This is a genomic window from Saliniradius amylolyticus, from assembly GCF_003143555.1.
GTDB lineage: Bacteria > Pseudomonadota > Gammaproteobacteria > Enterobacterales > Alteromonadaceae > Saliniradius > Saliniradius amylolyticus.
Genome location: NZ_CP029347.1, coordinates 2469221 through 3214946, shown reverse-complemented (window position 1 = coordinate 3214946; position 745726 = coordinate 2469221). Strand labels below are relative to the sequence as shown.

The 745726-nt window shown below is 52.4% G+C and carries 683 protein-coding genes, 4 tRNA genes, 1 other RNA gene, 2 pseudogenes and 1 riboswitch; of the genes and pseudogenes, 386 read left to right on the top strand and 304 right to left on the bottom strand.

All coding sequences use genetic code 11. The annotated features are described in order from the left end of the window. Positions 1-444 precede the first annotated feature (444 nt). From rpmH to mnmE, 5 genes are all read left to right on the top strand, one after another. Positions 445-579: a 50S ribosomal protein L34 gene (gene rpmH / locus HMF8227_RS14975; RefSeq protein WP_109340958.1), complete on the top strand. Its 135-nt coding sequence runs from the start codon at positions 445-447 to the stop codon at positions 577-579. 12 nt (positions 580-591) lie between these two features. Continuing rightward, positions 592-945 (top strand): ribonuclease P protein component, encoded by a 354-nt coding sequence (gene rnpA / locus HMF8227_RS14970; RefSeq protein ID WP_109340957.1) that lies wholly within the window; start codon positions 592-594, stop codon positions 943-945. Further along, on the top strand, positions 915-1166 hold the full coding sequence (gene yidD / locus HMF8227_RS14965; RefSeq protein ID WP_109340956.1) for a membrane protein insertion efficiency factor YidD: 252 nt from the start codon (positions 915-917) through the stop codon (positions 1164-1166). Before rnpA ends, yidD begins: the two co-directional genes overlap by 31 nt. A 6-nt stretch (positions 1167-1172) precedes the next feature. Beyond that, the gene (gene yidC, locus HMF8227_RS14960) at positions 1173-2807 is read left to right on the top strand and encodes a membrane protein insertase YidC (protein WP_109340955.1); all 1635 of its coding nucleotides are present in this window, start codon (positions 1173-1175) and stop codon (positions 2805-2807) included. Between the two features lie 106 nt (positions 2808-2913). Then, positions 2914-4278 (top strand): tRNA uridine-5-carboxymethylaminomethyl(34) synthesis GTPase MnmE, encoded by a 1365-nt coding sequence (gene mnmE, locus HMF8227_RS14955; protein ID WP_109340954.1) that lies wholly within the window; start codon positions 2914-2916, stop codon positions 4276-4278. An 18-nt stretch (positions 4279-4296) separates the two neighbouring features. Here mnmE and HMF8227_RS14950 read toward each other — a convergent pair whose 3' ends face one another. The 3 genes from HMF8227_RS14950 to HMF8227_RS14940 are packed head-to-tail and all read right to left on the bottom strand — an operon-like array spanning position 4297 to position 7082. Beyond that, entirely contained in the window at positions 4297-4806 is a 510-nt protein-coding gene (locus HMF8227_RS14950; protein WP_109340953.1) for an STAS domain-containing protein, read from the bottom strand. A gap of 1 nt (position 4807) precedes the next feature. Next, positions 4808-6133: a PP2C family protein-serine/threonine phosphatase gene (locus tag HMF8227_RS14945; protein ID WP_109340952.1), complete on the bottom strand. Its 1326-nt coding sequence runs from the start codon at positions 6131-6133 to the stop codon at positions 4808-4810. A 31-nt stretch (positions 6134-6164) separates the two neighbouring features. Then, positions 6165-7082 carry a LysR family transcriptional regulator gene (locus HMF8227_RS14940; RefSeq protein ID WP_109340951.1) on the bottom strand — a complete coding sequence of 306 codons (918 nt, stop codon included), beginning with the start codon at positions 7080-7082 and terminating at the stop codon, positions 6165-6167. A gap of 99 nt (positions 7083-7181) precedes the next feature. On the opposite strand from HMF8227_RS14940, the gene HMF8227_RS14935 reads away from it, so the two are divergent. From HMF8227_RS14935 to HMF8227_RS14830, 22 genes are all read left to right on the top strand, one after another. Continuing rightward, entirely contained in the window at positions 7182-8747 is a 1566-nt protein-coding gene (locus tag HMF8227_RS14935; protein ID WP_162558625.1) for an NADH-quinone oxidoreductase subunit L, read from the top strand. Next, positions 8748-11180: a YbcC family protein gene (locus HMF8227_RS14930; protein ID WP_109340949.1), complete on the top strand. Its 2433-nt coding sequence runs from the start codon at positions 8748-8750 to the stop codon at positions 11178-11180. Continuing rightward, the gene (cysD, locus tag HMF8227_RS14925) at positions 11177-12106 is read left to right on the top strand and encodes a sulfate adenylyltransferase subunit CysD (RefSeq protein WP_109340948.1); all 930 of its coding nucleotides are present in this window, start codon (positions 11177-11179) and stop codon (positions 12104-12106) included. The genes HMF8227_RS14930 and cysD overlap by 4 nt, the downstream gene beginning before the upstream one ends. Then, on the top strand, positions 12106-12936 hold the full coding sequence (locus HMF8227_RS14920; RefSeq protein ID WP_109340947.1) for a DUF6671 family protein: 831 nt from the start codon (positions 12106-12108) through the stop codon (positions 12934-12936). The genes cysD and HMF8227_RS14920 overlap by 1 nt, the downstream gene beginning before the upstream one ends. Before the next feature lie 15 nt (positions 12937-12951). Next, a complete protein-coding gene (locus HMF8227_RS14915) occupies positions 12952-13263 on the top strand; it encodes a hypothetical protein (RefSeq protein WP_109340946.1) in 312 nt (103 codons plus the stop codon). A 47-nt stretch (positions 13264-13310) separates the two neighbouring features. Next, complete coding sequence (locus HMF8227_RS14910) at positions 13311-13787, top strand: flavodoxin domain-containing protein (RefSeq protein WP_109340945.1); 477 nt, start codon at positions 13311-13313, stop codon at positions 13785-13787. Then, positions 13784-14431: a DnaT-like ssDNA-binding domain-containing protein gene (locus HMF8227_RS14905; protein WP_109340944.1), complete on the top strand. Its 648-nt coding sequence runs from the start codon at positions 13784-13786 to the stop codon at positions 14429-14431. The genes HMF8227_RS14910 and HMF8227_RS14905 overlap by 4 nt, the downstream gene beginning before the upstream one ends. Next, positions 14406-15227 (top strand): ATP-binding protein, encoded by an 822-nt coding sequence (locus HMF8227_RS14900; RefSeq protein WP_109340943.1) that lies wholly within the window; start codon positions 14406-14408, stop codon positions 15225-15227. Before HMF8227_RS14905 ends, HMF8227_RS14900 begins: the two co-directional genes overlap by 26 nt. A 507-nt stretch (positions 15228-15734) precedes the next feature. Continuing rightward, the gene (gene mnmG / locus HMF8227_RS14895) at positions 15735-17636 is read left to right on the top strand and encodes a tRNA uridine-5-carboxymethylaminomethyl(34) synthesis enzyme MnmG (protein WP_109340942.1); all 1902 of its coding nucleotides are present in this window, start codon (positions 15735-15737) and stop codon (positions 17634-17636) included. Then, a complete protein-coding gene (gene rsmG / locus HMF8227_RS14890; RefSeq protein WP_109340941.1) occupies positions 17636-18274 on the top strand; it encodes a 16S rRNA (guanine(527)-N(7))-methyltransferase RsmG in 639 nt (212 codons plus the stop codon). Before mnmG ends, rsmG begins: the two co-directional genes overlap by 1 nt. Before the next feature lie 13 nt (positions 18275-18287). Further along, positions 18288-19085, top strand: coding sequence for a ParA family protein (locus tag HMF8227_RS14885; protein WP_109341130.1), 798 nt, complete (start codon positions 18288-18290; stop codon positions 19083-19085). A gap of 91 nt (positions 19086-19176) precedes the next feature. Next, positions 19177-20061: a ParB/RepB/Spo0J family partition protein gene (locus tag HMF8227_RS14880; RefSeq protein ID WP_109340940.1), complete on the top strand. Its 885-nt coding sequence runs from the start codon at positions 19177-19179 to the stop codon at positions 20059-20061. Between the two features lie 144 nt (positions 20062-20205). Beyond that, a complete protein-coding gene (locus HMF8227_RS14875) occupies positions 20206-20592 on the top strand; it encodes an ATP synthase subunit I (RefSeq protein WP_109340939.1) in 387 nt (128 codons plus the stop codon). Between the two features lie 13 nt (positions 20593-20605). After that, positions 20606-21472: a F0F1 ATP synthase subunit A gene (gene atpB, locus HMF8227_RS14870; protein ID WP_109340938.1), complete on the top strand. Its 867-nt coding sequence runs from the start codon at positions 20606-20608 to the stop codon at positions 21470-21472. Between the two features lie 47 nt (positions 21473-21519). After that, a complete protein-coding gene (gene atpE, locus HMF8227_RS14865) occupies positions 21520-21753 on the top strand; it encodes a F0F1 ATP synthase subunit C (protein WP_010376881.1) in 234 nt (77 codons plus the stop codon). A 46-nt stretch (positions 21754-21799) separates the two neighbouring features. Then, positions 21800-22270 (top strand): F0F1 ATP synthase subunit B, encoded by a 471-nt coding sequence (gene atpF / locus HMF8227_RS14860; RefSeq protein ID WP_109340937.1) that lies wholly within the window; start codon positions 21800-21802, stop codon positions 22268-22270. Positions 22271-22285: 15 nt separating this feature from the next. After that, the gene (atpH, locus tag HMF8227_RS14855) at positions 22286-22819 is read left to right on the top strand and encodes a F0F1 ATP synthase subunit delta (RefSeq protein WP_109340936.1); all 534 of its coding nucleotides are present in this window, start codon (positions 22286-22288) and stop codon (positions 22817-22819) included. A gap of 14 nt (positions 22820-22833) precedes the next feature. Next, positions 22834-24375, top strand: a complete 1542-nt coding sequence (gene atpA, locus HMF8227_RS14850; RefSeq protein ID WP_109340935.1) for a F0F1 ATP synthase subunit alpha — start codon at positions 22834-22836, stop codon at positions 24373-24375. Between the two features lie 54 nt (positions 24376-24429). After that, on the top strand, positions 24430-25287 hold the full coding sequence (atpG, locus tag HMF8227_RS14845) for a F0F1 ATP synthase subunit gamma (protein ID WP_109340934.1): 858 nt from the start codon (positions 24430-24432) through the stop codon (positions 25285-25287). Between the two features lie 29 nt (positions 25288-25316). Further along, the gene (gene atpD / locus HMF8227_RS14840; protein WP_109340933.1) at positions 25317-26705 is read left to right on the top strand and encodes a F0F1 ATP synthase subunit beta; all 1389 of its coding nucleotides are present in this window, start codon (positions 25317-25319) and stop codon (positions 26703-26705) included. A 51-nt stretch (positions 26706-26756) separates the two neighbouring features. Then, positions 26757-27173: a F0F1 ATP synthase subunit epsilon gene (locus HMF8227_RS14835; RefSeq protein WP_109340932.1), complete on the top strand. Its 417-nt coding sequence runs from the start codon at positions 26757-26759 to the stop codon at positions 27171-27173. Positions 27174-27239: 66 nt separating this feature from the next. After that, entirely contained in the window at positions 27240-27578 is a 339-nt protein-coding gene (locus tag HMF8227_RS14830) for an MGMT family protein (protein WP_109340931.1), read from the top strand. A 59-nt stretch (positions 27579-27637) separates the two neighbouring features. Here HMF8227_RS14830 and HMF8227_RS15100 read toward each other — a convergent pair whose 3' ends face one another. Then, positions 27638-27814, bottom strand: a complete 177-nt coding sequence (locus HMF8227_RS15100; RefSeq protein WP_162558624.1) for a hypothetical protein — start codon at positions 27812-27814, stop codon at positions 27638-27640. Positions 27815-28024: 210 nt separating this feature from the next. On the opposite strand from HMF8227_RS15100, the gene HMF8227_RS14825 reads away from it, so the two are divergent. Next, positions 28025-28459 (top strand): nuclear transport factor 2 family protein, encoded by a 435-nt coding sequence (locus tag HMF8227_RS14825; RefSeq protein WP_109340930.1) that lies wholly within the window; start codon positions 28025-28027, stop codon positions 28457-28459. On the opposite strand, the gene HMF8227_RS14820 is transcribed toward HMF8227_RS14825, so the two are convergent. The 3 genes from HMF8227_RS14820 to HMF8227_RS14805 all read right to left on the bottom strand — a co-directional run bounded on the left by HMF8227_RS14820 (position 28456) and on the right by HMF8227_RS14805 (position 30918). Continuing rightward, positions 28456-29118, bottom strand: coding sequence for a choice-of-anchor H family protein (locus HMF8227_RS14820; RefSeq protein WP_109340929.1), 663 nt, complete (start codon positions 29116-29118; stop codon positions 28456-28458). The two genes, HMF8227_RS14825 and HMF8227_RS14820, sit on opposite strands and share 4 nt — an antisense overlap. Before the next feature lie 131 nt (positions 29119-29249). Further along, positions 29250-29567, bottom strand: a complete 318-nt coding sequence (locus HMF8227_RS15290) for a helix-turn-helix transcriptional regulator (RefSeq protein ID WP_109340928.1) — start codon at positions 29565-29567, stop codon at positions 29250-29252. Positions 29568-30054: 487 nt separating this feature from the next. After that, complete coding sequence (locus HMF8227_RS14805; RefSeq protein WP_109340926.1) at positions 30055-30918, bottom strand: YicC/YloC family endoribonuclease; 864 nt, start codon at positions 30916-30918, stop codon at positions 30055-30057. A gap of 125 nt (positions 30919-31043) precedes the next feature. On the opposite strand from HMF8227_RS14805, the gene rph reads away from it, so the two are divergent. From rph to tusA, 3 genes are read left to right on the top strand one after another with little or no spacing between them, the layout of a single operon-like run. Continuing rightward, positions 31044-31757, top strand: coding sequence for a ribonuclease PH (rph, locus tag HMF8227_RS14800; RefSeq protein WP_109340925.1), 714 nt, complete (start codon positions 31044-31046; stop codon positions 31755-31757). A gap of 9 nt (positions 31758-31766) precedes the next feature. Then, positions 31767-32408 carry an orotate phosphoribosyltransferase gene (gene pyrE / locus HMF8227_RS14795; RefSeq protein WP_109340924.1) on the top strand — a complete coding sequence of 214 codons (642 nt, stop codon included), beginning with the start codon at positions 31767-31769 and terminating at the stop codon, positions 32406-32408. Beyond that, positions 32398-32649 carry a sulfurtransferase TusA gene (gene tusA, locus HMF8227_RS14790; protein WP_109340923.1) on the top strand — a complete coding sequence of 84 codons (252 nt, stop codon included), beginning with the start codon at positions 32398-32400 and terminating at the stop codon, positions 32647-32649. The genes pyrE and tusA overlap by 11 nt, the downstream gene beginning before the upstream one ends. Before the next feature lie 332 nt (positions 32650-32981). On the opposite strand, the gene HMF8227_RS14785 is transcribed toward tusA, so the two are convergent. From HMF8227_RS14785 to HMF8227_RS14765, 5 genes are all read right to left on the bottom strand, one after another. Continuing rightward, positions 32982-33170: a hypothetical protein gene (locus HMF8227_RS14785; protein ID WP_109340922.1), complete on the bottom strand. Its 189-nt coding sequence runs from the start codon at positions 33168-33170 to the stop codon at positions 32982-32984. Between the two features lie 9 nt (positions 33171-33179). Beyond that, the gene (locus tag HMF8227_RS14780; RefSeq protein ID WP_109340921.1) at positions 33180-33572 is read right to left on the bottom strand and encodes a hypothetical protein; all 393 of its coding nucleotides are present in this window, start codon (positions 33570-33572) and stop codon (positions 33180-33182) included. A 138-nt stretch (positions 33573-33710) separates the two neighbouring features. Continuing rightward, positions 33711-34178, bottom strand: coding sequence for a Dps family protein (locus HMF8227_RS14775; RefSeq protein WP_109340920.1), 468 nt, complete (start codon positions 34176-34178; stop codon positions 33711-33713). A 156-nt stretch (positions 34179-34334) separates the two neighbouring features. Continuing rightward, a complete protein-coding gene (locus HMF8227_RS14770; RefSeq protein WP_239421328.1) occupies positions 34335-34472 on the bottom strand; it encodes an entericidin A/B family lipoprotein in 138 nt (45 codons plus the stop codon). A 20-nt stretch (positions 34473-34492) separates the two neighbouring features. Next, complete coding sequence (locus HMF8227_RS14765) at positions 34493-35770, bottom strand: metal-dependent hydrolase family protein (RefSeq protein WP_109340919.1); 1278 nt, start codon at positions 35768-35770, stop codon at positions 34493-34495. 102 nt (positions 35771-35872) lie between these two features. Between HMF8227_RS14765 and hemN the strand changes: the two genes are divergently transcribed. Then, positions 35873-37231 carry an oxygen-independent coproporphyrinogen III oxidase gene (gene hemN / locus HMF8227_RS14760; RefSeq protein ID WP_109340918.1) on the top strand — a complete coding sequence of 453 codons (1359 nt, stop codon included), beginning with the start codon at positions 35873-35875 and terminating at the stop codon, positions 37229-37231. Positions 37232-37307: 76 nt separating this feature from the next. Beyond that, positions 37308-38855 (top strand): methyl-accepting chemotaxis protein, encoded by a 1548-nt coding sequence (locus tag HMF8227_RS14755; protein ID WP_109340917.1) that lies wholly within the window; start codon positions 37308-37310, stop codon positions 38853-38855. Positions 38856-38871: 16 nt separating this feature from the next. Here HMF8227_RS14755 and HMF8227_RS14750 read toward each other — a convergent pair whose 3' ends face one another. Next, positions 38872-39414: a DUF1285 domain-containing protein gene (locus HMF8227_RS14750; RefSeq protein ID WP_109340916.1), complete on the bottom strand. Its 543-nt coding sequence runs from the start codon at positions 39412-39414 to the stop codon at positions 38872-38874. Then, positions 39401-40264, bottom strand: coding sequence for a DUF3014 domain-containing protein (locus HMF8227_RS14745; RefSeq protein ID WP_109340915.1), 864 nt, complete (start codon positions 40262-40264; stop codon positions 39401-39403). The genes HMF8227_RS14750 and HMF8227_RS14745 overlap by 14 nt, the downstream gene beginning before the upstream one ends. Positions 40265-40430: 166 nt before the next feature. Between HMF8227_RS14745 and HMF8227_RS14740 the strand changes: the two genes are divergently transcribed. The 4 genes from HMF8227_RS14740 (at position 40431) to can (ending at position 44045) form a co-directional block, all read left to right on the top strand. Next, on the top strand, positions 40431-40733 hold the full coding sequence (locus tag HMF8227_RS14740) for a DUF6482 family protein (protein ID WP_109340914.1): 303 nt from the start codon (positions 40431-40433) through the stop codon (positions 40731-40733). Positions 40734-40847: 114 nt separating this feature from the next. Continuing rightward, positions 40848-41945 carry a glutamate 5-kinase gene (gene proB, locus HMF8227_RS14735; RefSeq protein ID WP_109340913.1) on the top strand — a complete coding sequence of 366 codons (1098 nt, stop codon included), beginning with the start codon at positions 40848-40850 and terminating at the stop codon, positions 41943-41945. A 72-nt stretch (positions 41946-42017) separates the two neighbouring features. Continuing rightward, positions 42018-43268: a glutamate-5-semialdehyde dehydrogenase gene (locus HMF8227_RS14730; protein WP_109340912.1), complete on the top strand. Its 1251-nt coding sequence runs from the start codon at positions 42018-42020 to the stop codon at positions 43266-43268. Positions 43269-43385: 117 nt separating this feature from the next. Beyond that, complete coding sequence (can, locus tag HMF8227_RS14725; RefSeq protein WP_109340911.1) at positions 43386-44045, top strand: carbonate dehydratase; 660 nt, start codon at positions 43386-43388, stop codon at positions 44043-44045. A gap of 400 nt (positions 44046-44445) precedes the next feature. Here the strand turns inward: can and ilvC are convergent, their stop codons facing one another. After that, complete coding sequence (gene ilvC / locus HMF8227_RS14720; RefSeq protein WP_109340910.1) at positions 44446-45930, bottom strand: ketol-acid reductoisomerase; 1485 nt, start codon at positions 45928-45930, stop codon at positions 44446-44448. A gap of 124 nt (positions 45931-46054) precedes the next feature. Here ilvC and ilvY point away from each other — a divergent pair, with 124 nt between their 5' ends. Then, positions 46055-46912 (top strand): HTH-type transcriptional activator IlvY, encoded by an 858-nt coding sequence (gene ilvY / locus HMF8227_RS14715; RefSeq protein ID WP_109341128.1) that lies wholly within the window; start codon positions 46055-46057, stop codon positions 46910-46912. 69 nt (positions 46913-46981) lie between these two features. On the opposite strand, the gene HMF8227_RS14710 is transcribed toward ilvY, so the two are convergent. The 3 genes from HMF8227_RS14710 to HMF8227_RS14700 form a co-directional block, all read right to left on the bottom strand. Next, complete coding sequence (locus HMF8227_RS14710; RefSeq protein WP_109340909.1) at positions 46982-48862, bottom strand: formylglycine-generating enzyme family protein; 1881 nt, start codon at positions 48860-48862, stop codon at positions 46982-46984. Between the two features lie 196 nt (positions 48863-49058). After that, positions 49059-50573 (bottom strand): YifB family Mg chelatase-like AAA ATPase, encoded by a 1515-nt coding sequence (locus HMF8227_RS14705; protein ID WP_109340908.1) that lies wholly within the window; start codon positions 50571-50573, stop codon positions 49059-49061. A gap of 56 nt (positions 50574-50629) precedes the next feature. Then, the gene (locus tag HMF8227_RS14700; protein WP_109340907.1) at positions 50630-51244 is read right to left on the bottom strand and encodes a trimeric intracellular cation channel family protein; all 615 of its coding nucleotides are present in this window, start codon (positions 51242-51244) and stop codon (positions 50630-50632) included. A gap of 237 nt (positions 51245-51481) precedes the next feature. On the opposite strand from HMF8227_RS14700, the gene ilvD reads away from it, so the two are divergent. Beyond that, a complete protein-coding gene (gene ilvD / locus HMF8227_RS14695; protein WP_109340906.1) occupies positions 51482-53329 on the top strand; it encodes a dihydroxy-acid dehydratase in 1848 nt (615 codons plus the stop codon). Between the two features lies 1 nt (position 53330). Then, on the top strand, positions 53331-54878 hold the full coding sequence (ilvA, locus tag HMF8227_RS14690; RefSeq protein ID WP_109340905.1) for a threonine ammonia-lyase, biosynthetic: 1548 nt from the start codon (positions 53331-53333) through the stop codon (positions 54876-54878). Here ilvA and HMF8227_RS14685 read toward each other — a convergent pair. The 3 genes from HMF8227_RS14685 to HMF8227_RS14675 form a co-directional block, all read right to left on the bottom strand. Continuing rightward, positions 54842-56062 carry a cation:proton antiporter gene (locus tag HMF8227_RS14685; RefSeq protein ID WP_109340904.1) on the bottom strand — a complete coding sequence of 407 codons (1221 nt, stop codon included), beginning with the start codon at positions 56060-56062 and terminating at the stop codon, positions 54842-54844. The two genes, ilvA and HMF8227_RS14685, sit on opposite strands and share 37 nt — an antisense overlap. A gap of 30 nt (positions 56063-56092) precedes the next feature. After that, positions 56093-56521 carry a universal stress protein gene (locus tag HMF8227_RS14680; RefSeq protein WP_109340903.1) on the bottom strand — a complete coding sequence of 143 codons (429 nt, stop codon included), beginning with the start codon at positions 56519-56521 and terminating at the stop codon, positions 56093-56095. Between the two features lie 77 nt (positions 56522-56598). Then, positions 56599-56778: a hypothetical protein gene (locus tag HMF8227_RS14675; protein ID WP_109340902.1), complete on the bottom strand. Its 180-nt coding sequence runs from the start codon at positions 56776-56778 to the stop codon at positions 56599-56601. 101 nt (positions 56779-56879) lie between these two features. Here HMF8227_RS14675 and HMF8227_RS14670 point away from each other — a divergent pair, with 101 nt between their 5' ends. Continuing rightward, positions 56880-57899 carry a GlxA family transcriptional regulator gene (locus tag HMF8227_RS14670; RefSeq protein ID WP_109340901.1) on the top strand — a complete coding sequence of 340 codons (1020 nt, stop codon included), beginning with the start codon at positions 56880-56882 and terminating at the stop codon, positions 57897-57899. 26 nt (positions 57900-57925) lie between these two features. On the opposite strand, the gene ubiK is transcribed toward HMF8227_RS14670, so the two are convergent. From ubiK to HMF8227_RS14650, 4 genes are read right to left on the bottom strand one after another with little or no spacing between them, the layout of a single operon-like run. Continuing rightward, complete coding sequence (gene ubiK / locus HMF8227_RS14665) at positions 57926-58189, bottom strand: ubiquinone biosynthesis accessory factor UbiK (protein WP_109340900.1); 264 nt, start codon at positions 58187-58189, stop codon at positions 57926-57928. Positions 58190-58243: 54 nt separating this feature from the next. After that, on the bottom strand, positions 58244-58612 hold the full coding sequence (locus HMF8227_RS14660; protein ID WP_109340899.1) for a DUF2750 domain-containing protein: 369 nt from the start codon (positions 58610-58612) through the stop codon (positions 58244-58246). A 10-nt stretch (positions 58613-58622) separates the two neighbouring features. Continuing rightward, positions 58623-58859: a TIGR02647 family protein gene (locus tag HMF8227_RS14655; protein WP_109340898.1), complete on the bottom strand. Its 237-nt coding sequence runs from the start codon at positions 58857-58859 to the stop codon at positions 58623-58625. A 9-nt stretch (positions 58860-58868) separates the two neighbouring features. Further along, positions 58869-59360 carry a hypothetical protein gene (locus tag HMF8227_RS14650; RefSeq protein ID WP_109340897.1) on the bottom strand — a complete coding sequence of 164 codons (492 nt, stop codon included), beginning with the start codon at positions 59358-59360 and terminating at the stop codon, positions 58869-58871. A 48-nt stretch (positions 59361-59408) separates the two neighbouring features. On the opposite strand from HMF8227_RS14650, the gene ubiD reads away from it, so the two are divergent. The 4 genes from ubiD to HMF8227_RS14630 all read left to right on the top strand — a co-directional run bounded on the left by ubiD (position 59409) and on the right by HMF8227_RS14630 (position 64230). Then, the gene (ubiD, locus tag HMF8227_RS14645; protein WP_109341127.1) at positions 59409-60908 is read left to right on the top strand and encodes a 4-hydroxy-3-polyprenylbenzoate decarboxylase; all 1500 of its coding nucleotides are present in this window, start codon (positions 59409-59411) and stop codon (positions 60906-60908) included. Next, a complete protein-coding gene (fre, locus tag HMF8227_RS14640) occupies positions 60895-61593 on the top strand; it encodes an NAD(P)H-flavin reductase (RefSeq protein ID WP_109340896.1) in 699 nt (232 codons plus the stop codon). Before ubiD ends, fre begins: the two co-directional genes overlap by 14 nt. A 100-nt stretch (positions 61594-61693) precedes the next feature. Then, positions 61694-62245, top strand: a complete 552-nt coding sequence (locus tag HMF8227_RS14635; RefSeq protein WP_162558622.1) for an ECF-type sigma factor — start codon at positions 61694-61696, stop codon at positions 62243-62245. A 44-nt stretch (positions 62246-62289) separates the two neighbouring features. Then, the gene (locus tag HMF8227_RS14630) at positions 62290-64230 is read left to right on the top strand and encodes a serine/threonine-protein kinase (RefSeq protein ID WP_109340894.1); all 1941 of its coding nucleotides are present in this window, start codon (positions 62290-62292) and stop codon (positions 64228-64230) included. Positions 64231-64299: 69 nt separating this feature from the next. Here the strand turns inward: HMF8227_RS14630 and HMF8227_RS14625 are convergent, their stop codons facing one another. The 3 genes from HMF8227_RS14625 to HMF8227_RS14615 all read right to left on the bottom strand — a co-directional run bounded on the left by HMF8227_RS14625 (position 64300) and on the right by HMF8227_RS14615 (position 68899). Beyond that, positions 64300-66000, bottom strand: a complete 1701-nt coding sequence (locus HMF8227_RS14625) for a hypothetical protein (protein WP_109340893.1) — start codon at positions 65998-66000, stop codon at positions 64300-64302. Between the two features lie 293 nt (positions 66001-66293). After that, positions 66294-66917, bottom strand: coding sequence for a thiol:disulfide interchange protein DsbA/DsbL (locus HMF8227_RS14620; RefSeq protein ID WP_109341126.1), 624 nt, complete (start codon positions 66915-66917; stop codon positions 66294-66296). Positions 66918-67030: 113 nt separating this feature from the next. Further along, positions 67031-68899 carry a TonB-dependent receptor plug domain-containing protein gene (locus HMF8227_RS14615; protein WP_109340892.1) on the bottom strand — a complete coding sequence of 623 codons (1869 nt, stop codon included), beginning with the start codon at positions 68897-68899 and terminating at the stop codon, positions 67031-67033. A 62-nt stretch (positions 68900-68961) separates the two neighbouring features. Continuing rightward, positions 68962-69151, bottom strand: a riboswitch (cobalamin riboswitch). A 132-nt stretch (positions 69152-69283) separates the two neighbouring features. Between HMF8227_RS14615 and HMF8227_RS14610 the strand changes: the two genes are divergently transcribed. Continuing rightward, complete coding sequence (locus HMF8227_RS14610) at positions 69284-72229, top strand: TonB-dependent receptor (protein ID WP_109340891.1); 2946 nt, start codon at positions 69284-69286, stop codon at positions 72227-72229. A gap of 76 nt (positions 72230-72305) precedes the next feature. Here HMF8227_RS14610 and HMF8227_RS14605 read toward each other — a convergent pair whose 3' ends face one another. Together HMF8227_RS14605 and ccoG are read right to left on the bottom strand one after the other, a co-directional pair. Continuing rightward, positions 72306-73283, bottom strand: a complete 978-nt coding sequence (locus HMF8227_RS14605) for a serine/threonine protein kinase (RefSeq protein WP_109340890.1) — start codon at positions 73281-73283, stop codon at positions 72306-72308. Further along, the gene (gene ccoG / locus HMF8227_RS14600; RefSeq protein WP_109340889.1) at positions 73283-74707 is read right to left on the bottom strand and encodes a cytochrome c oxidase accessory protein CcoG; all 1425 of its coding nucleotides are present in this window, start codon (positions 74705-74707) and stop codon (positions 73283-73285) included. Before ccoG ends, HMF8227_RS14605 begins: the two co-directional genes overlap by 1 nt. 178 nt (positions 74708-74885) lie before the next feature. Between ccoG and HMF8227_RS14595 the strand changes: the two genes are divergently transcribed. Next, positions 74886-75251 carry a hypothetical protein gene (locus HMF8227_RS14595; protein ID WP_109340888.1) on the top strand — a complete coding sequence of 122 codons (366 nt, stop codon included), beginning with the start codon at positions 74886-74888 and terminating at the stop codon, positions 75249-75251. Here HMF8227_RS14595 and HMF8227_RS14590 read toward each other — a convergent pair. Next, positions 75235-75849, bottom strand: a complete 615-nt coding sequence (locus tag HMF8227_RS14590; protein WP_109340887.1) for a TetR/AcrR family transcriptional regulator — start codon at positions 75847-75849, stop codon at positions 75235-75237. The genes HMF8227_RS14595 and HMF8227_RS14590 overlap by 17 nt on opposite strands. A 165-nt stretch (positions 75850-76014) precedes the next feature. On the opposite strand from HMF8227_RS14590, the gene HMF8227_RS14585 reads away from it, so the two are divergent. Further along, on the top strand, positions 76015-77202 hold the full coding sequence (locus tag HMF8227_RS14585) for an efflux RND transporter periplasmic adaptor subunit (RefSeq protein WP_239421326.1): 1188 nt from the start codon (positions 76015-76017) through the stop codon (positions 77200-77202). 3 nt (positions 77203-77205) lie between these two features. Next, complete coding sequence (locus HMF8227_RS14580) at positions 77206-80379, top strand: efflux RND transporter permease subunit (protein ID WP_109340885.1); 3174 nt, start codon at positions 77206-77208, stop codon at positions 80377-80379. Positions 80380-80686: 307 nt separating this feature from the next. Here the strand turns inward: HMF8227_RS14580 and HMF8227_RS14575 are convergent, their stop codons facing one another. The 5 genes from HMF8227_RS14575 to glmU all read right to left on the bottom strand — a co-directional run bounded on the left by HMF8227_RS14575 (position 80687) and on the right by glmU (position 87763). After that, on the bottom strand, positions 80687-81121 hold the full coding sequence (locus HMF8227_RS14575; protein ID WP_109340884.1) for a CBS domain-containing protein: 435 nt from the start codon (positions 81119-81121) through the stop codon (positions 80687-80689). Positions 81122-81140: 19 nt separating this feature from the next. Then, complete coding sequence (locus HMF8227_RS14570) at positions 81141-83261, bottom strand: methyl-accepting chemotaxis protein (RefSeq protein ID WP_109340883.1); 2121 nt, start codon at positions 83259-83261, stop codon at positions 81141-81143. A 259-nt stretch (positions 83262-83520) separates the two neighbouring features. Beyond that, complete coding sequence (glmS, locus tag HMF8227_RS14565) at positions 83521-85353, bottom strand: glutamine--fructose-6-phosphate transaminase (isomerizing) (protein WP_109340882.1); 1833 nt, start codon at positions 85351-85353, stop codon at positions 83521-83523. A gap of 10 nt (positions 85354-85363) precedes the next feature. Continuing rightward, positions 85364-86143, bottom strand: coding sequence for a DeoR/GlpR family DNA-binding transcription regulator (locus tag HMF8227_RS14560; protein WP_109340881.1), 780 nt, complete (start codon positions 86141-86143; stop codon positions 85364-85366). A gap of 261 nt (positions 86144-86404) precedes the next feature. Continuing rightward, a complete protein-coding gene (gene glmU / locus HMF8227_RS14555; protein WP_109340880.1) occupies positions 86405-87763 on the bottom strand; it encodes a bifunctional UDP-N-acetylglucosamine diphosphorylase/glucosamine-1-phosphate N-acetyltransferase GlmU in 1359 nt (452 codons plus the stop codon). Positions 87764-87883: 120 nt separating this feature from the next. Here glmU and HMF8227_RS14550 point away from each other — a divergent pair, with 120 nt between their 5' ends. Both HMF8227_RS14550 and HMF8227_RS14545 read left to right on the top strand, forming a co-directional pair. Then, positions 87884-89302, top strand: a complete 1419-nt coding sequence (locus tag HMF8227_RS14550) for a sensor domain-containing diguanylate cyclase (protein ID WP_109340879.1) — start codon at positions 87884-87886, stop codon at positions 89300-89302. 113 nt (positions 89303-89415) lie between these two features. After that, on the top strand, positions 89416-90546 hold the full coding sequence (locus HMF8227_RS14545) for a serine hydrolase domain-containing protein (RefSeq protein WP_239421324.1): 1131 nt from the start codon (positions 89416-89418) through the stop codon (positions 90544-90546). 190 nt (positions 90547-90736) lie between these two features. Here the strand turns inward: HMF8227_RS14545 and speA are convergent, their stop codons facing one another. Together speA and speB are read right to left on the bottom strand one after the other, a co-directional pair. Continuing rightward, positions 90737-92647 (bottom strand): biosynthetic arginine decarboxylase, encoded by a 1911-nt coding sequence (gene speA, locus HMF8227_RS14540; protein WP_109340877.1) that lies wholly within the window; start codon positions 92645-92647, stop codon positions 90737-90739. 11 nt (positions 92648-92658) lie between these two features. Beyond that, positions 92659-93582 carry an agmatinase gene (gene speB, locus HMF8227_RS14535; RefSeq protein WP_109340876.1) on the bottom strand — a complete coding sequence of 308 codons (924 nt, stop codon included), beginning with the start codon at positions 93580-93582 and terminating at the stop codon, positions 92659-92661. A gap of 173 nt (positions 93583-93755) precedes the next feature. Here speB and lptM point away from each other — a divergent pair, with 173 nt between their 5' ends. The 6 genes from lptM to HMF8227_RS14505 are packed head-to-tail and all read left to right on the top strand — an operon-like array spanning position 93756 to position 98347. Continuing rightward, on the top strand, positions 93756-93923 hold the full coding sequence (lptM, locus tag HMF8227_RS14530) for an LPS translocon maturation chaperone LptM (protein WP_239421323.1): 168 nt from the start codon (positions 93756-93758) through the stop codon (positions 93921-93923). A 1-nt stretch (position 93924) separates the two neighbouring features. Then, positions 93925-95178, top strand: a complete 1254-nt coding sequence (gene lysA, locus HMF8227_RS14525) for a diaminopimelate decarboxylase (protein WP_109340874.1) — start codon at positions 93925-93927, stop codon at positions 95176-95178. A 32-nt stretch (positions 95179-95210) separates the two neighbouring features. Then, the gene (dapF, locus tag HMF8227_RS14520; RefSeq protein WP_109340873.1) at positions 95211-96041 is read left to right on the top strand and encodes a diaminopimelate epimerase; all 831 of its coding nucleotides are present in this window, start codon (positions 95211-95213) and stop codon (positions 96039-96041) included. Next, entirely contained in the window at positions 96038-96712 is a 675-nt protein-coding gene (locus tag HMF8227_RS14515; RefSeq protein ID WP_109340872.1) for a DUF484 family protein, read from the top strand. Before dapF ends, HMF8227_RS14515 begins: the two co-directional genes overlap by 4 nt. 1 nt (position 96713) lies before the next feature. Beyond that, positions 96714-97625, top strand: a complete 912-nt coding sequence (xerC, locus tag HMF8227_RS14510; protein WP_109340871.1) for a tyrosine recombinase XerC — start codon at positions 96714-96716, stop codon at positions 97623-97625. Next, positions 97625-98347: an HAD-IA family hydrolase gene (locus HMF8227_RS14505; protein ID WP_109340870.1), complete on the top strand. Its 723-nt coding sequence runs from the start codon at positions 97625-97627 to the stop codon at positions 98345-98347. Before xerC ends, HMF8227_RS14505 begins: the two co-directional genes overlap by 1 nt. Before the next feature lie 114 nt (positions 98348-98461). Here HMF8227_RS14505 and HMF8227_RS14500 read toward each other — a convergent pair whose 3' ends face one another. Beyond that, the gene (locus tag HMF8227_RS14500) at positions 98462-99067 is read right to left on the bottom strand and encodes a YkgJ family cysteine cluster protein (protein ID WP_109340869.1); all 606 of its coding nucleotides are present in this window, start codon (positions 99065-99067) and stop codon (positions 98462-98464) included. A gap of 208 nt (positions 99068-99275) precedes the next feature. Between HMF8227_RS14500 and uvrD the strand changes: the two genes are divergently transcribed. Then, on the top strand, positions 99276-101447 hold the full coding sequence (uvrD, locus tag HMF8227_RS14495) for a DNA helicase II (protein WP_109340868.1): 2172 nt from the start codon (positions 99276-99278) through the stop codon (positions 101445-101447). Between the two features lie 158 nt (positions 101448-101605). Next, on the top strand, positions 101606-102142 hold the full coding sequence (locus tag HMF8227_RS14490) for an HdeD family acid-resistance protein (RefSeq protein WP_109340867.1): 537 nt from the start codon (positions 101606-101608) through the stop codon (positions 102140-102142). 14 nt (positions 102143-102156) lie between these two features. Here HMF8227_RS14490 and rarD read toward each other — a convergent pair whose 3' ends face one another. Next, a complete protein-coding gene (gene rarD, locus HMF8227_RS14485; protein ID WP_109340866.1) occupies positions 102157-103086 on the bottom strand; it encodes an EamA family transporter RarD in 930 nt (309 codons plus the stop codon). Positions 103087-103356: 270 nt separating this feature from the next. Further along, a complete protein-coding gene (locus HMF8227_RS14480) occupies positions 103357-103830 on the bottom strand; it encodes a thioesterase family protein (RefSeq protein ID WP_109340865.1) in 474 nt (157 codons plus the stop codon). A gap of 105 nt (positions 103831-103935) precedes the next feature. Between HMF8227_RS14480 and recQ the strand changes: the two genes are divergently transcribed. Next, positions 103936-105750 carry a DNA helicase RecQ gene (gene recQ / locus HMF8227_RS14475; RefSeq protein ID WP_109340864.1) on the top strand — a complete coding sequence of 605 codons (1815 nt, stop codon included), beginning with the start codon at positions 103936-103938 and terminating at the stop codon, positions 105748-105750. A 3-nt stretch (positions 105751-105753) separates the two neighbouring features. Here the strand turns inward: recQ and HMF8227_RS14470 are convergent, their stop codons facing one another. Beyond that, positions 105754-106059 carry a c-type cytochrome gene (locus HMF8227_RS14470; RefSeq protein ID WP_109340863.1) on the bottom strand — a complete coding sequence of 102 codons (306 nt, stop codon included), beginning with the start codon at positions 106057-106059 and terminating at the stop codon, positions 105754-105756. Positions 106060-106300: 241 nt separating this feature from the next. Here HMF8227_RS14470 and HMF8227_RS14465 point away from each other — a divergent pair, with 241 nt between their 5' ends. The 4 genes from HMF8227_RS14465 to HMF8227_RS14450 all read left to right on the top strand — a co-directional run bounded on the left by HMF8227_RS14465 (position 106301) and on the right by HMF8227_RS14450 (position 110768). Further along, complete coding sequence (locus tag HMF8227_RS14465; RefSeq protein ID WP_109340862.1) at positions 106301-106600, top strand: DUF3630 family protein; 300 nt, start codon at positions 106301-106303, stop codon at positions 106598-106600. After that, on the top strand, positions 106600-109458 hold the full coding sequence (locus HMF8227_RS14460; RefSeq protein WP_109340861.1) for an EAL domain-containing protein: 2859 nt from the start codon (positions 106600-106602) through the stop codon (positions 109456-109458). Before HMF8227_RS14465 ends, HMF8227_RS14460 begins: the two co-directional genes overlap by 1 nt. Positions 109459-109560: 102 nt before the next feature. Continuing rightward, the gene (gene ribA, locus HMF8227_RS14455) at positions 109561-110178 is read left to right on the top strand and encodes a GTP cyclohydrolase II (RefSeq protein WP_109340860.1); all 618 of its coding nucleotides are present in this window, start codon (positions 109561-109563) and stop codon (positions 110176-110178) included. A 74-nt stretch (positions 110179-110252) separates the two neighbouring features. After that, complete coding sequence (locus HMF8227_RS14450) at positions 110253-110768, top strand: GAF domain-containing protein (RefSeq protein WP_162558620.1); 516 nt, start codon at positions 110253-110255, stop codon at positions 110766-110768. On the opposite strand, the gene HMF8227_RS14445 is transcribed toward HMF8227_RS14450, so the two are convergent. The 3 genes from HMF8227_RS14445 to HMF8227_RS14435 all read right to left on the bottom strand — a co-directional run bounded on the left by HMF8227_RS14445 (position 110737) and on the right by HMF8227_RS14435 (position 114083). Further along, positions 110737-111237, bottom strand: a complete 501-nt coding sequence (locus HMF8227_RS14445; protein WP_109340858.1) for a DUF1543 domain-containing protein — start codon at positions 111235-111237, stop codon at positions 110737-110739. The two genes, HMF8227_RS14450 and HMF8227_RS14445, sit on opposite strands and share 32 nt — an antisense overlap. Positions 111238-111371: 134 nt before the next feature. After that, positions 111372-112832, bottom strand: a complete 1461-nt coding sequence (locus HMF8227_RS14440; protein ID WP_109340857.1) for a diguanylate cyclase domain-containing protein — start codon at positions 112830-112832, stop codon at positions 111372-111374. A 69-nt stretch (positions 112833-112901) separates the two neighbouring features. After that, on the bottom strand, positions 112902-114083 hold the full coding sequence (locus HMF8227_RS14435) for a BaiN/RdsA family NAD(P)/FAD-dependent oxidoreductase (RefSeq protein WP_109340856.1): 1182 nt from the start codon (positions 114081-114083) through the stop codon (positions 112902-112904). Positions 114084-114202: 119 nt separating this feature from the next. Between HMF8227_RS14435 and HMF8227_RS14430 the strand changes: the two genes are divergently transcribed. Next, positions 114203-114604, top strand: coding sequence for a DUF3718 domain-containing protein (locus HMF8227_RS14430; RefSeq protein ID WP_162558619.1), 402 nt, complete (start codon positions 114203-114205; stop codon positions 114602-114604). Between the two features lie 60 nt (positions 114605-114664). On the opposite strand, the gene HMF8227_RS14425 is transcribed toward HMF8227_RS14430, so the two are convergent. The 9 genes from HMF8227_RS14425 to gmk form a co-directional block, all read right to left on the bottom strand. Then, the gene (locus HMF8227_RS14425; RefSeq protein WP_109340854.1) at positions 114665-115144 is read right to left on the bottom strand and encodes a peroxiredoxin; all 480 of its coding nucleotides are present in this window, start codon (positions 115142-115144) and stop codon (positions 114665-114667) included. A gap of 70 nt (positions 115145-115214) precedes the next feature. After that, positions 115215-115976, bottom strand: coding sequence for a class I SAM-dependent methyltransferase (locus HMF8227_RS14420; protein WP_204101066.1), 762 nt, complete (start codon positions 115974-115976; stop codon positions 115215-115217). Further along, positions 115976-118054, bottom strand: coding sequence for an ATP-dependent DNA helicase RecG (recG, locus tag HMF8227_RS14415; RefSeq protein ID WP_109340852.1), 2079 nt, complete (start codon positions 118052-118054; stop codon positions 115976-115978). Before recG ends, HMF8227_RS14420 begins: the two co-directional genes overlap by 1 nt. Positions 118055-118057: 3 nt before the next feature. After that, positions 118058-118699, bottom strand: coding sequence for a peroxiredoxin-like family protein (locus HMF8227_RS14410; RefSeq protein WP_109340851.1), 642 nt, complete (start codon positions 118697-118699; stop codon positions 118058-118060). 58 nt (positions 118700-118757) lie between these two features. Continuing rightward, the gene (trmH, locus tag HMF8227_RS14405; protein ID WP_109340850.1) at positions 118758-119438 is read right to left on the bottom strand and encodes a tRNA (guanosine(18)-2'-O)-methyltransferase TrmH; all 681 of its coding nucleotides are present in this window, start codon (positions 119436-119438) and stop codon (positions 118758-118760) included. A gap of 4 nt (positions 119439-119442) precedes the next feature. Then, positions 119443-119829 carry a RidA family protein gene (locus tag HMF8227_RS14400; protein ID WP_109340849.1) on the bottom strand — a complete coding sequence of 129 codons (387 nt, stop codon included), beginning with the start codon at positions 119827-119829 and terminating at the stop codon, positions 119443-119445. Positions 119830-119842: 13 nt separating this feature from the next. After that, positions 119843-121966, bottom strand: a complete 2124-nt coding sequence (gene spoT, locus HMF8227_RS14395; protein ID WP_109340848.1) for a bifunctional GTP diphosphokinase/guanosine-3',5'-bis pyrophosphate 3'-pyrophosphohydrolase — start codon at positions 121964-121966, stop codon at positions 119843-119845. Positions 121967-122052: 86 nt separating this feature from the next. Beyond that, positions 122053-122328, bottom strand: a complete 276-nt coding sequence (gene rpoZ / locus HMF8227_RS14390) for a DNA-directed RNA polymerase subunit omega (RefSeq protein WP_109340847.1) — start codon at positions 122326-122328, stop codon at positions 122053-122055. Positions 122329-122414: 86 nt separating this feature from the next. Beyond that, positions 122415-123044 (bottom strand): guanylate kinase, encoded by a 630-nt coding sequence (gene gmk / locus HMF8227_RS14385; RefSeq protein WP_109340846.1) that lies wholly within the window; start codon positions 123042-123044, stop codon positions 122415-122417. Positions 123045-123138: 94 nt separating this feature from the next. Between gmk and HMF8227_RS14380 the strand changes: the two genes are divergently transcribed. The 8 genes from HMF8227_RS14380 to HMF8227_RS14345 all read left to right on the top strand — a co-directional run bounded on the left by HMF8227_RS14380 (position 123139) and on the right by HMF8227_RS14345 (position 130902). Beyond that, the gene (locus HMF8227_RS14380; RefSeq protein WP_109340845.1) at positions 123139-123807 is read left to right on the top strand and encodes an alpha/beta hydrolase; all 669 of its coding nucleotides are present in this window, start codon (positions 123139-123141) and stop codon (positions 123805-123807) included. Positions 123808-123858: 51 nt separating this feature from the next. Then, complete coding sequence (gene hemC, locus HMF8227_RS14375; protein ID WP_109340844.1) at positions 123859-124785, top strand: hydroxymethylbilane synthase; 927 nt, start codon at positions 123859-123861, stop codon at positions 124783-124785. Next, entirely contained in the window at positions 124778-126667 is a 1890-nt protein-coding gene (locus HMF8227_RS14370) for a uroporphyrinogen-III C-methyltransferase (protein WP_109340843.1), read from the top strand. Before hemC ends, HMF8227_RS14370 begins: the two co-directional genes overlap by 8 nt. Further along, the gene (locus HMF8227_RS14365) at positions 126664-127824 is read left to right on the top strand and encodes a heme biosynthesis HemY N-terminal domain-containing protein (RefSeq protein ID WP_109340842.1); all 1161 of its coding nucleotides are present in this window, start codon (positions 126664-126666) and stop codon (positions 127822-127824) included. Before HMF8227_RS14370 ends, HMF8227_RS14365 begins: the two co-directional genes overlap by 4 nt. Positions 127825-128026: 202 nt before the next feature. Beyond that, positions 128027-128494 (top strand): TlpA family protein disulfide reductase, encoded by a 468-nt coding sequence (locus HMF8227_RS14360; RefSeq protein WP_109340841.1) that lies wholly within the window; start codon positions 128027-128029, stop codon positions 128492-128494. 2 nt (positions 128495-128496) lie between these two features. Further along, on the top strand, positions 128497-128727 hold the full coding sequence (locus tag HMF8227_RS14355; protein ID WP_109340840.1) for a DUF4266 domain-containing protein: 231 nt from the start codon (positions 128497-128499) through the stop codon (positions 128725-128727). Then, complete coding sequence (locus tag HMF8227_RS14350; RefSeq protein ID WP_109340839.1) at positions 128718-130001, top strand: DUF3570 domain-containing protein; 1284 nt, start codon at positions 128718-128720, stop codon at positions 129999-130001. The genes HMF8227_RS14355 and HMF8227_RS14350 overlap by 10 nt, the downstream gene beginning before the upstream one ends. 7 nt (positions 130002-130008) lie before the next feature. Beyond that, positions 130009-130902 (top strand): FAD:protein FMN transferase, encoded by an 894-nt coding sequence (locus HMF8227_RS14345; RefSeq protein ID WP_239421322.1) that lies wholly within the window; start codon positions 130009-130011, stop codon positions 130900-130902. Positions 130903-130917: 15 nt separating this feature from the next. Here HMF8227_RS14345 and HMF8227_RS14340 read toward each other — a convergent pair whose 3' ends face one another. From HMF8227_RS14340 to HMF8227_RS14305, 8 genes are all read right to left on the bottom strand, one after another. Beyond that, positions 130918-131622 carry a hypothetical protein gene (locus HMF8227_RS14340; RefSeq protein WP_109340838.1) on the bottom strand — a complete coding sequence of 235 codons (705 nt, stop codon included), beginning with the start codon at positions 131620-131622 and terminating at the stop codon, positions 130918-130920. A 2-nt stretch (positions 131623-131624) separates the two neighbouring features. Further along, on the bottom strand, positions 131625-132383 hold the full coding sequence (locus tag HMF8227_RS14335) for a hypothetical protein (RefSeq protein ID WP_109340837.1): 759 nt from the start codon (positions 132381-132383) through the stop codon (positions 131625-131627). After that, positions 132373-132717 carry a cupredoxin domain-containing protein gene (locus tag HMF8227_RS14330; RefSeq protein ID WP_109340836.1) on the bottom strand — a complete coding sequence of 115 codons (345 nt, stop codon included), beginning with the start codon at positions 132715-132717 and terminating at the stop codon, positions 132373-132375. The genes HMF8227_RS14335 and HMF8227_RS14330 overlap by 11 nt, the downstream gene beginning before the upstream one ends. A gap of 3 nt (positions 132718-132720) precedes the next feature. After that, on the bottom strand, positions 132721-134022 hold the full coding sequence (locus HMF8227_RS14325) for an ATP-binding protein (RefSeq protein ID WP_109340835.1): 1302 nt from the start codon (positions 134020-134022) through the stop codon (positions 132721-132723). After that, a complete protein-coding gene (locus HMF8227_RS14320; protein WP_109340834.1) occupies positions 134019-134678 on the bottom strand; it encodes a response regulator in 660 nt (219 codons plus the stop codon). The genes HMF8227_RS14325 and HMF8227_RS14320 overlap by 4 nt, the downstream gene beginning before the upstream one ends. 266 nt (positions 134679-134944) lie before the next feature. Further along, positions 134945-135484, bottom strand: coding sequence for a manganese efflux pump MntP (locus tag HMF8227_RS14315; protein ID WP_109340833.1), 540 nt, complete (start codon positions 135482-135484; stop codon positions 134945-134947). Positions 135485-135523: 39 nt separating this feature from the next. Next, positions 135524-136030 (bottom strand): cytochrome b, encoded by a 507-nt coding sequence (locus tag HMF8227_RS14310; RefSeq protein WP_109340832.1) that lies wholly within the window; start codon positions 136028-136030, stop codon positions 135524-135526. 193 nt (positions 136031-136223) lie between these two features. Next, complete coding sequence (locus HMF8227_RS14305) at positions 136224-136469, bottom strand: HP1242/YdcH family protein (protein WP_109340831.1); 246 nt, start codon at positions 136467-136469, stop codon at positions 136224-136226. A 563-nt stretch (positions 136470-137032) separates the two neighbouring features. Here HMF8227_RS14305 and HMF8227_RS15285 point away from each other — a divergent pair. After that, positions 137033-137158, top strand: a complete 126-nt coding sequence (locus tag HMF8227_RS15285) for a hypothetical protein (protein WP_275425510.1) — start codon at positions 137033-137035, stop codon at positions 137156-137158. On the opposite strand, the gene HMF8227_RS14300 is transcribed toward HMF8227_RS15285, so the two are convergent. Beyond that, positions 137152-137550: an Arm DNA-binding domain-containing protein gene (locus tag HMF8227_RS14300; RefSeq protein WP_109340830.1), complete on the bottom strand. Its 399-nt coding sequence runs from the start codon at positions 137548-137550 to the stop codon at positions 137152-137154. The two genes, HMF8227_RS15285 and HMF8227_RS14300, sit on opposite strands and share 7 nt — an antisense overlap. Further along, positions 137543-137782, bottom strand: coding sequence for a hypothetical protein (locus HMF8227_RS14295; RefSeq protein ID WP_109340829.1), 240 nt, complete (start codon positions 137780-137782; stop codon positions 137543-137545). Before HMF8227_RS14295 ends, HMF8227_RS14300 begins: the two co-directional genes overlap by 8 nt. A 154-nt stretch (positions 137783-137936) precedes the next feature. Between HMF8227_RS14295 and HMF8227_RS14290 the strand changes: the two genes are divergently transcribed. The 8 genes from HMF8227_RS14290 (at position 137937) to mads8 (ending at position 155086) form a co-directional block, all read left to right on the top strand. Beyond that, positions 137937-138146: a helix-turn-helix domain-containing protein gene (locus tag HMF8227_RS14290; protein ID WP_109340828.1), complete on the top strand. Its 210-nt coding sequence runs from the start codon at positions 137937-137939 to the stop codon at positions 138144-138146. A gap of 236 nt (positions 138147-138382) precedes the next feature. Continuing rightward, the gene (gene mads2, locus HMF8227_RS14285; protein WP_109340827.1) at positions 138383-140434 is read left to right on the top strand and encodes a methylation-associated defense system DNA methyltransferase MAD2; all 2052 of its coding nucleotides are present in this window, start codon (positions 138383-138385) and stop codon (positions 140432-140434) included. After that, on the top strand, positions 140431-141726 hold the full coding sequence (gene mads3 / locus HMF8227_RS14280; RefSeq protein ID WP_109340826.1) for a methylation-associated defense system AAA family ATPase MAD3: 1296 nt from the start codon (positions 140431-140433) through the stop codon (positions 141724-141726). The genes mads2 and mads3 overlap by 4 nt, the downstream gene beginning before the upstream one ends. 2 nt (positions 141727-141728) lie before the next feature. Beyond that, positions 141729-142391 (top strand): methylation-associated defense system protein MAD4, encoded by a 663-nt coding sequence (gene mads4, locus HMF8227_RS14275; RefSeq protein ID WP_109340825.1) that lies wholly within the window; start codon positions 141729-141731, stop codon positions 142389-142391. Next, positions 142388-143797, top strand: a complete 1410-nt coding sequence (mads5, locus tag HMF8227_RS14270; RefSeq protein WP_109340824.1) for a methylation-associated defense system restriction endonuclease subunit S MAD5 — start codon at positions 142388-142390, stop codon at positions 143795-143797. The genes mads4 and mads5 overlap by 4 nt, the downstream gene beginning before the upstream one ends. Before the next feature lie 8 nt (positions 143798-143805). Next, positions 143806-147939 (top strand): methylation-associated defense system protein kinase MAD6, encoded by a 4134-nt coding sequence (gene mads6, locus HMF8227_RS14265; protein WP_109340823.1) that lies wholly within the window; start codon positions 143806-143808, stop codon positions 147937-147939. Next, positions 147936-149582, top strand: a complete 1647-nt coding sequence (gene mads7 / locus HMF8227_RS14260) for a methylation-associated defense system protein MAD7 (protein ID WP_109340822.1) — start codon at positions 147936-147938, stop codon at positions 149580-149582. The genes mads6 and mads7 overlap by 4 nt, the downstream gene beginning before the upstream one ends. Continuing rightward, a complete protein-coding gene (gene mads8 / locus HMF8227_RS14255; protein ID WP_109340821.1) occupies positions 149579-155086 on the top strand; it encodes a methylation-associated defense system ATP-binding protein MAD8 in 5508 nt (1835 codons plus the stop codon). The genes mads7 and mads8 overlap by 4 nt, the downstream gene beginning before the upstream one ends. A 190-nt stretch (positions 155087-155276) precedes the next feature. Here the strand turns inward: mads8 and HMF8227_RS14250 are convergent. Then, a tRNA-Arg gene (locus tag HMF8227_RS14250) sits at positions 155277-155351 on the bottom strand. 253 nt (positions 155352-155604) lie between these two features. Between HMF8227_RS14250 and HMF8227_RS14245 the strand changes: the two genes are divergently transcribed. Further along, a complete protein-coding gene (locus tag HMF8227_RS14245; protein ID WP_239421321.1) occupies positions 155605-156006 on the top strand; it encodes a c-type cytochrome in 402 nt (133 codons plus the stop codon). A gap of 115 nt (positions 156007-156121) precedes the next feature. Then, a complete protein-coding gene (locus HMF8227_RS14240) occupies positions 156122-158758 on the top strand; it encodes a sensor domain-containing phosphodiesterase (protein ID WP_109340820.1) in 2637 nt (878 codons plus the stop codon). A 3-nt stretch (positions 158759-158761) separates the two neighbouring features. On the opposite strand, the gene rep is transcribed toward HMF8227_RS14240, so the two are convergent. From rep to efp, 3 genes are all read right to left on the bottom strand, one after another. Then, on the bottom strand, positions 158762-160777 hold the full coding sequence (rep, locus tag HMF8227_RS14235) for a DNA helicase Rep (protein WP_109340819.1): 2016 nt from the start codon (positions 160775-160777) through the stop codon (positions 158762-158764). Beyond that, positions 160774-161748, bottom strand: coding sequence for an elongation factor P--(R)-beta-lysine ligase (gene epmA / locus HMF8227_RS14230; protein ID WP_109340818.1), 975 nt, complete (start codon positions 161746-161748; stop codon positions 160774-160776). Before epmA ends, rep begins: the two co-directional genes overlap by 4 nt. 80 nt (positions 161749-161828) lie before the next feature. Beyond that, a complete protein-coding gene (gene efp, locus HMF8227_RS14225) occupies positions 161829-162398 on the bottom strand; it encodes an elongation factor P (protein ID WP_109340817.1) in 570 nt (189 codons plus the stop codon). Positions 162399-162428: 30 nt separating this feature from the next. On the opposite strand from efp, the gene epmB reads away from it, so the two are divergent. Beyond that, the gene (gene epmB, locus HMF8227_RS14220; protein WP_109340816.1) at positions 162429-163454 is read left to right on the top strand and encodes an EF-P beta-lysylation protein EpmB; all 1026 of its coding nucleotides are present in this window, start codon (positions 162429-162431) and stop codon (positions 163452-163454) included. Between the two features lie 31 nt (positions 163455-163485). Here the strand turns inward: epmB and HMF8227_RS14215 are convergent, their stop codons facing one another. Then, positions 163486-163680: a hypothetical protein gene (locus HMF8227_RS14215; protein WP_109340815.1), complete on the bottom strand. Its 195-nt coding sequence runs from the start codon at positions 163678-163680 to the stop codon at positions 163486-163488. A 108-nt stretch (positions 163681-163788) separates the two neighbouring features. Between HMF8227_RS14215 and HMF8227_RS14210 the strand changes: the two genes are divergently transcribed. Together HMF8227_RS14210 and HMF8227_RS14205 are read left to right on the top strand one after the other, a co-directional pair. Beyond that, positions 163789-164100: a hypothetical protein gene (locus HMF8227_RS14210; RefSeq protein ID WP_109340814.1), complete on the top strand. Its 312-nt coding sequence runs from the start codon at positions 163789-163791 to the stop codon at positions 164098-164100. Positions 164101-164203: 103 nt separating this feature from the next. Further along, positions 164204-164527, top strand: a complete 324-nt coding sequence (locus tag HMF8227_RS14205) for a hypothetical protein (RefSeq protein ID WP_109340813.1) — start codon at positions 164204-164206, stop codon at positions 164525-164527. Between the two features lie 52 nt (positions 164528-164579). Here HMF8227_RS14205 and HMF8227_RS14200 read toward each other — a convergent pair whose 3' ends face one another. From HMF8227_RS14200 to prmA, 7 genes are all read right to left on the bottom strand, one after another. Then, on the bottom strand, positions 164580-165122 hold the full coding sequence (locus tag HMF8227_RS14200; protein WP_109340812.1) for a DUF3016 domain-containing protein: 543 nt from the start codon (positions 165120-165122) through the stop codon (positions 164580-164582). A gap of 126 nt (positions 165123-165248) precedes the next feature. Continuing rightward, positions 165249-166283: a branched-chain amino acid aminotransferase gene (locus HMF8227_RS14195; RefSeq protein WP_275425519.1), complete on the bottom strand. Its 1035-nt coding sequence runs from the start codon at positions 166281-166283 to the stop codon at positions 165249-165251. Between the two features lie 253 nt (positions 166284-166536). Continuing rightward, positions 166537-167823, bottom strand: a complete 1287-nt coding sequence (gene purD / locus HMF8227_RS14190; RefSeq protein ID WP_109340810.1) for a phosphoribosylamine--glycine ligase — start codon at positions 167821-167823, stop codon at positions 166537-166539. A gap of 15 nt (positions 167824-167838) precedes the next feature. Further along, a complete protein-coding gene (gene purH, locus HMF8227_RS14185; protein WP_109340809.1) occupies positions 167839-169437 on the bottom strand; it encodes a bifunctional phosphoribosylaminoimidazolecarboxamide formyltransferase/IMP cyclohydrolase in 1599 nt (532 codons plus the stop codon). A gap of 91 nt (positions 169438-169528) precedes the next feature. Further along, positions 169529-169822: a DNA-binding transcriptional regulator Fis gene (fis, locus tag HMF8227_RS14180; protein WP_109340808.1), complete on the bottom strand. Its 294-nt coding sequence runs from the start codon at positions 169820-169822 to the stop codon at positions 169529-169531. Positions 169823-169869: 47 nt separating this feature from the next. Further along, positions 169870-170847 carry a tRNA dihydrouridine synthase DusB gene (dusB, locus tag HMF8227_RS14175; RefSeq protein WP_109340807.1) on the bottom strand — a complete coding sequence of 326 codons (978 nt, stop codon included), beginning with the start codon at positions 170845-170847 and terminating at the stop codon, positions 169870-169872. A gap of 186 nt (positions 170848-171033) precedes the next feature. Further along, on the bottom strand, positions 171034-171912 hold the full coding sequence (gene prmA, locus HMF8227_RS14170) for a 50S ribosomal protein L11 methyltransferase (protein WP_109340806.1): 879 nt from the start codon (positions 171910-171912) through the stop codon (positions 171034-171036). 108 nt (positions 171913-172020) lie between these two features. On the opposite strand from prmA, the gene HMF8227_RS14165 reads away from it, so the two are divergent. After that, positions 172021-172797: a substrate-binding periplasmic protein gene (locus tag HMF8227_RS14165; RefSeq protein ID WP_162558618.1), complete on the top strand. Its 777-nt coding sequence runs from the start codon at positions 172021-172023 to the stop codon at positions 172795-172797. Here the strand turns inward: HMF8227_RS14165 and HMF8227_RS14160 are convergent. The 7 genes from HMF8227_RS14160 to cutA form a co-directional block, all read right to left on the bottom strand. Continuing rightward, positions 172794-174287: a S10 family peptidase gene (locus HMF8227_RS14160; RefSeq protein WP_109340804.1), complete on the bottom strand. Its 1494-nt coding sequence runs from the start codon at positions 174285-174287 to the stop codon at positions 172794-172796. The genes HMF8227_RS14165 and HMF8227_RS14160 overlap by 4 nt on opposite strands. 27 nt (positions 174288-174314) lie before the next feature. Further along, positions 174315-175502, bottom strand: a complete 1188-nt coding sequence (locus HMF8227_RS14155) for a methyltransferase (protein ID WP_162558617.1) — start codon at positions 175500-175502, stop codon at positions 174315-174317. A gap of 201 nt (positions 175503-175703) precedes the next feature. Then, positions 175704-177047 (bottom strand): acetyl-CoA carboxylase biotin carboxylase subunit, encoded by a 1344-nt coding sequence (gene accC, locus HMF8227_RS14150; RefSeq protein ID WP_109340802.1) that lies wholly within the window; start codon positions 177045-177047, stop codon positions 175704-175706. Positions 177048-177059: 12 nt separating this feature from the next. Further along, entirely contained in the window at positions 177060-177527 is a 468-nt protein-coding gene (gene accB / locus HMF8227_RS14145; RefSeq protein ID WP_109340801.1) for an acetyl-CoA carboxylase biotin carboxyl carrier protein, read from the bottom strand. 22 nt (positions 177528-177549) lie between these two features. Beyond that, on the bottom strand, positions 177550-177993 hold the full coding sequence (gene aroQ, locus HMF8227_RS14140; protein ID WP_109340800.1) for a type II 3-dehydroquinate dehydratase: 444 nt from the start codon (positions 177991-177993) through the stop codon (positions 177550-177552). A gap of 214 nt (positions 177994-178207) precedes the next feature. Further along, positions 178208-179974, bottom strand: a complete 1767-nt coding sequence (locus HMF8227_RS14135) for a protein-disulfide reductase DsbD (protein WP_109340799.1) — start codon at positions 179972-179974, stop codon at positions 178208-178210. Beyond that, positions 179974-180297 (bottom strand): divalent-cation tolerance protein CutA, encoded by a 324-nt coding sequence (cutA, locus tag HMF8227_RS14130; protein WP_109340798.1) that lies wholly within the window; start codon positions 180295-180297, stop codon positions 179974-179976. The genes HMF8227_RS14135 and cutA overlap by 1 nt, the downstream gene beginning before the upstream one ends. 170 nt (positions 180298-180467) lie before the next feature. Here cutA and HMF8227_RS14125 point away from each other — a divergent pair, with 170 nt between their 5' ends. Next, positions 180468-180968: an FxsA family protein gene (locus HMF8227_RS14125; RefSeq protein ID WP_109340797.1), complete on the top strand. Its 501-nt coding sequence runs from the start codon at positions 180468-180470 to the stop codon at positions 180966-180968. Positions 180969-181041: 73 nt separating this feature from the next. On the opposite strand, the gene HMF8227_RS14120 is transcribed toward HMF8227_RS14125, so the two are convergent. Then, positions 181042-182976: a lytic transglycosylase domain-containing protein gene (locus tag HMF8227_RS14120; protein WP_239421320.1), complete on the bottom strand. Its 1935-nt coding sequence runs from the start codon at positions 182974-182976 to the stop codon at positions 181042-181044. A gap of 279 nt (positions 182977-183255) precedes the next feature. Between HMF8227_RS14120 and fadB the strand changes: the two genes are divergently transcribed. The 3 genes from fadB (at position 183256) to HMF8227_RS14105 (ending at position 187184) form a co-directional block, all read left to right on the top strand. Next, positions 183256-185400, top strand: coding sequence for a fatty acid oxidation complex subunit alpha FadB (gene fadB, locus HMF8227_RS14115; RefSeq protein ID WP_109340796.1), 2145 nt, complete (start codon positions 183256-183258; stop codon positions 185398-185400). Positions 185401-185412: 12 nt separating this feature from the next. After that, positions 185413-186573, top strand: coding sequence for an acetyl-CoA C-acyltransferase FadA (gene fadA / locus HMF8227_RS14110; protein WP_109340795.1), 1161 nt, complete (start codon positions 185413-185415; stop codon positions 186571-186573). 188 nt (positions 186574-186761) lie between these two features. Continuing rightward, positions 186762-187184, top strand: a complete 423-nt coding sequence (locus HMF8227_RS14105; RefSeq protein ID WP_109340794.1) for an Hsp20/alpha crystallin family protein — start codon at positions 186762-186764, stop codon at positions 187182-187184. A gap of 142 nt (positions 187185-187326) precedes the next feature. On the opposite strand, the gene bfr (HMF8227_RS14100) is transcribed toward HMF8227_RS14105, so the two are convergent. Further along, a complete protein-coding gene (gene bfr / locus HMF8227_RS14100; protein ID WP_109340793.1) occupies positions 187327-187794 on the bottom strand; it encodes a bacterioferritin in 468 nt (155 codons plus the stop codon). A gap of 10 nt (positions 187795-187804) precedes the next feature. After that, complete coding sequence (gene bfr, locus HMF8227_RS14095; RefSeq protein WP_109340792.1) at positions 187805-188269, bottom strand: bacterioferritin; 465 nt, start codon at positions 188267-188269, stop codon at positions 187805-187807. Between the two features lie 306 nt (positions 188270-188575). On the opposite strand from bfr (HMF8227_RS14095), the gene HMF8227_RS14090 reads away from it, so the two are divergent. Next, entirely contained in the window at positions 188576-191311 is a 2736-nt protein-coding gene (locus tag HMF8227_RS14090; RefSeq protein ID WP_109340791.1) for a M16 family metallopeptidase, read from the top strand. A gap of 149 nt (positions 191312-191460) precedes the next feature. Here the strand turns inward: HMF8227_RS14090 and HMF8227_RS14085 are convergent, their stop codons facing one another. From HMF8227_RS14085 to HMF8227_RS14020, 14 genes are all read right to left on the bottom strand, one after another. Further along, positions 191461-191883 (bottom strand): VOC family protein, encoded by a 423-nt coding sequence (locus HMF8227_RS14085; RefSeq protein ID WP_109340790.1) that lies wholly within the window; start codon positions 191881-191883, stop codon positions 191461-191463. 8 nt (positions 191884-191891) lie between these two features. Continuing rightward, the gene (locus tag HMF8227_RS14080) at positions 191892-193265 is read right to left on the bottom strand and encodes an aldehyde dehydrogenase family protein (RefSeq protein WP_109340789.1); all 1374 of its coding nucleotides are present in this window, start codon (positions 193263-193265) and stop codon (positions 191892-191894) included. A gap of 97 nt (positions 193266-193362) precedes the next feature. After that, positions 193363-194661 (bottom strand): adenylosuccinate synthase, encoded by a 1299-nt coding sequence (locus HMF8227_RS14075; RefSeq protein WP_109340788.1) that lies wholly within the window; start codon positions 194659-194661, stop codon positions 193363-193365. 150 nt (positions 194662-194811) lie between these two features. Next, positions 194812-194997: a DUF2065 domain-containing protein gene (locus HMF8227_RS14070; RefSeq protein ID WP_109340787.1), complete on the bottom strand. Its 186-nt coding sequence runs from the start codon at positions 194995-194997 to the stop codon at positions 194812-194814. Then, positions 194990-196156: an aminotransferase class V-fold PLP-dependent enzyme gene (locus tag HMF8227_RS14065; protein WP_109340786.1), complete on the bottom strand. Its 1167-nt coding sequence runs from the start codon at positions 196154-196156 to the stop codon at positions 194990-194992. Before HMF8227_RS14065 ends, HMF8227_RS14070 begins: the two co-directional genes overlap by 8 nt. Positions 196157-196284: 128 nt before the next feature. Next, on the bottom strand, positions 196285-197169 hold the full coding sequence (gene hflC, locus HMF8227_RS14060; RefSeq protein WP_109340785.1) for a protease modulator HflC: 885 nt from the start codon (positions 197167-197169) through the stop codon (positions 196285-196287). 3 nt (positions 197170-197172) lie between these two features. Then, complete coding sequence (gene hflK / locus HMF8227_RS14055) at positions 197173-198318, bottom strand: FtsH protease activity modulator HflK (protein WP_109340784.1); 1146 nt, start codon at positions 198316-198318, stop codon at positions 197173-197175. 21 nt (positions 198319-198339) lie between these two features. Continuing rightward, positions 198340-199632: a ribosome rescue GTPase HflX gene (gene hflX, locus HMF8227_RS14050; protein WP_109340783.1), complete on the bottom strand. Its 1293-nt coding sequence runs from the start codon at positions 199630-199632 to the stop codon at positions 198340-198342. Between the two features lie 23 nt (positions 199633-199655). Continuing rightward, positions 199656-199907 carry an RNA chaperone Hfq gene (gene hfq / locus HMF8227_RS14045; RefSeq protein WP_109340782.1) on the bottom strand — a complete coding sequence of 84 codons (252 nt, stop codon included), beginning with the start codon at positions 199905-199907 and terminating at the stop codon, positions 199656-199658. Between the two features lie 83 nt (positions 199908-199990). Further along, a complete protein-coding gene (gene miaA, locus HMF8227_RS14040; RefSeq protein ID WP_109340781.1) occupies positions 199991-200917 on the bottom strand; it encodes a tRNA (adenosine(37)-N6)-dimethylallyltransferase MiaA in 927 nt (308 codons plus the stop codon). Next, on the bottom strand, positions 200910-202601 hold the full coding sequence (mutL, locus tag HMF8227_RS14035) for a DNA mismatch repair endonuclease MutL (protein WP_109340780.1): 1692 nt from the start codon (positions 202599-202601) through the stop codon (positions 200910-200912). Before mutL ends, miaA begins: the two co-directional genes overlap by 8 nt. 3 nt (positions 202602-202604) lie before the next feature. Further along, entirely contained in the window at positions 202605-203936 is a 1332-nt protein-coding gene (locus HMF8227_RS14030) for an N-acetylmuramoyl-L-alanine amidase (RefSeq protein ID WP_420820540.1), read from the bottom strand. Continuing rightward, entirely contained in the window at positions 203914-204399 is a 486-nt protein-coding gene (gene tsaE, locus HMF8227_RS14025) for a tRNA (adenosine(37)-N6)-threonylcarbamoyltransferase complex ATPase subunit type 1 TsaE (protein ID WP_109340778.1), read from the bottom strand. Before tsaE ends, HMF8227_RS14030 begins: the two co-directional genes overlap by 23 nt. Next, positions 204399-205910, bottom strand: coding sequence for an NAD(P)H-hydrate dehydratase (locus HMF8227_RS14020; RefSeq protein ID WP_239421319.1), 1512 nt, complete (start codon positions 205908-205910; stop codon positions 204399-204401). Before HMF8227_RS14020 ends, tsaE begins: the two co-directional genes overlap by 1 nt. Between HMF8227_RS14020 and queG the strand changes: the two genes are divergently transcribed. Beyond that, positions 205910-207052, top strand: coding sequence for a tRNA epoxyqueuosine(34) reductase QueG (queG, locus tag HMF8227_RS14015; RefSeq protein WP_109340777.1), 1143 nt, complete (start codon positions 205910-205912; stop codon positions 207050-207052). The two genes, HMF8227_RS14020 and queG, sit on opposite strands and share 1 nt — an antisense overlap. Here the strand turns inward: queG and hemE are convergent. Next, a complete protein-coding gene (hemE, locus tag HMF8227_RS14010; RefSeq protein WP_109340776.1) occupies positions 207049-208119 on the bottom strand; it encodes a uroporphyrinogen decarboxylase in 1071 nt (356 codons plus the stop codon). The two genes, queG and hemE, sit on opposite strands and share 4 nt — an antisense overlap. Positions 208120-209434: 1315 nt before the next feature. Then, on the bottom strand, positions 209435-210244 hold the full coding sequence (gene nudC, locus HMF8227_RS14005; protein WP_109340775.1) for an NAD(+) diphosphatase: 810 nt from the start codon (positions 210242-210244) through the stop codon (positions 209435-209437). A gap of 130 nt (positions 210245-210374) precedes the next feature. On the opposite strand from nudC, the gene rsd reads away from it, so the two are divergent. Further along, positions 210375-210836 (top strand): sigma D regulator, encoded by a 462-nt coding sequence (gene rsd, locus HMF8227_RS14000; protein ID WP_109340774.1) that lies wholly within the window; start codon positions 210375-210377, stop codon positions 210834-210836. 94 nt (positions 210837-210930) lie between these two features. On the opposite strand, the gene rho is transcribed toward rsd, so the two are convergent. Together rho and trxA are read right to left on the bottom strand one after the other, a co-directional pair. Beyond that, complete coding sequence (gene rho / locus HMF8227_RS13995) at positions 210931-212196, bottom strand: transcription termination factor Rho (RefSeq protein ID WP_109340772.1); 1266 nt, start codon at positions 212194-212196, stop codon at positions 210931-210933. Between the two features lie 266 nt (positions 212197-212462). Beyond that, on the bottom strand, positions 212463-212789 hold the full coding sequence (gene trxA / locus HMF8227_RS13990; RefSeq protein WP_109340771.1) for a thioredoxin TrxA: 327 nt from the start codon (positions 212787-212789) through the stop codon (positions 212463-212465). Between the two features lie 99 nt (positions 212790-212888). Here trxA and rhlB point away from each other — a divergent pair, with 99 nt between their 5' ends. Together rhlB and HMF8227_RS13980 are read left to right on the top strand one after the other, a co-directional pair. Further along, the gene (gene rhlB, locus HMF8227_RS13985; protein ID WP_109340770.1) at positions 212889-214151 is read left to right on the top strand and encodes an ATP-dependent RNA helicase RhlB; all 1263 of its coding nucleotides are present in this window, start codon (positions 212889-212891) and stop codon (positions 214149-214151) included. Further along, positions 214148-215668 (top strand): Ppx/GppA phosphatase family protein, encoded by a 1521-nt coding sequence (locus HMF8227_RS13980; protein ID WP_109340769.1) that lies wholly within the window; start codon positions 214148-214150, stop codon positions 215666-215668. The genes rhlB and HMF8227_RS13980 overlap by 4 nt, the downstream gene beginning before the upstream one ends. Here the strand turns inward: HMF8227_RS13980 and hemB are convergent. Genes hemB through tatA form a run of 7 tightly spaced genes read right to left on the bottom strand, consistent with a single transcriptional unit; the run spans position 215665 to position 221130 of the window. Then, positions 215665-216711 carry a porphobilinogen synthase gene (hemB, locus tag HMF8227_RS13975; RefSeq protein ID WP_109340768.1) on the bottom strand — a complete coding sequence of 349 codons (1047 nt, stop codon included), beginning with the start codon at positions 216709-216711 and terminating at the stop codon, positions 215665-215667. The two genes, HMF8227_RS13980 and hemB, sit on opposite strands and share 4 nt — an antisense overlap. Continuing rightward, positions 216653-218542 carry a sensor domain-containing diguanylate cyclase gene (locus HMF8227_RS13970; protein ID WP_109340767.1) on the bottom strand — a complete coding sequence of 630 codons (1890 nt, stop codon included), beginning with the start codon at positions 218540-218542 and terminating at the stop codon, positions 216653-216655. Before HMF8227_RS13970 ends, hemB begins: the two co-directional genes overlap by 59 nt. Beyond that, positions 218539-219318: a TatD family hydrolase gene (locus HMF8227_RS13965; protein ID WP_109340766.1), complete on the bottom strand. Its 780-nt coding sequence runs from the start codon at positions 219316-219318 to the stop codon at positions 218539-218541. The genes HMF8227_RS13970 and HMF8227_RS13965 overlap by 4 nt, the downstream gene beginning before the upstream one ends. Before the next feature lies 1 nt (position 219319). Beyond that, entirely contained in the window at positions 219320-219832 is a 513-nt protein-coding gene (locus HMF8227_RS13960) for a type VI secretion system-associated protein TagO (RefSeq protein WP_109340765.1), read from the bottom strand. Continuing rightward, positions 219829-220575 carry a twin-arginine translocase subunit TatC gene (gene tatC / locus HMF8227_RS13955; RefSeq protein WP_109340764.1) on the bottom strand — a complete coding sequence of 249 codons (747 nt, stop codon included), beginning with the start codon at positions 220573-220575 and terminating at the stop codon, positions 219829-219831. The genes HMF8227_RS13960 and tatC overlap by 4 nt, the downstream gene beginning before the upstream one ends. Next, positions 220568-220870 carry a Sec-independent protein translocase protein TatB gene (gene tatB, locus HMF8227_RS13950; protein ID WP_109340763.1) on the bottom strand — a complete coding sequence of 101 codons (303 nt, stop codon included), beginning with the start codon at positions 220868-220870 and terminating at the stop codon, positions 220568-220570. Before tatB ends, tatC begins: the two co-directional genes overlap by 8 nt. A gap of 2 nt (positions 220871-220872) precedes the next feature. Further along, positions 220873-221130 (bottom strand): Sec-independent protein translocase subunit TatA, encoded by a 258-nt coding sequence (gene tatA / locus HMF8227_RS13945; protein WP_109340762.1) that lies wholly within the window; start codon positions 221128-221130, stop codon positions 220873-220875. A 127-nt stretch (positions 221131-221257) separates the two neighbouring features. Between tatA and HMF8227_RS13940 the strand changes: the two genes are divergently transcribed. Then, positions 221258-222178, top strand: coding sequence for a hypothetical protein (locus tag HMF8227_RS13940; protein WP_162558616.1), 921 nt, complete (start codon positions 221258-221260; stop codon positions 222176-222178). A gap of 86 nt (positions 222179-222264) precedes the next feature. Here HMF8227_RS13940 and ubiB read toward each other — a convergent pair whose 3' ends face one another. The 5 genes from ubiB to prlC form a co-directional block, all read right to left on the bottom strand. Continuing rightward, positions 222265-223887 (bottom strand): ubiquinone biosynthesis regulatory protein kinase UbiB, encoded by a 1623-nt coding sequence (gene ubiB / locus HMF8227_RS13935; RefSeq protein WP_109340760.1) that lies wholly within the window; start codon positions 223885-223887, stop codon positions 222265-222267. Further along, positions 223888-224499, bottom strand: coding sequence for a ubiquinone biosynthesis accessory factor UbiJ (locus tag HMF8227_RS13930; RefSeq protein ID WP_109340759.1), 612 nt, complete (start codon positions 224497-224499; stop codon positions 223888-223890). It lies immediately after the preceding gene. Further along, entirely contained in the window at positions 224499-225257 is a 759-nt protein-coding gene (gene ubiE, locus HMF8227_RS13925) for a bifunctional demethylmenaquinone methyltransferase/2-methoxy-6-polyprenyl-1,4-benzoquinol methylase UbiE (RefSeq protein ID WP_109340758.1), read from the bottom strand. The genes HMF8227_RS13930 and ubiE overlap by 1 nt, the downstream gene beginning before the upstream one ends. Positions 225258-225349: 92 nt before the next feature. Further along, on the bottom strand, positions 225350-226042 hold the full coding sequence (locus HMF8227_RS13920) for a DNA-3-methyladenine glycosylase I (RefSeq protein WP_109340757.1): 693 nt from the start codon (positions 226040-226042) through the stop codon (positions 225350-225352). 30 nt (positions 226043-226072) lie between these two features. Next, complete coding sequence (prlC, locus tag HMF8227_RS13915; RefSeq protein WP_109340756.1) at positions 226073-228112, bottom strand: oligopeptidase A; 2040 nt, start codon at positions 228110-228112, stop codon at positions 226073-226075. A gap of 154 nt (positions 228113-228266) precedes the next feature. On the opposite strand from prlC, the gene gorA reads away from it, so the two are divergent. Next, on the top strand, positions 228267-229616 hold the full coding sequence (gene gorA, locus HMF8227_RS13910; RefSeq protein WP_109340755.1) for a glutathione-disulfide reductase: 1350 nt from the start codon (positions 228267-228269) through the stop codon (positions 229614-229616). Positions 229617-229658: 42 nt separating this feature from the next. Here the strand turns inward: gorA and HMF8227_RS13905 are convergent, their stop codons facing one another. Further along, positions 229659-230459 carry a hypothetical protein gene (locus tag HMF8227_RS13905; RefSeq protein ID WP_109340754.1) on the bottom strand — a complete coding sequence of 267 codons (801 nt, stop codon included), beginning with the start codon at positions 230457-230459 and terminating at the stop codon, positions 229659-229661. A gap of 79 nt (positions 230460-230538) precedes the next feature. Here HMF8227_RS13905 and HMF8227_RS13900 point away from each other — a divergent pair, with 79 nt between their 5' ends. After that, positions 230539-231195: a Fe2+-dependent dioxygenase gene (locus HMF8227_RS13900; RefSeq protein WP_109340753.1), complete on the top strand. Its 657-nt coding sequence runs from the start codon at positions 230539-230541 to the stop codon at positions 231193-231195. On the opposite strand, the gene HMF8227_RS13895 is transcribed toward HMF8227_RS13900, so the two are convergent. From HMF8227_RS13895 to HMF8227_RS15095, 5 genes are all read right to left on the bottom strand, one after another. Beyond that, positions 231192-232130, bottom strand: coding sequence for a GGDEF domain-containing response regulator (locus HMF8227_RS13895; protein WP_109340752.1), 939 nt, complete (start codon positions 232128-232130; stop codon positions 231192-231194). The two genes, HMF8227_RS13900 and HMF8227_RS13895, sit on opposite strands and share 4 nt — an antisense overlap. 122 nt (positions 232131-232252) lie before the next feature. After that, the gene (locus HMF8227_RS13890) at positions 232253-233422 is read right to left on the bottom strand and encodes a methyl-accepting chemotaxis protein (protein WP_109340751.1); all 1170 of its coding nucleotides are present in this window, start codon (positions 233420-233422) and stop codon (positions 232253-232255) included. Positions 233423-233663: 241 nt separating this feature from the next. Beyond that, positions 233664-235550, bottom strand: a complete 1887-nt coding sequence (locus HMF8227_RS13885; protein ID WP_109340750.1) for an alkaline phosphatase D family protein — start codon at positions 235548-235550, stop codon at positions 233664-233666. Continuing rightward, positions 235551-235673 (bottom strand): hypothetical protein, encoded by a 123-nt coding sequence (locus HMF8227_RS15280; protein ID WP_275425508.1) that lies wholly within the window; start codon positions 235671-235673, stop codon positions 235551-235553. A 110-nt stretch (positions 235674-235783) separates the two neighbouring features. Continuing rightward, the gene (locus HMF8227_RS15095; RefSeq protein WP_162558615.1) at positions 235784-235996 is read right to left on the bottom strand and encodes a hypothetical protein; all 213 of its coding nucleotides are present in this window, start codon (positions 235994-235996) and stop codon (positions 235784-235786) included. A 387-nt stretch (positions 235997-236383) separates the two neighbouring features. Here HMF8227_RS15095 and HMF8227_RS13880 point away from each other — a divergent pair, with 387 nt between their 5' ends. Then, positions 236384-238522 (top strand): methyl-accepting chemotaxis protein, encoded by a 2139-nt coding sequence (locus HMF8227_RS13880; RefSeq protein WP_109341122.1) that lies wholly within the window; start codon positions 236384-236386, stop codon positions 238520-238522. A 112-nt stretch (positions 238523-238634) separates the two neighbouring features. Here HMF8227_RS13880 and ilvN read toward each other — a convergent pair whose 3' ends face one another. The 10 genes from ilvN to orn all read right to left on the bottom strand — a co-directional run bounded on the left by ilvN (position 238635) and on the right by orn (position 249559). Next, a complete protein-coding gene (ilvN, locus tag HMF8227_RS13875) occupies positions 238635-239135 on the bottom strand; it encodes an acetolactate synthase small subunit (RefSeq protein ID WP_109340749.1) in 501 nt (166 codons plus the stop codon). Next, positions 239135-240853: an acetolactate synthase 3 large subunit gene (locus HMF8227_RS13870; protein ID WP_109340748.1), complete on the bottom strand. Its 1719-nt coding sequence runs from the start codon at positions 240851-240853 to the stop codon at positions 239135-239137. The genes ilvN and HMF8227_RS13870 overlap by 1 nt, the downstream gene beginning before the upstream one ends. A gap of 207 nt (positions 240854-241060) precedes the next feature. Beyond that, positions 241061-241429, bottom strand: a complete 369-nt coding sequence (locus HMF8227_RS13865; protein WP_109340747.1) for a MaoP family protein — start codon at positions 241427-241429, stop codon at positions 241061-241063. A gap of 145 nt (positions 241430-241574) precedes the next feature. Then, a complete protein-coding gene (gene nhaD, locus HMF8227_RS13860; protein WP_109340746.1) occupies positions 241575-242828 on the bottom strand; it encodes a sodium:proton antiporter NhaD in 1254 nt (417 codons plus the stop codon). 106 nt (positions 242829-242934) lie between these two features. Continuing rightward, positions 242935-243426 (bottom strand): DUF4442 domain-containing protein, encoded by a 492-nt coding sequence (locus HMF8227_RS13855; protein ID WP_109340745.1) that lies wholly within the window; start codon positions 243424-243426, stop codon positions 242935-242937. 48 nt (positions 243427-243474) lie between these two features. Next, positions 243475-245043 carry a tetratricopeptide repeat-containing sulfotransferase family protein gene (locus tag HMF8227_RS13850; protein ID WP_109340744.1) on the bottom strand — a complete coding sequence of 523 codons (1569 nt, stop codon included), beginning with the start codon at positions 245041-245043 and terminating at the stop codon, positions 243475-243477. Positions 245044-245103: 60 nt separating this feature from the next. Continuing rightward, positions 245104-247575, bottom strand: a complete 2472-nt coding sequence (locus tag HMF8227_RS13845) for a TonB-dependent receptor (protein WP_109340743.1) — start codon at positions 247573-247575, stop codon at positions 245104-245106. A gap of 786 nt (positions 247576-248361) precedes the next feature. Next, a tRNA-Gly gene (locus tag HMF8227_RS13840) sits at positions 248362-248437 on the bottom strand. 237 nt (positions 248438-248674) lie between these two features. Next, positions 248675-248750, bottom strand: a tRNA-Gly gene (locus tag HMF8227_RS13835). A gap of 263 nt (positions 248751-249013) precedes the next feature. Next, the gene (gene orn / locus HMF8227_RS13830) at positions 249014-249559 is read right to left on the bottom strand and encodes an oligoribonuclease (RefSeq protein WP_109340742.1); all 546 of its coding nucleotides are present in this window, start codon (positions 249557-249559) and stop codon (positions 249014-249016) included. Between the two features lie 106 nt (positions 249560-249665). On the opposite strand from orn, the gene rsgA reads away from it, so the two are divergent. The 4 genes from rsgA (at position 249666) to HMF8227_RS13810 (ending at position 253310) form a co-directional block, all read left to right on the top strand. Beyond that, a complete protein-coding gene (gene rsgA / locus HMF8227_RS13825; protein WP_109340741.1) occupies positions 249666-250700 on the top strand; it encodes a small ribosomal subunit biogenesis GTPase RsgA in 1035 nt (344 codons plus the stop codon). Positions 250701-250815: 115 nt separating this feature from the next. Further along, positions 250816-251682, top strand: a complete 867-nt coding sequence (asd, locus tag HMF8227_RS13820) for an archaetidylserine decarboxylase (protein ID WP_109340740.1) — start codon at positions 250816-250818, stop codon at positions 251680-251682. Further along, on the top strand, positions 251679-252551 hold the full coding sequence (locus HMF8227_RS13815) for a DMT family transporter (RefSeq protein WP_109340739.1): 873 nt from the start codon (positions 251679-251681) through the stop codon (positions 252549-252551). The genes asd and HMF8227_RS13815 overlap by 4 nt, the downstream gene beginning before the upstream one ends. Then, positions 252552-253310 carry a glycerophosphodiester phosphodiesterase gene (locus HMF8227_RS13810; protein ID WP_109340738.1) on the top strand — a complete coding sequence of 253 codons (759 nt, stop codon included), beginning with the start codon at positions 252552-252554 and terminating at the stop codon, positions 253308-253310. On the opposite strand, the gene HMF8227_RS13805 is transcribed toward HMF8227_RS13810, so the two are convergent. From HMF8227_RS13805 to gpmM, 3 genes are read right to left on the bottom strand one after another with little or no spacing between them, the layout of a single operon-like run. Then, a complete protein-coding gene (locus HMF8227_RS13805) occupies positions 253292-254062 on the bottom strand; it encodes a divergent polysaccharide deacetylase family protein (protein WP_109340737.1) in 771 nt (256 codons plus the stop codon). The two genes, HMF8227_RS13810 and HMF8227_RS13805, sit on opposite strands and share 19 nt — an antisense overlap. Positions 254063-254115: 53 nt before the next feature. After that, positions 254116-255261, bottom strand: a complete 1146-nt coding sequence (locus HMF8227_RS13800; RefSeq protein WP_109340736.1) for a murein hydrolase activator EnvC family protein — start codon at positions 255259-255261, stop codon at positions 254116-254118. A 1-nt stretch (position 255262) separates the two neighbouring features. Then, positions 255263-256792 (bottom strand): 2,3-bisphosphoglycerate-independent phosphoglycerate mutase, encoded by a 1530-nt coding sequence (gene gpmM / locus HMF8227_RS13795; protein WP_109340735.1) that lies wholly within the window; start codon positions 256790-256792, stop codon positions 255263-255265. Positions 256793-257011: 219 nt separating this feature from the next. Here gpmM and HMF8227_RS13790 point away from each other — a divergent pair, with 219 nt between their 5' ends. From HMF8227_RS13790 to gpsA, 4 genes are read left to right on the top strand one after another with little or no spacing between them, the layout of a single operon-like run. After that, positions 257012-257437, top strand: a complete 426-nt coding sequence (locus HMF8227_RS13790) for a rhodanese-like domain-containing protein (protein ID WP_109340734.1) — start codon at positions 257012-257014, stop codon at positions 257435-257437. A 19-nt stretch (positions 257438-257456) separates the two neighbouring features. Further along, the gene (gene grxC, locus HMF8227_RS13785; RefSeq protein ID WP_109340733.1) at positions 257457-257714 is read left to right on the top strand and encodes a glutaredoxin 3; all 258 of its coding nucleotides are present in this window, start codon (positions 257457-257459) and stop codon (positions 257712-257714) included. A 25-nt stretch (positions 257715-257739) separates the two neighbouring features. Then, a complete protein-coding gene (gene secB / locus HMF8227_RS13780) occupies positions 257740-258261 on the top strand; it encodes a protein-export chaperone SecB (protein ID WP_109340732.1) in 522 nt (173 codons plus the stop codon). After that, on the top strand, positions 258261-259265 hold the full coding sequence (gene gpsA / locus HMF8227_RS13775; RefSeq protein WP_109340731.1) for an NAD(P)H-dependent glycerol-3-phosphate dehydrogenase: 1005 nt from the start codon (positions 258261-258263) through the stop codon (positions 259263-259265). Before secB ends, gpsA begins: the two co-directional genes overlap by 1 nt. A 16-nt stretch (positions 259266-259281) precedes the next feature. Here gpsA and HMF8227_RS13770 read toward each other — a convergent pair whose 3' ends face one another. From HMF8227_RS13770 to trmL, 3 genes are all read right to left on the bottom strand, one after another. Continuing rightward, complete coding sequence (locus tag HMF8227_RS13770) at positions 259282-259692, bottom strand: hypothetical protein (RefSeq protein WP_109340730.1); 411 nt, start codon at positions 259690-259692, stop codon at positions 259282-259284. Between the two features lie 136 nt (positions 259693-259828). Continuing rightward, positions 259829-260170, bottom strand: coding sequence for a gamma-glutamylcyclotransferase family protein (locus HMF8227_RS13765; RefSeq protein WP_109340729.1), 342 nt, complete (start codon positions 260168-260170; stop codon positions 259829-259831). 10 nt (positions 260171-260180) lie between these two features. After that, entirely contained in the window at positions 260181-260645 is a 465-nt protein-coding gene (gene trmL / locus HMF8227_RS13760; RefSeq protein WP_109341121.1) for a tRNA (uridine(34)/cytosine(34)/5-carboxymethylaminomethyluridine(34)-2'-O)-methyltransferase TrmL, read from the bottom strand. 101 nt (positions 260646-260746) lie between these two features. Between trmL and HMF8227_RS13755 the strand changes: the two genes are divergently transcribed. Then, positions 260747-261658 carry a cation diffusion facilitator family transporter gene (locus HMF8227_RS13755; RefSeq protein ID WP_239421318.1) on the top strand — a complete coding sequence of 304 codons (912 nt, stop codon included), beginning with the start codon at positions 260747-260749 and terminating at the stop codon, positions 261656-261658. Here the strand turns inward: HMF8227_RS13755 and HMF8227_RS13750 are convergent. From HMF8227_RS13750 to argE, 4 genes are read right to left on the bottom strand one after another with little or no spacing between them, the layout of a single operon-like run. Next, positions 261624-262682, bottom strand: a complete 1059-nt coding sequence (locus HMF8227_RS13750; protein ID WP_109340727.1) for an alpha/beta fold hydrolase — start codon at positions 262680-262682, stop codon at positions 261624-261626. The two genes, HMF8227_RS13755 and HMF8227_RS13750, sit on opposite strands and share 35 nt — an antisense overlap. Before the next feature lie 3 nt (positions 262683-262685). After that, positions 262686-263096, bottom strand: coding sequence for a methylglyoxal synthase (locus HMF8227_RS13745; protein WP_109340726.1), 411 nt, complete (start codon positions 263094-263096; stop codon positions 262686-262688). Between the two features lies 1 nt (position 263097). Next, the gene (locus HMF8227_RS13740; RefSeq protein ID WP_109340725.1) at positions 263098-263793 is read right to left on the bottom strand and encodes an HAD family hydrolase; all 696 of its coding nucleotides are present in this window, start codon (positions 263791-263793) and stop codon (positions 263098-263100) included. A gap of 40 nt (positions 263794-263833) precedes the next feature. Continuing rightward, positions 263834-264985: an acetylornithine deacetylase gene (gene argE / locus HMF8227_RS13735; RefSeq protein ID WP_109341120.1), complete on the bottom strand. Its 1152-nt coding sequence runs from the start codon at positions 264983-264985 to the stop codon at positions 263834-263836. A gap of 235 nt (positions 264986-265220) precedes the next feature. On the opposite strand from argE, the gene argC reads away from it, so the two are divergent. Genes argC through argH form a run of 5 tightly spaced genes read left to right on the top strand, consistent with a single transcriptional unit; the run spans position 265221 to position 271134 of the window. Beyond that, the gene (gene argC / locus HMF8227_RS13730) at positions 265221-266240 is read left to right on the top strand and encodes an N-acetyl-gamma-glutamyl-phosphate reductase (RefSeq protein WP_109340724.1); all 1020 of its coding nucleotides are present in this window, start codon (positions 265221-265223) and stop codon (positions 266238-266240) included. Continuing rightward, positions 266237-267028 (top strand): acetylglutamate kinase, encoded by a 792-nt coding sequence (gene argB, locus HMF8227_RS13725; RefSeq protein WP_109340723.1) that lies wholly within the window; start codon positions 266237-266239, stop codon positions 267026-267028. The genes argC and argB overlap by 4 nt, the downstream gene beginning before the upstream one ends. Next, on the top strand, positions 267025-267936 hold the full coding sequence (locus HMF8227_RS13720) for an ornithine carbamoyltransferase (RefSeq protein WP_109340722.1): 912 nt from the start codon (positions 267025-267027) through the stop codon (positions 267934-267936). Before argB ends, HMF8227_RS13720 begins: the two co-directional genes overlap by 4 nt. Positions 267937-267953: 17 nt before the next feature. Continuing rightward, on the top strand, positions 267954-269171 hold the full coding sequence (locus HMF8227_RS13715) for an argininosuccinate synthase (protein WP_109340721.1): 1218 nt from the start codon (positions 267954-267956) through the stop codon (positions 269169-269171). 1 nt (position 269172) lies between these two features. Further along, the gene (gene argH / locus HMF8227_RS13710; RefSeq protein WP_109340720.1) at positions 269173-271134 is read left to right on the top strand and encodes an argininosuccinate lyase; all 1962 of its coding nucleotides are present in this window, start codon (positions 269173-269175) and stop codon (positions 271132-271134) included. A 41-nt stretch (positions 271135-271175) separates the two neighbouring features. Here argH and HMF8227_RS13705 read toward each other — a convergent pair whose 3' ends face one another. Then, the gene (locus tag HMF8227_RS13705) at positions 271176-273824 is read right to left on the bottom strand and encodes a penicillin-binding protein 1A (protein WP_420820539.1); all 2649 of its coding nucleotides are present in this window, start codon (positions 273822-273824) and stop codon (positions 271176-271178) included. 379 nt (positions 273825-274203) lie between these two features. Between HMF8227_RS13705 and pilM the strand changes: the two genes are divergently transcribed. The 9 genes from pilM to HMF8227_RS13660 all read left to right on the top strand — a co-directional run bounded on the left by pilM (position 274204) and on the right by HMF8227_RS13660 (position 282821). Then, entirely contained in the window at positions 274204-275265 is a 1062-nt protein-coding gene (gene pilM / locus HMF8227_RS13700) for a type IV pilus biogenesis protein PilM (RefSeq protein WP_239421317.1), read from the top strand. After that, entirely contained in the window at positions 275253-275834 is a 582-nt protein-coding gene (locus tag HMF8227_RS13695; protein WP_109340717.1) for a PilN domain-containing protein, read from the top strand. The genes pilM and HMF8227_RS13695 overlap by 13 nt, the downstream gene beginning before the upstream one ends. Continuing rightward, positions 275831-276439: a type IV pilus inner membrane component PilO gene (locus HMF8227_RS13690; protein WP_109340716.1), complete on the top strand. Its 609-nt coding sequence runs from the start codon at positions 275831-275833 to the stop codon at positions 276437-276439. The genes HMF8227_RS13695 and HMF8227_RS13690 overlap by 4 nt, the downstream gene beginning before the upstream one ends. Then, a complete protein-coding gene (locus HMF8227_RS13685) occupies positions 276436-276960 on the top strand; it encodes a pilus assembly protein PilP (RefSeq protein ID WP_109340715.1) in 525 nt (174 codons plus the stop codon). The genes HMF8227_RS13690 and HMF8227_RS13685 overlap by 4 nt, the downstream gene beginning before the upstream one ends. 3 nt (positions 276961-276963) lie before the next feature. Further along, positions 276964-278727 carry a type IV pilus secretin PilQ gene (locus tag HMF8227_RS13680; RefSeq protein ID WP_109340714.1) on the top strand — a complete coding sequence of 588 codons (1764 nt, stop codon included), beginning with the start codon at positions 276964-276966 and terminating at the stop codon, positions 278725-278727. 158 nt (positions 278728-278885) lie between these two features. Then, a complete protein-coding gene (gene aroK / locus HMF8227_RS13675) occupies positions 278886-279401 on the top strand; it encodes a shikimate kinase AroK (protein ID WP_109340713.1) in 516 nt (171 codons plus the stop codon). Between the two features lie 28 nt (positions 279402-279429). Continuing rightward, positions 279430-280509, top strand: a complete 1080-nt coding sequence (gene aroB, locus HMF8227_RS13670) for a 3-dehydroquinate synthase (protein ID WP_109340712.1) — start codon at positions 279430-279432, stop codon at positions 280507-280509. A gap of 2 nt (positions 280510-280511) precedes the next feature. Next, positions 280512-281855, top strand: a complete 1344-nt coding sequence (locus HMF8227_RS13665; protein ID WP_109340711.1) for an SPOR domain-containing protein — start codon at positions 280512-280514, stop codon at positions 281853-281855. 66 nt (positions 281856-281921) lie between these two features. Continuing rightward, positions 281922-282821, top strand: coding sequence for a Dam family site-specific DNA-(adenine-N6)-methyltransferase (locus HMF8227_RS13660; RefSeq protein ID WP_109340710.1), 900 nt, complete (start codon positions 281922-281924; stop codon positions 282819-282821). On the opposite strand, the gene HMF8227_RS13655 is transcribed toward HMF8227_RS13660, so the two are convergent. From HMF8227_RS13655 to HMF8227_RS13645, 3 genes are all read right to left on the bottom strand, one after another. Further along, the gene (locus HMF8227_RS13655) at positions 282737-282937 is read right to left on the bottom strand and encodes a DUF2970 domain-containing protein (protein ID WP_109340709.1); all 201 of its coding nucleotides are present in this window, start codon (positions 282935-282937) and stop codon (positions 282737-282739) included. The two genes, HMF8227_RS13660 and HMF8227_RS13655, sit on opposite strands and share 85 nt — an antisense overlap. Further along, positions 282934-283236 carry a hypothetical protein gene (locus HMF8227_RS13650; protein ID WP_109340708.1) on the bottom strand — a complete coding sequence of 101 codons (303 nt, stop codon included), beginning with the start codon at positions 283234-283236 and terminating at the stop codon, positions 282934-282936. Before HMF8227_RS13650 ends, HMF8227_RS13655 begins: the two co-directional genes overlap by 4 nt. Before the next feature lie 145 nt (positions 283237-283381). Further along, positions 283382-284059, bottom strand: a complete 678-nt coding sequence (locus tag HMF8227_RS13645) for a TorF family putative porin (protein ID WP_109340707.1) — start codon at positions 284057-284059, stop codon at positions 283382-283384. Positions 284060-284375: 316 nt separating this feature from the next. Here HMF8227_RS13645 and rpe point away from each other — a divergent pair, with 316 nt between their 5' ends. Further along, positions 284376-285053 carry a ribulose-phosphate 3-epimerase gene (gene rpe / locus HMF8227_RS13640; protein ID WP_109340706.1) on the top strand — a complete coding sequence of 226 codons (678 nt, stop codon included), beginning with the start codon at positions 284376-284378 and terminating at the stop codon, positions 285051-285053. A gap of 13 nt (positions 285054-285066) precedes the next feature. Continuing rightward, positions 285067-286071, top strand: a complete 1005-nt coding sequence (gene trpS / locus HMF8227_RS13635; protein ID WP_109340705.1) for a tryptophan--tRNA ligase — start codon at positions 285067-285069, stop codon at positions 286069-286071. On the opposite strand, the gene HMF8227_RS13630 is transcribed toward trpS, so the two are convergent. Next, on the bottom strand, positions 286068-287009 hold the full coding sequence (locus HMF8227_RS13630; protein WP_109340704.1) for a LysR family transcriptional regulator: 942 nt from the start codon (positions 287007-287009) through the stop codon (positions 286068-286070). The genes trpS and HMF8227_RS13630 overlap by 4 nt on opposite strands. Positions 287010-287295: 286 nt before the next feature. Here HMF8227_RS13630 and HMF8227_RS13625 point away from each other — a divergent pair, with 286 nt between their 5' ends. The 7 genes from HMF8227_RS13625 to HMF8227_RS13595 are packed head-to-tail and all read left to right on the top strand — an operon-like array spanning position 287296 to position 294073. After that, a complete protein-coding gene (locus tag HMF8227_RS13625) occupies positions 287296-288756 on the top strand; it encodes a 2-hydroxymuconic semialdehyde dehydrogenase (RefSeq protein ID WP_109340703.1) in 1461 nt (486 codons plus the stop codon). Between the two features lie 10 nt (positions 288757-288766). Continuing rightward, positions 288767-289564 carry a 2-keto-4-pentenoate hydratase gene (gene mhpD, locus HMF8227_RS13620; RefSeq protein ID WP_204101064.1) on the top strand — a complete coding sequence of 266 codons (798 nt, stop codon included), beginning with the start codon at positions 288767-288769 and terminating at the stop codon, positions 289562-289564. After that, a complete protein-coding gene (locus HMF8227_RS13615; protein WP_239421316.1) occupies positions 289561-290352 on the top strand; it encodes a 2-keto-4-pentenoate hydratase in 792 nt (263 codons plus the stop codon). The genes mhpD and HMF8227_RS13615 overlap by 4 nt, the downstream gene beginning before the upstream one ends. Beyond that, entirely contained in the window at positions 290345-290770 is a 426-nt protein-coding gene (locus HMF8227_RS13610) for a RidA family protein (protein ID WP_109340701.1), read from the top strand. Before HMF8227_RS13615 ends, HMF8227_RS13610 begins: the two co-directional genes overlap by 8 nt. Positions 290771-290779: 9 nt before the next feature. Beyond that, positions 290780-291295, top strand: coding sequence for a 3-hydroxyanthranilate 3,4-dioxygenase (locus tag HMF8227_RS13605; RefSeq protein ID WP_109340700.1), 516 nt, complete (start codon positions 290780-290782; stop codon positions 291293-291295). A 9-nt stretch (positions 291296-291304) separates the two neighbouring features. Then, positions 291305-292300 carry an amidohydrolase family protein gene (locus HMF8227_RS13600; RefSeq protein ID WP_109340699.1) on the top strand — a complete coding sequence of 332 codons (996 nt, stop codon included), beginning with the start codon at positions 291305-291307 and terminating at the stop codon, positions 292298-292300. Between the two features lie 42 nt (positions 292301-292342). Beyond that, positions 292343-294073 carry an LVIVD repeat-containing protein gene (locus tag HMF8227_RS13595; protein ID WP_109340698.1) on the top strand — a complete coding sequence of 577 codons (1731 nt, stop codon included), beginning with the start codon at positions 292343-292345 and terminating at the stop codon, positions 294071-294073. Between the two features lie 355 nt (positions 294074-294428). Here the strand turns inward: HMF8227_RS13595 and dmpG are convergent, their stop codons facing one another. From dmpG to kynU, 4 genes are read right to left on the bottom strand one after another with little or no spacing between them, the layout of a single operon-like run. Then, positions 294429-295448, bottom strand: a complete 1020-nt coding sequence (dmpG, locus tag HMF8227_RS13590) for a 4-hydroxy-2-oxovalerate aldolase (RefSeq protein ID WP_109340697.1) — start codon at positions 295446-295448, stop codon at positions 294429-294431. 11 nt (positions 295449-295459) lie between these two features. Continuing rightward, complete coding sequence (locus tag HMF8227_RS13585) at positions 295460-296344, bottom strand: acetaldehyde dehydrogenase (acetylating) (RefSeq protein WP_109340696.1); 885 nt, start codon at positions 296342-296344, stop codon at positions 295460-295462. Between the two features lie 23 nt (positions 296345-296367). After that, positions 296368-297738, bottom strand: coding sequence for a sodium-dependent transporter (locus HMF8227_RS13580; RefSeq protein WP_109340695.1), 1371 nt, complete (start codon positions 297736-297738; stop codon positions 296368-296370). Positions 297739-297760: 22 nt separating this feature from the next. Next, the gene (kynU, locus tag HMF8227_RS13575) at positions 297761-298999 is read right to left on the bottom strand and encodes a kynureninase (protein WP_109340694.1); all 1239 of its coding nucleotides are present in this window, start codon (positions 298997-298999) and stop codon (positions 297761-297763) included. Between the two features lie 416 nt (positions 299000-299415). Between kynU and HMF8227_RS13570 the strand changes: the two genes are divergently transcribed. Continuing rightward, positions 299416-301707, top strand: a complete 2292-nt coding sequence (locus HMF8227_RS13570; protein ID WP_162558614.1) for a TonB-dependent receptor — start codon at positions 299416-299418, stop codon at positions 301705-301707. A 214-nt stretch (positions 301708-301921) separates the two neighbouring features. Then, positions 301922-302977, top strand: coding sequence for an alginate export family protein (locus HMF8227_RS13565; RefSeq protein ID WP_162558613.1), 1056 nt, complete (start codon positions 301922-301924; stop codon positions 302975-302977). A gap of 154 nt (positions 302978-303131) precedes the next feature. Here HMF8227_RS13565 and HMF8227_RS13560 read toward each other — a convergent pair whose 3' ends face one another. Then, on the bottom strand, positions 303132-304052 hold the full coding sequence (locus tag HMF8227_RS13560) for an alpha-E domain-containing protein (RefSeq protein WP_109340691.1): 921 nt from the start codon (positions 304050-304052) through the stop codon (positions 303132-303134). 5 nt (positions 304053-304057) lie between these two features. Beyond that, the gene (locus tag HMF8227_RS13555; protein ID WP_109340690.1) at positions 304058-305509 is read right to left on the bottom strand and encodes a circularly permuted type 2 ATP-grasp protein; all 1452 of its coding nucleotides are present in this window, start codon (positions 305507-305509) and stop codon (positions 304058-304060) included. 142 nt (positions 305510-305651) lie between these two features. On the opposite strand from HMF8227_RS13555, the gene HMF8227_RS13550 reads away from it, so the two are divergent. After that, positions 305652-306383: a proteasome-type protease gene (locus tag HMF8227_RS13550; protein ID WP_109340689.1), complete on the top strand. Its 732-nt coding sequence runs from the start codon at positions 305652-305654 to the stop codon at positions 306381-306383. Positions 306384-306399: 16 nt separating this feature from the next. Here HMF8227_RS13550 and HMF8227_RS13545 read toward each other — a convergent pair whose 3' ends face one another. Next, positions 306400-307473, bottom strand: coding sequence for a zinc-binding metallopeptidase family protein (locus HMF8227_RS13545; RefSeq protein ID WP_109340688.1), 1074 nt, complete (start codon positions 307471-307473; stop codon positions 306400-306402). Between the two features lie 195 nt (positions 307474-307668). Here HMF8227_RS13545 and HMF8227_RS13540 point away from each other — a divergent pair, with 195 nt between their 5' ends. The 5 genes from HMF8227_RS13540 to HMF8227_RS13520 all read left to right on the top strand — a co-directional run bounded on the left by HMF8227_RS13540 (position 307669) and on the right by HMF8227_RS13520 (position 313258). Beyond that, the gene (locus HMF8227_RS13540) at positions 307669-308250 is read left to right on the top strand and encodes an anthranilate synthase component II (protein ID WP_109340687.1); all 582 of its coding nucleotides are present in this window, start codon (positions 307669-307671) and stop codon (positions 308248-308250) included. A gap of 305 nt (positions 308251-308555) precedes the next feature. Continuing rightward, complete coding sequence (locus tag HMF8227_RS13535) at positions 308556-309761, top strand: aspartate aminotransferase family protein (protein ID WP_109340686.1); 1206 nt, start codon at positions 308556-308558, stop codon at positions 309759-309761. 27 nt (positions 309762-309788) lie between these two features. Next, entirely contained in the window at positions 309789-310817 is a 1029-nt protein-coding gene (gene astA, locus HMF8227_RS13530) for an arginine N-succinyltransferase (protein ID WP_109340685.1), read from the top strand. Beyond that, entirely contained in the window at positions 310817-312289 is a 1473-nt protein-coding gene (gene astD / locus HMF8227_RS13525) for a succinylglutamate-semialdehyde dehydrogenase (RefSeq protein ID WP_204101102.1), read from the top strand. The genes astA and astD overlap by 1 nt, the downstream gene beginning before the upstream one ends. Before the next feature lie 171 nt (positions 312290-312460). Then, positions 312461-313258 (top strand): DUF1338 domain-containing protein, encoded by a 798-nt coding sequence (locus HMF8227_RS13520; protein ID WP_109340684.1) that lies wholly within the window; start codon positions 312461-312463, stop codon positions 313256-313258. A gap of 80 nt (positions 313259-313338) precedes the next feature. Here HMF8227_RS13520 and HMF8227_RS13515 read toward each other — a convergent pair whose 3' ends face one another. Further along, positions 313339-314694, bottom strand: a complete 1356-nt coding sequence (locus tag HMF8227_RS13515; RefSeq protein WP_109340683.1) for a dicarboxylate/amino acid:cation symporter — start codon at positions 314692-314694, stop codon at positions 313339-313341. Between the two features lie 156 nt (positions 314695-314850). Then, complete coding sequence (locus HMF8227_RS13510; protein ID WP_109340682.1) at positions 314851-317121, bottom strand: TonB-dependent receptor; 2271 nt, start codon at positions 317119-317121, stop codon at positions 314851-314853. Between the two features lie 179 nt (positions 317122-317300). On the opposite strand from HMF8227_RS13510, the gene HMF8227_RS13505 reads away from it, so the two are divergent. Further along, positions 317301-318149, top strand: a complete 849-nt coding sequence (locus HMF8227_RS13505; RefSeq protein WP_204101063.1) for a kinase — start codon at positions 317301-317303, stop codon at positions 318147-318149. Continuing rightward, entirely contained in the window at positions 318146-318784 is a 639-nt protein-coding gene (locus HMF8227_RS13500) for a UPF0149 family protein (RefSeq protein ID WP_109340681.1), read from the top strand. Before HMF8227_RS13505 ends, HMF8227_RS13500 begins: the two co-directional genes overlap by 4 nt. Positions 318785-318812: 28 nt before the next feature. Here HMF8227_RS13500 and folE read toward each other — a convergent pair whose 3' ends face one another. Beyond that, the gene (gene folE / locus HMF8227_RS13495; RefSeq protein ID WP_109340680.1) at positions 318813-319367 is read right to left on the bottom strand and encodes a GTP cyclohydrolase I FolE; all 555 of its coding nucleotides are present in this window, start codon (positions 319365-319367) and stop codon (positions 318813-318815) included. 198 nt (positions 319368-319565) lie between these two features. Here folE and HMF8227_RS13490 point away from each other — a divergent pair, with 198 nt between their 5' ends. Continuing rightward, positions 319566-320327: a DUF2982 domain-containing protein gene (locus tag HMF8227_RS13490; protein WP_239421314.1), complete on the top strand. Its 762-nt coding sequence runs from the start codon at positions 319566-319568 to the stop codon at positions 320325-320327. Here HMF8227_RS13490 and HMF8227_RS13485 read toward each other — a convergent pair. Further along, complete coding sequence (locus tag HMF8227_RS13485) at positions 320324-323302, bottom strand: hybrid sensor histidine kinase/response regulator (RefSeq protein WP_162558612.1); 2979 nt, start codon at positions 323300-323302, stop codon at positions 320324-320326. The two genes, HMF8227_RS13490 and HMF8227_RS13485, sit on opposite strands and share 4 nt — an antisense overlap. Positions 323303-323622: 320 nt before the next feature. Between HMF8227_RS13485 and parC the strand changes: the two genes are divergently transcribed. Further along, positions 323623-325929, top strand: coding sequence for a DNA topoisomerase IV subunit A (gene parC, locus HMF8227_RS13480; RefSeq protein WP_109340678.1), 2307 nt, complete (start codon positions 323623-323625; stop codon positions 325927-325929). Positions 325930-325945: 16 nt separating this feature from the next. Here the strand turns inward: parC and HMF8227_RS13475 are convergent, their stop codons facing one another. After that, on the bottom strand, positions 325946-326440 hold the full coding sequence (locus tag HMF8227_RS13475; protein WP_109340677.1) for a porin family protein: 495 nt from the start codon (positions 326438-326440) through the stop codon (positions 325946-325948). 152 nt (positions 326441-326592) lie between these two features. Between HMF8227_RS13475 and HMF8227_RS13470 the strand changes: the two genes are divergently transcribed. Next, positions 326593-328536 (top strand): CASTOR/POLLUX-related putative ion channel, encoded by a 1944-nt coding sequence (locus HMF8227_RS13470; protein WP_109340676.1) that lies wholly within the window; start codon positions 326593-326595, stop codon positions 328534-328536. On the opposite strand, the gene HMF8227_RS13465 is transcribed toward HMF8227_RS13470, so the two are convergent. After that, positions 328533-329681, bottom strand: coding sequence for an HD domain-containing phosphohydrolase (locus HMF8227_RS13465; RefSeq protein WP_109340675.1), 1149 nt, complete (start codon positions 329679-329681; stop codon positions 328533-328535). The genes HMF8227_RS13470 and HMF8227_RS13465 overlap by 4 nt on opposite strands. Positions 329682-329794: 113 nt before the next feature. On the opposite strand from HMF8227_RS13465, the gene HMF8227_RS13460 reads away from it, so the two are divergent. After that, positions 329795-330520, top strand: a complete 726-nt coding sequence (locus HMF8227_RS13460; protein WP_109340674.1) for a 1-acylglycerol-3-phosphate O-acyltransferase — start codon at positions 329795-329797, stop codon at positions 330518-330520. 36 nt (positions 330521-330556) lie between these two features. Further along, positions 330557-330910, top strand: coding sequence for a ribonuclease E inhibitor RraB (gene rraB, locus HMF8227_RS13455; RefSeq protein WP_109340673.1), 354 nt, complete (start codon positions 330557-330559; stop codon positions 330908-330910). On the opposite strand, the gene HMF8227_RS13450 is transcribed toward rraB, so the two are convergent. The 4 genes from HMF8227_RS13450 to pepA all read right to left on the bottom strand — a co-directional run bounded on the left by HMF8227_RS13450 (position 330907) and on the right by pepA (position 337115). Next, complete coding sequence (locus HMF8227_RS13450) at positions 330907-332286, bottom strand: diguanylate cyclase (protein WP_109340672.1); 1380 nt, start codon at positions 332284-332286, stop codon at positions 330907-330909. The two genes, rraB and HMF8227_RS13450, sit on opposite strands and share 4 nt — an antisense overlap. A 97-nt stretch (positions 332287-332383) precedes the next feature. Continuing rightward, the gene (locus HMF8227_RS13445) at positions 332384-335149 is read right to left on the bottom strand and encodes a valine--tRNA ligase (protein WP_109340671.1); all 2766 of its coding nucleotides are present in this window, start codon (positions 335147-335149) and stop codon (positions 332384-332386) included. A gap of 5 nt (positions 335150-335154) precedes the next feature. Next, complete coding sequence (locus HMF8227_RS13440; protein WP_109340670.1) at positions 335155-335604, bottom strand: DNA polymerase III subunit chi; 450 nt, start codon at positions 335602-335604, stop codon at positions 335155-335157. Positions 335605-335609: 5 nt separating this feature from the next. Further along, the gene (pepA, locus tag HMF8227_RS13435) at positions 335610-337115 is read right to left on the bottom strand and encodes a leucyl aminopeptidase (RefSeq protein ID WP_109340669.1); all 1506 of its coding nucleotides are present in this window, start codon (positions 337113-337115) and stop codon (positions 335610-335612) included. 202 nt (positions 337116-337317) lie between these two features. Between pepA and lptF the strand changes: the two genes are divergently transcribed. Both lptF and lptG read left to right on the top strand, forming a co-directional pair. Further along, positions 337318-338427, top strand: coding sequence for an LPS export ABC transporter permease LptF (gene lptF / locus HMF8227_RS13430; protein WP_109340668.1), 1110 nt, complete (start codon positions 337318-337320; stop codon positions 338425-338427). After that, complete coding sequence (lptG, locus tag HMF8227_RS13425) at positions 338420-339481, top strand: LPS export ABC transporter permease LptG (RefSeq protein WP_109340667.1); 1062 nt, start codon at positions 338420-338422, stop codon at positions 339479-339481. Before lptF ends, lptG begins: the two co-directional genes overlap by 8 nt. A gap of 5 nt (positions 339482-339486) precedes the next feature. On the opposite strand, the gene HMF8227_RS13420 is transcribed toward lptG, so the two are convergent. Together HMF8227_RS13420 and HMF8227_RS13415 are read right to left on the bottom strand one after the other, a co-directional pair. Beyond that, positions 339487-339942, bottom strand: coding sequence for a c-type cytochrome (locus HMF8227_RS13420; RefSeq protein ID WP_109340666.1), 456 nt, complete (start codon positions 339940-339942; stop codon positions 339487-339489). A gap of 74 nt (positions 339943-340016) precedes the next feature. Continuing rightward, entirely contained in the window at positions 340017-340526 is a 510-nt protein-coding gene (locus HMF8227_RS13415) for an RDD family protein (RefSeq protein ID WP_109340665.1), read from the bottom strand. Between the two features lie 229 nt (positions 340527-340755). Between HMF8227_RS13415 and HMF8227_RS13410 the strand changes: the two genes are divergently transcribed. The 6 genes from HMF8227_RS13410 (at position 340756) to HMF8227_RS13385 (ending at position 346633) form a co-directional block, all read left to right on the top strand. Beyond that, positions 340756-340842, top strand: a tRNA-Leu gene (locus HMF8227_RS13410). A gap of 110 nt (positions 340843-340952) precedes the next feature. After that, positions 340953-341315 (top strand): hypothetical protein, encoded by a 363-nt coding sequence (locus HMF8227_RS13405; protein WP_109340664.1) that lies wholly within the window; start codon positions 340953-340955, stop codon positions 341313-341315. Positions 341316-341394: 79 nt separating this feature from the next. Then, on the top strand, positions 341395-341979 hold the full coding sequence (locus tag HMF8227_RS13400) for a hypothetical protein (protein WP_109340663.1): 585 nt from the start codon (positions 341395-341397) through the stop codon (positions 341977-341979). Further along, the gene (locus HMF8227_RS13395; RefSeq protein WP_109340662.1) at positions 341976-343088 is read left to right on the top strand and encodes an efflux RND transporter periplasmic adaptor subunit; all 1113 of its coding nucleotides are present in this window, start codon (positions 341976-341978) and stop codon (positions 343086-343088) included. Before HMF8227_RS13400 ends, HMF8227_RS13395 begins: the two co-directional genes overlap by 4 nt. 8 nt (positions 343089-343096) lie before the next feature. Next, on the top strand, positions 343097-346204 hold the full coding sequence (locus HMF8227_RS13390; protein ID WP_109340661.1) for an efflux RND transporter permease subunit: 3108 nt from the start codon (positions 343097-343099) through the stop codon (positions 346202-346204). A gap of 54 nt (positions 346205-346258) precedes the next feature. Continuing rightward, positions 346259-346633, top strand: a complete 375-nt coding sequence (locus tag HMF8227_RS13385; RefSeq protein ID WP_109340660.1) for a hypothetical protein — start codon at positions 346259-346261, stop codon at positions 346631-346633. Between the two features lie 152 nt (positions 346634-346785). Here the strand turns inward: HMF8227_RS13385 and HMF8227_RS13380 are convergent, their stop codons facing one another. Continuing rightward, a complete protein-coding gene (locus tag HMF8227_RS13380) occupies positions 346786-347385 on the bottom strand; it encodes a TetR/AcrR family transcriptional regulator (RefSeq protein WP_109340659.1) in 600 nt (199 codons plus the stop codon). Positions 347386-347472: 87 nt separating this feature from the next. On the opposite strand from HMF8227_RS13380, the gene HMF8227_RS13375 reads away from it, so the two are divergent. The 3 genes from HMF8227_RS13375 to HMF8227_RS13365 all read left to right on the top strand — a co-directional run bounded on the left by HMF8227_RS13375 (position 347473) and on the right by HMF8227_RS13365 (position 353502). Further along, on the top strand, positions 347473-348594 hold the full coding sequence (locus HMF8227_RS13375) for an efflux RND transporter periplasmic adaptor subunit (RefSeq protein ID WP_109340658.1): 1122 nt from the start codon (positions 347473-347475) through the stop codon (positions 348592-348594). After that, positions 348591-351644 carry an efflux RND transporter permease subunit gene (locus HMF8227_RS13370; protein WP_109340657.1) on the top strand — a complete coding sequence of 1018 codons (3054 nt, stop codon included), beginning with the start codon at positions 348591-348593 and terminating at the stop codon, positions 351642-351644. The genes HMF8227_RS13375 and HMF8227_RS13370 overlap by 4 nt, the downstream gene beginning before the upstream one ends. Before the next feature lie 226 nt (positions 351645-351870). After that, complete coding sequence (locus HMF8227_RS13365) at positions 351871-353502, top strand: methyl-accepting chemotaxis protein (protein WP_109340656.1); 1632 nt, start codon at positions 351871-351873, stop codon at positions 353500-353502. Positions 353503-353599: 97 nt separating this feature from the next. Here HMF8227_RS13365 and HMF8227_RS13360 read toward each other — a convergent pair whose 3' ends face one another. Continuing rightward, the gene (locus HMF8227_RS13360) at positions 353600-354829 is read right to left on the bottom strand and encodes a permease (RefSeq protein ID WP_109340655.1); all 1230 of its coding nucleotides are present in this window, start codon (positions 354827-354829) and stop codon (positions 353600-353602) included. A gap of 333 nt (positions 354830-355162) precedes the next feature. On the opposite strand from HMF8227_RS13360, the gene HMF8227_RS13355 reads away from it, so the two are divergent. Both HMF8227_RS13355 and HMF8227_RS13350 read left to right on the top strand, forming a co-directional pair. After that, positions 355163-355618 (top strand): host attachment protein, encoded by a 456-nt coding sequence (locus tag HMF8227_RS13355; protein WP_109340654.1) that lies wholly within the window; start codon positions 355163-355165, stop codon positions 355616-355618. A gap of 143 nt (positions 355619-355761) precedes the next feature. Next, positions 355762-358092, top strand: a complete 2331-nt coding sequence (locus HMF8227_RS13350; RefSeq protein WP_109340653.1) for a helicase-related protein — start codon at positions 355762-355764, stop codon at positions 358090-358092. Between the two features lie 58 nt (positions 358093-358150). On the opposite strand, the gene HMF8227_RS13345 is transcribed toward HMF8227_RS13350, so the two are convergent. Together HMF8227_RS13345 and HMF8227_RS13340 are read right to left on the bottom strand one after the other, a co-directional pair. After that, on the bottom strand, positions 358151-358630 hold the full coding sequence (locus HMF8227_RS13345; protein ID WP_109340652.1) for an aminoacyl-tRNA deacylase: 480 nt from the start codon (positions 358628-358630) through the stop codon (positions 358151-358153). Positions 358631-358772: 142 nt separating this feature from the next. Then, positions 358773-361445: a M14 family zinc carboxypeptidase gene (locus HMF8227_RS13340; RefSeq protein WP_109340651.1), complete on the bottom strand. Its 2673-nt coding sequence runs from the start codon at positions 361443-361445 to the stop codon at positions 358773-358775. A 182-nt stretch (positions 361446-361627) separates the two neighbouring features. On the opposite strand from HMF8227_RS13340, the gene HMF8227_RS13335 reads away from it, so the two are divergent. The 4 genes from HMF8227_RS13335 (at position 361628) to HMF8227_RS15275 (ending at position 367686) form a co-directional block, all read left to right on the top strand. Then, the gene (locus HMF8227_RS13335; RefSeq protein ID WP_109340650.1) at positions 361628-363280 is read left to right on the top strand and encodes a response regulator; all 1653 of its coding nucleotides are present in this window, start codon (positions 361628-361630) and stop codon (positions 363278-363280) included. Between the two features lie 71 nt (positions 363281-363351). Next, complete coding sequence (locus HMF8227_RS13330) at positions 363352-365028, top strand: acyl-CoA dehydrogenase family protein (protein ID WP_109340649.1); 1677 nt, start codon at positions 363352-363354, stop codon at positions 365026-365028. A gap of 136 nt (positions 365029-365164) precedes the next feature. Then, positions 365165-367336, top strand: a complete 2172-nt coding sequence (locus tag HMF8227_RS13325; protein ID WP_275425507.1) for a penicillin acylase family protein — start codon at positions 365165-365167, stop codon at positions 367334-367336. Then, positions 367333-367686, top strand: a complete 354-nt coding sequence (locus HMF8227_RS15275) for a penicillin acylase family protein (RefSeq protein WP_275425506.1) — start codon at positions 367333-367335, stop codon at positions 367684-367686. Before HMF8227_RS13325 ends, HMF8227_RS15275 begins: the two co-directional genes overlap by 4 nt. Positions 367687-367766: 80 nt before the next feature. Here the strand turns inward: HMF8227_RS15275 and HMF8227_RS13320 are convergent, their stop codons facing one another. Continuing rightward, positions 367767-368423: a PilZ domain-containing protein gene (locus HMF8227_RS13320; protein WP_109340648.1), complete on the bottom strand. Its 657-nt coding sequence runs from the start codon at positions 368421-368423 to the stop codon at positions 367767-367769. A 515-nt stretch (positions 368424-368938) separates the two neighbouring features. Between HMF8227_RS13320 and HMF8227_RS15210 the strand changes: the two genes are divergently transcribed. The 10 genes from HMF8227_RS15210 to HMF8227_RS13270 are packed head-to-tail and all read left to right on the top strand — an operon-like array spanning position 368939 to position 378905. Next, the gene (locus tag HMF8227_RS15210) at positions 368939-370159 is read left to right on the top strand and encodes a methyl-accepting chemotaxis protein (protein WP_109340647.1); all 1221 of its coding nucleotides are present in this window, start codon (positions 368939-368941) and stop codon (positions 370157-370159) included. A 35-nt stretch (positions 370160-370194) separates the two neighbouring features. After that, positions 370195-370563 carry a response regulator gene (locus HMF8227_RS13310; RefSeq protein WP_109340646.1) on the top strand — a complete coding sequence of 123 codons (369 nt, stop codon included), beginning with the start codon at positions 370195-370197 and terminating at the stop codon, positions 370561-370563. An 8-nt stretch (positions 370564-370571) separates the two neighbouring features. Next, on the top strand, positions 370572-370898 hold the full coding sequence (locus tag HMF8227_RS13305; protein WP_109340645.1) for an STAS domain-containing protein: 327 nt from the start codon (positions 370572-370574) through the stop codon (positions 370896-370898). A 9-nt stretch (positions 370899-370907) separates the two neighbouring features. Continuing rightward, positions 370908-373094: a chemotaxis protein CheA gene (locus tag HMF8227_RS13300; RefSeq protein WP_109340644.1), complete on the top strand. Its 2187-nt coding sequence runs from the start codon at positions 370908-370910 to the stop codon at positions 373092-373094. Next, positions 373091-373606 carry a chemotaxis protein CheW gene (locus tag HMF8227_RS13295; RefSeq protein ID WP_109340643.1) on the top strand — a complete coding sequence of 172 codons (516 nt, stop codon included), beginning with the start codon at positions 373091-373093 and terminating at the stop codon, positions 373604-373606. Before HMF8227_RS13300 ends, HMF8227_RS13295 begins: the two co-directional genes overlap by 4 nt. Before the next feature lie 18 nt (positions 373607-373624). Beyond that, positions 373625-375295 carry a methyl-accepting chemotaxis protein gene (locus HMF8227_RS13290; protein ID WP_109340642.1) on the top strand — a complete coding sequence of 557 codons (1671 nt, stop codon included), beginning with the start codon at positions 373625-373627 and terminating at the stop codon, positions 375293-375295. Positions 375296-375327: 32 nt separating this feature from the next. Then, the gene (locus HMF8227_RS13285) at positions 375328-376140 is read left to right on the top strand and encodes a CheR family methyltransferase (RefSeq protein ID WP_109340641.1); all 813 of its coding nucleotides are present in this window, start codon (positions 375328-375330) and stop codon (positions 376138-376140) included. Positions 376141-376146: 6 nt separating this feature from the next. After that, a complete protein-coding gene (locus HMF8227_RS13280; RefSeq protein WP_109340640.1) occupies positions 376147-376629 on the top strand; it encodes a chemotaxis protein CheD in 483 nt (160 codons plus the stop codon). Continuing rightward, entirely contained in the window at positions 376626-377693 is a 1068-nt protein-coding gene (locus HMF8227_RS13275; protein ID WP_109340639.1) for a protein-glutamate methylesterase/protein-glutamine glutaminase, read from the top strand. Before HMF8227_RS13280 ends, HMF8227_RS13275 begins: the two co-directional genes overlap by 4 nt. Before the next feature lie 9 nt (positions 377694-377702). Next, on the top strand, positions 377703-378905 hold the full coding sequence (locus HMF8227_RS13270; RefSeq protein ID WP_109340638.1) for an EAL domain-containing response regulator: 1203 nt from the start codon (positions 377703-377705) through the stop codon (positions 378903-378905). A 54-nt stretch (positions 378906-378959) separates the two neighbouring features. On the opposite strand, the gene HMF8227_RS13265 is transcribed toward HMF8227_RS13270, so the two are convergent. Further along, positions 378960-380903: a methyl-accepting chemotaxis protein gene (locus HMF8227_RS13265; RefSeq protein WP_109340637.1), complete on the bottom strand. Its 1944-nt coding sequence runs from the start codon at positions 380901-380903 to the stop codon at positions 378960-378962. A gap of 112 nt (positions 380904-381015) precedes the next feature. On the opposite strand from HMF8227_RS13265, the gene HMF8227_RS13260 reads away from it, so the two are divergent. After that, complete coding sequence (locus HMF8227_RS13260) at positions 381016-383379, top strand: DNA polymerase II (RefSeq protein WP_109340636.1); 2364 nt, start codon at positions 381016-381018, stop codon at positions 383377-383379. Here HMF8227_RS13260 and HMF8227_RS13255 read toward each other — a convergent pair. The 7 genes from HMF8227_RS13255 to HMF8227_RS13225 are packed head-to-tail and all read right to left on the bottom strand — an operon-like array spanning position 383361 to position 390487. Then, positions 383361-384227 carry a glutamate cyclase domain-containing protein gene (locus HMF8227_RS13255; RefSeq protein WP_109340635.1) on the bottom strand — a complete coding sequence of 289 codons (867 nt, stop codon included), beginning with the start codon at positions 384225-384227 and terminating at the stop codon, positions 383361-383363. The two genes, HMF8227_RS13260 and HMF8227_RS13255, sit on opposite strands and share 19 nt — an antisense overlap. After that, positions 384220-385173 (bottom strand): 5-oxoprolinase subunit C family protein, encoded by a 954-nt coding sequence (locus HMF8227_RS13250; RefSeq protein ID WP_109340634.1) that lies wholly within the window; start codon positions 385171-385173, stop codon positions 384220-384222. Before HMF8227_RS13250 ends, HMF8227_RS13255 begins: the two co-directional genes overlap by 8 nt. After that, on the bottom strand, positions 385170-385859 hold the full coding sequence (pxpB, locus tag HMF8227_RS13245; protein WP_109340633.1) for a 5-oxoprolinase subunit PxpB: 690 nt from the start codon (positions 385857-385859) through the stop codon (positions 385170-385172). Before pxpB ends, HMF8227_RS13250 begins: the two co-directional genes overlap by 4 nt. After that, positions 385856-386587: a 5-oxoprolinase subunit PxpA gene (locus HMF8227_RS13240; RefSeq protein ID WP_109340632.1), complete on the bottom strand. Its 732-nt coding sequence runs from the start codon at positions 386585-386587 to the stop codon at positions 385856-385858. Before HMF8227_RS13240 ends, pxpB begins: the two co-directional genes overlap by 4 nt. Positions 386588-386594: 7 nt before the next feature. Further along, a complete protein-coding gene (locus HMF8227_RS13235) occupies positions 386595-387380 on the bottom strand; it encodes a putative hydro-lyase (protein WP_109340631.1) in 786 nt (261 codons plus the stop codon). Next, a complete protein-coding gene (locus HMF8227_RS13230) occupies positions 387381-388577 on the bottom strand; it encodes an acyltransferase family protein (protein WP_109340630.1) in 1197 nt (398 codons plus the stop codon). After that, positions 388577-390487: a glycoside hydrolase family 3 protein gene (locus HMF8227_RS13225; RefSeq protein WP_239421312.1), complete on the bottom strand. Its 1911-nt coding sequence runs from the start codon at positions 390485-390487 to the stop codon at positions 388577-388579. The genes HMF8227_RS13230 and HMF8227_RS13225 overlap by 1 nt, the downstream gene beginning before the upstream one ends. Before the next feature lie 151 nt (positions 390488-390638). On the opposite strand from HMF8227_RS13225, the gene HMF8227_RS13220 reads away from it, so the two are divergent. The 3 genes from HMF8227_RS13220 to HMF8227_RS13210 are packed head-to-tail and all read left to right on the top strand — an operon-like array spanning position 390639 to position 394428. After that, positions 390639-392237 (top strand): sodium:solute symporter, encoded by a 1599-nt coding sequence (locus HMF8227_RS13220; RefSeq protein WP_109340629.1) that lies wholly within the window; start codon positions 390639-390641, stop codon positions 392235-392237. A gap of 23 nt (positions 392238-392260) precedes the next feature. Further along, positions 392261-393217, top strand: a complete 957-nt coding sequence (gene murQ, locus HMF8227_RS13215) for an N-acetylmuramic acid 6-phosphate etherase (protein ID WP_109340628.1) — start codon at positions 392261-392263, stop codon at positions 393215-393217. Further along, complete coding sequence (locus HMF8227_RS13210; RefSeq protein ID WP_109340627.1) at positions 393217-394428, top strand: exo-beta-N-acetylmuramidase NamZ family protein; 1212 nt, start codon at positions 393217-393219, stop codon at positions 394426-394428. The genes murQ and HMF8227_RS13210 overlap by 1 nt, the downstream gene beginning before the upstream one ends. Here HMF8227_RS13210 and HMF8227_RS13205 read toward each other — a convergent pair. Then, complete coding sequence (locus HMF8227_RS13205) at positions 394425-395279, bottom strand: MurR/RpiR family transcriptional regulator (protein ID WP_109340626.1); 855 nt, start codon at positions 395277-395279, stop codon at positions 394425-394427. The genes HMF8227_RS13210 and HMF8227_RS13205 overlap by 4 nt on opposite strands. 104 nt (positions 395280-395383) lie before the next feature. Here HMF8227_RS13205 and HMF8227_RS13200 point away from each other — a divergent pair, with 104 nt between their 5' ends. The 9 genes from HMF8227_RS13200 to HMF8227_RS13160 all read left to right on the top strand — a co-directional run bounded on the left by HMF8227_RS13200 (position 395384) and on the right by HMF8227_RS13160 (position 406548). Then, the gene (locus HMF8227_RS13200) at positions 395384-398194 is read left to right on the top strand and encodes an FAD-binding and (Fe-S)-binding domain-containing protein (protein WP_109340625.1); all 2811 of its coding nucleotides are present in this window, start codon (positions 395384-395386) and stop codon (positions 398192-398194) included. A gap of 27 nt (positions 398195-398221) precedes the next feature. Continuing rightward, entirely contained in the window at positions 398222-399025 is an 804-nt protein-coding gene (locus HMF8227_RS13195) for a TIGR02285 family protein (RefSeq protein WP_162558611.1), read from the top strand. 188 nt (positions 399026-399213) lie between these two features. Further along, positions 399214-401637, top strand: a complete 2424-nt coding sequence (locus tag HMF8227_RS13190; protein ID WP_420820558.1) for a M1 family metallopeptidase — start codon at positions 399214-399216, stop codon at positions 401635-401637. After that, positions 401634-402137 (top strand): DUF6702 family protein, encoded by a 504-nt coding sequence (locus HMF8227_RS13185; RefSeq protein ID WP_109340622.1) that lies wholly within the window; start codon positions 401634-401636, stop codon positions 402135-402137. Before HMF8227_RS13190 ends, HMF8227_RS13185 begins: the two co-directional genes overlap by 4 nt. Positions 402138-402302: 165 nt before the next feature. After that, on the top strand, positions 402303-403649 hold the full coding sequence (lysC, locus tag HMF8227_RS13180) for a lysine-sensitive aspartokinase 3 (protein ID WP_109340621.1): 1347 nt from the start codon (positions 402303-402305) through the stop codon (positions 403647-403649). 108 nt (positions 403650-403757) lie between these two features. Continuing rightward, a complete protein-coding gene (locus HMF8227_RS13175; RefSeq protein WP_109340620.1) occupies positions 403758-404708 on the top strand; it encodes a phosphodiester glycosidase family protein in 951 nt (316 codons plus the stop codon). A gap of 127 nt (positions 404709-404835) precedes the next feature. Next, on the top strand, positions 404836-405465 hold the full coding sequence (locus tag HMF8227_RS13170) for a YiaD family glycine zipper/OmpA-like lipoprotein (RefSeq protein ID WP_109340619.1): 630 nt from the start codon (positions 404836-404838) through the stop codon (positions 405463-405465). Further along, entirely contained in the window at positions 405465-406334 is an 870-nt protein-coding gene (locus HMF8227_RS13165) for a type 2 periplasmic-binding domain-containing protein (protein ID WP_109340618.1), read from the top strand. The genes HMF8227_RS13170 and HMF8227_RS13165 overlap by 1 nt, the downstream gene beginning before the upstream one ends. A 52-nt stretch (positions 406335-406386) precedes the next feature. Beyond that, the gene (locus HMF8227_RS13160; protein WP_109340617.1) at positions 406387-406548 is read left to right on the top strand and encodes a YqaE/Pmp3 family membrane protein; all 162 of its coding nucleotides are present in this window, start codon (positions 406387-406389) and stop codon (positions 406546-406548) included. 84 nt (positions 406549-406632) lie between these two features. Here HMF8227_RS13160 and nspC read toward each other — a convergent pair whose 3' ends face one another. The 5 genes from nspC to HMF8227_RS13135 all read right to left on the bottom strand — a co-directional run bounded on the left by nspC (position 406633) and on the right by HMF8227_RS13135 (position 411280). Next, positions 406633-407769 (bottom strand): carboxynorspermidine decarboxylase, encoded by a 1137-nt coding sequence (gene nspC, locus HMF8227_RS13155; protein ID WP_109340616.1) that lies wholly within the window; start codon positions 407767-407769, stop codon positions 406633-406635. A 48-nt stretch (positions 407770-407817) separates the two neighbouring features. Beyond that, complete coding sequence (locus HMF8227_RS13150) at positions 407818-409020, bottom strand: saccharopine dehydrogenase family protein (RefSeq protein WP_109340615.1); 1203 nt, start codon at positions 409018-409020, stop codon at positions 407818-407820. A 158-nt stretch (positions 409021-409178) separates the two neighbouring features. Then, complete coding sequence (locus tag HMF8227_RS13145; protein ID WP_109340614.1) at positions 409179-409403, bottom strand: helix-turn-helix transcriptional regulator; 225 nt, start codon at positions 409401-409403, stop codon at positions 409179-409181. Position 409404: 1 nt separating this feature from the next. Continuing rightward, positions 409405-409869 carry a hypothetical protein gene (locus tag HMF8227_RS13140; protein WP_109340613.1) on the bottom strand — a complete coding sequence of 155 codons (465 nt, stop codon included), beginning with the start codon at positions 409867-409869 and terminating at the stop codon, positions 409405-409407. A gap of 67 nt (positions 409870-409936) precedes the next feature. Then, complete coding sequence (locus HMF8227_RS13135; protein WP_109340612.1) at positions 409937-411280, bottom strand: MATE family efflux transporter; 1344 nt, start codon at positions 411278-411280, stop codon at positions 409937-409939. Positions 411281-411427: 147 nt separating this feature from the next. On the opposite strand from HMF8227_RS13135, the gene HMF8227_RS13130 reads away from it, so the two are divergent. From HMF8227_RS13130 to HMF8227_RS13120, 3 genes are read left to right on the top strand one after another with little or no spacing between them, the layout of a single operon-like run. Further along, positions 411428-412573, top strand: a complete 1146-nt coding sequence (locus tag HMF8227_RS13130; RefSeq protein WP_109340611.1) for an AGE family epimerase/isomerase — start codon at positions 411428-411430, stop codon at positions 412571-412573. Between the two features lie 13 nt (positions 412574-412586). Beyond that, positions 412587-413684, top strand: a complete 1098-nt coding sequence (gene hemH, locus HMF8227_RS13125; protein WP_109340610.1) for a ferrochelatase — start codon at positions 412587-412589, stop codon at positions 413682-413684. Between the two features lie 22 nt (positions 413685-413706). Beyond that, complete coding sequence (locus HMF8227_RS13120; protein WP_109340609.1) at positions 413707-414489, top strand: substrate-binding periplasmic protein; 783 nt, start codon at positions 413707-413709, stop codon at positions 414487-414489. 178 nt (positions 414490-414667) lie between these two features. Here HMF8227_RS13120 and HMF8227_RS13115 read toward each other — a convergent pair whose 3' ends face one another. From HMF8227_RS13115 to HMF8227_RS13105, 3 genes are read right to left on the bottom strand one after another with little or no spacing between them, the layout of a single operon-like run. After that, positions 414668-416161, bottom strand: a complete 1494-nt coding sequence (locus HMF8227_RS13115; RefSeq protein ID WP_109340608.1) for a methyl-accepting chemotaxis protein — start codon at positions 416159-416161, stop codon at positions 414668-414670. 33 nt (positions 416162-416194) lie between these two features. Continuing rightward, complete coding sequence (locus HMF8227_RS13110) at positions 416195-416920, bottom strand: substrate-binding periplasmic protein (protein WP_109340607.1); 726 nt, start codon at positions 416918-416920, stop codon at positions 416195-416197. Between the two features lie 14 nt (positions 416921-416934). Further along, complete coding sequence (locus tag HMF8227_RS13105) at positions 416935-417615, bottom strand: TorF family putative porin (RefSeq protein WP_109340606.1); 681 nt, start codon at positions 417613-417615, stop codon at positions 416935-416937. A gap of 202 nt (positions 417616-417817) precedes the next feature. Here HMF8227_RS13105 and HMF8227_RS13100 point away from each other — a divergent pair, with 202 nt between their 5' ends. Further along, the gene (locus HMF8227_RS13100; RefSeq protein WP_109340605.1) at positions 417818-418573 is read left to right on the top strand and encodes a substrate-binding periplasmic protein; all 756 of its coding nucleotides are present in this window, start codon (positions 417818-417820) and stop codon (positions 418571-418573) included. A 178-nt stretch (positions 418574-418751) separates the two neighbouring features. Here HMF8227_RS13100 and HMF8227_RS13095 read toward each other — a convergent pair whose 3' ends face one another. Further along, the gene (locus HMF8227_RS13095; RefSeq protein ID WP_109340604.1) at positions 418752-419672 is read right to left on the bottom strand and encodes an alpha/beta hydrolase; all 921 of its coding nucleotides are present in this window, start codon (positions 419670-419672) and stop codon (positions 418752-418754) included. Positions 419673-419826: 154 nt separating this feature from the next. Beyond that, complete coding sequence (gene metE, locus HMF8227_RS13090) at positions 419827-422091, bottom strand: 5-methyltetrahydropteroyltriglutamate--homocysteine S-methyltransferase (protein WP_109340603.1); 2265 nt, start codon at positions 422089-422091, stop codon at positions 419827-419829. Between the two features lie 104 nt (positions 422092-422195). Between metE and HMF8227_RS13085 the strand changes: the two genes are divergently transcribed. Beyond that, positions 422196-423131 carry a LysR substrate-binding domain-containing protein gene (locus HMF8227_RS13085; RefSeq protein WP_109340602.1) on the top strand — a complete coding sequence of 312 codons (936 nt, stop codon included), beginning with the start codon at positions 422196-422198 and terminating at the stop codon, positions 423129-423131. Here the strand turns inward: HMF8227_RS13085 and HMF8227_RS13080 are convergent. Together HMF8227_RS13080 and HMF8227_RS13075 are read right to left on the bottom strand one after the other, a co-directional pair. Continuing rightward, entirely contained in the window at positions 423049-424197 is a 1149-nt protein-coding gene (locus HMF8227_RS13080; protein WP_109340601.1) for a PepSY-associated TM helix domain-containing protein, read from the bottom strand. The genes HMF8227_RS13085 and HMF8227_RS13080 overlap by 83 nt on opposite strands. Positions 424198-424269: 72 nt before the next feature. Next, positions 424270-426423: a TonB-dependent siderophore receptor gene (locus HMF8227_RS13075; protein ID WP_109340600.1), complete on the bottom strand. Its 2154-nt coding sequence runs from the start codon at positions 426421-426423 to the stop codon at positions 424270-424272. A gap of 280 nt (positions 426424-426703) precedes the next feature. Here HMF8227_RS13075 and HMF8227_RS13070 point away from each other — a divergent pair, with 280 nt between their 5' ends. From HMF8227_RS13070 to HMF8227_RS13050, 5 genes are all read left to right on the top strand, one after another. Further along, a complete protein-coding gene (locus tag HMF8227_RS13070) occupies positions 426704-427678 on the top strand; it encodes a DUF4382 domain-containing protein (RefSeq protein WP_109340599.1) in 975 nt (324 codons plus the stop codon). A 474-nt stretch (positions 427679-428152) separates the two neighbouring features. Further along, the gene (locus HMF8227_RS13065; protein WP_109340598.1) at positions 428153-428491 is read left to right on the top strand and encodes a Fis family transcriptional regulator; all 339 of its coding nucleotides are present in this window, start codon (positions 428153-428155) and stop codon (positions 428489-428491) included. 73 nt (positions 428492-428564) lie between these two features. Next, positions 428565-429110 carry a lipocalin family protein gene (locus HMF8227_RS13060; RefSeq protein ID WP_109340597.1) on the top strand — a complete coding sequence of 182 codons (546 nt, stop codon included), beginning with the start codon at positions 428565-428567 and terminating at the stop codon, positions 429108-429110. A 40-nt stretch (positions 429111-429150) separates the two neighbouring features. Next, on the top strand, positions 429151-430182 hold the full coding sequence (gene pyrC / locus HMF8227_RS13055; RefSeq protein ID WP_109340596.1) for a dihydroorotase: 1032 nt from the start codon (positions 429151-429153) through the stop codon (positions 430180-430182). Between the two features lie 2 nt (positions 430183-430184). Further along, positions 430185-431036 carry a substrate-binding periplasmic protein gene (locus HMF8227_RS13050; protein ID WP_109340595.1) on the top strand — a complete coding sequence of 284 codons (852 nt, stop codon included), beginning with the start codon at positions 430185-430187 and terminating at the stop codon, positions 431034-431036. On the opposite strand, the gene HMF8227_RS13045 is transcribed toward HMF8227_RS13050, so the two are convergent. Next, entirely contained in the window at positions 430966-431835 is an 870-nt protein-coding gene (locus HMF8227_RS13045; protein WP_239421311.1) for an ion transporter, read from the bottom strand. The genes HMF8227_RS13050 and HMF8227_RS13045 overlap by 71 nt on opposite strands. A 101-nt stretch (positions 431836-431936) precedes the next feature. Between HMF8227_RS13045 and dbpA the strand changes: the two genes are divergently transcribed. The 6 genes from dbpA (at position 431937) to HMF8227_RS13015 (ending at position 437807) form a co-directional block, all read left to right on the top strand. Further along, complete coding sequence (gene dbpA, locus HMF8227_RS13040; protein ID WP_109340594.1) at positions 431937-433316, top strand: ATP-dependent RNA helicase DbpA; 1380 nt, start codon at positions 431937-431939, stop codon at positions 433314-433316. 8 nt (positions 433317-433324) lie between these two features. Beyond that, the gene (locus HMF8227_RS13035) at positions 433325-435154 is read left to right on the top strand and encodes an ABC transporter ATP-binding protein (protein WP_109340593.1); all 1830 of its coding nucleotides are present in this window, start codon (positions 433325-433327) and stop codon (positions 435152-435154) included. A gap of 36 nt (positions 435155-435190) precedes the next feature. After that, complete coding sequence (locus HMF8227_RS13030) at positions 435191-435598, top strand: hypothetical protein (RefSeq protein WP_109340592.1); 408 nt, start codon at positions 435191-435193, stop codon at positions 435596-435598. A gap of 117 nt (positions 435599-435715) precedes the next feature. After that, positions 435716-436876: a tetratricopeptide repeat protein gene (locus HMF8227_RS13025; protein WP_109340591.1), complete on the top strand. Its 1161-nt coding sequence runs from the start codon at positions 435716-435718 to the stop codon at positions 436874-436876. Further along, positions 436873-437190, top strand: a complete 318-nt coding sequence (locus HMF8227_RS13020; RefSeq protein WP_162558610.1) for a zinc-binding metallopeptidase family protein — start codon at positions 436873-436875, stop codon at positions 437188-437190. Before HMF8227_RS13025 ends, HMF8227_RS13020 begins: the two co-directional genes overlap by 4 nt. Then, entirely contained in the window at positions 437187-437807 is a 621-nt protein-coding gene (locus tag HMF8227_RS13015) for a M28 family peptidase (protein WP_162558609.1), read from the top strand. The genes HMF8227_RS13020 and HMF8227_RS13015 overlap by 4 nt, the downstream gene beginning before the upstream one ends. On the opposite strand, the gene HMF8227_RS13010 is transcribed toward HMF8227_RS13015, so the two are convergent. After that, positions 437793-438746, bottom strand: a complete 954-nt coding sequence (locus HMF8227_RS13010) for a phospholipase A (RefSeq protein WP_239421310.1) — start codon at positions 438744-438746, stop codon at positions 437793-437795. The two genes, HMF8227_RS13015 and HMF8227_RS13010, sit on opposite strands and share 15 nt — an antisense overlap. Before the next feature lie 227 nt (positions 438747-438973). Here HMF8227_RS13010 and glnK point away from each other — a divergent pair, with 227 nt between their 5' ends. From glnK to HMF8227_RS12995, 3 genes are all read left to right on the top strand, one after another. Then, on the top strand, positions 438974-439312 hold the full coding sequence (gene glnK, locus HMF8227_RS13005; protein WP_109340587.1) for a P-II family nitrogen regulator: 339 nt from the start codon (positions 438974-438976) through the stop codon (positions 439310-439312). Between the two features lie 15 nt (positions 439313-439327). Beyond that, entirely contained in the window at positions 439328-440596 is a 1269-nt protein-coding gene (locus tag HMF8227_RS13000) for an ammonium transporter (RefSeq protein ID WP_109340586.1), read from the top strand. A 501-nt stretch (positions 440597-441097) separates the two neighbouring features. Further along, the gene (locus tag HMF8227_RS12995) at positions 441098-441559 is read left to right on the top strand and encodes a phosphate-starvation-inducible PsiE family protein (protein ID WP_109340585.1); all 462 of its coding nucleotides are present in this window, start codon (positions 441098-441100) and stop codon (positions 441557-441559) included. 51 nt (positions 441560-441610) lie between these two features. Here the strand turns inward: HMF8227_RS12995 and HMF8227_RS12990 are convergent, their stop codons facing one another. After that, positions 441611-443368: an alpha-amylase domain-containing protein gene (locus tag HMF8227_RS12990; protein WP_109340584.1), complete on the bottom strand. Its 1758-nt coding sequence runs from the start codon at positions 443366-443368 to the stop codon at positions 441611-441613. Between the two features lie 331 nt (positions 443369-443699). Between HMF8227_RS12990 and ggt the strand changes: the two genes are divergently transcribed. Together ggt and HMF8227_RS12980 are read left to right on the top strand one after the other, a co-directional pair. Further along, the gene (ggt, locus tag HMF8227_RS12985) at positions 443700-445385 is read left to right on the top strand and encodes a gamma-glutamyltransferase (RefSeq protein ID WP_109340583.1); all 1686 of its coding nucleotides are present in this window, start codon (positions 443700-443702) and stop codon (positions 445383-445385) included. A gap of 40 nt (positions 445386-445425) precedes the next feature. Next, a complete protein-coding gene (locus HMF8227_RS12980) occupies positions 445426-446349 on the top strand; it encodes a Dyp-type peroxidase (RefSeq protein ID WP_109340582.1) in 924 nt (307 codons plus the stop codon). A 6-nt stretch (positions 446350-446355) separates the two neighbouring features. On the opposite strand, the gene HMF8227_RS12975 is transcribed toward HMF8227_RS12980, so the two are convergent. From HMF8227_RS12975 to HMF8227_RS12955, 5 genes are all read right to left on the bottom strand, one after another. Continuing rightward, positions 446356-447195, bottom strand: coding sequence for a 2OG-Fe(II) oxygenase family protein (locus HMF8227_RS12975; protein WP_109340581.1), 840 nt, complete (start codon positions 447193-447195; stop codon positions 446356-446358). A gap of 18 nt (positions 447196-447213) precedes the next feature. Then, a complete protein-coding gene (locus tag HMF8227_RS12970) occupies positions 447214-448422 on the bottom strand; it encodes a NupC/NupG family nucleoside CNT transporter (protein ID WP_109340580.1) in 1209 nt (402 codons plus the stop codon). 9 nt (positions 448423-448431) lie between these two features. Further along, the gene (udk, locus tag HMF8227_RS12965; protein WP_109340579.1) at positions 448432-449058 is read right to left on the bottom strand and encodes a uridine kinase; all 627 of its coding nucleotides are present in this window, start codon (positions 449056-449058) and stop codon (positions 448432-448434) included. An 86-nt stretch (positions 449059-449144) separates the two neighbouring features. Beyond that, positions 449145-450089: a hypothetical protein gene (locus HMF8227_RS12960; RefSeq protein WP_109340578.1), complete on the bottom strand. Its 945-nt coding sequence runs from the start codon at positions 450087-450089 to the stop codon at positions 449145-449147. Continuing rightward, positions 450076-450930 carry a PhnD/SsuA/transferrin family substrate-binding protein gene (locus tag HMF8227_RS12955; protein ID WP_239421309.1) on the bottom strand — a complete coding sequence of 285 codons (855 nt, stop codon included), beginning with the start codon at positions 450928-450930 and terminating at the stop codon, positions 450076-450078. Before HMF8227_RS12955 ends, HMF8227_RS12960 begins: the two co-directional genes overlap by 14 nt. A 266-nt stretch (positions 450931-451196) precedes the next feature. On the opposite strand from HMF8227_RS12955, the gene HMF8227_RS12950 reads away from it, so the two are divergent. After that, complete coding sequence (locus HMF8227_RS12950; RefSeq protein ID WP_476707505.1) at positions 451197-454409, top strand: TonB-dependent receptor; 3213 nt, start codon at positions 451197-451199, stop codon at positions 454407-454409. A gap of 96 nt (positions 454410-454505) precedes the next feature. Here the strand turns inward: HMF8227_RS12950 and argR are convergent, their stop codons facing one another. Continuing rightward, on the bottom strand, positions 454506-454970 hold the full coding sequence (gene argR / locus HMF8227_RS12945) for a transcriptional regulator ArgR (protein WP_109340577.1): 465 nt from the start codon (positions 454968-454970) through the stop codon (positions 454506-454508). A gap of 158 nt (positions 454971-455128) precedes the next feature. Here argR and mdh point away from each other — a divergent pair, with 158 nt between their 5' ends. Continuing rightward, positions 455129-456064 carry a malate dehydrogenase gene (gene mdh / locus HMF8227_RS12940; protein WP_109340576.1) on the top strand — a complete coding sequence of 312 codons (936 nt, stop codon included), beginning with the start codon at positions 455129-455131 and terminating at the stop codon, positions 456062-456064. Positions 456065-456399: 335 nt separating this feature from the next. Beyond that, positions 456400-457458 carry an aldo/keto reductase gene (locus HMF8227_RS12930; protein ID WP_109340574.1) on the top strand — a complete coding sequence of 353 codons (1059 nt, stop codon included), beginning with the start codon at positions 456400-456402 and terminating at the stop codon, positions 457456-457458. Between the two features lie 48 nt (positions 457459-457506). Here HMF8227_RS12930 and HMF8227_RS12925 read toward each other — a convergent pair whose 3' ends face one another. The 3 genes from HMF8227_RS12925 to HMF8227_RS12915 form a co-directional block, all read right to left on the bottom strand. Then, entirely contained in the window at positions 457507-458163 is a 657-nt protein-coding gene (locus HMF8227_RS12925) for a hypothetical protein (RefSeq protein WP_109340573.1), read from the bottom strand. Between the two features lie 172 nt (positions 458164-458335). Continuing rightward, on the bottom strand, positions 458336-460420 hold the full coding sequence (gene fusA / locus HMF8227_RS12920; protein ID WP_109340572.1) for an elongation factor G: 2085 nt from the start codon (positions 460418-460420) through the stop codon (positions 458336-458338). A gap of 259 nt (positions 460421-460679) precedes the next feature. Continuing rightward, positions 460680-461423 (bottom strand): FadR/GntR family transcriptional regulator, encoded by a 744-nt coding sequence (locus HMF8227_RS12915; protein ID WP_162558608.1) that lies wholly within the window; start codon positions 461421-461423, stop codon positions 460680-460682. Between the two features lie 167 nt (positions 461424-461590). Between HMF8227_RS12915 and HMF8227_RS12910 the strand changes: the two genes are divergently transcribed. The 4 genes from HMF8227_RS12910 to HMF8227_RS12895 are packed head-to-tail and all read left to right on the top strand — an operon-like array spanning position 461591 to position 465270. Further along, on the top strand, positions 461591-462526 hold the full coding sequence (locus HMF8227_RS12910) for a sugar kinase (protein ID WP_109340570.1): 936 nt from the start codon (positions 461591-461593) through the stop codon (positions 462524-462526). 43 nt (positions 462527-462569) lie between these two features. Then, positions 462570-463823: a DUF4861 family protein gene (locus HMF8227_RS12905; protein WP_109340569.1), complete on the top strand. Its 1254-nt coding sequence runs from the start codon at positions 462570-462572 to the stop codon at positions 463821-463823. Positions 463824-463833: 10 nt separating this feature from the next. After that, on the top strand, positions 463834-465063 hold the full coding sequence (locus HMF8227_RS12900; protein WP_109340568.1) for a DUF2264 domain-containing protein: 1230 nt from the start codon (positions 463834-463836) through the stop codon (positions 465061-465063). 42 nt (positions 465064-465105) lie between these two features. Further along, positions 465106-465270, top strand: coding sequence for a hypothetical protein (locus HMF8227_RS12895; protein ID WP_162558607.1), 165 nt, complete (start codon positions 465106-465108; stop codon positions 465268-465270). Positions 465271-465458: 188 nt separating this feature from the next. Here HMF8227_RS12895 and HMF8227_RS12890 read toward each other — a convergent pair whose 3' ends face one another. Next, complete coding sequence (locus HMF8227_RS12890; RefSeq protein WP_162558606.1) at positions 465459-468473, bottom strand: polysaccharide lyase family 8 super-sandwich domain-containing protein; 3015 nt, start codon at positions 468471-468473, stop codon at positions 465459-465461. Between the two features lie 363 nt (positions 468474-468836). On the opposite strand from HMF8227_RS12890, the gene HMF8227_RS12885 reads away from it, so the two are divergent. From HMF8227_RS12885 to HMF8227_RS12820, 14 genes are all read left to right on the top strand, one after another. After that, entirely contained in the window at positions 468837-470135 is a 1299-nt protein-coding gene (locus tag HMF8227_RS12885) for a glycoside hydrolase family 88/105 protein (protein ID WP_109340565.1), read from the top strand. Then, positions 470128-473277, top strand: coding sequence for a beta-galactosidase, LacZ type (gene lacZ / locus HMF8227_RS12880; protein ID WP_109340564.1), 3150 nt, complete (start codon positions 470128-470130; stop codon positions 473275-473277). Before HMF8227_RS12885 ends, lacZ begins: the two co-directional genes overlap by 8 nt. Before the next feature lie 120 nt (positions 473278-473397). After that, complete coding sequence (locus HMF8227_RS12875) at positions 473398-474957, top strand: sodium/sugar symporter (protein WP_109340563.1); 1560 nt, start codon at positions 473398-473400, stop codon at positions 474955-474957. Positions 474958-474959: 2 nt separating this feature from the next. After that, a complete protein-coding gene (galE, locus tag HMF8227_RS12870; protein ID WP_109340562.1) occupies positions 474960-475985 on the top strand; it encodes a UDP-glucose 4-epimerase GalE in 1026 nt (341 codons plus the stop codon). Positions 475986-475993: 8 nt separating this feature from the next. Further along, positions 475994-477034 carry a UDP-glucose--hexose-1-phosphate uridylyltransferase gene (locus tag HMF8227_RS12865; protein ID WP_109340561.1) on the top strand — a complete coding sequence of 347 codons (1041 nt, stop codon included), beginning with the start codon at positions 475994-475996 and terminating at the stop codon, positions 477032-477034. A gap of 1 nt (position 477035) precedes the next feature. Next, positions 477036-478181, top strand: a complete 1146-nt coding sequence (gene galK / locus HMF8227_RS12860) for a galactokinase (protein WP_109340560.1) — start codon at positions 477036-477038, stop codon at positions 478179-478181. A gap of 110 nt (positions 478182-478291) precedes the next feature. Then, the gene (gene kduD / locus HMF8227_RS12855; protein ID WP_109340559.1) at positions 478292-479062 is read left to right on the top strand and encodes a 2-dehydro-3-deoxy-D-gluconate 5-dehydrogenase KduD; all 771 of its coding nucleotides are present in this window, start codon (positions 478292-478294) and stop codon (positions 479060-479062) included. Between the two features lie 22 nt (positions 479063-479084). Further along, positions 479085-479924: a 5-dehydro-4-deoxy-D-glucuronate isomerase gene (gene kduI / locus HMF8227_RS12850; protein WP_109340558.1), complete on the top strand. Its 840-nt coding sequence runs from the start codon at positions 479085-479087 to the stop codon at positions 479922-479924. 38 nt (positions 479925-479962) lie between these two features. Further along, entirely contained in the window at positions 479963-480946 is a 984-nt protein-coding gene (locus HMF8227_RS12845) for a TRAP transporter substrate-binding protein (protein WP_109340557.1), read from the top strand. Next, complete coding sequence (locus HMF8227_RS12840) at positions 480943-481416, top strand: TRAP transporter small permease (protein ID WP_109340556.1); 474 nt, start codon at positions 480943-480945, stop codon at positions 481414-481416. The genes HMF8227_RS12845 and HMF8227_RS12840 overlap by 4 nt, the downstream gene beginning before the upstream one ends. Positions 481417-481418: 2 nt before the next feature. After that, complete coding sequence (locus HMF8227_RS12835; RefSeq protein ID WP_109340555.1) at positions 481419-482720, top strand: TRAP transporter large permease; 1302 nt, start codon at positions 481419-481421, stop codon at positions 482718-482720. A 9-nt stretch (positions 482721-482729) separates the two neighbouring features. After that, positions 482730-484325 (top strand): glycoside hydrolase family 88 protein, encoded by a 1596-nt coding sequence (locus HMF8227_RS12830; RefSeq protein WP_109340554.1) that lies wholly within the window; start codon positions 482730-482732, stop codon positions 484323-484325. A 219-nt stretch (positions 484326-484544) separates the two neighbouring features. After that, a complete protein-coding gene (locus HMF8227_RS12825; RefSeq protein WP_109340553.1) occupies positions 484545-487295 on the top strand; it encodes a TonB-dependent receptor in 2751 nt (916 codons plus the stop codon). A gap of 237 nt (positions 487296-487532) precedes the next feature. Continuing rightward, positions 487533-488471 (top strand): aldose epimerase family protein, encoded by a 939-nt coding sequence (locus tag HMF8227_RS12820; RefSeq protein WP_162558605.1) that lies wholly within the window; start codon positions 487533-487535, stop codon positions 488469-488471. Here the strand turns inward: HMF8227_RS12820 and HMF8227_RS12815 are convergent. Continuing rightward, entirely contained in the window at positions 488455-490608 is a 2154-nt protein-coding gene (locus tag HMF8227_RS12815) for a GspE/PulE family protein (RefSeq protein WP_239421355.1), read from the bottom strand. The genes HMF8227_RS12820 and HMF8227_RS12815 overlap by 17 nt on opposite strands. Positions 490609-490990: 382 nt before the next feature. On the opposite strand from HMF8227_RS12815, the gene rpsJ reads away from it, so the two are divergent. The 11 genes from rpsJ to rpsQ are packed head-to-tail and all read left to right on the top strand — an operon-like array spanning position 490991 to position 495934. After that, positions 490991-491302 (top strand): 30S ribosomal protein S10, encoded by a 312-nt coding sequence (rpsJ, locus tag HMF8227_RS12810; RefSeq protein ID WP_010179497.1) that lies wholly within the window; start codon positions 490991-490993, stop codon positions 491300-491302. Positions 491303-491320: 18 nt separating this feature from the next. Continuing rightward, entirely contained in the window at positions 491321-491959 is a 639-nt protein-coding gene (rplC, locus tag HMF8227_RS12805; protein WP_109340550.1) for a 50S ribosomal protein L3, read from the top strand. Positions 491960-491976: 17 nt separating this feature from the next. Beyond that, positions 491977-492582, top strand: coding sequence for a 50S ribosomal protein L4 (rplD, locus tag HMF8227_RS12800; RefSeq protein WP_109340549.1), 606 nt, complete (start codon positions 491977-491979; stop codon positions 492580-492582). Next, the gene (gene rplW / locus HMF8227_RS12795) at positions 492579-492881 is read left to right on the top strand and encodes a 50S ribosomal protein L23 (protein WP_109340548.1); all 303 of its coding nucleotides are present in this window, start codon (positions 492579-492581) and stop codon (positions 492879-492881) included. Before rplD ends, rplW begins: the two co-directional genes overlap by 4 nt. Before the next feature lie 15 nt (positions 492882-492896). Next, positions 492897-493721, top strand: coding sequence for a 50S ribosomal protein L2 (rplB, locus tag HMF8227_RS12790; protein ID WP_109340547.1), 825 nt, complete (start codon positions 492897-492899; stop codon positions 493719-493721). A 15-nt stretch (positions 493722-493736) separates the two neighbouring features. After that, positions 493737-494012 (top strand): 30S ribosomal protein S19, encoded by a 276-nt coding sequence (gene rpsS / locus HMF8227_RS12785; protein WP_109340546.1) that lies wholly within the window; start codon positions 493737-493739, stop codon positions 494010-494012. A 10-nt stretch (positions 494013-494022) separates the two neighbouring features. Further along, the gene (gene rplV / locus HMF8227_RS12780) at positions 494023-494355 is read left to right on the top strand and encodes a 50S ribosomal protein L22 (RefSeq protein ID WP_109340545.1); all 333 of its coding nucleotides are present in this window, start codon (positions 494023-494025) and stop codon (positions 494353-494355) included. Between the two features lie 9 nt (positions 494356-494364). Further along, complete coding sequence (gene rpsC / locus HMF8227_RS12775) at positions 494365-495066, top strand: 30S ribosomal protein S3 (protein ID WP_109340544.1); 702 nt, start codon at positions 494365-494367, stop codon at positions 495064-495066. A gap of 3 nt (positions 495067-495069) precedes the next feature. Beyond that, positions 495070-495483, top strand: coding sequence for a 50S ribosomal protein L16 (gene rplP, locus HMF8227_RS12770; protein ID WP_109340543.1), 414 nt, complete (start codon positions 495070-495072; stop codon positions 495481-495483). Then, positions 495483-495674, top strand: a complete 192-nt coding sequence (gene rpmC / locus HMF8227_RS12765; protein WP_109340542.1) for a 50S ribosomal protein L29 — start codon at positions 495483-495485, stop codon at positions 495672-495674. The genes rplP and rpmC overlap by 1 nt, the downstream gene beginning before the upstream one ends. After that, positions 495674-495934, top strand: a complete 261-nt coding sequence (gene rpsQ, locus HMF8227_RS12760; protein ID WP_109340541.1) for a 30S ribosomal protein S17 — start codon at positions 495674-495676, stop codon at positions 495932-495934. The genes rpmC and rpsQ overlap by 1 nt, the downstream gene beginning before the upstream one ends. Positions 495935-496010: 76 nt before the next feature. Here rpsQ and HMF8227_RS12755 read toward each other — a convergent pair whose 3' ends face one another. Next, a complete protein-coding gene (locus tag HMF8227_RS12755) occupies positions 496011-496802 on the bottom strand; it encodes an FRG domain-containing protein (RefSeq protein WP_109340540.1) in 792 nt (263 codons plus the stop codon). Between the two features lie 95 nt (positions 496803-496897). Between HMF8227_RS12755 and HMF8227_RS12750 the strand changes: the two genes are divergently transcribed. The 3 genes from HMF8227_RS12750 (at position 496898) to HMF8227_RS12740 (ending at position 500258) form a co-directional block, all read left to right on the top strand. Next, the gene (locus tag HMF8227_RS12750; RefSeq protein ID WP_109340539.1) at positions 496898-497152 is read left to right on the top strand and encodes a hypothetical protein; all 255 of its coding nucleotides are present in this window, start codon (positions 496898-496900) and stop codon (positions 497150-497152) included. An 81-nt stretch (positions 497153-497233) separates the two neighbouring features. Then, on the top strand, positions 497234-499441 hold the full coding sequence (locus HMF8227_RS12745) for a S9 family peptidase (protein WP_109340538.1): 2208 nt from the start codon (positions 497234-497236) through the stop codon (positions 499439-499441). A gap of 133 nt (positions 499442-499574) precedes the next feature. Further along, positions 499575-500258, top strand: a complete 684-nt coding sequence (locus HMF8227_RS12740) for a hypothetical protein (protein ID WP_109340537.1) — start codon at positions 499575-499577, stop codon at positions 500256-500258. 92 nt (positions 500259-500350) lie between these two features. Here HMF8227_RS12740 and HMF8227_RS12735 read toward each other — a convergent pair whose 3' ends face one another. Both HMF8227_RS12735 and HMF8227_RS12730 read right to left on the bottom strand, forming a co-directional pair. Continuing rightward, positions 500351-500878 (bottom strand): DsrE family protein, encoded by a 528-nt coding sequence (locus tag HMF8227_RS12735; RefSeq protein WP_109340536.1) that lies wholly within the window; start codon positions 500876-500878, stop codon positions 500351-500353. A 62-nt stretch (positions 500879-500940) separates the two neighbouring features. Then, positions 500941-501654 carry a DUF1499 domain-containing protein gene (locus HMF8227_RS12730; protein ID WP_109340535.1) on the bottom strand — a complete coding sequence of 238 codons (714 nt, stop codon included), beginning with the start codon at positions 501652-501654 and terminating at the stop codon, positions 500941-500943. 96 nt (positions 501655-501750) lie between these two features. Between HMF8227_RS12730 and HMF8227_RS12725 the strand changes: the two genes are divergently transcribed. Further along, positions 501751-502539, top strand: a complete 789-nt coding sequence (locus HMF8227_RS12725) for a sterol desaturase family protein (protein ID WP_109340534.1) — start codon at positions 501751-501753, stop codon at positions 502537-502539. On the opposite strand, the gene HMF8227_RS12720 is transcribed toward HMF8227_RS12725, so the two are convergent. The 6 genes from HMF8227_RS12720 to HMF8227_RS12695 all read right to left on the bottom strand — a co-directional run bounded on the left by HMF8227_RS12720 (position 502513) and on the right by HMF8227_RS12695 (position 511237). Beyond that, positions 502513-503145 carry a CDP-alcohol phosphatidyltransferase family protein gene (locus HMF8227_RS12720; RefSeq protein WP_109340533.1) on the bottom strand — a complete coding sequence of 211 codons (633 nt, stop codon included), beginning with the start codon at positions 503143-503145 and terminating at the stop codon, positions 502513-502515. The two genes, HMF8227_RS12725 and HMF8227_RS12720, sit on opposite strands and share 27 nt — an antisense overlap. Beyond that, positions 503142-503792, bottom strand: a complete 651-nt coding sequence (locus HMF8227_RS12715) for an ATP-binding cassette domain-containing protein (RefSeq protein WP_109340532.1) — start codon at positions 503790-503792, stop codon at positions 503142-503144. The genes HMF8227_RS12720 and HMF8227_RS12715 overlap by 4 nt, the downstream gene beginning before the upstream one ends. Beyond that, positions 503779-505380, bottom strand: a complete 1602-nt coding sequence (locus HMF8227_RS12710; RefSeq protein WP_109340531.1) for an ABC transporter permease family protein — start codon at positions 505378-505380, stop codon at positions 503779-503781. The genes HMF8227_RS12715 and HMF8227_RS12710 overlap by 14 nt, the downstream gene beginning before the upstream one ends. Further along, on the bottom strand, positions 505356-506462 hold the full coding sequence (locus HMF8227_RS12705) for an ABC transporter substrate-binding protein (protein WP_239421308.1): 1107 nt from the start codon (positions 506460-506462) through the stop codon (positions 505356-505358). The genes HMF8227_RS12710 and HMF8227_RS12705 overlap by 25 nt, the downstream gene beginning before the upstream one ends. 284 nt (positions 506463-506746) lie before the next feature. After that, positions 506747-508885, bottom strand: a complete 2139-nt coding sequence (locus HMF8227_RS12700; protein ID WP_109340529.1) for an FAD-dependent oxidoreductase — start codon at positions 508883-508885, stop codon at positions 506747-506749. A gap of 9 nt (positions 508886-508894) precedes the next feature. Beyond that, positions 508895-511237, bottom strand: a complete 2343-nt coding sequence (locus HMF8227_RS12695) for a TonB-dependent receptor (RefSeq protein WP_109340528.1) — start codon at positions 511235-511237, stop codon at positions 508895-508897. Between the two features lie 303 nt (positions 511238-511540). Between HMF8227_RS12695 and HMF8227_RS12690 the strand changes: the two genes are divergently transcribed. From HMF8227_RS12690 to HMF8227_RS12680, 3 genes are all read left to right on the top strand, one after another. Continuing rightward, a complete protein-coding gene (locus HMF8227_RS12690; protein WP_109340527.1) occupies positions 511541-512833 on the top strand; it encodes a DEAD/DEAH box helicase in 1293 nt (430 codons plus the stop codon). A 261-nt stretch (positions 512834-513094) separates the two neighbouring features. After that, positions 513095-513859, top strand: coding sequence for a methyltransferase family protein (locus HMF8227_RS12685; RefSeq protein ID WP_109340526.1), 765 nt, complete (start codon positions 513095-513097; stop codon positions 513857-513859). Beyond that, the gene (locus HMF8227_RS12680; protein WP_109340525.1) at positions 513856-514809 is read left to right on the top strand and encodes a CE1 family esterase; all 954 of its coding nucleotides are present in this window, start codon (positions 513856-513858) and stop codon (positions 514807-514809) included. The genes HMF8227_RS12685 and HMF8227_RS12680 overlap by 4 nt, the downstream gene beginning before the upstream one ends. Positions 514810-514862: 53 nt before the next feature. Here HMF8227_RS12680 and HMF8227_RS12675 read toward each other — a convergent pair whose 3' ends face one another. The 6 genes from HMF8227_RS12675 to HMF8227_RS12650 form a co-directional block, all read right to left on the bottom strand. After that, positions 514863-515318, bottom strand: coding sequence for a GNAT family N-acetyltransferase (locus HMF8227_RS12675; RefSeq protein WP_109340524.1), 456 nt, complete (start codon positions 515316-515318; stop codon positions 514863-514865). A gap of 71 nt (positions 515319-515389) precedes the next feature. Then, on the bottom strand, positions 515390-515731 hold the full coding sequence (locus HMF8227_RS12670; protein WP_109340523.1) for a cupin domain-containing protein: 342 nt from the start codon (positions 515729-515731) through the stop codon (positions 515390-515392). Positions 515732-515765: 34 nt separating this feature from the next. Continuing rightward, positions 515766-516497, bottom strand: a complete 732-nt coding sequence (locus HMF8227_RS12665; protein ID WP_109340522.1) for a class I SAM-dependent methyltransferase — start codon at positions 516495-516497, stop codon at positions 515766-515768. 18 nt (positions 516498-516515) lie between these two features. Then, the gene (locus HMF8227_RS12660) at positions 516516-517217 is read right to left on the bottom strand and encodes a hypothetical protein (RefSeq protein WP_162558604.1); all 702 of its coding nucleotides are present in this window, start codon (positions 517215-517217) and stop codon (positions 516516-516518) included. 484 nt (positions 517218-517701) lie between these two features. Further along, on the bottom strand, positions 517702-518166 hold the full coding sequence (locus HMF8227_RS12655; RefSeq protein ID WP_109340520.1) for a hypothetical protein: 465 nt from the start codon (positions 518164-518166) through the stop codon (positions 517702-517704). Then, positions 518159-518467, bottom strand: coding sequence for a DUF1330 domain-containing protein (locus tag HMF8227_RS12650; protein WP_109340519.1), 309 nt, complete (start codon positions 518465-518467; stop codon positions 518159-518161). Before HMF8227_RS12650 ends, HMF8227_RS12655 begins: the two co-directional genes overlap by 8 nt. 425 nt (positions 518468-518892) lie before the next feature. Here HMF8227_RS12650 and HMF8227_RS12645 point away from each other — a divergent pair, with 425 nt between their 5' ends. Next, positions 518893-520344, top strand: a complete 1452-nt coding sequence (locus HMF8227_RS12645; RefSeq protein ID WP_162558603.1) for a bifunctional AfsR/SARP family transcriptional regulator/alpha/beta hydrolase — start codon at positions 518893-518895, stop codon at positions 520342-520344. Here HMF8227_RS12645 and HMF8227_RS15315 read toward each other — a convergent pair. Beyond that, the gene (locus tag HMF8227_RS15315) at positions 520341-520775 is read right to left on the bottom strand and encodes a DUF4442 domain-containing protein (RefSeq protein ID WP_204101062.1); all 435 of its coding nucleotides are present in this window, start codon (positions 520773-520775) and stop codon (positions 520341-520343) included. The two genes, HMF8227_RS12645 and HMF8227_RS15315, sit on opposite strands and share 4 nt — an antisense overlap. A gap of 100 nt (positions 520776-520875) precedes the next feature. Beyond that, entirely contained in the window at positions 520876-521955 is a 1080-nt protein-coding gene (locus HMF8227_RS12635) for a class I SAM-dependent methyltransferase (RefSeq protein ID WP_109340516.1), read from the bottom strand. A gap of 425 nt (positions 521956-522380) precedes the next feature. Between HMF8227_RS12635 and HMF8227_RS15270 the strand changes: the two are divergent. After that, positions 522381-522611: pseudogene (locus HMF8227_RS15270) on the top strand (helicase-related protein); the annotation flags it as partial. A gap of 731 nt (positions 522612-523342) precedes the next feature. Then, positions 523343-523504 (top strand): hypothetical protein, encoded by a 162-nt coding sequence (locus HMF8227_RS15090; RefSeq protein ID WP_162558602.1) that lies wholly within the window; start codon positions 523343-523345, stop codon positions 523502-523504. Positions 523505-523561: 57 nt separating this feature from the next. Here the strand turns inward: HMF8227_RS15090 and HMF8227_RS12620 are convergent, their stop codons facing one another. From HMF8227_RS12620 to HMF8227_RS12570, 11 genes are all read right to left on the bottom strand, one after another. Continuing rightward, positions 523562-524770 carry an NAD(P)/FAD-dependent oxidoreductase gene (locus HMF8227_RS12620; RefSeq protein ID WP_162558601.1) on the bottom strand — a complete coding sequence of 403 codons (1209 nt, stop codon included), beginning with the start codon at positions 524768-524770 and terminating at the stop codon, positions 523562-523564. Between the two features lie 127 nt (positions 524771-524897). Further along, the gene (locus HMF8227_RS12615) at positions 524898-525470 is read right to left on the bottom strand and encodes a GNAT family N-acetyltransferase (RefSeq protein ID WP_109340513.1); all 573 of its coding nucleotides are present in this window, start codon (positions 525468-525470) and stop codon (positions 524898-524900) included. Next, on the bottom strand, positions 525467-525859 hold the full coding sequence (locus HMF8227_RS12610) for a DUF2721 domain-containing protein (RefSeq protein WP_109340512.1): 393 nt from the start codon (positions 525857-525859) through the stop codon (positions 525467-525469). The genes HMF8227_RS12615 and HMF8227_RS12610 overlap by 4 nt, the downstream gene beginning before the upstream one ends. Then, positions 525856-526278 carry a hypothetical protein gene (locus HMF8227_RS12605; RefSeq protein WP_109340511.1) on the bottom strand — a complete coding sequence of 141 codons (423 nt, stop codon included), beginning with the start codon at positions 526276-526278 and terminating at the stop codon, positions 525856-525858. Before HMF8227_RS12605 ends, HMF8227_RS12610 begins: the two co-directional genes overlap by 4 nt. Beyond that, complete coding sequence (locus HMF8227_RS12600) at positions 526259-526645, bottom strand: rhodanese-like domain-containing protein (RefSeq protein ID WP_109340510.1); 387 nt, start codon at positions 526643-526645, stop codon at positions 526259-526261. Before HMF8227_RS12600 ends, HMF8227_RS12605 begins: the two co-directional genes overlap by 20 nt. Positions 526646-526659: 14 nt before the next feature. Next, positions 526660-527661, bottom strand: coding sequence for an adenosine kinase (locus HMF8227_RS12595; protein ID WP_109341112.1), 1002 nt, complete (start codon positions 527659-527661; stop codon positions 526660-526662). A gap of 75 nt (positions 527662-527736) precedes the next feature. Continuing rightward, positions 527737-528567: a cobalamin-binding protein gene (locus HMF8227_RS12590; RefSeq protein ID WP_109340509.1), complete on the bottom strand. Its 831-nt coding sequence runs from the start codon at positions 528565-528567 to the stop codon at positions 527737-527739. After that, on the bottom strand, positions 528564-529529 hold the full coding sequence (locus HMF8227_RS12585) for a cobalamin biosynthesis protein CobD/CbiB (RefSeq protein WP_109340508.1): 966 nt from the start codon (positions 529527-529529) through the stop codon (positions 528564-528566). The genes HMF8227_RS12590 and HMF8227_RS12585 overlap by 4 nt, the downstream gene beginning before the upstream one ends. Continuing rightward, a complete protein-coding gene (locus tag HMF8227_RS12580; RefSeq protein WP_109340507.1) occupies positions 529526-530227 on the bottom strand; it encodes a 5'-methylthioadenosine/adenosylhomocysteine nucleosidase in 702 nt (233 codons plus the stop codon). The genes HMF8227_RS12585 and HMF8227_RS12580 overlap by 4 nt, the downstream gene beginning before the upstream one ends. 74 nt (positions 530228-530301) lie before the next feature. Next, complete coding sequence (locus HMF8227_RS12575; RefSeq protein ID WP_109340506.1) at positions 530302-530856, bottom strand: DUF2726 domain-containing protein; 555 nt, start codon at positions 530854-530856, stop codon at positions 530302-530304. Between the two features lie 67 nt (positions 530857-530923). Further along, positions 530924-531298, bottom strand: coding sequence for a hypothetical protein (locus HMF8227_RS12570; RefSeq protein WP_109340505.1), 375 nt, complete (start codon positions 531296-531298; stop codon positions 530924-530926). A 246-nt stretch (positions 531299-531544) separates the two neighbouring features. Here HMF8227_RS12570 and HMF8227_RS12565 point away from each other — a divergent pair, with 246 nt between their 5' ends. Then, entirely contained in the window at positions 531545-533332 is a 1788-nt protein-coding gene (locus HMF8227_RS12565) for a PAS domain S-box protein (RefSeq protein ID WP_239421307.1), read from the top strand. Between the two features lie 50 nt (positions 533333-533382). Here the strand turns inward: HMF8227_RS12565 and HMF8227_RS12560 are convergent, their stop codons facing one another. Further along, entirely contained in the window at positions 533383-533757 is a 375-nt protein-coding gene (locus HMF8227_RS12560; RefSeq protein ID WP_109340504.1) for a winged helix-turn-helix domain-containing protein, read from the bottom strand. Positions 533758-533999: 242 nt separating this feature from the next. On the opposite strand from HMF8227_RS12560, the gene HMF8227_RS12555 reads away from it, so the two are divergent. Continuing rightward, positions 534000-534401: a DUF3718 domain-containing protein gene (locus tag HMF8227_RS12555; protein ID WP_109340503.1), complete on the top strand. Its 402-nt coding sequence runs from the start codon at positions 534000-534002 to the stop codon at positions 534399-534401. Between the two features lie 69 nt (positions 534402-534470). Here HMF8227_RS12555 and HMF8227_RS12550 read toward each other — a convergent pair whose 3' ends face one another. Both HMF8227_RS12550 and gltB read right to left on the bottom strand, forming a co-directional pair. Then, a complete protein-coding gene (locus HMF8227_RS12550; RefSeq protein WP_109340502.1) occupies positions 534471-535886 on the bottom strand; it encodes an FAD-dependent oxidoreductase in 1416 nt (471 codons plus the stop codon). 9 nt (positions 535887-535895) lie between these two features. After that, a complete protein-coding gene (gene gltB, locus HMF8227_RS12545; protein WP_109340501.1) occupies positions 535896-540362 on the bottom strand; it encodes a glutamate synthase large subunit in 4467 nt (1488 codons plus the stop codon). 473 nt (positions 540363-540835) lie between these two features. Here gltB and arcB point away from each other — a divergent pair, with 473 nt between their 5' ends. The 3 genes from arcB to HMF8227_RS12530 all read left to right on the top strand — a co-directional run bounded on the left by arcB (position 540836) and on the right by HMF8227_RS12530 (position 546985). Then, positions 540836-543187 (top strand): aerobic respiration two-component sensor histidine kinase ArcB, encoded by a 2352-nt coding sequence (gene arcB / locus HMF8227_RS12540; protein WP_109340500.1) that lies wholly within the window; start codon positions 540836-540838, stop codon positions 543185-543187. Between the two features lie 368 nt (positions 543188-543555). Beyond that, a complete protein-coding gene (locus HMF8227_RS12535; RefSeq protein WP_109340499.1) occupies positions 543556-545820 on the top strand; it encodes a TonB-dependent receptor in 2265 nt (754 codons plus the stop codon). A 139-nt stretch (positions 545821-545959) separates the two neighbouring features. Beyond that, the gene (locus HMF8227_RS12530; RefSeq protein ID WP_109340498.1) at positions 545960-546985 is read left to right on the top strand and encodes a LacI family DNA-binding transcriptional regulator; all 1026 of its coding nucleotides are present in this window, start codon (positions 545960-545962) and stop codon (positions 546983-546985) included. Here HMF8227_RS12530 and pgmB read toward each other — a convergent pair. Next, positions 546973-547629 carry a beta-phosphoglucomutase gene (pgmB, locus tag HMF8227_RS12525; RefSeq protein WP_109340497.1) on the bottom strand — a complete coding sequence of 219 codons (657 nt, stop codon included), beginning with the start codon at positions 547627-547629 and terminating at the stop codon, positions 546973-546975. The genes HMF8227_RS12530 and pgmB overlap by 13 nt on opposite strands. A gap of 9 nt (positions 547630-547638) precedes the next feature. Then, positions 547639-549954, bottom strand: a complete 2316-nt coding sequence (locus HMF8227_RS12520; RefSeq protein WP_109340496.1) for a glycoside hydrolase family 65 protein — start codon at positions 549952-549954, stop codon at positions 547639-547641. 119 nt (positions 549955-550073) lie between these two features. Here HMF8227_RS12520 and HMF8227_RS12515 point away from each other — a divergent pair, with 119 nt between their 5' ends. Then, positions 550074-551321, top strand: a complete 1248-nt coding sequence (locus HMF8227_RS12515) for an MFS transporter (RefSeq protein ID WP_109340495.1) — start codon at positions 550074-550076, stop codon at positions 551319-551321. An 18-nt stretch (positions 551322-551339) separates the two neighbouring features. Here HMF8227_RS12515 and mgtE read toward each other — a convergent pair whose 3' ends face one another. From mgtE to kdsC, 10 genes are all read right to left on the bottom strand, one after another. After that, positions 551340-552698, bottom strand: a complete 1359-nt coding sequence (gene mgtE, locus HMF8227_RS12510; protein WP_109340494.1) for a magnesium transporter — start codon at positions 552696-552698, stop codon at positions 551340-551342. A gap of 77 nt (positions 552699-552775) precedes the next feature. Further along, entirely contained in the window at positions 552776-553048 is a 273-nt protein-coding gene (locus tag HMF8227_RS12505) for an HPr family phosphocarrier protein (protein ID WP_109340493.1), read from the bottom strand. Next, a complete protein-coding gene (gene rapZ / locus HMF8227_RS12500; protein ID WP_109340492.1) occupies positions 553038-553901 on the bottom strand; it encodes an RNase adapter RapZ in 864 nt (287 codons plus the stop codon). Before rapZ ends, HMF8227_RS12505 begins: the two co-directional genes overlap by 11 nt. Then, positions 553898-554341, bottom strand: coding sequence for a PTS IIA-like nitrogen regulatory protein PtsN (gene ptsN, locus HMF8227_RS12495; RefSeq protein WP_109340491.1), 444 nt, complete (start codon positions 554339-554341; stop codon positions 553898-553900). The genes rapZ and ptsN overlap by 4 nt, the downstream gene beginning before the upstream one ends. Before the next feature lie 20 nt (positions 554342-554361). Next, a complete protein-coding gene (gene hpf, locus HMF8227_RS12490) occupies positions 554362-554649 on the bottom strand; it encodes a ribosome hibernation promoting factor (RefSeq protein ID WP_109340490.1) in 288 nt (95 codons plus the stop codon). Between the two features lie 29 nt (positions 554650-554678). Next, a complete protein-coding gene (locus tag HMF8227_RS12485; protein WP_109340489.1) occupies positions 554679-556124 on the bottom strand; it encodes an RNA polymerase factor sigma-54 in 1446 nt (481 codons plus the stop codon). A gap of 66 nt (positions 556125-556190) precedes the next feature. Beyond that, positions 556191-556916 (bottom strand): LPS export ABC transporter ATP-binding protein, encoded by a 726-nt coding sequence (gene lptB, locus HMF8227_RS12480; protein WP_109340488.1) that lies wholly within the window; start codon positions 556914-556916, stop codon positions 556191-556193. Positions 556917-556920: 4 nt separating this feature from the next. After that, positions 556921-557475, bottom strand: a complete 555-nt coding sequence (gene lptA, locus HMF8227_RS12475; protein WP_109340487.1) for a lipopolysaccharide transport periplasmic protein LptA — start codon at positions 557473-557475, stop codon at positions 556921-556923. After that, positions 557444-558007 (bottom strand): LPS export ABC transporter periplasmic protein LptC, encoded by a 564-nt coding sequence (gene lptC / locus HMF8227_RS12470; RefSeq protein WP_109340486.1) that lies wholly within the window; start codon positions 558005-558007, stop codon positions 557444-557446. The genes lptA and lptC overlap by 32 nt, the downstream gene beginning before the upstream one ends. After that, positions 558004-558558 (bottom strand): 3-deoxy-manno-octulosonate-8-phosphatase KdsC, encoded by a 555-nt coding sequence (gene kdsC / locus HMF8227_RS12465; protein ID WP_109340485.1) that lies wholly within the window; start codon positions 558556-558558, stop codon positions 558004-558006. The genes lptC and kdsC overlap by 4 nt, the downstream gene beginning before the upstream one ends. 272 nt (positions 558559-558830) lie before the next feature. On the opposite strand from kdsC, the gene HMF8227_RS12460 reads away from it, so the two are divergent. The 7 genes from HMF8227_RS12460 to murA are packed head-to-tail and all read left to right on the top strand — an operon-like array spanning position 558831 to position 563415. Then, positions 558831-559628 carry an ATP-binding cassette domain-containing protein gene (locus HMF8227_RS12460; RefSeq protein WP_109340484.1) on the top strand — a complete coding sequence of 266 codons (798 nt, stop codon included), beginning with the start codon at positions 558831-558833 and terminating at the stop codon, positions 559626-559628. Then, the gene (mlaE, locus tag HMF8227_RS12455; protein ID WP_109341110.1) at positions 559628-560407 is read left to right on the top strand and encodes a lipid asymmetry maintenance ABC transporter permease subunit MlaE; all 780 of its coding nucleotides are present in this window, start codon (positions 559628-559630) and stop codon (positions 560405-560407) included. Before HMF8227_RS12460 ends, mlaE begins: the two co-directional genes overlap by 1 nt. Before the next feature lie 15 nt (positions 560408-560422). Further along, on the top strand, positions 560423-560893 hold the full coding sequence (gene mlaD, locus HMF8227_RS12450) for an outer membrane lipid asymmetry maintenance protein MlaD (protein ID WP_109340483.1): 471 nt from the start codon (positions 560423-560425) through the stop codon (positions 560891-560893). 18 nt (positions 560894-560911) lie between these two features. After that, positions 560912-561568 carry an MlaC/ttg2D family ABC transporter substrate-binding protein gene (locus HMF8227_RS12445; protein WP_109340482.1) on the top strand — a complete coding sequence of 219 codons (657 nt, stop codon included), beginning with the start codon at positions 560912-560914 and terminating at the stop codon, positions 561566-561568. Beyond that, positions 561565-561861, top strand: coding sequence for an STAS domain-containing protein (locus HMF8227_RS12440; protein WP_109340481.1), 297 nt, complete (start codon positions 561565-561567; stop codon positions 561859-561861). Before HMF8227_RS12445 ends, HMF8227_RS12440 begins: the two co-directional genes overlap by 4 nt. A 33-nt stretch (positions 561862-561894) precedes the next feature. Beyond that, positions 561895-562149 carry a BolA family protein gene (locus HMF8227_RS12435; RefSeq protein WP_109340480.1) on the top strand — a complete coding sequence of 85 codons (255 nt, stop codon included), beginning with the start codon at positions 561895-561897 and terminating at the stop codon, positions 562147-562149. Between the two features lie 6 nt (positions 562150-562155). Further along, positions 562156-563415, top strand: a complete 1260-nt coding sequence (murA, locus tag HMF8227_RS12430) for a UDP-N-acetylglucosamine 1-carboxyvinyltransferase (RefSeq protein WP_109340479.1) — start codon at positions 562156-562158, stop codon at positions 563413-563415. A gap of 61 nt (positions 563416-563476) precedes the next feature. On the opposite strand, the gene HMF8227_RS12425 is transcribed toward murA, so the two are convergent. From HMF8227_RS12425 to HMF8227_RS12415, 3 genes are all read right to left on the bottom strand, one after another. Further along, entirely contained in the window at positions 563477-564559 is a 1083-nt protein-coding gene (locus HMF8227_RS12425) for a trypsin-like peptidase domain-containing protein (RefSeq protein WP_109340478.1), read from the bottom strand. A gap of 92 nt (positions 564560-564651) precedes the next feature. After that, on the bottom strand, positions 564652-566025 hold the full coding sequence (locus HMF8227_RS12420; protein WP_109340477.1) for a DegQ family serine endoprotease: 1374 nt from the start codon (positions 566023-566025) through the stop codon (positions 564652-564654). A gap of 85 nt (positions 566026-566110) precedes the next feature. Next, on the bottom strand, positions 566111-566542 hold the full coding sequence (locus tag HMF8227_RS12415; RefSeq protein WP_109340476.1) for a ZapG family protein: 432 nt from the start codon (positions 566540-566542) through the stop codon (positions 566111-566113). A 189-nt stretch (positions 566543-566731) separates the two neighbouring features. Here HMF8227_RS12415 and zapE point away from each other — a divergent pair, with 189 nt between their 5' ends. From zapE to HMF8227_RS12375, 8 genes are all read left to right on the top strand, one after another. After that, positions 566732-567826, top strand: a complete 1095-nt coding sequence (zapE, locus tag HMF8227_RS12410; protein WP_204101099.1) for a cell division protein ZapE — start codon at positions 566732-566734, stop codon at positions 567824-567826. Between the two features lie 193 nt (positions 567827-568019). After that, positions 568020-568448 carry a 50S ribosomal protein L13 gene (rplM, locus tag HMF8227_RS12405; RefSeq protein ID WP_109340475.1) on the top strand — a complete coding sequence of 143 codons (429 nt, stop codon included), beginning with the start codon at positions 568020-568022 and terminating at the stop codon, positions 568446-568448. A gap of 13 nt (positions 568449-568461) precedes the next feature. Next, positions 568462-568854 carry a 30S ribosomal protein S9 gene (gene rpsI / locus HMF8227_RS12400; protein ID WP_109340474.1) on the top strand — a complete coding sequence of 131 codons (393 nt, stop codon included), beginning with the start codon at positions 568462-568464 and terminating at the stop codon, positions 568852-568854. 216 nt (positions 568855-569070) lie between these two features. Beyond that, a complete protein-coding gene (gene petA, locus HMF8227_RS12395) occupies positions 569071-569664 on the top strand; it encodes a ubiquinol-cytochrome c reductase iron-sulfur subunit (protein WP_109340473.1) in 594 nt (197 codons plus the stop codon). Beyond that, a complete protein-coding gene (locus tag HMF8227_RS12390) occupies positions 569664-570932 on the top strand; it encodes a cytochrome b (RefSeq protein WP_109340472.1) in 1269 nt (422 codons plus the stop codon). The genes petA and HMF8227_RS12390 overlap by 1 nt, the downstream gene beginning before the upstream one ends. Then, positions 570929-571663: a cytochrome c1 gene (locus HMF8227_RS12385; RefSeq protein WP_109340471.1), complete on the top strand. Its 735-nt coding sequence runs from the start codon at positions 570929-570931 to the stop codon at positions 571661-571663. The genes HMF8227_RS12390 and HMF8227_RS12385 overlap by 4 nt, the downstream gene beginning before the upstream one ends. Before the next feature lie 134 nt (positions 571664-571797). After that, positions 571798-572430 carry a stringent starvation protein SspA gene (gene sspA / locus HMF8227_RS12380; protein WP_109340470.1) on the top strand — a complete coding sequence of 211 codons (633 nt, stop codon included), beginning with the start codon at positions 571798-571800 and terminating at the stop codon, positions 572428-572430. Positions 572431-572438: 8 nt separating this feature from the next. Beyond that, positions 572439-572837, top strand: coding sequence for a ClpXP protease specificity-enhancing factor (locus HMF8227_RS12375; RefSeq protein ID WP_109341108.1), 399 nt, complete (start codon positions 572439-572441; stop codon positions 572835-572837). Between the two features lie 63 nt (positions 572838-572900). Here HMF8227_RS12375 and HMF8227_RS12370 read toward each other — a convergent pair whose 3' ends face one another. The 6 genes from HMF8227_RS12370 to HMF8227_RS12345 form a co-directional block, all read right to left on the bottom strand. Next, the gene (locus HMF8227_RS12370) at positions 572901-574799 is read right to left on the bottom strand and encodes an alpha/beta hydrolase family protein (protein ID WP_109340469.1); all 1899 of its coding nucleotides are present in this window, start codon (positions 574797-574799) and stop codon (positions 572901-572903) included. Between the two features lie 82 nt (positions 574800-574881). Then, positions 574882-578079 carry a TonB-dependent receptor domain-containing protein gene (locus HMF8227_RS12365; RefSeq protein WP_109340468.1) on the bottom strand — a complete coding sequence of 1066 codons (3198 nt, stop codon included), beginning with the start codon at positions 578077-578079 and terminating at the stop codon, positions 574882-574884. A 246-nt stretch (positions 578080-578325) separates the two neighbouring features. Beyond that, positions 578326-578889 (bottom strand): division/outer membrane stress-associated lipid-binding lipoprotein, encoded by a 564-nt coding sequence (gene dolP / locus HMF8227_RS12360; RefSeq protein ID WP_109340467.1) that lies wholly within the window; start codon positions 578887-578889, stop codon positions 578326-578328. Beyond that, positions 578886-579485, bottom strand: coding sequence for a D-sedoheptulose-7-phosphate isomerase (locus HMF8227_RS12355; protein WP_109340466.1), 600 nt, complete (start codon positions 579483-579485; stop codon positions 578886-578888). Before HMF8227_RS12355 ends, dolP begins: the two co-directional genes overlap by 4 nt. Next, positions 579482-579838 carry a YraN family protein gene (locus tag HMF8227_RS12350; protein ID WP_109340465.1) on the bottom strand — a complete coding sequence of 119 codons (357 nt, stop codon included), beginning with the start codon at positions 579836-579838 and terminating at the stop codon, positions 579482-579484. The genes HMF8227_RS12355 and HMF8227_RS12350 overlap by 4 nt, the downstream gene beginning before the upstream one ends. Next, complete coding sequence (locus HMF8227_RS12345; protein WP_109340464.1) at positions 579828-581627, bottom strand: penicillin-binding protein activator; 1800 nt, start codon at positions 581625-581627, stop codon at positions 579828-579830. The genes HMF8227_RS12350 and HMF8227_RS12345 overlap by 11 nt, the downstream gene beginning before the upstream one ends. Positions 581628-581705: 78 nt before the next feature. Here HMF8227_RS12345 and rsmI point away from each other — a divergent pair, with 78 nt between their 5' ends. Continuing rightward, complete coding sequence (gene rsmI, locus HMF8227_RS12340) at positions 581706-582545, top strand: 16S rRNA (cytidine(1402)-2'-O)-methyltransferase (protein WP_109340463.1); 840 nt, start codon at positions 581706-581708, stop codon at positions 582543-582545. Between the two features lie 92 nt (positions 582546-582637). Beyond that, an RNA gene (gene rnpB, locus HMF8227_RS12335) (RNase P RNA component class A) lies at positions 582638-583023 on the top strand. Between the two features lie 6 nt (positions 583024-583029). Here the strand turns inward: rnpB and HMF8227_RS12330 are convergent. After that, positions 583030-584079 carry a PLP-dependent cysteine synthase family protein gene (locus HMF8227_RS12330; RefSeq protein ID WP_109340462.1) on the bottom strand — a complete coding sequence of 350 codons (1050 nt, stop codon included), beginning with the start codon at positions 584077-584079 and terminating at the stop codon, positions 583030-583032. Positions 584080-584321: 242 nt separating this feature from the next. Between HMF8227_RS12330 and HMF8227_RS12325 the strand changes: the two genes are divergently transcribed. From HMF8227_RS12325 to mutT, 20 genes are all read left to right on the top strand, one after another. After that, positions 584322-585098, top strand: coding sequence for a SapC family protein (locus tag HMF8227_RS12325; protein ID WP_109340461.1), 777 nt, complete (start codon positions 584322-584324; stop codon positions 585096-585098). A 301-nt stretch (positions 585099-585399) separates the two neighbouring features. Next, positions 585400-585858, top strand: coding sequence for a division/cell wall cluster transcriptional repressor MraZ (gene mraZ / locus HMF8227_RS12320; protein WP_109340460.1), 459 nt, complete (start codon positions 585400-585402; stop codon positions 585856-585858). Then, a complete protein-coding gene (rsmH, locus tag HMF8227_RS12315) occupies positions 585855-586790 on the top strand; it encodes a 16S rRNA (cytosine(1402)-N(4))-methyltransferase RsmH (protein ID WP_109340459.1) in 936 nt (311 codons plus the stop codon). Before mraZ ends, rsmH begins: the two co-directional genes overlap by 4 nt. Beyond that, complete coding sequence (ftsL, locus tag HMF8227_RS12310; protein ID WP_109340458.1) at positions 586787-587107, top strand: cell division protein FtsL; 321 nt, start codon at positions 586787-586789, stop codon at positions 587105-587107. The genes rsmH and ftsL overlap by 4 nt, the downstream gene beginning before the upstream one ends. After that, entirely contained in the window at positions 587104-588855 is a 1752-nt protein-coding gene (locus HMF8227_RS12305) for a penicillin-binding transpeptidase domain-containing protein (protein ID WP_109340457.1), read from the top strand. Before ftsL ends, HMF8227_RS12305 begins: the two co-directional genes overlap by 4 nt. Beyond that, on the top strand, positions 588845-590350 hold the full coding sequence (murE, locus tag HMF8227_RS12300; RefSeq protein ID WP_109340456.1) for a UDP-N-acetylmuramoyl-L-alanyl-D-glutamate--2,6-diaminopimelate ligase: 1506 nt from the start codon (positions 588845-588847) through the stop codon (positions 590348-590350). Before HMF8227_RS12305 ends, murE begins: the two co-directional genes overlap by 11 nt. Then, the gene (gene murF / locus HMF8227_RS12295; protein ID WP_109340455.1) at positions 590347-591741 is read left to right on the top strand and encodes a UDP-N-acetylmuramoyl-tripeptide--D-alanyl-D-alanine ligase; all 1395 of its coding nucleotides are present in this window, start codon (positions 590347-590349) and stop codon (positions 591739-591741) included. Before murE ends, murF begins: the two co-directional genes overlap by 4 nt. Then, positions 591735-592817: a phospho-N-acetylmuramoyl-pentapeptide-transferase gene (gene mraY, locus HMF8227_RS12290; RefSeq protein ID WP_109340454.1), complete on the top strand. Its 1083-nt coding sequence runs from the start codon at positions 591735-591737 to the stop codon at positions 592815-592817. The genes murF and mraY overlap by 7 nt, the downstream gene beginning before the upstream one ends. Beyond that, complete coding sequence (gene murD / locus HMF8227_RS12285; protein ID WP_109340453.1) at positions 592817-594118, top strand: UDP-N-acetylmuramoyl-L-alanine--D-glutamate ligase; 1302 nt, start codon at positions 592817-592819, stop codon at positions 594116-594118. The genes mraY and murD overlap by 1 nt, the downstream gene beginning before the upstream one ends. Next, positions 594115-595329, top strand: a complete 1215-nt coding sequence (ftsW, locus tag HMF8227_RS12280; RefSeq protein ID WP_109340452.1) for a cell division protein FtsW — start codon at positions 594115-594117, stop codon at positions 595327-595329. Before murD ends, ftsW begins: the two co-directional genes overlap by 4 nt. After that, positions 595322-596389, top strand: a complete 1068-nt coding sequence (gene murG / locus HMF8227_RS12275; protein ID WP_109340451.1) for an undecaprenyldiphospho-muramoylpentapeptide beta-N-acetylglucosaminyltransferase — start codon at positions 595322-595324, stop codon at positions 596387-596389. Before ftsW ends, murG begins: the two co-directional genes overlap by 8 nt. After that, positions 596386-597837 (top strand): UDP-N-acetylmuramate--L-alanine ligase, encoded by a 1452-nt coding sequence (gene murC, locus HMF8227_RS12270; RefSeq protein WP_109340450.1) that lies wholly within the window; start codon positions 596386-596388, stop codon positions 597835-597837. The genes murG and murC overlap by 4 nt, the downstream gene beginning before the upstream one ends. Continuing rightward, positions 597837-598766 (top strand): D-alanine--D-alanine ligase, encoded by a 930-nt coding sequence (locus tag HMF8227_RS12265; protein ID WP_109340449.1) that lies wholly within the window; start codon positions 597837-597839, stop codon positions 598764-598766. Before murC ends, HMF8227_RS12265 begins: the two co-directional genes overlap by 1 nt. 2 nt (positions 598767-598768) lie before the next feature. Then, entirely contained in the window at positions 598769-599515 is a 747-nt protein-coding gene (locus HMF8227_RS12260) for a cell division protein FtsQ/DivIB (protein ID WP_239421306.1), read from the top strand. 33 nt (positions 599516-599548) lie between these two features. Beyond that, positions 599549-600778, top strand: coding sequence for a cell division protein FtsA (gene ftsA, locus HMF8227_RS12255; protein ID WP_109340447.1), 1230 nt, complete (start codon positions 599549-599551; stop codon positions 600776-600778). 61 nt (positions 600779-600839) lie between these two features. Continuing rightward, the gene (gene ftsZ, locus HMF8227_RS12250; protein WP_109341107.1) at positions 600840-602018 is read left to right on the top strand and encodes a cell division protein FtsZ; all 1179 of its coding nucleotides are present in this window, start codon (positions 600840-600842) and stop codon (positions 602016-602018) included. Between the two features lie 118 nt (positions 602019-602136). Continuing rightward, entirely contained in the window at positions 602137-603051 is a 915-nt protein-coding gene (gene lpxC, locus HMF8227_RS12245; RefSeq protein WP_109340446.1) for a UDP-3-O-acyl-N-acetylglucosamine deacetylase, read from the top strand. 128 nt (positions 603052-603179) lie between these two features. Continuing rightward, complete coding sequence (locus HMF8227_RS12240) at positions 603180-604100, top strand: M23 family metallopeptidase (RefSeq protein WP_109340445.1); 921 nt, start codon at positions 603180-603182, stop codon at positions 604098-604100. A 150-nt stretch (positions 604101-604250) separates the two neighbouring features. Beyond that, a complete protein-coding gene (secA, locus tag HMF8227_RS12235; RefSeq protein WP_109340444.1) occupies positions 604251-606944 on the top strand; it encodes a preprotein translocase subunit SecA in 2694 nt (897 codons plus the stop codon). After that, positions 606944-607342 (top strand): 8-oxo-dGTP diphosphatase MutT, encoded by a 399-nt coding sequence (gene mutT / locus HMF8227_RS12230; RefSeq protein WP_109340443.1) that lies wholly within the window; start codon positions 606944-606946, stop codon positions 607340-607342. The genes secA and mutT overlap by 1 nt, the downstream gene beginning before the upstream one ends. Here the strand turns inward: mutT and yacG are convergent. From yacG to HMF8227_RS12190, 8 genes are all read right to left on the bottom strand, one after another. Beyond that, complete coding sequence (gene yacG / locus HMF8227_RS12225; protein ID WP_109340442.1) at positions 607332-607559, bottom strand: DNA gyrase inhibitor YacG; 228 nt, start codon at positions 607557-607559, stop codon at positions 607332-607334. The genes mutT and yacG overlap by 11 nt on opposite strands. 4 nt (positions 607560-607563) lie before the next feature. Then, complete coding sequence (gene zapD / locus HMF8227_RS12220; protein ID WP_109340441.1) at positions 607564-608316, bottom strand: cell division protein ZapD; 753 nt, start codon at positions 608314-608316, stop codon at positions 607564-607566. 102 nt (positions 608317-608418) lie between these two features. Beyond that, positions 608419-609018, bottom strand: coding sequence for a dephospho-CoA kinase (gene coaE, locus HMF8227_RS12215; RefSeq protein WP_109340440.1), 600 nt, complete (start codon positions 609016-609018; stop codon positions 608419-608421). After that, positions 609015-609896, bottom strand: coding sequence for a prepilin peptidase (locus HMF8227_RS12210; RefSeq protein ID WP_109340439.1), 882 nt, complete (start codon positions 609894-609896; stop codon positions 609015-609017). Before HMF8227_RS12210 ends, coaE begins: the two co-directional genes overlap by 4 nt. 52 nt (positions 609897-609948) lie before the next feature. Then, entirely contained in the window at positions 609949-611166 is a 1218-nt protein-coding gene (locus HMF8227_RS12205) for a type II secretion system F family protein (RefSeq protein WP_109340438.1), read from the bottom strand. 71 nt (positions 611167-611237) lie between these two features. Continuing rightward, positions 611238-611669, bottom strand: coding sequence for a pilin (locus HMF8227_RS12200; protein ID WP_162558600.1), 432 nt, complete (start codon positions 611667-611669; stop codon positions 611238-611240). Between the two features lie 194 nt (positions 611670-611863). Then, on the bottom strand, positions 611864-612712 hold the full coding sequence (gene nadC, locus HMF8227_RS12195; RefSeq protein ID WP_109340437.1) for a carboxylating nicotinate-nucleotide diphosphorylase: 849 nt from the start codon (positions 612710-612712) through the stop codon (positions 611864-611866). 3 nt (positions 612713-612715) lie between these two features. Then, on the bottom strand, positions 612716-613189 hold the full coding sequence (locus HMF8227_RS12190; RefSeq protein WP_109341105.1) for a retropepsin-like aspartic protease family protein: 474 nt from the start codon (positions 613187-613189) through the stop codon (positions 612716-612718). Between the two features lie 203 nt (positions 613190-613392). Here HMF8227_RS12190 and ampE point away from each other — a divergent pair, with 203 nt between their 5' ends. The 6 genes from ampE (at position 613393) to HMF8227_RS12160 (ending at position 622239) form a co-directional block, all read left to right on the top strand. Continuing rightward, a complete protein-coding gene (gene ampE / locus HMF8227_RS12185; protein WP_162558599.1) occupies positions 613393-614217 on the top strand; it encodes a beta-lactamase regulator AmpE in 825 nt (274 codons plus the stop codon). A gap of 181 nt (positions 614218-614398) precedes the next feature. Then, the gene (pdhR, locus tag HMF8227_RS12180) at positions 614399-615154 is read left to right on the top strand and encodes a pyruvate dehydrogenase complex transcriptional repressor PdhR (protein WP_109340435.1); all 756 of its coding nucleotides are present in this window, start codon (positions 614399-614401) and stop codon (positions 615152-615154) included. A gap of 61 nt (positions 615155-615215) precedes the next feature. Then, positions 615216-617888, top strand: a complete 2673-nt coding sequence (gene aceE / locus HMF8227_RS12175) for a pyruvate dehydrogenase (acetyl-transferring), homodimeric type (RefSeq protein ID WP_109340434.1) — start codon at positions 615216-615218, stop codon at positions 617886-617888. A 21-nt stretch (positions 617889-617909) separates the two neighbouring features. Beyond that, a complete protein-coding gene (gene aceF / locus HMF8227_RS12170; RefSeq protein ID WP_109340433.1) occupies positions 617910-619904 on the top strand; it encodes a pyruvate dehydrogenase complex dihydrolipoyllysine-residue acetyltransferase in 1995 nt (664 codons plus the stop codon). 140 nt (positions 619905-620044) lie between these two features. Next, positions 620045-621472: a dihydrolipoyl dehydrogenase gene (gene lpdA / locus HMF8227_RS12165; RefSeq protein WP_109340432.1), complete on the top strand. Its 1428-nt coding sequence runs from the start codon at positions 620045-620047 to the stop codon at positions 621470-621472. 143 nt (positions 621473-621615) lie between these two features. Further along, positions 621616-622239: a hypothetical protein gene (locus tag HMF8227_RS12160; RefSeq protein WP_162558598.1), complete on the top strand. Its 624-nt coding sequence runs from the start codon at positions 621616-621618 to the stop codon at positions 622237-622239. Positions 622240-622294: 55 nt separating this feature from the next. Here HMF8227_RS12160 and HMF8227_RS12155 read toward each other — a convergent pair whose 3' ends face one another. Next, entirely contained in the window at positions 622295-622702 is a 408-nt protein-coding gene (locus tag HMF8227_RS12155) for an ExbD/TolR family protein (protein WP_109340430.1), read from the bottom strand. A gap of 220 nt (positions 622703-622922) precedes the next feature. Between HMF8227_RS12155 and HMF8227_RS12150 the strand changes: the two genes are divergently transcribed. The 7 genes from HMF8227_RS12150 to HMF8227_RS12120 all read left to right on the top strand — a co-directional run bounded on the left by HMF8227_RS12150 (position 622923) and on the right by HMF8227_RS12120 (position 633706). Continuing rightward, on the top strand, positions 622923-624998 hold the full coding sequence (locus HMF8227_RS12150) for a M13 family metallopeptidase (RefSeq protein WP_109340429.1): 2076 nt from the start codon (positions 622923-622925) through the stop codon (positions 624996-624998). 122 nt (positions 624999-625120) lie between these two features. Next, a complete protein-coding gene (locus HMF8227_RS12145; RefSeq protein ID WP_109340428.1) occupies positions 625121-627496 on the top strand; it encodes a heavy metal translocating P-type ATPase in 2376 nt (791 codons plus the stop codon). 271 nt (positions 627497-627767) lie between these two features. After that, the gene (locus HMF8227_RS12140) at positions 627768-628028 is read left to right on the top strand and encodes a DUF1289 domain-containing protein (protein WP_109340427.1); all 261 of its coding nucleotides are present in this window, start codon (positions 627768-627770) and stop codon (positions 628026-628028) included. Further along, positions 628025-628876, top strand: a complete 852-nt coding sequence (locus HMF8227_RS12135) for an HDOD domain-containing protein (RefSeq protein WP_109340426.1) — start codon at positions 628025-628027, stop codon at positions 628874-628876. Before HMF8227_RS12140 ends, HMF8227_RS12135 begins: the two co-directional genes overlap by 4 nt. 238 nt (positions 628877-629114) lie before the next feature. Continuing rightward, positions 629115-631727: a bifunctional aconitate hydratase 2/2-methylisocitrate dehydratase gene (acnB, locus tag HMF8227_RS12130; RefSeq protein WP_109341104.1), complete on the top strand. Its 2613-nt coding sequence runs from the start codon at positions 629115-629117 to the stop codon at positions 631725-631727. A gap of 138 nt (positions 631728-631865) precedes the next feature. Beyond that, positions 631866-632297, top strand: coding sequence for a DUF192 domain-containing protein (locus HMF8227_RS12125; RefSeq protein WP_239421304.1), 432 nt, complete (start codon positions 631866-631868; stop codon positions 632295-632297). A gap of 314 nt (positions 632298-632611) precedes the next feature. Continuing rightward, the gene (locus HMF8227_RS12120) at positions 632612-633706 is read left to right on the top strand and encodes a cyanophycinase (protein ID WP_109340425.1); all 1095 of its coding nucleotides are present in this window, start codon (positions 632612-632614) and stop codon (positions 633704-633706) included. Between the two features lie 66 nt (positions 633707-633772). Here HMF8227_RS12120 and HMF8227_RS12115 read toward each other — a convergent pair whose 3' ends face one another. Further along, positions 633773-634687 carry a 1-aminocyclopropane-1-carboxylate deaminase/D-cysteine desulfhydrase gene (locus HMF8227_RS12115; RefSeq protein ID WP_239421302.1) on the bottom strand — a complete coding sequence of 305 codons (915 nt, stop codon included), beginning with the start codon at positions 634685-634687 and terminating at the stop codon, positions 633773-633775. Further along, on the bottom strand, positions 634677-636419 hold the full coding sequence (gene aceK / locus HMF8227_RS12110) for a bifunctional isocitrate dehydrogenase kinase/phosphatase (RefSeq protein WP_109340423.1): 1743 nt from the start codon (positions 636417-636419) through the stop codon (positions 634677-634679). Before aceK ends, HMF8227_RS12115 begins: the two co-directional genes overlap by 11 nt. Positions 636420-636777: 358 nt before the next feature. On the opposite strand from aceK, the gene thrA reads away from it, so the two are divergent. From thrA to ung, 4 genes are read left to right on the top strand one after another with little or no spacing between them, the layout of a single operon-like run. Continuing rightward, on the top strand, positions 636778-639237 hold the full coding sequence (thrA, locus tag HMF8227_RS12105; protein ID WP_109340422.1) for a bifunctional aspartate kinase/homoserine dehydrogenase I: 2460 nt from the start codon (positions 636778-636780) through the stop codon (positions 639235-639237). 2 nt (positions 639238-639239) lie between these two features. Then, positions 639240-640202 (top strand): homoserine kinase, encoded by a 963-nt coding sequence (thrB, locus tag HMF8227_RS12100; protein ID WP_204101060.1) that lies wholly within the window; start codon positions 639240-639242, stop codon positions 640200-640202. Beyond that, a complete protein-coding gene (gene thrC, locus HMF8227_RS12095) occupies positions 640199-641479 on the top strand; it encodes a threonine synthase (protein WP_109340420.1) in 1281 nt (426 codons plus the stop codon). Before thrB ends, thrC begins: the two co-directional genes overlap by 4 nt. A gap of 9 nt (positions 641480-641488) precedes the next feature. Further along, positions 641489-642160, top strand: coding sequence for a uracil-DNA glycosylase (ung, locus tag HMF8227_RS12090; protein WP_109340419.1), 672 nt, complete (start codon positions 641489-641491; stop codon positions 642158-642160). 48 nt (positions 642161-642208) lie between these two features. Here ung and HMF8227_RS12085 read toward each other — a convergent pair whose 3' ends face one another. From HMF8227_RS12085 to tal, 3 genes are all read right to left on the bottom strand, one after another. Then, on the bottom strand, positions 642209-642388 hold the full coding sequence (locus tag HMF8227_RS12085; RefSeq protein WP_109340418.1) for a DUF3545 family protein: 180 nt from the start codon (positions 642386-642388) through the stop codon (positions 642209-642211). Positions 642389-642561: 173 nt separating this feature from the next. Beyond that, the gene (pgi, locus tag HMF8227_RS12080) at positions 642562-644202 is read right to left on the bottom strand and encodes a glucose-6-phosphate isomerase (RefSeq protein ID WP_109340417.1); all 1641 of its coding nucleotides are present in this window, start codon (positions 644200-644202) and stop codon (positions 642562-642564) included. Positions 644203-644245: 43 nt separating this feature from the next. After that, positions 644246-645199: a transaldolase gene (gene tal, locus HMF8227_RS12075; RefSeq protein ID WP_109340416.1), complete on the bottom strand. Its 954-nt coding sequence runs from the start codon at positions 645197-645199 to the stop codon at positions 644246-644248. 243 nt (positions 645200-645442) lie between these two features. On the opposite strand from tal, the gene HMF8227_RS12070 reads away from it, so the two are divergent. Beyond that, the gene (locus HMF8227_RS12070) at positions 645443-645964 is read left to right on the top strand and encodes an O-acetyl-ADP-ribose deacetylase (RefSeq protein ID WP_109340415.1); all 522 of its coding nucleotides are present in this window, start codon (positions 645443-645445) and stop codon (positions 645962-645964) included. A 30-nt stretch (positions 645965-645994) separates the two neighbouring features. After that, complete coding sequence (yaaA, locus tag HMF8227_RS12065; RefSeq protein ID WP_109340414.1) at positions 645995-646774, top strand: peroxide stress protein YaaA; 780 nt, start codon at positions 645995-645997, stop codon at positions 646772-646774. A gap of 64 nt (positions 646775-646838) precedes the next feature. Here the strand turns inward: yaaA and HMF8227_RS12060 are convergent, their stop codons facing one another. The 5 genes from HMF8227_RS12060 to HMF8227_RS12040 all read right to left on the bottom strand — a co-directional run bounded on the left by HMF8227_RS12060 (position 646839) and on the right by HMF8227_RS12040 (position 650393). Continuing rightward, positions 646839-647630 (bottom strand): substrate-binding periplasmic protein, encoded by a 792-nt coding sequence (locus tag HMF8227_RS12060; protein WP_338056574.1) that lies wholly within the window; start codon positions 647628-647630, stop codon positions 646839-646841. 73 nt (positions 647631-647703) lie between these two features. Beyond that, entirely contained in the window at positions 647704-648129 is a 426-nt protein-coding gene (locus HMF8227_RS12055; protein WP_109340412.1) for a DUF4426 domain-containing protein, read from the bottom strand. A gap of 169 nt (positions 648130-648298) precedes the next feature. Further along, positions 648299-648844: a YggT family protein gene (locus tag HMF8227_RS12050; protein WP_109340411.1), complete on the bottom strand. Its 546-nt coding sequence runs from the start codon at positions 648842-648844 to the stop codon at positions 648299-648301. Positions 648845-648847: 3 nt separating this feature from the next. After that, entirely contained in the window at positions 648848-649696 is an 849-nt protein-coding gene (gene proC, locus HMF8227_RS12045; RefSeq protein WP_275425516.1) for a pyrroline-5-carboxylate reductase, read from the bottom strand. Positions 649697-649706: 10 nt separating this feature from the next. Continuing rightward, entirely contained in the window at positions 649707-650393 is a 687-nt protein-coding gene (locus HMF8227_RS12040; protein ID WP_109340409.1) for a YggS family pyridoxal phosphate-dependent enzyme, read from the bottom strand. 110 nt (positions 650394-650503) lie between these two features. Here HMF8227_RS12040 and HMF8227_RS12035 point away from each other — a divergent pair, with 110 nt between their 5' ends. Genes HMF8227_RS12035 through HMF8227_RS12025 form a run of 3 tightly spaced genes read left to right on the top strand, consistent with a single transcriptional unit; the run spans position 650504 to position 653016 of the window. After that, positions 650504-651541 (top strand): type IV pilus twitching motility protein PilT, encoded by a 1038-nt coding sequence (locus HMF8227_RS12035; protein ID WP_109340408.1) that lies wholly within the window; start codon positions 650504-650506, stop codon positions 651539-651541. 41 nt (positions 651542-651582) lie between these two features. Further along, entirely contained in the window at positions 651583-652695 is a 1113-nt protein-coding gene (locus tag HMF8227_RS12030) for a PilT/PilU family type 4a pilus ATPase (protein ID WP_109340407.1), read from the top strand. Continuing rightward, positions 652696-653016, top strand: a complete 321-nt coding sequence (locus HMF8227_RS12025) for a putative signal transducing protein (protein ID WP_239421301.1) — start codon at positions 652696-652698, stop codon at positions 653014-653016. It begins immediately after the preceding gene. On the opposite strand, the gene HMF8227_RS12020 is transcribed toward HMF8227_RS12025, so the two are convergent. The 6 genes from HMF8227_RS12020 to HMF8227_RS11995 all read right to left on the bottom strand — a co-directional run bounded on the left by HMF8227_RS12020 (position 652961) and on the right by HMF8227_RS11995 (position 657696). Continuing rightward, positions 652961-653716, bottom strand: coding sequence for a substrate-binding periplasmic protein (locus HMF8227_RS12020; protein WP_109340406.1), 756 nt, complete (start codon positions 653714-653716; stop codon positions 652961-652963). The genes HMF8227_RS12025 and HMF8227_RS12020 overlap by 56 nt on opposite strands. A gap of 35 nt (positions 653717-653751) precedes the next feature. Then, positions 653752-654168, bottom strand: coding sequence for a Holliday junction resolvase RuvX (gene ruvX / locus HMF8227_RS12015; protein ID WP_109340405.1), 417 nt, complete (start codon positions 654166-654168; stop codon positions 653752-653754). Positions 654169-654171: 3 nt separating this feature from the next. Next, positions 654172-654729 carry a YqgE/AlgH family protein gene (locus tag HMF8227_RS12010; RefSeq protein ID WP_109340404.1) on the bottom strand — a complete coding sequence of 186 codons (558 nt, stop codon included), beginning with the start codon at positions 654727-654729 and terminating at the stop codon, positions 654172-654174. Positions 654730-654748: 19 nt separating this feature from the next. Then, positions 654749-655702: a glutathione synthase gene (gene gshB, locus HMF8227_RS12005; protein ID WP_109340403.1), complete on the bottom strand. Its 954-nt coding sequence runs from the start codon at positions 655700-655702 to the stop codon at positions 654749-654751. Between the two features lie 89 nt (positions 655703-655791). Further along, complete coding sequence (locus tag HMF8227_RS12000) at positions 655792-656871, bottom strand: hypothetical protein (protein ID WP_109340402.1); 1080 nt, start codon at positions 656869-656871, stop codon at positions 655792-655794. A gap of 84 nt (positions 656872-656955) precedes the next feature. Beyond that, the gene (locus HMF8227_RS11995; RefSeq protein WP_109340401.1) at positions 656956-657696 is read right to left on the bottom strand and encodes a hypothetical protein; all 741 of its coding nucleotides are present in this window, start codon (positions 657694-657696) and stop codon (positions 656956-656958) included. Between the two features lie 152 nt (positions 657697-657848). Here HMF8227_RS11995 and HMF8227_RS11990 point away from each other — a divergent pair, with 152 nt between their 5' ends. From HMF8227_RS11990 to HMF8227_RS11975, 4 genes and pseudogenes are all read left to right on the top strand, one after another. Continuing rightward, entirely contained in the window at positions 657849-658982 is a 1134-nt protein-coding gene (locus HMF8227_RS11990) for a sensor histidine kinase (protein ID WP_109340400.1), read from the top strand. After that, the gene (locus tag HMF8227_RS11985) at positions 658979-659623 is read left to right on the top strand and encodes a response regulator transcription factor (RefSeq protein ID WP_109340399.1); all 645 of its coding nucleotides are present in this window, start codon (positions 658979-658981) and stop codon (positions 659621-659623) included. Before HMF8227_RS11990 ends, HMF8227_RS11985 begins: the two co-directional genes overlap by 4 nt. Positions 659624-659865: 242 nt before the next feature. Then, entirely contained in the window at positions 659866-661179 is a 1314-nt protein-coding gene (gene trhP, locus HMF8227_RS11980) for a prephenate-dependent tRNA uridine(34) hydroxylase TrhP (protein WP_109340398.1), read from the top strand. Then, positions 661176-661358 (top strand): annotated as a pseudogene (locus HMF8227_RS11975) (YfhL family 4Fe-4S dicluster ferredoxin); the annotation flags it as partial. The gene trhP and the pseudogene HMF8227_RS11975, both read left to right, overlap by 4 nt. An 8-nt stretch (positions 661359-661366) precedes the next feature. Here the strand turns inward: HMF8227_RS11975 and HMF8227_RS11970 are convergent. The 3 genes from HMF8227_RS11970 to HMF8227_RS11960 are packed head-to-tail and all read right to left on the bottom strand — an operon-like array spanning position 661367 to position 667653. Further along, positions 661367-662098 carry a 16S rRNA (uracil(1498)-N(3))-methyltransferase gene (locus HMF8227_RS11970; protein ID WP_109340396.1) on the bottom strand — a complete coding sequence of 244 codons (732 nt, stop codon included), beginning with the start codon at positions 662096-662098 and terminating at the stop codon, positions 661367-661369. A gap of 36 nt (positions 662099-662134) precedes the next feature. After that, on the bottom strand, positions 662135-665905 hold the full coding sequence (locus tag HMF8227_RS11965) for a translocation/assembly module TamB domain-containing protein (RefSeq protein WP_162558596.1): 3771 nt from the start codon (positions 665903-665905) through the stop codon (positions 662135-662137). Next, positions 665905-667653: an autotransporter assembly complex protein TamA gene (locus HMF8227_RS11960; RefSeq protein ID WP_109340394.1), complete on the bottom strand. Its 1749-nt coding sequence runs from the start codon at positions 667651-667653 to the stop codon at positions 665905-665907. The genes HMF8227_RS11965 and HMF8227_RS11960 overlap by 1 nt, the downstream gene beginning before the upstream one ends. A 427-nt stretch (positions 667654-668080) precedes the next feature. Between HMF8227_RS11960 and HMF8227_RS11955 the strand changes: the two genes are divergently transcribed. Further along, positions 668081-668908: a mechanosensitive ion channel family protein gene (locus HMF8227_RS11955; RefSeq protein ID WP_109340393.1), complete on the top strand. Its 828-nt coding sequence runs from the start codon at positions 668081-668083 to the stop codon at positions 668906-668908. A gap of 71 nt (positions 668909-668979) precedes the next feature. Here the strand turns inward: HMF8227_RS11955 and HMF8227_RS11950 are convergent, their stop codons facing one another. Beyond that, positions 668980-671874, bottom strand: a complete 2895-nt coding sequence (locus tag HMF8227_RS11950) for a glycosyl hydrolase family 18 protein (RefSeq protein ID WP_109340392.1) — start codon at positions 671872-671874, stop codon at positions 668980-668982. A 281-nt stretch (positions 671875-672155) separates the two neighbouring features. On the opposite strand from HMF8227_RS11950, the gene HMF8227_RS11945 reads away from it, so the two are divergent. Next, positions 672156-672764: an outer membrane protein gene (locus HMF8227_RS11945; RefSeq protein ID WP_109340391.1), complete on the top strand. Its 609-nt coding sequence runs from the start codon at positions 672156-672158 to the stop codon at positions 672762-672764. Position 672765: 1 nt separating this feature from the next. Here HMF8227_RS11945 and HMF8227_RS11940 read toward each other — a convergent pair whose 3' ends face one another. The 3 genes from HMF8227_RS11940 to HMF8227_RS11930 are packed head-to-tail and all read right to left on the bottom strand — an operon-like array spanning position 672766 to position 677038. Next, complete coding sequence (locus HMF8227_RS11940) at positions 672766-673992, bottom strand: DASH family cryptochrome (RefSeq protein WP_109340390.1); 1227 nt, start codon at positions 673990-673992, stop codon at positions 672766-672768. Continuing rightward, complete coding sequence (locus HMF8227_RS11935) at positions 673992-675479, bottom strand: FAD-binding domain-containing protein (protein WP_109340389.1); 1488 nt, start codon at positions 675477-675479, stop codon at positions 673992-673994. Before HMF8227_RS11935 ends, HMF8227_RS11940 begins: the two co-directional genes overlap by 1 nt. Then, positions 675476-677038 carry a cryptochrome/photolyase family protein gene (locus HMF8227_RS11930; RefSeq protein ID WP_239421300.1) on the bottom strand — a complete coding sequence of 521 codons (1563 nt, stop codon included), beginning with the start codon at positions 677036-677038 and terminating at the stop codon, positions 675476-675478. The genes HMF8227_RS11935 and HMF8227_RS11930 overlap by 4 nt, the downstream gene beginning before the upstream one ends. 194 nt (positions 677039-677232) lie before the next feature. Here HMF8227_RS11930 and HMF8227_RS11925 point away from each other — a divergent pair, with 194 nt between their 5' ends. Next, entirely contained in the window at positions 677233-677493 is a 261-nt protein-coding gene (locus HMF8227_RS11925; protein WP_109340388.1) for a DUF3081 family protein, read from the top strand. 31 nt (positions 677494-677524) lie between these two features. On the opposite strand, the gene trhA is transcribed toward HMF8227_RS11925, so the two are convergent. Next, entirely contained in the window at positions 677525-678160 is a 636-nt protein-coding gene (trhA, locus tag HMF8227_RS11920; protein ID WP_109340387.1) for a PAQR family membrane homeostasis protein TrhA, read from the bottom strand. A 117-nt stretch (positions 678161-678277) separates the two neighbouring features. Here trhA and HMF8227_RS11915 point away from each other — a divergent pair, with 117 nt between their 5' ends. After that, positions 678278-678544: a GIY-YIG nuclease family protein gene (locus tag HMF8227_RS11915; protein ID WP_109340386.1), complete on the top strand. Its 267-nt coding sequence runs from the start codon at positions 678278-678280 to the stop codon at positions 678542-678544. Here the strand turns inward: HMF8227_RS11915 and HMF8227_RS11910 are convergent. Continuing rightward, complete coding sequence (locus HMF8227_RS11910) at positions 678529-679299, bottom strand: potassium channel family protein (RefSeq protein WP_109340385.1); 771 nt, start codon at positions 679297-679299, stop codon at positions 678529-678531. The two genes, HMF8227_RS11915 and HMF8227_RS11910, sit on opposite strands and share 16 nt — an antisense overlap. Beyond that, complete coding sequence (locus tag HMF8227_RS11905) at positions 679296-680198, bottom strand: DUF350 domain-containing protein (protein ID WP_109340384.1); 903 nt, start codon at positions 680196-680198, stop codon at positions 679296-679298. The genes HMF8227_RS11910 and HMF8227_RS11905 overlap by 4 nt, the downstream gene beginning before the upstream one ends. Before the next feature lie 141 nt (positions 680199-680339). Between HMF8227_RS11905 and glnE the strand changes: the two genes are divergently transcribed. Then, complete coding sequence (gene glnE, locus HMF8227_RS11900; RefSeq protein ID WP_109340383.1) at positions 680340-683204, top strand: bifunctional [glutamate--ammonia ligase]-adenylyl-L-tyrosine phosphorylase/[glutamate--ammonia-ligase] adenylyltransferase; 2865 nt, start codon at positions 680340-680342, stop codon at positions 683202-683204. On the opposite strand, the gene HMF8227_RS11895 is transcribed toward glnE, so the two are convergent. Both HMF8227_RS11895 and lpxL read right to left on the bottom strand, forming a co-directional pair. Beyond that, positions 683201-683809: a toxin co-regulated pilus biosynthesis Q family protein gene (locus tag HMF8227_RS11895; RefSeq protein ID WP_109340382.1), complete on the bottom strand. Its 609-nt coding sequence runs from the start codon at positions 683807-683809 to the stop codon at positions 683201-683203. The two genes, glnE and HMF8227_RS11895, sit on opposite strands and share 4 nt — an antisense overlap. Positions 683810-683827: 18 nt before the next feature. Then, a complete protein-coding gene (gene lpxL, locus HMF8227_RS11890; RefSeq protein WP_420820531.1) occupies positions 683828-684751 on the bottom strand; it encodes an LpxL/LpxP family Kdo(2)-lipid IV(A) lauroyl/palmitoleoyl acyltransferase in 924 nt (307 codons plus the stop codon). Between the two features lie 159 nt (positions 684752-684910). Between lpxL and hldE the strand changes: the two genes are divergently transcribed. From hldE to HMF8227_RS11875, 3 genes are all read left to right on the top strand, one after another. Beyond that, a complete protein-coding gene (hldE, locus tag HMF8227_RS11885) occupies positions 684911-686341 on the top strand; it encodes a bifunctional D-glycero-beta-D-manno-heptose-7-phosphate kinase/D-glycero-beta-D-manno-heptose 1-phosphate adenylyltransferase HldE (protein ID WP_109340381.1) in 1431 nt (476 codons plus the stop codon). A 109-nt stretch (positions 686342-686450) separates the two neighbouring features. Beyond that, on the top strand, positions 686451-687836 hold the full coding sequence (locus HMF8227_RS11880) for a Na+/H+ antiporter NhaC family protein (protein ID WP_109340380.1): 1386 nt from the start codon (positions 686451-686453) through the stop codon (positions 687834-687836). Positions 687837-687874: 38 nt separating this feature from the next. Further along, complete coding sequence (locus HMF8227_RS11875; protein ID WP_109340379.1) at positions 687875-688549, top strand: M15 family metallopeptidase; 675 nt, start codon at positions 687875-687877, stop codon at positions 688547-688549. Between the two features lie 165 nt (positions 688550-688714). On the opposite strand, the gene HMF8227_RS11870 is transcribed toward HMF8227_RS11875, so the two are convergent. Next, on the bottom strand, positions 688715-689812 hold the full coding sequence (locus tag HMF8227_RS11870) for a dipeptide epimerase (RefSeq protein ID WP_109340378.1): 1098 nt from the start codon (positions 689810-689812) through the stop codon (positions 688715-688717). A gap of 8 nt (positions 689813-689820) precedes the next feature. Continuing rightward, positions 689821-691212 (bottom strand): NlpC/P60 family protein, encoded by a 1392-nt coding sequence (locus HMF8227_RS11865; RefSeq protein ID WP_109340377.1) that lies wholly within the window; start codon positions 691210-691212, stop codon positions 689821-689823. 276 nt (positions 691213-691488) lie between these two features. On the opposite strand from HMF8227_RS11865, the gene HMF8227_RS11860 reads away from it, so the two are divergent. From HMF8227_RS11860 to HMF8227_RS11840, 5 genes are all read left to right on the top strand, one after another. Further along, positions 691489-694428: a TonB-dependent receptor gene (locus HMF8227_RS11860; RefSeq protein ID WP_109340376.1), complete on the top strand. Its 2940-nt coding sequence runs from the start codon at positions 691489-691491 to the stop codon at positions 694426-694428. A gap of 253 nt (positions 694429-694681) precedes the next feature. After that, complete coding sequence (locus tag HMF8227_RS11855) at positions 694682-697594, top strand: TonB-dependent receptor domain-containing protein (protein WP_109340375.1); 2913 nt, start codon at positions 694682-694684, stop codon at positions 697592-697594. An 82-nt stretch (positions 697595-697676) separates the two neighbouring features. Next, on the top strand, positions 697677-699185 hold the full coding sequence (locus HMF8227_RS11850) for a tryptophan halogenase family protein (protein ID WP_239421299.1): 1509 nt from the start codon (positions 697677-697679) through the stop codon (positions 699183-699185). Then, entirely contained in the window at positions 699186-701717 is a 2532-nt protein-coding gene (pbp4b, locus tag HMF8227_RS11845; protein WP_239421298.1) for a penicillin binding protein PBP4B, read from the top strand. Between the two features lie 24 nt (positions 701718-701741). After that, positions 701742-702518 carry a MurR/RpiR family transcriptional regulator gene (locus HMF8227_RS11840; RefSeq protein ID WP_109340373.1) on the top strand — a complete coding sequence of 259 codons (777 nt, stop codon included), beginning with the start codon at positions 701742-701744 and terminating at the stop codon, positions 702516-702518. Here HMF8227_RS11840 and alr read toward each other — a convergent pair whose 3' ends face one another. After that, complete coding sequence (gene alr / locus HMF8227_RS11835; protein ID WP_109340372.1) at positions 702519-703589, bottom strand: alanine racemase; 1071 nt, start codon at positions 703587-703589, stop codon at positions 702519-702521. 103 nt (positions 703590-703692) lie between these two features. Here alr and HMF8227_RS11830 point away from each other — a divergent pair, with 103 nt between their 5' ends. Further along, positions 703693-704439, top strand: a complete 747-nt coding sequence (locus HMF8227_RS11830) for a L,D-transpeptidase family protein (RefSeq protein ID WP_109340371.1) — start codon at positions 703693-703695, stop codon at positions 704437-704439. Here the strand turns inward: HMF8227_RS11830 and HMF8227_RS11825 are convergent. After that, positions 704436-705377, bottom strand: a complete 942-nt coding sequence (locus HMF8227_RS11825) for a glutaminase (protein ID WP_109340370.1) — start codon at positions 705375-705377, stop codon at positions 704436-704438. The two genes, HMF8227_RS11830 and HMF8227_RS11825, sit on opposite strands and share 4 nt — an antisense overlap. A 481-nt stretch (positions 705378-705858) precedes the next feature. Here HMF8227_RS11825 and HMF8227_RS11820 point away from each other — a divergent pair, with 481 nt between their 5' ends. Further along, positions 705859-706560 carry a type 2 periplasmic-binding domain-containing protein gene (locus HMF8227_RS11820; protein ID WP_204101059.1) on the top strand — a complete coding sequence of 234 codons (702 nt, stop codon included), beginning with the start codon at positions 705859-705861 and terminating at the stop codon, positions 706558-706560. On the opposite strand, the gene HMF8227_RS11815 is transcribed toward HMF8227_RS11820, so the two are convergent. Beyond that, complete coding sequence (locus HMF8227_RS11815; protein WP_109340368.1) at positions 706541-707296, bottom strand: substrate-binding periplasmic protein; 756 nt, start codon at positions 707294-707296, stop codon at positions 706541-706543. The two genes, HMF8227_RS11820 and HMF8227_RS11815, sit on opposite strands and share 20 nt — an antisense overlap. A gap of 268 nt (positions 707297-707564) precedes the next feature. Between HMF8227_RS11815 and HMF8227_RS11810 the strand changes: the two genes are divergently transcribed. From HMF8227_RS11810 to HMF8227_RS15130, 9 genes are all read left to right on the top strand, one after another. Beyond that, positions 707565-708554 (top strand): hypothetical protein, encoded by a 990-nt coding sequence (locus tag HMF8227_RS11810; RefSeq protein ID WP_109340367.1) that lies wholly within the window; start codon positions 707565-707567, stop codon positions 708552-708554. Then, entirely contained in the window at positions 708535-710127 is a 1593-nt protein-coding gene (locus HMF8227_RS11805; RefSeq protein WP_109340366.1) for a hypothetical protein, read from the top strand. Before HMF8227_RS11810 ends, HMF8227_RS11805 begins: the two co-directional genes overlap by 20 nt. Beyond that, positions 710124-711485, top strand: a complete 1362-nt coding sequence (locus HMF8227_RS11800) for a hypothetical protein (RefSeq protein ID WP_109340365.1) — start codon at positions 710124-710126, stop codon at positions 711483-711485. Before HMF8227_RS11805 ends, HMF8227_RS11800 begins: the two co-directional genes overlap by 4 nt. Continuing rightward, positions 711482-713266: a hypothetical protein gene (locus HMF8227_RS11795; RefSeq protein ID WP_109340364.1), complete on the top strand. Its 1785-nt coding sequence runs from the start codon at positions 711482-711484 to the stop codon at positions 713264-713266. Before HMF8227_RS11800 ends, HMF8227_RS11795 begins: the two co-directional genes overlap by 4 nt. Continuing rightward, a complete protein-coding gene (locus HMF8227_RS15085) occupies positions 713253-713408 on the top strand; it encodes a hypothetical protein (RefSeq protein ID WP_162558595.1) in 156 nt (51 codons plus the stop codon). Before HMF8227_RS11795 ends, HMF8227_RS15085 begins: the two co-directional genes overlap by 14 nt. 66 nt (positions 713409-713474) lie before the next feature. Further along, positions 713475-713663 (top strand): hypothetical protein, encoded by a 189-nt coding sequence (locus HMF8227_RS11790; RefSeq protein ID WP_109340363.1) that lies wholly within the window; start codon positions 713475-713477, stop codon positions 713661-713663. Between the two features lie 2 nt (positions 713664-713665). Next, the gene (locus HMF8227_RS11785) at positions 713666-713944 is read left to right on the top strand and encodes a helix-turn-helix transcriptional regulator (protein WP_109340362.1); all 279 of its coding nucleotides are present in this window, start codon (positions 713666-713668) and stop codon (positions 713942-713944) included. Positions 713945-714112: 168 nt separating this feature from the next. Continuing rightward, complete coding sequence (locus HMF8227_RS15080) at positions 714113-714283, top strand: hypothetical protein (RefSeq protein ID WP_162558594.1); 171 nt, start codon at positions 714113-714115, stop codon at positions 714281-714283. A 69-nt stretch (positions 714284-714352) separates the two neighbouring features. Beyond that, a complete protein-coding gene (locus tag HMF8227_RS15130) occupies positions 714353-714928 on the top strand; it encodes a hypothetical protein (RefSeq protein ID WP_204101058.1) in 576 nt (191 codons plus the stop codon). On the opposite strand, the gene HMF8227_RS11775 is transcribed toward HMF8227_RS15130, so the two are convergent. Next, on the bottom strand, positions 714925-715191 hold the full coding sequence (locus HMF8227_RS11775; protein WP_109340361.1) for a type II toxin-antitoxin system HicB family antitoxin: 267 nt from the start codon (positions 715189-715191) through the stop codon (positions 714925-714927). The two genes, HMF8227_RS15130 and HMF8227_RS11775, sit on opposite strands and share 4 nt — an antisense overlap. A gap of 113 nt (positions 715192-715304) precedes the next feature. Here HMF8227_RS11775 and HMF8227_RS11770 point away from each other — a divergent pair, with 113 nt between their 5' ends. From HMF8227_RS11770 to HMF8227_RS11645, 26 genes are all read left to right on the top strand, one after another. Beyond that, positions 715305-717950, top strand: a complete 2646-nt coding sequence (locus tag HMF8227_RS11770) for a hypothetical protein (RefSeq protein WP_204101057.1) — start codon at positions 715305-715307, stop codon at positions 717948-717950. A gap of 58 nt (positions 717951-718008) precedes the next feature. Beyond that, a complete protein-coding gene (locus tag HMF8227_RS11765) occupies positions 718009-718596 on the top strand; it encodes an ABC transporter ATPase (protein WP_109340360.1) in 588 nt (195 codons plus the stop codon). Continuing rightward, positions 718596-719210: a hypothetical protein gene (locus HMF8227_RS11760; protein ID WP_239421297.1), complete on the top strand. Its 615-nt coding sequence runs from the start codon at positions 718596-718598 to the stop codon at positions 719208-719210. The genes HMF8227_RS11765 and HMF8227_RS11760 overlap by 1 nt, the downstream gene beginning before the upstream one ends. Then, the gene (locus HMF8227_RS11755; RefSeq protein WP_109340359.1) at positions 719207-719695 is read left to right on the top strand and encodes a hypothetical protein; all 489 of its coding nucleotides are present in this window, start codon (positions 719207-719209) and stop codon (positions 719693-719695) included. Before HMF8227_RS11760 ends, HMF8227_RS11755 begins: the two co-directional genes overlap by 4 nt. Before the next feature lie 5 nt (positions 719696-719700). Continuing rightward, on the top strand, positions 719701-719976 hold the full coding sequence (locus HMF8227_RS11750; RefSeq protein WP_109340358.1) for a hypothetical protein: 276 nt from the start codon (positions 719701-719703) through the stop codon (positions 719974-719976). Continuing rightward, complete coding sequence (locus HMF8227_RS11745) at positions 719925-720587, top strand: hypothetical protein (RefSeq protein WP_162558593.1); 663 nt, start codon at positions 719925-719927, stop codon at positions 720585-720587. Before HMF8227_RS11750 ends, HMF8227_RS11745 begins: the two co-directional genes overlap by 52 nt. Then, a complete protein-coding gene (locus HMF8227_RS11740) occupies positions 720580-721074 on the top strand; it encodes a hypothetical protein (RefSeq protein WP_109340356.1) in 495 nt (164 codons plus the stop codon). Before HMF8227_RS11745 ends, HMF8227_RS11740 begins: the two co-directional genes overlap by 8 nt. Beyond that, positions 721071-721589, top strand: a complete 519-nt coding sequence (locus tag HMF8227_RS11735; protein ID WP_109340355.1) for a hypothetical protein — start codon at positions 721071-721073, stop codon at positions 721587-721589. The genes HMF8227_RS11740 and HMF8227_RS11735 overlap by 4 nt, the downstream gene beginning before the upstream one ends. Then, positions 721586-722164, top strand: coding sequence for a phage baseplate assembly protein V (locus HMF8227_RS11730; RefSeq protein ID WP_109340354.1), 579 nt, complete (start codon positions 721586-721588; stop codon positions 722162-722164). The genes HMF8227_RS11735 and HMF8227_RS11730 overlap by 4 nt, the downstream gene beginning before the upstream one ends. An 11-nt stretch (positions 722165-722175) precedes the next feature. Further along, positions 722176-722517, top strand: coding sequence for a GPW/gp25 family protein (locus HMF8227_RS11725; RefSeq protein ID WP_162558592.1), 342 nt, complete (start codon positions 722176-722178; stop codon positions 722515-722517). Next, entirely contained in the window at positions 722508-723338 is an 831-nt protein-coding gene (locus HMF8227_RS11720) for a baseplate assembly protein (protein WP_109340352.1), read from the top strand. The genes HMF8227_RS11725 and HMF8227_RS11720 overlap by 10 nt, the downstream gene beginning before the upstream one ends. Further along, complete coding sequence (locus tag HMF8227_RS11715) at positions 723331-723993, top strand: phage tail protein I (RefSeq protein WP_109340351.1); 663 nt, start codon at positions 723331-723333, stop codon at positions 723991-723993. The genes HMF8227_RS11720 and HMF8227_RS11715 overlap by 8 nt, the downstream gene beginning before the upstream one ends. Next, positions 723974-724507 (top strand): phage tail-collar fiber domain-containing protein, encoded by a 534-nt coding sequence (locus HMF8227_RS11710; protein ID WP_109340350.1) that lies wholly within the window; start codon positions 723974-723976, stop codon positions 724505-724507. The genes HMF8227_RS11715 and HMF8227_RS11710 overlap by 20 nt, the downstream gene beginning before the upstream one ends. Before the next feature lie 10 nt (positions 724508-724517). Further along, the gene (locus tag HMF8227_RS11705; RefSeq protein ID WP_109340349.1) at positions 724518-725732 is read left to right on the top strand and encodes an SUMF1/EgtB/PvdO family nonheme iron enzyme; all 1215 of its coding nucleotides are present in this window, start codon (positions 724518-724520) and stop codon (positions 725730-725732) included. A gap of 27 nt (positions 725733-725759) precedes the next feature. Beyond that, positions 725760-726290, top strand: coding sequence for a hypothetical protein (locus HMF8227_RS11700; RefSeq protein ID WP_109340348.1), 531 nt, complete (start codon positions 725760-725762; stop codon positions 726288-726290). 1 nt (position 726291) lies between these two features. Then, the gene (locus HMF8227_RS11695; RefSeq protein ID WP_109340347.1) at positions 726292-726741 is read left to right on the top strand and encodes a YiiX/YebB-like N1pC/P60 family cysteine hydrolase; all 450 of its coding nucleotides are present in this window, start codon (positions 726292-726294) and stop codon (positions 726739-726741) included. A gap of 69 nt (positions 726742-726810) precedes the next feature. Continuing rightward, entirely contained in the window at positions 726811-727974 is a 1164-nt protein-coding gene (locus tag HMF8227_RS11690; protein ID WP_109340346.1) for a phage tail sheath C-terminal domain-containing protein, read from the top strand. A gap of 10 nt (positions 727975-727984) precedes the next feature. After that, positions 727985-728500 (top strand): phage major tail tube protein, encoded by a 516-nt coding sequence (locus HMF8227_RS11685; protein WP_109340345.1) that lies wholly within the window; start codon positions 727985-727987, stop codon positions 728498-728500. 39 nt (positions 728501-728539) lie between these two features. Continuing rightward, a complete protein-coding gene (locus HMF8227_RS11680) occupies positions 728540-728884 on the top strand; it encodes a phage tail assembly protein (RefSeq protein ID WP_109340344.1) in 345 nt (114 codons plus the stop codon). A 45-nt stretch (positions 728885-728929) separates the two neighbouring features. Beyond that, positions 728930-731452, top strand: a complete 2523-nt coding sequence (locus HMF8227_RS11675) for a phage tail tape measure protein (protein ID WP_109340343.1) — start codon at positions 728930-728932, stop codon at positions 731450-731452. After that, positions 731452-731850 (top strand): phage tail protein, encoded by a 399-nt coding sequence (locus HMF8227_RS11670; RefSeq protein ID WP_204101056.1) that lies wholly within the window; start codon positions 731452-731454, stop codon positions 731848-731850. Before HMF8227_RS11675 ends, HMF8227_RS11670 begins: the two co-directional genes overlap by 1 nt. Next, positions 731837-732055, top strand: coding sequence for a tail protein X (locus tag HMF8227_RS11665; RefSeq protein WP_109340342.1), 219 nt, complete (start codon positions 731837-731839; stop codon positions 732053-732055). Before HMF8227_RS11670 ends, HMF8227_RS11665 begins: the two co-directional genes overlap by 14 nt. 6 nt (positions 732056-732061) lie before the next feature. Beyond that, the gene (locus tag HMF8227_RS11660; RefSeq protein WP_109340341.1) at positions 732062-733072 is read left to right on the top strand and encodes a phage late control D family protein; all 1011 of its coding nucleotides are present in this window, start codon (positions 732062-732064) and stop codon (positions 733070-733072) included. Positions 733073-733159: 87 nt separating this feature from the next. Then, the gene (locus HMF8227_RS11655; RefSeq protein WP_109340340.1) at positions 733160-733354 is read left to right on the top strand and encodes a hypothetical protein; all 195 of its coding nucleotides are present in this window, start codon (positions 733160-733162) and stop codon (positions 733352-733354) included. Beyond that, complete coding sequence (locus HMF8227_RS11650) at positions 733354-733839, top strand: hypothetical protein (RefSeq protein WP_109340339.1); 486 nt, start codon at positions 733354-733356, stop codon at positions 733837-733839. The genes HMF8227_RS11655 and HMF8227_RS11650 overlap by 1 nt, the downstream gene beginning before the upstream one ends. Next, the gene (locus HMF8227_RS11645) at positions 733829-734272 is read left to right on the top strand and encodes a hypothetical protein (protein WP_162558591.1); all 444 of its coding nucleotides are present in this window, start codon (positions 733829-733831) and stop codon (positions 734270-734272) included. Before HMF8227_RS11650 ends, HMF8227_RS11645 begins: the two co-directional genes overlap by 11 nt. Here HMF8227_RS11645 and HMF8227_RS11640 read toward each other — a convergent pair. After that, on the bottom strand, positions 734269-735105 hold the full coding sequence (locus HMF8227_RS11640) for a hypothetical protein (protein ID WP_109340337.1): 837 nt from the start codon (positions 735103-735105) through the stop codon (positions 734269-734271). The genes HMF8227_RS11645 and HMF8227_RS11640 overlap by 4 nt on opposite strands. Before the next feature lie 119 nt (positions 735106-735224). Between HMF8227_RS11640 and HMF8227_RS11635 the strand changes: the two genes are divergently transcribed. The 14 genes from HMF8227_RS11635 (at position 735225) to HMF8227_RS11565 (ending at position 743825) form a co-directional block, all read left to right on the top strand. Then, the gene (locus tag HMF8227_RS11635) at positions 735225-735437 is read left to right on the top strand and encodes a hypothetical protein (protein ID WP_109340336.1); all 213 of its coding nucleotides are present in this window, start codon (positions 735225-735227) and stop codon (positions 735435-735437) included. A 157-nt stretch (positions 735438-735594) separates the two neighbouring features. Then, on the top strand, positions 735595-736080 hold the full coding sequence (locus HMF8227_RS11630; RefSeq protein WP_109340335.1) for a phage regulatory CII family protein: 486 nt from the start codon (positions 735595-735597) through the stop codon (positions 736078-736080). Continuing rightward, positions 736073-736264: a hypothetical protein gene (locus tag HMF8227_RS11625; RefSeq protein ID WP_109340334.1), complete on the top strand. Its 192-nt coding sequence runs from the start codon at positions 736073-736075 to the stop codon at positions 736262-736264. The genes HMF8227_RS11630 and HMF8227_RS11625 overlap by 8 nt, the downstream gene beginning before the upstream one ends. Further along, complete coding sequence (locus HMF8227_RS11620; RefSeq protein WP_204101055.1) at positions 736261-736929, top strand: tyrosine-type recombinase/integrase; 669 nt, start codon at positions 736261-736263, stop codon at positions 736927-736929. The genes HMF8227_RS11625 and HMF8227_RS11620 overlap by 4 nt, the downstream gene beginning before the upstream one ends. Then, positions 736917-737186 (top strand): hypothetical protein, encoded by a 270-nt coding sequence (locus tag HMF8227_RS11615; RefSeq protein ID WP_109340332.1) that lies wholly within the window; start codon positions 736917-736919, stop codon positions 737184-737186. The genes HMF8227_RS11620 and HMF8227_RS11615 overlap by 13 nt, the downstream gene beginning before the upstream one ends. Next, the gene (locus HMF8227_RS11610) at positions 737146-739908 is read left to right on the top strand and encodes a toprim domain-containing protein (RefSeq protein WP_204101054.1); all 2763 of its coding nucleotides are present in this window, start codon (positions 737146-737148) and stop codon (positions 739906-739908) included. The genes HMF8227_RS11615 and HMF8227_RS11610 overlap by 41 nt, the downstream gene beginning before the upstream one ends. A gap of 14 nt (positions 739909-739922) precedes the next feature. After that, positions 739923-740180, top strand: a complete 258-nt coding sequence (locus HMF8227_RS11605; RefSeq protein WP_109340330.1) for a hypothetical protein — start codon at positions 739923-739925, stop codon at positions 740178-740180. A gap of 73 nt (positions 740181-740253) precedes the next feature. Continuing rightward, positions 740254-740823, top strand: a complete 570-nt coding sequence (locus tag HMF8227_RS11600) for a YfbR-like 5'-deoxynucleotidase (RefSeq protein ID WP_109340329.1) — start codon at positions 740254-740256, stop codon at positions 740821-740823. After that, entirely contained in the window at positions 740820-741359 is a 540-nt protein-coding gene (locus HMF8227_RS11595) for a phiTE_072 family protein (protein WP_109340328.1), read from the top strand. Before HMF8227_RS11600 ends, HMF8227_RS11595 begins: the two co-directional genes overlap by 4 nt. Beyond that, on the top strand, positions 741352-741930 hold the full coding sequence (locus tag HMF8227_RS11590) for a 3'-5' exonuclease (protein ID WP_109340327.1): 579 nt from the start codon (positions 741352-741354) through the stop codon (positions 741928-741930). Before HMF8227_RS11595 ends, HMF8227_RS11590 begins: the two co-directional genes overlap by 8 nt. Further along, positions 741917-742504: a hypothetical protein gene (locus HMF8227_RS11585; protein ID WP_109340326.1), complete on the top strand. Its 588-nt coding sequence runs from the start codon at positions 741917-741919 to the stop codon at positions 742502-742504. The genes HMF8227_RS11590 and HMF8227_RS11585 overlap by 14 nt, the downstream gene beginning before the upstream one ends. A 360-nt stretch (positions 742505-742864) precedes the next feature. Further along, complete coding sequence (locus HMF8227_RS11575) at positions 742865-743122, top strand: hypothetical protein (RefSeq protein ID WP_109340324.1); 258 nt, start codon at positions 742865-742867, stop codon at positions 743120-743122. Further along, positions 743115-743387: an HU family DNA-binding protein gene (locus HMF8227_RS11570; protein ID WP_109340323.1), complete on the top strand. Its 273-nt coding sequence runs from the start codon at positions 743115-743117 to the stop codon at positions 743385-743387. The genes HMF8227_RS11575 and HMF8227_RS11570 overlap by 8 nt, the downstream gene beginning before the upstream one ends. 72 nt (positions 743388-743459) lie before the next feature. Further along, positions 743460-743825, top strand: a complete 366-nt coding sequence (locus tag HMF8227_RS11565; RefSeq protein ID WP_109340322.1) for a hypothetical protein — start codon at positions 743460-743462, stop codon at positions 743823-743825. Between the two features lie 3 nt (positions 743826-743828). On the opposite strand, the gene HMF8227_RS11560 is transcribed toward HMF8227_RS11565, so the two are convergent. After that, positions 743829-744197 (bottom strand): hypothetical protein, encoded by a 369-nt coding sequence (locus HMF8227_RS11560; RefSeq protein ID WP_109340321.1) that lies wholly within the window; start codon positions 744195-744197, stop codon positions 743829-743831. A gap of 275 nt (positions 744198-744472) precedes the next feature. On the opposite strand from HMF8227_RS11560, the gene HMF8227_RS11555 reads away from it, so the two are divergent. Then, positions 744473-744697 carry a hypothetical protein gene (locus tag HMF8227_RS11555; protein WP_109340320.1) on the top strand — a complete coding sequence of 75 codons (225 nt, stop codon included), beginning with the start codon at positions 744473-744475 and terminating at the stop codon, positions 744695-744697. After that, complete coding sequence (locus HMF8227_RS11550) at positions 744690-745229, top strand: BRO family protein (RefSeq protein WP_109340319.1); 540 nt, start codon at positions 744690-744692, stop codon at positions 745227-745229. The genes HMF8227_RS11555 and HMF8227_RS11550 overlap by 8 nt, the downstream gene beginning before the upstream one ends. Positions 745230-745726 lie beyond the last annotated feature (497 nt).

The following is a 745726-nucleotide window of genomic DNA, read 5'->3' as shown; positions in this document are numbered from 1 at the left end:
GCTCTGAATCTCCCGCCTGATTAGAATTATTGTTGGTTGTGACTACCCTATTGGGCTGTGCATAGTGCCGCCAATTATCCACAACTTCAATATTGATCTTTCTGTGAAATATGCAGTGACCGGGATCCAGGCCTATATCATTGTTTTATATACGTATAAAATTTATTTTCTAATAAATACAGAGATAAAACTTTGAGTTATTTGGGCCGGGAAAAGCCCGTTTTTAGTGCAATATATCGATTTTATCTCGGTTATTGTGGATAACCAAGGAGAACAAGCTAAATTATCAACATTTTCGCACAACCCCGACTTAGCAGCTGTACTCAGAGATCCTCCACAGATCGTTGACAGCGGGTGAAGAGATCTCTACAATTCAGCGTCCTTTTTCTGGCACATTAGTGTCAGTAGGGTTTATACATTTTATCAACAGCGGCGGACTAGGTTATGAAAAGAACATTTCAACCAAGTAATATTAAGCGTAAGCGTTCTCACGGTTTTCGCGCCCGTATGGCGACAAAGAATGGCCGCAAGGTTCTGAAAAGTCGTCGTGCTAAAGGCCGTGCGCGTTTAGCAGCTTAAAGCATAATCGAAGTGGGTGAAAATCAGTTTTCGCGGGAGTTACGATTACTAACTCCCACCCATTTCGAGTATGTTTTCCAACAAGCCACTCCTGCGGTTTCTCCGCAACTTACTCTACTCGCTCGACATAATCAGCTAAAGCATCCAAGATTAGGCATCACCCTGTCCAAGAAAAGGGTGAAAACAGCTTGCCAGCGTAATCGTATTAAACGCATCCTTCGGGAAAGTTTTCGCCATCGCCAGCATCAACTGCCCTCAATCGATATTGTGGTAGTAGGAAAATCCGGGCTGGATCAACTGACCAATCAGCAAATTTTCGACTTATTGGAGCGGCAATGGAAAAAACTCAGTCACCGCTGCAAGTAGGCGCCATTGCGCTGATTCGAGGCTATCAACGCCTGATTTCTCCGCTGTTAGGGCCGCATTGCCGCTTCACACCCAGTTGTTCCCAGTACGCCATAGAGGCAATAAAAGTGCATGGATTACTGCGCGGGAGTTGGTTAAGTGTCAAACGCATATTAAAATGCCACCCTTTACACCCGGGGGGACAGGATCCCGTCCCATCACGTCAACAACCGAAAAAGTAGTCAGCTATGGAATCCCAACGCAGTTTTCTTCTCATCGGACTGGCTCTGGTCAGCTTCTTGCTATGGCAACAATGGCAGCAAGATTACGGCCCTAAGCCCGTCCAGTCTAACGACACTTCCGCTGCCGCTCCGTCGGCACAAAACGCCGGTAATAACGACGTTCCGGAGGGTCAGCAAAGTGAACCTAATGTTCCGGCAACCGCCAGCACCGGCCAACAAATCCATGTGCTGACCGATGGCCTGGATGTGATCATCGACACTCGCGGGGGAGACATTGTTTCGGCCCGCCTGCCCGATTATCCGGCCGAGCAAGGCTCCGATGAGCCCTTCACTCTGCTAAACAATAAGCCTAATTCACTGTATGTGGCGCAAAGTGGTTTGATCGGCCGCCATGGTCCGGATGCCCGCCAACAGGAAGGTCGCCCCGTCTACAGCAGTGAACAAACCGAATATCAGCTGGAGGGTGACCGCCTGACCGTACCTCTGGTGTGGGAAAATGACCAAATGCGTGTCACCAAAGCCTTTGTGTTTAAGGCCGGTGAGCACTCGGTAGAGGTCCAATACCAGATCCAGAACAAGAGTGATCAAACCCAACAGTTTCAACAGTACGGACAGCTAAAACGCACCATGCAGCAACCGGAAGGCAGCATGTTCATGCCTACCTACCGGGGCGCCGCATTCTCCACCAAGGAAGATCGTTACGAGAAATACGATTTTGACGAAATCACCGACGATAACCTGAAAAAAACCACCGAAGGTGGCTGGGTTGGAATGCTGCAACACTACTTTGTGTCAGCTTGGATTCCGCCTCAGGAGCAGCGCAATCACCTGTACAGTCGTCATCTGTCTGGCGATTTTGCCGCCATAGGTTTCACGGGAAACACCGTTACGGTACCCGCAGGTGAAAGCGCCGTTTTAAATGCCACTCTCTACACCGGCCCCAAGGACCAGGACGACCTAGCCAAGCTCGCCGAAGGCCTGGATCTGACCGTGGACTATGGCTTCTTGTGGTGGCTGTCTCAGCCACTATTTACCCTGCTTAAATGGATCCACAGCCTGGTGGGTAACTGGGGTCTGGCGATTGTCGCCATCACCGTATTGGTCAAGGGCCTGATGTACCCACTGACCAAGGCACAGTACGAATCCATGGCCAAGTTAAGAGCCCTGCAACCGAAGATGGCTCAGCTCAAAGAGCGCTACGGAGACGACCGCCAGAAGATGTCTCAGGCCATGATGGAGATGTACAAGAAAGAGAAGGTCAACCCTATGGGTGGTTGCTTCCCCTTGTTGTTGCAAATGCCCATCTTCCTCGCACTTTACTGGGTATTACTGGAAAGTGTGGAGCTGCGTCATGCCGACTTTATCCTTTGGATCACCGATCTCTCGGTGAAAGACCCCTACTTTGTGCTGCCTATTCTGACCGGTGCCACTATGTACCTTATCCAGAAGCTGCAGCCGATGACCATTCAGGACCCCATGCAGCAGAAGATCATGCAGTTTATGCCTGTTGCCATGAGCGTGTTCTTCCTCTGGTTCCCGGCCGGCTTGGTATTGTACTGGTTCATCAGTAACGTCATCACCCTGATTCAGGCCAAGATGATTTACGCCAGCATGGAAAAACGAGGCATTAAGGCCAAATAAGGTTATTGCCAACTCGTTTTACTAAGGCCCGTTCTGCGGGCCTTTTTATTTTGCTTTTTAATATCAGCGGATACAATTGAGCTACTAATCACTAAGGCGTTTATCTATGCAGGACCAAATCACCATCGTGGCTCAGGCCACCGCGCCCGGTCGGGGCTCTGTGGGTATTGTTCGGGTATCCGGCCCGAAGTCCAGGGATGTGGCTCAGGTCTTGTTAGGCAAGTGCCCAAGCCCCAGAATGGCCGAATACCTCCCCTTCTTTGATGATCAGGGCCATCATATCGACCAGGGTATCGCGTTGTTTTTTAAAGGCCCAAATTCCTTTACCGGCGAAGATATCCTAGAACTGCATGGTCATGGTGGCCAGGTAGTGATGGACTTGCTTATCCGCCAGATCGTTCAGCTTGGCGATATCCGCATGGCGCGACCTGGCGAATTCAGCGAACGAGCATTCTTAAATGACAAGATGGATCTGGCCCAGGCGGAAGCCATTGCTGATCTGATCGACGCCAGTTCAGAGCAGGCAGCACGCTCGGCCATTCGCTCCCTTCAGGGAGAGTTTTCTCAGCATATCCAGTCACTGGTGGATAAGGTTATTCACCTACGTATGTACGTGGAAGCGGCCATCGACTTTCCCGATGAAGAGATCGACTTTCTCAGCGACGGCAAAGTGCTTGGTGACCTGAACGCCATCATCGAGCAATTGGAGCAGGTACGCCGCCAGGCCAAACAAGGCAGCATCCTGCGCGAAGGCATGCAAGTGGTAATCGCCGGACGTCCCAATGCGGGCAAGTCCAGTCTGCTGAATCAGCTAGCCGGTCGGGATGCGGCCATCGTTACCGAGATTGCCGGTACCACCCGGGACGTGCTAAGAGAACACATTCATATCGACGGTATGCCCCTGCATATCATTGACACCGCAGGCTTAAGAGATAACGCCGACACGGTAGAAAAAATCGGTATCGAGAGGGCCTGGCAGGAAATTCGTCAGGCCGATCGGGTTCTTCTGGTACAGGACAGTACTGCCTCAGACATCAGTGACCCAAGACAAGTCTGGCCGGAGTTTTTGCAACAACTACCGAAAGACATGGGCGTAACTCTGATCCGCAACAAGGCCGATCTCAGTGGCGAAGCCATAGGGATTACCACCACCCATGATTATCCGGTCATCCACCTGAGCGCGACCACTGGACAAGGCATACCGCTACTGGCAGAACACCTAAAAGACTGCATGGGCTTTAATGCTACCGGAGAAGGCCAGTTCAGCGCCAGGCGCCGCCATCTGGACGCCATCGACCGCGCTGCCGAACATCTGTATCAGGGTTATGACCAGTTGGTGTCGAGCCAGGCTGGCGAGTTATTAGCGGAGGAACTACGGCTGACTCAACAGCATCTGAATGAGATTACCGGCGAATTCAGCTCCGATGACCTCTTAGGCAAAATTTTCAGCTCGTTCTGTATTGGCAAGTAATCTAGGGCAAGGTATGAATCAGGACTCCAATTCCTGTTTCATTAATTCAACCACCGGCTGAAAGGTCGCCTTATTTGATTCGCTGAGGTTCATCAAAGACCGGTGAGCCTCAAGGATCACCCTAGCCCGGGCTTTCTCGTCGCTGGTTAGGCTGTCCACAGACTGATACTCGACCCCGGTCTCCGCTTGATCCAAGGCGCCTATCAGAATAAACACCTGATCCAGACACATGCTGTTTAAAATCGCCAATACATCTTGATTGGTGCATAACAAACTGGCCTTATGGCCGAGCTTCTTAATGCTCAGGCGGGCAATCATCGCCAGTAGTCCTAAAATAGTGCTATCCATGTAGCGACTTTCGCTTAGGTCCACCAGCACCTCTTGAACGGCTGGCTTTTCGCAGGACACAAACACCTCCTGAATCAGGGAATCCAGCCCCAGACTGTCGGTGTGGCGAAGCTCTCCCACCAGTTTAAATACCACCATCTTTTGCTGGCGGGCAAAGAGAATATGGTTAGAAGTACTCACGCTATTCCCCCTTAAACTCTCCGGTACTGGTAATCATTAACAGCGTCAGATCATCCGGCAAACTTTGTCTTTCTTTGACTCCTAGCGCCTCCGCTAATGCATCGGGCGAATCTGGATGAGTCGCCAGTGCCTTTTGTAATACCTGCTGCTGTTGTTCCAAATTATCACCAGGCAAGACTTCCAGAATGCCATCGGAAAACAGGTACAAATGAAACTCATCGGGCAGTGATTCCGACTGAGTCTCATATTCAGCAAAGTCAAACAAACCGGCGGGCGGAGTTTTCTGGGCCAGTGCCTCCACACAGTCGTCGCTATTTAACTGTGGCCAAGGATATATGCCGGCGTTAGTGTAGCTCAGAGTCAGAGAATCCTGTTCTATCACTCCGTAAAATAGCGCTATATGTTTGCCCATGTCCTCTTGCAGCAAGGCCTTGTTCAATTCCTCCAATACCCGCTGTGGTTGCAGAATACAGGGGTCACCATCGGAACGATAATGAGACAATAAGTCACTGATAAAGCGTTTTAAATACACCGTAACAAAGGCTGAGGACACACCGTGCCCGGACACATCCGCCATATAGAAACCAAGGTAGTTGTCATCAATGGCAAAATAGTCCACAAAGTCACCGCTCATGGTCTCCGAGGGACGCAACGCGTGGCTAAAGCACAAAGACTGAATCTGCTTGGGTGTATCGGGCAACAGCTTAAACTGAATGTGGCGGGCTGCCTCTTCACCTTCTTCGAGAAGGCTCAAAGACCGACTTAATCTGTCGTTGGCCTGCTGCAACTGCGCAGTCCTTTCAGCCACTTTTTGCTCAAGTTGCTGGTTGAGTTGTACGACTTGATCGATATAACCGTAGGTTCTTAAGGCGGCAATCACTGCGGTAACCAGCTTCTGAGATGTCAGTTCGGTTTTTTCTTTATAGTCATTAATATCATAATCAACGATAACGCTTCTTTCCGGTGCCTGACCAGGCTGCCCAGTACGCAAGATAATACGGATGGGAGCATTATTCAGCTCGCGACGAATGTAGTGGACCAAATCCAACCCGGCATTATCCGACTCCATTACCACATCCAACAGCACCAACACGATGTCGCTGCGGGACTCTAAGCAACGTTTGGCTTCGGCGGCACTGTGAGCACTGATCAATTGCAGGGGACGCTGTTCATACTGCAAATCCTGCAGCACGATACGAGTGAGGTCATGCACCTCAGGATCATCATCTACTACTAAAACCGGCCATGGCTGAAGGGATTCTCCGGACTCAGACTCTGTGTCATCGTCGGCAAAAACCAGTGTATCGTCGAGGTCGACTTCCGGCATCACGGCCCCTTATAACTGACTCATATTGTTACTATAGCCTTATCCCTGTGTACTGCGAGCTTTTTAAAATAGCATCAATATCGTGGGTCATCAGGTCACGGATCACCGGGTGTTCAAACTGCCTGCGAATGGAAATCGCGTAAAAGTTTTCTATCGCATTAGGCAACACATCCAGCTCCACTAACTCCCCCCGAGCGATCTCATCTTTGACTACAACCGCCGGCATAATCGCCAATGCCTGGCTATCTCTCGCTACCAGCCGTAACATGGCCATGTCGTCCACTTCAGCCTTAATCTGAGGGCGAATCCCCCATTGTTCACATTGAAGCTCAAACCCGGTGCGAACATCGCTTGATGGGCCGGGAACCAACACCGGATAACGAGCCAGGTCGCGATAGTCTCCGTAATGCTTTTCCAGTTCGGCATGGCCGATTATACTGGCGGCCTGTTGAGCGATGCGCTGACAACGCCAGGGCAGTTTCTGCTCGGCATTAACCGGTACGTTAGACAGCACCATATCCAGTTGATGTTCTGCTAATTCATTGAGTAATCCATCGAGTCCCCCAGAGCGCAAGCTCAATGCAACGTCGGTGCGCCTGAGCAAAGGGCCTATCAATCCATCGACAAAGTTACGGGACAAGGTGGCCACCACCCCAATGCGAAGAGTTTGCCACGGCGCCGCCTGATTATCGCGCATCAACGCACTGAGTTCTTCACCCTTTTCAAAGATTTGTTCCGCGTAGCTAAGGGCGATATGCCCGGATTCGGTCAGGTGCAGCTTTCGCCCCCGTCGTTCAAATAAGGTTTGCTGCAGCGATTCTTCTAATTGCTTGATTTGCATCGACAACGCCGACTGAGACACGTGCAATTCAGAGGCGACCCGAGTCAGGTTGCCGCCCTTGGCCACTCGCCAGAAATAATAAAGATGATGATAATTCAGTCGCGGCATAGTTAATAAAAACAGAACGTTTTATGTATTTATATATATTTTACTTAAATTAGCACTGAGCTCACACTTTGCCAAACTTAAGCAACCGAAAAAGATATTGTGTTAGCGACTCTGGCAAACTTGGTTCTCTGTATCCCGCTGGCCTACCTCCTTTGGGGATGGGCCGTAACGCATTCGGTGATTCCCACACTCGCCCACCGCTGGAGAATAACCCTGATCATCGCCGCTGGCGGCCTACTAATCGGGGCTTGTTCAGTGGGTATAGCCAACTGGGGTGTAAAATCATCAACCTGGGTACTGCTGGATGCGCTCAGCCTGAGTATGCTGTTGCTCATCACCTTTATCGGTTTGATGATCTTAGGCTTCTCGCGGCATTATCTTGACGGCGAACAACGCCAGGATTTTTTTCAACGCTGGTTCTTACTAACACTGACCAGCATCAGTACCCTGGTGATCAGTAATCATCTGGTTGTCAGCTTTGTGGCTTGGGTACTAACCAGCCTGTGTTTGCATAAATTGCTGCTGTTTTATCCTGAGCGCCCTAAAGCACAGTTGGCGGCCCATAAGCGTTTTATCCTCAGTCGCTTTGCCGATATTAGCTTGTTCATCGCCTTTGTATTGATTTATCTGGACACCCAAAGCTTTAAAATTGACGCAATATTAACCACTTATGTTTCCCGTGAAACATTGTCCATCAGCGCCGAGAGCGCCATGGTCCTGATGGTCTTTGCAGCCATCTTAAAATGTGCCCAACTGCCTTTTCATGGTTGGTTGCTGCAGGTGATGGAAGCGCCGACCCCCGTTTCTGCCTTATTGCACGCTGGCATCGTAAATATCGGTGGTTTTCTAATGATGCGCTTTGCTGATGGCTTTGCCATGGCACCTGCGGCTCAGTGGCTGTTGTTGGTGGTGGGCACATTAACCGCATTAACCGCAAGCCTTATCATGATGACACGCATTAGCATCAAGGTCATGCTGGCCTGGTCTACCTGCGCCCAGATGGGATTTATGCTGATGGAAGTGGCGCTCGGACTTTACGAGTTGGCCTTACTACACCTAATCGCCCACTCCTGTTACAAGGCTTATAACTTCCTCAATGCCGGTGAAACAGTCAACACCCAAATAGCCTATGAGTTACGCTCTCCAAGGCGTCAGTATCGCGCCTTGTTGTGGCTGTTGGTTCCCGTCGCCGTAGTTGGTCTCAGTTTGACTCTGGCCTACCTCTGGTTGCCTTTGTCATTCAAGCTGATATTGGTCACCATTATTGTTGCTTTCGCCATTAGCGTGTTTCTGGCTGAAGCCCAGCGGTTTATCTCCCTAACCACCTTACTGCCGGCCCTGTTGATGGGCGCTTTAACCATGGCCGTGTACGCCCTGTGGCACAACCTGTTTGCCGTCACTACCGCTAACCTGTTCCCGTTGCATGAAAACGGCATACTCGAAACTGGCTTTGTGCTGGTGGCTTTCGCGCTGTTTTACGGACTGTTTGCCTCACTGCGGCTTTGGCCGGATGCCTTGCTCAGTCGAAAACTCTATCCCCCGCTGTATGCCGGTTTGTACCTCGATGAATGGTTTACCCGACAAACCCTTAAATGGTGGCCGATTAAGTTTACTGACGGAACGACCTCCACCGTGACTACTGACCCAAAAAAGGAGTGTTGCTAGATGACCACCATAACCTCCGCCAAGGAGACCAGTCCGATATTGATCGCTGCACAGCAAGCCTGTGATCTGATCGCCCCGGTGTGGCCGTTGGACCAATTCATTGCCGTTAATCCGTGGTGGTCGCACAGTGATCAGCCGTTAGAAGACTGTATCGCCACCCTGACGGCAAGGGGTCGAGTGTCTGGCTTAATGCCACCGGATTATTACAGCCAGCTATGGCGACAAGGCCATATAAAGCGCCCCCATCTGCAACACGTGATTAACCAATCGCCGGACGCTGATTTTACTCCAGAAACATTACTTGAAGCGCTGGAGCAACAGCCAAAGACGTACAAAACCCCGCTGATGACCGATACCATCGACCAGCACCGGAACCTGGTTCGGCTAATGCCCTGGCAGGAGGAAGTCACCCATCAGATCAGTCAGTTCTGCGGCGCTTTTTTCGATCGTGGTCAAGCCAGTTGGAAACCGCATCAAAACGAATCCCTATATGCTGCCTGGCGTCACACCCTGATCGGCGATAAAGGCATCGGTCTGTTGATGGCAGAACCGGATATCTATCACACTTTCAGGACCTTACCTGAATCGCCGATAGCGTTATTGGAGACGGCACTCGAAGAGCTGGCCGTTCCCGAAGCCGATTGGCTGGTTTACTGCCATAGTCTGCTGCTAAGTGTTAAAGGCTGGGCCGCCTGGTGTTCTTACCTTGGCTGGCAGGCAGATTTGAAAGGCGACCAAGACGACCACAGCCTGCAACTACTGTGCATCCGTCTGGCCTGGGAGCTCATCTTATTCAGGCATTATGATGACAAGCAGGCAAGACAACGCTTCCTGCAGCACCTGGCTAAGGACCAGTGGCGTCAACAGAGCGCCCGTCAGCAGCAGCAGGCTCTGTGGCTTTGGCAAGAGGCCATGGAATACGCATTTCAGAGCCAGTTAATCGCAAAGCTTAACAATACGCCTGAAAAAAAACCTGCTCCTGCTCCCAAGTTACAGGCAGCCTTCTGTATTGATGTGCGATCAGAGGTCTACCGGCGTCATCTCGAGGCTCAGAATGATGACATTCAGACCATCGGCTTCGCGGGTTTTTTCGGACTGCCGGTCAATTATAAACCCAATGAAACCCCCTATGTCCGCCCTCAACTGCCTGGCTTACTAGCGCCTCAGTACACCGTCGGTCACCGTGAAATGCGCTCCGATGAACACAAGCAGCGACTGTTGCAGAGTTGGCGTCAATTTAAGAAGGGTGCTCCATCGGCGTTTACTTTTGTCGAGAGCGCCGGATTGTTCTATGCCTACAAGCTACTGAAGAAAACGTTGTTCCCCGGTCACGGAGACAATCATCCCATTAACGGCTGTACCCAGGTTTCACCACCTCAGTTATTGCATCGCTGCAATAGCGACCAAACCATTGAGTTGAGTGAAAAAGTCCAACTGGCTGAAAGCATACTGACCGGCCTGGGATTGTTGGAAAACTTTGCGCCCGTGGTGTTGTTGGTCGGTCACGGCAGTCAGAGTCACAATAACCCCCATGCCGCAGCATTGGACTGCGGTGCCTGTTGCGGCCAGACCGGAGAAGTTAACAGCCGGGCTCTGGCTCACTTACTCAATGATAGTCAGGTCCGTGATGAGTTAAGCAACAAAGGCTGGGCGATTCCGGATACAACTTGCTTTGTTCCTGCACTGCATAACACCACCACGGACGAAGTCAGCCTGTTTGATCAACAGCATTATCCACAACTGGATCACAAGTTGATCACCGAGATCCGATCTTGGCTGGATCGGGCTTCAGCAGGCTGTCGCCTTGAACGTATGCACAGTTTTGATCACAAAGTTACCCACAGTGATAAACAAGTCCGGGCGCTGATAAAACGTAGCTATGACTGGTCTCAGGTGCGCCCTGAATGGGGACTGGCGAATAACGCCTGCTTTATTATCGCGCCGCGCTCGCGAACGGCAGCCATCAACCTTGAGGGTCGCAGCTTTTTGCACGATTACAACGCCGCCAAAGATCCGGATTTTTCATTACTGGAACTGATCCTCACGGCCCCCATGCTGGTGACGCATTGGATCAACTTTCAGTACTATGCGTCAGTGGTAGATAACCCCAACTACGGCAGTGGCAATAAGGTGCTGCATAACGTCGTGGGGGGTAACATCGGCGTGTTCGAAGGCAATGGCGGGGATCTGCGCACCGGCCTGTCCCTGCAATCACTGCACGACGGTAACCAGTGGATGCACCAACCGCTTAGACTGAGTGTGTTTGTCCAGGCTCCACAAGACGCCATCGACAGGATCCTGGAAAAACATCCCCATGTGCGCCAACTGGTCGACAACCAATGGCTCTACCTGTTTAGCCTGGGCGAACAAATAGAACAGCGCACCAAGGCTGGCTGGCAAGCCATGCCTTCACCAGAACAGGACAACGCATGAGCCTGAATCAGCGTCTGTCTCACTTACAACAACTGGAAGCCGAAGCCATACATATTATTCGAGAAATGGCGGCCAGTTTTGACAACCCGTGCATGTTTTACTCGATCGGTAAGGATTCAACGGTAATGCTGCACCTGGCACGCAAAGCCTTCTCCCCCGGGCCTGTGCCGTTTCCTCTACTGCATATCGATACCACCTGGGAATTTGCCGAAATGGCAATATTTCGCGATAAACTCGCGACCCGGTATGGATTGGATGTTCGTGTCTATACCAACCAATCCGCTCTGAACCGAGGCGTTCATCCCATAACCTCAGGCTCCGTTATTTACAACGACCAGATGAAAACCCAAGCATTAAAACAAGCCTTGGACCAGCATCAGTTTGATGCTGCTCTTGGCGGGGCCCGTAGAGATGAAGAAAAGTCCCGTGCCAAAGAACGGGTATTTTCGATCCGTAATCAATTTCATCAGTGGGATCCAAAGAAGCAACGTCCTGAACTTTGGAACGTCTACAACAGCCGCATCAATCAGGGCGAGTCGGTGCGTATTTTCCCCCTGTCCAACTGGACCGAGCTGGACATATGGCTGTATATCATGCGCGAAAACATCGACATTGTTCCGCTCTATTTCGCAGCAGAGCGACTCTGCTGGAAAGATGATACCAGCGGTACCTTACTAGCACTGGATGATGAGCGTATGCGCCCTCACCTTAGCCCGTCTGAACACGCCTCCCTAGGCTATCGCTGGATCCGTTTTCGAACGCTCGGCTGTTACCCCCAAACCGGCGCGGTTGAGAGTCAGGCTACCAGTGTTAAAAGCATTGTGCAGGAAATGATAGTCAGCCGAACCAGCGAGCGTGAGGGACGTATGCTTGATAAGGACCAGGCCGCATCAATGGAAAAGAAAAAGCGCGAAGGCTATTTCTGATGCTAAGTTACCAAGGCGTCAATGCCACCTTGCTGACAAAACACGAAAAAGCATCTGCATTGCAGCCTGCGCTCAGGGATTCCCTGGATATCACTCTGGAAGAATACTCACAGTTTGACACCGATCGACTGGGTACCTTCACTGGTAGCGTTAGCAGACTCAGTGATCAGATCGGTACCGCCCAGTATAAAGCCGAACTGGCGACTAAATTAGGTAATCACCCCATCGGCTTAGGCAGTGAAGGCAGTTTCAATAGCGATAGTGGACTGGGCATTCTCAATACCGAAGTACTGGTCTGGTTCGACAGTAACCGATCTCTAACCATTACTGCCATCGCGAATCAATGGTTAATGGCCGAAGCCAATATCCTCTGCCAGTGGAGGCAAATGCGTGAATACGCGGAACGTTGCGATTTTCCTGAACAGGGACTGATTCTGCGCCCTAACCATGGTCAGGCAGAGTCTGTTTACCTGGATGCCAGTGACCTGGCTCAGTTAGAGCAACAGTTTCGACACTGTTTATCGATCAGTCAACAAAGCAAAGTTTGGGTCGAGTTCGATTTTCGCGCCCATCGGTGCCCCAAAAGGCAAAGCACCTTGTCGCTGGCCGCAGAAGACCTGTGCCGGCGGCTGAGTCAGTCCTGTCCGACGTGTTATTTGCCGGGGTTTGGGCTCTATAAGGCCGAGCCGGGCAGAGCCTGTTCCAATTGTGGCAGCCCGACTACCCAAGTGGGCGTTCGTATCTATCAATGTCCTCACTGCGATTACCAACAACAGCAATCCATCGAGCAATATGCCGACCCTTTTTACTGTGGATACTGCAACCCATAAAGCCAAAGGTGAATTATGAACCCCACTATGATTTTGGAAAACATTCATCTGTCGCAAGCCTCGCAACTAAAAGACAAGGTTGCAGAACTAACTGATCTCCGGACGTTAAAAGTACTGTCCCTGACTCCGCGACGATTCGCAGTGAACGAGCATATCTACTGGCATGTGATGCCCCTTACCCCTGTAGCCTATATTGATGAGTTAGCCTCTGTGCTTGAAAATCGCTCACCTCATCAGCATTTATTAATAGAGCTACCGCCCCCAACCAAGCAGTGGCAACCGGCCCACAATCTGTTACAACATTTCACCGAGGTCACTGACGCCTGACGGGTTTGGCGGTATACTGGTCAGTAATACAACGACGTTATCGCACTATGACAACACGATTTGAAATTATCGTCGGCTCCATGTTGGGAGCCACCGAGTATGTAGCCGACGCCATCGAAGAAAAACTGGCGGCTATCGGCTATCAGTCCGCTATCCATCTGACACCCAATTTGAATGACTTAGAACACGACGCCATTTGGCTGGTATGCACGTCGACCCACGGTGCCGGCGACCTGCCCGACAATATTCAGGCCTTCGCCGAACAGCTCCCTGACGCCGAACTGGATCAGCAGCCTTATCTGGTAATCGGTTTAGGCGACAGCAGCTACGACACCTTCTGCGAAGGCGGTAAGCAAATGCACCAGTTGCTGCACCAGGCGGGGGGTCAGCCATTGGCGGATCCTCACTATGTCGATGTTCTGGCTCATCCGATCCCGGAAGAAGAAGCTTTATCCTGGTTTGAGCACAGTCTGCAGCAACCGAAAGTCAGGGCCAGGCTGTCAGGCCCCGGAGTACTCGTTTGAACGGCAATGAGCTGACGGCCCTGCAAAGTGCATTAAGCAATGAAGCCCGAGTGTTATATATGTTGTGTTTAAGGCCCGGCGCCAATACCCACTCCGGGAAAACCAAGGCTATCAACTATCGCGCCTGTATGGATCGCCTCAATGCCCACACTCAGGTGTTTGAACGGGGACGCCAGATCAATCAGTTACTCAGAGAATTGGCCGATGCGGGTCTTGTGGCCACGGATAAGGATCTGCATCACAGCATCAATGGCGAATCGGTAATATTGCCGCTTCTGGCCACCGCCAATGACGACTATGCTCATTTGCACCAACAATGGGTCAAAATGCACACTCGCTGGCAGCCGGACCCCGCACTATTTAACGAACTGGCCACCATGGTAGGTCTGGCCGATAAACAATTTCAGCAAGATCAATTGGGCGAATTTGTGGCCTATTGGATGGGACGGCCAGAAACCGTGCTAACGCCGTTTCAATGGACCCAAAAATTCGTGCTGCAATTAAAACGCCATCAACGACCCGCTGACAAAAAGACTGCAGAGAGTCCAGCCTCACTGACCAACAACACCCCAGGCGTCGCCGTCGATGACAATGCCAGAAAACTGGTGGAGAAATACCATGGACAAACTCGAAGACAAGATTAATGAACTGGCCCGTAAGTTAGGTAAAAGACCACTTCAGGGCCCTCACAGCGATTACCAGGAGTTGCGCCGCTTGTATGAAGCCCAGGCCAACCGGGAAGTGGCTCAGCAGCAAAAAGACGCACGCAAGCAGCGTATTGAAGCGATCCACGGTAAATCGGATCTCAACCCCAAGTGGACCTTCGATAATCTGATACAGGACAGCCAGGACGTGCAAGAAGCGGTCAGCATTGCCCAATCCTTCATAGTGGCCCACGATGATCCCAGCTGGCGACAAAGCGGTGCCCATATGATGATTTTCTACGGCGATTATGGCCGGGGTAAATCTCATATTGCCGGTGCGATCGCCCACGAGCTTATCGAGCAGTACGAAATCTCTGTGCTCTACCGCCAACTCTCCAGCCTCCTGGAAATGCGCTTTTTCTCCTACGATTTTAGCGCCAAAGATGATGTGGGCCAGAAGTTTCGGGAGATCAATCAGGAACTCCTGAATGTGGACCTGCTGATCCTCGACGAGGTTTGCGTCAACGAAACCGCTTTGAAAAAGAACGCCCAGAGCTGGCTTGGCACCCTGCTTAGGCAGCGTCAAAGCCATAACAAAAACTGCATCCTAATCACCAATCACAGTTTGAGTCAGTTAGAGCAAGCATTAGGCAGCTATTGCTTCGAGTCCATAAAGGAATACGACACCTATAAGGTTCATTTCTCCGGACCCAGTCGTCGCAAATCCGTGGCCGACGATGTAGCGGTCAGCCCTTCTGCTCACCCTTCGGGCTATACACCTAATCAGGTGCGTTGATCCGATCACAATCCTGCGGCCAATTGGATCCCGTTGTGGGATCCGGGCCCAATCCGCCGCTGCTATAGGATCCTCTTAAAAGTGACGGGATCCTTATCCCGATCTCATACTGATGTTATACACAATAAAACAACAATTTATGATCCTGTGTGGATAAGATCCTAGATAACCCTGTGATCATACCTTGGTTTTCCAAAGAACAACTTTGTTCATCGATCCCAATGTGGATAAAGTGCCTACTTAATCATAGGTTTTACCCTTTAGATCAATGCTTGTTCACAGGATCCGATCCTCATTATCCTATTGTTTTTTATTATTATTTTTCACTTATCCAGAGGATCTGGCTTCCTTAAAAGTAATAAAAATAAACATATAAGATCAGATCAGATCTAATATTGGGCTTCGAGGATCGCTGTGATCCCTGAGTATTTTGAGCGAATTTTAACCATTCCCCTCAGCCGTGAAAATCTATAGAATATGCGCCCCCGATCAGAGCCAGAGGTAATAATGTTCTACACAGAAGAATTTGACGTCATTGTCGTTGGAGGCGGTCATGCAGGTACAGAAGCTGCTTTGGCTTCAGCACGCATGGGCGTTAAGACATTATTGCTGACCCACAACATAGACACCCTGGGACAAATGTCCTGCAATCCGGCCATCGGGGGTATTGGTAAGGGTCACCTAGTCAAAGAGATTGATGCCCTTGGTGGTGCCATGGCACAAGCCGCAGATCGCGGTGGGATCCAATTTCGTACTCTGAACTCCAGCAAGGGTCCCGCAGTGCGTGCTACCCGGGCTCAGGCCGATCGAAGCCTTTACCGTATGGCCATTCGGAAGGTATTAGAAAACCAGCCCAATCTGACCCTTTTCCAGCAATCCTGCGACGATCTGATCGTTGAACAGGAGCGGGTTACCGGGGTTGTGACTCAGATGGGGTTAAAGTTCCGTGCTAAGACGGTTGTTATGACCGTCGGTACCTTCCTGGGCGGTGTAATCCATATCGGCATGGAAAACTTCCAGGGGGGTCGTGCCGGCGATCCTCCAGCCAACAAATTATCTGAGCGATTACGCGCTCTTCCGTTTCGAGTTGATCGTCTGAAGACCGGGACACCAGCGCGTCTGGATGCTCGTACGCTTAACTTTGATGTGATGCAGGCCCAGCCCGGTGATGATCCGGCGCCGGTCTTTTCCTATTTAGGATCCCGGGATGATCACCCCCGTCAGATCCCTTGTTACATCACTCATACCAATGAAAAAACCCATGAGGTCATTCGCGACAATCTGCACAAGTCGCCCATGTATGCGGGTGTCATCGATGGCGTCGGCCCCCGTTACTGTCCGTCCATCGAAGATAAGATCGTGCGCTTTGCCGATAAAACATCGCACCAGATCTTCGTCGAACCAGAAGGACTCAGCAGCTGTGAAGTATATCCCAACGGTATTTCCACCAGTTTACCGTTCGAGGTGCAGTGGCAGTTGATTCGCTCCATCAAAGGCTTTGAAAACGCTCATATTATTCGCCCTGGCTACGCCATCGAGTATGACTTTTTTGATCCCCGGGATCTGAAGCAGTCTTTGGAAACCAAATTTATTCAGGGTCTGTTCTTTGCCGGACAGATCAACGGCACTACCGGTTATGAAGAAGCTGGTGCCCAAGGACTGATCGCAGGCCTAAACGCGGCCTTGCAGGTTCAGGACAAAGACGCCTGGACACCAAGGCGGGACGAGGCCTATACCGGCGTATTGATCGACGATCTCAGTACTATGGGGACTCAGGAACCCTATCGCATGTTTACCAGTCGTGCCGAATATCGTCTGCTGCTTCGCGAAGACAATGCCGACATTCGACTGACCGAAAAAGGTCGGGAACTGGGGTTGGTGGATGATGAACGCTGGCAGAAATTCAATGAAAAACTGGAAGCCATCGAGCAGGAAAAGCGGCGTATGGCCTCCCATTGGATCCATCGGGATCATGCCGCTGTTCCAGCGCTTAATGAGTTGCTTAAAAACCCGGTGGTGCGTGAGCATTCCTATGAAGAGCTGATCCGTCGGCCAGAAATGACTTACGACAAGCTGATGACCGTTGAAGGCATTGGCCCGGGCCTGAGTGACCCTCAGGCCGCCGAACAGGTGGAGATACAAATTAAATACGCCGGTTACATCCAGCGTCAGAAAGACGAGATTGAGCGCGCCCAGCGCAATGAAAATACCTTACTGCCGGCGGACTTTGATTATAGCCAGATTTCAGGATTATCCAACGAAGTCATTGGTAAACTGAACGATGCGCGTCCGGAAACCATTGGTAAGGCCTCTCGCATATCCGGTATTACCCCGGCGGCCATCTCCTTGCTGTTGGTGCATTTGAAAAAGCAGGGCCTGCTGCGTAAAGAAGCGAGAAAAAGCGCCTGATGATAAATGTAGATAGCCAGCTACTGGATCGTCTGGATCCCTTGATCGCGCAAACGGATTTGGCGGTCAGCGCAGCCCAGCGCGAGCAACTGACTCGCCTAGTGCAGTTAATGGATAAGTGGAACAAGGCCTACAACCTTACCTCGGTGCGTAACCCCGAGGATATGCTGGTGCGCCATATCATGGATTCGATCGTGGTTGCCCCTCATGTGAAAGGGCGGCGTGTGATCGATGTGGGGACTGGTCCGGGATTGCCCGGTTTACCGCTGGCTATTATGTTGCCTGAGGTAGAATTTGTATTGCTCGACAGTCTTGGAAAACGCATTCGATTTATTCGTCAGACTGCCTACGAACTCGGCCTGAAAAATATCACCCCGGTACAAAGTCGCGTAGAGCAGTACCAGCCTGAGTTGCCATTGGATGCAGTACTTAGCCGTGCCTTTGCCTCGCTAAAAGATATGTTGCACTGGTGTCAGCATCTGGTAGATTCAAAAGGCGTTTTTCTGGCGCTGAAGGGGCTGTATCCCGAAGAGGAAGTGGCTCAGTTGCCAACCGGTTTCACCGTCCATAAGGCGCAGGCCTTATCGGTGCCCGGCCTGGATGCCCAACGGCATCTGCTTGAGATTCATAAAACATAAACTGGGTGCAATTGTGGGAAAAGTCATTGCCATCGCGAATCAAAAAGGCGGCGTGGGGAAAACCACCACGGCCGTGAATGTGGCTGCATCGATGGCGGCCACCCGTCGCAAGGTCCTGCTGATCGATCTTGACCCTCAGGGCAACGCGACCATGGGCAGTGGCATCGATAAATTTGATGTGGATGCCACCAGTTATGAGTTGCTGATCGAAGAACAGCCTGCCGATAAGGTTATCGTCACCGAGACGACCGGCAAATATCATCTGATTCCGGCCAATGGCGATGTGACCGCCGCCGAGATCAAGCTAATGGAGCTGTTTGCCCGCGAAACCCGCTTGCGCAATGCCTTAGCGCCGATCCGCGATTACTACGATTATATCTTTATCGATTGCCCGCCTTCACTGAACCAGCTAACGGTAAACGCCCTAGGCGCGGCGGATTCGGTGCTGGTCCCCATGCAATGCGAATACTATGCTCTGGAAGGCTTGACGGCCTTGATGGATACCATTCGAAAGTTAGCTTCGGTGGTGAACCCGGAGCTTAAGATCGAAGGTGTGCTGCGCACCATGTACGATCCCAGAAACCGGTTGGCCAACGATGTGTCTGAACAGCTGAAACGGCATTTCGGAGAGCAGGTATACCGCACCGTGATCCCGCGCAATGTGCGTCTTGCCGAGGCCCCCAGCTTCGGTGCGCCAGCCATGTATTACGAAAAATCCTCAACTGGATCCAAGGCCTACCTGGCTCTGGCCGGTGAAATCCTGCGCCGTCGGGATAAAGAGCAGCAAAGCGTTGCTCAGGCTGCCAGTTAATTAGTATTAGACGGGTAAGAATAACAATAATGACTTGCGGCGCCGGGCAGTCTAGAATTCGCGCCGCTTTTAAAGAACACTGAGGATTCTCATGTCGAGTAAAAAACGTGGACTAGGCCGAGGACTCGATGCCCTGCTGGCGACCAGCCAGAGTCAGGCCGCGTCTCAGGATGCTGACGCCAGTGGCGACAATAAGGGCGAGCTGCGTAAACTTCCCATCGAATTTTTATGTCCAGGCAAATACCAGCCCCGTAAGGATATGTCTCCGGAAGCGCTGGAAGATCTGGCCTCTTCTATTCGTTCACAGGGCGTGATTCAGCCCATTGTGGTGCGACCTTTGGATGAGCAGGACCGTTTCGAGATCATTGCCGGTGAGCGCCGCTGGCGTGCTGCGCAGCTAGCCGAACTGGATGTGGTACCCTGCCTTATCAAAGAGGTGCCTGACGAAGCGGCGGTGGCCATCGCGCTTATCGAAAACATTCAGCGTGAAGATTTAAACGCCATGGAAGAAGCTATGGCTTTGCAGCGCTTAATCAACGAATTCGAATTGACCCACCAACAGGTGGCGGACTCTGTGGGTAAGTCCCGCACCAGTGTTACTAATATTTTACGCCTGAATCACCTTAATGAAGACGTGAAGAAATTACTCGAATACGGTGATATCGAAATGGGCCATGCCCGCGCGTTATTAGCGCTGGAAGGCGATGCTCAGACCGATGCGGCACGTACGGTAGCCGGTAAAGGGATGACCGTTCGCGACGCCGAAAAATTAGTGCGTAAGATGCTGGATCCCGAGCCTGCCAAGGCGGAAAAGCCGGTCGATCCCGATATCCAAAGGCTGGAGAACGAATTAACCGATAATATTGGTGCGGCGGTGTCCATCAAGCATAACCCGAAAGGCAGAGGCAAGATGACCATCAATTACACCAGTCTGGATGAACTGGACGGCATCATAAGTCGTTTACAAAAACACTGAATGGCAATGCGCCAAAAGCCCATAAATATGCCGCTTTCAGGCCGATAGGCCCGGTTCTGTTGAGGTTGCAAAACCAGGGTAAACCAGTATACTTCGGCAAGTTTTTTTAACCGCCAATAGTGTTTGACGTCGGGGAAAGCGATCATGGCAACGGCCTTAGGGCAGAAAAGTAAACGATCCGCTTACCTGTTGCTGTTGTGTCAAACACTGGTTGCTGTTTTAATCGCCTTTGTTGTTTGGTTAGGTTCTGAACAAAGCGCGGCGATTTCCGTCTTAAAAGGCGGTCTGGTGGTACTGATAACGAATTTTCTGTTTGTCCGGCTGGCGTTTCGGTTTACCGGCGCTCGCAATGCCGAAAAAATTTATTCGGCCTTTATGCTCGGGCAAGTGTTAAAAATTATGCTGACGGCGGGCCTGTGTGCCTTTGTACTGCAACAGCCTCAAACTCAGGCTGGGTGGTTTTTCCTAGGGTTTGTATTAACCCTCCTGGCTCAGTGGTCGGCACCGGTTTTCTTTAAACTTAAAACTTAACTTGGAATAAAACATGGCTGCAGGTGAAGAGTTAACACTATCTAGCCATATTCAGCACCACCTTACTAATGCTAAGGCGTGTGCGGCACCGGACGGTGGCGTTGCGTTTAATAAGGCATGTAGTGAGGCCGGGTTCTGGACATGGCACGTCGATTCCCTCGCGTGGTCCATCGGTTTAGGCATTCTGTTTTTAATGCTGTTCCGTTCGGCTGCGAAGAAAACCAACACTACTGGTGTACCCGGTAAATTCCAGTGCTTTGTGGAAATGATCGTCGAGTTCGTTGGTGACAACGTCAAAGACACCTTCCACGGCCGCAGTAAACTGATTGCGCCACTGGCTCTGACTATTTTCGTCTGGGTGTTCCTGATGAACCTGATGGATTTGGTACCAGTGGATGTACTGCCCTGGATCGCACAGCAAACCGGCGCGGCGGCATTTGGTATGGATCCACATGATGTGTACATGAAGATTGTACCTACCACGGATCTGAACGTACCTGTAGCGCTGGCATTAGGGGTATTTGCCCTGATGATCATCTACTCCATCCGCATCAAGGGCGTGATGGGCTTTATCAAGGAATTAACCCTGCACCCGTTCTCGACCAAGAACGTACCCATGCAGATTGTATTGATTCCGTTCAACCTGATTCTGGAGACCATTGCACTGGTAGCGAAACCGTTCTCATTGGCCTTGCGTCTGTTCGGTAACCTCTATGCCGGTGAAATGATCTTTATCCTTATTGGCGCCGTGGGGCTGGCTCAATTGCCACTGCACTTCGCCTGGGCGGTATTCCACATTCTGGTAATCGTATTGCAGGCATTCGTATTTATGATGCTGACCATCGTTTACCTGAGTATGGCAAGTTCTGATAATCACTAAGTTTCATTAACCTTTAAACTTTAACTTTCAATCTACTGGAGAAAACAATGGAAATCGCAGTTGCTATTAAACTTATCGCTGTTGCACTGTTAATCGGTTTTGGTGCCATCGGTACGGCACTGGGCTTTGGTAACATGGGTGGTAAGTTCCTGGAAGCTTGCGCTCGTCAACCTGAGCTGGCGCCATCTCTGCAAGTTAAGATGTTCATCCTTGCTGGCCTGATCGACGCCGTAGCTATGATCGGTGTAGGTATCGCCATGTACATGTTGTTCGCTCTTTAATCCAGAGGCTTTGATTCGAACAACTGTTAATTAAGGAGGAGCGGCCGTGAATATTAACGCCACTCTTATCGGAGAACTCATCGCATTTGCTGTGTTCGTGCTGTTCTGCATGAAATATGTATGGCCGCCGATCATGTCAGCAATCGAAGAGCGTCAAAAGAAAATCGCCGATGGTCTTGCGGCCTCTGAGCGCGCTGAAAAAGACTTACACCTGGCACAGGAAAAAATCTCTGAGCAGCTTAAAGAAGCCAAGCAACAGGCGTCTGAGATTATCGAGCAGGCGAAAAAGCGTGCGGCGAAAATCGTCGAAGACGAGACCGAACGTGCCCGTGAAGAGCGTGACAAGATTGTTGCGTCTGGCCACGCCGAAGTCGAAGCCGAGCGTAATCGCATGAAAGAAGAACTGCGCCAGCAGGTATCAGTTCTGGCGGTTGCCGGTGCTGAGAAAATCTTGGCGCGTGAAATCGATGCGAAAGCGCAAAGCGACATCATCGAAAAACTGGTCGCTGAGCTATAAGGGGATTATGAGCTTATGTCTGAACTGACAAACCTTGCTCGTCCCTATGCCAAAGCTGCTTTCGACTTTGCCGTCGAGCACAAGGCCATGGATAAATGGCAGCAAATGATCGCATTTGCTGCTGCCGTGGCCGATAACGAGCAGGTCAATGACCTGCTAAGCAGCGCCACTGCCTCAGACAAACTGGCTGAGGTTTTTGTGCATTTGTGCGCTGACGAACTCGACGAACATGGTCAGAACCTGATTAAGGTGATGGCCGAGAACAGACGCTTAAAGGCGCTGCCCGCAGTGCTGGATAAATTTAATGAGCTTAAGTCGGAATACGACAAAGAAGTGGATGTGGATATCACCTCAGCTTCTGAATTAAGCCAGGAACAGCAATCCAGCCTGGTCGCGTCTCTTGAAAAACGTCTTGCACGTAAAGTTAAGCTGAATTGTAACGTGGATCCTGATTTGGTTGCCGGCGTGGTCATAAAAGCCGGTGATACTGTCATCGATGGTTCCGTAAGAAGTCATTTGAACCGTCTGTCCGACGCGTTGCAAGCATAACGGGGATAAAGAGCATGCAACTGAATTCCACTGAAATTGCAGAACTGATCAAACAAAGAATTGAGAAGTTCGATGTAGTAAGTGAAGCACGAAACGAAGGCACCATTGTAGGTGTTACCGATGGTATCATCCGTATCCACGGCCTGGCCGATGTGATGCAGGGTGAGATGGTCGAGCTTCCTGGCAATCGCTATGCTATCGCATTGAACCTGGAGCGAGACTCCGTCGGTGCGGTAGTCATGGGCCCTTACGCCGACCTGAAAGAAGGCGACAAGGTACAATCCACGGGGCGTATCCTTGAAGTTCCTGTGGGTCGTAAGCTATTGGGCCGTGTTGTTAATACTCTGGGTGCACCCATCGACGGTAAAGGCGCCATCGATGCCGATGGTTACGAAGCCATCGAGAAGATCGCTCCCGGTGTAATCGAACGTCAATCCGTTGATGAGCCGGTACAAACCGGTTACAAGTCAATCGACGCCATGATTCCTGTGGGTCGTGGTCAGCGTGAGCTGATCATCGGTGACCGTCAGACCGGTAAAACAGCTCTGGCCGTCGATGCGATCATCAACCAGAAAGGCACTGGCATTAAGTGTGTGTACGTGGCCATTGGCCAGAAAGCGTCCACCATTGCCAACGTCGTACGTAAGCTGGAGGAGCACGGCGCTCTGGAGCATACCATTGTGGTTGCTGCTTCAGCGTCTGAATCTGCCGCCCTGCAATACCTGGCGCCTTACGCCGGTTGTACCATGGGTGAATTCTTCCGAGACCGCGGCGAAGACGCGCTGATCATTTATGATGACCTGTCCAAGCAGGCCGTGGCCTATCGTCAGGTCTCCTTGCTGCTGCGCCGTCCTCCAGGTCGTGAAGCCTACCCGGGTGACGTATTCTACCTTCACTCCCGCCTGCTTGAGCGTGCGGCACGGGTGAACGCAGACTATGTTGAAAACTTCACCAAGGGTGAGGTGAAAGGCAAAACCGGTTCCTTAACCGCACTGCCTATCATCGAAACTCAGGCCGGTGACGTTTCGGCGTTCGTACCGACTAACGTTATCTCCATCACCGATGGTCAGATCTTCCTGGAAACCGACCTGTTTAACGCGGGCATCCGTCCGGCCGTGAACGCCGGTATCTCGGTATCTCGTGTGGGTGGTTCTGCTCAGACTAAGATCGTTAAGAAGCTGGGTGGCGGTATCCGTCTTGCTCTGGCTCAGTATCGTGAACTGGCGGCGTTCTCACAGTTTGCGTCCGACCTGGACGAAGCGACTCGTGAGCAGCTTGAGCACGGTGAGCGTGTTACCGAGCTGATGAAGCAAAAGCAATACGCGCCCATGTCAGTAGCCGAAATGGCTATCTCTCTGTTTGCGGTAGAGAAAGGCTTTTTGAAGGACATCGACCTGAACAAGGTGCTGGACTTTGAAGCGTCTCTGCAGTCTTACATGAAGAGCGAACACGCCGAGCTGCTGGACACCATTAACAAAACAGGTAACTACAACGACGAAATCGAAGCGTCTCTGAAAGAAGCGCTGACCAAGTTCAAAGAAACACAGACTTGGTAATTTGAGTGATGCGCCCTCGCGGCGCATCGGTCGTTGAGTAATCGGGAGAGTGTCATGGCCGGTGGTAAAGAAATAAAATCGAAGATCGGGAGTATCAAGAATACTCAGAAGATCACTAGTGCTATGGAAATGGTGGCCGCGTCTAAGATGAAAAAGGCGCAAGAGCGTATGCACGCCACCCGACCCTATGCACAAAATATGCGTAAAGTGATCGGTCATCTTGCCAACGCCAGCCTTGAATATCGTCACCCCTACTTAGAAGAGCGTGACGTCAAAAACGTTGGGTACATCGTGATTTCCACAGACCGTGGATTGTGCGGTGGCCTGAACGGTAATGAGTTTAAGGCACTAATGAAAGATGCCCAGACCTGGCAAGACAAAGGAGCAAACGTACAGTTTGCAGCCCTGGGTTCCAAGTCGGCGGCGTTTTTAAACAAGTTTGGCGATAAGCTTCAGGCAGCCGAATCCGGACTGGGTGATACGCCCGGCGTATCCGACATTGTCGGTCCGGTAAGAGTCATGCTTGATGCGTATGATAAAGGCGAGATCGATAGGCTTTATCTGGTGTACAACCAGTTTGTTAACACCATGAGTCAAGAGCCGAAGATCGATCAGTTATTACCTTTGCCCAAATCTGAAGATGACAGAGAGCATAGCTGGGATTATCTGTATGAGCCGGATCCAAAGCCTATTTTGGACGTGCTGTTAACCAGATACATCGAATCACAAGTGTACCAAGGGGTGGTCGAAAACGGCGCCTCCGAACAGGCTGCACGGATGGTTGCCATGAAGGCGGCAACTGACAATGCCGGCAACCTGATCGACGATTTGCAGTTGGTATACAACAAAGCTCGACAAGCGGCGATCACACAAGAAATCAGTGAGATCGTCAGCGGCGCCGCAGCTATCTAGGCAAAGGTTTTAAATTAAGAGGACAAATTATGAGTCAAGGTAAGGTCGTCCAGATTATCGGTGCCGTTGTGGACATTGAGTTTCCACAGGATCAGGTACCAAGAGTCAACGACGCACTGAAAGTCACCTCCGACAAGCTGGAAGGGTTAACCCTGGAAGTTCAGCAGCAGTTGGGCGGCGGCGTTGTGCGCGCTATCGCAATGGGTACTACTGACGGTCTGCGTCGTGGTGTCGCCGTTGAAAATACCGGTAAGTCCATCGAAGTACCTGTGGGAACTGAAACCCTAGGTCGTATCATGGACGTATTGGGTAACCCCATCGACGAAGCGGGTCCTATTGGTGAGAAAGAAAAATGGTCTATCCACCGTGAAGCACCCAGCTACGAAGATCAGTCTAATCAGGTAGAGGTACTGGAAACCGGTATCAAGGTTATCGACCTGATTTGCCCCTTCGCTAAAGGTGGTAAAGTGGGTCTGTTCGGTGGTGCCGGTGTGGGTAAAACCGTTAACATGATGGAGCTGATTCGTAACATCGCTATTGAGCACAGCGGCTACTCTGTATTTGCCGGTGTGGGTGAGCGTACTCGTGAAGGTAACGATTTCTATCACGAGATGAACGACTCCAACGTACTGGATAAAGTATCTCTGGTTTACGGTCAGATGAACGAGCCACCAGGTAACCGTCTGCGCGTGGCCCTGACCGGTCTGACCATCGCGGAAAAATTCCGTGACGAAGGTCGTGACGTACTGTTCTTCGTGGACAACATCTATCGTTATACCCTGGCCGGTACTGAGGTATCAGCCCTGTTGGGTCGTATGCCATCGGCGGTAGGTTATCAGCCAACGCTGGCCGAAGAAATGGGTGTGCTGCAGGAGCGTATCGCTTCAACTAAGACTGGATCCATCACGTCAATCCAGGCCGTATACGTGCCTGCGGATGACTTGACTGACCCATCGCCAGCCACCACCTTCGCCCACTTGGATGCGACCGTGGTACTGAGTCGTGACATTGCGTCTCTGGGTATCTATCCGGCGGTTGACCCACTGGACTCCACCTCTCGTCAGCTAGACCCGCAAATCATCGGTCAGGAGCATTACGACGTGGCCCGTGGCGTTCAGACTGTTCTGCAGCGCTATAAAGAGCTGAAAGACATCATCGCGATCCTGGGTATGGACGAGCTGTCTGAGGAAGACAAGCGCACCGTAAACCGTGCTCGTAAGATCCAGCGTTTCTTGTCCCAGCCATTCTTCGTTGCTGAAGTATTTACCGGTGCCCCTGGTAAATACGTGCCTGTTAAAGACACCATCAGCAGCTTTAAAGGCATTTTGAACGGCGATTATGATGAACTACCAGAACAAGCGTTCTACATGGTAGGTACTATCGAAGAAGCTGTAGAAAAAGCCAATAAGGGCAAATAAGGGGGAGTCGCCGGTTTTCCGGTGACTCTTGATTAACCGTTAGGAGGTGAAATGGCAGCAATGACTGTACATCTCGACGTGGTAAGTGCCGAGGAGAAGATTTTCTCCGGAAGGGTGGAAACCCTTCAGGTCACCGGCAGCGAAGGCGAGCTGGGTATCTACCCAGGTCACGCACCTCTGCTGACAAACCTTAAGCCCGGAATGGTACGTCTGGTCAAACAGCACGGTCACGAAGAGTTTATCTATATTGCCGGTGGTGTACTGGAAGTGCAGCCTGGTAATGTGACGGTATTGGCCGATGTGGCGGTACGCGCCAAGGATCTGGATGAGCAAGCGGCGCTGGAAGCTAAGCGCCATGCTGAAGAGCATATTGCTAACCCAGCCAGCGACCTGTCATTTGCGGAAGCGGCATCCGAACTGGCCGCTGCCTTGGCTCAGCTGAAGCTGATCAAGAAGGTGCGCAAGTAAGCGCCGCCAATATCGCAAAGTGAATCTTAAAACCCCGCCTAAGCGGGGTTTTTTATAGGTGCCGTTATGAGCTCATATTACCCGCCCATCTGGGACGTAGTCAGTTATATTCCTTCGGGTAAGGTGGCGACCTATGGTCAGGTGGCCGATTTAGCCGGGCTGCCCGGACGGGCAAGGCTCGTTAGTAAGGCATTAAGAGCCGCTCCGGAGAAGCTTGTATTGCCTTGGCACAGAGTGCTGAGGGCCGATGGCCGTATCGCCTTTGCAGCGGGATCTAAAGAAGCTGACGAGCAGCGTCAGCGGCTGCTAGAGGAAGGCGTTCAGCTAACGGGTCTTGGGGTGCAACTAAAGGCAAATCAGTGGCAACCAGACCTACAAGAACTGCTGTTCTCATTAAAGTATTAACCTCACAACCTACCAGTACCCAAATCAAACCGGCAAAGGCTAATCTTTAGGCAAGCAGACTAGCGTCTGGATTGCCGAACCAGTTCACTGAGCTGATCGGTGGTGACTGTCGAGGGGCAAAGCCCTCGCTTAACCAGGTTAGATTTCAGTCTGCTACCGGATACGGTAAGTAATTCCGGGTGATCGGCCAGATAGATCTGGAGTTGCTTATACAGCTGACGGGTAAGACAGGCCATAATGAACCTCCCCTCGTTGACTTCTCATCTTCTGTATCGGCGCGGTCTTGGCCATTTACAGAAATTTATGTGTTACCTATAGCGTTAATGTGAATAACAGTATTACAAGCTATTCAGCGGGCATTGTGTTTCCCAAACTTATGTTAGGCTGAACGGCAATGCTTATTATTAATCTGCTTAAACCATGCCAATAAATAGGGAGTTTTGATTATGCGACTGCTAGCTCTTGTTTTTATACTAGTTTTTAGTCCTCTTTTAATAGCAGGAGAAAAAACTGAAACTGAGATACAAAGACAGTTGGAAGATTTTTTGACAGGGGCTTCTATCCATTCCGCAAAGGCGCATAACAAATTCTGGCATCCCGACTTGATCTACACAAGCTCTGGTGGTGAGCGCTTCGGCAAGTCCAGCATCATTAACGCACTACAAGACCCGGATACCGACGATATCAACCCGGACGATTTGCCTCAGTATTCAGCTCAGGATATTCAGGTTAAGCCTCTATCTGAATCTGTCGCCGTACTGACCTTTAAGCTGGTATCCACAGACAAAAAAGGCAAGAGTTACTACTACAATAGCGGTGTGTTTGTTAAAGAAGGCAGTCAATGGCAAGCCATTAACTGGCAGGCTACTAAGATTCCTTAGTGTTTTTTATGGTATCGCCTAAATAGACGGACCCCAGCCACAACAGCGATAAAGGCGAGGCCCATACTGCCACCATGGGCCTCGATACTGACAGTACTTTGGCCTTTGTCATACTCCCTGCTCTCAAGTGGAACATAGAGAAGGTCGCTGTCGTCATCGCTGTCATATACCTCTAACAGGCGATGAGTGTTGGCGTCATAAAGCTCTATTGCAAACGAATAATCCGATGGTGGAAAATCGGCAGCAAGCTCAGTTTCCACACTGAACACGTCTGAAGTAGAGTCTCCCTCGACTCTTATATCCGAGCTGACATGATAGGTTTGGTAATGGTACAGGTCGTCACTAATACTCAGCTTCACATAGACCCAACGAGAAGAATAATAGCTATCGATATCCATGGATAAGGTAAAGCTGGAGGCATAGCCGTCATAATCCTGGTCGCGCTCAATGCTGACCCAGGCATCATAAATATAGCTGTGCTCACCGTAATGGTGCTGTGTGTTGCTCTCTTGCCCGGCCTCAGTTTCTTCATCGGGCGTCTTATTCTTAGTCCTGGTTTCAGCCTGGGTGATTTCCGTGTTGATGATCTTTGATTCGGCGTAGGCCACTGTCGCCGTGACCAGACTGCTCAATATAAAAAGTGAAGTGATTGTGTTCATGCTCAATATCTCCAGAGGGGGGTTGATATCAGCATGGCCTAGCGAGATGAATGAAGCATTAACCAAAAACAACAACGTTAGTAAGTACACACATTAAAGTTTGTAGGTGTTTACTTTTTAATCTTTATGAACTAATCTTGCGTATGTTGGTGTTGAATCAGCTGATGCATGAGATCGTCGTCTTTGGCAACCAGGTTGTATTTCAGGCCAAAAGGTTTAAAGGCGGCATTGAGGATCTGTAAGGTGGGACTGGCTTTATCCTGCTCCAGTGCGATGAGTGTTCGACGACTGATACCCACTTGTTCGGCAAAAGCCAATTGCGACAGACCCATTAGCTCTTTCCTGAGGGTCTTAAGCAGTTCACCGGATGTTAGGTCCCCAGAATAAAGTAAACTGAGTAGTTCCAAAATAAGTGTATTATTTTGCTCATTATGATTAAGCTTGGTCATTGGTAATTGCACTCCAAAGCAGTAAAGTGACGGATACTATTTAATTTTCTTTTCAACCTCAGATAAAAAGTAAACTCAGAATTGTTTAATACTCCGTTGATTATAAAGATATTTATATCATAGTGTATTTTTTTACACACAAAATCACAAAGCTCTAGCCCTTCTACCGTCATCATTGTTATCAAGCGGGTTTTCAAAAGATCATTTTCGTGCACTTCTGCACGCGTGAAGACGAGCGCTGTTAACGTGCCAGGAAAAAAAATTGTGAGCCGCTGAGCTGCGAACAGCAGCAATCTGTGGGGAAGTATTGCAGGAAATTCGCTGAGTTTAATTGAACTGGGGATTTGCTAGGACACAACGGTTATGCCGGTATCGGTGTGTCTATATTGAGTTTCCAGCCTGGTAGAATCGGCCAAGAGAGTCTGCAAAAACTGATTGAGAGAGCAACGAGTCTTCTATGAGATAAGCGGCTCGTTGCCCCTGGTTGTTACTCAATATTCTGGATCTGCTCGCGCATCTGCTCGATTAGCACTTTAAGCTCCACCGCCGATTGAGTGATATCGGCGTTGATGGATTTGGAGCCCAATGTGTTCGACTCCCGGTTAAACTCCTGCATCATAAAGTCCAGCCGTCGCCCGCAGGGGCCGCCTTTTTTAAGGATCTTACGGGTTTCACCCACATGGGAATCGAGTCGATCCAGTTCTTCGGCCACGTCCACTCGTTGGGCCAGGATCACTAATTCCTGCTCGATGCGCCCGTCATCGGCGTCTACCTTGGCATCCTCAAATTTCTTCTGCAGTCGTTCCCGTTGCCATTGCAAAATATCTGGCATTTGCTGACGTACCTTAGCCGCTTCCGTTTCGATACTGTCGAGCCGATCTTCGATTAGCGTCTGCATATTGCTGCCTTCGTCGGCTCGTGACTGAATCAAGTCTTTAAGGGTGGCATCAAATTCCCCCAGAGTTTGAGAATGAATGGTTTCCATATCCTGTTCTTCGGCACTAATGACACCGGGCCAGCGCAACACGTCGAAAGGATTTACGCCCGAGGACTGGCCATGGGACTGGATCCAATCGGCAGCATCCAAGAGCTGCTTGGCCAACGCTTTGTTCATGGACAGGTCAGCCTCGTTGCCCTCATTGGGAGAGAACCTAAGGGTACACTCGATCTTGCCGCGGTTGAGTTTCTGCCGGAACCGCTCCCGCAGGGCGGGTTCCAGAGCTCGGAACTGTTCTGGCAGGCGAAAGTGGGTTTCCAGATAACGCTGGTTCACCGAGCGAATTTCCCAAACCACATTGCCCCAGTCCGCTTTCAGTTCGCGACGGGCGAAGGCTGTCATACTGTAGATCATAACCGCTGTCCTTAAATCATTGTTGGCGCAAGTATAACGAATTCTGCCAGGATTTGATGCAGAACACAGGGCCAGGATGTTGTATAATCCGCGCTAATTTTACACTCGCAATCCAAGGAGTCGTCATGCGTCCCAGCGGCAGAACCGTCAGTCAAATCCGTCCCGTGACCATCACCCGCAATTTCACCTGTCATGCCGAGGGTTCGGTGTTAATCGAGTTTGGCAATACCAAGGTGCTGTGCAATGCCACGGTGGAAGAAGGTGTTCCTCGCTTTATGAAAGGCCAAGGGAAGGGCTGGGTGACCGCCGAATACAGCATGCTGCCCCGCTCTACTCATACTCGAAGCCAAAGGGAAGCGGCCCGAGGTAAGCAAGGCGGACGCACTCTGGAGATTCAGCGTTTAATCGCCCGTTCGTTGCGAGCGGCGGTGGACCTGAAGCTACTCGGCGAAAACACCATCATTCTGGACTGTGATGTAATTCAGGCCGATGGCGGCACCCGCACCGCATCCATCACAGGCGCCTGTGTGGCCTTGGTGGATGCCATTAATCATATGCGTGGTAAGGGCTTAATTAAGACCAACCCATTGAAACACATGATCGCGGCCATTTCCGTGGGGATCTATCAGGGCACGCCGGTGGCAGATCTGGAGTATCTGGAAGACTCGGAAGCCGAAACCGATATGAACATTGTGATGGCCGAAGACGGCCGACTGATCGAGGTACAGGGCACGGCCGAAGAAGCGCCTTTCAGCTTCGACGAGATGCAGGAGATGCTGGAATTGTCCAAGCATGCCCTGCGAGAGCTGTTCGACGCGCAAAAAGCTGCGCTGAACTAGGAGGCAGCGATGCAAGACTACCAAAAAGCCTTTATCGATTTTGCCCTGGAGCGAGGGGTACTCAAATTTGGAGAGTTTACTCTTAAGTCCGGAAGAGTAAGCCCTTACTTTTTTAATGCCGGCCTGTTCAATACCGGTCGTGATCTGGCCAAGCTGGGTCAGTTCTATGCGGCTGCCTTGCAGGATGCTGGTGTCGATTACGATGTGCTTTTCGGTCCGGCCTACAAAGGCATTCCCATCGCCACGACAACGGCGGTGGCCTTGGCCGACAAGTACAATGTAGACAAGCCTTATTGTTTTAACCGTAAAGAGAAAAAAGACCACGGTGAAGGCGGCAATCTGGTGGGCAGTCCGTTGGAAGGCCGGGTGATGTTAGTGGATGACGTGATCACCGCTGGTACCGCCATTCGTGAGGCCATGGATATTCTTAACGCCAATAACGCCAACCTGGCTGGGGTATTGATCGCCTTAGACCGTCAGGAGAAAGGCAAAGGGGAGCTGTCTGCGATTCAGGAAGTGGAGCGTGACTTCCAGACACAGGTGGTGTCCATCGTCAGCCTGTCCGATCTGGTTGGCTATCTGGAGCAACAGCCGGAGATGGCCGAGCATCTGGCGAATATCAAGGCCTATCGTGAGCAGTATGGCATCTGAGTCGAATGCTGATCGCCAGCTCGACACCCTTGGGCTACGCTGTCCTGAGCCGGTGATGATGGTACGTAAGACCATTCGCACCATGGAGGATGGCGAGCTACTGCTTGTGATCGCCGATGACCCGGCCACGACCCGGGATATTCCGGGTTTTTGCCAGTTTATGGACCATCAGTTGGTGAGCAGTGATACCGAGCAGGCGCCCTATAGGTATTGGATCCGTAAGGGGCTGCCAGAGGGTTAACCTCTATTGGTGACCGCTTGCTGCATTGCTTTCGAGAGGCTTCCCTGCTGGATGTGACTCGTCGTCCGCGGCGAGCCAGCCCCTTTTAAAAAGACTTAAAAGGGGCGAAAAGGTCTTTGTCGCTCCTGACTTTTCGGGAACCTTGCCGCATCAAGGCTCTGACAGCATCGAACCGGTTCAAGGTAGCATCCTGCAAGGCTATCACCTCGCGAAATCATCCAGGATTTCGCGTTCAATTGAGCCTCGCTCTGCCAAGGAAAAGTCAAAGCGACGACTTAAACACCTACCGATGATATGTATGGTTAAGAGTGAATCTTTTTTTACTCTCCAGCTTAATTCCCCAAGCGGCGGCCTGCGGCTTCCAGCAACAGAGAGCGTAACGTCTTGCTACCGGCCGGGGAATTAGGTCGCACCTCCTCCAACACCAGTTGGTGCTCGTTTAATAGTCTTGCCAGTGTGGCGCGGCTGATCTGGACTGACACCATTTCGTTTTGGGCACAAGTAGAACCAGTGAATCTCATACCCTTCTCCTATTCCATTAACTCGTGCAATGCCTGCGCGACGGAGCTCTGGCAGCGCTGTATCAGACGGCGGCGACGAGCCTGGTGATTTCGCTGATATGTCAAATGTCGGGCTAATTGGCGGTATAACTCTATGGCCTGTTCAGTAAGGCCGTGTTGGTGATAACAGTGTCCCAGCATCAGAGCGCAACTGGTGGTTTGCAGCAGACTGTACTCAGGGGCCAGTCTCGACAGCAGTCGACTGTGATCGTAGGCCGTCTGATAACACACCACAGCGGCGAACACGCTCCCCCCTTGCCGGTACTGGTACGCGTGGCTTAACTGATTGCAGATAAATTTTTGAGTGCGACACAGGTATTGCTGATGTCGAACCTGAAGATGAAACCCACTCTCTTGCATCATAATGGCAACCTCCTGAAACCAAGTTAATCTAAATGATAATTATTATCAAGTGAGTTTTTGGTATCAGAGGTAGTTCGAATGAGTACAAAAAAGCCCGCCGGAAAGCGGGCTACAAACAGGGGATGGGAAGAGCCCTTTTTATTGCATGGAACGCAACATCCAGGCCGTTTTCTCGTGAATGGCCATTCGATCTGACACCAGTGCAGCGGTCGACTCATCATCGGCTTTCTGGGCTGTGGCCAACACTTCTCTGGCAGTACGAACGACCTGCTCGTGGCTCTTCGTGAGGATAACTACCATTTCGGCGGCGGCCGGTACCTCTTCGGTTTCCTCGATGGCCGTTAGCTTGGAAAAGGCTTTATAAGTGCCTGGGGATTCAACGCCCAGAGTACGAATTCGCTCGGCGATATCATCTACTGCTTCGGCCAATTCGGTATAGTGCTCCTCAAACATCAGATGCAACTCACGAAATTGTGGTCCGGTTACGTTCCAATGAAAATTGTGGGTCTGCAGATACAGAGTGTAACTGTCTGCCAGCAGACGTTTCAGACCATCGGCTACCGCGTTTCTGTCTTCAGAGTTGATACCAATATCAATATTGCTCATGCACTACACTCCTTCTTTCTGAATGTAAGGTTAGTATTGCACTAGATTGGTATTCTCTCTAATAAAACAAGTCGATACTGGCAATCGGGGTTGTTCATTAAGAGTCACACCGATGCGGGAAGGGGCCTGCACCTGAGCAAGTGCAGGCATAAGTGATTAAGACTCGGAGGCTTCCTGAATTTCCTCTCCCGCCTTTTCCAAATCCTTGCCGATGCCTTCCATGGTGGCACAGCCGCCCGCTAATAGTAGGGCTAAGGCACTGCACAGGGCGATAAGGGGTTTCATTTTTTGCATTACGGTGTTCCTTTGGTGAGTTACTTATCTTTATAAACTTTACCGCCTTTCATTACAAAAGACACTTGCTGCATTAACTCAATGTCTTCAAGTGGATTACCAGGGACTGCCACCAAATCCGCCAACTTTCCCGGCTCCACAGTGCCCAGTTTATCATTGATACGCAGCAGTTTAGCCGTGTGGTAAGTGGCTGAGCGAATGGCTTCAATGGCGGGCATTCCTGCCTCTACCATAAGTGCAAATTCTTTACCGTTGTCCCCGTGAGCAGATACGCCGGAATCGGTGCCAAAGGCAATCTTTACACCAGCTTTATAGGCTCTGGCAAAGGTTTGTTGGATCAGCGGACCGATCTCAGCCGCCTTAGGGCGCACAAGCTCAGGGAAGAAGCCTTCAACTTCGGCTTTCTCCGCCACCCAGTCGCCTGCCATAATGGTGGGCACATAATAGGTGCCATGCTCTTTCATCAGCGCCATGGTTTCCTCATCCATATAGGTGCCATGTTCGATGGAGGTGACACCGGCCTTGATCGCGCGCTCCATGCCCTCCTTGCCATGGGCATGAACCGCAACGGTCATCTCATAGTCATTGGCGGTTTCGACGATGGCTGCGACTTCATCATTCATGAACTGAGGGTTCTGGCCGCTCTTTGCTACCGACAATACCCCGCCGGTGGCGGTGATTTTAATCAGATCGGCACCGTCCTTATATCGCTGACGCACCGCTTTACGGGCATCGGCAATACCGTTCATCACGCCCTCTTTCGGACCGGGATCGCCTTCAAAAATATCCGCAGTGCCATTCGTGGGATCGGCATGTCCGCCGGTGGTGGCGATGGATTTGGCCGCTGTAAAGATACGGGGTCCTTCGACCAGACCCTTGTTTATGGCGTCGCGCAATGCCACCGTTTCATTATACGCATCACCCAGATTACGCACCGTCGTAAAGCCTGCATCCAGTGTCTTGCCAGCGTAATACACGCCTTTTAGCGCATAGTCGGCTTCATTCTGAGTAAAGCCTTCCATGTAGGATCGGGGGCCAAACTGGGAGCTGATATGGGTGTGCATATCCATCAGTCCCGGCATCAGGGTGCTGTTTTTAAGATCCACCAGAGTGTCATCATCATCCGGGGTACGATAGCCGGAATGGATGGCTTTTATCCGGTTGCCAGCCACGACCACAGTCATATCACTGAGTAACTGGTCGTCTTGGGCGGTGATCAAGTGACCGGCATGAATATAGGTGTCGGCCATTACCGAGGTGCTCAGCAGCGCACTGAGGCACAAAAGCGTGTATTTCATTCTGTCGTCTCCGATGGGCTTGGTTATTATTGTGCCAGATCAACATAGAAGGATTCGCCCGCCTCTACAATAGCACTCATCGATAAACCAAGGTCATTGAACATGAATCAGTCCGGGACCAGGCCGTTGAATAAGTATGAGATCAACGGACCCAGATATACCTCCTATCCGACCGCATTGCAGTTAGGGCAATTCAATCGTGATACCATGCTGGATAGCTATCGCTCCAGCAACAACCCGGGGCTGTCGCTGTATTTGCATATTCCTTTTTGCCACTCCCCTTGCTACTACTGTGGCTGTAATAAGCTGATTACCCGAAACTCCAATAAGGCCAGCCGCTATCTGGATTATCTGTGTCGGGAAATTGCTACTCAGGGGTTGTTATTTGCCGATAAACCGGTGCATCAGATCCATTTCGGAGGCGGCACACCCACGTTTCTCAGCGATGAGCAGCTTCACCACATATTAACTACCTTAACTGAACAGTTTCGTGTGGATGAGGATGCCGAGATCAGCCTGGAGATCGACCCCAGAACGGTTGAAGTATCAAGACTTGATATTCTTAAATCTATGGGGATTAACCGCCTCAGCATTGGTGTACAGGACTTTCACCCACAAGTGCAGAAGGCCATCAACCGAGAGCAAGATGAACAACAGATCAGGGCCTTGATAGTGCGGGCTTATCAACTGGATTTTGCGTCTGTTAGTCTGGACCTGATTTATGGCCTGCCTCACCAGACGCCGCAAAGTTTTGCCGAGACCATCGATAAAGTTATCGAACTATCGCCGGATCGGTTGTCGGTCTTTCATTATGCCCACCTTCCAGAGCGTTTTGCGGCCCAGCGTAAAATCGATGAGACGGCGCTCCCTGACAGCGCTACACGGAAAAAGATCTTTGCCATCGCCAAACAAAAGTTGGTGGATGCCGGCTATCTGTGTATCGGCATGGATCATTTTGCCAAAGCCGACGACAGTCTTGCCATTGCCCAGCAAAACGGGCGTCTGCATCGCAACTTCCAGGGTTATACCACCCACGGTGATTGTGATTTATTGGGAATGGGCGTGTCGGCTATCAGTCAGGTCAACGATGTGATTGTTCAGAATGATAAAAGGCTCAAGGGCTACTACAACAGGCTGGACGACTTCGGCTTCGCTTTAGATAAAGGCTATCAGCTGAGTCAGGATGACCTGATACGGGCTGCGGTGATTCGTCAGTTAATTTGCCATTTTGATCTGACCTTTGCTGATATAGGCAACGCCTACGATATCGACTTTAGTCTGTATTTCGCCGAGGAATTAAGGCAGTTGGCCGTAATGCAGGAAGACGGGTTACTGTCTTTGGATGACCACAAAGTCTGTGTCAGTCCTCATGGGCGGGCATATATCCGCGCGATTTGTATGGTTTTCGACAAATATTTGGAGCGAAAGACAAGAAGACAATCCTTCTCCCGTATAATTTAGTCTTTTCTAAATTATATTGCCAAGGCCGGAGGCTTTACCATACACTCTGTCGAAAACGGCAGAGGGAAGGACAGCTATGGCCCGCGATAAATCTTTAATCAATGAAGAAGTCTCCTACGGTGAAAACCAGGAGTTGGTGTCCACCACCGACTTACGCGGTGTAATTACCTACGCAAATCCAGTGTTTTGTGAGGTGGCCGGCTACTCCTATGACGAATTGGTGGGCAAGAATCACAATATTGTTCGTCACCCGGACATGCCTAAGGTAGCTTTCAAAGACTTATGGTCGCATCTCGAGAAGCATCAGTCCTGGCGAGGCATGGTGAAAAATCGTTGTAAGGATGGGCGCTACTATTGGGTGGATGCTTATGTCACGCCCATTTACGAAAATGGCCAAAAGGTGGGTTATCAGTCGGTGCGGGTAAAACCCAGTCGCGAACTGGTAGACCGTGCTGAGCATATTTACCGACAGGTCAACCAGGGCAAATTCAATAGCCGTGAAATCAGCGTTAACCAGAAACTGACTTTTTCAGGCCTTCTGGCGCTGGTGGCTGTGTTACTCAATGGAGGCCTGGGCGGTCTTTGGGCGGGCTTAATCACAGCGGTCGGTGTGGGAGCCAGCTTGGCCGTATTCTGGCGTGAATTGGTGGTTATCCCGCGTTTGTCCCATCGATTGGGCAGCGAATACGACAGCATCAGCCGGTTTGTTTATGCTGGCAAAGGTGTCACCAGTCATGTGGAGTTTCATCTCGGCATGTTGAAAGCCAAACTCAGAACTGTGATCGGCCGGATGCTGGATGCGACACACAGCCTTGAGGCGATTGCTAAAGAGAACGATGATTCTGCAAGAATGACCGCCGAAGGACTGAATAACCAACGCTCGGAAGTGGAGCAGATCGCCACAGCCATCACTGAAATGGCGTCCACTAGCCAGGAAATCGCTCGTAATACCTCAGACACCAATAGCAAAGTGGGCGAAGCCAGTAACTTCTCACGTCAGGCCCAGCAACGGGTCCAACAGAGCAAGTCTAAGGTTACCGAACTATCCCGGGTCGTCTCCGATGCTGCCGACTCGGCGGAGCAACTGGTACAGGAAGCGGATAAGGTTAGCAATGTGATGGGGGAAATCGAGGCCATCGCCGAGCAGACCAATTTATTGGCATTGAATGCCGCTATTGAATCGGCGCGGGCCGGCGAGAGTGGTCGTGGTTTTAGTGTGGTGGCCGATGAAGTGCGCGCGTTGTCCAAACGTACCCAAACCTCCACAGCCAATATTCATTCCAGCCTGGATGAGATGCGCCAAACCCTCAGTCGCTGGGTGGATACCATGGAAAACAGTAAAAATCAGGCTTTGGAATGTGAAGACGATGCCAACCAGACCACTGAGGCGATCGAAGAAATTAACCGAATGATGGCGGAGATTTCCGATTTCTCCACTCAGATCGCCACCGCCTCTGAGCAGCAGGAGCAGGTGTGTGAGGAGGTATCTCGTAACACTAATAACATCACCAACATCGCAGACGAGAATGCGCAGGTGGCACAGAGTATGGAGCAGGGAGCAAGTGAGTTACGCAATAGTATTGAGCGTTTAATGTCTATGGCTAAGACCTTTAGCGGACATTAGAGAAAAGGGTTTGGGGCTACTCCGTTAGCCCCAGGCTGCAGCTGTACGGGCCGCTGTGGAGCATTAATTGCTGGCCTGTATCGCCATCCTCCAGGCTGGCTTCGTGCACCAACTGATACAATACATTCTGATGTAACCTTGCCCAAAGGTTTCGGCGCACACGGGCATAGGGAAGTATGGCTGACGAAGTCTTATCCGAAAAAAGCGCAATGGGGTGGTCATCGCCGAGCACAAAGCGGTCACCGACGTTAGTGGTGAAGTTCAGGTAGCCGTCATCGGTGCGTTGCCACTGGGTTGCCACAAAGGGACTATCTTCTACCCGAATTCCGAGTTTTTCCACCGGGGTTACCAGAAAATAGTTTTCGCCTTCTCGTTTTAGCACGCTGGCAAACAGTTTAACCAGTGATTGCCGTCCAATGGGGCTGCCGTGGTATTGCCAACTACCATCATGCTTGATGACCAGGTCCATATCACCGCAAAACGGAGGGTCCCATTGGTCGACCGGCGGCAAAGCCTGTTGTTCGTCCGCCAGCTGCTGCTGGAGTTTATTGAGGTCCATTTTTGTTGATCAAGGCCTGCTTTAACTCTCTCAGCTTGGCCTTGATGATGCGCATGTTCTCAGGGCCAGTGCGCAGCAGTTGTTTTTGCAGGGCCGATAGTGATTCGAGGTGTGGGTCGGCGTATTGATACATAACGCTCTCGGTCTTGACTTCTACTGGCATCGGCACCTCAGGAGTATCTAACAGGTGGTCGATGGCATCCATCAATACATAATCGAATTCACCACCCCGACCTATTTCGCCATAGATTTCCTGTATTACGGGCTTGTAGTCATCATACAGGCTAAGTAGCGTCTCAGTCTCCATGGAGTCCAGCGCTTCCGCATAGGGCGTATAGCGTTTGTAGCTGGCGGCGTCGATCCATTCCTTACCCGCCTGTTGATAGGTTTTAAAGGACTGCTCCGGTGGCTTAACCAAGCCATGCCGAGGGGCCAGTTCTTCATCGGCGGCATTAACGGAAAACACTACAAAGCGGCGCAATAAATCTTCATCAACCAGCAGACGAGCGACAGCTTCATAAGCGCCCGCTTCGGACAAAGCTGTTTTGATGGCACTGTCTGATATATCGGGTAACTCTGGTTCGGGCGCGGGGTCTGGCTCGGGCTCCGTTACAGGGTCTGGTCGTTCCACCGGCTCGGGTGCGGATGGTTCTTGAGGCTCAGGCTCCGCCTGTTGAGATTGGGACTCGGTGACGGGTTGGAGCGGTGTTTCGGTCACCGGCTTGGGCTGTTCAGTTGCGGGCTCAGAAGAGCGCCAGAAATAAATACCCAGCACCACAGCCAGAATCACGATTGCAATCAAGATATAGGGCACTAAGGAACGTGAAGTTTGGGTATCTTGCTCTGTCATAAGGGCCTCATCGCAACAAATCTATTTACCAGTTTAGACCTAAAACTACCACAATGTGGTGGCAGATGTGTGCCTGTGGCCGCTTTTTGTTTGCGTCGCAAGCAGTGAACTTTCTACCACTGACCAGGGTAAAAGAGGATGTTGATCTTATCGTGGAGGTAGCGGTGTGGAAATTCAATATGCCCGACTGAATAAAGGCAAGCCCCTAGAGCAGCTTTATGTTCGCGCACTGGAAATGGGCATCTACCTGGTGGAGGTGGATCAGGGGCAAGGGCTGGCGTTGTTATATAATGGTGATCGGCCAATGCGCTTTCACAGCCTGACCTTGGTGAAGAAGGCCTTCGTCGATTTTACGGTAAAACAGGCTAAGCTTTGTCATGAATCGCCGTATGATGAAATGATCGGCAATGGACCCGTATCGGCGGAGTCCATGGAACTGCCCCTGAACATGAAACTGGGGGCGGTTTAGGAATGACGTCTTATACGTCTGTAAAGCTATGCGCGGATAGCTTATAACTAAATCGCCTTGTTTATCATATTTAGATCGGTATCCTATTATAAGGATTTTACTAGTGGAGGATAAATGACTGAATTTAACTGGCAACGAGCAGTCATCAAAGTTGGCAGTGCGTTGATTTCACCCGATGGACATAAATGCAGCGCTAAATATTTGCTCGCGATTGCCAGATTCATTACCGAAAGTCGAGAGCAAGGCAAGCAGGTGGTGATTGTGTCGTCAGGTGGTGTCGCTGCCGGTCGCAGTACGATTTCCCACACCGCTCACCCGTCTATTGCAGAAAAGCAGGCCATGGCCGCAGTCGGTCAGATGCAGATGATGGAAAACTGGTCACGTTTTTTCGATTTCCCCTGTGCCCAGGTTCTTTTGACCTATGATGACTTCCACGACAGAAGTCGCTACGTCAATATCAAGAATACCATCCGAGAACTATTGAATAATAATGTGCTGCCCATCGTTAATGAGAACGATACGGTAGCCGTCGACGCCTTGAAGGTGGGTGATAACGATAACCTTGCTGCGTATGCGGCGATGGTGGCGGAAGCGGATACGATGATTATATGCTCCGACATCGATGGTCTGTACGACGCTGATCCCCGCATTAATCCGGACGCCAAGCTGATTCCGGAAGTCGAGCAAATCACCAGCGAGATCTATGAACTGGCGGGCGGTCCGGGCACCAAAGTCGGAACCGGCGGTATGCGTACCAAGATCGAAGCGGCCGACAAATGTGCCGAAAGTGGTATGCAGACCCTGATCGTGAACGGCAGCAAGGGTGAAGTTTTTGATGCCCTGCTGGATGGTCGCATCCCGGGCACGCGTTTCCTGCCAACCAAAACGCCAGATACTGCCAAAGAGCAGTGGTTGAAACATGCGTTAATAGCCACAGGTCGTATTGACGTGGATAAAGGTGCCAAGAAGGCGCTGATCAAAGAGGGTGCTTCCCTGCTTCCCATTGGCATCACCCATGTTGAAGGCGACTTTATGCCGGGCGATGCTGTAGAGGTGTGCTACGACGGCGTGCCCTTTGCCAAAGGCGTTGCCTTGTACAGTGCCGCCGACTTGCACGCCATTAAAGGGTTGCAGAGTGCGGACTTTGAAGATGCTATCGGCTACACCTCGGGTGAGGCAGCCGTGCATCGTGACGACCTGGCGCTGCTGTAGTAAGAAAGCAGCCATCGGGCTGCTTTTTTGTATTTGTTACAGCGAATTCACCGAATATTAGTAGGAGAACATATGAGCTTTTCAATTAAAGAAATGGCTAAGAAAGCCCGCATCGCCTCGCGTCAGCTGGCTAAAGTAACCTCACAGAAGAAAAATGCCGTGCTGCACAGCATTGCAGACAATATGGAACAGCAAACGCCTCAGATCCTGAAAGCGAATGAAAAGGATTTGGAAAACGGCCAGCAAAATGGTCTGTCCGATGCCATGATGGATCGTCTGAAGCTGACCGAATCCAGCATCCGCGACATCGCCAATGCGGTGCGCGACATTGCTGCTCAGGCTGATCCGGTTGGTAGCATTAGCAACATTCACCGTGAAGAAAGCGGCATTGAAGTGGGCAAGATGCGCATCCCTCTGGGGGTGATTGCCATGATTTACGAGTCGCGCCCCAACGTCACTATTGATGCCGCAGCGCTGTGTTTGAAAGCCGGTAACGGTGTCGTATTGCGAGGCGGTAAGGAAGCCTTGCATTCCAATCTGGCGTTGGCTGAGTGCATTTACACGGCACTGGAATCCAACGATCTGGATCGTAACTGTGTGGTCGTGGTACCGGACCCTGATCGCGCTATCATGAACGAGCTGATGACGTTGAACGAGGACATTGATCTGATCATCCCTCGGGGCGGTGAAGGTCTGATTCGCTTCGTGTCGGAAAACAGCCGCATTCCTGTGATTCAGCATTACAAAGGTGTTTGTCACCTGTACGTAGATGATAAAGCCGACGAAGCCAAGGCATTAAGCCTGCTGCAAAATGGTAAGACTCAGCGCACTGGCGTATGTAATGCACTGGAGACCTTGCTGGTACATAAAGATATCGCTGCCAGCTTCCTGCCAATGGCGGCGGCCATGCTGGCCGAGCATAAGGTGAAGGTCCATGCCTGTGAAAACAGTATCGGTTACTTCGATGGCGCCATTCCGGCGACCGAAGAAGACTGGGACGAGGAGTACCTGGCGTTAGAAATTGCCGTGCGTGTGGTGGATAGCTTCGATCACGCCATCGAACACCTGGAAGCTTATAGCTCGGGCCACACCGAGGTGATCGCGACTCAGGATTATTCCAACGCCCAGAAGTTCATCCGCTCGGTGAATTCTGCGGTAGTGATGGCGAATGCTTCTTCGCGTTTCTCTGACGGCGGTCAACTGGGCTTGGGGGCTGAAATTGGTATCTCCACCAGTAAACTGCACGCTTATGGGCCCATGGGGGTAGAGTCACTGACCACTGAGAAATTTGTGGTGTTGGGTGACGGTCATATTCGCCAGTAAGCCCATGACGGATAATGCCGCCAAGGCATGACCTAAGCGGTAGATAGACTATAATCGCAAGCCGACATTCGCCAATCTGCGGATGTCGGCTTTGTTATATCCGGCCTTTGGTCTGATATGTCACCGGGGAAAAACGCTTTACACTTAAGGGATGCCGCCGATTTTCAGGTGGCGAATGCCAGCGAGCGAGGAACTGTGAGTATTCAGGATTTATTCGAGAAAAATCGACAATGGGCTCAGCGTACCGACACCGCTGACCCAGAGTTTTTTAATAAGCTGGCAAAACAGCAAAGCCCCGAGTACCTGTGGATCGGCTGTTCGGACAGCCGCGTGCCTGCCAATCAGATCGTCGATTTACTGCCCGGAGATATCTTCGTGCATCGCAATGTGGCCAATCAGGTCATCCATACCGATCTCAACTGCCTGTCGGTGCTGCAATTCGCCGTTGACGTGCTTAAGGTCAAGCATATTATCGTCTGTGGTCATTATGGATGCGGCGGTGTAGCGGCGTCTATCGATGGTAAGCAGCACGGTCTTATCGACAACTGGCTGCACCATATCGAAGATGTGGCACACAAGCATGAAGCTGAACTGTCGGGCTTGTCTCAGGAGGATAAGGTGAGCCGCCTGTGTGAGTTGAATGTGCTGGAGCAGGCTAAAAATGTTGCTCGAACGTCTATTGTGAAAGATGCCCTTGCCCGAGGCCAGGATATTGAGATCCACAGCTGGATATACAGCCTGAAGAATGGCCGCTTGAAGGATCTGGAACAGCAATAACTATCAAGGATCTTAGGCTCGTCCGTATCCCGAACCCAAGCCAGTAATTACTCCTGCCTCCAGAACAAGTCCAGCTCGGCCTTCCATTGCCCTCCCGCTCACTACTCTATTGGCTACGAGCTTTCGCCAACAGCGGGCGTGGTTCGCCCACGGTCTCGCGCTCCTCGCTCCTCGCTCTTAAGCATCCATGCGTCTGCGGCATACGTCGGCTAAAGAAGGCTTAAGTGCAAGTTTTCAGGCGAAAACCAGTCCGTCCGGTCAATCGAAGTCAATCGAAAGAATCCCTCGAATTGCTCCTGCATTCGAGGGATTCCATATGTCCCTAGATATAAAAAAGCCCGACCAGAGGGTCGGGCAAAAGGGCTTGGTTAAAGCACCTAACGACAGAAACCAAGGGAGTTTATTGGGCCTCGACGATGGCCTTCATATCCGTCATATAACCGCGTAGCTCTTTACCCACCTTTTCTACTGGGTGGTTGCGAATAGCGTCATTCACTTCAGTGAGCGTCTTGTTAAGCACACTGTTGGACTTAACGTTCAGCCCCTTACCGATCACATCGGTCTTGATGCTGGGCATAAAACGTTCTGCCAACAGAGGCACGGCGGCATTGGCAAACAGATAGTTACCGTATTCGGCCGTATCGGAAATTACCACATTCATCTCATACAAGCGCTTACGGGCGATGGTATTGGAGATCAATGGGGTCTCATGCAGCGACTCATAGTAGGCTGATTCGGGCAGGATGCCGGCTTCAACCATCACATCGAAAGCCAGTTCGACACCGCATTTGATCATGGCCACCAGCAGGATGCCGTTATCAAAGAACTCTTGTTCTTCAATCTCACCCTGATACTGAGGCGCTTGCTCGAAACCACTCTGGCCAGTTTCTTCCCGCCACTTAAACAGGTTGGCATCGCCGTTGGCCCAGTCTTCCATCATGGTCTTGGAAAACTCACCGCTGATGATGTCGTCCTGATGTTTTTCAAACAGGGGGCGAAGCAAGTCAGTTAACTCTTCGGAAAGTTCATTGGCCTTGATTTTGGCCGGATTGGACAGGCGATCCATCATATTGGATACGCCGCCGATCTTCAGCGCTTCGGTGATGGCCTCCAATCCATACTGAATCAGAGCCGCAGCGTAACCGGCATCAATGCCTTCCTGGACCATCTTCTCGTAGCACAGGATGGCGGCGGTTTGTTGCATACCACACAGGATAGTCTGCTCACCCATAAGGTCCGATTTTACTTCGGCCACAAAAGACGACTCCAGTACCCCGGCACGGTCGCCGCCGGTAGCGGAAGCCAGTGCCTTGGCGATAGTCAGACCTTCGCCTTGTGGATCGTTTTCAGGATGCACGGCGATCAGGGTTGGAACACCGAATCCGCGCTTGTATTCTTCGCGTACCTCGGTGCCCGGACATTTTGGTGCGCACATGACCACGGTAATATCGGAGCGAATCTGTTGGCCTTCCTCAACGATATTGAAGCCGTGAGAGTAACCTAGTGCCGAGCCTTGCTTCATCAAAGGCATCACAGCTTCTATAACACTGGCATGCTGCTTATCCGGGGTCAGGTTATACACCAGATCCGCTTCAGGAATCAGTTCCTGGTACGTACCCACGGTGAAGCCGTTGCTGGTGGCTCGCTCATAGGAAGCGCGCTTCTCATCGATAGCGGCTTGGCGCAGAGCGTAAGCCACATCCAAGCCGGAATCGCGCATGTTCAGGCCCTGGTTAAGACCCTGAGCACCGCAACCGACAATGACAATTTTCTTGCCTTTTAAGAAGTCACAGCCCTGGGCAAACTCGCTGCGGCTCATAAAGCGGCAACGACCCAATTGATCTAACTGTTTTCTTAACGGCAGTGAGTTAAAGTAATTCGCCATAAATCCTTCTCTATTCTCTTCTTACAAGCCAGTGACGTACTTGCATTGGGTGACACTGTAGTGGCTTTCTTATGTTGAATAAAATGATATATTTAAAAGATAGTATTTCATTTTGTGAAACATGATGGATCTCCGTACCCTGCAACTGTTCGAGCATCTGGCCACCAGCCTGCACTTCGGTAAAACCGCAGAAGCTTTATTTGTCAGTCCGCCAACGCTGAGTCGGGCGATCAAACGGCTGGAAGAGGAGGTAGGCGCGCCGTTGCTGGTCAGAGACAACCGATCCGTTAAGCTGACTGCTGCCGGGGAGCAGATGCAGCGCTTCGCCCAGGAAACCCTGCAGCAATGGCAAAATACTAAGCTTGGCATTCACCAGCAGGCTCAGCAGCTAGCCGGTGAATTGAGCCTGTTTTGCTCTGTGACAGCCAGTTACAGCCACCTTCCAGCGATACTGGATAGCTTCCGACATCGCCATCCTCAGGCTGAGATCCGCCTGACCACCGGCGACCCTGCCCTTTCGATCGAAAAGGTAGTGCAGGAACAGGCGGATATGGCTATCGCGGTGCACTCGCCGGATATGCCCAAGCATTTGTATTTCCAGCCGTTGGATACCTTACCCTTGGTAATGATTTGCCCGGTCGGATATCGGGTGGGGAGGTTAGAGCAGATAGACTGGCGCACGATGCCTATGGTGATGCCCGATAGTGGCCCGTCCAAGCGCATAGTGCATCACTGGCTGGCGGAAAAAGGTATTCGGCCAAAGATTTATGCGTCGGTCAGCGGTCATGAAGCTATTGTTAGCATGGTGGCCTTAGGTTGTGGCATCGGCATAGTACCGCGACCTGTAGTGGAGAACTCAGTGGTGCTCGATAAGGTATCCGTGATCGCGCTAGACCACATTGAATCTTTCAGACTTGGGCTGTGCTGCTTGCAGCAACGAGTGGCTGAGCCTTTGATAAACGCGTTACTGGAACAAGCTTGATGTTAATAAAGGGCTTCAAAACAAAAGCGCCCGGCTTGGGCCGGGCGCAAGAAAGTTGTTACGGAGTGATTACTGCTCGCGAACCACGCGCAGGCCAATATAATTAGCCCGGAAGCTGGGCTCTAACTCCATACGAGTTGACACTCGGGCCAGGCGAGGCGCAAAACTCCAGGCGCCGCCGCGGACGATAGCGCCACTTTTAGCTTCTTCGCTGGTGGTCCACTCCCACACGTTGCCTACCGTATCGAAAAGGCCATAGCCATTTTCGTCAAAAGTGGCCACGGGGGCTGCGCTTTGATTGGACCACTCACTGCCGCACCAGCCACAGTTAGCATTATTGGTTCCAATACTATCACCCCACCAGAAGTCACTCTCGGTACCGGCACGGGCCGCGTATTCCCACTCCACTTCTGATGGCAGACGATAAGTGGTGCCACTGGTTTTGCTCAGCCAGTCAACATAGGCCTTGGCATCTCGTTGACTGATACACACCACGGGGTGTTTATCGGTATTGTTGTATCCGGGCTGGCGCCAGTTCAGCTTGTCATTCCACACAGGTTTGCCACCCTCATAGTAGGCGCACCCCTTGCCCTTTTCGGCGTCGGTAACATAGCTAGTGGCTTTGGCAAAGTGGCGAAAATCGGCCACGGTAATTTCGGTCTCAGTGAGACCGAATGATTCATCAATCTGACGCGTCTCTACAGGGCGCTCATTGCTTAGACCATTCCCGTTAATGTCCCCCATCTTAAAGCTACCAGCCGGAATGACGACCAGCGTTGGGCCCTGGATGTCATCCACCAGAATGTCCTGAATTTTTTCGCCCTTATTAAAGGCAAATTGGGCTTTATCCAGCTCCACCCGCATGGTCGTGCTTTCCCTAAGATCGATTTTACGGGTAATCGGCTGGTAACCCCGTTTAACGACCTCAATGGTGTGAGGGCCTGCGGGCAGCATCACCTGTAACTTGGTGGAACCGTAGCTTTCACCATCAATGAACACTTCGTCATCATAAACGTTAGAGCGTAGGGTCAGTTCGTACATCTTGGATTCATCGGAACCCTGCGCTGCCATCATTTCTTGTGGCGTTTCAGTGACGACTTCAGCCTGCTCGGGACGATTCAGACAGTAGCGACGGTCCAGCGCCAGCAAGTCGCAGGCTTCGGCGCGATTCATGCTGCCTTTCAATTTAGCGTTGATGCTGACCTGATAGTTGGCGTTGCCGCTAAAGCCGTCATCCACGATGTCGCTGTGCATCACCTGTACATAGGCATCGGAATATGGACGCTGCTTGCTAGCCAGCTCAGATTCGGTCAGGCCGTTGTAGAGCTCGTCAAGGAAGCGTTTGGAGGCTTTTTGCTTGGCCAGGAATTTACCGCGATTGCTGCATTTGGCGATGGTTTCTTCGCGGTCACACTGAATGCTGTGCTGCACGCTGATGGTATCGGTACGGTTAAACTCATTATAGAGGCGATCCACCCGAGCGTTGTTCAGCTCTTCTTTCAGGTTTTCGATCTTATTAAGCAGGCCATGTTTGGAAATACGCAATTGCTCAACATCCGCCAACTTAGCCTGCCAGGCGTTGTATTTGTCGGTGATGGCGTCTTTGTTCTGTTTATGGGCACGAACGGCTTCCAGATAGGACTGGCGATATTGCTCAATATCGACGCTGGGATCTTCGATGATTTTCTCATACTGCTGATTCATCTGATTAAGGCGTTGCTGGCGCTGCTCTTCCAGCTCTTTGTTCTTCTGCCTTAAGTCCGCCAGTTCAGACTCCAGTTGATTGGCCTGGGCCTGTTCTTTTTGCAGCGTCTGATGATAGCTGTCGTATTCACTCTGGTTGGTTTGAATTTGTTGTCGGATATCTTCAACGGAGTCAGACTGTTGAGCGATCAACCCCGTTGAGTATGTCAGGGCTATCGCCAGAGCCAAGTGTGCTATTCGATTCATTATTCCATTCCCAACGGGTCGCCAGCTTATTAACTGTTATTGTTGTTCGTGCTTAACGGCTGATAATAACATTACCGGCAGTATATTAAAGCTGCTATCTCGCGTAACAAACTCCTATGCTATTGAGTTGTCAATAAAAGCGCAAGTATTGGAAGCGACTCGGGACAATGAATAAAATTTAGGCAGATTCGGACCGCTAATTACTGCTCAAAATGGCAATCAGTCGATCCAGTGCTCGATATTGCAGTGCCTCGGTCAGGTGATGACGGCGAATGTTTGCTTTGCCTTCCAAATCGGCCAGGGTGCGCCCGATTTTGAGGAGCCGGTGAAAGCTGCGGATCGAGAGGCCGAGTTGTTCGGCGGCCTGCTCCAGAAATTGCCGGTCTGCCTGGGAAAGGGAGCAATGCTGATCGACTTCCCGGGCACTGAGGTGGGCGTTGAGCTTGTCGGTTCTATGCCACTGGCGCTGACGAGCCTGCAGCACACGCTGACGCACCAAGGCGGTAGGCTCACCGCGGTCTTGGATGCGTTGGGCAAACTGTCCCGAGGGCAGCTTAGGCACTTCTACCTGCAAATCGATGCGCTCTAAGAAGGGACCGGACAGGCGATTCAGGTAACGCAATGTTTGCTCTGTGGTGGCTCTTCGGTCCTGGGCCGAACCTGTGGGCGACGGATTCATAGCGGCCACTAACTGAAATCGGGCCGGAAATTCCGCCTGACGGGCGGCACGGGAGATAGAAACCTTCCCGGCCTCCAACGGCTCGCGCAGGACTTCCAATACTTTGCGATCAAACTCCGGCAACTCGTCTAAAAACAGCACCCCATTATGGGCCAAAGATATCTCCCCTGGTCTTGGCTGACTGCCTCCGCCTACCAGTGCTACTGCCGAACTTGTGTGATGGGGGGATCGAAATGGACGCTGACGCCAACTGTCGGGAGTTAAGGGCTTCCCAGTCACCGAGTGAATAGCGGCGGTTTCCAGTGCTTCATGTTCGCTCATTTCTGGTAATAGCCCAGGCAGGCGATTGGCCAGCATTGTCTTGCCGGTGCCCGGTGGACCGGTAAGAAGCAGGTTATGACCACCGGCAGCGGCGATCTCAAGTGCCCGCTTGGCAGGTCCCTGCCCGACCACATCTTGCAAATCAAGTGTAGAGTCTGGTGCCTGTTCTGGTATCTGCGATTGGTAGACGGGCAGCTGTTCTTGGCCGTTCAGATGATGAAAGACTTCCAGGAGCTGGCAAGCCGGGTACAAGTCGGCCTGGCGGATTAGTGCCGCTTCACCGGCATTGTCGCGGGGGAACACCAGCTGATGACCGGCCTGATGGCAGGCATAGGCGCTGGGCAAAACACCACTGATGGGGCGCAGCTCTCCTGACAAGGCAAGTTCGCCAACAAATTCTGAGACCTGCAAACGTTCTTTAGGTAGGTCATGACAGGCAGCGATAATGCCGATGGCAATCGGTAAATCAAAGCGACTGCCGTCTTTAGGAAGATCTGCCGGAGCGAGATTAACGGTAATGCGTTTGGGTGGGAATTCGAATCCAGAGTTGGTCAGCGCCGAGCGCACCCGATCCCGGGACTCTCTCACCGACGCCTCGGGCAAGCCGACAATATTAAAGGCCGGAAGGCCGTTAGACAGATGAACCTCCACCGATACCTTGGGGGCTTCGATGCCCAAACACGCCCGGGTCTGCACGATTGCCAGTGACATCCTTGTGTCTCCCTATACTCATCTGAACTAAGCCTAGTCAGATTAACAGGGTTTTTCTAATGCAGCCCTTGGAATAATGGCAGCTGCCAGTGGCGGTAAATGGCCGTCACGCGCAGGCTAAGAGTGCCTATGACAGCGCCCAACATGGCGAGAGAACTGTTGTCCCATCCCCAGAATATGGCCAGATAAACCAGACTGCCGAAAATACAGGTGGTAGCGTAAAGCTCACCTTTGAGCACTAAAGGAATATCGCGACAGATGACATCCCGAATCAGGCCGCCAAAAGCACCGGTCATGGTGCCCATGACTATCGCAATGAGGGGATCAGCACCGTAGTTCAGAGCTTTTTGCAGACCCATGACATTAAAAAACGCCAATCCCATGGCATCGGCGATAAGCAGGGTTTGATAGGGAAACTTATGAGTGACTCTTAACCAAATGATGGTGATCACCGCTGCCGCCAGTATGGTGTAAAGAAAATCGGTGCTGTGCACCCAGAATACAGGTAAGTCGAGGATCATATCCCGCAAAGTGCCGCCACCAATAGCGGTGACTGAAGCCAGTACGATTACGCCGAAACCGTCCATGTGTTTGCGAAATGCCATCAGAGTGCCAGAGACAGCAAACACTGCTACGCCCATCAAATCGATCCAATGTAGCCATTGCGTCATTGTTGTGCCTTAATCCGAACTTCAGATAGTTTGAAACGGTATAACAAATAAGCGCCGGGCTGAACGAATTTCCTTGATCCGGTTTTGTTCATCATGCTATTAATTCGCTTAGTGACGTACGCCCTTCGGGGTTCTTTTCAAAAATTTTTCTATTCTTCTTACTAAGCCGGTAGTTATCAGACAAGCGGGTTATGCTGGTCTGAATCTTTTTTGTGATCCGATAAGAGGAATAGGTCAATGCCAAAATTACGCTCCGCCACTACCACTCAAGGCCGCAATATGGCTGGTGCCCGTGCGCTCTGGCGCGCCACCGGCATGAAAGACGGCGATTTTGGTAAGCCCATTATCGCGGTTGCGAATTCCTTCACTCAGTTTGTGCCTGGCCATGTGCACCTTAAAGACATGGGCCAGCTTGTCGCCCGCAGCATCGAAGAGGCTGGCGGTGTTGCCAAGGAGTTTAACACCATCGCTGTGGACGACGGTATCGCCATGGGCCATGGCGGCATGCTTTATAGCTTGCCGTCGCGGGAGCTGATCGCCGACTCGGTGGAATACATGGTTAATGCTCACTGTGCAGATGCGCTGGTGTGCATCTCCAACTGCGACAAGATCACCCCCGGCATGTTGATGGCGGCGATGCGCCTGAATATTCCGGTGGTGTTTGTTTCCGGGGGCCCAATGGAAGCGGGTAAAACCAAGCTGTCCGATCAGATCATCGCGCTGGATTTGGTAGATGCGATGGTAGCGGCCGCCGACGATAAGGTCAGCGACGAAGACTCTCAGGAGATCGAGCGTTCCGCCTGCCCCACCTGTGGCTCCTGCTCAGGCATGTTTACTGCGAACTCCATGAACTGCTTAACCGAGGCCTTGGGACTGTCTTTGCCCGGCAATGGCTCTATGTTAGCCACTCACGCCGATCGCGAAGCTCTGTTTAAAAATGCCGGTAAGCAGGTGGTGGAACTGTGTAAACGTTATTACGGCGACGACGATGCAACCGCCCTGCCCCGCTCCATAGCCAATCGTAAAGCGTTTGAGAATGCCATGAGCCTGGATATCGCCATGGGCGGCTCTACCAATACCATCTTGCACTTGCTGGCCGCGGCGCAGGAAGGCGAGATCGATTTTACCATGACCGACATCGATCAACTGTCCCGTAAGGTGCCTCACCTGTGCAAAGTGGCACCGGCCACCCAGAAATACCATATGGAAGATGTGCATCGCGCTGGCGGCGTAATGGGCATTTTGGCGGAACTGAACCGAGGTGGCTTGTTGCATGGCGATAATCCCCATGTGCTGGGTGGCACCATGGCCGAGGTGCTGGCCAAATGGGACGTGGTAGACAGTGCCAATGAACAGGCCCAGACCTTTTATCGAGCCGGTCCTGCTGGCATCCGTACCACTCAGGCCTTTAGTCAGGATTGCCGCTATCCGGATGTGGACAATGACCGCGAAAACGGCTGTATCCGAACCGTTGAACATGCCTACAGTCAGGATGGCGGTTTGGCGGTGCTGTTCGGCAACCTGGCCGAGAATGGCTGTATTGTGAAAACCGCCGGGGTGGATGAGTCCATCTTAACGTTCAGTGGCCCTGCGCGGATCTTCGAAAGTCAGGATGCCGCAGTGGCGGGGATCCTGAACGACGAGGTGCAAGCAGGTGAGGTGGTGATCATTCGTTACGAGGGGCCGAAAGGGGGGCCTGGTATGCAGGAAATGCTCTATCCCACGTCTTATCTCAAGTCCAAGGGCCTGGGTAAGGCCTGTGCCCTGATCACCGATGGGCGTTTTTCCGGCGGTACGTCGGGGCTGTCCATTGGCCATGTGTCTCCCGAGGCGGCCAGTGGCGGTACCATCGCGCTGGTGGAAGAAGGCGATACCATCGAAATTGATATACCCAATCGGCGCATTGAGCTTAAGGTCAGCGATGCCGAGCTTGCTCATCGCCGGGAGGCGATGGACCAGAAACCCAATGCCTGGCTGCCCGAAGCTCGTGAGCGAGCGGTTTCTTATGCCTTGCGGACTTATGCCCTTCTGGCCACCAGTGCGGATAAAGGGGCGGTGCGTGACAAGTCCAAGTTGGAGTACTGAGATGACGGTCAGCGAAGCGGAGTATCTACGTAAAGTCCTGCTCTCTCCGGTTTACGATGTGGCGGTGAAAAGCGATTTGGTGCGCATGAACCGGTTGTCTGGCGAACTCAACTCGGATATCTGGTTAAAGCGTGAGGACCAGCAGCCGGTGAAGTCCTTTAAGCTTCGCGGGGCCTACAACCGAATGAGCCAGCTTTCCGAGGCGCAGAAGCAAGCCGGGGTGATTGCGGCTTCCGCGGGCAATCATGCCCAAGGACTGGCCTATTCGGCTCGCATTAAAGGCATAAAGGCAGTGATCGTGATGCCGGAAACTACCCCGGATATCAAGGTAGAAGCCGTACGTCGCTTTGGCGGCGATGCCGCCGAGGTGGTATTGCACGGTACCAGCTTCGATGCTGCCAAGGACGAAGCACAGCGTCTGGCAAAAGAGAATGGCTATACTTTTATTCCACCGTTCGATGATCCTGATGTGATCGCCGGTCAGGGCACCATTGGCCGTGAACTGTTGGAGCAAAACCCCAAACTGGATACCCTGTTTATCGCGGTCGGAGGTGGTGGTTTAGCCGCGGGTATTGCTGTATATCTTAAGCAGCTAAAGCCAGACCTGAAAATCATCGCCGTGGAGTCTGATGAGTCGGCCTGCCTAAAGGCAGCCCTGGAGGCGGGCAAACCAGTGACCCTGCCATCGGTAGGGATTTTTGCCGATGGGGTCGCGGTTAAGACCATCGGTACCGAAACCTTCCGTTTGTGTCAGCAATACGTGGACGAGGTGGTAACGGTTAGTAGCGACGAGATCTGTGGTGCTATCAAGGATATCTTCGACGATACCAGGGTCATCGCCGAACCTGCGGGAGCCATGTCGGTGGCAGCAATCCGGAAATACGCCAAGAACCATGATCTCAGTCAGGCTCATGTGGGTGGCATATTATGTGGTGCCAATATTAACTTTCATACCCTGCGCTACGTGTCTGAGCGCTGCGAGCTGGGTGAGCAGAAAGAGGCGGTTTTCGCCGCCACCATTCCAGAGCGGCCCGGCGCCTTTAAGCGTTTCTGCGAGTTATTGGGCGGGCGCGGCATTACCGAATTTAATTACCGCTATGCCCGTGAGGACGAGGCTCATATCTTTGTGGGGCTCAAATTGCGGCAGGGGCAGGCGGAATTTGAGCAGATTCGTCAGACGCTGCATGACGAAGGGTATCGGATTTTCAATCTATCCGACAATGAGATGGCCAAACTCCATGTGCGTTACATGGTTGGGGGGCGGCCGGTGGATTTGCCTAACGAGCATATTTTTTCCTTCGAGTTCCCGGAGCATCCGGGCGCACTAAAAAAGTTTCTCGATACCTTAGGCGATCGCTGGAACATTACCTTATTCCACTATCGCAATCATGGGGCCGCAGAAGGGTTGGTGCTGGCAGGCTTCGATATACCGACTGATTCGCGGCGGGACTTTGATCGGCATCTGAGCCAGCTGGGTTACCATTATCAGGAGCAAACAGATAATCCGGCCTATCAGTTTTTCCTATCGGATTTAACGGCACCGGCCTGATCGGATTCACAAGCCCGGCTGATAGCCAGCCGGGCGAATACCGGTCCCAGGACCTCAAACAGCACGGTGGTGCTAACCACTAAGGTCAACAGGGTTTGCTGGTACTCGGGAAACCGGTTACCCGCCACCAGCGCCATACCGATGGGCACCCCGGCCTGAGGTAACATGGCCAGGCCCAGCCAGTTACGATAGGCAGGCGTTAAACGGCCAAACACCCCGCCTACAAAGGCGCCCAGGTATTTGCCAGCTATGCGGCAAAATACAAATACCACGCCTACCCAACCGAGATTCGCTAAAGCGTCCAGCTCTAATGAAGCGCCCGCTACCACAAAGAAGATCACCATAAACAAGGACTCAACACCTTCAATGGCATGAAACGGGTAGTCATGGTGTTTGGCGAGATTGGCAATTAAGGCGCCGACGCTCATTACCGCGATCAGATAGGACACCTCCAGCCACATGGCCAGACCACCGGTCAGAAACACTACTCCCAGTGCCTCTGTCAGCATAGGCTGACCGTCTTTCAGGCGGCCGGTCAGGTAAGCCGATGGCAGACCAACGGCCGCGCCCAGTAACAAGGCTCCGCCAATATCCTGAATGGAATGAAGCACGATGCCGCCATCCATGCCGCTGCCGTTGAGGCCGCTGACCGTTGCCAGTGCCAGACCAAACAGCAGCAGTGCCCATACATCATCCACGGCCACCACGGAGAGTAACAGCTGGCCGAATCTGGAGTTTCCGCCCGATTCATGCACCACATCTAATATGGCAGCCGGTGCGGTAGCAGCGGCGATGGCACCTAAAATAATCGCAATGGGAGGGCTAAGCCCGACCCAGATTAACCCTAAAGTGACAACCACCATCGTCACCAGAGCGCCAGACAGTGACACCCAGAGGATGGACTTCGCTGAGCGGTGTAGAGATGCATGAGTGAGCTTACCGCCGATTAAAAAGCCCACCATTAGTAATGTCATATCGGAGATCAGGCTGAACCGGTCAGTAAAGACCTCGGGGATCACCCCCAGCCCCTGATCGCCAATGGCAATGCCAAATAGCAGTAACAGTGTCACTCTGGGGAGTGGTGTGGATTTGGATAAGAAGGACGTGGCAAGGCCCAGCAATAAAATCCCACCAAGCGCCATCAGGAAAGCATCTGGCGCCTGGTCTGGTTGGGGACTTACCATTATCGAGTCAGGTGAGTTGTGGTTCGAGGGTTAGTCTTTAATCCGAACGGCTAACACATCACATTTGGCATGATGCAGAACGCTGTTAGCCGTTGAACCCAGCAGCAGCCGAATGCCGTGACGGCCATGACTGCCTAACACGATGAGATCGGCATTTCGTTCTTCCGCGGTATCCACAATCAAATCCGAGGCATGACCACTTTGAATGCTAAAGTCATCTTCCCCGAGTCCATAGGGTTCTATCAATGACTTAACACTCTTTCTGGCAGTATCCAGTACCGACTCCATATCGAAGGCGAAATCGTAACCTGCATAGTCACCCATGCCGGGGCTGGGCAACTCGGTGGCGTGAAATATATGCAGTTTAGAACCCTTGATGGACTCATTGGCGAACACCGCATCCAGTACCTGCTTAGCTTCTACTGAAGTATCGATTGCCACTAACACATTGTTGTACATCCCAATCTCCTTCTAAAACTTTATTGTCACTACAAAGATAGACGGAGACCAGCGGTCTTGCATTGAGACAGATCAGCTTATTCATTACTGCTATTTAGCGCCAGCCCAGCCAGCGTCAGAGCCAATATCAACAGCAGCGGCACCGCAATCAGATGGATCGACGCATCGAACTCACCACTCCACTGAATCCAGAAGGTGGTGGCTAAGGTGGCGATAAGAGTCATGATCACCAGGCTATTTTTGTGGATGCAACGCATGATTCTCTCCTTAAATAAAAACCCGACTGCAAGCTTAGAGGCTTGTCATTGATCGCGTTAGTGGCAATAATGATAAAAATAGTGCGTAAAGTGACATTAAGATGCTGCATATAGCTTTGCTTGTAACCCCCAACGCGATCGCCAGTGATGTGATGAGCGTGATCGATTTTTTCGATATGGCTAACTCGTATTGGCGGTTCCAGCATCCAGAGCAGCCAGAACCCTTCAGCACCGCCGTGTATTCTGCTTCAGGCGCCCCGGTCAGGTGCTCCAATGGCATCAGTTTTTCCACCTTGCCTCTGACGGCATTGGACCGTCCCTCTGCGTTAGTCGTTGTGCCTGCATACGCGGACACACCAGTCAGACTTGATGATTACCTTCGGGAAGGACAGGCCCTGCTGCCCGTATTACGAGAGTGCGCTAAGGGTTCCACGTTGCTCGTCAGCCATTGTGTAGGCAGTTTCATTCTGGCCGAGGCCGGGTTGCTGGATGGCTTTCGTGCGACCACCACCTGGTGGCTTAAACAGGTCTTTAGTGACCGTTACCCAAAGGTGGAGCTCACCATGGAGTCCCTGGTACTTAACAGTAACAATCGCATTACCGGCGGAGCCACAACTGCCTCCATCAATGTGTGTATGGTAATTCTGGAGACGTTGATGGGACACGGCTTTGCCGCGTCATTGTCAAAGCTCCTGTTATTGGATCGCCAAAGGCTGTCTCAGCAAACCTTTATCGATCCCCGGTTGGTGGTCAGCCATAAAGACAGTCTGGTTAGAAAGGTGCAGGATTGGATGCAGAACCATTATGCCGAAGAGGTGAGCCTTAAGCGCCTCAGCGAAGAGTTTGCAGTAACGTCACGGACCTTGATTCGCCGCTTTAAAGCGGCGACGGGGGAGACGCCCATGGCTTACTTACAGCAGTTACGCATTGAGCATGCCAAGGAACTATTGGCGGCAACCGATATGCCGGTCGACTGGGTCGTTGAGCGGGTTGGGTATAAAGACGCCGCATCATTCCGGCGCCTGTTTCAAAATCAGACGCAATTATCCCCGAGTCGCTACCGACAGCGTTTTGATCAACGCGGAAATGGGACGGTTGTTCACGAACAGAGCATAACCTGATCTGCCTGAGGCAGATCAGGCAAGTCTCAGGAGGAAGGTGAGTCGGGTTCCGGTTTTTGTTCCAGCTTTTCCAGCCGAGTTTCCAATTGAGCCAGTTTTTCCCGGGTGCGCAGCAGCACCTGAGTTTGTACCTCAAACTCTTCTCGGGTCACCATATCCAGCTTACCCAACTGACTTTGTAGCACCTGTTTGACCCGGCCTTCCATATCTTCGGCCATGGTTTTGACACCAGGGGGAATAGCGTCGGTGACTTGTTTGGCAATTTGTTCCAGTTTTTTAGGATCGATCATAACTTTTGTTTGTCTGGTCTTTAACTAGGATTAGACCGCGAGTGCTCGCCTGAATCAAGCCGCAGCCTGATTTAGCTCCCACGGTTCGAATATCAGCCCTGACTCATGAGTCACCGGAAACACCACTACGCTGACGCCGTCCTCCTCCAGACCCGGTAGCCATTTATCGTACCAGTCCTGCAGGCTGATGGCGTATGGTCGGCAGTGCTGCCAGTCATCATTGATCCAGTCTTTGACAAAGGCCTCATCGGGCCACACAGGAATGCAGTCTTCATCCTCGGTCACCAGCAACATGGCACCATGGTCGTCGACAATGGTCCACACCTGCTGAGCCTGTCGACTTTTCTGATGAAAGAATTCGGCTCGCTTGTGAGCAGGCTGACTCTCCCATTGGTATTTTTGCATCTGGCTAAGCTGAGTCATGGTGGTCTCCTTAGGCACTTTTTAACGCAGTAATCAGAATCTGAGCATGCTCCGCTAAGTCATGACCCAAATCGGTCAGGTAGCCCCCATCGGGCTGATCGATAGCGCCAATCTGGTGCAGCCGCTTAGCGGCATCGATAAGCTCAGGGTCGGCATCGCGGTGCAGTTTAATGCCCTGATGCAGGGTGTCGGTGGGGAACTTCATCAGAAGATCGATGCACGCGATCATGGAAGGATTAAAGGCCATAGCGCCTCCTTATTCAGATTGTGAGCCCATCGGGCGGTAATCACCGTCAAAGACGGTTTGCCATTGATGCTCATTGCTCGAGCGAATTTGCCAGTGTTGTCTGACTGTGTCATCGGCCAGCGGTGTCCAACTAATCTTATGTTCAATCTCCTGGCCTGTCTTATCCAGGCCATGACCTTTAAGAACCATTGTTCCTGACTCATATTGACCATCAAGTTGCAGTAACAGGCCGGTGTTATCGGTCCAGGTCTGGTGCCAGCGTTCAGTCTTTGCATCATAAATGTTCAAACTTCGGCCTTCATAACCTGATTCGGTTCGATAATGCTCCCGAATGACACAATTGTCCAAGTCTTCTGTAATCGAATTCAGCCCCGCAAGTTTGCCTTGGTAATAGACCTGCCACTGACCTAGCCAAAAATCGAACTGGTCGTGTTGGGGGAGGTTGCAGGCTGCGTAACTGGACAGGGGCACACACAGGCAAAGGCTTGGCAAGATTCTCATGCGGTTCTCAGTTATACTGGGTGGCATTGATAACTATAGCCCATGCAGATGAAATACAAAGACTTACGGGACTTTATCGACAAGCTGGAAGCCCAAGGTGAACTAAAGCGCGTCACCCTGGAAGTGGATCCAGAACTGGAGATGACCGAGATCGCCGATCGTACCCTCAGAGCAGAGGGTCCGGCGATTTTGTTTGAAAACCCCAAGGGCTACGATATGCCGGTGTTGGTCAACCTGTTTGGTACACCAAAGCGGGTCGCCCTGGGCATGGGGCAAGACTCAGTCACAGCTCTGCGCGATGTGGGTAAGCTGCTGGCTTACTTAAAAGAACCAGAGCCTCCCAAGGGCTTTCGGGATTTAATGGATAAACTGCCGGTATTCCGTCAGGTGCTGAATATGCCCGCCAAGGAACTGAAAAAAGCTCCCTGTCAGCAGCAGGTGTTTAGCGGCGATGAAGTGGATCTGGAGTCCATCCCGGTGCAAACCTGTTGGCCGGGCGATGCCGGACCACTGATAACCTGGGGGCTTACCGTCACCCGCGGTCCCCATAAGAAGCGCCAGAATCTGGGCATCTATCGTCAACAGCGTTTGGGCAAGAACAAGCTGATTATGCGCTGGTTATCCCATCGTGGCGGGGCGCTGGATTTTCAGGAGTGGTGCCAGGCTCATCCAGGCGAGAAATTCCCGGTGTCGGTGGCCTTAGGGGCCGACCCCGCTACCATCTTAGGGGCGGTAACACCGGTACCGGACAGTCTATCTGAATACGCCTTTGCTGGATTGTTGCGCGGCGATAAGACCGAGGTGGTCAAATGTATCAGCAATGATCTCCAGGTGCCCGCCAGTGCCGAAATCGTTCTGGAAGGCTACATCGACCCTGATGAAACGGCACCGGAAGGGCCCTATGGTGATCACACCGGTTACTATAATGAGGTAGAAGAATTTCCAGTCTTTACTGTGACGCATGTGACTCAGCGAAAAGACCCCATCTATCATTCGACTCACACCGGCAGGCCACCGGATGAACCGGCGATTTTGGGTGTGGCGCTGAACGAAGTCTTTGTGCCTATCTTACAAAAGCAATTTCCGGAGATTGTGGATTTTTATCTACCGCCAGAAGGCTGCTCCTATCGAATGGCGGTGGTGACGATGAAAAAACAATACCCCGGCCATGCCAAGCGGGTGATGATGGGCGTTTGGTCCTTCCTGCGCCAGTTTATGTACACCAAGTTTGTTATCGTCTGTGACGATGATGTGAATGCCCGCGACTGGAAAGATGTGATCTGGGCCATCACCACGCGGATGGATCCGGCCCGGGACACCACGCTGGTGGAGAATACCCCCATCGATTACCTGGATTTCGCCTCACCAGTATCCGGCTTAGGCTCCAAGATGGGGATGGATGCCACTAATAAATGGCCCGGGGAAACGGACCGGGAATGGGGCACGCCGATCACCATGACTGAATCCATTAAGCATAAGGTCGACCAGATATGGGACGAACTGGCCTTATTCGACAACCAGAAAGACGAGTCTTATGGCAGAGATTAATTGTAAAGTAGCGCGTATCGACACGCTCACGCCCACCGTATACCGCATAGAACTGAAACCAGAACAGCCGTTGGAATTTAAGGCTGGCCAGTATGTGCTGGTGGTGATGGAAGACGATGATAAGCGGCCGTTCTCTATCGCCAATGCGCCCAGCAGTGACGGTATCATTGAGCTGCATATCGGTGCTTCGGAGCATAACCCGTGGGCCATGGAAGTGGTAGATCGGATGCAGAACCATGAGGTGATCCAGATCGACGCGCCCCATGGTGAGGCTTACCTCAGAGAGGCCGAGCAGACTCCTCGTATCCTGATCGCCGGTGGCACCGGTTTTTCCTATACCCGCAGCATCGCCCTGCATCTTTTAGAATCGGATCTGACCGCGCCTGTGACCCTGTATTGGGGCGTAAGAATGGAAGCGGATATGTATGATTACGATGAACTCATTGAGTTTGAAAAGCAGCATCCGGAGTTTCACTTTGTACCTGTGGTGCAAGAGCCGGGTAAGGATTGGCAGGGACGCACTGGGCTCGTTCACGAGGCGGTGGCCGAGGATTTTGCCGATATGAGCCAGCACCAGGTGTACATCGCCGGACGTTTCGAGATGGCCAAGGTGGCTCGGGATGAATTTGAGGATCACGGCCTCAAGCTCACCAATCTGTTTGGCGATGCCTATTCGTTTATTTAAAAAAGAGCTGGGGTGAGCTTTTGGCGAGTTCACCCGCTGTTATCTAATAAGGGAAAGAGTGTAAAAGATCATGTCGCAGAGGGATGGCCGTGTAGACCTTTTGAAGTTGATTAAGGAGTGGGGAAACGGTTGCGAACGCAGCAGCAATACTCTTAAAACTCTCCTTTACTATCACCTAAAGCAGGTTTGTCAGGCGCATTTAGAGCGTAGCCGAGAAGAGATCGACGTTACCAGTATATTGAATCATCTCCCCCATACCACCTCCTTACTTCATCAGGCGCTTATTGAGCTAGTTCCTCCTGGAATGGACATTGAAGAAGAAAGACAGCTTAATAATTATCTCAGCCTGTTTATACGTAACCTCCTAAAAGATGAGATACGCAAGCTCTCCGCTAAGAAGCGTACTCCAAAAGATATCGTGAATGAGCAACTATGTGACTTGGATGCCCAAGAGCGATTTATGGCGTTAGATAGCGCAATGGTGATTTTGGAGTCTGAGCGACCTAGAGCAGCAGAGGCGTTCTCTTTAAGGTATTTCCTTGGCTACGATGTAGAAGAAATCGCAAGGTTTATAGAAAGCTCTTTGGCTACGGCCTACCGAGAGCTGTCTATCGCTCAAGCTTTTTTAAGAGCAAAAATTGAAGAAATATGATCATCATGAAGATGATCTAATAAAAAAATAAGGAAACTGAAACAGTGGAATTTTCATCGTCCTATGATGTTTTTCAATACCTCCAAGAAAAAGATGAACTGAATATGCTCCAGAACCTCGATGAGGTTCTGGCGGTTGATCATCCTCTCTACAGCGAAACAAAAAAGCTGATCATTGCCCACCATCGAAATCAAGAAGAAACGCTTTTTCTTCAAACCATCAATAACAGCGCCAAAAGCCTCACAAACGATGACATCACGCGTTCGTTGAAGGGAGAACAAGTTGACGTCTATCGAGTCGAAGAGCTTATTGGTCTCGGCGGGATGGGTGCGGTTTATTCAGCCAGACGTAATGATGGCAAGCTGCAGCAAAAGGTCGCTATAAAGTTCATTTACCCGTCTGTGACCAGCCTCGTTGGAGAGGAGGTGATTCACAGTGAGGCGCAGCATCTCATCAACATCAGCCATCCATACGTTGCTCGCTTTCTCAGCATAGGCACCTGTGCGAACAATTCGTTGCAATACATTGTCATGGAGTATGTTGAAGGGGAACCCATTGATGAATACTGCTCGAACCACAGGCTATCAGAAAAGCAAACTCTCAAGTTGGTTTTGAAGCTGCTCTCGGCGATCAATGAGGTGCACTCTAATATGGTGGTGCATGCCGACATTAAGCCTTCGAATATCCTTGTGGATACTAAAGGCGAGCCGAAGTTGATGGATTTCGGTATTGCAAGAAGGGTTGAACAACAAAAGTCTAACAATAAGGTGGCGCCAAGAGGTGCAAGTCGGGATTATGCGTCTCCTGAGCAGTTACAGAAAAATAATCTAACTGCAGCCAGTGACATTTATTCTATCGGTAAACTCTTACACAAACTCGACCTGTCTCGCGGGTTGAACCTCATTGCGAAAAAGGCATGCGCTGATTGTCCAGAGGCTCGTTATGCTTCGGTGGGACAACTGCAAGAGGATATTGAAAGATACATCGAAAACCGTCCGACTCGGGCTGAGTCGCTTGGCTTTATCGGACGAACGCTACGAGCGGCGCAGCGTAATTATGCGTTAGTCATCGTTACATCTGTCATCTTGGTTAGTGTGACAGGTACTTCATTGTGGTTAAAAAATAAGAATGAAGAGCTGAAGACGACTATCGAGAGAGAGCAGGCAACCGGTCGCTTCATGCAATCTATTTTCAAATACGCCAACGCCAAACGTACTGAAAAGGTTGGAGGGTACACCGTAGAAGAAGTTCTGGCGGACTTGGCTGAACGAGCAATCACAGAATTAGAAGATTACCCGCTAGCACGCTTTGCAATCCTATTCGAATTGGCGAAAAGTTATCAAGAGTCGGGGAAGTATGAAAAAGCCTTGAAGGTTCTAGACAGCGTACCCGACAAGAAAGAGGTGTTATCCGAGCCCTATATAGAAATGCACTACCATGTGTCGCGAGCCTACAACCATAACGGTTTAAAGCAACGCCAAGCGTCACTTAGTGAGCTGGACAAAGCGTGGCGTATTGGTGAGAAGATTGAAAGCCCCAGTCTCGACGAACAGAAAGCCTTGGCCGTTACTTTGATAGCAAAAGCGTTTTTTAATTACTATCAAGAGGATTACAACGCAAGCAAAGACGCGGCCCGACAAGTCATAGAGCGCTATTCTGACATTTTACCTGAGCAACAGGTGGCGACCATATACAACACACTCGCGGCGAGTCAGCGCAATTTGGGTGATTACAGTGCTGCGCAGGCAGCGTTTCAAAAGTCGATTGATATACTGGTTGAGAAATTCGGCTCCATTGAGCATCCATCGCTGTTCTATAAGCGCTATAACCTTTATGTCACCTACCGGCAGTTAGATAGAGAGCAGGAGGCGTTGGAAGGGCTTAAGGTATTGAGGCAACAAGTGTTAGAGGTTTACGACGACGACTTCCCACTTTTGAAAGACATTACCGATCAGTTAGATAGTTCTTCTGAGCCAAAAGTCTGAAGTCGTTCTATTCCAAGCTGTACCGAAAATGCCTAAAGCCCATAAAGAGGGCTTTAGGCATACCAGAAGTTATTCGTTGCCAACTTCAAACTGTATTTCAGTAGAGGTGCCAGCGGTATTGGGGGCAGTGAATGTAAAGATGAATTCCACGTCGCCCGGCGAGGCAAAAGAGTGGAACTGCCAGTTCACAATGTTGCTTCCCTTAACAGCTTCATAAGGCATGTAGAGCGCCTCTCCTGGCAGCACGATGTCCCGCTCCACTAGATCCTGGTGCTGCTCAGAGGAGATATTGAGAATCATAGAGGTCTCGGTGTGCCGGCCAGTCTCAGCGTCGCCGAGTGCATCACCAAACGCCGTGTTTTGGTGACAAAACGTTTTCAATGCCACCTCGGCAGTACCGGAAACCGAGGGAAACATGCTGGCCATTTCGGTGGTGTAGACACAGTGAATGGGGTTGATGTTGCCAAACTCATCACGGTACTGAGTGGGATACAAGCTAACAAGCGTTGCCGGAAAAGAGGCTTGCTCATCCAGTGCTTCGAAATGAGCGGATAGAGAATCTACAACCCCGGCGGAAACGTCTTCTGGGAAAAGGGTGATATCTCGGTTTAGACCAGTCTCTCGAACCGTGAAGACATCGCTTCCTGATAGAATCACTTCGTGTCCATTCATGTCAACGGATGCTTTAACAGCGATTCGATACACACCAGGGATAGTGTCGACATTAAAGGCGAGTCTGTTGACTTCGCCCTCAGCTAGGTTGGTGGCGTTGGCAATCTCACCAGACTCAAGTGTATCGAATTGGTTGTTTTCAAAACTCCATGTTTCCAAAGAGTAATTGAGGGTATCAACTAATACTCTGGGTAAATGAGGCTCGCTATTTGGCCCAAAATCTATGATGCTCTTCTTGATGGCTTCGATTTCATAAGCGGCATCAGTGGTGATAGGAATATGGTTGTAATAGCTGGCGATGTTAAGCGTAGCAAAGAGATTCGCGCTGCGATCAAAGGATAACTCTAGAGACTGTTTAACATCTTGCTGGTTACCGCTGACACTGACCGAATCAAAAGAATTGCTGGTAACACGACCAACTTGTTGAACACTAAGGTTATTGCTAGCCGAAAAAGAGACCGTCGCATGTGATGTGGCGGGAAAGCTGGCGGTACCATTTTCTACGGGATAAATGCCCTCGCTGGTCTCGACTTTTGCGGAAACAACAGGGTCTAAAGTGAAGTTAACGCCATTTACAGGCGTATCGGCATAAAGTGTACCCGAACAACCTTCCTCACCACACTCCAGGCTGGGTAAATCAAGAGTTGCATTGGCGTCAGGCACAATAAAACTAACATCCGCAGTAGCCTCTGAGGAATAGGTGTCTCCGTCAACGGTAAAGTCCATGATCTCAAAAGTTAAGCTCTCACCTGTTGAGTGGGTAACAAAGAGCTTGAAGGATGAGCTAGCCGTAAAACTCACTGTACCATCTTCCGAAATATCTACCCGCTCACCGTTGACTTCAACCTCTGCCGAATCAACATTAGCTAATTTAAAAGTGGCACCAGAAGCGTTTTGGCTGCTCTCAGCGCTCAGTACCAGGCAGTCTTGCCCTACATCACAAGCTTCGTTTTCTTGTGTTATGGATAGAGTGGGATCGGGAGTTTGTTGATTGCCTGAGTTTGTCGACTGGGAAGTGCTCTCGCCGCCTCCACCGCCACAAGCGACCAGTGCGGTCATACACAGACAGAGTAAAACTGGAAGACGGGCTTTGTTCATTGTTATTCTCCTTGAGACATTACGGACTTGCAGACAGGTAAGGTGCCCTGTAACTGCTCATTAATAGGGAGAGAGAATAGACGGTGAAGTCCATCTCTCGATCTTAATGGGTTCGATAATGGGGAGACGAGAGAGTGAATAAGAGATACGAAAAATAAGTAGATTTTTCTCAGAAGGCCCGAATAACTTAAGTAACTATGTTTTTTTCAGAGAAGCGGTAGCGGCCGTCATCATAGAATACAAAAAGGGCGTGCTACCGAAGTAGCACGCCCTTTTTGTATTTGGCGGTTTAGTTATTTTTGTTGGCTTAGCCAGACGATCAGGTCGATCATATCGTCGGGTGTCATATCCCGGGTAAAGGTAGGGCGGAACTTACCGTTGACGATAAAAGTCGGTACGCTGCGCACATGCTGGCGATACTGGGCGATCAGCTTGTTGTTCTTGGAGAACAGGCTGTTCACGCCGAAGCTTTTAACCATCTTGTCGAACTCGGCCTTTTCAACACCATTGATGGCAAAGATGTTTTTCAGATCATCCATGCTGGTCAGCGGTGAGCGCTGCTTATGGATGTATTCAAACACGGCCTTATTCAGCTTGTCGCTTTTCTTCAGGGCCCGGCCTACCATCATGGCACGGGTAGCGGCATCCTGCGTCTCTTTATCGGCAAAGCCCATAAAATTGACGTGAACCTTGTTAAACTTCACATCCTCGCCCAACTGGCTTTTCACCTGCTCAACCAGAGGTTCAAAGTTATAACAATGAGGGCACCAGAAAGAGAAAAATTCCAGTACCTGCTTCTCTTCGGTGGCCTGGTCATTGATCACCTCATAGTGAGTGCCTTCCTGCCACTGCTCTACCGCACAGGCTTGTAACGGAAGAAACAAAGCGACAGCCAATATCGAGAAGAGTTTTTTCATCATGGTTCTTATCCTGTAATTAACGACCCGCCAAGCCTACCACAGCCAAGTTTAAATGGTAAAAATTGGTAGCTGGCATACCTGGAAGCCAAGTATGCCATGCCAATATGAATCTAGAGTGAATAATCCAGACCCAGCCAGAGGCGGCGCCGTTGACCTCGATAACCCAGTACGTCCTCGTAATCCTCATCCAGTGCATTGTCTGCGCGCAGCGTCAGCGCTAACTTGTCCGTGAGCCGATATTCGCCGCCTACAGACAACAGACTATAGGCAGGGAGTCTGACTCGCTGGAAACTGAGGAAATTGGTATCCAGGCGCGTGCCCTGATAGCTGCCGCTGATAAACACACTGATTTTATCCGAGGGTTGATAATCCAGCGTCAACCCACCTGTGTGTCGGGCTCGGCGCTGTTCCGGCTGCAACTGACCGCGGAAGTTCGGCTGGCGCGCATCGATGTAGGCATAATCCAGGGTCAGACCCAGCTTCTGCCACTGTCCGGCGAGTTTTAACTCACCACCGCGACGTTCCGACTCACCGGAGGCATTGATGGAGCTGGTAAAGTCGGCGCTGGGCGTGATTTCATCGTCCAGAGTAGCGTCATAGATAGACAGATCCAGTTGCCATTGTTTTGGCAGTGCAAATTGGCCGCCCACTTCCAGGGTTTGTGACTTCTCCGCTTCCAAATCCGGATTGCCGATGAAAAAGTCAGGGAAGTAACCAAACAGTTCGGTGAAGGTGGGGTTTTTCACCGCCTGACCGGCGCTGGCGTAAAGCTTATGACCGCCTGTCAGCTGGTAGCTCAGCCCCGCTCGATAGCTGTGTGAATCTTCAAAGAAGTCGTTGTCGTCGTACCTCAGACTCACCGAGGCCGACAGAGCGGCGGTGACCTGATGAAGCCAGTCGCCTACCAGTGCATAACGAGTGTTGTCGCGAGTCTGATTGACATCGGCGTTGACGCCCGCCTGCTGGAAGCGCTCCTTAATAGCTTCCACTGCTAAGGTCAGACGACTGTTGGTGTCATAGTGTACACTGCTTTGCCAGAACAGACGTTGTTTGCTGGAGTCGTTGTCATTGCGGTAGTCGTTGTTGGCAAAGGTGATGTTTTCATTGCGACTGAAGCGATACCCTAGCTGATGCTGCCACGACGCATCTGACGGCGTGAAATGCCATTCCAGCTTAGCTTGCTGCTGAGTGGTGTCGGTCACGCGATCGGCGTCTTCTGGCAGGCCGGTGGTCATATAGTTGGGAGCATCAAATTCGGCCGAGGCATCGGTGTGTCGGTAGCTGGCCTTTAAGATCGATTGCTCGGACAACTGCCAGTTCAGCTGGCCGCCGAACAACTGGTTGTCGTAATTGTCGTTTTCATCCCCTTGACGGGCAATGTTATGACCGCGCACGTCCAGTCGGTTGACGTTCACGCCGTAACTCACCGGTCCGCTGGTATTACTGATGGCAGCACTGAGATTGTGACTGCTGTGGTCGGCCAGCTTGGCGCTCAAACTCGCTCTTGGATCTCTGGCCTGCTGGGTGATGATATTGATCACACCGCCTATGGCGCCACTGCCCCAAAGGGCGCTTTGAGGGCCACGGAGAATTTCAATTCTTGCAATATTGGCCAGCTGAAGATGGCTAAAATCCACCAGACCGCCACTGCCCAGATCGTTTATTTCGACACCGTCGACCAGCACCAGTGTATGATTGCTCTCGCTGCCGCGCAGCCGGATTTCGGCCACCGCGCCGCGACCACCAGACTGACTGATGTTGATGCCGGCCTGTGTTCTGAGCAGATCCAATACGCTCAGTGCCTGTGACCGCTCGATGGTGTCCTGGTCGATCACCGTCAGCGCTGAGGCTAACTGTTGTTGGTTGATGGGGAGGCGTGACCCTGTGACGCTGATGGTTTCGATATTGTCAGCCAGAGAAGAGCTGGATAAGACGGCGCATAGCAAGGCCGCCGAAAAACGGGTATTCGGAGTTGGCATATAATGTTATTCCTTTGGCGCTCCGCCCGAGCGCAAATGGACTCTGCCGAACCGGGCAGGTTCGACCCCTTTTGCTTAAGGCCGGTATCCGGGCTTGTCAGGGCCTTGCGGCTCTCACTTAGCCTTCCCATAAGCTGAGCTTACAGTGGCGAATAAAGTGAGTCATACTGACTTACCGTTGCGGGGGCAGCGTTGGGCTTACACCAACTTCCCGTTTACCTCCTGGGGAGCACCCTAAGCGCGGGCTATGCTAACAGAATAGGCGCAGGAGGGTAGGGGAAAATATAATGAACTTATATTCTTAAGTTATTGGTCGATACAACAGACCATGTTATCAGACGTTATTAATAATAAACGTGAATACCGTGACAAAGAGCACACACTATGCGACTGATCTCTAAAATATTTGCCATTATTCTGGCTGTGGTTTCGCCGGAAGCACTAACTGCGGATACGGGGGGCCTGATTCTCCAGGTCACAGACCCCCAGGGGCAGCCGTTGCCGAACACTCAGGTACGCATTCAGGCGCCCGATGTTCCCACCGGGGCTAATCGAAAAACCGATGCGCAAGGTAAGGTGCGCTTAGCCGGACTGGCGTCCTCTCGGTACTATCAGTTGCAGATTCAGAGTCAAGGCTTTAGCGAGTTGTTGGTCAACCCGGTGCGAGTGATAGCGGGCAAGACTTTTGAACTGAGCTATTCGCTGAAGTCAGACAGGCTGGAGACCATCGAAGTCAGCGGACGGCATCTGGCGCTGCTGGACACAACCTCGGCCATCACGGGGATGGCGATCACTCTGGATATGACCGAGTCCCTGCCTACCGAACGAAGCTACCAGGATTATTTGCAACTGGTGGCGGGCACCAAGCCGTCGGTGGACGGCAACCCGGCGTCTAAGTCCGGCGTTAATTACAATTATCCTGGTGGCCGTATCGGAGTTTCCACCGACAATATCTACTACTTGGATGGAGTCAATGTCACGGACCATCAAACCGGCACCTTTGGTGCCAGTATCAATTCGGAGATCATTCAGGAACAGCAGGTATTTACTGGTGGCATCCCGGCCGAATACGCCGGTGGTCCGGGTCTGGTCAGCCGGGTGCTTACCAAGTCCGGCGGCAATGACTGGCACGGCTCGCTGAATTATTACTGGCAGAGCGATGCATTGGTCTCTGACCATAAGTACCTGTCTCAAAATGGCTTTTCTACTTTCGATACGGCTCTTACCCTGGGCGGTCCGCTGATTGACGATCAGCTGTGGTTTTTTGGTTCCTACCAGCGTAAGGAGCGGGAAGAAAGTCTTACCGACCCTGTGACCGACAGCTGGCTCCGGCAGATCAACCAGCATCAGGACTTAGGCTTTTTAAAGCTGTCATGGCAGCCCGGCGAAGAGGACTACTGGGAACTGAGCTGGTTTAATGACCCTCAGTCCATCGGTGGTTCAAACGATCCCGCTGTTCCCAATAACCGTGACCGCCGCCGTGAAACCGGGGGCGATAATTACCGTCTGGAATACCGCCGTCAGGGCGACAATAGCTTGATGACTTTGCGCGCCTCCCGCCATGAGAGCGAAGACTCGGTGTTGGCGGCGGACAACAGCACCCGCAACGATGTCAGCTACTTAGCAAGTAGCGCTGTGCAGCCGACTAATGCGGACCTCAACAAAGGCGGTCTTGGCAGTGACAGAACCAACTTCCGCAATAAAACCGAGTATCTGGCGAAGCTAGAATACTTTCTCGACCAGGGGCAATATGGCAGTCATGTTATTAAGGCCGGACTGCTGCATACCGAGAATGACAATAAGCGGGACTGGCGTTTTACCGGTGAAGGGGCGCAGTATCACTCCATCGGTGTCAGCCAGTCTGGTGCGACACTGAATGACTACCTGAGTGCTAACTGGGTCGGCGGTGTCAGTCTGTCGACGCAGGACCTGACGCGGGTGATCGATGCTATTGATAACAGCGAGGATGTTGAGCTCTATCATGCCCGCTATGACGACGATAACAACGGCCAGATCAGCCATGAAGAGCTTGGGAACCTGATCTTCGACAGCAGCGCCGGGAATCCCCACGGGGATATTAATCTGTACCGGCATGCCATGGTACAAACGGCGCCCATTAGCCTGGAAAGTAAGGGCACCACGGTGTTTGTGCAAGACAGCTGGACACTGGACCCCTGGACGCTGAATTTGGGAATCAGGGCCGAGAACTGGCGCCACTTCTCTTCCAGTGGCGACAAGATCGCCGATTTTGACTGGGAATTAGCTCCCCGATTCAGTCTGGTGTACGACCTGGGTGATGACAGCAAGGTCTGGGGATTTATGGGCCGCTACTACGACCCGTTGCGCACCAATACCACTAACTTTGCCGGTAATCTCACCGGGCCTGTACGTCATGAGCAGCTGTATTTGGACGACCGCTGGCTGACCTACCGGGTTCGTGGTGGCGACAGAGTGCCTAATGCTGTGTTTGCGCCTAATACCCAAACGCCGTATACCGATGAGTGGCTTTTGGGCTATGCCACTCAGCTCAGCGAAGCACTCAGTCTTGAGGTGACATACACCGACAGAGTCACCAGGGACATTATGGAAGATTATGATCTGAGTGTTTACAGCGATGGGTTGCGAGGCACCGACTTCTTTTTGCCGCTGTCTTACTTTGGCTTCGATCGTCAGCCCAATGCCAACTACGTGATCGCGTCTATGCCCGATGGCCGCCGGGATTATCAGGGTGTGCAGCTGGATCTGACCCGCCAGCGTATCGACAATTGGTTTTTCAATGCTTCATGGACTTATAACCGAGCGACCAGTAACACCTACTCCGACAGCGAGGCTCACTTTCAGGGGGACGTGGTGTGGATGGATCCTAAAGCGCCCAATGTAGCCGGTCCTCAGCCAGGTAATATTCGCCATCTGGTTAAGCTTTACGGCAGCTACAGATTCGATAATGGTGTGGAAGTCGGCGCGGTTTATCACTGGAATTCGGGCACAGTCTACAGTAAGACCTGGTCGATTTTAGGACGTCACTTACCGGTGAGAGTAGAACAGCCTTATGCCTTTGGCGGTGTTGAAGATACGCATTGGATAGCGGAAGGAGCTGTCGGCTCCCGGCGCTCGCCCTCCTACGGCACCCTGGATTTTCGGGTGAAATACCGTCATGAGTTCGACCACTATCAGGCCGAGTTTTTTCTGGATGTCTTTAACCTGTTCAACCATCAGGCGGTGCGCCGGGAACAGGATCTGGCGGCCGGTGACGGCGTGTTCGCCTTTGGCGAAGCCATGGACTGGGTGGAGCCCAGAAGGTTATACCTGGGCGCCAGAGTGTCGTTTTAAATCCGAACCGGTGCTTGGTACTGGATGCCTGTTCGGTGGCAGGCATGACGGCTGACCATGGTCAGAGAAGGTGGCTTTAGGGCATTAACTTAAGCGGCGGTTCCTGAAGGGTGGCGAGCTGCTCTTTTAAGGCCAGAATCTGGTTCTCCCAGTAGCGCTCTTCAGCGAACCAGGGAAATGCCTGAGGAAAGGCCGGGTCTTGCCAGCGACGACTCAGCCAGCCCATATAGTGGATCATGCGCATGGCGCGCAAAGGCTCCATCAGCGCCAGTTGACGATGATCGAAGTCGGCAAACTCCTCATAGGCGCACACCAGAGTATCCATCTGTAATAACTGTTGTTGGTGGTCACCGGACAACATCATCCAGAGGTCCTGTACCGCTGGCCCCATGCGGCAATCGTCCAGATCCACAAAAGTGGGACCGAGCTCATCATGCCAGAGAATATTGCCTGGATGACAGTCGCCGTGCAGACGCTGGAGGACCGTTGGAGTGTAAAGCCGCTGGGCTTGCTCGATCACCTGATCGGCGATGGTAAAGAAAGCGGTTTTTAAGGTATCTGGTAATAAGGTGCTGTGTTCGAGTTCTGCTCTGGGCTGGGACAGGAAGCCGTTTGTATCGATGGCTGGCCTATGCTCAAAGGGCCGGGCTTTGGCCACGGCGTGAATGCGACCAATAAAGCGGCCCATCCACTCCAACTGATCCAGATTATCTACCTCAAACTGGCGACCGCCCACCGAGGGGAAGAGGGTAAACCAGAATCCTTCATAGGGATGCAGCGTTGCCTGGTTAATCACCAGTGGCGCGGCAATGGGCACTTCATTGTCGACCAGCTCCAGGGCAAAGTCATGCTCCTCCTGAATCTGCTCCCGGCTCCAGCGTTCGGGGCGGTAAAACTTCGCCACCAAACGTCGTCCCGATTCATCCTTAAACTGATAAACCCTGTTTTCATAGCTGTTCAGAGCCAGTAGGCCGGAGTCCACCCGGATGCCGGTACTTTCGATGGCATCCAGGATTAGGTCCGGGGTCAGTGAGGTAAAATGAAATTCTGACATCAGCGGTAGATGAATCTTGTGGGCGAGTGGGCAACAATATCGGGGTCGCCGACAGCCTCAACCCTAATCTGAATATCGGTAATGGTCTCACTTAGGTTGTAGGGGTCGACCGCCACGCTGATGGGCTCCACCCAAACCTCGCCACCGGACACGGTGACTTGATGGTCGCCGATATAGCGATGTTCCTCGAGCCCCTGAACGCTGATACGATACTGCATGGTATCCTGCGATTTATTGAGAATTTTCAGGGTATAAACGTTCTCTACCAAGCCATCGGCGGTTTCCCGATACAATTGATTGCGATCGCGAATGACATCCACATCCAGCGGCACCCGGCTCATCAGTTCAAATATCAGCAAGCCGGTCATCACCATGAGCACCACCATATAACCCACTAGCTTGGGCCGCAGGATATGCGCCTTATTGCCTTCAAGCTCCGCTTCAGAGGTGTACCGAATTAGCCCTTTGGGATAACCCATCTTGTCCATCACTCCGTTACAGGCATCCACGCAGGCACCGCAGTTGATGCACTCGTACTGTAGCCCGTTACGGATATCGATGCCGGTAGGACAAACTTGCACACAAAGGTGACAGTCGATGCAGTCCCCCAACCCCTTGGCGGCGTTCTCTTCCCGGGTAGCCTTACGGGGTCTCGGACCGCGCTGTTCTCCGCGATGGGGATCGTAGGTTACGGTGAGGGTATCTTTGTCGAACATCACCGACTGAAAACGAGCATAGGGGCAGATGTGGGTACACATGATCTCGCGCATCCAGCCCGCGTTGCCATAGGTGCAAAAAGCAAAGAAGATGACCGAGAATCCGGCCCAGAATCCGGCCTCAAACGTGAATAAGTCGATAAACAGCTCGCGGATGGGGGTGAAATAGCCCACAAATAGCAGCGCCGTGAGCAGGGCGATGACAATCCAGATCAGATGCTTGGCGGTCTTGCGCCAGAACTTGTCGGCGTCCATGGGCCGCTGGTCCAGCTTGATGCGCTTATTGCGGCTGCCCTCCAGTTTTTGTTCGACCCATACGTACATGTAGGTCCAGGTGGTTTGGGGACACATAAAGCCACACCACACCCGTCCGGCAAAGGTGGTGACGAAAAACAGGGCAAAAGCGGCAACGATAAACAGCCAGGCGAGCAGGGTCAGGTCCTGAGGCCAGAGCGTCAGGCCAAAGATATTGAAGCGTTGTTCACCGATGTCCAACAGGATGGCCTGCTGGCCGTTAAACTGCAGCCATGGAAGCCCGGCAAACAGCGCCAGGAAAATAAAGCCCCAATAGCGGCGGAAGGTTTCCAGAGGGCCGGAAACTTCTCGCACATAGATACCGCCTGGTCCTTTCTTCACGGCCTTGGTATTGCTGTCAGGCTGATGCACTTTGACCGGGGAAACGTCTTTGACGGGAATTTGTTCGCTCATTCTTTCGCCTCAGCAATTAATGCGGCTTCAGTATAACAGCTGCCGCGGAGGGTTTCTGTTGTGGAATTGTTAACAACTGGCATCGGTATTTGGTTATTTTTTTATATAACTTTAACTGTGTCAGTCCGCTGGTAACTAGGCTACACTAACGCCATTATCGCTGTCTTGATGTGAAGCAATGAAACGCGCCATTATTATTGCCATCGAAATTGCCCTGCTGATTGCGGTGTTGCGCTCGCCCTTTGCTCATTACCTGTTGGGTGATGTCCGAGCTACCGTGTCAGACTGGATAGAGGCTGTCGCCACAATGGGTGAGCGGGAGATACTGCGCGACTTTCGAGAGCGAATTGAACCTACCGTTTCCAGGTTGAAACCCTATCAGCAGGATTATGTGCGTGATATGACCAGCAGCATCGCCGGGATACGCCACTTTAAACGTTATTACTGTGATCGGCAGGATAAGAACCCTTATGTCTATGGTCAGACCCGGGTTTACTTATGTCATGAAATACGTAACCTGTCACTGATCAATCCGAAAGACTGACCTCTCGCCCCAGACCAGCACAGAAAAACTGACAGAAATTTTCCAGCTTCTGCTGGGTTTCCTGCTTGTTCATCGGTGGTTTCCAACGCACGGCGCGATCCCAGAAGGCCAGCTTCTTAATGGTACCGTAGAATAGCTCTGAAGCGGTTTCGGCATTAAAGTGGCCTAAAGCACCGGCCTGCTCGGCCTGTTTAAACCAATCGTTCATGCCGGCTTCGCAAGAGGCGAATTTTTCGTTCAAGCGGCCGGCTTCCCGCTCTGAACGGACTGATTCTAAAATCACAATACGGGCGAGGCGCAAATAGTCCTCATCGGTAAATAGATCCACGGCCAGTTGGGCCAATTCTTGTACTTGCTCCAGAAAGGGGCGTTCAGGGGCAAAGCTGACGTCTTTGAGTGGCTCGATACGCTGCATGAGCAAATCCACGACCGCGTCCATCAGATCGACCTTACAGGGATAGTGCTTGTAAAGGGTCCGTTTTGAAACATGGCCCCGCTGAGCGATGGCCTCCATGGTGGTGGCCATCATGCCCTTTTCGCTGAACTCGCTAATGGCGGCACATAAAATATCGTTTTGCTTGTCGTCGCTGCGGCCCACGGCCTTCCCCTAATTACTACTATCAACATAAGTTTAACAATCTTCCTCTGGAAAAAGTATACGCTATCGTGTACTTTTGTGTAGCATAAAAGGTAAGCAATCTCTTTTGCTGCCATCCAGACTATTTTTGTTTTGCCTGCAGGTAATACCACTATGAAAAGAGCAATGTCAGATTATCTTAGTTTCATGCTCGCCGGAGCCGCACTCCTGGCTTTGGCTGGCTGTCAGCCCAGTGACGATAAGGCAGCCTCTCAAGATCAGGGAATGCGTCCTGCGTCAGTAAGCATTCAGGTGATGCGGAGAGAGACCGTGCCCTTTGCCATTGAATTGCCGGCTACGCTATCCGGTTTTAAGGAAGTGGAAATACGCGCCCGGGTGGCCGGTATTCTGGAGTCCCGTAACTTTGGTGAAGGCGCCAAGGTGAACGCCGGTGAGTCTTTGTTTACCCTTGATATGAAGCCCTTTGAAGTCGCAGTATCGGCGGCTGAGGCTGACCTGCAGGCAGCCGAGGCACGCCTTGCGCAGGCAGAGCGGGAAGTGTCGCGACTGCGTCCCCTCAGAGACAAAAACTCAGTGTCTCAGCGTGAACTGGATGATGCTATTTCCGCTCAGGAGGTGGCGCAGGCCGATCTCGAATCGGCCAAGGCCGGGCTTGACCAGGCCCGCCTAGAGCGGGAGTACGCTCAGGTGAAATCGCCGGTGACCGGTATCGCCGGACGAGAGCTGGCCTCAGAAGGGACCTATGTGTCCGGTCCGGATTTGCTCCTGACTAACGTGACTCAGTTGGACCCGATCCGGGTGCGGTTTGGCCTGTCTGAGCGCTTGCAGCTGCAAATGCGCCAGGACGCTGCTGCTGGTAAGTTGACCCTGCCACAAGACAATCACTGGCAAACCCGCGTTAAATTGCCCGATGGCACCTTCCATGACCAGATTGGTGAAGTGAACTTCTCCGATGTGCGCATCAATCCTAATACAGGCACCAGCGAATTACAGGCGTTGGTGCCAAATGGTGATTTTGCCCTGCGCCCGGGGCAGTTTGTGCGTGTGGTGCTGGAAGGCGCCGAGCGTCACGACGCCTATGTGGTGCCGCAACGGGCCGTGATGGACAGTGGTACGGGCAAGTTTGTGTATGTGGCCGCTAAGAATGAGCAGGGTATGACGGTGGCCAGGCCAGCCCCGATAGAAGTGGGCGAATGGGTGCGCCGCGAGAGCGACGCTGGTGTGCAAAATGGCTGGGTGATTCGTTCGGGTCTTAATGATGGTGACCGGGTGGTGATCGACGGCATGGCCCGTATCTTCTTCCCCGGCATGCCTATACAAGTGACCAACGGCTCTGCAGCGGGTCAGGAGTAAACCATGTTTTCCCGATTTTTTATCGACAGGCCCATATTCGCCTTTGTTATCTCCATATTTATCGTGCTGGCGGGCATTGCCGCCATGCGCAGTTTGCCGGTGGCTCAGTATCCGGAAATCGCGCCGCCTGTGGTACAGGTGACGGCAGTTTATCCGGGGGCCTCGGCCGAGGTGCTGGAAAAAACCGTGGCCACGCCCATTGAAAACGCCATCAACGGCGTAGAGGGCATGATGTATATGTCTTCCACCTCGACCAGTTCCGGTGTGACCACTATCTCGGTAACCTTTGAGATCGGCACCGACCCGGACGACGCGGCGGTGGATGTGAACAACCGCGTTAAGCAGGTGGAGGCTCGCCTACCCGAGGAGACCCGTCGTCAGGGTGTGGTGGTACAAAAAGGCTCGTCCAGCTTCCTGCAGGTCCACGCGTTTTACTCTCCTGACGGCAGTCGCGATGCCCTTTGGACATCCAACTATGTGACGTTAAATGTACTGGATCGCATCAAGCGTATTCCCGGGACCACCAATGTGCAGATCTTTGGTGCTAAGGATTACGCCATGCGCATCTGGCTGCGCCCGGATGTCATGAGTCAGCTGGGAGTGACCGTTGAGGAAGTGGCTGCCGCCGTACGCGAGCAAAACTCCCAGTACGCGGCCGGTAAGATCGGCGCGGCCCCCACTCACACCGACGACCAGTCGCTGGTTTACAGTGTGACAGCCAAGGGGCGGCTGTCTGATGCCGATGAGTTTCGCAATATCATCGTCCGCTCCAACCCGGACGGCAGCAACCTGCGCCTGAAAGACATTGCCCGCGTGGAGTTGGGCTCCAAGGATTACGACTTTATCGGTCAGTTTAACAGTAAAAACGCGGTGCTGATGGGGATCTTCCTGCAACCCGGGGCGAATGCCCTGGAAGTGGCGGAGGAAGTGGAAGCGACAGTGGCGCAGATTAAAGCTGATTTCCCCACCGGGTTGGCCCATACCATCTCCTACGACACCACCCGATTTGTGGAAGTGTCGATTCGCGAGGTGTTGAAGACACTGGGCGAGGCCATGGTGCTGGTATTCCTGGTGGTGTTTGTGTTCCTGCAAAACTGGCGAGCCACCATGATTCCAGTGCTGGCGGTGCCTGTGTCCCTGCTCGGTACCTTTGCCGGAATGCATATGCTGGGGTATTCCATCAATACCCTGACTCTTTTTGGCATGGTGCTGTCCATCGGTATTGTGGTGGATGATGCCATCGTGGTGCTGGAAAACGTCGAGCGTATTATGCACGAGGAGAAACTCTCGGCGCGGGAAGCAGCCATCAAGGCAATGCGTGAGGTGTCCGGTCCGGTGGTAGCCATCGTGCTGGTGCTGTGCTCGGTGTTTGTGCCCATCGCCTTTTTGGGCGGATTAACCGGCGAATTATTCCGCCAGTTTGCCATTACCATTTCAATATCGGTCAGCCTGTCGGGCGTGGTGGCACTGACCATGACGCCGGCCTTGTGTGTGCTGATTCTCAAACATGAGGATAAGAAAGACAGCGGCGTCTTCCGCTGGTTTAACGACTTTTTCCACCGCCTGACCGGAAAATACGTGGGCGGGGTCAGCTTCTTCTTACGCCGTGGTCTTCTGAGCCTGATTCTGGTATCGGGCATGGTGGCGCTCACCGGTTGGATGTGGTCCGCCACGCCGGGCTCTCTGGTGCCGGACGAAGATCAGGGGTATTACATCTCGGCGGTGTATTTGCCCGATGGCGCCTCCTTGCAGCGCACCAAAGACGTGGTGGACGAAGTAGTCGCGGCCGTACAGTCCAACCCGGCTAATGAAAATGTGGTGGCCTTTACCGGCTTCGACTTTATCGGTAATGGCTATAAAAATAATGCCGCCACCTTATTTGTAACCCAGAAGCACTGGGATGACCGAGAGGTCAGTACACCGGAGCTGGTGGGCGAACTGTTTGCTAAGACAGCCGGTATTAACGAGGCTCTGGTGCTTGCCTTTAACCCGCCGCCGATCTTCGGTCTGGGCAATACCGGTGGTTTCGAGTTTTACCTGCAGAATAAAGGCACCGGAGGTCCGCAGGCACTGAATCAGGCGTTGCAGAAGCTGCAGGGTGCCGCACAGCAGAGCCCGATTCTGGCTAATGTGCAAACCCAGTGGCGGCCTAATACGCCCAAGCTGGAAGTGGATGTGGATCGCGAGCATGCGCGTGCCATGGGCGTGCCTATCAACTCGGCCTTTAATGCGCTGGCGGGCACTCTGGGCACCTACTATGTGAACGACTTTAATAAGTTTGGCCGTGCCTGGCAGGTATTAATGTCGGCTGCTCCCGAATTTCGGATGTCGCCGCAGGATATCGGTAATATCTATGTCCGCAGCAACAGTGGCGAGATGATCCCGGTATCGGCTTTTGCCGATGTTAAGCACACCACCGGCCCCGAGAGCCTGGACAGGTATAACAACCTGCCCGCGGTGAAGGTGATGGGCAATGCGGCGCCCGGTTACAGCTCCGGTCAGGCCATTGCCGAGATCGAACGTCTGGCAGCGGAGGTATTGCCGCCGGATATCACCTATGAATGGACCGGCACCGCCTATCAGGAAAAGCAAAGTTCCGGCACAACAGGCTTAGCGCTGGGTATGGCGGTAGTGATGGTGTTTTTGATTCTAGCGGCCCTTTACGAGCGCTGGTCACTGCCCTTTTCGGTGCTACTGGCTCTGCCGTTTGGTACTTTTGGCGCACTGATATCCATCTGGATCGCCGGACTGACCAACGATGTATATTTCCAGATTGGCCTGGTGACCCTGCTGGGCCTGGCGGGCAAAAACGCTATCCTGATCGTCGAGTATGCCCTGATGAAGCACCAGCAAGGTTGGAGTGCAGGCACGGCTGCACTGGAAGCAGCACGGCTCAGATTCCGACCTATTATTATGACCTCCATGGCCTTTATCTTAGGCGTGGTGCCACTGGCATTCAGCTCGGGTGCAGGTGCCGGAGCGCGCCACAGCGTGGGAACCGGGGTCATGGGCGGCATGATGGCGGCTACCTTCCTGGCGGTATTCTTTGTGCCACTGTTTTTCTTCTGGCTAAACGAGCGGCGCATCAGGGAGTCACGCAGCAGCAAGGAGTTGTCTGATGAGATTGCCCGCCATCATAAGGAAGAGCATGTAGAAACCGATGAGGGACTGGCCTAGCGATCAGTCCGCTGTAAGCCTGAATTGCCACTGGCACAACGCGACGATGGCTTTTTCGACAAAAGGGATTGAAAAAGTATTCAGTTTGGGTGACTATATATTCGTTGTGTGTTTTAGGTAAGTCGCAAGGCTTACTAGTATACCTTTAGTTGAGGTTACTCTGTGGTGTAGGCCAGCTCGTTGGAGCTGGCCTATTTTTTTGCTTATCACTCTGCCCCTTGCCCAGCTCTCTTCGTCGTCCTGACCACTCATCACAGTCGTTCCTGCCTCCGAGCAGGAGCCCATAAATAGGGTACGCACCTAAGGCCTAATAGCCTTTGGTATCCAACTGCTTAAGTAAATCCAACGACAGGCGCACAAAGTCTGACGAGGTCACGATCCCTACCAGCTTGTCCCTTTCCATCACTGGTAAACAGCCGTGCTTATGACTCAAGAAGTATTCACCCGCCTCGCTAAGTTCCTGCTCTGGTGATAAGGTTTGGAAGTGCTCACTGACAACCTGAGTGATGGGCACCTGCATTTCTTTGGTTTCCAGTTTTTCAGTGCCCACCTGACCCACCAGTTTCATCACATGACCGAGCAGCGCTTTTTGGGTGACAATGCCGACCAGCCTGCCGCTGGCCTTGGCGATCACCGGAATATGACGAATGCCCTTATTGCTGGTGAGCTGATGGGCGTCAAACAGGGTGTGCTGATCCGTCAGGCTCAGTACCTTTGGGGTCATAATGTCTTTGACTTGCATCGACTTCTCCTTATTAACACTATCGCTCCAACTTAAACTGACCCACCAGATTCTTCAGACTCTCGCTGTCGGCGGTCAACTGCTGCATGGTATCGCCCGATTGCTGCATCACCTCGATGACCTGATTCAGCTGTTCGCCCAGACTGGTGATATCCGCCGCAATTTGTTCCGCCACGCGAGTTTGTTCGCTGGCGGTGGTGCGTACCGAGCCGCTCATGGTATTCACTTTGCTCATTTCCGCTTTGATGTCGGTCATGGTTTGACGGGTTTTCTCGGCTAGCTCCTGCGCCTGGTCGGTCAGCTTCTGGCCACCACTCATGGTCGACACCGCCTGTGATGAGCTGCCATGAATACGTTCAATCAGTGACTGGGTCTGCTCTACGGCCTGCTGAGTGTTTTGTGCCAGTGTACGCACTTCGTCGGCCACTACAGCAAATCCGCGGCCCTGCTCGCCGGCACGGGCCGCTTCGATAGCGGCATTTAATGCCAACAAGTTGGTTTGATCGGCAATGCCCTGAATGGACGACAGAATCTCATTAATCTGATTGATCTCGCCGTCCAGCTCCGTGATCACCGCCGCCGAAGCTTTCACCTGCTCGCCGAGTTGGTTCATGGTGTCGGACAGGGTGGTCATCATCTGGTGGCCGGTACTTAGGTGTTCATCTGTTTGTTCCACTGCACCTGAAGCCTGCTCCACATTGTTGGAGACCTCCTGAGCCGTTGCAGCCATCTCTTCGGCGCTTACCACCATCTGGTTGATCTTATCCTGCCGCTCAATTAACTGCTGGCCCGATTGACCAAAGCTGTGTTTGACCTGATTGCTGTCGTCACTAACGCGCTCGGAAACTTGATCCACTTGCCTGAGCATATCGCCTAGGTTGTCGATAAATCGGTTGATCCAGTTGGCCAGTTCGCCGGTTTCATCCCGGCTGGACACATTGATGCGTTTGGTCAGATCGCCCTCGCCGCGGGCAATATCCCGCATGATATGGGTGACCTGATGGATCGGCCGGGTCAGGCGATCGCCAATCCAGTTGATGATCACCAGTGACAATACAATGCTCACCACCGCGACCACCACAAAAATCAGCAGCAGCTCAGTAGTTGTGGTCGCCAGTTGCTGGTTGATGCGTTCACCATCGGCCGTGATCACCGACTCGGGCATAGACACCAGCAAATACCATTGCTTATCCAGTCCCTCTACCGAAGTGGGAGCAGCCAGCAGCACCTTACCGTCTTGCTGCTTAAGTACCAGTTCATCACCGGATTTGGCTTGGTTAAAGACAGGTGCCAGGTCACTGGAGATACTGCTGAGGGGGTCGCCGGTGGATTCGGCGGCTTCACTGTAACCGATGATATTGCCATCGCCACTGACGATAAAGACCTCACCCTGCCCGTTATATAGTTGCTGGTCGCTGGTGCGGGCCATATCGGCTACAAAGTTGGCGGAAAAGTCCACCGCTACCACGCCATAGAACTGGCTTTGATAGTAGATGGGGTAGCTGACGGTAGTGAGCAGATATTGCTGCTCGTCCAGCTCGACCTGGGCTGGGTCGATCAGGCAGGGGGCGCGACGGTCACGGGGACAGCGATAATAATGGTTGCGGTTATCGTCCACCACGGAGCTGACCCGATCCAGGATATACTGGCCTCCTTCCCGATACCAATACGGCACTAAGCGTCCAGAGGGTATGTAACCCCTTACATACTCAGACTCAGTATGAGCAAAGTTGGCGTCTGCACCCAGCACATCCGGCTCGAGCGGCATCATAATTCCGAGATAATCGGGGTATGAGGCGAGCAAGTGTTTAAGTTGCTGGGTCACATAATCTCGCTGCCGCTCGGGACTGGCCTGATCAATCAAGTCCTGCCCCAGTAAATAACCGGTATCGGCGGCTGCCGTTCGGGTAATGTGCAGCGCGTTATCCAGCACCTTGTTGATTTGAGCCAGTCGCTTGCCCGCCATCTCCTGCATCAGTGACAGGCCGTTTTGGCGCAAGCTCTGAGTGGAAATATCCGTGGCCTGCTGACGAGCCCCGCTGAGGGAGGTGATCGCCGTAATGGTTAGGGCAATGACCAGAAACAGGCTAAGCGCCAAAAACAGCGCCATCATCTTTTGTTTTATTGTGAGTGTTTTCATAGTGGTACAGCGTTGTTGTGTGTTTTGAGCTGTCCTTGGCAACAATCTCCAAGGGTGCGGCTATGCACCCGTTATGACATTAGCATGACACAGGGTAAGAAATGAACGAAATGTTGAAAAAGCACCGCTTGAGATTGGTAATAAGGCAGATAATGGCGCAGTGAAAAATGGGTTAGCGTCTGGTTACAGCAGGATAGGGAGACCATTTTTAAACATGAAGGGCTGCAAAGCAGCCCCTTATCGTTAACTTAACCTGCGCTTATTCCACCGTTACCGACTTTGCCAGGTTTCTAGGCTGATCGACGTCGGTGCCTTTGATAATGGCCACATAGTAGCTCAACAATTGTAGTGGCAGGGTGTAGACGATGGGCGCGATCACGGGATCGACATGGGGCAGGTTGATCACGCGCATGGTCTCGTCGCTTTCAAACTGAGCATTTTTGTCAGCAAACACGTACATGATCCCACCTCGGGCGCGGACCTCTTCCACATTGGATTTGAGCTTTTCCAACAGTTCGTTGTTGGGGGCCACCACGATGACCGGCATACTCTCGTCGATCAGTGCCAGCGGGCCGTGTTTAAGCTCGCCGGAGGCATAAGCTTCGGCGTGGATATAGGAAATCTCCTTGAGCTTCAGTGCCCCCTCCATGGCGATGGGGTACTGGTCACCACGGCCTAAGAACAGACTGTGCTCCTTGTCGGCAAACTCCTCGGCCAGATCTTCGATGCCTTGTGACAGGGCCAGGGTTTCTTCCAGTTTGGCGGGCAGGCTTTGCAGACCGGCGATTAATCGCTGGCGTTGCTCGGATGACAGGCCGTGATACTGGCCGATAGCCAGTGTCAGCATCATCAGGCCGGTGAGCTGGGTGGTAAAGGCCTTGGTGGAGGCCACACCAATCTCCGCCCCGGCGCGGGTCATAAAGGCCAGATCCGATTCGCGTACCAGCGAAGAGCCAGGCACATTACAGATGGTCAGGCTGGCCGTGTAGCCTGAGTCTTTCGCCAGACGCAGGGCGGCCAGGGTGTCGGCGGTTTCGCCGGACTGGGAGATGGTTACCAGCAGGCTATTGGGATGCACATAGGACTTGCGGTAGCGAAACTCTGAGGCGATTTCCACACCGCAGGACACGTTGGCGTATTCTTCCAGCCAGTATTTGGCGGTCAGGCCAGAGTGATAACTGGTGCCACAGGCGACGATTTGCACATGGCGAACCTGACTGAGTAACTCTTCGGCATTGGCGCCGAAAACGTTGGCATCCACGCCCTCCTCGGTCAGGCGCTGTTGCAGTGTGTTTCTGACTACGATGGGCTGTTCGTGGATTTCCTTAAGCATATAGTGGCGGTAGCCACCCTTGTCACCGGCGTCGTGTTCGATATCCGAATCATGAACTGGCCGTTCTACAGCCTGGCCGTTTTGGTTGAACACTTCTACCGAGGTGCGGGTAATGCGGGCCACATCGCCTTCTTCCAGAAAGATAAAGCGGCGGGTCACCGGCAGCAGCGCCAGTTGGTCAGAGGCGATGAAGTTTTCGTCGATGCCTAAGCCGATCACCAGTGGGCTTCCGGAACGGGCGACGACCATTTGATCGGGATGATGCTGGTCCATCACCACTGTGCCGTAGGCGCCGCTGAATTTATTCACTGCCTTCTGTACGGCCTGCAGCAGGTCGTTAGTGTGTTGCAGCTCGGCATCAATTTGATGAGCAATGGTTTCGGTGTCGGTATCCGAGTCGAACCGGTAGCCCTGTTCGGAGAGCTGTTCACGCAGAGAGCGGTAGTTTTCAATAATGCCGTTATGCACCACGGCCACTCGCTCGCTGGAAAAGTGAGGGTGGGCGTTAGACTCGGTGACCCCGCCATGAGTGGCCCAACGAGTGTGGGCGATTCCGAGGTGAGCCTTGACCGGGTTCGCCTCAATGGCGTCAGCCAGTTCCTGTACCTTGCCGGTGCGGCGCACTCGGGTCAGTTGTTGCTCTTTATCCAGCAAAGCCATACCGGCCGAGTCGTAGCCGCGGTACTCGAGGCGCTTAAGACCCTCCAGCAGGATATTCACCACATTCCGTTCTGCGATTGCGCCGACAATGCCACACATAATTCACTCCTTAAGATTCATTGGCGGGTGACGAGGCACAAATCACCTCAACCCCGTGTTGTTCGATTGTCTTCTTGGCCTCGGCGGGCAACTGGTCATCGGTGACCAGGGTGGAAATAGCCTGCCAAGGCAGTTCAACATTGGGGATCTTGCGACCCAGCTTGTCCGATTCGGCCATGACGATCACATCCCGGGCGACTTCTGCCATCACCTTGCTGAGCTGGGTGAGCTCATTGAAGGTGGTGGAGCCCCGTTCAAGATCGAGCCCGGCAGCTCCCAGAAATGCCTGATCAAAGTTATAGGCTCTGAGCATTTGTTCTGCCATCTTGCCCTGAAATGAGTGGGACTGACGGTCCCAGGTGCCGCCGGTCAGCAGTACGGTGGGTTCGTTTTCCAGTTCCAGCAGAGTGTTAGCCACATGCAGGGCATTGGTCATCACCACGAGTCCCAGCTTATTGTTTAACTCCGGCAGCATGGCGCCGGTGGTACTGCCACTGTCGATAACGATGCGGTTGTGATCCTGAATCAGGGCGCTGGCGGCTTTGGCGATGGTTTTCTTTCGTTTCGAAACCTCTTTGCTGGTCAGTTCAGGGGCATCTTTAGGCAATAACACTGCTCCGCCATATTTTCTCAGCAGCAGTCCGTTGTTTTCCAGCTCGGTCAGGTCTTTTCTAATAGTGACTTCCGAGGTGGAAAAGGCATTCTTCAGCTCCTCGACGCTCACTTCACCCTGTTCGGTGAGTCGCTCGACAATGGCTCGACGACGCTGTTGGGTATTTCTTTTGTTCATAAGCGAAAGGAATAAGTTTCAAAACGAAATTAATTTTAGCGGGTTTTATGGTCAGAGCAAGGAGTTTTTGTTGTTGAGTATGGTGAGGCGTCACTCCGACGGCGGTCAGGGTGACGAGGTGTGCGTCATGCCTGCCACCGAGCAGGCATCCAGAATCAAGGGGGATGTCAGAATGGATACCTGCTTGCGCAGGTATGACACAGAGTTTAACGGCTGTCTTCGCGAGGCTCTGAGACAAGCTCTGGACGACAGAGGGTGTTTTTACTTTTTAGCGGGGCGCTCCCAGCCCTGGATATTGCGCTGCTTGCCGCGGGCGACGGCCAACTCTTCGTCTTCCACGTCTTTGGTGACGGTAGAACCGGCGCCGACGGTGGCGTTCTGACCTACCGTCACCGGGGCGACTAACGAGGTGTTGGAGCCAATAAAGGCGCCGTCTTTGATCACGGTGCGGAACTTGTTCACGCCGTCATAGTTACAGGTGATAGTGCCTGCGCCCACGTTTACGCCCGCGCCGATGTCGGCATCGCCGATATAAGTCAGGTGATTGACCTTAGCGCCCTCGCCCACTATGGCTTTTTTCACCTCTACAAAATTGCCCACCTTGGCCTTGTGTTTTAATTCGGCATTAGGACGCAGACGGGCGAAGGGGCCGACCTGGCACTCCGGGCCGACCTGAGCCTGCTCTAAGATACTATTTGCTTCGATGATGGCGCCATCTTCAATACGACAGTCTTTCAACACACAGTTAGGCCCGATGCTGACGTTGTTACCCAGACTGACATTACCCTCGATGACGACATTCACATCGATATTTACATCCTGACCTGTGGTCAACTGGCCGCGCAGGTCAAAGCGCGTCGGATCGGCCAGACTCACCCCCTGCATCATCAGAGTGTCAGCCTGGCGCTGTTGAAAGGCGCGCTCCAGCCGGGCCAACTGTACTCGATTGTTCACCCCTTCTACTTCGACTGGGGTTTCCGGATGAGCGGCCTGAATGGTTTTGCCTTCCGCGGCGGCCATGGCGATGACATCGGTCAGGTAGTATTCGCCCTGAGCATTGTCATTACTGAGATTCCCCAGCCAGCGTTTTAGATCCGCACCATTCATCATCATAATGCCGGTGTTAATTTCGGTGATCTGACGCTGCGCCTCCGTGGCGTCCTTATGTTCGACGATAGCCGTGATGTTATTGCCATCGCGAATGATTCGGCCCATGCCGGTGGGATCGTCCAGGTGCACGGTAAGCAAGGCAAGGTCTGACGAGGCCTTGACGGCCTTCAGCGCCTCTAATGTCTGCGGGCGGATCAGGGGGGCGTCACCTACCAGAATCAGTACGTCTTCCTGATCCCGGATATGATCAACGGCTTGTTGAGCGGCATGTCCGGTACCGAGTTGCTCGGCTTGTTCGCACCAGTTGAGGTTGTTCCCGCCTAAGTGAGCCCTGAGCTGGTCGCCGCCATGACCATACACCAGATGGATGTTTTCTGCCCCGAGGCCGGTCACTGTATCAATAATATGCTGCACCATGGGCTTGCCCGCGATGGCATGCAATACCTTGGGTAAGTTGGACTTCATGCGGGTTCCCTTACCCGCCGCAAGAATAATAACTGAGAATGACATAGACTATCCAAGAGGCAAATTTGCTTGATATTCTAACTGAGCATAAAAGAACTGCCATCCTTGTATTTGCAATCTTGGCTTATGAAGGTGGTTGGAGCTTAATATTCAGGAGCTTTTTCGTTGAGATCGATAAGCCAATTTCGTCGCAATTTTACCCTGCTGTTTTTGTTGCTCTCGCTGATTGTGAGTGCCCTTGCCTACTTTGCGATCAGCAGCATGGTGGGTACTCAAAGCCGCCAGCAGCAAAAGGCTATCGCCCCAGTATTTAATTTGATCGATCATAAGTTACTCAGGCCCCTGCATATTACTCACGCTCTTTCTGAGTCGAACGTATTTCTACCCTATCTCGATTCGGCCAAGCCTGATGAGGCCGCAATTCAGCGAGAGTTACAGCGGCTGCAGACCTCATTAAAGGTGAATGTGTTTATCGCCAGCGACAAAGCCATGCGTCAGTATTTTGCCAATGATGAAGAGAACCGTGCGCTAACCGAGCAGACAACGGCCTGGTATTTTCGGTTTAAAGAAAGTGAAGCGGACGTGCAAGTGGTATTGGGTAATCAAGAGAGACTGAGCCTTTATCTGGATTATAAGGAGTATAACCATAAGGGCGAGTTTGTTGGTGTGTCAGGTGCCGCTCTGAGTCTGGAAAGCTTTATGCAGGAATTTGAGCGTTATCAGCAGCAGTATGGTTACGATTTTTACTTTATTGATGAGCAAAACAATGTTCTGTTGACATCGGACAGTGGTTCTCAGCCTAAACTGGCCGAGCGCACCGGCCTGGATCAGTTAACATGGTATCGGCAGTTATCATCCGCTCCCCTGATAAAAGGGGTGTACAGCAACCTGGTGGATTATAAAGGTAAGGAGCATCTTGTATTAGAGCTGCCCCTGCCTCAGCTCAAGTGGCGAGTCTTTATTCTGCTGCCCTTTGATGAGCAGGCCCGGTCCAGCGCGGTAAATTTATGGCGCTTGGGCATATTGATTTTTCTGGTGGTCGTGGTGTTGTGTTTGGTCATCCTGTTCTTTACCGAGCGCTATTCGAGCCACTATGAGAAGCGTTTGTTTACCGACGGCATGACCGGCATCGCCAATCGCCGCTATATTGAGAGGCTGACCCAGGATCTGATTGAGCAGAAAATACCGGTGAGCCTGATCCTGGTGGATATTGATCACTTTAAGTCCGTCAATGACAACTACGGGCACAATGCGGGTGACAAGGTCATCAAGACACTGGGCGGCGTGCTCAAAGACGCCATGCGCGATCAGGATGTGGCCGCGCGCTGGGGGGGCGAGGAGTTTGTGTTGCTGCTGCCCAAAACCTCGTATGCGCAAAGCATGAAGGTGGCGGAGCGGCTGCGCAAGCAGGTGGCTGAGACGGAATTCAATATTGCCGATGGTCAGAGCGTCAGAGTGACGGCCAGCTTTGGGGTGACTCAGGCCGATTATTATGAATCCCTGGCTGATCTGGTTCATTTGGCGGACCGGGCACTTTACAGCGCTAAACACAAAGGCCGTAACCGGGTAGAGGGACACTGTTAAAGGCCCGAACATACGGCCTGAGATACCAAGAATATTAGTTCTTATTGGCCCTTGTCATGCATTCATCGCGGTAAATGATACAATACCGCAGATCCTGGCAACTCCCCGATAATATGAACTGGTTGATCAGCTTACTGTTTTTACTACTGTGCTTTACTGCTCACGGGCAGGAGAATTGGCTGGGCCAGTTTGCTCGTCAGGTGGAGCAGGAGGCCCGCCGACATAATCTGCCCGGGTATGGGTTTGCCGTGGTCGAACTGGGCCAGTCTCCGCAGATCTTCACTTATGGCAAGACCCAGAAAAATGGTCAGCCTATCAATGCCGATACTCTGTTTCGACTGGCGTCGGTCTCCAAGACATTTACTGGTGCCTTAACGGCCAAGCTGGTGCAACAGGGTAAGCTGGACTGGGATATGCCTCTGGATCAACTGGCCCCGCAGTATGAATTTGACCCTCAACAGGAACTAAAGCTGGGTCACATCCTAAGCCAGTCCAGTGGCTACATGCCGAATGCCTACGACAACCTGATCGAGGCGAACTATTCGGTGCAACGGGTGCTCAACCAATTGGCCGGACTGGAGCCTATCTGCGAGCCGGGGCAATGTTATACCTATCAGAATGCCTTGTTCGGAGTGTTGTCGGAGGGCATACGTTATCGACTGGACAGCAACTACGCCGAGCTGTTGCAGGACAATATCCTCAGTCCTCTGGCTATGCACCGGGTGAGTGTGGGACGCGACAGACTGGTTAGTGACTCAAACTGGGCTCGTCCTCACGCGTTGGTGGCAAGAGGACAGTGGTACAAGACACAGGTTCGTGCCGACTACTACCGTTTTGCGCCGGCGGCAGGCATTAACGCCAGCCTTAATGATATGGTGATCTGGCTGGAAGCCATGTTGGAGCAATACCCCCATGTACTCTCCGGCCATACTATTGAGCAATTGTTAACACCGCGAATCCGTACCAAGCGGGAGCTTTATCGCCGCCACTGGCGGGCCTACCTTAAAGACGCTCATTATGGTTTGGGCTGGCGAGTGTATGACTTCGACGGTGAAAAACTGGCTTATCACAGTGGCTGGGTGAAGGGATATCGCGCCGACGTGGGGATTGCGCCGGATTATGGTGTGGGGCTTGTGTTTTTGATGAATGCCGAGTCTAACCTGATGAATGAGATCAGCGTGAATTTCTGGGCCCGGTTGTTCGAAGAAAAGAAAATGGCCACCTCTATGGCCAGTCAGCCATAATCCCGTCAGTCCTGATGCTGAAACGAGTTCAGCATGACAGTCTCAGAGCCTTTTAACGACAGTCGTGAAACCCTGTGTCATACCTGCAAAAGCCGGTATCCACTCTGAATATTCCCTTTGGCCCTGGACGCCTGCTCGGTGGCAGGCATGACGTACATTCTGTTGTTAAAAACGGTACTCAGAGCCCTTGCTAGCGTTTTAAGTAGGTATAGCCCGCTAAGCAGTCTTCGTAGAAGTCGATCCATTTGACCCCTTCACGCGGGCGGATATCGCCGGCGGCGATGAGCTTATCGATCACCCGCTTAACATCGGTGGCCATTGAATCGGGGTTGTACTGCATAATCGATAACACATCGCTGACCGACGAACCACGCACCACTTCTTCGATGTAGAAGTCTTTCGGGTCGTCATCGTCGGTAAAGATATGCACCTCGTTGAGGCGCCCGAACAGGTTGTGCATATCGCCCATCACGTCCTGATAGGCTCCGGTCAGAAACAGGCCGATATAATATTCTTCGCCGTCTTTGAGCGGATGCAGTGGCAGGGTATCGGTCAGTCCCTCATTACCCACAAACTGGTCGATCTTACCGTCGCTGTCACAGGTAATATCCACCAGGGAGCAATTCACCGTGGGTCTCTCGTTCATGCGCGTAAGCGGTACCACCGGCAGCACCTGATCGATGGCCCAGGTATCGGCGGCAGACTGGAATACGGAGAGGTTGCACAGATACTGGGAAGACAGACCCACCTCCAATTCGCGCAACTCTTCGGGAATAAAGTCTAACTCCTTCAAACGGGCGGATATTTGTCGGCAACTACGCCAATACAGGGTTTCGATCTTGGCCAGTTCTTCCATCGAGATGACTCTGAGCTTAAAGGCATCCAGGGCCTGCTCCTTATATTGGGACACATCGTTGAAGATTTCCTGCAGGTTGTCGGCGCTGGGCAGCAGTTCTACCTGCTCTCTCATCTGGCCCAGCAGCCAATGTTCGCCCTCGCGATAAGTAGTATCAAAGTCCATGCCGCTGGCGGTGACCTCGCCCATAATGGGGGTGATCACACAGCTGTGGTGTGCGGTCATGGCGCGTCCGCTCTCGCTCACCAGATTCGGGTGGGGAACGCCCTCCAGATCGCACACATCACGAATCCCATAGACCACATCAGCCACATATTCATCCATGCTGTAGTTGCGGGACGAATCGCTGGTGGACTGGCTACCGTCATAGTCCACGCCCAGACCGCCTCCCACATCCACGTACTCCATTTCCACGCCCATATGGCGCAGCTCAGCGTAGATGCGTCCGCCTTCGGCTACCGCCTCCTTGACCGAGCGAATGTCGGTAAGCTGACTGCCAATATGAAAGTGCAGCAATTTCAGGCAGTGACCCATGTTATGCTGTTCCAGATAGCGCGCGGCATTGATGATTTCGGCATTGGTAAGACCAAATTTGGCCCGGTCGCCGCCAGAGCTCTCCCACTTGCCACGACCTTTCACGGTCATCTTGGAGCGCACGCCGATGATAGGGTCGATATTCAGCTCCTGGGCGCTTTTCACCAGCTGCAGTAGTTCCGAGTACTTCTCCACCACTACGATCACTTTTCGACCCATCTTGCGACCCAACAGGGCCAGCTTCATAAATTCTTCGTCTTTATAGCCATTGAGGATAGTGAGTGCGTCGGCATGGGTGTTGTAAGCCAGGACGGTCAGCAGCTCGGCCTTTGAGCCGGCCTCCAGACCATAGCTGTATGGCTGACCGGCATCGGCGATCTCCTCCACCACTTCGCGCATCTGGTTCACCTTAACTGGGTATACGCCCAGATACTGGCCCTGATACTCGGCTTCCTGAATATGCTGGCGGAAGGCGTCGTTTAACAGGGCCACCTGAGAGCGCAGGATATCGTGAAACCGCACCACTACCGGGAACTGCACCCCTTCTTCCTTGATCTCCTCGAGCACCGAGTTGAAGTCGATGCGCACATTGGGGTTCTTCAGGTGAGGAGTGACCTGCAGATTCCCATTGCTACCAATTTCAAAATAACCGCCTCCCCAGCGTTTAACCCGGTAGAGTTGCTCGGCATCGTTGATGGTCCATTTAGCCATGGTGGGGCTCCTTATTCCTGAAATCGGGGCTGATTGGCGGTCAGACACAGCAATAGTTCGCGCACCACCTTGGTGGCAAATACATTGCTGTTACCGGAACTGTCTATCTCCGGCGACAGCTCTACCACATCACAGCCGACAAAGTGCTTATCACGCAGAATTTTTATCAGCTGGATAAAAGAATGAAAGTCCTCGCCGCCGGGTTCGGGAGTGCCGGTACCGGGCAGAAAGCTGGGGTCGAAGTAATCCAGATCCAGAGTCAGATAAATCGGCCTATCATCAGCAATTTGTCGCACCGCTTCCAGAAAATCGTGCCGTGAGGTGCGGATGGTCTGGTGCTCGCGCATCCACTGGTATTCTTCGCGGGTGCCGGAACGAATGCCGTATTGGATCAACTGATGATCAGGACCAAAGTGATCCAGCGCCCGTCGAATGATCGAGGCGTGGGAATAGTGGTAGCCTTCGTAACCATCGCGTAGGTCGGCGTGGGCATCCAGATGCAACAGCACCAGGTTGGGGTACTGTTTTAAATAGGTCTTGATGGGGGCATAGGAGATCGAATGCTCGCCGCCTAAGGTCATCACCTGGATGTTGTCACCACTTAAGTCGGCATTGCCAAAGATGGTCTCGAAATCGTCGCTGCCCTTTTGCCACTGGCGCTCCACATCATCGCTGTCACCCAGATTCAGGTTTCCCAGATCGAAAAAACGTTTCTGCTCCAGATCGTCGTCCAGATACGGTGAATAACTCTCGATGTCTTCCGAGACGTTTCTCAGGCCGTCCGGGCCATTTCTGGTTCCCTTACGAAAACAGGCGGTGCCATCGAAGCCAAAGCCGATCAGATAAGCACTGTTCGGGGTCAGCGAGGTTGCCGAATCCGCCATATGGTAAGGCATACTAGGTTTATCCAGAGTTAGGTCGAAGCTGTTTGCCATAGAGGTTGTCTCATACCCGAAAGTCGAATGTGGTGGATTATAATCAAGCCTTGGATGCGATGCTCGCAATTTCAAGGCTATAAACAAAGTCTTTATCGACTATGACGGACACTTTGCTTTTCACGGCGCTAATGCCATCATAGCGCCACCTACCCTAATTAAGAGAGCTGCGTGTGAAACGGCTTAGACGACTTAATTTTCTATGGCTTTTACTGCTGACCGCCTGCGGTCAGAAAGGCCCCCTGTTCCTGCCGGAGGACGCCGAATCCAATCAGGCTGAGCCGACAGAAGCTGCGTCGCCTGCTCCTGCACAGCAATCGAAACCCGAAGAAGACAACTAGTATGGATTATTTCCAATATCAGCAGCAGCGTCTTTACGCTGAAAACGTGCCCGTGACCGACATTACCGATCAATATGGCACACCTTGTTATATTTACTCCCGTTCGACCATCGAGCGGCACTGGAAGGCCTTCGATGAAGCTTTAGGTGAGCAACCTCATCTAGTCTGCTACGCGGTGAAAGCCAATTCTAACCTGGGCGTGCTAAGCGTCATGGCCAAGTTAGGTTCAGGCTTCGATATTGTTTCGGGCGGTGAGCTGGCCCGGGTCATTGAAGCCGGTGGAGACCCGGCCAGGGTCGTGTTCTCGGGCGTGGCTAAGACCGAGGCGGAAATCGCTTTTGCGCTGGAGCAAGGCATCAAGTGTTTTAATGTGGAATCGCCTTCGGAGCTTAAACGTATTAATCGGGTTGCCGGCAGCATGAGCGTGACGGCACCGATCTCCATCCGTGTTAACCCGGACGTGGACGCCAAGACTCACCCCTATATTTCTACCGGGCTGAAGGCCAATAAATTCGGTATCGACTGGGAGCAGTCACTGGACATTTATCGTCAGGCGGCGGGTATGGCGCACTTGACGGTGGTGGGTATGGATTGTCACATCGGCTCGCAGTTAACCGATGTCGCGCCTTTTGTGGATGCGCTGGAGCGTCTGTTGGGCCTGATCGACCAGCTCAAAGCCGAAGGCATCGAGATCGACCATTTGGATGTGGGTGGCGGTCTGGGGGTGACCTATCAGGATGAAAAGCCGCCACTACCGGCTGACTATGTGAAGGCAGTGGTCGAGCGACTGCAAAAGGATCACGCGTATCTGTCGCTGATCATGGAACCGGGGCGGGCGATTATGGCCAATGCCGGCATCATGGCGACTAAGGTGGAGTTTATCAAACAGGGCTCGGAGAAGAACTTTGCCCTGGTCGACGCAGGCATGAACGATATGCTGCGCCCCTCGCTGTATTCGGCCTGGATGGACATCGTCGAGGTGGATCGTTCACTCGAGCGCGAGACCCGCATGTACGATGTGGTGGGGCCGGTGTGTGAAACCGGTGATTTTATCGGTAAGGACCGTAGCCTGAGTATCGACGAAGGGGATCTCCTGGTTCAGCGTAGCGCCGGAGCTTATGGCTTTACCATGGCATCAAATTACAATAGCCGCTGCCGCCCAGCCGAGATAATGGTGGATAAAGACCAGGTTTATTTGGTGCGGGAGCGTGAAAGTCTGCCTGACCTCTGGAAAGGCGAGCACAAACTGCCTTAAGCTAGGACGCAAAGCGCGCAACGGTAATAAGAATGCTTATTCACTTTTCTAAAATGCACGGCCTGGGTAATGACTTTATGGTGATCGATAACGTCACCCAGAATGTGTTTTTCAGCCCGGATAAGATCCGCCAACTGGCGGATCGCAACATGGGTATCGGCTTCGATCAGCTGTTAATGGTGGAGCCGCCCTATGATCCCGAGCAGGACTTTCATTACCGGATCTTCAATGCCGATGGCAGCGAGGTGGCTCAGTGCGGCAATGGTGCGCGTTGCTTTGCCAGCTTTGTGCGTAAGAAGGGACTGATTAATCGCAATAAGATCAAGGTAGGCACGCGGGCCGGCAACATGGTGCTGTATCTGGAGAAGGACGGTCAGGTAACGGTGAACATGGGTAAGCCGTTGTTGGAGCCCCAGCAGGTGCCGTTTAAAGCCAACAAAGAGGAAGCCACCTATATACTGCGGGCCGGTGAACACACGGCATTTTGCGGTGTGGTTTCCATGGGCAACCCCCATTGTGTGATGGAGGTGGACGACGTTGACACGGCTCCGGTAGAAGAATTGGGACCGATTCTGGAAAGTCATGAGCGTTTCCCCGAAGGCGCCAATATTGGCTTTATGCAGATCCTCAATCCCGGCCATATTAAGCTCAGAGTATTTGAGCGCGGTGCGGGCGAAACCCTGGCCTGTGGCAGCGGTGCCTGCGCGGCGGCTGTGGTTGGTCGCCTGTGGGAAAAACTGGATAAGGACGTACGAGTGGATTTGCCCGGCGGAAGCCTGAAAATTCGCTGGCCGGGGCTGGATAAGTCGGTCAAGATGACCGGTCCGGTGGAACACGTTTTCGATGGGAACCTACATTTATGAGTGATCAACCCCTGAACGCTTCGACCAATGCGGCTGAAGCGGTGAGCGCGGCGCAGGTAAAACGCTATCTGCAAAGCCATCCGGACTTCTTCGCTCAGCACCCTGAGTTGCTGGAGGGGCTGCGTATTCCCCATCAGCAAAAAGGCGCGGTGTCGCTTGTGGAATTGCAATCGGAGCAATTGCGCAGCCGCTTAAATCAGTTGCAGCACCAGATCAACGAACTGATGAGTGTGGCTAAGCATAACGAGCGTATCTATCGAATCTACGCCGATTTGAACCTGCGCTTGTTCCAGTGCCAGACACAGGCACAAATTCGCAGTCTGCTGGAAGACGTACTGCTGGAACAATTGGATCTGCAGGACATCACCCTGATGCGTTTCGATCGCGAGCCCGAGCTATCGGCCGAGGCTAAGAAGCAATTGGAGGAAAAGCGCTTCCGTCAGGATATGTATTACTTCGGGCGCCTGAGTCAGCAAGAACGTGCCTGGCTGTTTGGCGAAGACAGCCAGGTGGCTTCGGTCGCTATGATGCTGATCGGCGAGCAGGGCGAATTGGGTCTTTTGGTGATTGGCAGCAGTGAGGATCATCACTTCCACCCAGGAATGGATACCTTACTTATCAATCAGCTACAAAAATTTATGACCCTGGTGCTGTCCCAGTTGGAGCAATAGCATGACGGAACCGGCCGAAGCGATTGCTCAAGGGCTGGAGACGTTTTTGGCGCATCTGAAGTATGAGCGCAATCTGTCCCCCCGGACGCTGGAAAATTACCGGCGCCAGCTGAATGCGGCCGCTCAGGTGCTGCAACTGGATGACTGGCAAGCTCTGACGCGTGACGGGGTGCGAAGGGTTCTGGCTGAGGCCAAACGCCAACAATTAAAACCCCGTTCCATCGCCTTGCGTTTATCGGCGCTCCGGGCATTGGGCGATTATCTGGTGTTACAGGGAAAACTCAGTGCCAACCCCGCTGCCGGGGTCCAGGCTCCCAAACAAGGCCGCCCTCTGCCGAAGCAACTGCCAGTGGATGAGATGAGTCAGCTATTGGCGTTTGAGCCGGGCAATGACCCTCTGGCGATTCGGGATAAGGCGATCATGGAGCTGGCCTACGGTTGTGGCCTGCGACTGGCAGAGCTTGAGACCCTGAGCCTGCCTCAGATCAGCCCGGATAAAACTCAGATCAGAGTCTGGGGTAAGGGGCGTAAGGAGCGCCAGTTGCCTATTGGTAAAACCGCTGCCCAGTGTCTGAAACAGTGGTTAAAAGTGCGAGGTCAGCTTTCGGCGGCTGGAGAGATGGCTGTGTTTGTAAGTAAAAACGGACAACGACTGGGCCGGCGACAGATTGCCAAACGCATGGAACACTGGGCAAAACATCAGGGCTTGAATCAGCCGGTACATCCGCATAAATTACGCCATTCTTTTGCGACCCATGTATTAGAGTCCAGTGGTGACTTACGAGCGGTGCAAGAATTACTGGGCCATGCCAACCTGTCCACGACACAGGTGTATACCCATTTGGATTTTCAGCATCTGGCCCAGGTGTACGACAAGGCGCACCCCAGAGCGAGAAAGAATAAAGGTTCTTAATGATTATTTTCCGTCCCCTAGACCAGGTCCGCGCGGTAAGCTTCGACCTGGATGACACCTTATACGACAACGGCCCCATTCTGCGCCGGGCCGAGGATGCGCTGCTGGAGTTTATTCATACAGAATTTCCTCAGCTTAAAGATTCGAACGAGGTCTTCTGGCAGCGTATCAAGGCCAAGTGCCTGAAGGAACGCCCCGAGTTGACTCACGATATGGGCGCATGGCGCCAACACACCCTGCGCACCGGTTTATTAGAGCTAGGTATGGCTTTTACCGAGGTGTCGGAAGCCACCGACCGGGCCTTCGAGTATTTTTACTATGAACGCAGCCGCTTTAAGGTGGATGAGACTATTTGTTCTTTATTGGCGCGCATCGCCGATAAGCTGCCTATGGTGGCGATCACCAATGGTAATGTGGATCTGGACGCCATTGGTATCGGACAATACTTTGAACAGTCTTTCCACGCCAATCTTGAGCAGCCCAAAAAGCCGGACCCGGCAATGTTTGAGCTCGCCTCCCGCCATCTTGCGATGCCCAATGAGCGCATTTTGCATGTGGGCGATGGTTTGATTAACGATATCGCCGGAGCCCACGAGGCAGGCTTTCAAACAGCCTGGTATGCGGGTAACCGGCATATGGGCATCGGCTATGAGCCAGCCCGGCACCTGCCCAACGTGCAACTGGCGAATCTGGATGAGTTGGCCCTGCTGTTAGACCTTTAAGACACAGGTTGGCATCGCTAGCAGGCTGACACCACACGCAAACACGCCGTAAATCCATCCATGGAGGCTCCTGCGCTACTTAGTGGTAATCAGCCTGCCTGGGTTTCGGCGAGATCACGCCGCCTGAGTGCCATCATTGTCCGGATCGTCGTAGTAAGCGGCGGTCAGCACCTTTTCCAACGCCCAGGACAGGGCCTGGTTGATGGGCAGGGTCTGGCGTCCCCAGAGGGGATCCAGATTGACCAGTTGTTGTCTGCCGTCGGCAATCATCGGCGGTGGGGTCACCTCCAATGCGCTCAGGGTTTGGTGATAGGCATCGGCTCGGGCGGTTTTAATCGGTTGGCATACCGACAGACGGGCCTGACCATCCTTGCCCCTCACACCAGCGGCACCAAACATACGGCAAATGCCAGGCCGGTGGGCGTAAATCCCGCACTGGTCTCTCGCGCCATCCAGCGAAAGGCGCTGATAATGCAGGCAGTGAAAGCCTGAGGCCGCTCGCAGCTTGTCTAAGGTGACTTCTGCCTGACCCTGATCGAACAGGTTAAGCGCCAGGGGCAACATTTCCAGGGGCGAGGCTTCTACATCCGGGTTGGTGCAGCAGCGGCCACAACCGCTGATACAGGAAAGACCTTGCTGCTGTTGATAATCGGAAAAACGCAGGTTGAGCTGTTGATAGACTGTTTCTATCCGCTGTGCCAGAGCTCGTAAATATTGCATGTTCAAACATCCGTAATGAATTCATCCACACAAGGCCCGCCGAACGGGCGGCGCGGATTCTAGCCACTTTTGATGCTCTACGGTAATAACTTTTTGTGTAATAAGGTCGACTTGTTATATCCAAGGGGTGGGTTCCTATTAGGCCAAGTGTATAAAAATACAGTGTGGCTGGTATACTGGCGGCATCATTGCTAAGCCCGATATCGCTATGGATGTATCCGAACTGCTCGACTCCTTAAATGACAAACAGCGCGACGCCGTTGCTGCCCCGCCCTCCGACATGCTGGTACTGGCAGGAGCCGGTAGTGGTAAGACCCGGGTACTGGTACACCGGCTGGCGTGGCTGATGGATGTACAGGGGATTTCGCCCTTTGGCGTGCTGGCGGTGACCTTTACCAACAAAGCCGCCCGCGAGATGCGCAGCCGGGTCGAAGCTCTGATGGGCATGTCGTTGCAGGGTATGTGGATCGGCACCTTCCACGGGTTGGCGCATCGCCTGCTGCGCACCCACTATCAGGAGGCGCGGCTGCCGGAAAATTTTCAGATCCTGGATGCTGACGATCAGCAGCGCTTGCTCAAGCGCATTATCAAGGGCATGAACCTGGACGAAAAGCACTACCCGCCCAAGCAGGCCATGTGGTTTATTAACGGCCATAAAGACGAAGGCCTGCGTCCCCAGCATATCGAGACTCAGGGCGATGTGATGCGCACTCAGATGCGTGAAATCTACAAGGTCTATCAGGAAACCTGCGACCGCTCGGGGTTGGTGGACTTCGCCGAGCTGCTTTTGAGAGCCCATGAGTTATGGCTGAATCACCCGCAGATTTTGGCTCATTATCAGAAGCGTTTTCGCGCCGTGCTGGTGGATGAGTTCCAGGACACCAACAACATCCAATACGCCTGGTTGCGAATGCTCACCAGCGAGCATAACAATATGATGATCGTCGGCGACGACGATCAGTCCATCTACGGCTGGCGTGGCGCCAACGTGGATAATATCCAGCACTTTTTGCGGGACTTTCCCGACGCCAAGACCATTCGGCTGGAGCAGAATTACCGCTCCACCGCCACCATCCTTAAAGCCGCCAACCGGGTGATCGAAAACAACTCCAGTCGTTTGGGTAAGGATCTGTGGACTGAGGGCAATGAAGGGGAACCTATTTCCCTGTATGCCGGTTTTAATGAGCTGGATGAGGCACGTTTTATCGTCGGTCAGATCAAACAGTGGCGGGATCAGGGCGGCGCGCTCAGCGACACGGCCATTCTGTATCGCAGTAACGCCCAGTCGCGGGTGTTGGAGGAAGCGCTGTTACAGGAAGCCATCCCCTACCGGATTTACGGTGGCCTGCGCTTCTTCGAGCGTCAGGAGGTTAAAGATGCGCTGGGTTATCTGCGCATGATCAATCAGCCACTGGACGATGCCGCCTTCGAGCGGGTGATTAATACGCCTGCCCGAGGCATTGGCGAGCGTACCGTGGCGCAGATCCGGGATATGGCGCGCAGCTCCGAATCTTCAATGTGGCAGGCGGCCCTGACCATGTTGCAGGAAAAGCGTCTCTCCGGCCGGGCTTCCAAGGCGGTGCAGGGGTTTGTGGAGCTGGTCTTAAAACTGCAGGAAACCACCGGCGAGCTGCCTCTGGAAGAGCAGGCCGACACCGCCATTAAACAATCCGGCTTGATGGCCATGTATCAGGCCGAAAAGGGCGAAAAGGCCCAGGCCCGGGTGGATAACCTGGAAGAACTGGTGACCGCCTGTAAGCAGTTTGAGGTGCCGGACGATGCCGAGGATATGACCCCGCTGGCGGCCTTTTTAACCCATGCTTCATTAGAAGCCGGTGAAACTCAGGCCGATCAGCATCAGGATGCGGTGCAGATGATGACCATGCACAGCGCCAAGGGGCTGGAATTCCCTATGGTCACCATCGCCGGAGTGGAAGAAGGTTTATTCCCCAGCCAGCAAAGCCATGAAGAGCCAGGCCGTTTAGAGGAAGAACGCCGTCTGTGCTATGTGGGCATGACCCGGGCCATGGAAAAGCTTATCCTGACTTACGCCGAGAGTCGTCGCATCTATGGTCAGGACAAGTACCATACGCCGTCGCGTTTTATTCGCGAGATCCCGGCCGAGTGCATTCAGGAGATTCGCCTGCGCAATACGGTCAGCAAGCCAGTGTCGACCAGTCGCTTCCAACCGGCGACTTCCCACTCGGCCTTCGACTCTACCGGCTTTAGTCTGGGCCAGCGGGTTACCCATCCCAAGTTTGGCGAGGGTACGGTGCTCAATTACGAAGGCAGCGGCGAACACGCCCGGGTGCAGGTGAACTTCGACGAGGTGGGTAGCAAATGGCTGGTACTCAATTTTGCCAAGCTGGCGGCTGTATAGGGCTCTTCTAGACGGGCATGTTGCCGGTTAGCTTACTTTAACTAGGTGCGCTCAGTCCTTGAAATTGATTGCTCCGAATTCATCTGCTTTGCTGTAGGTAGAATAGAAATGCATTCGCTTTAGTCATTTTAAAGCGCTACCGGTAAGGAGAGCAGGCGATGAGCGATTACTTTCAAAGCTACAGCAGGACACTAAAGACTGAGGGTATTGTAATGCTGCTCCTCGGTATACTCGCAATAGTATTGCCCCAGGCGTTTACATTGGGTATCGAGTTGTTAGTCGGGGCGCTATTTCTGATCGGAGGCGCACTATCGGTTGTTAGGGGCTTTCAGCTTAAAGGATTGTCAGGGCGCTCTGTCACCATCGTAATGGGCATCTTAACGGCCATGGTTGGCTTGGTCCTGTTGGCGTTTCCCACTTCCGGAACCATTACATTGACGTTGTTAGTTGGGGCGTTATTTTTGATTCAAGGTGTCGCAGAAGTGGTTGCAGCCCTGCAGCATAAGAGATGGCGCACCTGGGGATGGATTCTTATCAGCGGTATCGCATCGCTTATCATTGGTATTTTATTGATTAGCGGCTTACCAGGAACCGCTTCCTGGGCTATTGGCCTGCTGATCGGTATCAATTTGCTTTTCACCGGGGTTTGGTTGCTGACCTTTGCTAAAGCACTGGACGCAGAAGTGTCTTCCTAGCAACCGTGAGGGGTCTACACCCCTTCATTAGGCTGGCGGGAGAGTATCTCCCGCTGCTGCTTCTTGGTTTTGCGATAGAAGCGGTAAGAGTCAAAGCTAAACAGCGCCAGTGCGGTCCATACAAACAGGAAGGTCACCAGCCGGTCCGACTGCAGCGGCTCATCGTATAAGAACACTGCCAGTACAAACATGATGCTGGGGCCGATGTACTGAAAAAAGCCCAGGGTGGAGTACATGATGCGCTTGGCCGCAGCGGTAAAGCACAGCAAGGGCGCGGTGGTGACGATACCGGCGCAGATCAGGGTCACATTAAGCGCCGTGTCATTGGCCAGCATATTGCTGTCCGGGCCGGCCAGCCAGACCCAGTAGCCGATGGCAAAGGGCAGCATCAGTAAGGTTTCCAGTAGCAGGCCGGGGAAGGAGTCCACCGCCACCTGCTTGCGCATCAGGCCGTAGACGCCAAAGCTCCCGGCCAGACCCAGTGCAACCCAGGGCACTTCGCCGTAGGATATCACCACAATGCCCACACCTACTAAGGCCAGCCCCACCGCCAGTTGCTGCAGGCGACGCAGCTTCTCGGCTAAAAACACCCGGCCCAGAAACACATTCAGCAGTGGGTTGATGTAGTAACCCAGGCTCGCTTCCAGCATCTGGTTGCTGTTAATGGCCCAGATAAAAAGCAGCCAGTTGCCGCCCAGAAGTACGCCGGTGATAAGCAGAATTTTTAATACTTTGGGGTTACGTAAGGCGTGCATGACCTTGTGCCATTGGCCGAGAGCCAGCACCAGAGCGCCCAGAATCAGGCTGGACCAGAGGATTCTATGCATCAGGATCTCGGTGGCCGGTACGCCTTGCAGCAGCTTAAAGTACATGGGGGCAAAGCCCCACAAGGTATAAGCGGCGATGGCGAGTAAGACTCCGGCTTTGGCGTGGTTATCCTGCATGCGTATTCCTGACGGCGGCGAAGGCGCCCACTATGGGTTAAGCCGTCGGCAAAGACAACCGAAAGCTTTTTGCCAATTGATTAGAAAAAGTAATCGAAAGTTGGCATCGAAAGCATCTTTCTCCTTATGCCGGTGGGATAAGGGGCGGGAAGGTATAGCCGCTGAATACAAATTGTTGTTATGCCCGTCCCTCCGAGCAGGTATCCATGTCCAAGGTTCGACAGGAATAAGGAGATAACCGATTAAAGTCAGGCGGTTATCCTGCAACGATTAACCGATCATGTAGGTACCAGTGCCGAAGGCGATATGTTCGCCTTTATCGTTGTGCAGCTCCATGCGGCAGACCGCTACGCGACTTCCCTTGCGGATTACCGAAGCACTGGCGATAAACTCCTTGCCTTTGCCGGGACGCAGGTAGTCCACGCGCATATCGATGGTCCCCATCTTGCCGAGCTTTTTCTGAAAGGCCTCCAGTGTGATGTCGTTCATATCCCGAACCACCTGAAGGATGGCCATCAAGCCGCCCACGGTGTCCAACATAGAGGCGGTTACGCCGCCGTGGAGGATTTTCTGTACCGGGTTGCCCATCAGGCCGTCGTGCCAGGGCAGGCGTACCTCCACTCCTTCACCGTCAAACTGACTGACCTGCATACCGATTAACTGGTTAAAAGGCATCTGGTCCCGAAAGACACTGGCAACAAAATCACCGAGTTCCTGACTGTTGAGTAAAGTTGTTGGATCCACCTTGTTACTCCTTTTCAAACAAGCGTTTAAGTTACGCCTTTGCTTTGGCTCTGGCAAGTAGGCATATGCATCAGTAAAATGGCCGCGTTCTGAAGTGAGGTTCTCTTGTCTGATTCTGTTGTCGCGTCACATCCTAAAGCTATAACACCAGTCACGGTGCTGCGTGATTATTTCGGTTATTCCGAATTCCGCCGCGGCCAGCAGGAGGTGATCGACGCCGCTCTGCAAGGCCGTGACAGTCTGGTGCTGATGCCGACGGGTGGCGGTAAATCCCTGTGTTATCAGGTTCCGGCCCTGCTATTGGAGGGACTAACGGTGGTGGTGTCCCCTTTGATTTCCCTGATGAAGGATCAGGTGGATGCGCTCAGGGCGGCGGGCATACCGGCTGCGTACCTGACCAGCAGTCTGGATCGGCAGCAGCAACTTCAGGTCTTGGCCGGGGTTCAGGATGGCAAATACCGTCTGCTGTATGTGGCCCCTGAGCGGCTTTTACAACCGGAGTTTATCCAGCGTTTGCAAGGGCTTACTATCAGTCTGTTTGCCGTAGATGAAGCTCACTGTGTGTCCCATTGGGGCCATGACTTTCGACAGGACTACTGTCGACTGGGACAACTGAAAAACTTCTTTCCCTCGGTGCCGGTGATGGGGCTGACCGCCACCGCCGATCCGGCTACGCGCCACGATATTTTGCAGCAGCTTAGGCTGGAGCAGCCTTTTGTCTATCAGGGCAGTTTCGACCGGCCCAATATCCGCTATACCCAGGTGCAGAAATATCAGCCGCTGGATCTGATCGAGCGTTTTATTCGCCAGCAGGATGGCCCCGGAATTATCTACTGTAACAGCCGTAAGAAGGTGGATGATCTGGCCTTTAAGCTGGCTAACCGAGGCCTCAATTGCGCCGGTTACCACGCCGGGTTAGAGGGGCCGATACGGGAAAAAATCCAACGGGATTTTATTCAGGATAATATCGATGTGATGGTGGCCACCGTGGCCTTTGGCATGGGCATCAACAAGGCGAATGTGCGCTTTGTGGTGCATTACGACCTGCCACGCACTATCGAAGGCTATTATCAGGAAACCGGCCGGGCCGGTCGGGACGGTATGCCCGCCGAGGCATTGTTGCTATTCGATGAGAAGGACGTAAGTCGCATTAGGGACTGGATCGGCCAGACCGAAAACGAACAGCGTAAGGCCATTGAACTGCAGCGCTTCAATGCCATGGAGTCTTTTGCCGAGGCTCAGACCTGTCGCCGTCAGGTGTTGCTGAACTACTTTGGCGAATACAACGCCAATGCCTGCGGTAACTGCGATATTTGTCTGGACCCGCCTAAACGCTTCGAGGGCACCACGGCGGCCCAGAAAGTGTTATCTTGTATATACAGGCTAAATCAAGGGTTTAGCAGCCAATATGTGATCGATGTGCTCAGAGGTAAGAAGCTAAAACGCATTCAGGACAATGGGCACGATGCGTTGAGCACTTATGGCATTGGTAAGGACGAGCCTGATGCCTGGTGGCATAACATTATTAACCAGTTGATTCATCAGGGGTTGGTGCGGGTGGATATTACCCGTCATTCCATCCTGCAGCTGAATCAGGCCGCAGCCCAGGTGTTGAAAGGCGACAGTGCCCTGGAGTTAGCCGTACCGCGGTTGGATCTGAATTTGGGCCGCAAGCGTAAGCTGGATGAACGCAGCTATGACCGCAAGTTGTTCGCTATACTCAAACACCTGCGCAAGCGCATCGCCGAGCGTGACGAGGTGCCACCCTATGTGGTATTCAGCGATATGACCTTATCCCATATGGCCGAAGTGATGCCCCAGTCGCAACGGGAGATGCTGGGGATCAGCGGCGTGGGTCAGACTAAGCTGACTCGTTATGGCGATGAGTTCATTAACGCCATCAGAAATTATCTGAGTTAGACGTTACTGATCGCAGGGCGACAGGCTGGCATAATAGGCCGCCAAATTTTTCATGTCTTCTTCGCTTAATGGCTGGACCATCGGAGACATCACCATATTTTTGCGGCTGCCTTCCTTAAAAGCTTTAAGCTGCTGCAACAGGTACTGCTCTTTTTGACCGGCCAGATTGGGGTACATGGGAATCTGGGCGATGCCATTTTGGCCATGGCAAGCAACACAGGTCACTGATTTTTCCTTACCCGCTGCAATGTCACCCGCCCAACTGGGAGTGCTTAGCAATATTGCCATCACTAATAATGACTTTTTCATCCTGGTCTCCTGCTATTGATGTTTTTCTTGTTAGAGTATGCCTAAACCCTTCTGCTATGGATATGCAAATTGAGCCTGAGCGATGTCACGCTTTAACGCCACCGGAGGGTCAGTCTCTGAGTGTCATTCAGAACCAATGGCGGTGGCTATTAAAAGTGCGTTAAAACCCCTATGATGAACAACCTGATTCTGAAGATAAGGTCCGCTCTGCCTGGCAGTGGAGCAAAGGGCTAGCCAAACCATGCGGCAAATAAAAGTAAAGCACTGTGATACTCAGGCTCTGGAACTGGCGCTGCCCCAAGGTTTCGGTTCGGGCTGGCAAGAGGCCGTTCAGCGCTTGCTCAGCGACTTAGGGGCGGAAATAATGAGTTTTGACTGTGGTGTCGACCGTTGGCAATGGCAGTTTCGCTGGCAGGACACCGATTACGTATTGTTCGCCGAGCAGTTGGTAGAGGCGATCTGGATAGAAGCGGGTCGGGTGGTGACCGCCCCTGAGGATCTGGCAATGCTGCAGCAGGCTATACGGAGAATAAGACAGTGATGGGACGACTCGTAGGAGTAATTTTGTTGTTGCTGATGGTCAGCCCAGTGCTGGCCGGTCATGGCGTTGAGCCATTGGTCATCGAGTCCGGATTAGAGGGCGATGAAGTGCAACAGCATGTGCAATACCTGCGAGCCCATCGTTCAGCCCGACTGTCGGATGTGCGGCATAGTCAGCAGTGGCAGAAAGAATTGGACATCGCCCCCCTGACTCCTCAAGAGGCGTTATGGGGCCGTGTGGTGGTGCAGCGGTTAGGAGGCTCAGAGTCGCACTTCGCCTTTATGTTCGCGAATCCAACGGTGGATGAACTGGATTTATTGCTGCTCGATGAACAGCAGCGCATATTGCAAAATGTGGTTACCGGCGCCGAACGTCGTTTCGACAGCCGTGGGATCAGCCACCGGTTTTACATTCTGGCTCTGGATTTAGAGCCGGGAGACAAGCGAAGCCTGTATTTTCGCATTAAGGACGATGGCCCCCTGGTAGTGCCTCTGCGGCTGATCAGTTACTCAGACATGCTCACCCAAGGTCAGTTAAATTTAGCGCTAATCGGCCTTATCGGCGGTGCGCTCTTTATCATGACCTGTTACTTCCTGCTTAGCTATGTGGCGGTGCGCAGCTCGGTGCGTTTCTGGTTTTCGCTGTCTTCACTGAGCTTCTTGCTGCTGTTTCTGAATATTGAAGGGATACTGTCTCAACTGACCGGGGTTTCAACGTTTGTCGAGGATGTCAGTTTGCTGTTGGTGGCGGGAGCGTTATTCTCGTCGGCGAAAGTGGCCCATCTGATGCTAAAACAGGTTCCCCAGTACTGGCGCTTTATCTCGTACCTGATGGCCATCCTGTTGGTGGTCAATACTCTGCTGTTTAACGAATACTGGCAGTTGGTGTTTGCCATTGGTCTGGCTGGTGCGGCCATTGTTGTGCAATGGGGTGTAGCACTGGCGTATAGCAACCGTGAGGATGGTCGCCCCAATCTGTTTTATGCCATCGGCTGGTCGATGATCACCTTGATGGGCCTGGCGCAGACTTCTTTGTATGTCACTGGGCTGGCGTTAGAGCCACAAACCAGTCTTTACCTGACCTTGTTGTTGCTGTTGGGCTTATTGCTGATCGCTTTTGCAGTGGAAGAGCACGAGCGTGCTCAGCAACGCAGTCGTCATCAACAGCAGTCTGATACGATTCGGGATCTTCGGCGCTTTTACAACTTGTTTCGAAACTCGGCCGAAGGCCTCTATACATCGACGCTAAGCGGTAAGTTGGTCACTACTAACCCTGCTATGTGTAAGGTGTTTGGTTATGAAAATGAGCAGCAGATGCTGGCCGAATGTCAGACGACGGCGCAGTTTTACGCGCATGAGAAAGATCGTCTGGCGCTGGTGGAAGAGCTGCGGCAATCCGGCGTGGTGCTGGGCAAGGAAATCGAGGGTGTACGTCGGGATGGTTCCCATTTTTGGTTTTCGATTTCGGTACAATTGCGCCACGAGCACAATGAAGATTACCTGTTCGGCACGGTCTTCGACATCACCGAACGTAAGGAAACCAATCTCAGTCTGGAGTACATGGCGACCCATGACCCTCTGACGGGCGTCTTTAACCGCCGCGAGTTTGAGCGGCGGTTGCGCAGCGACCTGGATGAAGCGCGGGGTAAAGGCATGCCGCTGACGCTCATCTATATGGATTTGGACCAGTTTAAGGTCGTGAATGATACCTGCGGCCATAAAGCCGGAGACATCCTGATTAAGCAACTGTCCAACCAGCTCAACGATGTGGTGGAAGGGCATGGTCTGCTGGCGCGCCTGGGTGGCGATGAGTTTGGTGTCTTATTGGTGGGGGATGAAGCATCCGAAGATAGTGCTTACATACTGGCAAATCGTTTAATGACTGTGGTTCAGGAGTTTCGCTTCGTTTGGGAAGGGCGTATCTTCACCCTCGGAATCAGCCTTGGACTGGTGCCACACCATGAACAGATTCATACACCCGAACAATTATTGAGCATGGCCGACTCGGCGTGTTACATGGCTAAGGAGCAGGGGCGTAACCAGATCCACACCTACTCTCGCGAAGATGAGCAGATTCAGCGCTATGAGACCGAACTGCACTGGGTGTCCTTAATTAACGAGGCCCTTGAGGACGATAACTTCGAGCTTTTCTATCAGCATTATCATCCCTTAAATGACCTGGCGCATGGTCATTACTATGAGATCCTGCTGCGTATGAATACCAAAGAAGGGTTAGGTTCTCCAGCCAGCTTCCTGCCAGCAGCAGAGCGCTATAATCTTACGGCTCAGGTGGACCGCTGGGTCATTGAGCACTTCTTCCGTTGGTTGTCCGACAATCCTCAACATCTGGCTCATCTGGAGCGCGCCAATATTAATCTGAGCGGTCAGTCTCTGGGGGATAAAGAGCTGCGGTTGTTTGTGCTCAATGCCTTTGAAAAATATGGCATTCCTTATCGTAAGATATGCTTCGAGATCACCGAGAGCATGGCCATCATCAAGATGGACGAAACCCTGCAATTCATACGAACCTTCCGGAAGCTGGGCTGCACCTTTGCTCTGGATGATTTCGGCAGCGGTTTTTCCTCTTACGGTTATTTGAAAAACCTGCCGGTCAATTACGTTAAAATCGATGGTAGCTTCGTGAAGGATATGCTCACCGATAAAGTGGATATGGCGATGGTGCGCTCCATACAGGAGGTGGCTAAGGCGATGGATATGGAAACGGTGGCGGAGTTTGTTGAGACCAAGGACATCATGGCCGAACTGGGCAAGATGGGAGTGGATTATGCTCAGGGCTATGGCGTGGCTAAGCCCCGCTCTTTAAAGCAATTTGAGCCTCTGATTTATCCTAAGCAGTAAAAGTTACTGCAAAACGATCCATTTAACGGGATAATGGCGGCACTCTTGCGTCAGGTTCGCAGGAGCCTCATTATCCGCAACGACCTTTGTAATACGAGAACCATGACCGACGCCGATACCGCCTTTGATTATGTCAGCTCCGCCAAATTACCCACAAGGTTCGGAGAGTTCCGAATCCACGGATTTGTGGAAGAAGACAGTGGCCAGGAGCATGTGGCCCTGTCCTATGGTAACTGGACTGTTGATGACGAAGTCCTGATTCGCATTCATTCCGAGTGTTTGACCGGCGATGCGCTGTTCAGCACACGTTGTGACTGTGGTTTTCAGCTGGAAAAGGCGCTGCAGAATATCGTCGAGCATGGCTCGGGAGTATTGCTGTATCTTCGTCAGGAGGGCCGGGGGATTGGCCTGCTGAACAAGGTCCGGGCCTATCATCTGCAAGATAACGGCATGGACACGGTGGAAGCCAACGAACATCTGGGATTCGATGCCGATATGCGGGATTACCGTATTTGCCGGTTTATGTTGGAAACGCTGGGTGTTAAGCGGGTGTCGCTGATGACCAATAATCCGAGAAAGCGTCAGGCCCTGACCGATCTGGGTATTGATGTGGTCAAGCGCATTCCCATCGATCATGGTGTCACCGAGCATAATAAGGGCTATTTGCGCACTAAAACCGAAAAGTTAGGCCATGACTTTGACCCTCATTTGCTAAAATGATAAGTGTTACCTCAGGTTAACACCCTAGCCTGAGGAATGGGTGAAGGGATTCTCTGATGCAATGAGGAATGCCAATGCTCGAATTTGCCAAAGCCAATGTGTCCCTGCTCACTAAGGACCAACTCCTTAAAATCATCGAAGTTCAGTCGAGCATTATTGGCCAGCACCTTTCCAGCGACGATAGCCTGAACGCGATTACCCGGTTGGCCGAACAGCTGACTTTCGCCACCGGCGCCGTGGTTGAACTGGTTGACGGTGATGAGATGGTGTATCGCGCCGCCACCGGTATGGCCGCCAAAAATGTAGGGCTGCGCCTAAAGCGAGAGACCAGTCTCTCCGGACTCTGTGTGAAAGAGAATAAAGTACTCAACTGTGGCGATGCGATGAACGACCCCCGGGTGGACAAGGCCGCTTGTGAGAAAGTCGGCTTAAAGTCCATGTTGGTGGTGCCTATGGCACACCAAGACCAACTGCTGGGCGTGTTGAAAGTCTTCTCTAGTAAGACGAATGCCTTCGATGAAGTGGATATCCAGGTTCTGACGTTAGCCACAAAGATTATCAGCGCCGTTCTGGTGCAGAGCTCAGAATAATATAGTCATTGCCTGTGCGTACCCCCTGGTGAGCGTGCCCTTGCTCTAAGTGCACAAACAGATTGCCGACTGCTTCGATGGGGATACAATCATCAATATCCACTATTGCATCGGTGTGGGGTTTGTCCCATTCCTTTAACAGATGCTGTTTGCCCTTTGTCTTAGCGGCTTTAGCGTCCGTTGCTGGCATCAATAAAAACCGATGCTCTTCGCCGAAAATACCATCGCGATAACCGCCTAGATTAATAAAATACAGTTTAGGTTGTCCGGGGCCGGGCATGGCCGGACCTAAACTCACCTTATACTCATCTATACCGTCCACCGCCATCCAGGAGTCTATGTGGCAATGCTCAGGATCGCCAAACCACTGCTGGTGCAGCTGAGAGTAGGTGTCGGATAGAGTATCGCCGACGGCAAATACTACATCATGGACTTCGATCTTGGCTCTGGGGTGTTTACCGCCCAGCATGACAATAATAGCACGGATACTCAGGTTGATGGCTGAAAGAAGCGGGATTATAACAGCGCGTGACGATCAGCCTCCAGTGCTCCCCGCTTTGCCCGTCCACAGAGCCTGGGAACCGTAGGATAAGGCTCAGAGCGTTATCCAGAAGGATCATAAAAGCTGATGCAGTTCCCGTGCTTTTGTTTGGATAAATACATGGCCTGGTCTGCATGCCTTAAAATCGCCTCATGATCCGGGGTTTGATGGTTGAAGAGGCTTACACCTATGCTTGTGCTGACGGTGTATGGCTGATCGCCAAGTAAGAAAGGGCGGCTAAAGCAGTCGACCACCTTATTGGCCACCTCTTGCGCAATATTCTGCATCGTGCCGCGCTGAGAATGGTATGTGTCCAATAAAATAATGAACTCATCGCCGCCCATCCGGGCTATTGTGTCCGTCTCTCTCACGATGGCGGTTAATCTCTCCGCGAGCTGTTGAAGAAAGCTATCGCCAGCAGAGTGACCAAAAATATCGTTGATGGGTTTGAAGTCATCGACGTCCAGATAGAGCAGTCCGCAGTATTTCTTCAGGCGGCGGGCTTTTCGCATTGCTTGTGTTAATCGATCCAGTAATAGACGACGATTAGGTAACTGGCTGAGCTCATCATGATAAGCCAGTCGCTGAATCTCTTTTTTTATGTCTGTCTGATTCGTGATATCTATCGCCATCCAGACCACATGAGGACGGTCGGGATCCTCCTTAAGGTAAGCATTGATTGGCGCTGCCCGGCCTTCAAAGTGCTTAAGGCCATCGCGTGTCGGCAAGGTATACTCCAGATGCTGAGGCAGTCCTGAACTGATGGTACGCTCAATCACGCTCAAGATGGGTTTGCTAAGCTCATCGGGTAATACATCGGACAGCTTTTGCCCGATGACAGTATTGGGATCGGCTCCTTCATAAATCTTGTCGATGTTGCCAAACACATCAACGCAGTGTCCCTGTTTATCAAACACAAAGGCGATTTCCGTCATCACCTGTGAAAAAGCATGGAAGCGGTTATTGGCTTCCTGAATATGAGCCAGTAACTGCTGCTCCCTGCGCGATGTTTGGGAGCGCTCTATTGCAACACTGGCGATGGCATTGAACCGCTGTATGAGTTCTAGCTGACTATCATCTGGACCCCTTATGTCATCGTAATAAACAGCGAAACTGCCAAGAACGTGTTCAGAGGAAGATAGGATCGGCATCGACCAGCAAGATCGTAAACCGAATTGTAGAGCGATGTGCCGGTAGTCACGCCATAGAGGGTCGCTAACTATGTCTTTGACGAAAACTGGCTGTCTGCGATAGCAGGCTGTACCACAGGAGCCGGCAGCGGGACCGATTTGGGCGCCATCAATAGCATCGCAGTACGCCTTCGGGAGACTGGGCGCGCCACCTGTCCTGAGGCGGTCGCCGTCCAGTAACAATATCGAAGCCCTGGCCGAAGGAACCGGTAACAAAGACTCGATTAAACGGCAGAGGTCATTCAGAGTGTTGGGGAGTGCTTGGTTAAAGGCTATGGCTTCAAGCGCTTGTTGCTGAGCATCGAGAATTTGCTTGCAAAACTGGGCATCCATATTACAACTCTGGCTTTAAGTCTAACCTATTCCTATAGTCCTAAATCCGCTATTTAACAACTGCCAGGGTTATACAACCTGGCCAGCCACCCAGCCACTGCTCCACGCCCACTGAAAATTGTAGCCGCCCAACCAGCCAGTCACATCCATCACCTCACCAATAAAGTAAAGCCCCTTCTGTCTTCGGGCTTCCATGGTTTTGGAAGAGAGCTCATGGGTATCAACACCGCCTAAGGTGACTTCGGCAGTGCGATAGCCCTCGGTACCGTTGGGCGTAATGGACCAGTGCTCAAATTGCTCGGCAATTTGTGTCAGTGCGTTACCCTGGTACTGCTTGATAGGCTTGTTGTCGATGGCGAAATAAGTCAGCGCTGTCTGCACAAAGCGCTTAGGGTAGAGTTTTGCCAAAAGGGTACTGAGCTGGGCATCGGGCTGTTGTTGCCGTTGTTGTTCGAGAAACTCGGTCAGGCTATGTTCGGGACTGAGATTGAAGGTGACGGCTTGCCCCGGTTGCCAGTATGAGGACACCTGCAACACCGCCGGACCACTTAAGCCACGGTGGGTGAAGAGTAGATTCTCCCTGAAACCGGTGTGATTGGCTTCGGCGGTGCAATCCAGGCTGACACCACTGAGTTCGGCCAATGCCTGTTTGTCTTTCTCATGGAGGGTAAAGGGCACAAGGCCCGCACGAGTGGGAAGGACACTGAGCCCAAACTGCTCGGCGATCTGATAGCCCAGAGGTGTGGCACCGAGTTTCGGGATAGACAACCCTCCACTGGCGATCACCAGTGACTCGGCGCTAAACCGCCCCTGATTGGTTTCAATCTGATAACGATCATTGTCATAGCGCACTTGTTCAATACTGCACCGCTGGCGAAGCTCTACTCCTGACTTATCGCACTCGCTGAGCAACATGTTCAGGATATCTTTAGCGGAATTATCGCAGAAGAGCTGGCCGAGGGTCTTTTCGTGGTATGGGATTCCATAATCATTGACCAGACCGATGAAATCCCACTGTGTATACCGGCTCAAGGCCGATTTACAGAAGTGTGGATTGGCAGAAAGGTAATTTTCCGGGCTGGCGAACATATTGGTAAAGTTGCAGCGTCCGCCGCCAGACATCAGGATCTTACCGCCGATACGCTTGGCATGATCCAGTAAGGTCACCCGCCGCCCACGCTTGGCTGCCTCGGCGGCACAGAACAATCCGGCGGCTCCGGCGCCAATAATAATTACGTCTTTTGCTATCACATCAGCCTCATGGCGGCGTTAAAAACGGGCATTATATCAAATAACGATCACATCGGACTTGCCATCTGTTGAGTATGAACTATTATAACGCCCGAATTCACCGAATAAGGGTCACTATCATGGGTAAAAAATTAGGATTTGCGGCTGCGGCACTGTTGGCTGCTTCCGTTGCTATGCCAGCTTCAGCTGCTATTGAGGACGACCTGCAGAACATTTGTCTGATCGTTAAGAATAACGACAAATCCGAGCTTCGTAAGAAGATGCGTAACATCCGTCGCGAGTACAGCCTGCGAATGGGTGACTATTACACTGGCATCAAATGCTCAGACATGAGCCTGTTGCGTTATGCCATGACCAACGCCTCTCACGATGTGGGCGAGTACATTATTAAGGCAATGTCGCGCAGTGATTTGCAACAAAAAGAAGCCGATGGCCTGACTATCGAGCAGTGGGCAGACCAAAACGGTCACCTGAAAACGCCCATCGGTGTAGCGCTGATCGACCGTCTGAATACAGACTAAGTTTCATCGAAGCGATATGAAAAAAGGCGCTAAATCAGCGCCTTTTTTTGTGTCTATCCACTACTCACTGAGTAATTTAAGCATGGTGTCGGCATCACTGACCTCAAATTTGCCCGGTGCCTCCACGTTCAGGTGTTTCACCTCACCGTTCTCCACCAGCATGGAATAGCGCTGTGAGCGCACGCCACCAAAAGAACCGGTGTCCATATCCAGACCCAGTGCTTTGGTAAAGCTGGCATCACCATCGGCGGCCATGGTAATAGCGTCGGCGTTTTGCTGCTCGCCCCAGGCATTCAAGACAAAGATGTCGTTGGTGGAGACGCAAATAATGTCATCCACACCTTTAGCCTTAATGTCATCGGCTTTGACCACATAGCCGGGTAAGTGGGTGTTGGAGCAGGTGGGTGTAAAGGCACCTGGCACCGCAAAAAGCACCACTTTCTTATTGGAGAACAGCTGTTCTGTTTTTAGCGTCTGATTGTCATCATTACGACGCACGGTCAGCTCGGCGGCGGGAATCTTATCACCTTGTTTAATCATGTTTACTCCTTGGTCCGTTGTATCAACGTTAAGATAACATCTCTGTCTACTAGGATAGTGGCTATCTGGGTCAATTACGATTGGCAATAAGATAAATATCAAACCGATTGGCCTTACCCTTCATTTCCACATCCGGCTTCTCACCGGCCAGATAAGGCGCCCCGGTGGGCCGCTTGACCACGACTCGTTGGCTGGCCAGCTGCAAGGCGGGATGGAGCAAGGCATCGGCGTCCTCGTCCGGACCTAACAGTTGTTGGAACAGGCGCATTTCTTTTTTCACCAGCGCCGACTTCTTGCGATGGGGAAACATGGGGTCCAGATAGACAACGTCGAAGGCCCGTTTCGTCTTTTGGAAAATCTCGAACGCACTCGTTGGAATTAATGTCAGTCGTCCTGGCAGCCAGGTGGCTAATTCGGGTTGTTCGCAGGCGCGCTTCAGGCCATCATCCAATAAGGCCGCCACCTCAGGGGTGCGTTCCAGCATGGTGACGGTGCAGCCTAAGGAAGCCAGTAGAAAACCATCCCGGCCAAGGCCTGCGGTGGCATCCAGTACGCTGGGCCGGGCGTTGCCCTTCAGACCTACTGCCCGGGCCAGGCTCTCTTTTTTGCCACCGCCATGCTGGCGTCGCCATTGCATCTGTTCGCTGGCAAAGTTCACCCGTACAGCGCCCATTTTAGCGTCATCCAGTGTTTTCAACGCCAGACCTTGCGCATCCAGCCACAGTACCAAACCAGAATCTGCATTCTTATTAACAGGAAGACTCCATCGCTCGGCGAGCTGTGTCGCCTGTTGAGTGAGCGCGGGGTCCAGATAACACAATGGTATGGTCATCAGGCGTGTCCGTAGTTTTCGCGATAGGGCAGCCAGCGGTTGATCATGGCCTGGGCATGGGCCGGGTGGGATTGCCATAGCCGTTGTGCCAACTCTTGCACCTGGGGAATCAAATGGGCGTCGCGTACCAAGTCGGCGATCTTCAAATTGGCCAGCCCGGTTTGGCGCGTTCCCAGGAGCTCTCCCGGGCCGCGGATTTCCAAGTCCTGCTGGGCGATGTAAAAACCATCGTTGCTTTGGCGCAGCACGCCCAGCCGCATACTGGCGGTCTTGGACAGCGGCGCCTGATACATCAACACGCAGTGGCTCTCTACAGCGCCTCGCCCCACCCGGCCTCGTAACTGATGCAGCTGAGCCAGCCCCAGACGCTCCGGATTTTCAATCACCATCAAGCTGGCATTGGGCACATCCACCCCAACTTCTATGACCGTCGTGGCCACCAATAAATCCAGCTCATTATCCTTAAAGGCCTGCATAATCTGTTGTTTTTCAGCGGCTTTCAGGCGGCCATGAACTAATCCTACCGACAACTCTGGCAACGCCTGTTTTAGGATCTCGGCGGTGTCCTCGGCGGCCTGACACTGAAGCACATCGGACTCTTCAATCAGGGTACAAACCCAATACACCTGTCGCCGCTCATTCTGGCAGGCCTGGCGAACCCGCTCGATCACTTCTTCGCGGCGGGTATCGGGTATGGCGACGGTCTTCACCGGTGTACGCCCTGGAGGCAACTCGTCAATGATCGAGATGTCGAGATCCGCATAGGCGGTCATTGCCAGAGTTCGGGGAATGGGTGTGGCGGTCATAATCAGCTGATGAGGCGCGGATTGGCTGTTCTGGCCCTTTTCTCTTAGCGCCAGACGCTGGTGGACTCCAAAGCGGTGCTGCTCGTCGATGATCACCAGCGCCAGCTTGCTAAAGGCCACGTCATCCTGAAACAAGGCATGGGTGCCAACAACAAACTGACACTCGCCACCGGCGAGTTGTTCGAGGAGTTTCTGCCTGGCTTTGCCTTTAAGCTTACCGCCCAGCCAGCCCACGGTGATCCCCAGGGGCGTCAGCCACTGGGCGAAGTTATTGGCGTGTTGTTCGGCCAACAGCTCCGTGGGGGCCATCATGGCCACCTGATAACCATTGCCAATGGCGCTGAGCGCTGCCATGGCCGCTACCAGGGTTTTACCGGAGCCGACATCACCCTGCACCAATCGCATCATGGGATGAGGCTTGGCAAAGTCGGCCTGGATCTCCTGATACACCCGCTGCTGTGCGCCAGTCGGGGAAAACGGCAAGCGAGTGAGGAGTTCACTCAGGAGACTGGGAGACTCAGTCAGCGAATAGGCATCGAACTGTCCCGTGGTCTGACGCAGCTTTAACACGCTCAGATGATGGGCCAGCAACTCTTCCAGAATCAAGCGCTTTTGCGCCGGGTGTAGGCCATTTTCCAATTGTTCCAGGCTGACATCGGCCCCGGGCCGGTGCACCAGATGCAGTGCCTGGGCCAGAGTCATCTGTTGATCATAAAAGCCGTCAGGAAGTAGCTCCGCTAAGGCCCCCTTATCCAGCATCTTCAGCGCCTGCTCGCTTAGGTTGCGAAGGCTGATTTGTTTCAGGCCCTCTGTGGTGGGATAAACGGGGGTATAGCTGTCATCCAGTGCGGCAGTGTCGTTGTCCGTCAGCATCCGGTATTCCGGGTGGGCCATTTCCAGCCCGTGCCGTCCCCGGCGCACTTCGCCGAAGCAGCGCAGACGTGCGCCGGGCACAAAACTGTTTTTTTGCGCTGCGCCAAAATGGAAGAAGCGTAAGGTTAGGGTGCCACTGCCGTCGGAGACCCGTACTACCAACATCCGGCGGCGGCCAAACTGAATGTCGGCCTGCATGACCTCGGCTTCCACACTGGCATGAATGCCGGGCAGCAAGTCAGATACCGGGTAGATACGGGTTCGGTCTTCGTAGCGCAGCGGCAGGTGGAACAGCACATCCTGCACCGTCGCTAGCCCCAGCTTGGCCAGCTTTTCTGCTACCTTACTGCCCACGCCTTTTAACGCGGTTACCGGGGTTTGCGCCAGTGCTTGCTGCATTCCTTAGTCTTGCTCGAGTGCCTCTTTGGCCGCATGATACATCAATTGCGGTGAAACCCGCACTTTGTAGTTGGGATTGACGTACTGGAATCGGATAAGACCCTGTGTATCGATGATATAGGCCGCAGGGACCGGTAATACGATGCGGTTATCGCTCGGAAGTGTGGCAAATACATTGCCCTTAGCCTCGCGATAGCGCTGGGCAGTTTTATCGTCCAGGAAGAACGCCAGTCCGAAGGCGCGGATCACATCCAGGTCGTGATCGGACAGCAGGGTGGCACCGTACCCGGTGTCAAAGGACTGCTGTCTGAGCCGCTCGGGCGTTTCTGGCGATACGGCCAGGATTTGATAACCCAGATCGGCGATTTGCTGTTCCACCTTGGCAAACTCGGCCAGTTGGGCATTACAGTAAGGGCACCATCCACCGCGATAAAAAAGTATTACCGTAGGTTTTTGTTGCACAACGTCGCGCAGGCTGACTTCCGCTCCGGTCAGGGTTGTGAGGTTGGCATCGGGGACGGTCTGGCCGTTAAGCAGCGGCGAAACGTGCTCCGGGGCTACAGCAACCTGACTCCGGTCAAAGGAAAAACTATGAGAGCTGAACGCCAGGGTGGCACAAAAGAGTACTGATATGATTAAACGCATGGTGGTTCCTTAGTTATGAGTGCCTGCTTCAGACCGGGACGCTGCCTCAGTTATTTCATCACCCGGGGGATTGCATCCTTTGCCACCACTGGGTGTCGGCTTCCACATCGCCTTGTTCGTTGATGGCCGGATAAGGCAGACCTTTCTGGCGGCAGCGTTCGGTAAGCTGAGGGTGACCGCCTTCAAATAAGATCCGCTGGCATTCGGTTTCATCCAGGCGGGGATGATCATAGAGACCGGCCTTCTCCCGCTGACGTTGCGCTTCGTAGAGGATGAGAGCAGAGGCTACCGAGACATTCAGTGATTGCACCATGCCCAGCATCGGAATCACGATTTCCTGGTCGGCCAGGGCGATGGCCTGTTCGGTCGCGCCGTATTTTTCCTGCCCAAAGATAATGCCGGTGGGGCGGGTGTAGTCGATTTCGCGAAAATCGCAGGCCTCGTCGGACAGATGGGTTACCAGAACCTGCATATCCTGAGCGCGCATGGCATTGACGGCATCGTCTATCCGCTCATGGCCTTGCACTCTTACCCAGTTTTGCGCTCCCACCGAGGTACCCCGACGTATGCGTTCATTGCGGGGCCAGACTACGTGAGCGTAGTGCACGCCGACAGCATCACAATTGCGGATCATGGCCGATAGGTTATGGGTTTTATGCACCTCTTCCAGGCAGATGGTGAGATCTGGCTGTCGCTTAGCCAGCATCTCACGCATGCGCTGGTAACGCTGTGGGGTCATAGCGTTATTCCGGCAACTCCATCATACCGTCGATTTCAATTTGGGCGCCTTTGGGCAATTCCTTAACGCCAATAGCCGCCCGGGCTGGGAAAGGCTGTTTAAAATACTGGACCATAATGTCGTTAACGGTGGCGAAATTGCCCAGATCGGTCATATAGATGTTGACCTTGGTAAGGTCGTCCGTCGTGCCGCCTGCCGCTTCACAAACGGCCTGGACATTACGAAACACCTGTTGGGCCTGTTCGGTGAAATCCTCGGAAACCATTTCCATGGTCTCGGGGACCAGAGGGATCTGACCGGACAGATAAACCGTGGTGCCGGCCTTCACCGCCTGGCTATAGGGACCAATAGCGGCAGGTGCCTTGTCAGTATGGATAACAGACTTAGACATAAGAGCTTATTCCTTACACATGTTGTTTGGATTGACTGTGACGAGAGACCTTGTGCACCTCTGGCATGGCGCGAATGCGTCGCATGATGTTGGCCAGATGGATGCGGTCAGTAGTGGTCAATTCCAGGTCGATAAAATAAAGGCTGCCTTCTTTTTCTTCGGTTTGTAAGCCGACGATGTCGGATTCGCTGGCAGCAATGGTGCTGGTGAGTTTCGCCAGGGTGCCCTGACGGTTCATCAGTTCGATACGCAGTGAGGCCTTAAATTCACCCTGCACTTCGTCCTGCCAGTGCATGGGCAGGACGCGGTGTGGTTCTTCTCTGCTGAGCTTGCGAATATTACGACAACCGCCCTGGTGAATGGTCATGCCCTTACCCGGGCTGAGAACCGCGATGATCTCGTCGCCAGGAATGGGGTGACAGCAGCGGCCGTAGCCAACCAACAAGCCTTCGGTACCCTTGATAGCTACTTGCTTACGGGATGCTTCGGTGGCTTTGGACTCGGTGTCGCCGAGCAGACGACGCGCGACAATGGCACTCAATTCATTGCCAAGGCCAATATCGGCCAGTAATTCTGAGAAGTCGTCGTGCTTAGTTTCCGCCACTACGCGGTCAATGTCGGCCTGAGGAATTTCATCGAGTTTAACGTGACCCAGAGCATGACGCAGCAGGCGGTTGCCCATGTTAATGGCTTCCTGAGAGCGCTGTTTTTTCAGGTATTGGCGAATATAGGAACGGGCCTTGGCGCTGACAACAAAGTTGAGCCAGCTGGCGTTAGGTTTGGCTCGCGGAGAGGTAATGATTTCTACCGACTGGCCGTTTTCCAGCGGCTTGTTGAGCGAGTAAGTGCGTCGGTCTACCCGAACCCCCACGCAGGCGTTGCCCACATCGGAATGTACCGCATAGGCAAAATCCACCGGTGTTGCCCCCATCGGCAGCTCAATAATACGTCCATCGGGGGTAAAAACGTAGATTTCGTCCGGGAACAGGTCGGTTTTGACGTTTTCAATAAACTCCACCGAGGTGCTGGCGCTTTGTTGCAGCTCCAGCAGTGACTGCATCCATTTTCTGGCCCGGACCTGGGCTGTGTTGCCCTTACTGTCGTCCGGTTGTTTATACAACCAGTGAGCGGCTACGCCTTTATCGGCCATCTGGTCCATTTCGTCGGTGCGGATCTGGATCTCCACCGGGATACCGTGCATGCCTACCAGTGAGGTATGCAGGGACTGGTAACCATTGGTACGCGGGATCGCCACATAGTCTTTGAAGCGGCCCTCGATAGGCTTATACAGGCCGTGCATGGCCCCCAGGGCCCGGTAACAGGCGTCCACATCTTTAACGATCAGGCGAAAGGCATAGATGTCCATCACTTCGTTGAACATCAGCTCTTTATTGCGCATCTTGCGGTAGATGGAATAGAGGTGTTTCTCCCGGCCCAGGACTTCCGCCACAATGCCGTTATCCTGCAGGCGGTTCTCGATTTCCTGGCGGGTGTTTTCGATCACTTCCTTACGATTGCCCCGGGCCTGCCGCACGGCGGACTTCAGTGCCCGGTAGCGCATCGGATACATGGCCTGAAAGCCGAGATCTTCCAGCTCGTTTTTAATGTCATGTATACCCAGGCGGTGGGCGATGGGGGCATAGATCTCAAGGGTTTCGCGGGCGATACGGCGACGCTTATCGGGCCTCAATGCGCCCAGAGTTCGCATATTGTGGGTGCGGTCGGCCAGCTTAATCAGGATCACGCGAATGTCCTGAGTCATGGCCATGACCATCTTGCGAAAGTTTTCCGCCTGGGCTTCTTTCTTGCTGCGAAACTGGATCTTATCCAGTTTGCTGACCCCTTCCACCAAATCGGCTACTGTGTCGCCGAACTTATCGGCCAGATCCGGCTTATCCAGCTCGGTGTCTTCGATAACATCGTGCAGCAGTGCTGCCATCAGGGTTTCATGGTCCAGCCGCATATCGGCCAGAATGCCGGCCACGGCCACAGGGTGGGTAATGTATGGGTCGCCACTGGAGCGCATCTGTCCGTCGTGTGCATCCCGCGCCACCACAAAGGCCTGTTGGACCTCAGCGACCTGGTCCTGCGGAAGAAATGCGCTGACTTTCTGTTTCAGACCTTCGAATAGATACACAAACGGCTTAAAACTTAATGGTATTTACCACCTAGAATAAGGCGAAATGGGGGCGTTGCCAACGGCTGGCGTGCCAGCCGCCGTGTTTATTCCTGATCGGACACGATATTGGCGATGGACTGGTACTCAGCCTGTTCCTGTTGCTCTTTCTCACGAGCCGCTTCGGCGTCCATGGTTTCGGCGGTGACCAGCTCTTGCTCCAGCTCGCGCAGGGCGATGACTGTGGGCTTGTCATTTTCGGTTTCTACCAGTGGGTCTTTGCCTTCGATGGCGATCTGTCGCGCACGACGTGCCGCAACCAGAACCAAATCGAAACGGTTGCCAACTTTATCTACTGCATCTTCAACGGTTACGCGAGCCATACACAATCTCCATGGGCGTGGTTATCAAAAAAGGGCACATAGTTTAATCAGTTTTACCGGCTTTGGGAAGATCTGGCGAGGATCTTTCAGCCGCCTAACAAGGCTTCAAACAGGGTGCGGTGACGCTGACGCTGTTGATGACCGCGCAGCCGCTGACCAAAGACAATATGTTCGATATCTTTTAAAGCGGTGTCGAAGTCGTCATTGACGACGATATAATCGAACTCGTCGTAGTGGGAAATTTCGGCTTTGGCTTTGGTCATGCGCTGTTCGATGACCTCATCAGAGTCTTGCTGTCGGTTCTTAAGGCGCTCACGCAATGCCTCAGCTGATGGCGGCGCAATAAAAATGGTGGCAGTATCCGGTCGCTGAGCTTTTACCTGTCTGGCGCCCTGCCAGTCGATATCTAAAAGTACATCTTTGCCCTGCTCAAGCGTCTGATCAATGGCGGCTTTGGACGTGCCATAATAATTATCAAACACCTTTGCCCACTCGAAGAAGTCTCCGCGTTCGATCATGGCTTCAAATTCGGCCTTGCTGACAAAGTGATAGTGTTCGCCGTCTACCTCGCCGGGCCGGGGGGCACGAGTGGTGTGACTGACCGATGGGCACAAGTCGCCGTGGTGATGCTTGGTTAGCAAAGCGCGAATCAAACTGGATTTTCCGGCCCCCGAGGGTGCCGCAAGGATAAATAGGTTGCCGGTGATCTGCGTCATGGTTTTTACGTGTAGCCCCAAAGCCGCAATGTTAGCATAATTGGCAGAATGATTTTCAAGTACGGCTTATGGCCGCAACAGAACTGAGGTACTCATGCAGGAACTGCTTCCTTATGTGGATGTAAATCCCGATAAACCCCACGATGCGGTGGTGGTATGGCTTCATGGTTTGGGCGATTCGGGCAACGGCTTTGCTCCCATCGTCCCTGAACTCAAGCTGCCTACGTCGATGTCGGTGCGCTTTGTGTTTCCTCATGCGCCGGTGCGCCCGGTGACCATTAATAATGGTATGCCCATGCGAGCCTGGTATGACATCAAGTCTCTGGACTTTAATCAGCGCGCTGACAGTCAGGGTGTACGCGAATCGGCGCAGCAGGTGAAACAGCTGATCGAGACCGAAATCGAGCAAGGCATCGACTCCAAACGGGTCATTCTGGCCGGCTTCTCTCAGGGCGGCGTCATTGCCTACCATCTGGGACTGCGGTTTGACCAGCCTTTAGGCGGTATATTGGCATTATCGACTTATCTCACCGAAGTTCCGACTCTCGACGATGAAGCCAGCGAAGCCAATAAAAGCACGCCGATCTTCACCGCCCATGGGCTCTATGATGAAGTGATTCCCTGTGCGTTAGGTAAGACTGGGGCTGACAAGCTCAGCGAACTTGGCTATGCCGTGCAGTGGCAGGACTACCCCATGCAGCACAATGTTTGCGCTGATGAAATTCAGGCCATCTCGGCCTGGCTTCAGCAGCGACTGGCCTGATGGGCCTGTGTTATATTGACCAGAGATTAAGAGCTTACCAACGGACGTATCATGACCGATAGAACTATCCGCATCGCTACCCGCAAAAGTGCCCTGGCCCTTTGGCAGGCCGAATACGTACAGCAAGCCTTAGAGCGGGCCCACCCGGGACTTAATGTGGAACTCGTGCCGATGAGTACTCAGGGCGATCGGATTCTGGATACGCCCCTGGCCAAGATCGGTGGTAAGGGCTTATTTATCAAAGAGCTGGAGGTCGCCATGCTCGAAGGTCGGGCCGATATTGCGGTGCATTCGATGAAGGACGTACCGGTGGCCTTCCCGGACGAATTTGGTCTGCATGCGATCTGTGAGCGCGAAGACCCGCGCGATGCCTTTGTATCCAATGATTTTGCCTGTTTGAACGATCTCCCTGCGGGCAGCGTGGTGGGGACGTCTAGCTTAAGGCGACAGTGCCAGTTGAAGGCGCACTTTCCCGAATTGATCGTTAAAGATTTGCGCGGCAATGTGAATACCCGGCTGGCTAAACTGGATGAGGGCCAGTACCACGCCATTATCCTGGCCTCGGCGGGCCTTATCCGGTTAGGCATGGCGGATCGCATTCGCGACTTTATCGCGCCGGAAGATTCCCTGCCCGCGGTGGGACAGGGCGCGGTGGGCATTGAGTGTCGTAATGACGACAGTGAACTGATTGAACTGCTCAAACCCCTTAACCACCACGATACAGCGACGCGGGTGCGGGCTGAAAGAGCCATGAACCAGCGACTGGAAGGAGGATGCCAGGTGCCTATTGGCAGTTTTGCCCTGTTGGAGGGAGAGGAACTGTGGCTGCGGGGGCTTGTGGGTGAGCCGGATGGCAGTCAGATGCTGACAGCCGAGCGACGCGGCCCACGCCAACAAGCGGCCCGGCTGGGCGTTGAGGTGGCCGAGGACCTGCTTAATCAGGGTGCTGGCGCAATTCTAGAGCGGCTTTATGAGTAAGTTACCGGAATTTTTGCTGCTGCGCCCTGAGGCCAAGTGCCAGCGCAGTGTCGAAGCTATGAAGTCGGCAGGTCTGAACGTCGTGGGCTTACCGCTGATCACGACTGAACCGGCAGACGAGCAGTTGCAGGCGTTGTCATCCTGTATGAACACGCTGGAATCGCCGGTGATCCTGATCCTGACCAGTACCGAGGCGGTGCGATACGCCGAATCCCTGTTGGCAGACCGGGACTGGAATCAGGATGTGGTGCTGGCGGTAGGCCAGAGCACGGCCAAGGCGCTGCAAGACCTGGGCATTGACGCTACCCATCCCGAGCCGCAAACCTCGGAAGGCTTACTGGCTCTGCCGGAGTTGAGCCAGTTGGAGGGCAAGCCGGTGCTGTTGTTAAAAGGCGAAGGCGGCCGACAATTGCTGGCTGAGACCCTTGAGCAACGAGGCGCTGAGCTAACCAGCTTTGATCTCTATCGGCGTAAGCCGAATCCCGAAGCAGAGCCAAGCGATAAGTGGCAAAAAGACCAGATTCGATGCATTATTGCTACCAGTGGCGAACTGATCGATGCTGCTTTTGAGCGTTTCGACGCATCCTGGCTGGCCAGGCTGCACTGGATTGTGGTCAGCGAGCGGTTAGCCAATCAATTACAACAGCGTGGTGTTAATTCTGTAACCGTCAGTGACAACGCCACCGACGATGCCCTGACAGGCGCGGCAACAGCATATTTGGAGTCTGAGTTCATGGCCGAAGAACACACCTCAACCCCTGAGACCCAACCCGAACAGACTCAGCCTGTGGCTGAACCGTTTCACCGCGAGGAACCCACCACCAAAAGCAGCAGCTTGGGTGGCTGGCTGCTGGGCATACTGAATATTGTACTGCTTGGGGCTCTGGGAGCGGCCGCATTCTTTGGCTGGCAGTTCTGGCAACAGTGGCAGGATGAAAAGGCACAGCTGCTGTCTCAGGTAGAAAAGCAGGTAACGCGACAGCAGCAACAGCAAGGGCGCCTGGTGAATCAGCAGGTAGAGCAGCTAAAACAGCGTCTGGATAACCAGGGGCAAGACTGGCAGCAGCAAGCCGGTGAGGTTGAAGAGCAGCTTGAGCAACTGAAGTCTTCGGTGCAGACCCATGACCGCTATTTAGAAGAAGTGGTCGGCCGCCGCCCCAATGACTGGATTCTGGCCGAGGCCGATTACCTGGTAAACATTGCCGGGCGTAAATTATGGCTGGAGCATGATGTAAAAACGGCCGTCACCATGCTGGCCGCCGCAGATCAACGTTTGGCACAGCTGGATGATGCCAGCCTGATCCCCATTCGTGAGAAGCTGGCCGAAGATATTCAGCAGCTGCAACAGCTTAACAACCAGTCTCTGACCGAGGTGGCCTTAAAGCTGGGCGCCTTGGTGAAATCGGTGCAGGATTTACCCTTGGATCAGGTGGTATTGCCGGACCCGGTCGATACTTCCGTTCAGGCCGAGGTAACCAGCTCGATCAGCGATTGGCGGGATAATCTGGCCAAAAGCTGGCACGCCTTTGTGGACGACTTTATTACCGTGCGCCGTCGTACCGAGCAGGTCAAACCCTTGCTGGATAATCAGCAGCAGTGGCTGGTGCGGGAACAACTGCGCCTGGTGCTGTTAAAGGCCCAGCAGGCGGCACTACAGGAGCAACAGGCCCTGTACCATCAGGCGCTGGCCGATGGTCGCCAGTTGGTGGAAGAGAATTTTGCCATGCAGGCACCGGCTGTCGACGGGTTCTTAACCCAGTTGATTGAATTGCAGCAAGTATCGCTGGAACGCCGCTACCCGGAATCTCTCAAGGCCGATAAGCCCCTGACCGAGTTATTGGAGCAGCGGGTTAAGCGAGTCTTTAAGGGGCTGGAATCATGATCCGGGCGTTATTACTGGGCGCATTATTACTGGCCGGACTGGTGGTGGGTCCGGCGCTTTTAGGGCATCAAGGGTATGTCCTGATAGCGCTGGAACACTGGACAGTGGAGATGAGCGTAATCGCGCTGAGCATCATACTGATCGGCGGCATCATCGGCTTTTTATTACTGGAATGGCTGGTGCACCGACTGCTGTGGCTGGTAACCGGCTCCAAACGTTGGCTGGGAGGGCTGTCCAGTCGCCGCCGTAAGAAGGCGTTCACCCTTGGGCTGGTGGCGATGGACGAAGCCAATTTCGCCGAGGCAGAAAAGCAGTTGGCTAAGGCGCAAAGCGACCAGTTCAGTGGCGTTAACCTGCTCGCCGAGGCTCAGGTGGCTGTGCGTCGTGGGGACTGGGACAAAGCCGAGTCGTTGTGGCAGCAAGCCTGTGAGTATAAGGCCTCAGAGCTGGCGGCCAGGCTACATTTGGTCGAGCGGCAATTGCAGCTGAAAAAGCCCGATACGGCTCTGGAGCAGTTGCAACAGTTGCCGGAAAAGCACCATTCACACCCCAAGGTAGCCAGACTCTGGTGTCAGGCGCTGGCCGAGGCCGGGCGCTGGCAGGAGTTAGAGCAGCAGCTTAGATCCTGGAAGAAGCAACTGGGTTTGCAGGAATATCAGTCCTGGGCTCAACTGGCGGCCGAAGGGATGTTTGCCGAGCTGGCCAGCAAAGAAGGCGCACACTCGCTGCAACAACGCTGGCAAGCCTTGTCGCGTGCTAAGCGCCAGGATGTGGCCTTTCAGGCGGCGTACATTGACCAGCTGATGGCTCAGGGCTTGCACCAACAGGCAGAGCAGCTATTGGTGGAGTTCCAGAAGAAAGGCCCTCAACCGGCCCTATTGCCGTTGTACCGGCAACTGCGTCTGAGCAATCCGGTCAACGCATTAAAGCAACTGGAAAGCTGGCTCAAACAGGACGACAGCAATGCTGAGTTGCTCTCGGTGCTGGGCGGCGTAGCCATGCGCTCCGGCGATCTGGCGCTGGCTGACCGGGCCTTGGGTAAGGCGTTAACCTTGCGTGATGATCCGCAGGATATGCGGTTATTGGCCGAGGTGAAAGAGCGTCTGCAGCAACCTCAACAAGCGCTCGAACTGTATAAAGCCAGTCTCGACGGTTAAGTCGCAGCCCCAATACCCCGGGGCTGCCTGATTGCCTTGCTCACTCTCATAAAAGTGCTGCTCCCTCCCTACAGGCAAAGCCTGACCGGGGGCAGGCCGCCAATATTTTTTTAAAACACCCCATCCCGACTAAATTCTTAAGTCTGTGTTAAGAGACGCGAGGCATAGTTTCTAACAACATCCGTTAGAAGAGCCTGTTTGTATGCGCCTTTACCTTCTATTGCTATGGCTGTGTGTGCCAGCGACGTTTGCTCAGCCCGCGCCTGACTTTACTCTGCCTTCACAGGGGTTACCCCAACACCTTACCGACCTAAAGGGCAAGGTGGTTTATGTGGATTTCTGGGCGTCCTGGTGTCCTCCCTGTCTTCGCTCCTTTCCGTGGATGAATCAAATGCAGGACGAATTCGGCGATCAACTGGTGATTGTTGCGATTAACGTGGATGCCGATCAGGCTAAGAAGCAAGCCTTTCTCGACGCAAATCCTGCCAACTTCGTTTTAGTTGATGACCCCAATGGAGAGATTGCCGCTCAGTACGACATCCTGGGGATGCCCAGCAGCTTTCTGGTCGACAAGTCCGGCGAGATCCGATTCGCCCATCAGGGCTTTTTCAATGCCAAAACCGAGCAGTACGAACAACAGATCCAGTCACTTATCAACGAGGCACTATAACCATGAGAATCAACCCCTTAGTGAGCAAATTACTGTTAGCAGCATTGGCGTTGCAGTTGAGTGCCTGTGCGTCTCTGGGGGTCGAACCCTGGGAGCGAGACCAACTGGCCCGCCAGGAAATGGCGCTGGATAACGAAGCCGTCGATCTGGCGCTGGACGATCATATTTATTTCAGTAAAGAAGGTTCCAGTGGTGGCCGGGCCTTTGCCGGAGGAGGCTGCGGATGCAACTAAATAAACCCATTAATCAGGCTTTGGCGGCGGCTACTTGTGCGCTGCTCGGCACATCGGTACATGCGACAGAACAAGATTCAGACTGGCAGTTTGATACGGCCCTGCTCTACTATGGTGAAACTGACCGGGTCACTGCGGTTGAAGGCGTATTCAACGCCAGCAAAGACTTTGGCGATCAGCGCATCTTTAACGGTAAGCTGGTGATCGACGGTTTAACCGGAGCCTCTGCTAATGGCGCCATCGCCCAGCCCAATGTACAAACGTTTACTCGACCGTCCGGTAATGGCCAATACGACGTCCAGTCTGGTGAAACACCGCTGGATGATACCTTTCGCGACACGCGTGTGCAGTTGAACGCTCAATGGTCTCAACCGCTATGGCGAGACTATCAGGGCAGCGTAGGTGTGCATCTTTCCAACGAGTACGACTATCGCTCTGTGGCGCTTAATGGCTCACTGGCACGAGATTTTAATCGTAAAAACACCACGGTCAGTCTCGGGTTGTCCTATGCCTTTGATCAGATTGACCCTGAAGGCGGACGACCTGTTGCGCTGTCTTCCATGGTGCTCCGGGGCAACTTCGATAGTGACCAGGCCTACCAGAGCGCGTTTGATGCCACTCGCTTAGACGGTACGGACGATAAAACCACCGTCGATATCATGGCTGGGGTTACCCAGGTCATTAATCGGCGCATGCTGATGCAGCTTAACTATGGCGTATCGCTGGTGGATGGTTACACCACCGACCCCTTTAAAGTGTTGTCGGTGGTTAACGATCAGGGGCGCCCCCAAGATCTGGTCTACGAGAATCGACCGGATACGCGAACACGACATAATATTTACTGGCGAACAAAGTACGCCCTTGATTATGGTATGGCCGATGTGTCTTACCGCTTTGCCACCGATGACTGGGACGTACAGTCACACACCATTGACTCGCGTTTTCGCTGGAACCTGTCCGGAACCAGTTATCTGCAGCCCCATGTGCGCTTTTATCAACAAAGCGCCGCCGAGTTCTATCAGCCTTACTTGTCAGACAATGCGATGCTGCCGCAGTTTGCAAGTGCTGACTATCGTATTGGTGATATGACCGCCTATACCCTGGGACTGGAATACGGCCAAACACTGAATAATGGGCATCAGTGGCGCTTTCGGCTGGAATACTATCAGCAAAACCCGGAAAACCCGGGTGTGACTTTGCCAGGTGGTCTCACAGACGATGACATCTTCCCCAGTGTGGATGCCGTTATCGCTCAGATCAGTTATCGGTTTTAGGTGGAAAATGGGGCCTTTATTCAAGCTCTCTGCCCGAAGTGACCACTTCTGTGGCCGCTTCGAGGCCATGGCCAGCCCCTGTGAGCTCTTGATAGAAACGGATAACGTCGATCGCGCCCGCTTGTTGATGCAAAAGGCGGTAAAGGAAACCCGTCGTATCGAGCATAAGTTCAGTCGTTACCGACAGGATAACCTCTGGTACCGAGTGAACCAGAGTCGGGGGAAACCGGTGGCCATCGACGAGGAAACCTACCAGCTGTTGCAGTTTGCCAATACCTGCTACCGGCTCAGCGAGGGGTTGTTTGATATTACCTCTGGCGTATTGCGTCGGGCCTGGCGGTTTGATGGCTCGGATCATCTGCCGTCTGCGCAACACATTGAAGCGCTAATGCCGCTCATCGGCTGGCGTCGTATCCAGTTTGATACCGAATCGATCATCGTACCTGAGGGAATGGAGTTGGATCTGGGCGGTATTGGTAAAGAGTACGCCGTGGATCGGGTTGCGGCCCTATGTCTCAAGCAAGCGCCCGGATTGTCGGTGGTGGTAAATTTTGGAGGGGATGTTCAGGTCACCTGCCCCCGTAAAACTGGTCAGCCCTGGCATATCGGGATTGAGAGCCCGGATCGGGAGAATGAAGCGCATGCCGTATTGCAGATTCAACATGGCGGCCTGGCAACCAGTGGCGATGCACGAAAGTACTTGTTGAAAGACGGAATCAGGTACGGCCACATCCTGAATCCCTTAACGGGGTATCCGGTTGAGGGCGCGCCGCGTTCCATCACTGTTGCCACGGCACACTGTACACAAGCCGGCTTGCTGGCCACACTGGCGATGCTTCAAGGCCTGCAGGCGGAAACGTTTTTAAAACAGCAGCAGGTTTCGTTTTGGGTTTCTCGGTAGGCTTTAATCGAACCGCTAAAACTCCCACTCAAGAGCAAAGCGCAGGGTGTGGTCTTTGCCCACGCCACTGTGACTGACTTCGGTAATAAAGCCTAATTCGTATTTAAGTTGCTTCTGCCCTTGGTAGCGCCATAGCCCCATCAAGCTAGGCCCAATACCAACGAAATCATCGCCGGTATAAATCTCAATGGCTGGTTGCAGTGCTGGTATCCAGCGGCAGCGATACTGAGCGCGAAACTCGGTTTTCAGCTCTTTATCTGCAATATCGCCCCAGGGATAGGCCAAAAATAGATTCAGGGTCAGGCTGTTCTTACCCAGCTCTTTTTCCATCAACAGGCCAGAAGCGGCACGCCACTCATTGTCTCGATGGCTGCGCTCCAGCTCGAACAGCATACCCCAGTCAGCCCAGTACTGGCCCTGTTCGGTAAGCATCCAACGACCTTCAAGCTCATAGGCATCGATACTAAAATCATCGTGCTCATCCCGGTTGCCAATGGCATAAAGCTCTACTGCAAAGTCATCGCTGATGGCTTTTCCAAAGCCCAGTTGCTGATTGAGCACATTGCCTTCATCCCACTGTCTGGAGGTAAAGCGCCACTCCACTTCCATTTCATTGGCCAGAACATAAGGGTGATAGACTTTATCCACGGCAAAGCCGTCGGCCCTGGCCAGAGAAGCAACGCATCCCAGAGAGAACAGTAATAGCGGAGCATAACGCATGATCAGGGTTGACCTCTTCGCTTGAGAATAAACAGGCCGCTCAGGCCGAGAGCCAGCGCGACAATATAAACCAGCACCTGAATGGCAAGCGGTGAGGATTGATAGCCTACCAGCACATTCAGCAGGTAGCCCAGCTCAGTCTCATCGGCGAGCAGAGATTGAAACTGCCATAGTGGAGGAGAGGCAGGAAGCAGGTCCGCTTGCATTAATAAGGGCAGAGCGTCGGTGAGCCGGCCGGTGCCGTAGAGCATTACCGGAATCCATACCAGCGCTCTGTCGGGCTGTTGTAATAGTAGGGTCATCATCAGGTGCACCAGTGTGGCCACCGCCAGACAGACGGTAATACCCAAAATTGTGCCAAGCAGCACGACAACCGGAGCCTGCTGCCAATAGGCCACAAAGTACAGGGCAGAGTCATGCAGTTCCATTACTGCGGTAATAACGGCCAGCACGAACGCGGCGTATTGCCATAACCGGGCCCGGCGAAACCACCAGCCAATCAGCATCAGGTAGAGCAAGCCAAACTGACAGGCTCGCAGAGCGAGTAGCAACACTTCCAGCCCCTGGCCATGAAACCACTGAGCCACCCGCGAGCTTGCCTGTATAAACAGGTACAGAAGCAGCAGGGCAATGACTGCAGCCGAAAACCAGCGCCGTACCTGACGCTCTTGCTGGTGTTGCAGCATTGCCACAATAAAAGCGAGCAGCACAAATACGGGCAGCGCATCACGCAGAAACAGAATAATACTGCTACTGAGCATCAGGCACCTCCTTGTCAGGGAGTGCAATAATTATTCCCTGAGCCTGGTTGGGGTTAAACTCGCCAAAAAAGTGATACTCACCGGGGTATAGAGGGCCGATGTAGATGGTAGTGCTGCTATTAGGAAACAGGACTTTTTCCCGGTTCAGGTCAAAGCTATCAAACTCCTCGGTGGTGGCATCCTGGTTATGCACCCTAAGCTTGATCTTTTGTCCGGCCGGGACCTTCAGCAGTGAGGGGTAAAACAAATGATCTTTTAACCGCAGCTCCACCTGCGGTAACTCGGCCAGTGCCGAGGCTGTGAATAAAAAAGTAAGTACCAACCAACATCGCATGGTTCAGTCTCGCCGTGCCGGTAAATAAACGTCTACCCGTAAACCACCCAGCGAGAGCGAACGCGAGAAACGCAACTGGCCCTGATATAACTCCAGAATATGCCCCACAATCGCAAGCCCCAGACCACAACCGGGTTCACCGGAGGGGTGGCGGTCACCTCCGACACGATAAAAGCGTTCAAACACCTGCTTATATTGCGCTTCTGGTATGCCCGGGCCGGAGTCCTCAATAGAAATAAGTACGTGTTCGCCCTGTTGTTTTGCCTGAATATGTATCGTGCCTTGGGCAGGAGTATATTTAAAAGCATTGCCAATCAGGTTATCCAGCAGCAGCTTGAGAGAGAATTCATCGCCGGTGACGGAAAAATCATCGGCCAGCAGTTGAAGGTGTTGCTGTTTGTGCTGATAAAGCCTTTGGCAGCGGGCGATGGATGCCTCCAGCAGTGGCCTTGCGACCAGGTCTTTTAGCTCGGCAGTGAAGTGCTCAGGATTGGTTCGATTGAGTAGCAATATTTGCTCGATCAAATGACTCATGCGATCAATGCCTTGCTCCATCGATGTGAGTGTTGATACATCCTCCACCTGCTGTTTGAGGTTATACAGCTCGACCTTAAGCACCGTCAGCGGCGTGCGCAGCTCATGGGCGGCATCAGAAGCGAAGCGTCGCTCCCGCTCCAATGCCTGTTGCAATCTTGCCATCAGGCTATTTAACGTCTCTATAACGGGTTTTAGCTCGGCGGGTTGGTGGGCTGCAGGCAAAGGGGTCAGGTCGCCGGGTTCCTGCTGTGCCAAAGCCCGGGATAATTGTTTTAACGGCCTGAGGCCATATCCCACCGCCAGGAAAATAGCGATGGCCAGCACAAACAGCATCACCACCAGAGGAATCAGAGCTTCTAACATTAACTCCTCGGCGAGCTCGTAGCGGTAATTCATAGGCTGAGCCACAAACACCTTGCGCTGCCCATTATGGGTGGCAAACACACGCCAGCGCTGCAGGGCAAAGTTGGCCTGGGAGTAGCCGGTTTGTTCGGTGAAGGGAACATCCGGTGTATTATCGGTGTGCAACACGAGATTGCCGTCTTGCCAGACCTGAAAGGCAATACCCTGAGCAACGGAGCCAGTGGTTCGATGTTCGGAGATCGGGGGAAGCCGCAGCAGGCTTTGGGCCAGCGTTTTGAGTTGTTTGTCCATTTGCTGCTCGGCGCGAGCCGCCACACTGCGGTAGCTTTGCATCGCGGCAAAGAATACCGCAATGGTCATAATGGATAGCAGCAGGCCCAGTAAGAAACGGCGAATCGAGATCATGCCGGTTGGATGCAGTAGCCCATGCCGCGAGTATTCTGGATAAAGTCTACCGGCAGCTTTTTGCGTAATTTATGAATGTGCACTTCCACCGCATTACTGGCTACTTCCTCGCCCCATTCATAAAGTTTGGTTTCCAGCTTCTCACGTGAGTAGAAGCGTCCGGCGTTTTCCATCAGGATTTTCAGTAACATATATTCTTTTTTTGACAGCCGGATGGGGGTTTCCTGAAGCGTAACCTGTTGTGCGGTGGTATCCAGCGTTACCGGGCCAATCTGCACAATTCCGGTGCTTGCCGTGCCGAGCCGCCGCTCGATAACCCGCAGACGAGCAAACAACTCTTCCATCTCGAAGGGCTTAACGAGGTAATCATCGGCTCCGGCATCCAGTCCACTGACTCTGTCGTCCAGCCGGTCTCGCGCTGTCAGCACCAGTACCGGAATGGGAGATTTCTTCTGGCGCAGGCTCTTAAGTACATCCACTCCATCCATGTCCGGCAAACCCAGATCCAGTATGGCTGCGTCCACATCGCCGTCCTGTAAGGCCATCAGAGCCTGTTTGCCTGAGGTCAGGTGATCGACGGCGAACCCTTGCCCTTTAAGCGCGGTTTTAATCCCCTGTGCCAGCGGGTAGTCATCCTCTACCAATAAGATTCGCATCGTTTTGGTTCCTTTGACGGTTTGCTATTGGAAGCGACGTGCTGTGCTGCTTGTGCTAACCAGTATGACCGCACAAGCTTAAGTTTGCCTTAAGCTTGTACAAGATTTCCTGTTTATGACGACAAAAACGTAAGTCCCGTAAGCTTATTGAGAGTAAACCTTTGGTACTTTGAGCGTCATTTTCTGGTGAGAGTGGGGCTCAACCCAGGCGGAACGAGCCGCTTTGAGTCGCTGCTCAGACAACGCTTGCGCAACGTTTTAAGGCTTTAAATCAATAAAATCCGAACGCCAATCAGCACCAGTACTACACCGCCCAGTAATTCGGCTTTGTGCTCCAGCCATACGCCGCTTCGGGCCCCCACGTACACACCCGCCCAACTCATCACAAAGGTGGTGACGCCAATCAGCAAACAGGCCACCACGGCGCTCACGCTCAATAACGTCAGGCTAAAGCCCGCGGCCATGGCATCAATGCTGGTGGCGATGGCCAGGATAAACAGCACTCGGTGGGTGACTTGTGCGATGTCGTCGCCAATGTCTTCCGAAAAGGACTCAGCAATCATCTTGCCGCCAATCAGCACCAGCAGCCCGCATGCGACCCAGGGCGCGTAGTCGGCAAACCAGCCAACTACCCCTCGGCCCAACAAGTACCCGATCAACGGCATTAGACCTTGAAACACACCAAAATAGACCGCGCACAGCATGGCAAGCGTACGCTTACGCTGCGGATATTTTGCCCCCAGGCCAATAGATACGGCAAAGGCATCCATGCTCAGCGCAAAGGCCAGTAAAAAAACTTCAATCACAGCCAATCCTCAAATTGAGAGAGAGAATAACGGTGCCGATCAGTTGCGATGGACAAAGTAATGGCGAATGGCGCCCAGCAAGTGCAGCCCAATGAGGACAGGCAGAATATACAAGCCCGTTACCACGTGAATGGTCTCCATCAATTCATGGACGGACGACAGGCTCTCCAAGGGCAAGCAGATGGCAAACCAGCCAAACACGTCCACACACTCATTCTCAGTAAATAAATACATGGGGCCTGTGATCACCTGAACAGTCAGCAGAACCAAAATGGCAAGATGAGTGACTTTCGCCATCAGCCGGATGGGCTTGGGGTCTGGGTTAGCTGGCGGAAACCCTTCCACCAGTCGAATGCCAATACGCCACACCACAATCAAAAAGACAAAGAAGCCGAGGGAGATATGAATATCTTGAACGTAATCTTCAATGGCGTCGGTGGGCGCGGCGGCCATCATAAAGCCCAGCGTCATCATCACGAAAATGAGTACAGCAACGCCCCAATGGAGTACCACGGAAAGTGGCGAATAACGGCGAGTGTCAGACATAGCGACTCCCTGCAGAATCAATTCGATATGGCGCCAGTTTAACACGGAGGACGGCGGTGGGGATTGATCGAGGTCCAAACAATGCCGATTCACCGCCGCGTTTTAAGTGACAAGGTCATATCACTCGCTGACCGTGTCGTAGAGCGTTAAGCAAAAGGCCTCCCTGCGGTGAGCAATTCCTAATGAGATGACACTAGTTTGCGTGTTTTTGCAGTAGTTGAAATAGCTCGTCTTTCAGTTTGACGCGTTCGAGCTTGAGCTCTTCAACGCGGGCATCGTCAGCCGCCATGCTCTTGTTCTCCAGGTCAAACACCTCTTCATCAAGCTGGCTGTATTTTTTCATCAGGCGGGAAAAGTTATCGTCAGAGCCGTCAAGCTTGTCGATAAGCGCTTCATGCCCGGGGAACTCTTTTTTCAGTGGGTGTTTTTCTAGTGGCATTGATGTCCTCCAAGTGATTGGATAGAAATGTTCACCTTTCAGAGTAGACGCTATACGCCGTAACGTCTTGGCTATGATGCTGTGAATGGTCAAAGATTCCTCAAGCGAATCGGGCGTTTATAACCGTCATACCGGACATGGTTCAGTATTCGGCTATGCGCGAGCAAATATAAGTGGCGCTATATACGCAGTTGCGTAGATAAATAAGAGACTTGTAGTTTATGTTGCTGGCCAACCTCAGAGTCACGCCAGCTTGTGGGTAACTATTTGGGTCATGGTAAGGATACGAGCATGACGTCGACTCAAAACCGCGTATCGCCGCCTGCGCATAAACTAAAATGAGTCTCAGCATAACCCTCTCAAAGCGCTATATAAGTACAGCATGGATAACAGTGGCACCCGTTAGTTAATGGTCTCTCTCGGTAAAACGATGTTATGGTTGTGGTGACCAACGCACTGCGTGTTAAAAACGCCAAACTGGGTCCATATGAATAGCAAAGTGATATGTGATTACACCGTTAAAATAGACTGCCCAATGCAATGGGACAGCATGACTCCCGTTGATGAAACAGACCGTGCCAGACTCTGCGGTCAGTGCTCAAGACAGGTACGTTGGTGTGACACAGAGTCTGATTTACGACAAGCCATGGCAGATCGTCAATGTGTTGCCGCCAAAAGCATGCTATTGAAGAGGCTTAATGTCATTTCGGAAGGTCAAGACTATGTCACGTATGTTGGTGAGATTGAGCAACATTATGAGGTCGCGCCTAACAGTAAGTCTGGCAGATAAGGTACAGCACAAAAACGTTTGATGTGTGGCCCGAACGCCGCCACTTTGGTCGCTTCTCAGCGCGCCCTCAACGGACTCGATCTTCTTCAGCATGGTGCTGTTGGGAAAGAAAGTGGCATAGTCAAAAGTGCCGAGCAGAATCTCTGCCTCAATCCGATCGACCAGGCCCTTTAATTTTCTGCGGTTGGAGGGGGTGTCTGTCAGGTCGGCTTGCTCTCGGCATCGCACATTGCGATACCGAAAGTCGATAAACAGCTTGCCTGTTTCTTTACGTACATTGATCTTAGCCATGACTCACCCCGCCGTTCGTCATAGGGATAGCCATGGCTTGCTGCGAGAACTTACGCATGTCTTGCTGAATGGCGCTCCAGTCGTAAAGAATCTTGCGGCCACCGAAAGGCCGAATATAGTGCCGACCTTCAATCAGTACCGAGTCCTTCAGACGCTCACGAATGGTTCGGGCGTCGTACTTCATCAGTTTTGCGAGCTCACCGGTGGTGACGTATTGTGTTACTTGTTTCATCGATTCCTCCTAAAAAGGGTGTTAACCTAGAAAGCAAAGAGTCATTGAACTAAACAATTTGCCATCCTAAATGACATTATGCGTGCCAAAATGCATTTGTCAATGGCTTTTTGCCATTCTGGATGACATAAGGTCATTTTAGAGGTTAATCGGCATGATTCGGTGTCACCTAGCTAGGCTAATGGGCGAGCGAAAAATGAAGATCATGGATGTGGCAAGAGAAACCGGCTTAAACCGCAACACGGTCACGCTGCTGTATAAAGAAACCGCCCAACGAGTGGATTTAGAGGCGATCGACAAGTTATGTGACTTGTTTGATTGTGAAGTGGGTGAGTTGCTGGAGAAGGTGGCTGATGATACATGATTGCTAAAACCACAGAGTTAAGAGTATCACTACAAAAGCTACTATTGGTGAATGGAAGCGACATTGGTAGATGTGGTGGATTTAAAATCGACTGGTGATGATATCGAGTCACTATAAGTCCGCACGAATTCGAACATGAATTTGTGTCGCCTTGAGATGTTAAGTTTAATTTGGACATAAAGATGTCTGGTTTCTCAATATTTTTACAGATAATAACCAATAATTTTTGAGAAAATATGATAGTTAGTACTGGAAAAGAAATAGAAATAACAACAATTGAAGACGGCATGATGCTGGATTACCTAACCAATAATCCAATAAAAGAAACGCCGAAAGAGCTGGTTCGACAGAAAACTTTACGCGCTTTGTTCCACGAATACGGAATAAGCGCCGACGACATGGAACTTGATGTAAAAGTTAAAATTGGTGGTAAGCAGAAAAAAATAGATATCGCCATTTTTGAGCACGGCGCAGAACATGATATAAAGAATATTCGTCGAATCGTTATCTGTGATAAAGAGCCCAAAAAGGGAAAAAAATCTGCAGTAAAAATGCGTGACCACGACCAAGCGCAAAAAGATCTTCAATTAATGGAAGATATGATGCGTGAACAGGTTGGTGATAAATACCTTTTAGAAAAGTGTCATTGGGGACTATGGACAAATGGTATTGAGTTTTTCTTCGTCGAAAAGGAAGAATCGCGTTTTGATACAATATTCAATGCAGTAGGTGACTGGCCGCTAGCTGACGAGACTGTGGCCAGTAGAGATGTTGCCTCTCATGCAAAACTAAGAACAGCTGATCGAGAGATGCTGCTCACTGCATTCCGCCGTTGTCATAACTTTATTCACGGTAACGAAGGAATGCCAAAAGATGCGGCATTCTGGCAGTTCTTGTATCTCATTTTCTCCAAAATGTACGATGAACGAATTGATAATAGAGAGCGCGAATTTTGGGCCTCGGCTACTGAACAGTTTGACGATGCAGGCCGCAAGAAGATTAGGGAGCGAATTGCTCCATTGTTTGAAAAAGTAAAGACCGCCTATCCTGAAATTTTCAGTGGTAATGAAGAGATTACTTTGTCTGATCGAGCGCTGGCATTCATGGTGTCAGAACTCGCTAAATACGACTTTACCCGCACTGAAATGGATGCCAAAGGCGCTGCTTATCAAGAAGTGGTTGGTGATAACTTGCGTGGCGACCGAGGCCAGTACTTTACACCTCGTGGCGCAATCAAACTAATTGTCGAAATGATGGCACCACAACCACATGAGAAAGTGCTGGACCCATCATGTGGTACGGGGGGCTTCCTCGAGCAGACTTTGAGCTTCATCAATAACCAATTACACGAAGAAGAAAAAGTAAAATTGGGTGCTGAAACCACAGAAGAATTCATTTCTATTCAGCAACAAATTAAAGAGTTTGCCGAAAACAATCTGTTTGGTTGTGACTTTGACCCCTTCCTGTGCCGTGCATCGCAAATGAACGTGGTAATGGCAAGTAATGCCATGGCTAACATCTACCACATGAACTCATTGGAATACCCGCACGGACATTTAAAAGGCGTAGACCCCGCCAAAAAAACGATTCCTGTCGGTGATTCCAGCGGTAAAGACGGCAGTGTTGATGTGATCTTAACTAACCCACCGTTTGGTTCCGACATCCCAGTGACCGACAAGCAAATTCTAGAGCAATACGACCTTGCCTATGTGTGGGAGCGCACTGAAAACGGCGGCTTTAGAAAAACAGAACGCCGTAAAGATGCAGTTTCGCCCGAAATTTTGTTCATTGAGCGTTGCGTGCAGTGGCTCAAGCAAGGCGGACGTATGGGGATCGTGTTGCCTGACGGCATTCTGGGTAACCCAGGTGACGAATATATACGCTGGTGGCTTATGCAAGAGTGTTGGGTGCTGGGGTGCGTCGACTTACCGGTTGAGTCATTTATCGTTGAAGCTAACGTAAATATCTTAACGAGCTTATTGTTCTTGAAAAAGAAAACCGATACTGAAAAAGATGCAATCGCCATCGGTGGAGAGCCCGAATACCCGGTATTTATGGCGGTAGCTGAAAAGGTAGGCTTCGATCGTCGTGGTAATACGCTTTATGAGCGTCACCCAGACGGCGAAGAGAAAGTTATCGAAGAAGAAGTTGAAGAGCGTATTCGCATTAACGGTCAAAATGTGGTGCGTAAGCTGAAGCGCCGAAGCAAAATTTTAGATGACGATCTGCCAAAGATTGCCAAAGCCTGGAGAGAGTTTCGCGCTAACAATCTGGAACCATCGATATGATCTCAAGGATAGAGGCCTATAAATACCGCTGCTTTAACACCTTGGATCTCGCTCTTGAGCAGCAGCATGTATTTACAGGCTCTAATGGTTCAGGTAAAACAACGTTACTTGATATCCCAGCTTTGTTTGGTGATTTACTGAAGGTGTCGGATATAAACGATGCGTTCTTTAAACCCACCAATGGCAGAGAACGTGCTCGCGCAGACACAGCCAAAGAAGTTGTTCATCAACTTCGAGGCGAGTACTTTATCTTGGCACTGGAAGTGCGCTTGCCTCCTTCAGTTATTGAGGAACTGTTAAGAGGTGCTAGCGATGCCTGGCAGAGTAAGTTTCAGAAAATAGAATTAAGACCCGATACCGCGCGATATGAAATATCGTTCAGAATCAACCAGGATAAATTTCAAGTTACAGAAGAACACTTAACGCTTTTTCCAAATAATGAGTTGCGCCCTGAGCATGGCATGGGTCTTATTGGCGTAGATGATTTCAGGCGCAGTGCGCCTTGGTTTAAGGTGTTATCGCGCAGTTTAGGTACCAAAGTTAAATACCAGGCAGAGTATCAAGCTGGAAAATCATCCATCCTTGAATTTGGCCTACGAGATAGCCAATTGGCTTTGGCCGCGCTACCTGCTGACCATGATTTATACCCCGCAGCGCTATGGCTTCAAGAGTTTCTTATACAAGGCTCACATTGCTACGAGCCACAATGGCCTGCAATGCGATTAGCTGCATCGCCAAGAGATAAGCACGCCTTTAAAGCGGACGGGAGTAGTTTACCTTGGCAAGTACATGCCTTGCAGCAGCGCGACCCTGAAGGCTTAAACGAATGGCTAGAGTTGGTGCAAATGGCGCTGCCCTCTATTGCCAAAATTGAAGCCAAGCAGCGTATCGATGATAGCTTTTGTTACCTAGAAGTAACCTATAGCAACTGTATGGTAGTGCCTTCGAGCGGCTTGTCGCACGGTACTCTGCATATATTAGCGTTGACCATTATTCCTTATTTGCAAAATGCACCTAAGATCATCACCTTGGAGGAGCCTGAGAACGGAATTCATCCTAAGGCAATCGATGCGGTGTTAGAAGCGTTAAAGCTCACCTCTGATACGCAACTGTGGCTATCAACTCACTCGCCAGTGGTACTCGCCAATACCGAAGTAGAGCAAATCATTACCATGCGCTTTAACCAAGACGGCGCAACAGAAGTATTAAAAGGCCATGAACACCCCCGCCTAAAAACATGGAAGGGCGAAGTGGATTTAGGAACCCTATTTGCGGCCGGAGTGTTGGAATAACCATGAGAGATATTGTTTTTTTAGTGGCCGACGGTGAAATGCAATCGACCGTAGAAGGCTTTTTCGAAAATCCAGCGTTTGATACGCGATTACAATGTGCCAGATTTGAATTCGATACCAAGCAAGATTTAATCAAACACCCAAGAAAAGATCCGGGTGTTTATCAGGATGGTCATAACCTGCTGAAAAGCTATGTTGATACCCATAACTACGCGGTTGTTATGGTTGACTTTGCGTTTAATGACAACCTACAAACAATGAATTATCAGCAGTTTTGTGAAACGATTAAAGCCAATATGCGTGCAGCAGGTTGGCCAGATGATCGCTTTTTTGTCATGGCAATTAACCCTGAACTAGAGGTGTTGATGTGGCAAGCTGATACCAGCCGCATCGAGCATATTTTTGATTACCCAAGAGATAGAGGCGCAGGCACCTTAAGAGATTGGTTGCAAGCTAAAAACCTTTGGGATGCAGGCGCACTTAAACCTACCGATCCTAAAGCAGCAATTGATGCGGTAAGAGGTCAAAACTGGGGGCGGAAAAAGACCCACTCACAGTTATTTAAGCGCATTGCCAAAGAGGTGTCTTTACGTCGTTGTGAAGATGAGTCGTTTAATGGCTTATTGCAACAAATTCAGGCTTGGTATCCGAGGGGTTACGCATGATAGTAAAAAAAATCCCAAATTCATGGTTAAAAAATGAAGGTAATAGACTTGATTGCGGCCCGTTTGTAAGTGGTTCGGTTGAGGCTAGGTACAAACTTAAAGCTTTGTCTGGAAAAACAACTGAATTGAGCAAATTGACTTTACCGGGCGGTGTATTAAATGGACCAGTATTCAAAAGACACTATGTCAATGATGAGGCGTACGGTATTCCGTTTTTAGGCAGCTCAGACATGATTAATTCTCGTTTCGAGAAGTTGCCACTGTTCTCAAGAGTTGAGGCTAACAAAACAAAGCTTAAGCCTTTAATACTTAAAGAAGGTTCATCACTAATTTCATGCTCCGGCACTATTGGAAAAATGGCTTACGTTACCAGTGAAATGGCAGGGTTCTTATCATCACAACATTTGATTAAAGTGATTCCTGATGAAACGAAGGTCAACTGGGGGTATTTATATGCTTTTCTATCCAGTGTTTATGCAAACTCAATGATAAAATCAGGAACGTATGGTGCGATAATTACTCATATCGAACCGCATCATATTTCTGATTTGCCCGTTCCAAGGTTTGATTTCGAACTAGAAAATGAAATAGGAAACAAAGTCAAAACGGCTTCTACGAAACGCGCGGCTGCAAATAGCTTTTTTCGAATAGCTGGTGAAAAAGTTAACGAGTATTTCGCTTTTCCTCCTAAGTTGGCCTCTCCTCATAGGGTATTTAATACAGCCGTTGCCAGTTCAAGTTTTGTTCAAAAACGTATGGATGCAACTTATCACGATCGAGTTGCCCAAATGAGTGATGACTTGGTTGAACAGGCTGGTGCAGAAAAAACTTTGGCTGAGTTAGGTGTGATCACCGGTGAATCTGGGAGAATGAAACTGATATTTACCGAGAGTGATCATGGGGTTCCATTTTCGACGAGTGGTGAAATTTTCCGTGCTCGTTACGAGCCAAAACGATTTTTAGCAAAATCAAAGTTGGGTGATGTTGCAGATTGGGGAGTGCGTCAAGAAGACATTTTATTGGCTCGTAGTGGGCAAGTAGGTGGCATTATTGGTACAGGTGTTTGGGCTGATTCTCGCTTCGAAAACGCAGCTGTGTCTGTCGACGTGATAAGAATAAAAGCTCAAGACTCAGAGGTTTTACCTGGTTATCTGTATGCCTATCTGATGTGTACAGATGTCGGTTACAGACAGCTTATTAGGTCAGCTGCTGGAAGCTCAATCCCACACTTATCTTCCGACGATGTTTTGAAACTAAAGCTGCCTCGTATGGGGGCTATGGAAGAAAAAGCAGTGCATGAGCTAGTTCAAAAAGCTGGTGAGCTGGCTGCAGAAGCACAGAAGCTCGAAGATGAAGCGGTAAAAATGGTCGAAGAGGCAATAGAAGCTGCAGCACCAAAGCATTAGGAGAGGTTATGGCACAGGTATTTGCAATTGGTGATGTGGTTAACGATGAAGAGCGCAAAGCCATCGCTTGGTTAAAAGAAAAGTTACCCGACGATTACTTTATTATTCATAGCTTTGAAGTTGAGCAGTATGACCAGCTATTTGAAGTGGATATCTGTGTTGTTGCGCCTCATGCTATTTATTTAGTGGATGCCAAGGGCATCCACGGCCAAGTAGAGGTAGATGGCACTACTTGGCACACCTCCCATAACAGTTATCGCTCGCCATTGCCAAAATTACGCGGCAATGCGAAGTCTTTATCGGGCCTTATTTGTAAGCAAAATCGCACAAATAGGGATTTGAAAAACATCTATGTAGACACTGCGGTGGTGCTCACCATAGATGATTGCGAGTTCAAGGACCCGGAAGATCGCGAGCGCGGCCATGTAGTGGCACTTAAAAACAGCACCCGTTTCTTTACCGATAGTGCCCGTATTCCGGAGCGCTTTGAGCGCAACGTGACTAAGTACATCCAGATTATCGCAGAGGCCTTGGGTAAATCGGCCAAAAAGCGCAGCCATGGTGAGCGCTTTGGCAACTGGGAAGTGGCTGAAACCTTGGCCGATAATCAGTACTTTACGGAATACCGAGTATTTAACATTACCGCTGGTCGCAAAGGCGGTACGGTGCTGGCTAAAGCTTATAAAGCCGACCCTTACTTGCCTGAAGAAGAACGCAACAAACAAAAACGCCTGATTGAAAACGCTTATCGTGCGATTGCAAAAATGCCCTCGCATTCCGCCATTATTGGCGTGAAAGACTTCTTTGTTACCGAGGCGCAAGATAAATACTTGCTATTAACCGACGATATTCCTGGTGAAAGACTTAGCAAAAAGCTCAAGGACACAAGCTCACTCCTTACACTGGATCAGAAGAAGCGCATCGTTAATGATCTGCTATTGGCGTTAGCGCACTTATGTCGAAATGGCGTGGTACACCGCAACATTACCCCTGAGCATATCTTGATGGGGGCCGATGGTCAGCCAAGGCTGATTGATTTTGACTACGCTCGTATAGGGGCTGAAAACACCACCACGATTGCCGACGAAGTAGAGCAGCGGATCTCAAACCGTTATAAAGCCCCCGAACTGTGGGCTGATAGCCATGCAGCGAGCTGCGCCTCGGATATGTACAGTTTAGGGCTGGTTATTTTTGAGCTGTTTAGTGGTGATGCGGCCTTTGATTCAGTCACTCAAGCGATCGAGAAATCGTGTGTGCTCGGTACAAAGTTGAGTGACCGACATAAACAGCTACCAGAAGAGTTTGATAATTGGCTTCAAACCTTATGTCACAAAGAGGCGCGGCAACGGCCAAGCCCTGAAGATGCGCTGGCGCAATTTAATGCACTCTGGCAACCCAAAGCAGCAGTAGAAACTTCTGAGCCTATTAAACCCGAACAACAGAGTGTTAAAGCGCCGAATAACCATGAGCCTTCAGTTAATTACAAGCGTTTACCGAGTGGCTACCAGCTAACCAATAAATACGTCGTGCAGCAACCGCTGGGTAAACCTGGCGGTTTTGGTATTGTATATAAGGTAACGGATACCTTTGGTGATGTTTCGCGCGCCGTAAAGCTGATTTTAAACGATAGAGAATCGGTATTAGAGCGTTTAAAGCAGGAATACCGCACCTTGGTAAAGTTGCCAGAGCATCCCTATGTGGTAAAGGTTTTCGATGCGGATGTATTACCTAACCAGGGCCCACCTTATATTGTTTTTGAGTACCTTGAGGGGCTAGATGTCAGCGAGCTGATCCAACAACGCTCATTAACGGCACACGAAGTGTGGACCATGGCTAAGCAGATAGCGCAAGGTTTACAGCATTTACACGAGCACAATATTTTCCACTGTGACATCAAGCCACAAAACCTGATTTGGAAAGACGGTAAAGTTCGTATAATCGATTTTAATGTATCGGTAGATGCTGAAGATCTAACCTTAGGGGGCGGTTCACGGAAGTATTTACCACCAGATTTAAGCATTACCGAAACACCGCAAGCCTCTGATTTGGTTGACAGGGACTTATATGCCTTGGGCATTACCCTGTATCGAGCCATGACCGGTGAATACCCATGGGCCAACGTGCAGTGCCCACCTATGGACGAGTTAGCACGTCACCCTAGTGAGTTTACCCAGAGCTTTAATTTAACCGATGATGTTTCGGCAGTTCTGCTAAAACTGATCGCCCCTAAACGAGTTGACCGTTTTGAATCTGCAGAGCAATTGCTGAAAGCATTGAATAAAGTTCAGCAATTGAAAAGGGCGCAAACTTTATCTGAAGAAAGTACTTCGCAATTTCATTTGCCGCCACTTGCCGACGGCTCTAACCCAAGTAAATCTGCGTTTCATGATTTTATGCTGACGCTCTACAGCCAAAGTCGTCACTCAAATGCGGGCACCCGTGGCTTAGATGATTACGCAAAGTTAATTTACGTAGAAACCGCCTTGGATACCGAGCTTGCTCCTGCAATTCTGGCTGGGCAACTGCGCTTAGTGCTAATTACCGGTAATGCCGGTGATGGTAAAACCGCATTTTTGCAGCAATTGGAGTCTCAGGTTGAAGCGCAAGGAACGATCGTTCACTTAAATGCACAAGGGAATGGCTGCTGTTTTGAAATAAATGGCCATAAGTACCTAACTAACTACGATGGCAGTCAAGACGAAGGTAGCAAAGATAATGATGCGGTACTCGAAGAGTTCTTTAGCGTCTATCAAGGTGACGATTCAAATACATGGCCACACCACGAGACACGGTTAATTGCCATTAACGAAGGTCGGCTAGTCGACTTTTTAACCCAACATTCAGAAAGGTTTTCTGCTCTAAAAGCCGTAGTTGAACAAAGTTTAAAATATGGCTCAGTGCAAAATGACGTGGCGGTAGTTAACCTGAATATGCGCGATGTGCTGGCTTCGACGCAAAATCAACCTGAGTCTATTTTTGAGCGCCTTATCGGAAAAATTACGTCGCCCAAAGTTTGGCAAGGTTGTGATTATTGTGCGCTACAGGACAAATGCTACGTCAAACACAATATTGCTACCTTTCAAGACGAGCAAACCGGCCCTAAAGTCATTGAACGTTTGAAGTATATCTACAAACTGACCAGTTTACGCAATCAGCTACATATCACTATGCGTGATTTGCGTTCTGCACTGAGTTATACCCTGGTCGGTGAATACTCCTGTAGCGAAATTAAAGAAATCTATGCCAATGGCGAAGCCGACAAAATTCTTCATGGTTATTACTTTAACGCTTGGTGCGGTAACGACAGTACGCAAGATAGATTGCTAAAGCTGCTAAGGGAAACCGATATCGCTCAAGGGTCTGACGTGCGCTTAGATCGTGGACTGGACTTTTTAGGTTTAGATGCTGTTGATTGGTTGCAGTTTGAGCAGCGCAGTGAACATGAAACCCAACTTCTGGCCAATGCTCACCAGAGCTTACCCAATGGCACAGCATTAAGTGAGAGTACGGAACGTTACCTCTCTCATCGTAATTTGGTCGGGATGTTACGCAGAAAGGCCTACTTTGAGCGCCGTGGAGAAAATTGGCAAACACTACTGCCTTATCGTTCAGCGAAGTTATTAGTACGTTACCTTGAAGACAGTGCATTGCTGAATGAAGCAAAGTCGCTTGCCATTAATGCAATTAACCGTGGTGAAGGTTTGCATAACCCGATGTATTTTAATGGCCAACTGGCGATGCAAGTGCGTAAGGTGCATTTAGGCACAATCAGAAGTTATCGCTTGTTCCCATCGGATGTATTTTCCATTGAAGTGAAAGACTCAGCGATGAACTCGTCATTTGTGGAGCATAGCCCGCAGTCACTATTGCTGAAATACCAAGATGCAAACGGTCTCACGGCAGAGTTGGAATTGGATTTGGATTTGTTTGAAATGCTGCATCGCCTTGACCAGGGCTATGTACCTTCAGCGCAGGCGGCGCAAAGTTTTTATTTAAGTTTGACGGTTTTCAAGAACGTACTAGCTTCAGCACCTTATCAAGAGGTTTTGCTAACTACCAACGGCCAACAGTATGAAAAAATAACCCGCGACGAAGGTGGTGTTTTGCAGTTAGAGCAATTGGTCGCGGAGGCTCAGCCATGAAGTTAGGTAAAAAAGATAAGGCTTTTCGCACCAATAAAGTGAGCTATCTTGATTACAAAATTGTCGAAATGGACAGGGTCTTAACTCACCTATTCGCTAGGCTAAAGCACAATGGCGCTTCCAGTAAACTAAGTGCTAAAGGTATGACAGTTGAGTTGTTTAAGGACGAGTTTTTAGACTCTCGTAACGGAAAGCATTTTAAAAACTTTTTGCAAGCCCCTATCACTATTGAAAAGTGGATTGAAACCCATTTGGTGGACTTGATTAATCGTGGCAAGGCTAACGAAGCGGTTGCTGCACCGAGACCACTTCACGGTAATACTTATTTATTTCGAAATCCTAAAAATTGCCGGGATTATGGTGCCTCTAAGCAAGTATATGAGTTGTTATACCATGCCAATAATGGTCAGACTGCGATTAACCGACTCAAACAGTTTTTCTTTGCTGGTGTCGATTCTACGACAGGTCAGTATGATAGTTCGTCGCAAGTAGATGTTGAAACACAGGCAATATTAAGGCTGTCTGATCAAGTAAAGTCAGATGCGCCTGATCATGCTGACTTACAAGAACGTTTTGCGCCACTTAATCAACAAGCCGCGGATATTCTAGCTGAAGATATCATTAAGCTACTGACATATCGCCAGTATATTCCTCGCTCAGTGATGGTTGAGTACATAAAGATATTGTTAGCCTTTCATCTGGCGCTACATCAATTGAAACTGTTCAAGTTGCTACCTGCTTTGGCTAAGAGTAAGGGCCGTAATCTCCAAGAGAGCAATAAGCAAAAGACGGCGCTCTATGTGGACATGACAAATGGTGCTAATGGCTTGAGTGAATTGATGGCTGAGCAAAGTGCGACGTTACACTATAAACGTATTCCTGCTTTTATTAAAGCCTATTTCGGCGTTAAAAAACTCGATGAGTTTGCAGAGTATCTATCGAAAAAAGGTAAATTATCGGGATCAAAATCGATAAAACAAATGTCAGTGCCCGATCTGTTTGCTCTGCTGGAGTCACCGTTAGAGCAAGAGCGCGATCAGTTTTTTGGTCAGCGTAATGCTGGAATTTTAGATGCGTCAATGTCATCTACTCATGAATCAGAAGAAATTCCACCGGAGATTCATGCTATTACCCAACTTGGCTTAACTGAGTATGAAACCTACATAGAAATCTTGTTGTTTGTGCAAGGTAATGCGATCCGTTCTGGCTTAGTCAAAAACCTAGATAGTTTTATGCTCAAAAATAAACCTGGCGCTTTGTTAGAACAACAAAGTGGTAGCACTGGTGGGCGTCGATTTAGCGTTGATGGACGTCTTTTAGAGGTGTTGTTACAGCTAGCCGTACTTAACAAAGGTGGCGATTTAGGATTTCATACTAAAGAGTTGAGAGTTGATGAGTTGTTAACTTTCTTAAAAGAACGATATGGCATTTGTATTGATTCATTACCTGACACTGATGCTTTCTGTGAGCCATCAATTGATGTGAATAAAGCGCTTAGAGATAACTTATCTGGTTTTAAGCGCCGGTTACGAGAAATTGGTTTTTATCGCGATCTTTCTGATGCGTACGTAACACAAACGGTTACCCCCAGATATCAGATAAATAGTAAGCAAAATGAGAGTATGAAAGGACGTAGCGCATGATTAAGGGAATTAGAACCGTTGTTAATTCAGATATTGACGGCAGCTTAATCAGTGTCCTCGCACCGAAGTTTAAGACGTTACTAGAAACTCGCGGTGCGGGCCACTGCATGAAGGTATCTGATTTAGAAACTGAGCTTATGTATCAGCTTAGTGAAGTCGTATCAGGTGCGGTTGAGTATGCCCAGGTTGCCGTATTGGCAATGAAAGCGACGCGTAACTTCTCGGTAACCAGCACCAAGCTTGTTGAACTGCGAAACCCTGATGAACACGGCCAGATTCGTCAGCCATTACTGATTTTTGTACCAAATGAATTAAAAACGTCCTCTGAAGATTCTTTTGGTGCAGCGACCTTTGAACAAATTGATATTTCAGATGCTTATTGGCTGGCGTTTAACCAAGTAAAGGCTGAGTCTCCTGATCCGATTAAGCGGTTATTAGACGAAGTTTACTTCATTCTTCAAGAAAAGGCGGCGCTAAAACTCAGTGCCTATCAATGGTTGCGATACGCGCTAACAATTAAGGTTAATGGTTTTGATCCAAGTGTTGCTGGTGCTGCTCTGTACGAGCTGGGGCTGATTCCTGATCTTGAGTTGCATCAAGATCATTCCATGTTGGTACGCAAATTAGTTAAAAATCGAGAGTGTGTCCAGATTATAAACCGCTCTGAGAAATCAGCGATTTCGACCGTTTATGACCTGCAGCTAGAAGGTGAAGATTTTAATAAGAGATTAGCGCTCTTTTTAAATGATCAGGAAAATCTACTCGACAGCAGTTGGCGCAAGCAATTAGTGGTGGATAGCAGCAACTGGGCACTCACTTTTGATAAATGGCGCTTTCAGTATGAGGAAGATGCCACCGATGCGGTTTGTCTAACTGTGACCGAAGTTGGCTTGCCTCTCATTCCTGACGAAGAAACAGACCCAAACTTGCAGCAGCTTATTGGTCAACAAGTGTTAACTACTGGCCAAGGTGGTTTGAAAAAGTTTTCTGTGACTTTTTCTGTTTCACCAAAACCAAGTCAAGTTAATGGCTTAGCGAAATATAAAGCGCAGGTGTTTACTCAACAAGGTGATTTTGTTGGGTTAATTAAAGTAGGTAAAGCTACATCAAAGTCCACAGTCACTATCACGTTTAACAAGTTGACCGGAATTGAATGGGAAGAAGGTTGGCATTACATTCGAATTCAAGCATTTGATGAAAACGATGAATTATTACCTCTGGTTGATGATAAGCAGTGCCCAATACCTTGGGGGACGTCTAGTGCGGAAAAAACGGGTTCACGAATTAATGAAAGTGATCTCTTTTATGTATTGCCAGCGGCAGATGCTGAGGTTGATCTGATTGAGACGCGAAAAATCAGAGAGGCGTCATTGGCGCATGCAAAGATTAAAGCTGAATTTGCAAACCTCATCGAAACTGAGACATTTAGCAATGTCGAAGTAATGGAGACGACTTGGCAGAATAGTAAGAGTAAGGCTGAGTCGATTGTCAATGTAAAATTCAAGAAAGAAAGTGGTATTCAAATTCCCGTTACCACTTACTTAAAAAACTTTGAGCAAAAAATTCTAGCAAATCCAATGGCGGCTTTAACTTGGCGTGTAGAAATTCGCAATCAAGAAGCAAGTGAGCCTGGTGCCGATACTGTAGATTGGCCAATAAAGGGTGTAGAAAGCCAGTTTGAAAAGTTTAAACTCGCTCGTAAAAAATACTTTCAAAGTATACATCAAGATGAGAAGGAGCTTGTTTCTGTCGCTCATGATCTTGTGTCTTCATCACATGAAGCCTACCTGTATTCCAGCAGCTATCTAGAATATCTAGCAGCAGTATTTCAGGAAACTGAAAATGGACATGACTATTCGACTGAATTAGCCGCGTTACTTCGCTTGGATTCACTTTTAATCGTGATATGGAATTATGACGGAAGCTATAAAAAGGCCATTTTACTGGGGCCTACACATCCACTAAGGGCTTTATGGCTAGGTGGGTGGGCTTCTCTTGCAGAAGCTTGGGCAAGACAGAGTGAGAAGGTTGGTAAGGAAATCGCGGTCGGGACTAAGAACAGTTTATTAGAGGAACTAGCGTTAACCAATTTTCCTTACGTACTGCCAGACTCTCAGGACCAGTTGATGGTCGCACTTGATAGTATTCATCCATTTTGGAGTATTTTGTCGTCTGCACAAGAAAAAGAGCCACAAGCACTCATTGATAAAATTAAAACTGCATTTGGTATTAAAAACGATTACCAGCAAGTTGGTAAGCAAAACAGTGCCTTTCTCGCCACAAAAGTCGAAAGATATCTGATACAACATCCCTACGTGAACTGTTTATCAATCAATGTGTTTAACGCGGGGTCTGCGGCAGCCGTAGCGGGTATGTTGTTGGCTTTGAGAAAAAAGGCGGAGCTAAAGCATATTAGTTTTGATATTCGTCTATTCGTAGCCGACCCATATGCGACAGAAGTAGGAGCTGATTTATTTCAGCTAATAAATGGTAGCGAAGATAGTGAGGATGAAAGCCAGCTATTTCATTCAGCTGAAAACCACTTGCAACCGAAATTAAGTATTTCACTCAGAGCGAGCTCTGAGTTTGAGCAGTCGCCTGATGAGTTTCAGTCTCATCTAAGCATGCTATTCGATGTGTTCCCTGCGCAAGAGTTATCGGTAGTCAAACCGCAGGCAGACGAACAAGCTGCGCCTATATATGGGTTGTATCAGGACTATTGCATTGATTACTTCGATGAAAATGGGGTTGTTGCTTGGGATCGCCACACGAGACATGGTGCTGCAAGAATGCTTTTTAGCGGCCAGGTATCGGAGGCTTTAGCAAAATTGCCTAAAATGATGTCTGCAATTACCGCTTCATTAGCGACGGGAGATTTTTCTTTAGAACAGGTTCCAGTAGTCAGGTTGGCTCTTGATAGCGCTGAAAGAGCTTTGTTGAATCAATTACACGAAGTCAGTGATTGGGTATTCACTGTGGATAGAAATCTGGGCATTGAATTTTTTGATCACGGTGGTAAAGATGGCCGCCCTGATTATTTGATCGATCATAGCCCTGAAATGGCCTCTTCAAACACGCACAATTTTGTTATCACTTCGCGTTCTACTACAGAAATAGAAGCTTTATTGAGAGGAACATTAGAACAGCATCAAATTGCTCCTGATGTAGATAAGGCAACGCGGGTTTTAGATTCGCTCAGAGCGTTGTCAGGAAGGTTAGCGCTAAAACTGGCCTCAAATAGTTCTTCAAAGTCGGAAGCCTTAGGTTTGGCCCTATCCAAACTTTATCTTGAGTACCAAGGAGTGTTTAAGGACCAGATCATAGTTCCTTTAGATGCTCATCTGGAGCTCTATTCTGAACTACAAAAGGCTGATGGTGAACTGGGTTCGAATGTTAGCTTTAAAAGAACAGATTTAGCATTATTCGATTTGGATGCTTCATCGCGCACAATTCGTTGTAATTTAGTCGAAGTTAAGTGTTACTCAGAAGTCGGTGATTTGACGAAGTATGAAAGTTTAAAAAAGCGCATTGCTGAGCAAATTTCAGAATCTGAGCGTGTGATTCAGCGTCATTTTGATTTAACGCGTACAACACCGGATAGACCTGATCGCTTAGTTGAAACACAAAAGCTTTGCGTTCTTCTTGAGCATTACCTTAAACGGTCTGAGCGTTTTGGTTTGTTGACTTCTGAGATTGTTGAGGAAGCAAAATTTTTGCTTAGAACATTAGAGCAAGGTTACAACCTTTCAATCACCCGAAGTGCTGTTATTTTCGATTTTGGACAGAATAGCTCCGGCGTTGAAAAAGAAGTCGGTATCGAGTTTCATCGTGTTGGGCGAAACCATATTGACGAATTGCTATCCGCTAGAGTGACTGAGGATGATGAACAAAGTGAAGGGACGCTGGATTCACTTGAACTAACGCTGCCTAAGTTGACTTCAGCCGAATTCTTACATAAAGAGAGAGATAGAACTGTATCTTGGGCTGAATTGGCATCGCAGGCTGCGCTCTCTTTACCAGAAAGAACGAATCCTCCAACAGATGACAAGAACGAAGGGCTGCCATTTGATGATAGTGAATCAGACCCTATTTCACCATCAAACGAACATGTCATAGAAGAAACAAAACCAGTAGGTAATCCTGACCGAGTAGTAGCTAATCCTGCAGAGCCAGAGCCAGAGCCAGAGCCAGAGCCAGAGCCAGAGCCAGAGCCAGAGCCAGAGCCAGAGCCAGAGCCAGAGCCAGAGCCAGCTGTTTTAACTGATAGGGCAAAAGCCGCAAAAAATGTTGATACTGAAATTGTCCCTCATGACATTGTATTAGGCGTTAATGATGACTCAGCTCAGTTTGGTTTACTGGGAGAGGTGCATGGAAGGAAAGTCGCTTTAGATTTAAACCATACCCACACATTGAGTTTATTTGGCGTACAAGGCGGAGGAAAAAGTTATACCTTGGGTTCAGTCGTTGAAATGGCAACTAAAGCGATACCTGGGATAAATACATTGCATAAAGAGCTGGCGAGTGTGATTTTTCATTACAGTCAGACGCAGGAATATAAGCCAGAATTTACTTCAATGATTGCCTCAAATGACGACGAATCTCAAATAGCGAGGCTGAAAGAGGTATATGGTGCGGAACCTACCTCTCTAGATGATGTGGTCTTGTTAACTCCTGAAGATAAATTGGAAGTGCGGCGATCTGAGTACCCTGGAATTGAAGTACATCCGTTGAAGTTTTGCTCTTCTGAGTTGCAGGCCGGACACTGGAAATTTTTGATGGGGGCTATCGGCAACCAAGCTACGTATATTCGCCAACTGGGCAATATTATGCGGAAAAACCGGAATAACCTGTCGATTAAGGCAATTAGAGATGGGATACAAAAATCCAATCTATCTGACTCTCTCAAAGACCTAGCAGATATGCGTTTGGATTTTGCTGAGCAGTACATTGATGACCAATTAAACGTTGGCTCACTCATTCGTCCCGGCAGGATGATCGTTGTTGATGTGCGAGATGAGTTTATTGAAAAAGATGAAGCCTTAGGTTTGTTTGTTGTGCTCCTGCAAATATTCTCGGAAGCCAAGTACCAAGGTCAATCTTTTAATAAACTAATTGTTTTTGATGAATGTCACAAATATATCGATAGTCCTGACCTAGTAAAAGGTCTAGTGGAAACGGTTCGTGAAATGCGTCATAAGGGCACTAGTGTGATGATTGCGAGCCAAGATCCACCGTCTGTACCTGTCGAACTTATTCAGCTCTCTTCACAGATTATTCTGCATAAGTTTAACGCGCCAGATTGGTTAAAGCATATTCAGAAGGCATGTATTGGCTTAAGGCCTTTAACACCGGAGAAGCTTGGAGCGTTAAAACCAGGAGAGGCATATATTTGGTCTAGCAAAGCCAGTGATAACGCATTTGTCAGCGGCGCAATCAAGATTCAGTGCCGCCCAAGAGTGACTAAGCATGGTGGGGATACTTTGACAGCGATTCATAATGTTTAAGGAGAATCGGACAACATGAGTTGATGGTGCAAAAGTAGTCATTAAACTGCATGTATAAAGCAGCAAGATGCTGTAGGAAAACTGGTCAACCACAGGGCCACGTCAGCTTGTGGACAACTATTTTGGTCACGGTGAGGACACGGAAACGGGGTGTGTTAGTAGCTGCTAATCCATCAGGGCTTGGGAAAGATGGCGCTCTCGCTAGGGATCGAACCTAGAACTTGGCCTCCGGAGGGCCACGTGATATCCATTTCACCACGAGAGCGAGGTGGCGTAATATGCCGTAAAACCCGCATAAGATCAATTGCGGATAGCTCACCGATTGGTCATTTGGTCCTTATAGGGCTGCCGAGCGTAATTCATGGTAAAGCGGTATAACCCGCCGATTGCCACAGTGTTATTGGGGATTTTCAGGCCCGGGGGCGGATTTGTAGTTGTTCACCAAGGAATTGCCGTTATAATCGGAACCAGAAAATTGCCGAATAAAGTTCAGTCCCAACGAGGTGCAGGAGTCACTTGTGAGAGTATTTCGAGTTTTAGCATTGATTATTGCAGGTTTTGCCAGCGTTGCCGTTGCTCAGCAATCCGATATGTCCAATGAAGCCATTGCCGATCGTATCAAGGCCATTGGCAAGGTAAATGTCGCGGGCGCTGAAGCAGCATCCGCAGCAGCATCCGGTCCTCGTTCTGGTGAAGAGGTGTATAACGCGGCCTGTATGGCTTGTCACGCCACCGGCGCGTTGAATGCCCCTAAGCCTGGTGATGCAGCGGCATGGGAGCCTCGTATTGCTCAGGGTATGGATGTGTTAATGGATCATGCCATTAATGGTTTTAATGCCATGCCCCCTCGTGGTACCTGTGGCAATTGCTCCGATGATGAGATTAAGGCCGCCATCGACTACATGATTGAAGGCATTTAATTTTTCTCACTGGATTCAAACAGAAAAGCCACCCTAGGGTGGCTTTTTTATGTTAGCTGATGTAACTTTGGTCGATTAAAATAACAACAATTTATTCACACTCCAAAGGGTGTTAATGCGCGACAAGGACATCAATGCTGCCGACCTGAGCATCGACGAGCTCAGGGAGTTAATCCCTCAGCTGCAGCAGCTTACGGAAAAATACAAACAGTCAGAGGCCATACAGAAGGCACTGTTTGATATATCAGAACTTGCCAACTCGGTGAGTGACTTGCCGCGCCTGTATCCCGCCATTCATGACATCATCAGCCGTATGATGCCTGCCCGGAACTTCTTTGTTGCCATGTATGAGGCCAGCGCCGAGATGGTCGAGTTTGTCTATTTTGTGGATGAATTTGACGAATTAACGGTGCGGGAGATGCCCTCTTCCGGTTTGATGAAAGGCTTCACCGGCCATGTGTTGAGAACCGCCGAGCCGCTGTTCCTGACCAAAGAAAACTATGAGCAGAAGCGGGCCGAGATTGCCGGGAGCATGGAGCTGGGAGCACATCCGGTCGATTGGATAGGCGTGCCGTTAAAGCGTGGTTCTCAGGTGATGGGCGCGATGGTGGTGCAAAGCTATGATGAGTCGGTCCGTTATAGTGAGCAGGATCTTGAGTTACTGGTGTTTGTCTCCCAGCATATCGTCAATGCCGTGGATCGGGTTAAAAGCCGGGAGCTAACGGAGAAGACCATTCGCCAGCGCACCCGTCAGTTGCGGGAAATGAACGAAGAGTTGCAGGAAGAGATCAACGAGCGTCAGAAGATCGAGTCGCTGCAGCAGGCTTTGTTCGAGATTTCCGAGCTTTCAGCCGGTATCGACGGCGAAATGAGTAAGTTTTACGGCAATATTCACGATATCCTGGCGCGACTAATCAGTGCCCCTAACTGTTACATCGCCATCCACGATAAAGACAACAACTCCTTGCGCTTCCCCTATTTTAACGACGAAAAAGAGCTCAATATTCCTCCACGGGAAGTGGGTGATGGCCTAACCGAATTTGTGTTGCGTTCGGGTAATGCGGCGTTGATCGATGCCTCTTACGCCCGGAGTCTCGCAGAACAAGGCGAATTATCCGAGTCTGTGGCGAGCAATATGTCTCAAACCGGTAACTGCTGGCTCGGCTCACCGCTCATTGTTGAGGGGGAAATCTCTGGAGTGATTGCGGTGCAGACCTATGACGAAACTCAGGCTTATGACCTTAAAGATCTGGAGCTGCTGAAGTTCGTTTCCCACCATATCGCTACCGCTATGGAGCGCAAGCAGGCCGCTGAAGCGATTCAGGAATACAACCAGCAGCTGTCGCAGAAGGTCAAAGAGCGCACCGAAGAGCTGCGTCACACCAATGACCACCTCAAGCAGCAAATTGAAGAACGTAAGGAGATTGAGCTTAAGCTCATCCACGACGCCCACCACGACTCACTAACCGACTTGCCCAACCGGGTGATGTTCGTTAACCGTCTGGAACTGGCGGTGGCGAATAAGAAGCGCCACCCCGAGAACCACTTTGCAGTGCTGTTTATCGATCTGGATCGTTTCAAGCTGATTAATGACACCATCGGGCACCACGCGGGCGATATGTTCCTGGTGGAAGTGGCCAATCGCATCGGCCAGTGTATTCGTGGTCACGACTTGCTGGCGCGGTTAGGGGGCGACGAGTTCGTTATCCTGCTAGACAGTCTGGAGTCGGAAGAGAAGGCTGAGCAGGTGGCGGGGCGTATTATCAAGGCCCTGAGCCAACCTTATGTGTTAGAAGGTCAGGAGATGTACTCGGGTGCCAGTATCGGGATCGCTATTATTCATCGTTCCTATAACAGTGCCGACGAGGTAGTACGAGACGCGGATGCGGCGATGTATCAAGCCAAGTTCAGCGGACGTGGACGTTATATTACCTTCGACAAGAGCATGCGCGAGAAGCTGCTGGAAGAGGTGGAACTGGAAAACGAATTCCGTCACCTTTTGCGCGAAGAAAAGTTTGAATGTTACTGCCAACCAACGGTTGGACTATACGAGCGCCAATGGCAATACATCGAGTGTTATGTGCGCTGGCACCACCCGACACTGGGTCGAATTAAGCGTGAGCGTTTCTGGCAGGTAGCTGAGCACAGTGGCCAGGCCATTGAGCTGGATAACTTCATGCTGAGTCAGTTGCCAGCGCTGTTCGAGGCCCTGGATAAAGATCCAGAGCGGGAAGAGGCTCGGGTCGCTATTAACTTATCCGTTAACCACTTATTGCAGGAACGTCTGGTGCGCCAATTGCTCAAATATATAGAGCAGTTGGGATTAAATCCCAAACGGCTGATCTTTGAGTTGGATGAGCAGGGTTTGAGTGGCACCAGTCAGCATATCCTGCCTGCGCTGAAGCGCCTGCAGCGGGCCGGTATTACCTTGGTGCTGGATAACTTCGGCAGTGGCCTGGCCTCGCTCAGTTATTTGTACTCTTACCCCTTTGATTATGTGAAGGTAGACCACCGGTTTATCAAAACCATCCCCGCCTCAAAGAAGAACCTGAAAATGGTGCAATCGGTATTGAGCATGTCAGAGCATCTGGGCTTCACACTGATCGCGGAAGGCGTGAAAAACAAGGACCAGTACGAAGCGCTGTTTAATATCGGTTGCAGCTATGGCCAGGGAGCTTACCTGGGCGAGACTCAGCCTCTGAACCAATTGCTTGCGGCAGCCCCCAAAGACACCAAGGTAAAAAACACCTAGGGTCTAGTCTTTTTTCAGCATGGCTTTTAAGTTAGCCAGGCCCTGCTGGTTCTTCTGTTGCCGCTCTTCCTTGGATAACTGTTTTTTCTGATGTTCCCAGCTGAGATCGGCCTCAGGCAATTCATACAGGAATCGGCTGGGCTCGGGCTGGATGATTTCACCAAACTGGCGTCGCTCGCGGGTCAGGGTAAAAATCAGGTTACGTTGAGCCCGGGTGATCCCTACATAAGCCAGTCGGCGTTCTTCTTCGATATTATCCTCATCGATGCTGCTCTGGTGGGGCAACAAGCCTTCTTCCATACCCACCATAAACACATAGGGAAACTCCAGACCCTTGGAAGCATGTAAGGTCATCAGCTGTACCTGATTGGCTTCCTCGTCGTCTTCACCTTTTTCCATCATATCCCTGAGAATCAGGCGGTTAACCACTTCGGGCAGGGTCATGGGGGGATCCAGCTCATTGCCTTCCAACATACCGGTGATCCAGCCAAACAGGGTGCTGACGTTCTTCATCGCCATTTCAGCGGCCTTGGGGCTGGGACTGGTTTCGTACAGATATTCCTCGTAATGGCTGGCCTTGATGAGCTCACGTATGGCATCGCCGGTATCACCTCTGACCGCCCGGTCAGACAGCTCAACAATCCAACGGCTGAAGCCTTGCACGGCGGCCAGTGCCTTGCCGCTCATCACAGAGTGAAGCTGACTGTGGCAGGCTGCTTCAAACAGCGATACATGCAATTCATTGGCGAAATTGCCCAGCTTCTCCAACGTGGCGCGGCCAATGCCGCGGGTGGGAGTATTGATGATGCGCAGCAATGCATTGTCGTCGTCCTGATTCACCAGCAGCCTCAGATAGGCCATGACATCCTTTACTTCGGCACGGTCGAAAAACGAGGTGCCACCACTGATTTTGTAAGGGATACGGTTCTTCATCAGCACATTTTCAAACAGGCGCGACTGATGATTACCGCGATAGAGGATGGCATAGTCCTTGTACTGGGTGCGGTTCATAAATTTATGCGCCATTAACTCGGCCACCACCCGCTCGGCCTCGTGCTCTTCATTCTTGGCAAACAGCACCCGCAGTGGCTCACCGTACTCTAAATCCGAGAACAAAGATTTCTCAAATACATGGGGGTTATTCTGGATCAGAATATTGGCGCTATGCAGGATACGTCCTGAAGAACGATAGTTCTGTTCGAGCTTCACCACCTTCAGGCTGGGGTAATGCTCGCTCAACAGCACCAGATTTTGTGGCTTAGCCCCCCGCCAGGAATAGATGGACTGATCATCATCGCCCACCACGGTAAAACGGGCGCGCTCACCTACAAGCAACCGCACCAACTCATACTGACTGGTATTGGTATCCTGATACTCATCCACCAGCAGATAGCGGATGCGGCTCTGCCATTTCTGGCGGATCGTCTCGTTTTGCTTAAGCAACAGGGTGGGCAGCAGAATAAGGTCGTCGAAATCGAGCGCATTGTAGGCGCGCAAATGCTGTTGATAACGCAGATATACCTGGGCAAATTCCTGCTCACCGGTGGAACTGGCCTGCCTGACCAGCTGCTCCGGACGGATCAGGTCATTTTTCCAGTTCGAAATACAATTTTGTAGTAAGAATAGCTGTTCTTTATCCCCGTCCAGCGTGTCTTCGGTCAGATCCTTGAGCAGGTTAAAGCTGTCCTTGCTATCGAACAGGGAAAAGCCCGGCTTCAGGCCAATCGTCTTGTATTCAGATTTAATAATCTTCAAACCTAGGGTGTGAAAGGTGGAGACCTTCAGACCGCGGGCTTCTTTCTTTCCTAAGGTTTGAGCGACCCGTTCCTTCATCTCCCGGGCTGCCTTATTGGTGAAGGTTACCGCGGCGATATAGCGGGCCGGCATGTCGCACTCACGTACCAGATAGGCGATCTTATTGGTGATCACTCGGGTCTTACCGCTACCCGCACCCGCCAGTACCAGGCAGGGGCCGCTGATGTATTTTACCGCTTGATCCTGAGCCGGGTTGAGTTTCATGCGCGGCCCACCTCGAAGCTAATAACCTCTGTCAGGCTCCGGGCGTTCAGGGCTAGCATCACTAAACGATCGACGCCTAAGGCGACCCCTGAGCAATCCGGTAAACCCTGTGCCAGAGCCGCGAGGAAACGCTCATCGATGGGTTGTTCTGACTTGCCCAGTTGCTGGCGTAATGCATTGTCCTGCTCGAAGCGCCGGCGCTGTTCGTCGGCGTCGGTCAGTTCATGAAAACCGTTGGCCAGCTCGATACCTCGGTAATACACCTCGAAGCGCTCAGCCACCCTGTTGTCCTGAGAGTTCAAGCGGGCCAGGGCGGCCTGGCTGGCGGGAAACAGCTCCACCATGCAGGGCCGCTGGCGACCGATCTGTGGCTCGATCACGAAGCTGAATAAAAGCTGCAGCAGGGTATCTCTATGGTTTTCATCTTCGGCCGCATCGGCCAGGTTGTGCTCACGGGCCAACTGCTGCAACTCGTCGATGGTGGCACTAAGCGGGTCGCAGTCGAGATGGATTAAAAAAACCTGTTGATAACTGAGTACCTCTGCCGGTTTGGTATTCAACGATATCTGCAGCAACTCATCCACTTCGCTCATTAGTTGGCGGCGGTTAAAGCCCGGCCGGTACCATTCCAGTAACGTAAACTCCGGGTTGTGGTGACGGCCGACTTCCTCATTGCGAAACGCTTTACCCAACTGGTAAATAGGGCCACTACCGGCGGCCAATAGGCGCTTCATGGCAAACTCGGGGGAGGTCTGTAAATACAGCTGCTGACCGTCCGCTGCGCCGGGCCCGACAAAACGGGTGGCGAAGTTATCCAGGTGTGGGTCGGTGACAGTCCCCTGTGATAACAGCGGCGTTTCCACTTCCAGCACCTGGCGATCGGCAAAAAAGGCCCTAAGGGTCGCCATCAGGCTGGCGCGTGCTTTCAGAGTGTCTAAGCTGGCATTGGGCTGCCATTGGTTGTGGGTCATGGATGGTCGCTGGTTAGAGTCCGGAGCCAAAAACGCCCACCGAAGTGGGCGCCGTTCGTTGTGGAGGATCAGGCTACGCCTTATTTCTGAATCCGGCCCACGTATTCGCCGCTGCGGGTATCGACCTTGATCACCTCACCAATTTGCACAAATAAGGGCACACGTACTACCGCACCTGTTGTCAGGGTCGCGGGCTTACCACCGGTGCCCGCCGTGTCGCCCTTCAGGCCAGGATCGGTCTCGGTGATTTCCAGCTCGACAAAGTTTGGTGGTGTGACAGTGATCGGCGCGCCATTCCAAAGCGTCAGAGTACATACATCGTTTTCTACCAACCATTTAGCGGCATCACCAACGGCTTTTTCGTCGGCCTGGATTTGCTCAAAGGTCTCGTTATCCATAAAATGCCAAAACTCGCCGTCGCTGTAGAGATAGGCTAGGTCCATATCGACTACATCGGCGGCTTCGACGGTTTCACCGGACTTAAAGGTTTTTTCCAGGACTTTGCCGGAGATTAGCTTGCGTAGCTTCACCCGGTTAAACGCCTGGCCTTTGCCGGGTTTTACGTATTCGTTTTCCATGATGCTGCAGGGTTCCCCGTCCATCATGAACTTTAAACCGCCTTTAAATTCGTTGGTGCTGTATGTTGCCATGTTTTCCTCATAAAAATTAAGGCCACACAATTGGCGCAAATCATACCGAAAATTATCGATCCTGTAGAGAGGCACTGGCAAAAAGAATTGGCCAATTGCCTGACCGATCCGCTGGAGTTAGTGCGCTTGTTAGATTTGCCCGACAGCGACTTTACGGCTGACGCCTGCGCCCGAAAGCTATTTCCCCTGCGCGTGCCACGCCCTTTTGTGGCACGGATGAGAAAAGGCGATCCTGATGATCCCTTACTCAGACAGGTTCTGACTCTGCGTCAGGAGTTCGATGAGGTGCCTGGTTTTACGCAGGACCCATTGGATGAGCAGGATCCGGCCGCCCCGGGGTTGCTGCACAAATACCAAAGCCGGGTACTGATGATCGTGCGCGGTGGTTGTGCGGTAAATTGCCGCTACTGCTTTCGGCGTCATTTCCCCTACTCCGACAATACGCCGAATAAGGCTGGTTGGCAGCCTGCGCTGGATTATATCGCCGCGCGCCCGGCGATTGATGAGGTGATCTACTCGGGTGGTGATCCGCTGATGGCCAAAGACGACTTTCTGGCCTGGCTGACCCAGCGTATCGAGGCGATACCCCATGTCCGGCGCTTGCGCATTCACAGTCGTCTGCCGGTGGTCATTCCACAGAGGGTCAACGATGACATGCTCCACTGGTTTACCCAAACCCGTTTGACGCCGGTGATGGTGCTGCACATTAATCATGCTAATGAAGTCGATGAGGCTGTTAGTGCAGCGGTGCAGAGGCTGCGTCAGACGGGAGTGACAGTGCTCAACCAGGCGGTGTTACTAAAGGGAGTCAGCGACAGCGTCGAGTCTCAAGTCGCGTTGAACCGACGTTTGTTCGATACCGGTGTGATGCCCTATTACCTGCACGTACTGGATAAGGTAAAAGGGGCGGCGCATTTTGATGTGTCGGAGGCAGAGGCGAAGACTGTGATGGCCGGGGTGATCGCGAAACTACCGGGCTATATGGTGCCAAAACTGGTTAGAGAAATAGGCGACCAGCCCGGTAAAACGCCAGTGGATCTGGCGTTAATGCCTTAGGGTGTTTCATAGATATAAAACAGGCCCTGTATCAGGCGAAGGTGTCGATATTGCCACCAATAGATGCATTCGCAGAGCTGGGGGCGGGTTGAACCGCGGCAGCCTCAAGCAGTTGCAGGGCTTGTTGCCCCTCTTGCTCCTGCATGTCCTTGGCGAGTTTGGCCGAGCGTACTTCGCTAGAGAAGTCGGCAGAGGCCATTCCCGTGGTTGGGCTTTGTATCTGCATAGTGGCTCCTACACTTAGTTGTTACAATACACCAAAGCAGGCAGAATGCCCGCTTTCACTAAGGTATCGGCAAGGCTTTAAATAACTTTAGGCATAATGGCAAAAAATATGGAAACACTGATCGAGAAAATCCGGGAAAACATGCAAGTCATCTATCGTCGCGCGCTGGATGCCGACGATAAGCTGGCACAGCTGAATAAGCAGGGTAAAGGAAAATTCCAGCAGGTATTTGCCGATGACGCCGGTTTTGAGGCCAAAAGTAAGCGTTTTATGCCCTATGTGGAAGAGCTGGGTAAGGATGTGTTGGCACTGGAGCAGGTTGAAGATCAGCAACAGGCTGAGCAGCAACTGGCCAAGGTGGTCAGTAAAATGGAGCAGTTGTTCTCGACCTTGTCTCACTTTCAGGAAAGCCTCAAGTAATCCCCTGGCCTGTTGCTCTGCTACAGGCTGACTTTGGAAGGCTGGAACTTGAGTTTCTCACCGGCTGGCCCATACTTAACCTTAGTATCTTTGAGGTGAGATCATGGATATTCGGGTCAGTAATCAGCCTTCAACGCCAGTGGTTGAAGGTCAGCCAACCAGCAATAGCAGCCGGGCCCAGCAAATCAATCGGGTAACCGGTGGTGATAACGTTCAATTATCCTCCCAGGGATTGTCTTTGCAGCGTCAGGATGGTCGCGCCGATTTAGTGCGCGACACACAGAGCGCCGCGCCTGAAAGTGAGTCCCCGGCCGTGGGCAGCGCCTCGGTGAGGGTGTCGACCTCCGAAGGCCAAGCCACTCAGGCGAATAATCTCAGTGCCGATAAAGCCACCGAGCTGTATCAGTCGATTAAGCGAATGTTATAAAAAAGGCAAAGCCTAGGCTTTGCCTTCGAATCGCGTTGTATTGTGCTTCGCTTTAGCGGGTTCGTACGTCGTCTTTCAGGTGTTCGGCAAAGGTCTTATTAAACCAGCGGCGCAGCATGTTCTTTTCATATTTGAAATTATCGCTATCAAACAGCGGGTTTACCCTATCCTGAAAGCTCATGTCTTTAAGCTCTACACCCTGTTCTTCCATGACGACTTTGCCTTCAGCGTCTTTAAGCTGGTAATCGAAATCCATCCGCGGAATATCGATGCGCTTGATCATGCGTACGTCCGAGCTAGTATCCAACCCCACAAAGTGACCGGGCCACACCTGACCGGCCAAGTCCAGGTCGGTAATGGTCATTGACCAGTGGTAGCCTTCCGGCAAGTGAGCGGCCAGCGTTTCGGTCATATAATCTTCGAGCTGTTTCATCACCCGTTCGCGGAAGCGTTTGCGCGACTCATTAGCCGGGCGTATGTCGGTGAAGTCTTCCGGCTTGACCCAGTTAATTTCGGTTTTTGCCTGGGCAAAGGCTGCCCCGCTCAGTGTTATGGAAGCGGCGATTAAGCTGCTGAGTAATAGTCTGTTGTTCATGTTTCATACCCCCAAAGGTGGACTCTGTAGGTTTAAGTCTAATGGAGGCAACTGAATTGAGGCTGAATCTGAAGTGACAGAAAGAAAAGAGAGACGAGGCCGTCGACTGGCCTCGTCAACGGAGAGTTATTTCAACCAGGCGAACTGGTCTTCGGCTTTGCCGGACTGAATGGCCAGCAAGGCCTCACGGAGTTTCTGTGTATTTGGGCCGACTTCGCCGTTGCCCACTGGGTGGGTTTCGCCATGCAGGATAAACTGGCCTACACCGGACAGCATAGCAGCGGTGCCGGACAGAGCGGCTTCGCCGTGTTGGATCCACTCCAATAGTTCGTCTACGGTAAAATCTTTCTCGATGATCTCATAGCCCATGGAACGAGCCAGGTTGATAATGGAGTCGCGTGTAACGCCGTGCAGGAAGGAGGCATCCAATGGTTTGGTCATGATGCGGTTATCGTCGATCAAAAAGAAATTCGCCGCGCCGGTTTCCTGTACATCGCCGCCCGGGCAGAACAATACCTGATCGGCCTGGTTTTCTTTCTTAGCGCGCATGACATGACGCAGCGCGGAGGCGTAGTTACCACCGGTCTTGGCCTTACCGAACCCTGGGGTGCTCCGCATTTCCTGATCTTCAATGGCAATGGTCAGCCCCTTGGTGCTGCCACTGAAGTAGTCGCCCACTGGGGACACCAGTACATAGAATAGAGCTTCGCCCGATGGCGCACCCGCTGCGCCAATATTGGCTTCGGTGCCGATCAGGGTGGGTCTCAAATAAAGCGCGCCCGGCGGTTCTGGGATATCGGCCTTATTGGTTTCCACCACCTCCCGAATCATGCTTTCCAGCTCTTGCGGCGAGGGAATCGGCAGGTGCAACAGGGAAGCGCTTTGCGCCATGCGGGCAATATGACGGTCCAGACGGAAAATCTTCACCTCACCGTTGGCCATCTTAAATGCTTTCATACCCTCGAAGCAGGTGCTGGCGTAGTGCAGCACATGGGCCGCGGGATGCAGTTGCAATGGCGCCACATCGGTAATCTTTCCCGGGCTCCACTGACCGTCCTTGTACTCGGCAACAATCATCTTATCGCTAAAAACACTGCCAAAGGCGGCTTTTTTACTGGGGGTGGCTGAATTGCTCATATCAGGCCTCTGCTTCTTATTAATAATAGGGTTGGGTTCAGAGAATGCTCTATTCTACAAAAAAACCATGCCATAGGTGAGGCTTGATGCTTAAAAATAGCGCGAATCTGTGAAAAAGGGCACAACTCAGAGGAGTCGGTTATGGATACTGAGGTAAAGTCGGGGCACTCGCGTGAAGACGCGCGATTAGCCCCTCTGCGGGGCATTGTGCCACTTCCTTATAGCACATGGTTTGCTTTAAGAGCGCCCCGGTATTACCAAACCTGGTAAGCAGTGCTTATTCTGCTTCCCGCTGAATCGCACGCCAGGCAATATCCTTGCGGTAGAACACATCGTCCCACTGGATCTGGCTGGTCAACTCGTAGGCTGCTTTCTGGGCCTGAGTGACGCTTTGGCCCAGAGCCGTAGCGCATAATACCCGACCACCGCTTGTAAGCACTTGCTCACCTTCCAATTTAGTCCCTGCATGGAAGACTTTACGATCATCCAGAGTGTTGGTATCCAGTCCGCTAACGGCATCGCCCTTACGGTAGCTGCCCGGATAGCCGCCAGCAGCCAGCACAACGCCCACGGCGGCACGCTGATCAAATTCGATAGTCGTTTGATCCAGCTTGCCAGCAAGAGCTTGCTGACACAGTTCGACTAAGTCCGACTGCAGACGCATCATAATTGGCTGGGTTTCGGGATCGCCGAAACGGCAGTTATATTCGATCACCTTCGGTGTGCCGTCGGGCATAATCATCAGCCCGGCATATAAGAAGCCCACATACGGGTGATCTTCTTCGGCCATACCGTTCACCGTAGGCATGATCACTTCATCCATAATGCGCTGGTGTACATCGGCGGTCACAACAGGTGCGGGTGAGTATGCGCCCATACCTCCGGTGTTGGGGCCTTGGTCGCCGTCGTGAGCGCGCTTATGATCCTGGCTGGTGGCGAAGGGTAAGACGTTCTTACCGTCTACCATCACTATAAAGCTGGCTTCTTCGCCATCCAGGAATTCTTCAATGACGACTCGGCTGCCAGCGTCGCCGAAGGCATTGCCTGCCAGCATGTCGCGAATGGCGTCTTCGGCCTGAGCCAGTTCGGTGGCGACGATAACGCCTTTACCGGCGGCCAGACCATCGGCCTTGATCACAATAGGTGCGCCTTTCTCTCGCACATAGGCGATGGCGGGGTCGATCTCGGTAAAGGTCTGATACTCGGCGGTCGGGATCTGGTGGCGGGCCAGGAAGTCCTTGGTAAAGGCCTTGGAGCCTTCCAACTGAGCCGCCCCCTTTGAAGGCCCGAAAATCGCCAGATCTTCAGCCTGAAAACGGTCTACTACGCCTTCAACCAGCGGTGCTTCCGGGCCGACGATGGTCAGCTCGATAGCATTATCCCTGGCAAAGGCTAAGAGACCCTCGATATCTTCGGCGCCAATGGCGACGTTCTCAAGCTTAGGCTCGATGGCCGTACCGGCGTTGCCCGGTGCCACAAAAACCGTTTCCACATTGGCTGACTGAGCGGCCTTCCAGGCCAGTGCATGTTCGCGGCCACCGCCGCCGATCACTAATACCTTCATTTTCGTCTCCTGTGATTAGTGGCGGAAATGACGCATACCGGTGAAGACCATGGTCATGCCATGCTCGTCGGCGGCCTTGATGACTTCTTCGTCTCGCATGGAGCCGCCCGGCTGAATCACAGCTTTGATGCCTGCCTCGGCGGCGGCGTCGATACCATCGCGGAATGGGAAGAAGGCGTCGGAGGCCATCACAGAACCTGCCACTTCCAGGTTCTCGTCGTCGGCCTTAATACCCGCAATTTTTGCCGAATAGACCCGGCTCATCTGACCGGCGCCGATGCCGATGGTCATGCCGTCCTTTCCGTAAACAATCGCATTGGACTTGACGTACTTAGCTACCTTCCAGGTAAAAAGCAGATCGCGCAGCTCTTCTTCTGTGGGCTGGCGCTTGGAGACCACTTTGAGGTCATCCAGTTCCACCATGCCAAAGTCGCGGTCCTGAACCAGCAGGCCGCCATTGACGCGCTTGTAGTCATAGCCTTCGGTTAACTGACCCTGCCAGTAGCCGCACTCTAGCAGTCGTACATTCTTCTTGGCTTCTACCGCCTGCCTGGCTTCGTCGGATACCTCAGGGGCGATGATCACTTCCACAAACTGACGATCGACAATGGCCTGAGCGGTTTTGCCGTCCAGCATTTGGTTAAAGGCAATGATGCCACCAAAGGCCGAGGTGGGGTCGGTTTTAAAGGCCCGGTCATAGGCATCGAGAATGGTGTTGCCAGTAGCGACACCACACGGGTTGGCGTGTTTGACGATGACACAGGCCGGTTCGTCAAACTCTTTGACGCATTCCAGCGCCGCATCGGTATCGGCGATGTTATTAAAGCTCAGCGCCTTGCCTTGTAACTGTTTGGCGGTGGCGACGGACGCCTCCTGAATGTCGTTTTCTACGTAGAACGCCGCCGATTGATGGCTGTTCTCACCGTAACGCAGATCTTGCTTCTTAATAAACTGATTGTTCAGGGTACGAGGGAAAGCAGATTCGTCTGCCTGCTCGTCAGACTGGTCGCCGTAATCTGTTGCCATGATTCCGAAGTGATTAGCGATCATGCCATCGTACTGGGCTGTATGCTCGAAAGCGGCGATGGCGAGATCGAAGCGCGTTTCATAGCTTAAGTGGCCGCCGCGTTGCTGTAGTTCATCCAGAATGCGGGCGTAATCCGCGGCATTGACCACAATGGTGACATCCTTGTGGTTCTTAGCTGCGGCGCGAACCATGGTCGGGCCACCAATGTCGATGTTTTCAATGGCATCTTCTAAGGTGCAGTCTTCTTTAGCCACGGTGTTGGCGAAGGGATAGAGATTCACCACCACCATATCGATGGGCTGAATCTGGTGTTTTTCCATTACCTCATCGTCCTGACCGCGACGACCCAGGATACCGCCATGAACCTTAGGGTGCAGAGTTTTGACCCGGCCGTCCATGATCTCGGGGTGACCGGTGTAGTCAGACACCTCAGTGACGTTCAGGCCGTTTTCGGCCAGAAGCTTGGCTGTGCCGCCGGTGGACAGAAGTTCAACATCCATGGCTGCCAGGGCCTGGGCGAATTCAACGATGCCGGTTTTATCGGAAACGCTTAACAGAGCGCGACGAATGGGTTGTGCTGGTTCCATCTGTGGTCCTCAGAAATGGGAAATCGTGCTTACATATGGGTGTTGTAACAAAAAGAGCACCCGCAGGTGCTCTTTAACATAGTCTATCGGCTTAGTTCATGCCGTATTGCTTGAGCTTCTTGCGCAGCGTACCGCGGTTGATGCCCATCATCAGGGAAGCGCGGGTCTGGTTACCGCGGGTAAAAGTCATGATCTCTTCCAACAGTGGCGCTTCCACTTCAGCCAGTACCATCTCATAAAGATTGTCGATATTGGTGTCCTCCAACTGCTTCAGGTACTTGTTGACCGCCTGCTTGACGGAGTCACGCAGCGGCTTTTGAGCCTGAGTTTGTGCAGAAGTGGTTACCGTGGTTGTAAATGGAGAAGTCACGTTTTGATCGAACATAATTCTTGCTTGCTCTTTAGTTAGTGATACTCGGCAACTGTTGCAGCTTAGGCCGCTGCCACAGTCAGCTTGTCAAAATAACGATTCAGGGCATCCAGCTGCTCACTGGCGTCCTCAATCCCGTTAAATTCTCGGCGGAAATGACGCTCATCGTCATGCTCTGCCAGATACCAGCCCACATGTTTACGGGCAATGCGGGCGCCCAGATAGGCGCCGTAAAACTGATGGACGTTGACCACATGTTCCAATAATGTCTGGCGTACCTCATCCAGTGACGGTGGCGCTAACTGTTCACCGTGCATCAGATAATGTTGGATCTCGCGAAAAATCCATGGGCGCCCTTGAGCGCCGCGGCCCACCATCAAGGCGTCGGCGCCGGTATAATCCAGAACCGCCTTGGCCTTCTCAGGTGAGGTAATATCGCCATTAGCCACTACCGGAATGGACACCGCGGCCTTGATAGCCTTTATGGTGTCGTACTCGGCCTCGCCCTTGTACATACAAGCGCGGGTCCGGCCATGTACCGCCAGAGATTGAATGCCGTTTTGCTCGGCGATGCGAGCAATCGTCACCCCATTGCGGTTGTCCGGATCCCAGCCTGTTCGGATCTTTAAGGTGACGGGAACGTCCACGGCCCGCACCACAGCGCAGATAATGTCCTCAACCAGCTCCGGGAATTGCAGCAGAGCCGAACCGGCCAGCTTTTTATTCACCTTCTTCGCCGGGCAGCCCATATTAATATCGATAATCTGGGCGCCGTTCTGAACATTGAACTCGGCCGCTTGGGCCATCAAATCCGGGTCGGCACCGGCGATTTGTACCGAGCGTAAACCGGATTCTCCACTGTGATCCATTCGCTGACGCGATTTGTCGCTGCGCCAGACTTTTGGGTTGGATGACAACATCTCCGACACCACCAATCCAGCACCCATGCGTTTGCAGAGCTGCCGAAAGGGACGGTCGGTCACGCCTGCCATCGGTGCCAGCATCAAATTGTTATCAAGTTGATAGGGACCGATCTGCATAGCGTTGTTGTGCAAAAATTACTCAACCCGTTCAAAAGGGCGCTAAGTTTACGGTTTTTTGTCGGCCTTGAAAAGGCTAGAAATTAAACAAAAATGGGGTTTTTTTTGCTCTTTAGGCTTGACAGCGGCCTTTGAGGCCGCCGTTGACAGAAGGTGTCATAAAAATGTAAACAGCCTGTTGAAAGGCTACTTCTTAAAGCCTGATACCATCGCCCAGTCACCCTCTGTTTGCACGGGCTCAAGAATAAAGTCCCGGGCATACAGTTGTTCGATTTCTTCGGCCTGTTCCACCAGAATCCCCGATAATGCAAGCACGCCGACCGGATGGCAGTAGTCGGTGATCACCGACTGTAACTCTCTCAGGGGGCCGGCCAGTATGTTGGCCACTACTACATCGGCTTCAAACTGTGGTTGGTTTTCGGGCAAATAAAGCTCAATCTGGTCACCGACACCATTGCGCTCGGCATTGGCCTGGCTGGCTTCCAGAGCTTGAGGGTCGATATCGATGCCAATAACCCGCTTAGCCCCCAGCTTTAAGGCGGCTATGCCTAAGATGCCGGAGCCACAGCCAAAATCCACCACGGTCTTGTCCGTGAGATCCAGGCTATCCAGCCAACGCAGGCACAGTGCGGTTGTCGGGTGAGTTCCAGTACCGAAAGCGACCCCAGGGTCGAGCATAACGTTGACCGCATCCGGATCGGGGATGTCTCGCCAACTGGGACAAATCCACAGGCGTTTACCAAACTGGATGGGATGAAAGTTATCCATCCACTCCCGTTCCCAGTCTTTGTCTTCCAGGGGGTTGAGTGTGTAGGCTAAAGGCTGCTGTTGGCCAAAATCATTTTGCAGCGCAGCGATGACGATATCGGTGTCGTCTTCGGCGTCGAATAAGCCGATTACCTCGGTATTGGGCCAGTAATGCACCTCGCCCGGTTTAGGCTCGTAAACCGGGGTGTCTTTGGCGTCCACAAAGGTGACGGCCTGTGCTCCCAACTCAGACAGACTGTCGCCGATGGCTTCGGCCCGGTCTTGTTCGGTACGGATGGTCAGTTGAATCCAGGACATAGTATTTACAGACAAATAATTGATAAATGCGAGTATAGGGGCTGGATTTCTGAATTCACAGCCCGAATAATGGTGGATACGAATATTGACGCTGAATTGGGGAAGCACATGCTGAGATGGGCATTTTTGATGATGGCTGTGTGTGTCACTAATAAAGCTCATGCTCAAATAGAGCTATTGCTCGCGGTGGGCTGGACTAAGCCGCCTTATGTCATCCAGCACAATGGTAGTGGCTTTGAAATGGACTTTATTAAAGCGGTTATGGCCGATGCGGGCTATAGCGTCAAACCTGTGTACGTGCCCTTCGGACGTTCTTCGCAAATTCTGTTCGACGGTGAAGTGGATGGCGCATTTACTCAGAGTCATAACATCGCCAGTGTCGCTCCCTTGCTGTCCGAACCCTATATTAGTTATCAGAATGTGGCTATCACCTTGTCTGACGCAGATATTGAGCTGGGCTCTGTGGATGAGCTTCGCGAGTATTCGGTGGTGGCCTTCCAACGGGCGGAGGATATTCTGGGGGAGGCCTACGCTGACGCCATTAACCAGAGCCCGGTTTATACTGAGCTGGCCAATCAGGAGCAACAGGTGCAGATGCTGTTAGAGGGGCGCATGGACGTGGCCATCATGGACGTGAATATTTTCAATTACCTGGCTAAGAAGTGGTTATTGAAGCCGCTTAACGAGGTGGACGTGCATTATCTGTTTCCGGCGACGTCTTACGCCATGGGACTGAAAGATGGAAAGGTGCGTGAGGCGTTCAACCGGGCGTTAGAGAGATTTAAGGCTTCGGAGCGTTATCGACAGCTCATTCAGCAGTATCAGTTTATCCAACCTGGTGGCCCACAGCCCAAACAAAACAGGCTGTGGGACTTCGGACTCTAGTCAATAAAGGCGCGAATGTCTTTCACCAGGGCTTCAAGAGAAGGCTGGTGGATGTACATCATATGGCCGGCCTCATAGTACTTCATGGTCACCCGGTCTAAGTCGATACCATAGTGGTTCATGGAGTGTTCGGTGGCAAAGAAGGGCGTGGCCAGGTCATAGTAGCCATTGGCGACGAATACCCGAAAGTCTTTGTTCTGACGCATGCCGGTAGCAATAAAAGGGGCTACATTGATAAAGCCTTGCGCACGCGGGCTGTTGCCGTATAGCCAGTTCCAGTTGGAAAAAACTTCGCCGCTGAGAATTTGGTATTCCTGTTCGCGCTCAACATTCAACGTGGTGCCCATATACTGATTGATGGCAGCCGTATAGGCGCCATCGATGGCGTAAGACGAAGGATCCGCTTCAAAGCGGGTAGAGACTTTGTCAGCATCTTCGCCTAAGTAGCGGCTGTCCAAACGACCAACCACCTTACCCTGATCACGCAGCAACTCTTTCATAAAGTAGAATTCGTTAATGCGCAGGTCAGCCTGTTCAATATATTGCTTGTCCAGACCGGTGTATTGATGCAACTTTTCCAGCACTTGCTTCGTCTCCTGGTCCGAGGCCAGCGAACCTTTCATCAGAACACTGGTGTACTGGCTCAGGGCGAAGTCTCTGACATCCGTTAGGAAGGCTTCCATAGACGACCACTGGTCCTTATTGGGCACCTTGTCGTGATACCAGGCTGTGGCGGCGTAGGTAGGCAGGAAAGTGACGAAGGGCACATCATTACCTGGAGTGAAGTCACCGGCCTGAAAATCCAGTATCGAAGAGATCAGCAGTACACCGTTGAGATCCACCGAACCCCAGCCTTCCTGAAGTTCCTTGACCAAGGCCCCTGCACGGGTGGTGCCGTAGCTCTCACCGGCCAGATACTTGGGTGAGTTCCAGCGGTTATGCTGACTGATGTAGCGTTTGATGAACTGCGCGAGAGACTCAGCATCCTCTTTAACGCCCCAGAACTCCTTGCCTTTATGCTCACCAAGCGGGCGTGAGAAACCGGTGCCAACAGGGTCGATAAACACCATATCGGTCTGATCCAGCAGGCTCAGCGGATTTTCCACCATTTGCCAGGGGGCAGCACCGACGCGTTCGGCGTCGCTGGGCAACTTAACCCGCTTGGGGCCGAAGATGCCCATATGCAGCCATACCGACGAGGAACCGGGACCGCCATTAAAAACGAACATCAGCGGTCGGTTCGAATCCTCGGTGTCGGTGCGGGTATAGGCGATGCTGAAGATACTGGCGGTGGGTTTGCCTTGATCGTCTTTTAAATAGGTGTCTCCTGCGGCCACCTGATAACGAATATCCTCGTCGTGAAATTCGCCTCGATGCTCGGTAATTGACATCTGAGGCTCGGGGATGGGAGTGGCGGGCTTCTGGTCTTCGGCCCATACCGGTTGACTGAAGGCCAACATTAGCACGGGCAACAGGCGTTTCAGTTGCATAGCGTGTTCCTTAATTATTATCTGTCGTTAAGCCTTTGACAGGGTAGCAGTTATCAGCAGATTGCGGGGGGTTACTTGCCGCTCACAAAAGGCACTTAACGCAACCTCATAACCGGATTCCACCAGGAACTGACAGCGGTCCAGCACCAGGTAATATTCCAGCGCACGGCGGTATAGGTGCTGTACCAACTCCATGCGCTCTAGCTGGAGGTAACGTTCCCGGACAGTCTGGGCCAACATTTCAAGCTCCTTCTCATTCGGCGAGGGGAGCGACTTTTTCTCCGCAGCCCACTGGCAAAAACCTAATGACCCCTTCTTGATAATGGCGTCAGGAGCTGAAGGCACCGGCAAATAGGAGTCTGCACCGCGGGTCTGACGCTGCCAGAGATCGAACAGGATACGGCTGAACTTTTCCTGTTCCCGCTTTCGGCTCTCCCGGGCGCCGGCGGTGACGGTTTCCTGGACGGCCAGCCTAAGGTCGGCGCGACCAAGCGGGAATGGGCGTTGCTTTGCCAGCTGACTCAGAGTCTGGTACTGATGCTGCGAGATAAGATGGTAGCAGCAGGGACTCAGGCTGATGGCCGGAATCTGCGCACCGGCCCCCTGATGCAGCAAGGTGATATGTAAGTCGCCACAAGCATGCAATGCAACGGCATGGGTCTTTCGAGTAAGAAAAGGAGCGGTGTTATCCTTTAAGACATTACAATGGATAAAGTGCTGATCGATGGAATCCCGTTGCGCCTGCTGCTGACCTGACTGACACAATCTGGCCTGCCATTCCACCGATCGCACCGGACGCTGGTGTTGCCAGCCGAGAAGGCGACCCAGGTGACCCTTGCCCGCGCACCACTCTAGAAACTCACTTCCACCCGGGGTGACTTGCTGTGAAAAGGCGACAACCTGTTGCCATTTCCGGCCCTTAACACCGGTACTGAGCCAAAACGGATAATCCTGACTTGGCTGACGGGGCTTGGTGAGAAGATGCTCAGGGAGTTCGGGCAGCGGCGGCAGCAATGGAGCCAGAGTGTCCTGAGCCTCTTGGGGCTTGGCTTTAAGCTCCTGAAGCTGGGATTCATTCAGGGCGTTCAGGGCTTCAGTCAGTTCGGGATTATCGGCCCACCACGGAAACGCGTTCTGTTCAAAGGGCACAAACTGCCAGTAGCCGCGGCTATCGGCGAGATCCTGTTGAAGCTGTTGCAGAGGCTGAGAGAACATTATTGCCAGTGTGAATAAAAGGGCTAGCTTAGCAGGCGTCGGGGGGAAAGAACCAGAGGACATAAGGGACCTGAAATACCATTAAGCAGACCCTGTGCGGCAGGGATGCCCCCAGGAACGGGTTGTCGACGTGTCTGCGTATGGTCTTTCAGGTGCCTCAAGAATAACTAGCACCCCTTTTTTGCAGAGGTGCTCAGGCTATCAGTTAATCCCTAACTTTTTCTCCAGATAGTGGATATTGGTCCCACCGTTTCTGAAGTTTTCATCGGCCATAATGGACTTCTGCAATGGCACATTGGTTTTGATGCCATCAATGACGATCTCATCCAGTGCATTGCGCATCCGGGCAATAGCCACATCCCGGGTTTCGCCATAGGTGATCAGCTTGCCGATCATGGAGTCGTAATTCGGCGGTACCGAATAACCCGAGTAGATGTGCGAATCCCAGCGCACTCCCAAGCCACCCGGAGGATGGAACATGGTAATTTTGCCCGGCGAAGGCACGAAGCGTTCGGGATCTTCGGCGTTAATACGACATTCAATGGCATGGCCGCGGATTTGAATATCCGATTGCTCAATGCCCAACGGCTGACCGGCGGCGATACGCAACTGTTCCTTGATCAGATCCACACCGGTAATCATCTCTGATACCGGATGTTCGACCTGAATCCGGGTATTCATCTCGATAAAGTAGAAGTCGCCATTCTCGTACAGGAACTCAAAGGTGCCCGCGCCGCGATACCCAATTTCGATACAGGCTCGGCGGCAGCGTTCACCAATCTTATCACGCAGATCCTGAGTAATCCCTGGTGCGGGTGCTTCTTCCACCACCTTCTGATGACGACGTTGCATTGAGCAGTCGCGCTCGCCCAGATGAATGGCATTACCCTGGCCGTCGGCCAGTACCTGGATTTCTACATGGCGAGGGTTCTCCAGAAACTTCTCCATGTAGACCATATCGTTACCGAACGCTGCCCCAGCCTCATTTTTGGTCATGGCAACGGCGTTCGCCAGCTCGGCCTCGCTACGTACCACTCGCATGCCTCGGCCACCACCACCACCGGCGGCTTTGACGATAATAGGGTAGCCTATACGCTTGGCGATGGCCTTATTACGTTCGCTATCGTCGGTCAAAGGGCCGTCAGAACCGGGTACACAAGGTACCCCTGCCTTCTTCATGGCGGTGATAGCAGAAACCTTGTCCCCCATCAAACGGATGGTGTCCGCCTTCGGACCGATAAACTCGAAGCCGCTTTTTTCTACTTGTTCGGCGAAGTCGGCATTTTCGGACAAGAAGCCGTATCCGGGATGAATGGCGACTGAGTTGGTCACTTCAGCTGCCGCAATAATGGCCGGAATGTTCAGGTAGCTTTCTGTGGCCGGGGCGCGACCAATACAAATGGATTCATCCGCTAACAATACGTGTTTTAAATCTTTGTCCGCAGTGGAGTGTACGGCCACGGTCTTGATGCCTAATTCTTTACAGGCACGCAAAACACGTAGTGCGATCTCCCCACGGTTGGCAATCAGTACTTTATCCAACATAGACAGGCTCGCTTACTCAATCACAAATAGCGGCTGGTCAAACTCTACCGGCTCTTCATTTTCCACCAGAATCTGCTTCACCACACCGGCTTTATCGGCCTCGATTTGGTTCATCATCTTCATGGCTTCCACGATGCACAATGTGTCACCTACATTGACCTTAGACCCCACCTCGACAAAAGCGGCGGCGGAGGGAGAAGAGGCTCGGTAGAAGGTGCCGACCATGGGCGAGCGAACCAAGTGTCCGGCAATCTCATCCTTAGCCGCTTCGGTGGGAACGTCCGCCGCAGGAGCTGGAGCAGCAGGTGCCGGTGCTGGTGCGGGCATCTGAGGTGGCAGCGAATAATGCATGGGGGCGGCCGCTTGATTCTGGCTGTTGCGGTTAATACGAACCGACTCTTCACCTTCGGTGATTTCCAGCTCCGCGATGCCGGACTCTTCCACCAGTTCGATCAGCTTCTTAATTTTGCGAATATCCATGGTCTGTCTCTCTATTGTATTTTTAGTTGTCAGGTTGCTGGCAGTCTTCAATGGCTGCCTGTAACGCAAATGAATAACCTTTGGCTCCGAAGCCACATACGACACCCTGAGCAATATCCGATAAATAGGAATGCTGCCGGAAAGGTTCCCGTGCATGGATGTTGGACAGGTGCACCTCATAAAAAGGAATAGCGACACTGAGCAGGGCGTCTCTGAGTGCTACGCTGGTATGAGTAAAAGCTCCGGGATTGAATATGATGCGGTCTACCTGGCCTGCGGCCTGATGAATCGCCTCTATTAATTCGTGTTCGGCGTTCGACTGTTTAGCCGTCAGGTTGACACCGTCCCGAGTCGCCTGCTGTTGCAACTCGGTGACAATCTGATCCAGCGTTTTGTGGCCGTATATGCCGGGCTCTCGTTGTCCCAGCATATTCAGGTTAGGTCCATTTAATAGTAAAAAATTCACGAAAAAGCGTCTATCTGTAGGGAAAACTAATTTAATGGCTATTTATAGCATCTTCTCTGGCTGATGCCAGTCAATGATGGTGAAAAAATAGCCAGTCGCCGAAAATCAGCCACCATTATAGAGAGAATGAGGAAAATCGCAGCAAATTACTGGTCTAATCACCGACGTTATCGACAAAGATAACCGGGTATGAAAAAAAAGTAAGCCGTTACCGCTATTGCAGCGGTAACTGACTCAGATGCTCGGCAAAGGGCTCGGCCCGCATGAAGCCGGTGATCCGGCCGGTGGTGACCTCCTGACCCTCGGCGGTGAAGAACAATATGGTGGGCAGACCCAGCACGGCAAAGTGCTCCTGAAACTGGATGTTTTCGGGGCTGTTGTCGGTCAGATCGATCTGCATCAATACCGTATTGCTAAGCCTTTGCTGTACCTTCGGGTCAGGGAAGGTGTATTTTTCAAACTCTTTGCAGGCGACACACCAGTCGGCATAGAGATCCAACATCACCGACTTGCCGTCGGCATTGGCCGCCTTCAGTTTATGCTCAAAGTCGCTAAGGTTTTCCACTGGCACAAATTGCACCGGATGACTGGCCTGTGTGGTGGATGTATCCGGTTGCCCGCCTGATAGCTGGGTTTGGGTGAGCTGCTGATATCCATACAAGGCACTGGTAAACAGGCCGAGGAAGACTAGCAGGCTGCGCACGCCCTTCCAGAACGTTGCTGTGGTGGTTTGGTTAATCACCTGCCAGTAGCTAAAGGCGGTCAAACCGAGAATGGACCAGCCCAGTGCGGTCCATTGATTATCCCATAACCGTTCGATGAATATCATGGCCACCGCCAGCATCATAAAGCCAAAGCTGACCTTAATGACATTCATCCAGGCTCCGGCTTTTGGCAGTAATTTACCACCGGTAAGACCAAACAGTATTAGCGGAATACCCATACCCATACTCAGGGCATAGAGAGCGCTGAAGCCCAATACCAGATCACCGCTTTGGGCCACAAACAGTAAAATACCGGTAAGGGGTGCGGTGGTGCAGGGCGAGGCGATCAGGCCGGACAGGGCACCCATTACGAAGACACCCCAGCTCTTACCGCCCTCCTGGCGCTGACTTAACTGAGAGAGTTTGGCCTGCCAGCTTGCGGGCAATTGTAAATTCCAGCTGCCGAACATGGCCAGACCCAGGGCCACAAAGAGAGTGGTGAAAGTAATGAGTATGGCCGGGTGTTGTAGGGCTGCCTGAAATTGCATTCCCGCCGAGGCCACCACTAAACCCAGCAGTGAGTAGGTAATGGCCATGCCCTGCACATAGATAAAACTGAGCTGAAAGGCTTTAGCACTGCGCATCACCTTACCCTGGCCGAGAATGATACCGGACAATATGGGGTACATCGGAAACACGCAGGGAGTAAAGGCGAGACCAATGCCAAGGACAACAAAAAGGGCCAGCGTCAAAGCCAGATTTTGATCGCCGGACAACAGGTCAGCCAGCTCAAACTGGCTGGATACCGGACTGTCTCCGGTCTGACCTTTCTGATTCGCCAGACCGGTGACTTCATCCAGATACAGGGTCTTGGTGGTGGGGGGGTAGCACAATCCCGCATCAGCACAGCCCTGATAGCGAATCTTGACTTGTGCTTCGGCGTCCGCCTGTTTTATTGGGTAATCCAGACTTACCGCTTGATAGAACACTTCGGAAACACCGAAATACTCGTCTTCAATCGTTTCCGCCGGAGGAAACTGAGGCTCACCGAATTTAGCCCCATCGGCGGCGATGGCGAAGCGCTTCTTATACAGGTAATAGCCTTCGGCAATCTGCCAGCTGACGGTGAGACGATCGCCCTGCTGCTCAAAGTCGAACTGGAAGGCCTGGTCGACCGGCAGAAATTCTTGCTGTTGTTGACCAAGGATTTTATCAATACCAGCCTGACCATAAGCCGCCAAGCTGGCAGTCAGCAGTAATAACAGGCTGATGCGCATTAGAATTTTTGAGTACAACGTTTTATCCACTCCAAATAGCTGTCACTGCCACCGGCAGCGTCCAATATCAACCACTCTGGTTCATCATAAGGGTGTAAGCTGATCACAAGCTTAAAAAGCTCATCCAATGATGTCCGACTGGTTTTCAGTACCATCTGAACTTCGCTGTCGTTTTGTACCTCACCGTCCCAGAAGTACAGGGATTCCAGTCCCGGGATGATATTAACGCAGGCGGCATGGCCTTGCTTGACCGCTTCACCGGCAATAAGGCGAGCCGAGTCTTTATCGGGACAGGTGCACAGGACAACACAAATATCAGACATGGGCTAGAGACCTCTATAACATGGTTTTGCTTTCACCATCAGTGAGATATGGCAATGAGCATGTTGATTCGCCATAGTTTGTAACATGGTTACACTTGCAAATGCCATGACTCACCCCAAACTGTGACACTTTAGATTATTAACGGCCTCATGCGTCGCAGGAGTAAATCTTGGGTAAGTTATTTTTATTGTTCGCCATTATGCCGATCATCGAAATTGCCGTCTTGATCGAAGTGGGCGAGCAGATCGGGGGCTGGAATACGGTAGGGCTGGTGATTCTGAGTGCTATTGTCGGTGCCTATCTGGTGCGGCAACAGGGCATGATGACCGCCCTTCAGGCGCGCCAGAAGATGCAGTTGGGTCAGCTACCCGGCCAGGAAATGGTTGAAGGTCTGATGCTGGTGGTGGCGGGTGTTTTATTGGTGACTCCCGGCTTCGTCACCGACATCTTTGGTCTGGCCTTAACGTTGCCCATGATCCGGCCCACTATTGCCAAGGCCGTGTTAAAGCACATGCAGGTGCATGTGGTCAATCAGGCTCAAAATGGTGGCTTTTCGGCCCATTATCATTATCAGCGACGTGACCAGCATCAGAACAATGATGTGTTTGAAGGCGATTATGAGGTCAAGTCCGAGGATAAGGACGATGACCGGCCCAGACTGGACCGGTAAATCCACCCGATAAAGACGGTTACTGAGCGTTTGAACAACTTACCGGGCGCAAGCTCAGTATCCCGCAGCAGGGTTACAAAGTAGGCTTATCGGCCGAGATTTGCATTTCGCTTAAATCCTGAAACAGGTTTTGTGACTGACCCAGGCGCCGTTTGTAAATCTGCCGGTAGGCCAGCACGGCTTTGACATAATTGCGGGTTTCCCGATAGGGGATGGTCTCGATCCACACGTCCAGCGGCACATCGTCTTCGGGCAGCCACTGTTTTACCCGACTCCAGCCGGCGTTATACGCCGCCGTAGCCAGCACAGGGTTGTTCTGCATCTTGTCCATTAAGTAGCGAAGGTAACGAGCGCCAAAGTCTGCATTACTCACTGGATCGTACAGGGTGCGGCCCGATATCCGCTGTTTCGCGAGGTATCGGGCGGTGCTGGGCAACAATTGCATCAAGCCCCGTGCCCCTGCCCCTGAGTGGGCATCGGGCATAAAGGAGCTCTCCCTGCGAGCGATGGCAAAAGCCCAGGCCGGGTCCACCTGATATTTAGTGGCACTGGCAACCAGTTCGCCTTCATATGCTAGTGGGAAGCGTCGTTGCACATCGTCCAGGTAGCCTAAACGGGAAAAGGCAAATATGGCCTGGTCGTGCCAACCCCAGCGGTCCGCTAACACTGCTGCAGTGAGCGCCTGCTCCCGGGTCAGCTTTTGTTGCAATGACCACCATTCGCGACGGGCTTCGGTATAACGTTCCAGCTCCAGCCACTCTCTGGCTCGCTCGGCTTCCGGGAGACTGGCGATCATTGCGACCTGTTGCTCGCTGACCGCCAGAGGTACGTTGGCCAGTGATGGAGAGCGGGCAATTTTGCCGCTGGCCATAAAACCGTAGTAATGGCGCACACTGGATAGGGTATCGAACTGTTCAAACGCACTTTTTTTGTCATTCAGGTGCTCCAGACTGCGGCCAAGCCAATACTGGCTGGAGTAGTCTTGCTCCAACTGTCGCGGCGCGGTTGAGATTACATTCACCACTTCCTGCCAATGATTGTCACGTAGCACTTCGGTCAGGTGCCAGCGGAATACGTCCGGGTCATATTGCTCTCGGTTGGCGTGCTCCAGCCAAAACCGGGCCTTCGGATGATTTTCTACCGCCAGCGCCAAGGCAAAATTACGCGAAACCTCGCGCAGCTGCCCGGGACTGAAGTTAAACCGTTCGCGGGCACGCGCCCAGCTGCGCAGGGCCAAATCGGGCTGACGCCATATGAGGCGGCGGTGCCCATAGGTGATAATGTCACTGGCCTGCTCGCTCGGCAGTCGCTGAAAGTGGTCGAGGCGGGTGACATGGGCTGGGTCCCGACGGGTATGCTGCCATGCATCGGCTAGCGGGAAGTAACTCTTGGGCAACAGGGAGCGCAAGTAAGGAATAAGCGTGTGGTCGCCGCCATCAGCGGCCATTACTAAGCGTTGATAGACCAGTGTATCGCTGCGGTGACCATCCTGTTGCCAGCGTTTAAACACCGGGTCGCAGGACTCCGGTTGGGACTCGCCGTGCAGCCAGAGTTCATCCACTTGCTGATACCAGTCCGGCGACAGCGCTTCCCTGCTCTGCGCCACGAAATGCAGGAAATGGCATTGCAGTTCGGTCTGCCCCAGAGCCCGATAAAAACGGCGAAATGCACGGTTGTGTCCGTGTTTGGCCAGATAGTAAAGCCATTTTTCCCGCAATGGGTCGGCCAGGGGGGTGTTATCAAAGCGGGCCAGAAACTGCTGGATCTCGTCGGTTTTATCCAGCGACAGGTTTGCCATTAAGGCCCGTTGCTGCAGATAGGGCCTGAGCGGATATCCTTCAAGCTTGTGATAAAGCGACTGAAATTCGTCGCTGTTGGGGTAATACACCCAGGGCTCAGCGTCTTCAAACCATTGCCGCTGTTGCTCAAGCGTGCCGGATTGGGCCGAGACGCAGCAGACGCTTAGCATTGCAGTAAACAGCAGTGTGAGAGCTCGGGTGCGATCCATACAACGAATACTGAATCAGGGGGTCAGAATATTACCTTAATGCATCGTACCGTGGTTGCAAGCGTGGGTTGTGGGTTTTCCTTATACGAGCGCATTAAAAATAATCATACAAAAACTTTAAACGATTGTTTGAATTTGTATTGAAATTTTACATCTGATCTACAAGAATTGACTCAGCTTAAATAGGTCTCACTCCTCGGATGAGTTTCCACGTTCTTATTCGAAGCGGTTTAGAGGAGTGTTCTGTATCCATCCTGGCGATAGCCGAAGGAGAACAACATGATATATGAAGGCAAAAGCCTGTCCGCCTCCCTGCTGGACGGCGGCATTGCAGACGTCGTCTTTAACGCCGGCGGCTCAGTAAATAAATTTGATCAGCAAACGGTGTCAGAGTTGAACGAGCTGTGTGCTGCGCTGGAGAGCGCCGATGGCGTCAAGGGCGCAGTGGTGCGCTCGGAAAAGGGGGCCTTTATCGTTGGTGCCGACATCACCGAATTCAACGATGTTTTCTCACAGCCTGAAGATAAGATCTTAGACTGGGTAGGTAAGACCTCCCGGGTGTTTGATCGTTTCGAAGACTTGCCTTTCCCCACTATCGCGGCCGTTAACGGCTTCGCGTTGGGCGGCGGATGTGAAATGACCCTGGCCTGTGATCTGCGTGTGGCTGATGAAACAGCACGTATTGGTCTGCCAGAGGTTAAACTGGGTTTGATGCCTGGTTTCGGCGGCACAGTGCGTCTGCCGCGTCTTATCGGTGCCGATAATGCGCTGGAGTGGATGACCACGGGTAAAGACCAAAAGCCGCAAGCGGCATTAAATGTGGGCGCCGTCGACGCCGTTGTCGCACCTGAGAAACTAAAAGATGCTGCTCTGGCTATGTTGCAGGATGCTATCGACGGAAAACTGGACTGGCAGGCACGTCGGGCGCAGAAAAATGCGCCACTGTCCCTGAATCAGAATGAAGCGATGATGAGTTTCTCCACCGCCCAGGCCATGGTGGCCGCCAAAGCGGGCAAACACTATCCGGCGCCTCACCTGATGGTAGAAACAGTTCAAAAGGCCGCTGGTTTGGACCGTGACGGCGCGCTCAAGCTGGAAAATGAAGGCTTTGTTAAACTGGCGCTGACGGACGCTGCTACCGCGCAGATTGGCATCTTTATGGCCGATCAACTGGTTAAGAGTAAGGGTAAGAAGCAGGCCAAAGCGGCCAGCAAAGACATCAAGCAGGCCGCGGTTCTGGGCGCGGGTATTATGGGTGGAGGTATCGCCTATCAGTCGGCCGTGAAAGGCACTCATACCATTATGAAGGACATCAACCAGGATGCCTTGGATCTGGGGCTTAATGAGGCCGCTAAGATCCTGAACAAAGGGATGGAGAAGGGTAAGGTTGATGCCAAGACCATGGCTGCCACGTTAAATCATATCTTGCCGACGCTGGACTATAACGCCATCAAGGATGCGGACATCGTGGTGGAAGCCGTGGTGGAAAATCCCAAGGTTAAGGCTTCGGTACTGAAAGAGACCGAGCAAGTAGTGAGTGACGACACCATCATTACCTCCAACACCTCCACTATCTCTATTAACCAGCTGGCTGAGAGTCTGGATAAACCTGAGCGTTTCTGTGGTATGCACTTTTTTAACCCTGTGCACCGCATGCCGCTGGTGGAAATCATTCGTGGTGAGAAAACCTCCGATGACACAGTTAATGCCGTGGTGGCTTATGCCCTGAAGATGGGCAAGACGCCGATTGTGGTCAATGATTGTGCTGGCTTCCTGGTTAATCGTGTGCTGTTCCCGTATTTCGGTGGCTTCAGTAAGCTACTGCTGGACGGTGCTGATTTTACCGCCGTCGATAAAGTCATGGAGAAAGTGTTTGGTTGGCCGATGGGACCGGCCTACCTGTTGGACGTGGTGGGTATCGATACGGCCGACCATGCCGCTGAGGTGATGGCAGAAGGCTTCCCAGAACGCATGGCGAGAATTGCGAACGATCCGGTACAAAGCATGTATAAAGCCGAACGCTTCGGTCAGAAAAACGGTAAAGGTTTTTATAACTACGGTACCGACAAGCGTGGTCGGCCTACCAAAGAAGCCGCTGAGGAGGCCTATCAACTTCTTGGAGCCGACACGAAAGAGTTCGATACCGACGAGATTATTGCGCGTCTGATGATCCCGATGGCCAATGAAGCCATCCGTTGTCTTGAAGAAGACATTGTGGGAACCGCTGCCGAAGCCGACATGGCTCTGTTATACGGTCTGGGCTTCCCACCATTCCGTGGCGGTGTCTTCCGTTACATTGAAACTCTGGGTCTGGAGAACTTTGTCAAACTGGCTGACAAATACGCCCACCTTGGGCCCATGTATCAAGTTACAGAAGGCGTACGCGAAATGGCCGCCGCCGGTAAATCTTACTTCGCAAGCTAACGGGAGAGACTCATGAAAGACGTAGTTATTGTAGATTGCATTCGTACGCCCATGGGGCGCTCCAAAGGTGGCATGTTTCGTAATGTGCGCGCCGAAACGTTGTCGGCGCATCTGATGACTCAGTTGCTGAAACGCAATGAGGCACTGGATCCGGCCGAGATCGATGACATCATCTGGGGCTGTGTACAGCAGACCAAAGAGCAGGGCTTTAATATCGCCCGTAACGCCCAGTTACTGACCGGAATTCCACGCACAACGTCAGCGGTGACGGTGAACCGTCTGTGTGGCTCATCAATGCAGGCGCTGCACGATGCGGCTTGTGGGATCATGGTCGGTAAAGGCGAAGTCTATATGATCGGCGGGGTGGAGCATATGGGCCACGTACCTATGACCTTTAACGTAGATTTCCACCCCGGTTTGGCTAAGTATACGGCCAAGGCGTCGGGCAATATGGGCATGACGGCTGAGCTGCTGGGCCGCCAAAACGGTATTAGTCGTGAGATGCAGGACCAGTTCGGTGCCCGCTCGCACCAGCGTGCCGCTAAGGCGGCTCAGGAAGGCCGCTGGAATGAAATCGTCGCCACCGAAGGTCATGATGCCGATGGGGTACTGAAGATGATCGATCAGGACGAGGTCATTCGTCCCGATACCACAACCGAAACACTGGCGGGGCTGCGTCCGGTATTCGATCCAGTGAATGGTTCGGTGACTGCGGGTACTTCCTCGGCTATTTCCGATGGCGCCTCGGCAATGCTGGTAATGTCGGCCGACAAGGCCAAAGCACTGGGCTTAACGCCGCGAGCTAAGATCCGCTCGATGGGCGTGGCAGGTTGCGATGCCGCGATCATGGGTTATGGTCCTGTACCTGCGACCCAGAAGGCACTGAAAGCCGCAGGCATGACCATGGACGATATTGAGATTGCCGAGTTTAACGAGGCCTTTGCCGCTCAGGCGTTGTCTTGTATTAAACAACTGGGCTGGCTGGATGTGTATGATGAAAAGGTAAACCTGAACGGAGGGGCCATTGCACTGGGTCATCCGCTGGGTTGTTCCGGCGCGCGCATCTCTACCACCCTGTTAAACCTGATGGAATCGGAGAATAAATCCGTGGGGCTGGCCACCATGTGCATTGGCTTGGGCCAGGGCATTGCCACGGTGTTTGAACGGGTCTAACCCTGATTCAAAGCTTTTGAGAAAGCGCCTTCGGGCGCTTTTTTTATACCCGTGTTAAGGAAGTTGATGTAGCTCAAAAATCATCCAGTTTATTTGTATAAAGCCTCTTGAAGTCGATGTTGCTGGCTATATTTTAATCAATGCCAAAAAGGCAGAAACCCAATAGCAGTAACAATCAGGAGGTGGCTATGAACTTACTACCCAGAAACAGTATCGATTTTGATCGCTTCTTCGATAACTTCTTTGCGCCCAGCACCCTAGGCGGTGATCGAAGCAGCTTTTTTACCCCCAAGGTGGATATTCACGACAACAAAGACCATTACACCATAGTGGCCGAGTTGCCCGGGGTGAAGAAAGAGGACATTAACATCCAGCTTCAGGATGGGGTGCTCACGCTGGAAGCCCAGGCTCACCAAGAGAATAAGGAAGAGGCCGAAGGTAAGGTTATTCGCCAGGAACGTAGTTATGGCAAGCTGACCCGGAGCTTTAATTTGGGCAGCAATGTGCAGCAGGGGGACATCAGCGCCAACTTTAAGGACGGTTTGTTGACCATTAAGGCGCCTAAGGTAGAGCAGTCCGAGCCGGAAGCCAAGCGGATCCCTATTGGCTGATGGCATAAGAGATTAGTGTAGGCAAAAGGAACCGCATTCTCAGACTCGCCGTGAACCCCTCCGTGGGGGCTCCTATGCGGCTTCCTTGTCGCACAGGGTCTGGGAATGTGGTTTCCTTTCCCTGGCGGAAAGGCGTTGTTATCTACATCTGCGATTGCAGGTAGTTGGCTTTGCCGATGGTCTTAATCAGGCGTAGCTGCTGTTCCAGCCAGTAGGCGTGGTCTTCCTCGGTGTCGGCCAGTAACTCTTCCAGTACTTCCCGGGTTTGGTAGTCGCGCTCCTGTTCACATAACTGGATGGCGTCGCGCAGGGCGGTGCCGACCTCGTATTCCAGTTCCAGATCGAAACGCAGCATTTCCTCTACATCCTTACCGATGCGCACCGGGGTGCGACTCTTAATGTCTGGGGTGCCTTCCAGAAACAGGATACGCTCGATCAGCTTCTTGGCGTGCCCTTTTTCATCATCAAACTCATGGGAAATACGTTCAAACAGTTTGCTCAGGCCCCAGTCAGCATACATTTCCGAATGCAGAAAGTACTGGTCCATGGCCGCGAGCTCGGCGGCCAACAGGCCGTTCATGGCATCGATGATTTTCTGTTTACCTTTCATTTTTACCTCCTTACACCTGAGACTGAAGATAGTTTTCCGTGCCCAACTCACCGAGCAGGTGCTGTTGGGTTTCCAACCAGTCCAGGTAGTCTTCTTCCTGCCCCAGAATTTCCTCAAGCAGGTCGCGGGATACATAGTCCCTTTCGGTTTCACACAGAGCGATGGCTTTGCGCATTTGAGTCAGCTGGTCATGTTGGGCGTCCATATCGCATTGCAACATTTCGGCGGTGTCTTCGCCGATACGCAGCCGGCCCAACTGCTGCAGGTTCGGCAACCCTTCCAGAAACAAGATACGCTCGATCAGTTTGTCGGCTTGCTTCATATCCAAAATGGACTTCTTGTATTCCGCCTCATTCAGTTTGTCCAATCCCCAATTCTTGAAGATTCTGGCATGAAGAAAATACTGATTGATGCTGGTCAATTCGTAAGTGAGCACTTGATTCAGGGTGTCCACCACCTGTTTATTACCTTGCATAGCGGCTCCTCGCCTTTGACGATGATGCTAAGCAGTCTAGTTGCAACCTAGGATTAATTCAAATTTTATTTTAATTTCAATGGGTTAGGATTGATAATGACACTGGTTCTCAATCGCCTTTGGCGTCTAGGAAAATTTACGTTATCCCCTTCTGAATTTGGTATACGTTGCTGTTATCGGAAATACGGGGCAGTCATACTACAAGCCGGCGCGGCCCTGATTTGGTCTTAATTCGACGTGATCGTTTTTGCACTATATTTGAGCTGCCAGTTGAAATATGGCGAATACATGGAAAAGGAGAAAACAATGTTAAATGGTGTGCGACTCATTGTTGTTGCACTTGGGTTGTTAATGGCTATGAGCTCTGCCTCGGCGTTTGAGGTCGATAAGGTAGCCATCGATTACCACAAGTTTACGTTAGATAATGGATTAACCGTGGTGGTACACGAGGATCATAAGGCGCCGATTGTCGCCGTATCAGTTTGGTACCATGTGGGTTCTAAGAACGAACAACCGGGCAAAACCGGCTTCGCCCACTTATTCGAACACTTGATGTTTAATGGTTCGGAAAATTACGACGGTGAGTATTTTAAGCCCTTTAATGAAATCGGCGCTACGGCCATGAATGGTACGACCTGGTTTGATCGTACCAACTATTTTCAGAATGTCCCCTCCACGGCATTAGATCTGGCCTTATGGATGGAGTCTGATCGCATGGGGCATTTGTTGGGGGCGGTCACCCAGGAAAAGCTGGATAATCAGCGGGGCGTGGTTCAGAACGAGAAGCGACAAGGTGACAATCGACCTTATGGGAAGGTGGAATATCGGGTTCTTGAGGGCCTGTTACCGGAAGGTCACCCGTATCGCTGGTCTACCATAGGCTCAATGGAGGACCTCAATAACGCCTCTCTGGATGATGTACACAGTTGGTTTAAGCGGTTTTATGGAGCGGCTAACACGGTATTGGTTTTGGCCGGCGATGTAACGCTGGAGCAAGCAAAGCAGAAAGCGCAGCAATATTTTGGCGACATTCCAGCCGGCCCTCCGCTGCACAAACTTCAAGCCTGGGTGCCGGAGAAAACCACCAATACCTATGAAATGATGCACGATGATGTGCCCCAACAGCGCCTCTATCGTAACTGGGCCGTTCCCGGGCGCACTACTGAGGAAGCCGCACTGTTGACTCTGGCTGCGGAAATTCTGGGAAGCGGCAAGAACTCGCGTCTTTACCAAGCCTTGGTGCTGAAACGTCAGCTTGCCACTGATGTCAGTGTGACATTGCAGCCTCATGAATTAATGAGCTTTTTTGAAGTTACTGTGACTTTGGCACCCGGAGCCGATAAAACGGAAGCCATGCAAGTGGTCGATGCCACTCTGGCCCGTTTTCTTGAGCGGGGACCTCAGAAGGAAGAGTTAAAGCGCACTAAGAGTCGTATTTACGCCTCGCAGGTCAGGGCCTTGGAGGAAGTTGGTGGCTTTAGTGGTAAGGCAGCGACCCTGGCTAAAGGTGAGCTTTACGCCGATGATCCTGGCTTCTACCTGAAGCAACTGGATTGGTACAACAAAGCCAGTGCCCAAAAAGTGCAGGCGGCAGCCCAGCTTTGGTTGTCCAAAGGCTACTATCAACTGGATGTCCAGCCGTTTCCGAGTTACACCGCTGCCGAGTCCGGAGCGGATCGCTCCCAGTTGCCGCAAGTCACTCAAATGCCGGAACTGGACTTCCCCGAAGTAGAGAGCTTTGTATTGGATAACGGCATTAAGGTTAATCTGGCCGAGCGTACCAGCATACCCGAGGTCGATATTGCTCTGACCTTCGATGCAGGCTATGCCGCAGACTCGACCGGTCATAAGCTGGGGACATCCAGCTTTACCATGGATATGTTGAATGAGGGTACCGAGGAGCTGGATGTACTGGAGCTTGAGGCTGAACTAGACATGTTGGGTGCCAGGTTGAGTGCCGGATCTAATTTGGATCGCTCCTCTGTCTTCTTGGGCGCTCTGACGGACAAGCTGGATGCCTCGGTTGCTTTGATGGCTGATGTGGTGCGTGAGCCGAGATTCTCGGAGCAGGACTTAAAGCGCATTCAGCGTCAGCGACTGGCCCGTATTGAGCAGGAAAAGTCTCGTCCGGTACAGCGTGCTCTTCGCACTCTGCCGCCTCTGATGTATGGCAGTGAGCATGCTTATGGGATTCCTTTTACCGGTAGTGGTACCCGTGAGTCTGTGCAGTCTATGACGACGGACGACCTGAAGCAGTTTCATCAAACCTGGTTACGGCCTTCAAAAGGTGAGTTTTTTGTCGTGGGGGATGTAAACAAGGCTCGTCTGCAGGCTGTACTTAATGAGCATTTTGGTGATTGGCAGGAACCGGATAGACCGTTAGTACAGAAGAACATTGCCCAGGTGCCCAAGCCCGAGCAACCTACAATCTATTTAGTGGATAAACCGGGCGCGCCTCAAAGCTTGATTTTGGCCGGTCACCTGACGCCCTCTTCCGGTGACAGCGATAATCTGTTGCTGGATACCACCAATGACATCTTCGGCGGTCAGTTTACTGCGCGTTTGAATATGAACTTGCGGGAAGACAAGGGATGGGCGTATGGCGCATACAGCTTCTTTATTGATGCGCAAGGTCAAAAGCCTTGGTTGATTTATGCGCCTGTGCAAACGGATAAGACCCTGGAGTCTGTACAGGAAATCCTTAATGAACTTAGCCAGTTCAAAGGCGAGCAGCCAGCGTCACAGGAAGAGTTGCAAGAAGTTGTTAACAGCAATACACGCAGCCTGCCTGGTAAATTTGAAACGGCGAGTGCCGTGTTGGGTGCGTTTTTGGATAGTGAACGCTTCGACCGGCCTCTGGATTATCCGGAAACTCTGAAGACTCAGTATCAGGCTATGACCACTCAGGATATTCAGGAAAAAGCGCGTCAGGCGTTTTCTGCAGACGCTCTGACCTGGGTTGTCGTGGGCGACCTGGAGCAGATACGTGAGCCTATAGAGGCCGCTGGCCTGGCTGAGGTAAAAGTGCTGAGTGACGATTAACAGAGTTTGTCACTCACTAAAGCCGCCCAACAGAGGCGGCTTTTTTATGTCCAGGGACGGACGGTATGCAGCGAGCACATGGAAGCGCAGGATCGGCTATGTACGGACAAACGACTGCTCCTCCAGTGTGGGTATTTAAGCGCCTCTCCTTAGCGGGCAAACAGACGTTCGGGGTTTTGGAAGGCCTTAAACTCTAGGGCATTGCCGGCCGGGTCACGTAAAAACAAAGTGGCCTGCTCCCCGGGTTGGCCTTTAAAACGGATATAGGGCTCGATCACAAAGGTTACGCCGGCGGTTTTCAGACGTTCAGCCAGATCATGCCAGTCGTTCCAGGCCAATACGGCACCAAAGTGAGGCACCGGAACCTTGTTGTTGTCCACCTCGTTATCATCGGGGGAGGAAGGCATGGAGTCCACCAGGTGGGTGACTAACTGGTGGCCAAAAAAGTTCCAGTCGATCCAGGTTCCTGAGGTACGACCCTGTTCGCAGTCGAGCAATCCGCCATAGAAGGCCTGAGCCTCGTCGAGATTGGTCACCGGAATGGCAAGGTGGAACGGCGGTATCAGCTTCATGGTAACTCCTATTGGAATAGCTTTAACATCAGTAGCTTAAATTTATTGAATGGCGGATAGCGCCAGTTGATATCAAACCAGGTCCCGCGACGCATGACGGACTTTAAATGGCTAAAGGTATCAAAGCCCCACTGTCCGTGGTACCGACCTATACCACTGTTGCCGACGCCGCCGAAGGGCAGCTTCATGTTGGCCATAAACATCATGCCATCGTTGATGCAGACGCTACCAGCACTGGTTTTATTGAGCAGTTGCTGTTCGAAAGCACGGTTTTTGGTGTAGAGGTATAAAGCCAGTGGTTTCGGACGGCGGTTAATAAATGTCAGGCTGTCGTCGAGGCTATCCATTGTGATGATGGGTAAGATGGGGCCGAAGATCTCTTCGGTCATCAGAGTGCTCGACGGATCCGGATCCAGTACCAGGGTCGGCTCGATATAACGGCTGTCGGCATCGGTTTGACCGCCGTGGACAATATTCTGTCCCTTGAGAAGCTCAACAAGGCGATAAAAGTGATTGTCATTAATAATGCACCCATAATCGGCGCTCTGACGGGCGTCTTTACCGTAAAAGCGCTGTAGGCTCTTAGTGAGAGCCCCGGTAAGGGTCTCGGCAAAGCGGCGTTCCACCAGAATGTAGTCTGGGGCCACACAGGTCTGGCCTGCGTTCATCCACTTACTCCAGACGATGCGGTCGGCGGTGACCTTAAGCTCACAGTCGTCGGCGACGATGCAGGGGCTCTTGCCTCCCAATTCCAGAGTGACCGGACTGAGGTGTTTGGCTGCTGCCGTCATTACAATCTTACCAACCCGCTCGCCGCCGGTATAGAACACATGGTCCCAAGGCTGTTTGAGTAGCTCGGTAGAGACCTCGACGCCGCCTTCGACCACCTGTACCGCCCGCTCATCCAGGTATTGGGGAATTAACTCGGCGAGTAAGGTCGAGGTATTTGGGGCCAGCTCAGACGGCTTCAGGACTGCGCAGTTCCCTGCAGCAATGGCCGAGATAAGTGGTGCCAGACTGAGTTGCAAAGGATAATTCCAGGCGCCCATAACCAACACCGTTCCCAGCGGTTCAGGCTGAATAAAGCTATGACCGGGTTGGGCGATAACAGGGGTGCTGACGCGACGAGGCTTAGTCCACTTTTTCAGGTGCTTCAGGTGGTGCTCAATATCGCCGATCAGATAGCCTGTCTCGGTCATCCAGCTTTCCTGATTGCACTTGCCCAAATCCTGCTTAAGTGCTTCTGCGATGGCCTTGTGGTTGCGGGTAATCAGCTTCTTCAGCTTGCCGAGTTGCTCTCGCCGAAAGGCCAAGGGGCGTGTCAGATCGGACTGAAAATGGTCCTGTAACTTGTCGAACTGGCGGGCAATTTCGCTGTCCATTGGCATCACCTGAGCATCATCGGTCAGGCTAGGCTATAAAGTTTTACGCCAATAAACAATAAAAAAGCCGCTTGAAGCGGCTTTTATCATTTTAGTCTTACGCCTCGTAAGGGTGGCGCTTGACGATGGTTTCTACCCGATCCGGGCCAGTGGAGATTATATCCACCGGCACGCCGGTTAGTTCCTCAATGCGCTGGATATAGTCGAGTGCCGCCTGAGGCAGTTCCTCGATGGTTTTCACGCCAAAGGTGTTGTCCTGCCAGCCGGGCATTTCCTCATACACAGGCACCACTTTTTCATAGCCATCGGCGGCCATGGGGGGAACATCGCGTACATTTCCTTCGGCGTCTTTATAGCCGATGCAGATTTTCAGGGTTTCCAGACCATCCAGTACATCCAGCTTGGTCAGACAGAATCCGGTGATGGAGTTAATCTGTACGGCGCGCTTCATGGCTACCGCATCGAACCAGCCGGTACGGCGCTTACGACCAGTGGTGGCGCCAAACTCATTGCCTTTCACGCCCAGATGCTGACCCACTTCACAATCCAGCTCGGTAGGGAAAGGCCCTGAGCCAACACGGGTGGTATAGGCTTTCACAATACCCAATACATAATCCAGGTTCAGCGGGCCGAAACCTGCACCAGTTGCTACACCGCCGACGGTAGTGTTTGAGGAGGTAACATAGGGGTAGGTGCCGTGATCGATATCCAGCAAGGTGCCCTGTGCGCCTTCAAACATGATGGCATCGCCACGACGGCGCGCTTTATCCAGCATATCCGGCACATCGGCGACCATGGCTTTCAGCATATCGGCCACGGCCATAGCCTGGTCGTAGACCTCGTCGTAGCTGACAGGGTCGGTCTTATAGTATTCAGTCAGGGCGAAATTATGGTATTCCACCAATTCTTTCAGACGCTCGGCAAAGGTGTCTTTACAGAACAGGTCACCTACACGCAGACCTCGGCGAGCGACCTTGTCTTCGTAGGCCGGGCCGATGCCACGACCCGTGGTACCGATGGGGTTCTTGCCCCGGGCTTTCTCACGGGCCAGATCCAGCTGCACGTGGTAAGGCAGAATTAAAGGACAGGCTTCGCTGATCACCAGGCGGTCCTTAACGGGGACGCCGCGCTCTTCCAGCATGGTCATCTCTTTCAGCAGGGCTTCGGTACTCAGTACCACGCCGTTGCCGATGACACAGGTGACATTGTCACGCAGAATGCCCGAGGGGATTAAGTGCAAAACGGTTTTTTCACCGTCGATAACCAGGGTATGGCCAGCGTTGTGCCCACCTTGATAACGCACCACATAAGCGGCTTTATCGGTGAGCAGATCCACCACCTTACCTTTACCCTCATCACCCCACTGGGTGCCGAGCACGACTACATTTTTTGCCATGAATTTGAAACTGTCTGAAAATTAGGCGGGGATTCTACCAAATTTCTGAGTGGGAAATCATCTGTTTTACCCATAAATGGCTAGAGCGAGTTTATCTTTGATATTCAGACTGCTCAGGTATGGTGATTTTTTGATGTCGTTGTGGGCGTTTTAATGCATAAACCAGAGTATTACCACGCCCAAAACCACCATAATGCCTCCCATGGCCTGAAGCTGATTTGCCGGTTGTTCAGCTAACTTGCGCACATAACCTTGCCACTTGTTGGGAAACAGCATGGGGCCTAAGCCTTCGATAATCAGGAAAAAGCCGATACCCAGCCAGAACGCATCAAGCATTGGAATGCTCCAGACAGCTTAAATCATAGTCCTGTGGATTATGGTAGAGGGCAAAGCCAAAGCGCAAGCGATCGCCCCGGGCATCGGTAATAATACCGTGCTGGCGCAGGTGTTCGGCCAGGGCCTGGACTTTTTCGGCGCTGGATAGCTTAAAGGTCAGGAAGTGGCCGTGATGATCTAAATCCCGCGACAGCAGTTGGTCTCGGTTCAACTCCGGGTGGCTCAGATTATCCAGAATGGCTAAGAACTGCTGCTGGCACTGCTGCACATAGCCGTGGATTTTATCTACCGGCAGCCCTTCACGTTCGAACAACTCCAGCACGGCGTGTAAGCGATACACTGGAGCCATGTCCATGGTGGCGCCGCCAAAGCGCATGCCGTTGTCGGCATAAAACACTTTGTCACTCTGTGCCTGACTCAGCTCACCAAAACCGGCAAACCAGCCGGTATAGGCCGGTCTCAAGGTGCAGCCCGATGGAATGTGGGCAAAGCAGGCCCCTTCGCCGCCCTGAGCGTATTTGTAGCTGCCCGCTAGGTAGAAGATACGATCCTTTATGGCGTTAAGATCGGTGGGCAGGGCCATAAAGCCATGGTAACCATCGATCACGACGATGGTGTCGCTATGGCGAACGGCGTTGACGATGGCCTCTGGGTTTTGCAGCGCGATGCCAGAGTTAAAAAATACCTGACTGAGAAACACCAGGTCATAGCGTTTTTCGTTGAGAGCCTGGGTAAAGCGCGCCTCAAAATCCTCGGCGGGCAAGGTGGCTACCTGTGTTAGGTTTAGGTTATCCGACTCGTCGAGGCGCTTAACCTGGCGGCTAAAGCTGTGAAATTCGCTGTCGGTGGTCAATATGTTCACAGGCTGACACCAGTCCAAACAGCTTAGAATGCGATACACCAGCTCATGGGTATTAGGCGCAAACACAATCTGTTCTGGCTCATTGGTGTTCAGAATGCGGGCAATGTGTTGCTGTACCAGCGGCAGTTTAGTGGTAAACAGATAATCCCATTTATCATCCACCAGGCGGGCCGAGTCATCCCAGTAGTCCAGCATGGCCTCGCGGGTTACATCCGGCCAGTAATGGTGACTGTGGCAGGCAAAGTGCTGCTTGCCCTGATTGGCATTGAGAAAACGCTGATAGAGATACTGGTACATAGGGCCTCGGCTAGGCAGGTATCTGGGGGCAGTTATAAAGCAGGCCTACGGCATGGACGGGTAACGGCAAGCCTGCGGTTAAGGCCCCTTGATACTCAGCTCGTATTCAAGGGGCTTATTGGGTAGGGCTATTTAGTGCCCTGAATATCTTTCATATAGCGGAAGAAATCGCTGTCCGGGCCTAACACCATTATGTCGTCTTTGTTCTTAAAGCTGCCCTGGTAGGCGTCCATACTGCGCAAGAAGGCATAGAACTCGGGGTTCTGGCTGTAGGCTTCGGCATAGATCTTGGCGGCCTGGGCATCACCTTCACCGCGCAGTTTACGGGCGTTACGCTCGGCGTCGGCCAGCATGACGGTGACTTCGCGGTCGATGTTGGCGCGGATGATCTCGGCCTGCTCCTTACCCTTGGAACGGTGCTCCTTGGCCACCGCAGCCCGCTCGGCACGCATACGCTGGAAGATGGAGTTACTGATTTCGGTGGGTAGGTTAATCTGCTTAACCCGCACATCCACAATATCAATGCCCAGATCTTCGGCGCTTTCCGACGATTGCACCATAGCCTGATTCATCAGCTCGGAGCGCTCACCGGAGACGATATCGGCGATGGTACGGGTACCAAACTCGGAGCGCAGACCATTGTTTACCTTCTGGCGTAACAGGGTTTCTGCCTGAATCTTCAGACCACCGGTAGACAGATAGTAGGTGGCAAAATCATTGATGCGCCACTTCACATAAGAATCTACGATCAGGTCCTTTTTCTCAGCAGTAACGAAGCGGTTGGCACCGTCATCCAGCGTCTGGATGCGGGCGTTGAGCTTCTTGACTGTGTCGATAAAGGGCAGTTTAAAGTGCAGACCCGGCTCGTAGACAACGGTCTCGCCGGTGGCTTCATCCCGGCGCACCTTACCAAACTGGATGACAATGCCTTTGTAGCCTTCTTCGACCACAAACACTGAGCCAAAGCCCAAAACGGCTAAAATGACGATAAGCGCGATTGCTAGATTTTTCATGGCTTAATTCCTCCCACTGTCGAAGCGGCCACTGCGTTGGTTAGCACTGGTGCTGTTGCCAGTACGAGACTCTTGGGTATTGATGCGCTGCAGTCCTTCCAGTGTATTACCGGACGAGCCATTCTGAGTTCGATTCTGACGCTCTAACAGCTTATCCAGCGGCAGGTACATCATGTTGTTGCTGCCTTCACCATCCACCAGGATCTTGCTGGTGTTGGAGTAGACTTCCTGCATGCCTTCCAGATACAGACGCTGGCGGGTCACCTCAGGCGCGGCTTCGTACTGCGGCAGCAGTTCCTCGAAGCGAGCCACTTCACCCTGAGCTTCCAGTGTTACGCGCTGTTTGTACGCCTGAGCTTCCTGAGTCATACGGTTGACCTGACCGCGAGCACGAGGCTCGATTTCGCGCGCATAGGCTTCCGCTTCACGAATAAAGCGTTGTTCATCCTCTTGGGCGGCGATGGCGTCATCGAAGGCGTCTTTGACTTGTTCTGGCGGACGAGCGTCTTTAAAGTTCACTTCCAGAATACTCACGCCCATGTCATAGGGCTCGATGATGCTGCTCAACTCTTCCCAGACTTCCTGACGGGTTTGCTCCCGTCCGCTAGTCAGTACCTGATCCATTTCCGAGTGGCCCACCACATAGCGAATGGCGCTATCCAGTGCGTGGCTCAGGCTGGCGTCGGGGTCGACCACCGCAAAGATGTACTTGAACGGATCACTAACCCGATACTGGATTTCCATTTCCACCCGAACCACGTTCTCGTCTTCGGTCAGCATAAATCCAGAGGCTGGCATGGTACGGACTTCCTGAACGTTAACCGGGTGAACTTTGTCCACAAAGGTTGGCTTCCAGCGTAGGCCGGGGTCTTCGAACCGGTTAAACTCGCCAAAACGCAGTACTACGCCGCGCTCAGCTTCGTTCAGGGTATAAAAACCACTGATAAACCAGATGATCACCAGAATACCGGCGATCACGCCGGCGCCGATGCCACCAAAGCCTTTACCCGAAGGTTTACCACCTCCGCCACCGGTAAATTTGCCGAAAAACTTCTTAAATACCTCGTCGAGATCCGGCGGACCCTGATCACGACCCCCGCGGTTTTTCCACGGGTCATTATTGTTGCCACCAGGCTCATTCCAGGCCATGTTGTTCTCCGTTAAGTAAAGTTAAGATTGTTGCGTCACGTACGAAGGGAGACGTTCGTCCGTGCGTTTGGTCATCTGATTCCAGTCACTGACGGGCATGCGCACATTCACCAACCAGTTGCCCTCAGCATCGTAATTCTCATTTGAGGTACACTGCATACGTAGCAGTTCGCTGCGCAGTTTACCTTCGCTAGGCGGTATTCGCAGCCGGTACTCTACCATACTCTTACTCAGACGCTCAGTGAGCGCCTCGAATAACAGGTCGATACCCCGATTCTGTTGGGCCGACAGCCAGACTCTGACGGGCTGGCCCTGTTCGTCGCGATCGATGCGTGGCTCGGTATCTTCCAAACGATCAATTTTGTTGCATACCACCAACTGTGGTACTTCGCCGGCGTCAATCTCTTCGAGCACTTCGTTTACTGAATCGATATTGTCGCGAAAATGCTCGTCGGAATAGTCCACCACGTGTAAGAGTAGCTCAGCTTCCTGAGTTTCCTGCAAGGTGGCCTTAAACGCCGCCACCAGATCATGGGGCAAGTGGCGAATAAATCCAACCGTATCGGCCAAAATTGCCGGGCCTACATCCTGCAACTGGATCTTACGTAAGGTCGGGTCCAGGGTGGCAAACAATTGGTCCGCTGCATAAACCTGCGATTCAGTCATGGTATTGAACAGGGTCGACTTTCCGGCGTTCGTGTATCCCACCAGCGACAGGGTCGGAATTTCCCGACGGCTCCGGGCGCGGCGCCCTTGCTCTCGCTGCTTTTGTACTTTCTGCAGCCGCTTCAGGATATTGTTAATGCGGCCTCTTAGCAGACGACGGTCGGTTTCAAGCTGGGTTTCACCCGGGCCGCGCAGACCGATACCACCCTTTTGCCGTTCCAAGTGCGTCCAGCCGCGTACCAGCCGGGTGGAAATATGCCTTAACTGGGCCAGCTCTACCTGCAACTTACCCTCGTGAGTACGGGCACGCTGGGCAAAAATATCCAGAATCAGTCCAGTGCGATCCAGTACACGGCATTGGCAGAGCTTTTCCAGGTTGCGCTCCTGAGAGGGACTCAGGCTGTGGTTAAACAAGACCAGCTTGGCGCCGTGATGTTTTACCGCCTGGGCGATTTCTTCGGCCTTGCCACTGCCAACAAAGTATTTAGGGTTCGGTGTGGAACGGGAGCCGGTGACCACATCTAAGGTCTCAACACCGGCCGACGACGCCAGCATCAGCAACTCTTCCAGATCTTCTTTGCTGCCGTCGTCAGGGAAATCTATATGAACCAGTACCGCCTGTTCACCTGCTTCATAACGGTCAAACAAGCATTTGTCTCCTGTTAAGCGAGTTAGTCCTCGTCATTATCAGGATTTGACTGGGTATGCGCAACCGATGGGATGGGACGAGCGGGAACCACAGTGGAAATAGCGTGCTTATAAACCATCTGACTGACGGTATTTTTCAGCAAAATGACAAACTGATCGAACGATTCCACCTGACCCTGAAGCTTAATGCCATTGACCAGATAGATCGACACCGGGATACGCTCTTTGCGCAACGCGTTTAAGAAGGGGTCTTGTAATGATTGGCCCTTAGCCATGGTGGTATCCTTTTGTTTTTATTATCGAGTGTGCGTTTTTTATTATCGGCTAAAAAGCGGCTTTAACCAAGGAGTTACGCCGCTCATCTAAGACCTTCTAATAATGACAGCACAGTGTCAAGGTTATTTGTAGCAAAGCTGTCCAGCCATTGCACATCAGACCAGCTACGCAGCCAGGTGAATTGACGCTTTGCCAGTTGGCGGGTAGCCACAATGCCCTTAAAGCGCATCTGCTCATGGTCTTGCTTGCCGTCCAGGTAATCCCACATCTGTCGGTAGCCCACGCAGCGGATGGACGGCAGGTCCGGATGCAGATCCGGCCGCTGATAAAGCCTGGCAACCTCCTGTTCAAAGCCCTGCTCCAACATTAAATCGAAGCGCTGCTCTATGCGCTGATGCAGCACCGCCCGCTCCTCGGGAGCTATGGCCAGTTGCAGCGTTGGATAGGATAAAGCAGGTAGCTTCTGACGAGTGAGCTCGGTCATAGACTGACCACTGATACGATAGACCTCAATGGCTCGCATGAGCCGTTGAGGGTCATTAGGATGAATGCGCTCGGCGGAGGTTGGATCGATGACTCTGAGCTCGTCATGGAGCGCCTGCCAGCCCTGCTGTTCTGCCTGACGCTCGATTTGTTGCCGGATAGCAGGATTGGCTTCGGGCAGCGGCGACATGCCCTCTATCAGTGCCTTAAAGTACATCATGGTGCCACCCACCAATAGCGGGATACGGCCCTGCGCAATGATGTCCTCAATATGAGCCAGTGCATCGCGGCGAAATTCAGCTACCGAATAGGTTTCGGCTGGATCTTTGATATCGATCAGCCGGTGGGGCGCGAGGGATAATTCTTCGGCGCTGGGTTTGGCGGTGCCGATGTCCATGCCCTTATAAATCAGTGCCGAGTCCACGCTGATGATGTCGCAGGGTAGGTGGCGCACCAATTCCAGGGCCAGCGCGGTTTTTCCAGAGGCGGTGGGCCCCATCAAGCTGATCACGACAGGTTTATTCATTGATAAGGCTTTCCACGGATAGACGCCGGGCTCCGGATAGAGAAGCCGGTTCCTGTTCACTCTGAGTCCAGCAACGTACCAGGTGTTCTAGTTGACCGTCGTCTAAGGGCGCGCGCTGGCGGGCGATAATGTCACTCAGTGTCGCGACTTCGCCGTCCCAGGGGTTATCCATCAGCGTTGTCAGGGTGCTGGCCCAGTCCAGTTGCCTCAGGCCCGCTGGCACTTGCTTGATTAATACCCGCCCAGGTAGACGCTGTATGTGGATGCCCAGGGTTTCTAAGCGAGTTTCAAAATCCATCGCTAAGTTTTCTTTGAGGACAACAGAGATCGGCATCAGCAAGGGTTGGGAGACCGGTTGTTGCTGCAGCTGCTGTTGTAGGTAATGGCTGTCCAGTGTCTGGGTGGGGATTAGCCAGAGCTGCTCGTCCTGACGCAGCAGGATATGCTTTGAGTCCAGCGGCATCCAGTGGGACATGGTAACCTCATGCGGATGCTTCTCTACCGTCATCAGTCGCTGATAGTTTTGGCTGGCGCCCGACGAGGGCGGGCGGCTCTGTGATGCGTACCTGCCGCTGGCTTCGGCGACCCGAGGTTGCAGCGGGCGAATATAGTTATGTTCGGGCTCGACTCTGGGCAGTTCACTGACGGAGGCCGCTTGTTGCGGGCGCTGAAGTGACTCTGAACCTGTAGTTAGGGTCTGGTTTAAAACATCGGCCAAGGCCCGATAAATAAAATCATGTACCAGCCGGGCCTGATGAAAGCGCACCTCGTGTTTGGCCGGGTGTACATTCACATCCACCTGCTTGGGGTCCAGCTCCAGGTAGAGGACAAAGCCAGGGTAGTCTTCGCCGGGATGAACTTCATTAAACACCTGTCGAATAGCGTGATTAATCAGCTTGTCGCGCATCATGCGACCATTCACATAAACAAACTGATGCTCGGGCTGGTGGCGACGTTCCAGGCTCAGCCATCCATGTAGCCGCAGGCCGTCGTACTGACTGTCGAGGGTCAGGGCTTGCTGCATAAAACTCTCGCCACAGACCCGGGCAATGCGCTTTTCCCGGGCGGCGGCATTCTTAGCAGCCGGATAATGGCGTACCCGTTTGCCATTGTGTTTGAGGGTGAAGCCCACCTCAAATTGGCTTAGGGCAATACGCCTAATCAGCTCGTCGATATGGCTGAACTCGGTTTTTTCAGTGCGCAGGAACTTACGGCGCGCCGGCGTATTGAAAAACAGATCCTGAATATCCACACTGGTGCCGTCCGGATGGGCCACCGGTTGCACCTTTACCGCCAATTCGGCGCCTTCGGCGAAGGCCTGCCAGGCCGCTTCCTGTGACTGGGGCTTTGAGCTGATGGTCAGCCGGGCCACCGAACTGATGGACGCCAGCGCCTCGCCACGAAAGCCCAGGCTGGCGATCTGCTCTAAGTCGTCCAAACAATGGATCTTGCTGGTGGCATGGCGGCTCAGGGCCAGTTCAAGCTCGCTTTTGGCGATGCCTTTACCGTTGTCACGCACCAGAATGCGCTTATGGCCTCCCTTGTCGATATCGATTTCAATGCGATCGGCGCCCGCATCCAGACTGTTTTCCACCAGCTCTTTGACCACCGACGAGGGGCGTTCCACTACTTCACCGGCGGCGATCTGATTGGCCAGTATCGGAGGTAATATCTGAATTGACATGACTTAGCGAGGGATGGTCAGCACCTGGCCGACCTTGACCATATCGGAGCTGAGATTATTGGCTGACTTAATTCGTGATACCGACACATTGTAGCGTTGGGCGAGCAGTGACAGAGATTCCCCCCGGGCGACCTTGTGGTGACGATTTTCCCGTTTGTGTCTGGCCCACAGGGTGCCGTCGGGAGGCATACGGCGGAAATAACGGGTAATGGCACTGTGCATGGCGCTGGCGAGATTCTGGCGGAACTTAAGCCAGTTTAGGTTCTTCTCTTCCCTGGGGTTGGAAATAAAACCGGTCTCTACCAGGATCGAAGGAATGTCGGGCGAGGTGAGCACCGCTAAACTGGCAGCCTGAGGCTTGTGTTTGTGCATGTGGGTGATTTCGTCCAGGTCCTTGATCAACTCCCGGCTTATTTCATAACTGGTGGACAGCGAGTGGTCCATGGACATATCCAGCAGCGCCTGGGTCAGGTAGCGTTCGCTGGCGGTGTCTTCGATCACCTGAGCGGCACCGCCCAGTAACGCCGAGTGTTTCTCGGTGCTTTCCAGCCAGCGGCCCAGCTCGGAGTTGGCCCGTCGCATGGACAATACCCATACTGAGGCCCCGCTGGGCCCAGGGGTGCGAAAGGCATCGGCGTGCACGGACACCAGCAGGTCGGCCTTGTGCTTACGCGCCAGTTCGGTGCGTTTATTCAGGCCCACGTAGTAATCACCGGTGCGGATCAAAATGGCGCGCATGCCCTCTGTGTCATTGATCTTGTCGGCCAGTAGCTTGGCGATACTCAGCACCACGTTTTTCTCATAACTGCCTGCCGCGCCAATAGAGCCGGGATCCTCACCACCGTGACCGGCATCCACCGCCACGATGATATCCCGTTCGCCGGAGTCTTTGCGGCTTTTGACCACCCGTTCGCCCTGGTCTCCTTTGCGCTCCAAGTCGATAACCAAGCGATCCTGATAGGGCTTGGTGGGCGGCAGGGCAAAGATTTCCGTGTTTACGTCCTCGTTGAGCTCCAGCACAAGGCGGACGCCTGAGGCATTCTTGGGGCTGGAGTAACGTAACTTGCCCAACACATCGCTATCATTACTGATCTGGCTTAAGTTGAGGGTTTTTTCTGTATTAGCCAGATCAATCACCAAGCGACGCGGGTTGTTCAGGTTGAAGTAAGTGAAATCGGGTTTTGACTGCATATCCAGCACCACCCGGGTACTGGTAGGAGAAGGCCAGATGCGTACACCATCGATTTTGTTGCTGGCGCCCAAAACAGAGCCGCTGACCAGTAACATCAGTCCGGCTGTCACAAACAGTAATTTAGTAAGACATTTTGCTGTCATGGGTTGTGGTGCGTAATTGTTGTAATAAGAGGTCGCCCTTTTCAGACTGGCTTTCCAGCTTCAGAGTTCGTCCGTCGCCGGTAAAATTTATATTAATCTGCAGATCGGCCGCTGCCAAGAGGCCGGCACCTTTTTCCGGCCACTCGATCAGACTGATGCAGTCTTCGGCAAAATAATCACGAATACCGATAAACTCCAGCTCTTCAGGATCGGCCAGGCGATAGAGGTCAAAGTGAAACAGCCGCCAGCCTCGGACTTCATAGGGTTCTACCAGAGTATAGGTGGGGCTTTTGACCCTACCGGAATACCCCCTGGCCTGAATAAAGGCACGACAAAAGCTGGTTTTACCGGCACCTAAATCGCCATTAAGGTAGACCACCATGGCGTGTTGGCAATGTTTGGCTAACTGTTGCGCCAACGCTTGGGTAGCTTGTTCATCGGCACAATAAAACTCGAGCTGCATCAGTGATTCACCAGTTCCCGGATTCGGTGGATAACGTCGCTGGCGATCATACCACGTTGCCCTTGATTTGCAGCATCCAGATCGGCCGCACGGCTATGCAGACAAGTGCCTAGCAAAGCCGCCTCGGCGGGAGGGATGCCCTGTGCCAGCAGACCGCCTAAGACCCCGCTGAGCACATCGCCCATGCCGGGGGTGGCCATGCCCGGATTGCCGTCCTGGCAGACGGCAGTTCGCTTGTCATCAGCAATCAGGCTGCCAGCACCTTTCAGGATTACGGTTGTGTGGCTGACCTCCTGTAATTGCCTGGCAGCGGTAAACCGATCCTGCTCAATGTCTTTGCCTTGATTATCCAGAATGCGGGCGGCTTCTCCGGGGTGAGGCGTGATGATGGTGGATTCAGGCAGGCTAAGTTCCTGATGTGAAGCCCACAGGTTTAGTCCGTCGGCATCCAATACCAAGGACTTAGGAGTGCGGCTTAATATGTTCATGGTGCGCAGAAACAGGCTGGTGCCCCAGTCATCGGTGCCTAAGCCCGGGCCCAGTACGACGGTGGTGGCCCATTGTAGTAGGGTGTCGAGTTGGCTGGCATCGCCACTGACCATAAGCTCGGGGCGGCCCTGGCTAACGGTGGCTACGGAGTCTCTGTGACATAGGACTTTTACCGGACCCGAGCCGGCACGCAAGGCTGCCTCTCCTGTTAATCGTATAGCCCCGGCCATACCCACATTACCGCCAATGCAGAGCAGTCGCCCGCAGCTGTTCTTATGGGCTGTTGCTACTCTGGCGGGCAAGGGAGCCAACTGCTTAAAGCCAACATGCAAGGCGGAATGTGTGGCACGGGCGTCGAAAATATCGCCAATGCCGAGTGGGTTAAAGTGCAGTTCACCACAATGGGCTTTGCCCTGACCGGTGACCAGTCCGGGCTTAATAGCCACCAGGGTTACCGTATGATTGGCCTGGATTGCTTCTCCCCCGGTAAATCCCGTATCGGCGGGCACGCCAGAGGGGATATCGATACTCAGTACTTCGGTGGAGGAACCATTGACTGCCTCGATGATCTCTTTGTACGGCGATTTAACCGCGCCCTTAACGCCGGTACCTAAGATTCCGTCTATGATGAGATCAAAGTCGCCGAGTGTTACCGGCCAGGCCTGGTCCACACCACCGATCTCCTGCCACAGATGGCTGGCGCGGCGAGTATCGTCCGAATACTTATCGGCGTTGCCTAAGGCACACAGGGTCACATCCAGTCCTTGCTGACGGGCCAGGCGTGCTACCACGTAGCCATCGCCGCCGTTATTGCCATGACCGACTAGCACCAGCAGGCGGCGGGCACTGGGATAGCTCTCTTGTAAGCGACGGAACACCGCCATACCAGCGCGTTCCATCAGGGTATACATGTCCAGGCCAGCTTGCTGGGCGGCCTGGGGCTCTTGCCTGCGAACCTCATCGGCAGTATACAGCTTCTGTGATAGACTCAGGGGTCTTTCAAGGGCGTTATAGTGTTTCAATGGCACACCTCACTGACGAGCAATTACAAAGCTTATCTGAAAATATCAAGGCCTGGGGCAAAGCGCTAGGTTTCCAGGCTGTGGGGATCAGCGATGTGGATCTCAGTCAGCACGAAGCTCACCTACAAGCCTGGCTGGACAGGCAGATGCACGGTGAGATGGATTATATGGCCGCACACGGCATGAAACGCGCCCGTCCGGCCGAGCTGGAGCCGGGAACAGTGCGGGTGGTGAGTGTGCGTATGAACTATCTACCCCCCGACGCCAGCTTTGCAAGGACCTTAAAGGATCCGCAGAAAGGCTATGTGAGTCGTTATGCGGTGGGGCGGGATTATCATAAGCTGTTAAGGAAGCGTCTTAAGCAGCTGGGGCAGAAAATCCAGCAGCACTGTGAAGCATTAAACTTTCGGCCGTTCGTTGATTCGGCGCCGGTCTTGGAACATGCCATTGCCGAGAAGGCCGGGATCGGCTGGACCGGTAAGCACTCACTGACACTCAGTAAAGACGCCGGTTCCTGGTTTTTTCTGGGTGAACTGTTTATTAGTTTGCCCTTGCCGGTAGATCAGCCTGTCGAAGAAGCCTGCGGTAATTGTACCGCTTGTCTGACAGCCTGCCCGACTGGGGCCATTGTCGAACCCTATGTGGTAGATGCCAGAAAATGCATTTCCTATCTGACTATCGAACTTAAGGGCGCAATTCCTGAGCAGTACCGGCCCTTATTGGGGAATCGTATCTACGGCTGTGATGATTGCCAGCTTATCTGCCCCTGGAATCGCTATGGGCAGCTTACCGATGAGGGCGATTTTCATCCCCGGCAGAATTTACATCAGCAGGAACTCTTGGACTTGTTTGCGTGGGATGAAGAGACCTTTCTGAGCAAGACTCAGGGCTCGCCTATTCGGCGTATCGGCCATGAGTCCTGGCAGCGCAATATCGCGGTGGCATTGGGGAATGCCTCTTATTCTATAGACATTACTGAAGCCCTGGAACAGGCTCGGCCCCGATCCAGTGAGCTCGTGAGAGAGCACATTGACTGGGCATTGGCGCAGCAGGAACGTCGTCGTTATCAGGCGACTCCGGTCAGCCGTCAGCAGCAGCGACTGATCCGGAGTATTGAGAAGGGCTTACCCAGAGACGCTTAGCCTTTCTGGTGGTAAGGGCGACTAAATTTGTGCACCGCGTCCACAAAAGTTTTGGCGTTTTCCGGTGGCACGTCGGGGTGAATACCATGACCCAGGTTAAACACGTGGCCCTCGCCCTCACCGAAGCCAGCCAGAATGGTTTTCACTTCATGTTCGATGCGTGTGGGCGTTGCGTAAAGCATGGAAGGGTCCATATTGCCCTGCAAAGTGACCAGATGACCGACTCGCGCTTTGGCGTCGGCAATATTGGTGGTCCAGTCCAGGCCGATGCCATCACAACCAGTGGCGGCGATGCTTTCCAGCCACTGACCGCCGTTTTTGGTAAACAGCGTTACCGGGATGCGCAGTCCCTCGTACTCACGGTGCAGACCCTGCACAATCTTATGCATATACTGCAGTGAGAAGTCTTTATAGTCTCTGGGCGACAGCACCCCGCCCCAAGTATCGAATACCATCACCGATTGAGCGCCCGCCTCGATCTGGGCGTTAAGATAGTCGATCACCGCGTCGGCCAGTTTATCCAACAGCAGATGTAAGGCTTTGGGCTCGGCAAAGGCCATCTTCTTAATCTTGGTAAACGCCTTACTGGAGCCTCCCTCGATCATATAGGTCGCCAGGGTCCAGGGGCTGCCGGAAAAACCGATAAGCGGCACTTCGCCTTTGAGGTTTTTGCGGATGGTGGACACTGCATTCATCACATATTGCAGTTCCTGGTTTGGGTCCACCTTAGGCAGCGCCTCAATCTCAGCCATCGAAGTCAAGGGCCGTTCGAATTTAGGACCTTCGCCTTTTTCGAAATACAGTCCCAGACCCATGGCATCGGGAATGGTCAGAATATCGGAAAACAGGATGGCGGCATCCAGATCGAAACGGCGCAGCGGCTGAAGAGTCACTTCACAGGCCAGTTCGGCGTTGCGGCACAGGCTCATAAAGTCGCCAGCCTGACCGCGCACCTCGCGATATTCAGGCAAATAACGCCCGGCCTGACGCATCATCCACACCGGGGTGACATCCACCGGTTGTTTTGACAGGGCGCGCAGATAACGATCGTTTTTAAGAGACGACATAAACTTCCTAAAAGTGGGACACTAGACGCAGCGCATTTTATCAGTAAACAGGCAGGATGTGATGATATGACGCAAATGTTTCAATTTTTTTATACCAATTCGTGCGGGCTTTTGGTCTCTCAGAGCGGGTCAGAAGGTCTTAGTTCAAGGCGGGGTTTCGCGGACATAGTGGAGCTACGTCAAGAAGCGCCAACACAGAGATAAGGCCTTCTGGCCGCTCCCTTTGGGCAAGCCTAAAAGGCACTCTGACTGTGTTAAGGCACCTCGATTTAGCCCCACTAAACCATCGATACCTTGCCTTGCCAGGGCCCCTTTTAATCTTGCTGAATGAAAAAAAGCCCGCACGAATTGGTATTATAACTTGCGCAATTTGTAACCCCTCTGCTATAAAACTGTTGCGCTAGTGAAAATCCAAACAAAAAGAAGCCCGATAACACGGGACCTCCACGCTAACGTCATTACGGCCTTACTCCCCGGAGTAAGGCTTTTTTATATGCAGGACGTATGGTATCCCTCGAATGCAGGAGCAATTGGAGGGAGATGTTCAGGAATGAGCCGACAGAAAACCGCTCCTGCGTTTTCTGCATTTCCGACATCCATGGCGGTCCGGTGCGCTTTGCGCACGAGGGGTGACTTAACGTCACGCCGAGAGCGGCGAACGCGAGGCCTTGGGCGAACCGCGCGTGTCATTGGCGAGGGCGCGCAGCCAATGAAGCGGTGAGCGGGAGGGCAATGGATGCCCGACCTGGGCTTTTGCTGGAGGCAGGACGCTGTAAGCAAAAGGCCGAGCTGGCATATCGCCCCATGGAAGGGTGACAGTGTTAGCGTACGGTGATGTCCGTGATTGAACGGGCAAATGTCAGGATTAGCCTCCCTGCTTAATACGATACGCCATCCGTGGCGCACCGCCCCATTTTTCAGCTCACACCCGCTTTTTGGAAAAGCGGTGAACATCGGAGCAAAGCGACGATGGCCCGTAGGGCGAGTATCAGGACGATACGAGTAAAAATGGGGGAAAAGACCAAGGTGGCCCGTGGACCCCCTAAGCGTGTCGGTCAGGCTTGCAAAAAGCGGGTCGCTCACACTCACATCCCTGTTCGTCTTCGCTTAATTCTCGTCAGTGATAATTAACCCACTTTTTCCGGCGCCTGTCCGCCACAGGGTGTTTTAACGGACCATGGGTGCAAAGCCTGGACTTTTGTGCTTAAAGTTGGATTCCCTTAAATGGAAGGCAGGGTGACGGGACTGGCAGACATGGAGGTCTATGTTGGTCTCCAACAGATCCTGATTCTGGCCCACGGCCATTGGTAAATTGCTAAGTCCCTGTTTGAACATTCCTATTCACCACATGCTCGATCAGCCGTCCGGCAATCGACAATTTCGGTGGCGTGTTGGGTAGGTCATCCATGTCGTACCAGTCGGCGTGCAGGATTTCCTCGCCATCAACTCTTATCTCACCACCGGCATGTTCGGCGGTAAAACCCATCATTAATGAATGAGGGAACGGCCAGGGTTGGCTGTGAAAATAGTTCAGGTTTGTTATCTCGATGCCTACTTCTTCCATGACTTCTCGGTGGACAGCTTGTTCCAGACTCTCGCCGCTTTCCACAAAACCGGCCAGAACCGACATCATTCCGTCTTTGTGGCGGCCTCCCTGGGCTAACAGTAGTTGCTCACCCTTAGTAATGGCGACGATCACGCAGGGGGATACTCTGGGGTAGCAGCGGTGCTGGCATTGGTGACAATGCATGGCGTACTCCCAATTAACCGGTGTCATGGCTTGACCGCACTGGCCGCAGTAGCGATGTGTTCGGTAAAAGTGAGTCAATTGCCAGGCGCGGGCCATAACGCCGAACGCTTCTTTGGGTTCGGCCATTAGGGCTTGCCGGAGGCTGACTGATTCCAACAAGTCCTGGTCAGGTTGTTCAAGGCCCATATCCACGATGTAGCACGGAGTATCTTGGTGGGGCTCCAGTGGCAATACCCGGTCTGCGTAATGATGCAGAAAGGTCAGTTCCTGCCATTGAGCCTGCAACATACCGGGCTGATGGCGAAGCTGCAACAGGGTTTTACCGCTGAAAATAAACCAGAAGGCGTCTTGATTCGGTTCAGGAAGCTGGAACATAGGGTCAATATTGTAAAGGGCTCTGACCAGAGCCTAACCCGAGTCGAACCTGTTTTGCCAGCGGCTAACTTTGGTATACTGGTTTTTCGATAGAGTCTCTGGCGTAAGTCAGGGCAAGTAAGGAATTCGTATGCTAACCAAGAACGAACAAGCCAAGCAGAAGTGGGGTGGTGCCAACCAGGCCATCGATAACTGGCTGAACGAGCGTCAGGAGTTGCTGGTCAGATATTGTCACCTCGCCGGTTTGCCGCCCTTTGAGCGCGATGCGCAGGCGTTGCCGGATGCACAAAGCATCGAAGACTTCTGCTCATTATTGATGGATTATGTCTCAGCGGGCCACTTTGAGGTTTATGACAAAGTAGTGGAAAACAGTAAGGATCAGGAGAAAGGCAAGGCCTTGGCCGACGAGCTCTATCCAGCTATTAGTGCGACCACCGATAAGGCGCTCAGCTTCAACGATAGCTACGCTGCGATCAGTGATGAGCAGAATCTCAATGGTTTTGATAAACACCTCTCCGCTCTCGGAGAAGCCATAGAGACTCGCCTGGAGCTGGAAGATCAACTGATAAACCGCCTGTATAAACAGCTTTAGCACCGGTCCTTGTTGCCGGCATACACCGGAGAACAAAGGACTTGGAAACAAAAACGCCCGCTGTCAGCGGGCGTTTGTCGTCTGGAATCGGCGATTAGCTCTTTTGCCGCCGCATGGCGTCGAAGAACTCATCATTGGTCTTGGTCATGGACAGTTTATCGATCAAAAACTCAATGGCGTCGATTTCTGACATGTCATGCACAATTTTGCGCAAGATCCACATCTTCTGCAGCTCTTCCTGCGAGGTCAGCAACTCTTCGCGACGGGTGCCGGAACGGTTGAAGTCGATAGCCGGGAACACGCGTTTTTCGGCGATCTTACGATGCAGATGCAGCTCCATGTTACCGGTGCCTTTAAACTCTTCGTAGATAACCTCGTCCATCTTAGAGCCTGTGTCGATCAAGGCTGTGGCAATAATGGTCAGGCTGCCGCCTTCTTCCACATTCCGTGCTGCACCAAAGAAACGCTTGGGTTTATGCAGAGCATTGGCATCCACACCACCGGTTAATACCTTACCAGATGAAGGAATGACGGTGTTGTAGGCGCGGGCCAGACGAGTAATCGAGTCCAGCAGGATGACGACGTCTTTCTTATGCTCCACCAGGCGCTTGGCTTTTTCAATCACCATCTCGGCCACTTGTACGTGGCGGTTAGCAGGCTCATCGAAGGTTGAAGCTACGACTTCGCCCTGAACCAGGCGTTGCATCTCAGTCACTTCCTCGGGACGCTCGTCAATCAACAGCACCATCAGGGTGCATTCGGGATAATTGGCGGCGATGGACTGGGCGATGTTCTGTAGCAGAAGGGTCTTACCGGCTTTCGGCGGTGCCACAATCAGGCCACGCTGGCCGCGGCCAAAGGGGGAAGCCAGATCCAGAACCCGGGCAGTGATATCTTCGGTACTGCCGTTACCACGTTCCATTCTCAGACGCTCGGTGGCATGCAGCGGCGTCAGGTTTTCGAACAGGATCTTGCTGCGAGAGTTTTCCGGCTTATTGAAGTTAACTTCGTTGATCTTCAACAGGGCAAAGTAACGCTCACTGTCTTTGGGCGGGCGGATTTTGCCGGAAATGGTATCGCCGGTGCGCAGGTTAAAGCGGCGGATCTGGCTGGGAGACACATAAATATCATCGGGGCCAGCTAAGTAAGACGAGTCCGCCGAACGCAGGAAGCCAAAGCCATCCTGCAGAATTTCTAATACGCCGTTGCCGAAAATGTCTTCGCCGCTTTTGGCGTGAGCCTTTAAGATGGCAAAGATGATATCTTGTTTACGGGCGCGGGCCATATTTTCGAGGCCCATGTTTTGTGCCAACTCAACGAGTTCGTTGATCGGCTTAGTTTTTAGTTCCGTTAGGTTCATATCGGTGGGTCTTAGTGGTTGAAAATGTGCTCGTTATGCTACTCACGCAAGATGTTGTTATTGCTTTTTTGCGTTATGCGATTTATTAACAGAATGCGTCGGAAAACGCGTAGGACTTGTGTTCAGGGCGATAAGCGTCTGAGAACACCGCTTAAATTAGCACCAATTCAGGTTAGCGTCTAGATTTTTATCAAAAACCTTAAGTAGCGGCGAAATTACGGGTCTAAAGGGAAAAACAAGCCCGGCACTGGGCCGGGCTGTGTCGCTTACAGGTTCTCGTTTAAGAACTCGGTCAGTTGAGCCTTAGACAGGGCTCCTACTTTAGTGGCTGCGACACTACCGTCTTTAAACAGCAGCAGTGTTGGGATGCCGCGGATGCCGTATTTCGGTGGCGTGTCGGTATTTTGATCGACATTCAGCTTACCAACTGTTAATTTGCCTTCGAATTCGTTCGCCACATCCTCTAGAATGGGGGCGATCATTTTACAGGGGCCACACCATTCAGCCCAGAAATCTACCAGCACAGGGGTGCTTGAGTTGATAACGTCGGCTTCAAAACTGTCGTCAGATAACTGGATTATTTTGTCGCTCATTGAATATTCTCCAAAATTTTTGCTGCCCATTGGTCGGCAGGAACGGGAATTTGTACTCGAAAACGTAAACCTAGTGCAAGCACAGATAAGCTATTAGCTATGCAAACAACTTATTTAACTGACACTCACTTCTCCGAATTGGCTCTGCATCCTGATGTGGTCAAGGCCCTCAGTGAGAGTAACTTCCAACATTGCACGCCGATTCAGGCCCTCAGCATTCCTACCATGGTGGAAGGACGAGATGTGGCCGGACAGGCACAAACCGGAACCGGTAAAACTATCGCATTTCTTGCCGGGACATTCCACCACCTTCTGAAAGCTGAAAATCCATCGGGCAATCAACCCAGAGCTATTATCATGGCTCCTACGCGCGAGCTGGCGGTTCAGATCTTCAATGATGCCGAGATGTTGAGCCAGCACACTGGTTTATCGCTTGGCCTTATATATGGTGGTGAGGGCTATCAAAGTCAACGGGAAGTGCTGGAAAAAGGGGTAGATATCATCATCGGCACGACCGGCCGTATCATCGATTACTATAAGCAGGGCTTGTTCTCACTGGAACATATTCAGGTGGCGGTGCTGGACGAAGCGGATCGCATGTTTGATTTGGGCTTCATTAAAGACATCCGCTATTTATTCCGTCGCATGCCTGAGGCTACGAAACGATTGAGTATGTTGTTCTCGGCGACCCTGTCGATGAGGGTGCAGGAACTGGCTTATGAACACATGAACGATCCTGTTCACTTGCAAATAGAGCCTCAGCAGATGACCGCCAGCCGCGTGCAGGAAGAGCTGTTCTATCCTTCCAACGAAGACAAGATGTTGTTGTTGCTAACACTGTTGGAAGAGGAATGGCCGGACAAGGCTATCGTTTTTGCCAATACGAAACACGCCTGTGAAAAGCTTTATGACTGGCTGAAAGCAGACAAGCACCGTGTGGGCTTGCTCAGTGGTGATGTGCCGCAGAAAAAGCGCCTCAGCATTATGGATCAGTTTAGTAAAGGGAAGTTGGACATCCTGGTGGCCACAGATGTGGCGGCCCGGGGCCTGCATATTGAAAAAGTGACTCATGTGTTTAACTACGATCTGCCCGATGACGCAGAAGACTACGTGCATCGCATCGGGCGGACTGGTCGTGCGGGGAAGAGTGGACATGCCATCAGCTTTGCCTGTGAAAAATACGCACTGAACCTGCCGGCAATTGAGGAGTACATCCGCCATCCCATCCCTGTGAGTGATTACGATGCCTCGGCGTTGCTGGACGACTTGACACCGCCCAAGCCCCACTATAAAAAGCGTATGCAAAGTGGTAAAAACTACAATAAAGGGCGTTCACGGAATCCAAAAAAGAGCAATCGATGAGTACGGACTCGCTGATCACTGACATTCGGCCGGAGCAGTATTATGCGGCGGTCGATTTAGGCTCCAACAGCTTTCACTTGTTGATTGTCAGGGTCAGCCATGGTCATGTACACATTGTTGGCAAGGTTAAACAGAAAGTACGCCTGGCGGCGGGTCTGAACGACAACAATGAGTTGGACGAACTGGCCATGGAGCGGGGCTGGAAATGCCTCGAAACCTTCGCCGAGCGCCTGAAAGATATTCCCCAGCAACACATCCAGGTGGTGGCTACAGCGACTCTGAGACTGGCTACCAATGCCGAAGTTTTTGTGCGCAAGGCCAATGAGATCCTGGGACACAAGATCCGTGTGATCTCCGGTGAGGAAGAGGCTCGTCAAATCTACCTCGGTGTGGCCTATACATCGGCCAACCAGGGGCGGACTCTGGTGATTGACATTGGCGGTGCCAGCACCGAGGTGATTCTCGGACAGGAGCAAACGCCAGAGCAGTTGGTGAGCCTGGAGCTGGGTTGTGTGACCTATTTGTCCCGCTACTTCCCCGAAGGCGTATTGACCAGAGCCAACTTCGACGCGGCGATGAAAGCAGCCAAGATGGTTATCGAGCCGGTCGCTGAACGCTTCACCCAATCACAGTGGCAACAATGCCTGGGGGCCTCGGGAACACCGCAGGCGGTGACTGAAATTCTGGTATCCCAAGGCATCAATGACGCCATTCGTTTGCACCATCTGCATGAATTTATCGATAAGGCCATCGACTGTGGCAGCCTGGAACAATTAACCATCGATGGCTTGGCAGAGAGCCGTCGTCCGGTATTCCCCAGCGGTCTGGCCATACTCACGGCCTTGTTTGAGGTGCTGGGGATTGAGCAAATGCAGATAGCCGGAGGAGCGCTGCGTGAGGGGCTTATCTACGGCATGCTGGAGAATATACAACACGATAACGTCAGAGAACAGACGCTGGGTAACCTGATGCGCCAGTTCCATATCGATACACATCAGGCCATGCGGGTGGCGCAAACAGCAGAGAACCTCTGGCAGCAGCTCGGACAAAATGGATGCGAAGTAGGCGCACTGGGCACCGATGTCAGTGAATTGCTGTGGGCGGCCTCATGCCTGCACGAAATCGGCTTGCACATTGGCTATAAGCACAGTCACCGTCACGGAGGCTACATTCTTAATCACGTGCCGATGCCAGGGTTTAACAAGCTGCAACAGGAGTGCATCCGTGACCTGGTCGCTAATCACCGTCAGGAAATTGATCTGGGTCTGTTTGATAATTACCAACAGCAGACGGCGGATAAGCTAAAGCTGATGTGTCGTATGTTGCGGCTGGCTCATGTGCTGTCGGTGCGACGTAAGGACGATTTGTTGCCGGAGATTAAAATTACGCTGGATGGTCAAAAACTTGAGCTGCGGTTTCCCCCCCAGTGGCTTAAAGAGCATCCTTTGTTGGATGCGGAGCTGGCCAATGAATGCTGGCTCCAGCACAAAGCGGGCTGGAGCCTGACGGTGCATTAATTGTCGGCCAGTAGCTCGGCGGCGTCCTTGGCGAAATAGGTGAGAATGCCATCGGCACCGGCACGCTTAAAGGCCAGCAGTGACTCTAATATGACGGCGTCTTTCTCCAGCCAACCGTTGGCAAAAGCGGCGTGATGCATGGCGTATTCACCACTGACCTGATAGGCAAAAGTCGGCACCCCAAACTCGGCTTTGCAGCGTTGAACCACATCCAGATAAGGCATCCCAGGCTTGACCATCACCATATCTGCCCCTTCGTCGATGTCCATGGCAATCTCTCGCAGGGCTTCTTCGCTGTTGGCCGGGTCCATCTGGTAACTGCGTTTATTGCCCCCTTTGAGGTTATTAGCGGAGCCAACAGCATCCCGGAAGGGACCATAATAGCTGGAAGCATATTTGGCGGCATAAGACATTATGCAGGTGTTGTGATGTCCCTCAGTCTCTAAGGTTTCCCGTAATACACCGATGCGGCCATCCATCATGTCGGATGGGCCCAGAATATCTGCTCCCGCCTGAGCGTGGCTCAGGGCTTGCCTTTCCAACACCTCGATGGTGGCGTCATTGAGGACATAACCATCATCGTCGATAAGTCCATCCTGACCATGGGAGGTAAAGGGATCCAGCGCTACATCAGACATCACCCCCAATTCAGGAAATGTTTCTTTGAGCGCGCGAATGGTCTTCTGAGCCAGGCCGTCATTGTTGTAGGCTTCGGACGCAGCGTCGTTCTTGAGGTCTGACGGAATGACGGGAAACAGGGCGATGCTGGGTATTCCCAGAGCCAGGAGTTGCTCGGCCTGCCTGAGTAATAAGTCGATGGAAAGTCGTTCTACTCCCGGCATGGATGGTACTGACTCTGAGCGATTCTTTCCTTCGAGCACAAACATGGGGTAAATCAGATCGGCTGGGGTCAGTTGCGATTCGGCCACCATGCGGCGGAAAAACTCGGTGCGGCGCAAGCGGCGTGGGCGGCTGTAGGGATAACTAGACACTCTGACTCTCCTGTAAGTTAGACTCGTGAACTTCGACTCTGTTGCGGCCATTCTGTTTCGCCCGATACAAGGCTTGGTCGGCCCATTCCAGTAATTGTTCGTCCGGTTGATTCAATTCACACACGGCACAGCTGACGCCAGCGCTAATGGTCATCGCTAATGTGTCTTGCTGAACCTTAAATGGGGTTTCGGCAATGCTCTGGCGGACGCTTTCAAGCAATTGCCTGGCACCGTCGAGGTCGGTGTCTGGCAATACCATGGCAAACTCTTCGCCACCGTACCGGCAGACCTCGTCGCCGGGGCGGTTCAGCGCCCGTGCCAGCATTTGCGCTACCTGCTTTAAACATTCATCGCCGACCCTGTGCCCATGCTTATCATTGACAGATTTAAAGTGATCGATGTCGACCATCACAATGCTCAAAGGAAACCGCTGACGCCGACTGCGGCGTACTTCGGCCAGGTATTTCTTGTCAAAATGCCGACGGTTACGAATACCGGTTAATGCATCCTTGGTGGTGTATTCTTCCAGCTCGCGATTTTTCTCCGACAGCTCCCTAAGTGCAACCTCCAGCTCCAGCGTGCGCTCCTCAACTTTATACTCGAGCGCTTCGTGGGCTTGCTTTTCTGCCGCCAGACGCTGCTGTTCCAGTCGCATAGCTCTGTGTTTGGCTTGAGTGACTTCCAGTAGTTTCTGGCGATAACTCATGGCCAGACTCAGGGACAGCAAGATGACTTCCAATGTGACACCGAGCATAAGCAAATGCAGGCTGCGAAATGAGGTTTCAATCAAGGCCATGTTGTCGGCCAGGGCGAGTAAGGCGCAGAACAGCATAATAAACCAGCCCATGGTATATAACCGGGTGGCTGGAAGCGGTGTTTTCAACCAGAAGCTAATGCCAGTAATTAAAATTGTCGTCACTGCGGTTATCATCAGCAATATAAAGATTTGTAATACCCAGGGGTAAGGTAGCCAAAAGCTGACAAGCACACTGACCAGGAACAGTATGACCAAGCCTTTCAGGCCCTTATCTAGCCGGGGGCGGTAGGTCTTTACTTGTAATAGTTCGCGGCTGAATAAAACGCCAAAAACTAAAGCCAGGTTAGCGAACACCATTGATGCATGTTTCTGCCACCAGACACTCTCCGGCCATAGATATTTATACCCAATACCCAGTATTGTTATCAGTGTTAATAACACAAACAGTAGATAGCCACAGTACGTGAAGAAACCAATATTGCCCGTGGTCACAAACATAAATAAATGGCTGATTAAGATAGCGACGATGAAGCCGAAGAAAATGCCTAAAAGCCAGCTTTTCTCAGCTTTAAAACTAATGAATTCATGCGATTGCCACAGTTTTGTGGGTAGCCGAATCGCCCCCTGGTTATCGGCACGAATGATGACCTCTACCGGATTGGCATTGGGCGGGATAGGAAATAAAAAGTTCACACTATTAATCGGACGTTCGGCGAAGGGCTTTTGATCGCCCGTTTGGTAATGGGCTATCAGGCGCTTGTTGTCGAATAACCATACATCCAGCTCATCGGTCAGGGCGTAATCTACTTCCAGTATCCGTTCTTGTGATGCATAGGGAAGCTCAAAACGGAACCAGTAGGGGGTCGCACTGATACCAAAAGACAACCATGTGGAGGAATGGTTTTGCCATTGCTGTTGAGGTAGTTGGCGGATGTCTTCCAGTGATAGCTCTTGTGATGGCTCTTTCAGAACCTGGACGCCCTGTCCTATGATTTTGCCTTGTGCGCCTCCCGAGAGGGTGTGACTGAACTGCCAGGTGGCGACGATAAAAAACAGGATAAAGGTACTGCCAGTCAGCCCCAGCCAGAGCCGTGAGAACTGTCGGTCATTCAGGTTGAGGATCACAATGAGGCGCCCCCGAACAAGGTGGTAGCGTTTTGCCAGGCGGCCTCTTGCACCAGGCTTAGCTCTTGCTGCCTGAGCCTGGCTACCTCCTGTGCGATGACGGGCATGTACTGGGGTTCATTTCGGCGGATTCGGGGACGGACGGTTTTTGGGGCCAGATAAGGTGCGTCAGTTTCAAGCAACAGGCGGGAAAGTGGCAAATGGGCAACGGCTTCCCGTAGTGTCTGGCCCCGTTTATCGTCGCACAACCAGCCGGTAATACCGATATAGAGGCCTAAGTCCAGATAGGCCTCCATCTGAGCCCGGCTACCGGTAAAACAGTGGGCCACACCCCCCACCAGTCTGGAATTGTAGGCCTTTAATAGTCTCAACTGATCGTCGAAAGCATCCCGTTCGTGTAGAAATACCGGCAATTGGAGCTCCACGGCCAACTCCAGTTGCTGCTCAAATACGGTTTTCTGCAGCTCGCGGGGAGAAAAGTCGCGATTAAAGTCCAGTCCACACTCGCCGATGGCTCTGACCCTGGGCAGGTGGGCCAACCGGGCGAGATGCTGAATATAGTTTGTGGACACTGAGGCTGCGTTATGGGGATGAACGCCTGCGGTACTGAACAGCTCATAACGGCCGGCCATATCGGCGGCGAGCTGGCTTTCCTGCTCGTCGGTGCCGGTAATCAGCATCTGGTTGACGCCTTGTTCTAAGGCCCGCTCAACGACACTTTCACAGTCGGAGTCAAAGCGGTGACTGGTCAGGTTCACCCCGATATCGAAATACATACTACTGCAGTCGCTTAACCTTAATCATTCGGTTTGTAGTTTCGGCGCTCAGGTAGTAGGTGCCAAATGCGCCTTCCTCAATGTAAACGGCGCCATTACGGGGAAAAGGAAAATATTCGCCATCATTTTGTTTCCATATTTGCCCATTATCTAGGGTAATCAACCATTTACCTCTGGGGCCTTTTTCCCGCTTGGTGACAACCGCCTCAATGCGATCCACCTTGGGTTTATCCTTTTGCTTTTGTGCCTCAGTCAGGCCAAACTCGGCCTTAGCCTTAGCTTTCTCATTTTGTACTTTTGCTACGACAGGTTTGGAGGCGTTTGGCTTGGGCTTTTTATTTTCCAGGGTTGAACTGCCCGGTACGGCCATTTTGCGGGCCAGCTGGTCATAGCAGTCTAACCGCTTAAGGGCGCTGTCGATCTGCTGACAGCGTTGTAGCCGTTCTGGCAAACTCTGGGCCAGACCGTAGCCGCTTAATAATAACGGGATTAGAGCAAGTATGCTTATTTTCATTCTGGTTCCTTATTATTGTTGTTGGTTGTCTTTTTACCGGTGTAGAGACCGCCTGCCAGGATGCCCAGCTCATACAATAGCCACATGGGCAGGGCCAACAAAGTTTGCGAGATCACATCGGGTGGCGTGAGCAACATGCCGATAATAAAGACCCCAACGATCACATAGGGGCGTTTTTGCCTCAAATTAGCCGGGGTAGTCGCGCCGCTCCAGCACAACAGGAGGATGGCAACCGGGATCTGAAAGGAGACACCGAAAGCAAAGAACAGCTTAAGTACAAAGTTCAGATAGCTGCTGATATCGGTGTTGATGGCAACGCCTTCGGGGGCCACTCCGGTGAAAAAGGCAAACGCTAAAGGGAATACGACAAAGTAAGCAAAGGCAATACCGGCGTAGAACAGTAATGTGCTGGCTAGCAGCAGGGGCGCGACCAGGCGTTTTTCATTGGCGTACAGCCCCGGCGCGATGAACCCCCAAACCTGATGCAATACTATAGGAATAGCAATAAAAAACGACAGTACCAGGGTTAGCTTAAAAGGGGCGAAAAACGGTGAGGCCACATCCGTGGCGATCATCTGACCATTTTCCGGCAACACCGCCATCAGCGGCTGAGCCAGATAATGGTAGAGATCCTGGGCAAAATAAACCAGACACAGAAACACCAGTAACACCGCCAGCAATGCCCTCAGGATGCGGCTACGCAATTCAACAAGGTGACTGAACAGGGAGGAGGAGTCAGACATCGGAATCATAGGGTTTACGCACCGACTCGGCGGCTTTTTTCAGCTGGTCCACGCTTTGTTTGACCTCGGGTGACAGGTTTTTCATATCACCCTGCTCGGCTTGTCTCAGGTGCTCATGCAATTCCTGAGCATTGAGCTGTTGTTCCATCTCATTGCGGAAATTGGTGGCTACCGCTTTAATACCGCGAATGGTGCGACTGGTGCTGCGCACAGCAGCAGGCAAACGCTCTGGTCCAAGAACCAGCAGCGCGATAACGCCAATTACTAATAATTCCCAGAAGCCGATATCGAACATAGTTAGTCGTTGCGCTGTCGCTCTTTATCGGGCTGGTTCTGCTCACTCTTCGATGGGGTCTCGCTGCTATTCTCCACCTGCTTAGGGTCGAAGTCGGCGTCATTCTCAGCAGAGGACTTGTCTTCATCACTGACCGCTTTTTTAAAGCCTTTCACGGCAGAGCCGAGATCGCTGCCCATATTGCGCAGCTTTTTGGTGCCGAACAGCAACACTATAATGGCAAACACGATCAGCAACTGCCAGATACTGATTCCACCCATGTTGATCTCCTAAAATCAAAAAGTAGTTTATTATAACGACAACAGCCTATAAGTCATTGGTTTTACCCAGTCTGACAACATGCTATCAATGGTATTACGCTATTCGTATTGCGTTTAAGGATAGATCGTGAGGTATTGGAACTCCGCGTTGCTGCTTGGATTGCTCATTGCTTTTCAGGTGCAGGCACAACAAGAGCAAGAACACTGGCTGGATCAGATGCAGCTCGAGGTGTCCGAGTCTTTGGACGCAACTGCCCGATGGTTTGATGGCTTTTTTGCTGAGGAAGGGATCTTAACAAAGCGTAAGGCGGGGTCGGAGGCAAGAATTATGTTCGGTTGGGAGCCCCGCAGCCGAGACTTTGCCGAGTTTGACAGCCGCTTCAGGGTAAAGGTGGACTTGCCTCACCTGGAGCAGCAGCTGGATTTAATTTTGTCCGACTATGACGAGCAGGACGATAATACTTCGGTAAAGGCGGCCCGTAACGACGCGATAGACAATCGTAATCGCTTCAGCCTAGCTTTGCGCTGGACGCCAAAGGAAGAAACGGATTTCCGAGTCTCTCACCGCCTGGGCGTCGGGCGAAAGCTACAGCCCTACGCGAAATCCACGCTACAGAAAACTTACGCTATCAGTGCCGATGACAAGATAAAGCTCGAAGGCTCGGTGTATTACTACACTCAGGATCGCTTTGGCAGTCACCTGATGGCCGAATATGAGCGCCAGACCGGTGACAATGCCTTGCTTCGTTTTGCAAACCATTACTACTTTCGTGATGAGACCGATGACTGGCTGTGGCAGCACAGCCTGAGACATTTTATCCAAACGGACGAGAGTACCGCGCTGATCTGCAGTTTGTATGCCGAGGGGGTCAATCAACCCAATTATCGGGCCACCGAGTACCTGACCAGTGTGCGCTGGCGGCACAATGCAGTGCGTAAGTGGCTGTTTTTTGAGGTGGAGCCTTTTGTACTTTGGTCCCGGGAAGAAGACTTTAAGCCCTCTTACGGGTTGGCCCTGCGGGTAGAGGGTTTTTTTGGCGAACCATAGGGTGTGCTGAGCTGGTCCCGCCAGGCTTGCAGCCCTGCGGAAAGCCTTGGCGTTGAACAACATTGATACCGGAAAAGTCGCCCAAGCTACTGAAACCAGGCTTTCAGCCAGAGACTGATGCCGACGGTTCCGGTGAGCACCGGGGCGGGCCAGGGTAGTGGGTAGAGTGGCATCAACGCTGCGCCGATTAGCGCTACGGCGCCTAATAGCCCGAGCAGCTGACGCTGAGTCTGGGTGTGATGATGGAGCTGCCATTGACTGAGCAACCGACGTTGATGTTCAGGTGCATCCTTAACCTGTCTCAGACTGTCGTAGATAAGGTCTGGCATGTCGGGAAGCTTCTCTGACCAATAGGGCAGGTTGGCTCTAACTTTCTTCCACACGGCTTTTACCCCGATTTGTTCCTGCATCCAGTTTTCCAGGAATGGTTTGGCGGTTTTCCAAAGATCGAGCTGGGGATATAACTGTCGACCCAGACCTTCGATATAGAGCAGGGTTTTTTGCAGCAGTACCAGTTGTGGCTGGACCGTCATATTAAAGCGGCGGGCGGTATTAAACAGTTGCAGCAAAACAACGCCGAAGCTGATATCCGCCAGAGGTTTTTGGAAGATCGGCTCGCAGACGGTGCGCACCGCCATCTCAAACTCGTCGATATTGGTATCGGCCGGAACCCAGCCTGAGTCCACGTGCAGCTCGGCTACCTTGCGATAATCGCGGTTAAAGAAGGCTACGAAGTTCTCGGCCAGGTAGCGCTTATCTTCGCTGTTAAGAGTGCCAACGATGCCATAATCAATGCCAATGTATTTGGGGTCTTGCGGATTTGTGGTATCGACAAAAATATTGCCCGGATGCATATCGGCATGAAAGAAGCTGTCGCGGAATACCTGAGTGAAGAACACCTCTACGCCACGCTCAGCCAGCTTTTTCATATCGGTGTGCTGGGCTTTCAAGGCCTCGATATTGGACACCGGAATGCCGTAGATTCGCTCCATTACCAGCACATTCTTACGGCAATAATCGCTGTAGACCTTGGGTACATAGAGAGCGTCGGAGTTAGTGAAGTTCTGGCGTAACTGGATGCCATTGGCGGCCTCACGCAGCAGATCCAACTCATCCAGAATGGTTTTACGGTATTCGGCCACCACTTCCACCGGGCGCAACCGTTTTCCGTCGGGCAGCCAGCGCTCCATCACCTGGGCCAGCGTTTCCAGTAGTTCCATGTCGGCATGGATAGTGCGCTCGATATCCGGCCTCAGCACCTTGATGACGATCTCCTGGCCGGAAGTCTTAAATTTTGCGGTATGCACTTGTGCGATGGAGGCCGATGCCAAAGGCACGGGGTCGAACTGTTCGAAGAGTTCATCGATACTTCTCAGTTCTAAGGCCTGCTCCACCATTTTACGGGCGTGATGACCGTCGAAGGGTGGCACCTTGTCCTGCAGCAACGCCAGTTCGTTGGCAATATCCGGTGGCAGCAGATCACGCCGGGTTGAGAGCATCTGGCCAAACTTGATAAATACCGGGCCCAGGCTTTGTAATGCCAATCTGGCTTGTCTGCCTCTGGGCTGTTCGGGGTGGCGGTTACGCAACCAGAAAATACATCGCCTTGCTAATCGGGCATACCAAGGCATCCAGCGCTTGGGGATCAGCGTATCCAGTCCGTGCTGTAACAGGGTTTTATTGATGGTGTATAAACGCAGCAGACGCACTTATTGGCCTCGTTGTTCCAGTTGTTTAAGTCTTGCTTCCAGCCGGTCAGCGTCGGCTCGCAACTCGCTGACTCTGTCGCAAAAATCCGTCACCGCCAGCCTGTGAACGGCAATAGGCTTCTCGGTCAAAGCCGCATCGGCGGCCAGTTCAGTAAAAGTCTGCCAGCGTGTCTTGAGCTGCTTACGAGCTTGGCGTGCCGACTGACTCAGCCGGTAGGCTGGCACATCACCAATGTAGCGGGACAGGATCTCTTCGAGATCGATGTTCAGCTCACTAATAAGCTGGCTGAAAAGCTGAGCGGTGCGCACATCGCCGTTGAGTATAAGGGCCTGCTGATGGATAAGCTGACTCAGCTGGGCGCTATCCTGCAACTTGGGCAAGGTGGACAGTGACAATGCCAGGTGACAGTCGGCTTGGTTATCGGCATCGACCAGTACATCCACCCGGTCGCTGAACGCAAAGGTGAGAGTCCAGGGTAACTCATGGAGCTTTACCGACAGACTCTGTCCTGCGAGTGGACGCATGCGCTCGACGCTGGCCTCATCCAACGCCAAGAGTCGGTTAAATGCGGTCTCGATTAAGGCTGCCAGCCCCTGTGCCGCCGGGATCATTAGAACTTGAACCCTCGATGCAGGGCGACAATGCCGCCGGTAAGATTGTGGTAGCTGGTTTGTTCAAATCCGGCCTGTTCCATCATGTTTTTAAGGGTTTCCTGGTCCGGGTGCATGCGGATAGACTCGGCTAGGTATTGGTAGCTGTCGGCATCGCCGGCTACCAGTTGCCCCATTTTCGGTAAAATATGGAAGGAATAGACGTCGTAGACTTTATTTAGGCCTTCGTGTACCGGCTTGGAAAACTCCAGTACCAGTAGTCGGCCACCGGGCTTGAGCACTCGGTACATGGAGTGCAACGCCTTGTCTTTGTCGGTGACGTTGCGCAGGCCAAAGGCAATGGTGATGACATCGATGCTGTTGTCGGGAAAGGGCAGTTCTTCGGCGTTGGCCTGCACGTAATCCACATTACCGACGATGCCGTTGTCACGCAGTTTATCCCGGCCAACTTTGAGCATGGCGTTATTGATATCGGCCAGAATTACCTTGCCCTCAGGGCCCACCATACGGGAGAACTTGGCGGTCAGATCGCCGGTGCCGCCGGCGAGATCCAATACGGTCTGGCCGCGACGCACACCGCTACAGTCGATGGTAAAGCGTTTCCACAGCCGATGAATGCCCATGGACATCAGATCGTTCATCACATCGTATTTGGCCGCCACTGAGTGAAACACATCGGCCACCATTGATGCCTTTTGCTTCTTATCGACGGTCTTATAGCCAAAATGGGTTTGGTCGGACTGGGATTGCTCGCTCATGGGCGCTCCTGTTTGCCGTATCGGCGATCAAAATAGAGTATCGGCGCTAGTGTACTGTATTGGCGTAATACGGACCAGTGTCCCGGTGGGATCTAACGGTGGTTGTCACCCACGCTAAAGGCCAGAAGCTGACTTAAGGCTTGCAGTGACCAGTCACTTTGTTGCTGAAGACGGTTAAAGGCCTGCTGAATGGTTTTCAGGCTGCGTTTGGAAATGGCAGAGCCGGAGATAATCTCCCGCTGGCTAAAATAGCCGATCACATCCTGGGTCAACAAAAAGGTGTCCTTACCCAGCGCCCGCAATGCGAAGGGGCCGGTGTTGCCGCCCAGACGCTGACCGCGCTTTTTCAGCTCGGCCCACAACCCGACGATATCCTCGCTGGGCCAATCGGCAATAAAGTGGCCAAAACCACCGTGTTTTTGGCTGAGTTCGCGGATCATCAAGGCATTATCGCGAATGGTTTTGACCTTGCGGAAGTTACGGATAATGGCCGGGTCTGAGGCTTTACGCTCCAACATATCGTCGGGCATCATTAATACCTTGTCGATATCGAAGCCGAAGAAGGTCTCCTCAAATCCCGGCCATTTGTTTTCCACCACTTTCCATACAAACCCGGATTGGAAGATCTTCTTGGTAAAAGCGGCGAGGTACCGATCATCGCCCAGCGCGCTTAAGGCCTCCTTTGAAGCCGGCGCCCCCAACAAGGCTTTCAGCCCATTCGCACCGCCCTTACGCTCGCTGGCGCGAGCGTAGATGGCATCGAAGTCTTCCAGATAGTCCAGCATGCTATTTTCTGTCTGAGTAGAGAAGCAACGTTAAGCCGCGTCACCGATTCCGGAGTGGCGTAACAAGGCATCCACCTCAGGCTCACGGCCGCGGAAGGCCTTAAACAGCTCCATGGGCTCGTGACTGCCACCTTTTTCCAGAATGTTTTCCATGAAACTGCGACCGGTATCCGGGTTGAAGATGCCTTCCTCTTCAAAGCGGGAGAAGGCGTCGGCGGACAATACCTCTGCCCACTTGTAGCTGTAGTAGCCTGCCGCGTAGCCCCCGGCGAAGATATGGCCGAAGCTGTGCTGGAAACGATTAAACTCGGGTGGCTTGACCACTGCTACTCGCTCACGCACCTGATCCAGAATGCTCTGGATTAGATTCGTCGAACCGTTGTATTCCATATGCAGCCGGAGGTCGAACAGGCTGAATTCCAGCTGGCGCACCATCTGCATGGCGGACTGATAGTTCTTGGCCGCCAGCATTTTCTCCAGCAAGTCATGGGGCAAAGGTTGGCCGGTTTCATAATGGCCAGAGATAAAGCCTAAGGCCTCTTCTTCCCAGCACCAGTTCTCAAGAAACTGGCTGGGCAGTTCCACCGCATCCCACGCCACACCATTGATGCCCGCCACATCTGTGGCTTCTACTTTAGTCAGCATATGATGCAAGCCATGACCAAACTCATGGAACAAGGTAACGACTTCATCGTGCGTAAACAGGGCCGGCTTATCCCCTACCGGACCGTTAAAGTTACAGGTCAGGTAAGCCACCGGGCGTTGTAAATCGCCATCGGTCAAACGGCGGCGATCCCGGCAGACATCCATCCAGGCGCCGCCTTGTTTTTTGGGGCGGGCGTAGAGGTCCATATAGAAGTTACCGCGAATATCACCACTTTGGTCGATAATTTCATAGAAGGTGACGTCTTTATGCCAGGTATCTACGCCATTGACTGGCTTGATGGTCAGCCCATACAGGCGGCGAACCACCTCGAAAAGACCCTGAATCACCTTAGGCTCGGGGAAATAAGGGCGTAATTGCTCGTCAGAGATGGCGTATTTCGCTTGCTTGAGCTTTTCGCTGTAATAGGCCAGATCCCAGGCATTTAACTCGGTCACACCATGTTCTTTGGCCGCAAAGTCTTTCACCGCCTGGAGGTCTTGTTCGGCCTGGGGCTTTGAGCGCTTAGCCAAATCGTCCAGGAAGCCCATCACCTGTTCGGTGGATTCCGCCATCTTGGTCGCCAGCGATAGTGCTGCATAGTTGTTAAAGCCGAGCAGTTCGGCTTGCTCCTGCCGAAGGTTCAGGATTTCGTCCATTATAGCGCTGTTATCCCACTTGCCAGCATTGGGACCCTTGTCGGAAGCTTTGGTGGTAAAGGCTACGTACATCTCCTCACGCAGCTTGGCGTTGTCGGCGTAAAGCATCACAGGCAGGTAGCTCGGGATATCCAAAGTAAACACCCAACCGTCCAGCTCTTTTTGTTCGGCGGTCTGGGCGGCGGCGTCCAGCGCAGACTCGGGCAGACCAGCCAGTTCGGTTTTATCGGTCACCTGCTTAAACCAACCAAAGGTAGCATCCATCAGGTTGTTGCTGAACTGGGAAGACAAGTCAGACAGTCGGCTCTGAATCTCGGCATAGCGCTTTTTCTTTTCTTCAGGCAGAGCCACACCGGACAGCTCGAAGTCACGGATGGCATTGGTAACTACCTTCTGCTGGGCCTTGCTCAGGTTGGCAAATTCAGTGCTCTCGCGCAGGCTCTTGTAAGCGCTGTACAGACCTTCATGTTGACCCACATAGGTGCTGTATTCGGACAGTAATGGCAGACAGGCATCGTGGGCTTCACGCAGTTCGTCGGTGCTTACTACCGAATTCATATGTGAGATGGGCGAGAAGACCTTACCCAGATGGTCGTCGGCTTCTTCCAGCGCCTCGAAGGAGTGCCAGGAAATCTCAGTTTGCTCAGCCAACTTCTCGATCTCTTCCTTACAACGCGAGATAGCACGCTCAATGGCAGGTTTTACCTGTTCTGGCGTGATGTCGGAAAAAGCCGGTAACTTATGGGTTTGCTCTAGCACTGTGGTCATACAAATCCTGTCTATTGGTATCAATCTGTTTACTAGATAAGGGTCAAAAGGCGTAATCTCAACCTGCTGTGTTATGGGCTTTGTATTTTTCTCCGTAAGCCAATAGCATGAAAGCCGTTCTTATCCCTTTTCAGTATTCAGAGCGAGAGGCTGCATGAAAAAGTTCGATTATATCTGTATCGGTGCCGGCAGTGGAGGTATTGCCTCGGCCAATAGAGCGGCCAGGCATGGTGCCAAGGTGGCCCTGATCGAGGGCAAGGCGGTGGGCGGTACCTGCGTCAATGTAGGCTGCGTGCCCAAAAAAGCTATGTGGTTTGGCGCTCAGGTGGCCGAGGCCATCCATAAGTATTCGCCGGATTACGGCTTCGATGTGGCAGTCAATGATTTTAGTTGGAAGAAACTGGTAGAAAGCCGTGAGGCCTATATCGGTCGTATTCATCAGTCCTACGACCGGATGCTGGGTAATAACGGTGTGGAGCTCATTAAGGGGTATGCCAGGTTTGTCGATACCAATACCGTCGAGGTGGCCGGTGAACACTATCAGGCCGACCATATCCTGATTGCCACCGGTGGCCAGGCGGTATTCCCTGACGTGCCCGGGGCTGAGTATGGCATCGACTCGGATGGTTTCTTCGCCCTGACCGAGATGCCCAAACGTACCCTGGTGGTGGGCGCGGGCTATATAGCGGTGGAGCTGGCCGGGGTGCTGAAGGCCTTTGGCAGTGAGACCCATCTGGCAATTCGTAAAGACAAGCCGCTGCGCAGCTTTGATCCCATGCTCAGTGAAACTCTGCTGGAGCTGATGAAGCAAGAGGGGCTAGAGGTTCATACCCAAACTCAGGTGGAGAAGGTCGACAAGAATGCCGATGGCAGCCTTGCGGTAACCTTTAATGATGGTCAGAACCTGGAAGTGGACTGTCTGATCTGGGCTATCGGACGCAAGCCTAATACCGATAACCTGAATCTGGACGCCACTGGGGTTAAGCGGGACGATAAGGGCCGCATTCAGGTGGACGAATACCAAAATACCAGTGCCGAAAATATTTATGCGGTGGGCGATATTATTGGCCAGGCCGAACTGACGCCGGTGGCGATCAAAGCCGGGCGCTTGCTGTCCGAGCGGCTGTTTAACGGCCAGTCTCATGCCAAGATGGATTATTCACTGATCCCGACGGTGGTGTTCAGCCATCCAGTGATCGGCACGGTCGGCCTGACTGAACCTGAAGCCATAGAGCATTATGGTAAAGATAACGTGAAGGTCTACACCTCCAACTTTGCTGCCATGTATACGGCCGTCACCCGGCACCGCCAAGCCACACGCATGAAGCTGGTGTGTGTGGGGCCAGAGGAGAAAGTGGTGGGCTTACACGGCATCGGAATGGGCATGGATGAAATTCTTCAAGGCTTTGCGGTGGCCATCAAAATGGGCGCCACCAAAGCCCAGTTTGACAGCACTGTGGCCATTCATCCCACCAGTGCCGAAGAATTTGTGACCATGAACTGATAAGTCGCAGATGCCGGTTGGCATCTGCGGTTTGGCTTGTAGTTACAGGTTCATGCCAATCAACTCGACCCGGGCGGCTGTAGCGTAGATGCGGCTGATATCGCCGTCGAGTTCGCCTTCGGGGGTAATATCAGGCCAGAAGTCGGATAAGTCGTCGATAAGGGCGCGCACTTGCTGTAAGTCGCCGGCGTAATCGGATTTTTGAACTTCATTCATGGCATTTAAACGCGCCAGCGCCACGGTTTTAAACCCGAGCGCATCCTGATATTCGTGAGCGTTAACCAGCTCGCCCTGCTCAACGCCGATGGCGTATTCGTCGGCCGAGGTGCGCAGCATCTTGGCAATACTGATTAACACGGTTTCGGCGTCGTACTGATCCACTTGCTCGTTCTGGCTGATGGCTTGCTGTAAGGCCTGGTAGTTTATCTCGACCTGCTCTGGATCGGCCTCCTGCATCACGCTTTGGCTAAGTGCCGTCAGCTCCTCGGCGAAGCCGGGCAGGTTTCTGGCCTTAAACGCCGGGACCAGAGCGGAATACAATTCATCCTTGGGATGTTTCATATGGGTCTTGGCCATGTCCGTATGACCGTTTTGGTACAGCTGCATACCGATCCAAAGGTGGCCGCGGACCAGTCCCAATCGGGCCAGAAACTCGCCGTGGTCGCTACGTAGATCCACACTGCCACCTTCGCCCTCACCTTCTCCTTCGCCTTCCCAGAAGGAATAGATAGCCGATTCCTGCTTCAGAATGGGATTGTCCTGAGACATGGCGGTGTTGGAAGTCGCCACTGTGCCTAACAAGGCGGCGCTGACGCCAGCCCAGACCCTACGTTTTTCTACCATTATCCTTCCTCTGTGCAATATGATGAGATTGCCGTATAGTGGCACTATTGATAGTGATTCTCAATACCATTTGGATTTTATGATCATACAGCTAAAAAATGTGGTCGATGCAGGCACCCTCGAAGCGGTGCGCGACAGCATAAAAGAAGAGGATTTCTTATCTGGTACACACAGTGCCGGGCGGGCCGCCAGAGAGGTTAAAAACAATCAGCAAATCCGCTATAAAGACAGCCAGCACAGCGCCATTAAATTACTGCTCAGCGCGCTCCAGCGCCATCCAGTAGTGGCTCAGGCTGCCCAGCCCAAGGTCATCATTAATCCCATGTTAAATCGTTATACGCCGGGGCAGGCTTATGGCTGGCATACGGACGATGCCATTATGGATGGTCAACGGACCGATATTTCCTTTACTTTAGGACTCACGCCGCTCGACGACTATGAAGGTGGTGAGTTGGTGTTGCAGGACCACAGCGGCGACCGGGCCTGGCGCCTGGGAGCAGGGGAATTATTGCTGTATCCCAGCCACTACCTGCATCAGGTCACTGAAGTCACCCAGGGCCAGCGTCTGGCGCTGGTAGGTTGGATGCAAAGCCGTCTGCGAGAAAGCTGGCAACGAGAAATATGCTTTGATCTCGCTCTGGCCGGACGCACTGAGTATGACCAGAATGGTAAATCGGCGCAGTTTGATCGCCTGAGCAATGCGTTACAAAACCTGCTGCGCCACTGGGTGGATTAGCGTTCTGACCCGGCTGAACTTAACGTCACCCGGTTACGGCCGTTGTGCTTAGACCGATATAACGCGATGTCGGCTTGCTTATAGAGTTGAGAGAAATCTTCTCGCTGAGAGTCACCCAGGAGGCAGGCACCAACACTTGTGGTGACCTGGATGGTGTCGCCGTTTTCTAATGGAATAGACTGACTGGCGATGATCTCCCGGTAACGTTCAAGCACGGGGATGATGGATGAATGATCACACTCTGTAATCAACAGACCGAATTCTTCGCCTCCCAGACGTGCGAAGAGATCACCGCTTCGAAGCGCGGCCCGGACTGCACTGCCGACGGTGATCAATGTCTTGTCGCCCGCATCGTGCCCATAACCATCATTAATACTTTTAAAGTGGTCCAAATCCAGAATCGCCAGGCAGAGATTTCTTCCGTGGCGGTAAGCTTTGCGGATCTCCTCATGAGCGATGCGTTCAAAATGTCTCCTGTTGTATAAACCTGTCAGTGGATCGACGGAGGCGAGGGCTTTTAACTCAGAGTTGGCCTGAATTAAGCGCTGACGCATTTTAATAATACGTTCCATTGCAAGCATCTTTGCCGATAGCACGCGCTGGCTGACCGGCTTTACCAGGTAATCGTCTCCCCCCGAGGCGATGCTGGCTTCGAGGTCGGCCTCGTCAGTGCTGGCGCTGAGAAAAATAACCGGTGTCCACTCAATATCAGCGGTCTGTTGAATGGTTCGAATTGATTCTACCGCTTCGATGCCATTGACCACCGGCATCTCAACATCCATCAGGATGAGATCGAGGGCGTTGCCTTGTTGTTGAAAGACATCAAGGGCTTGTTGGCCATCGGTCACCGCTGTTACCTCATGCCCCAACTGATCAAGGTAAGCTTTCAGCAGGAGTCGATAACTTTTACTATCTTCAGCGATTAAGACATTCATCCGTCACGGTTTAGCAAAAAAATATGCGGATTGCCATTTAGTGACGCCGTGGTCTCGATAAGAAACCATCCGCTCATCCCCCCCAGACGGCGTTGACCGGTGATGAAGTCGAACCTTGGCCGTTAATCGTCGCCATCAAGATCATCGACCTGCTCCATAAGCTGATTGCTGATATTGACCAGTTCAGAGGCGTTTTCGTGTAAATCTTGTGATTGTTCAGCAGAGTCGTCGCAGAGCTCGCTGAGCGATTGCAGGCTCTCGCTCAGGGACTCAACGGCGCTGCTTTGTTGCTGCGCGGTCACGCTGGCCGCTTCCATTCCCGAAGCAATCTGACCCACCTCATTGAGTACCGAGACCACCTGTTCGCTGGTAGAGTTGGCGAGAGATTCGGACTCATTGGCAAGTTCGAGGGAAAGCTCACTTTCCTTTGCAGACTGCTTGATAAGATTACGCAGATCGGACGTCATAGAGGTAATGTCCGAGGTGGACTCTTGAGTCTTTTTAGCCAGACTGCGAACTTCGTCGGCCACCACTGCAAAGCCCCGTCCCTGTTCACCGGCCCTTGCCGCCTCAATCGCAGCGTTTAAAGCCAGTAAGTTGGTTTGATCGGCGATGCCCTCAATAATCTCCACAAAGCTGTCGATTTTTTTGGCACTGTTCTCAACTTCTTCGAAATTTTGATCGAAGACGGTAACCGAATGCTTAAGCGTGCCAAGCTTTTCTACCAGAGCCTGAAGTGAGCTCCCTGCCGATGTCGCCCCGTCATTCGCTTGATCGGTCTGCTGAGCAATGTTTTGAAAGGTTTCCGCGACCTGATTGATACTGACCGCAATTTCTTCCGTGGTAGAGGATATTTGCGACGATTGCTTATTAAGTTTGTCATTCGACGATCTCGCGCGGGCCGAGACTTTGGTTGTGCGCTCGGCCAGTTGGTTGAGTCTTTCAACAGCCTTATCAATACGAGTCATCGCCCTGGAAAACTGCTTCAGACCTTTATTCAGCTGACGGGCAATCTGCCCAAATTCATTGCCGCTGTCCAAATCCGCCCTGACACCGAAGTTACCGTTAGCAATAGCCCCGGTCATCTTCTTTAGTTCCTGAAGCCCTGTTAATACCGCTTCGCGACTCGCCCAAAAAACCAAAATACTGGCGGCAAAAAACAGCAGGCCAAGTATTAGCCAGACTACAGAGTTCTGCTTGAACAGGTGGCTCACTACAACGAGCGCTGCCAAGGCACCAGAGAAACCTAAATTAGCGATAAAAAGATGATTGAGCGAGAGTTTCTTTAACATGTGCAGTTTCCCAGATACCAAGGTCGTTGAGTGTTATTTCGTTCGAACTTACGTTAGAAAAATAAACGCAATTACGGCCAGATCAACCTCAAAGATCATCAATATGGTCTCGAAAAGCAACCAAAGTCGCTTTTTACGATTGTAAGGGTGTAAATGTATTGATAAGGGCGATTCGGTCAGGCCGCACAAAACACACGGATGGTGAGTGGGCAGTAAAATGGCGAAAATATCGCCGGCGAGGTTACTTAAATTCCACTACTTCACCGTCTGAGGTATGCACCCTGACCTGGGTCTCTTCAATGTTTTGGGCCAGTTCTACCTCGCCTATGGCAGCATGATTGAACAGCACTTCGGGGCCGCCGTTGGGGGTGCGTCGCTTAATCTTCATGCGCCGACGTTTGGTAAAGACATTGAGGGGAGAGCGGCTTCCGTACAGCCAGCGATTGATGCGGTCAAACCAGCGCAACAGCCTGTCGGGGAACGCATTTTTAATACCGCTTGCGGTGATTTGCAGAATCTGCGGACTGTTCTGACGAAAGCGCAGCGTTACATCGTAGGCAAAGGAGTAATGCACATCGCCGGACAGAATGATAAAGCGTGGCGGTGTTTTCTGATGGCGGAAGATGTTCAGGATCACATTGGCGGCGCCGGGGTGGGCCATCCAGTTTTCCGCATCCACCACCAGGGGCTTGCCGAAGAAGGTAAAAACACGCTGTATGGTTTCGATCAGCTTAACGCCGAACACCGGGGCTGGGGAGACCATAATCACCGACTCCTGGCCGATCAGCTCTTGCTGCAATTCGCTCAGAGTCTCCCAGTCCATTAGTCCCGAAGGCTTGCCGGGGCTACTTTCGGAACGCCAGCGATGGGTGCGGGTATCCAACACGACCAGCTTAGGGGAGGTATTGAGGTGGTAATGCCAGTGCTTCCAGTTCAATACCGCATCGATCAGATTATCGTGTTCTTCAATACCGCTGTCGGTGAAGCAGGGTAATACTTGCTCGGCGAGGTGCTGGTAGTTGTCTGGCTGATTGCCCCAGCCCTGACAAAGCCAGTATCCGACTAATGCGTTTCCGATGATGCGCCTCGAAAACGGATTGCCATAGGCGGCTTCTTCCCAGCCTCGGGTGAGATTCCAGTCGTCGGTCACATCGTGATCGTCGAAGATCATGTACACGGGAATATGGGCCATAGCTCGGCGGGCGTGTTTAACACCATCGGCAAAGTCATCGATGGTGGCGCACTCGCGCTCGTAGCGCGCCTTGTAAGAATCCCCGATCCAGGCCTCGCCGATGTCCAAATCTACCCACTGCCAGGGAGTATCGGACCAGGCCAACAGATACATGGCGATTACCTCGCTCAAAGCCACTAAATGGTTATGGGCGCCGGCCGACGTGAAAATGGGCTTGCGAGCCCCTTCAAAGAAGGACTCCATCAGCGCCTGGTTGGCTTTGTCGTCCGGCAACAGGCCTTCCCGCCCATAGTAACAATCGGTCAGCTGACGCAATTCGGCCAGTGTCTGGCAGTCCGCACCCTGCCAGTTTTCATCAAACAAGCCGAGCTTATCGATAACCTGGTGCACGGCCACCAACATGGGGCCCGCTACGTCGTCCACGTAGACCTGATCGCCGCTAAACAATAATAAGTCAGGCCGCTGCTCCGCTTTAGTGAGAGTCCGATGCAGTTTGTTATCCACCGTTATCATGGCGTCGCTTTGATAATGATGGGGCTTACGACAGGAGCCGTGAAGTAAACGCGATAGCTTACCGTCTTTGGGAAGCTGAAAAACCGGTCTTGGCTGGCCAGGATACAACAGACCTGGTGCCAGTTCGGTGAGGCCTTGGCGTCCTTCGTCGGTATCCAGCTGGAGCTCGTAACTTAGTAGGGTATTGCCGGGCAGCGGCTCGCTGGCCTGGACCCGGAGCAGGTGGATAAAACAGTGTTGACCGACTTGCACCGAGTTGAGTTCGGCCGTTTCCAAAGGCTGCTCAAGAAGGCAGTGGCCATTGTTATCGAAGGTTTGAAAAGCTCCCCGTGCAGGGGAGCTGGTAACAAACCACAAGGTGAGTTGCTGCTGATGACAATGTCGCAGAACGGGGCCGGCCAGTAACGGGGGGAAGCCGGCCATTCACTGCCACCCACTGACAAAACAGCAGGTGGCCATCGTGCGGTGTTTATCCGGGCCACCACCCGGCACCGTACCATCCACGCGTTGTCGCTCTTGTTGCAAATTTCCGGCTCTGGCGGTCATAACAGGCTCCTTTTTGCTCTGCATGACTAACATACCCTGTGCGGGGCGCTAAACAAACCCCATATGTATTGCAAAAATCAACAGGCAGAGAAGTTGCCTGGCTCCTCTGCTTAGGCCAGGCGTGTCAATACGCCTTCTAACGTGGCGGCGCGAAGTTCAGCGTCGCATCCCAGATCTGTGCCCAATGGCGAGCGGGTTGCCGGAGAGCTTCCCTGAGATGAGAATCGGGCGACGCCGTGCTTATCACGACGATGAGTAAGGTCGCCCTGCGACATCATTGCCAACGATACCAGTACTTGGTTACACCAGATTGTCAGTTTCATGGTTACCTCCCATGTCTGCGACGGCCTAATGCCGACATGCCGATATTAGGACAGGCTCACCGGAAGTGTTGTTATAAAAATGTGTATATAATTTAACCTCTGTGTAAGCCGAGGCGGCGTTAGTGTCTGTTTGGCTCAAAAAGGGCTGGATGTGGGCAGCCGAAGTAAGGAGTAGAAATATAAATTCCATTTTTTATCTCTTATTGGTATAAAAATAAGAGCCGGGTAACCGATAGAAATGACGGACCCAGAGCGTTTTAACCTTCTATTAACCCATATTGCTGCACTCTCGCGGTAAAATTTCGGCTAATCAAGCATCTGGAGTCTGGTTTTTAGCTTATAGTTAGGACAGATATTCTTTGAATCGTGTCAATGTGGGAAGCCGCCATGCCAGTTCGTGAACGCAGCCTTGCTGTAAAGTTACTCTTTGTCGTGGGCGGCCTTCTGGCCGCCGTCAGCATTATTTTCCTGGGTTACACCTACTGGTCACTCAACTCCACCGAACAGCGCATAAAGAACGGGGTCACTGACACCGTCGAATCTCAAGTCATCGAAAAGCTGAATGCTCAGGCTAAAGCCAGTGGCGAAGGCATCGCCACCATGCTGGAGTCCAAGCTCCAATACCCTTTGGCCGTAGCGTCCCAATTGGCAAAAACGATTGAGCGTGACGATGCACAGTCCCTGTCTCGTGATCAGGTGCATGATTTGGTGATCGATACGCTCGCTGCCAGTGGCACATCCTCGATGTATGCACAACTGGAAGCCAATCAGTTTCACGATAATGATAGTGATTACCTGAACGAGCCGAAGCATTCTGTTCCCGGCCATGGCTCGATGGAAATCTATATCGTGCGTAACCCAGACGGCAGCATTGTTTCTGAGGGCGTGGAAGATGCGCAGGAAAAATTCGATACCACCCGGGATGAGTTTGGGTTTCGTGCGGCGGAGTGGTTCTTGTGCCCGAAAGAGAAGGCTGCCCCCTGTGTCTCCAACCCTTATAACTATGAGATACGTGAAGGCTATGAGGAACTGATGACATCACTGACGGTGCCGGTCATCGCCGAGGGGCGCTTCAGGGGTGTCGTTGGTGTGGATGTAAACCTGCCTATTTTGCAGCAAAATGCCAAGGCATTAGCCGACTCACTGTATCAGGGTAAGTCTCAGGTTTATGTGGTGAGTCAGGATGGCTTCCTGGCGGCGGCGAGTGATCCTGATGCAGTATTAGCAAGGCCTCTGTCGGAGGCGATGCCAGAATCGCTGGCTAACAATCTGCTAAGTGACACGGCACAAACCAGCCGGGCGTTACGTGATCAGGAGTACCTGTACGTCAGTCAACCAATAAGCCTGCCCAGCGCGAAGACTCAGTGGTATATGCTTATCGGCGTCGATTATGACGTGGCCATGTCCTCGGTGAATTCGGTCTCAGACGCCATCGAGTCCGAGGTTGCAGAGCTGGTGGGCGGATTGTTAGTCATCACCCTAATTCTGGTGGTGGTAAGTCTGTTATTAGTGAGCGTCTTTACACGCTCTATTGTCAGTCCACTGAGTATGGTGGCGAACAAAATGCGTGAACTGGCAGGCCAGGGCGGCGACCTGACCCAGACGCTGAATGTCGAGACTCATGCCGAACTCATTTCATTGGCGGAAAGCTTTAATCAGTTTCAGAGCAAAGTGTGTGAGCTATTGAATCAGGCAAAGTCCTCCAGCCGCAGCGCGTCAGAAGGCGCTAAAGAGATGGCCCATTATTCAGAACAAACGGATACCCAGATTCAAAGCCAGCAGCAGGAAATCGACAGTGTCGTAACGGCTATCACCGAAATGTCGGAAACGGCGCGAGGAGTGGCACAGCATGCGGCCGAGGCGGCCGACAGTGCGACTATAGCCAATGACTCGGTCAAATCCACAGAGCACGATCTCTCCCAGTCGGTAGACAATGTTCGGCAATTATCGGAAGACATGTCCAGTGCCTCTCAGGCCGTCTCCAAGGTATCCGAGCAGAGTGACAATATTCGCAAGATCTTAGATGTGATTGACGCTATTGCCGATCAGACCAACTTGCTGGCGCTGAATGCGGCGATTGAGGCAGCGAGGGCGGGGGAACATGGTAGAGGCTTTAGTGTGGTCGCCGATGAGGTCAGGGCTTTGGCATCGAAAACGGCCGAGTCCGTCGGTGAAATTAGCTCGGTGATCGACGGCTTGCAGTCCGAGGTGCGCTCGACGGTCGGTATTATAGAACAAGGCAATAATCGCGCCCAACAAGCGGCCGATTTATCTAAAGGGTCCTATGAAAAAATGCGTGATGTGGTCAGTGAGATTTCCCAGATCAACGAACGTATCCTGCAGATGGCCACTGCCGCAGAAGAGCAAAGTCAGGTCAGCGAGGAGCTGAACAAGAATATGGTGGCCATCGGCGATGTCACTAAAGAGGTGGCTGATTTGGCCAGCCAGTCTCGCGTCAGCGCGGAAGCTATTCAGCAAAGCGTGACTGATCTGGTGACTCAGTTAGACAAGTTGCGCACAGCCTAGCCCAGGGAATCTGGGCTCCCATCTTTCAACACAGAGACCTGTAACAGAGAAACAAAACCGATAAAAAAGGATACCCGAAGGTATCCTTTTTTGCTCTGTGTGCGCTCTTGACTTAGTTGGTGCGCATGGCCTTATCACCTCTGGCTAAACCACAGACGCCGGTGCGTGACAGCTCCAGAATTTCTGCGGTTTGCGACATGGTGCTGACAAAGGCATCCAGTTTATCGCTGGTGCCGGTCATCTCAAGGGTATAACACTTAGGTGTCACATCCAGCACCTTACCACGGAAGATATCGATGGAGCGTTTAACTTCTGCCCTCACCGCCTCGCTGCGGGTCCCAACCTTGATTAGCATCAACTCGCGTTCCACGTGCTGACCTTCGGTGAGGTCCTGTACCTTGAGCACATCAATCAGTTTGTTCACCTGCTTTAGGATCTGCTCGATAATGCGGTCATCGCCCTGGGTAGTGATGGTCAGCCGCGACAGGCTGGAGTCATCGATCGGTGCTACACACAGGGAGTCCACGTTATACCCGCGCTGGGAGAACAGGCCCATGATGCGAGACAAAGAGCCGGGTTCGTTTTCCATCAACACTGAAATAATACGTCTCATCAGGTGCGCTCCGTTTTACTTAATCTCATATCGTCCATCGCGCCATGCTTGATCTGCATGGGGTACACGTGTTCATTCTGGTCCACGGCAATGTCCATAAATACTAAGCGTTCTTTTTCGGCAAAGCAGCGAGCCATGGCCTCTTCCAATTCCTCCGGTTTATTGACCTTAATGCCGACATGGCCATAAGCCTCAGTAAGCTTCACAAAATCCGGCAGCGACTCCATATAAGAGTGAGAGTAACGGCCTTTATAAATCATATCCTGCCACTGGCGGACCATACCCAGGGCACGGTTATTCAGTGAGATGATCTTCACCGGCAAGCCGTATTGCAGGCAGGTAGACAGCTCCTGAATGTTCATCTGAATGCTGCCGTCACCGGTGACGCAGGCGACCACGGCGTCAGGATGAGCCACCTGCACGCCCATGGCGGCAGGCAAGCCAAAGCCCATGGTGCCCAGGCCACCGGAGTTGATCCAACGGCGAGGCTTATCGAATGGGTAATACAACGCTGCAAACATCTGATGCTGACCCACGTCGGAGGTCACGTAGGCATCGCCATTGGTGTGGCGATAGAGCGACTCAATTACCTGTTGGGGCTTTATTTGCTGCTCGTCCTTTGCGAAGTCGAGACACTTCTGGCCCCGCCACTGTTCTATCTGTTGCCACCAGTCGGCCATCTGCTCCTGGCGTTCGTTGTCGTCGATCTCATGCATCTGCTCAAAAAACTGAGTCAGCACGGTTTTGACCGAGCCCACGACAGGAATATGGGCGTTAATGGTTTTGGAAATGGACGCCGGATCGATATCCACATGAATAATATCCGCATGAGGACAAAACTTCGCCACATTGTTAGTTACGCGATCATCAAAACGTGCCCCCAGGGCCAGGATGCAATCGGCATTGTGCATGGTCTTATTGGCTTCCAGCGTCCCATGCATCCCCAGCATACCCACAAACTGCTTATGGGTGCCCGGGAAAGAGCCCAGACCCATCAGGGTATTGGTGACCGGGATATGCAGTTTCTCCGCTAACTCAGTCAATAAAGAACTGGCCTCGGCGGCAATGGCACCGCCGCCGGCGTAAATAACCGGCCGCTTGGCGTTTAGCAATACCTTTAGCGCCTTTTTAACCTGGCCAATATGGCCTTTGATGGTGGGGTTGTAGGAGCGCATCTTCACTGTATCTGGGAAGTGGTAAGGGTGCGACTCCTGAATATTGACAATGTCTTTAGGCAGATCTACCACGACCGGGCCAGGACGGCCTGAGTTGGCAATATAATAAGCCTTGGCGATGGCATCGGGGATATCCACGGCGCGTTTGACCAGAAAACTGTGCTTTACGATAGGACGTGAGCAGCCCACCATGTCGGTTTCCTGGAAGGCGTCTTCGCCAATATGCGTTGATGGAACCTGACCGGACAATACGACCATAGGGATAGAGTCCATATAGGCGGTGGCGATACCGGTAATGGTATTGGTGGCGCCTGGACCTGAAGTGACCAGCACGGTGCCGGTCTGCCCGGTCGCCCGGGCATAGCCATCTGCCATATGTGCGGCGGACTGCTCGTGGCGGACCAGAATATGTTGGACATCATCTTGCGCATAAAGCGCATCGTAAATATCCAGAACGGCCCCGCCCGGATAACCAAAAACATGTTTTACGCCAACATCTTTAAGCGCCCTGACCACCATGGCGGCGCCTGACATCTTCTCCACCGCTATCTCCTGTAATTACTGCTGATTAGTTGAATTCGACCGGGTTTTATCACCCAGAGCCCGACTATACGTGAGCCAGCGCAGAGGTTAAACAGGAAAACGCATAAAAATGAGATAAATATCCCCATATAAGGATATTTTAGGATGATTCTTTCGTTGCGTCTTGGGCTGACCCGCCTGTAACAGGATGGTCAGCCTTTTTAGACGTCAGCTGATATCCAGCTCCAACGGTTCATCATCATCGATAATGTCACTACCATCTGAATCGGTACGGGTCTTGGAGCCGTAGATACTGCCATAGCGAGGCCGGTGGATACGTTGTTGGTACTTAAACCATACTTTCTCTACCGGTGTGCAGGGGGCCTGTTCGCCCCGGGCGACGGCAAGCAGTTGCTGGTCTTCTTCGGTTTCTGCGGTCACCTGACCGGTTAACAGCGCGGAGATCAGGCAACCGTAGTCGCTCAGGAGTTGGCTTTCCTTGATAGAAAAGTCGCCAGAGCGAGAGAAGCCATAAGGGTAATAGGTTGGATCGGCGTATTTGCGTTGCAGCATTTGGTCTTTCGTGATTGTAGCCATAGTGGGCATCCCCAAAAAAAGTGAACATCAGGAATGGCTGGCTTGGCTGGCCTGTAAACAGGCCGGTTGCGCCCTTTCGCCACCGACTATTTAGGTCCGATCGGGCACAGTGTCAACAAAATTATGGTACTTAGACGAAAAAAATTTAAGAGGTGGCAATAACCAGAGAGGTCAGGACATAAACAAGACCATAGCCGATGCTGTAGCACATAAGCAGCGCCAGACTGAATTTGGCATAACGGGCAAAGGTGAGAGCGCGAATCTTACTCATGGTCACAATGCCCGCTGCCGAGCCGATCACCAGCAGAGACCCCCCAACACCTACCGCGTAGGTAAGCATCAGCCAATCGGCCTGGCTCATGGTGATATTGGCTTTAAGTAATGCGGCGGTGAGCGGCACGTTATCCACCAGTGACGATAAGATGCCGAACAGGAAATTCGCTGCATTCACAGGTAACACCTGGTAGAGATAGAGCAGCGAGTCCAGTGCACTTATTTCTTTTAACATACCCACCAGTAGCAATATGCCTAAGAAGAACAGAAGGGTGTCGAACTCAATATAACGAATGTAGTCGAGTATCGGGTTTTGGTCGTCGTTCTCACCGTTAAAGTGGGCCACCAAAAACATCACCGATAAGCCGCAGAGAAAGGTCAGTACCGGCGGCAGGTGATACAGAATATTGCCCAGCATGGTCATTAATATGGTGAACAGAAAGATCGCCGCGATCTGCACATCTACCCGGCGAACCTTGATCTTGTTACGGTTAAAGGTCACCTTGCCGTTTAAACCGATGGATAACAGTGCGGCCAAAGCAATAACGGATATCAGTGAAGGCAGTGATAGCCACAACAAGTCGGGAATAGCGGTCTTGCCAGCCAGAAAAATCATCAAAGTGGTGACATCGCCGGTAATCAGCGCGACCCCCCCGGAGTTCACGGCAAACACGACCATGACGGCGTAACGAAGTAATTTGTTCACTGGCAAGTTAAGTGGAATCAGCATGGCTACCGACACCAGAGTGGCGGTGATGTTGTCGGCCAGCGAGGAAAAGATAAAGCTGAACCCACCGGTCATAAACATTAACTGACGCTCGCTGAGGTGGCTGGGCAGCAGTACGTTCATCATGCCTTCGATCAGGCGCTTTTTATTGAGGTAGGCGACGAAGGTCATGGCCGCCACGAGAAACAGCCACAGGTTGGCGATTTCGGCGATATTCTCATGCAGGCTTTGCTCGACAGTGGCAGTGTCGGGGGCGTGATAAATAAACAGTAATATCCAGCTCAGGGTGCCGAAAAACAAGGTAATTTTGGCCTTGCTGATATGAGTAACCTCTTCCAGCATTACGCCCAGCAGAGCCACAATCGCCAGCCCGATTAAGACAACCTCTAACCCGCCCATAGTTCCTCCTGTGTGTGCGGCGGCTATTGTAGCGGGTTTTAGCGGTAGCCTGTATCAGAAGATGGTCTAATTTAGAGCAAATTAGGTCTTTGTTTAAAGTTAGTGCTTACTTCTTTTTAGGGATCCAGGCCCAGAGCATCTCACATTCTACCGGCTGGTTGCCGGCTTCATCAGTGACCGTAACTGCCACGGTAATTTCTCCTTTGTCCTGGTTTTCCATCTGCTGTACCTGTTCATCGGTAAGCCAGGCTTTGGCAGTCAGATCGCCCTCGGCGCGTTTCACATAGTTGATGTTCATGCGCTTCATCAGCGGGAGCTTATCGCCCGGCAGGTTAATGCCCACAATAAACCCGGTGGCCGATTCTGCGAGCAATGACATGGCTGCCGCATGCACGCCACCGATATGATTTTGTACCTTACGGCGGTTGGTAATGGCGAAGGTAACACTTTGACCGTCGGTATCCAGAATATCCAGTCCGGCCGTGCCAGCGAATTTGACCTTCATACGGAACATGCGGGTCAGGTACATCCGCCGCAGCCAATCGGGGTGTCCGGCGATGCTATCGACAAATTTGCGTAATGGATTCTTTTTCATGATGTTATTTCGTGGTTGGACCAGTTGTACTGTGCCAGAGCGACGACCTCATCACAAGTCATAAGCAATACCTTGCTCGGTGAAGAAACGCTCCAGGGGCTCGGTATGCGGCTGATAACGTTTCCAGCGACCAATGGATTTAGTATTTATCGGCTCGCGCACCTGTACCTTGCTGGCGGTGGAGACCGGTGCGGTATTTTGCTCCACATTCAGGCAAGCGTCCTGCCAGGGAAGGTCGCAAAATTCGATAATGTCACGGATATGGGGTTCGGGGTCGCGCGCCAGTGCCTCGTAATTGACCAGCCGGAAGTTATTGTGGCCTTGCTGCTCGAAGTGGTGCACCCACCGATAGAACTGAGCGTAGAGTTGGCCTGTGTTCATCAAATCTAGTGAATAGTGGTAATAGGGGCTGTTAAGTGAAAAGAGCTGCCGGAAGTTACCGATACAGGTATCCATAGGGTCTCGTATCAGGCAGAGAACCTTTGCGTTAGGCAGTGCCCGTAGAATCAAATCGAGGTAGAAAAAGTTGAAAGGTAGCTTATCAATAAATCTTGAAGAGCCCGCCGTTACTGAACGCGTTCTATCCAGGTAGCGTTGCCCAATGGCTTTGGGGTCACATTGATAAGCTGCTTGCAGGGTTTGTGCGTCAAGTACATGATTCGAGGGGGTTGTTGTCAGCTCCTTTATCGCCATACCAAAATCCTGGAGTTCGCCAGCTGACATAACTTGAGAATGGCTGCAGAGAATCCTGTCCACGAGAGTGGTTCCCGAACGAGGCATTCCCAATACAAAAATAGGCTCATCGGATTCGCAGCCACTGGGTATCTGAGGTGCTGACATAAGCTCATAACAGCACTCAAACAATGCTTTTTGTGACTGAGCGGAATCTCCGGTTTGGGCTAATTTTTGGCTCTTGGCAGATTGAAGGACTTTAAAGGCATCGTCGTAACGACCGCATGCTTCATACTCTTTCGCCAGACCATGGGCTAACTGTAATCTGGCATTCGGATCGCTGACACCAGACCAGAGAGCCTCCATGCGTGGGATGTGATTGTGATGGTTATCAACATCGCCAAGGTCTGCGAGTGCATAATGGGCCTGAACATAATCCGGCTTGAGATTGATCGCTTTTTCAAAGCCTTGACGTGCGGCCTCAAAATCGCCCAGGAATTTGGCCGACACGGCGTAATTGTAGTGGTAGCTGGCGTTTTCTGGGGCTTTGCTAATTGCATTTTCAAAGTAGGTCAGTGCTCTGTTGTGCAGACCTATTTTGCTCAGAGCCACACCAAACGTATCGGCGGTTAGCGCTGAATCCGCGGTTGTCGGAGCGTTGGCATCACAGACCTTTCGGGCCGCGACCAGGTCTCCATTGATGGCAAATGCTTTGGCCAGATGGGCTTGATATTCCACTTTAGGATCGCGTTTTACCGCCTCAATCATCAACGCAATGGACTTTTTTATCTGCCCCAACTCATAGTTAATCACACCCATGAGAAAGTGTGCGTCCGCATGCCCGGGATCATGTTGAATGATATCCCGACATACAGCGTGGGCCTGCTTAAGACGTCCCTGGTTGATAAAATCTAGTGCTGCTTTGTGAAGTTGCTCAATATTCGTCATAGGTTCACCCGAAAAAAAAGGCGCCAACAGGAGGCGCCTTTTGGATACCCCAGGGGATGCTTACATTTCGAAATTATACTTGAAACGTACACCCATTGTGCGTGGCGTGATCAGGTAGTGACCATAGTTACGCTGCAAAGAGGTTCCGTTGGTATTCATCTCAGGGAATCGAGCCAAACCAATATCACCTCTGTCCCGGCGAGTCGCAGAGAAGGCATACTTATCGAACATATTATCGATATAGAAGGTTACGGCCCAGTCCACATCAGAAATCTTCGCAGACAGGTTGCTCAATGCGTAGCCCGGCAAGCGCTCACCATCGGCACGTTGACCAACCTTAGTGATGACATCGCTTTGGTAGGTCAAGCCATAGTTGACGTCGAGCAGGAGATCATCGAACACTTCGGTGGTGTAGGTGGCACCGAAAGAGAACTGGGTCTCAGGGGAGCCAGGCAGGCGGTCACCGTCTTTACCGTCGTAGAAGTCCTGAATGGCAGAACCTGGGTCGCCAACGATATCAAACAGGAAAGGCGCGTCTTCTGTTAGTTCCGCCTTCGTGTAGGCGTAAGTTGCATAGGCTGTCAGGCTATCTGACAAAACGGCACGAGTTGAAATCTCAACCCCTTTCGAGTTTGCGCCGCCAGCATTAGCGGTAATAGGCTGTTGACCATTAACCGTCGCGCCACCTACCTGAGCATCTTCCCAATCGACATTGAATAGCGCTGCATTAAAGTGGAACTTATTACGCATCCAGGACGACTTAAACCCTAACTCATAGTTAGTCGTGGTGTCCGCTACGTAATTCACCTCGTTAGGCAGGGCACAGACAATCTGGTTGGGCAGTTGGTCAACATTGTCAGGACAAGCCGCAACACCGTTTGAACCACCGATACGGAAGCCTTCGCTGACCGTTAGGTAACCCATCACATCATCACTGAATTTATAGTTGGTATTGAACTTGAGCAAATTCCCGTCATCTTCAGCGGTGTTGACTTCGTAATCCAGTACGAGTGAATCCGGAGCCCGACCTGTGAAAACCGTATAGAAAAGTGGGAGGTCGACAGCGGAACGGTCATAGACTTCATATTCGTAAAAACGGGTACCAACAGTAAACTCCAGTTGGTCGGTCGCTTGCCACGTTAATTCACCAAATAGGGCTTTTTCAGTGACTTCGGTTTGGCCAACGCTGTAGTATTCCAGAGAGTCAGGCCGTAAATTACCGCCTACGCCCCACACATTGATGGCATACTCGTCAAAGCCAGGCGTAAATTCACTGCTGGAAGTGTCCGACTCATCTTTGTTGTAGTAGCCGCCAACGATCCATGACCAGTTAGAGTCAATCTGGGATACTAAGCGTACTTCCTGTGTGAATATATCCTGATCACCGTCTTCACGAGTGAAGGCAGTAAACGCAGGGAACTCTTCGTAGCTATAATCGAGGCGAATCAACAAGTCGGTTTGGTCTCGTTGTCCTAAACGCTCCCACTTGGAGTAACCTGTTGCAGAAACGAGCTCGGCCCAGCCCAGATCGGCTGTGACCTCCAGACTGTACAGGTCATCAGTACGTTCAAAGGGTTCTTCGACGCGATACGCGGACTCATACTCACCAATAACATCACTCAGTGGGTTTGAGTCGGCCAGTGACTGGGCATGAACAATTGAGCGGCCTTCCGCTTCTTGATCCTGACGGAAGTAATTTAACGTCGCATCCAACCAGTCGGTTGGCTTCCAGCGCAATGCAACACGGGTGGTCAGTGTTTCCTCACCATTTGCATCGGCAACTTGTTTGAGATTCTGGTTAACCGCTGATTGATCAGACCAGTCTGGATCCGGTAACGATGTTCCCGGTTCTCTGACAACGTAGTTATAGTCAATGAAGCCTGAGTCGTTCAGATAGTTCAGTGACACTCGAAGAGCCAGTTCGTCCTGGATTAAGGGCGTATTAAACACGAAACCACCCTCGCCACTCATGTCATCACTCTCACTAATAGAGTAGACATCGCCGAAGACTTCACCGGTAGTAAAGTCTAACTCAGGTGCCTTGGGCAGATAGCGAATGGCGCCGCCCAAAGTGCCCGCACCATACAAAGTGCCTTGAGGACCGATGAGTACTTCCACTCGCTCAACGTCAACCAGCTTCATGTTGACATACAGAGGGATTTCACCCACGTAAGTGGCAACCGTACCGCCGTCGCTGCCTGGGCCAGAATCATTGGTGTTTAAGCCCCGAACAATAAGAGCGGCATCGCTTCTTGCACCTTGCTCAGGGACCGACAAACCAGGCACCCAGCGTGAGATATCAGACACATCACTAATATTTTGTTGTTGAATTACATCGTCGTTCAACGCTGTGATATTCAGAGGTACGTCCTGGACAGTGCCGCTACGACGCGTTGCGGTGACCTGAATTTTCTCAATCGATTTCTCTACGGCTTGCCCTTGTTGCTCCTGTGCTGCAGCACCGTAGGAAGACAGGACCGAGGCGATAGCCATAGAAACCATGGTTGGTTTCAATAGTGTGTTTTTGCTCATTATGTTGCCCTTAGTTGCAAATGTTGCTTTTGTTTAAATGGACTCTTCTTGCTGTGTCACTAAGCCGTGTTATCCGGCTTACTCTGTCGGTGTTTGGTCGATTTGGCGTTGCTCGGGGCAAGCCAGCCTTTATTATTCCTTTATATCGTGTTCGCGCCATGAAAGCCCGTTGTAGGTGACCCTCAGCACGATTCATTGACACCAGCTTTAAATATAAACACATCTCCCTCAAGCCCACAACGGCCTTTTTTTATCGTTTTTGAATTTTAATGCAGTATTGACGGTTTAGTATTCAAGCCGCTGTAGTTGTGGGGTATGGGTTATGTCGGTGAACTGGTGAGTTGGGATTTTTCTTTGATTTCCAACAACAATTCAGGGAATAGTTATTCAGTCGTTAAAAAATTAACTTTTTATTAAAAGCGTTGACTGTTTTACAGAGCCGTTAGGTATTTGAAGTAGGCCAGTAGTGGGTAACGGGTTAATAACTTAGACAAATTCAGGCTGAGCCCAGGGATAAAAACAGGAAGTCTTTTGTCAACCAAGTGTAATCTCGTTTTCCCAAGAAGGAGGCTCCAAAGGGAACAGGGGTTTACATTAAGAGAAAGAATGGAATTAAGAAATTGGAGCGGGACAAATGCGCAGGAGCATGCATTTGAACAGCCGTAGGCTGGCCCGAAGGGCAAAAAAAGGACGTTTTTTGTCAACCAAGTGTAATCTCGTTTTCCCAAGAAGGAGGCTCCAAAGGGAGCGGGGTTTACATTAAGAGAAAGAATGGAGTTAAGAAATTGGAGCGGGAAACGAGATTCGAACTCGCGACCCCAACCTTGGCAAGGTTGTGCTCTACCAGCTGAGCTATTCCCGCGTATCTGATTATTGCTTAGCTCTTTGCCCGACTGTGGGGCTGAGCTATTACAAAGTGCGTCCTGCACTTTGCCCTTCGGGCCGTCGTCGCTGGGCTCCGACGTTCAAAATGGTTCCAGACCATTTTGTCCCGCGTATCTGATTGTTGTTTAGCTCTTTGCCTGATTCTAGGTCTGAGCTATTACAAAGTACATTCTGTACTCTGACGGTTAGCGCACGATAACGTTAACCGAAAATTTGGAGCGGGAAACGAGATTCGAACTCGCGACCCCAACCTTGGCAAGGTTGTGCTCTACCAGCTGAGCTATTCCCGCATATCTGGTTGTTATTTAGCTCTTTGCCTGACTGTGAGGCTGAGCTATTACAAAGCACGTCCTGTACCTTGCCCTGTGGGCCGTCGTCGCGTGGCTCCGACGTTCAAAATGGTTCCAGACCATTTTGTCCCGCAAATTGTGTTTATCACACTGCTTGGCGACCCAAGCGGAGGCGCATTTTACAAAATTCCGGCAAGGACGCAAGCCTATTTTTGTTTAAATGGTGCGCCTGGCGCTTTTTTGGCCAGAAACCGTTGTTAGCGTTAAATCGAAAATACATGTTCTCGATAGTAAGCCATCTCGGCGATGGACTCGCGAATATCATCCAGCGCCAGGTGCACGCCCTTTTTCTTAAAGCCGTCCAACACCTCGGGTTTCCAGCGCTTTACCAGTTCTTTGACGGTGCTGACATCCACATTACGATAATGAAAGTAGGCCTCCAGCTCTGGCATATGGCCTACCATAAAGCGTCGGTCCTGACCGATAGAGTTGCCACAAAGTGGCGCCTTGCCTTCTGGTACCCATTGCTTTAGAAATTCCAGGGTGGCCTGTGCCGCCTGTTGCTCGCTAATCTGGCTGTCTCGGCAACGTTGTGTCAGACCTGTCTCGCCATGCACCTTCACGCACCATTCGTTCATGTTGTCCAGCACATCATCGGGCTGATGTATCGCCAGCACGGGGCCCTCGGCAAGGATGTTTAGCTGCGCGTCAGTAATGATGGTGGCGATCTCCAGCACTTTGTCGGTGTCAGGATCCAGGCCGGTCATTTCCATGTCGACCCAAACCAGATTGTTGGCGTTTTGTGTCATAGCGATCATCCTGTCTGAATAGGTGTGCTGCGCGATAGGCGTGTTCATCGGCGCACAGGCAAGGTAAACTGTAGCTTTAGCTTACTATAAATCACAACGGAGCGACGTGGCAAAACGCAATAAACTGACCCAGCGGCAAAAACGGCGGGTGTCTAAGAATCAGCAAAAGCGTTTGCAACAAGAAGCAATCGTCGACGATGCCAATCTGGGTGAGGCCCAGCAGGGGCTGGTGATCGGTCGGTTTGGCCAGCATGCCGACATTGAGGATGCACAGGGTCACATCCAACGTTGCCATATTCGCCGCAACATTGACTCAGTGGTGTGTGGTGATCGGGTGCGCTTTCGACCCGGTCTGGAACAGCACGACCGTGTTAGCGGGGTGTTGGAGGCGGTAGCAGAACGAGACTCTCTGCTAACCCGCCCGGACTATTACGATGGTGTAAAGCCGATTGCCGCGAACATCGACCAGATTATCATCGTCAGTGCCATCTTGCCCTCGCTGTCTCTGAATATTATCGACCGTTATCTGGTGGCCTCCGAGGACGTGGCGATTCCGCCTGTGATTCTGCTCAACAAAGTGGACATGCTCGATGACGCCGAGCGTCAGCAAGTCGAGCGGCAACTGGCTCTCTACCGTGAGATTGGCTATCCGGTCCTCATGGTCAGCAGTAAAACCGGCGAGGGTATGGAGAGTCTGTCCGAGCAGCTTAAGGGCCATATTAGCGTGTTTGTGGGGCAGTCAGGGGTGGGAAAATCCAGTTTGATCAATACATTAATGCCTGAGGTGGACGAAGACGTCGGCGATGTCTCAGATAACTCGGGGCTGGGGCAGCACACTACGACTGCGGCCAAGCTATTGCATTTCCCGCAAGGAGGGGACTTGATCGACTCGCCCGGTGTACGAGAGTTTGCGCTCTGGCACCTGCCAGCGGAACGCATTACCTCTGGTTTTGTGGAGTTCCGTGATTATCTGGGCGGCTGTAAGTTCCGCGACTGCAAACATGGCGACGACCCGGGCTGCCTAATCCGTCAGGCGGTAGAGGAAGGCAAGATCAGCCCGGCACGCTATCAGAGCTACCATAAGATTCTATCCAGCATGGAAGAAAGTCGTCCCAGCCGTTCAAAGGCTCCGGGGCGTTGAGTCGCAGCGTTTACCTGCTTAGTCCAGAATGGGATAATGCCCATCAATTTACTATTTCCATCGCAGAGCGCCGATAACCTAGACTCTGCGCCAACAGGATTCAGGAACCAAACACGTGCTACCCATTAAAGTTGCGCTGCAATATATCTACCCCAAACATCTTATCTCTCGCCTCGTGGGTAAGTTGGCCGCCGCCGAGCTGGGGCCGATCACCACGGCCTTTATTCGTTTGTTTATCCGACATTTCGATGTGGATATGAGCGAGGCTCAGGAAGCAGACCCCAAGGCTTATAAATCTTTTAACGCCTTCTTTACCCGGTTGCTGAAGGACGATGCGCGCGCCATCACTCAGGAGGTTAATGAGCTGGCCTGCCCGGTGGATGGCACCGTTAGCCAGAGTGGTGATATCGATGAAGGGCGAATCTTTCAGGCCAAAGGCCATGACTACTCTCTGGAAACCTTGCTAGGGAACGACAAAGCGTTAGCCGAATCTTTTCAGGATGGGGACTTCGCCACTATTTATCTGTCGCCCAAGGACTACCACCGCATTCATATGCCGCTGGATGGGGTCCTGACCGATATGATCTACGTGCCGGGGGAGCTGTTTTCGGTTAACCCCCTGACGACTGCCCATGTGCCGGGTCTGTTTGCCCGCAATGAACGAGTGGTCACCGTATTCGAGACGCCCAAGGGCAAGATGGCGTTGGTCTTAGTGGGCGCAACCATTGTCGCCAGCATCGAAACCATCTGGGCTGGAACCGTGACGCCTCCCACAGGCAAGCAGGTTCATCATTGGACTTATCCTAATGAGGGCCCTGAGCAGATAACCCTGAAAAAAGGAGAGGAGATGGGCCTGTTTAAGCTTGGTTCCACCGTGGTAGCGGTGTTTGAGAAGGATATGATAGAACTGGATGACAGCATGGACGCCGGCGAGATCACTCGTTTGGGGCAGGTCATGGGTAGGCTCAAGGAGCGCGATTGAATTCTGTTAAGCGCAGCCTGATTTCGCTGCATTTGGCGGTGGTGCTGCTTGGGGCCACGGCCTTGTTTTCCCGTCTCATCCCCCTGTCAGCACTGGATATTACACTGGGGCGTTCGGTGATCGCCTTTGTAGTGTTGGCGGCCATCGTGTTGCTCAGTGGCGGCAGCTTTCGTTTCCAGCGTCCTCGGGATATGGGGATTGGCTTACTGCTGGGCGTGCTTATGGCGGCACACTGGGTTACCTACTTTGCCGCCATGCAGTATTCGTCGGTGTCAGTAGGGATGATCGCCTTGTTTACCTTTCCGGTGCTGACGGTGCTTTTGGAGCCTTTCTTCGAGCGTCACCGTTTGGTCTGGCAGGATGTGGCCAGCGCACTGGTTGTTTTTAGCGGTATCTGGTTGATTGTGCCGGAAACCTCTTTAGGCAATGAGGTAACCCTGGGGATTATTGTTGGGGTTATTTCGGCTATCCTGTACTCGTTTCGCAATCTGATACACCGTAAGTATTTTTCGCACTATGGTGGTGCTCAGGCCATGGGGTATCAGACACTGGTGATCAGCCTCTGTTTAGTGGCATTCGGCTCCGACAGCCTCTATCAGGCAGAGGCATTCACCTACTGGCAGCTGTTGCTGTTGGGTACTGTCTGTACAGCGGCTCCTCATGCCATTATCGCCTATACTCTCACCCATTTACGAGCCAAAACCTTTTCTCTGGTGGCCTGTATGCAGCCCTTGTATGGTGTCTTGATGGCGATGCTGGTGCTTAATGAACAGCCGAACTGGCAAACGCTGTTGGGCGGCGCCCTGGTAATCAGTGCTGCTGTTTACGAAACCTTAAATGCGCAACGATTGCATTCGCGGGAGTCTTAAATGCTGATTATTGCTCATCGTGGTGCCAGCAAGCTGGCTCCGGAAAATACCCTAGCTGCCATTGAGCAGGCGGTAAGACTTGGGGTGGACGCCATTGAAGTGGATGTACACCATAGCGAGCATGAACTGGTGGTGATCCACGACCGTTGGTTACACCGAACCACCAATGGTCAGGGACGAATTCAGGATCATAGCTTCGTCAAGTTAAGGGAGCTGGACGCCGGTAGTGGTGAGAGAATCCCCACGCTCTGGGAAGTAATGACGGCCATCCATGGACGCTGCGACCTGAATATTGAATTGAAAGGCATCCAGGATGTTATCCCGGTATTGACTCTGGTGGATAAAGCGGTCGCGGAGCTGGATTTCCGACCTGAGCAGTTTCTGCTGTCCGCGTTTAATCATCACCTGTTATTCGAAACTAAACGCATCCGTCCGGAGATGCAGGTCGGGGCTCTGACCGCTTCCTGTCCGCTGGACTACGCCAACTTTGGTTCGGTACTGGGAGCTTATTCGGTGCATATTTGCATGGATGCGGTGACCCAGCCTTTTGTGGAAGATGCTCATAGCCGTGGTTTAGCGGTCTATGTATACACAGTGGATGAGCCGGAAGATATGCATATTCTTATCGACTGGGGTGTGGATGGTATCTTCACCAATCGGCCGGATACAGCGATGAATGTGGTCGCTAAGCACTCACACCCGGAGGGTGTGACTCCTGCTGTTATACAAGTGTCAGAAGATCACTCCTCGGCGAACTGAGCCGACCTGGCTATTTCTGGGCGGTAGTAGCGGCTGAGCAGCTCGCTGGCTGGCAAGAGTCGAATCCCGCGTGCCTGTAGCTCCTCCAGGTGTTCACTGAGAAACTCCAGGGTTACCGGATAGGGATGGGCAATGCCGATGGCACGTTGGTGTTTCTTGGCGATACGGATCAGGCGTTCAAACTGAAAGCGGATCTGGCGTTTATCCTGATAGTGATCCAGAAAAACATGTCGCCGGGCGCTGGCGAGACCGGTTTGCTGCGCGATGGTTTCGGCTCGGCTATAGCGGGTCGTTCGGCTGTCGATAAAAAACATCTGCTGCTGGCGCAAGAATTCCATGGTGGCGGTCATTGGCCGGGTCATCTGGGTCAGGCGGCTGCCCATGTGGTTGTTTAAGCCGACCGCATTAGGGACTGACGCCAAAGCGTGATTCAGGGTTTGTTGAATGGCCGGTGACGTTAACTCAGTGGTCAGGGCCCCGGGCCCCAATTTATTGCCTGCCAGAGCCTCCATGGGCATGTGTAGCATCACTTCTCTGCCCTGCTGCGCAGCGCGATGGGCAAATTCGGTTGAATAGGGCGTATGGGGCAGAATAGAAAAGGTCACCTCGGAAGGTAACTGAAAGGCGGCGGCATCGGTTTGGCGATAACCAATATCATCGATGATAAGGGCTACGTCGGCGCTGTTGGCACTGAGACTAAACAGCGCGATAAGCACTACTGCCCCTTGTTTTAAGGCGTTTATTATTGTCATTATTGCCCGTCTTGTTGTTGTTCGCGCTTCCCTGAAACAGCCCTGTTACGGTGTTATTTTAACCATTGTGATGGGTTCACCGGTTTGCCTTTATGCCGAATCTCGAAATACAGCCCGGGCCTCGACTGGCCGCCACTTTGACCGACCAGGGCGATACGCTCACCCGCGGCGACCACCTCACCCACATCTCTGAGCAGCGCCTGGTTGTAACCGTAGAGGCTCATATAACCATCTCCATGGTCCAATACAGTAACCAATCCAAAGCCTTTGAGCCAGTCCGAAAATAATACCTGACCATCGTGAATAGCACGCACCGCCATGCCGCTGTCGGCGTTGAAAATGGCGCCTTTCCAGCGAATCTGGCCTTGACGACGTTTGTAAAACAGGTTTCGCATATGGCCATCAGTAGGGGCGCGCAACTGACCCTTCAGGCTGCTCAGGCCATTGAGATCGCCGGGCTGTCGTTGTGCCCGGGCGGTCGCCCGCTCGATGGCTTGCACCAAGTTCTGCTCGCTGGCCTGTAGCTGTTCGAGTTTAGCGGCTTCGGTGTTGATACGTTTCTCGAGGGCCGCCAGGGTTTCCTGACGATCCTGCTGTTCCGATTGCATGAGCTGCCGCTGGCCAGATTGCACCTTGAGCAGCTGAGCCAGTTCGGTTTCATTGTTCACCAATTGAGTTTCTACCTGCTCCAATTCCCGAGCGGTATCCATAAACCGGTTAATCTGTTTCTTTCTGGCTTTATTGAAGTAGCCATAGTAAGTGAGCAGTCGCTCGAGCTTGGCGGCATTTTCCTGATTCAGCAACATCTTGGAAAAGTCGTGTTGGCCGGTCATATAGGCACTGCGGAACAAATCGCCCAAGGCGGTTTGCTGTTGGTCGATTTGTTGCTGTAATTGCGATTGTCGCTGACGCAGCTGCTCTTGCTGCTGGCGGTTCTGACTCAGTTGCTGACGGGTTTGATCCAGCTCCCTGGCCAGGCGACTGATTTCCAGTTCGGCCTTTTTGAGTGTCTGCTCCAGCTCTTCGGCGCTGGCGACCCTCAGGTTCAGTTGCTTCTGGCGTTGTTCGATCTGTTGCTGAATGGCCTTGAGCTTTTCTTCCGGGCTGTTCTGAGCCGTGGCATAGGACGTCAGCAGACACAAAAAGGCCGCCACTCCTGTCACGGAGAGACGGCGCTGCAATTTGTGAGGCCAGTGCATATTAGTCCAGTGTCACAATGGGCTTACCGGTCATTTCCTCTGGCTGTTCCATGCCCATAAGGTGGAGCATGGTGGGAGCCACGTCGCTTAGCGTACCGCCATTGCGGGTGCTGGCTTTTCTGCCTACGTAAATGAAGGGCACCAGTTCGCTGGTGTGGGCCGTATGAGGCTGACCGGTTTTGGGATCCTTCATCTGGTCGGCGTTGCCGTGATCGGCGGTGATCAAACATTCGCCACCTACTTTATCCAGGGCTTCCACTACCCGGCCGATACAGCTGTCTACTGCTTCGCAGGCCTTTACGGCGGCGTCGAAGTTGCCGCTGTGACCAACCATATCGCCATTCGGGTAGTTACAGATGATCACGTCGAAATCACCCGAGTCGATGGCTTCAACCAGTTTATCGGTAAGCTCGGTGGAACTCATCTCAGGTTGTAAGTCATAGGTGGCTACCTTGGGGGAGGGGATCAGCACCCGCTTTTCACCGTCAAACTCCTGCTCGCGGCCGCCGCTGTAGAAGAAGGTTACATGGGCATATTTTTCCGTTTCGGATATGCGCAGCTGGGTCTTGTCGTGCTTGGCCAACCACTCACCCATGACGTTGTTCAGTTCGGTGGGCGGGAAGGCACAAGGCGTGTCGATATCGGCGGCGTATTGGGTCAGCATGACCATGGCAGACAGCTCGGGACGATGCTGGCGGGTGAATCCATCGAAGTCATCGTCGACAAAACTGCGGGTGATTTCGCGGGCCCGGTCGGCGCGGAAATTCATAAAGATCAGGCTGTCGCCGTCTTCCATCTTCACCGGTTCCCCGATACAGGTGGCTTTGACGAATTCGTCGTTTTCATCCCGCTCATAAGCCGCTTCTAACCCTGCTACAGCGGATTCCGCGTTGTAGTCCGCCTGGCCTAAGGTCAGTAGATTGTAAGCCGATTCCACTCGCTCCCAGCGGTTGTCTCTGTCCATGGCATAATAGCGGCCTACCAGGCTGGCGGTTTTGCCGACCCCCAATTCTTTAAACAGGGCGTCAGCTTTTTCCAACGAGGCTTTGGCACTGCGTGGTGGCGTGTCGCGACCATCCAGGAAGGCGTGCAGATAGATGCGTTTGGCACCCTGGGCGGCGGCCATCTTGATCATGGCAAAGATGTGCTCTTCGTGGCTGTGCACACCGCCGGGCGACATCAGCCCCATAATGTGCACGGCCTTTTCTTTATTGACCGCTTCGGTCACGGCCTGGCTCAATGCCGGATTGTCGTTAAAGCTGCCGTCATCAATGGCCTTGGTAATGCGGGTGAATTCCTGGTACACCACCCGGCCGGCCCCCAGGTTTACGTGCCCCACCTCGGAGTTGCCCATCTGACCGTCGGGCAGGCCGACATCCATACCTGAACCAGAAATCAATGTGTTGGCGTAGCGTTGAGTCAGGCCATCCAGTACTGGGGTATTGGCATGGGCAATGGCATTATCCTGTTTCTCTTCACGGTGGCCCCAACCATCCAGAATTAATAAAACCAGGGGTTTCTTCTGACTCATTTAATCGACTCCAACTGCTTGCTATGACGGTATTCTACTGTGGAGCAAGGTAGCAATTCCAATGAATAAAACCAATCACCAATAGGGATAATTTAGAATCGATGCCACTGAATAGGATTGCAAAGCGTTATCTGGACGTCGCACCTCTGGTTTCTGCTGTGGGATTCTATATACTTTGCACTCTTTTATTTTGGGCAAGCAGTAATAAGGCAGTCGGCCATGCAACAACTCATCGAATTTGCCATGAACCACCCTATTCTTAGCGGTATCTGGGTGGTGTTGGTGCTTATGCTGGTGTACAGCTTTATCAGTGGCGCCTTGTCGCCGGTGAAAGAGTTGGGTACCAATGAATTGACCCAGAAGGTCAACAAGGAAGACGGTGTTATCGTCGACATCCGGTCTCAGGGAGACTTCAACAAGGGACATATTGTCGGCTCAGTGCACCTGCCTCAGGACAAGGCTCTCAAAGGCGAGTTAGGCGCTATTGAAAAGCACAAGAACAAGCCCATAGTTGTAGTCTGTGCCATGGGCATGAACGCCAAGCGCGTTGCCGCTCAACTGCTGAAAAATGGCTTTGAGCAGGTGTTTGTGCTTAAGGGTGGCTTTAACAGCTGGACCAGTGCTGGCCTGCCTGTAAAGAAATAATTGTAGTGAGAGGCCCGAAATGGCAAAAGTAGAAATTTATACCAAGGGTTATTGCCCTTTTTGTGTGCGCGCCAAACAGTTGCTGGACAGCAAGTCGGTGACCTACACCGAGTATAGCCTGGAGACTCAGCCCAAGTTGCGCAGCGAGATGATCGAGCGCACCGGCGGCCCCTCCACCGTGCCGCAAATTTTTATCGGCGATCACTACGTAGGTGGTTGCGACGAGTTAATGGCTGCTGAATCTCAGGGCCAGTTGGATCAATTGCTGGCTCGCTAGGCCAGCTTGTTTATTAGGAACTATTATGTCAGAAGAAAATCAAGCTAACGGCGCCGCTGCGCCAGAGCAGCAAAATACTCAGCAAGCTCAGCAATTCGCGGTACAGCGTATCTACGCGAAAGACATCTCATTTGAGAGCCCCAACTCGCCTGTCATCTTCCAGAAAGAATGGAAGCCGGAAGTGCAGTTGGATCTGGACACGCGCAGCAATAAGCTGGAAGAGAACCTGTTCGAAGTGGTGCTGTCGGTCACTGTCACCGCAAAAGTGGGCGAAGAGACGGCCTTCTTAGTGGAAGTTCAGCAAGCCGGTATCTTCACCATTGGTGGTGAACTTTCCGACCAACAAAAAGCGCATATGCTGGGCTCTTTCTGCCCTAACACTCTGTTCCCTTACGCACGTGAGTGTGTGTCGAACCTGGTCAACCGTGGTACCTTCCCGGCACTGAATCTGGCACCGGTAAACTTCGACGCCATCTTTGCGGCTTACATGCAGAAGCGCGCTCAGGAAGCGCAACAGGGCGAACAAAAACAAAATCTGGATGCCTGATGAGTAACTCAGGGACTTTGTCGGTTCTTGGCGCGGGCTCCTACGGTACGGCGCTGGCGCTATGTTTCGCTCGAAATGGCGTACAGACCCGCCTGTGGGGACGTGACCCGGCAAAAATCGAACAGATGGCCGCCGACGGTGAGAACCGACAGTACCTGCCTGGGGCAAAGTTCCCCGAGACCCTAATCCCAGATGCCGATTTGGAAGCCGTGGTTTCACATAGCCATAATATTATGGTGGTGGTGCCCAGTCATGGCTTCGCGGATATGCTTAAGCGCATTCAGCCTTTGTTGACCAATGCCCATCGTGTTGCCTGGGCAACGAAAGGACTGGAACCGGAAACCGGCTGTCTACTGCAGGATGTGGCTCGTCGGGTATTGGGCGAGGATATATCATTGGCGGTGCTATCTGGCCCTACCTTTGCCAAAGAAATGGCTCAGGGCCTGCCTACGGCCATTTCCTTGTCCTCCACTGACCAGCAGTTCATCGACGAGTTGGCGGAAATGCTGCACTGTGGCAAATCGTTCCGGGTTTATAAAAATAACGACTTTATTGGTATTCAACTCGGCGGCGCGGTTAAAAATGTGATTGCTATCGGTGCAGGTCTGGCCGACGGTATTGGTTTTGGTGCCAATGCCCGCACGGCCCTGATAACTCGAGGTTTGGTAGAGTTAAGTCGACTTGGAGAAGCCTTAGGTGCCGAACCCCAGACGTTTATGGGGATGGCGGGTTTGGGCGATCTGGTGTTGACCTGCACCGACAATCAGTCCCGTAACCGCCGATTTGGCTTAGCCTTGGGCGAGGGTAAGAGCGTCGAACAAGCCATCAAGGATATCGGTCAGGTGGTTGAAGGCTATCGCAATACGAAAGAAGTGCATGAACTGGCCAAACGCCATAATGTGGAAATGCCTATTACCGAAGAGATTTATCAGGTGCTATACAAAGGCAAAGAGCCAAAAGACGCGGCCCGGGCGTTGTTGGGCCGTGAGCAGAAGTTTGAGTAACACAGGCTTATCAGCATCAGCTAGATTGAGTGTTTGAGCAAGCCGATTCAAGCTGTTGACGGAGCCAGATTCTGGCTGATTCCCGGTTAGTGAAAAATGCAACGTTTTGCCGCTGGAGGGCTGGAGTATTATGAAGGATGATGGCCTTCTTCGCGGTATTGTCGATCACAAAGGCTTTAGCCACTATGGCTTGTTCGCTCATCCACTGATTGTATTTCTCTAGCTCCTGATAGGCTTCTGGTGTCCCGCCTTCGACGTCCAGATCATCCACTAATACTGCAAACTGACGACCTTTTAATTCGCCAACGGCGTCTTTAACCGCCTGGGCGTAGGCACTTATACCATCGCGATTAAAGCTTCCGATAAGTCGGGTAAGGATAAGGTCTTCTTCTGCCCTTACAGAAAAGTTGCCATGAATATTGGCCACGTTCGTTCTCCAGTAAGCTGTATTGCCCTAGTCTAGCTCGCTCAAGTGGGGGCCATCTTGCGCTGGCTCAACCTGTTGGTCGTCACAAGCAGCAGATGCCTAGCGTAAACAGCAAGAAGCTTACCCCTAAAAATAGTCACTGTGTAGCACAATAAATCCAAGCCGAGATTCCGGATTCCATCACGGCCAATACTCGCTGGTAGTCTTCCACTTCATAGTCATCGGACAAAGCCAGCTCCTCTTCAGTCAGTTCGAATACTGTACCTGCAACTCTGTCTTCCGGGATGCCGGTATGAGTTAGGATTGGATGTATGTTCTTGCCACTGGCCTTAATTACCCTCTGGTCGGTGATCTCAATGCTATCAATCTTGTAGCCTTGCAGCACATCGGGCTGACCGTGAAGCAATCGGTTAAAGGTAGCTTCCTGCACATCGCTTTGTTGCAGGGTTCCATAGGAGAAAACCAGGTGTCTGAGCATGTTTGGCTCCTCAAACTGCGCCGTCAAAATCCAGTTGCCGCCAGGCCTCATAGACAAATACGGATACGGCATTGGACAGGTTCATACTGCGGCTGTCGGGCAGCATGGGAATCCGCAGGCGCTGCTCGCCGGGCAAACTCTGAATCAGTTCATCGGGAAGGCCGCGGGTTTCGGGTCCAAACAGCAGAGTATCACCCGGCTGGAATTGGATGTTGGTGTAGTGCTGGCTGCCTTTGGTGGTGCAGGCGAACAAGCGCTTGGGGTTAATCTCCGCCAGGAAAGCATCCAGATTAGGGTGACGCCTGACTTGAGTGAACTCATGGTAATCCAGTCCGGCGCGGCGCAAGCGTTTATCATCCCAGCTGAATCCCAGAGGTTCGATCAAGTGCAGGCGAAAACCGGTGTTGGCGCAAAGGCGGATAATGTTACCGGTATTGGGTGGAATTTCGGGTTCGAAAAGGGCGATATCCAGCATGGGGTGGTACTTGGTAAACTGACGGAGGGGGAGCATAGCAAAGCCTGAGCCGGAAGCCTATCTGGGGTATAATCAGGGTAATGGCGTTAGAGGAGTGTTTTGTGCAACAAAGCGATTACAGTTACTGGGTTAAACTGGCCAGCAGTTTTGCCGTATTTGCGGCCTTTAGCATGATAGTGGTCAAGATCTGGGCCTGGTATGTCACCAACTCCGCTGCCATGTTGGCATCCACCACTGACTCGGTGTTTGATGTGGCCGCGTCAATCATTAACTTCTTTGTACTGCGTTACGCGTTAACCCCTGCCGATGATGATCATCGCTTTGGTCACGGTAAGGCCGAGGCCTTAGCGGGCCTGGCTCAGGCGGCTTTTATCTGTGGCTCTGGTCTGCTGTTGGTATTTCATGCTGTCGACCGGCTTAAGGACCCGGTGCCATTGAATCGCCCGGAATTAGCGATTTACGCGACCCTGTTTGCTGTCGTCATGACGTTTGTTCTGGTGCTGGTTCAAAAAATGGCCATCAGGCGGACCAACTCGGTGGCCATTCAGGCTGACTCGCTGCACTATCAATCGGACTTGCTCATGAATCTGGCCGTGCTGGCCTCATTGGGGCTCAGCACCATGGGTTATTTAGCGGTGGATGGTTGGTTTGCCATCGGCATTGCTCTTTATCTGATATGGGGCGCGCGGGAGATCGCCATGCATGCCGGACGCACCTTGATGGACAAGGAAATGCCACCGGAATTTGGTGAGAAGGTCGAGGCTATCGCTAACGCCCATCCCAAGGTGCATGGTATTCACGATCTGCGCACCCGACAGTCGGGACGTACCGTGTTTGTGCAGTTCCATATCGAGCTGGATGATGATCTTAAGTTGGTAGACGCTCACGCCATTGCCGACAAGGTAGAGGCTGAATTAAATGAGGCCATCCCGGAAGCAGAGGTGCTGATTCACCAGGACCCGCTATCGGTGGTGGACACTAAGTCTGATGGAAAAAATCCAGAATCCGCTTAATGGCTGGCTTGCGGTATTCATCAGATTCCATTAGCAGTTCATGGCGGGCGCCATCGATGCTCTCAAAGCGACAAGCCTCCACGGTGCTGCAAATCCTCTGTTGGCGCTCGTTATTGACGACCTTATCGTTACCCGCCTGTAAAACCAGAAGCGAGCGTTCCAGAGTCGGCAGCTGGGTTTCTATCCTGTCCATGGCTTCAATGGAGGCCTTTAGCCAACCAAAGGTGACTCCACCCAATTGCAATTCCGGAGTTTGCTTATATTCACGCCGAAAGATTCGATAGCGTACCTCACTGTGGGTCAGTAGGTTCTTGGTAAAGGGCAGTGGGTGATAATTGGTTTGCCCCGGAAAGTACCAGGGCAGCTCGCTCAGCCATTGGTTCAGACGGGTCCCTGCTGATACCAGCTTCCGGGATATCCCATCAGGCAGTGGCGAATTAATCCCGAACATGGGCGCGGTCATGGCTGCGCGGGAAAAATCTTGCGGGTATTGCAGCAGATAGAGGACGCCGATAGCGCCGCCCATAGAGTGGCCTAATAAGAGTGGCAGGTGATGGCTGTTGGGCTCGACGACCTGTTTGTAAAAGGTTTTCATATCGGCCACATAGTTGGCGTAATCCCTCACATAGCCTTTATGGGGGTTGGCTGTCATACGACCTGACAGGCCCTGACCGCGGTGATCGTGGATAAACACCGAATAGCCGTTATTAAACAGTTCGTAAATGACTTCTTTGTATTTGAGATAGCCTTCGATACGGCCACTGGAAATAACGATGCTGCCGACAGGCTCCGGGTGCACAGCGGTGGCGTAGGCGATAGGCACCTGATCCTGGCCATTGAACCGGCCTTGTTTAACCTGCTGTTGCCAGAAGGCCTGAATAGAATGGTTGTAATGCTGCTCCAGCTCGGTTTCACTGGAATAAAAATACGGCTCGGCTTGGCTCACGGCAGAGATGGTCGTTAGGCTGACAAATAAAGCGCTGAGGATACCTGCAAAGGCGGTTACAGTAAAACGCCCGGGCATGGCTCAATGCTTCGGCATCTGGCGCTGAAACTGGCCGTCGTCAAATCGGGCCGAGCTGATGAGGAGATCGGCGGTGGCGACGTTACAGGCGACGGGGAGATTCCATACCGAACACAGCCGCAACAACGCTTTGACGTCCGGGTCGTGAGGGGCTGGGTTGAGTGGATCCCAGAAAAATACCAGCAGATCCAGTTTTCCCTCGGCGATCAGGGCGCCGATTTGCTGGTCACCGCCTAAGGGCCCGCTCTTAAACCGGTGTACCTCCAGGCCCAGCTTGTCTGCAATCAGGCCACCGGTCGTGCCTGTGGCAACCAGCGTGTGTTGTTTTAGAACCTCAAGATGCTGCTGTCCCCAGTCCAGCAGTTCCTGCTTCTTGTGATCATGGGCGACCAGAGCAATGGTTTTTACAGTCATATTAAGCCAGTAAGGTTGGTTGGGTGTCGTTGAGAAAGGGTGCCATAGATAGCAGGGTTCGCAAGTCTTTTACCACCAGGCTGGCCGCGCTGAAGTCCTGCTGAAAGCCAATCCCCTGCTCGGGCACGGCTACCGTGTAGAGGTTGGCGGCGCGGGCGGCTTCGACACCGCGGACCGAATCTTCAAACGCGATGCACTTTTCAGTCGGTAAACGCAGGGCGGACAAAGCTCGCAGGTAAACGTCCGGAGCGGGTTTGCCCGCCTTTTCGTTGGCGGCGGAAAAATAGCTGCTGATGTAGTTGTGCAGCTCTAACCGTTCGATGACCGCGCGGATTAACTCCATAGATGAACCCGAGGCAATGACCATGGTCATGCCCAGTTCCCGGCAACGCTCAAGTAATGGGTAGACACCTGGCATGGCGCGTGCTTCGGATTGAATTAAGCCAAGGGCCTGTTGACGCAGTTGGTGGGCGATCTCGTCCACTTCGATTTGGCGGTCTTCCTGGGTCGACCAAAGAGTGCGTTGCAGCCAGTAACGTACGGTGTCTTCCGTACCTAACCCAGTGGTCTGGCGACAGAGCTCGTCGTTGAGCTGAATGCCAAGCTCACCAAACACCTTTTGTTCGGCGCGGCGCCACAGCGGTTCGGAGTCCACCAGTAACCCGTCCATATCAAAAATAGCCGCTTGCCAATGCATATCACCTCCTTTTCAAGTGTCACCGGGCTGCCTTGCCGTTTTATTGTACCAGACAGCTTTGAACGATCATCTCGCGTAATACACCTATAGTTGGCTTCACATAACTAAGATCGATGAACTCGTCCGGCTGGTGTGCCTGTTCGATACTGCCTGGACCCATGACGATAGTGTCGCAGCCCAGTTGGTTAATAAAGGGAGCTTCGGTGCAATAATTGGCGGAGGTGGGTTCAAAGCCTGTCAGTGATTGGGCCAGTTCAACCAGGCGTGTTTCTCTGCCACAGGCAAAGGCCGGGATGGAGTCGTACATAGGGGCGAGGCTCAAACGATCCGGGTAGCGCTTTTTCAGCGGCGCTAACGCCTCGTCGATCTGCCGTATGGCTTCGGCATCGGGTAGGTCCGGTGTCGCCCTTAGATCGAAATTTAAATGGCAGTGACCGCAGATACGGTTTTCACCATCGCCGCCGTGAATATGGCCCAGATTCAGTGTGGCTTCCGGCACGCTGAACCGTTCGTCTCGATACCTGCGGGCCAGTTGATCCCTGAACTGCATCAGCTCGTTAATGGCGGCGTTCATAATCTCGATGGCATTGACCCCCTTGGCTGGATCGCTGGAATGACCGGCCTCGCCTCTAATCGATAAGGTATGCGCCATGTGACCTTTGTGCTGAATAATGGGCTTAAGCTCGGTTGGTTCACCGATAATCGCCATATCGGGCGTGATTAATTGCTGCTCGGCAAAGAAACGGGCCCCGGCCATCGAGGTTTCCTCATCGGCGGTGGCCAATATATACAGCGGCTTTTGCAGCTTACTCAGATCCAGTTCGTTCAAGGCTTCCAGAATAAAGGCAAAGAAACCTTTCATATCACAGGTGCCCAGCCCATAAAGCTTGCCGTCTTTTTCGGTGAGTGTGAAGGGGTCACTGTTCCAGCGGTCCTCGTCAAAGGGCACGGTGTCCGAGTGCCCGGCCAGTAGTAGTCCGCCCTCGCCAGTGCCCAGACGGGCCAACAGATTATACTTGTTGCGACTCTTAGGGACTTTTTGAATAGTTATGTGAAATCCTTTGTCCTCCAACCAGTTGCCGAGCTGCTCGATAAGGCCCCGGTTAGATTGGTCTATTTTCTCTTCAAAGGCACTAATGGTAGGGGTTTTGATGATCGCCTTGTAGAGTTCAATCAGAGATAAGTTCTTCATAAATAAATATGCTAAAAAGTTGAATAAGTATTTTGTTTGTGTCAGAGTTTGCCATAACCGATAGGCAAATGCACTGATTAACCAATAGCACAGATATGCAGACACACTATTTGCTCAACTCGTTCTCCCCGGACGTCGTCTTAACTCTACGACGACACTAGCGCTCTTAGGCGGGCCTGAGTGGCCCGCCCCATTTTTCTTATTATTTTCGTTTCTTTAACTCAGTAGCAAAACCATGATGAAAAGTTTTATTTTCGGCGCCAGTGGCTATTCCGGTGCTCAGTTGGCGGCATTGATTCAGCACCACCCCAATTTTGAGTTGGCGGGATTGGGCGTTTCTCAGCACAGTCAGGATGCTCATAAGCCCCTAAGCGACCTCTACGGTCAGTTGAAAGGACAGGTCGATGCAATCTTACAGCCCATAAATGAGTCGAACCTGAGTGCTCTGAAGAACGAGATGGACCTGATCTTTCTGGCCACTCCACACGAGGTGAGTCAGCAGTGGGTGCCCATTCTCGCTGGTGGTAAAGCCAAAATACTGGATCTGTCCGGCGCATTTCGTCTCAGTGACAGCCAGCAGGTACGGGCGTTTTATGATTTTAGTCACAGTGACCAGGCGTTGGCGGAAAGTGCCGTCTACGGACTGGTGGACTGGTATGCCGATACTATCGCCGGAGCTGATCTGGTGGCGGTACCGGGGTGTTACCCCACCGCCTCACTATTGGCATTAAAACCACTGCAGCAGGCGGGTTTACTGAACGAGGCTGCTAAACCGGTGGTCAATGCGGTCAGTGGTGTCAGTGGCGCAGGCCGCAAGGCAGCCCTGAAAACCAGTTTTTGCGAGGTAAGCCTGCAGGCCTATGGTGTTCTGGGTCACCGGCATCAGCCGGAAATTGCTCAGGAGCTCGGCGCACCGGTGATCTTTACGCCTCACCTGGGCAATTTTAAGCGTGGCATTCTGGCCACCATCACTGCGCAACTCAAGCCGGGTGTGGATGATGGGGCTGTTTGGGAAGCCTTTCATAAAGCCTATAAACACAGCCCTCTGATCAGGCTAATCCCGGGCTTTCCGAAACTGGATGATGTAGTGGGCAGCGCCTACTGTGATATCGGCTGGAAATGCCAGGGGCAGGATATCGTGATTGGCTCGGCCATCGACAACCTGTTAAAGGGAGCGGCGGCACAAGCCTTACAGTGTGCCAACCTAGTCGCGGACTTACCGATGAATACTGGCTTAAATGGAGGTAAACCATGACCCCGTTAGTGATTAAAGTCGGCGGCGCTTTATTGGATGCCTATGAACAGGGCCAGGCTCTGTTTTCGGCGATTAAAAAGCTCAAGGCTGAACGGCCGGTGGTGCTGGTGCATGGTGGTGGCAATCTGACCAATGACTGGCTTGCCCGTCTGGGATTCGAGTCTCAGAAAATCGATGGCCTGAGAGTCACTCCGCCCGATCAACTGCCGTTTGTTGTAGGGGCGCTTGCAGGAACCGCTAATAAACTACTGGTCAGCATGGCCCATCAGCAGGGGATCAATGCGGTCGGTCTGTCACTGGCTGATGGCAAGATGGTTAATGCCTGTTTACTGAATGCGCAACTCGGTGCCGTAGGTCAGGCGAGTGCCGGTGACCCTAAGGTTTTGCATGCTCTATTGGGGGCCGATGTAGTGCCAGTGGTCAGCTCTATCGGCCTCACTGAACAAGGTGAGCTATGTAATATCAACGCCGACGATGGGGCCGTGGCTCTGGCGCAAACCCTGGGCGCCGAGTTAGTGCTGCTCAGCGATGTGCCAGGTGTGCTGGACGGCGATGGCCAGCTTCTGGTGCAGCTCACCGCTACAGAGATTAGCGCCCTGATTGAACAGCGGGTGATCCATGGTGGCATGAGCGTCAAGGTCAAAGCCGCACTTGCCGCCGCCAACAGTATTGGCCAGAGGGTGTATATCGCCGGTTGGCAACAGCCTCAATTGCTCACCACTCTGGCTGACGAGGCGAGTGTGGGTACCTGTATTGTTCCCGATTTTGTTATGGAGAACCAACCATGAGTCAGTCCTTACTTACTTTTTCCGATTGGTCGGCGTCGAGTATTCAGTCGCTATTGCAACTGGCTTTGGAAGTGAAACAACAGCCGCAACGCTTTCGTCAGGCACTGACTGGCAAGTCAGTAGTAGCGCTATTTGAGAAACCGTCACTGCGTACCCGGGTGTCTTTCGATATTGGTGTGAATAAATTAGGGGGGCACCTGGTTTATCTCGACAGCCAGGCCAATAACTTGGCCGGGCGCGAGGCGTCGCAGGACATGGGGGCTAACCTGTCCTGTTGGGCCGATGCCATAGTGGCCCGGGTGTTCAGCCATCAGACTCTGGAGCAACTGGTGGCCGCCTCGAAGGTACCGGTGATCAATGCCCTGTGTGACCTTTACCACCCCTGTCAGGCGCTGGCCGATTATCTGAGCTTAGCCGAGGTGCTGCCCGGTAAGACGCCGAGTTTAGGGTATGTGGGTGATGCCAATAATGTCAGCAACTCGCTGATGTTACTCGGTGCCAAGCTGGGGGCCGATGTACGGATTGTCACGCCCGGGGGGCATCAGCCCGCCACCAATATGATTGCTCAGAGCCAGGATATTGCTGCCGAAACCGGCGGTAACATTACCGTCAGTACCGAACTGGCTGCATTGGAGGGCGTGGATGCGCTTTACACCGATACCTGGTTATCCATGGGAGACGAAACCCCGCTGGAAGCCATCAAAGATACATTTGCCCCCTATCAGTTAAACACGGCCCTGATGCGACAAACCGGGGCCCAATATGTCATGCATTGTCAGCCCGCGCATCGGGATCTGGAGATCAGCAGCGAGCTAATCGACGGTGACGCCTCGCTATTGATGCGTCAGGCCGAAAACCGGATGCACGGGCAAAACGCCATTTTAATCAGCTTGCTTGAGCGTAAATAAGTTTCTAGGAGAACACTATGTCAGAGACATCCATCAACAAAGTATTACTGGCCTACTCCGGTGGCCTGGATACCTCGGCCATTATCCCCTGGCTGAAGGAGAACTACGGTTGTGAGGTGGTAGCCTTTGCCGCCGATGTGGGGCAGGGCGATGAAGAACTGGAAGGGCTGGAAGAAAAGGCACTGTATTCCGGGGCCAGCGAATGCTACATCGTCGACCTGAAAGAAGAGCTGGTTAAAGACTATATCTACCCCACGGTGATGACCGGTGCAGTCTACGAGGGCCAATACCTGCTTGGCACTTCCATGGCGCGGCCGATCATTGCCAAAGCCCAGGTGGAAGTGGCCCGGCAGGTGGGGGCCGATGCCCTGTGTCATGGCTGTACCGGTAAGGGTAACGATCAGGTGCGTTTTGAGAGTGCCTTTGCGGCACTGGCACCCGATCTGAAAGTCATTGCCCCTTGGCGTGAGTGGGACATGAGTAGCCGGGAAGATCTCCTCAGTTACCTGGCCGAACGTAATATCAAAACTACTGCCTCGGCCACCAAGATCTACAGCCGCGATGCCAATGCCTGGCATATTTCCCATGAAGGGGGCGAGTTGGAAGACCCATGGTGCGAGCCCACCGAAAAGGTCTGGACCATGACGGTCTCTCCCGAGCAAGCCCCGGATACCCCGGAGCGGATCAGCCTGAATTTTGAAAAAGGCCGGTTAACTAAGGTTAATGGCGAGCTCCTTAGCCCGTACAAGGCCTTGTGTAAGCTCAATGAGCTCGCGGGAGCTCATGGTGTCGGACGGCTGGATATCGTTGAGAACCGGCTAGTGGGCATGAAATCCCGTGGTTGTTACGAAACGCCTGGAGGTACCGTTTTGATGGCGGCTTACAAAGCCCTGGAGCACCTGGTACTGGATAAATCGGCGCTTAAATTCCGCGAGCAGTTGGGGTTGGAGTTTGCCCATGTGGTGTATGATGGTCGCTGGTTTACTCAAATCACACCGCCGATTCTGGCGGCGGCAGAATCCATGGCACAGTCCATGACCGGCGAGGTGGTAGTGAAGCTTTATAAGGGCCAGGCCACAGTGGTGCAGCGTCAGTCGCCTTATTCATTGTATTCAGAGGATTTTGCCACCTTTGGTGCCGACGATGTCTACGATCAATCCCATGCCGAAGGCTTTATTCGGTTATTCAGCCTGTCCAGTCGGATCAAGGCGCTGACTTCCGTCAAAGGAGACTAATATGGCGTTATGGGGAGGCCGGTTTAAGCAGGCGGCCAGTGCACAGTTTCAGGCTTTTAACGATTCGCTGCCGGTGGACTACCGGCTGGCGGAGCAGGATATTATCGGCTCGGTGGCCTGGTCTAAGGGGCTGCTCAAAGTTGGGGTGTTGTCTGTAGAAGAGCAGCAGCGGTTAGAATCCGCCTTGCAGGAATTACTCGCCGAAGTACGAGATAACCCCCAACAGGTCGCCGATGGCGGTGAGGAAGACATTCACAGCTATGTGGAGTCTAAGCTGATCGACAAGCTGGGCGATTTAGGTAAGAAACTGCACACCGGCCGAAGCCGTAACGATCAGGTGGCCACCGATCTTAAGCTCTGGTGTAAGGACAAAGGCGGCGAGTTGTTGTTGTCGCTGGTGAACTTCCAGCAGGCGTTGATGGACCTGGCTCGTCGCGAGAGCGATACGGTGCTGCCCGGTTATACCCACCTGCAACGTGCGCAGCCGGTAACCTTCGGACATTGGTGCCTGGCCTATGTGGAAATGTTTAACCGCGATATTGGCCGTTTGAATGATGCCCTGTATCGTGCCGATACCTGTCCGTTGGGATCTGGTGCATTGGCGGGTACGGCCTACCCCATCGACCGTGACATGCTGGCCGAGGAACTGGGGTTTCGCCGGCCCACCATGAACAGCCTGGATGCGGTATCGGACCGGGATCATGTTCTGGAATTATTATCGGCCGCCAGTATCTCCATGATGCATATCTCACGGCTGGCTGAGGATCTGATCTTCTATAACTCGGGCGAGGCGGGCTTTATTGAGCTGAGTGACGACGTCACCTCGGGTTCATCGCTGATGCCGCAGAAGAAAAACCCCGATGCGTTGGAGCTGATGCGGGGCAAGGCCGGGCGGGTCTATGGCGCCATGAGTGCCATGATGATGACCATGAAAGCCCTGCCGCTGGCTTATAACAAAGACATGCAAGAAGATAAGGAAGGACTGTTCGATGCGCTGGACACCTGGCAGCAATGCCTTGAAATTGGCGTGCTGGTGGCCGATGGCTTAAGTGTCAACTCGGGCCGCACTCTGGCGGCGGCACAACAGGGCTATGCCAACGCCACCGAGCTGGCCGATTATCTGGTCAGCAAGGATGTACCATTTCGGGAGGCCCACCATATCGTAGGGCAGGTGGTGTTGGATGCCATCGAACAGGAAAAGCCGTTGGAAGATTTCTCTCTGTCCCAGTTGCAGGCTTACAGTGACAAGATCGGCGATGATGTATACAAGCACCTGTCTATAGAGTCTTGTCTGGACAAGCGCGAGGCGCTGGGCGGCACGTCCAAGGCGCAGGTGGAGAGGACCATGCTGTCATTGGAGTCGGAGCAGCAGCACAGTCTGAAAACCCATGTGTTGGGAGGTACCGGCAGCGAACAAATCCAGTTAGCCCTCAAACAGGTGCAACAACGGCTCAATGCTCAACGGGCCGAGGCTATGTCGGTGCGCCGTGCCAAAATGACCGATGTGGACGAGATTTTGCGGATCGTGGCGTATTGGTCCGATAAGGGCGAGACACTGCCCCGCAGTCGCGACAATATCATTCATGATATCCAAAACTTCGTGGTGGCGGAGATCGACGGCAAGGTAGTGGGTTGTGCCTGCCTGTATATCTATCAAACAGGATTGGCGGAAATTCGCTCGGTGGGTGTGGATACGGTTCAGCAAGGTGGTGGTCAGGGTAAGGCCATGGTGCAATATTTATTGGAGCAGGCTCGACATATTGAGCTATCGCGAGTCATTGTACTGACCCGGGTTCCGGACTTTTTCGCCAAGATGGGGTTTACCCCCACACTGATGGACTCGTTGCCGGAGAAGGTCATCAAGGACTGCGATATCTGCCCCAAGAAACACGCCTGTGATGAAATTGCCATGGAGTACCGGGTGAAACTCGGCGGCGAGATCCCGGTTAAGGCGGTGGAATAAATTCAATTTCCAGATAGCGCCCTGAATGAGCTTTCAGGGCGCTAAAAGATACTGCCGTTGTCTGTTTCTTGTTGCTGTTCAGTCTGCTGGAAAGGATCCACAAACTCATCGCGCTCAACGTATTGGTCAGGCGCCGTTCCCTTTATAAAGTATTCAAACCGGGCGGTATGATCGGAACGCTGGGTCAGCTTGCCTGTCAGGCGATCAATGCGAACCGAGATAATATCGTCCGGCACCGAAGACTGAGCCTCAGGCACGTCCTCTAGTGCCTGTTGCATAAACCGGATCCAGGCAGGCTGCGCCACCCTGGCACCATCTTCGCCCCCTACCATGGCATTACCCAGCCAGTTGTATTTCTTGGGGTTTTTATTGATGAGGTATTGGTTACGGCTGGTACGACCCAGCGAGCGGCTCATATCATCAAAGCCCACCCAGCTGGTGGCCACCAATCCCGGGGCGATACCGCTGAACCAGGTGTCTTTCGCGTCATTGGTGGTACCCGTTTTACCGGCCAGGTCGTCCCGACGCAGGATATTATTGGCACGCCAGCCAGTACCTTGCCAGTAGGTGCCCTTATTCCAACTGCCACCGCCATAGATGGCCGTTTGCATCATCTGCTTGACCAGAAAGGCATTTGCTTCTGAGATGACCTGAGGTGCCAATTCGGGCATGGCCTCGCTGCTTTCAGGAACGATAGTTGCACCGGCATCCATAGAATCCTGGCTTTGCTCCGGGTTGGGTTGATGCAGCTCTATCCAGCGGCTTAGCGCTGCCTCAGACAGCTTAGGGTTAGCCTGCCAGACGATTTCGCCTTGCTCATCTTCGATACGGTCAATCACGTAGGGCTCTACGGCATAGCCGCCGTTGGCGATAATAGCAAAGCCGCTGGCCACTTCCAGAGGAGTCAGGGAGGCGGATCCAAGGGCGAGAGATTCGTTGCGCGGCAGCTCTTCTGGGTTAAAACCAAATTTGGCCAGATGCTCGATAAGATTATCCAGACCTACTGCCCTAAGGAGCCGCACCGAGACTACGTTTTTCGAACGGCCCAGAGCCTTGCGCAGGCGAATGGGGCCGTCGTAGACCTCCGGCGAGTTTTTAGGGCGCCATGCTAATCCTGAGCTGCGATCCCACTGGTTAATGGGCGCGTCGTTGACAATAGAGGCCAGCGTGTAACCTTCCTCCAAAGCCGCCGAGTAGATAAAAGGCTTGATGTTAGAGCCGACCTGGCGCTCGGCCTGAGTGGCCCGGTTAAACTGGCTGTGGTAAAAGCTGTAGCCACCTACTACGGCTTCCACGGCACCGGTATCTGGATTCAGGGCGATAAACGCGCCGCTGACCTCAGGCAACTGAGCCAGTTGCCATTGTTCTAGCTCATCATTGAAACGGATAAAGATGTGCGCACCCTGGGTGACAATGTCCGTGGCAACTTCTGGTTCCGGCTCCTGTTCGGTATCTGAGATAAAGGACCTTGCCCAGGCCAGCCCATCCCACGAAATCACATGGATGTCGCCGGAGGCTCGCATCACGGTAATCTGTCGCTCTTGGGTAGACACCACTACGGCCGGCTCTAACGGGCCATAACCGGGTTGTTGCTGTAGATAGTCGGTGATGGCCTGCCGAGTCCAGGAAGTGCTTGCTGTCTGTGCAGAAGAACCAGAGGTAGCCTCTTGCTCTGACGTTTTCTCTGAACTGTCGCCGGCCATCACAGGTTGACCCCAGAGCTGCTTTACTGGGCCGCGATAGCCGTGGCGCTCATCATAGTCGTGCAAGTTGCGCAGCACCGCTTTTTGCGCGGCGCGCTGATGTTCGGCGTTAACGCTGGCATATACACGGTAGCCCTTGGTTTCCGCATCCTCTTTTCCATAACGTTCCAGCATCTGGCTATAAATCCAGTCTGCCAAGTAAGGTGCGTCTAACTGGATCTCCGCCCCGTGTTTGGCAGCGGAGACTTCGGCATTAGCGGCCTGTTGGAACTGTGCGTCAGTGATAAACCCAGTGGTCAGCATGCGTCCCAACACCACACGGCGGCGCTCTTTGGAGGCGGCAGGGTTACTGATTGGGTTCAGCGCCGAAGGTGCCTTGGGTAAGCCTGCGATGGTAGCAATCTGAGCCAGACTAAGATCATTCAGGTTCTTACCATAATAAACCTGAGCGGCGGCGCCGACCCCGAAGGCTCGGTGACCGAGTTCGATCTTGTTCAGATAAAGTTCGAGAATTTCGTCTTTGGTTAGCAGTTGTTCGATATGCCAGGCGATAAACATCTCTTTTATTTTTCGCATCCAGGCTTTTTCCCGGCTGAGGAAGAAGTTTCTGGCTAACTGCATGGTAATGGTACTGGCGCCCTGGCTTTTCTCACCGGTGACCAAAAGGTTCACCGCTGCCCGGAATACGCCAATAATGTCGATGCCGGGATGATCGTAAAAGCGGGAGTCTTCGGTGGCAAGAATGGCTTGGATCATCTCCTGTGGCATCTGTTCCAATGTGACTGGAATACGTCGCTTGACACCAAACTGAGAAATCAGTTGGCCGTCCTGAGTATAGATCTTCATCGGGGTCTGCAGGCGAACTTCCTTGAGAACTTCTACGCTTGGCAGGTCGGGCTTTATGTACTGATAAAGCCCAGCGATGATGCCTACAGCCAAAAGGGTGCCGGTCAGCAGGAGGACAGTAAGGGTTTTGATGTATTTCACAAGCGTCTGTTTCCGTTTCGTGCCAGTCTGAGAGCGCGATAGAACAATGATCATACAATGGCCGGCATTGAAGACGCCAGCCCTTTCTTTATAAGCCTTCTACACTAAGGACATTGGTATTGCAGCTTGTTTTGATATTAAAGTAGGCCTTTTGATCACTTGAGTATGAATAAAAATACTAAGCGGCTGACATAAGTTGTTACACTGCTAGTCGGTAGCTCGCTTTAATTACTGACTATTACAACAACTTAGCTATAGTTAGTGGGCGAGGTGCTTTGCGGGGGCCAGGTTTATACGTATGAGTTACTGCGTAGCCCCGTTTCAGGATGAAGTGAATCATAATGAAGGATGGTCCATATTTAAGGTAAGGTATTGAGAAGTGAGTCATTTTTTCGGTAGTCATGGGCATGCAATGGTGGGGCTGGATATTGGCACTCGCAGCGTTAAGGGTGTGCTATTGACCGGTAAGGCCGAGGATGTCCGTCTCAATGCCTGCGCATGCGAATACATACAAGGCAATGCGTTTAAAGAGCGGGACATCGACGACTACGACGCCATCAGCACGGCCATTCGAAAAGTTCAGCGACAGCTCAGTACCAAGGTAAAGGAGGCGGCCATTGCGGTGTCCGGTTCTTCGGTGATCACGAAAGTGATTCATATGGACCCCGGGTTGAGTGACTTTGAGTTGGAAAGTCAGATCGAAGTAGAAGCGGACAGCTTAATCCCGTATCCCCTGGATGAAGTCTATGTGGACTTTGAGGAACTGGGGGAAAGCCGTTTCTATCAGGGTAAGGTGGATGTACTTCTCAGTGCTGCACACCGAGATATGGTGGATAAACGGGTAACGTTGCTTCGCGAACTGGAGTTGGAGCCAAAAGTGGTGGATGTAGATGGCTATGCCCTCGGTACCGCATTACTGGATTTTGGCCCTGAGCTGGCAGACGATGAGGTGCTGTGTTGCCTGAACTTGGGCGCCAGTCAATTGTTGGTAACCGCTGTCCAAAATGGCAAGGTGATCTACAGTAAAGAGCACAATTTTGGTTTCGATAATCTGGTCCGCGATATCGCTATGATGACGGGGGCCGAGCCCTTTGAAGTGCAGGCTCAACTCGTCGGTGAGGGGATGGACCCACATTGGCGCGAGCAAACCTGGCCTATGTTCCTGTCAAATCTCCAGCAACAGGTTAACCGAGCATTACAGATGTTCAGTGCGTCGGCCAGCGTGGCGATGCCCTCGTCCTTACTCATCTGTGGTGGCGGTGCTAACTTGCCCGGCCTTGCCGGGGAGTTAAGCGAGGATCTGAACATGGATGTTAAGGTGTTTAACCCTCTGGCCAGTCTGGCCGATAAAGACGATAAACAAGACACGCCTCTTGAGGGACCTCAAATGACTATCGCCCTAGGGCTGGCAAGTCGGAGCTTTAAACCATGGCACATATAAACTTACTGCCTTGGCGAGAGGCAAAACGTCAACAACAGAAACAACAGTATCTATTGGTCTTGCTGCTGGTCGTGATGGTGACCTTCGCCCTATTTTGGCTGATTGGCAGTGGGGTGGATCAGTTGATTCAGAACCAGACAGAACGTAATCGGTACCTGGAACAGGAAATTGCTGTTCTGGACAGCAGGATTGCGCAAATTAAGAGCATCCGTGAACAGAAACGTCAGGTAGAGCAACGCATGGCGCTGATTGAGCAATTACAAACCAGTCGCAATATTGCTCCTCATGTGTTGGATGAGTTGGCCAGTATTGTGCCTCCGGGGATCGCTTTCCGGCGTTTGAATCGCAGTGGGCGCACTTTGGAAGTCAGTGGGATCAGTGAATCGAATAACCGACTGTCGGAGTTTATGCGGCAGTTAGAGGTTTCCGAGGTGTTTATCGACGAAGACCTGGCATCCATTGTGGCCAATACCGATACCTCGGATGCTGTCAGCGAGTTTAAGCTCACGTTCGCGCTAAGCCAGAGCGTGGCACCTGAGATAGAGCAGGCTGAGGAGACACAGCCATGAAGTTTGATTTTAGCAAACTCAAGGAAATGAATGAGCTCGACTTTGAGCAGGTGGCCGTTTGGCCGTTCGAAATCAAAACCGTGGTGGCTCTGGTGCTGGCAATACTAACCGGCGTGTTGGGCTATTACCTGTTGATCAGTGATAAGTTGCCAACCTTAGAGACACTGGAGAAAAAAGAGCAGGAGCTTAAAGGTACCTATCGAGCCAAGTACGGCATCGCTGTTAACCTGGAAGCCTATCAGCAGCAGCTGGCGGAGGTGAAACAGGACTTTAAATCCATGTTGAAGTCACTGCCTACCAGCAACGAGACGCCGGGACTTCTGGATGACATCACCCTTGTCGGCACCTCGGCCGGACTGAAATTTAAGCTCATCAACTGGCAACAGGAAGTGCCCAAAGAGTTTTATACTGAATTGCCCATTCGAATGGAAGTCAGTGGCGACTATCACCAATTTGGTGAGTTTCTGTCTCAGGTGGCCGCCTTGCCAAGGATAGTTACCGTACATGACTTTGCTATGGAAGACGCTGGCGAACAATTAACACTGAGCTTGCAGGCCAAGACCTATCGCACCTCTACGGCAGGGGTTGAGGAGACCTCGCCATGAAGTGGTTAGTCATTCCTCTGATGCTACTCTTAACCGGTTGTCAGGCAGAAAAGGCCGACCTTAAGCAATTTGTCGCTGAGGTAAAGCAGACAACCCGCGTCAGCATTGAGCCTTACCCTGAGTTCTCACGTATGCCGGCGTTTGAATACGATGCCTACGAGCAGCGCAATCCTTTTACCCGCCCGGGAAATCAAGGCGCGGCTCAGATAAAAGCGACCAAGGCCAATTGCCGTCAGCCAGATTTTTCTCGCTCCAAAGGGCCTTTGGAGCAATACGGTACCGATGCGCTTAATGTGAAAGGCTTTTTCACAAATCCAGAAGGGACCTGGGCCTTGATACAGGCTAATGATGGCTCTTTGCATAAGGCCACAGTGGGAGATCGTTTGGGGCTGTTCTTTGGCCGCATTACCGATATCGCCAATGGGCAAATTACTATTATCGAAATGCTTCCGGATGGCACCGGCTGCTGGCAGGAAAAAACCAGCACTCTGGCCATTGGCGACGGAAGAGGGGAAAAATAAACCATGTCCGAACGCTATATTTTCAATAAAAAACTCAATCGTCGCCATGCTATGTGGCCTTGGCTATTGCTGATGTTGACCTGTGGACTCACGGCTCGAATGGTATATGCCGAGCAAGAAGTGCGCCTGGTGGACCCCAACGCCACAAACGTCGCTGTCCAGCAGCATCAACTCACGGATATTGAGTTTCACCGCTCGGCGGATGGTGCGGCTAAAGTCATGGTATCGTTCGATAAATCGGGCGTGGATGCGGCCGTGGTTCAGGGTGAACAACAGGTTGAAGTATTATTGCCGGGCACTGAACTGGCAAAAGACCAACTGTATAAGCTAGATGTGACGGACTTTGCGACACCAGTGACTCAGTTGGAAACCTTTCAGAGTGAGGAACAAAGCCGCATTCTGTTTAGCTTAAGTGAGCCGGTGACGGTGCGCCAGCAAAATAACGGCTCAGTGATGACACTGGAGCTGGTGCCCAAGCCAAAAGAGGCGCAGCAGCAGGGTAAGGTGTCTTCTGGCTTTGAGGGGGCACCCATCTCACTGGATTTTCAGGATGTGCCTGTACGCGAAGTGCTGCAGATAATTGCCCAGGTGAACGGCTTTAATCTGGTCACCACGGACACCGTAACCGGTAATGTTACCGTAAGCTTGTCTAATGTCCCTTGGGATCAAGCCTTGGCCATGATTCTGAAAATTAAGGGGTTAGGCAAACGCGAAGAAGGTAATATCTTGCTGATTGCACCGGCTGAGGAGTTGGCCCAGCGAGAAACGCAGCGACTTGAGTCTGAGCGCCAGGTTCAGGAACTGGCTCCGCTACGTTCTAAGACCATTCAAATTAATTACGCCAAGGCCAGTGACATCGCCACGATTCTCAAATCAGAAGAGGGCGGCATCTTAAGCGAGCGTGGTTCGGTGACGGTGGATGACCGCACCAACTCGGTGCTGGTCAGAGATACTGCCGAGTCTATTCGCGAGGCGGAGGTCATGGTCAAACAACTTGATATTCCGGTCAAGCAGGTGTTGATAGAGTCTCGTATGGTCACAGTTCGGGATAATGTCACCGAAGAGCTGGGGATTCGCTGGGGATTCAGTGATCAGCAGGACAGCGATGGCGTGTCCGGCTCACTGGAAGGTGCTGAAGCTATCGCCGGTGGGTCTATCCCCTCTTTGAATAATCGCTTGAATGTGAATCTGCCGGCGGCCAGTGGCAATGCAGCCAAAATTGGATTCCATATTGCCAAGTTGGCTGACGGGACGATTTTGGATTTGGAGTTGTCCGCACTGGAGCAGGAAAACAAAGGCGAAATCATCGCCAGCCCCCGCATTACTGTGGCTAATCAGCACGAGGCCTACATTGAGCAAGGTACTGAAATCCCCTATGTTCAGTCCACGTCCAGTGGCGCCACCTCGGTGGAGTTTAAAAAAGCCGTATTGAGTCTTAAGGTCACGCCCCACATCACGCCGGACAAACGAATCATTCTGGATTTAGTCGTGACTCAGGATACCCGTGGCGATACGGTGTCTACCTCCACTGGCCCGGCGGTGGCCATCGATACTCAGGAAATCGCCACTCAGGTACTGGTGGAAAATGGGGAGACCGTGGTGCTGGGGGGGATCTTCCAGCAGAACAAGACCAATGCCATCAACAAGGTACCGTTGTTTGGTGATTTACCCGTGGTGGGGGGGCTGTTCCGTAACAAACAGGATCTGGCGGAAAAACGCGAATTGTTGATTTTTGTCACCCCAAAAGTGATGACCGACGCCCTCTGAGACGCTCTAAAGGGAGAAAATCGCGAGTTGAAGGCCTTCAACTCGCATCAATACTTGCATCTAGGCGGATGAAGCTGAGATAATCCCCGCTTCCGAAATTCGACCGGGGGGTTGAGTTTAGTCCTTTTTAACCAGTTTAGTTGTGTGACAGAGCGAAAATGGCCGAAAAACGTAATATTTTCTTAGTTGGGCCGATGGGCGCGGGTAAGAGTACCATTGGCAAACACCTTGCAGACGAATTGCACCTCGACTTTTACGACTCCGACCAAGAGATTGAGCGCCGTACAGGGGCCGATATCAGCTGGGTGTTCGACATTGAAGGCGAAGAGGGTTTTCGCAAGCGTGAAGAAGATGTCATTAACGATTTAACTGAGTTGCAAGGTATTGTACTGGCAACCGGGGGTGGCTCGGTGGTCAGCAAGACTATCCGCAATCGCCTCGCGGCTCGTGGCATCGTTGTCTACCTGCAGACCACTATCGATAAGCAGGTGGCCCGCACGCAGCGCGACAAACGTCGCCCGTTGCTGCAAAACGGCAACCCCGAAAAGGTGCTGCGGGACTTGGCGGAAGAGCGCAACCCCATGTACGAAGAAGTCGCAGACTATGTCGTACAAACCGATGATCAAAGTGCCCGTGCCGTGGCCAACCAAATCATCGAAAAAATCAATCAATAAGCTTTCCTGATCGATGAGGGCTACGCTCATGAAGCCATTAAATGTTGAATTGGGTGAGCGTAGCTACCCTATTTATATTCAGAACAACCTGCTACGTCAGGGAGAACAGCTGCGCCAGGCCATAAAAGGCCCAAAAGCGGTTATCATCACCAATGAGGTTGTTGAAACCCTTTATGGAGCCACATTCAGAGCCGCACTGAATGATCTGGACCTGGACACGATCGTGCTGCCTGATGGCGAGCAGTTCAAGTCCCTGCAGAGTTTTGAGTCGGTGATGACAGCGCTGTTGGAGCAAAACGCCGCCCGGGATACTACCCTGATTGCGCTGGGGGGCGGTGTTATCGGTGATCTGACCGGCTTTGTGGCTGCCTGTTATCAGCGTGGCATCCCTTTTATTCAGGTGCCGACCACGCTGTTGTCACAGGTAGACTCCTCCGTGGGCGGGAAAACAGCGGTTAATCACCCTCTGGGCAAGAATATGATCGGGGCCTTCTACCAGCCCAAGGCCGTATTTATCGACACCATGACACTCTCCAGCCTGCCGGCACGGGAATTTGCCGCTGGCATGGCCGAAGTCGTCAAGTACGGAATAATCTACGATGCTGACTTCTTCCGGTGGCTGGAAGAACACCGAGAGGCGATTCAGGCTAAATCCCCGGATGTTTTGGCGCAGATGATCCGCCGCTGCTGTGAGATCAAGGCAGAAGTGGTAGCCAAGGACGAACGAGAGCAAGGCCTGAGGGCATTGCTGAATCTGGGTCATACCTTTGGCCATGCCATTGAGGCTGAGCAGGGCTACGGCAACTGGCTGCATGGTGAGGCCGTGTCGGTAGGCATTGTTCTTGCTTCTGATGTGGCGGTGGCCATGAACTGGCAGCAAGCGTCGGAAAATCAACGTATTCGGGAATTGCTGGCGGGCTTTGATTTGCCACTGACACCGCCCGAGAGAATGAATTATCGCAGTTTCATGGCTCACATGCGGCATGATAAAAAGGTACAGGACAGTCGGATCCGCTATGTCATTCCTCAGGGTATTGGCAAGGCTGTGGTGACGGCCGAGGTGGAGGACAGCCTGTTGGTAAAACTCTTAGGTGATGATAAACGGTAATCGTGCGTAAGGCTTTTGGTGATCTGCATAAACGCTTGATTCACCTGACCAACTATGTGTCGGGTATGGTGATTATTGGTGGCAATCAAGCCGCAGCCCAGAGCCGCTTTATGCGCGACTTCATCAGTGAACAGAGTGATGCCGTCAATCTTGCCTATCTGCATGGCAAAACTCAGACCACAGAAGCTCAGTATCGTCAGCAGTTGCTGACCCAGCTTCTGGGTCGGGCGGAGGATGATCACAGTTCCCTTACCCATCAACTGGGTAGCTTACTCGGGCAGCAACAACAGGTGTTAATTGCCATCTCCGGTGCTGATCACCTTTCCAATAAGCTGGTAAAAGAACTCTGGCACCTCGCGCGCAATGCCGAATCCATCGAAGACGGTCACTTGGCGATTATCCTTGCCGGCGAGCAGGAGTGGGCCGATGCGGTGCGGCATCATTTGGATGGCAGTCACCTGCCGGTTTTCGTTCCTTATGATTTCAGCGAAGGAAGCGAAGCGGAGGCACCAGAGCCGTCCCAGTTAGACCGACTGATTGCCGACAAACGCCGCGCCTTCAGTGAACGCCTTCGGCAACGACAGGATCAAACCCAGAACACAAAGAGCACCAAAAGTAACAAGCCCATATTGATGATGGTGGCGGCGCTCGTATTTATGGGGTGTTTCGGTGGGTTGCTATTATGGCTTTATCCGGAGTTACTGACCAACGTGGGTGAGGTACCTGAGGAAAGCCGAGTCCGGGTTCAAAGCGATGCTGAGCCATCACTGCCTGCCGACACCATTGAGAAGGAACCCGAGCAGGCAGGTAGTGACGAGCCTCCATTAGTCGCTGAGCCAGAAAGTGATAAGGTCGTCACAGACTGGCAAACCGCGGTGAAGGAGATTACGCCGGTCGAAGATGTGGAACAACCACAGCAGGAAGAGTCGACGGAGCCTGAACCACCGGCCGATAGACAGCAGAATGAACCCAGTCCAGCGGACACATCGTCGCAAACCCAGCCAGCAGTTGCAGAGTTACCGCAGTATGCCTGGAACGAAGCGCAGATACTGACTTTGCCTAAGTCTCATTATGTGTTGCAGCTATCGGCGGCCAGCCAAAGTGAGGTGCTCAGTGACTTTCGCCAACGCCATGACCTCTCCGATGCGCTGCGCTATCGCACCAATCGATACGGCGGTCATTGGCATGTACTGGTCAGTTCAGACAGTTATGCGTCGTTGGACGAGGCCAGACAAGCTTTGGCAGCATTGCCTCAGCCTCTGCAGCAGGAAGGGGCTTTTGCCAAGCGCGTGGCACAGGTACACAAAGAGATCCAACAAGGGTATGCTGAACAAACCGATGAGTAACTTTCAGCAGATTTACACTGGGCTTTTCAGTACAATCGTTACCTTTGCCCCAAGCTATCAGAGTGCATGAAGAATACTAAATGCCGGGCCTTCCTGAAGTGGGCCGGTGGCAAATACAGTCTGATCGAGTCAATCCGGCAGTCCCTGCCTGAGGGGAGGCGGCTTGTGGAGCCTTTTGTTGGGGCGGGGTCGGTGTTTTTGAATACTGATTTTCAGCATTACTGGCTCAATGATATTAACCCGGATCTGATCGCACTCTATCGAATCCTGCAGCAGCAACCCGAAGAGTATGTTCGTGACGCCAGAGCTTTTTTTAATAGTGATACGAATCAGAAAGAGCGCTATTACGCCCTGCGTGAAGAATTTAACCTGACTCAGGATAGCTACCACCGTAGCCTGCTGTTCTTGTATCTCAACCGTCATGGCTACAACGGCCTTTGTCGCTATAATCTATCCGGTAAGTTTAATGTGCCCTTCGGGCGCTATAAGAAGCCTTATTTCCCGGAGCGGGAGCTGTACCATTTTGCCGAGAAAGCTCAACAAGCGACTTTCACCTGTTTGCCCTTTACGGAAGTTTTTGAGCAATTGGGAAGACAGGATGTGGTCTATTGTGATCCGCCCTATGCGCCCATCAGTCAAACAGCTAATTTCACCAGCTACGCTACAAAAGGGTTTTCTATGGCGCAACAGCAGGAGTTGGCCGAGCAGGCACATAGAGCTGCTAAAGAATCACGGGTGCCCGTGCTGATCAGCAATCATGACACCGAGCAAACCCGCACCATTTACCAGCAGGCCAGTCGATTAACGCGGAGACTGAAGGTGAGTCGCTATATTAGCCAGAAGGGGCATAAGCGGTCCAAAGTGGATGAATTGTTCGCGTTTTATGAGCCGGCCAGGATCAACTTAACCACAAACACCAGTACTAATACGAACGCTGTGACAAAGACAACCCCAGTGATTAAGTAGGGCCAAAACGAACGGCTACGGAAATCCTGTTGACGATTGGCCTCAGTCTGAACCCCAAAGGCACTGGCAGCAACACTCTTAAAGACTTGCCACCAGGAAGGGTTGGAATGAATCATGGATTAGGCGTGGATGTAGATTGAGAGTCGCTGGTCAGACGGCTTAGTAATTCCAGTAAGTCCAGATAGTGAAACTGACCGGCACCGGAATGGCCGCCCAGCCAAGACCACCAGTTGACCTGTTGTTGCTGGGTAGCACAGCGATTCACAGGGTGGCTCATGGGCAAGCGCTTATCCAACTTCACCTGAGCCTGACACTGACACGCCGACGTTTCTTCCTGTTGGGCTAATCCATTATTGGCCAACCAAAAGGCTCCAGTCAGTACGGCCAGCCCTAAGAATTTATTGAGCAAAGACATAATCCATCATCGATCTATTGATATGCCGCTATTATACGCCAGTTGATTATTTGAACAACCGTCTTTGCGACAATGGTTAAAAAATAGACGGTGAGTGGTTGGCCGGGTCACCTGAGGGTGTCCCGGCATTTGTGAGACAGGATGATTAGAAAGTGGTACCCCAACTGACGACCAGCTTCAGATCATCGTCACCAGACTCGTCATCGGCCTTAGAAACGGTAAACATAAAGTCGCCTTTAGTGATGTCTACCTGAATGTGACCATAATCGTTATCGCCATACAGGGTTTCGTCCTCATCGAAGGCGTAGTAGCCATAGGTTAGGCCCAGACCGTAATCATCGGCCAAATCCACACCATAGCCGACATGGTAATAGAGATCGCCCTGACCAAAGGGTGAGTCGTCGGGCAGATCGCTATTGGGTGTGTAGGCCAGGCCAAAACTAAAGGCATTGAATGAACCATTGAAATACAGTTCACCAAAGTTAGAGTCGTCTAAATCGGTGTACGCATAGTAGGTGTAGCCCACATCGTAGCCGAAACCATTATCCAGCTCACCCGCGTAGCCAAGATAGAAATCCGATTCGGCACCTTCAAATTCCCCGCCAAAATCCACTGAACCGATCCAGGTTCCGGCATAGAAGCCGCTGTCGTTGCTGTAATCCAAGCCTCCAGAAACCGATGGGTTATCGGCGCTCTGCGTCACCCCACGCCAGAGATAATTACTGGTAACACCAAAGTTAGCACTGACTTCAGCTAGTGCCGCTGGTGCAACGAGGATTGCGCTTAAGCTGGTTGCAATAAGACTGGTTTTTAATTTTGACATCTGTGTCTCCTGATTTGAGTGTGTGATCAAGTAGTTGATTGCGTCTCTCTGAGGTGTTGCAAGCTTAATGCCCAAATGCCAGGGTAAGCATGAACCCAGGCTGGCCGAGATAATAGACTGATATATATAGGTTTATTATTTCGTTGGCCATGAGCAATGGAAAGCGTAATTAACAGTATGGTGCAGAAATGGCGCAAAGTGCACTGTTTTGATGCAAAGTTTTTCCAGGCTCAGAGGGAAGTTTGGCTACGGGAAAGACTTTTTCAGACTGGGGAAATCCGGTACAGTTAGCGGCTTCAATGATATCGGAGTCACTATGCAGCCTTATTTTATCGCCCCTTCTATCTTGTCGGCGGATTTTGCTCGCCTTGGCGAAGAAGTCGATGCGGTACTGGCCGCCGGCGCCGATGTGATTCATTTTGATGTGATGGATAACCACTACGTGCCTAACCTGACCTTCGGGCCCCAGGTATGTCAGTCTCTCAGAGACTATGGGATCACCGCTGATATCGACGTCCACCTGATGGTCAAGCCCGTTGACAGTCTCATTCAGATGTTTGCCGAAGCGGGCGCTTCCATGATCAGTTTTCATCCTGAAGCATCGGAGCACGTGGACCGCTCTATTCAGCTTATCCAGAGTCATGGCTGCAAAGCCGGGTTGGTGCTGAACCCGGCAACACCGCTAACGTATTTGGATTACACCTTAGACAAACTGGATTATGTGCTGGTGATGTCAGTGAATCCCGGTTTTGGTGGGCAACAGTTTATTCCTTCTACCCTGGACAAGTTAAAACAGGTCCGGCAACGCATTGAGGCCAGTGGCCGGGATATTCGGTTGGAAGTCGACGGCGGCATTAAAGTGGACAATATTCGCGCCGCCGCCGAAGCGGGGGCCGATATGTTTGTGGCCGGCTCGGCCATCTTCAATCAAACCGATTATGCGCAGGTGATCAGCCAGATGCGTACCGAGTTAAACAAAACAAGCCTTTGTTAAGCAGGAATTCTCTATGAGCAAACCCATTGTATTGAGTGGATGCCAGCCGTCCGGACAATTAACCATCGGTAATTACATGGGGGCGCTGCGTCAGTGGGTAGCTATGCAGTCCGATCACGACTGTCTTTACATGTTGGTGGATTTACATGCCATCACCGTGCGCCAGGATCCACTGGCCCTGCATGAAGCGACTCTGGACGGCCTGGCGTTATATCTGGCCTGTGGCATCGACCCCGCCAAGAGCACCTTGTTTGTGCAGTCCCATGTGCCTGAGCATGCCCAACTTGCCTGGGTACTGAATTGCTATACCCAGATGGGTGAGCTGAATCGTATGACCCAGTTCAAGGACAAGTCCAGTCGTCATACCAATAACATCAATGTGGGCCTGTATAGTTATCCGGTGTTACAGGCGGCAGATATCCTGCTGTATCAGGCGGATCAGGTACCCGTTGGCGAGGATCAGAAACAGCATCTGGAACTCACGCGTAATGTGGCCATCCGATTCAATAACCTGTACGGAGAGGTATTTAAGATACCTGAGCCGAACATTCCACAGTCCGGGGCGCGGATTATGAGCCTGCAGGACCCTACCAAGAAGATGTCCAAGTCCGACGACAACCAGAATAACTTTGTTGGTTTGTTGGAAGATCCTAAGAAAATCACCAAGAAGATTAAACGTGCAGTCACCGACTCCGACGAGCAGGCCAGAATCTATTTCGATCAGGAACAAAAATCCGGAGTGTCCAACCTGCTGACGTTACTGTCTGGTGCCACCGGTCGTAGCATCGACGACTTGGTACCGGACTATGAAGACAAGATGTACGGCCACTTAAAAGGCGATGTGGCTGATGCTGTGGTATCTCTGGTGGAACCCATCCAGCAGAAATATCATGAGCTACGTCAGGACAAAGCTGAGCTGGAACGAGTGATGCGTGAGGGCGCGGAAAAAGCGGGTGCCCAGGCCTCGCAGACGCTCAAGGCGGCATACGAGGCCCTGGGTTTTGTGGCGAGACCTTAAATCAGTTCTTCACTCACCAGCTGTAAGTCCTCCATCAAAGAGTGAGCTGCCGGGGTTAAGTTATCTTTGGAGCGCATTGTGATGCCTACCGGCCCAAGCTGCTGTAAGTGTGGCACGGGAAGTCGGCATAACTCCCCGGCTTTTTCATACTGGTGAAATACTTGTCCCGGCATCACGGCTATCATGTCGGTTTCTGTCAGTAGCGTTCGATTGGTTAACACGGAGACTGACTCCACCACTGGCTGCGGTGATGGCAGGCCTTGATCGCGGAAACTCTGATCAAGTTCTCGTCGCAGATAAGTCTGGGGGGATGGCAAAATCCAGGACTCGTTGACGATATCCGCCAGCTCCAGAGTGCCACGATTACTCAGAGGGTGGCCTGAGCGGGCAACGATGTAGGCAGGCTCTTCGTATAGCTGGATCGTGGTGAGCCCGTCGTAGTCCTGGTGCTCGGGCAAACGACCCACAACCATATCCAGGTCACCTTGCACCAGTGATGGAAGAAGTCGGTCCTGTGTCCCCTCTACCACTGTGATATAAACATTGGGCCGCTCGGCCCTCAGTCTTACCAGTGCTTTGGGAAGCAGAGTCAGGCTGGCCGTTATCAGCGTCCCCACAGTTACATGGCCGGACAGTCCGCTTTGTAATGAGGTGAGTTCTTCACTCACATGCTTGATTTGAGACAGCACCAGCTTTGCGTGCCGGATTAATACCTCTCCATAGAGCGTCGGAATCACCCCCCGAGAGGTCCGGTTAAACAACTGCAACTCATACGTGTTTTCGATGTCTCTGATGATCTTGGTGGCGGCTGGTTGTGCCATGTTCATCAATTGGGCGGCTTTGAATATATTGCATTGCTCGCCGACGGTCACCAGCAATTTCAGGTGTTTGAGCTTCATTCGGGCGATCATATCCCGCTGTAATTTTTCCGGTGCCATGGTGCCCCCTGCTTGTTCAGACCTGACTCAGTATAGCCTCAAAGATATAGCAAATGTCCCCTATATCATATTAAAGTTATACTTCAACCCTCAACGTGGTCAACAAGTTTCAGATGTCGAAGGTAGCGCCTCGCCTCAGTGGTGGTACTTTCACTCACGCTTAGATATCGATATGTCTTTTTATGTATATCAAAGCGTGCAAAAGATATTTTTATATTATGTGATGCCTATGTACAGTCATTCATAAGCGAACAGTTATGGCCTCTGAGCCAGTGCGAGAGTGAGAATGACCGACAAAGTAATAAAGAATTATGTTGGCGGAGCGTTTGTCGATAGTGGCACCTATTTCGACAATATTGATCCGGTGAACGGAAATGTCCTTGCCAAGGTGTCCGAAGCCAACCGGGCAATGGTAAAACAGGCGGTTGCAGCATCTCGAAAGGCGTTAAATGGTCCCTGGGGACGGATGAGCGTGCAACAACGAACGGCTCTGCTGCACAAGGTTGCCGATGGCATTGAAGCGCGCTTTGATGAGTTCGTTGAAGCTGAAATGGCCGACACCGGTAAATCCTATCAGCAAGCATCGACGATCGACATCCCCCGAGGTGCGGCTAATTTTCGTATTTTTGCTGACATGGTGAAGACCGCTTCCAATGAAAGCTTTCATACCGATACCAATGACGGTGCTGGGGCGCTTAACTACAGTGTGAGACGCCCTCTCGGTGTTGTAGCTGTCGTTGCCCCATGGAACCTACCCCTGTTATTACTGACGTGGAAATTGGCACCGGCTCTGGCTTGTGGCAACTGTATTGTCGCCAAACCCTCTGAAGAAACACCATCCAGCGCAACACTGCTGGCAGAGGTGATGGATGAAGCGGGAGTGCCAGCGGGGGTCTTTAACCTTGTGCATGGCTTTGGACCAAACTCTGCAGGCGAGTTCCTGACGTCCGACCCGGGCATTAATGCCATTACTTTCACCGGCGAATCGCGAACCGGCAGCGCCATCATGCGAGCTGCGGCTGAGACAGTGAAGCCCTTGTCGTTTGAACTTGGCGGTAAAAATGCGGCGATTGTTTTTGACGATGCCGATTTCGATAAGGCGCTGGAAGGCACGGTACGTTCTGTATTTACCAATGGCGGCCAAGTGTGTCTGTGCACCGAGCGGGTGTATGTTCAGCGCGGTCTGTTCGACAAGTTCGTTGAGGGCATGAAGCAAAAAGCAGAGGCCCTGAAAATTGGTTGGCCCACCGAGAAAGATACGGATATGGGACCCCTGATCTCATTTGAGCACAGAGATAAAGTGCTGTCATATTATCGCCTGGCAGAGAAAGAGGGAGCTCAGTTTGTCACTGGCGGTGGGGTCCCAGTATTTGGCGACCAAAGAGATAAAGGCGCCTGGGTCGAACCAACGATCATCACCGGGTTATCGGAAGACGCTCGTTGCGTTAAAGAAGAAATCTTTGGTCCTGTCTGCCACATCACCCCCTTTGATACAGAGGAAGAAGCCATTTCGATGGCAAACAACAGCCAATACGGACTGGCGGCCGCTATTTGGACCCGGAATATCAGTCGAGGCCACAGAGTAGCTCAACAAATGGAAGCCGGAATGGTCTGGGTGAACACCTGGTATTTGCGCGACCTGCGCACCCCTTTTGGCGGTGTCAAATTATCCGGCATTGGTCGCGAGGGAGGGAGTCACTCTCTGAACTTCTACGCCGAACCTAGCAATATTTGTATCAAGTTATAAAGGGGGAATAATGAGTTATACCCAAAACGAACAGCGGGCTGCAGAAGCTTTGCGCTACTCTCAACAGCAGAGACAGGCCTGTGAGCCCGTACGTGAATTGTTGGCAGGTGGCGGAATTGATGCTGCCTATCGAGTGCAGCAAATTAATACTGACTATGCTCAGCAACAAGGGTGCCGTCTGGTTGGTCGCAAGATTGGACTGACATCAAAAGTGGTGCAAACCCAGCTGGGAGTGGATCAACCCGACTTTGGTGCACTGTTCGCGGACATGGCCGTGTGTGAAGGCGAGGAGATCGCCATGTCGCGCCTTATGCAGCCCAAAATTGAAGGAGAAGTGGCGCTTGTGCTGGAGAGTGATCTGGCAATGGATAATCCAACCATCGCGGATGTTATTAGTGCTTCAGCCTATGTGTTACCAGCATTGGAAATTGTCGATAGCCGAGTCGCTAACTGGGATATTCGTATAGAAGACACCGTGGCTGATAATGCTTCCAGTGGACTATTCGTCCTTGGCGGAACGCCCAAGTTGCTGAATCAGGTTGATTTGAAAGCCTGTGGAATGTCGTTATTCCGACGCGGAGAGCCAGTATCTACCGGTGCCGGACAGGCATGTCTCGGTCATCCTCTCAGTGCAGCGGTTTGGCTGGCAAAAACCATGAGCCGCTTGGAGCAGCCATTGCGTACTGGCGACATCATATTAACAGGTGCATTAGGACCTATGGTCCCTGTTCAGGCGGGAGACGTTTTTGATTGTGAGATCTCCGGCTTAGGCTCGGTTCGCGCCAGCTTTGCTAAGGAGGGTGTATGACCAATCAGCAAGCTCAGACTATGAAACTGGCCGAAGTGGTCGACTCGGCCGCTTCGTCCGCGCAGGCTATTCCGCAGCTTAGTCATGATTATCCCCAATTAAACGTTGCCCAAGCCTATCAGATTCAAACCGCCAGTCTTGAGCACCGTTTAGCCCGGGGTGAAAAGCTGGTGGGTATTAAGATGGGTTTTACCAGCCGTGCAAAAATGGTGCAGATGGGGGTCGACGACCTTATTTGGGGACGCCTGACCGATAAAATGCAACTGGTAGAAGGCGGAACTACCTCTATGTCGCGCTTCATTCATCCGCGCATTGAGCCGGAGATCGCTTTCCGTCTGAAAAAAAACATCAAGGGCTATATCAACCTCTCTCAGGCAATGGAAGCGGTTGACGGAATTGCCCCCGCAATGGAAATCATTGATTCACGCTACACCAACTTTAACTTCTCGCTGCCGGATGTGATTGCGGACAACTCTTCTTCATCGGGTTTTGTGCTGGGCCAATGGCATTCTCCCAATGTGGACATTAGTAATCAGGCCATGATCATGGAATTTAATGGTCGCGCAGTGCAGATCGGATCATCTTCGGCCATTCTGGGAAATCCATATCGCTCACTGGTCGAGGCCGCTCGTCTGGCTGCCGAGTCGGGGCTGTGTCTGGAAGCGGGCCATACGGTTCTGGCTGGTGCAGCAACGGCTGCTCATCCTCTGGCAGCCGGAGATCATGTTTGCTTGCACACCGGCACCCTAGGAAAGGTAGAAATCACCTTGGAGGCAGACAATGACTAATCAATCGACCTTAGTGAAAGGCAAAGCCACTCCCAGGGGTAAGTTTCCACATATTAAACGAGCGGGAGACTTTCTGTTTGTCTCGGGCACCAGCTCGCGCCTGCCAGATAATACCATTGTGGGTGCTGAGGTGGATGCGATGGGCACCACGAATTTAGATATTCAGGCCCAAACCAAGGCGGTAATAGAGAATATCCGTGACATTCTGGCTGCCGAAGGGGCTGGGCTGGAAGATGTGGTCGAGATCTCCACCTTCTTAGTCAATATGAACGACTTTGGCGGATACAACCGGGTCTACTCCGAGTACTTTGATACCGAGGGTCCTACCCGAACCACTGTCGCAGTGCACCAGTTGCCACATCCTCACCTACTCATTGAAATAAAGGCCGTGGCTTTCAAGCCCGTCTCACAGTCCTAAGGAGCCAATATGAACTCGTTAAAAGCTTTTAACTTTCAAAAGTGGTTGGAAGATAACGCTGAAAAACTCAAACCGCCGGTTAATAACGCCCTGATCTGGGAAGATGCCGATATGATGTGCACTGTGGTAGGCGGGCCGAATGAACGGTATGACTATCACGTCGATCCAGTCGAAGAGTTTTTCTACCAATTTAAAGGGAATGCTTACCTTAATATTATGGGCGAAGATGGCCCCTACAAGCTGGAACTCAAGGAGGGAGATGTTTTCCTATTACCCCCTTATATCCCTCACTCCCCTCAGCGTCCAGAGGCAGACAGCCTTTGTCTGGTCATTGAGCCTAAGCGCCCTAAAGGGAAAAAAGATGCCTTTCGCTGGTATTGCTTAGAGTGTAACCACCTGTTGCATGAAGTGGAGGTGGAGTTGCAGTCCATCGTTGATGATTTGCCACCTTTGTTTAAGGCATTCCAGCAAGACGAAACGGTACGTACTTGCGATGCCTGTGGTGCATTGCATCCAGGGAAGTAGGATAATTTCATGAATAAAGTGATTGATATGCACGCCCACTTCTTTCCCGAAGAAGTGCCGGACTTTGCGGCCGAGTTTGGTTCCAGTGGCTGGCCTTCAGTTGAACATGTTAGCTCGGAAAGCGCCAATATTATGATCGATGGTAAGCTATTTCGCCCCATCACTTATGCATGCTGGAACAGCCGCAAGCGTCTCAGAGATATGGACGAGCTGGGGATAGATATCCAGATTATCTGTGCGACTCCAGTGTTATTTGCCTATCACCGCCCGGTGGAGCAAGCTTTGACGCTGGCGAAGTGGCTTAACGACAAAGCCATTGAAATTTGTCAGCCCGAACCTGCGCGCTTAAAAGCCCTCTGTCAGGTGCCCCTGCAAGATATTGGCGCGGCATGTGAAGAGGTGAGTCGTTGTATGCAAAACGGCCATGTCGGGGTACAGATTGGTAACCATGTGGGGCTGAAGAATCTTGACGACGAGGGGATCGAACGCTTTCTCCACCATTGTGCGGACATTGGTGCGCCAGTTCTGGTCCACCCCTGGGACATGATGGCCCCCGAGCGTATGCCCAATTATATGCTGCCCTGGTTGGTGGCAATGCCCGCCGAGACGCAGCTGTCTATATTGTCACTGATTCTATCCGGGGGTTTTGAGCGTTTACCCCGTAGCCTGAAAATCTGTTTTGCTCATGGCGGCGGCAGCTTCCCGTATCTGCTGGGCCGTGTCGATAATGCCTGGAAGCATCGGGATATTGTGCGCAAGGACTGTCCGCATTTGCCCTCGAGCTATGTCGATCGTTTCTATGTGGACTCGGCGGTATTCCACTCCGATGCGTTGTCGCTTTTGGTCAAAACTATGGGATCAGAGCGGGTGATGCTTGGCTCGGATTACCCGTTCCCGCTCGGCGAACAAGTGATAGGTGAACTAGTGAAGACCCATCCAGAACTCAGCGAGCCGGTAAAATCTCGCATTCTGGCGAATAATGCCGCTGAATTCTTCAATCTATAACTTCTTAAAAACGGTCAACTGGCAAGTTGTTAGGAGTCATTTATGAAATCAATAAAACGAGCAAGTCTTGCTTTGGGAGTGGCAATGAGTCTGCAAGGGCTTGCTCATGCCAGTCCTTGGGATATCAGTAAAGACACCCCGGTGAATATTAAAGACCCAATGGTTAAGGCGCAGGCAGCGATGGCGAATGATCGCACGCCTAACCCTCCTGCCTCGGGGAGCTATGGTATGCAGCCAGATGGCAGCTTTAAGCATCCTACAGCTACGCCTGAGTCGCACGACAAACACCCCTTTGAAGGGCAGTTAGACTATTGGGATACAGAAACTTATATCCATAACATGAAAGTGGAAGCTTATTACCCGATAACGGTAGAGCCGTTCCATACCTGGCAGAACATGGTTGACTTTGATGGCAGGCGTTATCTCTATCAATATGTGCGCGGGGATATGAAAGTATTCGATATTACAGACCCCAAGAATGTCGAGCTATTGCACACCAAGGGGCACACTTGGGGGGCAGAGGGCCCCGGTGAGGAAGTTAACCCTTATCCGGAAGATGAAATGATGGGAGCAGCTTCTATTCAATGGAGTGAATCACGACAGCATTATGTGATGGTTCAGGCCTATGAGGTCCGTCGTTTTGGCTTGTTAAGAGATAAATATCGCCAACCTGACAAGGTGGAAGCCATTCGCAATAGCCCGCACTTAAAAGGGTTTAAAGTTTATGAAATGAAGGGCCCACTGCCAGATCAATGGACCTTACTGGCCGAACGCACAACGGATGTGTTACATCCCGATGCACCAGTGGGTGAGCAACAAGGCTCGGGCGTCAGAGATATACCCGCTTACTATGGTGATGGCATTATGTACGTGGCTGCCGCGCCGGACGAGCGCTACGGCCTGACCGAGTATCCAAATGACCTCTACAGCGCCGGATACCAAGCTTGGGATATGACAGATCCCGCCAACCCTCGCTTTTTGGATATGCTGTCGGTGCCTGGCCAAATCATCGGGGATCCTGAGCATGAGGCGGTGTTCAAGGCCGATGCTCGGGCAGGAAACCGTACTTCCTGGATGGGGGCGCGTATGCCCTTATTCCTGCCAGGCAAAGATTCCCGCTACGGTTATGCAGCCATGGGCGGCTTGGGCTTTCACGTGGTGGACATCAGCGACCCCACGGACATGCGTGTAGTGGGAAGCTTAAAATTTCCTCCTAATATTGCCGGCACTGAGGGCGACTTCATTGATGTATCTCAGGTAGAAGAGACGGGGCTGGTTTACTTCAGTGGCTATCCGCTGAATGAAGATTGCTACGAGCCCTATAAGGATATTCACATCATTGATGTGAGTAACCCGACTAATCCCGTGGAAAAAGGCGTGATGCCGCGTCCTCAGCCTCCAGAGGGTGCAGCATTCACAGACTTTTGTCAGCGCCGGGGCAGTTTTGGACCTAAGCGCACAGGTGCGTACCACCAACCGGGCACGGCTAAGCAGGGAATTTTACCGTTTAATTTCTACAATGCTGGTTTACAGGTCTATGACGTGTCTAATCCAGACAAGCCGGAAATTGCGGCCTACTTTGTGCCACCCTTTGAGCCGGACAAGGTAGTCGATTACGCCATGGGCAATCTCTCCCATGCAGTGCATGTGGAATACGATCGAAATCTGTTCTGGTTATTCACAAATCATGGTTTCTATGCCTTGTCTAGCCCGCTGCTAGGGACTCCGCACTTGGCAGCACCTGAATCGGCGTGGCCACCGCGACCTGAGTAGCTCGGATCCGTCAACTTAACTATTAGCCGGTTGTAGAACCGGCTTTTTTATTGTTCCCGAATGCCTAGGCCAACACTGCCTGCTAATCGTCTTTCCTTTCACCTTTTGGCTTATTTCATAGAGATGCGTGCCTATAACGACGTGGCCACCACCTTAATGGGGAGTCGTGTCGTGAGTTTGCAGTGTGGTGCAAGTGAAAGGGCTTGCCAGTTTGATGTGACTCTGTGGGGCGGCGTTGTTTATGGCGCTTGGCGTCTGTCTGGTTTAGGTAAATATGGAAGGAGGAGGGGGGGTGAAGCGAGAGCCGCTGACAGGTCGGCCGATGCTAACCTGTCAGGGCTATGAAACTTTGGGACTAACGAGCTTTAGCCATATCCAGAGCGAGGTCTTCGATCATATCTTCCTGACCGCCGACTGTCCCTCGCTTACCCAGCTCGACCAGTATATCTCGGGCACTCACGCCATACTTTGCTTCCGCGCGTTTGGCAAACAGCAGGAACGAGGAGTAAACACCGGCGTAACCGAGAGTCAAGGAATCACGATCGACTCGAATGGGTTGGTCCATCATGGGAGTGATCAAATCTTCGGCGACATCCATAATTTTATAGAGGTCGATGCCATGAATGGCCCCCATGCGTTCCAGAACGGCAACTAGTACTTCCAGCGGTGTATTGCCGGCTCCCGCTCCCAGTCCTGCGGCGGAACCATCAATGCGGGCCGCGCCAGCCTCAATAGCGGCCAGTGAGTTAGCAACACCCATTGCAAGGTTATGATGTCCGTGAAAGCCAATCTGAGTCTCAGGTTTGAGGTGCTGGCGCATCAAGTCAATCTTGGCGGTAACCTCATCGGGCAACATGTAGCCTGCTGAATCGGTACAGTAGATGCAATTTGCTCCGTACGACTCCATGAGCTTGGCTTGCTCCACCAGTGTTTCTGCACTGACCATATGAGCCATCATCAGAAATCCGACAGTGTCCAGTCCGAGTTCTGCTGACAAGCCAATGTGTTGCTGAGAGACATCCGCCTCGGTGCAGTGGGTGGCCACCCGGATAGTGCTGACGCCAAAGTCATGAGCCATCCTCAGATGATCAACGGTACCGATGCCCGGTAACAGAAGAGCAGATACTTTCGCCTGCTTCAGTTCGGGTATCACGGCACTCAAATAGGCCTCATCACTATGAGCCGCAAAGCCATAGTTCAAAGAATTACCGCCCAAACCGTCACCGTGAGTGACCTCGATCAAGGGCATGCCTGCTTCGTCGAGGCCTTTAGCAATACTGACCATTTGCTCAAGACTGATTTGATGGCGCTTGGCATGCATGCCATCGCGCAGACTCATATCGTGCAAGGTAACTGGGATATTGTTTAACTTCATAGTCTGTCTCCTTAAGCCAGGGCTTGCTGGGCGATGAGTTCTGCGGTGTGCAGGGCGGCCGCGGTCATAATGTCCAGGTTTCCGGCGTAATGAGGTAAGAAATCGCCCTGGCCCTCAACCTCCAGATAGATAGAAACCTTATTGCCGTCAAAAACCGGACCATTTTTTAACCGGTATCCGGGCACATAGGCTTGCACTTTACTCAGCATGGCATGAACCGACTCTGTAATAGCCTGTTGGTCGGGTGCACCGGTACATAAGCAATGAACCGTGTCGCGCATAATCAGAGGTGGCTCGGCAGGGTTGATGATAATAATCGCCTTGCCTTTGTTGGCCTTACCGACAGACTCTATGGCGGATGCAGTGGTGCGCGTAAACTCATCAATATTCTGGCGGGTTCCCGGTCCGACCGAACGGCTGGATACAGTGGCAATAATCTCAGCATAATCCACGTTCTGTATCTGGCTAACGGCCGCGACCATGGGGATTGTGGCTTGTCCACCACAGGTGACCATATTCACGTTATCACACTGGGCCGGGTCCAATTCCTGTAGATTTACAGATGGAACACAGAAGGGGCCCATCGCTGCTGGGGTCAGATCGACGGCCTTTATCCCCAGTTCCGCCAGTAGTTTTGCGTTGCCTCTGTGGGCGTAGGCTGAGGTCGCATCGAAGGCGATTTTTACATTCAGTGCCTGTAACTGTTGGGTTGCTTCCGCCAATCCATTGGTGGCAACCTCCAGTCCCAGTTTTTTGGCTCGCTTTAGGCCTTCAGAACTGGCATCCACGCCTACCATTAGCACTGGGTTTATGTGTTGACTGCGAAGTGCCTTGTAAAGCAGATCGGTGCCGATGTTACCCGGACCGATGATGACAGCGTTGATTTTTTGTTGCATAAAAACCTCGTCTATTGGCTCGCTTAAAGTCTGGAGATAAACACCCAGGCCAGAGCCACAGGTGCAATTACACGGGAAGTCCACAGCCATAATTGGAAACCCAAGGTATGTTCCGAAATGCACAGTTCCTCACTGGAGTATTCGGTTTTCATCGCCCAGCCGACAAACATGACCACCAGGATTCCCCCCAGAGGCATGGCAATATTGGCGGTGAGATAGTCAAACAACGCAAAAAAAGTCATATCGGCAAACAGAGGGATGATGGTCAATGGGTATACATCGCTGAGGAGGTTGAACGATAGCGCCGATAGAATACCGAGGGCCCAGGCAACGACGCCAGCCAGAAAGCTGGCTTGCCTGCGAGATAAACGCGTATGGTTTTGTAGCCAGGATGTGGGCACTTCGAGCATACAAATGGCCGAGGTCAGCGCGGCAAAGAACAGCAGCAGGAAAAAAATCGCTCCCAAAATGTTGCCAGCATCCATTTGTGCAAAGGCAACCGGCAAGGAGACAAACACTAAGCCAGGGCCGGCATTGGGGTCTAAGCCAAATGCAAAAATAATCGGGAATATGGCAAGGCCCGCCAGCAAAGCTACGATGGTGTCGGCGGTTACAATGACAGCCGCTGAGCGCGGTATATGAGTTTTACGCTGCATGTACGCGCCATACACCATAAGGTTAGTGAGGCCGACGCTGATAGAGAAAAACGCTTGACCTATTGCTTCAAGGGTTACGGCGGGGGTTATTTTGGAAAAGTCGGGTGTAAACAGAAAGTCCAACGCGGCAGAGAAATCACCAATGTTGGCGGCGTAGATCACCAGTAACACCAGCATGACAAACAAGAGCGGCATCACTAGTTTGACCAATCGCTCAACTCCCGATGCCAAACCGGCACAGGAGATAAACACCACCAATACCAGGAAGGCAATATGCCAAGTCAGAACAGTAGTGGCCGATGCCTGTAAAGCATCGAAGCTATCACTAACCATTTGTGCTGAGGCTCCGGCCAATTCACCAGAGAGCAATTTAGGCACATACGCCATCGTCCAACCGCCGACAATGGCATAGAATGACAACACCAGTAGTGCACCCACGACCCCCATATTGCCCATGTGTCGCCAGAGCCCAGAGGCTTTTGACTCATTGGCTACGCTTGAAATGGCTTGCGGTGGACTCTGTTTACCGCGACGTCCTACCATTAACTCGGCGATCAGCACTGGCATGGCTATGGCAAAGGCTGCGCCAATGTAAATTAGGACGAAGGCTCCACCACCATTGGTTCCCGTGGTATAGGGAAAGCGCCATATGTTGGCCAGACCCACGGCCGTGCCAATGGAGGCCATGAGGAAGGCAAACTGAGAGGACCACTGGGGTGCGTTGCTGTTGGCAGACATAAAGACTCCGCTGAGAAAAGGTTTAGGTCACGGCGTGACGTTGATTAAACTCAGGCTGCTGCCAGCGCTGGCTCTGCATAATGTCTTTGAAGCGCTGCACAGCATGCCAGACATCCTCGTAACTGTTGTAGAGAGGCGCAAAACCAAATCGCAGTATGTCCGGTGCGCGAAAGTCGCCCACAACACCTGCTGCGATTAAGGCCTGTACAATCGGATAACCATGTTCATGGGCGAAGGCCACCTGACTGCCTCGCAGCTCAGGGTCTCTTGGGCTAACGAGCGAAAAACCATAGCCAGCGCATTCTTGCTCGACCAAGTCAATAAACAGTTGGGTTAACTTTTGCGATTTGGCTCTGAGTTGTTGCATATCGACCTGGCACATCAGATCGACACCGACCTCTGCAACCGCCAGACTCAGGATTCCCTGAGTACCGGTCAGTAACTGATTGATGCCTTGTCCGGCCTGATAGTCGCGTTTGAAATCGAAAGGAGCCTGGTGGCCCCACCAGCCGCTCAGAGGTTGCTCGACCTTGTTGTGGTGGCGTTTGGCCATAAAGATAAAGGCAGGGCTGCCTGGGCCACCATTGAGGTATTTATATGTGCAACCTACGGCAAGATCCGCATTAGCCTGGTTGAGATTGACCGGTAGGGCCCCGGCACTGTGGCACAGGTCCCAAATGACTATACAACCTTTACTCTGTGCGTGACGGGTTATGGCATCCATGTCTAGCTTCCGACCACTCTTATAATGCACTTGCGTCAAGCAAACAACCGCCACCGATTCATCAATGTTGTCATCAAACTCATGGTCTTCAGCAAAGCGTACTTCATAGTCATCCCCGAGTTGTTTCACCAGCCCTTGCACGATGTAATTGTTAGTAGGAAAGTTACTGCCCTCCAATAAAACGACTTTGCGGGATGGGTTGAGTTTGAGACCGCAGGCCACAGCTTTGTATAAGTTGATGCCCGTGGCGTCGGTACAAACAACCTCGCCCTGGCCAGCGCCGATTAGGCTGGCTATCTTGTCACCAATGCGCTGAGGCAGCGAGAACCATTGATGCTTGTTCCAACTTTGGATCAAGCTCTTGCCCCACTCATTTTCTACGACCTCGGCCGCTCGTTTCACGGCGGCTTTGGGCATTGCTCCGAGGGAGTTGCCGTCGAGATAGATTTCGCCGGTGTTTAAGGCGAACTTATCGCGCATATTGGCTAGGGGGTCCCATGTATCCAGTTTTCGCGCATGTTCAAGAGTTAGCGTCATAATCTCTACCTTTAGTTATTCCAGGGTGCCTGAGCACGATGGAGACATGTTAGAAATTTGTAAGAAGAGAAGAAAATAACAATAAAGCTAAGTGATATATAATTAAATATATATCGTGTCTGGCTAGGTATCTTATGAGTTGAATAGTAGGTGGGATAAATTAGGCCTTTAACGCTCTCGTGCCGTCATTAATGATGGGTGTCCTGAGTCAGAACGACGGTAGAAATCCGGTCATTGATGTACTGTGGGGGAGGTTGTCTGTGATGGTATGTTAATTTTATTATAGCAAAGCGTTAACAAACTATTTCTATTATATGATGGGCTCGCATAGGGTTGGTTGTACAACAAGTGTACAGGCTTGTTTAAACACAGGCCGCAGCATAAAAATCTCAACCCTAGCAGGGGAAGGAGCAATAATGAAACGCATCTCACCATCATTTAATCCAACTACACTAGCTTTGAGCTTGGCGGTGGCATTGTCCACTGGTGCTTATGCACAGCAAGCTGACACGAACCAGGAAGGCCAGGCAAAAGCGGTTGAAACCATCGAGGTTACCGCTCGCCACAAAGTCGAAAGTTTGCAAGAAACGCCCATTGCCATCTCGGCGTTTAGTGGAAGTGATTTGGAAGCCGCTAAAATTGATCAGCTCAGCGGTATTGCTGAACGGGTACCTGGCTTTCAGATGAATGTATACAATGCTGCTGAACCTGAATTGTTTATGCGCGGGATTGGTAGCGATATTGAGAGTGCGGGTGCTGGTGCGGCGGTAGGGGTCTATGTGGACGGTGTCTACATCTCCCGAGGAGTGGCTGCAGCGACTGACTTGTTTGATTTAGCCAGCATTGAAGTATTGCGTGGCCCGCAAGGAACACTCTACGGTAAAAATGTGGTTGGTGGTGCGATTAACTTCATTACCAAGAAACCTTCATTAGGACCTGCTGAAGGGCGTTTGCAAGCAACTGTGGGCAATTATGGGCTGATAGAAGCCAAAGGTTATGTCAATGGCAGTGTTGCGGATGATGTGGGCGGTAAGTTGGCCTTTAGCATGGTTGACCGTGATGGCTTCGGTAAGAATGTTTACACCGGTAATGACGCCGACACCTTGCAGCGTTACAGTGCCCGAGGACAGTTGTTGTTTACCCCTTCTGACGATCTAGAAGTGCTACTCAGCGCGGATATTTCGAAGTCTGACTCAGTGCCGACCGTGCGTCATATTAGCTATAGTGCCGGCCGTAACCAGCCCTTTATCAGTCCGGATCCGCGTCATGCAAACAACCAGTTTGATGGTTACGAGGATGCTGATGTAGCAGGACTGAGTGCTAAAGTTGACTATGATCTGGGGAATGTGGTTCTAACCTCCATCACCGCTTACCGTGCCAATGAATTCAGTTTCTTTGAAAACGCGGCCGCGGGCTTTGTGGATACCAGTGTCTTTTTCGACCCGTGGGGCGATCCGGCCAATAACACTGTTGAAGACGACGATGCTGTCGCTGCATTGCAGGTCGATGACATGTGGTATCAGAACAAAAATGAAGAATCGTCACAGTTCAGTCAGGAGTTAAGATTAGCCGGTCAAGGTGAGCAATATGACTGGCAAGTAGGCGCCTACTACATGCGACAAGATATTGAGCGTGACGAGACCGTGGATTACTGGTTTCATACGCCCTGGGGTACGACAACGGGGCAACTCTATAACGAAACTGAGAGTGTGAACGACAGTTACGCTGTGTTTGGTCAGTTCAGTTACAACTTCAACGAACAATGGCGAATGACCGCCGGTCTGCGCTGGAGCGAAGATCGCAAGGATTTCCGCTCATTTGCCACAGGGCGCCGTTTCGACAACTGGGATAATATGCATGCGGACCTCGCCGGCAACCGAGTGGACAGTTATGATGTGACGGTAGATAACTCCTGGGACGCCTGGACCCCGAGCCTCGTCGTCGATTACAAAGCCGCGGATGACCTCTTCTTTTACTACAGTATCGCCAAAGGCTATAAAGCGGGCGGCTTTAATGGTGAAGGGCCGGAAAGTGCCCAAGAAGCTATCCTGCCATTCGCGCCTGAGTTTGCCCTAAATAACGAGTTGGGTGTCAAGTCTCAGTTTTGGGATGACAGGGTGCGTTTGAACGCCGCACTGTTTTTTACTCAATATACTGATTTGCAGACCCCTGTTTGGGTAGAAACTGGCGCAAATACTCCGGATGACCTGGAAGTGCGCAATGGTAGCGGTGAGGCAAACGGCTTTGAGGTGGAGTTTACCGCTTTATTGACCGATAACCTGACTCTGTCGGGGAGTTATGGCTTCATTGATGCTGAATTTACCGAGTCCTTCCAGGTGGACGGCAATGACCTGAACGGCAATCGTATGCGCCGCACGCCGGAGAATACCTTCAATATTGTTGCTCAATATGACTGGGAAACAGACGTCGGCTACTGGTCAGCGCGCGCGGATTATCAATACCAGGACGAGTATTTCTTTGATAACGACAATAACCCGCTAACTAAAGTGGACTCCGAAAAAACGTTCAACGCCAGCATTAATTTCACCACCTCTGATGATGTCTGGAGTGTGCAGCTATGGGCTAAAAACCTGACTGACGAGGAAAATATTGCCTCAACCACAGTCTACGCCGCTTGGGATGATACGGTTTTTTCATCGCTCAAGGCCCCACGTACCTATGGTGTGACCGCTTCTTATCGTTTCTAGGCAAGAAAACGTAGTTTAAAAAAGTCGGTTCGCCGGCTTTTTTTATTCTTTGTGAGCAGACGTGACTGTGGGGTGAAGGTAGTTGCGGATTATTTGGTTAGTTTCATTGGCTTTTGGGCTGATAAGCAACACAGAAGTTCAAGCTCAAGTTCATTGGCTTCCATGGGATGCGAGAAGTTCGATCAATCAGCACTGGTCGTACGGTGGGGAGGTGGTGCATCAGCTGCTTCACCGAAATATTGATAGTGAGCATCGGCAAGGGAGCTATAAGGAACTCAAATTCGGCTTGGCTTATCAGTATCCAGATTCACGCTTCTTAAGTCATACCAGTTTGCGTTGGAATCAGCGAGACAGTGATGACAACCCGGTAAAAGATCGCTTTTTGGGCTTGGAGCGGGGCTACCTCGCTTACACGGATGAACAAGGTCGCCCTTTGATTCAAGTGGGACGCGAGTATTATGAAGATGATCGAGGGTTTGTGTTTCACGATGGGATAGACGGCATCCATGTAAATCAGTATTGGCAAACGTCATGGGGGCAGTGGCATTGGCGGACGATTATCGGACAGCAGTGGCACTGGACACCTAACTGGTTAGAGGTGACATCCGGGCAGGATAGTCAGCTGGCCTATACCGGCCTGAAGCTCGTTCAGGATAACAGAGAATGGCAGATCTATGGGCTGCACCGGGAGAGTGAGCAGCAGCGGATCAGCGTAGGACTCCGAAGCAGCGGAAATCTGGCGAGTACGACGAGTTACTATTGGCTGGAAGCTGTTCTTCAGTCTGGTCGAGACAGGCAGTCCCGAACCGTATTTGCCTGGGGGTTCGACTTTGGCCTTGTCCAGCCTGTCACTCCACGGTTATTTGCGATTGGCGGATACGCCGTGGGTTCGGGCGGTGAAGACGACGAGCAACAGCGAACTTTTGAGCAGTCTGGCTTGAATATTAATACTGGATGGTTGGGGGAGGGGGGGGCCAAGCTTAAGTATTATGGCGAGATTTTAAAGCCCCAACTGAGTAATATTCGTATTGCCACTCTGGGTGGGCGCTACCAACTCCATCGAAAGGCAACGGCTGAACTCCTATGGCATAAGTATCGCAGTTACACCGGAGCCGCTGATAGCCCCGATATTGGGGAGGCATGGGATATGATCATCAATTACGAGCCCTTTGATGGTCTTAAGCTGGAGTTTAATCTGGCTCGCTATCAACCCGCGAGAACCGGTGCGGCTCAACATCTGGCTTATACGGAACTGCGCTATCATTTTTAACCTCCAGGTGTAATCGCCTTTCTTCAATGGGCGTCCCCGGGAACCGTTTTATTCATTCAGGCAGGCGGACAGAGTTCGACCCGTGGCGCTGAAAATCCATCTGTAACCTTGCACAGATGGAATTTTCATCCGCAACGGCAGGCGAGCTAATCCTCTAAAAATAACTGGCCTGGATATGACCGCCAACTTCGCCCAGGCCCAGTTGCATATCGTCGATAAATTCGTGCAGCTTGGTTTGTTTCAGTGCCTGAGGTTTTGCGTCTAATAAGCGGCTTTGCAAAGACGCGACGCTCTCGACAGACTCCTCATGGGCCGGCAGGGTTTGCAATAACAGCTCGATCTGTTCCAGCGAATGATTCAGCGAGCGCGGGAATCTGGGTTCCAAAAGCAGGAAGCGAAGCACATCCGCACGGGTAATCCGTATGCGCATCTCACGGCGATACATTTGGTAGGCCGACAGTGACTTCAGGACTCCCATCCATTGGATGTTCTCAAACGCTGATGCGGAATGACTGACTTCTTGAAGCAAGTTAGCGGAACGCACATCGATGATGCGAGTGGTCATATCGGCACGCTCCAGATTGCGGCCTAAACTCAGAAAGGCGTAGCCCTCGTCGTGGGTCATGGTGCCAGAAAGCATACCGGTAATGGTTTGATTCCCCCGGATGATACGGATCAGCGATTCATAACGGTGCCGGTGAGTCAGTACTGACTGACAATGCTCTTTGGCACTCAGGTAGAGGTCGTTAATTTGCTCCCAGGACTCACGGGGCATGACTTCGCGAATGGTGCGGGCGTTTTCTCGCGCCATGGTCAGCGACTGCATAATGGAGCCGGGGTTACGGTTATCCGTAACCATGTATTTGACCACACTGCGCTCGTCCGCCTGGTCATAAAACTGGTAGAAGTGATCCGGAGCAGACAGAATATCGATGATCGGCTCCCAGCCCAGTTTGACCGTTTTGGGCAAATCTAACAGTAAATGTGAATTCACGTTGACGACGCGAGCGGTATTTTCGGCGCGTTCCAGATAACGCGCCATCCAGAATAGATTGTTGGCAACTCTTGATAACATAACGATTAAGACTCCCGTTCCACGATCCAGGTATCCTTACTGCCTCCCCCCTGGGATGAATTCACCACGATAGAGCCCTTGCGCAGCGCAACGCGAGTCAGGCCGCCCATGGTCACCTGCACATCGCGACCACTGAGGATAAAGGGACGCAGATCCAGGTGGCGGGGCTCGGCTTTATTACCAATTAGCGTGGGCGCCGTGGACAGGTTCAGCATCGGCTGGGCAATGTAATTGCGAGGGTCGCGCTTCAACAGGCGGCGGAACTTGTCGCATTCTTCCTGACTGGCATGCGGGCCAATCAACATGCCGTATCCGCCAGACTCATTGGCGGGTTTTACTACCAGTTTCTCAATATTCTCCAGTACATAATCCCGATCTTCTTTCACAAAACACTTGTAGGTGGGCACATTGTCGATGCCGGGCTCTTCATTCAGGTAGTAGCGGATGATCTCGGGCACAAAGGCGTACACCACCTTATCGTCAGCCACTCCTGAGCCCGGGGCATTGGCCAGTGCAACCTTGCCGGCCTTCCAGGCGCGCATCAGTCCGGGGACACCGAGTAATGACTCAGGGTTAAAGGCTTCCGGGTCCATAAAATGGTCGTCAATACGCCGGTAGATCACATCCACGCGGGCGGGCCCCTCGATGGTGCGCATATAGACCACATCGTCGTTATCCACGAACAGGTCCGAACCTTCCACTAGCTCGGCGCCCATCTGCTGAGCCAGGTAGGCATGTTCGAAGTAGGCCGAGTTATAAATGCCCGGCGTCAGTACCACGATTTCCGGCTGTTCGATATCGCGCGGTGATAATTGGGACAGGGTGTCGTAAAGCTGGGAGGGGTAATCATCCACCGGCAGAATATTGTACTGCTCGAACATCTGTGGAAATACCCGTTTCATCACATGCCGGTTTTCCAGCATGTAAGAGACCCCAGAGGGCACGCGCAGATTATCTTCCAGTACATAGACCTTACCCTCGCCATCACGGACCAGATCCGAGCCACAGATATGGGCCCAGATGCCCAGAGGCGGCCGCACATTGCGGCACTGAGGCAGGAAATTTTTGGATTTTTCCAGCAGATCGGCGGGGAAGACGCCATCCTTGATGATGTTCTGCTCGTTATAGAGATCGTCGATAAAGGCGTTCAATGCCTTGACCCGCTGTTTCAGACCGCGTTCAACCTGCTGCCATTCGAGGCTGTCAATAACGCGCGGAATGATGTCAAAAGGCCAGGCCCGGTCGATGGAGCCTTCTTCTTCATGGTAGACACGAAAGCTGATGCCCATCACATGGATAGCCGACTCGGCCGCCGCCTTAAACTCCTCCAGGTCTTTATCCTGTAAACCGCGCAGATAGTCGCACAGTGTGTTGGCTGCGGGCCTTGGTTTACCGGCGGCGCGTATCAACTCGTCGTACAATCCAGTGACCTTGTAGCTGCCCCAACGTATTGCCATGAATCGGTGCTCCTTATGTTTTTAGTCATACTAAGGATTGGCAACAGTCGTGGATAATGCAAAAAAGATTGTGTTTTCAGTACGGTTGTACCCACAATGGAATACAGAATCAGTGTTTAATGGATAGGAGTGGAGAGTAGCGATGAGCTATTGTCTGGCTATTAATGTGAACCGGGGGCTGGTGTTTGCGTCGGACTCGCGCACCAATGCCGGGGTGGACTATGTTGCAACCTACAGCAAGATGCACCGCTTTGTCTGGCCGGGGGAGCGGGTCTGTGTGATCCTTACCGCTGGCAGCCTGGCGACCTCCCAAGCCGTATTGCACGCCATCCAGTCGGATCTGGAGAATCCTGACGCTGAGTTTGATTTGCGAGCGGGTGAGCATTTACATCAGGTTGCCAGCTACATTGGGCGGCTGAGTCAGGCTGAGCAGCAGCTCCATGCGCCGGCCCTGGAAAGAAGTCAGTCCAGTGCTGAGGCAAGTTTTATTCTGGGCGGGCAGACCGCAGACGGGCCCTGTGAGCTCTATATGATCTATCCGCAGGGCAATTACATCAGTGCCTCTGAAGATACGCCTTATCTGCAAATCGGCGAGAACAAATACGGTAAACCCATTCTGGATCGCATCATTACCCCCACTACGAGCCTGGAAGATGCGGGCCGGTGTGCTCTGGTGTCTCTGGATTCGACCATTCGTAGTAACATCAGTGTCGGTCCGCCAGTGGAGCTGGCGATGTATCAGGAAGGGGCGCTGGAGGCCCCTTATCATACTAAACTGACGCCCTTCAGTCCGATGTATAAGTCGACCCAGAAACAGTGGAACGAGGGACTGCGTCAGACCTTTTCGCATTTACCCCGGTTTGACTGGGAGTAATCGGGAGATCATTCCCTCAGGACTGACCGATCACCTCGTGGACAAATTTCAGTTTTTCTATGGCTAATGAAGACAGAGTAAAGGGGTAAGCGTCTTCCAGACCCATGCTGCGATTAAGGGCATTGAGTCCGGTGGTGAGTCTTAGCCAGTCGGACATAAGCCGCTCAAAGTGCTTGTCACTGGCCTTATCATTACGTTGAGGGTAGCGGTGCAGGGGGTTAGTCAGGCTCTTTTGCGAGACGCTGAAGTTGTAATCACTGGCGGTCTCCAGCGTATCGACCATATGCAGGTAATGAGCCCAGGTCTCCGCCCAGTCTTCCCATGGGTGCATACTGGCGTAGGCGCTGACCCACACGTTCTGCCAGTTTGTTGCGGGCCCGTTGTCATAATAGGATTGAAGAGACTGGCGGTAATCGAGTCGTTCATCGCCAAAGTGGTCCCGGAAGCCTTGCAGACAGTCTCGGTTCGCAACCAAACGATCCCAGTAGTAATGGCCAGACTCATGACGTAAATGGCCCAGCAGGGTGCGGTAATTTTCATTCATCTCCTCCCGCATGGCCATTCGTGAGCTGTGCTTGGCCTCTTTCAAATTCAGCGTAATAATACCGCCGCTGTGGCCCGTAGTTACCAGGTTCTTTACGGTTAACTCATTACCAAAAATATCCTGAGTCTCATCCTCCAGAAACTCGAAAGCGAGCCCGTTTTGGGGATCTTCCTGACGGGAATAGATTGGCAAATCCAGTTTTGAAAGCGTATACAGCAGGCGCCGCTTAGCCTGCTCCATGCGAAACCAGAGGGTTAGATTTTCTGAGCGGTTCAGGTTCGGAATGGTCGTCGTCAGGCGGCATGAAGCACAGTAAGCACTTGGGTCCGTGTCTGGGATCATCCAGTTGCATATGTCATATTGAGTATCGTTTAGGCAGCGCCGGTAAGGCCTTCCATTGCTTGCAGTGTAGGTATTACCTTCCGATTCGTTTAAGGACGAGACGACCTGGTCGTCCGGTAAATACCCTAATCGTCGCCAGCAACGTACGCATTGGGTATTGGCGAAATGCAATTTGTTACCACATTCACAAAGAAAGGTTTGCATAGGCGTTTTAGGGAGATCCTTATAGTTAGCGACTTTTTCATCATGTTGTAATCCAGTGTAGAAGGCAATCAACCCTTTGTAATTTTACCCAGGACAAACGTTGCGACGTGAAAGCACGAGTTTCAGTTATGGCTCTGCCCGAAACTCGGGTAGTATGTCTGGCTTTCGATATCCGGTTTCTGACTCATCGTCTCTATGATGTTATTGATTGATAACTATGACTCTTTTACCTTCAACCTGGCGAGATACTTTCGAGAGTTAGGGGAAGACGTTCAGGTTGTGCGCAATGACGCGATTACATTACCTGAGATAGCCCATCTGCAACCCGACCGCCTGGTCATCTCCCCCGGCCCTTGTTCCCCCGATGAGGCCGGCATCAGCCTGTCAGCCATTGAACATTTTGCCGGTCGCCTGCCAATCCTCGGTGTCTGTCTGGGTTATCAAGCCATGGGGCAGGTGTTTGGTGCTAAAGTGGTGCGGGCCCGGCAGGTGATGCACGGCAAAACTTCTGAGGTGTTTCATCAGGCTAATCCTCTGTTTGAAGGCATCGCTTCACCCTTTACCGCTACCCGGTATCACTCGCTGGTTCTGGCGCCAGACTCTTTACCGGACGAGATAGAGGTTCTGGCTTGGACCCAAAACGAGGAAGCGCTGGATGAAATCATGGCGATTCGTCATCGTCAGCTGCCAATGTTTGGGGTTCAGTTTCATCCAGAGTCCGTTCTGACTCAGTCGGGCCATCAGATCCTAAAAAACTTCCTGACATTGACCACCTGAAGGACGATAAATCGGTTCCGACCTGGCATTTGTCAGTAAAAAGTAAAATTTTTTTTTAAATATTCATGCAGTCGTGGGTGCAACTCGGCGCGTCCTGGTTAACAATACAGCGGTCTGGGTGGGCAAGGGTCCGCCTAAAGACACTCCTTAATAGTTATTCAGTATTCCTGCAAAGCTAGCCTCAGGCCTTGAAAATCAAGGCCTTCGTCGCTTCCGTGAGGGAGACAAAGGGGGCAGATTTTGGGATAATACCGTCCATTTTCCGCCGCTCGGTGCGGCAAAAAGCATAGATCGAGGTAAGACAAATGAAGGTGACCCGCGAATTATTTAGTGACGTAATGGTACCCAACTACAACCCGGCCAAGATGATCCCTGTGAAGGGCAAAGGCTCTCGGGTTTGGGATCAGGATGACAACGAATATGTAGATTTTGCTGGCGGTATCGCCGTGAATGTATTGGGTCATTGCCACCCTGAGTTGGTGGGCGCGCTGAAAGAACAAGGTGAGAAACTGTGGCATCTGAGTAATGTCTGGACCAATGAGCCGGCACTGCGCCTGGCCAAAAAGCTTACCGACCTGACCTTTGCCGATCGGGTTTACTATGCTAACTCCGGCGCCGAGGCCAACGAAGCGGCCCTGAAGCTGGCTCGACGCTGGGCACTGGATCATCATGGTGAGCAAAAGAACCAGATTATTTCGTTCAAGAAAGGCTTCCACGGCCGTACCTTCTTCACCGTAACTGTGGGTGGCCAGGAAGCCTACTCAGAAGGCTTTGGACCTAAGCCAGGTGCAGTAGAGCACGCCGAATATAATGATTTAGAGAGCCTGAAAGCGCTGATGTCCGATAACACGTGTGCGGTAATGATGGAGCCCCTGCAAGGTGAAGGCGGCATCATCGAGCCCACCGATGAGTTTGTTAAGGGCGTGCGCGAGCTGTGTGACCAGCACAATGCGCTATTAATCTTTGACGAAGTGCAATCTGGCGTAGGCCGTACCGGCAAGCTGTACGCCTACATGAATCTGGGTGTGACCCCAGACATTCTGACCACGGCCAAATCTCTGGGCGGCGGTTTCCCAGTGGGCGCCATGCTGACCAAGGCTGATATTGCCGAAAGCCTGAAGCCCGGGACCCACGGCAGCACCTATGGCGGTAATCCGCTGGCCTGTGCTATTGCTGAAAAGGTGCTGGATGTGGTGAACACTCCTGAGGTGCTGGACGGTGTTAAACAAAAAGAGCAGTTATTCCGCGACGGTATCAAGGCCATTAATGACAAATACAATGTGTTCTCTGAAGTTCGTGGTCAGGGCATGTTGCTGGGCTGCGCTTTAAATGATGAGTATCAGGGGCGTGCCCGCGACTTCCTGATGGCGTCAAACGATCAGCAACTGATGGTGCTGGTGGCCGGTGCCAACGTGGTGCGCTTTGCGCCATCGTTGATCATTCCGGATGAAGACATTCGCGAAGGTCTGGCTCGCTTTGAGCGCGCTGTCGCTGCCGTTGTTAACGGCTAATCCATTGTTAACGGGGAGCAAGCTACCATGATGGTCATTCGTCCGATCCGTTCCAGTGATTATGAATCTCTGCACAATATCGCGGTAGAGTCCGGCATAGGGTTCACCTCCTTGCCGGTCAATGAGGAGTTATTGCGCAACAAGATCGCCGGCTCAGAAGAGGCGTTTAACAGTGATGTGAATGGGCCGGGTGACGAAAGCTATCTGTTTGTCATGGAAGACACCCGCAATGGCGATGTAGTGGGCACCAGCGGTATCCAGGCTGCGGTGGGGCTGGACGATGCCTTCTACCACTACCATGTGGGCAAGGTGGCACATGCTTCCCGTGAACTGAATATCTACAATTTGGTGGATATTCTGACCTTCTGTAACGATTACACCGGAGTGACCGAGGTCTGCACCCTGTTTTTGAGTGAACGGGCCCGTTTTGCCAGCAATGGTCGTTTTCTTTCCAAGTTCCGTTTCCTGTTCATTAAGGAGCATGCGGAGCGTTTTTCGGATACAGTGATCGCCGAGATGCGTGGTGTTTCCGATGAAAACGGTAATTCACCATTCTGGGAGTGGCTGGAGGAGCACTTTTTCTCCATGGACTTCCCTACGGCGGATTATCTGACCGGTATCGGACAGAAGGTGTTTATCGCCGAGTTGATGCCCAAGTATCCGATCTATGTCAGCCTGCTAAGCAAAGAGGCTCAGGCGGTGATCGGTAAGGTGCACGACAAAACGCGTCCGGCACTGCGACTACTGGAGTCTGAAGGCTTCCGCAGTCGTGGTTATGTGGATATATTCGACGCGGGCCCCACGGTGGAGGCCAATGTTGAGCATATTAAGAGTGCCCGTAACAGCCTGAAACTGCCGGTTAAAGTCGGTCAGCCTGATGACAAGGCGGAAAAACAGATGGTGATCAACACCAGCATTAGCGACATGCGCGGAGTGGTTACTCAAGTGCAGGTGGATGAAGAGGTTGCCGTGATCAGTGGTGAAGCGGCCGAGGCTTTGGGTATCGGTGAGGGCGACTCAATTCGCTTTGCGCCCATAACGAATAAGGGTAAATGATTATGACACAAGCACATTTTATTGACGGCACTTGGCATGAAGGCCAGGGCCACGATGTTAAGTCGGTGGATCCGGCGAAAAACGAAGTCATTTGGCAGGCCAGATCGGCCACGCCGGAACAGGTGGATGCAGCAGTAAAGGCTGCGCGTAACGCTTTCTTAGAGTGGAGCGATAAGAGCTTTGAAGACCGCCTGGCGGTATGTAAGCGTTTCGCGGATCTGCTCAGTGAAAACAAAGACGCTCTGGCACTGACCATGGCTCGTGAAACCGGCAAGCCGCTCTGGGAAACGGCCACTGAAGTCGCGGCCATGATCGGTAAGGTGGGTATTTCTGAGCGCGCTTTCCATGAGCGCACTGGCACGGTGGAAAACCCTATGCCAGCGGGTAAGGCCTTTGTGCGCCACAAGCCGCACGGTGTAGTGGCCGTTTTCGGCCCCTATAACTTCCCCGGCCACCTGCCCAATGGTCACATTGTACCGGCTTTGTTGGCTGGCAATACGGTGATCTTCAAGCCTAGCGAATTAACGCCCAAGGTAGCAGAGCACACGTTGCAGTTGTGGGAGCAGGCAGGTTTGCCCAAAGGCGTGCTGAATATGGTTCAGGGTGAAGTGGAAACCGGTAAGGCTCTGGCCGGGCATCAGGACATCGATGGCCTGTTCTTTACCGGCAGTTCGCGCACCGGCAAGCTGTTACATGAGCAGTTTGGCGGCCACCCCGGCAAAATTCTGGCGCTGGAAATGGGCGGTAACAATCCACTGATCGTCAAAGATGCTGCTGAGGTGGATGCTGTCGTTCACGACATCGTGCAGTCGGCCTACCTGACCTCTGGTCAGCGTTGCACCTGCGCACGCCGTCTGTTTATCGAAGAGGGCGAGAAGGGCGATGCTATTCTGGCGCGTCTGGTTGAGGTGACGAAGAATATTTTGGTGGATGCCTACGATGCCGACCCTCAACCCTTTATGGGGTCCATGATCTCTGCTCAGGCGGCAGCCGGCATGGTTAAAGCTCAGCAACAATTACAGCAGCTGGGCGCTGAATCGTTGGTTGAGATGGAGCAGAAAGACCCAGAATTAGGTTTTGTAACCCCCGGTATCATCGATGTAACGTCAATTTTGGATAAGATGCCCGATGAGGAACACTTCGGTCCTCTGCTGAAGGTGATCCGTTACAGCGACTTCGATAAGGCCATTGATGAGGCGAACAACACCGCTTACGGACTGTCGGCTGGTCTGATCTGTGATGATGAAGCGACCTACCGTCACTTCTTTAAACGCATCCGCGCCGGCATTGTAAATTGGAACCGCAACATCACTGGCGCCAGCAGTGCGGCACCCTTTGGTGGCATCGGTGATAGCGGCAACCACCGCCCCAGCGCTTATTTTGCCGCGGATTACTGTTCTTACCCGGTGGCTTCCGTGGAACTGGAGAAGCCCACGTTACCGGATAATTTTCAGCCCGGCCTGAAATTTTGATGTAAGTCAAAACACGGGTTAGAAACGGCGACTTAGGTCGCCGTTTTTTTATGGGCACCTATAAATTCCCTTTGGCTGTCTTATAATGGCGTCTTCCCAGGGGCTTTACCCATATGATTAGCGAGCCACCTGGTGTAAATTCTTTCCCTAAAGCAAACAACGAGAGCCAAGATGCATACCAACATTGATACCCTATTTGAAAATCTGTGGCAGGATTATGTGGCCATTACTCCATCCGCTAAAAAAGTCCATGAACTTCTGGGTGGTGGCGAAGAACTGATCAACGACCATGTTGCCTTCCGTACCTTCAATATTGAGAAGGTGAACCTGGAAAAACTGGCGGCGCACTTCCGTGCACTGGGCTATGAAGAAAAAGGCCAGTACGACTTTGAGCAGAAGAAGCTCAAGGCTAAGCATTTTGAGCACCCGAACGACGATCAACCCAAGGTATTTATCAGCGAGTTGCTGGTGGAAGAGTTCTCCGATGAGGTGCAAGCCATCATCCGCAAGATGGTGGATGAAGTGCCAGATGGTGCCACCGACGCTGATAACTTCCTATACTCCGGTACCTACTGGAGCGTGACGACTGAAGAATATGAGCGTTTGTTGGAAGAGTCGGAGTACGCCGCCTGGATGTCAGCCTGGGGCTATCGCGCCAATCATTTCACTGTCAGTGTGGATAAACTGAAAGGCTACGAGGATCTGGCGGCAGTGAATGAAGCACTGAAACAAGCCGGCTTTACTCTGAATACCTCCGGCGGCGAGATCAAAGGTGGCCCAGAAGTTTATCTGGCTCAGTCTTCTACCATGGCGGATAAGTTTAAGGTCAGCTTTAAAGATGCTGACAAGGAAATCCCCAGCTGTTTCTATGAGTTTGCTCAGCGTTATACTCTGCCTAACGGTAAGACTTACACAGGCTTTGTAGCGGCTTCAGCGGACAAGATTTTCGAAAGCACCAACGCCAAGTAAATCCAGAGCGTTTACTCCCAATAACGAGAACGCCTGTTGTCACCTAGTGGCAACAGGCGTTTTTTTAAGTTATGCCGCATTCAGTCTTCCCCAGCCTGTGATTCCAGCCTGGCGATGGGGACACGCCTTGAACGGTTAACGAACTCTACCGTCGTGCAGGAAACGATGTCGCCCAAAACATTGACCGCGGTACGGCACATATCCAAAATCCGATCCACGCCCAGAATCAGAGCAACACCAGCGGCGGGAATGCCCACCCCTTCCAATACCATACTTAGAATGATGATCCCGGCACCCGGCGTGGCGGGAGAGCCAATGGAGGCGGCCACGGCCATGGTGACAATAAACAGGTAGCTTGTGAGGCTGAGCTCAACGCCAAAGACCTGGGCCAGAAACACCGTGGCGATGCCCTGGTACAGCGCCGTGCCGGTCATATTGATGGTGGCGCCTAAGGGAATCAGGAAGCGGGCGATCTCCGGCTGCACACGAAGCTTGTTCTCGGCCACATCCAGGCTAATGGGCATGACGGCGGCGGAGCTGCTGGTAGAAAAGGCCAGTAGGAGCAGCTCTCTCACATGAGCTAAGAATTGTCTGACCGGGCCTTGCCAGGTGAACTTGGCGACCACGATATACAGACAGCCCAGCAGAAGGATACCTAGTAAGACGGTTAGCACATAGACCAGCATTCCTCCGAGGACCTCAATTCCCAGATTCGCAACCAGCTTGGTAATAAGGCCAAACACAGCCAAGGGAGCCAGTAACATGGCCCAGGATACGATACGAAGACTGACCTCCTGCAAGGCCCCTAAAAGCTCAAACAGGGGCTTGGACTGTTGGGCAGGGATGGATAACAGTGCAGCCCCCAGTACGGCGGCAAACAGAATCACCTGTAACATCTCCCCTGATGCCATGGAGGCTAAGGGGTTTTTCGGGATTAATGCGGATACCTTATCCGGTAAATCGGCTAAGCCGGGGAAACTGCTTGCGGAACTCGTTAACGGGGCAATGTCTGTATTGACCAGCAGCTCGGCATTGATGTAGTGACCCGGCTGGATATTTAATGCCAGGATAATCCCCAGTGCGGCGGCCAGAGCAGTAGACAAAAAAATAAAACCGATGGCGATGACGCCATTTTTCTTCAGGGCTTCGGGGTTATTGTTGGCGGCAAGACCTCGCACCACGGACGCCAGTACTAATGGCACTACGATCATCTGAATGATGGCCAAAAATAACTGGCCGGGCAGAGCCAGCCAGGCAGTAATGATGGAAACCGTACCTGAGGGAACCCAGCCCAAATCCGGTCCTAAAGCAATTCCAAGAACAACGCCCAATAACAAGGCCAACAAGACCTTAAGCCACAGTCGACCTTTAATAAGTCGATCGAATTGCTGGGTCAGTTCGACCAGCGGTTGTAAAAACAGTGGCAGCCGGCGCATCATCACTCCTTTTTGAACGAGTCAGCGCCAGTGTAGTTAAGGGTTGGTCAGGTTACCAAGCTAATCCCTACCGACTTGATCCATCTCATCTCGATAAAGCGTGGTTGCTTTGCGAGGCATACCGGGGCATGGAAGGCCCCGGTGACAGGCAATGTCTTAGAAGCTGGCCCGGACACCCAGGCTGATTGAGCGGCCAGGCCTTGGAGCCACATCCTTGATAAAGGAATTGTGGACCCGGGCCTCTTCATCGGTCAGGTTGTCCCCTTTGATGAAGAAGGTCATATCGGCAAAATCATTTTGCAGGTAATAGTTCACACTGGCCGATACCAGCGTGTAGCCATCAGTATGAGTCTCGAAGGGGGCGACTCTATCCTGCTTGCTGTAGCGCACCGCGCCTAGTTCTCCATGCCAGCTGCCGTACTCAAAGTGTGCCGTGGCACCTAGGCGTAGCGGCGGGATCCTGGGGACATTGTCGCCACTATCCAGCTCGGCGCGCGTATAATCGCTGAAGAAGTCCATGCGCCAGTGTGCGTTTAGGTGCCAGTCCAGCTCAGCCTCAAAGCCATAGAGATCCGCATCCTGCTGGGCGTAGAGGAACACAGGCAGGTCGGCACCGTGATCAATATGTCCCTCTTCACCGTCGTGTTCATCGGCGTGCTCGCCCTCATGCTCATCATCGCCGTGTAATTCACCGTCCGAGATAAACAGCCCAGTATCCTGCTGGAAGATATAGTCATCCACCTGGTTATAGAACAAGCTGATGGCGGCAGTGAAGTGGTCGCCTCGATGTCGGTAGGTCAGGTCTAGGTTGCTCGCGGTTTCCTTGTTCATCTCCGTTTCGGACTGCTCAAGGTGATATTCTTTCCCTTCCTGATGAATCTCAAAACCGCCACCAATTTCAAAGGTGCCGGTGCCAATATGAGGGCCGTTTGAGAAAATTTCTGCAGCTGAAGGCGCTCGCTCGGAACGGGCGAAATTGGCCGACAGACTGCGATTATCATCCAGTTGCCAGACCGCACCCACAGAAAAGCTGCTGACGGTGTAATCGGCCTGCTCGAAGTGAACGTTGCCGTGTTCTTCTTCAGCGTGGCCCTCTTCGTGGTCATGGTGGTCCATCGAAAAAAAGGCATTATCAGGCTGATGGCTGACTTGCTCCACGCGCGCGCCAAGTTGCCACAGAAGACTGCCTACGGCTTTTTCTTCTAATACAAACAGAGCCTGTGTTTCGGTGTCGGTTGCCGGGGTAAAGGCTTCTTCACCAACGGCCGCGAAATCACTCTGTTTATAATGCAGGCCCCAGGCGCCTTGCCAGCCTGCAATGGCCTTATGCTCCAGCCACAGACGTGACTCTAGGGTGTCGTTCTCGAAAGTAGTGCCGACGGCACCGTTTTCGATCTCGCTGTGCTGGTAATCGGTATAGCCGTTATGCCAGTGCACTGAGTCGATAAACTCACCAAGCTGATACCAATCGCCTACGGCCTGGATGCGGTCTTGCTTCATGCGCGCAAACACCGATTCTTCTTCCCCATGGTCGTCGTCGTTATTAAGTTCTTCGTCGGCGTGAGCTTCTTCTTCATGGGCATGACTGTGGCCAGGGATACCATAATCGTTTTCCAGTCGGCCATAAGAAAAGGCCAGTCGCTGCTCGTCGTTAATCCAGCCAGCACCCAGTGTCACGCCCTGGGCATCAATGAAGGAGTTCTCCAACCGACCATTAAAAGTCTCTTGCTCACTAGGCGTCTCGTCATGGCCGGCCTCGTCATGGTGTGTGCCTTCGTCTTCCGCGGGCACCGGGATCTTATAATCATTGGTCTGGCGGTCAAAAGCATCGGCGTGCCAGACAAACTCACCGGCCCCGCCGTTAATATCGGCAGAGACGGTCCTCTCGTTGGAGACATCGTCGTATAAAGCAGTCATCTCACCGTTTAGACCGGATTGTTGTTGCTGAGGCAGGCGATTGTCCACCACATTCACTACCCCGCCGATGGCGCCGCTGCCATAAAGCAAGGTTGCCGGGCCGCGCAGCACTTCAACCTGAGTAGCCGTGGAGGCTTCGGTTGCTACCGCGTGATCCGGGCCAACGCGCGAGGCGTCGGAGGCATCCAGACCGTTTTGCACCACCTTAATGCGAGGGCCGTCCAGACCCCGAATCACCGGGCTACTGGATACCGGGCCAAAGTAGGAGCTATGCACGCCGGGTGTGGTATTCAGGGTTTCCCCCAGGGTGGCGGCGAGGTTTTGATCCAGCTCTTCACCACTTAATACGGACACCGGGGTAGCGGTTTCCAGAGCTGTGCGTTTGAGCGGTGTGGCCTTGATGATAAGGGTTTCCACATTATGCTCATCACGTTGAGTGGGCTTGTCCTGGGCTATGCTGTATGAGCTGGCCAGGGCCAACATGATGGGTGACAGTTGTTTAAAAGTCATGGTGGTTCGCTATCGCTATGAGTTAATGCATAAATGTTATTGTGATAATATAACATATCTAACTCGTTGAGCGTCAATATCGTCCGAAAGAAAAAATTCTGCGATAAGCGGTAGTCGGATTACCCACAGCATTCAGACTGGTATCATAGTGCTATGAATGTACGCACTGGAAAACAATCGTGGTCGATGGACATCTGGTCTCACTGAAACAGCAACTGCAGCAGCATCTCGGGTGTGAGGCCGGCCAACTCGAGCACAACCTGAAGTGGTGGTTGCCGCTTGCCGAGCGCGTGGCCGGACAGACAGGGCCTGTGACCCTGGCTATTGGCGGAGCGCAGGGCAGCGGGAAGTCGACCCTGGCGCAGGTGCTAACCCTGATTTTGAGTCAATACTGTGGTTTACAGGTGGCCACGTTGTCATTGGATGATCTTTATTTTCCTCGCCGTCATCGGCGTTGGCTGGCTGAAAAGGTACATCCTTTATTAGCCACCCGCGGGGTTCCGGGAACTCATGATGTGGCGCTGGGATTGGAGTTAATCCGGCGCTTTCGTAACGGCAGGGATTTGTCTTTACCCCGGTTTGACAAAACCCGTGACGAGCGTTGGCTGAATCGCGAATATGTGCAAGGCCCGGCGCAGGTGTTGATCCTGGAAGGCTGGTGCCTGGGGGCTCAGTCACAAGCCGGGACTGAGTTGGCCGCTCCCGTTAATGAACTGGAGCAACATGAGGATGCCGATGGTCGTTGGCGGTGTTATGTAAATCAGCGGCTAACCAATGAGTACCAGCGATTGTTTGCCCAGTTGGATGAGTTAATCTACTTGCAAGCGCCTGACTGGCAGCAGGTCTGCCAGTGGCGATGGGAGCAGGAGCAACGTCATCAAAATGGAGAGATGAGCCAGCCACAGTTCCAGCGCTTTATGGCCCATTACGAACGCCTGACCCGGTATATGCTGAGTAATCCGCCCAGTCAGGCCAGAGAAATCTGGGAACTGGATCAAAACAGACATATTAAAGGGAGCCTGGGATGAGTGAGAATCAGGAGTCACTAGAACAGTTTTGCCAGCGCCATCCTCAGTGGCTTTGGCCCTATTACCAGCTACAGGGCGGTCTGTTCGCTGCGGCGGCCTGCCCGGAAATTCCGTCGCCTGAGCGCTGGATGGGGGCAGTGGTAACCGCCCCAGACCCCCTGTCGCAGCAGCAAACCGATACCATGGCCGACCATCTGATGGCCGCCTTTAAGACTCAGTTGTTGGCGATGCGCGATGAACGTGTGGATTTCCCAGAGGCCTGTGTTTACAGCTCGGATATAACCTCCGAAAGTCCATTAAGCCAATGGTTACAGGGGTGTTTACATATGCACCAGCAGCTGGAGCCGGTGTGGCAGCACGCCTGGCATAAAATGCACAGCCTGGCGCCTGAGCAGGCTCCGTTGGCCGGTAAAAACCTGCGCCATGTGCTTAATCTGTTTGCCACCTTTGCCGATTTACCGCGTGCTAAACAGGAGGCTGAGCAAAGGGGCAATGCGGCGCTGTTAGAGCAACTGGATGGCGTGGCCGGTGGTTTGACACCGGCGTTACAGAGTTACGTAGCGCTGGCAGGACAGCTTGCCAGTTTTCTGCCGAATCAGTTTGAGACGTATCAGGCCCAACCGGGCAAGGAGTAAGAGGAGAGAGTTGTCCTCCCTTTCAATCCTATTTACCAATGAGGCGTAAGAACTCATCGCGCGTGGCCTGTGAGCTTCTCATGGAACCCAGCATCACTGAGGTAACCATAGATGAGTTCTGTTTTTGCACTCCCCGCATCATCATGCACATATGCTTGCCTTCCATGACGACGCCCACACCTTTAGCGCCAGTGATCTCCTGGACCGCATTGGCGATCTGTTTGGTCAGGCCTTCCTGGATCTGCAGACGGCGAGCATACATATCCACGATCCGGGCAAACTTTGACAGGCCTAATACGGTGCCCTGGGGCAGGTAGGCGATATGGCAACGGCCAATAAACGGCAGCATGTGATGTTCGCACAGGGAGTAAAACTCAATATCCTGTACCACCACCATTTCGTCCATGTCCGATTCAAATACGGCCCCGTTGACCACCTCATCCAGTGATTTCTGATAACCATCGGTTAGATACTCCATTGCCCTGGCCGCCCGTTTAGGGGTATCCAGCAGCCCGCCTCGCTTAGGATCTTCTCCAAGCTTTTCAATAATGGCATGGTAATGGTTGGCTAATTCGTCAGACATGGTCCTATCTCGTTTACAGATTGATAACGGCTGCTTTTACGCACCTTGGCCGGTTTTGGATTGCCAGGCCGGGAAAAATCCAGCTATGGTAGCATAAAATCCTCCCCGCGTAGCGGGCGAAATGTACTCTGTTTGGAATCCTGTATCAATGACAAGGTCTAAATTTAACCGACGCTGGCGTCAATGGTGGCACACCGAATGTGTGCGTTGTCGAAGGCTTCGGGCTGCCTTGCTGTGGGCATTCTTGATGATGATATTGTTATGGGGGCTGGATTGGTGGAATTAGATGGCATTTATATAAAGGCCCATGCCAAGCGCAATGGTTTTACCCTGTGCCTGGTGGGTATATGCGGCGTCGTGTTGTCATCCCTGTGGCTGACTTTTCTGCCTGAAGTTATGCAATTGGCGGGCTTTTTCTTAACCTGCGCTTCCCTTGTGGCGATTCTAATCGGCTGGTTCAAAGTGCGAGAGCCGGTGCATAGTTTTTCCCTGCACCGAGACAGGCTCAGTTACGTGAATCGATTCGGTGGCTGGCAGCTCGACTGGGACAACATTCAGAGAGTCGATGTACCCCGCATCTTGCAAGGACTGGAGCAGAAGCCATTAGAACTGGTAGGCATCCGGGTGAAACACTATGAGCCTCTGTTGGATTGTATTTCGCTGCGCCTGGCCAGCAATATCCTAATGCAGCAACGGGCGTTGTTGTTACAGGCGGACAGTGAACAATGCCAGACCGGACGCTGCTACAGCGCCAATCTCCTGGAGCAGGATCGCTATAAGTCTGCCTCAGGCAAACGTTATACTGGCATGAAAGCGATGTTCGCCCATCGCATGGCGCGAATGCGCGAGGTTCTGGGGTATGACCTGTTTGTCTATCAGTCCGACCTGGACCGGCCAGCAGAGGACTTTGTGCGTCTGCTCAGAGAGTGCCAGCAACAGACCGTCTTAAACCAGGACTAAGCGGTCGGTTCTAGCCATGCCTGGCTGTCTTGTTGAACCTGATCACACAGCTGCCATAAGGACTCGAGACGACCATGGACCTGTTCAAACTGGTTCTGTTTGGCAAGGGTTTCCATCTCTTCACACAGACTGCGCAGCTGAGGTACACCGGTATAGCAGCAGGCACCGTGCAACTTATGTAACAGGCGAGCCAGCTCCTCATTGTCGTCCTGCTCCGCTGCCTGTTGCATGGCCCCGGTGATTTCGGGCAGTTGCGCCACAAAGGCGGCCAACAGCTGACGGGCGATCGCTTCATCATTATCGGCTTGTTGCAGGGCCTGAAGCCAGTCAACATTGCTGCTGTCAGGTTCTTCGCCAGCGCACCACTGCTTGAGCAGACCAAATAACTGATCCCGGGAGATGGGTTTGGACAGGAAGTCATCCATGCCCGACGCCAGCAGCTGTTGCTGCTCTTCACGAAATGCATGAGCGGTGACGGCAATCACCGGTGTACCCTGATTCAATCTGGTTTTGCGGATGGCTCTGGTGGCAGTGATGCCGTCCATGCCGGGCATCTGTACATCCATCAGAATAAGGTCAAACTCCTGCTGCTCACAGAGCTCGACGGCGTCGCTGCCCGTATAGCTCAAAGTCAGCTCGACGGCCGTGGTTGCCAGCCAGGTCTCGATTAAGCGCAGGTTCATCGGCATATCGTCTACCGCCAGGACACGAGCTTTTGGTAAGCCCGGCTCGTCCGCTACCACAGGAGATGTGAGGGGCACAGGATCTCGCAAGGCTTCCAGGCGTTCGGTGGTTAATGGCTTTTGCAGTGCTCGAAAACCCAGAGGTTGATAGAGATCCGCCTGTCGCGCATCGTTAACCATGATCAGCTTATTGTCGGGAATATGGGGAAAGTCGGCCAGATGTTGGCGCAGCTCACCGAGACTGAGATTCCCGTACGGATTAATCAGAAGATAGTCAGCATGATGCTGATGTCGCGCAAATTGCCAAGAGTCGGCGCTGGTGACCCTGCCCCCCAGACTCTTGAGCAAAGCGGCAGTGGCCCGTCGGGAGGGCGGATAAGGGTCGTAAAGCAAGAAGTGTTGCAGCTGCCAGTAGTCGTGATCGGGCTGGGACAGATGATGGCTCATCAGATTCAGTGTCAGGCTGATACTAAAGGTACTGCCACCGTGCAATTGGCTGTCAAAGTCGATACGGCCTTTCATCAGGCGCACCAGTTCCTGACAGATAGACAGACCTAAACCCGTGCCCTGATAGTGCCGGTCTCGTGAAGACTCAAGTTGTGAGAAGGCTTTAAAGAGCTTCTCTTGTTCGTTTTCCCCGATACCGATACCGGTGTCTTCAACGATAAAGTCCATGCGGTAGCGCGTTTCGTCGATTTGCTGACCACTGGCGGCAAGGCGCACATGCCCCTGATGGGTAAATTTAATTGCATTACCCACCAAATTAATCAGGATCTGGCGAATGCGTATTTCATCGCCTAGCAGTTTTTCCGGCAAGGCCTGCCAGTCGCAGATAAAGGTCAGATTTTTATTAAACGCCGACTGTGCCATCAGCCGGGCCACGTCTTCCAGCATCTGGGTTGGCTGGAATATTGTTTGCTGCAGTTCCAGCTTGCCCGCCTCAATCTTGGAGAAATCCAAGACATCGTTAATGATATTGACCAGATTCTGCGCCGAGGTCTTGATGATAGTGACATGCTCTTTTTGTTCCCGGGTCAGGGGAGACTGATCTAGCTCATCGGTGAATCCCAGGATGGCGTTTAACGGGGTGCGGATCTCATGGCTCATATTGGCCAAAAACTGAGATTTTACAGCGCTGGCCTGAATGGCCTCTCGCCGCGCAATGTCCAGGTGAGCATTTTTCTCCTCAATGATTTCCAGGTTATTCTGTAAATCATCGGTGGCATCCTGAACCAGGTTGCTCATCCGGGTGTTTAACTTATCCATCAGGGCGAAGGAAAACAGGCCGGCTTCGATAAAAACGCCTACCTGAAAGCAGTAGGTTGTGGTGGCGTTGGAGGGCAGCAGGCCCAAGAGGCTGAACACGCCCACCAAAGCTGCGGTCAGCAGGATACTCCAGGCCACGATAAAGTATTTTGCCGGGTTAAAGCGATCCACATAGCTTACGTAGCCGGCATACAAAAAGGCGATGATGCCGGCGGTGCCTAAGGCCAGAGATATACCACTGCGTAAGTCTGGTGGAATGAAGTCGGTGGAGGACAGCAAAATATGCACCAGGCTAAGAGTGACAAGGGTATAAATAATACGAGCCACTTGCGTTGCCCGTTCCCCTAAGTCCAGGAATGTAAGCGTAAAAAAAGCCGCTGTGATGGTCATCAGCGATGAGAGGATATCTGTGTGTTGCAATAGCCATTGGATATTGGGTCCGCTTGCAAACAGCTGTAAATGGCCTCCCCACAGTAGCTGCCAGCAGATCACAGAAATCAGATACAGGCAGTAGGCCAACAGGCTGAGGTCTCTGGTCTTGGCAAGTAAGCTGGTGTTGTATAACAGCAAGATCAGCAGAGCCCCGTAAAAGCCCCCCCACAGCAGGTTGTCGATAGTCGTAGCTCTGTGGTGCTGCTGTTCTGACATCAGGGTGACGGGCACGATCCTGGCCTCGCCAATAGAGCGCACCCGAAGGTAAATATCCAACGGAACGGCTCTGGGCAGCCGTGCCTCAAGAGTGGGTAGGCGGTACAGCTGAAGGCCCTGACTCTTGCCCTGATGACTCTCGGCGATGATCTCACCGTCTTTGACCACATAAAGATCCACTTCGTCGTTCTGGGCATAATTGACATCCAGCACCCATTGCTCGGTACTGCTGGCATTGGTGACTTGTGCATACAGCCACAAGGTTTCGTTGCCAAAGCCGTAATTAGGGTTGGTGGTCGGTGGCCAGTCGAAATCCCCTTTGCGAGTGATGGCATCCTCAATGGTTAACTGGTCCTTGGGGGCGGGCAGAATCTTCACCCTATCGTCCAGCGAAAACAGATCCTCCCGGTCAAATAGCTGAAGCGGGTTAGCTTGCGCCTTCGCGTTGGGGGAGGGTACCGATAACAGAATCAGGCAAAGGAGCCCAGCGATTAAGGACCTATTTGCGTGCCAAACGGCTGTGAGATGACCAGACCCCAATGCAGGTAACTCCTTTTAAAATGATTATTATGGCGTCGATGCTACTGAGCACTTTAGCATATTATCATTCGGCGTTTTATGAACAGCGTTGATCGGGTTTTGAGCCTGACGGCGAATCAGGTAATCTAACCGCACTTCTTGTCAGTCAGAGTCAGTCTATGAGTCAGGAAATCAGCATTAGTGAAGATGGGGTGGAGCAACTGCCTCTGCGGCGCTTCACCGAAGATGCCTATTTGAATTATTCCATGTATGTGATCATGGACCGGGCCTTGCCCAATATAGCCGACGGCCTGAAACCGGTGCAACGGCGTATTATTTATGCCATGTCTGATTTGGGCCTGACCGCCACGGCCAAGTATAAAAAGTCGGCCCGGACCGTAGGGGATGTGCTGGGTAAGTTCCACCCGCACGGTGACTCCGCCTGTTATGAGGCCATGGTGCTCATGGCTCAGCCTTTTACCTACCGGTATCCACTGGTGGATGGTCAGGGAAACTGGGGGGCGCCGGACGATCCTAAATCATTCGCCGCGATGCGTTACACCGAGGCTCGCCTGTCCAAGTTCAGTGAGGTGTTACTGGGTGAACTTGGGCAGGGGACGGCTGATTGGATCCCGAATTTTGACGGTACCCTCAACGAGCCTAAAACGCTGCCAGCTCGCTTACCGCATATCCTGCTTAATGGCATTACTGGTATTGCGGTAGGCATGGCCACCGATATTCCGCCCCATAATGTCAGAGAACTGGCGGAGGCCTGCGCCCATATTCTGACCCACAAAAACACCACCGTTGACGATCTGGCCGAGTTTGTTCCCGGACCGGACTACCCGACAGAAGCGGAAATCATCACACCTAAGGCCGATCTCGCCAAGATTTATCAGACTGGCCGCGGCTCTATCAAGGCGCGGGCAGTGTACGGTGAGGAAAATGGCGAAATTGTGATCACGGCCCTGCCCCACCAGGCCTCGGGCGCCAAAGTATTAGAGCAGATAGCCGCCCAGATGCAGGCCAAGAAGCTGCCCATGGTCAGTGACTTGCGGGACGAATCAGATCACGAGAGCCCGACCCGGCTGGTAATTACCCCGCGTTCCAATCGCGTGGACACTGAACAGTTGATGCAGCACCTGTTTGCGTCCACCGATTTGGAGAAAAACTATCGGGTTAACCTGAATATGATCGGCCTCGATGGTCGTCCTCAGGTGAAAAACCTATTGGAGATCCTCAAGGAATGGTTGGTATTCCGCAAAGACACCGTTACACGACGGTTGCAGTACCGACTGGATAAGGTGTTGGCGAGGCTGCATATTCTGGAAGGTCTTTTGGTGGCCTATCTGAATATTGACGAGGTGATTGAGATCATCCGCAGCGAGGACAAGCCCAAGCCGGTACTGATGGAGCGTTTCGGACTGAGTGACAAGCAAGCCGAAGCCATCCTTGAATTAAAGCTGCGTCATCTGGCCAAGCTTGAAGAGATGAAAATTCGCGGTGAACAGGACGAACTAGAACAGGAGCGGGATAAGCTGCAAGGTATTCTGGGTTCGGAAACCAAGTTGCGAAATTTGATCAAAAAAGAAATCCTGGCCGATGCCGAGACCTACGGTGATGAGCGCCGCTCACCCATCGTTCAGCGCGCCGAAGCCCGCGCCCTGTCGGAAAAAGAACTGGTGCCTTCTGAACCGGTGACCGTGATTATTTCGGAAAAAGGTTGGGCTCGCTGCGCCAAGGGCCACGATGTCGATGCCCCGAATATGAACTACAAGGCCGGGGATAACTATCTGGCCAGCGCCAGGGGGCGTTCCAATCAACCGGCGGTGTTCCTGGATTCTTCCGGGAGGGCTTTTGCCTGTGATGCCCATACGTTACCTTCGGCCCGAAGTCAGGGCGAGCCGCTAACCGGTCGTTTTAGTCTGGTTGCCGGAGAAACTTTCGAGCATGTGGTGATGGGGGCCGATGACGATGCCTACCTTATCGCCTCTGATGCCGGCTACGGCTTTGTCGGGCGGTTTGCCGATATGGTCAGTAAGAATAAAAACGGTAAGGCTTATTTAACCCTGCCGACCGCCGCCAAGGTACTGCCGCCCATAAGGGTCACTAACCCCGACAGTGACTGGGTGCTGGCGATCTCCAACGAAGGACGGATGCTGATGTTCCCGCTCAAGGAACTGCCCACTCTGGGTAAGGGTAAAGGCAATAAGGTGATCAATATCTCCGGCGCCAGGGCTAAATCCAGAGAGGAGTACGTGAAGCTGCTTTCCATTGTGCCCGAGGGAGCCAGCGTTAAGGTTTACGCCGGTAAGCGCGGCATGACCCTGAGCGCCTCAGATTTGGAGCACTTCCAGGGGGAACGGGGCCGTCGCGGTCACAAGCTTCCACGTGGCCTGCAACGCGTGGATGACGTGGAAGTAATGGTGGCGGACACAGGGGCTCAGGCTGAGCCGAGCGTTGCCGAGGACTCAGAGGGGCAGTAAGTCTGCCCCTTATCGTCTAAAACTGGTAGCGGACACTGACGGTAAGAAGATCATTGTCGTCCAGTTGCTCTATGCTGCCCTCAAGTTGAATACGCTGGGAGACTTGCCAGCCACCGCCAATGGCCCAGCCAAACTCTTCTGTATCCAGAGTTAGGCCGCTTCCTTCGTTTCTGGCTTCAAGGCGACCGAACTGAGGGGCGGCATAAACAAATCCTTGACCAAAATGATACTGCACTTTTAACGACAAAATGGAGATATGTTCCAACTCCGCTTCGACAAGGAGTGATGTCATTTCTTTATCTACGCCAAAGCCATAGCGAAACTCAGGGGTCAACATCCACTGCGTGTTCTCAATTTGCATAGGATGGCTGACGCTGAGCATCACGACCTCAAAATCGGTTTGAGCTTGAGAGACCTGGCCGTAGACGCCTCCCAGCGACCAATCATCGGCGGCAGCAGTGTTAAGACTAACGCTAATGAGTAATAAGACGGAAAGAATAGAGCGGCGCATTTGATTCTCCCTGTTGATGTCTGGGCTTCCGTTTGGTTGCGGATTGGCGCATAGGAGACGTAGGCATGCAAACGTAATGGCATTGCTGCGAGTCGTGCTATGCTTGGCTGAAAGGCGATACAAGGCCGTATAACAAGAACAGGAGCAGCTGTGTGTTTCGCTTACGCGCGGTAGACAGAATTACCTTTATTATCGAACGCCAACTGGTCAAAGGGGCAGGCTATCAGTTAGCTGTGGTGGCCGCTGCCATCGGCCTGGTGTCCTTGCTGGGTGGTTTATTGGTTCAGCCGGTGAATCCGGACAGTAATATGGCGGAGAATGTCTGGTGGGCATTTTTACGGCTGACCGACCCGGGTTATCTGGGTGATGACGTGGGGGGGTGGCGACGGGTGGTATCCACCCTTCTGACCATCAGCGGCTACGTGCTGTTTATGGGTACGCTGGTGGCGATCTTAACCCGCTGGCTGATCGGGGCCATGACCAACCTGGAGCGAGGTCTGACCCCGGTCTCTGCAAGACGTCACGTGGTGATTCTGGGGCTGGATAACCGCACCGCTTCGATGATCCGACAGTTAATGGATGGCGAGCGGGGCAAGCGGCATTTCGAACAGCTGTACAACATCAAGAAGATGCTTCTGGTGGTTTTGGCCGAGGAAGTGGATGCCACGGTATCTCAACGTCTGAAAGTGGACGCGCAGCTGAGTACCGTTCATGGGCGTGATGTGATTCTGCGCTCCGGCAGCGCGATGCAGCCGGAGGCGCTGCATCGGGTGGCGAGTCTGGATGCGGAGGTGATTTTACTGCCCCGGCAGCAGGATCAGAGCGAAACCGGCGTGGGGGCCGATATTGAAACCATCAAGGTGTTGATGTCGTTAAGTGCCCAGGGCGAGCTTTCTCATCGTTCATTGCCGCGCATCGTGGTGGAGATGGGCGACGGCAATCGCAACTCGGTGGCCCAGCGGGCCTATAAGGGGCCCATGGAAATCGTCACCACCGACAAGATCATCGGCCGTATGTTGGCGCAGTGTCTGTTGTGTCCCGGTTTTTCCGAGCTGGGAATGGAGGTGCTTTCCAACGATGAAGGCAGCGAATTCTATATGCGCTCCGCCGAACCCTTTAGGGGGCAGACCCTGGCCCAGGCCAGTCAGTACTTCAGTCAGAGTATCTTGTGTGGCTATCGCCGCTCGGACAGCGAGGCGGCGACAATCGGTCTTTCTGCCAATGCTGATGCTGTCCTGGAAGCGGAGGATAGTCTGATTCTGTTGGCGCGGGACTATTCACAGTCACAGGCGGATACCTCAGCCAGCCGTCCGGCAACGGTTCCCGTAGCCGATCCCAAACCTCTGGTTGAAAGCGTTGTGCCTCTGCGCCACCGACGCATTCTGGTGTTGGGGTGGAACGATCATCTCCCCATGCTGGTGGAGGAGCTCACCGCCTATCAAGGCCATGAGTTTGAGCTTACGGTTATCTCTACCATACCGACGGTGGAGCGCCAGCGAGTCATGGAACAGAGGCTGGGTGAGATTAACGACAGGGTCAGGGTGACCCATGTTGAGAAGGATTATACCCTTGAGGGTGCCATCCGGCGGCTCAAGCCGGGCAGTTATGATCATATTCTGCTGTTGTACAGCGATCGGCTGTTATCCAGTGAAGAGGCGGATGCCCGGGTTCTGCTAGGTTTGATGTTGTTAGAGGAAATCGTGCCACCGGCACCTGAAGGGCCGCACATCCTGGTGGAGCTCAGTGATCCGGCCAACGAAAGCTTCCTGGAGCGCCATAACGGCGATGTATTGATCAGCCCCATGATCATCAGTCACCTGATGGCACTGATTGCCATTCGCCCGCAATTAAATGGTGTGATTGAGAGTCTGTTTAGCGCCAGGGGCGGCTCTCTGGCCTATCGGGAAGGCAGCCACTATGGATTGGAGGGGCAACACAGTTTCGCTCAACTACAGCAGGCCGCCAATGAATTTGGCGAAACTCTGTTGGGTTACTACAGGGATAAAGCCTCTGGTTTGCAACTCAACCCCAAAGCAGACCAGCCCATTGACCTTGATGCGGGCAATCGACTGGTAGTGATTACGGCTGCGAACTAGCTGGCCTCGGCTTTGGTCAGCAAAGAGTGCATGACTTTGTTAAAGGCCTTCATCCACTGGGGACAGAACTGGCTTTCGGCGATACGGTTAATCTCCACCACGGCGCGTTTTTTGGGGCGCTTGGTGTGAGTATCGTGGGCGCGGGAATGGGTCAGTGCGTCGAAGGTATCCACGATGCCCAGTAGCTTGGCTCCCTCACAAATGTCATCGCCTTTGAGGGCCAGGGGGTAGCCTTTGCCGTCCATGCGCTCATGATGTTGCAGTACGATCTTTCTCGCTTCATTCCATTGGTCCAGATGCTCCAGCAACCGGGCGCTCTTATACACATGGGAGCGCATCAGGTTAAATTCGGCTTCTTTGAGCGGCCCGGTCTTGTGCAATAACTCCAGTGGCATAAAGGCCATACCAAAGTCATGAACATAACAGGCCACCGCCAGCTGGCTCGGGTCTACCGGATTGCCGCGAATCTTGTTGATAAACAGTGCCAGCCGGGCAATGCGATCGCTGCGTCCCTGCCAGTATCGGGAGCGTCGCTCGATCGGCTCCATTAGCTCCCGGAAGAACAGGATATCCTGCTGGATACTGTCCTGGTGGGCTTCCAGGCCGATATTATCCAGAGTTTCGCGCTCTGAGGCGCGTGCCTGTTCCGGCGTCGGCGTATCGGCATCCCGGGCATCGAGCGTCGGGTCCAGTAGCAGCACACATTCGGCCAGCAGCTTTTCGTGCTCAGTACTATTGTCTGGAGTAATTCGGGCGATGTGGCGTACCAGGTGCCCATGCAGTTCATCGTCGTAGTCGGCTTTGCCGCTTTCTTTACAGCTCTCGACAAACAGTTTAACCCTGTCCATGGTGAGCAAAACAAGGTCGCTCATGGTGCTGGTATAGGCGATTTTCCCCTGACGCAGATAGTCGAGCAGATCTTCCACATGCTGGAGCAAGGGGATCAAGGGTGTGAAGTTTACCAGTCCCAGATCGCCTTTGATGGTGTGGATGGAGCGAAACAGTGCACGCTGTAATTCGTTATCCTCCGGGGATACTTCCAGTTCGATCAGTGTCTGCTCGCTCGTTTCGTAAAGTTCGTTAATCTCTTCGAGCAGGTCGTTAAGAATGTCGTCGTCCAGATCGTCCAGTGTGAAAGTTTGCATCGAAAAGGGTTGCCTCTTTGTGTCTTGGCCAAGCAAGGAAATGACTGATCAGAGATGATACAGACATAAAAACCGGTATACTCGGCCGCAATTAGAAAACTGCGGAGTTCTGAGTGCTTATACTAATTCGCCTGCCGGTAATTTTCACCTACTTCATACTGATCAATCTGGTCTTTTTGTTGATTTGTGTGGTGCGCCCCTTTCACAAGAATAATGTGATGCTGGGCTCAAAGATGTACGCTTCTATGGCCCCTTTGTTTGGCGTCAGGGTCAAACTGAGGGTATCGGATAAGGTGAAAAAGGGCGGCCCTTATGTGTATATCGGCAATCACCAGAACAGCTACGACATCGTGACCATCTGTAAGGCCACCCAGCCGGGCACGGTGACGGTAGGCAAAAAGAGCCTGGTATGGATCCCGGTGATGGGCTGGATGTACTGGTTGTCGGGGAATATTCTGATCGACCGTAAGAACAGTACCAAAGCCCGGGGTACTATTGCCCAGACGGTGGCGAAGATCCGCCGCAGAGGCATCTCGGTATGGCTCTTTCCTGAAGGCACGCGCAGTTATGGTCGCGGCCTGTTGCCCTTTAAAACCGGTGCCTTTCGTATTGCTAAGGAAACCAAGGAACCGGTGGTGCCTATTTGTGCCAGCAGCTTGCACGACAAGATTCGTCTCAATCGTTGGAACAATGGCACCGTGCTGGTCAGTGTGGGCGAGCCCGAAGTGGTGGATGACAGTCGTACTCTGAAGGAATGGGCAACACACTTTCATGGCCAGATGGCCCATGAGATTCAATTGCTCGATAAAGAGGTCGAAGCACTCGATAAAGGCCGCTAAAATAGCGGCCTATCCAAATGCCAAGGAGCACACAGCATGTCAGACAAGCAAGAGTGGTATGAGTTTAATCGCGAAACCATTGAAGCGTTAACGGAGGATGGCTCCGATCTCAGCCAGCCCCACACTATTGAATACCATCTTGCCAGCACCGATTTCGACAAGCTGGAAAAAGCCGCCGTGGATGCCTTTAAAGCCGGTTTTGAGGTTACTGACGCCGAAGAGCTGGAACTTGACGACGGCGCACTGGTGCTGTGCTTCGATGCGGTGGTAGAACGTGAATTGACGCTGGCCACCCTTAACGCCGATACCGACAAGCTGCTTGCCATCGCCGACAAACACGGGGTGGAATACGATGGCTGGGGCACCTATTTCGTCGAGCCCAAAAGTTAATCGCGAGTGTTGGTTTGAGTCGTTGTCAGCGGAATGACCTTCGAATGACGCTTATCGGTGTACATGTGCTGGTCCGCTTGCGCCATCAGCTCCTTAATACTGGTGTCCTGGCCCTGGTAAATGGCATACCCCATACTGATTGAAGGTCGTATTGTCTTTGAGTGCCAGTTCAGCTCGTTGGCTTCCACATGCTGTTTCAGTTTAGCCAGAACGCGGTTAACCTTTTCTGGTTCGGCAAGCCGGTTGAGAATCAATACAAATTCATCCCCCCCAATGCGGGTGACAAAGTCTGACGAACGTAGTCCGCCTTTAAAAGACTGGGCCACCAGTTTGAGTAGCTCATCGCCGGCTTCATGGCCAAAGGTGTCGTTGACGACTTTAAACCCATTCAGGTCCAGATTCACCAGAGTAAATCGGGACGAATGAGACTTACCTTTGACCATTTCTTCCAGTCGTGACATCAGGAATCGGCGATTGGGCAGACCAGTGAGTTCGTCGTGCAAGGATACCTTGTGGGCTGCGTTGTATGCGCGGACGAACAGTATGGAAGACAACAGTACCAGCACGGCAATCAGACTGCCGAGCAATCGCACCCGATCTCTGGCGGTGGCAATTGCGGCAACGTTTGACAGTTGGTAGTTAACGGCCATTTGCCAAGTCCCGCTTGGCAGCTGTATGGTGAATGTTGCCTCGGGCTTCTGAAACAAGGCTGGATCGCCGTAAAACACCTCTCCCTGGGCGCCCATGCCGTCTTTCCCCCTCAGGGCAACGCTGGCTCCTTCGATACCCTCAAAATCAGCCAGCGCCATCAACTTATCAAAGTTCAGAACGACACTAACGGTACCCCAATAGTTTTGATTCTCCGGGTAGTCCTCGAAAATAGGAAAACGAGCAATAAGCGCGACACCGCCTTGCACCAGCTCTAATGGACCGGCGATAAAGACGTCTCCGCTGGTGCGTGCCGCCATAACGGTTTTGTATTGTTCAGGACGAGTCCGGAAGTCCAGGCCGATGGCCTTTTCGTTGCCCTCTAAAGGGTAAACATTGGAGATAACATCATCGGGCGCAATACCGACATTACGGGCCAGCTGGCCCTTGCGAACGAGTTTATCGGCAATGGCAAACCAGTTCTCAACCGCGGCATCCGGATCGATGGTTATCACGGTTGAGAGACTGTCGGCCAGATACGTATCGCGGAATAAAGCGGCCTCAAGTTCGGATTTGGCAGCGAGTAACTGATTACGCACCAGAGATTGTTGTTGCTGTCGTTCTTCACCGGCGTAAAGGGAGGCCAGCTTTTCGACAGTATAAAACGAGGCGTAAAGGTAGCAGGCGACAAGTGCTACGTAGAACCAAGATGTTTTAGTTGATTTCATGGCTTACACCTCCAATATAACAACACTTATAGATCAATAACGTCGGTTTGGATTGTTCTGTTGATAAAAAAAGAGCGCCTTGCAGGCGCTCTGAGAATTACAGTGATTCGATGGTGTGTTTCTGCTCCCTGAGCTTATCCATCTGCAACTGGAACTCTTCCAGCTTGGCTTTTTCCTTTTCGATTACCGCCTCGGGCGCCTTGCTGACAAAGTTGTCATTGCTAAGCTTACCCTGAGTGCGTTGGTAATCCTTATCGAGTTTATCCAGTGCTTTGTTAATACGGGCCAGCTCTGCCTCTTTGTCGATAAGCCCCGCCATGGGGATCAGTACTTCCATTTCGCCCACCAGGGCAGAGGCCGACGGCGGTCCTTTATCATCATCGGCCAGCAGGGTGATGTCCTCTAACCGGGCCAGTTTGCTGAGCAACACCTGAGTATCGTTCAGTCGACGTTTGTCTTCGCTTGAGGCATTGCGCAGCAGTACCGACAGTGGCTTATTGGGTGAGATGTCCATCTCGCCACGAATATTACGCACGCCTACGATCACCTGTTTGACCCACTCAAGGTCGGCTTTGGCAGCGTCGTTTTGTTTGGCCGGGTCTACTTCTGGGAAAGGCTGGATCATAATGCTGTCGCCTTCAACACCGGCTAATGGTGCCACACGCTGCCAGATTTCATCGGTGATATAAGGCATAAAGGGATGCATCAGACGCAGCAGGCTTTCCAGCACGTTCACCAGGGTGTGGCGGGTGCCACGCTTTTGCGCCTCGCTGCTGGCCTCGGAGTTCAGAATTGGTTTTGACAGCTCCAGGTACCAGTCGCAGAACTGGTTCCAGGTGAACTCGTAAACGGCCTGTGCGGCTAAATCGAAGCGATAGCTTGCAATGGCTTTCTCGAACGTTTGCACCGTGTCCTGGAAGCGACTCCAGATCCACTGATCCGGCAAGCTCAACGACAGTTCGCCGCCGTTGGCGCCGGTATCCTGTTCCTCGGTATTCATCAGCACAAAGCGCGAGGCGTTCCACAACTTGTTGCAGAAGTTACGGTAGCCTTCCACCCGGCCCATATCAAAGTTGATGTCCCGGCTGGTGGAGGCCATGGCCGCAAAGGTAAAGCGCAGTGCGTCGGTGCCATAGGCTTCGATGCCGTCCGGGAACTGCTTACGGGTGCGCTTGGCAATCTGCTCGGCTTTTTTCGGCTGCATCAGGCCTTTGGTGCGTTTTTCCACCAGGGCTTCCACATCGATGCCGTCAATCAGGTCGATGGGGTCCAACACGTTGCCCTTGGACTTGGACATCTTGTTGCCCTGCTCATCCCGGATCAGGCCGGTGATGTAGATCTCCTTAAAGGGGATTTGACCGGTAAATTTCTTGGTCATCATGATCATCCGGGCGACCCAGAAGAAGATGATGTCAAAGCCGGTCACCAGTACCGATGTGGGAAGGAAGGTTTCCAGTTCCGGGGTTTTCTCCGGCCAGCCCAAGGTAGCAAAGGGCCACAGCGCCGAGGAGAACCAGGTATCTAGTACGTCGTCGTCCTGAGTCAGAGTGACATCATCGCCCAAGGAGTGCTTGTTGCGTACCTCGGCTTCGTCACGACCCACATAGACCTTGCCGTGATCGTCGTACCAGGCCGGAATACGGTGACCCCACCAAAGCTGACGGGAGATACACCAATCCTGAATGTTGTACATCCACTGATAGTAAGTCTTGTCCCAGTTCTCTGGCACAAACTTGATCTCTCCGGATTCCACCGCCTCGATGGCCGGCTTTGCCAGCGACTCTACCGCTACATACCACTGGTCGGTCAGGTAGGGTTCGATGACCGCATTGGTGCGATCGCCCCGGGGCACCTTAAGTTTATGGTCTTCCACTTTCACCAAAAAGCCCTGAGCCTCCAGATCGCTGACCACTTTTTCCCGTGCATCGAAGCGGTCCAGCCCGCGATAGGCGTCTGGCACCTGGTCATTCATCTTGGCGTCTGGCGTGAGCAGGTTGATCATCTCAAGGTTGTGACGCTTGCCGATCTCGTAGTCATTAAAATCGTGCGCAGGGGTGATTTTCACGCAACCGGTGCCGAACTCCATGTCTACATAGTCATCGGCGACGATCTTGATCAACCGGTCGGTAAGCGGCAGTTTGACTTCCTTTCCGATCAAGTCCTGATAACGCTCATCATCCGGATGCACGGCCACGGCAGTGTCGCCCAGCATGGTCTCGGGGCGGGTGGTGGCCACGACCAATTCACCACTGCCATCGGCCAGTGGATAGCGCATATGCCACAGGTGGCCCTTTTCTTCTTCATTGAGCACTTCCAGATCGGATACGGCGGTGTGCAATACCGGGTCCCAGTTTACCAGCCGCTTGCCGCGATAGATCAGACCTTCGTCATACAGCTGGACAAAGACCTCCTTGACCGCATTGGACAGGTCGTCGTTCATGGTAAAGGCTTCGCGCTCCCAGTCCGGGCTGGTGCCCATGCGACGCATCTGTGAGGTGATGGTGCCGCCAGAGTGCTCCTTCCACTCCCAGATCTTGTCAACAAAGGCTTCCCGACCCAGGTCGTGGCGGGTTTTGCCTTCGGCATTCAGTTGGCGCTCCACCACCATCTGGGTGGCGATACCCGCGTGGTCGGTACCCGCCTGCCATAAGGTATTGTCGCCCTTCATGCGGTGATAGCGGGTTAGCGCATCCATGATGGTGTGTTGAAAGGCGTGTCCCATGTGCAGGGAGCCGGTCACATTCGGCGGGGGCAACAAAATACAGTAGGGGTCGCCCTTGCCGCTGGCGCGGAAATAGTGGTTCTGCTCCCATTGTTGGTAGCGCTGTTGTTCGATATTTTGTGGATTAAATGTCTTATCCATAGTGATTACTCGCTTAAACTGCTGGCCGGCTGGGTGTCCAGTTGGCACCCGGCGCTACGATAGGCTTTGTAGCGCTCCCGGGCCCGCTGTTTTAATTCGTCTTCGACCGGCACAAAATCGTAGATCTGCCGGAATCGGTTCAGGTTGTCGGGGATGGACGAGCTGAGGTTGATCAGCACAGGCTGACGCGGTGACTCCGCTAACTGCCAGGTAATCTCCACCGGTGTCCCTTTTTTTGGCCCTTCTCCCTGTAAGTTATGAGGGATAAAGCGTTCCGCCGGGCGCTGCCATAGCAACTCGTCCAGTATTTCTGCCTGCGCCTGTGTGGCACATAGGATCAGACACGGCTGGCGTTGACTGTAACTGCGCGCCGCTAAATGACAAGCCAGCGCATAAGACGCTGGCTCATCCTTTTGGCCCTGCTCATCCAGCAGGTAAAAACAGACTCTGGGCATGACGCTTAGTCTTCCGTCTCCACACCGGCCCGGTTCATCAGAAACTGGGTCAGCATGGGAACGGGACGGCCGGTGGCGCCTTTGTCTTTACCGGTTTTCCAGGCGGTACCGGCGATGTCCAGATGGGCCCAGTTATACTTACGGGCGAATCGGGACAGGAAGCACGCAGCGGTGATGGTACCGGCTGGACGACCACCGATGTTCGCCATATCGGCGAAGGGGCTTTCCAGCATTTCCTGATAGTCGTCCCACAGTGGCAAGCGCCAGGCCCGGTCACTGCTTTGCTCAGAGGCGTTAATCAGCTCATGAGCCAGTGGATTATGGGTGCTGAGCATGGCCGAGGCATGCGCGCCCAGGGCGATCACGCAGGCACCGGTTAGGGTGGCCACATCCACCACCGTATCCGGGTTAAAGCGCTCCACGTAAGTCAGGGCGTCGCACAGCACCAGTCGGCCCTCGGCGTCTGTGTTCAGCACTTCCACCGTCTGGCCGGACATCGTGGTTAATACGTCGCCCGGGCGATAGGCATTGGCGTCAGGCATGTTTTCACAGCCTGCCAGGACGCCGATAACATTGATGGGCAGATTCAGCTCGGCAATGGCCTTCATGGTGCCTAAAACACCGGCCGCACCGCCCATATCGTATTTCATCTCATCCATACCCGCGCCCGGCTTTAAGGAGATGCCGCCGGAATCGAAGGTCAGGCCTTTACCTACCAGTACAATCGGCGCCTGAGAATCCGGACCGCCTTTGTGGTGGATGATGGTCATGATGGACTCATTTTCAGAGCCGCGGCCCACCGCCAGGTAGGAGTTCATGCCCAGGTCGGCCATCTGCTTTTCATTTACCGACTCGATGCTCACCGAGTTATGCTCTTCAGCCAGCTTATTGCCTTGCTCCAGTAGATAGGCTGGATTGCAGATGTTGGGGGGCATATTAGCCACATCCCGGGTCAGTTGCACGCCCTTGGCGATAGCTAAACCGTGCTGGACTGCCCGCTCACCGACGTGCAGTTCGCGACGGGTGGGCACATTAAAGACAATCTTACGCAGAGGTCGACGGGGTTCGTCTTTTTTGGTTTTTAACTGAGTGAAGCTGTACAGCGACTCGTTGGTGGTTTCCACCGCCTGACGCACTTTCCAGTATGTGTCGCGACCCTTAACGTGCAGCTCGGTTAAAAAGCAGACCGCTTCCATGGAACCGGTTTCGTTGAGTGTGCTGATGGTCTTGGCGATAATTTGCTTGTACTGGCGTTCATCCAGTTCGCGTTCTTTGCCACAGCCAACTAATAGGACGCGCTCTCCCAGTACGTTAGGTACATGGTGTAGCAGCAACATCTGGCCTGTCTTACCTTCCAGATCGCCCCGACGCAACAGGTTGCTGATGTAGCCGCCGCTGATTTCATCCAGCTGTTCGGCCACGGCTGTCAGACGACGCGGCTCGAACACGCCGACGACGATGCAGGCGCTACGTTGCTTCTCCGGGCTACCACTCTTAACACTGAATTCCATGGAATACCTCGTTAACCGGTGTATGTTTGACACTCATCGTTTTATAATCAGGCCAGCGCTCACAGGGTAAAACTGTGAAAATAACAACTGGGTGCATGCAGTAAAAATGGTGATAAGTGCAAATTAAACTTGTTAAAACGCTAAGTTTACTTAAAAATTTACAGCATGCCACTAAAAAGGCGACTTTTCCTCTGGATCCGATGTGCTGATTTTCCGATATTTATTGAGAGAGACCCTGAAGTCCTCCACCGCCGTTTTCCTGGTTTTAATGGCGATTTTCATCCTGCAAAAGTTTGTGCGGGTACTGGCTGAGGCTTCCAGTGGTGATATTCCCGCCGGGCTGGTGCTGGGTTTTCTGGCGCTGAACATTCCGGTGCTGGCCTCGTTGATCTTACCGTTGGGCTTGTTTCTGGGCATCATGCTGGCGCACGGGCGCCTGTATGTGGACAACGAGATGGCGGTGATGCAGGCCTGCGGTATCAGTGAGTGGTATGTCACCCGTGTGATGCTGGTGCTGTCACTAATTCTGGCGGCACTCTCGGCTGGGTTGACCCTGTGGCTGGCGCCTCATGCGCTGGATGTCGAATATCAACTCGAGGAGCAACTTAGCGCCGAGTCAGGGTTGACCAGCTTGATTCCAGGGCGGTTCCAGGAAACCGGCAACCAAAAGGCGGTGCTGTTTGTGCATGAGGTGAGTGGCGAAGAAGGCCAACTGCAAAGGGTATTTCTGGCTCAGCAGCAGTCTCCCGAATCTGATCAACCCATGCGTATTATCTATGCTGATACCGGCGAGGTCGAAAAGCAGGCCGACGGCTCAGAGCAACTGATCCTCAAACAAGGGCGTCAGTACGAGGGCCAGCAACAGGCACTGGATTATCGCATCATTGAGTTTGACCGCTATCAGGTTCAAATTACCGAGCAGTCTCCTCAGCAACAAACCCGCAAACTCGCAGCCTATTCCACCCCCCAGCTATTGCAACAAGACACGCTGGAAGCCACAGCCGAATGGCAGTGGCGTCTGGCGATCCCGCTGAGCTTACCCTTGCTGGTGCTGATCGCGGTGCCGCTCAGTGCGGTCAATCCAAGGCAGGGGCGTTTTGGCAAGTTGTTTCCCGGCCTGCTGCTCTATCTGGGGTATTTTATGCTGCTGATGGCCGGGCGTAAGGTATTGGAGAACGGTAAAGTACCGGAAGTCATCGGCTTATGGTGGGTGCATGGCGTTGTGCTTGTGATTGGGGTGGTGCTGGTGATGAAAGGCCGGACTACTGGGGTGCGATTGCGGGCGCGGATGAAAGGAGGTCAGCGTGTTTAGAACCATCGATCTCTATCTGGGGCGGACGCTGCTGAGCACCACCTTTATCACTCTGTTTGTGTTGGTAGGCTTGTCGAGCCTGATTAAGTTTGTCGAGCAGCTTAAATATCTGGATCGGGGCAACTACGATATGACCACCGCAGGCATCTATGTGCTGTTGTCGGTGCCCAGGGAGTTGGAGCAGTTTTTCCCTATGGCGGCGTTGATTGGTGGCCTGGTGGGAATGGGCATGCTGGCCAGCCACTCCGAATTGGTGGTTATGCAGGCCGCCGGACAAAGCCGCCTGAACCTGGTGGGCTCGGCGATGAAGTCGGCCGCTCTGATGGCCTTGTGCGTGATGGCCATTGGTGAGTGGGTTGCTCCCCCCAGCGAAGCTAAGGCTAAGGAAATCCGCACTCAGGCGATTTCCGGTGGTAGCCTGTTTTCTTCCGAACGACTGGTTTGGGCCAAAGACGGTGACGACTTTGTCAGCCTCGGTGAGGTAGCGAATAAGGATGAGCTCAGGGATGTGAGTATTTACCGTTTTGATGAGCAACTGCAACTCGCTTCCATCGAACGTGCCGAGCGGGCGATCTTTGTGGAGGACCACTGGCAGTTGGAGAATGTCTATCGCACCCGATTCACGGAACAGAAGATTACTCAGACCTTCGATACCCAGCTGCACTGGCAGTCGGGGCTGACGCCGGATAAGCTGGGCGTGGTGAAGGTCAAGCCCGAAGCGCTGTCCATCGCCGGCCTCAGCGATTACCTCAATTATCTGCAAGCCAATAGTCAGGATGCCCGGCGCTATCAGTTGGCCTTTTGGCGCAAGGTGTTGCAACCTGTCACCGTGGCGGTGATGTTGCTGGTGGCCTTGTCCTTTATCTTCGGTCCTCTGCGTAGCGTGACCATGGGGGCAAGGATCATCATGGGCGTTTTAACCGGCTTTGGCTTCTTTGTGGCTAACGAAGTTTTCGGTCCGCTGAGTATGGTCTATCAGATGCCCGCCGTCGTGGGAGCCATAGCACCCAGCCTGCTGTTTGCTGGCATGGCGGTGTATTTGATTCGTCGCTAGGTCTGCTAAGGCAAGTAAGTGGGATAGGGGGTGCGCTTAAACGGTTGTAGCTCATACTTGGGCTGCAAAAAGGCCACCAAATCCACCAACTCGCTGACGGTCATGACATCATTATAATTTCGCATTAGTGATTGCCCACTTTCATCGAGAATGCTGTCTTTGCGATAGCCGCGGGCGATTTTATGGGATGGATTAATTACCGAAGTTAATAGCTCTGCATAGGTCTTGACCCGGTCGGTGTTGCCGCCTAAGCGGACCTTCCTTTCTAACGAAGAGTCGTATTGGCTGTCGTCATAGCCGTCCAGTTTATGACAGGCCAGACACTGGTACTTAATAAAGACTTGCTCACCTCGCTCGGCACTACCTTCTGGCAGACTAAATCCTCTTGGACTGTCGGGACCGGGCGTGCAGGCGTTGAAGAGGGTTGTGCTGAGAATAATAATCAAGCTCTGTCGGATCATGGTTTTTGTCCATAGTCTTTTCTATCACAAAGATAGTTAACCATCGCTGTCCCCGCCATTGAGCTGGATCAAGTTCAGAGCTGCTTCCAGGCGCGATGGTGATTGGCTTCCTTGGTCAGCACTAAGACCTCTGTGCCGCTAAGACGATCCTGCAGTGCCAGTTTGTTTTTAAAGTCCAGCAAGATCAGCAAGGTGCCCAAACCCAGTAGCGAGGTGATGGCTCTTAGTAAGGCGCGGCCATAGCCCATGGGTTTATCGGTGGTGCTGAAGATGCGCAGTCGCCAGGCGCGCATGCCGATGGTTTGACCGCCATTGCGCCAGAACCAGACAAAAAACAGCAATATCCAACCGCCGCACCAGAAACGTAGAATGTTGGTATACAAGGGGGACTGTTGAATCACATCTTTGCTGTGCTCGAAGCCGTGTTTGTCCAGCACGCCGTTTTCCAGCAGCACGATAAGTACCGTCAAGGCGATAAGGCCTGACACTACGCCAATGGCCACAGCCATCAGTGAGTCATAGACTATGGCCGCCAGTCGGCGCAGAAAGCTGGCACGGGGGAAAGGCGAAGTCGTCGAAGTCATAGCAAGGCTCGTCGGGGATTAAGGAGGCTTGATTGTAAATAAGCTCTGACCGGAGAGCCAGTAAAGTCCGGGTGATGTTAGTGTTTAACGTCTCCCTTAAAGCCCCAAAGGATAATATTTAATCAGTCACGAAGCTCGCAGAGACAAAAAACTTGCAAGCCCTAGTTGGCTGGTTATAATGCCAGCCCTCTGATACCAATGCCTTTATGGCAGTTCAGCTTCCCTCTATGCCCGGGTGGCGAAATTGGTAGACGCAGTGGATTCAAAATCCACCGGTAGCAATACCGTGCCGGTTCAAGTCCGGCCCCGGGCACCACTATTCTCTGACACACAACTCATAGACGATGCGTCTTAAGCTTTGAATTCATCTCCCAATTGTAAGCGAGCTGTGGGGATGCTAGCCTTTCGACATTCAGTCGTAAGGACATGAAGCAGGTGTTGAGTAAATTGTCAGTGATAGTGTTGGTGTTCAGCCTGAGCGTTCAGTCGCTGGGGTGGTCGATGCCGTCTGACAGCCATCACTCTGTTTCCGACCAGGCCCATCAGTGGCTTCATCATCTGGGACAGTCCCATACTCATGATGAGCATGATCAAACCCAATTTGAGATCAGCTACTCTGAGGCTGGTTTTGACCACAGTAACCCCCACCAGGATACCGGCACAGTCGCTATTATTGATTTGGTGGCGCTTCGCACCATAGAAAGGTCGCCGGGCCCTGCTATCGAAAGCATTGTGCCTAATTGGGCGCCCCCTGACCTCGAGTACCTGTCCCCGCCCCCAAAAGCTTAATTGCAGTCTGCAACTTAATGAGAGTGTAGGCATCTTCGTGCCTGCATGAAGGCGTCCTTCTTGTAACTGGATTAAAACAATGTGGTATTGGAATTTTTTTATCGGGCGACAACGCGACTTTGTCATTTGCTGCGTCTGTGTTTTGGGGCTGTTGTCTGCTTTCAGCGCCCTGTCTGCGCCCGGGGCTCATGGGCCGGATGGTGAACACCTGAACACGCAATCCCGTCCCATGCAGGCAAGCAACCCGAAATTTGAGGCTTTTACCGAAAGCTTCGAACTGCTCGGTGAAGTTGTCGGTGAGCAGGTGATTGTGTATCTCCATGACTTCAAAACAAATCGGCCAGTTTCTGATGCCTCTATTGAGCTGGAAAGCGGTCAACACGCCGCGCAAGCGACATTTGATAATACCGCCGGTCGCTATGTGATAGAGAAGGCAGACTTGGTGAATAAGCTGAACCGGCCGGGTGAGCATGACGTTATTGCCACCATTCTCACAGAGACCAGCGGCGACTTACTGGCGACCAGATTGATTACCCCGGATGCCACAGGCTCTGAAGAGCATGACCACCACTCGCATTTCCCATGGCGGACCATTGCTGTGGGGATTGGGCTATTCGTTGCCGGTTTTGCAGCGGGGCGACTACGGCGAGGAGGTCAGGCATGAGAACCTTGACCGTTTTGGTGATTTCAATGCTTCTTGTGGGCACTGCCGCGGCAGCGCCGGGGGCGCATGGCCCCAACGGAGAGCATATCCGTCCTGATGACAAACCGGTTGGAGGCACGGGTCGTCAGGCAGACGGTTCGGTAATACTGCCAATGCCGGATCAGGCAAAACTGGGTATCTCTACCGCCTTTGTTCAGCCCCAGACGGTATCAAAGACAGTACGTCTTCCGGCCGTGGTGAGGCCCCATCCGCAAGGCCATGCCGTTATACAGTCAAGCAGTGACGGACGCTTCGAAGCGCCGGGCTCTGTTGTTCTCAGTACTGGCAGCTGGGTGTCTGCCGGGCAGCGCCTGGGTTATGTTCACTATCAGGATACGGCCTATGAACTGGCGAGTCAGAACAGTGAGCTTAAAGTGGTACGCAATCAGATAGCGCAAACCCGTCGCGACGTGGCGAGGCTAAAGGCTCTGGGTGAGCTTGCCTCACAACAAGAGCTGGACCAGTTACAAACCCGCCTGAAAAATTTAAGCGAACAAGAGGCCGCACTTCAGCAGGGGCTGGAAAAGCCGGAGGTATTAACGGCGCCGATCAGCGGTATTGTGGTCAATCAGCAGGTGCGCAGTGGTCAGTGGGTCGAGGCGGGCACCGCGCTGTTCGAGATTGTGTCACCTGAACGCCGCCGGGTTGAAGCAATGGCCAGTGATACCAATCGATTGAATCAGTACACTTCAGCGCGGCTGCTGGCGCACGATTTACCCGAACTGACTTACACCGGATATTCGCCAAAGATGCATGGCGGCACGGCCAAAGTGTTCTTTGACTATCAGCGTCAAAACCCGGGCGAGCCGCCCTTATTGCTGGACCAGCCGGTCACCTTGCTGGCCAAATTGGATGAGTCCGTGACCGGTATTGTTGTCCCGTCCCGGGCTGTGGTTCGCGACCAGGCCAATCTGCCGATCGTCTGGATTAAAGTCTCGGCCGAACGTTTTCTGCCACAGCAGATTCAGTATCAGGCTCTGGGGCCAGACCGGGTGGTGATTACTCAAGGGCTGGGTGCGGATAACCGCGTGGTGGTGAACGGCACCTCCTTGCTGAACCAGGTCCGCTAGGAGGCGTTATGTTTAATTGGCTGGTACGCAACAGTTTGCGCCAACGTTTGCTGGTGTTAGTGGTCGCCCTTGTCACCCTGCTTTACGGGTTCTGGCAAGGGCGGGAACTGCCCGTGGATGTGTTCCCGGATCTGAATAAGCCGGTGGTGACCATACTGACTGAAGCCGGGGGCGTGGCCCCTGAGGAAGTGGAACAACTGGTCACCTTTCCGCTGGAGAACATGCTCAATGGCGTCAGCGGGGTCACACGTATCCGGTCGACTTCCGGCATTGGTTTGTCGATTGTTTATGTCGAGTTTGACTGGGATACGGACGTTTACCGTAACCGTCAACTGGTGGCGGAGCGACTGGACCAGGCGGCGTCCCAACTGCCCAATGATGTCACGCCGGTGATGGGGCCGGTCTCCTCGATTATGGGCGAGATCATGTTGATCGCCCTGCCGCTGGAGCAAGCCTCGGGCAGTGAACCCATGCAGGCACGGGAATACGCCGATTTTGTGTTGCGTCCAAGGCTGCTGTCTATTCCCGGTATTTCTCAGGTGATCCCCATCGGCGGTGAGGTGCGTCAGATCCGGGTGACTCCGGATACCGAGCGAATGCAGGCACTGGGTGTGACGCTCAGGCAGGTGCAGTCCGCGCTGGACGGTTTTGCCACCAACAGAGGTGGCGGCTTTGTGGATCTGAATCATCGTGAATACCTGATTCGCCATCAGGGCCGCACCTTGCAGCTGGATGATTTGCGTCAGTTAGCCGTGGATTGGCATGACGGCGTCTCGACGCGGCTGGAGCAGGTCGCAAAAGTGTCGTTTGCTCCGGCGGTCAAGCGTGGGGATGGTGGCTACAACGGTCAACCGGCGGTGGTTGTTAATGTGCAAAAGCAGCCGGGGGCTGACACCGTCGAGCTTACTGAGCGAATCGAATCGGCCCTGGCGGAGCTTAAGTCCGGTTTGCCAGAAGGGATTGCCGAGCCGGAAGTGCTGTTCCGTCAGGCCGACTTTATTGAGGCCTCGGTAAATAATGTGACCGAAGCACTCAGGGATGGTGCCATCCTGGTGGTGATCGTGTTGTTTGTGTTTTTGCTCTCGGCGCGCACCACACTGATTTCATTGCTGGCAATTCCATTGTCGCTGACCATTACCGTGCTCATCTTTAAGTGGCTGGGGCAAACCATCAATGTGATGACATTAGGGGGACTGGCCATCGCTATTGGTGAACTCGTGGATGATTCGGTGGTGGACGTGGAGAACATCCTGCGTCGTCTGAAGCAAAACGGCCGAAAAGCGACCCCTGACTCGGTATTCGAGGTGGTCTGGCGTGCCAGCGTGGAGGTGCGTTCTGGGATCGTCTACGCCAGCATGATCGTGGTGTTGGTATTCATTCCCCTGTTTGCCCTGCCCGGTATTGAAGGGCGTTTGTTTTCGCCGTTGGGAGTGGCGTACATCATTGCCATTCTGGCCTCGCTACTGGTGTCGATGACCGTCACGCCCGTACTGTGTTACTACCTGCTGCCGGGGATGAAGCAGTTGCATCAGGGGGATAGCACCCTGGTGAGCAAACTTAAGCGATGGCAGGCTAACTGGCTGAACTGGGCGTTACCGCGTCGGCGCGCGATTCTGGCAACAGCTGGAATTGTGGCGTTCATCAGTGCCGCCTCGGTGACGGCATTTCCCCGAGCATTTTTGCCGGCTTTCAACGAAGGGTCACTGGTGATTGGGGTTATCTTTGAGCCCGGCACCTCGCTGGAGGAATCCAATGAAATGGGACGACTGGCGGAAGAACTCCTTTTGTCGGTGCCGGAGGTTACCGGAGTGGGGCGACGCACCGGGCGGGCCCGTCTGGATGAACACGCACAAGGGGTGCATTCTTCTGAAATTGACGTGGATTTGAGTCGTTCAGAGCGCCCCCGAGAGACCGTGGTTGAGGAAATACGTGATAAGCTCAACACCCTGCCGGCTCAGGTTGCCGTGGGCCAGCCGATTTCTCACCGGCTGGATCATCTTTTGTCCGGGGTGCGGGCACAGCTGGCAATTAAGGTCTTTGGTAACCATCTCGATGGTATGCGCTCGACGGCCGACACCATTCGCAAAAAGCTGGAGGCCATCCCCGGGCTGGTGGATATCAATGTGGAGAAACAGGTGCTGATCCCCCAGCTGAGTGTCCGGCTCAGGCAGGAAGAACTGGCTCAGTACGGGCTGACCCCGGGTCAAGCCATCGAGCGGCTGGCATTACTGACTGACGGCGTGCAGGTCGAAGAGGTGGTGGACGGTGTAAAACGCTACGCTTTGGTGCTGCGTCTGGATGATGAAGCCCGTACGCCCGAAGCGCTGGCCGATACGCTGCTCAGCTCGCCGGCCGGGCCAGTACCCGTATCTGCCATTGCTCATGTCCAGATTGATGACGGCCCTAATCAGGTGCTGAGAGAGAATGGCCGCCGCCGGCTGGTGGTTTACGCCAATAGCGAAAATGTGGATGTGGAACCATTGCTGGGTCAGATTCGTTCGGCCATGGACGAGATAGAGTCGGGACCGGAGAGTTTCATTAGTATCGAGGGGCAGTTTCTGGCGCAGGAGCAGGCCATGCAGCTGTTGGTGATACTGTCGGCGTTATCTTTTTCGATGATCTTTCTGGTGCTTTATCTGCGCTATCAGTCAGTGGTCTTGGCTGGCATCATCATGTGCAGCTTGCCGATGGCTTTGGTGGGCGCGGTGACCGCCATGTGGCTCACGCAGACGCCTCTGTCCGTGGCATCGGTAGTAGGGTTTATCACGCTGACGGGGATTGCTTCACGTAACGGTATTCTGAAAGTGAGCCATTATCTAAACCTGCTGGCCTTTGAGGGGGAGAAGTTTAATCAGGCGTTGATTGTGCGTGGCGCTCAAGAGCGATTGTCGCCGGTAATGATGACCTCGATGGTGACCGCCTTTGCCCTGATCCCGATTCTCATGGCGGCCGATGAGCCCGGTAAGGAGATACTGCATCCGGTGGCGGTGGTGATCTTTTCAGGTTTGGTTAGTTCCACCTTGCTCGACATCTTACTGACGCCGCTGCTTTATCGAGCCTGGGGGGAAAGCGCCAGTTTGCGCTGGCAGCAGCGACAGTCAAAAGAACTCGTTTAGAGGTATAACGCCGCAACACCTGATGAAAGCTTGCGGCAAATCAGGAGAATAATTATGAAACACTTTACGTTAGCGACTCTGGGGCTTGCTCTCAGTTTAATCATTATCACTCCCGTCGCCTTAAGTCATGGGAGTACGGAGCCGGAGCACGGTGGTGTGGTTCAAATTGAACATGAACTGGCCTTTGAGCTGGTCCGGCATGCCGACAGCATCAGCCTTTACATCAAGGATCATGGAGAAGCTTATAACACCGATTCCTTAACAGGCTCTGTGATGGTGTTAGCGGCGGGCAAAAAACAGGAAGCCGAACTCAAGCCAGCGGGTGGCAATCAGATGCAAGCGCCCATCAGCATTCCTGATGACGCGAAAGCCTTGGTGAAAGTGAAATCCGGTGATCATCACCCGGTATTGGTTCGCTACAGCTTCTGAGCGAATACAGGTGAGGCCCTGTGACAAGGGCTTTTCTTGCTTGATGCGTTACAGGGAGTGACGAGGAACTGGCACTCACAAGGTATAAGCCGACACCGCCACCTCGTTGTCACCTTTATACGACTTATCATCGCGTAACCACCAGGCAATTTTTACTGATAATGCTTGCGTAAAAAATCGATAGCTAAATCCACCTGGTCTTCGATCTCCTGTTGACGGATGGGCTGGTCAGGGCATAGGAGGGCCCGGAGATGGAGATCGCCGCGCATCACTTCGATCAATTGTTTTGCCATTTTCTGACAGTCCTTAATGTCTAACTTGCCATCGTCCACCTGCTTCTGAAGGTAACCGGCGAGCAGAGCAAGTACCCGTTTGGGGCCGGATTGGTAAAGGTCTTCGCCTAAGCTCGGCATGCTCGGAGTATGAGCAATGACCTCCCGAAATAGTGCCAGAGTTTTGCGGCTAGTGAGTGCGCTGATAAGCCCTATTCCCAATTGCCGCAGAACAGTTTCAGGATCACCCTGATCCCAGTTTTCTGGATAGGCCGATGTAAAAATATCTTTTTGCGCTTGTTGCACTGCGGCCTTGAACAGCCCTGCCTTATTGCCAAACGCAGAGTATACATTGCGTCGGGAGCCCCCTGCCCGTTGAATCACCTGCTCCAAAGATGTTTTTTGATAGCCTTGCTCAATAAACAATTGTGTCGCCACTTTTAACAAGGTGGCTTGGCGCGTTTCCGATTGGGTACCCATAAATTTTTAGATCGATCTAGTTTCGATTGGTACTGAATGGTACCATAATCAGAAATGGTACTGGTCAGTACCGTCTGGGAGGCGTGAATGATGAATCAATTGGGTACTGTGATAACGGTCTTATCACTTTGTCTTTTGACTGGCTGTGAACCTCAGCCACCAGAGAATGTAAGAGAGGGGGAGGATGCCCGGCCGGTGGTTTGGTTTCATCCCACCTCGGTCGATGCCGGTTATCAGCGCGTATTGACCGGCGTTACCCGGGCTGCCACACAGGCTCAGCTGAGTTTTGAAGTTCCCGGTAGGGTCGAGCATGTGGCGGTGGATGTAGGAGACAGGGTAGAACAAGGCCAACTTCTGGTTCGCCTGGATGACACCGATGCCCGGCTATCCCTGAACCAAAGGCAAAGTGAGCTTAGCGAAGCCAAAGCGCACCTGGCAGAAATCACACACGATTATAAGCGTCAGCAGTCTCTGTTCCAAAGTGGCGTCATCGGTCAGGCCAGGTTGGATAATGTCATCGCCCGCAAAGCCTCAGCGGAGAGTCGCTTGACGCTCTCGCAGGCCAGAGTCGAGCAGGCCAAAAAATACCTGCGGGATACCCAACTCCATGCGCCTTACGATGGTGTCATTGCACAGCGGTGGATTGAGCCTCAACAACAGGTGGCACCGCGTCAAACGGTGCTGCAGATCCAGAGCTCCGAAGGGTCTTATGAGGTGTCAGCCCGCTTACCTGAGAGCATTGTTTCAGAGTTGGACACAGGAAGCCTGCATACCGTCAGTATCCCCAGTCTGGATTTAGAGCGGGTGCCTGCCACGTTAAGTGAAATCAGCGCACAGAGTGATGCAACCAATAGTTTTCAGATGACATTAAAGCTCGACGGCACTGAGCGCTTCATTCGCAGTGGTTTGAGTGCGCAAGTGCATCTTACTTACGGGCAGTCTGACACCTCAGCGGGCGCGAGCTGGTTTCTGCCTAACGGTAGTTTCGTCAGCCGTGGTGAAAATGAAATTTGGGTATTCCGTTTTCAGTCTGACAAGGCCAGTGTTGAAGCGGTCACCATGACCGTGAAATCACTGCAGGATAGCGGAGTAATAGCCTCAGGAGAATTACATGCCGATGATCAGTTAGTAGGCAAGGGAGTGGCCTTCCTGACACCGGGACAGGCTGTCACCCTATTGCCAGAGAAGCCCAAGAGGTTCAATCCATGAAGAGCTTGTCTACTCATGCGGCGCGGTTTAAACCACTGGTTTTTACCCTGGTTGCCCTGCTGATGTTGTTAGGAGGGTACAACTACTTTACTTTACCCGCTCAGGAAGATCCGAAAATTACCATCAGGGAAGCGGTCATAACGACCCACTTCCCCGGTATGTCGGCGGAAAAGGTCGAATTGCTGATCACCAAGCCGATAGAACTGGCCATTCGTCAGGTGCCAGAACTTGAGGAAGTGCGTTCCACAAGCCGTCCGGGTACCTCGATTATTCATGCCAAGACCTATGACCACCTTTTCGAGCTTGAACAGATATGGGACGACTTAAGACAGAAAGTTCGACAGGCGGAGTCACAACTCCCGGACGGGACGCAAACACCACAGATCAATGACGACTTTGGCGATGTTGCTGTGGTCACGGCGGCCTTGACCGGTGACGACTTCAGCGCGGGTGAAATACGCCACTATGCTCAGCATATTCGCGATCAGCTCTATAGTGTAACGGGAACCAAGAAGGTCCAGCTCCATGGTATTCAGCCGGAGCGAGTGTATATCGAAACCTCTCAAGTGAAACTTAATGAGGTCGGTTACACCCGCGCCCAGTTCATTCAGATTCTGAGATCACAAAACGTTTTGAGCGCCGGGGGCGAAGTAGAGCTACCCAGTGGCAGTCTGTTGATCGATCCAAGCGGACAATTCAATACGTTGGACGACATGCGCAACCTGCTGCTCCCGGCGCCTCAAGGCGGAACCATCGCTCTGCGAGACTTGGCACAGGTTCGTATCGGTCCTGTTGAGCCCGCCAGTCGTAAGGTGTTCTTTAACGGTCAGCGGGCCGTCATCTTTGCCGTATCTATGCTTGAGGGGCAGCGTGTTCTGGAGTACGCCCCGAGGCTGAAAAACAAACTCGAAGAGATTGAGTCCAGCTTACCCATCGGCCTCAATCTGGACATTGTGACCTACCAGGCCGAGCAAGTCGGTAATGCCGTGTTCGGTGTGACACAGAGTGTCCTGCAAACGCTGGTTATTGTGCTCGTGGTCGTGGTGATATTTTTAGGTGTGCGCACAGGCTTGATCGTTGGAACCATCGTACCCGGTGTGATGTTGATCACTCTGGCCGTGATGGGGTTTGCCGATATTCCATTGGAGCGCATGAGTTTAGCGACGTTAGTGATTGCCTTAGGGCTACTGGTCGATAACGGGATTGTCATTGCAGAGGATTACAAGCGCCGCCTGGAAGAAGGGGTCAGTCGGGATGATGCCCTGAATCAATGCGGCCGCGAGCTTTGCTTGCCTCTGTTGGCATCGACACTGACCACTATTCTAGTCTTTATTCCTCTCATGATGGCCCAGCACCCTGCTGGCGAATACACTCGCTCAATCTCATTGGTCATACTCATCTCGCTTCTTACGTCATGGCTGCTGGCGATGACAGTCACACCGGTGTTATGCCGGTATTTTATGACGATGCCTACGCCTTCCTCAAAAACGCCCGAGAAGGGAGCCTTTCATCGGTTAGAGCTCAGGTACGCCTCGCTTCTGAGAGCCGTGCTCGCTCACAAGGCAGTTTTTTTAGTCTCTATTCTGGTCTTATTTGGACTCGGTGTGGCCGGTATTATTATCGCCCCTAAGCAGTTTTTCCCTGGCAGTGATCGTGCTCAGGTTCTTATCACACTGAACTTACCCGCCGGCAGCAATCTGAATCAGACCTCCACTACTCTGAAGCAATTGTTCCCTGTTTTGTCGGACGATGATGCCTTTGAGTACATTGATGATTACGCCGCTTACGCCGGGTATGGTGGGCCACGGTTTGTATTGTCCTTAACGCCGCTGGATCCTGCCACAAACAAGGCCTTTGTGGTGGCGAACTTAAATAGTTATGACGCCATGCCGCAAGCAATCAAAGAGTTGCGAAGCATGTTTAAAAGGCAATTCCCCGGGGTGAATGCCAGCGTTAGAGGCATGTTCCTGGGACCGTCCGATCCAAATATTGTGCATCTGCAGGTTAAAGGGCCTGATAAGTCGGTGGTATACGAATACGGCCAGAAGCTGGCCTCAGAAGTAAAGCAGATACCCGGAATGATTGATGTCTGGCATGACTGGGAGAACCCGATATCGCGGCTCTACATTAGTGTGAACCAGCAGCAGGCTCGCCGTGCCGGAGTGAGCAGTGCCGATATCACCGAGGCTCTCACTCACTATTACTCGGGTGGTGTAATATCTCAGTTTGTTCAGGGTGATGAGTTGTTACCGATTGCCATACGTGGTGAGCCCGAAGAGCGTCGGCAGCTGTCAAAGCTGTATTCACTTAATGTGAATTCCAAAGGCGGGCACTCGGTGCCCTTGATGCAAGTTGCTGATGTGCAGGTCCATCCTGCCGCAGGCGCGATTCAGCGGGAGGATATGACCCGAACGCTCACCGTTGAAGGGCGCCCTTTGTATCGTTCACCGGAGGACATGGCTCCCCGTCTTCAGTCGATAATGGACAGGCTCAGTGAAGATTTGCCCCCCGGGCACTATATGGAGTTCGATGGCATTATCACCGACTCGGCGGCTGGCAAGGCGGCCCTGAGTGCAAACATGCCACTGTCTTTTGGGGTGATCCTGTTATTGCTGGTGGCTCAATTTAACAGCTTCAAACGTCCATTGATGATTGTCGCTACCATTCCTCTTTTGGTATCGGGGGCCGCACTCGGTCTGACGGTGATGGGGTCGAGCTTTGGTTTTATGGAAATTCTGGGCTTGTTGTCACTCGCTGGCATCATTATTAACAATGCTCTGGTTCTTATTGATCGCATTGATATCGAACGAGCCTCAGGCCACGATATGGACGAGGCAATTATTACTGCTGCCAGCCGCCGTTTGCGCCCGATTATTATGACCACAGTAACAACGGTGTTCGGACTGATGCCGCTTATCATCGCCGTTGATGCGCTGTTTTATGGTATGGCCAGTGTCATTGCATTTGGCTTGGTCATCGGAACATTACTGACGCTTGGTGTTACGCCGGTACTTTACCAGCTCATGGCGCCACGGGGTGTTGATAACTAATAGCCTTTAAATCGTATTTGATGAGCAAGCAACCGGGAACGCACCGCGGCGTTGCTGATGGTATGAGCGTGCGTTGTAAAACAAGCTCTGTTGCGTAAGTAAGAATGGCGTGTAAAAGCACTTATGATTGAGCTAATCGATTTATTTGTCTATCTATTGTTCCTAAAGCCTATTACAGTCGTATCCCTTACCGTAAATACAAATTAAAGTTCCTCTGGAGTCAATAATGACCATAGCTAACCGCCTGTATGCAGGGTTTGCATTTCTTATCCTGCTGCTTGTCATCACCACACTGATAGGCACTTTCCAGGTCGATGAGATTAATACTACCCTGACACGCGTTAACGAGGTGGGCAGTGAAAAACAGCGCTACGCAATAAATTTTCGTGGCTCGGTGCATGACCGTGCTATCGCACTGCGTGACTTGGTGCTCACCGAGCGACAGTCTGAGCGACAAGAATTCAGAGCGCTGGTTAAAGACCTGAAAGCCAACTATGCCGATGCTGAAAAAGGCATGCTGCGAGTGTTTAGTAATCCCAATTACGTCAATGATGAAGAGAAGCGCTTATTCGCCCGGATTGAGGAGATTCAGAAGCAGGCCCTGGCAACCACCACGGAAGTAGAGCGCCTGCTGGCCTCCGGCCAACGCCAGCGTGCGCAAGACTATGTATTAACCGATCTGTCCCCGGCATACGCCGAATGGCTCAATCGAATCAATGACTTCATTGATTATGAGGAAGCACGGATAGCGACCGGGGTTGACTCAGTGTTGGAACGCAGTAACAACTTCACGGCTCTGATGTGGGCCGTGACAGTATTGGCGATTCTGGCGGGAGCCGCTGTCAGCTATCTTATCGTGCGTCGTTTGACCCGCACGCTGGGTGGTGAGCCAGAGGATGTCGTTGCCGTGATTGAACAGGTGGCTGACGGCGACCTGACTGTGTCCACGCAAAGCAAGTATGAGGGGTCAATGATGGACCAGGTGGGCAGAATGGTGCGACAGTTACAGCGAGTGGTTAAAGATGTCTCAGACTCTTCTGAAACCTTGCTGAGTGCGTCGGGTGAACTGTCCGATACGGCAGGCAATAACTCCAGACTGGTCAGTGAGCAGCAGGAGCAGACGACGCAAGGCGCTACCGCCATTGAGCAGATGTCTCACAGTGTTGCCGAGGTAGCCCGAAACACCAATGAGGCGGCACAGTTGGCCGATGAAACTGACAGAGAAACTCAAAACGGCAGTGCTGAAGTCGAATCCACCATACGTTCTATTGAAGCATTGGCGAAAGAAGTTGAGCAGGCCTCAGGCGTTATATCGCAACTAAGTTCCAATGCCGAAGAGATCACTAACGTTCTGGAAGTCATTGAAGGCATTGCTGACCAAACCAATCTTCTCGCTCTGAACGCGGCCATTGAAGCGGCCCGTGCCGGTGAGCATGGTCGTGGGTTCTCGGTGGTTGCCGATGAAGTTCGCGCGTTGGCAAACCGGACACAAGAGTCGACCAAGAGCATACAGTCGGTGATCACTACCATGCGCGCCAGCGCCGGAGAGGCCGTATCAGTCATGGAGAGAGGCCATCATCAGGCGACGGAAAGCGTTGAGCAAGCGCGTCGGGCCGGAGATTCGCTGAATACCGTCAATGCGGCGGTGAAGAGAATGACCGATATGAACGCTCAAATAGCCACGGCCACGGAGGAGCAGAGCTCGGTGGCGGACGAAATTAACCAAAACTTCCACAGCATTACCCAGGCTACGGAACAGTCCGCCGCCGGTTCAACACAGGTGAGTGAGGCCAGTCGTGAGCTTAACGAGTTGGCCAAGCACCTGAGCCAGCGAGTGAGCCGGTTCCGGGTAGCCTAAGAAGGCAGGACCAGCGATGCGCAAGTAATACGCGGTCTTTGGTCTTGCTGTACGGCCAGACTATCAGGGAGCCTGTTTCGTTGGCTCCCTTTTTCATTCAGACCGGTATCACTGGCACGAACAAGCCTCCCACAAGCCAGAGCACCGCGATTACAACCAGCACAGAAAGTATCTTATCTGACAAGGAGGCTGTGCCATGGTCATGATCCGAGTCCTCTTTACCCCTCCACCAGAGTATCATCAAGCCTGCATTTAAAATCAGCAAGATGACGTTGAGAACCAGTTGATAATTCACCTGGAAAAAGTCGCGTTGACCCGGCGCCGCCAGTGATGAGAAGTCAGGCAGCATCCCCAGGTATGCCAAAGCATAATGCATTGCCAGTGCGGCGATGATGATCGCGCTCAGCATGATGGCAAGCAGGTAAAGCGCCATTTTCCAGCCATAGTAGCGAGCATTAATACGTAGCACCGGTAACACAACCAGATCCGAGAAAATAAACGCCATGACACCGGCAAAGGTCACTCCCTGACCAAACAACACTGCCGCCAGCGGGATATTACCCATGGAGCCGATAAAGGTAAAAAACGCGGCCACAGGGCCTACGATGACCTGTGCAAGCACGCTGGTAAAATCTGGGTTAGCGGCATCAGCACTGCCAGCGCCGACAAACAGAGTCTGAAAGAAGCTGGCGGGGACCATGGCCGAAATAATGCCGGCGACGGTAAACCCAATCAACACGTCTTTCCATACCATTTGCCACTCCATGACATAGGTCTGGCCGATCCGCTGCCAACTCTCGCGACTGGTGAGCTTAGTTTTCCAGTTTTGCTCAGAGTCACCACCGCTATGATCATGCTCATGACTGTCGGCTTGGTGTTCACGCGCCTGTGCTTCCAGGCGGCGGGGGCGAGTAATCTTAATGAGCAACCAGGTCACCAGAATCAGGATGATGCCGCCGACATATTCACCGACAACAAACTGCCAGCCCAGGAATACCGCGATCACCATACCAAGCTCAATGACCAGATTTGTGGAAGCCAGCATAAAGGCCATGGAGGGTGCCAGGCCAGCTCCTTTTTTAAACAGGGCGCGGGTCGTGGATAGCGCTGAAAAGCTACAGGAGCTTGATATAAAGCCAAAGAAAGTCCCCAACATCATGCTCTTGGGACCATCTTTCCCCATCGCTTTCTGCATCCGACCACGAGTGACTAATACCTGAATCAGACTACTGACAATATAACCTAGGATAAACGCCCACAGGGCCATCCAGAAAAAGCCTATGCTGGTGAGCGCAGCCTGATGCCAAAGGTTGGTAAAGTGTTCCATTAATTCCTCCCAGTCTTATTAAAACCTAACAGAGGCTAAGCGAAGCTAAAACTAGCGGTTCTTATCGTTTCCTGTGGCTGGCAAGATTGCAATCCAAGCTATCTCGCTTGTGTCGTGGGATGAGAAACACACTCGAGAGGTCCACCACCGTTGCTATGAATAAAACCACCTTGAAAAATTAGTTTTGGTGCACAGCCTTGGTACTGGGTGGCCGCTTTCAGTGATTCGGACTCACTGGAGTTATGTCGTGAACGACTATACTTGAACGTAGCTGCTTTTATCGGCAGTTGCAGGTTTTATGAGGTTTACATTTATTCTCAACGAGGAGGCACTATGACCACTTGGGTTGTCGCAGCCGACGCCAGCCGCGCGCGTATTTTTTCACGCGAACGTCCAGGGGACGAATTAATCGAATTGGAAGCAATGACTAATCCTGAAGCGAGACTCTCCGAACAAGGGTTGGTCACCGACAGAGGAGGCGCCGCCACGAACGGCACTCAGGGAGGAATGCACGGCGTGGATGGAGAGCATGAGTTCAAGGAACATGAGATGGAAAAGTTTGCGAAACACGTTGCAGAGCGGCTCTACAAAGCGCGCATGGAAAAGCACTATCACAAGTTATATGTGATGGCCGCACCGTCCTTTTTAGGCCTGCTGCGCAAAAACTATCACAGCGAGGTGAGTCATGTTCTTGCGGCTGAGGTGGATAAAAACCTGACTCTTCACTCAGAAGCAGATATCCGTAAACACCTGCCTGGCAACAACGTACCAGAGGTGGCAGGCTTCTGATTCACCGCATATCAGGGAATCGCCGGTAGGTGTCGTTTCTTACCGGCGGTCTGTCGTTATAGTCGTATTACTTGCTTGTGTGACAGCTTCGGCCGGGCAGGTTACCATCTTGCCCTTTCGTTCTAACCGTCACATTCCGCATTATGCCTTCACTGCCCATTGATGAGCTTGCCTCACAGTTTCGTCAACAACTACGAACACACGATCTGGTGGTGACCGCCGAGACGGGCTCAGGTAAATCGACCCGCTTACCTCTGTGGGCCAGTGAACAGGGCAAAGTCTTGGTGGTCGAGCCCAGACGTATCGCCTGCGTGGCTCTGGCCCGTTACCTGGCCAGGCAGCGTGATGAACAGCCCGGTGAGTCTGTCGGCTATGCCATTCGGTTTGAGTCCCGGGTCAGTAAAGCTTCTCAGGTTGTTTTTGTAACGCCCGGGGTGGCTTTGCGCTGGTTGAGTGAAGATGGCCTGGCCGGTTATGCGGTGGTGATGCTGGATGAATTCCACGAGCGGCGCTGGGATACGGACCTGTTGTTGGCGCTGCTGAAGAAACGCCAGCAGCATCGATTGCTGCTCACGTCGGCCACGATTGAATCGGAGAAAATAGCCCGGTTTGTTGGTGGCCAGACGCTGCACGCCGAAGGGCGCACTTATCCGGTGACGATTCGCCATCAGTCCGGTGACCTGCGGCAGATGCCTACGACTCGTCAGTTGAGTCAGCGGGTTAAAGGGGTCATAGAGCAGGCGTTGAATGAGAGTGATAAGGATATCCTGGTGTTTTTGCCGGGCAAGAAGGAGATCCGCGAGGCCATGGAGGCCTGTCAGACATTACCGGTTTTGTGTCTGGGACTGCATGCCGGCAGCGATGAGCAGACTCAGTCACAGGCTCTGAATAAACAGCCAAGGCAGAGGGTGATCTTTACCACCAATGTGGCGGAAACCTCCCTGACTATTCCCAACGTAGGAGTCGTGATCGACTCAGGACTGGAGAGACGCACTCACCTAAGAGGTGGGCGTATGGTGCTGGGATTGGACCCCATCGCGATGGATGCCGCCGCTCAGCGGGCCGGACGGGCCGGGCGCACCAGTGCCGGGCTCTGCATTCGCCTTTATGGCCAGCATGCCCCGTTAAATGCCACCACGCCGGTGCAGCTGCAGCGCGAGTCATTGGAAGACTTTGTGTTATCCGCAGCGTGCTGCGGTGAGGATGTAACGGTGTTGCCACTGTTATCCCCACCCGACGAAAAGGCGCTGCAACGGGCACTGACTCTATTGCAAGAACTGGACGCTATCGACCAGCAGCGAGTGGTAACGGCGCATGGACGGGCACTGCATCCGTTACCGGTGGCAATGACTCTTAGCCACCTGTTGGTCAGGATGCCTACCAGCGCCCTTAAGCAAGCGATGGCCGATATTGCGGCGGTAATTGCCGCTGGTGGCAAGACGTATTCGGTGCCTATGGGAGCCGATTGGGAGAAACTGACTGAACAGGTGAACCCCCTGTGTGATGCCAGTTTGCTGGTACGCTGGCTGCGTGAGCCTCAATCCTTGCCGCTAACCTACGATCAAGCCCAGTGGCGGGAAGCAAGGCGATACAGTCAGGCGTTGAGAAGCATCTTTGGCTTGCCGTCACTGGAGGAAAGCGAAACATTTGACCGCTCTGAGTTAGTGGCCACGACTCTTAAGGCGAGCCCAACGTCGGGCTTTGTGAAGCGGCGTAACCGTCGCGGTGCTTTTGGTAATGGCGATATCGAGGTGGTTCTGGGGGATGCGTCCATAGTGGATGAGCAGAGCGAAGCCATTGTGGTGCTGGATAGCTTTTCATTAGCTGGCAGGGCGGTAAAAGACAGCAAGACCTTTGCCACCGTGGCGATGCCGGTTGGGCATCAGGAGCTGGCGCGGGTCGGACTGGGAGAGCGAGAGTATCGGGAGCCGCGCATTCAGGGTCAGAAGATTGTTCAGCTTGAGGTGCAAAACTATGCCGGCGTCGAAATTATGCGGCGCGAGGTGACGGCCAGTGGGAAAACCCTGTTGGCCGCCTTAACCGAACTGATTGGCCGACAGGCGTTGTTTGCCGGTGTCTATCCACAGTTGGACGAACACATCAATGCTTACGGGCTCTATTGTCAGCTTAAGGGCGAGAAGGCTGTTATTCCGACGCCCAGTGAGCACATCCATAAACGATTAGTGACTCTGGGGGTGGAAAGTCTCGACGATTTGGCACTTATCGAAGCGCATGATCTTGCCTTCGACGGTATCCCGGAGTGGGAATTGGCAGACTTTCTGGACACCTACCCTCAGCAAGTGACCTTGCCATCACTGTTGATGACGGTGGACTATCAGCCCGGAGCCAAGCGTCTGACCTTACATTATCACAGTGGGCAGCGCAAAGATCCGCCCAAGCGCTGGGAACTGCCGGCCTGGTCTGGTTGGCGCATTCGTTACCAAAAAGCCAGTAAGGTGGTGGATATTAAGTAAGGCACCATCGGTTGGATAAGAAAACGGGGGCCGAGCCCCCGTTTTAATTACCACTGGGCTAGTGCATATATTCGTAACTGAAGCTGGCGTGATGAGCGCCTTCCATCAGTTGCCGGAAGCTGTCACGATCCATCTTGATCAGCGTTTCATGGTCGCCGGCTTCCAGATAGATCTCATCCTGGTCCATCAGTGCATCGTCGTAGATGCAGTCCATGTTATAGGCCTGAGCTATGGGCGGAATCGCACCCAGATCACAGTCCCGAAACAGCTTGTACACATCCTGCTCGTGCAGCAGGTGGAAGTCCCTGTGTAACTCATCTCTGAGCCGGGCTATGTTAATCTTGCGGTTGGTAGGCAGCACTGCCATGAGTTTACGGCCCTCATGATCTTCCAGTACCACGGCCTTAGCGACCTGAGTAAAGTCGATTTCTGCCGTAATCGCTGTGCCCACCGAACTGTGGCTGTGTTGGTGTGAGCGGGTCTGATAAGCAATATGATGCTCGTTCAGGTATTCGTTAATGCGTGGGGTCATAGACATAAAACGCCTCCCGGTTGGACGCGTGGATTCGCTCAATAATTATAGTTGAATTTTTGCAAACCAGTGCCTTAAAGCACCGAGCGAAAAGGTTTTGCAAGATGGGTGACGGCCTGTTCTCACAGAATGGGAACAGGCCTTTTTGCTACTGTGTCACAGCCGGGGCCAGAAACAGGGCATTCATCAGCAATACATTCAGCCCATCCACCTGGGCGCGGTAGGTGGGCACCTGGGTAAAACTGATGATCATCCCGTCGCCCGCAGGTTGCCATACCAGCAGGGGTTTGTAGGGCAGTTGTTGTTTGGACTCGTCCCATAAAAAGCCGCTGGCGATCAAGTTCTCTTTACCGGAAAACCAGGCGATATTGCGGCCTTTATCGATGTCGATAGGGGCCAAAATGGTGTTGCCGTTAAACACGCTGGTGACCTGAGACTTAACACCGGCGCTCAGCCAGTGACCCGGGTCCACCTCGGCATTCACCAGCGCGCCAGACACCCATGAAGGATCGGCGTGATGCGCACGGATCTCCTCCAGCATGGCGCGTTTGGAGTCGATGGCAATGCCGTTTACGACGTTTTCCTCGGCTGGCTTTTCAACGCCCTCTTCAGGAATGGCACGTTCTATCTTGGTGTCCAACAGTCCGGCTTTTGCTGCCCAGCCCGAGGCATTGCCCAGAGTTAATAACACACCGCCGCCTTTAACCCAGCGCTGAATTTTTTCGACAACTTTCTCGTCAAAGACCTCGTCGTAGCTACCGCGAGTCTCGGGTAAAATCAGCACATCCAGTCCATCCAGCTTGTCGCTGACCAGGTGTTGGGTGCGGATGGCCATCACCGGGTAGCCCATCTGCCGCTCGATGACAAAGCGCGTATTACCGGCGTTATATTGCGCCACAGGCTGATCCCAGGCCATGGCAATAGTAGGCGCATACAATGAATGGACCCTCGGTGACCCGAAGCTGGGACCTTCAACGACCCAACTACTGTTAACCCCGTGAAGGGTCGCACCGGTTTGCTGCACCAGTGTCTGTAATCTGTCTAACAGATCCTCCCGAGGATTATCGGCCAGGGTCAGAATCAGTGAGCCGCCGGCGAACTTACCGGCTTTATCGTGGCGGAAGGCCTCCTCGCTCTGCTTAACCGAAAGCCCCTGGCGCAATGCGGCTGTCAGGAAGCGTCCGGCGTTCATATCGCCCCAACGCACCAAAAAGGCCACCGAAGCGTTGGGATTGATGATTTTGCCAGGCTGAATACGACCTTCGGTGACTGTCTGGCGAGCCATATCCGGGGCATCATCACAGTAATCCATTTGCAGATTAAACATCTGTGGCAGTGACCAACCGGTGACATCGTAAATCTGATCCGGCAGGTTGTTGTGGCGGCGCTGACGTTGTTTGTCCAGAAAGTCATCGGCCATGTCGATCTGCTTATCGGTCAGGGTGCGAATCAGTCGGTGGGTCGGCTGGGCCAAATCGATGACATAGGCTCCCTCGGCGTAGTCCTCGCCACAAAACTCGAACTCCTGAGTAGCTTGCTCTACCTCAATGCCCTGTTCTACCAACAGAGAGGCCAGTTTGCGGGCCGCAGCTGGATCATCCTGGGCAGGTAAAATCAGGCTGCGCTGGTCGCTGTCCTCACCTGCCTCAATAGACTGCTGTCGATATTGCCAGAACTTTTCCAGCAGCGGTGTGCGCTTTTGTGACACGGTCTCGATGGTGGATAGTGAGGCAATAAAGTGACGTTCGACACCGTCGGCGTAGGTCAGCAGATCGCCGTCTTTTTGTCTGAATTGATGACCCCGGGCCGAAGCCATTTCGTAGGTCATGGCAACCGAGCCATGGTACAACGGCCAGCTGGCTCCATAGCCGGGGTAGAAGGCGTCGTAAATCTCGCGGGTGAAGAAGTCAAAGCCCTTGGCGTCGAACCACTTGCCGTTATTGCGGCCAATCCAGTCCAGGGTTTCGCGCTGAGGATCGGCAATCAGGGGGTTATAGGGCCGGGCCTCGGGAGTGAAGTAGTAGCTGGAGTCACCACTCATCTCATGCAGGTCTACAAACACCAGCGGATAATAGTCAAGGAACGCTCTGGCCTGAGAGCGGATCTCCGGTTGAGTCAGGGAAATCCAGTCACGGTTCAAATCAAACAGATAGTGGTTGGTGCGCCCTTTGGGCCAGGGTTCGTTATGCTCGGCGCTGCGACGGTCGGCAGAATGCTCCAGCCCTGTGGTCATATAATAGCGACTGACAAAACGGGCCCGGCCGTCGGGGTTCTGACTGGGGACGATAAAAACTAGGGTATTGTCCAGCCATTGCTGTGTTTTATCGCTTGTATCGCCCAGCAGATGGTAAGCCGTCATCATCGCCGCCTCCGGCGAAGATATTTCATTGCCGTGCACGCCGTAGGATAGCCAGACGCTGGCAGGCAGTTCTTTCATTAGCCGTCTGGCTTCAGATTCAGACGTCTGACGCGGGTCCGCCAGCGCCTGCATGCCTGTTTTATAGTCATCGAGCTTTGCCAGATTCTCCGCACTGGATAGCACAGCCACATACAGTGGTCGTCCTTCCCAGCTTTGGCCGTATTGGATCAGTTGAATGCGCTCAGGGTGAGCGGCTTGCAATGCCTGGAAATATTGGTGTACCTGCTCCGGTGAGGAGATTCGACTGCCGATAGGGTATCCAAGCTTCGTTTCAACCCTGGGGGTTTCTGGCTGATAGTGACCTTCTGGGGAGATACGCTCTACTCCGGAGGGGGCGCCATGGCTCAGGGCACTGATGCCCAGTAATGAGAGCGTCAATAAACTGCGTTTGATCGCCTGCATACGATGATCCTGTATTATCTTACTGTTGAAGTACTTTAGTGAAAAATGGCCCACAAAAGATAGTCACTTAGTCTTGTTTTATGGATAACGCGCCGAATATTTAGACGATATAATATGGTATTCAGGTTAAAGGACTCTTGCTGCGTTGCTGTTGCCAAGACTTGTAGTAAACTTAAAGCCCTATGTTCGAAATTCCCAAGCCTAAGTCCGTCGACCAGCTCAGTGCCATCATTATTGATCAGCAGGCGCTGGTGCGTGACTCATTAAAAAACACCTTGTATCGAATCGGCGTGCCCTATATTCGGGGGGCAGATCGCGCCCACCAGGCGATCTCTGAGTTTCGTCAGCGGGATTTCGAATTGGTATTGATTTCGTTCGACCTGAATGCCGACAAGGATGGCTTTCATCTGTTGGAAGAGTTGAAATTTAAAGGCTTTGTGAAAAAGTCCACCTGCGTAATATTCCTCAGCGCCGACACGGACAATACGTTGGTACACAGCGTAGTAGAGATGCAGCCTGATGACTTTTGGTCGAAACCGCTGGATTTGCGCAAGATAGAAAAACGCCTGGGACGTATTTTAAACACCCGACGAAAGCTTTTTAACCCCTTTTATTGCTCCGATAAGGGCGAGTATTCGCGAGCCATCTACTACGCTGAGCGCTACCTTAAAGACGAGCAGTTTAAGGCCTATCAGGCAAAGCTAAATCGTCTGATCGGCGATTGCTTATGTCAGCTGGGGGAATACAAGGACGCCGAGGCTTATTATCGAACACTTTTGAAGTCGGTAAATTTTGGTTGGGTGCATATTGGTCTCACGCATTGTTTATTGAAGCAGGGCAAGATCGAAGAGGCCGAAGCAAACGTCGCCGCGCTGAAGAAACGTAAAGATACCTGCTGCAGTGTGCACGACCTTCTGGCTAACTATTATGTGGATGAGGGCGACTACCCGCGCGCTTATGAAGAAATTCAGGCCGCGGTAAAGCTGTCACCTCGCAACATCGAACGTAACCGGCGGGCCTGGGACCTGGCCAGGCTGAATCACGATCGTGAGGGCCAGTATGTAGCTACCACACACATGGCCAGGTTTGCTAAAAACTCCATCCATGATTCGCCCCAGTTGACCCTGAATATGCTGCGTTCAGGGATTGATTTGTCCGGAGCCAGTGACGAAGAACAAAGCCATCAACTGAACCGAACGGCCGAGCGCCACCTTTATCAATTGCAAAAGAGTTACCCAGGCGAAGAGTTTATCAACCAACTGCTGGTGTTAGAGGCGAGACTAATGGTAAGCCGGGGCGATAAGAAAGGTGCAGAGAAAAAACTGGAGCAGATTCATCGGCCAGAGTCCAATACCGCCTTTGAGGAAAACCTGGATCTGGCTAAGCTTTGGCATGAAACCGGGCACCGGGAAAAGGCGGTGGCGTTGCTCAGGGAGATGCAAAAACATGTGACCGACGACACTTTCTCCGGCCATATTATTCAGCGTTACCTCGAACAGGAACTCGATGAACGCCAGGCAATCCATTTCTCGCCCAAAGAACTCTCCGATATGGCCTCCACTTACTATAAACAGGATCGTCTGGAGCAGGCTCTGTCGTCTCTGCAAAAGGCGTTAACGCTGTCTCCAAGCAGTACCCAAATAGCCCTGAGCACCCTTAAAGTATTGGCAAAAATGGCAGAGCGAGGCGATGACCTGTCCGAACAGCTTGAATTAATGCAATCCTGCGACAAACTCCTGGCTGACGCTAAACTGTCTTCTACTCAGGCCCAGGAACTGGCAGAGTACCGGCAGCAGTTGAATCAGCAGAATATGGAGCCCGTCGAATCAGACTGAGTGAGCTTCTGGTCTAACCTCTCGGCTTTCTGCTAGATTGGTGGTATCGGTTCCGGAAAGTGAATACCCCCATGTCTGAACAGTTCGCCGATGTTACGGCACAAACTCATGAGGTCATCAACCAGCCCTCGCCCTTAGAAAATTATAATGCTTATACCACCGACACTCTGCTGCGCTACTGGGTGACACAATTTGGTGGCCAGTGGGGCGAAGAGCACTTATCCCGTTTTGGTCATCAGGTCGGTCATGAACTGCTTGCCGCCGGGTTTGAGGCCAATAAGCACCTGCCCGAGTTTCAATCCCATGATCGTTTTGGTCAGCGTATCGACAGGGTTGATTATCATCCGGCCTATCACCAGTTAATGAGCCATGCCATTGAGCAGGGGCACTGTGCTTTGCCTTGGACCGATAAGCGCCCGGGCGCCCATGTGGTTCGCGGGGCCATGGCGTACCTGCATACTCAGGCCGATCCCGGCTCCGGCTGTCCGTTAACCATGACGTTTGCCAGTATCCCGGCGATTTCAGTGCAGCCTGATGTGGCAGAGCGCTGGGTGCCTAAGATCCTCACCAAGGCCTACGACGGCAGTAACCGGCCCTGGTTTGACAAATCTGGTCTGACTATCGGTATGGCGATGACGGAGAAACAAGGGGGCTCTGACGTGCGAGCCAACACCACGCGAGCTGTGCCCGTTGACCAGTCCGGGCCGGGTAATCTCTACAGCTTAGTGGGGCATAAATGGTTCTGCTCGGCGCCCATGTGTGATGGCTTCTTAGTGCTCGCTCAAGTGAATGACAAGCTGTCCTGCTTCCTGGTGCCTCGCTGGCGGGAGGATGGCAATAAGAATCCTATGCATATTCAAAGGCTGAAAAGTAAGTTGGGTAACCAGTCTAACGCCAGCTCCGAGGTGGAGTTTCGCGGGGCGCACGGTTGGTTGTTAGGTGAAGAGGGTCGCGGAGTGGCCACCATTATTCAGATGGTGGCGCTGACCCGTTACGACTGTATGCTTGGCTCTACCGCTTTAATGGCTCAGGCCGCCAAGGAGGCCATCTGGCATACCGCCGGCCGCAACGTTTTCGGCAAGAATCTGCATCAGCATCCATTGATGGTCAATGTGTTGGCCGATTTGGCCTTGGAGTGGGAAGCCGCGTTAGCCATTAGCCTGCGCATGTCCCATGCTCTGGATAACCGGGACAACCCGGCTGAAGCGGCGCTGGTGCGCAGCGCGACGAGTATTGGCAAGTACTGGATTTGTAAGCGGGCCATTCAACACACCTATGAAGCCATGGAGTGCATCGGAGGAGTCGGCTATGTAGATGAGAATGTCACCGCCCGGTTGTATCGTGAGGCGCCGGTCAATTCGATTTGGGAAGGATCGGGGAATGTGCAGTGTCTGGATTTACTGAGAATACTGACTCGTGAACCGGACACGTTAAATGCGTTGCTGGCTGAACTGGAAAAGGGCTGTGGTGAGTACACCTCATTTGACCGGGCGTTAGAGAAACTGAAACAACAGCTGGCCGAGCAGCAGGGTATTGAAGCCCGCGCCCGTCAGTTAATGGAGCAGTTGGCCCTGTTGTGGCAAGCGCAGACTTTAATAAGTTATGGTGAAGGTTTTATCGCCGAAGCCTTTGTGTCCGCGCGGCTGACCTCCGACCGCTATCATCAATATGGAACCCTGCCCAGCGCTATCGACGCCGGGGCGATTGTGGAACGGGCCATGCCAGAGCTTAATAGCGACGCCGATTAACGATCGGTTGAGAAGTCAGTGACTGGTTTATTTGGGACCAAATGACACTTTGGAATTGCAGGACCGACCAGTAGTGGGCAATACTGAGTGATTGTTATAAAAATGTTGATAAAGAACCCTAACCAAGGATACGCCAATGGAATATCGCAATCCCGTGTTTCGCCTTAGCCTGATGGCAGCGGCCATAGTGGGCTTATCGGCCTGTTTCGACAGTGACTCAAAGCTGGCAGTAGAAGTGCCAGAACCGCCAGCTACTGAGCAACCCGAGTCCCTGCCACCTCAGCCAGAGCTTGCTACCTTCGCGCCTGAAGGACAGGCACTGACCGCTCAGATCAACTGGACCGATTATGGCGTACCCTATGTTAAGGCCGATAACTTAGAAAGCCTGGGCTTTGGAGTGGGGTATGCCTTTGCCAACGACAACATCTGTATTCTCGCCGACCAGATTGTAAGGTTTAATTCAAAACGTTCTTTATATTTTGGGCCCCACACACCGGGAACAACTGATAACGCCAATCTGGTCAATGACTTTGGTTATCTGGCGCTGGGCATTCGCGATAACGCCGAGCAGCACTTCGAGGACCTGAGTGACGAAGCTAAGGCCTTACTGAATGGTTATGCCGAGGGCTATAACGAATATCTGGCTCGCACCGGCAGTGCTAATATCGACCCTGGTTGTGCGGGGCAGCCTTGGGTACAACCCATTACCCCCATGGATCTGCTGACTTTCTCTCAGGGGGTTGCCTTATTACCGGGGGCGGCTAACTTTGTTCAGACCATGTTTATTGCCGCACCTCCGGGCCAAAGTTTCGAGCCTATGCCCGTCGCGGGGGCGGTTGCTGAACCGGTGAAAACCAATATTTCGGTACGAGGGATTCCCGATCCTAATCCCACTGAGGCGGGGTCAAACGGCTGGGCGATAGGTAAAGACAAGAGCGCCTCTGGCAAAGGGATGTTGTTAGCAAATCCGCACTTCCCTCATACGGGTAATCAGCGTTTCTGGCAGTTTGGTATTGAAGTTCCCGGTTCATTGAAAGTCGTGGGCGGTTCTTTATCGGGTATGCCCGGAATCGTTAACATCGGCTTTAATGAAAATGTGGGCTGGACCCATACGTTTTCTACCGCTGAGCACTTTGTCTTACACCGCCTGAAGCTGAACCCGGACGATACTGCGGGTACCAGCTATATGGTGGACGGCGAGCCGGTGGCAATGACTACTAAGACCCACCAAATTCAGGTGGCTACAGGCCCAGGTAGCTTCGTGACATTGGAGAAAACCAGCTATCACACTCAATTTGGCCCGGTTATTGTGGTACCGGGACAACTGCCCTGGGGGACAGACTTTACCGGCGATGCGGTGGCATACACCATTAACGACGCGAACCTGCCTAACTTCGATATCTTCGATCATTGGCTGGGGCTAAACCGGGCCCGCAATATGGACGAGTATAAGGCGGTATTCGAGCAGGAGACAGGCATCGTATTTAATAACGCCATGGCGGTGGACAAAGACGGCAATGCGTTCTATACCGATGGTTCCTCGGTGCCCAATCTGTCACCAGACGCAGTGGAGGCCTGGCAGAATGACCTTTTCCATCAGCGTTTGAGTGATGCGGCGGGGCTGCCCATTGTGCCGGGTGACTCGGCCCTGTTTATGACTGACGGTAAAATCCCTTTCGAACGGGCACCACAACTGGAACGCACCGATTTCGTGCAAAACTCTAATAACAGTTACTGGCTGAGTAATCCGGCAGCGCCACTTGAACTGTCGCCCTTGTTCGGCCCCACTGGAGTTGAACAAAGCTACCGCTCTCGGATGGGACAGAAGCTATTGGCAGAAAAAGAGACGCTGGCGAAAGATGATCTGGTGGCGGCGTTGACGGACAATCGTAACTTCCTGGGAGAAGAGTTATTAGAGCCTTTGTTGGCGGCTTGCACCGCCCAGGGTGTCCAGCCGGTGCTGGTGGGCGATGAGCTTGTCAGTATTAAGCCTGCCTGTGATGCTCTGGTGCTATGGGATGGTACGATGAATAAGGCAAGTGCCGGCGGCATGATGTTCCGTGAGTTTGCTATTGAGTTTGGAAAAGACCCGCAATGGCAGGTGGCTTTTAACCCAGCGGATCCCACAAATACCCCACGAGAGTTGGATGCGAACAGCATTGTCATGCGTCAGCTAGCCGTAGCACAGCAGCGTATTGTGGAAGCGGGGCTGGATCCGGCTGCGACGTTGGCAGACGTTCAGTTTGTGGAACGTTCTCTGCCTGATGGATCGCCATCGGGTAATCGTTTGCCCTGGGGGGCGCCATGAACTACGAGGGTGGCTTTAACGTCTATCGGGCGAACATGGGCAATGATGGCACCCTGCTTCCGCGCCATACCTATGAGAAAATGGAAGGCTCAGAGTTAAGTGATGAAGCGGGCGGCTATCATATTACTTATGGTTCTAGCTGGAAGTTTGCCCTTGAGTTTACCGACGAGGGGCCTGACGCGGATGGCATTCTGACTTACTCTCAGTCGCGAGACATTCAGTCCGATCATTACCTGGATCAGACGGAGCTATACTCACAGCAGCCACAGCTACGCCCGATCTATTTCAGTAATGAGGACATTGAAGCCAACACCATTAAGTCAATGACCCTGACGGAGTCTGAAAACTGAGCGCAGACAATCCTGGGCAAGACGCCCATTCACATAAAAAAGCCTGCTGAACGCAGGCTTTTTTATGTGAGAAGGAAGCATCAGATGCTTGCCAGTACCGTTTCTGGTGGCGCACTTTCAAATTCAATTCCCACTGACAGCAGGCCGTCCTCGGTTCGCTTTGAGTTGCGGATAATGCCATCCACACTGCAGGGTTCTGCCTGATGCTCAAACACGACCTGAATCGGAAGGTGTTTTACCGTTTTGCTGCTGGTTGGCTCTTCAAAAATGAACCGACAGCCGCCTTCGGAGATGTCGCTGATGCGGCCCTGGATGAGCGGTGAGCTGCGGCTGTGCTTTTTTCGGACTGTGATCTGAGCAGGCATATCCGTAGTGCGCCGTTTTGTCTCCCGAATCGGCCGATGCTGGATTTCATCGGGAAAGCCGATAAAAAATGTACTGTACGGATATTTCAGCGTGTGTGTCACTTCGGACTTAAAGGCATAACAGGCGCCCACTTCGCCCTCGATCATAAAGCGGCCGATCACCACCATGCCGGTAAGCGCGACCGATGAAGGAAGAAGGGAAGAGTCAAACTGAAACACCATAAATTCGCCGCTGTGGTGGCCGACTAACGAACTGAAAAATCGAGTTCGGGAGTGATCCAATAATTGGATATCAAACTTATGTCCGGGCTTGATATGCTCCTTCCAGGCCTTGCTGGTAAGCATCTGATGACGAGACAGGGTGTCGTTCATCGACTCCTCCTTGTAGCGCTATTCACTTAAAATATTCTTTGGGCATAAACAGCCTCTTTGGCTCATTTTGCTTTAAGTCTGTTGTCTATATTCATCCTGATTGACGGGTTTCTGGTGAGTAATTCCCCAAAGCACACCATCGGCATATAAGGCTACAATTTGATACAGATCAAATGTCGTTTTTCGGTATTCTGCTAGGTGTCTCTAAGTGTGCTATTAAACATACTAAAGATTGACAGCTAGGGCACTCTCTGCGGCCATGAAAATCTTTATCGCCCAGCCTTCATATGCGCTTGTCAGGCAAACGCTTCGAGTCTATCAGTTATTAAATAATATAACACTGTTCGCTGTCTTTCCCTTAACTCTTAGGTTTATTAGTCAAAATTTCATCAACTCCTGTATGACATGCTATAGATTATATGGAATACTAAAATCTAATGGAAAGATGCCGTTACAGCAGTCGCTGGGTTTTTTTGCCTCTTGGAAGGGGCTTTATTTAGTGGAAGAAGAGCTTAATGAATCATGCGCAACAACCCTCGGGAAACGGGTATTTCCAGCGACCTTCACTCTGGTTAACCCTAATGGCCATAGTGCTCCCCGCACTGGCGTTACTGGTGTTACAAGGTATGACTCTGGTCACAAGCTTATTAGTGATTTTAAGTCTAGGCTTGTTAGTAACAGCCCTGTTTACAGACTACTCCCAATGGCAAACCTATCAGCAAGCGCTGGCCCAACAGGTGGAAAAACCGGATTCAGAAGCTTCTCAGGCCGAGGCTCTGGTACAAAATTATCAGGAATTATTTCTGGCTCTGGTGCCTTTGTGGAAGGGCCTGCAAGAGTTGGTCAGTGATCAGGTCGAAACCAATATTAACGACCTGGTGCAGAACTTCACTCAGATTAACGATCGCCTCCAGGCCTCGGTAAAAGCTTCCCACTCCTCTACTCAGGGGATGGACGGACAGCAGGGACTCAGTCAGGTGATTAATGCGGCCGAGCAGGATCTCAAGCAGATCACCGAGGTGTTGCGTCATGCGATGGTCAATCGAGACGAGTTATTAAAAGAGATCGGTGAACTGGCGGCGATTACGGATGAATTAATGGAAATGGGTGCTGAGGTCGCTGGTATTGCTTCGCAAACCAATCTTTTGGCGTTAAATGCTGCCATTGAGGCTGCCCGAGCGGGTGAGCAAGGTCGAGGGTTTGCGGTGGTGGCTGATGAAGTGCGCACACTCTCTACCCGGTCAGGTGAAACCGGGGCTCGCATTACCAAACGTATTGAGCAGGCCAACAGTACCTTACAAAAAACTCTCTCCCGCACCAATGAACTGGCTGGGGAAGATGAAAAGCATCTGGCAGATGCAGAAGAAAAAGTCTCTGGGGTAATCCAACGGTTTCATCAGGTTGGTGAGAGCATCATTCAGTCGGCACAGGATTTGGAGAGTACCAACGAGTCTGTGCAACAGGATATTAATGCTGTTCTGGTGGGTCTTCAGTTCCAGGATCGGGTATCCCAGATTATGGGGCATGTTGAGCAGGATATGAGCCGGTTGACGGAACGTTTGGAAGACCATCGGGACGCCTATCAGCGTGGGCAGGATGTGACGCTGGTGAATGTGAACGAATGGCTGGGTGAGCTTAAGAGCACCTATACCACCATGGAACAGGCAGCACTGCATGATGGAGGAAGCCATCAAAACCAGAGGGCTCAGAAGGAAGATGAGATCACCTTCTTTTAACCTAAGAACTACGAAAACTAGGAGACAACGTCTTTATGGCTAAAACCATACTGATCGTCGACGATTCTGTCAGCATTCGACAGGTTGTTGGTATTGCCCTGAAGGGCGCGGGCTTTGATGTGATCGAAGCCGTCGACGGTAAGGATGCTCTTTCCAAGCTGGATGGTAAGAAAATTCATCTGGTGATATCCGACGTCAATATGCCCAATATGGATGGTATTACCTTTGTCAGCGAGATGAAAAAGCTGCCAGCCTATAAATTCACGCCAGTGATCATGCTGACAACGGAAGGTGCTGAGGAGAAAAAAGCCGCCGGTAAGGCAGCGGGGGCCAGAGCCTGGGTGGTCAAGCCCTTTAAAGCAGATCAGATGTTGGCGGCGGTCAATAAGTTGATTCTTCCCTAGGGGGGTGTATGGCATTTACCTGTTCGCAGAAAGCCGACTTTAGCGTGATAGAAGCGGATCAAGAGCTGACCATATTCAATGTGGCGGAATGCGCTGAGGCGACAAAGCCGGTACTGGCAGCCAAGACAGACAAAGTGCTGTTGGACCTAACTGCCGTGCAGGACTTTGATTCGGCAGGACTGCAATTGGTGCTTTGGCTACTGCAGCAGATGATCAAGGCGGACAGGGAGTTTTCACTAATTCTGGGTGACAACGATGTCATTACTCAGGTATTTAATTTGTATCAGATACCTGAGGATTTCGCCGACCATTCTGGATCGCAGGCAGAACACTAGGAGTCGCTTATGGATATGGATCAGGCCCAGCAACTGTTCATCAATGAAGCGGAAGAACTGCTTGAGACCATGGAAAGTTGCCTGCTCGAGATAGAGAGCGGAGAGGTCAGTGTCGAAGAGCATATTGACGCCATTTTCAGGGCGGCCCATACCATTAAAGGCTCTGCGGGGTTATTCGGTTACGACAATATTGTTGCTTTCACACACAGTGTGGAAAACGCACTGGATAAGGTGCGTGCCGGCCAGCTAGAACTGGATGAAAGCCTGCTGGAATTAATGCTGGACTGCCACCGGCATATGCAGGGATTGATTCAGTCATTATCGGAACCTGAGCAAGAGCCGCCGAGAGCCGAGGGCGAAGCCTTGCTCACTAAACTGGCAAGGGTATTAGAAGGCCAGGGCGCGAGTGATGAAGCCAGCGAGCTGGAGGCCGCGGATGACCATGAGGTTGAACAGCCAGGCGAGAAGCCTGAAGGGTATGACAGCTTCTGGCATATCCGCATTGAGTATGGCGAGGATGTGTTTCGCGATGGCATGGATCCCTGTTCTCAGTTGCGTTTTCTGCAAACACTGGGCTGCATTGCCGACGTAAAGCTTAAGACTCGCTTTCCGGAATCGGTGGATGAGTTCGATCCGGAGTCCTGCTATCTGAGTGTCGAGATTGAACTGGAGTCCGATGCCAGCAAGCAGGACATCGAAGAGGTGTTCGAGTTTATTCAGGAGAACAGCGTTGTTCGTATCGGGGCCCCCAATACCTATCTGGAGAAAGTATCCAGTTATGAAGGAGATGATGAGCGGGTTGGTGAGGTTTTGGTGAATGCCGGCGCGGTGACCCGAAGAGAATTGCAGCAGGCGCTGAATACGCAGCGCGAGTCCTTGCAGCAAAGTAACGAGGCCGAGCCTCTGGGAGAAACTCTGGTCAAACAGGGGGCCGTCAATAAGGAAATGGTGGAGTCGGCTTTAAGTAAGCAGAAATCAGCCTCGCATAAGCGGCCGGTGAAGATGCAGTTTTTGAAGGTGGACTCAAGAAAGCTGGATCACCTGATCGGCCTGATTGGTGAGCTGGTGACTTCAGGGGCGGCCAACGAGATCCTGGTCAAGCAGCAAGAAGACGAAAAGTTGTCCGAATCCTTCGGCAGTATGTTTTATCTGATCGAACAAATTCGCGATGGCGCCCTTAGTTTGCGGATGGTTCAGGTGGGCGAGTCCTTTGGTCGTTTAAAACGTATTGTCCGTGACGTATCCAAAGAACTGGGTAAAGAAATAGAGCTGCATATTTCTGGTTCCGAAACTGAGCTGGACAAGACGATGGTCGAGAAGCTGTCCGACCCTCTTATGCATATTGTCCGCAATGCCATCGACCATGGCATTGAACCCCGGGAGTTGCGTCAGTATCGGGGTAAGCCTGCAGCAGGGAACCTGCATTTAAAAGCCTACCATGAAGCCGGCGCGGTAGTAATTGAAATCATTGATGATGGCGCTGGCCTGGATCCGGAAAAGTTGCGTGCCAGAGCCATTGAGCGTGAGGTGATCAGTCCGGATGCCAGTTTAACCGAAGAGGAAACTTACAAACTCATCTTCGAACCCGGTTTTTCCACAGCCGAGGCAGTAACAAACTTATCGGGTCGTGGTGTGGGGATGGACGTGGTTAAACGAAATATTGAAGAGCTCCGCGGTCAGGTGTCGATAGAGTCTAAGTTGGAAAAGGGAACGACCTTCCGTATACGGGTGCCGCTGACCCTGGCCATCATTGATGGGTTCCAGGTGTCGGTGGGCGACAAGCCTTTCGTGATACCGGTCAATATGATTCAGGAATGCCTGGAATTTACCGCTGAGCAGCTGTCAGAGGACCGCAATTATCTGAACTTGCGCAACGAAGTTTTACCTTTCGTGAAGCTGAGAGAAATTCTTGAGCTGCCAGCCGGTAAGGTCGACCGGGAACACATAGTGGTTGTGCACTTTGGCGAGCAGAAAGCCGGTATTGTGGTGGATGAGCTGCATGGTGAGTTACAGGCGGTGATCAAGCCCATGAGTGAGATGTTTCGGGCGATCAAGGGAATTGGGGGGACCACCATCCTGGGCTCGGGAGATATTGGCTTTATTGTGGATGTGCCGCAATTGATCGAGCTGGCCTCCAGTCGCGAGAGTCATCGTTACGCAACAACTGTCACCAAGGTGACTAAAGGTGAAGCATGAGTGAACTTAATCAGCTAAGTGAACTTGAAACGGAGGGGAGTCACTTGCATCAGTATTTGACCTTTGTGCTCAAAGGAGAGCACTACGGCATCAATATTAACTCGGTGAAGGAAATCATCGAGTACAGCAATGTTACGGGGATTCCTCTGATGCCTGACTTTGTTAAAGGAGTACTGAACCTGCGCGGTGATGTGGTACCGGTGATCGACCTGTCATTACGTTTCGGTAAGGATGCCACCGAAATTCAACATCGTAGCTGCATCGTGATTCTGGAAGTGCCTCATGAAGACACCAGAGTGACGATGGGAGTGGTGGTGGATGCGGTAAACGAAGTATTGGAGATTGAGCCTTCGCAAATCGAGCCTCCGCCAACATTCGGAGCCAAGATCCGAGCTCAGTTTATTCAGGGAGTGGTTAATGTGGGTGAACAGTTTGTCATTCTGCTGCATGGGGACAAGGTGCTATCGGTAGAAGAAATGGCCGCCATTATCGACAACGTGGTTTCAGAATAGGGTAAGACTGGGGGATATATGTTTAAGAATATGAAAGTTGCGGTTCGTCTTGCCTTGATGGCAAGTGTGTTAACTGCTCTGCTGATCATTGCCGGTTTGATGGGCATTATCGGTATGAAGGGCGAGCACGATGCAATGACTACGGTGTATAAAGACCGAGTCGTGCCGTTGAGAGACCTGAAGACCATCGCCGATATGTATGCGGTAAATATTGTCGACACCGCCCATAAAGTTCGTAACGGCGGCATGTCGTGGGATAAGGGCGCCGATAACGTCGAACAGGCCAGAGACGTTATCCAGCAACGCTGGAGTGCCTACCTGGCGACACAACTTGTTTCTGAGGAACAGCGCCTGGTCAATGAAATAAAGCCGTTACTCAGAGACGCCGATGATGCGGTTAATGACCTGCTGCGCATGTTCGAGAACCGCAATGAGATAGCGTTAGAGAGCTTTGTGCTGAACCGTCTTTATCCGGTAATTGAACCGGTTTCTGATCGTTTTTCCGCCCTGGTAGAAGTGCAGTTGAAAGTGGCCGAGCAGGAATACAACGATTCAGCGGCAAGTTATACGACCTCTATGACCATCAACATCATACTCATCGCGGTGAGTATTATTGTCAGTATTGTGCTGAGTGTGATCATTACCCGCAGTCTGGTCAAACAATTGGGGGGTGAACCTGCTTACGCTGAGCGGGTAGTAAACGCCGTAGCAAATGGGGATCTGACGGTTAAAATCGATCTTAATCCCGGCGATAACTCAAGCATGTTGGCGGCTATTAACCGCATGGTTGAGAAGCTGAGCGATATTATCGCCCAGGTACGTGCGTCAGCAGACAACCTTTCCTCAGCCTCAGAGCAAATGAGCGCAACCTCTCAGTCCATCAGTCAGGCGGCCTCTGAGCAAGCCTCCAGCGTAGAAGAAACATCGGCGTCCATGGAAGAGATGAGTGCGTCCATCAACCAGAATAATGAGAATTCTAAGGTAACGGATGGTATAGCCAACAAGAGTGCACAGGACGCCATCAAAGGCGGCGAAGCGGTTAAGGAAACGGTTTCTGCCATGCGCCAGATCGCGGATAAGATCAGCATTATCGACGATATTGCCTATCAGACTAACTTGCTGGCGTTAAACGCCGCCATTGAGGCCGGTCGCGCTGGTGAACATGGCCGAGGCTTTGCTGTTGTGGCGGCTGAAGTGCGTAAGCTTGCGGCACGCAGTCAAACCGCAGCTCAGGAGATCGGTGAAGTGGCTACCAGCTCTGTGGGCTTAGCTGAAGACGCTGGCAAGCTGCTGGAAGAAATTGTTCCGTCGATTCAGAAAACCGCCGAATTGGTTCAGGAAATCGCCGCAGCCAGCAGTGAGCAGGCCACCGGGGCAGAGGAAATTAATTCTGCTATAGGCCAGATCACCAATGCTACGCAGCAAAACGCAGCATCTTCCGAAGAGCTGTCGTCCACGTCTGAGGAACTGACTGGCCAGGCTGTAGAATTACAGGAAATGATGGAGTTTTTTCAGGTAGACAGTAACAAGCTGAATACCCGGAGTCGTTCATCCTCCTATGTGAAACGACCATCCGCGGGCAAGTCGAGTAGAACGGAAGACAAGGCGGCTGGTTCTAACCAGAATCAGAGTGCTGGCAAGCAAACGCAGGCATCGAAAGACGATGACTTTGACTTTGAGAACTTCTGATTCTGGATTGATGACATAGAGGAATCGCACGAGTGGATTCAGTTGTTCTGTCAGACCGTGACTTTGGCGTTATCCGGGATTGGTTATATCGCAAGGCCGGTATTCATCTCGGTGACATAAAAAAAACCTTGGTCAGTGGGCGTTTGCAAAAACGCTTGCGCCAGTTATCACTAACTGACTTTCGAGCTTATATTGAGCTGTTAGAGTCGGCAGAAAACGGGGTGGAGCACCAGGTGGCGATCAATCTGTTGACCACCAACGAAACCTATTTTTTCCGGGAAAAGCCTCACTATGACTTTTTAGAGCAGCGCATCTTACCGGATACCGACCCACGAAAACCATTTAAAGTCTGGAGTGCCGCATCCTCTACCGGAGAGGAAGCGTATACCACGGCGTTTATTCTTAGTCGCTATTTCGGCAAGCATGGCCAGTGGGAAATAGAGGGAACTGACATCAATACCGAGGTAGTAGAGGATGCAAAGCGGGGCATTTATCCCTTATCCGCGGCAAAAAAAATCCCGCTGGAATATTTAAAGGAGAGTTGTGTAAAGGGGAAAGGCAAGGATGCGGGACTGTTCCGGATTCGGAATGAGCTTCGCAGTAAAGTGAATTTCGGTACCCTGAACTTGATCAATCCCGAACGTCGTTTGGGGCCCTTTGATGTGGTCTTCTTACGTAACGTATTGATTTACTTTTCTTTACCGGACAAGCAAAAGATAGTGCAGAACGTCATCAAAAACCTGAAGCCTAATGGTTGGTTACTGGTGGGGCACTCGGAAAGTATCAGTGGATATGACGAGCGTTTAAAGCAGGTAAAAGCCGGATGCTATCACTACAAGCCATAGGAACTCATGAATAAGAAAGTGTATCTCGCCCCAGGCGAGTTTGTTATCGGTAATGCCAGTCAGCGCCTTTATTCAACGGTATTGGGGTCCTGCGTATCGGTGATCATGTTTGATCCGGCTAAGCGTTTTTATGCCATGTGCCACTACTTGATGGTGGGCGAAACCTCACGTCCCAGTCCTGAACTGGTAGGGCGTTATGGCAGCTTTATCTTGCCGAGCTTTCATAAACACGTTCTGAGACGCGGGATAGACCCTGCTGAACTTGAAGTGAGTTTGATTGGAGGCGCGACAAGCGCCAACGCTCAGGGACTGTCAGCCCATTACCGGGTTGGTGAGCGTAATGTCGACTACGGTTTTCGTTTCCTTGAGCATTATGGCTACTCCATATCCCTACAGGATGTGGGGGGCATCAATGGCCGCCGGGTTAAGTTCAATGCCGACAGTGGTGAAGTTAATGTAGAGACCTTCAGTGGGGTTAAGACGGCATGAGTAAAGACAAGATTCGTGTATTAGTGGTCGACGACTCGGCGGTTGTCCGTCAGATGCTGACCAGTATTCTGGATGAGCAGCCGGATATCGAGGTGATCGGTGCGGCGGCGGACCCGTATTTTGCCGTGGATAAAATGCGTGGCAACTGGCCAGATGTCATTACTCTGGATGTGGAAATGCCACGCATGGACGGCATTACCTTCCTGCGAAAGATTATGGCCTCGCGGCCCACGCCTGTGGTGATCTGTTCCTCGCTGACCGAGGAAGGTGCCGAAACCACTCTGGAGGCCATGAGTGCGGGTGCCGTGTCGATTTTTACTAAGCCCCAGGTTGGTGTTAAGGGCTTCCTGCAGAGCACCAAGGCTCAGCTGGTGGAGGCGGTGCGTACCGCCGCCCAGGCTAAGCCTAAGAATGCTAAGGTGGGTAGTGGTAACGACCGCGAGCATAGAACGCCCGTTGTCAAACGTACCTCGATGGCCAAGACTACCGAGAGCGTCATGTGCATTGGTACCTCTACCGGAGGCACCTCGGCATTGGAGCAGATTCTCACACGTTTGCCGGTGACTGCACCAGGCATGGTGATTGTCCAGCACATGCCGGAGAAATTTACCGCCGCCTTCGCCAGTCGTTTAGATAAGCTCTGTCAGATTCAGGTAAAGGAAGCGCAAGACGGCGACCGTGTCCGCCCGGGGCTTGCTCTGATTGCCCCTGGAGCGCAACACATGAGCCTTAAACGCAGCGGCGCCTTTTACTATGTTGGGGTTAAGCCCGGGCCTGCAGTGAATCGACACTGTCCCTCAGTGGATGTGCTATTTAAAAGCGCCGCCAAGGTAGCGGGCAAAAATGCCGTTGGTTTTATTCTTACCGGTATGGGCGATGATGGTGCCAGGGGGCTACTGGAAATGCGTGAGGCCGGCGCGATGACCTATGCTCAGGATGAGGCCACCAGTGTGGTATTCGGTATGCCTAAAGAAGCTATCAAGCGTCAGGCTGTTCCCGAGGGTAATGTGATTCCTCTGGACAGTGTGGCAGAACTTATTGTCCAGTACAGTCAGACAAAGTAGGTTGAATCGATGGGACAATTGTCAGTATTAGTCGTTGAAGACAGTGCCGCGCAGCGGCAATTTACAATGGATCTGTGCTGTGCGGTCGGCGCCACTGAAGTTGAAGGGGCTGAAAACGGCCGTGTCGCGTTGGATATGATCGATGAGCGCGAGCACGACTACGATATTTTAATATGCGACCTGGAGATGCCGGATCTCAATGGTATAGAAATGATTAACTTGTTGGCGAGTCGTCAGACGCATTCGGCGCTGATTATCGTCAGTGGTCGCGAACAGAGTCTGATCTCCGCCGTAGAATTAATGGCGCGAACAGCGGGCCTGTGGGTGTTGGGAGGAGTGCAAAAACCGCTCACAGAGGCATTGCTAAAACAGCAGATGGAGGATTATTTTCGTCAGGCCAGTCAAAGCATCAGTACCGATACGACGAAAAATTCAAAATCAGTGCCTCTGGAAGAACTGGAACAGGCGCTGGATGAAGGGAATTTCGTATTACACTACCAGCCTAAAATGAGTATGCAAACCGGCAAACTCAGTGGAGTGGAAGCCTTGGTGCGTCTTAGGCGAGGCGAGCGAGACATCATCTTCCCTGGGGATTTTATCCCTCAATGTGAGCAAAATGGCCTGATTGACCGGCTTAGCTATGAAGTGGTGCAACTGGCGGCGACGCAGCAACAGCGTTGGATGGAGTTAGGCCTGGATACTAAGGTCTCAGTCAATCTGTCGGCGGTGTCTTTTGATAATGATCAGTTCTCGCAGGACGTCTTAGATCTAATACAACAGTCCAAGATTGATACCGAGCACATGATTTTTGAGGTCACCGAGTCTGAAGTGATTACGGATATGGCAAAGGCGCTATCCATTCTAACGCGTTTGCGCTTGTCCGGTTGCGGTCTGTCCATTGACGACTTTGGTACCGGCCATTCGTCGGTCAAGCAATTGACCCAGATCCCCTTCACCGAGCTTAAAGTCGACCGCAGTCTTATAGAAGGTATCGCCAGCAAAAAGCACTTACAGGTCATTTTCGAAAGTACCCTGTCTATGTGCAATAAACTTGGGCTTAGTATTGTTGCCGAAGGCATCGAAAAGAAAGAAGACTGGGATTACCTAAAGCGCAACGGCTGCCATGTCGGTCAGGGCTATTATTACGCACCGCCCATGCCTGAGTCTGACTTGCTTGGCTGGTGGCAGGCGGGTATGCCGGCCCTGACCTGACTAAACAAGGCTTCGCGGGGCGCTTGCTGCCCCGCTTAAACAGTGCTCCGAGGTCTAGACCTTAAACTGCCTGACCACCGCTTGCATGTGCAGTGCTTGTTCTTTAAGCCGCTTGATCTCGGCCAGGTCCGTTTCGGCGTTGTCATAGATGCTGGACGCGGTATCGGCGATAATTTGGGCCGATTCGTTGATATGTTCGACCACGGAGGCTTGCTGCTCGGTTGCTGATGCCACCTGGTGGTTGCCATCATTAATTTGTTCAAATTTCGCTTTGACGGCCGACAAGGAGTCGGTGCAGCTCTGGGCCTGTTGTGACAAATCGGCACTTTGCTCGGCTCCCTGGACAATCGCTTGCTTCGACTGTATCGCCGAAGACTGCAACTGCTCAATCTGATCGCGGATTTCGGCAGTAGAGTCCTGAGTTCTGCTGGCCAGTGTCCGTACTTCGTCAGCGACTACGGCGAAGCCACGGCCCTGCTCGCCTGCTCTGGCCGCTTCAATAGCTGCATTCAGAGCCAACAGATTAGTCTGTTCTGAAATACCACTGATCACATCCACCACAGAGTTAATCGATTCAGCCTGATTCGCCAATTCGCTCATGATCTGCTCGGTACTCTGCATGGCCGTCGCCAGGTTATGCATGGTTGTGGCAACATCGAGCATGGTGGTATTGGTTTGATTTACCTCTGACACCGCCTGCTCCGTATCGGTGGCCGTTTTGTGTGCCACCGAAGACACTTCACTGATCGTCTGCCCCATTTGGTTCATGGCGGTGGCTACCTGCTCGGTCTGTGCCTTCTGTGAGCTGGAATCTGACACGGTCTGGTTAGCCCCCTGTTCAAGCTTTTCCATTCCCTGAGTGATGACCTGCTCCGAGCTCTGTATCTCGCTGACCAAATCGGCAAGTTTGGCCAAAATAGCGTTAAAACCTGCGGCCAGTTGGCCCAGTTCATTGTCGGCACTGTCGTCCAGTCTTTGAGTGAGGTCGCCACCATCACCGGACATGCGCTTTAAGCTGTCGGCCACCGATTGCACAGAAGCACTGACCTTGCGGGCAAATACGAAGGCCAAGCCAATAAACAGTGCGGCGATAACCAACGTAATGGCGGTGGATAAGCCGATGATACCGTTTACCTGTCCGCTGACTTCCGAGCGCGGCAATAAGGTGACGATCTTCCAGCCCTGTTGCTCTAACTCTGTAACGGCAATGTACTGTTCAATATCGCCCACATCCCGTTGAAAAACTCTGAATTCGCCGCTGCTCCGAAGTATCTCGGAATGGATGTTTCGATACTGCGAGACGGCTTTTACTGACTTGCCAATCAGAGCATTATTTCGGTGTGCGGCGATAGTGCCTTGCTCATCCAACAGGAACATGTAGCCGTTCTCACCTACCTGAGTTTGATTCACTAACTTGGAGATGTCGGACACATCGAACCCCAGGCCCGCGGCACCAATGTCTCCATTGCTGCGACTGGTCACCCTGGCATTAATGAAAACGATTAAGTCGCCTGTACTTTCTGATACGTCCAGGGCCAACTCGGTCCTTTTTCCCGACGCCATAAAGTCGTAAAACCACTGGTCGCGCTCTGCCGTTCGGGATACCTGCTTAAACAAGCCATCCTGGTTGTAATAATTTCCTGTTGGCATAGAGACCCAGAACGCTGCTACTGCATTGTAATCGCGAACAAAATCATTAAGGAACTCAATCAACTCACCTCTTTGGGCATCGGGCTCGCCCTGGGCTACCCAGCGGTGTACATAGGTATTATTGGCGATGGCCTCAGACAGTGCGATGGGTTGTTGCAGGCGCTCCAGTATCTGAGCTTTCGCTCGCCCCACCAGGTTGGGCAAATGCTCTTGTTCGGTGACGTCATAGAACATACTGGAAAACTGACTGATATTAATCAGGGTGGACAGTGCTGTGGTCGACAGTAAGGCAATAACCATAGCACCTGCGACCGCATTTTTGATGGTTAACTGTTGAATGATCGACATTGGGGAGACTATTCCTGGCGCATATTCACATGTTATTAGACTAGAGGGATTTTCAGGGAATTGGCAATAATGTGGGCGGTTTCCTGATAAAATCCTCGCCCGAGGAGGAAAGATGCCCCAGTCCACTACCATCAGCGGTTTTATTCTAAGCCGGCACCTGCTGTCAACGCCTGAGGGCGTCGCCGTGGGCCTCTGGCTTTTAACTGATGAGGGGCCTGCCTATGTTCAGAGCGCGCCGCAAAAGCTGAGCTTTTTTATTGTCTCCAGCCAACAGAATCAGGCCGAAGAGACCTTGAATCGGGCTGGCCTGAAGGCGGGTTGTCGGGCGCTGGAGCTGACGACCTTTGAGCAGCAGCCCGTCTCTGCCTGTTATTTTGACTCGCCGCGTAGCTTTTATCAGGCCAGAAAACTGCTCCAGAGTCAGGGGCTGGTGCTTTATGAGGCGGATATCCGGCCGGTGGATCGCATCCTGATGGAGCGTTTTATCTATGGTGCGGTAACGGCGAGCGGAAGGCCCGACGAGTCGGGACCTTATCCTATGCTTCTCGATGCAAAGCTCAGTCCGGCGAAGACCATCCCGGCTTTTAAGGTTTTGTCTCTGGATGTGGAATGCAGCGCCCAGGGAGAGCTCTATTGTATCGGTCTGGTCGGCGCCCAGTTTAGTCGGGTGCTGATGATTGGTGAGCCCGAGAGTACGCGTCAGGATATTGTCTGGCTGGATCACGAAGCCGACTTACTACAAGCATTTGTCAGTCAAATCCACCAATTAGACCCGGACATTATCACTGGCTGGAATGTGGTTAATTTCGACTTCCGCCTGCTGCTAAAGCGGGCCCGGAGGTATGGCATTCCATTGACATTGGGACGAGACAACAGTGAGCCTGAGTGGCGTGAAACTCAAGGTGACAGTGAGCTGGGTTTTATTGGCATTGCCGGTCGCGTGGTGGTGGATGGCATCGATGCCCTGAAAACGGCCACCTATCAATTTGATTCCTTTAGCCTGGAATCGGTGGCACGGGCACTGCTGGGTAAAGGTAAGGCGGTAGACAATGTGCAGGACCGTCTGAGTGAGATCGAGCACAACTTTCATCACAACAAACGTCAACTGGCCAAGTACAATCGTCAGGATTGCCAGCTGGTGTTAGATATAATGCGTAAGACCCGGCTGCTACCGTTTCTAGCGCTGCGCAGCCGGCTGACGGGGTTGGAGCTGGATCGCTCCGGCGGCTCGGTGGCGGCCTTTACCAACTTGTATTTACCCAAGTTACATCGCGCCGGTTACGTGGCCCCTAACCTGCCTGCCGATGGAGGTTTGGCCAGCCCCGGGGGCTACGTGATGAGCTCCAGACCTGGCCTCTATGACCATGTGCTGGTGTTGGACTATAAGAGTCTGTATCCCTCAATTATCCGTACCTTTAAGATCGACCCCCTTGGTCTGGTGGAAGGGTTGAAACAACCAGAAACGGCAATTCCAGGCTTTAAGGGCGCGGCCTTCTCCCGCGAGCAACACTTTCTGCCTGCCATCATCCAGCGCCTGTGGCAGCAGCGGGATGAGGCCAAAAAGGCCGGTGACCAGGCCCGTTCTCAAGCTATCAAGATTTTAATGAACTCATTTTATGGCGTGCTGGGTTCGGGGGGGTGTCGGTTTTATGATACCCGCCTTGCCAGTTCTATTACCCTGCGCGGTCATGAAATCATGCAGACCACTGCCGATTGGATCCGTGAGCAGGGCTATGAGGTGATCTATGGCGACACCGACTCGACCTTTGTGTGGTTAAACCAGGCAGTGACCGACAAAGAGGCCAGGCAAATCGGTCGACGCCTGGCGCAAGAGATCAATCAGCGTTGGCGCAGCAAGTTGGCCGAAGAACTGGCGCTGGAGTCCGATCTGGAAATGGAATTCGAGACCCACTTTCGACGCTTTTTAATGCCCACCATTCGGGGCTCTGAGCAGGGTAGTAAGAAACGATACGCAGGGTTAAAGGTAACACCGGATGGTCAGACTGAGCTGGTGTTTAAGGGCCTGGAGTCGGTTCGATCCGACTGGACCGAATTGGCCCGCCAGTTTCAGCATGAGCTGTACAGGCGTGTATTCGAACAACAACCGGTGGGGGATTATATCCGTACACTGGTGGCACGGGTGCGCGCAGGGGAATGTGACGAGCAACTGGTTTATCGAAAGCGCCTGCGGCGTAAGTTGGATGATTATAAGCGCAATATTCCGCCCCATGTTCGGGCCGCACGTTTAGCCGACCGTCTGAATCAGCAGCAAGGTAAGCCCAGGCAATATCAGCGCAAGGGGTGGATCCGGTACTTCATCACTGTGAGTGGCCCCGAGCCACTGGAGTATCACAGTAGCGCCATTGACTACGAACATTATATTGAGCGGCAGATTCGGCCAGTGGCCGATGCGGTTTTGCCGTTCATCGGCGAGGACTTTGAGCGTATCACCGCCGCTCAGTTGGGACTGTTCTGATCCTGGAAGGTCGCCACAGTCTGACGTATGTCAGCGATTAACGCCTCGCCCGCACTAAAACACAGGCTGTCTTCCGTCAGGGTGTTCTCACGAGTGACACCGTCGACACTGCCTCTTTCAGACAGGTACTCCAGGATAGCCTTAGGCGTTATATCCTCAAGCAGATCCCGAGCCAGTAGTTGACCCAACATGGCCAGAATGCCGTAGGGCGCCCAGTTGGACACATCGGCCACCACCAGCTCGTCGCAGCCGGTGGCGCAGGGAATAATATTTAGCTTTCGTAGCGCATCGTACTGGTTGCCCATACCGATTTCATTGCCGCCATCGCCGATGGCAATGGTGGGGCACTCAGCGTCCAGCACAAAGTAATCGAAACAGGCGCAGCGTTCGGAAATATCCTCTCCGCGCATATTGGTGTAGCGGTTATCCGCCGATAAGCCGGGGCGCTCAATGGACAGCACCACTGAGGGCTTTAGTGTGGCCAGGTGCGCATGGGTTTCGGCCCGGGCTCTATCCAGCTGGTTAACCTTAAGCTGCAGGCAGCGATAGTCGTTCTGGATGGCAGTAAACAAGGGATCGCCGCAGGCCAGAACGGGTGTATAACCCACTTTTTGCAATGCCTGATACAGGGCAATGGCCCCGACAGGCCCATCAGTTTCAAATGTTGTAGTGACCGGGAAACCGGTGCCGATAATAATGGTCCCTACATTCTCGGCCAGTATCCGGGCAGCCCTAAGCAGGTAACCAGGCCGCATCTGGGCCTGCAATTGTTGCATCCCCCTGAGGTTACGCTGTACCAGCAGGGCCTCCAGCCTGTGGCTCAAGGCTCCCAGGTTGTCCTCACTCATCCACCGGCTCCAGTTTATTAAGAATATTGGCCAGTTTGACCTTTTGCAGATGCAACAGACTCTGTGCCTCGTTGACGCTGATGGCCTCGAAGCGGACCCTGGCACCGGGCCGGCATTGGGCTAAGCGCGCGCAATCCAGTGACAACACCGAGCCAATCTTGGGGTAGCCACCGATGGTCTGGCGATCGCAGAGCAGCACAATGGGTTGACCGTCGCCGGGTACCTGCACCGCCCCGGGGGCAATACCCTCGGAGTACATCTCGGTCAGGTCACAGGGAATGGCCGGGCCTGACAAACGATAGCCCATGCGGTCAGCCTGATCGCTGACCTTATAGCTACTGGTATAAAAAATCTGACGATTCACCGGCGAGAAGTAATCCACCTGATAGCTTGGCACGATGCGTAAGGTTAGCTCGTCCGGATACTCGGGACGCCAGCACTCGGGTAATCGCCTCAGTGGCGTGTCTGTGGTGGCTGTGGCGGGAAAGCTGAGTGTATCGCCGGGCTGAAGTGGTCCGCCATTCAGACCGCCAATACCTTCCCGAATAACGGTGGCGGTACTGCCAAACTGCTCGGTCACGTCAAAGCCACCTTTTATGGCCACATAGCTGCGAACGCCACTCTGACAGTAGTCCAGAGCGACCCTGTCGCCCTGCTTCAATTGCAGGGTCTGCCATAAGGGGGCGGGCTCGTCATTGATGGTCAGCGGCATCGGAGCGCCCGTAACGCAGATTATAGTGTCGGCGTCGATGGTGAACTCCAGGCCCCCCATGGTGACTTCGATGGCGGTGGCGTTGGCATCATTGCCAAGCAGCGCGTTGGCCATATCGAAGGCCGGACGATCGGCCGGACCTCCGGCACTGAGCCCGATATGGGCCTGGGCAAAACGGCCACCGTCAGTAACAAAAGCCATAATCCCCGGAGTGTGTATCTGCAAGGTATTCATAATTGTCCTCCCTTGGCCAGGAAGGTCTCTTTATTGATGGCGTAAAAACGCACCCGGTCGCCCACGCTGACCGGCACCGGACGGGTGGCGGTTTTATCGAACATGGGGGTCGGACAACGGCCGATGATATTCCAGCCGCCCGGAGACGCCTTGGGGTAGATAGCGGTCTGGCGATCGGCGATGCCCACTGCTCCCTGAGGAACTTTCTTGCGGGGGGTCTCCAGCCGGGCCGAGGCAATGCGACCATCTACTTCACCCATATAGGCAAAGCCCGGCGAGAAGCCAATGGCGTAAACCCGATATTCCTGTTGCTGGTGCAGTTCAATAATGTCATCAATAGGGATGCGGGTTCGGTCGGAGATCCGCTCCAGATCCCAGCCCACCTCTTTACCATAATACACTGGCAGCTCGACCAGTTTACCATCCTTGTGTTCATGCTCACCCAATTCGGTAAGGACGTCACGGATTTCCCGATGGATATAATAATGGTCTCGCACCAATGGCCGGTAGATGATCAGAATTGAGGTGAACGAGGGAATTAAGTCCACCAGACAGTCGCCCAGGTGCTCACGCAGCCTTGGAAGCATGGCCGCGATCTGATCGGAGACTTCGGTACAAGGGTTCTTGGCCAGATAGACGATAACGGCATCTTCTCCGGCATCGAAAATCTTAGGGTAGGCGCTCATAGTGATGACAGCAGCTCCCGAATTCGTTTCACCATAGCAACCGCGTGCGGATTGTCACCATGCACGCACAGGGTATCGGCGTTAAGGGGTAACTCGCTACCATCGGCCGCCACCACGACACCTTTGCTGAACAGGCTCTGGACTTGCTCCAGGGTTTGCTCGTCGTCTAAAACAGCGCCTTCTTCACTGCGAGGGGTCAGATAGCCGTGTTCGGTATAACGGCGATCGGCAAAGGCTTCCAGATACAGTTCGATGCCGTACTGTTCTGCTTTGTTGCGGTAGTGAGTAGCATCGCCGGTAGCCAGCATCATCAGAGTCAGTGGCTGTGGGTAGCAGGCTAAAGCGGCAAACACGGCATCACAGATGGCGTCATCTTTTATCATGTCATTGTACAGGGCACCATGCGGCTTGACGTAGCTAAGCCTGGCGCCCTGCGCCGCAGCCAAGGCCCCGAGAGCGCCTACCTGATAATGCAGACAATGGATAATTTGATCGGTAGTCATAGGAATAGACCGACGGCCGAAGCCTTGCATATCCGGATAGCCTGGATGGGCGCCAATCTCGACGCCATGCTCCACAGCCATCGCCAGGGTATGGGCCATCACATCGGGATCACCGGCGTGAAAACCGCAGGCAATATTGGCTTGGTCAATATAGGGCATGACCTGATCGTCCAGACCCATCTTCCAGCTGCCAAAACCTTCGCCAAGATCACAATTGAGTTTCATGATTCTCCTATAACATCGATAATTGACTGTTGCGCAAGTCGGTAATCAGCATACAGCCCGGGCTGTGGGTGATACAGACGGGAGGCTTGGCGTTTTGGATCGCTAACTGGGGTGTGACACCGCAGGCCCAGAATACCGGCAACTCGTCGTCGCCAATGGTTACCGCATCACCATAATCCGGTTGCTGTAGATCATTAATGCCAATCAAGGTTGGGTCGCCTAAGTGCACCGGCGCGCCGTGAACCTGGGGAAACCGGCTGCAAATCTGTATGGCACGAATGGCATCAGCGGCTTTCATCGGCCGCATACTGACGACCATATTACCATGGAACGGCCCCGCTGACTGACAGGGAAGGTTGGTTTTATACATGGGCACATTCACGCCTTCGGTGATGTTGCGCACCTCTAGCTGATTATCCAGCAGTGCCTCTTCAAAGGAAAAAGAACAGCCCAGTAAGAAGCTGACCCAGTCCTGCCTCCATAGCGCGGTTAAATCGGTGATCTGCTGCTGATGCCGGCCATGTTCGAACACCTCGTAGGCGGGGAAGTCGGTACGGATATCGATGCCTTCCCCGGCATCGGTGACGGCAAAGTCGCCGGGCTTATCGGCCATGGCGATGAGCGGGCAAGGCTTGGGGTTACGCTGACAGAAGCGCAGAAAATCATTGGCGTAATCGGCCGGCAGCACCACCAGGTTGCACTGTACAAAGCCAGGTGCCAGGCCAGATGTGTTACCGGTAATCTCGCCCCGTCGAATTTGCTCGCGCACCTGCGCGGCCGAAGTTTGTGTCATCTATACCTTCCAGAACCAGTGATTGCGATACATCCAATACATTAAAATGTACGATACCAAAAGAAACAGTATCCCATACGCCAAAGACCCAATGTAATTCCCTAAATGGGGGGCAAGCAGGGTTTGATAAAACGCGCCTTTGAGGCTCTGCTCGCCCCAAGGCAACATTATGACGAGGCGACCTGCAACGCCGGCAAACATAAAGAAAGCGATGGCATTGGCACCAAACACGATAAAAGGTGCGCACCAGCGGCGATAGCCCCGGTCGTCGATAAGCCACAGACACAGCGCCAGGCTGACGCAGGCCCAGCCGCTTGATAATACCACAAAACTGGGGGTCCATAAGGCTTTGTTGATGGGCATTACGGCCGACAAGCTTTGTCCCGCGATAACCAGAATCGCTCCTAAGCCTAACAGGTAGCGGATCTTGTCAGTGAGTGAATGCTGACCTTGCATATACTGTCCGATAAGCACCCCGCTCAGACAGGTCGCGATGGCAGGCAGGGTACTCAACAGGCCTTCAGGATCGAAGCTAAAGGGCTGGGCGTCGCTGTAATACACATGACCCGGCCCCAAGAGTTGGTGATCTACCCAGGCGGCCAGACTGTTGCCAAACTGATACAGCCCTTGGAAGGTATTGCCATGGTTATCGGCGTAAGGTACCCAGGTCATCAGAACCCAATAGCCTAATAACAAGCCCAGACACCAAATAAGCTGACCACGCCAGCGCCAGTTGAGCACAATCAGTACTGTAGCCAGATAGACCAGTCCAATGCGCTGTAAAACCCCGGGTAGTCGTATGCTGAGCAGTTGATCCTCGAGCCAACTAAAATTCGGGTCGTTAACCCGATAGTAAAACAGCGCCAGAAACCAGCCCAGTAACAGTAGCTTAATGGTGCGTACCAAGGCTTGTTTAAGCAACTGAGCTGAGTTTTTGCCCTTAGCCCGCTGCGCGCTGAAAGAAAGGGTTATGGCAATGCCGACAATAAAGATAAAAAACGGAAAGATAAGATCGGTCGGCGTCCAGCCATGCCAGTCGGCGTGTTTCAGTGGCCAATACATATAGGACCAACTGCCAGGGTTATTCACCAATATCATTGCAGTAATAGTGATACCCCGCAATGCATCGACAGCCAGTAACCGGTTCCCCGGCGTGGCTGCAAGGATCCCCTCCAAGTGACGGTACAGCCAGGCCATCAGTGATTACCCAGTGTGACGGGCAGTTGCCCCTGGGGCTCTAATTGCCCCAACAATGTCCGGGCCAGGGCATCGAAAATCGGGCTCATGGCCAGCAGTCGACCCTGCTGATCCTGTTTGAAGTAGACGTTGTAGGCGAAGCTCGCTAATACAGCATCGGCCTGGTCGGCGATGCGCTCAATGTCATAAGGCGCGCGCAGGCTGATAAAGGTGACTGGTTTACCTTTGTCTTTGGCGATCTGAATAAGCTCTGGGAGTATCTTTTGCTGGTCGTTATAGTTCAGGGCCTGCAAGCGAGTTTGCGTTAAATTGTCCATACCACCGCGTTCAACAGCACTCTGCCGGGGGCTGATATTGGCCATCACCACTGAGTCGGCCAGGCGGATCGCGCGAATAGCATCGGTGGCGTTGTAACTGCGCAGGCTGGTGCAGGTAACGGCATTATTACTGTAAGTTTGTAGGTGCTGACTGAGTGCTACGCACTTGGCCTTATCGGGCATTATCAGGTGAATCTGGTGGGCGCTGTCAGGCAGTGGCAAGGCATTGTTCTGATTGCGTACCTGAGTAATGGCGGCATCGGCCAGAGCTTGCTCTGTCTGCCGGTGTTTGGCGGAGGCAAGTACAGCCTCAGCTTGGGCAACCTTTACCGATAATGGCTGACGAGCCTGCTCTGCAAGCTGGTATTGCTGTTTAGTTTGAACAATCCGTTTTGCTGAGGCGAGCACTTCCTGCCGATCCAACTCGCCGCGATGCACAGCATTCACAACGGCATCGATCAGGGTTTCGACTTTATGAAGCTCACCCGGATGGCGAATCTTCACTGGCATTAGTGCCAGATCGGCTCCGGCCTTAAAGGTCTCGATCACCGCCTGAGTCGGCTCGAAAAAATGCGAGATGCCAGCCATATCCATAGCGTCGGTGGCAATCAGGCCCTTAAAACCCATCTTTTCTCTGAGCAGATCGGTGAGTATGGCGCGAGATAAAGTAGCAGGACGGATGACCTCGGAACCGTCTTTGGTGGTCAAAGTGGAGTCGTCCAGCTGCGGGTACTGAATATGCGCGGTCATCACCATAGCGGGAGAGCCTTGTTCAATCGCATGAGCGAAGGGCTTCAGGTCCACTTGTTCGATGGTGTCGCGATCGTGCTCCACTCTGGGCAAGCCAGTATGGCTGTCGACGGAGGTATCACCATGGCCGGGAAAGTGTTTAAGAGTAGCCAGTACCCCTTCAGATTGCAGTCCGTTCATCTGCGCTAAGCCGAGCTTGGCAACCGTGTTGGCATCCTCGCCAAAGGCACGCACGTTAATCACTGGGTTGTCGGGGTTCACATTCACATCTACATCGGGCGCGTGGTTAATATTAAAGCCCATCGCCTTCACCTCTTTACCCAGCAGGATGCCGGTTTGGGTAGCAAACTCAGTCCCATGCCGGGCATAGGTGGCGCCGATGGCCATATTACCGCTCAGTGTGGTGGCCATCTCGGGTGGTGTGCGCACCACCCGGCCGCCTTCCTGATCCACGCTGATAAACAGAGGATGTCCAGCATTGGAGCTTAATCCGGCTTGCTGTAGTTCATGATTAAGCCGCACGATCTGAGATTTGGACTGGATATTCTCGGCAAATAAAATGATGCCACCTAAACCAGTATCACTCACTACTTTTGCTAATTCTTCTGGCAGCTGGGTTACGCCCTGCTCGCAAGGCTCCTCAGGAGCCGGGGCCGATTCGCAAAAGTAGCGGATATCGATCATAATCTTCTGGGCCACTGCCTGGCGAAGCTCGCTGTCGACCTGCACTGTGCTGGCCTTATGGCTGCAGGCGCTGAGTCCTCCCATCATCAGTAAGGCAGTGACTTTCAGGCTGGCACGTCGCCAGTTAACAGGGATGGTACATAGCAGCGACCTTGTCATAGCGTTTTCCTCGTCTTATCCCGCATGTAAACAGAAAGTTAGTAGAATAATAAAATATTTATTATAATTCCACTTATAATGGAATTAAATATTTGGTATAAAGGTATTCAGGATACATAAGCCATCATACTGTGGCGATGTTGAGGTGACTATGCAGGTGCAATTTTTCTGGCAAGACTGGCTGGTTTTTTTAGGCTATTTCGCCGTTATGGCATTTACCGGTTGGTATTTCAGTCGTAAGCAGTCGGCCACCACTCAGGATTACTTTCTCGGTGGCAACAGCATGCCTATCTGGATGGTGGCAGTGTCGGTACTGGCGACCTCTCAGTCTGCAGCCACCTTTTTAGGTGGCCCGGATCAGGGCTATCAGGGGGACTTTAGCTACCTGGCCACAAACATTGGCGCTGCATTGGCTGCCGTCGGCGTGGCCTGGTTTCTGATTCCCAAGTTTTATCAGCTTAGGGTCACGACGGTGTATGAGCTGCTGGAAGAGCGCTTCGGGCAGCGGGCTAAGAAACAGGCGGGTCTGATGTACTTGTTTGGGCGCGTATTTGCCAGTGGTGCCCGGCTGTATATGGCGGCGATAGCCGTGTCCATGATCCTGTTTGCTAATATTGAGGCCACCAACGTAATCAGCTCGGTGTTAATCCTGGCGGTGGTGGGGCTTGCCTACTCCTTTGTAGGTGGGATTCGCTCAGTGATCTATTCGGACGTGATTCAAACCGTGGTCTATGTTGGGGCCGCCATCTTTGTGATTGCTTACTTACTGTCGGCCATTCCGGCAGATTTCGGTGAGATCATCCACGCCTTACAAAATCCGCCAGAGCGCGAGCTATCTAAGTTAACACTGTTGGATTTCCGGCTCGATTTTACCTCCTCGGGCGTGTTCACTTTTTGGTCGGCGGTGACCGGTTTTCTGCTGTTGAATATCGCGGCCTTCGGGCTGGATCAGGATATGAGTCAGCGCATGTTGAGTTGTAAGAACGCCAAAGAAGGGGCCAAGGCCCTGATCTGGTCGGTGGTAATGGTGATCCCTGTAATGGCCTTATTTATCGCCATTGGCCTGCTGTTATACATCTATTACCAGCGACCGGAACTGATGACTGGTGGCGGCGTGTTAGAGGCGGCGCCGAGCTTCAACGGCGAGGATGTCACCATCTTTATGTACTATGTGCTTAACGAGATCCCGCCGGGTATCCGTGGTCTGGTAACCGTCGGCGTGATTGCTGCGGCGCTGTCTACGTTGAACTCGGGACTAAACGCTATGTCGTCAGTATTGGTGCAGGATCTCTACCGCCCCTGGGTGGAAAAGCACCATCCGGGTAAAGAAGAAAAACACTTTGTTTTTGCAGGACAGATGGGCATGGTGGTGGCCGCCGCTGCTCTGGGCGGCATGGCTATCCTGTGTTATTTCTGGCAGCAATACTCGGAAATGCCACTGTTAGCCTTTGCCTTGAGTGTGATGGTGTTTTCCTATTGTGGGTTGCTGGGCGTGTACTTCACGACATTGTTCACTCGCCGTGGTAGTGCCTCGTCTGTGACTGCCGCACTGTTGGTGGGCTTTATGGTGCCATTGTTGATGCAGCCCTATATTCAGACACTGTACCTGCCACAGTCTCTCTACTTTAATCTTGGTTTCACGTACCAGCTTTGCCTCGGCAGTCTGATCGCCTTTCTTGTTTGTTTTGCCGGGCGTCAACAAGCGGATGTTCTGGTCAATGAGACCGCAGGCAGTGAGTTGACTCGCTAATCACCTTTTAACGGAGTATTACCATGACTCAATCAACAACGGACTCACATCAGCGTCAGTCACAGCTGATTAAACAGCTGGATACGATGGTCTCTGAGGGGCGTAACCCCGAAACCATGGACATTGATACCCTGCCGACACTGGAGGTGCTTAAAAGACTCAATGACGAGGATCAGAAGGTGGCTCCGGCAGTCAGGCAGGTTTTGCCTCAGATTGCCCAGGCGGTTGAGAAGGTTATTGCTGCTTTTGCCGATGGTGGGCGGCTGATCTACATCGGTGCCGGGACCAGTGGCCGTTTGGGCATTCTGGATGCGGTAGAATGCCCGCCGACATTCAGCGTCAGCGACCAGCTGGTGCAGGGCATCATCGCCGGGGGCGATAATGCGATTTATAAAGCCGTGGAAGGGGCCGAAGACGATCCTGAGCTGGCGGTGGACGATCTTCAAGAGGCAGGACTGAATCGAAAGGATGTACTGGTTGGCCTTGCGGCCAGCGGGCGCACGCCCTATGTCATCGCGGCGCTGAAGTATGCTAAATCCCTGGGAGCGACGGCAGTCGGAGTGACCTGCAATCCTGGCTCCCCGGTGACGGAAGAGGCACAGATCCCAATTTGTGTGGCTGTGGGACCCGAGGCATTAACCGGTTCCACCCGTCTGAAGTCAGGCAGCGCTCAGAAAATGGTGCTGAATATGCTAAGTACGGCGGCCATGATTGGTTCGGGTAAGAGTTATCAGAATCTGATGGTGGATGTAAACGCCAGCAACGAAAAGCTCTACGCCCGCGCTATTCGAATCGTTATGCAGGCCACAGACTGTGCTGAACAGGAGGCTCGTCAGGCGCTGATTGACTGTGACTATAAGGCCAAGCTGGCGATTCTGCATATTCTGACCGGTGCCGATAAAGCCGCCTCAGAGGCATTACTGAGTCAACATCGGGGTTTCTTGCGTAAGGCCGTACAAGCTCACGGAGGGGAAGCGTGATGAACTATGCCGGTCTCTTTATCGCTTTGCTAGTGACAACGGTGCTAAGTGCCTGCGGACAAAATGGTCAAACGCCAGCCAAATCAGGAGCACCCGAGCAGCCCGAGCCGATAGTGGTCGGCGCCGAGCGGACGCAAAGCTACCTGCCTCAGTTGCAAGGCAAGCGAGTGGGAATGGTGGTCAATCAAACCTCCATGGTGGGCCAGCAGCATCTGGTGGATAAGTTATTAGCCGAGGGGGTTGAGGTCAGACGCATCTTCGCCCCTGAGCACGGCTTCCGTGGTGATCACGATGCCGGGGCAAAGGTCGAGAGTGGGGTGGATCATAAGACGGGCATCGAACTGTATTCCATCTATGGTAAGACTCGCAAACCCGAGCCCGAGGCATTGGTCGATCTGGATGTGATCCTGTTCGATATTCAGGATGTGGGCGTGCGGTTTTACACCTATATCAGTTCCATGCACTATGTGATGGAAGCTGCTGCAGAGGCGGGCGTTGCCTTTATGGTGTTGGATCGTCCTAACCCTAATGGTGATTATGTCGACGGGCCGGTTCTGGAGCCAGAGTATCAATCCTTTGTGGGTATGCATCCTATTCCGCTGGTTCACGGGATGACTGTGGCCGAGCTGGCACAGATGATCCAGGGCGAAGGTTGGCTGGATACGGATAAGTCGCTCGATCTTACGGTGGTCCCCGTGGCTAATTACCAACGGGAGATGGAATATCCCTTGCCGGTTAAACCCAGCCCCAATCTCCCCAATTACAGCTCCATACGTCTCTATCCCACGTTGGGCTTTTTCGAAGCCACACCGGTTAGCATTGGCCGGGGAACAGACTTCCCCTTCCAGGTTATTGGCCATGACAAGCATTATGTCACCGACGCAGAACCTGCTTTCGCTTTTACGCCTCGCTCTATCCCCGGTGTGTCGACTCACCCTAAACTGGAAGGGGTGAAAGCGCTGGGTATGGATCTGCGCGGTCACAAGCCAGGTAGTATCCGTCTGGACATCCTGCTTAGCTGGTATCAGGCCTTTGAGCAAGCGGAGGAAACCTTTTTCACTCGCAAGGCATGGATGGACAAGCTGTCCGGGACCGATAAGTTACGGCTGGCCATTGTGAATGGTAAGACCGAACAGGAGATCCGTACACAATGGGCTGAGGGGTTAACGCGCTTTAAGCGTCAGCGTCAGCCTTACCTGTTGTATCCCTAACGGTTACGGTATTGCCGCACGACGTCGTTGGATAGTTCCAGTAACTGACGACCTCGCTCGGAGGTCTGGGTCAGCAGTATGAACAGCGTATCAAGTACAAAAGATTGGGCGGTATGAGCCAAAATGGACGATAGCCGGGCCGAGTCTTCTTCGGCCACGGTGTATAACTTACAATCGGCTTTCTTAGCGATACTGTTGTTGGCGAAGCGGGTCAGACTGATCACCGGAACCTGGTTGTCTCGGGCGATGTTAGTGACCGCTACCTCTTCCCGGGTTTCTCCTGATTCGCTGATCACAAACAGCAGATCTTCGGAGCCGTAGTTGGCCACATTCGCCATTTGCACGTGTGAGTCGCTCTCGGCCACGGCGGCCATGCCCAGCTTCTGTAACTTAAAGCTGAGATCCTGAGCCACCAGGGCCGAGCTGCCGATGCCGCAGATGAGAATTCGCTTGGCATCGAGTAGCAGTTGGCTGGCTTTTTCGTAAGCCCATTGCTCATTGGCTGCCTTTGTCTGAGTGAGTACCTTAATCTCACTGGACAGCAGCTTTTCTGACATTTCTTCGAAGGAATCGCTGAGTGAGATTTGACCGTGTAATGGTGCCGCTTGTCCTTGCTCATTCTGGCGATGCAGGCTGTCGTTGAGAGCGAACTTAAAATCCGGATAGCCCTTATAGCCCAGTTTCTGAGAGAACTTGACCACGCTGGACTGACTGACGCCGACGGTTTGTGCCAGCTTCTGGGAGGACAAATTACGGATCGATTCGGGATGCGCCAATACATAGTCGGCCAGCTTGTTCTCGTTGGCAGAGAGGCTATCGCGGATGGCTTTGATCTTAATCAGACTGGACATAGTGATGACAACTAATAAGTTATTCTTCTTTTTAGGATTATATAGTGAATAGGCCTGCCATGGTCAATGGTAACCAAAATGACTCAGAGGAGCCACAGTAACTTATGAGTGTGACAATTTCTCCCAAAATGCAGCAATTTAAGCGAAATTTACTGCAAAAACTTGGCGAATCTGCGGTTATATCGGATCTTCCCCGGCGCTTAGCATACAGCACCGACGCCAGTTTCTATCATTTGCTTCCGCAGCTAGTGGTGACTTTGAGCAACGTAGAACAGGTTCAGTGGTTAATTGAACAGGCGGCCAAGGCCGAAATTGCGCTGACCTTCCGGGCCGCCGGCACCAGCTTATCCGGTCAGGCGGTGACCGATTCGGTGCTGGTAATGTTAGACAGACACTGGCGGCAGTGGGAAATACTGGAATCCGGCAGCAAAATCCGGCTACAACCCGGAGTGATTGGTGCGCAGGCAAACCGAGCACTGGCACCACTGGGCCGTAAAATCGGTCCGGATCCGGCTTCCATCAACGCCTGCAAGGTGGGGGGTATTGCGGCGAATAATGCCTCGGGCATGTGTTGTGGGGTTAAGCAAAATAGCTATCACACTCTGTCAGACATGACAGTGGTACTGGCTGACGGTACGGTTCTGGATACCAGTAATGCTGAGAGTCTGGCCGGGTTCCGCCAATCCCATCGGACGATGCTTTCTGAGCTTTCTGCCTTACGTGAGCGCTTGTTGGCAGACCCTGAATTGACAGAGCGGGTCAGGTATAAGTATCGGCTGAAAAACACCACAGGCTATGGCATCAATGCCCTTTTGGACTACGAAGATCCTGTCGATATTCTGGCTCACCTGATGATCGGCTCTGAAGGCACTCTGGGGTTTATTGCCGACATAACTTACCACACCGTCGAACAGCCCCAGCACAGGGCGACGGGGTTATTTGTGTTTGCGGATATTCAGTCTTGTTGTGAACGGGTGACTCAACTTGCCGGGTTGTCGGTCAATGCTGTTGAACTATTGGATGCGCGGGCGCTGCGGTCGGTGTCCGATAAGCCGGGCATGCCAGACATTCAGGCCTTGACTGACCGAGGGGCCGCCCTATTGATTGAAGTGGGCGGTGCCGATGAGTCAACTTTACTAGAGCGTCAGCAACAGGTGCAGCAGTGTTTATCCCAGGCCGAGGACATGATCGCCGAGGTGAGCTTTAGTCGTGATGCTGAGGTCGCCGAGCAGCTCTGGGCGATCCGCAAGGGAACATTCCCGGCAGTCGGCGCGGTCAGGGAGGTTGGCACCACGGTAATCATTGAGGATGTGGCTTTCGATGTGGCCCGGCTGGCCGAAGGGGTGGCGGCACTGCATGAGCTGTTTGATCAATTCGGCTATCACGAGGCGATTATTTTCGGGCATGCACTGGAAGGCAATCTGCACTTTGTTTTTACTCAGGCCTTTGACACCCAGACTCAGGTCGAGCAGTACCGAGACTTTATGCAGGCGGTAAGCGAGCTGGTGGTGGGGCGTTTTGATGGTTCCCTCAAGGCCGAGCACGGCACGGGGCGCAACATGGCGCCCTTTGTACGCCATGAATGGGGTGACAAGGCTTATCAGTTAATGCAGCAAATCAAGGCATTACTCGATCCCAAAGGCATTTTAAACCCCGGAGTGGTACTCAATGATGATCCCGAGGCGCACTTAAAGCATTTAAAATCCATGCCAGAGACAGACGGACTGATCGACCATTGCATTGAATGTGGCTTCTGTGAGCCGGTATGTCCGTCTAAAGACCTGACGCTGACCCCGCGCCAGCGCATTGCCTTAAAGCGACGGTCAAAGAGCTACTCGGGCGAAGACCGGCAAATCCTGGAACAGGCTTACCAATATTTGGGGGTGGATACCTGTGCCGCCACCGGGCTTTGCGCCGAACGTTGCCCGGTGGATATCAATACCGGTGATTACATCAAGGCATTGCGAGCAAAAACCACGTCGAGCAAGGCTCGGCCTCTGGCACGCTGGGCGGCCGGTCACTTAAAGGAAACCACTGCCATCGCCCGTTTTGGCTTAAATACCCTGGGGTGGGTGCGGGATCGTATAGGGGACAATAACACCGACAAGGTGTTCAATGCTGTTAGTCGGCCATTGGGTGGGCCAACATGGTCTCCCGCCTGGCCCAAGGGGGCTAAGCGGGTATCGTCGGTTAACGCAGGTTCCACACAAACGTCGAAGGCTATCTATATTCCCAGCTGCCCAAATCGTATTTTTGGTGCGGCACCCGGGGGGCCGGATGAGCGCTCGTTGCCCGAGGTGGTTCAGTCACTTTTCGATAAGGCAGGTTGGCAAGTCATCATTCCAAACAACGTCGATCAACTGTGTTGCGGTATGCCGTTTGCCAGTAAGGGCCAGCCGGCATTAGCCCGACAAAAAAAACAAGAACTGCTCGCTGCGCTGGGTGAAGGCGCGGATATCCCTGTGTTGATCGACGCTTCTCCCTGCGCACTCCAATTACAGGATGTGGATGCTCCACGTCGGATCTATGAAACGGCCGAGTTTATGGTGCGTTTTCTCTTGCCTCACCTGACTTTGACTCCGGTGGAAGAGACCGTAGCCTTGCATGTAACCTGCAGCAGTCAAAGGCTTCACAATGGTCATTACCTCGAGCAGCTGGCCCGGGCCTGCGCCAAGGAAGTGGTGATACCTGAAGATATCCACTGCTGTGGCTTTGCCGGGGACAAAGGGTTTTTCACTCCAGAATTAAACGCCAGTGCGTTAACAGGATTGAAGGCACAGTTGCCAACCTCGGCCAGCTATGGCATTTCGAACAGTCGTACTTGTGAGATTGGCTTGCAACAGCATGGCGCGCTGCCCTACCAGTCTGTTCTATACTTGCTGGACCGGGTCTGTCATCCCAGAACGTCGGGATGAGCGCGAAGAGTTGTCATAGGAGACGGTTTGATAAAGCTAAAACCAGAATGGCTTATTTTGCTGTGGTTTGGTGGCTTAGCCTGGGGCCAGGAGTCGCTGACCTGGGCGGTCAATGATGCTCCGCCCTTTCATATCTACGAGGGGCCCTATGCCGGGAAGGGCTTTTGTGACCTCCTGATTCAGGACTTACGGCAGCGGATGCCAGAGTATCAGCACGAAGTACGACGTGTCCCCCAAGCGCGAATCACCAAGTTGCGCCAGCAGGGAGCCCCGGTGTGCTTCCCTTGTATGATTAAAAAGCCCGACACCGATACTACTCTATACTCGGATGCAACCAACAGCTACAAACCGCACCAGATCATTACCAATCCTGAAAACTATCAGAAATTGGCTGACAAATACGGCGAGCCCATAAGTTTAGAGGCGCTGTTACAGGATGCGGTTTTTACCTTTGGTTATCCGCTGGGGCGTAAATATGGTGAACGGCTGCAGCCCTTGATAGAGCAACACAGCTTGCCCAGAGAAGACCATTTGGCGCTGACCGCCGGTGAAGTAACGCGCAGCGTATTAAGACTGGTGCAGGTAGGGCGGCTCGATTACAACATCGATTACCGGGCGGTGGGTCGTTACTTCGAACTGTTGGAACAGCAACCACTTCGCTACCTGCCAATTGCAGAGAATCAGGACCGAGAGATTATTGGTGCTGTAGGCTGCAGCAATACGGGGTGGGGGCGTCGGGTCATTAAAGACATTAACAGAGTGCTCCCAGAGTTAGAGTCTGACTCGGCGTATCGCCAGAGTCTGAGGTTTTGGTTTGGTTCAGCGAGCTAACCTCCATTAAACGGATTCTATTGAGGTGATTGGTCGCAGGAAGTTGGTCACTTAACCAGCACCCTTTCTATCCCTTGATGTTATAAGGTATTCTTGCGCCTTTGTCGGGCGTGGAGAGTCTTGCGCCCCTGCGTTAACCCAAGGGAAGATGTATGTTTAAAAGAGCTATAGCCCTCAGTGCGCTGTTGATGACGGGACTGGCCGACCCGGCCGCCGCCAGCGCCATTCGCCAGACCAAAGGCGACTTTGAAGATAAGTTCCGTCAACTGGATGAGAGCCTACCTACCCCGAATGTTTACCGGAATGCCGCCGGCGCCCCCGGTCACCAGTACTGGCAGCAGCAGGTCGACTACGATATCGACGCTACGCTGGACGAAGACAAACGCCGTCTGGAGGCTAAGATCCAGATCCGTTACCAGAATAATTCGCCGGACACATTGCGTTATTTGTGGCTACAGTTGGAGCAGAATAAATACCTGAAAGACTCCATCGCCGAGGCGGGCAGTGCCTTTGCCGGAATCGGACGCCGTGGCCCGGCCACTCAGGCCGGTGATGGTGATACTCCGGCGCGCCTGAGTCTGGGTGAGTTGCGTCGTCAGCAGTTTATGGAAGACAACCAACTGGGCTATGACATCGATCAGTTGGTGGATGGTAATGGCGAGCCGCTGCACCATGTGATTGTCGGTACCAACATGCGCGTGGACCTGAACCAGCCGTTAAAGCCTGGCGAAAGCGTGCGTTTCTCGATGAATTACGCCTATAACATTGTCGAGGAAGATGCGGTTTCGGCCCGTGCAGGCTATGAGCACTTCCCCGATGATGAGCGCGAAGGCGGCAATGACATTTTTCTGTTTGCTCAATGGTTCCCGCGTCTGCACGCCTACACCGATTACGAGGCCTGGACCAACAAGCCGTTTATTGGTCGCGGTGAGTTTACTCTGGAATTCGGCGACTATGATGTGGAAATGACGGTCCCTGCCGACCATATTGTCTCTTCTACAGGTACGCTGCAAAACGCTGACGACGTGCTGACGGACACTCAACGTGAGCGTCTGGAAGAGGCGGCTAATGCCGAGCGCCCGGTCTTTGTGGTTACCGAAGAAGAGGCTTTGGAAAACGAGAAGGAAGGCACCGACGAGCTGAAGACCTGGCACTTTGCTGCCGACAACGTGCGTGACTTTGCCTGGGCCACATCCCGCAAGTTTATGTGGGACGCCAGAGGTTATCATCAGGGTGGTGATGAACAACCGCTGGTCATGGCGATGTCTTTTTATCCGAAGGAAGGGGGTGACCTGTGGAAGAAGTATTCCACCGAATCGGTTATCCATACTATGGAAGTCTATTCGCGCTTCTCTTTCGACTATCCTTACCCCACCGCTCAGTCGGTGAATGGCCCGGTAGGTGGCATGGAATATCCCATGATTACCTTTAATGGTCCGCGCACGACTTTGCAGGACGATGGCAGCCGCACCTACTCACAGGCCGAGAAGCGCTTTCTCATTGGCGTGGTGATCCACGAAATTGGTCATATCTATTTCCCCATGATCGTGAACTCCGACGAGCGCCAGTGGACCTGGATGGACGAAGGGCTGAACAGCTTCCTGGATGGCGTTGCCGGTCGCGAATGGGATCCAAGCATTCCCTGGGGCGTAGAACCTCGTGATATCACCGGTTATATGGAGTCTGAGACGCAGGTACCGATCATGACTCAGTCGGACAGTGTGCTGCGTCTAGGCCCTAATGCTTACACCAAGCCAGCCGCAGCGCTGAACATTCTGAGAGAGACTATCCTGGGCCGTGAATTGTTTGACTTCGCTTTCCGTGAGTATGCGCAGCGTTGGAAGTATAAACGTCCTACTCCGGCCGATTTCTTCCGTACCATGGAAGAAGCCAGTGGCGTGGATCTGGATTGGTTCTGGCGCGGCTGGTTCTACAGCACCGACCACGTGGATATCTCCATCGAGCGGGTTTACAAGATGCGTCTGGATACTGAGGACCCGGACATCGATTTCGCTCGCCAGCGTCAGCACGAACAAGACAAGCCGCTGTCGTTAACCGTAGAACGCAACCGCGAAGAAGGTCGTCAGCTGTGGATCGAGAAAAACCCGGATATCAGCGACTTCTATGACAAGAACGACCGCTTTACCGTCACAAACAAGGAGCGCAATGAGTATCGGGAGTGGTTGCATGGTCTGGAAGACTGGGAACGTCGCGTATTCGAGCGGGCAGTAGAGGAAGACAAAAACTACTATGTGATGGAGTTCTCCAACAAAGGCGGTCTGGTGATGCCCATTATTCTGGAACTGTCCTTTGAAGATGGCAGCACCGAGATGCGCCGCATCCCGGCTGAGATATGGCGTCGTACACCTAAGGCAGTGAAAAAGCTGATTGTCACTGAGAAAGATCAGGAACTGGTCAGTGTCACCGTGGATCCCCGTTGGGAAACTGCTGATGTGGATGTGGAGAATAACCATTATCCGCGCCGCATCATTCCTTCTCGCGTCGAGGCGTATAAGGCGAAAGAGCGTTCCGGTAAGGTCTATCGCGATATTATGCAGGACAGCAAGACTGAACTGAAAGACCCGGAAGACGAGGAGAATAACGACGGATGAGGTCGATGATTCTGGCCCTGATGCTGGTGGCAGGCGCATTTGCGCCTGCCCTGGCCCATCAGCAAAAGGCGGCTATTACCAAGGTCTTGTTTAATCCCCGAACCGAACATATTGAGGTGATGCACCGCTTTTATCTGCACGATGCGGAACACGCGGTACGTCAGATATTCGGCAGTGACGCAGATATTATCGCCGACAAGCAGACCCAGCAGCGCTTTGCGGCTTATGTGGCCAAGCGTTTCACTCTGCTGCGTGATAAAAAAGCGCTGACCTTGAACGCAGTGGGCTTTGAATCGGATGGTAAGTTTTTCTGGGTGTATCAGGAAACGCCGATTCCGGTCAATCTTGAAGGCCTTGCGGTAAGACACCATGCTTTAAGGGATATCTGGACCGAGCAGACCAATATGGTCAACATTGAAACCCTCGATGGTGATATTAAAACCCTGCACTTTGATGGTAACGACGAAATTCTCAGTGTCGAATTTGGGCATCAGCATTAGGGACATCTTTAAGCAGAAACAGATAGACAGCAAACTATTCATTAGGGGGCACTAAAAGTGTGCCCCCTGTTTATAATCTGCATATATATTCATCTCACGCCTATTTCTTTTCTGACCAAAGTTGCTAAGTTACGCTTTTCCCTTTGAGCTAGGAGAACGTCATCGATGGCAGTCAATATCGCGAAATTCGGCGGCACCAGTGTGGCCAACCTGAACGCAATGCGCTCTTGCGCCCGGATTGTGTTGGATAACGCAGACACTCGGGTCGTTGTAGTCAGCGCCGCGGCGGGCGTTACTAATCACCTGGTGACGCTGGCTAACGAAGAGCTGACAGATGAACAACGTTCTAAAGTTATCACCGATATTGAAACCATCGAAAGACGCATCCTGAATGACCTGGGGCAACCTGAGGAAGCGGCGACCAAGCTCGACGAGTTGCTGGGTTTGTTAAGGGAACAGGCCCGCCATGAAGAATTATTGTTCCGTCCCGATCTTAAAGATGCCTTGTTATCTTTAGGCGAGCGGATGTCGTCACTGTTGTTTGCGGAACTCATTAACCAGATGGGGGGGCAGGCGACAAATTTCGATGCACGCCGGGTGATCAAGACCGACAGTGATTATGGTCAGGCATTGCCGGACATCCAGCTTATTGCCGAGCAAGCCGAAACGTTACTTAAGCCTCAGTTAGACAAGCTGGTTACCGTTACACAGGGGTTTATCGGCTGCGACGAGTTTGATAATACCACCACCCTTGGCCGGGGAGGTTCCGATTACACGGCCGCATTACTGGCAGAAGCTTTGGGGGCTGAAACCTGTGAAATCTGGACGGATGTGACGGGCGTTTACACTACGGATCCGCGTATTACCGAAAAGGCACGCCCGCTACCAGAGTTAAGTTTTGAAGAGGCCGCCGAGATGGCGACCTTTGGAGCCAAGGTATTACACCCGGCGACGATGGTTCCCGCTGTACGTCGCGATATCGCCGTCTTTGTCGGCTCCAGCCGAGAGCCTGAAAAAGGGGGCACATGGATCAAGCGAGACTGTGAGCACGAACCTCATTATCGAGCCATCACCCGGCGTCGAGATCAGGTGCTGGTGACCGTCAAAACGCCGGATATGCTCTATGCGTCGGGCTTTCTGGAGCAGGTATTTGGCATTCTGGCCCAGCATGGCCTGAGTGTGGATTTGGTCACGACCTCAGAGATTTCCGTGTCTTTAACTATCGATAATCCACCGAACAGTGTGCGCGCCCGCATCAATCGTGACTGTATCGAAGACTTGAGACAGATCTCGGAGGTGAGTGTGGAAGAAGGCTTCGATCTGGTCACCGTGGTGGGCAACAACATGCACAGCGCTGCCGGCGTATCGGCGCCTATTTTTGACGCCATCAGCGCTGTGAATCTGCGGCTCATCTGCTATGGCGCTAATCCCCATAATATCTCTGTGCTAGTGCACTCGGGAGACAGTGAGTCTGTGGTGCAGAAGTTACACGGCCGCCTGTTTGAGGTGTAAGCGCTATATGGCACGCTCACTGAGCGACTCACAAGACCGGTGAATGTTTTAAAAACAGTGCGTTGCAGGAGCCATCCTGGGCGCAGGCAGCTCTGCAGCCCGAACCCCATGCCAAAGTTCCTGAGCGCAGTGGCACTCAGTTTGTTGCTGATATCTCCCTTGCAAGCGCAAGCAGGGCTAACCCTGGAGTGGCAAGAGGATACAGCGGTTAATGCACAGTTACCGACACCGATTCGCCTGTATAAGGGGGCAGGACGGCTACCGAATGGCTCGCCCGTTAAGGCGCACTACAGCATAACAGAGCTCGCATCAGACCAGGTCCAGCTTACGGCGGCGATGTCGGAAACGGGTTTTCGGAAGCCCTCAGAGCTTGCAGCGGCAAACCCGGAAAGGGTTTTTGTTTGCATCAATGGCGGCTTTTTTACACAGACAGGCTCAGTAAGCCTCCTGATCCGGGAGGGGGAAATACTTGCCAGGAACATTCACGCGCTGCAGCGCTCGAATCGCACATACTACCCCACCCGGGGCGCGTTTGGTGTCGATAAGCAGCGGCAGGGGAGCATTGACTGGGTTTATCACCTGGAGCAGACCGTTTATCGTTACCCTCGCGTGTCCGCTAACAGCCTGAGCGCTGCGCCACTGCCGCAACCCAGCAAGACCTATCCGTACAAAGGGACAATATGGAACAAGGAGCATGCGGTAGGTGGCGGTCCAATTTTGATTCGCAATGGGGTGCGCGTTGATAATCTGGGTCATGAGCTGTTCCCCAAGGATATCGTGGCGTCTGTCGCACCCCGAACCGCCATTGGGCTGACTGACGATAATAGGCTGATCATGTTGGTGGTGGATGGCCGTCAGCCAGAATTCAGCGTCGGGGTCAGTCTTGAACAATTAACGGACCTACTGTTGCAGCTGGGCAGTGTTGACGCCATGAACCTGGATGGGGGCGGGTCCTCGGTGATGCTGGTCCGTGGAGAGGTTGTCAACCGACCCTCAGATGGCCGTGAGCGTGCGGTAAAAACGGCGTTGATGATTACTGAACGTGCTGCTATCAAATAAGGCACTCCTGCAGTCTTTGTATAACCTGTTAGCCGTGTTCATACTCTAATTTTTAAGCTATTCAGGCATGATTAAGACTTTGGGATCAATACTTTCAAAATACGCTTTTAACGAAAAAGGCAAAACCATGCAAAAGACACTTCTGGCTGTAACCCTGGCAGCGCTTAGTCTAACTGGCTGTCAGTCAATGAATAATACCCAACGAGGCGCGGCCATCGGCGCCGTTACCGGAGCGGTAATCGGTAAGGGCACCGGCGATCATGATAAGAGTCGTTACTTATGGGGAGCCGTGGTAGGGGCTATTGCGGGCAGCGCCATCGGCTCATATATGGATAAGCAGGAACAAGAGTTTCGTGAGGAGCTGGCCGGGAGCGGCGTCAGGGTGATCCGTGAAGGTGACCGCCTGCGCCTGGAATTGCCCAGTAATGTCACCTTTGCCACAGACAGTGCCACCATATCCTCGGGCTTTTATCCGGTACTCAATGATGTGGCTAAGGTGTTGAATAAATATCAGAAAACCTACTTGCTGGTGGAGGGGCATACCGATAGCACGGGTTCGGCGGAGCACAATCAGCGCCTGTCCGAAAACCGGGCGAATGCGGTGCGCAATTACCTGGTGGGCCAGAGTGTGGATCAGCGTCGCTTAACGACTCAGGGCATGGGGGAAAGTCAGCCTGTGGCCGATAACAGCACCGAGTCCGGGCGCCAGCTAAACCGGCGGGTCGAGTTGCAGATTATTCCCAATCGCGCTGAGTAATGATGCTTGGTACCCATCGTCGTCTGATCGGTTTTATCGGCGTCAGCCTGATGCTTGTCATTGGGCCTGAGGCATACAGTCGTGAGACATTACTGTGGGTCGCGGAATATAAGCCGAATGTGGCTAACCGGATCTTACTGGATGAAGAGCTGCGAGGCTGGCTGCACAAGGACTTAAACTGGCCCATCGAAACGGTGTATGCCAACACGCAACGTGCGATGAGAATGGTGCAAGAGCAAGATAATGTGTGTGTCGACGATAAACTGATCACCAGCGAGCGTCAGCAGTTTGCGCACATAACCGATTTACCCCAAGTCGTCGTGCCTGGGAAAAGGCTGTATATGCGAGCCGATTCTGACTATGCAGCCCAGCTCGGCGCTGAAAACAGCCATGTCGGTTTTCAGTCCCTGATGGCGTCTTTTCCTGAGTTACGTCTGGGTGTGATGGCTGGGCGGCGATATGGAAACCAGCTTGATGAGATATTGCAGCGCGAAAAAAGACAAGCACGTATATGGCGACGAGCCAGCTCGTACAGCAGCGAAGAGTTGTTACAGATGCTGGTGAAGGGACGTATTGATGCGACCATTGAGTACCCAATGGTCGTAGCAAACTGGGGTGAGAATAACGGTGATTTAATCAGTTTTCGCCTCAAGGAAGCAAAAGACTATTCACTGGGTTACATTATGTGCTCTCGCTCACCGTCCGGGGAAGTCATTATTGGCCGGGTTAACCAGTGGCTGGCGGAGCATACCCAGAGCCGGCGCTACCTTGAACTGCATCTAAAATGGATGGAGGCATCCATCCACAAAGACTTCATCGAAGACTACAATCAGGTTTTCAACACGGAATTTAAACTCAGCGAGCCATAAAAAGTGCCGTGGAGAGAGCCACTGTTTTTTCCGGCGAGGTAGTGAGACGACTATGAATCAACTATTAATGATTATCTTGGCAATTTTGCTGCCGCCGGTAGCGGTATTTATTAAATATGGTGCCGGTAAGGACCTGGTCATCAACATTTTGTTGTGCCTGCTGGCCTTTATTCCTGGTGTGATCCACGCGCTTTGGCTAGTCACACAGAAATAGCTCTGTAAATGACAGCGTTAAAAATGCAGTGCAGTTGTGCAGCGTTGTAGGGGGCATTGTTCACCTTTAGCAGACCAGGGCAATCTATGACAGTCGGCTCTTAAAGTCTTCGTAGCCAAACTGGCGAACCAAGTCGAACTGACCGTTTTTGCGCAGGATGCCGATAGATGGGTGTTCGACACCGTTAAAGAACGTGGTTTTAACCATGGTGTAGTGGATCATATCCTCAAAGATAATCCGTTCACCGATCTGCACCGGATTATCGAAGCTGTAGCTGTCGATGATATCCCCTGCCAGGCAGGAGTTGCCACCAATACGGTAAGTATAAGGCTTTTCGCCCAATTCACCGGCGCCGCGGATAGCGGGGCGGTAGGGCATTTCCAGTACGTCGGGCATATGGGCGGTAGCGGAGATGTCCAGAATCAGCACCGGTCCGTCGTTTTCCACAATATCCACCACTTCGCTGACCAGGGGGCCCGTCTGCCAGGCCACTGCCGAACCGGGCTCCAGAATAATCTGTAGATCGTATTTCTGGCGGAAGTCTCTGAGTATATGGATAAGGTGTTCTACATCATAGCCTTCACGGGTCATCAGGTGGCCGCCACCCAGATTTAGCCATTTTAACTGCGGTAGCCACTGTCCGAATTTTTGTTCCACGGCCTTAAGAGTGCGCTCGGCGGCATGGGAGTCGCATTCACAAAGGTTGTGCACATGAAAGCCTTCTATACCCTCCAGATCCACATCTTCCAGCTCGGCAGCACGCACGCCCAGGCGCGAGCCCGGAGCACTGGGGTCGTACAATTCGGTTTCAGCTTCGCGGTGCTCGGGATTGATCCTGAGTCCAGTGGACACCCCCGCCTCGACAACCTGCTGACGGTAACGTTGCCATTGTCCCAGGCTGTTAAAGGAGATGTGATTCACCAGCTTAACCAACTCGTCTATATCTGCCGGCTTATAAGCGGGTGAATAGGCGTGTACCTCTTTACCCATTTCCTCTTTAGCCAGTCTGGCCTCCCATACTGAACTGGCGGTGCAGCCTTTCAGGTATTGACTCACCAAAGGAAAAGCCGACCACATGGCAAAGCCTTTCAGTGCCAGAATAATATCCACTCCAGCCTCGCGCTGGACACGTTCCATCAGCTGCAGGTTGGCTTCGAGCTTGGCCTCTTCCAACACGTAACAGGGCGAGGGAATAGCGGGACTTTGCATAGGGTCGGTCACTGCGATCTCCTTAAACGGGGGAAGCCAGGGAGGCTTCCCAGTATTTCACTACTTGGTAAAGGGGCTCTTATCGCACTCCAGTACATGCCACGGCAGACCGTGTTGGTTTAACTGCTCCATAAAGGGATCAGGGTCGAACTGTTCCATGTTCCATACGCCGGGCTTTTTCCAGGTCCCGTTAAGCATCAGCATGGCACCAATCATAGCCGGTACGCCGGTGGTGTAGGAAACAGCCTGAGCACCGGTCTCTTCGTGCGTCTTGGCGTGATCGCAGTTATTGTAGATAAAGATGGTTTTTTCTTGGCCATCTTTCATGCCGGTTATGTAAGTCCCGATACAGGTCATGCCGGTGTAGCCTTCCGACAGTGACCCCGGGTTTGGCAGCACCGCCTTTAGAAACTCCAGAGGCACGATCTTCTGACCCTGGAAGTCGATGGGTTCGATACTGGTCATGCCAATACCTTCTAACACCCGAAGGTGGTTCAGGTAGGCATCGCCAAAGGTCATCCAGAAACGTGCGCGCTTGATGGTCGGGAAGTGCTTCACCAGCGATTCCAGTTCTTCGTGATACATCAGGTAGGACGGACGCTCACCGATGTTCTGGTAGTAAAGATCCTCGCGCACGCTTAGCGGGTCGGTGTCTTTCCATTGACCATCTTCCCAGAATTTACCGCGTTGAGTGATCTCGCGGATATTGATCTCGGGATTGAAGTTGGTAGCGAACGCCTTGCCGTGATCGCCACCGTTACAATCCACGATATCCAGGTAATGGATCTCATCGAAGTAATGCTTGGCCGCATAGGCGGTAAATACATTAGTCACACCCGGATCGAAGCCGCTGCCCAGCAGGGCCATCAGGCCCTCTTTTTCAAACTTATCCTGATACGCCCACTGCCAGGAATACTCGAATTTGGCTTCGTCTTTCGGCTCATAATTGGCGGTATCCAGATAGTCCACCCCAGTTTCCAGGCAGGCGTCCATAATCGGCAGATCCTGATATGGCAAAGCCAGATTAATCACCAACTTGGGCTGCACTTTATTGATCAGCTCTACCACCTGTTGGCTGTCATCGGCATCCACCGCGAATACGCCTTTGACGCGATCGGCGCCCACTTCCTGTTGCAGGGCTTCGCACTTGCTCAGAGTGCGACTGGCCAGATAAATTTCATCAAAGTGTTGTGGCAGACGGGCACATTTTTTAACGGTAACGGTGCTGACGCCGCCAGCGCCGATTATTAACACGCGAGACATAGGCTAGTCCTCTTAAAAATGGTTATCCAAAGTGTCTGGCAGTTACTTGATTTGCCGAGCCTTGGTTATTCGGGCGGCATCCTACCAGTAAAAGTTTTTGCCGCAACAAAATGTTGTCAGTGTAGAGACCTACAGTGCCGGAAGACAAGGTTTGACTGTCATAAAGTGGGTTCATCCGGCCGGTACTCAAAAACGTCATCGATCGGCCTTTGCAATACCTGAGCGATACGAAACGCCAATTCCAGTGATGGTGAGTAGCGCCCGGCTTCCAGAGAGATAATGGTTTGGCGGCTAACGCCCGCTCGCTTAGCCAACTCCGCCTGTGTCATCTTACCGTTGACCTGACGCAGTGCACGGATGCGATTGGTTAAGCCCTTCACCATTTCAGTGGCGCCGATACAAAATCAACTGGGTAACGGAGCGCAGCATGGATGAGGCGATCAGCGCGAGTAACAATAGATGAGCGTATTGCATAGATGGGTTGTCGAATAAGGGCTGCAGGTCGGCGGCGAAGATTTCAGCCACGGCTGTATGGCCGATGATGATCACCAGGCTCAAACTCAACACCCCGTAGGCCACCTTAGTGGCCTGGGCATCAACCCAGTAATCACGCTCGTCTTTAGGGTCGTGCTGAGTAAAAAAGTGCACTCCGCTGAACAGGATAATGGCCAGCACGATGGCGATAATCATCACCTGCATTAATACTCGTGCCATTTCCACGCTGGTCAGTGTCACGTCGGCCGGTAAGCTTAATACTTTAGTGAAGTAGAAAGCGGTAATCAGGGCATCGAAAATGAGGGTGGTCCAGATGGACACCTGTTTATGAGAATAATGAGTTAAAGAAAGCATGCTGTATCAGGAACGAGAACTGGAATGCCTGAAATTAGTTTAGACCGCACAAAAAGTAAAACATTTTTTACTTTTTTGCCTGTATATGGCTACGCCGCCAGTAACCCTGTTGCCAACGCCGATAGAAAATCACAGCCCGGCCAGACTCATCCAGCAAGGCGCAGGCCAGCAGGCCCAGTAGTCCCCAGTTTAAGACAAACGCCATGACATACCCGAGAGGCAGCGCGACCAGCCAGGTAAAAGCGAGCCCTCTGTAAGCGATATACCAACCGTCGCCAACGGCGCGCAGGTTCTGACCACACATAATATTGGTCGTGCGGCCCGGCTCGGTCAGTGTGGAGAGTGCAAACCACCAGAGTGCCCCTCCGAGCAGCTGCTGGTCATCGGTGAACAGATCCATAACCGGATGATGAAGAGCCAGCAAAATCAAGGCTACGGCACCCGTACCCAATAGCGCCACCCTGAGCGAGTATTTGAGCTGACGGTCAGCCTGATCAAGCTTTCCGGCGCCGATAAACTGAGTCACCAGTATTTGTGTGGCGGTGGTCAGGGCAGCAGAGATAATGACACCCGTCATATAGATGTTGAAGGTATACACCTTGGCCGCTAACGCCACCGTACCCAGCTTTGCCGCCAGGGTATTGAGAACCACCATGTTGATGTCGAATGAAATGGGTTCGATGCTGCTGGGGGCAGCAACCTTGAACAAGTGGCGACTGACATCCTCAAAGTGCAGAGTGAGCCGACGCCATTGGCAGCGAAGGTTCAGTTTCTGGCGAATGACGAAGATACTCAGGATAACGCCACTGCTGGATGCGATCACCGAGGCCCAGGCAATGCCGCCGATACTGGGCTCAGGTAAGCCGAACCATTGGAAAACCACAGCACTGTTGGCGAGCAGGTTAGCAGTAAAATAAATGCCATTGGCAACCAGGTTCCACTGTGGCAAGCCAAACATATTGAGAACCGACTGACACAATGCTTTAGCGGCCCAAACCACGCTTAGCAGGCAGGCAATTTTCATATAATTCTGGGCATTTATTGCTACCTCTCCGCCCAATCCCATCAACCGGATAAGCCCGGGGCTGGTGAAATAGAGTATCAGCGCAAAAAGGCTGGCCAGCAATAAAACCCAACCGGCTGCGATCCAAATACTGACCACCGCTCTATTAACCTTACCGGCACCGAGGCGTTGATTGGCGATGCTGGCTCCGGCGAAGACGGTGACCCAAAGAATATTGCCACTGAGGAACAACACTGGCGCTAATGCACCCGCAGCCGACGCAGCGGCATCGGCAACCAGGCTGAGAAACAGAGTGTCCAGCATAGGTACGCTAAACTGTAGCGCCTGCTCCATGAGTAGAGGTTTGCTCAGTCCCCAAAAGCCTTTTTGTTGTGCCTGAGTGGTCATTAGTCATCAGTGGGCAGTGACGGAAAGCATCATGGTGACCAAAATAATTGTCGCTGTCACTGTGCATAAGTTGTCATTGGCCTGATTGCGCTTGCAGGCCGATATTCAGCCGGTATTATCGAAAGCCGATAACCCAGAGGAGAATTCATGGTTAGTGCGTTAGAGGAGCTTTCCCAGCAGTTTTGTGACTGGATGCAGCATCATGCCCTGCCACTATGGGCGGGCCAGGGAATTGAATCAGAGTCTGGCTGTAGCTATGAAGCCATGTTGGCTCATGGTGTCGCTGATCTTTATGCCGAGCGGCGCACCCGGGTACAGGCACGACAGATGTTTGTGTTTGCCAGTGCTTATCAGCAAGGATGGCTGGATGAGGGTAAGGCGCTGAGCTTTGCCATTCAGGACTATTTGGATCGGTTCGCGAGTCATCCCACCTACTCAGGCGCTTACACCTTTAAGCTAGATCGTTTTCATCAGGTGGTGGATGGCAAACTGGATACCTATGACTGTGCCTTTTTTCTGCTAGCCTGGGCTTATCATTACGAGTTGGGCGACCCAAAGGCACAGGAGCGCGCCTGTCAATTAATGCAGCTCTTGAATCATCACTTTAAAGGGGCAGGTGGCGGCTGGCTGGAAGGCAGCGAGCCTGTCGAATATCGTCGTCAGAATCCGCATATGCATTTGTTTGAGGCGTTTCTGGCTTGGTTTAAAGTTACCGGCGATCGCCAATGGCTCGATTATGCCCATGAAGTGTTCGATCTGTTCGCGCGTTTTTTCTACGATGCCCGCCACGGCGTATTGTACGAACATTTTGGTGTGGATTTGGAACGACTGACCAATCTCGATGGCCAGACGGTGGAACCCGGCCATCTGGCAGAGTGGATTTGGCTGCTTAACGAATATCAGGTCGCCAGCGGCAAGGATATGAGCACCTATTGCCAGGCGCTTTATAAGAGTTTGCAACTCAAAGGCAGTGAGCCTGAGACCGGACTGCTATACGATGAAATCGACGCCGCCGGCAAAGTGCGTAAAGCCAGCAAGCGCCTGTGGACGCAAACGGAGCTTATCAAAGCCCATATTGCCATGGCCGAGCGAGGTGATCCGGATGCGGAGAAACAAGCTGGTGAGGCTATCGCGGGGTTATTTGATCATTTCCTGAATAATGACACGCTGGGTTTTGCGACAGAACGGCTGGATGCCAGCAATCAGTCAGTCAACCAGGCTGCTCCTGCCACCTCAATGTACCATTTGATGATGGCGTGCCTGGAAGCGCACCGATATCAAAACTCTCAATAAGATTTTACTGATTATGAAATACCAGAATCCAAGCTCGTTCTCGCACCGTCAGGCCGATAAAATCGGAGTGCTTATCACCAACCTGGGTACCCCGGACGCACCCACCAAACCGGCACTGAAACGCTATTTAAAGGAGTTCTTATCGGATCCAAGAGTGGTTGAAGTACCGCGTCTCTTATGGTGGCTGGTACTTAATCTTGTCATTCTGAATATTCGGCCCAAGCGCTCAGCGGAGGCCTACGCCAGTGTCTGGTCCGAACAGGGATCGCCGCTTCTGGTACACACCCGGAATCAGGCCAAGGCGTTGGCCGAGTCTCTGAGAGCCGAGCATGGAGAGCAGCTGGTGGTGGATTTTGCTATGCGTTATGGCAATCCCTCTATTGAGTCGAGAGTGGATACCATGCTGGCCCAGGGAGTGCGTAAGCTTTTGGTGATGCCGCTCTATCCTCAATACTGCGCCTCGACGACCGCTTCAACGTTCGACAAATTATCTGAGGTATTGCAGCGTCGCCGCTGGATGCCGGAGCTTCGATTTGTTACTCAGTATCATGACGATCCAGGCTACATTGATGCTCTGGTCAATAAGGTTCGCCAGTTCCGTGAACAATATGGGAATGCACAGAAGCTTATCTTCTCCTATCACGGTATCCCCAAACGTTATTTGATGCAGGGCGATCCGTATCACTGCCAGTGTTACAAGACGACCCGTCTGGTTGCTAAAAAACTCGGGCTCTCGGAGGATGAGTATTTGACCACCTTTCAGTCCCGTTTTGGGCGAGAAGAATGGTTGAAACCTTACACCGATGAAACCCTGAAAAAACTGGCGGCTGATGGCGTTGAGTCGGTACAGGTCGTTTGCCCGGGGTTCTCGGCCGATTGCCTGGAAACCATTGAGGAAATCGGTGAAGAGAATCGCGATTACTTTCTGCAAGGCGGTGGCCGCTCCTATGCTTATATTCCAGCGCTCAACGATGACCCTGAGCATATTCAGGCTCTGGAAGCCCTTATCAGACAGAACCTGCAAGGCTGGTCATTGAACCGGAACGCAGAGCAATCAGAATCTCTGGCAAAAGAGTTGTCTCTCCAGAAATCCGGTTATACGCTTAACTAATCATTAGCGGGTGGGAGCACCTGTGAAAATTGCCAAGAAGTTATCTGTTCTGCTCTTGAGCGTTCTGCTGTTGGTGGGCTGGTTGGGCTTTGGTCGTATTCAAGCCAGTGAAACGCTGACTATCTATGCCCATGAGATGCGACCTTATCATTATATGGAACAGGGGCATTGGCGTGGCATTAATCTGGAGCTGGTAAAGCGGGCGTTGGAAGCGGAAGCAATTCCTTTCCGGATTAAAATGCTTAATTGGGCGCGAGCCGCCAAGCTGGTGCAAAGTACCGAACAGACTGGGCTGTTAACCGTGGAACGCACCTCGGAGCGAGAGCATCTTTACCAGTGGGTTGGACCCTTAGTTTCCAGTCCAACAACGTTGATAGGTTTAAAAAGCCGAGCCATCAGAGTGGATAATATTGAGCACTTATCCACTCTGACCATTGGTGTGTTGAGGGAGGGAGCGACCCATCAGTACTTGCGCCAGCAGGGGCTGGCTGATGGAGTGCAACTGGTACCTCTGGTGAGTGTTACCGATACCTATCAGATGCTTAAGAAAGGGCGGGTGGATTTGATTCCGGCCTCGGCCGTGACCCTGGCGTTGAACGCGAAAAGAGCCGGAGTCAATCCGGAGTTATTGAACCCTCTGTATACGCTCCCGATTAAAAATGGGCAGAATTACCTCGCGTTGAGCCCTACGGCCCCCGCAGACTGGGTTCACTCACTCAATGAGCGTTTAAAGCAGCTGCGTCAGCAGGGGGTGTTTGAGCAAGTAACTCAGCACTACCTTGCACCAGTGGCCTTAAGTCAGTGAGGTGTGAGAGCGAATCACTAGAGCCTGTTTCAGGGAGCCGCGTTGAGAGGTAGTCAAAACGCGGGGTTCGAGGGGAAAGCCGCTGCCATGGGCAAGCCCCCAAATTCCCAATGCCCTGTGGCGGCAACAAGGTTGCTTGATTCAGCCTCACTCAATCTTCACAACCTTGCCGTTGATCTTAAGCCTTAAACTGATTCGCTAACTGGGCCAGTTTTTCTGCCGTTTTGCGCATGCTCTCGGCAGAATCTGTCATTGATTCAAGCTGGTTCATGCTGTCCTGTCCGGCGCTGACGATGCGGTTAACATTGTGACTGAGTTCTTCAGCCACCGTGCTTTGCTGTTCGACGGCGGTGGCGATTTGCGAGGCCATGCCGGTAATTTCATGAGTGGAATCAAGAATTCCTGAAATAGACTCACTGGAGCTGGAAGCATGCTCGACCGACTCCTGACTCTGTTTCTGGCTTTGTTCCATTACGTTTACCGCAGATTTGGCGCTGGACTGTAATTTATCGATGGTGGACTGAATCTGGGCGGTGCTTTCCTGAGTGCGGCTCGCTAAGGCACGCACTTCGTCGGCGACGACCGCAAAACCGCGACCCTGCTCTCCGGCACGGGCGGCTTCGATGGCCGCATTCAGAGCCAGTAAGTTGGTTTGCTCGGCAATGCTGCCGATTACCTCAAGCACGCTCACAATGCCTTCCACATCGTTTTCCAGCGATGCCACTACTTCGGTGGCCTGATTGAGTTGCTCTGACAGGCCATTAATGGAACTCACTGAATTCTCAATGATCTCGGAAACTCGCTGGGCATCTTTGCTGACCTGATCGGCCGAGTCGGCGGTGTTTTGCACATTCTGAGCGATTTCCTTGGAGGCTGAGGACATCTCAGTAATGGCCGCGGCTACCTGATCGGTTTCCGACTGTTGTTTTTCAATATGGCTGCGTCCCGTGACAGTACCAGATTGAACCGACTGAGCATTGGATACCGCCTCACTGACGGAGTCCTGGATTGCTAACACCAAAGACTGAATCTTTTCCACAAACTCATTGAACGACAACGCTACCTTACCGATTTCGTCATCTTTGGTGACACTCAGGCGCTGGGTGAGATCCCCTTCCCCTCGAGAGATATTCTCAAGGGCATTGGCCACCTCCGAGAGCGGCGAGAGCACAATACGTTCAACAAGAAAATACAGGGCCAGTAAGAGCAAAATGGCCAGAATAATACCTTTGACGATGGTCGATAAAGCGAGACTTGAAAGGGTTTCATCAATGGTGGTGTAGTCCACAAATAAGACAACCTTACCGAGGGGGATTTTCTCCTCACCGTCCTGGTAATGAAGCCTGATTTGTCTCTGGTCGTCGGTTTGAGAGCCGGGCGACTTAGCGGTGAGCTCTCCTGAATCATTGTATAGCTCTAGCCTGGCTACGCTGTCAGACTTTTGCTCGGCATCCAGAATCCGTTGGATTTGTTGTTCTTCAAAATTCCACATGGCGCCGGGCAAGTTCAGTTGTAGTCTGGATTCTAGGAGTTTGAGCTGGCTGTCTAAGCGCTGCTCTAGCCGCTGGCTTTGACTCGTGTAGTCATAGATGCCAGAGGCACAGACCACCAACACTACCACCGCCAACACGGCGATGATCAGGCGAAACGAAATAGAGTGTGTGAACTTCATAGATTAACGCAACCCTTCAAGTAAATGCTTTTGTCACTGCATGTGCTCGTTCATGATGCTCTCAACATCAATCTTCTGCAGCCCTTGGTTAAATATTTCACGCCAGCGGTTTCCCTCGTCCGTATTTTTGAACGCCACAAACAGCTTCTTCTCTGTTAACAGTCTGGCGTTCATTTGTAACTTATCGGCGAGCGATGATAATTGTTGATCATTATTTACCAAGTAATTGAATACGTTAGCGTCAATGACCGCAGTGTCGATACGACCAGCGACAAGCTTGCGCAGGTTCTTGTCGTCGGAGGTCACAGCTTGTGCATCAATGTCTCCGGCCGCAATACGCTTGTCCAACTCTTCTGTATTCACGTAGTCTTGTACAACACCGACTGTATACTTAGTAAGATCGTTTATTTTCGACCATGTTATCGGGTTACCTTTCGCCTCAACCAAACCTAATGGGCCTTTACCAATTGGATCAGAGAAACTGAAAGTATCACTTTCATAGTAGTATTCAGGAAAATACCCCATGTAGCCACTGCCTTGTTTCTCGGCGAGTTTGACCGCACGAGTCCAGGGGAAAAAGTCTACCTGAAGCTCATGACCCATGGCGTTAAAAGCGGCCTTGGCAACAGCAATGGAAGCCCCCTGCTCTGGAAGATCTGCGCCCGAGTAAGGGGGCCATTCGAGAGAAGTTAACTTCACCGTTTCTGCCAGGACTGTGGATGTCAACAATAAGGCAAATAGGAAGGAACCGAATCTCATAACACTTGAACTCCTTAAAAGTTAAACGTTCTGCTTGCTGTGGCCAGAAGACGAGTGTCACCATAGGTATCCAGGTCGGTGCCCTCGACACCCAGCGTAAAGTCAAAGCCTGACCAACTGTAACTCGCGGTTGTCTGCCAATGAATGTAGTCATCATCATTGGTTTCCCATACGAACTTTTCCTCGTCCATGCTGACTGAGCGGTCTACGCCGACCAGAATGGAGAAGTTGTCGTTGATCGGAAAGGTGTGATTTATCTTAGTGATATAGTGAGCGGCGTCAGTGCCAAAGTAATCCCAGGCGTACCAAAGCGTTATTGCTGTATTGCCGATACCCCATGTGGCGTAAGCTTCTGCATAGTTTCCATCACTGCTGTTATCGCCACCATGGTAGGTGTATTGAGCGAGCCCTATGTCCAGGCTCATATTGTCGCCTAACTCCTGCCAATAGCCTGCATAGAAGTCCCACTCGAGATTCGTATCGTCGCCGAAGTCGACATTGGAAGCCCAGGTTCCGGCATACCAGCCGGTATCACCGGCCCAGTCGATGCTGCCCTGTAGTGCAGGGTCCTCACCGGTCTGAGAGACACCGTTAAAGAGATAGTCACTCGCGATAGTTGCGGTACCGGACCAGTCGGCCAAGGCCGGAAATGCGATAAGTAGAGAGGAAAATAAGGTGTATTTGATTGATTTCATTTGTGTGCCCCATTCTGGTCATGCTTTTTTAGTATAGACAACCCCTTAGAATGACCAAATAAACCCTCGCGACTACCGGTTTTCTGTGTGTCCGGTTGTTTTGGCAAATTATGTACTTGGGTCTAGAGTTAAGATGAAACCACGGAATTAGGTCAGAACTAAAGGCGCAGGATGCTAGTGTGAATATTAACCGAGACCAATTATGACAAAACTAACGATTGTATCTGCGTGTGTCGGCCTGGGACTGAGTAGTCTGGCAATGTCGGACACCATTACCATACGCGCCGACGAATGGTTTCCTGTTAATGGCGAGCCCGGTGCTGATAAGCCCGGTTATATGATCGAACTGGCTAAGGCAGTATTTGAGCCTGCCGGGCACACGGTGGACTATCAGTTAATGCCATGGGAGAGAGCACTAGACTCAGTGCGTAAAGGCCGCCATGACTGTGTCGTTGGGGCGTATAAAGAAGATGCGCCGGACTTTGTTTTCCCAGACACGCCCTGGGGGTTGGACAGCACCGGATTTTTTGTGCAGGACAGTAGCAACTGGAGCTTCAGTGGGTATGACTCTCTAATGGATATGAAGGTTGGCGTTATTAATGGTTATGCTTATGGCGAGGAGTTTGACCAGTTAATTGCCAGTAACCCTAGTGTCTTTCGGGGCCTTGGCGGCAACGAAGCTTTGGATAAAAATATCAAGAAACTCGAAACAGGTCGCATTGATGTGGTGGTGGAGTCACCCAATGTGATGCGCGCTAAACTCAAGGAAATGGGAGTCTCAGGGATCAAACAGGCGGGAACGTTGGGACAACCTTCAGAGATGTATATTGCCTGTAGTCCGGCCACTGGTAAGAGTGATACTTACATTAAACTGGTGGAAGACGGCACCGCTGAGCTCAGAGCGTCTGGCAAGCTGGATGAGATTATGGGTCGCTATGGCATGAGTGATTGGCAATAGGCAACCACAAAACCTAGGTTGTCATTCGGCACTGAGCAGAAAAAACGCTTGGTCGACGTTGTCGATTATAACATTAAGGACGTGCTAAACAGAGACAAGCCGTGAACACATTGGTGAGAGCATCGATGCGGCTCTCCGGTGCTTTATAGCGCGTTCTTAATGCTCGCCAGGTAAACAATTAGTTGCCCAGTAAAAACAGTAGAGGGTGATGCAAACGCTTAGCCCAATCATTCTCGGTGTGGGCGGCACCCTCAAATTTTCTCGTTTGCCACAGCCTTTCCGTATACCCAAGGTCACTCATTAAGTTATCCACCCTGGCTTGCAGCGGAGGGTACATGGCATCTAAAGTTTCGGTGCCAAAATCAAAATAGAGCCGGTGTTCTTCAGGTTCGGGCAAACGGTCATGCATATAGGCCAGGAACCGCTCTGGAATAGGATTGTTGTCGGCCTCAAAGGAACCGGGCCAGTGAGTCGAAAGACAGGCCGCTCCTCCGAACACGCGCGGGTATTCGGCCAGCGCGTACCAGGAGATCAGTCCGCCCATGCTGGAACCCATAATAAAAGTATGTGCCGGACCTGTACGCACGGAGTAATGGGCGTCGATATAAGGCTTAAGCTCTTCAACCAAAAAACGTAGATAGCGGTCTGAATACACCTCTTGGTTAAACAGTTTCTGAGATTCTGAGCGCCTCAGGGTGTATTGGTGCTGACGCTGAGTCTTTGATAGAGCTTGGAAGGGCCTCTGTGGAAAGTACTCGCTATGCCGGTTAGCACCACCATTATGGACCCCGACTACAATAAAGGGCTGAACCTTGCCTGTCGTAATCAGGCGTGACGCCACCTCGTCCACCTGCCATTCCTGGTTATTCCATGTCGTGCTGCCGTCGAACAGCATTTGACCGTCGTGCATATAGAGCACAGCGTAGCTTTGTTCTTGTGAATAGTCCGGCGGTAACCAGATGTCTACATGACGGGCTGGCACATGTTCGGAGGGAAAGTCAGCCAGTCGAACCAACTTGCCGGCGCTGACCTTGGGAGTTTCTGCCTGCGCGGTCAGGGCCAGACACAGGGTTAACGTGACAATAATAAAACGCAGCATGAGAAGCCCTGTATTTAGACTTTTTGACATCATACATAAAAAAGCCGGGCAGACCATGGAGAATCTGCCCGGCGAGGACTCCGGGAAAAGACCAGTAAACCCGGATATGTAGTGCAGAGTTAAAATATCATTAAATGAAAATGATTATCAATAACTATTTGGCGTTTTGCACTAATTTGTGTCGCTGTCTTTTTGCTGCCTGCACCATGGCGCCCAGTGCCGCCTTGGTCTCTGGCCAGTTGCGGGTCTTTAAACCACAGTCCGGGTTGACCCATAGTCGCTCCGGTGGAAGCACCTCTAATGCGCGGGTTAGCAAGGTGTCCAGCCAGTTGTCATCAGGAACATTGGGTGAGTGGATGTCGTACACACCAGGGCCAAGATCATTGGAGTAGGCCTGTTGTTTAAACACATCCAGCAGCGCCATTTGCGAGCGGGACGTTTCCAGTGTCAGTACGTCGGCATCCAGCGCTTCAATAGCGGGCAGAATGTCTTCAAACTGGGCGTAGCACATATGGCTGTGGATCTGCACCTGAGCCGGAGCTCTGGCTGAAGCCAGTTTAAAGGCCGAGACCGCCCACACCAGATAATCCTCCCAGTCACGGCGTTTTAAGGGGAGGCCTTCACGCAAGGCCGGTTCGTCGATCTGAATAATGCGGATGCCGCTTTGGATCAGATCTTCCACTTCATCGCTAACCGCCAGAGCAATTTGCTCGGCCACCTGAGAGCGCGGCAGGTCATCGCGCACAAAGGACCACTGTAAGATAGTCACCGGCCCGGTGAGCATCCCTTTAACCGGCTTGTCAGTCAGTGACTGAGCGTACTGTAGCCACTGTACTGTCATTGGTTTGGTCCGTTGTATATCTCCGTATATCAATGGCGGCTTAACACAGCGACTGCCATAGCTTTGCACCCAACCAAAGTCAGTGGTGGCCACGCCCTCGAGATAGTCGGCAAAGTATTCCACCATATCGTTGCGTTCCGGTTCACCGTGCACCAATACATCCAGGCCCAGGGCTTCTTGCTGTTTGATACAATCGCCAATATAGGCTTGCATCTGTTGCTGATACTGCTCATCGCCGATATCCCCTTTACGCCATCGGGCCCGGGTTTGACGAATATCCTGAGTTTGCGGGAAGGAGCCGATGGTGGTGGTAGGCAAGGGCGGCAGGCCCAGACGTTGGTTCTGTTGCTGCTTTCTTTGTGCGTAGGGCTCGGTCCGCTCGCGCTGACTGAGTCTGGCCTGACGATCTCGCACCTTGGGGTGAGTGATACGAGGGGAGCTGGACTTGTTCACCACAGGTTCGGAATAATGTTCAATCGCGCGGGTGTCACCGCTGGTCAGCGCATCTCTGAGCAAAGCCAGCTCCTGGCATTTCTGCTTGGCGAAGGCCAGCCAACTGTATAACTCCCGATCCAGACGCTGCTCTTTGTTCAGATCCACCGGACAGTGAAGCAGGGAACAGCTGGGCGCGAGCCATAGTCGCCCGTTGAGCTGTTCGTAAAGTGGTTGCAGCTGGTCATGCAACTCATTGAGATCAGTGCGCCAGACGTCGCGGCCGCTGATTACGCCAAGTGAGACAGACCAATATTCTGGCAGAGCGTTGATAACGGGAACTACTGAATCCAAGTCATGGCTGCAGTCTAGATGAATGCCTTTGATGGGAAGCTCTCCCAGCCAGTGAGTTTGGTGAGTGATATCGCCGAAGTAGGTGGCGAGCATGGGTTTGATGGGGCCGAATTTCAGTTGGTTATAGGCGCTAATAAAGGCGTGTTGCCAAGGTTTATCCAGTTCGGTGACCAGAATGGGTTCATCAATCTGCAGCCAGTCCACTTTCTCGGATGCCAGAGCGTCGAGCAGCTTCTGATAGCCAGCCAGTAAGGTTGGCAGCAGGGTTAAAGGGTCGTCGTCATATTGACTGAGCCATAGGTAAGTCAGTGGGCCGACGAGTACAGGTTTAGGTGTGAAGCCTTGTTGACGGGCTTCACGGATCTCTGTGATAAGTCGCTCCGGCTGCACGTCCAGGGTTAGCTCTGATGGTAGTTCGGGCACGATATAGTGATAGTTGGTATTGAACCATTTGGTCATGTCGCTGGCGTTGCAGCCACATCCCTGCTGGCTGCGACCCCGGGCGAGCAGAAACTCGGTATCCAGGGGAGTAAGATCAGGCTGGCGGGCACGGTCAGGAATAATACCCAGCATCAAGCTGGTGTTAAGTACATGATCGTAAAGGGCAAAATCGCCCACAGGAATAAAGTCGATGCCTGCCTGAAACTGAGTTTGCCAGTTCTGTCTGCGAATATTTTGTGCTGTGGTGAGCAGTTGCTCGGCCGACAGTTCGCCGCGCCAGTAGTCTTCCAGGGCAAATTTCAGTTCACGGTCTTGACCGATGCGGGGAAACCCCAGATTATGGATACGCATTAGTGCCTCCTATAGCCGTCCAGATGTGTGGACGGGTATAGTCAGTCACCAACCTCATTGCCTCAAGCGCATTGTCTTCAACCACAACTTGAGAAATTTTCACCATGCTGGAAGTTAAGCACCTCAAAACCCTGTTGGCACTGGAACAGTGCGGCACCTTGAATGCTGCCGCCGAGCGACTATTTTTGAGCCAATCGGCGTTGTCGCACCAGATGCGTGAGTTGGAAGGACGGCTGGGTACCCGCCTGTTTGAGCGCAAGACTTCGCCGGTACGCTTTACGCCTCAGGGACAGCAATTACTGGCTCTGGCCCATGAAGTGATTCCGCGTATTCGCGAAGTGGAGCAACGTCTGTTAAATCATGATGACCACGTCAACCACCTACGCATCGGCATTGAGTGCCATGCCTGCTTCCAGTGGCTGGTACCGGCGATGGAACAGTACAAGACCCGCTTTCCTGGTGTCAGTGTGGATCTGAACGTGGATAACCTGTTCGATGGCGTGACTGAATTACAGCAGCAACGACTGGAGCTGCTATTCACCGATGATGAAGTCAAGCAGCCAGGACTGACCTACAGCCATATTGGCGACTTTTCCCTGGTGTTGGCGTTAAGCCCGAACCATCCTTTGGCCAGCAAGGCGTTTATAGAAGCTAATGATATCGAGGGTGAGTGCTTGCTTACTTATCCGGTCAGTACCGATAAGTTGGATGTATTCAGGTTGTTCTTGCAACCTGCCGGTGTCCGTCCTAAAGAGGTTAAGGCAGTGTCTAATTCCAGCGTGATGTTGCAGATGGTATCTGCAGGGATGGGGGTGGCAGCGGTACCAGACTGGCTGATTCGCGACCTGGATCGCCATCAACTTCTGGTGTCCCGCCCCTTAGGGCCAGCCGGAATAGCCAAATCCCTCAGCGCCGCTTATCTGCCGGGATCCAGCCAACCGGCAGATAGCTTTTTACCTATTGTGAAACAGACTTTTGCCGAAATGCAGACCCAGTGCGGCGCTGACGCCGGCGCCCGTGACGCTTCTGGCGTCGTTTAAACCACAAGTAGGTGCCGGTGCCGCCCAGTAGCAAAGGTGCCAGCCCCATTACACACCAGATGAGCTTACTGGTTATGCCAGCAAAGGTGCCAAAGTGCAGACGGCGGAAACTGTCGATGATTTTGGCGCCAATGCCTTGCTGGCGGATGTCGTAGCTGAGCTGATGGTCACCGGTTGTTCCGTCAAAGTTAATCACACTGGCATAGTTACTCAACAGCGGATTGCCGCTGGGCACACGACCATAGAGGGTGATGGGTAAGTCAGGCTCGAAGGGCATCACGATATAGGTGAGCTCAAAACCCTCAATGTATTGGTCGGCCTGGGTAAAAAGCTGCTGAAAATCGAGCTGATCGTTATACAGCCGCTCGGTGATTTTATGGTGCTCGGCCCCGTCGGCATGCTCCAGTGTCTCATGCACGTACATGCTGATGGTGTAATAGCCGCCAGTAATGCCAAGAATCAGTAAAATGGGCGAGGCGAGGGTGCCCACCATTTTATGCAGATCACTAAACACCACTAACAGACGCTGGTTCCAGCGCAGGGTGAACAGTCGCTTCCAGAATTTGCGATAAATGATGAGTCCCGAGATACCTAAGAAGATCAGGAAAATGGCAAAGGTACTGGTAATAAGCAGCCCCAGGTGCTCGTCCAGACCGTCGATGTCGTTGAGTAGCAGGGTGTAATGCAGATCCAGCAGCCAGTCGGTTAGGTAGTGCCCGCCTGCAGTAGGCTCACTGAGTAACTCGCCGGTGTATGGATTTAAATGAGCCTTGTGCCAGATATCGGTGCCCTGCTTGATCACATAGAGTCGGTCGGCCTCCGTGCTATTGTTGAACACCTCCCAGCTACCGAGCTCATAATCGGTCAGTTGCAGGTTAATACGCTCAATTAAGACGTTGTAGTCCAGTCGTTTCTGGCCGGGAGTGATTTCGGCCACTTCGGGCATAAGCAGGCCGTCGAGTTCCTGCTTAAACACCAACAGGCTGCCGGTCAGGCAGATGAGTAAAAAGGGCAGCAGGGAGATCAGCCCCAGCCAGCCGTGCAGTTTAAAGAGTTGCTTGCGCATAGTGAATTCCGGTCTTTTATCGGGCGCGGTGTCAGGCCGCGCCCGATTCATCCTGATTTAGAGCAGACGTTGTTAAAGCGTCCAGCTCAGTGATACCGAGTAGTGACGCGGCGCGCCATAGTACCCCTGAGCCCAATAAAGACTGTTCAGGTATTTCTCGTCGGTGATATTGTTGGCATTGGCGCTGAGGGTCAGCGATTCATTAATATCGTAACTGGCCATCAGGTTCACCAGGTTATAGGCATCCTGGCGGGTGATAATAGCCTCGTCCGCATTCGGGTATGCCGCCGATACCGTCCCTTGCTCGCGGTAGATATCATCCTGCCACTGAGCGCTGACGCCAAATTTCAAGGCCTCCAGCTGGGGCACTCGATAGCTTAACGCCATATCCAGGGTTTTCTCCGGGGTATAGGCCTCGACCACCTCGTCACCGTCGATATCGAACTGGGTATAACCGATGGAGGCTTGCAGGCCCTGGGTAATCTCGCCGGCCAGCTCGAACTCAAATCCCTGGCTATTAATGCCTTTTGAACCTTTGTACACTTGCTCAGGCACACCAGTGTCCGGGTTGACTACTTCACCATCGCTGACGGCCAGATTCGCTTGTTCGACATCGAAGTAAGCCAGGCTCACTAAGGCACGGCCATTAAATACATTGGCTTTAACACCGACCTCTTTGCTCTTGCCGGTTAATGGCGCTAACAACTCCAAGTTGCGATCACGCTCGGTTTGAGACACAAAGGTTTCGGTGTAGCTTGCGTAGGTAGTGATATCTTCGGTGATACCGTAGGTCAGGCCAAAGTAAGGGATTACTTCGCTGTCGTCGCGGTATTCATCCTCACCATATGAAGTGCCGGAGGTCTCCCATTGGTTCAGGCGCGCACCCGTTAAGAGATACAAACGATCGGCCAGGTTAAAACGTGCCGAGGCGTAGAGGGCTCTTTGGTTATTGTCGATGTCACTGCCTGTCAGACCGTCCGAAAAAGTGGGGTAAGGAGTGTCGCCATCCCAGTTTTCCATGGCCGGCATGACTGGAAAGCCATGGCCTGTGGTGAAGTCGTATAGGGATGTATCGGCGTAATCCAGCCTTGCCCAGTTTGCACCTACGACCAGGTCGTGCTGGCGGCCAAAAGCGTCAAACTGGCCACTGATGTAGATGTCCAGCATATCCTGCTTATCATCCAGGTCGTATTCACTGCCATAGCCTATCAGGCCCAGGCCGGTTTCTGGATTAAGGCCCACAGCCGGATCAGCCAAATAGGTATAAAACAGCTCTGAGTCTTCATCTGTTCTTACCCGGTTATAGGCGGCGCGCAAGACCCAGTCTTCGCCGAGCTGCTGACTGAAATCGACAAAGCTGCGACTTTCATCCACATTCCAGTAAGACCATTTGGCGGCGGTATTCGTAGAAGCGTCGAAGTTGGTGGGGGTGCCGTTACCATAATACAAGGTGAGTGCGCCCCAAAGGTTGCCATCGGCGTCGTTACGGCTCTCGCTGTGACCGACGGTTAGCAGGCTGTCGCCTGATAAAGCAAAATCCATGACCGCATAGGCCAGAGTCTTATCCGTCTTATAGCGATTCAAATAGGACGCTTTGTCCTCTTTCATCAGTACAGCTCTACCACGAATGTTGTCAGCCAAAGGGGCAGACACATCGGCCTGAATGCGGTTTTTATCCCATGAGCCCAGAGTGCCGGTCACATTAGCGTACAGCTTATCGTTGGGCTTCTTTCGCACCAGATTGATGGTGGCCGATGGATTACCCACGCCCGTCATTAGTCCATTGGCGCCGCGGACGATCTCAACCCGCTCATACAGCGCAGTGTCGATAGAGCCATGGGCGTTATCGTTGATCAGCGGCAGGCCCAGACCGTCCAACTGGAAGTTATTGATCTTGAAGCCGCGGGCGGTGAAATAGGTGCGGTCGGTTTCCACCTGCTCCACATTGATGGCGTTGGTGTTTTCGAGTACCTGGTTTAAGTCATTAAGGGCAAAGTCATCCATCTGTTCCCGACTGAAGACGGTAATGGATTGTGGTGTTTCCAGAATGGACAAGTCCATCTTGCTGGCCACAGAGCTGGATTCCGACAAGTATGAATCCTGTTGTGTGCCTTCAACGGTCAAGCGCTCTACGTTGTCCCAGTCGGCTTCGGCGGCCATCACGGTAGCGGGTAAAAGGGTAGTGATGACGGCGGCACCGATCACAGAGAGTCGATAATGATTCATATTGTTCCTTTAACGAATGGGAGTAAATAAAATGCGGATACTACTGATAATGAGAATGATTATCAATGCATATAAAGGGGGTGTGTTAAGATAATAAACGGAACTTTGCTCTATCGCTCTGTCGGTATTCAGCGACAGATTGGATGCAAGTGAGCCAGTATCCGGAATCATAATAGGGCTTGGACGCCCATAACCATCAGGCTTTCAGCGGAAGCTATACTTATTGGCACTGATTTTGTTAGCACGGAGGCTGACAACACATTACGACATAGAGGTAATTATGAAAAAATTAGTTTTGGTCGGTTTGACTGGTCTGCTTGTTGCCTGTGGTGGCGGCTCCGATAGTGTTGATGACTCCAGTGGAGGAACTGAACCGCAGCCTGATACCGCCACCTTTTCGTTGGGAGTCTCCGACGCCCCTGTTGATAATGCCAGCGAGGTTGTTGTGTATTTTGATGGTGTGGAGTTGGTGCCTGGCGAAGATGCCGATGGCGACCCCATTGAGTTTGATGTGACCGATGACAACGGCGATCCAAGGATGATCGATCTGCTGACCCTACAAGGTCAAAGTTTCGAAACTATTGTTTCAGAGGAAGAAATCCCCGCCGGTACTTATGGTCAGTTACGACTCCAGGTCACCAGTGATTCCTATATTGTTATGGATCAGGGAACCTTTCCACTGCAAGTCCCCAGCAATGAGTTAAAGCTGGATGGTTTCGAGGCTCAGGCCGGTGTCACTGCAGCTTTTACTGTGGAGTTTGACTTGCGTAAGTCATTGGTGAAACCAGGCAATAACTTCGATCATATTAAACTCAAGCCACGCGGTGTTCGCTTGGTTGGTAATGACAGTGTTGGCGCACTGGAAGGCACAGTGGCTGAGGCCCTAATTCTGGACGACTCCTGCTCCAACAAAGACGACCCTATGCTGGGCAATGTGGTGTATCTGTATGAAGGGGCTGACCTGGCCCTGTCTGTTTTAGGCGACGATGCCGATGAGCCCGCCGATGCTGAGGAAGTGAGTCCCTTTACAACGGCCGAAGTCAGCTTCGATGAAGAAGGTCAAAGTTATAACTACGAAGTGGGTTTTGTCCCTGCCGGTGATTACACAGTGGCTTTCACCTGTCAGGCTCAGTTGGACGAGCCTGAGAGTGATGAAAATGCCGAAGACGGCTTTGAGTTCCTTACCAGCCAAACGGTGACCATTACAGCAGAGGAAACCGCCGAAGCTAACTTCGAAGCAGAGACAAGCCAATAACTTTTTGTCCCTCTCCCTGAGAGTTTTTGGCCCCGCCTCGCGGGGCTTTTTTATGTCCAGGGATGGACGGTATCCCTCGAATGCAGGAGCAATTCGAGGGATATGTCAGAACATATGTTTTGAACGCCAGGAGCAATTCGAGGGATATGTCGGGGCGTATGTCACAAATACAGGAGCGGCGATGTCCAAGCTGGAATATCGTCTCATGGAGGGGTGACAATGCAAATATCGAGGGATATGTCAGAACATATGTCTGAATGCAGGTACCCACTCTGCCAATATTTCCCTGGTCATGGATGCCTGCTCGTTGGCAGGCATGACGGTCATAATGTCTAATTACACGACTCGCCTACCTTGCGACTGTCGCCTGTTGGCGACAGCCCTGATTCCTTGATGTTGCATGCGAATAACTTGAGTTACAGCTGTAAATACGCGACCTTGGCCTTTTGAATCACAGCGAGAGCACATATTGCTATGCGCAAAACCGATAAGAAGCGCAATAACGCCATACGTAAGGCGTTGACTCAGGCATGTGAAAGCGCCCTCGATAGTGTCGAGGGATTTCAGTGGCTGACCCATAAAGTGAATTACCAGAATTTCCCCGATAGCCTGGTTGTGATCTGTGTATTCAGCACCGATCAGCACTTAGAAGACTCACAGGCGTTGTCGCAGCTGCATACCTTGGTCGTCGGGGTTTTAAAGGACATAGATATCCGGCTGCCTCAGCCAGATAAACAGATTCAGTGGGACAGTGAACAGGCTTGTGAACGTGAACAGGGTGGAAACTGGAGTCGTCGCCTGGCCGGACACTGAATCAGGTAGTGCTTTGTGATCCGTTTTCCCCTAACGGCGGAATCTTGTTGGCGGCAATACAAAGGAGAGGGCTATGAAAAATATTATCGCGTTGGTACTGGCTGTGCTGGTAACTGGTTGCACCTCGGTGCCTGAAGGCGTCAAGCCGGTCACCGGTTTTGAGCTGAGTCGCTATCTGGGCAAATGGTACGAAGTCGCCCGCCTCCCTCATTCTTTTGAAGAAGATCTGCAACAGGTCACGGCCGATTATCGTCTTAAAGACGATGGGGGAGTTAGGGTACTTAACCGAGGCTTTAATGTACAAACAGAGCAATGGGAACAAGCCGAAGGCAAAGCCTACTTTGTTCAGTCGCCGGATGTCGGCCATTTGAAGGTGTCCTTCTTCGGGCCGTTTTATGGGGCGTATGTGATCGTCGAACTGGATAAGGACCATTATCGCTATGCGCTGGTCAGCGGGCCGGATCGCGAATATTTATGGATACTGGCCCGCGAGCCACAGTTAGACGATGGCATCAAGCAGTCTCTGGTTAGTAAGGCCCGTCAACTTGGCTATGCCACCGAGCAACTTATCTGGGTTCAGCATTCTAACGACGCTACTGCGGCTAAGACCAATCCCTGATAAAATAAGAACAGACTGATTTTGTTTGATTGAGGATTTCATGGACCAACTGACCTTGCGTACTCCCGATGACTGGCACCTGCATTTTCGCGATGGTGACATGCTGCCTGAGACCGTGCCGGCCACGGCACGCTGCTTCCAGCGAGCCATTGTGATGCCTAACCTGATCCCACCGGTCACCAGTACGCAGATGGTCAATGAGTACCGGGAGCAGATCCTGACGGCGCGTCCTGAGGGCAGCACCTTCGAACCGTTAATGACGTTGTATCTGACCAACAACACCACCGCTGAGGATATCCGAGAAGCCAAGCAAAACGGCGTTGTGGCTGCAAAGCTTTATCCCGCTGGCGCCACGACCAACTCGGATGCGGCGGTGTCTGCGCTCGATGAGCTGTACCCCGTGTTTGAGGTTATGGCCGACGAGGGTATGTTGCTGTTGATTCATGGTGAGGTCACCAGTGCCGACATCGACATCTTCGATCGGGAAAAAGCCTTTATCGACACTCACCTCAAGCGTATCGTCGATAGTATTGCCAATCTGAAGGTGGTGTTTGAACACATTACCACCAAAGATGCGGTGGAGTTTGTGGCCAGCGCACCGGAGCGCGTGGCGGCCACCATTACCCCGCAGCATCTGTTGTTAAACCGTAATGACCTGCTGGTGGGTGGGATTCGTCCCCACAACTATTGCTTGCCGGTGTTAAAACGCAATACTCATCAGCAAGCACTGCGCGAAATGGTGGCCACGGGGAATAGCAAGTTCTTCTTAGGCACCGACTCGGCTCCTCACGCCAAACATCGTAAAGAATCGGACTGTGGCTGCGCTGGTTGCTACAGTGCCTGGTCGGCGTTGGAGTTGTATGCTCAGGTGTTCGAAGAGCTCAATGCCCTGGATAAGCTGGAGGGCTTTGCCAGCGAACACGGCGCCGATTTCTACGGCCTGCCCCGTAATGAGGGCAGCGTAACTCTGGTGCGCGAGCCCTGGCAGGTGCCTGATGAGATCACCCTGCCCAATGGTGAACCCATTGTGCCTTTCTTTGCCGGTCAGACGGTGAACTGGCAGCTGAAATAATCATGAAGCTCCGGCGGCTGGCGTTATTGTTGCTGGCGCTTACCACGGTGAGCGCCGCAGCCGACGTGAGTATAGTGACCGGCGAAGAGCCGCCCTTTACCTACTATAACGCACAAGGGGAGCTGGATGGTTATCTGGTGCAGCTTACCCGTGCGCTGCAAGAGCGGTTAGGTAACCAGTCTGATATCGAGATTAACCCCTGGGCCCGGGTTTACTATCGGGCCGCACACGATAAAGACATTCTGGCGTTTTCCGTGGTACGCACCGACGAGCGTGAAGACGACTTTTTCTGGATTACACCGCTTAGCCGAAATGTTCACGGCGTCTATCAATTGACCCCGCCCGAGAAAACGTTCTCACGGCTTGAAGAACTTCAGGCTGAGGCTTTAATTGGTGTAGAGCGCAGCGACTTTCGCGAGCAGCTACTGATTGAGGCCGGGCTGGATAACATCGTTTCTTATACCCACTGGGCCCAGGCGGTAGAGGCCCTGGTATTAGGACGAGTCGAGCGCTTGTTCTTCTCACCGGCGGGGATTGCCCACTTTTGCCGAGCCAGGCAGTTAGCCTGCGGTGCCATGCACTCCGTCTACCAACACCAAACCGTCACCAGTTATATGGCCATGCCAAAACACGGTGTCGACGCCAGAGTGGCTCAGCGCTGGCAGCAGGCGGCCAGAGTTTATAAAAACAGTACTCATTACCGTAAGATGGCCCAGCGCTGGGAAACGATCTATCAGAACCAATACGGCATGAAGCTGCACATGGATCTGACCGAGGGGATTATCAATCTCTGGTCCCAGGCTTCGACGCCGCTTGACCGCTATCAGCCTCCAGTAGGCGACGCAGTTCAATAAGCTGCTGTTGCAGCGCGACCATATCTTCTTTGCTGGCGGGTTGGGTTTCCGGGTGTTCGGCCTTTTCTTCATCCTGCATTACCTGCATGGCATCCACGATGATACCGATAAACAGGTTTAATACCGCAAAACTGGTCACGATGATAAAGGGCACAAAGAACAGCCAAGAGTATGGGAACAACTCCATGGTGGGGCGGACAATGCCCATGGACCAGCTCTCCAGTGTCATAATCTGGAACAGGGTATAGGCTGAGGCTCCTATGGTACCGAACCACTCCTGCATGTTTGGGTCCGGGTGTTGGCCGAAAAGTTTAGTCACCAACACCGCAGAGACATAAAACAGTATCCCCAGCACGCTTAAAATCGAACCGATGCCGGGCAGGGAATGCCCCAGTGCGCCGATAACCTTGCGCATTTGCGGTACCACGGAGAATAAACGCAAAACCCGGAAAATCCGGAATGCACGTAACACCGCCAAGGGGCCACTGGCGGGCAGCCAAGAGGCTCCAACGATAATGAAATCAAACCAGTTCCAGCCTGAGGAAAAAAAGCGCTGCCGGTAAGCCACTAATTTCAGTGCAACTTCGATGGTAAATACGCTGAGAAAGGCTTTATCCAGCCAGTAGAGCATCGAGCCCCATGTCGGGTGATAAGCCAGCTCGGTTTCAAGGCCCAGCGTGACCGCGTTGATGATGATCAGAGCCATAATTAAGCGGTTGAACCAGCGGCTTTCCACCAGGCGAATGAGAGGCGTGCGTGAAGCAGGGACTCCGGCTATATCGGCATGTTGAGACGTCACAGAGGTTTTCCACAAGAGAGTTCTGACTGGCGTGTTAGAATATGGGCTTTGCCCGAATTTGCAAGCGCGTCATTAGGGCGTGTTCTTTAGGAAATACTCTTATGTCGCAGTTATTTTCTCAGTTGCCATTAAAACCTGAGCTCAAAAGCAGTCTGGAGAGGCTGGAATATCAACGAATGACCCCTATTCAGCAGCAAAGCTTACCGGCGATGCTGGAGGGGCACGATATGTTGGCTCAGGCACAAACGGGCAGCGGTAAGACCGCCGCCTTTGGCCTCGCCCTGCTTAACGCTATTCATATAGAGCCGCGCGAGGTGCAGGCTCTGGTGCTCTGTCCCACCCGTGAGCTTGCCGAGCAAGTGTCCGAAGAGCTGCGGCGTCTGGGACGCTCTCTGGCTAATTTAAGAGTATTAGCGGTGTACGGTGGTGAGGCCATCGGCCCTCAGATCAAATCGCTGCAAAGCGGGGCGCACATCGTTGTGGGCACTCCCGGGCGGGTTCAGGATCTGCTCAGTAAGCGCAAGCTGGACCTGTCCTTATGCCACCAGTTTGTGCTGGATGAGGCCGACCGGATGCTGGATATGGGCTTTCGGGATGAGATTATTGCCGTCAGTGAGCACTTACCTGTCCAGCATCAGACATTGCTGTTCTCAGCCACTTATCCGCAGGATATTGAGAAGATATCGGCCCGGTTGCAGCACCAGCCCAAGCGGGTGCGCCTGGAACCTGTACATCAGGAACACAAGATTCAGCAGTGGTGCTACAAAATTGAGCCTGAGTTTCGCTGGCAGGCGGTGATCAACCTGTTAACTCATTTCACCCCAGACTCGGCCATGGTGTTTTGCAATACCAAGAAGGATTGTGCCGAACTGGCTGACGAGTTGGCTCAGCAAGGCTTCTCGGTGGCAGAGCTTCAGGGAGATATGGAGCAGCATCAACGTCAGGCCGCACTGGTGCGGTTTTCCAATGGCAGTGCAACGGTGCTGGTGGCTACGGATGTTGCAGCCAGAGGCCTTGATATCAGTGGAGTTGGTCTTGTCGTGAACGCGCAGATGAGCGCCAATGCCGATACCCATATTCACCGTATTGGCCGTACCGGGCGGGCCGAAGCAACGGGAATGGCCATCAGCTTATTTGACGAATCCGAGCGGCGCCTGCTGGAGGTGATTGAGGATCATTTGGATCAAACGCTTCCCGAGAAGCGTATTACGCAGGTGCGCTTCAATCGCCGTAATATCCTGCCTGCGCCCTATGTGACCTTGCAGCTTAACGCCGGTAAGAAAAGCAAGATCCGGCCCGGCGACATCGTCGGCACCCTGACTCAGCAGGCGGACATTCCCGCCGAAGATCTGGGTGATATCAAAGTCGCCGCCAACCATGCATATGTGGCGGTGAAGCAACGCAGTGTGAAACGCGCTCTGGCCCAGTTTCGTGAAGGTAAGGTCAAAGGCAAGCGCGTTAAAGCGACCAAACTCAAATAGGAGCCTGCATGTTTTCGTGGTTTGAACGCCGCATCGATCCCTTCCCGGAATCGGCGCCTGAGGCGCCGCCAAAAAACCTCTTGGCCTTTTGTTGGCATTATGCCAAAGGCTCCCGTCGCGCCTTGTTCGGTTTATCGATACTAAGTGCCATTGTGGCGGTGCTGGAAGTCAGTTTGGTGAGCTACCTGGGCCAGTTAGTGGACTGGTTCGCTACCCGGGATCCCCAGACCTTTATTCAGGAGGAAAAAAACAGCCTGATCTGGATGGGCGCAGTGGTGCTGGTATTCCTGCCATTGGCCATTATGTTGCACTCGTTGATTAATCATCAGACGGTGATGGCTAATTTCCCCATGCGTATTCGCTGGCAGGCGCATAGATACTTGCTGGGGCAGAGTCTGGCATTCTTCCATGAAGAATACGCTGGTCGTATTGCCACCAAGGTGATGCAAACGGCGTTGTCGGTGCGGGAAACCGTGCGCAAGATGTTGGACCTGATGGTCTATATGGCGGTGTACTTTATCAGCATCATGGTCACTATCGTCGCCATCGATTGGCGCCTGAGCCTGCCACTGGTGATTTGGCTGGTGGTCTATGGTTTGATCTTAAGAGTACTTTTACCACGTCTTAAGAAAGTGTCCCAGACACAGGCCGACGCACGTTCCATGATGACCGGACGGGTGGTGGACAGCTATACCAATATCTCCACCGTCAAGTTGTTCGCGCATACCCGAACCGAGCAAAGCTATGCGCAGCAAGGCATGGACGAGTTTCTGCACACTGTCTACCCACAGATGCGTCTGGTGACGGTGCTGAACGTGTGCGTCTGGTTGAGCAATGCGCTGTTGATCTTCAGTACCAGTGCGTTGGCGGTCTCGCTGTGGCTTGAAGGTATCGCCAGCCCCGGCAATATTGCTGTGGCAGTGAGCCTGGTGCTGCGCATCAACGGCATGTCTCAGTGGGTGATGTGGGAGGTCTCGGCTCTGTTTGAAAATATCGGCACAGTGCAAGATGGTATGAACACTCTGGCCAAGCCGGTTTCGGTAACCGACAAGCCAGGCGCCCGCGAACTGGACGTCTCTCAAGGTGAAATCCGTTTTCAGGATGTGTGTTTTAATTACGATGCCCGCAATCCGGTGTTTGAAAACCTTAACCTCACCATCAGGCCCGGTGAGCGCATCGGTATTGTGGGGCGCTCCGGGGCCGGTAAGTCCACGTTGGTGAATCTGCTGCTGCGTTTTTATGACCTGGATTCGGGCCGTATTCTTATCGACGGACAGGATATCAGTCAGGTGTCACAGGAGAGTCTGCGAGCCAATATCAGTATGGTGACCCAGGATACCTCTTTATTGCACCGTTCGGTGAAAGAGAACATTCGTTACGGGCGACTGGATAGCACCGACGAGGAAGTGATTCAGGCCTCCAGTCGGGCCGAAGCCCATGGTTTCATTCAGCATCTGTCCGATCTCTATGGTCGGACCGGTTACGACTCCCATGTAGGCGAGCGCGGGGTTAAACTGTCCGGTGGTCAGCGCCAGCGCATCGCTATCGCCCGAGTGATGCTAAAAGATGCGCCTATACTGGTATTGGATGAAGCAACCTCGGCATTGGACTCAGAGGTGGAAGCGGCGATCCAGGATGGGCTGAAGAAGGTGATGGATGATAAAACGGTGCTGGCCATCGCGCATCGCCTGTCGACGATTGCCAAGATGGATCGTCTGGTGGTTCTGGATCAAGGGCGGATTGTGGAGTCCGGCACCCATCAGGAGTTATTGGCCCGTAAGGGCATCTATGCGCGGCTCTGGGCGCATCAGACCGGAGGTTTCCTGGGGCTCGAGTAAGAGCAATGTGGATAAAATCCGTAAAGGAGAAGTAGGATGAAGTTTCAGGCCCATGGACGAGTGCAGGTCCGTGCAGAACCGGAGCTGTTGGTGATCGACGCCGACGGGCCCGGTAATGCTGAGTTGTTGCAAGAATATCAGCTACAGGTGGCCGCTTATCGCGAACAACTATCAGGTCAACCCTGGGGGCTATTAATGAACTTCAATGGTGATGTGCTGTTGACGGCCGATGCCCTGGATTTGTTGCAGGAGTCTATCGCCCGCTCCAAGGCCGCCGGGATGTGTGCGGTGGCTATCCGCATTTTGGACTGTAGCTGCCCGTCATTGGTGAAAGGCATATGGGATAAGGTCTATGAGCAGGCCAAACTGCCCAACGCCTATTTTGACGACGAATCCTCTGCCAGACAATGGTTGGGGCAGCAGCTCATGGCTGTGACCGAATAAGGAATTAAATCACTCCTCGGGCGGTCCAATCTTCTGTGTCTTTGAGTTTCGCTAACGCGGGTCTTCGTCAGCTTAGCGTTGTTTCACTATACTCAATAGGCAAGACAGAGGAGAATAATGATGACGCATCCTATGATTGTAGGGGTGCTGCTGGTTTTTTTACTGGGATGTGAGACCACCAACACTCACCGCTATGCTGAGATGGACGCTGGCTTTCAGGATCGGTTTTTTGAGGGCTATCAAGAGGTGGCTATCGAAACTGAAGAGCAGGTCTTCGCCATTTCACCGTCCATGGTTCGGTTTATTGAGCAACGCCGACGTTACGCTGAGTCACCGAAAGAGCAGGTTCAGGAGCTGGTAAAAGGCATTTTTGGCCGCGCCAATATGAACTTGGTCTATAACTCCACTGCCAATAACACTGCCTCGCAGACCTTTGCTCAAGGCCAGGCTAACTGCTTGTCTATGACCATAATGACCTATGCCCTGGCTGATTACGCCGGTATGCAGGTGCATTTCCAGCAGGTGGAAGTGCCGGAGTTTTGGGAACGGCGCGATGGCGTCAGTTTGCTAAACGGCCATGTGAATCTGCGCATTTATCCGGGCGATGATAGTCGTTATATGTACTTTAGCCGTCCGGGACTGGAGGTAGATTTTGACCCCTCGGAGTATCGTGATGTTTTTGAAAGCGAGAAAATCTCCAAACAAAGGGTATTGGCCATGTTTTACAACAACAAGGCTGCCGATGCGCTGGTGAAAGATGATTATGTGACGGCCTATGCCTATTTAAAGCGGGCCCTGATGACCGATCCTGAGTTACCGGAGGGCTGGGTAAACCTAGGGGTACTGTATCGATATAATCATCTTCTGGGTGAGGCAGAAGCCGCTTATCACCAAGCGTTGAATTTGGCACCAAATCACACAGCACTGGAAAACCTGGCTCTGCTTTATCAGATGACCGGCCGCGATGAGCAGGCCGAAGTTATGTTGGCACGGATTGAGCGGCAACGGCAGGATAATCCTTATTATCACTTCTTGTTGGGTGAGATCGCGCTGGATGAAAGCCATCCCAAGGAAGCTATTGACCATTATCGTGATGCATTAAAGCTGGATCGCAATAAGCATGTCTTTTACTTCGGCCTGGCTCGGGCTTTTGCCGAATTGGGTAATATGGATGCCACTCGTCGCTATTTGAAAAAAGCGCGGCAATACGCGGATTACCAGGACGAAGAGCGTCGCTACGATAATAAGCTTAATCTGTTAAGTCGGGTCTCGCTGTGAGGTTGTGGCCTCAGGTGTTACTGTTTTCGGCTTTGTTACTGTGGCGCCCGGCGATGGTGCACGCCAATGAGCCAACCTGGCAACATATGCAGGCTCTGACGGCTCCCGAGATGGCAGGTCGAAAAAGTGGCAGCGACGGGGCCAGGAAGGCTCGGGATTATATCCACCGGCAGTTTGAGTTAATGGCGTTGACCCCTTTTCATGATGGCTACTTCCAGCCTTTTCGCCATGAGCACCTTATCGGTACTACCGAGGGGGTCAATGTGGCGGGGTGGCTTAAGGGGGGGAGCGGCCGGAAGCCTTTATTGTCGTGACGGCTCATTATGATCATCTCGGGCGTCACGGGGGGCGGGTGCATCCCGGTGCCGATGATAATGCCAGTGGTGTCTCGACACTATTAACGCTTGCCGATTTTATGCGTAAGGTGAAATCGTGCCACTCCATTGCCTTTGTAGCCACCGATGCCGAGGAGAAAGGCTTATACGGGGCTAAGGCGTTCTTATACCAAGGGCCTGTAGCGAAAGAGCACATCAAAGCCAATTTGAACCTCGATATGCTGGGCCACAGTGGCCGTCGGGATGTTCTTTACTTGGGGGGACCGCGTCACTACCCGGAGCTGAATCAGGCCAAGCGCTTGGTTCTTGGGCGTTTTTCGAGCTTTGTGAAGGAAGGTCGTGATGGTCGTGGCTTTAATTATGATCGCAGCCGGCGTATCGACTACCGCAATGCCAGCGACCATGCGGTTTTCGATAGGGCAGGGATTCCTTTCATCTTCCTAAATGGTGCTGACCATAAGTATTACCATTCGCCACGAGATACGCTTGCGCGGATCGACCGGGACTATTTTTTCCGAGCCGTGGACGTCGCTAAGACAACGCTTATGAGCTTGGATCAGACCCTCTCTGGTTGTCCTGGCTCAAAAGAAAGCTAACTGCACACCGATGCTAAAACGTTGTTGGTGGCGGTTGTAATCAATCAATGAGTCGCCGTAGCCGTTAAAGTATTTCAATACCAGATCGTAGCGCTCTGAAATGGGATAGCCGAGAGTGAGGTCCAGGCTACCCTTGTTATCGCTGGTTTTCAGGTTGTTACGAACCAAAGCCAGAATGTTAAATGCGCCCAGCTTGGTGCCGTAGCCAAACTCAAAATGGCCCAGATAATGAGTAATGTCCGGGTTGTCATCACCGTCAGGGTCCAGTGGCGAGTCTTTTGCGTCTTCAGGCAGTCGATACCAGGCTTTCAGGTAATAGGCCGAATCTTCATCACTGAACAGGATGGAGCCAAATAGGCGATTCCAACTGCGTGAACGCAGTTGATCCTGCCCATTAGACTGATGGTTAAAGCCAAGCTGAGCGGTATTAAACGTAAAGCCAAACAGGTCCAGGTCGGTGTGGAAGATATAAAACAGTTCCGGCTCATAGTTGGTTTCGCGAAAAGGCTTAGAGACTTCTGAGTTATACACTTGCCAGTTGGACATGGCGCTAAAGCCAAAATACAGACCTTCTAAATCCTTCCCAGGGCTGTCCAGAAAAATAGGCATTTTAACGCTGACCTGAAAGCGCGATTCTAAGTGGTCCACCCGGCCCTGAGTAAAATCATCGCTGCCAATCTGATTGGGGTTTGTCTGATAACTCACCGGCAACAAATAATTCTGACGATGCTGACTGATGGCGTAAGGGTTGTTCAAAGCTTGCTGGTCAGAGAGCAGGCGTTTATCCATGATTGACCAGGCAGGCCCGGTATAGATGTCCTCTGGCAGTTGTATCTTGTTGGCCAGACTGGTCGCTTCTTTTTTACCGGTGGCCGAAGTCTGCTGGCCTGATACGTTAGTTGCAACCAATAGCAACACTAGTAATAACCCTGTTTTCATCGTTTCTGTTTCCTTGCTCATTCACGCCCCCAGTGTATACCACTGAGAGTCAGATAAGGAAAACGCCCCAATAAAGTGCAATAGGGTGGCTGGGCACTCTTATGGTGCGAATAAGGGAGCGAAACTGTTCAGTAAAATATTTAACTTATTGAATTAATTGGATTAAATTTTCTGGCATAACTCTTGATAGCGAAGAGCGAGAGGAACAATCAATCAGGAGCAATGCTATGAAACTAGTCAGTGCCATCGTTAAGCCCTTTAAGCTTGATGATGTTCGCGAAGCCATCTCCGAGATCGGCATCGACGGTCTGACCGTGACTGAAGTAAAAGGGTTTGGTCGCCAGAAAGGTCATACTGAGTTGTATCGCGGTGCGGAATATCAGGTGGATTTCTTACCCAAGATAAAACTGGAAATCGCCGTTCAGGATGATCATGTAGAGCGTTTGGTGGAAGCCATCGTCGAGGCTGCCAAGACCGGCAAGATCGGCGACGGTAAGGTTTTTGTGTTTGATCTGCAAAGTGCGGTGCGCATTCGTACCGGCGAGACAGACGGCGACGCCATTTAAACTGAGGAGATCGTTATGGAACAAGCATTTCATTTGCAGTACGCCATCGACACCTTTTACTTTTTGGTGTGCGGGGCGTTAGTGATGTGGATGGCCGCCGGCTTTTCAATGCTGGAGGCGGGCCTGGTTCGGGCTAAGAATACCACCGAGATATTAACAAAGAACGTAGCGCTGTTTGCCATCTCTTGCACCATGTATCTGGTGTGCGGTTACGCCATTATGTACGGTGGCGGGATCTTCTTAAGCGGGATCGAGAATGTCGATGTTGCCTCAACACTTGGCGACTTTGCCGCTCGTGAAGATGGCTTTGAAGGGGGCGCTATCTACTCGGGAGCGTCGGACTTCTTCTTCCAGGTGGTATTTGTGGCCACTGCCATGTCGATTGTCTCAGGTGCCGTGGCTGAGCGTATGAAACTGTGGGCATTTTTAGCCTTCACCGTGGTTATGACTGGCTTTATTTATCCTTTAGAAGGCAGCTGGACCTGGGGTGGTGCCGACGTGTTCGGTGCTTACAACCTCGGCGACCTGGGCTTTTCCGATTTTGCAGGCTCTGGAATCGTGCATATGGCTGGTGCTGCTGCCGCTTTAGCCGGAGTATTGCTATTGGGCCCCCGTAAAGGTAAATACACTAAGGACGGCAAGATCAACGCCATTCCGGGTGCCAACCTGCCTTTGGCAACACTGGGAACCTTTATTCTGTGGATGGGCTGGTTTGGCTTTAATGGTGGCTCGGTATTAAAACTGGGTGACATCGCTAATGCCAATGCGGTTGCCATGGTCTTTCTGAACACCAATGCGGCAGCGGCAGGCGGTGCGATTGCAGCACTGGTGCTGGCAAAGATTCTGTTCAAGAAAGCGGATCTGACAATGGCGCTAAACGGCGCACTGGCTGGCCTGGTGGCAATCACTGCAGAACCCTCCACCCCGACCGCGTTGCAGGCTACTATCTTTGGCGCCATTGGCGGCGTAATTGTGGTGCTGTCCATCGTGGCTCTGGATAAGGCCAAAATTGATGACCCTGTAGGTGCTATTTCTGTGCATGGGGTAGTGGGTTTGTTCGGTCTGCTGATCGTGCCTTTGACCAACTCTGGCGCCAGCTTCTTCGGTCAGATCATTGGCGCGTTAACCATTTTCGTCTGGGTGTTTGTTGCCAGTCTGGTTGTCTGGGGCATCCTGAAAGCGGTGATGGGTATTCGAGTCAGTGAAGAAGATGAATACGAAGGACTGGATACGGTAGATTGCGGTTTGGAAGCCTACCCAGATTTCACCGGATCGCGCAAGTAAGCGCTAACGAACTGTCGGGTCTGTCAATCCAATAACAATCATAAGGCATTCCCGACCTCCTCGTTCTCTAAAGAGAACAGGGGCTGCGAGGCCCCACCATCAACTGTGTGAATACCATGCAGTCTGATCTTTCGCTGTGTCCTTTAGCCCCGCTTTGCGGGGCTTTTTTATGTTCAGGGATGAACGGTATCCCACGAATGCAGGGAGCAATTCGTGGGATATGTCAGCGGATACGTCACGAATGCAGGGAGCAATTCGTGGGATATGTCAGCGGATACGTCACGAATGCAGGGAGCAATTCGTGGGATATGTTAGCGGATACGTCACGAATGCAGGAGCGGCGATGTCCAGGGTGACTCGGCAGAAAACCGCTCCTGCGTTTTCTGCATTTCCGCCATCCATGGCGGTCCGGTGCGAATGCGCTCATCGCTTACGGAAGGATGACAGAGGTTATTAAAAGTCGCTATAGTCTCCGGACAACACAGCACCGGAACTATATCTATGCACGGAGATCATCAAGAAAAAGACAATCACCTGAGCGAGCACTCAGATGACAAGTTGATATCCGGCCTGAATCGGCTTATCCGTTTGGCAATCCGAATTCTGGCCGTGCTGATGGTCGGAGTCATCTTTTGGTGTATTGCCGATGTGGTGCTGGTGCTGTTTAGCAAGCTCAGTAAGCCGCCGCACTTTTTGCTGGAGCTGAATGATATTTTCGTCGTGTTTGCTGCTTTCCTGGCGGTATTAATCGCGGTGGAGATCTTTGCCAATATCACTCTCTACCTGCGAGATGATGTGATTCACGTCAAGCTGGTGGTGGCAACGGCTCTGATGGCCATCGCGCGGAAAGTTATCGTGCTTGACTTCAGCATTATCAAGCCCGAGTACCTGTATGGCGTTGCCGCGGTGGTCCTGGCGTTAGGAGTGACCTACTATTTGGTCTCCCGGACAGCCAGAACTTAGTCACGACGCTGTATAATAGAAGCATCCCCTGCCAACGGCAGGGGAGTTGGCTCAGAAGCCGCCGTTAAATAATGGGTGTAAGTTAGTGTGATCGTGATTGGCGCCCGATTCCCATTGCTCTCCGGTGCTGCCGGTGGCGCCCTTGCGAACTTTCCACTCAAACTGCCCCGGATCCTGGATTGTTACCTTCCAGACATTGCCCTCCGTCCAGGTGCCTTCCACACCCCCACCCCAATTGGTTAACTCGGAGGTGTTGCCAGTGAAATACAGTGAGTTGCCCATGCCCACATCCTTGGTCATTTTTAAGGTGATGGTGTTTTGAGTGCTCAGTTGTGGCACCCAAATTGACCAGCCGTCCGCTTCGGATACACTCACCGGAAACTGGCCCATACCATTAGCATCAGTGGTGACGGTACCGTCTACATTGCCGGTGTAATCGTAAAAAGTGGTATTGGGCTGACGGGAATTAATACTAAAGCTTTGCTGAGTACCCCAGTCACGACCAGAAATAAGCATGACCAGACCGGTACCCTTTACATTGGGCAGGCCTTCCCGAACGTAGGCATAGATCGCTTCGGTGTTGCCGGAGAACTCATGACCGGGGCCATAGGCAAAGTAGCGTCTGGCTTCGATCAGGGGGGTCAGTGTGGGTGCCATGCCGAACTCGTCATAGTCCCGGGCAAACACCGTGGGGGTGCCTTTTTCCCGCATTAAAATATAGGCATAGGCCTGGTTCTTAAAATTAGTGACTTGCGGTTTGTTATACGGGTTCCCCTCACGGCTGGTGTCGTGATTATCGACAAAGGTCACTGCCTGGTCGGCATAGGCGGAGTTAATCAGGCCTCCCCACCAACGCATATCCTTACTGCCACTGCTCAAAGCGACAAAGTCATCGCGTAAGCCAAAATCAAACGCATTCAGGTGCTCTGAACCCACTTGATCCAGATAGCCACCGATATTGCCGACCCAGGACTCGGCCACGAAGAAGAGGTCCTCAGCCGTGTTGGCCTGCATATGCTCGACCCATTCATGGGTAAAGTCAGTGTCGATATGGGCAGTGGCATCCATGCGAAAGCCGTTAAAGCCTACAGTATCGATGACCCACTGGCCCCAGGCCTTCATTTCGTCACGAGTATCCTGGCGGCCCCAGTCCACATCCTCGCCCATCAGATAGTCATAAGAGTAGGTATAATCCCAGCCTTTATCGGGAAACAGGTTACCCCCGGAAGCATCAAAGGCCTGCCAGTTCCAGTCAAAGTCGTGCCACAGTACGCCCCAACGGCTATTGGTGTAATGAGTCTGGCGACCTTGTAATTGATACTCGGTCCAGGCATCTCCCCAACCGGGTACGGCTTCCTGTGCATCGGCGCCCATACGGTGGTTAAACACCACATCGAAATACGCATCGATGCCCAGTGCGTCCAGTTTCGACAGTGCTTGCTCAAGCTCCATCCGAGTGCCGTAACGAGTCGGGATGGTGCCTTTTTGATTAAACTCACCCAGATCCCAGAAGTCGTATACATCATAACCGACACTGTTGGTTCCATTCATGGCCTTCGCCGCCGGAGGCAACCACATGGCGGTGATACCCGCGTCGGCCAGAGGCCGAGCCATGGTACCCAGCTCCGTCCAAAGCCCAGGGTAGGCATCCCAATAAAAGGCCTGGTACAGGGTGTCGTTAACCTCAGACTCGGGAATCTGTGGCAGCTCCTGCGCGCCAAGTGTCAAACTGCTTAACAGCGTGGCAGACCCCAATAAGGCAGCGTTTATCTTTTTGTATAGTATTCGGGTTAAATGTGATGGATGCATGGTGTCCTCTTTCGGTTGAATTGCAGCTCCGTCCCAATTCGATGCCATTCAGAGGGGCGTACAGGTCTTTCATCAGAATTGATGGAAGAGAGCCCTCCGTGTCCATTTTAATTTGACGGAGTCGCTGGTGTTCATTGTTAATATTTTGTAACTGACTCGGTTGCGATGTTTAACATTTGCACAATGCCAGGGAAAATGAATACGTATGTAACTCCAACACTCCATCGACAATGGTCGTCGATTTGGCTAACTTTGACGTAGGACACTTCTTAATCTGGTCTGCCTCTGCTAGCTTGAAGCACTTAAGCCATTTACATTTTTAGGATTTTTTATGATTCGAACTCTGACCTTGCTGTTGGCTCTGTCGACCTGCCTGCCGACGTTCGCCTTTGATCGTGTGACTGGAAAGATGTTTGCCAGTCGCTCCGAGGTAATCGCTCAAAATGGTATGGCGGCCACCAGTCAGCCTCTGGCTACCCAGGTGGCTCTGGATATCCTCAAGCAAGGCGGCAACGCCGTAGATGCTGCCATCGCGGCCAACGCTATGCTGGGGTTGGTGGAGCCCACTGGCAATGGCATTGGCGGCGATCTCTTTGCCATTGTCTGGAATGCTGAAGAGCAGAAACTCTATGGTTTGAATGCCTCGGGTCGCTCGCCTAAGAGCCTGACTTTGGAGTATTTCCGCGAGCAGGGCATGAGTAAGATCCCTGCGTACGGGCCTCTGCCGGTATCCGTACCGGGCACGGTGGACGGTTGGTTTGAACTGCACGATAAGTTTGGCGGCCTGCCCATGACCGAGATTCTGGCTCCCACCATCGAGTACGCTAAACAGGGCTTTCCTGTCTCGGAGCTCATCGCCTATTACATTCAGCGCAGTGTGCCCAGGCTGTCTAAATACGAAGGCTTTAAAGAGACATATATGCCGGATGGCCGCGCGCCTCGTAAGGGCGAGATCTTTAAAAACCCGGATCTGGCAGCAACTCTGGAGAAGATTGCCACCGGTGGCCGGGATGCCTTCTACAAAGGCGATATCGCCCGCATTATTGCCGATTACATGGAGCAGCAAGGGGGCTTTTTAAGCTATGAGGATCTGGCCTCCCATACGTCTGAATGGGTCGAGCCGGTTTCCTCTAACTACCGTGGTTACGATGTCTGGGAACTGCCGCCTAATGGTCAGGGCATCGCCGCGCTGCAAATCCTCAATATCATGGAAGGCTTCGATGTGGCCGGGATGGGATTTGGTTCGGCCGACTATGTGCATGCCTTTGTGGAAGCCAAGAAGCTGGCTTTCGAAGACAGGGCTAAGTTCTACGCCGACCCGGACTTTAACGATATTCCGGTGGATTGGCTGATTTCTAAAGACTACGCCGAAAAGCGCCGTCAGTTGATTGATCGCGGCAAGGCCGCTAAACGCTATGATGCTGGTATTCAGCATGGCGATACCATCTATCTGACCACGGCCGATAAGCACGGCAATATGGTATCGCTGATCCAGAGTAACTATCGAGGCATGGGCTCGGGCATGACACCGACGGGTCTGGGCTTTATTTTGCAGGATCGCGGCGAACTGTTCTCATTGGAGGAGGGGCACTTTAATCAGTATGAACCCGGTAAACGCCCGTTCCATACCATTATTCCAGCCTTTGTGACCCGTAATGGTAAGCCCTGGCTCAGCTTTGGGGTAATGGGCGGAGCGGCCCAGCCGCAAATGCACGCTCAGGTGCTGATGAATATCATCGATTTTGGCATGAATCTGCAAGAAGCGGGTGATGCGCCGCGTATTTTGCATACCGGCTCCAGTCAGCCTACCGGTGAAGTGATGGCCGATGGCGGAGTGATCAGCCTGGAAAACGGCTTCGGGCCTGAAGTAAGGCGCAAGCTGATGAAGATGGGTCACACTCTGCAGGATACCACTGGCGCTTTCGGGGGCTATCAGGCTATTATGCGCGATCATAAGAACAATACGTTTATTGGTGCGTCTGAAAGCCGCAAGGATGGACAGGCCGCCGGTTATTAGAGCGTGTCCGCTATCGTAGGCACGCACCAGAGGGGATGGCATGTCGCAACCGCAAAAAGGGATCTGTGCTGAGGCCAATCTGCACGGACTGTTTTTGTTATTCAATGTAGTGGAAGACGACCCGGCGTTGATCCGTCGTCAACTGGCCCGGATACTGGGGCTGTTTGACCACTATGATGAAGAGCATTACGAAGCCATGGTTTCCGGCGTAGTGGCGGTGGGCAGCAACTATTGGCTGGAGTTGTACCCCGGCCTGATTCCCATCGAACTGGCACCCTTCCCCGATATGCACTGTGGCGACCGTCATGCCCCGGCGGTGCCTTGCGATCTTTATATTCAAATTCGCGCCGATCGGGCCGATGTCTGCTTTGGCCTCGGTATGGCTGTGTATGAGCTGTTGAAGCCCTATGTCGAGTTGGTGGAGCAGGTGAAAGGCTTTCGTTATCTGGATGGTCGTGACCTGAATGGGTTTCGCGATGACAACGGCAACCCCAGAGGCCTGCGCAAGATGGATGTGGCGATTGTGGGTGACAATGATCCCGACTTCGCCGGTGGCAGTTATCTGCATATCCAGCGCTATCGACATAATATGGATAGGTGGGAGCAACTGTCTGAAGCCGAACAGGAAGTGGTGATGGGCCGTACCAAGGCCGACGGTGTACCGCTGCCAGAAAGTCTGCTCGACAGCGGCTCTCACTTTCAACGGACTTCACAGGCACAGGACGGTCAGCCACAGGAAATATTGCGCCAGAGTATGCCCTATGGTGATATGCAGGAACAGGGGCTGTTTTTTGTGTCCTGTGCGGCCAGCCCCAAGCCTTTCACTCGCATGCTGGAATCCATGATCTACGGCGATGACGAGGGCACCTACGATAAGCTGCTGGATTACACCAGCGCAGAAACCGGTGCCGCTTTCTTTGCGCCCTCGGTGAGCTTCATCAAACGTCAGGCGCGGGGCTCATAAAAACGGCTAGAGTACGCCCAGCTCCCGTAAGCGCTCATTTAAATAGCTGTCGGCGGTATGACGTTCGGACAGCACTACATCCGGTCTGGGGTGCAAAAACAACGGCAGAGAAATCCGTGACCGAGTGCGGCGTCCCCCGTCCGGGTTGATGACCCGGTGAGTGGTAGACGGGAAGTAACCACCAGAAGCTTCTTGCAGCATATCGCCGATATTGACGATCAGGTTGCCAAAATCACAAGGCACATCCAGCCAGTTTCCGTCTTTGGCCTTCACTTGTAGTCCCGGCTCATTGGCCGCTGGCAGGACGGTGAGCAAATTAATGTCTTCATGGGCGGCGGCGCGAATGGCACCCGGCTCTTCCTCGCCGGTAATGGGCGGGTAGTGCAGCACCCGTAGCAAGGTCTTCTGGCTGTCGCGGATCATTTCAGACAGTGGCTGACTAAAGCCGCTTTTAACATCGGCTGGTGAATGGGCTTCTACCCAGCCGAGTAACGTCGCGGCGAACTGATTGGCGTTTGTGTAGTAGTCTGCCAACTCGGCTTTGAGTTCTTCCGGGCACTGACCCCAGGGGTAGTAATGGAAGTACTCCTTAATATCCTTGACCTGATTGCCCTTGGCCACTTCCGACACCGTGGGGGGGAAGTAACCGTCCTGGGTCTCAACTTTATATTCGAAGTCGTGTTTACGCTCGCTGCCGAAAAAGTCCAGCCAGTGTTGGTAGATGCTGTCTACCTGCTGTTGTTGAATCGGATGGTTTTTTAATACGCCAAAGCCGGTCTCGCGCAGAGACTGAACAAAGTGCTCTGCTGCGTCAGGGGCATTAAAGTCAACAGCTTGCAGTTGCATATGATCCTCGTTAGGCAATTACAGATACAGGAAAAAGCCCGCCAGTGCGGCGCTCATCAGGTTCGATAAGGTGGCAGCCAGTACGGCGCGAAGGCCAAGCCGGGCGATATCCTGACGCCGGTTGGGTGCCATGGCACCCAACCCGCCCATCAGAATAGCGATGGACGAGAAGTTGGCAAAGCCACACAGGGCGAAGGTAATAATAGCCTGACTGCTCTCGGTCAGTTGTTGTCTGTGATCAATAAAGTCCAGGTAAGCGACAAACTCGTTCACCACCATTTTCTGACCAATGAAGCTGCCCGCTAAATGGGCGTTTTCCCATGGAATACCCAAGGCCCAGGCTAATGGCTGGAAAATGTAGCCCAGGATCATCTGGAAGGTGAGCGCTTCGTAACCGAGCAGGCCACCAATCCAGCCAATCAAGCCGTTAAGCAGCGCGATCAGCGCGATAAAGGCCAGCAACATGGCTCCGACATTGACCGCGATTTGCAGGCCTGCGGCCGCGCCCGACGCTGCAGCATCGAAGATATTGACGTATTTTTCGCCCGGGTCTTCCAGCTCTTCAATATCATTGCGGGGTTTATCGCTTTCCGGGTAGATGAGCTTTGCCATCATCAGACCACCGGGAGCAGCCATAAAGCTGGCCGCGATAAGGTATTTAAGCTCAATACCCAGAGCCGCATAACCGGCCATTACCGAGCCAGCGATACTGGCAAGCCCTCCTACCATCACCGCGAATAACTCGGAACTAGTCATCTGGCGGATAAAGGGCCTGACCACAAGCGGGGCTTCGCTCTGGCCGATGAAAATATTTGCGGCCGCCGACATAGACTCCGGTCGGCTGGTCTTAAGTACTTTTTGTAAGAAGCCACCAATCAAACGAATGATCCACGACATAATACTGAGGTGGTAAAGCACGCTGATCAAAGACGAGAAAAAGATGATCACCGGCAGTACGTTAAAGGCAAAGATAAAGCCCAGTGATTTGTCACCCACCTTACCAAACAGAAACTCAATGCCAGTGTCGCTGTAACTCAGAACATGACCCACCGCTTCTGATATGGATAACAGCGCACGCTTTCCTGCGGGCACATAAAGAATCAGCAAGCCAATACCAGCCTGAATAATAAAAGCGCCGAGTACCGTGCGCCAGTTGATGGCACGGCGTTGCTTCGACAGTAGCAGCGCAAGGCCAAACAGCAGCAAAATGCCGATTAAACTCATCATGATAGTAACCTACTGATTTAATAGCTGCTGGATGTGGGACTTAAGAATATCCAGCGCGATACGGTTCTCACCGCCCTGCGTAACGACTACATCAGCCTTAAAGCGACTGGGCTCCACAAACTGATGATACATAGGCTTGACGGTGGCTTCGTATTGCTCGGTGATGGAGTCCAGACTGCGTCCGCGCTCCTGCATATCACGCTTGATTCGACGGATCAGACAAATATCCGGTGGGGTATCCATAAAGACCTTGATATCGAAAAGCGGCAGCAGTTCCGGACTGGCCAGCAGCATGATGCCTTCCACCAGTATGATCTGGGCTGGCTCAACGGCGTGTGTTTTCGGTTTCCGGGTATGAGTGTTAAAGCAATACTGAGGATAGTCGATGGACTCACCGGCCTTGAGTTGGTGCAGATGCTGTTCGAGCAACTCGTGCTCGAAAGCTTGCGGATGGTCATAATTGGTCTGCTGTCGCTGAGCCATGCTCAGGTGGGATTGGTCCCGATAGTAGTGGTCCTCGCACAGAGTACGAACATCCAGACCATCACCCAAGGCTTCCTGAATCAGGGTTTGGGTAAACAGCGACTTGCCTGAGCCGGACGCTCCGGCGATAGCAATGACACAAGACACAGACATGACAAAACAAGGCGGTGAATTAGGGCGGCAAGCTTACCAGTGTGGTTAAAAAATGCCAGCACCGGGCATAAGTTTGCTTTACGTAATTACTTACCTATCACCTCATAGCGCGTGTCATCCAGTGCTGGCAGTGCATAGCTGTGTAATTTGGAACGAGAGCCTTCGCCGCGCGCCTTGGGGGGATAAAAGCTCGCTTTCAATTCGGGCGTATCGAAAAACACTTCATCGAGAGCCGCACGGATCTCGCTTAGCATCTTATCCAGGTTGGCGTTAAAGTCTGGGCGTTTACGAATGGTATGGCCCAGTTCTATCAGTCGCTGAAAGTATTTATTCGCCAGCTCCACCAATTCCTCCGGTACCTGCTTGTGGTGGTGCAGACGTTGCTCCGGGTTTTTCTGACAGTATTCCAGCAGAGCCAGATAAAAGCAGTATGGTTTATTGGGCAACTGCACATCGTGGCCATTAATACGGTTAACAATGCTGCGTTGGTTAAGATCAATGGTTAGGTATAAGGTGTCTTCTGAGGATGTATCCGGGGTTTCGGCTTCCTGCTCGTTTTTTAGCATGGTGCTGGCGCTCACTAGCCAGCTTAGAAACGCAGCAACAAGCACTGTAAGCGCAGAGAGGGATTGCCAAAGAGGTTTCGGATAAGAGGCAATAACAACGGGAACCGGACCCTGAGACAGCATCAGCTGGTGCTCGGTTCGCAGACTAGAGTGAATGGGAAGGGCTACATCGGCACCCTGTATCGACAACACGCGCAATGGCCACTGCTCTTTTTGCAGCTGCTTGTTGAGTTGGTGAATATAACGCTGCAGTAATGAATCATCTACGGAGATACTCAGTCGTGGATCGGTTAGCTTGAGCTGAGGCAGATCGAGTGCCAGTCTCTGCTTTATCAGTGTTTCCGCATTTTGCATTGTATTTGTGTTGGCATAGTGCCAGCTGGTGCTATAACCAAACTGAAGTATCAGGTAGATGGCCATAAAGCACAGCACAGGCAGACGTGGTTTTAGCTTACTCAGCTGCATTGCAGTCTCCCTCCAGCTCAAGCTGCTGGTAGTAAGAGCTTGAAGCTTCGGCTGCTTGCTGGCTGAGGGCATCCTGTATGGCGCAGCGCAGATTAATATTGTTTTGTGGTAATTTCAGATACCAGTGACTGCCACTGATAGTGTCACCAATGGCAGTGGCATAGTTTAGTGAAAAACGCTGCTCATCACTTTGCTTCCAGTAGCTGGAAATAATGTCCACCTCCCCGCGGCTCAGCAGTTCCCGGAGCTCATCATGGCTGCTGGCGTAAGTCAGCTGCATGTTTTCAGGAGGAAGATCCAGTGAATTGAGGAGACTCAGTGGCAGAATATAGCCTGAACGGCTTGTCGGGGAATCCACCAACCCCATTGACTTATCCATTAGGTAACCCTTACTTAACTCGGGCTTTTCTTTAAGAGCAATGAAAAAAGCCCGGTAATCCGGATAGCTGGCGATACGTTGGTAGTTGTAGGTTTCTGAAGCCTGAGTTACGGCCATGAGATGCTTTTTCACTAGTGCTAAATTGGCCTGTCCTTTACCCACATACTGCATGATTTCAGCGTCGTCGTTCAGCCACAGGGCTTCTACCCGCCCAAACTGTTTAATGACGTCTTGTGCCTGGCAGAGCCTGGATGGTAAATGCCGGGCTTGTTCAGGCTGAGAGGTGATGAGAGTAAATACTTGCTGAGAATCGTTCCCGGTAGAACACTCGTAATGACGCTGCAGTACCGGAGCGAGAGGAAGGTAACTCTGATAGGCCTGCCGGTAAGCGACGACCATTAACACAATAGCGAGGGCTGAGGTAACTAAGGCTATCAGCCAGGGCTTTCGAAGTACGGGCATCAATTCTAGTTCTGGGCGGACCAAGATAGCCGTATTTCACCAGTAAAGCTTACTTATCGCAATAAGTAAGCTTACTTTATGGCTGTAACTTGTTGATTACAGGACTATATGAACAACTGATTATGAATGGCTTTAAGTGCTTTTTTTCTGGCATAAAGTGCTCAGAATATGGCCGGTATTTTAAGTACGGCTGATGCCACAGCAGAAAACCAATTTGGTGCGGGGCAGCCGATGACCATACATTATTTTAAAAGCTAGGAACAAGAATGTTGTCGAGTAACAAGCTTAACAAGATCGCACTTGGAGTCGCGCTTTCTGTTGGACTTTCAACAGCCACAGTCGCACAAGAGACCTCATCGTCTATGCGGGGGGTGATCAAAGGACCCGAAGGTAATCCTGCGGGTAATACGAAAATAACCGTGTTACACCAGCCCTCTGGCACGGTCAGTGAGTTCGTGACCAATGAATCGGGTACTTTTATCGCCAAAGGTCTGCGTGTCGGCGGCCCGTACACTGTTGTAATCGATTCAGACCAGTTTCGTGATGCCATGGTCGAAGGTGTTTACCTGAATTTGGGGGAAACTTATCGGTTACAACGCCAGTTAGAGAGCCAAGACGTGGAAACCGTTGTTGTGACCGGCCGGGCAATGATGATGGATACTGGCGGCGCAAACAGCGTATTCGGTGAAGACGTTATTGACAATGTTCCCAGCTTGAATCGTGATCTGAAAGATGTCGCTCGCCTTAACCCTCTCGCGAGTATTAATGGCAGTGGCGAATTGAGCATTGCTGGCGGTAACCCGCGGACTAACAGCATTACTGTGGATGGTATCGGCCAAAATGATGACTTTGGTCTCAACTATGGTGGTTACCCCACTGAGCAGCCTCCGGTATCATTAGATGCGATTGAGCAGGTTTCTGTATCAGCGGCGCCATTTTCAGCCAAGAAAGGGGATTTTTCTGGCGGTACCATTAACGCTGTTACCAAATCGGGCACCAACGAATTCAAGGGCTCCGTTTTTTATGAGTTCATCACCCCGGAAATGCAAGGTGATGTAGAGCGCATCGTTCGCCTGATTGACGAGGGGGGTAAGGCTACTGACGAGAATGGCTTCCGGGTGTTTGATACGGAACAAGTCGAGCCGATTGAAAAAGAGAGTCGATTCGGTCTGACCCTGGGCGGACCTATCATTGAAGATGAGTTGTTTTTCTTTACCAACTACGAAGAGTGGAAGCGTGAGTTGGAAATGGACTATGGGTTTTTAGGCAGTGATGCGACTCATCGCTACAATACCTCCCGAGAGAATTTTGACCGCTTCCTGAGTATTCTTGAAGACACGTATGGCTTTGAGGACTCCCTGGGCGGCAACCCGGAAGATAATGATCGCAAATGGCTGACCAAACTGAGTTGGAATGCCAGTGATAGTCATCGTCTTGATATTACCTATCAGTGGCAGGATAACAAAGACGAGCGCGAATTTGGCACGGGGGGCGATGACGTTATGCTCGAGTCTCGTCGTTACGTCTATCACACGCGCATGAATAACATCTCTGCGCGTTTATACAGCGACTGGTCACCCAGCTTTGTGACTGAGATGGGCGTGAGTTATAAAGATGTTGAATCTCAGTCGCTGACTCGCGTTGGCTTTGGTTCTGTCACTGTGGATGAGTATTACCGAGGCCCTTCATATGAATTTGGTCGTGATGTTTATCGTCATGCGAATGCCTCCGATAACCAAAATTTAAAGTTCAATTTAGATGCGACATGGTTATTGGGTGAGCATGAGATCAAATTCGGGGCCGAATTCGAACGCCTTCGCTTGTATAACATGTTCGTCGAAAACTCGCTTGGCTCATGGGAATTCGACAGTCTGGACGGGTTTGAAGAAAGAGAGGTAGGTAACTTCAGAGGCAACTATGATTTCTCATATGCCAATGCCTACACTAATGATCCCACCGATGCCGCGTACGATGCCGTTCGCCACACGATGGCGTTTTACGCCGAGGATACGTTCTACGCCTCGAACTATCTGGAGCTAACAGCTGGTCTACGCTACGAACGTCTGTCTTCAGATGACGAGCCTTCGTTGAACCAGAGCTTTGTCGATACCTACGGGTTCAGCAATCAGGAGAACCTGGACGGGCTGGATATCCTCATGCCCCGTGTAGGCTTCCGCTACTATGCCTCTGATGATATTACTGTTCGTGGTGGTATTGGCCGGTTCTACGGTGGTGTACCAAACGTTTGGTACAACAACCCCTTTACAAAGGACGGTATCACCCTTGTATCAGCGCCTGAGAGTGTGGTGAACGACTATTTCGCCAACACCAGCGCACCTGCCGATTTCACGCAAGTGCCTCAGACGATCCGGGACTCTCTGATGAGAGGTGCGGGTAGTACCAATTACACCGATCCAAATTTTGACTTGCCATCGGACTGGCGAGCTCAAATTGGTGTTGATTACAGCTTCGATATTGCCGGCATAGGCAACAACTTCCAGCTCAGCTCTGAATTGCTCTACATGATCAAAAAGGATGAGCCAGTGTGGTTAAACACGGCGATTGAACCTGTAGGCACTATGACTGACGGTGAGCGCCTGATTCAAGACAGTATTTACGAAGGTGACCTGGCAGAGAACTTCGATATCATGATGACCAATGCCGAAGAAGATGGTAAGAGCATTATCTTCACGGCCAAGCTGGCTAAAGAGTGGGACAACGGGCTGCATTTCACTGCCAGCTATGCCAATCAAAATATTGAAGAAAACACACCGGGCTCCTCCTCCAGAGCTCAAAGCAACTATAAACATTACATCGTTAAAAACCGTAACCACCCGTTTGCGGGGCGCGGACATTACGAAGTTGAACATATGTTTAAGTTAAACCTGGGTTACGAAAAGGAATTTTTCAGCGGGTATGAAACCAGCATCAATCTGTTCTTTGAGCGTAGATCTGGCCGCCCATTCAGCTACACCATGGGAATGTATCAAGACCGCGACCTGGGGGATACAGAAGACTTTTACAGCAACGGCGCGTATCTGCCTTATATTCCTACAGGGCCGAACGATCCTAATGTCGACTGGGAAAACTCCATCAGCTGGGACGAGCTGTCTACACTTCTGGCGCAAGCTGGTATAGAGCCTGGTGGCTACATTTTAGGCCGCAATACGGAAACGCAGCCATGGGTTACCGAGCTGGACTTGAGCGTGAAACAAGAGATCCCCGGATTTGTTGAAGGTCACAAGGGCACATTGTTCGTCACAATAGACAACTTGGCGAACCTTCTTAATGACGACTGGGGGCAGGAGCGCCGTTTAGGGTTCTGGAACCAGAACTTGTACGACTTTGGTGGCGTATCGGACGATGGCCGTTATCAAATCGATGCCCGATTCGATGGTTACGATGTGCGTAACTATGATCAGATAGATCTGAACAGTTCAAGTTGGAGCATTAAGCTGGGTGTTCGTTATAGCTTTTAATTAATGGACTGTCCGTCAGGGAGGACGACGCTTAATAAAAACCCGGCTTCAAATGCCGGGTTTTTTATTAACTTGCCGATAGGCTGGAAATAGTTTCTAGCTCACGTTTTCAAACATATCCTGAACGTGATCACAGATCTTATCGATGCGATTCACATCGCTGGGAGCGATAAAGATGGTGTCGTCACCGGCGATGGTGCCGAGCACGCCGTCAGCCAGGCTGAGCGAGTCTAATAAGCGGGCAATCAACTGAGCGGCGCCCGGACTGGTCCTGATAATGATCATCACATTGTTATGGGTGATATCCAGCACCAACTGTTTCAGCGGGCTCTTGGCAGTGGGAACGCCGAGCTCCGGAGGCAGACAGTAAACCATTTCGCCACGCGCGTTGCGGGTTCTGACCGCACCAAACTTGCTGAGCATCCGTGAAACCTTGGATTGGCTAATGTTGTCAAAGCCTTGCTGCTTAAGTGCATCCACAATCTCGCCCTGAGAGCCAAAGTTCTCCGCCCTTAGAATCTCACGAAAATATTTAACCAGCTCGTCTTGTTTGGTGGCCATAATCCTCCGCCTTAAAATGCATAATTATCTAAGTTGGACATGATACTTGATCTGGCGCTAGGGGGTAAGTGTTTCTTGGCCTGAGTTCTTGCTATAAGGGGCGTCAGCCATTAGTATTTGCTCGCGTATTTATTCACATAATCCCACAGGAGACGAATATGAAAGTAGCCGTTTTGGGCGCGGCCGGGGGTATCGGTCAGGCCTTGTCACTTTTGCTGAAAACTCAGCTTCCCGCAGGCTCTGAGCTGTCACTGTACGATGTAGCCCCAGTGGTTCCTGGCGTTGCTGTAGATTTGAGTCACATTCCTACCGACGTAAAGGTAGAGGGATTTGGTAAAGACGATCTGGCCTCGGCACTGAGTGGCGCTGATATTGTTCTTATCCCTGCGGGCGTGCCTCGTAAGCCTGGCATGGATCGTTCCGATCTGTTTAATACGAACGCCGGTATCGTTAAGAACCTGGTAGAAGCCTGTGCGGATAACTGCCCCAAGGCCTGCATTGGTGTTATCACAAACCCGGTTAACACCACAGTAGCGATTGCCGCCGAGGCGTTGAAGGCCAAAGGCGTTTACGACAAGAGCAAGCTGTTCGGTGTCACCACGCTGGATGTGATTCGTTCCGAAACCTTTGTGGCTGAGCTGAAAGGGCTGTCCACCTCTAATGTACACGTGCCGGTTATCGGTGGTCACTCAGGTACCACTATCCTGCCGCTGTTGTCTCAGGTGAAAGGCGTTGACTTCAGTGACGACGAGATAGAGAAGCTGACGCATCGCATTCAGAATGCTGGTACCGAAGTTGTCGAAGCCAAAGCGGGTGGCGGCTCGGCTACTCTGTCTATGGGTCAGGCGGCAGCACGCTTCTGTCTGTCTCTGGTATCAGCCATGAAAGGTGAAAATGTGGTTGAATACACTTATGTAGAAACCAACAGCGACGATGCGCGCTTCTTCTCGCACCCGGTTCGCTTAGGTCCAAACGGTGTGGAAGAAATTCTGCCTTATGGTGAACTGAGCGACTTCGAGCAGAAAGCCAAGGCGGATATGCTTGAAGGCCTGCGCGGTGATATCAAGCTTGGCGAAGACTTCGTTAACGGTTAATCCGTTATTACGTTACCCAGGCTCATAGAAGGCTGCCCCCGGGCAGCCTTTTTTATGTTCAGGACGAACGGTATGCCGCGAGCGCATGGAAGCGCAGGAGCGGCGATGTCCAGGGACGTATGGTATCCCTCGAATGCAGGGAGCAATTCGAGGGATATGTCGGAGCATATTAGACGAATGCAGGGAGCAATTCGTGGGATATGTCGTACCTGCGAAAGCAGGTACCCCGGGGGTAGAACAATGAGAGTGACTTTCAGTGCCTGGAACTCAGCCTGTCTTTTCCTGCCTACCACTATGGTTTACTCTTCTAAACACCACTCAATATTGGAGTTGTTATGCACTATAGCCGACTAGGTAGTAGCGGCCTCAAGGTTTCAAGAGTCTGTCTGGGCACCATGACCTGGGGCAAGCAAAATGACCAGGCTGATGCCGATCAGCAATTGGGCTATGCGCTTGAGCGTGGGGTGAATTTTATCGACACCGCCGAGCTTTATGCCATCCCCCCAACTCAGGACACCTATGGGGCCACCGAGCGTATTATCGGCAACTGGCTAGAGCGTCATGGCAGCGCGCGCGATAAAGTGATTATCGCCTCAAAGATCGCCGGTAATGGCCTAAAGTACATCCGTGGTGGCAGTGATATCAGCGCCAAGACCGTTGGTGAAGCTATCGACGGCTCGCTGGCGCGCCTTAACACCGACTATATCGATCTGTATCAGCTCCACTGGCCCAATCGCACCTCGCCCCATTTTGGCAAGCAATGGCCTGGGATGCTGGCACTTTCTGGCGTCGATGCTCAGCAGCAGACGGAGCAGATGTTAGGTATTCTTGAATCTCTGGAGGGGGCCATTAAGGCCGGTAAGATCCGGCACTGGGGTTTATCCGACGATACTCCCTGGGGCATTCAACAATATCTCAGCTTGGCCGAACAGCACGGGTTTACTAAGCCAGTGTCGATCCAAAATGAATTTAATCTCTTGCACTGGAAAGACTGGCCTTATCTGATCGAGCAGTGTGTTCACTCAGACATTGCCTACCTGCCTTGGTCGCCATTGGCGTCGGGGGCACTGACCGGTAAGTATCTGGATGGCAAAATGCCGGAAGGCTCCCGCTGGACGCTGATGGCGAATCACCGCAATGGCTTATTCAGGGATACTCAGGCATCGAGAGACGCAATAAGGGCGTTGGTAGAGCTGTCGGGAGAGTTTGACATCACCCCGGCTCAGCTTGCGTTGGCCTGGTGTAACCAGGTGGATGGGGTTGTTTCGACCATCATTGGTGCTACTGATATGACGCAATTAAAAGAGGATATGGATGCCTTCGAGCTCACCCTTTCTCAAGAGCAGCTCGATGCTATTGGTAAAATTCTGCATCAATACCCCATGCCGTATTAAGGCAATAAAAAACCCGGCAGTTGCCGGGTTTTTTATCAGTTGTGAAGCTTAGCCGTTAGAGCCAGTGCCTTTGGCTTTTGCCTGCCCCTGCATCTGTGATTGCATCATCTGCTGCATCATGGCCTGATATTGTTGTTGAGCCTGATTTAACTGAGTGATCAGCTGCTTCGTTTTGGGGTTTTGCTCTTTCATGGCTTCTACCAGCGCGTCACCGTAGCTGGTGCGTGCATCCTGCACGTCGGTATCTTGCATAGCTTGTTGTTGCGCCTGGCTCAGCTTCTGGCTTTTCTGCTGATACTCTTTGCGCAGACTTTGCTGTTCTTCCTGACTGGCTTCACCGCTTTGTACCTTTTCGACGATGGTATTCAAACGGTCGCGCGTGGCGGCAGCTTCAAAGCCGTTGCCTTTCATGGTGTCGTCCAGAAGCGTTTGATAATCATCGCGCTGGGCCTGTAAATCTTCGTTGTTGGCCAGCGTGTTTTGCTGAATTTCCTGCAGCTCACTGTTCAGATTCTGGATCTTCTGACGAACCTGAGACAGCTGCATGGCGGGTGCGGCTTGTGCTGCCATCTGGCCTTGTTTTTGTGCCTGGCTCTGAGCCTGCCCCAGTTGCTGTGCCTGAACGCTACTGGCGGAAAAGGTGAAAGTGGCTGCCAGAACTGCTGTGATAATTGCCTGACTGGCGGTAGCCGAAAATAAGGACATAGAAACTCCTGTCGGAAATCAGATAAATTCAAAGGTTACATAAGCACGGTAACAGACCGGCGGGGGGGACTGTCAAATGGCGGGCCCTGCGAACGAGGGAAGTGGCTGATCTATGGGCAATAAAAAACCCGGCACGAGGCCGGGTTTTATTAGATGGCTTAACGCGAGGGCATTACTGAGCCGCTTTACGCGCCTTAACCGCTTCGATCACTTCTTCTGCCACATTGTTAGGGCAAGGAGCGTAGTGTGAGAACTCCATAGAGAACTGACCACGGCCTGAAGTGATGGTACGCAGATGACCGATGTAGCCGAACATCTCAGACAGAGGTACGTCAGCCTTGATGCGAACGCCAGTAGCGTTAGGCTCTTGGTCTTTGATCATACCGCGACGACGGTTCAGGTCACCGATCACATCACCCACGTTGTCCTCAGGTGAGAACACGTCAACCTTCATCACTGGCTCAAGCAATTGAGGACCGGCTTTCGGAATTGACTGACGGAAAGCGCCACGAGCGGCGATTTCGAAGGCAACGGCCGAGGAGTCAACCGCGTGGAAGGCACCGTCGTACAGTTCGATCTCAACGTCCAGTACTGGGAAGCCAGCCAGAACACCTTCTGCCATCATCTTCTTGAAGCCGCTTTCGATAGCAGGCCAGAATTCTTTAGGTACGTTACCGCCAACAACGGTCGACGAGAAGGTAAAGCCGCTGCCAGTTTCACCTGGCTTGATGCGGTAATCGATCTTACCGAACTGACCGGAACCACCAGACTGCTTCTTGTGAGTGTAGGAATCTTCAACTTCCTGAGTGATGGTTTCACGGTAAGCAACCTGAGGTTGACCGACTTCAAGCTCAACACCGAAGGTACGCTTCAGGATGTCTACCTTAACGTCCAGGTGCAGCTCACCCATACCTTTCAGGATGGTTTCGCCAGAGTCTTCATCGGTCTCAACCTGGAATGAAGGATCTTCAGCGATCATCTTACCCAGTGCGTTACCCAGCTTCTCGGACGCGCCTTTGTCTTTTGGCGTTACCGCGATAGAGATTACTGGATCAGGGAATACCATGGGCTCCAGAGTACAAGGGTTTTTCTGATCGCACAGAGTATGACCGGTTTGTACGTTCTTCATGCCCACGATGGCCAGGATGTCACCCGCCTGAGCTGAGCTCAGCTCGGTACGGTCATTAGCGTGCATCTCAACCATACGGCCGATACGCTCGGTCTTGCCGGTGGCAGCGTTCAAAATCGTTTCGCCTTTGTTCAGTTTACCTGAGTAAACACGAACGAAAGTCAGGGCGCCGAAACGGTCGTCCATGATTTTGAATGCCAGGGCACGGAAAGGCTCGTCAACAGAAACGGTGGCGACTTCGCCAGTTTCGTTGCCTTCTTCGTCAGTCAGCGGCTGAGGCTTAACTTCGGTTGGGCTAGGCAGGTAATCGTTAACGGCGTTCAGTACCAGCTGGATACCTTTGTTCTTAAAGGCTGAACCACAGAAAGTGGGGAAGAAATCCAGGTTGATAGTTCCTTTACGGATACAACGCTTCAGGTCTTCAATAGACGGCTCTTCACCATCCATGTACGCCATCATCAGGTCGTCGTCTTGCTCAACGGCAGTTTCAACCAGCTGCTCGTGATACTTTTCAACGTCATCGACCATGTCGGCAGGGATCTCTACTTCTTCGTAGTTTTCTGGCAGACCCGTGTCATCCCATACGTAAGCCTTCTTCTCCAGTACGTCTACCACACCTGAGAACTGGTCTTCACGACCGATTGGCAGAGTCATAATCAATGGGTTAGCGGCCAATACTTTCTTAACCTGATCGACAACGCGATAGAAGTCAGCACCGACACGGTCCAGCTTGTTAACGAAGATTAGACGAGATACGCCCGATTCGTTCGCATAGCGCCAGTTGGTTTCTGACTGAGGCTCAACACCGCCAGAACCACAGAATACACCGATACCGCCGTCCAGAACCTTCAGTGAACGGTATACTTCAACGGTGAAGTCAACGTGTCCGGGAGTGTCGATGATGTTCAGGCGGTGGTCTTTCCAGAAGCAAGTGGTTGCTGCTGACTGGATAGTAATACCACGCTCGGCTTCCTGTTCCATAAAGTCGGTGGTTGCCGCGCCATCGTGTACCTCACCGGTTTTGTGAATTTTACCGGTGAGTTTCAAAATTCGTTCTGTCGTGGTGGTTTTGCCCGCGTCAACGTGGGCAAAAATACCAATGTTTCTGTAAAGAGATAAATCTGACATAGTTTCCTTCACAAAGTCGGTCTAAAAAATCGCGCGCAAGTATACAAGAAAAAACGCTTAAATACTCGCCTTAAGTCGCGAAATTAATCAGAGCTTTAGCTGGGGTGGTTAAAAAGCGGGCGATTCTAACCCAATAAGGGGGGCAATTGCCAACCCCTTTTTCAGGTTTCCTCTAACAGAGGTGTTGAAATACAGCACAAGGACAGAAACCAGTTTTGGTAAGGCTCCGCTAGTGCCATAGTCTGCTGTCCTTGGCGCTTTATTGGGCGATGGCTTTTCTGGCAAGGGCTTTGTGACGTTTCAGGCTATTGCCCAGGTGTTGTCGTACGGCCTCTCTTGCTGCTTCCTCGTCCTTATCCTCAATTGCCTGAGCCAACTGACGATGTTCTTCATGCAGTTGTTGTAAATACTCCGGCTTATTGGACTTTTCATCGTATTTGCTGATTAAGTCTCTAGAGGGAATGGCGCCCGAGCCGATGTACTTGATAAAGCGTGCAAAATAAGGGTTGCCGGATGCGTCTGCTATGGCCAGATGAATCGCCAAATCCTCTTTCACGGCATCTTCGCCCTGATTTTTCTTGGTTTCAAATTCGCTGATGCATTTCCAAAGGCGCTTTAAATGGGACTTCTTGCGGTGGCGTGCCGCCATGGCTGACATTTCCAGCTCGACAGCCATACGTAACTCCAGGATTTGGATCGCGTCCTCGATAGAGGCAAACTCATTGGTATCGATCTCAAAGGGGCGACTGTTGGCACCCGCGGCCACAAACACCCCAATGCCCTGACGGCTGACAATCAGCTTTTCGGCCTTGAGCGCGGCGATGGCTTCTCTGACAACGCTACGGCTGACTCCAGCCTGCTCTTCTATTTCCTTCGCCGTAGGCAGTTTAGTTCCGGGAGGTAAATTGCCATCCAGAATCTTCTGTCGTAATGAGTTGGTCAGGTCGTTCGAAAGACTCCTTGAACTCTGTAACTGTGAAAGGCTGAAAGTACTGTTTTCCACGTTATGACTCTCTCTGTCATCTGATCTGAAGATAATACTATAGCTGATACACAGTCGGAACAAGGTAGCGAACGAGTTGTGACCAGCAACCGAAAGTTTACATATTTGATATTACCCTAAAACATAGGTAATGTCATATGTTGTATGAAGACATATGAGTAGTGGTGATGAAAATCCTGTTTATTGGTGAATGTATGGCTGAATTTCGTCAGGGGGAAGCCGGCGTGTGGCATCAAGCCTTTGCAGGTGATGTTTTCAATACTGCGGTTTACATGAAGCGAATATCAGAAGAGTGTGAGGTGGCTTTCGCGTCGGTATTGGGCCGCGATATGTTCAGTCAGGACTTACGTCACTACTGCGAACAGTCGCGTCTGGATACGCGTTGGCTGAAGTCGCACGAAAGTCGATCTTGCGGTGTGTATTTTATTCAGACTGATACTGCGGGTGAGCGCCAATTTACCTATTACCGCGAGAACTCTGCGGCCCGCACTTTGCTCGATACTTTTAGTGACAACGACTTTTCCGCCATCGCCGAACAGGTGGACTGGGTGTTTCTTTCTGGTATCTCGTTAGCAATTTTATCCGCCAATGACCGAAGCCGCTTGTTAGAAAAGCTGACTGATCTGCGTCGTCAAGGCGTAAAGTTAGTGTTTGATACTAACTTCAGACCTGTGCTTTGGGAAAGCAGAGACAAAGCGAAGACAGATATCTACGCCTTTATGGAGTCTTGTGACCTGGTATTTGCAGGTCGTGAGGATATGGCGAGCCTGTTGGGGCGTGAAGATATCACCTCTCAAGAAGTGGCCGACCTTTTGGCTCCTCTTTGTATTCCTGAGTTGGTGATCAAAGCGGGGGCTGACCATGTGATGCGGCTGACTCAAAGCGAGCGCCAGCACTTCCCGGTTGAACCTGTGGGCTCGGTGGTGGACACCACGGCTGCGGGGGATTCATTTAATGCGGGGTACCTGTCTGCCTTGCTTGCCGGGCAGCCCCCAGAACAGAGGGTCGCAAAGGGTCAGACGTTAGCTGCGAGCGTTATCCAACATCCCGGGGCTATCATTCCCGTCAACGTCACGCCTGCAGTGTCGTCAGTTCATACTTAGCCCGGCTATCGGCTAAAACTCATAACCCAGGAGAACACAAATAATGAAGTCTAGTTTTCAAACCCGTTGGACGTTTTGCGCCGCTTCTCTTCTATTGAGTGCGGTGGTCACAGGGTGTCAGCCCTCAGTCGAGTCGGCCCCCCAGATTACTATCTCAAATCCATCACCAACAGAAAGACGGGATGAAATTGTCCGGGTTTCTGTAACCGAACTGGGCGAACCAGGACAGCCCCTTCGAGGGGCCGCCGTGGTCCTGGACAACGGGCGGAAAATAGTACCGGGGCAGTGGCTGGATGAGGATCTGGATAGTCAACCGGATACGCTGTTATTCAGTGTGTCGCTGGAAGCCAATGGGAAGGCGAGCTACCGACTGCGAGAAGCGGATAAAATCAGTCTTCAGACGCGTACTTATGCGGAGCTGGGCAAGCGTTATGACGCTCAGCGGCAAGATGGGGTGTATACCGGTGGCAGTTTTAAGGCAGTGGAAGCAATGACGTTACCGGAGCAGCACGAAATTGGCGACGGCTTATTTAAATATGAAGGACCAGGATGGGAATCGGACAAGGTGGCGTACCGACTCTATTTTGATAAGCGTAATGTGATCGATATCTTCGGCAAGCGCCAACCGGAGCTCACCCTGCCACAGGTCGGTAACGTCGATGCGCCCTCTTATCACGAGTTACAGCCATGGGGCATGGATATCCTGAAAACAGGCCCATCTATTGGTTTGGGCAGCCTGGCTGTGTATCAGGACAAGCGGGCAAGACGTATTGATAACAGCGAACAAATGACCGTGAGCATCCGCCACAGCACTCCCCTGTACAGTGAAGTTGAGGTGTCTCATCAAGGCTTTGTCGGAGAAACCGGACAAGCCGATATTGATGCTCGTTACGGTATTGAGGCCGGCAGTGCGTTAACACAGGTAACAGTCTCGGCAGAAGGTGAACTACCACAGTGGGTTACCGGCATAGTCAAACATGAGTCTCAGCTAATGCAGTCAGGGGATCATCAAGCCGGGCCATGGCGCTATATAGCGACCTATGGCGACCAAAGCTATATCAATGATGGTTTGGGAATGGTGGTGTTTTATCGTCAAACGGATGTTCAGACCCTTACTCAAGACGAGCACAATCATTTGGTGGTGATGAAGCCTTCATTGCAGACCTTGGAATACTACTTCGGGGGTTACTGGCAGCAAGGCCCCGATGCTATTGGCAGTAAAGCGCAATTTCAGGACATGCTCGAGCACGAGCTGATTAAGCTTAACCAGCCGCTACTCGTGCAAGTAGAACATTAGGGAAATAGACATGTTAGATAGTGGGAAACTGATACTAACTCTCGTGCTTTGGTTGGCTATAGCCGTAAATTCAGTCGCTGATGATAATGTTCGTCAACAATGGGTTGGGCATTTGACAGCTATGGCGGATCCGGTGCTGCGTAATCTTGCCGATGAAACGCTCCGTACTAACCTCCCCAACAAGCAAGGAGAGTTTGAAGCAGAGTATGGCCAGCGTATTAAATATGCACCTTTAGAGTCTCTGGGGCGGCTGATGGCTGGCATGGCGCCATGGCTAGAGTTGGGACCATCAGACACTGAGGAAGGTAAACTCAGGGCTGAGTATATCCAATTGGCCCGTCAAGCCATTGCCAATGGTGTGAACCCTGAATCTCCAGACTATTTGAATTTTAATAATGGTCATCAGCCACTGGTTGATGTGGCTTACCTGGCCCAGGCTTTTATTCGGGCACCGAAGCAGCTTTGGTACGGCTTGTCTGATGGGGTAAAGGAAGACGTGCTGGCTGCCTTTGAAAAAACGCGCCACATTGCCGACATCCCCTACAGCAATTGGCTTATGTTTCCGGCGACACTGGAGGCGTTTTACTTAAAGTTTGATTACCCCACCAATATGCCGCGCATTGAGTTTGGGTTGCATAAACATAAGGACTGGTATGTAGGAGATGGGGTGTATTCCGACGGCGAGCCCTATCATTGGGACTATTACAACTCATACGTTATCCAGCCCATGCTGGTGGATGTGCACCGGGTTCTGAAGGCCAAAACAGGCCATCGTCTGAACGCATTGCAAGACAAGGTCATGGCCCGTTCCCAGCGCTATGCAGCGATATTAGAACGGCAAATCTCGCCAGAGGGAACCTATCCTATCGTCGGGCGTTCCGCTATTTACCGCTTTGGTGCCTTTCAGACGTTAGCCCAAATGGCCTTAATGGAGCGTTTGCCGAAGGGACTTAACGAGGGGCAGGTGCGTTCGGCAATGACCGCTGTCATGAAGCGACTGCTCAGTGGTGAGAGTTATGATGATGAAGGTTGGTTAAAAATCGGCGTCGTCGGTGAGCAAACAGGCCTGGCAGAACCCTATATCTCCACAGGCAGTTTGTATATGGCCTCACTGGGGTTCCTGCCCCTCGGGTTACCTGAGCAGCATTCATTCTGGACCAGCCCGGCAGAACCCTGGACTGCGAAGAAAGTCTGGGGAGGGGATAGTGATGTGCGCAGAGATACGTCGTTAAAAGATTAACCCGGGCATGTCCATAACAGCCTCCCTAGCGGAGGCTTTTTTATGTCCAGGGATGGACGGTATGCCGAGAGTGCAGGAGCGACTCGAGGCGATGTCAGGGATGGACGGTATGCCGAGAGTGCAGGAGCGACTCGAGGCGATGTCAGGGATGAACGCGAGGCCGTGGGCGAAGCACGCCAGCTATTGGCGAGCGTGCGCAGCCAATAGAGTGGTGAGCGAGAGGACAGAGGATGCCCGACCTGGATTTTGCTGAAGACAGGACGCCGAAAGCAATAAGGCCGAGCTGGAATATCGCCCTATGGAAGGGTAACAGTACAAATATGTAAAGCGGTGCGCGGAGCGTTTAGCAAATAAAAAAGCCCCGGTTTGCCCGGGGCTTTTTCTAACAACGCCTCTTAGAGGTTAATCGTAATATAGGGACGGTTATTGTCTTCCTTGCTATCAATGGCGGTATAAACTTCAGCACTGCTACCTTCGATAATAAAGCTGAGTTGTTTATCACCACTGAGCTCAGCGTTGACAAAATCGGTGATATCCACGCTTATCCACTGGTTGTTGCCCGAAACGCTTGGCTCGGCAAACATCCATCCGTTGGCCGGGGCAGTATTCCAGGTCACGCTCTGTTCACTCCAGTTATCACCACTTTTATAGAGCTTAAGACTGGTTGTTGCGTCCGTGTTTCGAACATGCAGTTTAAGCATGGCCTCGCTGACGCTGTCGCTACTGATATCACTCAGATCCCACTTCAGCAGGGCCTTACGGTAGTAACTATTACTGCTTTGCTTCACAGCCAGGTAAGACCAGGACCCGTAGTTTGTATCGGCATAACTGCCGTTTCGCACCATGGCGTCATCGCTCGGTAGCAAAGCCAGGGGGCTCAATACAAGTTTCGGGGCGCTGATGTGTTCTTTACTGTCGATGGCGGTATAGGCCTCAGCCGTCGCGCCCTGAAGCATAAGACTGAGCCGTTGGTCGGTGCCAAGTTGGGCATTGACATAGTTGGTCAGGTCGAGGCTGAGCCACTGGTCGTCCCCGCTAATATTAGCTTGCGCCACCAGGCTTCCGGGGCTGGGTGCGAGGTTGTGCGTCAATGACTGCTCGTCCCAATTGTCAGCCGTTTGATATAGCCCGATGGTCGTGGGGTCGCTGTTGCGCACATGCAGCTTAAGCTCTGCTGATTGCACAGCGGCGCTTGCCAGTTGGCTGAGGTCCCACTGTAAGAAGCCTGACCGTTGATAACCAGGGGCACTGTCTTTAATGGCAAGATACGAGTAACTGCCATAGTTGGTGTCGGCGTAGGCGCCGTTTCGCGTATAGGCATCGTGTTCCGGCAATAACGCGGGGGTCGGCGTGCAATCACCTGTGGTGCCATCCAGGGTCACCGTATGACTCCGACCGAGATCGGCAGCATCACCGGATATAGTGACCGTGCTCTTTTGGGTGATGCCACTGGTATCGGTCCAGCATACTCCCATGTCCATGCCACCACTTCCCGGTGTTGCTATGGTGATCGACGGCGTCGCCTGGCTCTGATCGATCAGAACGGCGCTGGAATGGGTCACGCTGATGATTTCCCCCCCTGACAGTGTCAGGCTGCCTGGCTGATAAAAGACTATAGCGGTCGTTTGGCTACTTGAGTGGTAAACCGCCTGCTGGGTATCACTATTGGTCAGAATGCTGACATTAGACGACTGGGCTGCAGCTTGAGTGTCAGCAGCAGAGGCCTTCGGCAGAATCAGATAGGCATAGTCCGCGCCCGAAGGTTGATTACCGTGGTCTATGGTTAGTTTAAACACGTCCTCACTGATTAAGGTGTCAGACTTACTCTCGTTAATACGCTTCCAACTGCCGCTCTGGGCTTGCAGACTTACCGTACCAGACCAACTCTGTGGGAAAATATACCCCACATCGTTATGGTGCACCCAACCGGCGTTAACCAGAGCATGGCTGCCTGAAGTCAGTGCATTGCCGTCCACCGTTACATTGCCGCTAAGCAGGTTTTGTTCAACGGTCGTAAAGACATCATTGGTATGCGACGACGTGATGCCGCTGCCCAGTGCAACAACAAGGTCATCAAAGTGGAACCAGGATTTATTCGCCTGAGTAGAGAGGACGTCCAGTTTCATGGTGCTGATGCCAGCGCTACCGTTACTGACTCCGCCAACGAATGTGGTGTTTTGTAGTGATGGTCCTCCCCATGTGCGGCTCGGGCCTTCGTAGTCCGGGCCTGTGACTCCTGGTAGCCGGGTCCAGTCCCAGACCGGAAAAATATCCCGGTATTCTTGACCGCTCTGGTACAAAAAGGTGTTGCCCAGACCCAGCCAGAAGCCGAGTAAGTTCTCGCCATTACCTGTTTCACTGGAAAGAATCCGGTTGGAGCTCATATGGACGGTGAAAAGGTAATCAGGACGCGCATTGACACCATAGTCGGAACGCCAGTAATGCTTATGCTGGTCCAAACCCGATGATGCGCCGTTAACATGGTTGCGAAAAGCCTGAGTGTCACTGGCTCGGGCAGGCACTAACGCTTCGGTATAATCGATGCGCTTAAGCATGGTCTCGTTGCTGAGTACCGCGGGACCGGGGCGTGCAATCGAGCGGCCGCCTGTGCTGTAATCCATGCGGCCATGGCGAGTCATCCAGCGATCCCCATCCAGAAAATAGTCGGTGATAATGTCAATTTTAGCCTGGGAGTAAGCCCACTGAAGATCGCGCACCTGATAAGCCCAGTAGAGCGAGCTTCCCAGTAACACCTTGCCATAGGAACCGTTATGCAGCAGGGGGCCGTGTTGATGATAGGAGTTATCGGCCTGAATGCCTTCCCCAGTCGTTTGAATGATGCTGTCGCCTATGCCGTCGATGCCGGCTTGCACACGAGCTTCATCATTGTCCAGCAGGCCGCCATAGATCACTGATTGTGAGATATCGGTGCGGTTGGCTCCTGTCATAGAGGGCGTTGAGGGGAAATCGCCAAGGATGTTAGTGACCTGAGCAGGCTGAAGCTGATCTTCCAGAATCAAGCTGATAGCCCCAAGATATTTTTGTTTGCCAATATCATTCCACCACCAGTTATTACTCGTGGGGTTGACCTGATACCAATAGTCGATGCCATCAGAGAGCTGATTCATTTTTGCCGCTGTTGGGGTCTGGTAGTAGTCGACCGACATGGTTCTGAGCCTGGACAGGTGTTCTGAGGGGGCCCAGTCGGAGCGGGACGTGTCGTTGTAGTTGATGTCATTCCAACTGCCGTTAGCTTGCTGGTTGTTGAAGTAACTGGTCGCCAGAGCATTGACGGTCGTGTTGTCCTCTTGGGCTCGCTGCTGTTCATCACTAACAAAGTCGGGTATTAAGCGAGCTTTAAGGGTGTCAACTTCATTGGCTTGCGCCTGGGCTGGCTGGCTGCTGATCATGAGTACAAGCCCAATTATAGAAAGTAATGTCAACTGCAGAGACATTCGTCTGCAGGTCGACGAGTTGTTTTTAAAGATCATCGTATGTCGCTCCATTGTTATTGGGGGAGCAATAGGGCGTCCAGCGTTATTGTTCCGAGAATGTTACTTTTTGGTGAGCTCATGCAAAGCCTTTAAATTGTTAGCACGAGGTTAAAAATCATTCAACTTCACATAACATATATGAAGACTGATATTTCTTATCTTGTTGATATAAAATGTTTTTAATTTTTAACCTGTCATTTTTCCTGCCTTGGCTATTGTTAATCAAATCGTTTTTATCTATAGTTGTATGAAGACTGATAAGTATCGTTGAGGAATAAAATGAGCACAGCAGTATCCCGGCTTTATGCTTCATTCCGAAGAGGCGGCGCTGGTGCCGGTTTGGTGTTTCTTTTGGCTTTTGCTGCAGGCCTGATACCCGTGCAGGCACAGTCCGTGAGTCAGAAACAGGTGTTAAAGACGATGGAGGCGGTATCAGACTGGCAGTGGCAGCAGTTTGATGATGACTCCAACCTGTTTACCGGTTATGACGCCTCAGCTCATATGTCGCCGTCATCCGGTGACAGTCATCCACAGGGTTGGGTCTACGCCGCGTTCTACGTTGGTATGGCTCGCTATGCTCAGTTGGCCGAGGAACTCGGCAATGATGAACATCTAAAGCGCCTTAAGGCTATCGCTCAAGACAGTCGCTACCTTTTTGCCCCCCGGATCTACAATGCCGATGACTATGCTATCGGTCAGTTGTACCTGGATCTCTATGAGGAGTATCAGGAGCCCGGGATGATTACGCCCTTGCGAGTCATTTTTGATCAGATTCTTAATTCGCCCCCCTCGGTCGATCTCCGCTTTGAGCGGGTAATGCAAAAGTCTCAGTTTACCGGTGAACTGATGGCGGATTACTTTGAGGGACGGGACTTTAGTTATGTGCCTTGTAAGAATCGTTGGTGCTGGGCCGATGCGCTTTTTATGGGGCCGCCGGTATGGTTTCATCTGGCTAACGTAACCGGCGATGAACGTTATCGTGAATACGCCAATCAGGAATTTTGGCACACCGTGGATTTACTCTGGGACGAGGAAGATCATCTCTTTTTCCGCGATACCCGATTTTTCGACAAACGCGAGCCGAATGGTGAAAAGGTTATCTGGGCCCGCGGTGTGGGTTGGGTTGCGGCAGGCCTGGCAAGAATTCTGGAGCAGCTTCCCGCTGACTATGCGGAACGCCCACGCTACGAGGACATCTTTCGTAAGTTGATGGCCCGTCTGGCGGGTGCGCAACAGTCAGATGGTTTTTGGCGTCCCTCTGTTCTGGCCCCCGAAACCCAGCCTTATAAAGAAACCAGTGGCACGGCGTTGATGGCGTTTGCCTACGCCTCCGGGATTCACCAGGGCGTATTGGACAAGGCGACCTATATGCCAGTGCTTTTGTCCGCCTGGGAAGGACTAACTGGGGCGATTCATTCTAGTGGCAAGCTGGGCTGGGTTCAGCAGATTGCGGCATCACCAGACTCGGTGGATGAAGATGATTCTCAAATTTATGCCGTGGGGGCGCTGTTACTCACCGGTACCCAGTTATATCAGCTGTTAGAAGAGGAAAAAGGGCAGGAGGTTTCCAATGATTAAACTCGCTCGTTGGGCCCTGGCCGGGCTTGGAATGACCACCAGTGTTTTGGTTTTTGCGGGCGAAGGCCCGGACCCGGCTCATTGGCAGGATCAGAACCTGATTTCGATTAATAAGCTAGAGCCAAGGGCGAACTTTTTCCCTTATGCCAACGAGGCGGACGCAAAAAATGCACCCGAACAGGCGTCTAACTATCAGAGTTTGAATGGTCGCTGGCAATTTAAATGGCTGGAAAGGCCTTCGATGACCGCGGCGTTACAGCAAGGCAATACGTCGTTTTTTGCGCCTGAGTATGATGACAGTCAGTGGGACAGTATTCCGGTGCCGTCGAACTGGGAGGTAGAGGGGTATGGTGTTCCCATTTATCTCAATATCCCTATGCCTTTCGAGAAAAATCCGCCACTCATTCAGGAGCATCATAATCCGGTGGGGCTTTATCGACGCGGATTTCATATAGAGGAAGGCTGGCAGGACAAAGAGGTGTTCTTGCATTTTGGGGCTGTAAAGTCGGCCTTTTATGTCTGGGTCAATGGTCAGAGAGTTGGTTACAGCCAGGGGAGTAAGACGCCAGCCGAATTTCATGTCACGCCCTACCTGAATACGGGCAGCAACCAGATCACATTGCAAGTGCTGCGCTGGAGCGATGGCAGCTACCTTGAAGATCAGGACTTCTGGCGTTTGTCGGGAATTACCCGTGACGTGTACCTGTACGCCACACCTGAGCAGCGAATTCAGGACTACTTTGCCAAGTCTGGATTGAGCAAGGATTATCAGGATGGTCAGCTCGAACTTTCTGTGACTTTAGAAAATCACAGTGATAACAGGGTTAAGGGACGGCTCCAGGCGAGTTTGACAGACACTCAAGGGGGGGCATTGTGGAAGTCGTCGCAGGCCTATGCGTTTGAGGGCAGTGATCACCAGCTTACATTTCAGGCCGTGCTGGAGGATGTGCGCTCCTGGAGTGCCGAAACACCCCATCTCTATCAACTGGAAATGCGCTTACTGGATGAGCAGGGAGAACTGCAACAGCTGGTCCGGCGGGACCTGGGCTTTCGTGATGTGAAGGTGGAAAACGAACAGCTGTTGGTCAACGGCAAGCCGGTATTGATCAAAGGGGTCAACCGCCATGAACATGATCCGGATACGGGGCAGGTTGTTAGCCGCGAGAGCATGCTCAAAGACATTCAGTTATTTAAGCAGTTTAACATTAACGCAGTCAGGCTGGCTCACTATCCCAATGACCCTTACTTCTACGAATTGTGTGACCGCTACGGCATCTATGTCATTGATGAGGCCAATATCGAGTCTCACGCCTTTTACTATGGCTTGGATCGCGGAGAGAGCTTAGGCAACAATCCCGCGTGGAAAAAGGCCCATTTGGCGCGCATTGAAGCCATGGTAGAGCGGGATAAGAACCATCCCTCTGTGATTGTCTGGTCTTTGGGGAATGAAGGCGGTAACGGCTATAACTTTTTCCATGCGTATGACTGGGTGGATGAGCGCGATCCGACACGGCCTATTCAGTATGAGCGCGCCATTAACCAGTGGAATACGGATATGTATGTGCCCCAATATCCGAAACCGGATGATCTGAAAGCGTTCGCAGAAAGCGGCGATGGACGACCTATGATCATGAGTGAGTACGCTCATGCCATGGGGAACAGTGTGGGTAACTTCCGCGACTTTTGGGTCTACATCCGTGAGTATCCCATGTTGCAGGGCGGCTACATCTGGGACTGGGTGGACCAGGGACTGCGTAAAACCAATGACAAGGGCCAATCCTTCTTTGCTTACGGCGGTGACTACGGCCCACCGGGCACGCCTTCTGATGGTAACTTCCTGTTAAATGGGCTGGTTAACCCCGATCGAGAGCCACACCCGTCTTTGTTCGAGGTGAAGAAAGTACATCAGAATATTCAGTTTACGGCCAAAGACTTAAAAGACGGTGAAATTGAGGTCTTCAATGAGTACTTTTTCAAAGACCTCAGTGACTACCAGTTAATTTGGCAGGTAGAAGCCGATGGTAAGGTGATGGAATCCGGCCGTATTGATGAACTGGCGCTAGGTCCACAACAGAGACGCACGTTGGATTTGGGCTACGACATCGAGGATGATGATCATCGTGAGTGGTTCTTAAACCTGAGTGTCGTTACCAAGCGCCCGTTGCCCTTGCTTGAACAAGGTCATGAGGTCGCTAAAGAACAGTTTCCGTTGCCGGTTGAATATCAGCCAGAGTCGGAGCTGGCAAAAGGCGGAGCGCCGCTCCAGCTTTATGATACTGAGCGGGTGGCCACCATTGTGGGCGAAGGATTCGAGCTGCGCTTTTCTAAGTTACGCGGACAACTCGCTGGTTGGCGATATCAAGGGCAAGAGCTGCTCAAACAGGCACCAAAGCTCAACTTCTGGCGTGCACCCAACGACAATGACTTCGGTGCGGGTAGCCAGGATGTGCTGCGCGTCTGGAAGCTTGCCTCTGAGCGACATACTTTGACTGAAGCCACTATAGTGCGTCATGACAATGGTGATATTGGCTTTAAGACCCGCTTTGATGTTCCTGATGTAGAGGGCAAGGTTGCCATCGATTACCGGGTAGATCGCGCTGGACGTGTAGAGGTCGATTACGCCCTGAATGTGGGTATGGAAAACATGCCCATGATTCCCAGAGTCGGTCTGAATTTGGAGTTGTTCGATGATTTTAACCAACTGAGCTTCTATGGCCGCGGTCCTCACGAAAATTATCAGGATCGTCGTTACAGCGCTCATGTTGGGGTTTATCACAGCTCAGTAGCGGAGCAGTACCATCCCTATATCCGTCCGCAGGAAAGTGGTTACAAAACACAGGTTCGCTGGGCTCAGCTCCTTAACAGTGAGGGAGTAGGGCTGGAAATTGAAGGACAGCCGACCTTTGATTTCAGTGCGCTGCATTATCGAATCGGTGACCTTGATCCCGGAATGGTGCGCAAAAACCACCACTCCGGAGAATTAGTCCCCCGAGACTTAGTCAGTGTGAACATCGACTTCGGTCAGATGGGGGTGGGCGGTGTTGACAGTTGGCAGACGCCAGTTCTCTCCCGTTATGCGCTGACCGACAACCAGTATCGCTATCATTTCACCTTGCAGGGTGTGCAACAGAGTTCTCCCTAGTGCAATTCTCTCTGGACTGGGTTTCGCCCCACCTATCAGTGGGGCGCTTTTTAATAACATAAGTCATCATATGAGATGATGTCATTATACTATCAGTGTCATGATATGGAGTGAGCAAGCATGCAGTTAACCGCTTTCGATATGACCGTCTTTTTTGCCTATGTCATTGGCCTGATAGGCCTTGCTTTATGGGTTTCACGAGAAAAAGCAGGTCATGATAAAGACACGAATGATTATTTTCTTGCCGGTAAATCACTGCCCTGGTGGGCGATTGGCGCCTCTCTTATAGCGGCGAATATCTCAGCAGAGCAAATCATCGGTATGTCAGGTTCCGGATATCAAATCGGTCTGGCCATTGCGTCCTATGAATGGATGGCCGCAGTAACCCTGATTATCGTTGCCAAGTTCTTCCTGCCTATTTTTCTCAAACGCCGTATCTACACCATGCCGCAATTTTTGGAACAACGCTTTGATCATCGGGTGAGAACCTTGATGGCTATCTTCTGGCTAGGCGTTTATGTCTTTGTCAATTTGACTGCAATCCTGTGGTTGGGAGCGCTGGCTATCTACACCATTACCGGGGTCAATATGGTTGCGGCGATGGTGTTTCTGGCGTTGTTCTCGGTCGCTTACTCATTGTATGGCGGCCTTAAAGCGGTGGCGCTTACGGATATTATTCAGGTGGTGTTGCTGGTAGCCGGCGGGCTGTTCCTGACGTATACCGCGCTGAATATGATTGGTGATGGGCAAGGGGCTCTGACCGGGTTCGGTGTGCTCACCGAACAGCTACCCTCTAAGTTTGATATGATTTTGTCCGAAGAAAGCCCCCACTACGCTGATTTACCGGGCCTGTCGGTACTGCTGGGCGGCTTATGGGTGATGAATCTGTCCTACTGGGGCTTCAACCAGTACATCATTCAACGCACGCTTGGAGCACGCAGCCTGAGAGAAGGCCAAAAAGGCATTGTTTTCGCGGCGTTTTTGAAAATTCTGATGCCCGTTATCGTGGTCTTGCCCGGAGTGGCTGCGGTGCTTCTGGCTCCTGGCCTGGACCGACCTGATCAGGCCTATCCTCAGCTGATGACACTGATGCCTGAAGGACTAAAAGGGCTGGTATTCGCCGCTCTGGTCGCCGCTATCGTGTCATCGGTGGCGTCCATGAGTAACAGCATTGCCACCATCTTCACCATGGACATCTATCAGCATCGGGTAAAGGACCGATCTCAGCACCACTATGTGAAGGTTGGGCGAATCGTCAGCTTAGTCGGCCTGTCACTGGCGTTAATTACCGCCAAACCTCTCTTGGGTCAGTTTGATCAAGCCTTCCAGTACATTCAGGAATTCACCGGCTTCTTCACCCCCGGCATCGTAGTGCTGTTTTTATTAGGCATGTTTTGGCAACGAGCGACGGCCATTGGCGCCTTAGTGGCGGCACTGGGCTCTGCACTATTGTCATTAGCATTCAAGCTGCTTTGGCCTGAGCTCCCCTTTATGGATCGGGTGGGGCTGGTGTTTGTACTTTGTCTGATACTGGGCGTTGTGATGTCGTTACTGGACTCCTCTGAAAGCAAGGTCAGCGAGCCCTCTGCACCGGTCAGTTTTCATACACACTTTGGATTTAACCTGAGCTCACTGGCGGTATGTCTTATCGTTGGGGTGTTTTATCTGGCGTGGTGGTAAAGATGAATAACATAACGTCACCGAATGTTTTGGTCACCGGCGGGCTGGGGTATGTAGGCAGTCATACCTGTGTTGCCCTTCACCAGGCCGGTTATACGCCCATTATCTACGACAATCTCAGTAATTCCAGCGCCGCCGTCGCAGAGCAGCTGGCACGTATCTGTGGCAGGCGGTTTGACTTAATTCAGGCCGAAGTGGGCGATGCCCAGGCGCTGAAACAATGCTTTGCCGACTACCCGATCGAAGCTGTATTGCATTTTGCCGCCTTAAAAGCCGTAGGAGAATCAACGGCACAGCCGCTGATGTATTATCAAAATAATGTTTGCGACAGCGCCATCCTGATGAAGCAGATGCACGAAGCGGGCATTAAACGGCTGGTATTCAGTTCATCGGCAACCGTATACGGCGATCCGCAATACCTGCCAATTGATGAAGACCACTCAAAGGCGCCCACCAACCCCTATGGCTGGAGTAAGTTGATGGTCGAGCAGATGATGCGCGATCAATGCCAGGCGCACTCAGACGACTTGAGCATTGCGCTGCGTTATTTCAATCCGGTGGGCGCTCATGAAAGCGGCCTGTTGGGGGAAAACCCTACCGGGATCCCGAACAACCTGGTCCCTTATGTGACCCAAACCGCGGTTGGTCAGCGCGAGAAACTGCACATTTATGGTAACGATTATGACACGCCCGATGGCACCGGGATTCGGGATTACGTGCATGTGATGGACCTGGCCGAGGGGCATGTGCAGGCTCTGGGGCAGCTTTACTCCAGCAATGGCTTTCACGCGTTTAACCTGGGAACCGGAACGGGCGCGTCAGTGCTTGATGTGGTGAACACCTTTGAAGCGGTTTCTGGTCGGGCTGTTCCTTATTCGATCGCCGAGCGTCGTCCCGGAGATGTGGCGACGACGATTGCGGCTCCTACTTTGGCAAAAGCTCGCCTGAATTGGCAGGCCTCGCGAGATCTTAAGCAGATGCTGGCAGACAGCTGGCACTGGCAGTCTAAATATCCACAAGGCATTTAGGAGTGGTTATGCAGCCTATGGAATTTCCTCACCGACGCCGAAACCCCCTCAACGGACAATGGGTACTGGTGTCACCTCATCGCAATAACCGGCCCTGGCATGGTGCGACCGAAGCAGCCTTTGAGCCAGACCTACCGGCATTTAAGGCAGATTGTCCGTTATGCCCCGCTGTGGAACGTGCCAATGGTGACAGTAATCCTGATTACTCAGAGACCTTCGTTTTTACCAATGACTTTGCGGCGCTGTTGGAAGACTCGCCGGAGGTGAGCAGCGCGTCCGATGAGTTGATGCAGGTTGAGACAGCGCAAGGCTGTGCCCGGGTGATGTGTTTCTCCCCTGAACACGACAAGACCCTGGCAGAGATGACCGTGCCGCAGCTTACACAGGTAGTTAATACTTGGCAGAGTCAATATCAGGAGCTCAGCCAAAGCTACGCCTGTATTCAGATTTTTGAGAATAAAGGCGAGATAATGGGATGCTCACAGCCCCATCCTCATGGTCAAATCTGGGCTCATCATCACCTTTCCTCCGAGGTGTCAGCTGAAGACAGGCATCAGGCCGGATATTACCTGCAACACGACCGTCCATTGTTGGCTGATTATGTTGAGCGGGAGCTGAATGAGCAAACACGGATCGTGGAGCAGAATGATGACTGGTTAGCGGTCGTCCCGTTCTGGGCCGCCTGGCCGTTTGAAATATTGTTGGTGGCACGCGCCGATATCCGGGATTTCGGTGATCTCGACAAGGCCCAGAAGACATCGCTGGCCTCTATCCTGAAGAATATTACGACCCGTTACGACAATCTGTTCCAGTGTCGCTTTCCTTATTCAATGGGCTGGCACAATGCCCCCGCCAATGGTCAGGATAACTGCCATTGGCGACTGCACGCCCACTTTTACCCGCCTTTGCTTCGATCCGCGACCATAAAAAAACATATGGTGGGCTATGAAATGTTAGCAGAGAGCCAGCGGGATCTTACCCCTGAGAAGGCAGCGGGTGCATTGCGACAGACGTCGTTGACTCACTACAAGGAGACGAGCAGTGACTGATATGTATCAAGCGTTTCGTCAGCATTTCCAGTCTGATCTTCAGGGTATCGCCAGTGCCCCGGGGCGAGTCAATCTGATTGGTGAGTTTACTGACTTCAATGGAGGTTTTGTTTACCCCGCCGCACTGCAGTTCCGCACTCAGGTGGCATTCCGTTTGCGGAATGATGACCAGGTTTTCGTCTACTCACAGAACTACCCCCAGGAGTCAGACCAGTTTTCTGTGCAGAATCAGTTAGCGCCGGGGCCTTGTCAGTGGGGCAACTACGTACGTGCTGTGTTTGCTGTTTTTCAGCAAAGAGAGTATGCCTTGAAGGGGATGGAGCTGGTGATTGCCAGTGATGTGCCGCAGGGGGCGGGGCTGTCCTCATCGGCCGCGTTAGAGGTCGCTGTCGCCGGAGCCATCAATGCAGCACTGTCGTTGACGCTCTCTCCGCAGCAGTTGGCCGTTATCGGTCAACAGGCTGAAAATGACTTCATGGACTGTCAGTGTGGCATCATGGATCAGCTCGTTTCGGCCACAGGCCAGGCCGGGCATGCGGTGTTAATTGACTGCGAATCTCTGGAGCGACGTTTTACGCCAATTCCCAAGTGTCTTTCCTTATTAATTATTAACTCGAACTACCCTCGCAAACTGGTGGATAGTGCTTATAACCAAAGGCGTCGGGACTGTGAGCAGGCTGCGGCAGCGATGGGGTTAAGCTCCCTGAGAGAGGCCACCTTGCCGATGCTTGAGCAGTGCCGGGCTTCAATGACGGCCGACCAATACCGCCGCGCGCGGCACGTGATTACCGAAAACGCACGAGTGTTTGCGTTTGAGGAGGCACTTGGCGCCTCAGACATCAATGCGATGAGCAACCTGATGCGAGCCTCTCACCAGTCATTAAAACACGATTTTGAGGTGACCGTACCGGCGACCGACGGCCTTGTGGCCATTTGTGATGACTTGTTAGGACAAGCCGGCGCCGCACGTATGACCGGCGGAGGATTCGGTGGCGCCATTGTGTGCCTGTGTCCCCATGATCGGGTCGAAACGCTGAATCGACGTATAAAACGGGAATATCCCCAACAGTTTGGACTGGAAGCAGACATTTACCAGGCCGACATTGGGGACGGATTAACCCTGAAAATCCATCCATGTAGCCACTGAGTTCACCAGAAATCGTTAACGAATTATTGACACTAACTTAGCAGGTGTTATGTTGTATGAAGACTTACAACATAAGTCATAACAATTAACCAGAAAGAGGCTTTGAGAAGATGAGCCAAGAATACAATGTGTTTTCTTTAGCAGGCAAAACGGCCCTTGTAACCGGCGCCAGTCGCGGGTTAGGACAGGCCATGGCTATTGGTCTGGCAAAGGCCGGTGCCGTGGTGGTGTGCAGCAGTTCGCGAGAAGGGGGCTGCGATGCGACCAGAGCATCCATTGCTGAGTTTGATGGGGAAAGCTACGAGCTTGTCGCCGACTTGAGTCAACCCGATCAGGTCAGGGCAATGGCTGAGCAGGCCTTGGGCGTCACGGGTCAGGTCGATGTACTGGTTAACAATGGCGGCACCATTGCCCGCAGTCCGGCCGTTGACTATCCGTTTGAGGACTGGAAGCGGGTGATGGATGTGAACATTGATGCGCCCTTTTTGTTAAGCCAGATCATTGGTAAACACATGGTTCAGCGCGGCCAGGGCAAGATCATTAACATTGCCTCAATGCTGTCTTACACCGGAGGGATTACCGTTCCGGCCTATGCCGCCAGTAAGCACGCTATCGTGGGTCTGACCAAGGCCCTGGCGAATGAATGGGCCAGTGCCAATGTTCAGGTGAATGCCATCGCACCAGGTTATTTCCGTACCGATAACACCGCCGCACTGCAAGCCGACCCTGAGCGCAACAAAGAAATTGAAAAGCGCATCCCTGCCGGACGATGGGGAGAGCCAGAGCAGCTTAGTGGGGCCGCTGTATTTTTAGCCTCTCAGGGCAGTGACTACATCAATGGCCACGTGTTAGCCGTCGACGGCGGCTGGCTGGCTCGATAAACCCTAATAGGAGAATTCCATCATGGTAGATTACGAAGTTAAGTACGCCGTTGGCCATAATGAGTTTAAAGGTTTTGGTACCGACGCGATTCGTGAACACTTTCAGCTTACTGACCTCTTTGTCGAAGATAAGATAAAGCTGGTTTATACCCACTATGACCGCTTTATCGTCGGTGCAGCTGTGCCGGTTAAGGGAGCGCTGGAGCTGGAGAGCATCGATCCCTTAAAAGCACCCTACTTTTTGGCACGTCGGGAATTAGGTGCCATCAATGTCGGCGGTGCAGGGCGCGTCACGGTTGATGGCGAGGTATATGAAGTGGGCCATAAAGAGGCGCTCTATATCGGAGCGGGTAATGAAAAAGTTGTTTTCGAGAGCGCCGATGAGACCCGTCCGGCAGAGTTCTATCTGAATTCCGCTCCCGCTCATGCTCAATACCCAGTGAAAAAGGTGGGGCGAGATCAGGCCAAAGTATTGGAGCTAGGCTCTAAAGAAACCTGTAATGAGCGCGTCATCAATCAGATGATCATCAACGGCATCGTGGATACCTGTCAATTGCAGATGGGCATGACCTGCCTGCAGCCCGGTAGTATCTGGAATACAATGCCGGTACATCAGCACGATCGTCGAATGGAGACGTATCTCTATATTGATGTGCCAGAGGATCAGGCTGTTTGCCATTTTATGGGTGAACCCAAGGAAACCCGGCATGTCTGGATGGCAAATAAGCAGGCGGTGATCTCTCCTGCCTGGTCAATCCATAGTGGAGCTGGGACGGCTAACTATACCTTCATCTGGGGGATGGCCGGTGAAAACCTGGATTATGACGATATGGACAAATATGGTCCTGCCGAGATACGTTAACAGATTGTTATCGGTGAGTGCCTATTAGCGGGGCTGTGATGTATCGACACTCTTCTCTTTTGATCGCAATAATGGTGGTGGCTTTATCGGCCTGTCAGACCGAAGGTCCCCATCGGGTTCTGCGGGTAGGCCATACTCTGGATACTAATCACTCTGTGCATCAAGCTCTGCAGCATATGGCAGAGCGGTTGGTCATCTACTCCAATGGGCAGCTGCAGCTGAAGCTTTATCCCAATGGCCAACTTGGTTCAGAGCGGGATATGGTGGAGCTTCTCCAAATTGGCAGCCTGGCGATGACCAAAGTTTCCGCCGCTTCTCTGGAAGGCTTTGTGTCTGAAATGCGGGTCTTTGGTGTGCCCTACCTGTTTCGTTCCGATGAGCATCGTTGGCGCGTTCTGGAGTCGGCCATTGGCGAGGAGATTTTACGGGCCACCCGACCCGCCAGATTCACCGGCCTGGCTTACATGGACGCAGGCAGTCGCAGCTTCTACATGACCGAATCAATGGTGTCCGTTCCAGAAGACGTTCAGGGTAAGAAAGTGCGGGTGATGAACAGTCCTATGGCAGTGCAGCTGATTGATACGATGCAGGGCGCCGCCACGCCCATGGCCTGGGGTGAGCTGTACGCCGCCTTGCAACAGGGGGTAGTGGATGGGGCTGAGAACAATCCGCCCAGTTATTATTCGTCGCGCCATTACGAGATCGCGAAGCATTATTCATTGAACGAACACGCTTCGATTCCTGACGTCATCATTATCAGTAATCATGTTCTGAATAGCCTGAATTCCAAAGAGCGCCGGTGGCTGGAGCGTGCTATGGACGATGCGGTACGGAAGCAGCGTCAACTTTGGGAACAGGCGGAACAACAGGCGTTAGCCAGATTGGCCGAGGCAGGAGTGACCATCACTCGTCCGGATAAAGCGCCGTTCTATAAGGCTGTTGAGCCGCTGCATCAGCGTCTCAGTGATTCCGCCGTCGGGCCGCTAATGCAGCGCATTAAGTCGATGGGAGTATCACAATGAGGCTATCTCTAGCCTGGCTGGATAAGGGCCTGAGCCGGTTGTTGGTGGCTTTGACAGCAGCGATTGTTGTCTGTGTCTGCTGGCAAGTCCTGTCCCGCTATGTCACACAAACCCCCAGTGCTTACAGTGAAGAGATCGCTCGTTTCTTGTTGATCTGGCTCGGAATCTTAGGGGCATCCTATGCCTACCGGACCGGGGCACATTTGGGTCTGGACTTGCTGGTGAATCAATTGTCACAGCTATGGCAGCGGCGTGTGACGGTATTGGTACATGGCGTCGTTTTGAGTTTTGCTCTGTCTGTCATGGTGTTAGGTGGCATTCAACTGATGGCGTTAGCCATTGACCCAGGCCAGCAATCCTCTGCGCTGCAACTCAATATGGCCTGGGTCTACGCCGTGCTGCCGATATCCGGTGTCGTTATATCCGTTTATGCGTGTTCTGCGCTGATTTCTGTTTTGAGGGAGTCCTAGTCATGGAGTTTGGTGGGCTGGTGCTGCTGGTGGTGTTCCTGGTGTTGCTGGTATTGCGTGTACCGATTTCCTTTAGCATCGGATTTGCGACTCTGGTAACCATGCTGCTCAGTATGGATGCCATGCCGGCGGTCACTACGTTGGCGCAGCGGATGGCGAATGGCCTCAATAGCTTTGCGCTATTGGCGATCCCGTTTTTTGTCTTGTCTGGCGTCATTATGGGACAAGGGGGGATAGCCCGGCGTTTGATAGATTTTGCGATGGCGTATATCGGCATGTTGCCGGGTGGACTGGCACTGGTTAACGTCGTTTCCTGTGCGCTGTTTGGCGGAATCTCTGGATCAGCGGTAGCGACGACCAGTGCCATTGGCAGCTTTATGATTCCAGAGATGGAAAGGAAAGGTTATGACAGGAATTTTTCTACCGCTGTGACGACTGCCGCGGCGACGACGGGGATGGTCATTCCGCCCAGTAATATATTGATTGTATTCGCTATTGCCAGTGGTGGTGTATCGATATCGGCGTTGTTTGTGGCGGGCTATTTACCCGGGCTATTGGTGGCCTTTTCCCTCATGCTGGTGTGTGCCACCTTTGCTAAAGTGCGCGGCTATCCGGTTATGGCGGCATTGCCGTTTAAGGAAGTTATCAGGCGCACGGGGGCAGCAATGCCTGCTCTGTTTATGGTGGTCCTGGTCATGGGGGGGATTATCTCAGGGCTGTTTACCGCCACAGAAGCCGGTGCTATAGCGGTAGTCTATTCGTTGGCACTTGCTATGGGCGTATACCGGCAGATTCGTTGGTCAGAACTGTCGGCCGTGTTACTCAAGACCGCCGAGGTAACGGCGATCGTGATGATGCTGATCGCCGTGTCTTCAGCCATGTCCTGGATACTGGCTTATGAGAACATTCCTCAGTTGATCACTCAGGCGTTATTGGGGATCAGTGATAATCCCATTATCCTGCTGCTGATCATTAACCTGATGTTGTTGTTCATTGGCGCCTTTATGGACACGACGCCAGCGGTACTGATTTTTACCCCGATATTACTGCCGGTGGCCGAGAGTCTGGGCATGAGTCCTTTGCATTTTGGCATTATGCTGGTCATGAACCTGTCCATTGGGTTGTGCTCACCGCCGGTCGGCTCGGTGCTGTTTGTGGGCTGCTCGGTGGGTAAGGCGAGTATTGCCAGGGTGATTCCACCACTATTACCCCTTTATATGGCAATGTTTGTGGCACTAATGATTGTCACCTACGTGCCTGCCGTCAGTGAATGGCTGCCTACCATAACTGGGTTGTATCAATAGGGAAGCATCATGGGTTGGCGTTTCTATTTACTGGGGATTTGCTTGTTATCGGGCGCCAGTCAGGCTGAAGTCTTTACGCCCAGTCAGGCCAAAGCCAATCTCAACTTTGCCCTGACGCAATACACTAAAATGATGCAGCAGGTAGAGGCTCGTCAGCACCTGCAATTGCCTGTTTTGTGTCAGGAATCACTTCATCTGTGCACTCCCAGAGCACTGCACGGCGACGACATTCAAATGGCGGTCCCGGGTAAATGGACGAATGGTTTCTACCCAGGGGCTTTCTGGAAATTGTTGTCCGTGTCCAAGGCATTGAATGAATCGGATACGGTATTACGGCGGCGCTTGCAAAACCACGCTGTGGCTTATCAGCAGCGAATATATCCAGAGGTCTGGCGCACCGATACCCATGATCTCGGCTTCATTGCGTATGATTCGTTTGCTGAAGCATTGGACTATCCTGACCTGCCCGCTCCGCTAAAACATCGCTACACCAGAGCATTGAATCAGGCCCGCGAAAGCTTGTATCAACGGTATCGTCCTGAGTATGGAGTCGTACAGTCGTGGGATTGGTTACCTGCCATTAAGTTTCCCGTGCGTGGTGCTCAAGGCATTGAACCGATGGCCTTTGACATTGCTCAACCCTGGCAGCTGCCCGTGATCATCGATAATATGATGAACTTAGAGTTGTTACTCACCAGTTCACAGAGCGAGCATCAGCAGGCCGCAATCAGTCATGGTCAGCGAACCATAGACAAACATTATTTTACCCTTGAAAGAGAGCCGGGCTTACCACTCACCATTGCCTATCATCTGTACGATCATCAGCTCGATTTACCCGGAAACTGGCAAGGTTTAGGCAATCATAGTGCCTGGTCGCGAGGGCAGGGCTGGTCGCTCTATGGGTTCGCAACACTATTAGCCTACCCGGAAGCGTTTAACCATAATAGGCAGCGTTCTCACTTTATGACTCATACGCAGTCTTTAGTGTCCACACTGGAGTCTTTACTCGTCTCGCACCCGGTGCCGGATTGGGACTTTTTTGCTGCGGATGAAGACGCGAACAACCTGGTGATTGATGACCGGGGACTGACCTATTCACCAATGCAGGATTTGTGTCCACGACAACTTGATGAACATATCCTCCCGTATAAGGGCTATCAGCCGTTGGCGTTGTCGACGGCAATGCTGACGGTTTCTGCCAGAGAACGTCTGATGCTGTGGGAGACGCCGGAAGGCAAGCCCCTGTCAGAGGGCGATCTTTTTTACCCATGCGGCCGGGAGAGTATTAAGCACGCGAGGGATCGTGCTATTCCTAAAGACACTTCTGCGGCAGCTCTGATTGCGGCTGGGCTGTATCGTTTGGCCTTAAACCCGGATTGGCCTGAAAAGCAGCAAGTCACTGCGTTGGCTGATAGGGTGATGGCTGCGTTAACCAAAAATTATCTGAGTCACAGAGCGCCAGAATCCAGTGCTTATCAACGGGGCTTTTTGCTGATGGAAGCAACCGGCAATATGCCAGCCGCGGGTGAGATCGACACTGGCATTATCTACGCTGACTTTTATTTTATTGAAGCCAATCAATTAAAGCTTCGCCTCTCGAAGTAACTCCCTTTTCCAGTTCAGTTGAATGGCTGACCAGGGCTGAGCCCTCAGTCTTCTGCAGTTCAGATACTCATTTCATCTTTGTTAAAAAAAAATTACGGCAATGTTGATCATCTGAATATATGTTTGTAAGATGTATGAAGACTGATTACTAACGTGTCAGCTATTAGAGAGCAGTCAGTAGCTTGCACACCACATTGAGAGCACAAGTAAGGTACGATTATGAAATTCAATAAGAGTCTGATTACGGCTGCGGTTGCGGCATCACTGAGCTTGACGGTTCAGGCCAATGAACAGGAAAAAGACGTTGAGGTCATCCAGGTATCCGGCATTAAGGGCAGCCTGGTGAAGTCAATGAACAACAAGCGTTTTGCTTACAATGTGGTGGATACCATTTCAGCCGAAGACATTGGTAAGTTTCCTGATTCAAACTTAGCCGAGTCGTTGCAACGTATAACCGGTGTGTCTATCGACCGCAGTGGTGGTGAAGGCCGCTTTGTGAGCATCCGAGGAATGGGCCCGGACTTCAGCAGTGTAACCCTGAATGGCCGTGAGATCGCAAGTGAGAGCCAGAGTCGTGCATTTGGGTTCGATACGCTGGCCTCTGAGCTTGTCAGTAATATCAATGTGAACAAAACGTCGACAGCGGAAATGCTGGAAGGCGGCATTGGCGGCAATATCGATATTCGTACTGCTCAACCTTTTGACTTCGAAGGGTTTCATGCCGCAGGCAGCATCGAGGGTGTGCGTGAGCAAAACCGGGGAGGCATTACGCCTCAGGCATCGTTCCTGGTAACAGACCGCTTCTTGAATGACCGTCTTGGTTTGCTGGCGTCATTTACCTATCAGAACCGTGAAGCTCAGAGCTATGAAGTGAATAATGATGGGATAATCCAGCGGGATCTCGACTTGTACGCTCATCGTCGTGATGTCGGCCCTGATGATGGTTGGCGTAAGGTTCTCGGTGTGGCCGAGGGGCTTTATTCTCATCAGGCGATAGGTCGCGGTGTGACCCAAGAGGACCGTCAGCGGGTCGGCGGCAATCTGGCGGTGCAGTTTCAGGCCTCCGATGATCTGATTCTGTCCGGGGATTATCTTTACTCCAAACTGGATGTGGACAGTGTTAACAACCAGGCTTATAACTGGTTCTGGGCTACCCACTCTATTGATGAGGTGGATGCAAACAATACGGTTGTGCGTCAGACTCACGCTGATGGTTACTCTGGCTACGCTCATTTACGCTTCGAAGAGCATCGTCCGTCGACCACAGAAGTGTTAGGTTTGAATGCGGACTGGATTATTAATGATCGACTCAGTCTTAATGCTGACTTCGCGTGGTCGAAGGCAGAAAATGACAATAAGGGTCTAGATTCACGCCAGACGTTAGAGGCATTGAATCAGCCAGGGATTATCTTGGATTATACGACGGGACAGGTGCCGTCCATGATTCACGTAGATCCATCGGTTACGCTGCCTGAAAATGCGGAACTGTCCGATTTGCAAATGCGTCATATGGAGCGTTATGGCAACTACACAGAGGCAGAGAATCAGCAGCTTCGCCTAGACTTCTCCTATCTTGTGGACGGTGAGTACTTCAATAAGGTGGAGTTTGGTGCGCATTATCTGTCAAAATCTAAGCAGAATGTTGCCTATCAAACTCCTCAAGAGTTGATAAAAATGTACCAGAATAGTGGCTCACGGCCTGTGGCGACCAGTGCTCATGCCACGGTGCGTAATTATGGCAATGTGTTCCCGGCCGCCGATCTGGCCGCACAATTCTTTGAGTTGAATGAATCGGCCATGTGGGATTTGGCCAACGACCCTGCGTCTCTAGAGCTCTTAACTCAAAGCCCTGACATTAAAGACGCATTAATTGCGCTGCACAGTTCAAATGGCGGCTTTACTGCCCGAGCAACCAATGATGCCTATGAGATTGAAGAGGATGTCACTTCATTCTATGCCGACACCTACTTCAATGGGGATTGGGGGGACATGACATGGAGCCTTGTTGCCGGACTGCGTTACTCTAAGACAGACCAGACCTCCAATGGCACAATTCAGAGCTTAGCAGGCCTCGAAAAGCCAGTTGAGCAGTCGGTGAACCTTGTCCCTCGCTATGAAGGTTATCAAGCTGTAGCTATTGAGAACGACTATGACAACTGGCTGCCTTCGATTAGCGGTAACCTTAATATTACCGACGAACTCGTTTTGAGAGCCGGTGTCTCAAAAACTATTACACGACCAACGCTGACCGATCTGGCGCCTTCCTTGAGTGTCACTTCCACAACAACGGATCTGCGCACTGCCAAAGGCAGCAACCCTATGCTGAGTCCCTTTGAGTCGACAAACTTCGACTTATCGCTGGAGTACTATTACGACGAGGCAAGCATGGCGTCACTGGCTTACTTTAAAAAGTCAGTGGACAACTTCATTGTCCGGACTAACAGCGTGGAAAACTTTGACCTGGATTTCGGTGGACAATGGTCTGACTTTGATGTCAACCGCCCTACCAATGGTGAAAGCGCCACCGTGGACGGTATTGAAGCCAACTGGATCCACACTCTGGACAGCGGATTCGGCTTACAGCTGAATGCCACCTTTGTGGACAGCAACGCCGAACTGGATAATACCAACCCGGACCAGGTATTCGCTCTGGAAGGTCTCAGTGATACCGCTAACGCCGTTGTGTTTTATGAGAAAGGGCCCTATCAGGTGCGTCTGGCGTACAACATGCGCGGCGAGTTCCTGGAAACCCAAATCAATCCTTATGCAGGTGAGCCCATCTACGTCGATGACTACGATCAGGTCGATGTCAGTGGTAGCTATGAAATCAATGACAACATGAGTGTGTATTTCGAAGGCATCAACATCACCGAATCAACGGTCGATAAACATGGCCGCTTCGATAATCACTTTATTTATTACGGAGATTTCGGAGCGCGCTATGCCTTGGGAGTGCGCGGTAGCTTTTAGAGCTGACGGTTAAAAAAGTGAGCTCTGGCGGTCGAGTGCCCTCTCGCACCGCCTTTTTTATGTCCATGGAAGGACTGTATGCCGCGGGCGCAAGGAAGCGCAGGAGCGGCGATGTTCAGGAACGGACAAGTTTTCGCTCCTGAAAAACTTGCACTTAGACCATTCCTGGTCGGCGCATGGAAGCGGTCACTCTCTTTCAACCTATCAGCCAGATAATCAACGATGAAATGTGATGAATTGATAAACCCGCATGGTATGCGAGTGACGCTGTGCCCTTACGGCGCGAGGATAACCGGTATCAGCGTTCCTTTTGCTCGTGATAATCGTCAGATGGTACTTGGGTATCCTGAAGCGGAGGCCTACGAAGACGATGTCTACTATATGGGGGCAACGGTGGGCCGGGTCGCTAACCGTATTAGAAATGGTCGATTCGAGCTTAATGGTCGTACTCATAAACTGAGTGTGAACGAGGGCAATCATTGCTTGCACGGCGGCACGCATGGAATCTCTCAGCGAAATTGGCAACGCGGGGAGGCAACGACTTCTGAGGTCAATTACCATTATACCTCGCCCGCAGGAGAAGGTGGCTTTCCGGGGTGTGCCCATATTCAGGTTAAGTATCAACTGACCCAGAATAATGCACTGATCGTGACCTTAATGGCTAGGGTATCCGAGGCTTGTCCTGTCAGCCTGACCAATCACAGTTATTTCAATCTTGGCTGTGAGTCTGTAAGGCAGCTAAGCCTCCGGGTGGCCGGTAACGAATATCTGGTGGTTGATAAAGATAATGTCGCGAACGGAAAAACAGATTGCCTGAGTAACCTGGGTCAGGTTCATAGCGTTAACGCTACTCAGTTGGCATTAGTGAACGAAGGTAATGGGCTGGACCATTGTATATTGTTACCCCAAGAAGACTCTACAGAATGGCTGCCCTGGGCTGCGACGCTAGAGGCCGCCACTAATGGCGTGGCCATGCATGTATATACAGACCAGCCAGCATTGCAGGTCTACTCTTCGGCGGGGCTGGGCCATCCATTCACGCCGTTTTCAGCGGTGTGTCTTGAAGCCCAGGGGATTAATAATAGCATTAACCTGTCCGGTTTCTGTAGCACTATCGTCCAACCGGACAGGCCCTATAAGCGACAAATCGCATTTGCCTTTAATCACTGCCGCTGACAATTTGTACCTGGGCAATATCGGTGTCGCCCTTCAATACTTTATAGAGTGCGTCCTGAGTCAGGGTGCGCATGCCATCTTTCATTGCCTGTGTTTTCATTTCGGCGGCAGAGGCTTCCTTATAAACGAGAGCCCGCAGTTCTGAGGTCATGCTCAAAAGCTCATGAATGCCGGTACGACCTTTATAGCCGGTATCGCCGCATTGGTCACAACCTTTGGCGCGATAGAGCGTTAAAGGCTCCTCGTAGCCATCCAGTTCATCGAGATACTGTTCGCCGTACTGGCGGCGGATAAAGCCTATATCCGCCTCTGTGGCGGGGTAGGCTTCCTTGCAGTTGCTGCACAGCGTCCGAATCAGTCGCTGAGCCAAGATCCCCACACAGGCGTCGGAGAAGTTGACCGGGTCCAGTCCCAAATCCAGCAAACGAGTAATGGTCTCGGGAGCTGAGTTGGTGTGTAGGGTGGATAATACCAGGTGACCGGTCAGTGACGCTTCGATACCGGCATGCGCGGTTTCCTTGTCCCGCATCTCACCGATCAGGATGATATCTGGGTCGGCACGCAAGAAAGCCCGCAGGGCATTGGCGAAGGTAAAGCCAATCTTGGGGCTGACCTGTACCTGCTGGAGGCCGGACTGGGTGATCTCTACCGGGTCTTCGGCGGTCCAGATTTTCTTCTCCGGGGTATTCAGTTCACCCAACACGGCGTGCAGGGTGGTCGTTTTCCCCGAGCCTGTGGGGCCCACCACCAGAATAATGCCGTGCGGTTTTTTGATCATGGTACGCAGTGTTTTATCCACCTGAGGGGCAAGATTGAGCTTGTCCATCGGCATGGCCCCGCCAGAAGCCAGAATCCGCATGACCACGCCTTCACCGGCAACGGTGGGAATGGTCGCTACCCGCACCTCAACCATCCGACCGCCCATCTTGGCAGCCAGTTTACCGTCCTGAGGAACCCGCTTTTCGGCGATGTTCAGATGGGACATGATTTTAATCCGCGCGATCACTGCATTGTGATGGGAGGCGGGGATCTGGGTGATCTCCCGACAGACACCGTCCACCCGCATCCGTACCTTGGTCGGGCCGCGTTTTTCCGGATCGATATGAATATCCGAGGCGTTCAGCCGCTTGGCATCGTGCAAAATACGACTCACCAAACGAACCACTGCGGGGGCATCGTCGCTGGGCTCTTCCATTGACTCTTCGTCTTCGTCCGAGCCACTACTGATCTCATCTAAGATCTCGTCCATGTCTCCCGGGCCACTCCCCCCGACGCTCTCACCCAGATATTGCAGCACTGTATTAGGCAGGGCCACATTAATGTCGTAACTGTTGATGCCCAGGGCACTCTCGATTTCCATCAATAAGGCGGCATTATTGGGTTCGGCCATCAGGATAATGGGGTTTTCCCGTACGTCGGCGACCACGGCCACATAATTGCGTTTCAGATAAGACAGATTGAGCCGGGCATCACTCTGATAGAGATGATATTTTTCTGGGTCATAACCAATAAAGGGCACCTGAAAGTGCACCGATAGAGCATGGCCCAGCTCTTTTTCTTCGATGCGAAATTCGCTGCTGAGTTTTTGCACCAACTCTTTGGGATCTCTGGCCTTCTGCAGCAGTTCGTCCAGTTGCTTCTCGCCGATAAGCCCGCGATGTACCAGATATTGGAACGGCTTATTGGTGCCGCCCAGCTCGAACCGGAAAGCGTCACCCAGGCGCTCCGCCAACTCCTGTGCCGTTTGTAAGTCTTCATTATTAAAGTCGCCATGGCGTTTATTAATGATCTGCAATACTCCTAGCAGTACTCCGGCGTTGAGAATCGGTACACAGATAATATTGCGAGTAATAAAGGAAGAGCTTTTATCAAACTTACCCTGGAACCTGAGCCTTGGGTGTATCTCGGTTAACGCCTGGCTGTCATAGGGATCGTCGATCACCAGCGGTAACTGACTCATGGCCACATACCCGGCGATAGACTGCGGGGTGATGGGAACCTTAATCTCCTTAACTTCGGAGCCGGTCTTAAATCGTGCTACCAGATCCTGATGTTGACGCCGACGCTGGAAGATACTCATACGTTCGGCGTCGAACAGGTCCAGTATCAGGGGTTCCAGCTGGCCGTAGACGGCCATCAATTCTTGCTCTTGATCGAGTAGCTGATAAATGGCGGTCAGTTGTCGCGCGGAGTTGGTGATCATCGTCGGTTTATAACAGCTCAGAATTCAATAATGTATCTTCCTACTATAGAACAGCGCCATTCGGATGAATACCGTGGATAGGTATGTCGTTTGATGTTGGCTATTGTTTAGAGAAAAACAGTTGCATAAAAAAGCAACATGGGTATAATTCGCGCCCACTTGCCCCTCGTTGGGCAGAGATCGATGGCCTAAACCGGCATCGATGAAGAAACAGGACCCCGATTTGGGGTCAGCGGTTTATGCGCGCATCCTCCCTCTACCAAGAATTGTAGAAGGCGGGATGATTTTTTTTGTTCTTTTGATTGGAGCTTGGTTCATGCCAAATCAAAGAATTCGTATTCGTTTGAAAGCGTTCGATCACAAATTGATCGATCAGTCTACGGCTGAAATCGTCGAGACTGCCAAACGCACAGGTGCTCAGGTGAGTGGCCCAATTCCTCTGCCTACCCGCAAGGAACGCTACACTGTGTTGATTTCTCCCCACGTGAACAAAGATGCACGTGACCAGTACGAGATCCGCACTCATAAGCGTTTGGTGGATATCATCGAGCCAACTGATAAGACAGTTGACGCTCTGATGAGATTGGACTTGGCTGCCGGCGTTGATGTTCAAATCAGCCTGGGCTAACGAGAGAGGGTTTTAACAATGGCGATTGGTCTAGTCGGTCGTAAAGTAGGTATGACCCGTATCTTCACCGAAGATGGCGTGTCGATTCCTGTGACTGTTATTGAAGCAACGCCTAACCGTGTGACTCAGTTACGCACTGAAGAAAACGACGGTTACAAAGCGTTGCAAGTAACCACAGGCACGAAGAAAGCAAATCGCATCAACAAAGCTCAGGCAGGTCACTTTGCCAAAGCTGGTGTAGAAGCAGGTCGTGGTCTGTGGGAATTCCGCATCGACGGTGAAGACGGTGAAGGCATCGAAGTTGGCAGTGAAATCACTGTTGAGATCTTTGCTGATACCAAGAAAGTTGACGTCAGCGGTACATCCAAAGGTAAAGGTTTTGCCGGTGCCATCAAGCGTTGGAACTTCAGTTCACAGCGTATGACGCACGGTAACTCTTTGTCACACCGCGCGCCGGGTTCGATTGGTCAAAACCAATCACCGGGTAAAGTATTCAAAGGTAAGAAGATGGCCGGTCACTTGGGTGACGAAGCGGTTACGATTCAGTCTTTGGAAGTAGTGCGCGTTGATACCGAAAACAACCTTTTATTAGTAAAAGGTGCGGTACCTGGTGCAACAGGCGGCGACGTTGTCGTTAAGCCTGCGGTTAAAGCGTAACGTCTGGGAGATTAGTGATGGAATTAGTATTGAAAGACGCGAACAGCGCTCTTGAAGTATCCGAAGCTACCTTTGGACGTGAGTTTAACGAAGCTCTGGTACACCAGGTAGTTGTGGCTTTCGGTGCGGGTGCTCGTCAGGGTACTAAAGCACAGAAAACCCGTTCAGAAGTGCGCGGTGGTGGTAAGAAACCATGGCGTCAAAAAGGCACAGGCCGTGCGCGTGCCGGTACCATCCGCAGCCCGATTTGGGTTGGTGGTGGCCGTACGTTCGCTGCTAAGCCTCAGGATCACGAACAGAAAGTTAACAAGAAGATGTACCGTGGTGCGATCAAAAGCATCCTGTCTGAACTTGTTCGCCAAGAGCGTCTGATTGTGGTTGAAAACTTTGGTGTTGAAGCACCAAAGACCAAAGAATTGGTTTCCAAGCTGAAAGAGCTGGAATTGAACGATGTATTGGTTGTGACTCCCGAAGTGGACGAGAACCTGTTTTTGGCTTCACGCAACCTGTACAAGGTTGACGTCCGTGATGTTCAAGGCATCGATCCAGTAAGCTTGATTGCATTTGAAAAAGTGTTGATGACTGCTGATGCAGTGAAACAACTTGAGGAGGCGTTGGCATGATGAACGAAGAACGTCTACTGAAAGTGGTAATTGCACCACATATCTCAGAGAAATCGACTCTGGCTGCTGAAAGCAACAACACTGTTGTCTTCAAAGTTGTAAAAGATGCAACCAAGACCGAAATCAAAGCAGCAGTTGAAAAACTGTTCGAGGTGGAAGTCGATGCAGTTCGCACTGTGAACGTGAAGGGTAAAACCAAGCGTCACGGTATGACTTTCGGTAAGCGTAGTGACTGGAAAAAAGCCTACGTAGTACTGAAAGAAGGCCAAGACATCGACTTTGTCGGTGGCGGTGAATAATAGGAGGGTTTAGACATGGCATTAATGAAAGCTAATCCAACTTCTCCGGGTCGTCGCCACGTCATCAAAGTGGTTAACCCAGAGTTGCACAAAGGCGCGCCTTACGCTCCTTTGTTGGAAAAGAAAAGCAAGTCTGGTGGTCGTAACAACAATGGTCGGATTACAACCCGTCACATTGGCGGTGGTCACAAGCATCACTACCGCATCATCGACTTCAAACGTAATAAAGATGGTGTACCTGCGACAGTTGAGCGTCTGGAATATGATCCAAACCGTTCTTCTAATATCGCTCTGGTACTTTACGCCGACGGTGAGCGTCGCTACATTCTGGCCCCGAAAGGCCTGAAAGCGGGTGACAAGATCGTATCCGGCTCTAACGCGCCCATTAAAGCGGGTAACGCGTTGCCATTGAATAACATTCCGGTGGGTACTACGGTACACGCCATCGAAATGAAGCCTGGTAAAGGCGCGCAAATCGCACGTAGTGCGGGTGCTTACGCACAGATTCTGGCTCGTGACGGCGCGTATGTAACGCTGCGTCTACGTTCTGGCGAAGTTCGTAAAGTATTGGCCGAAGGCCGCGCCACAGTAGGCGAAGTTGGTAACTCTGAGCACATGCTGCGCTCATTGGGTAAAGCGGGTGCCACCCGTTGGCAGGGCAAACGTCCTACCGTACGTGGTGTTGCCATGAACCCAATTGATCACCCACACGGTGGTGGTGAAGGTCGTACCTCTGGTGGCCGTCATCCTGTATCGCCTTGGGGTCAGCCAACGAAGGGTAAGAAAACCCGTTCTAACAAGCGTACCGATAAGCTCATCGTACGCCGTCGTAATAAATAATAGCGAGGATTCACCATGCCACGTTCTCTCAAGAAAGGTCCATTTATTGACCTGCACTTGCTGAAGAAGGTAGAGACTGCGGTGGAAAATAACGATCGTAAACCAATTAAAACCTGGTCACGTCGTTCTATGATCATCCCAAATATGATTGGGTTGACCATTGCAGTCCATAACGGTCGCCAGCACGTTCCAGTTTTGATTTCTGACGAAATGGTCGGCCACAAATTGGGCGAATTTGCGCCAACGCGTACTTATCGCGGTCACATCGCCGATAAGAAAGCCAAGAGATAAGGGGTAGATAATGGAAGCATTAGCTAAACACCGTTTTGCCCGCACCTCGGCTCAAAAAGCACGCTTGGTAGCGGACCAAATTCGCGGAATGCACGTTGAGAAAGCGCTTGAGCTTCTGACTTACAGCCCGAAAAAATCAGCTGAGCTGATCAAAAAGGTGCTGGAGTCCGCCATTGCCAACGCTGAGCACAACGAGGGCGCAGATATCGATGAGCTGACCGTAGCTAAGATCTTCGTTGACGAAGGTCCTACCATGAAGCGCATTAAGCCCCGTGCCAAAGGTCGTGCGGATCGTATTTTCAAGCGTAGCAGTCACATCACTGTGGTTGTGGCTGATAACTAGGAGTAGATAATGGGACAGAAGGTACATCCTACAGGTATTCGCCTGGGTATCAGTAAACCATGGAACTCTACCTGGTACGCTAATACTAAAGAATATGCAGATAACCTGTACAATGATCATCAGGTACGTCAGTTCCTGACCAAGAAGCTGAAAAACGCTTCGGTATCGCGCATCGTTATCGAGCGCCCTGCCAAGAGCCTGCGTGTGACCATTCACACTGCTCGTCCTGGCGTGGTTATCGGTAAGAAAGGTGAAGACGTCGAGAAGCTGCGTAAGCACGTGTCGAAACTGTCTGGCGTGCCAGCACAGATCAACATCGCTGAAGTACGTAAGCCTGAGCTGGACGCGCAACTTGTTGGCGACAACATCGCCAGCCAGCTGGAGCGTCGGGTTATGTTCCGTCGCGCCATGAAGCGTGCGGTACAAAACGCTATGCGTCTGGGTGCCAAGGGTATCAAAGTAGAAGTCAGCGGCCGTTTGGGCGGTGCAGAAATTGCCCGTACTGAATGGTATCGCGAAGGTCGTGTTCCACTGCACACTTTCCGTGCGGACATCGACTATGCGACCTCTTCAGCTGAAACCACTTACGGTATCATCGGCGTTAAAGTCTGGATCTTCAAAGGTGAAATCCTGGGCGGTTTGCCAGCGGCAAACGAGCAACAGCCTCAGGCACCTAAGAAGAAAGGCCGCAGTGCGAAGCAAGGGGGCTAAAAGATGTTACAACCAAAACGTACGAAATTCCGTAAGCAGCATAAAGGGCGTAACCGTGGTATGGCCATCGCCGGCGGCAAGGTGAGCTTCGGCACTTATGGTTTGAAAGCGGTTGGCCGTGGTCGTATGACCGCGCGTCAAATCGAAGCCGGCCGTCGTGCACTGACTCGTCACGTTAAGCGTCAGGGTAAAATCTGGATCCGCGTGTTCCCCGACAAGCCAATTACTGAGAAGCCTCTTGAGGTTCGTCAAGGTAAAGGTAAGGGTAACGTTGAGTACTGGGTATGCCAGATTCAGCCAGGCCGTGTGCTGTATGAAATGGAAGGTGTGCCAGAAGAGTTGGCTCGTGAAGCATTGGCTCTTGCGGCATCTAAACTGCCATTTAAGACAACCTTTGTAACTCGGACGGTGATGTAATGAAAGCCACTGAACTGAAAGACAAAAGCGTAGAAGAGCTGAACGCAGAGCTGTTGAATCTGCTGCGCGAACAGTTCAACCTGCGTATGCAACACAGCACAGGTCAGCTGGAACAAACTCACCAGTTGAAGACAGTGCGTCGCAGCATTGCGCGTGTTAAAACCATTCTGACTCAGAAGGCAGGTGCGTAATGACAGAGAAAACTGTTCGTACATTGCAGGGTCGTGTAATCAGCGACAAGATGGAAAAATCCATCACCGTTGCTATCGAGCGTCGTGTTAAGCACCCGGTGTATAACAAATACATCAGCCGCACGACCAAGCTGCACGTCCACGATGAAAACAACCAAGCGAAGCAAGGCGATTGGGTAAGCATCAGCGAATGCCGTCCTATCTCCAAGACCAAAGCTTGGAATCTGGTTGAAGTACTGGTTGAAGCGAAAACCGTTTAATCCAGTCTTACGACACAGATAAGCAAAAGGCGCTCCCGTTACGGCAGCGCCTTTTTTGTATCTGGCTGCTGGCAAGTCACTCAGGCGTTCTGGGGCTGTAATGGCGTTTCAGCCAATGACTTAAGCCTTCCAGACCGGGGAATAACACCCGTTCGGTGATATTGGCCTGGTCCAGTTTATCCCGTACTTCCCATTTGATCCCGGCCGGGATGATAATCCGCTCGCAGTCGGTCTGGGTTTTATCCAACAAGTTATCAACCGCGACGGTAGGATTGGAAGCGACCGAGAACAGGGCGTGTTGGTTAATAATGCGTCCATCCACCGAGGGCGGTTCGAAAAACAGAAAATAATCCTCGTCTTCCATTTGTTCGAAGGCATCTAAATCCTGTACCAGGTCAGTAAGCAGGTCTACCGTAAATACATTGCCGCCCTCGGCTTCCAAACGACGCTTCATATCCGATGGCAGTTGTTTGCAGGAGTCATGATAATTGACCTTCCAAATCACGCCGTCTTTTTCACTCTGCCCAATATCGGCGGTAGCAAAATGCATCCCCACAAAGGGAGAGTAGGTCCAGTCCAACAGGCGGGTGGGCAGGCCGTGGTGCTGAGCAATCGTCAACCAGTGCCAGACTGAGTCGGTGGGCTCGAAGTTGTCGTGACCGTATTTCTTAAAGTTACGCAGCAGGTGGTGTTCGAGCTGGGGATACTGGCCGCCCAGACGCATCAGCGAGGTCTTTAAGTCAAACTGGTCGTCGGACAGCCCGCGAAACACGTAGGGCGAGCGGTAGCGGCCGATATCGGCATTCCAGGAGCCGGCAAACAACAGTTCCTGCAGGTGGTCCCAGGATTGAGCGGTGAAAGTCTGCAAGCCTTATTACCTCTTTCTACTCTCGTGTTATAAAGATAGCGTTTTTCCGGTCTGGTGTTAGCCAGAAAAGAAAGCCTAAAGTGTAGAGGTGAAATATGTCCAGCCAATGTCAGCTCACCGACCAACTGGAATTATTGGTCATTCAGGTGGAACCGGTGCGGGTTAGCTGGGATGAGTCGAACGGCTCGCATATTGAGGAGGGAGTCTTAGTGGGGCTCGATGCCAGCCAGGGGCAGGAGTGGTTAACCCTAAAAAGTACTGAGCAGCACTATCGTATTGCACTATCGGAGGTAATACAGCTTACCCGCCTGCGTGACAATGGTCAGGTTATCCCATTTAAGGACGATTGATCCCGCTACCCTGGGGGGTAGATTGTTTCTGTCAGTGCCAGCGGCTAGAATCGCTCTGGCATTAACGACAGGAACAGAATAATGAAAAAACTGATGACGGCATTGGCGGCAGTTGGACTGGTAAGCACCCCTGCTTCTGCCAATAGCATTGATATCGAGCAGATTTTCCAATCGCCCTCGCTGGAGGGCAGCGCCCCCAAGATGCTGAAAGTCTCCCCCGACGGTCAGCGAGTCACCTTTCTTAAAGGCAAAGAAGACGACTACGAGCGTTACGATCTATGGGAGTACCACGTTGAATCCGGTGAAACCCGGATGCTGGTCAACTCCGACGATCTGCACCAGGGCCCGGAAGAACTGTCCGACGAAGAAAAAGCTCGTCGCGAACGGATGCGAGTGCATGGGTCGGGTATTATGAGCTATCACTGGTCTGACGATGGCAAGGCCTTACTCTTCCCATTGGCAGGGGATGCCTATTACTATCGTCTGGGCGATGACAATGCTCGCCAGTTATTGGATACGGAAGCCTTTGAGACCGACATCCGCTTCTCGCCCAGAGCCAAGTATATCTCCTATGTGCGCGAGCAGAATCTCTATGTAATGGACATCGACTCCGGTAAGGAAGTGGCCATTACCACCGAAGGCGGTGGCCCGATTAAATTCGGTATGGCCGAGTTTGTGGCCCAGGAAGAAATGAGCCGTATGACAGGCTACTGGTGGGCCCCGGACGAGAGTCAAATCGCCTTTACCCGGGTAGATGAATCGCCGGTGGAAGAAGTCACCCGCAGCGAAATCTACGCCGATTCCATCAAGATGATCACCCAGCGTTACCCCAGCACGGGTACCGACAACGTTAAAATCGACCTGGGCGTAAAAGCAATCGGCCAGGATGACACCCAATGGGTGGATTTGGGCGATAACGAGGATATTTATCTGGCCCGCGTAAACTGGCTGAACGACAGTCGTCATCTGTCCTACCAATGGCAAAGTCGCGATCAGCAGCGTCTGGAGCTGCGTAAGTACGACACACGTACCGCAGAGCAGAGCAACCTGCTCACGGAAACCTCGGACACCTGGATAAACCTGCACTTCGATCTGCACTTCTTAAAAGACTCAGAGCAGTTTATCTGGGCCTCGGAGCGCGACGGTTTTAAGCATCTGTATCTGTACAACAATGATGGTGAGCTGGTGCGTCAGCTGACCCAGGGTGAATGGGTGGTGGATAAGATCGAAGCCATCGACGAAGCCAGCAAGGCGGTGTATTTCACTGGCCGCGCCGATACGCCCATCGAGCGACACCTGTACCGTGTATCTCTGGAAGGGGGCGATATCGAGCGGGTCAGCCAGCGTAGCGGCTTTCATGGCATCAGCTTTAGTAAGGACGCCAGCATCTATGTGGATCGTTTCTCCACCGTCAATACCCCGCCTCAGGTAAGCCTGCATAAGGCCGGCGGCGAGCAACTCACCTGGCTGGAACAAAACGCCGTTCAAGGCGGGCATCCGCTGGCGGATTATCAGGACAGCTGGGTTAAGCCCGAGTTTGGCACCTTTAACACCGAGGATGGCACTACCATCCACTACCGCCTGTACAAGCCCAAGCAGGTTAACGGCAAACATCCGGCCATTGTCTATCACTATGGCGGTCCTCATGCTCAGGTGGTAACTAACAGTTGGGGCGGCAACCGTGGCCTGCTGATGCAGCACTGGGTCAGCAAAGGCTATGTGGTGTTTTCCATCGACAACCGCGGTTCTTATAAGCGCGGTAAGGCCTTTGAAGACGCCATCTACAAGAATATGGGCGATATCGAAGTTAAGGATCAGGTTGAGGGCGTGAAGTTCTTAACCAGCAAGCCCTATGTGGATGAGAAGCGAGTGGGTGTCTATGGTCACAGCTATGGCGGTTATATGACCCTGATGAGCATGTTTAAGGCCGGTGATGTTTATGCCGCCGGTGTGTCTGGTGCGCCGGTGACCGACTGGCTATTGTACGACACCCACTACACCGAGCGATATATGGGGCATCCTGATGAGAACGCAGAAGGCTATACCAACTCGTCGGTGTTCCCCTATGTGGATGGCCTAAAAGGTAAGTTACTGATTTACCACGGCATGGCCGACGATAATGTGCTGTTTAAACACAGCACCAAGTTGTACAAAACCCTGCAGGATAAGGCGTTGCTCTTTGAGATGATGGATTATCCCGGCAAGAAGCACAGCCTCCGCGGCAAGCAAACCGGGATTCATCTGTACAACACCATTACTCACTTCTTTGATCGCAATTTAATGCGTTAAGAAGGCATTCTCGTTAAAGTCAAAAAGGCCGCTCAGTGAGCGGCCTTTTTGACTTTAACGGTTGCTGAGCGGCAAGGTTAGGGTGATTATATACGTTAATAATGGCCTCCCTTCAAACAACAAGGAAAGAGTGATGAAGAAGTTATTTATGTTATCTATGCTGGTTCTGATTCTCGCGACCGTGATTATCATGACTTTAGTAGGGGCCGATGAGAAGGCTGTTAATGATGAGGTGGAAAAAGAGTTAACGTCTTCCGGCGAGAAAAATAGTCCTGAGCCTGCCTTAATTGCTCAAGATGGATACAGCAATATGTCAGTAGGTGACAACGGACCAGTTTCCGAGGATCCGTCTGAGCCTGAGCATTCCAGAGTCGATAATCAAAAAGCGCTGTCCCCCAGTTTCATTCAGACGATTGTTAACCCTGATTTTAGCAGTGTTAATAAAGAAAAGGCTGGGCAAGTGTTGAGTGCTGACAACTTTACTGAACTGTTGGAGGAGATCAGAGATGATCAGAATGTGAGCCTGGCGACAGAAAAATACCAGCAAGGAGTTATGGACTATTTTAACTTAAATGGTGCGGCTAATTACAGCAGTGATTACCGATTAAACTGTAATGATCAGCTTTGTTTGACCTATTTCTCGGCGGACCGGCAAGAAGATGTGGATAAGGTAATACAACTTATCAATAGTGAAAATGTACCCATGCATTCATCCGGGTTTCAGGTACTTTATATTGCTCAGGAGGACGGGGGAAGGCAGTCGGTTCGCGCGGTATTTAATGCCGATCCGGCTATAGACTCAATTCGAGCCTTCTAGGGCGGTGAGTTTTCAGTAGAACGGGTTAAATAGTTAACCACAGTCAAATTTACACCCTGTAAAAAGGCCGCTCAGTGAGCGGCCTTTTTTAGCTAAAACGGATTCAGCGTATAACCCTGTTGTTGCAGCAGGGCATGCTGGGTCATGGCCGACAGGCTGATCTGCACCCCATCGATCAGTTTATCCTGAGTCACGCCGTAGTGGTTTGCGGATTGTCCGCACACATAGACCTGGGTGTTGTTGTTCAATAAGGCCTGAATCAGTGCCTCGCTGCCATTGTCGGTGCCAAACTCTTGTTGGTAGTGGGCATTGGTAAGCAGGTCTTTAGTGGCTTTGCCATGTACCACCAGCGCCAGCTGGATATTATCCCGCGCTACCCCATGGCGCACATGCATGTTTAAGAATCGGGCCAGAGAGTGAATATTGTAGTTAAGCTTGCCTGGCTCGGCGCCGTCGCCCACATCGAAGGCGACTTTAAACTGAGTGTCGGCGGGCAGTGGCTGATTGGTTTCCACCCAGTAGTTGCCGCCAAATTCGGCCAGGACGGGAAACTCCGGCGGGGGTTCGGCACCAGCCATTGGACTTAAAACGAGTGCGGCTACAAAAAATCGTTTGAACATAAAAAAGCTTGATGGAGGTAAGTCCATCAAGCCTATGATTTTATTAGGTGTTTTACCAGTCGTTAAGACAGGTTCAGGTTCAGCTTTTTAATAAAGGCGCGGATGCGCTCGGCGTTTTTGCCCAGGTCGCTACGACCCACGCGGGATTTACTGCGAATATCCAGCTTGCTGCCATCGGACTGAGGCAGTACGCGGATCACCACATCATCCTTAAAGCCCCACCAGAACGTGGTGTCGGTGGCCTCAATAGCGCCGACCTTGTCGTTGGCAAAGTGAATCTGCCAGCCCATGTCTTTCGACGCCTTGAGGGCGGCGGTAAAGACCGTCTCGGTCCCCTTATCGAACGTCAGAGTCTGCAGGTCGGGGTAGGCTTCTTTTTGCTGCTTAGCCACTTCCTCACCCTGGTAGGCCACTGGATTGGGCGCATCGGCACGCAAATCGGCAATCTTTGCAAACACCGGCGGGTCCTGGGTATCGGTAGTGATATCATGGATCGCCGGCACGGACTGGGCTTTTTGCATCAGGGACACCGGCATGGCAACCGCGACGGCAGATAACACCACCGCGACGGCCAGTCTCGGGGTGGACCAACCCATCTTCTTACGCAGAATGGCATGCAGGATCACCAGCACAATGCCCGCCCCGCCGACATAAACGCTCCAGCGCATCACGGTAAAGGCCGGTCCCAGATCCACCACGCCCAGTTGATATAGCGGGCCAGGTAAGGCGACCATTAGCGCGGCAAGCACTCCGATAAATAAAGTAATCGCAGTCATAAGTATCCTTTTTGTTGTTGTCGGACGTACAATAATCCGGTGTCTTTAAATGGTAACTTTAGGGTTACGCGAGTTAACTGATTCTAGATTGTTTTTATGCAAGACGGCAGCCTGATACGACTGAGTGTGTTTGTAAGCATACTGGCTCTGATGACATTGTGGCAAACTCTGGCACCCGCCCGCAGTACTTCGGTAGCGCCCCGTCAGCGCTGGCTGAGTAATTTCGGCCTGATGGTGATGGGGGCGCTGCTGGCGCGCCTGGCGGTGCCAGCGGGGCTGGCCGGCCTGGCTTTCAACCTGCAACAACAGCACTGGGGACTGTTCAATCTCACTCAGTGGCCTTTGTGGCTGGAAGTGATAGTAGGGCTACTAATTCTGGATTGTGCCATCTATTGGCAGCACCGCTTATTCCATGTGGTGCCATTTCTGTGGCGTTTTCATCGGGTGCATCATGCCGACCCCCATGTGGATGTTTCTACCGGGGTACGTTTTCACCCGTTGGAGATCCTGTTGAGTTTGTTGATCAAGATGGCCGTGGTGGCGTTGTTTGGCATTGCTCCGCTGACCATATTGATGTTTGAAGTTATCCTCAACGCCACCTCCTTGTTCAATCACACCAATGTGCGTTTGCCAGGCTGGCTGGAACGGCCATTGCGTTGGTTGATTGTGACTCAGGCCATGCACCGCATTCATCATAGCCAGCGGCCGGTAGAGACCAACAGCAATTATGGCTTTAATTTATCGGTATGGGACCGGCTGTTTGGCAGCTATACCCATAGGGCCCGGTTAGGCGATAGCGGGGTACAGCTGGGTTTGAGGCAATACCCTAAAACGGAGAACAACACCTCGCTTAAGGCATTACTGCTGATGCCCTTTCGCCGGTAAGGCTTTCAGCGTCTGGTAACCTGTGATAATCCGCACGGCCGCGGTGACCCAGCATATTAGGGCGAACACCACCGCGATCAGTACAAAGTGTTGCGGAAACAGGCACAGCAGACACAAGGTCAGGATGGTTTCAAAGCCCTCCGCCAGCCCGCTCATGTAATGCAGACTCTTATTGGGGTAATCGGGGTTGTCGATACGGTGCTTGCCCGCCATTACCGCAAAGGCCAGAAAGCTGCCGCCGGTGCCCATAAACGACAGCATCAGGAAAGCGCCAGCCAGTCCATAGTCCGCCGGGCTATGGGCGATAAAGGCAAACACTACCGCCGAATAGAAGATAAAATCCAGCACGATATCCAGAAAACCACCGGCGTCGGAGGTGTGGGTTTGTCGTGCCACCGCGCCATCTAACCCATCGGCCAGACGGTTAAGTAGAATAAAGAGCAGCGCCAGGCTGTAATGCTCGAAATAAATCGCAGGTAGCGCTGCCATGCCGAGCACAAATCCACCAATAGTGATCTGGTCGGCACTCAGTTTCAGACGAACCAGGAGCCTTGCTATCACAGCCAGTGGTGGGCCAACGGCTCTATTTAACAGTGGGTCTATCATTGCGCGTCCCCGGGTTGGTAATGCTGATTCAAATCCAGGTGCAGTGCTTCCGCGGGACGGTCCTCGGGGTCATGACTGACCATCACCGTTGGTATTTTAGCTTGTCGAAGTTGTTGATAGCTCCATTGGCGGATCGTGGCACGGGTGGCGGGATCCAGCGCCGAGAAGGGTTCATCCAACAACATCGCCTTAGGCTGATTCGCTAAGGCCCGCACCAGGCCCACCCGGGAGCGCTCGCCGCCGCTGAGCTGCTCCGGGTAGCGGTGTACCACCCCCTCTAATCCGATACTACGCAGTTGCTCCAGCGCCTGCCGTCGGCGTAATTTGCGACCTTTTATGGCCGGTGGCAAGGCAAAGGCAATGTTATCCAGTACGCTGAGATGAGGGAATAACCCGACCTCCTGCATCAACAATCCCATGTGTCGTTGCTCAATAGGCAGGCGAGTGATGTTCTCGCCATTCAGTATGCATCGACCAAAGCATTGTGCGTAGGCCGGAGTATCCCCTAACAGCCAATGCAATATGCTGGATTTACCAATGCCGCTGGCACCGGTGATGACCAGCAGTTCACCGGCATCAACTTGAGTATCCGGTATGGTAAGCGTACCGCCGGGTAATTTCAGGACCATGCCCTCAATGCTCAGCATTGAAAACTCCTCGGGTTCGTTGCCCTATTAGCAGGGCCAGTGAGAAAACCAATAAGGGTAATAACGCCTGTAGCAACATATAGATCGCGACCTGAGCCTGATCATTGCCCGATGCCAGCGCCACCGCCTCGGTGGTGATGGTAGGCACTCGTCCAGCGCCTATCATTAGGGTGGGAATATACAGTGCCACGCTAACCGAAAATGCCAGGGCCAGGCTGGTCATCAGACTCGGCACCAGCAGGCGCAAACGCACGCGCCACCATCGTTGCCACGGCCCATACCCAAAGCTGGCCGCTATGGTTTCGTAATGGGGCGACAAGCGACGGTAAGGAGCTTTTAGCACCAGATAGGCATAGGCGAAAGTAAAAGGCAGGTGGGCGAGTACGACCCAGGCCACTGAATAATCGCCACGCAGCCAGCTATGACCCATTTGCCATCCGTAGACCAGGCTCAGTTGAGGCAATAAGATGGCCGACAGCCAAATGCCGTCAAACCAATAACGACCGCGCAGATGCTGAAAATGTAACGCCACTAAAGCCAGACAAAGGCCACCCACCGCGCTTAGAACTGCCAAGGCCAGAGTGTGATAGAGCGGAAGCTGCAGAAACAGCCATTCCTCCTGCCATAACCGGACGGAGAGCACGGCGTCCTGTACCCCCTGAAACGACTGCAGCAAGAAGGTGAATAGGACGAGCGCATTGACAATGATAAGTGCAGGCGCGATCAGTCTCAGGGGGGCTAACCAGCGTACCGGTTCAAGTGTACTGCGAGCCCCCGCTGCCAGTCGCAGCAGAGCACGCATCAGGCGCTCCTGGCCATAGATAAAAGCGACCATGACAACCATGAGCAGGATTAATAACCCATTTCCCCAGAAAGCCAGTGTTTGCTTGTGGTCGGTAAAACCGCTTTGCCATTGATACAGTTTTACCGCAAACAGCTCGGGCACATTGGGCCCGACCACCATCGCCACATCCACCACCGACAGGGTATAAATGCAGGCGGCCAGGAAAGCCAGCCGGATATGAGGCAAAACAGAAGGCAACACGATCAAAAACCAGATTTGGCCATGATTATAGCCCAGGGCTTGTCCTTGTTGACGCCACTGACGCAGAGGTAGTGACCGCCGCACTGCGCCCAGCACAAGTAGGAAAAAAGGGATCTCTTTCAGGGTAATGGCAACAATAAGTGTTGCCAGGCTTTTTTGGGGCAGCCCCAAAGATATGAGCTCTGCCAAGAGACTCTGGCTCCCAAGCAAATAGACAAGCCCCAAGGCCAGGGCCAGGTGAGGCAAAGATAAAATAGGCGCAAGCTGGCGCTCCAGCTTTTGCCACCATAATGACAAGCCATAGTGGCTGTAGATGATAAAAGCCAGGTAGAAGGCCGCGAAGCTGGAAAGCAGTGCTGCCAGAACACTTTGCCATACTGAGCTGCTAAGTCCGGGGGAAGCAACGAATTGTGCCAAGCCTTCTGTACTCAGGCCCTGCTGAGGCCATAGGCCTGCGAGCAACCCGGCAAACGGCAACAGCGTTACAAGGGCCAGCAGCAGGTAACTGCTGTATTTTACTAACTGCCGTAGCGTTGCTGCCATTGCTGCTCCAGAACCGATTGCCAACTGCTGTGCAGCTCACGGGCTGCGGGTAATAAGTGAGTTTGTTCGGTTAGCGGGGTAACTACCGGTGGATCGCCCCAGTTGCCTTGTGCCTTTTTCCTTTGAGCCTCCTGGCTTAATAGAAACTCAATGACCACCATAGCGCCCTGCCAGTTTGGTGCTGTGGCGGGGATCGCCAGATAATGGCTGTTCGTGATGGCTCCGGTCGTGAAATAATGTTGCTGGCTGTGCCGGGGCAATTTGCCAAGACGGCGTTGCTTCTGCCACTGGCCCGGGTTGAAGCTGACTGTCATGGCCAGTTCGCCTTGGGTTAACAGACGCGTCTGCTCTGCGGCACCGCTGGGGAAGGCCTGGCCCTGCTGCCAAAGCAGCGGATGCAACTGGTCGAGATAGGCCCAAAGGATCGGCAACAGGGCCCGTTGAGATTCGGCTGTGGCGGGTTGGTGCAGTCTGGTGTCATTGTCCGTTAAGCCGACCAGCAACTGCTTGATAAAGGTGGTGCCGTGAAACTCCGGGGGCTTAGGGTAGCTGAGCTGATTAGGGTGCGTTTTTGCCACAGCCATTAAGCTTTCAGGTGTCATGGACTGGCCTTTAAACAGGCCTTGTCTGGCGATGATATTAAATTGGCCCAGTCCCCAGGGAACTTCAAGCCCGTCCACCGGCTCGCCAAAGTCATTCTCCAAGGGCAGTCGTTCAGTATCCAAATGGCGGGCATTGGGGATGCGCTGCCAAAGTTCGGGTTTGAGCAAACCCGCTTGTTTCAGGAAGTGAAAATTCTCGCCGTTAACCCACATCAGGTCGATGGCACTGCTGCGACCCCCCTCGGCTTTGAGTCGTGCCAGAGCCTGGCTGATATCCGCCACCTTAACGTGTCTGAGGCGTACATCTTGTTTTGCCAGTTCTCGGCTGGCCCAGCGTAAGTAGTTATTGACCGCATCCGAACCGCCCCAGGCGTAAAAATACACCGTCTGGCCTCTGGCCTGCTGTTGTATCTGAGCCCAGTCTGGTGTGGCCCATAAGGCGTTGCTAACCAGACTGAGTATTAACAGTAAAAACTTCATTAAAAACGATATCATTCCATTGCTAAGGAAAAGCCGTTTGATGCGCAGGCTGTTGTGGTCTGAAAGACAGCTTATCCCCTTAGCATAGCCCTGCCAACAGGAACGGCCACCGAAGTAGCGTAGATATGGGGCCGGGAGTTCTGTCTGGCCTCGCTGGTCCTCGAGTCTCATAGTTCAGGTTTTCTGAGTCAGTGAGCAATTGCTATCATGGCTTTTTTATTAATGGCGGTGCCGGCCCAGCAAAAGCAAGCCTTGTCAGCGTCGGCGCTCTGGCATGGCCTGTGTTATCGCCGCCACCGGTGAAACTTCTCCAGCCAGTTCAATACGTTTTGTGGGGCATGGGCTCGCTTCCAGTTCCCAGCGGCAAACTTATTGGCTTCGCTCATGGTCGGGTAAATATGAATGGTGCCGAGGATCTTATTCAGGCCGATATTGTGCTTCATCGCCAGCACAAACTCGGCTATCAATTCTCCTGCCTGAGCCCCGACAATGGTGGCACCGAGGATCTTGTCCTTACCCGGTACGGTTAATACCTTCACGAAGCCGCTGGCATGATCGTCGGCCAGCGCCCGGTCCAGTTCGCCAATATCGTAACGGGTCACCTCGTAGTCGATGTCCTGCTGTTGGGCGGCAGTTTCGTTCAGGCCTACGGTAGCCACCTCAGGCTCGGTAAAGGTGGCCCAGGGGATCACCGAATAATCCACCTTAAAGGTTTTCAGTGGCTGAAACAGCGCGTTTACGGCCGCATACCACGCCTGATGACTGGCGGTATGGGTAAACTGATAGGGCCCGGCCACATCGCCCACGGCAAAGATATTGGGGTACTGGGTTTGCAGTAGCTCATTAGTCAAAATGGTGCGTTCGGTCTTGATGTCTAGCCGCTCCAGACCATAGCCGCTGAGATTGGCCTGACGGCCTACGGCAATCAGCAGCTTGTCGAAGGCAATGCTCTGGCGCTCACCGTCTTGCTCTACCACCAAAGCCGACTGGCCCTGAGCGTCGGTGATCATCTCCATTGCCTTGGCGGCGGTGCGCACCTCGACGCCATCTTTGTTGAGCTGGCTTTGCATGATCTGTGAGGCATCGGGGTCTTCTTTAACGAGCAACCGCTCGGCCATCTCCACCTGAGTGACGTTCGAGCCAAGGCGGGCAAAAGCCTGTGACAGCTCACAGCCAATGGGGCCACCGCCCAGCACCACCAGTTTTTCGGGTAATTCATCGAGCTGCCAGAGGTTGTCGCTGGTCAGGTAATCCACCTTATCCAGCCCTGGCAGATCAGGTACAAATGGCCTGGCACCGGTGGCGATGATGATATTGCGTGTGGTCAGGCTCTGAATGCCGTCATCGGTGTGAATGTCCACCTGCCAGGGCGTTTTGATGTCGGCCTTGCCCTGCACCACATCCACGCCCAGTTGGGTATAGCGCTCCACCGAATCATGGGGCTCGATGGTCTTAATCACTTGGTGCACCCGGTTCATCACCGCGGCAAAGTCTACTTTGGGTTTGTCGTAATGCACGCCGCTGGCGGCGGCTTTTTCATGTAGTGCCGCCATCTTGCTGGCATGCAGCAAAGCTTTGGAGGGCACGCAGCCAGTATTCAAACAATCGCCGCCCATTTTGTGTTTCTCCACCAGAGTGACCCTGGCCTTAACCGCGGCGGCAATATAGGCCGACACCAGGCCAGCGGAGCCGCCGCCGATCACAATCAGATTACGGTTAAAGGACTTGGGCTTTTGCCAGCCTTTATACGCCTTGCGGCGCTTGAGTAAATCCAGCAGCCATTTGGCGATCAGCGGGAACAGGCCTAGTAGCACAAATGAGAGAATCAGATCGCCAGAGACGATGTCACCCAGCTTTTCAATTTGGCCGAGTTGGGTACCGGCGTTTACATACACCACAGTGCCCGCCAACATGCCCACCTGACTGACCCAGTAATAGGTCCACAGGCGGATGCTGGTGACGCCCATGACTAAGTTGATGACGAAGAACGGGAATAGGGGAACCAGTCGCAGGCTCAGCAGGTAAAAGGCCCCGTCCCGTGCCATGCCTTTGTTAATGGCCTTAAGCTTGCTGCTGAACTTACGGTTGACCCAGTCGTGCAATAAAAAGCGCGAGGTTAAAAAGGCCAGCGTGGCACCAAGGGTGGAGGCGAAAGACGCCAGCAGCAGGCCCCAGCCCAGGCCGAACAGGGCGCCCGCGCCCAGAGTCAGCACCGCAGCGCCGGGCAGGCTTAATGCGGTGACGACGACATAGAGAATAAAGTAGGCCACAAAGGCGGTAATAAAGTTTGCCTCAATAAAGCCAGCCAGTTCTTGCTGGTGGCTCTTTAGTGCCGACAGAGTCAGGTATTGCTGTAAGTCGAAAGCGAAGAAGCCAACGACAGCGGCGGCAATCAGCGCCACCAGAAATACGCGTTTAAACATTCTCGGCTCCTAGAGCTGGTAGGTCAGGGTCAGTTCGGCGCGACGGGGCAACTGCGGCATCACCAGGGTGGAGCCAAAGTAGCCGCCCTCAAACACCGGTTGCCAGTTGTCTTCATCGGTGGCATTTAACACCGCCAGTTTAAGGCTGAGTCTGTCACTCAGCTCGTAATGGGTATTAAGATCCAGCTGGATTTGATCGCGAATCATCACGGTTTGCAGATAGTCCAGCGGGTAGGACTTAGTGTATCTGGCATTGGCGGACAGGTTCCAATGCGGAGTTAACCAATAGCCCATACCGGCGGTGACCATCTGTTCGGGCAGTCCGTGCAGTTGCTGGTCGGACGGAGGGAAGGCGGCAAAGTTCGGCGCTCCCACCCCCGTGCCCTGAATAATATCCGGGCGGGAGTTGTCGAAGGCATCGTGCACCTGACGGGAGTCCTGAAAGGCCGCCGAGTTGTCGAACTCGGCATCCAGATAGCTATAACCCATATTGGCCCACAGGCTGTCGGTCTGATAAAACAGCTCGACTTCAAAGCCTTTGGTGGTCACGCCCGAATTACTGCCATCGCGATTGCGTAAGCTGCGGGTCTGGTCAAAAACCGCCAGCGCTGCATACCAGGGACTCTGCTGGGGCGTATACTTAATGCCCATCTCGGCCAGTTTGTTTTCCGTGGCAAAGTTAAGCGGGCTGATTTTATTGCCCGCGCCCAACACGGTGCCGCCCGCCATGCTGTTGGAGGTCGCCTCACTGTAATCATAGGCGGCATAGGCGACCCAGTCCTGACTTAAATGATAGCGGGTACTCACAGACCAGGAATACAGCCATGCGCCTAAACTGTCTCTGGCGCGTTCGGTAACGCCTGCCGGCGGCAGGGCATCCTGAGCGGTCACATCATAATAATCAGCTCTCAGGCCCAGTGTGGTGTGCCACTTTTCGGTCCATCGGCTAATGTGTTGGGCGAACAGTCCGGTCTGCCAACCGATGGAGTCGGTGGTGTCCGACAGGTTAAAGTCACCGTTGCCATCGCCGTTGAGATCGTACTGGGCACCCGGAGAGACAAAAACCCCGGGTTCCAATTCGACCAGCCGCGCCTTTTGCGCATCCGTTAACGGGATTTCCCGGTTGGAAACGGGGCCGGTGAGGTCGATGGGGAGATCCGCCTCGGTGGTAAACTGGCTGAATCCGCGCACCCGGTTATAACGTAGGTTGAGCCCCCAGCTGGTGCTTTGTCCGTCACTCCACTGGGAATGGATCTCGGTGCGGTTTTCCAGTGTTCTGGCACCATCGATGATCTCTACAAAGCTGTTTTGGGCTACCTCATAGCGGTCAAGATGCTGAACATAGCTGCGGTTAATCAGCCGGTGTGTGTCGTTAATGGTCCAATCGAGGGTGCTGTGCAACAGCCAGGTATCCATGCGGTTTTGGTCGCCTGGGTGGGTCAGTACCCGGCTTCTGGGAATGTTGACTTCGCCGGTGGGTGAGACAATGGCAAAAGCGCCGGGTACCGCACTGCCATTGGGCTGCACGCCTTGCCCTGTGACGTATAAGCCATGGTCGATTAAGTCCTGAGTCGGCCGGTTCAAGCCTGCGTTATCGGTGTAATCCACATCATAGTATTCCAGGCTCAGATCCCAACGCAGTCCGTCTTCGGGCTGCCAGGCGTAGGTCAGATACAGATCCTCGCTGTTAAAATGGGCAAAGTCGTAGAAACTGCCATTGTCGATCACCTCCACACTGGTGCGCAGCGCCTGGTGGCCCTGATCTATGAGCCAGTTAGTATCTACTTGTCCCCGGTAGTGGTTATAAGACCCGGCACCGCCCTGCAACTGAGTATGCCCCTGCTTCAGAGATGCCGTTTTATTGTGCAGATTCACAAAGCCGCCGTTTCGTTGAGTGGTGCCCAGTATCACCGGCGGGGCCCCTTTGACGACATCCATCTGCTCAATGGCATTAAAGGATAAGGGAATGCCAAAACCATTATTGCCGCCCTGACGGCGAAGACCATTTTGAAACACTTCGCCCAACTGACCGCGAATGGTCGGCAGGCTGGGGTTGCCAAAGCCGCTGGCGGCAAAGGTGTTGGGTACCAGGTTCACCACATCGTGCAGATCATCAATATTAAAGTTGTCCATCATGGCTTGTGATAAAGGAGTTACCGAACGGGCAATATCACTTAGCGTCTGGTTGGGGCCAAAGGGGCCGTCAATTAGCGCATCCTTGGGAGAAAAGAACTGCTGCTCAATGGCTGAGCCGGTCACTTCCACGACTTCCAGATCATCGTGTTCTTGTTGTTGGGCGAATGCAAAGCCGGACAAAACCAGAGGGAGAACGGTGAGACAAGGATATTTCATTACACTCTCTTATTCGGGCGCATAAAAAGGGTTACGATTCAGTGGCCTAATGGACCAGTTAAGTCGCTAAATTATTACACACTCAAGGAAAACCTGCTTAAGTGTTTGAAATTATTGAGAAGTGAATAGGGTTAAATGCATGGACCGCTGATCCATAAGCTGATATTATGGCCGCTCATTTTTTGGGCGCCCTTCGGTCGGCCCCTGTCTTACGAATCATTCCTCAAGACGCATTAATTTTCTGCTTTGGACCGTATCACTGCCACATGGCAGCGAATCAGGCAGGTCAAGGACTTATACTCTATGTTATTTAACCAGCTCGGCCTGTCGGCCGAATTGCAGCGTGCTGTTGCCGAACAAGGCTATAGCGAACCCACCCCGATTCAGGCTAAGGCCATCCCTGAAGTGCTGAAAGGCGCCGACGTACTCGCAGGCGCGCAAACCGGCACTGGTAAAACCGCGGGTTTTACCTTGCCCTTACTACACCGGCTGAGTCAGAACGCGCCGAAAGGTGGCAAGCGTCCTGTACGGGCGTTGGTGCTCACGCCTACCCGCGAGCTGGCGGCACAGGTCAGCGACAGTGTGAAAACCTATGGTAAGAATTTGCCATTGAAAAGTGCCGTGATCTTCGGTGGCGTCAGCATCAATCCGCAGATTGCCGCCCTTAAACGTGGTGTGGATATTCTGGTAGCGACACCGGGACGCTTACTGGACCACGTGGGCCAGGGCAATCTGGATTTGTCTGAGGTGGAAACTCTAGTGCTGGATGAAGCCGATCGCATGCTGGATATGGGCTTTATTCACGACATTCGCAAAGTGCTGCGTCTGTTGCCGGATCAGCGTCAGAACTTGCTGTTCTCGGCCACCTTCTCCGATGAAATCAAGCGTCTCGCCGACGGCTTTATGCATAACCCCGTGCTGGTGGAAGTAGCGCGTCGTAACACCGCCTCAGAAACGGTCGAGCAGATAATCCACCCGGTGGATAAGGGCAACAAACGCAAGCTGCTGTCCTACCTGATTGGCTCGCAAAACTGGCAGCAGGTATTGGTGTTTACCCGCACCAAGCACGGTGCCAACCGTTTAGCCAAACAGTTAGACAAAGACGGCCTGACCTCGGCAGCCATTCATGGCAACAAGAGTCAGGGCGCCCGCACCAAGGCGCTGGCCGACTTTAAATCCGGCAAGGTCCGGGTGCTGGTGGCCACGGATATTGCCGCCCGAGGGCTGGATATCGACCAGCTGCCTCATGTGGTGAATTTCGAGCTGCCCAATGTGCCGGAAGACTATGTGCACCGCATCGGTCGCACAGGCCGTGCCGGTAATGAAGGGCGCGCTGTATCACTGCTGAGTGTGGATGAGAACAAGCAGATTCGGGACATTGAACGGCTGATTAAGCGTCAGCTGCCTCGTGAGATCATCGAAGGTTTCGAGCCAGATCCCAACGCCAAGCCTGAGGTTAAAGAAGACAAGCCGCGTAACAACCAGCGCCGTCGCAGGCCGCGTCGCGGAAATAATGCCGGTAACGGCAATAATGGCAATGCTAACGGCGGCTCTGGCCGTCATCGCTCGCGCCAGGAGCGCAGCGTCAGCGCTTAGAGCTTAATTGCCAATCTAAGACCCGGAAAAGGGGAAATTCCCTTTTCCGGTAGAATGCGTTAGCGAGCCGATTCGTCCTTTGGGCTCTTCTCTTAGTTCTCCTCCCTTCCCCTCTCAACCTCTTTCTCCAATCTTGTCACACTGTTGTCACGGTTATCGTGACAATGCTGTTTATGACGCAGAGTGGGCTAAATAGCACTGAGTATTATGTATATGAGTCTACGTGCCTCGTCTTTGTAATTAAAAGTAGAGGAAAAGCATATGCTAAAGCGGTTACTTATTCTGGTTTATGCACTGGGTGGATATTTAGTGGGAGTGCTAAGCCTTATATATTTGATGGGCTTTATTATCAATGTCGCTGTACCTAAAGGCATCAACGATGGGGAGCCAGGTAACGTATGGATATCGCTGTTTGTGAATGCTGCCTTGATCAGTCTTTTCGGGCTGCATCACTCTCTGACCGCTCGTACTAAATTTAAGCACTGGTTGAAACGCTATCATCCAGTTCCTGTACAACGAGCGACCTATCTGTACTTTACTGCTCTAATGACTGCAGTATTGGTTATTTTCTGGCAACCGATCGACATCATTATCTGGCAGGTTAATCACCCTGAGGTTGTAACCCTGATCCTTGGTCTTTATTTTTTCTTCTGGGCGCTGATGGTGATGAGCTCCTTCCCGATAGGACACTTTCATCTGTTGGGTCTGGCTCAGGCTTGGAATCATTTCCTTAAGAAGCAAAGCATGGATCCGCCCTTCTCAACAAAATTTCTGTATGGCGTAGTTAGGCATCCGATATCCAGCTGTTGGGTTTTGATTGCATGGTGTACTCCGGTCATGACTCTGGGGCATCTGGTATTTGCTGTTGGGGTTTTGGTTTACATTCTCCTGGCTACGCCTCACGAAGAGAAGGACTTGGTTCAGGATATTGGCCCAGATTACTTAAAGTACAAGGAAGAAGTTCCGCCCTTCATACCCCTCATATTTAGTAGCAATAAGCAACTGAGAAAAGGGAAAAACGGATGAAGTACTCAATATCCAGATTAATTTTGATAATACTGGTTTTTCTTGCAGAGGTAAAAAGTCCCGATGCAGTAGAAAGGCAACCTGATCTTGAGTCGTATGCGTATTCTAAATTTATGGCTATCAATGAGACGTTGACGATACATGTTTCGGGTGAGCCGCGCCGTTATCATTTATCGGTGCCGGAAGGTATGGGCTTTCCTGAGGCTATTCTATTCGACTTTCATGGCTCTGGTAGTGATCCGAGACAACACTTGAAGATCAGTAACATGCAGCAGGTTGCTGTTAGTTTAAATGCTTTACTGGTTGTACCCGAAGCGGCTCGCCCCTTCTTAAGCGGAGGGTACACATGGAATGTGCCATCTAGCCCCAAATATAGCGATGATGTACAAATGGTTCAGCAGATCATTGCCCAATTGAATAGCCGATACCGACTACCCGAATTACCTATTTTTGCGACTGGTTTTTCAGGTGGAGCAAGGATGGCTTCAATGCTTGCATGTAAGATGTCTGAACAGATTGCCGCAGTTGCTTTAGTTGCTGGTATCCGACAGCCGGAATTGGATGGTGATTCATGTGATGCTTTAGGAACCCCTTCCATACTGTCATTTCATAGCTTAGACGACCCCATTAACCCCTACACACTGGATGCGAAAGCCAAAACGCCCCCGTATTGGCAATATGGAGTCAAAGAAGCGGTGAAAGCTTGGGTAAAGCGGTACGAATGTGTAGCTAAACCCAGAGTCAAGAACTTCGCTGAGTCAGTTAAGGTACTTACTTATAACGACTGCAGGAATCAAACCGCAGTTATATCCTATTTGCTATCTGAAGGTGGTCATACTTGGCCTGGTAGTCAATTTCCTTTCCCGCATTACCTCGGCAAAGTGAATACGGACATTGATGGTTCCAAGTTGATCGAGACATTCTTCCGAGAGAGACTAGTTTTGCTCTAATTAACATTGAAAGGGTCCTTATAGGGGAATCCAGAGTCTGCAAATTAGTCCAATTACAGTGAAAGCTTGAATCCTTCGTGGCTCGCTCTGAATCCTAATTTCTCATAGAACCGAATGGCATCAGGACGCTGTTTGTCACTGGTGAGCTGAACTATTTTACAACCTTTGTCTTTGGCCAACGAAATGGCGTGCTTAAACATCTGCTCACCAAAGCCTTGGCCACGGCTACTTTCGTGAATGCGCACACCTTCAATCAAGCAGCGCCAACTTCCTATATGGGTGAGGTAAGGGATAAAGGTAAGCTGAAGCATGCCGACTAATTTGCCATTTAATTCAACAACAAGAAGCTCGTTGTTGGTGTCCTTATCAATTGCTTCAAATGCCGATTCATAGGCTTGATTTAGTGGGTAAGAAGCGTCTTCTCGTGAGTGACCAAGTGGATCATTGATAAGCAATTCCACCAGACCTTCTAAGTCACTCCTCTGTGCTGATCTATAGTTTAAGTTCATGTTGTATCCTGCTTTTGTAGATATTTTATGTGTTTGTACTGACACAATAATGGTGAAACTCGGGGGAGCTCTTATACCTCGACTCTGTCACTATGGGAGTGGGGCTGGGATACAACTAAAAAGCGCAGCTCCTGAGAGCTCTTATTCTCCAGTTTGTGTGTGCATCCCGGCGAAACATGAATGCCGCATCCTTGATGAAGGCAAAATATCTCTGCATCTATTTCTATATGAGCCAAGCCTGAGAGAATATAAAAGAACTGCTGAGACCTCTTATGATAATGGCGTTGTTCAGCTTCACCTGGGGGCACTCTCTCTTCAATAATACTCAACTCATCTGAATGCAATAGGTGCCATCCGTCAGAGTTAGTTCCCCATCGGTAGTGGGTGGCGTTCTTGGTGTTTATTACTTTCATTATATGCAACCTGATATGGTCAAGCTCTGTTATTCTACGATTGTCTTTGGGCGACGAGACGAATCATTCCGGAGAAACCCTGCTCCATCCGTACGCTAAAACCGTATTTATTTAAGACGTTTATCATCCAGCCTGGGTTGATACGTAGCTTCTTATATTGACTGACACTCGTACTCCAGTGAGAGTGTTGCCGTTCGTGAAGAATATCGTGAACAATAACGTGAGAGTATGAGTACTCCAGAAAACAGGTAAGTATGCGGTTTTCGTCACTTTGAACGGGAATAAAGCGATTTTCTGATACTAAAGCTTCGGAATAGTCCCTAAATGTAGCAATAAAATAACCGCCTGGAATTATATTTTCCGATAGTGTATTGATAAGTTCTGCCACAGCCTTTTTATTTGCTAGGTGTGTCAGGGTGTCCCCCATACACAGTATAAGATCCACCTTTTCCTTAATGTAATCAGGAAAGCTGTGCAGATCATCTTGGATCAGCCTAATCGGGAGGGAAGCTGAATGTTGGCGGAGCTCGCTGATTAAGGTCGGGCAAGAGTCGATAGCCAGCACATTGTAGCCGTTCTCAGCCAATGGAACCGAATGAGTGCCAAAGCCCGCACCAAGGTCAATGGCGGTGCCTGTTGTAGCTGGGCTGATACCCAACTCTTTTAGCTCTTTTCTACCTTGACTTATGGCTGTTTCCGCTCCTCCCAACGACCAGGAGTAAATGGGGCCCAGATGGGATTCATAATGTTCCTGAGTGTTGGTCATATCATTTGCCTTGAACGTTTAAGCGGGGGACAGGGTCAGTGTTATGGACGTGTAAAACACTTCTGAAACGCCTTCAAAGCCAGAGTCGGTACCTAACAATATCCATAAGTCCCCGTTTTCTGAAGTTTGTATTGGCAGACCTCTGCTGTCTTCAAGAGTTAAGGTCTTTTCTTCGAATTGGCCGCCACTGCAGTCCACGTTGTCTACCGCAATGTTACCCATAACTAATGCATCATTGCCTGAGTGGGACTGACTTCCGATGTCGATATTCATGTAATAATCGGCTTGTTCAGGTTCAATTTCCGATGCTCCAAGCTTGACGTAAACGGACTCACCCGGAGCCCCTCCGATGCCTGAGCAGCTCTTGCCAGCGTTGGAGAGAAAAGTCACTGAACCGCTTAGGGTATAGTGTGTATTAGGGACCAGTTCAGAGATCGGTCGCTTCATAAACATGAAAAGGTCATCACTTTTGTTGAAGCCTTTTAAATAAAACCCTTGCTGGTTATCTTTGTTAGGTAGCATTTCAATGCCAGACTCGAGTGCATAGCTCTCTTTATCTCCTGGAGGAAAATCCGAGAATCCAGCCTGCCATGAGTGCAAGCCCTGATTAAAGTCAAACTCAAGTGTAACGGACATAGGAGGTTCTGATTCTTTTTCTGAGCTTTCCAAGTTACACCCTGAAAGTAAAGTAAAAGTGATCAATCCTATAAGTTTTTTCATAGCACTCTTATATTTTAGGCTGAATTTATATCCATGAATTTCTGTCATTTCGGTAGCAGGGCCCGGTCATGGCAGGCCCTTAAAAGACTTACCTAAAAAAAGCACTTAAGTAGCTAGATCCATTGGTTATGGTGAGGTCGTAACAGTTTCCATCCTCGCCAACTTCAAATCTCACTGAGCTAGCTGAATTTATAGCGCCGAGAATTCGTGATGTCTTAGCGTAGTCCATGTATTTATAGCAGGAGGCTCGATTGCCATTGGAGTCTTTTGCATGGCAGTATAAACTGTGCTTGAAAAGGTTACTCTTGCAGTTTAAATAAGCGCCTTCGCCCTTTTCTGCGATATGGCTAATTGTTCCTGAAACGGATGTGAATTTGTAGCCGCCGGAATAGAAGTCGTACATATAAACCCCGCCGTTGGCTGAGGCCACTGATGACGCGACTAGAATAATAAGAAATAATGCTGTTCTCATTTTAATCCTCTTTTAATTTAGAAAGGCAATGTCAAAGTTAATGTTGCCTTTGTTTGACTCTATTATTAACCACTTCATAACATGGTGGTATTCATCCCGGCTGAGCTTGTGCAGTTCTTTTCTGACTTCTAAATACTGCGCAGGAGAGCTTGCTTCAGAGAGTCCTGATATCAGTCCTTTGGCATCTTCAACTGCCTGAGTTATATCTTCCGGGAGGTGCTGTTTATTGGGGGTGGACGATGGTTCTTCTTTCGTTATTTCCTCCGTTGTGGGTTGTTCTACTGGTGTTATAATTAGTTTTTCTTTAGCACTTGCGACAGAGTCCATTCGAGGGTAATCATTGGTCCCACCCGAGCAAGATACTACTTCTAAAGTCATTGCATCCTCAGATGCATCCATTGGGCTGCTTTCGAGCTTAACGATATAATATGCATTAACTGCTATGGCTATAGCTATCAGTGGTATTGATTTATTCATTTTGATGTTTTTTTTCGTAAAAGTAGCGCTGGTAGATGATGGTTTCCGAAACAGAAGTCTCGAAGTGTGCGGCTTTTGCTCTTAAGTACCTCTCATCAGAGAAGAACTTTTTCATCATTTTTTTATTTGGGAACTGTATTATGAAGAGTCTGTTTATCTTCTTGTCCTCTCTTAAAGGAATAACCCAAAAGTCTAGTTTGAAGTTCCCGTCGTGTTCTCTTAGTATCGGGCTTATCTTTCTTCTGTACTTCTCATATTCAATAGAGTTGTGAATGTATAGCCCGACAGTCATGTTGTACATTTTTATCTGCCTTTTTTTCACGATATTGGTAAAAAGGATATGATTATTTTTTCTAGCTATGGCGCCCTTTAAAAATATATATTTATCTGAAAAAGGTTGGGCTTCTGAAGAATAATCATCAGTAATCTCCAGAGGTAGCTAAGACAATGACTTCATAGTACGGTTGACCATGACAAAAGCGTGACAGATGTCATAGACTATAGAATGGGCAGGGTAATCCTTTAGAGCCTTCCATTAGCTTAACTAATCTCTTATCTACTTATTTACGGGGTTTTATGCAGGAGAGTTACTTTCGATTAGTGACTTTGGGAGAGGTTGCTATTTATCAAGGAGATAGCCTACTTAGGCTAAGGAGAAAGAAGTCCTTACTCCTGCTTGTTTATCTTGCTATGTCGAGACGGTTTGCCAGTAGAGAGAAGTTGGCAATGTTACTCTGGCCTGATTCTGAGTCAGGCAACGCCAGAGTGGCACTCAGAAGTTGTATCTCTGATTTGAATCAGGTCCTTGGTAGCGGCTGGAGTGAGAGCAATGGTGAGCTGATTCGCTTATCTTCACAATTTCCATTGACGCTAGACGCTCTGGAGTTGAGAGCGGATTTGGTTGGCCGCCGTTTTGCTACAGATATTCTTGCGGTTGCTGAACGAGAGTTTCTGGATGGAGTGGAGCAGGGGCTTTCTGATGAAATGCGTGAGTGGATAGAGGCGCAAAGAGCTTCACTGAAACAGGAAGTAATAGCTTGTCTGGAAAACAAACTGCAACCCTTTGTAGATACTCATAGAACGAGCGAGGAAGGGGACGCTTCCGTTGCAACAACATTAAAGAAATTGGACCCTTACAACGAGCTGGCCATAATGTGCCTGATGCGTATTTACCATCTGAAGGGACTCAACCAGAAGGCAATAGAGGAATATAAGGGTTATTCACAGCTCATTGAATCGGAACTGGGCGTTCGGCCGTCACCCAACGTAGAGCAATATAAGGCGTCTATTCTCTCAGAAGGAATGCGAGGTACCAGACAGGCTTATACGTCCATACCTCCTCTTGAGGAGGTAGAGTTTGTTGAGAACAATGGTGTCTATATCGCCACTAAGTACTTTCGCTCGACGCAGCCCAGCAACAAAACGATCATCTTTGTTTGGGGCTTTGTGTCACACCTGGATCGTCTTCTTGAGGAGCCAAATTTAAGATCTTTTCTGGAATCTATTGCCTTGAGGGCCAACCTTATCATTTTCGACAAGAGAGGCGTTGGTCTCTCAGATCGTATTGGGCAGCCTCCGTCCTTAAGTGATACCTGTAGTGATATCTCATCGATCATTAACCATTACGGTTGTGACAAAGTTATCATTGCGGGGCTTTCTGAAGGTGGTCCGGCGGCCATTTATACGGCAAATAAATTGGCCCAGAAAGTGGAGGGGCTGGTGTTGATTGGAACGGCGGCAAAATGGATTAAAGATGAAGACTACCCCTACACATTATCCGGGGATAATTACGATAAATGGTTATCCATACTACAAAAAGAATGGGGAACGGCACTGAATCTGAAGGACTTCGCGCCAGGGGCCGAGCAATATACGGAGCTGGCATTGTGGTGGGCTAGAACAGTGCGAACAGCGTCCAGCCCCTCTATGATTAAACGAATCCTCTTAGCCGCCAAACATATGGATGTGCGCCCGTTGTTACCAGAGCTGCATTTACCCTGTCTTATTGTTCACGCCCGTGGGGATCAAATGCTTCGTGTGGATAACGGAAGGTATCTAAAAAGGAATATCAAGCAGTCAGCTTATGTCGAGTTGGACTCGGATAAACATTGGCCTTGGTTGGATGATACGACAGGCTTTTTCCGTGGATTGGATTCATATCTTGAAATTTTGAACTAACCCTTGGTGTTTTTGATATAGAGTGTTTTTTTGACCGACGCGATGGTTTTTCCCTGGCTATTATAGATGGGAATTTCGAATTTAGGTCGTATGGATTCACCTTTGTTCGATATTTGGTTCTTTATGCTCTCTAGCCAGCTTTCTGTTAACCTGAAGTCTGCGTAAACCGTTCCTTTCCCGGGACTTATGAAGTTTATGTGTGTCTCCACGTCCCAGACGATATATTTTCTTCCTAGGTTTTTCATCAGCATTACCATTAGGAAAGGATCGGTCATCGACATCAGGTTGCCACCAAAGTGAGAGCCCACCAAATTCCGGTTATAAAACCTCAGAGGCATTTTAACCTGAATAGACTGGTAATCGTCGGAAATAAAGGAAACCGATATTCCGGTACCCCAATAGGGCGGGTATAGATTAAATAGTAGCTTCATGATCTTAGTATTCATTTATCCTTATTATCCTCTTAGTGGCCTGTAAGGTACATGTGTTAGGTCAGCCCTATGCCCCAAAGGTAGGGGCATAGGGAGGTTCTTACGCTTGTGACATTACGTACATATTAAGTGGATCATGCTCAAGGTGCTTAACCTCAATATTATTGAAACCGGCCTTTCGAAGCATTTGCATAGCCAGTTCTTGGCCCCACATGGTACCTAAGCCAGGTCCTCCTTGGTGCAAGGAAACCGGCGTACAATGAGCACAGGAGAGGCTGTATATTAATGGAGCGAAAGGATGATCCAGGTTGTTTTCCAGGTAACTGGACCCAGCAATATCTTGCATAAGATAGAGTCCATCAGGGCGCAGACTCTTTTTAATACCGTTTAAGACACCCTGAGGATCGGCCTGATCATGTATGGCGTCAAAGGTGATTACAACATCGTAGGACTCTGGTTCGTCAAAGTCAGTCGCATCTCTACACTCAAACTGTACGTTGGTCAGTGATTGTGCCTGGGCATTGGCCCTAGCCTCCAAGATCACACTCTCACAAAGATCATAGCCCTTAAAGCGGCTATTGGGATATAGGCGGGCGAGTTCCTGAACGCCCAGCCCTTTCCCGCAGCCGATATCAAGAACATCACAGCCGTCTGAAAGTCTTTCGTGCAGCATTTCAAAAGCGGGCATTATATGCTCAGAAATAGCTGAAACCACCGTTTGATGACTGTCTTCTGACATAACCTGATGAAAGCATGGGTATGCGCTGTAGGGTAAACCCTCCCCTGTCTTGAAGCACTCCTCAATGGCTGGTAATGCTTGGCAAATCATTGGGATAAACTGGGCCGTGACGGCAATATTATCAGGGGAGGCTCGTCGGCACAGACAGTTGGCGTAGCTTTCGGGAAGAGCAAAAGTTTGACTGGCTGGTTCATATTGAACGATATGGGCGGTTACCATCACAGATAGCCACTCTTCTAGATAGCATACGCTTAAGTTGCTTTGCTTGGCCAAGGTGCCCACATCGCACTTTCCATGTTCATCAAGCTTATCGAAAATGCCTAATCGATGACCAAGCGCTATCATCGCTATGGTCGCCCCATTATTAAGCATGTCGACAAGCTTTTCAGCGAATGCTTCTGATGTTAGTGAAAGTGCTTGGTTTTTTGGTTCGACACTCATAACCCCTCCGGTTTATATGACATTAAAATTCATTAACTTAGGCACATTGAGTCCGGTGCTTAAGTCAAACTCCAGGGGAGTGTGTTACGAAGGCGTATCAAGAACGCGACAAAGTAAGTATGAGTTTCGTTCGTAGAATCTAAAAATTAACAAAATATTAAAAAGAAGCTGTTGTGATTAGTCTATAGTCTTCATGGCGAAGTATTGATTCGGTGACCGCCCTTATCGAATGCCTGCCTTTCGTGTTATCGATTATATCCCACTAACCCATTTCTGAGCCTAGAGTCTCACTGCCTGACTGTGGCAGTGAACACTCGGACCAACTTGAAAAACAAACCGTGATCGCGCTGTTGGTGATGAATCAATGACTCTGCTCCCTTTATCGCAAAGGTGGCAAGCGTCCGCTAAGGGTGTTGGTGTTTACCCGCACCAAGGCGCTGGCCGACTTTAAATCCGGCAAGGTCCGGGTGCTGGTGGCCACCGATATTGCCGCCCGAGGGCTGGATATCGACCAGCTGCCTCGTGAGATCATCGAAGGTTTCGAGCCAGACCCCAACGCCAAGCCTGAGGTTAAAGAAGACAAGCCGCGTAACAACCAGCGCCGTCGCAGGCCGCGTCGCGGAAATAATGCCGGTAACGGCAATAATGGCAATGCTAACGGCGGCTCTGGCCGTCATCGCTCGCGCCAGGAGCGCAGCGTCAGCGCTTAGAAACGAGCCCAGGGGCTAACGAGTCCTTGACCGCCGCGCTGTAGAATATGGACATAGAGTTGTGTGGTAAGCAGATCTCTATGTCCTTTATCCATGAAAGCCAGTCAATGCGCGCCGCCAAAATCCCTTTCTGGTACTAAAACTCTGCTCTTTCTCACATCGTTATTTTTGACTTTCCTAAATGGTCCAATGTACTCGAAAAGCGCTCATTGTCTGCATTATTAATCATATCCTGACAGACAGAAGCCAAGCTATGCTGGGGATGAAGGGTATGATAAAAAGCCCTGTTGTTGGCCTCAAGTAAGAAGCCGAGCTTAAACACAGTACTTTGCCGCAGACTAAAATGTTTAGAAGTAAGGAGATATATGCCGACAGGAGTTGAGATTCGATCCAATATAGATACAGAAAACGTTAAGGGCCTTTTGCTCATCAATGGCGGTGGAGCCATTGCCCTGCTTACGTTTCTACCCAGTGTCTTGGGTAAGCCCGAATACGTTTTGCTTACTCGATGCATTGCTTGGAGTCTTTTTTGCTTCCAACTTGGCTTAGTCTTCGCAGTACTACACAATCATTTAAGGCGTCGCTGCTCACTCGCGTGGGACAGTCGCGGGCCTAAGTGCTCATTCCGAAGTAAAGAGTTACTTGAGCCTTGCGTGTGCTACTGGAGTCAGTTGTGCATGATTTTATCTGCCATTGGGTTTGTTGTTGCCGGCGGCATAGTTTTCTTTGGCGCATTGCAAACCATCGACCAACAACAAACTATAGTGAGCCAATCGAAGCAACAAAATACATTAAGGGAAGAAATGCCTAACAAAGCCATTGGCTCTGTTCCAGACTAAGGCTCCACCACCGGAAACTCTGACAGTGCGTCGCCTATGGCCGAGGTTCAGGTTGCTTCAGCCATCCCGCCATTGTGCCCAGTGATAGAAGGCTTTAAGGCCTAGCCGCCTTAGACGGGGTAAGGGGAATTTAGGCAGGGGAGTCTGGTAAAAGGGGAGATCCGGCAAGCTGTTGGGCCCTTGGGCGATGGTCTCGGCCAGACGCTGTCCTGCCAGGGTGGCGAAACTGACACCGGCGCCGCAATACCCCATCGCTGCATACAGGTTATCCTCTAGGGGCCCGACTCTGGGGTAATTGTCGAGCGCCACGCTGACCCAGCCACTCCAAAAATGTTCGACACCAATATCCCTGGTCGCCGGTAGCCAGGCCGCCAAGGCACGTTTCAGATGATTCTGATAGCGAGGATGATTTGCCGCTTTGCCGGTAATCGCGCCGCGGCCGCCAAAGAGTAAGCGTCCGTCCGGAAGCAGTCGGTAATAGTATTTCAACTGTCGACTGTCCATAAACAGCGGGCCTGGAGTCAGTCCGCAAGCCTGTTGTTGCTGTTGGCTCAGAGGCTGCGTCACCAACACCGAGGAGAGAACGGGAAAATGCCGCCCATCCAGTGCCGGGTGGAAGCGGTTCAGGGTATAGCCATTGCTGGCGATAACCACCTTGCTGGCCTGGACCTCGCCTTGTGGGGTGAATAACCGGTAACCTTGGTCGCTCCTCTGCCAGTCTGTCACGGGACTGCCCGTGTATATGTTGGCCCCGGCGTTTTTTGCCATGGCTGCCAGATTTTCGGCCATTCTTAACGGGTTGATGCCAAAACTATAAGGAGTCAGTGTCGCCCCATAGACGCCGGGACTAAGAATGTGGCTTCTGGCCTGCTGTTGAGTTAGCCAGCGACTGGTATCGCCAAACTCACGGCGCATATTATCGGTAACCCGGGCCATTTTCCGGGCCATGCTGGCACTGTGGGCCAGTTTCAGATAGCCGCCGTCTTGGAGCTGACAGTCTACTGGTCCCTGTTCGGCCAGATACCGAATATTATCCACGCCCTGGCGAAATTCGCTGTATACCAGCTTTGCGGTATCTTTCCCCCAACGATGTTGATAATCGCCAAGACCCAGGCGTCCGGTACCGCTAAGAACAAAACCGGCATTGCGGCCGCTGCAGCCCCAGCCAATACGGTTGGCTTCCAAAACCACCGGTTCAATATCCCATCGGGAAGCCAGGTGGTAAGCGCACGACAGACCTGTATAACCTGCGCCAATAACGGCCACCTGGGTTTTCCTAACTGTTTTTAATGGCTCTACAGGCGCGACCTGGTGTTCTCGCGCCCAGTAAGAGCTCGGATAGGGGCTACCCGAGCCAGGGTGTTTATCGACTAAGGGATCGTAAATACTGCCGTCAGGCATTATCGAAACGAAGCAGCATTTCAGCGGCGACACATTGGCACCCATCGTCGCACACGGGGCACACATATCCATATTCCACACAGTCGTGATGCCACTTGCCCGGATGCTCCTTAATTAACTGGCCGCCGCATTTGGAAAAGTACTTGTAGGCGCTGTTGCCGGGACTGGACATCCAGATATGTGCAAGACCGGCCCTGGCTCCTTGTTGACGGGCCGAATCCACGGAGCGGGTCAACATGGCCGGACCAATACCGTGTCCCCGGTAATCACCATCTACAGTGTTGCATTTGAAGTAGCAAATCTCGTCTAAGGAAAGAGGCCAAAGCTCGGGACTGCAGCCATGGTCAGGCTGCCATTGCCCGGCGGCAAGAGTCAGTCGAAAACCCACCAGCTTGTCGCCATCAAGTGCTACCCAGCTGGCATTGATGCCGTTTTTTTGGCTGGCCTGATAATGCTCCTGTAACTCGCCGAGGTCCATATACTTGTCGCCATGGACCTGGTTGGCTAAAGCCAGTAGTGCGTTAAAATGCTTAGGCTCAAGAGGGGTATAAGTTAGTTTTGTCATTTTTTTCGGGTTGCCTTTAAGTCCAGTCCTTCAAGATGCACATCCAGCGCTTCCAGAGAAATACGTATTTCCAGTACCGATTGCCAGAGGGACCACAGCAGCAGAATCAGGCTGGTACCGAAAATCCAACTGCCGATGGCCTGATATTGCAGATAAATCGCCAGCATCGATAGCACACACAGAAAAAAGCTGCCCACTCCGGCTTCCTGCATGCGTTTAATTAACTGCACTCGCTGGCGCAGGTTAGCAATCTGCTTATGGGTATTGGCACTGTTATCGTCAAAATTACGAATGATGCTGGCCAGGGTCACAAAACGATTGGTGTAGGCCAATAGCAACAGGGATATGGCTGGAAATAACATGGCCGGTGTCGTCAGGGTAATGGTCATAATGTGATATCTTCTATTTGTTGGCTCAAGGCGTGTTTGGCCGAGTCCAGATCCACGTAGATGCGTTCGTAAATGCTAGAGGTGGTGATCACCTTAGCGCGGATCTGCTCCAGCTGGGCCACGCCCATGGCCGACTTTATGCAGTAGGCATCGCCAACGCAGCCGCATGCCAGACTGTCGCGGTAAACCTGTTCCAAAATGGCCATGGCCTGGGGTGTGGAGGCCTGATAATTATCGCTGCAGTCGGCGATGTACCCCCAGGGACCATTGATTTCCTTAGCCAGACTGAGTAGACCCTGATGATAACCCCGAGCCAGATTTTCACTGATGGCGCCGCTGAAACGGGCGATTATCAGCCTGCCCTCGGTTTCAAGAGCATAACGACCAAACTGATTTTGCTTAGTCAGTGGTGGATGCATGCTCTACCGGCAGTCCTTGTTCAAGCCAGCCCTGCATACTGCCCTGCAACAGATAGAGGTTGGTGTAGCCAAGCCCGGCCAATGCCTCAGCGGCGATTCCGGCCCGGCGTCCTGAGCGGCAATAGAGGACGATAGGCGTCTCGGTGTTGTCGGGTAACAGCTTATGATCGGCTGTAATCTGGTCATAGGGCAATAACTTGGCATCAGGCACGTGACCCTCTGCGTATTCGGCCGGGGTGCGCACATCCAGTACATAATAGTCATCGCGCTGTGCCAGCAGCGCATCTGCCGACAGGCTTTGTGAAGCACTTGCCATAAGGCTGATTGGCATCAGTAGCAGCAGTGTTAGTACACGTAAGTAGAACATGATGTCCTCCTAAATTAACTTTGGTACTGAGTTAATATGGCATCTTGCTGTTTGCGGCTCAATCTGGGGCCAAAATTTGCTACACATTCGGCAGCACTGCGGCTGGCCAAATCTCCAGCCTGTGCGTAATCCATACCATGGGTAATGCCATACAAGAAGGCGCCAGCGAAGGTATCGCCTGCACCTGTGGTATCCACAGGCTTGACCGGATAGGCTTGAACAGCCACTTGCTCCTGGCCGTGATAAACGGTGGCACCTTGCTTACCCTGAGTGACCACTACCACAGGACTAAGTTGTTGCAGTTGGACCAGTCCAGCCTCAAAGCCACCGTCTTTGCCGAAGTCGGTCACTTCATCCTGATTACAGAACAGCAGATCCACGCCATCTTCACCAAGCACTTGTTCTAGGTGTTCACGGGCGTATTTAACCACTGCCGGATCGGAGATGGTCAGGGCGATCTTAATACCGGCCTGTCTGGCCAATTGCTTGGCCTCCAGAATGGCTTCTACAGCAGCGGGTGAATAAACCAAATGGCCTTCGATATACAAATACTGGGCTGCTTCCAGCACTTCACGGTGTAATTCCTGAGTAGAAAAGTCGGTAGTAATGCCCAAGTGAGTACACATAGTGCGCTCGGCATCATTAGTGATGAGCACCACGCATTTACCGGTTTCACCCGGGGTATCCTGGCTTTCTAAGCGATGAGCAACGCCAGCCTCACTGAGGTCTTGCTGATAAAACTGGCCTAATTCATCGTTGCCCACTTTGCAGCAGTAAAACGGGCGACCGCCAAATTGGGCCAGAGTGACCATAGAGTTGGCCGCTGAGCCACCGCCCGCTTTCTTGCGCAGAGGGTAGCTCTTGTACAGACTGTCTAACAAAGCCTGTTGTTGCTCGCTCTCAAACAGAGTCATGACGCCTTTTTCGATACCCTGTTGGGCCAAAAAAGCGTCATCGATCAGAAATTCTTTATCCACCAGGGCATTGCCCAGCGCTACCACATCGTAGTTTGCCATCGCCATCTATATTGGTTGTTGCCACAAAGCAGCGAATTCTACACTATTGTCGCGCGGGGGATAAGTCATCCGCACCTACCTTTTAAGGGCTGGGTTGTTGGTGTCAATCTGCTGACACAATTGCTGCAAAGCCGGAGCCAGACGTAATGAAAAGCGATGCAAGGGGTCGGGATCCATTTGCAGAATTTGTGCCGGGCCTAGTGGCAGCGCTTCCAGCCAGGGTCGCCAGAAACTCAGGGTTTGCTTTTTGGGTTTATGATTCGCGGCAATAATTCGTTGAGGTTGGCGCTCGATCACAGACTCCATAGGAACTTCGGGGTAGTCAGTCGGCGCATCGGCAAAGATATTACCCGCGCCGCAGTAATCCAGAAGATGGTTGGCCCAGGCGCCCCCTCCCACGGTCATTAAAGGGCTGGGCCACATATAATAAAACACCGGTAAGGGTTGAGAGCGGTGATAGTGCTTGCGGATTTGTTGCAGGCGCTGGCGAAAGCTACTGGCTAATGTGTGGGCTTGTTGGGCAACATTGAGTCGTTGGCCCAGTGCTTCTATATCGTCGGCGATATCCAGTGGCTTGCGTGGCTGGGAGATAAATAACTCGAAGCCCATGCTTTTCAGCCGGGCGATATCCTGAGGCTTGTTGCCACCCTGCCATACCAGAATCAGGTCGGGTTTCAGAGCCATAACCTGTTCGAAATCCACCCCCTGATAGCTGGCGACTCTTGGCAACGCCTTGGCCTGCTCAGGATAGTCGCTGTGATCGCTGACCGCGACAAGGCGGTGGCCCTGACCCAGCTCAAAGACCAGTTCGGTCAGGTGGGGGGACAGGGCTATCAGGCGCTCAGCGGCCATCAGTGAGTGGCTGATACTCAAGAACAAGAGGCCTGTAAGCCAGTAACCTTTCATAAGCGTCCTGTGGTCAGTGCAAAAACGATGGCAAATAACAGTAGTGTTAAGGTCAGAAAACCAATGCTCAGGTAGTTTAGCAGGCGCAGCAGGCGGGGGATATCTTCGGGGACCGGATCCCGGCTGCCTCCGCAACGGGGCAGACGCCGTTTTTGCCCCTGATACAGAGCAGGCCCGCCCAATACAATGCCTAATGAGCCGCCAGTGGCAGCCAATAGACTTAAAGAAGGTGTCTTGGACTGAGGTAGCTTTCGTAAGGCTTTTAGCGCGGGGCGGGTGCCTTGGATTAGCATAATCATAAACATCGCCACTCGAGCCGGAATAAAGGTGACGGTACTGATAAGCAGGGCTACCGGGCGGCCAAAATCCCGACAGTGAGGCAGTTTGGTATTCCAGATTTGGGCGAACTCGGCCAGGACCCGAAAACAAAACGCAGCCAGACCACCGCCGATAAGAAACACAAACAGGACGGTCCAGTAATGAGTCACATAGCGCAATAGGGACGTTTCGATCATGGCTTTGCTCAGCCCCATTACCGAGAGAGGTTGAGTTTCGCGCAGAAGCAGGCGCTGGGCGGTGTCTCTGGCCAGGACTTTTTTATTTTGCTGCAAGGCCTGATAAACACGCCGGGCCCGGCGCTTGGTGTTGGTATAATCCAGCGCGGCCAGTAATAACAAGGCGTCAAAAAATACCGGGTATTCGGCAAAACTGGTGAAAATACCAATACACACGGCCAGTGGTAACAACAGTACCAGTGGTGCCAGTGTGCCAGAGATCAGACGCTGACTTTGTGCCCGATCGCCTTTCGGGTTGACCTTGGCCGCCATGCGTTGTGCCAGGGCACGAAACAGTAGCAGGGGGTGATATTGCGCGGGCCAGTGCCAGACAGACTCAACCAGCATGACTAGCCACAGAGCCAGTAAACGCTGTAACAGGGGGGTATCGATAATCGGCTCAATCATGGCATTGAAAGCCTTTTTATCATAGCCATTACCAATGTGGCCGAATGGTGGGAGGCTTTATCCAGATAGCTTTCAAACGACATCAGTGAATCCACACCGGCAATATCCGACAAGGCTCGAATTACGACGAATGGCGTTTGCAGCTGGTAGCAAGCCTGTCCGATGGCGGCCCCTTCCATTTCCACTGCACACAGCTCAGGGAACCGGCCTCGAACCCGGCCAACGGCTTCATCACAACCGATAAAGCTGTCGCCAGTGCCGATCAGGCCGGTTTGGCTATGGATATCGGTAATGGTCTCCGCGGCGTGCTGAGCAGCGTGAATCAGGCGCTGGTCACAGGGGAAAAGTTTGGGCAATCCAAAGACCTGACCGTGTTCGAAACCAAAGTGAGTCACATCCACATCATGGTGTTGTACTGCCGAGGCAATAATAAGGTCGCCGATATTGAGACGGGCATCGAAGCCACCTGCCGAGCCGGTATTGACCACATAGTCAGGTTTATAGCATTGGATCATCAGTGCGGTCGCCAGGGTGGCGGCTACCTTGCCGATTCCGGTTTGCACCAGGACGACCTCAACGCCGTGTAAACGGCCTGAGTAAAACTCGAGGGGGCCCTGAGTTTCTTGGTGTCCTCCCTCTAATGACGCTCTAAGCAGCGCCATTTCCTGTTCCATCGCCCCCAGAATACCGATCTTCATATGCCTTACCGAGTTTAAGCCGGCAGGGCCGGCGCGGTTAAAGTCGGTATTCTACGCTAACTTCAGCGTGTGTGTCAGGCCGCCAGAGGTTTGGAGCCTGTCTGAGTGCCGGCAATGAGGGGTTTCTTGGGCGCCTTGTAACGGACCGGTGCCAACTTGGCTTCCAGACAGTCTCGGAAGTCTTGTGGACTGTAGCCGGACTTTACCTTGATGCGCAGGTGGGGAATGCGTGCAGCATCAAGAGCACTGCTGACAAACCAGTCACGCTGAGTCTTATAGCCGTCTTTGCCAGATTGGTGGACCAGGTCCACAGCAACGACAGGGGTCAGTGTTTCTTTGTCGCACAGAACAAAGTCCAGGTTGCGACCGGCAGCCTTCAGCATGGCGGTGCGACCGGTCTTTTTGTCGGTCCCGTGGCGCAAGCTGACAATATCGCTCAGTCTCACCCGACAGATGATCCGATACTGATCACCGACACCGGCTTCTATCAGATTCAAGAAACTGCGCTCCACCGGAGTAAACAGGTTGTCGCGCCTGCGGAAAGGGAAGGCGAGCTTATCGCCGTTAAGTTTAATCGCCACCACAGCAATCACCATAAGCATCATAAGTAACACCAGTGTCAGTTCCATAGCAAACTCCCGACGGATTGTTGACGTTCATTTTTTGTTATTGAGCTATGCAACTAGAGTGCCACTTTTATTTCTCGGCTTGCCTGGTTTCCTCGGCTGTGTCTTGTGAAGCGCGGATCAAAATATCCACCTGCGTTCCAGATCCGTCCGGTGACAGAATCAGGTTCCAGGAGTGCTCTGGTGAGGTGAGAACGAAGCGGTCCTTTTGTTTCTCGCGGTGCAACAGTTTAAAGGTGCGCTGGTAATAATCGATCGCATCATGCGGCGAGGCCGGGAAGTGAAAGCTCAGGCTTGCGGGTAGCTTATCATTGAATAAACGGCAGTAATGGGCATTGTCGGGCACCGGAACGCTATGAAATTGCTTCGGGCAGGGTTGTGTTTCTGCCAGACTGACAGGGGTTAACAGCGAGGTGACAGATAAAACAATAAACCGCAGCAGCATAGGAGATCTCAGTTGAGCTAATCGGATTTTCAGTATAACCAAATGAGGCTGTTTTGCAGGTATGCAGATTTAGCCGTAATTATTGAATTGCTCTGTCTGAGAATATTGAATATGAAGGAGTATAAGTGTAAAACTATTCTTACAGTGAGAGAATGGTTTTTACATGAAAAGGTTTGTCCTGGATCACAAAAGCGGCCGATGGCTCGTTGATGATCAGAAGGCCGTATTAAGGAGAAGGGTATGGGGATGGTTAGCCGATTACTGAGCATGGTGGGAATATCGAGGACCAACCAAACGGCGATTCTGGAGCAGGCCATTGACGCCGTGGTCAGCATCGACGGTCAAAACCGGGTGACGTTTTTTAATGCCGCGGCTGAAAGGCTGTGGGGCTATTCTCGTCAGGAAGTGATGGGGCAGAATGTCAAAAAGCTGGTGCCTCAGGCTATTCAGTCCGAGCACGATGGCTACGTGAATGCCAACCGCCACACCGGCGAGGATAAGATTGTCGGTACCAGCCGGGATGTGTTGTTAGAACGCAAAGACGGCAAAAAAGTCTGGGCCAACCTGTCCTTATCCAGAATCCGCGTCGGGGGGGAGATTCATTACACGGCCTTTGTTAAAGATATTACTAAGCAGCGTGAAACCCAGCAGACGATCAATCAGACCCTGGAACAGGCGCTGGATGCCGTGGTGACTATCGATGAGAACAACAAGGTGACCTTTTTTAATCAGGCGGCGGAGCAACTGTGGGGCTACCAGCGGGAACAGGTACTGGGACAAAACGTAAAGATGTTGGTGCCTCAGGCGATCCAGCCCCAGCACGATGACTATGTGAATGCTAACCGCCGTACTGGTAAAGATAAGATCGTCGGAACGACCCGGGAAGTGCCGATTGAGCGCGCCGATGGTGACACCCGCTGGGGGAGCCTGGCCCTGTCCAGGGTGGAGTTGGAGAACAAGATTGTCTATACCGCGTTTGTCAAAGATGTGACCGATGAAGTGAAACAGCGAGAGCGTATGAGAATGCTGTCCCTTGTTGCGGATGAAACTGACAACGCTATCATTATCAGTGACGCCGATGGTTTAACGGTCTATGTGAATCGGGGTTTCGAGAAGATGACCGGTTACACGCTGAGCGATATCGAAGGCCGTAAGCCCGGTGACTTGCTGCAAGGCGAGCATACCGATCCCAGTGCTGTTCGTGATATTCGCCAGGCCATTCATCAGCGTCAGCCTTATAACGGCGATATTCTTAATTATGACGCCAGCGGCAATCCTTACTGGGTGTCGCTGGCGATTAACCCGGTGTTTGATAAGCACGGCAAGTTGGTGAATTTCATCTCGGTGCAGGCCAATATTACCGACACCAAGGAGCGTACCCTGGAATTCACCAAGCGTTTCGATGCAATCGGCATGAACAATGGCGTGGGTGAATGGGATACCAATGGCAAGCTGACCTATGCTAACGACTACCTGATTACCCATACCGAAGATAAGTCACCCCGTGAGCTTATTCAGCGGGCTCGTAATATGCGCGAGATCATCGGTAGCGAGAAATTTGAGAAGGTGCTTAAGGGAGAGCAGGTAGTGGGAGAATACGCCTTGTTAAAGGCTGATGGCAGTGAGGTGTATTTTAGTGGCACGATCTGTCCCATTACCGATATGTCTGGCAATGTACGACGCATTGTGAGCTATGGTACCGACGTGAGTTCCCGCAAGAAGGCGGCACAGGTTACCGATGCTGAAATGAGAGAAGTAGTGGCCTCCAGCGAGAAAGTTACCGATATTATTTCGGTGCTTAATAATATTGCCTCTCAGACTAACCTCTTGGCCCTGAATGCGGCCATCGAAGCGGCCCGCGCAGGCGAAGCCGGACGAGGCTTTGCGGTGGTGGCCGATGAGGTGCGTACTTTGGCTCAGCAGTCCTCTACCTCTGCCGACGAAATTGGTCGTTTGGTGACGGAGTCCCGTCAGCGGGTCGAGCAGTTGGCCGAATCTTTACAACGTTTAAGTGATGTCGAAAGTGATGCTTAGCAAACGCCTTAGCGGGCCAGATAAACCTATTCTAGGCCTGTGACAGGATGTCAGGGCGTTTTGGAGCGCAACCAATACAAGACATGCCGAACCCAGTTTTTTAATGAGCGTTTTGTATTATGCTGACAAAGGCGGTAGCCGTAATTGGGGATGGTCTCAATCCGCCACTCAGTCGCTAAACCGCTGGCTTTGATTTTATGTCGAAGGCGACTGACTAAATGGTTCAACGCATCGTCACTGGTGTAATCGTGACCCCAGATTATCTTATGCAACTGTTTGCGTGAAACGCCTTGTTGCCCTGCGTCAATGAGGGCTTCAAGCAATACTGCCGTCGCTTTGGAGAGTTTTATAGCGACACCTTTTTTCCCAACCAACAGGCGAGAAGCCGGTTCGTACGACGGGGAAGATGTACTTGTCGTTTCCATCTTCCTTCACTTGATTAATAGCCGAATCATTATCTTAGTATTTTTTGTGCAAAATGGTCATCTTGCTGCCACTATCTTGTCATATATGTACTATTAAACTGAATTATTTAGGATTTTTTTCATCATCAGAATGATCCTGTATTGTCATCGTGATCGGCGCTGAGTGGGTCTATCCTCTTCTGGCTTGAGCAGACGTATCGCAAGCATTCTTAGATTAAAGTGACCAAAAAAGAGGAATTCCCATGAAAAGTGCTATTTATTTGCTTGTTGGCGCGACTGCAGTTGCTGGACTCACCATATCCGATGTGGCTTATTCATCGTCGTTTAATAACGACTTGGTTTCGGTCTGTCGTCATGCCGCAAACAATGACCGGACGGACCTGAATCGAGCCGTGAAACGCTTAACACCCGGCAGTCTCATTACGACAGGTACTTACAGTAAGTTAGCTAAGGGGCTGGTATGCAATGGCATGCCGGTGGCAGAGTTTGCCAACTACTACGGTGCCAACAAGACTTATTGGTTGTTTCAGCGGCATATTGACCGGACCAGAAAAGTTATTGAAATTAAAGATGTTTACGGTCGTGTTCAGGACAGGCCGAGTGTACCCGAAGCGATCACAGTGTCCTGGGAAACAGCTTATTAACTCATGATTCTCGCAAGCTCGGTGAGCTTGCGAGAATAGACTTTAAGTTTGTTAACATTCAGCAGGTCGCTAGACCTTCAGGTAATCCAGTATACCCTCGGCGGCTTGTCGGCCTTCGAAAATGGCGGTCACCACCAGATCCGAACCGCGAACCATATCGCCACCGGAGAAGATTTTAGGATTGCTGGTCTGAAAGGCGAACTGGCCGTTGGCAGGGGCTCGGACCCGGCCTTTTTCGTCCAGAATAATGCCATAGTCGGCGAACCAATTGGCGGGACTGGGCTGAAAGCCAAAGGCGATGATCACGGCATCGGCTTCTAGTATATGCTCGGACCCTTCGATGGGCTCGGGGCGGCGACGTCCGGCGCTATCCGGATCGCCCAGTTGGGTTTTTACCAACGTAACACCGCAGGCTTCCCCCTTATCGTTGATCTCTACGTCCAGCGGTTGCAGGTTGAAGCGAAATTCGACTCCTTCCTCGCGGGCATTTTGCACCTCACGACGGGAGCCTGGCATGTTTTCCTCATCCCGACGATAGGCACAAATCACCGACTCGGCGCCCTGACGTACCGCGGTGCGCACACAGTCCATGGCTGTATCGCCGCCACCTAAGACCACTACCTTCTTACCTTTCATATCGATAAAGTCAGAAGGTGCTTGTTCCAAGCCCATCTGGCGGTTGGTATTGGCGATGAGATAAGGAAGGGCTTCATACACTCCCGGCGCGTCTTCGTTTTCAAAGCCACCGCGCATGTATTTGTAAGTCCCCATGCCTAAGAACACTGCATCGTATTGGTCGATCAGTGTCTGAAACTCCACGTCCTTACCCACTTCGGTATTAAGCTTAAATTCTACGCCCATCTCGGTGAAGATCTCCCGGCGCAGTTGTACCACCTCTTTTTCCAGCTTAAAGGCGGGAATACCAAAGGTCAGCAGACCACCGATCTCCGGGTATTTGTCATACACCACAGGGGTAACGCCGTTACGCACCAGGATATCGGCGCAGGCCAGGCCCGCCGGTCCGGCACCGATCACGGCCACCTTTTTGTCGGTCTTCTCGACCCCTGACATATCCGGACGCCAGCCTTGCTTAAAGGCGGTGTCGGTGATGTATTTCTCAATGGAGCCAATGGTTACCGCACCGAAGTCATCGTTCAGGGTACAGTCGCCTTCGCAGAGACGATCCTGAGGACAGACACGACCACAGACTTCCGGCAGGGAGTTGGTCTTATGCGATAACTCTGCTGCCTCGAAGATCCGGCCCTCATTGGCTAACTTCAGCCACTGAGGGATATAGTTATGGACCGGACATTTCCACTCGCAGTATGGGTTGCCGCAATCCAGGCAGCGGTCTGCCTGACCGGCTGCCTGAGAGTCACTCATGGGATGATAGATCTCGGCAAATTCGTTGCGGCGCTGATCCACGGGCTTTTTAGGCGGGTCGATACGCTCGACATCAACAAATTGATAGACATTCTTTGCCACGGTTACCTCCTACTGCGCCTGGACACGTAATTCGGCCGTCGAACGGCTGATATGTCCAAGCAGGTTATTCACATCACTGGTCTTGGGTTTGATTAAACGGAACTTAGGTAGATAATCAGTAAAGTTCTGCAGAATCATCAGTGAGTGTTCACTACCGGTTTCTTCATAGTGCTGGTCGATAAGACCACGTAGGTGCTCAGACAGAATCGGCTTGTCGTCGATACCCATAGCTTCGACCAGATCGCCGTTAAGGCGCTGGTTAAAGTCGTCGGCCTCGTCCAGCACATAGGCAAAGCCGCCGGTCATGCCTGCACCGAAGTTCACACCGGTCTGCCCCAAAATGGCGACGATACCGCCGGTCATGTATTCACAGGCGTTATCACCCGCGCCTTCGATAACAGCGATGGCCCCCGAGTTACGTACCGCGAAACGCTCACCAGCACGGCCAGAGGCCAGCAATTTACCGCCAGTGGCCCCATACAGGCAGGTGTTACCCATAATTGCGCTGTCCTGTGACTTGAACGGCGCCCTTGGATCCGGTTTTATCACAAGCTTACCGCCGGTCATGCCTTTACCGACATAGTCGTTGGCATCGCCGATGACCTTCATTTCAAGCCCCGCCACATTCCAGACGCCGAAGCTCTGGCCTGTTGTGCCGGTAAAGGTCACTCTGACGGGATGGTCGGCCAGCCCCTGGTTGCCGTATTTACTGGCAATGTAGCCAGACAACGAGGCACCCACCGAACGATCGGTGTTGCGAATGTCCAGCTTTAACTCGATGCGGCTGCGTTTATCTACAGCTGCCTTGGCCTCGGACAGCAGGCGCTGGTTCAACTGGCCTTTATCCATGGGCTCGTTGGTGATTTCAGAGCAGAACAGCCGCGTGTGTTCGCCGGCTTCCGGCTTGGCTAACAGACCGGAAAGATCCAGTTTCTGTTGCTTGGCGGTCAGACCGTCCAGTACTTCCAGTAGCTCGGTGCGGCCGACCAACTCATCCAGCTTCCGCACACCCAGCGCGGCCATCAACTCTCGTACTTCGCGAGCGATAAAGCGGAAGTAGTTCATTACCATTTCCGGCAGGCCGATGAAGTAATTATCCCTTAGGTTTTCGTCTTGGGTGGCGACACCTGTTGCACAATTATTGAGGTGACAGATACGTAAGTACTTACAGCCTAATGCCACCATGGGACCGGTGCCAAAGCCGAAACTTTCGGCTCCTAAGATGGCAGCTTTGATCACGTCCAGACCGGTTTTCAAACCACCATCGGTTTGTACCCGCACCTTATGACGCAGGCCGTTTTCTACCAGCGCCTGCTGGGCTTCGGCGAGACCCAGCTCCCAGGGGCTGCCGGCGTATTTCACCGAGGTCAGAGGACTTGCCCCGGTACCGCCGTCGTAGCCGGATACGGTGATGAGATCGGCATAGGCTTTGGCCACCCCTGTGGCCACCGTACCCACACCGGGTTCGGACACCAGCTTCACCGAGATCAACGCTTTTGGGTTAACCTGTTTCAGATCGAAAATCAGTTGCGCCAGATCCTCAATGGAATAGATATCATGGTGGGGCGGCGGTGAAATCAGGGTCACACCGGGCACGGAGTAGCGTAGCTCGGCAATGTAGTTATTCACCTTATCCCCGGGCAACTGGCCGCCTTCGCCGGGCTTGGCACCCTGGGCAACTTTTATCTGGATGACATCGGCATTGACCAGATAGTGGGCGGTCACGCCGAAGCGGCCTGAGGCCACCTGCTTTATCTTTGAGTTACGTTCATTACCAAAGCGGGCAGGATCTTCGCCGCCCTCACCGGAGTTGGACTTGCCACCCAGTCGGTTCATGGCGATGGCGAGGGCCTCGTGAGCTTCCGGGCTCAAGGCGCCGATGGACATGGCGGCGGTGTCGAAGCGCGGATAGAGGTTTTCTTCCGGCTCTACTTCGTCCAGATCAATGGGAGTATCGCTGAGTTTGAGCTTCAGCAGGTCGCGCAGATGGGCCACTGGACGGTCATTAACCAGGCCCGCAAACACCTTGTAGTCCTCGTAATTACCGCTGACCACAGCTTTTTGCAAAGTGGTCACTACATCCGGGTTATAGGCGTGATACTCGCCGCCGTGCACGTATTTGAGCAGGCCGCCGTGATTGAGTTGCTTGCGCTTCACCCAGGCAATACGGTTGAGATTGAGCATGTCCTGCTCGAAGTCATCAAAGCCTGCGCCCTGAATACGGCTCGGCACGCCTTTAAAGCAGACTTTCATGACTTCATCGTGAATGCCAACGGCTTCAAACAGCTTGGCACAGCGATAGCTGGCCACGGTGCTGATGCCCATCTTGGACATGATCTTAAACAGGCCCTTGTTGATGCCCTTGCGATAATTCAGAGTCGCTTCCATGGCGGACAGCTCAATTTCGCCGTTATCCACCATCTGTTCGATGGTCTCATAGGCGAGGAACGGATAAATGGCTGTTGCACCTAAACCCAGGAGGACCGCAAAGTGATGTGGATCCCGGCAAGAGCCGGTTTCCACCACGATATTGGCATCGCAGCGCAGGGCTTTTTCTACCAGGCGGCGCTGTACTGCGCCGACGGCCATGGGCGCCGGAATCGGGATGCGATCGGGTTTGATATTGCGGTCGGACAGCACGACAAAGGCGGCGTTTTTCTGCTTCACCAGATACTCGGCTTCATTACAGATGCGTTCAATGGCCGCCTTGAGGCCTTCATCGGGGCGGTAGTTCAGTTCGATCACTTCGGAGTAATAGTACTCGGGGTCAAACTCCCTCAGCTGTTTGAGGTCGGTGTACATCAATATGGGCGACTGGAACAGCACCCGGTTGGCGTAGCCCGAGGTCTCGGAGAAGGGGTTTTGTTCCCGGCCGATGCAGGTAGCCAGCGACATCACATGGTTTTCCCGCAGTGGGTCGATGGGCGGGTTAGTCACCTGAGCAAAATGCTGACGGAAATAGTCGTACATGATACGGCTACGACTGGACAGTACCGCCATAGGTGTATCATCACCCATTGAGCCAACCGCTTCCTGTCCGTCTTTGGCCAGAACCCGAATTACCTGCTGAATCTCCTCATAGGAGTAATTAAATTGCTTGTGATAGGTAGCCATCATGGCCTCATCGAACACGCGTACGCCGATTTGGCTGGCATCGCATTGTTCGATGGGCTTAAGCCGTTTGATGTGTTTATCCAGCCACTCTTTGTAGGGATGGCGACCTTTTAAGTCTTCGTCGATCTCGGTAGAGCGCCAGACCTTGCCATTATAGGTATCCACTGCCAGCATCTCGCCCGGGCCTACACGGCCTTTCTCAATCACATCTTCGGGACTGTAATCCCAGATACCCGCCTCTGAAGCCAGGGTGATCAGGCCGTCTTTTGTCAGCACATAGCGAGCCGGGCGCAAACCGTTGCGATCCAGACTGCACGCTACATGGCGGCCATTGGTCAGTACGATACCCGCAGGGCCGTCCCAGGGTTCCATGTGCATGGAGTTAAACTCATAGAAGGCCTTGAGTTCGTCGTCCATCGTCTGATTATTCTGATAGGCGGGGGGCACTAACAGACGCATAGCACGGAACAGATCCATTCCGCCTGCCAAAAACAGCTCTAACAGGTTATCCAGCGCTGAGGAGTCAGAACCGTCGTTGTTTACAAAGGGGGCGGCATCTTGCAAGTCTGGAATCAATGGCGTACGGAATTTATAGGTCCGAGCCTCGGCCCACTCGCGGTTACCGCGGATGGTGTTGATCTCGCCATTGTGGGCCAGAAATCGGAACGGTTGGGCCAGTGGCCATATAGGCAGCGTGTTAGTGGAAAAGCGCTGGTGGAATACGCAGATGGCTGACTGCATGTCTTCATCGGCCAGATCCAGATAAAAGCTTGGCAGATCCTTTGGCATTACCAAGCCTTTATAGATGGTCACCAGGTTGGATAAGCAAGCGACATAGAATTCAGAGTCATCGGCGAGGCGTTTCTCGATACGACGACGCGCCATATACAGGCGTCGCTCCAGATCTTTTTTACGCCAGCCGGGCGGAGCGTTGACAAACACCTGTTCGATCTGAGGTAAGCCGCTGAGAGCCAGGTCGCCTAGCACATTCGGGTTAGTCGGCACTTCCCGCCAGCCTGATATAGACAGAGTCTCGGCTTCAAGCTCTTCGTTGACCACTTTGCGGGCCTGTTCAGCCAGAATCGGGTCTGGATTCAGAAACATCATACCAACGCCGTATTTCTTACCCAGTTTCCAGCCATGTTGCTCGGCTATCTTCTGGAAAAATGCGTCGGGCTTTTGCATCAGCAGGCCGCAGCCATCGCCAGTCTTACCGTCGGCGGCAATACCGCCACGGTGCTGCATACGATCCAATGCGTGAATCGCGGTGGTAACCAGGTGGTGGCTCGGCTGTCCCTGTGTATGGGCGATCAGGCCGAAGCCGCAGTTATCCCGAGAATCAGTCGGGTTGTATAGTCTCATCTTATGACTCCTTCAACTGTGCTGTCGGGTAGGGCGATGTTCTGAACTGTGCAGGCCGTTTTTTATTCGGCGTTATATTTGACCTGCAGGGTATTGGCTAGTTGCTCTTATTATGCCGCCAGTCTGAATTATTATGCATTTTGTCTGGCGGGGTAAAGAACATACCCATATCCCGTTATCAGGTCAAACACAGATTATTTAAAATAGTGGTTTTATTTTATAAATGCTTCCTACATTAGGATGTTCATATTATTTGTTAATTTTATGTTGGTGTTTATTGGTAGTTGTATTGCGATTAATGGTGGGGTGTGGTGGCCTGCATTACCTGGCTAGAGCCCGGGGCTAATCCGGTTTTGCGTGAATAATTATTTCATCTTTATGCGTTTCTTTATCAATTATTATTGCGCTTATATTGCGTACCAATTTAAACCGGGAGTTGGTAGGATGCGGCCAGCAGTTATTGGGGAATTATCATGAGTGAGAACACGCAGCGCAACGGAACCGGTGACTCCTGGGCTATCCGTATAGCGACCTTTATCGGCCGTTTTGGCACGGTCAGAATCAGTATTCTGTTCGTTTTTCTGACCCTGGCTTTCACTATTGCCGGTTCTTTTGTCATCCGCATGTACCTGTCAGGCGAAGTGCATCTGGAGGATTTTGTCTCGGCCATTATTCTGACCATGCTCAGCGCACCCTGGGTGCTGTACTTCTTCAGTGAGCTGGTGAACCAATTGGATAAGAGCCGGCTTCATCTCAAGGAGGTGGTTGCTCAGCTGGAAGAGCTTCGGGAAGAAGATGTGTTTCTGAATCGTGAGCTACAAAACAATGTTCGCCAGTTAAATATTGAAGTCGAGGAGCGCCGCAAAGCGCAGGAAGACAGGGAAAAGGTGTTTGAGGAGTTGGAAGTGGAGATTCAGGAACGTCGTGAGCGTGAACAGCAGGCACAGCGGCTATCCACCCTGCTACGTTCCATCATCGATGCTTCCCCGGACCTGATTTATTACCGCAATGAAGAAGGTAAGTTTGCCGGCTGTAACAAGGTGGCCGAGCAGATGACCGGTAAGACCGAAGCTGATCTTATTGGCTTAACCCCTTACGAAGTCTATGACGAAGAACTGGCTCGCCAGGTGGTCGAGGTAGACCAGGAGATTCTGGAAACCAATCAGCCGGTCACGGTGGAATCTTGGCTTAAGTTTGCGGATGGTCGCAAGCGCCTGTTTGAGATGCGCAAGGTGCCTTTTTACGACAAAGATGGACAGCGCTTAGGATTGCTGGCTTTCGGGCGGGATATCACTGAGCGCAAACAGTCAGAAGTGGCGCTGGAAAAAGCCAGCCGGGATAAGACCGCCTTTATTGCGACTATCAGTCACGAGCTGCGTACACCACTGAATGGCATTGTGGGGTTAAGTCGTATGCTCAGAGACACTCAACTGACCGAGGAACAATTCAGTTGGGTGAGTACCATTTACGCCAGTGCCATTACCCTGGGTAATATCTTTAACGATATTATCGACTTGGATAAGCTCGGCCGCGATAAGCTTGAACTGCAGATGAAAACCGTCAATCTGCGCGATTTCTTTGGTGAGCTAAGCAGTATTATTGAGCTGCTGGTGGCCGACAAAGGACTCAGTTTCCACAGCGATTACCAGGAGCCCCTACCGGAGTTTGTGGAGGCTGACGGCACCCGACTGCGCCAGGTTCTGTGGAATCTGTTGTTTAATGCGGTCAAGTTCACTCAGAAAGGATCGGTGAGTTTCCATCTGGCGGCAGGCGAGCCCAAACATGGTGAGAGTCTGGTGACCTTTACCATTTCAGATACTGGGGTAGGTATTCCTGAGCAAGAGCTTAAGAACATTTTCGCCATGTATTATCAGGTCAAGCACCCGGATCATCAGAGTGCCACCGGCACTGGGATAGGCCTGGCTATCTGCCAGAAGATGGTGGATATGATGGGTGGTGAGATCCGTGTTTCCAGCGAAGTCGGAAAGGGCACGGCGTTTACGGTGGAACTGCCCCTGAAGTTGGCCGACGCCCCAGCCCAGTTGGCCGATATAAAGGTCACGGGTCTGAAGATTTTGTTGGTGGAAGACATCGAACTGAATGTCATGGTGGCGAAGGCATTGTTGGAAAAGCTGGGTCAGCATGTTGAGGTAGCCATGACTGGGAATCAGGCGCTGGACATGGCCCGAGAGCATCAGTATGACCTTATTCTGCTGGACATCCAATTGCCTGACATGACGGGGTTCGATGTCGCCAATCAGATGCTCGAAGAAGATCTTGTACTGGGCACACCCATTGTGGCGCTGACGGCAAACGTGATCAAAACACGACAGGAATACCTGAATCAGGGAATGGACGATGTGATCGCCAAACCCATTAAGAAAAGCCGGGTGATAGAAGTAGTCAATAGCTTGTTTTGCGATCAGCCGGATACACCCGTATTACCCGAGACCAAAGCCGTTACTCAGGAAACCAATGTTCTGGATCTGGATATGTTGCAGATGCTTATCGACAACATCGGCCCTGAGATGGTCAGTCAGAGTGTGAGCGTGTTTGAAACCAGTATGCCCGATTACATGCAGCAGCTACAAACCAACCTGAGCGCCAAGGATAAGGATGAAGTCTGTAGCCATGCGCATAAGATCAAAGGCGCGGCAGGATCGGTAGGGCTGACCAGGGTCCAGAAGATCGCCAATCAGATTCAACAGGGTGACCACCCCGCCTGGTGGGAAAATGTGTACGACTGGGTGGAGGAGTTAGAACAAGCGTTGAGCGTAGACCTGGAAGCGCTGCACCAATGGCTATCAGAGCAAGACGCAGACTAGCCAACATTTTCTGCCAGCCTCTTGCCTGAGGCTGGCCCTCTCTCTTTTCCTGCTATCAATACCGAATAAGATCGCGATCTGTCATTTACAATAATTGTAAACCCGAGGTTGCAAACGATTGCGATCTTTTAATGGTTTGCAGAACTCATGAATATTGAAAAGTGCGCTGACTGTGTCTTTTTTAGTCGCTATCGCGCTTTCACCGTGTGACTTATGATAATTGTTAAAGAAAAGTAATATTTTTTGTGACGCATCTATTGCAATCGATTGCATCGTGATCTAATTTTTATCCACGGTAGCTAGACGGTACATGGGGTTCCCTTTCTCCGTTAGCTTGTTTGACTTAATCGACACCGGGACAAAAGACTATGACACACAGAAAATTGTCATTGGCGCTGGCTATCAGTGCCGCCTTGACCACAGCGCCAACCTTGGCTCAAGAGAGTGACCAGCAGCCCTCAAAGCAACAGCAAAAAGATTTTGAGCAGATTATTATCACCGGTACACCATCTGGTACTTCGGTCAGGAAGGTGGATGCCAGTTTCGCCATCACTAACTTATCGGCCGAGGCCATAGAGAAACTCGCTCCTAAAAGTACGGCGGATCTGTTTAAGGCAGTACCTGGTATTTGGGCGGAAAGTTCTGGTGGTGTCTCTGGGGCAAATGTGTTTGTAAGGGGGTTCCCGGGGACGGGGGATGCGCCTTTTGTGACAGTACAGCTGGAAGGTGCGCCGGTTTTCCAGCCGCCCACGCTTTCCTTCCTGGAGAACTCCACTCTGTTTCGCATGGATGAGACCATCGCCTTTATGGAGGCTTTACGAGGTGGTCCGAACCCAGTGATCTCCAATGGTCAGCCGGGTCTGACGACCAACTTTATGTTGAAGGAAGGCTCGGACTTTACCGAGGGCACGATTAAATACACCACTTCAGACTATGACCTTCAGCGTTTGGACGCGGTAGTCAGTGGTGCTTTGGGTGATGACCTCTATTACATGATGGGCGGTTACGTAAAGAGCTCACCGGGTATTCGTGATGCCGGGTTTAACTCCGAGAAAGGCCATCAGTTCACGGTGAATATCACCAAAGAGCTGGACAACGGTAAGATGAATTTCTATACCCGTCATACCGACGATCATGGTACCTGGTACCTGCCAACACCGTTGGTGGAAGGGGTGAACAACGACTATGCCCAGATTGGTACTTTGAACCGCCAGGCTTCTATCCAATACGGACCTAATGGCACCAGCGAGTCCTTCGACTTCGGTAATGGCCGGGGCTGGGATGGCAGTGTGTCAGGCGGTAAGGTGTTCTTAGAGCTAGGAGGTGGCTGGGAGTTGACCGACCGGTTTAACTTCACCAAAGGGGAAGCTAATACCTTTGGTCTGGTTCCTAACGGCGCCCCGACGGCACTGGCTAATGTTGCCGATAATGGAAGCGACGCTGAAGGGTTAGTGACCGGTGATACCTACGGCGGCGACACATTGGTACAGCAGATTGGTCGCTGGGTGGTGTTAAAAGATATCGAGTCCTTTACTAATGATCTGGCGCTGACCAAAAACCTGGACGCGCTGACAATGACCTTTGGTCTATACAACTCCAATTACGAAGCCAAGGACTGGTGGTCTCTTGGTAATCAGTCCTATCATGTCGTCGCCCCAGGCGGAGAAAACCTGACCGGAATCGATTGTAACGATAATGCCGACAGCTGTGGTTGGAATTACGACATCAACGCCGTTGGAGATGGCAGTACCACAGCCTTCTATACGGCCTTCGAACATAAAACGACGGATAAGCTCACGTTGGATGTCGGACTGCGTAGCGAGAAACATCAAATTGAGTATACCGTCGATGAGGGGTTGGACGGTGAAGTCACCAAAGCCGTGCAATACGATGAAACCACCTTCTCCTATACTGTTGGCGCCAACTATATGCTGACCAATCGCTCAGGAGTGTTCGCGCGGATTAATGACGGCAGCAAGATGCCCTATTTCGATGACTTTCGGGATAACTTTGGATCTTACACCAATGGTGACGATCTGATTTTCGATATTCAGCAATACGAACTGGGCTATAAGATGGCTGAGGACAATTACAGCCTTTATGCGACGGCCTTCATGAGTGAAGTTGAAAGTTCCTTTGTTTCGCAGCCCGGGGCGCCGGCCGAGCTGACGGTCAATGAGTCACAGGGCATCGAGGTAGACGCCAACTACACTTTTGACTTTGGGTTAAACCTGAATCTTAACGCTACTGTTCAGGACACCGAAATCGCCGAGAGTACCGATGGCAACCAGGGGAACGAAGCCATGCGTCAGCCCGGCTGGCAGTTCCGTGTGACCCCCAGTTACGACGTTGAGCTGGCGGGCGGTAACTATGCCACCCTATACGGTACTCTGACCTCGGTGGATGACCGCTGGTCTGATAATGGCAATACCGTGGTGCTCGAAGGCTATACCAAGGTAGATTTGGGGGCGAAATGGGTCATGACGGAAAACCTTAACCTGCGCCTTTCGGTCGATAACCTGACTGATAAGGAAGGACTGACAGAGGGCGATCCCCGTAACCCCACCGCGCCTAACGGACGCTACATCATGCCGCGTTCAGTGAAACTCAGTATCGGATATAACTTCTTCTGAGTAAGCGATAGAACATGGCAGGGAAGCCGTATTGTTTGAACATAGCGCCGCTGCCTGAGTGCGGCGCTTTTCTGTGTGGCTTTGCCGGCCCAGAGAATGCTGTTAGGCTACGGGTCCGAACCGCTTTAATGAAATCATCATGAGTCAGCAACCTCCTCGCACTATTGCCGATATCGCCAAACTGGCTGGCGTGTCTGAATCTACGGTTTCACGGGCGCTGAACAATAACCCACTTATCAGTGAAAAAACCCGTCTTCGTATTCAGGATTTGGCTAAGCAGGCGAACTTTAGTATCAATGCCAAGGCCAGAGCCCTGCGCACTCAGCGCACCCAAGTGATAGCGGTCGTGGTACTGTTTAAAGAGCGCACCGAACGGGGCATTTCCGACCCCTTTCTGTTGGATATTCTTGGCGCCATCGCCGATGAACTGACCCTGCATGGCTATGATATGCTGCTTAGTAACACTCGTACCGCCTCAGATGACTGGCGGGATTATTACTTTGACTCTAAACGTGCCGACGGCCTTATTGTGATCGGTCAGGGCGAGCATGATGTTCGTATTGACCGACTGGCTGAGGAGCAGCTGCCGTTTGTGGTCTGGGGCGCCCCCTTGCCGGATGCCGGTTATTGCACGGTGGGCAGTGATAACAAGATGGGGGCATTTCTGGCGGTAAATCACTTGATCAATCAAGGATGCCGCCATATTGCTTTCTTGGGCGATATCGGTCAGTCGGAAATGGAGCAGCGTTGGCAGGGTTACTGTCTGGCGCTGGAACAGGCAGGGATAGAGTTGGATAAACGCCTGTGCCTGGATACGGATTTTACCAGTGAGTCTGGCTACGACAGTACCATCTCGCTGCTCAGGGATGCGCCCGAAGTGGATGGTATTTTCGCGGTCAGCGACGTGATTGCTCTAGGTGTTATGAAGAAGCTGGTGGAAGCGAAAAAGCGCATTCCTCAGGATGTGGCGGTGGTAGGGTTTGACGACGTGGCCATGTCCATGTTCTGCCATCCCTCTCTCAGTACCATACGGCAGGACACAGCCGAAGGCGGTCGTTTGCTGGTGCGCAAGGTGCTGGAAAAATTGGCGGGCAAGAGCCCGCGCTCTCAGGTACTGGATGTTCAGTTGCAGGTGCGTGAGTCTAGCCGCCGTTACGACGACTGACCGAGGGCCAAAACCTCGTTCAGATTAAGAGCGGCGATACTGGGGTAGACCAGTTCTGCTCGCTTCAGGGTCTTGGCATCACCGATGCCCACCGAGTGCATACCGGCACCGATAATACTCTCCAGTCCTGCCTGAGCGTCCTCAATGCCCACACATTCCAAAGGCGCTACTTTCAGCCCCTGAGCAGCGGTCAGGAAGGTTTCAGGGTCGGGCTTGCCATAGCGGACGTTGGCGGCATCGACGATATAGTCGAAGGCGTCGGTGATTTGTAAACAGTCCAGAACGCGGCGGGCGTTTTTACTGGCGGATGCGAGGGCGATATTAAAGTCCCTGGCACGCAGCTGTTCTAACAACTCGCGGGCTCCGGGGAAAATATCCGATGGTTGCATCGTATCCAGCATGGACTGATAGAGCGTGTTTTTCTCATCGGCCAGAGCCTGCTTGTCAGTCTCGGAAAATGATTGATCGGACTTGTCGAGAATAAACTGCAACGAGCCCATGCGATCTACGCCTTTTAGCTGTTCGTTATCGTCGCGACTGAATGGGATATCCAACTTGTTGGCCAGGGCGGACCAGGCCTTAAAGTGGAATTCGGCGGTGTCGGTGATGACGCCGTCCAAATCAAAAATAAAGCTGGTGATCATGGCGTTCTCCTAAGCTATTTGGTTGGGGCGGTTCGGGACCAGAGACAGACTCTGGTCATAGTGGTGCAGGGTCATCGCCTCGCCTTCCAACAAGGTATAGGTGGTGTTCCTGGCTGTGACCTTCACTTCCAGCAGGCAGTCCAGATAACGAAACCGGAATTGATAACCTTGCCACTGCTCTGGCAGCCTAGGACTGAGGTAGGGGCCATCGTGTCTGATCCTCAAGCCCGCAAAACCATTGACAATACCCATCCATGAGCCAGCCATACAGGCGGTGTGAATACCGTACTCGGTGTTGGCATGGCGATTGTCGATATCCATTCGCACAGTATCGTGGTAAAACTCATAGGCCCGTTGCAACTGGCCCAACTCGGCAAATGCAATGCTATGAATACAGCTCGATAACGTGGAGTCATGAGTGGTCAATGGCTCGTAATAGTCCAGATTGCGCTGTTTCAGAGCCGGGTCGAACCGATCATCGAGCAAGAACATGGCCAGGATCACATCGGCTTGTTTGAGCACCTGATGGCGATACAGCACCAGAGGGTGATAATGCAGCAGCAACGGATAGTGGTCAGCCGGGGTGTTGGCAAAATCCCAGCGCTCCCGCTCCAGGAACAGATCGTCTTGTTTACTGATGCCCCGGCTTTCGTCGTAGGGCAGGTACATGGCCTCGGCAGCGTCGTGCCACAGATCCACTTCCCGGGCTTCAAGCCCCAGCTCTGAAACTAACCTTTGCCAGTCCTCTTGATAATGCTGGCTAAGGTGGTGAGCAATCTGCACGGCAAAACGCAGATGAGCCTGAGCCATGGCGTTGGTATAAAAATTATTGTTCACCAGTGCGCTGTATTCATCGGGACCGGTCACTTCGTCGATGCAAAATAAGTCTTGCCTGGCGGGGTTAAAGTGTCCCAAATCCAGCCACAGCCGGGCAGTTTCAAAGACCAGCTCGGCACCGTTTTCCCGAATAAACCCCCAGTCATGGGTATTATCCAGATAGCGTTTGACGCCAAAGGCAATGGCCGCATTGATATGGTATTGGGCTGTTCCTGCCGGGTAATAGGCCGAGCATTCATCGCCGCCAATGGTGCGCCAGGGGAAAAGAGCCCCGCGTTTGTGACTCATGGTCCGAGCTCGCTGGCGGGCACCGTCTAAATAATGGTAACGATACTTTAGGCATTGCTTAGCCAATTCGGGATTGGTGTGGGTTAAGAAGGCCAGAATGTAGATTTCCGTATCCCAGAAATAGTGCCCATCGTAACCGTGACCCGTCAGGCCCTTGGCGCCGATATTGTTAAAGCCACTGCGGCCGGTGGACATAAACAGGTGCAGCATATTAAATCGCAAGCCCTGTTCGAGGGCATCATCACCGTCAATACTGACCTGACTGCTGTGCCAGAAAGCTTCCGCCTGCCGCTGATGGTCCTGGTAGGCTCCCTCCCAGCCCAGCCTCAGAGCCTTGTCCAATACTTGCTCCACCTCGCTCAAACCCTGATCGCCCGGGCCCTGGTGACGGTAGGCGACATGCTTCTCCAGGATTAAGGGCTTACCATCCAGATGGAAACGCAGTGTCTGCCCCACTTGAGCTGGGAGCTGCTGCACCTCGCTCTGTTCTGGGGGGCGTGAGAAATGCAATGCCGTAGCGCTGTCGATAATGAACGGGGTGTGGTTGACCCGGTGGCGCATCCAGGTACGGGTATCGTCTACCTGGCTGTCTTGCAGCGTCAGGTTCTCGGCCATATTTAATTGACCGGCTCTGGGATCGTCACTATCGAACTTTACGCCGTAATCGGCATCCAGTAGAGACCTTACCTCCAGGGTGACTGAGGGGCCCTGGTAATTAAACTCAAGCCGTTGCACCATTAGCTGGCTTTCTGCCAGTGATACCAGCCGCTGGCAGGTGAGAGTCAGACTGTGACCATTAGTGAGCGTCCACTGGGTCGTACGGGTCAGGGTGGCGTCGCTCATATCCAGACGTTGTTCATCGGCAATGGCATTGGCTGTCGTAAGCGGCTGTCCGTCTACCCAAATGTCCAGTCGCTTGCCGTTGGGAACCTGCAGAATTTTGTCGTTATGACTGGCATAACCATAGGCTTTTTCCCCGTACTGAATGGGCTCGCGACTGTAAACACCGTTTAAGTAGGTGCCTTCACAGTGAGGTTGGCCTGCTTCGGGAGCCTGGGTATCGGTGCCCCGGCTGCCAATATAACCATTGGCTAAAGCAAACAAGGTTTCTTCCAGCTGCGGATTGCCGGACTGCTGCTGCTTACTGGTCAGGTGCCAGGGCTCGACGGCGAACTTCGGGGAGTGAGTGGCATTAATCATATTCCAGAGCCATTGTTGATGATCGATGGCTCTAGTGTAATTGTTTTGCAATCGATTGCAATAATGTTAATTTACCGTAAACTGGAATTGAGATAAAGCCGCCAGCCTGTGGAGTTGCCATGATAGAAAATCGATTGCGTGTAAAACTGGCCCTGATCATGACTTACTTTGTGTTTGCCATACTGCTGAACAGTGTGGGCACGGTCATCTTACAGGTGATCAACTCCTATCAGGTGAGTAAAGAAGCCGCCAGTGTGCTGGAAGGCTTTAAAGATTTACCCATTGCCTTAGTGTCATTTCTGGTGGCGGCTTACCTACCACGCTTTGGTTATCGCCGCGCCATGCTGGTGGGCACTACAGCCGTTGGTCTGGCTTGTTTGTTAATGCCCGTGATTCCTGGGTTCTTAATGTCCAAGGTGTTGTTTTTTATCGTGGGCAGCGCTTTTGGCATGGTCAAAGTCTCGCTGTATTCGACGGTAGGATTGATTACCGACGACCGTCAGCAGCATGCCTCGGTCATGAATGTGATTGAAGGTATGTTTATGATGGGGGTCTTGTCCGGGTACTGGTTGTTTGGTGCCTTTATGGACGCCGATAATCCGTCTTCGTTGGGGTGGCTGAATGTGTATTGGTGGCTGGCGGGATTGTCTTTTATCAACGTGTTATTGCTCTTAGTGACGCCTTTCTCAAATCCGGTTCCTGAGGGCAAGCCCATGCCGGTCAGAGAGTTTATCGCCATGCTTAAGCTTACGTACAAGCCATTGGTGATGGTGTTTATTATTTCGGCCTTTTTGTATGTGCTGATCGAACAGGGCATTGGCACGTGGTTGCCCACCTTCAATAACGAGGTGCTGAATCTGCCGACCGACATCAGTGTACAGATCACCAGTATTTTCGCGGCCTGTCTGGCATTCGGACGCTTAGGGGCAGGGGCGCTGATGAAGTTCTTTAACTGGTACTGGCTATTGAATGTCTGTTTGGTGGTGATGGCGGTGCTGATTCTTGTGGTGATGCCGATGGCCGGTGATATTGACTATTCAGTAAAAGTCACCTGGGATAATATTCCGGCTGCGGCTTTCTTACTGCCCGTGATAGGGCTGTTCATGGCGCCCATTTATCCGGCGATTAACTCCATTATGCTGTCGTCGCTGCCCGTGCAGCAGCACTCACCAATGACAGGACTTATCGTGATCTTTTCGGCTCTGGGCGGTACCACCGGGTCCGTTATCACCGGCGTTGTCTTTGGTCGTTTCGATGGTCAGACGGCGTTTTATTTCTCGGTTATTCCCATTGCCGCCATTATGGTAAGCCTGTTTTTCTTCCGTCGCCTGACTCAAGTGGAGCAGGGCGCTCAGGCGACGACTTAGAAGACCGTTAAAAGGGAATTACATCAGCAGTAAGGTGGCCGTGCCAAGGAAGGCGAAAATGCCCACCACATCAGTGATGGTAGTCAGTATTACGCTGCCGGCCAGAGCAGGGTCGATGTTCATCTTCTTCATGATCAGTGGCAAGGTGGCACCGGCCAGACCGGCGGCGAACATGTTGCACATCATGGCAAAGGCGATGATGCCGCCGAGTACCAGGTCCTGCTTCCACAAGGCGATGACACCGGCGATCAGTACCGCCCAAATCACGCCATTTAAGGCTCCGATAGCCAGCTCCTTGTTAATCAGCCAACGAGCGTTACTGGTGCCCACATGGCCCAGAGCCATACCGCGGATCACCAGGGTTAGGGTTTGATTACCCGCCACCCCGCCCATGCTTGGGACAATGGTGTTGAGGATGGCTAAGACGGCTAACTGACTCAGGGTAGCCTCGAACAGGTCGCTGACCATGGCGGCCATCAGGGCGGTCACCAGATTCACACCCAGCCAGATAGAGCGACGCTGGGTACTTTTTAGCACCGGAGCAAAGGTATCTTCTTCATCATCCAAACCCACCATGCTCATCATGGAGTGTTCGGCTTCTTCGCGGATAATGTCCACGACGTCATCAATGGTGATACGGCCCAGCAGATGGTTATCTTCGTCCACGACCGGTGCCGACACCCAGTTGTACCGTTCGAACAGCTTCGCCACTTCGCCTTCGGGCATATCCGCCGGGATCGTCTCAGGCTCCTCGTTCATAAGCTCTTCGATGGTCATATCCGAGGTGGCGGTAAGCAATCGGGTCAATGGCACAATACCGATAAGCTTGTCATGACGGTTCACCACATAGAAGGCGTCGGTGTCTTTGGGCAGATCACCTTTCAGGCGTAGGTAACGCAATATGACATCGATGGTGACTTCCGGACGCAGGGTGATGGTGTCCGTGTTCATGATGAAACCGGCAGTGTCCTCACCAAAGGACAGGGCCTGCTCGGCCCGTTGCCGATCTTGCTCATCCATGGATTTGAGTACTTCCTGGAAGATGGTATCCGGCAGGCCGCGCAGCAGTTCGGCCAGGTCGTCGGTATCCATGTCTTCCAAAGCGCCGGCCAGTTTCTCCGGCATCATCTGACGGATGATGCCATTACGCACATCCTCGGACAGCTCTTCGAGCACATCACCGTGGAAATCGGGATCGATCAATTGCCAGAGCACGGCCCGAGTCTTGGAAGGAGAAGACTCGAGCAGGAAAGCGACATCGGCGGCAGGCATGTGGTGCAGCATCTTGCGCACATGCACATACATGCCGCTGCTTAAGGCCTCGTTAATGGCCTCTAACTGCTGCGACGAGGATTGAGTTTCAAAGTCCTCTTCCATGCCGTTTTACTGCCTGCAAGCTATTGATTTGACTTATAGTTTAGAGGAAGCGGCGGTTAAGATCAGCAGTTATTTTACTATTCGGACTCGTTGAATCTTTGCTGGATCAGCTGCTCCACCGCAGCCATGGCCGCTTCCGCGTCTTCGCCTTCGCTGATCACCCGTACTTCTTTACCCTGAGAAGACTCCAGCATCATCAGGCCTAACACACTGTTGGCATTGGCTGACTTATCGCCCTGATAAAGAGTGACAGTCGCATCAAACTGGTTCGTTAACTTCGCTAACTGAGTTGCGGCCCGGGCATGAAGGCCCAGTTTATTGATGATGGTGAGTGTTTTTTCAATTTTCATGGGCTTCCTGTCGAGCCAGTTCCCGGTGCCGGATCTGCACATCCGGATGGGTCACCTTAAAGCTGCGCGCCAGGCATTCGGCCACATACACTGAGCGATGCTGGCCACCGGTGCAGCCGATGGCAATAGTCACATAGCTACGGTTATTGCGCTCTAAGTGAGGCAGCCATGTGGCGATCAGGTTCTGTATTTGCCAGATAAACTTGGTGACGATGGTTTCGCCGCCCAGGAAAGCCTCTACTTCAGGGTCTTTTCCGGTCAAAGGCTTAAGGTCGGGTTCCCAGTGGGGATTGGGCAGAAAACGGGCGTCGAAGACATAATCGGCGTCCTTGGGAATACCGTGCTTAAAGCCGAAAGATTCAAACACCAGTACCAACCGTGAGCTTTTCTTGCCCAGAATTCTCTCCCGTACCAGTTCGGCCAGCTGGTGGACAGTTAACTCGCCCGTATCGATATAGAGGTCGGCGCGTTCGGTAATGGGAACTAAGAGATCTTTCTCCGTCTGAATGGCGTCGGTCAGGGATATGCTATTTTTGGATAAGGGGTGCAAGCGCCGGGTTTCGCTAAAGCGTTTTACCAGCACGTCATCGCTGGCATCCAGATAGAGAATGGTCAGTTCCCAACTGGCCGGAAGATAATCCAGAATTTCTACCAAATCATCGGGGTTTTTAGGCAGGTTGCGCACATCGATGGATACGGCTACCTGGTCGTATTCGTCCACCACAGTATGGGTCAGGGTGGGTAGCAGGTTTACTGGAATGTTATCCACGCAGTAGTAGCCCAGATCTTCCAGTGCCCTCAAAACGATAGACTTGCCTGAGCCAGAGCGGCCACTGATGATAATAAGTTTCAAGTAATCGCCTCGTAGAGTTCCTGATCAGAGTGGGCCTGACGCAGCTTTTGCACCACGCCTTTATCGTTCAATCGACTAGCGATGGCGGCCAGAGTCTGCAGATGGCCTTCGGCCTGGTCTTCGGGTACCAGCAGAGCCAGGAAAATATCTACAGGCTTATCATCAACAGCGTCATAACTGATGGGGCTGTCTGTGGTGACCAAAATCGCCAGCACCTTGGTCAGCCCGGACAGACGCCCATGGGGGATGGCGATGCCATTGCCGATGCCGGTACTGCCCATCTTCTCCCGGCAAATCAGGCTGCCGAGGACGTCGTCTTCCTCTAAGCCGGGCAAGTAGTCGACCGCAATATCGCTAATGGTTTGTAGAATTCGTTTCTTACTGGAACCCTGAGTGCGACACAGGGTGCACTCAGGGGGTAAAAGGTCTTTTATGTTCATGTCACACTACATTCGGTTGATTAGTGACGTTTCATTTTTTCCTTGTGCTTTATCACCTGTCGGTCAAGCTTGTCGATCAGGCCATCAATGGCCGCATACATATTGGAGTCGGATGCATCGGCAAACACCTCGCCCCCTTTCAGGTGCAGGGTTGCTTCAGCTTTTTGCGTCAGTTTTTCAACGTTAAGAATAACGTGGACATTATTGATGTGGTCGAAGTGTCGCTCAAGTTTGGTGAACTTACTATCCACATAGTCACGAAGGGCGTCGGTGATGTCAACGTGATGACCAGTAAGGTTGATTTGCATAATGCCTCTTCCTTCTATCGGTGAGTCTGTCAGACCAGACTCTTTCGTTGGTTTGAGGATGGGATCAGTAATGACTCCCGGTATTTTGCGATTGTCCGCCGGGCTACCACAATGCCCTGTTCGGCCAACAATTGCGCAATCTTGCTGTCACTCAATGGTTTGGCAGGGTTTTCTGCTGCCACCAATTTCTTGATCAAGGCCCGAATAGCGGTGGACGAGCATTCGCCGCCGGTCTCTGTGGCCACGTGACTGGAGAAAAAGTACTTAAGCTCAAAGATGCCTCTGGGCGTATGCATGTATTTTTGAGTTGTTACCCGCGAGATGGTGGATTCATGCATGTCCACCATTTCTGCGACATCATTAAGTACCAATGGTTTCATGGCTTCAGGGCCATGTTCGAAGAAGCCTTGCTGATGCTGAACAATACAGCTGGCCACCTTGAGGAGGGTGTCGTTGCGGCTCTCCAGGCTCTTGATAAACCACTTGGCTTCCTGCATGTGGGACTTTATAAACTGGCTGTCGCTAGCGTTTTTGGCATTTCGGCTCATGGCCGCGTATTGCTGATTGACGCTCAGTTTGGGAAGACTGTCGGGGTTTAGCTCTACCACCCAGCGGCCGTTCTTTTTGTTGACGGCGACATCCGGAATCACATATTCGGGCTGATTTTGCACTACGGCACTGGCCGGCCTGGGATTCAAGGTTTGCAGCAGGCGCATCACCTCACGCAGATCATCCTCCTTCAAGCGGGTTTTGCGCATCAGGGTGCGATAGTCCTTACTGCCTAACAGTTCACTGTGCTCAAGAATAATGGCCTTCGCCTGTTCCAGGTAGGGTGTATCGGGCGCAAACTGACTTAGCTGGACCAACAGGCATTCGGGTACGGTGCGGGCGCCAATGCCGACAGGATCGAAACGCTGAATTCGTTTCAGCACGCACTCCACCTCATCCAGATCCACCTCATCATCATTCAGGCTGTCGAGGATGTCTTCGGCAGAGAGGGTCAGGTAGCCGGTATCGTCAATGGCATCGATGATCGCCGTCGCGATACTGGTATCGGTGTCGCTAAAATGGCTCAGGCGCATTTGCCACAGCAAATGGTCCTGAATGCTGTCGCTGGTTTCCCCCTGATAGACGGTATCATCACCGCCCACTGGAGCCGACGAAACGGGGGCAGGCGTAGCACTGTAGTATTCGTCCCAGGTGGTATCCATGGGCAGGTCATCGGGCATCTCCTGACTTTTCAGGGCCTCGTTGGTATCCACGTTGTCGGAGTCTTTTTGCCGACTTTCGGCCTGGTCTTCCAGGCTCTGCTCACCCATACCATCTTCGGCTTCCAATAGCGGGTTTGAATCCAGCGCTTCCTGAATCTCCTGTTGCAGATCCAGCGTTGAGAGCTGCAGCAGGCGAATGGCCTGTTGCAACTGTGGGGTCATAGTCAGTTGTTGGCTGAATTTTAGCTGTAACGACGGCTTCATGGATGATTCGTAATTCCGTAAACCTGTGTATTGTTATGGGGCTATTTTTTCGTTTTTACAGACTAACTATAGCCTGAATTGTTCGCCCAGGTATACATCTCTGACTTGCTTGTTATTCAGTACTTCTTCGGCGCTGCCCTGAGCAATGAGTTCGCCGTGGCTGACAATATAGGCGTTTTCACACACATCCAAAGTTTCGCGCACATTATGGTCGGTAATGAGAACCCCAATCCCTCGGTCTCTGAGGTGATGAATGATCTTCTTGATGTCGCTGACCGAGATAGGGTCCACACCGGCGAAGGGTTCATCCAACAGTATAAATCTGGGGTTGGCGGCCAGGGCGCGGGCTATCTCAACCCGTCGGCGCTCACCGCCGGACAGGCTCATACCCAGACTATTACGAATGTGATTGACGTTAAATTCATCCAGCAGTTCGTCGGCCAGGGCTTCGCGCTGATCTTTATCCAGATCTTTACGGGTCTCGAGGATTGCCATCAGATTCTGGTGTACCGTCAGCTTACGAAAGATGGATGATTCCTGAGGCAAGTAGCCGATGCCTTTGCGCGCTCGCACGTGCATGGGTTCCAGGGTCAGGTCGTCATCGTCGATGCGGATTTGGCCTTTGTTCAGAGGCACCAAGCCGACAATCATATAAAAAGTGGTGGTTTTACCGGCACCATTTGGCCCCAGCAGTCCGACAATTTGGCCGGTGGAGACGCTTAAACTGACATCCCTGACCACCTGACGGTTTTTGTAAGATTTGGCCAAGTTGGCCGCGCTTAACGTAGGCATGGGCTCAAGGTTCCTGTGGCTCTTTCTGGTTTTGGTTGTCGTTACCGGCGGCTTTTTCCTCCGGTTGGAAGACCGTAGTGACCCGCTCTTCACCCTGCTTGCTGCCCTCAGCCAGAAGTTGCTCGGCATCCATGTCAAAGATGATCCTGTCACCCTTGACCATGCTGTTGTCTTGCTGGAACTGGGCCTGGCCTTCCAGAGCGATCTGGCGACCATTGACCCGATACTGGATCCGCTGTGCTGATGCTGAGATGCGACTGCCATCTTCCATAAGCTGGGAGTAGGTTGTGGGGTTGCCTGTGGCAATAAAAACTTCCTTGCCCTTGCCTTCGCTGGCGATCACTTCAACTTCGTCGGCTTGGATCAGCAGTGACCCTTGTTCGATTCGAACATTGTCTTTAAATACTGAAGTTTTGTTTTTGCCGTCCACAAACTGGGAACCGGAGCTCACCTGTATCGGTTGTTGAAAGTCGCCTTCGGTGGCCTGAGCGCCGCCACAAGCCAGTAGGCATAACAACAGGTTGTGTTTAAGGCTGGGTATCATATTGGGTTTGTACATGATCTAATAACTCGAACGCTTTATCGCGGATATCGCCGCTCATACCATTACTTTTAATCTGATAGCTTTCGCCACTGATCAGCACTGGTTGATCAGAGTGCATCAGTTTGTCCTTTAAATCTATCTGCATAAACTCGGTCTCTATACGCCTCACAAAGCTATCCTCTGCGGCATTAGTCACATCCACCTGACCATCCAGTTGCAATCGTTGATCGCTATGCAAAGTGGCCTGTTCGGCCTGAATGTGCCAGGGCTGGGTGAGCTGACCATCATAAAGCCAGTAGTCCGGTTGCTGGAACAGGGTAAAGCCCAGTGCGTCATAGTGCTCCATTTTCTGAGCGTCGATGCGATGGGTTAGCTGCCCACTGGCATCGTAAAGCCGGGTTTGCATACGACTGGCTTCGTAATTGGGACGCAGATAATCCTCCCGAGTTTGCTTAGGGCGGGGACCGGTATCGGTAAACCATCCCAGACTTGCGGTGAGCACAACCAGCAAGAACAGCAGAATAATGCTCAGGCTAATACGACTCATACGCTGCTACCCTGAATCTGATGTAACTGTCCCAAGGCTTGTAGCACCAGGTCGCAGATTTCGCGCACGGCGCCATAGCCTCCCTGGCGCAGGGTAATATAATCGGCTTGCTGTTGAACCAGAGGATGAGCGCCAGGGACGCTGAAACTCAGGCCGCTCAGTTCAAACATGGGCAAATCCGGCATGTCGTCGCCCATACTGGCTACTTGCTCAGGTTGGAGATCCAAGTTGGTAATGAGTTCTCTCAACGCCGCCCCTTTGTTTTCTTCGCCCTGAATAATATGTTCCACGCCGAGCGACTGCATGCGTTGCTGCACCAGCCCGGAGCGGCGACCCGTGATCACCGCCACTACCAAGCCCTGTTTGAGCAGACTCTTAATGCCGTAACCATCCAGAGTATGAAAGCTCTTGAGCTCTTCGCCATTATTGCCCAGATAGATACGGCCATCGGAAAAAATACCGTCCACATCGAAGGCAAGCAGACGTAAATGACGGCACTGTTCCAGTAATTGACTCTCAATGCTTTGATAAGGGGTCTGTATCACTGCCATAAGATCTTGTTACTCCGAAGGCTGCCAAGCGGTCCGGACAAAATGTGAGATAAGTCATTGTCGCAGAAATTGCCGTCCTTGCCTATGTGTTGGCCGTGGTGAATGCCAGTATTGTAAAATGTAAACACTATCGTTTACCATATGGGCGTAATCGATCGTAAAAATCGGATACATCTGGTTACTTTTTGATTTTGTACAACCACATAGAGAACACGTAGAATACCGGCCAGGTGGCAGTTTGGCACAATCGCAGGAAATAAACTGGGCTAACAATGGATGATTTAATCACAATCGAAGATCTCTGCTTTTCCCGCGCCGATCGTCAGATCTATAACAAGGTCTCACTGCGGATTCCGCAGGGCAAAACGACGGCCATCATGGGGCCCAGTGGTATAGGTAAAACCACGCTCCTGAAGCTTATTGGCGGGCAGCTGAAGCCGGACTCCGGCGATATTCTGTTCAGGGGTGAGTCTATTCCGAAAATGGGGCGCAGCCGGTTGTATGAGGTACGCCGGGAAATGAGCATGCTGTTTCAAAGTGGCGCGTTATTTACCGATATGTCGGTGTTCGATAACGTCGCTTTTCCCTTGCGTGAGCACACTGAGTTGTCCGAGTCTTTGATCCGTACCATCGTACTTATGAAGTTACAGGCAGTGGGTCTCCGAGGTGCGATTGATTTTATGCCCAGTGAACTGTCGGGTGGTATGGCTCGTCGGGCGGCTCTGGCCCGGGCGATTGCTCTGGACCCCAGGTTGATTATGTACGATGAGCCTTTCGCGGGGCAGGACCCCATTTCTATGGGCGTCTTGGTGAAGCTGATTAAAGAATTAAACGATGCCCTGGATCTGACCAGCGTGGTGGTCACTCATGATGTGCATGAGGTGATGACTATTGCCGACTATGTGTACATTATGGCTGATAAGAAGATCGTAGGAGAGGGCACGCCTGATCAGATTCGCAACAGTGACTCTGAATTAGTGCAGCAATTTATGCAGGGACAGGCTGACGGGCCGGTCCCCTATCACTATCCGGCACCGGATTTGGAAACTCAGTTGATGGAGCGGCTATGATGGATTGGTTGGCGTCCATAGGGCGCAATACCATAGCGCGGTTGGCGGCGATGGGTCGAGCCACGCAGTTATTAAGTGGGGCAGTATTTGCGCGCCCTCGGCCGATAAAGCATTTTCCGCTGCTGATTAAGCAGATCTATGTGGTGGGTGTACAGTCGCTGCTAATCATCATCGTCTCCGGCGCCTTTATCGGCATGGTGTTGGCACTGCAAGCCTATACTGTATTGGTGGATTATGGCGCCGAACAAAGTCTGGGACCCATGGTGGCCTTATCGCTGCTCAGGGAGTTGGGACCTGTGGTGACGGCATTGTTGTTCGCTGGTCGTGCTGGTTCGGCTTTGGCTGCCGAAATCGGTCTGATGAAGGCCACAGAGCAGTTGAGCAGTTTAGAGATGATGGCCGTAGATCCTTTACGTCGGATTATCGCGCCGCGTTTATGGGCAGGAGTGATCGCCATGCCTCTGTTGGCGCTGATATTCAGTGCGGTGGGTATTCTTGGTGGCCATGCCGTTGGCGTGGAATGGCTCCAGGTGGATGCGGGCAGCTTCTGGTCCATTATGCAGTCGGCGGTGGATCTGCATGACGATATTCTAAATGGCGTCATCAAGAGCGTTGTTTTTGCCTTTGTGGTGACCTGGATTGCCGTCTTTAAAGGCTATGACTCCATCCCCACCTCCGAAGGCATTAGTCAGGCCACCACTCAAACGGTGGTGTATTCGTCACTGGCGGTGCTGGGACTGGATTTTGTGTTAACCGCGTTGATGTTTGGTACAAGTTAATCGCTGAGGAAAGTAATGAACTCAAGGAAAATTGAAATATTCGTGGGGCTGTTTGTGGCGCTGGCAGTGGCGGCAGCGGTTATGCTGGCTCTGAAAGTGGCCGATACCAGTGTTAGCACCGATGGTGAAACTTACACATTAAAAGCCAAGTTCGATAACGTCGGTGGGTTAAAGGTCCGAGCGCCAGTTAAAGTCGGTGGGGTGGTGATCGGCCGGGTTGGTGACATCAGTCTGGACAAGAATAATTTTACCCCGGTCGTTACCATGGTGATCTCGGCCGATTACAACGAGTTTCCAGAGACCAGCTCGGCGTCTATTCTGACTTCTGGTCTGCTGGGCGAGCAATACATCGGCCTGCAGCCCGGTTTCTCATTCGGTGAGGATGACGGCATGCTTGAAGATGGTGACTTTATCGCCGATACGAAATCCGCTTTGGTATTGGAAGAGCTGATCGGCCAATTCCTGTTCAGTCAGGGTAACGACTAATCCGCAGTGGGAGACAGCATGAAACGCTTAATGACGACAACCGGCCTGATTGGAGTGCTACTTTCGATGGTGATGGCCATCAGCCCGGCTCAGGCACAAGATACCGAAAATCCTTATCAGCTTATTCAGGGAGTGGCGGATAAGACGTTTAATCGCATCAAGCAGCAGCGCGATACCATAGAGAGTAACCCCGATCATCTGCGCACCATCGTCGAACAGGAATTGTTACCCTACGTGGACTATAAATTTGCTGCCCTTAAGGTGTTAGGGCGTCACTTTAAATCTGTGCCAAGAGAAAAGTTAGGTGAGTACATTAAGGTGTTTCGCGAATATCTTGTGACGACTTATGCTCTGGCCATGGCTCAGTATGATGAGCAGGAAGTCGTGTTTCAGCAGGGTATGCAATACGATGGCGAAAAGGTCGTGACCGTGCGCGCGCTGGTGAAAGAAGATGGACGACCTGATATCAAGATTGCCTTCAAGGTCCGTAAAGACAGCCAGACCGAGCAATGGAAAGCTTACGACATGGTGGCCGAAGGCATCAGCATGCTCTCCAGTAAGCAAAGTGAAATGGAGCCTCTTTTACGCCAGGAAGGTATTGAAGCCGTGATGGCTAAGATGCGCGAGAAAAACGAGCAGGACATTAACCTGAAGCGAGAGGGCAGCAAGGAATGAGTCAGGTAGAGCTGGTGGAGCAGGGCGAGGGGCAATTCCAGCTCAAGGGGCAACTGAATCGGGACACGGTGGTCAGTTTGCCTGCCTCGCCGGAGGCGTTTTGGCAGCAAGACTCAGTCAGTATCGATCTGGGTGCTCTGGAGCATACGGATACTGCCGGACTGGCCTGGTTACTGGCGTTGGTGGCGGAGAGTCGAGAGCAGAAAACCGAGCTGACCTATCAATCTGTGCCCGAACTCTTGCTAAAACTGGCAAAAATCAGCGACGTAGACCGCCTTTTACCGTTACAATAGGCCGCACCATTAATCAATCTCTGCCATTATTCTATGCATGATCAGATAAAAGCATTACTGAATGAGGCTCTGACGCTGGATGAAGTCCATGTGTCCGGTGAAGGTGCCACCTTTCAGGTTATCGCCGTTGGTAATGTCTTCGACGGTGTCTCCCGAGTTAAGAAGCAACAACTGGTATACAAGCCCCTGTCAGCGTTGATCGCCGACGGCAGCATTCATGCCCTGACCATCAAGGCGTTTACTCCCGAACAATGGCAGCGTGAACGCAAGCTGTTAATGCCGGAGTAGCTGTTGATGGAAAAATTATCGATAACCGGCAACGGCCCTCTGTCAGGTGATGTCACTATATCAGGGGCGAAGAACGCCGCCTTACCATTGCTGATTGCCAGCCTGCTAACAGACCAGCCCTGTATCTTTTCCAATGTGCCCTCTCTGAGAGATGTAAAAACCAGTTTGGCTTTATTGGAACAGCTGGGAGCCAAGGTTGCATTTGAGAAGGGACAAGCAAAGATCGACGCCTCTGGCGTGGACAACCTGGTAGCCCCTTACGAGCTGGTTAAAACCATGCGGGCCTCAATTCTGGTATTGGGTCCCATGCTGGCCAAATTCGGCCAGGCTCAGGTCTCGCTGCCCGGAGGGTGCGCCATTGGGGCTCGCCCGGTCAATCTGCATTTGACTGGTTTGGAGCAGCTTGGTGCGAAGATCGAGGTTGAAGCCGGTTATATTACGGCATCAGTGGATGGTCGCCTGAAAGGCGCCAACATCTTCATGGATCTGGTGTCTGTGGGAGCCACGGAGAACCTGATGATGGCGGCGGTGCTTGCAGAAGGCACAACCACCATTGAAAACGCCGCCCGTGAGCCTGAAATTGTCGATCTGGCCAACTGCCTGAATGCCATGGGCGCCAAGGTGAGTGGGGCGGGAAGCGATAAGATCATCATCGAAGGCGTGGCCAAACTGTCTGGTTGTCAGCATGCCGTATTGCCCGATCGAATCGAAACGGGCACATTCCTGGTAGCCGCTGCGGCCACCAGAGGTCATATTCGTTGTCTTAATGCCGCGCCCCGTACACTGGAAGCGGTGATCAGTAAGCTGCGAGAGGCAGGAGCACAGGTGGATACCGGCGATGACTGGATCGAGCTCAATATGGCAGATCGTCAACCAAAGGCCGTCAATATTCGCACGGCTCCGCATCCAGGATTTCCGACTGATATGCAGGCCCAATTTGTCGCCTTAAACTGTGTGGCCAATGGCACGGGAGTGGTGGCCGAAACCATCTTCGAGAATCGCTTTATGCATGTGCCGGAGTTACATCGCATGGGTGCCGACATTGAGCTTGAGGCTAACAGTGCGGTCTGCAAAGGCAATTCTAAGCTTAAGGGAGCGCAGGTCATGGCGACCGATTTAAGAGCGTCGGCTAGCCTAGTGATCGCCGGCTTGGTGGCCCGAGGGGAAACCATTGTCGATCGTATCTATCATCTGGATCGCGGCTATGAGCAGATCGAAGTTAAGCTTGGGGGCTTGGGTGCCAAGATTCGGCGCATTAAAGAATAGCCTGGAGTTCCGCTAAGTACTGACGAACAAGTTCAAAAAGAGCCGCTTCAAGCGGCTTTTTTTAACCGCTCTGTAATTCGGCGATGGTGACCGCAACCTTATGGGTGCTCCCGCCTCTTAGTAACTCAAACTCAACCTCTGTGCCCGGCTGAGTTTCTGCTACCTGGTCCATGGCGCTGTGAGCGCTCTCAATGGGTTGATTGTTGAGCTTTAGCAGAATATCTTCGGGGCGAAGTCCGCCTTGAGCGGCCGGGCCGGTGGGATCCACGCCGGTGACCAGAATGCCCGGTTGGCCCGGAACCTCTTCGGCACCGATGCCCAGATAGCCACGGATCACCCGACCATGGGCGATAATATCGTCCATCACCCGTTTGGCTAGCTCATAAGGCACCGCAAAGAATATCCCGGCCACATCCTTCACCCGACGGTGGCTGTCTAAGGTTTTAAAGTTGGCGTTATTAATGCCCACCAAGGTGCCATTGCTGTCCACCAGGGCACCGCCCGAGTTACCCTCGTTTAACACTGCATCCATCTGAATGAAATCCGCATAATTACTGCCAAGATAATTGCTCAGTCCCGCGCGACCGGTGGCACTGACGATGCCTTGAGTAATGGTTTGTCCCAGGTTGTAGGGGTTACCGATGGCGAGCACGACATCGCCCACTTTTGTATTTTGAGTCGGTTGCTGCGGAATCACCGGCAGGTTTTGAGCGTCGATCTTCAGCACTGCCAGATCGGTATGCGGATCCTGGCCGACCTGCTGGGCCTCCAGAATCTGGCCATCCTGGAGCATGACATGAATACGTTCGGCGTTTTGGATGACATGGTAACAGGTCAGGATATGACCGGTTTCGGTCATGATTACACCGGATCCCAGACTGGTTCTTTCTACCGCCTGTCGACGAAACAACAGCGATCGGTTGTCGTAACTGGTACTGTATATATTCACTACCGCCGGGGCTGACGCATTGATGGCGTTGTGAAAGCTCATCGGTGCCGGATTTGGGTTCTGGCGATCGAATAAGTTCAGACTCAGGCCAGAGTTTTGTCGCAGATCGGGGATCAGTATCAATAGCACTGCGGCGACGACGAATCCCAATAGCACGGCTTTGACGAGGAAATAGCCCCAGGTTCTCTGACTCACAATGATTATCTGCGCTTAAACTAAAAGTGTGCTGAGGATAGCATTCAGAGGCATAAGATGACAGCGGGCAGGGCCCGCTGTCTGATAGAGGGTTAACGAATAACCAGATACAGAGATTTTCGTCCCCGTTTGACATTCAGAGCCACCACACCCTCATGATCTTTGAGGTAGTTGCGCAGTGCGGCTACGCTCTCCACTCGCTGGCGATTCAGGCCGACGATCACATCGCCTTCTTTCAGCCCGAGCTGGGCAGCCGGTGAGCGCGGTGCTAACTCGGAGACCTCGACACCGGCCAGGCCTTGCTCGGTTTCTCCATCCGCAAAAGTGGCGCCTTCCAACAAAGGATGCAATTGACGAGCGGCCACATCCTGAGCGGCGAACTCATCCAGGACTACCTTAACCTTGCGTGTTTCGCCTTCTCGTAGCAAAGTCAGTTCAACCTCGGTACCGGCACCCAGTGTGCCTATCTTGGCTCGAAGCTCGGTGAAAGAACGGATGTCTTTGCCATCCACTGAGGTGATGATATCTCCGGCCTGAATGCCACCTTTCTCAGCCGCAGAATCTGGGCTCACCTCACGCACGAAGGCGCCCTGATTAATACCGATATTCATGGCCTGGGCCAGGTCAGAATCCAGATTACCGCCAATGATGCCCAGTAGACCACGGCGTACTTCACCATATTGAACAATTTGGTCGACCAGATTCTTCATCATGGTGGAGGGAATCGCAAAACCAATGCCCACGTTGCCGCCATTGGGACCATAGATGGCAGTATTGATGCCGATTAGCTCACCATTGAGGTTGACCAGAGCACCGCCAGAATTGCCGCGATTGATGGCGGCATCAGTCTGAATAAAGTCTTCGTAGCTACCATTACCAACAATGTTCAGGTTGGTGCGTCCCAACGCGCTGACAATGCCGGAAGTGACGGTTTGATTCAGACCGAACGGATTGCCGATGGCCACCACAAAATCCCCCACACGCAGTTTATCGGAGTCCGCTACGGTAACCGCAGTCAGGTTGTCGGCATCCACCTGCAGCAGCGCGATATCGCTGCGTTCATCGGAGCCAATTTTCTTCGCTTCCAGTTCACGCCCGTCGGTGAGTTTCACCACGATTTCATCGGCGTTATCCACCACATGATTGTTGGTGACCACATAGCCTTTTTCGGCGTCGATGATCACCCCTGAGCCTAACCCTCGGAACGGACGTTCCTGGCGCTGCTCGTCAGGCATGTTGGGACCGAAGAAAAATTTAAACATCTCGGGAATTTGCTGCCGGGACACCTGAGTGCCTTTAACCGAGATGCTCACTACCGCTGGGGTAATCTCTTCCAGCATGGGCGCCAGCGAAGGAACCTGCTTTTCGTCTTCACCAAAAAACGGCAGCGCAGCATGGCTGCTCAAAGTAATGCCAGACAATATCAGCAGGCTCATGGCCAGGAATCGTATTGCGGGGCTTTTCATGCTTATTGCTCCTGAAATCAATTGGTTAACAGCTAATTGCTCAACAACAGACTCAGACAAAGATGAAAAAGTTCAGCCTGAGCGTTTAACTCTGGTTTGTTTGCTTGTTTTTTGAACCGCTGAACAGACCACTGCCATCATTCGCATAGTCTTGCGGCTGCGCCCCGGTAGGCTTGGGCGCATATTCTTTATGAGGGCGCTGGTGTCGCAGGTAAGCAGAGGCCTGATCGCCAAAGAAGTTCAGTTTGGGCGCGCTGTCGTCTTCCTGAGGTTGAAGCAGGCTTTCATAGTGTTGTAACTCCTGGCGTAGATGCTGGCTTTGAGTGTCAATGGTATCCAGGATCTGACGGCACTCACCGATATGAGCATCGGCCTGCTCAAAGAGCACCTGTTTGATGGTTTGCTCAATTTGCTGCTGCGAGGCAGCGCCGTTATGTTTACGGTGTAAAAAACGACCTACGAAAAAGCCGATCACCACACCACAAGCCAATAGTAATAATCCGACGAGCCAATCCATAAATACTCCAAACACACAAAATCTATGACTGCCAGGTTGGTCATTACCTTAACCCGGCTATTGAGCCCTGAAAGATTTTCAGGGAAGGGTCTCATATTGGTATGATACCTGCGAAGCATACTATGCGGCCAATTTATTTTGCTTCAAGTCCGACCAAAGAATGACAAGAGAGTAATGCTGATGCAGTCCATGACCCCGTGGCAAAAATATCAACAGGACCTGACACAGGATAGCTTTGTTTATGACAAAGCGCAGGAGCAAGCGGTCAAACACTTGCAGCGGTTATATGATGACTTGGTGGCCGAAGAGCATAACCCCGGGTTGCTGAGTAAGCTGAAGTTTGTGTTTTCAGGCCAGTCCCGTAATCGCATTAAGGGTCTGTACTTCTGGGGAGGGGTCGGGCGTGGTAAAACCTATCTGGTGGATACCTTCTACGAATGCCTGCCGCTGAGCCGCAAGATGCGCATTCACTTTCACCGGTTTATGCACCGGGTTCATAATGAAATGAAGGCGCTGTCCGGCGCGCAGGACCCGCTTAAAACGGTCGCGGCCAAATTGGCCGACGAAGCGCGGGTCATCTGTTTCGATGAGTTTTTTGTATCCGATATTACCGATGCCATGATTCTGGGGACGCTGTTTGAGTATCTGTTCAGCCATAATGTGGTGTTGGTGGCAACGTCCAATATTGTGCCCGATGATCTATACCGTAATGGTCTTCAGCGCGCGCGCTTCTTACCCGCTATTGACCTTATCAACCAACACACTGAGGTGGTGAATGTGGATAGCGGGGTTGATTACCGTCTGCGAACGCTGGAGCAGGCGGAGATATACCATTACCCATTGGATGAGACGGCGACCACCAACCTATACCGCTACTTTGACGAACTGGCACCGGAAGCCGGGCATGAGGGAAAGGCGATTACCATAGAGAACCGACGCATCCAGACGTTGAAAGAAGCGGACGGGGTTTTGATGGCGGAATTTAAAGCCCTTTGTGACGGGCCGCGCAGTCAGACCGACTATATGGAGCTCAGCCGGATATATCATTCGGTATTGGTGGCGAACGTCACCCAGATGGGCCAGGGTACGGATGACATCGCCCGGCGTTTTATCGCCATGGTGGATGAGTTTTACGAGCGTCAGGTGAAGTTGATTTTGTCGGCCGATGTGCCGATGGAAGCACTCTATACAGACGGGCAGTTGAGCTTTGAGTTTCGCCGTTGTCTTAGCCGGTTAAAAGAGATGCAGTCTCACGATTATCTGGCCCGGGAGCACTTGCCCTGATAGCACTTAAGAAGTGGTTAAAATTTACCCTCGCCTTTTAAGTGAACTTCTGTATAATGCCCGCCCTGCCCAGTTACATAGGCTTACAAGGACGGTAAGACACGCCGATCCATTCGAAGGGATGGCGCTCGGTGACAGTAGATTAAACCTTGAGTTTAATTTGGGTAACTAACTGAATTTTTGGGTAAAAGTAATGAAAACTTTTGTTGCAAAGCCAGAAACTGTGAAACGTGACTGGTACGTTATCGACGCGACCGACAAGACGTTGGGACGCCTCTCTACCGAGATCGCTCGTCGTCTGCGCGGTAAGCATAAGCCAGAATACACCCCTCACGTCGATACCGGCGATTACATTGTTGTGATCAATGCCGAGAAAGTACGTGTGACCGGTAATAAATTCTGGGATAAGAAGTATTACTCATACACCGGTTATGCTGGTGGCTTGAAAGAAACTACTTTCGAAAAGCTGCAAGCAGAAAAACCTGAGCAGATCATCGAAAAAGCGGTAAAAGGCATGTTGCCAAAAGGTCCTCTGGGCCGCGCTATGTATCGCAAGATGAAAGTATACGCTGGTTCTGAGCATCAACATGCCGCTCAGCAACCTCAGGTTTTAGAATTATAAGGGAGCATGAGTAATGGCTGATAATCAATACTACGGCACCGGTCGCCGCAAAAGCTCCACTGCTCGCGTATTCTTGCGCCCTGGTAGTGGCAAAATCACAGTAAACAAGCGCTCTTTGGAAGAGTTCTTCGGTCGTGACACTAACCGCATGGTAGTGCGCCAGCCTCTTGAGCTGGTAGAAATGACCGATAAGTTTGACCTGTACATCACCGTTTCTGGCGGTGGTACAAATGGTCAGGCGGGCGCCATTCGCCACGGTATCACCCGTGCGCTGATGGAATACGATGAAAGCCTGCGCGGTGATCTGCGTAAAGCTGGTTTCGTTACCCGTGATGCTCGTCAGGTTGAACGTAAGAAGGTGGGTCTGCACAAAGCACGTCGCCGTCCTCAGTTCTCCAAGCGTTAATTTCTGCGTTTTCGAACGACAAAACCCGGCCTTTGGCCGGGTTTTTTTATATAAATGTCATTTTCCTGCCTTTTCTCCATCATTTCCTTGTCTTTGAAAGGGCTTTTCTTTTATCATTTCCGGTCAAAACTAAAACCTTAGTTTTCCTGCCAGTTTTACGACCTTGGGTTGTAACAGAGCGGAAATGCACGAAATCCAACCTTTGGAGAAAAGTGGATGAGCAATGCGCCAGTAAATAGTAGTCGGCGCCGCTTTCTGACTATCGCCACCTCGGTGGTCGGCGGTGTCGGGGTAGTCGGTGCGGCCGTACCTTTTATTGCTTCCTGGAACCCCAGTGCCCGGGCGAAAGCCGCCGGTGCGGATGTGGAAGTGGATATCAGTAAAATGCAGCCCGGTCAGCTTTTGCGCGTCGAATGGCGCAGTAAGCCAGTATGGATTGTCAGACGCACGCCCGAACTATTGGACGCGCTGAAACAGCACGAAGACCAGTTGAAGGACCCGAATTCGGAAGAGCCTCAGCAGCCTGAGTTTGCCAAAAACTATCACCGAGCGCTAAAGCCTGAGTATCTGGTCACCGTGGGAATTTGTACCCACCTGGGTTGCTCACCACAGCATAAGAAAAATGGTGCCTTCGAAGAGAATGTCGAAGGGGTAAAAGACGGCTTCTTCTGCCCCTGTCACGGCTCCAAATTTGATATGGCCGGTCGGGTTTTCAGTGGCGTACCTGCTCCGCTTAACCTGCAAATCCCGCCCTATCAGTTTATTGATGACAACACCATTCTGGTTGGTTCTTCAGAGGGAGCGGCATAATGAGTCAAGGTATTCTCAATTGGATTGAAAAGCGCATCCCGATGATGCGAGTGGCGAAAATGCACGCCATTGAGTATCCCGCACCTAAGAATATGAACTTCTGGTATGTGTTCGGGTTTCTGGCCACCATCGTATTGATCAACCAGATCGTTACCGGTATCTGGCTGACCATGAGCTTTGTGCCTTCGGCGGAAGGCGCTTTCGCCTCGGTCGAGTACATCATGCGTGAAGTCGATTACGGCTACATCATCCGGTACATGCATTCCACGGGCGCCTCTGCGTTCTTTATCGTGGTGTATATGCACATGTTCCGCGGCATGATTTATGGGTCCTATCAGAAGCCCCGGGAGCTCATCTGGCTGTTCGGTATGTTCATCTATCTGGCGCTGATGGCTGAGGCTTTCATGGGCTATGTATTGCCATGGGGCCAAATGTCCTATTGGGGCGCGCAGGTGATTGTCTCCCTGTTTGGTGCCATTCCGGTTATCGGTGAAGACCTGACCGTATGGATCCAGGGCGACTACGTGATTTCCGGTGCGACACTCAACCGCTTCTTTGCACTGCACGTTATCGCGTTGCCGTTGGTGCTGGTTATCCTGGTCTTTCTGCACATCGTGGCCCTGCACGAAGTGGGTTCGAATAACCCGGATGGTGTGGATGTGAAGCGACCTAAAGGCTCTGTCGCTGAAGAGGACAAAACGCCGTATAAGATGCACGAGTACTACACTAAAAAGTACGACATCATCAACGACGTGGTACCGTTCTTCCCGCATATCGTGCTGAAAGACTTGGTGGCGTTCTGCTTCTTCCTGGCCGCTTTTGCCTATGTCATGTTCTTTAACCCAGAGATGGGAGGCTACTTCCTGGAGGCGCCGAACTTTGAACAGGCCAACCCACTGAAGACTCCTGAGCACATCTTCCCGGTATGGTATTTCACGCCATTCTACGCCATCTTGAAGGCGGTTCCGGATAAGCTGTTTGGTGTTATTGCCATGTTTGCAGCGATCGCCTTGCTGGCATTGCTGCCTTGGATTGACCGCGGAAAGGTTCGCTCCTGGCGCTATCGTTGTGGTCTGCACAAGTACAACTTATTGATGTTTGCCGTTGTATTTATCTTCCTTGGATATTTAGGTGGCACGCCTCAACAGGATTGGAAAGTTATTGCTTCGCAAATTTGTACCTTCCTGTACTTCGGCTTCTTTGCCCTGCTGTGGTTATACAGTAAGAATGAGAAAACTAAGCCATTGCCAGAGAGGGTGACAAAATGAAAAAACTGATCGCGATTTTAGGATTTGTATTACCGTCATTGTCGATGGCTGCGGGAAGTAACTACCCGCTCGATGAAGCCAACTATGACTTGACCGATAAGGCGTCATTACAACGCGGTGCTCAGATATTCATGAATTACTGTCTGGGCTGCCATCAAAATCAGTATCAGCGTTACAGCCGTACGTTTAATGACCTGGGCATCCCGGAAGAGTTGGGTGAAAAACACCTGCAGTTTACCGGTGAAAAGGTAACCGATTATATCACCAGCGCCATGCCTCAGGAGGGCGCAGGTGAATGGTTTGGTAATCCACCACCGGATCTGACTCTGGTAGCTCGTGTGCGCGGTGCCGACTGGCTGTATACCTATTTGCGTTCCTTTTACGCGGATGACAGTCGCCCATTTGGTGTGAATAACAAGGTATTCCCCGATGTGGGCATGCCGCATGTACTGGAAGAACTGCAAGGTGTACCCAGAGAAACCTACGAAGAACGTATGGTGGATGGGGAAATGAAAGAGGTGTACGTGGGCATTAAGTCTGACGGCACCGGCACACTCAGTCCCAGTGAATATGACCAGGCGGTTTTGGACCTGGTCAACTACCTGGTTTACACCGGTGAACCCTCCCGTCTGGAGGCCGAAAGCATCGGCCGCTGGGTGCTGATCTTCGCATTGGTGCTGGGTATTTTCGTATACCTGCTTAAAAAGGAATACTGGCGCGAAGTGAAGTAGCCAGTTTCAAACCATAACCGTAGGGGCAGTGTGATCTCATACTGCCCCTTTTTGCCCTTAATCTGGGCATGCATACACCGAGGCAGGCTGACGTTTGCCTCGATTCTAGGCCCTAGGCTTTTGGAGGAAATTGAATGGCCGTTGCCACCAACAAACGCTCAATTATGACGTTGTTCTCAGACAACCTGGACATCTACAGCCATCAGGTGCGCATTGTGCTTGCGGAAAAAGGCGTTGGTGTAGAGATAAACTTTGCCGACCTGAACAATCTGCCGGAAGATTTATTGGATTTAAACCCCTATGCGTCATTGCCGACCTTAGTGGACAGAGAATTAGTGCTCTATCATGCCCATATCATCATGGAATATCTTGACGAGCGCTTCCCGCACCCGCCATTAATGCCGGTTTACCCCGTGTCCCGTGGTCAAAGTCGTCTGATGATGCATCGTATCGAGAAGGACTGGTACAGCCTGGCAGAAGCCATCCTTAAGGGCGAAGGCAATGTTGATAAGGCGCGCAATGAGCTGCGTGAAGGGATCCTTGCCTTGGCGCCATTGTTTGCCGATAACCCGTATTTTATGAGCGAAGAATTCAGCCTGGTGGATTGTTATCTGGCACCGCTGTTGTGGCGTCTTCCTGCTCTGGGTATTGAACTGACCGGCGCAGGCAGCAAGGAAGTCAAAGACTATATGAATCGGGTGTTTGAGCGTAATTCCTTTAAGGCGTCCCTGACCGACCAGGAACGTGAAATCCACAATCCTTTGTAATGAGTGATATGACCTCCAACAAGCCCTATCTGCTGCGGGCGTTTTACGATTGGATCGTGGATAATGATCTGACTCCTTATATCGTCGTAGATGCGACGATGGAGGGGACTCAGGTTCCTCATGAGCACGTACAGGACGGGCAGATAGTTCTGAACATCTCGCCAACGGCGTGCGGCAAGCTCCAAATGGAAAATGTGGATATCAGCTTCGAGGCTCGGTTTGGTGGTATGGCTCGGCATTTAATTGTGCCTGTACAGGCGGTGCTGGCCATCTACGCCCGTGAAAATGGTGCCGGTACCATCTTCTCCCCGGAAGAAGATGGCGATCCGCCACCGGAGCCGCCAACACCGGAACCCACACCACCAGAGCCACCCAAAGGGCGGCCGAATCTGAAAGTGGTGAAGTAATTAATCCATGCACAAAAAAAGGCGCCATCGAGGCGCCTTTTTCGTATCAACAGGGTCTGGCTATCAGAAGCATTTGTTTTCAAGCCAGTCCAGCATTGAGGAATAGAACTCTTTCTTGTGGTTGTAATACAAGGTGTTGGAGAAGTGATCCGCCCCTTCCAGCTCAACATACTTGTAGTCTTTGTTGTGCTCTTCTAGCTCTTCGACAAACAGCCTGCTGTGCTCAACCGGAACGCGCTGGTCTATGTCACCGTGGACAACCATAATTGGCACATTGACTTTTTCCACCTGATCCAGCGGTGAAACACCGGAAATGGTGGGGCGTTGAAGCTCTCTTAAGTAAATACTTTCGTGCAGGGTTGCATTGATGCGCGCAAGATCACTGACACCGGCACCGGCGATGGTGCACTGATAAATATTGTTCTCACGCATTGAGCCGACAAACGCCGAATAGCCGCCGTAACTCCAGCCAAACATAGCCAGACGCTCGGGATCCGCAAGACCTTTCTCAATCAGAAACTGCGCGCCTTGATCCATGTCGTCCTGCATCTTCTGACCCCACTCGTTATCACCCGCTATCCAGTGGTCGAGCCCAAAGCCTTCAGAGCCGCGGAATTGTGGCTGAATGACCAGATAACCATGGTGAGCCAGAAGCTGGGACCACTCGTCATAAATCACGATGTCCCTGGCCCAGGGGCCACCGTGAGGCATGACCACAGTCGGGTAGGGCTTCTCTCCGCGAGAGGGGATCGTAACGTACGCGGGGATTTTTAACCCATCTTTGGCCTTATAGCTGATGTACTTCACATCAGACAGGTGTTGAGGCTCGATCAGAGGAAAGACTTCTCCAATTTTATTGAGCGACTTCTTATCCTTTAGCAGGTAATAGGTACCTGCATCATGGTCCGAGAGGGTCTTGATAACGATTTCATTGTCATCTTCTGAACGACTAACAGTGCGTACAAACTTATCCTCAAATAAGGCCTCTATCGACTCCTGTAAGGCCTGTTCATTAGGATCTGTCCAATACACGTCAGGGTGTTTGGTTGTAAAGCGGAAGCCTTGTAATGTCCCTAGGTCTTCTTCTTTGCTACTGAGTACAACGCCGTCGGCATCCACCGATTTCAGACCAAACAGCCGCTCGGAGTACTCACCGGTTTTGATATCGTACAGATAGATACCGGCTTTATCCTGACCTAAGGTTGCCTTTACATAAACCTTGGTTGGCTCTTCCTTAGAAAAATAGAGGAAATCAAAGACTTCTCGCTTTTTGGGGGAGATGCTTTTAACTTTGACCCAGTCGTCTTCAGTCGAGGCGCGTGCGTACAAGTCAATGGTGGTATCAGCAGCGTTGAAGCCACGTGCTGCGCGTATTTCACCGTCGCTATCCGGGATAAAGCCGCCGCTGATTTGAGTGTTACCACGCAGAACAGTGCGGCTGCGACCGTTATTGATATTGAAACGAACAACATCGGGAATGCGGTTATTGTTGACGTCGTACTCGAGCAATACTTCGTCATCGTCACCGGGCAGAGCGCTTAACAGTGAAAAGCTCGCCTGGTTGTCACTCCTAAACGGGACCAGCCAGTCGCCTTTGCCGTCAGCGCTGACGATAGCGTACTTATTAACCCAATAGTTTTTATTGCCGTCCTGAATGTTCTGACGAAAACCGACGCCCAGCTTTTCATTGTTGAGCCACTGAAAAGACGTGATCTCCATTCTGTCAGCACCCAGTCGAACGGGCTTGGCTTTCAGATCGCGGATCTTATGTACTTCAATGATGTAATCGCCGTTCTTATTGGTTGCCCTTAACATGGCTAAGTGCTCTCCGTCTCTGGAGACACTGACCTGCTTTATTGCAGGAAGCATGGCGAAGGCATCTAACGGCAGCGTTTCTTTTGCCGAGGCGAACAGCGACACCAGGCCCAAAAGAGTAAGAGAAACTAATTTGCTACATTTCATTACTGGCTCTCTTATTGTTGTATAAAAAAATAGCACCAACTGTCAGACAATTGGTGCTACTTTACTCGCTAAACGGTACTAATTAAAAGTTCATACCGAAGTTCAGGTAGGCTGTGCGGCCAAACAGGTCGTAGCCAACACCCAGAGGGATGTTCTCTACTGAGAATACACCATCATCGTCTGCTTTCGGTGGCTCCTCGTCAAAGACGTTGCGGATACCGAAAGTCACACTGTAGTTATCCTGGGTGTAGTTCAGGGCTACATCATGACGGTAGTAGTCTTCTGTGTATGGCACTGGGCGACAACCTACGTTCAGACCGTCACAAGGAGGATTAGTCGGGTCGAACTCTTCCGGATCATCCAACTCACCCGCCTGAATAAAGCGCGTAATCCAGCTGAGACGGAAGTCGCTGTACTCCAGTGACAAACGAGAGTTTGCTCTCCAGTCAGGATAAGCAGGCTCACCAACGTTATCATCTACGGTACCCAGAATGTCTGTTACCTGTTCTTTCATGTTGGTGGCCATCAGGTCAAGCGTAACGCCCAACGTTTTCTCGGCAACGATGAAGTCCTGGCTGTAGTAGAGGTTGTAATCGATACCTCTGGACGTCTCCAGACCCGCGTTGATGAAGCTGGCGTCCAGTGTCGTCATATCGCCATTGGCATCACGGGTGATACGGCCACAGAAGCCACTGCTACCATCAGGCACTTCCGGGTTGTCATAGCACTGATTGATCATGTACTGATTGCCTGGCTCTACCACGGCGTTGATGATCTCAATGTCATACCAGGTGGCAGACAAGGTCAGATCAAACGCGTCGCTGAAGGGCTGCTCAAATACGAAACCCCATGTTTTAGCGGTGGAGTTTTCTTCGCTAAGCGTTTCAGAACCACCGGTGCTGATTTCCACGTTCACTTGAGAGGTGTACGTATTTTCGGCGCTACCTATGCCCAGGGTTGTTGGGTCAACACCGTTAGCGGAACAAGCGTCCAGGACACGTTGTTGGCGCGTGTCGTTCGACGCGTTATACGTTGGACGTGCATTCGGATCTAACGGATCGGCATCACGGGCCGCTTCGGGCACAACACAAGGGTCGTATACGGTATTAAACCCGGTTGTACCATTCAGGAAGCGCTCACGCAGGTTAGGCGCGCGATACGATTCACCTTTGGTGCCACGCAGCGTAAACCATTCAACCGGACGGTAAACCGTTTTCAGGCTGTAAGTGGTTGCCGGGTCGTAGAAGCTTTCGTCAGTCCAACGGCCAGATGCGGTTACGGTCAACTCTTCAGCGTACTTGTGACCACGAACCAGAGGCAGCTCGAATTCGGTGAATACCTCTCTCATATTACGAGAACCATCGGCGCCTTTGTCCGAGAAGTAATGCTGAATCAGACCCTGTGAGGTTGCCTCATTGGGGTTAGATTCAATTTCGTCTTTGCGGAACTCGGCACCCAGTACGATAGGCACAATTTCATTGTTCCAAGGCAGGGTAAACATGTCGCCGGTAATGAAGCCGCTGAGCATGGTCTGCTTGACCTTGGTTTCCATATAGCGATCGGTAAACAGATACGCCGCTTCTTCGTCGGTGAACGTTCCGCCACCGGCTTGATAGATATTCGGCGCAAACAGGTTTACAGGCACACAGCCATCGGAACCGTTACCACAAGTGACACTGCCATCATCATTCAGCACAGCGGTGTTCAGTGAAGTGCTTAAACGACCTGCGTGAACGCCCTGAATGGTGTTTTCACCCGTCGAGGAGCTGTAAGCAGCATGCACTTCATAGATCCAGTTGCCTTCGCCAATATCATCCATCGCGCCGATATTGCCTTCGAGTCCAGCCAGCAGACGGTACTGAGCTACATCAACATCGCTGCGATCACGATCACCGCGGATGTTCAGAATCGGCTGTGCCAGAACCCGGCCACCTTCTACACCCAGGAATGACAAGCAGTCCTGTTCAGCGTATATGCCGCAAGGGTTATAGGGGTTAGAAGCCGGAACGACAGGGAAGAATTGGCCACCTGGACTGAATGAGTCTGAGCTTCTCTTGGCATAAAGGCCTTCGAAGAAGGCTCTGGTGTCGTTGTCGTCACCAAAGTTGTAGTCGCTGTTCACCATCACAGAGTAACGCTTGTTCGCCGTGATGAAGTCACCGGAACGGAAATAGTCACTGCGACCATAAGCATAGTAGGGGTCTTGGAACGAAATATCCTGCAGACCATCGCCATTGCCATCAACGATACCTGTATCAGGGATGCCGTCGCCATTACCATCCGCCGCTATCCAGCTGGGGTGGAAGCCAACCAGGCTGAATGGAATACCCGTTTCTGTGAAGTTTTCGATGCCGGTGTTGGTGCTACCTGGCGTGTAATAAAGACTGCCGTAGAAGTTGTTAAAGAACACACGGTTGGTCAGTGGGAAGATATCACAGGAATCTTTCGGTCTTTCTGAAGGCGCAAGAGAGCGATACTCAGACAGAATGTTCCCCTGTTCGTCTTCATAGTACAGCTCGGTACACTCGCCGGTGAAGGCATTTTCCGCAATGGACTGGTTTCGCTGATTGTTGTATTCAGCACCAACGGTTAAAGACCATTTGTCAGAGGTTGTGCCATACATGACTGAGAAAATTTCTTCCTCACCGCCGCCTGCCTCTGGATCTGAATAAGAGCCTTCAAACTCGAATCCTTCTACATCCTGACGCAAGATAATATTGGCGACGCCGGCGATGGCGTCTGAACCATAAACAGTTGAGGCACCATCAAACAGGTTTTCAACCCGATCGATCATCACACCCGGAATCAGGTTTAGATCTGCTGCAACGGGGGCACCACCGACACCGGCGGGAGCGATGCGACGGCCATTCATCAGCACCAAGGTTCGTGCTGCACCCAGCCCGCGAAAGCCGATGGTGGAACTGCCCGGACCGTTATCCAGAACGAAGCCACCGAAACTGTTGTCAATCTGCAGGCCAGAAGCCTGAGTACTGGTTTGCAACATATCCTCGGCGTTAAACAAGCCCATTTCTCTTGAGACCTCACCATCAATCACCTGGATGGGAGAGGCGCCAGAGAACTCTTGTCGGCGAATCCGCGAGCCGGTAGTGACTACCCGCTCAATGGGATTATCCTCAACAACTTCTTGAATTTCTTCAGACTGTTGCTCTTCTAAAAGCACGTCTTCTTCTGACTGGGCATAACTGTTGGCCGCTACTGCAAGCGAACCGAACAGCAGTGCGCTTTGCACGCACTGAGCCACTCTAGTTCTTCTAGTCATTTGTGTTTCCCTGTTTGAGTTTTTTATTTAATTATTTGGGGCTGGTTAAAATGCACCCGAGGGTTTTATAACTCGGAAGGTTTGACCAGTTCAACGGAGCGCAGTAATCCCAGAAATGCAGCCTGTAACTGATTATTTACTCTGATTAAGTGTCTCAGTTGAGAGGAGTGTATAGAGAGGGATAGAGGGGTATAAAAGCCGAGAGCCCAGTCAGACTCCCGGCAGTGAAGCTAGAAACGTTGGTTTTTATACATACTCAAAGGCTTTGACCACACGGGCGACGCCATTAATATTACGCACAATATCGACGGCGACATCAGCCTCTTGTCGAGACACCAGGCCCATCAGGAACACTTCCGAATCCTCGACAATGACCTTAATGTGCAACCCATCGACGCGTTCATTGGTCACCAGATTGGTCTTGATTTTTGAAGCCAGCCAAACGTCGTGTGTACGGGTAGAGGCGGCAGTGGGGGCACCAATACGAATCTGGTTATGGACCTTTTTGATATGCGTAACCGCTTGTGCCTGCAATTGCGCCTGACGGCGAGCCTGACTGTCAGGCGCCTGGCCTGTTAACAGAGCCACGCCGTTAAATACTTCGACATTGATATGAGCCTGTTCTTTCAGTCGCTCTATTTTATTGATGCGACTGCTGACTTTGGCTTCCAAAGTGGAGTCGTCCAGCTGGGTGCCCAGGGTGCGACGATCGTGGGCCGCACTGGCCGCAGTAACGCCTGCGCCAACCACGACGGCGGCACAGCCTTGTAACAGGGTGAAACTAAGCAGAATAAGGGTCAGATTTTTCACGACAAATCTCCTGAGTCATCGGGGAACAGACAGTCTTCAATGCCCTCGCACAGGCTGTGGAGGATCATTAGCTGGGTTTCATGAATGCGGGGGCGACTGGATGAGGGGATGCGAATTTCCACATCATTGGGACCGAGCAGACCGGCCATCTCACCGCCATCGTCGCCGCTCAGCGCGATTATGGTCATGTCTCGGCTGAGCGCTGCTTCCATGGCGTTGATGATATTGCGGCTGTTGCCCTTAGCGGCGATGGTCAAAAGCACATCGCCGGATTGGCCCAGGGCGCGGATAGGTTTGGCAAAGATATCGGAAAAATGGGCATTATTGGCGATGGTGGTCATGCCGGTGGTATCACCTCCTACTGCCAGTGCCGGCAGGCTGGGACGATCTCTGTCGTAATGGTCGGTAAGAATGGCGGCAAAGTGCTGGGCCAGTGCCGCTCCGCCGCCGTTGCCGCAACAGAGGATCTTGTTACCGGACACCAGCGCCTGTACCAACATGTAAATGGCCCGCTCAATGTGCTCAGGCAATATTTCCACCGCGGCAATTTTAGTCTGAATGCTCTCGGTAAAATTATCCCTTATTTTCTCGATCATATATGGGTTATCCACTCTAAGTTGTTATTGGTAATGGCCACCAGATCAATTCTGAAGGCACTGGTGTCGGGATTCAGACCGTGGCTTTGCAGGTAATGCTGCACGGCGCGCTCGAACTTACGTCGCTTGTGTCGATCAAAATATTCCTGAGCGTAACCAAAATCGGCCTTGCGACGGAATTTGACCTCGACAAACACCAGCTCCTGGCCATCTTGCATCACAAGGTCGATCTCTCCGGCCTTACAGCGGTAGTTTGACTGTCGGTGTCTAAGACCTTGTTGTTTAAGATACCGGCAGGCCTGTTGTTCGGCACTCTGTCCGATCAGGCTGGCCAGCTGCTGTTTAATCGCCATCGAGCCGCTGGACCTTATCCACGGTGATTCTGGCCTGGGATAACTGCCGGTGGAGTTGCCCTTGCCCATCCATAGTCAGTTTACCTGTCAGGCCTTGCAGGGTCATGCCGGGAATCTCCGCCAACTGCCTCAGGCTTGAAATCATCGCAAGGGCATCGTGACCCATGGCAAAAAGTCTTGCTTGGCTGTCATGACGCTGTGGCCAAAGGCGCTGAACCTGCTGTTTTAACGGTTGGTCAGCGTCGGCCAGAATCCACGGCATATCAATAAAGTTCAGATTGTGTAAGTCCCGCAGGGAGTTTGGCCCTAACTCCTGGCTGTAACTATTTGAGGAAGCATACACTGGCAGAATCCGCGCAAAGGGACTGATATTCGACTCGATAATGGGATTGAGAAGCTCGGTCTGCCCGGCACTGGCAAACAGCACAATGGCATCCAGATCACGGCGGTTGCGGGCAAAGTGATACACCTCATTTCCCTCTACCAGTCGCTGCATTAGCCGAATGCGGTTTTCACTTTGGGCCACGCTTAGGGCTTCGCCCACCACATCGCGCATGGATGCATTGTCGGTAAAGGTGGCCAGTGGCAGTTGCTGGCCGGTCTTTTGCTGCCAGACCTGGACAAAATGGCTGGCCATGCGTTGATAAGGGCTACCGTCGGCACTGATGATAATTGGATGCTGTCGCCCCTGGCTCAACAGGTCACTGACCAGTTGTTCGGCCTCATCTTCTGGCGCCAGTGCGTAAAAATACTGTTCGTCGCTGGCGCGCACCGGCTGCTCCAGCCGGTTCAGAAAGAGTTGTGGCAGGTTTACCGCTGCGTCAACGGGACGTTGTTCGCTAGGGTTCAGGTAGTCGAGGATATTGTCTCGTAGCAGGGGACCGATAACAAAGTCATAGTCGCCTTGTCGTAACTGTTGCTTAGCCTGCTCGAAGAGATTGGTATCCAGAAAAGTGAGTTTAGGTTTGTTGCCAGATACGTCCTCAAAATAAGCGCTCAGCATACCTTGCTTCAGGGCATTCCCCTGGGCCGTAAGGCGACCGGATAATGGCAACAGTACGGCTATATGCCGGGGATGATAGGCGGGCCGTTCCAGTAAGGGGACCAGTGATTCGGGCAGTGGGTATTGCGGGTAGCTCTGCTGCCAGTTTCCAACCGCGTTAAGCATTCGCTTAGCCGGTTGGCGGCTGATGCGTGCCAGCTCCACCCAGGGCCTGACCGGGCCTGATGTGGTTTGCTGTAAATCCTCGTCACTGATCTGTTGCAGGTTTTGCCACAGCGGCGTTAACTGTTGCTCAAGAGCGCCTGGGTTCAGGCTGATAACCTCGGCACGTGCATGGGCGGCCTGCCAGTGCTGGCCTTTGGCTTGATGGAGCTCAGCGGTCAGCCGCCAGCGCTGGGGCAGAAACTGCAGGTTCTGACTGACTGCTTCCAAAGCGTCTTGTGCAAGCTCGTGCTGTTCTTGCTGCAGAAAGCAGAAGCCTTGCGCCAGATAAAGCCGATCCTGCTGCTCTTGGGCTAATGGCTCCTGAATTAAAACCCGAGCCACTTTTAGCGCTTTGGTGCACTCCTGTTGGACCTGCCAGCGCTCGATGGCCTGCAGCAGCAATTCAGGTTGCTGCTGAACGGATGCCTCACGAGCCTGTTGTAAGTAGTCGTCACCACTTGTGGCCGCAACAGGCTCAGGCAGGGCGGTGCCCACTTCCTGCGCCTGCTTCGGTGGCGCTGATGGTGTAGCACAGCCCGTTAATCCCAGAACCAGTGCTGCCGCAACAATGGCTAATCTCATTTCATTAAAAATCCCAGCGCATCCATGAGCAGTAGTTTAAAATGAGCGCCACAACAACACAACGCAAGGCAGGTATTTGTGAATCAATCGGCCACCCTCTACATCGTCGCTACCCCCATCGGTCATCTGGGGGATATCAGCCAGCGTGCCGCTGGGGTACTGGCAGAGGTGGCGGTGATCGCAGCCGAGGATACCCGCCATACCCAGAAGCTGTTGCAGCATCTACAGGTTCAGACTCCTTTGCTGTCACTGCATGAGCACAATGAAAGCCAGCGGGCCGGTCGGATCCTGGAACGTCTGAACCGAGGGGATAATGTGGCCCTGGTCAGTGATGCCGGTACGCCACTGATCAGTGACCCTGGCTATGAACTGGTGCGCCTGTGTCGGCAGCACGGAGTTAAAGTCAGTCCAATCCCTGGTGCTTGTGCGGCAATTGCTGCTCTGTCGGCCTCGGGTCTGCCCACCCATGGCTTTCATTTTTCCGGGTTTCTGCCGGTCAAACAGCAGGCCAGGACTAAGGTCATCGAGTCCTTGGCCGACAGCTCATATACCACGGTATTTTATGAAGCGCCCCGTCGGATTCGCGACACGGTAGCCATGCTGGTGGAAGTGCTGGGCGGTGATCGACGTTGTGTTTTGGCCAAAGAGCTGACCAAGACCTTCGAAACCTTTGTCGGCGACACCGCTGCAGAGATACTGGACTGGCTGGATGCCGATCCTGTGCATCAAAAAGGCGAGTTTGTATTGATGGTAGGGCCCGCCGAGCCAACCGAGCATGGTGTCGCGCCGGAAGCCAAGGCATTGCTGACGGAGCTAACCGTCGAGCTGCCCCTGAAAAAAGCGGCGGCCATCACCGCCCGACACTATGGCCTGAAGAAAAATGTTCTCTATAACCTGGGGTTGGAATTGGGACTTTAGTCACTTACCAGTGATTATCCTGAGGCATTTTTGAGCACTCAGAGCATTAAAAGCCTATACGGAGACGAATTAGCGGCGTAGAATGCGCCCGCGGAGTTGGCCAGGCAATCGCCGCCCGACCACCTAATGGTCTTTGCAGGACGTTGAATGTCATTAGGTGGTCGGGGGGAGGAAAGTCCGGGCTCCATAGGGCAGGGTGCCAGATAACGTCTGGGCGGCGTGAGCCGACGACCAGTGCAGCAGAGAGTAAACCGCCTAAGCGCTTCGGCGCCGGTAAGGGTGAAAGGGTGCGGTAAGAGCGCACCGCGCTTCTGGTAACAGTAAGTGGCACGGTAAACTCCACCCGGAGCAAGACCAAATAGGGTTCCTTGGCGCGGCCCGCGTCGGAACCGGGTAGGTTGCTGGAGCCAGCAGGCGACTGCTGGCCTAGAGGAATGATTGCCCTCGACAGAACCCGGCTTATCGGCCGACTCCGCCCTTTCTTTTAGAGTTCATCAAGCAGCTTGTGTAACTGTTGCTGTGCCTGAGTGGTGTCACCAATGGTTCGGCTCACCCAGTCACTATCGTAATAGGTGTCTGGGTAACGCTCGCCACTGTCACAAATCAGGGTCACGATCGATCCCGTCCGCCCATGCTGCTGCATGGCTTTGGCTTTTTGCAGTGCGCCCCACATATTAGTGCCGGTCGACGGCCCGACTTTGCGCCCGAGCTGTTCACTGAGCCAATGCATGGTAACTACGCTGAGGCTATCCGCCACCGGCTGCATATCGTCCACCACCGAGGGAATAAAGGAAGGCTCGACCCTTGGGCGACCAATCCCTTCGATGCGACTGCCGCAACCCGTGAGGCTGGTATCGCCGCTCTGGTAATAGGGATAGAACACCGAGTTATCGGGGTCCACCACCAATAAACGAGTCTGGTAACACTGATAACGAATATAACGGCCGATGGTGGCGCTGGTACCGCCGGTGCCGGCGGCCATCACGATCCAGTCGGGAATTGGGTGAGGTTCGTGTTGCATCTGCTCGAAGATGCTACAGGCGATATTGTTGTTGCTACGCCAGTCGGTAGCTCGTTCGGCGAAGGTAAACTGATCCATGTAATGGCCGCTGAGCTCCTTAGCCAGTCGCTCAGATTCTGTGTAAATAGCGTCGGGTTTTTCGACGAAGTGACACTGACCGCCGTAAAACTCAATCTGTTCGATCTTTCGTTTAGCGGTGTTCTGGGGCACCACGGCGATAAAGGGAAGACCTAACAGTTTGGCAAAGTAGGCTTCGGAGACCGCAGTACTGCCAGAAGAAGACTCGATAATAGGGGTGCCCTTGCGAATCCAGCCATTGGCCAGCCCATAGAGATACAGAGAGCGGGCCAGGCGGTGCTTAAGACTGCCCGTAGGATGGGTGCTTTCGTCTTTCAGGTAAAAGTCGATGTCAGGCAGCGAGGAGACTGATAATTTAATCAGATGGGTATCGGCGGAGCGCTGAAAGTCCGCCTGAATATTCTCGATGGCCTGATTGACCCACTCTCTGCTCATAATAACTTACATCTTTTGGTTATAAGGAGAGCCAAGGCTAGAGTTTTCCTGGCTCGCTTGCAAGTTTCAGGCTTATCATGTCGACTATTACTCAATAATTTTCCCCTTAACTGCCAGTTTCTAAACAGGTTTTTAACAAGTGTTTATTTTATGCCCGGTCTGGCCCTTGCAATGGGTGACATTCGTAGCCAGATCACCGACACTGACGCAGTTTTATTTAACCACTAATAAAGAGAAGTAATATGGCTCAGCAAGACTTTGTGGTCCTGAACAAGGACGAGCATAAAGACCTGAAAATCAAACACGACCCAACATTGGCCCATGGCAAAGAATCTCACCTGATTGCCATTGCCGTGAACGAATATGCCCGTGCCGCCAGCTCGGTACCAATCGTGTTGATCAAAGACGATAAGAATGACACCTACCACAGCACCGGCCTTTATGGTCTGGAAGCCAACAAGAACCTGTATTTCTCCGAAGAGGGGTGGCAGGCGCACTACGCACCGCTGAATCTGCAGCGTTATCCGTTCGACATTCGCCCTGAAGGCGAACAGTTGATCGTGTTTATCGATCAGGGCAGCGAACTGGTCAATAAAGACGAAGGCCAGGCGTTGTTTGACGGTGACAAGGCCTCTGAATATCTGGAAAGCCGCCAGCGTATGCTGGGCGACTTGGTGCGCGGCGAAAACATGACTCGTGAGTTCATCAAAGAAGTGGATGAAATGGGTTTGATCGACGAGTTGAATCTGGGCGTGATCTTTAAAGATGGCACCCGCAAGAATCTGGTCGGCCTGTACAACATTAATGAGAAGAAGCTGCATGAGCTGACCGACGAGCAGGTACTGCAACTGCACCGTCGCGGTTTTATGGGCGCTATCTATGCTATGTTAACGTCTGTGGGTCAGTTAAACCGTTTGGTTCAGCTCTCACAAAACAGCGATAACCCGGTTCAGGGTATCCAGGTACTGCCTAAGCAGGAAGAACAACAGCAACAAGAGGCAGAAGCACCTACCGCCTAATGCCTTCTCGAGGCTGCCGGTTGGGCAGCCTCGCCACATTCCCTCTCACTATCGTCTCTCAATAGACCCTATTAGCCTCGATTTTAGCCCTTAATCACTTCGCCACGGGGCAGCACTGTCGCTTTTTGCCACTTTTCTCCACGTTTTCAACTACTTCGATAAAGCCCACGAATATCGGGGCCTGTAGCGTGATCAAAAGCCTGGGTTAATGCTTGACAATGGATACGGGTGGTACCTAAACTGCTCATTGTGGGTAAAAGTGGCAAAAAGTGGATAATAACAACTTCAATAAGGCTAGGGGATGTTCCGCGGCGCTAATGCAATCAATCTAGACAGCAAAGGACGAGTAGCGATTCCAACACGCTACCGGGACTTGCTGGTGGATGATTGTCAGGGACAGTTGGTGTGTACCATCGATATACAACAACCCTGTTTGCTGCTTTACCCACTCCCCGAATGGGAAGAGATTGAGCTCAAACTGAGTCGCCTATCCAGTATGAATCCCCATGAACGTCGACTGCAGCGACTGTTATTAGGCTATGCCTCTGAGGGAAATATGGATAGCAACGGCCGTTTCTTATTGTCATCACCCTTGCGCCAGCACGCTGGCCTGGAAAAACAGATCATGTTGGTGGGCCAGCTGAATAAGTTTGAAATCTGGGATGAGGCCACCTGGCAGCAGCAAATTCATGCGGATATCGAAACCGAGCAGACCGGTGATTTCGATCTCAGCGAACGTTTACAGGATTTCTCATTGTGATGGCGGGGCAACAACATCAATCGGTGTTACTGGACGAGTCCATTAACGGCCTGGCGATTCAGGCCGATGGCGTTTATGTAGACGGCACTTTTGGCCGGGGTGGTCACAGTCGCGCCATTTTAGAGGCTCTGGGGGATAAGGGGCGTCTGATCGCCTTTGATCGTGACCCCAGCGCCATCGCAGCCGCTGAAGAATTTGCCGACGATGCGCGTTTTGAAATTGTGCACCAACCCTTTTCCAGTATGGTGGACGAGCTGGCTGAGCGAGGCCTGCTGGGTCAGGTGAACGGCATCCTGCTGGATTTGGGCGTGTCCTCCCCCCAGTTGGATGATCCCAAACGCGGTTTTAGCTTCTTACGCGATGGTCCCTTGGATATGCGCATGGATACCACACGCGGACAGAGTGCCGCCGATTGGTTGGCCGAGGCCGAACTGGAAGAAATGGTCACCGTAATCAAGGAGTTCGGCGAAGAGAAGTTCGGTCGCCGTATCGCCCATGCCATTGTGGAAACTCGCCAGCACACGCCCATCACCCGTACCTTGCAGCTGGCCGAGCTTATCGATGAGGCGGTGCCGGTCAAGGATAAGTATAAGCATCCGGCGACTCGTACCTTCCAGGGCATTCGTATTTTTATTAACAGCGAGCTGGACGAGGTCAGCAAAGCCTTACATGGCACCCTGGAATGTCTGGCTCCCGGTGGGCGTTTGGCTGTGATCAGCTTTCACTCGTTGGAAGACCGGCTGGTCAAACGTTTTATGCGTGAGCAGAGTCGGGGGAAGCAAGTGCCTGCGGGCTTGCCCATCACGGAAGACGAGCTGAATGCCAGTCGCACCATGAAACTGGTTGGCAAGGCGATAAAGCCTTCGGCCAGCGAAATCGAACGCAACAACCGGGCCCGCAGCTCGGTATTAAGAGTGGCGGAGAAGCTATGACAGAGTCTCAGCCCAGATTCCATCTAGCGGTTCTAATATGGACCGATCTGACTCGCCACCCCGGGCGAGTTTTGTTGTATTTATTGGTTATGGTCAGCACGGCGGCGGTGATCCTGAGTGCTCACCACAATCGCCAGATGATCATTAAGCACGAACAGCTTATGCAGCAGCGGGATGAACTGGATGTCCAGTGGCGGCATTTGTTGCTGGAGCAGAGCGCATTGACAGAGCATAGCCGTCTGGAAGCGGTGGTTCGGGATAAGTTAAATATGCGTCGGCCACAGCCGGACGATGAAGTGGTAGTGAGGATCCGATGAGTCGCGCCAGTGGACACGCCAAGCGCAACCAAAAACCACGCCTGGTGCAGTGGCGCTTTGTGCTGGTTACCACCGTGGTTACCATGGTGTTCGGTGTGCTGGTGGCCAGGGCGGCCTATATCCAGGTGATCGAGCCGGATAATCTTATTGAGCAGGGTGACAATCGAACCAAGCGCACCCGCTATACTCAGGTTCACCGTGGAATTATTACCGACCGCAATGGCGAAGAGCTGGCGGTCAGTGTGCCGGTGCGAGCCATCTATGCCGATCCCAAGGTGATTCACGATAACAATGCCTTTGCCAATACGCGTCGCTGGCAGGCCCTGGCTGAGGTATTGGGGCAGAATTTAGCGGATATTCAGCAGCGGGTTTCAGATCCCACCCGACGTTTTGTGTATATTCAGCGTCAGGTATCGCCGGCCATGGCTGAATACGTGGACAAACTGGATATTCCGGGCATTTACCTGCGCAACGAGTCGCGCCGCTATTATCCTACTGGCGAGATCTCGGCTCATTTAATTGGCTTTACCGACGTGGATGACCGTGGCATCGAAGGCATTGAGCGGTTGTACAACGACTGGCTGACTGGCACGCCTGGCAAACGTAAAATTCGTCGCGATGCTAAGGGCCGACAAATTGAGGTGCTGGAACAAACTCAAGGTGAGGCGGCTAAAGATCTTTCCCTGACCATCGATCAGCGTATTCAGGCGCTGGCCTACACCGAATTAAAACAGGCGGTGGCCGCTTATCAGGCCACGTCGGCCTCTGCGGTGGTGGTGGACCCCAACAGTGGCGATATTCTGGCCATGGTAAACAGCCCTTCATTTAACCCCAATAACAGAGCGGGTGTGTCGGCCCACCGCATTCGTAACCGGTCGGTGACCGATACCTTCGAGCCGGGGTCCACTTTAAAGCCTCTGGCTGTGCTCTCAGCGCTGGAATTTGGCAGTGCTGAACTGGGCGAGGTGGTGGATACATCGCCGGGCTGGATGCGTCTTGGCGGCAGTCGGGTGTCCGATGCCCGCAATTATGGTGAACTGGATCTGACTGGGATTATTCGTAAATCCAGCAATATGGGCACTTCCAAGCTGGCATTGTCGGTGCCAAAAGATCACTTTATCGACCTTTATTACCGCATGGGCTTGGTGGGTGATACCGGTACCCGCTTGCTTGGCGAAAGTGGCGGCATATTCCACGAACGCCACCGCTGGTCTGACTTTGAACTGGCCACCTTGTCCTTTGGCTACGGCATCTCGGTGACGACACTGCAACTGGCGCGCATGTATTCGGTGTTAGCCACCGGTGGTATCAGTCGCCCTTTGCATATCGTTCCCACTGAGCAGGACCCGGCCTACCAAACAGAACGGGTCAGCAGCGAACGGCATACTCAGGCCGTAGTAGAAATGATGGAGCATGTGGTACTCGATGGGGGTACGGCTCCTAAGGCGCGCGTGCCGGGCTATCGGGTGGCCGGTAAAACCGGGACCAGCCGTAAGGCGGTGGCCGGTGGTTATGGTGAGGAATACATCAATATTTTTGCTGGCCTGGCTCCGGTTTCCAACCCCCAGCTGGTGGTCGTAGTACTGATCAATGAGCCGGGCGGCGACCTTTATTATGCTGGTGATACGGCGGCCCCCGTGTTTGCGGAGATTATGGCCGGTGCCTTGCAGTTACTGAATATACCGCCCGATGACCGAGACGTGTCATCCCTGGCCTCGTTGTCGGCAGGAGGGCGCAATGAATCCTGAGTCCGTTGTAATGAATTTACGAGATCTACTGATGCCCTTTGGCATCGATGCACCCGCCATCGAGCTGACAGAAATGGTGCTCGACAGTCGGGAAGTGGCTATCCATAAATTATTTGTCGCCATCAGTGGCCATCAACTGGATGGGCGAGATTTCATTCCGCAAGCGGTTAGCCTTGGAGCCAAGGCGATTTTAGCCGAGACGGATGATGAGGCGGTGCATGGTCAGATGGAGATGCGCGAGCAGTCGATGATCGTGCAGTTTTATCGCTTGAAAGAGTCCCTGTCAGCCCTGGCGGCGGTTTTCTATAGCCAGCCCGCCGAGGCCATGAACGTGGTGGCGGTTACCGGCACCAATGGCAAGACATCCACCGTACAACTGACCGCTCAGTTGGCTGAACGACTGGGCCAGAAGGCCGGTACCATTGGTACATTGGGGGCTGGGCCCATGGATCGGCTTAGCAGCCTGAAAAACACCACGCCAGACGCAATCAGTATTCAGCGTCTGATGGCCGACATGCGCAGCCAGGGGGTGCAGCAGGTAGCCATGGAAGCCTCTTCCCATGCTTTGGTCCAACATCGCTTGTCCAGTCTGAAGACCGATGTGGCCGTATTTACCAACCTGTCGCGGGATCACTTAGATTATCACGGCGATATGAATCGCTACGCCGCCGCTAAACGTTTGTTGATTCAACAGCCCGGGCTCAAACATCTGGTGTTAAATGGTGATGACGCCGAGAGCGAGAACTGGCTGCGCCTGGCCAATCCACGTCAGCAGGTGACCTTTTATGGTCTTAATGCGCCGCGACATCCAGAGCAGCCCTACATCCGTGCCGAACAGATTGTTTACCAGCCCACCGGGACTCGCTTCCGACTGGTTTCCCCCTATGGCGAGGCCGAGATCCAGACTGCGCTGATGGGCGCCTTTAATGTGTCCAATCTGCTGGCTGCTATTAGCGCTCAGCTGGTGACTGGCGCCCGGTTTGATGAGTTGGTGAAGCAAGCCCCTCAATTGACCCCTGTGCCAGGACGCCTGGAAATTTTCCAACAGGGCGACTCGCCCTCCTTGATCGTCGATTTCGCGCATACTCCGGATGCGCTGGAAAAAGCGCTGGAGGCCTTGGGACAACATACGCAGGGTAAGGTGGTTTGCGTGTTTGGCTGCGGTGGCGACCGTGATGCCGGCAAGCGGCCGCTGATGGGCGCCATTGCCGAACGACTGGCCGATGAGGTGATCATCACCAATGACAACAGCCGCAGTGAAGATCCGGCCAAGATTGCCGCCGATATTCAGGCTGGAATGACAAACCCTGGGGCTGCTCAGGTAGAGCTGGACCGACAACAGGCCATTCGTCGGGCGTTTCAACAAGCCAGCAAGGGAGACTTAGTTCTGCTGGCCGGTAAGGGTCATGAGCCCTATCAGATCATCGGTGACCAAACCATAAATTATAACGAAAGGCAGTTTGCCGAAGACCTAGTCAAGGGGATAACACAGTGATTGCGGTAACCTTAGAATGGATTGCACAACAGCTTAACGGGCGCCTCGAAGGCTCCGATATTGAGGTGAACAACGTCAGTACCGATACCCGCAGTTTGCAACCGGGGGACCTCTTTATTGCCTTGACGGGACCCAACTTCAACGGTCACCACTTTGTTCCACAGGCTGAGGCCGGGGGCGCCGCCGCTTTGGTCTGCAGTCAGTCGGTGAAGACCAACCTGCCGGTGATCTATGTACAAGATACCCGCCAGGCCCTGGGGCATTTGGGCGCGGCGGTGAAGCAGCAGGTACAGCCCAAGACCATTGCGATTACCGGTAGCAGTGGCAAGACCACGGTTAAAGAGATGACGGCGGCCATTTTGTCCCGACGTGGCAGCGTATTGGCCACGCAAGGTAATTTTAATAACGACATTGGCGTGCCGTTGACCTTGCTTAGGTTGGAAGAAAGCCATGAGTATGCAGTGATGGAGCTGGGCGCCAACCACCTTGGTGAGATTGCCTACACCACTAGCCTGGTAAAACCGGATGTGGCCACCATCGTCAATGCCGCCGCTGCACATTTAGAAGGCTTTGGCTCGTTGCTGGGCGTGGCTCGGGCTAAGGGAGAAATCTTCAAGGGGCTAGGCGACAAAGGCCTGGCGATTCTGAACGCGGACAGTCAGTTTTATAACTTCTGGCAGGGCAAGATTTACGGTCCGCGCATTCAGAGCTTCTCTGAGCAGAGCGGCGACTACTGCGCCAGCGATGTCATTCTGGGGCTGGATGGTTGCGCTCAGTTTATGATGCACACCCCTCAAGGGGATGCCGATATCCTGCTTCCCGTGCCTGGATTACATAATGTGTCTAATGCCCTGTGTGCGGCGGCTCTTGCCATGGGGGTAGGTGCCTCCCTGGAAGACGTGCGTATGGGCTTGCAGCATATGACCCTGAGCAAGGGACGGCTGAACGTAAAACAACTCACCAATCAGGTGCGCATTATCGATGACAGCTACAACGCCAATGTGGCCTCAGTAAAGGCGGCCATTGACCTGTTGAGCAGTTATGCCGGCAAGCGAGTGCTGGTGCTGGGCGATATGGCCGAACTGGGTGAAAGGGCACGCTTCTACCACGAAGAGGTGGGGGAATATGCCAGGGACAACAATATCGACTTGCTGTTCAGCCTGGGTGTGCTCAGTCAAAACGCCAGCGATACGATGGATGAGCGAGGCGAGCATTTTGAGCAGGTGGCGGCGCTGGTGGAACGACTCGGCGAACGGTTGGGCAATGAACAGCAGGACATTACTATCCTGGTAAAAGGCTCCCGCAGCGCGGCGATGGAACGGGTGGTCGAGGCGCTGGAGGCCTCACCGCTGGGAAAGTTGCAGAGGCTTAGGGAGCGAATGGCATGTTGATTTGGCTGGCCGAATGGCTGCAACAATTTGACCCTGGCTTCAATGTCTTCTCCTATCTGACACTGAGGGCGATTCTTAGCGTGCTGACGGCGCTGCTGATCGCGGTATTATTGGGGCCCGGTACCATTCGCTGGTTGCAGCGGATGCAGATCGGCCAGACGGTTCGGGATGACGGCCCGGAGTCTCATCTGTCCAAGTCAGGCACGCCCACCATGGGGGGTGTACTGATCCTATCAGCTATCGTCAGCAGCACGCTGCTGTGGGCGGACCTCAGTAATCGCTATGTGTTGGTGACACTGTTTGTGATCATCACCTACGGCCTGATTGGTTTTGTGGACGACTACCGCAAGGTAGTGCGTAAAGACCCTAACGGCCTGATCGCGCGCTGGAAGTACTTCTGGCTGTCAGTGGTGGCCATATTGGTGGCTTTCTACTTGTATTCCACCGCTCAGACTGAGGTGGAAACCGCCTTGATTGTGCCCTTCTTTAAAGAAGTGATGCCGCAGCTGGGGCTGATGTTCCTGGTACTGACGTATTTTGTGCTGGTGGGCACCAGCAATGCGGTCAACCTGACTGATGGCCTGGACGGTCTGGCCATTGTGCCAACCATTCTGGTAGCCGGGGCACTGGGCGTATTCGCCTATGTGACCGGTAACGTTAACTTTGCCCAATACCTGAATATTCCCTTTATTCCCTTAAGTGGTGAGCTTTTGATCATCTGCACCGCCATCGTCGGGGCAGGCTTGGGCTTTCTCTGGTTTAACACTTATCCGGCGATGGTGTTTATGGGGGATGTGGGGTCGCTGGCCCTTGGAGGCGCGCTAGGTATTTTGGCAGTCTTGGTGCGTCAGGAGTTGGTTTTGGTGATCATGGGCGGCGTCTTTGTGATCGAGGCCATCTCGGTGATTTTGCAGGTGGGATCGTACAAATTACGGGGGCAGCGGATTTTCCGTATGGCACCTATTCATCACCACTATGAACTGAAAGGTTGGCCGGAGCCTCGGGTTATTGTGCGCTTTTGGATCATCTCCCTGATTCTGGTGTTAATTGGTTTAGCGACATTGAAGATTCGGTAATGACGAAGACTATGATGCTAAAAAACAAACGCGTTGCAGTGGTTGGCCTGGGGCTGACTGGGCTGTCCTGCGTGCGTTTTTTGCATCAGCAGGGGGCGCAGGTGCTGGCCATGGATACCCGGGCCCACCTGACACCTGAACTGCCAGCCGGTACCGATGTTCAGTTGGGGCCGTTGGATGCCCAGAGTCTGGTGTCGGTAGACTTTATCCTATTGAGCCCGGGCTTACCGCTGAGCGAGCCAGCTCTGGTGTCAGCAAGGCAGGCCGGGGTAGCCATCCTGGGCGACATTGAACTGTTCGCCCGCTTTAACAAGACCCCGGTGGTGGCCATTACCGGTTCTAACGGCAAAAGCACCGTAACCCGCTTAGTGACACAGATGCTGAAAGCCAGCGGCAGGAAGGTTGCTGAAGGCGGTAATATCGGCCGACCCGCGTTGGAACTGCTAGAAGATAACGCCGATGTGGTGGTGCTGGAGCTGTCCAGTTTTCAGTTGGAAACCACCGACAGTCTGGCGCCTCTGGCCGCTACCATCCTCAATATCAGTGCCGACCACATGGACCGCTATAGCAGTCTTGAGGATTACGCCGCTGCCAAGCAGCGTATCTATGTGGGTGCCAAACACTGTTTTTATAACCGTGAGGACCGCTTAACCTGGCCCGAGCGGCCGAACCGCCAACAAAGCTTTGGTCTGTCTGCGCCGGAAACGGGCTGGGGATACGATCCCAGTCACGATATGATCATCCATAACAGTAAACCACTGCTCGAGTTTGGCGTTTGTGGCCTGGTAGGTCAGCATAATTTGCTCAATATTCAGGCTGCTGCTGCCCTATCGCTGACGGCAGGCGCCAGCCTGGAAGGCGTGGTCGAGGCCGCGACACACTTTACCGGGTTGCCTCATCGCTGTGAGTTGGTGCGCCGGACGCAGGGCATTAGCTGGATCAATGACTCCAAAGGCACCAATATCGGTGCCACCCAGGCGGCCATTGATGGTCTGGCACCGCAGGTAGCGGGCAGATTGATCTTAATTGCCGGTGGTGATGGCAAGGGCGCTGATTTTAGCACTCTGGATCTGTCCCGGGTACAGGTACTGATTTGCTTAGGCAAAGACGGACAGCGCATCGCTGAACAACATGACTCGGCCCAACTAGTGGCCGATATGAATGAGGCGGTTTTCCAGGCCAGTCGGATAGCAAAAGACGGCGATATGGTGCTGCTGTCACCTGCTTGCGCCAGTCTGGATATGTACGCCAACTATCAGGCCCGCGGTCAGGCTTTTGTCGATGCGGTGGAGGCGTTATGAATTCAGTCCAACGTCTCAGTCCTGATAACTTCTGGCAACGTACTTTGAAGCTTGGCCATGATGCCCGTGGCATGCGTCCCTACGATTTAGGTTTGCTGCTGGTGGCCGTAGCCTTGCTTAGTCTCGGCTTGGTGATCGTAACGTCCGCGTCCATGCCGACGGCGGCACGCTTGTTCGACAACCCGTTTCACTTCGCTGTTCGACATGGCATCTATATTCTGCTCGCCATTGCGGCAGCGCTGGGCACCATGCAAATTCCCATGAACTGGTGGCGTCAGAGTAGCGCCTGGTTATTACTGGCGGCTATCGTCCTGTTGGTCGCTGTGTTGGTGGTGGGGCGCACGGTCAATGGCAGTACCCGCTGGCTGGCGGTCGGTCCGATTACCATTCAGGCCGCCGAACCAGCCAAGCTGTTTTTCTTCTGTTACCTGTCCGGTTATCTGGTGCGTCGTTATGAGGAAGTGACCGAAAACCTAAAAGGCTTTATCAAGCCACTGATTGTACTGTTTGTGCTGGCACTGTTGCTATTAATGCAGCCGGATTTAGGCACGGTGGTAGTGATGTTTGCCACCACAGTGGGGTTACTGTTCCTCGCTGGTGCTAAGTTGTGGCAGTTCTTCGGCTTGCTGATTACCGGTCTGTCGGCAGTGGTGGCGCTGATTATGTTTGAAGAATACCGGTTGCGACGCATCACTGCCTTCCTTGACCCCTGGGCGGACCCTTTTGGTAGCGGCTATCAGCTTACTCAATCCCTGATGGCCTATGGCCGTGGCAATGTATTTGGCCAGGGGCTGGGCAATAGCGTGCAGAAGCTGGAGTACCTGCCAGAGGCACACACCGATTTTATAGTGGCCATTCTGGCCGAGGAGCTGGGCTTTGCCGGAGTGCTGGCGGTGCTGGCCATATTATTGGTTCTGGTGATGAAGGCTCTGAAGTTAGGCAACCTGGCCTTGCAGCAACAGCGGCCTTACGAGGGCTATCTGGCTTACTCCATTGGCATCTGGTTTAGCTTCCAGACGGCGGTTAACGTGGGGGCCAGTGCCGGTATTCTGCCGACCAAAGGTTTGACTCTGCCGCTGGTGAGTTATGGTGGCTCCAGCCTGATTTTAATGGCGATTGCCGTGGCAATCCTGGTACGCATCGACTTTGAGCTGCGCATGGATGGTGTGCAGGCCTTGTCCGAGCACCGGCGGGAGGCAGGTCATGAGTAAACGCTTACTTATAATGGCCGGTGGTACGGGCGGACATGTGTTCCCGGGATTGGCTGTGGCCGATTACCTGGCCGCCGAGGGCTGGGAGATCCAGTGGCTGGGTACGGCCGAAAAAATGGAGGCCCAGGTAGTGCCGGATGCGGGCTACAGGATTCATTTTCTGGCTATCAGCGGCATTCGTAAGAATGGCCTGCTGCGTTTGTTGGCAGCACCGTTTAAGATCCTGGCCGCCATTTTTCAGGCCCGTAAGGTGATTAAGACCTTCCGCCCCCACCTGGTACTCGGGATGGGCGGTTTTGCCAGTGGGCCCGGCGGTATAGCCGCCTGGCTGACAAGTGTGCCGCTGATCATCCACGAGCAAAATGCCCTACCGGGGTTTACCAACAAGGTGTTGCACCGTTTGGCGGCCAAAACCCTGACCGGCTTCGACCATACCTTCGATGAGGGCAAAGCTACCTGGGTCGGCAATCCAGTGCGCCAGGGCTTTATCGAAGCTCAAAAGGCCGAAGCGATTCATCAGCCGGTGAGGGTGCTGGTGGTGGGCGGTAGCCTGGGGGCGCAAGCGTTAAATCGCAATCTGCCGGCCATCCTGGCTCAGAGCCCGGCGTTGGAGGTGCATCATCAGTGCGGAAAGGGCAATCGTGCTGAGGTAGAGGCTCAGTATCAGACCGCGGGTACTCAGCACAGTGTGACGGTGAGCGAGTTTATCCAGGATATGCCCCAGGCTTATGAATGGGCGGATCTGGTGATCTGTCGCGCCGGGGCACTAACGGTGTCGGAAATCGCCTGTGTGGGGGTGGCGGCGGTGTTTGTGCCGTTGCCACATGCGGTGGACGACCATCAGACCAAGAATGCCCAGGCGCTGGTACAGGCCGGGGCGGCGCGGTTAGTACCGCAGCCACAATTACAGACAGAACAAGGCAAACACATCATTATGCAGTTGATCGGTGAGCCGGCATTGCTGGGGGAGATGGCAGAACATGCCAGGGCACTGGCCCGACCCGACGCCACAGAGCAGGTGGCGCATTACTGCAAACAGCAAGTGGAGAAGACGTTATGACCACAGCCAGTGCTTACAAAGTGCCCGAGATGCGCCGCATCAAACGCATTCATTTTATCGGTATTGGTGGTGCCGGTATGGGCGGTATCGCAGAGGTACTGCTTAACGAAGGTTATCAGGTATCCGGCTCGGATATTCAGACCAATGCCATGACCCAGCGTCTTAACGACTTAGGGGCAGAGGTCTTTATCGGACATCAACAGAGTAATGTGGAGAAGGTTAACGTGGTGGTGGTTTCCAGTGCCATCGACCCGACCAATCCAGAAATTATTGCGGCCCGGGATAAGCGCATTCCGGTGATCCGCCGCGCCGAGATGCTGGCCGAACTCATGCGCTTTCGACACGGCATCGCGGTAGCGGGAACTCATGGTAAGACGACCACCACCAGTTTATTGGCGACCATCTTTGCTGAAGGTGGTCAGGACCCGACCTTTGTGATCGGAGGGCTGCTCAACAGCGCGGGGACCAATGCTCGTTTAGGCAAGAGCCGTTACCTGATCGCTGAGGCCGACGAGAGTGATGCGTCGTTTCTGCATCTGCAGCCCATGATGGCCATCGTCACGAATATTGAGGCCGATCACATGGATACCTATGAGGGTGATTATCAGCGCATGGAAGACACCTATGTAGATTTTCTGCACAACCTGCCGTTCTACGGCTTGGCCGTCCTATGTGCCGACGACCCTGGAGTACAGAAGTTATTGCCACGCCTGGGACGGCAATATATGACTTATGGCTTTTCCGAGGGGGTGGATGTCAGAGGCATCAATGTTAGCCATAACTTCAATCAGAGCCGCTTCACTGTGGTATTGAAGTCCGGTCACTCATTTGAGGTGACCCTAAACCTGCCGGGTAAACACAATGTGCTAAATGCCCTGGCGGCGATTGCCGTAGCGCTGGAAGAAGGCATTGAGCCTGATGCCATCGCCAGTGCCCTGAATGCTTTTGAAGGCATCGGTCGGCGCTTCGAGTGCCTGGGTGAATTTGATACCGGTAAGGGTAAGGCGATCCTGGTGGATGATTATGGTCATCACCCTACCGAAGTGGCAGCAACCATTGCCACTGCCAGAGCCAATTGGCCCGACAGGCGCCTGGTGATGGCTTATCAGCCACATCGCTATAGCCGCACCCGGGATCTCTATGAAGATTTTGTTAAGGTGCTGTCAGGCGTGGATATGCTGCTCTTGCTGGAGGTGTACCCGGCCGGTGAGGAACCCATTGAAGGGGTGGACAGCAAGGCGTTGTGCCGCTCCATTCGACAGCGCGGGCAGATTGAGCCCATCTATGTGGCCGGACCCGATGAGTTACCCGGTGTATTGGCCGAAGTGATCGACGATCAGGATCTGGTGATGACCCAGGGTGCCGGTAATATCGGCAAGCTGGCCCGTCAGCTTCAGTCGATGCAATTGGACATTGAAACGATGAAAGGCTCTGGAGGTCAGCACTGATGACACCTGAGCAGTATGGCAAGGTAGCAGTGATGCTGGGTGGTGACTCGGCAGAGCGGGCGGTGTCGTTAAAGTCAGGTCAGGCGGTGCTCGAAGCCCTGCAACAGGCAGGGGTAGATGCCTTCGCCTTTGACCCCAGTGAACAGCCGCTGCTCGAGTTAACGGAAGCCGCTACGGATCGGGTGTTGATCATGTTGCACGGCCGTGGCGGGGAAGACGGCGTGATGCAGGGGGCTCTGGAGCAAATGGGGCTGCCTTATACCGGCTCTGGTGTGTTGGGCTCGGCCCTGGCGATGGACAAGGTCCGCACCAAACAAATCTGGCAGGCTTTAGACTTGCCGACACCGGCCCATAAGGTGGTACATAAAAGTCGCTTTGAGCGGGCCCAGTGCGCCGATATAATGCGCACCCTCGGCGGTGTGGTGATGGTAAAGCCTGCCCGCGAAGGCTCAAGTTTGGGTATGGCCAAGGTCACAGAGACGCAGGAACTGGCGGACGCCATCGAACAGGCGTTTACGCTGGATGAGCGGGTGTTACTGGAACAATTTATTCAGGGGCGGGAGTTCACTGTGGCCTTGCTTTCCGGGCAGGTATTACCATCTGTGAGCATGACTACCCCCAGAGTGTTTTATGACTATCAGGCCAAATACGAGGTGGGTTCTACCGAGTATTTTTGTCCCAGTGGTCTGTCAGAGCCTCAGGAGCAGGCTCTGGCAAACTTAGCCCGTCAGGCGTTTGAAGCGGTGGATGCCAGCGGCTGGGGCCGGGTGGATTTTATGCAGGACGAGCAGGGACACTTTTACCTGTTGGAAGTGAATACGGTGCCGGGCATGACGGCAAAGAGCCTGGTGCCTATGGCTGCCAAGCAGGCGGGCCTGAATTTTGAACAATTGGTGATGGGCATTCTGGCCACCGCGACGAGGCGCTGACCTTGACCGCTCACGGTAGCCAGACAGGCTCCCAGTTTTGGTCTGGGCTGGTGTTTTTCTTGCTGGTGCTATTGGGCCTGGGTTATGGCTTTTGGCAGTTACAACAATGGCTGGAAGACGAGCAGAGGTTGCCGGTTGAGACCATCAAGCTGAGCGGCCAGGTGCAGCAGGTAACTCAGGCTCAGGTGGACAAGGTCGTACGCCAGGGACAGCCGGGGAGCTTTTTCGAACTGGATGTGCAGCAGGCTCTGGCGGATATTGAAGCCTTACCCTGGGTGTATCGGGCTTCGGTGCGTAAGGAATGGCCAAATCACCTGCGAGTTCATGTGGTTGAACAACAGGCAGTAGCGGTTTGGAACGGCGAATTGCTGCTAAACCGTTATGGGGATTCATTCAGTGCCCTATTGCCGCCAGAGGCGAAAGACTGGCCTCGTTTATACGGGCCTGAGGGCAGCGAACAAACGGCCTTGCAAGGGTATCGGGCAATGAGTTCGTTATTGCAGGGCCTGCAGTTGGGTATCAAAGAACTGGTACTGACGGAACGTTTTGCCTGGAGTCTGACGCTGGACTCGGGGCTGAAAATAAAATTGGGAAGAAGCGAGTTTATTGACCGCTTACAACGACTGGTAGACCTGTACCCTTTACTAGAAAAAGATAAGCGACAGGCCGACTATGTGGATATCCGGTACGATACCGGGCTGGCTGTGGGCTGGAAGGATAAGGCCAGTGATCAACAACAAGAGCAGTGACAACCATGAAAGAATTAACTGTGGAGCAACAAGGTGTCTAAAGTAACGGACAGAAATTTAATTGTTGGTCTGGACATTGGTACCACCAATGTTAAAGCCGTGGTCGGGGAAATCCTCGACGATGGCGGAGTCAGCATTGTGGGTGTTGGCACCCATGCAGCCCGGGGTATGGATAAAGGAGGGGTCAATGATCTGAACCTGGTGGTGCAGTCGGTACAAAGTGCCATCAACGAGATGGAACTCATGGCCGACTGCCGAGTGTCGTCGGTCTTTATGTCCATTTCTGGTCGCCATGTGAAGTGTCAGAATGAGCAAGGCATGGTACCAATCAATAATAAAGATGTGACTCAGGAAGATGTGGATAATGTGATCCACGCGGCCCGTTCGGTGCCCATCGCCTCGGAGCGTCGCCTGCTGCATGTGTTACCGCAGGAGTTCACCATCGACGTTCAGGAAGGCATTAAGAACCCGGTGGGGATGGCCGGTGTACGGATGGAAGCCGAAGCGCACATCATCACCTGCGCCGATGATATGGCCAAGAACCTGGTAAAGTGTGTTGAGCGCTGTGGCCTGCAGGAAGACCAACTGATTTTCTCGGCGCTGGCGTCAAGCTATGCGGTGCTGACCGATGATGAAAAAGAACTCGGCGCCTGCGTGGTTGATGTGGGTGGGGGGACTATTGATATTGTAATCTACACCGATGGTGCCATTCGGCATACGGCGGTAATCCCTGTGGCTGGTAACCAAATAACCAGTGACATCGCCAAGATCTTCCGTACACCCATCAGTCACGCTGAAGAAATTAAGGTCAATTACGCCTGCGCCTTAAAAGACATGGTGAGTATGGAGGAAAATATCGAGGTGCCCAGCGTGGGTGGCCGACCATCGCGCACCATGTCTCGTCATACGCTGGCGGAGGTAATCGAACCTCGTTATCAGGAGTTATTTGAACTGGTGCACGAACAGATTCGCGCCAGTGGGTTAGAAGAACAGATTGCCGCCGGTATCGTTATCACCGGTGGTTCCGCCAAGATGGAAGGGGCCGTGGAATTTGCCGAGGAGCTATTCCATGTTCCGGTCAGAGTGGGGAAACCCCAGGGCGTGAAAGGGTTGTCCGAGTATGTGGACGACCCCGGCTTCGCCACCGTTGTGGGGTTGTTGCAGTACGGTAAAGAACATATTCAGTCACGCCAGTCTGCCAAACAACAGTCGGGGGATGGACTTTGGCACAGGATACAGAGCTGGTTTAAAGGCGAGTTTTAAACAGATTCATACTTCAAACGGACTGCTGGAAGTTTGAAAAACAAAACCGGAGAGAAAGATGATGAACGAACTAATGGATAATCACAGCGAAGAAGCTGTAATAAAAGTCGTTGGTGTGGGCGGCGGCGGCGGTAACGCCGTCGATCACATGATTGAACACAATATCGAAGGGGTGGAGTTTATTTCCATCAATACCGACGCGCAGGTGTTACGAAGCTCAAAAGCACATGTGACTCTGCAAATCGGTGCTAATGTCACAAAAGGGCTGGGTGCCGGGGCGAATCCGGAAATTGGCCGCCAGGCTGCAGAAGAGGATCATGAAACCATCCGTCAGAGCCTGGAAGGTACCGATATGGTATTTATCACCGCCGGCATGGGTGGTGGTACTGGCACGGGAGCTGCACCTGAGGTGGCGCGCATTGCCCGCCAAATGGGAATTCTGACGGTGGCTGTGGTCACCAAGCCTTTCCCGTTCGAGGGTAAAAAGCGTAGTGCTCATGCCGAAGAAGGAATGGAGGAGCTATCCAAGAGTGTTGACTCTTTGATCACCATCCCCAACGAAAAGTTGCTTAAGGTGATGGGCAAGGGTACGCCTCTGTTGAAGGCCTTTAGTGCCGCAAACGATGTGCTGCGCGGTGCCGTGCAGGGCATCGCCGAGTTGATTACCCGTCCCGGCCTTATCAACGTGGACTTTGCCGATGTGCGCACTGTGATGTCGGAAATGGGGATGGCTATGATGGGCAGTGGATCTGCCTCGGGTGAGGACCGCGCCGAGGAAGCTGCCGAAGCTGCTATTGCCTGTCCGCTGCTGGAAGACATCGACCTGTCTGGTGCTCGTGGTATCCTGGTGAATATCACCGCCGGACCTGATTTCGCCATCGATGAGTTTGAGACTGTGGGTAATGCGGTTAAGGCCTTTGCTTCGGAAAATGCTACGGTCGTCGTGGGAACTGTTATCGATATGGAAATGTCCGATGAGATTAGGGTGACGGTGGTGGCGACCGGTATTGGTGCCGAGCGTAAGCCAGAGATCTCTTTGGTCAGTAACCGTCAAAATCAGTCGCAGACACAGCGTCAGTCGGTTCAGGAAACCACAGACTTCAGCTTGCAACAGCCAAGTTCGGAAAATGTGGCGACCATTAGCAATGAATCGGCTAAAAAGCCCGCAGAGGATAAGTCAGACAGCAATGATCTGGAATATCTGGATATTCCGGCATTCTTGCGTAAACAGGCGGACTAAGGGCACTCAGGACGGGTTGGAAAGGCTTGTTTTTCGTTAAGATTTTTTGACAAAAGCAGGTCAAACCACTAGAATGCGCGCCCGCTTCGTGTTTGGTTGAAAATTGAGCAAAGACAGCATGATTAAGCAACGTACCATTAAAGAGTCTGTTCAGGTGACAGGTATTGGCCTGCATAAGGGTGATAAGGTCACTATGACTCTCCGGCCAGCGCCGGCGAACACCGGAATTGTGTTTCGCCGCGCCGATCTTGAGCCCCATGTGGACATTCCATCCCGGGCAGACGCTGTGGGCGATACCATGCTGTGTACTTGTTTGACCAATGAACAGGGTGTTTCTATCTCTACGGTAGAACACCTGGCCTCAGCTCTTGCGGGCATGGGCATCGATAATATTATTATCGAGGTGGATTCCAACGAACTGCCGATCATGGATGGCAGTGCCAGTCCCTTTATTTTCCTGTTGCAATCGGCGGGAGTGGAAGAGCTGAACGCCGCCAAGCAATTTATTAAGATTACCAAGCCAGTACGTGTCGAAGACGGCGATAAATGGGCAGAATTACACCCTTATGATGGCTTCCGGGTTGATTTCCGGATCGACTTTGAACACCCAGCCATTGCGACAACGCGCCAGCACATGGTGATGGACTTCGATACCAGTTCCTACATCGAAGAAGTCAGCCGTGCCCGGACCTTTGGCTTCATGAAAGACCTCGAGTATATGCACGCCCACGATTTGGCTCTGGGTGGTAGCATGGATAATGCCGTCGCGCTGGATGAGTACCGGGTGCTTAATCAGGAAGGCCTTCGTTACGATGACGAGTTTCTTAAACATAAGATTCTGGACGCGATCGGCGATCTTTACCTCGGCGGTCATGCTCTGATTGGTGAGCTCAAGGCCTATAAGACGGGTCATGGACTGAACAATAAGTTGCTGAATCAGCTCTTAGCACAGACGGATTGTTGGGAGTTTGTGACTTATGACTCACAAGAGAGTTTGCCGGTCAGTTTTGGAGCGCCAGTACTGGCCCGCTAAGTAAAAAGTTATCGTTACAATGCCGCTGACTAGCGGCATTGATGTTTTAGGGCTTCGGATCGTGCTTTTTTTTATCCGGTAGTCAGTTTAGAATCTCTTTTGATGTTGTTGTTAAATACAGGAATTGCATGAGTCTTACTCTGCTGATTAAAAGCCGAAAGTGGCGTCTGCGCTATACCCTGAGTAAGGGACAGATGATCGCTGCTCTGGCGGTGACTCTAGGCCTGACTTTTATTGCCGGACGAGCAGTACAAAGCCCGGACGAGCACCTGTCACGGGTTGCTTACACCCAAACCGGCCTGGAACGTCAAAAGCAACAGGTGACGGACCTGAAGCAAAAAACTGAACAACAACTCAACGGCATGTTACTTAAATTAGGTGAGATGCAAAGTCAGCTTCATCGCCTTAATGCATTGGGTGAGCGTCTGGTTGCTCAGGCTGACATCAGTGCCAAGGAATTTAATTTTTCCGAGTTACCTGCTGTAGGCGGCCCCAATACAGAGTTGGCCGCAATGCCAAGCCTGGATAGTTCTGAGGATGTGCTGCAGCGCATGGATCGGTTAATGCAGTCATTGGATATTAAGACTCGCCAGCTCAAGGCCCTTGAATCTGTGTTAATGAAGCACCATATCGATGCTCAGGTCTACTTGGCGGGACGACCTATCGGCAGTGGTTGGCTGTCCTCCTACTACGGGGTGCGAAAAGACCCCTTTACCGGGATGCCGGCCATGCATAAGGGACTGGACTTTGCCGGTGAAGAAGGCATTGATGTCGTGGCTACTGGGGCAGGCGTAGTGACCTGGGCTGGTGAGCGTTATGGTTATGGTAATCTGGTCGAGATTGAACATGGTGACGGACTGGTGACTCGCTATGGCCATAACAAGGATATCAAGGTCAAGGTCGGTGATGTGGTGACTCAGGGTGAGGCCATCGCCGAAATGGGGAATACGGGCCGTTCTACCGGTGCCCACGTGCATTACGAAGTATTAAAAAACGGTGAGCAGATCGACCCCTTGCCGTTTGTTTACCGCGAGCCTCAGGTTCAATAACGTCTCCTCTGCATAAATTAAGAGTCTGCGAGAGGAATAGCAGGCGGCGGTGTTTTGGGCAATCGGCTTTGAGCCGATTGTTTTTATTTGTGCGTTTTATTCTGACGAAAGACGCGTTGAACTCATACGAAGATTGGAAGCGGTAAATCGATGTTCTCGAGTATTATAAGAAAAGTATTTGGCAGCCGTAACGACCGGATTTTAAAGCAGTTAAGCAAGCAGGTTGCGGAGATCAATCGCTTAGAGACGGATTATGAAAAGCTAAGCGATGAGGAACTCAAAGCCAAAACGAGCGAGTTTAAGCAGCGCTTAACCGACGGCGCCACAACTCAGGATATTCTTCCCGAAGCATACGCCGTGGTACGCGAAGCCAGTAAGCGGGTGTTCGAGATGCGCCACTTCGACGTGCAGATGATCGGCGGTATGGTGTTGCACCAGGGCAAGATAGCCGAGATGCGCACCGGTGAGGGTAAGACCCTGACCTCTACGCTGCCCGCTTATCTGAATGGCCTGACTGGCAAGGGCGTACACATCATCACAGTGAATGACTATCTGGCCCAACGGGATGCTGATGGTAACCGCCCCTTGTTTGAATTCCTGGGGATGACGGTGGGTGCCAATGTGCCTGGCCTGAGTCAGGAGGAGAAGAAAGCGGCCTACAATGCCGATGTGACTTATGGCACCAACAACGAATTTGGTTTCGATTATTTACGAGACAACATGGCGTTCCGGCCCGATGACCGGGTTCAGCGGCCCTTGCATTATGCTCTGGTGGATGAGGTGGACTCGGTACTTATTGATGAAGCGCGAACACCGCTTATCATCTCCGGCCAGGCTGAGGACAGCTCCGAGCTTTATGTGGCCATCAATAAGGTAATTCCTCAGCTAGAAAAACAAGACAAAGAAGATGAAGAGGGTGAGGAAAGTACCGGCGACTACACCATCGATGAAAAAGCCAAGCAAATTCATCTTACCGAACGAGGCCAGCTGAGAGTCGAGGAAATTCTGCAGCAGAGCGGCTTATTGGGAGAAGGCGAATCCCTGTTCGCTGCGGCTAACATCTCTCTGATGCATCATGTAAACGCGGCTCTGCGAGCCCATAAGCTGTTCCACAAAGATGTAGATTATATCGTTAAGGATGGCGAGATCGTCATCGTCGACGAACATACTGGTCGTACAATGGAAGGTCGTCGTTGGTCTGAAGGGCTGCATCAGGCGGTGGAAGCCAAAGAAGGCGTGCAGATACAGAACGAAAACCAAACCCTGGCTTCTATTACCTTCCAGAATTACTTCCGTCTATACGACAAGCTGGCCGGAATGACGGGGACCGCCGATACTGAAGCCTTTGAATTTCAGCATATCTATGGTCTGGAAACTGTCGTCATTCCCACTAACAAGCCTATGATCCGCGATGACCGGGCGGACCTCATCTATCTGACGGCGGAAGAAAAGTACGAAGCCATTATTGAGGATATTAAAGAGTGTGTGGAGAAAGGACGGCCCGTTTTGGTCGGTACCATTTCCATCGAGACCTCAGAGCTCTTGTCCAGTGTACTGAAAAAAGCCAAGATTTCTCATCAGGTCCTGAATGCTAAGTTCCATGCTAAGGAAGCGGATATTATCGCTCAGGCTGGGCAGCCATCGGCGGTAACCATCGCAACTAACATGGCCGGCCGGGGCACGGATATCGTTCTGGGTGGTAACTGGCAGGCAGAGATCGAGGCTATCAAGGACCCCAAAGACAGCACCATCGAGCGTATTAAGCAAGAGTGGCGCGAGCGTCATGCTAAAGTCATCGAAGCCGGTGGTTTGCATATTATCGGTACCGAGCGTCACGAATCCCGCCGTATTGATAACCAGCTGCGTGGACGTGCAGGCCGTCAGGGGGATCCGGGGTCATCGCGTTTTTACCTGTCGCTGGAAGATTCGCTGATGCGTATCTTTGCTTCTGACCGTATGGCTAACATGATGAAGCGCCTTGGAATGGAACGTGGTGAGGCAATAGAGCATCCGTGGGTGACTAAGGCCATCGAAAATGCACAGCGCAAGGTAGAAGGCCGCAACTTCGATATTCGTAAGCAGTTGCTGGAGTTTGATGACGTTGCCAATGATCAGCGTAAGGTGATTTACGAACAACGTAATGAGCTGTTGGATGAAGGTGATATCAGTTCGACCATCGAAGCCATTCGTTCCGATGTCGTGGACTCGGTGGTCAGCCAATATATTCCGCCTCAGTCGCTGGAAGAGATGTGGGATGTGCCAGGCCTGGAAGAGCGTCTGAAGTCTGACTTTATGTTGGAGCTGCCCATACAGCAGTGGCTTAAGGACGAGGATAAGCTATACGAAGAAAAACTGCGTGAGCGTATTCAGGAGGCTGTCACTCAGGCTTATAAGGAAAAAGAAGAAATGGTGGGCGCCCCCGTACTGCGCCAGTTTGAGAAAGCCATCATGCTGCAGAGCCTGGACACGCACTGGAAAGAGCACTTGGCGGCCATGGATCATCTCCGTCAGGGTATTCATCTGCGCGGCTATGCTCAGAAGAACCCCAAGCAGGAATATAAGCGCGAGTCTTTCGAGCTGTTTTCCGACATGCTGGAAAACCTGAAAGTGGATGTAATTAGCGTGCTCAGTAAGGTACGTGTACAAGCCGAATCAGACGTTGAAGCGGTGGAAGAGAAGCGCCGGCAAGCCGATGAACGTGCCAAACAAACTCAGACACAGTCAGGGTCAGAAGCCGCTCAGCCTGCAACGGAAATCCGTGAAGGTCGTAAAGTAGGTCGCAATGAGCCTTGTCCTTGTGGTTCGGGTAAAAAGTATAAGCAGTGCCACGGTAAACTCAGCTAATGCTGGTGGAAGTGGCTGTGGGCGTTATCCAGCGGGGTGACGCCGTATTTATTACCCGCCGTTCGGCTCAGCAACACCAAGGTGATAAGTGGGAGTTCCCCGGTGGCAAGGTTGAGGCCGGGGAAACGGCGGACAGCGCCTTGGTAAGAGAGTTAGCCGAGGAAGTGGGCATTACCGCACATCGTCCTGAACCTTTGATGGTGATTGAACATGATTACGGAGACAAAGCCGTGCGGCTGCGTATCTTTCATGTCACCGAGTTTGAAGGCCAGCCCTATGGCCGGGAGGACCAGCCCGGAACCTGGGCGTCAATTGCCTCTCTGGAAGATTATGCCTTCCCCGAAGCGAATAGCCCGATTCTGGAGCGGTTAAAAAGTTTGAGCTTGGCTAATTCTTAAAGAAGTCCTGCTCGTGTTGGCTTAACACCTCTTCGATCTGCTCGATGTCAATCTCGCTCATATCCTGATCCTGACCGGGCTCCACCGGGATGGTCTTTTCCTCGTTGGCCCACTCGCCAAGATCAATCAGTTGACAGCGTTTGCTGCAAAAAGGGCGGTTCGGGCTCTGCGGGCCCCACTCGACTTGTTTTTGGCAGGTTGGACAGGTGACTTTCATATGGTTAACAACTGGCGAATTGGAAACGGACCGTATTATCTACTGAGACCTTACCGTCTGCATCAGGTTCAAAGCGGATAAAGCGAATAATGTAGCGGTACTTATTGCCGCTAAGGGTGGGATAGTAGCCTTGATCGGTGGCACAGTACAGTCGTATTAACTCCACCTTATCTTCAGCCGTGCCCTGATAGAAACCTTTCTCCGCTTCCAGAGATGTAAATTTGCCCCGCTCCCGTAAGAAGGTCAGAGTCATGTCCATCGCCGTTTGCATAAGGCCGAACTCCGCAATCCAACTGGCGGCCTCTTGCTGCTTCTGTTCCTGAGGTTGGCGCAGCCAATAAAGCAGATTCGGCAGGTCGAAACTGCAGGTCGCGCCAGGAATGGAGAAACGTTGGCGGATTGACATTAAAAATTTATCTTCTTTCAGGTTGCTGCCAACTTTACGTGCGTTGGCAAGCTCGCTACGCAGGGCTAAAACCCGTTTTAGGGCAGATTGAAGAGCATCATTGTCGATATTGGGATGCTTGGACCAGTGCACCAGATTTTTCTCGTGGCGGTCCATATCCTTGAGCATGTCGGTGCGCAGATCAACGCGCTCTACCAAATCGAGTAATGTGAACAAGACCTCCAGAAAACCAATGTATTGCCAGTCTTCCTCCGCCCTTTCTACAGCATTTAACTGCTTGAAAAGCTGCTCCAGACGCAAGTAAGTCCTTACTTTTTCATTGAGCGGAAACTCAAACACCGCTTGGTTCATCTGCCTGTGTTCTCCGGTAGGCCTGTGTGTGGCTAAAAATGACTAATTAGGAAAACAAACTAACAAGCAAGCTATAACAAGTCTAGCGTTGGATTCTGTGGGTTATAGACTCAGAGCCAGATAGCGTTCATGTAAAGTTCTGACCTGCTCGCGCAGGGTGGCCACATTATCGGTGTTGGATAGCACATCATCGGCTATTGCCAGTCTCTGTTCTCTGCTGGCTTGTGAAGCCTGTATCTGCCGGGCATGCTGCGCATCGACCTTGTCTCTTTGTTGCACGCGCTCAATCTGAACCGACTCGGGCACGTCCACAACCAGAATGCGATCCACCAGAGCCTGTAACTGATTTTCAACCAACAGTGGAATGGCAAGAATGCAGTAGGGGGAATTTGCTTCGTCGGATTGCTTTATCATCTGTTGACGAATCAGGGGATGAAGCAACTGATTCAGCCAGGCCTTCTGCTCTGGCTGACTAAAGATAATTTCTCTTAATTTGGCGCGATCCAGGTGACCATTGGTGCTTAAGACCTTATCGCCGAATCGCTGCTCGATTTTCCCCAGCGCACCGCTGCCCGGCTCTACCACCTGACGAGCAATAATGTCGGCATCAATAATGCTAACGCCAAGTTCTGCAAACAGGTTGGATACGGTGGTCTTACCGCTGGCTATGCCACCGGTCAGCCCGACTTTAAAACGACTCATGCTAAAACCCACTGCCAGTATTGTTCTGTCAGCCAGTCACCATAGAGGAAAGCCAGCCAGCCTGCAGCCGCTAAGTAGGGCCCGAAGGGAATAGGCTTGGCGTGGTCTTGTCCCTTAAAGGCGATCTGCGACAGACCGACGATGGCCCCAACCAGGGACGACAATAGAATCACCACTGGCAGGCCTTGCCAGCCTAGCCAGGCGCCTAAGGCAGCCAGCAGCTTAAAGTCACCATAGCCCATACCCTCTTTGCCAGTCAGCAGCTTAAATCCCCAATAGATGCTCCACAGGCTTAAATAGCCAGCAGCAGCTCCTAAGATGGCATCTTCAGGAGAAACCGGAGACCAGTACAGACTGCCAATAAGCCCAAGCCAGAGTAAGGGCAGGGTGAGTTGATCCGGTAGCAGCATTTTGTCCAGATCGATAAAGGTCATAGCGATGAGCAGCCACGTGAACATCAATGCCGGAATGAGCATGGGCCCATAGCCTAAATGCCAGGTAACCCAGACCGACAACAGCGTGGTGAGAGCTTCCACCATAGGGTAGCGGGCAGGAATGGTCGTCTGGCAATAAGCGCAGCGGCCTTTCAGAAAGAGCCAGCTCAATACGGGAACATTGTGAATTGCCTTAATGGGGGTGTGACAATGGGGACAGGTGGAGTCCGGTTTAACCAGGTTAAAGGGTTTGGTTGAGTTGTCAGTTTCAGCTGCCTGGTCATGGAAATAGCTTTGATATTCGCTTTGCCATTCTCGCTCCATCATCACAGGCAAGCGGTAGATGACGACATTGAGAAAACTGCCTACCATTAAGCTGATAAAGGCGATGAGGCTAAGCAGAAACGCCGGAGAAACTTCCAGTAGAGTTAAAATCTCGGTCATGGGTTGGTAAAGTCAAAAACTAATAGAGCAGACTCTGCCAGAAAAGCGCCGATTAAACCACACTGCCCATCTGGAATATGGGTAAGTACATAGCGATGATCAGACCACCGATCACTACACCCAATACGGCCATTATCATTGGCTCCAGCAAGGCTGTCAGGCCATCGACGAGATCGTCCACTTCCCGTTCGTAGATGGTGGCCACCTTGTCCAGCATATCGTCCACCGATCCGGACTCTTCGCCGATAGCGACCATTTGCACTACCATATCCGGAAACACGCCGGTATCGCGCATGGCAGTATTCATCTGCATGCCACCGGAGACTTCCTTGCGAATGGTTAAGATGGCATCCCGGAACACTGCGTTACCAGCTGCGCCAGCGGCCGATTCCAGAGCGCCGATTAAGGGGACACCGGCGGCAAAGGTCGTGGACAGGGTGCGGGTAAAGCGTGCGATGGAGGCTTTTTTTAGAATTTCACCAATAACAGGAATCTTCAGGATCTGTTTATCCACCTTGTCCCTAAGCTTCTTAGACTTTTTATGAGCCCGTTTAAATAATGCCGCTGCAGCGACCAGAGCACCGGCCATATACAAACCATAATTCTGAATTGCCTGGGAGATACCCAAAACAAAAAGAGTGAATGCGGGCAACTCGGCTCCGAAACTGGCAAAGATTTCCTGAAACTGAGGGACGACAAAAATAAGCAGAATCAAGGTAACAATGGTCGCCACAACGATCACCGCAATGGGATAGAACATGGCTTTTTTAATCTTGGACTTTAAAGCCTCGGCCTTTTCTTTGTAGGTGGCAATACGATCATAAATAGTTTCCAGTGAGCCTGATTGCTCACCGGTTTCTACCAGGTCGCAATAAAGTTCATCGAAATGATCGGGATGTTTACGCAAGGATTCGGATAAGGGGGTGCCAGCCTTCACATCATTACCAATTTCGATCAGCATCTTGCGCATAGCGGCATTGTTAGCCCCGTCGGCGATCATATCGATGGTCTGGATCAGAGTCACGCCAGCGCTTAGCATGGTGGCGATCTGGCGCGAGACAACGCAGATATCCGCCGCCTTTATTTTGGCCGCGCCTTTGCCGAATAGTGGCTTGGAATACTTTTTGATTTTGGTGACAGAAACGCCTTTTTTACGCAGCTGAGTCCTGGCATCCATAATGTTCTTGGCGGAGAGTTCGCCATCGATATTCTGGCCCTGACGGTTTTTACCCTGCCAGGTAAAAATTTGTAAGGCTGGTTGCTTGGCCATGAAGTGAGTCCGCCTAGAGTTAGAAAAGCCCGACGGTTGCCGGGCTTTGTCAGGCTGTATGAAAACTTAGATTAGCACAGCTCTGCAGGGTTACAGGTCTCAGTCCAGGTAACCTGACCATTGTTGACTGCTGCTGTCAATGTATAGGTCTCGGTACCGTCAAGAGAGCCTACTGCAGCAGCACTAACAACTAAGTCGGTAGCGTCCCATGTAACGCTGGCAACACCCGGGGCATTGGTCGCAGAGTTGGCTGCTGGGATGCCATTGGCGCCAAGGGCAGTACAAGTAGTCATTGGTACAGCCGTTTCGTTATTGGTTTGCGCACATACTTCAATGGAACGCTTAAAGGTGGATGCTGCCGTTTTTACCTCGGTAAAGGCCGCACCACGCGTGTATTGGTTGTAGGCAGGCAGGGCGATGGCCGCCAGAATGCCGATGATGGCCACTACAATCATTAATTCGATCAGGGTGAAACCCTTTTGGTTTACTTGTTTCGTTGTCATGTCTTGTCTCCACGTATCCCGGAAGTGCAACATCAGTTGCTGAATTAGAATGTAAATCAGCAACTTGTTATTGCTGATGGATGTTGAATATCCATGTTCAGTATAGAACGGGTGCGAGCTTAGACAAGTATTTAGATCAATACATAAGTGCTTAAATGAGGGCGGTCTTTCGTCTTTTGGCTTGTGTTACCGGCTCAAAGTATACGTAAAGACAGATCAATGGCCTTTATATGCTTGGTCAGTGCGCCGGAGGAGATGTAATCCACGCCGGTCTGACTCAGCTGACCCAGTGCCTGGTCGGTAATATTACCAGATACTTCAAGCTTTGCCTGGCCTTGGTTGAGCGCGACCGCCTGCTTGATATCATCGATGCTGAAGTTATCAAGCATAATCGTATCCGCTCCGGCGCGGAGCGCTTGCTGAAGCTCATCGAGGTTTTCCACTTCAACCTCTACGATTTTGCCCGGCTGCTGAGCGCGCGCTGTTTCTACCGCATTGAGGATAGAGCCACAGGCGAAAATATGATTCTCTTTGATTAGAAAGGCGTCGAACAATCCAACCCGGTGATTGACACCGCCACCGCATTTTACGGCGTATTTTTGTGCGGCTCTCAGACCCGGCATTGTTTTGCGTGTATCCAGTATCTGCGTGTGACTGCCGTCTAGCAATGAGACGTAGTGCGCTACCGTGGTGGCCGTGCCCATCAGGCTTTGTAAGAAGTTCAGAGCGGTGCGTTCGCCGGTCAGGATGTCCCGCGCCGGACCTTTTAGGGTGACCAGAGTGGTATCGGCCGACAGCCTATCGCCGTCGGTCACTTGCCAGTCGAGACTGACTTTTGAACCCAGTTGCTTAAAGACCTCACCGGCCCAGGCTTTACCTGCCATGACGCAGGCTTCCCGACAAATAATTCGCGCAGTGGCAAGCTTGTCTCTCGGGATTAGGGAGGCGGTAATATCCCCATTCGGGCCCTGATAGTTGAGGTCTTCGTCAAGTGCCGCGCTTACATTGCGGCGGATTTCCTGTTCTAAATCCAACATAGTCATTATTCAGTAAGTCAAATAAAGCCATTCGCCGCTTTGGCGAAAATCTACTTGTTTTAAGGCGCTCATACCCAGCAGGATGGCTTCGCCGCCCATGCCCGGATTGAGGTTTGCCCGCACATCATACAGGCTAATATCGCCCAGCTGTAATCGATCAATGCGGGTTTGGGCGACGGTGATGCTACCGTTGGCGGTCATAACTCGGCTGCGCGCCCCTGGTTGAAGATTCAGGCGTTCGCCAAGGTGAGCCGGAATGGAGACGTGAGTCGCACCAGTGTCTAGTAAGAAAGTGACCGGAGAGCCATTGATCAGGCCAGATGCAACGTAATGCCCCTGACGATTTTGCTTGAGGCGTACTTCCTGTCGACCATTCTGAGTCTGGCTCAGTGGCTGCTGATTCGGGTTGAACTGTTCGGTCAATTCTTCATTAAACCAGAGGGTCAACAGCCCCAGTAAAGCAATCCAGGCCAACACGGCCATCCAGCGACCCATGGAACGGGTGTCTGATTGTGTCATAAACAGGCCCCAGGCTCTGCCGCGGGTTTTCTCAATGGCCGAATCATACCCTGATTCGATAGCGGATGCAGCCATCGCGTCACGGTCATAAACAATGCCCGGAGTCTATAGGGACAAGTAGTCTGAATGCTATATACTTACCCCAGTTTTATGCGGCAAGGATTGTTATGACACTGATTAGCTTACTTCTGGTGTTGGCTCTGGAGCGCACAGGCTTTAATGGCCATAGCTGGCATGTGGAGACCTATACCGGGCGCTATTATCACTTCTTATTAAGACAAGGCATTGTCAAAGACCAAAGTACACCCTGGGTCATTCTGGGTGTCGCCTTGTTGCCAGCATTGTTGTTATTAGCGGTGCTTCAAATGTTGGATATGGCGCTTATCGAGCTGGCGGTGTCCGTGTTATTGCTGCTGGTGGCCATCGGCTGTCCGCTTTACCGAGCCAGTTATAAAGGTTACTTGCAGGCCTCTGCCAGGGGCGATGTGGAAGGCAGTAATATTTATGCTGAGCAGATGGGGTACGTACCGAGAGACGATTACAGCTTTGGTCAACATCTGATGTGGATTAATTACCGTCACTATGCCGCTGTGATGATTTGGTTTGCGGTCTTCGGTGCTGCGGGTGCCTTGCTGTATGTGCTGACCCGTTCATTAGTGCTGATGCTGGAGGAGGATCAGCATCCAGCGTCCATCCAGGCACAGCAGGTATTGGAGTGGTTGGACTGGGTGCCGGTACGTGTGGCGGCCTTCGGTCTGTTGATTGTGGGTCACTTTTCCAAAGCCTTGCCGGTGTGGGTGACTAGTGCAGGAAATGCGGGTAGACCGGCTCGCTCTTTGTTGACAGAGGTGGCTCAGGCTGCCGAGGTCATTGAGCCCGAAGAACTTAGTTGTAATACCGAACCTTGCGCCATGGTGGCCTTGGCGAAACGCAATACACTGTTCCTGCTGGTAATGCTGTCACTGCTGTCATTGGCAGGCCTGTTGCCTTAATTGGTTTGACCAGTGGTCGGCGCCTTTGTCTATTATGCTTTGCGCTGATTCCGAATAGAGATTCACTGAAACTGACTGGTAATTCTGGTGAGTTTGCATTACCTTACGCGGGTTTAGATATTCGGTTAAAGGTAAAATGGTCTTACCAATTTAAGTGGATGGCGGATTAAGCGGACAGCCAATGCAACGAGTTAAAGCCAAAAAAATCTCAGAGGTGATCCTGGAACAGTTGGAGTCTATGATTCTCAACGGGGATTTCGTGGCGGGGCAAAAACTGCCTTCTGAACGAGAGTTGGCTGAGCGCTTTGACGTATCAAGGCCATCGCTGAGAGAAGCTATTCAAAAGCTGGATGCAAAGGGACTGGTCGATCGTCGGCAGGGCGGTGGCACCTATGTAAAAGACAAGTTGGCGATAATGGAAAATGCGCCTCTGTTAGATTTAATAACGGCGCATCCTGAATCTCAGTTCGACTTATTGGAGTTTCGTCATGCCCTGGAGGGAATGGCAGCCTATTATGCGGCGCTTCGTGGTAATAAAGCATTGACGGCATCGATCCAGCACGCCTTCGAGCGGGTACAAACGGTGCAGCAGCAAAAGGATGTTGAGGCCGAAGCTGAGGCGTTGGCCACGTTTTACTTACAGATGATTCAGGCTTCACAGAACCGGGTGTTGCTGCATATTTTTCGTGGCCTGCAGCCGGTGTTACAAGACAATATCAAGCGCAACCTGGAAATGCTCAAAGGATCACCAAAAGTTGGGCGACAGATTAACGCCCAGCGCGGCAAGATTCTGGAAGCTATTGTGGCCGGCGACCCTGAGCAGGCGCGCCGAGCCAGCAATGAGCATCTGGCGTACATTGAAGAAACCTTATTAGAAATTAACCGGCAGGACTCCCGGATGCAGCGCACGCTGCGACGGATTGAAACGCCGGAATAACACTGAACGGGCGGAGGTAGACCTCCGGACCCAATTGCAATTTCAACAAAAGGAAAGCGATATGGCAGAGAATAAGCAGCCAGACGTGGATCCACAGGAAACACAAGAATGGCTTGAAGCACTGGAAGGAGTGCTTGAGCACGAGGGCACCGAGCGCGCCCATTTCCTGATGGAGCAACTGATTGAAACGGCTCGCCGTAATGGCGCCCATTTGCCTTATGACGCCACGACTGCCTACGTCAATACCATTCCAGCCGGGCAAGAGCCCACGATGCCGGGTGACCAGAGTAAAGAGGCCCGGATCCGCAGCGCCATTCGCTGGAATGCCCTGATGATGGTGTTGCGTGCCTCCAAGAAGAATCTGGAGCTGGGGGGGCACATCTCCAGCTTTGCCTCATCGGCCATGTTGTACGATGTAGGCTTTAACCACTTTTTCCGCGCGCCCAATGACGAGGACGGCGGCGACTTCCTGTTTATTCAGGGTCACGTATCGCCGGGCATCTACTCCCGCGCTTATATTGAAGGTCGTCTGAGCGAAGACCAATTGGATATGTTCCGTCAGGAAGTGGATGGCAATGGGTTGTCGTCTTATCCGCACCCTAAACTGATGCCGGATTTCTGGCAGTTCCCGACCGTATCAATGGGTCTGGGACCGATTCAGGCCATCTACCTGGCGCGTTTCCTGAAGTACCTGACCAATCGCGGCATTAAAGATTGTTCTAACCAGCGCGTGTGGTGCTTCCTGGGCGACGGTGAAATTGACGAGCCAGAGAGCTTGGGAGCTATCGGTCTTGCGTCGCGCGAAGGACTGGATAACCTGACCTTTGTGGTGAACTGTAACCTGCAGCGTTTGGATGGTCCGGTACGTGGTAACGGCAAGATCATTCAGGAGCTGGAAGGTACCTTCCGCGGTGCAGGCTGGGAAGTGATGAAGGTCATCTGGGGTCGTTACTGGGATCCCCTGTTGGCTCGTGATACGGGTGGCAAGCTGATCGAACTGATGAACGAAACCGTGGATGGTGAGTATCAGAACTACAAAGCCAAAGGCGGAAATTACACCCGCGAAAACTTCTTTGGCAAATACCCTGAACTTAAAGAAATGGTCGCCAATATGTCCGATGAGGACATCTGGCGCTTAAACCGGGGCGGACACGATCCGGTAAAAGTGTACGCTGCCTATAAGCGTGCCACCGAGACCAAGGGACGCCCTCAGGTGATCCTGGCTAAGACGGTTAAGGGGTATGGCATGGGCGCGGCCGGTGAAGGCAAGAACATTGCCCACCAGGTGAAGAAAATGGATCTGGACGCTGTGCGTCATTATCGCGATCGTTTCAATATCCCGATTGCCGACGACAAGCTTGAAGATCTGCCGTACTTCCGTTTCGATGAAGACAGCGATGAGATGAAGTACCTGCGCGAGCGTCGTGAGGCGCTTAAAGGCTACATGCCGAAACGCCTGCCGCAGAGTCATGAGAACCTGCCGGTGCCGGATATGAAGGCTTTCGAAGCGGTGACCAAGGGCTCGGGTGACCGTGAAATTTCCACCACCATGGCCTTTGTCCGGGTGCTGACCTCAATGCTCAAAGACAAGCAGGTCGGCCAGCGCGTGGTGCCTATTATCCCTGATGAGGCGCGAACTTTCGGTATGGAAGGCTTGTTCCGTCAGGTGGGCATTTACTCCAACCATGGTCAGAAGTATGTGCCTCAGGATAAGGACCAGGTGGCCTATTATCGGGAAGATAAGAAAGGTCAGGTCTTACAGGAAGGCATTAACGAACTTGGCGCTATGGCCTCCTGGCTGGCCGCGGGTACCTCGTATTCCTTAAATGACCTGCCGATGATCCCGGTATACATCTACTACTCCATGTTTGGATTCCAGCGGGTAGGTGATCTGGCCTGGGCTGCCGGTGACAGTCAGGCGCGAGGCTTTTTAGTCGGTGGTACGGCCGGTCGTACTACGCTCAACGGTGAAGGCCTGCAGCACCAGGATGGACACAGTTTGGTTCAGGCGAACCTGATCCCTAACTGCGTCAGCTACGACCCCACCTACGGCTACGAGGTGGCGGTGATCGTGCAGGACGGCATGCGTCGCATGTTCGAAGAGCAGGAAAATGTGTTCTATTACCTGACGGTTATGAACGAAAACTATGTGCAGCCGGAAATGCCTAAGGGCGTGGAAGAGGGTATCATCAAGGGTATCTACAAGCTTGACGATGTGAAGGCCAGCAAGGCCAAAGGCAGCGTGAAGCTACTGGGCTCTGGTACTATCCTGTTGCAGGTACGCGAAGCGGCGCGCATTCTGAAAGAGAAATTTAATGTCAGTTCCGAGGTCTATAGCGTGACTTCCTACAACGAGCTGGCTCGTGAAGGCCTGGATGTCGAGCGTCACAATATGCTGCACCCAGCAGAAAAAGAGCGTGTGCCTTATGTGACCCAGGTGTTGTCAGAGGGCAATGACGGCCCCACCATTTCTGCCACTGACTATGTGAAAGCCTACTCGGATCAGATCCGTGCTTATGTGCCTGGATCTTATAAGGTGCTGGGTACCGATGGCTTTGGTCGCTCCGACAGTCGTGAGAACCTGCGTCGTCACTTCGAAGTGGATGCCAATCACATTGTGGTGGCGAGCTTGCATGAGCTGGCGAAAAACGGCGATATCGATAAAAAAGTGGTGGCCGAAGCCATCAAAGAATTCGATATCAATGTGGATAAAATCAACCCGCTGTACGCCTAAGCCGGGAAGGAGGAAAACAGAATGTCCGATTTGAAAGATGTACTGGTTCCCGATGTCGGCGGGGAAGAAGTTGAAATTATCGAAGTCTGTGTTGAGAAGGGCGAGTCTGTCGAGGCTGAACAGTCCCTGATCACCGTCGAAAGCGATAAGGCCAGCATGGATATTCCGGCACCTTTTGCCGGTAAAGTGGCTGAGATCAAGGTTAGTGTGGGTGACAAGGTCAGCCAGGATGACCTGATCATGCAGTTTGAAGCGGCGGATGCTGACGCTGGTGAAGCTGACGATAACAGCCAGGAAACCGACAACAACGATCAGAAAGAAGCCGAGGATGACAAGGCTTCTGAGGATAGCCAGCAGGCAGAATCCGCATCCACTAAGAAAGCCAGCGGCGGCTCAGACACGGTAGAAGTTAAAGTGCCGGATATTGGTGATGAGTCGGAAGTGGAAATCATCGAAGTGCTGGTATCTGAAGGTGATGACATCGCCGAGGAAGACGGCCTGATCACTCTGGAAACCGATAAGGCCACCATGGATGTGCCCGCGCCACAAGGCGGTAAGGTGAAAGAGGTGAAGGTAAAAACCGGCGATAAGGTCTCGGAAGGTTCCCTGATCCTGCTGCTTGAAACCTCAGGCTCTGGTGAGCAAGCAGCTAGCGACACAGCACCTGAGCCTTCACCGGCACCTTCCTCCAGCCCGGCTCCCAGTGGTGACTCCGAGACGAAAGAAGTCACCGTGCCGGACATTGGTGATGAATCCGATGTGGAAATCATCGAGGTGCTTGTTTCCGAAGGTGACGAAGTGGCTGAGGAAGACGGCCTGCTCACACTGGAGACCGACAAGGCCACCATGGATGTGCCCGCGCCATTCGCCGGTAAGGTCACTGAGCTAAAAGTCAAAGTAGGTGATAAGGTCAGCCAGGGTGATTTGATTGCCATGGTCGAAACTCAGGCCGCAGGTGGTGAGTCTGCACCATCACCAAGCCCCGCGCCGGCGCCTGCTGAGTCTGACTCACCGGCACCGAGCTCGGGCAGTGAACAGCGCAAGCCACCCGTACCACACCACCCGTCGGCGGGGGATAAACCCGCAAGTGGAAATATCCATGCCTCACCGGCAGTACGCCGTGTGGCTCGTGAGTTTGGTGTGGATCTGTCACAGGTAAAAGGCACCGGCCGTAAAGGACGTATCCTTAAAGAAGACGTGCAGTCCTATGTGAAATATGAACTGTCACGCCCCAAAGCAACCGCAGGTTCAGTGGGACAGGGCGAGGGTGGTCTGCAGGTGATTGCACCACCGAAGGTGGATCACAGCAAGTTTGGTGAGGTGGAAGAAGTACCGCTGACCCGAATTCAGAAGATCTCAGGCCCCAACTTGCATCGTAACTGGGTGACCATTCCTCACGTGACTCAGTTTGAGGAAGCGGATATCACCGAGGTGGAAGCTTTCCGTAAGGAGCAAAACAAGCTGGCCGAGAAGAAAAAGCTGGGCATCAAGATCACCCCGCTGGTGTTTATCATGAAGGCCGCCGCCGATGCTCTTAAAGCTTATCCGGTATTTAACACTTCGCTGTCTGAGTCTGGTGAGAGCCTGATCCAGAAAAAGTACTACCATATTGGTATTGCGGTGGACACGCCCAATGGATTGGTGGTGCCCGTGGTGCGGGATGTGGACAAGAAAGGCATTCATGAGTTGTCGGAAGAACTGATGGAGCTTAGTAAAAAAGCCCGCGACGGCAAGCTGAAAGCTGCTGACATGCAGGGAAGTTGCTTTACTATCTCGAGCTTAGGTGGCATCGGCGGTACGGCCTTTACACCGATCGTCAACGCCCCGGATGTGGCCATTTTGGGTGTGTCCCGAAGCGAGATGAAGCCCAAGTGGAACGGCTCCGAGTTTGAGCCTCGCCTGATGTTGCCGCTGTCGTTGTCTTACGACCACAGGGTGATTGACGGCGCCGTGGCGGCCCGCTTTGCAGTCCACCTGAGCAACGTGATGACCGACATTCGTCAGATGTTGCTGTAATCAAATGGGGCCAACAGGCCCCATTGTCGTGATCGGATAGTGGTCAATTTTTGCGAAAGGCGTGCGGCCTAGGTAGAATCGGGCCGCAGCAAACTGATAGAACATTTTCTGTTTTTAGCCCTGAATGATTGAGGTCTTAAATGAGCGAGATTAAAACACAACTGGTGGTACTGGGTGCCGGACCAGGTGGTTACTCCGCGGCGTTTCGAGCGGCGGACCTAGGAATCGAAACCGTGATCGTCGACGCCCGCGATACCCTGGGCGGTGTCTGTCTTAACGTGGGTTGTATCCCATCCAAAGCCCTGTTGCACGTGGCTAAGGTTATCGATGATGCCAAAGATATGGCCTCCCACGGCGTTGAATTCGGTGAGCCCAAGATTGACCTGGATAAGGTCCGCAGCTGGAAAGATAAAGTCGTTGGCCAGTTGACCAAGGGCCTGGACGGTATGTCCAAGATGCGAAAGGTTAAGCACGTTCAGGGCTATGGCAAGTTCACCGGCGCTAACGAACTGGTGGCTGAAGACAATGATGGTAACAAGACCACCATCAAGTTTGACCATGCCATTATTGCTGCCGGTTCTGAGCCGGTAAAACTGCCCTTTATCCCACATGATGATGAGCGTGTCATTGACTCTACCGGCGCACTGGAAATGAAAGACATTCCAGAGAAGATGCTGGTATTGGGCGGAGGTATCATCGGTCTGGAAATGGGAACGGTATATCGCGCCCTGGGCTCCGAGGTTGAAGTCGTTGAGTTCTTAGACCAACTGGTCCCCGCTGCCGATAAAGACGTCATTAAAGTTTACCAGAAGTTCGTTAAAGACAAGTTTAACGTCATGCTGGAAACCAAGGTGACGGATGTTGAAGCCAAAGACGATGGTCTGTATGTCAGCTTCGAAGGCAAGAACGCGCCCAAAGAACCGGTACGTTATGACAAGGTACTGGTTGCAGTTGGCCGTACGCCGAACGGTAATCGTATCGATGCCGACAAGGCCGGTGTTAAGGTGACTGACAAAGGCTTTATCGAAGCCGACAAGCAATTGCGCACCAATGTTGACCACATCCACGCCATCGGTGATGTCATCGGTCAACCTATGCTGGCGCACAAAGCGGTACACGAAGGACACGTGGCGGCTGAGGTCATCGCCGGACAGAAGCATTACTTCGATCCTCGTTGCATTCCTTCTGTGGCGTATACGGATCCGGAAATTGCCTGGGTTGGTCTGACTGAAAAAGAAGCCAAAGAGCAAGGCGTCAATTACGAAGCGGCGACCTTCCCATGGGCAGCGTCTGGCCGAGCCATTGCCTCTGCCCGTACCGAGGGCATGACCAAGTTGATTTTCGATAAAGACAGCGGTCGTGTTATCGGTGGAGCCATCGTGGGCATCAACGCCGGTGAGATGCTGGGTGAAATTGGCCTGGCTATCGAAATGGGTGCGGACGCTGAAGATGTGGCACTGACTATTCACGCGCACCCCACGCTGAATGAGTCCATCGGCCTGGCTTCGGAAATCTTCGAGGGGAGCATTACCGATATGCCCAACCCTAAGGCGAAGAAGAATAAGTAAGCCTGACTTACACTATATTGAAAGCCCGCTGTCAGCGGGCTTTTTTTGTATCTGGTACCGAACCGGCGATAGGGATACACTGGAAACATACAATCACCAGTATCATTAATACAAAACATCTGTGAGTTGCGACTGAGGAGCTTATGCCAGAAATACGAACCCTAAGGGATGTGAATAACTATAAAAAGCAGTTGACGTTTGGTGATATTTCACCGTTTTACCATGCGGTGTCGACCTCCTTAGGGGCCGCCGAAGGGATGCTTAACTATGGCTTTGGCGAGTCGCTTAAGCCGTTGTTGAATCAGCGTAACTGGAATCCGGACATGTTGGGGGGGAAGGAAGATGCCCTCGGGGATATGCAGTTTACCCGCAAGCCCAGAATTTCCATCTATAAGCTCTTCACTCGTAATGGTTTTGAAATACATTGCATTCCCTGGGTGGAACAACGTGAATTCGATCAGGACATGGCCTATCACCCGCAGATGGACTTCAAAGTCTGGAATGTGGATACCATGAAGGCGGTGCTTAAGATTGCCCGTTTACATGAGTTTATCGAGCAATACTTTGAGCGTGGTGACGAGGCGGATTTGGAGTTGATTAAGCTGGCTCACAATATTACCGAGGACTTTGTCGACCAACTCGCTCCTCAGTTTGATACCCAGAAAGTGCATGGTGTATCGGTAAAAGGCTTTTTCGACTTTGTGGCCAAACGCCGTGAGACTGGCGAAGAGGTGTTCTTACCCAAGGTGTATGATATTGCCCTTTGAATAACAAAAAACCCGGCAGGAGCCGGGTTTTTTTAGACATTACTGTCGGGTTGGTTTAGGAAGCGTCGCCTTCCACCACCACAGACAGTTTGTGCAGACCCGCCTTTTTAGCTTGGTCTAATACTTCGACCACGATACCGTGTTCGGTTTCCTGACCTGCTTGTACCACCGCGTTGTCGGTGATGTTTTCAGCCAGGAAATTTTGGATGTTGGCTTCCACCCGGCGGATGTCAATCTGACGACCGTTCATGGTAATAGTGCCATCGTTGGCAATGCGAATTGAGACATTCTTGCTAGGCTTGTTGCTCTTCTGCGCATTCTCAGGACGATTCACAATCAACCCTTTCTCTTTCACGAAAGAGGTGGTTACGATAAAGAAGATCAACATGATAAACACGATGTCGAGCATCGGCGTCATATCAACATTGGCTTCTTCTGAGCTGTGACCGTGTTTTCTTTTCATTACCGCCTCCTACTGGCCGGATTTTCGATTATCAGATTTACGCTAGCGCACTAGTATAGCGTCAAATGCCCCTAAAGATTAACCCCTATTTTACAAGTTTTGTTAACACTCTGACACACTTTTCTGTTTAGTAGCTTTTGCAGGGCACTGTTAGTGCGGGGTAGACTGACTTTGAAGTTAAAACGTATTGGTATCACCCTTTACAACAGGAACCATAATAATGAAAAAACTGACACTCATCGCCACCAGTGTGGCTATTGGGCTGGGGCTAAGTGCATGCAGTCCGGCAGAAAAAGCCACACAAGAGCAGATTGTTGAGCACAAAGAAGCCTCTCAGGCAAAACAACTGCATTCGGGCATCGATCACAGCGCCATGAATACACAGGTGCGTCCTCAAAACGACCTGTATCGTTATGTTAGCGGCCACTGGTTAGAAAACACAGAAATCCCTGGGGACAAGTCGCGCTACGGCGTGTTCAATATGCTGCATGATAATACGCAAGATCAGCTGAAAATATTGATTCAGGAAGCGGCGGAGATGGACGCCGAGAAAGGCAGTAACAACCAAAAGCTGGGTGATATGTACAACAGCTACATGGATGTCGAGACTGCCAATCAGTTGGGGATCAGCCCCATCGAAGAAGACATTAATGGCATTGCAGCGGTGCAATCTCATTCCGATGTGGCGTCAAAGATGGGGGAACTCTTCGCCCTGGGGGTACAGCAGCCCTTTGGCTTTTATGTTTATCCTGATGCTAAGGACCCCAGCACCTACGGTATGTGGCTATACCAAAGTGGCCTGAGTCTGCCGGACCGGGATTACTACTTTAAAGACGAAGCAAAGTTTGAAAAATTCCGTAGTGCCTTAACGGATTATGTCGCCGACCTGCTTAGCGCAGCCGGGCATGAAAATGCATCGGAAGCAGCAGAAGCCGTAGTGGCGTTAGAAAAACGCATTGCTGAGCAGCACCTGTCTCGGGTGGAAAGCCGTGATGCCGAAAAGAACTACAATAAGCGTTCGGTGGCAGAGGTTAAAGCTTTGCTGGATGGCTTTGACTGGCAGGCTTATGCCAACACCAGTGGCTTAGTGGGTGTGGATCACATGATTGTGCGTCAACTGCCATACTTTGAAGCTATGGGAGAGCTGTTTTCCTCCACGGATGTCTCGGTGTGGAAGGACTATTTGACGTATAAGCTGGTGGACACCTACGCGCCTCGTTTGCATCAGGAACTGGTGGATCGCCACTTTGATTTCCATTCCAAGACTCTCAATGGCATTCCCGAACAGCGTCCACGCTGGAAGCGCGCGGTATCGGCCACCAGTGGTGTCCTCGGAGAAGTACTGGGACAGCAATATGTGGCCCGTCATTTTAAGCCTGAAGCCAAGGCCAAGATGGAAGAGCTCGTGGGCAACCTGATTCTGGCCTATGAGCAGAGCATCAGGGATTTGGACTGGATGACCGAAGAAACCAAAAAAGCGGCGTTGGAGAAACTGTCCAAGTTTAATCCTAAGATTGGCTATCCTGACAAGTGGCGTGATTACTCGGCATTAACCATCAGTGACAAAGATCTGGTGGGTAACTACAAGCGTTACAATCGTTTCGAACAGGACTATCAGGTTGGCAAGATTGGCCAGGAAGTGGACCCGGTTGACTGGGGCATGACACCACAGACCATTAATGCCTACTACAGCCCGACACGCAATGAAATCGTGTTCCCTGCTGCTATTCTGCAACCGCCGTTTTTTGACCTCGAAGCCGAGGATGCCGTGAATTACGGTGCCATCGGCGCAGTGATCGGTCACGAAATAGGCCATGGCTTTGATGATCAAGGCTCAAAATACGACGGTGACGGTAACTTGCGTAGCTGGTGGACTGAGGAAGATCGCAAGGCCTTTGATGCATTGGGCGCGAAACTGGCAGAGCAGTTTGATCAATACGAGCCCATCGAGGGACAAACCATCAATGGTAAATTGACGCTGGGTGAAAATATCGGCGACCTGGCTGGACTGACCATTGCTCACAAGGCCTACGATCTCTCGCTGGACGGTAAACCATCACCAGAGATCGACGACTTGAGTGGTGATCAACGCTTCTTTATGGGCTGGGCACAGGTATGGCGCAATAAAATGCGAGAGGACGCCCTGCGAGCTAAGTTGATTCGTGGTCCTCATTCTCCGGGCGAATACCGGGTTAATGGCACTGTCATCAATATCGACAGCTTCCATGAGGCGTTCGATGTGAAAGAAGGGGATGCCATGTATCTGCCGCCAGAGGAGCGGGTGCAGATCTGGTAGTTAACAGAATGCATGCGATCAGCCCCGGCTTTGTCCGGGGCTTTTTTGTTATGGGTGACTTGATTCCAGCATTCTCTGGCACAAGTTTATAGGTAATCACTATGCAATTGGATTAGGCCGTTATGGAACACAGTACACGCCGTTTCAGCGTGGAGGGAATGAGTTGTGCCTCATGTGCCAACCGAGTTCAAAAAGCGTTGGAGGCCATCGATGGCGTTGACGCCGCCGAGGTGAATGCCAATGCCGATCAGGCACAGGTAAGGCTAAGTAAAACGGTCTCGTCGGTGGCCCTAGCCAGGGCGGTAAAGGACGCGGGCTATCAGGTGGCCACTCAAACGACGCTGATCCCCATCCAGGGCATGAGCTGTTCTTCTTGTGTCAGCCGGATCGAGAAGGCATTGGGAGAACGGCCAGATATTCTGACTGTGAGTGTGAGCCTGGCGAATGATGAAGCTTCCGTCACGCATTTTCGAGACTGGGATCCGCAGGCAGCGATGAGAGCCCTTAAAGAAGCGGGGTATCAAGGGCGAATAGACGACAGTGAATACGGGGATGAGCCATTGGAATCTCAGGATCCTTGGTGGCCGGTGGTACTGTCGGCTTTATTAACTCTGCCGCTGATACTACCTATGGTGGCCCTGCTGTGGGGACAGCACTGGATGTTGCCGCCCTGGTGGCAACTGCTACTGGCGACACCGGTACAGTTTGTACTAGGAGCGCGTTTTTACCGCGCGGCCTGGAGTGCATTAAAGGCGGGCACCGGTAATATGGATTTGCTGGTAGCCATAGGGACCTCCTCGGCCTTTGGCTTGTCTTTGTTTAACTGGTATCAGGCCAGTGTTAATGGTCATACACCGCAGCTGTATTTTGAGGCCAGCGCCGCCATTATTACCTTCATCCTGCTCGGCAAACGTCTGGAGTTGCGTGCCAAACGTCAGACAGCCAGGGCCATCCGTGGGCTGAAGCAGTTGCGCCCAGAAACGGTGGTGCGTGTGGAAGAAGGACAGACTCACCGGGTGCCGTTAACGGAGGTTGAAACTGGTCATGTACTGCGCGTGAAGGCCGGCGATCGTATTCCGGCGGATGGCAAGATTCTGGAAGGGCAAAGCAGTATCGACGAATCGGTTATCAGCGGCGAGTCCGTGCCGGTGACCAAGGCCGAAGGAGATAAAGTGGTGGGAGGAGCCCTTAATCTGGATGGCACCCTGGATATTGAGGTAACGGCTATGGGTCAGGATAGCGTGCTATCGCGCATTGTGACTCTGGTAGAGCAGGCCCAAATGGAGAAGCCGCCCATCCAGGCTCTGGTGGATCGGGTCAGTGCGATCTTTGTTCCAGTGGTTGTATTGGTGGCGGTGGTCACGTTTCTGAGCTGGTGGGGCATTAATGGAAACTGGCAGCAGGCGTTGATTAATGCTGTATCCGTGATGGTTATTGCCTGCCCTTGTGCGTTGGGCCTGGCAACGCCAGCAGCTATGATGGCCGGACTGGGGCGTGCAGCCCAGGCGGGCATTCTGATTAAAGATCCTGAAGCTATTGAGCAGGCCCGGCATATTCATACTCTGGTGTTTGATAAGACTGGCACCTTGACTCAGGGAAAGCCCGAGCTGACGAAGGTGGAAACGGAAGAGAGCGCCGAGACTCTGGTGGCTATTGCAGCGAGTTTGTCCCGGCACAGTGAGCATCCGCTGGGACAGGCAGTGATCGATTACGCCGAGCATCATCAGATCCAAATCCAGAACGCCGAGAAGGCCAAGGTCTTATCGGGTAAGGGAATTAGCGGGCAAGTGGATGGTAAGGATTATTATTTTGGCAGCGCCCGGTTGATGACAGAGCTAGGCGTTACACAGCGGCAGATGGAGCGACTCAAGGGAGAAGTAGACACCCAGGGAGCGAGTTTGTCTTGGATTGTGTTAAAGCAACAGGACAAACTGCAACTGCTGGGGCTCATGTTATTTAAAGACAGCCCAAGGGCAGATGCCAAACAAGCCGTCGAAAGGCTAAAGGGTATGGGTATTAATGTGTGGATGCTGACGGGCGACAACCAGAGCAGCGCCGAGGGTATGGCGCGCGAACTGGGGATTGAATATATCAAGGCTGATGCGTCTCCAGAGCAGAAAACCGAGCAGGTGAAAAAGCTACGGCAATCGCAATCCGGGGTGGCCATGATGGGCGACGGGATTAATGATGCGCCGGCGCTGGCCAGTGCGGACCTGGGACTGGCAGTATCCTCTGGCACAGAGGTGGCCATGGACGCTGCGGGGATAACTCTGATGCGTTCCAACCCCTCGCTGGCGGCCGCTGCGTTAGACATCTGTCGTCGTATACGGGTTAAGATTAAACAAAACCTGTTCTGGGCCTTCGTCTTTAACACGGTCGGCATACCACTGGCCGCTTTGGGTTATCTCAATCCCATTATCGCGGGAGCCGCTATGGCGCTGAGTAGCATCATGGTGCTATCAAACGCGTTGCTGCTTAGACGCTGGAAAGCCGAATAATCGGGTTCAGTAGCCTGGGACATTCATTGAAATGAATTAGGTATTGGCGCTCGGGGTGTTATTATTAATGCTAGGCCTGTTTATCTTTCATAGACGGGCTCTGCTGGAGATCACTTATTCATCCAGCAAGGCAGAAGGAGCGAAGTTTAGTGGGTCTAAATAAGCGACTGATAAGGCCGCTGGGTGGAAAAATGGTCTCAGCCCATCGGGCTGAGGCGAATGTGAACGATAAACAGGCCTTAGAGCATCAGCTTTTTGTGACACCGGTCCTATGGAGCAGATAGAGTTTTTTGAGATCCCCAGTCCCTGCATCGGCGTTTGTCAGGCCGGTAAACGGGGCTATTGTCTGGGATGTTATCGCTCCAGAGACGAACGGCTATACTGGCATAAGTTATCGCCAGACGTAAAACGTAAGATAGTGGCAGCCTGTGCCCGGCGTAAGCAGCGCGCAGAGTCTGCCCGTCGCCGCCAACAGCAGGTGGATAACAGCGAACAACAACAAACTTTGTGGGAAGACGAACCGGACCAATGATTTCCGAACAGCAAATTGCCGAGTACGCAAGCCATTCTTTTACCTTGCCGGATACCTGTAACAAGTTACGGTCTATGCTGGATGATGACAACACGGATATGGACGACATCGCCCGTGTGATCGCTCTGGATCCTGCTCTGAGTTCCAAGCTGCTCAAGTTGGCGAACAGCTCCTTATTTCGCTTTCCTTCTGCGGTGAGCTCTATTTCCAAGGCGCTTAACATTATTGGCGGTGAGGCCATGTATAATCTTGCCCTGGTAGAAACGGCCAACTCGGCGTTTAAGCACTTTGCCTCGCCCGGTATTGATTTGGTGCGTTTCTGGAAACAAAGTGTCTACTGTGCACTTATCGCAAAGCACCTCGGGAAGCACTGTCGGATTCGTGGTAGTGAGTACTTGTTTACTATTGGCTTGCTGCATCAGTTAGCCGAGGTGGTGGTGGCTAAGATGGATCCAGAGGTTGCCCAGCAATGCCAAAACCTGGAAGAAGAACAAAAACCCTGGGAACGTCAGAAGGAAATGTTGGGAGCAACCTACGCCGAATGCTCGGCGGCCATTCTGCGTCACTGGCAACTTCCGGAGCAATTTTGCTATGTGCTGTCCAATAACCACAACTTTGCTAAGGCCCTGGACAATAAAGAGGTTGCGATCCTTTATCTGAGCGCCCGTCTTGCGCTGCCTATGGCAGACCCCTCTTTTTCACAAAAGATGGGCATGAACGAAGACCTGATGAATACGTTGGCATTGGAAAGCTACGATATCACCAATATCACCCGACTGGTGACGATGGAAGCCAGTCAGTTGCTGGCGATAATGAATCCCGAAAACTTCCAGCCCACTGAAGAGTAACTCGTTATCGAGTTTCTATTCACCTTCCTTATGATTCAACCACCGTCATAAATAGCATTTATAATAACTATAAGTGAACTAAAGCCGTGGGAAATTTCATTCTGCGGCTAAAAGCCTTATAATTCGTGCGTTTAAAACAGGCTTGTCTGTTTGCCGAAGACTTTTTGGCTTGGGCTAAGGCCAGAGCAAGCGTCAGAGATCCTGCATGTTATTGCAGTCAACAAAAGAGGACGAAGTAGTGTTAGAAGCGTATCGCAAGCACGTAGAAGAGCGTGCCGCCGAAGGGGTGCCTCCCAAACCACTTAACCCCGAGCAAGTTGCCGGTCTGGTTGAACTGTTGAAAAATCCCCCCGCAGGCGAAGAAGATTTCCTGCTTGAATTGATTTCCGAACGCGTCCCTCCGGGCGTCGACGAGGCGGCTTATGTTAAAGCCGGCTTCCTGTCCGCCGTTGCTAAGGGTGAGATTAAATGCCCCATTATTTCCCGAGAAGAGTCCGTCAAACTGCTGGGTAACATGCACGGCGGCTACAACATTGAGACTCTGGTGGCGTTGCTGGACGATGGTCAGTTAGCTCAACTGGCGGCGGAAGAGTTAAAGCATACCCTACTGGTGTTCGATGCCTTCCATGATGTGGAAGAGAAAGCGAAAAACGGTAACACCATTGCTAAAGAAGTGATTCAGTCCTGGGCTGATGGAGAGTGGTTCACCCAAAAGGCGGACATTCCAGAGAAAATTACGGTTTCTGTATTTAAGGTAACTGGTGAAACCAACACCGATGATCTGTCTCCTGCCCCGGATGCCTGGTCTCGTCCTGATATCCCGCTGCACGCACGCGCCATGTATAAGATGGAACGCGATGGTCTGACACCCGAGCAGCCGGGTGAGGTAGGTCCACTGGCTCAAATCGAAGAAATCAAAGCCAAGGGACACCCTGTTGCCTTTGTGGGTGATGTTGTGGGTACCGGCTCTTCTCGTAAGTCGGCCACCAACTCGGTACTGTGGTTCTTTGGCGAAGAGATGCCAGGAGTGCCTAACAAGAAGGGTGGCGGTATCTGTATCGGTGGTAAGGTGGCTCCTATTTTCTTCAACACCATGGAAGATGCGGGCGCACTGGTCTTTGAAGCCGATGTGGATAATATGGAAATGGGCGATGTGATCGACATCTATCCCTTCGAAGGTGTTATCAAAAACCACGAAACCGGCGCAGTGCTGGCCGAGTATGACTATAAGTCCAAGGTAATCCTGGACGAAGTGCGTGTGGGCGGTCGTATCAATATGATCATCGGCCGTGGTCTGACTGAGAAAGCCCGTGAGTCTCTGGGTCTTGGACCGTCCGAACTGTTCCGCAAGCCAGAACAACCGAAAGATTCCAACGCCGGCTTCACACTGGCCCAGAAAATGGTTGGTAAGGCTTGTGGTATGGAAGGTGTGCGCCCCGGGACTTACTGTGAACCCAAGATGACCACCGTGGGCTCTCAGGACACCACTGGCCCTATGACTCGTGACGAGCTAAAAGACCTGGCTTGCCTTGGCTTTAACTCTGACTTGGTGATGCAGTCGTTCTGTCATACCGCCGCTTATCCTAAGCCGGTGGACATCGACACCCAGCACACCCTGCCTGACTTTATTATGAACCGTGGCGGTGTTTCTCTGCGCCCCGGTGACGGTATCATCCACAGCTGGCTGAACCGTATGTTGCTGCCCGATACTGTGGGCACCGGTGGTGACTCTCACACCCGCTTCCCGCTGGGCATTTCTTTCCCGGCCGGTTCCGGTCTGGTGGCATTTGCTGCCGCAACAGGCGTGATGCCGCTGGATATGCCTGAGTCAGTACTGGTGCGCTTTAAAGGCGAGCGTCAGCCCGGCATTACTCTGCGTGACCTGGTACATGCCATTCCGCTGTATGCCATCAAACAGGGGCTGTTGACCGTTGAGAAGAAAGGCAAGAAGAACGCCTTCTCTGGTCGGGTACTGGAAATCGAAGGTCTGGAAGATCTGACCGTGGAACAGGCCTTTGAGTTGTCCGACGCCTCCGCCGAGCGCTCTGCGGCCGGTTGTACTATCAAGCTGTCGGAAGACTCCATCGCCGAATATCTGCGCTCGAACATCACTATGCTGCGCTGGATGATCAACGAAGGCTATGGCGATGCTCGTACCCTGGAACGCCGCGCCCGCAAGATGGAAGAGTGGCTGGAAAACCCAGAAATGCTGCAAGCCGATGCCGATGCTGAGTACGCCGAAGTGATCGAAATCGACCTGGACGAGATCAAAGAGCCCATCGTCTGCTGCCCGAACGATCCGGACGATGCCAAGACCTTGTCCGATGTGGCCGGTGATAATGTCGACGAAGTCTTTATCGGCTCCTGTATGACCAATATCGGTCACTTCCGTGCCGCTGGTAAGTTGCTGGATAACCATAAAGGCAGCCTGACTACACGCCTGTGGATGTCGCCGCCGACTAAGATGGATAAGGCCCAGTTAATGGAAGAGGGTTACTACAACATCTATGGCCGTGCCGGTGTACGCACTGAAATGCCAGGCTGCTCGCTGTGTATGGGTAACCAGGCACGGGTTGAGCCGGGAGCCACAGTGTTGTCTACCTCGACTCGTAACTTCCCCAACCGTTTGGGTGATGGTGCCAATGTGTACCTGACATCCGCGGAACTGGCGGCAGTGGGTGCCATTGTCGGTCACATCCCAACGGCCGAGGAGTACATGGAGTACGCCAGTAAGATCGACTCCATGTCGGGTGACGTATACCGTTACCTGAATTTCGATCGCATGGATGACTTCAAGAAGGCCGAAGACGCGGCCAAAGAAGGGGTGATCCCAACACTGAATATTGCCTGAGGGTAATATTACTGTAATGCTATCAAGCCGGGCTCTCGCCCGGCTTTTTTATGGTCGGGCTTATGAGAGGATGTTGAGCTGACGCCTTTACCACCCGATGAAAGAGATGGCATTGACGCAATTGATGAGAGGGTAAATATGAAGAAGCTGTTGTGGATTGTTTTAATGGCTTTGCCGTTTATGACGTTGGCCGTGCCTGACCAAAGCCAGTTTTTTAGTGAGATAGAGGTATCGGTGAATGAGCAGTCGTATGTGCTTGAGTTGGCCGAGTCGCCCGGGCAGAGAGCGCGTGGATTAATGTATCGTGAGTCGCTGTGTGAAGATTGTGGCATGCTGTTTGTTTATTCCCGACCCAGGGTTATCAGTATGTGGATGAAAAATACTGCTATCCCGCTGGATGTGGCCTTTATCAAAGAAAATGGTGAGATTATCGCCATCAAGCAGATGCAGCCCTATGACTTAAGTTCGGTGACCTCAGAAAAGTCTGCTACCTATGCCTGGGAAGCCAATCAGGGGTGGTTTTCTGAGCAAGGCATCAAAGTGGGCGATAGGGTTGAAGTTAAAAAGTAATATAGTAGTTTAAATTTGAATAAGCGGTTGTTTTTTGAATAAAGATTACTGGTAAGTAGATATTTATGTGGAGGCGGGGGTTGAGAACCCCTTAACTTGGTTTTTTATTGCACTTTAATGACAACTTATTCATACAGGTGGGTGTAAATGTAAGGTAAATAAACTGTTTTTGCTGTGTTAGTTTGTTTGCAGCTAATCGAAGAGGCACCATCAGAAGTGCCACGCAGTAAACGGTGAGAAAGGACCCCGCCCGGGTCGATTAGTCATAAATATCAGGGAACCTTAACCTAAAACACAACAAAACAGGTAACCTTATGACATTTACCAAAACAACACTAACTACCGCAGCCATCGCTGCGCTTTCAGTTTCCAGCGCCATCGCCAAACCGCCACCAAAGGGCGGTGGTGGAGGTGGCGGTTCCGCAGGTTATGAGTACTATCAGGCCTGTGGTACTCCTAATAACAGTGTTTCGGTTTCACAAGCCTCGCTACTGATCGGCGGCGCCGATGCGGGCGCTACTGGTGAAATTGCAGCCACTCAATGGCTGGTGGATCATGCTTCCGGGGGGGATTATCTGGTACTACGTACAGGCGGTACCGGTGGTCAGGCTGACTGGATGTGTTCTACTTTTGGGGCCGATTTGGGCTCAGCGGCAGAGCTGTCTATCGATGATCGTGCTTCTGCGAATGACTCAACGGTTGCGGCTTATATTCAGGATGCCGAAATCATCTTTATCGCCGGTGGTGATCAGAATGAATATGAAGATTTCTGGAAAGGCACCCTGGTGGAAGATGCCCTGAACGATCACCTGAACGTGAAACAAGCGCCGATTGCCGGGACCAGTGCGGGTCTGGCCATTTTGGGCCAATCCTATTATGCGCCAGCGAATCTGGGCGTGTTGTCCAAGGAAATCCTGGACGACCCCTATCACAGTAATACTCAGGATATTAATCACGGTGACTTCCTGCAACATCCTCAATTGAGTGAGGTGATTACCGACACCCACCTGGACCGAGTCACTGGCAATGGTCGTAAGGCCGAAACTCGTCATGGTCGTACCTTCGGCTTCCTGGCACGCAGCGTTCAGGACAGAGGTACGCTGACGGCTCGTGCCATTGGTGTGGAAGAGGGCACCTTTGTAGCCCTGGATAGCAATAGCGTAGCTACTGTGTATGGTGAAGGTGCAGCCTACTTTATGCAGCCGAATAGTTATCCGGAACGTATTACCGCTGGTTCTACCCTGATCTGGGATAACAGTGGCCAGGCGGCCACCGTGTATAAAATCCAGGGTGACGCTAACGGTAATGGCAGCTTCGATCTGAATAGCTGGAGCGGTAGCGGTGGTAATAGCACCGACTGGTACACGACCGGCGGTTATGACAACTTTAACTGTCAGAGTGGCTGCTAACTAGCGGTCAGAATCCAATCGGATAAACGCCAGGCGTCCTAGTCGACGTCTGGCGTTTTTTTATGCTTAATTCGGATTGCGACGGGTATCTGGCAAGCCCCCGGTATGTAGCATCAGTATGCGGCTGCCGTGGGCAAAGACATTTTCTGCCATTAATTGTTTCACTGCCCAAAAGCACTTACCGCTGTAAACAGGCTCCAAAGCGATGCCGGTTTGTTGGGCAAAGTCACGGCAAAACTGCTCTAGCTGCTTTGAGCGTTTGGCATAACCGCCATGATGAAAGCCGTGATGTATGCGCCAGTTGGGGGAGTGAGCGTGCTCGCCGATTAGCTGTTCTACTGAGTCTTCTAAATAGCCTTGCCCTTTGAGTACGCCGATGCCATGCACCTGAATGTCTGGCCGGTGAACCAGCCCCGTCATCAGACCGGCCAGAGTGCCACCACTGCCTACCGGCAATACAATATGTTCAAAATCCAGTGGTTGCTCGGCCAGTAATTCGGCAACGCCTTTTAAGGCCAGTTGCTGACTGCCGCCCTCAGGAATGATCGCTGCCTGTGGGAACTCGGCTTTTAATCGATTCAGGTAGCCGGCATCGGTTCGGCGCTGATACTCGACTTTGGTCACAAAATGCAGCTGTGCGCCCCAGGCCCGCATATCCAATAACGTGGATGTCAGGTTATTCTGATATTGGCCACGAACGATAGCCTCGAGCCGAATGCCCAATTGATGGCAAGCAAAACTTAAAGCGTGTAGATGGTTAGAATGACCGCCGCCAAAGCTGACTATCTGCTTAACGCCTTGTCTCTCTGCGCCTTCGAGTGCGTATTTTAGTTTGCGCCACTTGTTGCCGGAGATTCGGGGATGAATTAAGTCATCCCTTTTAACCGCTATACTCAGAGCCTCAGAGCCAGGCCAGGACGGCGTAACAGGGCTGATCGGTGAGGGTAAACGCAGCTCTGCTTTAAGTTGCTTAACGGACATGGTGAGTTTGCTCTTTATGGCCAAACTTGAGAGCAAAACGCTTATGTTTGGGGTAGGGGCTAACATCCTTAATCAGTCCGTTGCTGACTTCTTTTTGTACCTGTTGCCACCAGTCAGGGTCGGTCAGCTCGGGGTGCAGGCGCATGAGCTCGTCTTTTAACGGCTTCTTGCCGACAATAAAGTGTCGAAACTGCTCGGGAAACACATCATCGGGTGCCACCGACAAGGTATCCAGCGCATAGGGGTCATCGGATTGAGGCAGGCGCTGAAAGCGTCGCTCGTTCATATAGCAGATTTCATCGTAGTCGTAGAAGATCACTTTGCCGTGGCGGGTAATGCCAAAGTTCTTGTGCAGCATGTCGCCTGGGAAAATATTGGCGGCAGCAATTTGCTTAATACAGCGTCCCAGGTCGTTTAATGCGTGAGTGATCTTGTCCGGGTCGGTTTCATGATCCAGGTAAAGATTCAGAGGGGTCAGTTTCTTCTCGATATAGGCATGTTTAATGATCAGGCTATCGTCGCCAATTTCAATGCTGTTGGCGCATTGCTCACGCAACTCTTGCAACAGTTCATCGCTGACACGGTTTAACGGCAGCCGGAAGTTAACATACTCATGTGTGTCGGCCATGCGACCCACGCGATCGTGCATCTTGACCAGCTTGTAGCGGTTGACCACGTGCTCCCGGCCAAACTTTTTGCTCTCGCCAAATTCATCCTTAATGATTTTAAATACGACACCGTACGAAGGCAGATGGAACACCGCCATCACCAATCCGCGTATGCCTGGCGCTACTTCAAATTGGTCGTGGGAATCTGACAGGTGTTGTAGGAAGTTACGGTAAAACACGGTCTTGCCATGTTTATAAAAACCCAGGCTGATATAGAGCTCGAAGTGCTTTTTGTTAGGCAGCAGCTCCTGCAAGAAGGCGACTACCTCGGCCGGGTACTGGGTGTCGGCCATAAAATAGGAACGGGCAAAGCCAAAAAGCCCACTTAAGTCGTGACGCTCGGTCAGTAGAGTATCAATATACAGCTCCCCGTTGTCGTTCAGTAGCAGGGCCAAGACAAAGGGATGAGACTGTTCGGCGGCGCACATGCGCCCAACCAGGTAGGCACCTTTATTGCGAAAGAATATGGGGTGCAGAATTTCCACGCTGGTCACCGACGCCAACTGTTTGCGACTGAAGGTTTGTCGCAGGTACTGCTCGCACCAATTGAAATCCCGCTCTTTATCTTCGAACGGACGATTAAAACGGTAGTCTTTTAAGATAGCGTGCAGCAGTTGTTGTACCGTACCGGTAGCATCATAGGTATTCACCACGGTGTGGCGTACCTGTCCGGCCAGATAACAACGGCTGGGCTGCACAAACATCATGTCGTTGTTGATCTTCTGGTGTTTAAAAATACGCCCGATAATGGAGTTATAGAAGGTTTCGGCCAGCTCAAACTGAGGATGGGCGTCTAAGATAGTCAGATAGCGCTGTTTGAGCCGCTGCCAGAAACTCTTATCCTGCTGGTGAGGATGCACCAACTGGTAGATCTCACTGACTGCTGCGGTGACCGCCTGATCGTAGATACTGATCCGCTCGCGCACTGCTTGCTGCACACCCTGCCAGTCGGCATGTTCGAATCGCTCCTGCGCGCCTGTCGTGATGCGAGTGTGCCAGCGGTAGCTTTTTTCAAAGCCTTTTAGAATAAGATAGGCGATTTGATGAATGTCGGAAGCGGTCATATGGGCTCTGTGGCGGGCTTTGTGTCTGTTTTATCAGAAGAGGGCCTGGTAGGGCCAGAGGTGGTGTTGCATATTTCCGTCTAAGTCGGGTAATCTGATTGATAATTTCAACGTCTAGTTAATAACCAAAACACGTCTTGACATATAGACGTCTATACGGCAAATTGGCCCCATGATGATGATTTCGATGCGCACCACCACCATTATTATTACCACCCCTCGCAGGATGGTCGCCGGGTAGTGCCATAAAGAGAATTCAACGAAACCCGCGACCTGACAGGAAGCGGGTTTTTTTTTACGTAAACACCCATAAGCCGGTAGAACAGAACTGCCGGCATGCAAAACCAGGAGCAGCACAATGAAGGTAATGAAATTTGGAGGGTCCTCGCTGGCCGACGCCGACCGCTATTTGAAAGTCAAGGATATTACCCTGCAAACCCATACCGAAACTGGTGCTGCCATCGTGCTGTCCGCCCCAAAGGGTGTGACCAATGCCCTGTCGCTATTGGTGGAACAAGCCGTCAGCGGTCAGGACTATCAGGAGCTGCTGGCCAAGCTGGATATGACCTTAAAAGGCATTGTCAGTGACTTGGCCAACAGCCTGGATAACGTGAAGGCCGACTTTTTAAACGAGTTTATCGAACAGCGGCTGGACGAACTGACCGAAGCACTGGCAGGCGTCAAGTTACTGCACACCTGTCCCGACTCTGTGACCGCCAAGCTACTCTCAATCGGCGAATATGTGAGTGTGAATATCTTCAGTGCCATCCTTACTGCTCTGGGGCAAAACAACCGGATTATCGATCCGGCCTACTATGTGGTCGCTGAAGGCGAATACCTGGACAGCATCGCCGATGTCGAGCAGAGCAAGGCGCGTTTTCATGATGTGCCTGTGGGCAAAGACGAAGTACTGATCATGCCAGGCTTTGTTGCCTCTAATGAGCAGGGTGAGAAGGTCACATTGGGCCGTAACGGTTCTGATTACTCAGCTGCGATTCTGGCTGCCTGCATCGATGCCCAGTGCTGTGAGATCTGGACCGATGTGGACGGCGTCTACAATGCCGACCCGAATCAGGTGGACGGGGCCGTGTTACTGGATAAGCTGACCTATCAGGAAGCCATGGAACTGTCTTATTTTGGTGCCAAGGTGCTGCATCCGAAAACCATTGGTCCCATCGCCCAGCACCACATTCCTTGTTTGATTCGCAATACTCTCAACCCAGCGGCGCCAGGGACCCTGATCAGCAATGAAGCCAGTGATATCTGGACCAGTGTGAAAGGCATTTCTCACCTATCCGATATGGCCATGTTTAATATTGCCGGCCCTGGCATGAAAGGCATGGTAGGTATGGCCAGCCGGGTGTTTGAGGTGATCTCCAACGGTAATATTTCCATCAGCCTCATCACTCAGTCGTCGTCAGAGTACAGCATTAGTTTCTGTGTGCAGGGGAAAGATGCCCGGCGCGCCCATGCTTTGCTGGAGGATGCGTTTGAACTGGAGCTGGCCAACCAATTACTGGAGCCCATTGAGGTACTAGAGGGGCTGGCCATTGTGTCGCTGGTTGGCGATGGCATGAAAAAGGCCAAAGGTCTGGCAGCGAAATTCTTTGGTTCACTGGCACAGGCCAGAGTGAATATAGTGGCCATTGCCCAGGGCTCATCCGAGCGATCGATTTCGGCAGTGGTGGAAGCCAAAAAAGCGAAGGAAGCGGTAAAAGTGGTGCATCAGAACTTCTTTACGAACCTGCATACCATTGATTTATTCCTTATTGGTTGCGGCACAGTGGGCGGCGAATTTCTCGAACAGATTGCCCGTCAACAGCCACAGTTGTTGAAGCGTAATATCAGCCTTAAGGTCTATGGCATTGCCAACAGCAAGCAAGTATTGCTGCAAGAAGGAGGCATCGACCTGACCACCGACTGGCGAGCGGCGCTGAGCGCCAGTGAAACACCGTTTTCCATCGAGCTGGCTCAGGACTTTGTGCAGAACAATAGTCTGATCAACCCGGTGATTGTGGATTGCACCACCAGTACCTACATTGCCGACCAATATGTGGATATGATGGAAGCGGGCTTCCATGTGGTGACGCCAAATAAGAAGGCCAATACGGCGGCGATGGATTTCTATGATGCTCTGCGGGATACCGCACAAAAGACCAATCGCCAGTTCTTGTACGAGACTACCGTGGGCGCAGGTCTGCCAGTGATCGAGAATCTGCAAAAGTTGATTTACGCCGGCGATGAACTGACCCAGTTTGAGGGGATTCTGTCCGGTTCTTTATCCTTTATCTTTGGCAAGCTGGATGAGGGCCTGAGTTTGTCGGAGGCCACCAAAGTGGCGCGGGATAAAGGGTTTACCGAGCCCGATCCCAGAGACGACCTGAGTGGCATGGATGTGGCCCGTAAGCTACTGATTATGGCGCGAGAGTCTGGCCTGGAGCTGGAAATCGACGACATAGAAATCGAGTCTGTGATTCCCGAAGATTTCGATGCTGAAGGTGATGTAGACACCTTTATGCAAAAGCTTCCTGGCCTTGATAAGGCCTTCGGAGAACGCCAGAAGTCGGCCGCCGGTGAAGGTAAAGTTCTAAGGCACGTAGGTACCATCGAAAACGGTAAGTGTAAGGTGGGCATTCAGGCAGTGGACAGTAGCCACCCGCTCTATGCGATTAAAGACGGCGAAAATGCCCTGGCCATTCATAGCCATTACTATCAGCCTATTCCCTTTGTGATCCGCGGTTATGGCGCGGGTGCGGCGGTGACCGCTGCCGGGGTGTTTGCCGATGTGCTCAGAACCATGCCTTGGAAACAGGAGTGATGATGGACTTTAATCCCGTTAAGGCATACGCCCCCGCATCCATTGGCAATGTTAGTCTGGGCTTTGATCTCCTTGGGGCAGCGCTAAAGCCTGTCGATGGAACGCCATTGGGCGATGAGGTGGAGGTCCGGCAGGCAAAGCAGTTCAGCTTGAGCATCAAGGGGCCTTTTGCCGATAAACTGCCGGGTGATCCTAAGGATAATATCGTCAGTCAGTGTTACGACTATTTTCACCAGCAATTAGGCGAGGAAAGTCAGACACTGCCCGCCGCAGCGATGACGTTATATAAAAATTTGCCCATCGGCAGCGGCCTGGGCTCCAGTGCCTGTTCAGTGGTCGCGGCCTTTAATGGCTTAAATGCGTTTTATGGCAAACCTTTCACTCAGAACCAGTTATTATTGATGATGGGGGAACTGGAAGGCCGTATCAGCGGTAGCATCCATTACGATAATGTGGCGCCCTGCTATCTGGGCGGTATGGTATTGATGGCCGAACACGCTGATACCGTTGCGGTAAACCTGCCGGTATTTGAACACTGGTACTGGGTGACCTGCTACTCGGGTATTAAGGTCTCCACTGCCGAGGCGCGTGATATCCTGCCTAAGCACATCCCCATGGCGGATACACTGGCCTATGGCCGCCAGTTGGCTGTTTTTACTCATGCGCTGCACAGTGGCAATGAAACACTGGCGGCGGCCATGATGCAGGATGTGATTGCCGAACCATATCGTAAGCAACTTCTGCCTCGCTTTGATGAAGCCCGGGATTTTGTGATGCAAAACTCAGGGTTGGCGTTCGGTATCTCCGGTTCCGGCCCCACGGTATTTGCCGTAACCAACTCTAAGGCCAGCGCCGAGAAAATTAACCAATGGCTAACCCAGAACTACATTCAAAATGAACAGGGTTTCAGTCATATTTGTCAATTGGATCTACAGGGATCAACAGCAACGAAGGTGTCATCTTGAAACTCTTTAATTTAAAATTGCCCGAACAACAAGTCAGCTTTCAACAAGCGGTGAAGCAGGGGTTGGGTAAGAATCAGGGCTTGTTTTTCCCCGAGCAGCTGAAAGCTTTTGACGATATCGACGCACTACTATCTCAGCCACTGGCGGTGCGTTCAGCAACGATCCTTCAGCGTCTGATCGGTGACGAGATCCCTGCCGAACGCCTGCAAAAAATGGTGACCCGGGCATTTAATTTCCCGGCGCCACTGGCAGAAGTTAAAGATAGTATTCATTGTCTGGAGTTATTCCACGGGCCAACGCTGGCCTTTAAAGACTTCGGGGCGCGCTTTATGGCTCAGTGTCTGGCAGAATTCGCCAAGGACGAGCCGATCACCATTTTAACTGCGACATCCGGCGATACCGGCGCCGCCGTAGCTCATGCCTTCTACGGCATTGATAATATCAATGTGGTTATCCTCTATCCCAAGGGGAAGATCAGCAGCCTGCAGGAGAAGCTGTTCACTACTTTGGGTGGTAATATCCACACGGTTGCCGTGGAAGGGGATTTTGACCAGTGCCAGTCGTTGGTCAAGCAAAGCTTTGATGACGATGAGACCCGCGAAGGCGTGCATCTGAACTCGGCCAACTCAATTAATATCAGCCGCTTAATGGCGCAGGTATGTTACTACTTTGAGGCCGTCGCCCAGCTGGATAAGCGCGAAGATATCGTCGTATCGGTGCCCAGTGGTAACTTTGGTAATCTGACCGCAGGGATGATCGCCAAGGTTTTGGGTCTTCCTATTGCTCACTTTATTGCGGCCACAAACGTTAACGATACCGTGCCACGCTATCTGAAAACCGGCGATTGGGCGCCGAATCCCACGGTGGCCACCATGTCCAATGCCATGGATGTGAGCCAGCCCAATAACTGGCCGCGTGTGGAGGCGCTGTTTGAATATGGGTATCTGGATAAGTCGATACTGAACAGTGTTGCGGTAGACGAGCAATACACTCAGTTGGCCATGCGTGAGCTACTTAGTGAAGGCTATGTGAGCGAGCCTCATGCTGCGGTGGCCTATAAAGCATTAAAACGCCAGTTAGAACCAGGCCAGCAGGGGATTTTCCTGGGCACAGCGCACCCTGCCAAGTTCCGCGATACCGTGGAAAACGTGCTTGGCCAGCCTATCAGTTTGCCGCAAGAACTGGCAGAATGCGCCGGCAAAGAGAGCTTGTCTGAATCTCTTGCCCCCGATTTTGCTGCCCTTAAGGCGCATTTGTTTGAGGTTGCCAAAGCGTAAGGAGTGTTTGTGACCACCTGGAGCGATGTTCTTGGTAAGGAAAAACAACAAGGCTATTTTCAGGATATTATGACTAGGGTGGCTCAGGAGCGAGCCGCCGGTAAGGTCATCTATCCGCCACAGGAACAGGTATTTAATGCCTTTAAAGCTACCGAGTTTGACCAGGTAAAAGTGGTGATCCTGGGGCAGGACCCCTACCACGGCCCCAATCAGGCTCATGGTTTGTGTTTCTCAGTGCAACCCGGCGTTCAGCCACCACCGTCGCTTAAGAATATGTACAAGGAGCTCGCCAGCTCGGTACCGGGGTTTTCGATTCCTCAGCACGGATATTTGCAAAGCTGGGCCGAGCAAGGGGTGTTGCTACTCAACACGGTGCTGACGGTGGAGCAGGGAAAAGCCCATTCCCACGCTAAGATCGGCTGGGAGCACTTTACTGACAGGGTGATTGAACAGTTGAATCAGCACCGAAGTGGCCTGGTTTTTTTGCTCTGGGGCAGCCATGCCAAGAAAAAAGGGCAGTCTATCGACCGTGACAAGCACCATGTGCTGATGGCACCACATCCCTCACCGCTGTCGGCCCATCGCGGCTTTCTCGGCTGCGGGCACTTTGCTCGAGCCAACGACTATTTAACCGAGAAGGGCACACCGCCAATCGACTGGCGCCTACCCACTCAGCTCTAATATGCCAATAGAAACAAGAAAGCCCCGCGTAGGCAGGGCTTTCTCTTGCTACAGACCGGCTTCGTTGAGCTCGTAATCCAGTAGCATGTCCATTTCGGACAACTCTTTGCGCAACTTGTATTGGTCATGAATGGCTTCTATTTCCCGCCACTTTCTTTTTTTACTGTTAGTGGTTTTGGTAGGACGTGACTCTATATCTAACATCGACATCAAATCTGATTGATCCACGGTAACTCTCCTATATGTCTACCACAGGCATTGGTATATCACAGCGCCATCAAAACTAAAATAGTTTTATTTACTTTTGTTTAACAAAAAATGAAGCTTTGGTGACAAAAGAATAGGAAAGTAAGGAAATACAGGAGACCGGTCATGGCCTCCTGTTAGAGCCCCGGTATTGCCTACTGAGCGTTGCGAAAGCGCTCGATTAAGGCATTAGTTGAGCCATCCAGATCCAATGCAGCGTCGGCATTTTGGATTTTATCCAGTACCTGGTTGCCCAGTACCTTGCCCAGTTCCACGCCCCATTGATCGAAGGAATTGATGTTCCAGATGGCGCCTTGCACAAACACCTTGTGTTCATAGAGGGCGACCAGGGAGCCCAGCGTTCTGGGATCGAGCTGTTCAAACAGCAGGGTATTGCTGGGCTTGTTGCCCGGCATTGTCTTGTGAGTGGCCAGTGAGACGCGCTTTTCTTCGCTCAAGCCTTTATCCTCTAGCTCGGCATAAGCTTCTTCATACGTCTTGCCCTGCATTAAGGCCTGAGTTTGACCAAAGCAGTTGGAGGCCAGCATGGCGTGGTGAGTCGCATCCTGATTCGGTACCTTAAGTGGCAACATAAAGTCGGCTGGGATCAGCACCTGGCCCTGGTGAATCAGTTGGTGGAAAGAGTGCTGCCCATTGGTGCCCTCGCTGCCCCAGATCACAGGGCCTGTGGCGTAATCCACCGTTTCTTTCTCTGCGGCCACCGACTTACCGTTACTCTCCATATCCAGCTGCTGTACATAGGCCGGGAAGCCGCGCAAATAGTGGTAGTAGGGCAAGAGCACATGGCTCTGTGCGCCGAAGAAGTTAGTGTACCACACACCCAGCAACGCCATGATCACCGGCATATTCTGCTCAAGGGGCGCGGTCTTAAAGTGGCAGTCCATCTCATAGGCGCCTTTGAGTAGCGCTTCGTAATGCTCATAACCCAGGCGCAGAGCAATAGGCAAACCAATGGCCGACCACAGTGAGTAGCGGCCTCCCACCCAATCCCACATGGGGAAGATGTTGTCTTCGGCGATACCGAACTCGGTGGCGGCTTTAACATTGGACGAGACGGCCACAAAATGCTTGGCGATATCTTGTTGGGTGCCGCCGGATCGTAAGAACCAGTCCTTGGCGGTCAGGGTGTTTTGCAGTGTTTCCTGAGTGCTGAAGGATTTGGACGACATCACCACCAGAGTTTCTTCGTGATCCAGCCCGGCCAAGACGTCCTGGATATGACAACCATCCACATTGGCCACAAAGTGTACATTCAGACCTTGTTGCCAATAAGGCTTAAGGGCCTCTGACATGATCTTGGGACCGAGGAATGACCCGCCGATGCCAATGCTGACCACCTGCTTGATAGGTTTGCCGGTGTAGCCTTTGTGGGTGCCATTGTGAATCGCTTCGACAAAGGCTTTGATTCTGACTTGTGTGGCTTTTATTTCCGGGGTGACATCGCTGTCATTTACCCAAATTGAATCACCGGAGAAGTCCCTCAAGGCAGTATGCAGTACGGCGCGTCCTTCGGTGTGGTTAACCACCTGACCGGCGAACATGGCGTCGCGCTTGCTTGTAACCTGTTGCTGTTTGGCAAGGGCGAACAGACTTTCGAGTACGGCATCGTTGATGCGGTTTTTCGAGTAATCCAGAGTGATACCGCAATCGGACAAACTGTATCGCCCGGCACGCTCGGGTTGCTGGGCAAACCAGTCACGCATATGCTGATCGCCGATGCGTTGAGCTTGTAGTTGTAGTGCCTGCCAAGCGGGGGAGGCGGTTAGTTGTGTCATCCTCTTCTCCTGTTGCAGGCGAGCCTCAGCTCGCCATTACGGTTTACAGATACTCGGCCAGCAGTTGCTCTAGCTTGACCTGATCGGCGGCGAAGTTGCGAATGCCCTGGGCCAGTTTTTCAGTCGCCATGGGGTCTTCATTCAGCTGCCAGCGGAACTGGTTTTCGCTGAGCGGCTCGCCTGGGTTTTTACTGGCTCCCATATCCGTAAGCTTGCGCGGCAATGGGGCGTCGCTCTGCTCTAATTCTCCCAGCAATTGGGGGCTGATAGTTAAGCGGTCGCAGCCTGCCAGTTCGGTGATCTCCCCGATATTACGGAAACTGGCTCCCATAACAATGGTCTTATAGCCATGCTCTTTATAGAAGTTGTAAATGTTGCTGACCGATTGTACGCCCGGATCTTCCGCGGCAGTGTAATCGGTTTTGTCTGTGTTGGCTTTGTACCAATCGAGAATGCGACCCACGAAGGGGGAGATCAAGAAGACGCCTGCCTCGGCACAGGCGCGCGCCTGTGCGAAATTAAACAACAAGGTCAGATTGCAGTTAATGCCCTCCTTTTCCAGTTGCTCAGCGGCGCGAATCCCTTCCCAGGTAGAGGCGATCTTAATCAGAATGCGCTCTTTGGCGACACCGGCTTCCTCATATAAGCCGATCAACTGGCGGGCTTTGTTTAATGTGGCTTGGGTATCGAAGCTCAGGCGAGCGTCCACCTCGGTCGAGATCCGACCTGGGATGATCCCCAGAATCTCACGGCCGATACGCACGGCCAAATAATCGCAGGCCAGCGCCAACTGCTCGGCTCGTTCGGCACTTTGTTGTTTCGCCCAATTCACCGACTCGCCCAGTAATGGCTGATACTGAGGCAAACTCGCCGCCTTCAGTAGCAGAGATGGGTTGGTGGTGGCATCCACGGGTTGATATTGGCGGATTGCCTCGATATCACCGGTGTCAGCGACTACAGTGGTGATTTCTTTCAATGCTGCGAGTTGATTGGCCATTATTGCCTCATATTGACGAGTTTGATGGTAAATTTACAACAAATTGATCGCGGTCTCTATGTCCATTCGATAATAAGTCATACTGATGCAACACCCCTTCATATGTTTAGTCTGTCAGAGTGAGTCAGACGGTTGTCGTTCAAGGCGGTGCTTCTCTGACCGTATTATACCAGCATCGCCCTTGAGCCTGTGTAAAAAGGCCCTACTATCAATACTACAATCCCTATTGTATGGAGTAGGAGTATGTCGGCGAAACTAACCGTGATTAAAGACGATATTACTCAGCTGGAAGTGGACGCCATCGTCAATGCGGCCAACTCTTCTTTGCAAGGCGGCGGAGGTGTGGATGGTGCCATTCACCGCGCCGCAGGCCCGGACTTAAAAGCCTATTGCGCCAAGCTCGGTGGTTGCCCAACTGGTGAGGCTAAGATCTCTCCGGGGTTCGATTTGCCAGCGACAAATATCATCCATACCGTAGGGCCGGTTTGGCACGGCGGCGAAGATAACGAAGCGGAGCAACTGGCGAATTGTTATCGCAACAGTCTGGCTTTGGCGGCCAGACACCATTTAAAGACCATTGCATTTCCCGGTATCAGTTGTGGCGTTTATGGGTACCCCATCGAGCAGGCCTGCCAGATAGCGGTGAATACCGTTAGCGAGGAAACCGCCAGGTACGACGATATTCGTAAGGTGATCTTCTGTGCTTTCGATGACCAGCTTCAAGAAGCTCTATTAGAGGCACTGTCGGGAATGCAGTATCATTAACCCAATCCTAATTGAGAGAGATGTAGCTTTATGTTGATAACCCTTTCACCGGCGAAAAACCTGGACTACGATACGTCGCCCCATGTCTCTGAGCACAGCCAGCCTGAGCTATTGGCGCAGGCCAAGGAGTTGATTCAGGTATGTCGGGACCTTTCTCCTGCCGATGTGGCAAGCCTGATGAAGCTGAGCGATAAGCTGGCCCACCTAAATGTAGAGCGATATCACAATTTTTCGACTCCCTTTACCCCTGATAATGCCAAACAGGCGGTACTGGCTTTTAATGGCGATGTCTACACGGGACTGGACGCGAGCAGCTTGTCGGCCGAAGAGCTGGATTATGCGCAATCTCACTTACGCATATTGTCCGGCCTTTATGGGCTGTTAAAACCCTTAGATCTGATGCAGCCTTACCGGCTCGAGATGGGCACGAAGCTTGCCAACCCCAGGGGTAAGAATTTGTATGAATTTTGGGACGATACCATCACCCAGGCCCTGAATCATGCTATGTCCGAGCAAGGCGACAATATTTTAGTGAACCTGGCCTCCAATGAATACTTCAAGTCGGTGAATAATAAGACATTGGATGGTGTGATTATTACGCCGGTCTTTAAAGATGAGAAAAACGGCCAGTACAAGGTCATCAGCTTCTACGCCAAAAAGGCAAGAGGCATGATGGCCCGTTATATGATCCAAAATCGCGTTGACTCTTTGGAGGACCTGAAAGGCTTTAACCTTGGAGGCTATGAGTACAATGCCGAGTTGTCGAAAGAGAATGAGCCGGTATTTACCCGGCCTGAGTCGGCAGCTTAGATCGACGAGCCGATTGCCAGTGCTGCGGGTGCGTAGCGCTGGTGGTCGTCCTCCGTGTGAGTTGCTACTTTAGTAAACGGTCATCGCTCAGTAGCTTAACGCCGTGCTCTTTAATGATGCGATCATAGCTGCCGTCCTGTTTTAGCGCCGCTAAGTGCTCATTGAACTGCTGCATAAATGCTTTGGCATCGGGGTATTGTTGACGAATGGCAACACTGAGAGCCTTGCGGCCGATAATCGGGGTGAGTCTGACAAGCTCTTGTTGACGCTCTGGAAACTGCGTTGAAAGAAGGTATTCGATCACCCGCTCCGGGCCCGCCAGTAAATCAATTCGATTCAGTAGCAGCATGTCTATACTCTGTTGGTTGGAGGTCAGCAACACTTTGTTCAACTGGGTAGCACTGTCGAAGGGCTCACCGTTTGCGGCATCTCTGACCACGCCGATAGAATACGGTTTTAAGTCGTCAATATGAGCAAAGCGCACCAGGTCATCGGTGCGTGCATAAAGGGCATTTTGCTCGACAAAAACTGGGTCTGAGAAGGTCAGGTATTGTTTTCTTTGTTTGGTTGGGTAGATACCGACGATACCATCGGCCTCTCCATTTTTTACCATCTGAATGGCTCTGGCCCATGGGATAAAGAGAAGCTTCAAGTTAATCCCCATTCGCTTAAGCGCAACCTGAACAATGTGGGTCATCAGCCCCTGGTGGGGTAGCTTGGGGTGCATAAAGGGGGGCCAAGGTTCGGTAACCAGGTACAATCCCTTGTCTGGCTGAACAGACGCACTGGCATGCGCCTGAAGCGGAAGGTAACCCAACAGCCATAAGCATAGAGTGAATGCCGCTAATAACCGCATCGTCCTTTGGCCCTGAAATCCTGATAACAGCACCAGCATAGTGGTAAGCTGATGCTCATGGCAAGGTCAGGTGTTATTCTTCCGAGGTAAACTTCTGACTAAAGGTCAGCTTTTGTTGTTCGTTGCCGTGTTGGATGTCGATGTTAAAGGTGTATTTCTCGGCATCTCTGAAAGACAGTACCGCCAGGTAGTAGATAGCCTGACCTTCGGTGACCTTCTTAAAGTCTAGCTCCTTAACTGTGCCGATCAGGTTCTTGGCATGGCCGGTGACTGAGACTGATTGCGGCTCTTGAGTTTCTGAGTCCAGCACTGAAATATTGATCAAGGATTTATAATTACTGCGCTGAATGTCATAACTGCGCGCAACCTCAGGTGTCAGGAAGCTGGTATTCACCGCCATATAGTGCACATCCCAAGGGCCCAGCTGTTTCATTTGTTCGGCGTTGACAAGGGGGGATGCCAGTAACAAGACCGCCATTAATAAACCCAGAATACGCATAAAGCCTCCTTATTGTTTGGCGTACGGCGCAAAAAATGCTTTAAAAACAGCGCCTTTTAGTCATGCTATAAGTATAACAACAAGCCCTGATTTTGCGTGATTTAATTGCGAATCAGTGGAGAAGGGGGATAGGAGGAGGCAGACAGCGGACGCTGCCTGCCAACAGGGTCTACATATAACCCAGCATATCCTGCAGCAGGATTTGCACAAACTGTAAGCCGATGATGGCTACCAGAACAGACAGATCAAGTCCTCCCATAGGCGGAATGATCCGACGAATCGGGGCTAACATAGGCTCGGTTAACTGGCCCAATACCATCTCGATAGGGCTAGCCCCCTGACTGACCCAGCTAAGAATGGCTCTTAAGATCAGCACCCAGAAAGCCAGAGACAAAGCTTCCTTGAGCACTATCAGGGCTGAGGTGACCAGCAGGTTTACCGGATTCAGACCGCCCAAGGCATTACTCATGGCTGTGAGTGCCACCACCTTCAGCCCGGCCACCACAAGAGCCAAAACCAACGTGGCAGTATCGAGCGGGCCCAGGGGGGGCAATATTCTTCTTAACGGTCCTACGATGGGGTGAGTGGCTTTGACCACAAACTGGCTGAAAGGGTTATAGAAATCGGCCCTTACCAGCTGTAGCCAGAGACGTAACAGCACCACCATCAGATAGAGGTCAAATAAGACATTGACCAGAAAATGCATTGCGTTCATGGCTTAAAACTCATCACTCATTTCTTTGGCTCGTGTGACGGCCGCCTGCATGGCACCTGATACCAATTCACGAATGCCGTTATCTTCAAAATGGTTCAAGGCCGCAGCTGTGGTGCCGGCTTTTGATGTCACCTGGGCGCGTAGCTCCGATAACTCAAGATCCTGATTTTGGCAGACCATCTCGGCGGCGCCCAGACAGGCTTGTTGCACCAGCTTACGGGAGGTTTCCCGATCAAACCCCATGCGCAGGGCTTCGTCCTGCATGGATTCCAGGAATAAGAAGAAATAAGCAGGGCTGCTGCCTGCAGCGGCAATCACGCCGTTGATCATGTCTTCCTCGTCCACCCAGGCTACATCACCCACCTGACCCAGCAAATCACCGGCGAAGCTGCGGTCCGTGTCAGACACCTGACTGTCGGCGTACAGGCCGGTCATGCCTTTCCCTAATGCACTGGGAGTGTTGGGCATGGTGCGAACCAGCGGGTAATCGCCGCCCAGCATTTGTTGTAAACGTGCAGCTTTGATACCGGCGGCAATGGAGACAAAGAGCTTGCCGTTTAAGTCAGCCTGCTGCAGATGTTTACAGACCTCTTCCATCAGTTGAGGTTTCACCGCCAGAACGACCACCTCTGCATTGCGCACCGCTTCGAGGTTATCCTGGGTAATATTGATGCCAAAGTCATTGCTTAAGGCATCCAGTTTGGGACGAGAGGGATTGGCCGCTGTGATAGCCTCTGCGGGGTAACCACTGCTGACCATGCCGCTGATGATGCTGCGGCTCATATTGCCAGCGCCGATAAAAGCGATTTTTCTGTGTTGCATTGGCGAACGATTCCTCTTGGTTAATGAAATAACAGGGACCTTAGTCCCGGGCTCCAAAGATGGCTGACCCCAATCGTACCATAGTCGAACCCGCTTTGATGGCCTCCTCCATATCACCGGACATGCCCATGGACAGGGTATCTACCTGGGGATATTCGTGCTTTAGTCTTTCATACAGCGCATACATTCGCGCAAAGTCCTGCTCCAGCGCGGCCTGATCCTGTTTGGCTGGAATGGTCATCAGACCACGCAGTACCAGGTTATCCATGGCGGCTACCTTGTCGGCCAGTTCGAGAACGCCGTCCGGGGTCAGTCCTGACTTTGACGCCTCGTCGCTGATATTGACCTGCAGCAGGACCTGCAACGGGGCTTTCTCGGCGGGGCGCTGGTCATTTAAACGCCGGGCAATCTTCTCCCTCTCCACCGACTGCACCCAGTCAAAATTTTCGGCCACTATCCGGGTCTTATTGGATTGCAGAGGACCGATAAAATGCCACTGAATATCCTCCAGGTGAGACAGTAACTGAATTTTCTCGACGGCTTCCTGAGCGTAATTCTCGCCAAATTGTCGCTGACCGGCAGCATAGGCCTGCTGAATGTCACTGACAGGCTTGGTCTTGCTGACCGCCAACAACGTGATGAAGTTACTATCTCGCCCAGCCTGCTGCAAGTTGCAGGCAATACGGCTTCTGATGTTTTCCAGCCTGGAAGCGATGGTATTAGTCATAAGCGTGTCATCTGAGATTCGATACCTGTCAGGATAAGGCTATTATTGAAATAAGGATCAGTATGATAAATGATGTAGCTGATAACTAAAAATTGTGCCCGGAGAAAGCCGTGGATATTACCGAACTACTCGCCTTTAGCATTAAAAATAATGCCTCTGACTTGCATCTTTCTGCTGGTCTGCCGCCGATGATCCGTGTGGACGGCGATATGCGTCGCCTGAATGTACCGGAAATGGACGATAAGCAGGTACATAATCTGATCTACGAGATCATGAACGACAAACAGATCAAGGAATATGAGGAAAACCTGGAAACAGATTTCTCTTTCGAAGTCACCGGCTTATGTCGTTTCCGGGTCAATGCCTTTAATCAGAACCGAGGTCCTGCAGCGGTGCTCAGGACCATTCCTAGTAAGGTATTGACTCTGGATGATCTGGGCGCGCCGGAGATATTTAAAAAAATCATCGACCAGCCCACAGGTATTGTGTTGGTCACGGGGGCGACCGGCTCGGGTAAGAGTACGACCCTGGCAGCTATGATTGATCATATCAACACCAACAAACGCCAGCATATTCTGACCATCGAAGATCCCATCGAATTTGTGCACGACAACAAGATGAGCCTGGTCAACCAGCGAGAGGTTCATCGGGACACTCAGGGGTTTGAAAAGGCCCTGCGCTCGGCGCTACGGGAAGACCCCGATGTGATTTTGGTGGGGGAGCTTCGGGATCTGGAAACCATTCGTCTGGCCATCACGGCAGCGGAAACCGGTCACCTGGTATTTGCTACACTGCATACCAACTCAGCCCCCAAAACCATCGACAGGATTATCGATGTTTTCCCGGCCGAGGAGAAGGCCATGGTGCGCTCCATGCTGTCAGAGTCATTGCGCGCGGTCATCTCCCAGACCTTGCTTAAGAAGGTGGGTGGCGGACGTGTTGCCGGCCACGAGATTATGGTGGGCATACCGGCGATTCGAAATCTCATCCGTGAAGACAAGGTGCCGCAGATGTACTCGGTGATTCAGACCGGTCAGTCCCACGGTATGCAGACGATGGATCAGTGCCTGCAGAAGCTGGTGGCTGCGGGACAGATTACGCCTCAGGATGCGGCCGCTAAAGCGGTGGATAAGCAGCCTAAGTTTTAAAGCGCGTTTATGAAAGTTGAACAGATTCCCGGAGATTAAGTATGCAACTGGCTCCTTATTTAAAAACCGCCACCGATAAAGATGCTTCGGATATCTTTATTACCGTGGGTTTTCCGGTGAGTGCCAAGATTAACGGTGAACTGACGTCCTTAGGTGGCGATAAGCTCAGTAAAGATGATGCCCAGGCGCTCGTTCACAGCGTGATGGAAGAGCGTTACATTAAAGAGTTGGATGAGACCAAAGAATGTAATTTTGCGGTGGGCATCGATGGTGTTGGGCGCTTCCGTTGCAGTGCCTTCTGGCAAAGAGATTCCATTGGTATGGTGGTGCGCCGGATTGTCACCGAGATCCCGAAAGCCGACGATTTGGGCCTGCCGCCAATCCTCAAAGACATCATCATGAGCAAACGCGGCCTGGTGTTGTTTGTGGGGGCCACCGGTACCGGTAAGTCCACATCACTGGCGGCCCTGATCGGCCACCGAAACCACCATTCCCGCGGCCATATTCTGACTATTGAGGACCCCGTGGAGTTTATTCACCAGCACGACAACTGCATGGTGACCCAACGGGAAGTGGGCGTCGATACCAATACCTTCGATGACGCTTTGAAAAGCAGTTTGCGTCAGGCTCCGGATATGATCCTAATCGGTGAGATTCGCTCCATGGAGACTATGGAGTACGCCATGTCCTTTGCCGATACCGGCCATCTGTGTGTGGCCACCTTGCACGCCAATAATGCCAACCAGGCCATAGAACGAATTATGCATCTGGCACCACCGGAGCAACATGAAAAACTGCGTTTTGATTTAGCGCTCAATATGCGCGCCATTGTTGCCCAGCAATTGGTGCCCACCGCCGATGGTAAAGGGCGGGTGGCGGCCATAGAAGTGCTACTCAACTCGCCACTGGTGAGTGACCTAATCGCTCGTAATGACATCGGTGAGCTTAAGGAGGTAATGCAAAAAAGCCAAGAAATGGGCATGCAAACCTTCGATATGGCGCTGTATCAGCTGTACAAAGAACAGAAGATCACCAAAGATCAGGCGTTGCACCATGCAGACTCGCCCAATGACTTGCGTCTGATGATTAAGCTGCAAAGTGATGATGGGCCGGATTTAGGCTCGCTTTCCGATGTCTCCATTGATATGGACTAGATGATTCGGTTTTATAGCCATGAAAGCCGGTTTCGCGTACTCCAGGTACGCGACTGGCTGCAATCTCAGGGTGTTCCCTGTTTTATGCAGAATGAGTACGCCAGCGGTGCGGCGGGTGATCTGTCGCCTTTCGATTGCTGGCCAGAATTGTGGCTTAGAGACGCCGACTGGCAGCCCAGAGCTGAGGCTTTATTGGCTCAGTTAGAGCAACAGACCCAGGCCGGTCAGGATTGGAGCTGTGCTAATTGTGGGGAAATCAACGGAGCTAATTTTGACTGGTGCTGGCATTGCGGTCATCCGACTGATGTAAATAACGATTAACCAGTTGCTGGAGCTGGCCGCTCTGTTGGTACTGAGCCAGAAAAGCATTAAAGCGATCTTTTATCACAATGGCGGTAGCCGGAAAGGCGAAATGGAAGTTTACGACGCTGCCATGCTCCGGATGTTCTTTGATCTGTAGATAATCAAACTGGTGCTTCAGGTACCAGTGCGTCACAAAGCGGTTCATAATGGCAAAGCTGCAGCGGCCCTTTTCCAGTAGTCGAAACTGAGCTTCCTGGCTGGTTACATCCAATCTGACTAAGGTGCCATTTTCAAATAACGGTTGAATACCCGGGTATCGATAGTCCTGCCTGGCACAGACTTTGGCTGCTGGTGCCGTCGGCCAATTCACATTTGGGAGGGAGTATAAGTAATCCGCCGACTCAATGATGGGATTAGAAAACACCAGCTGCTCAGGCGACTGCGCCCACTCCGGACTCAGAGCCATAGCATCGGCTTTTCTGGAATACAGTGCCTGTTCGGCGTGCCGCCGACTGCGTTGCATAAACTCGGGCTCTCGCGCGAGGTGCTCACTGAAGGCGCGGTGCAGTTCCGGAAAAACGCCCTTAAACCGACCGTCCTGCATATACATCATAGGAGGGTAGCCCGGAACATAGCTGCCAAAGACCAGCGGCTGAGAGTTTGCGGTAAAGCAGAACAAAGACCCTAACAGGACAATAACTGCATATTGTTTTAACACCGGCGGCCTCTTTTATGGTTATGGCTCTTATCAGCCTAATAGGACTCCATCCAGCTTTCCAGAATTAAACAGGCCGAAACGCTATCTACCTTGTCCTTGGTCAATTTTTTATAGCCGCCTAATTCAAACAGGCGGGCCTTGGCATCGGTGGTGGTGAGTCGTTCATCACAGCTCACTACATTAACGCCATACCAGGCTTGTAAGCGGTTAGCGAATTTGCGGGCGCGCCGGGTAAGATCCTGCTCGGTGCCGTCCATATTCAAGGGATCCCCCACAATCACCAGTGTGGGCTGCCATTCTTTGTACAGGGCTTCGACCTTATCCCAGTCCGGGATGCCATCGCGAGCCTTAAGAGCGTCTAACGGGGCGGCGGTGCCCGTAATGGCCTGCCCGACGGCCACGCCGATACTCTTGGTACCAAAATCAAAGCCCAAATAGGTATCACTGGCCATGGTTCAGGCGTGTCCGGCGCCAGGCGCTAATTGCCAGATATCCACACCCAGCTTTTTCACCGCTGTTTCCCATTTTTGATGAACCGGCACATCGAATAACAATTCGGGATCCGCTTCAATGGTCAGCCAGCTGTTATCCTGCAGCTCTTGCTCGAGTTGGCCCGGTGACCAACCCGCATAGCCCAGAGCCACCACAGACTTGGCCGGGCCTTGTTCGTTACCCAGCACGTCGAGAATGTCTTTGGAAGTGGTGACCATGATCTCCGGTGTCAGGCTCAGACTGGAGCCCCATCCTTGCTGAGGACTGTGCAGAATAAAGCCGCGCTCAGGCGCGACCGGACCGCCCGCCACCACGATTTGCTCGGCCTTGTCGTCGTTAACCACAATGCCTTCGTCCACCTGCTTCAGCATTTCCTTGAGTTTAAGGCCAACCGGTTTGTTAAGTACTATGCCCATGGCCCCTTCCTCGTTGTGTTCACAAATATAGGTGACTGAGCGAGCAAAGTAGCTGTCTTCCATGGACGGCATGGCGATCAGGAAATGGTTCTCTAGGCTTTGCATAAGGCGTTGTTGTCCTCCGTTAGCGAGTTTGTCGGTGTTGCTCGATGGCGTCGAACAATTTGCCGGTTATCCGAATGTCGCTGGCCGCTTCGATTTCAACCACACAGGTGGGGCTGGTGACATTAATCTCGGTGAGCTTATCGCCAATAATATCAAGACCCACAAACAGCAGTCCGCGTTCAACTAATTTGGGGGCAATGGCTTCGGCAATGGCGCGGTCGGTATCCGATATGGGTTGGACCCGTCCGGTACCGCCGGCTGCAAGGTTGCCCCGGGTTTCGCCCTTGGACGGTAGCCGGGCGAGAGCATAGGGCATAACCTCTCCATTAACCACTAACACCCGCTTGTCACCGTCTTTGATGGCTGGCAGATACTCCTGCACCATGGCGTAGCGCTGGCCATGATTGGTCAGGGTTTCGATAACCACGCCCAGGTTGCGACCCTGCTGGTCGATGCGGAAGATAGAGGCGCCACCCATACCATCCAGGGGTTTACAAATAATGTCTTTATGGGTGTCGTGAAAACGTCGAATCAGATCAGCCTGCCGGGTCACTAAGGTCGCCGGACACAACTCTTTAAACCAGATGGTAAATAGTTTCTCGTTGCAGTCTCGCAGGCTTTGCGGGTCATTGACTACCAGAGTGCCTCCGGCCTTGGCCAGATCGAACATCTGGGTGGCATACAGGTACTCGCTGTCGAAAGGCGGGTCTTTGCGCATCATCAGCACATCGAGCGAATCAAGGCGTCGGTGCTCTGCTTCGCCCAGGCTAAACCACTGCTGAGGATTCTGCTCCACGGTAAGCGGGCGCATCCGGGCCATGGCAACGCCGTTGTCCAGATAGAGATCGCCCATTTCCATGTAAATAATCTGGTAGCCCCGTCGCTGTGCTTCCAACAGCATTGCGAAACTGGTGTCTTTGTTGATGTTAATGTTGGCGATGGGGTCCATCACCATTCCGAGAGTGACGCTCACTGCAGGCCCTTATAATTCACCGAATAGGTCCTTTATGGGGCATGCGGCCTTGCTTTTCAAGCTTGCCCCTTGCGTTATGGGGATTGGGATTAAATTTTCAGGTCAATTTGTTGCACCAAGCCTCCATGACCCTGTTGATCGATAAACACGCCGGACTGACGAATAACCCCTTGCTGCTGTTGATGTTCGTCCATTAACCGAAAGGGGGTACTGATATGATCCAGACTGATGGCGGCCACGCCTGCTCCGGCCAGAGACTGCAACTTGTCGGCGTCGGTACTCTTAAACCACAGCTGCAGTTGATCATAAATGCTATCACCAGAGTCGATGAAGCCATTGCCGTCTTCATCAAGTTCGGCCAACTCAGCAAAACCATTGTTGGTACGGGCCCCAAATAGCTCAAGACCATCGTTGACGATCCCGTCCTGATTGCGATCCAGTGCCAGATAAGCACTGCCTCTGTCCAGAATGGCCACCGAGTTTTGTTTGCCATCGCCGTTGAGGTCGAAGTCATGGGTATCGCCGGTAACCCTGACCGGGCCACCATCAAAACTCAGCACCAGGGGATCCTTCAACTGATCGCGAGTGAGTAATTGAGTGGATTCAGAATAGAAACTCTGTCCAAAATAGCTGTCAAACTCGAAGCTCAGCTGCTGGCCGCCCGCCAGTTCAATCTTACCGGAGGCGCTAAACTGATTTTCCTGCGACCAGTAGGACTGTTCTTTCACATACACCAGCTCGGTCACTTCTGGCTCATTATTATTCGAGACACGGGGGGGCGTTTCAGGAATCGATGGCGACGAGCGGTTCTGTGATTCGTTAATACTTCTTAGGCGATTCAGTAGACTCATATCCAGCTTCTCGCCGCTGAGCAATTCGATCATAAACTTTAGCGTTCGAAATTTAGGAGGAAGGCCGTTATCATCGCTGATACTTTCAGGACTGCTGTTACTCTGTATTTTTGAGGGTAAAGGTGAAGATGCTGCCGAGATAGATAACTCTTGGCGTGTCATTCTTTCTAAGATCGCTGCCATCTGGCTAATTTCAACGCGGTCATTGTCGTCATTACCGGCTCTGGGCACTTGACCCAGTGCGGCCTCAATACGGCTGTGCTGCTCTTTTGACCGGTGTTGATTACTGAGCTTAAGCTCACTGTTGATAATTTGCATAAACCCACCCCCTATCTGTTTATATCGGTCAGAAGTTAACCGTTTTTAGGGGGCGGCAGCGACGCAATGCTAAGCCATTGTTGGTTAAGGTGATTTATTTTTTGTTGAGCCAGCGGCATATTTGGTACTCATGTAAGCGATAAAAAGTCCACCGATGAGTCCGGGGCCAACCCAAAATATCAGTTGCCATTGTCCCAGTTCCGACAGTATCTGACGGCCACCAAAGGCCAGAAACGCGGTGTAGGCACCGATACCAGAGCCAATAAAGCCACCAATATGCTCTTTCAGCCATTCTTTCGGATGCACTTGGCGTTTAAGACTGTAGTGCAGCATACTGCCGCCGAGAATACCGCCCAGTGGGCCGAAGATCAGACTCAGTGTGTGTGAGTTCATAATGCCTGAATAAAGTATTACAGCGCCCCCCAAAGTCAGTGACAGCATCAATATAAGATGTAACGGCGTTCGCAGACAGCGGCGATCCTGCCTGGCGCTCAGGACTAGAAAGCCGTGACGTACACTCATATAGCTGATCAGTGCCAGATATAACAACAAGCTCCAGAGGGTGCGAATGCGCTCAGTCAGAGCGCCCGGATTGTCCGCTTGCGCGTAAAACTCGGCCTTAATGACGTCTGGCCAAGCCAATACCAACAAGGCCATCAGGGCCCCGCTACCTGCTACCAGATGCATGGTGTGGCGGTAATACTGACCAAAACGGCGATGATTGAATCCGCCTTTCGGGGCTAACGCCGGAACCCAAAACAGCAGTAAGGCCGCGCTACCAACCATGATGTGCAACATAAATAGCAGGGTATGTAGTTCTTTCATCACAACCTCCTTGGCTAAGTTGTGAGCAGCTTAGTAAAGTCGGCGCACCCGGGTTAGTGCCATAAGTCACGACATGGAAGATGACTTTTGGCCTATTGGCGCTTCAAGAGGTTGTGTAATACTGAGTCGTGTCGCAAGAACTGGGATGAGTCATGGCAGTAAGACTGAAAAAACTGGGCGCGGATCGCATCAGTGGTGTGCTAACGGTCATACTCGTGGCCGCCATGGCCCTGTATGTCATGAGCGGCGCTGAATCCGTTCCCAGACTGAATATGGCGCTGAGCGCCGGCCTGTATACCTTGTACATCTTGCTGTTCTGGGGGGCAACACAGGAGCATTCTGACAGGCTTAAAGTCCACCACCGCTGGGCGATGTTGGCGCTGCAGTACGCACTGGTATTGGCACTGTTTTACCTGGTGCCATTCAGTCCCAATGGCATTTTACTGGTGATTTGGTCGGCTCAACTGCCGTATTTTTTCTCTTTTAAGCAATCCCTGATCACCTTGCCGCTCTGGAGCGCACCGCCCTGGTGGGTGTTTGCCAGCACCTGGCAGGCGGATCATGTATTGCTGACAGCGGTGTTATACGGCGCGTTTAACTTGTTTGCTCTGGTGATGATGGACAGCCGACGCCAGGCGGAACTGCAACAGCAACGGGCTGAGCAGGCCAACCGCGAGCTCAAGGCGACCCAGTCGTTGCTGGCCGAAGCGCATAAACAGTCCGAACGTACCCGCATAGCCCGGGATATACACGATCTGGTGGGTCATCATCTCACTGCGTTAACTATTCATCTGCAAACGGCGGCTCACAAAACTCAGGGCGAGGCCAGGCAGGCCGTCGAGCAAAGTCATGCCATCGCCAAGTTGTTATTAGCGGATGTGCGGGAAGCGGTGTCCGACCTACGAGCCGATCAGGGCATCAATTTACGCCACGCGCTAGAACAGCTTACTCAGACGATCCCTGGGGTTGAGGTTCATCTGAATTATCGTCTCAGCGCGCCGGTGACCAATATGGATCTGGCGCTGACCTTATTGCGCACGGTGCAGGAAAGCCTGACCAATAGCATAAAGCACGGTAATGCCTCCGAGATACAGGTCCAGCTGTTCAGTGAAGGTATGCGGTTGATGTTGATCATCGAGGATAACGGAACCGGGAACACTGACTTTACTAAAGGCCACGGATTGGCCGGTATTGAGGAGCGCGTTATGGCATTGGGGGGACAGGTGACGTTTAGCGGTGACGGGACGGGCTTCTCGACACGACTAGTGCTGGAGACTGCTGCATGAGTATTAGGGTTATGCTGGTGGACGATCAGATGCTGATTCGCCAGGGCATTGCCGGGCTGCTGGCTTTGTCAGAACAGGTTTCCGTAGTAGCTCAGGTTGATAGTGGTGAGGCGGCGCTGGCAACTCTTAAAAAGACTCAAGTTGATGTCATACTGATGGACATAAGAATGCCGAAGATGGATGGCATCGATACACTTACAGCGCTGCGTAAATCCGGTGATACCACGCCGGTGATTATGCTGACCACCTTTAACGACCACGAATTGGTGATGAATGCCATTAAGGCCGGTGCCAGCGGCTATCTGCTTAAAGATGTATCACTGGATACCCTGGTAGAGGGGATTGAACGGGTGCACAAAGGTGAGACGCTGATACAGCCCGTAGTCAGTGAGCAGATATTACAGGGCCTTAAAGGCATGCGCCGCGACTTTGAAAGCTACGAGCGCCCCGAAGCCTTATCTGACAAAGAGGTTGAAACCCTGCGCCTGATGGCCGCCGGATGCAGCAATAAGGAAATCGCCGAGGCATTGTTTAAATCCGAGGGCACGGTGAAAAACCAGGTCTCCAGTATTATGGCGAAACTCGGCGTGCGCGACCGCACAAGGGCGGTACTTAAGGCCATCGAGCTGGGGCTGATATAGGTTTTTGGCATCGGCTGATTACGGCTAGAAAAGTCCTCGTTACCCGGCTCTGGTTTTGAAGCCTTTCTTAACAGACCATCAATGCGGTTGTTTTCACGATAAGTTCCTTATTCATCAATGACAGAGTCACACTGTTTGTAATATTCGACCTTGGTGTTCAACTTATCCCAGCTTTGCGCCGGATCAAAACCTGTCTCTAACTGGTTGGCATAATGCGCAGTTTTGTTTTCGAGGAGTTGTTGATGTCGACACCAGAGCTTTTGAGTCCGGCCGGATCGCTGAAAGCCATGCGTTATGCCTTTGCCTATGGGGCCGATGCCGTTTACGCGGGGTTGCCGCGCTATAGCCTTAGGGTACGTAACAATGGCTTTGATTTGCCGACTCTGGAGCAAGGTATTACGGAGGCGCATGAACAGGGCAAGGCGTTCTATGTGGTGCTGAATATCGCTCCCCATAATGCCAAACTCAATACGTTTGTGCGAGATGTGGAAAAAGTGGCTGCTATGAAGCCCGATGCCTTTATCGTCTCCGACCCCGGCATTATCTGGCTACTGACACAGCATTTCTCTGATATTCCGCTGCACTTGTCGGTACAGGCGAACACCACCAACTGGGCAGCGGTAAAGTTCTGGCAGCAGCAGGGCGTGAGCCGGATTATTCTGTCTCGGGAATTGTCTGTGGAAGAGATCATACAGATCCGTCAGCAGGTGCCAGACATGGAGCTAGAGGTCTTTGTACATGGTGCGCTCTGCATGGCGTATTCGGGGCGGTGCTTGTTGTCTGGCTATATGGATAAACGTGACCCTAATCAGGGGGCCTGCACCAATGCCTGCCGGTGGCAGTACGATATGACGCCGGCCACGGAAACCGTCAGCGGTGATGTGGTTGCCAAACCCGCGCAAGTCAAGCCTGCATCAGCCCCGGTGCTGCTGACCGAGCATCAGCGCGCCGATGCCCCTATGCCCATGTATGAAGATGAACATGGCACATATATCCTCAATTCAAAGGACTTGCGTGCGGTTCAGCACGTGCCTCGTTTAACCGAGGCGGGTATTCACTCACTGAAAATCGAGGGGCGTACTAAATCTTTCTATTACGTGGCGCGCACGGCACAGGTGTACCGTCGGGCGATCGATGCCGCTGCCGCAGGCCTGCCTTTCGATGACAGTCTGATGGAGGAGCTGGAAGGACTGGCCTCACGGGGTTATACGGAAGGATTCTTGCGTCGCCACATCCCGGTTTCGGAAATGCAAAATTACCAACAGGGTGCGTCACTCAGCGACAGGCAGCAGTTTGTTGGTGAGATTATTGGTCAGGATGTCAATGGCGAGCGTTGGCAGGTTGAGGTAAAAAACCGCTTTGAAACCGGCGATACACTGCTTGTCATGACTCCAAGCGGCAACCATCGAATCACACTGACCGAGATGGCAGACAACCAGGGGCAGCAGGCGACCGTTGCTCCCGGCTCTGGCCATCAGCGCTGGCTGTCTCTGCCTAAAGGTGTAGACGGTCATTATGGACTGCTTGTCCGGTGCCTTGATGGGGGCAATTCATGAGCCTGAGAATCGCCAAAGATTGCATTAACTGCGATATGTGTGAGCCGGAATGCCCCAATCAGGCCATTGCGATGGGGGAATCCATCTATGTCATTGACCCGGAATTATGTACCGAGTGTGAGGGATTTTATGACGCTCCCGCCTGCATTGCGGTGTGCCCGCTAGATTGTATTGAGCCTTTAAGCGCCTAACCCAAATCTCCGTATAGGTTCTGCAAAATAGCCAGACTGGTCAGCGCAGCGGTTTCGGTGCGCAGTACACGGGGGCCGAGGAGCACAGAGTTAAAGCCGTATTCCTGGGCCCGATAGATTTCCTGATCGTTGAGCCCACCCTCGGGACCGATTAACAAGCGCACACCCGCTTTATCGGGCTTGAGGGCATTGAAAGGACGGCTTGCTTCGGGGTTTAACAATAGACGGGTTTGGTTGGTGGACTGGCCGAGCCAATCGCTTAGGTCAACCACAGGGTGCAGTTTGGGCAGAGTATTACGGCCACACTGCTCGCAGGCGCCGATAATGATCTTTTGCCATTGGTCCTGTTTTTTTTGCCAGCGCTCGGCATTGAGCTTTACCGTGCAGCGCTCGGTGATCAGCGGTGTAATCTCGGTGACACCCAGTTCCACCGACTTTTGCAATACAAAATCCATGCGATCGCCCTTTGATATGCCCTGACCGAGGTGGATTGACAAGGGCGACTCCACGTCCATACCGATGCGAGAATCAATCCGGGCTGTGGCTTTGCGTTTGGCAACTTCGGTGAGCGTGGCCGGGTATTCGCTGCCATCGCCGTTAAACAGCACAATGGGATGGTCGGCTTTTAATCGTAGTACATTGACCAGGTGGTTAACCGCATCAGGGCTTAAGACCACGGTTTGTTCTACGGCCAGAGGCTCAGGATGGAAAACTCGGGGGATTCTCATAGGTCACAAGGTTCTCGTTCAGGATGCGATATGGTATCAGTCCTTTGGCGCCGCTTCATCTTCGTCAATGGTGAATTGGTAATAGAGATCCACCGAGCGATCAATGCTGCTCAGCGCCTCCAGCCAGAGTTGATCCAGCAGGTAGTAGCGCACGGTGAGCTCATTCACAGGCTCTAACAGGCCCACGCCGTATTTCAAATACAGGCGATCACCAATATAACCACTGACGGTGGCTAATGCCTGGCCGCTGGCATTGGCTTCGGTATCGAAAGTGACATCGTTGATCACGGGGACCTGATTAAGAGCCTGACCAAGCGAGCCGCCGGTCAGGCTGATGCCTTGGTTGGCGGCGAGTAAAAGGGCCTGCGACTTACCTGAGCGCTGTGGGCCGGAGTCATCCGGTTTACGGCCGGTCAGAATATAGGAAAGTATGGTCTGCTGATCCATTGTGGGGTCTGAGAATAGCTCCACCGACAGGTTGCTGGCGGGACCGGACGCTCGGATACCGGCTTTAACGTCGGTGTTTTTTAACGGGCGGATGGCACTGATTTGCACCACCGGGTTCGACGGCGTACCGATAAACTGAACACGGCCCTGCTGTACCTGCAGATCCTGACCATAGGCCTGATAGCGACCACGGGTCACATCCAGGTTGCCAAACAGTTGCAAAGGTTCCGGACTGGTTTGACTGGCCGTCAGCTGGCCGTCGATGGCCCCCACAAAATCGAAAGCCTCTACGACAAAAGGTTCATCCAAAACCAACGCCAAGGCCAGGTTGATGGGCAGGGGCGTTTTATCCTGCTGGGTCTGGCCCTGAATGACCATGTCGTCTGAAACCTGCACTGCCGATTCGGGTAACTGGCTTAGGGTCAGTTTGCCGTTATCCACGGTCAGTTGTCCGGTAACCGAGAGCTGCTTATCCAGGTTCAAGTGCAGGTTTGGGCTCAAACTGGCTTGCAGCTCGGGTAATACAGCCAACTCCAGTTGGTGGCCTTGCAACCAGGCGCTCGCCTGAATACGTTGATGCCAGGGACCTTCGCCTGGCTGCCATTGGGCTTGTCCCTCCAACTCAGCCTGACCCTGGCCCATAATGAACTGGCTTTCGTAATCAAGCTGGCGGCCGGTAAAGTTGAGATCGAAGTGACCCTGCTGGATATGAGTCTGAGTGGCCGCGATGCGCATTTCAGCTTTGGAGACGGTTATTTGACCGGTTAACTCCGGGCTTTCCAGTGGCCCTTGAGCCTGAACCCGGGCGTTCAGGTTGCCTGCCAGTTGATCCAGTGAGGGGATCACGGGCAAGAGTTTATTGAGATCAAACTCGGGGAGCGCCAGTTTTGCCGATAGCTGGCGGGTCTGTGGGTTTAGTTGGCCTTGCAGGTCCACAATGGGCAATGTGGCTGTTTGATTCAGCTTCAGCGCCAGATCCCAGGCTTCTGCGCCCGTCTCCAGCTTTACCTTCCCCCCAGACCAACTCAGTAGTTCCAGCGGTTGTTCGGAGCCCTGATAGTACCAGTGTCCCGGGCTACTGCTGCCGGTCAGCGACAGTTCGGGGCCCCGATTGCCAGGGGTCAGGCGGGCGTTAATCTCAGCTTGCCCGCGTAGCTGCTGGTCAGTCAACCAGTGACTGGCCCAGGGCCCATAATCCACTTGGGCGCTCAATTCAGTGGTTTGTGTAAGTGGCCAGTTCAGAGGCTGATTTAAACACCACTGGCTAAACTGACCCTGCCAACAGTGGGCCTGAACATGGCTTTGTGCTCCAAGCGTCAGGGCAATCGGTTTATCCAGGCTCAGACGTTCATAAGGCAGTTTCCAGTTGGCCTGAATCACTTGGCCCTGCCAGCTGTTGTTCGACTCCATACCTCCACTGAGGCTTACCTGAGCGCCAATATCACCGTCGAGACTTAAGGTCAGTTTATGAGCCTGTCTATCGCCACTCAGGTGCAACTGACCTGCGGTGCGATAGCCCCGAAGCCGGGTCTTACCCAGGGTCAGGGCGGCCTCTACAGCGTGGGAACGCAGAGGGCGGTAGTCGGCATCCAACTGCCAGTTATCCATCTGTACATTATCCAGATACCACTGCTCGCCACTGGCCCGCACCATAATCTGAGGACTTTGCTGTGGACCTGAAACATGGAATTGACTGGTGAGTGAGCCCTCGGCCTGAGGGAGCAGTCCGGCCACAGACTCGCTGTTAAGCGTGCCTTGCAATTGCCATTGGTCGGTGAGTTTTCCCTGGGCATCGAGATTCAGTGCCATGGCCTCGGCAGAGAGAGTCAGCTGGTCGACAAACCATTGCTCGTGCTGGCCCAGGCGAGCGTTTGCGGTCAGCTTAAAAGGCTGATGTTGAAGCTGACCATCCAGTTCCAGATCCGAAATCTTGAGCCACCACTGCGCCTCTAGCCACTGCCCTTGCTGATGAACTTGCCCGTTCAGAATGCCGTTAATGCCAGTCAGAGTCTGGGGAATGGGCACTCGGGTTAATGCCGTGTCCAGTTGCCAGCTCAGACCGTTTTGATAAGTGAGCTGACCCTGAGTGAGGAGCCGTTGCTTCTCGCCAGACTGGATCAGTAATTCGTTCAGGGCGAGCAGCCCCTTACTATGACTGGCGTTCAGTTGCAGTTGAGCGGGAGCGTTCTGGCTGCCCCAGGCTTCCATGGCAAAGGGTTGTGTTAAGCTAAACCGCTGCTGCTGACTGTCGCCGGCCATGGTCACGTGTAGCTTCGACAGCCAAAGCTGCCTGTTCAGTTCAGGCGGCAGTAATGGGGATAACCGGCTGCTATCCAGGCCAAGTTTGGCGTTAAAGGGAGTATTGGCGTCGGTGAGCGTGATTTGCCCCTTTGAACTGAGCGCCAGGGATTGTTCCTGCACGCTCCAGCGCAAGTCATCCATTTGACCGTTTAAGCTCAGTTCGACAGGACTTAGGTTAAGTCCCTTGGGCAGTATCGCAGCATTGATTGAGACACTGGCCTGAGCATCTACCCTGTAAGGCCAGTTGAGCTGAGTCTCTGCGGTAAGATCAAACCGGCCATAGTCCGGGGAACTGATAGCAAGCTGCTGCAGTTGCAGTTGGTGTTGCTGCCAGTTGAGCGCAACACTTGCTGAGTCTAGCTTGTGTGTTTGCTCACCCTGTTGCACGGATAAGTCCTGTATCTGAATCCGCTTTAGAGTTATGGGCAGAGGAGCGGGAAGATCCGGTAACTTAGCCAGTGGCCAGGGCCCCGTTTTCGGGAGCGGCTCCGGCGCGGGTTTTAAGCTGATTTGGGTTTTGCTTAGGGTTAACGGTGCCAGAGTAAAATGGCCCTCGACAAGCTGCGCTGAAAGTTGCAGGGACTGCCACTGGATATCCGCCCCCGGCAGGATTAGTTGGGCTTTATTGATGGTCAGCGATCGCAGGCGCAGGGGGACTAACCACTCGGGTAAGTCCAATGGCCCTTGGCCACTGCTCTTCTGAGAGGTAGTTGCCTGGCTCTCGTTTCCAGCTTCGAGTGTTAAGGAGAGTCCATCCAAAGTCAGCTTTTGCACTACCAGTTCTGGTTTAAGCAGGGCGCGGCTGGAGACATTCAAATGTACTCTGGATATCAGCACCTGGGGATCGCTAAGGCGCAGATCGTTCAGGGTGAGTCCGCCTAACACACTGCCATTGACAGAGCCGACCGTTAGCTGTGGCAAGTGTTGTTCGGCTTGCCAGACCAAAACCCGACCGCCCACCGGTGTTGCCAGTAGCAGCAATAGCAATATCAGGATTATTGCCATGATGCCGCCCAGAGCCGTCAGGCCGATTCTTAGCAAGCGCTTAGACAGACTCATTAAAACTCTGCTCCCATACTGATATGCAGCCGCCATGGCGGATCATCTTCGCTGATGCCATAGCCAAACTCGAAACGGATAGGTCCTACCGGCGACAGCCAATGAATACCAGAACCCACCGATTGAATCACATCCATATCCTCATTGTTAAAGGCATTGCCTGCGTCGGTAAACAGAGGCACGCGCCAGCTTTCACTGAGGTAGTACTGGTATTCCAGCGTGCCGGTGAGCAAGCGGTTGCCGCCGACAACCAGGTTTTGTTGATCGCCGTTTTCCGGATCGGTGACGGTGATGGAGGGGCCCAGGCTATGGTAGTCGAATCCACGTAAGCTATTATCACCACCGGCGAAAAAGCGAAGGGAGGGCGCAACAGAACGCGGGTTATCGTTACTTTTCAGATTAATACCAGCGCGCGCTCGTAGCACCAGTCGATGGGCCTGCCAGCGTTTCACCCATTTCCAGTCAGCAACCAGTTGAATCAGGCTGTCACTGGCGCCCAGTGATTCGTCAGTGGCCTGAATCTGATAGTTTTGCTGAAATCCAGATGAAGGATCGTTGATCGAACCTTTGCGGCGGGTAGTGGAAAATTGTGCACCCAACAAAAGGTAATCCGCATCAAAGGATTGGCGAAAGATATCCCACTCTTCGGTGAGCCAGCGCAGTTCGTACCGAGATACCCATTTTCGGTCCGAATCCTGCCATGCGACTATCGCTGACGCCTGTCGACTTTTTAAGTCTCCGAACTCGTTTTCCTCCAGCGTCAGGCCAAGCTGGTATTGCTGCTTTAGTGGTGACTGACCCGGAATAGAGTAGAGAAAACTAGCGTATGGGTTGACCGGGGAATAGCGTAACACGGTTTCCTGGCTGTGCCCGGCGGCATTGACTTTAGGGGTTTTCCAGCCGATAGAGGCGCGTGGACCGGTGTCGGTAACGTAGCCCAACCCCAGTTTGATGCTGTGATCGGGAGCGTCGGTCAGGGATACGACCAGTGGCACACCGCGATCGGTTTTCTGTTTAAAGTCCGGACTGACCAGCACGTCGCTGAAATACCCCGTCTGGCGCAGGGCGTTGTCCAGTCGGCTCAGCAGGTTACTGTGGTAATACTGCCCTTCTTTAATCGGGCTCATGCGGAAAAGTAAGTCTTCACTTACATCAGTTCCTTTAAACAGAATCTGATCGATTCGGTAACGGCGCCCCGCGTTATAATGCCACAGAATCTCGGCACTGGCCGAGTTTGGATGCACTTTTAATGTGTGGTTTTGCCATTGGCCATCCAAATAGCCCAGAGTGCGAGCTGTGTTATCCAGCCGCTGTTTGGCAGAATCATACTCGCCATGGTGCAGAGGTTGACCCTTAAGCTGTTTAATGTGCTCAATAACTTGTTTAAACTCGTCTGCCAAAGGCTCTGGGCTGGTAACTGTTAAACTGACGTCCTGAATCAGAGTGCGTCGGCCGGGGAGAACGCTAATATTTAGCCTCGGTGGTGATTTTGAGCGGCTTAAACGGGTTTTAACGGAAGCTTGGTTGTAGCCGAGTGCAATTAAGGCCTGGCGACTGTGTTTGCGAGCGCTGGCGGCGTATCGGCTGATTAACTCCGGCGAATCGGGTATGGGGCCCAGGTGAGCGCGGATATTCTTCTCTAAGGGGCCTTCTACACCCTCTATATCAATCTCCAGAATCGGGTCTGCCGACAGCGGGACCGCCAGACACAGAGATAACAACAGAGCTGTTAGTTGCCGAATACTCAAAGACCTTCCTTAGAACAGTCACATCTGTTCGAATTATCGCTTAGATCACGGTGCGAGCCAATCGTGATTATGTAACGCCAGAATCATCCTGTCTGTTAGGCTGGCATCAATTAATAAGTTTAATTACTCTACCTAGGGCGTGTTGCTCTTTCGGGTTTGAATTTTGTTTAAGTCCAAAGGCTTTTGATCGCGGCGCCGGGTTGCAGGCCTCTGGGGCTGAGTCAAAACCCGGCAACAAAGAGCAAGAGTCTTTGGGTTGAGCCCCATGGGCAGCGCTTGTCGGGCTCTATTGCGGCGTTATCGCCAGATTCATTTGGAATCACCAAACTACACTGGCTCTGCCTTGTACTAGAATTCGACAAACTGCTGCAAAAACACACGCGAAAGATCAACACGCCCTAATTTCATTCATTCAAAAGGAAAAGTTATGGAGTTTGACGCACAGAAGGTTGCTGAACTGGTCGATACCTATTTGATTCCCTGGGGGATCAACCTGGTGTTTGCGCTGTTGGTGTTTGTCATCGGCCGTCTTATCGCTAAGGGGATTGTCAGTCTATTTGGCAAACTGATGTCCAAGTCCAAATACGATCCCATGTTGGTCAATTTCCTGGAGTCCATTCTCAGTGCACTCTTGATGCTGGTGGTCGTGGTCGCTTCGTTGGATCAACTGGGCGTCGATACCACATCGCTGGTCGCCGTTTTGGGTGCTGCCGGTCTGGCCATTGGCTTGTCGCTAAAAGACTCACTGCAAAACTTCGCCGCTGGGGTCATGCTGCTGGTGTTCCGGCCCTTTAAAGCCGGCGACTATGTAGAGATTGCCGGTACCGCAGGCTCGGTTAAAGCCATTGGCATCTTTACCACCGACTTGATCACGCCGGATAACAAGCACATCATCGTGCCCAATGGTTCGATTTATGGTGACAACATCACCAACTATTCAGCCATGGAAAAGCGTCGCGTGGATATGGTCTTCGGTATTGGCTATGGTGATGATATTCGCAAGGCAAAGCAGATACTTGAAGAACTAATCGAGGCCGATGAACGGGTATTAAAAGATCCGGCACCAGTCATTGTTGTGGGAGAGCTGGGCGACAGCAGTGTTAACCTCTGGGTTCGTCCCTGGACATTGACGTCGGATTACTGGGGCTTCAAATGGGATTTTACCGAAGCCGCTAAACTGAAGTTTGATGAGCAGGGCATTACCATCCCGTTCCCACAAAGAGATGTTCATCTGTATCAGACAGACACGGAATAAACTCTGTTACTTACCATCAAGAAAGGGGCCTTTTTCAGGCCCCTTTTTTTGTTTTTGTCACTGGGTGATGATTACTGACAGCTTGCCGCGCCTATATCCAGCCAGCTGTTGGACACGCCGGGCTCTTCACCCTGAGTCCACCACTTAGCTTCATATCGGCGGTCATTGTGGTTCACCGTATCACCTCCATTGTAGGCGGTGGTTGCATTCCAGGGGAACTCCACATCGCTGATAAGCGACCACACACCGCCATCATTGGCCGGGGTGTTGCCCTGAGTCCACCATTGCGCCTCCCAGACCAGATTGTCATAGCTGACCCGGTCGGGGGCGTTATACACCGTACCCGCATCCCAGGCAGGGTAATTAGCCGCATTGGGATCGGTGGCATCACAGGTATTACCGTCAGCCGTATTCGTAACGGTCAACATGACGGTGGCCGAAGTGGTGTCGATACCGTCATCGGCGGTCACTGTCAGTTGATAGTCCGTGTCGGCACTGACCTCAGAAGCGGTGATGGTAACCGAATCAGAGTTGATGCCGCTGGTGCTAAGAGCACTGGGTACAGACCAGCTGACTGATACTGCATCGCCATCGGCATCGCTGACATTGGCGGTCAGGGTGATGGACTGCTTTTCAGCCATACTAGCGGTGCTGGCAATCTCAATAACCGGGGCGCTGTTACTGCCTGATGGGGCGACGGTCACAATGACGCTATCGGTATCGCTTTTATCGCCATCGCTGACGGTGACCATAAAAGTCAGCGTCTCGTTGGCGCTTACCGTGGGAGCGGTAAACTGAGCTTCTGCCTGAGCCGCGCCGGCCAGAGAGACTAAGGTGCCGCCGGTTTGCTGCCACTGATAGCTCAGACTGTCACCATCGGCATCGCTGGAGCTGGCGGCTGACAAGATAACACTGTCGCCACTCGTGGCCTGTTGGTCACTGCCAGCATTGGCCACTGGCGCGGTGTTGCTGCTTTGTGCCGGTTCCAGAGTAACGCTAACAACATCAGAAGCACTCAGAGCGCCATCACTGACGGTGAGTTCAAAGCTCAGGGTTTCAGTGGCACTGACTTCAGCGGCATCGAAACTGGGCGAGGCTGCAGCAGTATCGCTTAGGGAGACCGCACTGCCTGCCGTTTGTGTCCAGCTATAGCTCAGAGCGTCACCGTCAGGGTCACTGGATGCGCTGCCATCTAGGATGATGGTGGCCGGGGTGGTGACGGTTTGATCCAGTCCGGCATTGGCAACCGGGGTTCGGTTATTGTTGCCTTCACCATGACCCAGACCTTCGTGCATGGCATTGAGAATATCGCCGTTGTCGGCATCGATCTCCCAGGCAAACAGGCCTGCCAAGCCCTGGCTTTGGACATAGCCGCCTTTTGCGATCACCGAACGAGGATTGTCATAGGTAATGAGATCCCCGCTGGTGGGGTTAAAGATATAAGGTGCCTGGGCGGTACTGTCATAATAGTAGTCCCAGCTGCCGCTGGCGATATGACTGGCAATCTCACGGTAATCGACAACGCCAGCCTCCCAGGTGCCCTCGACGGCGCCGGTGCCTTGACCGGTCATATGACTGGTGCTGTCATAGCCACTGACACCGCTCCAGCCTCGGCCATACATGGCTGCGCCCACTACCAACTTGGAAGGCGATACGCCTTGAGCCAATAGCTGCTGAGTGGCACCGTGGACCGTGAAATCCTGGGTTTGCTGATCACCCGGGCGGAAGTCTGGCGCATAGAGGCCTGTTTGATGACCCAGTTTATTAGTGTCCCAGGCCCCATAGAAGTCATAGCTCATCATAAAGATGTAATCCATATACTGCTGGACTGCACCATAGTCCACGACTTCCAGCTTAGAGCGGCCTACACCAATGGCGGAGGTCAGCTCATATTCCCGGCCGGTTTCCAGTTCCAGCTCGTCCAGCATCTGGCGGAGTTCCTGCATCAGCAGGTGATAGGTCTGGCCATCGGTAGAGCGGTTACCTAGATTAGGATTAGCACCGCCACCTCCGGGAAATTCCCAGTCGATGTCTACGCCATCAAAGAATTTCCACGTCTTGAGAAATTCCTTAACAGAGGCGATGAAGGTAGCGCGCTTGGCGTCGTCACCGAAGTAATAGAAAGGATCACTCAGGGTCCAGCCTCCAATTGACGGTACGATTTTCAAGTCTGGATAGGCTTGTTTAAGGGCCATCAACTGGCCGAAGTTGCCCTTGTAAGAATCCCCAAAGGTTTGTCCACTCTCTGTCTTATTGACCGCTGCATAGATGTCGTGCAGGGTCACGGTAAAGTCCTCCTGACCTTGGCAGCTGTTCAGCAGGGCGTTGTGACCGCTGGAGTTTGCGGTTTTCAGTGAGTCATTAGGACCACAAATAGGGATAAAGCCGTATAAGATATGCGTCAGGTTGTAGGCCGGCACTTTGTCTACCGGGAATTTACGGCCGTATACGCCCCACTCGACGAAATAGGCACCAACGACAGAATCTGATTTATTGTCGTAAGGCCGGTTATTTTCACCATCATTTAAAACCAGCGGGTCCATATGGCTGCCATCGGTGTCCTCTACCTTAACAGGCTTAGTCTCGCTGGCAGGTGTACAGCCATCAGCGTTACACAGGTGCACATCCAGCTCGTATTGGCCGCCGGTATCCACTTGCAAGATGACAGAGCCGGTCTGACTGGCCCCACTGCTACTGAGGGCCTGCTCCTTGATGAGGGTACCGTTTAATAGGTACTTCGCTGAGGTGGCGGTGTCGCCGGAATATTTACTCCAGCTCACCGGAATCTCTGCGTAATCCTTGATGGTTATCAGGTTGCTGTAAGAGGAGGCCGTCTCATCGATCTCTATGATGGCGTAGTTGGACTCCATCCAGTCAATGCTGGCCGGCCCCGGGGCCGCGGCGAATGCGGAAGCGCTTAGTCCCAGCATTGGCAACAGGGGGAGGTAGTTTAAAGATTTTTTCATGGTTTACCTTTGTTGTTCGTGGATTTATCAGCTAAGGCTGATGCTCTCCTTTATTCCAGCCGGTACGAGCCGACGAGATACCACTCCATATTTTATGACAGCGTTGTCATTTTTATTTAAAAGACAACACCTGCCGTTCCCCAATATCACGCTGTAATTGACAGCGCTGTCATTATGTTAGGTGACTGTTAACTTGTTGTAAACACCATGCGGAATAAAACGGTGAGCGTTTTGCAACAGAGTCGTTATAATGGAGGTATTTAAGAATCAAGGAGATAGATATGAAACTCCAAACATTAGCGATGGCTTTGGCAGTGGGGTGGACGGGCTTGGCATCAGCCGCCAGTAACGGCACTATGTATGGCCTGGCCGCAGCCAGTTATAACGATGCCGACGCGGGACAGGCGGCTGAAAAAGGCATGGGCTACGGTATCGCCTTTGGTTATGAATTTCACCGACAGTGGTATGTCGAAGCGGGTTATCAGCAGTTATTGGATGAACCTGCGGAAAATGTGCTGACCATTGCCGATACCAGCGCAGAGTTACCTCAGGGGGTTGAAGCCGGTGGTGCCTTTGTGGCTCTGTTAGGTAAAGCCTCCTCAACGCATGGCACGTTGTTTTATCGGCTGGGCGTCATGGCTCTGGATCATCAGTCAAGCTACTATGCGAGTGTCGATGATGGCTGTGCCGAGGGCGCCGACAGTGGTGTCAGCGTTCAGACCCTAACTCAGTGTATGGTGGACGACACCTCGGCTGCTGGTCTGGCGGGTTTAGGCTTTGATTTTTACCTGACTCCGAATTGGTCGCTCAGAACAGAGTATCAATATGTACGCGGAGAAGATGATTTTGAGAGCCATGGTGGCCTGATTGGCGTGAAATATCACTTCTGACCTATAGCCAGCGCTGAATATAGCGCCCCTCTGGGTCATACAGGGCGGCTTGTTTTTGAATATTAAACCGTCGCCCCCCGCGAGGGTCCTGACCTGAGCCGGCAATGTACCGCCAGTTGCCGTAATTACTGGCCGGGTCGTGGTCGATGAGCTGGTACTCAAACCACCACGCCCCCAATCGCCAATCCTGGTCCAGTTCATGGATCAGAAAAGAGGCCACATTCTGACGTCCTCGGTTGCTCATGTAACCGGTGTATAGCAGCTCTTTCATATTAGCATCCACAAAGGGCTGCCCGGTTTCGCCATTGCGCCAGCGCTCAAAAGGTTCGGTAAGCGTTAGTTCTTCAGCCGGACCGAAGAAGTTTTTGCCTTTTCTGATAGCGGTAAACGCGAAAAAATCACGCCACAGCAACTCAAAGATGAGCCAGTAAGTCGATTGGTTAGCGCCATTGCGAACCTCGTATTCCTTCACGCAGTGATAGACGCGCCGGGGACTGAGACTGCCCTGCGCCAACCAGGGGGACAGTTTGGAGGAGTCGTTGCTATTGAGCAGGCCATTGCGGGTTTCCTTGTAATGAGAAAGAGCCCCGTCAGGCCCCATGTAGTCGGCGAGTCGCTGCTGACCAGCGGTTTCGCCGCCAACCAGTGGGATAATAGAGCGTTTATCGGTGATGGCTCTTTGTTCCAGACCAATGATAGGATCTGAAGGGATATCCGGGCCACCGGGGAGACTTTCTGGCTTTTCATCGACAGGGATACTGGGCCATCGGGCTTCCACCTGTTTTCGAAAGCTGGTAAAGCTACCGGGTAATTTTTCCAGTTCCATGGGCAGTTCGGGAAGTAAACGATGCCCCTGACAAAGCCTTAAGGTTACTCTGTGGCTGAGTCGGGCGACTTGTTTCAACTCCTGATAACAGGCTGGGGCCTGAATATAAACTTGAGGTTTTTCCAGGGAGTGACATAAGGCGGTGACTACGTCCACCAAGTTGCCTTGTCTGACCACGAGCCGCTGACCCATTGAGCTAAGCTGATGATCCAGATCGGCTACGGCTTCGGCAATGAAATGAGCTCTGAACGGGCCAAGCCGGGCTAGTCCATAGCTGTCTGCACAAAGCAGCTCATCGTAAACGAACAAACAGATTAAGCGCTGACCATACTCGGCCGCTTGTCTTAAAGCGGGGTTGTCATCGAGTCTCAGGCTACCGTTAAAAATGACGATACTGTCCATTAAAACAAGTCCAGTTGGTTTGAATGCTGAGTTGGCGGGGCGCGGCGCGAGCCTTCCCGGCGCCGACTGGCGTGAGTTTTAATCACTTTCTGAGTGTGGTTAGCAGACACATGCTGGCGGTAATGCACCGCCAGCTTCTGTCTGGCTAGCCGCGCAGCGCTGCTGACCTCTACGATCGGAGCCGGGTAACAGTCTGGTGAAACATGCGCACAAAGCCAGGGTTGGTGGATGAAAGAATTACCCAGGTGGGCGAGCTCAGGTAGCCAACGGCGGATGAAATGCCCATCAGGATCCAGCCTTTGCCCCTGTTTAATCGGGTTATAAATGCGAAACGGATTCATCCCCGTGGTACCGGACTGCATCTGAATCTGAGGATAATGAATGCCGGGCTCATAATCGGTAAACAGACTCGCCAGGTATTGGGCAGGATGTTGCCAGGGGAGCCAGAGGTGGTAACTGGAAAATGCGGTTAGCATGGCTCTTAACCGGAAGGGGAGCCAGCCGGTATGCCGCAAATAGCGCATACAGGCGTCAACAAAAGGAATGCCGGTTTGACCTTCCGCCCATGCTTTAAAGCGGTCACCGTCAAAATTGTCAGTTCTTATGCCTCGTAAGTCGGGATGGATTGCGGTGCGCTCATACTCCGGTGAGGTTTCCAGCTTCTGTATAAAGTGGCAATGCCAGTGCAAACGCGACTTAAACGCCTGCAAGGTGCGTTTAGTCTCTTCTTTAAGTAGGCTTTGCCGGGTTTTGAGAACAACCTGTCTCAGGCTCAGGCACCCATAGGCCAGATATGGACTGAGCCGGGAGCTGTATTGCTGCCCTCGCGAGGGACTGGATACATCGCGCAGATAGTTTGTATGACGCTCAGCCAGAAAGCTTTCCAGTAAGCGCTCACCCGTTTGAATACCACCGAACTGCGCCGTTTTGGCGGCTAACTGATCATTGCCGGGATACGATGCATTGGCATGTTCGCTCGCTCCCGGACCGAGACGGGTCGAGCGCAGGGCTGGCATGGGGCAAGGGGCAACATCCATTACGCGGTGCCAGAACGAGTCCCAGTTATCCCGGTTAATCGGCCCACGCTTTACCGCGAACTGCTGATACTGATACCAGGGGATGGCATGTTGCTGGCACCAATGGGATACCCGTGTATCTCGTTGGTAGGTCCAGTGGTTGCCGGTTTCCTCATGGCTGTAGAGCCCGCTAATGCGGCAGTGTTGAGCGATTTTCCTGAGAGTAGCGATGATATCACCCTGGTAGAATGATAAGTGGCCGCCGTTTTTGCTAAACGCCTGCCTGAGGCTACCCAGGCTTTGCAGGATAAATCTCCATTGCCGGTAGGAAGTATCAGGCAGTTGCCAATACTCAGGCTCAAACAGATGGAAGACGACCACTGGCTTGCCTTGCTGACAGGCATGCCAAAGCGCTTGATGATCAGAGAGTCGGAGATCCCGTTTCAACCAGACCAGATTAACGTCGGTCATAACTGACTCAGTGTACCGAGATTGTGCTCGGCCCAATCGAGTATGGCCTGTTGCTCCTCGTTGGACTTCTTTTGCCACTGGCTGAGCATTAACCCCATGCGCCGGTTTTTCTCCAGACGCTCGCGGTGTCGATGAATAAAATGCCAGTACAGGGCGTTGTAGGGGCAGGCGTCGGGACCGGTCATCCGGGTGGGCTTGTAGCGGCAGTGCTGACAATGGTTGCCCATCTTGTGGATGTAGCGACCACTGGCGGCGTAGGGTTTGCTGGCCAGTAAGCCACCGTCCCCATACAGTGCCATGCCAAGGGTGTTGGGCAGCTCCACCCACTCAAAAGCGTCGATATAGACAGCCAGATACCACTGACACACCGCTTTAACGTCCAGCCCCGCCAGTAGGGCAAAGTTACCGATCACCATCAGGCGTTGAATATGATGGGCGTAGGCGCTTTCCAGCGAGGACTGAATCGCTTTTTGCAGGCAACGCATTTGTGTGTTGCCGCTCCAAAACCAGTCGGGCAAGGCTCGTGTAGCCCGCAGTGCATTGCGATCGGCATAATCCTTACCCTGCCACCAGTAAATACCGCGAACATATTCACGCCAGCCCAGAATCTGGCGGATAAAACCTTCAACGGCATTTAGCGGAGCCTTGCCCTCGTAGTAGGCTCGTTCCGCAGCCTGGCAGACCGCCATCGGGTTGAGCTGGCCCAGGTTAATGTAGGCGGATAACAAGCTGTGATAGAGCTTTGAGTTCTTGTCTGACAGGGCGTCCTGATAGGCGCCAAACTCGGGCAATCGATGTTCAATAAAGTCTTGTAGTGCTTGTTCCGCCTGTTTGGTAGTGACGGCAAAGTCGAAGTGTTTTAGCTGGCCGGGGAAATCGGCAAAGCGCTCTTCAACCAGTTCCAGCACGTTTTGAGTGCTGCTATCAATGGGAAAGGTAATGGGGGGTGGCGGTGTTTTGTTGGCGTCCCAGGGCTCGCGATTGTGTTTATCAAAATTATACTGTCCCCCTTCCGGTTCACCGCCTTGCATCAACAAGCCGGTTTTCTGGCGAGCCCAGCGGTAAAAGTGCTCCATCCTTGGGGCCTTTCGGCCACCAAACCAGTCCTGCATTTGACGGACTGAAAAGAAGAAGTGAGACGCTGGGTGTATCTTTACCTCAATGGACCAGGACTGCTGCCAATGCAGGAACTGCTCTTGCAGGCGATGTTCTCCCGCCTCGATCAGGTGCAGGCTCTGGTACGTCTTTTCCGATAGCTGCTTTTCCAGTAACTGCTTGAAATCGGCACACCAACCTTCAGTGTCTTCGTAAGGGTAGTAGCTGACCTTAAAGCCGCGCTGCTTTAGCTCATCGGCAAAGTGACGCATGGCAGAAAATATTAACGCGATCTTAAGCTTGTTATGTGGCACATAATGGGTTTCGGAGACCAACTCAGCCATAATGATGGTGTCCTGAACCGTGTCCAGCGACTGAAATATGGGGTGGTGGTGATCGAGTTGGTCACCCAGCAGCAATAAGAGTTGTGACATGGCGCCATTGGCATTGAATCCATTTGTCATTAATAGAGCCGGACAGCGGGTTTAGATCAGAGAGTCGGGAGAAACGACTATAACGCCACTCGTTGGAAACATCGCTCCAGCCCTCTGGGCTTGAGGCCAGCAATGCTTCAGTCTGGGTGATTTGTGCCTTGATTGCGGTATTTTTCGTATTCACCAGAAACGAACATGAACGTTCAACAGAGCCAGGAGAGACAATGAAGAACGAATTAGACAGTCGATTTGTGCTGTCGGTGTTTGAGAAAATCCGCCAGCATGGGGTAGATGAGAACAACGTCTACCGTCTGGAAGGGGTGGAGGCCTATACCGATATGGACGGTTACACGGTGTTTATTGAAGATGCTCAGGTAGCTCTGCGGTTTGGTTTTCATAATCAGTATCACTACGAGTATGACAAAAGTGAACACCGTGAGCAGTTTGAGAAAAAGCTCAAATATATCAACGAGCACTACGATTAATGGTGACGCGCTACCGTGATCGCTATTGGCGTTAAACCACAAAATAGTATATTGAGAAGTAGTGGCAGCTACAGCCTGCGACGACAAACAGGTGCCAGATAGCATGAGTGTACTGATATTTTTTGGCTACGTAGAATAACACGCCAATACTAAAGCAGAGGCCCCCCGCGACCAGCAGCCAGAGTCCGCCGCCTGGCAGGGACTGGTAAAGGGGATAAATGAAAGCAATGGCGAGCCACCCCATGACCAGGTACAGCATCACAGACAGCTTGGGAAAGCGGTGACGGGCCAGCCATTTGAACAGCACACCGGCCAAGGCGATGCTCCAGATAAGGGCCGTGCCGAAAATACCCAGAGTTCCCCCGACGCTTACCAGCATAAAAGGGGTGTAAGTGCCGGCAATCAGCAAATAGATGGCGCTGTGATCGAATAACTTTAACCAGCCTTTGAGATCATGGTGAGTGACGGCGTGGTAGATGGTGGACGTTAAAAACATCAGTAGCAGAGAGCCGCCATAGATGGCCGAGGAAGTCACGCTGACCACGCTATCGCTGCGCAGCAATAAAAACACCAGGCCGACAATCGCAGTAATAAAACCCAGCCCGTGACTCAGGCTGTTCAATACTTCCTCTTTGATGCTGTAAGGACGTTTTAAATCCTGATTCATTATCTGCTGGTCTCCAGTTTCCACAGGTGACAGTATATAGGGCTAAGCAGGGCTTCGAAAGCTATGTCCACCGTAAACCCTAAATGAATCTGTAATAGATATATAACGAGAGAAGGTATGTCCGACGACTGGTATCTGTACATTGTCGAAAACAGGCTGGGCCAATGGTATACCGGCATTACCACGGACGTTGAAAGGCGTATTCGGCAGCACTCGGAAGGCAAAGGCGCCAGGGCGCTTAGGGGCAAGGCACCGTTAACACTGCGCTTTAGTCAACGAGTGGGAACGAAAAGCGAAGCCGCCCGACTGGAGTACACCGTTAAACGTTGGGCTAAACAACGCAAACAGCAACTGGTGGACGGGCAGACTCAACTGTCGTCCTGACGCCCCCGGCCGAGGTTATCCATCTTCTGGTGCAACTGTTCCAGCGACTGCTGCATGTGCTTGAGATCTTGCTGTAGCTCGTTGATGCGCTGGTTTTGCACCGCAAGCTGGTCCTTCTCTTCTGGTGTAATAAAGTAGGACGCAATATAACCGGAAATCACCCCGAACAGACTTACGCCACTGAGGATCAGTAGCATACTGACCACGCGCCCGGCGGTGGTCACTGGGTAATAATCGCCATAGCCGACGGTAGAGATGGTCACCAAAGACCACCAGATAGCATCTTCCGGCGTTTTGATATTGGAGGCCGGGATGTCGTACTCCAGTAAGTAAATGGCCAAACCGGCAGCACCTATCAGTAACACCAGCACCACCATCATGGTAGCCAGAGTGGTTTGGATACGGTTTCGCAACGAGGGGAGTACCACCTGCTTAGTCATTTTAAGCAGGCGGATCACCCTTAACACTTGCAGAAAACGGGCGATACGCAAAGGCTCAATCAGTGGAATACTGGCGACGAAGTCTATCCAGTGGTGTTTGAAATAGGCTTTCTTGTCCTGGCTGCTCAGCAGGTGATAGAAAAAATGACTCAGAAACAGCAAACATATCAGCGTGTCGATAAACAGCAGGTAACGCTTTACCTCTGCCGAGAGTGGGAGCAGCAGGTAAACCACCACAACCGCCACGGCTACTACCGACAGGATCATCATGCCGACGTCAAAGGGGTTCAGGTGGGGGCGTAATTGATGACTCATGCGATCAAGCCGCTCAAAATCAGCGCCATGCCGATGGTCAGACTGGCATCAATGCTGGCGACTCCCACATTATGCTGATGATCCACCTCCTTAGCGCAGTCTATGCCCCTGAGAATGAAGGCTTTGGTCAGTCGTGACAGCATCACCGTCAGTAAAGTGAACAATACCCCAACACCGAGCCAGACCAACAGGTTGGTGATATAAGCCTGACCCTGATAGGTCAACATATGACTGGCGGCAGTGGCGGCAAAGGCGGTGCCAATTAAGTAGCCCCCATGTTGCACGGCTAAGGCTAACTGACCGAGCACCAGAGTATCCTGCATGGAGTCATTTTGATTATCTCGGGCAAAACGTCGTTCCATCAGGCGGGTGGTGACCAGCATCACTGCCAGAGCGATCACAAAGCCGGTAATAATGGCGATGCCACTATTGATATTAAAACCTTCGCTCCACAACAAGACACTGCGGATGATCAGCGCCGTGGCCAGAGAGCTGGCGGCGTCGACCAGGGCGACACTGATGTTTTTCTTCAGGATTTCGTCACGTTTGTTAAATCGGTTCAGGATCAGGCGATCGTGTGCCCAGCGCCCAACTTTTATCAGCACGAAGCCCACCAGACCATAGACCAGCATCTGCATGGCCCGGCTCAGGTAATCATCTCCAGACGCTCTCTCTGCTGCGCTCCACAGCACGATGCTGAGTGCCAACAGGCTACCGGCGATACTGATGCCATAAGCAAAGTTATCTTTACCGGCGAGTTGATCATCGGAATCAATGGAAGACCATAGCTCATAAGCCCAGCGCATCAGCGCCAGCAGCGCAATGGCAATCACTACATCCAGCCCTAAATACAGCAGGGTCTGGTGATCCAGCATTGAGCGTAACTGCTCTAAATTCATACAATGGCATTCACTTAGCGAGTTCTGGGCCTATTTTGGGCACTATTGTGGCCTAGCGCAAGGACAAGGCGACCGGAGGGCTTGCCAAAGTCTCAGGTACTGGCAAACTGCGGCTAAGCGCATTGAGCAAAAGGCTAAGTTATGTCCCAAAATCACGCCTTACCCCCCCCTCTCGCCAAAACGGCGGATAAATATTGGCAACGTCTGCGAGAACAGGATACTGCGCCAGAGGAACTGGAGAAGCATCAGACCTGGCTCTGGCCGGTACTGGGGCTGAGTGACTTTGTTTGTCGTGCCCTGACTCAGTATCCTCAGTGGATCAACTGGTTGGCCAACGAGCGCCATACTGCCGTGCGCTATCGCGAGCATCTCAAAGCGCAGTTACAGGAGGTAACCTCCGAAGATGAACTGATGCCGGTTCTGCGTCGCTACCGTCAGCAGCAGATGTTGCGACTGGCGGTATTGGATCTTCGCAATGAGCAGGATATCGACACATCGTTAAAGCAGGTGTCCGAGTTGGCGGATGCACTGATTAACGAAGCTTACCAATGGCTGTATCACAAACTCGGTGAACGTTTTGGTACGCCGATGTACGAAGGTCAGGCGCAGCCAATGTTGATTCTGGGGATGGGCAAACTGGGGGGCCACGAGCTGAATTTTTCCTCCGATATCGATCTTATCTTCTGCTACCCAGAGTTGGGCGAAACTGAGGGCGGTAAAAAGTGTATCGAAAATCAGGTGTTCTTTACCAAGCTGGGACAAAAGCTCATCAATGCTCTGAATCAGATCACCGTCGACGGCCAGGTATTCCGGGTGGACATGCGCCTCAGGCCTTTTGGCGATAGCGGCCCACTGGTGATGCATTTTGCAGCACTCGAGGATTACTATCAGGAGCAAGGGCGAGAGTGGGAGCGCTATGCCATGGTCAAAGCCAGGGTGATCAATCCGGACAAGGTTTATGCAGCTCAGTTACAGCAGATCCTGCGCCCCTTCGTATATCGCCGTTACATTGACTACAGTGCCATCGACGCCTTACGTAATATGAAACGTCTGATCCGCAAGGAAGTGCGCCGCCGCAGCCTCACCGACAATATCAAGCTGGGTGCAGGCGGTATTCGTGAGGTGGAGTTTATTGCTCAGACTTTTCAGTTGATTCGCGGTGGCCGCGAGCAGGCACTACAAACGCCCAATCTTTATCAGGTGTTGGCCGCGCTCAGAGAGCTGGAAGTGTTGCCGGAACAGGAACTGACGGATCTTGAAACGGACTATCGCTTTTTGCGCAAGGTAGAACACTGTTTGCAGCAGTTTGACGACCAGCAAACTCAGGCCTTGCCGGAAGACGAACATGACCAGGCCAGGTTGGCGTGGGTGATGGAAGAGGAAAGTTATGACCAGTTGTACCGCCGCATCGGCGACGCGATGGAACGGATCCATGATTATTTCAACGGTCTGATAGGAGAAGATGAAGAGCATCAGGAGCCGGAGGCGCACAGCGACTGGCAGGATCTTTGGGAACTGTCACTGACCGACGAGGAAGCGCTGGCCCTGCTCAGCCAGAATTTGTCCGAGGCAGTGGCAGAGGAGCTCTGGCAACAGCTTAAGACCTTTGCCACTGAGCAGGAGCAGCGTTCCATGGGTAAGCGGGGCAGGGAAACTCTGGATAAGCTGATGCCGCTGCTGTTACAGCTGACCTTTGAAAACCAGCCAGAGCATAGTGGGGAATTATTAGGCCGACTGCTGATGGTGGTCCAGGCGGTCAGCCGCCGCACCACCTATCTGGAATTGTTGCGCGAGAATAAAGGGGCGCTGGAACAGTTGATTCGACTGTGTCATGCCAGTCCCTGGATTGCTGAGCAGATTCGTAGCTTTCCTATTTTATTGGATGAGTTACTCAACCCACAGCAGCTTTATGAGTTAAATCAGCCCGGTGAATACGAAGATGAGCTACGCCGCTATATGCTGCGCATTCCCGAGGACGATCTTGAAGCGCAGATGGAAGCCCTGCGTCAGTTTAAACTTAGCCAGCAACTTAAGGTGGCGGCGGCCGATGTTACCGGTGTGTTACCGGTGATGCGGGTCAGCGACCATCTGACCAACTTGGCCGAAGCGGTAGTTCGGGAAGTGGTGCATCTGGCCTGGCTACAAATGGAACAAAAATACGGCCGCCCTCAGGGGATAGAGCCAACAGAAACCGGATTGGGTGTTATTGCCTACGGGAAAATGGGCGGCATTGAGCTGGGCTATGGCTCAGACCTGGATCTGGTGTTTATCCACAATTGCGATAGCCACGGCGATACAGATGGGCCCAAGGCTATTGATTCTAAGCAGTTTTATATCAAGTTGGCGCAAAGGATTATGCACCTGTTTACCACTAAGACGGCGTCGGGCGATCTGTATGATATCGACCTCAGGCTCAGGCCCGCTGGACAATCCGGGCTGTTGGTCTGTCATATCGGCGGTTTCGAGGAGTATCAATTTAATGATGCCTGGACCTGGGAGCATCAGGCGTTGACCCGTAGCCGTTTTATTTTTGGTGACCGCGAGGTGCGTGATGAATTCCAGCGCATTCGTCAGGCCGTGCTCTGTTGCCCCCGGGACTGGCTGACATTGAGAGAGGATGTGGCTGGCATGCGGGAGAAGATGCGCCGTCACCTGACTCGCCAGGGTGAGGGGTTTGACCTGAAGCAGGATCCGGGAGGCATCGCCGATATCGAATTTTTAGTGCAATACTGGGTGTTGCAGGAAAGTCATCACCACCCCAAACTGTGTGACTATTCAGATAACGTACGTTTGCTGGAAACCCTGGCACAGAGCGGGGTAATTGACAGCGATACGGCCACCATGCTGACCGAGGCCTATCTTGCCTATCGTAATGCGGGTCATCATTACACATTGGCGCGCTTACCTTCGGTAGACGACCAGCATCGGTTCGATCAACAACGGCAGCAAGTTCGGCGTGTCTGGCAGCAGGTGTTTCCCGATTTTATGCCGGACTCAGCAAACTAGTTGTTGTCGGTGGGCTGGCAATTTTGTCGTAAATAGCTGTTGTACTGGTTAGTCAGTACCAGTGAGCGCTGCGCGGGACAAAAATAGCCGCGCACTTCGCCGCTAAAATTGGTATTAATGGCCTTGGCCACCTTATTGACCGCTTCCAGAATACTGCCTTCCATTTGGAAGTGGTCTTTTATTACAAAGTCCTTAGGCAGCTCCCAAATTACCTGCATGCCTTCTTCCTGAGCGTGTGCGGCAAGTGCTTCTCTTAGAGTCATGCCCGCCTTAAAGGTACGATATCTGAGCTCGCCTTCCCAATCTTCGGAAACGGGCATGGCTTGACTCTCCATTTCCATCAGGCGGTCACCGAGCGGTACTTCTTCGGTTTCGACCTCGAGTACAAAATCGCTGGGTAGGCTGTCATCCCGATTGGCACCTTCGGAACGATAGTTGGAATAAAACTCGCTAAAGCCAGCGGCAGGGTCTTTATTCACTCGGTTGTGAGACGGCGCGAACAGATCCTGCAACACAATAAAGGCCAGGGCCACTGCAATCACCGCGGCGATAATCATCAGCTGTTTTAACCAAAATTTACTGGAGGCGTTATTCTTACTACCCATAATCTCGTCTCATCAGGCTTACTGATACAAAGACTGTGGCTCTTCAGGAGGCCGAGTCTTAAATCTCTTGTGCATCCACAAATACTGTTCTGGGGCTTCCAGAACCATCTTTTCTATTTGGCCGTTCAGGCGTATCAGGTCGGCCCTGTCATCGCCAGATGGAAAGTTTTCCAACCCTGGTAACACCCGGATTTCATAACCTTTATCGGTGCGTAACGGCAGCAGAAATACTGTCTCACAATCGGCCTGTTTGGCAAAGAGTAAGGTGCCGGTAGTGGTGGCGGTTTTTTTGACCCCAAAGAAGGGCACAAATTCACAGCGACGAGGTCCATAGTCCTGATCCGGCAGGTAGGCACAGACTTCGCCGTCATTCAGGGCCTGGATCATCTCCCGCACGCCTTTCTTATGAATCATGTATTTGTTGGCGCGGGAGCGGCCCCGGAACTGAAAGTACTCCATCAACGGGTTGTTGTGCATGCGATAAAACACCACCGAAGGTTGCTGAAGGCCAAGGATGGTGCAGTTTAGCTCGATATTCATATTATGAATGGCGATCGCGAGTATTCCCTTGCCTTGTTTTTGGATACGCTGAATATGCTCCAGACCGGTGATCTTGCCGTGTTTCCTCAGTCGCCACTGTGGCCACCACCAACCCATACCAGCCTCAAACAGTGCCATGCCGGCATTGTCGAAATTGGCTCTGAGCAGACGCTGGCGCTCAGTCTCTGTCATATTCGGGAAAGCCAGTTCCAGATTTCGCTCAGCCACCTTACGACGGGACTTCAGCAGACGGAAAAACAGCCTGCCAATGCCTTTGCCCATTCCCATCTGAAGAGGATAGGGCAGCCAGGAGATACCGTATAGCAGGGCGACGCTAAACCAGGTTCCCCAGTATCTGGGGTGCAGAAAAGCCAGTTGGAATTGGGGTTGTTGTATATGCAATGTGAAAATCCCGGCGACAAGAGTGTGCGGATTCTAGCGTAAATCTTCCCTCAGTTGGAATCTAACTGGTCGGGCAGGTATTCGGCGGCACTTTGCCAGCGCCATTCCTGTTATCAGTGGTTATGGTAAACTCGGACCAACACAGATCAGCTCATAAACATCATTATGTCGTTACCCGATTTTTCTCGCGCCCGAGTTTTAGTGGTTGGGGATATTATGCTGGACCGGTACTGGTCCGGTCCCACCGGACGGGTGTCTCCAGAGGCACCGGTGCCAGTGGTCAACATTCATCAGCAGGAAGACCGGCCAGGCGGCGCGGCTAACGTGGCCTTGAACTTAGCTGCGCTTGGGGCTCAGGTGACGTTATCCGGGCTTACCGGTGATGATGCCAGCGCCGATGATCTTGAGCGGCGTTTAAATGGCGTCGGGGTAGACTGCCTGTTTGAGCGACAACCCAAGCTGGAAACCATCACCAAGCTGCGGGTGCTGAGCCGTCACCAACAGTTGATTCGCCTCGACTTCGAACAGGATTTCTCCCAGGCCGATAAGTCAGCCTTGGAACAACGGATAAAGGCCGCATTGGCTGAGCACGACATGCTGCTGTTGTCCGACTACAACAAGGGGACGCTAAGCCAGGCTCAGAGCCTGATTCGGATGGCTAAAGAGGCTGGGTGTACCGTTGTAGTGGATCCCAAAGGCACGGATTACGCCCGTTATCAGGGCGCCGACCTGCTTACTCCTAATATGCATGAATTCAGTCTGATTCAGGGGGAGGTTACCGACGAGGCAGATTTAATTAACAAGGCTCACGAGCTGATCGAGCGTCTGTCTTTGCAGGGGCTTTTGGTGACCCGTTCGGAGCAGGGAATGACGCTGGTGGGACCGGTAGAGGGGGAATTGCATCTGCCAGCCAAGGCCAAGGAAGTGTACGATGTCACCGGCGCAGGTGATACGGTGATTGCCACCCTGGCAGCCGCCCGTGCGGCAGGTTGTGACTGGCCTCAGTCCTGTTCGCTGGCCAATGCAGCGGCCAGCATAGTAGTGGGTAAGCTGGGCACTTCGACGGTCAGCGTTTCCGAGCTGGCGGAGGTATTCAGTGAGCAGCAGAGTCTGGATCATGGTGTGGTCAGCGAAGAGCAGTTGAAGATGGCGTTGAAAGCGGCCCGTGCACGGGGGGAGAGACTGGTGATGACCAATGGGTGCTTCGATATTTTACACGCCGGTCATGTATCTTATCTGCAAGCGGCCCGGCAGCAAGGAGATCGTCTGATCGTGGCGGTCAATAGTGACGCTTCTGTAACCCGTCTTAAGGGACCCGGGAGGCCGGTGAACAGCTGTGAACGACGTATGTCGGTGTTGGCCGGATTGGCCTCGGTGGACTGGGTGGTGCCGTTCGGTGAGGATACTCCGCAGCGACTGATCGCCGAGTTGTTGCCCGATGTGCTGGTGAAAGGAGGAGACTATCGACCGGAGGAGATCGCCGGTAGTAAAGAGGTTTGGGCCAACGGCGGCGAGGTGAAAGTGCTTAACTTTGAAGATGGAGTGTCTACCACCGGAATTATTGACCGGATTCGCCAGAGAGACGACTGATTCCGTTAATTAACTCAGATTGGAATAGTCTATCGCAAAAATCCTCTGGAAATGGAATAAGGGTCAAGTCACAATGGCACCATTATAACAATGATAAAAGGAAGACACTGTGTCTGATTGGTTAACGGTTATCCCGCCCATTTTGGCCATTGTGGTGGTCTTTTGGCGTAAAGAAGTCATTTTAGCGCTGGTGGTGGCGCTGTTTAGTTCCGAGTTACTTTTGCTGCTGGCAGAGCAGTCGACGACGGCCGCACTGGCGCAGAGTCCTTTGATGACCATTGAACGGGTTATCGCGGTATTCCAGTCGCCGGGGAGTACCCGCCTTCTGATCTTCTCACTGATGGTGGGAGCCCTGCTGGCCTATATGCGTCACTCAGGTGGGGTAACGGCGTTGGTGGAAAAGCTGGTTAACAGGGGCGTGGCGAAAAACCAGCGTCAGGTTGGCCTGTTGTCGTTTTTCACTGGTGTGGTGGTGTTTATTGAGTCGAACCTCAGCGTGCTGACCGCCGGTATCCTGTCTCGCGGCTTGTACGATAAGTTTAAGATGAGTCGCGCTCGTCTGGCGTATGTCATCGACAGTACCAGCGCACCTATCTGTATCCTTATTCTGCTGAACGGTTGGGGCGCTTATGTGCTGGGGTTGGTCGGTAACTACCAGACCGAGCAAACGGCGGCCGCCATTCTGATAGGCACTATCCCGTTAAATTTCTATGCCCTCATTACCCTGGCGGTCGTCTTGTTTACCGTGATTACCGGAAAAACCTTCGGCCCCATGAAAGAATCCGAACAGGCGCTGAACAAGGCGGCTAATCACACGGAAATCGATTATCCCGCATCGAAAGCCCGCTTTATGGTGCTGCCGGTGATTACTCTGGTGCTGGGCATGATCGGCTTTATGTTGTGGACCGGTGATGGCAACCTGACCGATGGCGATGGCTCAAAGTCCGTGCTCTATGCCACGGTATTAGCCTGTGTGGTCAGCTATATAATGATGGTCGGCTCGCGTCGCTTTAAGCATCAGGAAATGGTTAAGGTGGGGTTTGAGGGCATGGGCGAGTTGCTACCACTGGTGGCGATCCTGCTGTTCTCTTTGTCACTGGGCAATAGCCTGGGGGCACTAGGTACCGGAGACTTTATTGCCGGTATTGTGGCCGAATCCTTACCGCTGTTTATCGTTCCGGCCTTGTTATTCCTGGCCGGAGCGCTGATTTCTTTTACTACGGGCACCTCCTGGGGCACTTTTGCCATCCTGATCCCGATTGGCATGCCAATGGTAGTGAATTTAGGCTTACCGCCATCACTGGTGCTAGCGGCGATTCTCGGGGGAGGGGTGTTTGGTGATCATTGTTCACCCATTTCCGATACCACCGCAGTATCGAGCCTTGCGTCCGGCTGTGACCTGCTGGAACACGTCAAGACACAGCTGCCCTATGCACTATCTTGTGGCGCCTTAACCCTGGTGGCGTATATCGTTGTTGGGGCGATGTGGATATAGATTGCCTTTGAGGTGTAGGTAAACGAAAGGAGATTAGGATGAAAAGATGGGGACTACTGGCGCTGGCATTAAGCTTTAATGCTACGGCCCATAAGCCGATGCCGGATGATTTTGTGGATATGACTCAGGCTCTGCCTGAAGCCATATACGATATTCGCTATTTTACCGATAATAATTTTGTCGGTGAGCCAGTGGATGCCTATCTGGCCCCTAAGTGCCTACTGCAACAAAAGGCCGCTGAGGCCCTTAAAAAGGTCAGCAGCGCGGCTGAGCAGCAAGGCTATAAGCTAAAGATTTTTGACTGCTATCGACCACAGACAGCGGTGGCGCATTTTATGCGCTGGGCGCAGGATCTGGAAGATACCAGCACTAAGGCCGAGTACTATCCCAACTTGCCGAAAAGCGAGTTGGTGGGAGAATATATCGCCGAGAAGTCCGGCCATAGCCGGGGGGCGACTGTGGATCTCACCCTGGTCAAACAAGGGAAGGATGGCCAGTGGCAGGAGCTGGATATGGGCTCGCCCTTCGATATGTTCGACACCCTGTCGAACACCATGGATGAGCGGGTGAGCACCGAGCAAAGAGCCAATCGACTCAGGCTAAAGGCCCTGATGGAAGCCGGGGGGTTTAAAAATTACAGCAAGGAATGGTGGCATTACTATCTGGTTCCGCAGCCATACAGCGATACCTACTTCGACTTTCCGGTGAAGTAGCCCGAACGAAGATATAGCCAAGCCAGGTCTCCCAGACCCTGTGCGGCAGGGATGCCGCTCAGAAGCCTACAAGGAAGTATTCACGGTGAGTCTGGGAAGCCTGGCTTAGTTATGTCTGGGGGATGACTCTATGACTAAGAGTCATCGCTGAGTACCAATCAGGCGTTACCCCTCAATGGGGGTTAATCCGCTGATCTGCTCAATGCCCAGACCGGGTTTGTCGGCAATGGTGATATCCGGGCCGTTGAATTTGACTCCGCCGGTGACCGGATCGTGAGTACATAGTGACGGACCGTCCAAATCCACCTTGGTAATGATGTGAGAGCGGGCTACCGCCAGATGCACTGCGGCACAGACGCTGATGCTGGTTTCCAGCATACAGCCGATCATGCAGGGAATGTTGTGCAGTTCGGCGATATCGGCGATCTTGAGGGCATTGGAGATGCCTCCCGTCTTCATCAGCTTAATATTGATAATGTCGGCGGCGCGCATTTGGATGAGCTGCAAGGCCTCTTTCGGGCCAAAGGTGCTCTCATCGGCCATTACCGGCGTGTGGACCCGTTCGGTGACATACTTCATGCCCTCAAGGTCATAGCCTTTAACGGGTTGCTCTACCAGTTCCAGCTGCACACCGGCGTTTTCCAGTTTGGATAGGGCAAACACCGCTTCTTTGGCTGTCCAGCCCTGATTGGCATCCAGTCTGAGCAGGGCCTTGCCTTCCACGGCTGCGTAGATAGCTTTGACCCGCTCAATGTCCACGCCGATGTCTTTGCCTACCTTGATCTTTAGTGTCTCAAAGCCCTGTTCTACGGCATTAATACTGTCCTGCACCATCTTGTCGATGTAATCGACGCTGATGGTGATATCGGTAGAAATCGTCGGCTCGCCGCCGCCCAGGATTTTATAAAGCGGAGCCTTGTAGTGCTGGGCAAAGAGATCGTAAATGGCGATCTCCAGAGCCGCCTTAGCGCTGCTGTTGTTGACGATGGCATTTTGAATAATGTGGATAAGATCGTTGAGATCCTCGATACTGCGGCCAATCAGCTTCGGCTTCATGGTGGTGGTGATGGCGCCGATGATGGACTCATGGGTATCACCGGTGATCACGGCAGTGGCGGGAGCCTCGCCATAGCCGATAGCCCCGGAGTCGGTTTCCACCATCACGATCACATCTTCAATACTATCCACCCGTCGAAGAGCAGTCTTAAAGGGCGTTCTGAGAGGAACACTCAATTTGGCAAATTTAATGTCAGTAATTTTCATTGTGAACCTCAACGAACAGATTTAATCGTGTAAATGGCATCCAGGTAGCTCCTGGACTCGGACAGATGCATAGGCAATAAAGGGGTGACGGATACGCCATTGAGAGTCCCGTCATCGTAGTACTCACCCTCGCTGGTTTTGTAGGCCATTCCGTGGACATCGTGAATCACATAGGGCTGGCCCTGCCACTCACCTATATACATCACCACGTGGCCAGGAATGTAAACAAGGTCGCCGATATCCAGCTCCTTAATGACTTTCAGTTTGTCAGCATTGGGACTGTTGTCATCAAACCGGTGATTGATGCCGTAAGCGCCTTCGCCCTGCTGGGTGGAGTTACGGGGCATCAGGATACCAAAGGTACGGTAAACCTCTGACACAAAGCCGGTGCAATCACGGGCGTTATAGTCGTGGCCCCAACCATAGCGTTCGCCAAGGAACTTAAAGCCTTGCTTGATGATGTTAGCCCGGGTAAAGGGCAAATAACCTTTGTGAATGTCCTGGTTACGGCTGATCAGCGCCGGTTTAATGCTCAGGCTGCCGTCCTCTTCCCGATAGGGTAATTCCACCACGTGACTGGCGTAGGGATTTTGCCCATAAAGGTTATGGTCCACGTCCTCGTTAGTGAGCAATGGCAGTCGTACACCCATATCCAGCTGTTTTTCGGACAGCTGGGGTAACTCAGGGTTAAAGTTGGTAAATACCTTGGCGCCGGTAACTATGGCGAAGGGTTTCTTATTACGGTAGGCCAGCACCTGCTTTTTACTGCCAATGGCCACATCTTTGGCAGGGAGCCAGGCCAGGTAATGATAGGCGCGAGCCAGGTGCCACAGACCGTCTTTACTGGTATGCAGAATTGCTACGGCATCGCCGGGGAATAGTCCTGTCTCAATGAAACGGTCGATGTCCAGATCCATATCACTGCTGTAGGCTTTGTCGGCAGAAGGGAAGCGACGCATATGGGTGCGTTCGGTAACTAGCCCAAATTGAACAGGGTTGGTCTTATTTAAACCTTCACGATTCAGGTTACTCAGGTATTTTTGATAGAGCTGGTCGGAGAGCGGTGTACCGTCCGCGTAGAAACGATCCCATTTAGGGATACTGCTGGTTTGTTGTATTTTTTCCAGCAACTGTTCGTCAGTGTAGTTCTCGGGCAGTGCGGCCAGGTTGGCAAGCTCATTCTGAACCTGAAAGGTATTCTGGTTCAATGTTTGGATTTGTTGCTGAGAGAGCAGGGTTTGATTCGGCTGAGACTGTTCATCGAGCCAAAACTCAGGCGTCAGATGAGTAGGTCCGATGCCGATGACATTGTTACCTGAGGCTGTATTAGCCCAAGTACAAAATGACAACCCCATGGCGCAGGCCGCCAACAGACCAAGTAACCGTTTAACTTGCTGCATTCAATAAACTCCCGGTTAGATGCTTCATTGCTTGATAGAGCAGTTCGCTAATAATAAGCGATTCCATCCTTGTTGTATTGTCATGGAATATTATTTCATAATCAAAAAATAATCATAATAAATTATTTACACTCTGGTAATAATTGCTTATCTTTTGAGCCCTAAAACAAAAATATCACGCTGGCGCGCATAACAAACTCAACCAACGCGCACTGCTGCTGCCAACTTTAGTACGCAGCAAACAGCCTGCACTTCAACAAGTAGAGGAAAACGATAATGAAATCGAACGCATTTCGACGCTCTCTGATCAGCCTGGCATTGACCGGTGCTTTGGGGCTATCAGCAGGAACCGCCATGGCCGCGAATAATGATGGCTCACTGACTGGTACGGTGTCTGAAGGTGGTGCCACTATTACGCTCATTAATGAAAAGAATGGCATGACTCGTACTATTACCGCTGATGCGGATGGTAACTTCCGCTTTCCGCGATTACCGATTGGTACTTATGACGTTAAGGCTTCAAAAGAAGGGTATAACACCGCCAAAGCCGATGACGTTAAGGTCTCCATCGGTAAGCAGAGCGATGTCACTTTAACTCTGGAGCAAGGAAACGTCGAGGTCATTAGTGTTACAGGCGGTCGTTACCAGATGATCGATACAGCCTCTTCAGAGACAGGCATCAACATTGATGCACTGGATTTAGAGCGTATTCCTGTGGGACGCAGTGTGGCGTCCGTGGCAAACCTGTCTACGTCGGTACAGACTGGTGGGTTCGGTGGTATCTCTTTCGGTGGTGCATCGGTGTCTCACAACGCTGTATTCATTAACGGCCTGAACGTGACGGATGTTGAACGCGGTATTGGTTTTAACTCAGTACCTTTCTCTTTCTATGAAGAGTTTCAGGTTAAGACCGGTGGTTATTCAGTTGAGTTTGGGCGCACGACGGGTGGTGTTATCAACGCGGTCACTAAGTCCGGTGGTAATGACTTTGAATTTGGTGCTGATGTTTATTACACCCCAGATGCACTGAGAGCCGAGCAAAAAAATATTTATTGGAGCAACGGTGACGTTCGCTTCAACCGCAGTGAAGATGAGTCAGACTCATACACCTTGTCACTGTCTGCAAGTGGTCCGATTATTGAAGATACCTTATTCTTCTATGCCATGTACGAGCCGAGAAATGTCGACTCAACCGATATCGGAGGTCAGCAAAACGAGGATCGTGATGAGAGTGAAGATGATTCTGGCTTCTGGGGCGCGAAGCTAGATTGGCAAATCAGTGATGACCATCTAATGGAATTGCTTGCTTTTTCCGATGAGCAGGAAACACTGACGGATGTCTATCGTGATGGCGAGTTCCAAAGTACGGATTTCTTCTCAACGGGTGGCACCAACTACTCACTAACGTATACCGCCTATTTGACTGACAACTTTACGGCCAAGGCCTTAGTGGGTCAGAGTGAATTCGAATACAGCTACGGAGGCTCCACAGACCCGTTCTGTAATCGCGTATTTGACACCCGTAATGACCTGAATGAGCACATTGGCTGCTCTGAAAATAGTTTGTTTGATGAGCGGGTCAGTACTCGTGACGCTTTCCGCCTGGACTTTGAATGGTTTGTGGGCGATCACCTGATTCGCTTCGGTATGGATAATGAAGACCGTGAGACAGATTTCTCTCGCCGTGTGCCAGGTCCGGATTATCAGCGCTATACCCTGCATGATGTCACGCCTGGAACGGTGTTCGATGGCGTTTTGATTCCAGACGGGGTTACTCAGGAAGCGACGGTGTATAAACGCCGCAATAAGACCATCGCTCGACAAGATACCAAAGCGGCGTATATCGAAGATGTTTGGAGCATCAACGATGATATGACTCTGACCGCTGGCCTGCGTTGGGATGCATTTAAGATGTATCAGGGCGACGGTTCTACCTTCTTTGAAATTGATGACATGATCGCACCGCGGGTTGGTTTTTCATGGGACGTGAACGGTGATGGTCAGTCTAAGTTCTTCGCCCATGCGGGACGCTATTACCAACCTATGTCTCTGGCCGTTGCTGCTCGCGCGGCCGGCAACTCCGAGTTCCGCATTTCAAACTATGTACTGGAAGGTTTGGAAACGGAAGAAGTGAACGGCTTGACCAACGTTATTCCTATCCTGGGCGAGGAGCTGGACTATGTTGATTTCAGTTCCTCTGCAGGGCTGGGGCCTGGTGATGTAGACCAGGATGTTGAAGCCACATTCCAGAACGAGTTTATTCTTGGCTACGAGATGATGCTGTCTGAGAAATGGTCGGCCGGCGTTCGGGCTATCCACCGCGACTATCGTAACGCATTCGAGGACATGTATGTCGATGTGATGCCTGGAGACCACCCTGCTTTGCCCTCTGAGTGCGGCAATATCTGGGGCTGGTTCTTTGGTAATCCGGGGCGTGACCTGCAGCTTCAGTTAGATTGTGGTAATGGTCCACAAGATGTCACCATCCCGCTGGGTGAAGCGACTGACTCCTGGAATAGCCTTTCCGGTGAGGTTATTGGCGGTGACCAACCGCGTCGGCTTTATAATGCTGTCGAGTTAGAGCTTGACCGGGCCTGGGATGATAAGTGGACCGCCAACTTTGCTTACACCTGGTCTAATAGCTACGGTAACTTCTCAGGTGGTGGTTTAGCACGCACTGGTAACGATATTCCCGGTTTCACCGAGATTGCCGACGATGTCTCTATTTTGAATACTAACTGGGGCAAGCTACCGAATCACTTACCGCATAACTTTAAAGTACGTGGTGCTTATCAGATCGATGATAACTGGCGTGTTGGTGCGGTATTCACCGCCGAGGCAGGTAAGCCTATCAATGCGGTTAGCTCATCGAACCCTTACACAGGAGCCAATGCCAACGCACAAACCCACTATCAATGTGTGAGTAATTGTAGTGACCTGGATAACGCTGAGTGGATCCACATTCCAAACGGCTTCTACGGTGATTTAGGTTGGTTCACTCGCCTTGATGTGAATGTTTCTTATGAGACAGAGGTCAATGGTGCGGATGTCCGACTGGGGCTGGATATCTTCAATTTACTGGATAGTCAGAGTGTAACCTCCGTTGTGACTGATATCGATGATGGTACTGTTGGTGATGTCGACTCTGAGTTTATGATGCCAAACGGTACTGCTTCACCCCGTTATGTGCGCCTGAGCGCATCGGTAAGGTTCTGATAAGAAAACCCTTTCCCTGGATATTAAAGCCCGCCTGGTGCGGGCTTTTTTGCGTCTTAGGGATGTTGAAATTTTAAACGTAGTTTTATGGTTATTAGTCGCAGAAAACAGAAGGTGGTCTATACTGAAATGGGTTATTCCTATATGTTAAAATATTATGAATAAAGTATTTTAAACTGAATAAATAATGTTATTTTTAGTAGTGGTGCCCAGCACTCAACCGTTATAACAATAACCAGTAGGAACATGTATTATGAAACTGAGCAGATTAACTCTCGCTTTGATGGTATCGGGTATGGCGAGTAGCGCATACGCGCAACAGGCCAATGACGATGCCATTCAAGGCGAAGAACAGAACACGCCCGCAGAGACGGTGGAAAGAGTCGAAGTCACAGGCTCCAGTATTAAGCGAGCTGGCATCGATGGCGCTTTGCCACTGACCATCATCTCAAAAGCTGATATTGACCAGGCCGGTATTACCAACGTCGACCAACTGATGTTGAACCTGAATATCGGTGCCAACTCCAATGATAACCTGGCCAGTAATGCCGGCATCGTGGGTGGTGAAGAGCGCGGTAATAACGGCGCTTCCAGCGCTAACCTGCGGGGGCAGGGCCGAGACTCTACCTTGGTATTGTTAAATGGGCGCCGCGTGGCGACCCACGGTATCCAGGGTCGAGCCGTGGACCTGAACTCTATCCCCTTTAATGCGATAGAACGTGTTGAAGTGCTTCGTGATGGTGCCTCTGCGGTTTATGGTACCGACGCCATCGGCGGGGTTATTAACTTTATCCTGAAGAAGAATTACGAGGGTGCTGAGGTTACCGCCTTTGCCGATCACACCGAAGAAGGCAGCGGTAATATCTACAAGATAAATCTGCTCGGCGGAACCGGTGACCTGTATGACGACGGCTATAACCTGATGGCAAGTGTGTCTTACAACAAGGCCGAAATTCTGCGTGGTACAGACCGCGACTTTACCAATACGTTCCAGGCTGAACGTGGCTTGTCACCGGATACCCGGGGCGCGCCTTTTGCTTCTTTGAATGACCGTTGGAACAACCCTAATGATCCGAATGGTGCTCATTACAATCTGATTGGTGATGGGTTGATTGACCCAGCCACCGGTCTTGAGCAGACCGTTTTGAATGTGTTGGCTTTACCCACGAATGACTATGAGTGTGCCGACGGCGGTGCCGGCATGGGTGATGATGCTCCGGCTCTTTGGAACCGTGAAAATGAGCAATTCAGTTGTTCCTGGGATTACCCTCGTGCGTCGGTTTTACAGCAACCCGTAGAGACCTTAAACCTGGTCAGCCGCGGTACCATGTTGTTCGACAGTGGCGATGAAATTTTCGCCGAGGTGGTCGGTTCCCATGTCACTACAAATAAAGTGTTCGAACCTAACCAGATTACGCCTTGGGCTATTCGAGGCACAGACGATGCGACCGGCCAGGATTTTGACGGTTGGTATCCCAGCACCGGGGCATCTTATGATTATGTCGCCGATCAGTTAGCGGCGTACTTTGGTGAAGACCAAATTAACCGTGGTGCTCCGATCTCTTATCGTTGGCGTTGTGTGGAGTGTGGTCCTCGTGAAATTGAAACCACCACCAAGGCCTATCGTTTATTGCTCGGCGCAGAGGGCACGCTATTTAATGACGAGTGGGACTACAAAACCGGCATTTCTTATGCCTCCAGTGAGGCGGAGTCTGAGTTAGGTTCCGGTTATCACTTTACAGCGATGCTGGCTGATGCCATCGGCAGCGGTGCCGTGAGTCCTTTCCTGTTACCCGGTGAGTCACAAACCCAGGCTGGCCTGGATGCTATCGATGCAGCTTCAGCGGAAGGTGTGGTTCTGTTTGGTGGTAAAACTACCATGCTACAAATCGATGGTTTGATCAGTGGCAGTAGCGGCTGGGAGCTGGACGGTGGCGAAGTGATGGTGGCTGCCGGCTTCGACTTCCGCCGCGAAGGTTATGAATTTAACGGTGACCGCCGTGCCGCTAACAGCCGCATGGAAATCTATGGCGCACCTTTCGATGATTCTAATGCGTTGGATGACGTCGAGCGTGACATCAAAGCCTTATTTGTCGAGGCCCTGGTTCCGATCACGTACGACTTCGAGGTGAACCTGGCGGTTCGTTATGACCGTTACGACGGCTTCGGTGGTACCACTAACCCGAAAATCTCAGCCAAATACAATGTGACTGACGACTTTATGGTTCGTGGTGCCTTCAGTACCGGTTTCCGGGTTCCTTCCTTTAACCAGTTATTTAACGGCGTTCGCGAAGAGCCCTACACAGGTCTGGACTTTGCTGACCCGGCTAACTGCCCGGGTGGGGAAGTGAACCCGAATGATCCGAATTGTGATGAGCCACTGCAGCCTACGATGATCTTCGGTGGTAAGGAAGATCTGGGACCGGAGGAGTCCGAGCAGAGCAACGTTGGCTTTGTATTTACCCCGACGGATAGTGCAACCTTCTCGGCGGACTATTGGGAAATCAAGAAAGAGGGTACGATCCAAACTCTGTCCTTCGATGAGTTGATCGATAACTTCGAATTGTTCCCCGACCGCTTCATTCGTGATGGACAAGGGAATCTGGTTTCCATCGATCGTCGTTGGTTGAACGCCGGTGAGCGCGAAACATCAGGGGTGGAAGTAAACGCCTTGTTCAACGGTGACCTGTATGGTGGCAACTGGAATATTAACTTCAACGGCAGCTACTTAATTGAGGATCGCAAGCGTATCATCCCCAGTGAGCCCTTTGGCGATAACCTGGTCGGTACTCATAGTCGCGGTAATATTCCTCTGCGCTGGAAGCACACCTTAGCCTTTACTTATACCAAAGGTGATTGGACCCATACATTGCTACAAGCATTCCGGGATAGCTATCTGGATGAAGTGCCTCCGGGCATTGAGTCTGGAACGACACGTCCTGAAGGTTGGGATCCGGTGGTCTCTAGCCACACGACCTATAACTACAGTGTGAGTTATGTGGGAATCGATCAGCTGGAACTGCAATTCGGTATCAAGAACCTGCTGGATCGTGATCCACCGTTTACCGCGCACCAGAACGACTTCTCGCCAGGTGCGGCGTTTGACCCACGGGTTGCCGATCCGAGAGGACGGGCTTATACCTTGATGGCAAGGTACACCTTCTAAGTAAGGCATAGTAAGGTTAAGCGGCGGTCATTTGACCGCCGTTTTTGTAATATAGGTCGACATGTCTAATCAGGAGAACAGTTTGTACTCAGGGGATCGACGCATTCGGAATATTGTGATTGTAGGGGGAGGCAGTGCGGGCTGGATGACGGCGGCGGCGCTGGCAAAAGTCATGGGCCATCACACCAGTATTACACTGATCGAGTCAGCTGACATTGGCACGGTCTCGGTGGGCGAAGCCACTATTCCCAATATACGAGCCTTTAACCAGTTACTGGAGCTGAATGAAGATGAGCTTCTGGCGAAAACTCAAGGTACCTTCAAGTTAGGCATTGAATTTGTCGACTGGTATGAAAAAGATCATGCCTATATGCACCCCTTTGGGCCTTATGGACAAAACTTAAGCGGCGTTCCCTTTCATCATTATTGGTTAGGGTCTTCTGAGCATGCCGGCGCGCCGATCACCGACTGGTGCCTGGAAGCGACCGCTGCATATCAGGGGAAATTTGAGCGTTATACCCGTCAAAGAGGGCGGCCGGTTCCAACGAATTATGCGTTTCATTTTAATGCGGTGGCTTATGCTGCCTATCTAGCCGATTATGCCGTGGATCGTGGGGTAAAGCGTATCATCGATCATGTCGATGAAGTGCGCACAAGCAAAGACTCGGGCTTTATTCAGTCGTTAATGCTGAGCAGCGGACAGGAAATTGCCGGGGATCTGTTTATCGATTGCAGTGGCTTTAAAGGTTTGCTGATCGAACAAACACTGCATACCGGTTTTGAAGACTGGCACCACTGGTTGCTCTGTGACTCGGCCATTGCTCAGCCCTGCGCCATTGGCGACCACTATCCGCCTTATACGCGCTCCCTGGCGCAAGAAGCTGGCTGGCAGTGGCAAATTCCCCTTCAAAACCGCTGGGGTAACGGGCATGTGTATGCCAGTGCATTTTTAGAACAGGATAAGGCGCTCAATGTTCTGCACGCTAATATGCCAGATACCCCTACTGGTGACCCGAACTACCTGCACTGGCGAACGGGCAGACGGCGGCAGGCCTGGAACAAGAACTGTATTGCCATTGGGCTATCGGCAGGGTTTCTGGAACCGTTGGAGTCTACGGGCCTGCATTTGGTGCAGTCGGCAATTTCGCGGCTACTCAGCCTTTTCCCCGACCGCCACTTTGACGACACACTGCGTAATAAGTTTAACCAGTACAGCCGCGAGGAGCTGGAGCGTATCCGGGACTTTATCATTCTGCACTATAAAGCGACGCGTCGGACCGACACCGATTTTTGGGCCTACTGTGCCAATATGGATATCCCCGACTCTCTGAGCGAGAAGATTGAACTCTATCGCCACAGCGGGCGAATCTTCCGGGAAAATCTGGAGTTATTCAGTGAGATAAGCTGGTTCTCGGTGCTCAATGGTCAGGGAATTAAGCCGAACGCGATTCACCCGTTGACTGAAGGGATGCAAGTTGCCGAACGGGATAGCCTGCTGAGCCAGTTAAAAACACAGACTCAACAACAGGCACAGGCGATGTCTTGCCATCAGGCTTACATAAAACAGCATTGCTCTATGGAGTCGCAGTAAATGAGGTTAGCGTTGTATGCCAGTCGGTGTGGCTGGTTATTGATTGCATTATTTTTCCTATCGGGCTGCGCAAATTCGCCCCAGTCATACAGCTCTAAGACCAAAGGCTTTGCCAAAGCCCGGTCCCCCGAAGTCGATGTGGTGCGGATGCAAGCCCGCGCTTACAGTGAACGGGTGAAGTTTCTGGTCATGCACTTCACCGCTATTGATTATCAGAAGTCGGTGAACGCTCTAGTGGATGGGCCTTACGTGAGCTCCCATTATCTGGTGCCGGAGTCTAACGACCCCAGTTACCCTTACGACAAGCTAAAGGTCTTTCAGTTGGTGGATGAAACCAAACGGGCCTGGCATGCCGGACGCAGTCACTGGCAAGGGCGGGACAATATCAACGATCAGGCGATAGGGATTGAGATTGTTAATGTGCCGCAATGCCAGCATCGTCAGGATATTCCACTGCAACTGGAAGATCCGAATGTAAGCCGTGAACATGGCGAAGACCGGCTTTGCCTGTTTCCTGATTATGATCCCAGGCAGGTGGAATTGCTCATCGAGCTTGCCAGAGATATTCTGGCGCGGAATCCGGATATTGGCCCCACTCAGGTCGTCGGGCACTCGGATATTACCCCCAGTCGTAAAAACGATCCAGGCCCTCGTTTTCCCTGGTACCAACTCTATAAGGCGGGTATCGGGGCCTGGTACGACGAACCGACCGTGCATCGTTACTGGCAGCAGTTTATACAGTCAATGCCATCTGTCGGCCTGCTTCAGAAAGCGATGCGCGCCTATGGCTATGGAGTCACCGAAACGGGCTTCCTGGATGGGCAGACCCGAGACACACTGTCGGCCTTCCAAATGCACTTCTTACCTCATCATGTCACCGGTGAGCCCGATGCCAAAACGGCCGCCACCTTATTTGCCTTAGTGGAAAAGTACTTTCCTGAGCAGGTCGAAGCCCTGATGACAGGCTATCAGACTGAGCTGCTGCTACAGGCTGAATCCTCGCAGCAGGACACATTCTCTATGGCTCAAGTTGATGCCGAGTTTCCAGAGTCGGATCCGGATACGCCGCAATGGGTGAAAAACCGTCGACGCTTTAAGACTTATCAGGGGCAGGGGGTTTTGACGCTTCAGCCGAGCCAGGAATTGACAGCAGAATTATTCGTCAACGGTGAGAAACTCAATATCGCCTCACCACTAATGCCGGGAGAAACCTATCGGTATTCACTCGGGCGCCGTACTCAGGATGGACTCAATACCTTCAGAGTTGGCACCATTGAGCCAGCACAAGCCCGTCTCAGAGCGCAAATTGATTATCCTACCCTGCATCAGTCAGTAGCTTCGGGCTATGACTTTGGACCGGTGGATGCGCTGATCAACGATGAAATTAATCAGGGATTTCCCGGTGCGGTTCTGGTGGTAGTCAAAGACGGTAAGATCGTTAAACATCAGGCCTATGGTGTGCAGCGCCGTTATGCGGACGGAGGCAGTCTGTTAACACAGCCGCAGCCCATGCATAAAAATACCCTGTTTGATCTGGCCTCCAATACCAAGATGTTTGCCACCAATTATGCGCTGATGAAGCTGGTGAGCGACGGTCGGCTCGACATCGATGCGCCGATATCCGCCTATCTGGCCGAGTATCGTAGTGAGGGCCGGGAGCAGCGTCGGGTCCGGGACTTACTCACTCACACCGCAGGCTATGCGCCAGAAGTGCGTTTCTTCAGCCCTGAAAATCATCTGGGTCAGCCTTATTATTCACAAACGCCCGGTAAGACTAAGGCGTTACTGTCGCAATACGTGCCCTTTGAAGTGGCCTATGGCACGCCGCTATACAGCGATACCGACTATATGCTACTGGGTATGCTGGTGGAGCGGATTACCGGTATGCCGCTGGACCGATTTGTCGAAACTCAGCTTTATCAACCTCTGGGACTGGTCAATACCAAGTTTAATCCGCTCGATAAAGGTCACAGCATGAGCGAGTTTGCTGCCACCGAAATCCACGGCAATAGCCGCAATGGCTGGGTGCAGTTTCCCAATATGCGTGAATACGTGCTGCAGGGAGAAGTGCACGACGAAAAAGCGTTTTATTCAATGGCAGGCGTATCCGGTCATGCTGGTTTGTTTTCCAACGCCGGGGAGATGGCGGTACTGACTCAGGTGCTTCTGAACCGGGGCGGCTATGGTGAAACCCGACTGTTTAGCCCTACGGTGATGGATCAGTTTCTGAAAGCCTCGGATGAAGATATTACCCTTGGACTGGGCTGGCGTCGGGCGGGTAATGGTGAGCGACGTCGCCACTTTGGCCCTTACGCCAGTCCACAGGCAATCGGCCATACCGGCTGGACGGGCACGGTGACGGTGATCGATCCGGCCTATGATCTCAGTATTATTCTGCTGACTAATCGCAAACATACGCCCGTGGAGGAAGACGAGCAGGGTCAACTTGGCTTTACAGGCGACAGTTATGAATTAGGGCGATACGGTAGTATCGTATCGCTCGTGTATGAGGCCGTGCTTGCCCACCAGTAAGCGCCGTATAACAGAGAGCAGGACGTGAATTGTTTACATAAAATACAGGCCATGCGTGAGCATATGTCTTCCAGCGAGCGACGCCTGGCAGACTTTATCCTGGAGAATACGCATCTCCTAAGGGACTACTCGTCGCAGCAGCTGGCTGGTGCGGTTGGCGTAAGCCAGTCGAGTGTGGTGAAGTTCAGTCAGAAGCTGGGCTTTCGCGGATATCCTCACCTTAAGCTGGCGGTGAATGAAGCGGTCGCCCTGGGTCAGAATAATGAATCAGCGGATACTTCTGCTGATGCCCAGTCGCTCAGCTATGTGGACACCATCCGGTCTGAGGCTAATAAACACCTTGATTATCTGGCGGAGATAGAGGTCTCCGATGGGTTTGCTCAGGCGTTACGCTTATTAAAACAGGCTCGCTGGGTACAGATTCTCGGTGAGGGCGATGGTCAGTACCCAGCCGTGCGCCTCGCTCAGGGGCTCTGCTATCAAGGGCTTAGGGCTAACTTGTGTGGTGACCACCGGCTCGATCTTATGCTGGCGGATCAATTTGAGCCTCAGGACTTGTTGATCGTCGTCAGCCCCATGGAATGCAGTGATCACTGTCAGCAGATGATCGCCACGGTGCGTCAGCACCAGGGGAAAGTATTGGGACTTTGCCGGTTTGGTGACACTCAACTCACCTCTGTGTGTGATGTGTCTTTACCCTTGTTGGTCGATATGCAATCCGCACCGTGGGAGCATGGTATCTGTGCTTTATCACTAAGTTATCTGGTGGATATTCTGCTTCTGGCCCTCAAGGAGGGCTAATCAATCAATGTAAACCCTGGGCACACGTTGGCTGACCCGGGTAAGCAGCTCATAATTGATAGTGCCGTTATGCCTGGCGACTTCGGTCACCGGTACATGAGGCCCCCACAGCTCGACCTTGTCTCCTTCTTTGGTTTCGGGAATATGGCTGACGTCAATGGTGACCATATCCATGGAGACGGTGCCAGCCAATGGGGCATACTGATTATGCAGCCACACCCTGCATTGGCTTTGGCTATGTCGCGGGTAACCATCGGCATAGCCTATGGCCAGAGTCGCAATGCGAGCCGGTTCCTTGGCCTGCCAGCGACTGCCGTACCCCACGCTGTCGCCACTGGGAATGTTGCGGATAGCGATGATTTCGCTTTCAAGAGTCATGGCGGCCTGCAACTGGTCGGCATGCTCCTGAGGGCCGGAAAACGGCGAACAGCCATACAGCATTAGCCCAGGGCGGTTCCAGTCGCTGTGCGCGGCTGGGTGACCCAATAATGCCGGGGAGTTGGCAAGGCTGGTGGAACAGCCGAGAGAGCGGCTCGCCCGCCTGAAGAGGTTGAGCTGTTGCGTGGTCATGGGATTATCCAGCTCGTCGGCACGGGCAAAATGGGTGCAAATCACTGGCGAAGTGGCGGTAAGTCCCCTTACCTGCTCAACGACATCGGCGAGCTCAGGCGGAGCAAAGCCTAATCGGTGCATACCCGTATCCAGCTTCACCCAACAGCGGGGTTTAGAGTCGGCATTTGTCAGCGCTGCCAGTTGTCTTTTGGTGTGCAGTATTGGCCAGCAATTATGGCGCGCCGCCCAGCTCATGCCCTCGGGACTGTCGACGCCTTCCAGAATTACCACTGGCTTGACAATACCTTGCTGACGCAAGGTTAAGGCCTCATCAAGAATGGCCACGGCAAAGGCGGGCACCATAGGCTCTAGTAGCTGGGCCACCTCGCTCAGACCATGGCCGTAAGCATTGGCTTTGATCACGGCCAAGTTGGCCGAGTCAGGCGCTAACTGGCAAGCGAGACGGTAATTATGGATGATGGAAGAGTGATGAATCTTAGCTACGGTGGCGCGTTTCATGGGTAAAATGGGTCTCGGCTTTACTGTCACTATAAAGCGACTCAATTCCTGCCGCAAAGACTTTATCACTCTGATATTATAAGAAAAAAACAGGAGAACATTGATGTTGAAATATGCAGCGGCAATAGGGTTGTTACTGGGCAGTGTAGCTGCGATGGCGGATGCATCGAATTGGCAACTGCCTGACGTACACCAGCAACTGGTGGTAGTGACCACTTCTGGCTGGGATGATAGCCAGGGGCACATGCACACACTAAACCGAACCCCGGATGGCTGGCAAAAGCAGGGGGTGAGCAGCCCAGTGACCATCGGCAAAAATGGCATGGCCTGGGGGCTGGGTCTTCATCCGGAACAACAGGGAAAACATAAGCAGGAAGGCGACGGTCGTGCTCCGGCCGGAATATTCTCGCTGACCGAAGCCTTCGGGTATGAGGCGCTGGATGATATTGCTATGCCATACGAGCAGATGAGCCAAGGGCATTACTGCATGGATGTGGCAGGCTCGCCCTACTACAACCAGATTGTGGATGCCAAAGAAGTTGGCGAGGAAGCGGTCAAAGGCTCATCGGAAGGCATGCGCCGAGATTTGCACTATGGCGATGACCTTTATAAGCACGGGGTGTTTGTGGCCCATAACCCGGATAACATCTCAGGCGCGGGCAGCTGTATCTTCCTTCACCACTGGCGAGCACCCGGTAAGCCGACGGCTGGATGCACCGCCATGCCGGGTGACGTTATGTCCCAATTGCTCAATTGGCTTAAGCCAGAAGCCGAGCCGGTAATGGTACTGTTGCCTGAAACCGTCTATGAACAAAAGCTCAACGAATGGGGCTTGCCGACGTTGAATTAAACGCCGAATACCGACAACCCCATCTCTTCGGCCAGTCGCGTTATCATGGTCATGCCGCGGTGAGAGTTGCCAAAATGGTTGAGTCTCGGGCTCCAGGCTACCACCGCGCCCAGGCCGGGGATAATGGCGGCAATGGCCCCGCCAACGCCGCTTTTGGCAGGTAGCCCCACGCTAAAGGCAAACTCGCCGGATTGGTCGTACATGCCACTGGTGGATAGAATCGCGTTGACCCGATGAGCATCGCGTCTTGAACAAATCGACTCATCGGTGAAAGGATCGACCCCACGGTTTGCCAAAAAACAGAGACTGCGGGCCAGTTGTTTACAAGTGATGGGGATAGAACACTGATAAAAATAGTGCTCCAGAACTTGATCAACATCGGCCTCCATATTGCCAAAACTATGCATCAGATAGGCCATAGCGGCATTACGGGAGCCATGGGTCAGTTCACTTTCATACACTTCTTCATCCACATAAAGCCGATCGGTTCCCGCGAGTTGGCGCAAAAAACCAATGAAGGCCAGTTTACTGGTGGAATACTGACTGACCAACATATCCGCAATGACGATGGCCCCAGCGTTGATGAAAGGATTGCGCGGGATACCATATTCCCATTCTAATTGTACGATGGAGTTAAATGGCTGGCCGGACGGCTCCATATTAACCCGCTGCCATACCGTGTTGCCGCTGCGGCGCATGGCCATCACCAGGCCGAAGATTTTTGAAATACTTTGAATGGAGAAAGGGGTGTCGGCATCGCCTGCCTGGAAAAACTGTCCCTGATTGGTCACCATTGCAATGGCCGTACACTCTGGGTCTACGTTTGCCAGCGCGGGAATGTAACTGGCGACCTTTCCCTGATTGTTTTGTCTGGCCTCTGAGAGAATGGATTGCAACAGCTGATCAGTATCTTGTGGCCGGATGGGGGTACCTTCCATCTACACCTCTGTTTTGTCTGATAAGTATTAGGCTGTGACTCAGTCTAGCCCATGGTGCACTATGAACCTACCTTGCGATACCTGACATTTTGAAATCGATTATTCCGAACATTATGAGATTATCAATCATTTTAATTATAGTATGTTGTTTTATCCTAATTTTTAGCCAAGATAAACAGCTGGCTGTCGGTGTAACTGCTTGATATCTATTGGCTGAATTTTGTTCTACTCGTAAGTTGTTGTTATTTAATAGGCTGTTCTCTGTCACTTTTACAATAGATGATGATTTTTAGGTATTTAAGTTAATAACTAATGCGTGCTGGTCAGAGGTCTGGTTTCTGGTGGCGTTGTAGCCCTTGAGAGACGACTATATTATGCGCGCCATTCAGTTGAGTTTAGGTCGCTTATGTTAGGTTGTTTTGCTTGGGGTCGTTATGTTGGTTCCCTGGGCTTGTTCTTTCTTTTCTTATCGGGTGCAGCGTTGGCGGATCACTCTGATAGGGTGTTACGTATTGGAGTTGAAGATCACGCCTTCTATCCGTTGTTTTCATTTACTGGTGACGAGCAAAAAAAGTCGGTACTGGAAACCATCTTAGAATGCTTCGCAGAGCAATATGATGTGACTTTTGAGTACGTACCTTTGCCGATCACCCGTTTCAAGCATTGGTATGAAAAGGATCACATTGATTTTAGGGTGCCTGACAACCCACTCTGGAACTCTGAACAGAGTGAGTCCTTGAAATTTAGCGAGCCCATGATGTATTTGTCGCAGTCAACAGTGGTGCTGGCAGAGAATCAGCACTTAAGACTGCAACAGTTTGAGCGGCTGGGGACACTATATGGTTTTACTCCCAGCCAGCACTGGCAAAGTCGCATCGAATCGGGTGAGCTTGAGTTGGTGACCGACAGCTCCATTAAGCTCCTGATTCGGTTGTTATATAGCGGTGTAGTGCAGGGGTTGGATCTGGATATTGCTGTTGTCAGGCATTATGCCGAAGAACTTGGCTATAACCCTGAGCAGCTCGTATTGGCGGACGGGATCCAGCAAAGCACTATTGGCTACCGAATGTCGACGCTCAAACATCCTGCATTGTTAAAACAACTTAACGAGTTTATTGCAACGCACGAGCACAAGATACAGTCATGGCTGGATGCCAAAGGCATTAACGCAGTGGGGGAATGATACCACTGGGCTTTTCGACAATACCAAAGCGCTTCTTTAAAGCCTTAAGCTCTTGCCGGTGGTTGTGTAAGAATTGATCGAATTGCTCAATTAAGGCGGGATGCTTAGTGGTGGATAGATGGTAAGTACCAATATTTAATGGCAAGTGCACGGCCACTTGTGCATCCCCGGTTCGGCCCTGTTTCCGCAAAATGTGACGGGCGACATTGTACTCCAGATCTGCCGCCTCCACTCGTCCCAATAGTAATACGCCAATCGCCGATTCCGGGTCGGGTACATCAATAAAACGCAGTTCTTCCCTCCCCTGATGGTGCATCCAGGCTTCTGGAGTGAAGCCGTGAATAATTGCCAGTGAACGAACTTGACTGAGTGTTTTGTGCCGGTTCGAAGGCTGGACCCAGGTTGTGCCCAGGTTACCCACCACTGGCTGACTGAAGAAGCGTTTATGTGCGACGTCCTGGTACTGCACCCATTCCGGGTGGTCGGGGTACACTAGGTCTATATCGCCCTCGCTCTCGTAATACAGGCGTTTTACGGGAAGAGGCACAAACTCAAACTGGTGACCGCTGTATTGCGCAAAGCGTTTAAAAACGGCCTGAGCAAAACCGGGCTTGCCCTGTTGGGTGAAGTTAAAGTGAGGGTAAAAATTGATCGACTCGGTACCAACGACATAACGATCAGCGGCAGCAGTATTGGCTCCAAACCACAGAACAACCACCCACAACCATCGGATCATATTGACCTCACAACCAAGACTTCCTGCTCAGTCTAGCCCTAATAGTACAATGAATAAACACTCTGAAGCCTAAGACGTGCCGAAGAGGTACTCGGGAATTCGGAACAAACTCTTATAAAAAGAAGTGATGGTGGCCCCGCGGCGACGTGGCTATGAACACTTTTTACCGACTCGTGAGCTGGTTGTAAAGCTGCCTGAGCCGCTGAGAAAGGCGGGGTAGACAGCAGTTGCTCTGGTTTTGTCTCTCCTTGGCGCTGATAATTTTCGGATGACGAAGAAAGACGCCAACTCGCCCAAACCCGAGGTGACCTTTAAGTGCCTCGACTGTCGCTATACATTCCGAGCGCCGCCGGTTCGTGTGGAAGACGAACCCAGCCGGGCGCACCCTTACCGTTATTTTGCCAACTGCCCTGACTGTCATCGTGAGGTGCAGCAGGTTAATTGGGAAGTGGGCGTGTTCAGTTCGGTGCTGGCCAGTACCGGGCCGACTACACCCGAGGGCAAAGCGGCCAGTGCTTCTAACCTTGCCGGCCATCCATCGGTTCAGTCCAGTAAGCTGACTCGCTACAATGCGCTTAAGCATGGCGCCTATGCCAAAACAGCTATGTTCTTTCCTGCCCGTCCTGGTAAGTACCCCCAGTGCAAAACCTGTGATGTGGATTTTGAATACTGTGCCACGCAACCAGCTTGCATTAAACGCACTGAGCTGGTGATGCAGCATTTGTTGGCCTTTGAGTCGGGCGATCCTTCCACATTGCTGAACCTGCAGGCGGTTAACCAAGCAAACCTGTCGGCGATATTCTCGGATATGATCCAACAGATAGCCGCTGATGGGGTGGCGCTGAAAAACCCTGTTTATGGTTTTGATAAGGAAGGTGGGTTCCATATTGGTCAGTACCGGGATCCGGACACGGGGCAGGATATTGTTCTGGAAGAGGTCAAAAGCCACCCGCTGCTGAAACCTCTGATGGACATGCTCAGCAAGAACAATCTCTCGATGGCTGACCTGAATATGACGCCCAAAGTCCAAGTGGACCAAGGTATTCAGATGGGCCAGCTCAATGATGAAGACGCCGACAAAGAGAAGATGCTGGAGTATCAGCAGCGCATGAGCAGCAACCTAGACCAACTCAGAGACCAAATCAGCCGTTCCCGTGCCCGGGTGTCTCAAGACTCGGTACTGAGTGAGTACATGCAAGATGAAGCCGAAGAAGGCGAGTTTATCGAGGTGAAAGCCGATGACTCGCCAGAGCGCTAAGGACCGTCTTCGCCTCAGTAACGTAGCTGAGCGTGAGATCCAAAAGTACGCCGGTGATCATGCACTCTGGCACAAGCATATCCACAATGTGGAGCTGGACTCTGCCCAGATCCTAAAAATGGTGGAGATGGATAACAACCCAAACACCATTGATTTTTCCTGCCGCCGTACTGGCAAAACCGCCGTCAAAGAAATGTATTTTCTGGAGCACAACGCCCTGAATGCGGATCAGGAGGGCGGGATTGTGGCTCCGCGAGAGGCCCAGTCACTGGTCAATCTTGGGTACCATTTGGATGCCATTCGCCGCTCGGATGCTCTCTCGGCCTATATTGCCCATAAATCAGGGCGGCGTCAGTTGGCCGACACCTACTATGAATTCAACAACCGCAGTAAGGCACAGGCCTACGGAATAATGGCGAACGTGGATGGTGGGGATCTCACCTGGGCGAGCCTGGAAGAGGTGGACGACATGCCAGCCGACCGTCTGTATTCCCGCTTCCTGTTGATGATGGGGTCTACACGCCGCCTTGGTGCCAGTAAGCATTCGAGGAATGACCCACAGATACGCATAACCGGTGTTTTTAAGGGCGCGGATACGCTCTCAGGGATGGTTGAATCGGGAATGTACCATTGCTTACCGCCTGTCGACTGTTACTTGGGCATTGAGCTCGGGATCCTGAATGAGCAGTTTATTTTAAAGATGCGCAAACAGCTGCCGCCAGAAGAATTCATCCGGCAGCTACTGTGCCGCAATGTGGCCGCCAAGAACCTGATATGGGAGAAATGGATCCGAAGCGCCTTGCAACTCGGCGTTAAAACCAACCTCCAGCCCGCCGAACCTGAACCTTACCTGCAGTACAAAAAGCGCGGCGTGATCAGCTTTGGATATGATCACCTGGGCCATGGTGAAGACCCTACCTCCTCCAAGTCCTCATTGGTGGTGCTTGAGCAGGTGCACAGCTTTACCGTGTGTATTTTTGCCTACACATGGCCTGCCGGTACCGATGAAGCCGTTATTCAACGCGACTTGGTGCGCTTCTGGCGTTACTTCCGCCCCGACTTTGCTTTAGGGGATGCCTTCGGTATTGGCTTGCTCACCTCTGTTAACGATGACCTTTTCAAAGAGGGCCTAACGGGCATTGACCGCCGCTCGATTGGCGAGGGAGAGAGTACAGCCAGTACGTGGCCTGAGTGGGCGTTCTCACCAATACGGTTTGAAGGCATGGTTAAGCACCAAATGGCCAGCTCGTTAGCCTCGGCCTTTCGCAACAATGTGATGGTGCTTATCTACTGTGACGACCGACCTGACGACCCCGATACCGCCGTTTACCAATCGCTGGTCAAGCAACTGGCCAACATTAAACCCGTTAACACCACCAAGAGTTACAGCAGTTACAAGATGGTGAAAACCAGCATCGGTGACGACCTCTTTGACGCCATGATGGCAGCTAACTGGGCCCTGGTAACTCAAGGTGCAGCCTCGGCTCCCGCCATCGTCACCGTTAAGCAGCGTAACCGGCAGGAGCTATTGCAGCCATCAGGCTTTCAACGATTAACAGGAAACCTCCGATGAACCTATTCAGCTTGATCACACGTCGCTTTAGAAAGCAGCCTGAATCACCGCCTTCTCAGCCCACAACGGAAACCGGCAAACGGCCCAATCCTGAGAATGCGGTCAAGTACCTCTATGATCAGATGTTCTGTGATCCTGAGTTGCGCTCTTCAATACAGGATATCCGCCAGATGGATAAGCTGGATGCACGGGTAAAAAAGGTGCACAAGCGCATGGCGCGAGACGCCACCAAAGGCGGATTACGGCTTATTTTCCGAGGCAAGGAATCCAGCCAGATACAGCAAGAGTGGGAGCATTATGAACGCCGCCTACAGCTGAACAACCGGCTTAAATTGGAGTCAGACGCCCGCGGTGCGGTGATGGAGGGCAACCTGGCACTGCAATGGGTGGTGGATAATCAGCTCAATGTGGTGGGCGCCATTAGAATGCCTGTGGAAACCCTGGTACCGCAGGTAACAGACAGCGGCGTTTTTAAAGATCCTCAGCAAGCCTACCGCCAGGTGGATCCTATCAATATGACCTCCCGCGCCACCTTTGCCCTCTGGCAACTGACGGTCAGCCGGTTGGATCCGGATAACTTTGACGATATGGGCTCACTGGGTAGGCCCTACCTCGATGCCACGCGCTCCGTGTGGCAGAAATTGACCATGACCGAAGAGGACCTAGTGATCCGCCGTCGTACCCGCGCGCCACAGCGGTTTTCTCATGTTCTGGAAGGGGCCTCTAATGATGAGTTGGAGGAATACGAGGCCAAGATCCAAGGCGATATCAACGACATTAACACCGACTTTTTCAGCAACCGCAAAGGCGGAGTGACGGCCCTGGGCGGTGACTCCAACCTAGACCAGATAGCCGACGTGGCACACTTGCTGGATACCTTCTTTGCCGGGGCCCCAGCCCCTAAAGGGTTGTTCGGGTACGTAAACGACCTGGCTCGTGACGTGCTCGAGGATCTGAAAGCCGATTACTTTGAAGAGATCGACTACCTGCAAGACGTGCTGGCCTTTGCCTATGAGCAAGGCTTTCGCCTGCAGCTTTTGCTTAAAGGTATCAATCCTGACTCGGTGCCCTTCACGCTACAAATTGCCGAACGCAAGACCGAAACCCGCAACCAGCGCGCCGACCTGGCATTGAAGTATCAGGCCATTGGGGTGCCGGACCAGATGGTGGTGGAAACCACCGGCCTCGATTACGGCCGTGTTAAAGCCCTCAGGGAGCAGGATCGTAAGAAAAAGGACGTGTATCCAGACGACAACATTGAGGACGACGACAAGCCGAAGTCGGGCAAGGTCAGTATTACGCCAGGCAATGCCCCCAAGAAAGAAAGCGCCATCTACATAAAAAATGGTGGCAAATGAGCGAGCCCTACAAGAAGCAGGCGGCAATAAAGCGAGCCAGTAGGGCCGCGCGGGAGAAAGCCTCGGCACTCGACGATGAGGCACTAACCCAGCTGCAGCGGCTCTACCATGAAACACGCCAGCAGATAGAAAACGAGATCCGTACTGCCGGTCAAGGGGGCGACCGTTTGCGGGTAGAACAATTGGGTGTGCTAAAGCAGAAGCTGGATCATAGCCTGAATCGCCTGGCCGAGGTTCAACAGAGTGCGCTCGATGACTATATGCGGGCCGGCGCTCAGTATGGTGCCGAGCCGTTTCAGGATTACGTAGACCCCAGTTTGTTGAAGGGGGCTGTGGATTCGGCGGTTTTGGCCTCACGCACTTTTACCACCAGTAATGGTATGCAGTTAAGTGATCGTCTGTGGACCATCAATCAGGGGGCCAGGGAAGCGGTGATTAAACAGGTGGAGCGAGCGGTGGTGATGGGTCAGTCGTCCAGCCAGGCGGCGCAGGAGTTTTTATCCAAAGGTGTTGAAGTACCCGGGCATATCGCCAAGAATCTGGGCGTTGCCAATCCAGATAAACTGGCCAGAGTCAGTGGAGAAGCATTGATGAACGGCCAGATGAACCCCTATGACCAGGCAAAGCGGGTGTTCCGCACTGAGATCAACCGCGCTCATGGACTAGCTTATCAAAACGCCGCTTTTGAGGATGACGATGTAATCGGCACCCGCTTCCTTCTCAGCCCCAATCACAAGAAAAAAGATATCTGTGATATGCACGCCGGGGTCAACCGTTATGGCCTGGGCCGCGGCGTATACCCTAAAGGCAAGTCACCATGGCCCGCACACCCCAACACCATCAGTTACGAAGAAGTGGTGTTTAAAAGCGAGATCACCAAGGCGGACAGGGACGGCAAGGAGGATCGCATTGAGTGGCTAAAACAACAGCCCGGCGATATCCAGCTCAATGTGCTCAACTCCGTTAACAAACAAAAGGCGCTGCTGGCAGGTGTGCTTACCGAACGGCAAATTAAAACGCCCTGGAAGACGCTTAAGGTGCTGTATAACAAGCGCGGTATCGATCTGGATCAGTTAAATGTGCCTCTAACGGCTGCACCGATTGTCGGACAAACTGTATCAGCGGGCGCTCCGGTGAGCGCCGCCTTAACGCCAACAGCCCACAAAGCAGTGAGCGAAAGCGTACTTAAAGCGATTGATGATGTGCATGGTGATGGCCAATTGGAGAAGATCCCCATTGTCGGCAGCCGGTCAAAAACGACGCTGGGCTATTACCAGAACTACACTGCCTCCCAGCAACCGGTTAAAATAGGCCTGTCTTCCCAGGGGCATCATAAAGAACTGACACTGGCCCATGAAATCGGCCACTTTATTGATCATCGCGGCGTCAATAAGGGTAAAGGCTTTGCCTCTGATGCGGATCCGCGCTTTGAGAAGTGGCGCCAGGCCATAGCTGGATCCGACGCCATTGAACAGCTGGTATCGCTGTTTTATCAGTCTGGCAAGGCGAAAGGGAAGGATGGCGGCTCATACCTAGTGCCGAAAAAACACCTAAGCTATCTATTGAGAACAGAGGAAATCTGGGCCCGTTCCTACGCTCAATACATTGCCATGCGCAGCGGCAATAGCACCTTGTTGGCTCAGCTGCGCAAAGAACAGCAAAAGATTAAAGATGGCATGGTCTCAATACCGAGACAATGGACCGATGAAGACTTTGAACCCATCGCCAAAGTCATCGACGAACTGTTTTTAGAACTGGGGTGGTTACGTGAAGTACAGTGATGAAGAGATTAAGGAAATAATGAAAATCTACGGCGTGGACCGAGCCGAGGCCATTACCATTTTGGCCATTGAACATGGCGACTCCGACGGCGATGTGATCAGCATCGATGAGGATTTAGACAAGGGCTCGCCCAACTCGTAGAATACCCCGATAGCGCATCCGGAAAGTGACCAAGCTGGAGATGCAGAACGACTAAGGAGATCCTGAATGACCGTTGCTGCCCCCAAGCCTGCCCAGTTACCCGCCGATGCCGTTAAGTGCCATTGTGGCTTTGTTATCTACGATGGCGAGGTTGTCCGCTCGCGGGTGCTTAATCCTCATAAACAGCTGGCGAAGTGCCGCTGTAAAGCCTGGGTAAAGGTGCCGGTGGGGTACTCATTCTCAACAGGAAAATGACAATGGACAAAGAGTGTTTAGGACAGGCGTTGGCGTCTCCCAAAGGCCCTTCCTACTATGTTTATCGGAAACTCGAACAGCAACAGCTAACCACTAACAGAGCGGCCAAGCTGATTGGGGTTAATCAGTCTACTTTGAGTCGCTTTTTAAATGGTGGAGCCCTCACCCCAGAGATGGCCGCAAAGTTGAACAAGGCGCTAAACATGGATATCGATACATTGTTTAACCTAGAAGCTCAGTGTTTGGCGGACAAGGCTAGGAAGCTCGTCTCAACACCTTAAGCACCGGTTAGGAGGTCAATCAATGCAGGTGCTGAGGTTGTACTGATTTTAGTGCAATTACTTATCCCTTAGCGGTAAACAAATTAACTCAATAAGTTGAACTCATACCGTCCTCTGGTAATATAATTGTAGTGTTATATGGCATTACAGTGTCACTAAGGGGGCAATATGAGTAACAAGACGCGCAAAAGCTCGCAAACAAAGGGCTACTTCGCCAGAGTGGTACGCTCGGTAAGTTTTGACGCAGAAAGCCTCTCCGAAAAAGAAAAAATTTCAAAAGACCGTAAGCGTTATATTGAAAGAGTGTCTGCTAAAGCACTGGCTGAAGCCACCGCTTAGGCAATTCAGGTTAAAGTACAAAAACGCCCCTGTTAAGGGGCTTTTTTGTATGCAAGGAGTTGTAAGGTTATGGGAAAGAAGTGGGTATTTGAGGAACTGGTTAAAGACGATAAGGATTCCGTAGGCCTCATCGCTTATGCGCTTTATAAGAGAGAAAAGCATGTATTGGCTTCGGGGCTTAGAGAAGACGGGCATGATGAGGACGAAATTCAGGCTCAGACCGCAACCTTTCATGACCAAGCAGTCAGTAGCGACAGAATAAACTCGTACCGAGAGCAAGCTACTACCTACTTGAATCGAATCATTAATGAAGTTGAAGAAAATAAAGAGAAAGAACACAAAGAACAGCTGGAGAAGTTAAATAAGACGCACAAGCGAGAACTGACTAAGGAAAGACAGAAACTGATCAAACAAATGAAGGACTTTCAGTCTGCCAACCAAACATTCCAACAGCGCCTGATTCATTGGCTTTTCTCTGGTATTCCTGCAATGTTCTCATCCATTCTTCTGACTTGTCTGGTATTAGGCGCATCAATGATGATGGTGTCAGAGAGTAAGAGGCAGGAGATTTTTGTTTCCGTTGTTTCTCAATACTTTGCAGTCGATGAAAGTGAAGTCAAAAATACATCCAAAAGTGAGGACTAAACTTCGAGGATGATCCAGTCTGAAAAGTCAGCATAAAGGCTCTTATCTATCGGTTCGCCTTGGGCCAACTGGTCGGTATCCCCGCCATCGGCTTCCACTGTTTCCAGCATTTCTTGGATGGCCAGCTTGGCCTGGCTTTCAATCTGGTCTTTGTGATCGGCGGCCGAGAAGCAGCCATACCCCAGTTGTTCAAAGGCGGGAACAATAATGCCGTAGGCTTCCCCTTCATACTCTGGTTGTTCAATACCAACTTCAAATTTCATAGTGCTGCTCCGCAAGGACACCGATTAGGGGATAGTGTACCAGACACCATTCCCCCTTGTTTTGTCCTCCTAGCTCTCACTACACTTTAGCCTAACCGACGAAGGCGATTTTTATGCGAAGCCCGGGACTGTGGAAGCAGCCCGGGCTTTTTGCGTTTCTAGAGGGGTGGAGTGTGCGTCAACCAAGGGCCTTAGCTGTAGGGATTAAAACAGCATTGCTGCTCAAAGCAGCTGATGACAAGGACGTTATTCACTTTTTATCCGACCAACTGACTGTGGATGCAGGCAACCGAAAGTCGGTAGTGACCGTGGCCCGTACCGGGCGCTTTTACGACCCACGCTATGGCGATTTTGAGCTGACCCAGCAGATGTTCAGCGACATCATCCGTAACTTTAACGATGGCGTGTACGGGCAAAAGATCTTTTACGATGTAGCCCACAAGCCTGAGGATGGCAACGCGGGCGAAATTACCCGCCTGTTTATCGACCGCAATAAACTGCGGGCCGAAGTGGAATGGACCCAGTTCGGGCAAGAGGCCATTCTTGATCGCGGCTTTGTTTACAGCTCCGCCGAAATCCACCCTGACTATCAATCCAACGAGTACGACGGCAATGATGAGCGACAACGCTTTGGGGCCACGCTGCTCGGTGCCGGACTGGTGACCCGTCCGTGCATTAAGAATCTCGACAAAATTGAACTCAGTGAATCCAGCTTGCACGACTGTGCTACCTACATCAGCGATTCACTGGCGCGCAAACTCTTAGAGGAAAGCACCGTGGAAAAATACATCAAAATGCTTAAGCAGCGTTTGGCTGCCATTAAAAAACTGACTGAGCAACAAGCCAGCCAGATCATTGCCATGGCCGAGCAGGCCCTGGAGAACGAAAAAGACGAAACCCGCGCCAAGGCGTTTGTGGAAAAATTGGAAGACACCGCCAAGTCTTTGAGCGAATCGGGCAACCAAGGCCCAGTTTCTTTCTCGCTCAACCAGACTGGCCTCGATGAAGCGGGCGTTAAGAAGTTGTTCCAGCAGCTGCAGGACGAGCAAGCCAAAACCGCCAAGCAGCAGAAAGAGGCGCTGGATGCGCGAGTGAAGCAGTTTAATGAGGCCATCGATAAGGCCGAAGGCCTGGACGATTCCGTTCGTACCGAACTTAAGAAAACCGCTGAGTTGATCAGCGCCGATATGAGCGAAGCGCAGGTTACCAAGCTGGCCGAGCAGCAGATCACTCTGGGCAATTCCATGGTTAGCCAGGATCAGCTGATGCAGCTGGGCTTTACTGGCACTCCGGCAGGAGCCGTGCAAGGCCAGGCCGATAAAACCGGCGCTCTGAAACTGGCCGATACCATTCAAACCGGCCTGCGTAATACCAATGAGTATGTCACCGGTCAGTTAAAAATTCTGGCAGAGGATAAGCTGCCCCCGTTTTGTAAACGGGTATTGAGTGAGTTTGACCGTCAGAACGCCGCTGGCCTGCAACAAGAAGCCATGCTGTTTTCTGGCAATAACAACACCATGTCGAATGTGGATCTGCCACTGGGTGTTCAGCGTGAGGTGATCCGCGAGGCATTGTCGGATCTGCGTATTTTGGAGCTCGTGCAAACCCTGACCGACTTCCAGGCTCAGGCAACCACTCAGATCCCGTATGAGCAACGCAATGCCGGCGGCATCCCGAATCAGGGCATTGTCTACGAGAACCAGGGCATTCATAAAGTGAGCGTCTCGCAGAAAATGGAGCTGGCCTATGTGCTGCCCATGAAGATCGCCTTTGAGCTGTCCAATGAGCTGATTCACTTCTCCAAGGTCAGCAACATTAACTGGGATGCCTGGGGCCGCAATGTGGCCAGCGCCGCCCGTGTAATGCGTGAGCTGATTACCGTGCGTATCGCCAACGAAATTCAGCGCGTATCTGACAGCCACATGGCCGCAGACGTGAGTAATGAATCAGTTGCCTCACAGCTTGCCTCAGGCCCCGCCACATTCAAGCTGGCCCAGTTCCCTCTGGTGCGTGAGCATCAGCAGTACGACCTGCAGGGCAACACCGTTGGTAACAAGGAAAACCCCATTACTCTGATGTTGGATGGTTCGGAGGTTAAGCCGTTTGATGGTACCGGTGAACAAGCACCAGGCAGTTACTATGTGGTAAGCAACTTTAACCAGGGCTTGCTTGCGATTGTGGATGAAACCGGCGCGGTTAAGAGCGATCTGGCGCCATCCACGGCGATCATCTCATACAGCTACGCCACCAACATCGTCAAAGTGGATTCGGATGTACCAGACGGCTTGAGCGAAGAGAAGCACCTGAACAAGCTGCTACGCGCCGTGGGCCGTCGTAAAGCCATTATGAAGGACGACCGCTTTGTGTCGCCGGATTTCCTGATGATGAGCAACACACTCAACGACACCTGCACCAATGCTGAGGAGTTTGTATCTACCCTCAAGCGCAATGGAACCGACACAACCGTAACCGGCGACCTGGAGAGCATTAAGTCGCTGCCAGCGTTCTCGACCAATACCCCGGGTATTCACCTGGGTGATGAGCGTATTCAGATGGGTATGCGTAACGCTTTGACCTACACCATCTGTAAGCCGTTTGCGCTCTCTGAGGTGCAAGAGGCCCGCGACAGTAACGGGCAGTTGAAGGGCGGTAAAGAGGTCTACGGCGAAGAGTACAACTGTATTCACTCGCCCAAGGCTATCCGCAATCGCTTTACGGCGGTGCTGTTCTACTCCCAGTCACAGCGCGACGCGCTTTAAGCCGCTCATTCACTCATTAACTAAGGGCCCCAGCCGGGGCCTTTAGCGGAGAACCATAATGAAGATGATCCCTTATACCAATAACACCCAGCGCCCGCAGACCATTGCGGGTAAAACCATTAACCCCGGTGAGACCCGTGAGGTGGACGCCCGTTTTGTGCCCGCTACGCCGGATATTAACAGCAGCTTATTTTTGCTGTTTTTCAACGTAACCGACGAGACCAAATACTTTGGCTCGGTCGCGGTAGAAGGGCACCGCTATGGCCGTTTGCCAGCGAACCACTTTGTGGATCCCAATACTCCCGCTGATAAAGCTCAGCAAGGGTTATTCCGCGCCTTGCTGGATCAGAAGATCGACTACATCAAGGAGCGCCTGCCCGCTTTTACTCCTGACGAGCTGGCGGTGCTGAAAAGCATCGAGGAGCAAGCCAAGGGGAAGAACAAGCGCAAGGGTTTGTTGAGTGCCATTGATGAGGAAGTTGAGCGCCAGAATAACGTCTTATCGTTCGATGCCGAGGCCTACAAGCAGGAACTGGCCAAGATGAAAGACGATGAACTGGATCTGGAGCTGCTGAACGCCGGTGACGATCAGGCCAAAATTGAGCTGATTCAGGCTGAACTTTCCAGCCGCAAGGACGCCGAGTAATGAGCCGGGAATTGCAGATAAACGCTGCACAGCTTAAGTCCGCCATGCAAATGGCGGGCTATACGCTGTTTAGTGAGGGTGACTACAACCTGAACCTGATCGGCATTCGCTCTGCGGATATACATAACGACGGTTTTAACGACCGTTTTTGTGTGCTGTTCAGCGTAGCCGGCCATGAGTGTTTGCTGCAATTCCCCTGCACGACTGACCCCGGCACCTATTACCGAGAAAATCCGCTCAATGTGGACGGCTCGGCCATTGTTAAACCTGACCAATATCCGGGCCTTTGGCAGCTCGGTCAGCATCAAGGCAAATACTTGGCCTTAGTGCAGCGCGGTGAAATTACCGTGTACCGGGATGCTGATGGGGATGACCAGCTGGATACCGATGGCATTGAGCAGTCGGGTTACTTTGGCATTAACTGCCATCGCGCCAGCAAGACAGGTATTGCTAAACAGGTCGAGCGCTTTAGTGCAGGGTGCCAAGTTATCCCCAATCTATGGGATTACAACGTATTGCTATCGCTGTGCGAACGGGCCGCAGCGGAGTACGGCAATTCCTTTACTTACACCTTGCTGACTGAGCAAGAGTATCGAGCCGGAGGTAAAACATGAGTCTGTTGGACAAAGTTGGCGACTTACTCACCGGAGGGTTAGGAAAAACCATCGTTGATGGCATTCAGGCTTATTTCCCGCCGGATATGCCCCCGGAGCAGAAGGCCAGGTTGGAGTTGGCTATTAAGGAGCAAACTCTTCAGAAAACTCAATTACTCCACCAAGCAGCGCAGGAAGAACGGGCTGAGTTTAATCAGCGAATTCGCGACATGGAGGGCACGGCCAGCGACCTGAAACGCTTTGGCTGGATTGGCAGCCTGCTCATTTTCCTGCGGGGCTGTCAGCGGCCCGTCTGGGGCTATATGACCCTGTATATGGACGTGATGTGGTTCAGTGGCAAGTGGAGTGGGATGACAACTCAACAGGAATCGGCAATGTGGATCGTCAATCTATTGGTGCTGTTCTTCTTATTCGGCGAACGCGGTATGAAGAATGTCATGCCTCTCATTAACCGGTTTCTTAGTATTAAGCGGGGGCAAAGTTGAGTTCAATGGAACAACAGCTTAGCGATCTCAAGGTCAGCTTTGACGAACACCGCAAAGAAGTGACCAGCCTGATGAAGTCTCTTATTGAGCTGCAAACCAAGCAGGCTCAGCACGACGAACAGGATCGCAAGCTATTTGAGATTTACACCAAACTCAGTGATCGCGTGCGCGCTATTGAAATCACCGCCGCTGCTCGGGGTAACAGTGTGAGTAATAACGAGCGCTTGGTGTGGCTTTTAATCACTGGCGCCGTGGGCAGTTTTTTCTGGTTTGTGCGCTGATGAACATCGACTACCTGATCAATGAGCTACAGATCTCCCTGGGCGATACCGCCGAACATTTTGAAGTGGGTGGGGATTTTTCTGTTGGCGGGCGGCGGCTCATCGACGCTGCGTTGTCGGCGTATTCCCAGCACCGGCCCAGAACCAAGCCGGGCAAGTTGCTCCTGGTATCCGGGCAAATGAACTACACCGCGCCTGTGGATTTGATCGGTTTTAAAATGAGCAACTGGGGGCACAGTGCGCCGCTGTGGCAACCCAACCGCCCCCGCTCTATTCCTCGGCCCACCCTTGTTGGGGAGCGCGGCAGCTATGCCCTGTGTTTTAACCAGGCACCCTCGCTGGGGCATATCCAGTGCTTTGGCCGCGAGTATCACTACCTGTATTACGCCGAGCAGAGCGTCAACGAGAACGGCGATCTGTTATTGCCCAGAACCGAACTGGATCTGGTGATGCTGCGCGCCCAGGCCGAGGCGATGAAAGAGTTGTCTATGCACCACAGCAATAAAACCGTATCTGCCAATAACAGTGTGGCCAGCCCAGCGAAAAACGACAAGCCCATTTATGTATACCAGCAGCTAATGGCTGAATTTGAGGAGCGGATCCGTGCTTGATTTGGTGATCAGCATGCCGGATAACGTCGCCGAGGGGCTGAAAAAAGCCCCAGGCATTCTGGCTCGTCATCTCAGTAAAGGCGCCAATCGTGCGGCACAGGAAACCGCCCGTAAGGCAAAACGGGAAGCGCCCAAAGCCGAAAGCACGCTAACCAACAGTATTCAGGTCTCTCCAGCCTCTCGCTTTTCAAAGCTCGTTGGTCCTCAGGTAGGTTATGCCGAGCATGTGGTGAAAGATATCCAGGGGCAGGGGGCTATGCCGCCGGTGCAATCCATACTGGACTGGATCCAGGTTAAGGGCATCACCCCCAATAACCCGGATATGGAACAAAAAGACCTGGCGTTTGTGATCGCCCGCAGCATCAAGCAGCGCGGCACCCCGGCACATACGTTTATTGATGACACTCGTGAGGCGATGCAGGACCGTGTCAGCCAGATTATGCGTGGCGCGGCCATGAACGGCTTGGCAGAGGCGGGCCTGTTATGAGTGTGAATAGCCAGCTGGCCGATTACCAAACCCGACTGGATGCCGCGTTAATGCCAGTCGTGACCCGTGACTGGAAACCCCGTAGTGCATTTAAAAATGACGATCTGAAACCCGGGCATTACACCCTGGTTTACCGCGGCGAAAAGTCACCCGAACCGCATCAGACTTACATCCAGTTTTTGATGATTGGCCGCATCTATTGCGGCAAAGACGCGACCGGCGAGCAGATAGAACAAGCAGAGCTGAACCTGCTGCAGGCGTTTAAAGACTTTGTGTTTACCAGTGCTCCGGAGATTGAGATTGGCTCTGTGGCCTGCAGTCATCAACAGGAGCACCCTGACGGCTGGTTTGTGGCTGAGTGCAGCGCCGGCCCCTTTGATTTTCAGCATAACCAAGACTGGCTGGGTGACGAGACGGACATTGACGGCATCAAGGCCAGTCGGGCACCGGATATCGGGCTGGAACATGAGGAGGATTATGTATCGCTACCGACACTGGAGGAGTCCGACGGATGAAACAGTGGGTATCCCGCCTTCTTTCCAAGCTGTTTTTAACCGGCGTTATCGAAGAGGTGCAGGCCTCGCCGCTACGTTACAAAGTGCGCTTCGACGAGAACCGCCTCAGCAACTGGTTAATCCCATTAGTGCGCCATGCCAGCACCGAGAAAGTCTGGGAGCCGCTGGAAGTGGGTGAGCAGGTGTTGGTGCTACTGCCCTTTGGGCTCTCTCGTGGCTTTGTACTGGGTTCGCTGTGGCGCAATGAGTCGGCCCAACCCAAAGATGATCTGGACCTGTTTTACCGCGAGTTTGCCGACGGGGCTTACATCCAGTACCACCGCACCAACAAACAACTGGACTTTTACACCCCAGGTAAAGCTGTTGGCACCGCCGACGGCGGCTTTGAATTGACCGGCGATATGTTGATTAAAGGCAAGATCACCCACGAGGGGGATTTTAATCAAACCGGCAAAATGGATGTGAGCGGCCAGATCACATCGAGCACCGAGGTCGAGGCCGACGGCACCAAGCTGACCAGCCACAAGCATAAAGATGTGACGGCCGGTACCGCGCTCACCGGGGAGCCAGAGTAATGGCGGCGGGCATGAACGAATCCAACGGTGCCATGATCACCGGCCTGGCCGAGCTCAAGCAGCGCATTCAGCGTTGCCTGCGCACACGCAAGGGAACATTGCCGCTGCGCCCCTTGTTTGGCTCTAATCTGCCGGAACTGATTGATGCCAAGATGACGCCCGGCTTTGATGTGGACGTGTATGCCGAGGTTGCCGCCACACTGGCTGAGCCCGCCAATGAGTTTCGAGACGAGTTTACGCTCCACCGCAGCTATTTGGAAATCGATGGGCATAACACTGTGATCACGCTGGAGGGTGAGTATCTGATCAGCGGTGAGCCAGTTACATTGGAAGGAGTGCGCCCATGGGCATAGATATTACCCGCCTTCCCAAGCCGGAAGTGGTTAAGCAGCTGGATGCTGAAGCCATTATGCAGAAGAACCTGCAACGCTTTGCCGAGTTGGCCCCCGAGACTGAGTTAAAGGTGGGGGATCCAGCCTATAACACCTTGTTGATGATGGCATTGCGGGAAGAGACGGTCCGCGCCGAGTTTAACGATGCCAGCCTGGAAAACACCCTGGCCTTTTCCAGTAACACTAATTTAGACAACCTTGCTGGGCTTTCCGATACAGAGCGAGAAGAGGGTGAAGCGGACGACCGCCTGCGCCAACGTGCTCAGCTGGCCCCCGAGGGCTTTAGTGTGGCTGGACCTTATGGCGCCTACATCAAACATGCACTGGATGCCGATGCGAGAGTGAAAGACGCGCTTCCTGTTAGCCCGAATCCCAACGTGGTCAACCTGTATGTGCTGAGCACCGAGGGTGATGGCACTGCCGCAGCCGAGCTGCTGGAAGCGGTTAACGACTATGTGACCGCGCAGACCAAACGACCCATTGGCGATCAGGTATCGGTGTTAAGCGCCAGCATCGTGCCCTTCCAGGTTGAAGCCGAGCTGTACTTTGACCGAGGCCCCAGCGCTGAGCTGGCCCGTCAGGCGGCAGAAGCGGCCGTGACTGACTATGTGCAGACCAACCACAAACTGGGTCGCCATATTACCGAAGCGGGCTTGTATGCGGCGCTCAAGCAGCCAGGTATTTGGGATGTGAACTTGATTAGCCCCAGTGGCAGTGTGGCGATTGGCGACACCGAGGCGGGCTATTGCACTGGCATTACCGTGAGGCTGGCTGATGGATAGCATCTTACCCAGCAGTGCCAGCCAGTTAGAGCGCGTGTTTGAACAGATATGGGCCGAACGCCTTGCTGCTATTGAGCGCGATATTGTCCACCTGTGGGATACGGACAACTGCCGAGCGGATCTGTTGCCCTATCTGGCTTGGGCTTTATCAGTGGATGACTGGAACGACAGTTGGCCGGTGAATGTGAAGCGTAACGTAATCAAAGCAGGTATCAGGGTGCACCGCCACAAAGGTACCTTGCATGCTGTGCAAGAAGCACTGAAGGCACTCAGTGTTACTGCCGAGGTCGTGGAGTGGTGGCAATCTGACCCACCGGCGGAAAATGGCACTTTTGATATTGTGGCCTTCACCAATCAAAACATCACGGAGGGCGGCGAGTCGGCCATAAATAGCGAGCTGATAGAGCAGCTGCAGCACTCCATTAACAATGCAAAGCGGTTTAGCCAACACTACCAGCTGACTACCGGCATAGAAACAAACGGTCATTTGACCACTGGGGCGTCACTCAAACCCACGTATGACTTCCCAGCCTCTGCCGCCTTAATTCGTCCCCAGCCCATTGTGAACGGGGGGCTGAGCTGCGCCTCTGCAACCCAGCCGAATTATGTAATACCAATTTCCGGGAGATTAGTGCGTGGACATTCAACTGTATAACTTTTACATCACACCAACGGGTGAAAATTTACTCCTAAATGAGAGTTTCGGCGGATCTCAGGTCAAGCTCAGTCATATTCATTTAGGAACGGCGTCTTATGACCCCAGTAGCCGAACAAACCAAACATCACTGATCAGCGAAGTTGATGTTAAACCCATTCAGGACTTTGCCAAAGTTGATAACACCCTGCAGATGGCCGCTATTTTTGATGGCAGCGGAGAGTACAACGTGGGTGAGATCGGTTTGTTTACGGATACCGGCAAGCTATTTGCGGTGCATAGTCAGCAAGGAAAATTGCTGGGGAGCAAAGCCGCGGGGGGCCGCTTTATGCCCCGGTTTGGGTTGGCATTGGACCAGATACCCAAGGACAGCATCACCGTTAATTTGGTGGGCGATAACCTGAACTTAATCATTACCCCTGAGTTGGCATTGATGACACTGGCTCAGGTGCGTAACTCACGACTGATCATGAATGGTATCAATCGTGACATTTCACAGTTTTTAGCCAATTAGGAGCTTATAAATGAGTACCGATCAAGTTTTAGCTGATGCCGCAAACGAGGTGAGTGCGGCTGCAGAGGAAGTGCGACAAGCCAGAGATTCGCTTGAAAATAAAGTGGCAGAGGTTGACGAGTCAGTAGCGAACGCTGAGCAGGATTATCAGGCTAAAGCCGCGAACCTCACCATCATCGCCACTGACGGCTATAAAAAAGCCGTGGAGTCAGCCAGTGGCGGGCGTAATACGGTAGTGTACGATGCCCAAGGAAACCCCAATGTAATGGTCGTCGTGCCCAGATTTAACGTCGAGGACTTGGGTTTAACCGATCTCAACCTTGGCGTCGGTACGCACCCAGCGTTTCAAACCAATGGTGTACCACGCGGTGAAATTCTGATCGGTAAATACCTGGCGTCTTATGCTGACGACGGCTCAGCTGTAGTTGGCGGCGCAAGACCAAGAACAAGCGTCGACTACGACCAGGCTAAGCTATTATGTTCAGATAAAGGCCAAGGCTGGCACATGATGTCGATTCATGAGTGGGCAGCAGTTGCGCTCTGGAGTATGGCAAATGGCACCGTCCCTCGCGGCAATACGAACTATGGCCGCGCGCATGACGCGCATCTTGAAACCGCCACAAGATTTGACGGCGGGCAACCAGGAGACATGTCAGGAGACGGACGCACCGACACAGGCAAAGGCCCTGCTACTTGGAGCCATGACCATACCAAATTCGGCATTGCTGACCTAGTAGGAAATGTGTTCGAGTGGCTTGACCAGATGAAGTTAGAGAACGGTCAAATCATAACCACTTTAGACAACGACCCTAGCGTTTCTGAGGCTAACTGGCATAACCACCCAGCGTATTTTGACTCCACATCGAACGCAACAGAGATCGGCAACGTAGGCGACCCTGTGCTGAACACACAGGTAGCTAACCGCAACGGACCACTAAACGACGACAGTCACGACTACGCGTATTCCTCAGTGCCAAACTGGGCATCAGTCACCAAAGACCCCAGCTACACACCTGTCGAATTATTGCGCAGATTACTCATTGAGTCGGCGGTTTCCAGCAACGCCCAAGGCTACTTAACAGTGCGGAACTATGGCGACCGCTTCCCGCGACGCGGCGCCCAATATCACGGCGGATCGAGTGCCGGCCTCGGGTCTCTGCACTTGGCTAACGTCCGGTCATATTCGAACGGAAACATCGGTTTCCGTCCGGCGTTATTCGTCTAACTCCGCAGCTAATCAGGAGCCAACACAATGAATCAGTTTACCTACATTTACGCGGGCCAGACTCACACAGACACCAGTGCCGAGTACATGCAGCAGCTCGGCATGAGCGCCGAGACCATCGAGTCCGTTTTACAACAGCAGAGCTACGAGCGCCGCGCGGCACTCGGTATCAATGCCAATGACAGCGGCGACGCGCTAAAAACGGCACTAAAAGCAGCGATTGATACAGCGGCAGGCAGTGTGCGCAAAGCCTATGTATCCCAAGGCCAGCTAGTGGAGGAGGAATACCACCTCGCCAAGCAGCACGCCGAGGGCTGGGACGGCAGCGGCGATGCTCCTGCTACAGTGCAGGCTTGGGCAGATGCCAGCGGACTGAGCACCGCCGAGGCCAAAGACGATATTTTGGCAACAGCAACAGCATGGGAGCAGGCATTAACAGCCATCCGAGCGGCACGACTCAGCGGCAAAGCAGCTGTCAGCGGCGCAACGGACGACGACGAGGCGTTAAATGCGGCTGAGACAGCCATTGCTCAGCTAAACGCGCTGATGCCACAGTAATATGCAGCACATTAAAGTCATCTTCGGCACCAACAACTTGCCCCTGAGCTGTGCCATTCGCTGGTTTACCCATAGCCACTGGAGCCATGTGGCGGTGGTGCTGGACGACCGGGGCGACGGCCAGGTGATTGAGTCGGTATTCGGTGACGGGGTGCGTAAAACCACCTACTCCGACTTTGTGGCTAAATACCCTAGGCACAAAATGGCTTACTTTCCTGTTCAGGACGCGAGCCGAGCCAAGATTCTGCTGGAAATGCAATTGGGCAAACCTTATGACGTAACGGCAATTCTAAGCCTGTTATTTCGGCGCCAGTGGGATAAACCCTCTCGCTGGTTTTGCTCCGAGTTGGTCGCCTTTGCCTCGTGTATGTTCCGCTTCAGGAGCGTGCGCCGTGTCACCCCCGAGGATATCTGGAAGCTGAGTAGAGACTCGGCTCCCCCGAACTATTAACCTGTTGTATTATTAAACAAAGCGGAAGCCGTGGAAGGTATCGCGTTATTCACTAAGTGGAGAAACACGATGTCTGAATTTCATCACGGTATTAAAGGTGCCATTGGCACCGGCGGTGTCCGTCCCGTCACGATTTCTAAAACCTCCTTTGCGGTGGTGATTGGCACGGCCCCCGATGCTGACCCCGCTGCGTTCCCAGCGAACACCCCCGTTATGGTGCCTGGCGATCTAAAACTGGCCGCTAAACTGGATACGGTCGGTGATGGTAATGGCACATTGCCGGATGCCGTGACTGCGGTATTTGACCAGTTCCGCGGTGCCATTGCGGTGATTCGCGTTGAGGAAGGGGCGGACGACTCAGAAACCCAAACGAATGTCATGGGCGCCATTGATGGCGTTACCGGTGCCCGCTCGGGCATGGAAGCCATTATGGATGTGACCGCCAAATTTGGCCTTAAGCCGCGCTTGCTGGCCGCCCCCGGCTTTACTCATGTGCAAACGGTGGCAGATAAACTGCTGATTTTTGCCAACCGCTTACGGGCCATGGCCTATATCGACTGCGACGGCGCAACTTACTCTGAGGCGGTCACCTACAAGGCAAACTTTGGCGATATGCGCGCCGAGCTGTGCTGGCCAGCGGTGTATAACCTGGCAGGGCGTGAAGTGGCCATGTCGGCCTATCGGCTAGGCATGGAAATCCAGAAGGACAACACACCCGGCGAAGAATACTCCGCCTCGGCCTCTAACCGCATTGTTCGCGGCATTTCTAAGCTCAAACACACGGTGGATTACGTGGACGGCGACAGCAACTGTATTGCCAGTCTGCTCAACGAAAACCTGATTACCACCATCATCAACGACGACGGCTTGCGCCTGTGGGGCAACCTAACCGCCAGCAGCGATCCTAAATGGCAGTTTGCCAATGCGGTACGGGTGAATGATGTGATTCTGGATGCCATTACTTCCTCGCTCAAATGGGCGCGGGATAACAAGATCTCCCGCACGTTCGTGGAAGATGTGGTGGACAGCGTGAATAACTTTCTGGCGCAGGAAACCAAGGCCGGCAACCTGATGGGTGGGGAGGCCTGGGCTGATGAAGACCTTAACACGCCGGACAGTATCATGGCCGGTAATTTCTATATGGATTACGACTTTACCCCACCCGGTATTGCCCAAAACATCGGTGTAACCAGTCACTTTGTGAATGACTACGCCAAAGCCGTTTTTGAATAGGAGATAACGTATGCCAACGCAACTACCTAAAGTGCTCGTTGATTACGCCTGGTACCAGGATGGTAAAGGGCTGATCGGCCAGTGCAGCAAAGTGAAGCTGCCCAGCTTGAAGAAGATCATGGAAGAATACCTGGCCGGCGGCATGGCCGCGGGCATTCAGATTGATATGGCCGCTTATGAGCCAATGGAAGCCAAGGCCACACTGATGGAGCCCAATGCCGATGCCCTCAAGCTGTTTGGCTTAGGTAACGGTGAGGAAAAGCCCTTTGTGTTCCGCAGCGCTCTGAAAGGCAAGGGTGAGAGCGTAGACAAGTTTGTGGTGAAAATGCAGGCCCGCATTGTTGAGCTGGATATCAGTGAGATTGAGCGGAAGAAGCCTGCCGAAACCGAACTGACGCTTTCGGTGAATGTGCTCAAAATTGAGTACAACGGCGATGTGCTGATCCACATCGATGCCGAAGGTGGCATTGATAAACGTGGCGGCAAAGACAACCGCGCCGCCATTAACGCCGCGCTGGGGATTTAACCCCGGCGCTGCCCTTTCATTCACTAATACGAGAGCGTTATGAGCCAAAAATACTTACCCATTACCATTACCCTGCAAGTGCCCACGCCGCTGGATGGCAAAGAGGTGGAGAAGCTGACCATGCGCCCGCCCATGGCCGCGGATGTGTTTGCCGCGGATCAGGCCAGCACCTCGGATATGGAGCGTGATGCGCTGCTGTTTGCCAACTTAACCGACACCACCGCTGAGTTTATTAAAAGCCTCAGCTTTTACGACTACAAGCGGGTGGAGCAGGCCAATGACCTTTTTTTACTGCCGATTCCGGTGCACTTAGATCGGCGATCCTCGTTATTTCCCGCGCCGGAGGAGGCAGTATCCGAGAGCTCGAACGATTCCCCATCGTAGAGCTGTTTGACTATCTGCAGGCACTGAAAGAGCTGAATTCGAATAATGAGTCAGAATAGCGATGTAATGATCGAAGTCGGCGCGACGATGGACCGTAGCGTCGGGCGCAGCTTTGATACGGTGGCGAACAAAGCCACCCGTGCTCGTAAGGCCGTAGCTGGCGGATTAGACAAGGATGTGGCGCAAGTGCGCCGGGCCCGCGCTGAACAGGGCCGCTTTGACCGAGCAGTGGGCGATGCCAGCCGAGCCGTGGGCCGACAGGGCCGACGCCTGACCGACACCGCCCGGGATGCGGTGAGTTACACCCGCAGCCTGGGGCAGGCTCTCAGAAAGAACCAGGCCTTTTCCCGCTCAGCCCGGGCCGTAGGCCGGGGGCTGGATAGTGTGGCTAATCGGTGGACGGCATTGGCAGGAGGAGCTGCCGGTATAGGTTCTATGGGTATGACGCTAACCATGGATGAAACAATTACTCGACTGGGTATACAGGCCAATAAATCGAAAGAGGAAATGGCCGCGCTTAAGAACGAGATATTTGCCATTTCTCAAGAAGAAAATATCCGCATCGACCCTGTTCAATTGACTTCTGCCATTGATCAGATCGTAACTAAAACGGGTGATTTAGACATGGCTCGTCGCAATATGCGGAATATCGCCATGACCATTCAAGCCGCAAATGCTCAAGGACTGGATGCAGGCTCGATGGTGGCTGATATTGCCTATAAATTTAATATCAAAGACTCCGATGCCATATTGGCAACTCTTGATGGTTTAGTTGTTCAAGGTAAAGAAGGAGCTTTTACTTTGCAGCACCTCTCTAAAGAAGGCGCGCAAGCCATGGCTGCTTACGCGGCTATGGGGAGAAAAGGGAAACAAGCCGCCATGGAGATGGGGGCTTTGCTGCAAATTTCGATGATGGGGTCAGGGTCTGGAGCTGAGGCTGCTAGCGCCTTTGACTCCACTCTTGCTGATATAACGTCGAACTTTGATAAGTTCCAAGAGTTGGGTATTCAAGTTTTTGATCCTGAAAAACTAGCAGAAGGTAAAAAAGTTTTTCGCAGTGTCCCTGAAATATTAAGGGACACTATGAAAGCCACGGAAGGGGATGTGACTCAATACAGTCAACTCTTCGGTGATGAAGCCATCCGCTTGGTGAAAGTACTAGGCTCTGAGTATCAAGATCTGGGCAAGTTACCTACGTTAGATAAGCTCTTAGGTATTAGTGGTGACGGTCAGACCATTATGAAGGACACTGCAACGGCCGCTGACTCAGCCGCTGCTAGCTTCAGGAACTTACTCCATGTTTGGCGAGACGTAGCTGATGATGCTTTTTCTGGCCCCTTACAATCTTTAGCTGACACCTTAAATGGGATGGACCCCGAAGCACTGAAAACGCTGATGCAAACAGGCGCAGGTGCTGGCCTGTTCTTAGGGGGCGCGGCATTAACCAAAAAAGCCTGGGATATTGGCAGTGGTGTAATGGGCTTCTTTGGGCGAGGGAAAAAGCGCAAACGGGGCAAGAATGATGAGGCAACCAATCCACTGGATGCTGCAGGCGGTACCACACCCGTTTACGTAGTGAATATGCCTGCGGGAGGCATGGGTGGCGGTGGCCGAGGCCGGCGCGGCCGGGGGCGTGGCGCAAACAAACGTAGCGTGGGCCGCCGCTTGTTGGGTGGCGCGGGCAAACTGGCCCGCGGTGTTGGCCAGCGTATTATGCCCATTACCGCTGTGCTGGGCGCGGTGGATATTGGCACCACGTTGATGAATGACTCGCTCAAGGAGAATGAAAAAGGCAAGGCGGTAAGTCGCGATGTGGGCGGCTTAGGTGGGGCCTTAGGCGGTGCCGCAGCGGGTGCCGCGATTGGCTCAGTGGTGCCGGTAGTTGGCACGGCCATCGGCGGCTTAATTGGCAGTATTGTCGGTGGTTGGGGAGGTGATGCGCTCGGTGGTGCCATTGGTGACTGGATGTTCGACGACGACCCCCGCAAGGTGGGTCGTGAAATCGTTAATAACAACGAGCGCCGCGAGGTTGAGCGGGAGAGTGTGACCCGTGAGGTACGCTCTGAAAGACTGGAATTGCAAACCAGCCACACCGAAGTGAACAACCAGCATCTGACCGAGCGAGATCGGAGCGTTGAGACCAACAACAACACCGAGCATCACCTGACCCGTGACCGCCAGACTCAAGTGGAGCGGCTGGCTGTACAGAGCACCTATACCGAGCTGCAAACACAACAGCTTACTGAGCGTGACCGAATTACTCGTGAGCTGCGCAGTAGTGAGCGAGAGCGTAGCGTTGAGACCAACAACACCGAACGCCAGCAATTGACCCGCGAGGTGCGGCAATCTGACGTTGCGGGCAATGGCTCACTGGGGAGCCTGACCCGCCTGGTGAGTGAGATTAACCGCAAGATGACGGCCAAGCCCGCCCCTACTCAGGTAACGATGCACGCCACCTTTCATGCCAGCAACAGCAATGAACAGATAGCCCAACTCAAAGAGGCGCTGAATAATTTGAGGGATGATCTCAAAGGCGATGGCTATCAAGTAGCCTATGAGGACAGTTAATGGCCATAAATGAAACCTTAATGGCGTTGGGCGACTACCGCTTTAGCATTGCCACTGCCGCCCTTAAGCAAATGCAACGCCAGTACGCCTATCGATGGGCGGATGTACCTGTACTCAATAGCAAGCCCCGTAGCCAGTTTACCGGCCCTGAGCTGTTTGAGCTGACGATGGAGGGCGTGATTTACCCCTATTACAAAGGCGGGTTTGAGCAGATAGACCAGTTGCAAGCACAAGCCGCCAAGGGCGAACCACTGCGCTTGGTGGACGGCTTGGGCAATGACTGGGGCTTGGTTACCGTGCGTAAGATCAGCGAGCAACACGAGTCACTGCGCGTCAAGGGCAAGCCGATGAAGATCACCTTTACCATTACCCTCAAGGAATACCATGAGCCAAGCTGATTCTGGCCAGTACGTGACCCGCGACCGCGAACGGTTGGACCAAATTTGCCTGCGTTACTACGGGCCAGTTACGGGCATGGTAGAGCGCGTACTGGAACACAACCGAGGGCTGGCCCAATACGGCCCTGTACTCCCCGCTGGTGTGAGCATTACGTTACCGCCCGCGCCCCCCAAGCAAGCCGATGACAATGTGACCTTGTGGTAGACGCCAATGCAGTTTGACTACCAGATTACCGCCGACGGCAACGACATCACCAACACCATCCGCCCTTTGTTTAAGTCATTAGAAGTGCAAGACAACGCGGGCAATAAGCCAGACACTCTAGTGTTAACCTTGGTCGACGATGGCAGGGTGGCCTTCCCTCAGCGCGAGAGTGAGCTGGAAGTGCGCACTGGTTATGCAGGGCGAGGCCTGCATATGAAAGGCCGTTTTACGGTGGAGGACATTGATCTTGGCTTGGATCAGCCCATCATCACCATAAAAGCCAGCTCAGCTAAACTGCGCTGGGCCTTTCGCAGCCACCGCGACCACACATGGCAAAACATCACACTGCAGGACGCCATTAACCAGATGGCCGAGCGCAACGGCTTTAAGGCCGCCGTGAGCGATTTTTTCAGCCAATTCACCATTGAGCACTATCTACAGCAGGGCCAGAGCGATGCCGACCTAGCCAAGCAATGGGCCGAGGAGTACGGCGCCACCCTGAAAGCCACTACTGACCGCCTGATATTTATGGAAAAAGGCAGCAACACCAGCGCCTCGGGCAAGGCGTTGCCGGTGGTACCGCTGGCGCTGAATGAGCTGGTAAAAGGGAGCCTGACACTTTCTGGCTCAGTCACCTACGAGGGCGTGATGGCGTCCTGGCAGGATCTGGATCAGGCCGAGCGGCAGAGCGCCGTAGCGGGCAATAGGGACGGCCAGCGCATTAAGAAACTGCCCGAATTGCACGACAATGAAGCACAGGCTCAAGCCGCCGCTGACAGCGAGTGGCACCTACTGCAGCGCAAAGAGTACCAGTTGAACATAAAATCCATGCCTGCTGTGCCAGAGCTGACCGCCGAACGGGTGATCGAACTCAGCGGCCACCGCCGCGCCCAGTTTAATACCACCTGGGTGATCGACAGCCTCACCGAAACCCTGGACGACCGAGGATTTTTGCAGAAGCTGAGCGCCGTGGCGCCGAAAGACTCACTGGAGGGGATACCAAGGCTGGCGCGTTGAACCGTGAAACTTTTTCTTGTTGTGCGGTTCATGTGTGGGTATATTTATTTGGCAATAAATCTATACATAGTTTTAAGGAGTGAAACGATGAGTTCTGACGGTATCAATCCGCCTTTAGTAAAAAACACCCCAACCTATAACACCGACAAGGTGCAGAAGGCGCCCTCGAATGGCGCTGAGGTATCAACCTCTACGTCTGACGGTATCAACCCCCCATCTACTCAGGATACGGTAATCCTGTCCCCCGAAGCTCAGGCATTGCTCGACGCTGAAAATCAGTAATGTCAGACGTTACCCGGGTGCTGTTATTTAACAGTGACCTGATACTTCTGGTGTTGTATGTGCTCGCTATTGGAGCGGCAGTAAGATGTCGACATCGCTCTTATGTGATTTTGGGGATCATTCTGCTGCTGGTGCTAGGCGTTCGGCATTACCTGGCCGCTTTCTATGCAACATTACCTATAGAGTCATACAGGTTCTGGTGGTATCAGAGCTGGTTATATCTGTTTGTTGGGGGACTGCTGCTTTCAGTCTTGGCCCACAATGCGCTTTTTGTGCAGCGGGGAAAGTGGGTGAAGCCGATTTACTTGCTGATGCTGGTTAATGTGTTGGCCTATGGTTTTATGCATGTACAGCGGATAGAACTGGGAATCAATGAGCCCAATTGGACGTTCACGGCTTATACCATAACGGTGGTAACGGTGAATTATATGATCGCTGGACTGCTGTTGTTTGGAGCTGTTAGGGAGAATGGATATGAGCGTTAGCACCATTGCTGTCATTATTTTGGCGCTGATCGCCTGCTTGTGTGTGATGAAACTGGATGATGTGGGGCGATATATACGTGCTCAAGCCATTCGGTGGCTGTATCGACGAGCTCCCTTCTTTCATGCTCACCAGTTGTTGCAGCAGGTGGCCGAGCATCAAGGACAGCTTCCTGCTGAGTTGCAGGCCATGGTTGAGGATTACTCAAGGACTGTTGCTGCCTCGCGCAAGGTGGAGTTGGACCAGGACGAATACTGGCGATTGCTAGAAGCTGAGCGACTGGTACAAGCGCAACTGAGTAACATTCATAAGCGTATGGACAACGAGAGCCGGGCTGAGGCGTTTACGAATATTAAAACCGATATGATGGTTTGGGATCGACAGTGGCGAAACGATAAGGCGCCTGCCTCAGAGGTGGATTACTCCATCGATTAGCGTACGGCATCGATGGCCATAGTCAGTGCTTGGGGCTGAATGGTGTCGGCGGTTGCGCCTGCCTGGATGGCATGGTTATAGGCCGCCGATATTACCCTCGCCTTTTGGTTAGGGGTGAGGGTGAGTTTCTGCTCGATCAGGGTTTGCTCTAACAGTTCTACAACGGCCCGCATTAAGTTGATTTGTATCCCTTGGGTGTTGTCTGATGTGCTGGATTCCCAAGACTGAAACTCAATGTTGCTCTCCTCTAACTCCCCTTCCCTCATAACTCGGGTGTTATTGGTGAGGTGTCCACAGGAATCGTTATTTCCAAAAAGCCAGTACGGCCCCACCATCCCTAATCGGATTTCCGCTTTATTCAATGACGTACAAGCCTGCACTACTTCAAGCATGCCTGCTCTGGCCAGTTGCTCCAAAAACTCGATAAGCAGCTTGGAACGTGAGCCCGTTAGCACTTCAACCACATGGTAGTCGATCGTTCGTTTTGCAAAATCAATCTGCCCTGGCTGATGCAGCACGACAGTGACCTCAGGGTAAGACTCTACAACTATGATTCGCCACGGTTCATCTTCCAAAGCTGTGCTGAGGTAGTCCTGCAGGTCGTCACCATTGGTAAACGCATGCACCTTAAAGGGTGCCCCATCGCCGGTTAATAACCAGTTGATATTGACGTTCTCTGTGCGTGAGAGGATGGACAATAATTCGGGATCGGGCGTTTTCCCCTTGCGCATGTTCTGTATTTTGCCGTCAGACAGCCCAAGGGATTTACCCCACCCATGTAGGGTGCGGTCGCCAAGTACGTGCGTTAATCGGTCGAGTACAGAATCTTGCATAGAAAGTTGAAAACACTTGACCAGCTAAAATTAGCTGTCTAATATCTCTCCTGTAAACAAAAGCAGCTAAAAATAGCTGTTTGCGTTTTTGACAAACAAAAGTAAACAGGATTGTACCAATGAGCCAGAAAAAAGCACTGAAAAACAACCCGACACTGAGTGTTCGTGGTAGGGAATTAAAGGCGAGAGTGATTCGTTTAGCCACGTTAGATAAACGCCCACCTTCACAAATGGCGGCAGTATTGCTTGAGGAGGCCGTGCAGGCCGAAGAGGAAAAGCTAAAATTAGCTGCTATCGATAAGGACCCCGACTACCGCAGCCTTATTGCATAAAGAACCCTTACCTGCGCCAACAGGTAAGGGCCTGAGTAGAGGTTCTGCTCAATCGGCAAACCGAAAGAGAAGATCGCTTCGACACGTTCGACCTCTGAGCCCGATTGTAGCGTGAGCCCTGTTTTTTTCAATGTGAATTGTAAACAGGAATAACGCGATGATGGATCGTAGCCGTGTGGCCCCCGTAGAGCGGGCGGCTTATGACTTTGTGCGCCGAAAAGGTGCTCGCTACTTTGAAACACTGTTGGGTAAAAAGCCCAATGTGCTGTCTAACGAAGTTAACCCCAATACCCCCACCCATAAGCTGGGCTTGCTGGACTCGCTGCTGATGCAGTTAGACACCAGCGACTTCTCCATTTTGCATACCTGCAACCATGTGTGTGGTTTTCAAGCCGTGGCCCTTGGCCGCAATTTTCACGACACCAGTGATATGGAGCTGTTAAACCGCTACAGCAACTGGCATGCGGAAATCGGCGATGTAAACCGCGAGCTAAATTCGGCGCTGGCCGATGGTGACATTAGCGCCAAGGAGTACGAGCGTATTGAGCGCGAGTTTTTTGAAGCCATTGCCGCGGGCTTTGAGTTTTTAGCCCGTGCGCGCCATTTGGTGCCTGAGCTGACGCCGGAGGTGCCCCATGGCTGACACCAATGCCAACGGCGTACCTGTGGCCTTAACCAAAAAGGGCATTCAACGGGTAACGGATAACACCGCCGGTAAGCAGGTGGTGTTGCCTCAAGGCTTGATTACGCAATTTTTTGGTGACGAGCTGATGCAGATGCTCAGCACTGACGAGCCCGAGCAGAGCAAGGCGGAGGGGCAATCGTGAGTGTATTTGAAAGCTACTACACCGAGGCCGAGGAAAAGCGCCTGTTCAGCACCTTGCGCCGAGTGGATGACCTTGCCGCCAAGCGGGATTATTACGTGTGTTTACTGTTCCGCGAAACCGCCGTGCGCTTGGGGGTGTTGTTTGGCCCAGATGCCCGCAAAGCGGAGCGTGAGAACCTGCCTATGCTGGGCTTTACCTTGGGCAACGCCCGCGATTCGCTGAAAGAGGAATACTTGGTGTTTGAGGCGGCGAACAATAAACGCCAGAAAAAGCACCCGGTGCACCTTAATAAATCCGCTACGGCGGCGTTGAAGCAATTACTGAGCCTGCACAAGCAGATGACCCGCCACTGGGACTGGGACTTACCCCACGACGAGCGCCCGCTCATAGTGGGACGCTTACGCAACCGTGGCTTGTCGCGCCGTAACTTTCAGGAGCGGTTTCGCTATTGGTGTGATCAGGCCGAGGTGCCTATGGGTACGGTGCACTGGTTGCGCCATACATGGGCTAAGCGCTACCTAGAGCGCAGCGAAAGCCCCGCCGCCTTGCGCCATGTGCAGGCGGTGCTCGGGCACGCCAACATTAACACCACGGCCATTTATACCCGACCCGACAAAGAGGCGCTGGTGAATGCTATGCAGGAGGCCAGCACATGCCGGAAGTAACAGGACCACTGGTGCGAACGGCACGAGCTGGGGTGCAAATTAACCTGACCCGCTTACCCGCAGACAAAAAGCGTAAGGCCTGGGCTCTGATCCGGGATGAAAACCCGGCATTAGCTCAGCTGCTTCAAAGCCACGCCTTTAACACCGTAAAACAACAACTCGAAAACACATTTGGACCGGTAGACGTGCTCGTGAACCCGGCGGCAATGGGAGGCAATGAGTATGGCATCCGCCAACGACTTAAAGCAGAGGATTGATCTACACGATTTGGCCACCCGCTTGGGTATGGAGCGCCCTGACCCGAGTGGCAATTACCGCAGCCCGCACCGTAAGGACCAAAACCCGAGCCTGAGTATTTGGACGGGCAACGATGGCATGATGCGCTGGAAGGACCACGCAGGCGATGCCGGCGGCAGTTGCATTGACTTGGTGATGTACGTGGAGGGCTTGAACGACAGCGGCCAAGCCTTAAGTCGCTTGCATGAAATTTATGGCATTGAGCCAGACCGGCCCGAAGCGCCGAAAGAAAAAACCCAAATTGAATGGGTGGCCGATCAGGTGTTGGCCAACCCTGGGCCGGCCAAAGACTATTTGGTGAACGAACGTAAGCTGAGCGCCGAGGTAGTGGATTACCTGATTGCCCGCAAAGCGGTAGGCCATAACGATTGGCGGAGCACCCAAAAACAAGCGGGTGAGCAAGGCCACGGTGGCCCCGCGGTGAGCTTTATTGCCCGCTGCCTACACACCAACCGGGTGGTGGGCATTGATAACCGATACTTTGACAAGGAGTTAAACGGTGGCCTGAAAACCAAAAGCCAAGGCGAGAAGATGGGCCACCCTTGGGTACCAGACCTGAACGCGTTGAAACGAGCCAAAACGGTGTATGTGGTGGAGTCGGCCATTAATGCGGCCAGCATCATCAGCGCCTTTGACCCTAAGGCCACTGGCAAGGTGCCGGTGACGGCGGTGGCGCTGCGCGGGCTGGCGGTGGACACCATGGACTTTCGCTTTCTGCAGAATAAGTTTGTAGTGGTGTGCATGGACAACGACCCACCGGTAGAGAACGGCCCAATGAAAGGACGTCGCCCCGGTCCTGAGGCCGGCTGGGAAATCTACGAGGCGCTGAGCGCGCTGAACATTCCCTGCCTGTTTGTGGATCACGCCAAGTGGCCGGAGGGGGTGAACGATGTGAACGATTTACTGCAACAGCTTGGCCCTGCCACCACCATGAATAAGTTGCGCTGTTATGAGAACTGGTTGATTCAGGGCTTTCCCGGCTCGGCGCCTGCAAAGGGTTGCCATGCCACGCACGCTCGGCGGCGGGTAACCCTGCCTGACCACGATTTTGCGGTGTATTGGCAATACCGAGTGCGGCCCGATTTTAGCAGTTTTGTGAAGTTGGGCGAGGACGAGGAAGGCAACGAGAAAAAAACATTCCACGATCTGGCCGGCTTTCGTATTGCCGCGCTCAGCCGTGTGACCATTACCAGCGCCACCGCGGCACTGACCGGTGAGAGCGACAGTCAGCCCAATACTGTGTTTGCCGCCAGTGTGCAGGTGCCTCGGCATCCCGGTAAGTTGATACGGCGCGTGATGCAAGACGAGCAGTTGCACAATATTGACCAGTGGAAACGCTTTGGGCCCATTTTCCGCCCCGCGCAGTTTGCACGAATGCTGAACATTTTGGAGCGCACCACTCACATGGGCGGGCGCGATGCGCTGAACTTTGTGGGTATTGCCTGGAAACAGGGCAAGCCAGTGCTGAATGAGGGGCCAGACTGTTACTTTAGTGAGCCGGATAAGCAGTGCCCTTATCACAACCTGTCTTTCCCTTCTGGCCCTGTGCACCAAGCCAAGCCAGTGATTGAGGCCTACGCCAAAACCATGCAAGGCAACTCGGCATTGACCCTGCTGGTGTGGGCCTTGGGCGCGCACTTAAAAACCTTTATTGGCAAGTGGCCGCACATGGTATTGCAGGCGGACAAAGGCACGGGTAAGTCAACGTTGATCAAACGGTTGGAGCGCTCCATTGCCTTTACCATGTTTTCTGGCCAGAGCCTGAAATCCGAATTTCGCTTGTTGACCTCCATCAGCCACACCACACATCCCGTCGGGTGGGAAGAACTGAGCGCCCAGGGTAAGCGCATTATTGATTTGGCGGTGGCCCAGTTGCAGGAAAGCTACAACTACACGGTAACCCGCCGTGGTAGTGACATGCTGGAGTATGTGCTGATAGCGCCGGTGTTGTTGGCCGGTGAGGACGTGCCCGTGGACAGCCTACTGGGCAAGGTGGTGCGAGCGGATTTGAACAAAGGCAAGGGCGCGCTGATACCCGAGAGTTTGCCGCGCTTTCCTGTGAAGGAGTGGTTGCAGTTTATTACCCGCTACAGCCGTGAGCAGGTGAGCACTCTGTACCACGAATGCATCGAGTACATGGAGAAATATTCGATGGCGGCGGCGCACGACAACGGCGCCACTCGTATGCGCGATAACTACGCCTGCTTGTTGATGGCGTGGCGGTTGCTCAGCGAATTTGCCGACGTGCCCTCGAACTACAACGGCTTTCACAATGATTTGATTCAGGACATGAACAGCCACATCAAGGAAACCGACAGCGACCGCGAACCCTGGATTTGGATTATGGAGTTGATTTTGGGCGAGCTGGACGCGGGCCATTATCGACACCCCAGCCACTTTGACACGGTGGAAGAGACGTTCTGCTTACTGATTCGCCCTAGCCACATTATGCAGCACATCGGCCAGAGCCCGGCGCTGAAACACATTTACGACGGTTTGCCGGTGAAGAGTGCCCGGGTGCTGAAAAAGCAGTTGTTAAAGGCCGGTGTGGTGGTGAAAGACGGCGTGGAGAAGACCATTAACGGGCGGCGCATAAGCAATATGCTGGCGCTGAGTATTGAGGAATTGCAGCAGTTTGGACTGGCACCGTCGGTACCCGATGGGCCGGACAAGATTGACTAACAACGGAGGAGACCATGGAACAACAAATCGAAAAGCAACAAGTTGAACAGCAACCACCCCAGGCGGTGATCAGTGCGGCGGAGTTTTGCCGAGGTGTAACGGTGCGCGTCACCGGCCGTTTTTTAATTGAACAGGGCCTGGCGGAACGCTGGTACCAGCTGCGGCGCAAAGCCCTGCGAGGGGCCAAGGGCATTAAAAACCATCGGATTCAGCCGGACTTTGTGGACGAGCTGTACGTGGCTCAGGCACGAGTGTTGGGCCTGATCCAGTAAACCCGCCGGCGCTGTGCCGGCACAACACAGGGGCGCCAACCCCTTAATTAACATTAACTGAGTAGAGGTAATTATGAGTAACTATCAAACCTACAGCGGTGATTACTTAGACCTTTCGGGGCCGGATGTGTCGGCGCTGACGGTCAATGACATTGCCCATTCGCTGTCAAACCAATGCCGTTTTAACGGCCATTGCCAGGCATTTTATTCGGTGGCTCAGCATTCGGTGCTGGTGAGCCAGATTGTGCCCCGTGAGCTGCAATACGATGCGCTGTTTCACGATGCGGCCGAGGCTGTTACCGGAGATATGACCCACCCCATTAAGCGAATGCTACTGGACTTTCAAGCCTTGGAAGATGAGGTGGAAGAGGCGCTGTTTGCGCAGTTAGGTGTAACCACGCCCTTGGACCCTGCTATTAAGCAAGCCGATCTGATTTTGTTGGCCACTGAGCGGCGCGACCTGATGGCCGAACAAACCCTACCTTGGGCCATGTTGGAGGGGGTTGAGCCGTTATCTGAGGTGATTTCACCTTGGACACCCGAGCAAGCGAAACAGCGTTTTCAGGCGCGCTATAACCAGTTGGTTCTACGCGAACGCTACGGCCCCAATGTGGCGTTGACTGAGCAGGGAGGAGCAGCATGAAAGTAGAACGCTCAACCACCCTTAAGCTGAACATCTCTGAGTTGGAGCGGTTAGACCCGATCACGGTGTTTTTGGAAGATCTCGGCCCGAATAAGGGCAGGATCACCATCCGCTGTTTTGACCAGACGTGGAGTGCTAATTGGAACGCCATGGGCGCCGCCTCGGTCGCGCACTTCTTTGTGCGCTGCGACGAGAACTACCTGTGCAATAGCTTAAGCTCCATTCCCGCCCGCATTACCGCCGATGATGACCTGGTGCGCCGAGCCATTAAGCAGGAGATACAGCGCCAGCGAGAGGCCGACCTGCTCGATAACGACACCGCCGAGCGCATGTGCGCCCAGGTGGACGAGATGACCATGGAGTGCCCCAACGAGGCGTTACTGCGGGAGGTGTTTGATTACGACTGGCGTTACCAGCTGCCTGAGAAAGATAACCCGGAGTATATGTACCTGTGCCGCATTATCAACGCTGTGCAGTATGCGTTAAAAGTCAGCGTACTGAGTGAGGAGCCGGTTAAGGAGGTGCGCTATGGCTAAGCCAGCGATTCAACCCATAGAGATGGACGGCGCGCTGATCTTGGATACCGAAACCACCGGACTGGACGACAACGCCGAGGTGGTAGAGGTGAGTGTGATTGATGCGGCCACTGGGGTGAAGGTGTTTGATACCTTGATCCAGCCCTTTGACCCCATTCCGGCTGAGGCTACGGCCATTCATGGCATCACTAACGACATGGTGCAGTATGCGCCCACCTGGGACGAGGTGTATGACCTCTTTCTGGGCCTGGTCTTGAACCACCCTTTGATCATCTACAACCGGGATTACGATATTCGCCTGCTCAATCAAAGCAGCGAGAAGCGCGGCATCGTCCAGTTGCTGACCGGCGACTGCATCTGCGCCATGCAGTGGTACGCCGCGTTCTACGGCGAGTGGGATGAGGAGCGTGATCAGTACAAGTGGCAGAAGCTCGGCAATGCCGCCCGTCAGCAGGCCGTGAACACCTCAGACTTGACCTTGCATCGAGCCTTTGCCGATTGCTTGGTAACAAAACGGGTGATCGAGGCCGTGAACGACCGTTTGATGGGGGTGGCGCATGGCCTCCGCTAACTCTAGACGTAACCCTGATGCGTTGCCTTCTGACCTTTACACTACGCCTGAGTGGGCGGTTAAGGCGCTGCTGAAACGGGAGCGTTTTGAGGGTTCGATCATCGACCCCGGCTGTGGCTATGGCACCATTTCTGAGGCGTTGAAAGCCAAAGGTCATCAGGATGTGACCTCGCTTGACCTGAACGACTGGGGCTATGGTGAGACGGGCGTAAATTACTTGGAGCACGAACGTCAGTACGCCAACGTGATCATGAACCCGCCGTTCCTGCTGCTGAGTGAGTTTATCACCCATGCCATGGAGCACAGCCAGCATAAAGTGGCGGTGTTTGCTCGCATTAACGCGCTGGAGGGCGTTGAGCGGTTTGACACTCTCTACGCCAACCGTAAGCCGCGCTCGGTGTATGTGTTTGTGAACCGGGTTAAGTGCCCTAAGGCCGGTGTGTGCGATGGTGAGAGCTCGTCGGTGTTTTATTGCTGGCTAGTGTGGGACTGGCGCAAGCCATCCCCGCGCTGGTCACGCCTGAAATGGCTGGCTGATAAGCCACCAAAACAACAACGACCAAGGAGGAAGTGATGGGAATTAAAACGATGCCAGTGCCCTTAGATCCTCGGTACGAGCAGCTAGTGCCTATGATTACTAATAGTATGAAAGCGTATTGTATTGGTGAGTTTAGCTGGGAGGAAGAGGCTCCGTTTTATGACGAGAACGGCAATATCATTCAGAGTATTGCCACCCGAACTGTACCTTGGGATCTCTGTAAACGGATTTATCAGCAAATGGCTACTATGGCGAACGCATCGCCTGAGCTGGATCAAGCCTCCGTTGACTCACTCACTTGCCCACATTGCGGGATGGTAACGAGCTTTCGGAATGCACCTGAAATCGATACAACGGCTCGCTTTCTTCTCAGAACGACCTTAAAAGGTGCGGACGATGGTTGATTATACCCAGCTCTATTGTCCTTCTTGTGCCGGGCGCCTCGATGCCCATGGGGCTTGCTGGCCCAAATGCGAGTATGAAGCATGGGTAGGGCCTCCACCCCCGCTAACCAGGGAACAGGCCCTGACCAAGCGCATTGAGAATATTAAGAGTAGTATCCGGATCTACCGAAAAGAGATCCGGACTAAGCAAAGCACTGTTGAGCGCTATCAACAGGAATTAAACCAACTGAAAGGTGATAACCATGAATAAAACTCAACTGATTAACCATATTGCGAACCAAGCGGAGCTGACGAAGGCCGATGCCGGCCGTGCGGTGGATGCTTTTACCGATGCGGTATCCGAAACCTTGAAAAACGGTGGCTCTGTGCAGTTAACCGGCTTTGGTAGCTTTGGTGTGAACCAACGTAGCGCCCGCAGCGGTCGCAACCCGCAAACCGGCGAAACCATCCAGATTGCCGCCCGCAAGGTACCCAACTTTAAAGCCGGCAAGGTGCTGAAAGACGCGGTGAACTGACTCTTACCCGCTTTCACGGTCTAAAAATGTGCGGTACATTGGTACCGCATTTTTTTTGGAAGGAAGCGAATAATGCGATTACCTCTCTATATGGCCTTGCTTACTGCGGCTACTATTGTTTTTTCGGTCTCCGCCGCTGAGAAAGTAAAAGTTAACTGCCTTGAATTTGAAGCTATAACTGGTGACAACCTACCTTGCGACAGCTTTAAACAGATTAGCGTGGATAAACAAGAGTACGAAAAAGCACTGAGCATTAAGGAGGTTGAAAACTGTAAAAGCCGAGTCAGGGCCAAATTCACTAAGAAAGAGTGCCAAGTCACACCAAAGTTATATAACGAACCCAAAGACTACCAGTGCCACACTCAGTTAAAGGCTTGTGAGCCTCAAAAAACTGTAGAAAAGAAGGCTGATGATGAAGATAAGGTCGAGCTTTGGTAATGCCTATAGCTCGTCATCAAAAACGGGTTCGTAGTAACAAAGGCAATAACCTGTTTGTTCTGGGTTTATAGAACGACACTGGCAATTTAAATGGGGTAGAGTCGGGGCTTTAAGTTCATCATCCAGATCCAAGACTCTTCCCTCTATGCTCTTGCAGAATGCGCAGTAGTGGCCCCCTAAGCCGTTGGCAACGATTTGAACGTGAGAGACTCCAAGCTCTCTCTGCTCAGCTATTTCCTCCAATTGCTTTTGGTGCATGGTGACCAAATAGGGCATAAAATCGAGCCCTTCTTTCGCTGCCTTTTGGGCGAAATAAAGCGCTCTCATTTTCTCATCGAAAGGCGTTCGCCCCTGAAATTCGTTTCTATTCATGCAGAAGTCCCTTTGTTTAAAAATGCGCGGTTGACAGGCTAGGCCAGCGGGCACTATAGTGCAAGCACGAGGCGTCGAAACCTCAACTCACAGCGGCTATCCGCTCCCGACAGATAAGCGGTTTTTTTGTGCCTGAAATCCGGGTATGCTCCGTTTCCATGTCGGGAGGGGTAGGTCATATAAGACCCGTAAGGGAAAAACCTGCCGCAGCTCTGTGAGGCTGTTTCGAACCTCCCGACACCCTAATTTTCGAAAAAATCTCACAGGAGACCGTTATGGCTCAACCCACCTTAATGCAACTGCATCAGCAGGCCCATGGCACGCTAATCGAAACCCGCTGGATTGTGGACGGACTGATGGCGCTGGCCGGTGCCACCGACGACGAGTTAGAGGCCTTAACCGGCGCCCAGTTAATGGGGCTGTTAAAGCCCGTCAGCGACAACCTGAACCGCGCTCTGACCACGTTGGACACACCAACGGGAGGCCACCATCATGCTTAAAGCCAATAATGTAGTGAACAAGGAGTTTAACGGCCAGAGCGTGACCCTGATCCCCCACCAGGGCGATTTATGGATGACCATGGAGATGATCGGTCAGGCGTTGGAGTATGCGGATCCAAGAAAGGCTGTTCATAAGTTGTATGAGAGGAACAAGGAAGAGCTGAACGAGTATTCAACTGTCGTCAGATTGACGACAGTTGAGGGCGATATTGATAAGCGCCGTAACGTCCGTGTGTTTAACGAAGAGGGCGTTATGGTGCTGTCGATGCTTTCTGGCCAGCCTAAAGCGGCAGCGTTCCGGCGTTGGGCGGTACAGGTGTTAAAAGCCTATCGGCATCAGCAGCTCACGCTGAGTAATTCGGTTCCTGTGGAGCATGACAAGTTCCTAGAGAAGATGGTGATCGAGGCGGGTAAGCGTAACCCCTATGCCCGTACCATACTGCAAGAGCGCTACGGCTTGCAGCCTTCCCTGCTCGCCACCGTAGAATGCCCTGAGTGCTTTGCCACTGTGCCGGTAAAACCAGCCCCGTAACTTAACGGGGCTATCAATCAAAGCCCCTTAAAAAGAGCTTGTGGCCGTTAGGCCACGCCTTATTCATACCAGGGCCCATTAACCGGGCCTTTTACCTTGTATACCCCATCCCCCGCACCCCCTAACGAACTATGGGGGCCGATGCCTTGAGCCGAGAAAAAGGCTAAGGCGGCTCGGCGGGGTGTCAATGTCTGGCGGTCATGTAGTTACGATTTTTTTTATGGACTTGTGGAAGTGTTGGTTTAAGTATTTGTTTTAATTACTATTGAATAGTTATTCACCACCATGGGTTTGTTCAAAACTCCCATGTTTTCGCGCTTTTTTCACATAGGTCTGATTTTGGCGGTTTTTGGTGCGTTCCTTCCTTCTTTCTTCCTTTTTTTAATAAAAAGAGAGAGATAGAGATATAGGGCGGGGAAAATAAAGAAGCGGGCGGTCACATAGGTTTTTTGAGCTGTTTATTTTTTAACCCACAAGTTTTTACGTGTGATCACAGT

Coding starts and splice junctions, on each gene's coding strand:
- HMF8227_RS13570 (WP_162558614.1), top strand. CDS start 299,416: ATGAAACGCATCTCACCATCATTTAATCCAACTACACTAGCTTTGAGC.
- uvrD (WP_109340868.1), top strand. CDS start 99,276: ATGGATGTATCCGAACTGCTCGACTCCTTAAATGACAAACAGCGCGAC.
- rpmC (WP_109340542.1), top strand. CDS start 495,483: ATGAAAGCCACTGAACTGAAAGACAAAAGCGTAGAAGAGCTGAACGCA.
- rplD (WP_109340549.1), top strand. CDS start 491,977: ATGGAATTAGTATTGAAAGACGCGAACAGCGCTCTTGAAGTATCCGAA.
- HMF8227_RS13105 (WP_109340606.1), bottom strand. CDS start 417,615: ATGAAATCAATCAAATACACCTTATTTTCCTCTCTACTTATCGCATTT.
- hflC (WP_109340785.1), bottom strand. CDS start 197,169: ATGAAAAATCTAGCAATCGCGCTTATCGTCATTTTAGCCGTTTTGGGC.
- HMF8227_RS12825 (WP_109340553.1), top strand. CDS start 484,545: ATGAAATTCAATAAGAGTCTGATTACGGCTGCGGTTGCGGCATCACTG.
- recG (WP_109340852.1), bottom strand. CDS start 118,054: ATGCAGCAAGCACTGGCGCAAACCCCGGTAACCGCGTTAAAAGGCGTG.
- pdhR (WP_109340435.1), top strand. CDS start 614,399: ATGCAACGAGTTAAAGCCAAAAAAATCTCAGAGGTGATCCTGGAACAG.
- glmU (WP_109340880.1), bottom strand. CDS start 87,763: ATGTCATTCTCAGTTATTATTCTTGCGGCGGGTAAGGGAACCCGCATG.
- HMF8227_RS14470 (WP_109340863.1), bottom strand. CDS start 106,059: ATGAAAAAGTCATTATTAGTGATGGCAATATTGCTAAGCACTCCCAGT.
- lpdA (WP_109340432.1), top strand. CDS start 620,045: ATGAGCGAGATTAAAACACAACTGGTGGTACTGGGTGCCGGACCAGGT.
- HMF8227_RS14135 (WP_109340799.1), bottom strand. CDS start 179,974: ATGCGCATCAGCCTGTTATTACTGCTGACTGCCAGCTTGGCGGCTTAT.
- arcB (WP_109340500.1), top strand. CDS start 540,836: ATGAGTGAGAACACGCAGCGCAACGGAACCGGTGACTCCTGGGCTATC.
- HMF8227_RS14420 (WP_204101066.1), bottom strand. CDS start 115,976: ATGACCATACCATTGTGTTATCTGGACCCCGCGCTCACTCAACAGGCG.
- HMF8227_RS13360 (WP_109340655.1), bottom strand. CDS start 354,829: ATGGAACACTTTACCAACCTTTGGCATCAGGCTGCGCTCACCAGCATA.
- HMF8227_RS12350 (WP_109340465.1), bottom strand. CDS start 579,838: ATGGCGATTAAACAGCAGCTGGCCAGCCTGATCGGACAGAGTGCCGAA.
- HMF8227_RS12900 (WP_109340568.1), top strand. CDS start 463,834: ATGTTAGATAGTGGGAAACTGATACTAACTCTCGTGCTTTGGTTGGCT.
- HMF8227_RS12440 (WP_109340481.1), top strand. CDS start 561,565: ATGAGTCAGGTAGAGCTGGTGGAGCAGGGCGAGGGGCAATTCCAGCTC.
- HMF8227_RS14345 (WP_239421322.1), top strand. CDS start 130,009: ATGGGGCCTTTATTCAAGCTCTCTGCCCGAAGTGACCACTTCTGTGGC.
- HMF8227_RS13320 (WP_109340648.1), bottom strand. CDS start 368,423: ATGAACGACACCCTGTCTCGTCATCAGATGCTTACCAGCAAGGCCTGG.
- HMF8227_RS13510 (WP_109340682.1), bottom strand. CDS start 317,121: ATGACTTTTAAACAACTGTCACCCATCATGTTGGCCCTGGCCAGCTCA.
- HMF8227_RS13325 (WP_275425507.1), top strand. CDS start 365,165: ATGGAATATCGCAATCCCGTGTTTCGCCTTAGCCTGATGGCAGCGGCC.
- ubiD (WP_109341127.1), top strand. CDS start 59,409: ATGAAATACAAAGACTTACGGGACTTTATCGACAAGCTGGAAGCCCAA.
- HMF8227_RS14505 (WP_109340870.1), top strand. CDS start 97,625: ATGATTATTTTCCGTCCCCTAGACCAGGTCCGCGCGGTAAGCTTCGAC.
- HMF8227_RS14660 (WP_109340899.1), bottom strand. CDS start 58,612: ATGACTCAGCTTAGCCAGATGCAAAAATACCAATGGGAGAGTCAGCCT.
- HMF8227_RS12715 (WP_109340532.1), bottom strand. CDS start 503,792: ATGCTGAGCATTGAGGGCATGGTCCTGAAATTACCCGGCGGTACGCTT.
- HMF8227_RS13885 (WP_109340750.1), bottom strand. CDS start 235,550: ATGGCCGGCTTCCCCCCGTTACTGGCCGGCCCCGTTCTGCGACATTGT.
- HMF8227_RS13445 (WP_109340671.1), bottom strand. CDS start 335,149: ATGGATAAGACATTTAATCCACAAAATATCGAACAACAGCGCTACCAA.
- HMF8227_RS14745 (WP_109340915.1), bottom strand. CDS start 40,264: ATGACAGAGCAAGATACCCAAACTTCACGTTCCTTAGTGCCCTATATC.
- argC (WP_109340724.1), top strand. CDS start 265,221: ATGATGAAAAGTTTTATTTTCGGCGCCAGTGGCTATTCCGGTGCTCAG.
- trpS (WP_109340705.1), top strand. CDS start 285,067: ATGAGCAAACCCATTGTATTGAGTGGATGCCAGCCGTCCGGACAATTA.
- HMF8227_RS11770 (WP_204101057.1), top strand. CDS start 715,305: ATGCGAAGCCCGGGACTGTGGAAGCAGCCCGGGCTTTTTGCGTTTCTA.
- HMF8227_RS13600 (WP_109340699.1), top strand. CDS start 291,305: ATGAATAAAGTGATTGATATGCACGCCCACTTCTTTCCCGAAGAAGTG.
- HMF8227_RS13615 (WP_239421316.1), top strand. CDS start 289,561: ATGACCAATCAGCAAGCTCAGACTATGAAACTGGCCGAAGTGGTCGAC.
- argH (WP_109340720.1), top strand. CDS start 269,173: ATGGCGTTATGGGGAGGCCGGTTTAAGCAGGCGGCCAGTGCACAGTTT.
- HMF8227_RS11680 (WP_109340344.1), top strand. CDS start 728,540: ATGAGCCAAAAATACTTACCCATTACCATTACCCTGCAAGTGCCCACG.
- HMF8227_RS12735 (WP_109340536.1), bottom strand. CDS start 500,878: ATGTTCAAACGATTTTTTGTAGCCGCACTCGTTTTAAGTCCAATGGCT.
- HMF8227_RS13220 (WP_109340629.1), top strand. CDS start 390,639: ATGCAGGTGCAATTTTTCTGGCAAGACTGGCTGGTTTTTTTAGGCTAT.
- HMF8227_RS14775 (WP_109340920.1), bottom strand. CDS start 34,178: ATGAGCAATATTGATATTGGTATCAACTCTGAAGACAGAAACGCGGTA.
- HMF8227_RS14370 (WP_109340843.1), top strand. CDS start 124,778: ATGAGTAAGTTACCGGAATTTTTGCTGCTGCGCCCTGAGGCCAAGTGC.
- HMF8227_RS14755 (WP_109340917.1), top strand. CDS start 37,308: ATGGCCCGCGATAAATCTTTAATCAATGAAGAAGTCTCCTACGGTGAA.
- HMF8227_RS13255 (WP_109340635.1), bottom strand. CDS start 384,227: ATGAGTGAGGACAACCTGGGAGCCTTGAGCCACAGGCTGGAGGCCCTG.
- HMF8227_RS13535 (WP_109340686.1), top strand. CDS start 308,556: ATGAAGGTGACCCGCGAATTATTTAGTGACGTAATGGTACCCAACTAC.
- HMF8227_RS12210 (WP_109340439.1), bottom strand. CDS start 609,896: ATGACCGAGATTTTAACTCTACTGGAAGTTTCTCCGGCGTTTCTGCTT.
- HMF8227_RS12025 (WP_239421301.1), top strand. CDS start 652,696: ATGATTCGGTTTTATAGCCATGAAAGCCGGTTTCGCGTACTCCAGGTA.
- rpe (WP_109340706.1), top strand. CDS start 284,376: ATGCAGCCTTATTTTATCGCCCCTTCTATCTTGTCGGCGGATTTTGCT.
- pyrC (WP_109340596.1), top strand. CDS start 429,151: ATGGACCAACTGACCTTGCGTACTCCCGATGACTGGCACCTGCATTTT.
- rho (WP_109340772.1), bottom strand. CDS start 212,196: ATGAACCTAACGGAACTAAAAACTAAGCCGATCAACGAACTCGTTGAG.
- HMF8227_RS12390 (WP_109340472.1), top strand. CDS start 569,664: ATGAGTCAAGGTATTCTCAATTGGATTGAAAAGCGCATCCCGATGATG.
- HMF8227_RS12950 (WP_476707505.1), top strand. CDS start 451,197: ATGTTGTCGAGTAACAAGCTTAACAAGATCGCACTTGGAGTCGCGCTT.
- murC (WP_109340450.1), top strand. CDS start 596,386: ATGACCACAGCCAGTGCTTACAAAGTGCCCGAGATGCGCCGCATCAAA.
- yidD (WP_109340956.1), top strand. CDS start 915: ATGGAAAAAACTCAGTCACCGCTGCAAGTAGGCGCCATTGCGCTGATT.
- bfr (WP_109340792.1), bottom strand. CDS start 188,269: ATGCAAGGTAATAAACAGGTGGTGGACACCCTGAATCAAGTGCTCACT.
- HMF8227_RS12135 (WP_109340426.1), top strand. CDS start 628,025: ATGATTTCCGAACAGCAAATTGCCGAGTACGCAAGCCATTCTTTTACC.
- HMF8227_RS15290 (WP_109340928.1), bottom strand. CDS start 29,567: ATGACCAAGCTTAATCATAATGAGCAAAATAATACACTTATTTTGGAA.
- gltB (WP_109340501.1), bottom strand. CDS start 540,362: ATGAGACTATACAACCCGACTGATTCTCGGGATAACTGCGGCTTCGGC.
- fadA (WP_109340795.1), top strand. CDS start 185,413: ATGAAAGACGTAGTTATTGTAGATTGCATTCGTACGCCCATGGGGCGC.
- HMF8227_RS13275 (WP_109340639.1), top strand. CDS start 376,626: ATGAGTAAAGACAAGATTCGTGTATTAGTGGTCGACGACTCGGCGGTT.
- HMF8227_RS14410 (WP_109340851.1), bottom strand. CDS start 118,699: ATGCGTTTAATCATATCAGTACTCTTTTGTGCCACCCTGGCGTTCAGC.
- HMF8227_RS12060 (WP_338056574.1), bottom strand. CDS start 647,630: ATGCGGTTATTAGCGGCATTCACTCTATGCTTATGGCTGTTGGGTTAC.
- speA (WP_109340877.1), bottom strand. CDS start 92,647: ATGGCTAAATGGACCATCAACGATGCCGAGCAACTCTACCGGGTTAAA.
- HMF8227_RS12560 (WP_109340504.1), bottom strand. CDS start 533,757: ATGGAAACGACAAGTACATCTTCCCCGTCGTACGAACCGGCTTCTCGC.
- lysA (WP_109340874.1), top strand. CDS start 93,925: ATGGATTATTTCCAATATCAGCAGCAGCGTCTTTACGCTGAAAACGTG.
- accC (WP_109340802.1), bottom strand. CDS start 177,047: ATGTTGGATAAAGTACTGATTGCCAACCGTGGGGAGATCGCACTACGT.
- rraB (WP_109340673.1), top strand. CDS start 330,557: ATGTCAGACAAGCAAGAGTGGTATGAGTTTAATCGCGAAACCATTGAA.
- HMF8227_RS11805 (WP_109340366.1), top strand. CDS start 708,535: ATGACTCGCCAGAGCGCTAAGGACCGTCTTCGCCTCAGTAACGTAGCT.
- glnE (WP_109340383.1), top strand. CDS start 680,340: ATGTCCCAAAATCACGCCTTACCCCCCCCTCTCGCCAAAACGGCGGAT.
- ribA (WP_109340860.1), top strand. CDS start 109,561: ATGACCGACGCCGATACCGCCTTTGATTATGTCAGCTCCGCCAAATTA.
- mutL (WP_109340780.1), bottom strand. CDS start 202,601: ATGTCAATTCAGATATTACCTCCGATACTGGCCAATCAGATCGCCGCC.
- HMF8227_RS13580 (WP_109340695.1), bottom strand. CDS start 297,738: ATGTCTGCCAACAGCAACGCACCCCAGTGGTCCTCTCAGTTTGCCTTC.
- HMF8227_RS14295 (WP_109340829.1), bottom strand. CDS start 137,782: ATGAAACAAGTAACACAATACGTCACCACCGGTGAGCTCGCAAAACTG.
- HMF8227_RS14750 (WP_109340916.1), bottom strand. CDS start 39,414: ATGGACCTCAATAAACTCCAGCAGCAGCTGGCGGACGAACAACAGGCT.
- hpf (WP_109340490.1), bottom strand. CDS start 554,649: ATGCAAATCAACCTTACTGGTCATCACGTTGACATCACCGACGCCCTT.
- HMF8227_RS14685 (WP_109340904.1), bottom strand. CDS start 56,062: ATGGTAAGTCCCCAACCAGACCAGGCGCCAGATGCTTTCCTGATGGCG.
- HMF8227_RS14450 (WP_162558620.1), top strand. CDS start 110,253: ATGCTCGAATTTGCCAAAGCCAATGTGTCCCTGCTCACTAAGGACCAA.
- HMF8227_RS14570 (WP_109340883.1), bottom strand. CDS start 83,261: ATGAAAACACTCACAATAAAACAAAAGATGATGGCGCTGTTTTTGGCG.
- lptC (WP_109340486.1), bottom strand. CDS start 558,007: ATGAGTCGTATTAGCCTGAGCATTATTCTGCTGTTCTTGCTGGTTGTG.
- HMF8227_RS11800 (WP_109340365.1), top strand. CDS start 710,124: ATGAACCTATTCAGCTTGATCACACGTCGCTTTAGAAAGCAGCCTGAA.
- ampE (WP_162558599.1), top strand. CDS start 613,393: ATGACACTGATTAGCTTACTTCTGGTGTTGGCTCTGGAGCGCACAGGC.
- HMF8227_RS14615 (WP_109340892.1), bottom strand. CDS start 68,899: ATGCCAACTCCGAATACCCGTTTTTCGGCGGCCTTGCTATGCGCCGTC.
- rplC (WP_109340550.1), top strand. CDS start 491,321: ATGGCGATTGGTCTAGTCGGTCGTAAAGTAGGTATGACCCGTATCTTC.
- HMF8227_RS13765 (WP_109340729.1), bottom strand. CDS start 260,170: ATGCTCAGACACCTGGTTTTCTCCTATGGAACCCTGCAACAAAGCGAT.
- pyrE (WP_109340924.1), top strand. CDS start 31,767: ATGCAAGACTACCAAAAAGCCTTTATCGATTTTGCCCTGGAGCGAGGG.
- folE (WP_109340680.1), bottom strand. CDS start 319,367: ATGTCTGACGAATTAGCCAACCATTACCATGCCATTATTGAAAAGCTT.
- HMF8227_RS13310 (WP_109340646.1), top strand. CDS start 370,195: ATGGCTAAAACCATACTGATCGTCGACGATTCTGTCAGCATTCGACAG.
- HMF8227_RS13895 (WP_109340752.1), bottom strand. CDS start 232,130: ATGAATGTCTTAATCGCTGAAGATAGTAAAAGTTATCGACTCCTGCTG.
- HMF8227_RS14825 (WP_109340930.1), top strand. CDS start 28,025: ATGCGACTGCTAGCTCTTGTTTTTATACTAGTTTTTAGTCCTCTTTTA.
- mlaD (WP_109340483.1), top strand. CDS start 560,423: ATGAACTCAAGGAAAATTGAAATATTCGTGGGGCTGTTTGTGGCGCTG.
- hemE (WP_109340776.1), bottom strand. CDS start 208,119: ATGTCGTCTCTTAAAAACGATCGTTATCTGCGCGCCCTGTCAAAACAA.
- gpmM (WP_109340735.1), bottom strand. CDS start 256,792: ATGAGTCAGAAGAAACCCCTGGTTTTATTAATTCTGGATGGTTGGGGC.
- HMF8227_RS14290 (WP_109340828.1), top strand. CDS start 137,937: ATGATTCGGTGTCACCTAGCTAGGCTAATGGGCGAGCGAAAAATGAAG.
- nudC (WP_109340775.1), bottom strand. CDS start 210,244: ATGTTCCAGCTTCCTGAACCGAATCAAGACGCCTTCTGGTTTATTTTC.
- glnK (WP_109340587.1), top strand. CDS start 438,974: ATGAAACTAGTCAGTGCCATCGTTAAGCCCTTTAAGCTTGATGATGTT.
- nhaD (WP_109340746.1), bottom strand. CDS start 242,828: ATGGGCGGGTTAGAGGTTGTCTTAATCGGGCTGGCGATTGTGGCTCTG.
- petA (WP_109340473.1), top strand. CDS start 569,071: ATGAGCAATGCGCCAGTAAATAGTAGTCGGCGCCGCTTTCTGACTATC.
- HMF8227_RS12835 (WP_109340555.1), top strand. CDS start 481,419: ATGGAGTTTGGTGGGCTGGTGCTGCTGGTGGTGTTCCTGGTGTTGCTG.
- rpmH (WP_109340958.1), top strand. CDS start 445: ATGAAAAGAACATTTCAACCAAGTAATATTAAGCGTAAGCGTTCTCAC.
- HMF8227_RS13805 (WP_109340737.1), bottom strand. CDS start 254,062: ATGACAATAATAAACGCCTTAAAACAAGGGGCAGTAGTGCTTATCGCG.
- HMF8227_RS14945 (WP_109340952.1), bottom strand. CDS start 6,133: ATGCCGGAAGTCGACCTCGACGATACACTGGTTTTTGCCGACGATGAC.
- HMF8227_RS13905 (WP_109340754.1), bottom strand. CDS start 230,459: ATGGTAGAAAAACGTAGGGTCTGGGCTGGCGTCAGCGCCGCCTTGTTA.
- HMF8227_RS13135 (WP_109340612.1), bottom strand. CDS start 411,280: ATGACCACTCAGGCACAACAAAAAGGCTTTTGGGGACTGAGCAAACCT.
- HMF8227_RS14700 (WP_109340907.1), bottom strand. CDS start 51,244: ATGACGCAATGGCTACATTGGATCGATTTGATGGGCGTAGCAGTGTTT.
- HMF8227_RS12645 (WP_162558603.1), top strand. CDS start 518,893: ATGTTACTCTGGCCTGATTCTGAGTCAGGCAACGCCAGAGTGGCACTC.
- HMF8227_RS13210 (WP_109340627.1), top strand. CDS start 393,217: ATGAACTATGCCGGTCTCTTTATCGCTTTGCTAGTGACAACGGTGCTA.
- HMF8227_RS13110 (WP_109340607.1), bottom strand. CDS start 416,920: ATGAGATTCGGTTCCTTCCTATTTGCCTTATTGTTGACATCCACAGTC.
- prlC (WP_109340756.1), bottom strand. CDS start 228,112: ATGACCACAGTGCTAGAGCAAACCCATAAGTTACCGGCTTTTTCCGAC.
- HMF8227_RS11730 (WP_109340354.1), top strand. CDS start 721,586: ATGAAACAGTGGGTATCCCGCCTTCTTTCCAAGCTGTTTTTAACCGGC.
- HMF8227_RS13550 (WP_109340689.1), top strand. CDS start 305,652: ATGAGCTATTGTCTGGCTATTAATGTGAACCGGGGGCTGGTGTTTGCG.
- dapF (WP_109340873.1), top strand. CDS start 95,211: ATGCTTATTCACTTTTCTAAAATGCACGGCCTGGGTAATGACTTTATG.
- ruvX (WP_109340405.1), bottom strand. CDS start 654,168: ATGGCCAGTGATACCTATTTGGGCTTTGATTTTGGTACCAAGAGTATC.
- bfr (WP_109340793.1), bottom strand. CDS start 187,794: ATGAAAGGTAAACAGAAAATCATCGATGCCATGAACGGCCTGTTGGCC.
- HMF8227_RS11660 (WP_109340341.1), top strand. CDS start 732,062: ATGCAGTTTGACTACCAGATTACCGCCGACGGCAACGACATCACCAAC.
- aroB (WP_109340712.1), top strand. CDS start 279,430: ATGAAGCCATTAAATGTTGAATTGGGTGAGCGTAGCTACCCTATTTAT.
- HMF8227_RS12240 (WP_109340445.1), top strand. CDS start 603,180: ATGAGTCTTACTCTGCTGATTAAAAGCCGAAAGTGGCGTCTGCGCTAT.
- HMF8227_RS14765 (WP_109340919.1), bottom strand. CDS start 35,770: ATGAAATACACGCTTTTGTGCCTCAGTGCGCTGCTGAGCACCTCGGTA.
- HMF8227_RS13715 (WP_109340721.1), top strand. CDS start 267,954: ATGTCAGAGACATCCATCAACAAAGTATTACTGGCCTACTCCGGTGGC.
- HMF8227_RS14120 (WP_239421320.1), bottom strand. CDS start 182,976: ATGGATCGCACCCGAGCTCTCACACTGCTGTTTACTGCAATGCTAAGC.
- kynU (WP_109340694.1), bottom strand. CDS start 298,999: ATGACGCTAACTCTTGAACATGCGCGAAAACTGGATACATGGGACCCC.
- HMF8227_RS11935 (WP_109340389.1), bottom strand. CDS start 675,479: ATGACCGACGTTAATCTGGTCTGGTTGAAACGGGATCTCCGACTCTCT.
- HMF8227_RS12710 (WP_109340531.1), bottom strand. CDS start 505,380: ATGGCAGCAACGCTACGGCAGTTAGTAAAATACAGCAGTTACCTGCTG.
- HMF8227_RS12435 (WP_109340480.1), top strand. CDS start 561,895: ATGCATGATCAGATAAAAGCATTACTGAATGAGGCTCTGACGCTGGAT.
- ilvC (WP_109340910.1), bottom strand. CDS start 45,930: ATGGCGAATTACTTTAACTCACTGCCGTTAAGAAAACAGTTAGATCAA.
- HMF8227_RS12885 (WP_109340565.1), top strand. CDS start 468,837: ATGAGCACAGCAGTATCCCGGCTTTATGCTTCATTCCGAAGAGGCGGC.
- HMF8227_RS13240 (WP_109340632.1), bottom strand. CDS start 386,587: ATGAAACTCAATTGTGATCTTGGCGAAGGTTTTGGCAGCTGGAAGATG.
- HMF8227_RS13960 (WP_109340765.1), bottom strand. CDS start 219,832: ATGAAAATAAGCATACTTGCTCTAATCCCGTTATTATTAAGCGGCTAC.
- HMF8227_RS12190 (WP_109341105.1), bottom strand. CDS start 613,189: ATGGCCGTGTTGGCCTGGATTGCTTTACTGGGGCTGTTGACCCTCTGG.
- HMF8227_RS12040 (WP_109340409.1), bottom strand. CDS start 650,393: ATGACTAATACCATCGCTTCCAGGCTGGAAAACATCAGAAGCCGTATT.
- HMF8227_RS11955 (WP_109340393.1), top strand. CDS start 668,081: ATGGAGTTTGACGCACAGAAGGTTGCTGAACTGGTCGATACCTATTTG.
- rpsJ (WP_010179497.1), top strand. CDS start 490,991: ATGCCAAATCAAAGAATTCGTATTCGTTTGAAAGCGTTCGATCACAAA.
- HMF8227_RS13400 (WP_109340663.1), top strand. CDS start 341,395: ATGTGGTATTGGAATTTTTTTATCGGGCGACAACGCGACTTTGTCATT.
- HMF8227_RS13490 (WP_239421314.1), top strand. CDS start 319,566: ATGTGTGCGTTGTCGAAGGCTTCGGGCTGCCTTGCTGTGGGCATTCTT.
- HMF8227_RS12330 (WP_109340462.1), bottom strand. CDS start 584,079: ATGAGCAGAGAGTGGGTCAATCAGGCCATCGAGAATATTCAGGCGGAC.
- purH (WP_109340809.1), bottom strand. CDS start 169,437: ATGGAACCAGCACAACCCATTCGTCGCGCTCTGTTAAGCGTTTCCGAT.
- HMF8227_RS14160 (WP_109340804.1), bottom strand. CDS start 174,287: ATGCAACTGAAACGCCTGTTGCCCGTGCTAATGTTGGCCTTCAGTCAA.
- lysC (WP_109340621.1), top strand. CDS start 402,303: ATGGCAGTCAATATCGCGAAATTCGGCGGCACCAGTGTGGCCAACCTG.
- HMF8227_RS13175 (WP_109340620.1), top strand. CDS start 403,758: ATGCCAAAGTTCCTGAGCGCAGTGGCACTCAGTTTGTTGCTGATATCT.
- HMF8227_RS13355 (WP_109340654.1), top strand. CDS start 355,163: ATGACCACTTGGGTTGTCGCAGCCGACGCCAGCCGCGCGCGTATTTTT.
- HMF8227_RS14240 (WP_109340820.1), top strand. CDS start 156,122: ATGCGCGACAAGGACATCAATGCTGCCGACCTGAGCATCGACGAGCTC.
- HMF8227_RS13340 (WP_109340651.1), bottom strand. CDS start 361,445: ATGCAGGCGATCAAACGCAGTTTATTGACGCTCTCATTACTGGGCATC.
- HMF8227_RS11605 (WP_109340330.1), top strand. CDS start 739,923: ATGGAACAACAAATCGAAAAGCAACAAGTTGAACAGCAACCACCCCAG.
- HMF8227_RS13000 (WP_109340586.1), top strand. CDS start 439,328: ATGGAACAAGCATTTCATTTGCAGTACGCCATCGACACCTTTTACTTT.
- HMF8227_RS12895 (WP_162558607.1), top strand. CDS start 465,106: ATGTCCAGGGATGGACGGTATGCCGAGAGTGCAGGAGCGACTCGAGGC.
- HMF8227_RS11815 (WP_109340368.1), bottom strand. CDS start 707,296: ATGATCCGATGGTTGTGGGTGGTTGTTCTGTGGTTTGGAGCCAATACT.
- HMF8227_RS12555 (WP_109340503.1), top strand. CDS start 534,000: ATGAAAAGTGCTATTTATTTGCTTGTTGGCGCGACTGCAGTTGCTGGA.
- ilvD (WP_109340906.1), top strand. CDS start 51,482: ATGCCAAAATTACGCTCCGCCACTACCACTCAAGGCCGCAATATGGCT.
- argR (WP_109340577.1), bottom strand. CDS start 454,970: ATGGCCACCAAACAAGACGAGCTGGTTAAATATTTTCGTGAGATTCTA.
- HMF8227_RS13655 (WP_109340709.1), bottom strand. CDS start 282,937: ATGATTCATTCCAACCCTTCCTGGTGGCAAGTCTTTAAGAGTGTTGCT.
- HMF8227_RS12660 (WP_162558604.1), bottom strand. CDS start 517,217: ATGAAAAAACTTATAGGATTGATCACTTTTACTTTACTTTCAGGGTGT.
- HMF8227_RS12365 (WP_109340468.1), bottom strand. CDS start 578,079: ATGACTAGAAGAACTAGAGTGGCTCAGTGCGTGCAAAGCGCACTGCTG.
- HMF8227_RS14915 (WP_109340946.1), top strand. CDS start 12,952: ATGAACCCCACTATGATTTTGGAAAACATTCATCTGTCGCAAGCCTCG.
- HMF8227_RS12010 (WP_109340404.1), bottom strand. CDS start 654,729: ATGCAAAGCCTAGAGAACCATTTCCTGATCGCCATGCCGTCCATGGAA.
- hemC (WP_109340844.1), top strand. CDS start 123,859: ATGACCGATAGAACTATCCGCATCGCTACCCGCAAAAGTGCCCTGGCC.
- murE (WP_109340456.1), top strand. CDS start 588,845: ATGAATCCTGAGTCCGTTGTAATGAATTTACGAGATCTACTGATGCCC.
- tatB (WP_109340763.1), bottom strand. CDS start 220,870: ATGTTCGATATCGGCTTCTGGGAATTATTAGTAATTGGCGTTATCGCG.
- HMF8227_RS13645 (WP_109340707.1), bottom strand. CDS start 284,059: ATGTCAAAATTAAAAACCAGTCTTATTGCAACCAGCTTAAGCGCAATC.
- HMF8227_RS14490 (WP_109340867.1), top strand. CDS start 101,606: ATGAGCGATTACTTTCAAAGCTACAGCAGGACACTAAAGACTGAGGGT.
- HMF8227_RS12305 (WP_109340457.1), top strand. CDS start 587,104: ATGAGTCGCGCCAGTGGACACGCCAAGCGCAACCAAAAACCACGCCTG.
- HMF8227_RS13140 (WP_109340613.1), bottom strand. CDS start 409,869: ATGCTTTCTTTAACTCATTATTCTCATAAACAGGTGTCCATCTGGACC.
- mutT (WP_109340443.1), top strand. CDS start 606,944: ATGCTGGTGGAAGTGGCTGTGGGCGTTATCCAGCGGGGTGACGCCGTA.
- HMF8227_RS12650 (WP_109340519.1), bottom strand. CDS start 518,467: ATGTACAACATGACTGTCGGGCTATACATTCACAACTCTATTGAATAT.
- HMF8227_RS13865 (WP_109340747.1), bottom strand. CDS start 241,429: ATGGCTACAATCACGAAAGACCAAATGCTGCAACGCAAATACGCCGAT.
- lacZ (WP_109340564.1), top strand. CDS start 470,128: ATGATTAAACTCGCTCGTTGGGCCCTGGCCGGGCTTGGAATGACCACC.
- HMF8227_RS13085 (WP_109340602.1), top strand. CDS start 422,196: ATGCTGGAAGTTAAGCACCTCAAAACCCTGTTGGCACTGGAACAGTGC.
- HMF8227_RS14380 (WP_109340845.1), top strand. CDS start 123,139: ATGCAGGAACTGCTTCCTTATGTGGATGTAAATCCCGATAAACCCCAC.
- HMF8227_RS14515 (WP_109340872.1), top strand. CDS start 96,038: ATGAGTGATCAACCCCTGAACGCTTCGACCAATGCGGCTGAAGCGGTG.
- HMF8227_RS14580 (WP_109340885.1), top strand. CDS start 77,206: ATGTTTTCCCGATTTTTTATCGACAGGCCCATATTCGCCTTTGTTATC.
- aceE (WP_109340434.1), top strand. CDS start 615,216: ATGGCAGAGAATAAGCAGCCAGACGTGGATCCACAGGAAACACAAGAA.
- HMF8227_RS11555 (WP_109340320.1), top strand. CDS start 744,473: ATGGCTCAACCCACCTTAATGCAACTGCATCAGCAGGCCCATGGCACG.
- HMF8227_RS12155 (WP_109340430.1), bottom strand. CDS start 622,702: ATGAAAAGAAAACACGGTCACAGCTCAGAAGAAGCCAATGTTGATATG.
- mhpD (WP_204101064.1), top strand. CDS start 288,767: ATGAGTTATACCCAAAACGAACAGCGGGCTGCAGAAGCTTTGCGCTAC.
- accB (WP_109340801.1), bottom strand. CDS start 177,527: ATGGATATTCGCAAAATTAAGAAGCTGATCGAACTGGTGGAAGAGTCC.
- HMF8227_RS13595 (WP_109340698.1), top strand. CDS start 292,343: ATGAAATCAATAAAACGAGCAAGTCTTGCTTTGGGAGTGGCAATGAGT.
- HMF8227_RS11645 (WP_162558591.1), top strand. CDS start 733,829: ATGAGCGTTAGCACCATTGCTGTCATTATTTTGGCGCTGATCGCCTGC.
- ftsW (WP_109340452.1), top strand. CDS start 594,115: ATGAATTCAGTCCAACGTCTCAGTCCTGATAACTTCTGGCAACGTACT.
- HMF8227_RS13540 (WP_109340687.1), top strand. CDS start 307,669: ATGATGTTATTGATTGATAACTATGACTCTTTTACCTTCAACCTGGCG.
- HMF8227_RS12535 (WP_109340499.1), top strand. CDS start 543,556: ATGACACACAGAAAATTGTCATTGGCGCTGGCTATCAGTGCCGCCTTG.
- mdh (WP_109340576.1), top strand. CDS start 455,129: ATGAAAGTAGCCGTTTTGGGCGCGGCCGGGGGTATCGGTCAGGCCTTG.
- ubiK (WP_109340900.1), bottom strand. CDS start 58,189: ATGATCGATCCTAAAAAACTGGAACAAATTGCCAAACAAGTCACCGAC.
- queG (WP_109340777.1), top strand. CDS start 205,910: ATGGCACACCTCACTGACGAGCAATTACAAAGCTTATCTGAAAATATC.
- mads8 (WP_109340821.1), top strand. CDS start 149,579: ATGATTAAGGGAATTAGAACCGTTGTTAATTCAGATATTGACGGCAGC.
- HMF8227_RS12600 (WP_109340510.1), bottom strand. CDS start 526,645: ATGTTCTACTTACGTGTACTAACACTGCTGCTACTGATGCCAATCAGC.
- HMF8227_RS12955 (WP_239421309.1), bottom strand. CDS start 450,930: ATGCCCGTACTTCGAAAGCCCTGGCTGATAGCCTTAGTTACCTCAGCC.
- HMF8227_RS11970 (WP_109340396.1), bottom strand. CDS start 662,098: ATGAGAATCCCCCGAGTTTTCCATCCTGAGCCTCTGGCCGTAGAACAA.
- trhP (WP_109340398.1), top strand. CDS start 659,866: ATGTCGACACCAGAGCTTTTGAGTCCGGCCGGATCGCTGAAAGCCATG.
- HMF8227_RS13790 (WP_109340734.1), top strand. CDS start 257,012: ATGCAACAACTCATCGAATTTGCCATGAACCACCCTATTCTTAGCGGT.
- HMF8227_RS15130 (WP_204101058.1), top strand. CDS start 714,353: ATGGGAAAGAAGTGGGTATTTGAGGAACTGGTTAAAGACGATAAGGAT.
- HMF8227_RS11995 (WP_109340401.1), bottom strand. CDS start 657,696: ATGAAAGAACTACATACCCTGCTATTTATGTTGCACATCATGGTTGGT.
- HMF8227_RS11635 (WP_109340336.1), top strand. CDS start 735,225: ATGAGCCAGAAAAAAGCACTGAAAAACAACCCGACACTGAGTGTTCGT.
- HMF8227_RS12055 (WP_109340412.1), bottom strand. CDS start 648,129: ATGCGTATTCTGGGTTTATTAATGGCGGTCTTGTTACTGGCATCCCCC.
- HMF8227_RS13930 (WP_109340759.1), bottom strand. CDS start 224,499: ATGATCCCGGCGGCACAGGGGCTGGCAGCCTTAATCGAGACCGCATTT.
- efp (WP_109340817.1), bottom strand. CDS start 162,398: ATGGCAACATACAGCACCAACGAATTTAAAGGCGGTTTAAAGTTCATG.
- HMF8227_RS13365 (WP_109340656.1), top strand. CDS start 351,871: ATGACCATAGCTAACCGCCTGTATGCAGGGTTTGCATTTCTTATCCTG.
- HMF8227_RS12000 (WP_109340402.1), bottom strand. CDS start 656,871: ATGCAAATTATCAACAGTGAGCTTAAGCTCAGTAATCAACACCGGTCA.
- murD (WP_109340453.1), top strand. CDS start 592,817: ATGACGAAGACTATGATGCTAAAAAACAAACGCGTTGCAGTGGTTGGC.
- HMF8227_RS14650 (WP_109340897.1), bottom strand. CDS start 59,360: ATGAGAATCTTGCCAAGCCTTTGCCTGTGTGTGCCCCTGTCCAGTTAC.
- HMF8227_RS13720 (WP_109340722.1), top strand. CDS start 267,025: ATGAGTCAGTCCTTACTTACTTTTTCCGATTGGTCGGCGTCGAGTATT.
- HMF8227_RS12665 (WP_109340522.1), bottom strand. CDS start 516,497: ATGACCAACACTCAGGAACATTATGAATCCCATCTGGGCCCCATTTAC.
- HMF8227_RS13350 (WP_109340653.1), top strand. CDS start 355,762: ATGCCTTCACTGCCCATTGATGAGCTTGCCTCACAGTTTCGTCAACAA.
- HMF8227_RS15095 (WP_162558615.1), bottom strand. CDS start 235,996: ATGAAACTGACAATCTGGTGTAACCAAGTACTGGTATCGTTGGCAATG.
- secB (WP_109340732.1), top strand. CDS start 257,740: ATGTCAGAAGAAAATCAAGCTAACGGCGCCGCTGCGCCAGAGCAGCAA.
- HMF8227_RS12160 (WP_162558598.1), top strand. CDS start 621,616: ATGCCAGAAATACGAACCCTAAGGGATGTGAATAACTATAAAAAGCAG.
- mlaE (WP_109341110.1), top strand. CDS start 559,628: ATGGATTGGTTGGCGTCCATAGGGCGCAATACCATAGCGCGGTTGGCG.
- dbpA (WP_109340594.1), top strand. CDS start 431,937: ATGTCGCAGTTATTTTCTCAGTTGCCATTAAAACCTGAGCTCAAAAGC.
- hfq (WP_109340782.1), bottom strand. CDS start 199,907: ATGGCTAAGGGCCAATCATTACAAGACCCCTTCTTAAACGCGTTGCGC.
- HMF8227_RS13890 (WP_109340751.1), bottom strand. CDS start 233,422: ATGTTAAAGAAACTCTCGCTCAATCATCTTTTTATCGCTAATTTAGGT.
- HMF8227_RS11795 (WP_109340364.1), top strand. CDS start 711,482: ATGAGCGAGCCCTACAAGAAGCAGGCGGCAATAAAGCGAGCCAGTAGG.
- HMF8227_RS12695 (WP_109340528.1), bottom strand. CDS start 511,237: ATGAAATATCCTTGTCTCACCGTTCTCCCTCTGGTTTTGTCCGGCTTT.
- rplW (WP_109340548.1), top strand. CDS start 492,579: ATGATGAACGAAGAACGTCTACTGAAAGTGGTAATTGCACCACATATC.
- ccoG (WP_109340889.1), bottom strand. CDS start 74,707: ATGAGCGAACAAATTCCCGTCAAAGACGTTTCCCCGGTCAAAGTGCAT.
- HMF8227_RS13685 (WP_109340715.1), top strand. CDS start 276,436: ATGAAGTGGTTAGTCATTCCTCTGATGCTACTCTTAACCGGTTGTCAG.
- HMF8227_RS13900 (WP_109340753.1), top strand. CDS start 230,539: ATGATCATACAGCTAAAAAATGTGGTCGATGCAGGCACCCTCGAAGCG.
- mads5 (WP_109340824.1), top strand. CDS start 142,388: ATGATAGTAAAAAAAATCCCAAATTCATGGTTAAAAAATGAAGGTAAT.
- HMF8227_RS11785 (WP_109340362.1), top strand. CDS start 713,666: ATGGACAAAGAGTGTTTAGGACAGGCGTTGGCGTCTCCCAAAGGCCCT.
- HMF8227_RS12995 (WP_109340585.1), top strand. CDS start 441,098: ATGCACGGAGATCATCAAGAAAAAGACAATCACCTGAGCGAGCACTCA.
- HMF8227_RS11575 (WP_109340324.1), top strand. CDS start 742,865: ATGGTTGATTATACCCAGCTCTATTGTCCTTCTTGTGCCGGGCGCCTC.
- HMF8227_RS14560 (WP_109340881.1), bottom strand. CDS start 86,143: ATGAACAAAAGAAATACCCAACAGCGTCGTCGAGCCATTGTCGAGCGA.
- HMF8227_RS11760 (WP_239421297.1), top strand. CDS start 718,596: ATGAGCCGGGAATTGCAGATAAACGCTGCACAGCTTAAGTCCGCCATG.
- HMF8227_RS13845 (WP_109340743.1), bottom strand. CDS start 247,575: ATGAGCAAAAACACACTATTGAAACCAACCATGGTTTCTATGGCTATC.
- HMF8227_RS12420 (WP_109340477.1), bottom strand. CDS start 566,025: ATGAAAAGCCCCGCAATACGATTCCTGGCCATGAGCCTGCTGATATTG.
- HMF8227_RS12370 (WP_109340469.1), bottom strand. CDS start 574,799: ATGAAATGTAGCAAATTAGTTTCTCTTACTCTTTTGGGCCTGGTGTCG.
- HMF8227_RS14105 (WP_109340794.1), top strand. CDS start 186,762: ATGAACTTACTACCCAGAAACAGTATCGATTTTGATCGCTTCTTCGAT.
- dusB (WP_109340807.1), bottom strand. CDS start 170,847: ATGCAGATCGGTCCCTATCAACTTGATAACAATTTGATGCTGGCACCG.
- HMF8227_RS13130 (WP_109340611.1), top strand. CDS start 411,428: ATGGTTAGTGCGTTAGAGGAGCTTTCCCAGCAGTTTTGTGACTGGATG.
- HMF8227_RS13260 (WP_109340636.1), top strand. CDS start 381,016: ATGCCCCAGTCCACTACCATCAGCGGTTTTATTCTAAGCCGGCACCTG.
- HMF8227_RS13160 (WP_109340617.1), top strand. CDS start 406,387: ATGAATCAACTATTAATGATTATCTTGGCAATTTTGCTGCCGCCGGTA.
- murQ (WP_109340628.1), top strand. CDS start 392,261: ATGACTCAATCAACAACGGACTCACATCAGCGTCAGTCACAGCTGATT.
- HMF8227_RS11625 (WP_109340334.1), top strand. CDS start 736,073: ATGGCTGACACCAATGCCAACGGCGTACCTGTGGCCTTAACCAAAAAG.
- HMF8227_RS13030 (WP_109340592.1), top strand. CDS start 435,191: ATGAAGTTTCAGGCCCATGGACGAGTGCAGGTCCGTGCAGAACCGGAG.
- HMF8227_RS11715 (WP_109340351.1), top strand. CDS start 723,331: ATGGATAGCATCTTACCCAGCAGTGCCAGCCAGTTAGAGCGCGTGTTT.
- mads2 (WP_109340827.1), top strand. CDS start 138,383: ATGATAGTTAGTACTGGAAAAGAAATAGAAATAACAACAATTGAAGAC.
- HMF8227_RS12530 (WP_109340498.1), top strand. CDS start 545,960: ATGAGTCAGCAACCTCCTCGCACTATTGCCGATATCGCCAAACTGGCT.
- HMF8227_RS13205 (WP_109340626.1), bottom strand. CDS start 395,279: ATGTCCAGTCTGATTAAGATCAAAGCCATCCGCGATAGCCTCTCTGCC.
- HMF8227_RS13265 (WP_109340637.1), bottom strand. CDS start 380,903: ATGTCGATCATTCAACAGTTAACCATCAAAAATGCGGTCGCAGGTGCT.
- tatA (WP_109340762.1), bottom strand. CDS start 221,130: ATGGGTGGAATCAGTATCTGGCAGTTGCTGATCGTGTTTGCCATTATA.
- HMF8227_RS14875 (WP_109340939.1), top strand. CDS start 20,206: ATGGCAACGGCCTTAGGGCAGAAAAGTAAACGATCCGCTTACCTGTTG.
- HMF8227_RS14610 (WP_109340891.1), top strand. CDS start 69,284: ATGCGACTGATCTCTAAAATATTTGCCATTATTCTGGCTGTGGTTTCG.
- HMF8227_RS12505 (WP_109340493.1), bottom strand. CDS start 553,048: ATGAAAATTGAAAAAACACTCACCATCATCAATAAACTGGGCCTTCAT.
- HMF8227_RS11775 (WP_109340361.1), bottom strand. CDS start 715,191: ATGAAATTTGAAGTTGGTATTGAACAACCAGAGTATGAAGGGGAAGCC.
- HMF8227_RS11720 (WP_109340352.1), top strand. CDS start 722,508: ATGGGCATAGATATTACCCGCCTTCCCAAGCCGGAAGTGGTTAAGCAG.
- HMF8227_RS11640 (WP_109340337.1), bottom strand. CDS start 735,105: ATGCAAGATTCTGTACTCGACCGATTAACGCACGTACTTGGCGACCGC.
- HMF8227_RS14215 (WP_109340815.1), bottom strand. CDS start 163,680: ATGCAGATACAAAGCCCAACCACGGGAATGGCCTCTGCCGACTTCTCT.
- HMF8227_RS11950 (WP_109340392.1), bottom strand. CDS start 671,874: ATGAAAAAATCTTTAAACTACCTCCCCCTGTTGCCAATGCTGGGACTA.
- HMF8227_RS12890 (WP_162558606.1), bottom strand. CDS start 468,473: ATGATCAGCAGCCAGCCAGCCCAGGCGCAAGCCAATGAAGTTGACACC.
- HMF8227_RS11875 (WP_109340379.1), top strand. CDS start 687,875: ATGAAAAGATGGGGACTACTGGCGCTGGCATTAAGCTTTAATGCTACG.
- HMF8227_RS13405 (WP_109340664.1), top strand. CDS start 340,953: ATGAAGCAGGTGTTGAGTAAATTGTCAGTGATAGTGTTGGTGTTCAGC.
- HMF8227_RS13095 (WP_109340604.1), bottom strand. CDS start 419,672: ATGCTGCGTTTTATTATTGTCACGTTAACCCTGTGTCTGGCCCTGACC.
- HMF8227_RS14805 (WP_109340926.1), bottom strand. CDS start 30,918: ATGATCTACAGTATGACAGCCTTCGCCCGTCGCGAACTGAAAGCGGAC.
- HMF8227_RS14065 (WP_109340786.1), bottom strand. CDS start 196,156: ATGTACCAGTATCTCTATCAGCGTTTTCTCAATGCCAATCAGGGCAAG.
- HMF8227_RS15285 (WP_275425510.1), top strand. CDS start 137,033: ATGAAACAGACCGTGCCAGACTCTGCGGTCAGTGCTCAAGACAGGTAC.
- HMF8227_RS12325 (WP_109340461.1), top strand. CDS start 584,322: ATGGCTCAGCAAGACTTTGTGGTCCTGAACAAGGACGAGCATAAAGAC.
- HMF8227_RS12910 (WP_109340570.1), top strand. CDS start 461,591: ATGAAAATCCTGTTTATTGGTGAATGTATGGCTGAATTTCGTCAGGGG.
- HMF8227_RS13115 (WP_109340608.1), bottom strand. CDS start 416,161: ATGAAGTTCACACACTCTATTTCGTTTCGCCTGATCATCGCCGTGTTG.
- HMF8227_RS13965 (WP_109340766.1), bottom strand. CDS start 219,318: ATGTATTTCGATATCGGGGTGAACCTGACCAGTCACCGCTTTGACTCC.
- HMF8227_RS14900 (WP_109340943.1), top strand. CDS start 14,406: ATGGACAAACTCGAAGACAAGATTAATGAACTGGCCCGTAAGTTAGGT.
- coaE (WP_109340440.1), bottom strand. CDS start 609,018: ATGAGTCGTTTTAAAGTCGGGCTGACCGGTGGCATAGCCAGCGGTAAG.
- HMF8227_RS14625 (WP_109340893.1), bottom strand. CDS start 66,000: ATGAACAAAGCCCGTCTTCCAGTTTTACTCTGTCTGTGTATGACCGCA.
- HMF8227_RS12460 (WP_109340484.1), top strand. CDS start 558,831: ATGGATGATTTAATCACAATCGAAGATCTCTGCTTTTCCCGCGCCGAT.
- hflK (WP_109340784.1), bottom strand. CDS start 198,318: ATGGCCTGGAATGAGCCTGGTGGCAACAATAATGACCCGTGGAAAAAC.
- HMF8227_RS13750 (WP_109340727.1), bottom strand. CDS start 262,682: ATGCCCGGGCGTTTTACTGTAACCGCCTTTGCAGGTATCCTCAGCGCT.
- HMF8227_RS15090 (WP_162558602.1), top strand. CDS start 523,343: ATGATTTTATCTGCCATTGGGTTTGTTGTTGCCGGCGGCATAGTTTTC.
- HMF8227_RS12125 (WP_239421304.1), top strand. CDS start 631,866: ATGAAGAAGCTGTTGTGGATTGTTTTAATGGCTTTGCCGTTTATGACG.
- astA (WP_109340685.1), top strand. CDS start 309,789: ATGATGGTCATTCGTCCGATCCGTTCCAGTGATTATGAATCTCTGCAC.
- atpE (WP_010376881.1), top strand. CDS start 21,520: ATGGAAATCGCAGTTGCTATTAAACTTATCGCTGTTGCACTGTTAATC.
- yacG (WP_109340442.1), bottom strand. CDS start 607,559: ATGAAAGTCACCTGTCCAACCTGCCAAAAACAAGTCGAGTGGGGCCCG.
- HMF8227_RS14500 (WP_109340869.1), bottom strand. CDS start 99,067: ATGCAATATTTACGAGCTCTGGCACAGCGGATAGAAACAGTCTATCAA.
- zapD (WP_109340441.1), bottom strand. CDS start 608,316: ATGAACCAAGCGGTGTTTGAGTTTCCGCTCAATGAAAAAGTAAGGACT.
- xerC (WP_109340871.1), top strand. CDS start 96,714: ATGACGGAACCGGCCGAAGCGATTGCTCAAGGGCTGGAGACGTTTTTG.
- HMF8227_RS13075 (WP_109340600.1), bottom strand. CDS start 426,423: ATGAATCATTATCGACTCTCTGTGATCGGTGCCGCCGTCATCACTACC.
- metE (WP_109340603.1), bottom strand. CDS start 422,091: ATGCGTATCCATAATCTGGGGTTTCCCCGCATCGGTCAAGACCGTGAA.
- rpoZ (WP_109340847.1), bottom strand. CDS start 122,328: ATGGCTCGCGTAACCGTTGAAGATGCAGTAGATAAAGTTGGCAACCGT.
- pepA (WP_109340669.1), bottom strand. CDS start 337,115: ATGGAATTCAGTGTTAAGAGTGGTAGCCCGGAGAAGCAACGTAGCGCC.
- argE (WP_109341120.1), bottom strand. CDS start 264,985: ATGAAGAACTTATCTCTGATTGAACTCTACAAGGCGATCATCAAAACC.
- HMF8227_RS11910 (WP_109340385.1), bottom strand. CDS start 679,299: ATGAGTCATCAATTACGCCCCCACCTGAACCCCTTTGACGTCGGCATG.
- rsd (WP_109340774.1), top strand. CDS start 210,375: ATGCTAACCAAGAACGAACAAGCCAAGCAGAAGTGGGGTGGTGCCAAC.
- HMF8227_RS14930 (WP_109340949.1), top strand. CDS start 8,748: ATGACCACCATAACCTCCGCCAAGGAGACCAGTCCGATATTGATCGCT.
- HMF8227_RS15280 (WP_275425508.1), bottom strand. CDS start 235,673: ATGACCGCCAGAGCCGGAAATTTGCAACAAGAGCGACAACGCGTGGAT.
- HMF8227_RS14340 (WP_109340838.1), bottom strand. CDS start 131,622: ATGCGTTATGCTCCGCTATTACTGTTCTCTCTGGGATGCGTTGCTTCT.
- HMF8227_RS14940 (WP_109340951.1), bottom strand. CDS start 7,082: ATGCCGCGACTGAATTATCATCATCTTTATTATTTCTGGCGAGTGGCC.
- HMF8227_RS12145 (WP_109340428.1), top strand. CDS start 625,121: ATGGAACACAGTACACGCCGTTTCAGCGTGGAGGGAATGAGTTGTGCC.
- HMF8227_RS11675 (WP_109340343.1), top strand. CDS start 728,930: ATGAGTCAGAATAGCGATGTAATGATCGAAGTCGGCGCGACGATGGAC.
- HMF8227_RS11855 (WP_109340375.1), top strand. CDS start 694,682: ATGAAACTGAGCAGATTAACTCTCGCTTTGATGGTATCGGGTATGGCG.
- HMF8227_RS12485 (WP_109340489.1), bottom strand. CDS start 556,124: ATGAAGCCGTCGTTACAGCTAAAATTCAGCCAACAACTGACTATGACC.
- HMF8227_RS14335 (WP_109340837.1), bottom strand. CDS start 132,383: ATGCTCAGTAGCAGTATTATTCTGTTTCTGCGTGATGCGCTGCCCGTA.
- HMF8227_RS11700 (WP_109340348.1), top strand. CDS start 725,760: ATGAATCAGTTTACCTACATTTACGCGGGCCAGACTCACACAGACACC.
- gpsA (WP_109340731.1), top strand. CDS start 258,261: ATGAGTAACTCAGGGACTTTGTCGGTTCTTGGCGCGGGCTCCTACGGT.
- HMF8227_RS13810 (WP_109340738.1), top strand. CDS start 252,552: ATGCTGATTATTGCTCATCGTGGTGCCAGCAAGCTGGCTCCGGAAAAT.
- HMF8227_RS14770 (WP_239421328.1), bottom strand. CDS start 34,472: ATGCAAAAAATGAAACCCCTTATCGCCCTGTGCAGTGCCTTAGCCCTA.
- HMF8227_RS12700 (WP_109340529.1), bottom strand. CDS start 508,885: ATGTTTAAACGCGTATTTCTGGTGGCGCTGATTGCCGCCGCTGTCGTT.
- HMF8227_RS11690 (WP_109340346.1), top strand. CDS start 726,811: ATGTCTGAATTTCATCACGGTATTAAAGGTGCCATTGGCACCGGCGGT.
- yaaA (WP_109340414.1), top strand. CDS start 645,995: ATGTTGATAACCCTTTCACCGGCGAAAAACCTGGACTACGATACGTCG.
- mads3 (WP_109340826.1), top strand. CDS start 140,431: ATGATCTCAAGGATAGAGGCCTATAAATACCGCTGCTTTAACACCTTG.
- HMF8227_RS11685 (WP_109340345.1), top strand. CDS start 727,985: ATGCCAACGCAACTACCTAAAGTGCTCGTTGATTACGCCTGGTACCAG.
- HMF8227_RS13610 (WP_109340701.1), top strand. CDS start 290,345: ATGACTAATCAATCGACCTTAGTGAAAGGCAAAGCCACTCCCAGGGGT.
- HMF8227_RS13250 (WP_109340634.1), bottom strand. CDS start 385,173: ATGAATACCTTGCAGATACACACTCCGGGGATTATGGCTTTTGTTACT.
- HMF8227_RS14030 (WP_420820540.1), bottom strand. CDS start 203,936: ATGACAGCAAAATGTCTTACTAAATTACTGTTTGTGACAGCCGGACTG.
- HMF8227_RS12655 (WP_109340520.1), bottom strand. CDS start 518,166: ATGAATAAATCAATACCACTGATAGCTATAGCCATAGCAGTTAATGCA.
- rarD (WP_109340866.1), bottom strand. CDS start 103,086: ATGCAGGATAACCACGCCAAAGCCGGAGTCTTACTCGCCATCGCCGCT.
- fre (WP_109340896.1), top strand. CDS start 60,895: ATGGCAGAGATTAATTGTAAAGTAGCGCGTATCGACACGCTCACGCCC.
- HMF8227_RS11905 (WP_109340384.1), bottom strand. CDS start 680,198: ATGAATTTAGAGCAGTTACGCTCAATGCTGGATCACCAGACCCTGCTG.
- HMF8227_RS12670 (WP_109340523.1), bottom strand. CDS start 515,731: ATGAAAGTAATAAACACCAAGAACGCCACCCACTACCGATGGGGAACT.
- HMF8227_RS13025 (WP_109340591.1), top strand. CDS start 435,716: ATGATGACGCATCCTATGATTGTAGGGGTGCTGCTGGTTTTTTTACTG.
- HMF8227_RS13980 (WP_109340769.1), top strand. CDS start 214,148: ATGAGTACGGACTCGCTGATCACTGACATTCGGCCGGAGCAGTATTAT.
- HMF8227_RS12980 (WP_109340582.1), top strand. CDS start 445,426: ATGTCGCAACCGCAAAAAGGGATCTGTGCTGAGGCCAATCTGCACGGA.
- prmA (WP_109340806.1), bottom strand. CDS start 171,912: ATGTCCTGGATTCAACTGACCATCCGTACCGAACAAGACCGGGCCGAA.
- tal (WP_109340416.1), bottom strand. CDS start 645,199: ATGGCCAATCAACTCGCAGCATTGAAAGAAATCACCACTGTAGTCGCT.
- lptA (WP_109340487.1), bottom strand. CDS start 557,475: ATGTACAAACCCAATATGATACCCAGCCTTAAACACAACCTGTTGTTA.
- HMF8227_RS13270 (WP_109340638.1), top strand. CDS start 377,703: ATGGGACAATTGTCAGTATTAGTCGTTGAAGACAGTGCCGCGCAGCGG.
- HMF8227_RS14675 (WP_109340902.1), bottom strand. CDS start 56,778: ATGCGTTGCATCCACAAAAATAGCCTGGTGATCATGACTCTTATCGCC.
- HMF8227_RS14430 (WP_162558619.1), top strand. CDS start 114,203: ATGGGTAAAAAATTAGGATTTGCGGCTGCGGCACTGTTGGCTGCTTCC.
- HMF8227_RS12815 (WP_239421355.1), bottom strand. CDS start 490,608: ATGGCCGTCTACGGCCAGCTGGAACCCCTGATACTGGACCTGTTCGAC.
- HMF8227_RS13370 (WP_109340657.1), top strand. CDS start 348,591: ATGAAGAGCTTGTCTACTCATGCGGCGCGGTTTAAACCACTGGTTTTT.
- HMF8227_RS14730 (WP_109340912.1), top strand. CDS start 42,018: ATGAGCTTTTCAATTAAAGAAATGGCTAAGAAAGCCCGCATCGCCTCG.
- atpH (WP_109340936.1), top strand. CDS start 22,286: ATGTCTGAACTGACAAACCTTGCTCGTCCCTATGCCAAAGCTGCTTTC.
- HMF8227_RS13465 (WP_109340675.1), bottom strand. CDS start 329,681: ATGCAAACTTTCACACTGGACGATCTGGACGACGACATTCTTAACGAC.
- kduI (WP_109340558.1), top strand. CDS start 479,085: ATGGTAGATTACGAAGTTAAGTACGCCGTTGGCCATAATGAGTTTAAA.
- HMF8227_RS11695 (WP_109340347.1), top strand. CDS start 726,292: ATGCAGCACATTAAAGTCATCTTCGGCACCAACAACTTGCCCCTGAGC.
- HMF8227_RS13660 (WP_109340710.1), top strand. CDS start 281,922: ATGAAGAATACTAAATGCCGGGCCTTCCTGAAGTGGGCCGGTGGCAAA.
- HMF8227_RS11610 (WP_204101054.1), top strand. CDS start 737,146: ATGAGTATGGCATCCGCCAACGACTTAAAGCAGAGGATTGATCTACAC.
- can (WP_109340911.1), top strand. CDS start 43,386: ATGTCACCGGGGAAAAACGCTTTACACTTAAGGGATGCCGCCGATTTT.
- HMF8227_RS13420 (WP_109340666.1), bottom strand. CDS start 339,942: ATGATCCGACAGAGCTTGATTATTATTCTCAGCACAACCCTCTTCAAC.
- rph (WP_109340925.1), top strand. CDS start 31,044: ATGCGTCCCAGCGGCAGAACCGTCAGTCAAATCCGTCCCGTGACCATC.
- HMF8227_RS12050 (WP_109340411.1), bottom strand. CDS start 648,844: ATGAACGCAATGCATTTTCTGGTCAATGTCTTATTTGACCTCTATCTG.
- HMF8227_RS12990 (WP_109340584.1), bottom strand. CDS start 443,368: ATGCATCCATCACATTTAACCCGAATACTATACAAAAAGATAAACGCT.
- nadC (WP_109340437.1), bottom strand. CDS start 612,712: ATGACTATGTTGGATTTAGAACAGGAAATCCGCCGCAATGTAAGCGCG.
- HMF8227_RS13070 (WP_109340599.1), top strand. CDS start 426,704: ATGAAAAAATTAGTTTTGGTCGGTTTGACTGGTCTGCTTGTTGCCTGT.
- HMF8227_RS13300 (WP_109340644.1), top strand. CDS start 370,908: ATGGATATGGATCAGGCCCAGCAACTGTTCATCAATGAAGCGGAAGAA.
- HMF8227_RS11755 (WP_109340359.1), top strand. CDS start 719,207: ATGAGTCTGTTGGACAAAGTTGGCGACTTACTCACCGGAGGGTTAGGA.
- HMF8227_RS13630 (WP_109340704.1), bottom strand. CDS start 287,009: ATGGCACCGGAAAAATTACAGCGGGATATGATCGCCCGAATGAAGCTC.
- HMF8227_RS14425 (WP_109340854.1), bottom strand. CDS start 115,144: ATGATTAAACAAGGTGATAAGATTCCCGCCGCCGAGCTGACCGTGCGT.
- HMF8227_RS11930 (WP_239421300.1), bottom strand. CDS start 677,038: ATGACAAATGGATTCAATGCCAATGGCGCCATGTCACAACTCTTATTG.
- HMF8227_RS14350 (WP_109340839.1), top strand. CDS start 128,718: ATGCAACTAAATAAACCCATTAATCAGGCTTTGGCGGCGGCTACTTGT.
- HMF8227_RS12745 (WP_109340538.1), top strand. CDS start 497,234: ATGAAAAAACTGATGACGGCATTGGCGGCAGTTGGACTGGTAAGCACC.
- fusA (WP_109340572.1), bottom strand. CDS start 460,420: ATGTCAGATTTATCTCTTTACAGAAACATTGGTATTTTTGCCCACGTT.
- HMF8227_RS13145 (WP_109340614.1), bottom strand. CDS start 409,403: ATGGTGAAGGGCTTAACCAATCGCATCCGTGCACTGCGTCAGGTCAAC.
- HMF8227_RS14360 (WP_109340841.1), top strand. CDS start 128,027: ATGCGCCTTTACCTTCTATTGCTATGGCTGTGTGTGCCAGCGACGTTT.
- lptB (WP_109340488.1), bottom strand. CDS start 556,916: ATGCCTACGTTAAGCGCGGCCAACTTGGCCAAATCTTACAAAAACCGT.
- parC (WP_109340678.1), top strand. CDS start 323,623: ATGAGTCAGGAAATCAGCATTAGTGAAGATGGGGTGGAGCAACTGCCT.
- HMF8227_RS14080 (WP_109340789.1), bottom strand. CDS start 193,265: ATGGACAGCGAAATTGCCCGCCAGTTCGACAAGTTACAGGACCATTTT.
- HMF8227_RS12385 (WP_109340471.1), top strand. CDS start 570,929: ATGAAAAAACTGATCGCGATTTTAGGATTTGTATTACCGTCATTGTCG.
- yidC (WP_109340955.1), top strand. CDS start 1,173: ATGGAATCCCAACGCAGTTTTCTTCTCATCGGACTGGCTCTGGTCAGC.
- zapE (WP_204101099.1), top strand. CDS start 566,732: ATGACCCCGTGGCAAAAATATCAACAGGACCTGACACAGGATAGCTTT.
- HMF8227_RS11765 (WP_109340360.1), top strand. CDS start 718,009: ATGAAGATGATCCCTTATACCAATAACACCCAGCGCCCGCAGACCATT.
- HMF8227_RS12415 (WP_109340476.1), bottom strand. CDS start 566,542: ATGGATTGGCTCGTCGGATTATTACTATTGGCTTGTGGTGTGGTGATC.
- rhlB (WP_109340770.1), top strand. CDS start 212,889: ATGCAAACAACTTATTTAACTGACACTCACTTCTCCGAATTGGCTCTG.
- HMF8227_RS11990 (WP_109340400.1), top strand. CDS start 657,849: ATGGCAGTAAGACTGAAAAAACTGGGCGCGGATCGCATCAGTGGTGTG.
- murG (WP_109340451.1), top strand. CDS start 595,322: ATGAGTAAACGCTTACTTATAATGGCCGGTGGTACGGGCGGACATGTG.
- HMF8227_RS11965 (WP_162558596.1), bottom strand. CDS start 665,905: ATGAGTCTGTCTAAGCGCTTGCTAAGAATCGGCCTGACGGCTCTGGGC.
- HMF8227_RS11670 (WP_204101056.1), top strand. CDS start 731,452: ATGGCCATAAATGAAACCTTAATGGCGTTGGGCGACTACCGCTTTAGC.
- HMF8227_RS14155 (WP_162558617.1), bottom strand. CDS start 175,502: ATGTTCTCTCAGCCTCTGCAACAGCTTCAACAGGATCTCGCCGATAGC.
- secA (WP_109340444.1), top strand. CDS start 604,251: ATGTTCTCGAGTATTATAAGAAAAGTATTTGGCAGCCGTAACGACCGG.
- HMF8227_RS12590 (WP_109340509.1), bottom strand. CDS start 528,567: ATGAAAGGTTACTGGCTTACAGGCCTCTTGTTCTTGAGTATCAGCCAC.
- HMF8227_RS12115 (WP_239421302.1), bottom strand. CDS start 634,687: ATGTCCGTTAAGCAACTTAAAGCAGAGCTGCGTTTACCCTCACCGATC.
- cysD (WP_109340948.1), top strand. CDS start 11,177: ATGAGCCTGAATCAGCGTCTGTCTCACTTACAACAACTGGAAGCCGAA.
- ilvY (WP_109341128.1), top strand. CDS start 46,055: ATGGATCTCCGTACCCTGCAACTGTTCGAGCATCTGGCCACCAGCCTG.
- rpsI (WP_109340474.1), top strand. CDS start 568,462: ATGGCTGATAATCAATACTACGGCACCGGTCGCCGCAAAAGCTCCACT.
- rsmG (WP_109340941.1), top strand. CDS start 17,636: ATGATAAATGTAGATAGCCAGCTACTGGATCGTCTGGATCCCTTGATC.
- HMF8227_RS13520 (WP_109340684.1), top strand. CDS start 312,461: ATGCATACCAACATTGATACCCTATTTGAAAATCTGTGGCAGGATTAT.
- ilvN (WP_109340749.1), bottom strand. CDS start 239,135: ATGAGACGTATTATTTCAGTGTTGATGGAAAACGAACCCGGCTCTTTG.
- rpsQ (WP_109340541.1), top strand. CDS start 495,674: ATGACAGAGAAAACTGTTCGTACATTGCAGGGTCGTGTAATCAGCGAC.
- HMF8227_RS12690 (WP_109340527.1), top strand. CDS start 511,541: ATGTTATTTAACCAGCTCGGCCTGTCGGCCGAATTGCAGCGTGCTGTT.
- atpD (WP_109340933.1), top strand. CDS start 25,317: ATGAGTCAAGGTAAGGTCGTCCAGATTATCGGTGCCGTTGTGGACATT.
- sspA (WP_109340470.1), top strand. CDS start 571,798: ATGGCCGTTGCCACCAACAAACGCTCAATTATGACGTTGTTCTCAGAC.
- thrB (WP_204101060.1), top strand. CDS start 639,240: ATGGACTTTAATCCCGTTAAGGCATACGCCCCCGCATCCATTGGCAAT.
- HMF8227_RS13050 (WP_109340595.1), top strand. CDS start 430,185: ATGAAGCTCCGGCGGCTGGCGTTATTGTTGCTGGCGCTTACCACGGTG.
- HMF8227_RS13440 (WP_109340670.1), bottom strand. CDS start 335,604: ATGCCCAGAGTCTGTTTTTACCTGCTGGATGAGCAGGGCCAAAAGGAT.
- HMF8227_RS13625 (WP_109340703.1), top strand. CDS start 287,296: ATGACCGACAAAGTAATAAAGAATTATGTTGGCGGAGCGTTTGTCGAT.
- HMF8227_RS14680 (WP_109340903.1), bottom strand. CDS start 56,521: ATGTACAACAATGTGTTAGTGGCAATCGATACTTCAGTAGAAGCTAAG.
- HMF8227_RS12200 (WP_162558600.1), bottom strand. CDS start 611,669: ATGACAACGAAACAAGTAAACCAAAAGGGTTTCACCCTGATCGAATTA.
- HMF8227_RS13385 (WP_109340660.1), top strand. CDS start 346,259: ATGAAACACTTTACGTTAGCGACTCTGGGGCTTGCTCTCAGTTTAATC.
- HMF8227_RS13850 (WP_109340744.1), bottom strand. CDS start 245,043: ATGACGAATATTGAGCAACTTCACAAAGCAGCACTAGATTTTATCAAC.
- HMF8227_RS12720 (WP_109340533.1), bottom strand. CDS start 503,145: ATGATAGACCCACTGTTAAATAGAGCCGTTGGCCCACCACTGGCTGTG.
- HMF8227_RS12515 (WP_109340495.1), top strand. CDS start 550,074: ATGATAGAAAATCGATTGCGTGTAAAACTGGCCCTGATCATGACTTAC.
- mnmG (WP_109340942.1), top strand. CDS start 15,735: ATGTTCTACACAGAAGAATTTGACGTCATTGTCGTTGGAGGCGGTCAT.
- HMF8227_RS14910 (WP_109340945.1), top strand. CDS start 13,311: ATGACAACACGATTTGAAATTATCGTCGGCTCCATGTTGGGAGCCACC.
- HMF8227_RS14575 (WP_109340884.1), bottom strand. CDS start 81,121: ATGCAAGTCAAAGACATTATGACCCCAAAGGTACTGAGCCTGACGGAT.
- HMF8227_RS11585 (WP_109340326.1), top strand. CDS start 741,917: ATGGCCTCCGCTAACTCTAGACGTAACCCTGATGCGTTGCCTTCTGAC.
- HMF8227_RS11985 (WP_109340399.1), top strand. CDS start 658,979: ATGAGTATTAGGGTTATGCTGGTGGACGATCAGATGCTGATTCGCCAG.
- HMF8227_RS11665 (WP_109340342.1), top strand. CDS start 731,837: ATGAGCCAAGCTGATTCTGGCCAGTACGTGACCCGCGACCGCGAACGG.
- HMF8227_RS11600 (WP_109340329.1), top strand. CDS start 740,254: ATGAGTAACTATCAAACCTACAGCGGTGATTACTTAGACCTTTCGGGG.
- glmS (WP_109340882.1), bottom strand. CDS start 85,353: ATGTGTGGCATTGTCGGCGCAATCGCAGAACGGAATGTGGTGAATATC.
- HMF8227_RS13150 (WP_109340615.1), bottom strand. CDS start 409,020: ATGTCTCGCGTGTTAATAATCGGCGCTGGCGGCGTCAGCACCGTTACC.
- HMF8227_RS12030 (WP_109340407.1), top strand. CDS start 651,583: ATGCAACTGGCTCCTTATTTAAAAACCGCCACCGATAAAGATGCTTCG.
- HMF8227_RS11630 (WP_109340335.1), top strand. CDS start 735,595: ATGATGGATCGTAGCCGTGTGGCCCCCGTAGAGCGGGCGGCTTATGAC.
- HMF8227_RS13330 (WP_109340649.1), top strand. CDS start 363,352: ATGTCTGAACAGTTCGCCGATGTTACGGCACAAACTCATGAGGTCATC.
- hemB (WP_109340768.1), bottom strand. CDS start 216,711: ATGGCCGCAACAGAGTCGAAGTTCACGAGTCTAACTTACAGGAGAGTC.
- aroK (WP_109340713.1), top strand. CDS start 278,886: ATGGCCGAAAAACGTAATATTTTCTTAGTTGGGCCGATGGGCGCGGGT.
- fadB (WP_109340796.1), top strand. CDS start 183,256: ATGATATATGAAGGCAAAAGCCTGTCCGCCTCCCTGCTGGACGGCGGC.
- HMF8227_RS11825 (WP_109340370.1), bottom strand. CDS start 705,377: ATGGAAGGTACCCCCATCCGGCCACAAGATACTGATCAGCTGTTGCAA.
- HMF8227_RS13165 (WP_109340618.1), top strand. CDS start 405,465: ATGATGCTTGGTACCCATCGTCGTCTGATCGGTTTTATCGGCGTCAGC.
- HMF8227_RS13745 (WP_109340726.1), bottom strand. CDS start 263,096: ATGACTGTAAAAACCATTGCTCTGGTCGCCCATGATCACAAGAAGCAG.
- HMF8227_RS14595 (WP_109340888.1), top strand. CDS start 74,886: ATGAAACGCGCCATTATTATTGCCATCGAAATTGCCCTGCTGATTGCG.
- HMF8227_RS13225 (WP_239421312.1), bottom strand. CDS start 390,487: ATGACAAGGTCGCTGCTATGTACCATCCCTGTTAACTGGCGACGTGCC.
- gorA (WP_109340755.1), top strand. CDS start 228,267: ATGAAAAAGTTCGATTATATCTGTATCGGTGCCGGCAGTGGAGGTATT.
- HMF8227_RS14545 (WP_239421324.1), top strand. CDS start 89,416: ATGAACTGGTTGATCAGCTTACTGTTTTTACTACTGTGCTTTACTGCT.
- HMF8227_RS14330 (WP_109340836.1), bottom strand. CDS start 132,717: ATGCGATGTTGGTTGGTACTTACTTTTTTATTCACAGCCTCGGCACTG.
- HMF8227_RS12970 (WP_109340580.1), bottom strand. CDS start 448,422: ATGATGAGTTTAATCGGCATTTTGCTGCTGTTTGGCCTTGCGCTGCTA.
- HMF8227_RS13545 (WP_109340688.1), bottom strand. CDS start 307,473: ATGCAAACCTTTCTTTGTGAATGTGGTAACAAATTGCATTTCGCCAAT.
- HMF8227_RS14705 (WP_109340908.1), bottom strand. CDS start 50,573: ATGTCACTGGCAATCGTGCAGACCCGGGCGTGTTTGGGCATCGAAGCC.
- pgmB (WP_109340497.1), bottom strand. CDS start 547,629: ATGATCACCAGCTTTATTTTTGATTTGGACGGCGTCATCACCGACACC.
- hemN (WP_109340918.1), top strand. CDS start 35,873: ATGAATCAGTCCGGGACCAGGCCGTTGAATAAGTATGAGATCAACGGA.
- HMF8227_RS12960 (WP_109340578.1), bottom strand. CDS start 450,089: ATGCAGCTGAGTAAGCTAAAACCACGTCTGCCTGTGCTGTGCTTTATG.
- trhA (WP_109340387.1), bottom strand. CDS start 678,160: ATGAATCAGGATTTAAAACGTCCTTACAGCATCAAAGAGGAAGTATTG.
- proB (WP_109340913.1), top strand. CDS start 40,848: ATGACTGAATTTAACTGGCAACGAGCAGTCATCAAAGTTGGCAGTGCG.
- HMF8227_RS12610 (WP_109340512.1), bottom strand. CDS start 525,859: ATGACCATTACCCTGACGACACCGGCCATGTTATTTCCAGCCATATCC.
- grxC (WP_109340733.1), top strand. CDS start 257,457: ATGGCAAAAGTAGAAATTTATACCAAGGGTTATTGCCCTTTTTGTGTG.
- ftsZ (WP_109341107.1), top strand. CDS start 600,840: ATGAACGAACTAATGGATAATCACAGCGAAGAAGCTGTAATAAAAGTC.
- galK (WP_109340560.1), top strand. CDS start 477,036: ATGTATCAAGCGTTTCGTCAGCATTTCCAGTCTGATCTTCAGGGTATC.
- HMF8227_RS13605 (WP_109340700.1), top strand. CDS start 290,780: ATGAACTCGTTAAAAGCTTTTAACTTTCAAAAGTGGTTGGAAGATAAC.
- HMF8227_RS12150 (WP_109340429.1), top strand. CDS start 622,923: ATGAAAAAACTGACACTCATCGCCACCAGTGTGGCTATTGGGCTGGGG.
- HMF8227_RS12580 (WP_109340507.1), bottom strand. CDS start 530,227: ATGAAGATCGGTATTCTGGGGGCGATGGAACAGGAAATGGCGCTGCTT.
- HMF8227_RS12120 (WP_109340425.1), top strand. CDS start 632,612: ATGACATTTACCAAAACAACACTAACTACCGCAGCCATCGCTGCGCTT.
- HMF8227_RS13345 (WP_109340652.1), bottom strand. CDS start 358,630: ATGTCTATGACCCCACGCATTAACGAATACCTGAACGAGCATCATATT.
- HMF8227_RS11705 (WP_109340349.1), top strand. CDS start 724,518: ATGAGTACCGATCAAGTTTTAGCTGATGCCGCAAACGAGGTGAGTGCG.
- HMF8227_RS12605 (WP_109340511.1), bottom strand. CDS start 526,278: ATGCATCCACCACTGACTAAGCAAAATCAGTTTGGTCGTTATGCTCTT.
- HMF8227_RS12575 (WP_109340506.1), bottom strand. CDS start 530,856: ATGGAACTGACACTGGTGTTACTTATGATGCTTATGGTGATTGCTGTG.
- ubiE (WP_109340758.1), bottom strand. CDS start 225,257: ATGAGCGAGCAATCCCAGTCCGACCAAACCCATTTTGGCTATAAGACC.
- HMF8227_RS12205 (WP_109340438.1), bottom strand. CDS start 611,166: ATGGCCAAGCAACCAGCCTTACAAATTTTTACCTGGCAGGGTAAAAAC.
- HMF8227_RS14320 (WP_109340834.1), bottom strand. CDS start 134,678: ATGCGAATCTTATTGGTAGAGGATGACTACCCGCTGGCACAGGGGATT.
- HMF8227_RS13305 (WP_109340645.1), top strand. CDS start 370,572: ATGGCATTTACCTGTTCGCAGAAAGCCGACTTTAGCGTGATAGAAGCG.
- mnmE (WP_109340954.1), top strand. CDS start 2,914: ATGCAGGACCAAATCACCATCGTGGCTCAGGCCACCGCGCCCGGTCGG.
- mraY (WP_109340454.1), top strand. CDS start 591,735: ATGTTGATTTGGCTGGCCGAATGGCTGCAACAATTTGACCCTGGCTTC.
- hemH (WP_109340610.1), top strand. CDS start 412,587: ATGAAATACCAGAATCCAAGCTCGTTCTCGCACCGTCAGGCCGATAAA.
- HMF8227_RS11870 (WP_109340378.1), bottom strand. CDS start 689,812: ATGAAAATTACTGACATTAAATTTGCCAAATTGAGTGTTCCTCTCAGA.
- pgi (WP_109340417.1), bottom strand. CDS start 644,202: ATGACACAACTAACCGCCTCCCCCGCTTGGCAGGCACTACAACTACAA.
- HMF8227_RS14205 (WP_109340813.1), top strand. CDS start 164,204: ATGGATATTCGGGTCAGTAATCAGCCTTCAACGCCAGTGGTTGAAGGT.
- HMF8227_RS12975 (WP_109340581.1), bottom strand. CDS start 447,195: ATGCAACTGCAAGCTGTTGACTTTAATGCCCCTGACGCAGCAGAGCAC.
- HMF8227_RS13080 (WP_109340601.1), bottom strand. CDS start 424,197: ATGCGCAAGCAACTCTTTAAACTGCACGGCTGGCTGGGGCTGATCTCC.
- HMF8227_RS14355 (WP_109340840.1), top strand. CDS start 128,497: ATGAGAATCAACCCCTTAGTGAGCAAATTACTGTTAGCAGCATTGGCG.
- HMF8227_RS14670 (WP_109340901.1), top strand. CDS start 56,880: ATGCTGCATATAGCTTTGCTTGTAACCCCCAACGCGATCGCCAGTGAT.
- HMF8227_RS14830 (WP_109340931.1), top strand. CDS start 27,240: ATGAGCTCATATTACCCGCCCATCTGGGACGTAGTCAGTTATATTCCT.
- atpA (WP_109340935.1), top strand. CDS start 22,834: ATGCAACTGAATTCCACTGAAATTGCAGAACTGATCAAACAAAGAATT.
- HMF8227_RS13880 (WP_109341122.1), top strand. CDS start 236,384: ATGCCAGTTCGTGAACGCAGCCTTGCTGTAAAGTTACTCTTTGTCGTG.
- HMF8227_RS13390 (WP_109340661.1), top strand. CDS start 343,097: ATGTTTAATTGGCTGGTACGCAACAGTTTGCGCCAACGTTTGCTGGTG.
- ftsL (WP_109340458.1), top strand. CDS start 586,787: ATGACAGAGTCTCAGCCCAGATTCCATCTAGCGGTTCTAATATGGACC.
- HMF8227_RS13235 (WP_109340631.1), bottom strand. CDS start 387,380: ATGACACAAACTTCGGCCGCGCAGGTGCGCGAGCAAATTCGACGGGGC.
- HMF8227_RS14070 (WP_109340787.1), bottom strand. CDS start 194,997: ATGCTTGATGCGTTCTGGCTGGGTATCGGCTTTTTCCTGATTATCGAA.
- HMF8227_RS11595 (WP_109340328.1), top strand. CDS start 740,820: ATGAAAGTAGAACGCTCAACCACCCTTAAGCTGAACATCTCTGAGTTG.
- HMF8227_RS14200 (WP_109340812.1), bottom strand. CDS start 165,122: ATGAACAACAGACTATTACTCAGCAGCTTAATCGCCGCTTCCATAACA.
- HMF8227_RS14445 (WP_109340858.1), bottom strand. CDS start 111,237: ATGCTGGGCGGTAAACACCCCAGAGCCAAGATCGAAGTCCATGATGTA.
- trxA (WP_109340771.1), bottom strand. CDS start 212,789: ATGAGCGACAAAATAATCCAGTTATCTGACGACAGTTTTGAAGCCGAC.
- mgtE (WP_109340494.1), bottom strand. CDS start 552,698: ATGGAAGAGGACTTTGAAACTCAATCCTCGTCGCAGCAGTTAGAGGCC.
- HMF8227_RS12265 (WP_109340449.1), top strand. CDS start 597,837: ATGACACCTGAGCAGTATGGCAAGGTAGCAGTGATGCTGGGTGGTGAC.
- tusA (WP_109340923.1), top strand. CDS start 32,398: ATGGCATCTGAGTCGAATGCTGATCGCCAGCTCGACACCCTTGGGCTA.
- HMF8227_RS13695 (WP_109340717.1), top strand. CDS start 275,253: ATGGCACATATAAACTTACTGCCTTGGCGAGAGGCAAAACGTCAACAA.
- HMF8227_RS11860 (WP_109340376.1), top strand. CDS start 691,489: ATGAAATCGAACGCATTTCGACGCTCTCTGATCAGCCTGGCATTGACC.
- HMF8227_RS14605 (WP_109340890.1), bottom strand. CDS start 73,283: ATGTCAGAATTTCATTTTACCTCACTGACCCCGGACCTAATCCTGGAT.
- HMF8227_RS13065 (WP_109340598.1), top strand. CDS start 428,153: ATGCGCAAAACCGATAAGAAGCGCAATAACGCCATACGTAAGGCGTTG.
- HMF8227_RS13335 (WP_109340650.1), top strand. CDS start 361,628: ATGTTCGAAATTCCCAAGCCTAAGTCCGTCGACCAGCTCAGTGCCATC.
- HMF8227_RS13650 (WP_109340708.1), bottom strand. CDS start 283,236: ATGTCTTTGCTCAATAAATTCTTAGGGCTGGCCGTACTGACTGGAGCC.
- rplP (WP_109340543.1), top strand. CDS start 495,070: ATGTTACAACCAAAACGTACGAAATTCCGTAAGCAGCATAAAGGGCGT.
- murA (WP_109340479.1), top strand. CDS start 562,156: ATGGAAAAATTATCGATAACCGGCAACGGCCCTCTGTCAGGTGATGTC.
- HMF8227_RS12140 (WP_109340427.1), top strand. CDS start 627,768: ATGGAGCAGATAGAGTTTTTTGAGATCCCCAGTCCCTGCATCGGCGTT.
- HMF8227_RS13450 (WP_109340672.1), bottom strand. CDS start 332,286: ATGAAATCAACTAAAACATCTTGGTTCTACGTAGCACTTGTCGCCTGC.
- HMF8227_RS13100 (WP_109340605.1), top strand. CDS start 417,818: ATGACAAAACTAACGATTGTATCTGCGTGTGTCGGCCTGGGACTGAGT.
- HMF8227_RS12375 (WP_109341108.1), top strand. CDS start 572,439: ATGACCTCCAACAAGCCCTATCTGCTGCGGGCGTTTTACGATTGGATC.
- HMF8227_RS11945 (WP_109340391.1), top strand. CDS start 672,156: ATGAAACTCCAAACATTAGCGATGGCTTTGGCAGTGGGGTGGACGGGC.
- HMF8227_RS11790 (WP_109340363.1), top strand. CDS start 713,475: ATGACCGTTGCTGCCCCCAAGCCTGCCCAGTTACCCGCCGATGCCGTT.
- HMF8227_RS12750 (WP_109340539.1), top strand. CDS start 496,898: ATGTCCAGCCAATGTCAGCTCACCGACCAACTGGAATTATTGGTCATT.
- HMF8227_RS14780 (WP_109340921.1), bottom strand. CDS start 33,572: ATGATGCAAGAGAGTGGGTTTCATCTTCAGGTTCGACATCAGCAATAC.
- HMF8227_RS11830 (WP_109340371.1), top strand. CDS start 703,693: ATGTTGAAATATGCAGCGGCAATAGGGTTGTTACTGGGCAGTGTAGCT.
- HMF8227_RS13380 (WP_109340659.1), bottom strand. CDS start 347,385: ATGGGTACCCAATCGGAAACGCGCCAAGCCACCTTGTTAAAAGTGGCG.
- HMF8227_RS13500 (WP_109340681.1), top strand. CDS start 318,146: ATGAGTGAGAATCAGGAGTCACTAGAACAGTTTTGCCAGCGCCATCCT.
- HMF8227_RS15210 (WP_109340647.1), top strand. CDS start 368,939: ATGAATCATGCGCAACAACCCTCGGGAAACGGGTATTTCCAGCGACCT.
- HMF8227_RS14820 (WP_109340929.1), bottom strand. CDS start 29,118: ATGAACACAATCACTTCACTTTTTATATTGAGCAGTCTGGTCACGGCG.
- HMF8227_RS12905 (WP_109340569.1), top strand. CDS start 462,570: ATGAAGTCTAGTTTTCAAACCCGTTGGACGTTTTGCGCCGCTTCTCTT.
- HMF8227_RS12595 (WP_109341112.1), bottom strand. CDS start 527,661: ATGGCAAACTACGATGTGGTAGCGCTGGGCAATGCCCTGGTGGATAAA.
- HMF8227_RS14085 (WP_109340790.1), bottom strand. CDS start 191,883: ATGAAGCTGATACCGCCGTTCCACCTTGCCATTCCGGTGACCAATCTC.
- aceF (WP_109340433.1), top strand. CDS start 617,910: ATGTCCGATTTGAAAGATGTACTGGTTCCCGATGTCGGCGGGGAAGAA.
- HMF8227_RS13920 (WP_109340757.1), bottom strand. CDS start 226,042: ATGCTGGACTATCTGGAAGACTTCGATGCCATCTACGCTCGCGCCAGC.
- HMF8227_RS14365 (WP_109340842.1), top strand. CDS start 126,664: ATGATCCGGGCGTTATTACTGGGCGCATTATTACTGGCCGGACTGGTG.
- HMF8227_RS13280 (WP_109340640.1), top strand. CDS start 376,147: ATGAATAAGAAAGTGTATCTCGCCCCAGGCGAGTTTGTTATCGGTAAT.
- ggt (WP_109340583.1), top strand. CDS start 443,700: ATGATTCGAACTCTGACCTTGCTGTTGGCTCTGTCGACCTGCCTGCCG.
- HMF8227_RS13585 (WP_109340696.1), bottom strand. CDS start 296,344: ATGCAACAAAAAATCAACGCTGTCATCATCGGTCCGGGTAACATCGGC.
- HMF8227_RS11750 (WP_109340358.1), top strand. CDS start 719,701: ATGGAACAACAGCTTAGCGATCTCAAGGTCAGCTTTGACGAACACCGC.
- rplB (WP_109340547.1), top strand. CDS start 492,897: ATGGCATTAATGAAAGCTAATCCAACTTCTCCGGGTCGTCGCCACGTC.
- HMF8227_RS12725 (WP_109340534.1), top strand. CDS start 501,751: ATGCAAGACGGCAGCCTGATACGACTGAGTGTGTTTGTAAGCATACTG.
- HMF8227_RS13680 (WP_109340714.1), top strand. CDS start 276,964: ATGTCCGAACGCTATATTTTCAATAAAAAACTCAATCGTCGCCATGCT.
- HMF8227_RS12925 (WP_109340573.1), bottom strand. CDS start 458,163: ATGTCCTTATTTTCGGCTACCGCCAGTCAGGCAATTATCACAGCAGTT.
- fis (WP_109340808.1), bottom strand. CDS start 169,822: ATGTTCGATCAAAACGTGACTTCTCCATTTACAACCACGGTAACCACT.
- HMF8227_RS12565 (WP_239421307.1), top strand. CDS start 531,545: ATGGTTAGCCGATTACTGAGCATGGTGGGAATATCGAGGACCAACCAA.
- HMF8227_RS13230 (WP_109340630.1), bottom strand. CDS start 388,577: ATGGCCTGGCTGTACCGTCACTTGGAGGGGATCCTTGCAGCCACGCCG.
- epmA (WP_109340818.1), bottom strand. CDS start 161,748: ATGACCCACAACCAATGGCAGCCCAATGCCAGCTTAGACACTCTGAAA.
- HMF8227_RS13295 (WP_109340643.1), top strand. CDS start 373,091: ATGAGTGAACTTAATCAGCTAAGTGAACTTGAAACGGAGGGGAGTCAC.
- HMF8227_RS12635 (WP_109340516.1), bottom strand. CDS start 521,955: ATGAGTGTCGAACCAAAAAACCAAGCACTTTCACTAACATCAGAAGCA.
- rpsC (WP_109340544.1), top strand. CDS start 494,365: ATGGGACAGAAGGTACATCCTACAGGTATTCGCCTGGGTATCAGTAAA.
- HMF8227_RS11925 (WP_109340388.1), top strand. CDS start 677,233: ATGAAGAACGAATTAGACAGTCGATTTGTGCTGTCGGTGTTTGAGAAA.
- HMF8227_RS13395 (WP_109340662.1), top strand. CDS start 341,976: ATGAGAACCTTGACCGTTTTGGTGATTTCAATGCTTCTTGTGGGCACT.
- HMF8227_RS15080 (WP_162558594.1), top strand. CDS start 714,113: ATGAGTAACAAGACGCGCAAAAGCTCGCAAACAAAGGGCTACTTCGCC.
- HMF8227_RS14465 (WP_109340862.1), top strand. CDS start 106,301: ATGCGGCAAATAAAAGTAAAGCACTGTGATACTCAGGCTCTGGAACTG.
- HMF8227_RS13800 (WP_109340736.1), bottom strand. CDS start 255,261: ATGCACTGGCCTCACAAATTGCAGCGCCGTCTCTCCGTGACAGGAGTG.
- HMF8227_RS12740 (WP_109340537.1), top strand. CDS start 499,575: ATGAAGAAGTTATTTATGTTATCTATGCTGGTTCTGATTCTCGCGACC.
- HMF8227_RS14710 (WP_109340909.1), bottom strand. CDS start 48,862: ATGAATCGAATAGCACACTTGGCTCTGGCGATAGCCCTGACATACTCA.
- udk (WP_109340579.1), bottom strand. CDS start 449,058: ATGTCTGTGTCTTGTGTCATTGCTATCGCCGGAGCGTCCGGCTCAGGC.
- HMF8227_RS13170 (WP_109340619.1), top strand. CDS start 404,836: ATGCAAAAGACACTTCTGGCTGTAACCCTGGCAGCGCTTAGTCTAACT.
- HMF8227_RS13185 (WP_109340622.1), top strand. CDS start 401,634: ATGAGGTCGATGATTCTGGCCCTGATGCTGGTGGCAGGCGCATTTGCG.
- HMF8227_RS11895 (WP_109340382.1), bottom strand. CDS start 683,809: ATGGGTAGTAAGAATAACGCCTCCAGTAAATTTTGGTTAAAACAGCTG.
- HMF8227_RS11940 (WP_109340390.1), bottom strand. CDS start 673,992: ATGGACAGTATCGTCATTTTTAACGGTAGCCTGAGACTCGATGACAAC.
- rep (WP_109340819.1), bottom strand. CDS start 160,777: ATGAAACTCAACCCGGCTCAGGATCAAGCGGTAAAATACATCAGCGGC.
- HMF8227_RS13375 (WP_109340658.1), top strand. CDS start 347,473: ATGATGAATCAATTGGGTACTGTGATAACGGTCTTATCACTTTGTCTT.
- HMF8227_RS11865 (WP_109340377.1), bottom strand. CDS start 691,212: ATGCAGCAAGTTAAACGGTTACTTGGTCTGTTGGCGGCCTGCGCCATG.
- HMF8227_RS13200 (WP_109340625.1), top strand. CDS start 395,384: ATGAGTGTGACAATTTCTCCCAAAATGCAGCAATTTAAGCGAAATTTA.
- thrA (WP_109340422.1), top strand. CDS start 636,778: ATGAAGGTAATGAAATTTGGAGGGTCCTCGCTGGCCGACGCCGACCGC.
- atpB (WP_109340938.1), top strand. CDS start 20,606: ATGGCTGCAGGTGAAGAGTTAACACTATCTAGCCATATTCAGCACCAC.
- HMF8227_RS12680 (WP_109340525.1), top strand. CDS start 513,856: ATGAAGTACTCAATATCCAGATTAATTTTGATAATACTGGTTTTTCTT.
- HMF8227_RS14920 (WP_109340947.1), top strand. CDS start 12,106: ATGCTAAGTTACCAAGGCGTCAATGCCACCTTGCTGACAAAACACGAA.
- HMF8227_RS13555 (WP_109340690.1), bottom strand. CDS start 305,509: ATGGCAATACGTTGGGGCAGCTACAAGGTCACTGGATTGTACGACGAG.
- pbp4b (WP_239421298.1), top strand. CDS start 699,186: ATGAGGTTAGCGTTGTATGCCAGTCGGTGTGGCTGGTTATTGATTGCA.
- cutA (WP_109340798.1), bottom strand. CDS start 180,297: ATGTCTGATATTTGTGTTGTCCTGTGCACCTGTCCCGATAAAGACTCG.
- aceK (WP_109340423.1), bottom strand. CDS start 636,419: ATGACCGCTTCCGACATTCATCAAATCGCCTATCTTATTCTAAAAGGC.
- HMF8227_RS12445 (WP_109340482.1), top strand. CDS start 560,912: ATGAAACGCTTAATGACGACAACCGGCCTGATTGGAGTGCTACTTTCG.
- HMF8227_RS12345 (WP_109340464.1), bottom strand. CDS start 581,627: ATGAGATTAGCCATTGTTGCGGCAGCACTGGTTCTGGGATTAACGGGC.
- HMF8227_RS12875 (WP_109340563.1), top strand. CDS start 473,398: ATGCAGTTAACCGCTTTCGATATGACCGTCTTTTTTGCCTATGTCATT.
- HMF8227_RS14835 (WP_109340932.1), top strand. CDS start 26,757: ATGGCAGCAATGACTGTACATCTCGACGTGGTAAGTGCCGAGGAGAAG.
- HMF8227_RS11725 (WP_162558592.1), top strand. CDS start 722,176: ATGAACGAATCCAACGGTGCCATGATCACCGGCCTGGCCGAGCTCAAG.
- HMF8227_RS14305 (WP_109340831.1), bottom strand. CDS start 136,469: ATGCCACTAGAAAAACACCCACTGAAAAAAGAGTTCCCCGGGCATGAA.
- kduD (WP_109340559.1), top strand. CDS start 478,292: ATGAGCCAAGAATACAATGTGTTTTCTTTAGCAGGCAAAACGGCCCTT.
- HMF8227_RS14440 (WP_109340857.1), bottom strand. CDS start 112,832: ATGGATGCCCAGTTTTGCAAGCAAATTCTCGATGCTCAGCAACAAGCG.
- HMF8227_RS14210 (WP_109340814.1), top strand. CDS start 163,789: ATGGAAACACTGATCGAGAAAATCCGGGAAAACATGCAAGTCATCTAT.
- trmH (WP_109340850.1), bottom strand. CDS start 119,438: ATGACCCCACAGCGTTACCAGCGCATGCGTGAGATGCTGGCTAAGCGA.
- HMF8227_RS11590 (WP_109340327.1), top strand. CDS start 741,352: ATGGCTAAGCCAGCGATTCAACCCATAGAGATGGACGGCGCGCTGATC.
- mads4 (WP_109340825.1), top strand. CDS start 141,729: ATGAGAGATATTGTTTTTTTAGTGGCCGACGGTGAAATGCAATCGACC.
- argB (WP_109340723.1), top strand. CDS start 266,237: ATGACCCCGTTAGTGATTAAAGTCGGCGGCGCTTTATTGGATGCCTAT.
- rplV (WP_109340545.1), top strand. CDS start 494,023: ATGGAAGCATTAGCTAAACACCGTTTTGCCCGCACCTCGGCTCAAAAA.
- pxpB (WP_109340633.1), bottom strand. CDS start 385,859: ATGAGCGCCTACCCTAAGATTTTCGATGCCGGAGAAGATGCCGTTATC.
- dmpG (WP_109340697.1), bottom strand. CDS start 295,448: ATGAAGTTAAACAATATCCCAGTTACCTTGCACGATATGAGTCTGCGC.
- HMF8227_RS11560 (WP_109340321.1), bottom strand. CDS start 744,197: ATGAATAGAAACGAATTTCAGGGGCGAACGCCTTTCGATGAGAAAATG.
- tsaE (WP_109340778.1), bottom strand. CDS start 204,399: ATGCAGCTCGAGTTTTATTGTGCCGATGAACAAGCTACCCAAGCGTTG.
- HMF8227_RS13515 (WP_109340683.1), bottom strand. CDS start 314,694: ATGCGCCGGCTGCCACTGTTTTTACAACCGCTGGTCGAACTGACCCAG.
- HMF8227_RS12570 (WP_109340505.1), bottom strand. CDS start 531,298: ATGCTGCTGCGGTTTATTGTTTTATCTGTCACCTCGCTGTTAACCCCT.
- HMF8227_RS13060 (WP_109340597.1), top strand. CDS start 428,565: ATGAAAAATATTATCGCGTTGGTACTGGCTGTGCTGGTAACTGGTTGC.
- orn (WP_109340742.1), bottom strand. CDS start 249,559: ATGACACAAAACGCCAACAATCTGGTTTGGGTCGACATGGAAATGACC.
- HMF8227_RS12865 (WP_109340561.1), top strand. CDS start 475,994: ATGCAGCCTATGGAATTTCCTCACCGACGCCGAAACCCCCTCAACGGA.
- HMF8227_RS11735 (WP_109340355.1), top strand. CDS start 721,071: ATGAGTGTGAATAGCCAGCTGGCCGATTACCAAACCCGACTGGATGCC.
- HMF8227_RS11550 (WP_109340319.1), top strand. CDS start 744,690: ATGCTTAAAGCCAATAATGTAGTGAACAAGGAGTTTAACGGCCAGAGC.
- HMF8227_RS14880 (WP_109340940.1), top strand. CDS start 19,177: ATGTCGAGTAAAAAACGTGGACTAGGCCGAGGACTCGATGCCCTGCTG.
- HMF8227_RS11615 (WP_109340332.1), top strand. CDS start 736,917: ATGCCGGAAGTAACAGGACCACTGGTGCGAACGGCACGAGCTGGGGTG.
- HMF8227_RS12845 (WP_109340557.1), top strand. CDS start 479,963: ATGTATCGACACTCTTCTCTTTTGATCGCAATAATGGTGGTGGCTTTA.
- HMF8227_RS15275 (WP_275425506.1), top strand. CDS start 367,333: ATGAACTACGAGGGTGGCTTTAACGTCTATCGGGCGAACATGGGCAAT.
- HMF8227_RS11570 (WP_109340323.1), top strand. CDS start 743,115: ATGAATAAAACTCAACTGATTAACCATATTGCGAACCAAGCGGAGCTG.
- HMF8227_RS14310 (WP_109340832.1), bottom strand. CDS start 136,030: ATGTCTGACACTCGCCGTTATTCGCCACTTTCCGTGGTACTCCATTGG.
- mads7 (WP_109340822.1), top strand. CDS start 147,936: ATGAAGTTAGGTAAAAAAGATAAGGCTTTTCGCACCAATAAAGTGAGC.
- trmL (WP_109341121.1), bottom strand. CDS start 260,645: ATGCTGGATATCGCCCTTTTCGAACCCGAAATTCCACCCAATACCGGT.
- alr (WP_109340372.1), bottom strand. CDS start 703,589: ATGAAACGCGCCACCGTAGCTAAGATTCATCACTCTTCCATCATCCAT.
- HMF8227_RS14400 (WP_109340849.1), bottom strand. CDS start 119,829: ATGTCTAAGTCTGTTATCCATACTGACAAGGCACCTGCCGCTATTGGT.
- HMF8227_RS12585 (WP_109340508.1), bottom strand. CDS start 529,529: ATGATTGAGCCGATTATCGATACCCCCCTGTTACAGCGTTTACTGGCT.
- HMF8227_RS14300 (WP_109340830.1), bottom strand. CDS start 137,550: ATGGCTAAGATCAATGTACGTAAAGAAACAGGCAAGCTGTTTATCGAC.
- HMF8227_RS15315 (WP_204101062.1), bottom strand. CDS start 520,775: ATGAAGCTACTATTTAATCTATACCCGCCCTATTGGGGTACCGGAATA.
- HMF8227_RS12685 (WP_109340526.1), top strand. CDS start 513,095: ATGCTAAAGCGGTTACTTATTCTGGTTTATGCACTGGGTGGATATTTA.
- HMF8227_RS12355 (WP_109340466.1), bottom strand. CDS start 579,485: ATGATCGAGAAAATAAGGGATAATTTTACCGAGAGCATTCAGACTAAA.
- tatC (WP_109340764.1), bottom strand. CDS start 220,575: ATGTCTGACTCCTCCTCCCTGTTCAGTCACCTTGTTGAATTGCGTAGC.
- ptsN (WP_109340491.1), bottom strand. CDS start 554,341: ATGAACATAAAAGACCTTTTACCCCCTGAGTGCACCCTGTGTCGCACT.
- mads6 (WP_109340823.1), top strand. CDS start 143,806: ATGGCACAGGTATTTGCAATTGGTGATGTGGTTAACGATGAAGAGCGC.
- HMF8227_RS12705 (WP_239421308.1), bottom strand. CDS start 506,462: ATGAAGTTTTTACTGTTAATACTCAGTCTGGTTAGCAACGCCTTATGG.
- galE (WP_109340562.1), top strand. CDS start 474,960: ATGAATAACATAACGTCACCGAATGTTTTGGTCACCGGCGGGCTGGGG.
- rpsS (WP_109340546.1), top strand. CDS start 493,737: ATGCCACGTTCTCTCAAGAAAGGTCCATTTATTGACCTGCACTTGCTG.
- lpxC (WP_109340446.1), top strand. CDS start 602,137: ATGATTAAGCAACGTACCATTAAAGAGTCTGTTCAGGTGACAGGTATT.
- HMF8227_RS13690 (WP_109340716.1), top strand. CDS start 275,831: ATGAAGTTTGATTTTAGCAAACTCAAGGAAATGAATGAGCTCGACTTT.
- miaA (WP_109340781.1), bottom strand. CDS start 200,917: ATGAATAAACCTGTCGTGATCAGCTTGATGGGGCCCACCGCCTCTGGA.
- ilvA (WP_109340905.1), top strand. CDS start 53,331: ATGACGGTCAGCGAAGCGGAGTATCTACGTAAAGTCCTGCTCTCTCCG.
- HMF8227_RS11810 (WP_109340367.1), top strand. CDS start 707,565: ATGACGAAGAAAGACGCCAACTCGCCCAAACCCGAGGTGACCTTTAAG.
- HMF8227_RS13415 (WP_109340665.1), bottom strand. CDS start 340,526: ATGACTTCGACGACTTCGCCTTTCCCCCGTGCCAGCTTTCTGCGCCGA.
- HMF8227_RS11650 (WP_109340339.1), top strand. CDS start 733,354: ATGTCAGACGTTACCCGGGTGCTGTTATTTAACAGTGACCTGATACTT.
- HMF8227_RS13560 (WP_109340691.1), bottom strand. CDS start 304,052: ATGTTATCAAGAGTTGCCAACAATCTATTCTGGATGGCGCGTTATCTG.
- mraZ (WP_109340460.1), top strand. CDS start 585,400: ATGTTCCGCGGCGCTAATGCAATCAATCTAGACAGCAAAGGACGAGTA.
- HMF8227_RS14165 (WP_162558618.1), top strand. CDS start 172,021: ATGCTGAGATGGGCATTTTTGATGATGGCTGTGTGTGTCACTAATAAA.
- HMF8227_RS13035 (WP_109340593.1), top strand. CDS start 433,325: ATGTTTTCGTGGTTTGAACGCCGCATCGATCCCTTCCCGGAATCGGCG.
- speB (WP_109340876.1), bottom strand. CDS start 93,582: ATGGCAAACAGCTTCGACCTAACTCTGGATAAACCTAGTATGCCTTAC.
- HMF8227_RS13290 (WP_109340642.1), top strand. CDS start 373,625: ATGTTTAAGAATATGAAAGTTGCGGTTCGTCTTGCCTTGATGGCAAGT.
- HMF8227_RS14325 (WP_109340835.1), bottom strand. CDS start 134,022: ATGATCTCGATTCGCCGTTTCTTACTGGGCCTGCTGCTATCCATTATG.
- HMF8227_RS14460 (WP_109340861.1), top strand. CDS start 106,600: ATGGGACGACTCGTAGGAGTAATTTTGTTGTTGCTGATGGTCAGCCCA.
- HMF8227_RS13475 (WP_109340677.1), bottom strand. CDS start 326,440: ATGCGCCGCTCTATTCTTTCCGTCTTATTACTCATTAGCGTTAGTCTT.
- rplM (WP_109340475.1), top strand. CDS start 568,020: ATGAAAACTTTTGTTGCAAAGCCAGAAACTGTGAAACGTGACTGGTAC.
- kdsC (WP_109340485.1), bottom strand. CDS start 558,558: ATGGCAGTGATACAGACCCCTTATCAAAGCATTGAGAGTCAATTACTG.
- HMF8227_RS12675 (WP_109340524.1), bottom strand. CDS start 515,318: ATGAACTTAAACTATAGATCAGCACAGAGGAGTGACTTAGAAGGTCTG.
- HMF8227_RS12840 (WP_109340556.1), top strand. CDS start 480,943: ATGAGGCTATCTCTAGCCTGGCTGGATAAGGGCCTGAGCCGGTTGTTG.
- HMF8227_RS14785 (WP_109340922.1), bottom strand. CDS start 33,170: ATGAGATTCACTGGTTCTACTTGTGCCCAAAACGAAATGGTGTCAGTC.
- gmk (WP_109340846.1), bottom strand. CDS start 123,044: ATGACGCAGATCACCGGCAACCTATTTATCCTTGCGGCACCCTCGGGG.
- HMF8227_RS11655 (WP_109340340.1), top strand. CDS start 733,160: ATGAGTTCTGACGGTATCAATCCGCCTTTAGTAAAAAACACCCCAACC.
- HMF8227_RS12930 (WP_109340574.1), top strand. CDS start 456,400: ATGCACTATAGCCGACTAGGTAGTAGCGGCCTCAAGGTTTCAAGAGTC.
- purD (WP_109340810.1), bottom strand. CDS start 167,823: ATGAAGGTATTAGTGATCGGCGGCGGTGGCCGCGAACATGCACTGGCC.
- HMF8227_RS13010 (WP_239421310.1), bottom strand. CDS start 438,746: ATGAAAACAGGGTTATTACTAGTGTTGCTATTGGTTGCAACTAACGTA.
- HMF8227_RS11565 (WP_109340322.1), top strand. CDS start 743,460: ATGCGATTACCTCTCTATATGGCCTTGCTTACTGCGGCTACTATTGTT.
- HMF8227_RS12830 (WP_109340554.1), top strand. CDS start 482,730: ATGGGTTGGCGTTTCTATTTACTGGGGATTTGCTTGTTATCGGGCGCC.
- HMF8227_RS13190 (WP_420820558.1), top strand. CDS start 399,214: ATGACGGGACTGGCCGACCCGGCCGCCGCCAGCGCCATTCGCCAGACC.
- HMF8227_RS14075 (WP_109340788.1), bottom strand. CDS start 194,661: ATGGCAAAAAATGTAGTCGTGCTCGGCACCCAGTGGGGTGATGAGGGT.
- HMF8227_RS15100 (WP_162558624.1), bottom strand. CDS start 27,814: ATGGCCTGTCTTACCCGTCAGCTGTATAAGCAACTCCAGATCTATCTG.
- HMF8227_RS12070 (WP_109340415.1), top strand. CDS start 645,443: ATGTCGGCGAAACTAACCGTGATTAAAGACGATATTACTCAGCTGGAA.
- HMF8227_RS12730 (WP_109340535.1), bottom strand. CDS start 501,654: ATGACTGCGATTACTTTATTTATCGGAGTGCTTGCCGCGCTAATGGTC.
- HMF8227_RS14620 (WP_109341126.1), bottom strand. CDS start 66,917: ATGAAAAAACTCTTCTCGATATTGGCTGTCGCTTTGTTTCTTCCGTTA.
- HMF8227_RS14585 (WP_239421326.1), top strand. CDS start 76,015: ATGTCAGATTATCTTAGTTTCATGCTCGCCGGAGCCGCACTCCTGGCT.
- atpG (WP_109340934.1), top strand. CDS start 24,430: ATGGCCGGTGGTAAAGAAATAAAATCGAAGATCGGGAGTATCAAGAAT.
- HMF8227_RS12615 (WP_109340513.1), bottom strand. CDS start 525,470: ATGACAAAACTAACTTATACCCCTCTTGAGCCTAAGCATTTTAACGCA.
- HMF8227_RS14655 (WP_109340898.1), bottom strand. CDS start 58,859: ATGGCCTTTAATCCTTCCATGATCGCGTGCATCGATCTTCTGATGAAG.
- HMF8227_RS11915 (WP_109340386.1), top strand. CDS start 678,278: ATGTCCGACGACTGGTATCTGTACATTGTCGAAAACAGGCTGGGCCAA.
- HMF8227_RS13740 (WP_109340725.1), bottom strand. CDS start 263,793: ATGCATTGGCAAGCGGCTATTTTTGATATGGACGGGTTACTGGTGGAC.
- HMF8227_RS14090 (WP_109340791.1), top strand. CDS start 188,576: ATGTTAAATGGTGTGCGACTCATTGTTGTTGCACTTGGGTTGTTAATG.
- HMF8227_RS12520 (WP_109340496.1), bottom strand. CDS start 549,954: ATGATTAATGCCACTCACTCCCCGAAGTTCGCCGTCGAGCCCTGGCAC.